This is a genomic window from Hymenobacter sp. HSC-4F20 (assembly GCF_019599275.1).
GTDB lineage: Bacteria > Bacteroidota > Bacteroidia > Cytophagales > Hymenobacteraceae > Hymenobacter.
Genome location: NZ_JAHZTD010000002.1, coordinates 230,210 through 1,152,955 on the forward strand (window position 1 = coordinate 230,210; position 922,746 = coordinate 1,152,955).

A 922,746-nucleotide genomic window follows, 5' to 3' on the forward strand; every position below is an offset into this window, starting at 1 on the left:
GGTTCCCCCTGGCAACTGGCAAACCGGCGGCTGGCAACTGCTTATCCAAACAGCGAATCTTTGAACTCCAGCGCGGGCGTAATGCCGGCTTTGCGCTGGGCAAAGTAGGCGGCTACCTCCTCCGCCGATTTAGCATTAAACGTCATATCCTTGGTCAGCCCCCCTTTGCGTCCCATCAGTACGCCGTAGCGCATATCGGCGTAGCCGTTGGTGTGGTGGGCGTCGGGGTTAATGCTGAGTTGCACGCCCCGGTCCAGAGCATAGCGTACCCAGCGCCAGTCCAGGTCGAGGCGCCAGGGGTTAGCGTTGATTTCGATGATGACGTTGTACTGGGCGCAGGCATCGATTACCGCCTTGTGGTCGAGGGGGTAGCCTTCACGGCGCAGCAGCAGGCGGCCGGTGGGGTGCCCCAGCATGGTGGTATAGGGGTTTTCGATAGCGCGCAGCACCCGGCTGGTAGCCTTGCGCTCATCCATTTTCAGGTTGGAGTGCACCGAGGCCACCACGAAATCAAAGGTTTCCAGCACCGGCGCGGGGTAGTCGAGCGAGCCGTCGGAGAGAATATCCGACTCAATACCCTTGAAGATGCGGAACGGGGCCAGTTCCTGATTCAGCTCGTCGATTTCGCGCTGCTGCTGGCGCACGCGCTCCGGCGAGAGGCCATTGGCGTAGTGCGCGGCCTGGGAATGGTCGCAGATGCCGAGGTACTGGTAGCCCTGGTCGCGCAGGAAGGTAGCCATTTCGCGCAGGCTGTGGCTACCATCGGAATAGGTACTGTGGTTGTGCAGGGAGCCACGCAAGTCCTGGTCTTCCAGCAGGTGAGGCAGCCGGTTTTCCCGGGCCTGAGTTAGCTCACCGAGGCCTTCGCGCAACTCGGGCTCCACGTATTGCAGGCCGGCGCGCTGGTACAGATCCTGCTCGGAGGAAAACCGCTCCCGCTTCAGCCAGTGGCGCAGGGTAGCAGGCTGGCCAGGGCGAGGGGCCTCGGTCAGGGTTTCGCTGAGGTGGGCCTCGGCGGCCGAGTGCAGCAGCAACTGGTTGATGTAGTCAGCCGGAGAAGTCAGCACAAGCTCCACCTTCACGCCCGAGGTAGTGGCCGTGCCGCGCCAGGCAAAGGGGCCGCTACGGCGCACATCAGGAGTAATGCCTTCCAGCTGATCGAGCTGCTCGTGCACCCGCGCCGGCTGGCGGGTAGCCACCACCAGCAGCACCGTTTCCACGGTTTCGAGGCGGCGGCGCACTTCGCCGGCCACGGCGGCCTGCTCCACGCCGGGCACTTCCCGCACGCGACGGGCCAGATCTTCGGCCAGTTCCTCGGCCTGGGGGTAGAGCAGCTTGCCCCGGCTTTGGCTGGTAAACTCCAGGGCAGCCAGAATCGACTCCTGGGTTTTCTTGCCGAAGCCTTTCAGCTTGCTGACTTCGTCGTTTTCGGCGGCCTGCCGCAGCTGCTCGGGGCTTTCAATTCCCAACTCCTTCCACAGCGTCCGGATTTTCTTGGGGCCAATGCCTTTCACGTTGAGCAGTTCCACCACTCCGGGCGGGGTGATGCTCAGCAGGCGCGTCAGCTCCTCAAACGAGCCGGTATCCAGCATTTCCGCCACCTTGGCCGCGGCCGTCTTGCTCAGACCGGTGCGGTCGGGCAGGCCGTGGCGCTCAATATCGGCCACGGGCACACTCAGCTGCTCCAGGGCATTGACGGTGCCCTCGTAGGCCCGGATTTTGAAAGGATTTTCCTCGTGCAGCTCCAGGAGCTGGGCGGCGAGGCGGAAGGCTCGGATAAGGGCGCGGTTGTCCATGAGGGGCAAAGGTAACGGGTGGGCGAGGCATTCAGCTAGCCGGAGTGAAATCATCAATCCCCGCCCCGATTCACTACATTCGGAGCGGGAAGCGGGCGGGCTGGGGTCTGTTCTGGTACGCAAGCCAGGCGGAAACGGCTGCCGGCTTCATGTTCCGATTTCTCTTCCTCAAACTGTTTGTTATGCGCCTGCTTGCTCTCCTGTGCTCATTAAGTGTGCTGCTACTGGCCGCTACCTGCAAAAATGACCCTAAAACCAGCAGCCAGCTCCGGCAGCTGGAACGTACCTGGCTGCACGCCCACGAGGAAGACCAGGGCGACGTGCGCGTGTACCGCCCCAACACGTACGCTTTCCCCCCCTCCCGCGGGCGCACGGGCTTTGCCTTCGACCACAATGGCCTCTTCATCCAGTACGACATTGCCCCTACCGACGGCATTGAGGGCCGCAAAGGCCGCTGGACCTCCCCCACTGACCACAGCGTACGCATTACCCTTGATGATCGGAAAGACCCGGACTATACCCTTGAAATTGTGTCGCTGGAAAACGACGTGCTGAAAGTGCGCCGGGTGGAAGAGGTGAAATAGCGGGAAACTGAACCGGCACGTTTCTGTTCCGGCGGCTTCTACCCCCTTGTGCGCTTATCATTAGCTGAAGCTAAACCACAGCTGCCTCGTACTGGAAAGCCCGCATGGGACGATACCCATTCCTCAACGAGTGGGCTCGTCCCATGCGGGCTTTCCACTTTTATGTTTTTGTTTTGCCACCAACTTTCCCGGCGTTACCGGAGCGGGAAAACTCATCATCTCACTACTTCACCAGTTCACCCCTTGAACTACTGGCTTGTTAAATCGGAACCCGCGGCCTACTCCTGGGCCGACTTCACCCGCGACAATGGCACCGACTGGACTGGTGTGCGCAATTTCCAGGCCCGCAACTTTTTGCAGCAGATGCAGCCCGGCGACCTGGTGCTCTATTACCACAGCGTTACGGACAAGCAGGTAGTGGGTATTGCTACCGTGGCCGCCCCTGCCGCCCCCGATGCCACAGCCGAAGCCGGCAGCGGGTGGGTGGCCGTGCACCTGCGGCCCCAGCAGCCTCTGGCCCGCCCTGTATCCCTGGCTCAGATCAAGCAGGACGCCCGCCTGACCCAAATTGGGCTGCTGCGCCAGTCTCGTCTCTCAGTGATGCCGCTGCAAGCCGAGGAGTTTGATGTACTGCTGGAACTAGGAAGCTAGCGTTTTGCCTTACAGCCCTGGTACTGCCCTCGTTGCCCCGCAGCGGGGGCAGCGTTGTTTGCAGTCCCCCGCGAAATAAAGCCGTAGCAACCTCTGGCTCAGCTAGGTGTTACGGCTCTTTCGCTGTATCTTACTTACCCCGTGCTCCCACCCTTTTAGGCCGTTGTTATGCGACACCTGTACCTGCTTGTTGGCCTGCTACTCCACCTGTCCGGAGCGGTGGCTCAATCCTCAAAGCTGCCCCCTAAGCCCCCCATTCAACCCAGCCAGCCCTACCGCCTGGAGCTACCCCTGGAAAGCTACTCCAGCGACGTGCTGGTGCAGCCCTTGCAGGAAGACAGCAGCGTGGTGCTGCTGATCGAGAAAGACCCCGTTCTTTCGAGCAAAACCGAATATACTTTTCAGAAGCTCAACTACAAGCTGCAACCCGGCCAGACGGTGCCCGTGCCCGTACCGCGAGGCTATACCTTCCGCGAAATCTGCGCCGAGGGCACTGATGTGTACGCCTTGTTTCAGGGAAATGCGCCCGGGGTTCTGTGGGTCGCGGCCTTTGATAGCCGTACGGGCGAACTGGGCACGGGTGAGTTCAAAACCAAGCGCACCCAAGAAGTGCACGACATGAAGGCCCTGGACGGCAACCTGTTCGTGACGGTGGAGGCCGATATGCACCTGACCATTCTGCTGCTCGATTTGAAGAAGGCTACATTTCGCTTTCTGCCCTCCGTGTATGAGCCGCTGCCCGCTACCTTCACCTTCCTGGCCGATTCGGTTACCAAGCGGGCGGAGCTGATTTTAAGCGAAACGAATGGGTTTAAGTCGCGGCTACAGCTCAAGCAGCTCTCCGACAGCGGCCAACTGCTCCACTCCGAGTTCGTGCAGGCCGGCAGCGAGCGGGGCCTGCTGGAAGCACAGCTTAGCCCCGGCGACAGCGCCGCCCGCCTGCTGGCTGGCACCTACACCCTGCGCGACTCGCGCTACTCCCAGGGCTTGTTTGCCGCTGACCTGAACGCCGGGGTGACGGCCACCGGGCAGCGCCGCTCCCTGCGCTACTACGATTTTCTGAACCTGAAGCACTTCTTTGACTTCATGAAGCCCGCCCGCCTGGCCCGCATGCGCCAGCGCAGCGAGCGGCTGCGGGCCACCGACCGCCAGTACCGCCACCGCTACCGCTTGCTCATGCACGACATGCTGCCCATCCGCGAGGGGTACGTGTTAGTAGCCGAAGTGTACTACCCCCGCTTCAACAACTCCACTTCCAACAACTTGGGCGGGCTTTACAACTATGGGTACGGTACCTTGTCGCCGCTGGCCCGCTACTACAACAGCAACCACTTGCGCCGCTCGGAGGGATACCGCACCACGCACGCCCTCATCTGCGGCTTTGATCGGCGGGGCAATCTGCTCTGGGATAACTCCTTCCTGATGAAGGAGGTAGAGCAAACGCTCTTGCAGGAATCCGTGCGGGTCCGGCCCCTCCCTGATGGGCGGCGGCTGGCCATGGCCTACCTTAAGGAAGATGACTTATTCTACAAAATAATAGATGAGGCTACCCCCACTCCCAACGACTGGCAGGTAAAGATTCAGACCACCAACAACAGCACCACCGAGAAAACGACCAGCACGCAACAGGAGGAACTTATTCCCTGGTACGGCAGCCGCTTCCTGGCCGCGGGCTACCAGCACATAAGCCCGGTCAAGGGCAGCAACCGGGACGTGTACTTTCTCAACGTTGTGGAGTTCAACTAGCCTTCGGCCAGCTGCCAGTCTATACCAACTACCTCAAGCAACAAAAAGGCTACTTCACGTGGGTGAAGTAGCCTTTTTGTTGCTTGAGGTAGCAGAAATTACCGGGTGGCCTCCCCTACTACGTTAGGAAGAACTTTAGCCAGCTGGCTTACCTGCTCCCGGGTGAAGTTGCCCGCCACGGAAACCAGTACAAAGGAATCGGCGGACTCCTGCTTGCCTACGGCTACAAATTCCGATACCCGGCCGCCCTGCTCGCGCACGGAGTAACGCAGCTGGTTGGGGTTGTCGGCGGAGGCGCTAATGGGTAGGGGAGTGTAGCGTTCATTGGCCAGCAGCCCTTCTACTTCCCGGTCCAGCCCCTCGGCTACCAAGTCGCGCGCGCTACCGGTAGTAGGCGCGAAGGTGATGATTTTGGCGCTCCGAATGGCCGTCAGGGCCTGACTGACGTCGTTATCACCCCCAATCTTGGCAATGCGCCCCAACAGAAAGCGGGTAGTCAGGCCAGCATTCCAGTCGGTGGCTTTAAAGCCCGGGCGGTTTTCATATTTATTAAAAAACTCGGCAACGGTGCGGGCAGGTTTGCCTGGGCCGCTGGCGCGGCAGCCAGCCAGCACTGCGAGTACTACGGCCAGCAGGAAAGAGAGGTGACGAAGTTTCATATAGGTGAAATAAGGAGGAATGGTAGGTTCTACGGCGCTTGGGGTCAGCCGTTCCAACGGCCGGGGTCGGCGTCGGGTGCGCGGGGTAGCACACGGCGTAAAAAAAGGCGACGCCCCAAGTGGTGCGCCGCCTTTTCTTAGCTACTCCGCGGCCTTACGGCTGGGGAGCATTCGGGATGAAGAACTCAAACTTGAACTCTACCCGACGGTTCTGCGACATATTCTTAGACGAGGTGTTAGGAGCAGCTGGCTCCGACTCACCACGGCCTTCCGTCACGATGCGGGCCGGGTCAACGCGCTTGCCGGTGAAGTAGCGCTTCACCGAGCCAGCCCGGCGCTCTGAGAGCCCCTGGTTGTACTCGTCGGTACCGCGCGAGTCAGCGTGGCCGATTACGCGCAGGCTGTATTCGGGGTGGTCATTGAGAGCTTTCACCATCTTGTCCAGCGTACCGTACGAAGTGCGTTTAATGACGGTGCTGTTGGTTTCGAAGCGTACGGGTTGCTCCAGCTTCCGCACACCCGGATCAATTTCCATGGGGCAGCCGTTGGCATCTACGCGGGCACCGCGGGGAGTGTCGGGGCACTTATCGGCGCTATCCGGTACACCGTCACCGTCGGCATCCACCACCAGCGGGCAGCCGTTGGCGTCTACTTGGGTACCAGCGGGCGTGCCGGGGCACTTGTCGTTCTGGTCAGCCACGCCGTCACCATCGGCATCGGGGCAGCCACGCAGAGCGGGCAGGCCGGCCTGGTCAGGGCACTGGTCGTCTTTATCGGCTACGCCGTCGTTGTCCCGGTCGGGGCAGCCCTGCATAGCCGCCGTGCCAGCCTCCGTTGGGCACTGATCCTGGTAATCCGGTACTCCGTCCTTGTCGCCGTCGAGGGGGCAGCCGTTTTCATCCACGGCCACGCCAGCGGGGGTATCCGGGCACTTGTCTTTGCGGTCAGAGACGCCGTCGTTGTCGGTGTCCTTGGCTTTGCCCAGGGCAATGTTCAGGCCCACGGTGTGCTGCAGGAACTTATCGTCCCACTTGTTGTCGTCGCGGGTAGGATCCCCGTCAATATTGGCGTTCAGGGGAATGTGCTGGCCGGTTTGCACAAACAGGTGTACTGCCTCGCCCAGGCGGAAGTCCAGCCCAGCAGCCCCGAACAGATCGAAGTAGCTTTTGTCCTGGTCCGTGTTGATGGTTTGGTTGTTGCGGAAGATGGTGCCTTCGCGGCTGGTGTAAGTCCAGCCCGGGGCGGCTAGCAGGTAGGGGCGGAAAAACGCATCTTCCTTGAGGAGCTTGAATTTCAGGCCCAGGTTCACGTTCACCACGTTGGTGGCGAAGTTGCTGCCGAAGTAGGGCGCTCCAGCCGGGGCATTTTTCTTGAACTCCACGTAATTGCCGCTCAGCTGCAGATCCAGACCAGAAGTAAGGTAGCGGCTGATGGTGATGCCAGGAGCGTACTTGTTTTCGCTCCACTTCCAGTAGTCGGAGCCGAAGTTGCCCTTGTACTGCATGGCACTTACGTTGATGCCGATGGCCGTCTTGCGGTCGGCCGTCTGGGCGTGGGCCCGCGGGGCCGCCGCCAAAAGCGACAGACCCAAGGCCGTAGAAGTTGCTAAAAGGTGTCTCATGGAGGCAAAATTAGGTGGAAGAATTGCACAGGCGGGCGCCGCCACCAGCCGGCGGGAGCCCATTCAGACTATCCGCCTATACCCCCATCCTGGGAATTATGTTGCCTCTGAGTTAGCAAAAACCCATTTTATATGGCATTTAATCAAGCTCAACCACTACATATTCAACCAATTATATTCTAGCCAACCGATATACAAGTGTATTGCACTCATATCCCAGCAAGGAAATTTTTTCTCCGATAAGATCAATTAAATAAATTTAAAAAAAAGAAGACACCCCTAGGTAGAGGCGCCTTCTATCGGCCACTGAATAGGATCTGGCAGCGGAATCTTAGGCTGCTTTAGCTTCGCATCAACCGTTCGATGTCCTCGGCCTCCAGCGGAATATTTTTCATCAGGTCCTCGTTGCCAGACTTGGTAATGAGGATGTCATTTTCGAGGCGGATACCCAGGCCTTCTTCCCGAATGTAGATACCCGGCTCGCAGGTGTATACCATGCCCGGCTCAAATACGCGGTACTTGGCACCCACATCGTGCACGTCGAGGCCGAGGTAGTGGCTGGTGCCGTGCATGAAGTACTTCTTATAGAGGGGGGCAGCCGGGTCCTGGTGTTTAACGTCGGACTCGTTAAGCAAATCCAGCTGAATGAGTTCCTGCTCCATAGTGCGGCCCACAGCGGCGTGGTACTCCTCAATGTTGTTCCCGGCGACTAACTGGGAGGTAGCAAATTTCATCACGCGTAGCACAGCCTCGTACACGGCGCGCTGGCGCTTGGTGAAGGTACCATTCACGGGGATGGAGCGCGAAAGGTCGGCGGCGTAGTTGGCGTACTCGGCCCCGAAATCCAGCAGCAGCACGTCGCCGTCCTGGCAGGGCCGGTCGTTCGAGACGTAGTGCAGGATGCAGGCGTTGGCGCCGCTGGCAATGATGGAGCCGTAGGCGGGGCCGCGGGAGGCATTGCGCAAAAACTCGTGGAAGATTTCGGCCTCAATCTCGTACTCCATCACGCCCGGCTTCACAAAGCCCAGCAGGCGGCGGAACGCTTTTTCGGTGATGTCACAGGCGCGGCGCATGAGCCGGATTTCCTCCTCGCTCTTGATGGCGCGCAGGTGGTGCAGGATAGGGGCGGCGCGGCGGTAGGTATGCAGCGGGTAGGCTTCCTTGATCCACTTAATGAAGCGGGCGTCGCGGGTTTCGACTTCCACCACCGAGCGAATGTGCTCGTTGGCGTTAAGAAACACATTTTCGGCCTCGTTCATTAGGGCCGGCAGCACCGTCTTGAAGGAATCGAGCCACAGGATGGTCCGCACGCCAGTTTGCTCGCGGGCCTGCTCCTTGGTCAGCTTATACCCCTCCCAGACCAGAATGTGCTCTGAGGTTTCCTTCAGGAACAGGATTTCACGGTGCTGGGGCAGCACGGCATCGGGGAAGAGCACCAGGATGCTTTCCTCCTGATCCACGCCGGAGAGGTAGAACAGGTCGTTGTTCTGGCGGAAAGGCATCGTGCCGTCGGCGTTGGTCGGCATGATGTCGTTGGAGTGGAAGATGGCCAAGGACGCGGGCGGCAGCTGCTGGGTGAAGCGGCGGCGGTTCTCAACGAACAGATCGGGCGAAATAGAGCCGTAGCGCATAAGCGAAAAACGGGTAAGGTGGCACAAACGGAAACCAAGGGAAGCCGCCAAAGCGGCCGGGGCAAGTTAGGCAGAAGCAGGCGGCTTTGGCTCCAGACCAGGACTGGCCCGGGTCCGGGACGCCCACACTCTTCTTTTCACCCGTCGGCACTGCGACACTGGCCGTTAGGAAGGTGCGTAGGCTTCCTCACCGAGTAATAAGACAAAAGGATGGTGAACCTGCGGCTTAGCGGTATCTTTGTGGCCTGCTATTGCACTATGCCCGAGCCTACCTCCCGTTCTGCCGTCCTGCTCATCCAAACCGCTTTCATTGGCGACGTGATTCTGGCCACGGCGCTATTGGAGCATTTGCACCGCACGGAGCCCGGCACCCCTATTGATTTTCTGGTGCGCAAGGGCAACGAAGGGCTGCTCAAAAGCCACCCCCACGTGCGGCAGGTACTGATCTGGGACAAGAAAAAGGACAAGTACCGCGGGCTATGGCGCCTGCTCCAGCAGATTCGGCGGGCTGATTACGGCCGGGTGCTGACGCTGCAGCGCTTTGCTTCTACGGGTTTCCTGACGGCGTTTTCGGGCGCCCGGGAGCGGATAGGCTTCGACAAGAACCCGTTCGCCTTCCGGTTCACGAAGGCCTTTCCGCACATTATTGGCCCGGGTGTGCACGAGGTGTCGCGCAACCTGCACCTGCTGGACCCGGCCTACGCGGGCCCGGTAGTGCCGCCCCGCCTCTACCCCACCCCCGCCGATGAGGCCGCCGCAGCGGAAGCCGCGGCCCTGGCCGGCGGAAAGCCCTACCTCTGCATTGCGCCTACCTCCGTGTGGTTTACCAAGCAGTTCCCCGAGGAGCAGTGGCTAAAGCTGCTGGCCGCGCTACCGCCCCAGTACACCGTGTTCTTGCTCGGGGGTCCGCCCGACGTGGAAGGCTGCGAGCAACTCCGGGCGGCCACTACCCGGCTGGGGGTAATTAACCTGGCCGGCAAACTTTCCCTGCTGGCCTCGGCGGCTCTCATGCGCGGGGCTACCCTCAACTACGTCAACGACTCGGCCCCCATGCATTTGTGTTCGGCGGTGGGCGCGCCGGTGTGCGCCGTGTACTGCTCCACGGTGCCTTACTTCGGGTTCGGGCCGCTCAGTCCGTTTTCTAGAATTGTGCAGATTGAGGAAAAGCTGGCCTGCCAGCCCTGCGGCCTGCACGGCTACCGCCAGTGCCCTCTCGGCCACTTCCGTTGCGCCCACGGCATCGAAACCCAGCAACTACTGGCTGCCCTGGCGGAGGCGGAGGCGTACAGGGTATGAGGGCAGAGGCTTAGGAGGTGAGGAAGTCAGTTTGATAAAAGCTGTTCTGCTTGATTACGCTCCTCCTACCAACTCCTAAGCCCCCTACCCTCGCGCCCTCATACCCTCTCTTGCTGTACCTTTGCAACCAGCTGCGCGCTTGCGTGGTTATACAGGGCCAGGCTGGGGCTTGACTGTTACCTACAACCCCAAGATCCTACGACCCCAAGATCCTACCTAAATGTCTGATTACGACCTGTACGAGTTGCCTAATGGCATCCGGGTTCTGCATAAACAAGTATTGCACACCAAAATTGCGCACTGCGGCTTCCTGCTCGACATTGGCTCCCGCGACGAGAAGCCCCACCAGTTGGGCCTGGCGCACTTCTGGGAGCACATGGCTTTCAAAGGCACGGAGAAGCGCAAGAGCTTCCACATCCTTAACCGCCTCGAAACCGTAGGCGGCGAGCTGAATGCCTATACCACCAAGGAAAAAATCTGCTTCTACGCCTCCCTGCTGAGCACTCACTTCGAGCGGGCCTTCGAGCTGCTCACCGACCTGACGTTTCACTCGGTGTTTCCGGAGAAGGAAATTGAAAAGGAGCGCGGCGTGATTCTGGAGGAAATGGCCATGTACCACGATGCCCCCGAGGACGCCATCATCGACGACTTCGACGACGTGGTGTTTGCCCGCCACACGCTGGGCCACAACATCCTGGGCACCCGCGAGAGTGTTTCGGGGTTTCAACAGGCCGACTTCCGGCAGTTTCTGCAGGATAACGTGCGCACCGACCGGCTGGTGTTCAGCTCCGTGAGCAACCTCCCCTTCAAGGAAGTAAAGCGCCTGGCCGACAAGTTTCTGGGGCCTATTCCGGCCCAGCTGGGCGAGCGGCCGCGGGTGCCGTTTACCGACTACCGCCGCCTGGAGCGCGTGGAGCGCAAGCCTATTACGCAGGCTCATTGCCTCATCGGTGGCCCCGCTTACGCCCTGCACGACGAGCGGCGGATTCCATTTTTCCTGTTGAGCAACCTGTTGGGTGGCCCCGGCATGAACTCGCGCCTCAACCTGGCCGTGCGCGAGAAGTACGGCCTCGTGTATACCATCGACGCGACGTACTCGCCCTACACCGATACGGGCCTGTTTGGCATCTACTTCGGCACGGAGAAAAAGCAGGTCAACCGCACGATTTCCCTGGTGCAGAAGGAGCTCAAGCGCCTGCGCGAGCAAGCCCTGGGCACTTCCCAACTGCACACGTCCAAGGAGCAGCTCATGGGCCAGCTGGCCATGGCCGAGGAAAGCAACGGCGGCCTCATGCAGCTGCTGGGCAAAAGCACCCTCGACCTGGGCCGCGTTGAAAGCATCAACGAAATCTTCGACCAGGTGCGGCGCATCACTTCTTCCCAGCTGCTGGAACTCGCCAACGACATTCTGCACGAGGACAATCTGAGCGTTTTGCAGTACGTGCCGGAATAGTTTGGTAAGGGTATGAAGGTAGAAGACTAAGAAGGCGTGAGGTACTCTGCCCTGTGCAGCCTCTCCCTTGCCCTCCCACCCATACCCTCCTACCCTCACGCCCTACCTCATGCCCATCTTCGGCCACATTAGCTACTACCGCCCCGGCGACGTGCTGGCTAATCGGTTGGAGCTGAGCCGCGCGGGGCTGCACCGGCCTACCCGGGCGGGCGTGAGTGGTAGTGAACTGGAGGGCGCCGACTCTGTTATCCTGGCCGACCAGTACGAAGACGATGATTTCCGCGAGGAAGACATCATCTACTCCGGTAGCGGGGGGCGCGACCCGCGCACGGGCAAGCAGGTAACCAACCAGGAAATGAGTGGCCGCAACCTGATGCTGCGCCGCAGCCTGGAAAGCGGCCAGCCCGTGCGCGTATTTCGTAAAGTGCCCACCGAAACCGGCAGCGGCTACCGTTACGAAGGCCTCTACCAGGTTACGCACGCCACTTACGAGCCCGGGAAATCTGGTTTCCTGGTTTGGAAATTCCGACTTGTGCCTTTCCGATGATTTGTCATCTCGAACGACGTGAGGAGTCTGCGGTACCCTCTCCCGGTAAGCCCCAATTCCTCATGTTGTCCGGAATCACAAGTCGGTACTGAGTCAGGCTGTTGCGCAACTGGCGCCCTGCTTCTCGGCGCTGCCGGGAAAGACCGTTTTACCTTTACTCCATGTACTCCGCCGACGAAGCCCAACTCTACGCCGACCGCCACACCACTGCTGAGAGCCCGTTGCTGGCACGACTCAACCGTGAAACCCACGTGCAGTTGCTACACGCGCGCATGCTCTCGGGCCACGCGCAAGGACGGCTGCTGAGCATGATCAGCCACATGGTGCGGCCCCGGCGCATCCTGGAGTTGGGTGCATTCACGGGCTACTCGGCCTTATGCCTGGCCGAGGGGCTGGCGCCCGACGGGGTGCTGCATACAGTGGAGCAGAACCCGGAGCTGGAGGCCCGTATCCGGCGTTACGTGCGCGAAGCCGGCCGGGAAGCGCAGATTCAGCTGCACATCGGCGATGCTCGCCAGCTGCTGCCTACCCTTGCCGAAACCTGGGACCTGGTGTTCATCGACGCCGACAAAATCAACAACGACACTTACTACGAGCTGGTGCTGCCCCAGGTGCGGCCCGGCGGGTTCCTACTCATTGACAACGTATTGTGGGGCGGCAAGGTAGTGGACTCCTACCCCGTAAAACTTGCTGACAAGGACACTCACGCCGTGCGTGCCTTCAACGATAAAGTGCAGGCTGATGAGCGGGTGGAAAATGTGTTTCTGCCCTTGCGCGACGGGCTGCTGCTGGTGCGCAAGAAGGAAGCCGCAGGGGTGAACAGCCAGGATGTATAAGCAGAGGCCGTCATGCGGGGCGGGGCCGAACCGAAGGTCGACGCAGGGTAAGAAGCCCGCGTGCTAAGGGTGCAGTGTTTCCCGAACGATTCGGGAAGAAACACTGCGCCCGCTCTGCAGCACCGTCTTTCAGCCAATTTACTACCTCCTCACGCTCCCACGAAGTAGAGTCTTGCGAGCTGCCGTAGAGCGCTACTCCTCATCCAGCAGTAGTCGGCCGCAAGCAGGCCCGCCTCAGGCGTCAACCTGCACTGCTGACAGGAGTGCGGAAGGTAGTTGTGGAAATGGTTTTACCAGGCGTACAATACCTTCGGGCTTGAGCAACGAGGTTGAGCTTTAAAATAAATTGACTCGGTATTAAACATCGGGGGAAAAGCTACGTCTATCCCGGCTAGTGACTAACTCCTCTGCCCGATGCCAAGACGTTTCCTACTCCTGCTGCTTCTCTTCGTACTGGCTCTTAGCCAAGCCGCGCAGGCGCAAACTACTACCGTCAGCGGCCGGGTAGTGGATGGCAAAGACCAGTCGCCGCTGATTGGGGCCAACGTGCTGCTCACCCAAATTCCGGACTCTACCCGGCGCGGGGCCGCCGTGGAAGCCGATGGCTCCTTCGCGGTGCCGGGCGTAGCCCCGGGCCGCTACGTCCTGACGGTTTCCTTTCTGGGCTACCAGAACCTGCGCCGCACGGTGGAGGTAGGCGGTCAGCCCCTGGCCCTGGGTACGCTGGCCCTACAGGCTGGCGGGGGCATTGCCCTGAAAGGGGTGGAGGTGGTTGGCCGGGCCGCCGCCGCCGTGCAAAAGGGCGACACGGCCCAGTTCAACGCTGGCTCCTACAAAACCAACCCCGACGCCAACGCCCAGGACCTGATTACCAAAATGCCGGGCGTAACCGTAGACCCCAGTTCAGGCCGGGTGCAGGCCCAGGGCGAGCAGGTGCAGCGGGTGCTGGTAGATGGCAAGGAGTTTTTCGGAAATGACCCCGACGCCGTGCTCAAAAACATTCCGGCCGAGGTCATCGACAAGATTCAGGTGTATGACCGGTCCTCGGACCAGGCCCAGTTTACGGGCTTCGACGACGGCAACCAGCAGAAAACCATCAACATCGTCACTAAGCCCAGCTTCCGCAACGGTACGTTTGGGCGGGTGCTGGCCGGCTACGGCCCCCAGGACGACCGGTACCGGGTAAGCGGCAACCTCAACCAGTTCAAGGGCAAGCAGCGCCTCTCCGTGGTGGCCCAGAGCAACAACGTGAACGAGCAAAACTTCGGCACCGAGGATTTGCTGGGGGTAGTAGGCTCCTCGCGGCAGGGCGGTGGGGGCGGCCAGGGCCAACGGGGCCAGGGCGGTGGGCGCGTGGGCGGCGGCCAGGGCGGGCAAGGCGGCGGCAATAACGCCGGCGACTTCCTGGTCAGCCAGCAGGGCGGCATCTCAAAAACCCACGCCCTGGGCCTGAACTACTCCGATACCTGGGGCACCAAAACCGATGTGCAGGGCAGCTACTTCTTCAACCTCAGCGACAATACCAGCCGCACCAACCTGCTGCGCCGCTACGTGGCCCCCACCGGCCAGAGCCAGGATTTGCGCTACAACGAAAACTCCCTGGCCAGCAGCCGCAACATCAACAACCGCTTCAACCTGCGCCTCGACCACAAGTTCGACTCGCTGAACTCCCTGCTGTGGCGGCCCAGCCTTTCGGTGCAGCGCAACACGGGTACCAGCCTGCTGGATGGCCGCACCTACGAGGTAACCAGCAACGAGGCCGGCCTCGACCAGGGCACCAACAACAGCAACTACCGCTCGGCCCTGACCGGGCTGACGGCTACAAACCAGCTGCTGTACCGGCACCGCTTCCAGCGCCGCGGCCGCACTTTTTCGCTGGGCCTGAACACGAGCTACAACAACAAGGACGGCGACAACAATCTGCTTTCGAACACCTCCTTTCTGCGCCAGGACACCTTGCGCACCACTACCCTTAATCAGTTCTCGGTACTGGAGCAAACCGGCTGGGCCTGGACGGGCAACGTCAACTACACCGAGCCGCTGGGCCAGAACAGCATTCTGCAACTGAGCTACAACGTGTCGTACACGCCCAACGACTCGGACAAGAAAACCTACAATTTCTCACCCGGTGAGCAGCAATACACCATTCTGAACGATACGCTCAGCAACGTGTTCCGCAGCCGCTACCTCACTAACACCGGCGAGGTTACCTACCGCTTCCAAACCAAGGATTTCCAGTGGGCCGTGGGCGCCGCGCTGCAAAGCGCCCAGCTGCGCAGCGAGCAGGAGTTTCCGCGCCCTGGCACTACCCGCCGGACTTTCTTGAACGTGCTGCCTAACGCCCAGTTGCGCTACAACTTCTCGAAGCAACAAAACCTGCGGATAAACTACCGCATGAATACCAACCCGCCCAGCATCAGCCAGTTACAGGAGGTAGTCAACAACTCTAACCCCTTGCAGCTGACCACTGGCAACCCCAATCTGCGCCAGGAAAACCGCCACAACCTGTTCGTGCGCTATTCCTCCGCTGTGCCCGAAAAGTCTACCTCCTTCTTTGCCCTGATTGGTGGCTCCTACGTGGATAACTACATCACCAACAACACGATTTACGCCGGCGCGGCGCCCGTAGTAGAAGGGGGGGTAGTAATTCCGGCCGGGGGGCAGCTCACGCGGCCCGTCAACCTGAATCAGCAGTACTCGCTGCGCTCCTTCGTGAACTACAGCCTGCCGCTGGCCTTCATCAAATCAAACCTGAACCTGAACGCCAACGCCACCTACGCCCAGACGCCGGGTCTGGTGTTCGGGGAGCTAAACTACAGCCGCACGCCCAACGTGGGGCTGGGCGCCGTGCTCAGCAGCAACATTAGCCCCGAGCTAGACTTCACGCTTTCCTCGAACTCGAGCCAGAGCTACGTGCGCAACACCTTGCGCCAGCAGCTCAACAGCCGGTATTTCCGCCAGAACACCAGCCTACGCTTTAACTGGATTGTAGTGAAGGGCGTCACGGTGCAGTCTGATGTCAACCACCAGCTGTACACGGGCCTCTCAGCCGGCTACAACCAGAATTTCGTGCTCTGGAATGCGTCGGTGGGCAAGAAGCTGGGCCAAAAGCAGCAGGCAGAAGTCAAGCTGTTTGCCTTCGACCTGCTGGGTCAGAACAATAGCATTCAGCGCAACATCACAGCGGCGTACACTGAAGACATTCAAACCAACATTCTGCAGCGCTACTTTATGTTGATGTTCACTTATAATATCCGCAGCTTCGGGGGCGCGGGCCGCAGCGACGCCCTGCCCGGCGAGGGGCAGCGGCCCGGAGGCCAGCGGCCGGGCGGCTTCGGGCCTGGGCCGGGCGGGTTTGGTCCGCCTCCCGGCGGAGGTATGTAAGCCGAATTCTAACGCCTTGCTACCCTACGGGGGCAAGGCGTTGTTGTGCAGGGTGTACTGGGGCAGCAGCCTTCTCTCCGGCGTATCTGCTCGCCCGCAAGGCCCAGGACCAAAAGTAGTATTCTGCCATTCTGTTGGATTTGCGGCAGAGAGGCCAGTCGGCACCCGAATTTTCCTCTACTTTGTAGACTGACGGGGCCAACAACGCAAGCTGGCTGGCTCCGGGTGTTGCCTGCTAGTGTATGAAACGAGTTGTACTCCTCCTGTTTTTACTGCTTCCCTTCCTGGTAGCAGCCCAATCTGTTCCGGTACCGGCGGAGCTTAGCCTGGCGGGCCTGCGTCTGCGCCTGACGCCGGGCGGCCGCACAGCCATCCAGCAAAAAGTAGACGCGTTGCGCCGGCATCCGGCTTCTTTTCAGGCCCGCGTAGTGCTGGCTGATGCTTACTTCCCCCTCATCGACCGGGTGTTTCAGCAGGAAGGCCTACCCCTGGATTTCCACTTCCTGGCCCTCCAGGAGAGCGGGCTGCAGGGCGATGCCCAGAGCATTCACGATGCCGTGGGTTACTGGCAGTTCAAGCGCGAGTCGGCGGCGGATTATGGGCTGGTAATGAACGACGCCGTGGATGAGCGCAAGCACATTATAGCCTCCTCGAAGGCGGCCGCCCAATACCTGCTGCGCAACAACAAAGTGCTGCGGAACTGGGCCAATACCCTGCTCAGCTACAACCTGGGCCTCACCGGTACCAAGCCCTACACCCTGCCCACCGACGCCGACGCCACGGAGGTGGAAGTCTCGGAGCAAACCCACCCCTACATTCTCACCTTCCTGGCCCATAAAGTGGCTTTTGAGTCGGCCATTGGGCTGAATACGCGGCCACCGCTGCTGTTTCAGGAGTTTCCGGCCCCGGCGGGCAAGCCCCTGGCCATCATGGCCCAGGCCCTGCAGCAGAGCCCCGACGAGCTGGCCCGACATAACCGCTGGCTGCTGGCTCCTACCGTACCCACCGACCGGGTGTACACCATGCTGGTGCCCATCACCGACCCCTTGCAGCTCACGGCCCTGGCCGCGCAGCAGAAGAACGCCACCGCCGGCCAGCTCCTCAACCAGCCTGCCGCCGACCCGGAAAACGCCGATTTCGTGCGCGTAAACGGCCTGCGGGCGCTGGTGGCCCTACCCGGCGACACTAAGGAAAGCTTAGCCAAGCGGGCCGGCCTAAAGATGAAGAAGTTCATGCAGTACAACGACCTGTTTGCCTTCGACAATATTGTACCCGGCCAGCCCTACTTCGTGCAGAAAAAGCGGGATAAGGCCGCTGTGGAGTATCACGTGGCCCGCCCCGGGGAAAGCGTAGCCACCGTGTCGCAGAAGTACGGGGTGCGGGCCAAGGCCATCTGGAGCAAAAACCGCATGCCCCGCAACGAGGAGCTGCGGCCCGGCCGGGTGCTGTGGCTGCAGCACACCCGCCCCAAAAACGTACCCGTTGAGTATGCCGACAGCAACAACGCTACGGCCCTGGCTGCTTTCGAAAAGCCAGTAACGGCGCCCGTAGTGGCCGCACCAGCCTCCGCTTCCCCAGCTCCCAGCTCCCAGCCCGCGCAACCCGAGAAAAAGCGCAAGCTGGATGAAGCCGAACCCTATATGGGCCGCACGGCTACCTCTTCCCGGGTGCTGGAAGATGCCGAGGAGGAAAGCAGCACCGTAGTGCAGCCCGACAGTGCCACCGACGAGCACACCGAAAATCTGAACGAGCTGCCGCCGGCTCCTGCCGCTCCTACCCCGGCTCCGGTTTCGGCTGTGCCTACTCCTAACAAGCCCCTGCCGGCCACCTCACCTGTAGCCGATGAACCCGCCGTGGAAGCTCCGGCCGAGGAAGCCGCCGCCCCGCCGGCCCCGAAACCCGTAGCCAAGCCGGCTGCTTCGGCTCCTGCCCCGGCTCCCCGGCCGGCCTCTCTACCCCCGGCGCCGCCAACGCTGCCCACGCCCGTGAGCACCCCTGTGGAACCAGTTCCGGCCAACGGTCAGCACGTGGTGCAGCCCAAGGAAAACCTATATTCCGTGGCCCGCCGCTACGGCCTGCGTCCGGCCGACATCGTGACCTGGAATAATCTGCCCCAGAACCCTTCCTTGCGGATTGGGCAAGTGCTGCGGGTGGCGGCCCCCGGCCCCTCGCCGGAAGCTCCCGGGGCTACCCCCGCGCCGGCCGCCAAGCCTGCCCCAACCACACCCAAGCCAGCCGCTACCACCCCAGCCCCTGCGCCGGCCCCCTCTGGAGTCACCAGCGTGCGGCATACTGTGCAGCCGGGCGAGACGATGTACAGCATCTCGCGCAAATACAAGGTCACCATCAAGCAGATTATGGAGTGGAACAGCAAGCCGGACTTCTCGGTGAAGCCGGGCGATGTGCTCGTCCTTAAACCCACTGAATAGCCAGCCTTTATTCTCCTATATTCTTTTTCCGAGTTCGTTTTACGTACCCATGCGTTTGTTTTCCCGCACTCTGGTGCTCATGGCCGGCTTGTCTTGTAGCTTCTTCGCCGCTCATGCCCAGCAGGCAGAGCCTGCTCCTACTCTCTCCGAGGATTCCGTCCGCGTAATGTCAGGCCTGGTGCAATCCAGCGTTCGAAAGCTACGGGCCATCTACTTTGAACCGAACGACCTACGCGCCGTTGCTCTTATTGATGCTGCCCTGGTTGAAATTCCGGTGCTCAACCAGCGCCTGAGCCACTACACCGCCAGCCTACCCCGTGAGCAGCAACAGCAATTGGCCCAGCGCCTGCGGCAGCAGCCCTGGCAGGTAGAGTTAAACACTTTGCTGCGCAGCCCTCAGTTTAAAGGGTTTGATGCCCGCGCCGCCAAAAATCCAGCTCTCAAAACTGCCGCTGACCGTCTGCACGCCTCCGGGTTTGTTGGCACCAAGGCCCCCACTACACCAGCGGTACCAGCGGTGACCCAGCCCAACCCGGCAGTAAAACCGTCGGCAACCGTGGCATCAGCAACGCCTGGCCTTACCCCGGCAGCCAAGCAGCCTACCGCCAACGCGCCGAAAGCGACGACCCGCCACACGGTCCAGAAAGGAGAAACCCTCTTCAGTATTTCCAAGCAGTATCACGTTACGCCCGCCCAATTGCAGGAGTGGAACAGCAAACCCGATGGCAGCGTAAAAATTGGGGAAGTGCTGGTAGTGGAGTCTTCTCGCTAGTCCCTACTAAGCCTACTTCCATTAAGATTAAAGTAAAAAAGCAGCTGGGTTCAGGCTGCTTTTTTACTTTCAGTAAATCTCCTGAAAAAACGTCCTGCTCGGCGTTGCCCTACCTCCTGGCAAGCGGCATTTAACTCTCAAACGCATTATATTTCAATAAGTTATCTTAGTATTTAGCAACCGGGCCGTCTTGCTGGCGGAATGCGGGCTGTGGGCTGGTGCGCTACCCAACCCTGGCAGAGGACAAGGAGCGGATGCTGTAGTGGTGGGGCGGTATTAGCGGGGGCATACTGAGTTACTACCTCACCCACGTGGGGTCTCTGGGTAATGGTGTTGGAGCTGCGCTACGTGGGTACCGACTCGGCCAGCATGGCCATGCTGTAGCATAAGCTGGATGAAAACCTGACTAACCTGCGCAGAAAACCTGACTAACTCGCGCCAACAAAGCCTACCCGGCGAATCTGTACGGGGGCGCGGCGTGGTTTACTTCTATCAGCAGGAGCCGCCCTCAGCCTGCATACGTGGTACTCAGCCGGCCCGGTGAGGCTGATGCATTGCCAACGCGCGACGCCTAGATTTAGGAAATGACCCGCCGTACCGCCACACCCACCGCGCCCCCAACAACCGGATTGCAGGGTAAGTAGCCGCGCCGAGGTCATCCAGCAGCCTACCTTCCCGAACGCTCTGCTTGAAACCAAAGCCGGCGCGCTGAAGAAGTAGCTGCAGGAATTGTTCGACCGCCCAGCGCACCCGCACCTTTGCGTGGGCCGGCGTTTACGACGAAGCCGGTGCGAGTCTCCCCTACATCGGCTAGCACCTGGATTTTCCCGGTCCCAATTTACCCTGGGATACGGTGGCACCGACACCTTCTACTGCCTGATCATCCGCGACGCTGCAATGGGTAAGCAGCACTGCTACATGGCCACGCCTGGGTTTAATCGGACAAGCAAATAACTGCCCGTCAGGCTTTGCCTTAAGCCATGCAGCTATTAAAAAGAAGGGCACCCGAAGTTGTCCTTTTCTGTTCGTATGCTAAAATCCCTTGCCGCGCAACCTTTCCCGGCGGCTGTTTCATGGGTAACTTTACCTACTGCTTCCCGCCCCTAACGGCGCGGAGCCTGCTTGCCCTATGCCCGTATTCTCGCACCTCCACTGCCACACGCAATATTCCCTGCTCGATGGTCAGGCCAGCATTTCGGCCCTGATGAAAAAGGCCCAGGCCGACGGCATGCCCGCCGTAGCCCTCACCGACCACGGCAATATGTTCGGAGCCTTCAACTTTGTGGCCGAAGCCAACAAGTACAACGTGAAGCCTATTGTGGGCTGCGAGTTTTACCTGGTAGAGGACCGGCACAAGAAGAGCTTCAGCCGCGAAAAGGGTGAGCGAGACGTGCGACACCACCAGTTGCTGCTAGCCAAGGACCAGGCCGGTTACCAGAACCTGGCCAAGCTCTGCTCCATGAGCTTCATTGAGGGGGTGTACTCCAAGTACCCGCGTATTGATAAAGAGCTGCTGCTGCAATACCACGAGGGACTGATTGCCACCTCCTGCTGCATCGGAGCTGAAATTCCCCAGGCTCTGCTCTGGAAGACGGAGGAAGAAGCAGAGAAGCAGCTGAAGTGGTGGCTCGATGTGTTCGGGGAGGATTACTACATCGAAATCCAACGCCACGGCATCGAGAACATCGACAATACGGGCAAGAGTCAGGAAGACCTGAACCAAATCTTGCTGAAGTGGGCGAAGAAGTATAACGTCAAGGTGATCTGCACCAACGATTCGCACTACGTGAATCAGGAGGACTTTGCGCCTCACGATTTGCTGTTGTGCGTGAATACGGGCGAGGAGCACAGCATTCCGGTGGGTGACTTCCAGACCAAGTACTTCCGCCTGATGTCGTCGGATAACAAGGTGCTCTACGACCACCTCGACAATCTGCGCCCCCTGGCTTCTTCTGACGACCAGATCCGCCGCCAGCTCATGCGCATCGATGAGGAAGCGCAGATGCCCCGGCCCCGCTCCCGCTTCGGCTTCCCCAACGACCAGTTCTACTTCAAGAGCCAGGAGGAGATGAGCCAGCTGTTTCGGGACGTGCCCGAAAGCCTGGACAACACCAACGAAATTATCGACAAAATCACGCCGCCCAAGCTGGCGCGTGATATCCTGCTGCCCAACTTCCCCATTCCCGCGCCCTTTGCCAACGCCGACGAATTCCTGCGGGAGTTGACCTACGTGGGGGCCTTCGGGCCATCGGCCGGTAAAGGTACCCTGACGATGACCAAGCCGCCCCGCTACTCGGAGCGCACCCCGGAAATAGAGGAACGGCTGGATTATGAGCTGCGCATCATCGAAACGATGGGCTTTGCGGGCTACTTCCTCATTGTGCAGGACTTCATCAACCGCGGCCGGGACATGGGCGTGGCCGTAGGACCAGGCCGGGGCTCAGCGGCTGGTTCGGCCGTGGCCTATTGCGTGGGTATCACCAACATCGACCCGATTAAGTACAGCCTGCTGTTCGAGCGTTTCCTCAACCCGGAGCGCGTATCGATGCCCGATATTGATATCGACTTCGACGACGTGAACCGCCAGCGGGTGATTGACTACGTGGTGGACAAATACGGCAAGACGCAGGTAGCCCAGATTATCACTTTCGGTACCATGGCCGCCAAGTCCAGCATCAAGGACGTGGCCCGGGCCATGGAGCTACCCCTGCCCCTGACCAACGAGCTGGCCAAGATGGTGCCCGAAAAGCCCGGCACTACCCTGGCCGGGGCCTTCGCCGAAAACCAGGAGCTGGATATGATCCGCCGCGACGATGCGCCCGACAACCTGCGCGGCCAGATTCTGCGCCTGGCGGAAAAGCTGGAAGGCTCGGTGCGCAACACTGGTATTCACGCCGCCGGCGTCATCATCGCCCCCGACGACATCACGAAGTACATTCCGGTTTCCACCTCCAAGGACTCGGACCTACTCGTGACGCAGTTCGACGGCAAGGTGATTGAGAGTGCGGGGATGCTGAAGATGGACTTCCTGGGGCTGAAGACGCTGACCATCATCGTCGATGCGCTGGAACTCATCAAGAAAAACCACGGCGTCGATATCAACATCGACGACATCCCGCTCGACGACCCCAAAACCTACGAGCTGTATCAGCGCGGCGACACCATTGGGACGTTCCAGTTTGAATCCGAGGGCATGCGCATGTACCTCAAGGACCTCAAGCCCACCAACATCGAGGACCTGATTGCCATGAACGCCCTGTACCGGCCCGGCCCCATGCAGTTCATCCCGAACTTCATTAACCGCAAGCACGGCCGCGAGGAAATTGAGTACCCGCACGAGCTGCTGGAGCCCATCCTGAACTACTCCCAGGGCATTATGGTGTACCAGGAGCAGATCATGCAGGCCGCCCAGATTCTGGCCGGTTACTCCCTGGGCGGCGCCGACTTGCTGCGCCGGGCCATGGGTAAGAAGGACATGAAAAAGATGGCCCAGGAGCGGGAGAAATTCTGCGCGGGCGCCGAGAAGCTCCACGGCATCAAGCCCAAGAAGGCCAATGAGGTGTTCGACGTGATGGAGAAGTTTGCAGCCTACGGCTTCAACCGCTCCCACTCCGCCGCCTACTCGGTGGTGGCCTACCAGACGGGCTACCTCAAGGCAAACTACCCCGCTGAGTACATGGCCGCCGTGCTGACCAACAACATGTCGGACATTAAGAAGGTGACCTTCTTTATTGAGGAGGCCCGCCGCCAGGGCGTGCAGGTACTCGGCCCCGACGTGAACGAATCCATCCTCAAGTTCAACGTAAACGAAAAAGGCCAGATCCGTTTTGGCATGGCCGCCGTGAAAGGCGCGGGCGAAGCTGCCATTGAAAGCATTGTAGCGGAGCGCGAGAAGAAAGGGCCCTACTCCGATATTTTCGACTTCTCGAAGCGCGTAAACCTGCGGGCTGTAAACAAGAAGACGTTTGAAAGCCTGGCCCTTTCGGGCGCCTTCGACTCGTTTGAGCGTTACCACCGCCGTCAGTTCGTGGAGGCTCCGGCTAATGACCAGAACCTTATCGACAAGGCGGTAAAGATGGGCCAGCAGTACCAGGCTGACCAGGATTCGGCTCAGCAGAGCCTGTTTGGCGGCGGGGCCTTTGGGGCGGTAGCCATGCCCCTGCCCAAGGTGCAGGATATGGAGCCCTGGCCAGCCACCGAGCAGTTGCGCCGTGAGAAGGAGGTAGTAGGCTTCTACCTCTCGGGCCACCCCCTGGACGACTTTAAGCTGGAAATCGACTCCTACTGCACTTGCTCCCTCGACAAGGTAGAGAACTACAAAAACCGCGAGGTAACGGTAGCCGGGCTGATTTCCAACGTCCTGTTCAAAACCACCAAGACGGGCCAGCCCTTCGTGTCGTTCAGTGTGGAAGATTACGAGTCAAGCTTGAACCTGGCCCTGTTCCGCGACGATTACAGCCGATTTTCGGCCCTGATTAACCCGCGCAACTACGACAAGGAACAGGTGCCGCCCATGTATATCCGGGGCAAGTACGCCCAACGTTTCCGCGACTCCGACCAGTTCGAGTTCAAGATCCTGACCATGGAACCCCTGTTCAACGTAGCCGAAAAGCTGGCTAACGGCGTGCGCGTGCAGCTCGACCTGCGCACCATCACGGAACCCTTCATGGACCGCTTCATGGAAGCCGTGGAAGGCTGCGCCGGCTCCAAGAAGCTCGAAATCAAGTTTGCCGAGCCCCACGAGCACCTGACCGTGGACACCTACTCGCGCCGCTACCGCATCGAGCCCAAGGAGTTCATCCGCAAGATGCGCGAAATGGAAATCGACGCCTGTCAGCTGATTTAGAGTTGTAGTCAACTGCTGTACTAAACGGGACGGATACTGTTTACTTTAGCAGCATCCGTCCCGTTTTCAATTATGCGCTTCCAGATGCATTTCTACGCTTCGTGGGCTGCAGTATGTCTACTGTTTGTAAGTGGTTGCGCTGAACCACCTACTGTCAACGAAGCTACAGTGCTTGGGGCTTGGCATAGTGTTTCAGGACTTTCTTTATCAGGCGAGCCTAACGAGGATATTTGCTTTGTAAAAACCGGGGAGCACCTACGCATGCTAACGACGCGCTCCTCAGGGGTTTATACCGTCCATTTTAGTCCGCACAACGACTCCGTTACAATCACCCAAGGCTGCATAGGCTATACGTTTTCGGTAGCGTTTAATAGCCTGCAGGATACTCTGGCTTTTGCCGCTGCCATGAAGTACGTGCGCACGGATTCTGCTCGTTTCAACCGCGAAAAACGAGCATTTTGGGAAGAGCGCCGGGCTGCCCTATTACTGATGAAATAAGCCGCATTGATTACCCTCAAAAATATTCTTTCAATTTTTATTGAAAGTTTAGAATACTCCTCTACATTTACACCATGCAACTCGACGAAGCCAAGCGCAAGTTCATTGAAGGCTGGGGCACTCTGGGCTCAGCCTGGGGCGTGAGCCGGACGATGGCGCAGGTGCACGCTTTGCTGCTGGTGTCGCCCGGAGCGCTGAGCACCGAGGACCTGATGGAGCAGCTGCAAATTTCGCGGGGCAATGCCAACATGAACGTACGGGCCCTCATGGATTGGGGCATCGTGCGCAAGGAGCTGCGCCCGGGCGAGCGGCGCGAGTTTTTCTCGGCCGAAAAGGATATTCACCGGGTTGCTACCCTGATTTTGAAAGAGCGCCGCAAGCGGGAGCTAGAGCCCATTATGCGCGTACTCAGCGAAATTAAGCAGGTAGAGCCTACCTCAACCGCCAGCCCTGAAGAGATGGAAGCCTTCACCAAAATGATTGGCAACATCCACAGCTTCGCGGAATTCGCCGATGGGGCTGCTTCCACCCTCATCAAAGCCGATGAAAACTGGTTTCTCAGCACCTTCATGAAGTTGATGCGACCTGGCTCGTAAGCTGACTTATTTTTTTGCCTTAGTATTTCAAATATTATTGAAAGTTTAATACATACAGAACTAGCAACTCAGCTTTCCTTTCTATCCACCCATACCACATTGCACGAACATGAACCAGCCCTTGATAGTCCTGGCCGGCGGCACCGGTTTTTTGGGTCGGCAGGTAGCCTGCTATTTCCGGCAGCTGGGCTATGAAGTTCTTACACTCACGCGGCGGGTCCGGCGCTTCGGGGAGGTAGCCTGGGACGGCCGGACGCTTGGGGCCTGGGCGGCCAAGTTGGAAGGGGCCGCGGTGGTGCTGAATCTGGCGGGCAAATCCGTGGACTGCCGCTATAATGCGGTAAATAAGTACGCCATTATCCGCAGCCGAACCGAGAGTACGCGGGTGTTGGGTGAGGCCATTGCCCGCTGCCAGCGGCCGCCTACCGTGTGGCTGAACGCCTCTACTGCTACTATCTACCAACACACCGAGGGCGCGGAGCCTGCCAATACCGAGGAGGCTGGCTGCCTTGGCCGCGGCTTTTCGGAAATGGTAGCCCAGCGGTGGGAAGCCGAGTTCTGGCTGGCGCAGGTACCCCGCACGCGGCAAGTGGCCTTGCGCACGGCCATTGTGCTAGGTTCCGATGGTGGAGCCCTACCTGTGCTGACCCGGCTGGCGAAACGGGGCCTTTGCACACCCCAGGGCGACGGGCAACAGTGGGTGAGCTGGCTACACGTAGAGGATTTCTGCCGAGCCGTGGAGTTTCTGGTGAGGAACCCTACCCTGGCAGGAACCTTCAACCTGTGCGCTCCACAGCCGCTGCACAACTACGCCTTTAACGGCCTGCTGGCCCAGCATTACCAGCCTCGTTGGCAGCTCCCGCAACCGCGCTGGTTACTGGAAATCGGCGCTTTTCTGCTGCGCACCGAAACTGAACTGATCTTGAAAAGCCGCAAAGTAGTGCCGCAGCGGCTTTTGGAAGCAGGGTTCCGGTTCCGCTATCCATCCTGCGAGCTGGCCTTGGCCGATTTACTACCCCAACTGGGGTAGCGCGTCCCTCTGACTTCTTTATGCGCTTGTGTTTCTTCTTTTCCACTTCTAATCTTCCAACGCCATGAACTATCATCTGCTGGTGTACTTAGTATATCTGCCCGTTACGGTCCTGCTTACGGTATGGGTAGCACGCACGCTCTTCAAGAATGGCCGCCTGTTTCTCATCGACATTTTCCATGGTAATGAGCAGCTAGCCGATTCAGTAAACAAGCTTTTGCTTACGGGCTTCTACCTCATCAATATCGGGTACGCTACCCTCACCTTGCGCAGCGCCGAGGCCATCACTAGCTACCAGCAAAGCGTGGAAACGCTCAGCATCAAGGTCGGCACCATTATTCTGATCCTGGGGGCTATGCACTTCTTTAATCTCTACGTGTTCTATAAGCTTCGGCACCGGGCCCAGGAATATGCCCGCGCCTACCATTCGTAGCCCGTTGATTTTTACGTGAAGTATCCGGCCCCGGTGGCCCCGCCTAAGCGCAGCGGGAGCTACCGGGGCCCTGGCGCCGTTGGGCGGTCATACTGCCACTCTGGCCGAATGAACTTTCCGGCCCGCTGCTTGTTGAAACGCAATCTGCTACCTTGCGGCCCGGTTGACCGTAAACAGCACACACATTCCATCAAACCCCTCACTGTTATGGGACATAAAGCCATCGAAATTACCGATGCTAACTTCGACCAGATCATCAACTCCGATAAGCCCGTGCTCGTGGACTTCTGGGCCGAGTGGTGCGGTCCGTGCCGCATGGTAGGCCCGGTAGTTGAAGAGCTGGCCGGTGAATATGAAGGCAAAGCCGTAATTGGCAAAGTTGACGTAGACTCGAACCCTCAGACCTCGGCCAAATTCGGCATTCGCAGCATCCCGACGCTGCTCGTGTTCAAGAACGGCCAGGTAGTTGACAAGCAGGTAGGTGCCGTTCCGAAGCACGTACTGGCTCAAAAACTTGATGCTCAGGTAACGGCTTAATTCCCGCCTTGCGCATAGCAAAAAGCCCCGCTTCCATTAACCTGGAAGCGGGGCTTTTTGCTGTGCCCTACGCTCGGATTACTCAGCTGGGGCCGACGCGCGGGCTTCCGAAGGTGGAACCTGTGGCGGCCGGATACCGGAAAGCAGCGAAAAGTTGGGGGCGAAGTAAATGGGGATAGTGAACGTCATAGCGGTGGGCAGATTGTACTCCCGGCCCGGCTCGAAGGGCGGCAGGCTGGCCACCACCCGACGGGCTTCCTGGTCAGCTTCAGGGGCTAGACCTTGCACCACGCGCACCTGCCCTACGTGGCCATCTTCGCCCACGGTGTAGCTCACGTACACATTTCCGGTGATGCCTTTCCGGCGGATGTTACGGGGGTAGGTAGTACTGCGGGTCACATAGTTGAGCAGCGCTGCCTCCCCGCCCGGAAACTGGGGTAGTTCCCGGGTACGCACTTTGCCCATGTAGGGCGAGCCATCTTTGTTGAAGAAAGCAAGCGCCAGCGGCTTGCCCTGTCGGTCGGGCATTTCAATGGCACTTAGCTCACCGGTATCGTAGAAGTAGTGCCATTCGCCCACAGCCCGGCCGGCGTTGTAGCGCCCTTCGGAGCGCTTCTGCCCGTTGCGATGCACGGAAATCCAACGGCCTACCCGTTGCCCTTCTGCGTACTCGCCGCGCTGACTCACGCGGCCGTCCTCATACCACCCCACATACAGACCGTCGGCTTCGTCGTCGTGGTAGTGCACCTGCCCGGCCTTGCTGCCACTGGGGTGATACCACGTCAGCAGGCCGTTGCGCACGGGCGGGTCAATGGTAGAAAGGGTGCCGCGCAGCAGCAGAGTGCCGGAAAGCGAGTATTCCCGCATGGCGTACGTTCCCAGCAGCTCGTTTTTCCGGTCGACGATACGGTAGTGGGTAGCGCTGTCAGGCACGGTGGCCTCATCCCGGTCATTCAGGTATACCGCGGGCAAGCTTTGGGCCAGGCCCAAATGGACGCACCACAAACAAGGTAAGAGCAAAGCGTACCGTATTTTCATGAGCAACCAGCTAAAAGCGCGAAGTGATAGTACGAAATATAACTCGCAGCGGATCAGCGCCCAAGACCACATCCAATTTTACTCAAAAAGTACTATTCAAGCTATTTCCGATTCAATACCAGTACTTTAGCGCCACTGTTAGGAAAGTGGTAAAATGCAGCCGCCGCTACTCCGGGGGCGGGTAGCGGCGGCTGGCAACAGGCAGTAGGTAAGGTAGGCGAAGACGCTTAGTTGGCGCGCTCTTCCACCTCCTGCAACTGAATGGGACGGTTAAAGGCCTCCTCCAGCGAAATCAGGGTTTCGGTGCGTTCAATGCCCTCAATCAGCTGAATTTGCTCATGCAGTACTTCCCGCAAGTGGTTGGTGTCGCGGCAGATAAGGCGGGCGAAAATGCCGTAGGCCCCGGTAGTAAAATCGATGCTTACAACCTCCGGAATCTGGCGTAGCGCAGTAACGACGCTTTCATACACGGAGCTTTTTTGCAAGTAAATACCCAAAAAAGCCCGCACGCCGTAGCCAAGCTTCTGGTAGTCAATTTTAAGGGTAGCGCCCTGCACAATTCCCAACTCTTCTAGCCGGGCCATGCGTACATGCACGGTTCCCCCTGAAACATGCACCTTCCGGGCTATTTCAGTGTAGGGCATCTTGGCATCCTCTATCAAGAGAGCCAGAATTTTCCGGTCGGTGTCGTCAAGTTCGTAATTGCGGGCCATTTTTTTACTGGTTGATTGTATATATTACAATGTAAGCAGGTGCTTTTTAAAAAGAGTGTAAATTTTTATTCAAATGTCTGAAATTATTTTACTACAACAACAAACCTAGTACATTTGTCATAATCCAACGCGAACGGCAACGGATTGTTTTACACTGTAGAATGATGAAACTGGCAGACATGCCCTCCTCTCTCGGGGGTGGAGATTCGGGAAAAACTGGTCCGGCGGCCGGCTAACTACTCCGTGAAGGTTCGACTCCTTCTTCTACAGCACAACTAGTATTGGGTGGACTTTCTGTGAGGAGGGAAAACGGGACGTATCTGGGTGGGTACGTTCTGAATCGAGAGGCGGCATCTGGGTGGGTGCCGCCTTTTCTTTTTGCTTTCAGCCCCATCCGGCACTTCTACATCAATAGAATGACCGGTAGTTGCCGAAATAGGCCGCAAAGTTCGCAGATTATCCCCGGATAAGCATCGGGTATGATAAAAAAAGGCAGCATACAGATAGCTGGCCTCTACTAGTGATGATGGCCAACAACAATAAAAGCCTTCCCTCAGCTGTGTAAACTGACGGAAGGCTTTTATGCGTAGCCGAAGCCGACAAAAACCCTAGCGCCCGGCTACGGCCGCCCGCTGGCGAAACTGAGCCAAGCCGGCGTCGAGGAACTGCACAAAAGCAGCGACATCGGGCTCATAAGCAATGGGCGGCGTGAGAGCATGGGCCAGATCGGGGGCAGCATTGGGGTCGAGCAGCACGTAGTAGGGCTGAGCATTCACGTTAAAACCGGTAAGCTGAATGTCGGCGTTTTTCTTGCCGAGCGTAGCCTTTTCTTTTCCATCGTGCCCAGATACGTACCGCTCGTTCTGAGGCAGATCGGCTTTATCGTCCACGTAGAGGGCCACCACCACAAAGTCTTCGCGCAGGCGTTTGAGCACTTGCGGATCCTTCCAGACGGTGGCCTCCATTTTCCGGCAGTTCACGCAGGCATGCCCCGTGAAGTCGATGAAAATAGGCTTGTTCTGGGCGCGGGCGCAACGGCGGGCCTGCTCCAGGTCGAAGTAGCCGGACAAGCCGTGGGGCAGCTCTAGGAACTCAGCGTAGCGGGGGGCTTCGCAAAGGGTGTTGGCAGTCGTAGCGGCCGGGGTGGCCAGGGCGGCACTTTCACTGCTGGCCAGCGTGAAGTCGTGGCGGCTCTGGGGCGGCAGGTAGCCGGCCAGCAGCGGCAGCGGAGCCCCAAATAGGCCGGGGACTAAATAAGTCATGAAGCTAAAGGTCAGCACAGCCATCAGCAGGCGCCCAACGCTCAGGTGGGTCAGGTCGGAATCATGGGAAAGCTTGAAGCGGCCCAGTAAGTAGAAGCCCAGCAGCCCGGACAAGGCAATCCAGAGCACCAGGTAAATGTCGCGCGGGAGCAGGTTCCAGTGGTAGGCCAGATCGGCCATGCTCAGAAACTTCAGGGCCAGCATCAACTCCACGAAGCCTAGCACTACCTTCACCGTATTCAGCCAGCCGCCCGAGCGCGGTAGCCCTTTCAACCAAGCCGGAAAAATAGCAAATAAGGTGAACGGCAGGGCAAATGCCAGCGAGAAGCCCAGCATCCCGATTACTGGCTGCAGCCGCTCTCCTTGAGCAGCCAAGCTGAGAATGGTAGCCACGATGGGCCCGGTGCAGGAAAACGACACCACTACCAACGTGAGGGCCATGAAGAAGACACCGCCCCAGCCACCTTTGTCGGCCTGCGCATCAATCTTGTTGACCATGCCGTGGGGCAACGTGATTTCAAACAGCCCCAGAAAGGACAGTCCGAACACCACGAATACCACGAAGAAAATCAGATTGGGTAGCCAGTGGGTGCTGATCAGGTTCAGGCCATCGGCCCCGAGCAGGACGGTGACGAGCAGGCCCACTACCACGTACACGAAAATGATGGACAGGCCGTAGACCACCGCCTTGAGGATGCCCTGCTGCCGGCTTCCCGAGCCGCTGGTGAAGAAGGACACCGTCATTGGGATGAGGGGAAACACGCAGGGAGTAACCAAGGCCAGCAGCCCCGAGACAAAGGCTGCCAGGGCAAAGCTCCAGAGCCCGCCCCCGGTTGCGTCGGCGGTGGAAGCAGCGCTGCTGCCCGCCACTACCGCGGCTGGCGGGGCAGAGGGTACGGCAGCCGCGGTAGTGATAGCCGTGGTAGCGGCCGCAGCCGCAGCAGGGGTAGTGGCCGGCGTGGAAGCGGAGGCAGCAGTATCGGTTGAGGCAACCGCGCTGGAAGTTACCGTGGGGGCACCGGGCACGGTAGTGGGGGGGGCCACGCTGGCTCCCGAAGAACCTGAAGGTGTGGCGGCCGGAGCTACCGCCGTGCCAGTTACCTCAATGGGGCCGAAGCTCAGGCTTTGCTCGCCCGGGATACAGCGGCCGTCAATGTCGGTGCAGGTTTGGAACTCGGTTTCAGTTTTGATAATAAGAGCCCCGGGCTGCAGCACCCGGATGCGCTGCTTAATCTGGCCGGTACGCTCAAAGTACGTCACATCGCCTTTGAATACGTCGTCAAACTTTTTCTTGGTTCCAATGGACTGAGGCTTGCCCACCAGCTCGTAGGCCGGGCTTTTGGCGAAGGTGAAGGTAAACACCGTCGGCCCCAGATCAGGGTCGAAGTTCGTGGCGTAGAGGTGCCAGTTTTCGTCGATGCGGGCATTGACGATAAGCTCTACCTCCTCCCCGACCTTCGCGGCCGGCTTGCTGACAGCGGTGGAAAGCTTGGTGGGCGTGAGCACCTGGGCAGTAGCTCCCCACGGGGTCAGGAGCAACACTACCAGCAAAAGCAGAAGAAATTTACTGCGAGGCATGAATTCAGGGAAGAAGCGACAAGAACAAGTCGATAAGAAGAAATACAAAGGTCGGCAGAAACGGCAACAGCCACGCTAGGCCAGGAGTTTTATGAGTGGCCCGGTTTACGTGTGAGGCCCGCAGTACCCTTCTTTGGGGCGCGTGCGTCATTCATTCCGAACCGCTTGCGCCGAATGTCGTACTTTTGCCTTACAAAGGAAGGCAGGCCGGTCGAGTCTCGCTTCCGAACCTATGGGCTTAAATATCCTTTTTACTATTTTGCTCGTCGTAGCAAACGGCTTTTTCGTGGCGGCTGAGTTTGCGCTCGTTAAAGTCCGCCTTTCGCAAATGGAAATACGGGCCCAGGATGGCAACCGGTTTGCCAAACTCACCCTACGCCTGCTGCATAAGCTCGACGCTTATCTCTCGGCTACTCAGCTCGGTATTACCATTGCCTCCCTGCTGCTGGGTTGGGTTGGCGAGAAGGTGGTAGTGGAAATTGTGCTGGCCATTATTCACGCCTTGGGTTACCAGATCAGCGACGCCGGCGCCCACAGCATTGCCATTCCTATTTCCTTCGGCCTGATTACGCTGCTGCACATTGTGTTCGGCGAACTGGTACCCAAGTCGCTGGCTATTCAGCGGGCCGAGGCTACCAGCATGGTAGTGGCAGGCCCCCTGCAGTTCTTCTACTACCTGACGTTCCCCATCATTTGGGTGATGAACTCGATTTCCAACGCTATCCTGCGGCTAATTGGTATCGCGCCGGCTTCGGAGCACGAAGTGCATACCACCGAAGAGTTGCGCCTGCTGCTGGACCAGAGTAAGCAGGGCGGGGAGCTGCAGGACTCGGAGCACGAGCTGATTGAGAACGTGTTTCAGTTCAACGACCGGATGGTAAAGCAGATTATGGTGCCGCGCACTAAGCTGTCTGCCATCGATGTAAACACGCCCCAGGAGGCCATTCTGGAAACCGTCTACAACGAGGGCTACTCGCGCATTCCCGTCTACGAGGGCAACATCGATAACATCGTGGGCATTCTGTACGTGAAAGACTTGCTGCAGATCATCCGGCGGCAAGAGCTGATCGAGCTAGCCAAGATTATGCGCCCGGCCTACTTCGTACCTGAAACCAAGAAGATTAACCGGCTGCTGCGCCAGTTTCAGCGCAAGCACACCCACATGGCCATCGTTTCCGACGAGTTCGGGGGCGTGTCCGGCATCGTCACTATTGAGGACATCATGGAGGAGCTGGTGGGCGAAATTCAGGACGAGTATGACAATGAGGTTCCCGTGGTGGAGAAGGTATCGGAGCAGGAATACCGGGTAAATACCGCTACCCCCATCCCCGACGCCAACGAGTACCTGCCCTACCCCCTGCCCGAGGGCGATGACTACGAAACTGTGGGTGGCCTGCTCAACGTCATCTACGGCAACATTCCGGAAGTTGGCGACGTGGCCGTGCTCGACAACTACGAGTTCCGGGTGCTGAAACGCTCCCGGCGCGCCGTGGAGCTGGTGCAGCTGCGGGTTACTACCGAGGAGGAAACCGAGGCTACTCCCGAAACCCTGGACTTGTAAGGCCTAGTGTTCTACCGGATAGCAAGTACAAGGGCCCAATGCTTCTGCATCGGGCCCTTGTACTTGCTATCCGGTCTGGTTATCAGCTCCTGAACCAACTGGCGTAAAGCACATAGTTGTCGGCGGTACGGAGCATGTTGGCCCGCTGCTCCTGCGTAACGGGCTTAATCTTGCGGGCGGGGATGCCGGCGTAGAGGTGGCCTGGCTCGCACCGGGTATTTTCCAGCACCACTGCGCCGGCCGCAATTATGCAGCCTGCCCCTACCACGGCCCCATCCATCACAATAGCGCCCATGCCTACCAGCACATCATCCTCCACCGTACAGCCGTGAACAATGGCTTTGTGCCCCAGGCTAACCCGACTGCCGATGGTAGTGGCAGCCTTCTGGTAGGTGCAATGAATCACGACACCGTCTTGGATGTTGGTTTTCTCGCCGATGCGGATGCTGTTCACGTCGCCGCGCACTACGGCATTAAACCAGACGGTACAATCAGCGCCCAACTCGACGTCGCCGACGATGGTGGCATTGTCGGCGACGTAGCAGTTGGGCCCGAGTTGGGGGTGTTTATCTAGAACCGGCAGAATCAGGGGCATAGAGTAATTGAGTAAATGAGTTTGTGATTCCGTGAAAGCACGAGTAGTGCCTACTACACCAAGAGCCGGTTATTCTGAGCAGAATCAAGGGCCTGCTCACGCGTGAATGCTTTCTGTTGTGACGACTTACGCTGAGAAGGCTCCCTGCCAGCTCAGGATGAGACGATATTCTACCCCGCTACCTCACCCCCAAGCACTTACTACTACCCTCGTTGCTCAGCGCGCCAGCATCCGCTTCCAAGTGCCTTTTTCCCAGTTATACTTGAGGGTGCTGGGGAGGGCCTGCCAGAAGTATTTACTGGTTTCTACCGCGAAGCTGGGTTGCATGTAGCAGTTGATGGTACAGCCCTCGCACTGAGGCAGGCGCCCCTCCAGGGCCGCCAAGTGCCGAACCGGCCCAGATTGGTACAGGTCGAAGAGCTGGCCGTTGATGGGGAATTTCTGCTCACCCAGGTGGTAGCAGGGCAGCACCAGTTCGTTGTTGGGCGAAATAACCAGAGTAGTGCTGGCCGCCCGGCATACAGGCGCGGCCACGTGGTTGCCTCCGTCGCGGCGCAGTTCCACAAAAGCTTCGTTGAGGTAGACGCCGGGGCGCTTGCCAAAGGCCGAGAGGTAGTCCAGCTCGGCGGGCGTGAGTTGCTCGCCGGTATCCACGCCATTGTACTCGAAGGCGGGGTTGAGCAGCAGCACCAGTTTGTTCGGCCGGGTAATTTCCTGGTACACCTTCTCCATATCGGCCAAGTTCTCGCGGAACACGGTGAACAGCACGTCGGGCCGCTCTCCCAGCTCCCGCGCTACCCGGATGCTTTCCAGCACAAAGTCGAAGCAGGCCACGCCGCGGCCTTTATCGTGTACGTCTTTCTCCGAGGCATCCAGGGAAAAATGCAGCATATCCACCTTACCGCGCAGCTTCTCGGCGTACTTGGGGTAGAGCAGGCAGTTAGTCGTCAGAGTCGTGATAAAGCCCATATCGTGAGCCAAGCCCACAAACTCATGGATCTGCCGGTGCAGCAGCGGTTCGCCCCCCGTAAAGTCCACCACCGACACGCCCAGCCGTTTCAGGTCTCGCAAGTTGCGCTCCACGTCGGCCAGCTGAATGTAGGGCGAAGGCTTTTCCCAGATGTCGCAGAAGGAGCAGCGCGCATTGCACCGATAGGTGACGTAGTAATTGCACAGAACCGGATGACGAACAAGGCGCATAGGAGGGTAAAGGTACGGGGCAGGACCACAACCTGCCGGCTGATAAACCCAAAAACTGCGGAAAGGATACGGAGCTGCAACCTTTTACCGGGCAATGGCCTCTTCCAGGCACCTAGTGCCCTCTCGCCACTGTTTGGTCTCCGTTATGCCCGCGCTCCGCTCCCTTTTTAGCTTTTTGGTAGCTACTACCCTGCTCACGGCCTGTAGCCAAGACGACGACCCCGCGCCTAAGCCGGATACCGTGGTGTTTGGCCACTTCTACGGCTACTGCCTGGGAGAGCAGTGCATAGAAATATTCCGGCTGGATGCCCGGGCGCACACGTTGGCCGAGGACACCACCGACACATACCCGAGTACTAGCAGCGCTTACGAGGGGAAATACGCACCCCGCTCCGCAGATGCCTACGCCCAGGTCAGCGACTTGCCGGCTCTGATTCCGGCCCAGCTTCTGAGCGAAACTCAACGCGTTATCGGGCAGCCTGATGCCGGCGACTGGGGTGGCTACTACCTGGAAATAAACGAGCAGGGTACCCGTCGCTTCTGGCTGATTGACACGCAGAAGCGAAATATTCCTGCCTACCTGCACCCACTGCTAGATGCGCTGCAGGAACGGATTCAGCGCCTGCACTAGCGACGGAACTTAGTGCGGCAACGCGCCCCAGGCCGTATTCCAGGTGGCGGGAGTAGCCGCCAGGGCCTCCGGGGTGGCCGGGCCGTAGTGCTCCAGGTAGTAGTTGCAGAAAGCCTTTAGCGGGCAGCGGGCGCAATCGGGCTTAGTGAAAAAGCAGATTTTCTGTCCGTGCCAGTAGTTGTGCTTATGGAAGTTCAGGAGCAGCAAGGAGTCTTTGGGCAGTTGCTCCAGCAGCACCTGGTGGGCCTTCTCTACCGATGCCTTGGGCCCGATCATGCCCACGCGCTGGGCTACCCGGTGCACGTGCGTATCTACGGGCAGCACAGGCTTACGGAAGTTGAAGAGCAAAACCAGCGAGGCCGTTTTCAGCCCGATGCCGGGCATATCATTCAGCCACTGCATACCCTGCTCCGTGGGCCACTCCTCCAGAAAGTCCAAGGCGAACTCACCCCGCTCGGCTTTAATGCGGCGCAGAATCTCCTGAATTCGCGGGGCCTGGGTATCGGGCCAGCGGGTAGTCCGGATAGCATGGGCCAGCTCCGCCGTTGGGGCCCGCAGCACCCCTTCCCAGTCGCCGAAAGCCTCCAGCATCCGGTCGTAGGCCAGTTCCTCATCGGCGTGGGTAGTGCGGTGCGACAGGACGGTAGAAATCAGCTCCCGCATGGGCGAGCGGCGGGGCGCGTCCTGCGTCAGGGGTGGGTAGAAGCGCTGCAGCACCTGGTAATTTTCAGTGGTTTTTTCCGGGGCGGGCGAGGTGTAGGTAGCGGGCATACGAGGGGAGTGAGGAATGAATAAGGAGAATGAAGAGTACGGATACGCAGCGTGGCCGATTGTCAAGTCCGTTTATTTCTCCTTCCTGCTTGCTGGCCAACCGCCACGTAGCTTATGCCTACTGCAACAAAAACGGCCCCGCGACCAAGTAGGTAGCGGGGCCGCCTTACCGGAACGAGCATCCTTCCTGGCTCATTCCTTATGCAGGAGTTACTTAGATGGTGCCTTTCTCGGCAGCCTTCTTCAGCTTCTCGTTGGCGAAGATGGCTACTTCTACGCGGCGGTTAGCCTGGCGGCCAGCCTCAGTCGAGTTATCGGCAATGGGCTGCTTTGAGCCGTAGCCCGATACAGTGAAGCGCGAAGCATCTACGCCTTGCTGCTGGGCGTAATTAGCCACAGCCTGAGCCCGGCGCTGCGACAAGGGGTCGTTGATGGCATCGGAGCCAGTATTATCCGTGTGGCCTTCCACAATTACGTTGGTGTCGCCGTACTTCACGAGGGTTTTAGCCAAGTCTTTGATGTTTTCCTGAGCGGCTGAGGTTAGAGCCGACGAGTTTTTAGCGAAGAGCAGGCCTGAGTCGAAGGTAATTTTAATTCCTTCGCCTACGCGCTCCACTTTAGCCCCAGCCATTTCTTTCTGCAGCTCAGCGGCCTGCTTGTCCATCCGACGGCCAATCAGAGCACCGGCACCGCCGCCCACGGCAGCCCCAATGATGGCGCCTTTGGCAGTGCCCGACTTACCACCAATGATGCGGCCTAGTACGGCACCACCCGCCGCTCCGCCCAGGCCGCCGATGACGCCGCCTTTGGCAGTTTTGCTCCAGGGTTTTTTCGTGGTAGTGGTTTGCGCCTCGGCGGCGCTGGTGCCTAGCAGCAACACGGCCAGCAGCAGAGCATACAGGGAACGAAGATTTTTCATGATGTTCGGGAGTTAGAGTGAGTTGGTGTGATGTAAGCGGAAACTGTGCAGCAAAGGTATTCGGTACAACTTTTATTCGACTACCTCCTCTAGGAATACTTGAATTGCAACCACCTTGCCAAAAACGAATTCTCACACCAAAAATTATGTAAAAGCAGCTTCTGTATCTGTCCGGCCGGTTTTCAGCTACTGCTTATAACGCTCGAAGTGCTTCAAAGTCAGCTTATTTTTGCAGGTATTCTAATTCCTCTACCCTGTTAAAATCCTTTTTAAGACTAACTGGGCTTTCCTACCGGGTAGCTTCCACCCAGCTTAGAAAACACAAAAAAGCCGCTCCTTCCGGGCGGCTTTTTTGCAAAAGAAAACGAGGGAGAATTACAGGGTACCGTTTTCGGCGGCCTTCTTCATCTTCTCGTTGGCGTAGATGGCAATTTCTACCCGACGGTTGGCTTGGCGGCCCTCGGCGGTGGTGTTATCAGCAATGGGCTGCGACGAACCGTAGCCTTTGGTAGTAATACGGGCCGCGTCTACCCCTTGCGAAGTGGTATAGTTAGCTACGGCTTGAGCCCGGCGCTCCGACAAGGGCTGGTTGATAGCATCGGAACCTGTGTTGTCGGTATGGCCTTCTACCAGTACGTTGGTATCGGGGTATTTTTTCAGCACCTCGGCCATTTTTTGGATTTCCGACATAGAAGCCGGGCGCAGGTCGCTCTTGTTGGTATCGAAGAGGATGCCGGCGTCGAAGGTGATTTTGATGCCTTCGCCTACACGTTCTACCCGGGCGTTTTGCATGTCGCGCTGCAGCTCTTCGGCTTGTTTGTCCATGCGGCGGCCAATCAGAGCGCCCCCGGTACCACCCACGGCGGCTCCAATAATAGCCCCGGCGGCCGTACCTGATTTACCCCCGATTACGCGACCCAGCACAGCCCCGGCTACGGCGCCAGCGCCAGCGCCGATGGCGCCACCTTTTACCGTGCGGCTTGTGCCGGTTTTGCGCGGGCCAGTGCCGTTGGTATCAGCTTCCGGAATGTTGGGGTTACGCGTGTTGGTGCTGGCGCAGGAGCTCATGAACAGCACAAGGGCCATGAGTAAAGTGAGCAGAGAATTGCGAGAAGTCATATTCGTGGAAATAGGGTGAAAGGGAAAGAGCTAGGTGGACCAGTTGGGATTCTTACTGCGGTTATCTGAAAAATGTTCGGCTGACATAGTGCAGCTTCCCTGGTGCACCGGCCCGGCCGCAGCCAGCAAAAAAGCCCGCTGACTACCCTGACCAGGTAGACAACGGGCTTTTTCCAAAAAGCTTGCCGAAAAATCAGGCTCCAGGCCGCCTTGCTCCTAACGGACTAGGGCAGCCGGCTCAGCGGCAGGCACTTCCGCTGCTTTGAGCATGGTCAGCAAATCGGCAAGTTTTTGCTTGAGCTCCTTCCGGTCCACAATGAAATCCAGGAAGCCGTGCTCCAGCACAAACTCGGCGCTCTGAAAGCCTTTGGGCAAATCCTTGCCGATGGTTTCCTTGATAACGCGGGGACCGGCAAACCCGATCAGGGCCCCCGGCTCCGCAATGTTGAAGTCGCCGAGCATGGCAAACGAGGCCGTAACGCCACCCGTAGTAGGGTCAGTCAGCAGGGAGATATACGGGATGCCCGCTTCTGAGAGCAGGGCCAGCTTGGCCGAGGTTTTGGCCATTTGCATAAGCGAGTAGCCGGCCTCCATCATGCGGGCTCCACCGGAGCGCGAAATCATCAGGAAGGGCAAACGGTTCTGGCGGGCATAGTCGATGGCACGGGCAATCTTCTCGCCAACCACCGAGCCCATAGAGCCGCCAATAAACTTGAAATCCATGGCCGCTACTACCAGGCCCAGGCCGTTGAGCTGGCCGTGAGCCGCGCGTACGGCATCCTTGAGGCCGGTATTCTTTTCGGTAGCGGCCACGCGCTGGGGGTAGGCTTTCGTGTCCACGAAATTCAGCGGGTCGGCCGAGCGCAGGTCGGCATCCAGCTCCGTGTAGGCGTGGTTATCGAACAGAAAGTCGAAGTACTCTGCGGCGTCAATCCGGTCGTGGTGGCCACAGTTACCGCAGGTAGAGAGCAGGCGCTTGTGCTCGGCCATAGTAGCCACGGTTTTGCACTCCGGGCACTTGTACCACAGGCCATCGGGCGTTTCCTTCTTCTGTTCCGTGGGCGTAACGATGCCTTTTTCTTTGCGCTTAAACCAGGAAGACATAGGGGTGAGGTGCTTAGATCGGTGAGAGAGGGAAGGCCGGTAAGGGCGGCTACCGGCAGGTAGAGGGGGCTTCCACGGTGCAAGTTAAGCCAGATGGTGAAATTGTGATGGGGTCACGGAGGGATTCAGCAAGTTGGGCAAGGCAAGCATGAAAGCCTCGGTCATCCTGAGGCGGTAGCCGAAGAGCCTTGTTACGGCGGCATGCCAAGTGTAACGGCCTGCTCAACCGTAGCAACGTCCCGCGGTCATCCGCCCGGGCTAACACCGGTGACGTCTGTAGCGCGTCGGCCCCCACTTATTCGGCGAGGCCCCGGGCGTAGAAGTTCCGGGTCCGGACGCTACCTTGCTACAGGAAAAGTGGGCGTGGGCTCCCTTCCATAGAACCTGTATTACTCTGTGCTCTTTTTTGTGAAAAACTTCTCTGCCCTCGCAGTTGTCGCGCTGCTTGCTTCCTCTACCCTGCCTGGCTGCGTGGCCTCCAAGAAATACGACGACCTCAAGGCCCGCCAGACGGCCACCGAACAAGCCAAAGCCGACCTGGAGCGCCAACAGCGCCAAGCCGTAACGGAACTGAAAAAGGCTTCTGATGAACTGGCCCAACTGCGCCTGGACACCCGCCGCCTCGTCGACGACTCTACCGAAACCGGCCGCAGCCTGCGCCGCCTGCAGCAGCTTAACGCCCAACTCACCGACTCCTACGACAAGCTGCTCAAAAACTCTGACCGCGCCATGGCCGATAAGTCGGCTGATTACAACAAGGTAGCCCGGGACCTGGCCCGCCGCGAGGCCGAGCTGGGCGAGCTGGAAACCACCCTTAAGAAAAGCCGCACCGACATCGACAAGCTCAATGCCGACCTGAAAGTGCGGGAGGCCAAGCTGGCCGAGTTGCAGCAGGCCCTGGCCGAAAAGGACCGGGCCGTGGACAACCTGAAAGCCAGCGTGAGCAACGCCCTGCGGGGCTTCCAGGGCACCGATCTGCAGGTGAAGATGAAGGACGGCAAAGTATACGTGTCTCTTTCCGAGCAGCTCCTGTTCAAGTCGGGCTCCACCAAAGTAGACCCCAAGGGCCAGGAGGCCCTGAAGCAGCTGGCCGCCGTGCTTCAGCAGCAGCCCGATGTAAACGTGGTGGTGGAAGGCCACACCGACAACGTGCCCTTCAGCCGGCCCGCCGGGGCCATGCAGGACAACTGGGACCTGAGCGTGCTGCGCGCCACGGAAATTGCGCGGCTGCTGACGGTGGGCGGGGTAGCCCCGGCCCGCGTCACGGCCTCGGGCCGCTCCCAGTACGTGCCCGTCGCTGCCAACGACTCGCCCCAGAACAAGGCCCTCAACCGCCGCACCGAAATCATCCTGACGCCTAAGCTCAACGAGTTGCTCAAGATTCTGGACAGCAATTCATCAGCAAGCGGCAAATAGCAGGAAAAGACTGTATCGATTCTTTAATCATCTGATCTGTTCACTATATGCAGAAACCTTTATTATACCAACTCCTGTTTCTCGTTGCTTTCCTGCTTTCTATTCTCCCAGCACGCGCATCCCACATTATTGGCGGCGAGATAAGCTACAGGCCGTTTCCTAATGATCCTAGGCGCTATTATGTCACGGCGAAGCTTTATCGGGATAGAAGCTACAACACGTCCCCGGATTTCGCCAATGAGATTACCCTTTACTGTCGGAAGAGCAACTGTGCTACGGCTGATCCGGATAATTTCACAGCTAACCTTGGCCGAACCAGCAGCACTACGATAGGGCCGACTACGGACCTTCGGGTGTTCAGCGGTGAAGTAACGCTGCCTTCGCTCGGCAACTGGACTCTCAGCCTGGCGGAGGAAAACCGCTCGTATGGCATTTTCAACTTATCTGAGTCGCATAACTACGGGATGTACGTGGATGCGGAGTTACGCCTAGACCCTAGTATCGGTGCGGCCAATACCTCCCCCGTTTTTACGTCTGATATAGTACCCTACATCTCCGGCAACCAATTTCACCGCTTTAGCTTCTCTACGTTCGATGCCGATGGCGACTCTTTGGTATACCAAATGATTAGCCCGCAAGGTGCCAGCCGAGTGGCCCCTTGCCCGCGAGCAATTCCGGTGACGCCTAGCCCCCACTTCACCATCAACCCAGCCACCGGGGAGCTGTCCACGGGGTCGTTTACCCTGGTGCTAGGCTATTATGTCATGGCTGCGCGGGTAGAGGAATACCGCCGGGTTAGTGGTCAATGGATCAAGATCGGGAGTGTCATGCGGGATATGATGTATCGCACCTGGGCTGGTGCAAATCAAAATCCGGCATTTACTGCCCTGGCTGTAGGAAACACCTCACATCCTCTGGATCAGACCATCCGGGTTAATCCCGGCCGCAAGCTCGAGTTGAAACTCGACGCTGCTGACCCGAATTCCGGCTCCGTGTTGCGCTTCAGCAGTGAGGCTACGGCCATTCTACCTGGCTTGTCTCTCCAATCCCTCCCCAACAACCAAGTCCGCCTGACGTGGAATGTGCCCGCGACCCTGCCACTGGGCCGTTACCGGATTCCAGTTACTGTTTCCGACAATACTTCCCCTACCAACGGCACTGAGGTCCGGACCCTTACCATTCTCGTTACCAGCCAAATACTGGCCACCACTTCTTTCCGGCTGCCAACCCAGGTAGCAGCCTACCCTACCCCCTTCCGGGAGCAGGTACAGTTTCAGCTCAGCCAGCCGGGTAGCCGCTCCCTGCTGGTAGTAGATGGCCTGGGCCGCGCAGTAGCCCAGCTCACCAGCCGCCCCGATGGTAGCGTGACGTGGCGGCCCACCCCCACCCTGGCGCCCGGCCTGTACCTGGCCCGCACCGCCGACGGGCAAGAGCAAGCCCGTTTGCTGCGCGAGTAACGCGGCTCCATTACGCACAACAACGGCCGGCTCCTCAGGTGGGGAGCCGGCCGTTGCCATTGGTGCGGTACGCTGGCCTGCTATGGATTAGAACGACAGGTTCACGCGGCCGAAGTAGAAGGCCCCGCTGTAGCCGAACTGGTTGGAGCTGTAAGGGAAGCGGCCCCGGTTGGTAGCATCCAGGGTAGTGTAGTTCAGGCTCTGCTCGTTGTTGTTGGGGTCCTGGTAGAGGCGGTCCGGGTACACGTTGAACAGGTTGTTGGCCCCGATGCTCAGGCCTACGTTCTTAATCACCTGGGCGCTAAGTACCAGGTCAGTTACCCATTTAGCCGAGAAGGTCTGGTCGATGTAGGAACGGTCGGGGTTGGCGTCCTTGGTCTGGATTTCCCCGAAGCGCACGGTGCGCAGGTTGACACTGAAAATCTTGTAGCCGTAGTCGGCGCTCAGGTTGATTTTGCTGCGGGGCTGGCCGTTTTCGAGGCGGGCGCGCTGGGCGCGGTCGAAGAGGGTGTTTTGCAGGCTGGGGTTAGCATCAATAAACGCCGAGCTGTTGAAGCTTCGCACGGTGGTTTCGTTGAAGTTAGCCGCAGCCGTCAAAGTCAGGCGGCTTTCCGTGCCAAGTTGCAGACGCTCGTTAGCTACAATATCTACGCCGCGGGTGCGGGTGTTCACGGCGTTGGCGAAGAACTGAATGCCCTGCACCGGCAGCGTGCCCAGGATGGTATTCACAGCCGCATTGCCGCGGTTGAACTGGCTGCTAAGCACAATCCGGTCCTTGATGTCAATCTGGTAGGCGTCCACCGTCAGGGTAATCGTGCGGAGCACCCGCGCCGTGAGGCCCAGACTGTAGTTCTTCGATTTTTCCTGCTTTAAAGAGCCGATGCCGAAAGCCCGGGTCAGGGGGTTGTCGTTGTTGGTGGTGAGCACCTCGCGCAGCTCCCCGCTGGTGAACTGGGTGCTGGAGTTGGTGAAGTAGCGCTGCTGCAGGGAGGGCGCCCGGAAGCCGTTACCCAGGTTACCGCGCACTGCCAAGTCGGGCAGGATGCTGTAGCGGGCGGCCAGCTTGCCGCTCACGTTATTGCCGAAATCAGAGTAGCGCTCGGCCCGGCCGGCCACGCTCACCAGCAGTTTTTCGGTGATGTCGCTTTCCAGGTCCAGGTAGCCGGCCACGTTGGTGCGGGTGCGGTTGGTGGCGTCGCGGGGGGTGTAGCCAGGGAAGCCCTGGGAGCCGAAGGCGGCGCGGGCGCTGGCCCCGTTCACGGTCACGGTGCGGGTGCCGGCCAGGTAGGAGCCTTCCTCCCCGGCTTCAATTTCAAACATATCGGTGCGAAACTCGCCCCCGAAGGCCACGTTCAGGGTGCTCAGGGCGGGCACGCTGGTAAACTTGCGCGAGAAGCCCAGGTTCACGGTGTTCTGCTGAAAGGTGAGCGTGCCGGCGTAGAACTCGGTAGGGCTGGTGCGCTCGGGCAAGGAGGCGTTCAGCGTGTTCGTAACGTCGTAGCGCAGGCTGTTGCGGCCGTAGGTGTTGCTTAAATCGGCCGCAAAGCCCAGCACCGTACCGCGGATGCCCGTAATCAGGGAGGCATCATCCACGGTGCTGTTGATGAAGGGCAGGTAGCCGTTCGGGTAAATCGTCAGGTCGCTCTGGGTGGCCTGGTTGGGCAGGCGGTAGAGGGCCCCGGCCCGGCCGGTGCGGCGGGTGAGGCCGCCGGCCGCGTACACTTCCATATCGAGAGTCGGCGCCACCGTGTAGGCGGCATTCACGAAGCCCCCGTAAGTGCGCACGTCGGAGCTGCCTACCCGAATGTTGCGGCGGTTGAAGCCACGCTCGGCCACCAGGGCGTCGTCCTGAGCTTTCAGGTCGCGCTTCTGCTGGTCAGAGAGGCCGCTAGGGTAGGTACCGCCGCTACCCAGGTAAATCAATGGGGCCGTGTCGGGGCGGCTGCGGTCCACGAAAGAGCGGTTGCTGAATTGCCCGCTCACGTTCACAAAGCCCCGGCGCCCCAGCCCGAAGCCGGCGTTGGCATCGGCCTGCACCAGTTCCCCGTCGCCTTCCACCGTCTGGCCTATGGTGCTGCTGGCAAATACGCCGGTGGTGTCGTCCTTGAGCTGAATGTTGATAACACCAGCAATGGCATCGGAGCCGTACTGGGCCGCCGCGCCCTCGCGCAGCACCTCTATGCGCTTGATGGCCGCCGGGGGAATCACGTTCATGTCGGTACCCACCGAGCCGCGGCCGGGCGTGCCGTTGATGTTCACCAGGGCCGAGGTGTGGCGGCGCTTGCCGTTCACCAGCACCAGCACTTGGTCGGGGCCCAGGCCGCGTAGGGTAGCCGGGTCCACGAAGTCAGTACCATCGGTTACGGTTTGGCGGCTGCTTTGGAAGGACGGGGCAATGTAGGTCAGAATCTGGGTGACGTCAGTCTGGGCATAGGCCTTGATTTCGCGGGCCGAAATAACATCGACGGGAGAAGTGGTCAGGATGTTGGAACGGCCCTCCGTAGCCCGGGAGCCGGTTACTACCACTTCGTTTAGGGCCGTTTCGTTGTCCTGCAAGCGCACATCCAAGCTGGTGCGGCCGCTGAGGGGTAGCTGCTGGGTAGTGGCCCCAATGGCCGAAAACACCAGGGTAGCAGTGGGCGCCACCTCCAGGCGGTAGCGGCCGTCGGCGTCGGTGCTGGTGCCGTTGGTGGTGCCGCGCTCTAGCACCGTTACGCCGGGCTGGCCCTGGCCGGCCGCGTTGGTCACGCGCCCCGACACGCTAATATTCTGGGCCACGGCGGCGAAGCTCGTCAGCGACAATGCCGTTACCAGCCCCAGACGATTGGAGAATAGATGGTTCATACAAAAAAGAAAAAAGAGACAACCACAGGCTCGCCCCGGCGCTGGCTACGCGGGCCGCCGGACGAAATCAATTCAACAGCAACAACTACAGCGCTTACGCCTCCTCTGCCCGCCGCTACTGGCAGCAAAAAGAAACAAGCCTAACTAGAAACTTCAGGGGGGCTTTTCTGCCCAATACGCAACTCCCGGCCGGGTAGCCGGTAGCGTTCAGCTACAAGAATGTACCTTGAAAGGGTAGCAAAAAATGCTGGCTACCACGGCAGTACCCCCGCACGTACTCAGCAACAGCAACAACACCCTACCCCGGCGGCCACCGACAGGGCCACGGACAAGGCTGGGGAAAGGGAAAAGCGGGCAGTCAACCGGCTTTCCACTAGAGCGGCTGAGGAGTAATGTTTCACGCGGCAAAAGTAAAGCAGAGTTCCGTATCCGCCGGGCGGAGGTCGGAACCCTGCTACAACTTCGCCCCGCGCCGTTTGTTTCAGCGGGATGCCAGAATGTTTGGGAGAGGCTTACGGGCGGCCGCTCAGGTAGGCGTGCCACCACCGCTCCGGCAAGGGCCCGGCAGCTACCTCCACCCGCTGGCCGGGCGCGGGCAACAGCAGCGGTACGTCTGGCCCGGCCGCGGCCACCAGCCGGTCGGCGGGCTCGTGCCAGCTGTGGAAGGCCAGGTTGAACGTAGCCCAGTGCAGGGGCAGCAGCGCCCCGCCGCCCAGAGCCCGGTGCGCGGCCAAGGCGTGGTCGGGCCCCATGTGGATTTCGGCCCACTGCTCGTCGTAGGCCCCAATTTCCAGCATCACTAGGTCGAAGGGACCGTAGGCCGCGCCAATTTCGCGGAATCCACTTTCAAACGGCCCCGAGTCGCCACCGAAAAAGGCGCGGTGCCGGGGACCCAGCAGGCACCAGGAGGCCCACAGGGTGTTGTCGCGCAACAGGCCGCGGCCGGTGAAGTGACGGGCCGGCGTGGCCGCCAGCGTGTGCGTCTCCCCTACCCGAATTTCCTGCCACCAGTCCAGCTCATGAATCTGGGAGGCGGGCACGCCCCAGCGGCGCAGGTGGCCGCCTACCCCCAAGGGGCAATAGAACGGCACGCCCGTGGGCGCCAGCGACCGGATAGCGTCTTTGTCGAGGTGGTCGTAATGGTCGTGCGACAGGATAACACCGTCTAGCTTCGGCAGCTCCGCCAGGGGTAGCGGCGCGGCGAAAAAGCGCTTAGGCCCCAGGGCTACCGGCGAGGCCCGCAGCCGCCATACTGGGTCGGTCAGGAACCGTTTGCCATCAATTTCTACTAGAGTAGTAGAATGGCCAAACCACGTTACGCGCAGCGCCTCAGCTGGTACGGGCGCGGCCAGCGCGGCGGCATCGGCGCGGAAAGGCCCGAGCGGGCGGCGGGGCTGCCGCTCTTCCTTACCCGTGAGCCAGCGGCGGAGCATAGGTCCGTAGTTGGCGCCTACGCTGGTAGGAAGGGTATTCAGGTATTTTTTGCCGGTAAAGCGGGAAGGAGTTTTCATCAGATCAGGAAATAACTACCGAAGAGCAGTTGCTTCCGATGACGCACAGCTGCCCGGTTTACTTTCCCGCGGGCTTATTTTGCCAGCAGCTGCCGCACCACGGGCAGCGTACGGGTGGCCCACTGCTGCATCTGCCGGCCCGAATAATGCAGCCCGTCGGAAGCAAACTGGGTGGCGTCGCCGCTGGCCGCGCGGGTCAGGTCGGTTATTTCCACGAAGGCAATGCCAGCCCGCAGGCACTCGTCGCGGGCTACGCCGTTGAACTGGTCGATTTCCCGGGCAATCTGGGCCGGGTTGGAGCTGCGCCCCGTCGGCGACTGGCCCCAGTCTGGAATCGACAGCACTACTACCCGCCCGGCCCGGCCGCCGGCCAGCCGCACGGCTGTTTGCAGCAACTCCCGAAATTCGGTGCGGTAGCCAGGCAGCGGTAGGCCCTGGTACTGATTGTTGACGCCAATGAGCAGAGAAACCAGCCCGTAGGTGGCGGGCGGGTTGGCCGCCCGGATGGCGCGCAGCAGGTCGGCGGTGGTCCAGCCGGTTTGGGCAATAACAGCAGGGGTAGTCAGTACCTCAGCTCGGCCCAACTGGGCTAGCTGCACGCACCAGCGGTCCGCCTCGGGCACGCTCTGCCCGATGGTGTAGGAGTCGCCCAGGGCTAGGTAGCGCACCGAGCCGGGCGGGGCCGCGGGGGTAGGCGCGGGGGGCGCGGCCGCACGGGGCGCCGGCTCGGAAGCAGGCTGGGTGCAGCCGAAGTACAGGAAAAAACTCAGCAGTAGTAAGAGGCGCATAGCATCGGCGGTTGGCTTGCATGTACGCCGCCCGGAGCCCGCCAGATTGTTGCTTCCCCCGCCGGCCAAGTAAAAGCCAGCTCCCGGGGCAGGGAGCTGGCTTTCAGCGGTAGTTAACGGCCCAGAATTTTCGCTCGTGCCGCCAGGAGTTAGGGCATTTTTGCTACCCAATGGCCTGCTGCAAGTCCTCCAGCAGGTCGTCGGCGTCTTCAATGCCCACGCTGAGGCGAATCAGCGAGTCGGAGAGGCCGGCTTTGCGACGCTCCTCGGCGGGAATGCTGGCGTGTGTCATGGTGGCGGGGTGGCCCGAGAGGCTTTCTACGCCGCCCAGGCTTTCGGCCAGGGAAAACAGCTGGAATTTCTCCAGGGTAGCCACGGCATCCTCCTGCCGGTCGCCCTTGAGCACAAAGGAAATCATGCCCCCGAAGTCGCGCATTTGCTTAGCCGCCACGGCGTGGTTGGGATGGTCCTCGAAGCCGGGCCAGTACACTTTCTCCACCTTGGGGTGGGCCTTAAGGAACTCGGCTACTTTGCGGCCATTCTCGCAGTGACGCTGCATGCGCACGTGCAGAGTTTTGAGGCCGCGCAGCACCAGAAAGCAGTCCTGGGGGCCGGGCGTGCCGCCGCAGGCGTTCTGGTAGAAGCTCAGGCGCTGGTGCAGCTCGTCATCATTCACAATCACGGCGCCCATCACCGTATCGGAGTGGCCGGCCATGTACTTGGTCAGGGAGTACATCACCATGTCGGCGCCCAGCTCCAGCGGGGTTTGCAGGTAGGGCGTGGAGAAGGTGTTATCGACCACCAGCAGGGCGCCGGCTTTCTTGGCTACGGCCGAAGCGGCGGCAATGTCGATGACGTTGAGCAGGGGGTTGGTGGGCGTTTCTACCCAAATCAGCTTGGTGCGCTCGGTCACGGCGGCTTCCACGGCCGTCATGTCGTGCATGGGCACGAAGTGAAACTTGATGCCGTAGTTCTGATACACCTTCGTGAACAGGCGGTAGGAGCCGCCGTACAGGTCGTTGGTGCTGATGACCTCGTCGCCGGGTTGCAGCAGCTTCACAATGCAGTCGATGGCCGCCATACCGGTAGCGAAGGCCAGGCCGTGCTTGCCGTTATCGAGGGCCGCCAGCGCGTCCTGGAGCTGGGAGCGGGTAGGGTTGTGGGTGCGCGAGTACTCGAAGCCTTTGTGGTCGCCGGGCGAGCGTTGCACGTAGGTCGAGGTCTGGTAAATCGGCGTCATGATGGCCCCGGTGGTGGGGTCGGGGTGCACGCCGGCGTGAATGGCTTTGGTTCCGAATTTCATGCGGTGGGGACTGGTGAACTACTAGTCAAAGGAAGTGTGGGCAAAGGTAACCAGCTACCGGCAGCTTTATCTGGTTCAGCGCCGGGCCCAGAGAAAGGGCCAGTGGGCATAAAAATTCGCTTTCTTCCAATTTGTTTCGTGCGCAGCCCGGCAGTAGCGGCGTATCTTGTCCGCAAAATCTTATTCACACCTATTCAGTATACCGCTTGAAAAAACTTCTACTCCTGGCCGCCCTGGCCCTAACGCCGCTGGCCAGTTCGGCCGCCCCTACCCCTACCGATTCCGTGGACCGCTACCAGCAGTACGCCGATTCGGTGCACGCTACCCTGCACTACCAGACGGGCCGGGTGGTACTGCCCGAGGGCAAAGGCATCCTGCACGTGCCGGCTGGCTTCCGCTACCTTGATATGGTGCAGAGCCGCTACGTACTGACCACGCTCTGGGACAACCCCGATGGCGAGTCGCTGGGCATGCTGTTTCCGGCCGCCAAAGGCCCGCTCGACGAGGATGGCTGGGCCTTTTCCCTGGAGTACGAGCCCCTGGGCTACGTGCAGGATGGTGATGCCGCCGACATCGACTACGACGCCCTGCTCAAGGAAATGCAGGAAGACACGGAGGCCGCCAACGACGAGCGGGAGCAGGCCGGCTTCGGGCGGGTACTACTCATCGGGTGGGCCGCCAAACCCTTCTACGACCCCAAGCTGAACGTACTGCACTGGGCCAAGGAACTGCGCTTCAGCGGCACTTCCGCCCCTACCCTCAACTACAACGTGCGCTTGCTCGGCCGCAAGGGCGTGTTAAACCTGAACGCCATCGGGGGCCTGGAGCAACTACCGGAAGTGCGCGCCTCCATTCCGGCCGTCATCAAGAGCGTAGAATTCCCGAAAGGCCTGCAGTACGCCGACTTTGACCCGAAGCTGGATGAGGTAGCCGCTTACGGCATTGGGGGACTGGTAGCCGGCAAGGTGCTGGCCAAGGCCGGGGCTTTCGCACTGGTAGCCAAGTTCTGGAAGGTACTGGTGGCGCTGCTGGCCGCGGCCGGAACAGCCATCCGGCGCTTCTTCGGGGGCAAAGCTACTTCCGACGAGTAACCCGGTTACCCCACGGACGTATGGCTACGGTTCAGCACGTAGCCTTCGGGGCCGTTCTTACGTTCTTACCTTCGGGCCGGCCGCACAAGTGCCGGCCCGTTTGTTTTTGCAGCCTATGGCCTTCCTCAAAGAGCTTCTTCACCAGAATACCTCCACGCTGGTTTCCCTATTTCTGCTGGCGGTGCTACCCCTCGTCGGCGACAGTATCCTGGCCTGGGGTCTGCACGAAAACGCGGAGTGGCTGCGGCACCCCTCGGCCCTGCAGATGCTGCTGTACTTTGTGGTGGTGGCGTTTACCATGACGTTTGCCCTCACCCACACCACGGTGGTTGTGCTGGTTACGGCGTTCTACTTTGGCTGGCCTGGCTTTGTGGGCATGCTCCTGACGTACATCTTGGCCGCCCTATTTGGGCATATGCTGGCTACCTCCCTGGACCAGGGTAAGCTTACCCGGCTGCTGGAGAAATTCCCGAAGGCTCACGCCATTATGCACGAGTTACGGGCCGACAGCTGGCGGCTGGTGCTGCTCACGCGCCTCTCGCCGGTGCTGCCTTTTGCCCTCATCACGTTTATTCTGGCCGTGATGGGCGTGCCGCGGCGGGAGTTTCTCACGGCTTCGGTAGTAGGCATGTTGCCCCGTACCCTGTTTTTCTACTGGCTCGGCACCAAAGCCCAAGACGTGCTCCTGCTCATCCAAGACCCTGACACGGGCACAGCTGGTAAGGTGCTGGTAGCGGTGCTGGTGGCGGTGTCGTTGTTCGGGCTATACTTTCTGTTTACCCGCGCTTTGAAGCGCTCCTTGGAACGCGGCGCAAAAAAAGAGCAAAAAAATTTCAGCTGAATTTCAGCATCTTGCAGTCTTTCCCCGGGTTTTTCAGCACGAATTTCACTTGCTAGCTTGCAGGTCCGGAAATTTACCCCCTATCTTTGCACAACCAAAACGGAGGAACGCTCCCGAAACGGTAACAAAATGGTTGCGTAGCTCAATTGGATAGAGCATCTGACTACGAATCAGAAGGTTTGGGGTTCGACTCCCTACGTGACCACAACAACCAGCAAAAACCCCGATTCTGCTACAGAATCGGGGTTTTGTTTTTTCAGTGTGTGACGTGGTGTGTGATACGACGTCAACAACCTCCTTCCTACCCTATTGTCATGACTGAAAAACTCCGCTACATCGGGCCGAACTCGGTAGAGTATCGAACGGGTGAGGTGTACCAGCTGCTCATCTCGCTTCACCAGTGCCAATACTGGATCCGTCAAGAAGGTAAGATCGGAACACCCTATCAAACGCTGGCCCAGCTGTTGCGGGAATGGGAGCCAGTAGAGAAGTAAAAAGCCCTGGCTCACGTCAGGGCTTTTCTCTCACTAATAGGTCAGCAGCCAGAGCACGGCGCGGTAGAGGCCGTAGCCGAGGCCGGCCAGGGTTGCCAGGACCAGGCCGGCGCGGATGTGGTCGGAGTGGCGGGGCATGGCTACAGAAGTAGATGGTGAGAGGTAGGGCAGTTATAGCCCACGGCGCCGCACACACGTTGCAGGTTTTCCAGCTTCAAAACCGTAGCGGACGTGCGGGGGGCTTTGGTGGCATCTGCCGGCGGGGTAAGCAAGGCCCGGGTCGCTTCTTTGCTCAACCCGCAGCGCGCTCCAATGCCGGCCAGGTTGAGCATATCCCGGTTGGCCGCTACCCAAGTTCGTAGGTGTGTCCATTCGGCGGCCACATCCCGGCCTTCTACCGTGGCGGGGGCTGGCTTGGGCCCCCGCTTTTTGGGTGTAGTGTCCGTACGCATTAGGCGTTGGTGGCTTCGGCTTCCGTGGCCCAGGCTTCCAGCACCTCGTTCACTGGCTCATCACTGCGTTCAACACGGGAGAAGGCTTCACGCTTCCAAGTGATGAATGCCGTCGTGTTGTCGTAGCAGTAGCTTAGGCGCTCTGGATTGTTCGCTACCCATTCGTTCACTGCATCGGTGATTTCGTCGTTGGTCATGGTGTTGGAAGTCTTCATGGTAGTAGGATTGTTTGTGGTGGTTGGTGAAGCAAAGATACGAACTCTTTTCTTATTTGCAACTCATTTGAGTAACAAAACAGAGAAAAATATTACGCCAGGATGAAGCGAACCGACTGGCCGGCTTTGGCGGCGGTGATGGCGCGGCTGGCATCGGCCGAGGAAACGCGCTTGCAGAACTGCGTGCTGTTGAGGCCGGCCAGGGAAGTCACGTTGTCGAACGAATACAGATAGTCGAATTGCTTGTAAGAAGCGGCAAACGCAACGGCCGAGTAGCCTACTTCAATCACCACCTCTACGGCCGCAGCTTTGGCAGCCGCCCAGGCGCGCTTGAGCTGGCAGGCAAACTTCTCTTTGTAGCTCATCCACTTGGCGTTCATCGTGCGGGCGGCGGCGTGGGCGGCGGTCATGATAGCGGAAGTGTTCATCGTCGTAGTTGGTTAGTGGCGTTGGAGTGATTCAAAGGTACGAATCGTTTTATTAATTGCAACACATTTGAGTAAATAATTATTTAGCACACACAAGAAACCCCGCTCCTGAGTCAGAAACGGGGTTTATGAAAACCAGATGTGAGAGGTAGAGAACTGCCAGTTATTCCGTAGTTCGTGCGGCGTAGTACCGTATAGCTGCTTCAACATGCGCTGTGGCTCCTTCGGGGGCGGCGCGCACCAGGGCGGCTACGTCAGGTGCTACCCTGTTGACACCTAGCGGCTTTTTGCCATCCAGCTTTTTAGGTCGCCCCCCTTTTTGGCCTACCAACCCCCGGTAGAGGTCATGTTTCGTTTCCTCCCTGTCCCACTCCGCCAATGCATTGCCCATAACGTGCGCGGGGATAGGCGCGCGGCTGTTGCGCGTAGCTCCTACGATGCGTTGCCCCATGCGGGTGGCGTGCTCTAGGTCGTTGTCTACCAGGGCCTGCACGTACCCCTCTACAATGCGGCGTTGACTTTCAGTCACAACAGAGTAGTAGTTGCGCAGTGCCTCCCCTAGCGCCCGGCCGGGGGAAGCGGTTTGCTTGGTTTCCTCCATTAGATTAAGCGGTTTGTAACTCGTCCAATAGCTCGCTGAGTTCGTCCATAGTGTCGGTGTTATGTTGCACAACCACGTGCGCCCAGCTCGGGGCGGAAAGAGGGCCAAGCGCAAACCGGGTCGCCGTTTCTACTACCTCGGCCAGCAGTCGAGTGGCTTTGCGCTCGGAGGCTGAGGTCGTCAGGCCCTCTACATAGTACCCCTCGTTAATTTCAGCATCCCGTACCGCCGCCCGGCACCGCTCATAGTCGGTTATCAGCGCGCCCACGACGTTCTGCCCTGCGGCGTAAGCAGTTAGGGTGGCAAGGCAGTCGCTTATGCGAGCGTCAGAGGCCAGGGGCAAGCCGGCGAGAAGTGGCAGCACCTGAGCGGCGCGGGCAGCGGACGAGTGAACATACAGGGAAGTCGTCATGATGTTGTTGTGGTTAAGGGATATGACAAATATACGGTATGTATTTAGTTATCGATAACTGTAAACTAAATTAATTACGATGAGCAATAAGAAACCCCGTTTGCGCTCTGCAAACGGGGTTTATGAAAATAAAATACGTAGAAATACCTAGCCTGTCTCAGGCTCCCGCCGGCGGCCACGTCGCAGCAGCAACCAGAGCCAACCGGCCCCGGGTACTGGAAGGAAGGGCAGCAGCGAGTAGAGCAGCACCGTCCCGCCGATGTAGGGCAGCACAGCCCGCAGCCAGCTTTCTTTCGTGGTGGTAGCCGTAGCCTGAGCACCGGGCGCCGTAGCTGCGGCCCCGCCCTTCTGGCCTGCCTTGGTGTTGTCGGTGGCCTGGTGAGCCTGGCCTACCTGCACTGGTGCCTCGGCTTTCTTAACCGCCGCCTGGGTAGCTGTGTTGCCTTCGCCTACCTGGTAGATGATGGTGCTGTTCTTGACCTTCTGCTTTTTGGGTTGCGCAGGAGGAAGCAGGCCGAACAGCCGGCGCGGCGGGGTTGCTAGGTTTTTTCTAGTAAGCTCGCCTCCTTTCCCTAGCAAGCTCTCCTCATGTTGAGGATAGCTTGACATGGACTTGACAATCGGTGTCCGATTCATGTCCGACTGAGGGACATGGATGTCCGTTAGTAGACCAATGCTATCCACTGGCTCAGGCTTGGAGCCGGCGCAGCTGCTCAGCAGCAGGGCGGCCCCCGCAAACAACACCGCTACCCGTAGTCCCGCACTCAGGCGCTCCGGATGGTGCGGGCTCAGGCGACGTAGCAACTTATCCCACAAAGCTGTTTGTCCTACCTCGAACGCCGGCCGGCGGGCTGCCAAGTTCAGCACCACATCAAACAGTAGCAGCCGGCTTAGGATAGCAGCTATCAGGTGCGGCCAAGTTGGTACCAAAAACAGCGGTAAGCCGTAGAGAAACGTACCAACCCGGTGCAGCGCAAAATCTTGTTCAGCGGCTTCCTTGCCGGGCGGGGTGCGGCGAATGGCAGGCAGCAGCCGGCCCTGCATGAAGGCCAGCAGCGCCACAAAAACAGGCCAAAACAGTAGTTCTACCATGCGCGTCCGGCTGGAATGGTGTGCGTGTAGCCTGCTGCATCCTCGTAGCTCTGGGTTGCCCAGCGCACGGTGTCGCCTGCCTGGGTTGTGTGCAGCTCGACGGCCGCCGGGGCGGGGGTGCGCTGGCAGCTGAGCAGGCCCGAGCCAGCCAGCAGCAAAATCAGGACAGCGGGTAGCAGGTCGCGTTTACGGGCCTTGGCTTCGTTGCGGAAGGCGCGCCATACAGTCAGCACTACGAATGCGGCAGCCGACCAGAAAGCGGCATGGCTCCACCAGGTGGCTTTACCGTGCACGTTGTAGTCCAGTACCAGGATAGCACCCACGGCTACCACAGCAGCAATGAGCAGAAGGAATGAGAGGTTTTTCATAGGTGAACTAGTGAGATAGTGAAGTGGTGCGTTAGGAAAGCGAGGCGTAGGCGGCAGCCAGGCGCGTGTCGTACTTGAATTGCTTGTAGGCTACCCCGTTATAATGGTAGGCCACGACGCCCCACTCCTTCTTTTTCAGAGCCGAGGCCAGCAGGGGTTTGGAGCGAATCCAGCGCAGCATAGCGGCTAGCTGATTGGCTTCGGACTGACGAAACGACTCTACCATTTCGGCTACTGTGTTGAAGCCGCAGGCAGCATGGTTGAAACCCATCATTTGCGGCAGGCCCCAAGAGGTAGCGAGTTGCGCGGTTTTCTGATCAATGCGGGTAGCGGCATCGAAGGCAATCCGCTCCCGCACCTGTCCTTCCACTTGATTGGCCTGGGTCAATTCCCAGTTGGCCAGCAGCGCAGCCTGCTCATCTGTGAGGTTGGCGGGCGCGGTGCGCTTGACGGCCGCGGCCTGGTTCAGAGCAGCAGCCAGGGGCTTCGGCAACAGGCGCCGGAACCAGCTCGGCTCAAACTGAATGAGCAGGTAGCCGGTCTTGGCATCGTAGCCCGAGCCGCCGGTTTCTACTTGCAGCAGAGCCTGCACGGCGCGGGATTCAAAGCCGGCGGCAACGGCGGCCTGGCGGATTTGATCGGGGGTGAGGCGTTGGCTCATGCAGGCATGGTTACATCAGTGGTAGGATCAGGCCCGGCAGCAGGCGGCGGGGCGGCAGAGAGTTTTTCCAGTCCTTCGCCCACGGCGGCCAGCACCAGACCCAGCCATGGCAGCCAAGCGTACTTCTCGTTGGCGGCCAGTACGGAGGCAGCAATCAGCGCCCCCACGCCCTTCAGGGCAGCGGCCCAGCGCTGCACGGTGGCCGGGGCGGGCTTGTAGAAATTGGAGAAGGAAAACATCAGGCAGACATCAGGTAAGAGAATTCGGAGGCGTATTCTTTCAGCAGCTGCTCCAGGGCCGCATCCAGCGGCCGGGTGGGCACCTGCGGGTCGGGCGTTTGGTCGGGCCGCACCAGTTCGGTTTCGCGCCAGTTGAGCACGTAGAGGCCAATCACCCCACCGGGCCGGCGCACGAACACGGCGATGGCGCTCTGGTAGTCGCGCTCAGCCATGATCTTATTGGACTTCCAGTCATCACAGCGGTTATGCCAGAGCAGGGCGTAAGCCTGTTGCTCCAGCACCAGAATCAGGCGGGGTACGTCCTGAGCAAATAGAATGCGCTCGGTATCCATGTAGCGCGCATCCCCCGGCCGGGCCGCCTCGGCCTGCATCACGAACTTCTCCACACTATCCCCCGTGCGCAGGTACTCCCCATTCTGCACCGCATACAGGCTCACATGGTCACAGCCGCTTTCCAGGCGCAGCCGCTCGGCGGTCTGCTCCAGAATAATGGCCTTGCGAGAATTCGGCACCAGATGCACCGAGGGTTGTTTGCGGGCCTCTTGCTGGCGCTTGAGGATGCTATCCAGATAAGACTGCAGGAAGTTTTTTACAGGCTCTTTTGCTACCAGATACACCCCGTAGGCACCCAATAAAATAGCCCCCATGAACCATGGGAGCGTTTTTAAATAATCAAGAAGAGCAGAGGCTTGAAGAAAAAACACGGGTAGAGGCAGAGGACAGATAGCAGCAAGCGAAATAGAGGTCTGGGGCAGAGCGAAATCAAAGCTACCCAGGTCAGTAGCTGGCTGGAAGCAAGCATCTGTACCTTTGTTGCACCGCCGATTTTGGGCATAAAAAAGCCCCGCTGGGAAGGGCGGGGCAGGGTCGGAAAGTATAGGCCTTCTGTCAGTTTAGGACAGAAGGCCGACCAGCAGCAAACCCAGCAATAGCGCAGCAAGCAGAACCGCCCATCCGACCCAATTCTGCAGTTGTGCATTTAGTAGATGAGCTATTAATTTTAAGCATATTTTGCGGCTCATTCTTCACGCACCGGTATAGACCTAACTTTTACATCGGGCTGGCCAGTGTGGTGACCTATTGGATTGAAAAACCCGCAATGCGTTGGCTAAAGACTCGTCTTACCCCAATAAACCGGATTGCTGTTGCCTAAGATTGCTGATCGTGGAATTCATCCCGCGCCATTGACAATTGCCGGTAGAGGCTATCTATCTGCTCACCAAAGGGGCTACTCATTGTTGGGATTGAAGTGCCGTTATCCACGGCGTACACCTCTCGAACTTTTGCAATGCTGTGTAGAGCTTTATCCAATTCTTTCGCTACTTCTGCTTGTGACATGACTTTTTGTATTTAACGGCATTAAAAGTACTTAAAACAAAAAAGCCCTGGCCTAACAGCCGGGCTTTTTTGTTGTGCTTAACTAGGCTGAGAAATCCACCATGTCAGCGGCGGCAATCCAGATATCCTCAATCCGGCATCCGCGCCAGAACCACGCCAGCGACTGGTAAATCGTAGCCTGATCCGCCCGGTACCGTTCGGTGCTCAGGATAATGTCCTGTGCCCGAGTAGCTCCCTCCAGCACCAGGATCGTACGGGTCTGCTCGAAAATGAGCCGCAGGTACTTACCGGTCTGGGCGCGGATATCAAAATCCGGATTATTGTTCGGGCTGTACAGATTCGCGCCGAACTGGTTTACCCCATTGTTGCCAGTGGAAACTTTCACGTAGCTGCCAAAGTGAACTTCGTAGTCGCTGCCTGCTTGCAATTCGTTATCGTAGCGAGGCACCCCGGCCCGGCCGCCGAAGATGTAGTTGTTGATACCGCCGTTGGCCTTCGGCCCGTTGAGCGAAGCTTCCGTGACCTCGGCCACATCGACCAGCTTCCAGCGGAAGTAGCCAATGATGGGCTGAGTTGTGTTGTTACCAATCGCATAACGAGCCTTAGCAAACCGCGCTACATCGTCAATGCCTCCGGTCGCTGTGAGCGTGTTAGTGTTGCTGACTGTAATACCCTGCGTCTGCGTAAACTCCTGCTTTTTGAGCGTCAGATACGGATAATCCGGATCGGCATTGCTCACCGGCGTAGTAGTGCCGCCCCCGCCGCCGGTACTAGTCGGGGTGCACACCAGCGCGGCCGTGGCGTCGGTATTGGCCTGGGCTTTTGACACGGTAGAAGCGCGCTGCTGCGGTGTGCCCGTGGTACCAGCCCCACAGTTTTGCACCGCCCCGACGAACCACTTAGTCGGCTGTACACCCCTTAAGGCTTTCACCTTTTCTTCGCTGTGCTTGAGGTGTGATAAGGCATCCCAATGGTGTTCGTCCTGAAGGTTGTAGCCAATAGCATCCACAGCCAAGCACTTGGCGCGGCTATCCGCAAACGACTGGATGTTGGCCCGGGCCTGCGTGTTGTCGTGAGCATCGGTCTGCGAAGCAGTGAGCGTCACAGACTCCCGACCGTCAGTGGGCAGGCCGCAATCCGCAGCCAGGTCGGCCCAAATCTGCGCCAAGTCGGTTTTCCAGTTCGGTAGGTCGGCCCACGTTTCGCCCTGATTGCAGTCCCAGACAACTTCAGCGGCTGTGAGCGGCAGGCCCTGCGCCAGCCACCACGCCTTCAGTACCAGAATCTGGCGTTTGATTTCCTGATAGGCGCTGTTGTCATACCCCCCGTCCCACAAGGGTATCCCCTGTTTGGTGAACTTCTCGATTTGCGAGCCATCCAAGGAGTAGCGCGCCGTGGCCAGTATGCCCGTGCCAGCGTTTTCCCACGCTTGCGAGTAGGTCACAACGTCGCCGAACCAATCTGGATGCCCAACAGCAGTTGCCCCGGCATTGTAGTCGTTCACGCCCATTTTCAACTTTTGCACAGCCGAGCCATTCACTACCCAACTGCGCTGAAACTCGCGGGTAATGGCGGGGGTGATGCCCGCCAAGTGCCCGCCTGTCAGGAAGGGAGCCTTTAGGCCTTGGCTGTGCTCGTTGCTCTGGCCCGGGTAGGCAATGCGGAACTGATTGACCCCGCCCCCAGCCGCAGGCGCCGCATTCACGGTTACCACGACGAAATCTTCCGGTGAAGAGGCTCCCTTATCATCCTTGGTAATCAGGCCAAACTGATAGGTGCCGGCTACCAGTCCGCCAGCTACCGGGTTCTGCACTGTCGAAGGCAGGCCGCTAGCCGTGTTCGGGCCGGTTATTTGACGCCACGCATAGGAAGTAATGCTGCCATCTGAATCAGTGCCTGCGCCCTGCAGCACTACTTGGTTGGTGGGCAGCTGAATGCTCGTATCAGAGCCCGCGTTGGCAACGGGCACCACATTGGCGGCCGGCACTGACACGGTAAAGTCAGCCGCGCTCTGACCAGTACCGGCCGAGGTGGCTACCTGCACTTTGCCTGAACTGGCTCCCGTTGGTACTGTGGCGCTGATAGTTGTCGCATTGAGCACCGAAAAGGACGCTGGGGTGCCATTGAAAGTTACCGCCGTAGCGCCGGTGAATCCCGTGCCGCTGAGCGTCACCGAGGCCCCCACCAAGGCCGAATAGGGCGTAAAGCCGGTAACGGTAGGGGCCTGCGCCGCCGGCGTGGTGGGCGTAGTAGGGTTGTTGTTGTTGGCTGTAATTAACTTGCCCAGCCGGTCCACGATGGTGTTATACTCGCCCGCGCTCATCTTGTCGCCGGCCGCTTTGGGGCTCAGCCCCGTAGGTTCAATGTTCATCTGAGGATTGGCAGCAATGAGCCCGTCAAGGCGGTTGATAATCTGGTTGTATTCATCCTGGTGAAAAGGCCCGTTCACGGCCTTATTCGGATACAGCGTAAGCGATGCGACGAGAGCCATTAGTTTTCCAGCGTAATAGGGAATGAGGGATAGGGGAAAGCATTGGCTACCACCACTGGGCCGGTAAACGCCGTAGTGTTGCTCACAAAGCCGCCGGCCGGCCGGGCACCACTGGCCTTGACCCGGCCCCGCACCGAGCCTATACTGTGCGGCCCCGTAATGCCGGGGTAGTAAATGCGCCCGCCTTGCGAATAGATGCCGGCCGGGGTGGCGAAGCCCGCCGCCTCATCCGCTTTCTCCAGTTCGTAGTCCGAGGCGGAAGCGTAGCCGGGCACGGCCAGGTGGGAGAAGATGTTGCTCACGTCATCTACCTGGGCACCGGTGGGCGCATCGGGCACAGTGACAGCTACGCCATTAGCGACCTGCGAGAGCAGGTAGGCATTGTAGTCCGTCTGGCTGATAAACTCAGGATGCGTGCCGTACTGGTTTTCGGTGATGGGCGTAAAGCTCCCGGCCGGCCGTATCTCGGTTTTCAGCGCGTAGTTGTCGGTAAAGGCATCCAGCACCTGAATCAGGCCAGCGCCCCGTGTGGTATTCGCCGGCCCGCCGGCCACTACCTTGATGACCTGCCGGATAAGTTGTTTGAGTTGCGCGCGCGTCATGGCAGCGGATTAGATAGCATGAAAGGTTGGCCCGCCTTTACCAGGTTGGCGCTTGGGTTTGGGCGCGCAGCTGGCGCTAGGCACGGAGCCCCGATACACGCGCAAAGCAGTTGCTAAGCGGTTGCGGTACAACTCCCGCTCGGCTTCTACATCGGCCTTCAGCTCAGCCCGGCGGGCAGGGCTGATGGGCTGGTTGCCCCCATCGCTGAAGGTTTCCAGCCCGTTCTCGGTGATGTGGGTGCCGTGCCAGCGCATGAACCGGCGAAAGCTTTCGGTTACCAACAGGGGCCGCACAAAGCCCGCCCACAGGGCGGCTAGCGTAGGATTGTCCCAGCCCGTTGCAGGGGGCGAGGTCAGGAACTCCGCTTCATTGACCTCAATGCCAGGAAACTCTCCGGCATCGGCGCCGAGGTTGCGGGTAAAGCCTTCCCACTCGGCCGTGGTGAACAATGGGCGCACATCAAAGGTCTGCGCCTTGCCGACGTAGGGATTGACCAGATGGTCGCCAATGTTCGTGCTCAAGGGCCAGAACTCGGGAAAGTCGAATTTGGTAATGAGAAGCAGCTGGCTCATGCTTTTGGGCGGGGTTTGGCGGGGGCTTTCGGAGCCAGACCAATCAAGGCGCGGCGCTCATCCTCGGTCATGTCTTCCAGCACTTTGTTGGCGACCAGCGCATCCAGCCCGGCCAGGGCCTGTAGCGTGCGCTCTGCTTCCGTTGACTGTGGTTTTTCCAGGGCAGGCAGGCCGCCAAAGGCCCGGATTTCATCATCCGTCATTTTCTTAGCCACCTCGGGGTCGAGGTAGTCTACAGGATTGAGGGGCTTTACCGTCCAGTCGGTGATTTCCGGATAGAGCCTCGCTAGCGGGGCAATGATTTCGGCCCGCTTGGGCTCTACTGTCAGGTTAAAAAGCTTGATGGAGTTGACAATCTGCTGGTTGTTGCCCAGCATGCCGGGCTCGGCTACCCCAATGAGCACCGGCGGTACGCCCATGTGGCGGCACACGGCCCCTACGATGCGGTTGCGCATGTCGGTCAGGCCCTTGGAGTTGGGCCCCTTGTCGATGAACTCAATTTTGGGTACCTCTTCGGCCTGATCTACTTGCACTACTAACACGGACGATTCCGACTCGGAGCCCTTCAGCTGCTTCACCGTACCCTTAAAGGCTTTCATATCGGGCGACTCTACCCATGGGGCATCGTCCATGGTCTGGTCTGCCCCCGGCACGAAATCCGGATCAGGACCTGAGGCGAAGCGTGCCCCAATCACGGTAGCCACGGCATCGGGAAAGAAGCCGTTGGACGCCTGCTTGCGGTCAAAGCGGGCCAGGGCCGCATCCGTTTCCAAGTCCTCTTTGCCCGCGTAATAGCTGGGAACGGGGCACTGGGTGCGACCAGGGCGGGCCTCAAAGCTCCAGATCAGGTGCCCCCAGTAGCCAGCCTCCGACTGCACAGCTGCCAATACCTCCTCGGCTATTTCCTCCTCCGAGGCCAGCGGGTTGTACGGCAGATACACCCGGTTATCCGCAGCAGCACGTTTGCCTTCAGCCAGCCCATAGTTCACGACGTAGCGGCCGGCTCCATCTTTTTCAGGGCGGGTGCAATCGGAAGGCTCAATAAAGACATCCCCTCGCTGCCCACCGTAGGTGAAGCGACATACCACTACTACCCCGAACCCCATGCCTGCGTAATGCTTGGCTTCGGCTAGCAGGTCGTTCAGCGTCTGCTCATCGTTGGCCCGCATATTCGCCGTGGCCTCCGAAGCAAAGCCTTTGCCCCCGATGAACTGGGCCAAGCGCTGCGCACACGCATCGGCCGCGCCCGAGTCGTAGACAATGCGAATACAGTCCTGAGGAATGTTGTCTTTGGCACCCCAGCTGACTGTCTTGATCTTCTCTCCCTTCCCCCCAGCGGGCGTACTTGGCGCGTTCAGCACCGAAGAAGGTGCACCAACACGTAGCAGAGCAACAGGAGAAGTACGGGCGTGGCGCTTAGCCATGGGAAACAGTCAGAAGCAGTGGTAAGAGGAATGAAAAAAGGGCTGCCACTACTAGCAGCAGCCCTTTTTCAGGTAGGCAAAGGGCAGGCAGGTTAGTCTACCTGGTCCAGCTCCTTTTTCTTGGTGTCAATGGCCTCCCGGAGTTGGGTTTCCGTCAGCTTTTCGTCCGGATCAGTCTGGAATAGCTCTTTGTAGTCGGCTACGGCCTGCTGCTTGGGGGTCAGCTTCTTGGGTTCGGCGGGGGCTTCGTCCTCGATGGGTTTGCCGTTCTTGAGGAAGGCGTGCTTAAAGCCGTTTTTGATGAAAAACTCGGCGCCCTTATCGGTGAGGTTGTCGGCTTTGAGGGCCTCCGAGTAGGATTCGTGCACGAAGGTTTCGTTTTCGTACCCCGGGGCGAGGCTGTAGGCGGATTTTGCCATGAGTTCAGGATGTTGGAGGCGTTGGAAATGGGCCACGTAGGCGGTGAGCAGGTCCACGTACCCTTGAAAATTGCAGCTGGTGCAGCCGGCGGCGGAGTTGCCCGTAATGAGCCCGTACAGGGCGTGCAGCTCGGCGATGTATTCGTTGGTGCGGCGCTTGGAGTACGAGGCGGCTAGCCAGGCCTGGGCCCGGCTGGCTACTTCCTCGGTGTAGAGCACGGCCACGGCTTAGGCAACTACTTCGGCACCGGTTACCAGTGCGTCCAAGTAGGCGCGGCTGGCGGCCAACTGGGTGAGGCCAGTGGTGATAGGAGCCTCGAAGAACATCGGGAATTCGGGCTCTTTACCAGTGAGCGTCGTTTTCATGATGTTGTTGTCGTCGGTCAGGACCGTACCCGTACCGTCTTCGCCGGTGCTGGTTTCGTTGCCGTAGGACTTGAAGTACACGCGGATGTCGCCGCTGGCCAGTTCCTGAAACACCACTTTGCCGCCGGCCCGCAGGAACTCGGTGATGGCGTCGAGGTCGTTTTGAACTTTGTAGGCGTACTCCTGAATCAGGGTCTGCTCTACCTCCATGCTACCGTTTTCGTTGGTAGTGGATTTGTGCTGGCCGCTGCCCTTTTTCGGACGCCCAATGGCTTTGATGCCCTTTTCCCCTTCCTTCAGGGTGAAGCCGGAAAGAGCCCCGGTCGTGCTGTTGCGGGTTTCGGCCCCGGTGAACTGGTCGAACTGGAATACCCAGCTGTTGCGGTTGATGCCGCCGGGCTTAGGACACGCTTTGCTTGTTACGGCCTTGGTGATGCGGTTGCAGATATCGTCTGGCATGAGTTCTTGTCTCCTTTCGAAAATGGCCCTAGGTGTTGCAGCACCTAGGGCAGATTTCACGAGTGATGGTCAGATAGATTAGACTGCGAAGGCGACCAGGATATCGTAGGCAAAGCCCGAACCCAGGCGGAAGAGTACACGCCACCAGTTGATGCGCTCCTTGCTCTCGTATTTGAACTCGGCCGTGGTCATGTCCGACTCCAGGTCGGTGGCCCAAATGAGGTTACGGGGCAACGTGTACAGGGCCAGGTGGGGCGAAGCCGCGGGGAAGTCGGCTTTCATGAACTGCTCCCACACCTTGAGCTGCTTGATGAGCAGGCCGTCGTAGGTCAGCGTCTTGGTAGCCGCATCGTACACCAGCTTGGTTTCCTCCTTAGGGTCTTCCAGCGTGGGTTTGGTCTGGGCACGCTTCTTCGCCAGCGCATACAGGCTTTTGGTCAGGAAGATGGCCTTCTGGTCCTCGTCAATATCCTGCAACTCGTCGCTGCAGTTCTGGGTGAGGTCCTCCAGCAGGTCTTCGATTTCGGCCGGGTTGGCCTTCAGCGCAGCGAAGTCGATGTTGGCGGCCCGGTACATGCCGTTACCCGCAGTAGAGTCGGCGGTAGGGTTTTTGGCCAGCAGCTTTTTGCGGATACCGTCCGTCTGGTTGTAATCCTTGCTGGCATTGGTGCGGTCCCCGAGCATCCACACGCGGATGGCGTCGCGGTACACGGTGGGCGTTACCATGTCGTTGAGGGCCAGATCAAGCAAATCACCGATGATGCCCTGATCCTCTACCGAGAGGGCGGCTACGCCACCTTCTAGGTAGGTGCGAACCAGTTCCTCAATCTGGGTGCCGGTCAGGTCGGAATCGGTGGCATGGCCGGCGGCCAGCATGCCCTGCAGGATGGTGCCCTCGAAGGTTTCGGCGCAGTCCTGATCCTGAGCCATGAGCTTATCAACGCTGATTTCGTTGGTCACCCATTTGGCCAGCGTGCCGGTGGGCACAAAGGCGCCGCAGCCCGTATCCCGTACGGTTACTTTGTCCTTAGCCAGCAGGCCCTGAATGAGCACGCTGGTTTTGATGTTTTCAATGACGCGGATGCCCAGCTCGGCCAGCGTGGGCACCTTACGGGCCGGCATCGTTACGATGGCAACGGGCGGGCGGTAGGCGGGGGTATTCTCGAAGAAGGGCATAGCCGGTTAGAGAAAGTGAAAAATTGAGGGGAGTGCGAAAAAGTCAGGGAAGCCGACGACCTACATCGTGCCGTGGTGGGCCGCTTTCGGCTTAGGCTTGCCCGAGTTCTTGGGGTCTACCTGGGGAGCAGGCCGGCGACCCGTAGCCGAGGGAGTAGGCGGCACGGTACCTTTGAACTTCTTCAGTTCTGTTTGCAGGCTGGCAATCGTCTCCTCGTCCTGCTTGCGACCATCTTCTAGCTGCTTCAGGCGGTTCATTACCTCGCTCAGGTTTGTGCTGTCCTCGGTAGTGTTCTCCGCTTCGTCCTCCGACTCGGCATCAGTGATGGTCTCCACGACGCCGCCCGCTACCGTAATAGAGCGGCCATCGGCCAACCCGTAGGTGCCATCTTCGGCGGCTTCAGTCAAGGCTTCATCATAGAACACAGCGACGCCCTGAGCCAGTGGGCCATCATGGTAGAGCAGCGCCCCATCCTGATCCGTCTCGGTGCTTTGCACTTCCGCTACGGGCTCTTCTTCAGCACCTTCAATGGTGGCTTTCACCCCGAGCTGCTTCGCTAGATTGGCTACTAGCAGAGCATTAGCTTTTTGCTGAGCCGTGGGCGCAGCTTTCTTGGCCCCGGCTTTGGGGGCCGTCTTCTTGGCTTTTTCTGCCATGGGACGTTGGGAGTTAGTAGGCTTGGGAAAGGCCGCTTTCGGAGCCGGCTTGAAGCGGGCTTGGGTTGCCCGACGGTTCACGCGGGCTACGGCTAGTTTGAATTGGGACAGGCGGGCCTGGGCTTCCGCCCCCGAGGGGGCCTTGCTTTTCAGCGGGATGACCTTGGTGGCAAAGCCGAAGTCCTTGGCTTCCTGAGCCGTCATGAAGCGGTCCGTGCTCATCAGGGCCACGACATCCGCCTCGGGCTTGCCGGTGCGGGCCATGTAGATATCCCGAATGGCCTGCTCTTCGCGGTCCAGCCGGTCAGCATCAGCCCGCAGGCCTTCGCTGCGCTGCGAGTAGGTGCCCTCCGGAAATAGGGGCCGGTGGGTCATCCACTGGGCGGTATGCTCCATTTCCACTGCATCGGCAGCCAAGGCCACGATGGTACCCGAGCTGGCGCACAGGCTCATGATGTGGGCGCGAATGGGCAGCTTCAGGCTCTGGAGGTAGTTGTATACATCCATGGCATGCCGCACCGAGCCGCCGTAGCAGATGCCGAACTGCAGCAGAATGCTATCGACTTCCTGACCCTGATAGTTGGCCCACTCGATCTGCATCTTGATGTTATCGACGGTGAAGCCAGGTACATAGTCGTACTCGTCCCAGTCAATGAAGCCGGGGCCGATGTTTTCACCTACTGGAATAACGAGTTCTGGCATGTCGCAAATCCGCCCATTGGGGGCGGTGCAACAAAGGTTCAGGGGTAAGTAGCCAGCCTTCAACTTCTTGTATGAAATTGCTCTGGTATTACTCTAAGAAGACCTATGCCACAGATTCATTTGAATCCTACCGAGAAGACGGCAGCCGAAATTCGGCGTCAGGCTGCCAAAGCGGGGGTGTCTGTCAATGCGTACCTGGCCCCCTATCTCAATGCCATCGCTGATAAAACCTTACAGATGGTGCCCCACTTCCCAGCCCCTAAACCCGCCGCACACTAATGGCAGAAGAAACCGTCCTGCTTCGCGTCCAACTGGACGAAGGCAAAACCACCGACCGGCTCAAGCAGCTGGTACTCGACATTGAGGCCACGCGCCGGGCTCAGTCGGACCTGAACATCATGCGCCGCAACGGTATCGTCAACGATACCGAGTACGCCGCCAAAACTGTAGCCCTGCAGGACCAGCTCAACAAGCAGCGGCAAGAGCAGACCGCGCTTACCAAAAACCTCGACCTCTACAACAGGGCCGTGTCGGGGGTTGGTGATTCCTACAAAGCCACCCAGGCCCAGCTGAGCCTGGCCCAGCGCCAATATCAGGAGCTAGCCGGCTCCGCTAACAACAGCACGGAGGAAACCCAGGCGCTGAGCAAAATCATTGATGAGCTGCGGGGTACATTGCGCACTACAGATGAGGGCATGGGCCTGTTTGTCAGAAATGTAGGCCGGTATTCGGGTGCAGTAGAGCCTCTGATTGCTGAGCTAAAGCGCCTCGAAATCCAGCAGTCCCAGCTCAGCAAGGACAACCCCGCGTATGAGCAGCAGCAGATGCGCATTGTGGGCTTTCAGCAGGCCATCAACCGGGCCGGCGCCGAAGCGGGCCTGACCTATGAGCAGACCCAGGCCAAGCTTACCAGCTACGGCAATGCCGTTACGCCGGTGGTAGAGAACTTGGTACGTCTCGAAAATGAGCAGGCCAAAGTAGCCGAGGGGTCAGAAGAGTACACCAAGATTGGCTTTCGGATTGCGGCGGCGAAAAAGGAGGTGCAGCAGCTGGCTGAGGCTACGGCAGAGGTGCCCGAGGAAAACAAGAAGGTAGCCGACTCGCTGGAAGAGCTGGACGAAGTAACCGGCGCGTTTGGCGGTAACGTGGGCCGATTGAAAGGAGCCTGGGAGCAGGCCAAGCAGGGGGCCGATGCCGCCAAGCTGGGGCTTACTGGGGTGCGCGGTGCTATTGCCGCTACCGGCATCGGGGCCTTCATTATTGCGCTCGGGCTACTCTATGAATATTTCACCAAAACGGATGAAGGTGCCGAGGATTTGGCTGCTGGCCTGGCCTTTTTGAAGGGCGGGTTCTCCGTGCTGGAAGGCATCGTAATTGGAGCGGGCAAAGCCCTGGTGCTGGTGTTCACTGACCCCAAGCAGGCTGCCAAAGACCTGTTACAGTTCCTCGAAAGCCAAGTCATGAACCGTGTCAAGGCCTTCGGCGTCATCTGGGACGGTATCCGGAACGGCGACGCCAAGGGCCTGACCAATGGCATCTTGCAGTACGCGACGGGGGTAGAAGACAGCATCGGCAAAACCGAGCGGCTGACGGCCGAGATTGGCCGGGCCGCGGCGGCAGCTCGGGACTTGAGCAGAGCAGAAGACGAGTTGGACCAACAGCGTAGCGACTCGCAGATTACGCTGGAAAAGAATAAGAACCTGATTGATAAGTTGGTGTTATCGGCGCGGGATCGTAACCTCTCGGAAAAAGAACGGTTGGCCAACCTGGACCGAGCCAGTAAACTCGAAACCGACAATCTGAACACCACCATAAAGCTGGCTACTGAAGCCGCTAGAATTGCTCGGGTTCGGAATGAGGAAGCTGTTAGGGCAGGTAAAACCTCTGATGAGTTGCGGGATGCGCAGGTAGCTGCGCAGGTAGAGCTTATTAAGCTGGAGGGACAATCAGCTAGCTTGCAGCAAAGCATTCAGAACCGCCGGAGTGCGCTACTCCAGCAGCAGGCAGCCGAGGACAAGGCCACCGCCGACAAAGCGCGGGCCCAGCGCGAGAAGGATGCCGCGGCCGTCCTGGCTGCTCAGCAGAATGAACTGAAGGTACAGCTTGGCTACCTGGACCTGGAGCTGCAAGGCGTGCAGAAAAACAGCGCAGAGGAACTCAACATTTTGCAGCGCAAGCTAGCCACGCAGCGGCGCCTGGAGCTAACGGCTAAAGACCTGACCGTACGACAGAAGGCTCTGATTGATGCCAAGTATGAAGCCGACTCGCAGAAGCTAACTGAGGATAGTGCACAACGCCAACTGGTGCAGGAGCTGGCCAACGCCCGCACCCTGGTTGCGGCGCAGCTGGCCGTGGCTGCGGATGGCAGTGAGCAGCAGTTGCAGGCCCAGCGGGAGCTAATTGAAAACCAGTTGCAGCAGGAACTAGCTGCCTTGGACAAGAAGCAGGATAACACGGCCAAGGAGAAAGAACTACGGGCTAAAGCTGCCAAGGACTTGGCGGAACTGGAATTCAACCAGTCGCTGACTGCTCTCGAAAACGAGTTGCAGGCCCGCCGCAACCTGATAAACCAGGAATACGCCAGCGGACTTACAACCAAAGAGCAGCAGGAAGCCGGACTGCTGGCCATTGAGCGCGCGGGCTTAGCTGCCCGGCTGGTAGCCCAGCAGGACTACGGCCGGAGCACGCTGGAAACCCAGGCCCAGATAGCCGAGGCCGAAGCCGCGGCACGGGATAAGAAGGCGGCCGATGATGCCGCCGCGCTGGAAAAGGAGAAGGGCGTTCAGCAGGCCCGCAAGGAAGCGGCCGGCGCCGTCACCGATACTGTTATCGAACTCTTCGGAGAAGAGACGGCAGCAGGGCAGGCAGCGCTGGCTCTGAAGAAAACTTTTGCATTGGCTGAAATCGCCATCAACCTGCAACGTGAATTATCGGCCATCGGCACGGCCGCCGCTGCTAACCCGCTCAACATCCCCACGGCGGGTATTGCTGGCCTGACGCAGAACGCTATTCTGACTGGTATTGCCATTGCCAAAGCGGCCGTGCTGACTGCGAGGGTGCTGGTATTTCGTCGGGGCGGCATGGCGTATGAGCCTGATGGCAGCATTGCCCAGGGTCCCAGCCATGAGCAGGGCGGTATTCCGCTCTACAGCCGGCGCACCGGTCGGAGCGTAGGTATTGAGATTGAGGGCGGCGAACCCGTGCTAACTGCCAATGTGAGCCGCACCCCGCACCTACTGGCCGCAGCCTCAGCTATCAACGTCGCTGCTGGCGGGCGCCCGCTGGTAGCACGTACTATCAGCCCGTTGCGGCATATGGCACTGGGTGGGGTAACGTCGTCTGCTCTGGTGCGCGAGTCGTTGGCTGGCGCGCAGCAAGGCATCGACTACGAACGATTAGGTCAGGCAACAGCAAAAGCCCTACGGCAAAGCCCGCCCATTACGCGCATTGTCGACGTAAAGGACGGGCTCGAACGGGATGCATCTACTCAGACGCTGGCTAACGATTAGCGTTTCTGATTGAGGTGCTCGGGCTTTTCAGCAGACGGGGCAGGCAGGTCATGTAACTTGCCTGCCTCTGCTTTTGCTAGGGTAGCGGATGGTATGTCTAGGTACTTGCGTTCAATGTACGCGGAGGCTTGCCCGTTTTTAAAACGAGTGCGCTTGCTGTCAAGTGCTACAATGCACAGCGTTTCACCGTCTGCGTTGGTTGGCATAATATCTTGCAGCTCCAAGGTATCCCCTTGATCCGCCAATACTACCACCTTTGAGGGCATATCCTTGTCGTGCACCTGCTGCCCATTATACAGTGGCACGCTGTTTCCCTTGATGGTAACCGGGTTTTTAAACTTAGGGCCAGTATCACAGGCTGATAACAATACGGCGGCTAGCGAGAAGTAGAGTAGTTGTTTCATAGCCACAACGATACGAAAAAGCCCCGACCTGTGTAGGCCGGGGCTTTTGGCTTATATGCTGCTGGAGAAGTGCGTGTGCTTTTTATTCAGCCACTTCCTGTCTTCTTCTTTAATCAGCTCATACTCCACCTCAATTTTAATTTCAGAAATGGAGCCGTACTCACCTTCAGGCCACTTGGGTTTGCCAATAAACATGATGGCCTCGCCTGAGTGCTTGAGGTAAACTAATGAGTAGTCCTCGTCACATTGCTCCTCCATGAGCATGGGCCGACAGAACTCAATTCCTCTGGCAGCTAAAGCCGGATTGAATGCCTCTAAGCCAATAAGCAGCACCTTGTCAATGGCTTCACGCCCCGATTTCTCTATAAACTCATAGACATACTGCTCAACCATATTGGTTTGTTGAGCAGTATATAACTCCTGAATGCTAAGGTTGGGGCGTTTCATTTCCATACTGGCAATATACGATGCCTAAAAGAACTCCGGCCTAGTCGGCTGAGTATGAAATTCCGCCGGCGCAAACTCTCCGCGCGCGCCCGGCTCCGGAGCGACCAGAAATGAAGGATGCAGGCGCAGCATCTCCACCTCCACACTGCGCGTCGACGTGTACTCATTGATTTTGGAGATGGAAAAGTACCCCTGTAAGCCCGCGTCCCAGACCGGAACGTTCGGCTCTGCCAGGAACTCGGCAATGTCGCGGGGGCTGAGCCGGTACCGTTCTTTATGGTAGCGGCACTCGGTGAGCATGGCCCCCAGTCCGGCCCAGGCCACCGGCAGAATATAGGCATCAGCATCCAGCGACACATCTTCCCCGTCCTCCACGAAGTAGGAAACCGGCCCTTCCACCGGCCGCCGGACGGCACCCTCTACCAGGCTGAGCTGCTGGGTCCGGGTGGAGCGCAAGGTAAGCCGGGGCTTAGGCGTGCTGCTGTCGTACTCCGTCTCAACGAACGGGTCTTCGTTTTCCCGCAGGGTATAGTTGCGAATCAGCAGCAGGCCGGGCTGGGCCGTGCTCCGCTCCGAGGCCGCGAAGGGGAGCGTTGTCAGGGTGTAAGAAGCTGGCAAGGTTTCATCGGCAATTACTAGGGTGCCGTTGCCGTAGCCCTTGCGTACGCTCTCCTCCTCCGCCCACTGAAACAGGTTGCGCTGGCCGAAGCCCCCGAAGCGGTAGGCCACGCTGCGGGGCTGCCCAGTAGGTAAATCTGGCGCGTCTCGCTTATTAGTCCAGTCGCGGGCGTAGGCCGCGTTGTCGAGCACGGCCCGCGAGGGGCGCAGGGTCAGCCTATCCTCGTAGGCATCGGTCTGCACGGAAAAGCCGCACACCTGCACCAGGGACTTAAAGAAGTCCAGCTGCTTCATATCCTGGGGCAGCCACTCGGCTAGGTTTACTTCCGCTCCGGGCGGCTGCTCTGGCAGTACATTGACCTCGAATTTATGGCCGGGAATGGTCTGCCCCCCGCTGTTGAAGTTGGCGTACTCGAAGATGCGAAAGCCCCACTTATCAATCGGTGCGCTGCCCACGCCGGCAATGCGCAGCACGGCCGTCAGCTGCTCGCCGGCATTGAGTAGCAGCCGTTCAGCCGTAGCCGACACGGAAAACGGGTTGGTTTCCCCTTCCTCGAAGTCGCTCATTTCCACCGAAGACACCCAGGGGCCTTCTGACACCTTGCGGCCGTTTACGTGCAGCTCTACGCGGGCCTGGGCCTTACCCAGCCGGACGGTGGAGTAGATGAGCCGCAGCACGGTGCGGGCCTGCACCTGCACGTACATGGCCTTGTCAGCGGTGAAGCTGTAGGCTGCCGCATTGTACACCCCGGGCACCGTGGGCACGATGGGCGGGGTAGTGCCCAGAGGGCGTATATAGCCATCGAAAGGAATCGTTTTCACTACGTCCGAACGGTTGCTGTCAGGCGCGCCATCGTCCTCATGATCGGGGCCCACGTCGACGCGCAGGCGGCGGGCCTTCACGAAGTCCTCCGCGTACTGGGCCGGGGCCACGGCCGGCACCTGCAGGCGGGGCAGCAGCCCATCCGCCGGGTAGTCGACAGCGAAGCCCGCTTCGGTGGCCAGTTGCTCCAGCACCAGCGGCGCGGAGAGGGTTGGCCAGAGGTCGTAGGGGCTCAGGTTGGCTACGTCCAGCGGCCGGCCCCGGTCGTAGAGTTCATAGCTCCAGCCGTTGGCCGCCGCGTAGGCAGCTGTAGCCCGCTGAGCAATATTGCCGATGGTGCGCAGGTGAGCGAACCGGGAGAAATCCAGCTCACTCAGCTTCTTTTCCCCCAGGGCTTCGACAAAGCGCTTGTTGCCGGCCACCAGTTGCAGTTGATATGCGCCGCCTTCGTAGCCCTTGAGCAGCAGCCGGGCCCGGGGCATGATTTCCACGCCTTCACTGAGCAGGGTAACGTTTGGCAGTGACTGGTAGGGCACGCGGGCCGTGCTGCTGTCCCAGGCGGCATGACCAAGTAGTCGGTGGTTGTGGCTGGTGCCGGGTACGCTGAACTCCGGAGAGAAGTCCGACTGAATGCTTTCCGGCTTGAGCAGATCGGATACTTGGAAAGAAGGCAGGATAACCGTGTCGGGCGAAAGGTCCACAGCTACCCCGCCGATGAGGAGTTGATTGCTCATGCGCTACAGGTAAGCAATAGCCAGAAAATTGATGAGCAGGTGCATGGTATTATCAATAATGACCATGAGCCAAAAAGCGATAAAGGGTGGCTTATCAGCTGGGTACCCAAAGGGGCCTGCCTCCAGCACGGACACCTGGTTGTAAAATCGCACCCAGTACTTAGCTAGTCGGTAGCGGTCAATCAGGAAGTGTGTGCCAAAAATCACGAGCCATGCCCACACAGAAGGCACTATCCAGGCAAATCCGATGGCATAAAGTAGCGCATGGATAAAGGCCCATTTATGGCTGCTGGTTTTATTGACAGCCATCTTATCTGACTGCAATACATAGTCTCCTAGTAGATGTAAAATCAACTGAATCATTGTCCCTGTACAAGCTGAGGCCGGGCCTCGGTGAACGAAATAGTGGCCTCATAGCGGCGGCGCCCTTCGCGGTAAGCCGGAAAGGTGCCACCCTTGAGCACCATGGGCACCCACTCGGAGCCGGGGCCCTCGGGCTGATACCAGGCCTGCACACTACGCCGCAGGCTGCGCAGCCCCTCCACGAAGGCCCGCTCAGCAAACACCCCTGAATACGCCTCCACCGTAGCCCGGGACGCCGCCCGACTACTGTAGCGTAATTCCTGGGTGGCTGCCTCCGTGTACGCCTGGCCTTCCCCGATGTCATCCCCGTAAGCCGGGGTGCCGCTGAACACCCAGTACCCGAAGCCGCCCTCCGGAGAGAGCCACCGGACGGGCAGCCCGTAGCGCGGGCAAGGCATCTGCACAAAACGCACCTGCCCATCTTCTTCCGGCACAGCCTGCAGGGTGTTCTCCGCCGTGCGGCGCGTGATCTGGTAGGGGTAGCCTGGCCAGATGGGCAGCACTCCCCCGAACGGAGTCAGCGGCCGGCCGGCGGCGTATGCCTCCAACTGCTCGGCACTGAGCACCGAATTCAGCGCAAAGCCCTGGGCAATCATCTGCCCGCCCATGCTCAGCGAGTAGCCTACGTACAGATCTTCGGTGAGGGCAGTAGGACTATTCAGGTCCAGGCGGCGGCTGCCACTGCTGAGCAGCGCCCCGACCTCAGAGCGCAGAAACGGGGCTAGGTTGAGCGTTGCCACTCCGGAGGCCCCCACGGTCGCCCGCACGGCGGCAACGAACGTGAGGGGCCGGGAATCAGCCAACGGGTGGCCTTCGGGAAAGCCCGCGTAGAGATCAGCCGCTACGAAAGCCGGACCATCGGGGTCAGGCTCCACTTCTACCGGGATACCCTCGGGCGCCCAAAGCCCCGACCAGACCGGCTCAGGCTCGGGCGTGGGCTCCTCGGGGTCTGGGTCCGGATCAGGATCAGGGTCCGGGTCTGGGTCGGGAACGACATACCCGCAGGCTATGCTGTTGGCCGTACGCTGCACCGTCAGAAACGGGTTCCCCAGGCTGGACAGAAAGGCCACCTGGGTAGTGCCTTCACAGAGTGGAGCAGCTACTTCCTCGCCGGTGGCGTACCCGCGTTCGGCTTCCGTCACACTGGCTATCTGGCCCGCGTTGGCAGGCGTCAGGTAGTCGTTGACCTGGCTCCCTACGGCCGCGGCCGCATCGTAGTACAGTTCATGCAGTACCCCGCGCGAGTCGGTGAACTGATCTTTCTTCACCCCTACACGCCCGGGCGGGGTAGGCGGAACTACGCCCGCAATGAAGAACTGCGCAGTCACTACCGCGCCGCTCTCGTCGCGCACGTACGCCGTGCGGTTGCCCGGCTCAATGTCGGTGTAGGACGTTTTGCCTGCGGTGTACTGGCTGTTGGCCACATCATCCAGCTTGGTTTCAAACACCCCTTGGGCCCCGGTTACCAGCAGCGTAGCGGTGCGGGCGGAAGCATCAGCTTCTACCTCCAGCGCGAGGGTAGCAGGCTGGTAGTAGTCCTCTTCGACTTGCAGGGAGGCGTAGGGGCTGCTATCTATGGCCGTGAGGGTTACCCGGTCGTTGCCCTCGCGCTGCTGGAGCAGTACGGCCCCCACCGCGTAGTCCCGCTGCGGCTGGCCGGCGGGCACCAGCGTAGGCGGCGGCACGGGGTCTACCTGCACAACGCTCAGGCCGCGAGCGGCGGGGTCGTTGCTGTAGTGGGTTTCGAGGGTGCAGTTATCGAAATTAAGAACGTCCAGTCGGATGGTGGCCATTGCTTAGGCGGTGAGGGCGTGGCGGAGTTCAGTGGCAATGGCCACCATTTCGCCCGCGGCAATGCGGGCCTTGAGCGTATTCAGGCGCTCGGGGGTGAGGATGTCAGAGAAGAGGCGCGAGGGCTGGCGCAACTGGTAGAGCAGCGTACCCTTCTTGTGGATGTTGTAGGCGGCGGCGTAGCCGAACTGCTTATAGGTGCTACCGGGCCGAAGGATAAAGCCAGGCTTATCCTGCGCCCATTGCTCCAGAATGGTATGCAGCGGGTCGCCGCCGCTACTGGCCCCAGTACCCGTAGGCCCGCGGCCAGTGATGAGGGCCTGCACATGAGCGGGGCCCAGCAGCGTCAGGCTGTCATCGGTGGCCTCAAAGCGGGTGGCCTGCGCCGTGCGCCCACTGGCATAGGCGGGCTTGCCGTAGGGCTGCTGCGGATAGGTTTTGTAGGCTTCGATGCAGGCGGCTACCATCTCTGGACCTTCGGCAGCGAAAGCGGCTTTGGCTGAAGCTAGCATGAGGCGTAGTGGCCAAACTTCGTCGTAAGCTCTATGATCTGCTCACTGTCCTCCATCTTGCTGCGGTGCAGTTCTTTGCCGTATCCATCAAGAAAAACAGTGGTACCATCCTTTAGAACTCGGACTACATTCAGCTTTCCATCCCCATAGGCTTCAAATTCCCGAGGGCTATCTGTTGGCTGTGTCATTTCGCCTAGGCCACAATAGCCAAGGTCTTCACTGACTTCTGATTGTGTTAGCATTGTACCAAGCTGTTAAGTGAAAAATTGACCAAGTAGCCGGTACCAATGCCCGCGCCCTTGCGCAGCACAGGCACCCGGTCCATGAAGCCATCGACTAGCTCCGCTTCGTCGCCTTCCGCCAGCAGCAGATGAAAGCGCTGGGTCATCTTATCCATTTCATTCTGGATATGGATGCTGTCATCCGAGCCGTTTTCGTGCTCATCCTTGCCGTAGAAGCACATGGCTACCTGCGTGGTAATGCTGCTGCCCTTGAGCCGGGAAGGCATCAGGAAGAGGTGCGCCTGGGGAAAGGGAGCGTTGTAGTTGATGTTGGCCTGGGCCTGCTTGCCGTGCCAGAAGGAAGCGGCTCCGGCGGCAGTAGCCTGGGCTTCGAGGTAGGCGACGATTTCGGCGTGGGTCATAGGTCGTAGGAGACAGAGAAGGCGGCTATATCAATATTCATTTCCTTGACTAAACGCCTGATTTGGCGCAGGCTAACACGGATGGTTTCGCCGTGTTCCCCGAGGTAATCATCATCATCCAGTGCCCGATAGGCCCTGTGCAGTTCTGCCCTCCATTCGAGTAGCTCAGCGTAGGTCATGCGTCGTAGAGGCCAGAGGTGAGAGGTAGATAAGCCCCCACGGCACGGTTGAATTGACGTACCTCTGCACTTACCTTGAGGCTTTTGTTATAGGCGTCCCACTTGCGGTTGACCTTCCAGGCGAAGTATTTGCCTGCTAGCCGCTGCAAGAAGTTATTGCTGATCAGCGGAGCCCACCAACTAGCGTGAACCTCGTATTTCAGAATGTCGCGTTTAGTCATACCTACTTGATTTTCTCTCGGTGAATAGCTTGTAATCGTTTCTGGTAAGCAGCTCTGGCCTGCTCTAAGCGAAGCTTTCGGTACACGGTATCGGCATCGAGGGCGTAGACTTGCGCCCAGCTGATACCTAGGCTGCTGCTGAGGGCGTCGGTGGTGAGGGTCTGCCCAAACCGGTCAGAAAGCTCCTCCAGCCCGGCTTCGTATTCGTCGTCATCGGGCTCGATGTAGTCTTCGGGGTCGGCGGCGTGGCGCTCATGGAAAGCAGCCACGCCGCGTACATAAAAAGCACATCGGTCAGGACCTTGCCCACAGGTTCCTGTAGAATAGCTTCCCGCATGGCCTCCTCTTTCCCTTGGTCGTTGCGTCCGTACACCTCCCGGCATCGGTAGAGGGCATAGAGGTAGGGCGCGTACCACACATCAGGCTTATCAGGGTGTTCCTCGAAATGCTGGTTGGCCAGCACCAGCTGCCCATAGGTGGCACTGCCTGGGTCTTTCAGTCCTTCCGAAAGCGGGGGCTCGGGGATGGTGGCCGCGAAGCTGAGCAGGTTCATCAGGTAGCCCGCATCGGCCCAGGCCAGGCGGTCCAGCTGCTCGGGGGTGATGCCAGCCAGCACACATACGGCGGGCTCCGTGCTGCATTGCCAGTCGATGTACTGTTGCAGGCTCACATCATCCCAGGTGGTGGGCACCTGTAGGGTGATGGTCTCAGCGCCATCGGCGGAAGTGAGGGTGAGTTCGTGGCGCATTAGCGAACGATAGAGGGTTGAGCCGAGCGGCGGCGGGGCAGTGAGAGGGCGGGCAGCGTGGCTAGGGCAGCATAGCGCAGGGCATCCATGCCGTGGTTGAACTTGTCGATAGGCTCATTGGTGGGCTCCCCCGTGGCCTTGTCCAGTTTCCATTTGTAGGTGTCGAACTCCTTGATCAGGTTGATGCTGCGGCGGGTGATGTTGAGCTGATAGCGTTGGATGCTGCTGATGCCCGCCCGAACCGAATCAGGGCCTTTGGCAGCAGCCTCTACTGGCAGCCCCAGCCCCTGCAGTTGCTTGATGCTTTTCGGTTCCGCGGAGTCAGCTATGATGCGCTTGCGGCGGCTCAGGGGGTCGGCGGCCAGCAGCTCCCGGTAGATATCCGAATTCTCCAGCCCGGGCCCCCAGAGCACTTCATCCACCCACAGTTCCCCATCTTGGCTATAGAGGTCCACGGCGGCCGTGGGGTCGTTGGTAAAGCCGAAATCCAGTCCGCGGGCCAGAAACTTGGCATCGGCCGGAATGGCGTCCACGATGTGAGTCTTCCGGTAAATGAGGCCGGATATTTTACCCGTCTTGCCCCTGGCATACACCCGAAACAGTTCCTTGTCCTCCAGCTTGATATCCTCAATCTCCTGATGGTCCTGCTCACTCAGCCAGAGGTTGTGCCGGTGGTCGGAGATAATCAGCCGCACATTGGGCTTGCCAATCACCTTCTCATGTGCCCAGAACTTGGCCGTGGGGTTGTAGTCGAGCAGGATGCGAAACCGGGTACGGCGGGCCAGCTGCCAGTAAATCTGGTAGGTGATGCCGTTCGCCTCGTTTACGAACAGGATATCCCGCTTGCCGTTCTTGGCGCCCTGCTCGGTTTCGTAGGAGGTAAATTCAATCAGGCTGCCACTGAAGAAGCGAATGATGCGCTCAGTCTGGTTCCAGCTACTGATGTAGGGATGCAGCTCCGGGGTCCGGGCATAGATGGTCTCTGCATCCCGATACGCCCCTTTTTTCAAGTTCGGAATACTCTCGCCTACGACGGTGATCACCTGGTTCGGGCGCTTGATGGCCCACCAGTACAGCAGCTGCATGATGGTGTAGGTCTTGCCGCTGCTGGTGCCGCCCTGATTCACGAGGACTTTCTCGGGGGCGTTAAGGTTTTCGAGGTAAAGCGGGCCGGCATCAAACATCGTCGTCCACGTCTTTTTCCGAATTGGCCAGTGGCGGGGCACCGGTGTACACGCGGATTTCCGGCACGGGCAACGGCTTGCCATCGCCATCGGTCAGGGCCAGCTTCTCCCCATACTTCTTGGGCAGCACCTTCGAGGCGTACCACTTGCGCGCATCAATGCGCAGGGCACTGCGCTGCATCCATTCCTTGTTCGGGAAGTCGCCTTTCTCCGTACTGATGGTGTCGCTTTCGGCGGCCACATCTTCGACGGTGCGGTTGTCAGCAATGTCGATTATCTCATCAACGAGGGTTTCGGCCTGCACTCTTCGCGCGCGGGCGTACTGGTCTTGAAATGTGGCGTAAGGACCGCCTTCGGCATCGTCCTTCGCCAGCCAGACCATAACGGTGCCCTTGGCCGGCATGCCCTCCATCTGGCAGATGCGGCGCAGGCTCACGCCTTCCATGAGCAGCAGGCAGATGCGCTGGGCAAGGTCAGGGGTCAGCTTGGTTTCGGGACCGGGCGTGTTGGGCATAGCCCAAAGCTACCCCCGGCGTAGTGCAGCATTCTGGCTATAGTCCACCCCTTTGTTGCGTGAACCCCCTACACTTCTTGCAGGTGATACAGTCCAGGTTTATCGGCTACTTCTACGCCGAGCAGCAGCTTCACCCGCTTGCGTACCTGCTGTCCATCAAACAATACATCCCGGTTAATGAGGTAGGGAGTAAAGAAGCAGGGGCGGGTGTTGGGGGTATGGGTTAGGGGCTTGCCCACGCGGGGCCGGATGTCGAGGTACCAGGCACCCCCGCGGCGGGGCGGCGGTATCAGGTCTACCTGGTGGCCGGCCTTGATACCGAGCTGGGTGCAGAGTTCTTTCGATAACAGGACGCGACGGTTTCCAGAAACGGATAGCGTGGGTAGGTAAACGGCGTTGGGATTGCGAGGCATGGGATAACGGGAGAGCTAGGGAGAGAGTGGGTTAGCGACCTGGGCGGATGCCACAGGCTTCGGCGGCCTGGTCGAGGTAGTCTTTCTGGGCCTGGGTCAGGTCGTGGGCACACCAGCGGTAGCGGGGCTCTTCTTCGGATAAGTCCCAGACGGTGGAGCTAAACAGCGGCCGGGCTTTGCCACTGCGGCGGTGTTCTTTAATTTCTTCAGAGGTGCGGCGGGTGGCAGCAGGCGGCTGCGTATCGTTTTTCTGGCTGCTGGAAGCACTTCGGCCCGCATCCGGCGCGGTAGTGCCAGATGCGGGCTTGCGTTGCTGTGAGGCCCGGTATTCGGCCACAGACATTTTCTCAGTCATCGTCATCAACTAGGATGTGGCCGCACTCGGAGCAGATGACAGCCCCCGCCTCGTCACTGCCACACTCGGGGCAGGCATCGGGGTTGAAGTCATCGGCGTCGGTGTCGTCGTCCTCCCGGCAATCGGCACACAGCCACGCATCCTTTCCAATGCGAGTGCCGCACACCTGGCAGGTATTGGCGAAGTGCTGTTGACTCATTTCCCCTCACCTCCCTTCTCGCAGCCTGCGCAATCCGAGTTCAGGCAGTTGGCCCTACCACCATTGGAGAGAATGCTGGCGGCAATAATGGGCGTAGGGCACAGCAGCCAATGCCCAGTGCCGAGGTATTTTTCAAACTCGCTTCTGTTGCAGCATGCTTCGCTACCACTTGGATTGTCCCAATCAACCATGTGGCTGGTGATTGCGGTGATAGTACAGATTGCACTGGGGTTTGAGGCTGAATAGAATTTGTCGCCTACTTGGTACCCCAGCCCTTCCGGCTGCATCCAGGGCAGATCAATCGGGTACTTCCGGGCCAGCTGCTCCAGCGCCTCGGCATCATGGTCCGGCGTGGGCACCGGGCGCAGCTTCTGGGCGGCCATGTCGATAGCCTGATACAAAGTCCAGTCACTTAGGTCGGGTGTTTGGGCTACGTTGTCCAGCACCAACAAGGCTTCGTCAACGGATTCGGGGGTATACAGGGGTTTGGGGGTCGTATTCATCGGGTAGCGGATTGGGGGTTGGTAGTTCGTTTGGTGAGAGCCTTGCGGATGGCCCGTAGCTCGGTGGTGCGCGGGGCGCAAGGCCGGGTGCTGCTCCGTTCCGCTTGCTCCAGTAGCACCAGCCGGGCTTCTAGTTGGGCCACGGAGTAGGCGGCGGTGTTGATGTGGGGATGGTAGGTCATGCGTACAGGGCTATCCAGTCAGCAATAGCTAGGAAGAGCTGGTAGGCCACCTGGGGTACTATGGCGTTGCCGTAGCCTTTAAGCGAGTCCGTTCGGCCCGTGTCTTTCCTTTTGCTTTTGACTTTGCCCGAACCTGTGCCAGCTGCTCTGGGCTCAGTTCGCACCAGTCCGGCGGGTAGCCCATCATCTGGGCCACAAAGCGGGGGTTCAGTGAGCCGGAAGGCTGGTTGGTGTCCAGCGCCGCCTGGGCTGCCAGCCCAGGCGAGTTGCGCTCCATCTGTGAGGGAAACGCCTGCGAGTTCTTGCCATCCTGAGCGGTTGGGGTAGGCAATAACTTCTTTACCGCTGTGCTCAGCCCGTCCCCCGAATTGGCACTCATACCCTTGGCATTGTGGTTGCCGTGTACCGTGGGCGTAGGCAGGAAGGGCGCCACATCCGTGAACTGCGGGGCAAAGGGCCGGCCGTTGGCTGTGATGGTTTTCCGCTGCACTTCCCCCTTGTCGTTCACAAAGGATTCCGCTTTTCCCCGGGTCGCATCGGCAGCCATCGGTGTGGGCAGTAGCCCCATGTGTACCTGCTGCACAAGCCCCACTTGGGCCAGCCGCCCTGTGTGCTTGTCGTAGGCCCGCTGTCCTAGCTGGGCGGGCATTCCATCCTTCGTCACTAGCCTGTTCGCTGATATACCCGGCTCCTGAGCTGAGGGCGTGCGCCACAAACCAGAACCTGTCTCGCTTGTGGGGAGCACCGACACCTGCAGCTGGAAGTAGCACCGGTTGAACCTCGTAGCCTTCAGCTTCCAGGCCAGCGCACACTGATTCGAATGCCAGCCCTTTTGCCTGACTAAGCAGGCCACGAACGTTTTCGCCCAGAACCCAGCGCGCGGCAAGCTCTCGAATGACTCTAAGCATTTGCGGGAAGAGTGCCCGAGGGTCGTCATTGCCGAGCTTTTTACCGGCATCGGAGTAGGGCTGGCAGGGGAAGCCCCCGCAAACAAGGTCAATTGCTCCCCGCCATTGGGTCGCATCGAAGTGGCAGATATTACCATAGAGAACGGAGGTAGGCTGTGGCTGGCCTGGCTTCCATGCTTTCCACGCATCAATGATGGCAGTCAGCTCAGCGGGGCTCAGGTCCTCAGCGGGTACACACTTGAAATTTTTCATCAGCACCTGGCGGGGGAATTCTTCCCATTCCACCAGAATGACCGTTGCCCAGCCCATCCAGTGCGCTGCAAGGTCGAAGCCGCCGATACCGGCGAAAAGGCTACAGAGTCTCATGGGGTTGAAGGATAGGGAGTGAGGGAATAGCCAGGCCGCGTTTCTGGCATTCAGCGGCGACCAGGGCAAGGCTCATGCGGCAGCGGCTTGATTGCGGCGGAACTCAGCAATGGCATCAAGGGCCTCCTTGTTGCGGGTTTCCCAGGCATTATCTTCCATCTGCTTGAGCTGGGCTTCCGACATGCGGGGTATCTCCTCGCGGATGCGACGGGTGTAGCCAGCCTCATTCATCTGGCCTAGGTGCGGGGTAGCCGAATCAATGGCCTTGGCCCGCTCCACCTTGAAGGTCCGGCCCTGCTGGGCCAGCTGCTCACCAGCCGCCTTTACCTCCGCCGGCATCGGCGCCAGCGCGGCCCGTTCCGCTTCGCGCTGCTGCTGCTCCGCCTGGGCCTGCTGCTTGGTGAAGTCATTGAGGGGTACATACCCGAGGGCAACCAGATCAGCCACGTTCAGCGGGTTGCTGACGGCCTTGCCCGATTTCAACTGCTCATGCTCGTGCGTAGCCTGGGCCAGTACCAACGGGGTGCGGACCTCCTCATCGTAGGCAGCCAGCCAGTCGGTGACAATCTGCAGGTCCACCCGGTTGTAGTTCTTGCCCCACCGGCCGCGTGCCGCTTCCCGGAAGCAGAGCACCACCTCATCGAATTTGAGGTAGTAGAACTGCCGAAGCAGCTGAGGAATGGCCAGCGCAATCTGCACGGCGCTCATCCCGTTCTGCACGTTGAGCTGCTTGAGAGTAAAGGCCAGGGCCAGCGACAAGGCATTTACCGTCTCCTGCCCGCCTTCCCGGTTCAGCTTAGCCAGGGAGGTGGATTGTAAAGCCTTCTGCGGCGTCAGGGCCAGCGCCTGGTTGGCGTAGGTCGCCGTGTCCTGCTGCAGAAGCGAGGTAAGCGTTGGCGGCGAGTATATCGCCAAGGTCGAGGTCTTTGCTGTGGCTGCCAGCACTTGACCGGTGGAAGCGGTTTGAGGTACCATCGGGAGAAGGTTGTAGCGTGGGGTCAGAAGTGACCAATTCGTTTCGTTTGGCGTCCCGCGTCAGCCAGGACTGGATGTAGTTCTGCCAGCCCTTCTCATCGCGGGGCTCCAGATCGGCGGTTTTCACCAAGGCAGCGGCGATGTAGTGGGGAGCGAAGACAGCACCGAAGCGCAGGGCCCTGGCCAGGTCGGTAAAGCCCTGAAGCGTGGAAAACTTGCTCTCGGCAAAGGGCTTCAGGCTGGGATGCTTGGGCAGCGGCGCGCCCCCCTCGGTGTGCGAAGCCGGGCGTTGGGCCTTCAGCGAGTGGCGTAACTGGTCCCGCTGGTAGGTGACCTCTTCCAGGTCGGCCCCTAACTGCTCATTTTCATTTTGCAGCTGTGTAATTTTTTTTTCGGCGGCGGCGAGGGCGGAGCGCAGCGCCTCCACCTCCTCCGTCTGTTCTTTTACTTGGTCGTTCTTGGTCGTTTCCTTATAAGGCGACCCTGAATGTCTAGAGACATGACCACCGTTGTCTATAGACACATACCCTGTTTGTCTATAGACAGCACCACCATTGTCTATAGACATGCCGTTTTTGTCTATAGACAAATTGGATTCTTCCGCGTTTTCGAGCGCCACGTTCAGCGCCTCGACAGCGGCGAACTGCTCGGCCGCTGTGCCTTCGTAGCACCCCCGCAGGCGGGTCGTGGTGGTGATGCGGCGCAGCTTGGTGGCACCCGTCGAGTGCAGCAGGCCCAGGTCCTTGAGCAGCGACAGGGCGCGGCTGATGGTGCGCGGCGTGCCACCGATGCGGTCAATCAGGTAGGCGTTATCGGCCGTGAAGGCGCGCTGCTTACCGTTCTCTGCCATTTCGGCCACCTCAATCAGTACTGCCCGCTGGGTGCGGTTCAGGGCAGTAAGGCGGTTGAGATTCTGACGAATGGGAAGCATGAGGCGGGTGGGTAAGGAGCCGGGGCCATCGGCGTGTAGGAAGCGGTTGGGGGCGGTGCTCATCAGGCAGCGGCGAAGAGAGAGGGTTGGGCAGCGGACTTCTTGGCCTTGGCCGCACTGGTAGCGCCTACCAGGGTAGCCGGAATGGGCTGCTCCTGGTGCATGCGCTGGAGCAGCTGGTAGGTCATCAGCACGTCGTTCAGGGCGCGGTGGGCACCGACCACGGCAATGCCGAAGCGGGCGCACAACTCGCCTAGCTTGTGGGGCGCGGGGTAGCGGCTCTTGGCCACCACCACGGAGCAGAGGAAGGGATTCGCCAGCGGCTGGGTGGCGCCCTGCCGGGTGCGGGCTGCTTCCAGGTGGCGCAAATCGAAGGGGGCGTTGTGCGCTACCAGCAGCGAGTCACCGGCCAGCTTCTTGAACTGCTGGAGCACGGCCTTTTCAGAGGGCGCATTCCATAGGTCCGCCGACGTGATACCCGTTAGGCTTTTGGTATAGGAGTTTAGCGTACCCCGGAACTGAATGAAGGACTGCATTTGCTCTACTATCTGCCAGTTCTGCACCCGCACGGCCGCTAGCTCAATGGCGTAGCTGTCGGAGGTCTCGAAGTCCAGCACCGTGAAGTCGTCGAGGAAGTGAGCCTGTACCGGCTCGGGCTCGGGAGCCGAGTAGAGCTTACCCGTCTTGAGCAGGGCGGCTAGCTCTTTGGCCCTGGCCAGTTGCTCTTCCTTCTTCTGCAAGGCCACCTGTAGCCGCTCATGTGCAGCATCATACTCAGAGGCCGCACAGGGCAGCGCATCAACCGGCACATTGAAGGTGCGGCCTTTGTCCTTTTGCTCCTGCGAAAGCACTGGGCTTAAGTAGATAATGCCCGATTCATACTCGCAGATAGAGCACACGCCCGTAGCATCCTGGCAGTAGTACTCCATCTTCCAAGAGCAGGCGGGCTTTGCCTCGGTGCGCTCCTGGCACATGGTAGATCGGAGCTTGAAGTAGCTAGCCATGTGCTACGACAAGAAGGTTTGAGCCACATACCCGTACTCCTGCACCAATTCGCGCCAGTAGGGACGCGCTTTGATGGGCAGTGTGTCGGGCTGAAAGTCGAAGGGGACATTGATGCGCCGCACCCGTGTATCGAGGCCCAGGTTTACCGCTGGCAGATACAGGCGGAGCCGACGGCGTAAGTACTTCAGCCGATTGCGCTCCTTCTCCTCGGGAGAAATACCCCCCCCCGTTGAGTATAGTAGAATTGCTATTAACTTCCATGAATACAATGCGTTGAGTATGGCACCAAAAAGCCCCACCACCGCAGGCAGTGGGGCGAATGATTAGGCGGGTTGCAGTTGGAATTGGGCTAACAAGGCGCGGGCCTCCGCCCGCAGCTCAGCAGGCTTGGCGGTAATGGCCCCCGCCCGGAGGATGATAGCCTGGTAGGCACTATCGGGCATGTCTTTCTGATGCCGGGCAGCCGCGGTGCGCAGCTGCTTCTGGGCCGCTTCCAGCGCCTTCTTCGGGTCTTTGCGCTCCTGCACTACGCTGGGCAACTTGGCCAGCGTATTCTCTACCCAGGTAGCGGGGCGCTGATCTACCGGCACTGCCAGCAGCACGGCCCGCTCTTCTTCGTCGAGTTCAGGGGAGGCAATGAGTTGCACCAGCTTTTGCAGCTTGGCTTCCTCGGCTTTCAAGACTACTGGGGTAGCCTCGGCTACGGGTTCGGCAAGTTGAGCCGGCACCTGCTGCACTACTTCCGCGCTGGTTTCCTGCTCTGTGGGCAGGGGCGGCATGGGTACCGTCTCGGCATCCTTGATGGTGTCCAGTTCGGATTCATCCATCATGCCCAGGCCGCAGATCGAGAGTGTAGCGCGGCGCTTGGCCTTCGTCTCACACTTCATGTAGGCATTGGCCAGGGCCTCACCCTTCATGTTTTCGATGACCACGGCCCCGGTAGACGCATCGGTGCGGCCGGTCTTATCCTTCACCGAACAGGTGACAACCATCAGCCCGTTTTCGGTGCGGTGCTCCAGCTTGGTAACCGATACTTTATTCTGTTTGCGAAGCTGCTCAGTGCAGGACTTGGTTGCATAGAGCACTTCCTTTCCAGAGAGGCGCAGAATCTGGAAAGGCTGGGTGTAGGGGTTCAGCTTCAGCGACTCGCAGAGCTGGATGTAATAAGTAACGCGGGCCTTCGCGTCCATCTTCGAGAGGTCACCCCCGAGCACTAGGCGCTGAATGGTATCGACGGAAGCGGAGGCGGCGGGCTTGTCGGCAACGGCCGGAGTATTCTGATTTTCCATTACTTTGCAGTCGTAATCGGGTTTCGTGAAGGATTCCTGGTTGAGGTTTTGGCGGCGGCACCTTCGCGGGATGCCGCCGCTTCGCGTTTAGTGCACCTCCGCCCAGCCGGTGTAGGTATGGCCGGGGCCGATGGGGTAGGCGCGTTCAGCCTTCTGGTCGCCAGTGGGGCCAGCGACTACCTCTTGGCAGCTACTGAAGGCAAAGGCCGAGAGCAGCAGCACGAGCAGTAGGGCCAACAGCTCCAGACGGTTGGCACGCTGGGCCCGGGCCTGGGCCACTAAGCGGGGGTGGGAGAGCTTGGAGGGCATGAGCGAAGGGTTTTGAGGTGAGCGACTAGCTGAGCCAAGGTGCTGATGCAGGCGGTGCGGGGGACTTTCATCAGCCCACTACTTGCCGCACCTGCAGGCCAGGCACCTGCGTGAGACCATAGGCCGGGCGCGGCTTCTCGCTGCGCAGGATGCGGTCGGCGGCGTCGCGTACCTCCTGGCTGAGCTGCACCGTCAGGCGGGCGCCGCGGCCCGCGCGAGTCTCCGCGCACACGAAGCGGCCGTTATCGGTAGCCGTAACCGTGGTTTCGTTCATCACCTTGCAGAAGGTGGTAGTGAGGGTAATGGACATGATGTGAAGGATTGAGGGTGAGGGGTTAGGCAATGGCGCGGCAGAGGAAGCTTTTCTCTTTGAAGCCGCGGATTTCATAATTGGCCGTGTAGATGCGATAGCACAGGCGGCCGTGAACGTCAATGAAGAGGGCAGTTTGTAGGGGCATAAGAGGTATAGCTCAAGCAGCTTCTTTATCGTATTCGGTGTATTCTCGTAGCTTAATTGCGGCTTCTAACCGGGTGTATTCCCAGTCGATTTCAGCGCCCCGCAGGCGCAGCAGGTGCGGTTTCAAGGCTACCCGTTCCTCACTGCTCACCAGCTCATGCCGCACCAGATTCAGCAGCAGGTTGTAGCCGGTGGCGTCGTAGGGCTCCAGGGCGCGTAGCCCCTTCACGGCATCCTGCAGGCGAAGCGCCAGCTTGTGTTTGTCGAGCTTATCCAGCAGGGGCAACCGCTGCTGGGTGGCAGCCACGCGGCCGGCTGGCAGCAACGGATTGCTCAGCCAGTAAGCCAGGTAGGCGTCGATGTCGAGCCACAGCTGCGGCACGGCAACCTGAGTAGCGGGGTCGAGGTGGGCAGTGGTGCGGGACATGGTAGGCTAGGCTTGCAGTTGAATGACTTTGCAGGTATCAGAGAGGCGGGCTTCCTGGGCCTGTTCCAGGGCCTCGTAGATTTCCTCTTTCAGGTCGGGGTACTTCTCGCTGAGCTGGACCTGAATAGCATTGAAGTTTTCCAGCGGGTGCAGGTCGAGTAAGGCACTCATCAGCACGGCATTCGCAATCGGGCGCTCGGCTGGGTTGACGGGGGTAGCGGGTTTGAGGGAAGGGCTTAACATTGTATCTTGCAGTCGTAAAGAGTTCGAGTAGGGCCGGGTACCGTTCGCAGCGGTAGCCGGCTTTTTGTTTTAGGCGGCTTTGCGGTGGCTTACCTGCATGCCGAAGGACTCTTGCCACTCCTGCACTGCCTTTTCCGTCACGATGTATTTGTTGCCGATTCGGACGTGACGAAGCCCCCACTCCTTTCCTTCCTCGTAAGCCTTTAGCAATTCGTAGGCTTTTGTCTTCCCGCAGTCGAGGCGCAAGTGCAGCCGGTTGTCGTAGTTCTTCTCCGGGTTAGGCGTAGGGCTCTGTACATAGGTGCGCAGCATGATTTCTGCTTCCTTTTCTGCCTTAGCCACAGCAGCAGCTATGACTGCTTTTGCCTGGATGTCAGCTTCGAAATAGGTAGACCAGTCAGCGGTCTGAGTGCCCCCAGCTTGAGCACTGAGGTGTTGGTTGGTTGAAGGGAGAGGCATTGTTGAAAGTTGATGGTGGTTCGATACGTGGATTTAAGTGCTAACTCGTGCAAAAACGTGCAGAACAGGGCAAAAAAATATCAGGCCGCTACTTGAGCTTCCTGCCATTCTTTTAGCGCCACGGCAACGACTTCATCCATATTAGGCCGCGTGCCTTTTTCTATCTGAATGAGCCCCTGCTTTCGCCGCAAGGCGGCTTCTACATTGGGGTCAACTTGAGCCCGGATGTTGTAAGGGTCGCTAGGTTTTCTCTTAGCCATGGCGGTAAAGTGTGAATGAATATGACAAACATACATGCTTTAACGTGCAAAGTCAAGCATTGTTGTGCATTTGTTACACTTTTATTCACAAAGTCCGTTGATTTGTGGAAATCCTGCACGAAAAACCATGATTTCTATAACCACAGACCGGGCTCAGCGACTACGCCAGCTACGTGAGGATAGCGGGCTCACTCTTGAGTTTGTTGGGTCTAAAATTGGCAAGAGCCACGAATCTGTGCGACGGTACGAGAACAATCCGCACGCGAAGATCAAGCCTGAAGCTCTTCAAATTCTTGCTCGTCTTTATAAGACCTCGGTTGAATACATAAAGACGGGTAAACATCCTCTTTCTAATCCTGTAACTGGTCAGGTTTCCGCTTTCCCAAATGATGTATATGCGGAAGGATTCCTGATAGATATGTACCCCGTGGATATTCCTCACTTAGACCCTAATGCTCGTGCTAGTTTTATTGAATTAGGTTTAGCAGGCAGCAACTTTGACTTATCTCACTTAGATACAGTACGCTTATATGTAAGCGGCCCCGAGGAAGCAGCACGTTATAAAAATGCCCTGGTGTTCACCGTCGCAGGTGACAGCATGGAGCCGCTTATGTACACTGGTGACCGTGTAATTGGCTGGCAAATTCCTGAGTCCAAGTGGGAGCAGGTGCACAATAAGGTATGTGTCATTGCCTACGATGAGACGGTGACCATTAAGGCCATTCGGGAAAACGAACTATTCACAAAAGGCCTGCTCACCTTACGCGCCCAAAACCAAGAAGCTGGCTTCTTACCTGTTCGCCGTGAACAAATCAGTTCCTTATGGCAGATAGAGGAGTTTTTCGACCGGCCTAAGGTAAGGCTGTAGATTTGATATGATCAATTTCAAAATAAATCCCCTTCACTTACTTTATATACCCATGTTCACACGATTACTCTCTTTGTCGCTTCTGTTTGTTTCCTCAGCATCTTACGCACAGGAATACACTAAAATCACACGAGACTTACGCTTAGTGAAAAGCGATAAGGTTTTATTGTATAAATCCCTTGCTGATACTTCTAGCGCTCCAGCATTTGAGAATAACGGCAAAACACCTGGATATTATTATGTGGTAGGCACTACGGCATCCCCTAATTGGGTTGCCGTTGAATTCAAGAACAAGGTTTATTTTACTAAAAGAACAAATGTGCCTTCGCTCGAAGAAGGATTGGCAAAAGTACTAGCCGACTCAAAGAAGAAGGATGAGAAGCTAACGGCCCTTGATGCCAAAAACGGGTTTCGCACCTATCATTTTGGCGATGATGTATCTACAATACCCAATCTGAAAGAGATTGAGAAAGATGGAGATACAAAGTTTTACAACAAGACAGACGAGAACCTAAAGATTGGAGATGCCAACCTTAAGGATATTGTTTATGGCTTTTATAAAGGCAAGCTTTATATCGTCATGATTAATACGAAGGGCTTGGTGGATAGCAGGAAGGTGTACGATGCTCTGGCCTCGCAATATGGGGGCGGTTATCAAAGCAATAAATACTTGGAGAAATATTATTGGTTTGGAGATAAAGTAACGGGTTCGTATGATGAAAATACCCTTACGCATGATGCACTTATTTCTTTTTCTAGCACAGAGATAAGCAAACAAAAAGCGGCAGATAAAAAACAGGCTGCTCAAAAGGCTGGTGCTGATTTGTAATAAATGACTATCCGGTTCTACCTACACAACAACGCCACGGAGGGCCGGCATCCAATCTACATCGAGGTGCGCTGGGCCAAACACCCGGCTGCGGAATTCGGCACGGCCCCCGTTGTGCGCATGGGCGTGCGCGAATCCGTGCTCAAAAAATACTGGACCAGTAAGCAGCGGGTCAGCACCCAGGACCAGCGGGCTACTCGCATCAACCGCAAGTTGGGCAAGCTCTATAAAGTAGCCGAGGACCTGCTCGACGATGCGGAACGGGATAAGCTGAAGGTATCGCCGGAGCAGATGCGCACGGCCCTGCTTGCGGAACTGAACCTAGTAGAAGCCCCTACCCCTACCTCAGCTGCAGAGGAGCCCGAGGCCCCGGCCATGCCGACTATTTGCAGCGTAGCGACCGACTGGAAGACCTTCTACAAGGCCAAGCACACGCCCAACTACCTGCGCAAGATTGACCCGGTAGTGACCCACTGGGAAGCCTTCCGCCCCGGCACCACGCTGGAGGAGCTGCTACCCGACCCGAAAACCAAACGTTCGGACTTAGTGGAGCAGTGGTGCAACTACCTCATTGATGAGGCTCCCACCCGCACGGGCGGCATCGGCCTGGAGTCGAACACGGTAGGCCGCTACCTGAAAGGCCTGCGGGCCCTGCTCAAGTTCGCCGGCCATCCGTTTGCCTGGCTGACGGATGAGTATTCCTACGAGGTAGAGATTGAGCCGCTGCGCTTCGAGGAAGTCATGCAGCTCTACCAGACGCCCATGCCCACGGAGCACCTGACCAAGGTGCGCGACGTGTTCGTGTTCAACTGCTTTACCGGCCCTCGCTTCGGCAACCTGCGGGCGCTGGAGCCCTCCGACGTGGTGCAGGACCGGGGCGACTACATCCTGGAGTACGTGCAGTTCAAGGGCCAGCGCAAAAAGCTAAAGGTGCGCGTGGCCCTTGATGACATTGCGCTGGAAATATGGCAGCGCTACCACGGCCGGCTGCCCGTGCCCGTCAGCCAGGAAATGAACGAGAGCATCAAGGAAGCCGCCCAGGCGGCGGGCCTTACCCGTCCCATCAAGCAGGTGCGCCAGCGGGGCCCCCACCGGGTAGAGCGGCGCGGCCCGCTCTGGGAGTTCATTACGGCCCACGTGGCCCGGCATACCTTCGCCACGATGCTGCTGGACGGGGACGCCGATCTGGGCCAGGTGCAGGACTCGCTCGGTCACTCGGCTATTCAGACCACGCGCCGCTACGCCAAGAGCCGGGAGCAGAAGCGGCACCAGGCTACCAAGTCCGCGTTTCAGAACTTGCGCGCGTCACACACTGAGTCTCCCAGTGTGTGAACTTCCCCGGCAAACAATGGAAAAGCGCGGTAAACTATGGCAAGTTGCCTACTGCCTAAAACGGCTCTACTTGCCATAGTTTACCGCTTCTTACCGCAGGCTGCCATAGTCTACCGAACGCATCAACTTCCTACGTGACCACATCCAATTCGTACAACACCCTGTAAACTAAGTGTTTGCAGGGTGTTTTCGTTTACAGGTAAAACATAGGTAAAACAACAGAACGTTTTACCTGAATTGGTGATCTCAACAGCCGTGTTGATTGTCGTGGGCCTGACCTTGACTCTTGAGGAAGTGGGCGGCCCTATAGTCAGGTTGCACAGGGAGCATTCAGCTGTTCAACTGCCGCAGTGGTTCCCAACGACTAGTGTACGTTGCTTAACTACTTGGTGTGTGCACGAGCAAAAGTACGTACTCGCACTCCCCCTAATGCAGGCCAATAAGTGCCCACTCTGAAGATGAGCACCGATGATCTATTAATAGCTAACTCCGTTGTCCCTAGCCCGACGTCAGACAATGTCTGAGATACACGGCAGCAAAACTCGTTACACATCCATCGATGTCCTGCACCCACACCTGATGTCGGTCATGCAAATTCATCGAGTTCTTCCAAGATGTCGAAATGAGCACTTGGTAGTGTTGGCACAGCGTGAACAGCGTTGTGAGAGTCACGTTGGCCTTGCTCGATTCTTTGCAAAATACGCACACCAGATCATCCAACACCCGTCGGTGTTAAGAAGTGAGAGTTTCACCCCCAACTGGAATGGCGTTCGACTGTAGCGGGCGCAAAGTCACTGTCACTTTTTTGGCATAATGACGAAGAACTCTTGGACAAGAGCAGCAGGGTCAGTCCAAGCTCACATTCTACTGCCGCCCGGTAAAATAACGCATTAACTCAGGAGAGCAATATCATGTGTGCGCACGACATGGAGGTACCTTTATTACCCTCCCCCCGTCGTCGTACGAAACCGACCTACCCCCCACCATTCGAAAGTGCTTCGGCCAATTGCTGAATTTTATGTAAAGAAAGTTGGCGGCAGAATGAGCGTCGGCAGGGATAATGATGTACGTGGCCCTTGTCGAGTCAGGCAATCATCCGACAGCGTCTGGCTCTGGGACAACGTCAGTTCCAGGACGCCGCGCTGCTATTTATATCTCACCACCGAGTACAGTTCACGACCGACATTACCCCTTCACTTGACCATGCGTCGTCGTTAGCCATATAGTGCCAACGTTCTGAGACAGTCCGTGGTCGAGCAGACACGCAGAGCACTATCATCAAGACCACCTATGCGGTCTTCCCATCGCAGCTGAAGCCGTTGCCGGCGGTGCTACTGTAGCAGTCCTGGTCGATTACCACAACGCGTTCGGACAGAACTACTGCATCGAAGGCTGAAATGTGACGCACGATGCTGGCGACTCTCAAGTTGGGTATGTGAGTGAAGTCACAGCCGTAGAGGTAGCCACCTCTGCTCACGAAATGATGTTGCGGCACGGCACGCACACCGTAATTGACTGCCCATACAGCCGGGCTTCGGGCTGTCTCTACCTAAAGGGACGTACCGGTTTGAATCTCATACCCATTGGTTTGATTTTCATTATGCACCCCATGCCGACCTCCAGACCTTTGTAGAAGCAAGTACCATGTGCCGCTCACAGCGATACACCTGCCATTCACGCATGACAACGGGGCAGCTGTTGAACCGGGTTTTGACGGCACTAATTCGCTCATAAGCAGGCACCTGCCTCGTACGTGAATAGACTGCTTGTGGTACACTACCAACGTTGGTTACGGTCGGGATGCACATGAAAGGTTTTAAGGCTTACCTGATAGACACGACTTCCGGTTCGCTGCCGGCTTCCAGACGCCGCGACTACTCTAACATCACTCTACTTTCAGGTAAAGGTTTGTCGGACGGCACCGGCCGGGAAACTGAGCGGGAGGGCACGTATCTGCTGCTGGGGCATCCGCCTCCACAAGCTTCTGTAAACTGGTTGCCACTCCGCCAAACGGGCTATGGTTGTCTCTTTACCGAGGCGTTTGTCAACGAGTGCAGCCTGACTGGTGGAAGACAGCCGTGGTCGCTGCTCACCAGCATGGGACGGAGCATCTTTTGGCTTCCCAACGAGCAGGCCGCCTACCTGACGGGCCTGTTTCAGCAGATGCTGACTGAGCAACAATCAACCTACCCGTTCAAACACGAGTTGTTGCGTAGCTACCTGCACTTGGTCCTCCACGAGGTCATGCGTCTGCCCCCTCCTCCTTCCATGTTCCGTTGCTACATCCACCTTCCTGGCTCAGCCGGCGGGATGCGCTCTAGCTGGAGAAGTCGCCAACGCTGCTGGTTCTAACCTCTTATGCAGTAGAGTAAGCCTACCACCGGCTGCCCGGTTGCCCTGGGTACTTACTTCCACTTAACCTCAACCACCCGCACGATGACACTAACTGCTATGGGGCTGTGCGCCCTGCTCAGCTGGGTTGCGCTGCCCGGCTTGGCGCAATCTCACAACCCCGCTGCTCCGGGCACATTGCAGGGCCCGATCTTTCCCCAAGGGGAGCGGGCTCCCGCGCAGCATTTCACGGGCACCGTGTGGGTTAAGCCCTTGGTAGACGACGACAGTACCTATCGGTGCGTGGTGGGCAACGTCGTGTTTGAGCCCGGAGCCCGCACCCACTGGCACCGCCACCCTGCCGGACAGATCCTACTGGTCACCGATGGGGTGGGCTTCTACCAGGAAAAGGGTCAGCCCAAACGACTCCTGCGCAGGGGTGACGTCATTCAGGCTCGGCCCGGTATTGAGCACTGGCACGGTGCATCGTCCACGCAAGCAATGACCCACGTCGCCATCGTGCCCAACACGGAGAAAGGCGCGGCCACTTGGCTGCAGCCCGTCACCGACGAGCAGTACCAGCGCACGAAATAACCGAGGGCACTATGTTGCACCATCGGCAAGGACTCCAGACGCCGAGCTGTTTGAATTTTATACTCATTGGTTTGATTCTCTTTTTCGGACCGGTGCGAACCGCCGGACCTTTGCAGGGCAACTTTCCAGCGGCTACGTCCGTGCTGCTATCCAGTGTCTGGTGAGCCGTACAGCCTGGCGTGGCAGCGGTACGCAGTCTTTTCCTCCCCTTTTTAGGTAGAAACCATGCAAACAGTAACGTTAAACAACGGGGTAAAAATGCCCGTGCTGGGCTTCGGCGTGTTCCAGGTGCCCGACTCTGCCGAGTGCGAAACCAGCGTCCTGGAAGCCATCAAGGCCGGCTACCGGCTGATTGACACGGCTGCTTCTTACATGAACGAGGAAGCTGTTGGCAACGCCATCCGCAAGAGTGGCGTGCCGCGCGAGGAGCTGTTCATCACCACCAAGCTTTGGGTACAAGACGCCAGCTACGAAGGCGCCAAACAGGCGTTTGAAACGTCTCTGCAGAAGCTCGGGCTCGATTACCTCGACCTCTACCTCATCCACCAGCCTTACGGCGACGTGCACGGAGCTTGGCGCGCCATGGAAGAGCTGTACAAAGCCGGCCGCATCAAAGCCATCGGCATCAGCAACTTTGCCCCGGACCGGGTGATGGACTTCCTGGTGCACCACGAGGTGAAACCGGCCGTGAACCAAGTGGAGACCCACCCCTTCCACCAGCAGATCGACACCCAACAGTTCCTGCATGAAAACGGGGTGCAGATCGAATCGTGGGGGCCGTTTGCCGAGGGCAAGAACGACATCTTCCGCAACGAGGTGCTCAGCGCCATTGCTGGCAAGTACCAGAAAACGGTGGCCCAAGTCATCCTGCGCTGGCTCACGCAACGCGGGGTGGTGGCCATTCCCAAGTCGGTGAAGCCCGAGCGCATGGCCGAGAACTTCAACATCTTCGACTTCGAGCTGAGCCCCGAGGACCTGGACGCCATCAAAGCATTCGACACCAAAGCCAGTCTCTTCTTCGACCACCGCGACCCGAACATGGTCAAGTGGATCAGTGAGCGAAAGATCCACGACTAAGCAACGCGCCCAGTACACATCCGCTGGTCGGCAACGCGTGCATTAAGCCCAACCCGAGAGCCCTGTGCTGGGGCTCTTGGTATTTGTCCCTTGGGCGCCCCAATCAGTGCCGTTTTCTTATCTTCCCTACCTGGCCCCTCTGCGGGCGCTGATGCCGTTAGTGTATGAACGCTACCCACCCCGAAGTCGCCCCTACGGCTGGACCGATCAGCGGCCACCACGAGTTGAACCCCCAAGAGCTCAAGCTGAAGGGGTTCAAAGCCTACGCGGTGGACACGGCGGCCGGCCCGAGCCACGACTACCGCCGGCGGGACTTTTACAAAGTGGCGCTGGTGACCAGTCCCTGCACCGTGCACTACGCGGACCGCAGCATCCCAATCAGCGAGCCCAGCCTGATGTTTGCCAACCCGCATATTCCGTACGCTATCGAGCTACACGACCCGCGGCTAACGGGTTACTCTTGCCTCTTTACCGAGGCGTTCATGAAGGAGAACGACCGTTCGGAAAGCCTGCAGCAATCGCCTTTGTTCAAGGTCGGGGGCACGCCCGTGTTTCACCTCGACGATGCGCAGGCGGCCTACGCAAAGGGCATCTTCGAGAAGATATTGGCCGAGCAAGGCACCGAGTACCTCTACAAGGGCGACCTGATCCGCACCTACCTGCAGCTGCTTATTCACGAGGCCCTGCGCATGCAGCCTACCGAAAGCTTCGTGCAGCACAAAAACGCTTCCTCCCGGATTACGGCGCTGTTTCTGGAGCTGCTGGAGCGGCTGTTTCCGGTGGAGAGCCCGGGTCAAGCCATGCCGCTGAAAACCGCCCAGGACTTCGCTCAGCAACTCGGCGTGCATGTGAATCACCTGAACCGGTCGGTGAAGGACGTGACCGGCAAGCCGACGACCGCTCACATTGCCGAGCGGGTCATTACCGAAGCCAAAGCGCTGCTGCACCATACCTCATGGAGCACAGCCGAAATTGCTTACAGCCTGGGGTTTGAGTACCCCACCTACTTCAACAACTTCTTCAAGAAGCACACCGGCACCACTCCCCTCGCCTTTCGGCGGGATGCCGAGCGGGTGGCGGAGGGGTAGTCCGCCGCCTTGACGCGCGCCGAGCGATTACACTTATCAAACGATTCAGTAAGGGTTTCAAACAATACCGGCGCGGCGGGCAACTTCGTCGTTTTCAGCGGGTATATTCCGGAAAGGCGCCACGGAATGTGAGTTCGCCCAAGCTCCTCCGGTCCCCAGTGCTGGCGGTACAGGCCGTCCGCTTGGAGTCCAACGCCGCTGGCCAAGAACGTGAAAACCAGCAGTTGCTTACTTCCCGTGGCCCACATTCGGGGCGGACGTTCTTCATCTTCACTTCCTTTTTGCCATGCTCTCTGACTTGTTCCCCCCCGCTGGCACACCGCAGCCGGAAGACGGTTCGCGCCGCTCGTTCATGAAGCAGGCCGGCGGCATCCTCGGCTTGGCGCTGGCACCGCCGCTCGTGAGCCAGGCCGAGCGCCTGACGGCCTACTCCAAGGTCATCCAGGGCGCCACCGATATTACACTGCGTGTCAACGGGCAAGCGCATACGGTGCGCATCGAGCCCCGCGTAACGCTGCTCGACGCCCTACGCGAACGACTAGACCTGACTGGCACCAAGAAAGGTTGTGACCACGGCCAGTGCGGGGCTTGCACCGTGCACGTCAACGGCCGCCGTACGCTCGCGTGCCTGACGCTGGCGGTGATGGCGCAGGGCAAGGAAATTACCACTATCGAGGGGTTGGCCAAAGGAGACCAGCTGCACCCCATGCAGGCAGCTTTCCTCAAGCACGACGGTTTGCAGTGCGGCTATTGCACGCCAGGTCAGATCATGTCGGGCGTGGCGTGCGTGCAAGAAGGTCACGCCACCACCGACGCGCAGGCACGGGAATGGATGAGCGGCAACCTGTGCCGCTGCGGTGCTTACCCCAACATCCTGGCCGCCGTGCGCGAGGTCGCCACCCAACAAAGCAAAGGCTAACGGCGATGAACGACTTCAGCTACACCCAGGCGGCTACGGCCAAAGAGGCCACGACTCTGCGCAAGGACACGCCCACAGCCGCTTACATCGCCGGCGGCACCACGCTGCTGGATTTGATGAAGGCCCACCTGCAGGAGCACCCACAACTCATCGACATCAACGCGCTGCCGTTCAGGGGCATTGAGCAAACCAAAGATGGCCTGCGCATCGGGGCGCTGGAAACCATGAGCGACGTGGGCGAACATCCGCTGGTGCTGCAGCAGTTTCCGGCCGTGTCGCAGTCCTTACTGCTGGCCGCTTCGCCGCAGCTGCGCAACATGGCTACTGTCGGGGGCAACCTGTTACAGCGCACACGCTGCGGCTACTTTCGCGACCCGGCCTTCCCCTGCAACAAGCGCGTGCCCGGCTCGGGCTGCCCCGCCCAAGACGGCGACAACCACAACTTGGCCATCCTGGGGGTAAGTGAGAGCTGCATTGCCAACTCCTACCCCGGCGACTTTTCGGTAGCGCTGGCCGCCTTTGATGCGGTGCTGACCCTGGAAAAAGGCAAGGGCAAGCAGCGGCACGTGCCTCTCACGGACTTCTACCGGCTGCCCGACAGCACGCCCCACATCGAGACGGTGCTGGAGCCTGGGGAACTGATTGTCGCCATCACGCTTCCCACAGCCGTCCCCGCACAGCGCTCGACGTACCTGAAGGTGCGGGAGCGTAGCAGCTACGCCTACGCCCTGACCTCAGCTGCCGTGGGGCTGGACGTGCAAGCGGGCACCATTCGCGCGGCCCGCGTGGCACTGGGCGGTGTGGGCGCGCAGCCTTGGCGCAGCCGCGAAGCGGAACGGACGCTGGTCGGCCAGCCGGCAACCGATGCCACCTTCCGGGCGGCTGCGGCAGCCGCTCTGCAGGGAGCTCAACCTCGGGAGCACAACCGCTACAAGGTAGAGCTGGCACAAAACACGCTCGTGCGTGCCCTACAGCAAGTAGCAGCGGGGTAATTACCAACCGACTGTCACCCGCTATTGTCGTTTTCCCAGCCAAACGCTCCCCAATGGATACGGAACCCCAATTCTTCGACACCAACGCAACGCCGGGCGTCGTGGGTCAACCGCTGAACCGCGTCGACGGCTGGGCGAAAGTAACCGGCCAAGCCAAGTACTCGGCCGAGTACAATAGCCTGCCGGGCTTGGTGCACGCGGTGCTCAAAACCAGCGACGTAGCCAAGGGTCGCGTCACTGGCTTCGATACCACCGCCGCAATGAAGCAGCCGGGCGTGGTGGCCATTCTCACCCACCAGAATTTGCCCAAGCCGGTCAAAGTACCGGACTCGCAGGTCAACAAAGGCACGTTAAACTCACCCATGGGCTTCTTCCCGATGCTCTCGGACGAGGTGCACTACGCCGGGCAGCCCGTGGCTATCGTGGTTGCCGATACGCTAGAGCACGCGCAGTACGCGGCGGCCCTGCTCAAGGTGAATATTGCCCCAGAGACACCCGTTTCCTCTTACCAGGACCCCAAGGCAGAGCGCTACGTGCCGAAAAACGTCAAGGGTACGGCGGGCGTCACCAAGCGCGGAGATGCTCAAGCCGCCTTTCAGAGTGCCCCAGTGCAGTTGACAGCCACCTACACCCACGCTACCAACCACCACAACCCAATGGAGCCGGGCGCCACCACGGCCCACTGGGAAGCGCCGGACCGCCTCACCGTGTACGACACCACCCAAGGCGTGTCGGAAACGCAGAAAACACTGGCCCTGATGCTGGGTCTGGCTACTGAGCAGGTGCGCGTGGTGACCAAGTATCTCGGCGGCGGCTTCGGCTGCAAAGCCTGGGTGTGGCCCCACGTAGTGCTGGCCCCACTTGCGGCCAAAGCCGTGAGCCGTCCGGTGAAGCTGGTGCTCACACGCCAGCAACAGTACACCGGCATGGGCCACCGCGAAGAGCAAGAGCAGACGCTGCGCCTGGGCGCGACCAAGGACGGCAAGCTGCTGGGCATCGTGCACGAGAAAACCTCGACCACCTCGCCCTGGGATGACTATGCCGAAACCAACAGCCGCATCATCAATATGCTCTACGCGCTGCCGGCTTTCGAATCGACCTACCACCTGGCCAAGGCCAGCGTGATGACCTCGACATCGACGCGTGCCCCCGGGGACATGCCTGGCTCGTTCGCGCTGGAATGCTCTATGGACGATTTGGCTTATCAGCTCGGTATTGACCCTATTCAGCTTCGGCTGCTCAACTACGCCGAGAAAGACCCCACCAACGGGCACCCGTGGTCGAGTAAGAGCCTCAAGCAGTGCTACCAGCGCGGCGCCGAGCTGTTTGGTTGGAACAAGCGCAATCCCAAAAACGGGCAGACCCGCGACGGCAAAACCCTGGTCGGCTGGGGCATGGCTACGGCCTCGTACCCCGTGCACAACTCCCAGGGTAATGCCCGGGTGCGTCTCTACGCCGACGGCCGCGCTGTCGTACAGGCCGGTGCCACCGACCTGGGCACGGGGACCTACACCATCATTACCCAGGTAGCGGCCGACGCGCTGGGTTTGCCGCCTGAGAACATCCGCTTCGAGCTGGGTGACACCATCTTGCCTAGCACGCAGTGGTCGGGCGGTTCCACAGCCGCCGGGCGGGTATCTTCGTCGGTGTACCTGGCCGCGCAGGACGTGTGGCAGAAACTCATCAAGTTGGCCGTCGCGGACAAGAACTCGCCGCTGTATGGTGCTAAATCCGCCGACGTGGAGATGGGCAACGGCCGCCTGCAGCTCAAAGCGAAGCCTGCCACCGGGGAGGCGTTTACCGAAGTCATGAAGCGCGCCAGCCTGGGCGACGTGGAAGGCAACGCCCAAGGTCGCTACGGCAGCGTGTACCGGGAGCCAAGCGCTGCGGCCGATGCCGACATGAACAAGGAAGAAAAGGAAGCAGCCGCTGGGTATTCTATGCACGCGTTCGGCGCGCACTTCTGCGAGGTGCACGTGGACCCCGAACTGGGTACTGTACGCGTCGCGCGCTGGGTAAGCGTGATGAGCGCGGGCCGCATCCTCAACCCGAAGACGGCCCGCTCGCAGGTGATTGGTGGGACCATTTTCGGCATCGGCTCGGCCCTGATGGAGCAAACGGTACGCGACCCGCACTGGGCGCGCTACACCAATGCCGATCTGGCCAACTACCACATTCCGGTCAATGCTGATATCCCGGACATGACTGTTGACTTCATCGACGAGCACGACCCCCACGTCAACGCCATGGGCGTGAAGGGTATCGGCGAAATTGCCATCGTGGGCGTGACGGCCGCCGTTGCCAATGCCTTCTTCCACGCCACCGGCCGGCGTCTGCGCTCCTTGCCGATGACCCCGGACAAGGTGCTCGACGCCTTGCGCCAACCCGCTTAACATGACGCAATCCGCCTTCTGTGTACTGGTTCTAGCTGGCTGGTTCCTGCTGTTGGGGCAGTCCGCCCAAGCGCAAGGCAGAGCTCAGGTCCACGACGCGCTAACGTCCCGGCAACAAGTCCTCGTAACCATTTCGGCCCTCACGGCTAAAGGGGATTTGCCCCGGCTGCACCAGGCGTTGGAAAAGGGGTTGGATGCGGGCCTGACCGTAAACGAGGAGAAGGAAGCACTCGTGCAGCTCTACGCTTATTGCGGCTTCCCGCGCAGCCTCAACGGTCTCAACACCCTGATCAAGGTGTTGGAAGAGCGCAAAGCGAAAGGCATAACCGACGTGGTTGGCAAAGCAGCGTCGCCTGTTACCAGCACATCCTCCAAGTACGAGCGGGGCAAAAAGAACCTGGAAACGCTCACCGGCAAACCCGAAACCGGTCCCAAAACAGGATACAGCGCCTTCAGCCCCGAAATCGAGGTGTTTCTCAAAGAGCATCTGTTTGCCGACATTTTTGAGCGGGACGTGCTGACGTTTCCGGAGCGGGAGTTGGTCACCATCGCTGCGCTGACAAGCCTGGGCGGCGTGGAGCCAATGCTCCAGTCTCACCTGGGCATCGGGCTACACCTCGGTGTAACTCCAGGGCAACTCCGGCAGCTGCTGCAGGTAGCAGAAGCGAGTATTGGCAAACAGGAAGCCGATGCTGCCCGGGTCGTGCTGACCAAGGTATTAGCGTCGGGCACACCACCCAGCGCAGAAAAGCAGAAATAAAACGCACTTGACAAGCGACAAGGGCGACCTTTTTAACTCACACACAATGGAAAAGCGTAAAATCGGCTCTAGCGGGCTGGAAGTATCGGCGTTGGGCTTGGGGTGCATGGGACTGAGCTTCGGTCTGGGTCCCGGCGTGCCCCCTGCGGAAGCCATCAACCTCATTCAGGCCGCCGTGGACCGTGGCGTGAGCTTCTTTGACACGGCCGAAGCCTACGGTGAACTCAACGAAACAATCGTGGGTCAAGCGCTGGCACCGGTGCGCAAGCAGGTGGTCATCGCCACCAAGTTCGGCTTCAAAAACGGCGCTCCTGCGGAAGGCATGGACAGCCGGCCCGAGCGCATTCGGTTCGTGGTGGAGCAGTCGCTTCAGCGCATGAAAACCGATTACATTGACCTACTGTACCAGCACCGGGTGGACCCCAACGTGCCGATGGCAGACGTGGCCGGCGCTGTGAAAGACCTGATTCAGGAGGGCAAGGTGAAGTACTTCGGTCTTTCGGAAGCGGGCGTAGCTGCGATTCGCAGTGCGCACGCCGTGCAGCCGGTGTCCGCCTTGCAAAGCGAATACTCCCTGTGGTGGCGTGAGCCGGAGCAGAGCGTGTTGCCGACGCTCGAAGAGCTGGGCATCGGCTTTGTCCCCTTCAGCCCGCTGGGCAAGGGCTTCCTGACGGGTAAGATTGACGAAAACACCCAATTCGACAAGACGGACTTCCGCAACACCGTGCCCCGTTTCGCGCCGGAAGCTCGCCAGGCCAACCAGGCTCTCGTGGAGCTGCTGGGCACCATCGCCGCCGACAAGCAGGTTACCCCGGCTCAAATCGCGCTGGCCTGGTTGCTGGCGCAGAAGCCCTGGATTGCTCCGATTCCCGGCACGACCAAGCTGCATCGGCTCGAAGAGAACCTGGGCGCGGCTCAGGTGCAGCTGACAGCAGCTGACCTGCAACGCATTGAGCAGGCTCTCACACAGGTGGAAATTCAGGGCGCGCGGTATTCGGCACAAGCGCAACAAGCCATCAACCGGTAAGCAGGCGGCTTACGTCCCTTATTGTTTACTTACACGTCCGCCCTGGCTGCAGCACGAGACTGCGACCAGGGCGGACGCGTTGGTGAGTAGTACCATCGGCAACAGCGTGCCCAGCTACCGCTGTAGACACGGCGTTCCTACTTCTTGCTTAACAACTCGATTCGTTGCAAACAGTCCCTTACCTCTTGCTGCACCTGCTTTCCTTTTGCGCCTTCCATCACGAACAGCACGCCGTCCCGCTCGATGCCGCCTCGGGTTGAAAACCCGTCCAGAACGGTGCTCCTGGGAGTCAGAGCTTTGACCGTTTCCAGGCTGCTGCCCACCCCATACCCAGCATTGGTGTTGAACGGAACAATGGTTTTACCGCTCAGGTCGTATTGCTTCAGGAAGCTTTTCACCGGCGGCGGCAACTGCATCCCCCAGGTGGGGAAGCCCACGAAGACGACGTCGTACTGCTGCATGTTGGCAATCCGCGTGCGCAAAGGGGGCAGAAAGCCGGTTTCATTCTCCCGCACCACCTGCTGCACCGTGGTCTGGTAATGCGCGGGATAAGGCGTTTCCAATTCCAACGCCACCAAGGTTCCGCCTACTTCCTGGTGAATGAGGCCTGCCACCGCCTTGGTGTTGTTGGTGCGCGACAAGTACACGATCAACACTTTGCTGGGGTCTACAGTAGATTTCAGGGGAGCTTGGTCATCGTCCGTTTGAGAAAAGGAACACGCGGAAATCAACAGGAAGCAGACTACCAGCCAGCACGTCATGTAGCGGGTGAGCGGCTTCGTATCCGGCAGTCGACTGGTATCCTGGTTGCTCATCTGTTGGTGAAGTTGAAAGGTTGCGGCTACCAAGCCCCTATTGTGCAAGGCGGACAACCGCTGAATTGCGGCGCGTAGGCTGCTAGGGCGTAAGCAGACGGGTAAATGAAAGGGAGCCCAACTTCCACTTCCCGCGTTGCTGCACGTACACTTCCGTCACCACAAAGGGGTTAGTAACCTCGTTGCCGCCCACCACGGCCACTAGCTTGATCTTGCTGAGCAGAATAGCCGTGCGGTCGATAATCTGCACCGACGTCTCTTGAATATCCGCCTGCTTGTAGTGAATGCTCCCGTTGCGGATGACCGTGAGTTCCTGCTCCTTGCCCCAACTTCCACCCATGTGCACGAACACGGCCTTGTCATCAAAGAGGTCATCGAGCTTATCGACGTTCTTCTCAGCCATCCATTGCCACTTCGCCTTGGAGAGATTGGTGATTTCTCGTGCTGCCTGGGAGCCATCTTTGGTTGATGTGCTTCCGCCGTTTTGCTGAGCGTAGGAGCATTGCACGCTCAGTACGAAGAGCCAAAGTGCGAGAAAGGACGCTTTCATATCAGATGGTGTAGGAGGTGGACGTTGCTGCGTAGCCGTATGGATGAAAATCAGTTACGGCCGGTCGATTCGATATAATCGGCCCTGGTCGGTGATGGCATACAAGGCGCCGTCCGCCCCCTGCGTGATGTCGCGGAAGCGTTGCCCTTCACCAGCCAGTAGCCGCTCCTCCCCCACCACCCGGTTGTTGTCGATGACCAGGCGAACAATGTGCTGACCGCTGAGGGCACCGATGAACAGGTTGTTTTGCCACTCGGCGATGCGGTTACCCACGTAGAAGCTCATACCGCTGGGGGACACGACCGGGTCCCAGTAGTAAACGGGTTGCTCCAGACCCCGACTTTGCTGAATGCCGCCCAGCACGGGTTGACCACTGTACTCAAGGCCGTACGTGATGGTCGGCCAGCCATAGTTAGCGCCTGCCTGAAGCCGGTTGATTTCGTCACCACCCCGCGGGCCGTGCTCACTTTGCCATACCTCCCCAGTTACCGGATGAATAGCCAGTCCTTGCGGGTTCCGATGACCCATGGAGTACAATTCGGGGCGGGCACCTGCTTGCGCAAACACCGGGTTGCCGGGCACGGGCTGCCCCTCCTTCGTGATGCGAATCACCTTGCCCAGAGCCGACGTAACCGATTGCGCCTGGGCACGAGTGGCGTTATCGGCCCGTTCGCCGGTACTTACTACCAGGTTGCCCGTGCGGTCAAACACCACGCGGCCGCCGTAATGATTGACGCCAGCATACGCGGGCTCGGCACGGTAGATGACGGTGGCACCTTCAATGGTCCGTTCATCCGCCGCTAAACGCCCCTTGCCGATGGCGGTCAGGTTACCGCCTGGACGAGGTTCTGAAAACGACCAGTACACTATCCTGTTAGTGGCAAAATCCGGGTCGGCGCACACGCCCAGCAGCCCGCCCTGCCCAGCAGAATTGACTGCTGGCAGACCCGTGATGGGCGTGCTTACCGTGCCTGACGGGTTCACGATGCGCAGTTGTCCGGCTTTTTGGGTGATGAGTAGGCGGCCATCGGGCAACCCGGTGATGCCCCACGGGCTCGTCAACGCGGATGTAACGATAGTCGCCCGGTAGCTGCCAGCAGCGGTCGTGACCCCGTTAATCCGGGTTTGACCCGCAAAGGCTGGACGATACGTGGCGTTGGGTGCATTGGTCTCAACCGGTGACGTGGGCGAAACCGGCGGGGTAGGCGTCGCCGTTTCCTCTCCACCGCGGGAACACGACACCAAGGCAAGCGAATAACCAAAGATGAAAATCAGGTGCTGTTTCATGTTATTGCTCGAACGAGGTTGAATTGTCTGGTCCCCAACACCATTTTTACGGCGCAGGCGGTGTCGGTAAAATCAACGTCAGTTTTTGGGTGCGGCTTCCACCCCAGAAAATTGAAGCACCATCTGCGGCAGACGTTCCCCTTTGACCTGAATTTGGGCCAGCTCCGAGTTGAATTGCGTCAACTCATCGGCTGTAAACCGCACGGCATCGGCTCCGTTGTTTTCCAGCATGTGCGCCATCTGCGTAGTCCCGGGGATGGGCACAACCCACGGTTTCTGCGCCAGCAGCCAGGCCAGCGAGACTTGAGCAGGCGTAGCTTCCTTCCGAACTCCCCAGCGCTTCACCAGCTCCACCAGAGCCAGGTTATTGGGTAAGTTCTCCGGCGCGAACCGGGACTCGACCCCGCGGATGTCACCAGGCGCGAACCTGGTACCGGCATCAATAGCCCCGGTGAGAAACCCAACGCCCAGCGGGCTCCACGGCACGAAGCCTATACCGAGTTCCTGGCAGAGCGGAAGCACTTCTGCTTCCGGCCCCCGCCACAGCAGCGAGTATTCGTTCTGGATGGCCGTCACCGGGTGCACGGCGTGTGCACGTCGCACGGTTTGCAGGCCGGGCTCAGAGAGGCCGTAATGCAACACCTTGCCTTGACCGATGAGGTCTTTGATCGTGCCGACTACGTCCTCAATGGGTACCGCCGGATCGACGCGATGTTGGTACAGCAGGTCAATGCGGTCAGTACGCAAGCGTTGAAGCATGCCGTCGACTACGACCTTGATGTGGTCGGGTCGGCTGTTAAGGCCCGGCAGCCGCTGCCCAGTTTTCTGGTCGATGTTCCAGCCGAACTTGGTCTCAATGACGATTTTGTCGCGGAAGGGAGCCACGGCTTCGCCCAGGATGCGCTCTACCTCGAACGGGCCGTACGCCTCAGCAGCATCGAATAAGGTGACGCCGTTCTCGTACGCGGTCCGGATGATGCGGTGCATTTCAGCCCGGTTGGGAACCGTCGTCTGATACGTACGGCTCATGTTCTGCACGCCCAGGCCGATACTGGATACTTCCAGCTTTCCCAGCTTACGCCGCGTGCTCACTCGGTGTTTGTCGGAAGCAGAACGAGCCGAAGACGCCGGGGCCGACACCGTGCACGCAGTTGGCAGCATAGCGCCACCCGCCAGCAACAAACCCGCTTTCAGCATGTCGCGGCGATTTAGACCCGAAGTCGATTTTTCAAAGGATGCGTCCATGTTTTGTAAACAAGGGTTGGTGTGACGGCCATATGGGCGTCACATAGCTGAATGGCTCCAGCTTGCAGCTGACTTAACCGAGAATTAAGGAGCATGGAGAGCTCTACCACTCGTGACAAAGGTCCGGTGGAGGTACTACGCGTGAAAAAGGGATTCAAACCAATCAGTATGAAATTCAAACACTTCCCTGCCCGCGTCGTGTAAATTCGTCTGCGTTAACCAGCCGCCTCGTAGCCCCGCTTCCCCCTTCGTGCTATGTGTTTTTGGGCGGTGGTGGCGAAACAACATTTCGCGTCAAGCATTGTCGGGTCCGATTTCCTCTTGCACCCGGCTGCGAGAGCCGTAATGGTAGTTGAGCGATGCTGTAGTAAATGGCATGTGGTAACGTTGCTCGTGATGGTGCATGCTATACTTACACCATATGATCTTCCCTCTGCTCATGATCTGCTGCGAGCCTGCATGCAAGCCCGCGTGCCGCTGACCGACGGCGATTTTGTCATATTGCAGAGCTACCTGCGCCCGCTGAGCTTGATCAAACGACAGCACCTGCTTATGTCTGGTGCCCCTTCTACGCACTGAGCTTTCGTCACCTACGGTTGTCTGCGTAGCTATTTCATCAACCTGGACAGCTCCACAGCTTCGATGTACACCGCGCTCGGCTTCTGTGCATAGAAATTGGCCTGTTCGACAATTCACTGGCTCTCCGGCGCGAACTGCAGGTTGTGCCCTTTGCCGTTTGGGTCAACGACGTAGAGCTTAGAAGCAGCGGCGCACGACGAAGTTGGTTTGCTGACGCACTTCTCTTTACTGCAACAAAAAGACCTGCCTCTTGACTACCCGCTCCGTGAATTGCCCCGCTAACGCGCCTTCCTTCTTGTGTGCCAGGGGAAAGAAGTAGTTTTTGGAGTAGGCGATAAGTGCTTCGAGAGAATCAACAGTGGGCTTCACGGGAAAGACAAAATGGACGACGAACTGCTGATACTACTCTCCTTCCTCAGAGCTAGGCTGTTGCGCAGTGTCTGACAGGCGTTCGTACAGGTAAACGAACTGCTGCACTCGTTGATGCGGCGTAGGCTCATTGGGGTCGTAGCTGGGGTTAGTCACGACTTCATCGGGTCCAATTAAGCGTTTCGCTACCTCGTACAGCGTTGAACCGAAGTGCTGTTTTAAGTACTGAACCGTCTCTGTTGTCAGGTTGGCGAAAAAGTCTCTTCCTCCCATGCTCAGACGCGACGAGCATACGGCCAGAAAGTCATACAGGTCTTGGGGCAACTGCTCTAGAAAACGGGTAACGTATTGCACCGAACTAAGCGGCTGTTCGCTCTGGGGCCATACTGTAAACAGAAGCCATTGCGCTTCCACGGGATGCGTTTGGTACAACGGTGCTGTATCCGCTTCTCTCAAGGCCCGAGTCAGCAGCCACAAGGGCATTTCGGCCCCCAGCTGCTGCCATTCCGCAGCGGTAAACAACTCTATCGACGCTTCTTCTGGCTCCTCTACCTCGTCCCGGGTTCTTTGCTCGTCTCTCGCCCGAAGACGTAACCGGTCGACAAGTTCCACAGCCAGCGCAAACGTCCCCCCGCTTTGCACCAAGTCTTGCACCAGCTGCCGGCGCATAATGGCGTCGCTTACTCGTGCCAATAGGTTCAGCATCAGCTTGGCGGCAACATCGGTTTGGCTGGAGCCCTGCCCGATAGCGGAACCCCTGATAGTACTAAGGTCTGGGCTGATAGCGGATACAACGTTCCACAATCGACGAGCTTGGGCTTCGTCAATGGACGAAAGTTGGTAGCTGATCTTTTGTAGAAAGCGGCCGACGCCCAACTGAGATACCATAGCCTGAGCTACACGCAGTTGCTCGGCGGGCTCTTCCTGAGCGAGAAAAGCCGCGAGTTCCGTGTCAGAAACGTCGCCACGTATGACCGTATACGAAAAATACCGACGAAAATGGGTATCTGCAGCAATGGATTGCTGACGAGTCAATTCTTCCTCCGTGAGTGAATGTCGGTTGTTGCGACCACGCAGACTGAAGGGAGAGGAACGGTTATAGAGCCGGCTGACGCGGGGAAACAACGCGCTAAGTAGTTGCGTGGCACCGCGTCGCTCGTCACCTTGGTACCGACCCAGCGCCCCATCCAGAATCGCTTGATGTCGTTCGTCGCCAGCATTGTTGTTAGAGCCACTACCCGTACTCAAATAAATAGTACCTCCGCGGGCCGATCCGACTACAGCGTGCTCATTGTTAGCGATAAACTGATAGAGGTCGGGGTAGAACGTGCGCATTGCTTCGAGCAGCAGTAAGTCTACTGCGTTGACTTCACCCTGCAACAACGGCAAGCTGAACTGCACGGCGTTGGCTAACCGAACGGCAAGACGGGGCGTCGATAAGCGCGGCAAAATGGCCGCCCGCAGCACCTCACCTAGGCGTTCATTCTCATTTTCTGACAGGTGCGTATTCGTGTCCTGCATAGCGTCCGATAGGCGATTCCAGCAAAACTGCAGTAACGCATCCGGTTGAGCGCGTGGCAGGCGCAATGGAACTTGAATAATTTTCTCCAAGAAATGACGCCCAGCGTCGGCCACGTCTGCGTCCTTGGCAGCAAGGGGAGTGAACAGTTCTCCGATAGCTCCGGCAACCCGTTCGTCGTCGAATGCCAATAGGTACGCTGTTTGACGGAAGTCAGCCGTGAGCTTGACCAGTCGAAACACGGCTTGCAGCTGCGGTTTTTCCAGCCGGTCCAGGTCATCAATAATGACGATGACTCGCTTGCCGGACGCCACAATCATTTCCTCCACTCGCGCCCGTAGCTCTTCGGTATTGGGCAGCAATGCGTCCGCAATGGACTGCATTCCCTTGCCTAAGTCGCTTTCTCCCACGCCGTAAGTCATGGTCGGCAGCAAGGGAGCCAAGTACTTTTTGACTGCATCAGCCGCACGCTCACCACGAGTATGCAGTTGACCGTCAATGGCGTGAGCCAGCTGGCTGAAAAATTGAACCAACAACTGTGACTCGTCGGGAAAGCGCCACGGGTTGAAAGTCACTACGGCCGCCTGCGTCGGTTGCTTGGCCAACGTCTGCTGCAAGAAGTTCAGGACAGTACTTTTTCCCTCTCCCCACTTTCCGTAAAGCCCAACCACGATACTCTCCTGGCTCCGGCGCCCTATAAGTGTCTGCGCAATGCGTTGCGCGAATGCATAACGTTGGAAGTCATCGTGCAACGGGTCCGTGAGCGGACGGTCTGCTGCTCGCTCGTCAGGGGTCACAGTAGAAGCCATATGAAAGAGGGAAGTACTTTCGAAGTAGGCGTTTCTCGCTAGAAGTGAGTCAGGCACCTGCTCAAAGGTATCGACGGAAGCATGCGTTTCGATGTAAAATCCACAACGGTGTGCTCTCCGATGGTGTAGTCCGTTACGTGCAGTAGTACCAAGCCGAATGTTACAAGCTCGGCTTGGTGGGTGATGTGGTCAATTGCGTCCCATCGTAGCCTTCGTTCATGTCGGTCTTGCTATGGGCGGACTTTGGCTCCAAGCCCTCATCGAAAACGCAGACGTAGATGTTCAACCTTGACCGACCGAGCGCCCTTGCTCCTTCTCACCTTGCTCTGAGCCTTCCTCCGCCTGAGCGAGTGACAGGACCTAAAAAATACCCCTTATCGCGAGAGCCAATGCTCCCCAGGTAATGCAGTAGTTGACTTCATTACGGCTGCACTCGAGTAAATGACTTTGATTTAAACTACGCGCGTTTAAACTCGACAGCATACGCACACCACCCGTCTAACTAATTGGCTGCCAAAACCATGGCACCGACACCTAAAATCAAGCGCCTGTGATCATCCAGAACTCGCAATGACAACCTCTACTCGGCGGGAATGCAGTAGAAGGACAGACGATAATTACCTCTGGCAAGAAGTGGGGTGCTCTTGCTGCCGCTCTTGTTGTCGAAGGGCCAGAGCACTTTTAACGCGTTACCCTCTTGAACTTCAGATTCCCAGCCAACGATAACAGCACCAGGATTACGCACCAAGTCCTCAGGCGGGGTGATAGCGCCTTTGTAAGAAGCCGCGTACAGTTCCGTAGTAACCCCGTCAATGAAGGTGCTCTTGGCGTACTCAAGCGCACTCAGCCGGTACACGGGTGGACCAACTGCGCGGAACTGAAGAGCTTTAGCACCGGCTTTGTGGTCAGTTTTGTACAGCTGCACGCCGGCCTCGTTGGTAACCATAATCATCGACACGTCCCACGAGTTGAGTTGGCGCTCAACTGGATTTTCGGGTGTACGACGCGTAAGCACGATTTTGTAGACGAAGTACTTCGCCGGCAACATCAACTCCTGAGTCCGACCGGCCAAGGCTGGTAGTAGAAGGGTAAATACCAATAGTAATCTGCGCATATACCACGATTGCCGGCCAAAGTCGACGTTGCTCAGCAGAGTCACTGCTGCGCGTCCGATAGCGCTGCCCGGCCGTTACTTGTTAGATTGAGTTGTGGGTAGTCGGCTCTGTTGGCCCCGAGCCGACTGTTAACGTGCCCGCTCGTCAGGCTTCTGACATGCGTGGTAGACCCGTTCAGCCACCACGTTGCCAACTGACAGCCGCTGGAACAACGCCCTCATCACTCCGATTGACTCCGGCTTCGTCAACTCCGGGTCAGCGGCGACCAAGTCACTGGCCTCCTGTGCGTACGAGACCAAATTTCGAGCGAGGTAGTACGCTTCATGTCCGTAGAGGGATACGTCGTTCTCGGTATCCTGATGGAGATGAACCCAATTAGCGAAAGGCAGCAGTGCATCGTCTGCTAAGGTTACGGCGCCCGTTTGGTGCTCCACGCTCAGTGCCGGGGCATACGTGTTGAACATGCTCTCCCATTGCGCATCGCTGAAGTTCGGGAGCTGTGGTTCTAACCGTTTTCGTGCGTGGGCTAACGCCTGTGCACGTTGCTTTGAAGTAGCCAGCGTGAAGGAAAGGTGGTCCGCAGAAGGACGGGGCGACGATGAAAGCATGAGGGTAGCAGGTTTTGTCTCCGAGTTCAATGGTTTCTCGCAGGCGCGTCAACAGCCACTCAGATAACGCGACGCATTAACCGCCGACTTGAGAAAGTAGATGTTCAGCTGACTGTTGCTCTCACGCCTGAGAAACACCTGCGCAAGGTAATGAAAACGCGCCGTTTTAAGGGCGTATACGCCCTTAATCCATAAAGTCATCCGCGGCAGCTTGCCGTGTGAAAAACCCCGCAGGTCTAAAGGCTTTCTCTGAACGACTGCGCTTCCTGCGCAAAGAGCGCGGCTACTCACAACAGAAGCTGGCGGACATTGCCAACGTGGAGCAGTCCACCATCAAGCGCATCGAGCTTGTACAGCTCGCCCCCACCCTCGACCTGCTCATCACTTTGAGCCGAGCGCTTAACCTAGAGGTGCGCGACTTAGTCGACGACCCGGCAATTACCAATTCGGACAAAGAGGTTTAGCCATTTCGCGCGTGGGTATGAGCAGCGGCTACATGTGCTACAAAGCCGGTGCACGTAAATGCCACGCTTTTTAGCACAACACTGGGGCTGGTGTCGTGACGACGTCCCATGATTGGCAAGAAGTTAACTCCTTCTGCTCTCAAGGCCGTCTCATGTAACCGCGCGACAACGAAGTCGTAACAAGCGCACGCTAATTATAGTAGCTTTATACACGAGTGTGGAAGTACGCCCGTCGTTGCTGGCTCTGACAGACTTCACGCACCTCGTGTTAGCCACTCCACCGTACGCATGGAAGCAAAGCTCAAACACTTAGAGTTCATTCAGACGTCGATTAACCGCTTCAACAGTAACGGCTTCCTGATAAAGGGGTGGGCTGTCTCTTTGGTCGCAGCTCTCTTCGCGCTGGCAGCCAAGGACGCCAACGCACGGTACGTTCTTATTACTTACATCTCGACCGTCCTCTTCTGGGTGCTCGACGCCTACTATTTGAGTCAGGAGCGTCAATACCGTGCGCTTTACCAAGACGTCGCTCAGCGTGAGCTTTCTCAGATAGATTTCACAATGGACGCCAGCGGTTATCGACATGGTCGGGCATCGTGGTGGTCAGCGGCAATAGCCCCTACCCTCCTAATGTTTTATGGGTCGCTGGTAGTGCTGCCGGCATTGTTGCTGCTTGTTCTTACCCATCTTGCCTGACGTCATGTCCACTACGCATTCGGAACGCCGAACGGTGTTCATCAGCCACGCCCTGCCCGAAGACAACGAATTTGCCCTGTGGCTCTCCATCAAGCTGCGCAACGAGGGTTACGACGTATGGTGCGAGCTAGAGCAAGTACACGGTGGCGAACATTTTTGGAAGGAAATTCAGCTGTTGCTCCAAAGCAGCGTGGCGAAATTCGTCTTCGTCGCGTCTCATGCTTCAGTGCGTAAAGAGGGGGTGCGTGATGAGTGGGATTATGCACGCAGTATAGCCAAGGAGCACCAGCTTAAAGACTTCATCATCCCGCTGAACCTCGATGGCGTCAGCCACAACGCCATCATTGGGCTGCCGAACTTGGCGATGATTCAGTTTCAGAACTCGTGGGCACAAGGTCTTCGGGCGCTTTTGGCGAAGCTGAGAAAGGACGACGTTCCTCGCAACGAACACACTCCTCTGTCGGCAGCTCACTGGTACCAGAACAAGTTCGCCACCTCCAACAACGTTCTGGAGAAACAAGAAATCCTGTATTCCAACTGGGTCGGTCTCCCCACGCTTCCATCGACGCTGTACTTACACGAGTACGCAAATGATGCGCAAGCCAAGCAGGTGATGAGTGTCATCACAGCGGCCAACTCATTTCCGGCTGACCGCCACGACCGATACATAATCGCGTTCGAGCCTCGCCTGCCTGACCTGCACCAACGTGAAACGGCAGCCGAGCTGTTCGCCCCAACAATCGTCAAGGCGACCAACGTAATTCAGCTGTCTGTCGCACAGATATGCGGTCGACGGTACAAATCGGAGGTGTTTCCGACAAAGCAGGACGCGTCTAACTTCTTGGTGCGCGTCCTGCATCAGGCCGTTCACAACTTTCTGGTGCAACGCGGCCTTCACACCTACGAAATGGCCAACAAGCGGCTGTGCTATTTCCGCACGCGCCACGAAAGCACTGACCCCAAGTTCAAGTACTACTACGGAAGCAAACTCCGCTCGAAGCAACTGACGGGGGTCTACCTTCACGACAATGTGTGGCATTACGGCGTCAGCTTCAACGTACGCCTGCACCCACACCCGTCTCTTAGTTTGAAAGCCCACATCGTCTTCTCCAAAGACGGCGCCACACCTTGGGACGACAAAAAGGCAATGCAGACGGCTCGCCGCAAGAAGGGCAAGCGCATGTTCAATGCCGAATGGCGCGACCTTCAGTTAGCCTTCCTCGGTTCGCTCACCGACGATGCCACCACTTTCGGCATTCCTATTACACAGACCGATTACCTGTGGCTGTCAACAACGCCCATCTGCTTTGTCAGCGACAAAGGATACAACGACCCGGAAGATCAAGGGCGTCTAATACCCTTGGACGACTACGACGACGCGCAAGAACAAGAAGCCGACGTTCATCTTGAGTTTGACGACGCGGCTGCTTTATCGGAGTTACTAGCCGACGACAATTCTTCTCTCCCTTCTAAAGCGCATCACCGTGAAGAATAAGCCGTTTAAATTGAGCATACTGCCAGAGCCTCGATTGAAGTTCGCCCACGATCAGAAGCTCATTGACCCACGCGACGGGCTGATGCTCTACGGCCCCTTCGACAAGGGCCGAGGTAACAACTTCTCTGTCGGAATCATTGGGACACCGGATGGGCAGAGGCGCTTCAAACGCTGGATGTCGAGCATCCAGAAGCCGGTCTTCTACCCAAAGCCCGACATGGCGAAACCCTTCTTCCCTGGGTTCGAGGAGGTGTACGGCATCCGCTTCAACGACCAGCAATACACTCAGCTGACAATCGACCCTGAGGCACTAGAACGGTTCTTCCGCTACACAGACGACCACGTTCGTATCGCCAGCATCGTGGACCTGTACGCGGATAGGCTCATCAGCTACAAGGAGGAAGCCGACGTGCCCGTGAGCCTGTGGTTCGTCATCATACCCGACATGGTGTACCAACTATGCCGCCCGATGTCCAAAGTTCCCAAGTCCAAGGACACCTTGAGCGTGGGCATACGCGATGTGTATAGCCGCCAAAACCCAGGTTTATTTGAGGACGAAAACACGCGCCGTTATCGTGATGCGTACCACTACGAGAAGCACTTTCACAACCAGCTCAAACTTAAGTTACTGCGCCACGGTATCCTGACGCAGGTCATTAAGGAGAGTACCATTGCGTACCAGGACTTTCTCGACAAAAACGGCAACCCGAAGAAGGACTTGTCGGCTTTCGAGACAGACATTGCGTGGAGCCTGACCACATCTATCTACTACAAGGTCACTGGGCTTCCTCCGTGGAAGCTTGCCGACATACGCAAGGGCGTGTGTTACATCGGGCTGGTCTTCAAAAACGACGACCGGAACGAAGACCGACGCATCGCGTGCTGTGCAGCCCAAATGTTCCTCGATTCGGGCGACGGACAGGTATTCAAAGGAGCGGTTGGTCCTTGGTACAACCCTGATACGAAAGAGTATCACCTCACGAAGGACGGAGCCAAAGACCTGCTCACGAAAGCGCTTGCTGCCTACAAGCAGGAAAACGGTGTACCACGCGAGGTCTTCATTCACGGCCGTACTTACTTCGATGACAACGAGTGGCAGGGCTTCTTGGAAGCGGCAGCAGGCGCCCATGCGGTTGTGGGAATCAAGATCAGCCACGAGACGACATTCAAGCTCTTCCGGGCCAGCGACTTTCCCGTCATGCGAGGCACCGTTTACGTCAAAGACGCCCGTTTCGCGTACCTCTGGACGAAGGGGTTCATTCCTCGGTTGCAGACTGTAGTGGGGCTGGAGACACCCAATCCGCTCCAAGTACAAATCACTCGTGGAGACGCCAACATTCTCACCGTCTGCAAAGACGTCTTGGCGTTGACGAAGCTCAACTACAACACCTGCCGGTTCGCTGACGGTGAACCCGTCACACTGAAATTCGCTGACACCATAGGTGAAATTCTGACTGCTGGTCCCAACGACAACGTCAAGGTACTGCCATTCAAGTACTACATCTGAAGGTGTCATACCTCGCATCACAGCGTCACACTCATCTACCCCGACAAGGGTGACGCGTGTAACTACGTCGTTAAAGAGTCGACGCTCGACCAGGCTTACTGTCCCATGAGGTCGAGGTGGCACGTTTCAGCAGCTCACAGATATACGCGTAGTACTCAAGCTGCCGCGAGTACCCTTTCGATGTCGTCGACAACCTGTTCTACTTCCCTGTTCTCTCGACTACCACTCACCCCAATTTCCAACTGATTACATGTGTGGAGAATGGTACCAATTTTGGGACTCACCTTCATTAGCGGCACCTCGTCTGGACACAGCTCCCGCATATGTTCGGCCAGCAAGATGTCGTAGGGGTGAGGACCTTCGACCTGTTTAGTCCGCTCCTGAAGCTGACGGTACTGTGCCTGATAACGCTTGAAAGTAGACTTTGGAGTGTGAGGCCGCACGCTCTCCCACCAACTCAAGTCAGCACCAGCGTACAGCAGGGCCGCATGCGCTATGGGTAGGCCTGAATAATCAGGAGGAGTCCGGCGAACCGTTTGCTTCCATTGTTCAAGCACGTGCGTGGCGACCATTCTGAGTACATCGGGTGCTGATAGGTCCTGAAGAGTAACGTTGGTGCGGCCGGTAAGCTTGTTCAGGTTACGGGCGCGGGTGAATACCACCTCGAATCTCAATAGGTGGCTGCAATCCATTGGCAACGGAACACCTTGACGGCGGGCGTACTCACCCTTGTCGTAGTACTTGAGCCGGTAATTCAAGTGCACCGCTTGGTACTCCAACGGACGAAGACGCCCGGCAGGGGGAGAGATTGGAAGGATGGGGCTTTTCTTGTGGTGACTTAAGGTTTCCAGGAACGAACGCGGCGAAGAAGGCACAACGAGATTCACGCCGGCTTCGAGTTTGCGCACTATAAACATCTCAGGAGGTAGCCCGAGAGAAGCAGCCAAACCCTTGGCGGCTTGGGCTGCTTCAGCCGCGCTAAACATGCCGACGTTTGAGCCTTGTGTGAAAGTGTGAAGAGAGCCTCGAACCCGTCCCTTGCACTCGCCGGGCACGTACTCAATGCGCATTCCACGGTATTGAACCCGAACGCGGCCCCGACTATCGGTCTGACCGTCGAAACCAGCAAAAGCTGGCGACTGAGCCAAAGCAGCTACAAATTCGTCTGCAGGTTCGGGGAGGTGAAAGGTCAGATGCAGGTTATCGTACACCTCTTTACGCAGCTGCCCGAAACGGCTTGTTGTGGTGCCTGAGGAGCATGCGGTCGATTTCCTCACGGTTGTAGTAGATCTTGCTACCCATTTGGCTGAACCCGATCAGCCCTTCGTCGCGCCAATTTTGCAAGGTCCGCTTGGTGACCTTGAGTAATTCGGCAGCTTCGTTATTGTCCAACCATTCGATGAAGGGCTTCTTGCGTTCTTCCTCCATGAGTTTCCTCATGTAGGCGAACGTGTTCTGTTGAAGCTGGTCGTAAGCTTCGGTCTGTATTGCGATGAGTTGCATGTAGGGTGCGGGTGGTATTTTGGTTTGGTACTGCGAAGTAACAGTGCAGATCACCTCTACAAAACGCCGAGTGCGCCCACCTGAAATGCACCTTAAATGGACTTGAAATACCGCGCCAAAAAAGAAGCCCGCACAATCACCTGTGCGGGCTTTTCGTGTCTTTTACTTCCTCAACACTTGCAGCAAATTCTACTTCCTCTTTAAGTCGCGTACCAAGCCAGCAGCGCAACCACCGGAACACTTTACATGTCGGTTACTTGAGTAGGGTCGCGACTTCTTGAATTTCGCGCCCCATATGTACACCTGTCGCCTTGACTCCTGGATATTGGAGCTGTTGAGGTGCGATGTCTTCGCCATCACTCTTTGTGAAGCACGCAGCTGCCTTAACCCACTTCCCGGTCAGCTTTTTGTGACCTGGTGGGGTCAATTTAGGTTCAATAGAATTGACGAAGTGCCAGAGTTGGTTGATGCTACCCATCCACACGACGCGCTTTTTGACTGGCTTTCCGGAAAATATTGCTCTGAAGTCCGCCAACGGGGTCGTCGGCTCGATGAGCTCAAGCGTGTCTCGCAGTCCGTAGAACAAGTTGCCCAGGTGGCTGCGCGTAAGTGACTTGTCCTCTTGCAAACTACCTTCCTTGAAACACCTGTAGTGGAACCCGGTTGCTTGCGTCTCAGCAGGTATGGGTTTGTCATCAGAGCCCTTCTCGGTCTGCTGCGGAGCGCAGCGAAGAACCAAGTCCTTAATTTCCAGCAGAGCGGCGGCAATGCACGAATACCGAGCAAACACTTCCTCTTCGGCTAATACGCTGGTCAGCCTCTCGATGTCCGTCATTACATGACTGTAGAACACATCTCGCTTAAGTTGCTCACTTGAACTCAGCTGTTCGAGCACTAGGGCTTTCACAGCCAGCAACTCATCCGCTACTTCATCGCAGATTTCTCGACCGAATTCCGACTCGTATCGGCCTTCGGGACTGCCGAAGCCCTTGTGCTCATACACTGCTATCTCACGTTCGGCGTCGTATTTATGTACGACGAGTCTGTGTTCCTGACTGAAAGGGTTCTTTGGCGGGATGTTGGGTTTACTATACGTTCGGTGAAACGCTTCCCGTCTGTTTACAAGCTCGTGGTGCTCAATCAGCCGAATGAAGTACTCCAGAGCCAATGTCCGTTTGTTCATGATGTTCAATTGAACAGCTCCATTGCCTGGTCGAGCTTCTCGTTAACGATTTTGGCGTAGATCTGCGTCGTGTTGATGGATGCATGACCCATGAGCTTCGACACCAGCTCAATTGGTATGCCTTTCGTCAGCGCTCGGGTAGCGAAGGTATGTCGTGAACTGTGGAAGCTGATCGATTTCTCTAGCCCGGCCCGCGTTGCAATCATCTTCAGATTTTTGTTGGCGTAGGCTGTAGCCGACGAAATGGACCGGTACAACCTCTGCGGGTCAGAGTAGTCAACATCGGCGCGGAAAAACGGAAAGATATACGCGGAGGACTTGTTACTAGCTCCGCGATAATGCGCCAAGAGTTCGAGTGCCCGATTCGGCAGCATTACCGATACTGCATCACCCGTCTTGTGCATCGTCAGACGGATGTGCGTGCCTGAAAAGTGTTCCCACTTGAGTTGCAGCAGGTCGGAAATGCGTAGCCCGCCCGCGTAGGTGGCGAAAACGAATAGGTTGCGGTGGTGCCACAACTTGGTACCTTCTTTCAACGGCACAGCCTCCAGCAACATCAGTTCATCTTCAGTAAGGTAGGATTTGGTGGTCTTCTCCAACTTGAGTTTGAACTTCCGAAACGGGTCACGCTCAGGCGACACCAAGTCTTCCGACATGGCGTTATTGAAGAGCTTGCGGAAGATCTTGAGGTTGGAGTGAATGGTGTTGACCGAGTTACCCAATTTGTCCCGCAAATACGTTTCGTACTGCTTCAAGAAACTGACCGTAACCTCGTCGAAAAGCAGGTCGCTTGCGCCGAGAAAGATCTTAAGCTTGGAGTACACAGCCGTGGCTTTGCTCAGCGTACTGATCTTACCGTGCTTCTCTAAGGTGTGCAAGTACTGTGCGAAGTACTTTAGAAAGCTCTCCGACGACTGCCCCATGATGGCTTTCTTGATCTGCACAGGGGAGACAAATTTCGACTCTCGTTGCAAATCCAGTGCTACCCCCTCCGCTTCGGCGACCTTCGTGGCAATAAAGGCGTTGACCCGGCTCTTGTTCGGATGCTTTCTGACGCGGCCTGCGTCGGCGTCCCAGTCCTGCGGTTTCACGCGCACACCAATGGAGATGTACTTGGGCTTTCGGTCCTTGATGATGCGCAGGTACACGGGCGCTTCGCCGGCCTTATTGATCTTCTCCTCTTTAAGGAGAACCTTCACACTTGCCATGTAGTTGGGGTCACGACTTCCTCATCAAAGTTACGACGCCGAACGGTCAGGTAAAACAAAGAGGTAAAACATCGATATCATTTTCGTTCAACATCGTGCATCGAAAACTAAACAGCGAAACGCCAAAAGAGCACCATAAGCAGCAAAACGACGCATTTAGAAGAATACGAGTGCAATTACCGCAGTCCCTACGTGACCACAGAAACGGCCTCTAGCACTCTGCTAGAGGCCGTTTTCTTTTTCGGCCTGTCCTCCGGACAGGAAGGCGGTTTCGGGCATGGTGAGCAGTACCGGCAGCACCAGCAGCGCAACCAGGGCAATCATAGCGCCGGGCACGAGCGGCCAGCCGGTGCGGGTGATGAGCAGCTCGGCTGCAAACGGCGTGAGCCCCCCGAACACAGCGGTGGCAGCCGTAGCCCCCAGAGCCAGCCCGCTCAACCGACCCTCACCGGGGAATTGCTCGGCCGTGGCGGCCGCCCCAACGGCACTAACGCCCCCAGCCACTGCGGCCAGCACCACCGCACCGACAACGGCCTGCTGGATACTGCCTCCGCGCATGAGTGCGAACAGCGTGATAGGCAGCAGAGCGCTGGCCCCAGCCAGCCCGACCAGTACGGGCTTACGGCCCAGCCAGTCGGAGAGCACTCCAACAACGGGCGTGACCAAGATGACGACTACAGCAGCAATTGTCGAGAGCCCTAGGGCCTCGCTTTCCCCGCGCTGGCCGGTAGTGGCCAAGAAGGTCGGCACGTAGGTAATGCCAACGTAATACGTAATGGAGCCCAAGGCTGAGATGCAGAACGTGCGCAGAATAGCAGCCCGGTGGTGGCGTAGGGTATAGCGCAGCGGGGAGACAGGAACCGTGCCCGCCTCCTGCTGCCGCTCAAAGTCGGGAGACTCCTGCATGGTGGAGCGGGCCAACCACACACCGCCGGCCAGAGCCGCGCCCAGTAGAAAGGGCAGGCGCCACCCCCAGGCGTCGACGCTGGCGGCCGGCAACCCGTACAGGAGCAGAGCGCATACGCCCACGGCCAGCAGGGCCCCTACCTCACTGGCGGCAGCGGCCAGGGAAGTAACCAGGCCGCGGCGGTCCGGGCGGGCCCCTTCCAGCAGGTAGGCTACCACGCCGGTGTACTCGCCTCCTACCGAAAAGGCCATCAGGCAGCGCAGCAACAGCAACAGCCCGCCAGCCCAGGCGCCAAGCTGGGCGTGGGTGGGCAGCAGCGCCGTAGCCAGCATGGCTCCCGTCATCAGGGCCATAGACAACAGCATCATCTGCCGCCGGCCGTACCGGTCGCCAATATGTCCGAAGAACAGGGCCCCCAGGGGCCGCATCAGGTAGGACACGGCAAACCCGCCCAGGGCCGTGAGCAGCGAGGCGGCGCCCGGACCAAAAAATACCCGCGAGAGGACGGTAGCAAAGTAAAGACAGAGCGTGAAGTCGTACCACTCAATGATGGTGGAGCAGGCAGCTACTGCCAGGGAAGCGCGGGAAAGCGCTACCCGAGAGGTAGAATAATCAGGCGAGGAAGGGGGCACGGGTTTGCTTGGCGGTTTGGTAAGACGTAATAAGACGGAAACAAATAACAGTCTATGGCAGGTAGGGCCGCTCACTTCTTACCATACGCAGCAGTCAAACAAAGGCGACACCCCACTTCACGCCCATGTAACCCAAACCGCCGAGACCAACCACCGCCAGTCCATGCCCTTGGCCCACACCCCAGTATTTCAGGGGCAAATAGATAGTGATGCCGACGCAGAGTAGCGGTGCTACAGCCGCCAGGTTGAGCTTCTCGGACACGCGCACTACACATTCTTCACGCACCACTATGGTGGTAGAGTAGCCCGGTTACCACCCCCTTTTCGGTGTAGACGCGGAGGGCAATGTGCCTCATGCCTTGCCCGGGCGAAGCCCCGTGCCAGTGCTCCACGCGCCGGGGTGGGCCTTGCCCACCTCACCCTTGCGCCGCAGCCGGGTGGGCTGGCCTTTTTCCTGGTAGTAGCCTACCCCGGCCGTTACCATCAAAATCTGCCCGGCCGGGTGCGAGTGCCACTTGTTGCGAGCCCCTGGCTCGAAGGTTACGTCGCCGACGGTACAGTTGGTAGAGGTGTCGCTCACAACCATGGTTACCCAGGCGGTGCCAGTGAACTAGTCAGCCGGGCTACGCTTGGTGTCGGCCGGGGTTTGCAGTGCGTTGGTTAAGGAGCCTGTAGGAAGCAGACACAAACAACACTTCTGACCTACAAGCACGTACCCGCCGGGTGCATATACAAGTATCTCTACCTCGTCCGGAAGCTACGTTCTGAGCGTGGCAGAAGCTTAGTCTAACCCGGGGTCTGCTACAAAGGTCCTCTACCTCTTCAGGTTCAGGCAACGACAAGCAAAGAGACTGGTAAGACTTTCAACTAATCAGCCTCAGCCGCCCCAGAGTCGCCCGAAGCGCCCTGCGTCTTGCTGGCTGGCACAAGGCGGCCGTAACCAGCCGATAACTCCATGTGCATATACCATAGTGGGGCGCTTACAGCAGAGAGTGGCCTGGCTTTTCCCAGGTAGAGAAAAGTAGATGAGTTATTGTCTCACCAAGGGATTTTTTTACGGGAATACGCGTTTACAGGCCACGCTCTTGTTTTCTACTATTCACACCTGTATGCAACTCGTCGCCTATCGGCCTGAATACCGAATTTATCTGGATACATTACAAAACCACGTTGTGTACGAGCGCCGGGAAGAGCAAACGCTGGCTCAGGACATGCCCTATTTCCTGGCTGACTGGCACCGGGTTTTGGCGCGTCTGCAACCTGGCTTCACCATGCTCTGCGACGTATCGCACACGCTGGGTCCCAACGTGCGGCTGGTGCCGCTGTACGTGCAACTGCGCGAGCTGCTGAACGCTGCCGGTCTGGCGCTGCTGGCCGAAGTGCATCCTCCTTCCCTGACCATGCAGGCCCTGAGCCGGTTGCTCAGCGAGCGGTCGGCGCTGCCAGTGCACCGGTTTACCAACCGGGCAGAGGCCGAGTACTTTCTGCTAGGCCACAGCCTGGCGCAGCCAGCGTAGTCCACCGAGAGCAGGTGCAGGCTGGGCTTGCTAGCGTGCTGTGCCTATCTTTGCGCCCGCACGAGAAGGTGCTGCCACCGTTTTGGCAGGCCCGCTGGGTATACACCAGTGCTGCGCGCGCCCTGTTTTGTCTTCTCATTTTTTGCTAATGAGCTCCATTTCCACTGATATCTGCATAATTGGCGCCGGCCCGGTGGGGCTGTTTGCCGTATTCGAAGCCGGCCTGCTGAAGCTGCGCTGCCACGTAGTGGACGCCCTACCCCAGGTGGGCGGACAGCTCTCGGAGATTTATCCCAAGAAGCCCATTTACGACATCCCGGGGTTTCCGGAAGTGCTGGCCGGCGACCTGGTGCAGAACCTGATGCGGCAGATTGAGCCCTTCCACCCCACCTTTACGCTGGGCGAACGGGTAGAAGGCTACCAGAAGCTGGAAGATGGCTCGTTTCGGGTCACGACGGCCGATGGCACCGAAATTCTGTGCAAAGCCATTGCCATTGCCGGGGGACTAGGCTCGTTTGAGCCGCGCAAACCCGCTATTGACAGCTTAACTGACTTTGAAGGCGGCAAGGGCGTATACTACATGGTGCGCGACCCGGAAACCTTCCGCAACCAGCGCCTGGTTATTGCCGGCGGCGGCGACTCGGCCCTGGACTGGACTATTTTCCTGGCCGATGTGGCCAAAGAAGTAACCTTGGTGCACCGCGGCACTACCTTCCGTGGAGCCGCCGATTCAGCCGAGAAAGTGAAAAACCTGCACGAGGCTGGTAAAGTGAAGCTGGTGCTGAGTAGTAACGTCACCCACGTACACGGCAACGGACGCCTGAACGCCGTAACCATCACGGCCAACGATGGCGTCGCTGAGCAGGTGGAGGCGGACTCCTTTATTCCTCTCTTCGGCCTTACGCCCAAGCTCGGCCCCATCGGCGAGTGGGGGCTGGCGCTGGAAGATGATGCCGTGAAAGTAAACACGGTAGACTACTCCACTTCTGAGCCTGGCATCTACGCCATCGGCGACATCAACACCTACCCTGGCAAGCTCAAGCTAATTTTGTGCGGCTTCCACGAGGCAGCTCTCATGTGCCAGGGGGCCTTCAAATACATCAACCCCGACAAAAAATACGTGCTCAAGTACACTACCGTCAACGGGGTACCCACTTTGTAAGTGAACGGGTGAACGGGTGAGTTTTATGAGTGGGCATAACCCGGGCAGCGCAAGCCGGGCCGCCACACATCCAACTCACTCGTTCACTACCTCTCACTATCTCACCAGTAATATTTATGACCGACGAAGTACGCGTATACGTGGAGGAAACCCCAGGCCAGCGCCGGGAGGTAGTAGCCCCCACCGATATGGGCCTGAGCCTGATGGAGATTCTGAAAGCTGATGGCTACGACATTCAGGCCACCTGCGGCGGCATGGCCCTGTGCGGCACCTGCCACGTAGAGGTGCTGGCAGGCCCGGAACTGCCCGAGCCCGGTGACGACGAGCTGGCCATGTTGGAAAGCCTGCCCGTGATGACCCAGGGCAGCCGCCTTTCCTGCCAGATCCGGATTACGCCCCGCATTGATGGGCTGGTAGTGCGCCTGATGCCCCAGGACGCCTAACCCACCCGGGGCTGCAAACGGCCGCTTACCGCCGACCTGCCAGCAAAACGCCAAGAGCCGCTCCAATGATACTTGGAGCGGCTCTTGGCGTTTTGTACCTGCGCAGAATGCTTAGCGCCGACGGCGGCTGGTAACTTTCTTTTTGGTGGCTGATTTCTTCGCCGTTGTTTTCCGGCGCGCTGAGGAGCCGGTGCGGTGGCTGCTGGCGCGGCGGTGGGAACTGGAGGAGTGCCGGGCGCTGCTGGTATGGTGCACGGCGGCGGGAGCCGCTTTGGCTTCTGTGGCTTCGGCGGGCTTATCTTCCTCCGTGGCTTCGAGGTTGCGGGCTGTCACTTCCACCGCCGGCTGATTGACCGCAGTTTCTTCGGCTGCCGCACGCAGGGTAGCTGCCTGCTTCCGGCGTATGGGCATTAGAAAATCGCGCTCGGCGCGCTCCTGTGCCGATAGTTTTTCCTCCCCTGGCAGATGCGTGGGGGTTGTGGTGGCTGCTTTCGTTTTTTTGTCTCCCTGAGCCCAGGCCGAGGTGCTGCTTAGCAGCAGCACGGCGGCAATTAAACCTAGTTTACGCATCAACTTCATCCTTCCTGAAAAACAAACGAGCCGCAAAGGTACAACCACAGGCAGGGAGTCGCAACGCAGGGCGGCGCGTAGCCTAGCACTATGCGTTAATAGTGCATATTCCCCGCCGAAAAACACCAATTTGCTCCATTACTGCGGCGGAAGTATGCGCAGTCGGCTGCCCGTGGAGTGCGCAGCAAACTCTGGCGCGTAGAGACACTGGAGCTGCGAGAGGCCGCCCGAGAAATTGCCGCTTTGCGCCGCACGCAGCCGGTATTCGAACGTATGGGTGCCTTTGGGCAGAGACCCGATAAAGAAGTTGGTGGCCGCATCGCGGGAGCTCTCGTAGTAGCCCAGCCCGCCCTGGTAGCGGTAGCCTGATGTCTGGCCAATGGGTTCCAGCCCCGCCGCCCGCTGGTCCTTGAGGTGCACGTATTCCAGGTCCTGGTCGGCGCGCAGTACCAAGCGCACCACCAGCACGTCGCCTACCCGCAGGGGTGCGGCCGTGGTGAGCGGCTGCAACACAGGGCCAGTGGCGGTGCGTTCTTCGCGGTAGAACTGGCGCGCCAGCTGCAGGCCCGCCGCGGCTGCCTGCAGCTTCTCCGGTTGCTCGAAATATTGCCAGTACAGCGCCCCCCAGGCTACCCCGGCGTCGGGCTTCTGAACGGTTACCTTACCTTGGGCAGAACTTATTTCGGCGGCTGGAAACGTGGTGGAGAAGTAACCCGTACCGGCCTGTTGGCCCGAGGGGAACACCAGGTTTCCGCCAACGCGCACCTGCAAGGGGTGGGCTGGCACCAGCCAGTTGGTACCGCGCAGCAGTAGGGCGTAGCAGGCGTCGGCGGTAGCGCGGGTGCTTTCCCAGTTCTGGACGTGCTTCTGCTGAAGCAGCCAGAGCTTCATTTCGTCCACAGCACGTTGGTCGTGCTGCACTTCGTCGAAGGCTTCGATGAGGGTGGCCTGGGTTTCGGTGGGGGCCTGCCGCCAGTAGTAGCCTCCGCGCACTTCCTTCCAGTACATGCCCAACTCGGGGCTGTGCAGGGCGTTTTCGCGGAGGGCGGTGAAGATGGCCTGCACGGTGGCCGGCTGGGTTTGCTGTCGGTGCAGCGCCAGTGCCAGCTGGGCCTGCAGGTAACGGGTCTGCTCCGGCCAGTACGCGGCCGCCTGCTGCTGGTAGAAGGCCAGGGCAGGCTGCGCGGTCTTGGCTATGGGCTCTGCGGGCCAGAAGCTGCGGGCGTACAAAGCCTGCACCTGTACATCGGACGGCCGCTGCTGCTTTAGGTTGAGACCGGGCTGCTGGCGCAGGCGGGCGTAGTCGGCGGCCAGGCGGGCATCGAGGTAGGCCAGGGCGCGGCGCAAAACTTCCTGCGCCTGGGGGGAGGTAGCCGCCCCAAGGGCTCCGAGCCTCTGCAGCTTGCCAAAGCCGGCAACTATCAACTGGGTAATGTACCGGTCATCGGGCATCTGCTCAAACCAGGGGAAAGCGCCGTTAGGGTGCTGCAGCCGGGCCAGTTGCGCCAGGGCACGGGTGGTCTCGGCCTGCAGGCGGGGCTCATCAAACAGCTCCGCGAGGCGGCGCATACGCTCCGTTTCCGACTGCGCCTCGCGCACCCAGGGGGTTTCCTGGAGCAGCAGGGCCTTTAGTGCCGGTTGCTGCTCCAGCTTGCTGGTCAGGGCGGCGTGGTCGCCGGCAGCAGCGGCGCGCTTCCATTCCGCCAGCGTAGCTTTCAGCGGCGGGGTGCTTTGCAGGATTTTGGCGGCCAGCAGATTGGCGTACAGGCGACTGAACACTTGCTCAGCCGACTCATGCGGGTACTCCATAAGGTAGGGCAGGGCCTGCACGGCGTACCACGCGGGGTTCGGGCTCATTTCCAGCGTAAGTGAGTAATTGCGGCGCGTGGGCGAGGTAGTGCTGGTCAGGCTTTTCAGCTCGAACTCCCGGGTAGCCGGCCCTACCAGGGACAGGGGCAGGCTTTCGGTCATCAGCACCTGGTTGGGTAGCACCGGCAGCGTGTTTTCCTCCCCGTCCTGCACAGTGACCATGGGCGAGCTGCCGGTTGCCGGTTTATGCTGACGGCGCTGTTGCCGCTGGGCTCTCTTTTTCTCTCCTGACAACCGCGAACCGGCAACTGCCAACTCGGCCGAGGCTACTACCCGGTAGGTCAGGGCTTCTAGCGGCACCTGTCCAACGGCGGTTTCCGGAATAGTCAACTCCCAGCTTAGGGCGCGGCTCTGGCTGGCTGGCAGCTCGAAGGACAATTGGGCAGGGCTGCGAACCAGTTGACTGGCTAACGGCTGCTGGGTACGGGCATCGAGCAGGAAAAGCTGGGCGGTACCTTGCAGGGGCTCGGCGGTGAGGTTGCTCAGCTGGGCACTCAGGCGCAGCTGGTCGCCTTCCCGGAAAAAGCGCGGAGCATTCAGCGTAACCTGCAGCTGCTTCTGCGTGACCAGCTCCCGGCGGAGCAAGCCGGAGTGAAGTTGCTGATCGTGAGCGAGGGCCAGCAGCTGCCAGCGCGTCACGGCCTCGGGCAACAGGAACTCCAGCACGGTTTCACCCTCGGCGTTAGTGCGCAACGCGGGCATCCAAAAAGCTGTTTCGCGGAAATCCTGACGGGTAGGCACGGCCGTGAGGTTAGGGCCGGCACTCCCGCTTTCCTCGGCAGGCGGAGCCGCGGCGGCATCACTCATCATGGCTCCGGTACCCATTTCGGCTAGCGGCGCGGCATTGGAGCGCATGCCACGAAGCCGTACCTGCACGCCGGCTACCTTACCGGGTAAGGCTCTTGCCGGAGCAACTTCTGCATCCTGCTTAACGACGGGCGGCGGGAATCGGGTGGAAATCTTGTTAGGCAGCAGCAGGTAGTCGTTGCTACTTTCTTCGTCGCCCAAGGAGAAGCCCCACCAAGCCAGATGGGGATACAGTATCGGATTTTCTTCCGGGTACGCGGCCGGGCCGAACAACTCCGTGGACTCGGCCGTATCGAAGCGGCCTTGCCAGGCCAGGCCGGCGGGGTAGTGCGCGGGCCAGAACTGCAAGCCCTCCAGATTGTGCGCCTGAAAGGCATCCAGCGACTTGTCGTAGAGGGTGGCCAGCAGCTCGGCCGCGGCGGGTTTGCCATCGGCTTGCCGGATGGTGAGGCGCCAGGTTTCCCGCTGGCCGGGCTGCAGCTTGTCGCGGAAAGTGGCAATGCTTAGGGTAAGGGGGGCTGGCGGGGTAGCCACTTGCACGGTAGCGGAGTGCGAGTAGAGGCGGTTGTCGCGTACCTGCGTGAGGTGCACGTGCAACTGACTACCCTCCAGAGCTGCCGCCACGGGTACTTCTACGAGGCGCTGCTCATTGGGCGCCAGTGTAAGCCACTCCTGGCGCAGGGTCTTGCCCTTGGCCTCGGCTTGCAGCAGTACCCGGGCCCCAGGCTGAGCGCTACCCACCAAGAAGCGGGCCACCTGCCCGGGTGCTGCGCTGTCCTGCAGGCTTACAAACCAGTCGGGGGTTGGGATGGGCAGCGTGGTGGCCGTGGCAGAGTACAGGGTGAAGGCTTGTGCGGTGCGGGCGGGCGGGCCGCCGGCTGGGGTAGGGGCCGTGGCCTCCAGCACGTACCGACCAGGCGGCTGCTGGGGCAGCTGCGCCGCCACGCCACTCAGCACGGGGCTTTTTTCGGTGTCGAACTCCTGGGTAAGCACCAGGGTGCGGGCCCACGTGCTATCCTGGTCTTCGGCCCCGTAGGCATCCAGCGGGAAGCGCCGCTTGAACTCCTCCCGGCTCAGGGCTTCGCGCTCCGGCTGCTCCCAAAGGCGGGGCCGCAGCACAGGGCCGGGCGGCGTCAGGCGGTAGAGGCGCACCTGGCCGCGAGCCGGTCGGGCTTCATTGGTAGAGCTGGTGCTCAGCAGCCGAAGCGCCGGCAGCTGCTCCCGGTTCAGCAGATCCGGCAGCTCAAGACGCAGGGTAAGGGCAACGGGGCCCAGGCTCAGGCGCTGCTCACCAGTGCGGGTTTCGCCAGCGGCATTGGTTACATCGGCAGTTACGGCAAACACGTAGCCCGGAGCCCAGGGCCCGCGCGGCTGAGAACCTTTGTCTTCCCCCTGGGCCATAAAGGTTAGGGCGAAGCCGCCAGCCGAATCGGTTTGCGCGGTGCCGCTGAGAACTTCCACTTCCGCGCGGCCCCCGGGCGGGTACCCCGCGGGGCCGCGCCCAAACAGGAGGGGCCAAAACGTGCGGCGCACCACCCGGTACTGCACGGTGGCGCCATCAACGGGCTGACCGGCGTAGGCGGTGGCTGTGCCGTGCACTACTACCTGCTGCCCCAGCACGGGCGTACCGGCCACCGGTGCCAATGTTACCTGAAACGTGGGCCGCTTATAGTCCTCCACCCCGAAGCTGATACTGCCATTATCCGTTTGCAGGCTCATCTGCCCGTTGAGCAGCCCCGTAGGCAGCACTACCGACCCGTGAAAAGAGCCAAACTCAGAAGAAGTAAACGGGAGCGTCTGCAAGGTCTGGCCGTTAACGTCCAGCACGCGCACCGACACCGGCTGCCGGGTCAGGAGCTGGGATTTGCCGGCGCTGGTTTCCGTTAGAATGCCCTTAAAATACAGTGTTTGGCCAGGGCGATAAATAGCCCGGTCGGTGTAAAGAAACGTTCGGCGCTGCGGCTGCTCTACCTCCGGCTGCCGGCGGGGCGAGTAATAAGTGGCGCTGGTTGTCAGCAGAGAATCGGAGCCCCGGGTGAGCAGCACGGCGGTCAGCCGGGTGTTTTCGCCGGTAGTCAGCCCCAGCGGCACCTGCACCTGGCCGGCGGCGGTAGTGGTTTGGGTAGCGCCGCGCCGCGTTAGCTGCTCGTTACGGCCCTGATTAAAGTACTGCACCAGCGGCAGCACCTGCACACCAGGTAGCGGGGCTCCGCTTTGCCGGTGGAGCACCAGCAACTCGGCTCCTCCCCCATCCGCGCTGCTGCGCTGCAGGTAGCTTAGCTCACTCACGCTCAGCTCGGCGTAAGCGGTAGTCGCACCCGGGCGCGGCTGGGCGGCTTTCCCTGCCATAGTGCTCAGCACAATAAGGTAGCGGCCCACGGGCAGAGCAGGGCCGGCGTGCTGCACAGTACGCAAGGTATAGTCGGCGGGCCCGGGCACGGGCAGCGCCCAGGTGGCCGCTGGTTGGGCAGCCAGAACCCGCGCGTAGCGTTTCGCAACCGGCGCTTCCTGCATTGCCGGGCGCTGCTGCTCCCGCAACTGCTGCACCGTGCTAATGCGGTAGGCTGCCGCGTGCAGCACCGGGGCGTTACGCACGTGCAGCTTCAGCAACCAGGGCTGGGCAGGCAGCACTACGTCCTCGGTAGTAAAGTGCAGCTCTGGGGCTTCCAGCTGCTGGCGCAGGGTGCGGGCCTGCCGGGCGCCTCGCGAGCGGGGGTAGCGCTTTTCCGCGGCCAGGGCTACCTCCCGGGCCCGGGCCGGCTGCGCGGCCGCCAGGCTCTGCGCCTGGGCCGCCAGAAACTCGGCCGCTACGGGCAGGTTCTGGAAGGCAACGGCCGCCCGCGCCAAGGCGGCCTGGTAGCGGGCATCGGCGTTAGGCAGGGTGGTGTACTGGCGCACGAATTCTAGCCGTAGCAGCTCCACATCGGCCAGGGCTGTGGGGTTGCCGGCCTGCTGCAGCCGAAAAGCTGTCAGCTGCTGCAATACCTGCAAGGCATGAAGCTGCCCGCTCAGCGAGTCAGCAGCAGGAGCTGCCAGACGCAGGCGCGCAAACCCGGCCGCCGGGCCAAACAGGGCCGAATCTCGCAGGGCAAACTGTTGGGCGGGCTGGGTGAGGTAGTACTCTTCGTTGCGTAGGCCCGCCACGGCCCGGTGCGCCAGCAAATCGAAAAGGGTGGGGCGGCGGGCCAGGCCCTCGGCATCCCTGCGCCACACGGCGTACCCGAGGGCCGAGAGCTGAAGCTGCTGCTGGCGGCCGGGCTCCTCGGCCAGGGAGGCGCGGTACTGGCTGACTATGGCGCTGCCGAGGCGGGTAGCATCCCAGGTGCTTAGGTCGGCGGTGGGCGCGGAGGCGTCGCCTGCAGGAGCGGTAGTGGTTCGGTCGTAGAGCTGGTAGCGGTGCTCGGCGTAGTACTGGGTGTAGAGCTGGGCCAGCAGGCTGTGCAGAACGGGTCGGGCCGGGAAACGCGCCGTTTTCAGGTCGGCTTCCACTAACGCAATGGCTTTTTCGCTGGCCTCTTCCTCTCTCTCCCCCAGCAGACGCAGCTTGTAGAGTAAGGCCCGCAAGTACTCCGGCGTAGTTTGCTGCTGGCGGGCCCGCTGATACAGGGGCTCGAGCAGGCGGGCCGCGGTGGCCGTCTGGTCGCGGGCCAGCAGCTGGTCAATTTTCTTCCAGGTAGCGGCCGGGCTACTGCCCTTGCCGGGCGAGGTAGTTTGGGAAGAGCCAGCGGAAAACATCAGCAGCAACAGTAGACTTAGCAGGAAAGGGCGCATATGGGCAAAACGAATCAGGCAGGCAAGTTGATAAAAAACAGATGCCTGGCCTGCCCCGATTCCACACGCCGGGCCAAGGAATAAGCAGCAGTTGCTTTCGCCACCCTGTCCTAGGCCGCGGTGCCCGACCAGTTGCTTGCCCGGGCACCGCGGCCTAGGACAGGGCACTGGTCGGGCAACAGAGTTTGTGCGCCAGCACATCCTTCCTGCGGGTCCGGTTATGCTCAGTATACACAACTATCCCTATACATAAAGCAATGAAGGTTTGGGGAAGTACTCTACCTTCGCGCCGTGGCCCAGTAAGCTACAGCGTATAGCTACCTTATTTTATCATGCGTAAAAAAGCACATTTCTCTATTGTCGTGGCCGGTTTGCTGATGGGCGGAGCCGGTGCAGCGCAGGCGCAGGTAACCCTGGGCCCGCGCCTTGGGGCCAATGCCAGCACCCTCAGTTTCGACATCGATGGTGAATCGCCCGACGCGAAGTACATCGTGGGGCCGCAGGCAGGCGTCACGCTGAACGCGCAGTTCGGCAACCTGTCGGTGCAGCCTTCTATTCTGTTTTCTTCGAAGGGCGCCAAGTTTGATGAATCCTCCGACGAAACCTACACCCTGGGCGGGGACACGTACCGGCAGCAGGTTAAGCAGGAGGCCACCATCCGGCTAAACTACATTGAAGTGCCAGTAAACCTGGTGTTCAACACCAGCGGTGAGGAAGGCGGGTTCCAGGTGTTTGCAGGCCCTTACATCGGCATTGGCCTCAAGGGCAGCTACAAGACGGAAGGTAGCTACTCCGTCAGCGTCAACGGGCAGGTAGAAGAATCTTTCTCAGGCTCCGAGGAAGAAGACATCAAGTTCGTGGGCAAAGGCACGGATGGGGATGAGCCCGAGTTCCGCCGGATTGATGTAGGCCTTAATGCCGGGGTAGGCTACAAGGCAGGCCCCTTCCAGGCACAGCTAGGCTACGGACTGGGCCTGGGCAACCTCGTCCCGAAGTACGAGGATGACGACTCCGACGACAAGCTGCACAACCGCGGCGTGCAGCTGTCGGTGTCGTACTTTTTTGGCGTGAAGTAAACTGGCAGCCGGTTTCAACCAGGAAATGGGCGGTATTCACCAAGTGGTCATGCTGCGCTTGTCGAAGCATGGCGTTCAAACGAATTCTACACCTCCTTTTTTGGCTACTGTCCACAAACCCTAGAAGAAAGGCTCCCGCAACCTCAGGTTGCGGGAGCCTTTCTTCTACCTGGCAGCCACCGGGTCTATTTTCCGTCCAGCACCCGCTCGGCCTGCTGAATGTGGCGCTTCATGTGCTCCACCAGTAGCTCCAGCGCGTCGGTGAGGCGGGGTAGGAGTAGCGGCACGATGGGGTTAGGGATGCGCACGGCATTGGCATTCACCGTCCGCGACTGGCTGATGAGGTTATCCAGCTCGTCGAGCTGGCGGGTGAACACTTCTACTACGGTACGGGGCAGCCGCGAGCCGCTGGGCGCGTACTGCTGGGGCGCTTTCATGGGTTTTTCGCTGGCGGGCAGGCGCATGGCATCGGTCATTTTCTTCCCGAAGAAGCCGTGCACTACCATTTCGGCCGGCTTAGAGCCTCGCTCCTTGGCCGCCTTGATTTTGCGACTCATCACCGGCAGATACAGCCCACCCACGATGTTAAGGTGCTCCAGGCACTGGCCCACGCTCCACTTGCCCGGCCCGGGGCCGCGGTTGAGCTGGTCGTCGGTCAGAGGGCGGAAGCGGCGGTTGGTAATTTCCCGCACCCGCTGCAAATCGGCAGCCAGGGAGTCCAGAAAATCGGTGGTACGGCGGGTGGTGGCGCTCATAGTAGTACGGGCAGTAAAGCAGAATCGCCTGTAATGATACTGCCCCTAAACGGTTTCGGCAACGGCCTTCGTGTTCCCTCCATCCGATTCGGGTAAAATTCAGCTGCTGGTGTACCTTCGGGGCATGGTGCAGTTTCACTTTGTCCTGCTGAGCTTCCTGGGGCTGATAGGCCTGCTACGGCCTACTGAGGCTGTGGCCCAGGCCGTGCCCAACCCCGGCGAGAACGTGGCGTTTCTGGTGACGTTTGGGGCGCAGGCCGATAAAAGCTGGGGCGACGATGATTTCACCCAGACGTTTTTTTTCCTGGTACCCAAGGCTAACCGGCAGCCAGTTTATATCCGCGTCTTCGACCCCGACTGCGGGGGCCAGCACGACGAGGCCAAGTTCGGTTGGAATACGACCACAGAATTCAGCCTGTACGGGGGAGCCGGGGCCCACTCCGGCCCCGCTGCCCGCGGCACGGAACCTAAAGGAAATTTCCGTTCGGGCACCCTGCTTAAAACCAAAACCTTCGGGGCCGATAAAATCTACGACGGGCAGTGGTATACTTTCGGGCCCCTGAATCCGCTGGAAGGCGAGTTCGTGCCAGAGTTCGACGGGTATGTGTTTAAGCTAATTGCCCAAGGCAAGAAAGGCGACGACGGCAATCTGTACCGCTACTTTCTGAGCACCTCGCCTACCCAGAACGTAGCCGTGGAAGGTGGCAACGCCTTCACTTACGAGTATTCCTTTCGTCTCTCCCCCCAACGGAAAGCCACAACCCACCTCTACCCCTTCGTCAACGACCGGGTGGTGAGCATCAAGCAAAGCAACTTTGATGTGGACGGCGACGTGGCTCTGAAAATTTTCAGCGTGGCGAAAAATGGCCACCCCGCCGCCATCAGCGGCGACAAAGCGTGGGCCAGCAGCGTCCACCCCATCACGGCCAAGGAACACGGCCTGTCTCTGGATTTGCAGCTGACCTCCCTGGCCAAGGCCACCAACGACCTGGTGTTTTACGTCACGGACCAGTACGACGTAGCTTTACCCTTCTTTGCCGTGCCTCTGGGCGGCCCCCCGCGCTACCACTATGAGGTCGACGTGAAGATTCGCAGGTAGGGAAGGTGGCTTTATTGCCGATTTCCTTCTATACTTAGGCTAGCAATAGTTTATCCAAACTTTATCTATTCTATGTATGCCCGTTTCGCAGCGTCCGCCCGCCGGACCAGCCTCTAAGCCACCCCGCCGCCGGGGTGTTTTCTTGCTGGGGCAGCGGACATTGCGGCGCTACTTTGGCTTCTCGCGCCGCGAAACCTCGGGCTTTGTCGTGCTGGTGGGGCTGCTGCTGCTGTGGCTGGTGCTGCCCTCCTTGCTACGCCCCGCCCTGCCCTCCTACGACCCGGCCCCCGATCAGCGGCGCCTCAACGCTTGGGCCACTGAGTTGGCGGCCCGGCGCACAGCCCGGCCCGCGTTTACCAGCCGTTACCCCCACCGGGGGGCTCCCGTAGCCCAGGTACCCCTGGCTCCGTTCAATCCCAACCAGCTGTCGGAAATGGAGTGGGAGGCACGGGGGCTGCCGCGCTACGTGGCCCGGCGTATTGTACGCTACCGCGAGGTTATCGGCGGGTTCCGGGCCAAGGAGCAGATCCGGCGGACTTACGGGCTCGATGACTCAGTGTACACGCGCCTAGCCCCTTACATCCAGCTGCCCGACCAGCTGCCCCCACACGAGCCCCGGCAGTATGCCGCCAATCGGCGTAAGGAGTATTTTGAACACCAGCCGTTTAGCGCCGGCGCAAGCCGCTTCGCTCGCAAGCCTGCCCGGTTGGCACCGTTCGACCTGAACGCGGCGGATACTACCCAACTGATGCAGATTCGGGGGATTGGCCGCGGATACGCCCGGCGCATTGTGGAGTACCGGCAGCGCCTGGGTGGCTTCCGCACCCAGGCACAAACGGCCGAAATCTACAGCCTCCGCGACGCGCCCGACTTGGTGGACAGCCTGCGCAAGTACACGTTTGTAGCCCCCAGCTTCGCCCCTACCCCGCTCGACGTGAACAATGCTCCCTTTGAAGTGCTCCAGGCCCACCCCTACGTAGGCAAGCGCCTGGCCCGGGTGCTGGTGGCGTTCCGGCAGCAGCACGGCCCTTTCCGCCAACCCACCGACCTGCGGCAGATCCGCATTCTGGACCAGGCCACTTACGAAAAGCTGGCGCCTTACCTAGTACTTAGGTAAGCAACCAACGCGCCCTGATACCCCACTACCCATAAGCCGCTTGGCATGTAAGCCGGCAACAGCAAGAGCCGGTGACTGAGCCGCGAGACGGTTTCGGCCAACCAAACGCCTACCCCAGCCCCAGCCAGCACGTAGGTTACCCAGTGGCCGCTGCCCACCAATATCCACGAATATCCCCTTACCGGAACTGTTCGTGCAGCAGCGTGGCCGTCAGGAAGGCCTCCATTCTATGGGCCGAGGGAAAGCAGCTACAGTCAGGCAAATTATCGGGCCAGCAGGTGTGGTCGGCGTGCCGGAGCCGCGTGACAGCGCCCGTGCTCAGGGCGCGGGCCAGGCTGTAGCACACCGTACACTGCACTACCTGCCGTTCGCCGGGTGGGCCGGCCGCAAAGGCAACCACGGCAGGCGCGGGCCGGGGTAGTCGTCGAACCGGGTGTGGAAGCAGAGAAAATACTCCCGGGTTTTCTCGTGTGCTTGGTTCTTTATTTCGGCGAGGAAGTTTTCGTTGCGGCCCAGGTAACCCGGTCCTGCCAGCGTCAGCGGAAGCGCCGTGCGCCAGCTAAGGGGCTGCCGCTGCCCGGCCGGGCGGAAGGCGGGAGCAGTCTGCGAGGCTAGGAACGCCGGCCAGACCAGCAAGTTGGGGGCAGTCCTGATGGGTGGCCCAGCGCCGCCAGGCCCCCAAAGTGAGCAGGCCTAGGGCAATAACTTGTTGATGCATATCAACCAAGGCTACCTGCAACAAGAAGATCTGCAGCGAGATACCCGCATGACCTGCCCCAACCCAGCGCCTTCCGGCGGGAAGTGGTATTTTTCGGCCGCGGAATCCGGTTGCCCCGCATGCCTGCTTTTTTCCTCGGCCAGCAGATGGTGGGGAGCCTGTTTTTGTATCCTGCTTATGCTTCCTTCGCCGCGCCACGCGCTACTACTCGGCTGCCTCCTTTTGTCCCTGAGCTTGGAAAGCTGCCTGCAGGACCACGGCCGCGGCGATTTTGCTTCGGTCAGTAAGCAGTATGAGGTAGAAGAAATTGGGCGTCTCGACCGGCAACGGGTGGCCGAAAGTTCAGGCCTGGAAATTGCCAGCCCCGAGGGGGACCTGTGGACGCACGCCGATGGGGGCAACACGGCCCGCCTCTACAAAGTAACCCGCCAGGGCGACCTGCTCCAGACTCTGGACTTAGCTCCCCTGCAGAACATCGACTGGGAGGACCTGGCGCAGGATGAAGAGCGTCGCCTCTACCTCGGCGACTTCGGCAACAATCAGAACAAGCGGCGCAACTTGTGCATCTATCGGCTTAGCGGCCCTACCCTGCAACAGGTTGACACGCTGCACTTTCACTACGCCGATCAGCACGCTTTCCCGCCCCGCAAGCCCCGGCGTAACTTCGACTGCGAGGCCTTCTACTATTACCAGGACAGTCTTTACCTGTTCACTAAAAATCGGGGTGAAGGCCACTGGCTCAAGCAGTACGTGCTGCCGGCCCGCCCCGGCCACCACACCGCCCGCCTCGTGGATAGCCTACAGCTGCCTACCTGGGTTACCAGCGCCGACATCAGCCCGGACGGCAAGCGCGTGGCGCTGCTGGGCTATGAGCAAGTGTACCTGTTCGAGCGCCTACCCGGCCGCCGCCTGTTCGACGGGCTCAAAAGTCGCCTCGACATTCCGGATTCGGGTCAAATGGAAGCGCTGGTGTTCGTGACCAACCAAGACCTTATTTTCAGCAACGAAAAGGGTAAGCTGTTTTTGGCTACGTATACCCCCTGAAAACAGCCTGCCCACCGAAGTGCTTCCGGTGGGCAGGCTGTTTTCAGGGGTGTCTGTGCGCTAGTCCGGGGAGCCGGTGCGACCGGGCATGGGCCCGTAATCGGGGTTGCGGGCCGAGTTGGTACGCTCATCAGAAGCGCCGCCGTAGTTGCGGGCTTCCTCCTGGCTGTTGTAGTCGCCGCGGGCCGGGGAACTGTCGGTCTGGTCGCCGGATTCAGCCGCGTCGTACTCATCGTTGTAGGAGCCGCCCTTGGAGCCGAAGCCACTCTGCTGGCTGCCTTGGGCGTCGGGCGAGCCGGCAGCCTGGTAGCCGCTGCGCGAACCGGCTGTGGGCGTGGCATCGGCCTCGTTGGTGCCCTGGCTGGAGTTAGACGGGGCCACTCCGGTTTGCTGCCCCTGGGGCCCGCTCTCAGGATGGTTCGGACGGTAATCTTCTCGCTGATTACGCTGCGAGGTATCCGGCAGGCCGCTGCCGGCGTGGGCTCCCCCTAGCGAGGAAGTACCATAATTGTCGGCGTAACCCGAATCGGAGCCTTTGGGAGCGGCATTATCGTTGGCGAATTCAGCCCCCACAGCCGAGGTGCTGGGAGGGGTAGCCCCCACCGGCTGGGTGCCATAGCTGCCGTTGCTACTGTCGGGAAAGCCGGCCGGGCGCTGTTCCCGCTCCCCTATGTAGCCGGTGGTAGGAGCTGGCGTATCGAGCGAGCCGGCATAGGTAGCCGCGCCGCGGCTTGCCTCGTTGCCGTAGCCGCCCTGCGTAACCCCCTGATTTGACTGCCGACCAAACTCGCCGCGGCTGGCCCCGGCTACCTCGTTCTGGTCGTGATTAGGGTCGTGGGCGAAGGGCTGCTGGCCGGTGGTGTTGGCGGGGGCTTGCAGCTCGCGGGGCTCGGCGCCGGGCTCCGCGGGGGGGGGTAAGGGAGAAGAAGTATCGGGGCCGGAGGCGGAAGAATCAGTCATGACAAAAAAATATAGATGAGCTGGAATCCACTTTCATACGCAGCCATCCGGTCTGCGTTCCGCCCTTGGGGGTTTTGCCAAGTTGGAAAACCATGTAGATTTACCGCCATTCTTTCACCCCACAACCGCTTACACCCTGCTATGAAAACCGGCAAAGTGAAGTTTTTCAATGAATCAAAAGGCTATGGATTCATTGTACAAGACGAAAATGGACAAGAGATTTTCGTGCATCAGACGGGCCTCGTGCACGAAATACGCGAAAATGACCGGGTATCATTCGACGTTATCGACGGCAAGAAAGGTCAGAACGCCGTGAAAGTAGAGCGCATCTAATTCCTTCACGCACAAACCCCCACACAAAACCCCGGCGGAGTACTCTGCCGGGGTTTTGTGTGGGGGTGTATCAGGCCTTGTGTACCAGGCCGGCTACTTTGCAGCTGGGTGCCGAGCTACCCGCACTCCCACGGCCATAATGCCGCGGAGCTGATTCTGGCGCATGTACTGCTCCAGCGTAAGCGTGTAGCGGCCCACCTGGTGAAACTGCTGGTTCGGTAGGGCCAGAATCTGGTGGTCATAGATGTCGCCGGTGCCGTTGCCTCGGGGCTCGCCGGTTTGCGGATCCAACAGCAGCATTTGGTGCAGCCGCCGCGACACCAGCTTGCCATCGGGTCCGGTCAGGGTCTGCTTCACGTAGAGATTGTAGTACTCGTAGTCGGCGGCGTTCCGAATGTTGAAGTACACGTCGTAGCGCTGCGTGGTATCAGCAATATCAAACTCGAAGGTAGGCTTGTCCTGCACGGCCCACACGTAGGGGTCCCCGTCCGGCGACTTGAGGTCGATATTTTTTTCAAATACCTGATTCTGGTCGCAGGCAGTCAGTAACCCTATCCCGAGCACGGGAAGCAAACGAAAAAGAAAACGCATAGGCAGGAGCATCAAGAAGCCGAAGAAGGAGCCGCCGGCTCGCCACCTCCGCCCCCAGGGCGGCCGGAGCGCCCGCCGCGCCGGTTCGAGCGGCTGCGCCGGGCCTCGCTGGCTTCCGGAGTTTCGCCGGGGGCAGTGCTGCGCGGAGGACGGCCCTCGCGGGGCGGTCGGCTGGGTTCGCCGCCAGGAGTTGCGGAAGCTGAGTCCTGGGGACGGCTTGCGTCGGAACGCCTGCCTTCGCCGCGGCCGCGGCCTCGCCGGTTCAGGGGGCGCGCCGCTGCGCCACGGGGGCGGCTGCGCTCCTCACCGGCCGCGGGCCCTTCCCCTTCGGCAGGTGGGGCGGGCGTTGCTTCGCGCGGGTCAGAAGGAACAGTGGGGCGCGGCGGGTGGTTGCGTGCGGGGCGTGCCGTTGCTACGGGAGTTGGAACGACCTCCTCGGAGCCTTTCTCTTTTTTCTTTTTGCCCCGCTTGCTGCGCTTGGACGCCTTTATCTTGTCGTCGAGGCGCTCCAGCGAACCTTCCACAATGGCCGTTACTTCGGGGGCTTTCTCCTCTTCGCGCACGGGAGCGAGCAGGCTCTCAGGCTTTTCGCCACGCTTATTCAACTCCAGCACCTCACGCACACGCTCCGTAGGCACCACCACCCAGTTGTTGTCGCCGCGTACGGCAAACCACATCTTCTTCTTAAAGATGTCGGTTTTCTGCAGGGTATAGTCGCCCTTTTCCGTTTGCAAGGGGCGCTGTACCTGCGGAATGTCCTTAAGAGCGTCGAGGTACGTGTCCAGTTCGTAGTTGAGGCAGCACTTCAGGCGTCCGCACTGGCCCGAGAGCTTAGCCGGGTTCAGGCTCAGGTTCTGGTAGCGGGCGGCAGTAGTGCTTACGCTCTTAAAGTCGGTGAGCCAGGTAGAGCAGCACAGTTCCCGCCCGCAGGAGCCAATGCCGCCGAGGCGACCGGCTTCGTGGCGCAGCGAAATCTGGCGCATTTCTACCCGCACCCGAAACTCATCGGCCAGGCGCTTAATCAGGTCGCGGAAGTCGACCCGATCATCGGCAGAGTAGAAGAAGGTAGCACGGGTACGGTCGGCCTGATACTCCACATCGGAGAGCTTCATTTTCAGCCGCAGTTCATCTACTACGGCGCGGGCCTTGAACATAGTGCCGGTTTCCAGGTCGCGCACGGCCTGCCAGCGCTCCACGTCCTGCTCCGTGGCTACCCGCAGAATCGTGCGGATATCCTTAGAGTCGAGGGGCACTTTCTTCTTCTTCATTTGCAGGCGTACTAGCTCGCCCTTCAGGGAAACGTGCCCCAAGTGCCAGCCGCTGCCCGCCGACTCTACCACTACGGCGTCGCCTGTAATAAGCGGAATACGGGTTTTATTGCGGAAAAAGTCTTTGCGTCCGCCCTTAAAGCGGACTTCTACAAGGTCAAACTCTTTAAAGTCGCTGGGCATCTCCAAGTCCTGGAGCCAGTCGAATACGTTGAGGCGGGTACAGCCGCTACTGCAACTGCCTTTGGAGCCGCAGCCCTTGGCAGATGTAGTGGAGCAGCCCCCGCCGGAGGAGGAGCAGGATGAGCAAGCCACGGCCTGAAAGATCTATATGTACAGCGGAACTAGGCAGTCCGCATAAAATCGGTTCTAGACAAAGATACAGATTTAGAGGTGGCAGCCGGTACAGCGCGCTACGCCGCGAAATAAGTTGCCACTCTACTGCCGACTACTTGAAAGAATAGTAGTCCTATTTGCCCAAGGCCATTTCAGGGATAAAAGTTTACCCAGCACTGCTAAAAAGCAATTTTCATAGAATATTCATACACAGTAAAAATCCTATTTAAAGCCCAATATTTTCTTTCTATACCGCTATAAGCAGCGGTTCCCCAGGTATATAATTTTGACAATCATTTACCTGTTGTTTTGAAATATCAATAATGAAACCCTATGTTTACACCGTTCTTTTACTCATCCACAACCAAAACACATGAAAACACTAAAAGTACTCGCCCCTCTCGCGCTGCTCGCAGCAACGAGCCTGTCTCTTTCCTCTTGTTCGGAAAAAGCCAATGTTGAAGTAAAGAATGAAGTATCGGAGACGGCCGTCAACCAAATCAAAGCACTGGGCTTTACAGCCGCTGGCGCTCAGAAAGTAGAAGGTGGCTACCTCGTGGAAGGCGACATTATGCTGACCAACGAAATGCTGGCCAGCGCCCCTGATTACAAGATGCTGCGCGTAGGCCAAGACGAGCAGTATCGTACCACTAACCTGGTAACGGGCCTGCCCCGCACCATCACGATTCGCGTAGCTAGCACACTGCCCTCGGCCTACGTAACGGCTACCGATGAAATGATTCGTCGGTACAACGCGGAGAACCTGCAGCTGCGCTTCTCACGCGTAACCTCGGGTGGTAGCATTGTACTGACTAAGGCTCCCTCGGGATCTTCGTACCTGGCGTCGGCTGGTTTCCCTTCCGGTGGCAACCCCTACAGCCAAGTATTGGTTAACTCAGACGCCCTGGGCACGAGCTACGCTACTACTACCATTGCTTCGGTGTTGGCTCACGAAGTTGGCCACTGCATCGGCTTCCGTCACACCGACTACATGAGCCGTCAGTACAGCTGCGGTGGCTCGGCCGTGAACGAAGGTGCTAGCACCGTTGGCGCCATCCTCATCCCTGGCACTCCCTCGGGTCCTGATCCGAACTCGTGGATGCTGGCTTGCATCGGCACGGGCCAGAACCGTCCGTTCAATACCAACGACCGCACGGCGCTGAACTACCTCTACTAGGCCTCAGCCTAGTGGAAATAAAAGCCCCGGCTCCTCAAAGAGCCGGGGCTTTTTGTTGCGCCTGCCCCACCCGGGCGCCACGGAAGGGGGCTGCTACTGGAGTAGAACTTGTAGCCGTTGCGCCTCGTGCACTGTTGCATAGCAGTGCGATAGAGGCGCAGCCGCCAGCGACCATACACCAAGCTAAAGCGTTGCGCAGCAACTCTCTGACCTTGCTGATTTCCCCTAGCAAAAGGGCTGCAGACTGACCCTGGCAGATTAGGTGCAGCCTTTGGCTGCTACCGGCAAGCGCGCCGCAGGATCTGGCCAAGTGGCTACTTGTATTGCTACCTATCGGCAAGTGTTCGAGGAAGTCAGCCACCACCCGGCAGCAGACAACCAGCAGGCACGCTAAGATGGGGGTGGCGCCCCCTTACAGTATCACAAGGCGGCGAGTTACTTCCGCGCCGCCTACCGGGCTGATGCGCAACAGGAATGTGCCTTTGCCCAGCGTGTGCGTGTCCTGGGATTGAATAACGCCATTGTCAGTGGTGCGCTCTAGGCGGAGGCGGCCCGTCAGATCGAATACGCGCAGGTGCAAAGGCTGGTCGCGGGGGCCGACGATGGTGAGCGGTTCGCCGGCGGGCACGGGCACGGGGTACACCAACACCTCAGCGACGGAGGGCACCAAAAATACTTCCTCTACAGAACTGTACAGCTCCCGGCCGGTGGTCAGCACTAAGCGGACCCGGTATTCGGCCCGCCCTGGCACGGCGCTGGCATCCAGAAGAGTCAGGCTGGTGGTGCGCACGGGACTGATGGTTTGTACGGATTGAAAACTACCATCCGGAGCTTTGCGCTCTAGTACCAAGCGTTGTACTTGATAGGTAGTGCCCAAGATCAGGTCCAGACGCACGGTATCAGTGACCAACTGCCGGGGCAAGAAAGAGCGGACATAGCACCCATAGGCGGCCTGCGTTACATCAGTCGTGCTGCCCCGCTCCCCTACCCGACCAGCTATGATGGGGGCCACGGCAAAGTAGCGGGTAGCCGCCTCTGCCGCGCTCAGCACCAGGGCGGTATCGGAAAGCTGACGGAAAGGCTGCAAGTGAGTGGCACCTAATTGGTATACCTGATAGCCCGTGGCACCGGGCACCCGCGCCCAGGTCAGCAGTGTTTCCTCCGGGCAGCTGTAGCCTACCTGCAGGGCCAAGGGCCGCGCTACAAAAAACGCGTCGGACTCCACGGGGCCAGTGCTGGTTTGCAGGCGCAGCTGCGCAACTTCGGTTACGTCGGGGGGGGTCCAGCGAAAACCTTGCTGCGCCAGGTTTACCGAAGCAGCCAGGGCAGTCCAGGCCGATTGGCCCAGAGCACGGTACTCCAGCCGGGCCGCCGTGGCGGGCCCCGCCCACTGCCACCGCAGCAACGCCGACTCTGCGGCGCGCAGGTTGCGCGCTGCCGTAGGGTGCACCCAGCTAAGGCCTGCTTCAAACTCGTAGACCAGGCTGAATGCCTGGGGCCCTTGGCTCACGTTGTATCCGCGTACCCGCAGTTCGTAGGTCCCGGCTGCGGGTAGGTCGAGGGTAATCTGCTCGGCATTGTCGCGGTGGTTGGCCCGGCGACGAGCGGGTAGCGCGAGGGAATCGAGGTGAGGAAACGCGCTGAGCGTCCAGGGAAGCCACTGCTGCCCGTCGGCCGGCCGGGTCAATGTCAGGTCGAGGTCATTGATTAGGGTAGTAGCAGCATTGGCGGCGGCCTCGGGGTCAGTCCAGGCCAGGGTAGCTTTCAGCCGGTGCGTGCCTGCCGGTACGGTAATCCTGAATACTTGCTCCTGTCCCTGAGTGGCGGTACTTTCTATAAACCGGTGTTCCAGGATGGTTTGCACCGCCCCCAAGGCGTCCGCCTGCCCGTAGCCAGCTACAAAGTCTACGTTAGGCTGGCCGGTATCATCGGCCGCATTAAACAAAGCCGCCTTAACCAGCGCCACTGGGGGTAGCCTACCCTGCTCGTCGCGGTAAGCCTGTTGCACAAGCAGGCTACTCCCTGACACCAGCGCGGCAGCGTCGGAGGTACCGCCGTCACCATAGGCTACCAGCTCCGGTTTAATGCGCCCATCGGCAGCAGGGCCGCGGGAGCTAAGTAAGGCTGTCTGCCCTAGCGCGTCGGTGGCTCCCACGCTCAGCGTATTCTTGGAGTTTTTAAACTGCCCGGTCAGGTTGGCTACCCCGGCCAAGCCGCTGTAGGGGCCGGCCGGCGCAGGCTGATTGCCCGAATTGCCGGCTGAGAATACGTGGAGAAGCACGGGGGTTTGCCGCACCTGCTGGTCGTAGGCGCGGGCTTCCAGGCCGTAAAAGTTTTCTACCGCTACCCCATACGAGTGATTCTGTACGGAAACACCCTGGCCGGCCAGGGTGGCTGCCTCATCGGGCAGCAGGTTGTCGTAGCTGGCTTGCGCGATGCGCGCCTGCCAAGCCGCTCCCTTGCCCGTGGGGGCCGAGTTGCCGCCGCCCGCAATGAGCGTGGCCATGATAGTGGAGTGAGAGTTCAGCAGCTGGGCCTGGGGGTCGGGGTTCACTAGCCGGCCCTTGAAGTCGATGTCGTTGATGTCCAGCGGGCTTTCCTTTACCGATACCGTCAGGCCCTGGCCCGTGAGCTGGGGGTAGCGCGCGTGCACCGTCGTCACCTTGTTGGCCGTGAGGTCGGCGCCGCTGAGCTGGCGCTCGGGCCGGGCCATGCGGTCGGCTACTTCTACGAAGCTGACCCAGGAGCACTGCACCAGCTCAGCCGCCGTCAGCCCGCGCACCTGCCAAAGGCCAGCCCGGCGCGGCTCCCGGGCTGCCACGGCCCGGGGGTGCTGCTGGATGAGCCAGCGCTGAAAAGCCGCCTCATCGGTTACGCTAACCCGCAGCACCTGCCCCGCTCGGTTTGCTTCCAGACCCGGCGCCACTCGGGCTGCGGTTCGGGCCGGAGTTGTTTGCGCTACGCCCTGCGTGGTGCCGGCTACAGTTGCCGCAAGTAGCAGTACAGGAAGAGAGACGCGGCAGAAAGCGGCAGCAGACATAGCAAGTAGTTGGTTGTGGGAAGAACAGCGGGAGCGGGAGCAACGAGCACAGTCGTCTCTTTCAAATGTAGGCAGAAATTGACCTGCAAAACATTCTTCGTTTTCGGGCTGAAACTGCGTAAAAAGGATCAACTTACCCCTGAAACGCCACAAAAAAGGGCCGGCAAATAGCCGGCCCTTTGCTCTGTGTAGCTGCTACCACCTTAGGGCTTAAGCACTACTTTTACGCAGTTGTCTTTCTTGTTGCGGAAAATATCGTAGCCGTGGGCTGCCTCCGACAGGGGTAGGCGGTGGGTGATAATGTCGTCGAGCACCACTTTGCCCTCGATGACGTACTGCAGCAGCTTGTCGATGTGCTTATGGGCGGGCGCCTGGCCCCCACGAATTGTAATGCCTTTGTCGAAGAACTGGTGCAGGGGGAAGTTATCGAAGGGGGAGCTGTACACGCCCAGCACCGTGACCACGCCGCCGCGACGCACGGCGCTCATGCAGGCTTCCAGCACTTTAGGCGAACCTTTTTCCAGGTTTACTACTGCCTTGGCCCGGTCCAGCAGGTCCCGGTCGGGCTCGAAGCCCACGCATTCCACGCACACATCGGCCCCGCGGCCTTCGCTCATCTCCCGAATCTGCTCAATTACATCTTTGCGATTTTCCCACAAAATGGTTTCGCAGTTGGTAACGCGCTTGGCTTTGTCGAGGCGGTACTGCTGGGTATCGATAACAACCACCCGGGCCGCGCCGCGCAGCCACGCCGATTTGGCGGCCATAATGCCTACCGGCCCTGATCCGAAAATGGCAACAAACTCGCCACCTTTCACGTCGGCCCAATCGATGCCGGAATAGCCCGTAGGGAAAATATCGGTCAGGAACAGGGCCTGCTCGTCGGTAAGGCTGTCGGGAATAACGCGGGGGCCGAAGTCGGCGTAAGGCACGCGCACGTACTCCGCCTGGCCGCCGTTGTAGCCGCCGTAAATATCAGTGTAACCAAACAAGGCGCCCCCTTTCTCAGTCATAAGGCCACCCTCGGGCCCGTAGTGCTCGGGGTTGGAGTTTTCGCAGTGGCCGGGTAGCTGATGGTTACAGAAGTAGCAGGTGCCGCAGGCCACGGGAAAGGGTACCACTACCCGGTCGCCAACTTTCAATTTGCCTTTGGCGCCTTTGCCTACCTCTTCCACGATGCCCATAAACTCGTGGCCAAGCACCATGGGCCGGGGCTGCGGAATGCTGCCGTTATAAATATGCAGGTCGGAGCCGCAAATGGCAGTGCTCGTTACGCGAATAATTGCGTCGCGCGCGTCTTCAATCTTCGGATCGTCTACGGTATCGACGCGCACGTCCTTCATCCCGTGATACACGAGTGCTTTCATAACTGGGGGTTGTGGAGTAGAAAGAACCAGGGCCAGCCGCGGCTAGCTCTCTTTCTCATAACGCCCAGCCTGTTGTCGAGGTTATAGCCGCTCTTTCTAGCTCGCTTCCTACTTTACTCGGTTTCGAATCACTGGGGCCCAACAAACGGGCATTCCGATTACGCTTCCTTATTCGGGTAGCTACAAATGACTATATTTTATACACTTGCACGCCCGCTGCCGTCAACACGTAGGCGTACTGCTCGCCGACTAATACCTGTTGTCCTCTTGTGACCGGTAGGGGTAGCAGGCGATCCGCGAGCGTGTATAAGTGCAGAAAATGTACTCCATCGGGTGCTAAGTAGTAGAGTTCGTCGCCGCGGAAACCTACGTAGCTCAGGCCCGGCAGCGGCAGCTTCTTACGGTAGTTGCCCAGGTTGTCGAACACGTAAATGCCACTGCTGCGGTCGACGAGGTAGAGGTTGTTCTGGTACTCGCGCAGAAACCGGAAGTCGGGGCGGCTGCGGCCGATGAGCAAGTCCAGGGGGGTAGTAATGGTGAAGCGCTTTTGGCCCTGGTCAAACTGCCGCAGGGTCAGGTCCGATTCGTTGAGCAGCCAATACCGGTCGTCGGGCGCCAGCGTCAGCACCCGCACCTGGCCGTCCAGGTAGTCCGGCCAGCGCAGCTCGGCCAAGGGGGCCAGAAACCGGTCCAGCACTACGGCCTGCTGACGGTCGTCGTAAAACACCAGGACTTTGGCGGTATTCCAGGCTTCTATCTGCGCCGTATGCCCGGGCAGCGGCGGCGAAAATGTGTTGAGCGGCTGCCCGTCGGGGCCGTATTGATGCAGGTTGTTTTGGGCGTCGGTTACGTACAAGTTGCCGCGGCGGTCGAGGGAGGCGGGGCCCGGCTGAGCCAAGGCAATGGTGCGTACCAGCACCCACGCGCCGGCCGGAGCCTCCGGATCGGTGGGCACAGTCACTACGGGCGCGGCCTGGGAAGCCGGAGCTATAGAACCGGCGGCGGGAGCCGTAGTTTGGGCGCGGGCTGCCCCCGGAAGTGAGAAAAAAGAGCTGAGGAGCAAGAAACCAGTTACTACCTGATTCTTGGTTTTCGGCTCTATTATCTCACTTCTATTTCCCCTGCTCAAAATGCTGTAAGGCCAGCTCATTTCCATCATACACGCCGTAGGAGCAATAATTGACCCACTCGCCCAGGTTTACGTAGCGGCTGCCGGCAGTTACCTCCACATTCAGCGGCAGGTGGCGGTGCCCGAATACGTAGTACTCGTGGGGAAACTCGCGCTGCACCTGGCGACAGTAGGTTAGCAGCCACTCGTCCTCACCAAAATACTGCTCGTCGGCGGCCCCGTTTTGCAGGCGACTGTGGCGGCTCCAGCGGTTGGCAATACCAATACCTAGGTTGGGGTGCAGCCGCGCGAACAGCCACTGCGCCACGGGCGAGGCAAACACCCGCTTCAATACTTTGTAGGTGTGGTCGCCGGGGCCCAGGCCGTCGCCATGGCCGATGTGGAACCGGTGTTTTCCAATTTGCTGACTTACCGCCTGGCGTAGTACCGGAATATTCAGCTCCTGGGTGAAGTAGTCGAACATCCACATATCGTGGTTGCCCGTGAAAAACGTTACGGGCAGGCCCGCGTCGGTTAGCTCCGCCAGCTTGCCTTGCAGCCGAATGAAGCCGCGCGGAATAGCGTGCCGGTACTCAAACCAAAAGTCGAATATGTCGCCTAGCAGGTAGATAGCCGCTGCATCCTGGGCCGCCATATCCAGCCAGCGTACAATGCGCCGTTCCCGCTCCAGGGAACGGGCGGCATCGGGGGCACCCAGGTGAAAATCAGAAGCGAAGTAGACGCGGCGGCCCGGGGGCAGCGCGAGGTCAGGCAGTTGCGGCGGGCGCGTCATCCAGTAAAAACAACACGATGCTGCGCGGGCCGTGAGCACCGAGCACCAGCGTTTTTTCAATATCCGCCGTGCGACTGGGCCCGGTGGTCAGGGACATCATGGAGGGTAGCTTGTCGGAGCCGTATTTCTGCTGCAGCAGCTTTAGCGCGTCGCCAATATCAGCCACTACCTGCGAGGTGCGGGCCACCACTAAGTGCTGATCGGGGTAGATGCTGAGGCGGCGGCCGCTGGCCGTGGCCGCGGACACCAGCACGCTGCCGGTGCGGGCCACCAACGCTTCACAACTGGTCAGGCCAGCATCAGCCTGAGCCCGGAAGCCGGTTTCATCACCCTGGAACACAAGGTTACCTTCGTGCAACAGCTTCTTCAGCTCCGGCTCCCACACGTAGAGGTACTCCAACTCCTTTTCCTTTTTATAGGTAAAGAGTTGATCGTAGAAGTGCTCTACCGACTCGCAGTAATAAAATACTCCCCCCACGCGCACGAAGCTTTGCGCAAATGCCACAGCTAGGTCGTCGCCGGAGGCAGGACCTGGGTGCAGAGGGGCCGTAAAATCGGGGCGAGTTGGCTGGGTCGCCGGCTGCCGTAACGACTCCCGAATGCGGCGCAGGATAAGGTCACGCGAAGTATCCGCCATAAGAGTAAAGGTATAAGGATTACGCAAAAGTTTGCCGGCTTAGCCCCAGCCGCCCAGCCCAGGTTTACCAACCCAGCGGTACTGTACTAATTGTAGTACGATAGAAAACTATGTCATAGGGGATTGTCTATATAAGGCCCCTTGTGCTAATAATGCGCCTCAGCACTGCAAACTTCCTACCCTAGCTCACTGCTAAATAGCACTACAGGAAGGTGGCTAATACCTGGCATCCTTTTCGTATTTCTCGAGGTAAAAACGGTATTTATGAGCACCTTAACTTCGGGAGCAGGTTTATTGACGGACGCGCAGCTTCAGCACTCCCGGCAAGCCACGGAAGCTGATTTTGAGCAGTGGCTCATGGAACTGCTTCCGAGGGTGCGAGCCGCTATTGCGCAACACGGTTTTGAAAAGGGGCAACACCTACCAGCTTTCCAGCACTTCTTGCAACAGCGCTTCCCTGTTTCAGCTTAAGCCATCGGACGCAGGGCCCTCTATTTCTGACCACTACCTAAAAAACGCCGCCCGGCCTCTCACGTTAGAGAAACCGGGCGGTGCTGGTGCTAAGGCGTGCTGTGTTATACAGGGGTAACGGCGGAGCCAGTAGGCTCCGTGGTGGAACCGGCCGTATCAGTGCCTTTGTCCACGCCGGGCAGGTTCAGGTCGGGCAAGTCGTTGCCGAGCGGTACGCCCGGGTGCTCCTGCTTCCGCTCACTGAGCGTTTCGCTCCGGTCCGTACCCGACATATGGGCTTGGTACGTGGTCTGGCTGTCGAAGGGGCGTTTACCAACGAGGCGCTCCAAGTCATCCTGCAGCAGGATTTCCTTTTCCAACAACTCCTTGGCTACCACCTCTAGCTCATGCCGGCGCTCCGTCAGTAGCTCTTTGGTCCGGATGTACGCCTGCTCGATGATGGCGCGCACTTCCTCATCAATCATCTGTGAGGTAGCTTCGGAGTAAGGCTTCGTGAAACCGTACTCGTTCTGGCCTTTCGAATCGTAGAACGAGACATTGCCGAGTTTGGCGTTCATGCCGTACATCGTTACGATGCTATAGGCTACCTTGGTAATCCGCTCCAAGTCTGAGAGGGCACCGGTCGAAATCTTACCGAACACCAGCTCCTCCGCCGCGCGGCCACCCAGCGTCATGCACATTTCGTCCATGAGCTGCTCGGTGTTGTAAAGGAATTGCTCGCGGGGCAGATACTGCGCGTAGCCGAGCGCCGCTACCCCGCGGGGCACGATGCTCACCTTTACCAACGGATCGGCGTGCTCCAGGAACCAACCGGCAATAGCATGGCCTGCTTCGTGGTAGGCCACAATCTTTTTCTCGCCGGGGCTGATGATCTTGTTCTTCTTCTCCAAGCCCCCGATTACCCGGTCTACAGCATCAGTGAAGTCCTGCATGGTCACCATCTTCTTGTCGCGGCGGGCGGCAATCAGGGCGGCTTCGTTGCAGACGTTGGCAATTTCGGCACCGGCAAAGCCAGGCGTCTGAGCGGCCAGCTTCTTGGCCTCTACATCGGGGCCCAACGTCAGCGGCTTCAAGTGCACGTTGAAGATCTGGGTTCGGCCGTTAATGTCCGGCTTGTCGATGCTGATCTGACGGTCGAAACGACCCGGACGCAGCAGGGCCGAGTCTAGCGTATCGGGGCGGTTGGTAGCGGCCAGGATGATAACTCCCGAATCGGTACCGAAGCCGTCCATTTCTACCAGCAGGGAGTTCAAGGTGTTTTCCCGCTCGTCGTTACCGCCGGGCACGTTACCACGGGAGCGGCTACGGCCAATAGCATCAATTTCGTCGATGAAGATGATACACGGGGCCTTGGCTTTGGCTTGCTTAAACAAGTCACGCACACGAGCTGCGCCTACCCCCACGAACATCTCCACAAAGTCGGAACCCGACAGGGAGAAGAACGGCACATCAGCCTCGCCAGCTACGGCTTTCGCCAGCAGGGTCTTACCCGTACCGGGAGGACCTACCAGCAGCGCACCTTTCGGAATTTTACCACCGAGGATCGTGAACTTCGAAGGGTTCTTCAGAAACTCCACGATTTCCTGCACTTCTTCCTTAGCTTCTTCTAGGCCGGCTACATCCTTAAAGGTGATTTTCACCTTGTCGCCACCTTCAAACAAGGCCGCCCGAGACTTCCCAATGTTGAAGATTTGACCGCCAGGCCCGCCCGCTCCGCTCATGCGACGCATCAGGAACCAGAAGCCTACGAACAATAAAATCATGAAGCCCCAGGTCGTGACGTACTCACTGTAGCCAGTGCGGTCCACAATCTTGAGGCCTACTTGGCGGTCGGCGGGCAGAGTAGCCTGCACCCGGTCCAAGTCGGCTTTAAAAGTTTTGCCATCTACTACCCGGAAGCCATACTGAGCACCTTGGTCTACTGAAAGTGGGCCACGGCGCTTCAGCTCCGCGTCGTAAGGTGCTTTCTTCGTCGCATCGGGCGTCAAGGATACTTCCACCAGCTTGTCGTTCACAAGAGTAATATCGCGCACGTCGCCGGCGGTGAGCATCTGCTCAAAGCGCTTCTGGGTTATATCAATCAGCGGGTTGCTGCGCGAGAGGTACACCATCCCGAGGATGAGCACCACCAGGCCCGTCAGCACCCACAGCTGCATCCCGGGCCGGGGCGCGGGAGTAGGCAGCATAGGTTTTTTCTTTTTGGGCGTCGTATCAGACATGAATTGAGGTTGCTAAAACAAGAAACAAAGGCGCAACACGCCACTCGAGAGTTTGTTGGCGCATCCGCCAGTATTTTGTAAGACGCCGATGGCCCGGTTTTACCTTACCGTTGCGGGAGTTTCTTCTTCCTCCACGTAGGTAATGTCGGCGTCGCCCCACAGCTCTTCCAGGCCGTAGAACTGGCGCCGGTCGCGCAGGAAGATGTGTACTACCACGTCTACGTAGTCGAGTAGCACCCACTCCCGGTTCATGCGCCCTTCGGTTTGCCAAGGGTTCTGGCCAGTAAGCTTTTCTACCTCCTCTTCTACCGAGCGGGCAATAGCGTCAATTTGTGTATCTGAAGAAGCCGAGCAGATTATAAAATAATCGGCCACGGCATTTTTAAGGTCTTTAAGATTGAGTACCACGATATCGGCTGCCTTCTTTTCTTGCATGCCGCGCACTACTACATCTGCCAACTTGTCCGAATCCTGCCGAACCAGGGTACTTTTCATGGGGTATTGTTAGGTTTGAACGTCACAAAGTACGAAAAACAGGTGGAGGCTATATACCCCCAAACGCTCTTCACGGGCCAACAGCTTGTCTGGCTGCCCGAATGCCCCTCGACGAACACCGAGGCACAGCAACTGGCTGTCCAAAACCGGGCCACGGATGGTTGCTGCGTAATTACCGACAAACAGACCGCCGGCCGGGGCCAACGGGGCAACCAGTGGGAAGCCGCGCCCGGCGAAAACCTGACGCTGTCAGTGGTCTGGCGCCCAACTTTTCTGGCGGCTACCGACCAGTTTCTGCTCAGCCAAGCCGTAGCCTTGGCCGTACATGACTGGCTGACAACCTTGCTTGGCCCCGACCCGGCGCTACGGGTTAAGTGGCCAAACGATATTTTCTTCGGTAGTCAGAAGCTAGGAGGCATTCTGATTGAGAACACACTTAGCGGCGCGAAGATTCAGCATAGCATCGTAGGAATTGGATTAAATATTAATCAGCAACAGTTTGGGGTGCCTACGGCTACTTCTCTGAGCCGCCTAACAAATCGGGTCTACATGCTCCCAACCCTGGCCGCTCGGCTGCTGGAGAGCCTGGAGCGGCGCTACCTGCAGCTGCGGGCGGGTAAAATCAGCCAGCTGCGCACAGAGTATCTACGGGTGCTGTACCGCTTTCAGGAAGAACACGAGTATGAATCTGCCGGCCAGCGTTTTCGGGGACAAATAGTGGGGGTAGATGAGGCCGGGCGCTTAGCAGTTGCCAGCCGGGGCCACCTGCATTATTTTGACTTAAAGCAGATTCGCTACCTATAAGTACCTCTGGCAGCAGATACCGAGCTGCGAGAGCAGTAACGCCGCCAAGCGTAAATAGCCCACGCCCTCTACCCTGGTTGCGTGAAGGTCAAGCAGTAATTCTATACAATTTTAGTATCTTCACCTTCAACTATTTACTGACAGGTAGCGTAAGTTTACTTAAACTGCGTGCAACCTTCTATTCCACCAGAGCATCTGGCTGACAAGCTTGCTCTGGAAACAAGGCATGGTAGTTGTTTTTCTGGCTGGTGGCCGCAGCTGCTGCCGCTTTGTCTAGTTTAAGACAATCGTATTACCTGACACTCCCGCCTGGCTTGTCTGGGCGCCCCAACCATCGTCTGAATGTCATGAAATTTACTACGCGCTTTTTCCCTGTACTGCTGCTGCTACTGTGGCAACTGCCGCTGCTAGCCGCCACAGTCCGGCTAAAAACTACTGCCAGCACCGCTCGCCTAACCACCGTGAAGCCATGGCAACAGGTAAATCCGGGCGCACCTACTCCAACGACGTCGTTATCGTCGTCGGTAGCAGCCAAAATGCTGGCTCCTGCCCTGTCGGTTTACCCAAACCCGTCGCGGGGGCTGATTACGGTTTCGGTAGGTCAGAAACTGTCTTGGGGCGACTACAAGCTGCGCCTGAGCAACATCATCGGGCGGGAAGTGCGGAGTGTGCTGCTGCGCCCCGAAGCCGCCGATGGCGGCATGAGCCTAAACTTATCGGACCTGCCGCCTGGTATGTATTTCTACAGCTTAGTGCAGAACGACAAGGTTGTTTCTACCAAACGGTTGGTATTGCAGAACTAAGTTTTCTTTATCGTCAGTACGCAAAGCAGCCTGCCCCCAGGCTGCTTTTTTTGTATCCCTGAGCGGAGCCGGCCAAAAACTGGCGAACCAGGCGCAACCTCGCTGCCGCCTCTCGCTACTTATTCTCTACTTTTGATCTTTCACTGATTTCTTTCCGGACCTAAAACCCCGTCGTTCAGCAGCGGGCTGGCCGTGGTCAGCCTCACTTTATTTCCTATGCGGAGTTACAAAAGCCTGAATAACCTAGTTGGGTGGCTGGTATTTGCCCTTGCCACCCTCACCTACCTACTCACCCTGGAGCCCACGGCCTCGTTCTGGGACTGCGGCGAGTTCATTGCCTGCTCCTACAAGCTGCTGGTGCCCCACCCACCCGGCGCCCCTACCTTCCTGCTGCTGGGCCGGCTGTTTTCCTTGCTTTCCTTTGGCGATTTAACCAAAGTATCGGTGCTGGTAAACGCATTGTCGGCGCTCAGCTCCTCGTTTACGGTGCTCTTCCTGTTCTGGATTATCACCATGCTGGCCAAAAAGCTGGTGCTGCACCGGCCCGGTATGCACGACGACCGGAACCTGGAGCCTACCCCCGGCCAGACCCTGCTGATTCTGGGAGCCGGCGCGGTAGGCGCCCTAGCCTACGCCTTTTCCGATTCGTTCTGGTTTAATGCCGTGGAGGCGGAGGTGTACGCCATGTCGTCGTTGTGCACGGCGGCGGTGGTGTGGCTCATGCTGAAGTGGGAAAACCGCGCTGATGAGGCCGATTCGGACCGGTGGCTGGTGCTCATTGCCTACGTCATCGGCCTCAGCATTGGAGTACACTTGCTGAACCTGCTGGCTATTCCGGCCCTGGGCTTCATTTACTACTACCGCCGCACCCAGAACCCCACTACCACGGGCGGCATCATCACGCTGGTGGTGAGCAGCGTAATTGTGGGCCTGATTCTGGCGGGCATCATTCCCGGCTTGCCTACCCTGGCCGGCGCTTTCGAGGTGTTCTTCATCAACACGTTCGGTCTGCCCTTTAACACCGGGCTGGTAATTTTCCTGCTAGTGTTCGTGGGCCTGCTGTGGTTTGGCTTCCGGCAGTCGTTTCAGCGCCGCAGCCGCTTGCTCAACACCGTGATGCTGAGCTTCGTGTTCATCCTGATTGGCTACTCCAGCTACCTGATTGTGCCGATCCGCAGCTCCTACCACCCCACCATCAACGAAAACGCCCCCGAAGATGTGTTGTCCTTCGTGAGCTACCTGAAGCGGGAGCAGTACGGCGACCGGCCCCTGCTCTACGGGCCGCAGTTTAATGCCCAGCCCATCGGCCAGGAAGACGGCGCCCCGCGCTACGTGCGCCAGGGCGACCGGTACGTGGTGGCCGAGTACCGCCCCGAGATTCAGTATGCCCCGGAGGATAAGATGCTGCTGCCCCGCCTCTACAGCAACGACCCGCTCCACCTCTACAACTACAAGAAGTGGGTGGATATCCAGGACGGCCAGAAGCCCACTATGGGCCAGAACCTGTCCTTCCTGTTCAAGTACCAGATGGGCCACATGTTCTGGCGCTACTTCATGTGGAACTACGTGGGCCGCGAAGGCGACATTCAGCAGTCGGGCATTCTGTGGGGTAGCCGCGCCGGCGCGGGCCTACCCGAGCGCATCGCCGACAGCCCCGCTCGCAACGCCTTCTTTGCCCTGCCCCTGATTCTGGGTTTGCTGGGCCTGTTTTTCCACGTGCGCCGCGACGGCCGCAATGCCTTCATTGTAGGCTTGCTGTTCCTGTTCACCGGCTTGGCCATTGTGCTCTACCTGAACCAGCCGCCCATTGAGCCCCGCGAGCGGGACTACACCTTTGCCGGCGCCACGTTTGCCTTTGCCATCTGGATTGGCCTGGGCGTGCTGGCCCTGGCTGATTTGCTGGAGAAGGTAGTGAAGTCGGAAACGGCGCGGGCCGGGGTAGTAACGCTGCTGGGCCTGGTAGTACCCGGTATCATGGTGGCGCAGGGCTGGGACGACCACGACCGCTCGGACCGCTACAACTCCGTCGATTCGGCCAAGAACTTGCTGAACTCCCTGGCCCCCAACGCCATTCTGTTCACCAACGGCGACAACGACACCTTCCCGCTCTGGTACGCTCAGGAAGTGGAAGGTGTGCGGACTGACGTACGCGTGGCCGTGCTCAGCTACCTGAACACCGACTGGTACATCGACCAGATGAAGCGCCGCTCCTACCAGTCGCAGCCGCTGCCTATTTCGATGGAGAATGCCAACTACAAGCAAGGCACCAACGACTACCTTCCCTACGCCGAGAACCCCTCGGTCAAGGAAATTGACGTGCGCCAGTTCATGCAGTTGGTGGAGCAGAACAGCCCCCTACTGCAAGTGAGCTACGGCGACGGCTCGAAGTCCCTGCTGTCATTCCCGGCCCGTAAATTCTACCTGCCCATCGACACGGCCGCCGTGGAGAAAATGGGCATCATCCCGGCTGACCGCCGCGCCCAGCTAGTGCCGCGCATGGAGTGGGAAGTGGGCAAGAGCGCCATTGAAAAGAAAAGCTTGGTGATTCTCGACATTCTGGCCACCAACAACTGGCAGCGCCCGGTGTACTTCTCGAGCACCGTGGACTCGCGCGACTTCATGGGGTTGCAGCCCTATTTCCAGCTCGATGGTATGGCCTACCGCATCCTGCCCGCCAAAGACCCGACCTACGACCCCAAAGGCGGCAGTGAGGAAGGGTACGTGGCCACGGAGCTGATGTACAATAACCTGATGAAGAAATTCGCGTTCCGGGGCCTCAACAACCCGAACATCTTCTACGACGAGAACAACCTGCGCTTCCCGGCTAACTACCGCGACAAGTTCTCGCGCCTGGCTAACGCCCTGCTTGCCCAAGGTGACAAAGCACGCGCCAAGCAAGTGCTCGACAAAGCCTTCGAAGTAATGCCCGACAAAGCCATTCCGTACGATTACTACGTGCCGCAGTTTATTCCGGCCCTGGTAGCCGTGGGCGAACAGCAGCGCGCCAACGAAATCATGGACACGATGACCGGCCGCGCCGAGCGGGCCCTGGCCTATTACAGCACCCACAACAGCGCCCTCTTCGACCAGGAATTCCAGACTTACCTGATGTCGCTGAATAGCATTGGCCGCGCCGCCGAGCAGATTGGTGACCAGCAGCGGGCTACCAAGGCCATCAGCCTGCTTCAGCAGTACTACCAGCGCTAAGCCGCACGGTTTTTGCCGCTAGGAAGCCGACTCCGGAAACGGGGCCGGCTTCTTTCGTTAGAACGCCTACCTTGAAGCCCTCCTACCTCTCTATCCTTTCCCTACTGTGAAGCCTTTTTACCTGCTGCTAGTTGTATTGTTGGGCTTGGGCAGTTCCCTCTGCCTCCAGGCTGCACCGCGCCGGGACTTTGCCACCCAGTACCGTCCGGAACGGCGCATCATTGTGGATACCCGGCGGGAAGGTGACAGCGTGCGGCTGTACCTGCGGTTTCCGAGCCGTGCACTCATCCGACGCGGCTTTCCCCTGCACGTGGCCTTGTGGGCCGATTACGATGCCAAGCGCACCATCTGGCAGGATACCGTTTGGCAGTTTACCCGTCGGTTGCGACAGGACGGCGAAGGTATCCGCTTAGACTTTTGCCTGCCAGCGCAGCGCCTGCGGGCCGGGCAGGTGCTCAGCCTGGCGGCTGGCCCGGCCGACGAGGCCGCTTCGGGCGAGGCGGCGTGGCTGCGCCTGACCCCGGAGCATCTTTCCCGCTCCTTTATCCTGACGGATTCCGTAGGCCAGCCACTGCTACGCCACTACGTGCGGGCCGGGGAGCCCTTCATGCTTGACTGCTATGGCGCCGACCTGAACGTGCACGCTTACCGCTATCCGCTCAGTTCATTGGCCGCCGCCCCGCCCATGACCAGCCCCGGGGCTATGCCTACTCAACCCCGCAAGCTGAGCGTCCAGGACTCCGTGCTGTACCGGGCGGGCAGCTTACTGCGTTTTCAGCCGGGCCTGTACTTACTACGGGTACGTGAGGGAGAGCCCCGTAGCGGCTTGCTGGTAGAGGAAAATACCTTTCCGGCCCTCACCTCTGCCGACGAGCTGATTGCCCCGCTGATTTACCTGACTACCTCCGTGGAGCGCAAAAAGCTGTTCGACGCGCCCGAGCCCAAGAAAGCTGTGGATCAATTCTGGCTGACGGTGGCCGGTAACAACCAGACTATTGCCCGCCAGTTGATTCGCACCTACTACGGCCGGGTGCAGGAAGCCAACCAGTTTTTTTCGGCGCACAAAGCCGGCTGGTTATCTGACCGGGGGCTGTTGTACCTGGTACTAGGGCCGCCGGAAAGCGTATACCGGGAGAGCGGCGAGGAGCGGTGGGTATACCGGGCCGACCAGGGTAGGGGCGGAACCTTCGTGTTCCGCGCTAAACCCAGTACCTTTGCTCCTGATAACTATGAACTGGTGCGCCGCCCCGAGTACGAACAACTCTGGTATGCCGCCGTGGAGCAATGGAGAAAAGGACGAACCGCCCGCCCCGGCCGCTAACTGAGCGCCGCCAATTTTTTGATTCCGAAAACCGCCCGGTGCCCACCCGGCGGCCGGCTCCGCGCGCCGAAGAAGGCCGCGGCGAAGGCAGCCGCTTTGAGGGCGACCGGCCAGACAAGCCGCGCTACCCTCACCGCCCGGCCCAAGACCGCAGCATCGACATGATTTTTGGGTTGCGACCCATTCTGGAAGCGCTGAACGCGGGTCGTACCCTGGACAAGATTTTCTTGCTGCGCGGCACCAAGAACTCCATGACCCAGGATATTACGGCCCTGGCTAAAACGGCCAATATCCCGGTGTCGATGGTGCCCATTGAAAAGCTCGACGGCATCACCCGCAAAAATCACCAGGGCGCAGTGGCCTACGTTTCGCCGATTGACTACATGCCCCTGGACAGCATTCTGGCCGGCTTGTACGAAGAAGGCAAAACCCCGCTGCTGCTGGTACTGGACCGTATTACCGACGTGCGCAACTTCGGTTCCATTGCCCGCAATGCCGAGTGCATGGGCGTGCATGCCATTGTGGTGCCCAGCCGGGGAGCAGCCCAGGTCAATGGCGATGCTCTAAAAACGTCAGCCGGCGCCCTCAACCTGATTCCGGTGTGCCGGGAGCCCAACCTAAAGGAAACCCTGACTTTCCTGCGCGAGTCGGGGGTGCAGATAGTGGCTTGCACGGAGAAATCGGATGCCAGTCTGGAAGCCGAAACCGTAGACCTGACCGGCCCGCTGGCCGTGCTGATGGGTAGCGAAGAGGACGGCATCAGCCCTGAGTACCTACGCCTCGCCGACCACAAGCTGCGCATTCCTATGGCCGGCCAGATCAGTTCCCTAAACGTGTCCGTTGCTAGCGGCATTATGCTCTACGAAGTGCTACGGCAGCGGTTGGTGAAGAAGTAGATAGCGGAAGAAATACTAAACCGGCCGTCGTCCTTCGCTCTGCTTAGGACGACGGCCGGTTTTTGTTCCTAGCCTTTATTCTAATCCTAATTATATCCTACCCCCTTCTTGGACTTGACGTCGGCGACAAATTCTTTTACCCGCTGCTCTTCGGTGCGCTTGCAGATAAGCAGCACGTTGTCGTACTCGGCCACGATATAGCCTTCCAGACCCTGCACTACCACCAAGCGCTCCGTGGGGGTTTTAATTACGCACTCCTTGGTGTCGTAGAGCAGGGCATTGCCATCGACTACATTCTCATCGGCGTCGTGTTGGCCCATGCGGTGCAAGGAGTCCCAGGTGCCCAGGTCGCTCCAGCCGAAGTCGGCGGGTAGCACGTACACATTATCAGCTTTTTCCATCACGCCGTAGTCGATGCTGATATTGCGGCAGCGCGTGTAAGCCCGGGAAATAAAGTCTTCCTCCTGCGCGGTGCCCAGTTCGGCCCAGCCTTCGTCGAACACCTCGGCAATATCGCTCAGATACTGGTGGAACGCATGAATAATGGCATCAGCCCGCCACACAAACAGACCCGAGTTCCACAGAAACTCGCCGCTAGCCACGAACATCTTGGCCAGCTCCAGATTTGGCTTTTCGGTGAAGGTTTTCACCTTGCGTAGGCTGCGCGGAAATACGCCATCCTCGTGGCCAGGAGTTGTCTGGACGTGCTCGGGCTGCACAGGCTCATCGATGAACTGAATGTAGCCGTAGCCTGTGTCAGGGCGGGAAGGCTGAATACCGAGCGTGATAAGCACGTTATGAGTGCAGGCACCCGCCACCGCCGTGCGAATGGCCGCCCGGAAGTTTTCCTCGTGCATCACGGCATGGTCAGCCGGCGTTACGATGATAATGGCCTCTGGGTCGCGTTGGGCAATGCGGTAGCTGGCGTAAGCAATGCAGGGGGCCGTATTGCGGCCAATGGGCTCCCCCAGAATCTGGTCGGCGGGCAGTTCCGGCAGGTGCTGGTGCACCAACTCGGTATAGTCGCGGTTGGTCACCACAAATACGTTATTGGCCGGGCAAATTCCGCGGAACCTGTCTACCGTTAGCTGGAGCATGGAGCGCCCCAGGCCCAATACATCATGAAACTGCTTGGGATGATGGGTGCGGCTAAAGGGCCAGAAACGGCTGCCAATGCCGCCGGCCATCACCACGAGGTAAGTATGCTGTTCCATCGAAGCCGAAGGTAAAGTTCACAGATAAGAGAAAGGAACGTGCTGGGTAAAAAGCCAAAGTAGGGAAATCTAACCTCTTAAAAAGAAGTCAAGCTTCTTACGGCAGGCTAATTATGTGCTAGGCCATCTTCGGGCAATGATAGCGGAATATTCTTTATATATAATAATTCTCTTAAATTATTTGATTTTACTCATCAAAACATAACATTTGCTTCCTCCATACCTCTACCTAACCCCTTGTCTGCCAGCCGTGTTGGCTTAAGCTTCTCTCTGCAAGACAGCTTACCGCGCGAAATACCAGTAATGGCTGCTGTAGCAGAGGTTGCCCGTGCGGCCACGGCACGCAAACGTTCTTGCAGATCTACTATACCAGCCCCTCGCGCAGCAAATCGTGTAAGTGAATGAAGCCCGCGAAGCGGCCGTCCTGCGTCACAATAAGCTGGGTGATGTTGCGGTCCTGCATCCGGGTTAAGGCTTCCGCGGCGAAGTCCTCTACGTCGATGGTAACCGGCGCAGGCGTCAGGATGTCGCGGGCGCGCACAAGTTGCAACCGGCCTTCAAAGGTAGTCAGCATGCGGCGCAGGTCGCCATCGGTAATAATGCCGATGAGTTCTTCCGCGTGGTTGAGCACGGCGGTAGCACCGAGGCGCTTGCCCGAAATTTCCAGGATAATATCCTTGAGTGGCGCTTCCTCGGACACCCGCGGCTGCTGATTCTGCCGGCTCAGGTCCCCTACTTTCAGGTAGAGTTGCTTACCGAGGGTGCCACCAGGGTGTAAGCGGGCGAAATCCTGGCGCGTAAACTCCCGGCTTTCCAGCAGGCACACGGCCAGAGCATCGCCCAGGGCCAGGGCGGCCGTAGTGGAGGTAGTAGGCGCCAGGTTATGGGGGCAGGCTTCGCGCTCTACGGGGGCATGCAGCACGTAGTCGGCCTGCACGGCCAGGTAGGACTCGGCGTTGCTGACCAGAGCAGCCAGCGGCACCCCCTTACGTTTGAGCAAGGGCACGAGCACTTTTATTTCGGGCGTGTCGCCGCTCTTGCTGATGGCAATAACGAAGTCCCCGGCCTGAATCATGCCCAGGTCACCGTGAATGGCATCGGCAGCGTGCATGAACAGGGCGGGCGTACCGGTGGAGTTGAAGGTAGCCACCATCTTACCGGCAATGTGGGCGCTCTTTCCAATCCCGGTTACCACTACCCTGCCCCGCAAAGAGAGAATAGCTTCTACGCATAGTGCAAAATCGGGGGTTTGGGCAATAGCCACCGCAACTCCCTGAATGGCTTCCGCTTCTTGCTGAAGCACTTTTTTTGCAAGTAAGTTGAGTTCGTTCTGCGGTTTCAATCTAAATTTGGTATTGCGTATCGGAAGCTCAGCAGTGGCGCGTTTTCGGGAATAGCCCCGAATTCTTTACTCTAACTGCTTAGTACCAAATACCATAAAATCCCTAGATTGAGTAATCAACACCATCGTGTCGTTTATCCAATCTGCCACCCCAATTGAGTAAGTGAGGATGTCCATGCCAGCCGTGAAACAACAAGTGCAGCGAGAGGCTGATTTGAAAGGCAAGTTAAAGGAAGTTTTTGGGTACGGTCAGTTTCGGGGCGTACAGGAAGACATCATTCAGAACGTTATTGCCGGCAATAACACGTTCGTCATCATGCCTACTGGCGCGGGTAAGAGCCTGTGCTATCAGCTTCCCGCGCTTGTACTGCCGGGCACGGCCATTGTGATTTCGCCCCTCATTGCCCTGATGAAAAATCAGGTCGACCAGCTCAACGCTTTTGGAGTGAATGCCCAGTTTCTGAACTCGACCCTGTCGAAGTCAGAAATGAATAAGGTGAAGAAGGATGTGATTAGCGGTGAGGTGAAGCTGCTGTACGTGGCGCCCGAAAGCCTGACCAAGGACGAAACCATCGAATTTCTCAATAAGGCCACCATCAGCTTCGTGGCTATTGACGAGGCACACTGTATTTCGGAGTGGGGCCACGATTTCCGCCCCGAGTACCGCAAAATCCGCAGCATTATTGACGGGCTGGGCGTGCAGGTGCCCATCATTGCCCTCACGGCCACCGCTACCCCCAAGGTGCAGCAGGACATCCAGAAAAACCTGCAGATGGACGATGCGTCGGTATTCAAGACCTCGTTCAACCGTACCAACCTCTACTACGAGGTGCGGCCCAAGCACAACACCAAAAAGCAACTGATCCAGTACGTAAAGCTGCGCAAGGGCCAGGCGGGTATTGTGTATTGCCTAAGCCGCAAGAAGGTAGAAGAAATTGCCGAGTTGCTGAAAGTCAACGACGTGCGGGCCCTACCCTACCACGCCGGCCTCGACCCGCACGTACGCATGGCCAACCAGGACGCTTTCCTGAACGAGGAGTGCGACGTGATTGTGGCGACCATTGCCTTCGGCATGGGCATCGACAAGCCCGACGTGCGCTTCGTGATTCACTACGACACGCCGAAGAGCATTGAAGGCTACTACCAGGAAACCGGCCGCGGCGGCCGCGACGGCCTGGAGGGCGACTGCCTGATGTTCTACAGCTACGACGACATCGTGAAGCTGGAGAAATTTAACAAGGATAAGCCCGTAACGGAGCGCGACAACTCCAAGCTGCTACTGCAGGAAATGGCCAACTACGCCGACTCGGCGGTATGCCGGCGCAAGCAGCTGCTGCACTACTTCGGGGAGCATTTCGAGAAAGACTGCGGTTTCTGCGACAACTGTAAGCACCCCAAAGAGCGGTTTGAGGCCAAGCATGAGGTAGTACTGGCTCTGAAAGCCGTGGTCCAGACCGACGAGCGGTTCGGCCTCGACCACATTGGCACCGTGCTCATGGGCATGAACAACCCGCACGTGGAAAGCTACGGCCACGATAAGCTACCCATCTACGGCGAAGGCAAAGACCACGACGCCCAATTCTGGCACTCACTCTTGCGCCAGACCCTGCTGAGTGGTTACTTGGAAAAGGACATCGAAAACTTTGGCGTGGTAAAGATTACGGCCAAAGGCATCGACTTCATTGAAAATCCGCATTCAATCAAGCTCACCAAGGACCATAACTACGAGGAAGAGGTGAAAGAAGAACAGGAACAAGAAGAAGTTCAGCAGGCCGCCGGTCACGACGAGGCCCTGTTTGACATGCTGAAGGCCCTGCGCAAGAAGGTGGCCCAGCAGAAAAACCTGCCCCCCTACGTGTTGTTTCAGGACCCGAGCCTGAAGGAAATGGCGACGACTTTCCCGACCAAAATGGATGACTTGGCCCACGTGTCGGGGGTAGGGCAAGGCAAGGCGCAGAAATTTGGCGCGCCCTTCCTGGCCCTGATTCAGAAGTACGTGGACGAGAATGACATTGTAACGGCCGCCGATGTGGTGGTGAAATCGGCCGTTAACAAGTCAAAAATCAAGATTTACATCATCCAGCAAATCGACAAGAAAATGGACCTGGAGGAAATTGCCTCCTCCAAGGGCATTGATATGCGGGAGCTGATGGAGGAAATCGAGCACATCTGCTACTCCGGCACCAAGCTCAACCTCGACTACTACATCAACGGGGTATTGGACGAGGAGCGGCAGGATGAGATTTACGACTACTTTATGACGGCTCAGACCGACAACATTGCGGTGGCCCTCAAAGAACTGGGCACCGACGACTACACCGAAGAGGATATTCGTCTCATGCGCATCAAGTTCCTGAGCGAAGTAGCGAATTAGAGCTACACTATAGAACTCAGAGACAAAGAGCCGAGAGCTTAGACTGATGTTATAACGTCAATCTAAGCTCTCGGCTCTTTGTCTCTAAGTTCTACTTTTTCACAGCCAGAGATGGTAGACGTGCTCTTCGTGTTCCTGCACAAAGCCTTCCCGCACGTAAAATCGGCAGGCGCCGTCGTTGTCGAGCTGGGTAGTAACCTGAATTCGGGGTACCAGCCAGGCCCGGGCATAGTGCAGGGCAGCTTCCACTAGTTGGGTGCCGATGCCCTGGCCGCGGTGCCCCTGGTGTACGGCCAGCAGACCAATGGTAGCGTGCGTTGGCTGGTAGCCGAGAGTAAGCAAGCCAGTAGCTTCGGGTTCGATAGTGGGCTGATAAATAAGCACCTGCCGGGCTAACTGTCCACTGATGCTGCTGCGAATCCAGTGCTCATATAGGCGCTCGTACATACCGGCCCGAAAGCCAGGGTCGAGGCGGAATCGGGAGTAATGGGCGCTCTGAATAGCTAGGTCGATAAGCCGGGGGGTTAGCTCCGAGGTAGGCCAGACATGGGGTGACCTGGGCGGGGCCACCTCCGGCACGGGGCGCGCAAACCGGGCCTTGCGGTCCGTCAGTTGGGCCCGCATAGCCCGCGCACTAGCGGCTGATTGCTCATCAGCGGGGTCAACGAGCCAGTACAGCAGCCGCCAGCCATCTTCGCGGGCCTGTTGCAAGATCTGTCGCAACTCGGGCTCCGCTACGGAATGGGCCCGCAGCCGACCCACCGGAAAGCCGAAGAACTGGCTGTCCCAGGGCAAAGGCAAAATAGAAGAGGCTGTCAGGTCTACCATAGCACGTCAAAAAGAGAGTTTACCCGCTGGTACCATAAAGCAAAACCGTTCGTGGCCTACTGCCACGAACGGTTTAACGTAGTCACTTCCAAAAGGATAGCCCTTTAGCAGTATTCTTCGAACGCGCCCTGCAGGTTATTTACAATGCGCATCAGGTCATTGCCTTCGATGTGGTAGCGCTCAATCATGTGCACCAGCTCGCCATCTTTAAACAGAGCAATGCAGGGGCTGCTCGGCGGGTAAGGCAACATATGCTCGCGGGCCTTGGCTACGGCTTCGGTTTCCATACCGGCAAATACCGTTACCAGTTTGGCGGGCTTCTTCTCGGAGCTGGAAACGGCCATCTTCAGGGCCGGACGGGCTTTGGCGGCGGCACAGCCGCACACCGAGTTTACGGCGACCAGCACCGTTCCGCTCTGCTCATTGAGCACGGTGTCAACTTCTTCGGGGGTCATCAGCTGCTCGAAGCCGGCCTCAACGAGGTCCTGACGAATCGGCGCTACCATGTATTCGGGATACGTGGCCATAGGTGAAAGCTAGGCTTTAAGGTGAACTATTTCCAACGAGCACAGCCCGACGGCAGCTCAAAATTACACAACTGCCACCGCACTGCCGCGGTTGGCGTATAGAACCGCAAATCTAGCTCGGAAGTTTATTTTCTTCCGGCTTGGTCCGGCAATTGCAGGTAGCTTTTCTCTTTCAGGTAAACTGCTATGACCTACGCCACTTTCCTTGCTTCCCAAACGCGGCCTGAACCACCCGCGGGCCTCTCGCCCTTGTTACTTGCCCTTTGGCACGCTGGCCGCGACGAATGGCACCAGGCCCACGATATTGCCCAGGACAATGAGCATGACCCGTTACAGAACTGGCTCCACGCGTTTCTGCATCGCCAGGAAGGCGACCAGGGCAACGCCGCCTACTGGTACCGGCGGGCGGGCCGGCCCGTTTTCAGCGGGACGTTGCGCCGCGAATGGGAAGAGCTGGTTCGTACTCAGCTATCTGCTTAAGCGGCTCCTCCACGAATAGCCCAGAGGAAATACTGGGTATATTCCGTCTTGAAAAGATCATATAATAGGATATTCATTAACTTGATCTACTGCTCTTTGCGCAATTAAAATTATATTTATCCCGCGCCGTTGAAACTGGCGGGATGCTATGCTAAAGACACCTCTCTTCTCCGCTGCCCTGCTACTGACCGCTTTTACGGTCCAAGCGCAGGTTGATACCGTTCGCGCAACTACGCTGCCGCCGGCCCAGCTAGCGGAGAAGCTCTACAACAGCGGAGTCGCTAAGTTTAATCAGAAAAGCTACCGGGCGGCCCTCCAGGATTTTGACCGAGCCCTGGCGGCGAAGCCCGACTTTGCCAAGGCGTACTACAACCGGGCGGCCGTGCGCTACGAGTTGCAGGAGTACCAGCCCGCCATCCAGGACTACGACCAGGCCATCAAGCTCGACCCAAACACGTTCGGCTCTTATTTTGGTCGGGCCCAGGCCCGGGAGGCCCTGCAGCAGCCCGCCGAAGCCGAGCAGGACTACGGCCGGGCCACTGAGCTGAAAGCCGACTACGCGCCCGCCTGGTACTACCGCGGGGCCCTACGCTTCGAAAAAGCCGATTATCAGGTAGCCAAGGCTGATTTTGACGCCGCTATCAAGGCTGATCCAACGTACACCTATGCCTGGCACGACCGGGGTAGTACGCAGCGCCAGCTGGGCAACCTACCCGCCGCCATTCAGGACTATACCCAAGCCCTGAAGCTGCAGCCTGATTTGTTGCCCGCCTTGCTGAACCGGGCCGCTACCCGCCGCCGCGCCGGCGACCTGAAAGGCGCCCTGCAGGATTACAACGACTACCTCGCCAAAAAGCACGACAATGCTTTGGCATACACCAACCGCGGCAGTACTCGCTACGAGCAGGGAGATTACAAAGGTGCCGTAGAAGATTTTACCCGGGCCGTGGAGCTGGACGCGCGCTACGCCTTTGCCTGGAACAACCGCGCCGCTACCTACCTCAAATTAGAAGACTACCAGCGCGCCGAGGCCGACGCTACCAAGGCCATTGGTTTGAACGGGCAATACGCCGAAGCCTACCTCAACCGGGGCCACGCCCGCGAAATGCTCCGCCAACCCGATGCCGCTTGCCAGGACTGGCGCAAAGCGGCCGAGTTGGGTCTGGAAATCGGCAACACGCATGCGGCCAACTCGGGTTGCGGAGCCGAATAACTCACTAGGTTGTCATGCGGAAGCGGGGCCAAAGCATTTACCAGAAGGTACCCAATTTACTATTAGAGTTTCAGCCCACAAGATACTTCTGCTCCGCCTCTGCATGACGAGCCGGTAACGCCCTCCTTCACTATGCACAAATACCTACTTGCCTTCTTGCTGCTCTCTGCCCCTATGACGGTGCTGGCCCAGAATGTGGAGTTCAGCAAGGATCAGTTCGGCAATGACAAGGAAGGGCTGAAAACAGCCCTCAAGGAAATCAAAGCCGGTGATGAGTTCTATGACCTAGACCCGCCCCGCTACGAACAGGCCCTGCCCCACTACCTAACGGCCCAGAAGTTCAACCCCAACAACGCCCAGCTCAACCTTAAAATTGGGGACAGTTACTTGCATTCGGGCTTCAAGCCCCGGGCGCTGGCGTACCTGCAGAAGGCTTACCAGCTCAACCCCGACGTAGACCCGCGCATCCATTACCTGCTGGGCCGGGGGCTGCACCTCAATGCGAAGTGGGACGAGGCTATTGCCGAGTACAAGCGCGCTACCCCTGCGGCAGGCACCAAGAATACGGCAGCCTTCACCCAGAATATTCAAAAGAAGATCCGGGAGTGCGAGAACGGCCGAAAGCTGGCCGCCAAGCCCAGCCGCGTGTTCATCGACAATGCCGGCCCCGGCGTAAACTCGCCTTACGCCGATTACGGCCCGGTTATTACGGCCGACGAGTCGGTGATTCTCTTCACTTCGCGCCGCGACAACTCTACCGGCGGCCAAAAGGACCCCGAAACCGGCGGCTTCTTTGAAGATGTGTATCAGAGTACCCGCACTGGCAAGGGTGAGTGGAGCCCGGCGCGCAATCTGGGCGAGCCGGTAAACACCGAGGGCCACGATGCCACCGTAGGCCTCTCCCCCGACGGGCAGCGGCTGCTGGTGTACCTGGAGGAAAACGGCGGCGACCTGAACGAGGCCAATTTGCGGGGCGCGGAGTGGCGCAAGCCCCGGCAGCTGGGCTCCCGCATCAACTCCCGGGCCCACGAGTCGTCGGCGGCGTACACGCCGGATGGGCGCAGTCTTTACTTTGTAACCGACAAGGAAGGCGGCCTGGGCGGGCGCGACATTTACAAAGTGGAGATTGAGGGTAGGGGCCCAGCCGTCAACCTGGGCTCCGTCATCAACACCCAGTACGGGGAGGAAGGCGTATTCCTGCACCCTGATGGCAAAACGATGTACTTCTCCTCCGAAGGCCATAACTCCATGGGCGGCTACGACATCTTTAAGTCGGTGTACCAGAACGGTAAGTGGAGCCCGCCGGAAAACCTGGGCTGGCCTATCAACACCCCCGACGACGACGTATTCTTCGTGATTTCCGCCTCGGGCCGCCACGGCTACTACTCCTCCTTCCGCGACGATGGGCTAGGCTCCAAAGACATCTACCAGATTACGTTCCTGGGCCCCGAAAAGCCGCCCCTGCTCAGCCAGGAAGACCAGCTGCTCGCTTCGCGGGTGCAGCCGGTAAAGGAAACCCTGCTGGCCCCGCCGGTAGCCATTGCCTCGGCTCAGGTAACCATTCTGAAAGGGGTAGTAACCGACGAAGCCAGCAAGCAACCCACGGAGGCTACCATTGATGTTATCGACAACTCCCTGAACCAGATTATTGCCTCGTTCCAATCGAATGCGCAGTCGGGGCGCTACCTGGTGTCGTTGCCCTCGGGTGTGAACTACGGCATTGTAGTACGCAAGGACGGCTACTTGTTTCACTCCGAAAACTTCGATTTGCCGGCTGGCGCGGCGTATTCGGAGGTAGTGAAGGACATTGCCCTCAAGAAGCTGGATGTGGGCGTAAAGGTGGTGCTCAACAACATCTTCTTTGATTTCGACAAGGCCACGCTGCGCAAGGAAAGCACCGGCGAGCTGGAGCGCCTGCAAAAGCTGCTGACCGAAACACCCGCTCTGCGCCTGGAAATTTCCGGCCACACCGACAACGTAGGCAAGGCCGAATACAACAAAGACTTGAGCCAGCGCCGCGCTAAAGCTGTGGTGGACTACCTAGTAGGGAAAGGCATCGACAAGGGCCGGCTGACGTTTGCCGGCTACGGCGACGCCCAGCCGGTGGCGCCCAACACCACTAAAGCCGGCCGCCAACTCAACCGCCGCACCGAGTTTAAAGTAACGGGCAAGTAGATTTTTAGACCGCAGAGGGCACAGCGCGGTTCTTACAGTGAGCGGCTCTGCGCCCTCCACGGACTAAAACGCATCTGAACGTCAGAAAAACCAATTTACCGAGTAAAAGAGCAGCTTAGGCGCTAATACAAAAAACGCCCCGCCGCCCGCAGTATCTTGCCTGATGTGATGCGCCGCCTACTGCTCTTTTTACTCTTTTTCACTCACATTGCCAGGGCCCAGCAGCTACCCCCTCAGCGGTTTCTGAAGCAATTCGGTGCCGCTGAAGGCCTGCCCCAGCCATTCATCTACGCCCTGGCCCAGGACCGCGCCGGCTACCTCTGGATTGGTACGGCCGAGGGACTGGTGCGCTTCGACGGGACGGAGTTCGTCACGTTTACCACTACCGATGGACTGGCCGAGAACTTCGTGACCCGGCTGGCTCTTGAGCCTGGTACCGGCCGCTTGTGGGTAGGACATTATCAGGGGGGCCTATCCGTAAGCCAGGGCCGCCGTTTCCGCCGCGCTACGGCCGCCGATGGCAAGGAGCTTCGTGCAGGCAAAGGGTTGCCCGCCCCCGATTCGGCCGTAATTGGCCGCTTCTGGCGCCGTTACCAGCCAGCTTTGCCCACCGGCGCCATTATTAGCAGTTTACTCCGTGATGCGGAAGGTAACCTCTGGCTGGGCACTGCCGGTCAGGGACTATGGCGGCTAACGGATGCGCACGTAGCACTCTACCCCACGCCCTCCGGGTTCACGGCCCTGGCCGGGCGGGGGGGCCTTGTGGCCGCAGGCACCGCCAAGGGGCAAGTAGTACGGCTACAAGTCACGCCCACTGGGTTGCAGCAGCGCTTCTGTTCTGAACCGACTAGTGGCACCATTACCGCCTTACTGCCTAGTAACGACTGGAGCCTGGTAGGTACCGAAGGACAGGGCGTACGACCTTGCGCACTAGTAGCTACGGATGCAAATGCTCCTGATCTGACGGGCCTGCCTACTGACTTGCATGTAACCTCTTTGATCCGGGATGGGTCAACAGATGATTTTTTGCAAGGTATCAGAAGCTTATGGGTCGGCACCGTAGGGGATGGGGCTTTTCAGGTAACCAACCAGCAGGTGCGCCACTACACCACGGCCAACGGCCTGCTCCACAACGATGTGTATGCTATTCTGCCCGACCGTCAGGGCCGGGTGTGGTTTGCCACCCACGGTACCGGACTGGCCGTGCTGAAAAACGGCCGTTTCACCGTGTACCGTCTCGTGCCGGGCGGCGTAGATGCCACCGCCCTGGCTCAGGACAGGGCCGGCCGCGTCTGGATTGGCACCGAGGGCGACGGGCTGTTCTGCTACGCTAACGGCCGGTTTCGGCAATTCACTACCCAGAATAGCGGCCTGCTGAGTGACTACTGCTACGGCCTGCTACCCACCTCCGCCGGCCTGCTGATTCAGCACCGGAACGGCTTCACCCTTGGCCGCGGGTCAACCTTCGCGCCTCTTTCCACGCCGGGCAACCCAATCATCCGCGACTTGCTGCCCAATGCAGCCGCCCTGCTGCCCGCCCCCGATTCGGCGGTGGTACTGGCGGCACGCGGCGGCTTGGTACGGGTGCAGCTACCCGCGCGGCTGCCGGCTCCTACGGCGCTGGTTTCGCTTACGGGAGTGGAAGTGGACGGGGCCCGGCAGCGAACAACCACCTTGCCGGAGCTAGCTGCCCGCCCCCACCGCCTCACGTGGTTTTTCCGGGTAGCCAGCCTGGCTCCGGCCGGCACCTGGCAGTACCAACACCGCTTGCGGGGCTTCCACGACCACTGGAGCCGCCCAACTACCGTTGGAGAGGCCGATTTTCCGCGCCTCGAGGCGGGCCGCTACGTGCTGGAGGTGCGGGCCCGCCGTGGCAGTGAGGGCCAGTGGACTACGCCCATTACCACGGTAGTACACATTGCTACCCCCTTTTGGCGCACGTGGTGGTTTGCGGCGCTGGCACTGGTGGCAACCGGCGGACTGGCGTACGCCTTCACCCGGGCCCGCACGGCCACGCTGCGCCGCCAGAAACTACAGCTGGAAACCACCGTGCGCGAGCGAACCGCCGAGCTGCGCCAGCAGAAAGCGGCCATTGAGCAAGCCAACGCCGACCTAGTGGTAGCCCGCGACGCCGCCGAAGCCTCGCGCCGGGCTAAGGCCCAGTTTCTGGCCAACATGAGCCACGAAATTCGCACGCCCATGAACGCCGTAATTGGCCTCACGCACTTGTTGCGCAACACGCCCGTGGATGCCGAGCAGGGCGAGTACCTGGAAGCCATTCAGTCGTCGTCGCAGAACCTGCTAGTCATCATCAACGACATTCTGGATTCCTCCAAGATGGAGGCCGGTAAGCTCACCCTGGAGCAGGCTCCTTTCCGGCTGCCCGAGATGGTGGAGCGGGTGGCGCGCATGTTTCAGTTTGCTACCGAAGCAAAGGGGTTGTACTTCCGCACGCAGGTAGCGCCTGAAGTGCCCGCCGCCATTCTCGGCGACTCCGTACGCCTGACTCAGGTACTGGTTAATCTGGTAGGTAACGCCGTGAAATTTACCACCCGCGGGGGCGTTAGCGTGCGCGTCAGCGTAACGACCGAGGCGGAAGCTCCCCGGCTGCGCTTTGCCGTGCAGGATACGGGTATTGGCATTGCTGCGGATAAGCTGGATGCCATTTTCGAGGACTTCTCTCAGGCCAATGCCAGCACTACCCGGCAGTTTGGCGGCACGGGCCTGGGTCTGAGCATTGCCCGCAACCTGGTGCACCTACACGGCGGCCGGGTATGGGTAGAAAGTGAGGAGGGCCAGGGCTCCACGTTCTGGTTTGAAATCCCCTGCCTCCCCGCCGATGAAGCCAGCGTCCGGCCCGAAGCGGCCGCTTCCCTGGCTCCCTTCGAGCCGGCGCTACGGGTGCTGGTTGCCGAGGACAACGACCTGAACCAACTGGTAGCCCGCAAAACCCTGGAAGCCTGGAATGTGCAGGTAACCATTGCCGCCAACGGCCGCCTAGCCGTGGAAGCCGCTACGCAATACCCCTTCGACGCAGTGCTGCTTGACGTGCAGATGCCGGAAATGGACGGCTACGAAGCAGCCCGCCAGCTGCGTATGCTCTTCCCCGACGCCGTGCGCCTACCCCTCATCGGCCTCACTGCCTCGGCCCTCCCCGAAGACCGGGCGCTGGCCCTGGAAGCCGGCATGAATGACACCTTGGCCAAGCCCTTCGACCCGGCCGTGCTCTACGCCCGCCTGGCGTATTTTACCGGCCGCACGGCTACCCCCACAGCTTCCGTTCCCCCGCCCCCCAACCAGCCGGCAGCCGTAGCCATTCCTACCCCTACCGAGTTACCCGACTGGAGCCTGCTGGAGGAGTTGGCGGGCGGAAACGAGGCTTTCGTGCAGCAGATAATCCGGACTTTCCTGGCCCAGGCCCCAACGCTGGCGGCGCAACTCCCTTTAGCCGCCTCGGGGGCAGAGTTGGCTTCGGTTGCGCACAAGCTGAAAGGACAGGTTGCCTATTTCGGGGTGGCCACCTTAGCGCAACACCTGGAACTCCTGGAGCAGGAAGGCCGACGTGGTGCTGAGCCACGCCAGCTAACACCTTCAATAGACCGTATTAATCGACAGCTCACGGCCTTATGCCCCCTCCTTGCGCAACGTCTGCCGCAAACTATCGTCTAGGCGCATAGGCTTTTTCTGGTTGAATTGTACCTTTGACGTTATGGCCGAACCCGCTACTACCCTGCGCTGCCTGGTTGTTGACGACGACCCGCTCGCCCTGCAGATTGTTGAAAACTGCGTAGCCAGCACGCCTTTTCTGGTGCACGCCGGTAGCTGCGACAGCGCCATTGCCGCCGCCGAGGTCCTGCGTACCCAGCCCGTTGACCTGCTATTTCTGGACGTGGAAATGCCGCTGATGTCGGGCCTGGACTTGCTGCGTACTTTACAGCATCCGCCGTTGGTTATCCTCATTACCAGCAGCAAAAGCTACGCCGTGGAAGCCTTTGAGTATGAAGTGCTCGACTATGTGGTGAAACCCATCAGCTACGCCCGCTTCCTGCAGGCGGCTCAGAAGGCCCTCTCCACGTACGAAACCCGCTTGAACCCTGCCCTTGATACCATCGAGGCCCCAACTAATACCCAGTTTACCTTTGTGAAGGTGGACAGTAAGCTAGTGAAGGTGCTTTTCGACGAAGTGCGCTACGTGGAGGCCCTGGGCGACTACGTGCACATCGTGACGGGGAAAACCAAGCTGATTGTGTACAGCACCATGCGGGCCGTGGAGGAGAAGTTTCCGTCGTCTTTGTTTGCGCGGGTGCACCGCTCCTTTATTGTTAATCTTAAACGGGTGCAGACCATCGAAGACAACACCGTCCTCATCGATGAGAAGCACATTCCCATTGGCCAGACCTACCAGCGCGAAGTATTTCAGCGCCTGAACAAGTTCTGATGGGGGTAGTAATTCCGGTAACCAATCCTTTCCTTTTCACATTTCTCGCTGCTTGCGTTTTCTGCCGTTTTGCCTGCTGGTGCTGAGTTGGTGGCTGCTTGCTGCCCCGGCCGGCTATGCCCAACAGGCCGGCGACACGCTCAGCGTCGACTGTCCGCTGCCGCGCGTTGCGGAGTTGTGCGTGGAGCTGGACGCCAGCCGGGCCGTTGACCCCGGGGCTGGGCCGCTTACCTTCCGCTGGAACATGGGTGACGGCACCCAGCTCACGGGTCCAACGGTTTCTCACTGCTATCAACAGCGCAAGCTCTATACCGTTCAGCTTGACGTAGTGGAGGAAGCCACCGGCGAAGTGCGCCGTGCCGAAAAACTAATTCCCGTCGATTTTACCCGGGAAATTGTCCTCAATTTCCGCGCTGCTCCCACTGATACCGTTCGGGTAGGCCAGCCCGTTACCTTTGACGCCCTGGATTCGCAGCTACCATTGTGTCAGAACGTAGTGGTGCTCTGGGATTTTCGGGACGGATACGTGACCAATGGCCGACTCGTGCAGCACGCCTTCCGCCGCCCTGGCCAGTACGCCATCCGGATGAGTTTGCGCGGCAACGGCCCCGATGCCTGCCCGACCAGTCATTGCGTGAGCCGCACTGTGGTAGTAGTACCCTGAACACCAGTACCACGGTTCGGCTCACGCAATGACTAGTCGAGCGCCCTAGTGGCCCTTTTGGCCATAAGCGCCGCTCTGTCTGCCAACCGTTCCTCCCCTGGTTTTGCGGTAGAAACGCGCGGCCCAGTAGCTGCCGGCTTACCTTACCCGGAACTCAAGCCCCATTAGTTCAGGCAGGTGTACGCCAACGCTCCGGCCATGCTGCCGAATACCCTGCGCACTACTGGCCGGGGCTGCATTATCCCACTGAAGAGCATATTGATTACTGCGCAGTAGCAGCGCTACCCGTGCTGCCAGCGGCCGTACGCATGCCAGTTTCTCTCTAAAAGCCAACGGCTCCCGTTGCTCCAGCCGTAGGTCGGGCAAGGTTGCCCCTCCACCAGCCGCGGTCAAGCGAGTAGTGCTGCTTCACGCTGCCACAGCTAGCTCAGCAAGGACGGCCACCCGGCGTTAGCGGCAACACCATTCCCCCTCTCCGTCCTTTTCACTTTCTGATGGCACCGAAAAGAACGCTCTATGATTTACCCAACGCGGGCACGAGCGGCCTGCTCGGCAGAAGCTTGCGCTGCGGCCAGTTGGCGTAGAATGTTCAGCGTTAGTGTCCAAAGGTCTTCGTAAGGGATAATCTCAATTTCGCCATAGGCTTCCCCGGGCTGCGGGGCAGCTTGGAGCCGCTCTAGCAACGGCGCGGCTTTCTTTTCGCACGCCTCGGGCACGAAGTTTTCCTTTACCGTCATCAGTAGCATACGGAAAAAGAGTTGGCTGCGTAGCGTCGCCGGGTCGCGCAGGTGGCGCTGCTCGTACTTACGCAGCCCCTCCAAGCGCGCCAGCAGGCCCTCAATGTCGCGCCGTCGCAGGAAATACAGAAACTGCAGAATCAGAATGGCCACGTTATAGCCTTGCTTATCCCGGCTGTAATCGGGTACGGTTTGAACGAACTGCGCAAAGTGGCGCATTTTAAGCGGCGAGGGCTCAGGGCGCACGAACTGGATGTAGGCCTCGTATAGCTCCCAGCGCTGCTGCGCAGCGGAGCGCTGTTTGCGGTGGTAGGGGTTTTTTCGGGCCTGCTGCAAGAGGTCGTGGGCTTGCCCGTACTGGCCGGCGTGCATGGCCAGCAGCAGGTAGGTTTCAAGGTAGTAAAACCAGTTACCCGAGGAGTAATGGAAATCCTTAAAGTACTCCTCAGCCAATATCAAGCCTTTCTTGGCCTGTCGGGTCCGCAAGTGAGCGTACACGCTCATGTAGTTGTTAAACCGCTTATCAAAGCGTCTCTCGTTGATTTTGCCCTGCTTGCGCGCCTTCTCAGTGGCGGCTGTCAGCCGGATGATTTCCTCGTAATTACCGCTCAGCTCTTCCTTTGACATTTTTGTGACATACAGGAAGTGAAAGGTATTATAGCTCTTGGCCTTTTTATGGATAGCCTCCAGGCGTTCTAGTTGGGCCGGCAACTGCTTTAATAAACCCTGCCGCCAGCGCACTTTGTGCTGCAGCACCACTTTCATCTCGTAGTACAGTTCCTCGGCCTCATCCTCCAGGGCTAAAAGCTTTTGCAGTTCCGCTAGCTTTTTACTCATTGCTTTAAAGCGTGCCTGGTTGCGCGTTTCAGCGTATAGTATGCGCAGCATGCGGGCGCACACTACCGCGTACTGGGTAAGCTCCGCTTCGCAGGCCACTGTCAGGGCCTTGCGGTAGAGTCGTTCAGCCAGCTTGTACTCTGATTCCCCGCTCAAAATCTTGGCTTGGTGCAGCAGGCCCAGGCAGTGCTGCTCGTGCCGCCGGGACACAATATGCCGAATATCCGTATGGTCCAGGAAATACAGGTGATTAAGCAGTTTTTGCTGCACTCGTGACTTCAGCTTGCGGAAAGCAGTCTGGTTTCTTTCATCGACACCGCCGTATAATGATTTCACCAGCTTATTTTGAGTCACATTCGGGTCGTCTTCCAGTAGGCGCACCAACTGTAAGTCTTTGCTGACCCCGTTGCGGGCCGAGAAGTCAAGAAAAGGCAACACCGCTAGCCGCCGGTCGGTCACAATTTTTACTAAAGTAACTAGTTCATCCATGCTGATAGTGCGATTATTAAGCTATTAGCGCTAATTAACGCAATGTTTTCAACTCAAAACACGCGTCACAAAAATTAAATACTTAGCCTTTACTACTATTCATTGCCGGGTAAATCTTTGTAGTTGGAATGGTATATTTTTTTGTGCTGAAACAAGTCACAGAGAGCTTACTTATGTCCACGAAAAATTTTAATTAATCTAGCTCAAACCCTACTTAAGGCCTCTTTCGAGTCTTTTGCCACGGGGGCAAACTGCTCATTTTTAGCGTCACATTTACGCCGCATCTTTCCTTTACGCGGGCTGGTTTGGAGTTCACCTTTGTGTCATTCAATTACTTGAACCACAAACAATTCCAAGTCATGATAAAGTCCCTCGCCCTCGTTCTCCTGCAGATTGCCAGCTTCTCTTTCGTTGCTTCTGCGCCTACCCACCATTCAGTAACCACTACTGCTCCCTCCCTTGCTCAGGAACATGGCACGGGCGGCTGGGGTGATGGCTACCTCGCGGCCGAACATGGTACCGGCGGCTGGGGCGACGGCTACCTGGCCGCTGCCGAGCATGGCACGGGCGGCTGGGGCGATGGCTATTTAGCTGCAGCTGAACATGGCACCGGTGGCTGGGGCGATGGGTACTTGGCTGCAGCTGAGCACGGTACCGGTGGCTGGGGCGATGGCTACTTGGCAGTAGGTGAGCACGGTACCGGTGGTTGGGGCGACGGCTATCTGGCCGCTGAACACGGCACGGGCGGTTGGGGCGATGGGTACAAGCATGCTGTTACTGCGGTCTGCTAATTTCTCCTCCTAAAAACGTGGTAACTTGCCAGACCGAATTCTCCGTGCGGTTACCCGTTCATGAAGCAACTTCTTTCCGGTCTGATTTTGCTCGTATGGGCAGGATTATCTTCCTGCTCTACCCCTCCTGCCAATACGTCTCCCTCCACGGTGCGCATTCGCTGGGCCCGCGACCCGGATAATCTGGATCCGCTTATTGTAAGCAACCTTAGCGCTTACGAAACCATAAACCTACTGCACTGCAGCCTGCTGCAAGGCAACGACTCTACCTTAAGCTATGTGCCGTGGCTGGCAGAATCCCTGCCTACCACTCGGGTCGTGAATGACTCGCTGCTGCACATCACCTACCGAATTCGTCCGGAAGCTACTTGGGATAACGGCTCCCCAATTCTCGCGCGCGATGTTGCCTTCACCTTGAAGGTCATGAACTGCCCCGGCCTACCCATTGAGCTAGCACAGGCTCAGTTTGGGTTTATCCGGGATATTATCCTAGACCCGCAGGACTCCCGCCGGTTTACTTTACTATGCACGCAGCAAGAGGTAGGCTCCTCCGGAGACTACTCCATCTTGCCCGAATACGCGCTAGATCCACGGGGCACACTGCGCCCTATTTCGCTAGAGCACTTACGGACGCAGAAGCCCCCGAGCGTGGTGGCCGAATTTGCCCGCCGCTACGAGGCATTGGAACTGGCGCGCCATCCGGAACGGCTGCCAGGCTGCGGCCCCTATCGGTTAGTGAAGTGGCAGAGTGGCCGCGCCCTTACCCTGGAGCGCAAGCCCAACTGGTGGGCCGATAAGCTTCCGGCTCCTCCCCCACCCCTCCAGGCATTTCCTGCCCGCCTGAGCTTTCAAATCATCCCGGACGCCGCCACGGCTACGCTAGCCCTCCGCCGGGGCGAACTAGACCTGTATTCTCTGATGCCGGCGGGCGAGTTCACTCGCCTGCAGCATTCGCCCACTGATTCAGCTCGCTTACGGTTTTACACGACTGATTCCTACCAGTTCCTGACGGCCAGCTTTAACGTGCGTCACCCTGCCTTGCATGACCGGCTAACCCGCCAGGCACTGACGCATCTTTTCAATATTCCAGCCCTCATTCAGGCTTCCCAACAGGGAGCCGCCTACCCTAGCGTTGGGCTTATCAGCCCACGCCTGAGGCAGTACTACAACGATAGTCTTCCTTTACCGGATTTTAGCCCTGCTACCGCCTTGAAACTTTTGCAGCAGGCGGGCTGGCAACGTCAGACGAATGGTTCTTGGCAACGGCGCGACGCCACTGGGCGCCTGACCCCATTAGCTGTGCAAGTTGCTTACCGGGCGGGTGAACCAAGCTTCGAGACGGCTGCGCTACAGTTCCGGGGGGCTGCTGCCGCTTTGGGCGTTGCCGTGGAGCTGCAGCCAACGGAGTCCTCCTTGCTGAACCGGCAGCAGGAAGCAGGTAACATTGATATGCTCATCAGCAACCTGTCGGGTAATCCGTTTCTGTATAACTTTACTTCTCTTTTGCACTCAAGCAGTGTGGGCGTGAGCAACTTCACCGGGTTTGCTACCCCCGAGTCCGACCGGCTGATTGAAGAAATTGCTCTCACGCGCAATTCCTCCCGGAAAGCTGTTTTGTTGCGCAAATTTCAGCGGCTGCTCGCTACGGAGCGGCCCTTTTCGGTTCTTTACTTTCTAAAGTACCGCGTAGCCGCCGCGCGCGCGCTAGGGCCTATTCCGGTTACTGGCATCAAGCCCGGGTATGAGGCAGCCCGCATCCGCCCCCTACCTCTTCATTGACCCGTATGCCTGGAAGGTCGTTGCTGCGCTATGTGGCCCGCACGGCAATAGCCGGCTGGCTGACCGTTTCTTCCTTGTTTCTTATCAGCCGCGCTTATACTGACTCCGCTGCTTTCCTGCGTAGCTCCCTGGAGAATAGCAGCCGGCCGCTGCCCGCTGCTCGCCGGGCCCGCCTTACGCAGCAGCTGTTGCAGCGCTACGGGCTGGATGTGCCGCTGTTTTATATAACACCTGATTCCGCTACCACGTGGCGGCCTTCGTGGCGCTGGAACGGGGTACGCAACCAGTACCACCGCTGGCTGACTCGGGCAGTTCAGGGCGATTTGGGTACCTCCTACCGGGATGGAAGCCCGGTAACGGAGCTGCTTGCCCGCTCACTGCTCTACACCCTGCCCTTAACTGTACTGGCGGCCGTCTGCAGTATAGGTCTCACTTGGGGCATAGTGGTCTGGATGAACGTACGTCCCAGTTGGCGCAGCATGGGCCTACTTAGCCTCCACGGCTTACAAGCTGCCCCCTTGTTTCTGACGGCCACTACCCTGCTGCTGCTGCTAGCAAACCCCGACGTGTTGGCGTGGTTTCCCGCTTTCGGTCTTGGCCTGGAGGATTTGGAGGCCTCCTGGTGGCAGCAGCCAGGCCGACTACTGTACTTTCTGGTACTGCCAACGCTGAGCTTAGTGCTGGTAACGCTGCCAGGATTGGCGGTACAGCTGGATGGTGCCCTGCAACAAGAGCTACACCGACCTTACATTGCTACTGCCCGGGCCAAAGGCAGCAGCGTCAGCCGCGTGGTCTGGCATCATGGCCTGCGCAACGCCCTGCTGCCTACCCTGGCCCTGCTTACTGAGTTGCTACCCAATCTAGTGGCGGGCTCCACTGTGGTAGAGCTGTTATTTGCTCTCCCGGGCATGGGACGTTTGCTGGCTGAATCTGCCGCCACGCAGGATTATCCCGTACTAATTGGAGCCATTGGCCTAGTAGCACTGGTCCGGCTGCTAGCCCAGGTGGTAGCCGATATTCTGTACTGGGTAGTTGATCCCCGAATTCGGGTTCAGGTATGAGTCGCTCCCGAGTATCACCTGGATTGGCAGGTATAGCCGGGGGCTGGCTGCTGCTGATAATCCTGGCGGCTTGGGCGACGCCCACTACCGTACCCATTCCGGACCTGGCCCGGGCCGGTTACCCGCCATTCCAGGCTCCGCACTGGCTGGGCACCGATCCACAAGGCCTGGATGTGGGGTGGTCCTTGCTGCAGGGTAGCCGTACTGTAGTTCTTATTAGCGTACCCGCTGCCTTGCTAACACTGCTGCTTGGAACTGGGCTCGGTAGCGCGGCCGGCTTTTGGGGCAACAGACTAGCTCTCACCCGAGCGCGGGCAGTAGCAGGAGCTGGGCTGCTGACGAGCGGCCTCCTATTTTGGGCACAGTTAGCTGCTTTTCCTATCCTAGGCGCGCTTTTTCTGCTGCTGGCAGGTTCGCTAGAGGCCTTGCTGCGGCGCACCCGGTGGGGCCGGCAGCCTCACTTCCTGCCGCTTGATGCTGCTCTCTCCGCATGCAGTGCCCTACTGGACTCTATTCCGCTTCTGCTCTTAGTAGTTGCTGTCGCCTCTGTGCAGCGGCCCTCCGTTAGCGGCATCGTAAGCCTGTTGGCTTTAACTTGCTGGACTACTCCGGCCCGGCTTATGCGAGCTGCTACCTTGCAAGTAGCAGTACAGCCCTACCTCGAAGCCGCCCGGATGACCGGACTTACAGATCTACAGCTCTTACGGCGTCACATCTGGCCCAATACCTGGCAAGTAGCAGCAGTACGTTTCCCGATGACAGTAGCCGCCCTAATTAGCCTGGAAACAACGCTGGCGTTCCTGGGCATCGGGCTGGCACCGGAAACACCAAGTTGGGGACGTATCTTATCGGCTGTCCGTCAGGCACCTACGGCGTGGTGGCTGGTTGTTTGGCCAGGCTTGGCCTTAATCGTTACCCTGCTAAGTTTGCACGTTTTATCCCGCTGGTTGCAAGACCGCATGGATGTCACAAATACAAGCAATAATCTTCTCACCTAAATACAACCTCATCTATTTTCATCATTTCAAAACGGTATTTTTCAGCCGCCTACGCTTTATTTTACAACTGCAGCTTACGCACCGCTACCACTTACCTCAAGTTTATATCTACAAAATACAAGTCACAATTTTCAGTATAGTGTCCTTTACAGCCCCCTATGGTATCTACTAATATTGTCATGTGGAACAGGTAGCACGATAGGTACTGCCTGCTCTGCTGAGCTAGTTCAGAAGGTCCCCGCTGTATTCAGGAACCTTCTCCGCTCAGTTCCTTAGACTACGGGTTCGGGGGCTTTCCCAAACGAGGCAATCAAGTGTCCGACAGGATGCGCTCAGCAAATCAGGCTATACATGGTAGTCTTCCGTTTGCTGCCGGGTAGAAAGGATTTAATAAAATGGAACGTATAGTAGAGGGTACGTGCATCTGCTCGTATGCTACCCTACTACTCTCAGGTTGTTGCAATAGGTGTGTGAAAACCCCGCAGGCATTGTCTGCGGGTTTTTTGCGTAACGGCTTTGAGCAGCTACTTTTCCCTGCTGACACCCTGCGATACTTAACCCACGCATGCTTCTACTCCCGGCTGGTCACTAAGGACCAGGTTCTGTCTGGCTGGCAAGCAAGGCTATTCCTTCCCGGAAAGTGCGGGGCCGAAATCCTAGCTCTTGCTCGGCTTTAGTAATGATAAACCCTGTGCGAAGCGGGCGGGTGGCTGGCTGGGAGAAGGTGCTGGCATCTACCTTCTCCAGTAAGTTGGCATCCAGATCAAAAAAGGCTGCTACCTGCTGCGCCAGCTGATACGGGGTAAACAACTCATGGCTGCTAATATTAAAAATTCCGGTGGCGTTGCGCTCCGCCGCCAGCCAACACCCCTGCGCCAGGTCTTCGGCCAGCGTGGGGGTCCGGTACTGGTCGTTAACTACTTTGATAGCGCGGCCTGCCTGCAGCGAGTCGCGCACCCACAGCACAATATTGGTGCGGCCGTAGTCGTGTGCCACCCCGTATACCAGCGCCGTGCGTAAAATCGCCCAGGGCGTAGAACAGGCCTGCACTAGTTTTTCTGCCGCCAGTTTACTTTCCCCGTAAAAATTGATGGGTGCTGGCTGGGCTTCCTCAGTTAATGGCCCTTCGCTGCCGCTGAAAACAAAGTCGGTGCTGATGTGCACGAGGTGAATGTGGTGGCGTTGGCAGGCTGCTACTAGATACGATACGGCCGTTACATTAAGCGCCCAACACGCCTCCTGATTCAACTGACACTCGTCCACGTTGGTCATGGCAGCGGTATGAATCAGGTGGGTAGGCTTTTCGTGCGCCAGCACCGTGGCTACCTGCGTGGCATCGGTCACATCCAGGCTCAGAAACCGGACGTCAGGATACAGCGCCGCTAGCTTGTTGCTACCGCGCGAGGTAGCAATTACCTCTACCTGGGGCTGCTGCCGGAGCAGAGCAATCAACTTCTGCCCTAGCAAGCCATTAGAACCAGTAACCAGAATTTTCATGAAGGTAGCGCTATGGGCGATTAAAGCAGCCCCGTGTGAGGCCGGAGAGCAAGCTTAATACTGATAGCCGTAGAGTTCTGTAATCTTTTTCTTTCTCAGCTTCTCCACCTTCATGGTCATCTTGACGTCCGTGACGGGGCGGTTCCGCTCGGCGGTGGGTTGCTGAGCAATTTTGTCAACTATTTCCTGCCCACTGATAACTTGCCCAAACACAGTGTACTGACCATTCAGGTGCGGCGTGCCCTGGGGGTTCTGCACAATATAAAACTGCGAGGCGCTGCTCTGCCGCTGCGGATTCACAAAATCGGGGGTGCGCGCTGCGGCTACGGCTCCGCGCTTGTGGGTAAACTCGGGCTGAATTTCGGCCGGAATCATTTGGGCATTTGGCACCCCTTCGCCGTCATTTAGCGGGTCCATATCTTTGGAATTAGGGTCGCCGCCCTGAATCATGAAGTTGGGAATCACGCGGTGAAAAGTAGTGCCGTTGTAGAAGCCGCTCTGGGCCAGCTTCAAAAAATTGGCTTTGTGCAGCGGGGTTTTATCAAATAAAATCAGGCGGATATCTCCCTGAGGGGTAGTAATGGTGACTACCTCGTCTTTTTTGCTTTTGCGCGGTCCTTTGGCAGCTTTTACTACGGGTGCACTCAGCCCCACTAGCAGGCCCACCAGTAGCGTGTAACGAAAGAATGATTTCATAGGGAGCAGGGTCAGAAAGTTTGCGGACGAAATTACGGGGTTTCCCTTGGCGCAGCTACATATTTTGCTTACTCCGCAGGACATATGGATCCTACAAACCTACAGCTGTAGCCTAGAACGGCAGGGGGCAGCCACTGGGGAACCAGCGTAACACCAAGCATCTACGGCGGCTTTTGCCGCAAGGGGCGAGGCAGGCCGTCGGTTACGCCCCAGCGCCCACAACACAGTCGGCTAAGTGGTAAAGCTCCAAGCAGGGGCAACAAGCTTCAGCTATATTCCGGAGGAAATACAGCTACTTTTCCAATTTAGCCTACGCGCTGATGCGCATGCTCATCTTCATGCGCACTATGGGCGGGCACTACCCCTTCAAGAAAGTACCATTCGCCCGGTTCAACGACTTGTTTGGCTTTAAGCGCAACATGTACGATAGGGTACCGCATTTCTCTGTAGGCTTCTACGCCTACGCCCTGCTGGAGTACACCAATCAGCATCAGCTTATCCGCAGCCATCCTAGTAGCTACCTGTTCCCGCTCTGCGTTATCGGTACCGTGGCCATGAGCCACGAGCTGATCGAATGGGTGTACGCTGAGCTGGCCGGGGGCGACGCCGACGCGGCGTTCCTGAGTAGCCAGGCAGACATCTGGGATGCCCAAAAGGGGATGTTCGCTGATACCAGCGGCGCTATTCCGGCCTTGGTGGTCTATGCTTTCTGCGCTCCGGAGCAGCCGCCGCTCACGCCAAAAGAAAACGCATGCCAAAGAAAAAGGCTGCCTCAGCAAGAGCAGCCTTTTTCTTTGGCATGCGTTTTCTCCTTACCCTTCATTCCGCTCCCGGCGGATGCTATCCAGGATGTGCTGGCCGCCGCGGGCTAGCACTGTTTCGGCAACCTGAACTCCCAGCGCTTCGCCTGCAGCTACTAAGGCCGTTTGAGTTTCCTCAATAAACTCCTGCCCATCAAGGCTGATGAGGCCACCATGCAGCCGAATAGTTTGACCATCGGGGGAAAGGGTAGCCAGGGCAAAGGACGGAATGCTGCACCCGCCTTCCATGGTGCGCAGAAAGGCACGCTCGGCGGTCAGGCAGGCGTGGGTGGCTGGGTGGTCAAGGATTCGGTGCAGTTCCGCCTTCAGTGCTGGCTCCAGGCTGCGGGCGCACTCAATAGCCACGCTTCCCTGACCGGTAGCCGGTACGTACTGGGTTTCGGGCAGTACGTAGCGAATCAGGCCGTCATATTCCATTCGGTGGACGCCGGCGTAGGCCAGCACAAGGGCGTGGTACTGTCCTTCCTCCAGCTTGCGCAGCCGGGTTTGTAGATTGCCGCGGGCTTCGGCGGTAGTAGCATGGGGCAGGAAGCGGCGCAACATGGCCTTACGGCGGGTGCTGCTGGTGCCCAGCACCAGATCGGGCCGCTGCAGGTCCAGGCTAGCATCGAAGCTCACTACCACGTCGTTTACCCGCTCACGCTCCATGAAGGCAAGCAGCTCCAGATCGGCGGGAATACTGCTTTGCACGTCTTTGGCGCTGTGCACGGCAATATCAATGTACCCCGTGCGCAGGCCTTCTTCCAGCTCCTCAGTAAACACTCCTTTAGCCCCGATTTTATCCAGGGAGCGGTCTAGCACCACGTCGCCTTTGGTTGTGATGATGACAATTTCTGGGGTGAGGCCGGCGGCGGTAAGCTGGCCGGCTACGTGGTTGGCTTGCCACAGCGCCAGCTTACTGCCGCGGGTACCAATGCGAATGGACGTTTTCAAAATCAGAATGCAGATAGTGCGGGTGTAGGGCGCAATGCCTTCCTTTGCCAGCCTCTTCAGCGCCAGGCCCATTGGCCGGAGCTACCCTCGCGGCGGCTGAGAGCCAGGCAATTTCTTTTTCGTGGACATGCGGCCTACAAAGATAGGGCAACCAGTGCCGACACGGCTGGCTATAGCTGGTTTAGCACCCGCTATAGTATTTTAGCAAGCTATACTTTCTGTGTTTGCAGCCTCTAAAGCCATTTTTTTGCTCCGAGCAAGCCCTGAGTTACGCGGTCCGTAGCAGCTCTGCTACGCGCAAGGAAACGTCAACAAACACCATCCGGGGGTTAGCGTTGCGCTCCACGTGGTAGTGGGCCTCGTTAAGCTCCTGAGTAATTGGCGCGGCGTTGCGCGGCGTTACGAAGCGACTGAAGCCCTGAATGAATTGCTGCTCTTGGGCGGGTAAGTGCGGTACTAGCTGGGGGTCGAGGCCGAACAAGAGCACCTTGCGCAGCAGCGTGAGGGCATATTGTAAAAACTCCTTTTGGTTTTCGCGCCCTAACTTCTGAAACTCATCGGCCTTTTCCAGCATTTCCGCCACCTTGTTGGCAAAGCAGGTACGCATCCATTTGGCGAACAAATCGAAATAGTCCGTATCGGCGGTAGTGGCCGATTGCGCTGTCAGGGCGGCCCCAATATTGCCATCGGTAAGCTGCGCCAGCTGCCGGGCTTTTACCTCAGGCACTTGCCGCTCGTCGCGCAGCCAGGCCGTAAGTTCTTCTTCCGACAATGCGCGCACTACCACGGGCTGCACCCGGCTGATGATGGTAGGCAGCAGTTGCTCCGGAGCATAGCTCACCAGCAGAAACACGGTAGCTGGTGGGGGTTCCTCCAGCAGCTTCAGCACCGCATTGGCCGCCGAGGGGTGCATGAGCTCGGGCAGCCAGATGATGACGAGCTTGAACCGGGCCTCAAACGCCTTCAGCGACACCAGCTTCAGCAGCTGCAGGCTTTCCTCCTTGGAAATGCTGCCCTGCTTGTTTTCAGCCCCAATATGCTGCATCCAGTCATTGAGGCCCTGGTAGGGGTTCTCCAGCACGAAAGCCCGCCACTCCGCCCCAAACTTGCTGCTGATGGCGTCCTTGGTTACGGTTTTGGTAGTCGTAACGGGCAAGATGAAGTTGAGGTCGGGGTGGATGAGCTTGTCGATTTTCTGGCAGCTCGGGCAGTGGCCGCAGGAGTCATCGGCCTCGGGCGTGCGGTTTTCGCAGTTCAGGTAGGTAGCATAGGCCAGCGCCAGGGCCAGGGCCGCCGAACCCTCAGCCCCCCGAAACAGTTGGGCGTGGGCCACGTGGTTACGGCGCACGCTGCTGATAAGCACCTGCTTTACCTGCTGCTGGCCGGGAATCTCGGAAAAACGCATGAGGTCTAGTTGTCGCTAAATTTTACTAAAGCCTGCTTGCTCTTGTGCTGCCAAAGCAGCTTCAAAGACTGAGAATAGTCGTCATCGAATACTATCAGCCGGATTTGGCGTAACTCGAAGGGAGCCTCATCCGCTTCGCGAACAGCTACGGTGCCCTCTGGTTCCAATGTATCAATCCAGAAATGAACTGAGTCAGCCTCGTTTAGCCAGCCTAGGAACACACCTTGTTCCTCTTCCATAAAGTGTATCAAGCCGTACTGTTGCTCTGTCCAGCGCAGTAAGTCAGCCGTGTCGGTAAACTCAAAGCTCAAAGGCACTTCGGCTTTCACTCCTTTCAGTTTCAGAACTTGCGCTGTTTGCGTCCGTCCCTTCTTCGGTATACGCGATGCTATGTGCTGCTTAGCTATCAGCACATAGCCATCTGTCACATAATCAACCGGAATGTAGCGCAGCAATAGCCAATCATCATTCTCGGCAAGCCATAAGCCGGCAATTTCAGCCTCCCAGCCTTTTAGTTGTACATCTTCGATCCGATAACTCCTCATTCCTAGTTGGCCCGCTCCCACACCCGGTCCTGGGCCGTGGCCTCGTACACGTGCTGCATGATGGCCTGCTCGGTTGCATCGTACTCCAGCTGACGGCGGGCCATGACGCGCTCGGCTACCTCAGCGGCTTTCGGCAGCTTAAAGGTTTCGAAGCCAGCGGCCCCACCCCAGCTAAAGCTCGGGATAAACGTGCGCGGGAAGCCGGCCCCGAAGATGTTGGCCCCTACCCCTACCACCGTGCCGGTATTGAACATGGTGTTGATGCCGCACTTGCTATGGTCGCCCATCATCAGCCCGCAAAACTGCTGTCCGGTATTCACGAAACGGCCGGCCGCGTGGCTCCAGATTTTAACTGCGGCGTAGTTGTTTTTTAGGTTCGAGGTGTTCGTGTCGGCTCCTAGGTTGCACCACTCGCCTATCACAGAGTTGCCGAGGTAGCCGTCGTGGCCCTTATTGCTGTAGCCTAGGAGAATGCTGTTGCCCACTTCGCCGCCTACCTTAGAGTAAGGCCCCACGGTATTGTCGCCACGCATTTTAGCCCCGACGTTGATGTGGCTGCCCTCGCACAAGGCCAGCGGCCCGTTGATGATGGCGCCTTCGTGCACCTGGGAGTTTTTGCCAAGGTAGATGGGTCCGTTTTCAGCATTGAGAATGGCGGCCCGAATCTTCACACCCGGCTCAATAAAGATGTTCTCGGGGGCGTACACGATGGTATGTGCATCGCCTACCGGTGCCGACTCGCGCCCTTTCGTAATTAGGTCAAAGTCGCGGCGAATTTCGGCCCCGTTTTTTAAGAATAAGTGCCATAGTTCTTTCACCGCCACTACCGGCTCGGCTACCTCCCGGGTCTTCTGGAAACCGTCCTGAATCAGCTCGGCTACCTGAGCAGCATCGGCTAAGTGGGCAGCTACCAGCATTTCCTCATCGAACAGCGCTTCGCCAGGAGCCAGGGCCTGCACCTGTTGCATCAGCAGGTCGTCGGGACAGATGGCTCCGTTGATGACCAAGGCCGGTCCCTGGGTGTTGCCGGCTGGAAATTTGGCTTGTAGGTATGCCTCCGTGAGGTAGCCCACTTGCTCCACACCAAGCCGGCGCTGCCACTTTTCGGCCAGCGTGAGGATGCCGCAGCGCAGGGCTGCTACGGGCCGGGTGAAGGTAAACGGCAGCAGATGAGGCCGAATGGCGGGGTCGTCGAAAAGCAGAACGTGCATGATATTCGGAATGAAACTGTCAGCTAGTAGCTAAGCAGGGCGGTCAGCTGAATCGAAAAATTGAAAGCTGACGTCAAAATTGGCAAATAAAAAACTCCCTCCGTGTGCGGAAGGGAGTTTCTATCTGGGCTACTAGCGCCAAGCTGCTAGCTAACAGAGAGGAAGAACTTACTTCTTCTTGTTGTAGCGGTTCATGAACTTCTCTACGCGGCCAGCCGTGTCGAGCAGTACGTTTTTGCCGGTGTAGAAGGGGTGCGACTCCGAGCTAACTTCCACCTTGATAACGGGGTAAGTCTTGCCGTCTTCCATCGTGATGGTCTCGCTGGAGTTCATCGTCGAGCGGGTCAGGAATTTGAAGCCGCTAGAGGTATCCTGGAATACCACTTCGCGGTACTCGGGGTGGATGTCTTTTTTCATGGTCGTAGTGCCGTTTGTACCTGGGTGCCTGCCGATTTTGCGGAAGGGACTGCAAAAGTACATGTTACGTCCGGATTTCAAAAGCGCTTTTGATCTTTTCCTTCGTAGCATAACCATAACCTGCTTGGCTTCTGGTTTCCGGTACAGCTTGCGTATACTTACCCCGCTTTCTTTACCTTCTACCCATATGCTATGTTCCGCCTTGCTACGCTAATAGTGCTACTTCTACTAGGTACAGCGTTGGTTTATGGCGCTTCCAATAGGCTCCTACAGGCCCATTCCGCCCGTCTGCTGCCAACAACCGCCAGCTCCGCACCGGGTGCTGAGGTGCTGAGCCGTTCCTGGGGAACCATTAAATCGATGTTCCGGTAGAATACCGCGGAGCCCCTGCCCAGGTATGCCCCGCGTTTCTACTTCCCGCTCTTTCCCTACCCTTTCCTATGCGTCTTTGCTTTGCATCGAACAACGCCCATAAACTAGACGAAATACGTCCGCTGCTCCCTCCCTCCGTAGAACTGCTTAGCCTGGCCGACATTGGTTGCCAGCAGGAGCTGCCCGAAACCCAGGACACCTTGGAAGGCAATGCCCGCCAGAAAGCTCAGTACGTGTGGGACCATTATGGCGTGGCCTGCTTTGCCGATGATACCGGCCTGGAAGTAGCCGCCCTGAACGGGGAGCCGGGCGTGTACTCGGCCCGGTATGCTGGCCCCCAGCGCCTGGCCGCCGACAATGTGGCCAAGCTGCTGCGCGAACTCCAAGGACTGCCTAACCGCACGGCCCAATTCCGGACGGTAGTGGCCCTCGTGCTGCCCGGGGGCGAAGTGCACGAGTTTGCCGGCGCCGTAGAAGGCCTGATTACCGAGGAAGTGCGTGGGGCCGATGGCTTCGGCTACGACCCCGTTTTTCAGCCTACCGAAGGCGACGGCCGCACCTTCGCGGAAATGAGTATAGAGGAGAAAAATACCATCAGTCACCGGGCCCGCGCCGTTGCCGGGCTGGTTCAGTTTTTAAACAGTGATTCGGTGAGCTGATTGAATAAGTTGTTCTGACGAGGATGCAGAACGACGCCATCCGCCTCGACCAACGTGCTACCCCTCTAGAATAGGAGAAGCCCTTGACGTTTATGCTAGCGTTAAGGGCTTTTCAGCTTTATTGGGCACGGGGCAAAAAAGGGGAAGGATGGCGTCGACACGGGCTTGCTGTGCCACATGCTCGCCCGAATACTACCTCACTCAATCCCTCATTCACTACCTCACCGAATCACCATTTCACTATTTCACCGCCGGCCCTCGGCTAGATTTCTTACTTTTGCAGGGTTGGCCCCGCCGGTACGGGCCTATTCCCACCTCCATGCAACACCCTTTCATCGTCGGAATTACGGGCGGCAGCGCCTCTGGCAAAACTACGTTTCTGCGCCGGCTGCTGGCCTCGTTTCCCGAAGAAGAAATCTGCCTGATTTCGCAGGACAACTACTACCACCCCCGGGAAGCCCAGCAAGTGGACTCCCAAGGCGTCACCAACTTCGACCTGCCCAGCAGCATCGACTCTCAGGCCTACGCCGCCGATGTGCTCCGCATCAGCCAGGGGCTGGAAGTGCGCCGCCAGGAGTACACCTTTAACAACCCGAATGTGGTGCCCGCCGAGCTGGTGTTCCGGCCCGCGCCCATTGTAGTAGTAGAAGGCATCTTCGTGTTTTACTTTGAAGAAGTAGCCAAGCTGCTTGATCTGAAGGTGTACATCGATGCCCGGGAACACGTGAAGCTGCAGCGCCGCATTGTGCGCGACCGGGACGAGCGGGGCTACGACCTGGAGGATGTGCTCTACCGCTATACCAACCACGTAGCGCCTACCTACGAGAAGTACATCAAGCCCTTCAAGCACGACGCCGACATTATCATCCCGAATAATCGCCACTTCGATAAGGGGCTGAATGTGCTGGTATCGTTTCTGCGCAGCCAGGTAGAAGCCAGCCGTACGGCTCAATAATTCACTACCCCCTCATGTACAGCAAAGCCGAAGCCGCCCAGTTGCGCCAGGCCTTCTGGACCACCTTTGGCCAGTATATGGCCCCGGTGCCTTCTGCCGAAGGTGAGACCATCAACTGGATTAACTACCGCACCGGTCTTAAGCACGTGCAGCTGCGCATGCGCACCGAAGACCGCCGCGCCTCCGTCGGGCTGGAGCTTACCCACCCCGACACCGATATCCGGGCCCTGCACTATGAGCAGCTACTGGCATTGCAGAACATGCTACCCCCGGTGCCGGGCCAAACTTGGGACTGGCAGCCGGAAGCCGAAGAAAACGGCCAGCTCCTGAGCCGGGTGCAGCAAGAGTTACGCGGCGTGAGCCCGTTGAACCGCGAAGACTGGCCCGCTCTGATTTCGTTTTTCAAGCCCCGCCTGCTGGCCCTCGACGAGTTCTGGAGCCAAGCCCGCTACCCTCTGGAGGAGTTGATGTAACCGTCAGAACGCGTTATTCTGAGGCGGGAGCAATCTGGGTTTACTGTTTTAAACGGTAAACTTCCGATTCCTTTCGCCTCGGAAAAACCCGTTTTAGCGTAGCCCTGGCCTACCGCCCAAACACGGTTGCCCCACCCACGGCAAAAAGCTATATTTGTAGCTCTTACCCCGAACACGTTGCTTTCCTTCCCCACCATTTTATCCCGCTTGCGTTTTGCCCTCATCACAGCCACCGTGCTGATGGTGTTGGGGCTGAACCACCAGGCTGTGGCTACGCTACGGGTGCTGCCTGCGGGCGGCGCTACCCGCGTAGCTGCGGGGCCACGGGCGGCGGTAGTAAAGCAACGGGTAAGCCTAGAGGCCACCTCTCCGCTGGGGTTCTTCGTGGCTCCAGCGGCCGATGCATGGTTGCCCCAGCCACTAGAACTACCTAGTGCGCAATGGCTTACTGCTCGCCCCAAGGGGCCGCGCCCTCTGCCCAGCGCCGTACCGGATTGGTTCCGGGCGCGGCTGCTGGTAGCCGCCCTTTCGCCCCAGGCTCCCTAGCGGCCGGGGCCGTTTCGTGCTGTTGTAGTTGAATGCTGGTAGCCCTCTGATGCAGGTATCAGCCATGTAAGTCCGCTTAGCGGCCGTTCGCTCACTACGTTGCTTTGGGGCCCCATTCCGCGCATCAGCCCCTTCCCTACCGGACATTAATTCACTATTTCATGCGTAATAAAGGACTAATCATTACGCTGACGCTTCTGGTGTCGGCGTTGTGCATCTACTTCCTCTCGCTGACCCTCGTGTCGCGCGGAGTGCAGAAGGATGCGGCGCGCTACGCCTCGCGGAGCGGCCAGATCAACGAAAAGCTGCGGCAGCACTACCTCGACTCGGTGTGGCGTGCCCCAGTATTTGGACCTCTCACGTACAAAGATGTGCGCCAATCGGAGCTGGGCCTGGGTCTGGATTTGAACGGCGGTATGCACGTAACGCTGGAGGTTTCGCCGGTGGAAATCGTGCGCGCTATGAGCGGCAACTCCAAGGACCCGGTGTTCAACAAGGCCATCGACCAGGCACAGGAGCTGCGTAAAACCAATCCTTCAACGCCGTTTACTACCCTGTTCGCGCAGTCGTTCCGCAGCGTAGCGCCCAACGACAAGCTGGCTCGCGTATTTGCTAACACCACTAACAAGAGCCGCGGCATCGATATCAACTCGACCAATGAGAAGGTAATCGGTGAAATCAACAAGGAAGTAGAAGAAGCCATTGACCGCTCTTTCAACATCCTGCGTACCCGTATCGACAAATTCGGCACCAGCCAGCCCAACATTCAGCGGGTGAAAGGCACGGGCCGCATCCAGATTGAGCTGCCCGGCGTGGACAACCCCGACCGCGTGCGTAAGCTGGTACAGGGCCAGGCTAAGCTGGAGTTCTGGGAAGTATGGCGTCAGGATGAATTCGCGCCCTACCTCAACCAGCTCAACCAAGTGCTGAGCGCCAAGGAAACTGCCGCTGCCACAACGGCTGCTGCTACCCCTGCCACCGCCACCAACGATACTACGGCTACTGCCGCCGCTGCTACCCCTGGCGATACTACTTCGCTGGCCAGCCAGCTTGCCAAGAAAAACACCACAGCTACGGCCAAGGCTGACTCGGCTGCTCCGCAGAAAAACGTACTGGGCAGCCTGTTTACAATGCCCGGCACCTTGGGCGCCAACATCCGCGACACGGCCCGCGTGAACGCCGTGCTGCGCAGCCCCGACACCCGCGCTGTGCTGCCCTCCAACCTCACCTTCATGTGGGGCGTGAAACCCGACGTAATTGAGGGCCAGGAATACCTGCAGCTCTATGCCATTCGCAAAAGCCGCGAAGCCGAAGCTCCAATTGGCGGTGAGGTAATCAGCGACGCCCGTGGCGACTTTGACCAGCTCAGCGGCCGTGCCGAGGTTTCGATGCAGATGAACCCTAGCGGTGCTCGTAAGTGGCAGCGCCTCACGGCGGCTAACATTGGCCGTCAGGTAGCCATTGTGCTCGACGACAACGTGTACTCGGCTCCGGTGGTACAGGCTGAAATTGCCGGCGGTAACTCCAGCATTTCGGGCAACTTCACTATCGAAGAAGCGCAGGATCTGGCTAACATCCTGAAGGCCGGTAAGCTGCCTGCTCCTACCCGCATTGTAGAGGAAGCTATTGTAGGCCCCTCGCTGGGTCGGGAAGCTACCAACCAGGGGCTGTACTCAGTAATTGGCGGTCTGGCCATCATCATGCTGTTCATGGCCGTGTACTATGGCCGTGCTGGTCTGGTAGCTGATGCTGTGCTGCTCTTCAACCTGTTCCTGATTATGGGTGTGCTGGCTCAGCTGTCCTTCGCCCTGACTTTGCCAGGTATTGCGGGCTTGCTGCTGGTAATTGCGGCCTCGGTGGATGCCAACGTACTGATTTTCGAACGGATTCGGGAAGAACTGGACCACGGCCTCTCGCCTACTGATGCCATCAACAAAGGCTATTCGCGCGCTACTACCGCCATCTTCGACTCCAACGTAACCCAGCTGATTATTGCCCTGATTCTGGGCTTCTTCGGCACGGGTCCGGTACAAAACTTCGCCATTACCTTGGGTATCGGCGTGTTTACCTCCTTCCTGGCGGCCGTGTACGTATCGCGCCTTATCATTGAGCGCATGGTGAAGAACGGCAACACCAAGCTGAGCTTCAGCACCTCGATTTCGCGCAACCTGTTCAAGAACATCAACCTCGACATCGTGGGCAAGCGTAAGATTGCCTATGCCTTCTCGACGATATTCATCCTTATCGGTTTCGGCCTGATGGCCATGCAAGGCGGCCCCAACCTGGGCGTAGACTTCCGTGGTGGCCGCGAGTTTATCGTGGACTTCAACAAGCCGGTAGTAGCCTCTGATGTGCGCGACCTGCTCACCAACCAGTATTTCGGCGGTGCGGGCACAGAAGCCAAAACCTTTGGCTCCGACAGCCGCCTGCGCATTACGACTGGCTACCTGGCCTCGGACGAAAGCGTAGAAGCTGATAACAAGGTGCAGTCCGCGCTGCTAACGGGCCTGAAGGCCAAGTATGGCGCCGAAAACCCGACCATCAAGAGCTCTTCGAAAGTAGGCGCTACCATTGCCGATGACATCAAGCGGACCTCGGTGCTGAGCCTGGGCCTGACTTTGTTGGCCATCTTCGTGTACGTGCTGCTGCGCTTCGAAAAGTGGCAGTACTCAATGGCAGCAGTTGTGGCTCTGTTCCACGATGCTCTCATCGTAATTGCTTCTTTCCCGATTGCCCGGGCCCTCGGTCTGAACTACGAGATGGACCAGGTATTCGTGGCGGCCGTGCTGACGACCATCGGTTTCTCCATGAACGATACGATCGTTATCTACGACCGAATCCGGGAATACCTGCGTGAGAACAAGCACCTCACCTTCGCGCAGGTAGTAAACCCGGCCCTGAACAGCACGTTCTCCCGCACTATGATTACGTTTACCACGGTATTCTTGGTGATGGTGGTACTCTACATTTTTGGTGGCGAAACCCTACGTTCGTTCTCCTTCGCCATGATTATCGGTATCATCTTCGGTACCTACTCGTCGCTGTTCATTGCCGCGCCGCTGATCCTGGATACCTACGGCCGTAAGGAAAAGGAGCGCCTGAACACTTCTACCGACGCCGATGCTCCCAAGTTGAGCACCGCACAAGTGTAACTTACCGATTCACGCTTAGACGCGCGCTGACTATCGGAAGCAAAAAGCCCGGCCATCTGGTCGGGCTTTTTTGTGGGCAATTCATACTACTCCGAAAATACGGTCGGCTACCTGGTTGCTCCCCTAGCCCGACGTTGAAACCTACCCGCTGTTACATACAAAAGCCCAACCTGACGGTTGGGCTTTTGTATACCGGACTACCTAGCTAATGCTACGCAATCCTTCCGATTAGAAAGTTTAGAAGCTGGCGGTTACGCCTTCAGCTACTACCTCTTTTACTTCGGGCACCATGCGCTTAAGCAGGTTTTCGATGCCTGACTTCAGGGTCACGGTAGCCGAAGGGCAGCCCGAGCAGGAACCTTGCAGGTTCACGGTCACGATGCCTTCGTGGTAGCTTTTGAAGGTGATGTTGCCACCATCCTGCTCCACGGCGGGGCGCACGTAGTTATCGAGCAGGTCGATGATTTTCTGGCTGGTTTGCTGATCAGCTTCCGAAGCGTCGCCGGTGGCGGCAGCCTGTTGGGCGGCGCGCTGCTCGGCGGCGGGGTCTACGGTGAAGATGGGGCCACCCGCCTCCACGTACGACTTCAGGAAAGTGCGCAGCTCAGGAATGAGCTGGGCCCACTGGTGCTCGGTGGTTTTGGTGATGGTCACGAAGTTCTGGGCGATGAACACGCGGCCCACGTAATCGAAGTTGAATAGCTCCTGGGCCAGCGGCGAATTGGCGGCGGCTTCCAGGTTCGGGTAGTCCACGCTCACGCCCTCCGTCAGGAGCTGGGTGTTGAGCACGAACTTCATGGATTCGGGGTTGGGGCTGGCTTCGGCGTAGATAGAAACCGGCGCAGCGGGGGCAGTGAGTTGTTCAGCCATGTTTGAAAGACTTGGAGACAAGCGGGAGAAAGTCGACCGAACCAGTATCGGCCGGACCAGATAAACCGCGCAGGGCGGCAATGGTTACAAAGGTAACCGAATGTAGGAACAAGAGTTGCTGCTCAGAAGTGCAATGGGCTACTAATACAACCCGGGCAACTTTGCTTCCTAATCTGCTCTACGCTTCGGCGGGCTTTCCAAGGGTAGGTTCTGGCCGCTAGGTTTCTCCTTGAAGCGGCATAGGCCCTGTACCTTTGCTCTCGCCTATGACGCTCTACCCCTTCCTGCTGGCCGTTGGCACCTCCCCGCCAACCTGGCCCTTGCTCCTACCCTTTTTCGGGCTGCTAGGCTTGATTGCCGCCGGGCCCTTGTTATTTCCACACTTCTGGGAGCGGTGGTACGCGCGCATTGCTGTCGGCCTGGGTCTGCTGATGCTGGGCTACTACGGGTTGGTCCGCCACAACTGGCACACGGCCGTGGAAACGCTAGCCGAGTACATTTCTTTTGTAGTGCTACTCACGGCACTGTTTGTAGTAGGCGGCACTTTATACCTGAACATTAACGTGGCCGGCACGCCGGGGCGCAATGTGCTGCTGCTGGCAGCGGGGGCGGTGCTGGCGTCGGTGGTGGGGACTACGGGTGCCTCGCTGATGCTGATTCGGCCGTTTATCCGCCTCAATGACCAGCGCATCCGTCCCTACCATATTGTATTCTTCATCTTTGTTGTGAGCAACGCCGGGGGCTTGCTTACGCCCCTCGGCGACCCGCCTTTGTTTATCGGCTATTTGCGCGGCGTGCCATTTTTCTGGACTACCCAGCACTTGCTTACTCCCTGGCTACTGGCCAATGGGCTGCTACTGGTGCTGTTTTGGTTGCTGGATCGGCGCACGGCCTACCCTGCCCCACTTTCCCGAAGCGAACAACGCCGGGCTCACTCCAAAAAAGGGCTACCCCTCTACGATTTCAATGGCCGCTACAACCTACTCTGGCTACTACTGGTGCTAGGGGCCGTTTTCCTGAACCCGAGTCAGCTCCCGTGGCTGCCAACATTGCCCGTGGCTGGGCTGAAAATTTCTTTTGTGCGCGAAGCCATTCAGCTGCTGGCGGCCTGGGGCTGCTACCGCATGGCTCATCCCAAAGCCCTGGCGGCTAACCACTTCACCTTTGGCCCCATTCGGGAGGTAGCATTTCTGTTTTTCGGCATTTTTCTGACCATGATGCCCGCCCTGCAAACGGCTGCCCACGTAGCCGCCGATCCGGCAGTGGCCTCTCGCCTGACGCCTGCCGCCCTGTACTGGCTAACGGGCATGCTCTCGGCTTTTCTGGATAATGCGCCTACCTACACTTCGTTTCTGGGCCTGAGCCTGGCCGGGCACCAGCTTGACTTCGCGCAGCCCAGCGCCGTGCAGCAGTTTGCCACCAACGCAGCTACTCTGCCACTACTGCGGGCTATTTCCAGCGGCGCCGTGCTGTTCGGGGCCCTCACGTACATTGGCAACGGCCCCAATTTTCTGGTGCGGGCCATTGCGGAGAAAGAAGGCGTGCCTATGCCCAGCTTTTTCGGCTACATCGGGCGCTATGCACTGCTGTATCTGGTGCCGGTGCTGGGTATTGTAAGCGGATGGCTGCTGTGGGGGTAGCACACTCTGGTAATCCAGCGGGGCCGGCCGTGCGTAGGTCAGGTGGTATGCTTGCTCGCCTGAGGTCTGCCCTTTTTCGCCCCGTTGATATGGCCTGGCTGGTGTATTTCCGGCTGGGCGCTGGCTTTCTAATGGCCCTGGAGCACGCCGGCGGTTTGGTAATTGGCCGGGTGCGCAACTACACCGAGCCGCAATTTCATTTTCGGTATGTGGGCTGGGAATGGCTGCCGGCCCTACCCCCCGCCGGAATTTATGCCGTGTACGGGCTGGTAATAGTTGCCGGCTTGGCAGTAGCGGCGGGGTGGCACTACCGCCTCATGGCCGGACTGCTAAGCCTGGGCTACATCGCCTTACTACTGCTGGAAGAAACCGAATACATCAACCATTTCTACCTCTACGCGCTGCTGGCGGCCGTGCTGGCCTGCCTCCCGGCGCACCGGGCCGCTTCCGCCGATGTGCGGGCCGGACGAGTACAACCTGCGGCCACTACCCCCGCCTGGACGCGCGGGATTGTGCTGTTTCAAATCGGGCTGGTGTACCTGTTTGCGGCGGTAGCCAAGCTCAACCCCGACTGGCTGGCGGCCCGGCCCCTGGGCATTTGGCTGGGCGCCAAAGCCAACTACCCGATGCTGGGGCCGCTGTTAGCGGCACCTGATACGGCCTGGTTTATGAGCTACGCGGGGGTAGGGTTTGATGCGCTGGTCGTGCCGCTGCTGCTTTTCCGGCGTACCCGTCCCTGGGCTTTTGGGGCGGCGGCCGCTTTTCACCTCACCAACGTGGTAGTGTTTGGGCTGGGCACGTTTCCGTGGTTTTCACTGCTGCTGACCAGTCTGTTTTTTGCCCCCGATTTTCCGCGCCACCTGCCTGGGTTTGTGGGCCGCTGGTTCCGGCAACGTATTCCGCTACCCAGCGCGGCGGAAGAGGTAGCAAGTCAGTCTTCACCGGCCCTGGTACGTTCCCAACGCTGGGTGCTAGCGGGCCTAACTGCTTATATTCTTCTGCAACTAGCTCTGCCTCTGCGCTACCTCCTCTACCCCGGCCATGTGCACTGGACGGAAGAAGGTCACCGCTTTAGCTGGCACCTGATGCTACGCACAAAATCGGGGTCAGCCGTTTTCCGGGTACTTCTACCCGGTGGCCGCGAAGAAACCGTCTGGCCTAGCAAGTATCTGACCCGCAACCAAACCAACAAGCTTACTTACAGCCCCGACCTAGTACTGCAATTTTCCCATCTGCTAGCCCAGGACTACCAGCGGCGCGGCCTTCAACCGGTGGCCATTTACTGCGACTCGTGGGTGAGCCTAAATGGGCACCCGCCTCAGCCGCTGGTAAGTCCGAAGCTTAATTTATTAGTGCTAAAGCGCAGCTTATTTCCGTATTCCTGGATTGAACCGGGCCCTCCTCACGGATTGTAGCCTGCTCCATGCTTCGCCCGTTATCGTGCACAGTTGAGGTAGTGAGCAGAATGTAGAGCTACTATCTGCCCATGGTTTTTCTATCACTGGTTGTCCGAAGCATCTTCCCGCTGAATCTGAAAATCCTGTTGGCTAACAGGTAAGGCGAGGCAAAAAAGAGGCAGGCCAATACACATAGTATCGGCCTGCCTCTTTTTCGCTCTTGATTACGCTATACCCGGTTCGCGCGGGCTCGTAGCAGCATATCGGCCAGTACAAGGCTAGTCATGGCATCTACAATAGGCACGGCGCGGGGCAGTACGCAGGGGTCGTGGCGGCCGCGGCCAGCCAGGCTAATGGCTTCGCCCTGGTCGTTGATGGTGGCCTGAGGTTGCAGGATGGTAGCTACCGGCTTGAAGGCCACCCGGAAGTAAATGTCTTGCCCATTGCTGATGCCGCCCTGAATACCGCCGCTGTGGTTGGTGCGGGTACGCACCTGCCCGGCCTCATCGGCGTAAAACTCATCGTTGTGCTCCGAGCCGAAAAGCAGCACACCCGCAAAGCCCGAGCCGTACTCGAAGCCTTTCACAGCGTTGATGCTGAGCATGGCCCGGCCTAGCTCGCTGTGCAGCTTATCAAACACTGGCTCGCCGAGGCCCGCCGGCACGCCGCGTACTACGCCGGTTACCAGTCCCCCCACGGTATCGTGCCGGTCGCGGGTCTGGCGAATAAGCTCGGCCATGCGCTCGGCTGTTTCGGGGTGGGGGCAGCGCACAGGGTTGCTTTCAATCAGCCCTAAATCCAGCTGCTCGTAACCCACGGGCACGGCTACGGCCCCTACCTGCGACACGTAGCTACTTACCTGAATCCCGTGCTGCTCCAGCAGTTTGTGCGCCACAGCCCCAGCGGCTACGCGCGCCGCCGTTTCGCGGGCCGAGCTGCGGCCCCCACCGCGGTAGTCGCGCCGGCCGTACTTCTGGTCGTAGGTATAGTCGGCGTGAGAGGGGCGGTAGGCGTGCTCAATGTGCGAGTAATCGTGGCTGTGCTGGTCCTGGTTGCGAATAAACAGGCTGATGGGGGTGCCCGTGGTATAGCCCTGAAATACGCCCGATTGAATTTCTACCTGGTCGGCTTCTTTGCGTGGGGTAGTCAGGTCACTTTGCCCGGGGCGGCGCCGGTCCAGGGCCGCCTGAATGTCGGCTTCGGATACGGGCAGTCCGGCCGGGCATCCATCGAGCACTACCCCAATTCCCGGCCCGTGTGATTCCCCGAAAGTAGTAATGCGAAACAGGGTGCCGAACGTGTTCATCAGGTAAGGTAGTGAGATGGTGAGATGGTGCGCCTGCCCTTCAAGAAGCACCAAGAGTACAAATAGAGCGTAAAACTCACCATTTCACAACTTCACCTTTTCGCTCGCCACCAGCCTGCGCCGGCCAGCCCTAGCAGGGCCAGCAGGAGTAGATTGGCGTACCAGCGCACGTTGCGGTAAGCGTTGCGGGGTCGCACGGTAGTGTCGGCGCTAGCCAGGGCCTCTTGGTAAAAGGGGTCGTCTAGCCGGGCCCGAAACGTGGAGGCTTCCCGTACAGGGCCGCGTACGAGAGGCCGCAGGTCGGGGCGGAGGGTATCGTAGCGGGCCGTAGCTGGGTTGAACACTACCAGGTGCAACAAGCTATCCAGGGCCACGGGGCCGGGGCGCCGGGCAACCAGCCGAAACCGGAAGCTCTTGCGCCCTCCTACCCGGCCTCCCTGCCGGGTAAGCTCTTGCTGCACCTCGGGGCCGTACACCTCCACTCCGGGGCGGACTGGTGGAGTATCGAGGTTGACTGCCGCCAAGTTGCCCTCGCCCTCCACCGTAAAGGTGTAGGCAAATGCCTGCCCCGTGCGGAACGTAGTGCGGTCAATAGCTTCCCTTACCTGGTAGCTGCCAACGGGCACCTGGTCGCGGAGCGGGTGCGGCGGGAGGGCTACTACTGGTATGGTGCGGGGCGCCGAATAATATACTTTATAGTCCTCAAGGCGGTTATCCAGGCCAGCAACCGGTTTTTTTGCTACCCGGTACTTGAGCATTTGCAGACCTACGGAGGGAAACGTAAGCGGCTGGGTATTCAACGGATATAGCTCGGCCTCCCAAAGCCGGTAGCGCAAAAATGGTTTACCGCCTACGGTCACGTTTTCGGGCAGCACCTCCTGTTCATCGAAGCTTTCCTCCCATACCGTGCGCTGACGCAACTGCCGGATAATGCCGGGCAGTTGACCGGCAAAATTGTAGAAGTTCAGTACCGCCTGGTCCTGCGGGGCCAGATAGAAATAGAGCCCAACGTGCACACCTTCGCCCATAAACACCCGGGCTTTATCGGGCACCACGGCCAGAAAGGCCTGATCCTGGGCCTCCACGTACTCCTGGGGCTTGGGTTTGCCAAACAGCTGGTCCAGCAGGCCGATGCCCTGCAACGGGCCGCTGCTGGGCGGGGCGGGCGCAGCCGTAGTTGCCTGGGGCTCTACCCGTAGAGTAGCTCCTTCTGACCGAAGAGTCAGGCCATTTACCGTCATCGTGAAGGGCTTAACCACAAAGGAACCTTCGGTAAAAGCGGCGTACCGCTGGGTAATGGTAAGCTCGGTAGAACTCTGCCCATTGACGGTGCGGGTAGTGGTGGTACTGGACTTTCCGCTTTTCTTAAAGCCTTCCACTTCTGGAAAAGCGGAGTAGCGCTCCAGGGGCGCGCCGCGCAGCTTGAAGCTGATGGTGTAGTACTCGTTAATGGGGAAGACAGATTTGCCTAGTACAATTTCGGCCGCGGGTGTACTCCCTTGCGCTACCAGCGTAACACTGCCAAACAAAAGCCCGCCTAAGAAGAGAAGAAGAAAGCGCATGAACCAGAAACAACGAGCCCGCCGGTCAAAGCTAGGCAAAACACTTGTTTCTACTGCTTAGCAGAACCTCAAACCCAATCTTATCCATACTAATCAAGTAGTTACATAAACATACTTACAAGATTTTGGCCTTGTTAAATCCACTGCTGAGTTAGGCGCGTAACTTCTGGCAACTCCACCCTCTAGCTTCCGGCTCCCGCAATTTCCGGGGTTTTTACTTGACCGCTTTGTAGTGGGGGGCTTCGTATTGCCTTCACTTTTTTCACCCAACTCATCCTTGCTATGTCCAACATCACGCAAAAAGGTAGCGACGAAGCGGAATTCGCCAAGCCGCTCTACACGCCCATTAAGCGTCGTTCTTTCTTCATGTACGCTGGCGCCACGGCCGGAGCCACGGCTTTGCTGCTCTCCGGCTGTGATGACGACGATGACAGCGTAACCACGCCCTCAGGCACTGTTAACCTGGGCATGGGCGACGTAGGGGTACTGAACTACGCCTACGCTCTTGAGCAACTCGAAGCCGCCTTCTACGCTCAAGTAGTTTCTAACAGCAGCTTCAGCACCACGTTTAGCAACGCCGACGAAAGAACGGCTCTGATGGCCATTGCCAAGCACGAGGCTATTCACCGCGACTTCTTTAAGGCGGCCATTACCCAAGCTGCTTCCTCGCAGATTATCCCGGGCCTGAACCCGGATTTCAGCAAAGTCAACTTCTCCGACCGCAACTCGGTACTGACGACGGCTAAAACCTTTGAAGACTTGGGGGTAGCGGCTTATAACGGTGCTGGCGCTTTGATTCAGAACGTTACCTACCTCGGCATTGCCGGTAAGATTGTGTCGGTTGAGGCGCGCCACGCCGCCTACATCCGCGACCTGCTCAGCAATGGCACCTTCGCCGACAACACCACCGTGGATACCAACGGCCTTGATAAAGCCATGACGGTAGCGCAGGTGCTGACTGCTGCTCAGCCCTTCATCAAGGAAACAATCAACGGCGACAACGTCGGCAAATAACCTTCTCCTCCCACATCTGACTACTGAATCATATGAACCTGTTTCAAATAATTGCCGAGCTTGAGAAGGTTGATCCGGAAATTGCGGACCGCCTCAGTCACCGTCGTAGCGCCCTGACAGCGCTGGGCAACTTCGGTAAGAAAATGGCCCTGGCTGCCGCTCCCATTGCTATTGGCTCGGCCTTCAACAAAGCAGTTGGCCAGAACACGTTAACGGCTGTTAATGATGTGCTGAACTACGCCCTGCTGCTGGAGCGCCTGGAGTACAGCTTCTACAACCAAGCCCTGTCGGCTCCTACGCTGGCGGCTAACCTGACCAGCGGCTCAGCCGCCCGCGGCGCCATCGAAACCATCCGGACTCACGAGCTGGCGCACGTGAACCTGCTAAAGGCCGCTTTGGGTAGTGCCGCCGCGGCCGAGCCTACCTTCGATTTTGGCACGGCATTCAGTACGTATCCGACGTTCCTGACCTTTGCGCAGGCCTTCGAGGATACGGGCGTACGGGCTTATAAAGGCCAGGCTGGCAACATCCCGCGTACCCTGAATCCTACTGTAGGCGGCACGCAGGTGAACCTGCTGACCGTAGCCCTGCAGATTCACTCGGTAGAAGCCCGTCACGCAGCTCACGTCCGTTACATGCGTCGTGGCGCCGCTGCTGGGGCACAAACCAGCATCATGCCCTGGATTGTGAATGCGGAAGCCAACGGCGCACCATCCGCCGTGTACGGTGCTGGCAACCCACAGGCCAACTTCCCGGCTGAAAACAACCTGGCGCAGGGCGGCATCAGCAGCCTGCTCACCGGCCTGGGCACTACCTACACCGATGCAGACGTAAGCGCTGCCTTCGATGAGCCGCTCGACAACACGACGGTAACGGCCATTGCCCGTTCGGCAGCGAAGTTCTAGGCACCACGCACGCTTTCGTAAAAAAGGGCGGCCCAGCAGGGCCGCCCTTTTTTCGTCGGGAGCCACAGGCAACCTTTCTAACCCGGCGCTACTCTTCCTGCTGGTGCATCCCGGTAATCGGAGTACCTTTGTTAATCGGGTAGTTGCGGCCTGCGTTGGGCTGCTCCCCACCGAGTTATTTCCGCATGTCTGACTCTGCATCCTCCTTTTCGGGACGGCCGTTGCGCCGCCGCTCATTTCTCCGGGTAGCGGGCGCTACTGCTGCCTCCTCGGCCCTGCTGCTGGCCGGCTGCGGCGATGATGACAGCTCCACCGTAGCTCCCACCACCAACACACTCACTTTCGCCAATAGCAACACCGGGCTACTCAACTACGCCTACCTGCTGGAGCAGTTGGAAGCAGCCTTCTACCAGAAAGTAGTCGACGCCTTTCCGCCTGATTTCACAGCGGAAGACCGCGCCGCGTTTCTGGACCTGCGCGACCATGAGGTTATTCACCGCGAGACGCTCAAGTTTGCCTTGGGCTCCAGTGCCTACGATACCAGCCTGGGAGAAACTCCCCTGGCGTTCGACTTTTCCTCATTCACCCTCACTAGCCGCGCCGGTGTGTATGCCGCTGCCCGCACGCTCGAAGATGTAGGCGTAGCCGCTTATAACGGGGTGGGCAAGCTGCTCCTGGCAACCAACGACAATAGCCACGTAATGTACCTGCGGCTGCTGGCCAAAATTGCGTCGGTGGAAGCCCGGCACGCTGCCTTTGTACGCGACCAGCAGCAGGCTAACTCGTTTGCTGGTGCCGATGTAGTGGCTACCTCCGGCAGCTTCGCCGGGCTTGACACCGTCAAAACGCCCGTGGAAGTAGTAGCCCTTATTGCCAAATACGTGCCGATACCCCTGGACGCCTCGCTCCTGCCCACTACTTAAGTCGCGCCTACCTGTTCTTATGGAATTCCTAACTCTTCTGGCTCGACTCGCCGACCTCTCTTCCGAAACTGCCCCCGGGCCGTCTGGTGCGCCGCGCCGCGAAGCCCTCGCCCGGCTGGGCCAGGCGGGAGCCGCTCTGCTTCCGGCCGTACTCACCGCCCTACCCAGTGCCACCACCGCCGCCCCTCAGGATAATAGCACGCCCCTGGATGTGCTGCGGCTGGCCCTGACGCTGGAGTACCTGGAAAGTGATTTTTACGCTCGCGCCCTGGCCCTGCCGAATGCTACCGCCTTTTTCGGTTCCGCCGACAACTTAGTGGCCATCCAAACCATTTCTGCGCACGAGGCCCAGCACGTAGCCCTGTTGCAGCGCCTGCTCACAGACGCTGGTGCCACGGTGCCGGCAAAACCAAACTTTGATTTTACGGGTAGCAAAAACGGTACACAGGCGGCTCTCTACCCCGACGTGTTCACGAATCTGGATACCTTCCTGAAGGTAGCGCAACTGTTGGAAGATGCCGGCGTGCGCGCCTACAAGGGGCAGGCCGAGTTTGTACTGGCCGATAACAATCTGCTGGAAGCTCTACTCCGCACTCACTCCACCGAGGCCCGCCACGCTTCCCACATCCGCACCATGCGGCGGCAGCGCGGAGCTGTCGTGAAGAGCTGGGTTAGCCCTGCTGACGCCCCCATAACCACGGCCGGCACCGTACCCAATCAGGCATATGCTGGAGAGTCGGTAGTTGCGCAGTATGTTCCCGGGCCTAGACTGGTACCGTTCGAAACTACCCTACCCATCAACGTTGGTACTCCCCAACTAAGCCGGGAGGCTATTCTGGCGAAGGTAATGGAAGCATTCGATGAGCCCATTGATGCGCCTACGGCTACGCAGCTGGCCCAACTATTTATCCATTAGTAACCGCGCAGAAATAGTCAAGAAACGCTATTCTTCTACTTTTGTAAAAAAGGAATGAGTTACATTCCTTTTTTTTATGCCTTATCAGGAACGGTTTTTTGATAACGGGCGTCTAACGCTTGCACTCAGGTCTTATTTTTTTGTATCTTTCAACAAAAAGCAGCGAAACCTACTCCTACGTCAAAGCCTTTTTCAACTGCTTTCGTACAACGGCCCGTCCCACCTAGATAACCGCTCTTTTTCCTAATTCAGTGCAATCCATTTCACCCATGCTTGAGTACGCTAAAACCATTCTGCTCAAAGTGAGCTTCGACAAGATTCTCTTCGAGAAGGAGCTACGCAAAGCCCTCCGCACCTTGGTGCCGGCAGAGCTGACGGAGTTGAAAGCTTGGTGCTACCAGCAGTTCTCCAACCTCTACCGCCTCATTCTGAACCGCGTGTTCACCCAACCGACGGTCGCCTAACTATTCCATTTCTTTCCACCCAGCGGAGCCGTAAGCCGTTTACCGAAAGGTAAGCCTGCTTACGGCTCCGCTGCGTTACGGGGGTAGCGCCACGTTACATTCGGGGCTCGTTGGTATCGGTGGGTGGGGTAATGACTGGGGCGGGCTCTTCGCCCAGCACAAACCGGATGTTGCGCTGTAGCCCCGCGTAACCCGTGCGCTTCACCGCCGACTGCCGGAACAGCTCCGAGAACAGCTCGTGGGTAATTTCCTGCCAGTCGCCGGGAGTAAGGTCTTTTAGGCCAGGGTGGGCATTGAACTGGGGCTCCTGGTGGGGCTTCGAGAAGCGGTTCCAGGGGCACACATCCTGGCAAATGTCGCAGCCGAAAACCCAGTTGCCGAACTTACCTTCTACTTCCCGTGGTATCTGGTCTTTCAGCTCAATGGTGAAGTAGCTGATGCACTTGCTGCCATCTACCACGTAGGGCTCCGTAATGGCCTGGGTGGGGCAGGCGTCCACACATTTGGTGCAGGTGCCACAGTAGTCTTTAATAGGGCCGTCGTACTCCAGCTCTAGGTCCACAATCAGCTCGGCAATAAAGAAGAAGGAGCCGGTGCCAGGCCGGATGAGGTTGGTATTCTTGCCTACCCACCCCAAACCGCTCTTCTTGGCCCAGGCCTTGTCCATTACGGGAGCGGAATCCACAAAGCAACGGCCCCCTACCTCCCCTATTTCCTCCTGCATGTCCTGCAGCAGGGTTTTGAGCTTGTCCTTGATGACAAAGTGGTAGTCGCGGCCGTAGGCGTACTTGCTGACTTTGAGCGTGTCGTCGGGCTGTTGCGCTTCCTCCGGGGGGTAGTAATTCAGCAGCAGGGAAATAACGGATTTGGCCCCATCTACCAGCAGACGCGGGTCGAGTCGCTTATCAAAGTGGTTGGCCATGTAGGCCATTTTGCCGTTCATCTGGCGGCTGAGCCAGTTCTCCAGCCGTGGCGCTTCTTCTTCCAGAAACTCAGCCTTGCTGATGCCGCAGTACATAAAGCCCAGCTCCGCCGCCCGGCGTTTAATGAAAGCAGTGTAGTGGGCGGTAGGTAGCATAAAGCAAACTTATTCGGTACTAGGCTGATGAGGTAAAAGAAAAGCGTATCTGAAAGTTCAGATACGCCTAGCAAAGATCTTTATTATTCTACTTCGTAACAGCCTCTAGCGCTATTCCATTTTAGCTTACTCTGATTCCTGTTCCAAAAATCATTCCACCACTTTGCATCTTTATTTTTATCAAACTTCTCATCTCCCACTAATGTAGTTAAATATGCAAAAGTATATGTATCAGGATTACAATACATAGCAGACGAATTTTCTACAGGCATGGTATCTAAATTATACATAGTCTTCAAGCATCCTTTTGTCAATTCACTCTTCTTAGAATTATCATTCAGTGACACAACTAAAGCATGAAATGCTTGCATGCTACTTACTTCTGGAATTTTAGCGTTTACTTGGGCAGGAGACTTTACTTCCTCAATCTGTTTATCAGACAAATAATCAAGCCACCTCCCTTTTATCTCAGCGAGTTCTGAGGCCGCCGATTTAGGAGTAACGTATCCAAATTTTTTCCCCGTTAGATTCTGCAGAATCTCGTTCGCCCTTCCCGCTACTTGAAAAAGGTCATTATCTATGACCAAACCTTTTCCTTCGAAAAGAATATCATTTGATATAATTCTATCCCATATAATCAGACGGCTAGTACCCGTTAATTTCGTTTCACTCCTATTCGTAATTTGATTAGCTAATCTTCTAAGGTATATTTTATCCTTACTATAATTGTTAACAGATGCATTGAGTGTCAAAAAAACATCAGCCCAACTGGCATCCTTTACATTTTTATCCGTTAGCTGTTCGGATGAGAGCTTTTGTACTTCATCATACTCTTCCTTAGTTAAGCCTTCAATATTTCGCTGGCTCCAGGAAACCAATATCCTCTGACTAAAAGCATTATTAACACCTAAAAGCAATAGGATTAAAATCACTTTCTTCATAACTGAATTTTACAAATTACACTCCACTATAACAGCGAAGCATCGAAAAATAGCTAAATATACTATTTCTCGATGCTTCGCATATATGAAAGATGAGCCTTAACTAAACAGCTCCCCGGTAGTCGTATTCCCGCGCAGATGTTGGGGCATTTGGCGGCCCAGGTGTTGGTAGGCTAGTTCCGTGGCTTCGCGGCCGCGGGAGGTGCGCTTGATGAAACCTTCCTGGATCAAGAAGGGCTCGTACACTTCCTCAATGGTTTCGGCTTCGTCGCCGCAGGCGGTGGCAATGGTGCCGAGGCCCACGGGGCCACCCTTGAACTTATCGATAATGGTGCTCAGGATGCGGATGTCCATTTCGTCGAGGCCGTTCTGGTCCACGTCGAGGGCGTTGAGGGCAAACTGGGCAATTTCGCGGGTGATGGTGCCGGTGCCTTTAATCTGGGCAAAGTCGCGGGTGCGGCGCAGCAGGTTGTTGGCAATACGCGGGGTACCGCGCGAGCGGCGGGCAATTTCGAAGGCCGCATCCTCATAGATGGGTGTACCCAGGATTTCGGCCGAGCGCTGCACGATGCTGGTGAGCAGGGCCGAATCGTAGTACTCCAGGCGGGAGCTGATGCCGAAGCGGGCGCGCAGCGGCGAGGTCAGCATGCCCGAGCGGGTAGTAGCCCCGATGAGGGTAAACGGCGACAGTGAAATCTGCACCGAACGCGCATTCGGACCCGAATCGAGCATAATGTCGATGCGGTAATCCTCCATGGCCGAGTACAGGTACTCTTCCACTACCGGATTCAGGCGGTGAATCTCGTCGATGAAGAGCACGTCATTTGGCTCCAGATTGGTGAGCAGGCCGGCCAAGTCGGAGGGCTTATCGAGCACCGGGCCGCTGGTCATCTTGATGCCTGCTTCCAGTTCGTTGGCAATGATGTGCGAAAGGGTGGTTTTGCCCAGGCCGGGAGGCCCGTGCAGCAGGACGTGGTCGAGAGCTTCGCCGCGGTGCTTGGCAGCCGCTACGAACACTTTCAAGTTTTCGACTACCTTGCCCTGGCCGGTGAAGTCATCGAAGGAAAGGGGCCGCAGGGCCTTGTCGATGTCCTTTTCGGTGGGGTCCATGTGGTCTTTACCACCAGTCATATACGGTTCGCGCATAAGCGTAGAGAGTAGTTCAGCGTGTCGAAAGGTAACATGCAGATAGTAGCGTTGGTGCCTTTTTTAGCAAAAAATATTACTCAATGTCTATTTAACTAATACAGTTAGCAACGCCTCCTTTTCTTCTACCTCAACCACAAGCTTGGTTACACTTCTCCGCTAACTTGCACCCTCACCCGCCCTGCTGCTCATGTCTGCTGCTTCCTGGCTTGATGCCCTTCCTACCGACTTTTACGATCAGCTGGCCCACTGCCTCAGCCTGCATGGCATGGCGGCGGCAGAGCTGCTGAGCCAGCCCGAATCCTACCAGCTGGCGGCGCTTACTGCCCTGGATGGCTACAAGGTGCAGGAGCTGAACGGCATCCACACCCACGAGCAATTGCTCTCTAGCCTGCGTGCTAAGCCCCTGGAGCTTTATCACTTGCTGTTACTGGGTCGTCTGACGCTGGAAACCTCCTTGGCTATACCCGTGCTGGCTTACGTGCAAGAGCAGATGCAGATAGATCAGCAACAGCTTGATTATCTGAAAACGTATTGCTTGGAGCTAAGCGGGGCCTTTCTGAATACCTTGGAAGAGCACTTACCAGCCCCGCAGGGGGTAGCGTCGCTGGGCCTGCATCGGCTGCACATTGAGGAGGCCTTTACCAAGCTGCTCGCACTGCATCCTGCTTCGGTGCCGCCGGCGGCGAACCTGCGCCTGGCTGAGCCACAGTTGCAGATGCTACGGCTGGCGCTCCTGCTGGTCCATAGCCTGCCCGCCACCGCAGACCATCCTTTCCTGCTGGCGGTAAGCAAGCTCTCGAATTTGCAGCCCGCAGCGCTGGAGCCGCTCATCGAGCATTTAGGGCGCGTTCGGGCGCAGGAGCAGCTCACGCTTACCATGCCGGAGCTGGTGCAGCTATATCAAGGCATGCAGGTATGCGGAATGATTTTCGTGTCGGATGTAATGAACCGGCTTGGGCTCGAAGAAGCCTTTCCTACCCTATCGGAGGCCGAAGCATCGGCTACGGAAGCCGCCCCCGTCAGCAACCGGCAAGCCGTGGGCGAAATGGTAAGCGGCTTCACGCGCTGGGTGCAGCAAACTTTCCCGGAAGCGGAGGAGATACAGAAGGCCCGCCAAGAAATTTTAGCCCTGGCCGACACGCTGTAGGTGATGGAATGAATGGTAGCAGGTAGCCCACGGGGTCTTCTTTTGCGCTCCATCATTTCTTACCCTTCACCTTACCACCCGCCTACTGCCTTTCTAATAGCACCTCAATTTCCAGATGCAGCCAGTCATCTTCCCAGGCTTTATGGGTTAGGCGGGCGTGGAGGGGGTAGCCCGCATCGAGCAGGCGCGCTACTGTTTCGTTGCGTCCCTCGGGCAGATAGCCCAGCCAAAAACCATCGGGGCCAGTGGTATACACGCGCACGGCCCAATCGTCGTAGGAGCTGTCGGCTTCGCGCTGAAGAGCCAATTGCTGATTTGACTGCAGGCGCGGCTCGTATTCGCGCAAACCTTCGCGGTGAGTAGTGCCGGCTACCAGGCACTCAAGCAATACCAAGGGTTCGGAGTCGGTGGCGATTCTCATCATGGGGACAAATTACGGCAGGAGTGGTGAGTTTTACTTATCCCACCGACGGCGGTACTTCTCGGGTAGAACGCTGAACACAACTACCCATGCGACAACGCAGCCGACTAGCCAAACCAAGCCACCTGCAATGTACCCTAATATGCAAAGCCCCCCGTCACAACCACCATCACCGCGCCAGTTTACGCTCTTTACAAACAGAGTTACAAGTCCACAGCCAATTAACCAAAACATGGTGCCCCGCCAACCCAATAGGTAGCATAACAACCCGATAACTCCGGTGACGAAAGCAAGAGCAATAAGCCACTCCATAATCTGCGACCCGTTCGGTTTATACTAAATAAACCGTCCGCTTCAGATGAAGCGGACGGCAGTGTAAAAAGCTAGCGACACCCTATTTAAACGCCTGAATACCGGTGATGTCGGCGCCGGTGATGAGCAGGTGAATGTCGTGGGTACCTTCGTAGGTGACTACCGATTCCAGGTTCATCATGTGGCGCATGATGGGGTACTCGCCGGTGATGCCCATGCCGCCGTGAATCTGGCGGGCTTCGCGGGCAATGTCGAGGGCAATTTCCACGGAGTTGCGCTTGGCCATTGAAATCTGGGCGCTGGTAGCTTTGCCTTCGTTTTTGAGCATGCCCAAGCGCCATACCATCAGCTGAGCCTTGGTAATTTCGGTAATCATTTCGGCCAGTTTGCGCTGCTGGAGCTGATAAGAAGCAATGGGCTTACCGAACTGTTCCCGCTGCAAGGAATACTTCAGCGCCGACTCGTAGCAGTCGATGGCCGCGCCCAGGGCGCCCCAGGCAATGCCATAGCGGGCCGAGTCAAGGCAGCTGAGGGGGCCTTTGAGGCCGTCGATGTTGGGCAGGACGTTTTCCTTGGGCACCTTCACATTGTCGAACACCAGCTCGCCGGTAGTGCTGGCGCGCAGGCTCCACTTGTTATGGATTTCGGGGGTAGTGAAGCCTTCCATGCCGCGCTCCACGATAACCCCGCGAATACGGCCGTTATCATCCTTGGCCCACACCACGGCTACCTGGCACTCGGGTGAGTTGGAAATCCAGAGTTTGGCGCCGTTGAGCAGGTAGTAGTCGCCCTTGTCCTCAATTTTCGTGACCATGCCGCCGGGGTTGGAGCCGTGGTCGGGCTCGGTGAGGCCGAAGCAGCCCAGCCACTCGCCGGAGGCCAGCTTGGGCAGGTACTTGCGGCGCTGCTCCTCGGAGCCGTACTGGTAAATCGGGAACATGACCAGGGAGCCCTGCACCGACGCCGTGGAGCGCATGCCCGAGTCGCCGCGCTCAATTTCCTGCATAATCAGGCCATAGCTGATGTAATCCAGGCCACCGCCGCCGTACTCCGTCGGGATGGTGGGGCCGAAAGCGCCTACCTCGCCAAACTTGCGCACAATTTCGGAAGGAAAGTGCGCCTGCTGGGCCCACCGTTCGATGTTGGGCGAAATTTCCTTTTTCACGAAGTCGCGGATACTCTGCCGGATAAGCTTGTGCTCCTCGGTCAGCAGGTCGTCGATGTCGTAGTAATCGGTGAAGCCGGCAGCATTCAGGGAGCCTTTGTTGCGCTGCACCTGGGCTTTGGTCGAGAGAACGTCAGCTTGGGAAGACATAGGAGGAAAATGGGTGGGTTAGCTCACCAAAGATAGGCATTTCGCTACGCACGGCTGGCCCACCTCCTACCCCGTGTTAAACCAAAAACCCTGACCAGAAGGGGACTGGTCAGGGCTTCGGGGCACCGTCAGGCTGGGTTGGGAATGCCGAAGACCCACCAGCAGCTTCAGTACCTACAACAACCGGGAGGCAGATTCCCGGTTGGGCAATATCGGTGGTAAGCTTCTCACAAAGCCTATGCCGAAACGTCAAAATTCGGCCTAAACACAGTGCTTTTTTTGTGGTTTCGACAGTCCTCTGCCATATCCTTCTTTTCTCCTGCGCGAAGGACCTTACTGCCGCTCCGCTACTGCCCTGCTGGCAGCTGGTAGGCCTCGGCTGTACTCGTTTCAGAGGGCAGTTTGTACTACCCGGCTGTTCGCTAAAAATTCACGCCTACCGAAGCCAGGAAGTTGCGGGTAGCCTGAGGGAAATACCAGTTAAACGTATCGATGCCGCCGCTGGCACCCGGGTAGCTGTAGGTGTAGCCATTGGCCTCATAGCGGCGGTTTAACACGTTATTTACTAAGAAGCCCAGCTCCATTTCTTTCACAAACTTAGGATGGATGCTGTAACGGGCGCGGAAGTCCAGCACCTGGTAGGGTTTGATGCGGCGGTCTTCGCTGGTCGAGTTGTCGAGATACTGGCGGCTGACGGTTTTGTAGAGCAAAGCCAGACGCAGACTCGGCAACGGCTGCCCCTCCAACGTGTGCGCCGATACGACGGAAGGCGAATAGGAAATGGTTGTCGTCCGGCCTTCGGCAGCGGTTATCGGGTTGTAATCGGCATCGTAGGTAACCTCGCGGAAATCCAGAATACGGTTGTGGCTGAGCGTGAGGGTGCTGCTCAGGCTGAGCTTGTCGTTGGCCGAGGCGGAGCCCGTTAGCTCCACGCCGGTGCGGTAGCTGCGCGGGGCGTTAGTACGCAGGGCAGTGCCCACATCGTTGAGCTGGCCGGTAGCTACCAGTTGGTTGCGGTACTTCATGTAGAAATAGTTCGCCTCGAAACGAACCGCCGTAACCAGACCAAGGGCTGAGGTGGCGGGCAGCGTCAGGCGGTAGCCGCCCTCGAAATCCTGAAGACGCTCGGCCTTGGCGCTCTGGTCGCCGGCGGGGCGGTCGGTGAAGTCCGAGCGGACGGGTTCGCGCTGGCCCACGGCGTAGCTGGCATAGAGCTGCTGCCCTTCGGCTAAGCTGAAGGTAGCGCCGGCCTTGGGGTTGAAGAAGGTGTAGCGGGCGCGGGTGGTTACGTCGTTCTGGTCGTCCTCAATGCCATCAATGGTGTACTTGATGTGGCGTATCTGCGCGTCGGCGTACACGCCCAGCTTGGGCAGCACTTGCCAGGTAGCGCGGGCGTAGGCGTTGTAGTCGGTTTTGAGGGCGTCGTTGAAGTAGTAGCGCTGCCGGATGTTGCTGTTGGAAGCGTACTGCGCCCAGATAACCTCGCCGTAGTGGTCGTTGGTGAACTGATTCCAGGCCCCGCCCAGGGTAGCCTGTAGCTTGCCTTCGCGGGGCTGGTAGTTGAGGGCGAAGGTGCCGCCGTAGAAGTAGTTATCCAGCCACTTACGGTCAATCAGGTTGCTGCGCGTGATGGTGGTGTCACCGAGCACTACATTTTCGAGCCCGTAATCTGCCAGCTTGCGGCCGGTGCGGTAGTTTTCGTAGTACCCAAAGCCGCGGGTGAGGTGCAAGGCCGCGCCTATGTTCCAGGCTTCGCCCAGGGCTTGGGAGAGGTGGAGCTGGTAGTGGTTTTGCTGGTAGTTGTCGGTTTGGTTGTCGTAGGTATAGTAGCTGTAGCGGCGGCCTTCGCGCAGGGCGCGTTCGGCATCTTCCGGGCTCAGTTCGCCGTTATCAATGTACTGCTGCAGCAAGGCCCGGTCGCCGGTAATGGCGGGCTCGGGCACGCCATTCCACGATTGGTAGGTTTTCTCGCGGCCCGAAAAAGTGATGAACTTCACCAGCGTGTTTTTGCCCTGGTAGCCCGCCGCGAGGTAGTACGACTTCAGGTCAGAAGCGCCGCGCTTCACGTACCCATCCGAGGAAATGCGCGAAAGACGACCATCTACCGTAAAATGCCCGCCCAGCAGGCCGGTACCGAACTGCACGTTGTTGCGCCAGGTGGTAAAGGAGCCGAAGGTATTCTGCGTTTCGGCGTAGGCCTCGGGGCGCACATCGAGGGTAGAGATGTTGAGGCTGGCCCCGAATGCTGCCCCGCCATTTTGGCTGGTACCTACCCCCCGCTGCACCTGAATACTGCTGATGGAAGAAGCCAAATCGGGCAGGTTCACCAGGAACGACCCGTGCGACTCAGCATCATTCAGCGGCACCCCGTTAATGGTCATGTTAATGCCCGTGTTGCTGGTGCCCCGAATCCGGATATCGGTGTAGCCTACCCCCGCCCCAGCGTCGGAGTTGACGACTACCGATGGGGTTTGATCGAGCAGGTAGGGTAGGTCTTGGCCGAAGTTGCGCTTCCGCAGGTCCTGACGGCTGAGGTTGGTGTAGGCGGTGGCGGTGCGGTCGTTGGCGCGGGAAGCCGTTACCAGAGCCTCCCCGGTAAGTACACCGCCTGATTGCAACGCAGGTGTGAGGCGCTGTTCTGTGGGCTGGCCTTCCAGGCGCTGCACCAGCGGTTGGTAGCCCAGAAAGGTGATGCGCAGCTCGTGGGAGCCGGCCGGTACGGCGGGCAGCGTAAAGGCGCCAGTGGCGTTAGTTGCGGCGCTGGGCGTACCATCGAGCAAGATGGTGGCGCCGGGCAGCGGCGTGCCCGTGCGGGCATCGGTAACGGTACCGGACACGGGGCCTTGCGCCCATGCCGTAACAGGCAGCGCCAGCAGCACCGCCCCGGAAACCAGGTAATTTTTCAACAACTGAAACTGAAAAGATTGAACGGACCCGGCGCCAGGGGTCGGCACCTCAGGTTTTTCGTTCGCGGATCGTTTGTTCCCTTCGCCGGCATTACCCGGGCAGGTTCAATGGGTATGATCTCAGCCCCGCGCAAGCGGCGGGGCACCCCTAAACTATGGGCGCTAAGGTACGCCAGATCTTTCAGGTTTTGTGCTGAAGTGATGTTCAGCAGGAATAAATCGGGGCGTGAATTCTCTTTTATTTCTTGACAATCAAGTAAATTAGAGACTAGCCCGTTACGCATTCAGAAAAAACTGCCCGGAGAAAACAACCCACCCCACACCTCCGTTTCTGTCTTGAAGCCCAGCGCGTAACTAGGGCCTGCCGTTGAACTTTCGTCCTCTCCGCCGCCATGACCATCACCAGCCTACTCTATCTGCTCGTGGTACTTATGTTCACCGGGCTTTTGCTAGTTCTCCCCCGTCGCCGGTCCCGGCAGCCCCCTACCCCTGATAGCGACGACGACGGCGGCGAACCCCTCGACGACGGACTCCCGGATTTTGACTTACCCCCCGGTATATCCCGCCCCATCAATGACTGGGAACCAGACTATAACCGGCCCAGAGTACCGATGGAAGTTTGAGAGTAAGCAGACAAGCTCCATGTGGTATTGTGCGCGGTAGCTTCTAAAACCGAAAGCGGGCAAAGCCGACCTTACTAAAGTCCGCTTTGCCCGCTTTCGGTTTTTACTTTTTCCCTTTACAGGTCTTTGGCCATGCGCACGTAGGGAATGGTGCCGCGGTAGAAGCGGTTGCCTTCCGGCTCCAGGCCAAACGCCCGGTAGAAGTTTTCATTCACCGCGCGGGCGTCGCACCAGATGCGCTGGGCACCCTGGGCCCGCGCTTCATCGAGCACGCGGCGCAGCAGTTGGGAGCCGATGCCCTGGCCCTGGCAGTCGGGGCGGGTAGCAAACTTGCGGAACCGGGCCACGGTGCCGTCAATGAACAGAGAAATAACCGAAACGAGCTTTCCGTTGCGGAAGGCCCCAAAGTGGTGACCTTGCTCATCTTGGTTAAGTTTTACGTAGTCGATGGATTCCTGAGGCCATAGCACTTCGTGGCGAAGCGGGTAGGTATCGGCCGCCTTGATGGGGCGGATGGTAATCTCGGAGGTCATGAAGGAGTTACTCAACGGTGATGCTATAGGAGGTGGCGAACTGCTGGCCGGGCTGGAGGCTCAGAATACCTTCTTTATCGGCCAGTTCGGGAGAGCCGGTGGTAGAACTGGCAATGCCCTGCCAGGGTTCGATGCAAACAAAGGGGGCTCCAGGACCTTTGGTCCAGAGGCCGAGGTAGGGAAAGCCCTCGAAACGCACCCGAACGCCGCGGCCCGAGCGGCGGCTGCGCAGGGTAACATGGGTGAAGTGAAAGTGTTTGAGCACCAGAGCGTCTTGCGCAAATAGCTGATAGCTAAGTGGCAACACCTCCTGATTGGTAAGCAGCGGCGCGGTCTGGCCAGTAAGCAAACCACCGTCCAGCAAATGACGTTCCGCCGTAACGGGCTGGTCGAAGGCAAACTCGTAGTCTTCGAAGGTTTCGCCTTCCGTTAAGGGGCAGCGGAAAGCTGGGTGCGCTCCAATGCTAAACAGCAGCTCGCCCGTGCCTGGGTTTTCTACCTCCCAGCCAATGGTGAGTTCGGGGCCAGCCAGACGGTAGGTGATGCGTAACAGGAAGTCAAACGGGTAGTTGCTGCGGCTTTGCTCCGAAGCGCGCAACTCGAAAGCAACGGCCGTACCCGAGTGGCTGTGCAGCTCGAACTCTTGGTCGCGGGCAAAGCCATGCTGGGGTAGCTGATAGGGTTGACCCTGGTGCGTGTACTGGTCGTGGGGCAAACGGCCCACAATGGGGAACAGCACCGGCGCATGGCGGTTCCAGAACGCGGCATCAGCAGACCAGATATACTCTAGATTATTCAGGTCTTTGCGGACAAAGCTGCTGAGCTCAGCACCGCGGGCCTTGATGCCCACCCGACACTTTTCGTTTTCGAGGTAGTAAGTCATTCAACTAGCAATTGCGGAATCCCAAACGGAAGTTGAGGTAGCCAAACGGAATTCGCGGCGAAAAGGTCGTTTATTCGGCTGATTGGTTGCCACGGTGAGCCCGGCTTTCCAGTAGTTCGGTGCTTTTTCCCAGTAGCGCATCAACGTGGAAGCAAGCAGCCTCCAGACGCTGGCAGGCCGTACCGCTGATTTCTGCAAAGTTCGCAAACTGGTCGCGGAGTTCCCGCTGATACAGCTCAAAGAAGTACTGGCGGTGGTTGGGGTGCTCTCGCAAAGGATCAGGCTCCCAGGGCAAATCTACATTCAGCAGCAACACCAAATCATAGTGCTGGCGCTCCATCTGGGTTTTAATCCAATCGGGGCACTGCCCGAAGGCGTGCTCAGCCCATATCTTGATTACGAGCAGATCGGTGTCGCAGAAGACCACAGGCCTTCCCAGGCGGGTGGCCGTTGCCACGGCCGAGGCTTCGGCATCAAGCTGGCCGCGGGCAATTTCTTCCAGGTCGGCTAGAGTGTAGCGCGGCCCTTGCTTTTCTAAGTACTGACGGGCGTACTCCGGGGCCCACGCCGTGCGGTAGTGCTCAGCCAGCAGGCGACTGAGGGTAGTTTTGCCCGTCGATTCGGGGCCAGTTAGTGCAACACGCAGCATGGGGTACTAAGCTAAGAGGAAGTAGCGGTGCGCTGTGAGAAGGCACGAGGGAGGTTAAACGGTGGAAGCGGGGTGAGCCTTGCCCACGGCTACGTGGCTGGCGCGGCGCCACTCCAGGTAGCCATACACTGCCAAGCCCAGATACAGGGCATACAGGGCACTGGTGGGGTAGAGTTGCTTATACCACAGAATGGGCACGTACAGGATGTCGACGAAAATCCAGAGCCACCAGTTTTCAAGCCGCTTGCGCATGAGCAGGTACTGCGCCGCCAAGCTCACGGCCGTCGTGAAGCTGTCCCAGTGGGGCAAAGTAGCCGTGGTATGATGCTGCAGGTAATAGCCGGCGCCCAGGGTGTACGCCAGCACAAACGCGGCACAGGCCACCCACTCGAACGGGCGCGCGCGCGTGACGTGTAGCTCCGAATGGCTGCGGCCGCCGTAAAGCCACTGGTACCACCCATACACACTCAGGCCAATAAACAGGATTTGCAGAAACCCATCGGAATACAACCCCGCCCGGTAGTACACCAAAATGTAAAGGGCGCAGCTGAAAATGGCCACCGGAAAATTCCAGAGCGACTCGCGCGCCGCCAGCCATACACAGACAAAGCCCGTCAGTACGGCTACCCATTCCAAGGCGCTACCGCCGGCAGCGGCGGTCCAGAATTCGTACAATGACTGCACCACAGCAAGACAACTGAAAGACGACACCAGCACCCCACGCCAGGCAGCGTAGTTTTCGGCATGGTCAAAGCTAACGAGCATTAGGGTAATTTTGCGGATGTCCGGCATTTTCTCTCCCCAGCCTCACCCTCTATGCTCCCCGAACTCACCCCCGAAGACCTGCACGCCCGCCTCCAACGCGGCGAAGACCTGCAGCTGATTGACGTACGCCAGCCCGAAGAGTACGCCTACTGCCGCATTGAGGGTAGCCACCTGATTCCGTTGGGAGAACTGGCCAGTCGGGCTGAGGAAATTGACCCCGACCGCCCCACGGTGCTTATCTGCCACCACGGGGTTCGCTCTATGCAAGCTCTAGCCTACCTCCAGCATCGCCACGAACTCACCAACCTGCTGAACCTGCGCGGGGGTATTCATGCCTGGAGCCTGCGCGTAGACCCCTCGGTAGCCGTGTATTAATTCGGCAGTAGGCCGCGGCAGATCTTCCACTCGGTGTCCTTACCTAGGCTACACCTGCTTCACTACCAATGCTCCTCCCCGACCTTCCCATAAAAGATGCGCTGCCCGAGCTGCTGGCTACCCTCGAAAACCACAGCGTAGCCGTATTGCAGGCCCCGCCCGGTGCTGGCAAAACCACCGTGGTGCCATTGGCCCTGCTGGAAGCGGCGTGGCGGGAAGACGGCCGGATTCTGGTGCTGGAACCGCGCCGCCTGGCCGCCCGCGCTGCCGCTACCCGCATGGCCCAGCTGCTCGGCGAGCCAGTGGGGCAAACGGTGGGCTACCGGATGCGCCTGGAAAGCAAAGTATCGGCCAAGACGCGGATTGAGGTAGTAACGGAGGTGATTCTGACCCGCCAGCTTCAGGACGACCCAGCCCTGGAAGGCGTGGCGGCGGTAGTGTTCGATGAATTTCACGAGCGAAGCCTGCAAGCCGACCTGGGGCTGGCCCTGGCCCTGGATGCCCAGAGCGTGTTGCGGCCCGACCTACGAATTCTGGTGATGTCGGCCACGCTGGATGCCGACCGGTTGGGGGCCTGGCTCGGAGCGCCGGTGGTGCGCAGCCTGGGCCGCATGTTCCCGGTAGAAACCCATTACCTCACGCCCCAGCGGGCCGCCACGGTTTCGCGGCGCCCCCACGAAAAGCTCCAGGACCTCACGCCTGTTATCCTCCGCGAAGCGCTGCAGCAGCACGCTACCGGCGACGTGCTGGTGTTTCTGCCCGGCTTGGCCGACCAACGCCGGGTAGCCGAAAAGCTGGCTTCCCTGCCCAGTTCTATTGACATTCACGTCTTGCACGGCGAATTGCCCGCCGAGCAGCAGGATGCAGCCCTGCGCCCTGCCCCTCCCGGCCGCCGCAAGGTAGTGCTGGCTACCAGCATTGCCGAAACCAGCTTAACCATTGAGGGCGTCACGATTGTGGTGGATGGCGGCTACGCCCGCGTGCCGCGCTTCGAGCCACGCACCGGCCTGACGACCCTGGGTACTGAGCCCGTCAGCCAGGCGGCCGCTGATCAGCGCCGGGGGCGCGCTGGCCGCCTGGGCCCTGGCACCTGTTACCGCCTCTGGACCGAAGCCGAATACCAGGAGCTACCCCATCACCTGGCCCCCGAAATTCTCACTGCCGACCTCAGCCCCCTGGCTTTAGAGCTGGCCCTTTGGGGCACCCATGATGCTACGGCTCTGCGCTGGCTGGATGCGCCTCCCGCGCCCGCCCTGGCCCAGGCCCGCGACTTGCTCGTGCGCTTGCAAGCCATAACGCCCAGTGGCCAGCCTACGGCTCACGGCCGGGCGCTGGCGGGCCTGGGGTTGGTTCCGCGTTTGGCGCACCTGGTGGTGCGCGGGCAGGAAGTAGGACACGGCGCTACGGCCTGCGCCCTGGCGGCTTTGCTCACGGAGCGCGACATATTGCGTTCTGCCGACGGCTCGTTTGGCCCCCCTGACTTGCGCCTGCGCCTGGAGGCCTTGGCATCCGGTCGGGCGCCGCTGCCGGGGCTCACACCGGATGCCGCCGCGGTGCGGCGCGTGCGCGAAGCAGCAGCTGTGCTGCGCAATCGGGCGGGAGCCAAGGGTGAAATCGAGCCGGACGTGGCCGGGTTGCTGGCCGCCTTCGCCTACCCCGACCGACTGGCCCAACGCGAAACAGCTGAGCGAGTACGGCTGGTAAGCGGGCATCGGGCCACTTTGCCAGGCGAGTTTTTCGGGCAACAAGATGTATTTTTTGCCGTGGCTGCTCTGGATGGGGTAGCGGCCCAACCCCGCGCCAGCCTGGCCGCCCCCCTGAGTAAAGCCGAGCTGGAGCAGTACTTCGCGGAGCAAATTGATACTCGCGACGAAGTGCGCTGGGACGAAGCCGCCGGCCGCGTTACGGCCCGCCGCCTGCGCCGCCTCGGTGCCCTGCTGCTCACCGACACCAACCTACCCAACCCCGACCCCGAACTGCTCACGGCAGCCTTGCTCGGGGCCATCCGGGAGGGCGGGGTAGCGCGCCTACCCTGGAGTGAAGCAGCGGCCCAGCTGCGCGAACGGCTGGCTTTCCTGCACCACGTCTTTCCTGACCACTGGCCCGACGTATCGGACACAGCGCTACTGGATAATCTGGCAGAGTGGCTGGGGCCTTACCTGGGCGGGGTGAAATCGTGGGCAGAACTAGGACGCATTGACTTTGTGGAGGCGTTGCTGGGGCTGTTACCGGGGGGCTGGAGCCAGCGCCAAGAGCTGGACCGCCTGGCTCCCTCCCACCTCGAAGTGCCCACCGGCTCCCGCATCCGTTTGGATTACTCTGACCCTGCAACACCAGTGCTGGCCGTACGCCTGCAGGAAGTGTTTGGCTTACTCGATACTCCGACGGTAGCGGGGGGCCGGGTGCCGCTGACCTTGCACCTGCTCTCCCCCGGCTACCGGCCGGCCCAGGTCACGCGCGATTTGCGCAGCTTCTGGACCAGCAGCTACTTCGAGGTACGCAAGGAGCTGCGCGGCCGCTACCCCAAGCACTACTGGCCCGAAAACCCGCTCGAAGCGCAGGCCATCCGGGGCACTAAGAAGCAAAACGGCTTGTAGGGGCACTTGTTTACGCTGCACGGGCTCTTGGCTTATGGCGCAAGTAGACTGACGACTACCATGCAGCGGACCCAGCGGGTAGTACTTCACGAAGCAGCATAGTCATTACCCATTTATAGAGGGGCGGGGTTAAGGGAATGTAGGCGGTAGGATTGTCTTGAGGGCATTACTCCTCCTTACGGGCTTTCGCCTGGCTTTACCCCCTTTATTTAGATGCATAAAAAACTTACCCTAGCCCTACTGAGCGCCCTAGCCAATTTGTCGGCTCACGTGGGCAAGGCCCAAGATGCCGCCGCGTGGCGAGTGTACTTCGAGGCTGGTCCCAAGATTAGCCAGTTTCGTGCGATGTCGTACGGCGGAACCTACCGCCCGCAGTCGGCCTCTCCCTCTTACTCGGAAGCCGACCGATCAGTGAAAATACGGAACACGTTTTCGGGCTTTATGCAGGTCAAGGCCTTTAAGCCGTTGTCGGAACACGTGGTGCTCTCGGGTACGCTGGGGCTTGATATGCAGCATCTGAACTACAAAACCGGTTACACTGAAACAGTAGTCAACAGCACCATTACAGCCTACGAAAATCAGCACATCAGCCGTCTGCTAAGCCGCGCCCGCGCCGACTGGGGTATTCACTACCAATTCAACATCGGCACCTCCGGCCGCCTCATGCCTGGAGTATCGGTGGGGCAGATGGTTAATCTGAGCAAAGACGGCTACAGCTATACTTTCATCCAGCCTGGCCTTTACTTCACCACGGATCGGCTGCTGCTCTCCGCCACCGTTTCCGATACTCCATACAACGTGCTTATACCGGGTGCCTCACACTTTGAAGGTGTGCTGAATGGCCCCTACACCTACGATGCGGAGTACCGTATCCGGGAGTTCCAGCTGGGTATCGGAGCCAAGTTTTAACAAGTCGAGCCTCGTTCTTGAAAAGGAAAAAGCCCCACAGTGCACAACTGCGGGGCTTTTTATTGAAACTGATTCACTTACTCGCCGGCCGGGAAGTCGGCGGAGTCACCGAGGTCGGCTACCTGCTCCAGCTCTTGTACCAGGGTCGTGAATTTGTCGCGGGCACCTTTTACGGCCGCTTTGCCCAGCGGCAGGTGCAGGGGTGGGTTTTCCTGGCGTACCACGTCGAACATGATTTTGGCAGCGCGCTGCGGATCACCGGGCTGGCGGCCGCTGTAGCCCTGAATGCCTTTCAGGTTTTCTCCTACGGTAGCGCGGTAGTCTTCAATTTGGGTGTCTACGTACGTGGCAGAGCCGCCGGCCCACTCGGTACGGAAGCCGCTGGGCTCAATGTTAGTTACCTTGATGCCGAGCGGTGCCACCTGCTGGGCCAGGCTCTCACCAATGGCTTCCAGCGCAAACTTGCTGGCGTTGTACACGCCTACCCCGGGGAAGGTCTTCAAGCCCCCGATGCTGGTGATGTTGAGCACGTGGCCGCTGCGCTGCTTCCGCAGGTGGGGCAGCACGGCCCGCAACACCCGCAGCGGCCCGAACACGTTCACATCGAACTGGCGCTGCACCTCGGCATCGTCAATTTCCTCGATGCTACCCAAGGAGCCGTAGCCAGCGTTGTTTACAATTACGTCTAGCTGGCCGAAGTGCTGCATAGCACCTTCCACGGCCTGCTTTACTTGTTGCTCATTTACCACGTCGCAGACGAAGCCGCGGCCGTTGGTGCCGGCCTTTTGCGTAAACTCATCGGCTTGCTCCTGCTTGCGGAACGTGGCGGCTACCTTGTCGCCCTGGCTCAGGCAGTACTCAGCCAACTCTTTACCGAACCCGGTGCTGACACCGGTAATAAACCAGGTTTTGGTTGCCATGGAATGTTGAGGGGAATTGTGAAAATCGTGACGACCCGGCCGTGGGCCGCTGGCAGGTTTAACCGGAAAGTAGGGGTAGGAGTTTTCGCGTCGTTGCTCTCTACGCTTTATCGTTTGGCTGAAACCAGCCCAGTACTACCCGGCTTTTTGCGGCCTAAACTCCAGTAAATAGCCTTTCCAGCCGCAGCAGGGGTAGCAAAAGGCAAGTGTTCTGGCGCGCACATCTTCCTGAGGAAAAATGCTTCGTTCATGTTCTGTTCATGTACGGGGGTGAAAGTTTGTGACCACCATCAGCGCGCTGCCGCTTGCAGTGCCTGCTGTACCAGCTCCACCATAACCCGTTCCCCCTTTTTTACTACCTACTCCCCTCAGCTAGAAAAGCCTTGGCACGTTTGCCAGGGCTTTTTTGCGGGGCCGGGGGCAAACAGCGGGTTCTGGTAAGCAGACGTAACGAAAGAATAAATGGAAATCAGGGGGTAAAAACCGGAAACCCAATTATTCGCCGTAATTTTACCCGGCAATAAGCGGAACCTAACCTTCTTGTTGCCATGGCCGACCACGCTGCCAAAATTGCCTTCGAGGCACTTACCTACGACGACGTCCTGCTACTGCCCGGTTATTCGGAAGTACTGCCCCGCGACGCCGACCCCAGCTCCCAGCTCACCCGCAACATCCGGCTCAAGCTTCCCTTCGTTTCGGCGGCCATGGATACCGTGACCGAGGCCGAAATGGCTATTGCCATGGCTCAGGAAGGCGGCATTGGCATCATCCACAAAAACATGAGCATCCGGGCCCAGGCCGAGCTGGTTCGCCGCGTGAAGCGCTCCGAAAGTGGGATGATCCTCGACCCCTTCACGCTGCAGGAGCACGCTACCCTGGCCGATGCCAAGAAGCTCATGCGCAACAACAACATCGGGGGCATTCCGATTGTGGACGAGCAGCGCCGCCTCAAAGGCATCCTGACCAACCGCGACCTGCGCTTCGAGAAAGACATGACGCGCTCCGTGTCCGACGTAATGACGCCCTCGCCGCTGGTGACGGCCAAAGCAGGCACTGAGCTAACCGCCGCCGAAGACATTCTACAGGATTCGAAGGTAGAAAAGCTACCCGTTGTAGATACCGAAGGCCGCTTGGTAGGTCTTATCACTTATAAAGACATCCGGAAGCGCCGCCGCACACCTCATGCCTGCAAAGACGAGTTCGGACGCCTGCGCGTTGGGGCCGCCGTGGGCGTCACGGCCGACTTGCTGGACCGCATTGCAGCTCTGGTAGAGGCCGGCGTAGACGTAGTAAGCGTGGATACGGCCCACGGCCACAGCAAAGGCGTGCTAGACGCCGTGCGCAGCATTAAGCAGCAGTTCCCCAATCTGGAGGTTATTGCCGGCAACGTAGCTACCGCCGAAGGGGCCCGTGCTCTGGCCGATGCTGGCGCTGATGCGGTGAAGGTTGGGGTAGGCCCCGGTTCTATCTGCACTACCCGCATTATTGCCGGCATTGGGGTACCGCAGCTTTCGGCCGTGCTGGAAGCTGCCCGCGGCCTGGAAGGAACTGGCGTTCCACTGATTGCCGATGGCGGTATCAAGTACTCTGGCGACGTAGTAAAAGCGCTGGCGGCCGGCGCTGGCACCATCATGATTGGCTCCCTGCTGGCGGGCACCGAAGAAGCGCCCGGCGAAGTGACGCTTTTCGAAGGTCGTAAGTATAAGAGCTACCGTGGCATGGGCTCGGTGGAAGCAATGGAAGAGGGCTCGAAAGACCGATACTTCCAGGATGCCGAGGACGACGTGAAGAAACTAGTACCCGAAGGCATTGTAGGTCGGGTGCCCTATAAAGGACTGGCGGCCGAAGTGCTCTACCAACTGGCGGGTGGCCTGCGAGCGGGCATGGGCTACTGCGGCGCTGCCACCATTGAGGCGCTGCAAACGGCTCGTTTCGTGCGTATTACCGGCGCCGGCCTACGCGAGTCGCACCCCCACGACGTACAGATTACCCGGGAGGCGCCTAACTACAGCAGCCGGTAGCCACTGCGGGAGAAAGCGCCTATGTTTCCAAAAGCCGATGCCCACCGGGGTGTCGGCTTTTGGACTTCTGGGGTTGGGCCCTGGCCTCGAAATTGAGGGGCGAGGAATACCTTTTCGAGCGTAGCGCGTATCTTGCCTATTCGTTTGCCCTACTCCCAGCCCCTGAAGTCCTAGTACCCCGCACGTACATGTCGTTTGTTCGGAAGCTGAATTCCTTTCTGCTACCTTTTCCTATTCTGAGTTGGCTGGGGCTGTTAGCTGGTACCCTCCTCTACGCTCACCCTGGTCTGGTTGGCTCGTCCGTTACGCTGCCCACCTGGGTACCCCTGTTCCTGCAGGCAGTGTTCACCCTCTGCGTTTTTGTGCAGGAGCGCACTACTACCGACCGGCTACGGGGGCTGGATTTCACGGGTCTGCTGCGCCGGCTGGTACTCGGTCCGGGGCTGCTGGCAACTGTCTGCGTAGGGCTGCACTTAGCCCAGCGGTTTCTTCAGCATGAGCTTCCTACCACGTCTTCCCTTGCTTTTACGGTGGTGTACACCATCAATGTGGGGCTATTCGTGTTGCTGCTCGCCCGCACAACGTACGCATGGCGCTCCTTGGTCCTATTCCGTGCCTCCACGCGCCTGCGCCACCTCTGGAACTGGTTTGAAGCACTACTGGCGACTACTCTGTTGCTGCGCCTGCTGGTAGCAGCCCCCCCTTATGGCCTGTCTATGGCGCTGCTGGGGGTGTTGGCATCCTTCGGGGCGTATGTCAGCAGCCACCAGAAATGGGTGGCCTACCTCAGCCGCCGACAGAAAGTAGACGCAGTGCTCTTGCAAGTAGCGGTGCTGCTGAGCATGGGTATCTTTGTGGTGTACTTCCTGCGGGTGCAGCGCGAGGCGCACTCGGTTGCGCCGGCCACTCAGTTGTCCTTTTTGCTGCTGAACGCGGGCTTCGCGGGCTTCTACGCCATCATGGGCTTGCTGGTCACGTTCTTCAACTTGCCTACCGCCGGCGTATTTGAGCAGAAGCGCGAAGAAATTCTAAGCCTGCAGCGCCTTACCCAGCTGATCCAGCGTGGCCAAACCCCCGAGGAGGTGTACCGCATGTTCTTCGATTCCGCCATTCAGACCGTAGAGGCCGACGCGGCCTGGTTGGAGGTGGAAGCTACCACCGAGGAAGAATACACCGGCCAGTACTACCGCGTACCGCCCGAGCAGGCTCTGGCCATCCGGGCGCTGCTGACGGACTATAATCTGGGGCATATCGAATACCTCAACAATGATCTGCCCAACAGCAGCGGCTTCCGGAGCCTGGATTTACCCTACAGCTCCCTGATTGTTATGCCGCTGCGCTCCAGCAAGCGGCAGTACGGAGCGCTGTACATGCTCAAGGAACAGGCTCAGGGCTTTGACCGGGAAAACCTGAGCATTCTGCAAACCTTCGCTAGCCAGACCGTTCTCAGCATCGAGAACCTGCAACTGGTGCAGGCCTCGCTGGACACTCAGCGGGTGCAGGATGAGCTGAAAATCGCCTCGGCGGTGCAGGACAGCCTAATCCCGAAAAACCTGCCCATTGACAACTGGTTTGAAATCAGCTCTCATGCGCTGGCAGCCACCGAAGTAGGCGGCGATTTTTACGACTTCCTGCACTTGCCCGGCCGGCGGCTAGCTGTCCTTATCGGTGACGTGTCGGGCAAGGGTGTGACGGCCGCTTTCCACGTGGCTCAAATGAAGGGGATTTTTCACGCTCTGATGCAGGAAAACCCGCTGGCCCGCAATGAGCGGGAGAAGTTTCCGGTACCCAGCAAGTTTATGGCCCAAGCCAACAACGCCCTGGCTCGCTGCCTGGAAAAAGCGGCTTTCATCACAGCATCCCTTTACATCATCGATTATGAGCACGGGGGCTTTGTGTTTGCCCGCGCCGGCCACTGCCACACGCTCTACTACCACTCCATCAAGGAAGAAGTATCCTACTTCCGCACGGCGGGCCTGGGCCTGGGCATTATTCGCCACGACGGGTACGAGAAGCACATCAAAAACCAGTTCTACGACTACAACCCCGGCGACGTGATGGTTATTTACACCGATGGGATTGTGGAAGCGCGTGATGCCAACCAGGAGGAATACGGCGAGGAGCGCCTCAAGCAAATGCTTGAACATACCTACTACCTTGACGCCGACGAGATTAAAGAGAAAATTTTAACCGATTTGAATGAGTTCAGTCGCGGCCAACCCATGCACGACGACCAAACGCTGCTGGTCATAAAATTCAAAGCTGCTCAACCTGAACCTGCCCTTTAACGTAGCATGGAGGTATGAAAATAACGCAACAAGCCACCGATAACACGCTCACCCTAAGTCTGGATGGGGAATTAGACGCCAGCTCCTCGGTAGTCCTTGATACTGAACTAAGTAAGGCTGAAATACTCAACAACCAGAAAGTTCTCATTGATTGCCGGCAGTTGAATTACATTTCTTCTGCCGGACTAGGGGTGTTCATCTCCCACCTGCAGCGCTTTCAGGATGCGGGGGTTAAGCTGGTATTTTTCAACATGCAGGAGAAGGTGCACAACGTCTTCGAAATTCTGGGCCTCGACTCCTTGATGACCATCGTTCCGTCAGAGGCCGAAGCCACTGCTATCTAGTCGCTCCACTGAGTATCGCGGGGAATGGAACACGCAATCCGAATCAGCTGCACACGCCGCAACCTCAAGGTGGTGCGCGACTTCGTGAGCGACTTTTTACTACGCTACCATCTCACCGATTTACTGGTTAACCAGATAGTACTGGCCGTGGACGAGGTAGTAGCCAACCTCATTATTCACGGCAACAGCGAAGATGAGTCCCAGTTCCTGGATGTGCGCGTCGACGTGGTCAACCAGGAGTTCGGCATTGAGATTGAAGATACTAACCTGACTTCCTATTCGCCCACCAGCTACCACGAGCCTGATTTGCAGGAGTATGTGCGTATCGGCAAAAAAGGTGGGGTAGGCATGATGCTGGTCAACCGGATTATGGACCGGGTAGAGTTTACCACCCACGGGAGCCATAATCTGTGCCGCTTATACAAGAAACTACGCTAGCAACCCGTTAGCCTTTGGTAATCAGAAAAGCACTCCCCGCCCGGAGTGCTTTTTTGTGGCCGGCACGTTGCGCGTACAGCCCAGTCGGAGCGGCATCTGTGGCGCCGAAAAAATCCGTAAAATTGCAACAGTAGCCATCCGCGCCCTGGTCATTTGCCGGCCGGATTCTTCGCTTTCGCCGATTCTTTATTCTCTGTATGCATAAACGCATTCTGCTTGCCGGCACCGCCGCCGCTTTTCTGGCCGGGTGCCACGCCTCTAAACCTACTACCTCCGCTACGTCGCCTACCCTAGAAACGCTGGGTAGCACTGCAGTTCCGGCCTCGGAATTTGCCTACGTGTATCGCAAGAACAACAGCTCGGCTCCGGAATACGGCACTACAGCCAGCGTACAGGAATATCTTGACCTCTACACCAACTTCAAGCTGAAGGTGTTGGAAGCCGAGCAGCGCGGCCTCGATACCACCCAGGCTTTCCGCCGCGAGCTGGACGGCTACAAGCAGCAACTGGCCCAGCCCTACCTTACGGAGAAAAGCGTAACGGATAAGCTGGTGCGCGAGGCCTACGACCGCCTGAGCAAGGAGGTAAACGCCTCGCACATTCTCGTGCGCGTGCAGCCCGACGCAGCCCCCAAGGACACGCTGGCAGCCTACCAGAAAATTGCGGCCCTGCGCCAGCGCGCCACCAGCGGCGAAGATTTCAGCAAGCTTGCCCGCGAAACCTCCGAGGACCCCTCGGCTCGCGAAAACGGGGGGCGGTTGGGTTACTTCACGGCCATGCAGATGGTGTACCCGTTTGAGTCGGTGGCTTACGCTACACCGGCGGGACAGGTGTCGCAGCCCGTGCGCACGCGCTTTGGCTACCACATCATCAAGGTGAATGATGTGCGCCCGGCCCAGGGCGAAATCAAGGTGGCCCACCTCATGATCCGGGCCACGCCCGGTATGCCCGCGGCCGATTCGGCTACGGCCCGCAAGAAAGTGGACGAGCTGTACAACCGCCTGGCCCGCCGCGGCGAGAACTGGGAAAAGCTGGTTACGCAGTTTTCGGAAGATGCCGGCTCGGCCGCCAACGGCGGCGAGTTACCGCCCTTCGGCACTGGCCGCATGATTCCGAGCTTCGAAGAAGTAGCATTCAAGCTGCAGAAGCCCGGCGACATCTCGCAGCCTGTGCAAACGCCCTACGGCTGGCACATCATCAAACTCATTGAAAAGCAGCCCGTACCGTCCTTCGAGGCGATGGAGCCCACGCTTAAGAGCAAGGTAGCCAAGGATTCCCGCTCGGAGCTGAACCGCACGGCCTTCCTTAAGAGGGTCCGCACCGAAAACAACTTCACCGAAAACCAAGCTGGTAAGGAGTACGCCTTTGCCAAGGCGGACACGGCCTTGGTAATGGGCCGCTTTCAATATACGACGCCAGCCCCCGCTACCCCCGCTAAGGGCAAGAAGGTTACCGGCGACGCGCAAACCCTGTTCACCATTGGGGGCAAACCCTACCTCGTGTCGGAGTTTCTGGCTTACGCCCAGCAGAACCAGAAGCCCCGCCCGGGCGCCGATGCCCGCTTCGCCATGCAGCAGCTCTACGACCAGTACGTGGACCAGAGCCTGACGGACTACGAAAAAGCCAACCTGGAAACCAAATACGAAGACTACCGCATGCTGGTGAAAGAGTACCGCGACGGTATTCTGCTGTTCCAGCTCATGGACGAAAAGGTGTGGAGCAAGGCCATTGAGGACACGGTAGGGCTCCAGAAGTTCTTCGCCGATAACCAAGCCAAGTACCAGTGGGAACCGCGGGTGCAAGCTACCGTTATCAGCGCCGCCTCCCCGGAGCTGCTTACTACAGCCCAGCAACTGCAGAAAACCGGGCGCTACCCCCTCCGCAACGGCCTGCCGGCGCCGGTTGGCTTCCGGGCTGCCTCTGCCGAGTTGCCCGCCAGCGTGCCCGCCCTCGACGACTTGGCCGCCCGCCTCGCGGCCGACCAATCGGTGAGCCTGACGGCCGTAGGCCGGGTGAAACGGGGCGAAGCCTCCCCCCTGGCCCGCCGCCGCGCCGACCGGGTTGTGGCCTATCTGAAAGGTAAGGGCATAGCGGCCGACCGCCTACGCGCCACCGCCGACACCAAGCCCGCCAGCTCCCAGGTGACGTTTGAGTTGACTACTACCAACCCGGCTGCTTTGGAGCAGATGCTTAACACGCAGAATCCGCTGGCCGTGCAAGTGCAGCAGCGCAGCTTCCAAAAAGGGGAGAACAAAGCGGTAGATCAGTTTCTGACCAGCGCACCCGGCACCTACACCACCCAGCAAGATGGCCGCTACTACGCCATCGTGGTAGAAAAGCAGCTGCCCGCCGGCCCGAAAACCCTGGCCGAAGCCCGCGGCCAGGCCACCTCCGACTATCAGAACTTCTTGGAGAAGGAGTGGCTAAATCAGCTTCGTGCCAAGTACCCGGTGAAAGTCAACCAGGCAGAAGTCGACAAGCTGGTTACTAAATAAGGCTGTATTCTGCGGCCCCTGTTCACCTCCCGGGCCGGCAACGCTCCCTGTTCCCTCCACCCGATGCCGGGCAGCCCGGTTCGTGTTGTGGTGAGGGCAGGGGACATTGCCGGTCCGGGATGCTGCTTTTTAGGGCTTTGCTACCATCATCTCGGCCAGTATGCAACCCCCTGGCTAAAATGCAGCTCTCCGGAAGTACACGGGCACCAACCGGGCCTCACGCGCTGTTTTTGCCGGAGAAAGGATTTATGATGAAATTTACGGGCGGCTTTTGGCGTTTTGCCTGCTGTCTGGTCCGGGGTAGCGTTGGATGACGCACCGGGCATTACGGAACTACTCCATGATTCAATTTTTGTACGTACCGGCCCGGAAGGCACTGCTTAGTGCGGCGCTTTTGGCCGTTTCCGCCACGGCTAGCTATGCCCAGCTGGGCGTTGGCCGGCCCGTAGGACAGCGCATTGTAGACGGCATCATTGCCAAAGTCGATAACCAGATTGTGCTGCGCTCCGACCTCGATGCCATTTATGCCCAGGAGGAGGCCCGCGCCGAAGGCAAACCGTTGCCGCCCGACACAAAGTGCCGGATTCTGCAGAGCCTAGCCCTCAACAAGCTGCTGCTCGCCAAAGCCGAAACCGACTCTGTAGTGGTGGAAGACTCGCAGGTGAAGGGCGAGCTGGACCGGCGCATGGCCTATTTCGTTCAGCAGATTGGCTCCGAGAAAAAGCTGGAAGAATATTACAACAAGCCCGTCAAGCAGCTGAAGGAAGAGCTGCGGGTGCAGGTAAAAGAGCAACTGATTCAGCAGAAAATGCAGGACCAGATTGCCGGCAAGGTATCGGTTACGCCCCGCGAGGTACGCCAGTTTTTCAGCCGCATGCCTAAGGACAGCCTGCCCTACTACTCCACGGAGGTAGAGGTAGGACAGATTGTGATGCTGGCCAAAACCAACAGCAAAGCCAAACAGGAGGCCCAGGCCAAGCTCAACGAGCTGCGGGCGCGCATTGTGGCCGGCGAAGACTTTGCTACCCTGGCCAAGCAGTTCTCCCAGGATCCCGGCTCGGCCGCGGAAGGCGGCTACCTGGGCTTCTTCAAGCGGCGGGAGCTGGTGCCCGAGTACGAGGCTGCGGCCCTGCGCCTGGAGCCCGGCGGGTTGTCGCCGATTGTGGAGTCGCAGTTCGGCTTCCATCTCATTCAGCTCATTGAGCGCAAGGGCGACTCGTTCAGCACCCGTCACATTCTGCTTAAGCCGGAAACTGGCTCGGCCGATACCAACGAGGCCGCCCGGGAGCTGACGAAGCTGCGCCGGCAGATTCTGAGCGACTCGCTCACGTTTGCCAAAGCAGCCAAGGACAAATCCGACGACAAGGTGAGCGGCGGTAATGGTGGTTTGCTGCAAAACCGCCGCGACGGCAGCACCTACCTGCCCCTTGACCAGGTAGACCCGGCCATTTTCTTTACCATCGACACGATGAAGGTGGGCAGCATCACGCCGCCCCTGCCTTACCGGACCGATGACGGCAAGGACGCCGTACGGATTTTGTGGCTGAAGTCGAACACGCCCCCGCACCAGGCCAACCTCACCGACGATTACCAGAAAATTGCGGCGGCGGCCCTCAACGAGAAGAAAAACAAAGCCCTGGATGCCTGGTTTGCCCAGAACCGCGGCACTGTTTTCCTGGAAGTTGACCCCGAGTATTCCGGCTGCCAGCTGCTTAATTCCACTTTGTAGAACCTAGGCCCTAAAAGCTTAGAACTCAGACAATGTTCTGACGCCAGCGCCGCTAGAACATTGTTTGAGTTCTGAGCTTTTAGGGTCTACCCTCTCATATCTTTTCTTTATGACCTTCGCCTCCGATAAAGAAGCCGCCGATGCGCTGGCCCGTTCCTACCAGAAGCTGCGCCAGGAAATCGGCAAGGTGATTATCGGGCAGGATGAGGTGGTGGAACTGGTACTAACCGCCGTCTTTTCGCAGGGCCACTGCCTGCTGGTAGGCGTACCGGGCCTGGCCAAAACCCTGCTTATCCAAACTATTGCCGACTCGCTGGATCTGTCCTTCAACCGCGTGCAGTTCACGCCGGACCTGATGCCTTCCGACATTGTGGGCTCGGAAACCCTGAATCAGCAGCGCGACTTTCAGTTCGTGCCGGGGCCTATTTTCGCCAACATTGTTCTGGCCGACGAAATCAATCGGACTCCGCCCAAAACGCAGGCGGCCTTGCTGGAAAGCATGCAAGAGTACGCCGTAACAGTAGCTGGCAAGCGCTACCCCCTGCAACGGCCCTTCTTCGTGCTGGCTACCCAAAATCCCATTGAGCAGGAAGGCACCTACCCCCTGCCCGAAGCACAGCTCGACCGGTTTATGTTCAACATTGAACTGGGCTACCCCAGCTACGAGGCCGAGCTGCAAATTGTAAAGAATACTACTTCCGATACGAAGCCCACAGTGGGCAAAGTACTGCACGCCGCTGAAATCCAGGCCTACCAGCAGCTGGTACGCCGCGTGCCAGTGGCTGACAATGTGGTAGAGTATGCCGTAGGGTTGGTGCACAAAACCCGCCCTAACACTGGGCGGGCCGCCGCCCGGGCCTCGCAGTTGCTGGAATGGGGCGCCGGGCCGCGGGCTTCCCAGCATCTTATTGTGGGTGCCAAGTGCCACGCCCTGCTGCACGGCAAGTACTCGCCCGATATTGAGGATGTAAAAGCGGTAGCCTTGCCTATTTTGCGCCACCGGCTGGTGCGCAACTTTAAGGCCGAAGCCGAAGGCATCACCGTAGAGCAAATCGTCAAAGAACTTCTTTGATTTTAGTTAAAAATCAAAAATGAAGGAGTAACTAATCCGCTATCGGCGGCGCAAGCCCAGTAGCGTATTAGCACCATTTTTAATTCCAACCACATGGAGGCAGCCGGTTATTACCAGCAATTTGAACGCAACCTTGAAATTATCCTGAGCGGCTTGGAAGCAGGCCTCGATATTCGCTCGACGGCGCTGGGTACGTCCTTGCCCCTGGAAGTGTATGTGCTGAGCGAGGTACTAAACCAAGGCGGCGGACAGTTCCAACTGACTACGGAGGGCGCTTTTGATCGGCTGCGGGAATTTTACGCGCAGTTTCGCCAGAATGAGGCTGGCACCGAGGCTCTTATGCAGCGCATCTTGGCCGATAAAAAAGATATCATGCGCACACCGGAAGGTCGCGTCCTGACCAAGGAAATGCTGATCCGTCGTCTGGAATATTTCAACGAGGCTGCCCGCCAGGTAAACGTGATGCGTAACCAGCACGCGCTGGGCAGCCCGCCACAGTCCCGTTCCGGCGTGGGCGCCGCCCTCCAGAAATAGGGCCGCGGATGTGGACGGGCGTAGAAAGAAGTAAAGCCGCTCCGTTCAACTGTGCTTCGCTGGTTTTACGCCACACAACAAGGCCTTCTGCCATTAACCAATGGTAGAAGGCCTTGTTGTGTGAAGCATTGCCAGATAGAAAGAGAAACATATCCGTTTCTGCATTCACTCGCATCCGCGGTCTGGCCTACGACATGGAAGCGGATGCTTCTTTACGCACTTTGGTGTGGCCGTCTTTCGAGTGCTTGAGCTGCAGCTCGCCTGCCGGCTCCTGCTTGAGGTGACCGGGCACCTCATCCCCATGCGGGCCTTTGGAGATGGTTACGCCACCGTCAACGAAATACGTAGCGCCTGTCACGTAGCTGGCTTCATCGGAGGCCAGGAACAAGTAAACGTTGGCAACTTCTTCCGGCGTTCCGCGGCGCCCCAAGGGAACACCCTGAGTGGTCATTTTCTCCATTTTTGCATCCATCGGGCCGGTTTCCTTGTGCGTCCAAGCCGTATCGATGGGACCGGGCCCCACAATGTTGGAGCGCACCCCAAACTTGGCCTGCTCCACAGCTACGCCGCGCTGGAAGGCATGTACAAAACCTTTAGTGCCCCCGTAAGGTGTATTTTGTGGCTCGCCCATGTGGCCCGCCTCGGAGCCCGCCGACACAATGTTGCCGCGGGTTTTCTGCAGGTAGGGAATGGCCGCCCGCGTCATCATAAAGTTGGAGTACACGTTGTTTTTAATCATGTACTCAAACGCTTCGGTCGGATACTTGTCGATGGTAGCCACGGCCGGAAACGCACCGGCATTGTTAATGAGAATGTCCAGCTTGCCAAACTCCTTCACCGCCGCCTTCACGCAGGCTTCAGCCGTTTGTTCGTAGGAAATGTCGCCGAGGTAACCGATGGCCCGGCCGCCCTCGGCCAGGATTTCGTCCACTACTGCGCGCACTGGGTCACTATCGAGGCCTACCACCACCACGGCGGCTCCCTCGCGGGCGAATTTCTTGCTGATGGCCTCGCCGATGCCGGCACCGCCGCCGGTTACAATGGCTACTTTATTGATGAGTCTGCCTGACATGAGTAGGGTACAAAGGGTGAACAGATAACAGCAGGTGGCAGCGCTACCCGCCCAACCTGCAAGCCGGCGGGCAATTGCGCAGTGCTTATGAACGAGCGGCACCCCATCGGGTTTCTACCGCTTTCTGGGCTGGCCCTACTATCCCCGTTACCAGGTGGTTTAGCGTACTGTATCCGGCCGTTTTCCCAAAATCATGCACGCTTCCCCACCCCTGCCCGCCTTGCCCGGTAGTCCTCTACATACCCCTCGCCTGACTTTGCGACCCTACCTGCCCTCTGATGCCGCCGATTTTTTTCGGCTGATTGACGAGAACCGCCCGCGCTTACGACCCTCTTTTCCGGCACGGGAGGCTACTGTGCAAACTGCCACCGATGCCCTCCAGGTTCTGGCTCAGTTCCGGCACGACTGGAGCCTGGGCCGCCTATATGTGCTTGGGATATGGCTCGCTGCTACCGGCCGCTACCTCGGCGACATCAGCCTGAAGCCTAACTGGAGCCCCCCCGTTACCCTGGAAATTGGTTACTACCTCGCTGCTACCGCCGAAGGCCAAGGCTTTGCCCGGGAGGCCTTGGCCGCGGTGGTGGAGTTTGGGTTTGCTACCCTGGGCGCGGAACGGCTGCTGATCCGGTGCCGCGCCAATAATCCTCGAAGCTGCGCCGTAGCCGAGTCAGTTGGCTTCCAGCAGCTTACCCCGCGGCCACGCTTGTGGCCGCTACGGTCATTCGTCAGTTCCGAGCAGCCTATTCTTTACTACATCCGCAAGCGAGAGTAGCATCGGGGGGATACTTGCAACCCATTCTTTGGGCGGGCACCGATATTTCTACTCTGCTGCGCGCTGTAGCTTAGTTAGCAGAAAGCTTTGGTTGAAATTTAGGTAGAGAGCAAACGAGAAATCGAAGAGGCCATTATTTACATCGTACACTGGCTCAAATCGGGTGGTCAGAATGATTTTGCCCGGTAATTGGTAGTCGCGCAGCACCCGCATAATCAGCAGTTGCCGTGTCTTTTCCGTGTACAAGGGGTCGGCCACCGATACGGAAACCGACTGGTAGAGGCGTCCGCCCAGCGGCGAGATGTATCCGCTCCCCTGCCAGTAAGCGAACTGCACGTTCGAGAGCCGCGTGTCTAGTCCGGCATTTAGGTAGAGCCCAGTTCCGCGCCGGAAGGGCAGCAGCCGGGTAAAGGAATAGTCGTGGAAGTAGGTACCGTAGCCGTCGAAGTGCACCGCTTGCACCCAACTGTCAGATAGTACGCGTCGCAGCCGGGCCCCGGCCGCTACGTTAAACAGCGTCTGCAGCGGCCTGTCGATGGTATCCAGTTGGCCCCCGCGGTGGGTAGCCGTGAATTGGAACGGCAGTTTCAGCAGCCACCGGGCAGAGTCGGTAAGCACGGCGTGCTCCAGGCTAAGGCCGCCGGCTACCTCCTCCTGAAAGTTACTAAACCGATACTGCTGACGCTGCCAATTCACCCAGGCATCCAAGGCGGTGCGCGGCGTTTGCAGCTGGTACTGCACGCCTTCCTCCAGCCGATTGGTAATAACCCGCTCGAAGTCGAACATCGGTTCAATGTAGCCGTGGTGCAGATGGCCTTCGATATTACCAAATAGCAGCCGGTGGGGCCCGTTCTGATACTTGACGGTGAACAAGGGGCGCACCTGCCGGAGCCGAGCCGTACCGTAGTCTTTCCAGAGAAAAACCCCGGCTTCCAGCCGGATATTGGCCGAGGGAAAGTACACCACCCGCGGGGCCAGCTGGGCACCGAAGTAGGTCAGGCCTGGGTCAATCTTGTTGAAGTACTCGTTGTCCTTGTTGAACAGGAAGCCCTGCACATCCAGCCGCAGTTCGTGCTCGTACTCCGGGCCTACCGGCAAGCGGTGGAGAAAGGCCTGGTTATTCAGTTGCGCCCGGGCTGCCCCCGCGGCGCCTAACCAAGCTAGCAGGGTCAGAATCAGAGCGGTACAAAGTGACCTGTTTCCCAAAAATTTTAGCACAGGAAAAGCCTCCTAAAATCAACGAAATTTTTTAGCATTGTGGGCACAAAATATAGCTCAGGTGCGTTACTACTAGCCGACCCGAAAAGGGGCCGGCAGTGTAGTTCCGGCAGGCTTCGGGCACCGTTGTGCCACCAAGCAAAAAGGCCTACATTCACCAAACCTAAGCATTTCCCAACAACCCCTCCTATATAATGGCTGCAACCACTGACAAGGCCGTCAACGCCAACGCCGAGAAAATGAAAGCCCTCCAGCTGACGCTGGACAAGCTGGACAAGAGCTACGGCAAAGGCACCGTGATGAAGCTCAGCGACAACAAGGTGATGGACGTCGAAGTCATCAGCACCGGCTCGCTGGGCCTGGATATTGCCCTGGGCGTGGGTGGCCTACCCAAAGGCCGTATCGTCGAAATCTACGGGCCGGAATCGTCGGGTAAAACCACGCTGACCATGCACGCTATTGCCGAAGCCCAGAAGAAGGGCGGCATTGCGGCCTTCATCGACGCCGAACACGCCTTTGATCCGGCCTACGCCCAGAAGCTGGGCATTGACACGGAAAACCTGCTGATTGCGCAGCCCGACAACGGGGAGCAAGCCCTGGAAATTGCCGACCAGTTGATTTCCTCCGGCGCCATCGACATTTGTGTAATTGACTCCGTGGCCGCCCTAGTGCCGAAAGGTGAACTGGAAGGCGACATGGGTGATTCCAAGGTTGGTTTGCACGCCCGTTTGATGTCGCAGGCCCTGCGTAAGCTCACGGGTACTATCAACAAGACCAACTGCCTGTGCATCTTCATCAACCAGCTGCGCGAGAAGATTGGCGTAATGTTCGGCTCGCCCGAAACTACGACTGGTGGTAATGCCCTGAAGTTCTATGCTTCTGTACGCCTCGACATCCGTCGTATTGGCCAGATCAAAGAAGACAAGGACAATGTTACGGGTAACCGCACCAAAGTGAAGGTGGTGAAAAACAAAGTGGCACCTCCCTTCAAGGTGATTGAGTTCGATATCATCTACAACGAGGGCATCTCGAAAGTGGGTGAAATCCTCGATCTGGGCGTCGACATGGGCATCATTGCCAAGTCGGGCTCCTGGTTCTCGTATGATGGCAACCGCCTGGGCCAGGGCCGCGAAGGGGTGAAGACGGTGCTACAGGACAACCCTGAGCTGGCCGACAAAATTGAAAGCCAGATCCGGGCCATGGTCAAAGGTGAGCCGGAGGCTGCCCTGGCCGCCATTCCCGAAGACCGCACCCTGGACGATGACGACACCTCTGAGCTGTAAGTCGCCCGATCTTCCTTCTCTTCTAATAAAAAAAGCTCGACCGAAGTCGGGCTTTTTTTATTGCCCTTAGCTAAGCTCGGCCCGCAATCCACGCCTTTACGCGCCAAGACAACAACTCAACCTTATCGTCGCGCCAACTCTTTTCGTAGAGCCTATTTTTTGGCCTGTTATATCCGGTTATCTTTGCTGGCACCGCATTTGAGAAGGTACCGGCTACACCTTTATCTGCCGCTCTTACATGATTCGCCGCTGGCTTCTGTTTCCTGTATTGGCGCTGCCCCTGGCAGCGGTACTCACGGCCTTTGGCCCTGTTTCTGACGCGACCCGCAGCATCCCCAACACCAGCTTCGAGCGGGGCGAGGTGCTGCAATATAAGGTGCACTATGGCCTGATTAACGCGGCCGAAGCGACGATTGAAGTCGATGGTGCCGTGCATCGAGTGAATGAGCGCCCTTGCTATCGAGCTACCGTAACGGGCCGCACTACGGGCTCCTTCGACTACTTCCTCCGCATCCGGGATACGTGGCGCTCCTACATCGACACGACCAGTATTTTGCCCCAGCGCTTTTTCCGCAACATCGAGGAAAAAAGTTACCGCAAGCGCGAGACGGTAGACTTCGACCATGTGCGGGACATAGCCAACGTGGAAAGCCACAAAAAAGACAAGAACGACGTCAAGAGGGGCAGTTTCAAAACCCCGAATAACGTGCAGGACCTAGTCAGCGGCTTCTACTTCCTACGGACGCTCAACTACGACCAGCGCCGACCTGGCGAGGTCATTAAAGTTCAGGGCTTTTTCGATGATGACGTCTTTAACATGGACGTGATATACAAAGGCCGAGAAACGGTAGAAACCAAGGCCGGTGTCATCCGCGCCATCCGCCTGGTCCCGAAAATGCCCAGCAATAAGCTTTTTAAAGGAGAAAACGCTATTTCGGTGTACCTCTCCGACGACCGGAATAAAATACCGGTGCTGATTCAGGCGGAAATGTTTGTGGGCTCCGTGAAAGTGGACATGTACAAATACAAAGGCCTCCGAAACCGACTGAACTTGGTGGCTACAAACTGATGCTTGCTCGAAGCGGCTCCCGTTGGGGGCCGCTTTTCTTTTTTCCTCTACCTTTCCCCTCGCCCGAGTTATTACTTGATGCAGACCACCTTAGCTTCTCGCCGCCGCTCTGTGCTCCCGGCTCCGCGCTCCGCGGCGCCGGTCAGTGCCAGCCCCCGGCAGGCTTCCTCATTGGTTGATTACGTCTGGCCAATTCCGCTGCCGGTACCGCCCTCGGCCCGGGCGGCTAGTAACGAAAACGTAACACGCCGCGCCCGGCGGCCAGCCATACTTTTGTCTTCGCGCATTCTGTTTTACCCCAAACCACCTCGCCCCGTGCAGCCAACCATCACCCCCAACGCGTACAAGATTCTGGTAGTTGACGACGACCCGGATATTGTGGAACTGCTGGAGTACAACCTGCGCAAGGAAGGCTACGAGGTAGCCAGCGCCCCCGATGGCCGCAAAGCCCTGGAAATAGCCCCGCAGTTCGGCCCCGACATAATACTGCTGGACGTGATGATGCCCCACCTCGATGGCATTGCCGCCTGCCGCCAGCTCCGGGAGCTACCCCGCTTCAAGGACACGTACATTATCTTCCTGACAGCCCGGGCCGAGGAGTTTTCGGAGGTAGCCGCTTTCGAAGCCGGCGCCGACGATTTCATTGCCAAACCCATCAAGCCCCGGGCCCTGCTCAGCCGCCTGGCCGCTTTCGTGCGCCGCGACAAAGATCCGCAGGTGCAAACCGACAGCATTGAAATCAACGGCCTCAAGATTGACCGGACCGGCTTTGCCGTGTATCAGGAAGGCCGCAAAATCACGCTGCCCAAAAAAGAGTTCGAGTTGCTGGCCTTTCTGGCCGCCTCTCCCCACAAAGTATTCGGCCGCGACGAGCTGCTGCAAAATATCTGGGGTAACGACGTATTTGTGCTGGCCCGTACCGTGGACGTGCACGTGCGCAAAGTCCGCGAGAAAGTAGGCGACCACCACATCCAGACGATTAAAGGGGTAGGCTACAAGTTCAATACCGACAATTAGTTTTCCTTGGGAAGACCAGAGGAAGGAAGAATTACTTGGCAGCTAACCAGCTGATGCTATAATTTTTCCTTCCTCTTTTTCTTCTTACGTACTCCTCCCATGCGGTTTTCCGTTTCCTCGCGCACACTGGCCATTCTGTTGTCTTTGCTGGTGGCCTCCGTGCTGACGGCCCTGGCCTGGGTAGCTCCTACCCTCTCGCTGCGGGAAGGAGTTTTGGCGGCGGGCATTACTGTGGCGGCGTGTTTTCTGCTGCTCTACCTGATGTTTGAGGCCCTGATTTTCCGGGAAATTAACACCATTTACGAAGGCCTGGAGCACATTAAGCGCAAGGAATTCCGGCGCCTGTCGAACAAGTTTCTCTTCCGGCCGGAGCCGCTCAAGCGCATGCGCAACGAGATTCTGGGCATGGCCCAGCGCAAGCAACAGGAAATTGATGAGTTGAAGCGCCTACAGGTGCTGCGGCGCGAGTTTTTGGCCGATGTATCGCACGAGCTGAAAACACCCATTTTTGCCGCCCAGGGGTTTGTACACACCATCCTGGACGACGATGATACCGATGAGTTCACCCGCAAGAAGTTTCTGCAGAAAGCTGCCGCCAGCCTCGACGCTCTCGACTTGTTGGTACAGGACCTGGTCAGCATTTCTCAGCTTGAAAAAGGCGTTATCCGCATGCGCCGCCAGCCGTTCGATATTACCCAACTGGTGCGTGACATCTTTGAGCAGTTGGAGTTGAAGGCTACCCGCCGCAACGTCACGCTGGCCCTGGCCCCCGACGACTTTCAGGCCGCCGGGGGCGGCGTATGGGTGCTAGCCGACCGTAACCGCATCCGGCAGGTACTGATCAACCTGATTGACAACGCCATTAAGTACGGGCGAGAGAACGGGCACGTCACGGTGGCTCTGACGGAAAGCGGCAAAACCGTGCGCGTTAGTGTACACGATGATGGTGAAGGAATTCCAAAGCAACATCAAAGCCGCATTTTCGAACGGTTCTACCGCATTGATAAAAGTCGCACCCGTGAATCCAGGGATGCCGGTGGCTCCGGCCTGGGCTTAGCCATTAGCAAGCACATTGTAGAGGCCCACAAGTCTACTATTCGGGTGCACAGCGAGGTAGGGCAAGGCACCACTCTTGAGTTCAAGCTGCCCCGGCCCCGCAGTACCGATGCGCGGGCACCACTTGCCTCGTAAGAAGTGAGTACCTTTGCAGCTCTCTATGAAGCTGCCCAATTTCAACGACCTGATTCTGTTTGAGGACGAGGATTTCGTCATCATCAACAAGCCCCCTTTCCTAGCTACCCTCGACGAGCGGTTTGGCGGGGCGGCCAATATCTTGCGCCTGGCGCGGGAACACTACGACGATATTCAGGCCTGCCACCGCCTCGATAAGGAAACCAGTGGCGCCCTGGCCCTGGCCAAAAACCCGGCAGCTTACCGGCACTTGGCCATGCAATTTGAAAACCGGGAGGTGAAGAAGGTGTATCACGCTGCCGCCTGGGGCGTGCACGACTACGACGGCCTGCGCGTAGACCGCAGCATCGAAACCACTACCAAGGGCAAGGCCCGGTTGGCCTACAAAGGCAAACCGGCCGTTACGCTTGTTCGCACCCTGGAGGCCTACGCCCGCCATACGTTGCTGGAATGCCAGCCCATTACGGGCCGCATGCACCAGATCCGGCTGCACTTGGCTTACCTGCAGGCGCCCATCATCGGGGATACCATGTACGGGGGCGAAGACTTCTACCTCTCTTCCCTTAAGCGTAAGTTTAATGTAAAGCAGGGCGAAGAAGAGCAGCCCTTTATCAAGCGGTTTGCCCTGCACGCGGCTCAGCTCACGTTCGCCAAAATGAGCGGTGAGCAAGTAACCATTGAGGCTCCTTACCCCAAAGATTTCCGGGTGCTGGTCGAAACGCTGCGGCAGTATCAATAGCCTACTTGCTCACCGCACGAAAGCTATTGCTTGTTATAGCTTCTCGAAAATAGCGATACGCGCTGAATCGGCGGTGGGCTTGCGGCGGTTGCGAGGCATGGCCCGCCGCCAGCGTAGCCGGTAGTGCGGATTGTTGCGCAACGTTTCCAAAGGCACCTGCCCCTCCATCACGGCGTACCAGTCGTCCCAGAACACGAGCGTACCGACTGGTAGCGGCCAGCTTTGCTCGCGCACGGCGGGCATCGGGCTATGCTGAGCCCCAAATGGATCTACCTGCAAAGGCAAAGCCAGATAGGGATGGTGAAACACGACATGGGGCAGGGCGCCCTGACTCCGGGCCCAACGCGCGGCCTCATCGGCCAACAGCTGCTCCGAAGGCCGGCCAAAATCCCGCTCCCAACGGAAAGCCGCCCGGGCCCCGCAGAACAGGAAGCCTACCACGGCCACGGCCAGCCCGATCCGCACCCGGTTTCGCGCCTGTTCGCTCTGAACCAAGGCGGTGAGAGCCTCTACTCCGCGTAGGGCAATCAGGCTCACAAGCGGTACCACGCAGCACAGCACGCGAGTCAGCCCGAAGGAGCCAAAAATACCAAGGGCCCAGAAGATAGTATGCGCCCCAATAAAGACCACCACACTGCCGTAGACCAGCAGTAACTCAGCTGTAAACTTCCCGGGGTACAGTCGGGTAGCCGGCTTTGCCCACTTCCAGAGCATACGCAGCCCCCCTAACCAAAACAGCCCGTAGAGCACCCAACCTACCGTATTGGGCAAACTGATGAGGAAATGCCCCCACTTTCCCTGCCCGTAGCTTTCATTCCGGACAGGATAGGCGTTGTGGGTGAAAACCCAGAGAAAGTCCTGGTACACGAATAATCCGGCTACTCCATAGAGCACGAAGCCCAGTCCCAGCCACGGTAAGGCCCGCCAGTTGCGACTCACCAGCAGATAGAAGCCGTACACACCTAACAAAATAAACCCTTCGGAACGGGCAAATGGCAGAAAAGAAATAACGGCGGCTCCTACCCCTGCCCGCCCCTGTAGCGCCAGGGCTACCCCTGCTATCAATACCAAGCTAAAGGTAGGCTCCGTCAGGCCGGAAAATTGGATCCGGAAGTAATCTGGGGAGGCGTAGCAGAACAGAATAGCCAGCCAGGGCCACGGCAGACGCAGACTACGGGCTGCGCTGTAGGCAAACCAGGCCGAACCCGCTACCAGCACGCACTGCAGCAGCATAACGGCCCGCAGCCCTAGTTGCGCCGGCCCGGCCATCAGCTCCACTACCAAGGGCTTCGACCACGATTCCAGGAAGTTGATGGGGTGCTCGAAGGCGTAGCGGGCATAGAGGTAGTGGTTGATACTGTCGCCGGAGTCATAAGTGCCCTGCGTGAGGAAGGCCACTACCATGGAAAGTAGAAACAGGCCCAGCAACAAGCCATAAGCGCGGCGGTCGGCGGGTAGGGTAAAACCAGAGTCGGCGGTAGAACGAGGAACTAGCATAGGTGCCGTAAAAGTACGCAGCCGCGGCGGGGAGCCCACTCTGCAACTGTTTCAGAGACAATAATTAGCCGCTAGCTTGCATTTTGGCGGAAAGGCGGTAACTTTGTGTCCGTTTTTCCCGAACCGTGTTCGGTTTCTTCTTCATTTTCAAACGCTTATCCTCCTCCCCAATGGATCATCTGAGCTTCAAGACGGTATCCGTCAACAAAGCCAACGCCAACAAGGGCTGGGTTGTGGTTGATGCCGCCGACGCTACCCTGGGTCGTCTGGCCAGCCAAATTGCCAACATGCTGCGTGGCAAGCACAAGCCCTCCTTCACGCCCAACTCGGATTGTGGCGACAACGTCATCGTCATCAACGCCGACAACCTGCGCGTGACCGGCAAAAAGATGACCGACAAAATCTACATCACCCACTCGGGCTACCCCGGCGGTCAGAAGCGCATCAACCTGCGCGACAAGAAAGCCAAAGACTCGACCCGGGTGATTGAGCACGCCGTACGTGGTATGCTGCAGGGCAACAAGCTGGGCGCGGAGCAATTCCGTAACCTGTACGTGTATGCCGGCACCGAGCATCCCCACGAAGCCCAACAGCCGAAAGCTGTTTCTTTCACGAATCTCTAAGCCGGTTTCGGCCTCTCTTTTAACTTCTTCACTTAATGGAAATCTCCAATACCTCTGGTAGAAGAAAAACCTCGGTGGCCCGCATCTACATGCAGGCCGGGCAAGGGAATATCACTATCAACGGCCGGGACATCAAGGCGTACTTCGCTAATGAACTCCTGGAAAACATCGTGAACCAGCCTTTGGCTACTGTCGAGCAAGTCGGTCAGTACGACATTAAGGTGAACGTGCGCGGTGGTGGCATCTCGGCTCAGGCCGAAGCTATCCGTCTGGCCATCTCGAAAGCCCTCGTAGGCGACAACGCTGAGATTCGTCCGGCGCTGAAGAAAGAAGGCTTCCTGACTCGTGACCCGCGCATGGTGGAACGCAAGAAATTCGGCAAGCGCAAGGCTCGTCGTTCGTTCCAGTTCTCGAAACGCTAATCTTCCAGAGGAACCCTTATCATGGCTCAGACCACCACTTATAAAGAACTGCTTGATGCTGGTGCCCACTTTGGTCACCTTACGCGCAAGTGGGACCCGAAAATGGCGCCGTACATCTTCATGGAGAAGAACGGCATCCACATTATCGACCTGAACAAAACGCTTGTTTCGCTGGACCAGGCTGCCTCGGCCATCCGCAACATTGCTAAGAGCGGCCGCAAGGTAATGTTCGTAGCTACCAAGAAGCAGGCGCAGGAAATTGTAACGGAAGAAGCGAAGCGCCTGAAAATGCCTTTCGTAACGGACCGTTGGTTGGGCGGTATGCTCACCAACTTCACCACCGTTCGCAAGTCGCTGAAGAAGATGAGCACCATCGACAAGATGGTGAAGGAAAATACGGCTTACGCTGCACTAGCTAAGCGCGAGCGTCTCATGCTCTCGCGTGAGCGTGAAAAGCTGGAGCGTGTTCTGGGCGGCATCGCCGACCTGAGCCGCCTGCCCGCCGCTCTGTTCGTAGTGGACGTGAAGCGCGAGCACATTGCCGTGAAAGAAGCTCAGAAATTGGGCATTCCGGTATTCGCTATCTGCGATACCAACTCGAACCCCGAGCTGGTGCAGTTCCCCATCCCGGCTAACGACGACGCTTCGAAGTCCATCCAGCTCATCGTGAGCGTAATGGGTAAGGCTATCGAAGAAGGCCTGTCGGAGCGGAAAGTCGACAAAGAAGACGCCGACAAGAAGCAAGCCGAAGAAGAAGGCATCCAGGAGAAGCAGAACGCCGACGAATAGGCTAGCTGCCCTCCATAGAAAAGGGAACATGCGAAGCACTCGGCTCCGGTGTTCCCTTTTTCTTTAGCTGCAGGTAGCCTAGCTTACCTTAGCTGTGTCTCAGCTGTTACCCCCGAAAACCCTCTCAACCTCATATAACTCACAACAATGGCAGCAATTACCGCCGCAGACGTGAACAAGCTGCGCACCATGACCGGTGCGGGCATGATGGATTGCAAAAAAGCTCTGACCGAAGCTAACGGCGACTTTGAAGCCGCGCGCGACATCCTGCGCAAGCAAGGCCAGAAAATTGCCGACAAGCGTTCGGAAAATACCACCTCGGAAGGCCTCGTGCTGGCTGCTGTTAGCGAAGACGGTACCAATGGCAAACTGATTGCTCTGGCTTGCGAAACCGAGCCCGTTGCAAAAGTTGAAGACTTCAAGAACCTGGCCCAGCAAATTCTGGCCGCTGCCGTGAAAACCAATGCTTCTTCGAAAGAAGAGCTGCTGGCTGCTCCCCAGGAAGATGGCCGTTCCCTACAGGAGCACATCACCGACCTGATGGGTAAGATCGGCGAGAAGCTGGACGTAGTTGCTTACGAGAACGTAACGGCTGAGCGCGTAGCTTCTTACATCCACTCGGACAACAAGAAAGGCGTACTGGTAGCCCTCAAGAATGTAGGTGGTGCCGATGTAACTTCAGTAGGCCGCGACGTAGCTATGCAAATTGTAGCCATGAAGCCCGTTGCTCTCGACAAAGACGGCGTGGATGCTGCTACCATCGAGCGCGAAATCGAAATCGGTAAAGACCAGGCGCGTGCTGAAGGCAAGCCGGAAGCTATGCTGGAGAAAATTGCTCAGGGCAAGCTGAACAAGTTCTACAAGGAGAACACCCTGCTCAACCAAGAGTTCGTGAAGGACAACTCGGTAACGATTTCCCAGCTGCTCGACAAGACGCAGAAGGGCCTGACCATCTCGGACTTCAAGCGCGTAGCCATTGTAGGCTAAGTTCTTACAGCTCTATAAAAGCCCCGTTAGCTTCACTAACGGGGCTTTTTTGCGTTCATACTGTAAACAAAATACTTAGCCTCCTAACGATATAGGTCAACAGTATAACGATAGTTATAATAACTATGGCAGCTCAACCATAACATAAAATATATTATCAACCGGATACAGATAATTACTATATATGACTTATCATTGTACTTATACGTAGCACTATATCTACATAATATATAATTTCCCATAATAGGAAGAATGAGTTCATCCCGAGAAAAGTATTACTGAACACGTAAAATGCAACACTCAACGAAATAGAACGTATGTAGCGACACCAAAACAGGCAAAAGTCCGATTTGCTCGCGAATTTTGTGTCGTGATCCTGTCTCTTACACTATTGCAAACGCCTAACTTTTCTCAAAATGAAACTCAGCGCTCTACCCTTTCACCCGACTACCGGCGACTTACTACCAGCGTACAGGGATGCTTACCTGCGCGGCGACCTATCCAGCGAAAATACCGAACTGGTAGACGCCTATCTGAAAGCGAATAAGAATACGGCTGACGAAACGTTGAATCGTTTCTATGAAATGAAAGGCAAAGGTCATGCAGTGCGGCCTGTGGGCTGGGTTCAACGCCAGTTCGATTTGATCCGTACCGAACCGAAGCGCTTCCGCCAGCGGGCTGCTACCCTGGTACTTGGGGGAGCCTTAGCAAGCGGCGCTGTATTTGCCAGCACTAACTTGCCAGATGCCAATACTCCGATGGACAACGTGCCGGTTATGACGGACGTAGCAGACATGTCCACTGACGCTACTGCTGCCAGTGCTTTCCGCATGATTTCGGTCCGCGGCCGCATCCTGAACGAGAATGGTCAGCCACTGGTAGGCGCGACTGTATGGCAGAAAGGAACGCAACGCGGCGTGAGCACTGATGCTCAGGGTAACTATACCTTGCGTGTACCTGCAAACCAAGCCACCACTTTGCAGTACGGCTATGCCGGATACGCTGAAGAAGAGCTACAAGTAAAAAATAGCCGCACTGAAAATGTGACGCTGCTACCTAGCACTAAAAAAGCGAAACCTGCTAAAAAACGTTGGTTGTTCTTTTAACCAACAGAAGCACAGGTATTTTACTCGCTGGTATCTACCAGTAATCAGCTAGGCATACCTTTAGTTTCCTCCTGAAAAAATTTTGTAAAACCGGAGTGCCCCTTCGTTACGTAGATCGGTCATTCTAGTTTTTGCCGCCCCAGTAGTAGCTTTATGAGACTTCCTTTTCTGCACAAACTCTATGTGAAGAAAATTACGGGAGACGCCTCAGGGGCGGAGCGAGAGCAAGCAGAAACTATTCTTTCTGCTATTCTGCGGGAGCTTCCAGAGTTGATAGGAGTATCGGTGGTAGATATCCGGTCAGGCAAAACGCTGGCCGCTTACACTGCAGTAGCCTCCTTTGACCCTTACAAGGTCAGTAGCCGTAATGTCGAGCTGATCCGGCAGACATTACGCATGCTGACGGCTCCCTGGTTAGCTGGCCAGCACCTCACGGACTTTAATGTCCTCTTGGATGACCAACTACACTGTATGCGCCTAACAGCTAACCACCAGTGGCTGTGCTACGTGGCCGTCCGGATTGGCGATGCCAATATGGCTCTCGTGCGGGAGGTAATGCGGCGGTGTACTACCTGATTTCTATACATCTTTTTCTACCATACTTTTTCTCAACATTTTCATGGCTACTCTTTCGCCAAACCAAGCCGTTCAAAACATTCTTAAGGAGCTTCCTTCGCTGGTAGCAGTTGCCGTAGTTGAAACGGAAACCGGCATGCCGCTAGCTCACCACTCTAACCTGGCTTCGTTTGATGCGGAGACGGCGGCTGCTTACAACACGGAAGTTGTTAAGCAGAAGCTGAAAGCTATCCAGGCCCTAAAGCTGGACCAAACCATTCAGGACATTCTGCTGACCCTGACCGACCAGCTGCACCTGCTGAAGCTTTCTGCCACGGGTGACAAGTTCATCTACCTGGCCGTTAACTCGCGCGATACGAACCTGGCTATGGCGCGTCAGATTCTGAAAGGCCAAGCAGCTGCGCTGAACTAAGCGACAGTTTTGCGACTAAAAAGCCCCGCCGGTGAATACCGGCGGGGCTTTTTAACATTCTACCTCACGGATGACAAACGAAAAAAGGCCTACCGCTATCTTCTATGCCAGTTTCTTATTGAAATTAGAACAACGCCAACTCCGGATTACCCTCGACAAGATTCTACCCAGCACATAGTTTACCACAGCTAGTATGCAGGAGCAGTTGCCTACCTCCTGATCTTGCTTTAGCAGCGGCTCTGATTTTACAGGGTGCAATGAGGAGCGTTTTTGGAGTGCATTACAGCACTTTTCAGCTAACAGCCCGACTACCGACGTCAGCCACTCCAGAGAAATATTCGAGGCCCATTTGCGGGAATTGGAAAGCTGATTACCCTCCGTGCATAAGCATGCGGTAGGCACGCACGCGCGCCTCAGCATTCTGACGGATATTATAGTAAAACAAAGCGTAGTCGGCGATGTGGAAGGAGTGGCGTAGCTCAGGGCGGCCGGGCAGCAGGAAGCGCGGGTAGCCGGGGTGGGACGAAGGGTGAATCCAGACGAGGCCGTTGTGTACTTTGGCATCTACCACGCGCTTGTCTACCCCATCGAAGCTGTAGGGTACGCCACCCAGGTTAAGGCGAGCTGGAGCGGTAGCAGTGTCGCGGGTCCAGGTAAGAGGGTTTACGGCAATGCCGCCCTGAAAAGGCGGGTACTCCTGGCCCCACTCTACGGTATTCCAGCCAACGTAGCAGCCAGTTTGGGTAGAGTCGTCGCAGGGACGCAGTACTTGGTAGTCTTCCGGCATCACCTTGAAGCCGATAAGGTAGGCGGCCACTAGCTGTTTGCGCAGCTTGGGAGTTTGGTCGAAGAACTCGCGAAGCAGGCGGGTGGCGTGGTAAGTACCCTGGCTATGACCGGCAATGATGATGGGGCGGCCTTGGTTGTAATGGTCGAGGTAGTACTGAAAGGCTGTTTTTACGTCGCTGTACGCTAGGTCCAGGGCTTCTTTGCCATTGGGACTTTTCTCATCGAAAAAGGAAAATAGCGTGGCCTGCCGGTAACGCGGCGCGTAGATGCGGCCGGTGTTGTTGAACACCGAGGCCTGCTTGCGGATGGTGCTGGCATCGGTGAAATGGTTTACGCGGGCATCCGTCAGGCTGGCATTCCACTGGCTGCGTCCGTAGTAAGTGGTAGGATGCACAAAGAACACATCCACGGGAGCATCGCGCTGCTGGTTTCGCAACAAGGTATTGCGCGGCACGGCGTCGGCAGAGTCGCGACGGTCGGGCAAGGCGGCCCAGTTATCCTCCATGCGGTAGTCGGGGGCCTCGGGGGCAATGGCCTGCGTGAAGTCTTTACCAGGCTTAATTACACTAATGCACGAGCTTAACGCTAGCAAAGCCCCTAGCACGGGTAAACGAAATAGGTGGGTACGCATTCGATAGAAACGGAATCGGCGGTAAGAAACACCAACGCGCGCCCCTGGTTGCAGGTAGCGCGCGCTGGTGGTAAAAATACGAAGTAAACCGCTACCCTATTAAAGAGCCAAAAGCTCCGGCAACTGATGCGCTACTAACTTATTCGCTGAATGTGTTTTCCAGGAGGCGTTCCTGGCGCAAATACACAATTTTAAAGTTTTTATCGAAGCGTACGCGCACCTGCGCAGTTGTTTGCTGACGCTTCTGCAGCGACTGGCGCAGGGCCGTGCTTTTCTCAATGAAAGTTACTACCCGCGAACCATCACTGACCGGTGGGCTTACTTTCAGGCTGCCCGGCTCAATGGTCGTTTGTCCTTCCAGGAACTCCGGGAAGTGCGATTTTTCCAGCTCGGCGGTAATGGCCGTGGGTGTGGTATTCTGCTGTAAGTAGAACCGTTCCACCCGTGGGGCGAAATAAGAAGAGGCAGAAAACGGAGCCGCTTGCAGATCGGCGTAGTAGTTCTTCAGTACACCTTCAATGCGGGTCTGGGCAGCGCTTTCGTCTACTACCGGTTCCGGGGCGGGCGGAGTAGCTTCTTCGGTGGGCGCAGCGGCTGGAGTAGCCGGGTTTACCGAGTCGGAGGGGGTAGTGGGGAGGGGCACTGCGGGAGCTACCCGCACCGTTTCCGGGGCTGCTGCCGGCGGCAAATCAATCTGCTCCGACTGCGGGCCCACTTCCGGGGCGGTCGTTACAGAGTCGGCAGCCGTGAGCGTTGTGCTAGTCAGGCGTTCCGAGTCCTGGTTACCCCACATCAGATAAGCTACTAGGGCGAGCAGGGCAATAATTCCTCCCACAATGAGGATGGTACCGAGCGGACTTTTGGGAGGGGCCGCGTACGGCTCGTCTTCCACTACCTCGCCCAAGGGCTCCGGCCCTACCCCTACGGGTTGGCTGGAAGGAACGAAGGCGTCGTCGCGGGTAGGCGAAGACCCGGGGCGGCCGGCTTCCAGGGGATGCGAAATGCCAGGGCCGGAGGTAGGCGGCACCGGCGGGTCGGCTACGTAGGGGGTGTGCAGGGGCCGCGAGGTAACGGGGGGTAGCAATGGGTCCTCCACGGGGCTGCTGGCGGTAGGTACCGGCGCTGGCGGCGGAACAGGAGTCGTGGCTACCGGGGGCACCATAGGTATGGGCGCAGCCGGGTCCGGGGTGCGGGGTGCCGGAGCAGGCGGCGCAACGGGTGGCACTATAGGTCCGGGCGCGGGCGTTGCGTCGCTGAACAGCAGCTTTTTCTTTAAGGTATCGAACTCCTGAGGCGTGATGAGGCCCTTTTCCAGCCATTCGTTTAGCTGGCGCAGGGTATCGAGGGGAGACGGGTCTTTTTCCATGGTTGGCAGACGCCCGAAGGCGGTAGAAGGGCTACTTCCGGTCGAGGTTGGTGAGGCGGGCGCGGCGGCGCTCTACCTGCGCTTTACGCAATTCAGTGAGCCGAGCGTTATCGAGGAGCTTCACAGAATCTTCCGCCGACTTGAGCTTGTTGTCGGCATTCTGCTTTTTCAGCTGCTCAATCTTCTCCAAGTTAGCTTTGGTGCTGTTGGCCAGGCTGATGCGCTCCTTTTCCAGTTTCTCTTTGTCTTTTTCTGCGGCCGTTAGCTGCTTTTCAGCTTCGGTAATCTGCTCGCGGTAGGCTTTGAGGCGGGCGGCGGCGGCGAAGCTCTGGGTGAGGTTGCGCAGGGAGCTAAACTCGGAAGGCGTACCCGAAGCCGACAGAAACGAATCGGGGCCCATGGCCGCCCACACCGATAGCTCGGATGTGGTATCGGAAGGCGACGTGACGGTGGAATACAGGTCGAGCAACTTACCCGTAATGCTGGACATGGGCACCTGCTTGGCTTCCAGCACATCCTTCTTGCCCACCCCGAACACGCCGGAGCCTTTTAGCTTGATGTTGTAGGTATCCTTCAGCCAGGATTGCCAGAAGTCGCGCGTCCACTGCGCGGTGCCTTCTACCTGCACCTTCACGGCATCCCGCTCGCGCTTATCAACGCTGACGCTGCTGGTTCGGGCATCGTATAACTGGGCTCGCACCGCCACGGGGGCGCAGAGCATGACCACAAGCAGCCACAAGCCGGAAATTCGTTTCATAAGGAAATGTGATGTAAGAAAGTACAAGGAAGGCCCGCGGGCTAGCTTCGGCAATCATCAGATACCGTGCCGGTCGAAGGCGGCCTGCAGATCCTGCTGCATGCCCGTAAACCGTTGTACGGCGGCTTGGATGAACTCCTCATCGAGGAGCAGATGAATGTCGTCTTCGCTGGTCAGGTCCAGCTCGCTTACCTTGTAGGTTTGCTCCAACGGACCTTTTTCCAGCTTAATCAAATACTTGCCGTTCCAGCTGAAGAGCGTGATTTTAACAGTGGGGTGCGGGATGATGGCGAGCTGGCGCATGGCAGACGGGTAGTACGTAAATACGGGGCGAAGATAGGCAGGCGCTGCCAACCAGGGCCGCAAGCTCAGCATAACCCGGACTAGGCACCCGCGTACACCGGAGCCTAGTACCTGTTCTTATTTTCTCACCCTCAAGAAACTCCCCATCATGCCACAAGGAGATAAATCAGCCTACACCGATAAGCAAAAGCGGCAGGCTGAGCACATCGAAGAAAGCTACGAAGAGCGCGGATTGTCGGAGGAAGAAGCCGAGCGCCGCGCCTGGGCTACCGTTAATAAGCAAGACGGCGGCGGTAAGAAAAGCGGCTCGGGACGTAAGAAATCCGGCGAATAACGCTTGCACCATACGCTAGCAAGGCCCGCGTTTCTGCTTAGAAACGCGGGCCTTGCTATATATCCCGGATACAGGTGACGGAACTACAGGCTATGCATAATCACGTAGAGGGAAGTGGCCGAAATGAGCAGCCATAGCCCGGTACCCAATACAAACGGCTTCGGCCCCACGGCTTTCACCGCCTGCATGGAAAGACCGGCCCCAATAAAAAACAGCGTTACCGTGAGCCCCAGCTTAGAAAGCCGCACCAGCCACGGGGCTACTACGTGCGACGCCGGCACATACGTATTCAGAAGCATAGCCGCAACGAAACCCAGGATAAAGTAGGGAATCTTGATCCGAACGTCTTTCTGCTTGAACAGGAAGGCGGTGCCCAAGGCCACCGGAATAATCCAGAGGGCCCGGGCCAACTTTACGGTGGTAGCTACTTGCAGGGCCTGGGTGCCGTAGGACGCGGCCGCTCCTACCACCGAGCTGGTATCGTGAATGGCAATGGCGCACCAGAGGCCAAACTGGTTTTGGGTGAGGGCCAGCGCATGCCCAATAACCGGAAAAGCAAACAGCGCCGCCGCATTGAGCACAAACACAGTAGCTAAGGCCACCGACATTTCCTCTTCCTTGGCCCGCAGCACGGGCCCCACGGCCGCAATGGCCGAGCCCCCACAAATGGCAGTACCGCAGGAGATAAGGTGCGTAATGTGGCGGCTTAGCCCCAGCCAGCGCCCTCCTACGTAGCCCAGCACCAGCGTACCAATAATGGAGACTACCGTGAATAACAGGCCTTGCTGACCCGCCTGCACAGCGGCGTGCGCGTTCATACCGAAGCCCAGCCCGATAACCGAGTATTGCAACAGTTTAGCCGTGAGCTTGCGGGTCTGTGGCAGAAAGGGGTTGCCTACGGTTTGCGCCAGCCCTAACCCCAGCGCCAAGGCCAGCGGCGGCGAGGCCCAGGGCGTCAGGCAAAACCCCAGAAACAGAATGAACAGCAACGGAGCTACCCACGCCGGACGAGCAGCGACAGTTGAAGCTGCCACCGGAGGTAGGGAAGTATAAACTGGGGCATTCCTGACGACCCGAAGCGGTAGCTTCGGAGCATCGGGTAGGGCGGGGGGTGGAGTGAGGGTGGTGGAGGATTTCATGGGTGGGTAGCGAGCTACTGCCCAAAAGTACGGCTGCCCCTCCCCTATTGATAATCCAAAATGGTTATGGCTAATTACTTCAGGTTATACTGTCGCTGTGCATACCGCAGGAACCGCTCAGCAGCCCGGGAAAGAGGTTGCCCCTGAATCCAGAGAGCCTCAAACTGCCGGGGCAACTCCAAGCTCTCAATGGGCACAATTTCCAGGAGCCCGGCTTCCAGCTCGCGCGCCAGGGCCAGCCGCGACACAAAGCCCAACGCTTCGGGCGCGGCTTCGAGGTAGGACTTAATGGCCTCCGTGTTATCAAAGTAGAAGGCCACATGCAGGTCGGTCAGCTTTATTTTCTGCTCGCGCAAGGCAAACTCCAACACTTCCAGGGTTCCCGACCCCCGCTCACGCAGCACCAGGGGGTGGCTCATTGCCTCAGCCAGGGGTAGCAAGGGCGGCGGTCCTGCGGAAGTAGCCCGACGAACGGCCACCAGCTCATCGGCCAGCAGGGGCTCGTAGTGCAAGTCGCGGCTTTTGGAACGGCCCTCCACGAAACCCAGGTCGAGCTGGCCGCTGAGCATGGCTTCGGCAATCTGCTCTGAGTTGCCGTTGAGCAACGTCAGCTCTACTTGGGGGTAGCGTTTCTGGAAACCCGGCAAAATGCCCGGCAACACGTATTGCGTAAGCGTGGTGCTGGCCCCCAGGCGCAGGCGGCCAGCAGCCTCGCCGTGCAGGTTATGCAGCTGCTCAGTAAGCTGCTGGTGCAGCTGCTCTACCTCATCGGCATGGGCCAGCAGCAAGGTGCCGGCTTCAGTCAGGCTTACCCGGTTGCCGCGGCGCTCAAACAGGCGCTGCCCGTAGCTACGTTCCAGCTCCCGGATGTGCTTGGTAATGGCGGGCTGGGTGATGTACAGCTCTTGGGCCGCCTTGGTAAAACTCAGGTGCCGGGCCACCGACTGAAAGACGCGCAAACGAAAATCGGGCATACGCGCAAGGTACGCGGCCGCCGGGTGCCGCGGAAGCAGATGCGGCCCGGCAATTGCCCGTGCCGCGGAGCAGTTGCTTCCGCTGTGCTTCCCGAAACATGGCGTGCTTCGCTACCCGATTACCCAACCCAAGGGTTCCTGCTGGGCTTCAACGCAACACTGGGGGTAGGCAGTAGCCCCTGTCTGCACGGCTCTTTCCACTTGCTATTCCGAGTACCAGGTAGGGGTTTGGGAAGTATCTCTGGGTAGTGCTCTAGTCTTCGCGGCCCCTTGAGGTAACACTTTACTTTTGACGGGTTTTCAGACTGCACCTAGGGAAAGCTGACGAGGCATCGGTATACCTGCCCTACCCCTTCATGTGGTGCAAGCCTTGTTCTGCTTACCTTGCTTCTTTCCTGATTCCAGTTTTCTTCACCCAATGAAAAGACATTTTCTGACTGCGCTGGCCCTGGTGCCGCTAGCCGCAGCAGCCCAACAACGCGCTGTGTACACGCCTGAACTGCTCTGGAAACTGGGCCGCCTGGGCGAAATGCACGTGTCGCCGGACCGCAAAACGGTGGCCTACACCGTGACGCGCTACAACCTCGGCGAGAATAAAGGCAACACCGACATTTGGGTGGTGCCCGTGGCGGGCGGCGCGGCCCGGCAACTCACCAACACGCCTACCTCCGAAAGCACCCTGAACTGGCGCCCCGATGGCAAGCTGACGTTTCTTTCGGGCGAGGGCGGCACCGAGCAGCTCTACGTGATGAACACCGATGGCTCGGGCAAGCAGAAGCTCAGCGAGTTTCCCGACGAAGGCTTGGCCAACCTGAAATACGCCTCAAAAGGCAATTTTATCCTCTACACCCAGGATGTGAAAACCGGCAAATCGGTGCAGGACTGGTACCCCGATTTGCCCAAGGCCGACGCCCGCATCATCGACGACCTGAACTACCGGCACTGGAACGTGTGGGACGATTATAAATCGACGCACGTTTTCTTCCAGCCTGTCGGCGACGATGGCAAGCCCACCGGCTACGGCAAGGACGTGATGCCGGGCGAGAGGTTTGACGCCCCGCTGGCGCCGCTGGGCGGCTCCGAGCAGCTGGCTTTTTCACCCGACGGCTACCGCCTGGCCTACACCTCGCGTAAGCTCTACGGTAAGGCCGAGGCTGAAAGCACCAACTCCGACATCTACCTCTACGACATCCGGGAAGGCAACACCCAAAACCTGAGCGAGGGCCTGGGCGGCTACGATGTGGAGCCCGTTTTCTCGCCCGACGGCTCGAAGGTGGCGTGGCTGAGCATGGCTACCCCCGGCTTCGAGTCGGACCGTAACGGCATTGTGGTGTATGACTTCAAGACCAGGAAGCGCGAGGACATCACCAAGGGCTCGGAGCAGTCGGCGGCCAACGTCCGGTGGAGCCCCGATGGCAAGACGCTTTATTTCGTGAGCGTGCTGGAAGGCACCGAGCAGCTGTTTTCTATTCCGAGCAAGGGCGGCAAAATCCGGCAGCTGACCAAAGGCCCCCAGAACTACAACTCCTTCGAGCTGGCCGGCAACGACGTGGCCATTGCCAACAAAACCACCCAGGCCCAACCCGCCGACCTCGTGCGCCTCGACCTGAAAACCGGCCGCGAAACGCCCCTGACTAACATCAATGAGCAGGAGCTGGCAGGCGTGAAAACCGGCAAAACCGAAGCCCGCTGGGTGAAAACCACCGACGGCAAGCAGATGCAGGTGTACGTCATCTACCCGCCCGACTTCGACCCGAGCAAGAAATACCCTACCCTGCTCTATTGCCAGGGCGGCCCCCAAAGTCCCATTACCCAGAGCTTTTCGTACCGCTGGAATTTCCAGCTGCTGGCGGCCAACGGCTACATTGTGGTGGCCCCGAACCGACGGGGCCTGCCGGGCTTCGGCACGGAGTGGAACAACAGCATTTCAGGCGACTGGGGCGGGCAGCCCATCCGCGACTACCTCTCGGCCATTGACGCGGTGAGCCAGGAGCCCTATGTTGATAAAGACCGGCGCGGCTGCGTGGGCGCCTCCTACGGTGGCTATTCAGTGTACTACCTCGCGGGTAATCACGAAGGCCGCTTCAAGACCTTTATTGCCCACGCCGGCCTCTACAACCTCACCAGCTGGTACCCCAGCACCGAGGAAATGTTTTTCGCCAAGCACGACATGGGTGGCGCGCCCTGGGATGTGCTGATGCACAGGCCGCCCCACAAAGCTTACACCCACTTCAACCCGCAGCTTTTCGCGAGAAACTGGGATACGCCTATGCTGGTCATTCACGGCGGCAAAGACTTCCGGGTGCCCGAGGGCCAGGGCATGGAAGCCTTTGGTACGGCCCAGCTGCGCGGCATCCCCAGCCGCTTTCTGTACTTCCCCAACGAAGGCCACTGGATTTCGAAACCGCAAAACTCGGTGCTCTGGAACCGCGTGTTCTTCGACTGGCTGGCCCGCACCCTGAAGCCCGAAGGCCAGACAGCGAAGTAACAGCTCCCTAACCGGCTGCTGTTAAAGCCCGCTCAGCTTTGCTGGGCGGGCTTTTTCTATGAACAAACCGGTCTTTCTCGCCTACCCCGGCGCGCATAGCAGCTCAGGGCAGTGCTCGAAAGCCGTGGTCATTTCGTGCGCCACAACAAGCTGGCGGCAACCCATGCTTCCGCCTGACGCCGCAGTACAAGTACTTGAATAGGGCGTTCAGATATACCTCCTGTTTTAATATTTTTATACCTATATACAGTTGTATTTCTTCTGGTTGCCTCATTTTTCCCCTGCCCCACCACTATGTGGCTGCGTCTGACACTTGCACTTTTCCTGAGCTGCTGGCTCCTCTCCTGCCCCAACGGGCAGGCGGCAGCTACTTCGGGCCGCCTGTCCGACACGCTGCTGCTGAAAGACCCCAAAGGGCCGCATATTTCGGAAGCATTCCGTTATTATACGGAGCCCTTCACTACTCCTGCTACTCCCGAGCAGGTAGAAACCCAGTGGCGGGCAGGCAACTTCAGGCCCGGGCCCTGGCACCAAACGCTGAACTTAGGGCTGCTGCACGAGCGAGTGTGGCTGCGCCTGGTAGTGCGCAACACCGATACGCTGCGCCTGCGCTTTTTATGGAGCATTTTCAATTTTACTGACAGCGCCGCCCTCTATTGCCGCCGCCAGGGCGAAACCCGGTTCCGGCTGCTGAGTGCGGCTAGTTCCTGGGTACCGGCCACGGAGCGAGCGTACCCCGCCCGGTCCCTGAGTTTTCCGTTTGTGCTGGAAGCCGGCGAAACGGCCGAGTTGTACCTGCGCATCGACTTGCACTCCGGCGCCCTCTACCTGCCTACCTACATCGAAACGGCCGAGCATTTTCTGGCCTGGGAAATGACGTTCCCGTTTGAGCGCCACTGGGTGTGGTTGCTGGGGTTTTATCTGGGCAGCGCCTTGTTCAACCTAGTGCTGTTTACGTTTCTGCGCGACAGAATTCACATCTGGTACGTGGCCTACGTGGCGTGCGTCACCGTGTTTTTGATGATGGAAGATGGCCTGGATGCATTGGTGCTGCCTACCGCCGCCTACCAGCTGCTCTGGACGATAGGGCAGTTTAACCTGCTGATACTGGCCGCGGCGGCTGGCGTCCGGATTATGCAGCTGTTTGTGCGCCTGCGCAGCGGCTGGCCCCGCCTACACCGGGCCGGTAGTTGGCTGGCCGCAGGCGCCGTAGGGTTTGTCGTGCTATACGCGGCCGTATTTCCCTGGGCGGTGCGCCATAGCCTACCCTTGCTGCAGGTGCTCAACAACGGCCGGGAGGTAGTGCTGCTGGGGTTGTTTTGCTACGGCTGGCTGGCCCTGCTGCTGCTGGCCCGGGCCCGGTCGCAGCGCCGGCTGGCGGCCTACTATGCTCTTACCTACCTGTTCTTCTTCACAGGGTTTGCCGTTTTTTGGAGCAACCACGTAGGCCTGAGCAGCTTTAATCCGATTTACCCTAACCCATTGGCCTGGGGCCTCTTCTTTGAATTACTGATTTTAAGCGCCTTACTTACTGGCCGCTTCCGCCACACCCTGCGCCAGAACGCCCGCCTGCGCATTCGGCAGCTGCGGCAGCGCAATGCCCAGGGGGCCCGTCTGATTGCCGCCCAGGAGGAGGAGCGGCGGCAACTAGCCCGGGAGCTGCACGATGCCATTGGCCCCAACCTGGCCGCCCTACACTTTGCCTGGCAGGGGCCGGCCCTACGGCAGGCCATCAGTTCCTCGCCGGAAGCAGCGGCGGCGGGCCACCAAACGGAGCTGCTACTGCGCCACCTCACCGACGAAGTACGCACGTTCAGTCATACGCTGTTACCAGCTGAGCCTGGCCAGGGTGGTTTGCGCGAGTCTATGACTACCCTCACCCAACTGCTCAACCTCTACGGGGGCCCTCGGGTGCACCTGCACGCCGGTGAGAATCTGGTGGGCCTCTCACCCGCCTTGCAGCAGGGAGCCTACCGCATTGCGGCCGAGCTGCTCAACAATGCCGTGCGCCATGCCGGTGCCACGCAGGTAACCGTGGAGCTGCACCACGAGGCGGGTAGCCTGACCATACGGGTGAGGGACGATGGCCGGGGCTTCGACCAAAGCAAAGCGAGCAGTGGTATTGGCCTGCGTGGCGTGCGGGCCCGGGTAGAGTATCTGCGCGGGCAAATGAGACTGAACAGCTCAGCCGAGGGTACCCATATTGAGGTAGTGCTTCCGGGTTAGGAGGCGCTTACCCGGGGCTGCACGGGTACCGGGAAGGCCTGCCGTTGCCGCCGCAGGAGCCCCAGCAAGCCCAGCACTACCAGACCACAGCCCAGGCCCAGCACCGGTGCCGACACTACCTGCAAGGCCCAGCCGGTGATGTAGGAGCCACTCACGCCGCACAGGTTTACCAAGGCCATGTAAGTCGTGAACTGGGAGCCCTCAATTCGGGGACGGCACAGGGCCATCAGCAGCGGCAGGGCAGCTACGCTCAGGCTGGGGTCGGCCATGTTCCAGAGAAGCAGGCCTAGGGTGGCCACTGCCTCGTGGCGCCACAGGAAGCTCAGGCTACAGAATAGGAGCAGGAAGCTCCCGAGCACCAGCATTACCCGGCGCTGCAGCCGCGCCGCCCCAAGGCGGTCGGCCAGCACGCCGCCGGCCACTATCAGACACAAGGTGGCGGCACTGCCCCAGCTGCCCTGCAGCATGGATACGCGGCTGTCGGACCAGTGTAACTCCTTGATGAGGTGGTAGGAATAGGCCCAGCCGAATACCCCGAAGCAGAGGTAAGTAAGGGCAATGACACTGAACTGGCGCAGAGTCCGCGGCTCGGTAATGGCCCGGTACAGTTCCCGGAACAGCCAGCGTATGGGCGGATTATCGGCGTTGCGGCGGGCCGCCGCCGGTACGGCACCGAAGCGCGGCAGCAACCGGTCGGTGCGCTCCAGACGGATGAAAAACGTGAGTACCGTGAAGGCCAGCAAGGCCACCGATTGGGCCAGCGCCGCCTGAAAAAAGCCGTAGTGGTGCAACATCCACGACAAACCCGCGGCCCCCAGTGAGGAGCCCAGCAGAAAGCCCCCGCGCATAAACGCATTTACCCTACCCCGCTCTTGCTCCGGCACTACCGCTATGGCAATGGCATCCACGCTGGCGTCCTGAATAGAAGCAAATACACTGTGCACCACAAAGGCCAGCAGCATAAGCCGAAGCTGACTTACGGGGTCGTGCACCAGCAGGAGCGCCAGGGAAGCCAGCGCCGCTACCAGCTGCGTAAGCACTACCCACTGCTTGCGCTGCCCAAGTATCGATTCCTGGTACTTGTCAATAAGCGGCCCCCACACGAACTGCAGGGTCCAGGGCAGGCCCACCGCCGCCGAGAAAGAGGCCACCGTAGTGGCACTAAGCCCGCGCCCGGTCAGGTAGTTAACCACCGCCGTCAGACCGAAGCCTGCCGGAATACCCTGCATCACATAGAGGTAGAAGAAAGTGAAGTACCGCAGGCCGGTACTTTCGCGCAAGACTAGGTGGGTCACGGGGCTAAGCTTAAGCTATCAACTACTACCTCTGAGGTCGAGCTGAAGATACAGCTTGTTCGCTGCCCAGCATCAGCAACTAGCATCTAACTCCATGAATAATAGCCACCTAGTTGCTGCCCCCCTACTTCCTGCTACCCTGGCTTTGGGGGTAGCACCCTCCACTTTGATAGGCAGCTTGGATTTCCTCGCCGAAAGCAACTCCTTCTAGAGAAGCCATTTTTCCCTTTCCCAATAGCTAGGCTCAGCGGAGAAGCGGCCGGGGGAAGTACCAGCGTTGTAAAAACCCATTTCACCTGCCTTCGGGGCTGCTTACCCAGCAAAGCTGAACTTGCTCTAGCAAGCCGGGTACCGCACGAAAAACAACCAGCCACTCCGGACTAGCTTTTTCGAGGGCCGGAGGCTCGAAGTACGCTGCTACCGTAGGGTAAGAACCGCTACTTCAGCACTGCCTCCGTTACCTTGCTGATGTCGCTGCTAACTTTTTGGATAAACTCCAGCTGCTCACTGAGCTGGGCATCGGGCGCGGCGGGGGCAGTAGTGGCTGGTGCCGCCGGCTCCGAGGCCACAGTTTCCGGTTCCTGCGGATCGAGGCGGCGGAGGCTGCGGTGCAGGGCCTGCTGGGCCTGGCGCAGGGCCTTGAGGCTGGCCGCGGGTAGTCCAGGGCGCATTTCTCCGGCCAGAATAGCGGAGGTGATAGAGGCCACATTGGAGGAAAGAATGTGGTTGAGCACCACAAACTCGTGCACCTCGGTGGGGCGGTGCTGCTTGCCGCGGGGCTCCGACATCATGCGCTGAAAGGCCGCGCCCAGGTTGGCCGAGCTGACGTACACATCCTTACGGGCCAGCTTGTAGTCGACCAGAGCCACGGGCGAGCCGACTAGTGTTTCCTGCAGAGTGCGCAGGTAGTGCAGGTTGGCCCGCAGCACCGCCTTCAGGTAGTCGTGCAGCTGGCCCGACTCCCAGTTGGGAAACAGCAGGTACCCGGTAGAGAAGGCAATCAGGCAGCCCAGTATGGTATCGAACACCCGCTCCTCTACCACCTGCACGTAGCCCAGCCCCAGAAAGCTGAACAGAATCAGGATGAAAGGCGTCATGAACGTGACGGTGACCAGGTAGTTGATACGCACGAAGCTGTAGGACACCAGCATAAACAGCACCATAAGCACCAGCAGCACCGTGCGGTCGGGAATCAGCCAGAGCACCAGGGCGCCCAGCACCCCACCGGCCAGCGTGCCCAGCACGCGCTGCACGTTGCGCTCCTTGGTGAGGCTGAAGGCTGGCTTAAGCATGTACGTGATGGTCATGATTACCCAGTAGCTGTGGTGGCCCGGCAGCACTTTGGTAACCAGATAGCCCACCAGGCAGGCCACGAACATGCGCGCCGAGTGGCGGAAAATGCCGGATTGCAGGGTCAGGTGGTCGCGGAGCTGCTTGAAATCGAAGCTCTGGTGGGCCACAAAGCGGCCGAACTCCAGCTCGCGGCCGGAGGGCGCGGGAGCGTTGGCATCGAAGTAAGCCAAAATATCCTGGAGGCGCTGGCTGAGGTTGCGCAGGTTCACCAGAATCTTCTTGAGCATGAGGGTGTGGCCGGGGCGGGCGGGGTCATCCAGGGCGTCGATGCGGGCTTTCAGCTTTTCCAAGCCCGCCAGTAGGTTCTGCTGGGCCGTGTAGCCGTGGTTGGCTTGAATGGCAAACCCGATATTTTCCAGCTCGGCGGCGTGCTGCTCAATCTCACGGGCAATGTCGTCGAGCACGCCGGTGGCCTCGAAGCGCTGGTGCAAGGCGGCGTAGTCGTGGTAGGTGATGGTGATTTGCTCGTAGAGGTCGATGGCGTCTACGAACGTGAGCACGAGGCGGCGGCCGGTGCCGGTGGTTTCCTTGACCAGCTGGCGGGTTTTAAACAATAGCTCCCGCACGGCATCCTGTTTTTCGCTCACCGTCACCTGCTGGCTGACCAGGCGGCGGTAGTCGGCCTCCAGGTTGGTGCCAGTGCGGTAGAACTCCGCCTTGAGGCGCAGAAAATCGGCAATGGCCCGGATACAGTCGCCGAGGGCCTGCTGGGCCGGACGATAGGGCCGCAGGGTGTAGAGCAGCATGGTAACGCTCAGATACCACAGGCCGCCGGCCACTACCATGCCGGCGTAGGGCACTACTTCGGCCGGCTTCAGGGGCCTATCCAGCATCAGAATAATAATCAGCAGCCCGGCTGTGCCCACGCCCCCGGCCCGGTTGCCGTACACCAGCAGCATGGTAAAAACGAAACTGCACACCACCACCTCTACCCCCAGCAGAGCCGGGTACGAGTGCAGGAAGCCGGTGACCAGGGCCATCACCCCGATCAGGGCCGTAGCGGCCAGCATGCCATTGCGCTTGTGCACCATGGGGCCCGGCGTATCGGTGAGGCTGACGCACACGGCCCCAAGCGAAACGGTCAGCCCGTCAACCAAGTCGCCGAACATGCCCAGCAGCAAGCCGGGCAGCAGTATAGAAAGCGTGGTCCGCAGACCATCCGAGAATTCCTGACTAGTAAAAAAGTATTGAAAGGAACGAACCCGTTCATCCATGGTGGCTACACCGAAAGTTAGACCCGGCTTATACGCACCAGCTTCGGCTTAGGGGTGCAAGGTACAACGCGGCCTTTACTCCACCGGCGCCAGGTCAGAGTTGGCCGGGCCGGTCATGAGTTTGCCGTAGGCATCAAAGCGGGAACCGTGGCAGGGGCAGTCCCAGCTGCTTTCCAGTTTGTTCCAGTGCACGATGCAGTGCAGGTGGGGGCACACAGCGGAACACTCGTGCACCTGGCCCTGGGGGTCTTTGTACACGGCCACTTTCAGGGGGCCGCGGCCAAGTACGGCGCCAGTGCCGGGCGCTACCTCCTCGGCTGTTTTCACCTCGCCGCCCGTCAGCAGGTCGGTGTACTCGGCCGCGACGTTGATATTTTCCTTTACGTACTCCTTTACCGATTCAAACTTCACCGTCACGCGGCCGGGGTCGTAGAGCTTGGCCCAGGGATTTTCGCGGCCCAGAATCAGGTCGGTAATAATCATGGGGCCGAGGGTGCCGTGGGTCATGCCGTGGCCCGAGTCGCCGGTGATGATGTACACGTTGTCATCGTCGAGCGGATTGCGGCCGGCGTAGGCCAATCCGTCCACGGGCTCCATTACCTGCCCCGACCAGCGGTAATCCACCTGGCCCGCCGTGGGGAAGTTGGCTTTCACCCAAAACTCCAGGCAGCGCAGGTGCTCCTCGGGGTCGGGCTCCTGGCCGGTTTTGTGGTCCTCGCCGCCCACGATGAGCAGGTCGTAGTCCTCGTTTTCGACTTCCTGCAGGCGGATGTAGTGGTAGGGGTCGGCGGTATCCCAGTACAGGGCCTTCGTGACGGAGCCCTTGGGTACCCGGACCCCGATGACGTAGGTGCGGTAGGGATGTTGCTTGGTGTGCATCACCACCCGGTCGTTGAAGGGTGTGTTGGTAGCAATTACCACTGCCTGGGCTTGCACTTCCTGGCCGCCGGTAGTCACCACCCGGGCCCCGGAGCCGCCGTGTACTTCCGCCACGTGGGTGCGGGTAAAGATGCGCCCGCCCTGGCGCTGGATGGCCTCGGCCACGCCGCGCAGGTACTTCAGAATGTGAAACTGCCCCTGGTTCGGGAACACCAGGCACTCTCCGGTCTGGAAGCCCTGGGCTCCGGCATCGGGGAGGCGCTCCACGTCGACGAGGCCGGCGCGGTGAGCTGCTTTCAACTCCTCGTCCAGCTCTTTAGGCGTCCCGCTCTGGGGTAGAAACAAGTAGCCCGGCAAACGGCTGAAGTCACAGGCAATGCTTTCTTTCCGGACGATTTGCTCGATGCGGTCCACGGCGGCGCGGTGGCTGTCGGCGGCCAGCCGGGCTCCGTCCTGGCCAAACAGTTCTTCCAGGGTGGTGTACCGGTCGTCGAGGGCAAAGCTGAGGTGGGCAGTAGTCCGGCCAGTTTCACCGCTGGCCAGTTCCCCGTCTTCCAGCAGCACTACTTTCTTGCCTTCGAGGCCGAGCAAATAGGCCTGGGTGAGCCCGGCAATGCCGCCACCTACCACCACCACATCGGCCGACAGGTTTTCCCGTAGGGGCTCAAATGAGGGCAGTGGTGCGGCCGTGCTAAACCACGAAGAAGTAGTAACACCGGAGGTCAGGGTAGGATTAGGCGTAGGCATAGCGGCGAAGTCTGGTTCAGGATGAAAGTCCTCATCAGGTACGCCGGGGCCTGGGCTGGGGTTAAGGTGGAGCTTGAAAAGAAGAAAGGTTCCCGTTGTTCTGTATTAAAGGCTAGCACTCGTTTCCCTCCTCAGATGAGGGAGGGAAACGAGTGCTAGCCTTTAGCTTTCGGTTCTAATACAAGATATCCTCTACGGGCTCCAGCTTGGAGGGCACTTCGGTTTCGCCGAGCATCTGGCGCAGGTCGATTTCGATGGAGCGGCAGATGGCCGTCATCGGCACGTCGTTCATGTTGTTCTCGAACGGGTTTTCGCTGTTGTGCCCTACCTTCTCGATGGTGGCGAATACCCAGGAAACCATGACGGAAAACGGCACCGTCAGCCAGATGTGGTTGGGGCCCATCTTGGCAAACTCCGTCACCAGGCCCAGGGGCATAATGGCCGTGAACAGGTACACAAACAGCATACTGAAGAAGGCGTACTGGCGCGGGAAAGGCGTATTCTTGATTCGCTCACAGCCGCCCTGCAGGTTGTAAAGCGTCTCCAGCGTGTTCATCATGGTCACGTGCTGGAAGTCGTTGAGCAGGCCCCGCTCCTCGCGCAGGCGCCGCAGCTCGGCGGCCTGCTGGCGCACAATCTGGGCGGGGGGGTTGGCCATGGTGCGCAGCATCTCCGATTCTTCTTCTTCCAGGAAGGGAGCCACTGCATCGTCCCACTGCTCGGGCTGGCGGCGCAGATGAATACGCAGCGCGTTGCACCAGGCAATCTGCCGGTACACCATGCGGCGGTGACGACCGGTGAGCTCATCGGCCGAAGCGGGCGGCATATCCAGGCCGGGCGCATCTACCACGGAGGTAATAAACTCCAGAATCTGGACGGCGGTGGTGCGGCTGCTGTTTACGATGCCGCCCCAGAGTTGGCGTCCCTCCCAGAATCGGTCGTAGGAGCCGTTGTTCTTGAAGCCGATGTAGAAGGCCACGGCCGTGCCCAGGGTAGCTACCGGCTGCCACGGAATGGCTACGGAGTGGAATTTCAATGGCCCGTAGACCAGGCAGACCAGCACGCTGTAGATGGTAAAAATCGTGACCGACTTCCAGCCGAGCTTCCAGATAATATGTGGGCGGAGGTTTTCGCGAATGTACACGCAGAAAGGATTAGGGAACTAGCGCAAATGCAACCGAAGGTAGAGCCGCCACATTAACCTCAGGTTAAACGCGCGCCCCTTGCCTTATTCTACGAAATCATTCGGCCCGGCAGCTATCCACCACTCGGCTATTTCCCCTAGCTAGTCCAGCACAATGCCCATCAGGCGCATGAGTTGGCTGGCGTTAAACGAGCGGCATACCCCGGGCGTAAGGCGGTAGTCGAAGCGCAGGGTACCGTCGGGGTTCAGGAAGGAGTTGAAGCTCACGTTGCGCACGTGCCTGGGCAGTTCCTCTTCCAAGGCGGCCAGCTCCAGGTCGTGGGTGCTGATAAGGCCGCTGGCGGCGCGCTGCCGCAGCTGGTGCACCAGAGCGCGGGCCCCGCGGTGGCGGTCCTGGGAGTTAGTGCCCTTGAGAACCTCATCGAGCAGGTAAAAGACCGGCAGCGAGGTAGCCGCTGCTTCGGGGGTAGTCAGGTCTAGTAGCAGGCGCAGGCGCTTCAGCTCAGCGTAGAAGGAAGAGGTGCTTTCGGCCAGGTTGTCGTTGGTGCGCATGGCAGTGTACACCTGAGCGGGCCCACAGGTGAAAGCCCGCGCCGGCACCACGCCCCCGGCCTGGGCCAGCACCAGATTCAGGCCCACCGTGCGCAAAAACGTGCTTTTGCCCGCCATGTTGGAGCCGGTTACCACTACCGTTTGGCCCGCGCCCTCGATGCGAAAATCGTTGCGCACCCCGGTTTCGGCGAACAACAGCGGGTGGCCCATATCCTCGGCCACTACCGTTAGAGGGGTAGCCGATACCTCGGGCTGGGCAAAGGCCGGGTTGGCGGCCCGGAAGGCGGCCAGGCTCACCAGGGCGTCCAGCTCGGCGGCGGCTTCCAGCAAAGGTTCCAGGCCGTTGGGCAGCTGCCGCTTCCAGCGCTCCAGCTGCCATATACCCCACACATCCCAGAGCAGCACCGTGTTCAGCAGGCCCGCCACCGCCGGGTTCTGCCGGGCCGAAAACCAGCCCGCCACCCCCGACAGCCGCTCCAGCAGCCGGGCCGCTGCTACCCCGCCGGTGTCGTGCAGGGTCTGGTGCAGGCGGCGCAAAGCCGCGCTCTGCCACTGCCCGGCCTCAAACAAAGACAGTTGGTCGTGGGCAGCGCGCAGGGCGTCGCGCATGGTAGTTACGTGCTGGTAACTTTCGGCCCGTACGCCGGCAAATCGGGCGTTCAGGGCGCTGGTCAGCAGCAGTACCAGCAGGGGCCAGGTACCGTAGCCATTCAGGGCGGCGACTAGGGCGGCCACGGCGGCTGCCGGCAGCAGCACTAGTAGGGGTAGCAGCCAGCTTTTACCCACGAAGAAATCCGGCTCCCGCAGCCAGGCCGCAAACTGCCGCGGGTCCGCCTCCTGGCGGGGGTAGTGCTGGGCGCGGGCCTGCCACTCCTGCTGCCAGGCCACATCGGGGGCCAGCTCGGCCGTGGCCTGCTGCCGCTCCGCTACCACCGCGGCCGGACTGGGGGCCAGCAGCCAGCCGGCCAGCCAGTCCTGGCCCAGGCGGGAGGTGCTGCGGTTCAGGAGCTGAAACAAGGAGTGGGAGCCAAATACGTCCAGGTCGGCGGCGTAGGCGTGCTGGGCATCGAGGTAGCGCAGGCCAGGGTCGAAGCCCGAGAGGTTGCCGGTCAGCCGGGTTAGCTCGCCCTGGTTGAGCTGGGCCAGCAGGCGGTGGTGTTCCCGCCGGTAGCCCACGGCATTGTGCCAGCGCACCAGCCCCAGAAACACCAGATACGTCACGCCCATTACTGCAAAGCCAGCCGCTACCTCGCCCCGGCTAAACAGCACCCACACGCCCGCGGCGGCCCCGGTGAACACCAGCAGCCGCACCAAGGCTACCAGCCGGTGCCGGCCGGCAAAGTAGTTTTCGCGCTCGGTGTAGTGGGTCAGGTTTTCCTGGAATAGCTCGGCGGGCGGAACAGAGAGTGGGCGGAAAGCAGAGGAAACAGGCACGGCAGCAGCATCGGGTGAGGGTGCGAAGGTACGCAGCCCCGGCAGGAGGTAGGGCTAGGGCTTGCGTAACCGATGCAAGGGGCTGTCAGGCTTCAAAAAAGGCGCAAGCTCGGCGTGCGTAAAGGCCAACCGGAATTCATATTCCATGTCTCTTCGCACAAAGTGGGTCATGCCCTCGTAGTCTACCTCATGATGAAAGGTTACGCTGTCTGGAGTTATGTGTAGGTCAGTTGGCTCATGTTCAGCATCTATGTGCTGACTGCGTAAGCCGGCGGTATCAGCGGAATCCTGCGGGCTTTCGTGCAGATACTGGTTGATTTGTCGCTGTAGCTTCTGCTCACAGACGGCCAGAAAAGCAGGGCGTTGGGCGGGGTCAATTTCGTCGGTCAGCTGCTCACCTGTTCGCAGGTCCATCACCACCGACCACATTCGGGCAAACAGCTGCCCGCCGCCCGTTATCTGCTCACTTCGTAGCCACACGCTCAGCAGGCCCCGGTCGTTGTAGGCTACTTCGGCGCCGGTGCCCTGGTAGCCGATAAAGCGTGTTCCCTCCTCCTTACGCGCTTGCAGTTCCTGCTCTAGCTCCTCCTCGGTCATGCCAGCTAGCTTCTCTATATCGAAAGCCTCCCACAGCTTCTCGGACACTCGAAAATTGGGCACCGTGAATACTGGACCCGAGAACTCCTTGAAATACGTTTGCTCTCCCACGTGCGCTTTCTCAGCATAACCGCTGCTACGGTAGCTTGTCAAGTGCGCGGGCAGTTGCCGCTCCGATTTGGCCGCGCGCCAGGTACCCGCCAAAGCGCCCGCGCCTGTGCGGCGCAAGTGGAAATAGGCAAAGGGCTGGCGCGGCTGGCGGCTCCCATCCCAACGCTCCGTCAGTTCGGGGCGGTCCAGGTTTACCTCGCCCAGCCACAGGTCGCCAGCGGGCGTCACATATCCATCCAGCCAGATAGGTTTTTGCTGACTTAGGTAGTAATACCAGCCGGCTACCTGCTGGCGGCCCTTCTGGTTAGTAATAGACAGTCGAAACGGGTATTTGCCCCCTAGGGTCCCTTCATAATCACCTGCCACTGCCGCGGCGGCAGCCCAAGCCGCAGGTTTCAAGGCAGCTTGGCCCCTGGAACTGGGCTGCGCACTACCTACCTCGACCGACAGTATAAGAGCCAGAAAACTTGTAATAAAGTAGTTGTTCACGTTGCTGTATCCATATCAGGTTCCTACCCCGCCACCACGGCAATGCACTTGAGCTCAATAGCAATGGGGGTAGGCAGGCAGTTCACTTCCACGGTAGTGCGGCACGGTTGGTTGCTCTGGAAATACTCCGCGTAGAGTCGGTTGTAAGTAGGGAAGTCGGCCTGCATGTTGGTCAGGAACACGGTGACGTCCACGAGGTCTTCCCAGCGGGCCCCGGCTTCTTCCAGGATGTAGCGCACGTTCTGGAACACGGCGTGGCACTGGCGCTCAAAGTCATAGCTCCGGACGGTGCCGTCCTCGTGCAGCTCCACTCCCGGCACCTGCGCCTGGCCGCGCTGGCGCGGGCCTACCCCGGACAGGAACAGCAGGTTGCCCGCGCGCCGGGCGTGAGGGTAGAGGCCTACCGGCTCGGGGGCGCGCCGGGAGTTATGGGGGGCGGAAGTTGCGTCAGGTGCCATCAGGCCAAAGCTACCGAAAAGCGGCGCTTTTCGTAGATAGCGGAAACTCCGCCTTAGGCTGGTGCGGTTGTTGTGCCAGACGGGGTCCTTTTCCCTTGCCTCCTTCTATGAAACACGCTTTCCACATCTTCCTGCTGGCTGGGTTGCTGGCCGCCGCGGCTCCCACCCTGGCCCAGCAGAAACTGAAGTACCCTAAGCAGCCCGCCGCCAACGAAATCTACGATGCCGTGGAAAAGCCGGCTGTGCCCCTGGGCGGCCTGGAAGCCTACGCCCAGTACCTGGCCGACAAGCAGCAGTACCCCACCGCGGCCCTGCAAGCCGGCGTGCAAGGCACCGTTACCGTGACGTTCGTGGTAGAGAAAACCGGCTCGATTTCCAACGTGGCCGTGGCCCAACCCCTCAACCCGGCCTTGGATGCGGAGGCGCTCCGGCTGATTAAGGGCGGCCCGCGCTGGACCCCGGCCCAGCACCGCGGTGGGGTAGTGCGTCAGCGCGTGTCGGTGCCCATCAGCTTCCAGATTCCGGGCGACGCTGGCGGCTCCACGGCCGGCGGAACTGCCACCCCGGCTGGTTCCGGCAGCACTACCCAGGTAGTAGCCCCCGATTCGCCGGCCCGGCCCGTGGGCGGCACCGATGCGTTTTTTGAGTGGGTGCAGCAGAACCAGAAATACCCCGCCCTGGCCCGGCAGCGCAAAGTGCAGGGGCGGGTGATGATGGAGTTTATCGTGGAAAAAGACGGGTCCCTGACGGAAATCAAGCCGATTAAGCGCCTGGGCTCGGGCCTGGATGAGGAAGCCATTCGCCTGCTCAAGGCCGCTCCCAAGTGGCAGCCTGCCACTTACAAAGGCCAGCCCCTGAAGCAGAAAATGGTGCTGCCCATCGTGTTCAGCCTGTAGCACGGCCACAACTGTTAAGCCAGAGGCTGGAGGAAACTGCCTGACATCGGTGGGCTTCCACCGCGGACCCGTCCGCGCTAGACCGTGGGCGGCAGCAGTAACATCTGCCCTGGGTAATGGTTCTATTGTACTACTTGAGGTGCTGCGGTTGCGGCCTCCGCTTTCCACGGGGCTGTGCCCCAGCGCAGTTGGGCCACAGCATATCTGACCACTTGCCTGGCCACGGGCAACGCCGGGGCCGTTTTTAGCCTCTTTGTCTAAAGTACTTTTTGTTTTCGTGCGTTAGCCCCGGTATCGGGGCTGCCATAGTGTAGGTCTGGCCCTGGTTCAGCTCCGACTAGTCTTTCTGTTATGCTTTCTCCCCTGCCGCTCCTTTCCGCCCCACCCGTTGCCTTCGGTACGCCCCTGCCCCTACCCGCCAGCTTCTCCATCTGGCCTTACCAGACCCGGTTTCGGCAGGCTGCCCAGGCCGTAGCGCAGGGTATATTTGATGCATTGGACGAAGACCTGGCCCCTTACGTGCTGCTGCTGGCCCTGCCTGTTGAAGTTGAGGAAGCCACCGAAGCCGTGCCCGTGTGCCTGGAGCCCATTGACTGCGGCCTGAACTCGGAGGCCTTTACCGAAGCCCAGGCCCGCGGCCGGTACTACCGCTACCTGCAGCCCTGGAACTCGCCCGACAGGGAGCTGATGAGTGAGGAAATGATTCAGCGCAAACAAACCGCCCTGGGCTTGCGGCAAGCCGTGCAGGAGGTGCTGGATGAAGTAGCCAACGGTACCCGCCACCTGTACTTTGCCGGGGCGCCCGTGCCCATCAATCAGCATTCGGTAGTGCCCGTGCTGCGCCTCAACCGCAAGGCGCTCCAAGCCTACCCTACCCTCCAGAAAAACCGCTACTACACCGATGGCCGCCTACTCTCGCATTCCTTGCTGATGGCCGCCGTGCTGCGCTTTCACGAGGAATGCCTGAAGTCCTTGACCGAGCCCGAGCCCGGCTCTGGGCTGCTGGTGCGCCCCCGCGACACCGACGAGATTATCCGCTCGGCCGGCAAGCTGTTTATGGATACGCCAGCCCAGGATTTGGGCACGAACCCGGCCGCGGCCAAACTGTTCACCACCTGCAATACCATTTCCTCGTTGCGCTATGAGGGCGCCGAAGGGGTAGGCAAGGTGCTGCTGGCCCGGCGCGGCCATCCCAACCTGGTGGAGGTGTTTGCCCTGACCTGCCCAACGCCTCTCACCGACTACCGGGCCGTGCGCAAGCTGCTCGAAATGACCACCCCCGACGTGAGCTTGCTGGCGGATGGGGAGAACGTGTACGCGCTGGGCCGGCAGATCGGCCAGTACGACGCCAGCCGGGAGGATTTGTTCGTCATCAACTTCGTGAACCACTACGCCTGGGAGTTTCAGCACGGCGGGCAGGTGCTCATGCGCGCCCACTACGGCATGCCCAGCCTACCCCGCACCCGCCTGCACCGGGCCCGCTTCCGCCGCGACCTGAAGCACACCTTCCAGCTCACTGACCCGGCTAAAGTAGAGCGCCTCTGGGACGTGGTAGTGGAAGCTAGCCGCCAGAAGCACGGCACCCTGCTCGTCATTACCACCGAAGCCCTGGCCGAAGCCGACCGCCTGAAGCTGCAATGCACCCTCATTGAACCCGTACCCCTGACGCCCCTTATCACACGCCTGGTCACGGCCATCGACGGGGCCGTGCTCCTCGACCCGGAGGGCTACTGCTACTCCATCGGCGTTATCCTCGATGGCAAGGCTTCCGGGCACGGTACCAGCACCCGCGGAGCCCGCTACAACTCGGCCATCCGCTACGTCGACAGTTCCCCCTACCCCTGCCTGGCCATTGTGGTAAGCGAGGACGGCTTAGTCGACGTCATCACCAAGGAAAGCCTGCGGGAAGAGTAGGGAAAAGCTGGTAATTGAGTGCATGCGTACGCTAGAGCATTATCCTGGGGGAAGGTCTGCGCCGCTATCCGTCCTGACCAATGTGTTTCTCCTACCACCTGAAGAAGCTCTTGCCATTCACACGGCAAGAGCTTCTTAGCTCACTAGGTTTCTCATAAGCAAGGATAGTACTCCTCTGTTCGCTATGACACGCAGCCAATAGCCAGGCTTTGCCTTACTCCCTCCGTTTCTCGGCTTGCTTCTTTGCCCGGAACGACCAGGTAATACGGAACGTGGCCACTACGTCGTTGGCCTCGTCCAGGCCAGTGCTGGTGCATACCACCGTGCGGCCCTCCCCACTGGCCCGGCTTTCGGCTATGGCCTGACCGATGGTAGCCCCATCCTCGCTGGTGAAGCGGATCAGGCCCACGGCTTTCTTGTGGAATTCAGCTTCCAGCCCTACCACTAGCATGGAAACTGGCGAGCCGCTCTGCACGTGCATCATGGCCAGCAAGCCGCTGGCCATTTCGGCGGCCATGCTCAAACAGGCGAAGTAGATGCTGCGGAACGGATTCTGGGTGAGGTAGTGGTAGCGTACCGTTACGGTAGCCTGCCCGGAAGTAAGCGCCGCTACCCGCAGCCCGGCCAGGTAAGCCATAGGCAGCCGCCGCAGCATAAATAAGCGTAGCTTCAACGGGGTACGGATGTCGCGGCGGAATTTTTCCTGCCGGGCAGCAGCGGAAGAAGAGGACATAGCCTGGGCAAGGGGATGAAACCGGAAGTTAGCGGCTTTTTTTGGGGGCAGCTGGCCGGCGCGGAGCTTTCGGCGCCGGGTATACCGTTAGCTCCTGGTAGCCGTAGGTAGCGTCCGGCTCGCGCCGAAAGTCCAGCTCGGGCAACTCGCCCAGCACAAGCTCGGCAGTCGTGTACACGATACTGCCCTCCAGTAGGTGCCCGCCCACTGTGCGCCCCGTTGAATCGGCCACGGACAAGTGCAGGTGGCTGCCGTTCACCGACAGGGTGCCGACCAGCGACACAATCTCAAAGTGACCGTGGTACTGGGTACCGCCCTCCTGATTAGCCAAGCGCAGGCTGGTCGTCGTTAGGCTCCCAACGCAGGTGAGCACCGCCGCAGCCCGCAGGTGGTGCGCCTGTGCAAAGGCTTCCAGCTCCCGGCGCAGGTCCTGGCCCGGTTTCAGGCGGAGCGCGTAGGCGCGAAGGGTAGAGGAGACAGCCGGGCTCGGGACAGAGGAAGCAGGCATGGGGGTAGCAGAAGGCAGAGACTGCGCCGCAGCCTCCGGGAATGAGGGTCCCGCCAGCAGCGCCGCGCACAGAAAGATTCGCATACTTGGCAAAGAAACGAGAAAAGCCCGTGGGCAGGCGTACCACATAGGGGTACACTCCGCCCACGGGCTTTTCTGGCACAATACAGCCGCTACTAGGCTACCGCTTGAAGCTCACGTTACCGTAGCGCACCTTGATGTTGACATTACCCGCGTTGCGCGTCTGCACTGCCCCAAAGCTCCCGCGCAGGTCGCTGGAGGAAGGGCTGCTGTCTTCGGAATTCACTTTTACCAGGCGCTTGTCCACCAGCAGCTTGCCGTGCTCCGTGTTGACGTCGAAGTTGAAACCGGCCCCGTCGGGAAAGTTGAGCAGGATAGTGCTGTAGCCGCCGTCCACGTTTATCTGCCGGAAGTTTTTGCCCGTGCTACGCACCTCAAAGGTGGGGCAGTACTGCAACTTCATATCCAGCTGGTTGCTGAGCTTATCAATGCTGAACTTGGAGTAGCCCGAAGAGCCGCGCAAGTTGCGCACCGTACCCAGAACTACGTCGCCGTACTTGCTGTGCACCGTCAGGTCCTGCACCGAGCCAATGTCAATATCCGAGTAGTTATTACGCAGCTCCACGGTGCCGCCCTCCGTGAGGCGCAGCTTGGAGTAGGAGGCATCTATACTGGCGCGCCGTGCGTACGGCACGGCAGCCTGCGCATTGCATACCCGCACAGAGTTGCGGGGGCCATCGAGGCGAGCCGTACGCAGGCTGCCATACTCAATGGCCAGCTCGGTGGCCCCTGTCAGGTCGCTGGTCAGGCTGATTTCCCCAAAGGCGTTGTGCAGAGCTAGGGGTGTATTTTTGGGTACCCATACGGTGTAGTTTACCTCGTAGAGCTTGGTACGGCTCCAGCACTCCCGTGGCATGGCGCCAAAGTGGGAACGGGCACTGATGCCGCCGGTAGCAGGGTCTTGGTCCTGCACCACTACCTGAATCATTTCCTGCAGTTGCTGGGCCTTTTCCTCAGTTTCCGCGCGGGTGATAATGTCCACATCGGTGCGCACCTCCGGGCGGTTCCACACGTTTACCTGCACCCGGCCGTAGCGGGTATCCAGGGTGTAGAGCTTAGTAGCACTGGCCGGGTAGGTGCGGCTGATTTTGCGGACTTTCTCCACCGCGGGCGTTGGCTGCGCCTCTTCCTGCGGCCCTTGCCCACTACCCTGCCGCACATCCACGGGGGTACCTTGCTCCTGCTGGGCCAGGGGAGCCACCGCGGGCTGGCAGTAGTGCAGCGCCTGGTCGGGGGTAGGGCCCGCAGATTGGGCCGCCGCCCAGCTTACCAGTCCGCTTAGCAGACCAGTAGCCACCAGCCGGCGCCCCACTTCTACTCCGGGAAACAACGAACGGCGCATGGCTTAGGGAGTGCGGCGACCTTCGGCGGCCATGAAGGGCTGGGAATGATAGTCCCGAATCTGCTCGCGGGTGCGCAGTTGCTGGTTCAGCAAATCCAGCCGAATCTGCAGGTTGCGGTCCATGGCATCGAGCACCACTTCGGGCTCCGGGTTGCGGTAGAGCTCAGTCCGAAGCTGCTGGTAAGTAGAGTCCAGAGCCTGCAGCTCCTGCTGCCAGTCGGCGCGCGGGGCCGTGGCGGGAGTTTCCTGATCCAGCGTCCGCAGTTCCTGCTGACGTTCGGCAATTTGGGTGGCGTAGTAGGCTTCCATGCGCTGCACGGTGCTGGCCAGGCGCTGTTCGGGGCCCGCCGTGGCGGGCGTAGCTGGCAGCCCGGCCGCCGGAGCAGCCGCAGTGCTAGCCGCCTTAGCTGCGGCCGCTACCTGCTCCGAGCGGGTCCAGACGGCGGGCTCCGCCGACTGCTGCCACAGCCACGTACCCGCCAGCAGCAGCGTGGCAACGGCCGCGGCAATGCTATACGGCCGGGCTGAGCGCACGGCGGGGTCCAGGGCCGGCAGGGGCGCGGCGGCTGCTTCCGCCGGAACAGGAGTAGCCGTGTACAGGGGCACAATGCGCAGGGGAGATTCTTCCGCCTGCCCCTGCTGCGGGGCAGAGGTAGCTGCTGGGGTGGTCAGCTCGGTTTCAATGTCGTCCCACAGATTCGGGCGGGGCTCGAACACATCGAAGTCGGCGCGGTGGCGCTCAACAAAGGCTTCCAATCCGGTTTTCTTCTCGTTCATGTCAGGTGGTAATGGGCGGGCAGCCTGGGTGGTGCGGTGGTCAAAAACAAGGGGTGGGCCAGCGCAGCCATGCAGGGCAGCATCGGATCAGGGATACGTCAGGTCGCGCGTTTTACAACCCGTGTTGCCGGGCTAGTTCCAGCAGCTTTTTACGGGCCCGGCTGTACTGCGACTTCGAAGTAGATTCAGTAATGTTGAGAATACCGGCAATTTCAGCGTGGTCGTAGCCCTCCAGCAGGTAGAGGGAAAGCACCACCCGGTAGCCATCGGGCAGCTCCTGCACGCAGCGGCGCACCACGTCGGCGCGCCAGCCCAGCTCCTCCAGGTCGGGGCCGTGGTCCTGGGCATCGGGGGCGGCACCGTCGTGCTGGTCGGCCAGGGGTACCAGCTGCAGGCGCCGGTTGCGCAGGCAGTTAATGCTTTTGTTGATGACGATGCGCTTAAGCCAGGAGCCGAAGGAAGAGTCGCCCTTGTAGCTGTGCAGCTCGCGGAAAGCACTCAGAAACGACTCCTGCAGTACGTCCTCGGCCTCGGCGTAGTCGCCGGTGATGCGCAGCGAGGCGTTGAACATGGCCTTGGAGTAGCGCTTGTAAATTTCGGCCTGGGCACGCCGGTCGCCCAGGCGGCACCGCTCGACCAGCGGGGCGTTGATGTCAGTATACGCAAATGCCTCCATAGGGTGCGACTGAGTTGGCGGGGGTTCGGAAAGGGGTGAATCGTAAATATCCAACTTTTCCGGGCAAAAACGGCGGATACTCGGGGTAAGCGCTGGAAAGACAGCGGGCTACCTCACAAGGTTGCACGCGCTGGTAGAATGGGGGCTCCCATCTTTAAAATCTCCGCCGTTACTTTTGGTTTCCAGGGTCGGGGCACCCTCCTACCCTCCCGCAGCCGGGCCACCTGGCTGCGGCTGGGCGCTACCACCGGGGCCGCGGGCCCTCTGATGCAGTCGTTGGGGCTAACCAGCGCGGGGCTACATCCAAAATACCGCGTAACCGGTACACCTAGCAATACGTGTACTTTCGAAGCTTCTTATCTGTTTCTGCATGACATTTTTTTCCAGCCTGCCTCTCCGGCGCCAAGTAGCTAGTACGGTCCGGGGTGGTGCACTGGCGCTTAGTTGCCTGCTGCTGCCTTTGCTGCCAGCCTGGGGGCAGCGCGCCGGCAGCGGCGTGAATCTGAAACACTACCAGGTGGTGTTCGAGGATGATTTTCGCTACCCCTCAGTTGACTCCATGCTCAGCCCCCGCACGGGCAAGTGGAGCCCCGAGCAAATCTGGGGAAATGCGCACTGGGAAGCCGAAGCCCAGTGCCAGAACTACGGCCCCGAAAGCTACGCCTACCGCCCCGAGGACATCCGGCTGCTTCCTACCCCCGGCAACCCCGCCGACGGCATGGTCGCCCTCGACTTTACCTACCACGATACCCCGCTGCGCCAGATTACCTCGGCCAATGGTACCGTTACGGAGGGCGAGTTTTACAAAACCAGCGGCCTGCTCCGCGCCCTCTACACCGGCGACAGCAGCTGCGTGGAGCCGGGCTTCCGCTACGGCATCTTCGAAATCAGGGCCCGCCTGCCGGCCACCGACGGCCTGCAAGCAGCATTCTGGCTGTGGGGCGGCTACGGCATCAGCAACTGTGAGGGCAGCATCAACCCCAGCTGGAAAGCCGGCGATACTTGGGAAATTGATATGTTCGAGTCGTTTATGGGGCCGCCTACTCCGGAGGGCAAGCCTGGTAAGCGCACCTTCTTTAGCTCCTTGCAGCGCAACCCCTTCACCCAGCACGAAAGCAAAGTCACGCACTTAAGCTGGCTGCAAGACAATCCGGCAACTTCCTTCCACGTGTACACCCTGGTCTGGACGCCCACGGAGATGACCTGGCTGATTGACGGGCAGCTGATTCAGCAGGTGCGAGGCGAGCAGGCTGCCCTACCCCGGGAACTGAACTTGATGATCAGCAGCCATTACCAGTGGGACTGCCAGAAAAACCAGCACTGCCCCACGGCTCCCGACGGCGTTACGCCCCGCAACCAACACTGCCCCTCCCCCAACGACCCGTTTCTCATCGACTACATCCGCGTGTACCGGCCCAAGCCCGGCACCCTGACCGCCACCGGGGGCTGGCCGCCCTATCTGCTCAAACAGAAAAAACGCCCGCTGTTTTCCTTCCCGTAGGCGGCTGGTAAAAACGCCACCGCTCGAGCGGCAGGTGCTGCCCGAGCGGTGGCGTTCTTGCTACTCATACCCGGTGGCTCGTCTGGCTTACACGACACCGACGGGTATAGCCATAGCCTAGGGCCGTACCTACGCTACCGCTTACACATCGAACCTGATGCCCTGGGCCAGGGGTAGCTGGGTGCTGTAGTTGATAGTATTGGTCTGCCGGCGCATGTAGATGCGCCAGGCATCGGAGCCCGACTCGCGGCCCCCGCCGGTTTCCTTCTCCCCCCCGAAGGCGCCCCCAATTTCGGCCCCGCTGGTTCCGATGTTCACGTTGGCAATGCCGCAGTCGGAGCCGGCGTGGCTGAGGTAGGTTTCCGTCTCGCGCATGTTGAGGGAGAAGATGCTGGAAGACAGCCCCTGGCGGACGCCGTTTTGCAGGGCAATGGCTTCTTCTACCCCACCGCTGTACTTTATCAGATACAGAATGGGCGCGAAGGTTTCCTCCTGCACCGTATGGTATTCGTTTTCGGCCTCCACTAAGGCAGGCTTCACATAGGTCCCGGTTTCGTAGCCCGGCCCGGCCAGCACCTCGCCGCCGGTGAGCAGGTGGCCACCTTCGGCTTGCACTGCTTCCAGGGCTTTGGTGAAAGACTCCACCGCGGCGGCATCAATCAGGGGGCCTACCAGCGTCCCTTCTTGCAGGGGGTGCCCGATAGGCAGGTTAGGATAAATCCGGAGCAGGCGCGCTTTCACGTCCTCGAAAATGCTTTCGTGAATGATAAGGCGCCGGGTGGTGGTGCAGCGCTGCCCGGCCGTACCCACGGCCCCGAACACCACAGCGCGCATGGCCATATCCAGGTCGGCGTGCTCGGTGAGGATGATGGCGTTGTTGCCCCCCAGTTCCAGCAGCGCCCGGCCGAGGCGGCCGCCTACCACTTCGCCCACTTTCTTGCCCATGCGGGTGCTACCCGTGGCCGATACCAGCGGAATGCGCGCATCGGCGGCCAGGGCCGCGCCAATTTCGGCGTCGCCGATAACCAGGTTAAAAATGCCTTCGGGCAGTTGGTTTTCCTGCAGCACTTCCTTGAGAATGTGCTGCACGGCCACGGCTACCAGCGGGGTTTTCTCCGAAGGCTTCCAGATGGTCACGTCGCCGCAGATGGCGGCCAGCATAGCGTTCCAGCTCCACACGGCCACGGGAAAGTTGAACGCCGAAATGATGCCGACTACGCCCAGCGGGTGGTACTGCTCGTACATGCGGTGGGCGGGCCGCTCGGAGTGCATGGTATAGCCCGTAAGCTGGCGGGACAAGCCCACGGCAAAGTCGCAGATGTCAATCATTTCCTGCACTTCTCCCAGGCCTTCCTGCAAGATCTTGCCCATTTCGTAGCTTACCAGCTTACCCAACGGCTCCTTGTAGTGGCGGAGCTTGTTGCCGATTTGCCGCACAATCTCGCCGCGTTTGGGAGCCGGCACCAGGCGCCAGGTCTGGAAGGCCTCGGCCGCCTTGCGCACTACCTGCTCGTAGTCCTGCGGGGTAGCAAAGGACACGGACCCGATAACCTGGCCATCGGCGGGGGAATGAATGGTGCGCTTGTTTTCGTTGGTGCCGCCGCCCCAGTGCAGGCCGGTGCTCCAGGCCGCATTGTGGGCTTCAACGCCCAGTTCCCGCAGTACCTGCTGCACGCCGTGGGGGTCGTGCTCCTGAACGTCGGTACCCGTGGCCGTGGCTTCTTCGAGGGCTTGTTTCATGGAAAATAGGGGTTGGGTGGACTATAGCCGGCAGACTGCGCCGGGCAACTCAGAGGAAACCCGACTGCTGGGCAGCTGGCGCTGCAAGCTATAAAAACTAACCCGCACCGCAGCCCGTGGGTTTTGTTGCCTTCCGGCGTGAGCGACACACCACTTACCTTTGCCCCAGTTTTTCTCGCCGCTGCATCCATGACTGCCCCGTACTCGGAGTATCTCCACCTTACCTACCGCCCCGACTTACGCATGCTGGTGCTGCGCTGGCTGCGCGATGCTTCTATGGAGGAGCTGCAAGCCGGTTGCCAGGCGGCTCTCCACTTGGCCCAGCAGCACCAGACAGCGCACTGGTTTGTGGATGTGCGCCGCCGCCTCGCCACGCGGGCTGAACATTCTGCCTGGATGGCTGACACGTTTCTGCCCGCCGCGGCGGCCCAACTGCTGCCAACGCCATTGCGAGTTGGTTACCTGATTTCACCCGCTCGCCTGGAGGCTATTCAGAGTCAGCCAGCCGTCTACAATGCCGCCATCGTGCGTACGCAATCCGCGGCGCAACCCTACCGGATGCGCATCTTCCTCAATGAGGCGGAAGCTATCCACTGGCTGCTGGCAGCAGAGTAGGCCCCTGGCCGTTCCAGTTGAGTTGCCTATCTTACCTGACTATGTCCGACGCTGAGTGCAACATAACCGCCCGGCCCGATTTGGGTATTCTGGTAGCCCGCTGGACAGCTGATGCCCCGGCCACTGAGCTACGGGCACAGTACGCCACCATTCTGGCCAGCGCCCAGCAGCATCAGCTAAGCCGCTGGTTGCTGGATGTCCGCCGCCGCGACCAGCTCGATCCAGAAATCGGCCAGTGGACCACCCACGTATTTTACCCCGAAGTAGCCCGTGTGCTGGCCCCGCTGCCGGTACGCCTGGGCGTACTCTGCTCCCCGGCCCGGCTGGCCATCTACAACCAAGCCGCCGACCAGCACCAGTTTCTGTCGTACGGCCTGGCCGCCGAGCGGCCGTATCAATTGCAGCTCTTTATTGAGGAGGGTACGGCGCTGGCCTGGCTTCTGCAGTAGCGGCCGTGCGCCAGAACCCCTATAGAAACCGAAAGCCCCTTCGCTACAGCAGCGAAGGGGCTTTGCTTTAGGGACTACCTCCTACTTACTGGGCTTGCCCAATGGGGTAGTAGGCTTTGCGGCCGTCGGGGTACACTCCTTCTACCAGGGCGCCATCGGTTTCCTTGGCGGCTTCAAGGTAGCGCTGCACATCCTGAGGCTTCGATACCTTGTTCTTGTCGATACGGGTGATGATGAAGCCGTCGGCAATGCCGGTTTCGCGGAAGTTGGAGCCTTTGATGCCGTTGATCTTGGCGCCGCCTTCAATGCCGAGCTTGCTTTGCTCCTGGCGGGTAACCGGAGCCAGGGTCGCACCTTCGTACTTCACCACCGAGGCTACTTCTTCCCGCACGATGTCGGTAGTGCCCGTGGAGTTACGCAGGGTAGCCGTGGCCACGCGCGTATCATTGCCGCGCAGGTAGCTCACCTTGATCTTGTCGCCGGGACGGAAGCGGGCTACTTGCTCCTGCAATTGCGAGGAGGTGTTTACTTTCACCCCATTGATTTCCGTGATGATGTCGCCTTCCTGGATACCAGCTTCAGCGGCCGAGCTGTTTTTCCCCAGGCCCATTACGTACACGCCGTTCAGGGACGTCAGCTTTTTCTCCGAAGCCAGTTGGGCATCTACTTCCCGGATCTGCACGCCCAGCAGTGCGCGCTGCACCGTCTTGTACTTGAGCAGGTCGTCTACCACTTTGCTCACAATGGAGCTGGGCACGGCAAACGAGTAGCCTTCAAACGAGCCGGTGTGCGAGGCAATGGCCGAGTTGATGCCGACCAGGTCGCCGTTGAGGTTTACCAGAGCACCACCCGAGTTACCCGGGTTTACCACGGCATCAGTCTGCAAGAACGACTCGATGCCCATGTTGTCCTCCCGGCGCAGGATGTTGATGTTGCGGCCCTTGGCCGAGATAATGCCGGCCGTAACGGTAGAGTTCAGGTTAAAGGGGTTACCCACGGCCAGCACCCACTCCCCTACCTTCACGTTATCGGAATTACCGTAGCGAATGAAGGGCAGGTTGTCGGCCTTTACTTTGAGCAGAGCAAGATCGGTAGTCGGGTCGGCACCCACTAGCTCCGCCTGGAACTTGCGCTTGTCGTCCATTACCACCTCAATCTTATCGGCCTTCTCAATCACGTGGTTGTTCGTGACGATGTAGCCGTTGGCGGCAATAATTACACCCGAGCCGGAGCCCTGTTGCGGACCTTGCTGGCGGCCGCGGCCCTGATATTGATCAAACTCATCCCCGAAGAACTGGCGCAGGAACGGGTCCATACGGGACATGTCGCTCTGACTAGCCTTAGGAGCGTACTCCGTCATGACGTGCACTACGGCCGGGGTTACGGAAGCAGCGGCGGCGGTGAAGTTCAGGCCTTCGGGCACGGCATACGTGCTGTTGCGCAACTCACTGGTGTACCGAACATTGGGGTCGGCCGCTACGGCCTGGGGCGCATTGGCGCGCTCGGGCTCCAGCAGCTTGTACCCACCCACGGCCACGCCGCCGCCCAAAATGGCAGAACCGAGCAGACCGAGCATCATTTGTTTTGCTTGCATGGGTAAGAAAGAGGTGAGATGAAGGATGTCGAATTGAAAATACAACAGAATTGTGAGCGAACCATGAGCTGCCTCATCTTCTGGAGGGCGCGGGGCTCATCTGCCGACTACCTAACGCTAGATACCTGGCAGATGGTGTCTGGTTGCATGCCTGTTGGGGGAGAAAAAAGGTCGGTTGGTAGATTATTTGCCATACCGCAATGCGTACGTGTGCCTCCGGCTACTAGTATACTAACACGCGAATCAAGAAAAAAGGCACCACATGCGGGTGCCTTTTTTCTTGAATTGTCGCGCTTAGCGCACTTCAATCTGATGCTTGGTCACCTTCTTGCTGTCGAAGGGTAGCGCCAGGCGGAGCACCCCATCCTGGAGCTGCGCATCAATGGCAGTTACATCCACCGTGTCGGGTAGGCGGAAGGTACGCGTGAAGGAACCATAGCCCGACTCAACGCGCCGGAACTTAGGACCGTTCTCGACAGCTTCGGGAGCTTTCCGCTCGCCGGTTACGGTTAGCTTGCCCTCATGAAAGTCAATTTTCACGTTTTCTTTAGCTACGCCAGGTAACATCAGGTGCAGCTCAAAGCCTTGCTCCAGCTCCACAATGTCGGCCTGGGGAATGAAGCTGTGGGAAGGGGCCGTTTGCGTGGGCAGGGTGTCACGCAGCATTTCATTAAGAACCGAGCTAAAAGCACGGGAAGGACGCAAGGCGGGTAGGTTATTATACAGCAGAGTTGCCATGGTTGAAATAGAAGTTAACGGTTAAGGGTAATGGGTTGCTGTGCCCTGTCAGGCACACCCTACTTCTATAAATTCTGTACCAATCCTACTAACCCCGCTGAATATGACTAAATGTCATATATGCTAAATAATAGCACTGACAGATATTCCAGGCACTAACATAAGAACGGGCTTACATCAGCTTTAAAAGCCGATATAAGCCCGTTCTTATGTATGCCACAATGGCATTATCTGATATTAATACTGCGTCGGTAGCTGACGGCGCTCGGCAGTTGCAGGTCTTCCTACGGTCACACGGATGTCGAGGCCCACCGTAGGCTGCACGTAGCGCCTGGGGCCACCGGCTATTTTCACGTTTCCGTTCGCATCATACTGTGGCAACCCAATGCTGTAGCTGTTTTGCCAGGCAAACCAAGGAGTGAAATCGAAACGGGGGGAAAGACGGACGCCTACTTCGCCCCGCAGCTCGGAGAAGTCCAGAAAAGGCTCTTTGGCCTCGTATTCGTCGCGCTGAAACCGCAGGTAAGCAATGGGCTCAAAGGCTACGCGCGGACGCAAGGCCAGACTGCCATTGCCTAGAGGAACTATGCGGTCTACATCAAGGCGCAGGGTAGCGTAGAACCGGTCAGCGTCCGCCTGATCCAAAGGCAAAAGGTACCCTACCCCCAGACGCTGCCGAAAGTTGACGCTGCCAAACGTATTCCAGTGCCGGCCAAATACTTCCGGGGCCAGAAAATGTTCATAGGCATTATCAAACAAGCTATACTGCTGCCGCTGTCCATCTAAAATGGCGCCCCAGCTCCAGGCAGAGGAAAAGAAATGCTCGTAGCCCAGCCGAATGCCCAGCCCAGTAAACAACGGGTTGCTTTCCAACGGGATAGAAGAGTGCTGCAAGTTGAACGCGCCGAATACATAGTCGTCGCCGGTTAGCGAAATTTCAACTTGGGCCTGGGGTTGCAGCACCGTATACCCCTTGGTACGACGCTGGGCCTGAGTAGGGAGGGCTGCTGCCAGCCCGGCAGCTACTAAAACAGTGCTAAGAATAAGCCGCATCGAACAGAAAAAGGTAGTAAGTAACTGACAGCTTTTAGTGCGTAGCCAGCTCCTGCAACGCCAGCCACGCCATCAGGCCAGGGCCCGTTTCCAGCGCCTTGGGGTCAATATCGAAGGTAGGCGTGTGCACGGAGGAAGTGTAATGGCTGCTACCGTCGGCCGCCGCAGTGCCGAGGCGGTAGAAGCAGGCGCTGGTGGCCTGACTAAAGTAGGCGAAATCCTCGGCCGCCATCCACTGGTCTAATTCCACCACGTTTTCGCGACCCAAATACTCTACGGCCGCCTGTTCGGTGCGGGCTGTCAGGGCAGGCTCATTTTCGAGGTAGGGGTAGCCCCGACGGATTTCCAACTCACAGGTAGCCCCCATGCTTTCGGCCAGACCCTCGCAGAGGCGGCGCAAGTGCTGGTGCGCTTCGTTGCGCCATTCCTCGTTGAGCGTGCGGAAAGTGCCTTCCAGGTACACCTCGTTAGGAATCACGTTGGTAGCGCCCTGGGCAATAACTTTTCCGAAGGATAGCACGGAAGGCAGCTTCGGGTTCGCACGCCGACTAACGATTTGCTGAGCGGCCACAATGATATGAGCTGCTACCACCACCGGGTCGATGTTTTGCTCGGGCATAGCCCCGTGGCCGCCTTGGCCGCGCACAGTAAGGTAGAGTTCATCGGTGCTGGCCATGTAGCGGCCGGCGCGCAACCCAATTTTGCCGGCCGGAAGCCGCGGAAACACGTGCTGGCCCAGCACACTGGCGGGGCGGGGGTTTTCCAGCACTCCTTCTTTAATCATCAGGGAAGCCCCACCGGGTAGCAATTCCTCGCCGGGCTGAAACATCAGCTTCACCGTGCCTTCAAACTCGTGGCGGAGCTGCGCCAGAATGCGGGCCGCGCCCAGTAGGGAAGCCGTATGCACATCGTGGCCGCAGGCGTGCATTACGCCGGGGTTTGTTGATTTATATGGTACCTCGTTTTGCTCCGTGATGGGCAGGGCATCCATATCGGCGCGCAAGGCAACGGTCCGGGTGCCGGGGTTGCGGCCTTCAATCAGGGCTACTACCCCCGTGCCGGCAATGGGCTGGGTAGGCAGCCCGAGCTTCTGCAGCTGCTCCGTTACGAAGGCTACCGTGTTGTGCTCCTTAAACGAAAGCTCCGGGTGAGCGTGCAGGTACTCGCGCAGGGCTACCGTTTCGGCCGCGGTTTCAGCTGCGAGGGTTTTGATGCGGGGTAGTAAGTGGTCCATAAAGTACAGCCGCGGGGCGAAAGCACGGCCAGGACGAAGCTCCGAACATAAGCTCCTCACCCCGGCCTTGCTTAGCCCGGGTAGCCTAGAAAGTGGTTTTGTTGATAATGACCTGCGCCGATTCCAGCTCTGCCTTGGGTGCCAGCGGACGAATGCGAACCAGGGCTTGTTCTGCTTCGAGGCGGGTAAGATAGTCGCCAATCCAGAGGCGGAAGATGGGCTGCTTATAGGCGAGGTAATCGGTTTCCTCGGGGTAGCGGCTGATAACGGCCCGGCGCACGGCCATGGCCTGCTCCTTCTGTAACCCTACATAGGCCAAGATGCGGTAGCCCTGCGCGTATTTCACATTTTGGTTTGTGAAGGCCTGGTCGCGGAGCCGCTGCTCAACCTGGGCATTGACGTGGTTGGTAGGCGTTACCAAGCGGCTGGGAGCGGCGGGCGCAACAGCCGGCGCTTTGGGCGCAGCAAATACGGGTCGGTAGCGGCTCAGGTCTTCGGCAGGGGTAGTAGCCGCCGAAGTTGCCGTGGTACGTCGCGTTGTATCAGCAGCGGTAGAAGCGGCAGGCGCTGCCGGCCCCGACGAGGCGCAGGCACCCAAGGAAAACAAGGTTGAAAGCAGCAACACGTTACGTAGCAGATGTTTCATGGGAAGATTCTTCCAGCAAAGCCAGACTGTTGGAGGAGCCAATTCGGTCGGCGCCGGCTGCCAGCAGGGCCAGCGCCGCGGTGCGCGTCCGGATGCCACCGGAGGCCTTGATACGCACCCCACCCGGCAACGATTGACGCATAAGCATGATATCAGCCACGGAAGCTCCTCGGTTGGCAAAGCCAGTGGATGTTTTTACGAAGTCGGCGCCGGCTTCTACGCACAGGCGGCACGCCGTTACAATTTCTTCCTCCGTCAGGAGGGCCGTTTCGATGATTACTTTCAGGATGGCGCCGCGCAAATGGCATAGCTCAGCCAGCTGCCCAATTTCCTCCTCTACCTCTTCCAGGCGGCCCGCCTTCAGCGCCCCCACATTGATAACCATGTCCAGCTCCGTAGCGCCATCGGCCAAAGCCTGGTGGGCCTCGAAGAACTTCACCTTCGCCAGCGAGTACCCCAGCGGAAACCCAATCACTGTGCACACCGGCACACCCGTACCCTGCAGCTGCTCAGCGGCAAAGCGTACGTAGCACGGCGGCACGCACACACTGGCAAAATGGTGGGTAGCGGCCTCCTGGCACAGCTGGGCTATCTGCTCCGGGGTTGCGTCCGGTTTCAGCAGGGTATGGTCGATGGCGGCGGCGAGCTTCTGCGACATAAGTAGACAAAGGTAACGGACGGGAAGGGCACAAGCGAAGTATCCCGCATGCTACAACAAACGGGCCGCGCTTCCAACTGGAAACGCGGCCCGTACGCTATTTACTTTCTGAAATTTAGTCGATCAGCACGGCCCGGTCGTTCAGCAGGTCGTCTTCTACCTGCTTAAACTTCACGTCCCGCACGATGCGGCCATCCATGTACTGCACGCTTACTTTCTCGTTACGGTTAGCCACTTTCTGCGACTTAGCCGGCTGCTGCTTTTCCAGTACCTGAGCACCGTCCTGCTCCAGGTCCTCGGGGCCAGCGCCGAGCGACACCGACGATACTTCCTTCTCGGCTTTCAGCTTGGGCTGGGGCGGCGCTACGGGCAGTTCGTCTTCAGTGAAGTACTCGGGCTCGTCGTAGCCATCCTGGCCGGGCTGCATGGGCACGTCGGCGCGAAACAGGAACTGAATGGTGTCCTCGTTTACCTTGCTGATCATCTGCTTGAACAGCTCAAACGACTCGAACTTGTACACCAGCAGCGGGTCTTTCTGCTCGTATACGGCGTTCTGTACTACCTGCTTCAGGTCGTCCATGGCGCGCAAGTGCTTGGTCCAGGCCTCATCGATAACCGACAGCACCACTACTTTCTCCATGCCCCGAATTACATCGTGGCCACCGGTAGCCTGGGCGCGGCGCAGGTTGGCTACAGCCTGAATCTGCTTGCGGCCATCGGTGAACGGAATGGCAATGTTCTCGTAGGGCGAGTTCTGGCTCAGCAAATCATTGATCAGCGGCAGGGAGTTGCCGGCAATGAAGTCGTTTTTGCTGTGGTAGTAGCCGAGGGCCTCGTCGTAAAGCTTCTGCGTCAGGGGGCCGGGTTGCATGCCCGCCAAGTCCTGGGCCGTCAGGTGGGTATCGTAGCCAAATACGCGAATGATGGCCAGCTTGAAGTCCTCGAAGTCGTTGTTGCCTTTGTGGCCGATTACAATATCCTCGCAGACGTCATAGATCATGTTCCAGATGTCCAGTTCCAGACGCTCGCCGTGCAAAGCGTTGCGGCGGCGCTTGTACACTACCTCGCGCTGGGCGTTCATCACGTCGTCGTACTCCAGCAGGCGCTTGCGGATGCCGAAGTTATTTTCTTCTACTTTCTTCTGCGCGCGCTCAATCGAGGAAGTAATCATCGAGTGCTGAATTACCTCGCCTTCTTCCAAACCCATACGGTCCATAAGCTTGGCAATGCGGTCCGAACCGAACAAGCGCATCAGGTTGTCTTCCAGGCTCACAAAGAACTGCGAAGAGCCTGGGTCGCCCTGGCGGCCGGCACGACCCCGTAGCTGGCGGTCGACGCGGCGGCTTTCGTGGCGCTCCGTACCGATGATGGCCAGGCCACCCGATTCTTTCGCCGTGCCCCGCAGCTTAATGTCAGTTCCCCGACCAGCCATGTTAGTGGCAATGGTTACGGTACCAGGGTAGCCGGCAGCAGCTACAATTTCTGCTTCGCGCTGGTTTTGCTTGGCATTGAGCACTTGGTGCGGAATGCCGCGCAGCTTCAGCATGCGGCTTACCAGCTCCGAAATTTCCACGGAGGTAGTACCCACTAGCACCGGGCGGCCGGCTTGTACCAACGTCTGGATTTCCTCGGCCACCGCGTTGTACTTCTCCCGAACCGTCTTGTACACTTTGTCGTGCTCGTCTTTGCGGGCAATGCCGCGGTTGGTAGGAATTACTACCACGTCGAGCTTATAGATTTCCCAGAACTCGCCGGCTTCGGTTTCAGCCGTACCCGTCATGCCGCCCAGCTTGTGGTACATGCGAAAGTAGTTCTGCAGGGTTACCGTAGCGTAGGTTTGGGTGGCGTCTTCCACGCGCACATTTTCCTTGGCCTCAATAGCCTGGTGCAACCCGTCGGAGTAGCGACGACCTTCCATTACGCGGCCGGTCTGCTCGTCCACAATCTTCACCTTGCCGTCGTCGGTGAGGATGTACTGGTCATCCTTTTCGAAGAGGGTGTAGGCTTTCAGTAGCTGGTTGATGGTGTGGATGCGCTCCGACTTCACTTGGAAGTCGTCCATAAGCTTCTCCTTGATGTGCAGCTTTTCCTCCCCGCTCAGGCTAGCATCTTTCTCGATGTTGGCCAGCTCGGTGCCGATGTCGGGCATGATGAAGAAGCTATGGTCTTCGCCCTGGCCAGTAATCAGGTCGATGCCTTTTTCCGTCAGCTCGATTTGGTTGTTCTTCTCATCAATGGTGAAGAACAACGGCTCATCGGCCTTGGGCATCTGGCGCTGATTGTCCTGCAGGTAGTAGTTCTCCGTCTTTTGCAGCACGGCGCGCATGCCGGTTTCCGAGAGAAACTTGATGAGCGGCTTGCTCTTGGGCAGGCCACGGTAAGCACGGAACAGGGCCAGTCCACCCTCTCCTTCTTTCGCGCCATCATTGCCTTCCTTGATCAGACGCCGCGCATCGACGAGGTACTGCTGCACCTGCTTTTTCTGCGCGTCCACCAGCATCTGAATCCGGGGCTTGAGCTGGTAGAACTCGTGCACATCACCGCGCGGCACCGGGCCGGAGATGATGAGCGGAGTCCGGGCATCGTCAATCAATACAGAGTCCACTTCGTCGACCATGGCGTAGTGGTGGCGGCGCTGCACCAGCTCCTGGGGGTCGCGGGCCATGTTGTCGCGCAGGTAGTCGAAGCCGAACTCGTTGTTGGTGCCGTAGGTAATGTCGGCCAAGTAAGCCTGGCGGCGGGCATCCGTGTTCGGCTGGTGCTTGTCAATGCAGTCGACAGTAATCTTGTGGAACTCGAACAGGGGCGCGTTCCACTCCGAGTCACGCTTGGCCAGGTAGTCGTTCACGGTTACGACGTGCACCCCGCGGCGAGCCAGCGCGTTCAGGAAAGCCGGCAGGGTAGATACCAGCGTTTTACCCTCACCCGTGGCCATTTCGGCAATTTTTCCCTGGTGCAGTACTACCCCCCCAATGAGCTGCACATCGTAGTGCACCATTTCCCAGGTTACCTCAGCGCCGGCGGCAATCCACTTGTTGCTCCAAATGGCTTTGTCGCCCTCGATGCGCACGTTGGGCTTGCGGCGGGCGTACTCCCGGTCGTAATCGGTGGCGGTAACGACCAGCTGCTTGTTTTCGGTGTAGCGGCGGGCGGTTTCCTTGGCAATGGCAAATGCCAGGGGCAGCACCTGCATGAGCACTACCTCCAGCTCCTTGTTGCGCTGCTTTTCCAGGGTATCGATCTGATCGAACAGCTGCTCCTTCTGAATAGCGTCGAGCGAGGCATCCTCGTTTACGCGCTGGTGCAGGGCGGCAATCTGGTCGTCAATGGCTTTCAGGTGAGCGTCGATCCGGGCCCGAACCTCGTCGGTACGGGCACGCAGCTCATCGTCGCTGAGTTGTGCCAAGTTGGCATATTCGGCGTTGATAAGCGCCACGTACGGAACAATCTCCTTCAAATCCCGGTCCGACTTGGTCCCGAAAATCTTGGCGACGGTTTTCCCTAGAAAATCAAACATGCTGGTTTACCTTAATTGAAACGCCGGGGCGCATCCCAAATTTACAGGATTTCTAACCAAAATCGCCCCATATCATAATGAACAGACAATCTGGCTGGTTCCCTTGCACTTGTAGCAAGCTGCCCCAGCCTTAGCCTCTGTGGTTTGGTGGCTACTACCCTTTCGAAGGGCTTACCCCCGTCCGGGGCGGGCCACGTAGTGCGAGCTGCGCTTCAACCAGCGCTTTTCTACTGCGTGCCACAGCAGAAATGCTACCGTGAGCACCGTGAGCAACAAGCCCACCAAGCCTACCCAGGGCTGGTGCTCGAAAATGCCCCAGTAGATGAACAACTGAATAAGCGGAAAGTGCACCAAATAAGTACCGTACGATACATCACCCCACTGGCCTACGGGCAGTTGCACCGGCAGGCGGGTAGCCAGATACAGCACCGCCGCCGCGTAGTATAGGGGCTCTACTACCTCGCGCAAGGCGTGGTGGCGCACTACCAGAAAGGCCACTCCCGAGGCAAGTGCAACCCAACCCAGCCAAGGACCTAGCTGGCGCTCTTTGAATGTAAACAACGCTCCCAGGGCAAAGAAATGCAGCATGCCCGGAAACTGCCGGGCCAGCTCCGTTACCATCTGAGGGCTTAAGCCTGGCACCTGGGGTAGCAACCAACTCCAGAGCAGGGCGCCGCCGTATGCCAACGCAACGGCTGGGTAAGCACCCACGCGCCGAAATAGCCACACCAGTATGGGCACGCAGCAGTACAAGCACAGCTCAACCTTAATGGTCCAGAGGGAACCGTTCAGCACGGAAACCGGGTGCTGCTCGAACGTGCCTGGCAAGGTAGGCTGCAAGAAATTGAGAAAACCCGCATTGGCGGCCAGATAGCGGTAGCTGGCCGGGTGACGCAGGTAGTCGGCTGGTGAGAGCCTGGTAGCCACTAGCCCCACTGCCCAAGCCAGGCCAATGGTTACGAGGTAGGCCGGATAGATACGCCGGGCCCGTTTCTCGGCATACTCCCAACCGGTAGCACTGGTCAGGTAGCTGCGGGTTACCAAGCAGCCACTTATTACGAAGAAGCCTTTCACCGCAAAATCAGCCGATAAAACCGTCAGGAAAGGCTGGAATGCTGGTAGCGCCGACAGCACCGCCAGGTGGCACAACACAACCGTGAGGGCCAGCCCAAGGCGTACAGCGTCGAAATTATTCTGCATTGCGAAAGAGTATTCCAGCGCAAAATACACGCGGCGCGACTTTCAGCAGCGTTTCTTGGTCAGGGTCCAGCTAATAGCTCACCCTCAGGGGTCAGGGAGCTATTAGCTGGACCCTATCTGTTGCCTGCATCTTTTTCTAGCTAGCTTACCTTGCGGAGTGCTTGAGAGCTAGTGGGTAGGGCTATCTACTCCCAAATGCTGTTCGCCTCCGTCAGAATGAGAGGCTTATCGTCCGTGATGACAATGGTGTGTTCGTGCTGGGCTACGAAGCTGCCATCTTTGGTGGCTAGCGTCCAGCCGTCGTTGAGCTGATGGGCCAGCGTGGCACGAGTGGAAATAAACGTTTCTACCGCTACCACCGAGTTCTTCTTGAAGCGCTTCAGGTTGTACCGGTCGTAGTAGCAGGGTATTTCGCTGGGCTCCTCGTGCAGGCTGCGGCCAATACCGTGACCTACCAGGTTCTTGATAACCCGAAAACCTGCTTTTCGCGCTTCCGTTTCGATTAGCCCGCCGATGTCGGCTATGCGTACGCCGCCGCGAATGCGGCTGAGGGCGGTGCGCAGGATCTGCCGGGAAGCGTCAACCAGCGGCTGATGATTATGAATATCAGCCCCCAGCACGAAGGAGCCGCCATTATCCGCCCAGTAGCCGTCCAGCTCCGCCGATACGTCGATGTTCACCAGGTCGCCCTGCTGCAGCACCTTGCGGGCCGAGGGAATGCCGTGCGCCACTTCATTATTCACGCTGATGCACGTCCAGCCCGGAAACCCATAGGTAAGCCGCGGGGCCGAGTTAGCACCTAGCGCAGCCAGTATCCGTCCGCCATAGTCGTCTATCTCTTTAGTCGTCATACCCGGTTGGGCATACTCGCGCATTTGTTTCAGAGTGGTGCCTACGGCGGCGCTAATGCGCTGAAGGCCGGCTAAGTCGGCTTGAGAGGTGATGGACATGGGACGAAGGTTTATGGCTCTTTCAGGTTGCAGAGCTTTAGCTGGCTAACACGGAGAAGGCCGCGGCTGTTTAGTTCAGCAACTGATTTTAAGCTGTAATTCGCCCAACGTGACAATAGTCAGCGCCCGTACCTGCCCGGGCCAGTCTTTTTGATCCGGCATTTCCGCCAAGGCCCCGAAGCCACTATCAGCCCGATAACCGGGTGCTTTTCCAGGGTCTCTATGCCACTGCTGTGCAGGAGTTAGCCTAGGAGTGTTGTCGTTCATTTTCTCCTACCCCTCGCCGAACTGCACGTAGAGGCAGCTAATACGTCAGGACTACCTCGGTTGTGTCGAGAGGCTGCACGGAAAAGGCCTTCTCATGACGCACCACCTTTCCTCCGAAGTTCGCATCCCAGTGTACTACCAGACCACTTTCCGGGATGGTTGAATCCATGACGTGGTAAGTGACGGCGCCGTAATCCTTCGGGCGTAGGTCCAGGCTGGAGATATAGCCTTGGTCGCGCCAGGGGCCCCAGGCGTAGATAGCATCGGGTACACGCCCAGCCTTCTGTTCCACCCGGATCTTGAGCCAGGCCGGAGCCGCTACCCCCAACCGCAGATTTTGGTTCTTGCGGCCTTTTTTCAGGTAGGGCTCCTCCCCCCAATGCGAACCGTGCCCGGCATCGGAATAAGCTTTTAATACATACGAGGTGCCAGCCTCCGCCTCGAACTGAAAATGGAAACGGCCGGTAGCATCGGCTTGCCGCGGCGCTGTACTGGCCGAGTACCCGGAGTGCAGCCCACTGCCCGACTGAGCATAAACTTCTACCCAAGCATAGGGCACCGGCCGCTCGGTGCGCATTTCGATAACCTGGCCATCGACCAGCGTCGGGCCTTCATCTTTTTGACAGGAGCTGAGCAGCGCCCCTATGGCTGCTGCAAGACAGAAACGGGAGAAGGCGGGTATCATCATCAGGAGTTGAATAGGGAAGCAACCTACCTTTCTCCTACCCTATCGCCTAACCGAAAAGGGCTACTGCTAGACTTTACAAATTACCCACAACCTCCTATAAACATTTGATATACAACTTACTATGACACTATTTTCTTACTTATCAAACGCCTTCACCCTTTGCTATATAGCCAGCACAAGTGCGCGTGGAGGTAGCAAAGCGGTAAGCCATGCTGCTTTACCCCCAGTAAACGGCGAAACCCCACTGTCCTGGTCAGGAAGGTGGGGTTTCAACGAAAGGAATAGGTAGGAACGGGAGGGTGAAATTAGGGTAGCGCTAAGGGCATACTGGCTACGATGCTACGGCCATATGCTCTTCGGAAGAAGCCGTAATGGCTGGCATCATTTGCGAGACGCATGTGTGTAGGCGCTCCTCGGCGGAGGGTAGCAGGTTGCCTTGCTTACTTCCTAGCACGCTGTAGAGGGGCCGGGCAGCCGCTAAGCCAAACGCCTGCATAGACCGGGGCACTACAAACGAGGTATCGAGGCTGGCCATATCGGCAACTAGGCGGGCTAGGTCGGCCCAGGTATAGGCGCCTTGGTTGGCAAGGTGCCACACGCCGCGCTCTTCATCAATAAGCAAATCGAGGGCGACGTTTACCAGGTCGGGCACGTAGGTCGGCGAGATAAGTACATCGTCGGCTGCTTCAAATTGCTGTTTGCCGTGGGCTGCGCGCAGGGCGGAATACACGAAGTTGTATTCGTCCCAGGGGCTGAAAAATGCGCTGGTACGCACTACCAGGGCCTGAGGCATGTGCAGCAGCACGTCGCGCTCAGCGAGGCGCTTGCTGTTACCATACACGTTCAGGGGGCAAGGCGTGTCGCTTTCTACATAGGCTACCGATTTGTTGCCGTCGAAAACTAAATCGGAAGAAAACGTGAGAAAGTGGATGTCGCGGTAGGCACAGGCGGCGGCCAGAACGGTGGGCCCGGTCGTGTTTTCGCGGTAGCAGCGCTTGAAATCCTGTTCGGCTTCATCTACCCGCACGTAGCCCGCCGTGTTTACTACGGCCCAGGGGTTGTGCTGCGACAAGGCTTTTTCAACGGAAAGCGGATCGGCAATATTCAGCTCATCACGGCTCAGAGCCACGAAATCGATGCCGCGAACAGCGCAGAGGCGCTGAAAAGCCCGGCCGAGCGTACCGTTGGCTCCCGTAATCAAGAGAGGCTGCACCGGGGGGAGAGCCAGCCCCGCAGTCGGGTCATGGAGGTCAAGAATTTGCATAGTCTAGGAAGTCTTGGAAGTAGGACAATGGTGATGGTAGAGAAAACGGTCGTCTCGCTCCCACCACCCTTTATTCTGAAGCAACGGATGATGGTAGTGACCTTCTGTAGCAAGGCTTTTGACCATTTTGAAGAGAGCCGTAGGGCGGGGCTTCCCTCCACGCATATCAAATACCCCGCTCTCGTAAAATGCTCCTTCCTGCGTCAGTAGCGTGTTCCAATCATAAGCGCCCAGCAACGACCAGATGGTAATGGCGCGCAAGTCAATGCCCTCTTCTTTCAGCTGATTGGCCGTATCCCAGGCGTACTTTACCCAACGCATCTGCTCCTCCCGGGTACAGTCGAGGTGTACTTCTGTAATGGCAATTGGAATTTGGTACCGCTCCCAGGCTTCCAGGAGCAGGTCGTGCAGGCCAGTCATTTTTACCAGGCGTACTCGCACGGCCTCCACATCGGCGTACTCCACCCGGGCCTCGCTGTGGGCCAGATGATGGGCGGGAAAGTACTGGTGGTTCTCATCCAGAAACCGCTCACTGGTGATGTAGTGGTTGATACCAAGGATGTCGGGGGGTAGCGGATCGTGTACCAGTTCCAGAAGCTCGGCCTTGGAAGCGCCGTTTTTGCGCAAGTAGTCCCACAACGGATGGGCGGCATCAATACGACCACAGAGTAGGTCGAAGGTGAGCCAGCGGCGGTTGTTTTCGTACTCGGCCTGGTCTTGCAGCTTCGGTGTGCAGTGCGTTTTGCCTAAGTCCTCGGTTTGTACCAGCTGAGCGTCGGGGGTTACCTGCCGGATGGCCTTCATGGCTTCCTTCACTCCCTTGATATGATTCAGCTGGATGCGCACAAACGTTTTATCGTCGAGGGCGTGCGGATACCAGATACCGTACAAGCCGCTGAAACGCGCCGTGGTCAGGGGCTCATTAACGGGCGTGTAGTGCTTAATCCAAGGGTAGCGTTCGGCGACCATGCCGGCGAAGCGGGCCAGCCCCGGGACGAAGTTTTTTTTGTGCAGGGCTGTGTAATGAGGGCCGCTGCCGTGGTGCAGCAGCGTGACGATAGGGTCGATGCCCAGCTCCTGCAGGCGGGCCATCCGCTCATCGGTCCAGGACCAGTCGGGGTTGTCCAGGCTTTCGGGGGCTACTTGCTCCCACAGAATGGGGTAGCGCAGCTTCCGGATGCCTAGCTCGGCAATCTGGTCCAGATCCTCAATTCGGGTACGGTGCCCACTGCTCACGAGCTGATCTGAATACCCGTTGCCAACTCGCCGAATGGTACACTCTATCCCACCCCACACTTCTACTTTTTCCATTCTCTAGTGCATTTACGGCTACCCGGACGGTGCTACCAATGTTGAGTTACCCCAATCCAAAAACAGTTCTGTCACCCTGATCTGGTAGCAGAAGGCTCTGCAGGTATCAGCCAAGTGGCATCTATACCCTGAAACTTCCTGCTACCAGTTCAGAGTGACAGACTCTAAACAGCCAGTGTTACAGCAAACTATTCTTTAGCCGGGTCGCGGGGAACCAGTTTTTCCATGATGGAAGTCGAGCCGATGATGGTAGGCTTGCTGGACTTCTGTGCTTCTTCGGTTTTCTCCGTGAGCTTCTTGTACAGCGTCAGGGCCTGCGCTACTACCTGGTCCATGTTGTAGTACTTGTAAGTAGCCAGGCGGCCTACGAAGTGTACGTTAGGCGTTTCGTCGGCCAGCTTCTTGTACTGGTTGTACAGCTCGGCGTTTTCGAGGCGCGGCACGGGGTAGTAGGGGTCCCCTTCGGCCTTCGGATACTCGTACACGATGCTGGTTTTCGGGTGCTTCTGGCCGGTAAGGGCTTTAAACTCCGTGATGCGCGTGTACAGGTTGTCGTTGGGGTAGTTTACTACCGGAGCCGCCAGGTAGTTTTCCTGGTTCAGGGTTTCGTGCTTGAACTCCAGGGAACGGTAGGGCAGCTTGCCATACTTGAAGTCGAAGTACTCATCCACCGGACCCGTGAAAATCATTTCCTTGAAGGGAATGAAGTCCACAATGTCGTGGTAGTCGGTGTTGAGCATCACCTTAATGTTCGGGTGGTCCAGCATGCGCTCAAACATGCGGGTGTAGCCGTGCAGCGGCATGGCCTGGTAGGTATCGGTGAAATACCGGTCGTCGCGGTTGGTGCGGGTAGGTACGCGGCTCGTTACCGACTTGTCCAGCTCCGAGGGGTCCATGCCCCACTGCTTGCGGGTGTAGTTGCGGAAAAACTTCTCGTACAGCTCGCGGCCTACTTTGCTTACTACTACGTCTTCCGAGGTTTTGATAACCGGTACTTGCTCGGCCACCGACTCAAAGAATTGCTCTACCTCAAAGCTGTTAAGCGAGAGGCCATAGAGCTTGTTGATTGTATCGAGGTTGATGGGCATGGGCACCAGTTGGCCATCTACGGAAGCCAACACGCGGTGCTCATAGGGGCGCCAATCGGTGAAGTTAGATAGGTACTCGAAAACGTCCTTCGAGTTAGTATGGAAGATGTGCGGACCGTATTTGTGGACCAGAATGCCTTCCTCGTTGTAGTGGTCGTAGGCGTTGCCCGCAATGTGGCTGCGCTTATCTACGATGAGAACTTTCTTATTGGAGCGCGTAGCGAGCCGCTCGGCCAATACACTGCCGGCAAATCCGGCTCCGACGATGAGATAATCGAACATAGCTAAGCGGAGTTTTTTAGGAGAAGAATGAGGGGGAAGAACGGGCAGTATTGGATGGGGGGAGCGAGGAAAATACGCAAGGCAGGGCGGGGCGTTACGCCAGGGCTGAACTGGAAGCCTGAGTAGATTGCGAAGAAGCAGTCAGCTTCTTTTGCATGAGAGCCACCATTTGCTCCCACGTCTGGTCCCAGCTGATGGTAGCCAAGTACTCATCGGTGCGCCGACGCCAATCGGCATCCTGGTGTTGCAGCAATGCTTTTTCGATGCCCCTACCGAATTCTTCGGCGGTGGCGGCAATGTGCACTAGGTTCAGGTCGCCGTAGGGGCGCACCACGTCGCGGATGGGCGTGCTTACTACGGGTCGGCCGGCAGCCAAGTACTCCGGGGTTTTGGTGGGCGAAATGAACTTGGTGCTTTCGTTGTCGGCGAACAGCAGGGTAGCCACATCCCAGCCGCGCAGGTAGGCTGGCAGCTCCTGGTAGTCTTTGCTGCCGAGGTAGTGGATATTTTGCTGGCGGGGCAGCAGGGCCGGATCAATCTTCACTACCGGACCAATTATCACGAACTGCCACTCGGGGTGCGCATCAGCGAGCTGACGGAGGAGTTCAATATCCAGGCGCTCATCTACTACCCCAAAGAATCCAACGCGCGGATGCGGAATCCCGGCCTGGTCGGCGGGGTCTGGAGCTTGCTGGCGGGCTTGTCCGAAGTGCGCTTTGTCGATGCTGCTCGGGAAGGGGTGCGCATCGGAATGCTGCTGGCTCTTGGCTTCGTACAGGGTGTGGCCGCCAGTAAATACGTAATCGGCTTTCCGGAACAGCTCCTGCTCCCGTTCGCGCAGAGTAGGAGGCGCAAACTTGAAAGCAGCCAACTCATCCATGCAGTCATAAATGGTAAGTGCAGGCGCAAAATCACGCGACTTACCGATGGCCATGGGGGTGTAGTACCAGAAAATGTACTTTTCAATTTTCTGCTCGGCGAAATACTGCCGCAGTACGTCGGCCTGGGCTTGTTCAGAGGCCGCCTCGTCGTGGCGCAGGCGGTTGGGCAAGTGCACCACCAGAACTTTCAGGCCGTGCTGCCGCTCTTTCACTTCCATGTGCGGCTCAATCAAATCATCGGCGTGGTAGAAAGCTTCTTCCACGTAGAACACCCGACCGTGCTGCGCAAAGCGCGACATGAGGTGTTGAGGGCGCTGCCACACGAAGTCCCAATGCAAATGGGCAAAACAAACGAGGTCGGGCAGGGCGTAGGGTAGTGTTACGGCAGGGGCAGCTGTTTGAGAGGAGAGTGATGATTCGGAGGCGCGCACTGGCGGCTCCGCTGGTGGAGACAGCGACATAGAAGCAGGAGAATACGTTAGAACAGTAGGTCAGAAGCCCGTCTGACTACCAAGATGGCTACCTACTGTTTCCTCCTCATACGCCTAGGAAAAAAAAAGGGTATGGATGAGGTTAGCGGGGGCTTAGCGAGCCCATTATACTATACAGATGGAGGATTGTAAGCTGCAGCGAGAATTTTCTGCATTTCTACGGCATCTTGCCAGCCTTCTGCGGTGCGAAGCCATTCTTTGCGCACCCCTACCCTACTGAAGCCGGCGCCCGCAAACAATTCCAGGCTGGCATAATTTGCGAGTGAAATAGTACAATAAATCTGATGCAAGCGTAACACCTCACGAGCATAAGGCACTACTAGTTGTAAAGCAGCGTGGGCGTAACCTAGTCGCCGGAATTCGCGCAAAATGGTAATGCCTACCCCCGCGCGTTGGTGCAAGGGTTCAAACCCAAAAATATCCAAAGCGCCTACAGCCTGGCCGGTACTAGCTGCACAAATAACTAGCCGCAGCTGCCGGACCTCAAAAAAATCGGCTGCCGCAGCATCCAGATAGTGCCGCAACACGTGCCGCGACACTGGCGCCAACGTGTCGGAGACGCCCCACACCTCCGGGTCGTTTTCTAACGCATACAGAAACTCAAGATCTTCGGCTTCCAGAGGGCGTAGGAAAATCAGGTCGGTGCGGAGCATGGGTTGAGCGGGCAATGAGGGGTCGTAAACCTACGAGCCGGGATGATAAAAGAAGGAAGCCTGCCAAATTTTGCTTCAACATTCAGCTGCATTGTCAGTTGAGGCAGGTAACATCCAATTTATTCTTGCCGACATGAAATACAACCTGCTGGGAAATACCGGACTGAAAGTATCGGAGCTGTGCTTAGGCACCATGACATTTGGGGGCCGGGGCTGGGCCGCCGCCATTGGCTCCCTGGATCAGCAAGCCGTTGATGAGCTGGTGAAGCGCTCTATTGATGCGGGCATCAACTTCATTGACACCGCCAATGTGTACTCCGAAGGGCTTTCCGAGGAGCTGACGGGCCAATCGTTGCACAATCTGGGCATTTCGCGGCACGATGTGGTGCTGGCTACCAAAGTGCGCGGCAAGATGGGCGAAGGGCCTAATGATGTCGGGCTCACGCGCAAGCACATCTTTCAGCAGGTAGACGACAGCCTGCGCCGCCTGAAAACCGATTACATCGACCTGTACCAAACCCACAGCTACGACCCGCTGACGCCCTTGGAGGAAACCCTGCGCGCCCTCGACGATTTGGTACGTAGCGGCAAAGTGCGCTACATCGGGGCCAGCAACGTGGCGGCCTGGCAGCTGATGAAGGCCCTGAGCTACTCCACCTACAACCACGTAGAAAAATATGTGTCGTTGCAGGCGTACTACACCATTGCCGGCCGCGACCTGGAACGGGAGTTGGTGCCCTTACTGCAGGATCAGAAGGTAGGCCTGATGGTCTGGAGCCCGCTGGCTGGCGGTTTCCTGAGTGGTAAGTTCACCCGCGAAAACCAGAACGAGGAAGGCGCCCGCCGCGTCAACTTCGACTTCCCGCCCGTCGACAAGGAAAAAGCCTTCGACATTATTGATGTGCTACGCCCGATGGCCGAGGCCAAAGGCGCCACGGTAGCTCAGCTGGCCCTGGCCTGGCTGTTGCACCAGCCGGTAGTAAGCAGCGTCATCATCGGGGCCAAGAAGATGGACCAACTGGAAGACAACCTGAAAGCTGTAGATGTACAGTTCACCCCCGAGGAATTACAGCAATTGGATGAAGTCAGCAAGCTGGCGCCGGAGTACCCCGGCTGGATGCTGGACTTCACCGGCGGCGACCGGCAGCGTTAACCACTATACCACAACACGGCCGCAGTCTATACGCATCTGTCTAAGCCGCGGCCGTATTGTGGTATAGTAGGTAAGCTGGATGGAAGCCATTATTCCTCCGCAGTCGGCTCAGACTCGGAGGCAGAATTTATTTCGTGCTATCCGCTACCTGTATTTTTCCGTCGAAGACGCGCGTGGCGGGGCCGCTGAGGAATACGTTGGTGAAAGAGCCATCGGGCTTGGCCTCGAAGGCCACGCGCAGGTCGCCACCGGGCGTGCGTAGGTGCACGGGGCTGCTAGCACCGCGCCGGGAAGCTGCCAGGGCTACGGCTGTCACGCCGGTGCCGCAGCTCAGGGTTTCATCTTCTACCCCCCGCTCATACGTCCGCACTTGCCAGGGCTGGCCAGGGGTAGCAGGCGCCTCTACGAAGTTGACGTTGGTGCCCTTTTCCCGGAACCGCTCGTTGTAGCGGTAGGTGCGGCCCTCGGTAAACACGTTCAGCTCGGCGAGGGTGCTGGCGGGCAGAAAGCGCACGAGGTGAGGGGAGCCCGTATCGAGAAACACGCCGTACTCTTCTACCTCCTGCTGGCCGATTACATCCTGCATGCGCAGGTGCACCGTGCCGTCCGCATCTACGCGGGCCTCGTGGGGGCCATCGGCGGCCAGGAAATGGGTTTCGTTCTGGATAACTCCGAGCTGCTTGGCAAAGGCGACGGTACACCGGCCACCGTTGCCGCACATGGAGCCTACATAGCCATCGGCGTTGAAGTACACCATCTCGAAATCGTACTGTGGATGCTGGCGCAACAGTATCAGGCCATCGGCCCCGATGCCGCGGCGACGGTCGCAGAGGAAGCGCACCAGCTGGTGGTTATGCTCGTCGAATTGATGGGCGCGGTCGTCCACCATCACGAAGTCGTTGCCAGTGCCTTGGTATTTGTAAAAAGGAAGCGAAGTCATAACAAGAAGTAAGAAGACAAAGATGGCCATTGGCAGCCGCAGAACCGCACGCCAGTGCAGAGCAGCAACACAATTATCAGCTAAATGCTTTCCGCAGCAAGGCTATTTGCCCGGCATGGTATAAGTTGTGCTGCACCAGCCCGTGTAGCAGCACATAGTAAGTACCCGGCGTACCGGCCGCATATTCGGGCTGGGCCTCCAGATAACGGTCAAGGTCAGTATCCTGGAGGCGCGCTACCGCGCCCAGCAACTGCTCATGCGCCGCGTGCAGATGGGCTTGCGCTTGCTGCCAAGAGGTTTCGTCGGGGGTTGGGGGTAGCGGCGGCCAATTCTGTTCGTCGGTGGGGCCGATGAGTTGGTTGGTTTCCAGGCGCTGCCGCACAATTTGTAGCCAGGTATCCAGGTGCAGCACAATTTCCCAGATACTATGTGCACCGACCACCGGATGGGCGGCGGCCTGGGCGGCGGAAGTGCCAGATACGGTAGCCTGCAGGGAAGGGCCAGCCCAGGCGTCGCCGTCGAAAGCGCGCCGGAGCTGATCTAGTAGTAGTTCGGTTTGCTTCATCGTCTTGTTCTTGTGCGCTACGGTCCTTTCCCTTTCTACGATACCGCCCAAAACTGCGCCATGCCGTACCTTTGCCCACCTGCCCTACCCGGCAGCGTAAAGGTAGTTCTATGTACACGTTTCTCACCACCAGCCCCTGGGCCGACTACGAGCTGATCGACGCCGGCAACTTCGAAAAGCTGGAGCGCTTCGGCAACCATATTTTGTCTCGCCCCGAGCCCCAGGCCATCTGGGACCCGCACCTGCCCGCCTCGGAGTGGCAGCGGGCCAACGCCATTTTTACCCGGGAGAAGGGCAGTCAGGAACGCGGGCAGTGGAAAATTAAGGGCGGCACGCCGGAGCAATGGGTGATTGGCTACGAGCGGCCGGGCGGGCTGAAGCTGCGGTTCCGTCTGGGCATGTCGTCGTTCAAGCACGTGGGCCTGTTTCCGGAGCAGGACCCCAACTGGCAGTTCATTTATGAGCAGACGCGCCAGCGCCGCGCTACCCAGCCGCGGGTGCTGAACCTCTTTGCCTACACCGGAGCGGCTACGCTGGCCGCCCGCGCCGCCGGCGCCGACGTGACTCACCTCGACTCGGTAAAGCAAGTCAACTTCTGGGCCCGCGACAATATGGAAGCCTCCAACCTGGATGGGGTGCGCTGGCTGGTGGAAGATGCCATGAAGTACGTGCGGCGTGAAGTGAAGCGTGGCAGCAAGTACCAGGGCCTCATCCTCGACCCGCCCGCTTACGGCCGCGGCCCCAACGGCGAAAAGTGGCAGCTGGAAGACGAGCTGAACGAGATGCTCAAGCTCTGCAAGGAGCTGCTGGACCCGCAGGACCATTTCTTCCTCATCAACCTGTATTCCCTGGGCTTCTCGGCCCTGATTCTGGAAAACCTCGTGCACGAAATCTTTCCCCAGGCCCGCCAAACCCGGGAAATCGGGGAGATTTACTTGCACGACCAAGCAGCCCGCAAGCTGCCACTAGGCACCTTCTGCCGTTTTGCTGTCTAACGTGACGTAGTAACGAGGCGAGGAGAAACGAGGTAAAGGGAAATACTTATTCGCTGCCTGCCGCCCGCTTTCTTGTCGCCTCAGCACCCGTCACAGGTTTCCTAATCCGTTTATCACCTCTTTCCCCTTTCCGTGTCACTGCACTCGCCCCGCCACCGCCGCCTGGCCCTGATTGATATGGGCACGAATACCTTTCACCTGCTCATAGTAGAGCTACCCGAGCCAAGCCACCAGCAGCCCGTAACGCTGCTGCGCACCAAAGTGGGCGTGCGGCTGGGGGAAGGTGGTATCAGTAAGGGCGAAATTGCTCCGGCGGCTTTTGAGCGGGCCTTGCACACGCTGGTAGGCTTCAAAGAGGAAATTGAGCTGCACCAAGTAACCGAAGTGCGCGCCACGGCCACCAGCGCCATGCGCGTAACGCGCAACGGCCCGGCCCTGGCGCAGGCCATCTTCGAGCAGACCGGCATCCGGGTGGAGGTGATTCCGGGCGAGCGGGAAGCCGAGCTGATTGCCAAAGGTGTGCGGTGGGCCGTGCCGCTGGGCAACCAGCCTCACCTGATTATGGATATTGGCGGCGGCTCGGTGGAGTTCATCCTTGCCGATGCTACTACCATCTTCTGGAAGCAAAGCTTCGAGATTGGAGCCCAACGCATGTTGGATAAGTTCTTCCCCGACCCCAGCGGCGTATTTCCGGCAGAAGCCGTAGCCGCCGAACAGGAATACCTTACAACCATGTTGGCCCCACTGGCGGCGGCCGTGCAGCAGTACCAGCCGGTAGGCCTGGTTGGTGCCTCGGGCAGCTTCGACAGCTTGGCCGATATGCAGCTGGGCCGGCTACGCACCGAAGCGGAGCTACCCCCTCGCACGGAGCTGACCCTGGAAAGCTTCCGGCGTAGCTACCAGCAACTACTCAGCCTCAACCACGAGCAGCGGGTAGCCCTGCCCGGCATCTTGCCCATGCGCGCCGATATGTTGGTGGTAGCCAGCGTGCTCATTGATTTTGTGCTGAACATGACGGGCATCACCCACATTCAGACCTCCGCCTACGCCCTGAAGGAAGGGCTACTGGCCGAAATGATGGAGCAATAGCCTCGGTTACGCAGCTGACTTCAGCGCATCAGCTTTGGCCTGTCGGCACACCCGGTGGATGAAAGCCAGCTTATGCACTACCTCCGGCCCAATGATGAACGGATACGAATCGGGCTGACCCATGCTGCGGTTGAGGCTGTTCATGGCAAACGAGAGGGGTAGCCACATTTCCATAATGCGGTTGAAATCCTCCACGTGGTAAGGGTCGGTGGTAATGGCCGCGTCCAGGTTCTGGTCGTCGGTAGCGCGCAGGGGGTTTACGCTGAGCCCAAAAGCGTAGGCCGTTTGCAGCGTATCCATGATGTGGAGGTAGTGGGCCCAGGTTTCGGCCCAGTCTTCCCAGGAGTGGGTAGTGGCGTAGGCGCTGATGTAGTGCTCGGCCCAATCGGCGGGCGGGCCCTGGTCGTAGTGCTTTTTCAGCGCCTCCCCGTAATCTTCCTGCTCATCACCAAACAGCTGGCGGTACTCGTCAATCCAGGGGGTATTTTCAATAAGCCGCTCCCAGTAGTAGTGGCCTACCTCGTGGCGGAAGTGGCCCAGCACCGTGCGGTACACCTCATCCATCGACTTGCGCGCCATTTCGCGTTCCACGGAATCGGCCTCGGCAATGTTGATGGTGATGAGGCCATTGTCGTGGCCCGTCATTACTTTTTCTCCTTCGGGCTTTTGCTCGTTGGCCAGAAAGTCGAAGGCTAAGCCCGTTTCCTCGTTTTCGGTTTTGCTGATGACAGGCAGGCCCAGCTGGAGTAAGCTGAACACCAACCGATGCTTGGCTTGCTCCAGGTTATGCCAGCGGGCTATGTGGCCGGGCTCACTCAGCTTCGGGATGGTGCGGTTAAGCTGGCAGGCCAAGCAAAACTCGCTGCCGCTGTTGGCAGGCACCAGCCAGTTGCATACGTTATGGGTATGGTTGGCGCAGTAGGTATAGGTAGTATTTGTACCCTGGCCGTACTGGGTAAAGCGCTGCCCTTCGGCTTGCTGCTCCAGGGCCACCAACTGCTGCGAGGGCACGTCGAAGCCCAGTGGATACTGGCACTGCTCGCACTGCGTATTTTCAAAATAGACTACCTGCCCGCAGTGCGTGCACTTAAAGAGTTTCATAGCCGCTCGTCTGGTTTTTCACTACCCCACTGCACCTCACAAGGCCTGTGGCAACAAGCCCACTCAAACGCATGGGTAGCAGATTGGTTCTGGTTTAGCTTGCAGATTACGGGCATCTGGAACCCTGTATTAAGCTTTCCCTATATCTAAGTAAATTTATAATCACCTCCAACCAAGGCAATAGTTGCCTTACCCCAAGTATAGGTAAGCAGAACGGTAGCACGCGAAACGAAGCTCAACTGAAAACCTTCTACTACTGCTCAGTTTACGTATTTTTTGGCTGCAAACGATGCTCAGCTCGTGGGCTTCCTACCTTATATTCTGGCGAAGCCTTTAGCATTGAATGTGAGATAATAAGCAATACGAAACCCGTGGTTTATTATTAAAATACAACTTCATAATTTCTTCATCGTAGGTGCGAGGAGTGCCTCTTACTACCTCCTAGCTCCCTGCTCTAGCCTACCCCACCATGACGGAGAATTCCTTACTACACACTTACCAGGAGCAGCCCAACATTTGGGACGAAATGTTCCATGCCGAGCAGGTACGCCCCGAGTACCGCAGCTTTGTGGCGGCCATCGAAAACCTGCCCCGCACCGAAATGACCCGCAAGGATGAACTGGCCAAGAAGCTGTTCATGAGCCAGGGCATTACGTTCACGGTGTATAATAGCGGCGAGGGTATTGAGAAGATATTTCCTTTCGACATCATTCCGCGCATTATTCAGCACCAGGAGTGGAAGCACATTGAAGCCGGTATTAAGCAGCGGTTGCTGGCCCTGAACATCTTCCTGAAGGACATCTACCACCAGCAGTTTATCGTGAAGGATGGCGTAATTCCGGCCACGCTGATTTACTCCTGCCCGCAGTTTTTGCGGGAAATGATCAATGTGGAGGTGCCCTACGACATCTACACCCACATTGCCGGCGTCGATTTGATTCGGGATGCGGATGGGCAGTTCTACGTGCTGGAGGACAATCTGCGTACACCTTCGGGTGTGTCGTATATGCTGGAAAACCGCAGCATTACCTCCCGCATCTTCCCCGATCTGCTGCCCAAAAGCAACGTGCAGCCGGTAAAAGACTACCCCGATCTGCTGTTCCGAAACCTGCTGGCCCTGGGCAACCGCCACGTCAGCGACCCGACGGTGGTGCTACTCTCGCCGGGCATCTACAACTCGGCTTATTTCGAGCATACTACCCTGGCCCGCCTGATGGGCATTGAGCTGGTGGAAGGCCGCGACTTGATTGTGCACAACCACCACGTGTTCATGAAGACGACGAAGGGCCTGAAGCAGGTAGATGTTATTTACCGCCGCGTCGACGATGAGTTTCTGGACCCGTTGGTGTTCCGGCCCGACAGTGCCCTGGGCGTGCCCGGCATTTATGCGGCCTACCGCAAAGGCAACGTGGCCATTGTGAATGCCATGGGCAACGGCGTGGCCGACGACAAAGCGGTGTACTCCTACGTGCCCGAAATGATTCGGTACTACCTCAATGAGGAGCCCATTTTGAATACGGTGCCCACCTACCAGATGAGCGACCCGGACCAACGAAAGATGGTATTCGAACGCATGGATAAGATGGTGATTAAGCGCACCAACGAGTCGGGTGGGTACGGCATGCTCATTGGCAGCAGCGCCACCGAGGAGCAGATGCAAACGTTCCGGGAAGCCATTACGGAAGATCCGCGCAGCTTTATTGCCCAGCCCATCATCAGCCTGTCGTCTACTCCTTGCTACATCAATGGCGTGCTCCAACCCCGCCGCGTCGATCTGCGCCCCTTTGCCCTGTACGGCCCCGGCGGTATTGATATCGTGCCGGGTGGCCTGACCCGGGTAGCCTTGCAGGAAGGCTCGCTGGTAGTAAACTCCTCCCAGGGCGGCGGCAGCAAAGACACCTGGGTACTGGGGGAATAAATAAGCAGTGAAGAATGAGGATAAAAGAATAAAGAATTGGTAGTAGTGCCAGTTGCCTTGTTCCTAGCTCCTCGTTTTCCGGCATCTCACACTTCATGGCAGAATGAAGAATCGGCTTTGCACGCACGCGGCCTCTTTCTTCATTCCTCATTCTTTATTCTTCACTGACACTATGCTCAGTCGCGTTGCAGATACTATTTACTGGCTGGCCCGCTACATGGAACGCACCCAAGCCATGTTGCAGGTTATCCGGATTTATTACCAGGCTTCCCAGGATAGCCCCCACGATTTCAGTTGGCGGCCCGTGTTGTACAGCTACGGTCACCTGACGCCCGAGGAGCTAACCGCTACCGAGGGCGATACGCCGCGGGTGTTGGAACACCTTATTCTGGATAAGAACAACGATGCTTCGGCCTTCAACAACGTGCTGCAGGCCCGCGAAAACGCCCGCGCCGCCCAAGACCATATTACCCGGGATGTATGGCAATGCCTGAATGATTACTACCACGCCATTCGGGGCGGCGACATAGCTCAGCAAATTCGGTACGGCGACCCCATGTCGGGAATTGATGCGCTGATGCGGCACGGGCTGGTATTTACGGGAGCCGTGCAGAACACCATGCCCCGCGACGAAGGCTACGGCTACCTCACCATGGGCAGGCTCTTGGAGCGAGCTTTACAAACCGCCGATATCCTGCGCATTCGGTGGGTAAACAGCTCCGAGAACCTACAAAATGGCCGCGAGGTACCGGAGTTGCGCTACTTGTTGCACTCCGTATTCGGCCATGAGCTGTACCTGAAAACCTACCGCGGCAACTTCAACCCCGATAGTGTGCTGCAATTCATCCTGCACAACAGTCACTTTGCCCACTCCCTTTCTTCCTGCCTGAACCGCCTGAGCTGGTACTTCGAGCGACTCCGGGCCGACAGCCTTCCCGAAAGCTACGAGCGACTGGAATTTATGGTAGGCCGCCTAACCAACCTAGTGAAATACAGCATGGTGTCGGCCAGCGAGCCGGAACAGCTGAATGAGTTTTTGCTGGAAACCCGCCAGGAGCTGCTGGCTATAGCGGTGGCTTTCGGGAAATACTATTTCGGACGTAGCTAACTACCCCCATGCCTTCCTACAACATCAAACATACCACGCGTTACACCTACGCATCGGAAGTAATTGACTGCGTCAACCAGATTATGCTCTATCCCATTGAGGATGACCGGCTGGAGGTTGTGCATCATGATATAGCCATTTCGCACGACTCAAGTGTAACCCCCGATACGCCCATCAACATCTACACTGACTACTTCGGAAATAAAGTAGGCGTGTTCTCGGTGTTGCAGCCGCATACGGTCCTCGTTATTGAGTCGAGCAAAGATGTGGTTACGCACCCGATTCAATTCCCTATGGATGAGCAATCGGCGGAGGAGCAATGGCAGCACCTGCAGAGCTTGCACCATGATCCGGAATTTATCGACTTTTTGTGCGAGGAGTGCTCTTCTTCACAGGATATGAGGGCTACCCTTGAACAGTTGGTAAACCGCTCCGAAAAGCCACTCAAGAATGCCTTGGTGCTTTCGGAATACGTGTATGACAACTTCCATTATCAGCAGGGCGTGACCAATATCGAAACGCCTGCCGAGGAAATCTGGCAGATGAAAGCCGGCGTGTGTCAGGATTTTGCCCACATCTTGCTGGCCATGATTCGGATGGTTGGCATCCCGGCCCGCTACGTGAGCGGCTATGTGTGTCCGCAGAAGGAAGGTGTGCGCGGCTCGGGTGCTACCCATGCCTGGGTGGAAGCCTACATTCCGTTCTACGGCTGGTTGGGCCTCGACCCCACCAACAACTGCATTGTAAACGACGGCCACGTACGCATGGCCATTGGCCGCAATTTCCCGGACTGCACGCCCGTAAAAGGCACTTACAAGGGCACCGGCTCTCACCGCCTCGATGTGTCGGTACACATTGAAAGCGGGGAACCTGAAATCCAGGCCGAGCTACCCCAGGAGCCCAACTATACCTACGAGGTAAAAGACCCTACCCCACCCATCAACTCGTACCGGCGCTACCAGGAGATGCAAATGCAGATGCAGCAGCAATAAGGGCGGTATAGCGTAAGTTTGGGCTTCCCGAAAGCTCCACCTTACCCAAGCAGACGGCGCTTCGAAGTTGAATCCTTTCTTGTACTTCGAAGCGCCGTCTGCTTTGCCCCTACCCTCACGCATGACCTCCATCCTTCCTTATACCCAGCTTTTCTCCTTTACCGAATCCGTTTTCCAAGGCATCGGCTGCTCCGACGAAGACGCGACGCTGGCTACTGAAACCCTGCTTTCCGCTGATTTACGCGGTATTGATTCGCACGGCGTAGCCCGCCTGATTGGTTACGTGCGCTTGTGGGAAGCTGGCCGTATCAACGCTACCCCGCGCGTGGGCGTAACCTATGAAACGCCCAGCACCGCCGTAGTAGACGGCGACGGAGGTCTGGGCCTAGTGGTGGGACCTAAAGCCATGCAGGTGGCTTTGGAGAAAGCGCGGCAGGTAGGTACCGGCTGGGTATCGGTGAAGAACTCCAACCACTTCGGTATTGCGGGCTACCACGCCATGAAAGCCCTCCCCCACGATATGATTGGGGTGGCCATGACGAATGCCTCGCCACTAGTAGCGCCTACTTACTCTTTGGAGCGCCTGCTGGGTACCAATCCCATTGCCGTAGCCATACCCGCTGCCGACGAGCCCGATTTCGTGCTGGATATGGCGACTACCACCGCCGCCAACGGGAAGCTCGAAATTGCCCAGCGCAAGAACTTACCCATTCCCGAAGGCTGGGCGCAGGATGCCGCCGGCGTGGGCTCTACGGATGCCAACGCCGTGAAAAACGGTGGTGCCCTGCTACCCCTCGGCGGAGCCACAGGTTCGCATAAAGGATATGGGCTAGGTGCAGTAGTCGATATTTTCTCGGCGATACTAAGCGGAGCGAACTATGGGCCTTGGGTGCCGCCTTTCGTAGCCTTTCTGCAGCCCTCCGAAAACCCGGTGGGCCAAGGGTTGGGGCACTTCTTCGGGGCTATGCGCGTCGATGCCTTCCGCCCCGCCGCCGAGTTCAAGGCCCACATGGACAACTGGATTACTACTTTCCGCAACGCCCGCGCTACGGAGGGTCAGCGCGTTCTTATCCCCGGCGACCCGGAGCGCGAAACCGCTGCTACCCGCCTGCTCGACGGTATTCCGCTGCTGGAGCCGGTCATCAAGGACCTAGAAAGCGTGGGCGCAAAATTTGGCGTGAAGCTGTAATTCCCCTACCCCATCGGCAATAAAAAAGCCCGTCTGAATGATTCAAACGGGCTTTTCTAATAAGACAAGTGCAGAATTAAATCATCTGCGTTTCGCTGAGCAGCTTGCTGACTGCTACGTCCTGATTCAGATACTTGGAAGAATATCGCTCATCGGGGCCGTTGAGGAACAAGCAGGTCTGGCCTTCTACGGCTTCAATGATGGCATCCTTCTCGGCCATAGGCAAAGCCGGACAACCAAGGCTGCGGCCTAAGCGGCCATACTGCCGGATAAAATCTTCACTTACGTAGTCGGCGCCATGCATGACCACGGAGCGCGAGAGAGCATTGGTATTGTAGCCTTCATCCAAGCCCTTGAGCTTGAGAGAACGGCCGTGCTTGCCCTGGTACTCCCCTTGGGTTACATAGAAGCCGAGGCTGCTCATGTTCGACTCATTCTCATTAGAGAAGGTAGTCGCCATGTTTTCGCCCGAGTTGTGACCGTGGGCAACCAGCGTATGAAACTTGACTTGCTTAGTAGCCAGGTCCAGCACCCACAGGCGCTTCTGCGTGGAAGGCAAGCCGAAGTCTACAATCGTCAGTAATTGCTTGTCACTGAGCTTGCCTTCGCTTTCCAGGTTGAGGTAGCCGGTCATAGCCTTCTGAAATACCTCGAAGCGCAGGCCTTGCTGCTCCAGCGCCAACTCACGGTACAAGTCCTGCAGGCGCTGATCGAAGAGGGCTGCCGGAGTAACCGCCGCGACGGGCAGGCGCAGCTCGGAGCCCGTGGTAGCGGCCTTCGATTTCGTTACGGGCGATGCCAATGGGGTAGCCAGGAATAGGGAGGCCACAAACGGCAGCACACGGCGAACCATCCGGCGGGTCCGCAGCTTCAGGCGCTGGCGACGAACTACACTCTGAGTTTCCATCGACACAGATTGATTTCTAGTTTCAGTAATGCGCTTGTTTCAGCACGAAACAGGCACCACAGGTTTTACGAGGCTTAGCTCATTCCAGATGCGCAATCAGCCTCTAAAATCTGTACCCTACTCTATAATGCTTATGCAGGCTGATAGATTCCCATCCGGCCAAAAACGGCAAAAAAACATCGAAATTCAGCAATACACCACCGGCATTGTACTACCCTATTTTCCACATTAGAGGCCCCAAATCCGCTCTTATCGGCGCACCCCGCGCCGTGTCTTTTTCCCACCAATCAATTCCCACTTTCTCACATGCACACGTGTACCTCCTGGATGCGTACGCTCACCCTGGCCGCAGCCGCCCTGCTGGCCCTGGGCGGACAACCTGCCAAAGCCCAAAAAGTAGTTCTGCAAGGCTACTGGTGGGACTATTGGAACACCAATTACCCCAACGGCTGGGCCAACTACATTGCCTTGCTGGCGCCCCGCCTGAAAGCTATGGGCATTGATGCCGTGTGGCTGCCACCCAGCATCAAGAACGGCAACCAAGGCAACGGCTATTCGCCCTTCGACAACTACGACCTCGGCGACAAGTACCAGAAAGGCTTTCTGGCTACCCGCCTGGGTACCAAAGATGAGCTGCTGCGGGCTGTGGCCGTGCTGCACGCCAACGGCATTGAGGTGGTACAGGACATCGTGCTGAACCACAACGACGGGGCTGGCTCCCAGACCGGGGCCGGCGGCCAGGACCCCGCCGCCTGGGAAGACTACTCCACCAGCAAGTACAAGAACTTCCGGTACGTGAGCTACAGCAAGCCCGCTACCACCGAGGACGCCGCCAACTACCTGGCCCGCAATGGCCGTTTCCCTAAAAACTGGCAGAACTTCAATCCCAACCCCGGCAACAACTCTACTTCCGGCGACTGGAACGCCGTGTACTTCGGGCCCGATGTAAGCTACTACAGCGGTTCTTACGGCCAAAGCTCCAACGCTACCTTCAACCCCACACAAAGCGCCGACTACATGCGTACTGGCGTGCGCAACTGGCTGGTGTGGTACAAAAAGCAGGAAGGTTTTGATGGCGTGCGCATGGACGCCGTGAAGCACTTCGCCGATGCTGCCTCCGAAGATTTCCTGTATAACCTGCAGAGCAATGCGGGCTGGGCCTCGGGCGGAGCTACTATGTTTGCCGTGGGCGAATGGGTAGGCTCTTCGGGCCAGATGGACGGCTGGGTGGCCAACGTGCAAAACCGCGCCGGCACCTTCGACTTCTCCTTGCGCAGTGGCCTCTATAACATTATTAGTGGAGGCGGCAACTTCGATTTGGGTTCGTTGCCGAGTTATCAGCAGGGCGCGCGGGTAGTGAACATCAACGGCCAGTACGTGCACCGTACCGTGCCTTTCGTGAACAACCACGATACGTTCCGCCCCCAAACCGATGCTGCGGGCAACTACACCGGCTGGAACACTGGCTCAGAGCTGGCGCCGCACATTGACCCGTTCGACCCGCGCCTTTCGGCGGCGTATGCGGCAGCGCTGGCCGTCGATGGCTCGCCCCAGATCTTCTTCGAAGACTTGTTTAACCTGGGCAACACCGGCAAGCGTTTCTCGCACCAGCCCACCAGCACCACCGATCTGCCGCTGCGCTCCGATATTGAAAACCTGATCTGGTGTCACCAGAACCTGCGTTTCAAGGACGGAGCCTACAAAGTCCGCTACCAGGCCGCCGACCACCTTGTGATTGAGCGTAGCACCAAGGCCATCATCGGCATCAACGACAACTACTCGGCCTGGCAGAACAATACGGTGTCGTGCGATTTTGCTCCCGGCACGGTGCTGAAGGACTACTCCGGAGCCAACGGTACAGCTACTGTAACGGTGAGCAGTTCCCAGACGGTAACCATCAACACCCCGCCCTGCAACGGCACCGCCAGCGGCGGCCGTCGCGGCTACTCGGTGTGGGCGCCTACGGGCATCAACACCAATTATTCCCGCGCGGCCATGCCTACTACTCAGGAGTGGGAACTGGCCGATGACCTAGGCGATTCGCACGCTTCCTCGCTGAAGCAAGGCGGGCAGCTACCGGCTTCCTCCACGGCCTACCGCACAGCTGGCCGCATTTACGTGGCATCGGGCCAAGGCATAACCTACACCCTCTTCCCCACCGATGCTACCCGTAGCCTGGCGGTAGAACTGGTAAACGGTAGCGGCACGGTGCTGAGCAGCAAAACCGGCACTGGCACCCTCACGGGCACTTACACCCCCACCGCTACCGGCTGGATAACGCTGCGCGCGAAAAATGCAGTAGCTACCAATCCGGGCCAGCGAGCCTTCGTTAAGGCGACTTACACTGCCCCGGCCGTACTGACCACCACCGCCCTGCGCGAAAGCACCATTACGGCTGCCACGCAAGCCGAAGTAACCAGCGCCGACCTGGCCGTGTACCCCAACCCCACCAGCGCCGACCGCATCGACGTGGTGCTACAGTCGCCGAAGGACGTGGCGGCTACCCTGCGCCTCGTGGATATGGTAGGCCGCGTAGTGCACGAGCAGTCGGTGCGGCTGTATCCTGGCTCTACGGAGCAGCGCCTCACGGTACGCCGCAGCTTGCCGACCGGCGTGTATCAGCTGCATGTACCAGAGCTCGGCCTGAGCCGGAAGGTAGTACTCAAGTAAGCCGGAACAGCTTCCGAAAGGTCAACAAAAAGCCCCGCCGAAAATCGGCGGGGTTTTTTATGCAGGTTAAGAAGGAAAACTAGGTTAGTGGCCTACGGTGGCCGCTTTCATTTCGTCGAGGATAGTGGCCAGCTCCGCCTTTTCTTTGGCCCCCAGGTTGTTGGCGGCCATGGAGGCGTCGGCGGCTTGGCGCCACACGGCCCATTCCGTTTCCGTAATCATCATGCCTTTGTGGGCGGCCAGCATGGTCATGCCCGTGTACTTCAGCGGGCCGCCCGTGGCTTCGCCCATCTGGTTGATGAAGTTGTTGCGCAGGCGGGCCAACCGGGCCGGCTTGTCGGGGTCGGTGAGCAGGGGGGTGTGCGTGCGCAGCATCTGGGAGTTCTTCACTTCCGTTTCAGCTGCTACGTTCGCCATCAGCACGTCCACGAATCCTTCCACGCCCTTCAGGCCACCCATGCGCTCATACAGGGTAGGCGCGGGGTCCGCTTCCTTGGAGCCGCAGGCCGTGGTGAAACATAAGGTGCCCGCCAGCAGCAGAACCGTCGGAAACTGGAGTCGAGGTAGAAACATACAAAAAGTAAAAAGGTGGATGAAATACAAAAGGCAATAGCCGGCAAGCAGTGGGCTTCCGGCTATTAGGGGAGTAGTAGCTTATACCGAAATGAACAGGCGCCGCAGATTCAGAGCAAACCGAATTCGGTCTAGGGTTTCGAGGTAGCTGGCCGGCACCGGGCACTGCCGGCCCGTGGACGCGGCGGGCGCTAGCTGCGGCCGGGTTATGCGGAAAGTACCGCCCACAGACAGCACCCGCTCAATGTCGGCTTCCGCAATGTCCTCCTCGTGGAATAGCACCGTAGCTACCTGCGTGCGGCTGTTAATAACGCAGGCGGCCACGCCTGGCACAGCGGCCAGTTGCCGCTGCACTGTGGCTGCTTCGGCCGGCACTGCCAGGCCTTCTACCTGCACCTGCAGGAAGCGCACAGGCCGCGCGTAATTGTGTAAGCTGGGGTCTTCCCAACTCGCCCATCCCAACACCACTACCACCAAAAAGCCAAAGTATAGCCAGCGTCTACGGGTCACGTTGTGAGCTACTTGCGTGAAGTACTTATTAGTAATGAGCCAGCCGGCTATTTAACCGACACTTTCCCCCGAATTTCGCCGCCCGGGTAGGCCGTCGTGTGCAGGTTCACGTAGGTCTGGCCGCCCAGCAGCAGCGCCGCATCAGCCTCCGAAAGTGTGGAGCTGCCGGTAATAGGGGAAGCCACGTTGGGAAACGCCACAAACGGGTCGCCGTTGGTGCCAGCGGCGCCCCGGTGAATATGCCCCATGGTAGGCGTAATACCCTGGTACGTAACCGTGTAGCTTAACACCCGGGTAGCCTTGTTATAGCTGCCGGTCATCGTGCCCGAAGCTGTGGAGCTGTTGGGCCCTACCTCCTGCTTGCCATCCAGGCTGGCCGCAAGCTGCACCACATCCGTGGCCGGGGCAGTGGTCGTGTCGTCGTCTTTCTTACAGGCTATGGTAGCGCAGGAGCCGGCCAGGAGCAGGAAGAGGGCAGTAGTTTTTAGGTTCATAACCGAAAAGAGGTGGGGAAACGGTAAGTGAAGAGGAGGCGGGCTACTTGCGGAAGCCTTCTTTCGGTCGGATGGTGAAATTCCGGTTCACGTTGAAGCCGAAGTAGATGTCGCCGTTGAAGAAGTTGCCGCGGGTGTTGGCCACAAAGTGGTTCTCAATCATGCCCTGGGAATTGGTCACGTGCAGCTGGAAAATGTGCCCGCCCGTTTCAATATCGAAGCCCAGTGCCAGCGAATTGCGCACCCCAGTGGGCATGGTGCGTGGTACCAGATAGTAGTACTCCGCGTTAATGGACGTGCGCTTGGTCAGCTTCTGCCGGCCCCCTATCCCCAGGGCGTACACGTCGTTGGCCTGCGTATTGTCGGTGACCAGGTTGCGGTGCACCAGCGTGGGCATCAGCTGTAGCGAAAGGTTGGGCGAAAACTTGCGCGCAATTAGAGCCTGGTAGGAGTAGGTCAGGCGGCGTGGCACCGTATACCAGCTCCGGTCGTCGCGGAGCATGTTCATGGCCGCGCTGCCGAACAAGGTCACGCTCACCGGCATTACCCGGCTGCCCGTTGTCTGGCGGATAGCGCGGTACTTCACAAAGCCGTCCAGGGTTTTCTCAATGGAACTGCGCCCGATGCCTACCTCCAGCTTATCGGTGAGGGCGTATTCCAGGCCCAGGCGGATTTCGGCCTGATCGAGGCCAAAGAAGTTATAGGCCCCGCTATTGAGCGTGCCGAAGCGGTGCGAAATTAGAAAGACCAGGGTGCCCTGGCCCGGGGTTTCCACCGTGTGCCCGTTGATGAGACGCGTGCTCTTGAAGGTAGCCGCCACAGGCTCGGGCGTGGCGGTAGCAGGCTTCTGGCTTTCCAGTTGCCCCAACAGGTCGTCCTGGGCCCAGGCCGGTCCGGCCCAGGTAGTGAGCAGTAGCAGCAGGAAAGAGGCCCAACGGCCCCGGTTATGCGTAAAGGTTGATTTCATAGAAAAAAGCAAAATCGGTACTAGCAGCTCACGGGAGCCTCACCCATTAACTGCGCCTAACAAGAACTTATTTAGCGGTAAGCTGAGAAACAGCATCACAGGAGAGTACTACTTTGACCCCCACAATCTTGGCAATGTTTTCACGCACGAGGAGCGGAATTTCAATGCCGTAATCGGCTGGCGCCACGCTGAAATAGGCATTCACCATCAGCACGCCCTTTTGCTGCTCCAGGGCTCCGGTCACAGTCATATGCTTGGTTACGCCGTGAATGGTCAGGTCGCCCTCCACGGACACCCGCTGGGACTGGCCCTTGGCCAGCGCATCGGCATCCAAATCCAGCACCTTCCCTTTGAAGGTAGACTTCGGGAAGCGGTCCGACTCCATGTAGTTTTCGTTGAAGTGCTCCTGCATGAGGGTGCGCTTGAACTGAAACGACTTGATAGGAATGCTGAATGCTATCTGCTGGGTTTGCAAATCAACCAGGGCGGCGGCCTGCTCCGTGTGCGCCTCAATATCTTCGAGGATGCTGCTGGAGAAAAAGCTCACGGTTCCTTTCTGGGTCATGTACTTGCCCTGGGCCTGCCCCGTGCTAATGCTGCCGCCGAAGAAAAGCAACAGGCTGCACACAGGCAGGCGGAGCGTATGAAGTAGACGTCGCATCCGGCTTAGTTGTTAGGAGCGCCCGCATCTACCCATTTCTGCAACAGCTCAATATCACAATCCGACAGCTTGTTGCCGCCCTGCGGCATCGGGTTGAAGCCCGGCAAATGCTTGACGTTTCCCATTAACTCCCCTGACCGGATGTACTTCTGAATCACGGAGAAATCCTGCAGATTGACGCTACCCGTGACTAGAACGGCGTTATGGCAGCTGCGGCAGTTGCGGTCCAGCAGAGGCGAAATGGAAAGCGTATAGGACACTACCTCCGGGGTAGTGCAGGGCACTTTGGGGCCTGCAATTTCATCCGCCTTATCGTAGGCGCAGCTGCCCAGCAGGAAAGCCAGTAGCGCGCATAAAAGAGTAGAGAGTTTGCTCATTGAAAAGTGGTAACAGAACTAGCTTGAAGTAGCAGCAGGCTATTCTAGCTTGTAGTTCCTGGGTAAGGTGTGTTCCGTGGGTAGAAGCCCTACCGGGTGGTGGGGAAGCAAATAGTATAGGGTAGAGCGAAAACGCCCGTATGTCTTCCCTGGTGGCCGTCAGTGCATGACGGTAGTCCTAAAAAGCACCGGGTTGCCCATTGCGTTGTTTCATACTGGGAAGAAAGCTGCTGTATCTTCCTTTTCGTGCATCACATAGCATCCGCGTATTCCGCCTATCGTATTAGTCTTTATATCAGATTATTATTACCCATTACTCGAATAATAATGGCTAATTCCAAGCAGACGTGCTGTGCATGTTTTGCCTAAATTGGGAATAGGTTCCCGTTTTGGCTTTCAAATCTACGCATACATCCGCCCGTCGGCTTTACTACATATCATACTTTTAGGTGAACTATAGAAATCACCCGTTGAAGTAGAAGTATACCCCGGCTAAACACGATAATTTTATTTATTTAATTATTATAATAATTAATATAACCATTGCATAAGCACGATTATAACTTCCTATTTATAAGATATTTACGTATATTCATACCCGGTTTTTGCACTAGTGCAAGCTGCTTCTGGCAGCTATGCGAATAAGAAATACCCTATTCTTCACTTAAATGCTCCAACCACCTTACCAGTAGGGGTATACCCTTGTTGCGGGGCGTAGTACTGGTGCGCTTGGCTAGTTCCAGCCATGAGAGGTCAGCTGCTGCGCCGCCGCCCTGGCATTGCACCATGCTGACTCTACAGTAGGGCCGCTGAGGTAGAGGCAGCTTCCTTCGCTTAGGGTGCGAATGATAGCGCGATACTGCTCAGGCGGCAGGGCCGGGCAGCCCCGGCTGTAGCCAGCCTGCCCGTGGCGCGCTACGTACTGCGAACTAACATAGTCAGCGGCATGGAGCACTACGTAGCGGCGGAGCGCATTATCGTTCAGGCCTGCATCGAGGCCCCGGAGCCGGCGCGAGAGGCCGTGCTTGCCCTGGTACGTATCCTGGGTCCGGTAAAATCCCCCGGCAGTGCAGGCCGATTTCAGCACGTTGGAAAAGCGCTGCGCCCGTAGGTGCCCCGATCCGCGCCCGTGCGCTACCCGGCTGTGGTGTAACACCTGCCCGGCGCGTAAGTCCAGCACCCACAGGCGCGGCGTGGAGGAAGGTAAGTCCATATCGGCCACGGCCAGAATGCCGGGCTGGCTGACGCGGCCCGCTTGGCGCAGGGCCAGGTACCCCACGCACGCCCGCTCCAGCACTTCCAGGCGCAAATCAGCCGCCGCTGGCCCTAACTGCCGGTGCAGGTCCCGCACCCGCTGGCGCACGCCATCCGATACCCCCGCCACGGCTGCTACCGGCGTCGGGCGCAAGGAGTCCAGCACGTCGGCTTGCTTGTTTACGGTCAGCTCTGTAGAGGACAAGTCCGTTGCCACGGGGTAGCGCACTGTCGCTACCTCCCCTACGGATGACTGGCAGCCTGCTAGCCCTGCGCTAAGCGCAGTAAGTAGCATGCCGGATAACCAGCCCCGGCGTGGCAGACGGGCGGCAGAGGAGAACAGCTTCATAGAGTAGCACCTGAATAGCTGCCGAAAAATCCGCATTTCTGCCGCCAGATCCAAGCTGCTCTTGAACTAGCCCTGGCTGCAAAGTGGCAGGCAGGTAGTTATCATGCCGATGGGGAGTAAAAACTATAGGGGAGCCATCCGAAGCCTGCTCTAGTTTCCTCACTCCCCTCGGAATGACAATTCAGCCAGCTCAAAATGCCGCTGCCAGCCACCGCCCAGGCCATGCAGTCTCCTGGGGCAGCTACTGGCAGCCGCTATGTTCGGCGGTAACTGGGTCCGGCTCCGGGCGCTACCGGCCGGCTCCTGCTTTCCGCATTTTTGTTCCGTACTTTTGTGCCTTTCCGGGCGCGAGCCGGTTACATAGGTCGCACCCCACGTTTTCGAACTTCTCGGCGCGCTGCGGCGCGCCTTCTCGCGTATGGCCAAAGTTGCAATCAACCTTTCCACTGGAAGTATTCAGCAGGAAGAAATTATCGTCGGTATTGACCTGGGCACCACCAACTCGCTGGTAGCTTACATCCACCCCGACGGCCGCCGGCCCGTCGCCATCAACGACCAGGGACGCGGCACCATTGTGCCCTCCGTAGTGCACTTTCCCGGCGGGGGCGAGGCCCCTATTGTTGGGACGGATGCCAAGGACTACCTGCTCACTGACCCGCAGAACACTATTTACTCGGTGAAGCGCCTGCTGGGCAAGTCGTACCAGGATTTGGGCCAGCACGCCCAGGACCTGGGCTACAAAGTAATTGACGACAACTCCGAAGGTCTGGTGAAAATCCGGGTGGGCGAGAAGTTCTACTCGCCCATTGAGCTATCGGCCGAGATTCTGAAGGAATTGCGTATACGCGCCGAGCACGCCCTGAAAACGCCCGTGAACAAGGCCGTTATTACGGTACCGGCCTACTTCAACGACTCCCAGCGCCAGGCCACCCGCGACGCCGGCCGTCTGGCCGGCCTGGAGGTGCTGCGCATTGTAAACGAGCCCACTGCTGCGGCCCTGGCCTATGGAATTGGCCTCTCGCCCGACGAGGAAAAGACGGTGGCCGTGTACGATTTGGGTGGCGGCACCTTCGACGTGAGCATTCTGCGGATTCAGCAGGGTATTTTTGAGGTACTCAGCACCAACGGCGACACCTACCTGGGTGGCGACGACCTGGACCGGACCATTTATGAGTACTGGACGGGGCAATATCAGCTGGCGACCGTACTGTTTCAAAACCCGGCCGCCCAGCAGCAGCTGCGCCTGCTGGCCGAGGAAGCCAAGCGCCACCTCAGCACCCACGAGTCCTTTGCCGCCGACTTCGCCGGTACCACCCTACCCCTAACCAAAGCTACCTTCAACGAGCTGATTCAGCCCCTGGTGGAGCGGACCATTGCTTCCTGCCGCCAGGCCCTGGCCGATGCCAAGCTGACGCCCGCCGACCTAAATGCGGTGTTGCTGGTGGGCGGCTCTACCCGGGTGCCACTGGTGTACGAATCGGTGTCAGCTTTCTTTCAGCAGCCAGCCAACAATTCACTTAACCCCGATGAGGTAGTAGCCCTGGGTGCCGCCATCCAGGCCGATATTTTGGGGGGCAACCGCCGCGACGTACTTCTGCTGGACGTAACGCCCCTGACGCTGGGCATTGAAACCCTGGGCGGGCTTATGGACCCCATCATTCCGCGTAACTCCAAAATCCCGACCAAGGCCGGGCGCCAGTACACTACCTCCGTGGATGGGCAGGTAAACCTGAAGATTTCCGTGTATCAGGGCGAGCGGGACTTGGTGCAGGAAAACCGCAAGCTAGCCGAATTTGACCTGCGCGGCATTCCCGCCATGCCCGCCGGTCTGCCTAAAGTCGATGTCAACTTTATTCTGAACGCCGACGGGATTCTGAAAGTGGAAGCCATTGAGTTGCGCTCTAACACCCGGCAGGCCGTTGAAATTAAGCCCCAGTACGGCCTGACCGACGCGCAGGTGGAGCAAATGCTTCTGGACTCGCTTACCCACGCCCGCGAAGACGTAGCAGCCCGCATGGTGATTGAAGCCCGTACCGTAGCCGAGCAAATGCTGTATCAGGTGGAGCGGTTCGTGGCGAAAAACGGCCAGCATCTTACCGAGGCCGAAATCAGCCAGACCACCACCGGCGTAGGCGAGTTGAAAGCAGCCCTGACCACCCAGGACAAAGACACCATTCTGAAAGCCGTAGATGAGCTGGAAGAGCTGACCCGACCTTTTGCTGAGCGGGTGATGAACATTTCCATCAATCAGGCCATGGCCGGTAAGAAAATAGAGTAGCCCTAAGAATACCCTACCTACCCTTGCAAGGCCCAACTTTCCCAGCGGTTCCTGTTACCACATCCCCTACTGCTAAGCAGTGGGGGATTTTTGCATATTTACAGCCCTGAAATGCACTTCGCTACCCTGCCGGAAAGTATTAAAGAGCACAAAAAATGTTTCACCTTTCTCTGCTCCTCAGCAACAAGTAGTAAACGGCACAAAATAACGCTGTGAATCCGCATCTTGCTCGCCTGTATTCTCTTGCTCAACAACCCAGTCGCCGCATTATTGGCCTGATGTCAGGTACTTCGCTGGACGGGTTGGATGTGGCCTTGTGCCGGCTGCATGGCCACGGGGCTGGCACGCACCTAGAGTTGGAGCAGTTCACTACCGTACCCTACTCGGAGCAGGTACGCCAGCGCATCCGGCAAGTATTTGCCCAGGAGCAGGTAAGCCTGGAGTACCTGACGCTGCTGCACGCTTGGCTGGCCGAAGAACACGCTGCTATGGTACTGGCCTGCCTGCAACAGTGGCAACTTTCCCCGACTGCCATTGATTTACTCGCCAGTCACGGCCAAACGGTGTTTCATGCCCCCTGGCATCAGCACCAGCACCCAGAGTTTGCCCTGAACGCTACGCTGCAACTCGGCGACGGGGACCACCTAGCCGTGCGCACCGGCATTATCACCCTCAGCGACTTTCGGCAGAAGCACGTGGCGGCGGGCGGCGAAGGAGCCCCGCTAGCCGCTTACGGCGACTATCTGCTGCTGAGCAGTCCGATGGAAGAGCGGTTGCTGCTCAACGTGGGCGGCATTGCCAACTTCACTTACCTCCCCCGCGCCGGGGAAGCCGCCAGTGCAGCTTTCAGCACTGACACCGGACCCGGCAATACCCTGCTGGACGCTACCATTCGGGCCTGGCGGCCAGACCTAGCCTACGACGAAGATGGCCGTTTAGCCGCGGCGGGGCGCGTGCAGGAAAATCTGTTGCAGGAGCTACTCGCCCACCCGTTCTTCGCAGCTCCCTTGCCTAAAACTACTGGCCCCGAGCTTTTTAGCCCAGCTTACGTGCGACAGGCCCAGGAGCGCAGCGCCACGCTTGAAATCGGCCTGGAGAATCTGCTGGCTACCCTGACTGAGTTCAGCGCCGCTGGAGTAGCCCGGTCGGTTACGCAGGCATTTGGTCCGCGGCCTACGCTGGCCGTGTACACCAGCGGTGGCGGCGCGCACAACCCAGTGCTACAGGCGGCCTTGCAGCGGCAGTTGCCGGGCTGCCACTTCGCCACCACGGCTGCCCTGGGCATGCTTCCCGACGCCAAAGAAGCCATTTTGTTTGCCGTGCTAGCCAACGAGGCCGTAGCCGGCCAGCCCGTAAGCATTGGGGCCGGCCGGCAGCGGGTCCCGGCCGTGAGCATGGGCAAAATCTCGTTGCCCGGTTAAATAGGGGCTACCGCTAGGACCCTGCTCTTCCTGTGGTAGGCGCTCAGGCTACTTATCGGCTACTTATCATCGGCTACTTGACGGGACCAGACAAGGGAATGAGCCCGAAGCCCTGCACTTGCCGGGCCGTAGAGTCGCGGAAGGTAACATCAAGCTGGAAGCGCGGACGGGGCCCCAGCGTGTCGGCCCGGAAGGAAAAGCCCACGAACGGCTCGGGTGTTTCGGAGCCGCGTAGCCGGTAGCCCAGCTTGTACAAGCTGATAGCCTTGCCGTAGCGCCCAGCCTGGGCCTGAAAGGGCTGCAAAGCAACCTGAAACTGCTGTTTGGATAGGTGCTGGCGCACCTCGGGCGCCAACCACCCATAAGCTGTTTCCCACTCGCCGCCCACTACGGCTAGCAGGAACCGCCGCGCGACCTGCACCTGGGAGGGAGCTGCCTGGGCTGTAGCGGCCCGGCCCGAAAAACATAGTACCCCGGCCAGCAGCCCCCAAGCTCCCAGCAGCCACCCTACTCGACTTTTCTTCATGGTTGCTCGCAGGCAAGTACCGGGCCACAGGCCTTCCTATTCTTCCTCTTTCGCCTGGGGTACTAACACGAATACATCTTCGCCGGGGCGCTTCATGATGTACTTCTCGCGGGCAAATTTTTCCAGCAACTCCGGGCTGCTGAGCAGCTCGGCGCGGTCTTTTTTCACTTTGTCTATTTCCCGCAGGTAGTACTCCTTGTCGTTCTGTAGCTCCTGCCACTTAGCGTACATATCGTACTGTTTCATGAAGTCGTTGGCATCGAAGAGGAACATCCACACCAAAAAGCTCAAGCCCGCCAGAAAATAAAAGCTGCGGAGAAAGCGCGGCACCCGGTCGAGAATATCAGAAAAGCGCATACCTCAAATATACTGAACAAACTCCTACCCTTACGCTCTACCGGAAGGTCCCTAAGCAAAACGCCCACCCGATGATAACGGGTGGGCGTTCTTAGCTAACGGTCTAGGTCAGCCCAGGGCTGCCGTATTACTCAATCACCACGCGGCGGGTAGCGTGCAGGCCGGCCCCGCTAATGCGTAGCAAGTACACGCCCCGGCTCAGCGAGCGGGTATCGAAAGTTACTGGTGCCAGGGAGCCGGACAGAGTCACGTCGCGCCGGGCTACTTCCTGGCCGACGGAATTTACCAACGTGGCCTGAGCGGTTTTGCCATTCGGCGCACCCGTGAGCTTCACCCGCAACTGTGCCTCGGCGCCAACCGGGTTAGGATACACCTGCAAGGTGAAGCCCTGCAGTTGCTCGTCGCGGTTGCCTTGCACTACGGTTACACTCAGCGCCACGGAGGCAACATTGTTGGTTTCCACAGCCTCGGTAACAGCGGCGGCGTGGTCGGCCACGAAGAGCACCTGATAGTTGCCCGCCGGTACAGTGCCCGGAATCAGCACCAGCGCCAACGACGGCGTAGCGCTACCGGCCGCCATAGTGCCTGCGGCCGCCGTACCCAGCAACAGGTCGTTGCTGCTCAGAACATTATCGGAAGAGAGGTAGTAGCCGGTGGTGCTGGCAGCGGCCGCAGCCGAGCCCTGATTGGCCAACAGACAGCTGACACCCAGATTGTTACCCGCCACAATGCTACTGGCTTGCAGAGCCGGCTGCAGAATTGTTAAGTCGGGCCGCGGAGACCCTATGCTCAGCACAGAGCTGGTTACGTTGTTGGTTTCGTTGGTTTCCGCTACCGCGTTTTGCGGGTCTACTACGTGCAGGACGTAGTACTGCCCAACCGCGGTGTTAGCGGGTATAGTAGCCGACAGGCCGCGGGTGGCACTCTGGCCCCCACTGATAGCTACCCCGCCCGTAGACCCCAGCGACACGTCATTGGAGCTGAACGCGTTGTCCGTAGACAGGTAGTATCCCACTGCGCTGCTGCCCGCGGTGCCGGTACCCGTGTTACTTACTAGAGTGCTCAGCACCACCGTACCACCCGCGGTAGCAGCAGTTGGCGTTGCGCTCGGCTGCGAGGGTACCAAGTCAACCGGCCCGGTAGTGCCGCCCACGCACGAAATGGCGGCCTCGAAGCCATCCGTAGTATAGCTACCGTCGCTGTAGAAAGACAGGGTCAGAGCGCCGGTAGGGTTGATAGCAGTGTTAGAGGCGATAACCGTACCGGGGTAGCTATTGTAGTAGCCCAGAACCGGGGAACTGGTGTTCGGTCCATCGTAGATAATAAGCCGGTCGCAGCAGGTTTCTACGTTGAGGTAGCTAAATGCCAGCTGCACGCGCCCGCCTACGGTCCCAGGGTTGATGGTCAGCGTCCCGTTGGAGTAGTCGGCGTAGTTGCCAGTGCCGCCGTTGTCGTACACGGTACCGCTGCAGGTAGTAACGGTATTGCTTCCTGATTGTGGGACCAGAATGCCGTTGAAAGGTGCCGTTACCGTCAGGGTAGTGGCCGCTACGTTGTTGGTTTCGTTGGTTTCCGCCACTGCGTTTTGGTGGTCAGCCACGAACAGCACGTAGTAGGTACCAGCGGTGGTAGCCGACGGAACAGTAATCAGGGCAGAGCGGTTGCCGTAGTCATTGGCCGACAGATATCCTCCAATGGAGGAGCCCAGCAGCACATCATTCGTGCTCAGGGTGGCATCCGTCGAGAGGTAAAAGCCTACGCTGCTGCTAGCCGCGGCCGTTGTACCCTGGTTGGTAATATTGGAGTAGGCGGAGAGAGAGGAGTTAGGCGCCGCGACGAGGCGCGACAAGGAGTTTTGGCTTACTACCAAATCGACGCCGGCCTGCACTACCCGCAACTGAACCGAGGCCACATTATTGGTTTCATTGGTTTCCGACACCTGATCCAGGTAGTCGGCCGCGAACAGCACGTAGTAAGTTCCCACGGCCGTACCATTGGGCACCGTCAGGGAAGCATAGCGGCTGCCGGAAGTAGTACCGCTCAAGTTGCCGCCGGGCGAATTGCCCAGCAGTACGTCACTGGCATCCAGTACGGTGTTGGTAGATAGGTAGTAGCCCACCGTAGACGAGGCTGCCGGTGCATTTCCGGTGTTGGAGATATAGCTGCTAGCCGTAAAGGTGTTACCCGTGGCGGCGCTGCTCACGTTCAGGTAAGGCTGCTGAATACTTAGGTCGATGGTAGGCAACACCACCTGCAAGGCAACGGCGCGCACGTTGTTGGCCTCGTTGGTTTCCGACACTGTATTCTGGTAATCGGCCACAAACAGCACGTAGTAGGTGCCCGAGGTTAGCGGACTAGGCAGGGTAAAAGAGCCGTAGGTGTAGTAGCTCTGAGCTTCGTTCAGGCTGGGAATCTGGTTGGTTGTGAGCTGCACATCGTTGGCGCTGAACGTTGCATCCGTCGACAGATATACGCCCTGACCCGAAACCGGCGCAGCCGTATTGCCCTGGTTATATACGTACGAGCTATAGTTGATAAAAGAGCCGGCCAGGGCAGTGGTCTGGCTTAGCTGAGCTTGCGAAACGGTCAGGTCCAGGCTCGGAGGTACCACCGACAGGGCCACGGCCGTCACGTTGTTAGTTTCGTTGCTTTCCGCGACAATACTCTGGTAATCGGCAACAAACAAGATGTAGTAGTTGCCCGGGTTCGTATTGGCAGGCAGATTAGTGGATATACTACGGTAGTCGGAGTACCCAGCGGTCAGCTGCCCCCCGAAGGCCGAAGTCAGCAGCTGGTCAGAGGCATCCAGGGTGCTATTGCTGGACAGATAGAACCCAACGCTGCTGTTAAGGGCCGTAGAGTTTCCCTGGTTGCGGATAGAGCAGGAAAGCCGCAACACGCTGCTGGGCGTAGTGGTGGTAGTGCCCACGGAAGGCTGCTGAATTAGCAGGTCAATTGAGGGCGGCAGGATGTTCAGCGACACGGCGGCCAGGTTGTTGGCCTCGTTGGTTTCCGACACTGTATTCTGGTAATCGGCCACGAACAGCACGTAGTAGGTGCCGGGAGCGGTAGTGCTGGGCAAGGTCGCCGACGCTGCCCGGTACCCACTCTGGCTGGCTCCCAGTTGTCCGCCCGGAGAGCTGGTCAGCAGCAAGTCGGCGGCGTCCAGCGTAGCGTTGGTGGAAAGATAATAGCCTACCGTGCTGCTGGAAGCCACTGCTGCGGCTAGGTTATACACCGCGCAGCTGAGCTGCAAATTCCCTCCCGCTACCGCCGCCAAAGGCTGCACCGACGCCGATTGAACTGCCAAGTCAGCCTGCGGAACGCTGGTCACGCAGGATACGTCGGCGGCAAATCCGCTGTACTGCCCGGAACCGTCGCTGGTGAAGCGCACGGTTAGGGAGCCGTTGCTGGAAGTAGCATACACGGTGCCAGGGTTGTAATCATAGGTCCCGATAACGGGCGAGGCCGTGGTAGGCCCGTCGTAAATCGTGAGCCGGTCGTAGCTGGTTTCCAGCGAGAGGTAGGAAAAGCTCAGCTGGATTTTGTTTCCCGCTATGCCCGGTGTCAGGGTCACGGTACCATTGGCATAGGCCGAGTATGCGCCGTTGGCTCCCCCGTCGTCGTACAGCGTGCCGCTACACGTAGTAAACGTAGCGGCGCCGTTAGCTGGCATTATGTAGGTCTGAGCTGCTGCTGCCTGGGTCCACCACAGCAGTATCAGGGTAAGCAGAGCACCGGGCCGGCAACGCAGGCGTTGTCGGAAAAAAGAATAGAGTTGTTGCATAGAGTGAGGAAATGAAAAAACAAAAGCCTGCTCGGGCTCATCCTAAGGAATGAAACCGGCAGGCAAGGATGATTAAGTAACTGGCAGGTGCGGGGCCTTCCCCAGGATTTGTAACTGAAGCCTCATATGTTCACGCCGCGCGGGCGTGCCGGAAACACTACAGATTAGGATAAAAACAAGGTAACAGATGCATAAGGTAGCGTTGCCACGGACGCAGACCCGGCAAAAGCTGGCCGCACCCCAGATTTACTCGCTTGTGCTTCCAACCAGGAAAACCGCAATTGGCAACCAGCAGCTGATATAGCCAGCCCAAATATAGAAGAAAGCCGCCGAATGCAAAGGCATCCGGCGGCTTTCTAAAATACTATCTGTCAGGCAGCAATTACATTTTCTTGCCGGGGAAGTATGCCGTTTCGCCCAATTCCTCCTCAATGCGGAGCAACTGGTTGTACTTGGCCATCCGGTCGGAGCGCGAAGCCGAGCCCGTCTTGATCTGACCGGTGTTCAGGGCCACGGCCAGGTCGGAAATAGTGTTATCCTCCGTCTCGCCCGAGCGGTGCGACATAATGCTCTTGTACCCATGGCGGCGGCCTAGGTTAATGGCATCAATCGTTTCGGTCAGAGTACCAATCTGGTTTACTTTGATGAGGATGGCGTTGGCAATTTGCTCATCAATACCGCGCTGCAGACGGTTTACGTTGGTCACGAACAGGTCGTCGCCCACCAGCTGCGTAGTCGAGCCGATGCTGTTGGTCAGGTTTTTCCAGCCCGCCCAGTCGTCCTCGTCCATGCCATCTTCAATGCTGATGATGGGGTACTTCTTGGTCCAGTCGGTCCAGTAGGCTACCATCTCCGCGGAGGTCAGCTTGTCGCCGGTGCTCTTCTTGAAATGGTAGTGTCCATCCTCGTAGAACTCCGAGGCGGCCGCGTCCATGGCAATCATCACGTCGTCGCCGGGTTTGTAACCCGCCGTTTCAATGGCTTGCAACACCACCTTAATGGCATCTTCGTTCGACTTGATATTGGGCGCGAATCCGCCTTCATCGCCTACGTTAGTGCTCAAACCTTGCTTTTTGAGCACGTTTTTGAGGTGATGAAAAATCTCCGTACCCCAGCGTAGCGCCTCTGAGAAGGAAGGGGCGCCAACCGGCATAATCATAAACTCCTGGAAGTCGATGCTGTTGTCGGCGTGCGAGCCGCCGTTCAGGATGTTCATCATTGGTACGGGCAGCGTGGTGGCGTTTACGCCCCCTACGTAGCGATACAGCGGCATGCCTGCTTCAGCAGCAGCGGCGCGGGCAATGGCCAGCGAAGCACCCAGGATAGCATTAGCTCCCAAGTTGGCTTTGTTGGGAGTGCCGTCCAGCTCCAGCATAATCTTGTCGAGCAGGCCCTGCTCGAACACCGAAAAGCCGATCAGCTCTTCGGCAATCTTACTGTTCACGTTTTCCACTGCTTTCAGCACGCCCTTACCCATGTACTTCGACTTGTCGTCGTCGCGCAGCTCTACGGCTTCGTGTTTGCCAGTTGAGGCGCCAGAGGGTACAGCAGCACGGCCTACGGTGCCATTCTCGGTGGTCACATCCACCTCAACTGTTGGGTTGCCGCGGGAATCAAAGATCTGACGAGCGTGGATTTCGGTGATAATGCTCATAAGGAATGAGGAAATGGGGTGAAAAATCGAAGGTCGAAGCCAGACGAGCGCCCGGCAGGCCATTGCGCCGCAAGGTAAAAATTAGCCCCGACCTTTCAGCCCCAGAATTTCGCTATTCCGCCTAGCTGCCCTCGCCCCTCCCTACCCCTCCAGCCAGCGCCGAAACTCGGGCGTCTGGGCAGCACTGGTCGTTAGGGTCACCTCACTGCCGCGCAGCTTCACCACCAGTCGGTTGTTAAAGTAGGGCTCCACCTTTTCTACAAACGCAATATTTACCAGTTCCGAGCGGTTCAGCCGCCCGAACCGCGTCGGGTCCAGTTGCCGCTCCAGCTCGGTCAGCGTGCCTGTCAGGGGAAAGCGGTTGCCGGCCACATCCACGGCAAAGGTTACGCCTTCATCGGCTTGCACGTAGGCCACATCCTCTACCTGCAGCACATAGAGGCCGTTGCGCATGCGCACGGAAAAGCGCTGCTTGTACTGGGGCTGCGTGGTTTGGCGCAGGGCTAGGCTTAGCTCCCGCACCACTTCGGGACTCAACCCGGGGGTAGCAGGCACCGCTGGCACGAAATTTTCGCGCAACAAATGGTACTTGTGTAGCGCTTCCCGGAACTGCTCATACGTATAGGGCTTCAGCAGATACGCAATACCATTGCCCCGAAACGCAGGTAGCAAGAACTGGTCGTAGGCAGTGGTAAAGATAATGGGGCAGGTTACACGGAACTGCTCATAGAGCGAGAAAACATTGCCATCGAGCAGTTCAATATCCGACAGGATTAGCTCCGGCATTGGATTACTCTGCAGCCACACCAAGGCTTTCTTCACGCTCCGCAGCACCGGGGGGGCGCTGCTTACCAGCCCGGCCTGCTCCAGGAACTGCAGAGTTTGCCGGGCCGCCACTTCCTCATCTTCCAGAATCAAAATGTTCATTACCTAGTTACCAGAGTAGTCTGCCAGAAGAAAAGCAAGCGAGTCACGACGCCGGTTGGTCAGGTGCTCTTACAACGACGCGGACCACGTTTGCTTTGGGGATATGACGGGCACGGATACCAGAAAAACCGCTGCGGTATCCACAATAAGAATATCTCGGCCGAATAAGAGCCGGTACCGCTCCCGCAAGTTGGAGAGGCCTGTCCCAGTCGAATCAACAGGCGTGAGCTTGGGCCGCCGCTTGTGGCGCACGGTCAGGGTAGTGGCGGTGGCTTCGATGATAACCTGCAAGGGGTTTTCCTCGTCGCCGGCGTTATGCTTCACGGCGTTTTCCACCAGTAGCTGTAGCGTACCTGGCACTACCAGCAGCCGATTTAGATTAAGCTGCTCGCCTACTTCCCGCCGAAACTCATAGGCGCTACCAAAGCGCTGCCGGAGCAGATAGATATATTCATCCGCAAAGCGCAGTTCCTCCCCTACGCTAACGAAGTCCTCATCCTTGTGTCGGATCAGCATCCGATACAGGCCCGCGAAGTGCGTGAGGTACTCATTGGCAGCCACGGGATCTTGCTGAATCAGGCCGCGCAGTACGTTCAGATTATTAAACAGGAAGTGTGGGTCGATTTGGGCTTTGAGGTGGCGTAGCTCGTTTTCCGCCTGCACTTTTTGCACCAGCATCAGCCGCTGCTGCATCTCAAAATACCGTTTGCCCGTTAGCAACGACGCCAGTAAGCCGTAGCTGACGGTGTGCCGCAGCAGGCCCGTCAGCAAGCCCAGCGGCGTCCAGGAGGCCTTCTCCCCGATTAGCAACAGGTAGCCCCCATTGTAGAGCACGGCACTAGCCAGCAGGAATAGTGGCAGAAAGGTCAGCGCCCGTCGCCAATGCTGCGCCGCTATTATGTTAGGTAGCAACCCGAAAACTACGCAATAGGCCGCCGCCGTATCCAGCACAATATTGTAGGCCATGGCGGCCACTCCCCACATCCAGCCAAACTCATACACGTATCCCGACACTAGGAAAGGCGTAGCTACCAGCCAATAGGCAGCGACCGTCAGAACATCGGAACGGGAAGGATGTTGAAAGAGCATAGCACTGGAAACTGACAGCGAAAATAACACATGCTGCCGGTAGGTTGCCACGCGGCGCCTAAGCTCGAAAAGCTTCTTCTTGGGCGCAAAAACCGAAGCCGTATTCATAGCTGCACCCTACTAGGGTATAATAAATGATGGCCGACCAGTACTGGTCGGCCATAAGAAATGCTACATAAGAATAAACTACTCAATTAACGTCCGGAACAATGGTGCTAGAAATAAGGCTAGTAACGGTACAAAGCACGCTACGGCAGGGCTAACGGCCAGCTTACACCAAGTGAACTGCGGAGAAAAGCCGATGAATTGCGGTAATTTTCCATTTAGTTACCCGTTCGCCTGGGCTACTACAATTTTCAATTCGGACAGATCAATAAAAAAGGGATGCTCTATCTGGAGCATCCCTTTTAAAATCATAAAAATTACTGCTTACGAAGCGGCTTCCTCGTCGGCTTTCGCCTCGTCACGAGTTTCGCCTTCCTGCACCGTCTTGGTAGCAGTGTCCTCGGGAGCAGCAGTTTCTACCACGGCAGCGGGAGCAACCGCTTCACCAGCCGGAGCGTCAGCCTTCTTCTTGCTACGCGAACGGCGGGTAGTGGAAGCCGCAGTCTTAGCTTCACCAGCATTCTTGGCTTCCAGCAGAGTTTCGTTGAAGTCAACCAGCTCAATGATGCACATCTCCGCGTTGTCACCCAGACGAGCATCGCTCAGTTTGATAATACGGGTATAGCCACCGGGACGGCCAGCTACTTTGCTCGACACCGTGCCGAACAGCTCTTTCAGAGCTTCCTTGTTGCCCAGTTCAGCGAATACCAAACGACGCGAGTGCGTGGTGTCGTTCTTCGACTTAGTCAGCAGGGGCTCCACAAACTTGCGCAAGGACTTAGCCTTAGCTACAGTGGTAGTGATACGCTTGTGCAGGATCAGCGACGAAGCCATGTTCGAAAGCATGGCGTTGCGGTGCGAGGCTGTCCGGCCGAGGTGGTTGATGGTTTTACCGTGACGCATAAATTGAAAAAAGCAGTGAGCTTGCGAGCAACGACCACGGCGGAGAGCAGGCTACTAGAGGCTACCATCACATTAGAACCGTTGCCCCTCAGGGCCCACTAGATTAGAAAAGTGTGAAATTGGAGTGCAAAGGTACGAAATACCTAGACATGAAAAATGGGCTGAAGTGAATAAGTGCTTGTGCACCGGCTTCACTTTCAGCCCATTCTCGCGGGTATTGCTATTCCTCGTCGAGCTTGTAACGGCTCAGGTCCATCCCGAAGGTCAGACCTTTTTCTTCTACGAGGTTTTCCAGTTCCGTCAAAGACTTCTTACCGAAGTTGCGGAACTTCATCATATCAGCCATGTCAAGCTGCACCAAGTCGCCGAGGGTTTTGATGTCGGCAGCCTTAAGGCAGTTGTACGCGCGCACACTCAGGTCCATATCCGCCAGCGGCGTCTTCAGCACCTTGCGCATGTGCAGCGTTTCCTCATCCACGGTTTCTTCTTCTTCAGCCTTGGCTGTTTCGAAAGTCATGGTGCTGTCCGAGAACAGCATGAAATGCTGGATCAGGATGTTGGCAGCACCTTTCAGCGCGTCCTCCGGGTGAATAGAACCGTCCGTATGAATCTCGATGAGGAGCTTCTCGTAGTCGGTCTTTTGCTCTACACGGGTATTTTCAATGCTATACTTCACGTTCTTGATGGGCGTGAAGATGGCATCAATGGCAATCTGACCGAACACTTGGTCAGCGGGCTTGTTTTCCTCAGCGGGAACGTAGCCGCGGCCTTTCTGAATCGTAAACTCGAACTCCAGTTCGGTAGCCGGGTCCACGTTGCAAATTACCAACTCCGGGTTCAGCACCTGAAAGCCAGTGGTAAACTTGTTGATGTCGCCGGCCGAGAAGGTATCCTGCCCTTTTACACGCACCGTGATTTTATCCTCGATGGCGTCGCTCACTTTCTTGAAGCGAACCTGCTTTAGGTTCAGGATGATTTCGGACATGTCCTCAATCACCCCTTCAATGGTCATGAACTCGTGCAGAACGCTGTTGGTGCGCACCGACGTGATGGCATAGCCCTCCAGCGACGACAGCAGGATGCGGCGCAGAGCGTTGCCGATCGTGACGCCGTAGCCTTTCTCCAGCGGTTTGAATTCAAACGTTCCGTAGAAGTCGTCGGATTTCTCCATTACCACCTTCTCCGGCATTTGAAAAGCTAAGATTGACATAAGTGGGGCGGTTGAAGTAGTGAATAGCAGACAGTAAGAACGCGGCCAATGTAGCCTAATTTCTTACCGCCTGCTACCCAGTTCCAGTTATAACAAGGAAAAAAGTCGAAGCAGAGAAACGGCCCGGACTGCCGGGCCGTTCCAAAAATTACTTCGAGTACAACTCGACGATGAGCTGTTCCGTGATTTTCTCCGGAATCAGGTCACGCGAGGGGGCGCTGATGAACTTGCCCACCAGCTCCTTGCCGTCCCACTCCAGCCACGAGAAGGCGCGGGCGTTACGGGCGCTCAGGCTCGTCGTAATGGCCTCCAGCGTTTTTGATTTTTCGCGTACGGCCACTACGTCGCCAGCGCGCAGACGGTACGAGGCGATGTTTACTACCTCTCCGTTAACGGTAATGTGCTTGTGCAGAACCAGCTGGCGAGCAGCGCGGCGAGTCGGAGCAATGCCCAGACGGTACACCGTGTTATCAAGGCGCGATTCCAGCAAAGCCAGCAGGTTGTCACCGGTGATGCCGGGCAGGGTAGCAGCCTTGTGGAACAGGTTCTCGAACTGCTTCTCCAGTACGCCGTACATGTACTTTACTTTCTGCTTCTCCATCAGCTGGACAGCGTACTCGCTCTGCTTCTTACGACGACCACGGCCGTGTTGGCCCGGAGGATATGCTTTTTTGCTGAGTGCCTTGCTCGGGCCGAAAATCGGCTCATTGAAGCGACGGGCAATCTTGGTTTTAGGACCAGTATAACGTGCCATTTCGGGATTGTTGAGTGTTGAGGGGGTTGAACCGTTCGAGCCAAGCGGCGACTTGCTTCGCAGGGGTGAGAAGCTGCCGAAACCGGCTCAGGGTAGTCCACCAGGCGGACTGGTTCAATAAATCAAACGCGACGACGTTTGGGCGGACGGCAGCCATTGTGGGGCAGCGGCGTCACGTCCTTAATGGTCGTTACCTCAATACCCACGTTACCCAGCGTACGGATAGCCGATTCACGGCCAGCGCCCGGACCCTTCACAAACACTTCGGCTTTGCGCAGACCAAGGTCGTGAGCAACTTTACCGCAGTCCGTAGCAGCCATCTGAGCTGCGTAGGGGGTGTTCTTCTTCGAACCCCGGAAGCCCATCTTACCAGCCGAAGCCCAGGAAATTACCTGGCCGTTGTTGTTGGTGATGGAGATGATGATGTTGTTGAACGAGGCCTTGATGTGTACCTGACCTACGGGTTCTACAACGACAACGCGCTTTTTGGCTTTGTCTTTTCTTTTTTGTGCCATTTGGTTATCGCAAAAACTGCGGAAGGTGTTGAAGCCTGTCTCTAATACGAAAAGACAGGCCCCGATTCCCGCTACGGATTATTTAGTAGCCTTTTTCTTGCCAGCAACGGTCTTGCGCTTGCCCTTGCGGGTACGCGAATTGTTCTTGGTACGCTGACCACGAACCGGCAGACCTTTGCGGTGACGCAGACCCCGGTAGCAACCGATGTCCATCAGGCGCTTGATGTTCAGCTGCACTTCTGAGCGCAGCACACCTTCGGTCTTATACTCGGCGGCAATCACGCCGCGGATTTCGCCAGCTTCAGCTTCAGTCCAGTCTTTCACCTTTTTGTTCAGGTCAACGCCTGCTTTGGTGAGAATCTGCTGAGCAGAAGGACGGCCAATGCCGAAGATGTAGGTCAGCGCGATTTCGCCGCGCTTGTTGTCTGGGATGTCTACCCCTGCAATACGAGCCATGTGCTTTCTTGAAAAGTCTGGTGCTACTAGCCCTGACGCTGCTTATAGCGCGGGTTCTTTTTGTTAATCACGTAGAGCTTGCCCTTGCGGCGGATGATCTTGCAATCAACGCTACGCTTCTTTACTGACGCTTTGACTTTCATGTCGTCGGGTTATTTGTAACGGTACACAATTCGTCCCTTCGACAAATCGTAGGGCGACATTTCGAGTTTTACCTTATCTCCCGGCAGGATCTTGATGTAGTGCATCCGCATCTTACCCGAGATATGGGCAATCAGCTGGTGACCATTTTCCAGCTCCACGCGGAACATGGCGTTGGATAAGGCTTCCAGGATAACACCGTCCTGCTCAATGGAAGTTTGTTTGGCCATAAGGCTACTGTAAGGCTTTTTCTATGTATTCGAAGGAGGTAAGTATTTCCGCCTTGTCTTTGCGAACAACTACAGTGTGCTCAAAGTGCGCTGAAGGTTTCAGATCTTTGGTTCGGATAGTCCAGCCATCCTTTTCCTGAATCACATCCTTTTTGCCGAGGTTCACCATAGGTTCAATGGCAAGCACTAGTCCAGTCTGCAGCTTTAGGCCCGCACCACGTTTGCCGTAGTTTGGTACCTCAGGCCGCTCGTGCAGCTTTTTACCAATGCCATGACCGACTAGCTCTCTGACTACCCCGTAACCTTGCTTCTCAACATGGTTTTGAATAGCGTAGCTCACGTCACCCATTCGGTTACCAGCCACTGCTTGCTCAATACCGAGATACAGCGACTTTTTGGTTTCCTCCAGCAGCTTAGTCACTTCCGGTGCCACCTCCCCTACTGGGTGAGTGTAGGCACTGTCCGCGTGGTAGCCGTTAAGCAAAACTCCGCAGTCAATCGAAACAACATCACCACTTTTCAGCGTGTAGCCGCCTGGAAAACCATGCACTACTACCGAGTTAGGAGAGATGCAGAGGCTATACTCAAATCCGTTGTATCCCTTGAACGAAGGCTGGCCGCCATGGTCCCGGATGAATTCCTCAGCTCGCTGATCCAGCGCACGTGTGGTAATTCCTTCCTGAATCATGCTGGCTACTTCGCCGTGAGCTTGGGCTAGCACTTTTGCGCTAGCCCGCATGAGTTCTATTTCTTCCTCAGTCTTGTAAAAAATCATCTTACGAAGCGAGGGCAATATTTTGTGAGCGGCCCCGCACCTTACCAGTTTTCATCATGCCATCATAGTGACGCATGAGGAGGTAGCTCTTCACTTGGTTCATGGTATCTAGCACTACCCCCACCATGATGATAAGCGAAGTACCACCATAAAACTGGGCGAATGGTCGAGTTATACCAGCCACTGTAGCCAAGGAGGGTAGAATGGCAATAACAGCCAGCGCAACTGCACCAGGCAGTGTGATACGGGTCAGCACTTCATCAATGTACTCCGAAGTATCACGTCCAGGCTTTACACCTGGGATGAATCCACCACTACGCTTCAGGTCATCCGCAATCTGATTAGGATTGACGCTAATAGCTGTGTAGAAATACGTGAAGATGATGATAAGCAAACCGAACACGACGTTATACACCCAGTGGTTTGGTTGGAACCAAGTACCAATGAGTGTCGCTGCGTCGCTGTTTTTGTTCCAAGCGGAGGCAGCAATAGCCGGCACGAACATCAGCGACTGAGCGAATATAATCGGCATAACACCAGCCGCATTCACTTTCATCGGAATGTATTGCCGCTGTGAACTGAGGCTGGCGGCGCCACCAATTTGCTTAGCGTATTGTACCGGGATTTGACGAACAGCCTGCGTAAGGATGATAACCGCCATAACCACCAGAAATAATACTACCAGCTCAACTAAGAAAATTAACGAGCCGCGCATAGTTCGGGCTGTAGCTTCCCCAATCAATGCACCAGGCAGGCGCGATACAATCCCGATCATGATAATCATGGAGATACCGTTGCCAATGCCTTTGTCAGTAATCTTTTCTCCTAGCCACATGCAAAACAGCGTCCCCGCCGTTACAATCATGGCTGTAGAGACTGTAAAGAAGACACCGGGATTCACGATGGCTTCTGCATTGATGGTAGCGATAAAGCCGACAGACTGTAGCGCTACAATCGGGATTGTGAGAATACGCGTGTACTGGTTGATCTTCTTACGTCCCGATTCTCCTTCCTTCTGCAATTTTTGAAAGTAAGGAACGGCAATCGTCAGCAGCTGCAATACGATTGACGCCGAGATATAAGGCATGATGCCCAGCGCGAAGATTGACGCATGGCTGAAGGCCCCACCGAGCAGTGTATCCAGGATACCCAAGACTCCGGTAGCGCCTCCTTGTGTGAGCCGGGTCGGATCGACGCCGGGGAGCACCACGTAAGAACCCAGCCGGTAAATGGCAATGAAAAAAAGCGTATTGAAGATCCGCATACGCAGATCTTCAATCGCAAAAATGTTCTTAATCGTGGTGATGAACTTGTTCATTGCCAGTCAGGCTTACAGCGTCACAGCTTTGCCACCTGCTTTTTCGATAGCTTCAACAGCTGATTTCGAGAAAGCATGAGCGTGTACTTCTAGTGCTTTGGTGATTTCACCGCGGCCCAGAACTTTGATCTTGGCGTTTTTCGAAGCCAAGCCAGCCGTTACAAAGAATGTAGCGTCCAGTGTAGTGGTGCCATTCTCAGTGAGAGCAGCCAGCACGTCAAGGTTGACGGCTTTATACTCCACGCGGTTGATGTTCTTGAAACCAAATTTCGGTACCCGGCGCTGCAGAGGCATCTGACCGCCTTCGAAACCCGACTTCTTGGAGTAACCCGAACGGGACTTGGCACCTTTATGACCGCGCGTAGACGTGCCGCCACGGCCGGAACCCGTACCACGGCCAATACGCTTTTCATTGCGTGTGGAGCCAGCGGCGGGTTGGAGATTGCTGAGATTCATTTTCGGGAGATTCCTAGAGTTCGGTTACTTCCAACAGGTGCTTCACGGCATCAATCATACCAGCTACCTGGGGGGTGTTTTCCACCGCTTTGGTGCTGCCGATCTTGCCAAGGCCGAGAGCCTTTACAGTGCGCTTCTGCCGCTCAGGGCGGTCAATAACGCTCTTAACGAGTTTAATTTGGATCTGCGCCATCTGCTCTTAGCCGTTAAACACTTGGGAGAGAGTGATGCCGCGAGCCTGTGCAATCTGCATGGGGTCACGCATCTTCAACAGAGCATCGAAGGTAGCCTTTACCACGTTGTGGGGGTTCGACGAGCCTTTCGACTTAGCGAGTACATCTTTAATACCGGCGCTTTCGAATACGGCACGCATAGCACCGCCTGCAATTACACCCGTACCAGCGGCGGCCGGCTGAACCAGCACGAAACCACCCGAGTACTTTCCTTCCATTACGTGAGGAACCGTGTGCTTGTACAGAGGTACTTTCACCAGGTTCTTCTTCGCGTCGTCAATGCCTTTGGCAATGGCGTCGGTTACTTCGTTGGCTTTACCCAGGCCGTAGCCTACGGTGCCATTGCCGTCACCTACTACCACGATAGCCGAGAAGCTGAAGCGACGACCACCTTTTACCACTTTAGCTACGCGGTTGATAGCAACCACTTTTTCTTTTAGATCGGAATCACCGGTACGCGACTGCTCAGCGTTCCGGTCGTTACCGCCGCGACGGTCGTTGCCACCACCCCGACGGTCGTTACCGCCACGGTCATTGCCACCACCACGGTTGCCGTTGTTAAATTCTGCCATGATGAGTTAGAAATTGAGGCCGCCTTCGCGGGCTCCTTCTGCCAATGATTTTACGCGGCCGTGGTAGAGGTAACCGGAACGGTCAAATACCACTTTCGAAATTCCTTTTGCCTGAGCACGGGCGGCAATTTCTTTGCCGACTGCGGCGGCGAGGGCTACTCCGTTGCCCCCTTCCACCGAAACGTGCTTCGAGGAAGCAGACGCCAGCGTGTGACCCTTCGTGTCGTCAATAATCTGGGCGTAGATGCCCGTGTTGCTACGAAAGACCGACAGACGCGGACGCTCGGACGTGCCAGCGACCTTAGTGCGGATGATGCGCTGGATCCGTTTTCTTCTAGTTGCTTTATCGAAAGCCATGGTGTGATGTTATTTCGAAGCCGTTTTACCAGCCTTACGACGAATCTGCTCACCCACGAAGCGCACGCCTTTGCCTTTGTAGGGCTCAACTTTGCGCAGCGAGCGAATCTTGGCGGCTACCTGGCCTAGCAGTTGCTTGTCAATGCTAGTCAGCGTAACGATAGGGTTCTTACCTTTTTCCGTTACAGCCGTTGCCGTTACTTCCTTGGGCAGAGCTAGGAAGATGTTGTGCGAGTAACCCAACGAAAGCTCTAGGGTAGTACCCGACATCGAAGCCTTATAACCTACACCTACCAACTCCAGCTTCTCTTCTAAACCATTGCTAACCCCGTTAACAGCGTTGTTCAACAACGAACGGTAGAGGCCGTGCATGGCTTTGTGGCGCTTCTGCTCAGTAGGGCGAGTCACTACCAGCTGACCATCTTCGGTAGCTACAGTAATGTCGCGGTCAACCGGAACGGTCAGGGTGCCTTTCGGACCCTTCACGGTTACCGTGTTTTCGTTGCTCACTTCAACCTGCACGTTAGTGGGCAGGCTGATGGGCAGTTTACCAATGCGTGACATAGTCTCGTTTTCCTTTCAGATTAGTAGACGTAGCACAGCACTTCGCCGCCCACGTTCTCGGCTTTCGCCTCTTTCTCAGTCATTACGCCTTTCGACGTCGACAGAATCGCAATGCCCAAGCCACTTAATACGCGCGGCAGGTTCTCCACGTGAGCGTACTGGCGCAGACCCGGGGTGCTGATACGCTCCAGCTTCGTGATGGCAGGTTTTTTAGTGGCCGGGTTATACTTCAGCGCGATTTTGATCGTGCCCTGTACTGCGGCGTCATCAAACCGGTAGCTCTGAATGTAGCCCTTCTTATAGAGCACCTTCGTAATCTCCTTTTTGATGTTGCTGGCCGGAATTTCTACTACCCGGTGGTTGGCCTTAATGGCATTGCGCACCCGGGTGAGGTAGTCGGCAATTGGATCTGTGTTCATTTGATTATGAAAATGAAGCGCCCATTTTTAGGGAGCCGCAAAGATATGAAAATTTCGCCGCCACGGAAAGAGGCGACGAAATTTTCGGTTAAGACTACTCAACTCGGCCTTTAAAGGCTCGGCTGATGGTTTCTTTCGGCAACCTGCCAAATAACAATGCCTTACAGAAAACTCTGGTTTGGCAAGGACAGCGGTACTACCAGCTGGATTTGGTTACACCGGGGATTTTGCCGGCGAGAGCCATTTCGCGGAAACGCACGCGGCTGATGCCGAACTTACGCATATAACCACGGGGGCGGCCGTCAATCTTGTCGCGGTTGTGCAGGCGCACGGGCGAAGCATTGCGGGGCAGCTTATCCAGAGCTTCGTAGTCGCCAGCCTCTTTCAGAGCCTTGCGCTTCTCAGCGTAACGGGCTACGGTAGCAATACGCTTCCGCTCCCGTGCTTTCATTGATTCCTTAGCCATTGTTCTGTTTCTTGGCGTTAGCGAACGGCATTCCGAAGGCGCGCAGCAACTCGTAGCTCTGCTCGTCGTTTTCAGCCGTCGTTACGAAGGTAATATCCATACCGGCAATTGACTTGATTTTGTCAATCGAAATTTCCGGGAAGATAATCTGCTCCTTGATACCCAGGGTATAGTTACCACGGCCATCGAAGCCCTTATCGTTGATGCCTTTGAAGTCACGAACGCGGGGCAGAGCAACCGTCAGCAGACGGTCGAGGAATTCGTACATCTGGTTGCCACGCAGGGTAACACGGGCCCCGATGGGCATGCCTTCGCGCAGCTTGAAGTTCGACACCGAACGCTTCGCAATGGTCGGAACAGCTTTCTGACCGGTGATTACCGTCAGTTCGTCCACGCCATTATCCACTAGCTTCTTGTCGGCTACTGCCGCCCCGATGCCGCGGTTGATGCAGATCTTGGTAATACGCGGTACCTGCATAATGCTCTTGAACTGGAATTTCTCCTGGAGCGCAGGTACTACTTCGTTTTGATATTTATCTTTCAGTCGAGCCATGGTCGTAGAGCGGGTTAGGCGTTGGTCGATTCAACGCGCTTCACGTTGCTCACGTGAATCGGTGCCTCGATCTTGGTGATGCCGCCCTGGGGGTTCTTCGCACTGGGTTTGTTGTGCTTAGTTGCCAGGTTCAGGCCTTCCACGATAACACGCTGCGTCGAACGGTTCACCGATTTGATTACACCGGTTTTGCCTTTCTCGTCGCCGGAAATCACCAGAACGGTGTCACCAGTTTTTACGTGCAGTTTCGCGGGCGTTGCTTTCGTTTTCGTTGCCATTGCTTAGAGAACTTCAGGAGCCAGCGAAACAATCTTCATGAACTGCTTTTCACGCAGTTCGCGGGCCACGGGGCCGAAGATGCGGGTACCGCGGGGCTCGTCGTTATTATTGAGCAGTACAGCAGCGTTGTCGTCGAAGCGGATGTACGAACCGTCTTTGCGGCGTACTTCTTTCTTCGTGCGAACTACTACTGCCTTCGATACAGCGCCTTTCTTGGCGTTACCGGAGGGAATAGCCGACTTGATTGCTACTACAATCTTGTCGCCTACACTGGCGTATTTCTTGCCCGTGCCACCGAGGACACGAATGCAGAGAACTTCTTTGGCGCCGCTGTTATCAGCGACGGTCAGACGGGATTCTTGCTGTATCATCTTACTTGGCGCGTTCTACGATTTCTACCAGTCTCCAGCGTTTGTTCTTGCTCAGCGGACGGGTCGACATGATGCGAACCGTATCCCCTTCGCCGCATTCGTTATTCTCGTCGTGGGCCATGAACTTGGTCGACTTGGTAACGAACTTACCGTAGATCGGGTGTTTGATTTTGCTTTCTACCACTACCGTGATGGATTTGTCCATCTTGGAGGAAGAAACGCGCCCGATGATTTCTTTACGCAGGTTCCGCTCGGTAGCGGTCGTTGCCTGCTGTTCTTCGTTGCTTGCCATCGTTAGTTAGCAGAGTTAGTAGCCTGCTCGTTCTCGCGACGCTTCAACTCGGTCAGCAGACGGGCGACATTTTTGCGGGCTTGCTTCAGACGAATCGGATTTTCCAAGGGCGAGATGGCGTGCGCGAAGCGCAGGTTCTGGCCGTTGGTCTGCTCCGTCTTGATTTGGTTTTTGAGGTCCTCCAGGGAGAGGGCGCGGATTTCGGTGTTCTTCATCTTGCTTAAGCTTCTTGATAGTCGCGACGAACAACAAACGAGGTACGCACCGGCAGCTTCTGAGCGGCCAGACGCAGCGACTCCTGCGCCACTTCCAGCGAAACGCCGTCCGATTCGAAGAGAATGGTGCCGGGCTTCACTACAGCTACCCAGTACTCGGGTGAACCTTTACCCTTACCCATCCGAACCTCAGCGGGCTTCTTGGTGATTGGCTTATCCGGGAAAATGCGGATCCATACTTGACCTTCGCGTTTCATGGCGCGGGTCATGGCAATACGGGCAGCCTCAATCTGGCGAGCCGTAATCCATGCTTGTTCCAGCGACTTGATAGCGAACGAACCGAAGTCAATGGAGCTGCCGCGGTGGGCTAAGCCATGCACGCGACCCTTTTGCATCTTGCGATACTTGGTCCTTTTCGGTTGTAACATGAGTTATCTTGAATTGAAATTCGAGAGAAATGAAAAAGGCTAGCGACGGGGAGCACCACCGCCTTGGCCGCCACGGTTCTGGCCACCGCCGCCACCGCGACGCTGTCCACCACCTTGACCGCCCCGGTTATCACCGCCACGGCCTTCGCCACCACGGTCGTTCCGGTCACGACGCGGACCACGGTCACCGCCCCGGTCGCCACGCTCACCGCGCGGGCCACGGTCGTTGCCACGGCTTTCGCCACCCTGGCCACCGGCAGGCTGCTGGTTCGGGGAGAGGTCAGGCTTGCCGAATACTTCACCACGCATAACCCACACCTTGATGCCGATTTTGCCATACACCGTCTGAGCTTCCGACAGAGCATAGTCAATGTCAGCACGCAGGGTGTGCAGCGGGGTGCGGCCTTCTTTGTACTGCTCGGAACGAGCAATTTCAGCGCCACCCAGACGGCCACCGCACTGAATCTTGATGCCCTCGGCACCAACGCGCAGCGCAGCCTGAATCGCCATTTTCATAGCGCGACGGAACGAGATACGAGCCTGGAGCTGCTGAGCAATGCTCTCTCCTACCAGCTTAGCGTCGAGTTCCGGACGCTTGATCTCGAAGATGTTGATCTGAACGTCTTTGCCGGTAATCTGCTTCAGCTCGTCCTTGATCTTATCAACCTCAGCACCACCCTTACCGATTACTACACCCGGACGGGCCGTGTTGATGGTAATGGTTACGCGCTTCAGCGTGCGCTCGATTACGATGCGGCTGATGCCACCTTTCGGGATACGAGCGTTGATGTATTTGCGGATTTTTTCGTCCTCAACCAGCTTGTCGGCAAAGTCCTTGCCGCCGTACCAGTTCGAGTCCCATCCTTTGATGACACCCAGACGGAAGCCAACCGGATTTACTTTCTGTCCCATAGTGCTTATGCGGTGGCTTCTGCCGTGTTTTCGTTGGATTTCTTAGCCGAGCTGCGACGAGTTTTCTTGGGAGCCTCGTCAACAACGGTAGCAGCTGGTTTAGTTTCAGCAGCCTGCCTAGCAGCAGCTTTGCTACCCAGCGGTTCTACTTTGCTATCGATTACCAGCGTCACGTGGTTGCTGCGCTTGCGGATGCGGTGGCCACGACCCTGGGGGGCGGGGCGCAGACGCTTCAGCTGACGGCCTTCGTCCACGAAAATCTCTTTGATGTAGAGGTTGGCATCTTCGATGCGCTCATCCTCGTTCTTCTGCTGCCAGTTAGCCAAAGCCGACAGGAGCAGCTTCTCAACGCGAGCAGCACCAGAGTTAGCCTCGAATTTCAGCAGGCCGAGGGCACGGGTTACTTTCTGACCGCGCACCAGGTTGGCCACCAAGCGCATCTTGCGCGGCGAGGTGGGCACATTACGGAGTTTAGCTACTGCTTCCATCTTAGCGCTTGCCTTTATCTTTCTTGGCAATGTGGCCGCGGAAGTTACGGGTCGGGGCAAACTCGCCGAGTTTGTGTCCTACCATGTTCTCCGTCACATATACCGGGATGAACTTATTGCCGTTGTGCACGGCGAAGGTGTGGCCAACGAAATCCGGAGAAATCATCGAGCGGCGCGACCAAGTCTTCACCACCGACTTTTTGCCGGACTCATCCATTGCCGTTACTTTCTTCTCGAGCCGGAAGTCAATGTACGGCCCTTTTTTTAGTGAACGTGCCATTGCTTACTTCTTGCCTTTGCGGTTAACGATGAGCTGCTCGGAGTACTTGTTCTTGTTCCGGGTCTTCTGGCCTTTCGAGAAGATACCGTTACGGCTGCGCGGGTGACCACCCGACGACTTACCTTCACCACCACCCATGGGGTGATCGACAGGGTTCATAGCGACACCACGAACGCGCGGACGACGGCCCAACCAACGGTTACGACCAGCTTTGCCGAGACGTACATTCATGTGGTCACCGTTCGAAACGGTACCAACCGTAGCCATGCAGGTAACCAGTACCATGCGCATCTCACCGGAAGGCAGTTTCAGGGTAGCATACTTGTCTTCGCGAGCTACCAACTGAGCGTACGTGCCAGCGGAACGGGCCATAGCAGCACCGCCACCGGGCATCAACTCGATGTTGTGCACGATAGTACCCAGCGGAATTTCACGCAGGGGCAGGGCATTGCCTACCTCCGGAGCTACGCCCGAACCCGATACTACCGTTGCCCCTACGGCTAGGCCGGCGGGAGCAATGATATAGCGCTTCTCGCCGTCAGCGTACTGCAGCAAAGCAATACGGGCGGTGCGGTTGGGGTCGTACTCAATCGTCTTCACCGTAGCGGGCACCGTGGCCTTGTCACGCTTGAAGTCGATGATACGGTACTTGGCTTTATGACCACCGCCGATGTAGCGGTTGGACATTTTGCCCGAGTTGTTACGGCCACCGGAGTTTTTGAGGGGTGCCAACAGCGACTTCTCCGGCGTCGACGCAGTAATCTCGTCGAAGGCCGGGGCGATGCGGAAGCGCTGACCCGGTGATGTTGGTCTTAGTTTTTTGAGTGCCATTACTCTTGCTTAAAGGAAATGTCTTGGCGGGAAGCAAGCCTTACAGGCTGCTGTAGAAGTCGATAACGTCGCCTTCTTTCACGGTTACGATGGCTTTTTTGCCATGCGCGCGGCGACCGGAAACGGCGCCACCTTTCGTGAACTTCGATTTCACTTTGCCGATCGTGCGGATGGTGCTTACGCCCGTTACCGTCACGCCGTACAGTTGCTCAATCTCTTTCTTAATCTGAACCTTGTTCGCGTCGCGCGTTACTTCAAAGGCGTACTGGCCTTTCTCGTTCAGAGCCGTGGCCTTCTCGGTCACGATGGGCTTTTTCAGGATGCTCATTACTCAGCAGTGGTATAGAGTTGTTCCAATGCCGTCAGGCCATCCTCCGACAGCAGCAGCGTGTCGGTGTTCAGCAGGTCGTGGGTGTTCAGGGCCACGGGGGTAGCCACGCTCACGCGCTGGATGTTGCGGGCCGACAGCACCACGTTTTTATCAACCGAGCCGGTTACCAGCAGCGTCTTCTTGCCGTTGTTCAGCTTGAAGCTGTTGAGAATGCTCTGGAACTCCTTGGTTTTGGGAGCCGACAAAGTGATATTCTCAACCAAGGCTACTTTACCATCTTTAGCCAAGCTCGAAAGAGCGGACAGACGAGCCAGACGCTTGGTTTTCTTGTTCAGCTTGAAGCCGTAGTCGCGGGGCTGAGGACCGAAAATACGGCCGCCACCAACGAATACACCCGACTTCATGGAGCCGGCACGGGCACCGCCGGTGCCTTTTTGCTTCTTCAGCTTCTTGGTAGTGCCGTGCACTTCGTTGCGCTGCTTCGACTTGTGCGTACCCTGGCGCTGGTTGGCCAGGTACTGCTTCACGTCGAGGTACATCACGTGCTCGTTCGGCTCCAGACCGAAGATGGCGTCAGACAGGGTAACCTTGCGGCCGGTGTCTTCGCCTTTGATGTTATATACTGACAGTTCCATTTGCTAGGTTATTTTTCCAGGACCACGAAAGAGTTCTTGGCACCGGGAACCGAGCCGCTCACTACGATGAGGTTCTTGTCGGCTACAATGCGCATCACCTTCAGGTTCTGCACTTTCACCCGGTCATTGCCCATGCGGCCACCCATGCGCATTCCTTTGAATACGCGCGAAGGCCAGGAGCAAGCACCGATAGAACCGGGGTGACGACCACGGTTGTGCTGGCCGTGGGTTTGGCCACCCACACCGGCGAAGTTGTAGCGCTTTACAACGCCCTGGAAACCTTTACCTTTTGAGGTACCTACTACGTCTACGAATTCGCCTTCCTCAAAGAGGGTAGCGTCGATGGTAGAGCCGGCAGTAAAGTTGCCAGCCTCGTCGGTGCGGAACTCAACGAGTTTTTTCTTGGGGGTGGTTCCGGCTTTTGCGAAGTGACCAGCCAGAGCTTTGGTGGTATTCTTCGCCTTTTTCTCGCCGTAGCCGAGTTGGATGGCAGTGTAGCCGTCCGTTTCGATGGTCTTAACCTGCGTCACTACGCACGGACCCGCTTCAATGAGCGTAACAGGGATGTTTTTCCCGTCCGGAGTGAAGAGGCTTGTCATACCGATTTTTTTACCGATGATGCCAGGCATTCTGTTGGTTTTTAAAAAAGACACACTTGAAAACGCCCAAGTGGCGTTTTCGGAAATGGAGTGCAAAGCTAGGAAATTGTTATCTGATAATCTAGCCCCATTCCGAAATATTTTCAGTACCACATAGTTAGCCCCTTCCCTAGCAGGTACTGCTGACACTCAAGGGGTTTCTTCCCGAGTAAGGCCTCAACGAACCAGACGTATTTCTCTTGGACTATTCCAGCTAGCCTTCACCTCCTTGGCAGTAGGCGCGGTATAATTCAATTATTCGAGAAAGCTCTTCTTTTGCTGCTTCCTATACTTGGTCGATTGTTATGCAGGTCGCCACTCAAGCTCCGTTGTTGAAGCAGGCTTGCTACCCTCTAAGCTTAATAGCAGAAAGAAGAGGGCGAAAGCCAGACCGATCTGAGTTTCAAGAGTGTACTCTACCAGAAAGGATAACGTCACAATGCTATATTGTACGAATAATAAAGGGGCGTACCGTGGCCAAATGTTCAGGCCAGCATAATAAAAACCGATTACAAAGAGCAGCAGCCCGAGCATTCCGAACGCCACCGTAGAGTATAAATACTGGTTGTGAGGTTGGATGTACGCTTCTGGCTGGATAGTGGGGTAGTCTTGGCGGTAGTACTTAGCCATCTCCGCGTCTATATCCGCTTTACCTACCCCTACCCAAGGGTTATCCTGAATTACTTTCAGAGCTACCTTATAGGAGTACACCCGTCCTACTAAAGAGTAGTTGTTCGCTGAAGCAGTATGTTCTACCTGCCCTACATCTTCTCGGGTATTAGCCGACTTATTGCGAAAAGTGGGAAAGCAGGCGTAGCTCAGCGCAGGTAACACCACTAAGCTTGCAGCTACTGCTATAGCTTGACGGTACTGCCGTTGCTTCACTACCAGCCACAAACAGGCCATGCCGCCCAGAAAATAGAAAGTTACGAGGCCACTTCTTACGGCTAGTATATGCTGGTAGAGGGCTAGGAACGCTAATCCTATAATAAGCCATTTTTGCCTCGCTCCTATCACACTTCGGTGTACTACTAACAGTGTTCCAGCAGCGATGGACAAGGTTATAAGTAAGCTAAATCGGATATGGTCAGGCTCTGTGGGCATGACCTTTGAGTGCAGATACATTTCATTGATCTGCTCAAAATGCAGCAAGTAATTACCGGTGCTCAACAGTGCTGCTACAATGGTAGCGCCAATCAATACAAGCCACAGGTTACGTAGGTAGGAAGCCGGCAGAGGTGGAAGCATCCAGAACCCAACTGGCAGAATTACGAAGGGCAGTTGCAATACGACATCCCGTTTGTAAGCCTCCCAATTTGCTGCTGAAGTCAATAAGCCAGAGCTCAAGTGGATTCCATATACTAGCAAGAATGCGCTATAAGCAACACCATGTGCCCGGGTATATTCTTGTTTATGCAGAAAATAACTCAGGGCACCGCTTATTAAAATACCCACCATGCCGATACTGGGCAGCACTCGAAAAAAAGAACTAGTAAATAACCCGATGATAACGCAGCCACAAAAAAAAGTAGCCGCTGCTACCAGCCTGGGAAGTGTTAGGATAGAACCTACTGAGGAAGTCATGCAGTGAAGTAAGAACACCAGTCGCTAAGGCGGGGCTATACAACCTAAGCTCAGCTATAGAGCAGAGCCTTTACCTTAGGCACAAGTTGCAACGAATAAAAAGAAAACGCCCCACCGGCTCCGAAGAACCAGTGGGGCGTTTCTCTATTCAGTTGAAGCAGTAAGTCTTCAGACTTTGATTTCAACGTCTACGCCGCTGGGCAGTTCCAGCTTCATTAGAGCGTCTACCGTCTTCGATGAAGTCGAGTAGATGTCCACGAGGCGCTTGTAGGTGCAGAGCTGGAATTGCTCGCGCGACTTCTTGTTCACGTGGGGCGAACGAAGTACGGTGAACTTCTCCTTATCGGTCGGCAGCGGAATGGGGCCGCTTACGATAGCGCCCGTAGCCTTTACCGCCTTCACAATCTTCTCCGACGATTTGTCCACTAGGTTGTGGTCGTAGGATTTCAGTTTGATGCGAATTTTCTGGTTCATGTCTGTAATGAGGAAGCGGTATTAGCGGATGGCGTTACCCTTTTGCTTAGCGATGATGCCTTCAGCCAAGTTCGTGGGAACCTGGTCGTAGTGCGAGAAGGTCAGCGAGGCCGAAGCACGACCCGATGTAATGGTACGCAGCGAGGTTACGTAGCCGAACAGTTCCGACAGCGGAACGTCAGCCTTCACCACGTTAGCACCGCCTTTGGTGTCCATGCCTTTCATGATACCCCGACGACGGTTCAAGTCACCGGTTACCGAACCCGTGTACTCATCCGGCGTTACTACCTCTACAGCCATGATGGGCTCGAGGAGCTTCGGACCAGCTTGCTTAGCAGCTTCGCGGAAACCACCACGGGCAGCGAGTTCGAATGACAGAGCATCCGAGTCAACGTCGTGGTAGGAACCGAAGAACAGACGCACGCGCATGTTGTCAACCGGGAAGCCAGCCAGCGGGCCGTTCTTCATAGCTTCTTCGAAACCTTTCTGAACCGGAGCGATGAATTCGCGGGGGATAACACCACCCGTGATGTCGTTCACGAATTCCAGGCCGGGCTTCTCAGGGTCGGTTTCTTTCGGGCCCAGTTCGAACACGATGTCACCGAACTTACCACGACCACCGGTCTGCTTCTTGTATGTCTCGCGGTGCTCAACCTTCTTAGTGAGAACCTCTTTGTACGCTACCTGAGGAGCACCCTGGTTGATTTCCACCTTGAATTCACGACGCATACGGTCGATGATGATTTCGAGGTGAAGCTCACCCATACCACGCAGTACCGTCTGGCCAGTTTCCTGGTCGGTTTGTACCACGAGGGTGGGGTCTTCTTCTACGAGTTTGGCAATAGCCATACCCATCTTATCCACGTCAGCCTGAGTTTTCGGCTCAATAGCGTAACCGATAACAGGCTCGGGGAACGACATCGACTCCAGTACTACGCGCGACTTCTCGTCGGTCAGCGTGTCACCGGTTTTGATGTCTTTGAAACCCACGCCAGCAGCAATGTCACCAGCCTGGATTTTGTCGATAGGGTTCTGCTTGTTAGAGTGCATCTGCATCAGGCGCGAGATACGCTCCTTCTTGCCAGTGCGGTTGTTGAACACATACGAGCCAGCATCGAGCTGACCGCTGTAGCAACGGAAAAAGCACAGACGACCTACGAAGGGGTCGGTAGCAATTTTGAACGCCAGAGCGGTGAAAGGCTCGTCGTTGTCGGGGTGACGCTCTACTTCCTCGCCGGTGTCAGGGTTGGTACCCATGATGGCAGGCATGTCGAGCGGCGAAGGCAGGTAAGCCATTACCGCGTCCAGCATCGACTGTACACCCTTGTTTTTGAAGGCTGAACCGCACATTACCGGCGAGAACTTCATGTCGATAACCGCCTTGCGGATTACCGTCATCATCTCTTCGCGGGTGATGGAGTCCGGATCGTCGAAGAATTTCTCCATCAACGTATCGTCGTACTCGGCTACGCTTTCTACGAGCTTCTCACGCCACTCGGCAACCGTATCCACGAGGTCCTCGGGAACCGGAATTTCCTTGTAGGTTTTGCCCTGGGTTTCGTCATCCCACACGATGGCTTTGCCAGTCAGCAGGTCAACTACGCCTTTGAAGGTGTCTTCAGCGCCAATCGGAATCTGCAGAGGCACGGGGTTAGCGCCCAGTTTCTCTTTGATTTCCGTTACAGCCTTGAAGAAGTCAGCACCAGCGCGGTCCATCTTGTTCACGAAGCAGATGCGCGGCACTTTGTATTTGTCAGCCTGACGCCAAACGGTTTCCGACTGCGGCTCCACGCCCGAAACGGCGCAGAACAGAGCCACGGCACCGTCCAGAACACGCAGCGAACGTTCCACCTCTACGGTGAAGTCCACGTGACCGGGAGTGTCGATCAGGTTGATTTTGTATTGCTTGGTCTCCGGAGTCGGGTCGCCCTGTACGGTCGGATAGTTCCAGAAGGTAGTAGTAGCGGCCGACGTGATGGTGATACCACGCTCCTGCTCCTGCTCCATCCAGTCCATCGTGGCGGCACCTTCGTGCACTTCCCCGATTTTGTGGGTTTTACCGGTGTAGTAGAGAATGCGCTCCGACGTGGTGGTCTTACCAGCGTCGATGTGCGCCATAATCCCGATGTTCCGGAGGTATTGCAGATCTTTATTAACAGCCATTGCTTTTTTTGTGACGGAGGGACTTTAGTAGTTGAGCTCGTAGAACGCGAAAATCTCTTTTCTCATTCCCGAAGCCGGCAACTTCTAAAGCCCCTGCGAGGTCTGATTAGAAGCGGAAGTGCGAGAAGGCCTTGTTGGCTTCTGCCATCCGGTGCGTGTCGTCCTTTTTCTTCACGGCAGCACCTTCACCTTTGGCTGCGGCAATGATTTCGCCAGCCAGCTTGTCCTTCATGGTTTTCTCACCACGACGACGAGCGTATTGGATCAGCCACTTCGAGCCAACGGCAATACGACGGTCCGGACGAACCTCGGTGGGCACCTGGAAGGTAGCGCCACCTACGCGGCGGCTTTTCACCTCCACGGTCGGCATTACGTTGTTCAGGGCTTTGCGCCACATTTCCAGGCCGCTTTCCTTGGTGCGCTGCTCAACAAGCTCGCAGGCATCGTAGAAAATGGTGTAGGCCAGGTTTTTCTTCCCGTCGTACATCATGTAGTTGACGAAACGGGTTACCAGCGTCTCCTTGAACTTGGGGTCGGGCAGGAGGATGCGCTTTTTCGGTTTTGACTTTCTCATGGGAGTAGAAATGAGCGACGGACAGCAGGCAACGGACTAAGAACCATTTGCTAGCCGGCGCCGGGCGCTGCCGCCCTCGTTTTCAATTACTTTTTCTTGCCGGGTGCGGGTTTGCCACCTTTGCCAGCTGCGGGAGCCTGGCCGGGCTTCGGACGCTTCGCGCCATACTTGGAACGACGCTGCAGACGGCCGTTTACGCCGGCGGTGTCAAGAGCGCCACGGATGATGTGGTAACGTACGCCGGGAAGGTCTTTCACACGGCCACCACGGATCAGCACGATGCTGTGCTCCTGCAGGTTGTGGCCTTCACCAGGGATGTAGGCGTTAACTTCTTTGCCGTTGGTCAGGCGCACGCGGGCAACTTTACGCATAGCCGAGTTCGGCTTCTTAGGCGTGGTGGTGTACACACGGGTGCAAACGCCACGGCGCTGCGGGCACGAATCAAGGGCCGGCGACTTCGACTTGGTCGTCAGCTTCTCGCGGCCTTTTCGTACTAACTGGTTGATAGTAGGCATCTACGGTATGTTTTGTCAAGGAGGGTTCTCTCCCAAAAATTAGGCTTGCAAAGGTAGAGAAGTCAGGGTGAAATAGCAAACGGGTTGAAAGAGTTAATTTTATGGCAACCGGCAGCGTCTTTTCCAATGGCAACAACTTGGCTTGTTTCCTTTCTATCAGCTACTTCTCCCTCTACCCTCTTGCAAGCTTTAGACGTCTAAATGGGGTAGGCGCCAGCGCTGCCCCGTGAGCTTACGAAGCGTCCGGCGCCAACCTGGCAGGTTGCGGTAGGCTAGTTCTTCTTGATGAAGTCTCGGTAACTCTAGCTGATGCAAGCGCGCTAGTAGCTCGGTAGGGCTTTGACTGCCATATTTGGCGAAGACCTGGACAAGAGCCGGGCGAGCCTCTTTCAGATTCCAATAGTGCCATAGGTATTGGGGCACGTCGGCAATAGGCCCTTCGGCAGCAAAGCGTAAGCTGAAAGCTAGCTGCTCCATCATATGCTTGTTGTAAGTGGCATATAACTGCTCAGCTAAGCTCATAACTTCCTGCAGTAGGTAGGCTTTGTCGCTACGCAGGGCTATAACGCCGGAGTTAAATAACTCCGTTTCGGCCGTCACCCGGAAGACATGGCCTGCTACCTCCCATTGGTGAGCTTTCAGGTGCCGGTATACTTTGCGGCTAAGTGTGTTCCCGCTGATGAGCCTGCCTTCGTTCTGATGCATGTAGAAGTGGCCGGCCGCTATAGAAGCAAACAATGATGCCGGGTCGCGCCGCCAGATGGTATCCGTATCCAGGAATAGCAGATTGCCGGGGTAATGAGTTGCAGCATGCTCCAATACGCCAATCTTGAGCAGATACACCTTGTTGGCGGCGCCCCGCCACGCTTGCCACTGTTCCGGGCTTACGGGGGGGTAGTAAATAGCAGCCCGATTTCCCAGCATCTGCTGAAAAGCAGATGTTTGATCGGTGTATACCAGTATCTGGGTGTCAGATGCCGGAATGCCTACCTGCTCATAGTATGAAAGGATACTGTAGCAAGCCTCGCAACGAATGGCTTCCGAGCCGTAGGCCAGATAAATCAGGTAGTTCATTGGGTAAAGATAACAGACTTAAGCGCAGCCTTTGGAAAGCTCACAAATAAGACATAAAGAAGTAAGGGCTTTTATCTTCCCGATAAAAGCCCTTATTCGCGTATGATTTTTCCTAGTTTAAGCCTCGCCTACCTTACCCCCGAACCCCATAGGGTACAGTGGGCCGTCGTTGGGTTGCTGCTTGATGGTGCCGTTGGCTTGCTCGAACCGCTCAATGTTCTCATTCAAGGCCGCTACCAAACGCTTGGCGTGCTCCGGAGTAAGAATGATGCGCGACTTCACCTTGGCCTTGGGCAGGCCGGGCATCAGGCGGATGAAGTCAATGACAAACTCGCTGTTGCTGTGCGCAATCATGGCGAGGTTGGCGTACTCGCCCTCGGCAATTTCCTCCGACAGCTCGATGCTGATGGCGTTGGGGTCCTGGGGTTGGGTAGCGTCAGCTTCGGGTTGGGTTGGTTGGTTCATGTTGTCTTACTATTTGTTTTAGGGCAGGGTTATGACCGCTTTTGGACAAGTTCTTTGAGGGTTTTGTAGCTAATCAGATAGGCAGCGAGAATAAGCCCCATCAAGATCAAAATACCTATTGGTCCTACATAGAAGAATACTACAGGAAGAATTATCACACCTGATACATTATCCAATAAACTATTCTGGCTAAAACTGACATCATACCCGAAACCTATTAGAATAAAATATAAGACGAACAATGTAGCCCATATTCCAGGAATCAAGAGTAAAAATAGCCATGCTCGGCTCACAGCACTTTCAGCTTTTCTACATGCATTGGAAAGCTTTACACTTTCGATTAGGAAGATAGCCTTACTTATCATCCATAGAGTGAAGTGTATTAATCTCCAGATACTGTTCTTTCTCATAAGAATAGATTTACAGTAGGTGTCACGTTCAAGTGAAGTTATAAAAGAAAAAGCCGACCAGATTTCTCCGGTCGGCTTCTCCTATTTAATCAACATCAGATTACTCCGATACCGACTCGCGGCGCGAGGCGCGGGCGGGACGCTTGGTAGGAGCCGCCGCTTCCTCGGTCTTGGCAGCCTGTTGGGCTTCCAACTCTTCCTTCGAGCCGACGATCTGACGCGTGTACTCGCGCAGACCGGTACCGGCCGGGATGAGGTGACCTACGATTACGTTCTCCTTCAGGCCCAGCAGTTCGTCGGCCTTGCCACGGATGGCAGCTTCCGACAGCACCTTAGTCGTTTCCTGGAAGGAAGCGGCCGAGATGAACGACTGAGTACCCAGCGAAGCCTGCGTGATACCCTGCAGCGTGGGCCGCGATACGGCCGGCTGGGCATCCCGTACCTGCACCAGCGCAAGGTCACGACGCTTGAGCGACGAGTTCTCGTCGCGCAGACGGCGGGCCGTTACAATCTGGCCGGGCTTCAGGTTGCTAGAGTCACCAGCATCGGTAACCACCTTCATGTCGATGATGGTATCGTTTTCCTCCATGAAGGAAATCTTGTCCACCACCTGGTGCTCCAGGAAGGTCGTGTCGCCGGCATCGAGGATAACCACCTTCTGCATCATCTGGCGAACTACCACCTCGATGTGCTTGTCGTTGATTTTCACACCCTGCAAGCGGTATACTTCCTGAATCTCGTTCACGAGGTACTCTTGCACCGCGCCCGGACCCTGAATGTTCAGGATGTCGGTCGGGGTGATGGCACCGTCGGAGAGAGGAGCACCAGCCCGGATGAAGTCGTTGTCCTGCACCAGAATGTGCTTGGACAGCGGCACCATGTATTTCTTCTTCACGCCGTCTTTCGACTCCACGAAGATTTCACGGTTACCACGCTTCACCGTACCGTAGGTTACTACCCCATCAATTTCAGCCACAACGGCCGGGTTCGAGGGGTTACGTGCTTCGAACAGCTCGGTAACGCGGGGCAGACCACCGGTGATGTCGCGGGTTTTGCCCACAGCACGCGGAATCTTGGCCAGAATCTGACCAGCCTTGATTTTCTCGCCGTTCTCTACGTTCAAGTGCGAACCTACCGGGATAGAATAGCCCTTTGAGCCTTCCATGTCGCCCTTCTTGCCGGGGCGAACAATGATGGCCGGGTTCTGATCCTTCGCCTTCGATTCGATAATCACTTTCTCGCGGTGACCGGTCTGTTCGTCCGATTCCTCGCGGTAGGTGATGCCTTCGGTGATGGCGTCGTACTGAACGGTACCATCGAACTCGGCCAGAATAACGGCGTTGTAAGGGTCCCAGTTGTTCAGCTCTTGGCCTTTCTCTACCTCTTGACCTTCGTCAACCAGCAGGAATGAGCCGTAAGGAACGTGGTGGGTGATATACACCTTACCCGTGCCTTTCTCCACGATGCGAATCTCGCCCGAACGACCCATTACTACTTTCACCGGCTCGCCATCAGCGTTAGCGGTTTCTACAGTCCGGATGTCTTCAAACTCGATTACACCGTTGAACTTGGCGCGCAGGCTGGCTTCTACGGCAATGTTAGAAGCCGTACCACCTACGTGGAAGGTACGCAGGGTCAGCTGGGTTCCGGGTTCACCGATAGACTGAGCAGCAATTACGCCTACAGCCTCACCTTTCTGTACCATGCGGCCCGACGACAAGTTGCGGCCGTAGCACTTGGCGCAGATACCACGCTTCGATTCGCAGGTCAGCACCGAACGGATTTCTACCGATTCAATGCTGGTAGCATCAATACGGCGGGTAATGTCTTCGGTGATTTCCGTACCAGCCGGCAGAATTACTTCGTCGGTCAGCGGATCGATGATATCGTGCACGGCTACGCGGCCTAGGATACGCTCAGCCAGCGGCTCTACGATGTCCTCGTTGTCCTTCAGCGCGAAGGTTTCGATACCACGCAGCGTACCGCAGTCGTTTTCATTTACGATAACATCCTGCGACACGTCTACCAGACGACGAGTCAGGTAGCCGGCGTCAGCCGTTTTCAGAGCGGTATCGGCCAGACCCTTACGGGCACCGTGGGTCGAAATGAAGTACTCGATTACGTCCAGACCTTCTTTGAAGTTCGACAGAATCGGGTTTTCGATAATCTCACCAACCGAACCCTGTAGCGACTTCTGCGGCTTGGCCATCAGACCCCGCATACCACCGAGCTGACGGATCTGCTCGCGCGAACCACGGGCACCGGAGTGCATCATCATGTAAATCGAGTTGAAGCCCTGGTTCTCCTTTTCGAGGCGACCCATGAGGGTTTCAGTGATTTGGTTGTTGATGCGGGTCCAGATGTCGATAACCTGGTTGTAACGCTCGTTGTCCGTAATCAGACCCATCTGATAGTTCTGCGTTACGGCAGCTACGTCGGCCTGAGCTTGGGCAATGAGGGCGTCTTTCTCGGCCGGGATGTTGATATCGCCCAGACCCATCGACAGACCACCTTTGTAAGCCGACTGGAAACCCAGCGTCTTGATGTCGTCGAGGAACTGCGCGGTACGAGCCATACCCGTGCGCTTGAACACCAGCGAAATGATTTGCTGGAGCTTCTTCTTAGTCAGTAGCTCATCTACGAAACCTACTTCTTCGGGTACCAGCTGGTTAAACAGCACGCGACCAGCTACCGTCTCGATGATCTTCGTTACGAGGTTATCTTCCTCGTCGCGAACTTTCGTGCGCACCTTAATATAGGCGTGCTTCGAAAGCTGACCTTCGTTGATGGCAATTACTACCTCTTCATCGGAGTAGAACATACGGCCTTCGCCTTGGATGCTCTCCTCTTCCGTGCTACGCTTGCCTTTGGTCACGTAGTACAGACCCAGAACCATGTCCTGCGACGGTACCGCAATGGGCGCGCCGTTGGCGGGGTTCAAGATGTTGTGCGAGGCCAGCATCAGCATAGAGGCTTCCAGAATAGCAGCCGGTCCGAGCGGAACGTGCACGGCCATCTGGTCACCGTCAAAGTCAGCGTTGAAGGCCGTACACACCAATGGGTGCAGCTGAATAGCTTTACCCTCGATGAGGCGAGGCTGGAACGCCTGGATACCCAAACGGTGCAGGGTAGGAGCACGGTTCAGGAGCACTGGGTGGCCTTTCAGCACGTTTTCCAGGATGTCCCATACCACTGCGTCCTTCCGGTCTACAATTTTCTTCGCCGATTTCACCGTCTTCACGATACCGCGCTCAATGAGCTTGCGGATGATGAACGGCTTGAATAGCTCAGCAGCCATGTTCTTGGGCAAACCGCACTCGTGCAGCTTCAGCTCGGGGCCTACCACAATAACTGAACGGCCAGAGTAGTCGACACGCTTACCGAGCAGGTTCTGACGGAAGCGGCCCTGCTTACCTTTCAGCATATCGGACAGCGACTTCAGGGCACGGTTACCTTCGGCGCGCACGGCATTCACCTTACGCGAGTTGTCGAAGAGCGAGTCCACAGCTTCCTGCAGCATGCGCTTCTCGTTCCGCAGAATTACCTCCGGAGCCTTAATTTCAATCAGGCGCTTGAGGCGGTTGTTGCGGATGATTACGCGACGGTACAAATCGTTCAAGTCGGAGGTAGCGAAACGGCCACCATCCAACGGCACGAGGGGGCGCAATTCCGGCGGAATCACCGGTACCATGCGGATTACCATCCACTCGGGCTTGTTTTCCACGCGGGTGGCAGCATCACGGAACGCTTCTACTACGCGCAGACGCTTCAAGGCCTCAGCTTTACGCTGCTGCGAAGTTTCGTGGGCGGCAGAGTCACGCAGCGAGTACGACAGCTCATCAAGGTTGATGCGCTCCAACAGGAGTTGCAGGGCATCAGCACCCATACGAGCGATGAACTTGTTCGGGTCCTCATTCGGCAACATCTGATTCTCGCGGGGGAGCTTGTCGATGATGTCGAGGTACTCGTCTTCGGTGAGGAAGTCAAGCTGCTGTACGCCTTCTTCGGCCAGCACACCCGGCTGCACTACTACGTAGCGCTCGTAATAGATAATCTGATCAAGCTTCTTGGTGGGCAGGCCCAGCAGGTAGCCGATTTTATTAGGCAGGGACTTGAAGTACCAGATGTGCGCAACGGGCACCACCAGTTCGATGTGGCCCATCCGCTCCCGGCGTACTTTCTTCTCGGTCACTTCCACGCCGCAACGGTCGCAGATGATGCCTTTGTAGCGAATCCGCTTGTATTTGCCGCAGTGGCATTCCCAGTCCTTTACGGGACCGAAAATCCGCTCGCAAAACAGGCCGCCCATCTCGGGCTTGTACGTCCGGTAGTTGATCGTCTCGGGCTTTACTACTTCACCGTTCGACCGCTCCAGAATGGATTCGGGCGAGGCCAGCGAAATGGTAACTTTCGAGAAGTCCTGTACCAGTTTCTTGTTTTTTGCAAACGCCATGTAGGGTAGCTGTTGTTAGCTGGTGGCTTTTATCTGTTCGTTGGTTCCGCTATTCTTAAGAGTAGTCGGAAAGAACATAACAGTTCGACTCTGCGAAAAGTGCTCTGTGGGTCGGATAGGTACGCCGCGCAGTAGGTTTCCGCCAGGTCTGGTACTCGGGTGATCCAGCTAGCTGAATCAAGTTGCGGCCACTTGCTTCCGGGGTTGATGCCGTTCTGACCATATCTCGGAACGACGCCGGCAGCGGGTGTTATCGGTTTCCCGAACCGCAGGTTTATAGACTTTGAAGGGGTAGGAGCCAACATTGAAACGTCAGCCCCTACCCTTCAAAATTTAGTCAAGCGTGATTTCCAGGGCCAGACCACGTAGCTCGTGGATGAGTACGTTGAAGGACTCAGGGATATTCGGCTTGGGCAGTACGTCACCTTTTACAATGGCTTCATACGCTTTAGCGCGGCCTACCACGTCGTCCGACTTCACCGTCAGGATTTCCTGCAGCACGTTAGAAGCACCGAAGGCCTCCAGTGCCCACACTTCCATCTCACCGAAACGCTGACCACCGAACTGCGCCTTACCACCCAGCGGCTGCTGCGTGATGAGCGAGTACGGTCCGATAGAACGGGCGTGCATCTTGTCATCAACCAAGTGACCGAGCTTGAGCATGTAAATCACGCCTACGGTTACCGGTTGGTCGAAGCGCTGGCCCGTGAGGCCATCGTGCAGGTAAGCACGGCCGAAGTGCGGCAGTCCGGCTTCCGCCAACTCCTTCGATACTTCCTCTTCGGTAGCACCGTCGAAAATGGGGGTAGCATAAGTCCGGCCCAGCTTCAGGCCAGCCCAGCCCAGTACAGTCTCGTAAATCTGGCCGATGTTCATACGGCTCGGTACACCCAGCGGGTTGAGCACGATGTCCATCGGGGTGCCGTCGGGCAGGAAGGGCATGTCCTCATCGCGCACGATGCGGGCTACTACCCCTTTGTTACCGTGACGACCAGCCATCTTGTCACCCACCTTCAGCTTGCGCTTCTTGGCAATGTACACTTTGGCTAGCTGCACGATGCCAGCGGGCAGTTCGTCGCCTACTTCCAGCGTGAACCGGTCGCGCTTGAAACGAGCCGTGATGGTGTTGCGCTTCTTGGTGTAGTTTTTCACCAGTTCAGCCAGCATCCCGTTCACTTTCTCGTCGGCGGTCCAGTTCTCCAGAATGAGGTCTTTGAACATGTTCACCTCTTCCGGCACGGCGTAGTTGCTTTCGTCCTTGTAAGGGTTCTTCTCGGGGAAGAGAGCATCAGAAATGTTCTTCTTACCGAATTTGGCGCCCTTGGTCAGGATTTCGTCACCAAACTTGTGCTTCACGCCCTGGGAGGTTTTGCCTTCCAGCAATTGCACCAGCTTGTCGATCATCACGGCTTTGATGCCACGCAATTCACGAGCGTATGACTCCTTCAGCTCTTCTACTTCCTTCTTCGACTTAGCCCGTAGGTTTTTGTCTTTCTTCGGACGCGAGAACAGCTTAGTGCCGATTACTACCCCGTTCAGGGACGGTGGCGCCTTGAGGGAGGCATCCTTCACGTCGCCGGCTTTGTCACCAAAGATGGCGCGGAGCAGTTTTTCTTCCGGGGTCGGGTCGGTTTCGCCCTTGGGCGTAATCTTACCGATGAGGATGTCGCCTTCGCGAACCTCAGCACCCAGACGAATGATGCCGTTGTCGTCGAGGTTACGCACAGCTTCTTCGCTCACGTTCGGAATTTCCGAGGTCAGCTCTTCTTCGCCACGCTTGGTCTCGCGCACTTCCAGCTCAAACTCCTCAATGTGAATCGAGGTGAAGATGTCGTCACGGACAACACGCTCCGAAATAACGATGGCGTCTTCGAAGTTGTAGCCCTGCCACGGCATGAACGCTACCTGCATGTTGCGGCCCAAAGCCAGTTCACCTTGGTTGGTGCCGTAGCCTTCGCACAAGGGCTGACCTTTGGTTACCCGCTCGCCCTTCTTCACGATGGGCGTCAGGTTGATGCACGTGTCCTGGTTGGTACGACGGAACTTGATGAGGTCGTACGAAATCTTCTCAGCATCGAAGCTTACGAGGATATCGTCTTCCGTCAGGTCGTACTTCACTACAATCTTGTTGGCGTCAACGTAGTCGATGACACCATCACCCTCGGCTACTACCAGGGTGCGGGAGTCAATGGCCACGCGGCCTTCCAGACCAGTACCTACGATGGGAGCTTCAGCACGCAGCAGCGGCACTGCCTGGCGCTGCATGTTCGAACCCATCAGGGCGCGGTTGGCGTCGTCGTGCTCCAGGAACGGAATCAGCGAAGCAGCCACCGATACAATCTGGTTCGGGGCTACGTCCATGTAGGAGTACTCCGTCGGGCCTACTACCGGGAAGTCACCTTCGAAACGGCCTTTTACCAGCTCGTTCACGAAGTTGCCCGACTCATCGATGCGGGCGTTGGCCTGCGCGATGTGGTGGGTGTCTTCCTCTTCGGCGGTCAGGTACTTCACGTTCTCCGTAATGTCCACCTTACCGTTCTCTACCGTGCGGTAGGGAGTTTCGATAAAGCCCATCGAGTTAACCCGAGCGTGCACGCACAGCGACGAAATCAGACCAATGTTCGGTCCTTCCGGCGTTTCGATGGTGCAGAGGCGGCCGTAGTGGGTGTAGTGAACGTCACGTACTTCGAAACCAGCCCGCTCCCGTGACAGACCTCCCGGCCCAAGTGCCGATACGCGACGCTTGTGCGTCACCTCGGCCAGCGGGTTGGTCTGGTCCATGAACTGGGAAAGCTGGTTTGTACCGAAGAACGAGTTGATAACGCTCGACAGCGTACGGGCGTTGATCAGGTCAACCGGCTTGAAGTCCTCATTGTCGCGCACGTTCATGCGCTCCTTGATGGTACGCGCCATACGGGCCAGACCTACGCCAAACTGAGCGTAGAGCTGCTCCCCTACCGTGCGCACGCGGCGGTTCGACAAGTGGTCAATGTCATCGACAATGGCCTTCGAGTTGATCAAGCCAATCAGGTACTTCACGATGAGAACAATGTCCTCATTAGTCAGCACGCGGGCTTCCCAGTTCGTGTCGATACCCAGCTTCTTATTGATACGGTAGCGGCCTACGTCGCCGAGGTCGTAGCGCTTATCCGAGAAGAATAGCTTTTGGATGATGTCGCGGGCAGTTTCCTCGTCAGGAGCCTCCGTGTTACGGAGCTGACGATAGATTTGCTCCACGGCTTCTTTCTCCGAGTTGGAGTTGTCCTTCTGCAGCGTGTTGTAAATAATTGCGTAGTCCGCAATGTTTACATTCTCGCGGTGCAGAATTACTGACTTAGCCCCAGCGTTGAGGATTACGTCGATGTCCTCCTCCTCAATAGTCGAGTCACGCTCCAGCAGCACCTCGTTCCGGTCGATAGATACCACTTCACCGGTATCCTCGTCCACGAAGTCTTCCGTCCAAGTGCGCAGCACGCGGGCGGCCAGCTTGCGGCCTACGGCCTTCTTGAGGTTCTTCTTATCGGCCTTCACTTCCTCCGACAGCCCGAACAAATCGAGGATGTCTTTGTCGGTGCCGTAACCGATAGCGCGTAGCAGCGTAGTAACCGGAAACTTCTTCTTCCGGTCGATGTAGGCGTACATCACGTTGTTCACGTCCGTGGCAAATTCAATCCACGAGCCTTTGAACGGGATGATACGGGCCGAGTACAGCTTGGTGCCGTTCGTGTGCTTGCTCTGAGCAAAGAACACGCCCGGCGAGCGGTGCAGCTGCGACACGATAACACGCTCAGCTCCGTTGATTACGAACGAACCCTTTTCGGTCATGTAGGGAATATTCCCGAGGAATACTTCCTGCTCAATCGTCTCGAAATCCTCGTTGTCCGTATCGTTACAGATCAGGCGCAACTTGGCTTTCAGCGGCACCGAGTACGTCAGGCCCCGGTCGATGCACTCGTCCACGGAGTACTTCGGCGGATCGACGTGATAGTCGATGAACTCCAGCACAAAGTTTTCGCGCGAGTCCGAAATCGGAAAGTTCTCGGCGAATACTTTGAAGAGGCCTTCATCGGTACGGTTCTCGGCAGCCGTTTCCAACTGGAAGAAATCCATGAACGAGCGAACCTGCACGTCCAAGAAATCCGGGTACTCAATAACCTTTTTAATCTTGGCGAAGTTGATCCGCTCGTCAGCCGCCTGCAGTTTTTGCAGGCCTGTCTGTGCTTTCGGTGTAGCCAATGTATGTGGGGTTAGGAAATGGATACTGAGAGAATCCACATCAGGATAGCAGCCCTGCTACTATCTTGAAAGATCGGAAAGCCTTGGGCGCACGAAAGCGCAAGGCCTCAACCTTGCGCTTCTGGCGTCCGTAGGCACGAAAAGCCGCAAAGCGGCGTGCAAACGAACTTCCGACTAGTTTGTTGCCTACAAACAGGAAAAGACCTGGCTTAGTTGCCAGGCCTCTCCTTATTTGCTGGTTTTACGAGCAGGCAGCAGAAATTACTTAACTTCTACTTCAGCGCCAGCTTCTTCCAGTTGCTTCTTCAGCGACTCAGCTTCGTCTTTGGCAACACCTTCTTTCAGGGCCTTGGGAGCACCGTCAACCAGTTCTTTGGCTTCTTTCAGGCCCAGACCGGTCAGGTCTTTCACCAGCTTAACAACAGCCAGTTTGCCAGCACCAGCCGACTTCAGGATTACGTCGAACGAAGTCTTCTCCTCAGGAGCCTCGGCAGCAGCGCCAGGGCCAGCAGGGCCAGCAACTACTGCAGCAGCAGCAGGCTCAATGCCATACTCGTCTTTCAGGATAGTAGCCAGTTCGTTTACTTCTTTTACCGTCAGGCTAACGAGCTGCTCGGCGAATGCTTTCAAATCTGCCATTTCTGTAGATTGTTAAAAAGGGGGGTTGTTGAACTTTGGAAATTGAAAGTGAAAAAGATGAGCAGCGGTTAGCCTGCAACCTCTTCTTTTTCGGAAAGCGTTTTGATGAGGCCAGCGAGAATGTTGCCACCGCTCGACAGAGCAGAGATAACATTTTTGGCGGGCGACTGGAGCAGACCGATAACATCACCGATAAGCTCGTTTTTGCCTTTCAGCGTGCTGAGGCTGGTCAGCTGATTAGCACCGATGTAGATGCTGGCATCTACGTAAGCGCCTTTCAGAGCGGGCTTAGGCTCAACACCTTTGCCGTAGTTCTGGGCTTTGTAGAAGTCCTGCAACAGTTTGGCAGGAGCATTACCCGACTCTTTGGAGAACAGGATGCCCGACTGGCCTTTCAACGCGGTGTCCATCTCCGAGGTATCGCCACCGAGGGTGTCGAGCGCCTTGCGGATGAACGTGTTCTTGTACACTTTGAACTCCATGCCGCGGTTGAAGCACAGGCGACGGAATTCGTTGATTTTCGCCACCGACATCCCCGAAGCATCGGCGATGTAGAACGCGTTGTGCGATTGGAACTTCTCGCTCAACTCGTCGACGAGGGCTTGTTTTTCTTCCCGGATCATATCGTCGTGTTGATTAAAACTTAGGCGGAAGTTACTTGCGTGTCAACCGGAACGGCGGGCGACATCGTGCTCGACAGCGTAATGCTCTTGATGTAAGTGCCTTTCGCCGACGAAGGCTTCAGACGCTGGAGCGTCTGAATAACTTCGATGGCGTTTTCAGCGAGCTTCTGCTCATCGAAAGAAACTTTACCAACCGAGCAGTGGATGATACCGGTTTTATCAACTTTGAAGTCGATTTTACCAGCTTTCACCTCTTGCACAGCCTTGGCTACGTCCGTGGTTACGGTGCCCGACTTGGGGTTCGGCATAAGGCCACGAGGACCCAGTACGCGACCCAGACGGCCAACCTTAGCCATTACCGACGGCATCGTGATGATTACGTCGATGTCGGTCCAACCTTTCTCGATTTTCGAGATGTAGTCATCCAGACCAACGTAGTCAGCACCAGCGGCAGTAGCTTCGGCTTCTTTGTCGGCGGTAACCAGGGCCAGAACGCGAACGGTTTTGCCGGTGCCGTGGGGCAACGTGGCTACGCCGCGTACCATCTGGTCAGCTTTGCGAGGGTCCACACCCAGACGAACGTCGATGTCTACCGAAGCGTCAAACTTGGTATAGGTGATGTCCTTTACCACTTTGGCGGCTTCAACCAGATTCCGGATTTCGGTCAGGTCGTGCTTGGCAAGGGCTTCCTTGCGCTTTTTGCTAATTTTTGCCATGTGTCTTCTCCGTCGTTAATTATTCAGCAAAGGGAGAAGTACCCGAGATGGTGATGCCCATGCTGCGAGCCGTACCAGCCACCTGACGCATAGCCGACTCTACCTTGAAGGCATTGAGGTCAGGCATTTTCGTTTCGGCGATGGTGCGCACTTGGTCCCATGATACCGACCCTACTTTGTTACGGTTTGGCTCTTTCGAGCCACCCTGGAGCTTGGCAGCATCCATAAGCAGAACCGGAACCGGCGGGGTCTTCACCACGAAGTCAAACGACTTGTCGGTGTACATGGTAATGAGTACAGGACAAACTTGGCCAGCCTTATCTTGGGTCCGCGCATTGAACTGCTTACAGAACTCCATGATGTTAAGGCCTTTGCTACCAAGTGCAGGTCCAACCGGCGGCGCGGGGTTCGCGGCGCCTCCCTTTATCTGAAGCTTCAGATAACCTCTAATTTCCTTGGCCATTTGGTTTGAAAGGCTTCGGGCCAGTGCGGTAACACGCAGCAGCCCTCAGATGAAAATTGCTCCAAAGTGGAAGCACCACCGGTCCGGAGCGGATAACCGGTGACGTTTTATGGGGTTACGCTTCCTTTTCGACCTGCGTGTAGCTCAACTCCATGGGCGTGCTACGACCGAAAATTTTCACGATAACATTCAGTTTCTTGCGTTCCTCAAATACTTCGGAAACGGTACCCGACATCCCGGCAAAGCCACCATCTACAATCTTCACTAGCTCACCTACTACGAAAGGAGTCTCCAGGGTAGCAGTTTGCTCTTCAGCTTCATCCACAATCCCAAGGATGCGATTTACTTCCGAAATATGCAGGGGAACAGGCTTGGTATTCTGACTGGCTGCCTTCCCTTCTTTGTCGCTGAGGAACCCAATTACGCCAGGAGTGCTGGTGATAATATGGTCTACTTCCCCGTGAGTCAGGTCGGCGTGGATAATAATGTAACCAGGATAAAGGTTCCGCTCACGCACGCGCTTTTTGCCGTTGCGCATTTCAAAAACCTTTTCTACCGGAATCAATACCTGGGGCACCAGATCAGAGAGGCCATGGCGGCCAATCTCTGTTTCCAAGTAGTTTTTAGCTTTTTTCTCTTGTCCGCTGACCGAGCGGACTACGTACCATTTTAACTCGCCCATTGCTGTCGTCTATTTCTGCCGATTAACGGAACGAGGTATAAAATGCTTCCAGACTCTTGCTGAAAACAACGTCCATCACACCAACTACCGCCGCGAACAATAATGAACCGATCAGCACTAGACCAGCACTTTTCTGCAATTCCTCTAGTGAAGGCCACGTCACTTTGTAGCGCATCTCTTCGGAGGTTTCCCGGAAGTAGTTCGTTAGCTTGCTCATGATGGTGGCACCAGTTTGGTGTGTTAAAACTACGGCTGCCGAAGCAGCCGTAGTTTTTGGTGGCACGGGCGGAGAGATTCGAACTCCCATCAAAGGTTTTGGAGACCTCTATTCTACCCTTGAACTACGCCCGTGTATGCGCCCTCGCCAGTCAAGGTGCTGGATTGGGACTGCAAATGTATGGAACTCTTTAAATAAAACAAATCCGCCCCCGAAAATTTCGGAGGCGGATTTGTTTTATTTCACCAGAAAGCGGGAAACTACTCGGTGATTTCAGTAACCTGACCAGCACCTACGGTACGGCCACCTTCGCGGATAGCGAAACGCAGGCCTTTTTCCATAGCTACAGCGTTGATCAGCTCAACCGAGATGGTTACGTTGTCGCCGGGCATTACCATTTCTACACCCTCGGCCAGCGTGATGATGCCGGTTACGTCGGTGGTGCGGAAATAGAACTGAGGACGGTAGTTGTTGAAGAACGGAGTGTGACGACCACCTTCTTCTTTCGACAGTACGTACACCTCAGCCTTGAACTTGGTGTGAGGCTTCACGGAACCTGGCTTGCAGATTACCATGCCACGACGGATATCGTCTTTTTCGATACCGCGGAGCAGCAGACCTACGTTGTCACCAGCTTCGCCACGGTCCAGGATCTTGCGGAACATTTCCACACCCGTAACCGTCGACTTCAGGCCTTGCTTGGCACCCATACCCAGGATGTCAACTTGCTCACCCGAGTTGATGATACCACGCTCGATACGGCCGGTAGCAACCGTACCACGACCCGTGATAGAGAATACGTCCTCTACCGGCATCAGGAAGGGCAGGTCGGTCAGACGAGCAGGAATTGGAATGTAGCTGTCAACAGCGGCCATCAACTCCTCGATCTTGGGAACCCAGTTAGCGTCGCCATTCAGGCCGCCCAGAGCCGAACCCTGAATCACCGGAATGTTGTCGCCGTCGAAGTCGTAGAACGAGAGCAGTTCGCGGATTTCCATCTCTACCAGCTCGAGCAGTTCGGGGTCATCCACCATGTCCACTTTGTTCATGAACACTACCAGCTGAGGTACACCTACCTGACGAGCGAGCAGGATGTGCTCACGAGTCTGGGGCATTGGGCCGTCGGTAGCAGCTACCACGAGGATAGCGCCGTCCATCTGAGCAGCACCCGTTACCATGTTCTTCACATAGTCAGCGTGACCAGGGCAGTCAACGTGAGCGTAGTGACGATTTTCGGTGGCGTATTCTACGTGAGCGGTGTTGATGGTGATACCACGCTCTTTTTCTTCGGGAGCATTGTCAATCGAAGAGAAGTCGCGCTTGGCAGCCAGACCCTTGTTAGCCAGAACCGTGGTGATGGCAGCAGTAAGGGTGGTTTTGCCGTGGTCCACGTGACCAATCGTGCCGATGTTTACGTGCGGCTTGGACCGGTCAAAATTTTCTTTAGCCATTGTAAAGAGATTAAGAGGAATTTTGAGGTAAAGAGGGGGAAAACGCGACTAGCCTATACAGTAAGAAAGCGAAACACAGCTCCGTTTAGTCGGGACTGCACGTCGCTTCACTTGCTGACAGATCCAAACGGTGCAGTCGCGCTGCCCCGTTGGTACTCGTAAATTCTGAGCCATTTATGGGATTTGAACCCATGACCTCTTCCTTACCAAGGAAGTGCTCTACCACTGAGCTAAAACGGCTTATTTTGGTTTAGCAAAGATACAACAGCGAAAGAACTTTTACCAGCAGAGCTGTACTTGTTACTTCTCGCTGCCATTCAAGGCACCGAGCGGGAGACGAGGTTCGAACCCGCGACCTGCAGCTTGGAAGGCTGCCGCTCTACCAACTGAGCTACTCCCGCGTAAAGTGAGGCAGTGGATAGTGAGATGGTGCTTCTACTGTCACCATCTCACTAAAACACTGTTCCACTATGTGGGGGGAGAAGGATTCGAACCTTCGAAGTCGTAAGACAACGGAGTTACAGTCCGTCCCATTTGGCCGCTCTGGAATCCCCCCAGTTTTTCCTTCGTCGCTTACGAAGAAGATTCCCATTCAACCAGTGGCCGAAGCCATCAGTGTGTCGATTGGAGTTGCAAAATTAGAGGCTTTCTGATGCAAGTCAAGCCTACGACAGAAAAAGGTTTTAACTTTTTTCTTGCTCCGCTTCCTGTTTCCGCCAGCTTTTGCTTCTAACCAATTGACTACCTAATAAAAACGACCAGCCGGGGAAAGCTGGTCGTAGACGAAAAAAATTAAGATTTTATTGAATAAGACTGTACATCGACTTCAGATTATCGTCTTTCTCCTTGCTGCGAATGTCTTGCAAGATGGGTTTCAGGGTAGGCATGCTGGCTACTAACTGGTGCAACCCTTTGTAAGCTCCTAGCCGAACGTACATCTGCGGGTGGGTCCGGGCAAGGGTTTCGAGGCGCTGAATGCCTTTTTCTCGCTCTACTGGGGGCATGCGCTGCATGAGAGTACCGAAATTCTCCAATAAGCTGTACAATACCTCTGGGGAAGCATCCTGACTACGGCGCAAAAACCACTGATAATCGTCAAGAGTACCGTTAAGACCGTAGTAGTTGGATAAAGCAGTAAGCAAGGCCGAATTTTTGGTTTCCTGCAGAGTAGCCATTTGAGCCCGGGTAGTAGGAGTAGGAGCTTTTGACAGAGCCTCTACAGCAGCCCCTACAACTAAGTAAGAGCTGTCCTTCAAGGCAGTAGCATATACCTCGCTGAAATCTTCATTGGGAAACGACGACAATACACTAATAGCCGTAGCCCTCACTACCCCCTTTTTTTCATTAAGCGCTACCCGCTGCAAATCCTTGCGAACGGCACTGCCCTCCGCACCACGGTAACGGCGTAAGCCGTCTAGAGCAGCAACTCTGGTAGCCCAAAACGGATCATTGAGCGCATTACGGAAGGCAGCACTGACCAGTAAATCGGCGGTTTTACTGCGCAGGCCCTGAATGGCCTCATACTTCTGCAGGTAGCCGCGCGCGTGACTGAGTTGGTAAAGAAGTTCCTCTTGGCTTTGTGTTTCATCTAGCTGTGCCAGCAGTACACCATCGTGGTCAAACTTGACCAAGCTAGGCCGCTGACTGGCCGGGAGGCGGAACGTTTGGTCGGCCTTGGTAACGAGTATGCGGTGCTCGGTGGGCTGGTTATTGCTCCAAGTAGCTACCGTGACGGGCAGGCGGTATACTGGCTGATACAGCGTATCCTGAACCTGTTGCACCCGAAGAACCACTTGGTTGTTGTCATAGGAATGGGTAACGCGCAGCTCTGGGTGTCCACGCTGCAGAAACCACTGGTCGAAAAACCACATCAAATCCTCACCAGTGGTTTCCTCGAAGGCAATTCGCAGCTTGGCAATCTCTGTGCTGGAAAGCTTATTTTGGGCCAGGTAGCGGTTTAACGCGGTGAAGAAGGCGTCATCGCCGACGTACTTGCGGAGCATGTGCAGCACCCGCCCTCCTTTGTCGTAGGAGTGCCGGTCAAACATATCTTCCCGGTCGGCGTAGCGGTAGCGAATTAGAGGTTCGCGCTTGGTCTGGGCCTCCTCCAAGTAGTTGCGCAGCTTGGTTTGCTGCACCAAAGCGGCAGCATCGGCCCCGTACTTGTACTCGGCCCACAGCAGCTCCGAATAATCAGCAAACGACTCGTTCAAAGGCAGGTTGGACCACGATTCCGTGGTTACATAGTCGCCAAACCACTGGTGAAACAACTCGTGGGCAATAACTGACTCGGGCTCATAGGACATATCCGGCAACTCCCGTGAGCTGAACTGAACCAGTTGCTGCTGAAACGTGGAGGCCGAAGTATTTTCCATGGCTCCAGATACAAAATCGTGCACCGCTACCTGTGAATACTTCTCCCACGGATAGTCTACCCCCAGCTTTTTCGAAAAGAACTCCAGCATTTCCGGCGTGTTGCCGAATACTTGCTTGGCCGTGTACTGGAAGGGCGGATCAACGTAATATTCCACTGGCTTGCCGCGCCACGTATCCGTTACTACCGCAAAGTCGCCGGCGGCCAGCATGGCAAGGTAGGGCGCATGAGACAGGTTCTGCTTCCAAACATCGGTGCGGGTGCCATCGGGGTTACGGCGCGAGGATACCAGCAGCCCGTTGGAAAGCGTCTTGAACCCATTTTCCACCGTCAGGCTGATTTCCTGGGTCATCCGCTGGTTAGGCTTGTCGATGGTAGGAAACCAGCACGAGCTGCCTTCCGTCTCCCCCTGAGTCCATACCTGGCGGGGCTTACTTTTATCTGTACCCAACGGGTTGATGAAATATAGGCCCTTATCCTCGGTAATTGCCTCGCTCCCTCCCTTCGGCAGTTCGTTGGGCTTGGCTACGTACTGAATCCGTACCTGATACTGCTCGGTGCGCGGATATTGCCGGTCGAGGCTGATAGTTAGCTTCTTTTTATCGTAGCTGTACTTCAAGTCCCTACCCTTCTTGCCACCGGTCAGCAGTTCCACGCTTTTCACATCGAAGCCCTTGGCATCCAGCACCAGTTGGTTCTGCGGGTAGAAGTGGGGGCGCAGGGTTAGCGTAGCCGTGCCCAACAGCCACTGCTTGGCCCAGTCGAAACGCACGTCGAGCTTAGTATCCACTAGGTCGTGGAGCATGGTAGCGGCGGGCTGCACCGGGTTTGTGGAGGGCAGCCAGTTCGGCACGGGTTGCTGAACCGGTGCCGGGGTCGGAGTATCGGAAGCAGGAGTTTTCTTGCGCGCCGGATGGCTGACACTGGAAGCCGGGCGACTGGATTTAACTACCTGAGCGGAAGCCGGAACCTGACCCAGCAGAGTCAGAACAAAGGCACCGAGGACCGGGTATTTCATGCGGAAAGGCACTAGCGTATTGAAGGGTCAAGTTCCGAATTTATTTCAGAATTGGCCTATCTTTAAGCCCTTTTCCGCCCCACCCCTGCCTTCTTCGCATGCTACAGGTACGCACCAGCACTACCCCCGCCCACACCTGGGAGGTTGATTATCGGCCCAACGGCACTACCACGGTCGACGGGCAGCCTTTCGCCTGGGATCTGACGCCGCTGGGTGATGGCCGCTACCACATCCTCTACAACAGCCAGTCCTACACTGCCGAGCTGGTAGCCATTGACTATACGGCCAAGACCCTCGCCTTGAAGCTGAACGGCCAGCGCCTGGAGCTGCAGGCCAAGGACCGATTTGACTTGCTGCTGGATAAGCTGGGCATGAGCAACGCGGCCGCCAGCAAGGTAAACGAGCTGAAAGCTCCTATGCCAGGCCTTATAGTTGATATTCGGGTAGCGCCGGGACAGGCGGTGCAGAAAGGCGACCCTCTACTGGTGTTGGAGGCCATGAAAATGGAGAATATCCTGAAGGCCCCGGGCGATGGCACGGTGGCCGCCATTAAAGTCAGCTTACGCGACAATGTGACCAAAGGGCAGGTGCTGGTTCAGTTCAGCTGACCTACCTCTCGTTTCTTTCGCTTCGGCCGTAAGCAGATACCCCGCGGCCTCTGCCGCCGGTACCTGCTTACGGCCTCCCCATGTATCTGCGCATTTCACGCTTAACCTCTCTCGCTTTGAAGTACAACCGAATCCTGCTGAAACTAAGCGGCGAGGCCCTGATGGGCCAGCAACAGTATGGCATTGATGCCGACCGGCTCATGCAGTACGCCGAAGAAATTAAGGCTGTAGCCGCCACCGGTACGCAGGTAGCCGTCGTGATTGGGGGCGGCAACATCTTCCGCGGCGTACAGGCCGAGGCCTTTGGGCTGGACCGCGTGCAGGGCGACTACATGGGGATGCTGGCCACAGTCATCAACTCTATGGCGCTGCAGAGCGCCCTGGAAAAGTTAGGCATCCCTACCCGTTTGCTTTCTGGCGTTACTATTCAGCGCGTGTGTGAGCCTTACATTCGGCGCCGGGCCCTGCGCCATTTGGAAAAAGGCCGCGTGGTTATTTTTGGGGCTGGCATTGGCTCACCTTACTTCACCACCGACTCCGCCGCTTCCCTACGCGCCATCGAAATAGAGGCGGATGTAGTATTGAAAGGAACCCGCGTGGATGGCATCTACACGGCTGACCCGGAGAAAGACCCCGCGGCCGTGCGCTACCCCGAAATTACCTTTGATGAGGTGATGGAGAAGAATCTTAACGTGATGGACATGACGGCTTTCACGCTCTGCAAGGAGAATAACCTGCCCATCATTGTGTTTGATATGAATAAGGAGGGCAACCTGCAACGTCTGCTAGACGGAGAAAGCGTAGGCACGCTTGTGAGCATGCATGGCTCCCAGGCTCCGGCCCCGCTTGACCCGAAGCACAGCAGCTTGCAGCCCGCCACCAAAGAAACACCCGGCAACCACGCCTAAGCACGCTCGTTAGTTGAGCCTTGGCTTACTAGCGCTTTACTGTAACTCTCACCTTTCAACACTTAACCTTTCAGAAGTGGACGAAGAAATAAAGTTTTATCTGGACGAGGCCGAGGAATCAATGGGCAAGGCCCTGCAGCACACGCAGTTGGAATTTGCCCGCATCCGGGCTGGCAAGGCGACGCCGGCCATGCTCGATTCGCTGCGGGTTGATTACTACGGCACCCCGACGCCGATAGGCCAGGTAGCCAACGTTGCGGCTCCCGATGCTCGTACGCTGTTCATCAAGCCCTGGGAGAAGAACATGATCAGCGAAATTGCCAAGGCTATCAAAAACAGTGACTTAGGCCTTAATCCGCAGTCGGATGCCGAAGGTGTGCGCTTGAATATTCCACCCATGACGGAAGAGCGCCGCCGCGACTTGGTGAAGCAAGCCAAGAATGAGTCGGAAAGCGGTAAGGTTCGCATCCGGGGCATCCGCAAAGACGTGAATGACTCGCTGCGCAAGCTGCTGAAGGATGGCGCGGCCGAAGACGCCATCAAGGACGCCGAAGCCAAAGTGCAAAAGTTCACTGACAGCTACATCAGCAAGGTAGATGAACTGCTCAGCAAAAAGGAAACCGAGATTATGACCATCTGAGTGGTCGTATTACGCTCTGGTACACAAACGCCCCACCTGACGCAATCAGGTGGGGCGTTTGTTTGTATTGTTACAGAAGAGACTTTACTCACGCCAGTACCCGGCGGCGACAATCTGCTTTTCTACCGGCTCTGGTACGAGGTAGCGAATAGACTTACCAGCGCGCACGCAACTGCGCACAAATGTGGCTGAAATATCTAACAGCGGAGCCGCTACTATCCGTACTTCCAAGTGGGTTTCCGAAGGAGCAGAAGCAGCGCCGGGTCTTGGGTACACGTACACCTCGTGCTCCGCTACAATCCGGTCGGCATCTTTCCAACGAGGTAGCCCCGGCAGGTTATCCCCGCCTATCAGTAGCACGAACTGATGGGCAGGATGCCGCCGGCGTAGCTCACTGAGGGTGTTGATGGTGTAGCTAGGCGTAGGCATGGTAAACTCCACGTCCAAGGCACGCAGCCGCGGATTACCGGCAATTGCTAGTTCTACTAACTGCAGCCGGTCCTGCTCGGGCAGCAGTTCCTGCCCTACTTTAAACGGGCTCTGTGGTGAGACAACGAGCCACACCTCCGCTAAGTCGGTGTGGGTGGCCATGAAGTTGGCCAGAATCAGGTGGCCCGTATGAATAGGGTTAAACGAACCAAAAAGCAGCCCTACTTTCTGGCCGTTCAGGGCAGAAGCAGGGCTGCTCACAAGATGGCGGGCTCGGCGGTAATGAAATTGCGTACCAGCTTTTCCGCCTCACTTATAGCCCGCTCTAAGTCATCATTCACGATGGTGACGTCGAAACGATCCTCAAAAGTGAGTTCGAAATTGGCTTTGTAGAGACGGGCCGAAATGCTGGCGTCGGAGTCGGTGGCGCGGTTACGAAGGCGGTGCTCCAGCACTTCCAAGGACGGAGGCTTCACAAATACAGCGAGGGCGCGGTCTTTGTAAAACTCCTTGATGCTGAGGCCACCTTTCACGTCTACGTCTAGCACAGCGTGCTGTCCGTTGCTCCAGATGCGCTCAATTTCTGATTTCAGCGTGCCGTAGAAGGCCCCTTCATACACCTCTTCCCATTCCACAAAGTCGTCGTGGCGGATTTTCTCCTGAAACTCCTGTACGGAGATAAAGTAGTAATCCTTACCGTTGGCTTCGGTGCGGCCGCGTTTATCGCGCGTACACGCTGAAATAGAGAAGCTTAGCTCCGGAATCTGTTCCAGCAGCCGATGGACGATAGTTGTCTTACCGGCGCCGGAAGGAGCCGAAAAGGCGATGATTTTACCCTGCATCGGGCAAAATTAGGCCATTTCCGCTTTAACTCGCGCAAGAATTGAGTTCGACAACGAAGAAGGGGCTCCTTTCCGGCCTACATGCTGGGCCAGAAAGTCGATGAAGATGTGTTGCTTGTCGATGCTATCAAAGCATGGAGAGCAATCTTCGGCGTGATTGACGAAGTAGTCCTCGTCCTCAGCCGTGGGCTCTTGCCCGACGATAATTTGGTCAAGAATTGTATTCACGCGTTCACAGTCGGTGCCAGTAGTAGGCTCCGCGCTCTGGTTGGTTTGCTTAGTAGAAGTGGTTTCCATAATGAGGACCTAGCATGAAAGGTTTATTCGTTGTCGTCGATAAGTTCTTCGTCGTCCGCTGCATCTTCAGAGCCATAACCCATTGATTTAGCGTAACGTTCGAGTTTGTCCTTGAGAAAATTACGTGCCCGGTGCAAACGGGAGCGCACCGTTCCGATGGGGATGTCCAGCACCTTAGCCATTTCCTCGTACGTGAACCCTTCCAGGTCACAGAGGATAATGACGGTACGGAAATCCACGGGCAGTGAGTTGAGTGCGCTGGCCACTTCGTCGCCGATGAGGTCGCGCACGGCTTGCTGCCGCATGTCGGTTGAGGTGCTGCCGGCGTCGCCTTCGGCCTCCACATCTTCCGTGTTGTAGTACCCTTCGATTTCGCTGTAGTCAACCTTAGCGGGCTGCTTACTTTTTTTGCGAAAATCATTGATGAACGAATTTTTCAGGATGCGAAACAGCCACGCTTTGGCGTTCGTTCCCGGCTCGAAGTACTCAAAGAAGCGATAAGCTTTCAGATAAGTTTCCTGTACGAGGTCATTTGCATCATCTTCATCGAGAGTGAGGCGGAAGGCGAAGTTGTACAGAGAATCGAGCACAGGCATCAGTTCGGCCTGAAAACGCCGGTCTTTTTCCTCTTTGCTCAGTTTTGGTACTCGTTCGGGGGAGTCGCTCATGGACACAAAAAAAGTTCGGCTGAATATTGAAAAAATACCGCCGTTAGACAAATATAGAACTACTACCAGTGGCCGTCGGTAAGGTTTTGGTGGTGATTCGGCGCTCAGTAGCCACTAGCAGAAAGCCGTACAAGAATACGAACAGGTTGAAGCTAGTTTGTAACTCCAGCAGAGAATCGACGGACATAGCCAGCGCCTGTAGTAACACGAACCGATACACGTACGGGTTACGCCGCAGCCTGGGTTGCGTTAGCGGCCCGAATAACACAAGTAACCACAGCGCCAGCCCCACGATTCCGCCACCCACCAGCTGGTGCAGATACTGATTATGGATCATCACGCGGTTTTCAGGACGCAAGCCGTAGTTCTGCCAGTCGTATTGCTCCATCATGGCGTGGTAGGCGTCGGCGGGCCCTACTCCCAGCACCAGCTGCTGGCGCGCAACCACCAGTGCAGTCTGCCACGCAGCTAGGCGTCGCGAGAGGGAGTACTCGTTGATGTCGTTGTTGCGCTGAAACTGCTCGATGTCGTAGCTGGTGGCTTCCACGCGCTGCCGTACTGACTCCAGGCTCTGGTAGGCTACGTAGGGCGCTACAGCTAGGGCTAGCAGCAGCAACCCACCAAGCCACACCCGCCGCCGGATAAAGAGCAGCAGCAGCGCTTCTAGGAGCAGCGCGCCATAGAACACCATAAGGCCAGTACGGTACGCCAGCACGTGCAACGTCAGGACGCAGGTAGCGGCGGCGGCGGTTATGACGGCCCGCAACACGGCTCCGGCCCAGGGCTCGCGCCGCAGGGCTACCCCAAAAAATGCGGCTAATGCCAGCATTAGCCCGAAATGAATGTGAAAGACGCGGGTTACAGAAGGCATGCTCTGACCGGAGCCGAAGGCCGCATTAGCCGTCACAGGGTCGAGAAAATACTGTCCCATAGTGGCGGCCCCAATAAGAGCGGCGCCGCCTACATACAGCAACCCGACCCCAAAGCGCTGCCGGGGGCTTAAGGGCACGGCCAAGCCAAACGCCAGCGGCACCCCCAACCACGGCAGTTGTCGGAACAGTTCGTGGCGCCAGGCCGCCCAGTCCTGGGTGTAGAGTCCGCTTAGCAGCAGCAGGGCGTACAGGGCGGCAGGGCCCCACACCGTACGTAACCGCCACCAGCGTGGTAACCGAGTTTTTAGTCGCGGGTTAGCCAGCGCCGCCAGCACCCCTACTACCGGGCTTAGGGCAATCAGGGCCCGGGAGGCCAGAAGCCCCGCCACGCCCGCCGCGCAGGCCAGCAGCAGCAGATGCTGTGAGAGGCGGCCGGTGCGCCACCACGCCTGCCACAGGGGCTCACGAGTTATAGTTACGGTAGGAAGCGGGCTCATCGGGCAGCAAGTAGGTCAGAAAGCCGCAGACTGAAAAGGACGCCACTGCTGAATTTGGGCTGCTACCTGGGCGGGTGCTAAGGCTTTGATGCAGCTGCAGGCCGCCGGCAGGGCCCGGCAGTCCTGGCAGTTGGGCCGGTCGAATACCAAGTAGTTGGCCAGTTCCCCCAGCGGGGCCCAGCGCCCGGGGTGCATGGGCCGGATGGGTGGGTAGAGCCCTAAGGCATGGCGTCCTAGCGCGGCGGCAATGTGCAAGGGCCCCGTGCTACCGGCCACCAGCCCATCAGCAGCGCCTAGAAACGCAATCAGCTCGGGTAAGCTTAACTGGCCGGTCAGGTCGGCGGCGAGGAAGGCGTGCTGCTCTGTAAGCCAGCTGCGCAGCTCCTCCCCTTCCGCCGCCGTGCCTGTCACGAACACCCGGTGGCCGGCCCTGTGCAGCAGGCGGGCCAGGGTTGCGAAGTGCGGCAGCCCCCATTCCCGGGCGCTACCGCGGCTGCGCGGGTGCAGCACTACGTTCAACTGGCCGGGTTGGCGCGCCGCCAGGAGTTGCTGTAGAGCAGGCGTTAGTGGAACGATGGGCCGAAGCCGCACCAGCCGGGCTACCTCGGCCAGGGACAATGGCTCATAAGACTCTACTGGCTTAAGTAGCAGCAAATTCAATTGGGCTTCGTGCAGAGGGGAGTTCTTGCGGCTGAGGGCCACAAGCCGGTTGCAGGTCAGCCAGTGAAACCACCGGTTACGGGTTCCGATGCGCAGGGGAATGCCCGCCTTGCGCGCTAGCTGAGCCAGTGCTTTATTCGGAAATACATGCACCATAGCATCGGCCTTTACTGTGCGCAGAGCGGCTACCTGCCCGGCAGCAGGCAGCTGTTGCAGTTCGTCGTAGTTCAGGAAGCCGTCGAGCCAGGGACAGGCGGCGGCTATGGCCTGGGTATAGGTGCGGCCCAGCAGCAGCACCCGGCACCCGGGATACAGCTGCTTTAGCCGGCCGGCCAGGGGCAGGGTCAGTACCACGTCGCCGATGGCATCCGTGCGGCTGAGGAGAAAGGTTTTCATGCGGCGGCTTTGGTTTTCAGCTTGGCAAACTTCAGAAATACGCCCCAGGCTGAAATAGCGGCAATGCTGAGGCCGGCAAACCCATCCAGAAAGCCCAGCCGCAGGAAGTAGCCGTGGGTGAACTTCCACCAGGGCTTTAGCAGCAGATGAAACACGGACACGCGGCGCTTGCCGCGCAGCCACAGCTCCTCAGCCGCAATGCTAGTAAAGCGGTTGAGCTGACTTACGTGCTGGGCCACCGAATCGTAGGAGTAGTGGAGCGCGTCGCCGGTCAGGGGTAGGGGGCGCGGCTGGCCGGGAGTCAGTTCGTACCGCTCGTGCAGGAGCAAGCCCGTCCACTGGCCCAGGCGCCGGTCGTAGAGGCGCAGCTTCCGGTCGGGGTACCAGCCGCCGTGGCGCACCCAGCTGCCGCAGTAGTTGGTGAGCCGGGCCAGGGTGTAGCCTGCCCCCTGCCAGTTCTGCTTAGCCTGGAGAATACTCTGGCGCAATTCCTCGGTCAGTACTTCATCGGCATCCAACTGCAGTACATGGTCGTGCCGGGCCTGGGCAGTAGCAAAGTTTTTTTGCTGCACGTACCCTTCAAAAGCGTGCTGCACGACCTGGGCACCGTACTGTCCGCAGATGGCCACAGTGTTGTCGGTAGAGAAGCTGTCAACTACCACCACCTCGTCGGCTACTGCCCGTACGGCTTCGAGGCAGCGGCCAATGTTGCGCTCTTCATTATAAGTGATGATGACGACGGACAGGGGAACAGTAGGCATAGCGGGCGTAAATATCCGCAATTTGTGAAGGCTGGGCGGCAGTTGCCTATCCGCGGGCAAATGCCTGCCCAAGCTGGGGGGCAGCAAGCCGAAATGTGCGGGGCCTACCTCCTGCCGCCAAGCCGTTGCGTATAGCCAGCAGACTGTATCCTATACGCATGGCTATTCCCACTCAACCCCTTGCTTTAGTTACGGGCGCTACGTCTGGTATTGGAGAAGTAACCGCCCGCGAGCTGGCGCGCCAGGGCTACCACGTGGTGCTATTGGCCCGCAGCGCCGAAAAGGCCGCCCGCGCCCGCCAACAGATGCAGGCCTTGGTAGGGCTGGGCCGCCGGGTAGATGTGCTGCTCTGCGACCTAGCCGACCTAAGCCAGGTGCGCCGCGCCGCCGCCGAGTTTACCCAACGATACCAGCGGCTGGACGTGCTAGTGAACAATGCAGGCCGGCTGTTTGGGCAACCGCGTCAGGTTTCCACGGCAGGCATTGAGCTGACGCTGGCAACCAACTACCTCGGCCCGTTTCTGCTGACGGCTTTGCTACTGCAGGCGCTGCGCCAGAGTCCGGCTGCCCGCATCATCAACGTGGCTTCTATGGCCTACAAGATGGCCAAGCCCCGGCTCGATGACCTTCACCAGGAGCAGGACTACAGCCCGTTGCAGCAATACAGCAATACCAAGCTCTTCAACATCATGTTCACGCAGGAGCTGGCCCGGCAGCTGCGCCAGCGAGGCATTGGCAACGTCGTCAGCAACAGCCTGCACCCGGGAGCTATTGCCAGCAACTTTGGCGCACACGCCGCCGGGTGGCTGGCCACGGGAACCCAGCTGCTCCGGCCCTTTATGATTTCGCCAGATCAGGGAGCCGAAACTACTTTGTATCTGGCCACGGCTCCGGAAATGGGAGCTATCAGCGGCGGCTTCTTCGCTAAAAAGAAGGCGGAGCCCGTGAAGCACGATTTCAACACGGCGGAGCATGCCTGGCAGCTGTGGCAGGAAACACAACGGCTGGTACACCAGAACTTCTTTTCGTAGTAAGCTACCTTACTGCCATCTTTTACTCTTATGCCGTTTTCTCATGCCGGCGCTGCTGTGGTCTATCTTTAACATCCTTATTCTACTACTTATTCTCTACGCCTGGATACGGGTGTTGCTGCTACTCCGCCGCCACATAGGGCTGGGGCTAACGCTGGTGGTTGCACTTAGCTGGTTGCTCATGGGTGGTAGCAGGTCCGACAGCCCAGGCCCCGCCAGCAAAGCCAGGAATTTGCTGGCGCCCGAGCCAGGACACGGGCAACTGGTTAACTGGAGTACGCACCACTCCGCTACCCTTACTCCCCTGCACCAGCTTACCATACGTGTGGAAGGGCAGCGCACGGCAGCCGAAGTACAGCCGACGGGGCTGTACACCACTGTTTCGGGGTGGATGCTGGGCCACAGCTGGCAACCGCTTCTGGGCATGGTAAACAAAACGGCCAACGGGCTTTCGTACAACATCTTTCTGCTACACGAGTGGAAGCTGCTGAATGCCCGCCTCTACGTGAGCAGTGAGGAGTACACTGGCACGCTGCCTGCCGCGCCGGCCCGGCAAGCCGGAAGTGGCGAGCAGTAGGGGCTACGCCCACTAGTACCCCCTAAAACATTCGCCAGGGTTTGGCGCTTGCTCCTTTTCACTCTCGAACTACTCTTCTCACGCATATGGAACTTGGAATTAGCTCTTTCGGCGAAATAGCCCCCACCCACGTTGCCGGCGGCGACCAAGCGGCTGCCCGCCGCCTGCAGGAACTGGTAGCCTTGGGGCGCCGCGCCGACGAGTCCGGCCTCGACGTAGTATCCATTGGGGAGCACCACCGCGCCGACTATGTAGTATCGGCCCCGGAAGTAGTGCTGGCAGCGGTTGCGGCCGTCACGCAGCGGGTGCGGCTCACAAGTGCCGTGACGGTGCTCAGCTCCACTGACCCGGTGCGCACCTTCCAGAACTTTGCTACCCTCGACCTGATTTCCAATGGTCGGGCTGAAATCATTGCCGGCCGCGGTTCTTTCATTGAGTCGTTTCCGTTGTTTGGGCAGGATCTGAACGACTACGACACCCTGTTTGCGGAGAAACTGGGGTTGCTGCTGCAACTCAACGAGCAGGAAGTGGTAACCTGGCAGGGCCGGCACCGCCCGGCCATTGCGGGCAAAGGAGTATATCCGCGTCCCCTACAGCCCAGGCTCCCCATCTGGATTGGCGTGGGCGGCACCCCAGCCTCGGCGGCGCGGGCGGGCTCCCTGGGCCTGGGGCTTACCATTGCCATTCTGGGCGGGGCACCGGCCCAATATGTGCCCTTTGCCGACCTTTACCGTCGCTCGGCGGAGCAGGCCGGCCACAACTCTGCCGAGCTGCCTCTCTGCCTGAACTGTCACTTCCACCTGGCCGACACCTTTCAGCAGGCTGCCGACGAGTTTTTTCCGGCCTATTCCCTGGTCATGAACCGCATTGGCCGGGAACGGGGCTGGCGCCCCATGACCCGCCAGCAGTTCGACTCCCTCTGCGGCCCCGACGGTCCGCTGTTCGTAGGCACGCCCCAGCAGGTAACCGGCAAGCTGGTGCGTCTGCACGGCTTGTTTCAGAATACCCGCTTCATCGGCCAGCTCATGCTGGAAGGCATGCCCCACGAAGCCGTGCTGCGCTCTACCGAGCTGTTCGGGCAGGTGGTGTCCCCGGCGGTGCAACGGGCCCTGGCTTCGCAAGCAGTATAAATCCTCCGGATTTCCGGAATACAAAACGCCACCCCTAATTTTCAGCGGTGGCGTTTTGCGTTGGAGAAGTCAGGGAGCCGCCGAGAATCTTTTTACCGGCAAGCGTTTCCGGGGCCCACAACCTGGTGTAGGGCTGCTATTTTTGAGGAAACTCACCCCTACCCTATTCGTGACTACTACCGAAATTCAGCAGGTGCACCGCTCCTACGGCACGGCCCGCGGCTGGCGCATTTTTATCTACCTGTTCTCGCCCTTGCTTATTGCCTTGTTCTGGTCAGCGCCCTTTTGGATGCCGTCCGGAGACTGGGGCGCCTTGCGGATAGGGTTTACCGTGGGCATGGGTGTGTTCGGGCTATTTTTTGTGTATTGCCTGTACGAAGTCATCAAAGCACGCCATATCATCACGGACACCGCCCTAATTTACGCGGGCACGCTCTACCGCAAGGAGCTGCCGCTGGAGGCTATTGAGGGGTTTCGCACTGATCAGCAGTACACTCACATTCTGCCTAAGTCGAAGGCCTACCCCAAAATCCGGATTGGCTATACAAGCGAGGGATACGAGGAAATTCAGCAGTGGCTGGCTGAGCACTACCCCAACCTGGACGAGCAGGAGCAGCGCCAGGAAGAAGCCGCCCTTCTGCTGGATGATACTTTCGGGCGCACGGCCGAGGAGCGGGAGACCAACCTCACCCAGGCCCGCCGGGTAGCACGCACGCTGAACACCTTGGGCTGGCTGACCGGCGCCTGGCTCCTATTCCTACCGCGGTTTTACGAATGGGCCTTCACGGCTGGGCTAACCCTGCCCGCAGTGGCCGCGCTGGCCTTGCTTTGGCACCGGGGCACCATCCGGCCCGACGAGCAGAAAAACAGCGCCTACCCCAACGTGTCGGTTGCTATGCTAATACCTCCGCTGGGTCTATTGCTGCGAGAATTACTGGATTTTGAGTTACTGCAGTATGACGCCCTTTGGCCCCTGGCGGGCGGGGTAGCCGCACTATTCGGTCTGCTGCTGCTCCTGGGTAGCCGCTCGTTTCTGCAGCAGCCCAAGCTCCGCGTCAGCGTGCTGGGGCAGGTGGCGGTCTATGCGCTGCTCTACGGCTACGCGGCTACCGTAGCGGTTAACTGCGTCTTCGACGAAGGCCCGGCCAAACACCACACGGCTACGGTGCTAAGCAAGCATTACTCTTCCGGTAAGACGACTACCTACTACCTGAACGTGACGCCCTGGGGCCCGCGCAAGGAAGCCGAAGACGTAACCGTATCCGAAGACTACTATCAGCAGGTGCAGCCCGGCGCCCGGGTCCGGATTTACGAGATGCCCGGCCGGCTGGGCGCGCCGTGGTTTACCGTGGCCGAATAACTGCGGACTACCCACAAAAAAAGGTCCGCCCGGCGCAGTGCCGGGCGGACCTTTTTTTGTAGGCGGGTTTGCCGCCGCCAGTACCCTAGTAGCGGTACAGGTCCGATTTGAAGGGACCTTCTACAGGTACGTTGATGTACTCGGCCTGCTTGGGCTTCAGCTCGTCCAGCTCCACGCCAATTTTGGCCAGGTGCAGGCGGGCTACCTTCTCATCGAGGTGCTTGGGCAGGGTGTATACTTTGTTTTCGTACTGGTCGGCGTGCTGCCACAGCTCCAGCTGCGCCAGGGTCTGGTTCGTGAACGAGTTCGACATTACGAACGAAGGGTGACCGGTAGCGCAGCCCAGATTCACGAGGCGACCTTCGGCCAGGATGATTACTTCTTTGCCTTCGATGTTGTAGAGGTCAACCTGGGGCTTCACCGTGTCCTTGGTGTGGCCGTAGTTCTTGTTGAGCCACGCCATGTCAATTTCATCGTCGAAGTGACCGATGTTGCAGACAATGGCTTTGTCCTTGAGGGCGCGGAAGTGCTGCTCCGTGATAATGTCGCAGTTGCCGGTAGCCGTTACTACGATGTCAGCTTCCTTGATGGCGTTTTCCATCTTCTTCACCGCGTAGCCGTCCATGGCGGCCTGCAGGGCGCAGATGGGGTCGATTTCGGTCACGATAACGCGGGCACCGGCTCCCCGCAGCGAAGCAGCGGTACCTTTTCCTACGTCGCCGTACCCGGCTACTACGGCAATTTTGCCGGCCATCATCACGTCGGTAGCCCGGCGGATAGCATCTACGGCCGACTCTTTGCAGCCGTACTTGTTGTCGAACTTCGACTTGGTAACCGAATCGTTGATGTTGAAGGCGGGAATAGGCAAGGTGCCATTCTTCACGCGCTCAATCAGGCGCAGCACGCCGGTAGTCGTTTCCTCGGAAATGCCTTTGATGCCAGCGGCCAGCTCGGGGTACTGGTTCAGCACCATGTTGGTCAGGTCGCCACCATCATCGAGGATCATGTTCAGGGGCTGGCGCTCCTCGCCAAACCACAGGGTTTGTTCGATGCACCAGTTGAACTCTTCCTCATTCATGCCCTTCCAGGCGTACACCGGGATGCCAGCGGCGGCAATGGCGGCGGCGGCGTGGTCCTGGGTCGAGAAGATGTTGCAGGAAGACCAGGTTACCTCGGCACCCAGCGCAATCAGGGTTTCAATCAGCACGGCCGTCTGAATGGTCATGTGCAGGCAGCCAGCAATGCGGGCGCCTTTCAGCGGCTGGCTGGCGCCGTATTCTTCGCGCAGGGCCATCAGGCCGGGCATTTCGGCTTCGGCCAAGCGAATCTCTTTCCGGCCCCACTCGGCCAGAGACATGTCTTTTACTTTGTACGGAACGTAAGCCGTGGTCTTGGTATCAACCATGATGGTAATAGCTGGATGCGTTGTCGCGTTTCAACCGCAAAGATACTCAATTTGTTAGCCTTTTAATCCACCCCTGATTTCCAGCCGGTTACTACCAACACTGCCCGCCCAGGTAACCTGGGCGGGCAGTGAAGAGCTGATACCCAGACTGCTAGGTTAGTTATGCTGGATTACCACGGCTTTGGTTTGCAGGGCCGGGTCAATGCTGGAGGCAATACCGCGCACGACTACCGTGTAAATTTTACCGGCTTCGTAGTTTTTGGTGGCCGTGGCCGAGCCCGTACCCGTGCCGTCGCCGACGGCTACTACCATAGTCGACGGGGTGCCGGTAGTAACCAGCAGGTTGTAGGAGCTGGCGGGAATGGACACGAAGGCGGAGGCCGCCCCAAACGCCGCGCTAACGCCCGGCACATCGGTAGCGCCGGCTACGGTTTGCTGGGAGAGCTTCACGGTAGCCGGGGCGCCCAGGGCCAGGTGTACTACCCGGACTTTGGCTTGTCCGGCAGCCGGGGCCGTTAAATCATCGGAAATGGGCAGCAACCCTACCGTGGTGGGGGTAGGCGCGTATGCAAACACGGAGTAATTCTGGTCCTTGGCAATGGTAACCGACTGCGAGGCGGCCGTCTGGCCCGCGCTGTTGTTAATTTTCAGCGTCGGCGTGCCTGCATTTACCTTCACGTAGCCGCTGCTCTGGCCGTAATTCAACTGGCCTACCTGCTTGTCATCGGCCAGGGCAGTTACCTGCACGTTGGCGGAAGCGGCGGCGTGGGAAATCAGCACGTTGCTCTGGTCGGGGGCTGCCGTGTTATTATCGTCATCATCGGAGCAGGCCGTGAAAGCCAGGGCCGCGGGTAAGGTGGCCAGGAGCAAAGCAGGGCGCAGGAAGGAAGTCAGGGTTTTCATAGACGAAGGATTGGTGATATGCCCGTCAGAACGGCGCGCCTTGGGCTTTTGTTGAGTAGGCCACAAATTTTTCCTCGATGAATTGCACTTTTTGCTCGCCAAAGTGCTTAGGACGCTGAATGGCTGTGCTATAAATTTGTACTCATGCTTCAACTGGTTTCATCCCGCTTTTCTGGCGCTGTCCGCCGCTCTGTTCTGGTTGCCTCGTGCGCGCTTGGCCTGACGTTGTCGGCGCATGCCCAGCAGTCCGCTACCGTTATTCGCCTTAGCCCCGAAGATCAGCAGCGCGGCCTGAATGGGGTGCAGAAAAACTTTTTCTTCACCACCGGAGACGGCTCCACGGAAAAAGAGTACCAGAGTGCCGGTTTTTTCGGCCAGCGCCTGCGTCCCTACCTGGCCGGCAACGAGGAAGCGTTGGATAACCTGAACCGCTACCGCCGGCAAAAGTGGATGTACCTGGCCGAGCGCCTGACCTTTGTGGGGGCCGTGGGCCTGTACAGCCAGCAGGTGCTCTCCCTGGATGAAAAGCAACAGTACTTCAATGGCACGCAGAAGGTAGCCGCGGGCATTGCTCTGGGCAGCTTACTAAGCAACATTTTTATCTCGCGCAACACGAACTCCCACTTCCAGCGGGCCGTGGAGGCGCACAACGCCGGCCTGCCCGCCGCCCGCACCGGCGCCGTGCTGCGCCCCAGCGCCGTTGGGCTAACTGCCAGCGCCACGGGCCGGCCGCTGCTGGCCCTTACCTGGAACCTACGCTAGCATTCCGCACGTTACAGATCATGGCAAGCAAGGCCGGTTTCCTCGCGCAGGAGCCGGCCTTGTTCGTACCGTGTATTTTCAGCCTAGTGCTGCCTCAGTCGTACCCAGCTAATTCCAGCATTGCCGGATTCCTGCTTACGTTTGAGTATTCGTTGTCCCGGTGCCAGTCGGATTTGCGTCCGGCGGCACCGCTTTTTCGTAGGAATCCTACATGGAATACCCGCTGCCGGCAGCGGCTCGGCAATACGTTGCCGAGCACCTGCACGACGACCCCGCCCAGCTCGCCCTTCAGGCCCGCCGCTACCCCGGGCTTCCCGTCCCCGACTTGGTCCGCCAGATTCAGGCGCGCCAGAAAGCCCGCACCAAGCTCCCGACCTGGGCCGAGAATCCCGACCTGGTTTTTCCGCCTACTCTCTCCGTGGAGCAGGCCTCTTCCGCCCGCACGGCCGCCTTTAAAGCCACTCTGGTCCAAGGCCAGCGTTTGGCTGATCTGACGGGCGGCTTTGGAGTTGATGCGGCCCATTTTGCCGCCACTGTGGCCGAGGTGCATTACGTGGAGCGCAATACGGCTCTTGCGGAAGTAGTACGCTTCAACTTAGCTCAGTTAGGAATCCAGAACGTGCAGTGCCACAACGAGGACGCCGTGCAGTTTCTGCGCAACACGCCCGACACGTTCGACTGGCTCTATCTTGACCCTGCCCGCCGGGATACGGCCGCCAAAAAAATCTTCCGGCTCCAGGATTGCGAGCCGGACGTACTACGCCTGCTGCCCCTGCTGCTGCATAAGGGCCACAGCGTGCTGCTGAAAACCTCGCCCATGCTCGATATTGAGCAGGCCATTCAGGAATTGCGGCACGTGCGCCGGTTATGGGTGGTGGCCGTAGACAACGAGTGCAAGGAGGTGCTCTATGAGCTTGGCCCCGAGCCGGCCGTGGACCCCGAGCGCTACACCGTGAACCTGCTGCGCACCGGTCAGCAGCAGGTGTTCCGCCTGAATCGTGCCCGGGAAGCTCGTGCCGTGGCCCGCTACGCCGAGCCCCAGCAGTATCTCTACGAGCCGAACGTGGCCGTGCTGAAAGCCGGGGCGTTTCGGAGCGTTGGCACGGCCTTCGAACTGCTGAAGCTGCATCAGCACAGCCACCTCTATACCTCCGATACGCTACGTCCGGAGTTTCCTGGCCGCATATTCCGGATTCACGCCGTGGAGAAGTACGATGGCCAGGCCCTACGCGCCCACCTGGGCCCGGAAGCTCGCGCCCACGTTACCACCCGTAACTTCCCCGATACCGTCGCCGAGTTCCGACACCGCACCGGTATCCGCGAAGGGGGCGACCTGTACCTGTTCGCCACCACAAATCTGGAAGGCAAGCTGATGGTATTGGTCTGCGAGAAGCTGTGAGGTAGTAGGATGATGAGGCAGATGGCAAGCCGGTCACTTGTCATCCGTTCACCTAACTGCTCATCACCGCTTCACTTTGCCGGGCTGGTCCATTTGCTGCCTCTGAGGCGGAAGCGCCAGGGCAAGGCCGCGTCGGCGCCGGCATAGTCGATACCGACGCGGGGAGAGGCCAGGATGCTGGCTTCGGGTACCACCTCGCCCCGGTCTTCGAGCCAGATACTTTCTCCGGCCACGCTAAGTCCGTAGTGCGCCGTGCTGATGCCCAGGGCCTGCGTTAGCAAGCCAGGGCCGCCGGTGAGGTTGCGTTGCACCTCTGTCAACCCCCGCCGCAACAGCATTTCCGGGATGCCTTCGGTAGGCTCCAGCCCCCGGATCAGCACGGCATCGGCCTTGCCGGCTTCGTTGGTAATGATGTTGAACAACACATAGCGGCCGTAGATGAGGTAAGTATAGGCCACGCCGCCGGGCTCGTACATCACGCGGGTGCGGGCCGTGTAGCGGCCCAAGTGAGAGTGGCACGCCTGGTCGTTGAGGTGGGCGTAGGCTTCGGTTTCGACGATGCGGCCGCCGGTCAGCACTCCATCAAGGTAGGTAAACAAGTATTTCCCGAGCAGCTCACGGGCAATAGCTACAGGGTCGGGGCGGCGGTAAAACTCCAGAGGCAGCTTCATAAACAAGGAAGAGAGCAGAAGCTACTGGTACCGGATAGTAGCGAGAAGGTTACGAAACCGTAGCAGGTTCCAGGCTTTGCACTACCTTTGCGCCCGTAGAGGTGGCCGGACCCCGATTGGGGGGCGAGGCTGAAAAGGGAATCCGGTTGAATTCCGGAGCTGTCCCCGCAACTGTACGCTTCACGAGTCGGCGCGTCATCACCGGCCACTGTTTCAGCAGGCTGCTTTTAACCAGAAGCGGCGGAAATGGGAAGGCAACGCGCCCGGAGCAAGCCAGGAGACCTGCCTCTGCATTTCCCATGTTCAGCGCCTGCGGAGGAAGGGCGGAGAATGATTGCAGTAGGCAGCCTTCGGGCCGCTTGATTTCCTGTATTCGGCCTCGGCTTCGGTAGGGCCTTCCGTTTCGGAAGGCAGTGCCAGGAGTTTTGAACTGACGTTTCCTACCCCGGAAATTTTGGTTCGATTGCTTACCTATTATGTCTTACCCCAGAGTCTGACTGGCTACATCCGGCTAGGGCGAAGCATTGCGCTCCTGTTGGGTATCACTGGGCTGGTGACAAGCACGGCGGCTGCCCAAAACACACCCGCATCTGCCCCTGATACGGTGCAGGCCCTGCCCTCCGTTCGGGTGCAGGGGATACGCCCCAGCCGGTTCGCAGTAGGCAGCCGCGTTACATCGGTGCTGGACTCGGGGGTAGTGCTGCCTACGGGGGCTACCCTGGCGGAAGCTCTGGCTTCGCGTACGGCCTTGTATCTGAAAGAATACGGTCCTGGGCAGTTAGCGTCTATCTCCATCCGTGGCACCTCAGCCCAACACACTGCTGTGCTCTGGAACGGTTTCAATGTGATGCTGCCCACGCTGGGCCAGTCGGATTTTGCGTTGCTGCCCCTAAGCGGTACCACCCGCGCCGAGGTGCAGCACGGACCCGCCGGCGCCTTGTACGGCACGGGGGCGGTGGGTGGCTCGGTGCTGCTCTCGTCGGCGGTAGTGTGGGGGGCGGGGCTGCAAGGCACCGCACAAACCGACGTCGGCAGCTACGGCCTACGGGCCGGCAGCGTGGAGGGAAGCTTTAGCAACCAGCGTGTTTCGGTGCGCACCGCCGCCTCTTACCGCGCTGCCGACAACAACTTCCCCTACTCTATCCGTGAGACTAGTGGCCTAGTGCGCCGACGCCAGGAAAATGCCGCCCTGCAGCAATGGAGCGTGGCCCAGGATGTAACCCTGCGCGTGGGCCAGAAGGGCGAAGTGCAAGCCTCGGCGTGGCTTACCGATGCCGACCGCCAGATCCAGCCTGCCATTGGCTCGGCCAACACCCACGCCCGGGAATGGGACCAAAGCCGCCGCCTGCTGGCGGGCTACCGGCACGTTGCGAGTAGGCAGGAGGCAAGCGTGCGAGTAGCCTGGTTCGAGGACGTGCTCAACTACCGCAACGATGCCACTGTCAGTAACTCCACGGTGCGCACTACCCAGGCTCAGGCCGATTATACCATCAATTTTGGCGGTCGGGCCAGCCTACGGAGTGGTTTAGAGGCGCAGCGTTTTGTCGTCGCGCCCGAGCTGTACCGCCGTTCGGTAACCGAAAACCGCTTTGCGGGCTTCGTGCTAATGCGCTACGATCCACTACCAACCTTGCACCTCTCCGCCAATGTGCGGCAGGCGGTGCTGCCGGGTCGTGCTGCGCCACTTACACCCTCATTGGGGGCCGAGTGGCAGGTGTGGCAAACAAAACGGCAGCAACTTTCGCTTAAGGCCAGTGCTTCCCGCAGCTACCGGGCCCCGACCCTCAACGAGCGGTTTTGGCCCCAGGGTGGCGACCCTAACTTGCGCCCGGAACGTGGTTACGGCTACGAGGGGGGCTTGCAGCACACGTTCCGGCCTGCTGCCTTGCTCACACTGGTCTCGGAGCTAACGGCCTACCGTCAGCTCGTGGACGATTGGGTGGAGTGGACCTCCGACCCGCGCACTACTTATACTACGCCGCGCAACTTACGCCAGGTACGGGCTCAGGGTCTGGAAGTCAGCTCCCAGGCCATGTGGCAGTCTGGGACGTATCGCCTCAGTGCACGCGCGAGTTACGCCCTCACCCAGTCGGAGAAAACCAAGGGCAATGCTACCGACCAGTTAGCACCGGGCCAGCAACTCGCCTACGTACCCCTGCACAGCGCGGCTCTCACCACCGAACAGGGCTGGCACGGCTGGCAGCTTACCACGGCCCTGCGCTATACCGGCTACCGCTATATCTACTCCGGCAACGGCCGGTATCTGCCTTCCTACGTGCTGCTTAACGCGACTCTGGGCTATAAGCTCAAGCTTACCCCGGCGCTGGGTTTGCTAGTGGCGGCACAGGGCTTCAACCTTACTAATCAAGCCTATCAGGTGTACGAGGCCCGGGCCATGCCCCCGCGCTGGGGCAGCCTGAGCCTGCGCCTAAGCTGGCGCTGATACTGTCATACCTCCTTTTTTCACCTTTTCCCCTTATGCTACACGCACATCGCCTTAACCCGTTTCTCACCCGTCTTTTCCTGGCGGGTGCCGGAGTCCTTGCTCTCGCCAGCTGCGACCCTGACCAAGAGGAAACCAAACCGATTTATAACCTCAGCAAAGACGGTAGTAACGTGTTTGTTTTGAATGAGGGTCAGTACGGCACGCCCAACGGCGAAATCAGCCTGTTCAGCAAAACCTCCCGGGAAGTGCGCGACAATAACGCTTTCCGAACCGTGAATCAGCGTGACCTCGGCGACGTAGTGCAGTCGATGCTGGTGGTGGGCGAGCAGGGCTACGTGGTGCTCAACAACAGCAAAAAGGTGCAAGTCCTTAATCTAAAAACCCTGCAGGCGCAGGGCGATGCTATTGAAGGGTTCGAACAGCCACGCTACGCTATTTCGGCAGCAACCGATAAAGTGTACGTTACGGAGTGGGTAGTAACAGGTCAGCCCGGCCGGGTAGCGGTGCTTGATACCCGCACCAACAAAATCACGAAGACGATACCGGTAGGTCGCCAGCCCGAGCGGTTGCTGCTGGCCAACGGCAAAGTATACGTGGCCAACTCCAATGAAAACACCATCAGCGTCATCAACCCCACCACCGATGCCGTAGAAGCCACAATTACGGTACAGGATGGGCCCAACAGTCTAGAGCAGGACCAGGCGGGTGCCATCTGGGTACTGTGCGGCGGCATCACCCGCTACGGCTCAACGGCGCCGTACCCGGTACTTTCCTCTACGCCGGCTAGCCTGGTGAAGCTAAACTCTACCGCAACGGCGGCTTCCCTGACCCTGCCCTTCGCCCGCGGCGGGGCAAGTGGCCTCCGCATCAATACCGCGAAGAATCAGCTGTACTACCGCTTTGGCGGGGCCGTGTACCGCATGAACACCTCCGACGTCGTGCTGCCAGCTACCCCTCTGATTCGCCGTGCCTTCTACGGCTTGGACATTGACCCCACCGACAACACGATTTACGGTTCCGTAGCTCCTTATACGACCACCGGTAAGTTTATTCGGTATCAGCCTACGGGCGTAGCTATTGACTCGTTTAACGTAGGCTTGCTGCCCAACGGCTTCGTGTTTTATTAATAAGCTACTTCTGCCGGGTATCTACTGCGCACGCAGACGTACACGGCCGACTCCTACGGGGAGTCGGCCGTGTGCATTTGTCAGCAGCAGCCACTACCACTATCTAGCCACCTAGTTAGGCTGCCCGTCGCTTCACCACCGCCAACAAAGTTATTGGCTACCGGAGTCACGGCGTGGCTCTCTACTGCTTTACGGTGGGCATCAGTCTGAACAAGTCTGGGGGCTATTACCCTGACAATAGCGCTGACGACCCTAACGGCAACAGCCGGCTCCCACGCGGGGGCCGGCTGTTGCCGTTAGGGTCGTCAGCGCTGAGTTCATGGGCCTAATCGGCCAGGCCATCGTTGTTTTTGTCTTTGCGGTCGGCACCTTCCTCGTACACCTGGCGGCCGGTGGGAGCCTTCATGGTGTCGCGGTTCATACCGGAGGTAGCCGAGTCGCCGGCTACGCTTTCATTTTCCCGGTTGGGGGACATGCCCAGGTCTTTGGCGTCGCCGCTCTCTACGTTGGTGTCCCCAGGCTTGTCGCCGGTGTTGCAGGCAGTAAGAGGGGCCGTAAGCAGGGCGGCGGCCGTTAGCATTCGGAGGAAAGCAGCAGTCTTCATGGGGTCTGGTTAGGAAGCGGAAAGAAACGTATACTATTTTGGCCTGTACGGCTGACCGCGTCGCTGGTTTTTGCGTATGAGGATTTACCGCTTCTGTTCCCATCTTTCCACTACCAAAACTCCCTGAATCCTATGCGTTGTTGCTACTCCTAACCGCCCCCTGCCCGGACCGGCGGTGGCGGCTGAATAGAACAGACTTCTATCTTTGTCTACTTTCGCCGTCACCATGAATCATCCCGCCCTCCGATTTCTCAGCTCTCACGCCCTGCTGCGCCGCGCCCTTATTCTGGCCGGAATCAGCTTTGTCCTGGCCCTGGTGCTGGTAGCGTATCTGTTCGGAGTGCAGGACCACTTCTTTGGTCGACTCTCCGGTGCTTTTTTCGTATTTTTCTGGCTACTGGCCGTAACATTTCTGGGGGTAGTACCCTTTGTAAATTGGGCGGCAGCCAATTGGTTTGGTAAAGAATGGGCCGAAGCACCGATACAACCGGTCCGGCGCCCGCGCTCTAATCCAAACTCCGCCACAACCCGTAAACCCACGCGAACCGCAACGCGGCTGAACTCAACCCAACATCCGTGAAAACGACGCTCCTCCACATCAAAAATATGGTTTGCCCACGCTGCATTGAAGCCGTGCGCAGCCTCCTCGAACAAGCTGGCTACCACCCCACCGACGTTACGCTGGGCCAAGCGCAGCTCGACCAAAGCACTCCCGCTGACCCAGCCTCGGTAGCGCCCATTCTGCGCGAGGCTGGCTTCGACGTGCTCATGGGCCGCGCCGACCAACTGACCGAGCAAATCAAGAGCGCCCTGGTGGAATACCTCGAGCACCTGCGCACGGCCCGCATGCCCCTGACTACCTCGGCGTTCCTCACCGACCGGTTTGCGGCTACCTACTCCCACCTGAGCAAAGTATTCTCTCGCACGGCCAACCTGACCATCGAGAAATACCTGATCCGCCTGAAAATTGAGCGAGTGAAGGAGATGCTGAGCTACAATGAAATGACGCTGAGCGAAATTGCTGAGCAAATGCGCTACAGCTCCGGTCAGCATCTGAGCAACCAGTTCCGCCAAGTGACGGGCCGCTCCGTGAGCGAATTCCGCCGCGACCTGCTCCCCAAGCGCTTGTCGCTGGATCAGCTGGCCTAAGAGCATTGCCCTCCTCAGCCCCAAAGAACCCTGAAGCTGCTGACGCGCTTCAGGGTTCTTTTTTGCGTATTGCTCCAGCCCGCCGGGGGTAGCAGTCAGGGAACGGAGCAGCAGGCCCCCGGGTTAAACGGACGTATCTTTGTCGTTCGTCTCTGACTTCGAGCTGCCGTGTCCTCTTCGCTTCGCATTCTGCTTATCACCCCGCCACTCACCCAGCTAAACACTCCTTACCCGGCTACGGCCTACCTGAAGGGTTTTTTGGGAGGGCGCGGCTACCAAGTTACCCAAGCTGATCTGGGCCTGGAACTGGTGCTGAAGCTGTTTTCGCGGGAAGGCCTGGCGCGGGTATTCAACGCCATTGAAACCGGCGACTATGCCCTCAGCGACAATGCCCGGCGCATGATGCGTCTGCGCCAGAGCTACCTGAGTACCATTGAGCCGGTTATCCGGTTTTTGCAGAATAAAGACACTACCCTGGCCCCGCGCATCTGCCACAGCCGGTTTCTGCCCGAGGCCAGCCGCTTCGACAATGTGGCGGACCTGGAAACGGCTTTCGGCACTATGGGCCTCACCGACCAGGCCCGGCACCTAGCTACGCTCTACCTCGAAGACCTGGGCGACCTGATCAAGGAAACGGTGGGGCCGCAGTTTGGTTTCTCCCGCTACGCTGAGAAGCTGGCTATGTCGGCCACTACCTTTGATGCTCTGCACGAAACTTTGCAAGCACCACCCAACCTGCTGGATCAGTTGCTGCTGGAGCTGCTGGATGACTTGGTGGCCCGGGTGCAGCCGGACGTGGCTGGATTTACGGTGCCCTTTCCCGGCAACCTGTACGGAGCCCTGCGGCTGGCCCGCCGCATCAAGGAAACCACCCCCGCAACCAGAACGCTGATGGGCGGCGGCTACCCCAACACGGAGCTGCGGACTATTCAGGAGCCGCGCTTTTTCGACTATATTGACTACCTGACCCTGGACGATGGTGAAGGACCCTGGTTGCGGCTGCTGGAATGGCTGGCGGCTGGTAAGGTGAAGCAACCAGCTGCTGCGGCCTACCAGCCGGCTGGCCGCTACTTTCTGGCCGCGGCGGGCTCTCTACCGCTGAGTGCCTCCAGTGAGCCGGAGGCCACCCTGGGTAGCGCCAACACCCGCATAGCACCCACTACGCCGCTGGCACATGTGCAGCAGGCTCCGCTGCAACGCACTTTTCTGCGCAATGCCCAGGGTGTAGTGGAGTACATCAACCAGCCTTTCCCCGATGTGCCGCACCCTGAGGTAGGCACGCCGGATTATTCTGACTTGCCGCTGACCGAGTACTTATCGGTAATTGAGGTGCTGAACCCCATGCACCGGCTCTGGAGCGACGGGCGCTGGAACAAGCTCACGGTGGCCCACGGCTGCTACTGGAAGCGCTGCTCCTTCTGCGACGTCACGCTGGACTATATTGCCCGCTACGAAACCGCCCCCGCTACCCTGCTAGTAGACCGGATTGAGCAGATTATTGCCCAAACTGGTCAGACGGGTTTCCACTTCGTGGATGAGGCCGCCCCGCCCCTTGCCCTGCGCGACTTGGCTATTGAATTGCTGAAGCGGCAGGTAAATATTACGTGGTGGGGCAATATTCGCTTCGAAAAAACCTTTACGCCCGACCTGTGCCGCCTGCTGGCAGCCTCCGGCTGTATTGCCGTGAGCGGCGGGCTAGAAGTAGCCTCCGACCGCCTGCTGGCCTTGATGGAAAAAGGCGTGACCATTGCGCAGGTAGCGCGCGTAACGGACGGCTTCACCCAGGCCGGCATCATGGTACATGCCTATCTTATGTACGGCTTCCCGACTCAAACTGCCCAGGAGACAATAGACTCTCTGGAAGTGGTACGGCAGCTGTTTCAGGCCGGCATTGTGCAAAGCGGGTACTGGCACCGTTTTTCCATGACGGCCCATTCGCCTGTGGGCAAGAACCCCGCGAAGTACCAGGTAGCCGCCATTGGCCCCGAGCCCGGCCCCTTCGCCTGGAACGACCTCTGGCACGAAGACCCCACCGGCACCGACCACGAAGCTTTCGGGCCGGGGCTTACCAAAGCGTTGTACAACTACCTGCACGGGGTAGCACTGCAGGAGCCGCTGAGCTTCTGGTTTGATTTCCGCACGCCCAAGCCCACGGTGCCTCGCCACTTGGTTCAGCAGGCGTTGCAGGAGCCAGGCAGGCCTGATGCTACCCGCCCCAACAACCGCCTGTTCTGGCTGGGCAATGCGCCGGAGCTGCGCTACGAGCCAGGCAAGAAAGGCCAGCGGGCCGTCCTCACATTTTACGAACAAGCCGAAGACTTCGAAGTGAACGTGCCCGCGGCAGTTGGTCGCTGGCTGCACCACCTGCTGCTCAGCTTGTCTTCCGACTACGATTCAAAAACACTCCTGAAAGATGTCGCGCAGTCTTACCCTGACGCCGTGGGTCAGCCCTGGGAGCAGTTTCTGGCGTCGCCGGCCTGGCAGCTGCTCCGGGAGAAAGGCTTACTGATTCTGTAGCCGACGAACAAGCGAATACTTCTTCTCTGGATGCTCAGCCCAGTATTTGCTTTTTCGTAGGCCGTGGCAAAGCTGTTGTCGGCGCAGAGCCTATTCTACCGGCTTACCCGGCGCAGCCACTCCGTAAGTTCGTCCCAATAGCCTACGGCGGGCTTTGGCCACTGCCACTGCCCTTCCGGTGTGGGTTGCCCCGGTTGGATAAACTCGGCCGTAGCCTGCGGATACACGCGCACTTGGCTCCCCGCCTGGTGGCCCAACGTCCGGCGTAGGTGGCGGGCACTTTCACCGGCTTGCACACTGGTATCCTGGCCAGCATAGAGGGCCAGGGTGGGTACGCTTCCACGGCTGAGCGGCTGATAGGCGGCCGCCTGGTCGCGGGTGGCGGCCGGAGCCGCTTCCAGGACGACAAAAGCCGCTATCGGTGGCCGGCTTGCCGCGGCGCTTACCAGCGGCGCCAGCGTTCCTCGCACCCAGCACCCTACCCGCGCCGAGTCAACGAGAGTTTGCCGGCGTAGCGCAGTCAAGGCCGCCCGGGTAATAGCATAGGCAACTGAATCGGTCGGCCCTGTAGGGACCGGGGCGGCGGCTACCAGCGTTACAAAGCCGTGGCGGGCTAGGTAAGCCGCCCGGGTTTCTGCCGCAGCGCGGGTAGCCGGTGCGGCCAACAGCACTAAGGCAGCGTGTTGGGGTAGGGTATCTTCGGGCAACCGCAGGCGCCCAACCTGCGCCTGCCTACCATAGCGCAACGGTATAGTTACCTCCCGGAACCCGCGGGAACGGGCTGGGCCGCGACGAACCCACACAAAATCAGCCCGCACACTATCAAAGCTCAGCACCCCGCGCAGAAAGTCGCCCTCCCGGACGGCCTGAATGCTGATGCCGCCGGGTGGGCTAAGCTGTTGTTCCAGGCGCAGCTGGGGCTCCTGGTAGCTCACGCGTGCGGGTTCAAACTCAAGCCCCGGCACCTGCGGAAAGCTAATGTCCGCCTGCAACTGCCCCGATGCCGTTTCCTCCAGTTCCAGGCTCACCCGCAATTCCGCTCCCTGGTAGCTGACTGGGCCCTCGTAGTGGCCGGTAGGTAGCGGCACGTGCGCTTTCTCCTCTTCCGCGGCCTCGCGGGAGCACGAAGCCAGGGGCACCCATGCGGCCCCCCATACCACTAGGAGAGCAACAGCAGAAATGGACCGAACAGGTTTCAAGCGCACGAACGTAGATGAAAGATAAGCTACAGGACACGGACCGAAGCTAGCTAAACGGCAGCCACCGCCAAGTGCTTAGTGCAGCCCTTTACGCAGAATTAAATCCGTCTGCTCATCGGCGCCTACCATAAATAACTGGACACCAACCTGCTTGAAGCCAAAGCGCCGATAAAATTCCAGGGCCCGCGTATTCTTTTCCCATACTCCCAATACCACGGCCCTGCTGCCCTGCTGCCGCGCTTCCTCGATAGCGCGGCGCATCAGGGCGGCACCCAAACCTGTGCCAATCCAGTCTTCGCTTACATAGAGACGCTCAATTTCCAACCGGTCTTCGGGAGTTTTAGCCGCATCCAGCCCGAGGGAAGAGTGCAGCTTCAGCTTGGCGTAGCCCACTACCTCCTGCACTAGTTGGGCCAGTAGAAATACCGTATTCGGGTCTTGCAACTCAGCAAGCTGCTTTTCGGGGCCGAAGGTGGCTTCTTCGTAGGCTGCCATATCGTCGGCCGAGTTATGTGCCACGTAGGTTTCGTGGAACAAGCGGCGGCCTAATTCAGCAAGTTGGGTAGCAGTAGCCAGGTTGCGCTTGGCTACTAGAATACGGAGCGGTGAGGTCATGGCGACAGAAACCAGATCAATGGAAAGCCGCAAAGGTAGGAGGCTAATCCACGGTATCGTTGCCGCGGCGGGCGCGCCACCCGTAGCGCAACATCATCAGGGCTGCTACCAGCATCAGTAGGCTCAGAAGCAGCCGCCCTGACTGCAGACCGTTGCTTCCCACTTGCTGATATTCGTAATAGACTACTCCCAGCCGAAGCATTACGCCTAGTACCAGTAAAAATCCAGCAAGAAGAAACAACCACCCAACTAAGCGTTGGGTTGAGGGTCGAAGGGGCCAAGACATAGGCAGCAAGTGCTTCCGGCGCATGTGCACCGCTGGTGAAGAATAGCTAAGCGAGTTGAAGAATACGTAAGGGAGTTGGAATTTGATTTTAGCCCCGTATTTTTGCCATACCACGCGGGAGTAGCTCAGTTGGTAGAGCATCAGCTTCCCAAGCTGAGGGTCGCGAGTTCGAGCCTCGTTTCCCGCTCATTTAGAATCAGCCACTTAGACACACGTCTGGGTGGCTGATTTGTTTTTGGCGGGTACGCCTGCAGAACCACTATAGCAGCTACCTGGGAACAATGGCCGAACAGGAATCAGCCGGGCGTGCAACGGACTTTCACACATCCTCGGTAACTTCTATTTAAGCCTAAGCAAGGACGATTTACCGGCAGGGCTTCTCTTCAACTGCGGCAATAGGTGTAGTATCGAATTGTTACGTAAACGAGCTTCTGATTAAATATCAGGCCCAACTGCTCCTAATTCGCTTGTTCTCCCTCGTCAATGAACATTTTTCTCCAGCGGGCTGCCCTTACACTCACGCTAAGTGCTGCTTCTGTAGCGCCTGGCATAGCCCAGGTTGTGCTGCCCGCATCAGCTGACACTGCTACCGCGCACAAGTTTGAAAACCCGGCCGGTGTGCCGGCAGCCGCGAAGCTCCCCTGGTACAAGAGCAAGTTGGTAAAGGCGACCATTATACCGGCCGTGCTGATCGGCTACGGAGCGTACACGTTCAATGGGGGCGGCTTGTACACCAACCAAGAAGCCAACCGCGACATTCACCAGCTGTTTCCTACCTTCCGGACCCGGGCCGACGATATTCTCATTTTTGTCCCTTACGCCGAGCTAGGGTTGGTGGCGCTGGCGGGGGTAGAGTCGAGAAACGACCGGATTAATACCGGACTGGTGGTGCTAAAAAGTGAGATTATTATGCTCACCACTGTATTTGCGCTGAAAAACCTGACCCGTGAAACCCGCCCCGATGGTTCCGATAACCTGTCGTTTCCCTCAGGGCACACGGCCCAGGCGTTTCTGGCGGCCAGCATCGTGCACAACGAGTTCCGCGACAAAAGCCCGTGGTACGGCATTGGGGCCTACACTATTGCCACCAGCGTAGCCGCCTTGCGCATGATCAATAACAAGCACTGGCAGAGTGATGTGGTGGCCGGGGCGGGCTTCGGAATTTTGTCGGCTCACCTTGGCTACCTTACCCACCGTAACCGCTGGGGCCGCAAGCCGCGCCTACCCCAAGGCATGAGCTTCACCCCTACCTGGCAGAGCGGCTACATGCTGAACCAGCCCGGCCTCCTGAACGGCGGGCCGGGCCTGCGCTTCACCTGGCAGCCCAAATAATTCCGCTGCCGGGGGCTGCGGGCCGTAGTGAGAGCGGAACGCAGTGCCTTGGCCCTACACTTTCTCTCAGTGGTTTTTATGTGGTGGATATACGCCTTGCTATCGGCCCTTTTTGCAGCCCTGACGGCCATCTTGGCCAAAATTGGCATTAAAGGCGTTGACTCCAACCTGGCTACGGCCCTCCGCACCGTGGTAATTCTGGTATTGGCCTGGGGCATCGTGTACTTCCGTGGTGGCCTGGCGGAAGTGCACACGCTCACCCGAACCAACCTGCTCTTTCTGGGCTTGTCGGGGCTGGCGACGGGGCTGTCGTGGATTTTCTACTTCAAGGCCCTGCAGGTGGGTAGAGTGTCGCGGGTGGCTCCGGTGGATAAGCTGAGCGTGGCGCTGACCATAGTGCTATCGGTCGTGTTTCTGGGCGAAAAGCTAACCTGGCAGACCGGCGTAGGCGCGGGCCTGATTGTTATCGGCACGCTGGTACTGATTCTGTAGCCATCAGGGGCCTGCTTTCCTGGTGGCAGCGCGCTCCGGCAAGCAGTTGCCGGACGGTATGTTACCGCATGATTACCTGCCTCGTGGAATACGTAATGATTAGTTAACTGCTTCTTCATGAAGTACGGGTGAGCTATAGCGTTGGTTTACAATGTCTAACCAATACACCACCCGTATGAAAAATGACATCAAAAGCTGGCTCCTGTTAGGCCTGCTTGTTCTGCTTCACCACCTTGTATCTGCCCAGGTTACGTCCTCGGCTCTGAACGGGAAAGTGGCGTCAGATACGGGCGAGGACCTGATTGGCGTGACCGTGGTAGCCACTCACTTGCCTACCGGTACGAAGCGTGGCACAGCCACCGAAGCCGACGGCCGCTTCACCATCCCGAACCTGCAGGCGGGCGGCCCCTACACCGTGCAGGTCAGCTACATCGGCTTTACTACCCAAACCCAGGGTAACATCTTCTTAACCTTGGGCAACACTACCCGCCTGAATTTCACGTTGGCCCCCGAGGCTACGGCCTTGCAAGAGGTAGTAGTAACCGGCTCGAATGAGGCCACCAAAACCGGCGCCGGCACCAGCGTGGGCCGGGAGCAGCTGCGCACGCTGCCTACCATTTCGCGCAGCATCCAGGATTTTACCCGCCTCGACCCGCGCAACTCCAACAACTCGTTTGCCGGCTCGAATTTTCGCTACAACAACGTGACCCTGGACGGGGCTATCAACAACGACGCTATCGGGTTTAGTCCTTCCTCAGGCGGGGTGCCCGGTACTTCGGGCGTACCCGGCGGCTCGGCCCGCGCCAATCCTATTTCCTTGGATGCCATTCAGGAGATTCAGGCCCAGGTAGCGCCCTTTGATGTGAAGCTGGGCAACTTCACCGGGGGCTCGGTAAATGCCGTGACTCGCTCGGGCACCAACGAGGTTACCGGCTCGCTCTACGCCTTCGGGCGCAATCAAGCCATTACGGGCCGCAGCATCGACGAGAGTCGCACCCGTCTCGGCAGCAGTTACCACGACTACCAGACCGGGTTCCGGGTAGGCCTGCCGATCCTCAAAAACAAACTGTTTTTCTTCACCAACGCGGAAATTGCCCGCCGCCAGGAGCCAGTGTTCTACGGAGCCGGGCAGCAGGGCTCGGTGGTAAGCCAGGAACTGGCCCAGGCCATTACGGCCAACCTCCAGCAGAAATACGGCTACGACGTGGGCGCTTTCGGCAACTATACCATCCACGCCAACAGCGACAAAATTTTCGGGCGTCTCGATTGGAACCTGAACGATAAAACCTCCGTGGTGCTGCGCCACAACTACATCAAGGCCAACGCCACCAACCTGGAACGCTCCCTGAACCAGTTCAAATTTGGCAGTCAGGACTTCGACCAAAATAACCTGCAGAACTCGACGGTGATGGAGGTGAAGAGCAACTTCTCCAGTGCCTTGTCGAACTCCCTGGTGCTGGGCTACACCAACATCCACGACTACCGCTCTTTGCTGAACGGGGCCCAGGTGTTCCCGGCCATCCAGATCAACAACGTGGGCACGGGCGCCAATTTCACGGGGAGCGGCATTGCCCTGCTCGGCGCCGACCGGGAGGCCAGCATTTACAACATGCGGCAGAAAACCTTTGAAATCACCGACAACGTGACCTTCTACCAGGGTGCTCACGCCATTACGCTAGGCACCCACAACGAGCTGTATAAGATTGACTACGGCTTTATCAACTCCTGGAACGGCCGCATAGAGTACCGCAACGTAAGCGACTTTCTGGCCGACCGGCCCCAGCGCATCCGCGGCACCTACAACGTGCAGGACAACTCCTATCAGTACAACTACAACAATCCCTCGGCCTCGTTCCGCATCAATCTGTACAGCGCCTACCTGCAGGACGAATTCACGGTAAACGACCGGCTGAAGATTACGCCCGGCCTGCGCCTGGACCTGGCTGATGTACCTACCAAACCCACACTGAGCCCCAAAGTGACAAGCACGCCGGAGTATGTTTCCAGTACCGGCGCTACTTATGAACACACCAAGTTCTCGGACTTCAACAACCAGTTCCTGGGGCAGGTGCAGGTGTCGCCACGCCTGGGGTTCAACTTCGATGCGAAGGGAGACGGCTCAGTGGTGCTGCGCGGGGGCTCGGGCGTGTTTACGGGCCGGGTGCCGTTTGCCTGGTTTGGCTACGCCTTCTACAACAACGGGGTGAACTACAACTCCGTGGATTACAACAACATCCAGACCACGGCCAGCATTACCAACAAGACGTACACGCTGAACTCTGACCCTACGAAAATCTACCAGCAGCTGCCCGCTTCGGCCCAGAACACTACTGAAATCAACCTGATTGACAAAGACTTCAAGATGCCTCAGGTGTGGCGCAGCTCCCTGGCCCTGGACTACCTGCTGCCCGGTGGCGTGAAGGCGACGGTGGAGGCCCTCTACACCAAGACGCTCTACGACGTGAAGTTCCAGAACATTAACCTCAAGGACTCCACGCGCTACCTCGGCGGCGGGCCTACGGAGTCGCCGTACTACCTTTCCGGCGGGCGCACGGGCGGCAAGGTGAACCCGCAGTTCTCGAACCTGTTTCTGCTCACCAACACCCGTCAGGGGTACCGCTACCAGCTCACAGGCCAGCTGAGCAAGAGCTTTAAGCAGGGCCTCGATGTGTCAGGCGCTTACACCTACGGGCAGTCCAAGGACATCAGCAACGGTATCCGCAACTCCTTCCAGAGTAACTGGGAGCTGAACCCGGCCCTGAATGTAAACGACCCCGGCCTGGCTTACTCCAACTTCGATTTGCGCCACCGGGTAGTAAGCACCGTGGGCTACCACCGGTCGTGGGCGCAGCGGTTCACCTCCTACGTGTCGCTGGTGCTCACCTACCAGTCGGGCTCCCCTTACACGTACGTCTACAACAACAACTTCCTGGGCAACGGTCAGCAGAACGTGCAGCTGCTCTACGTGCCCGGCAGCGCCACCGATGTCGTGTTCGTAGACCCGGCTTCGGTAGCCGGCTCGGGCGCCCTGCGTCCCGATGCCTCGGGTCAGCAGTACGCCGCTTTGCAATCCTACATCAGCCAAGATGACTACCTGCGCACCCGCCGCGGGCAGTATGCCGAGCGCAACGCTGCCCGCACGCCCTGGAACAACAACGCTGACCTGCGCCTGATGCAGGAAATCCGCCTGGGCGGCCTGACGGATGCTGCCTCCGGGGCTGTAACCAGTCACCCCCACACCATCCAGATTTCCCTGGACGTTATCAACGTAGGTAACCTGCTCAGCCGCGACTGGGGCCGCAAGTACTTTGTGCCGGACACGTTCAACTCCACTTCGGGCATCGGCCTGACCCAGACCGGCTGGGCCGACGCCAGTGGGAACCTGTCGCGCTCCAACTCCGTCGTGTTCAACCGCCCGGCCTTCACCTATACTACCCCCACCACCAAGCCCTACTCCATCGACCAGCTGGCTTCCCGCTGGCAGGGGCAGCTGGGCGTACGGTACTCCTTCTAATCATTCGGTTAACCGCAAGAAGCCGCTTCCTTCCGGGAGCGGCTTTTATGTTTCTGCCACTGCTGCTTTCGGCTCTGGCTTGGGGCCAGCATTCCGCAGAAGGATAGCTAGAAGGGCAGGGCAGCATCCAATTCCCGCTGAAAGGCCGCCAGAAACAGTCCGACGTGGTAGCCATCGGCCAGGCCGTGGTGCACATTCACGGATACGGGTAGCAGCAGGGCCTCACCCTGCCGCCGGGCCTTTCCCACTGAAATCTTCGGGATGCTGTCGGGGTGGCGAAAAGCGCGCGCGTGGGTCAGGCCCGTGAAGGCAACCCACGGAATAGCCGAAAAGTGAATGACATCGGGGCGGGCGGTGGCCGGGCTCAGCCGCAGGCCGCTGCTCTGGCGCACGGCTTCCATTTCTGCCGCCAGTCCTACCCCAAACTCCGCCAGCGAAGCCGCATAGGGCACAAAGGAAAAGCTGAACGTAGTGTCGGGGCGGGTGAGGGTAGCGGAAGCGTGAATCTGGTCGTAGCAGTACACCTGCCCGTCTTCGATGCGGTAGCGCAGGGCCTCTACCCCGTTCACGGCCGTGAGGGCGCAATGCAGATAGAGCTGAAAGAACGATACGCCCAGTACTTTAGCCCGCGTGTAGGCCCGGCTGGCATCTACCTCCGCTACTAAGCCGAAAAACGGCTCCTCAAATGCGGAGAAGAAGGTAAAATGCTCCCGCCGGTTCCAGGTGCTCAGGTCTACTAGCTGCTTCATAGGCCGGCAAGTTCGGTAACTTTGGCCGATCAACTTTTGCCCCCTACTGTGCCTGCCATGCCCGCTCCGCGCCTTATTGCCTTCGATGCCGATGACACGCTGTGGCCCAACCAGCCCCATTTCGACTACGCCGAAGCCCAGCTCTACGAGTTGCTCACGCACCACGGCGAGCCGAACGTTATTGGGAGCCGCTTCTACGAGGTGCAGCGCCAGAACATGCACCTGTTCGGCTACGGGGCCAAGTCGTTTATGCTCTCGATGATTGAAACCGTCATTCAACTCACCGACGGCGCCGTCACCGGCCGCGAGATTCAGCACATCCTCGACCACGGCAAGCGTCTGCTCAGCTTCCCCATTGAGCTGTTGCCCGACGTGCCCGAAGTACTGGCTACCCTTAAGCAGCAAGGCTTTCCGCTGATGCTGCTCACCAAAGGCGACCTGTTCGACCAGGAAAGCAAGCTGGCCCGCTCCGGCCTCGGCGACTTATTCGACTACGTGGAAATTGTGAGCGAGAAAAACGAAAACACCTACCAGCGCCTGCTTACCCGCTACCAGGTGCGGCCGCAGGAGTTCCTGATGGTTGGCAACTCGCTGAAGTCAGATGTGCTGCCGGTGGCCCGCCTGGGCGCCCACGCGGTATACGTGCCGTACCACACTACCTGGGTTATGGAAGAAGTACCCGCCGAGCAGCTCGTGGGCGTTCCATTTACGCAGGTAGCTTCGTTGGCCGAAGTGCCGGCTTTGCTAGGAACTCTGTAGGCAGCACATCAAGTTACTTTCCTCTTTCTTCCAAAGGACGCCGGAACAGGTAGCTCGTTTCCCGGTACGCCCCGGCCACTACCGAGCTGACGTAGGTTGGCCGCTCCGGATTACTGCTGTTCTCCTTGGTTTCAACGGTTTGGGTAATGCCGGTGGGCTGCACCAGATTATGCACTTCTACCAGTTCCCATCCGTCTTCAATCAACTCGTTCAGGGTTTGCATAACCAGCGCTTCTACCTCCCATTCCTTGTCGTTACCCAAAAAATCCCGTTTGCGTTTGTCGGGCTTCAGCCGTACGATGCCCCGCCAGGCGGGGGCCAGAAAGGCCTCGGTACTGCCTCGTAGCGTAAGCCGTTGGTAGCGAAATCGAGTGCTGGTTGCAGCCGGGGCCGCCTGCGTAACGGTAACAATAGGCTGCAGGCTGGCGGTAGGCAAGGGCGGCAGCGGGGGTAGACGCTGGCCGGCAGGGCCCGAGGATTTAGACTGAGCGGCCGCAGCCGACGACACAAGCAGCCCCGGCAACAGAAAGAGTAGCAGATACTTCATATGCATAAAAGCAGAAAGGTGGGGGCTGTACCCGTATGGATGTAGCCCCCACCTCTCCGAATATTGTGCCAGCTTAATACAAGCTGCCTGCAAGCAGTACTCTGTACTCTACCCCAGCACAGCAGTACACTCAGCTAAGCGGCTAGTCGCGCTTGGACTTGAGGACTTGCCGCAGGGCCGCCAGCTCGTCGCGGAGCTTGGCGGCGGTCAGGAAGTCAAGGTCCTTGGCGGCGGCTTCCATTTGCTTTTCGGTTTGCTTGATGAGCTTCTCCAGCTCCGGCTTGTTCATCATGGACACTACCGGCTCGGCGGCAATGGCCAGGGCTACTTCCTCGGTAGGTCCGCCGTAGGTTGGGGCTTCCGCAATGCGGTAGTCCGAAAGCGAGGTTTGCTCCATAATGGCCTCGCGCGACTTGCGCACGGTGCGGGGCGTAATGCCGTGTTCCTCGTTATAGGCCACCTGCACGGCGCGGCGGCGGTTGGTTTCGTCGATGGCGCGCTGCATAGAACCCGTAATCCGGTCGGCGTACATAATCACCTTGCCCCGGTCGTTACGCGCGGCGCGGCCCATGGTCTGGATCAGGCTGCGCTGGTCGCGCAGAAAGCCTTCCTTATCAGCGTCGAGAATAGCTACCAGGCTTACTTCCGGCAAGTCGAGGCCCTCGCGGAGCAAGTTTACCCCGATGAGCACGTCGATTTCGCCCAGGCGCAACTGGCGCAGAATTTCTACCCGGTCGAGGGTTTTCACATCGGAGTGCACGTAGCTGGATTTAATGCCCAGGCGCTCCATGTATTTCTGCAGTTCCTCGGCCATGCGCTTGGTGAGCGTAGTCACCAGCACCCGGTCGCCCATTTTCACGCGGTTGTCTACTTCGTCCAGCAGGTCATCAATCTGATTGACGCTGGGGCGCAGGTCAATTTCAGGGTCCAGCAGGCCCGTCGGGCGAATTACCTGCTCTACTACTACCCCGTTGGCCTGGGTCAACTCATAGTCGGCAGGCGTAGCCGATACGAACACGGCCTGGCGCACCATGCCTTCGAACTCGTTGAAGGTCAGCGGGCGGTTGTCCATGGCGGAGGGCAGGCGGAAACCGTACTCCACCAGCGCCGTTTTGCGGCTCCGGTCGCCGCCCCACATGGCCCGGATTTGGGGCATGGTTACGTGGCTTTCATCGACCACCAACAGGAAATCGTCAGGGAAGTAGTCGAGCAGGCAGAAGGGCCGGGAGCCGGGCTGGCGGCCGTCGAAGTAGCGCGAGTAGTTCTCGATGCCCGAGCAGTAGCCCAGTTCCCGGATCATTTCCAGGTCGAACTCCGTGCGCTCCATGATGCGCTTGGCCTCGGCATCGCGCCCCTCCTTTTCGAAGTAGGCGTGCTGCTGCACCATGTCGAACTGAATTTCCTTGATGGCCTGGTTGAGCGTGTCCTTGCCGGTTACGAACAGGTTGGCCGGGTAGAGCGTCACCGATTTTTCGTCGCCGAGCTTCTTGCCGCTGGCGGGGTCAATCTTATGAATGGCCTCGATTTCATCCCCGAAAAAGAAGATGCGGAAGGCGTGGTCGGCGTAGGCCGGAAAGATGTCCACGGTGTCACCTTTCACCCGGAACGTGCCGCGGGTAAACTCCTGCTCGGTGCGCGAGTACAAAATCTGCACGAAAGAGTAGAGCAGGTTATTGCGCGAGTAGCGCAGGCCTGGCGCCAGGTAAATCACGTTCTTGCCGAACTCCTCGGGGTTGCCGATACCATAAATGCACGACACCGATGCAATTACCACCACGTCGCGGCGGCCTGAAAGCAGCGTAGACGTGCAGTGCAGCCGCAGCTTTTCAATTTCCTGGTTGATGGCCAGGTCCTTCTCGATGAAAACGTCGGTGGAGGCAATGTAGGCCTCGGGCTGGTAGTAGTCGTAGTAGCTGATATAGTACTCGACGGCGTTGTTGGGGAAGAACTGCTTGAACTCGCCGTAGAGCTGAGCGGCCAGGGTTTTGTTGTGGCACAGCACCAGCGTGGGCTTGCCGGTTTGGGCAATAACGTTGGCCATGGTAAACGTTTTGCCCGTGCCCGTGGCCCCGAGCAGCACCTGCGCCGGCTCGCCATTGTTGATGCCCTCCACCAGTTGGCGGATGGCCTGAGGCTGGTCGCCGGTCGGCTTGAATTCAGAGGTCAGTTGGTAGTGCATGCAGAAGAAAGGTAGGCTCAAAAAAGCTAGCCTATGATAACTCCAAAACCTAACGTATGGTTCTGGGGGAGATGAGATGGTGCCTGAATGCCCGAGTGAAGCGCATCTTGGCGAGAAGGCATAGCCTACACACCCTGAACAGGGGGGGCTCCCTTGAAACGCAACCAGCCCTCACCATCGTGCGGATGATGAGGGCTGGTCACGTTAGTAGGCTGGGCATGCCAAAGCGGATAACGGGGCGCCTCTTCGCCAAGGTACACCCCACTCAATCACTCACACGAACTCCCCGCTACCGTGGGTCACGCCAGAGCACAATGGGATCCGTGGCAGCAGTGGCAAAGTCGGTACAACGCCCGTCGCCGGCGTTAGTGGGGCTGATGGTAGCCGCACACAGCACGTTGCCACAGGTATCGAACAGGTAGCTGAAACTGGTTCCGCCAGTTACCAGGTACACCGTGCGCCCCCGGTAGGTGTACTGAATAACTTCGGCGGCCGGCGTTTGCTTGGGCTTCTGCTTAAGTTGCTCAATAAGCGTGGCGGAGAAATTACCGGGGCAACTGGCCACCGCCGAAACTTCATCCAGGGAATCAGAGCAAGAGGTAGTTCCTCCTACTAAGAGGAGGCACGACGTTAAGTAGATAAACAGGCGGCTCATGCACGAAACGAGGACACAGCACTTACATTACTGAGCAAGGGGCTGGGGCTTGGCCGTACCGAACTCCACGCTAGCTTCCAGACCAATGCTGTACGGGCGGCTTTGACGTGAGCCTCGCTGGCTGGGATGCGCGTTCAGCGTATTCAGGCCGGCTTCGGCGGTGGGGCCTACCACCAGGCTCCAGGCCGCGGCCGTGGGCTGATACCGCACCCCCGTGCCCCCACGCACTGAAGTTAGCACCTGCCGGTACGGCGACTCAGTCGACTTGAGCGAATAGTTGCGGGTAGCCTCCGGGGTGCCTTCTACCTCCGAGCGGCTGCTGAGCAGCACGCTTACGGCGGCTCCTACCTTGGCGTAGAGTGAGAGGCCCTGCTTGGTGGACCCGTAGCGCACACCCACCGGTACCGAAGCCGAGCGGTAGCGGTACGACGTTACGCGCGGCTGCGCAGGGGCCGGGCTATATGCCGCGGGCCGGTTAAATAAATCGGCGGCGGCGGGTCCTACTTGCTTGCCGTCTACGAAGCCGTAGGTAGTGGCCGAGCTGGCCTGCTGCTCGGCTACCTCCGCCCCGGACGTCAGGGTCCAGTGGTTGGTTAGGGCATAAGAAACCAAGAGGGCAGCCCGTTGGCTTACACCGGCCCGCAGGTTGCGGCGGTATTCATCCTCCGCTTCATCCTGGTAATAGCTACGCAGGGCATTGGTAACCGGGTCGGCTTTCAGGCGGCCATCGGTTTGGGAAAAGTTGACGTTGGGGTTGTAGGAACCTACGGCGTAGCCCCCGCCCAGCCGCAGCCGGCGCCACAGCTTCGGGGTTTCCTTGCGCTCAGGCTCTTCCACTGCGGCCAACTCCGGAGCCGAGGTTGCGGGCAGTTGGGGAGCAGCCAGCAGGGACGGCTTCAGCGTATCGGGGCGCAGCAGGCCCAGGTAGTTCCGCAGTTGGGCTGCGCGGGGCTGCATGCCGCTGAAGCTGGCGAAAAACGAACCGGCACCAGAGCCAATGCCGGGGCTGGTGGCCGCTGTTGTGCGGTAGCCATATCCTGGCTGGCTGTTTTCACCTTCGTTGTCTATGCGTACGGGGGCCTGCACACCGGCCGCCAGCAGACTACGCTCACGGGTTTGGTAGCGGCCAGCGGCCTCTGCCCCAAACAGGAGGGCAGCCACCTCTGCGTCTGAGCCAGCAATAGTACCAGCGGCAGGCTGAGCAGCAAGAAGCTGATCCGCGCCAGTGCCCGGGAGGCCAGTAGCAGCGTTCTGGCTAGCTACAGGGGTAGCGGCCTCAGCCCCCGCCGCCCTGGCGAAAGAGCCACCTTGGTGTAGGGCAGACTCAGAGGGCAGCTGCATAGCTAGCTCGGGGCCTGCCACGGAGCCATCCTGCCAGAGGAAAGCCCAGCTGCCGAAGCCCAGGGCCAGCAGTAAGCAGGCGGCAGCCACCCAACGATGCACTACCAGGCGGCGGCGGTAGGTCACGTTTTCCTGCACCACCTGCTCATTCTGCTGCACTATCAGCTCGTGGTCGAGCTGGTCCCAGAAGCTGGCGCGCGGAGTTACCTCGGCCTCGGCAAATTTCTGCCGAAACAGGTGCTCCAGGTCGCCGGTCGGGCGCGGATCGGGAGTATTAGAAGAATTAGGAGCGGATGCTGCCATGTGTGCGGTGGGCGTCGAGACGCTCGATTTTACTTTTCAAAATGGCCCGGGCCCGGGAATACTGCGACTTGCTAGTGCCTTCGGAAATGCCGAGCATGTCGCCGATTTCTTTGTGCCCGTATCCTTCAATGGCGAACAAATTGAACACCATCCGGTAGCGTGGGGCGAGGTCCTGAATCATGCTCAGGAGTTCCTCGAAATTGTAATTGGAAAGGGTAAATTCTTCGCCGACCAGATCCTCAGGGTACTCGCCCCCGTCGCTGACGGCTACCAGCGGAGCATTGCGGCGGTGCTGGCGCAGGGCAGCGTTGACCATGATACGGCGAATCCAGAATTCCAGCGGACACTCGCGGCGAAAGCTGGCCAGGTTCTTAAACACTGTTAGAAAACCTTCCTGCAACACGTCTTCGGCCTCGAAAGTAGTTTGGGCGTAGCGCAGGCACACGGCCATCATGCGGCCGGCAAACCGCTCATAGAGGTACTTCTGCATCAGGCGGCTACCGGCGAGGCAGCCATCAATCAGCTCCAGGTCGGAGAGCTGGGAAGGCGGGGTCAGGGTACGCACGGGAGCGGATAACGACGGGGATAGGGACTCCGGGCGGGCCTCGGCGGCGCTACCCGGTAACAGGCTGCGCAGCCCGCCCCCTCCCAGTGAGGCCGACAGGGCGCTCATCGGGTGCTCCGGCCCCGGCGGGGTCCGGCGTTAAGACGCTCACCAGCGGCCAGCCCCCAGCACAAGGGCCCAGTTCCGCACAAGTAAGAATGCTGCATACGCTGCGAAGTCGGATAATACTAAAAAATGGCCTCCGTCGTGGAAAGGAAGGCTGTGCTGGGAAGAGGCCGCTCCGGGGTCCGAAGGTTGCATTGGGGCATCCTTCTTTTTTCATCACCACTGGGTAAGCCGTTGTGGCCGCTGCTGCTTACAAAGCTCAGCCCCGGTCTGCGTTCCTGCCCTACCACCCCCTCAAGATACGCAAAGCAGTAACCTATTTCGGCATTATCATGTACCTACACATCTTACCGACACAGTTTGCGTTGGCTAGGTTGGCCCAGGCCCCTACCCCCGCTGCTGCTTACCTGTTTTTCACATCTTCACTTACCCTTTTCTTGCCTATGAAAACGCTGGTGCTGTTTTATTCCACTTATGGTCACGTGTACAAACTGGCGGAAGCCATAGCCGAAGGAGCCCGGCAGGTGGCTGGCAACGAGGTGGTCATTAAGCGAGTGCCGGAAACGCTGCCCGCCGCCTTGCTGGAGCAAATTGGTGCTACCCAGGCTCAGAAGGCTTTTGAGCATATTCCGGTGGCTACCCCCGCTGAGTTGGAGCAGTATGACGCCATCCTCTTCGGAACACCGACCCGCTACGGCAACGTGTGCGGGCAAATGCAGGCCTTTCTGGATGCCACCGGCGGCTTGTGGGCGCAGGGCAAGCTCATTGGCAAAGTGGGCGGGGCGTTCGTGAGCACGGCTACTCAGCACGGCGGACAGGAAACTACCATTCGCTCTTTGCACACCGAGCTGCTGCACCACGGGATGGTAATTGTGGGTCTGCCCTACGCCTGGCAGGGCCAAATGGGCCACGAGGAAGTAACCGGCGGCACTCCTTACGGAGCCAGCACCGTGGCCGGTGGCCAGGGCGAGCGGCAGCCCAGCGCCAACGAACTGGAAGGAGCCCGGCACCAGGGGCAGCACACTGCCCAGATTGCCAGCAAGCTGGCCCAGTAATGCCACTTTGCCTCGGGGAGGCCAGCTATAATTGGTACGCCCGGCGAGTCAGAGCCCTGACTCGCCGGGCTTTTTATGGTGTAGTTCTACCGCCCTGCTCACCGCTATTCTGTATCCTAACGGGCGGGCTGATGCGCCGGTTCACGGACGAAAATACACGCGAGGCGCAGAGCCCTGATTTATCTTGCTTTGCACTTCTAGTCGGCCGCCGGCATTTTCAGGGCTGCGCTTCGCCACATACAGGCCAATGCCGGAACCATCTACGCGGCTATGGAAGCGGTGGAACATCGTGCACAGCTCTGCTTGCTGGGATGGGGCGTGCGCCGCAACCCGATACCGCGCGGCAAGGCTGGCTGATTGCCAGCCTTGCCGCCGCCGGACCGTCAGCCGCCCCGGAACCAGTTGCCCCTCCCAATCATACTGCGTATCGGTCTGGTCGGTAGCCAGCGGGTATTGGCTACCGGTCAGCACACCCGCGCCTTCGCCGGCAGGAAAGCAGGTACTCACCACTACCCCAACCGGTGGCTGAAAAGTTGAGCACCGGCCAGAAGCATAGCCGACGGTAGGGCAGCAGTTTAGCTTGGGGTCCGGGTCGCTCAACCGCCAGGATGCATACGCATACGTGGCAGCGGCTGAATACCTATACCAGCCCCGGGGTGCCTGATCAAGCTAGCACTGGCCCAGGCTCACTTGCACGTTGTCTTGGCCGATGCGCGGGTTATCCGTTAGGCCGGCCGCTGCGTACATACAGAACTGCTCCCCACATTCTAAGCTTAGGAGTAGCTGTTTTGGCTTCCTGTTTGCTCTGGCTTTCCCTTGTTTACATGGCTGTTTTGGCTTCCTACCCTTCCCTTGTGCTCCACCTGCACCACGGTCAGCAGTATGCCCTGGAAACTGAATGGCTGGGGTTCACCAGCAGCAGTAACTTCCGCCGGTATATTACGCAGGCGCTGCAGCTGGCCCAGCAGCACAGGGTAACGGCCTGGATTGCCAACGACGTGCGCCTGGGGGCGGTCCGGCCGGTGGACTTAGAGTGGGTAGCCAACGACGTGCTGCCCGCTATGACGCGGCTGGGCATCAAGCGGTTTGCCCGGCTCGAGTCGCAGGAAACGCTTAACCGTATGCTCATTGGTGGCATGTACCAGGAGGCTACCCCGGCTCTGCCCTTTGAAACCCGGGCCTTCGCCGACATTCAAGAAGCCCGCAGCTGGGCCTGCCAGTAGGCTCCGGCGCAGCAGCCTACCCGCTCCCTACCCCCACCTCCCTTAACCCGAACTCTCCCTCGGCTTTTGCTCGGTAATGGAACAACTCACGTCTTCGCTCGGTCAGGTTTACCTCACGGTAGACACAGATTATGAAAACAAATGGATAATGGTCACTTGGCAGGGCTACCTCACGGCTGCTAACATCCAGGCCGGGGCCCGAGCCTACACGGCAGCACTAGCCCGCTCGGGCTTTTCCTGCGTGCTGAACGACACGCGGGCCGTGCGCGGCCCCTGGGACCACTCTATGGAATGGGTTATTAATGAGTGGGCCCCCAGCGCGGCCCAGGCCGGGCTCCGGCAGTTTGCCATGATTACCCTGCCCGAAACCCTGGCTCAAAGCTCCGCCGATACGTTCTCGACCCTGCTCACGGCTTTTGAGGCGCGGGTTTTCGATAATCTGGAAGAAGCCCAGCAGTGGCTCCGCTCCGTCTGTTAGAGCAGATTATACGCCTTGATAAGGTTGGCGAACGATTCGCGGTAGGTATCCCCGATGGGCAGCAGGCGGCCGGCTACCTGCACCTTACCCCGCTCCACGTGCTCAATGCGGCTCAGGGCTACCAGATAGGATTTGTGAATGCGCGCAAACCGCTCGGGCGGCAGCACTTCCTCCACCCGCCGGAACGATTGGAGCGTGAGCACCTTGCCCGTGGCAGTATAAATCATCAGGTACTCCTTCATGCCTTCGATGTAGAGAATATCGTCGAAGGCCACGCGCTGGAGCCGGTGCTCGTTTTTCACGAACATGGCATCCGGCGCGGTGGGGTGAGCCTCGGGAGCCAGCGCCGCGGGAGCAGTGGCCGCAGCCGGGGCGGGAGCAGCCGCGGCCAGCTGCTGCCGGGCCTTCTGCACGGCCTGCATGAACCGCTCAAAGGCAATGGGCTTGAGCAGATAGTCGACGGCGTTCAGTTCATAGCTGCGCACGGCGTACTGGTCGTAGGCCGTGGTGAAGATGATGCGGGGGCCCGGCTGGGGTAGCAACTGTGCCAGCTGCACCCCCGTGAGGCGGGGCATGTGAATATCCAGGAATACCACGTCCACGGGGTTGTCCTGCAGGAAAGCCAAGCCCGCCAGCGCGTCGTCAAACTGCCCTTTCAGCTCTAGGCCGGGCACCTGGGCGCAGTAGTCGGCCAATAAATCCAGGGCTAGCGGTTCGTCGTCGAGAATGGCGCAGGTCATGGGCAGCACGTGAGGTAGCAAGGGAGAAGGAAAGATACGCAGGAGTTGGGGGTACACGCCGCTAGCGCAGCAGCACCAGCGTGACCAGGTGCTGGCCCGGAGGCGTCTGCACGTCGAGGACGTAGCGGCCGGGGTAGAGCAGCTCCAGGCGGCGACGCAGGTTCACGAGGCCTACCCCGCCGGGTTGCCGGGGTAGCTCCCGCTCAGCGTCGGCGGGGGCCACATGGTTGAGTACTGAGAACCGAAGCAGCCCATCAGAGGCCAGGGAGAGGCTGATGTGTACGGCCAGAGGCCGGGCCGTCAGGTCGCCGTGCTTGAAGGCGTTTTCTACCAAAGGCAGCAGCAGCAGCGGGGCAATGGGGTGGGCGCAGTCGAGCGAGGTGCCACTCACTTCAAACTGAATGGCCTCCTGGGCCGAGGCCGACAGGCGCAGGCGCTGCAAATCCAGGAAGCTGCGCAAGTGGTCTAGCTCCCGGCTCAGCGGCACGGTATCGGTGCTGCTTTCGTAGAGCAGATAGCGCATAATTTCAGCCAGGCGCAGCACGGCCTCCGGGGCCTTGTCGGACTTGCGGCTGGTAAGGGAGTAGATGTTATTGAGGGTATTGAACAGGAAGTGCGGGTTGATTTGGGTTTTGAGCATGGCCAGCTCCGTGAGCAGCTGTTGGCGCTCCATTTCGCGGCGGTTGCGCTGCCCCCGGATGTAGTCGCCGGTAATACGCAAGGCCGAACTACTCCCTACAATAAACGCCCCGATAATGCCCGAGCTGATTATGCGCATCCAGAACTCCGGCATCGGGGGCTTTTCCTTGTGTTCTTTTATAGCATCAGCTACGGCCTTCTGCCTGTTCCCGGTTGCCGGCACCCGGTACGCCGAAATCTGCGCGCCCTTGCGCGACGTCTGGGTAGTCACCCACCCTAGCAGCGCGGCATAAGGCAGCACCAGCAGGGCGGCTAGCGCGAGGTACTGCACTATTCGGGCCCGACCCAGGGTACGCGGAATCAGCCAGCGCCAGGTTAGGTAGAATAGCAGGGCCCCGCACATATCTTCCAGCAGCAGGCGTCCCAACAGGGGTAGCGCGGGCTGCCACTCGGCGGCCGTGGCCGGAAAGCGGGGCAGCGCAGCAAGGGCAGTGCCTAGCTTGAGGGCATCGAGGGCAAAAAGCCAGAGCCAGAGCAGCACATGAACCGAGCGCGGAATGGGGCTGTGCTCGGAAGTAGCCGACCAGTTGGCCGGCCGGAGCATGGGCCGCAGCCAGGCCCGCCAGCCCACCCGAGTAGGGACTGATTCTTCCACCAGCGAAGCAGCAACGGATGCGGAGGGTACTTCCATGCCTAAACATACGCTTTTCAGGCCCCGGCAGGCTTCTGTTTTCAATCAACCCCGCCCCGCGGCCCACCAACACCCCCTACAAAGTCATTAACCGGAAAAGGAGCGAAGACGGGGAATAAAAGCGCAGTTGGGCCAGCAAAAGCAGCCGTTTCGGGGGCGGCCTTACAGGTTGGTTGAATAGTGCCGGGGCGATATAGCGGGTGCTTTACGTTTGCTACCGTCTTCCACGTCAATCAGCGCCATGAACCCCGATACTAACGCCCTGCTCGCTACCCACGGCATACACTTCAACTTCGGCAAACGGCCTATCCTGCACGATGTGAACCTGCACGTGGAGGCCGGCAGCATCTACGGCTTTCTGGGGCCGAACGGGGCCGGCAAAAGCACCACGATGCGCCTGCTGCTGGGCCTGCTGCGGCCGGCCAGTGGCTCGGTGCATCTGTTCGGCCATAATCTGGCCCGGCACCGGGTGGCCTTGCTGAACCGGGTAGGAGCACTCATCGAAAACCCCTCGCTCTACGACCACCTCACGGGCCGCGAAAACGTGGAAGCTACCCGCAAGCTGCGCGGGGTAGCGGCCCACCGCACCGCCGAGGTACTGGCGCTGGTGGGCCTCACCGATAACGCCCACCGCCCGGCCCGGGAATACTCACTCGGGATGCGGCAGCGCCTGGGCCTAGCCATTGCCCTGCTCTCTGACCCCGACCTGCTGCTGCTCGACGAGCCTACCAACGGCCTCGACCCCAACGGTATTATTGAGATGCGGGAGCTGCTGCGCCGCCTGCGCCAAGAGCACGGCAAAACCATTGTGGTCAGCAGCCACCTCATCAACGAAATCGAGAAAGTGGCTACTCACGTGGGCGTCATTCAGCAGGGGCGGCTGGTGTTTCAGGGCAGCCTGCCTGATTTGCAGCGCCTGCAAACCGGCCGGGCCCGCCTGGTACTGGAAACCGAACACGCCGACAGCTGCCGCAATCTGCTGCCGCGGCTGCTGGGCGGGGCCACGGTACTTGCGCCAGGTACGCTGTGGCTGCCCTGGGTGTCGCGGGAGCACACGGCCGAGCTGGCCGCCGCCCTTACGGCCGCAGGGCAGCCGCTCTACGGCCTGCGGCTGGAGCAGCCCAGCCTGGAAGACACCTTCCTGCACCTAACCGAGGCCCACGCTGAACTCGCGCAGTAGGCCCTGGCGGCCTTTTCTCCTACCTCCTTTTCTTTTCTTGCCGGCCCAGCTATGGAAGCTACCGTACTCCCCACCCAGCCTACTTTCATGGCCCAGCCGCTTGCGCCGGCGCCGCTAACGCAGCTGCGCCGCACCCTGGCCGCCGATGCCCTGAAGCTGCGCCGCACGGCTGCGCTGCGCCTGACCTTGTTTAGCGGGGCGCTGCCTGTGCTGCTAACATTTATGATTTTCTTTTTTAAAGGCTACATCATTCTGAAAGCCGGCGGCACCCCGTGGCCACGCTTTATCAGCACGGCCTGGCAGACGGCTGGCACGCTCTTGCTGCCTCTGTTTGTGGTCCTGCTCACGAGCCTGGTGGTCAACATTGAAACCAAGGCCACGGCCTGGAAGCATCTGTACGCTCAGCCCGTCGGGCGCGGGGCCGTGTTCTGCTCCAAGCTGCTACTGCTTCTGACCCTCAACGCGGCCGCGCTGCTGCTGTTCGTGGGCTTGCTGCTGGGCGCGGGCGGGCTGCTAGGCTTGCTGAAACCGACGCTGGGCTTCCAGACGTACGCCGTGCCTTTCGAGGCCGTGGGCTGGATGCTGCTGCGCACCTACGTGGCCACGCTGGGGCTGCTGGCCGTGCAGTACATCGTGAGCTTGTATTGGCGCTCTTTTGTGGTGCCGGTGGGCGTGGGTATGGGCGCCGTGGTAGCTACCATTGCCCTGCTTTCCTGGGAGCATGTAGACAAGATTCCGTACGCGGCGCCCCTGGGCACGGCCATGTCGATGCGCGCGGCTAAAGGAGGCGTGCTGGAGGTAGCCCACGAACTGGCCTCCCACGAGTGGTATTCGCTGGCCTGGTGTGGGGGCGTGCTGGTGGTGGGCTACCTGCTGCTCTACCGCCGCAACGCCCCCAACTAACGGCTCAGCTTGCTTTGGCTGCCGGGGTGTTGCCGGAAAAAATTGCAGGGTTGGTTGAATAAACCTTCCGCCGCCGCAACAACGCCGGAGCTTTGTAGTCCTTGGAACTGCCCCGCTTGAGTTGCCGCTTTCCGCGCTTCAGCCGCGTATTCTCCCGCTTCAGTCAGTCTGATTTCCCGCCCCACCCGGCATCCTTTCTCTTTGCCTCTATCATTTACCCTATCTGCATGAAAAACGCTACCCTGCCCCTGCTGCTGACGAGTTTGCTCGCGGCCCCCGTCCTTGCCCAAACCACTCCGCCGGCCGGTACCCCCGTGGGTGGTCAGCGGCCGGCTGGGGCGCCAGCCGGAGCAGCGCCGGCTAGGCCCATCCTGCCTGCGGCGGCCAAAGGTGCGGGCCGGCTGGAAGGCACCGTGCTCGATGCTACCACTAAAAAGCCGGTGGAGTTTGCCACCGTCACGCTGCTGCCCCTGAGCGGCAACACGCCCGTGGATGGCGGCGTGTGCGACGAGCGGGGCCGCTTTGCGCTGAAGGGCCTGACCGCGGGCGAGTTTCGCCTGCAAATTAGCTTCGTAGGCTACGCCACCCAAACCCGCACCGTAACCGTTACCTCGGGCCTGACCGCGGTAGGCACCGTGCAGCTGGCTTCCTCAGCCCAGAACCTAGGGGAGGTGAAAGTAACCGGCGAGCGGGACGTCATTGAAACCAAACCCGACCGTATTGTTTACAACGCGGAGAAGGACCTAACCAACTCGGGCGGCACGGCGGCCGATGTGCTGCGCAAAGTGCCCCTGGTGAACGTGGACCCCGACGGCAACGTGGAGCTGCGCGGCACCAGCAACGTGCGGGTGCTCATCAACAACAAGCCCTCGGGCATTGTGGCCTCCTCGGTGGCCGATGCCATGAAGCAGATTCCGGCCGACCAGATCAAGAGCGTGGAGGTAATTACGACCCCTTCGGCCAAATACGATGCTGAGGGCACGGGCGGCATTATCAACATCATCCTCAAAAAGAACAACCTGGAAGGCATCAACGGCTCGGTGGGACTGGCCGCGGGCACGCGCAGCTCCAACGGCAACGCCTCCCTGAACTACCGCAAAGGCAAAGTAGGCCTGAATAGCTCCGTCAGCGGCTTTGGCTTTTACAGCCCCAACCGCAACGACTTGGTGCGCTACCTGAAAACCCCGGGCGGCGAAGAAGAATCGTTGCGGCAGGAAGGCGACGGCAACACCATTGGCGGCGGCGGCTTCGGCCGCTTCGGGCTTGACTACGACCCGGCCCAGTACCACAACCTTACGCTGGGGTTGCAGGGTAGCCTGTTCCGCAACAGCGGCAACTACGACCAGTTTAACAACGTGCTGCTACCCGCTACGGCGGCTACCTCTTTCACCCGCGACACCGACCGGCGCTTCCGCACCCAGAGCTACGATTTGAGCGGGGCCTACACCCGCACCTTCGAGCAGAAGCGCCGCGAGTGGAGCGTGCTGGCCCAGCACACCCGCAACCGCAACGTGCAGGCCTACTACCTCGATCAGTTTGCGGGCCGCTCGGAGGAAAACCAAGCCAAGACCTACCGGGAGGAAAGCGACAACCTGGCCCGCAACCTGGAAACCACCCTGCAAACCGACTACGCCCACCCGTTCTCGGAAACCGCCCTGCTGGAGGTTGGCGCCAAGGCCATTCTGCGCCGCGTGAGCAGCGACTACGACGTATTTACTACCCCCTTCCAGGCTTCCAACCTCGACCCGGTGTATGATGCCAGCCGCTCCAACCTGTTCGACTACAACCAGGATGTGCTTTCCGGCTATGCCACCTACGGCTTTTCGGCCAGCAAAAAAGTAAACTTTAAGCTGGGGGCGCGGGTAGAAAATACGCGCATCAATGGCAGCTTTCAGCAGCAAGAGCAGGACAACTCCAGCGTGAAGCAGGACTATGCCAACCTGCTACCCAACCTGAGCATGAGCTTCCAGCCCAACAACCCCAAAAAGCCCGGCCAAACGCTACGCCTGGCGTACTCCCAACGCATTCAGCGCCCCCAGATCTTCTACCTGAACCCCTTCCGCAATACCTCCGACAGCCTGAACGTGAGCTACGGGGAGCCGGGGCTGAAACCGGAGCTGACGGATAGCTACGAGCTGAACTATACCACGTTTATTAAAAGCTCCGTGCTGAATATGTCGGTGTATATGCGGCGCACGAATAAGGCCATTGAAAGCGTGCGGTTTATTGATTCGCTGGGCGTTAACAACCAGACGTTCCGCAATATTGGCCGCAACGCCACCTTCGGGGCCAGCCTGTTCACCTCGGTGAAGCCCGTGCCGAAGTGGGACGTGAGCGGCAACGTGAACGTGTACTACGTGTCGTTGAAAAGCCCGGCCCTGACGTTTGAGGAAGGCAGCATTACTACCTCGGCCTACTCCAACAGCGGGGTGATGTACAACCTGAACCTGAACTCTAGCTACAAGTTCGAGAAGGGCCTGAGCGTGCAGTTCTTCGGGGGCCTGAACTCGCCGCGCATTCAGTTGCAGGGCAGCCAGCGCGCCTGGACGTTCTACTCCCTGGGCTTGCGCAAAAACCTGCTCAAGGAAAAGGCCGACCTGACTCTGAACGCCGATAACTTCCTGCAAGCTACCCGCAACCTCAGCTCCACGCTTGATACCGACCAGTTCCGGCAGGTAAGCAACAACTACATCTACCTGCGCGGGGTGCGCCTGGCCTTCAACTACCGCTTCGGCAAAACCACCGCCCAGCCCCAGAAGCGCCGCCGCAGCATCCAGAACGACGATGTGAAGCAGGGTGAAAGCGGCCAGGGCCAGCAATAACGGGAAGAGGTAAGGTGGTGAAATAGGAAGTTGCTGTTCTGTTTGCGTAAAGCCGCACCACCGGAACGTCAACTTTCTATTTCACCATTTTACTGTCCGGCCGTGGAAGCGCAGCTGTTCCAGAAAGGTTTCGCGGTAGGTTTCGCCGATGGGCAATAGCGCGCCGTGCACCTGCACCCGGTTGCGCTCCACAAATTCCAGGTGGCGTAGGTTGATAAAGTACGACTTATGAATGCGCGCAAAGCGGCCGGGCGGCAGCAGTTCCTCTAGCCCCCGAAACGACTGCAACGTGAGCATGCGCCCGGCAGCAGTGTACAGCATCAGGTACTCCTTTTGTCCCTCGGCGTAATACAAGTCGGCCACGGGTACGCGGTGCAGGCGGCTGTCCTGGCGAATAAACAGCACTTCATCGGCCTGTTCTGCAGGCTCGGAGGGGGTAGGCGAGGTAGGCGGGCGCAAAGCGGCGTGGGCCCGGTGCGCCGCCTGCACAAACCGCTCGAAGCGCACGGGTTTCAGCAAGTAGTCGAGGGCAGGCAGCTCGTAGCTTTCGGCGGCATACTGGGCATGAGCGGTGGTGAAGATGATGCGCGGTGCCGGCTGGGGTAGCAGTTGCGCCAGCTGCAGCCCATTCAGGCGCGGCATATGAATATCCAGAAATACCACGTCGACGGGGGCATCCTGCAGAAACGCTACGGCCGCCAGGGCTTCCTGAAAGCGCCCTTTCAGCTCCAAAAAGGGCACGTGGGCACAGTACTCCGCCAGCACATTCAGGGCCAGCGGCTCATCATCCACAATAACACAGGTAAGCGGGCGACGCCCCAAAGCAGATTCCATAGCGGGCAACATAAGCAGCAATAATATACCTCGGCAGTGCCTATAGCTGCACCTCCAGCCTGGCACAGAACGCCTCGGGTGTAGCGGCAGTGGTCAGGGAATGCTGCCCCGGGTACAGCAGCTCCAGGCGGCGGTGCAGATTAGCCAGCCCTACCCCTCCGGCGGCCTCCAACCCCGGCCCGCCGCCCACGGCTACCTGGTTTTGCACCTGGAATAGCAGCCGTCCTTCCGGCTCTACCTGAAGGTGCAGGCGAGCTACGTGGGGCCGGGCCGCCAGGTCGCCGTGCTTGAAGGCGTTTTCTACCAAAGGCAGCAGCAGCATGGGCGGCAGGCGGCGGGCATACTCGGCACCAGGCGGCAACAGGATGGTAAAGGGGAGCACGTCGTCGGCTTCATCGGGCGGCAGCCGCAGCAGCTGCAGCGCCAGAAAGCCGCGCAGGTGGCTGATCTCGCGCGCCAGCGGCACCAGGTCCTCGGGGCTGTCGTAGAGCTGGTAGCGCATCAGCTCGGCCAGCCGCAGCACGGCTTCGGGAGCCTGGGGCGAGGCCTGCAGGGTAAGCGAGTAGATATTGTTGAGCGTATTGAACAGGAAATGAGGGTGCAACTGGGTTTTCAGTAAGGACAGCTCGGTGCGCAGGTGCTGCTGCTCCAACTCCCGGCGACTTTCCCGCTCGCGCAAGTAGTCATCGGCCAGGCGCAGCCCGTTGCTGAGCAGCAGAATCAGTCCGCCTAGAGGCAAGTGATACGCCAGCAGCAGCTGCACGTGCGCCTCCAGGTTCAGGCTCATGGGTCCTTGCTGCACTCCTTCCTGCCACAGCACGCTGGCACCTACCCGGGCTACGGCAAACACCAGCAAGGCCGCCACCGTTGCCCCCAGGAAGGCCAGCCACCGCCGGGCGCGGAAGAGTTTGGGCTGCAAGACGAGGTAGTTCAGATAAAACAAGGCGCAGTCCACCCCATCGGCCAGCAGGGCATTCCGCCAGAACTCGGCAGCATTCTCGGGCGCCTGGTAGTAGAGCCCGGCCCGCGTAAACCAAAGCTGCGCATCGGTGTACACCAGCAGCCCTAGCCACACCAGATGCGGCCACGGTACCTGCAACACCCCCGTAGGTAGCAGCAAGCGGCGGGCAGAAGAACGAGGCATACGCAGAAGTCCGAAGACGATGGAAAGTAGGTTGGCCAAATTAGCGATGTGGCCCGCAACCGCGCTGGTTTTTCAACCACTAGCGTGCACAAATCAACTACTCCGCTCTTCTAGCCTACCACTAGCTCAGGCTCACACCTTGCCCCAAACCGAACGTGCTACTACCAGCGCATGGCGTTGTACTCGGCTGGACTTTCTGAGCGGGGCGTTAGTTGAGAGAAAATGGAGGGTTGGTTGATTTCTGTAGGGTAGGCAGAAAATAGAGAGTAGGTTCGCAGCGTTCTGCCACCATTATCATTGGGCAAGGCTCTATTGACCATCAACGCCTTGCACTCCGGTTACCTGCTGCTTTATCTACCTCCTTTCTATATCTGCATGAAGCATACTCCTACCCTGCTGTTGCTGGCCGTTTTGGCCGCGCCCATGGCTCAGGCGCAAACTACTTCTCCTACCCCTGCCACCAGTACAACGAAAGGCCCGGGCCGCCTGACCGGCCGGGTAGTAGATGCCGCCACCCAAAAGCCGGTAGAATACGCCACTGTGGCCCTGCTGCCGGCCAGCGGGGCTACCCCGCTTACCGGGGCTACCTGTGACGCGCAAGGCCGGTTTGAGCTGCAGGACCTGCCCACAGGCCCCTTTCGGCTGCAAATCAGCTTTGTAGGCTACACCACGCAGCTGAAACCCGTGACCGTAACCGAGCAGCCCGCCGACCTGGGGGCGCTACCGCTCCCCGCCGCAACTCAGAATCTGGGTGAAGTGAAGGTAACCGGCGAGCGGCCCGTCATTGAAACCAAGCCCGACCGCCTCGTCTACAACGCCGACCAGGACGCTACCAACGCCGGCGGCACGGCGGCCGACATTCTGCGCAAAACCCCCATGGTGAACCTCGATGCCGAGGGCAACCCGCAACTGCGCGGCACTGGCAACGTGCGCATCCTCATCAACAACAAGCCTTCCTCCATGCTCGCGGGCAATCTGGCGGAAGCACTAAAGCAGATTCCGGCCGACCAGATCAAGGCCATTGAGGTAGTAACGGCCCCTTCGGCGCGCTATGATGCCGAGGGCTCAGGTGGGGTTATCAACATCGTGCTGAAGAAGAACAGCCTGCAGGGCGTGAACGGGAGCGTGGGAGCCAACACCGGCAACCGCAACCAGGGCCTGAACGGGAGCCTGAACGCGCGGCGCGGCAAAGTGGGCGTGAATACCAAGCTCAGCGGCTTTCACAACGTGTACCCGTATAAGAGCAGCAATGAGCGCACCGATTTCCTGCCGGGCGGCGCTACGGGCCAGCTCACGGAGCGCACTACCTCCCGCAACGTGGGCAGCGGCGGCTACGGCCAGGTAGAGCTTACCTACGACCCCTCGGCCCTGCACAGCTTCACGTTCAGCGGCAATGGCAACCTCTACAGCAGCCGCTCGCCCCAGGATTTTTTCAACCAGTACCGCGGTCAGCCCCAGCTCGACACCCTCTACACCCGCGACATTACCCGGCGCGGGGAAAACCGCAACTACGACCTGAACGCCGGCTACACCCGCACCTTCGGGGAAAGCCAACCCCGGCGGGAGTGGGCCGTACTGGCGCAGCACACGCGCAACCGCTCCGACGAAAGCTACCGCCTCGACCAGTACCGGGCCGCCGAGCTACGGGGTGGCCCTCTGGAATACCGGGAGCAAAGCCTCAACCTGGCCCGCAACCTCGAAACCACCGTCCAGACCGACTATACGCACCCGTTCGGGGAGAAGAACACGCTGGAAACGGGGGCCAAGATGATTCGGCGCCACGTAACCAGCGACTATTCCCTGGACACCCTGCTGACGGACCGGCACGATGGGTTTGTGCGAAACCCGCGCCGCTCCAACGCCTTCGACTACCAGCAGAATGTGCTGGCGGCTTATGGCACCTACAATTTTGCCTGGGGCAAGAAGCACACGTTCAGCCTGGGCACACGCCTGGAGCGCACGGATATTGCCGGCGAGTTTCAGGGCGAAAACGGCCGTTTCTCGAACGACTACCTCAATGTGCTGCCCAACCTGAGCGCCACCCGCACGCTTAAAAAAGAAGGCCAGACGTTGCGCTTCAGCTACTCGCGGCGCATCCAGCGCCCGCACATTTACTACCTCAACCCCTACGTAAACCAAGTAACGCCCAACAGCATTCAGTTTGGCAACCCTAACCTGCGCCCCGAGGTAACGGACAGCTACGAATTAAGCTACGGCACGTACGGCGAGAAAAGCTCCCTGAACCTCTCGGCCTACGCCCGGCGCACGGGCAATTCCATTGAGCAGTTCTACCGCTACAACGAGGAGCTGGCCCGCTCCGAAACCACCTTCGGCAACCTGGCCACCAACACTACCTACGGCCTAAACTTCTACGGTTCCCTGAAGCCTACCAAAGACTGGAACGTGAGCAGCAACATCAGCACCGACTACACGCAGCTGCGTAGCACGGCCCTGAACCGCACCAGCCGCCGGGCCTCGATGTTCATGAATCTGAACTCCTCGTTGAAGTTCAAAACCCATTACACCCTGCAGGGCTACGGCGGTTTCTGGACGGGCGGCGTGCAGCTCCAGACGCGCTACTCCGGGGGCCTATATTATGGCCTGGGTCTGAAACGCATGCTCCTACAGGAAAAGGCCGACCTGACGCTGAGCGCCAACAACTTTCTCTCACCCGGCCGTGAGTTTCGCAGCACCACAGTTACGGACCAGTTTCGCAGCGTTGGGAGCTTCTATCAGTACCAACGCTCCGTGCGCTTGTCCTTCAACTACCGCTTCGGCAAGGTAGACAGCAGCGGCCAGCGCCAGCGCCGCACCATTCGCAACGACGACTCCAAGCAAGGCAGCAGCAACACAGGAGGGTAGTAGCGAGGTGGTGAGGGAGTGCATTACTCTATCACCACCTCACCCTTCCAGATTTTCCAGGCGGCCTCGGCCTGGAGGCAGAGCATTTCGAAACCGTTTTTGGTTTGAGCCCCGGCGGCGGCCCCGCGCTTCATAAACTCGGTTTCGGTGGGATTATAGATAAGATCGTAGAGGTAATGGTGAGGGCGTAGGTAGAGGTAGGGAATGGGCGGGCACTCATCTACGTTGGGCGTGGTGCCTAGCGGCGTAGTATTGATAATGAGGGCGTGCTCCTGCAGCAACTGAGGCGTAAGCTCTTGATAGGTGAGGCCACTGCCCAGAGGGTTGCGCGACACCACCCAGTAGCCAATGTTCAGCTCCCGCAGGGCCACCTCTACGGCTTTGGAAGCGCCGCCGCTGCCCAGCACTAGGGCCCGCAGTCCAGGCAGGCCGCCTTTGGGCAGAAACGTACGCAGCGAGTCCCGGAACCCCACGTAATCGGTGTTGTGCCCTACCAGCCGGCCATCCTCCCGAAACTCGATGACGTTGACGGCCCCGACGCGCGCGGCGGACGGGGCTACCTCGTTCAGAAAGGGCCACACTTGCTCCTTATAAGGAATGGTCACGTTCAGCCCGTGCAGGTCGGGGTGGCGGGCCAGCAGCCCGGGCAGCTCGTCCATCGAGGCCAGCTCGAACAGCTCGTAATGATGGTCGGGCAAGTCCAGATTGTGAAATTTCTGGGAAAAATAGGTCTGAGAAAAGGAATGGCGCAGGGAGTGGCCCAGAAGTCCGAATTCAGGCATAGCACACGATGATTTGAGTTGTAAGCAACAAAAAAACCGCCTGACCTCCAGCTGGGCCAAGCGGTTTTTTTATGATTTATTTAATGTATTCGCTTACGCTACGGGGCGGCTGTCCGGCCGACGCGCTTTCACAAACTCAAACACGGCCGGCAGCACCGACACCACAATAATGCCGATGGTAAACAGGCCAAAGTTGTGCTGAATCCACGGGATACTTCCCAGGAAGTAGCCGGCCCCTGTGAGCAGGATCACCCACAGCACCGCCCCTACCAGGTTATAGGAGAGAAACTTAGTGTAGCTCATGGTGCCCACTCCCGCTACAAAAGGCGCAAACGTCCGAATAATGGGAATAAAGCGGGCTATGATAATGGTCTTAGCCCCGTGCTTTTGATAGAAGGCCTGCGTTTTTTCCAGGTGCTCCCGCTTCAGAAACCGCGAGTTTTCGCGGAATACCCGCGGCCCCAGGTAGTCGCCGATATGGTAGTTGAGCGTGTCGCCGAGCACAGCGGCCAGGATTAACAGCCCGATCATGGCCCATATGTTGAGTGGGGAGCCAGGCAAAGCCGCCAGGGTACCCGCGGCAAACAGCAGGGAGTCGCCGGGCAGGAAGGGCAGTACCACTACCCCGGTTTCCACGAAGATGATCAGAAACAGAATGGCGTAGGTCCAGGCGCCGTAGTCCTGAATAATATCAGCCAAGTGCTTATCGAGGTGCAGGATGAAGTCAAGCAGATGCTTCAGGAGTTCCATAGAGCGGGAGTTGAGCCACAAAGAAAGCACTTGCCCGGCAAACCCTCCCTTTCCCGGAGTCAGAAACCTATTCTGCTTTGGCAGGTTTGCGCAGGATAAGGAGCCGGTTGTACTCTTCTACTTCCATTTCCTTTACCAAAAACCCTACCTCTGCCAGGTAGGAGCTAACCTCCTGATTTTCCACCCACACCTCCGTGCTGATCAAAATATTTACCAGTACGTAGCCATCGGGCCGCAGCAGGCGCCAGAGGTGCTGCCAGAAGCCAGGCGTGTACAGGCCCGCCGGTAAATCCAGGTCCACGAACAGATCCACCACGATAAGGCCAAACGCCTGGGCCGGGGCGGTGGCTACCCACGTAAACGCATCGGCGCACACTATGCGTAGCTGCGCATCCGGCCGAATCCCGAACTCTTCTCCGGCAACCTGAATAACTACAGGATCCAACTCCACGGCCGTAATGGCACCTGTCACCTGGTATTCCTGGCGTAGCATCTGCACCACCGAGCCGCCGCCCAGTCCCAACACCAGCACGTTGCCGGCCGCGGCGGGCTCCGTAAACAGCAGCCCGTAGCGCATCACTTGGTGCAGCGGGCCATACGAGTAGTTAGCGTTAGCCGAGTTAAGCACTTTCCGGCCTTCGTACCAGGTTACTTCCAACGTACCACTGTACGCCGACTCTACCCGGCGCGGCCGAGCCAGGGCGCAGCCTAGCCAATGACGCAAGAGGGTCAGGAACCTATTCATCCCTGGCAAACATACTAGCTGCCAGCAGTCTTACCCACTTGGCGCGTGAAAAAGACTGGTAGCTCACGGCTGCTACCGCCACACGGGCCGCACCTGATAGCCCTGCTGTCGTAGCAGCTGCACCAAGCCATTGGGCCCGCCCAAATGCGCGGCGCCTACGGCAAAGAACGTGGGGTGGGCGGTGGCCTGCCGGCCAATGGCTCCCACCCAGCGCTGATTCCGGTCGTCGAGCAGGAGCTTGTCGTAACCGGGAAAGGCAAAGGTGCTGGTGGCCGTTACTGCCCGCAGTTCTTCCACTTTTTGGGCTTTATAGAGAGTTACCAACTGCTGAAACTCCTGCCGCGCCTCGGCTTCTTTGCTCACCAAGTTGGTGAGCAGCTTGCTTTGCACGGCGTAGGGAATTTTATCGAAGATGCCCATCTGCTCCTGTACCGTCTCTAGCCCGGTTATCTCCTTATGCTGCTCCTGAGCGAGTTTTACCAGCACGCTCTCGTAGCTAATAGGCGTGCAACCCAACAGGTTGGAGTACAGCAGGGAGCTGACCAAGAAAGGCTTAAGCATACCCACCTGGGCAATGGGAATGCCCACTTTATCTTTAAGATAATGGCTTATCCGGGTATACTCGCGGGGGCGCAGCAGCTTGTGCAGGGTCTGGCCGTTACGCATCTTCATGGCGGCTTGCATATCCTGCCGCAGGGTAGGGCTATCCATATCCAGCTCCAGGGTTATGCGCCGCGAAGCATTAACGGCGCGCTTCACTGGCTCCGAGAGGCGCACATCCTGGGCGCAAATCAGATGAATGGTACCGTAGAGGTAGGAGGGTTGGGGGAGGCCCTTGCCCGAAATCTTCCACAGCAGGGCATTGCTGGCCGCTTCGGGACGCGGAGTGCTTTTTGACTTCTGCCCCCGCCCGCTCCCGGCGGCCAGTAGCATACTCAGCAGCAAGATGTTTCGGAACAGGTGCATAGTCAGGAGGAAACGTACGGCCTGTTATTCGGGAAATTCCCCCGTGGCGTTGCCCTGGCCGGCCTATTTTTCCAGTCCGGGGGCTTTCCGGCCCGCAGGAAACAAAACCCCCACGCCCTATGAATAAGGCGTGGGGGATTCCAGCCCACTAGGCCGCAGCGGCTACTGGGCCGCTACCCGCCAGAGAGTGTTGGCGGCGTCGTCGGCCACAAGCAGGGAGCCATCAGGCAGGTACGTAATGCCCACGGGGCGGCCGTACACCTCCTTTTCAGCAGCATTAGCAATGAAGCCCGTCAGGAAATCCTGCATGGGGCCGCTGGGTTTACCGTCCTTGAAGGGTACGAACACCACTTTGTACCCCGAAAACTCGGAGCGGTTCCAGGAGCCGTGCTGCCCAATGAAAGCGCCGCTCCGGTACTGCGCGGGAAAGGCGTTGCCCTTGTAGAAGGCCAGTCCCAAGGAGGCGGTGTGCGGCCCTAACGGCACTTCGGGCACCACGGTTTTCTGCACCAGATCGGGCCGCTCGCCTTTCCGGCGCGGGTCTTCGTGCTGCCCGAAGTAGGCGTAGGGCCAGCCGTAGAAGGCGCCTTCTTTCACGCTGGCAAGATAGTCAGGCACCAGCTCGTCACCCAGCTCATCCCGCTCGTTCACGGCCGTCCACAGGGTTTGAGTGCCCGGCGCCCAATCAACGCCTACCGGGTTGCGCAGGCCAGCGGCGTATACTTTCTCGCCCGAGCCATCGGGGTTTATTTCCAGGATATTGGCCCGGCGCACTTCGTTTTCTGCTCCGTGTTCCTGCACGTTGGAGCCGGAGCCCACTGTCACGTAGATTTTACTACCCTTGGCGTCGGCCAGCAGGTTGCGCGTCCAGTGGTTGTTGTAGCCGCCCTTAGGCAGGGGCAGAATTTTCTGGCCAGTGCCCGTAATCTTAGTTTGCCCGACCTGGTAGGGGTAGCGCCACACGCCGTCGGTATTGGCCACGTAGAAGTAGTTGTCCAGCACCAGCATACCGAAGGGCTGACTCAGGCCGCTCAAAAAGACCGCACGGGTTTCGGGCGTACCGTCCTTGTCAGCATCGCGCAGCAGAGTAATACGGTTGGCGCTGGTGGCCCGCAGCGACTTGGAGGGGTCCAGGTCCAGGGCGGCCGTTACCTTTTTCTTGGGAGTCGTCGGAATGGTATTGGCCTCGGCCACCAGAATGTCGCCGTTAGGCAGCACGTAGGTATTGCGCGGGCTCTCGAAGCCATCGGCGTACTTAGTCACCACAAAGCCGGCCGGGGCGGTGGGCATCTTTCCCGCGGGCCAGCCAATTACCTTGCTGCGCTTGGTTGTTGATTTGGTAGCGTAGGGCTGGGGCAGGTCCACGGCTGTGGTGGCAGTTGCTACCGTGTCGGCGGGGGTAGTAGCTGCCGCTTCTGCCTTTTCTTTTTTCGATGGACCGCCGCAGGCAGCCAGCAGCGTCAGGGCCGCCAGGGCGGAGCCGGGAAGAGTTCGATTCATGAGAGTATACAAATCAGAAGAAAGCAAAAGCCCGGCCTCACTATGCCGGGCTTTTCTCTTACTGAATTGTCGTGGCTGAGGTTGGCTTCCGCCGCGCCGCCCTCGCAAGGCCTACTGCCGGGTGGCGGAAGAATCAGAGAGCAGCACGGGCTCTACCTGGTAGCCCTGCTGGCGCAGCCGCTGCAGCACCCCCACCCTACCGCCCAAATGCGCGGCTCCCACGGCAAAGAACGTAGGCCGGACCCGCATCAGCGCCTGCATTTGCGGAATCCAGTTCTGGTTACGCACTGCCAAATCAGCTACCTCGCTTTGGTCGGGGTTGTAGCGGGGGTCCACGGCGAAGCGGTACAGGGCGTCTACGTTCCGTGCCCGGTACACTTGCACCATCTGCTGCATCAGAGGGGCGTAGGTGTCGTACGCCTGAATGGCTTTCACCAGCGCCTCCATTTGCCGGGGGTAAGGAATGCTGTCCAGCGAGGCCAGTTGCTGCTGTATGGTTTCCAGCCCCAACAACTCCTTGTGCTGGGCTTGGGCCAGCTCCATCAGCTTTTCCTCGTAGCCCACGGGCGTGCAGGGCAGCAGCGTGCTGTACACGTATGCCTCTACAAAAGCGGGCTTCATGAGCACAAACGGCAGAATAGGCTGATGCAGCCGGAACTTGAAAAACTTGCGCACCACCCGGTAGTCGCGCTGCCGCCGGACACGGCGCAGGCTGTTGGGCCAGGGCAATTGCACGGCCCGGCGCATCTGCTTGGCAAAGCCCGGGGCATCCAGCTCCAGCTCCAGCACGAGTTGCTGGCTTTGGGCGAAGGCAGTAGTTAGCTCCGGGGGCAGCACGGCATCCTCGGGGCACAGCGTATGCATGGTCCCGAACACGTAGGAGGCACTGGGTAACCCCGCCCCGGATACCCGCCACAGCAGCGTATTACCCTGGTTGTACACAGTAGTATCCAGGGTAGAGGGCTGCGTCTGGGCGAAGGCCAACCCAGGCAGCACTAGCATTACCCATAAGAAGGCACCGCGGTAGGCGCGTGGGAAGCGGTAAAGCATAGCCGGTGTCAACAAGAAAAGGCTGCGCAAGCATCTGGCGCAGCCTTTTCAAGGTTAAGGCAAAAGAGCGGGTTAGCCAAGAGGCTAGCCCCGGGGCATGGAAGTGCCGGGCTTGCCCGAGGCTTTGGGCTCGGGCTTAAACATTTCGTCCACGTTGTCCATATCCAGGAAGTCGGTGAACGTGTCGCCGCGCAAACCCAGCCGGATAGTTTCGAGGCTGATGATTTCGTTGGGGGCAATGTTGCCCAGGTTTACGTTGGCCCCCAGCAGCTTGATAAACCACACCTGCTGGGCTTTCTGGGGGGCTTCCCAGATAATTTTCTCGAACGGAATCTGGGTCAGGATTTCTTCTACCAGCCCCGAGCGCACCTCACCGGTGCTGCGGAACAGGCCTACGTTGCCTGCCTCCCGGGCTTCGCCGATTACCTTCACGGCGCCGGCTTCCAGCTCGGTTTTCATCTGCGAAATCCACTTGTAGGGTGGGATGATCTTCTCGGCATCCTTGGAGCCCACCTCCGACAGCACTTTCACATCCTGGGCCAAGGTGCGAATGAAATCCAGCTTTTTGTCGTGGTTCAGGTCAATGGAGCCGTCCGATACTTCGGCGTACTCCATCCCGAACTCCTGGAGCAGGCGGCGGTAATCGTCGAACTGGTTGCGGATGATGAAGGCCTCAAACAACGTACCGCCGAAGTACACCGGGATGCCAGCTTCCTTGTACACTGCCAGCTTACGCTTTAGGTTAGGGTTCACGTAGGACGTGGCCCAGCCCAGCTTCACAATGTCGGTGTAGGCGGCCCCTACCTCCAGAAAGTCTTCTACTTCGCGCACGCTCAAGCCTTTGTCCATTACCATGGTAAAGCCGTCTTCGCGCGGTTTCTGAGTGCGTTCGGGGAGTTGGTTGAGGTTGTAATTCATTCTGTAGGGTCTTGGGGTCTTGAGAACTTGGGGTCCTGGCCTTTCGCCACGCCACATCGTCCCGAAAAAAGAACGGGCGTAAAAGTACGCCCGAATTCTGTAAGTGGCGGAAAGGGGCTTGCGACTTACATGACCGTTAACACAAAACGGCGGGCAGCCTGAGCTAGCGAAGGACCCCTACCTCTGGCTAACTACAAAAGAGTTACCTCCGGTAGAGGTCCTTCGCTTGGGCTCCGCATGACAAGACAATGGCAACCTAGCCCCAAGGATCTACCCCCTATTTCCGGTACTGGTCAATCAGGCGGGCCAGGGCCTTCTGCGACTCCAGCTCCGGAAAATACTCGAACAGCAGCCGGTGCTTGTCGAAATCCAGGGCCAGGGCGTTTTCCAGGCACTGGTAGGCTTCGCGGTAGCGGCCGCCAGCCAGCAGGTAGGCACACAGGCGGTAGTGCAGCTCGGCCTCCAGGGGCTGAATCTCGACGGCGTTGCGCATCAGGTCAATGGCCCCCTCGAAGTTGCCCTGCTCGTAGAGAATAATGCTCCAGTTCAGCCAGGCATCTTTGTTGTCGGGAGCTACTTCCACGGCCTTCTCGTAGGCTTCAATGGCCGACACCACGTTGCCGATCTGGTACTCGGCCGCCGCCAGGGCCAGCCAATACTCCACGCTTTCCGCGTAGAGGCTCACAGCCTTGCGGAAGAAGTGAATTGCCTCGAAGTACTTTTCCTGAACATTCATCACGATACCGATGCCAAACCAGGCTTCATCCAGTTGGGGGTCCAAGTCGATGGCCCGCTGGTAGAAGCGCCGGGCTAGGTCCCACTCGGCCAGCTTCTCGTGACACTCGCCAATATTGCACAGAGCCTCCGGACTGGGCTCCCCCTCTGGGTAGCTCAACTCAAACTCCTTAATAGCGGCCCGGTACCGCTCCTGGCTGACGTAGACACTGGCCAGAAAGCCATGGGCCTCGTGAAACGTAGCATCAATCAGAATGGCGTACTCAAAGGCGCTAATGGCGTCATCGAGCTTGCCGGCCCGGTAGTAAGCCTGCCCCAGGTTGTACCAGGCCACCGCCGAGTAGGGGTCGTCGTCGGTGAAGCGGCGGAAGAACTCCAGATTTTTCTCCAGCCGCTCGCTTACCTCCAGGCAATAGAGCAACTCCTGCACGGCCACGTCGTTGTCAGGGTTCAGGCGCAAGCTTTGCTTGTAGTACTTGGCGGCGCTCTTAAACTTCTGCCAGCTCTGGTAAGCCAGCCCGAGGTTAAAAAAGATGTCGTCGCGGTCCTGGGCCCGCTCGGCGGCCTGCAGAAAGAAGGCCACTGCCTCGGCAAACTCCCCTTTCTGGGTGGCAATAATGCCACGCGTCACGGCCACGTCGGGATTATCGGGGTCGAGTTGGGCTACGTCCTCAATTTGCGTGCTGGCGGCGGCGTACTCGCCCTGCATGGCCAGCACCTGAGAACGGTCGATGAGCAGCTCGGTACTGAACGGGTACTGAGCAATGGCCGCCTCGCAAGCCTGCAAAGCTTTTTCGTACTGGGTATTGGTGGTATAGTGGTCGATGATGTTTTCAAAATCGGCCAGATCAAAAAACACGGGTTCGTTGTGGGCTACCATGTGCTCAAAACGACGCACCGTAGCCAACACCTCTTCCCGGTCCTCAAAATTCTCGTTCATTCTCATACTGCTACAATCGGCACACAGCCGCCAAAACGACAGGCTGTGCGGGGTAAACAGGGTTTATATCGAGGAAAAAACCCTTTGCCCTGAATATACAACAACCGCACCGGAGCCTTGCAGGTTCAGCGCAGATTTCAGGATTCCGGTTAGGGTAAAGCCTTCCTGGTTACTGAGCTACCGATAGCACAGGTGGCCCCGTGGCCTCGGCCGGGCGGAGGCCGGCGCAGCACCAGGCAATGGTTTCGGCCAGGGCCCGAAACTGCAGCCCCAGCGCCCGCCGAACTTTATCGGTGCGGTATTCCGTGGGCTGGCGGCCAGCCCGGGCGGTGTCTTTGGTGATTAGCGGCCGGGCCCCCGTCAGCAAGGACCGGACGTGCTCCAGGCGCCAGATGGTTTCGGCAGCCCATTCCGGCACGGCCACGCTGGGAGGCCGCTTGCCAAAGCACGCCGCTGCCTGCGCCAGAAAGTCACGCAGGGGTAGGCTACCGCCATTTAGTACGTACCGCTCCCCGCTCAGCGTCGTATCCAAGGTCAGGCGCAGCAAGGCATCCACTACATCGCGCACGTCCACCAGGTTAATGCGGCCGGGCGTGTAAAAGTAATGCTCATTGTAGGCGTAACGAAACAGGCGGGTACTGCTCCGGTCCCAGTCGGCCGGCCCCAGGATAACGGACGGGTTGACAATTATGGCCTGCAGCCCTTCGGAAACGCCCCGCCATACTTCCAGCTCGCCCAGGTATTTGGAGGTAGCGTAGGCATTATGCTCGGCGCCCAGATCCCACTTACTGGCTTCATCTAGCTGCATCGGACTGCCGGCGGGTTGGTCTGCCACTGTCCCGTTGCCCAAGGCTGCCACCGACGACACAAAGCCCAGCCGGATGCCCGGCCGCTCCAGACAAGCATCTACCAAGTTAGCGGCGCCTTCTACGTTGATCTGCTGCAGCAGCTCTTCGTCCTGGGGGGCATACGACACCAGGCCGGCGCAGTGAAACACGTGCGTGACGCCGGCCAGGGCCGCCCGCAGCCCAAGGCCGTCCCGAATGTCACCTTCCACCCAGTCTATGTTGCCGGCTGCCAGGCGCGTGGGGGGCTGCTGCCGATAGAGCGCCCGCACCGGTAGCCCCCGCGCCAGCAGCGCCGAGATAAGAAAGCTTCCGACTAAGCCGCTGCCACCGGTGACGAAGATCATGCAAAAAGCGTGTGTAGTGCGGGCGCCGCCCAGGATGCGGCACTTGCTTACAAGGTAGAGTTTAGGAGAGGTAAGGCCAGCAGCTTCGGCAGGTACTCGCTTCGCAATACTTTGGCCCGAATATTTTCCAGGTGCTTTACGTGGTGCGCATCGGTGCCTACCAGGTCCACTAGGCCAGCATCAATAAGCTTTTCCGCTACCCGCTTAGCCCCGGCTGAATAGTAGCCCGCCAGCGAGTTGAGATTTACCTGCAGCAGCACGCCGTTTTCCCGAATCTTGACTAGCTCCTCAAATCGGCCGTAAAGGTAGGTGTACCGCTCGGGGTGGGCCAGCACCGGGTGGTAGCCCGCCGCTTGCATCATAAATACCGTTTCTTGGAAGTTGAACGGCTCGTTGATGTACGACGTCTCGAAGAGCACGTAGCGCCGCTCTCCGCCAAAGGTTAGTAGCTCTTCCTTCTGTTCCAGCCGCCGGTTAAACCACTCATCCAGGTAGTATTCGGCGGCGCAGCTCAGCGTCAGGCCCGTAATGCCGGCTTGGGTGGCGGCGGTACGGACCCCCTCGAGGGCCGCGCGGATGCCTTCCGGGGTGTTGCGGTAAAAGTCGCCCATCACGTGGGGAGTCAGCACCAATGAATGGTAGCCCAGGGCCTGCAGCTGCCGCAGCAACTCCACCGACTGCTCTAGGCTTTCGGCCCCATCATCGAGACCAGGCAGCACGTGGGAGTGCATATCGGCCCCCAGCCCAGCCAGGGTCGCAGCCAGTGCCGGCTCGGCGGTGGGCCGCCCAAATAGCTTTTGCAGAAAGGACATGGCTGACTACGGAGTTATGAAACTCGCTTCCGCAGCCGGCCCAGGAGCCCCGGTTTGGCGGTAGGCTCCTCATAATATCCCTGGCCATAGCCGTAGCCATAGCCGTAGCCGTAGCCATAGCCGTAGCCGCCCCCACCCTGCGCATCGTTCAGAATGGTGCTCAGCTTGGTGAAGCCATTCACCCGCATCAGTTTGTTGATGTTTTTGAGGAAGGCTTTCTTTGAGTAGTTGGCCCGCACGATGTAAATCGGCACATCGGCTTTGCGCATAATCAGAATGCCATCGGTTACCAATCCTACCGGCGGAGTGTCAATCATTACCACATCGTACACCTCGTGCAGGTGCTGAATCAGCTCATCGAAGCGGTTACTTAAAATCAGCTCCGACGGGTTGGGCGGGGTAGGACCGGCCGAAATAAAGTCCAGGGTTGGGATGCTCGTGTGCTGCACGCACTCTTGCCAGCTGTGCTTGTCAATCAGAATAGTGCTTACGCCCCGCACATTTTCTGCGTCGAAGGCCAGGTTCACCTTGGGCTTGCGCATGTCCAAATCCAGAATAATCACCTTCTGATCGGACGCCGCAATAATACCCGCCAGGTTAACAGTCACAAAAGTTTTCCCCTCGCCGCTGATAGTCGAAGTAATTGAAATCAGGCGCTTTTTCTTAGAAGACGCCATGAACTCTAGATTGGTCCGGATGGAGCGGATAGCCTCCGAAATAGCCGACTTGGGGTTTTTATCCACCACCAGCTTCGAGACGGCCATCTTCTCCTTGTCGTAGGTAGGGATGATGCCCAGCACCGAGGCCGAGGTGCTGCGCTCCAGCTCCCGGATATTGGTTACCGTGTTGTGCATCAGGTAGCGCACGGCAATCAGGCCCAATCCCAGCACAATGCCAGCAGCTAAGCCAATGGCGTACACCATCAGCTTAACCGGTGAAATAGGCGTGGCGGGCAGCGTAGCTGGCGAGAGAATCTGAAAATCGGCTGTGGTACCCGCCATGGAGATGCCAAACTCGATTTTCTTATCCATCATGTTCAAATTATACTTTTCGTATAATTCCAGGGGGCGCTGCAACCGGGCCTGTTCGGTTTGCTTTTCGGGTAAGGCGCGCAGGCGGCTTTCCAGCTCGGCGCGCTTTGCATCCAGCTTGGTTAGCTGCCGCCGGACTACCTGTTGGTTGCGCAGCAGTAAATCCCGGATGATCCGTTTGGTATTGTTTATTTCCAGCTCTTTGCTTTGCAGAGCCGTGGTGGCACCAGGCTGATAGGATAGCTCGGCGCGCTTCAAATCCAGCTGCAAGTCGCTCAGCTCTACAATGCGCTGCGAGAGCTGCTCATCCTCAATCTTGCTCAGGGCCGGAATAGTCTGGAATACGTCGCCGTCTTCCCGCTCGGTGAGGCGCTTCTGGTTGAGCAGTACCCTCAGCTCGTCCAGCATATCAATCTGTTCCTGCAACTCTTCCCGCTCTTTTTCCAGCTCTTCGAGGCCAGCGGTGATGAGTCCTACGTCGGCTTTAATATCGTAGGTTCCGTTGCGCTTGACGAAGGCCTGCATATTTTCCTCGGCTGCCTGCAAGTCTTTACGGTTCTCGCCTAGTTGCTCATTGATGTAGCGGGTCGCGCGGGCCGCCTGCTCCTGCTTGCGAGCAAGTTTCTCGACTAAGTATACGGAGTCAATCTTGTTAACAATATCCCGCGCTTTCACGGGATTGTGGTCCGTGAAGGAAATACCGATAATGTTGGCGTCGGCATTACCAATTTCTACAAGCAGGTTCTTGCTCAAATACGCATTCAAGCTACCCTCGTCGTTTATAACAAAATGATAATCAGCGTCCAGCGACGCAGGCGAGTACAAGTCAGTAGGATAAATCCGGAAGGTGAATCCCAAGGCTCGGATAGGTTCCCCGAAAGCATATTCCCGACTTTCTTCCTGATTGTTAAACTCATACTGCAGGCGCAGCCGGTTGTTAGGCAACAAGTGTAGGCCCACCTTGACGTTGTAGACAGCATCGGAAGAAGCCGTGTATTCTACCCGGAATGGCGAGCTGCGGTACAGCTCATTTTCCAGCACGGTGCCCTGGACGTAGTAGTTCACGGCCAGGTCCAGCGAGTCCTTCAATCGACGGTAGATGATGTCCGACTTTATCAGTTCTACCTCGCCGGAGAGCTTGTTAATGCTTTGCTGCTTTTCTACGGCACCACCAATGCCTTCTAACCCAAGCACACCCGCTTCCGTCTTTTCGTCAATTTTGATAGAAGACGTAGACTGGTACAGCGGTGGGGTATAGCGCAGAAACAGCCAGGAGGCCGTTAGGCCGAGCAGAATGAGCAACAGCATCCACGGTAGGCTTTTGCGCACCACCATCAGCAGCGTGGTCAGGTCCAGCCCGCCGCCTTCATCTTCTTCCTCCGCTTCGCCGCCCGTATTACGAATTAGTTCTTCTAGTTCAGCCTCTTCTTTCGCCGCCATGTAGTAATGAGTAGTGAGAACAGCCCTTCAGTAGTGCTGAAGGGGAACGCTGCGTGCTGGTACTTATTTTGAAATGGCAATGATGAGGGTAGCTAACCCGGAAAGCCCGCCCAGAAAGGCAAAAAGCGGGCTGGCATCGGCCAGTGCCTCGTAGAAAGGCCGGCGGATTGGCTCCACGTAGATAATGTCGTTGGGCTCTACCTGCAAGTTAGCGCGCCGCATCCCGTCAATGGTGGTCAGGTTGATTACCTGTACCTGCGGATTCTTCAGGCTACCACGAATCAGGCGGATGTTATCGGCGCGCCCGGCTTGTCCGTTGCCGGCAGTTGGCCCTACAAACCCCCCGGATATGCCTCCTGCCTGGGCCAGTACCTCCAGCAGGTTCATGTTGTCGTTAAACATCTGGATTACCTGGGCGCCACCGGCAGCGGCCCCTAGCACGATAATGCGGTTGTTAGTCACGCGGGTGGTTACAAATACATCCTTGTAATATACGGTGTATTTGATCTGCAACAGGCTGTCCGCCTCTAGCAGCGTCAAGCCGGCCAGCCTCACGTAGTCGACCATGGGCAGCTTCACCATGCCGTCGTGCTGCACCATAAACTCTGTGTAGCCCTGCTGCTGCTGCGTGTTGCCGCCGCGCTGCTGCTGGTTGCTTTGCCGTTGCCCGCCCGAAGTACCTTGCCGAGAAAATCCGCCGCCGCCAGCGTTATTTCCGCCGGGAGAACCGAAAAACAACTCGCCGTTAGGATCCAGAATTCGCTCGCCCTTGTTGGTATACACCCGTACGTCGAGGTAGTCGTTGGGCTGAATGATGTAGTTTCGCTCGGCGCGGTTCACTACGTCCCGCAGACGGGCAGTATCCAGGCGGCCGGCCCCATCAGTGCGAAATAGGATGTTTTGCTGTCGCACCCGGGAGGTAGTGCACGAAAAAGTGAGCAACACAAGCGGTATGCACAGCATCCAGAGACGCATCAGGTGGGAAGGAGCAAGTCGGTTCATGCAAGCCGGGACAACCGGAGTCAGTGTTAAAACGCACAAGGCCGCTTTCGGGCGGACAGTATTTTCCTAAAAAACCATCAAAGAAACCGAATTAGTGTCCCCTTTCAAAATTCACCCTGCCTCTGCAGCCTTCCCACTGGCTTGTCCGCCAGTAAAATCCTACTTTCGCGAACCCAAAATCAGGCCAGCTTAGTTGTAGCAGCTTCCGCGGCCCTGTTTACATTTCCCACCCCACCCTACTACCATGGAACTGGTCACTACTGAAAACCAGACAATGATTGCCCAGATGGTGCGCGACTTTGGCGCCCAGTATATCAAGCCACACATGATGCGCTGGGACGAAACGCAGGAATTTCCGAAGGAGGTATTCCATAAGCTCGGCGAATTGGGCCTGATGGGCGTGCTGGTACCGCAGGAATATGGCGGGGCCGGTTTTGGCTACGTGGAATATGTAACGGCCATTGCTGAGCTATCTAAAATTGATGGCAGCATCGGCCTGAGCATGGCCGCCCACAACTCGCTCTGTACAGGCCACATTCTGCAGCATGCCTCGGAGGAGCAGAAGCGCACCTACCTGCCCAAGCTGGCTTCCGGTGAGTGGATTGGGGCCTGGGGCCTCACGGAGCCTAACACGGGCTCCGATGCAGGCAACATGCGCACTACCGCCGTACTCGACGGTGACGACTACGTGCTGAACGGGGCCAAAAACTTTATAACCCACGGCAAGAGCGGCAACGTTGCGGTGGTTATTGCCCGCACCGGCGAGGTAGGCGACTCGCGCGGTATGACGGCGTTTATCATTGAGCGCGGAACTCCTGGCTTTGAGGCCGGCCGTAAGGAAGACAAGCTAGGCATGCGTGCTTCCGAAACCACGGAATTGATTTTTACGGACTGCCGGGTGCCTAAGGAAAACGTAATTGGCCAAGTGGGCGACGGGTTCGTGCAGGCGCTGAAGGTGCTGGATGGCGGCCGCATCAGCATTGCGGCCCTAAGCCTGGGCATTGCCCAAGGGGCCTACGAAGCGGCCCTGCAGTACTCCAAGGAGCGCCACCAGTTCAACCAGCCCATCAGCAACTTCCAGGGCATAGGATTTAAGCTGGCCGACATGGCCACCGAAATTGAGGCGGCTTCCCTGCTTACCTACCGCGCCGCCGATATGAAGGACCGCGGCCTGAACGTGAACCGTGAGTCGGCCATGGCCAAGCTCTACGCTTCGGAGGTATCGGTGCGGGTAGCCAATGAGGGCGTGCAGATTTTCGGGGGCTACGGCTATACCAAAGACTACCCGGCCGAGAAGTACTACCGCGACGCCAAGCTCTGCACCATCGGCGAGGGCACGTCTGAAATCCAAAAGCTGGTTATTGCTCGCTCTCTGCTGAAGTAGGCCTATAAAATGAGCCAGCTCGAAAACCGGCTTGCGCGGTTAGCCTGCTGGTAGGCCGTAGCACGCTGCTTCGGGCGGGCTGCTGGCGAGGCGCAGTGGGTCTGCCCAAAAATCTGCCTAATCTGTTTTTAAATTTGCTCAATCTGTAGTTATCTTTGCGGCCCCTTCAATCCGGGTTCCTAAGTCACTGAACATATGATCATCGTCCAAATCAAAGAAAACGAGTCGGTTGACCGTGCGCTGAAGCGCTTCAAGAAGAAATTTGAGCGCACGGGTGTGCTGAAGGAGCTGCGTCGTCGCACGTTCTTCCAGAAGCCCTCCATCACCAACCGCAAGCAGAAGCAGAAGGCTATCTACAAGCTGGCTACCTACGGCCCCGACGCTACCAACGCGTAAGCTGCTTCCCTGCTAGTACCAGGACGAAAAAACCGGCTGATTTGCTCTTTGGCGCAAATCAGCCGGTTTTTTCGCGTCTGGCCATTTCGTTTTTTTCTTTCGGCGAATTCCCTACATTGGATGTCCGGCCCCAGGCGACCGGGTACCCCACGTATGGAATTATTTTTTGACTACCTCCGGTTTGAGCGGCGCTACAGCCCTCACACGGTGCTTTCGTACCAGACGGATTTGCGGCAGTTTTCCGAGTTTCTGCTGACTTCCTACGAGCTGCCGGACACTACCCAGGCCGATCATACCCTGATTCGCTCCTGGGTGGTCGACCTGATGCAGCAGCACCGCGACCCACGCACGGTGAACCGGAAAATTGCCTGTCTGCGCTCTTATTACAAGTACCTGCTGCGCACCGGAGTAATCCAAAAGAATCCCATGCTACGCATTACCTCGCCCAAGGCAGCCAAGAAGCTGCCCGACTTCGTGCCGGAGGAAGCATTGAATGGCCTACTGAACTCGTTTGCCTTTCCCGAGGGCTTTGCCGGTATCCGCGACCAAGCCATGTTGGAACTGCTTTACGGCACGGGCATTCGGCTGTCGGAGCTGATTGGTATTGGTGCGGAGGACGTGAACCTACCGGGCCGCACGGTGCGCGTAACGGGCAAAGGCAACAAGCAGCGGGTAGTACCCTTAAACCCGACGCTGCTAATAATACTGGAACTCTATATAGAAGTTAGACAACGCGAATTTGGGCCTGATAGCAACGCCCGGCGCAGCCTCCTCGTTACGGATAAGGGAGAGCCGCTCTATGAAAAGTTTGTGTACCGCACTGTGAAGCACTATCTGAGCCAGATAACCACAGCTTCCGGACAGCAGCATCCGCACGTGCTTCGTCATTCCTTTGCTACCCATTTACTGGGCAAAGGGGCTGACCTGAATGCCATTAAGGAACTGCTCGGGCACGCTAGTCTGGCGGCTACCCAGGTGTACACCCACCTGAGTATTGACAAGTTAAAGTCTGTGTTTGAAAAGGCCCATCCTAAGGCCTGATTTTGTTTCTTCTCTTACCTCTTAACCCCCACGACCGATGAAAGTACAGATGCAATCGGTGCATTTCGATGCCGACCAAAAACTGCTTGATTTCATCCAGAAGCGCCTCGATAAGCTCGAAACCTTCTATGACCGTGTGACTGAAGGCGAAGTAATTATGCGCCTCAATAACAAAGACGGGATTAACAATAAAACGGTAGAAATAAAGCTACATGTACCCGGTACTACCCTCTTCTCCCAGGAAGATGCCGGCACGTTTGAAGCTGCCGCCGATGCCGCCGCCGAAAACCTAAAGCGCCAGATTACCAAATACAAGGAAAAGCTCGTTAGCCACTGAGGCTAGCGTGCGACTAGATATAGATAAAAAGGCCCTTGACTACGACAGTCAAGGGCCTTTTTGTTGGGAATGGCAGCTAATTACAGGCTGAACTCCGCTTTGATCTTGTCCACGTAGTCCAGCTTCTCCCACGTGAAGGTTTCTACGGTTTTGGTGGTGCCGTCGGCTTGAGTTACCTGCTTGGTGCCAGGCTGCCGGCCCATGTGGCCGTAGGCGGCCGACTCGGCGAAGATGGGGTTCTGCAAGCCCAGACGCTGCACAATAGCGTAGGGACGCAGGTCGAAAATGCGCTGCACCTTCTCGGCAATTTCGCCGTCGGTGAGCTGGTGGCCGAAGGAGCCGGTAGCTTTGGTGGTGCCGTAGGTTGTCACGAACACACCTACCGGTTCGGCTACCCCAATAGCGTAGGCTACCTGCACCAGCACCTGGTCGGCGACACCTGCGGCTACCAGGTTTTTGGCGATGTGGCGGGCGGCGTAAGCGGCCGAGCGGTCCACCTTGGAAGAGTCTTTGCCGGAGAAGGCCCCGCCGCCGTGGGCTCCTTTGCCGCCGTAAGTATCCACAATGATTTTACGACCCGTCAGGCCGGAGTCGCCGTGGGGTCCGCCGATGACGAACTTACCCGTAGGATTGATGTGATACTTGATGTCGGCGGTGAAAAGGGCCTGTACTTCCTCACCTAGCTGTGCTTTCACGCGGGGCACCAGAATATTCTTGATGTCCTGCTCAATCTGATGCAGCATTACCTGCTCATCCTGGTCAAATTCGTCGTGCTGGGTGCTGACCACGATGGTTTCGATGGACTCGGGCGTGTTGTCGTCGTTGTAGCGGATGGTTACCTGGCTTTTGGCATCGGGGCGCAGGTAGGTCATCTCCTGACCAGCCTTCCGGATGGCCGACAGCTCGCGCAGCAGGCGGTGCGAGAGGTCGAGGGCCAGGGGCATGTAGTTCTCGGTTTCGCGGGTGGCGTACCCAAACATCATGCCTTGGTCGCCGGCGCCCTGCTCCTCCGGCTTGGCGCGCTCCACGCCCTGGTTAATGTCCGCTGACTGCTCGTGCAGGCGGTTCATCACTTCGCAGGTGTCGGCGTTGAACAGGTACTCGGGCTTGTTGTAGCCGATGCGGCGAATCACCTCCCGGATAATGGGCTCGGCCTCTACGTGGGCCGTCGATTTTATTTCACCGGCCACCAGGGCAAAATCGGTGGTAACCAGGGTTTCGCAGGCCACCTTGGCCGTAGGGTCCTGACGGAGGTACTCGTCGAGGATGGCGTCAGAAATCTGGTCGGCTACTTTATCGGGGTGGCCTTCCGAAACAGATTCGGAGGTGAACAGGTAGGGCATCAGCTTGTAAGGTAGAAGTACGCGAGGGGCCGGCAGCCCCTGCCCCAGCCAGCCGGGGCTGTCGGATAGGGGCTGCAAAGCTACAAGTTTTATATATGAATAAGAGGCTAAACGCGCACAACAAGCGGGTAGCTCATGAAAGTATATTTATTGATTAGCATTAAGTGTTTATTTATAATTAATATATTTTTATTGTTTATCAATAACAAACTGTTTCCTTTGCATCCTATCGAACCAGCATCTTTTATCTACATGGCCATTCTTAAACTCAGTGCCCTGTTACGCCTGGGCCGCCCGCTGTACTTCTTATTTGTGGTGCTAGCCGTCTTCAGCGTAGGTACCAGCATCCTGAAAACTATTGAGGCAGTTAACGACTCTGAAGTGCGACTAAGCCTTTATAGTGAGTCGCCGAATATGTTTACCTCCCTGTATGAGATGAAGCGTGGCTTTGAAGATGGGAGAGCAGGTAAGCAGACTCCATTACGAGGCATTCAGACGCCGTTCAAGAGTAGCAGATCAGGGTTTGAACTAACTCAGGACTCTACCCATCCGGTGCTGCGCTACCAAGAGCCCTCGGCGGTCAAGCGGGTAGCGCTGCTTTACCTGGGTGGCATGAGCGACTACTTTTCGCTGGCCTGGCTGACGCTTTTCGGCGTGGGCAGTTGGCTACTATGGAAGCTACTGCTGGACGTAACGCCAGCTATGCCCTTCACGCTGGCTAACGCGGCTCGTTTGCAGTGGCTGGGGCTGCTCGTGCTGGGTCTTACACTGCTGCAGGAGCTGGCGTATCTGGTAGTGCGGGCACTGGTACCCCCTTTTCAGTCTGCCGGACTTCCTGAACCCCTGGGCCATTATGTAGAGCTAAACACCGAGTTCACGCTGCCCGGCTGGGAGGTAGGGTTGGTGTTGCTGATTATTGGGGCCGTGTACCAGCGGGGCGTAGAACTCCAGCAAGAAGCCGAACTGACTGTCTGATGCCCATACTGGTGAACTTGGACGTGATGCTGGCCCGGCGCAAAATGACGCTCAGCGCCCTGGCCGAGACGGTGGGCATTACGCTGGCTAATCTGTCTATTCTGAAGAGCGGCAAAGCCAAAGCTGTACGCTTCAGCACATTGGCAGCTATTTGCCAGGCGCTGGAGTGCCAGCCCGCCGACCTGCTGGAGCACCGCCCTGACCCTACCGATCTGAAGCCCGGAAGTGAGCCAGACTAACCCCCAGGCCTCTCATCTTAACCTTACATCTCAGGAAAACGGACCGTAAGATGCTGCCTGCCATAAGTGCCACCCCAGGGCCACGCCCGCCAGCACTCTGGGGGCCCACCGAGGTAGCCGGGGCGGCAGCAAAGCCACCAGCAGACACAGCAGCAGCGGCACCAGGATAAACGTGAGCCGCTCCTGGTAGTAGCCCAGCCCCGCGAAGAACCCCGCAAACAGCAGCAATAGCCCCACCAGCACCTCCACTGGCTGCCGCTCAACCGGCCACCGGGCGTAACGCCACCAGCCGAACAGCCCGAGCACCAACCCTACAAACAACCCCACGGCGGGCAGCGTGGCCAGGAAGCGGCTGGCGTTTTGCTGCACCACTACCGCAAACCCGGCCCCGGGCAGGCGAAATATATCCAGCAGCCAGACCAGCTGGTGGTAGGCTTCGGCTTCGTGATTATAATACGTGACGCCCTGCAGGCGGAGCAGGCCAATCCAGGCAAGGGTTGGGAGCAGGAACAGCAGCCCGACTCCTACCCCCAGGATCAGGAAGTAGGGCAGGCGGCGGAGCTTGTTTTGCTGCCAAACACTGTAGAGCAGGCACGGCAGCACCAGCACGAAGCTGCCGTATACTAGGGCCAGCAGCCCTGTCAGCAGGGCCCAGGCGGCTATCCGGCCGGGGCGGCGCAGATCGGGCCGGGTTGATTCCAGCAGCAGGTACACGCAGCACAGCGGCACCAGCAACGTGAACATCTGCTGGTGCACCGTCCAGAAAAAAGCCTTTGTTACCTGATTCGAGGCGAAGAATACCAGTAAGGCAACCAGCACCGGCCGGCTGCCCCGCCCCTGCGTCAGGTGATGATACAGCCGGGTGAACAGCAGCATACTCCCCAACAGTACCACATAGTTGAGCAGCACGTAACCTATGTAGAAGCCCAGCAAAGGCTGATACCTAGCGGGCAGGTGCGCTAACAGTTGAGGGGGTAGCAGCCCGGCGGCCGTTAGGCCTTGCACTGCCCACGCACAGGGGTAGCCTACTGCCGAGCCCAGCAGGATAAACAACGGGCGCGACTGCCGGACCTCCTTCGGCTCCAGCAGGCGGGCCGGGTGCCGGGCGTCTTCCATGTACACAAACCCGTCGCAGTTGGCCGTGAAACCGGCAAAGGAAGTCAGGTGCAGGTAGGTGCCGCAGTACTCGGCCTCGGTTTTGGGCGGCGGCGAAAACAGGAAGGAAACCGTAGCCAGCAAAATCAGCAGCGTACATCCCACCGCCTGCGGCAGCAACCCGAAAAATTTACCTGCCATACGCTACTGTCCGCCCGTGGTGCCGGCAGCGGGAGCAGCGGGGTTCAAGTTGGTTTCAAACAGCTTCAGAATGCGCTTGTACTCGTCGGTCCAGGAACTGGGCTCCACGAAGCCGTGGTCCTCGACGGGATACACGGCCAGCTCCCAGTTGTCCTTTTTCAACTCGATGAGGCGCTGACTCAGGCGCACGATGTCCTGGAAGTGCACGTTCGTATCGACCATGCCGTGGCACATGAGCAGGTGCCCTTTCAGGCCGGCGGCGTAGTTGATGGGCGAGGACCGGGCGTAGGCAATGGAGTCATTGTAGGGCTCGTTGAGGATATTATCGGTGTAGCCGTGGTTGTAGTGGGCCCAGTCGGTAACGGAGCGCAGGGCAGCTCCGGCCTGGAACACGTCGGGCTGGGTGAACATGGCCATCAGGGTAATAAAGCCGCCGTAGGAGCCGCCATAAATCCCAATGCGCTGGGGGCTGACGCCGTACTTTTCGGTCAGCAGCTTGGCCCCGTCTACCTGGTCGGTGAGGTCTTTGCCGCCCATGTAGCGGTAAATGCCCGTGCGCACGTCGCGGCCGTAGCCGGCCGAGCCCCGGTAGTCGATATCGAGCACCGTGTAGCCCTTGTCGGCCAGCAAGTTGTGGAACATGTACTCCCGGAAGTAGGTGCTCCACCACTTATGCGCGTTCTGGAGGTAGCCGGCTCCGTGCACGAAAATCACGGCCGGGCCCTGGGCCACGGCATTAGCCGGGCGGTAGAGGCGGGCATACACATCGGCGCCGTCGCGGGCCTTGTAGCTGATGACTTCGGGGGCGCGCCAGGGGTAGCTCTCAAACTCGGAGGTAGTGCTGTGGGTAAGCTGGCGCATTTTGGCCCCGGGTTTATTGTCCATCACGAACAGCTCCCAGGGCTTGTTGGAAGCACTATAACGCACGGCCAGCGTCTTCTCGTCGGGGGAAAGCGTGACTTCACTGGCCCCGGACAAGGTAGTAATCTGGGTCATCGAGCCGCCTTCCAGGGGCATGCGGTAGAAGTGCTGCTCTCCGGGGTGGGTTTTGTTGGCCGTCAGGTACCAGATTTTCCGGTCGCGGCTGAGCTGGGCCTTCTGCACTTCCCAGCGGCCATTGGTCAGGGCTTTTTTCTGGCCGGAGGTGATGTCGGCGGTGTAGAGGTGGCTGAAGCCGGTTTCCTCGCTCTGAAACCAGATGCGGCGGTTATCGGGCAGCCAGCCCACGTTGCCTTCGTCGTAGCCAATGCCCGGGCCGTTAATCCAGGCGTCGTCGTGCTGGCGGTCCAGGAGGCGGATTTTTTGGGTAGCCGGGTCCAAGGCCACAATCCACCGGTCCTTGTTATCGGTGCTGCGGATGACCAGGAAAGCATGCTGGCCGTTATCGGACCAGAACGGTCCGAAGGGAATCACGCGGCGCACTTCGGTGGCAGGCTTGTCCTTTTTGGCACCGGCGGCCTTGGCCGTGTCGGCGGGGGTAGGCGCTTTGGCCTGCAGCTGGTATTCCTTGCGGTAGGCGGGTTGCTCATCAAGCCCCTTCAACTCCTTATAACCCAGCACAAACGTGGTATCCCGGCCCACATCATAGAGCCCCAGCTGATACGCGGTTTGGGCCGCCCCTACCTTGGTGCGGGTGCTGATATCCTCGGTGAAGCCGGAAGCTGTAACGAAGTTGGGCACCAGGGCCACTTTTTCATTAGCCGGCTCCTGCACCAGCGTATAGGTCACGTAGCGGCCATCGGGCGAGAGGCGCAGGTTCTGCACCGTCTGCTGGCCCAGCCAAATGGCTTTGGGGCGCAGCTTGGCCAGGGCTTTCTGCTGGCGCTGCCGGGCCTTGGCATCCTGCTCCTTCCCGCGCAATACTTCAAACAGGGCCAACTGCTGGGCCTTCAGAAACTTCTCCGACTTATCCGTGGGTTCGCCCGAGGCGGGCTTGCTGCCCCGGCGGAAGTCGGTGCGCTGCACGGTTTCGCCGGTGGCGGGGTCCCAGGTGAAGAGGTTGCCGGCGCGGGTGTAGCTGATAACGCGGCCCTGCAGGGCAAACTGGGCATCGGTTTCCCGCTCGGCCGTGCTGGTTACGCGCCGCACGCGCTGGGTTTTCAGGTCGAGCAGATAGATGTCGCCGTCCTTCTCATACACTTTGCGGGAGTAGCGCTGGTCATATTCGCCGGCCGTGGTGGGCAGGCTCTGCTGTTCCCGCAGGCTCACTTTACGCGGGGTACCACCGGTAGGCGAAAGGCGGTAAAGAGAGTCGCGGCGGGCTTTTTCGGGGTTCCAGGTAAAGTAGATGGTTTTGCCATCTTCTGCCCAGGAGACGTTGCTCGGTGAGCTGCCCAGCCACTGGGCCGGGTCGCGCATGATTTTCTCAACGGTCAGGGGGGCGAGCTGCTGGGCGTGAGTTGCGTAGGGTAGCAACGCCAGGGCCGCACCCAGCGGCAGTATGGAAAGCTTCAACATGAAAGCGGGGGTAGGAAAGATGTCTGGCCGCAACTTACGCAGCGGCAGCTAATGGACATAGCCGGGCGGCCGGCGTTGCATTCCCCGGGGTATGCAACCAACTTGCTGCCTCATCACCTGGCCCGTCCGACCAGGTACAGGAAGCTTATGTTACTACCGAGCTTCGCGGAGCAGGGCATGTAGAGCGTATTCCTGGCCTGAATTGCCTGCTGTCGCTTCTCATCTTTTCCTGCGCACTGCTCTCCTACTACTCCAGGGCGTAAAAGTGCGCAGCTCGCATAGTGGTTTTAGCAATCAAATAGGAAGTGTGTTCATCGCCATCCTTGATTACACACTTGCTCATCGATTTTGAAGCCTGCCGGTCTCCTTATATCGCCTACAACTGGCGCGGGTTCAGCAGGCGCCCATTGCAGCCAGTAGCTCGCCTGCTACCCTTTTGGGCAACAGTATCGGTTGATATCCGGAGTGCAGTACGTAACGGTTCAGCATGAAGCAAGGGCAGGAAATGGAAGGCCGCAACGTACGCAGCAGTTCCGAATGAGCTTTCCTGTTTCCGCCTTTCGCCGCTCGCTAAGGCGAAAGTAATGTGAGTATACTGCAAAGGCATCAGAGCCAGGGAGTAGCTGCTATGTAGCCCTGTAAATTAATCTTTGGTATTGCCGGGCAACTTGCTTAAACATTGCAGAACATTCACCACCCTTCCTCCGCATGCGACTACCGCAACTGAAAACATTCTTTGCCTTCCTGCTGGCACTGCTGCTCCGCAGCTTTGTGCTGTCTGCACAATCGATTGAGTTGATCAATCCCATTCTGACGGGCTTCCACCCCGACCCCAGCGTTATCAGGGTCGGCACTGATTATTACCTGGTTAATTCTACCTTCTCCTACTTTCCCGGTATTCCGGTCTTTCACAGCAAAGACCTCAAAAACTGGAAGCAAATCGGCAACGTTATCAGCCGGCCTTCCCAAATGAACTTCCTGGGCGACCGGATGACCCGCGGCTTGTTTGCCCCGGCCATAGAGCACCACAACGGCACGTTTTACGTCACCTGCACCCTAATCGACCACAAGGGCAACTTTGTAGTGACGGCCAAAAATCCGGCTGGCCCCTGGAGCGACCCCATTTTCCTGCCGGAGGTAAAGGGCATCGACCCTTCCCTGTACTTTGAGGGCGACAAGGCCTACGTCATCTACAACAGCGACCCGCCCGACAATAAGCCCCTCTACGACGGCCACCGCTCCATTAAGATAATCGAGCTGGACCCCGTAAAGCTGCAGACGGTAGGCGAGGCCAACATAGTGGTCAACGGCGGGGTGGATTTGAGCAAGAAGCCCGTCTGGATTGAAGGACCACACCTGATGAAGCGCGGCAACTGGTACTACCTCTACGCGGCCGAAGGTGGCACCTCGGTCAACCACACCGAGGTAGTGTTCCGCAGCAAAGCGCCCCTAGGTCCGTTTGTGCCCTACGAGAAAAACCCCATCCTCTCGCAGCGTGAGTTGCCCAAAGACCGCAAAGACCCTATTACCTCGGCCGGGCACGCGCAGTTTGTAGACGGGCCCGATGGCAAGACCTACGCCATTTTTCTGGCTGTGCGTCCCTACGAGGACAACTTCTACAATACTGGCCGCGAAACGTTTATTGTGCCCGTAGAGTGGAAAGACGAGTGGCCGGTTACGGTACCTGGCCCGAACGGCGTGCAATATTCCTACCCCGCCAAGTTCCCGGAAGTCAAGCAAAAGGATGCCCGGCCCCAGAGCGGCAACTTCAGCTACACGCTCACTTTCGAGAAGCAGCTCGACCCCGCGCTCTTGTTTATGCGCACCGTAGACAGCACCAGCTTTTCGCTGAGCAAGGCCAAAGGACTAACCCTAAAATTGAAGCCCGAGACAGTGGCCGAAACTGGCAACCCGGCCTTCGTGGGCAAGCGGCAGCAGCACATGTACGGCAGCGCCGAAACTGAGCTGACGTTTGCCGCCAAGACCGAAAACGAAACGGCCGGCCTGGTCATTTTTCAGGATGAAAAGCATTTCTACTACCTCTGCAAGTCGGTAGAGAACGGCAAGCCAGTCGTGCAGCTGCTCAAGAGCACAGCCGACGCGAAGAAGACCGAGCTGCTGGCCAAAGCGCCCCTGAAAGCAGCAGCCGGCAAGGTGCAGTTGCGCATCAATGCCGATGGCGACACCTACAGCTTCCGCTTCTCGGAGGACGGAAAGAACTACACGCTGCTGAAAGACAAGGTGGATGCGCGCTTCCTGAGCACGCAGGTAGCGGGCGGCTTCATTGGCTGCCTATACGGCATGTACGGCACCTCGGCCGGGCAGCCCACTACCAATACGGCCTCCTTCAAGTGGCTGAAGTACGAAGGGCACGACCCCATGTACAAGAAATAATCCGCGGTTTGCCAGCTCCTACCTTCTTTTTCTATGCGCTTTCTCCCACTGCTTTGCTTGCTGGTACTACCCCTCGCCGCAGCCCAAGCCGCTAAGCCCATCCGTATCAAAAGTCCCAATGGGGACGTGCAGGTGACAGTAGATGTAACCGCTCAGGGACAGCCTACCTACGCCGTGCGCTACCGCCGGACTGAGTTGCTACGACCCTCCCACCTGGGGCTCCGCCTCGCTGGCGCCGACCTCACCCAGGGCCTCGAACTCACGAAAGCCGACAAGCAAACCACCGTAACCGACGACTACCAGCTAACTACCGACAAGCGCGCGAACTGCCACTACCGGGCCAACCGACGGGTGCTGCACTTCGCCGGGGCCGCCGGAGCGCCGCAGCTTAGCGTGGTGTTTCAGGTATCGAACGATGGAGTAGCGTTTCAGTACGTGCTGGAAGGCCCGAGCCAGGAGGTGCAGCGCATCACGGCCGAAAGCACCACGTTTCACCTGCCGGCCGGAGCCAAGGGCTGGCTACATCCGCACGCCAAAGCCCAGACCGGGTTTGCCAACACCCAGCCCTCGTACGAGGAAAATTACCAGCGTGGTATAGCGGCCGGCACGCCCTCTACTATCGGGCAGGGCTGGTCATTCCCGGCCTTGTTTCAAACCAACGGGCACTGGGTGCTGCTGACCGAGGCTGGCATGGGCCGCACCTATGCCGGCACCCACCTAGCCCACGAGTCGCCCGACGCGGAGTACGGCATTGCCTTCCCGCAGCCGCCCGAAAAAACCACGCCCGATGCAGCTTTGCTGCCCGAAAGCCGCCTGCCGTGGAGCACGCCTTGGCGTGTGGTAGTAGTAGGCAATTCCCTGGCGCCCATCGTCGAATCGACCTTGACAACGGACCTGAGCGCGCCGGCTACCACGCCGGTGCTCACGGAGGGGCCCGGCAAATCGTCGTGGTCGTGGGTGCTGATGGGTGACCAAAATACCACCTACGACGTGCAGCGCCGCTTCATCGACTACGCCGCCAACATGGGCTGGCGCTACTGCCTGGTCGATGCCCTCTGGGACAAGCAGATCGGCTACGACAAAACCCAGGAGCTGGCCCAATACGCGCGCTCCAAAAACGTAGGCCTGCTGGTGTGGTACAACTCCAACGGTCGCTGGAACGAGGCCCCGCAAACGCCCACCAACGTGCTGTTTGAGCCCGAAAGCCGGCGCAAGGAGTTTGCCCGCATCAAGCAGATGGGGGTAGCCGGGGTGAAAATTGACTTCTTCGGAGGCGATGGGCAGTCGTTCATGAACTACTACCAGGACTTGCTCGTCGATGCCGCGCAAGCCGGTCTGCTGGTGAATTTTCACGGCACTACCATTCCGCGGGGCTGGAACCGCACCTACCCCAACCTGATGACCATGGAAGCCGTGAAGGGCTTCGAGTTCCTGACCTTCGACCAGCGTAACACCGACCAGGAGGCCACCCACTGCGCCACGCTGCCCTTCACCCGCAACGCCGTGGGCCCGATGGACTTCACGCCCATGGCGTTTTCGGAGATACGGGGCAAAGAGCGCCGCACGTCCAATGCGTTTGAGCTAGCCTTGTCGGTGCTGTTCCAGTCGGGTATTCAGCACTACGCCGAGGTACCTGAAGGCATGGCCGCGCAGCCGGCCTACGTGCAGGATTTCGTGAAGAAGCTGCCGCCGCGTTGGGCCGATGTGAAGCTGCTTGACGGTTTCCCTGGCGAGTACGTGGTGCTGGCCCGGCAGGCACCCGGCGGTGCCTGGTACGTGGCCGGCATCAACTCAACCGACGCGCCCAAAACCATTCAGGTTGACCTCAGCAAGCTAGGCCTGCAACGCGGCACGCTCATCACCGACGGAAACACCAACCGCAGCTTTAGTACGCGGGCCGTGGTGGGCAATACCATCAGCGTGACGCTGCCCGCTCAGGGTGGCTTCGTGGTGCATCCTTAAGCCGCCGGCCAGCATTTTCCTCCTACCCCTCACCCAGCGGGCAACCTGTGCGAAGCGCCGCACGGAGGCCCGGGTACCCCGACTCTATGAAAACACGCTTCTCTTTCCCTCACCTTAGCCGAGTTAGCCTGTTGCTGCTGGGCCTGCTGTACGCGGGCCTGGGCAGCGCGGCCGCCCAGCGCACGCGCAAGCCAGCTCCTGCCAGCCCGAAAGGGGCGTTTTACACCGGCAAGTACCCCAACTTATTTCGGGAAGCGGGTTACAAGCAGGCCGACATCGACCAGAAGATAACTCAAACGTATCAGGCGCTTTTCAAGGGCCCCAACAAGGTGTACTTCGAGGTAGGCGATTCGATGGCCTACGTATCGGACCTGAAAAACCACGACGCCCGCACCGAAGGCCTCTCGTACGGCATGATGATAGCCGTGCAGCTGAACAAGAAAGGCGAGTTCGACCGGCTGTGGCGCTGGTCGAAAAAGTATCTGCAGCACCAAAGCGGCCCCTTGGAAGGGTATTTTGCCTGGAGCATCAACCCCACTACACTGAAGCGTAACTCGGAAGGGCCGGCTTCTGATGGGGAGCTGTACTTTATCACCAGCCTGCTCTTCGCCTCTAACCGCTGGGGTAACACCACTGGTATCAACTACTACCAGGAGGCCCGCCGCATTCTGAATGCCATGTGGAAGAAGGACGGCACCGGCGACGTGTACAACCTGATTAACACCCAGCACAAACAGATAACGTTTGTGCCCGTTGGGGACATGTACAACTGGACCGATCCGTCCTACCACGTTCCGGCCTTTATGGAGGTGTGGGCCGAGTACGCCAAGGATGGGCACGAGGCGTTCTATCGGGCCTGCGCCGATACGTCGCGGGCGTTTCTGCACCGCGCCTGCCGTGCCCCTACGGGCCTCAACTACGACTACACCGAGTTTAGCGGGCAGCCCCGAGAAACCAAGTGGGCGCCGCCTGCCTTCCGCTACGACTCTTGGCGGGTGCCCATGAACATTGCCATGGACTACGTGTGGTTTGGCAAGGACAAGGCCTGGCAGGAGCAGTACGCCCAGCGCTTTCAGGGCTTCCTGCGCGGCAAGGGGCTGACTACCTTCGAGGATCAGTTCAACGTGGATGGCTCCCGGCCCGACTTTATCCTACCCGCCGGCAACGTCAAGAAGTTGCGGCACTCCCTGGGGCTGGTAGCTACCAGCGCCTCGGCCTCCCTGATCCGGGGCAACACCAACGACCTGGATTTTGTGCACGCCCTCTGGAACGCCAAGCTGGAGCCCTATGCCGACGGCTACTTCGACCCGTACTACGACGGCATTCTGTACCTGTTCAGCCTGCTGCACCTGAGCGGAAAATACCAGGCCATCCATCCTCAGCAGCGCTAATACTCTGCACCGGTACTTCTTGCTATGCCCCACTACCTTAAGCGAAGTGCTTTCCTGTTCGGACTACTCCTGGCGTCGGCGGCCGTGTTGCCGCTGGCTGCGCAGGTAAAGCAAGCCCAAAACCCCATCATCTTCGCCGACGTGCCGGACCTGTCGATGATTCGGGTGGGCAAGACCTACTACATGAGCAGCACGACCATGCACATGAGTCCGGGCGTGCCCATTATGAAGTCTACGGACCTGGTGAACTGGCACCTGGTAAGCTACGCCTATGACACCCTCGCCAGCCAGGATGAACTGACGCTTACCAATGGCAAGAGCACCTACGGTCGGGGCTCGTGGGCCAGCAGTCTGCGGTTTCACAACGGCACGTACTACGTTACAACGTTCGCCCAAACCACCGGCAGAACCTACGTGTATTCCACCAGGAACATCGAGAAAGGTCCCTGGAAGGTCGCGTCGTTTAAGCCCAGCTACCACGACCATTCCTTGTTTTTCGATGACGATGGCCGTGTGTATCTGGTGTATGGGGCCGGTAAGCTGCGGCTACAGGAACTCACGGCCGATGCCTCCGCCGTGAAGCCCGGCGCTAAGGAGCAGGTACTGATTGAAAACGCCAGTGCCCCAGCCGGCCCGAATATTAATCTGCAGGCGGAAGGCTCGCAGCTTTTCAAAATCAAAGGCAAGTATTACCTCTTCAACATTGTGTGGCCCAAGGACGGCATGCGCACGGTGGTAGTGCACCGGGCCGATAAGCTGACGGGGCCTTACGAAGGCCGGGTGGCGCTGCAAGATCTGGGCGTAGCGCAAGGTGGCCTCATTGACACGCCCGACGGGCGCTGGTTTTCCTACCTGTTCCGCGACTACGGAGCCGTGGGCCGCATCCCCTACCTGGTGCCCGTAACCTGGGCCGAGGGCTGGCCCGTGCTGGGCACAGCCGGTAAGGTGCCCCAAACACTGGCCCTACCCCCCAGCAAGGGCTTAATCCCAGGCCTGGTGGCATCGGATGAGTTTACCCGGCGCAAGGGCGAACCCGCCCTACCCTTTGTATGGCAGTGGAACCATAACCCCGCAAATTCGCTCTGGTCACTCACGGACCGCCCCGGCTACCTGCGCCTGAAAACCGACCGCACCGATACCACCTTCCTACTCGCTCGCAACACCCTAACCCAGCGTACCATCGGGCCAACCTGCACCGGCACCACCGCCCTGAACGTAGCCCACCTGCAGGAGGGCGATTTTGCTGGCCTCGCCTTGCTGCAAAAAAGGTACGGCCTGGTGGGGGTTGAGCTTCGCAACGGCGTGAAATCCATTGTGATGATCAGCGCAGAATCGGAAAAGCCCGTGGAACTGCAGCGCCTACCCCTCACGCAGTCAGTAATCCACTTCAAAGCGGAGTGCGATTTTAGGGAACGTAAGGACGTAGCCACTTTTTACTACAGCCTCGATGGCAAAGCGTGGCAACCGATTGGGCAACCGCTTAAAATGGCCTACACCCTGCCGCACTTCATGGGCTACCGGTTCGGGCTCTTCAACTATGCTACCAAGAACCCCGGCGGCTATGCTGATTTCGACTACTTCTGGATTACGAATACGATAACAGGCGAGAAACTCTCTCAAGTGGCAAATTAGAGCTAGAGTCTAGCTCCCCTCCTCAGATGAGGAGGGGTTGGGGGTGGTTGACCAGCGCGTTGAACAGTAAACTAGTTCTAGCGTCGTTCCTACCCCATCAACCACCCCCAACCCCTCCTCATCTGAGGAGGGGAGCTAAACTCTAAGCTTATTGTATTACTGCTTTGAGAGGCTCAGCACACTACGATGGGTAGGGCCTCTTCTTTACAGGCTTTATAAGTCCTACCTGATTACCTCCACTACCGAAAATAACCTCATGATACTTCGTAGACTACCTTATTTTCTGAGTGTGCTTGCTTGCCTGGTTGGGAGCACTGCCTGGGCGCAAAACCCGTTTATCACCAACCAGTTTACGGCCGACCCTACGGCGCGCGTATTCGGGGATAAGGTGTACGTGTATCCGTCGCACGATATTCGAGCTACGCCAGGGCACGGGCGCGCTGGCTGGTTTGTCATGGAGGACTACCATGTGTTTTCTTCCGCCAACCTCACCGACTGGACCGACCACGGCGTTATCGTCACGCAAAACAAGGTACCCTGGGTAAAGCCCGACAGCTACAGCATGTGGGCGCCGGACTGCATGTACCGCAACGGCAAGTACTATTTCTACTTTCCTACTACCCCCAAAGACACTACCCAGGTAAAGGGGTTCACCATTGGCGTAGCCGTATCCGACAGCCCTACCGGCCCCTTCGTGCCACAGCCGCTGCCCATAAAAGGGGTGCGAGGCATCGACCCCAACGTGCTGATTGACAAGGATGGGCAGGCCTACCTGTACTGGTCGGAGGGGCATATTTACGGGGCCAAGCTCAAGGAAAATATGCTGGAACTGGCTTCCGAGCCACAGGTGCTGGGCGAGCTACCCACGCAAGGCCTGAAGGAGGGACCCTACGTGTTTGAGCGCAAAGGCACGTATTACCTGACCTACCCGCACGTAGCCAACAAAACCGAGCGCCTCGAATACGCCACCAGCCCTACCCCCCTCGGACCGTTCAAAGTCCAGGGCGTTATCATGGACGAGTCGCCGACGGGCTGCTGGACTAATCACCACTCTATTCTTCCGTTCAAAAATCAGTGGTACCTGTTCTACCACCACAATGATCTGTCGCCCGCTTTCGATAAAAACCGTTCCGTGCGGCTCGACAGCCTGTTCTTCGAGCCGAATGGCGCCATCCGAAAAGTAGTGCCGACCCTGCGCGGTGTAGGCCTAACGGACGCCCGACAGAAAATTCAGCTGGACCGTTACAGCCAGCTCAGCCCCGGCGGTGCTTCCATTGCCTTCCTGGATACGGCCAACAAGTTTCAGGGTTGGAAGACGGTATTCAATGGCAGCCAGGGTTGGGTGCGATACAATGGGGTAGCCTTTGGCACGAAGCCCCTCCGGACGGTGACCATGCGCGTAACAGCCGCAGCCGGAGCCACGGTGCAGATCAGGGTTGATGGAGCTACCGGCCCCGTGCTAGCCCAGGTTGCTGTACCGAAGGGAAGCCGCTGGCAAGAGGTGAAAGCCCCCCTATCTGCCTTTAAACCCGGCACGCACACGCTGGTGGTATCAGCCAAAACCACCACGCCCGTTGAAATTGACTGGGTGAAATTCAACTAAATGAGCAAGAGCAGGTAGGGTAGTACACCATCACTTACCTGCTGCTGCCTGCACCTGTTACAGGCCTGTGCCACTTTCCCAGGCCTTCAGTTCGGCCTGCAGGTTGCGGCGGGCCTGCGCATCAAGCCGTTCCCGGAAGGCAAGGGTTTGATAAAGGACTGGAACGGTAAGCAGCTTTTCCAGCACCTTGCGGCGGCCACGGCGGTACATGAAATCAGGAACGAGGCGGTACTCCTGGCGCACCTGGCGGGCGTACTGCCAGTAATCGGCTTCCGGGGAGCCCAGAATTTGCAAGTCGGCGTCGAGGAAGAAGTGCAGATCAGGGTCGGCGGGCTGGGGCTGGGTGTGGTCTTTGGTACGCTCAATGAGGTAGGCTACGCGCTGGCGACGCTCCGGCGAGAAATTTGTGTGCTGCAGAAACTCCAGGGCCAGAGCAGCACTCCGGGCTTCGTTATCGTCGCGCAGGGTGCTGTATATGGCATCATGAAACCAGATGGCCAGCTCTACTACTTCCCGGTCTTGCACTAGCGCAAGGTTCCGGCTAACGGCATCGAGTAGAGCGCGGATGTGGGGCAGGGCGTGGTAATGACGGTCGGAAGCACTGTAAGCCGTTTCCAGTTGCTGGTACGTAGCCCGGCGGATACCTTCGTCGGGTACTAATGAGGTAGTAAGGCGCTGCCAGCGAGCAGCCAGGGTGGTATTCATAACCGGGAATCGAAGCGAATAGAAAGGATACACTAAGTGCTTGGCAGCAAAAAAGATAAAGTCAGGCTTGGCTACTCGCTCACGCAGTTTCAGTAACTGCCTAAGATCCGTAGCCCGCACCTAGTTGGCTGTGGGCACACCATACGGGTTACTCCGCTTTACCTCCATATACCGCTCAGGGTTGGTCAGGGGTATAAAGCCGAACTGCTGGTAGAGGCCGTGGGCATCGAGGGTAGCCAACATCTGCCGGCGCACATCCCGGATGTCGGGGTGGCTCCAGACTTCCTGCATAAGCTGCTTGCTGATGCCCTGTCCCTGAAACTCGGGTAGCACAAACACGTCGCAGAGCCAGGCAAAGGTAGCCCGGTCGGTAATGACGCGCGCAAAGGCCACTTGGCTACCATCGGGCCCATATACGCCAAAGCAGAGGGAGTTAGCCAGGGCCCGCTCCACAGTTTCCAGCGGAATGTTGGTAGCCCAGTAAGAGCCCTCGGCCAAGTACCGATGAATCAGGGGAATATCGAGGCGGCTGGGGTCAGTACTGACAGTGTACATAGGAGGCAAACTAAAGGAGACGGCGGGCAAAGCCGGCGCAGCAGGAAGCCGGATTCATGCGAAGAACGAAGGTTGCGACAAAACTACCAGTCTTATCCATCCGAAAGCACTGCGCTTACGTTAATGCTTCTACTCTATCACCCTCTAAGCAGCTGGCTATGAAGCACCTTAACGCAGTTTTTATCGGCAGCATTTTTCTGGCAACCAGCGCCGCGGCGCAAACTGCCCCGGCCCTGACCACGTTTTCGGTAGGCGCTACCACCGTAACCGTATCGGAGCTAACCACGGGCCTGCAGGTGCCGTGGGAGCTGGTGTGGGGGCCCGACAACTTTATCTGGATGACAGAGCGCGGCGGCCGCATCAGCCGCGTGGACCCAACCTCGGGCCAGGTAACGGTACTCACTACCCTGCCCGACGTGGTGACTTCCTCCGAAGGCGGTCTGCTGGGCATGGCCCTACACCCAGATTTTGCTACCTCGCCCTACGTGTATGTGGTGTACAACTACAACGACAACGGCTATAAAGAGAAGCTGGTACGCCTGACCTATGCCAACGGCACGCTGGGCAGTCCGCAGGTGCTGCTGGGCAATATTCCGGCCGTGAGCACCCACAGCGGCTCGCGCCTGCTTATTCTGCCCGACCGTACTCTGCTCATGACCACCGGCGACGCCCAGAACCGCCCAACTGCCCAGGACCTGAGCTCGGTTAATGGCAAAGTGCTGCGCCTGAACCTGGATGGTACAATTCCGGCCGATAATCCGGTAGCCGGCAACCCTACCTACTCTTTCGGGCACCGCAATCCCCAAGGCTTAGTTCGCGCCGCCAATGGCCGCATCTACAGTTCTGAGCACGGCGAGAATGCCGAAGATGAAGTCAACATCCTTGAGCCCAACCGCAACTACGGCTGGCCTACCGTGGAAGGACTGTGTAACCTGGCCGATGAGCAAACATTCTGCACAACCAATAATGTGCGGCAGCCCATTTTTACCTGGGCTCCTACCGTGGGGGTAGCGGGCCTTACTTACTACGACCACCCGGCTATTCCGGGCTGGCGCAACAGCTTGCTGGCGGCCACACTACGCGGCAATAAGCTTACCCAGATTCCGCTGGATGCTGCGGGCACCACGGCCGGAACGGGCGTTTTTACCCTCACCAGCTTCGGGCGACTCCGCGCCCTCTGCGTTTCGCCGCAGGGGCGGGTGTACGTGAGCACCAGCAACCGCGACGGCCGCGCTACCCCCGGCGCCTCCGACGACCGAATCCTGGTGCTGGAAAATCGGGCTTTCATTCCTACGGCTACCACTGCCAGCCACCGCGGCCAGCTAAACCTGTGGCCTAACCCCGCCCGGCATACCGTAACTCTGCAACGCCCCACTCCTACTACCTCTGCTGTGACTGTGAACATCCATGATGCCCTGGGCCGGCAGGTGCGCAGCACGCAGTTCGGGGCCGGGCAAGCCAGCATTTCCCTACCCCTGCAAGGCCTGCAACCCGGCTTCTATTCGGTAAAGTCGGACCTGGGTACGCAGCGACTGGTAGTGGAGTAAGAAAGCCGGCTGGCCGAGGTGATGGCGTGTTAGGGGAGAACCTATTTCATGTCCTCTTTACTCCATCACCTCGGCCAGCTGGTGCCGCTCATTCTTCACTACGTTGGCTAGAGTCCAGGGAATTTCCTGGCTGAACGGGTGCTGGCGCACCGGGCAGTCGGGCATGTGGCAGTGGGAGCAGGCCGCGAAGGTACAGGGGTCGGCGTGGACGAACATTTCTACCTGCACTTCAAACTCCTGGTCTACCAGCACCTCAATGTTGTGCACCTCGGCGTGGGTTTGCTCCAGGCTGAAGTAGTAAGGCATGGTCACGTGGCAGTCGATGTGCAGGTTGGCACCGTAGCGCACCACGCGCAGGTTGTGCACGTCAATCCAGGCTGGTTCGCGGTGTTCCTGCAGCTCGGCCACTACGTGCTGCACGGTGGATACATCTACCTCATCCATCAGCCCCGATACCGAGCGCCGCACCATTCGGTAGCCATTCACCACAATGAACACGCCCAGAATCAGGGCGGCAGCTGAGTCGTAGACGACGTTGCCCGTAAGCACTACCAGCAGCAGCGCCGCGCACGACACCAGCGTACTTACCGCATCGAGGTATAAATGCTGCCCGTCGCCGACGAGGGTAGGCGAGTGGTGCTGCGTGCCGGCGCGCACCAACAGAAAACCAACTGCCAGGTTCACCAAGGAAGTAATGGCCAGCAGAATCATGCCCCAATCTGGGCGGGCTATGGGGTGCGGGTGCAGCAAAGTGCCCAGAGCAGTATAAAAAATATACGCGCCCGCCATCAGAATCAGCCCGCCCTCGAACCCTACCGAGAGGTACTCGATTTTGCCGTGGCCGTAGGGGTGGTTTTCGTCCTTGGGCAGGCTGGCCAGGTAGATGCTGTAGAGGGCAAATCCGCTGGCAACTACGTTAATAATCGACTCCAGCGCATCCGTCAGAACGGCCTGAGAGCGGGTCAGCAGCCAGGCGTAGAACTTCACCGCTACCAGCACCACGCTCACCACCAGGGAAAGCAAAGCAAAGCGCGTTTTCAGCGGCAGCGAAAAGATGGAGCGGGCAAGCAGTCGGGAAGCCATTCGGAGGGGATAAGGACCTAGCGTATACCGCAGGCGGCTTCGGCTGGTTTTCGGGGGTAGGCAAGCAAAGACACGAAAAAGGGGCGCAAAATTCCGGGAAATTCCTGGTATCTGGCAGGGGCGGCAACTTTTTAAAACAAAAGCAGTAGATAGACTGTCTTAAAAATAAATTTAGGCAGCTCTAAATTCTGCTTTCTTTGTGAGTTACAGCGCCTCTGGCTTTTCGCCGGATCATCTGCCCGCCCCTATGCCTTCAGTGTTACCTTCTACGCCCGATACAGAAATTACTGCTCAAACGCCACCCGAGTCGGGCTGGCGCCACGCCCGCACGGCTCCGTCGTTGCAGGAGGTGTTTGCCACCATTCGGGTGCCCGCTCACGATGCCTCGTTCTGGCGCAAGCTGCTAGCCTTTTGGGGGCCAGGCCTGATGGTGGCCGTGGGCTACATGGACCCCGGCAACTGGGCCACCGACATTGCCGGCGGCTCCCGCTTCGGCTATACGTTGCTTTCCGTCATTCTGATTTCCAATTTGTTTGCCATGCTGCTCCAGCACTTGGCCGCCAAGCTGGGCATCGTGACGGGGCGCGACCTGGCCCAGGCCTGCCGCGACCATTTCTCGAAGCCGGTGTCCATGGTACTGTGGTTTCTGTGCGAAGTAGCCATTGCCGCCTGCGACCTGGCCGAGGTTATCGGCTCGGCCATTGCCCTGAACCTGCTGTTTGGGTTGCCGCTGCCCTGGGGGGTAGTCCTGACTATTCTGGACGTGCTGGTGGTGCTGCTGTTTCAGCACAAGGGCTTCCGGGTGCTGGAAAGCATCGTGGCCGGCCTAATTGTGCTGATTTTCGGCTGCTTCCTGTATGAAATCATCGTCTCGAACCCCGACTGGTTTGGCATTCTGGGCGGATTAGTCCCTCGGCCCGAGGTAGTTACTACGCCGGGCATGCTTTACGTGGCCATCGGTATTCTGGGCGCTACCGTGATGCCCCACAACCTGTACCTGCACTCCAGCATTGTGCAAACGCGCGCCATTGAGCAGACGGAGCAGGGCAAGCGCATGGCCATCAAGTTTGCTACCATCGACAGCACGGTGGCCTTGTTTCTGGCCTTCTTCGTGAATGCCGCCATTCTGGTGACGGCCGCGGCGGCCTTCCACAAAAACGGCCACCACGAAGTCGCCGACATCAACCAAGCCTACGAGCTGCTGGCGCCGGTGCTGGGGGCCAGCATGGCCTCCATTGTGTTTGCCGTGGCGCTGCTGGCCTCGGGCCAGAACTCTACCCTCACGGGCACCCTGGCCGGGCAGATTGTCATGGAAGGTTTCCTGAACCTGCGCCTCAAGCCCTGGCTCCGCCGCCTGATTACCCGCGGCATTGCCGTGGTGCCGGCCCTCATCGTGACCATTCTGTACGGCGAGAAAGGTACCGGCGAGCTGCTCGTGCTAAGCCAGGTTATCCTGTCGTTCCAGCTCAGCTTTGCGGTGGTGCCGCTGGTGATGTTTACGGGCAGCAAGGCCAAAATGGGGGTGTTCGTGAACAAGCCCTGGGTGCAGGTGCTGGCCTGGTTTGTCTCCGGCATCATCATTTTGCTGAACGTGTACCTGCTCTGGGAAACGTTTTTCGGGTAGGCAACTCCCTACAGATAAAATCTCAGGTAGGAATCTAGCTCCTCTCCTCAGATGAGGAGGGGAGCTAGGCTCTAGCTTCACCAGATGAACACTAGCGCGCACTGCCGCGCTTTTTTAAGCTCGACAGATTTAGACTCATCTAAATATTATCACCATAGCCCGCTAAAATGAAACAACTCTTACTTTGGTTGGTCTTGATGATGAGCGGCGTAGCCGTTGTTGCCCAACCTACGGGCACGGTGCGGGGGGTAGTACGCTCTGAGGGGAAAGAGGTGCCGTTTGCCAGCATCGGGCTGAAGGGAACTACCCTGGGTACTACTGCCGATGAGCACGGCGGCTACGTGGTGCCCAATGTGCCCGCGGGCAGCTACCGGCTGGTGGGTAGCGCCGTGGGGCTGCTACCTACCGAGCGGAACATAACCGTCACGGCGGGCCAAACCACTACCCTCCACCTCAGCCTGAACCCCGGCCCCAATGCCCTCGGCGACGTGGTAGTAAGCGGCACTTTGAATGAAGTAGTACGGAGTGAGTCGCCGGTGGCGGTGGAGCTGTACTCGCCCAAGCTGTTTCGGAAAAACCCGGCGGTGTGCCTGTTCGAGAACCTAACGATGATTAACGGGGTGCGGCCTCAGCTGAACTGCAACGTGTGCGGCACCGGCGACATCCACATTAACGGGCTGGAAGGGCCGTACACGATGGTGCTGATTGACGGTATGCCGCTGGTGAGCTCCCTGAGCACGGTGTACGGGCTGAGCGGCATCCCGAGCAGCCTCATTGAGCGGGTAGAGGTAGTAAAAGGCCCGGCTTCCACCCTCTACGGCTCCGAGGCCGTGGGCGGGCTTATCAACGTCATCACCAAAAACCCGGCGAAGGCTCCGCGCTTTTCGGCCGATGTGTTTGCTACCTCTCACCGCGACGTGAACCTCGATCTGGGCGTGGCGCGCAAGTTTGGCACAGCCTCCACCCTACTCAGCACTAACCTCTACCACTACAACCAGCGCCGCGACGTGAACAACGACGGCTTTACCGACGTGCCGACGCAGCAGCGCGTGTCGGTATTCAATAAGTGGACCTGGGCGCGGCCCGAGCAGCAAATAGCTAGTCTGGCCGGCCGCTATTACTACGAAGACCGGTTCGGGGGGCAGCTGAACTGGAACCCCGAGCACCGCGGCCTGGACAGCATTTACGGGGAAAGCGTGTACACGAGCCGTTACGAGCTGTTGGGCCAGTACCAATTGCCGGTGCGGGGCCAGAAGCTTTTGCTCAGTGGCACCTTCAACCAGCACAACCAGAACTCGGCTTACGGCACTACCCTTTACAAAGCGGTGCAGCGCGTGGGCTTTGGGCAGCTGACCTGGGCCAAGGAGCTGAGCATCCGGCACAACCTGCTCACGGGCGCCACCTACCGCCTCACCTGGTACGATGACAACACGCCCGCTACCGCGGCGGCGGGCCCCAACGATACGCGCCGTAACGCCCCCGACCTTGTGCAATTGCCCGGCCTGTTCGTGCAGGACGAGTGGCGCCTCACGCCCGACGCGACCCTGCTCATGGGGCTGCGCTACGACTACAACTCCCGCCACGGCAACATCCTGAGTCCGCGCCTGAACTACAAGTGGGGCCAGCCCGATGGTAGCCAGGTGTGGCGCGTGGGGTTGGGCAACGGGTATAGGGTAGTGAATTTGTTCACCGAGGACCACGCGGCCCTTACCGGCGCTCGGCAGGTAGTGGTACCCGAAGCTCTGGAGCCTGAGCGGAGCTGGAACGTGAACGTGAACTACAACCGCTTTCTGCAGCTACCCAGCGGCGCTACCCTCACCCTCGATGGCAGCGTGTTCTACACCTACTTCACCAACAAAATCAGCCCCGACTACGACACTAACCCCAACCAAATCATCTACCGCAACCTCGATGGGTACGCCATCAGCCGGGGCCTAACTCTGAACACCGACCTGGCTCTGTCTCGCCCCCTGAAGGTGATGCTGGGCGTGACTTTGCTGGACGTATTCCGGCGGGAGCAGCCGCTGGAAGGCGGTCCGCGGCGCCTGGTAGCGCAGTTCCATTCGCCGCCTTTCTCGGGTACCTGGGCCGTGAGCTACACTTGGGAAAAGCTGGGCCTCGCGCTGGATTACACCGGCCAGGTGAGCAGCCCCATGGCGTTGCCCGTCTTCCCGAACGACTTCCGGCCCGGCCGCTCGCCCTGGTATGCCCTGCAGAACATTCAGGCCACGCGCAAGCTGCGCGAAGGGCTGGAGCTGTACGGCGGCCTGAAGAACCTGTTCAACTTTCTGCCCCGCCACGCCCTGCTACGGCCCTTCGACCCCTTCGATAAAAACGTGGGGGTAGACAACCCGCAGGGCTACACCTTTGACACCAGCTACAACTATGCGCCTATTCAGGGGAGAAGGCTGTTTCTGGGGGTGCGCTACGCCCTGTAACTATCCAGAAATCTATATTTCAGCCGGTTACCAGCTTCATACTCAGCAATAGTACCTCTCCGTAGCGTACTTGCGTATCAGGGGCACCGTACTCTCTTTCTCCCCTCAATATCATGAAATCCGTCTTTTGCCTCGCCTTGCTGGGCCTGTTGGGGCTGGCTACCGTAGCTGTAGCCCAAGAAAAAGCCCCTAAGCCGAGCCCCTACGATTCGGCTCATTTCAGTCTGTTCAAGCCCGTGCCGCGCAACCGGCTGCGCCCCCTGCGCCCCGACCGCCCCGGCGTGACGGAAAGCCCGTTTACGGTAGATGCGGGCCATTTTCAAACGGAAACCGATGCGCTTCGCGTCATCAACGAGCGTGAAGGAGATGCGCGCAGTCGGGAGTTGAAGGTGGCCTACACTACCCTGAAGCTGGGCCTGAGCCGGCGCACTGATGTGCAACTGGAAGTACCGCTCTATAAAGTGTCCAAGGAGCGCGAAGCCGGTGAAGCCAACTGGCAGCGCCAAGCAAGCTTCGGCGACGTGGCCCTGCGGGTAAAGCACAACTTTCTCGGCGACGACCAGGAAGGGCCTATTGCCATGGGCGTAGTAGCCTACACCCGCCTGCCCACCGGCGGACAGGCCGGTAGTGGCGGCGTAGAAGGCGGCCTGATTCTGCCCGTCAATATTGAGCTGCCCGACCAGTTTAACCTCGATTTACAGATTGAATCGGATCTGAATTATGACCGGGAAGAAGGCAAACACTACGCTCGGGTAATGCCTTCCATTGCCCTCGACCACGAGTTCAATGAGGTGTTCAGCTTCTTGGTAGAAGGCGTAACGCAATGGGACGCGCAGCATAGCGGCTGGCGCTCCTCCCTCAATCTGGCCCCCATCTTTACTCTTAACCCCAACCTGCAAGTGGATTTCGGCGCTCATCTGGCCCTGAGTAAAGAAACCGACCGGGAGTTTTTCGTTGGGTTTACGTTTCGGCGCTAGGTAGCGCGGCAGCAAGAAAACGGCCCGGTAGCTTGTTCTGCTACCGGGCCGTTTTCCTGTTAACAACGCAAGCTCTATTAGCTGCGGTCTGTCATCATGCTGCGGGTCTGGCCTTTCCAATCCGTAATAAACCAGGTTACTACCGATACTAGCCCTAGCAGCCAAAAGAGGTTTCGCTCGGCTCCCCCATCACGAAAGTGAAACAGGAAGGGAGCTGCCAGCAGGGCAATGCCCGTCAGTAAATCAAGCCAACCGTGAATCGGGAAGGGGATTACACGAAACAGGCCCAGCTTAAAATCGGTGAGTAGGGTAATGAGCAGGTAGCCCCCAGCCAGCACGAAGCAAGCCGTATCAATGGCTGGCTCTAAATCAAACATAATAGGAGCCATGGCCAGCACGGTAATAAAGGCCACATCGACGAAGCCGTGGGCAGTAGACGACAGAATTTTCATGAAGCAAAATCTTGAGGTGGGCAGATACAAGCAAATACGTTTTCGGGGCAGCAAGGATGCAGGCTCTCACCAGCTAACATTCTCACCCTCAGCCATAAAAAAGCCCGACAACTAGCAGTGTCGGGCCTTTACAAAGCTTTGATGGGGCCAGCTTAGTGCTGGGGCGCTATGTTTTTCATATTGTTGGCCGCGTGGGTATCGGCGCGCCAGTCGGTCAGCATCCACGAACCCAGGAAGACTACCCCCATAACCATGAAGAAGTTACGGGCCAGGGTGTTGTCATCGTGGAAACCGAAAATGAAAGGAGCTGCCAGCAGGGCCAGGCCACTCACCAACTCTAGCCCGCCGTGCATCGGGAACGGAATCATGCGCATTACACCCAATGGGAAATCGGTCATCAGCGTAATAAGCAGGTAGCCGGCGGCCAGCACGTAGCAAGCCGTAGCATACGGGCCATCGAAATTGAACAGCGTGGGGGCCAGAGCAAAGAGGGCGATGGTGCCGTAGTCGAGCATGCCGTGCATGCGAGGTGATATAACTTTCATGGGGTAAGACGTTTATGAGGTAGATGACTGCCTATTCTTACGCCCAGTTTTTTGAAAGGATATTGTCGAGTATAGATTTTTTTGTGATTTTTATTTAGATTCCCGTGTACCGTGGAGCTTACTGTTCTCCTACTTCCCTCCGATAATGCTACGGGTGCGGGCTAAAACCGCGCGCCTACTACCACCGTCCGGCGATACTGCTGTTTCTGTCCTCCGGCGGGTTTAAATAGCTCAATCAGCACCACGTAGTAGCCGCCGGCGGCTTTCTGGCCCCGGTCGGTGAGGCCGTCCCACTGCCAGAAGCCTTTTGTGCTCAGGGTTTCATTGCGCACCAGCTGCCGCGTAAGCCGCCCATGCGCATCATAAATAGCCACTGAGCCAACGTAGCCCGGATTATCGAGCTGATAGTCTAGGGTAGCGAAATCCTGCTGGCCGTCGTCGTCGGGGGTGAAAAGCTCCGGGGCTACGCTGAACATTCCGGCTCCCGTGAGGTCAGGCTGCTGCTGAGAATTAGGGCGGCCGGGGGTAGCGTAGCCGGCACTGGCTGCCGCCGAGTGGAAGTTTGCCGCTTCACTTGGTCCCTCGGCCCGAATCCGCTCCAGGGATACGCCGTTTACATCATCGAGCAGCTTGAGGTGTTGTTTTTCGGAGTAAGCAAGGCGGTCGAGGGGCCGGGCCTGGGCATCCAGCAGCACCACTACCCCAGCATCGTCGGGGAAGGCAGGCAGGGCCGGTACCTGCACTATGTTGGCTGGCGTACTACTGGTGGGGTAGTGGCTTTGCAGCCCCGATGAACTGGTAGTAAACGCCAGCAACCCACCCGGCGGCAGGAGCACGGGGCTGCTGCTTACAACTTCCACTTCGAGGCTGCCACCTGCTTTCTCGCTTCCCAGCTGCCAGCCCTGCACGTCCAGATACTTGCCGGAGCGGTTGAGCACCTCCACGAAATCAACCCCGCCGGAGCGCGGATTAAACAGGATTTCGTTGATAACGACGTCGCCGGGTGCTACGGGTGCGGGCAAAGCAAAGGTAGCGGAGGTAGCCGGGCCGCTGGCATTGCCTACGCAGTCTACTGCGCGCTGCACGGTCACGGTCAGGGGCTGGTTGGCACTTAGCGGCGCGGCCACCGTCAGGTCTACCATCCGAAAATCGGGGCTAATGGGCGCGACGCGGGTAATAGTGGGGGCGGGCGTAAGCGTATACAGCGCGGAGGATGCGGCGGCTGTGCTGTCGAGCTTTTCGCCAAAGTACAGCCGTATGGTAGTGGGGTTTAGGGCCAGGGCGCGTTGCAAGGCTGGGGCCGTACGGTCGGGGGCAGCGGCGCGCACGGCGTTAGCCCGGCCCGGCGTTCCGCCGCTGGCATCGGTGCTGGTCTGCCAGTTTTCGGCGCCGCCGCAAGGGTTGGCGGGGTCTATCATTTCCAGGGTCCAGCCACCGTCTTTCTTGCGGGTGTCGCGGTACCAGGAGTCGGTGTAGGCTACTTCAAACAAAGTGCGGCCGTCCTTGCCGCGTAGCACCAGTTGGTCGCTGCTGTTCGTCAGGCTGGGGAAATTGGTTAGCCCGAACACCTTGCCGTAGCTTGCAAACTGTGCGGCGCGGGTACTGCCGCACACTACCGCGTACTCGCCCGGCAGCAACGTAGCCCCGGCCGGAAATATAGCCGGGTTACCAGTGCTACCCGGCTTCAGCAGCCGAACCCCAGCCAAATCGAGGACGGCCGTAGCCGAGGGGTTATGCACTTCCACGAACTCGGAGGCCGGCAAGCCCACCACGGGCGTTTCATCGGCAAAGATTTCCGTAATGAGCAGCTGATTCAGGGTAGGCAGTACCGGAAAGCCGATGTTCTGGAACGTGGCCGTAAGCGGGCCCGCCGCCACATTACCGAAGGCATCAGCCACAGTGCGGGCTTCTACCGTTAGGGTGCCCAGGGGCAAATCGGCAGCCAGCGTAAGGTGCACTACGGTTGGGTCGAGGGCATCGCGCTGAGCGGCCGTTACGGCCGGGCCACTGCCCGCAAGCCGGTAGCTGCCGAGTTGCGGGGTAGCAGCTACCGCCTCATTAAACGTCAGGTCGAGCTGACGGGCAGTGGATACCGCCGCCCCCACAAGCAGGGGCGCAGTGGCATCCGTCACCCGGAAATCATCGAAGTAGAAGTTCCGGCTGTTGGCCTGTGAATAGGTAGCGTACACCCCAACGTAGGCGCTGCGCTGATGGGTAGCATCGGTGGCCGTGCCCTCGGGCACGAATGTAGTGCCGCCGGTCAGGTCGCGCTCCAGGGTCCAGACGTGCTGGGTGGTGCGGGTTACGCGCACCCGCACCAGGTTGTTGGTGGTAGAGCCGAGGGTAGCATCTTGCCCATTGATGACATACACAGGGCTGCCGGTGGCATCCTTCCGAAATAACGACACTTCGTCCGGCGTGCCGCCCAGGCGCACAAAGTAGCCTTTTGTGCCAGCGGCTTTCAGGTCGGGCTGGTCGGCCATCAGCCACACATCGGCGTAGTTGCCGCCGCTGGTAGCCAGCTTCAGGTTGGCCCAGAATTCCCAGGTAGTGCCGGTACTGGCGGCGCAGGGCGTTACCAACTGCACTTGGGTGCCAGTAACGGCGGGGCCGTTGGTTTGGAGCTGCTGGGCCGCATTTACTTGAAAGGCCGCCGCGTCGCCGGTCCAGGTGGGGTTCTGGCTGAAATTGCCATCGGCGAAGGAATCGGTAAGCTGGGCCGTAGCAGTAGTGGTGCCGAGGCACAGGCCCAGCAATAGCAACAGTTTCACGCGAAATGAAGGATAGTAAGTAGCACTTATAGGCTAGCAGCGGATAGCGGAATACGTAGTAGTAGCTATTACATCCTGCTCCTGACCCTGGGTGAAATATAACCACAATTCGTAATGTACCTTTACTCCCGATAAACACCGAAACCCATGAAAGTAGCCGTAGTAGGCGCCACCGGCCTGGTCGGGGGCGAAATGCTGAAAGTACTGGCCGAGCGCAACTTCCCGGTCACTGAACTCCTGCCCGTGGCCTCCGAGAAATCGGTAGGTCAGGAAATTGAATTCCGGGGCCAGAAATACAAGGTGGTGAGCATGGACGACGCCATTGCGGCGCGCCCCGCGGTGGCCATCTTCTCGGCGGGCGGCTCTATTTCCAAGGAAGAGGCCCCGCGTTTTGCAGAGGTAGGCACCGTGGTAATCGACAACTCCTCGGCCTGGCGCATGGACCCCACCAAAAAGCTGGTGGTGCCCGAAATCAACGCCAAGGAGCTGACTCCGGAAGATAAAATCATTGCCAACCCCAACTGCTCCACCATTCAGATGGTAGTGGCCCTCAATAAATTGCACGAAGCCTACACGGTGCAGCGTATTGTGGTGAGCACCTACCAGAGCGTAACCGGCACCGGCAAGAAAGCCGTGGACCAGCTGATGCAGGAGCGCTCCGGCTCGGAGGTAACCTCCCAGGCCTACCCCCACCCCATCGACCTAAACGTGCTGCCCCACATCGACGTGTTCGAGGACAACGGCTACACCAAGGAGGAAATGAAGATGGTGAAGGAAACCAAGAAAATCATGGGCGACGAGAACATCCGCGTAACCGCCACCACCGTGCGCATTCCGGTAGTGGGGGGCCACTCGGAAGCCGTGAACGTGGAGTTCGAAAAGGAATTTGAGCTGGAAGACGTGTACCGCATCCTGCGCGAAACCGAAGGCGTGGAAGTCGTCGACGACGTGAAGAACAACGTGTACCCCATGCCCAAGGACGCCCACGGCAAAGATGCCGTCCTCGTCGGCCGCCTTCGCCGCGATGAAACCCAGCCCCGCACCCTCAATATGTGGGTAGTAGCCGACAACCTGCGCAAAGGGGCCGCCACCAACGCCGTGCAGATTGCCGAAAAAATGCTACAGATGGGCTTGCTACAAGAATAAGTTTGATTGTTTGAATACCGCCTACCTACAGGGCCCGGAGACTACTATCTTCGGGCCCTGTATTGTGCTATAGCACTTATACATACGCAGTTAGATTTCTCTTTTTCCTTTTACTATATGAAATTACCTCTACCCCTGGCCCTGGCGGCTACCCTCGCGCTAAGCAGCTGCGCCTCTATCGTAAGCAAAAGCCGCTACTCCGTTGCTATCAGCAGTGTGCCGGTTGGTGCCAACGTTACTGTCACCGACAAACATGGTAAAGAAGTATTCAGCGGTGTGGCCCCTACCGCAGTAACCCTGAAGTCGGGTGCGGGCTACTTCTCAAAAGCTACCTACCAGGTTAAGTTCTCGAAGCCCGGCTTCGATGATAAGACCATGACCCTGGAAGCTGACCTCAACGGCTGGTACTTCGGCAACATCCTTTTCGGCGGCCTTATCGGGCTCCTGATTGTGGATCCGGCAACTGGCGCTATGTTCCGCATTTCCGACCGGGATATGCAAGGTGTGTTGGCTCCTAGCGCCCAAGGCTTCAACCCCGCCGACAAAACCAACCTGCGCATTATGTCTCTGGAGGAAGTTCCCACCAGCCTGCGCGACAAAATGGTGCCCGTCCAGTAAACAGCAGATTTTTTTAACAGAAAAGTCCCCTCGGCGGTGTCGAGGGGACTTTTCTGTTCCTGGCGAAGTACTAGGCTTGGTTGCGCTGTGCTGTGGGCTGATCTTTCCCGAATATCAGCTCGGCAAATCCTTCAATGGCTTTGCGGGTATCGGTGGGGCGCTCCAGAAAACCTACGTGCCCTACGTTGGCCAGCCATAAAACCGTGCTGTGGTCGGGAAGCAGACTTTCTTCGTGGGTCTTTTCCAGGGGCACGGCTTTATCGTCTTTGCCGGCAATAAAGAGAACTGGGTAGGTAGCCTTTTCTAATACCGGGCGCCGGTCGGGCCGGTGGGCCATGGCCTCCATGCTGCCCAGGGCCGTTTCCAGGGGCACGGCGGCGCCAATGCGTTGCAGCATCTCTACGTGGTGCTCCATAGATTCGCGGTGGGCTGCTGAGAACTGGGGCTTCAGGAATTCCTCGGTGAAAGCCGCTACCCCGTGCTGCTCCATAAACTCGCGGTTGCGCTGCCGCCGCTCCCGGTCTTCCTCTGAATCGGGCAGAGACGAGGAATGAAACAGGCACAGCCCTGCCACCTGAGCCGGAAACTTCTCGGCAAAAGCCAACGCCACGTAGCCGCCCATGCTGTGGCCAACCAACAGCACCTGGTGCACACCTTCGGCTTTTAGCTGGGCTTGCACGTAGTCGGCGGCGGCGTCAAAGGAATAATCGAGGCCGGTTTGGGGCTCCGGGCCGTAACCAGGCAGGTTGAGCTGCAGAGTACGGTACTGGGTAGGGAAGCCGCGCAGAAATTCATCCCAGATTTCACTGCTTTCCAAGAAACCGTGCAGAAAAACGAGGGTAGGCCGGGGGTTACTCATAGACAAAAGGAAAAAGAACAGGGCCTCCCGATGTGGGTGGCCCTGTTCTTCTTACGGCTTACGCCAGCTAGTCGTTAAGGCTGAGCTACTTTGCTTCGGGCGCAAACACTGCTCCGGCAAAATCCACTACAGCCCGGCGCGTTAGGTCGGGCTCCTCGAAGTAGCCCAGGTGGCCTACGTCGCTGAGCAGCAGGGCGTGGCTCTGGGCCGGCAAGGCTAGTTGGGGTAGCAGGCTTTCAGTAGGCACGGCCACGTCGTCTTTGCCGGCAATGAACAGCACCGGGAAGCGGGCTTCCGCAAGCACTTTGGTTCGGTCGGGGCGGTTTTTCATGGCTTCCAGCGCGCCGAGCACGGTTGCCTCGGGCGTAGAGCGGCCAATGTCTTCCAGAAATTCGCGCTGCTCCAGCATGCACTCCCGGTTGGCGGGCGCAAACAACGGCCGGATAAACGACTCCATAAACTTCTCTACCCCGTGGCGGCGCACAAAGTCCTTGTTCTTGTCCCGATTGGCCTTTTTCTCATCAGAATCGGGTAGGGCCGTGGAGTGGAACAGCACCAGTCCGGCCACCATCTCGGGGTAGCGTTCCGCAAAAGCCAGGGCTACGTAGCCGCCCATGCTGTGGCACACCAGCAGCGCCCGCTCCACGTTTTTCTGGCGCAGCTGCTCGGCTACGTAGCGCGCCTGCGCTTCCATAGAGTAGTCGCGGATGTCGTGCACGTTGGTGCCGTGCCCGAGCAGGTTCAGAGTCAGCAGACGGTAGCGCTCCGGAAACTCGCGGGTAAACTCCGTCCAGACCTCGCGGCTTTCAGCAAAGCCGTGGAGGAAAAGAATAGTGGGTTGGGAGGATGACATGATAGGCTGAATTAAGAGCCCAAGTATACGCTACTGCCAGTCGGAACCGCAAAAAAAGCACGTCCTCCTTTGCTGCGCTTAGGCTGACGTGCTTTCAAAGTTTTTATTCTAGAGAGCCCCACTCCGGTGGCTCAAAGCAGCTTAGGCAGCTACTTCCTCTTTCTGCTTCACCAGCTGCACGCTGGCCGAGAGCTTCACGTCGTCGCCGAGGACGATGGAGCCGGCTTCGGTTACGGCGTGGAACGTCAGGCCAAACTCCTTGCGGTTGATTTTGCCGCTGATTTCAAAACCGGCTTTTTCGTTGCCGTAGAAGTCGGTAGCCACGCCGCCAAACTCCACGTCGAGGGTTACGGGCTTGGTCACGTTCTTAATGGTCATGTTACCCGTCAGCTTGTACTCGGCGTCGCCTTTTGCGGTCAGCGAAGTCGAGGTAAAGGTGATTTGGGGGTAGGTAGCGGCGTCGAAGAAGTCGTTGTTGCGCAGGTGCTCATCGCGCTGCTCCTGGTTGGTGTCGATGCTGTTCACGTCCAAGGCAAACGTGATGCGGGCATTCTCGAAGCTGTCGTTTTCGGTTACGGCCTGGCCTTCAAACTTCTTAAATGAGCCCGTAACGGTGGAAATAACGAGGTGCTTGATTTTGAACTGTACTTCGGAGTGGGTAGGGTCAATTACCCAAGTGGTAGTAGCCATAGTGGTAGGCGTTGCGGTTTGTAACACTGAAAGACTCGGGAGCACCTGCCCCGCTGAATCCGGAACAAATGTAGAGACATTTATTTAATTGATGTACCTACACGAATAAATATTTTTCAGTTCCCATATTCGGCCTGTATAGTAAAGCAGAAACGCCATTATTGCTTCTGCTTTGTTGCGCTTAAAAAGGTAGCCTACAAGGCAGTTGTCCCTACCCGACTCGGAATGAAGGTTCTCGATAAGCAGAAGTAAAACGGGCGGCTAAGCGCTGCTCACTAGAACTTGCCAGCCTTAAAAAGGGAAAGCCCCGCCAGATGAATCCAGCGGGGCTTTTCTATTCTATTAATATCAGCTTATAGCAGCACCGGTTCTGCCGGAGCTTGGGCGGCTACTTTGCCGGCCATTTCGCGCATGGCGGCAGCAATACCGTCGGCGTCGAAGCCGCACTCCTTGTAGAGTTCGTCCTGGGTGCCGTGCTCCACGATACGGTCGGGGATGCCGAGGCGGCGCACGGGTAAGGCGTAGCCGTGGTCGGCGAGGAACTCCAGCACGGCCGCGCCGAAGCCGCCCTGCAGGCAGCCATCTTCTACGGTGACAATGGCTTGGTATTGGCGGGCAATGCGGTGCAGCATTTCCTCATCCAGGGGCTTGCAGAAGCGCATGTCGTAGTGGCCGGGGTTGAGGCCTTCGGCGAGCAGCTTGTCGGTGGCTTTCACAGCGTAGTTGCCGATGTGGCCGATGCTGAGCACTGCCACGCCTTCGCCCTCGCGCACCACGCGGCCCGTGCCGATGGTGAGCTTCTTCAGGGGCTTGCGCCACTCGGGCATTACGCCTTCACCGCGGGGGTAGCGGATGCTGAAGGGGCCCGCGTTTTCGGGCAGCGTAGCCGTGTACATCAGGTTGCGCAGCTCCTCCTCGTTCATGGGCGCGGAAACCACCATGTTGGGGATGCAGCGCATATACGCCAGGTCGTAGCAGCCGTGGTGGGTGGGGCCGTCGGCGCCGGCGAAACCGGCGCGGTCGAGGCAGAACACAACGTGCAGGTTCTGCAGGGCTACGTCGTGCACTACCTGGTCGTAGGCGCGCTGCATGAACGAGGAGTAGATGTTGCAGAACGGCACTAGCCCTTGCGTGGCCAGGCCCGCCGAGAAGGTCACGGCGTGCTGCTCGGCAATGCCCACGTCGAAGGCGCGGTCGGGCATCTGCTTCATCATAATGTTGAGCGAGCAGCCCGAAGGCATGGCCGGCGTCACACCCATGATTTTGTCGTTCTGCTCGGCCAACTCCACAATGGTTTCCCCAAACACGTCCTGGTACTTGGGCGGCTGGGGCTTCTCGTAGGTTTTTTTGTGGATTTCACCCGTTACCTTATCGAACAGGCCGGGCGCGTGCCACAGGGTCTGGTCTTTTTCGGCCAGAGCGTAGCCTTTGCCCTTCACCGTTACACAGTGCAGGATCTTCGGGCCGGGAATGCTCTTCAGGTCGTTAAGGATGGTAGCCAGGTGCTGCACGTCGTGGCCGTCCACGGGGCCGAAGTAGCGGAAGTTCAGGGCCTCGAATAGGTTGCTCTGCTTGAGCAGGGTAGCCTTCATGGCCGACTCCACCTTGCGGGCAATCTGCTGGGGGTTGGGGCCGAACTTGCTGAGCTTGCCCAGCACGTTCCACAGCTCGTCGCGCACTTTGTTGTAGGTGCGGGAGGTGGTAATGTCGGTGAGGTATTCTTTGAGCGCGCCCACGTTGGGGTCGATGCTCATGCAGTTGTCGTTGAGGATAACCAGCAGGTTAGACTTCTCGACGCCGGCGTGATTCAGGGCCTCGAAGGCCATACCGGCCGTCATGGCCCCGTCGCCGATAACGGCAATGTGCTGCCGGTCTTTCTCGCCTTTGTATTCCGATGCCACGGCCATGCCCAGGGCGGCCCCAATGCTGGTGGAGCTGTGCCCTACCCCGAAGGCGTCGTACTCACTTTCGCTGCGCTTCGGAAAGCCCGACATGCCGTGGTAGCGGCGGTTGGTCGGGAACCGGTCGCGGCGGCCGGTGAGGATTTTGTGGCCGTAGGCCTGGTGCCCCACGTCCCATACCAGCTGATCGTAAGGCGTGTTGAAGACGTAGTGCAGGGCTACCGTCAACTCTACTACCCCCAGCGAAGCCCCGAAGTGCCCACCGTAAATCGACACCGAATCGATGATGAACTGCCGTAGCTCCTGGCTGACCTGCACCAACTGGTCCGGGCTGAGCTTCTTAAGGTCGTCAGGGGAATTAATTTCCGCCAGCAGGGCACCAGGTTCAACAATCATGTGGCAGTAGGAAGTAGAAGAAGAGGGATAAGTAGCAAGGCAACAACTAGCTGGACTAAAAGGTTAGCCTATTCCCAGCTACTGTTGTACACAGCTGACAAAGTTACGGGTTTTCCAGACGGTCGGTTGAACTGCTGAGTTACGAAATTCGGTGAATCAGAAGATGAGGCGACAGGTAACAGATTATCCGTGACCGGACAAGGCTGGCAAAGAAATAGCAGGGCCTCCTGCGCAGGCGTACTCGAAGCTGCCGGCTCTAGGTATTTCGAGGCGTTAGGGCACGTAGCAGGCCAGCTTGCTCACGCCGCTCGGAACGCTATTCCGCTTATGGCCTAGTGCTTGTCCTGGGCTTCGTCATCCTACCTATTAACTGCTCTTTAACATCCTCCCCTGCCCTAATCCGTACCTTTACTACTCTCACCCCACCCAGCCGCATGCCTCAGCTTACCGAAACCCAAACCGAAGACCAACAACTCCTGGATAAGCTCCGCCCCTCGCGGATTTTGCTTCCGGTGCTGATTGGGCTAGGGGTAGTGGGCTTTATGTTCTGGCGCAGCTACAAGCCCGGCGACCTGGCCCCGCTGGCCAATGCCAAACCCCTGTGGCTGCTCGTGATGCTGGTGGTACTGATAGCCCGCGACGCCGGCTACGTGTACCGCATCCGCTACCTCACCCAAAAAGTGCTGAGCTGGCGGGCCGCCCTAGACGTGATTATGCTCTGGGAGTTTTCGTCGTGTGTGCTCCCCTCGGCGGTGGGCGGAACGGCCGTTGCGCCGGTGCTGCTGCATAAGGAAGGCATTCCGCTGGGTAAATCGGTGGCCTACATCATGGCCACGGCCATGCTCGATAACCTGTACTATGTGCTGGCCGTGCCCCTGGTGGTTCTTATCGGTGGCGACGCGCTGTATCCGCACGAGGCCCTGCAAGGAGGGTTGGTGGCCACGCTGCGGGTAGGGTTTATTCTGAGCTACGTGTTCGTAACGGTGTATGCCTTGCTGATGATGTACGCCATTTTCATTAACCCGCGGGCCGTGAAGCGGCTGCTGGTGCGCCTGTTTTCGGTGCGGGGGCTGCGGCGCTTCCGCAACAAAGCTTACAAAATGGGCAACGAAATGGTACTGGCCTCGGCCGAGTTGCGCGGCAATGGCTTGGCGTACTGGCTCCGCGCTTCGCTTAGCACGGCTTTCGTCTGGACGGCCCGCTACCTGGTTATCGGGTGCCTGATTTCAGCCTTTATTGATGTTACCTGGCCCGAGTTCTGGCTGATTTTCGGCCGCAACCTCACCTATAAGGTTATCCTGCTGATTGCCATTACGCCGGGCGGCGCGGGCATTGCCGAAGGGGCCTTCCCTACGTTTTTCGGCAAGTTCATCGGCACGCCTACCATGACCAACTTTATGGTGCTGCTCTACCGCATCGTGACGTACTACCTCTACCTGGTGCTGGGCGCCATCTTCCTACCCCGCTGGATTACGCGCATCTTCGGCAAGCCCGTAGCCAAGAAGGTGATGCACTCCTAAGCTTCCGGATGAGTGCTAAAACAACGAATCCTTCCCGGGTGCCCAGGAAGGATTCGTTGTTTTTGAGGATTAGGGCTTAATGGCTTTCAATTCGGGGGCTGATTGGATGGGCACCGGACGCTGGTAGGTTTGCCAGAACTCGGGGTGGGTAGCACCGGCGCCACTGCCGTGCAGCTCCGGGTGGGCTCTGATATTGTCCACTTCAGCTGCCGGCACCACTACTGGCGGTGTATAATATACGTCGCAGGTTTTCTGATTATAGAACGGCTTACGGCCCAGTACATGGCCTACCTCTACGGCTTGGGCTATACTAGCCGCCGCGTAGTAACGGCCGTTGCTGGCTTGCTGGTACGTTACTACGTGGGTGGCCCGGTGGTCTTGGAACACGGCCGGAAAGTGGTGGCGGATGTTGCTCTTGGTGCCGTAGTATTTGTGGGCAATGGCATTCACTTCAGTGGTATCGTGCTGCCAGAGGCTCTCGTACCGCACTACCGCATAATCCTGCTGCCGCACGTAAATTCTGCCGGAATAGCCTTTTTCAAAGCCCAGCCCTGTGGCCCGATGACTGGCACGCTTCGCGGCAAAGCCGATAACATAATACGACTCCGTACCGCGCTGCTCTATGCTATCAAGCTGCAGCCGAAACTTACCCACGGTAGATGTCTTGAACAGCGGGGAAATCCGAACCGGGTCGAAGCCGCCGGAAAAACCATAGCCCGGCTCACTGTAGGCGCGGTCATTGGCGGCCCCGGTTACTACGCGCTTTTCCTGTACCCGTACTACCGGCCGGTCTTCCAGCATCAGGAAGCCGCCCGCCCAGTGCCGATAACCGGCGGGGGTCCACTGCTGACCAGTGTATTCCACCTCGTTGCGCAAGGTATCAAACCCCATGATGCGGCGGTGCGTGTACAGCTGCTGGGTGTAGTCCTGCTGCTCGTAGTTGGTTTCCATGGCCTTAATAACCCGCTTCATGATCCGCCGCGGGTCCTGCGACTGAGCACTGACGCGCACGTTGCCAAGGGCGAAGGCTGCCGGCGCTAAGCGCACCTCCTGATGTGTATTTGACACCACTGACAAGCTAGTGGGCTCATAGCCGATGCTGCTTACCTGTACTACTTCCCCCTGGCGCGCTTCGAGGCGAAAGCGGCCTTGCGCGTCGGCTATGGTTCCGGCGCTGCGGGCCGGCACTGCCACCGAAGCAAAGGGTATTGGCTTTCCGGTTTTGCGGTCCAGTACGCTTCCTGTCAGCACCAGGGCTGCCCCTGCCTTACTAGTGGGGCTCCTTCCCGCCGGGTTTAGCCGGCGCGTTGGGGTAGGCTCAGAGGCGGGTGCCGGCTCGTTAGTGGCAGCTGGCTCGCTAGCCTCGGGCGCGGCTGCGTGGGGCGGATTCACGGATTTCAGAAACAGAAATCCATCTACTACCTCACTCCAGAGGCCGGTGTATGGCTTGTACTCAAAGGCGTAGGTAGTAAGGGCGCGGCCGGGGGCGTCGTGCTTGAGACTCACGAAGCTGTACTCATGGCCCAGCTCCAAGAGGCTGGCTTCCAGCGTGCCGGCGGCAGGCACGGGCACCGCTTCGTACTTACCCATTCCGAGAAAACCATGTGTGCCCCCGCCCGCCAACGTGCCCAGCACGTACACTGCATCGGAACCTAGAGCGGCTTTCACGGCCCGGCCCATGGGCTTGTATGTTTTGATTTCGGCATCTTCCAGCACTTCTGCCTTGTTGGACAGATGCGGCAAGGCGCCCCAGCATATTACCTTTTCCTGGGGATGCTGGCGCAAGTACCACAGCAGGTTGTCGGCCATTTGGGCGTCGCGGGGGTTGCTGTCGGTGGCTTTGAACTCCGCCTCACTCTTAGCGCCGGAGTCGTTGGTGGCGTAGTCGTGGGCCAGGGCTTGCAGGCTGCGCAGGGTTTGCAGCCAGAAAGCGGCCCGCGCCCGGCGCTGCGAATTAGTGCCGGCGGCTACTTTTTCCAGTATCCGACGCGCTTTTCCTACCTGTGTGTTGAACAGCAGAATCTGATGGGTAGGCGGAAAGATGAAGGTTTCGCCCATGGTGCTCAGGCACTCTTCCAGGTAGTCATAGGCAATACCATCGGCGCCTTTTTCGGGCTTCAGAAAGGCTTCTAATTCTTCTACCAGTTCCTCCTGATAGGCGCCGCTAAGCTGCGAATCGAAGCCTGCCACGCGCAGGCGGCCTTTCCCCAGCAGCGGCAGCACCGCCTGAAACTCCCGCGTGCTGGTCCAGACGGGAAACACGCTGTTGTCAATGGCTTCCCGCACGGGCGTGCCAGCTTCTATCTGGCGCTGGGCCTTGTCGAGTTCATAAAAGCCGCTTTCGAAAGCTACCGTGGTAAAGCCCATGCGCTGCTGCAGAAACCGCATCAGCCGGGCTTTTGCCTCGAACACATTGCCTTCGCCGTGGCTGGGCTCACCGAGCATCACGACCCGCGCCGCCCCAATTTCCTGCCGCAAAAATTCCAGGTCCTGAAAGCTGGTATCAGTCGGGGAAATGGTGTGGATGGGATGAACGGGCCATTGGGAAGTTTTTGACTGCGCAAACAGGCTAGGAGCCGCCACTATGGATAACAGCAGGCTAGCCACTGCACGACGAAATAGACCCGACATACCGAAGAAATAGAGCAACAGTAAATACCTGCGGTAAGCTACACAGAACTAGGCAGCCTTCAGTAGCCAGCAAGTAGCCCGCGCTCCTACCCCCGTTACTGCTTGTAAAACGGAACTCGTGCCGTTTTCTTGCTTCCTTCTAGTTCCAGGTAGTAGAGACCTGGCCGAAGCGGCTGCACATGCAAGCGGGTGCTTCCTGCCGGGCCTGTCTGCCCACTGAGCACTACCTGTCCTAACAGGTCCAGAACGCGGTAAGGCACCCCAATGGCTGCTTCAATGACCAGCTGCTCCCGTACCGGGTTGGGGTAAAGGGCCACGGCTTTGCTACTCCGCGCTACTACCACCGAAGAAAAGTGGCTGGTGCCATCCGTATCGAGCTGGCGAAGGCGGTAGTATAGCAGGCCAGGAGGCGGTGAGGCATCAAGCCAAGAGTACTGATGGGCGGTTGTGCTGGTGCCGCGGCCCTGCAGAGTTGCCAGCGTGGTGAACTGGTGGCCATCGAGGCTGCGCTGCACCTCAAACCGGTCGTTGTTCAGCTCGGCGGCGGTAGTCCAGGTTACATGCACGCCCGTAGGCTGGGGCTCGGCCTGAAAGCGCAGCAGCGTTACGGGCAAAGGATTAGGGGTAGCCGAAGCGCTGGTGCTGGCCAGTGTGAAGTGGCTGAAGGACGCAAAGCTGCCAGAGGTTAGCGTGCCCGCTACGTAGGCGCCGTTACTGGCCGTGCCCGTATGGCCGCTTCGGCCGATGTTTACCCAGCCATTTCCATCGTTTTTGGCTATTACCAAGCTGCTGGCTGCCGGGTCTGCAACCAAGTCATCGGGGCCGAAGCTGAGGGTGATGGTGCCGCTGAAATTGTCGGCTGCAGTTAGCGTTGGCTCGGGGTTTACCGTGAAATAGCGGGTAGCGTTGAGGCGGCGCAAGTCGCCCTGCAGGTCTTTGGTAGCGAAACCACCTTCCGTTTGGGTAGCAATAAAGGTAGTGGCCCGGTTCAGGCTGGTAATGTTAAGCGTTAGGGGGCGGTAGGAGCCACCCTGAGCATCTATTCGCCCTAGCGGAAACGTGAGGGTAGCGGCTCCGTTGGCAGGCCGGGCCACGGGCCCGTTCACAAAGCTCGTATTGGAGCCACCGCTGGGTTGGTTGAGTAGCGTCAGCACATTCGTAGCAGTGCTGTTTAGTCGCCCGGCCGTGAGTTGGAGCACGTTGTTGACCGTAACGGGGGTAGCCAGCGTGACGCCCTCGGCACTGGTATTATTGATTTGCAGCGGCACATCAGCCGCTAAATAAGTACCCGTGGCCGTAGCTGGCACCGTTCCCCAGGCCATTCCACTGATGCGCTGAGGCCGGCCGCCATTCAGCACCAGCCGCACGGTAGTGGTGCCCGAGGTTTGGGGCTGGAATCGGAAGGCGCCCTGCACGGTAATGTCGCCAGCCACCCGGATTTCGCTGGTAGTGGAGGCCGTAAATACAGCCCCGGGGCCCACAATCAAATTTCCACGAATCGTTAGCGGGTTAGCACCGCTCCCGGTGTAATTCGTAACTGGCTGTCCTAATCGGTTTCTAAAAACGAGGTTCGGGTAGGTACGTCCGGCAATGGATGGTGTATTGCTGGATTGGGTTTTGGCCCGAAATTCCCACGTGCCGGCTTCAGTGCCAGCCACGGCGGCCAGGTTTTCCAGCAGGGCTACGTGGGGGCGGTCTGTGTAGTGGCGGTAGGTGCCCCCGTTGTAGAGATAAAAGGTAGGGGCCGAGCCTGCCGCGTCAATACTTCCCACGTCACTGCTGTTGGTTAGTACCCCTTTGCTATACAGGGCCAAGGCAGTTTCAGTAGCGCCCGTGCGGGTTAACCGCAGTGGTACGGCAGCCGTGTTAAGGGCCGAAACTTCCACCAGAATAGAGTCGCCCGCGGCAGGGTTCAGAGTGAGGGAGCGGACCTCCACGCTCGGGGTTGTGGCGGGTGTCACGGCTCCGCCAGCGTCCAGTACAACGGTGTAGCGCCCTACCACACTGGAATGGTCCAGCAGCACATCGTCCGTGCTGGTCGGGACGGCGTCCGTATCCCAGTTCAAGGCATCAAACCAGCTATTCGTGCCCGCGCCCCCATCCCAGCGCTTCACTGGGGCTACTACAAAGCCAAGGCTACCCGAGGTACCGCCGCCCGGGGCCGGAGTAACCACAGTTACCGGAAACGTACCGGCCGTAGCCACGTCGGAGGCAGGAATAGCGGCCGTAAGCTGGGTAGCACTACTAAAGGTTGTTGGTCGGTCTGCCCCGTTAAATCTTACTACGCTGGCCGGGGTAAATCCACTGCCCGTCACCGTAAGCGTAAACCCATTGCTACCTGCTGGCAGGCTGGCCGGGCTGAGCGCCGTCAGGCCAGGTACCGGATTCAGAAAGGAAGAGGCCTGCACCTGAAAGTTGTCCAGCCGAAACGTACCACTGCCCGAGGTGGCCCCGCTCACCAACAGACGTAGCACCACGGCAGCTTTGTTGTCCAGATCGGTCAGACCTGACAAATCAAGAATTCGCTCCGCAAAGCTGCCCTCAGCAACTGATACTGTGGTCGGGACAGTAGCAAAGGAGTTTCCCCCGTCAGTGCTGTAAGCCACCGTGATGGTGGTAGCGCCGGTAGCTGAACGGTAGGGCTGAAAGTAGAGCTTATAGCCAAAATAGTTGCGCAAATTGCTACCTGCCAGGGCAAACTGGAAGTAGCGTGTATTGGTCCCGCTGGAGTTGCTCATGGCCAGAGCCTGCCCCGCCGTGGCTACGCTTGTAAAGGAATTACTGCCCGTACCTGAGCCCGGACCGGTGGCAAAGGGCTCTGTTGACGCTGCTGTTGCGGTTACGCCCGGCGCCGTATTAGGAGCCAGCGTCTCGTAGCTGGTACCACTGTTAAAATCAAAACTGCTGATGACCGTGGCAGACTGCCCCGCGCTTACCGCCGGCAGCAACACTGCACCAACCACCGCGGCCAGGAGCCATACTTTTGGGAGTAGTGTTTCCCACGTCATACGCAATTACAGTTTATCTTTAATATTTTCTTTATTTTATAAAAGTTTAACCAAATATAAGAAGCCAGTACTGCTTGTACCATTCAATAGAAATTTTTTGCGAAATACTTTCCTTCGTTTACCAGCCTCCTCCCACCGGGTTACCGGGTGTATAAAAAAGAACAAGCCCTTCTGCCATAGCAGAAGGGCTTGTTGCATAAGCTGTGCTGTTAAGCAACGATACTATTCTTTCTCCAGACGCAGCTCTGCACCCTGAGGGCTTTTGAGCGTCAGCTTGTCATCGGTAAGAGTTACTACATCGAAGGTGTTGCTCTGGGAAGCACCATCGGGAGTCATCGTGATTTTCTTACCAGCTTGATCAAACTCATATTTGCCATTTACCGCACCGGCCGGGGAGGTCATGCTGTATTGCTTGTTGGCAAAGAAGGTGATCCGCTCATCTTCCTGCGCGTCAGTTTGCTTTACCTTGTCGCCGGTAGAATCCAGTTCTTTATCGGTTTTCCATACTTTACTTTCGGTGCCGTAGAGCATGTTAACGCCTTCGACTTTGCCTTCTTTGTTGCCACAGGAGGCCGTGAATAAAGCCAGTAGCACCAATAGGCTGGCCAGGTAGCGCAGGGGAGCAGAATAAGTTTTCATGGGAGTAGGGAGATGGGGTAAATGAGAAACAAACGTAGCCAGGCAGGCTGCCTGACACTGCGCTTCTTACGGGGCAGCGGAAAAAGATGTTCACCCCAACAGCAGCGTACTTTCCCGCTACAACTTATTGCCGCCCTTGGCGTAAGAATCCGGACAGTGTCCGTTGCTTCCACCGCATGGTTGCTGCTTCCTTCCACTTTTACTTGACTTACGACGATGGGACTATTTGATTTTCTCTCCAACGACGGCGAAAAAAAGCCTGTTCAACCTGCTGCTAAACCTGCTGCCGGCGGGGCTACTGACTTCTTCGGCAATACCAACCAGGCCGCGGCTACGCCGGCCGCTCCGGCCGCCGCCCAGGGCGAAACCTATACCGTAGTAAGCGGCGACTCGCTTTCCAAAATTGCCAAGCACCACTACGGCGATGCCGCCAAGTGGCACCAGATTTACGAAGCTAACAAAGGCACTATTGGCTCGAACCCCGACCACATTGAGGTAGGCCAGGTCCTGACCCTGCCCAAGCTGTAGGCGAAGCCATAACTTAGTATTATACAAAAAAGCCACTCCCGTTAGAGTGGCTTTTTTCGTATTCAGGAAGTTGGTATTTAGCCAGCAGCCGCAACCAATTTTATGCTATACTCGGGTAAGCTTCTAGTTCGGACGGAACGCTACCCCTTGCTATCCGCCACAGCCCCGGCTACGTCTATCACACGTATGCAATTAACAATCAACACGCTAGTAGCACTAGCAGAGGTTGTTTGAGTTGCGGGGCAGTCCTTCTGCCAAGCAAAATTTATTTCAGACAGGTATTGCATATATCAAAAACGCCACTATACCTTTGCAATACCAACTCGGTACTCTCCCGCTCGCGGCGGGGCAGTTTTCATAAGATTTATACAGAAGCGGCGAGAGAACAGGCTCCCTGACCCGCTGGCAACCTTCGACCGCGCGAAAGGTGCCAATTCCTGCCCGACCAAGCTTTTGCTGGCGGGGCATATAACTCAAGAGTGCCATGGAAAACCCTTTCGCCTTCGCCCCCTCCTACCCCGCTGCCTCGGTTGCTTTGTTGCGCACCGATTTGCCGCTGGGTTTCTGCGTTCCGGTAGCTACTCCGGTTACCCGGCGAATGCGAATGCGCTGCTGCAGCGCGTGTTGTTGCTGTTGCTAGCCCCTGCGGCTACCTAGCGCCCCTCCCCCTTTTTCAGGCTTGAGCCTGCGGTAGCCAATGCGGCACCCGGCTTCTGCGCATCCCAATCGGCCTTCGGAGTACTTCCTGAGCTGGTTCTGGTGCGGCCTCCCCTACGCCATGTCGTGGCTTTTCCCAGCGTTTTCGCTCCCTTTCCATACCCAAACGGTCTTTAACTCAGCCCTGCCATGTCCACGCAGAACCTCCACTTCGAAACCCTCCAACTCCACGCTGGCCAGCAGCCCGACCCCGTAACCGGCGCCCGCGCTGTGCCGCTTTACCAGACGACCAGCTACGTGTTCAAGAATGCCGAGCACGGCGCTAACCTGTTTGCCCTAAAGGAGTTCGGCAATATCTATACCCGTCTGATGAACCCCACCACCGATGTGTTCGAGCAGCGCGTGGCAGCCCTGGAGGGCGGTGTGGCAGCCCTGGCAGTAGCCTCCGGGCAGGCCGCCCAGTTCATTGCCTTGAACAACATCCTGCAGGCCGGCGACAATTTCATTTCCACATCTTTCCTCTACGGCGGTACCTACAACCAATTCAAGGTAGCGTTCAAGCGCCTGGGCATTGAAGTGCGCTTTGCCGATGGCGACAAGCCAGAAAGCTTCGAGGCGCTGATTGATGACAATACCAAGGCGCTGTACCTGGAAACCATCGGCAACCCGAGCTTCAACGTGCCCGACTTCGAGCGCATTGCTGCCATTGCCAACAAGTACGACCTACCCCTGATTGTGGACAATACCTTCGGGGCGGGCGGCTACCTGTTCCGGCCGCTGGAGCACGGGGCCCACATTGTGGTAGAATCGGCCACGAAGTGGATTGGCGGCCACGGAACTTCCATTGGGGGAGTGATTGTGGATGGTGGTACGTATGACTTTGGCAACGGTAAGTTTCCGCAGTTCACGGAGCCCTCGGAAGGCTACCACGGGCTGGTATTCAATGATGTGTTCGGCAAAAGCGGGCCATTCGGCAATATTGCTTTCATTATCCGGGCCCGGGTAGAAGGCCTGCGCGACTTTGGCCCTTCGCAAAGCCCCTTTAATGCCTGGCAGCTGATTCAGGGCCTCGAAACCCTGAGCCTGCGCGTTGACCGCACCGTGGAAAACGCGCTGCGGATAGCTACCTGGCTGGAGCAGCACCCCCAGGTAGAGGCTGTGAACTACCCCGGCCTCAAGAGCAGCCCTTACCACGCCCTGGCCCAGAAATACCTGAAGCGCGGCTACGGCGGGGTACTCACCTTCGCCATCAAAGGCACCAAGGAAACAGCTACTCAGTTCATCGACAGCCTGAAGCTGGTTAGCCACCTGGCCAACGTAGGCGACGCCAAAACGCTCATCATCCAGCCCTCGGCTACTACCCACCAGCAGCTCTCGGAAGCCGAGCAGCAGGCTGCCGGCGTTTCACCTACCCTGCTGCGCCTATCCGTCGGGATTGAGCACTTCGAGGACATCCGGGCCGATTTAGCGCAGGCCTTCGACGCGGTACGCAACGCTGCAGCCGCGCCCACCGAAACCACCAGCAGCACGCTGCTGCCCGAGCCCGAACCAGAACACGCCGCCACGCTGGAAGTCTAGCACTTGAGAGGGGTATTGCCCAGTGGCAGGTGAGAGAGCCACTGGGCAACAGCTTCCAGCACAGCGGTAAGCGGGCCGGAGCCGAAGTTTTTTGTGAGAGAGGAATCTTCGGAACAACCGCCGCCCGCACCTAGCCGGGGCGGAGCCGGGCAGAATCGGCTCCGCCTGCGGGCTAGTAATCCTTAGGCCCGAAGCTCCGCTTCGGGCATCGTTGAACGATTGGTCAGGCCGGTTCCCCACCGCCACTCCACACGCTGTCATCAGCAGCGCACCGCTCCTTTCCTCATGTCTGATTCTGAACCGCACCTGTTTCAGCTACCCCGGCCCCTGCGGCTGGAAAGCGGACATACCCTGCCGCGGGTAGAAGTTACCTATCATACGTACGGCCGCCTTAATCCTGGCCGCGACAACGTGGTGTGGGTGTGCCACGCCCTCACGGCCAATGCCGACGTGCTGAGCTGGTGGCCGGGCCTGTTCGGGGCTGGCTGTTACTTCGATCCGGCCGACTGGTTTATTGTGTGCGCCAACGTGCTGGGCTCCTGCTACGGCACCACCGGCCCGCTCACCCCCGACCCACTGACGGAGCAGGCCCCCTACCAGCACTTCCCGCTCCTGACTATCCGGGATATGGTAGCGGCCCACGAGGCTCTGCGGGAGCACTTGGCCCTGCCCTCTATTCACACCCTCATGGGGGGCTCGTTGGGTGGGCAGCAGGCCGTGGAGTGGGCCGTGCAGCGCCCCAAACTCTGCGAAAACCTGGTGCTGCTGGCTACCAATGCCCGGCATTCGGCCTGGGGCATCGCCTTCAACGAGGCGCAGCGCCTGGCCATCTTCGCCGACCCCACCTACGAACTGGCAACGCCTGCCGGCGGAGCCGCTGGCCTACGGGCAGCCCGGGCGGTGGCCCTGCTCAGCTACCGCAGCTACGACGCCTACGGTCGCACCCAAACCGACTCTCACGACACCAAGCTAACGGATTACCTGGCCAGCTCCTACCAGCGCTACCAAGGCGACAAGCTTGTGCGCCGCTTCAATGCCTACAGCTATGTGACGTTGTCGCGGGCTATGGACAGCCACCACGTGGGGCGGGGCCGGGGCAGCGTGCCAGCCGCCCTCGGGCGCATCCGGGCCCGGACGCTGGTAATAGGCATTTCCTCTGATGTGCTCTTTCCCACCGCCGAGCAGCAGCAATTGGCCCGCTACATTCCCGGAGCTACCTACGCCGAAATGGACTCCCACTACGGCCACGACGGCTTCCTGATTGAAACTGTTCAGATTACCCATCTCCTCGAACGATTCTACCTCCCGAGCTATGTCCACTAACGCCGCCTTGCCCCTTGCCTCTGCTTCCTCCACGCCTGCTGGCCAGCCCTGGCGCATTGGCCTCATCGGGTTTGGCTGCGTGGGCCAGGGCCTCTACACCATTCTGGAGCAGCAGCCGGCCTCCGGCTTTACGGTAGCGCGCATTGCGGTGAAAACAGCCGGCAAAGTCCGCCCCCTGCCGGCCGGCCGGTTTGAGCTCGACGCCGGCGCATTACTGGCAGATGACAGCCTTGATGTGCTGGTAGAAGTTATCGACGACCCAGAAGCAGCTTTCCAACTGGTAGCGGAAGCCCTGCGCCGTGGTCGCCGGGTGGTAACCGCCAACAAAGCCATGCTTGCCTGCCACTTGCCCGAGCTGGTGCGGCTACAGCGCGAAGGCCGGGGCACCTTGCTTTACGAGGCAGCCGTGTGCGGCAGCATCCCAGTCATCCGGACCTTAGATGCCTATTTCGGCGGGGAACCGCTGCGCCAGCTGACGGGAATCCTTAATGGCTCTTCCAACTACGTGCTGACCCGCATGGGGGAAGCCGGTTCCGAGTACTCGCCGGCCCTGACCGAAGCTCAGTCCCAGGGCTTTGCCGAAACCGACCCGGCGCTGGACATGGCCGCCTTTGACCCGCGCTCCAAGGCCGTGCTGCTGGCTGCCCACGCCTACGGTACCTTTCTGCGGCCCGAACAGGTGCTCAACCTGGGTATTGAAGGAATTACAGCCGTGGATATTGCCTTTGCCGCCAGCCAGGGGCAGAAGATAAAGGTAGTGGCCGGTTTGCAGCGCCTCCCCGACGGCCGCGTGACTGCCCTGGTTACCCCCCAGCTCGTGGGGCCCGAGTCGCCGCTCTACACGGTTGACCATGAGTTTAATGGGGTAGTTATTGAAGCCGACTTCGCCGGGGAGCAGTTCCTGCGCGGCCGCGGAGCGGGCGGGCACCCCACTGGCTCGGCCGTGCTGGCCGACTTAGCCGCTTTGCGCCAGGGTTTCGCCTACCAGTATCCCAAAACCGCTGAGGCGCCCGCCTACGCCTCCGACCTGGAGGTTGAAATCTACCTGCGCACCGATGAGGACCGCCTGATTGACTTGCTCGACTTCAGCGAAATTTCCGAAGAAGCCGATGAGGATGAGTATGTAGTTGGCTACGTGGCTCTGGAAAACTTGATTCGGCACCGCGACACGTTGCGTACATACGGCGCCTTTGTGGTGCGTACCGGGCGCCTGCGCCCCATCAGTGTGGCAACGCTGCTAGAGGAAGTTTCTGCTTAAAGTAGTGTAGGCGCCCCACACGCCCCATAGGCCCCGCTGACCTGTAACCGCGGAGCTTGCCCATAGTATGCTCCTGAAGCCTATCATTCCGTGCTTGGCCCGGAACGGCAGGCTTCGAACCTGGGCTTAGCGCTCAGGCGCCGGGGTGCTACCCCGCGGGGACGTGGGAACAGCTGGAGCCATAGGAGCATCGGGCGGAAGTGTGGGTGGCTCGGCGGAGCGCTGGGTGGAGTCCGGCACAGCTTTCACCAAATCGGGCCTCCAAAGTATTGCGGGGGCCGGTAGTAGCCCTTGTAGCCCAACACGGCGGGGTAGCAGCAGGGCCGTCACTTGAGCGGCGCGGCGCGGATTCAGGGCCGCCGCCAGCAAGGGGCCAGGCGGGCCAGCACCGAGCAGGGGCCGCAGAAAGTCGCGCATGGCGAAAAAGGCCGAGTCGATGTAGGTGGGCTCGAAGGAGTACGGCACGTGCCCGGCCCCGCGTAGGCGGCGCAGCACGTTGGGCACGCCCACGGCATTGGCCCGCACGCGCAAGGCACCGCTGCCGTACACCAGCTGAGCCGGCAGTTGCGCCCCAATGGTACCACGGCCGTAGGGCACCAGTCCGTCGCGGGTGCCATGCACGCTGCACAAGGGCACGTCGCCGGCTTCAAGCCAGGTAGCGCGGGCCAGGGCACCACACAGGTTGATGACGCCCCGCGGCCGACTGCTGTACCCGGGGTGCCCGCCCGTACCTTCCAGTCCGCCCAACGCTTTCAGATCGAGGTAGGCGGGTACTTCCGCGGCCTTGTTGAGGTAGCCAGCTTGCAGGGCCATGAAGCCGCCAGCCGAAGAGCCGCCCACGAACACGAAGCCGGGATGAATGCGAAACCGCCGGGCCGTGGCCGCATCATGGCGAAAAAAGCGCACTGCCGCCCGCATATCCTGAGTAGCCCGAATGGCCGCCCGACCGATGCCTACGGTATCAAAGGGAAAAAAGTACAGGCGGTAATCAATGGTGGCAGCCACGTAGCCTAGGTGAGCCAGCCGGTTACAGAGCGCCGTCATCACGGCGTCGTCGCGGGTGCCGGTTAAGAAGCCGCCCTCGTGGGCCAGCACCACCAGGGGCCGCCGCCGCACAGTGTCGCCGGCCGGCTCGTAAACGTCCATATAGAGCGTCTGCGACATGCCCAGCAGGGTTGTAACCTGGCCAAACTCTACGTTGCGGCGCACATTCACCTGCCGAAACACCGGCCGGTGGTAGCGCCCCCGAGTGGTATCGGGAGCCACCTGGGCACGCAGGCTGCTCGGCCACCAGCCCAGGCTCAGCAGAAGTAGAAACAAGTAAAATCTCATACGTGAAGGTTCCGAACTACACAGCCCCCGCAAAGATACCTTTCACCCCACGGGGCTCCTCGCGTTGAGCCAGCATTTTTAGGCACGCAGAACCAGGCGGTAATGAAAGCCCCCACTCGCTTCCAGCCCACCGAAAACCAGGTACAGCTGCGCCCCTTACCCACAGCACCGCTACCGGCCGCACACAGCTTTGTGCTACACCAGTCCCGACACCAGCCGCCGGCGCTTCGTGCTCCCGCGCGGTTTGCTTAGGTTTGCGCCTTCTGACTTCCTGAGCCTATGCCCGCTACTGCCCCCCCCTTCCTGCGTCCCGGCGACCAAGTAGCCGTTGTTTGCCCCGCCCGTAAAGCGTCGCACGAGGAGCTGGCAACAGCCGTTGCCACGCTGGAAAGCTGGGGCTTGCGCGTGGTGCTGGGCGCCAGCACCAACGTAGAGTACCACCAGTTTGGCGGGACCGATGAGGTGCGCCGCCAGGATTTGCAGCAGCAGCTCGACAACCCAGCCATTCGGGCCATTCTATGCGCCCGGGGCGGCTACGGCACCACCCGCATCATCGACGGCATCGACTTTTCCGGTTTTGTCCGGGCCCCCAAGTGGGTAGCCGGCTTCTCGGATATCACCACCCTCAACTGCCACCTGCTGGCCCGAGGCTACCAGAGTATTCACGGGGTAATGCCGCTGCTGTTTCACCAGGAGGGGGGCGAGGCGTCGTTGGAAAGCCTACGGCGGGCCTTGTTCGGGGAAGCCACCCGCTACGAGGTACCCGCCCACCCGCTTAACCAGCTGGGCACAGCTACCGGGGAACTGATAGGGGGCAACCTCAGCCTCCTGCAGACCCTCACCGGCACGGCCTCCGACTGCTCCACGGCGGGCCGCATCCTGTTTCTGGAAGACATTGACGAGTACCTGTACGCCATCGACCGGATGCTGGTACACCTGGACCGCACGGGCAAGTTGCGCAACCTAGCGGGCCTGCTGGTTGGACATTTTACCACCCCCCAGGACAATGCCGTGCCCTACGGCCAGACGCCCAACGAAATTATCCAGCACTACGCCGGCAAATACGGATTTCCTATTGCCTACGGCTTCCCGGTGGGCCACGAGCCCCAGAACATGGCCCTGATTTGTGGCCGCCCGTCCCGTCTGACGGTGGAGGCTACCGGCGCCCGGCTCGACTACCTATAAACTTCTGTAACGTATGGCAAGTACTATTCGCGTCGTGTCGGCATGGGAGTTTCCGGGCTACCTCACCAGCCTGATTGAACTGCTCCAGGATGCTGTAGATTCCGGCGCTTCCGTGGGTTTTCTGCCGCCCTTAGCCGCTGCCGAGGCCCGGGAATATTGGCAGGAAATTGGGGCGGCACTACCCTCAGGTAGTGTCCTACTACTGGTGGCCGAAGAAGATGGACGGCTGCTAGGCACCGTACAGCTGCATCTGGTCAGGAAAACTAATGCCCCTCACCGCGCGGAGGTAGCCAAGCTGCTGGTGCATAGCACGGCTCAGCGCCGGGGCATTGGGCGGCAGCTAATGCAGGAGGTGGAACGCGTAGCACGGCAGCATCAGCGCACTACCCTGGTATTGGACACGTTGCGGGGGGCCGGGTCGGAGGTGCTGTATCAAAGCATCGGGTATGTGCCGGCTGGTGCCATTCCCAACTACATGTGCAATGAGAAGGGGGAACTGTGCGCTACGGTCTACTACTATAAGCTGCTGAATCAGGAAGCGGGCCTATAGCAACCAGAGCAAAAAGCCCCGGTAACGCAAGTCACCGGGGCTTTTCTGTAGGTAGCAGGCTGACTACTCGGCGTAAATAGTTGTCAGCAGGGTTTGGCCCACGGCTTTGAGTGTCCGTTTGTCGATGATGCTCATGTTGTCCTGGGTGGTGTGGTGGTAGGGCTGAAACTCTCCACTGGGCAGGAAGTCGATAACGTCGATGGTGCGCACGCCGGCTTGGTTCGTAAACACGTGGTCATCGGTAATGCCCGGACTGTCGCTGAATAAGAAGTAGTCGGAGTAGCCCAGCGTAGCGGCTGTATTCCACACCTTGTCTACCACATCGCGGGCCTGCTGGCGGCTGAGGTCTTCGCGGCTGAAGCGGCCGTTTTTAGCGCCTACCATGTCCAGCAGAATGCCATAGTTGGGCTTGTAGTTGGCCGGCACCATGTTTTTCGCCCAGTATTGGGAGCCCAGGCACCAGCTTTCCTGCCCCATGGGCAACAGGTTTTTCTTCTCGCCCTGGGTGCTGCCGTCGTAGCCGTAGTCTTCGGAGTCAAACAAAATGAAGTCGACCCCCACGCCAGGCGCGGAAGCATCCTTCTGCTGGGAGAGTACCCGGGCCATTTCCAGGGCAATGCCGACGCCGCTGGCTCCGTCGGAGGCCCCATCAAGCGGCTCGTTCTTGTGCTCCTTATCCTTGTCAGCGAAGGGGCGGGTATCCCAGTGGGTGAAGATGGCAATGCGGCGCGGAGCCTGCGGCATGTACTGGGCAATAATATTGCGCGACTTGAGCATCTTGCCATCGAAGGCCATGGCCTCGAAAGGCTGCTCCTTTACCGTGAGGCCCGCTTCCTTGAACTTGCGGATTATCCAGTCACCGGTTTGCACGTGGGCCTTGGTGTTAGGCACGCGCGGGCCGAAAGCTACCTGTTTGGCCGTGTAAGCATAGGCCGAATCGGGGTTGAAGGCTGGGGCTTTGGGTAGCGTAGGCTGGCTGGCGGCGGTAGTTTCAGTTTCGGCCGCGTCCTTTTTGGCCGGACAGGCAGTGAGGAGCAGCAGGGCCACCAGCGAGGCGGGGGCAAGACGGGAAAGAAGGCTCATGGGGCGTTACCGGTAGCCCAAAGCTCCAGCTTCAGGCTGCGTTAAACAGGTGGGGTACTACTGCCCGCGGCCCGAGGCTGGAGCTTCGGGCCGCGGTATCTTATTCTTCACTATAGGCCCAATCTACGCCAGTCTTGGTATCCTTTACTACTATGCCCTGCTCTTTTAGGGCCACGCGGATGCGGTCAATTTCGCTGTAGTATTTATTTGCCTCTTCCGCATTGCCTTCTTCCCGGGCTTTGGCTGCGCTCTGCTTGGCCGTTTTGTAGAAATCCAGGGTCAGGCCCAGCAGGTCTTCCGCACTAGCCCGCGGCTCATCGCGCAGCCCCAGCACATCCTGTACCAGTGTGCGGTAGGCAGCAGTAACGGCGCGCCGAACAGATTTGTCTAATGCTTCGAACAGCTCCGGCTTGGCGGCATACCCATTCAGCTGCCGCAGCAAATCGAACAAGGCAGCAATGGCTTTTGCCGTGTTCAAATCATTGTCTAGGGCGGCATAAGCAGCTTCCACCGGATTTGTCAGGTTTTTGGACGCAGCTGAGTCAGAGCCTACCGCAATTTCCCCTTCTATAGCGTCTAGCTTTTCCAGCAGGCGCAGGCCGTTCATAAGCTTGCGGTATCCTTTGCGGGCCGCCTGCAAGCCTTCATCCGTAATGTCGACGGTGCTGCGGTAGTGGGCCTGTAGCAGGAAAAAGCGCACCGTCATGGGCGAGTAGGCCTGGGTGAGCGTATCGTTGGTGCCGTTGAAAAGCTGGCTAATGGTGATGAAGTTGCCCAGCGACTTGCTCATTTTCTGGCCGTTCACCGTAATCATGTTGTTGTGCATCCACACCTGAGCTTCGTTGGTGGGGTGGTTGCAGGCCTGGCTCTGGGCAATTTCGCACTCGTGGTGCGGGAACATCAAATCCAGCCCGCCCCCGTGAATGTCGAACTCAGCGCCGAGGTATTTTCGGCTCATAGCTGAGCACTCCAGGTGCCAGCCCGGGAAACCTTCGCTCCAGGGTGAAGGCCAGTGCATCAGGTGGCGCTCATCGGCTCGTTTCCAGAGGGCAAAATCCAAGGGGCTGCGCTTCTCGTCTTGGCCCGTCAGGTTGTCGCGGGAGCCGGCCAGCAATTCTTCCACCACCCGGTTCGAGAGCTTGCCGTAACCACGGCCAGCGGCATTGTAGGCCGGCACATCAAAGTACACGGAGCCATTCACCTCGTAGCCAAAGCCATTATCGATGATCTGCCGGATCATCTCAATCTGCTCAGTGATGTGGCCGCTGGCGCGGGGAGTAATATCGGGGGGCAGGCAGCCCAGGGCCTCCATGTGGTCCTGGTAGAGGTTGGTATACTGCTCAGCTACCTGCATGGGCTCCAGCTGCTGGGCCCGGGCGCGCTTGCTGATTTTGTCCTCTCCCTCGTCGGCGTCGCCCTCCAGGTGGCCTACGTCGGTGATATTGCGCACGTAGCGCACGGTATAGCCCAGGTAGCGCAGGTAGCGCGTCAGCACATCAAACACCACCGGCCCGCGGGCGTTGCCCACGTGCGCCTCGCTGTAAACGGTAGGTCCGCAGAGGTATACGCCCACAAAGGGCGCGTGCAGGGGTTGAAAAAGGGCTTTGCGGCGGGTAAGCGTGTTGTAGAGCGAGAGGGTAGGCTGCATGGATACAAAAGTAACCGCAGTTTTTGCAGAGTCAGTGGAATGCACAGATTTTGTAACTGCGCATCTCCACGGCTTCTTGCAGCGCGGCTTGTACTAACAGCACAGCGCCACAAAAAGCTGCTTGCCACGCGAAATTTCCTGTAATTAAGTATAAACAGTCCTTCAAACGGTACATAACTCCAGCCAGACAGTCTATAAAGTTCCCTCGGCAGTTTATCCGAAGCGGAATCTGGTATATAGGGCTCTACTGCGCCTACTCTGTCGTCAACCGGTAGGTAGCTGTGCTAGGAAAATGGTCAGAGTAAGGAATTTCGTAGTGCACCCAGTAATCATCCACTGCCCATTCCGGACTGGCAAACTGGTTATCAATGCGCACAAACGGCAGGCGGCCGTTGTAAGTGCTACCTACTCCGTTGCCTACGCTGGCCCAGGCGTTCTGGAAATGGTCGGCTAGCTGATCGTAGCTGTAGCTGTAGGGCACGTCGTTGAGGTCGGCGCAGAGTAGCATGGGGTAGCGGCACCGCTCGAACCGACGCACCAGCGTGTCTACCTGCCAGTGCCGGGCCATGGCCCCGCGCTTAAAGCGCCGCAGCAGTCCCAAGCCCTTCTGCCGCAGGCCAGCCTTGCTGGAGTAGCTATCCACGATGTCCTTCTCCTCCATACTCATACTCTGCAGATGGAAGCTGTACACCCGGATGGTGTCTTGGGAAGGCAGCCGCATGTCGGCCCACATGGCGTGGTTCTGAGTAAGCTTACCGAAGCTGATTGTGCCCTTCGCTATAATGGGGAAGCGGGTGAAAATAGCCATGCCGAACTCGGCACCCGCGCTGTTGGTAAGCGTTTTGGACAGGAACACCTGCCGGCCCGCCTGCCGCCCGATTTTATCTACGCTCCGAAATACGTCTCCGTCGCGGGAGCGAGTCCCCACGGGCTCGTTGTAAAATTCTTGAAGGCAGACAATGTCGGCGGGATTTTCGGCTACCCAGCGCATCATCCGGCGAGAAGAAGCCAGATCAGCATCGCGCAGTTGCGGATACACATTGAAAATACGCACATTGGCGGAGAGTACCTTCACCACTTGCCCGGCATGCTGCCCGGCGGCCGGCGCTACCCGTAGTGGATGCACCGCTAATCCGCGCTGAAAGTGCGGCCAGGTAAGCGCAGCCAGCCCCAGCGGCAGCAATGCCACTGGCCAGCGGCGTAGCAGCCAGTACATACCCGCCAGTAGGTTCAGGCCCAGGGCCACCGGCAGGGTCAGGGCCCCGAAGATGGCAGGCCAAAAGTTGTAAGCCGGAATCTGGGCGCAGGCAATAGCGGCCAGCACCCACAGCATCAGCAACACAGTACACTTGAAGGCAAACGAACGACGCACGGACAACCTTTTTCCAGGCAACAGGATCAGAGGCAAAGGTAGAAGTTCCCTGCTAGCCGCCGGCTACCCCCTGAAGCTTGCCGAATACACCTGTCTTCTACACTCCTGTATCCACTGTCGGTCAGCACCTTACAACACGGCACCTCTCTGTCCGCATCTCTTATCGTGCAGGCAAGTGGCACTGAGAGCTGGCTTCTGTAACCCTCCAGGGATAGTGTACACTGGCTCCCTGGCCTCTTTCATTAACTGCTACCTCCTGCAAGCAGTCATACACCAGCTACCCGACCAGCTACAAGGCCGTGTGGAATATCCGAAGTCAACACGTTCCCGACACCCAACCAACGCACGGGTTGTTCTTGGCGGGCCAGTGACCAACGCCTTGTCGGCAGTAGCCGCCGCCCAACGTAGCAAGCCTGACTTGTTTTCGCCGCAGAATTGTAGTATCTTTGCGTCTGCAAACTACGACACGAGAAGAGGGGACGAAGAGTCCCCTCTTTCTTTTACTACCCGGTGCCTCCCTTATGAAACTTGACCGCGCCCGCCTTTCGGAACTGCTACAGGACAGCCTGCCCACCGATGGCAGCCTGTTCGTGGTAGACCTGACCGTCTCCGATGCCGTACGCCCCAAAGTAACCGTTACGCTTGATGGCGAGCAGGGCGTGGGCATTGATGAGTGCGCTCAGGTAAGCCGCCGCCTGGCCCGCCGCGTAGACGAAGAGTACGGCGAAGACGCCAGCTATACCCTGGAAGTAACCTCGCCCGGTGCCGATCAGCCCCTGCGCGACCCGCGTCAGTACACCCGCCACGTAGGCCGCAGTCTGGCTCTGAAGCTCACCGATGGCACCGAAAAAACCGGCGCCCTGGAAGCCGTAGAGGCCGAAGGCATTCAGCTGGCCGAGGTGGTAAAAGAGAAAAGTAAAAAGAAAACTCTACCGGCCGCCCTGGTGCCGTTTGCCAGCATCCAGGAAGCCAAAGTGGTTATCTCCTTTAAGTAACCTTTACAAGCTGTTAGCTGACAGCAGCTGGCTGTTAGCGTAGTTCTGAATATTTCACTTTTGGCTGTTATCGTCTGCTCCTGTGCAAACGCTGACCGCTAACAGCTAGTAGCTAAACGCTTCTAAAAAATGAACAGCAACGTCCTGATTGAATCGTTTGCCGAATTCGCCCGGTCGAAGAACATCGACCGCCCCACGATGATGAGCATCCTGGAGGAAGTGTTCCGCACGATGATTCGCAAAAAGTATGATGATGACTCAAACTTCGACGTCATCCTGAACGTGGACAAAGGCGACCTGGAAATTTATCGGAACCGCGAAATCGTGGACGACAACTCCGAGGATATCTGGGACCTGGACAAAATTCCGCTGGCCGAAGCCCAGAAGATTGAGCCTGACTACGAGGTAGGCGAATCGGTGGCTGAAGAAATTAAGCTGGAAGACTTTGGCCGTCGTGCCGTGCTCATGGCCCGCCAGACGCTGATTCAGCGCGTAAAAGACCTGGAGCGCGACAACCTCTACCAGACCTATAAAGACCAGGTAGGTGAAATTGTAGTAGGCGAAGTGTACCAGGTGTGGGGCCGCGAGGCGCTCATTCTCGACAAAGACGAAAACGAGCTGGTGCTGCCCAAGGGTGAGCAAATCCCGAAGGACCGCTACCGCAAGGGCGACACCATCCGGGCCGTGGTGCACCGCGTGGATGTACTGAACGGCACCCCGAAAATCATCCTGTCGCGCGCGGCGCCGGCATTTCTGGAGCGCCTGATGGAGCAGGAAGTGCCCGAAATCTTCGATGGCCTCATCACCATCAAGAACATCGTGCGCGAGCCGGGCGAGCGGGCCAAAGTGGCCGTCGAAAGCTACGATGACCGTATTGACCCGGTAGGTGCCTGCGTGGGCATGAAGGGCTCCCGTATTCACGCCGTAGTGCGCGAACTGGAGAACGAGAACATCGATATTATCAACTACACCGACAACCTGGAGCTCTACATTGCCCGGGCTTTGTCGCCGGCCAAGCTCACGTCGATGAAAATCAACGAACAAACTGGGCGGGTTTCGGTGTTCTTAAAACCAGACCAAGTATCACTGGCCATTGGCCGCGGTGGCGCTAACATCAAATTGGCTTCCCGCTTGGTGGGCATGGAAATCGACGTATTCCGGGATGCCGGTGACTTCGAAGAAGACATTGCTCTGGACGAGTTCCAGGACGAAATTGAAGGCTGGATCCTGGACGAGTTGAAGAAAATCGGCCTCGACACCGGCCGCGCCGTATTGGCTGTCAGCAAGGAAGACATTGTGCGTCGGACAGAGCTGGAAGAGGAAACCGTAGAGGAGCTCTTCCGTGTAATCCGCCACGAGTTCGAGGACAACGAAAGCGACGACCAAGACGAGGAAGCACAAAATTCCGGCGGCGCGCAATGAGTGCGCGGCGGCCGGTACGGCAAGGGGGTTAACAATCGGGCCGGGTGGCTTGATTTTGACCCCGCCCGGCAAGATTTAATATAGTACCTTTGCAACTAGATAAGAGTATCGTTCGCGAGCATAGAATGGCGGAAGCAGCAACCAAACGGCTGAATCAGGCGGCCAAAGACCTGAACGTTGGACTTTCCACAATCGTGGACTTTCTGGCGGGAAAAGGGCACAACATCGAAAACAAGCCGACGACTAAGCTGACGTCGGAGCAGGTCTCCCTGCTCGAAAAAGCGTTTGCATCGTCGGCACAGGACAAGATGGAAGCCGCTAAGCTCAGCCAGGCCAAGCGCCAGAGCGAGCTGGAGGCTGCGGCAACGCAGGCTGCCCAGGCCCGGGCGGCCGAGGCAGCTGCGCCGAAGCCAGCCGCTCCGGCTGCTACCCCGGCTCCGGCTCCCAAGCCGGCTGCTCCGCAAGCTCCTGCCCCCGCACCCGCTGCTGAAGCACCGAAAGCTGCTCCCGTTGAGGAGCCCTCGCGTGTGCCTGGCCTGAAAGTGCTAGGCAAAATTGAGCTAGACGCGAAAGGCCGTCCTGTGCCTCCTCGTCCGGCTGCACCGGCCCCACAGCCTACCCCTGCTCCGGTAGCTGAAGCCCCAAAACCAGCCGCCCCGGCTCCGGTAGCGGAGGCTCCCAAGCCGCAGCCGGCTCCAGCCCCAGCCCCTGAGGCCCCTAAGCCAGCTGCACCAGCTCCGGCCCCGGCCCCACAGCCTACCCCTGCTCCGGCGGCTGAAGCTCCTAAGCCCGCTGCCCCAGCACCTCAGCCGGCTGCTCCGCAAGCTCCGGCTCCTACCCCCGCTCCGGCTGCTGAAGCACCGAAGCCGGCTCCAGCTCCGGTGGCGGCCGCTCCTGCCGCGCCTGCGCCAGCGGCCCCAGCTCCACCGGCTACTCCCGAGGCACCTGCCACGGAAGAAGGCACTATCGTAGCTAAAGCTGATCAGCTGAAAGGTCTCACGGTACTAGGCAAGATTGAGCTTCCCCTCGATTCCTCCCGCCGTGGTGGTGGTGGCCGCGGGGCTCGTCCCGTAGCCTCTTCTGATGTGCGCAAGAGCGGCATCGGACCCGACAAGAAGAAGCGCCAGCGTATTCCCATGAATGGTCCCGGTCAGCCGGGCCAGCAGGGTAACCAAGGCGGCCAGGGTGCTCCCGGCCAGCAAGGTGGCAACCGCCCACAAGGCGGCCCCGGTCAGCAAGGTGGCAACCGGCCTGGCGGCCAGCAGGGCGGCAACAACCGGCCCGGCGGGCAGCAGGGTGGCGGTAACCGTCAGGGCCAAAATCAGGGTGGTGGCAACCGTCAGCCAGCTCCGGCTCTTACTCCTGAGCAAAACGATAAGCAGATTCAGGAGCAGATCAAGGCCACGCTGGCTAAGCTCAGCGGCGGCCGTGGTGGTCAGCAACAGAATCGCGCTAAGTACCGCCGCGACAAGCGGAACATGGCTGCCGAGGACCGCGAGGCGCTGCGCGCTCAGAACGAACTGGATGCCAAGACCCTCAAAGTAACCGAGTTCATTTCGGCCAACGACTTGGCGTCGTTCATGGATGTATCGGTGAACGAGGTAATCAAGGTGTGCCTCAACATGGGCATGTTCGTATCCATCAACCAGCGCCTCGACGCCGAAGCCATTACCGTTATTGCGGATGAATTTGGCTACGACGTAGAATTCCTGAGCGCCGAGGAAGAAGAGACGACCATCGAAATTGAGGATGCCGCAGAGGATCTGCAGCCGCGGGCCCCTATCGTAACCATCATGGGTCACGTCGACCACGGTAAGACCTCGCTGCTTGACTACATCCGCAATGCGAGTGTAGCCAAAGGCGAAGCCGGCGGTATCACCCAGCACATCGGGGCGTACGACGTAATGACCAAATCGGGCAAGCGAGTTACTTTCCTCGATACCCCGGGTCACGAAGCGTTTACCGCCATGCGTGCCCGTGGTGCCAAAGTCACGGACATTGCCATCATTGTGGTAGCAGCCGATGACTCGGTGATGCCGCAAACGAAGGAAGCTATCAACCACGCGCAAGCAGCTGGTGTTCCGATTGTAATTGCCCTGAACAAGATTGATAAGCCTGGCGCCAACCCCGACAAAGTCCGGGAAGAGCTTTCAGCTATCAACATTCTGGTGGAAGAATGGGGTGGTAAGTACCAATCCCAGGAAGTGTCAGCCAAGACGGGTCTGGGCATTGATGATCTGCTGGAGAAAGTACTGCTGGAAGCCGAGATTCTGGAGCTAACGGCCAACCCCGACCGGAAGGCAATTGGTACGGTTATCGAAGCTTCGCTGGACAAAGGCCGTGGCTATGTAACTACTGTACTAGTGCAAACCGGTACTATGGAAGTTGGCGACATCGTGCTGGCTGGTCCGCACTTCGGCCGCGTGAAGGCCATGACGGACCACCGCGGTAAGAAGATGAAGAAAGCCGGCCCGGCTACCCCCGTGCAGGTGCTGGGTCTCACCGGCGCCCCGCAGGCCGGCGACAAAATTCAGGTGATGGAATCGGAGCGCGAAGCCCGCGAACTGGCCACCCAGCGCCAGCAGCTGGCCCGCGAGCAGAGCTTGCGCACCAAGAAGCACATTACCCTCGACGAAATCGGACGTCGCCTGGCAATCGGCTCGTTCAAGGAGCTCAACGTAATTGTAAAAGGCGACGTGGACGGTTCGGTGGAAGCACTGGCCGACTCGCTGCTGAAGCTGAGCACGCCGGAGGTGGCCGTAAATATCCTCTCGAAAGGGGTGGGTGCTATTTCCGAATCCGATGTACTGCTGGCTTCGGCTTCCGACGCAATCATTATTGGCTTCCAGGTACGGCCCTCGCAAAGTGCCCGCCGCCTGGCCGAGCAGGAGCAGATCGACATCCGCCTCTACTCCATCATTTACAACGCCATTAACGAGGTGAAGGATGCCATGGAAGGCATGCTTGCCCCAACAGTGAAGGAAGTAGTGGTGGCCAACGCCGAGGTACGGCAGGTATTCAACATTACCAAAGTAGGCACCATTGGGGGCTGCATGGTAACGGACGGTACCTTCACCCGCAAAACCAAAGTACGCCTCGTACGCGACGGAATTGTGGTGCACTCCGGCGAAATTCAGGACCTCAAGCGCTACAAAGACGACGTGTCGGAAGTACGCCAGGGTTACGAATGCGGTATTTCGATCAAGGGCTTCAATGACCTGCGCGAAGGCGACAACATTGAAGGATTCGAGGAGCAGGAAGTAAAACGGACGCTGTAAGCTTCCATCTGCAGCCTATAGCAAAGGCCTCAACCTAACCAGGTTGGGGCCTTTTTTGCGAATTAGCCAAGCGTGTGCGCCGGCGCTCCTATAGCTCTGTTTGTTAGAGACGAATTATAATAACTACCTTACAAGTGCTTACACGGCGCAGCAGCCTGGAAGCGGATACAGAAAGTGCTACCTAGGTAGTTTCTGTTGTGTGGCGCTGAATTGCGCGGTGGGGAGAAAGAGCCGTTGGGAGAGGAAAACAGAAGAGTATTGAGGCGGTTGAGTATGCAAGAGAAACATCCCCGAGAGGGTACGGCGCACCATGCCCTCTCCACCAGTATACGCGTGCCACGGGTAACGCTGGCTCATACGTTATTTCCGAATAAAACTAGTTTCTGCGTTTTATAGGCAGGGCTTCTTCTAACGCCAACTTGGTTTCTATGAAGCGTCTTCTACTGCTTATTGCTCTGGCAGAACTGGTATCGTGCACGCACCTGCTACAACGCTCCGCTGCTTCAGCTAAACCTGAAGCGGGTAGAGAGGCCCCCGTTCCCAAGCTTCTTGCAGGTACGGCCCCCAGTCCGCAGCAACACCGGGCAGCCAGTGCGGCTTCCCCACGGGCAAGCGCTACCCTACCGGTGTCACCCGTACTAACGTGGTGGCCATGCTCAACCCGGCCCCGACACTAAAAGCACATTTATGCGATTGGACAAACAAAAAGCGCCAAGGCTCCGGCCCTGGCGCTTTTTGTTTAAGTAGGATGACCTCTAGAAGAAGAGGAAGTGCTTTTTCTTTTTATGGGTCAGCGGCTTGCCTTTCGGATCCACGAAACCTGCTGCCCGGGTTTGCCCCCGTTTCTGCCGAGCCGTCCCGACCCGACTATCCTTGAATTTACGCACGGTAAAGCCGCCGGCACCTTTTTCAAATTGCCGAGCTGGGCCGGATGAGCGGCCAAAGCTGGTATTGGCCGTGCTCATCCCCGAGCGAGCCTCCAGGATTTCCATCTGTTGGTCGCGCTTGGCCTCATCAGGGTTCATGCTCATGCGCTGTTGCATCCGGGCAATATCAGTGGCCGAGGCCTTGCGCTTTTTGCGCGGCTCCTGGTCAGTGGGGCGTTGGCCGGTTCCAAGATAGGTAGTCGTGCTGGCCGTAGTCTGCGCCGAGGCTGCGGGGGCTGCAAGGCAGCCGGCGGCAACTAGAATGACAGCAGAAAGCAGCTTTTTCATGGAAAGACGCATTGAAGAGAATGGGAGTCTGAAACGCCTTTGTTCGGCGGAAATTGCAGGAAGCTTGTTGCGCCCAACGGGTGCCCGGTAAAGTTAGTTCAAATTGACCCAACACGCACTCTGCCAGGGCCCAAGTAGCGTACTTAAAGGGTGCTATAGTAGCTGCTTACAAGTAGGCAAGCTCGTTCAAGGAGCCCGTAGCTATGCCCGGCAAACCTACTCAGTTTAGCATGGTCCAGGGGCCGATTTCGATGCCCGGCTGCTAGACAACGGCCAACGGTACTTTCTCCCGGCTAACTGCTCAAAAGGAAGGCGTTCCTCCTCCTCGTATGCGACGGCGGGGTGGCAGGCTGTTACTGAAGAAATACTACCCTAGCTGCGGTTGCGTAAGGCATCCCGAATCTCCGTCAGTAGCAACTGCTCTTTCGTAGGTCCGGGGTCGGCAACCGGCACTACCTGCCGGGGCCGCTTGAAGTTATTGGCAATTTTTACCAGCCAGAAGATGGCAAACGCCATAAGCAGGAACGTAATAACAGCGTTTAGAAACAAACCATAGTTAATGGTAGCTGCTCCGGCTTTCTTGGCTTCCTCCAATGTTTTGTAGCCCGAGCCGTCGAGCGCCAGAAACCAGTCTTTAAAGTCCAGTCCGCCGGTCATCAGTGTCAGCACGGGCATGAGCACGTCGTCCGTGAGCGACTTTGTAATATTGCCAAAGGCCCCGCCAATAATTACCCCAACGGCTAGGTCGAGCACATTGCCTTTAGAAATGAATTCTTTGAACTCGGAAACAAAGCCCATAGCCTGGAAATCATTAGTAGTGAGGAAGAACGTATAGCTGAGCAAATATATAAATTTACTTATACTGTCCTAAGGCCTTCCCCCTGGCTAGAAGTGCCCGATTCAGGAGCGGAGCAATTCGTTCTATCTTTACCGCCATTCTTCCCGCCGGTTTTTCTTCGACCCACTATGACGTTTACCAACCTGCTCTATCAACTGGAAGCCGAAACAGGCATCCTGACCATCACGGTCAACCGGCCCGATAAACTCAACGCGCTGAATGCAGCTACCATTGAGGAACTCCGACATGCTGCCCAACAAGCCCGGCAAGACGACGCTGTGCGGGGCATTATCCTGACGGGTAGCGGAGAAAAGTCGTTTGTAGCTGGAGCCGATATTGCGGAGCTTACTAAGTTGGATGCGGCTACGGGGCAGCGGGCGGCGGAGCAAGGGCAGGAAGCATTTCGCCTGCTAGAAGAAAGCTCCAAGCCAGTTATTGCAGCCGTGAATGGCTTTGCTCTGGGTGGGGGCTGCGAGCTGGCTATGGCCTGCCATATGCGTATCGCCTCTGACAATGCCCGCTTTGGCCAGCCCGAAGTAAACTTGGGCTTGATTCCAGGCTACGGTGGTACCCAGCGGCTTACCCAGCTCATCGGCAAAGGGAAGGCGTTGGAACTGCTGCTCACGGCCGACATGATTAAGGCCGATGAGGCTTTACGGCTCGGCCTAGTAAACCACGTAGTTCCCCAAGCGGAACTGCTGAACTTCACCAAGCAGTTGCTGAGCCGCATTCTGACGAAGGCCCCGCTGGCCGTAGGCTTGTGCATTGATGCCGTAAGTGCCTATTACGATAAGGAGCGCCAGGGCTATCAAACCGAGGCGGAGTCCTTCGGCCAGTGCTTTACCTCGGCCGACTTTCGGGAAGGCACCACAGCGTTCCTGGAAAAGCGGCCCGCTACCTTTACCGGCAAATAGGACCGGCTACTCGGCTTCGCGTGCGCCATGCTGCCGCGGGTACGCAGCATGGCACTTTGCTGTTCGAGGAAAGCATTTTTATCATTTTTTGAGGAGTTGACTACATGAGTATTGCCAAGCGCCTGGCTTCCCAAACGGCTGTGTACGGTATCAGCAGCATTTTGGGCCGCGTGCTCACGTTCCTGCTGGTGCGCGTGTATACCGGGCGGTTCGCAGCGGCGGAATACGGTATTGTGACGGGTTTGTACGCTTACGTATCGTTTCTGAACGTGCTGTTCACTTACGGCATGGAAACAACATACTTCCGTTTCGCCAATCGCCCTGGCACCGACCGTCGGGAACTGTATGACCGGGTGATGACCCTGCTGCTCATTTCCAGTGTGCTGCTCACCGCTGGGCTGGCCCTGTTAGCCCGGCCGCTGATGAGCCTGCTGAGCCTGCCACCCGGCCACGAGCAGTACGCCGTCTGGATAGCCATTATTCTGGGACTGGATGCGCTGGCAGCTATTCCATTTGCCCGGCTTCGGCTGGAAAACAAAGCCCGCAAGTTTGCCGGTATTCGGCTGGCCAACATCTTGCTGAATGTGGGGCTGAACTTGTTTTTTATTGTTCTCTGCCCCGATGTGCTGGCTGGCAAATACCTCGCCGAACTGCGCCCTTTGGCCGAAAGCGTATACAACCCTACCGTGGGGGTAGGCTACGTCTTTCTCTCGAACCTGGCAGCCAGCGCCTTCACCCTGGTGTTACTAGGACGAGAGCTGCTGGATTTTCGCTTCCGTCTGAAGCTGGAACCGCTGCGGCCGCTGCTGCAGTATGCCTACCCCATTATGCTCATGGGCCTGGCTGGCATGGTCAACGAAATGCTGGACCGCATCCTGCTACCGATGTGGCTACCCAAAAACTTCTACCCCGGCCAGAGCAACCTGGCGGCCGTGGGTATTTATGGAGCCTGTTACAAGCTCAGCATCCTGATGAGCCTCGTGATTCAAGCCTTTAAGTACGCGGCTGAGCCGTTCTTCTTTGCCCAGAGTACCGAGCAGAATTCGCCCCGCACCTTTGCCCTGGTACTGAAGTGGTTTACCCTGTGCTGCGCCATGCTGTTTGTGGGCGTGAGCGTGAACGTGGACCTAGTGGCAAAGGTGTTTCTGCAGCGGCCTGAGTACTTGCAGGGACTGAGCGTGGTACCGGTGCTACTGCTGGCCAACCTGTTTTTGGGCGTGTACTGGAACCTCTCCGTGTGGTTTAAACTCACCGACAAAACGTACTACGGTACCTACTTAGGTGCTGCCGGCGCCGTGCTTACCATTGTTCTCAACTTGGTGCTGATTCCGCTGCTTGGCTATATGGGCTCGGCCATTGCCACGCTGGCCTGCTACTTCACGATGGCGGCCCTGTGCTGGTGGCTGGGCGAGCGACACTTCCCGGTGCCCTACCCCATAGCGCGACTGCTGACTTGGCTGGCGGTGGCGGTGGGGGTAGTTGCCCTGAGTTGGTGGCTGCCAGTGGCAGACGGCTGGTCCCGCTACGGCTTTCATGCCCTGCTCACGCTGGGCTTCATAGGGCTGGTAGCCGCCGTGGAAGGACGCCGCTTGCGGGCCATCTGATGTGCCTCCCCTTGCCGGCAAAATACTGCTGGCTTCGGACGGGTTAGATAAGTTTTTTCAAAACGGAATTTTCCAGTAATTCCCCGTAATCTGCCAACTTACACCGGCAGCCTGCTTTCGTCTTTCTACCTTTGCGGTGGGCAACTGCCTGTCGCCCTTTTCTTCATGCTGATTTCCATTATCAATACGTCCCACCACCCGCTGCCCGAGTACCAAACGGCCCACGCGGCCGGAATGGACGTGCGCGCCAACCTCACGGAACCGGTTACGTTGAAGCCCCTGCAACGCGCCCTCATCCCAACCGGCTTGCAACTCGAACTTCCGGTAGGCTACGAAATGCAGGTACGCCCCCGCAGTGGCTTGGCTTATAAGCACGGCATCAGCATTGTGAACAGCCCCGGCACCATCGACGCGGACTACCGCGGCGAGCTAAAAGTGCTGCTCGTGAATCTGTCGGACCAAGACTTCGTAGTGCAGGATGGGGAGCGTATTGCGCAGCTAGTGGTGGCCCGCCACGAAACCGTGGAGTGGCAGCCCGTAACGGTGCTGAGCGAAACCTCCCGCGGCACGGGCGGCTACGGCAGCACAGGCGTACATTGAAAACACCCCGGCCTACCGGTTTCTTTAACTTTCTTACTTCTTATGAGCCGCTCCTGCGCCGCTCCTACCCCCTAACTTCAACCTCTACCTTTCACTAGTTCTTTTGTATGAAAATCATCGTTCCGATGGCTGGCATGGGTAAGCGCATGCGCCCCCACACTCTTACCGTTCCTAAGCCCCTGATTCCGATTGCCGGCAAACCTATCGTACAGCGGCTGGTGGAAGACATTGCCAAAGTATGCGGGGAGCAGGTTGAAGAAGTAGCCTTCATTATCGGCCGCTTTGGGGCAGAGGTGGAAAAGAGCTTGGTGCGGATTGCCGAATCGGTAGGCGCTAAGGGCACTATTCACTACCAGGACGAGCCGCTGGGCACGGCCCACGCTATTCTGTGCGCGCAGTCGGCCCTGGATGGTCCGGTGGTAGTAGCCTTCGCCGATACGCTCTTCAAGGCCGATTTCATTCTGGACTCTTCTGCCGAAGGCACCATCTGGGTGCAGCGCGTGGATGACCCCAAACCGTTTGGCGTGGTGAAGCTTAACGAAGAAGGCCAGATTACCGACTTCGTGGAAAAACCCGAAACCTTCGTGTCAGATTTGGCCATCATCGGCATCTACTACTTTAAGGATGGCGAGTACCTGCGCAGCGAGCTGCAGTATTTGCTCGACAACGATATCAAGGACAAGGGCGAGTTCCAACTTACCAATGCCCTGGAGAACATGAAAAACAAAGGCACGAAGTTCGTGCCCGGCCGCGTAACCGAGTGGCTCGACTGCGGCAACAAGGATGCCACCGTGTACACCAACCAGCGCTACCTGGAATACTTGCAGGAGCGCGGCGAAAACCTAGTAGCTGAATCGGCCCAGGTGACGAACTCGGTGCTGATTCCACCGGTATATATCGGGGAAGGCGTTATTATTACCGATTCGGTGGTAGGTCCGCACGTCTCCTTAGGCAACCATACTAACGTGCGCGCGTCCATCGTTTCTAACTCCATCGTGCAGCAATCGGCCACGGTGCTGCATACCAACCTGACCAACTCCATGGTGGGCAGCCACGCAACCGTAGCCAGCGCACCGCATGATCTGAGCCTGGGTGACTACAACACGCTGCGCGTGTGATATTTTTGCGTCTCCTGACGTTTCAGTGGCGCGGACCTTTGCCGGGGCCGTCGTGTTGAGGTTAGGTTTCCTCATTTCCAAACCGCGGCGGCAAAGGTCCGCGCTACTGTTTTCATGAGTCGATTTAGGTTTATTTCCGTATTGCTGTTGGGCCTGCTGGCCGGGCCGATTTATGCCCAGCAGCAGGCCCCACCAGCTACTGGGGCGGCCGCGGAGAAAAAGCCCCGCAAGCTCACGCGCAAGGAGCGCAAAGAGTTGGCCCGCCGGGCGGCCTTAGATGCCGCCGCCCAGCAAAAGCGCCCGCTCTCGGAAAAGGACCGCGAGATAAGCGAAGCGTATTTCGTGGATGGAGTCCGGTTTGTGCTGCTGGAAGACTACAACAAAGCGTTGGAGCGCTTGCTGAAGGCCTACGCCCTCAACCCCACCAATGCGGCCGTTAACTACAAGATTGCCGAAACCAACCTGCTTAGCGGCAACTTGCAGGACGCCACCAATTTTGCGCAGGCGGCGGTGAAGCTGGACCCGCAAAACGCCTATTATTACTTGCTATTGGCTCAGATTTACGCTTCTCAGAAGCAATACGACCAAGCCATTGCCACCTACAATACCCTGATTAAGCAGGTGCCCAACTCGGGCTACTACCTCTTCAATCTGGCCGACCTCTACATTGCCCAAGGCAAGCTCAACGAGGCCCTGGCGGCTTTCGACCAGGCCGAAAAACAGTTTGGCCCCCTGGATGAGGTATCGTTTAAGAAGCAGCAGATCTACCTCAAGCAAAACAACCTCGATAAAGCCCTTCAGGAAGGTGAAGTGCTCATTGCTGCTAACCCCGACGAGGTGCGGTATGTGCTGGCGCAGGCGCAGATGTACGCGGCCAACAACCGCTTTCCGGACGCTATCCGGGTGGCGCAGCAGGCCCTGAAGCAGGACCCCGATAATCCGAGGGCCCGCATGATTCTGGCCGACGTGTACCGTCAGCAGAACAACCCGCAGGAGTCGGAAAGGCAGATTAAGCTGGCCTTTGAAAGCCCGGCCCTGGACGTGGACGATAAAGTGCGCATTCTGGTCGACTACATCAAGCAGCTTCCCAACCCGGCACTGAATCAGACGGCTCAAGACTTGGCAGCTATTACTACCCGCGTCCATCCCCGCGAGGCCAAAGCTTTTTCTATTGCCGGCGACATTCAGACTGTAACGGGCAACCGGCCTGCCGCCCGCACCAACTACCTCAAGGCTATTCAGTTAGACAACTCCCGCTACCAGATCTGGCAGCAGGTAGTCCTTATTGATGCCGAGTTGAACCAGGTTGACTCGCTGCTGACCCACACGGAGCAGGCCCTGGAGCTGTTTCCTAACCAGGCCCCGCTGTGGTTCTACAATGGGGTAGGCCACCAGCTGAAAAAGCAGCCCACCAAAGCTATCAAGTCCTTAGAGTACGGCCGTAAGCTGGCTACCGATAACCCGGAGCTACTGGCCCAGTTTGATACCCAGCTCGGCGACGTGTACCACGAGCTGAAGGAGTACGCCAAGTCGGATGCGGCCTACGAGGCGGCTCTGACCTTTGATGCCAACAACGCGCAGGCTCTCAACAACTACAGCTACTACCTTTCCCTGCGGGGTGAGAAGCTGGACAAAGCCAAGGAAATGTCGGGCAAACTGGTAAAGCAGAACCCTGACAACGACACCTACCTGGATACTTATGGGTGGGTGCTGTACCGCCTGAAAGATTATACCGGAGCCCGGCAGCAGCTGGAAAAGGCTCTGAAAACCACCTCCGACGCCACCGTAGTAGAGCACTATGGTGACGTACTTTACCAACTGGGCGAGGCTGACAAGGCCTTGGCCGAGTGGCAGAAAGCCAAGAAAATAGGCGGTGCTTCCCCGCTCATCGACCGGAAGATTAAAGACAAAAAACTCTATGAGTAACCGCCTCCTGCTGGCGCTGCTGGGCGCCACGCTGATGTTGGGTAGCTGCAACCGCAAATTGCTCTCCATTAGCTCCAAAGCCCCCAAAGCGGCGGCTCCTGTGCCGGAATCGGTGCGGGCGACCAACGTTGACTTTCGCTTTCTGGCGGCCAAGGGCAAGGCGCAGTTTGATCAGCAGAGTGGCAACATCAATGTGCGCATCCGTAAGGACAGCGTTATCTGGATTTCAGCTTCCTTAATTGGGGTAGAAGGCGGGCGCATTTACATTACCCGCGACTCGGTGCAAGTGCTGGACAAGCTGCACCGCGAGTATTACGCCGGCGACTTTGCCTACCTGAGCCAGCGCCTGAACGTGCCCGTTACCTTCGACATGGTGCAGGCCCTGCTACTGGGTAACTACCTTGCGCCCGTCGACGCCGCTACCCAGCCCAGCGTGACCACGGAAGGACCCATGCAGCGCGTGAACTATGAGCAGGCGGGCTTGCTGGTGCAGCAACTCGTGAACCTAGAGCGCGGACGCATTCAGCAGCTGCAGGTACAGGCCCCGGCCAACCAGAATAAGCTAACGGTTGATTACACCGATTTCCGCACGCTGGAGCGCAATCCAACGCCGTTCGCCCACAGCAGCCTGGTGCAGATTCAGCAGGGTACGGCGCCACCGGCTACGCTTACTATTACCTACCGCTCCGTAGACATTGATAAGGAGCGGCTGCAATTCCCCTTCTCGGTACCTAAGGGTTATGCGCGGAAAAAGTAACGGCTGGCTGCTGGCCTTCTGCTGGCTCTTCGTGCTGGGTATTACCGAAGGTACGTGGGCTCAGGGCAGCAGCTCCGGCAAGCGCAAAACCAAAGTACAGCTGGAGCGGGAGCGGCGCCTTACGCTCCAGCGCATCAAAGAAGCTAGCCGCATTCTGGAACAAACCCAGCAGCAGAAGCAGGCTTCCGTGGGCCAGCTCAACGCGCTGAAAGAAAAGCTGACGGTACAACAGGGTGTTATCAAGAACATCAGCAATGAGCTGCGCTACCTGGAAACCGACGTTCGGCAGACCGAAAACCAGGTGCAGCAAACCCGCCAGAGCCTGGAGCAGCTTAAGGCAGAGTATGCCCGCCTGATTTACACTGGCTCCAAAACTGCCAACGGCTATAACCGGGTGATGTTTCTGTTCGCCTCGGAGTCGTTCAACCAGTTCATGCTGCGCCTGCGCTACATCCGGCAGTACACGGAGGTGCGCAAGGCCCAAGCCGCGCAAATCAGCCACACGCAGCAGCGCCTGAGCACCCAGCTAACTGGCCTGAAAGAAAAGCAGGAGCAAAAAGGCACCTTGCTCAGCAGCCAGCTTTCGGAGAAGAAAAACCTGCTGACCCTGAAAACCCAACAGGACCAGGTGGTCACCAAGCTTACTCAGCAGGAGGAAAACCTCCGGCAGGAGCTAGCCGCCCGTCAACAGGCTGTCAGCCGCCTTGATAACCTTATTGCGCAACGCGTGCGGGAAGAAATTGCCCGGGCTGCCCGGCTGGCGGCCCGCCGAGCGGCGGCCAAGGCGGCGGCGGAGAGGGCCAGCGCCGCCGCGGCTACCTCCCCTTCCCGCAGTCCGGGCGCTACCTCACGCACCAGCAGCACAGCCGCTACGGAAGCAGCAGCTGAAGCCGCCGCCGAGCGGGTAGACCGCGTAACAATGACTCCGGAAGGTGCTGAGCTGGCCGCTTCCTTTCACGATAACCGGGGCCGGCTACCCTGGCCCGTGGGGCGAGGCTTCATCAGCCAACATTTCGGCCGGCATAACCACCCTGTTTTGAAAAACGTAGTTGTGGAAAACCGCGGCGTCGATATTCAAACCAACGCCGGCGAACCAGTACGAGCTGTGTTTAGCGGCAAGGTACTCACCGTAGCCAGTGTACCGGGCATGAACACCATTGTGATGGTACAACACGGCGACTACTTCACGGTGTATGCTAAGCTGCGCAGCGTTAGCGTCAGCGAAGGCCAAACGGTTAGCGCCCGCCAAACCATTGGCACCGTTTCCACCGACGCCGAAGGCACCTCGGAAGTGCAGTTTCAGGTGTGGCACAACAGCTCTAACCTCAACCCCGAAAACTGGCTGGGCCGCAAGTAAAAGCAGCGCTCCACAGTTGGGCAACAAGCGGGAGTAGGGGCGTAAACGCTAATACGGGCCATTGCCCAGCGGAGAGGGGCAAAAAAAACACCGCACAGCATGCGGTGTCTTTCTGAGCTATGAAAACAAACTTAGCTATCAGAATCCCTCCCCCGAATACCATCTGGTAGCGAGCTACCAGCGCCAGCCGGGGTAATTCCCGATAACATGGCGAAAGATACTGTGGCCGGTATATCAGCCCCCTGCAAATTCGCCGAATGGGTTTTTTCTCTCGGTGAAGAGAAGCTTTCCGAAGGCTCGCGCACTGGTCGAGCTTAGATTAGGTTCAGCCGACTCAACAGGGCAGCTTTATAGGAATTGCCGATGGGAACCGGCAGTACGCTGGCTGCCTGCTCCAGACTACGGCCGGCTTCTACAATTACCGCGTCGTTTTCAATGGCGATGATCCGGTCGAGCCGCACAATATATTTCCGGTGTACCCGCGCGAAGTCACGCAGGGGCAGCTTGGCTTCCAACTCCTTCATGGTGCTGTACACCGTGTACCGCTCCCGGCCCGAGTAGATATTGACGTAGTCGCCGAGGGCTTCCACATACCGGATATCCGACGTGTTTACGCGCAGCAATCGGTGGTCCTGCTTGATAAAGATTTCATTCTGGCCGCCGTTGAGGTAAAGCGATTCAGCCGTATCGTTGGCCATGCGAAGTAGTCCTTCCAACTTATGTTTTTCTTCTTGTAGCTGCAGGCGCGCACGCCGCAATTCTAGGTGCGACACCACTTCCCGCGCCAGAATGCGCAGGGCATCGCGTTGTTCCTCGGTAAGGCGCCGTGGTACCGTGTCAATGGTACAGATTGTTCCCAGAGCCTGGCCTTCCGGGGTAATTAGTGGGGCTCCGGCATAAAAGCGAATATTGGGCTCCCCCGTCACTAAGGCATTCTGCTGAAACAGCGGGTTGAGGGTAGCGTCCTCTACTTCGTACACATTATTTGATAGAATAGCGTGCTGACAGAAGGCTAAGTCGCGGGAGGTGCTTTGAATCTCCAGGCCCAGCTTCGCTTTAAACCATTGCCGCTCGGCATCCAGTAGCGAGACCAGAGAGATAGGTGTACCACAGATGTAGGCAGCCAGCCGGACCAAATCATCAAAGGCCGTTTCCGGTGGAGTGTCTAAGATGTGGTAGTTGCGCAGAGCTTCCAGACGAGCGGCTTCGTCCGAGCGACGAGTCGAGGATTTTGCTGTTCGCTCTGGGGTAGATAGGATGGAAGACATGGGCGGAGGAGCAGGTAAGAAAGCAGCAGCAGGGGATATTCAAACGTAAACTACCTTCCAAGTAGGGCATATCCTCGCGCATTCCTGGCACCGAAACGCCGAGTAGCAGTATTTACCGGCTTAAGAAGTCTATCCACTGGCTAAATATTTCATAAACATTCCGGCTGCAAAGCCAAACTAGCCGCTTATCCTTCAGCTAACGCGCCGCCAAGGAACTGATTTTGAAATTATGCGGTACCTTTACCAATCCCGATGCGTACAAGGCTGCGTATACGTAGCTTTGCCACACCATAATTCGGCCTAACGGCTTTTTCCTATGCATTTTGCCACCCTCCTGCTCGGAATCGGTAATTTCGGCGGCACTGAACTGCTCCTCATCGGCTTAGCTATCATCTTATTGTTCGGCGCCAAGCGCATTCCGGAGCTGTTCCGGGGCATGGGCCAGGGCATCCGGGAGTTCAAGGACGCCTCCAAAGAAGAGAAGCCCGAGTTCCGGGACCAGTCGGTTAACCCCAATGACCCCACGGCGCCCCGCCGCTAATCTCGCGTAGCCATGACTAGTCCTCTCTTTCTGTTCCTGGGTGACCTCGGCGGTGGTGAGCTTATGCTCATCATGGTGGTTATCCTGATTTTCTTCGGGGCCAACAAAATTCCGGAGTTGGCTCGGGGCCTGGGTAAAGGTATCCGGGAGTTCAAAGACGCCTCGCGGGAAATCCGGAGCGAAATTGAAAACGCCGATCGGCCCCAGCAGCCCTACCAGCAGCAGTTCAATCAGCAGCCGTACCAGCAGCCAGTTGAGCAGCAACCTTACCACTCAAGCCACCCGGTAACCGATGCCCCGGCCGTTACGCCGGTAGCTCCGCCCATGGATGGCGGCATTACTCCTCCGGTTGCTCCTACCCCTACTGAGGAGCGGCCGCGCCTTGACCAGACGCACTAAGTAGTAAGCACTAGGTAGTAGGATCCGAGAAGCTGGTAACCGCAGTCTTACTACCTGCTGCTGTGTCCGAAGTACTTACTCCAAACTTTTCCTCGTCTTGAGACGCTTTAACTCCCTCACGGAAGTTCGCCACGAGCTGACGGCAGGCACTACGTCCTGCCGTCAGCTCGTGGAGTATTATCTGGATAACATCCGCCGCAAAGAAAATCTGAACGCCTTCCTGGAAGTGTGGCCTGAAGAAGCGCTGGCCCAAGCCGATGCCGTAGATGCCAAATTGGCCGCAGGTACGGCCGGTAAGCTGGCCGGCATGGTTATCGGACTGAAGGATGTACTGGCGTACGAGGGCCACGCGCTGCAAAGCAGCAGCCACATTCTCGACGGCTTTAAGTCGCTGTTTACCGGTACGGCCGTGCAGCGCCTGCTCGACGAGGATGCCATTCTGATCGGGCGGCAGAACTGCGACGAGTTTGCTATGGGCGCCTCCAACGAAACGTCGTACTTCGGGCCGGCCCGGAATGAAATTGACCCGGAGCGCGTGCCGGGCGGCTCCTCCGGGGGCTCTGCCGTGGCCGTGCAGGCCGATTTGTGCCTGGCCTCCATTGGCTCCGACACGGGCGGCTCGGTGCGGCAGCCTGCGGCGTTCTGCGGCATTGTGGGCTTTAAGCCCACGTACTCGCGAATCTCGCGCTACGGTCTGGTTGCCTACGCTTCTTCCTTCGACCAGATTGGTACCCTTACCCGTTCGGTAGAGGACGCTGCCCTGCTGCTGGAAGTAATGGCCGGCCCCGATAACTTCGATAGCACAGCCAGCCAGCGCGAGGTACCTGCCTACAGTCAGCATCTGGCCCCGGCGCCACACTACCGGATTGGCTACATTCAGGATTGCCTGGAGCGGCCCGGTCTGAACCCCGAAATTAAGGCGGCTACCGAGCGGGCTCTGGACCAGCTGCGCGGGCAGGGCCATGTGGTAGAAGCCGTGGAGTTCCCCTACCTCGACTTCATTGTACCAACGTATTATATTCTGACTACGGCTGAGGCCAGCTCCAACCTGAGCCGCTACGATGGGGTGAAGTTTGGCTACCGTGCCCCGGACGCCACCGACCTGGAGTCGCTCTACAAGAAAACCCGGGCCCAGGGGTTTGGCCCCGAGGTGCAGCGCCGGATTCTGCTGGGCACCTTCGTGCTGAGTGCCAGCTACTACGATGCCTACTACACGAAAGCACAGCGGGTACGGCGCCTGATTAAGGAGAAAACCGACGAGCTACTACGCGAGTACGACTTCCTGGTGCTGCCGACCACGCCAACTACGGCCTTCCGCATTGGCGACGTAAATAAAGATACTTTGGCCATGTACTTGGCCGACATCTTCACGGTGCAGGCTTCCCTGGCGGGCGTACCGGCCATTTCAGTGCCGGCCGGCACCGATTCGCAGGGCCTGCCCATTGGCCTGCAGATTCTGAGCGGCGCATTCCGCGAAGAACACCTGCTGGCCTTTGCCAATTCCCTCACCGAAACCCTGACGCCGGCTCTGGCTTAAGCTAACAGCCCCGCGTACACCCCCGGAGCAGCCCTCCGGTCTTGGCTGATAACTGCCGCGCATGTGGGCAGTTCCGCACCCGGACCGGTCGGTAGCTCCGGGGTTCTTATTCAGGCTGGGGCTGGTATTTTTACCAATCCGTGTTATTTTTGAAGATGTGCCATGCTGAGGCACACCGTTTTGAGGTGCGAGGCTTACAGGCCAGTTTACCAGTGCGTATGAAGAAAAAGTTGCTGCGGGCTGCCGTTCCCTTGTTGGTTGCTGTTTCGGTGACGCGCCCCGTTCTGGCACAGACTCGGCCCGAGCTGCCACCCGCTCCTGCTGACGACACGCTGCGCGTGAACCTGCAGCTGCTACCCGATTCGCTGGTAGCGGCCCCCGCCCCGATCGACTCGGCCAAGCTGGCTTGGCGGCGCACTCCGCCGGAGCTGCGCGACTTGGTGGGGGACCGGATCGGCTGCTTTGAGACGGATGTTCCGCATGCCTTCAACTCGTCGGTAATGGCCTTTGTGCGCCTGTTTACGGAGCGGCAGCGCGGCTATACTCAGCGGGTGCTGGAGCGCGAGAACCTGTATTTTCCGCTTTTCGAGAAGTACCTGGCCAAGTACAATCTGCCTACCGATTTGAAATACCTAGCTGTGGTGGAGTCAGCGCTGATTCCGACAGCTAAGTCGCGGGTGGGTGCTACCGGCCTCTGGCAGTTTATGGGGCCTACGGCCAACGACCTGCGCCTACGCCGCGACGAGTGGGTAGATGAGCGCATGAACCCCGAAAAGGCCACGGAGGCGGCTTGTAAGCACCTGCGCTACCTATACGGCGTATTTCACGACTGGGAAATGGTGCTGGCCGCCTACAACTGGGGGGCCGGCAACATGCAGAAAGTAGTACGGCGCACGGGTAAAAAGACCTACTGGGAGGTGCACCCCAACCTGCCAGCCGAAACGCGTAACTACGTGCCTACTTTCACGGCCATTATGTACGCTATGAAGTATGCCCAGCAGCACCAGTTGCACTCCCCTACCCTGCGCTACCAGTACGCCGAGCCCCTGGATACCCTGCAGCTGGGTGGCCGGGCTTTCGACCTGACACGCCTGGCCCAGGCCTGTGGCTACTCCGATTCTCTGGCGCTGGTGCGGCTGAACCCGGAGCTGCGCAAGCCGTGGCTCCCGCAGGGCTACCGCCCCTACGCCGTGCAACTGCCCGTGGCAGCGCGCCCGGCCCTGGCGCTGGTAGACCGGGAAACCCTGTTTACCTACTGCCGCCCCCTGGCAGAACTGCCGCAGCCACTGGTGCCCCGGCCGGTGCCGCTGGCGGGCGTGGAACCCTTTCCCACGCGCAGCTTGGCAACTGAAGCTGCGCAGCGAGACCGTGGTGCGGCCACAGCGCCCCACTACCGTCGCGTACGCCACACGGTGAAGCGCGGCGAAACAGTGGCATCCGTGGCCGAGCAGTATGCCGTAAGCGCAGCCCAAGTGCGACGCTGGAATAACCTTGCCAAGAAAGCCAGCCTGACGCCGCGCCGCCAACTGGTGCTGTTCCTGCCCGTAGCACCCAGCCAAGCGGCCGCGCCTGCCAGCACTACCCTTGTGGCAGCGACACGGCCAGCATCAGGAGTAGATTCCCGCGCAGTTCCGGCACTAAAGCCCCAACCAGTGGCTACCTCCTCTTCGGAAGATAGTACCCCTACCCCCGTTCGCACGTCCGCTGCTCGCGGCGCAGTGGCTTCCGGTCGGGGCGTGCGTGCCACCGCCGCGCCGCAACTAACCGAACCGGATGATTCCGTGCCTACAACCTATGTAGTACGGCGAGGCGACTTTCTGGAGAAGGTAGCTCGCACCCACGGTCTTACGGTGGCGCAGCTGATGGCCCGCAATAATCTGACTTCGGAAGCTTTGACGCCGGGCCAGAAGCTCAGCTTGGAGGTCACCTCGGGCACTGACCTCGCCGCTGCCACACGCGCGGCCGCAGAGGCTGCGCAGGAGCCCATCCGGCGAACTGCCCGGACTACCGCAAAGCCCGCCTTGCCCAGCCCGCAGGTGCATTTGGTGCAGCCCGGCGATACGCTCTACAATATCTCCCGACGCTACCAGGGCCTGACCGTCGAGAAGCTGCGGGAGCTTAACCACCTCCAATCCGACGAAGTAAAGCCCGGGCAAAAGCTCATTGTGAAGAGCTAAACCCAGAGCCGTAGGTAGCAACCAAGAAGCGCAGAAGAATTTCTGCGCTTTTTTTATTTCTGTCTTTCAGATGAATACCTATTTTTTTCTACCCGTCCCAAATACCGGGAACTATTTTAAGAAAAGCTGGCACGGCGCTTGGCATAACTATACTACGCTCCTTTCATTCGCTCTATTCCTTCCCAATCATGCTAAAACCCGTACGTATCCTGCCTACCTTCTTTATCCTAGCTCTAACTGCCAGCTGCCAGAAAGACAAGGAAATGCCAGAGCCTACCGTGGCCCCGCCGGTGCAAGAAGCCAACGTCAGCTTTACCTACACGTATCCGGGCGAAAACAAAGGCCAGACCTTTCTGGCTTACGCGCCCACTGGCAAACTTTCCTCCGACAAGCTCACGCTGGTATTTGAAAAAGAAGCCCGCCCCAACGGGCTCGGTACTGAAGAGCGGGTTGACTTTCTCCTGCCTAAAAGCAAGCATAAGAATGGGCTAGTCGGCATGTATACCCTCTCTTCGCAGCCCGACCCAGGGCAGGGTGATATGCTGGTGACTTATGAGCGGCCGCCGTATGCGCCGGGCGTATTCCTCAACAAGTACTCCGGCAATACGCACGTAGTTGAGGGCAGCTTCATCATTACGGAGTATAACGTCGGCCGTCAGCTCATCAGCGGCTCTTACATCTTCACTATCCGAAACACCAAAGATCCTTATGTGTATCTGGCTACTGGTTCGGGGGCGGACGTTCGGCGTGACTGTACTATTAAAGGCTACGGCACGTTCAAGGAAATTCCGCTTCTATAAGTATCCCCCGGTCCGCTACCTATTTATATCCTTGCACAGAAATGCGTTTTACATCCCGCCTTGTTTTGTTGGCAATTCCGGCCACTCCCCCGGCTTCCTGCGGTTGTGACTAGGAAACGAAGGACCCACAGCCGATAGTTTCCGCCAGCCCGGCTGAACTACCCGTGCTCCATGAAGTGCTCTACACTCTACCCCACCGCGTGTACCCGCAACAGTAGTCTGTGCTACAACTAAGAAACCTTGCCGGGTGCCGCCGTGCTTGAAGAGCACAGGCTTTACCCGAACTTTGTTCTACCCCAGGACGTGGACCGAATGAATTTTGCGGTACCTCGGGCTTCGCTTACTTCAGGCATACTGGCGTGTAGCCGGCTGTTTGGACAGTCTACTTTCAGTGGGGTTGCCGCTGCCATGTGCTCTACTGCATCAACCTGGCCACGTCGCTGAGCGGCAGCTTCTACTACAGCCACCAGAACCAAAGGCAGGGCCAGCTTACGAGTACGACCTACGATGCTCCGCGCAGGCTCATCAGCGGCACCTACGAAATGCAGCTCAGCAACAGGCCCACTGAGGCTACCCTGCATTGCAATGGGAACGTAATCGAAACATTCAACCAGCCGAGCCGACACCGGCCTACCCGGTTGGGCGCCTCAAACCTTATCGTCGGGTTTGAGGCGTTTTTTCTATCCGGGCGGGGGCTCGTACCTTTGTCGCGGGTTGATTTTGCCCCATCCCGCTTTCTTGCCGTTTAAAGGAAGCTCCACCCTAGCATTGTAGCATGCTGAAAATAAACAAACAGGACGCGCTCAACTACCACGCTCAGAACCCAGCCGGTAAAATTGAGGTAGTACCCACGAAGCCCGTCAGCACCCAGCTGGATTTGGCCTTGGCCTACTCTCCGGGGGTAGCTGAGCCTTGCAAAGCCATTGCCGCCAACAAAGACGATGTCTACAAGTACACCGCCAAAGGCAACCTGGTAGGCGTTATCAGCAATGGCACCGCCGTGCTGGGGCTGGGCAACATTGGTCCCGATGCCTCCAAGCCGGTAATGGAAGGTAAAGGCGTGCTTTTCAAGAAGTTTGCGGGCATCGACTGCTTCGATATTGAAATTGATGCCACCGACCCCGAGGAGTTTATCCGCATCGTGAAGTCGCTGGAGCCCACGTTTGGCGGCATCAACCTAGAAGACATTAAAGCCCCCGAGTGCTTCCCGATTGAGACGGCCCTGCGCGAGCAGATGAACATTCCGCTCATGCACGACGACCAGCACGGCACGGCCATTATCTCGTCGGCCGCTTTGCTGAACGCCCTGGAGGTAGTTGGCAAGAAGATCGACGAAATTCGGGTGGTCGTTAGTGGCGCGGGGGCCGCGGCCATCAGCTGCCTGCGGCTGTACCTGGAGCTGGGGTTGAAGCGCGAAAACGTGGTGGTGTTCGACAAAGACGGCATCATTCATCCCCAGCGCACCGACCTGGCGGCCCTGCAGATGCAGTTTGCCACCGAGCGCCCCATTACTACCCTGGCCCAGGCCATGGAAGGAGCCGATTTTTTCTTGGGGCTTTCGGCAGCCAATGTGCTGGCGCCGGAACTCCTGCTGAAGATGGCGGCCAACCCGATTGTGTTTGCCCTAGCCAACCCCGATCCGGAAATTCCTTACGAAGTGGCCATGGCTACCCGCGAGGACATCATCATGGCAACGGGCCGCTCCGACCATCCGAACCAAGTAAACAACGTACTGGGCTTCCCTTACATCTTCCGGGGGGCGCTGGACGTGCGCGCCACGGAAATCAACGAGGCCATGAAGCTGGCCGCTGTGCACGCCCTGGCCGAGCTGGCCAAGGAGCCCGTGCCGGACATGGTAAACAAAGCCTACGGCGACAACACCCTGTCGTTCGGCCGCACCTACCTTATCCCGAAACCGCTTGACCCGCGCCTGATTACGACCGTAAGCCCGGCCGTAGCAAAAGCGGCCATGGAAAGCGGCGTAGCTCGCACCGAAATCGACGACTGGATGGCGTATGAGGACGAGCTGCGCGCCCGCCTCGGCGTGAACCAGAAGCTAATGAACCGCATTACCCAGGCGGCCCGCAGCAACCCCAAGCGCGTGGTATTTGCTGAGGGCGACACCTACAAAATCCTCAAGGCCGCGCAGATCCTGCACGACGAAGGCATTGCCCAGCCCATCCTGCTCGGCAACCGCGAAAAGATTGCGCGCATTGCCGCCGAAAACTCGCTGGACCTGGAAGGCTGCCAGATCATCGATATTCTGCAAGACGAAGCCAAGCGCGAGGAGTACGCCCAGAAGCTGTACGAAAAGCGCCAGCGCCGCGGTATTACGCTGTACGAAGGCCGCCGCCTGCTGCGCGAGCGGAACTACTTTGGCAGCATGATGCTGGAAACCGGCGAGGCCGATGCCTTTATTACCGGTCTGAGCAAAGACTACGGCAAGAGCATCGTGCCTTCCTTGCAGGTGATTGGGGTAGCCGAAGACGTAAAGCGCGTGGCCTCTATGTACATCATTCAGCACAAGAAAGGCCCCTTCTTCTTCGCCGATACTACCGTGAACATCGACCCTTCGGCCGAGGAAATGGTGGAAATCATTGGCCTGACTTCGCGCGCCGTAGAGTTCTTTGATGTGGAGCCGCGGGTAGGCGTTATCAGCTACTCCAACTTCGGCTCGAACCCCGGCGAGCTACCCGACAAAGCCCGCCGCGCCACTGAGCTGGCCAAGCAGCGCTACCCCGACTTGATTCTGGATGGTGAAATGCAGGCTAACACGGCCCTGAACCCGGAGCTGCTGCGCGAGCAGTACCCTTTCTCGCCCCTAGCCGACAAAGGCGGCGCCAACACGCTTATTTTCCCGAACGTGATTAGCGGCAACATTGCCTACAAAGTACTGCAGGAAATAGGGGGCGCCGAGGTTATCGGGCCGGTGCTCATGGGCATGCGCAAGCCAGTACACATTCTGCAGCTCGGCGCTTCCGTGCGCGAAATCGTGAACATGGCTGCCATTGCCGTGGTCGATGCGCAGCACCCGGAAGGTAAGGGGCTGTAGCCTTCTAAGTTCCTGATGTGCATAAGCCCCCACGCCTTCTGGCGCGGGGGCTTATGGTTTTATGACCTTTGCCACCCAAACTTTGATTCCGGGCAAATTCGCGCCAACTTGCCTGACACCTCGTCGATTCTTCCAGAATCGGCTAATCTGGTTAGAACGCCTAAGCTTATTGGCACAAAACTCCGGTTGGGGTTGTTCTGCCCGTTCTGACAACCTCTACTTCAACCACCCCGCATGATTGCCTACGTTGACGGTAAACTCGCTTATAAAGACCCCACTCAGGCCATTCTTGATGTAAATGGCATTGGCTACGAAATCAGAATTTCGTTGGCTACCTACTCCAAGCTGCCCGCCGACGGAGAAAAGGCCAAGCTCTACACCTACCAGCATATCAAGGAGGACGGGCAGGCCCTGTACGGCTTCCTGGACCCCAACGAAAAAGCGCTGTTCCTGCAACTGATTTCGGTGTCGGGCATTGGGCCAGGCACGGGCATTGTAATGGTATCGTCCATGTCGGTGGGCGAGATTCGGCAGGCTATTGTTAGCGAAGACGTGCGGGCTATCCAGGCCATCAAGGGGGTAGGCCCCAAAACGGCCCAGCGCGTGGTGCTGGAGCTGAAAGACAAGCTGCGCAAGGACGAGCTGCTGGCCAAAGCGGGTATTGATACGGTGCCGCTCGCCAAAGCGCACAATACCAGCCGCACAGAAGCGTTAGCCGCTCTGGTAACGCTGGGCTTTGCGCGGGCAGCGGCCGAGAAAACCCTCGACCAAATTCAGCACAAGCACGGTAACGACCTGAGCGTGGAGGAATTGATTAAATTCGCTCTTAAGTCTCATTAGAAGTGTAGGCTTGCTGCGGTTACTTCAGCCTGTTGGGCCCGGTGCATATACTGGGTCCTATGGGCGAAGCTCCGCAGTGGCTCCTACCCGAGTAGTATCCTCCGCCTTTCCCGACGATTATTGACGCTTGAATACCGGTAAGAAGTCCCTGGCTGCCTCCCTGGCGGCCGTAGTATCGTTGGTGGCCTGGTGGTCGCAGGCCAAGCCGGTGGGGGGCCTGGATACCCCATTTGCCATGCAGCAACTCTGGTCGGACTGGCTGCCCGCCACCGGCCCGAAATTCCGGCTCCCCGTTGCTGCTGATACGCCCCGTACGGATACCACCCGCTACCGGCCCAGCCAGCGGCCCCGCGTGGCCCCACAGGATCGGGTGGGTACGCCCTTTTCGCCCCAACGCCGCCGCTCGCCGCTGGTGCTACCTCTCCCCTCTAACGTACAACTCGATGTGCAGGCCGACGACAGCCTGAAAAATTTCGATGTGCGCGAAAAGCTTGGCTCCGACCTCGACTTCCGGGACCCGAGCCGCATGACGTTTGAGGAGTACTCGCGCTGGCAGCAGCAGCAGGCCGTGCGCAGCTACTTCCGCCAGCGTGCGGCCGGGGGCGTGGCCGGCGACGCCAACACGCCGCCTACCCAGCGCCTGATTCCGAAGATTTACCTGGGCCCCATGGCCGACCGGATTTTCGGGGGTAGCTACGTGGACATCCGGCCCCAGGGTGCTGTGACCCTGCGCATGGGCGCGCGCTTCAACCGCAACGAAAACCCGACCCTCACCCTGCGCCAGCAGCGCGTCGGCGACTTCCAGTACGACCAGAATCTCAACCTGAACCTGACCGGGCAGATTGGGGAAAAGCTGCGGCTGACATTTAACTACGACACCCGCGCGGCCTTCGATTTCGAGAACAACATGAAGCTCGATTACACGGGCTACGAAACCGATATCATCCGCAAGGTGGAGCTGGGCAACGTGAGCCTGCCCCTGAACAACTCCCTGATTACGGGCGGCCAGAACCTGTTCGGGGTGAAGGCGCAGTTTCAGTTCGGGCGCTTGGGCGTGACCACCATTGCCAGCACCCTGCGCGGGCAGGCCGACGAAATCCGGATTCAGAATGGGGGCCAGAGCCGGCAGTTTGAGCTGAAAGCCAGCCAGTACGAGCGGGACCGGCACTACTTTATCTCCCAGGCTTTCCGCGACCGGTACGATGCCGCCCTGCGTAATCTGCCCACGGTGCAGAGCGGGGTGGAAATCACCAACCTCGAAGTATACGTCACGAACGACAACCGCCAGAGTGACAACCTGCGCAACGTGGTGACGCTCATGGACCTGGGCGAGCCCAAGCGCCTCTACCGCCAGCGCTTCCAGAAGCCCGCCGGCCCGAACGCCCAGGCTGATAACAACGCCAATACTCTGTTCAGCCAGGTGCAGGCCGGGGGTACGGCCGCCCGCAGTGAGCTGGGCGTGGACGACTACCTGTCCGGGACGCTGGACCTGCAGCGCAACGTCGACTACGAGCACATCCGGGCCCGCAAGCTCGACCCGCGCGAGTACACCTACAACGCTCAGCTGGGCTACATCTCGCTAAACACCCAGCTATTGCCCGAGCAGGTGCTGGGCGTGTCCTACCAGTACATCACCAACGGCAAGCAGACCCCGAACCAGGTGGGGGAGCTGGTGAAGGATTACGGCTCCCGCAATCAGGATGAGGTGATCTTCCTGAAGATGCTGAAGGCTACCAACCCCGGCGTGGGCCTGGCCGACCCCAGCCAGAACCCCAGCAACGAAAACCTGCTGACGCGCAACCTGCCGACCTGGGATTTGATGATGAAAAACATCTATCCCCTGAACGCCTCCCAGCTAAACCGCGACAATTTCCAGCTTCAGATCATCTACAAGGATGACGTGACGGGGGTGGATTTGATTTCGCTTAAGGAAGGCCAGCGCATTGCCAACCGCCCCCTGATTGAGGTGCTCAACCTCGACAATGTAAACCCCAACAACGACCGGAACCCCGACGGTAACTTCGACTTCTTCCCCGGCATCACCATTGACACGGAGCTGGGCAAAATCATTTTCCCGGAGGTGCAGCCCTTCGGCAACTACCTCGCGGCCCAGTTCGACACGGCTACCTCCACCACGGAGCGGGAGTTGGCCCGCAGGTACGTGTACCGCGAGCTGTACACCCAGGTGCAGAGCGACGCCCAGCAGCGCCAGGAAAAGGACAAGTTCTTCCTGCGCGGCCGCTTCCAGGCTACCTCCACCGACGAGATTAACCTGCCCGGCATTGGCATTGCCGAGGGCTCGGTGCGGGTGCGGGCCGGTAGCACCCTGCTGCAGGAGGGCGTCGACTACCAGGTATTCTACGACCAGGCCAAGGTGAAAATCCTGAACCCGAGCTACCTCAACTCGGCCAACGAGCTGCGGGTAGAGTTCGAGAAAAACGCCCTGGTGCAGGTGCAGCCGCGCAAGCTGCTGGGCGCCCGCTTCGACTATCGGGTGTCGCCGGACCTGAACTTTGGGGCCACGGTGCTGCACTTGCGCGAAAACCAGGCCCCGGGCATCAACCGCGTGAACATCGGCGACGAGCCGGGCAACAACACCATCTACGGCTTCGACGTGAACATGCGCCGGGAGTCGCGGGCCCTGACCAAGTACCTGGACATGCTACCCCTGATTTCGACCAAGGAAATTTCCTCGGTGGCTTTCAGCGGGGAGTTTGCCCAGTTGCTGCCGGGCCAGTCGAAGCTCGGCAACGACGAAAGCGGGGGCGAGAACGGGGTGTCCTACCTCGACGACTTTGAAAACGCCCGCACGCCCTACACCCTGGGCGGCATCAACTCAGCCACTACCTGGCGACTGGCGGCCACGCCCGCGCCCCTGGGCGGCACGGTGCAGGGCCTGGAGGCGGGCTACCGCCGCGCCAAGCTGGCCTGGTACACCGTGGACCAAACCTACTACACCAACGGCCAAAGCAAGCCCCAGAACATTGGGGTAGGCGACCTGAAAAACCACTACGTGCGCGGCATCAAGCGCACGGAAATCTTCCCAAACCGGGACGTGGGCACCACGGGCAACTCCTTCGAGACGACGTTTGACCTGGCCTACTTCCCCGAGGAGCGCGGCCAGTACAACTACACGCCCAACGTGGACCCCTCGGACCCGCGCCGCTTCTCAGCGGCGGCCAACTCGGCGGCGGCCCGCCGGGCCCGCTACGGCGGTATTTCCCGCGAAATCACCTTCGACACGGACTTCGACAACGCCAACGTGGAGTACCTGGAGTTCTGGATGATGGACCCCTTCATCCAGAGCACGAAGGACAACAACGTGATTGACGACGGCCGGACCCAGACCCGGGCCTCGGACAACACCACCGGCGGCGACCTGTACATCAACCTGGGCTCGGTTTCCGAGGACGTGCTCAAGGACAACAACCGCTACGAGTTCGAGAACGGCCTACCCGTGGACGAGGCCAACCTCACCCAGGACACCAACCCTACCCCCTACGGCCGGGTGTCGCGCCAGCCTTTCCTGACCGACGCCTTCAATGCTACCCCCGGCGCCCGGGCCCGCCAAGACGTGGGCCTCGACGGGGTGAACGACGCCGAGGAACGGACGCTGACCGGTGCCCCGGCCGTGTACGGCTCGGTGCCAGACCCGGCGGCCGACAACTTCCGCCACCACCTCGACCCCAGCTACGACCAGGCCGACGCCAAGATTCTGGCCCGCTACAAGGACTTCAATGGTCTGGAAGGCAACTCGCCCGAGGGCAGCCAGCTCAGCTCTACCCCCTTCCCCGACAAGGAAGACCTGAACCGGGACAACGTGCTCACGGACACGGAGCGCTACTACGAGTACCGCATGCAGCTGCGCCCCGACCAGATGCAGGTAGGCCAGAACTTTATCGTGGACAAAATCACGAACAAGATTTCGGACTCCGACGGGGATGAGGTCAGCTGGTACCAGTTCCGGATTCCGGTGCGCCAGCCCACGGGCGTTGTGGGGGCCATTCAGGGGCAGGACTTCGGCTTCAAGTCGATTCGCTTCCTGCGCATGTACCTCACGCAGTGGGACCGGCCGGTGGTGCTGCGCCTGGTGCAGCCCCAGTTTGTGGCCAACCAGTGGCGCCGCTACCTCACCAAAATTGCCGACCCCACCCAGGTTATCATCGGCCCCGACACCGACGCCGATGCCTTCAACATCTCCACCGTGAGCATTGAGGAAAACGGCCCGGCTACTACGGTAGGCACCGATGCCATTCCATACGTGCTGCCGCCCAACATCCGCCGCGACCGGGAGTACGGCTCCAGCACCGTGAACCGCCAGCAGAACGAGCAGAGCCTGCGCCTGGTGGTGGAAGGCCTGCGCGACGGCTTCGCCAAGGCGGCCTACAAAAACGTAAGCCTGAGCCTGCTGCGCTACAAAAAGCTCAAGCTGTTTCTGCACGCCGAAGACCCTAGCGGCACCACCCGCGACGAGCAGCTACGCGGCTTCGTGCGCATCGGTACCGACTACACCCAGAACTACTATGAGTACTCCCGCCCGCTGATTCTGACCAAGCCTGGCCAGAGCAAAGTAGAAGAGGTATGGCCCGAGGCCAACCGCATCGACCTGAGGCTCCAGGACTTTATCGACGCCAAAGCCCGGCGCAACCAGCAGGCCCTCAACAGCGCCGACTACACCAAGCCCTTCGTGGTGACGCTGCCCGACAAGTCTACGATTACCATCGTGGGCAACCCCGACCTGTCGGCGGTGCAGGGCGCCATGATTGGCATTCTGAACCCCCGCGACGACAACGCCAGCAAGAACCTCACGCTGTGGGCCGATGAGCTGCGCGTATCGGAGTTTGACACCGAAAACGGCTGGGCCGCTACCGCCCGCTTCAACGCCAAGCTGGCCGACATTGCCAACATCACGGCCACGGGCAGCTACGTAACTACCGGCTTCGGGAGCCTCCAGGACCGGGCGCAGCAACGCTCCCTCGACAACATTGCCCGCGGCGACGTGAATGCCACCGTGGCGGCCGAGAAGTTCTTCCCCGAGAAGCTGGGCCTGCGGGTACCGGTGCTGCTGCAGGCCGGCATGGAAAGCCGCGCCCCCAAGTACGACCCCCTGGACCCGGACACCAAGCTGACCCAGTCGCTGGAGAAGTTTGACTCCAACGAGGAAAAGGCTGCCTACCGCCGGGAGGTAGTGGACCAGACCAGCCAGCGCAGCATTTCCCTGCTCAACGTGCGCAAGGAGCGCACCAACCCCGAGAAGAAAGTCCGGCCCTACGACATCGAAAACTTCGCCCTGAGCTACTCGCTCACGGAGCGCCTGCACACCGACGTGCGCACCGACCGGGACTACACCCGCACCTACACCGGGGCCCTGGCCTACGTGTACCAGACGACTCCGCGCAACTACACGCCCCTGGCCAAGGTAAAGGCCTTCGACTCGCCCTACCTGAAAATGCTGCAGGAAGTGAACTTCACGCCCCTGCCTTCGCGCTTCTCCTTCCGCGCCGACCTGGACCGCCGCTACAACGAGCGGTTCCTGCAGCGCACCCTGGAGCCCGGCCAAGTCCCCGTGACGGATGGTATTCCGGGCGTGTTCCAGAAGTCGTTCTTCTTTAACCGCATCTATGATCTGCGCTGGGACCTGACCAAGGCCCTGGCTCTGGACTACACGGCCACCAACCGGGCCGTAGTGGATGAGGGAGCTGGCCGCAGCATCGGCGACGACGCCGTGGCCCAGCAGAACCGCGAACTGCTGCGCCGCAACCTGCTGCGCGGCGGCCGCACCACCAACTTCAACCAGACGGTAGCCGTGACCTACCGCCTACCCCTGGACAAGTTCCCGCTCACCGACTGGCTGTCGGCCGATGCGCGCTACGCGGCCAACTACACCTGGCAGGCGGCGTCCACGGCCCTGCGCGCCCCCCTGCACCCGGGCAACCCTGCCGACACTACCACGGGCCGGCTGAACCTGGGCAACACCATCCAGAACAACGGGGAGCTAAGCGCCAACGGCCGCATTGACTTGGTGAAGCTTTACAACAAGGTGCGCTTCCTTAACATCATCAATAATGCCCCGCCGCCCCAGCCCCGCGCCCAGGCCGGCGCGGACAACCCCCGCGACGCCCGCGCCGGCCTGGCCCGCCGCGTGCAGAACGGCACGCCCGGCGCCCCCGATGCCACCGCCGCGGCCGACTCCAGCCAGGGCCCACAGCTGCGCGCCTTGAAAGCCGTGCTTCGTTCCCTGATGACGGCCCGCTCCCTGAACTTCACCTACACCCGCTCCAACGGCACCCTGCTCCCAGGCTATCTGCCCGGCACCCGCTTCTTCGGCCTCAACAGCAGCTTCGATGCGCCCGGCGTGCCCTTCGTGCTGGGCCGGCAGTACGACCTCGACGGCCTGTACGAGCGGGCCTACCGCCGGGGCTGGTACACCGACAGCAGCCAGTACCTGAATACGCCGCTCAGCTCCCTGCTCACCGAGGCCCTGACTCTGCGTACTACCTTAGAGCCCTTCCGCGACTTCACGATTCAGCTGGATGCCCGCCGTAACCTGGTCCGGAACCGGGAGGTGTTCTACCGCCTGCAGGTGGACACGGTGACGCTGACGCCCATCCCCGGGCTGGCCCCGCAGTCGAGCAACGCCCTGGGCTCGGGCACGTTCAGCACCTCGTTTATTTCCATCCAGACCCTGTTCGGGGACTTAAGCAACCGGGGCGAAACCTCGCGGGCCTTCCAGCGCTTTATTGATAACCGCGTGTTTGTGCAGGAGCGGCTGGCGGCCGACAACCAGAACGTGGACCAGACCAACGGCCGCCGCGGCACCTACAGCTACAACTCCCAGGATGTGCTGCTGCCGGCTTTCCTGGATGCCTACCGCGGTAAGTCTTCGGGCGGCTACAAGTCCAAGAAGTTCAACCCGTTTGCCGTCTTGCCCATTCCCAACTGGAACATTGCCTACAACGGCCTGGCCGAGCTGCCTTTCATGCAGCGCTACTTCCGCTCCATCACGCTCAGCCACGTCTACAACTCCAGCTACAATATCAACGGCTACACCACCAACGCCTCCTACAACCGGGAGCCCGGCGGCCTGCCCGACCGGGTGAACCTCTCGAACAACCAGTACGTGCCCTACTACATCATCGGGCAGGTAACCATTGCCGAGCGGCTGGCCCCCCTCATTGGCCTGCGCTTCCAGACCACCGGCCGCCTCACTGGCAACCTGGAGTACCGCATTGACCGCAACATTGGGCTGAACACTACCAACGCCCAGGTAACGGAGTTGCACTCCACGGAAATGATTATCGGGGCGGGCTTTGCCACCAACCGCCTGAAGTTGCCCTTCCGCTTCGGGGGTGAGCAGCGCGTACTGCGCAACGAGCTGAACGCCCGCCTCGACCTGAGCATCCGCGACAACTTCACCATTCAGCGCACCATTCTCGACGTAGTAGACCCCGGTGGAACTGCGCCTACCTCGCGGGGCCGGGCCTCCAGCCAGGTTACCAACGGCACCCGCCAGGTGCAGCTGCGCCCCACCGTCGACTACGTACTGAACCAGCGCCTGAACCTGCAGTTCTTCTTTACTCAAAACATTACGGCTCCGCGGGTGCAGAACGCCTTCCGCAACACGGCCACCGAAGGGGGCGTGCAGCTGCGTTACAGCCTCTCGCAATAGCGGTGAACTAGTGAGATAGTGAAAGGGTGAGTTTGCTGTTCGGTTGGCGCTAGTTGCGCAGCCAGAGCAGAAAACTCACCCTTTCACTATCTCACTATTTCACCATTAACCTGTACTTTTGGCCCTGCGCGCCGCGGCGTGCTCCTATCTATCTTCTCCAAAACCGCACCCCATGAATTTGCCCGCCAGCCTGAAGTACACGAAAGAGCACGAATGGATTCGCGTGGAAGGCGATGTTGCCATCATCGGCATCACCGACCACGCGCAGAAAGAACTCGGCGACATCGTGTACGTGGACATTGATACCCTCGACAAAGAAGTAGCTCAGAACGAAGTATTTGGCACGGTGGAGGCCGTAAAAACGGTTTCTGACCTGTTCAGCCCCATCAGCGGCACCGTGCTGGAGGTGAACAGCGCCCTGGACGGCAGCCCCGAGCTGGTAAACTCTGACCCCTACGGCGAAGGCTGGATGGTGAAAATCTCCATTGCCAATGCGGGCGAGCTGGAAGGCCTGCTCACCGCTGACACCTACGGCGAGTTGGTAGGCGCCTAGCCTACAGCTCCTGCATCTGCTGGCCGTGTTATCTACCGCGCCGCCCCCGTCCCGCCGCCGGGCCCTAGTGGTCCTGCCGCTGGCGTGGGCGGCGCTGGTATTTTTCCTGACCCTGACCCCGGCTCAGGAAATGCCCAATACCCCGCACTGGGAGCTACTGGCATTCGACACGGCGGCGCATGCTTTCGTGTTTTTAGTGCAAGCTGTGCTGACGGTTTTTTCAGCAAGACGGCAAGCCTGGTTTCCGCAGCTGCGGACCCAGGCTTTTAGCGCTACCTTGCTGCTTACCGTGGGCATGGGGGCCGGTATTGAGGTGCTGCAAATGCTGATGGACCTGGGCCGCCAGGGCGAGTGGTCGGATTTACTCAGCGACTCCCTAGGAGTAATAGCGGGCTTGCTGCTGATGTGGACTACGCGGCGCTTCTGGCAATGAAAGCGCTTGGCTCCAGTTGCGGCTTCCGGCCCTACCCCGCTGCGCTGGCCATTACCTTAGCGGGCCTGCTGCTGGCTCCGGCTGCCCACGCACAGAACATGCCCCGCGTGCGGCGCACTATTGCCACGCTGGCTTCACCTGCCTTTCACGGCCGCGGCTACGTCCGTGAGGGTGAGCATAAGGCGGCCCGGTACCTGCAGCAGCGTTTTCGCCAGCTGGGTTTGCAGCCCCTAGCTCCTGAGTATGCCCAGCCGTTTACGCTGGATATAAATACGTTTCCGGGTAAGCTAGACCTGAGCCTGAGCCTGGGGATGCTCCGCTTCCCGGGGTTAGGTAGTACTCGTCGGCTGCGGGTAGGTCAAGAGTTTATTGCCGCCCCTTCTTCGGGTAGCGGCAAAGTGGGCGGTCCGTTTTCGGCGGTACCCATTCTGCGCTTCGATACCCTGGCCTTCACCAGCACTGCCGCCCAGCAGCAGTTGTTGCGGCACGCTTGGCACGGAGGAGGCTGGGTGCTTCGGGCGGTCGATGAGCCTCGCCTGGCCACACTCCCGATGCCCGTACGCCACCACCTTGATTCGGCGGCGATTCGGCTGATCCTGGTACCGAAGCTTACTGCTTCCCTGGCCGCTGAGCAGGCCTCCCAACTGCAGCTGCAGGTGCTCGATTCCGTGTGGAATCGTATTCCCTCCACTGCCAGCGGCCCCACCGTGGCGCTGGTAACCGCGCAGGTAGAGGCCGTAATGCGGCGGCAGTACCACACCCAGAACGTCATCGGCTACCTGCCCGGGCGCCTCCAGCCTGATTCTTTCCTGGTCGTGACGGCACATTATGACCACCTTGGGCGGATGGGGAAACGCACCTACTTCCCAGGTGCCAACGACAACGCTAGTGGTATGGCTATGCTACTGGAGTTGGCTGCCCACTACGCTCGCCCCGAGAATCGTCCGGCTTGCTCCCTGCTCTTCATTGCCTTCGGGGCCGAAGAAGCTGGGCTGCTTGGCTCGAGGTACTTTGTGGAGCATCCGCTCGTACCCCTGGACCGCATCCGGTTTCTAGTAAACCTGGATTTGCTGGGCACGGGGGAGCAGGGCGCTACCGTCGTAAATGGCCGGGTGTTCGAGCCCCAGTACCAGCAGCTCGTGCAGCTGAACGCGGCGGGCCACTACCTGCCTGCCCTGGCTGCCCGGGGCCGCGCCGCCAACTCCGACCACTATTACTTCTCGGAGCGCGGGGTACCGTCGTTTTTCTTCTACACTCGCGGGGGCAGCAGCGCCTACCACGATGTTGCCGACCGTCCGGAGCATCTCTCGCTGCACGGCTTTATTGGCTTATTCAACCTCCTGCGCGACTTCCTGAATCAGCAGGGTGCCCGCTAGTCTCTCGCTTTCCCTGGCAAGCGAAAGCCCGGAACACTACCCATTATGGCGTGTTCCGGGCTGTTACCTGATCGTCTGATCAGAGGATTGGCGCTAGCTTAGCTGTTGGCTTTGAACGAAGACATAATCTGTTTCGCTACGTTTTCCCACTCCGGCTTCTGACGATCGGCGCAGGTGAAGGTGCACATCAGCAATTTACCTTCCACGTCGGTGAAGAAGATGAGGTTGTATACCTCGTGGCCAAGTTCGGGCTTCATCAGCTCCATGTAACCCACCTTGCGGCCGTTCACTTCCTTCACACCGTGGTTAAACCACTTGGCTTCCTTGAACTGCTTGGCGTAGGTCTTGTAGAAGTTGTCCGAGTACATGTCGATCATGTCCTGATCGGCCGTGTTGTCGGTGTACGAGAAGGCAATGCTGGCCTCCTTGTTGTTGGTGTAGATAACGCTGGGGCGGCTCTGCGCTTTGGCGTAGTTGAAGTCCATTTGCTGCTCGCTCATCACCTCAAAGCCTTTGGGGATGAGGATCTCCACCCGCTCGCTCAGCACGCGCTTTTTGATCAGCTCCACTTCGGCGAAGGGACGGGCAGCCATCAGCAGCAGCATCAGGCAGAAAACTTGGGTAGCGAGTAATACTTTTTTCATAAGTCTGGACTGAAAAAAGGTGGAGTTCAAAAGCAGTTTAGTAATCCGAAGAGTGAAGAGTCGCTCTGTTTGGATAACACAATTTACGCACAATATCTTAAGCTGCAAGTATTTTACAAAAAAATAATTTATAGCTCTGAGGCAAAACTGCGCTAAACCCAATGAAAATGCGGCTTTAATGCGTAAAAAAGCATTTTAAGAACAAGGAATAGAGAAGAACCGGTGCTGAGCCATCCCTGAAAAATCCCAATAATGTATTGGGAATAGCCTATACGAAATACTAGCGGCAAAGTTCAATTCCCGGGGCAGCCCCGACCTCTTTTCTCGCCTCTAGTACTTAAAGAATGTTGTTGATTTGTTCCTTGATCTTCTCTAACTCTTCCTTCATGCTTACGACCAAATGCTGGATGGTAGAGTCGTTAGCTTTGGAGCCGATGGTGTTAATTTCCCGACCAATTTCCTGCGAAATAAAGGCTAATTTCTTTCCGGTGGGCTCAGGCAGGCCGGCCGTTTCGGCGAAGTAGTGCAAATGGTTGATCAACCGCACTTTTTCCTCGGCAATATCAAGCTTCTCAATGTAGTAGAGAATTTCCTGCTCGAAGCGCACGGGGTTGAAATGCTCACTGCTGGTTACCTCGGCCAGGTGGTTTTGCAGCCGCTGCCGCACTTGCTCAATGCGAGTGGGGTCGTGGCGCTCCACGTCGGCCAGCAGGATGCGGATGCGGTCCACGTAGCCTAGGATTTCCGTAGTCAGGGCCTGGCCTTCGTCGCGGCGGAACTGGTTGACGCGGTCCAGGGCCTGCTGAAGCAGCGGGAGCAGCTCTTCCCAGGGTGTTTCTTCTTCTTCCTCCGTGGCGGCTGTGGCATCAGTAGGGATGCGCAGGGCCCCAGGCAGGGCGTGGGCCACGGCCGTAAGCTGTTCCAGGGACAGGCCCACTACCTTACTTAAGCCCTGCAGCTCACGGCAGGCCACCATTAGAGCCTCGGTATTCACTATAGAACCCTGCGCGCCCGTTGCGCGCGGGCGCGTGAAGTCCAAGTTGAGGTTAACCTTGCCCCGGATCAGGCTCTTGGTGACCAGGTTACGGATTTCCAACTCCCGGTCGAGCAGAAACCGGGGAAGGCGCAGGCTCAAGTCCAAGGTCTTGGAATTAAGCGACTTAATCTCGACGGTGGCGGAATAGCGGTCGGTTTCGCGGTGCGCAATACCGTAGCCAGTCATGGAAAGCAACATGGGCAGATGGGGGCAAAGTGAGGCAAAAGTAGCAGTTTCCCGCCGCGGGTGAAGGGCTTACCGGGGCGGTAACATAAGCATAACCTACCCACAATATTAGCATAACAGGGTCAGTCTAGCTTTGTGAAACCTTTCTAAACCCTGGCAATGCGGCGGTCTTTACTTCTGTTTTTCTTCCTGACACTAAGCCACTTACTTCTAGCCCAGCAAGGTACGCTGAGTGGGAAAGTAACCGATAAAAAAACGGGGGAGGGCGCCATCGGGGCCACGGTGCTAGTGACCGGTACTACCCAAGCCGCCCCGGTGGAGCTGGACGGCTCTTACCGACTGAAACTATCCCCTGGCACCTATGCCATTACTATTCAGTCCATTGGCTACAGGCCTCTTACCTTCACCGGCATTCAGATTCAGGCCGACCAGACGACTACCCTTAACGGTGCCCTGGAAGAAAATGCCCAGGCCCTGAAGGAGGTAGTGGTAACCGGACAGAAGCAGACCGGCACCGAAGTAGCCATGATCCAGGACCTGAAAAAGGCCGAGGTAGTGGTGAGCGGCATGAGTAACGACCAGATTGTGAAGACCATGGACCGCGACGCGGCCGAGGTAGTGAAGCGGATTCCGGGCGTAACAATTCAAGCCAACAACTTTGTGGTAGTACGCGGCCTGGCCGAGCGCTATAATACGGTGCTGCTTAACGACGCGCTGACGCCCTCGGCTGAAACCGACACCCGCGCCTTTTCTTTTGACATTCTGCCCTCTTCGGTAATTGACCGGGTGTTGATTTTCAAGTCGGGCTCCCCGGATTTGCCCGGCGAGTTTGGGGGCGGGGTAGTGAAGGTGTACACAAAGAACTCAGTACTGGAAAACGGGACTACTTTCTCTATTTCCTCCTCGTACCGCGCCAACACTACCTTCCAGAACTTCAGCCACACGCAGGGCAGCAGCACCGATGTGCTGGGCTTCGACAACGGCCGGCGCTCTTTGCCCAACAACGCTCCTGCCAGCGTGGTAGTAGGTCAGGGCGTGAGCAGCTCGGAGTCGGCGCGGTTCGGTCAGAGCCTGCGCAACGATTGGGTAGCCCGCACCGGCCAAGCCCTACCCGACCTGCGCCTGTCGCTGGGGCTGCTGCGTAAGTTTGAAATCGGGCAGGCGTACCTGAGCAACGTTACCTCGCTGTCTTACAGCAACACCCGCGAGCAGTACAACGTGACGCGCAACGACTATGAGCAGCAGCGCGAAGCCGATGGCCGCTACAAGCCCAAGTATGAGTTCATTGACAAGCAGTCGAACACGAACGTGCGCCTGGGCCTGATTCATAACTGGCAGCTGCGCCTCAACGACCGTAACCGCCTGGAGTTGCGCAACTTCCTGAACCAGATGGGCCAGGACCAGGTAGTAGCCCGCAGCGGCGCCTACCTGGAGCGCGACCAGGACCGCCGCGACTTTGCCCTGCGCTACATGAGCCGCACCATTTACTCGGGGCAGCTGCAGGGTACCCACGACCTGACGCCCCGCACCACCCTGACCTGGCTGGGCGGCTACAACTACGTGAACCGCAACGAGCCTGACTACCGCCGCTACCGCTCTCTGCGCTACCTCAGCGACCCAGACACCGAGCCCTTCCGCATCCAGATTCCGGCCCAGGGCAACCTATTTGAAGCCAGCCGCTTCTTCTCTACCCTCAGCGAAAATACGGTGGCCGGCAGCGGCCAGCTGGAGCAGCGCTGGACGGGCCGCGACACAACCAAGGCCAACGAGTACAAACTGCGGGTGGGCTTCTACGCCGAAAACAAAGACCGCACCTTCGATGCTCGCTTCTTCTCCAACGTGCGCGGCAACGAGGAAACCTTCCGCCGCTCCATTGAGCGCGAAGGCATCGAAACGATTTTCCGCCCCGAGAACTTCGACCCCGTAACCGGCCTGGTGGTAAGCGAGGGCACCCGCCCCACCGATAACTACCGCGGCACCAACCGCCTGCTGGCATCTTACGTGAGCTTGGTAGCCCCCATTTCCGACAAGTTTAACATCTCGGGTGGGGTGCGCCTGGAAAACAACCGCCGCCGCATTGAGGTGGCCGCTGCTCCCGAGTACAACGACGGCTACACCCGCACCGTGGTGCTCCCCTCGCTGAATGCGGCTTACAATTTCACCCAACGCTCCTTGCTGCGCCTGGCGGCCAGCACCACCGTCAACCGCCCCGAGTTCCGGGAAATGGCCAGCTTCCAGTACTTCGACTTCGCCAATAACTGGCTGGTGGAAGGCAACCAGAAGCTGCGCGAGGCCACCATCTACAACGCCGACCTGCGCTACGAGTTCTACCCTTCGCGCGCCGAAATGGTATCGGTGGCTGCCTTTTACAAGCACTTCGACCGGCCAGTAGAAAGCATTATCAAGGAAGCCACCGGCGACCTGCTGACCCTGACCTACACCAACGCCCGCCAAGCCTACGATTACGGCCTGGAAGTAGAAGCCCGCAAATCGTTCACGGAGTCGGCCTCGCCCTTCCTGCAGCGGCTGGGGGTCGTGCTGAACGCCTCCTGGATTAAGAGCCGCGTAACGCTGGGCGGCGACGCCGACAGCAGCCAGATTCAGAGCCGGGCCCTGCAAGGCCAGTCGCCCTACGTGATTAACACGGGCCTGTTTTACCAAGACGACGAGCGGGGCTGGCAGATTTCGGCCCAGTACAACGTTATCGGGCCGCGCATTGCCTTCGTGGGCGACCGGGACAACGGCAGCCTCTACGAGGTGCCCCGCAACGTGCTCGACCTGACGGCCACCAAAACCATTGCCCGCCGCCTCGACATTCGTGCTGGTATTCAGGACGTGCTCAACCAGCCCACCCGCCTTGTGCGCGACAGTGACTTCAACCAGAAGGCTACTTCCGCCGACCCGGTTTTCTCCAGCTTCCGCCGCGGCTCGTACTACACGCTGGGCCTGATCTTCCGCTTGTAAACAAAACGGTAACACCCGCCTAACACAAACATAACGCCCGCCGTAACCCGGCGGGCGTTTGTGTTCCTGACCTTTGCCTCGTCATTCAGCCACCACTCTTTCATCCTATGAAAAAGCTTTTACTCCCTGTTCTACTGGCCGCTACTTTGCTCGGGGCTGGCTCACTGGCCCAGGCGCAAACGGCCGCACCGGTAGTAGAAATCACCACGAATATTAGCACCAACACCACCTGGTCGAATAAGAATATCTACTTGCTGAAAAGCAACTTTATTTACGTAACGCCGGGCACAACCCTGACCATTGAGCCGGGCACCATTATTAAAGGAGACAAAACCAGCAAGGCGACCCTGGTAGTACAGCGCGGGGGTAAGCTGATAGCGGCCGGCACGGCCCAGCAGCCCATCGTCTTCACCTCGAACGAGGCCCCCGGCAACCGTCGCCGTGGCGACTGGGGTGGTATTGTAATTGCCGGCTCCGCGCCAGTGAACCTGACCAACCCCACTGTGGAGGCTACCCCCGACTCTAACTTCGGTGGCACAGACCCCAACGATAACTCGGGCATTCTGCGCTACGTGCGCATTGAGTTTCCCGGCATTGCTTTCGCCCCCGATACGGAAATCAACGGTCTGACCCTGGGTGGCGTAGGCGCCGGCACGGAAATCAACTACGTGCAGATTTCTTACTCCGGCGACGACGCCTTCGAGTGGTTTGGCGGCACCGTGAATGCCAAGCACCTGATTGCTTTCCGTACCCTCGACGACAACTGGGATACTGATAACGGTTTCCGCGGCAAGGTGCAGTACGCCTACTCCCTGCGCGACCCCAACGTGGGCGACGTATCGGGCTCCAACGGCTTCGAGAGTGACAACAACAAGGACGGCACCACGGCCACGCCCCAAACGGCCCCGGTGTTCTCGAACGTAACCGACATCGTGGAGCGCACCGCCGACCTGAATACCAATGTGCGCAGCGCCATGCACCTGCGTCGTAACTCGGCTATTTCTATCCTGAACTCGGTGTTTACGGGCTACCGCACCGGCCTGCTCCTCGACGGCTCGGCCTCCCAGGCCAACGCCACCAGCGGCGAGTTGCAGCTGCGCAACGACGTACTGGCCGGCATGCCCACCAACTACGCGCAGCAAAGCGGTGGCACCTACAACGTGCAGGGCTTCTTCGAGGAAGCCAGCCGGGCTAATACGGTGTACGCCGCCGAAAGCACCCTGCAGTTCCAGCAAGGAACCTATACCCTGACTAACCCCCTGGTGCTGCCCGGTGCTACCTCGCCCCTGCTCAGCGGTGCCGACTTCACGAATGCCAAGGTAACGGATGCCTTTTTTGATAAAGTGAACTTCCGTGGGGCCTTTGGCACCCAGGACTGGACCCAGGGCTGGACCAACTTCGACCCGCAGACTACCCCCTACACCTCGGGCATTGTGCTGGGCAGCCGGCCCAAGTCCGACCAGCTCCAGCAGCTAACCGTAACCCCCAACCCTACGGCCGGCGCAACAACCCTGCACTTTGATCTGAAGCGGGGCGGCACGGCCACGGTGCGCATCCTCGACCTGACCGGCCGCCAGGTAGCCACCGTCCTGACGGACCGCCAACTGGCCGCCGGACAGCAGCAAGTGTCTCTGCCTGAAACGCTGCACGCTGGCGTGTACGTGGCCACAGTTAGCACCAACGAAACCACCCAGTCGGTTCGGTTCGTGGTAGCCAACTAATTCTCTATTCATTATTCCTACTATCCGGTTATGAGCCGGCTACCTTCGGGTGGCCGGCTCTTTTGGTTTAAGGATAGGGGCTCCGGCGGCCTACTTCTGCCGGCCACCTTCTAACTTGCACGCATGTCTCTGACCCGCGTCCTGCACCTGCCCAAGTGGTATCCCCACGGCTACGACGACCAGGACGGCGACTTTGTAGCCCGACACGTGGCGGCCATTGCGCAGGCGGCTCCCCCCTCTTGGCACCCAGCCGTGCTACTGGCCACCGTAGCCCGGAGTCCCATACCCGGCCTTGTGGTGTGCGAAGAAAGCCTGACCGACCCCGTACCTACCCTACGATACTACTACCGCGCCCGCCTGACGGGCGTGCCCCCCCTGGATAAGCTCCTGAAGCTGGGGCTCTACTACTGGTGCCTAGCCCGGGGCTACCGCCGCCTGCAGCGCCACTGGGGGGCCCGCCCCGACCTAGTTCATGTGCACGTATTGCTGCGCACCGGCCTGTGGGCGTGGTGGCAGCGCTGGCGTCACGGCATTCCCTACCTCATTACCGAGCACTGGACGTTATACCTACCCGAACGTGCCGGGCACATTAGCTGGCTGCGCGCCCGCCTCACCCGCTTGGTCGTGCGCCGCGCTGCGACGCTGCACACCGTGTCGGAAAGCCTGCGGGACGCTATGGCCGGGCTGGGCTTTACTAACCCACGCAGCGTAGTGCTGGCTAATGTAGTAGACACCGACTTGTTCTGCCCCGCGCCTGCCCCGAGGGAGTTCGGGCGGCTGCTGGTTGTTTCAGCGTTTCATGAGCCGGTAAAGAATATCAGTGGCATTCTGCGGGTAGTAGCCCGGCTGCGGCCCCAGTGGCCGGCGCTGCGCCTGCGCCTGGCCGGCTACGGCCCCGACGAGCCGCACCTGCGCCGGCTGGCCGCCGAGCTAGGCTTGCTGGCGGATGGTACGGTTGCCTTCCTGGGAAAGCTGCCGCACCCGGCCGTGGCGTCGGAAATGCAGCGCGCCGCCGCCCTGGTTTCCTTTAGCCGGGCTGAAACCTTTGGCTGCGTGCTGCTGGAAGCCCGGGCCACCGGCTGCCCGGTAATTGGTCCGGCCACTGGCGGCGTACCCGAGCTGTTTCAGCCTGCCGGTACCTTTGGCGTGCTGGTTCCCCCCGATGACGAAGCCGCCCTCACGCGGGCGCTTACCGATCTGTTACAGGGGCGGCTGGTAGTGGATGCGAATCTGCTCCGAACCGACGCCGAGCGGCGCTGCGGCTACGCGCAGGTGGGCCGGCAATTTATTACCCTCTATACCAGCCTGCTACCTGAGGCTCAGCGTCTGGCGGCGAAAACGGACGCATCTTAGCCGCCCATTCGCTTTCTCTACCTATGCTGCGCCGCATTGCTCACAATTTTGCTACCCGCCTGGGCACGGCACTACTCAGCTTCGGCGTAGTCTGGCTGACGGCCCGCTACCTGGGTGCCGCGGGGCGCGGGGCCGTTAGCCTGTTCGTGACGGATTGCGCGGCGCTGCTGCTGTTCATTGGGCTGCTAGGTGGCTCCTCCCTTATTTATCTGGCCCCACGCCGCAACTTATGGCACCTGTTGCTACCCGCTTACGGGTGGGCGGTGGTCGTCTGCGCGCTAGGAACGGGGGCAGTAGCGGGCCTGCGTCAGCCCGGTACGGAATACCTGGGGCACCTGGCTGGCCTAAGTATTCTGCAGGCTTTTTTCTCCATCAACACGTCCTTGGTGCTGGGCCGGCGGCGCGAAACCACCTACAACCTGCTCCAACTCGGACAGGTAGCGTTGCTGGCCGGGGGCTTGCTCGTGGCGTTTCAGGCGGGCGAACCGTGGCTTTCCGTGCGCACCTATTATATAGTGTCCTATCTGGCCTACGGGCTGCCGCTGCTGCTAAGCTTCGGCCCGCTGCTGAGGCAGCCCGACCGGCGCCGGCGCCTGGGCCGCCGGCTGCGGGCCACTACCCGGGAGCTGGCCCGCCACAGCCGGGGGGCTCACTTCTCCAACATTCTGGCCTTCGCCAACTACCGCCTCGGCTACTATTTTGTGGCCCATTACGCCGATGTCCGGGCCGTGGGGGTGCTGTCGGTGGGGGTGGCGCTGGTGGAAGCAATCTGGCTGATTCCGCGCAGCGCCGCCCTGGTGCAGTACGTCGATTTGGTGCACTCCGCAGCAGCCGGCCCCCTACCCAATTCGGCGCTCCGAGTGGCCCGCCTCACGGTGCTTGGCACGGCCGCGGCGGTAGTGGCTCTTATTGCATTACCGGTGGCCGTTCTCACCGGCATCTTCGGGCCAGAGTTTGGGGCCTCCCGCCCGGTGATGGTGCTGCTGGCGCCCGGCACGGTCCTGATGGCCGTGCAGATGCTGGTAAGCAGCTACTTTGCCGGACTGGCCCGCTACCGTATCAATAACCTGGCCTCGGTGGTGGGGCTGGGCGTTACGTTGCTGGCCTGTGTAGTTTTAATTCCGCGCTTCGGCATTCGGGGAGCGGCGCTGGCCGCCACGCTTTCCTACACCGCTTCCACTGGTTACCTGCTGCTAGAGTTTCGCCGGGCTACCGGCGTCTCCCTCACGGCATTTCTGCCCCGCCCGGCCGATGTGGTCTACTACTGGCAGCTGATCAGGGCCGGCCGCGCCTAGCCAACCGGCTTCACGGTTACCTCAAACCAGGGGGCTGGGTCGGCCCACGGGTCTGGGGTTCGGACCGGCAGCGGGTGGGGCGTGTACAAAGCGCAGAGAGTATTGCCAACTTGTACGAGCTGCCCTGGAGCATCAGCGGGCAGCCCATCCAGAATGCCCGCCACTACCTCCCAGCGCGGCTGGCCTGGCTGCCGGCTGGCGTCGTGCCACACCACCACCGTCTCGGGCCCAACCAGGTGCTGGAATACACGCCGCGTATCAGTGCGCACGGCTTCGTAACGGTGGTCGCCGTCGATGAACACGAGGTCGAAGGTACCCAGCGGGCTTAGGTCGTAGGTAGCCGAGTTGCCGTGCAGATGGTGCACCGCGGGCAGAGGCCGCGAGAAAAAGCCGTGCAACTCCACGTAGCGCTCATCGGCCCCGCGGGCCCGCAGTTCCGCCCCCGACAGATTGAGGGTATATACTTCCGCGGCTACCTCCGCTACATTGGCGGCACTCTCCCCGCGCCAAGTTCCAATCTCGAAGTAGCGTCCGTTTTCCACCTTCCGCAACAGGGCCCGCAGCAGAGCCAGATCCGTAGGCAGGGAGCCCCCATCCCGGAACGCAAAGGGCCGGACGGTTTCGCCGGCGGCGGGCAGCAGCTCGGGCAACGACACTAAGGGTAGGCCCGCGGCGGTTAATGACCAGCGCGCGCCGTGGCGCAGCGCTTGAGTCCGCCAGGCACTTTCGTCGGCGGCCAATACATGGTTTAGCAGCCACGGGTTGCGCAGCAGGCTACCCAGGCCGCGCAGGGTTTTGGTAAGTCGTGACAAGTGCTGAAATAGTAACTGAGTGATTAAGTCTTTGTATGAATAGATGCTACTCCGCTTGCGTCTGTAACGCAGCTAATGCATGAAGCCCATCATTTCACGAACTCACCATTTCACTTACGCACCGCTTAGCTAATAGGAACTTTGCGCAGAATCGCCTCAATCATATCCTGGGTGCGGATGCCGTCGGCTTCGGCCTCGTAGTTGAGCAGAATACGGTGGTTGAGCACGTCGGTGGCCACCTCCTTGATGTCCTCGGGTAGCACGTAGTCGCGCTCATCCAGGAAGGCTACCGCTTTGGCTGCCCGGTGCAGGGCAATACTGGCCCGGGGGCTAACGCCAAACTGCACGTACTGCTGAAACTCAGTAAGGTCGTACTCGGCGGGCTTGCGGGTGGCAAACACCAGCTCAATGATGTACTTTTCCAGCGTTTCCGAAATCTGCACCTGATTGATCTGCTGGCGGATACCAAAAATATCCTCTTTGGTCAGCACGGGGCTTACCTCGCCCACGTAGCTCATGTTGGCCATGCGGCGCATTACCTCCAGCTCGTCGGTTTTCTTGAGGTAATCGACGTACACCTTCATCATGAAGCGGTCGACCTGGGCCTCGGGCAGCGGGTAGGTTCCCTCCTGCTCCACCGGGTTTTGGGTGGCCAGCACCAGAAACGGCAAATCCAACGGGTAGGTGGTTTCGCCAATGGTCACCTGTTTTTCCTGCATAGCCTCCAGTAGGGCGCTCTGCACCTTGGCTGGGGAACGGTTCACCTCGTCGGCCAGCACTAGATTGGCAAAGATGGGGCCCTTCTTTACTTCAAACTCCGACTGGTTCTGGTTGTAGATCATGGTGCCTACCAGGTCGGAGGGCAGCAGGTCGGGGGTGAACTGCACGCGCTGAAAATGCAGGTGCAGCACCTTTGACAGGGTGCTAATTGTAAGTGTTTTAGCCAGCCCCGGCACGCCTTCCAGCAAGATGTGCCCGCCCGTAAACAGGCCAATAAGCAAGCGGTTCAGCATGTAGTGCTGTCCCACTACTACTTTGCCTACCTCAGCAAACACTTGCTTGATTTTCTGCTGGTAATCGGGAGCCGAAGCGGAAGGCGTGGGCGTCATACGGAAGCAAACAGGTCTAGGAAGCTTAAAGGTAGAGAAACCCGCTCACTACGCCGCAAAAGCCAGTGCCAGGAAGCTGCACGGCTAGCTGACGGAAGGCCGCCGCTTTTATAAAAAAACACGTGCGCCCTAGCATATAACAACGTAACATTCTCTATATTTAATGTAGTGAAGCTGTTGATCTTGTGTGTTGTCAGCCTTGTTCGGCTACCCTGCTCCTACCGCGCTAACCTTTTGAGGTATAAGTCTTTGCCAAGCTCTCTGCGCTAGGCTGCGCGCTGCGCCCTTCCCTATTGCTCCGCCCTGCTTTCCTTCCCACCCCTGGTTTATTTCCGCATGAAAACACGTATCCTCTTTTTGCTGCTGGTACTCGGCAGCTATTGCGCAACCGCACAGCCTGCTTGGCACTGGGTTAACCAGCTCACTAGCTCCGGGGCCGTTGTCTCGGCCCGAGGAATTATCACCGACGCAGCAGGCAATAGCTATGTTACGGGCTCTTTTAAAGGCACGGCCGCCTTTGGCCGGCTGACGCTCACCAGCCGGGGCGCTACCGACTTATTTCTCGTGAAATATAACCCGGCGGGCAATGCCCTGTGGGCCACCCAACTTGGGCACAGCCCCACTACTCCGTCGTACTACCCGACGACCGAGGCGCAAGGAACCGATGTTGCGCTGGACGCGGCCGGCAACGCCTATGTGATTGGCAACTTCAACGGTACCGTAAGCTACGGCACTTCTAAAACCATCAGCAGCTTCGACCCCAACTTTACTTCAGCCCTGGTAGCTAAGTTTAACAGCCGAGGGCAAGTGCAGTGGGTAGAGCGCTTTGGAATTCCGCAGTTTGGCTGCTACGGCTATGCTATTGCCACCGATGCCGCGGGTAATAGCTACGTCACGGGCCAATCAGACTACGGTGGCATCCGGTTCGGGAACCAGACCGTGGGCAACAGCCGGCGGGTAATGTATGTGGCCTGCTACACAGCTACCGGGGCGGTGGCGTGGGCGAAAGTATCGGGCAACTATTCTACCTACGGCGCCAGCGGCTCGGATGTAGCCCTTGATGGCCGGGGCAACTGCCTGGTAGGCGGCTTCTTCAATAATGATATTACCCTGGACGGTGCAGCCCTCACCACTACCGGGGCCGATGCCTACCTGGCTAGCTTTAACGCCGCATCGGGCAGCCTGCAATGGATCCGGCAGGGGGGCGCTTCGGGCAACAAGTACATTTACATTAGTGCCCTGGCTACTGATGCCCAAGGCAACGTGTACGCCGCCGGCAACTATTACGACGCCACTGCGCTCGGGGGGCACCCGCTGGTCAGCACCGGGGAGTCCGACCAGTTTGTGGCCCGCTACACCCGCACCGGGGCACTGCAGTGGGTGCAGTCAGTAGGGAGCAGCGCCGCAGAGTACAGCACCTGCCTCACAGCTACTCCTAAGGGGTATTGTACCGTGGTTGGCCGCCGGCTAAACGCCGCCTACGAAGCCCAGACGGTGCTCTACGGCGTTCAGCCCAGTGGCGCTATCACCTACTCCGAAACGCTGGGTAGCAGCGGCAGCTGCACGGCGGCCAGTATCGCCCAGGACCAGACCGGCAAGCTTTACCTGACGGGCACCCTGGCCGGGGCCGCCACGTTCGGCAAAATCACCCTCCAGACGGGTAGCCGCACCGATGGGTTCGTAGCCCGCCTGCACGAACAGACTTCCCAGCCATCGGGCAACAGCGAGAGCAAGCCGGCCCTTGAAGTGTACCCGAACCCGACGCGGGGCCGTCTTACAGTTGGCCTGCAATGGACTGCCCCAGGCTTGCTGCTGGCTGGTAAAGCGCTGCTGCACAACGTCCAGGGGCATCTTGTGGCTACGCAACCTCTCCTACCCACTACGGGCAGTCGGGCACAGGCTGTCTTTGACTGCGCTACCCTGCCTGTGGGCCTGTACGTGCTAAAGCTTTATACCCCTGACGGTACCAGCTACAGTCGGAGCGTAGAAGTGAAGTAGCCTCCTGCACATAGTAGAGGTCCAAAGAAAAAGCCCCTGGGCATAGTACCCAGGGGCTTTTCGTACCAGAGACGGGACTCGAACCCGTACGTCCGTGAAGACAAGGGATTTTAAGTCCCTCGTGGCTACCATTACACCACTCTGGCAGGTTTATATAACACCATTAACGATGCAGCGCAGCAAAGTAACTCTAAAAACGTTAAATACTGAAGCACTCGGGGCCTTTTAAGTTGCGAAGGTTCCCTTCATGGGCTGGCTTGTCCAGGAGCCGATATAAAGCAAAAGACCCTGCCGTTTAGCAGGGTCTTTTTGGAGCGGGAGACGAGGTTCGAACTCGCGACCTCGACCTTGGCAAGGTCGCGCTCTACCAACTGAGCTACTCTCGCTTTTGATCTTGGCGCCGTAGTGGCGTTTTGATGTGACAAAGGTAGCACAGGAAATCCTGAAGTCAAGAGGCACCCCAAAAAAAATCGTCATTCTTTCTTGGCTCAGCGCCTTTTTTACTGATTTTCAGGCAGAAAAATTTTAGATAAAAAGTCTGATTTCGGACTAACCATGGTACTGTCCTCCTATCAGGTCGCCAAAATTCGGCCCGCCGTTCCAGTAGCGAAGCAAAAGTTCTTCGTCACTGGAACGGCGGGCCAGGTGTGGTAAGTATTGGGCAAAACCAACAGCTCATCAGGTGGGCTTGCCGCTCACGGTCAACTTTAGCTCATTGAGCTTTAGCAGGGCCTCAATTGGGGTTAGAGTGTTTACATCGAGCTGCTCCAGCAGCTCCCGTACTCGCTCCAGGGCCGGATCGGCGGGCTCAAACATGCTGAGCTGCAGGCTCGGACGCGGAGCGTTGTGCACCGCCGCCGCTGGTTGAGCCTTAGGGCCGCGCACTGCCACTTCCGTAGCTGGCGAGTGCCCGTTGAGGGGCGCTACTTTGCCCGTGGCAGGAGCATCTGTCAGCCCAGCCAGCACTTCGTCGAACTCCGTGGGTACATTGGTATCCAAGCCGGCCGAGGCGCGCTCTTGCTCCAGATGATGCATGATTTCATTGGCGCGTAACACCACGGAGGTCGGCATACCGGCCATGCGGGCTACGTGAATACCAAAAGAGTGCTCCGACCCGCCTTCGCGCAGCTTGCGCAGGAACAGAATGCGGCCGTCGGCCTCCTTTACGGCCACGTTGTAGTTACGCACCCGCGGACAGTCGTCGGCTAGCTGGTTAAGCTCGTGGTAGTGGGTAGCAAACAGGGTTTTAGCGCGGGCCTTGGGCGAGTTGTGCAGGTGCTCCACAATGGCCCAGGCAATGCTGATGCCATCATAAGTGCTGGTACCCCGCCCGATTTCGTCCATGAGCACTAGGCTGCGGTCGGAGAGGTTGTTGAGGATAGAGGCCGTTTCGGTCATCTCCACCATGAAGGTGCTTTCGCCCTTGCTCAGGTTGTCGGAAGCGCCTACACGAGTGAAGATTTTGTCGATGACGCCGACATGAGCCGCATCGGCGGGCACGAAGGAGCCAATTTGGGCCAGGAGCACAATCAGGGCCGTCTGGCGCAGCAGGGCCGATTTACCGGCCATGTTCGGGCCCGTAATCACCACAATCTGCTGATCTTCCTGGTCCAGGCGAATGTCGTTGGGGATGTACTGCTCGCCGGGAGGGAGCTGGCGCTCAATAACGGGGTGGCGGCCAGCGGTGATGTCGAGGGTAGTCGAGTCATCAACCACGGGCTTCACGTAGCGGTGCTGGCGGGCCGTGGCAGCGAAGGAAGCCAGGCAGTCGGCGACACCAATGGCGCGGGCGTTCTGCTGAATCTGGGCCACGTACTCGGCGGCGAACAGCACCAGCTCGTTGTAGATGTTCTGCTCAATGACGAACAGGCGCTCCTCGGCATGCAGAATCTTCTCCTCGTAGGTTTTCAGCTCCTCCGTGATGTAGCGCTCGGCATTCACCAGGGTTTGCTTCCGAATCCAGGTGGCGGGCACTTTGTCCTTATGGGCATTCGTCACCTCAAGGTAGTAGCCGAACACCTTGTTATAAGCTACTTTCAGGGAGCCGATGCCGGTTTCCTGAACGGCACGCTGCTGAAGCTGGAAGAGGTAGTCTTTACCTGAAAAGGCCATTTGACGCAGCTCATCCAGTTCCTTGTCAACCCCATCGTTCAGCACCCCGCCTTGGTTAGTGAGAATGGGCGCGTCTTCCTTGATTTTCACCCGGATTTCCTCGCGCAGGGCGGCGCAGGGATTGAGTTGGTCAGCCAGCTTTTGCAGGGCCCGCACCCCCGAGGCTGCCAGCTGCTCCCGGATGGGCCCAATAGCTTCCAGGGCGCGGGCCAGCTGCAGCAGCTCCCGGGGATTTACCCGGCGCACGGCCACCTTGGAAATCAGGCGCTCCAAGTCGTTGATCTGGCGTAGGTGCTGCACCAGGGTTTCCAGCAGCTCAGGCGTTTGCAGCAAAGCATCTACTGTGTCGAGGCGGCGCTGAATCTGGGCGGGCTCCTTTAGGGGCAGCACTACCCACTTGCGCAGCAGACGGGCACCCATGGGCGTCACGGTCTGGTCCAGAATATCAATGAGGGGCACGCCGCCGGGGTGCTGAGGCTGCACCAGCTCCAGGTTGCGGACAGTGAACCGGTCGAGCCACACATACTTGTCTTCTTCCAGCCGCCCGATGCTGCCGATGTGGCCTACGTCGGTGTGCTTGGTTTCGGCCAGGTAGTGCAGAATGCAGCCCGCGGCCGTAATACCTTCACGCAGCCCGTCAATGCCAAAGCCTTTGAGGGAGGTGGTATTGAAGTGGCGCGTGAGCGTGTCGTGGCCGTAGTCGAAGCCGAACACCCACTCATCGAGGGCATAGTGGCAGAAATCGGGGCCGAAGTGCCCCTCAAACTCATGGCGACTTTTTTTGCAGAACAGGACTTCGGCAGGCTGGAAGTTTTGGAGCAGCTTGCCCAGGTACTCTACTGTGCCCTGAGCCACTAGAAACTCCCCAGTGCTGATGTCGAGGAAGCTGATACCGGCTTCCTGCTTGCCGAAGTGCACGGCGCAGAGGTAGTTGTTGCTCTTGCGCTCCAGCACGTTGTCGTGCAGACTCACGCCGGGCGTTACCAGTTCGGTAATACCGCGCTTAACCAGCCCTTTGGCTTGCTTGGGGTCTTCGAGCTGGTCGCAGATAGCCACGCGCTGCCCAGCCCGCACCAGTTTGGGCAGGTAGTTGTCGAGGGCGTGGTGAGGGAAGCCGGCCAACGGAGTTTCCGACGAGGTGCCGGCTCCGCGCTTGGTCAGGGTAATATCCAGGATGCGGGAGGCCGTGACGGCATCCTCCCCGAAGGTTTCGTAGAAGTCGCCTACCCGAAACAGCAGCACGGCGCCGGGATGCGCTTGCTTGAGCTGATAGTACTGCTTCATCAGCGGCGTATCAACTACGGGCGCGGGCCCAAGGGAGCCGTGCGTGCGGATAGGTTTTTTATCGGGCTTGGAAGTAGCAGTTTTCACTAGCGGAAGCGGAATGTGGCGCGAAGCTCCAGCTTCGCGAATCGTGGGAGGCAACAAGGGCCGTGCTGGGGCACCAGGCGTTGGACAACGGCGCGCGCAGCTGGAGCTTCGCGCCGCGGGCCGGCAGCAGGCTCAACAGCCGCTGCGTGGCCGGGCGTTCCTACCTTTGCTCCTATGCGCAAACTCTCCATGGAAGAGCTGAACCGGCTGACGGTAGCAGACTTCAAAAATACGCGAAAATTCCCCCTGACCCTAGTGCTCGACAATGTGCGCAGCCTGCATAACGTGGGGGCCGCCTTCCGCACCGCCGATGCGTTTGCCGTCGAGAAAATATGGCTGTGTGGCATCACCGGACGTCCGCCGCAGCGCGAAATCACCAAAACGGCCCTGGGCTCCACCGAATCCGTCGCTTGGGAGTACGCGCCCAGCACCGTGGCCGCCATTGAACAGTTGAAAGCTGCGGGCTACGTGGTAGTAGCCGTGGAGCAGACTACCGGCAGCCACCTGCTGCCCGTCTTTCAGCCTGACCCAGCCCGGCCCTACGCCCTGGTAATGGGCAATGAGGTGTTTGGGGTGGAGGACGAGGTGCTGGCTCTCTGCGACGCGGCCGTGGAAATCCCGCAGTTTGGCACCAAGCACAGCCTCAACGTGAGCGTGGCCGCCGGCGTGGTCCTCTGGGACTTCATTAGCAAGCTAGGCTGGGCCACCAGGACAACATAAGGCAACCCGAGTGCAAGCCTGTTAATAAAGCAAGGCATTTACTTAAAAGTAAGGGGGTGAAATAAGCATTTTGTTGTGTAGATTTGAACGAGTTGCCTCTTCGGGCAGCTCGCTTCCATTGCTCACACCTCTACTTACCTCTTTACCCCCTCTTGATGAAGTCAACTTTTACTCCTACGGCGCGGGCATTAACGGCAGCAGTCTTTCTGGCCGTACCAGGCCTGGCAGCGGCCCAATCCACGGCGCTTCTTGACCAGGCGCGCGCGGCGCTGCAAGCCCGCACTACCGCGCTGGGCCTGAAGAAAGCGGATGTAGCGGACCCCACCATAACTACCTCCTTCACCGACGCGCACAACGGTATTACGCACGTGTACTTGCGCCAGCGCTACCAGGGAGTAGAAATTTACAATGCCGTAGCCGATGTGCACTTAAACGCCAACGGCGGCGTGGCCAGCCTGCACAGCAGCTTTGTGGCCAACACGGCGGCGCAGGCGCGGCCTGCTACCCCTGGCCTTACGGCCGAGCAGGCCGTAGCCGCCGCCGCGCGGGCCCTGAACCTACCTACCCCGCAGGGACTGAAAGTAGAAAAAGCCGGAACTCCGGCAGCTGGCATCGAGTTTTCTCGGGCCGGTATTTCGCTGGAAACCATTCCGGTGAAGCTTATGTACCTGCCCCTGCCTAGTGGCGAACTGCGGCTGGTGTGGGACGTGCTGATTTACCCCACCCACGCCCAAAACTGCTGGAGCGTACGCGTAGATGCTGCTACTGGCGCCCTACTCGATCAGCAAGACCTGGTAATCAGTGAGCAGTTCAGCATGGCACCCCTGACGGCGCCCTTAGCCGCTGTAACTACCCCTACCCCGGCGGCCCCCACCGCAGCCCGCCCCACGGCCGGCAACAGCTACAACGTGTGGCCCATTACGGTGGAAAGCCCCAACCACGGCAGCCGCCAGGTAGTCACGGACCCCGCCGATCCGGCAGTTTCGCCCTACGGCTGGCACGACGTGGACGGTAAGCCCGGCGCCGACTCCCTGCGCACGGCCGGCAACAACGTGTACGCTTACGAGGACCGTAACAACCGCAACAACAATACTACCGAGCTGTGGCGCGGCGGCTACGCCCCCAAGGGTGGAACCAACCAAATCTTCGACGCCCCCTTTACCAGCGCCCTACCCACCGCCGCCACGTCTAACCTCGACGCGGCCATCATCAACCTGTTCTACTGGAACAACCTGATGCACGACGTGATGGCCCGCAAGGGCTTCAACGAGGCCAGCGGTAACTTCCAGGCTACCAACTACACCGGCGCGGGCAAGGGTGGCGACGCCGTATTTGCCGAAGCCCAGGACGCCAGCGCTGCTACTTCGGTGAGCCTCAACAACGCCAACTTCTCGACCTTGGCCGAGGGCCGTAATCCGCGGATGCAGATGTACCTCTGGGACCAGACTATCAACTCGGCCAGCATCACGGCGCCGGCTAACCTGGCCGGCTCAATTACCATTGCGGAAGGCGTTTTCACGCGGCGGCTCTCAAAAACCGGCCCTATCAATGGCAACCTGGTACTCGTAAACGATGGTACGGCTACGCCCACTTACGGCTGCGCGGCCTACTCCAATGCAACGGCCGTAAAGGACAATATTGCGCTGGTTGACCGAGGCGACTGCACCTTCGTAATAAAAGTGCAGCAGGCTCAGGCCGCGGGCGCCAAGATGGTAGTTATCATCAATAACAACGCGACGCAGGGTGCTGTTTCCTTCGGCGGTACCGCTGATACGGTTGGCATCCGGATTCCGGGCGTCATGATTTCCAAGGCCGATGGTGACCGGATTAAGGCCGTTCTGCAGGCGGGTACGCCCGTGAGCTTCTCGGCCAGCGGGGTTACCTACTACCGCGACGGCGACTTCGATAACGGCATTATTGCTCACGAATACGGCCACGGTATTTCAAGCCGCCTGACGGGGGGCGCAGCAGCTCCCAACTGCCTGCGCAGCGCCGAGCAGATGGGGGAAGGCTGGAGCGACTTCTTCGGGCTGTGGATGACAACTAAGCCGGGCGATGTAGGCGCCACCGGCCGCGGCATTGGTACGTACGCCAAGTTCCAGGCAACTACGGGGCCCGGCATTCGTCCAAACCCATACAGCACCAACCTGACTGTGAACCCGGCTACCTACGACTATATCGGTAAGACCGTAAGTGGTGTCAGCTACGCCGTTACCGACGGTACCGTCCCCGTTCACAACGTAGGGTATGTATGGGCCTCAGCACTTTGGGATTTGAACTGGGCCTTGATCGATAAGTATGGCTATAATACGGATCTGCGCGGCACTACCGGCGGCAACAACATTGCGCTGCAACTGGTTATCGATGGCTTGAAGCTGCAGGCCTGTAACCCTGGCTTTATTGATGGACGCAATGCCATCCTCAAAGCGGACTCCCTCAACAACAACGCCGCTAACTCGGCTATTATCTGGCGGGTGTTTGCTCGCCGGGGCCTGGGCTTCAGCGCCCGGCAGGGCAGCGCCAACAGCCTCACCGACCAAACTGCGGCCTTCGACATGCCCGCGGTGCTGAGCAGCCGCCCGCAGCTAAGCGAGAAACTACTGGAGGTGTACCCCAACCCGGCCCGCACGCAGGTGCTGGTTCGCACGCAGCTGAGCAGTGCTGCTCCCGTGCAGGTAGAAGTAGTTTCTTTGCTGGGGCAGCGCGTACGGACGCAGCAGGTGTCTGCTGGCCGCCTACAGCAGGAAGGGGTTGCTATTGATGTAGCTGACCTTGCCGGCGGAGTATATGTGGTACGCCTGACCACGTCGGAAGGTACCATCACCAAGAAAGTGGTGGTGCAGCACTAAGCCACCTACTACCTCTAAATCAGAAAATCAGAACGGCCCAGTGACTTCACTGGGCCGTTCTGATTTGTTACATATCCATTCCTTCCTGAATATTAAATGAGACGGTGGTATATCTACCTCTGTTTTGTCCATCGAGTGCTTCTATAACTACCGTATAGCTTCCGGCACCGAAACCTGACGTGTCAAGTAGGTAGTTGCCGGTGTTATCAATCTGATAGCGGGAAAGCACCCCAGTGGCTGTTTCGTTAGGGTCGGACGACGCTGCTGGCGCTAAGCTGAACACACTGAAGCTTGGTTGGGTAATATGGCCGCCCATCATCAGAATGCGCACCTTATTCGAGCCTATACCGCTGCTACCTGTGTACCAACGCAAATTAATTTTGCTTGTACCATAGGGATACGTAGCCTGTCTGATGCCTTGAGTAGGGCTATAGATAATGAGGCTCCCATTCTCCTGATCAACTGTTCCTCTGTTCCCCCCTGCTACCGTGATTCCGGGTATCTGACTATACTTGGCCGGATCATATGCATCATGCACTTTCAAGGTGTAAGTGCCATCCAGTACATAGGTAGGAATTAGGCAAGAGGCCAATCCATTGCTGCCAGGCCCTCCGTAGAAGGGAGGATTCAACAGATATTTCGTCCCGCTGCTTTCGTTGATCAACTCAATTACATCATACTCTATGGCAGTGGGGCTGTTCCACCAGGATACTCGCACTACACTGCCTTGGGTAATGGCTCCTTGCACCGGGGCCGTAGCAGATGTGGAGTACGCTAGGTCAGAGTAATTGATACACATGGAGCAGGCTTTGCTGATGCTCTGGACACCAGGCTGAGACACTGGCTGCACGCCATTCATGTGATCCTCGCAAGACGACAGCAGGATTGCAAAGGCAACGATAGGAGAAAGTAATAGCGTTTTTTTCATGGGTTATAGGGTAAATTGAAGGTGCGGCTAATGTAGTAGTATTCATATGAATACTTAGTTAATACTTTATTAATTATTTAAGCGCCTTTCCGAGAGCTTTATCTTTCTCATGTTGCTTTACTGGCTACTACCGTACTCACCGGATATAGGGACTGAGCAGCAGTTCCCGCTGTTTCGCCATCAAGTGTTAAGGGTATACTAGCATGATGTTTCCACCTGATTCTTCGACTGATGCCGCCCTGGTAGCTTTGCGCCCGGCAGTGGTTCCCGAGCAAGGCATGAATCCGGCTACTACTGTCGGCGACTTCCTGCACCATACTCTCCGGCCTGTATTGAAGCTTCAAAATCTGCGGCTGCTGACCGCAGTGGCCGATTTTCTGCTGGACCACCACGTACCTTTCCGTACGGCGAACCTGACCGAGCGCCAGCGCCTCGTGGCGGAACTGCTAACTCGCAACACCAAGCTCCGTTACACGGTAGTAGGCTTACTGACAGGCCTGTTTACAACGGCAGAAACCCGGTTCTACCGCGCCCATCGTCCTGAGCTGAACCGTCGGCTGCTGGAACTAGCTGTGCGCCGCGTGCAGGACCAAACCGAGGCGGTAGCCGAACTGCTGGAGCCGGCGGCATGAGCACGTTTTACGAAACGCTGGAAGTCAGTGAGCAAGCTACCCCTGAGCAAATCCGACGGGCCTACCGCCGACTGGTTTTGCTTACCCACCCCGACCGTACCCCCGACCCGGCCGCCCACGAACGATACCTGGCCATCAATGCTGCCTACGACGTGCTGAGCCAGCCCGCGCGCCGCCAGCTCTACGACGCTGCCCTGGCCATCCGGCGGCGTCCGGTGGCCCCGCTAGCTCCGGCGGCGGCAGTGGGCAGCGCCAGCTCCCGCGACCGGGCCCGAGCCCGCCGCCGGTATCCGGCCGCCCCGCCGCCAGGCCCTCGCCCCGATCCGTACGCGCACATATATGCCCGCTACGCACCCTGGGGCCAACGCTTCTGCCAGCTTATGCTGGTATTTTGCAGCCTGCTGCTGTTGGATTGCTGCCTGACTCGGGAGTACCGCGGCGAACAGGTCCAGACCGTGGAACGCCACTCCATGTCCTCGCGCCGGAGCGGCTCGGTTACGTACTACACGTTCCGGACCCCGCACGCCCGCTTCCGCAGCTACGACTACGACTGGGCCCGGGGCACGCTGCTTACCATTCGCCGGAGCGCTTTGTTCGGCCAGATCCGGGAGGTAGGCGTGCAGGGTCAAGTTCTACAGCCCGCCGACCGGGTGAGCATCTACGGCAACTTCTTTTTCGCCCCCTTGCTGCTGGCCGTGCTGGCGGCGGTGGGCGCCTGGCCGCGCGCTTCCCACGCCCTGGTACTCAATTGCAGCGTGGGTGCCGGCCTGCTGCTACTGGTAGTCTTCTACTTTCTGTATAGTTCCTGAATTTACTTGGCTTCCTAAATGCCAACAGCGCCCGGAAAGCAGGTTCCAGGCGCTGTTGGCGTTCTTAGCAGGCTGGGCTACTCTCCAGGCTAGTCGTACTGCGAGTCGCGCAGGTGCACGGGGGCAGCCTTTTTGCGCAGGCGCATGTTGAGCACCTCTACTATCAGGGAGAAGAACATGGCGAAGTATATGTAGCCTTTCTCAATCTCCTTGTGGAAGGATTCCATCACCAGCATCACCCCAATCATAATCAGGAAGGAGAGGGCCAGCATCTTGATAGTGGGGTTCCGGTTCACGAAGTCAGCCACGATGCCGCTGAAGGCCAGCATCACGCCCATCGACAGGACAACGGCCAGAATCATGATCAGCACGTTATCTACCAGGCCCACAGCCGTTAAGATGGAATCGAAGCTGAAGACGATGTCGATGAGGATAATTTGCAGGATGACGGCTCCCATCGTGGCGCTGCCTTTCGTGTTGTGCTCGTCCTCTTCCTCACCCTGGAGCTTGGTGTGAATTTCGGTGGTGCTCTTCCCAATCAGGAACAGACCGCCCCCCAGCAGAATAAGGTCGCGGCCGGTTACGCTCCAGCCCTCGGCCATCCACGGCACAGGTAGGGTAAACAGCGGCGCCTTCAGGCCCACAATCCAGGAAATACTCAGCAGCAACCCAATGCGGAATACCAGCGCCAGCAGCAAGCCAATGGTACGCCCCCGCTGCTGCTGCTCGCGCGGCAACCGGTTGACGATGATGGAAATGAAGATGATGTTGTCAATCCCCAGCACAATTTCCATGAACGTAAGCGTAAGCAAGCTTACCCAGGTCTGGGGGTTAGAAAAAACGGAGAAGTCGAAATTCATGAAGGCGGCGATGTGGTGAGAGGAAGTACGGGGATAAGGGGAGAAAGTACAGGGTCACGCCGTGCCGTGCCTTTCTCACTAGTCACGTAGCTTATGATTTCATGTTGACGAATTGCAGGGGCTGCCCGATGTCGGCGCGGCGCACCAGGGCAATAGCGGCCTGCAACTCGTCGATTTTCTTAGCCGTGACGCGCACTTGGTCGTCCTGCATCTGGGCTTCCACTTTCGCCTTGCCGTCTTTGATGGCCTTGATGATTTTACGGCCCGCTTCCTTATCGACCCCGGCGCGCACCTTGATGACTTTTTTCACCAGCGCCCCGCTGGCCTGCTCCTCGGCCGTGAAATCCAGCGCGGTGCCGTCGATGCCCTGCTTCACTACCCGCGCCAGCAGAATGTCTTCCAGGGCTTTCACCCGCATAGAGTTTTCGGAGCTGAGCGTGATGGTATTGGCTTTCTTATCCAGCTCGATGCCGCCTTTGGTGTCGCGCAGGTCGTAGCGGGTCTGAAGTTCCTTTTTGGCTGTATTCACCGCATTCTCGAGGGTTTGCGGATCTACTTTGCTGACGATATCGAAGGAGGCCATAGGTAAAAATGGGGTGAGAGGAAATTCTGCGCTACGGTGCAGCGCGCCGCAGGTTAGGCTCAAAGATAGCGAGGCGGCGAAATGCAGAAACGGACGAGCCCGCAAGTTCCAGGCGGGCGCTAGTATCTTACGGCCTCAGCCATAGCTTATCGCCCTATGCCCGCCATTACTTTCCCCCGTACCCCGGCCGAGTGGGCCGCCTACTTCCGTCTGCGCTACGAAGTGCTCCGCCAGCCCTGGCAGCAGCCCGAGGGCTCAGAGCAGGCCGACGACGATATGGCTCCTGCCACTACCCATGCCCTGCTGCTGGCGCCGGAGGGCTACGCCGCCGGGGTAGGCCGGCTACATCCTACCGGGCCTAAGCAAGGGCAAGTGCGCTTTATGGCCGTGCATCCGGCCTGGCAGGGCCGGGGGGTAGGCCGGCAGGTGCTAGAGTACTTAGAAGCGGCGGCCCGCGCCCAGGGCCTTACGGAGGTGGTGCTCCACGCCCGCGAGCCAGCCGTACCGTTTTACCAGCGGCTGGGCTACACGGTAGTGGCCCCCTCGCACGTGTTGTTTGGCGCCATCCCGCACTTTCTGATGCGCCGGGTGCTGTAGCAGTGAGTAGTACGCTTAAAACTTTTCCTTGCCGCGCAACAAATCCCAATAGAGCTGAAAGTCGCCGCGCAGGGAAAGCCAGGGGTGCTGAAAGGTAGCCGGGCGGTTATGCTCCACAAAAAAGTGACCTACCCAGGCAAAGCCATAAGCAGCCACAACGCCGGCCAGTAGCAGCAGGGGCCGGGCCCACACTACGGCCAGCACTACCGCCGTCAGGAACAAAGTAGTCCCGATAAAATGCAGCACCCGGGTACCGCGCTGCTGGTGCTCACGCAGGTAGTAGGGATAGAACTCGGCAAACGAGGGGAAGGAAGCAGACATGCGTGGTGGGGTTTCCCGAAAGTACTCTACCTTTTCCAGGTATTCCAACTTTCGTTTTCCTGCTTTTTCGCGCCATGCAGCCTACGCCCGATTTGCCTACCCTGCTTGCTATCTACAACCAAATCAACCACTATGGCCGCACCAATGGCATGGAACTGACCGTGACGCACCCGGGCAAGGTGCACTACACCATGGCTGTGCAGGAAACGCATCTCTCCTCCCCCGGCACTTGCCACGGCGGCGTGCTCGCCGGCCTCATGGACTCGGCTCTGGGGGCGGCAGCTCTTTCGCTGGCCTTTACGACGGGCGAACTGGTATCAACGGTTGAGTTCAAGATCAACTACCTCCATCCCGTGTACCTGCACGATGCCTTGGTGGCCCAGGGGATGGTAGAACACAGCGGCAAAACCCTGGTTGTGAGTAGTGCTCAGATTATTTGTCCGGGCCGCGACAACCTGGTAGTAGCACGCGGCATGGGCACCTTCAACCGCTACCCAGCCAGCAAGCGCGGCTTTCACGAACTACTGTTCCCTGCTGAGGAGCAGGGGTAAAGTGGTGAGCTGGCGAAATGGTAAGCTTTCAGTTCAGCTGGCCCCATCTGCGCAGTTAAAACATCAGAGCCATCCGCTAAAAAAGAAGCCGCCAGACAACCTGACTCACAAGCAGGCTGTCCGGCGACTTTAGAGCGACCGAACCTGGATATTATAAGTAATTACAGACGTTCGGGCGAGCCGGCCGACTCGTGTTCGTGCTCATCATATTCGTCCCCGTCCAGTTCGGGGGCTTCTACTTTGCGTACGTTGCGGGCGCAGTCCTCGTCGCGGTGATTGCGGCCTACGGTGAACTCCACCCAGTCCCCTTCGCGCAGGTCATTGAAATCCCCTTCGGCCATATCGGCGTAGCTGAAGAACAGGTTATTGGGGGGCATTACCACGAAGCCAAAGCCGTTCTTCAGATTTTTGATGGTGCTGATGCCTACCGTACCTACCGGACCCGCCGCCGTGGGGCCGGTGGGGCGCACGGGCTTGGGGGCTGCCGGGAAAGCCACCGGCTCGGGCGTGTTTACAAACATGGCCTCAATCAGCTCATCTCCGGAGTTGATACCCTGATCGATGATGTCGTGCATCTGCACGGGGTAGGTAGCCTGCTCCAGCAGCTGCTGCGAGGCGCGGGTTACGCGGTTCTCTCCTTTAAAGTCCGTGTATTTGAAGTCCCAGTTCAGCAGCATCACGCGGGTACCTACCGTGTTGAGCTTCTTAATCAGGGGCGCATAGTCCGAGTCGCCGGCAATTAGCACCACTACGTCGAAGCTCTTGTGGATAGCCAGTTCCAGGGCCTCCAGGGACAGCCACACATCAATGCCTTTTTCCTGCAAACGGCCATCGCGCGTTTTCAGGGGCATGTAGTGGGTGGTAATACCCATATTCATCAGGATATCGTCGAGCAGACGGTCATGGAACAGCCGGTCTTTGTCGCGGGCCTCCGTAGCCGAGAGACGGCCGCGGAAAAAGTGCGAGTCAATAATTTGGCTTAGACGCACGTCTACGTCTTCTTCCTCTGCTACCTGATGTCGAATAAATTCATGAAGACCTTCCAGGCTAATACGGGCCTTGCGGTCATGCTGGAAGTAGTAGTAATCACTGATTTTCAGGAAATAATTGCCGTCATAAAAGACGCCTATCCTAATCAGGGGGCTATTTATCTGGTTCATACAGGAAACGGGTTGAGCGCAAAAAGGTGTGTGTGAGTAAGAGCGGGCAGGTTGGTTCGGTAGGGCAAGTGCCGGGCACGGGCCCGGTCAAAGATACAAGTTGTCGAACTTACACTGGTGCACTAAAGCGGTGGAGGAAAGGTTTTAGCGAATGATGATGTGTGGGTTAGCACTTCGGGCGCTGGCTCTTACACAGCAGATTAAGCGGAATACAACGGGCAGGAAACAGGCACAATTATGCACTGCGCGGGTAGCAGGATACTAGAGGCGGCTGCACGGCCGTTGCTTGCTATATCTCTTACAATATTAAATCATATATATGTCTTAAGCGAATCCAATAAATGCAAATTACACCGCCCCCGACGAAACCCAAGGCCTTGAGCATGGGCCAGGAACTGGTTCGGGCGCCGGCGCGCTTCATTCATAAATCCTACGGCCGACTAGCCTGCCGTAGCTCAGATAGCCTAGTAAAACTACGCTTTCAGTCGTCGTCACTGCCACAAATTCGCCTGACGGGTGTATTTCGTAGCTTAAGCTGGCGGAACAACAGACCAACACCCTTAGGTTCCGGCCGCGGCGCGGGCGTCAGGGCTACCGTTCCGCTACGCTTGGGTAGGTGTTGCATCGGCTAAAAACCGAGCTTACCAACCACCAGCCCTAGCACCAGCAGCCCGTAGCCCGTGCAAATAGCTACCTCCAGCAGGTTGCCACTCCTGGAGCCAGTCCGGATCAGCGGAATTTTCAGGCAAAAGTCGGTGAGGGGCATCAGCCACTTTACGCCGGCTTTGGTAAGCGTATCGGCGAGCAAATGCGAAAGGTACCCGCCGCCCGCAAACCAAGCCACCCCGTGCCAGCCCAGGCCTTGGTTAGCCAGGTGCCCAATATAAGTCCAGAGACCGGCGGCCCAGAGCGTGTGCGTCCAGGAGCGGTGAGAGGTGAAGGGTGCTACGGCCACAAACAAACCCAGCATGCTCAGCCACACGTAGCCAGTATAGAGGCCCGCTACTACCGTGCACAGGGCCGTGAACAGGAGGGCCAGCTTACGGGTGGAGTCGCCTTGCAAGGCCGCGCCGATCAGGCCGAAGGCCAGCGCCGCGGTAAAGCCCAGGCGCCTATCGGGCCCCGCTGGCAGCACGAAGTGAGTGTAGAGGGCCAGCCCGGCGGCTACCGCCACAAAGGCCCAGCGCACGTAGTTTTGCGCAAACCCCAGGCGCTTGCTAAGCCGGGAGCCGGGGTGGTCAAGGTCAGGAGCCAGGGAGGAAAAACCTGCCAGGGCAATGCCCGCCGGCGAAAATGGAATGCCCGGCACGAGACCCGCCACAGCCACGCCGGTAATCAGGCCAATGGCCAAGTGAGAAGAACCGCGCACTAGAAAAGTATAGAAACGAATAAGCGGCGAATATACCACCATGGCCAGCATCCATACGCTACCCTGACACGGCTTTTTTGCGGTTCTCCTAACAGAGAATTGCAATAAGCACGGGGATAGAGGTAGCCGAAGAAACTGGAGCTGAAGAGTAGAGCTGGCGTATTGTTCAGCTCGTAGTCAACTGCCGCCAACATCACCTTGTATGAGAAGGAGTGCCTGGCCTTCTGGCTCCGCTCTTGCTTGCGCGGCAGTTTACCACTGACCGGAACTGCCGCGCATACCGCCTGCCATGTCGCGAACCTGGCTTTCCAGCAGGGCCAGGCCGCGGTGAAAAGCGTTGGTAATTTCCTCTTTTTCGTGCTCGGGCAAAGGACCCTGCTCGCGCACTTGCTCTCTGATCTGGCGCAGGTGGTTCAGGAGGTTGTCCCACTCCTCCGAGCCGTTCTGCTGTTGCTTGTCCATCATAGCCTTACACCCCCCGGGGCTACTTGTACTGCGTGAACTGGGAAGATACGGTAGTGGCGGAGAAAAGTGTTGGAAACTTTCAAGGCGTAGCGGCGGTATTGGGTAGGGCATAGCAGCGGCAGCTTCTTCCGCCTTGTCATTCCTGCCTTTGGTTGGGATGACAGTTGCCTTTCGCCCGACCGGATTTTCATTCGGTCGGGCTTCTACCTTTGCCTCCTCCCCTAGCCGAATATCGTTTTGAAAGTCTCCGATTTCCTTCGCCTGTACCGCCTCGATACCGACGTGCAGATACTATCGGCCCGCCTGCACGGGGCGGCGAAGCCAGCCGCTACCCCCGACCAACCCCGGAGCGCCGACCTGCGCCTGCAGCTGCGCGGGCTGGTGGGCAGCCAGGATGCGGTGGTGGCGGCCGCCGTAACGCACGGCCCGCTTTCCCACCTGTTTATTCTGCACGACAAGGAAGAAGCTGCCTACTTCATGGCCGACCTGCAAAGCCTGCTGCCCGACGGCCCCGAGGTGTTGCTGTTTCCGAGCTCCTACAAGCACCCCTACAAGTTTGATGAGACGGAAAACGCCAACGTGCTGATGCGGGCCGAAGTGCTCAACCGCCTGAACACGGCCCGCCGGGAAGCTGCCACCGCGGCCGAAGCGCCGGCTTCGCCCCTGGCGGTACTGGGCTCGGGCGAGGTGACGGAAACGCCGGAGGCTACCCCACGCCAAGTGCCGGGTACTAGCGGGGCGCTTATCGTGACCTACCCCGAGGCGCTGTTTGAGAAGGTTATCAACAAGAAAAGCCTGGTGGCCAACACCTTCGTGGTGAAAGTGGGCGACAAGCTGGACGTGAACTTCATCAGCGACATGCTGGCGGAGTACGACTTTGACCGGACGGACTTTGTGTATGAGGCGGGGCAGTTTGCGGTGCGCGGCGGCATTGTGGATATTTTCTCCTACGCCAACGAGTTGCCCTACCGCATCGAGCTGTTCGGGGATGAGGTAGAAACCATCCGGACGTTTGACCCGGAAAGTCAGCTGTCGGTAGAGAAGCGCCAGCAGGTGAGCATCATCCCGAACGTGCAAACGAAATTGCTGCAGGAAACGCGGGAGGCTTTCCTCGACTTCATCCCGAAGAACACTTGCATCTGGGCCAAGGACGTGCGCCAGACCCTGGACGTAGTAGACGAGTCGTTTGACAAGGCCGAAGCGGGTTTCAAGGAACTGCTGGAGGTAGCGGGCGGCACGCAGGTAGTGAGCAAGCCCGCCGATTTGTTTGAGTCGGGCAAGACGTTCAAGAAGCTGCTAGAGGGCTTTCCGGTGGTGGAGTTCGGCAAGCGCTTCTACTTCAAAGGGGCCGAGGAATTCCAGTTCACCACTAAGCCCCAGCCCAGCTTCAACAAGGACTTCAACCGCATCGTCAAGAACCTGCACGACAACCAGGCGAAGGGCTACACCAATATTATTGCCGCCGAGCAGGTACGCCAAGCCGACCGCCTGCGCACTATTTTCGATGAGCTGGACAACAACGTGCAGTTTCAGCACATGCTGCTGGGCTTGCGTGAGGGCTTCGTGGATGAAAACCTGAAGCTGGTGGTGTACACCGACCACCAGCTGTTCGAGCGGTTTTACCGCGCCCAGGAGGGTAGGAAGTTCTCGAAGAAAAAGGCTCTGACCCTGAAGGAGCTGCGCACTCTGGTGCCCGGCGACTACGTGGTGCACCAGGACTACGGCATTGCGCGCTTTGCGGGCCTTACGCAGGTAGAAATCAACGACCGGGTGCAGGAGGCCATCCGGCTGGTGTACCGCGACGACGACGTGCTGACGGTGAGCATCCACGCCCTGCACAAAATTGCCAAGTACAGCGGGGCCGAGGGCACGCCGCCCACCATGAGCAAGCTGGGCTCGCCGGAGTGGGAAAACAAGAAGAAGTCGGTTAAGAAGAAGGTGAAGGACATTGCGGCCGAGCTGATCCGGCTGTACGCCAAGCGCAAAACCGCGCCCGGCCACGCCTTCGCCCACGACTCCTTTATGCAGGCCGAGCTGGAATCGAGCTTCATCTACGAGGACACCCCCGACCAGGCCAAGGCTACCGAAGACGTAAAGCGCGACATGGAGGTGCCCCACCCCATGGACCGCCTTGTGTGCGGCGACGTGGGCTTCGGCAAGACGGAAGTAGCCATTCGGGCCGCCTTCAAGGCTGTGGCCGATGGCAAGCAGGTAGCCGTGCTGGTGCCCACCACCATTCTGGCCATGCAGCACTACAAAACGTTCCGGGAGCGGCTCAGCAACTTGCCCGTGACGGTAGAGTACGTGAACCGCTTCAAGACCACCAAACAGATCAAGGAAACCCTGGCCCGCGTGGCGGAGGGCAAAACCGACATTCTCATTGGTACGCACCGCCTCACGAATAAGGACGTGAAGTTCAAGGACCTGGGCCTGCTGGTGATTGACGAAGAGCAGAAGTTCGGGGTGAAAACCAAGGACAAGCTCAAGGAGCTGAAGGTGAACGTGGACACGCTGACCCTTTCGGCTACGCCCATTCCGCGCACCCTGCACTTCTCTCTCATGGGCGCCCGCGACCTGTCGGTCATTGCTACCCCCCCACCCAACCGCCAACCCGTGCAAACCGAGCTGCACGTCTTCGATGAGGCCCTGGTGCGCGACGCCATTGCCCGCGAGCTAAAGCGGGGTGGGCAGGTGTTTTATGTGCACAACCGCGTAAAGGACATTGAGGAGCAGGCCAACCTGATTCTGCGCCTGGTGCCCGATGCCCGCGTGACCTACGTGCACGGCCAAATGGATGGCGACCTGCTGGAAAAACGCATGATGAAGTTCGTGGACGGCGACTACGACGTGCTGGTGAGCACCACCCTCATTGAGAGTGGCCTGGATATTCCGAACGCCAACACCATCATCATCAACCGGGCCCACATGCACGGCCTCTCTGACCTGCACCAGATGCGGGGCCGGGTGGGCCGCTCCAACAAAAAGGCGTATTGCTACCTGCTCACGCCCCCAGTGGCCGGCCTGCCGAGCGACGCCCGCAAGCGCCTGAGCACCCTGGAGGAATTTTCGGACCTGGGCGCGGGCTTCAACGTGGCCATGCGCGACCTGGACATCCGGGGGGCGGGCAACTTGCTGGGCGGGGAGCAGTCGGGCTTTATCAACGACCTGGGCTTCGAGACCTACCACCAGATTCTGGACGAGGCCGTGCAGGAGCTGAAGGAAACGGAGTTCCGCGACCTGTTCCTCGGCGACCCGACCCAGCGCCTGCAGGAAGCGGCCGGCACCAGCGGCCCCAAGGAGTGCAACATCGAGACGGACCTGCAAATCCTCATCCCCGATTCCTACGTGAGCAGCGTATCGGAGCGCCTGCAGCTCTACAGCAAACTCGACCGGGCCAAAAGCCCCGAGGACCTGCGCAAAGTGCTCAACGGCATGGTGGACCGTTTCGGGCCCCTACCCCAGGAAGTGGAGCAGCTGGCCGACATAGTGCGCCTGCGCTGGCAGGCCTGCCAAGTGGGCTTCGAAAAGTTGACGCTAAAGAAGGGTCTGCTCAAAGGCTTCATCCCGGCCACCAACAACGAGCCCTACTTCCAGAGCGATACCTTCGGCAACATCCTCAGCTACGTGCAAACCCACCCCCGCTCCGCCTCCATGAAGGAGCGCAAGGAGCAACTCATCCTATCCGTAGAGGAAGTGAAAAACGTCCAGGCCGCCAAGCGCATTCTGAGCGAGTTGGGCAGTGAGGAGAAGGTAGGTGTGTAATCCTCATCACACGTAAAAAGCCGCGCTTTCTGATCAGAAAGCGCGGCTTTTTGCTTTGATAACAATGCCAGGTTTCAGGGATTAGCAACGTAAGTCAGGCAGCTTTATCTGTTTCTATTTATCAATGTCTTATGTACTTATCGAAACAACCAACCCGGCAACAAACAGAATAGCTCCGAGAATAATACCACCAACGCCCACGCTGCTGGATGCCAAACCTGCGATAATTAGACCTGCTCCTAGCAATAGAGCTACCACTGCAAGCAGCTGCATAATTGCCTCAAACGCCTTCGCACCACCTTCCTTCGGAGCTAAGTGCCGCTTACTGGCGTGGCGCATTGTATTCGGGCGAGACAATGAATTTCGGGCGGCTGCCAACGGAGCAGCAGCTACCTGGGCAATGGCGGTCAATCGTTTAGGAGTGCGGTTAGCTACCTGCTTCTGCGGGTAGGCGGGCAATGCCTGCGGCGCAGGAGGAGTAGGCGCAAGCAGTGATGCTTGAGTAGTCGGTATCGGGCCAACGGGTACTGGTATGGCTACGGATACTGGTCGGGAGGAGAAGTAGAATGTGGCCTTCTCACTTTGACAGCTTGTAAGCCATACAATACTCACAACTAGCAACTGATAAATAGTAGATTTTTTCATAATAGATGATAGTGTACTGAATGTGCCGAAAATTATGTTATAGTTCTTCACAACAGCAATGATAGGCAATACATTTAAATGCTACCGTAACTCCCTATACAGCGTCAGGCAGTGCGTATCAGTACCGGAATCTACTTCCGCTTCTATCGTAGTCTGATGCCGCCATAGCGACGTAGTCAGGGCAAGGCGTTAACGCACGTTAGACGAGCTACAAGCTCGCGCTAGGCAGGGGGTTTCTATATTACAACAAACCCAATCCCTGCCGCAAGTACTGAAAGCTAGCTGAGGTATTCCGCTCTGGCTCCAGGTAGGGGGTGATAGTTTCAGCCCATTCTACTTTGGCTTTGCCAGTGGGGTAGTACTTGCCTTGCTGCAGCACGCGCCAGAGGGTTTCCCAGGTGTCGGCAATGGTGTCAGGGTCGTGCGGGAGGCCGCTGAAGTGTTGAGAGCGTACGCGGGGGTAGGCGGCTTGGATAGCGGCTCGGTCGCCGAGAAACCATGCTTCCAGCTCCTGCACGGCTAGCCGAGTGATGATGCGGAAGGGCTGCCCGGCAGCGGTGGTTTTGGTCAGTAAGCCGGCTTCCGCTACTACCTGTTCCAGCTCAGTTTTCCGGCGGCGGCAGTCGGTATCGGCGTCCATCAGAATGACTACCCGCAGGTCGGGCTGGTGCGGAAACTGGCGAGTGTAGGTTTTCAGCCGGCCCGGCAGGCGTTGGAACAGGTCGGTTTTGCCGCGGTGCGGGTGGCAGCTCCAGGTTACGGACGGGGGTAGCAGCTTGGGCAGCAGCAGATTCAGCGCGGCCTCCGCCGAGGGTTCTTCCAGCAGAAACTCGATGTGCATACTACCGGTCGGCTGAGGTGCGCGGCGCGAGTGGGTCGCCGAGGCGGAAGAAGTTGCTGGTCCAGAGGTAACCCAGCGGAGAGCCATCTTCTACTAGCTCCTTCACCTGCGGAATATCAGCCGTCCGCGTAGCCTGGGTGTAGCCATCGGCACCACGGTCAAGAATCCAGACCTGCTCCGGCTCCAAGGCATCCAGCAGGAAAGGTGAGTGAGTAGCCACCAGCAGCTGCCGCGTTTCGGTGGCTTTGCTCAGTTCCTCCGCCAGGCGCGGCAGCAGGCGCGGATGCAGTTCGTTTTCCGGCTCCTCTAGGCCTAGTAACCCGGTTGCATTAGGTTCATAAAGTAACGTGAGCAGGGCCGCCAGCCTCATGGTACCATCCGACATGTACTGCGCTGGCAGAGGCTTCTCAAACGGGGCATCCTTGAAACGCAGTAGCAGCCGCTCATCCGAGGTAATTTCTGTTACTACTTCCGCCAGCCCCGGTACCCAGCGCCGTAGCTTCTCGCTGATGCGGGCCAGCGCCTCTGGGTGCTTGGTGTGCAGGTAGTACAGCACGTTGGGCAGGTTGTCCCCATTAGCTGACAGCCTCTCCCGCGGCCCAGCATCGGAGTAACCTTTCAGGTGGTCGTCGGTGAGATGGATGTAGCGGTAGGACTCTAGCAACTTTGCAAAAGGAATCTCTACAGCAAATACAGCTTGTGGAGGAAGGCTCCTAGATAAAACAAAAAAAGACTGAGTAGCTGCATTACGCCTTGACTGTCCAAAGGCAATTTCACTTCTAAAGACGTTTTTTATCTCAGCAACATCTTCATTTAGTTCGTCGAAGTTTCTATCGCCCTTTACTAGATATAATAGCTTCTTTAAAGGCTCAGAAGAAGATCTTAACTCTTCATATATCACAACAGCAATTCCTGCCTTCTCTGATACAGATAGTTTATACGCTATTTCTTCATGCTTCCAAAGCGCAGCCTTTATCTCAAACTCAATAGGCCCGTCCTGTCCGCGCGTACGCATTCCAGCAAACCGATTTCGCTTTTCCCAGGCCTGTTGCAGGTTGCCGCTCACTGCTTCGGCCAGAAACGCCAGCGCGTCGAGGATGGTGGATTTGCCGCTGCCGTTGGGGCCAATGAGCACCGTCAGCGGCGTTAGGTCGCGTAGCTCCACGTCGCGCAGGGCGCGGTAATTTTTGATGCGCAGGTAGGTGAGGCGGGGGTAGCCGGGGGCCGCGGCGGTGTCAGGCATGGAGCGGGGAACTAGGAGCTGGGTTGCTGCAAAGTACGGGGATAATGTATGTAGAGTCCATACATTAACATTTGCTGAATCCGGTCGGCCCGGCAGGTGATTGACCTGGTCGCCCCTTCCCAGCAGCCGGTAATGGAGCAGTGTGGCGGCAACGCTTTTCCTGGCCCTCAGTGCCAGAGCGAGTATTGAATTTGTTAGGCCGCTACTGACTGCGTGGTAGGAGCGCGCCTTTAATTTTCTGGCTTCTGGTCGGTGGTGAGCACCTCGGCTACTTCTTGCAGGCGCTTGGCAATAAGCTCAATCAGCTCGGCCGGAACGGGCGTCTGGCCTTCGCTGCGGGCTTTGAGGTAGCGAACTACTGCCATTTGGTTGTGCAGAGCTTCCTCCGCATCCTGGCGCAGCTGATCCCAGTCGGTTGGGCGGTGAGAGGCTAGTAGGTGGCGGCGAGCTTCCAAGGCCAGCATTACCAAGTGGGCCAGCTGGATGAGGAGGCGCTGCTCAGAGTCGGTCAGTTGGCGCGGCTCGTAGCCGGCCAGGCACACCGTCCCGATGTTGAAGCCCTGAAGCGTGCGCACGGGTGCCCCGGCATAGAACCGTACCTGCCGCTCCTGAGCAGTGGCGGTGCCCTGGTCCGGCTCGGCGGCCAAATCGGAATATACCAGCACAGGCACCTGGGCGGCAATGGCGCGGGAGCACAGGGTTTGGGTGGGGGCCAGCACCTCCTGGGCGGGCATCCCTACGCTGGTTTTGTGCCATACCTCGCGCTGGTGCACGAAGGCGATACGTGCAATCGGTACGCTGAAAATATAAGCGGCCAGCTCTACCAGATCGTCGAATAGCTTTTCCTGCGCCGAGTACAGAATATCATAAGAATCAAGCGCCGCCAGCCGGTTCCGTTCGATAGTCAACATAGTAAGGATGGGAAATAATGAATCGGACGAACCTGCCCTATCCCATAAATATACAAAATAGACTTCTTCCGTACCAGGGCTTTGTTAGCGGGTAGCTTTTTGCTGCTTGCGCTGGCGGTTTTCGGCTTTGATGCGCTTTTTCACGCCATCATCTACCCCCTGGCCGGTGGGTACGGGCTGGTATAAAGAGCTGGGGGTAGCCGGCATAGGCGGCGCAGTTTTCATCTGGTAGCGGTGGACTATGTTAGCCGAAATCCGGTCCGTGAAGTGGGGCAGAATTTGGTGGGAGAAGGAAGCACCGCGAGCCTTCCAGCCTACCGGCAACTCCTGCCGGGGCCGCACCGAGGAGCGCACCATGGCATTTACTACCTTGCTGGGCGGGTCCATGGCGGCCATGCGGGGCGTACCGCCGCTGTAGTTGGCCGCGTGGCCCCAGAACGGGGTATCCACAGCCCAGGGCTCAATGGTTACCACCTTAATGTTCTTGTAGCCCTGCAAGCGCAGCTCGTGGGTTAGGGCCCGGTCGAGGTTGCGGATGGCGCCTTTGGTAGCGGCGTACACGGCGTGGTAGGCCAGGGGCACTTTGCTTTCCACCGAGCCCAGGTTCATGAGCGTGCCGCTGCCCTGCTTCTGGAATATCTTGATGGCAATCTGGCTGCCGTACACCACGCCTTTCAGGTTCACGTCTATCAGGCGGGAGTAGTCGGCGAGGGGAATGTCCCAGAAGCGCCCGATGCCGCCTACCCCCGCGTCGTTCACCCACACATTTACGCGGCCAAACTGCTGCAGGGCGGCATCGGCGAGGCGCTGCACCTGCTCGGGCTGGCTGATGTCGGTAGTTACCACCAAGGCCTGCCCGCCGGCAGCCCGGACTTTGCCGGCTACTTCTTCCAGTACTTCGGTGCGGCGGGCGGCCAACACCACGTTGGCCTTCATGGCACCCAGCTGCTCGGCCATGCCGCGGCCAAAGCCGCTGGAAGCCCCAATAATCACGTAGGTTTTGCCCTGCACCTGCTTCTGCACGCTGGCCCCTGGCTTAGAGGTAGTGCAACTACCCAGCAGCACGAGCAGCACCAGCCCCACGCAACGCAGGGCCGCTGCCAGGCGGTTGCCAGCAGTAGAAGGGGTAGCAATAATGTAGGGGCAGGAGAACAGACGAGGCATAAGGCGCGCAAACCAGAAGGTGAAAAGGTTTTTGCTGCTACGGCTACACTGCATGGCAGGATATGGCCCAGCTTGGCCCGAAGTGGCATTTTCACTCCTCACAGCAAAGGCCAGCGCCTACCTTAGGAGAAGGGGCAAAGCGTCACCGCCCCCGCCCGGCCAGCCCTGCTGGGCGGCTACCGGACGGGGGCGGTGTAAGCGAAGTAAGAACTGGTGGCCCCAGCCTTATACGTGAGGGCGGCGCTCCAGCCACTCGGTGGCCTCGCGGCCTACCAGGGCCTGAAAGGCTTCCATATCGGCGGGCTGCAGTTTCTCGCCCGACGACTTCTCGTAGATGTCGCGGATTTTGGTGGCCAGGTGCTTGGTTTTCTTGGGCAGGTCTTCGAGCTGAATGTTTTCTTCGTCTAGCACACGGAACAGCTCTTCCTTGGGGATGGGAGAAAGGCCGCCCGGAGAAGACCAGCCGGAATCAGGGGTTGAATTTTGGGATGAAGCCATGAGGAAAGAAAGTTAGAACGATAAGGGAATGTGCCTGCTTCCTACGCAGGAACAAAAGGCTGCGTTGGCAGGTGGGCCCCACGCCGCAGGCTACGCCGGAGCTTACCAGCACCCCAAGGGGTAGTATATTTAGAAGAGCAGCGCAGGCCGCAGGCCCCGAAGCCAAACCAGTGTCGGCCCTGTATCTGCTCCCGCCAATCCACCACCTGCCCGCCCTGCCATGTTCCGAGCCCTTTACTCCGACTCCATCACGCTGCACCTCATCAACGAGGAGAACTTACCGGACATCTTCGCGCTGTTTCAGGGCCACCCCGACTCGCGGGAGATGCTGGAGGAGCTGTTTCGCAACTACCTGCCGCGCTACGAAAACGGCCGCCGCACCAACTTCGGTTTCTACTCTCTGCTGGGGGAGGAACTGGCCGGCATGACGCTGCTGACGGTAGACAGCTGGGAGGAGCGCACCGGCTCTACCGGCGCCGATGTGTTCCGGCACATGCGGGGCCGGGGCGTTACGCCGCGCAGCAAGCCTCATTTGTTTTACCTGGCGTTTGAGTTGCTGGGCCTGAACCGGGTAGCCACCGGCTGCCGCGTCTCCAACCTTTCTTCCAAACGCTCCATCGAGAAAACGCAGGGCTTTCAGCTGGAGGCGTGATGCGCGAGTCGGGGGTGAACGAGGCGGGCGAGTTTGAGGATGAGCTACTCTACGCCATTCTGCGCCGCGACTGGCAGCAGCTCTACGACCCTACCCGCGTGCAGGTGCTACCCTAGCCAGGGCGGGGCTTAGGTTGCTCGGCTGCTGAGGGGTAGCGTGCTAGGTAAAGTGCTGCCCGGGCGGCTACGAAATGGCAGCTGAAGGGAAATGCTGGGCGAGAATGGAGTTGACCTTCTCAGCCGTTAGCGGCTTGCTCACAAAGCCCGATACAGGCAGCTGCTCGGCCCGGCTCACGTCGCGGGAGTGCAGGGAGGTGGTCAGCATAACAATAACGGTAGCCTGCTGCTTCATCCAGGGCAGGTGGCTGTAGGCATCCAGAAACTCAAAGCCGTTCATGACCGGCATGTTGATGTCCAGAAAAATCAGCACCGGGCAGGTGGGCACCGTGTTTTCGCAGTGCTCCTGCAGTACATCAAGCGCCTCCTTGCCATTCATGGCCACGAGCAGCTTTTCGGCTACATCCAGCTTGCGGAGCATGAGCTCATTCAAGAAATTAGTGGTCTTATCATCATCGACCAGAAGGATACTAGAAAGCTTGTTCATAGAGGGAAGAAGTGACAAGCCACTGGGGCGCGCCGCAACAGTGGCTTCAGAACGAGGAGGCTACTACCTCAAGGAAACCAGAGGATAATAGCCTGTATAGGGGTAGTACTGCCCTGGCATTAGGCTGGTTGCCCTACGGTCCAGCCGGCGCGGGGCACGGCCGGGCGGGGCGGCCCCGCCACCAGCCGGTCGGCTACCAGGCCCGCCACAAAGGCATAGATGCTTTTGTGCACTAAATCAATGACTTGCTCGTCGCGGGGCCAGGTCCAGGGCAGGGCGCCTACCCCCGTAGCATTTTCCAAGGTTTGGTCGTTGAGCAGGCGCAAATTCAGGAACATAAACGAGCCTACCGGGCCGCGCACCCCACGGGCCGCCATCAGGCCGCGCACGGCCCCGAGCACTATGCCCTGGCCCCAGTGCATGGTCCAGTTCAGGCCCAGGCGCTGCTCATCGGGCTTGTGGGGCAGGCCCAGCAGGCGCTCCAGGGTGTGGGCGGGCACATAGGAGTTGGGCCGGTGAGTGAAGCGCTGCTCCACTTTCTCGGCCAAAGTCATGGCGGCTACTCCGGCGGCCCCGGCTACTATTCCCCACAAAGCGGCGTGGCTTGTTTTCATCAGCACAGAAAAATTCGGGTGGCCAGCGGCCACAGGTGAGCAGAAATGCCGGGCACCGTGGCCCGCTTTCCTACCTACGGGTAGCCCTCAAACCTGTTATGCCCGAGCTTACGCTGGCCTGGGGCTCCAGAAACTCGATTTGGGAGAGAAGGCTGAACCATACCGGGAGTTGGTTATATCTTTCCGCGGCATTTGAAGTTGGCTCGCACCCACCCAAATCTGTGAGCATTGTTTGTAGCGTATAGAAGACGTCTCTGCCTGATATGAACCACATTGTATATATGAGCCGCGCCGTGCGGCCCTTGTCTGATCAGGATTTAAAGGAACTGCTGGACCAGTGCCGCCGCGACAATGCCTTGCATGAGGTAACGGGTATTCTGTTTTACAGCCACGGCCATATTGCTCAGCTAATCGAGGGGGAACCTTCGATAATCGACCCGCTTTACGAGAAAATTGCGGCCGATGGGCGCCACTCCCACGTCATGCAGCTGGCGAACAAGCCCATTTCCGCCCGCAGCTTCTCCGACTGGTCCATGGCGTTTCACCCCTTGGAAGCAGAGGGCTTCAAAACGCTGGAAGGATTTTTCCTACCCCACCAGGTGCCCCAAACCCCCGAAACCCTGACTATTGCTGATGCCCTGATTGTGGACTTGGTACGGCAGGCCGTATTTGGGCCTCAGCAAGATACCCTCGTGTAGCCCCGCCCTACCTTCGTCTTACCCGCCTTCCCCGCTCCCGCCCCTCTTCCCTCCATGCGTGAACAGCAGCTTCAAACTATTCTTCAGCACATGCCAGCCGGTATTGTCACCCTGCTGGGCCCTGAGCTGCGCTATGGGTTTGTGAATGAAGCCATGCAGGCGCTGCTGGGTGGGCACACGCCCGAAGGCGAGCCCCTGGCGGCGCATCCGGGCCCGCTTACGGCAGATATCCGGGAGGTTATGGGGCAGGTGTACGAGTCGGGAGTCTCTTACGTAGCCAAGGCCTTCCCCCTACCCCTCACCGAGCCCGAAACCGGACAGGTGGTGCCGCGCTATTTCGATCTGGCGCTCGAACCTCTGCACGACGACCACGACCAGAGCTTGGGCCTGCTGGTATTTGCCGTGGATGTCACGGCCCAGGAAGAAGCCCGGCAGCGCGCCCACACCCTTAGCCTGGAAACCCGCCGCCTCGATGCCCGCCTGCGCGTGCTAACCGAAACGGCACCGCAGATAACCTTCACCATGGATGCCGCCGGCCGCTACGAGTACGTGAGTCCGCAGTGGTATTACTTTACGGGGCAGCCGCCTACGGCCGATCTGAACGCCATCTGGCCCCTGCTTATTCATCCCGACGACCGGCTGCGCGTGCTGTACCAATCGGAGGTGGCGCGCACTAATGGCGTGGGCTGGACCTACGAGTACCGCCTGCGCCGCCACGACGGGCAGTACCGCTGGGTACTGAGCCGCGCCCTGCCCGAGCTGCACGCCCCCGACAAGCCCGTGTTCTGGCACGGCGCCGTAACGGAAGTGCACGACCAGCGCGAGCTGGCCGAAGCCCTGCGCCGCGGCGAGGAAGAGCTGCGCTTTCTGGCCGACAGCATTCCGCAGCTAATCTGGACGGCCTCGGCCGCAGGCTTCATTGATTATTACAACCAGCACACGGCCGAATATTCAGGCCTATCACCCAAAGAGTTAGGGCCCACCGGCTGGGTAAGTCTGCTGGAACCAGCGGAGCAGGCCCTGGCTGCCCGCCGCTGGGTGCAGAGCGTAGCTACCGGCCAGGAATATGAGGGCCTGTGCCAGATGCGCCGCCACGATGGGCAGTACCGCTGGCACATCATTCGGGCGCGGCAGCTGGCCGATGCCCGCGGCCTGCGCTGGTTTGGTGCCTGCACCGATGTAGACGACCAGTACCGCCTGCGCCAGGTACTGCAAACCCAATACGACGAGCTGGCCCGCACCAACCGCGACCTGGACACCTTTGTGTACACGGCCTCCCACGACCTGAAGCAGCCCTTGTTCAATCTGCGCGGCCTTTTCGATGAGCTGCGCCGCACGGCTACCTTCACTGACCCCGAGCAGGGCGACTTGCTTCAGATGGTAGACCAAGCCCTGGGCCAGCTGGATGGCACCTTGCACGAACTGGCCGCCACCGTACAGCAACAGCGCGAGCTGGCCGCTCCTACCGAGCAGCTGGACTTGCGCAGCGTGGCGGAAGAAGTACTACTGGGGCTGCGCGCTCAGGTAGAAGAAGTGCAGGCTACCATTGAGCTAGATATGGGCGCGGCCCCCACCCTGCTGTACGGCCGGGCTAACCTGCGCTCCGTGCTGCATAACCTGATCAGCAACGCCCTGAAGTTCGCCCACCCCGAGCGCGCCCCGCTTATTGTGTTGCGCAGCAGCTTATCAGATAGTGGGCAGCCCCTGCTTACGGTGCAGGACAACGGTTTGGGCATGAGCCTCGATACCGAAATAGCGGCTGAGGCTGTGCCAGCCTTACACACGTTTGAGCGCCAGCACCCTCATGTAGCCGGCGCTGGGGTAGGGCTTTACTTGGTGCAGCGCATCATCGACAGCCGAGGCGGGCATTTGGTGGTGAATAGCACCGTTGGTGAGGGCACCACCTTCAGCGTGCAGTGGTTTGAGTAAGCTGCCGGGGCACCTTGGCTTGCTTACAAGTACCACTCCTCACCCGCCGCCAAGGCAAGCTGTACAGGCTGACCAACGCTATAGCCGCGGGCGGTTGTCCGGAGGGTAAGGCGCGCATTCAGTACCTGCACATCCAGCTCATAGTAGCTCCCGAAAAACCGCACTTGGGTTACGGCACCCGGCACTCCCCGCCCTGCATCCGCTAGCAACAGGCTTTCGGGCCGCACCAACAGGCGTTTACCACCAGCGCGCCGCCGGCTACCACCCGATGCTGCCAGAGCCTTGGCAGCCGCTCCATCAAGCAGGTTATAGCTCCCGAAAAGCCCTGCTGCGTATTCTGAAACCGGTTGTCGATAGATGTCGGTGGGTGGGCCTTGCTGAATAATACGCCCGGCCTGCATCACCAAAATTTCATCGGCCCAGGAGAGGGTATCGAGCGGATCGTGGGAGATAAGCGTACAGGTGATGCCCAGCTGCTCACCAATGTCCTGAATTACGGCCTTCAGTACGCGCTTGTGGCCCAGGTCGAGGTTGGAAAATGGCTCGTCGAGCAGCAGGAGCTTGGGCGAGGAAAGTAGCAAGCGGGCCAGGGCAATGCGCTGCCGCTCGCCCCCGGAAAGTTGGTTGGTGCTACGCCCGGCCAAATGCTGAATCCGGCATACATCGTACAGGCGGTCTGCCGCGCCAGCAGGCAGCTTGTTGGCGTAGCGCAACACCTACTCTACCCGCAAAAATTAGGTAGTTCGAACTGCTGCGAGAGGTAGGCCACGCCCGGATGCCCCGGCATCAGCTTTTCGGCTGGGCCCTTTACCCGCGCATCTTCCAGCCACACCTCGCCGGCGGTGGGCTGCACCAACCCGGCTATAATTTGCAGCAAAGTGCTTTTGCCGGCTCCGGTTTCGGCGGCAATGGCAATTTTCTGGAAAGGCTGCTGGCTGAAGCTGACTTCCTGCACGGCGTACCGCTCCTTTTCCCACAAGCTAACCCCCGAAACGCGTAATAAACTCATAAGAGCAGAAGCAAAACCAACTGGCGCGGGCGGCACCAGCCTCCTAAAAAACAAGCCGTTTCCTACCCCTACCCAGAGCAAGAAGCCTTAGCCCAGCCGCCGCCTCATAAAAGCAGCTAGCCGTGCTGGCCGCCCGAAGATACAGCCAGCAGCCGGGGTAGGCAGCCCCAGACCGCAACTACAAAAAAAGGCACCCGGAAAACCGGGCGCCTTTTTCAGTAACAGGATATAACCTGGGGCTTAGCTGTTGCGCTGCGTGTAGTTCGGATCAATATCCGTATCGGTGCGGCCGCCGTCGAGGCGCTCCACATCTACCTCCGTTTTGCGCACGGTGTCCCGGATGGTTTCTTCCCGCTCGGTCACCTCCTTGCCCAAAGACACTTCTTCTACCACGCGAGCTTCTTTAGCTACTACAGCTCGTTCGGCGCTTTCCGTAATTTCGATTTCTCCTTCCTTAAAGGCGGCAAAGTCGGCCTCCGTAGCAGGACGGTCAACGGGGCGGCGCTCTACGTTTACGTGCTCCTCACGCAGGCGTACGTTGGCTTCGACGGGGCGCTCTACAATGCGGCTGCGCAGGCGGGCACCACCGGTTTGCTCCACGCGCTTGCCTACTTGCAGGTTTTCTTCGATTACCTGAGCCGTAGCGCCGGTAGCATCTGTGGTAGTAGCACCGGTAGCCGTAGCACCGTAGCTGTTGCCGTACTGGTAGCCCGTCTGGCTAGCCCGCTCGTCTACGTCAACGGCCCCGGCATCATCAAGAATTTCGGCGGCGCGGCGGGCGTTTTCATCCGAGTGAGCGTGTACCGTTACTACCGAGCCGCTGTTGCGAGCTACGTGCGAGTAGCGGCGAGCATCATCGGAGTCGTCGCCACCGAAAAGGTTGCTAAAAAAGTTGCTGATGCCGTCACCGGCCTTCTCGGCCGTACGGCCGGCAGCATCGGCAGCGCCTTCTACGGCAGTGCCGCTGGTGTTCTGGTAATTGCTGCTGGAGCCCTGGGTGCCAGCGTAGCTGCTGCTGGATGAAACGTCGACGTTCTCAGTGGTAAAGCCGGCGGCGGCGAGACGTTGGGCGGCTTGTTGGGCTTGGGCGGCAGTTTCAAATATGCCTACTACAGTCTGGTTCATAGCGGTTGAATGAAAGTTGGGAAAGGTTGGGTAAACAAGGAAAATCTAGGAATCCGCTCCCGGAGAAGGAGGTGCTCCGGCCTCCGGCGCGGCAGAGTCGCGGGTAACCTGCACCGTTTCCTGGCGCAGTACTACCCGGTGGCTTTCCTGGGTAGGAATTTGGTGTTTGGTAACGTGCAGCTCTTCTACTACCAAAAGGCGTTTCACTACTACCTCACGCACCACGGGAATAATCATGGTGTCACCCTCGTAGCGCACTCCTGGCAGCGTAGCCCCATCGACCACAAACTGGTTCACGGGTACCCGCTCCACCTGCACCTCGTCGTGGAGCAGAGTGAAGTTCAGCGCCTCCTCATGCTCCTCAACAGTTTTAGACAGGCGCACCCGACCGGTTTCTACCACCTCCCGCCGGATTACCGCGTGCTCCTCAATGACGGGGAGCACCAGGGGAGTTTCAGAAACCGCTTCTGGCAGGCGGGAAGCAGGGCCGGGAGCAGGTGTAGGGGTCGTATTCATAGCGGTCTGTCTACGCCACGCTAGCCACCTCGTTGCTACTGTTGAGCTGGATTTCAGGGATATAAAATTTGGGCTTTTATAATTATCCTGGCCTGGCGTAACCTTTTATCATTTAGAATATTGCCCTTCTAACACGGCTACCAATAGGCTCCTCGGCAAGCGGGTAACGAACCACTCAATAGTACTAAACCAACAAACAGTAGCACGCAAAAAATTAATGGGATTTTCATTCTGCCCCTTGCGGCTTTCAACAAAAGGCAGGGGTAGCACGGGGCCGTTCCCTTACTACGTACTATGCAGAACGCCCCGTCGGGCAGACGGGGCGTTGGCGAAAATCAGAAGTGAAAGAGAGGATACTACTACTTCTTCTCTTCAACGGGAAACTTCTCCAGAATGTCTTTGGCAGACTTGGCAAACTCTTCCCCGATGCGGGCAGGATTCCCTACTGGGTCGGCCATGGAGCCGCGCCACACCAGATTGTGGGTACGAGCATCAATGAAGTCCAGAATCATGGTGCCTTCATTGTAGGTTTCGGTACGGTAGCCTGTGTTGTAAAACGGCGACCTATACCAGTAGCCGTAGTTAATGGGCAGGTAGCCGCCGCGGTAAGACACCGCATAGGGAAAGGCGTAGCCCGCCGCCGGCGGGTTGGCCACCGTGCGTTCGGCTTCCTCGATATAGAGGTGGTAGGTCAGGTAGAAATCAGGCTTGGCAGTGCCGGCGGCGGGCCGGATACCGCGCTTGGCCAACTCGGTGTTGATGGTGTTCTGGATGATTTCGTCGTTGAGGCTGCTCTTGTAGATGGGGTTCTGGGAGTTGGCCGATTTCACTTCGGTTTTGGCCCAGTCGTAGGTGCGGTAGCGGCTGAAATCAACGCCGGGTTTTTGCTGCACGGCAACGGGTGAGGAGCAACTGCTCACGACTCCGAAGAGGAGTAGCAGCGCTGCAGTTAGGGTGGCTTTCATCAGGTTTTAGGTAGAATTGAACAAGTACTATCTACCGGCTATACCCTTTAGCCGGAGGCGGGGTTACGTGCAGCTTGCCGGCGAATCCTGGCCAACGTAGCTTTAGCTCAACCATTTACCTGCCCAGCGGCTTCCATCTTCACGGCGGCCGTGGCCTGCTGATGGCGGCGGTAGCCACGCAGGAAGAAGTGATACTGCTTGCGCGTTGTGACCTTATCCAGCACCTACCCGTGCCTTGCCGAGCCCACACGCCGCCCGCAGCTCAGGCTAGGAACTGAGCCGTAAGTGCTGCGGCTTGCCCCATCTTAGGGCCACGTGGTGCGGGGGCTTACGGCTTTGCCGGAGTGTTCGGGTAGCGAATCTGGCGAGGGCCGTGCCTGCGCTCCAGCCGGTTATTTAATCTCCCTCACTTGCAGGGTACCTACCGCACGGGCCGGCTGACCGGTGCGGGATACGCCTTCTACGGCCACCTGAAACAGACCGGCTTTATCACCGCAGTAGAAAGAAACCGTGGCCTGTCCGCTGGCATCCGTCTGAATGGTTGGGTTCCAGTACAGGGTAGTGCCTCGGGGGTCGCTGGCCGAAGTTGTGGCGTTGGAGTAAACGGGCTCGTAGAACGTACGCGCCTGATAAAACCGAGGCTGCCGGTAAAGGGGTGGCGTTACCACTGCCTGGTTTTCCAAGGACGGGTTATAGTTGGGATTAGCCTGCTTGGTGAAAAAGGCAATGGCCCCGGCGGCAGCCCGCTCCCCGAAAATGGCCGCCGAGTTGGTCCGGATTACCTCGATGCTTTCAAAATCATTCACCGGAATAGAGTTGATCATGTTGATATCGGTAGCCACACCATCAAGTAGAAAGAGCGGAGTACTGCTGATAGGGGTAGCCTCGGCAGCCGGGGTGCGGTAGCGCGTGTTGGGGCGGGCAGTTGGGGCTGGTGCCAGCCGGAGTTGCTGGGTACTGCTGGTGGTGTTACCGCGCATGGTTACTTGCACAAAGCCCTGATTCGCTACCACCGAGAGGCCCGCTACCCGCCCTTGCAGCACCTGTACCACGTCGCGGTAGGTAGATAGTCCGGTAATATTGCGCGTTTGAATCACGGCATCGGCCCGGCTGTAGATGCGACGGGTATCTGGTTTCATCGGCCCCTGAGCGCCCTGAATGGTTACATTGCTGAGCAGAATTCCACGGGGCGTTACAACCGGGGCGGCGTCCTTCAGCGCCTTGGCCTGCCGCAGGCGTTCGGCAGGCACTGCCCCTGGTTCAGGGAAGGGGTGCAGTAGGCTGGCGGCAGTGCCGGGTAGGTCCGGCTGTGCAATATCCAATAGAATCTGGGGCCGCCGGACTTGCTTGGTAGTCAGGGCTTCCAGCTTTACCACCGTGGAATCATAGCCGGTGAAACCCATAAAGGCAAAACGGCCTTCGGTATCGGTTGTCAGCTGGCGGCTGCTCCCCTGTTGGGGCGTGAGCACCACGGGAACCGCCGCGGCGGGTTGCTGCCGGTTGTTTACTACCCGCCCGCGCAGGCTAAGCTCTTTCTCGAGAACGTACGGAAAGCTACCCAGCTGATCGGCCAGCAAGGGCTGCCAGGTAAAGCGCCGCCAGCCCTGGGTTAGCAGCAAGTTGTCTAGGGCCTGGGCCGTGGCAGTCGTGCCTGATGCGAAATAGTAGCCAGGGTTTTCTACCTCTCCGTGCAGGTCTGAGGTCAGCAACAAGTAGCTCCGAATATCGGGGGCTCCGGCCGAGGGCGGCGCCAGCTCCGCATTCGTCACGGCCAGCGAGAAGCTGCCCGCCTGAAGCTGCCCGGCCGCGTTTTGGGCGGTTACGCGCAACTCCACTCGCTCACGCGGCCGATACACTTGCTTGCTGGCTTGCACAGTTAGGCGCAGGCCCCCCGGTGTGGCATCGGCAAAAGCCAGCCGCTCACACCGCGCCACCCGTTGCCCGTCAAACACCGTGAAATGCACTACCCCTGTTGCAAACCGGCTTTTCGGAATTGTAGCCGTGAACGGCGTTTCCGTAGTTACGGTGCCTTGTTCCAGGTAGGCAACCTGCCCGCGCACGTGGGCAGCAACTGTCAGTTGTTCGGCCGCCGCTCCGGCTCCGGCCATTCGGCGCACGACCAAGCGGTACGCGTTGCCGGTGCTTTCAACGTGCAGCGCCAGCCCCTGCGGTTCTGCGACGGGCAAAGGGTAGGTGAGCGGCGGGCCGCTTGGGAGCTGCACCTGCGCCGTGTAGCGCTGGCCCGCCACGGGCTGCAACTCAAAATGCCCCATGCCCGCGTGCTGGGTGCTAAACCGGGCCACTACTTTCCCTTGGGTATCCAGAACAGTACCGCTCACTTCTTGCCCGCGCCCATCAGAGCCCACGGCTTTGACCCCTATTGTGGCGGGCAACCCGGCCACCAGCGTCCCCCCTTCCGGGAAAAACTGTACATCGGGACGGGCCGCCGCGGACAAGGTCTTACTTGCGGGAGCCGGCGCTTCTGACCACACGGGCAGGGCCCGGCGGAACACGAAGTCCGGTGTGTTGCGCATCCAGTTGGTGTAGGCCCGCACTGTGTACATGCCCTGGGGCAACGCCGTCGGCAGTACAAAATCGCCGGGCGCGGTGCCATTCTGCAGGCGTAGCACTTGGTGGCTTAGTACCTGCTGACCAGCGTCCAGCAGGTCTACGTACAGCACGCCGCTCAGACTATCAGGCCGATGCCGGGCGGCATCTACGGCATAGGCCTTGAACCATATCGTTTCGCCCGCTACGTACGTGTCTTTGTCAAAATGCAGATACACTTTTTCGGGAGCAGCCACCTGATAGAAACGAGCTAATTGCTGGGCCAGTTGGCGCTGAAAAGTATCGGGAGCCCCCTTAAAGGCTACTAAACATCCGGCGGCAGCCGGCAGCAGCAGGAGTTGGATGCGCTTCATGGGATATAAGGAATAGATACAGGGTGCGAAATAGCATACCAGTAAGTATACTGTAATTTCACTCAACCAGCATTTCCTTTCCCTCTACCCTCTTTTCCCTGCCGGCTGGCTTCCAACTCTTTTCCGTTAGCTCCACCGCAACATTTCCCCCGGCAAGTGGGTAGTTAGTAGCCACCCAGCCCCTGGCAACGCCGCTAGCCGGGCTGGGCAGAGACTTACTGCTTTCTTATGGAATACATTGAACTAGGAACCTCCGGCGTGCGGGTTTCGCGCATTACGTTTGGCAGCTGGGCTGCCGGCGGCTGGATGTGGGGCGGCACCGAGCAGAACGATGCGGTGGGCGCCATTCGCGCTTCCTTTGACCTGGGCGTGACCAGCATCGATACGGCTCCCATTTACGGGCAGGGCCTGAGCGAAGAAATTGTGGGCGAAGCCATCAAAACCCTACCCCGCGACCAAGTGCAAATCCTGACCAAGTTTGGCATGCGCTGGGACGACAACAAGGGCGACTTTGGCTTCAAAAGCAAGAACAACCAGGGCCAGGACATCGACGTGTACAAGTACGCGGCTCCGGAAAGCATCATCAAGGAGTGCGAGGACAGCCTGCGTCGCCTCGGCACCGACTACATTGACCTCTACCAGATTCACTGGCCTGATGTAACCACGCCTATTGCCGATACGATGGAGGCTGTGCAGCGCCTGATTGAGCAAGGCAAGGTGCGCGCGGCCGGCGTGAGCAACTACTCGGTGGAGCAGATGCAGGAGGCTGAGAAGGTCGTTAACCTGGCCTCGAACCAGGTACCCTACAGCATGGTGCGCCGCGACATTGAGAAGGACGTTGTGCCTTACTGCCTGGAGCACAACAAAGCCATTTTGGCCTACAGCCCCATGCAGTTGGGCCTGCTAACCGGCAAGATTAAGCCCGGCCAGCACTTTGATGCCAGTGACCTGCGCGCTACCCACCCGCTCTTTAAGCCGGAGTTTGTCACGCGCGTAAATGCGTTTCTCGACAAAATCCGGCCCATGGCGGAAAGCAAAAACGCTACCCTGGGCCAGCTCGTGCTGCGCTGGACGCTGGCACAACCCGGCATTTCGGTGGCCCTGGTGGGTGCCCGCAACGCCGAGCAGGCCGTGCAGAACGCCCACGCCATTGACGTGCAGCTTTCGCCCCAGGAGGTAGAGTTCATCAGCCAGCAGCTTGAGCAGCTGCAGCAGCCCGCTTAGGCTAGCTGGTGTACCATCTTGAAAAGCGCTGCCCGAAATGGCAGCGCTTTTTATTTTATTCCGTCAACCCTGGTCAGCAAAGCGTCACCTTGCGAACAGATCTGTATTCTTATGTCATGAAACGCTAATGAGCTTGTTCACTGCAACCAAGGCCCCAAGATGGCACCTTGCTCAGGCAGGTTCTTAATGAGAGGATGGCCTACAGTAATGCGCATGAAAAGAGTTGTGGGCCGACTTCAAAAAGGAAATGCTGGCACCAGCTCTGAAAATTGAATTGCGACTGGCAGCCAAAAAGCCCTCCGCCCTAAGCTCTATTATGTATGTAGGCTACCGGATGGAGCGGGCTTACTACACCCAAGCACCCGACAAAACGCAAGACCTAATCAACCTCCTAACCTGCGTGACCCCAAGGCTTTTTTAGCGCAGAGTGACTCTGGGAGTAGCCTTGCCAGCCGGTAAGCCAGGTAAGCAGGGCAATGGGGGAAGTAGTGCAACCATTTACCACTGAAAGGTCTCCCTGCTATGGACACTCACCTTCTTATGATAATTCCTTATGCGCTACCCATTTACTCTTCTTTGTGGGGTTACGATCCTGCTTTCTGCTTCTGGCTGCGAAGACAAGAATTCTGAGTCCGAGCTTTTGAATACTCACTGGAAGCTGGTGCAAGTGGAAGAATTTCCAATATTCCTTTCCAGCTACGGTGATACCCAACGGTCTTCAATTGAGTTTACCAGCTCAAACCGTACTACTGGACTAGGGCCTTGCAATTCCTTCAGCGGCTCCTTTTCACTAGGCCCCGAGCCTGGCATGCTGAACATCAGTCAACAGGCCTCTACCAAGGCTTCCTGCGGAGCATTGCCCATTGAAACAAAATACCTGGAAGCGCTGCCGCGAACGGTGAGTTATGAAATTAAGGGCAGAGAGCTGCGGCTGTATGATGCCTCTAATGCCATAAAGCCCCTGCTCATTTTTGAGGATCGTGCAGCAGCGGAATAAGTATTACCTCTCCCCAAAACCCCACGCGGCCACCTCTGTTCTAGAGACGGCCGCGTGGGGTTTTGGGGAGAGAGCACCTTAGCAGTTACTGCCATCAAGGCCGCAGGCGGCGCCCTCGGTGCCAGCTAGTTGCACGGGCTGGGGCCGGGCTTCTTCCCACACTTTCTCCAGCACTTCCAGAAACAACTCGGTGGGCTGAGCACCGGATACAGCGTACTTGTCATCGAAGACGAAGTAAGGCACCCCGCGCACCCCAATCTGGCGGGCCTGGTACTCATCGTGGCGCACATCTTGGGCAAACTCATCGGAGTTGAGCACTTGCCCTACTTCGGCGGCGGGCAATTCTAGCTCGGCAGCCAAGCGGGCCAGGGTAGCTACATCATTGATGTCTTTGCCTTCTTCGAGGTACGCTTTAAACAACCGCTCTTTGGCGGCATCCTGCTTGCCATATCTGTCGGCCAAATGCACCAGGCGGTGGGCCCGGAAGGTGTTAGCTGGCACGGCGCGGTCAAAGTCGAAGGCTAACCCTTCGGCGGCAGCCATCTGGGTCATGTTGGCGCTCATTTGACGGGCCCAGGCTTCGGTGTTGCCGTATTTGGCGGCCAGGCGCTGGTACTGGCTTACGCCGGGCTCAGGGTTGGCTTCGGGGTCCAGCTCGAAGCTGCGCCACTGAATTTCTACCGCTTCGGCGTGCGGAAATTGAGCCAGGGCGTTTTCCAGGCGCCGCTTGCCGATGTAGCAGAACGGGCACACAATATCAGACCAGATTTCTATCTTCATAGGAACAACAGATTACACGCGTGTAGGCGCCTATAAGCGCTGAAACCAACAAAAAGTTTTGGGCTGCGGTCCGGTACCGGATGCAGTAGCCCGCAGACGCCAAGGCGTATTTTTCCGCCCGACTTCTTACTTTGCGGGCGCCCGGTCACCGGCCCACCACGCCCTTGCTCTAGCCCCATGCTGCACTTCTTTGATGCCACCCTGGAAGCTGGTGGCCCCAGTTTCATGCCTACGCAAGTAGTGGTGGTGCCACCGCTGGTGGTAGCGGCTTTGGGCGGCAAGAGTGCCCGGCGGGTGCGGGGAACACTCAACGGCTACCCTATCCGGCTGGGTCTGCTGCCGCTGACCGGCGGAGGGCGCTACCTCATGATTAACAAGGAAATATGCCGGGCGGCGGGAGTGCAGCTCGGCCAACACGTACGGTTGCAGCTGGAGCCCGACCCCGAGCCGGATCAAGTAGATCTGCCCGCGGAACTGGCCGAAGCCTTCGAGGCCTGGCCCGAAGCAGGAGTAGAGTTCGAGCGGTTATCGGGAAGTATGCGGCGGGCCGTGGCCCAACACGTGCGCGCGGCCCGGCAGGCTGAAACCCGTGCCCGCCGGGCCGTGGAGCTGACAGAGCGCCTGGCCCGGCGGGCCCACCCGTTTCGGAAGGAGTAAGCTATTTGGTCAGCGTAATGCTGACTATTTTGCCCGACCCGCTCACAGTGAACTTACAGTCGTCGAAGTCGGGCGGGGCCAGGCGGGGGCGTACGTTATTGGAAAAGGCGAAGGGCTCCGTAGGGATGCCCATCAGGTTCTTATCCAGCTTATCATTATTGTTGGTATCCTGAGTAATGGCCACGGCCCACTCTCCGGCCGGCAGGTCAACGGGCAGCGCTACCTGGCGCTGCCCGCCAGGCTTCACCTCTCGCATAAAGGCGTAGCCCCCCTTGGTTAGGAATTTCTCGCGCACATTGTAGAAATAGAGCTTCACGACCGAAGAAGTAGAGGCCAGCGCCGATACTACAACGGTGACGGAAGAGGGGCCGCCCGCCGCCGAGGAGGCCTTCGGGACGACTACTCCCATGGCGCAAATGGTAGTTAGGCAGAGGTGCTTCAATACTTGCATGGCAGAAGATAGGCAATGGAACAACGCCAAGCCAACACCACGTACCGAAAAATAATTACCCAACCCGTCATTACGTAGCCCGCTGCTAAGAAAACCGCGGCCACCTGCTGAATTGGACTTTGCGCCCAGCGGTTAGCAGCCCCGGCTAAGCTGACGGCAGGCCTGGGCCAAGGAAGAGTACTGGCTGACCTTGAAGTGGTAGTCGCCCCCGGCGGCATTATGAGAGTACTGCTGAATGGCAATCTGCCCGAAGATGTTTTCGGGCCCAATAAAGGCTAGCTGGTGGATGCCAGCCGCGTAGGCCCGGCGGTTCCAGCTAGTGGCGGCCCACTCCTGGTCCGCCGGGAGCATGGCCCCGAACAGGCGGGTATCTGAGAGCCAGCTCAGGGTAGGATACTGCCGACGGTATTGCTGATAAAATTCCAACCCTTTGTCGAGCAGGAAACGCAGGTTGCGGCTATTGGCAAAGCCATGCCACCGAATAAGCAGGCAAGGTATTCTGGTCAGCAGGAGCAGTTCACCGTAGGGTTCAGTATGGAGCCGGAGGTCGGACATGGAGGAAAGGCGCAAAACAGTACTCGGCCCAGGTGAAGTGGTGCTCCGTCTGGATTCCGGATAAGTTTACGTGCCTGGGCGAGGGCGGGGGCCGGCACTTCGGCGAACTGCCAGCCGGAGCCGACCAATCCTGAAGCTGGCTGGCTTAAGCAGCTTCGCGAGCCGGCATCCGAGCTAGTATTGCCGAAGCCACTCAGCAGCTATATTGTATTCTTCAAAGGTCAGCAAAAGCGGCCAGCCGCTTTGCGTAACGGAATAGTCGGCGTGGCTACGACCGCGCGGGTCCGGGGAGTACACCCAGGCCATGTACTGCAAGCCCGTATTGAACAAGCGCGGAAGCAGGCGCATACTCCGCCACTCCTCCTCCGTCACGTGCATCAGGGTCAGGCGGGTGTTGTCGTTGAGCAGCTTGGTGTACCTATTGGTGGCTACTTCGGCCAGAATTACTTCGGCTCCCTCCCGCACCGTAGCGGCAGTTTGCGGGCCGCGCCAGTCAGCATACAGCCAGTTGTCGCTTGTGTCGTGGTAGAGTCGCAAGTGGGGCAGCTCGCGCAGGAGCCGACGCTGGGCGGTGGTAGCCGCTTGTCTTCGCACAAGCTCTGCTCCTGATAAAGCAAATGTCACAGGGCTGATGAAATTTAGTAAGTAAGAGGAAGCTTGCCTTGGAGCCACTACTAAGAAGAAGTGTTTACTTCCTTCTAACACCAGCTACATGTTTCGTTTGCGCGTCAAACCAACACTAAATAAGAATATTTTTACTACAAATACTACTATAACATCATTTTATACATCTGCTAATTAACATATTTACAAGCAGATACACAAGAGAGCCCATGTTACTTTTTTAAGTAGCACGATGTAACTGAGCAACTCGCTTGGCGTCAGGCTGAGCAAGCCACGAGCTAGTGCTGGCGCAACCCTGTCTACCAAATGCCAGGCATAGTTTCGCGTAGAAACGCGGTGGTTAGCTGGGCCACGTATTCCGGACGCTGGCGGTGGGGAGTATGCCCTAGGCCAGGGAGAAGGGCAGGGCGCGCCAGGCCGGCTACCTGACCCACAATAGCCGTTACCTGCGCTGGCGTACCATACTCATCGGCAGCGCCTTGCACCGCCAGCACCGGACACGTAATGCGAGGCAGATAGGTCTCGATGTTCCACGCCCGGAAGGCCGGACTCAGCCATGTGTCCGTCCAGGCCCGGAACAAGACGTCGGTTTTGTCGCCGTGGTAGCGGGCCAGGCGTTGACGCAGGTCGGTGGTGGCGAGCTGCTGACGGGCTTGCTGGATGCCGCTGAGCGTTTCCTGCTCCACAAACACGTGGGCCCCAATAGTAACGGCGGCCGCCACCAAGCCAGGGTGGGTAGCTGCTACCAGCAGGGCCAGGGTGCCGCCATCGGAGTGCCCAACCAGCACGGCGCGCCTGACGCCACAGGCGGCCAGCACAGCCGGCACGGTTGGCGCCTCTTCCTCCAGGTAAGCCGGAGTGCGCCCCCCCGGCCCAAACGGCGCCGACTCGCCATAGCCGCGGCGGTCGTATATCAGGGCATGGCACTCCAGGTCTTCAGCCAGTTGCCGGGGCCACTCGCGCCACAGGCGGATGCTACCCAATGAATCGTGGAGAAACACCAGCCAGGGCCGCTGCTCGGCAGCGGGGCTGGCATGGCGTAAGGTGCGCACGCGCAGGGAGTGGTCGGTGAAGGGCAGATCGAACTCTGCTACAGCAAGGAAATCAGGAGGGAGCATGGTGCAAGTATGCAACCATTTAACGCTGATCCTGCTCCTTCTCTTGTTCCACCGACTTTTGCCTGCCATGATCCGGCGCTTCCTTCCGCTTCTTTGCCTTGCCGCCCCGCCTCTGCTGACGAGTTGCGACAAAAACACCGAGCCGGTGCCTGCTCCGGTTTATCTGCTGGACCAGCGCTGGGTGCTGACGGAAATAGAAGGCCAGGTGCCTTCCACAACTAGGGGGGCCACCACCGACCTGGTGCTGAACTCGGTAGGCAGCACCAATGCAGGCCGGGCCTTCTGCAACAACTACGGGGGTAAATACCTACTGACGGCCGGCTCGGCGCAGTTGACCTTTTCAGCCCAGTACTCCACCTATGCTACCTGCGCCGAGCAGGACCAGGAAACGCATTACTTCCAGCTGCTGCCCCAGGTGACGCGCTATACCATCAGTAACCGGCGGCTGGCCCTTTATGACGGCGAGCATACCACGCCTCTGTTAGCATTTACAGCAGCTGAGTAACGCACCCATCAGCTATTCCTCAAGCTAGTACATCAAGAAGCCCGCCCCTGGCACCAGGGGCGGGCTTTTGCGCTGGCAGAGTAGTGGCTAGAACCCTATATTGAGCACCAACGGCTGCACCTGCCAGCGCTGGTAGTACGAGTCGTACACGGTGCGGAGTCCTACTTCCAGGGGCGTGCGCAGCCGCAGCGGGTTAAACACGGCCGACACATCGAAGCCCGTAGCGTAGTAGTTGCCCACCAAACCTCCCGACTTACCCCAGACGCCATCCGTAAACACGGCACCCTTCAGGCGCTGCACGTACAGCACGCGGCCCCATTCCCAGTGCACGTCGGCCAGGGGTAGGCGGTACTCGGCGCTCAGGGAGGTTAGCTGCTGGTAGCTCAGGTAGGGCAGGGCCCGTGGGTAAAAAATAGCTGCGCCAAACCGGTACTCCTGCTGCTGCTGCCACTGGTAGCCAGCCCGCAGGCGCACGGCGTGGTGCCGCCCCAGCCCCGGCAGAAACACACTTGCCTGGGCCGCCCGCTGCTCTGCCGACAGGCCCGTACCGAAGGGGGTACCCCGCCACACCAGACTCAGGCTCTGCCCCCAGCGTGGGGCCACGTCGCGGTAGCTCTGCCGCAGGGTTCGGCTGAAGGCCACGCTGCCCACCAGCGCGTGCAGCGGCTGCCTGCCTACGTCGGTGCTGCCGGGCAGGGCGGTAAAATTGTAGCCGTGGGTTTGCTCCAACTGGTAGTAGGCCCCCAGGGTCAGGGCCGTGAGCAGGCGGGAGGTAGTTAGGGTGAGGGGCAGGCGACTACCCACACTCAGGCGGCTGTACTGCCACCGGTCATAGGCGCGCCCCCCGGCGGCTACTGGCCCAATTGCGCGGCGCCCCCCGTGCTCCAGGCTCAGATCCAGCACCGGCCAGAGGCCCTGATAGCTAACGTCGGCGAAAACACGCCCGGTGCGCTCTACCCCATCGTAGCCCGCACCTACCACGAGCTGGGTGGTGCTCAGCACATCCTGCGCCCGTAGTCCCAGGTTCAGGCCTGAGCCCGAGGGGCTTTGCACCAGCCCCCAGCCGTAGGCGTTCAGGGCGTGGGGCAAGCGGCGGTACCGGCGGGCAACCAAGGGGGCTCCAGCCACAGAATCCTCGGGCAGCACGGAGCCGACGGTGCGGGTACCCGGCTCCCGGGCCGCCAGTTCCTCGGCGTAGCGGTTCGGGGGAGTACCGGGGGTAGCAGCCGGCACGGGCCGCCACTGCTCAGGACGCAGGGGCATTTCCAGCACGCGGCTTCCCTGGGCGCGCACTTCGTAGAAGGCCAGTCGTTTTCCGTCCGGCGACACGGCTGCGTGGTACGCTCCTACCGGGCGGGCTGTTACCTGGCGTACCTCTCCCGTGCGTAGGTGCACGGCGTACACCTCATCCTGGCCCGAGCGGGGGGAGTTGAACAGCACGTACTCCTGCCAGGGCTGGGGGTGGGAAAGGTTGTCGTTGGCCGCGGGCAGCAGGGTGCGCAGCGCACCAGTGGCTACCTCCAACAGGTCCAGGCGTTTGCCTGCTGGCTCCAGGCGCACCACTGCCGCCGTACGCCCATCAGGGGCAAAGCGCGGGTGCAGGTACGGCAAGTTCTGCGGGTTGTCGTAGGTGCGGACCACGGCGCCCGTGGCGGCATCGAGCAGGTGCAGGCGGTGCTGGTAAGCTGAGTCGGTGCTGACGGCCAGCAGCTGCCGGCCATCGGGCGAAAGCACGGCCGCCGTGTAGCGGGTGCGGCGGCCAGGGCGGCTAACCAAACCTGTTTTTAAGTTCAGCAGGCGCAGCTCGGAGTACACCTGCTGCCGCCAGCGCGGGTCGTAGCGAAACTCCAGCCACGCGGCTTTGCCCCCGCCCACGGAAAGCTGCTCGGGGTTGTGGTGCAGACCCAGCACCAGGCGCTGCCGCTCCACGCCGCCGCGGCGTAGCTCCACCAGCCGGGGCGTGTGGCCCAGGCCGCTTTTGAGCGCCAGCACAGTATTATCGTCGAGGTACTGCGGGTACTGGTACTCGGTGAAGACTTTTTCGGTGGCGGCCACCGGCAGGTCGGTGGCGGGCGTCAGCTCCCGGCCAGTCTGTGCGGTGCGCCAGATGCTGTCCAGCTCCTGCATGGTGCGGGCGTACAGGTCATCGGAGCGCAGGCCGGTAGTGCGGCGCAGCTTATCAGAAAACGACAGAGGGTAGACCGGAAAATCGTAGTAGCGGCTCAGGACCTGGTCCCACACGCCGGGCCCGGCCGTGCGCTTCAGGTACGTGGTCAGGAAGTAGCCTAATACGTAGTGGTTGGGCACATTGTCGCGGAAGGAGCCGCCCACGGCCTTGGCGTAGGAGTAGTGCCGCCCGGCCAGCAGGTTGGCGCGCAGGTAGGCATCGAAGTTGGGAATCCGGCCCCGGCCGCTGCGAGTCAGGGCCGTTTCGGTGCCTACGGCGTCGCCCTCGGCAAACCAGTCGGGTACGCCCAGGGTTGTCAGGCCCAGCCCTCCGTAACCACCCAGCAGGTACCCCACCTGCCCCACGCCCCGGTGGGCCTTGTCGTACTGCACCACGTGGCGGTACTCATGCACGGTCAGCTCATCCAGCCAGTCGAGGGTGCCGGCCAGAAACGGGTCTTGGGGAAAGGTAGTGTAGAACTCTGAGCGGCGCGGCAGCAGCGTCACGAAGCCGTTGCCCACGGTGGTGCGAGTTTGCAGCACCACCGTTACGGGCCGGGCTGCCAGCCCCAGTGAGGCCCCGCCAGGCTCGTGTACCTGCTCCAGGCGGTGGGCCGTGCGACGGGCGCGCTCGGCAAACCCTTCGGGGTAGAGCACCCGGAAGTGGGGGGTGCGCACCTCGTACCAGCGTACGGAGGCCGGCACTTGGTCAAGCACGGGCAGAAGTTGGGCCAGGGTAGCCCCGCAGGGCCAGGCCGCCAGCAAGGCCGCCGGTAACAGAATACGCAGGGAGAAAATCACGCGGGAACGAGAGGTTGGGATTCCCGAAGAAACTACCCTTCCTGCCCGAAAGCAAACCCGTGCGCCCGCCCCGGCGTTTGCTACCTCCCCACCCCACCCGGGCCGCCCGGGGTCAGGGGCAGGTACCCTATGCCGGTGGTAGCAGGCCGCATCTGGCCAGTGCAGCAGTAGGCCTGCCCAGTGCGGCCCAACTGGCTACCAGGCTCGGGCCCACCCCCTGACCGCAAGGCAGTTGCCAAGGCGTGGGCCCGATAGCAGGAATTTCCGGGGCGCACCCCAAAGCTCCTCTTTTTTATGGTAGGTAGCCGCAGCCAGACGTATACCTTTGTGAAGTTCCTGCTCTTCCCACCATGGCACCCGAGTCGCCCGATTTTCAGCTTCTGTTTGAGGCCCTGCCTACTCCGCATCTTGTCCTCACGCCCGGGCTTGTTATTGCTGCCGTTAATGACGCCATGTGCTGGCTACTGGCCCAGTCCCGCGAGGCATTGGTTGGGCGGGCCGCGCTGGAAGTGCTTCCCGTCCACTCCACGGCTCCGAATACAGAACTTTGGCAAGAGGCCCTGCAGGAAGTAGTAGTCCACCGGACCACCCGCCACCTCGACGCCCTGCGCTACGACCCGCCGACGACCACTACCACCGACCGCCCCCTCCGCTTCTGGCAGGCCCTACTACAGCCCGTACTCACCCCTGATGGCCAGGAACTGCGCTACATCTTGGTTCGCGTGCTTGATGTGACGCAGCAGGTGCAGGCCGAGCAGCAGGTGCAGTTCAGCCACCAGCACCTTTCCACGCTGGCGCACACCACCCACGATATTCTCTGGGATGTAGACCTGCGCACGGGCCAGCTCTGGCGCAATGAAATGTTTACGGCCGCCTTTGGCTACCCCCTCACGGCTGAAACCCAAACCTTTGAGTTCTGGTATGAGCGCCTGCACCCCGACGACCGCGCCCCCGTCGACGCCATTATGGCCGCCGTGCGGGCCGGCCAGCCGGTAGCCTCCCAACTGACGTACCGTATGCGGCGCGCCGATGATACCTGGGCGGAAGTAGTGGACCGCTACCGGGTTATCTGCGACGAGGCCGGGCACCCCATCCGCCTGCTCGGGGCAGCCCAGGATGTTACCCAGATGCGTGCCACTGAGCGGGCCCTGCACCACAGTCTGGAGCAGTTTCAGGTGCTGGCCGATTTCATTCCCCAACTTGTGTGGGTGCTGGACACGCACGGTAGCGTGCTCTACTGTAACCAGCGCTGGCAAGAGTATACCGGGCTGCACCAAACCAACCCCGAGAGCTGGGCCAGCGTGGTACACCCCGCCGACTGGGCGCAGGCTGTTGCTCGCTGGGAACAGGCCCAGCGCACCAGCACGTACTTCCAGTGCGAATACCGCCTGCGCGGCCGTAACGGACAGTACCGCTGGTTTTTGTCGCAGGCCCGACCGGTGCTGGCCACCGATGGCAAGGTGGATAAATGGTTTGGCACCTGCACCGATATCGAGGACCAGAAGCAGGCGCAGCAGCAGTTGGAAGCCAAAGACCAGCAGCTTCAGCTTATCCTGGGAACCGTACCGGCCTTTATTGCTACCCTACTCGGTCCGGAACACCGCCTTACCTTCCTCAATCAGCCTTTCCGCGCCCTGATTGGCGACGAGGTCCACCTGGGTCAGCCAGCCTACTCCGCCCTGCCGGGTCTGGCCGACCAGGGCTTGGGCGAAGTACTCAACACGGTATACCGCACCGGCCAAGTGCTAACAGGCTCCGAGCGGGCCGTGACCATAGCGGCTGCCCCGGCCCCCCGCTACTTTGATTTCACGGCCCAACCGCTGCTTGACGCGGCCGGACAGTCTCAGGGGGTACTGGTGTTTGCAGTGGAGGTGACAGAGCGGGTGCATGCCCGCCAGCGCCTGGAAGACCTGAACCAGGAGCTGCGCCGCCAGGATGCGCTGCTGCGGGTCATGACGGAATCATTACCGCAGATTACGAGCATCACCCGGCCCGATGGCTCAGTGGAATACCTGAGCCCCCAGTGGTTTGCCTACACCGGCCAGACCATCGACGATTTGCCCCAGTGCTGGCGCCTGGCCCTGCACCCCGACGACGTGGAGCCGGCCCGGCAGGCTTTTCAGCAAGCCATAGCCCAGGCCAGCCCCCTAAGCCTAGAAGTGCGGCTGCGGCGCCACGACGGGCAGTACCGCTGGCACCTGAACCGCTCGGTTCCCTCCCTCACCGATGATGGACAACTCCAGCACCTGTACGGAGCCTGCGTAGATGTGCAGGACCAGCGTCTGCTGGCCGAGGAGTTGCGCCGCAGTGAGCAGCAGTTTCGTTTTCTGGCCGAAAGCGTTCCGGCCATCGTCTGGACGGCTGGCCCGGGAGGGGTAGTGGACTACCTGAACTCTCGCTGGAGCTACTACACTGGCGTGCCCGTGGAGCAGAGCCTGCGCGAAGGCTGGACTGACCTGTTGTGGGCCGAAGAGCGCGACGCAGTAGTCAGTGAATTTAGCCGCAGCATGCAGGAAGGCACCGACCTGGATATGGAAAGCCGCCTGCTGGATGTACGCACGGGCCAGTACCGCTGGTACCTGCACCGGGCCCGCCCTCTACGCGACGAGCACGGCCAGATTCAGCGCTGGTTTGGCACTACTGCCGACATCGACGACTACAAGCGGGTGCAGCAGCGCCTGGAGGAAAAAAATGCCGAGCTGACCCGCACCAACCAAGACCTGGACAGCTTCGTCTACGCCGTGTCGCACGACCTGAAGCAGCCCATTCACAACATGGCGGGCATCTTCCAGGAACTGATTCGCACGGCCTTCTTCCGCGACCCGGATGCTATGAAGCTCATTGCCATGTTCGAGAAGTCGCTGCACCAGATTGACGGCACCATTCACAACCTCTCCGAGCTGGTGCGCATTCAGAAGCTGCGCCACGAGCAGCCCGCTGAGCTACTTAACTTGTCCCACCTGACGGAGGAAGTACTACTCAGCATTGAGGAACAGGTAGCCAGCTCCCGCGCCCTGGTTCACCTCGACTTTGCCGCCGTGCCAACCCTTTATTTTGTGCGGCCCCACTTACAGAGCATACTTTACAATCTGCTCAGCAACGCTCTGAAATACGCCGCCCCGCGCCGGCGCCCCCGCATTCAGCTCCGAACCTTGCTAGTGGAGGGCCGGCCAGTGCTGGAGGTGCAGGATAACGGTTTGGGCCTGGATTTGCAGCGCTTCGGTGGGGAGCTGTTTCAGCTGTTCCGCCGCTTCCACGACCACGTGGAGGGAGCTGGGCTGGGCCTCTACCTCGTGAACCGGGTAGTGCAGAATGCCGGCGGCCACCTCACCGTCGACAGCACCGTGGGCGAGGGCACCACGTTCCGGGTGTTTCTGCCGGCCAGCGCCCGACCTGCTTAAGCAAGAGCGAGGTATGGCGCCGGGGTTGTACTTTGGCAGCTGCCTTCTACTCCCTACTGCGCATGCCCCCCGTTTCCCTCGCTTCAAAGCTGCCCGATGTGGGCACCAGCATTTTTTCGGTGATGACCCAGCTGGCCCTCGACAGCGGAGCCATTAACTTGGCCCAGGGCTTTCCCGACTACGACCCGCCCCTGCTCCTGCGCGAGGCCCTGGCCCGCCACGTCCTCACGCCCGGCCACCAGCAGTACGCACCCATGCCGGGTGTACTGCGGCTGCGCGAAGCCATTGCCCGGAAAACGGCCCGCCTCTACGGCTACTCGCCCGATGCGGCCACCGAAATTACTGTTACCAGCGGGGCCACCGAGGCCCTGTACGCCGTGCTGGCTGCCGTGGTCAGTCCCGGCGACGAAGTGCTGATTCTGGAGCCCGCCTACGATTTGTACGCGCCAGCCGTGCGCCTGCAGGGCGGCGTACCCGTGTACGTGCCCTTGCAGCTGCCCGACTTCCGGCCCGACTGGGACCAAGTGGCTGCGGCCCTCACGCCCCGCACCCGTTTGGTAATGCTTAACTCGCCCCACAACCCCACCGGGGCTACCCTCACGGCCGCCGATTTGGACACCCTGGCCGGGCTACTGCGCGACACGCCTGCCCTGCTGCTCAGCGACGAAGTATACGAGCACATGGTTTTCGACGGGCAGCCTCACCATAGCGTGGTGGCCCACCCCGAGTTGCGGGAGCGGGCCTTTGTGCTGTCTTCGTTCGGGAAAACCTACCATGCCACCGGCTGGAAGGTGGGCTACTGCGTGGCCCCGCCGGCCCTGACCACGGAGCTGCGCCGGGTGCATCAGTTTGTGACCTTCAGCGTAAGCACCCCTACCCAGCACGCCCTGGCCGACGTGCTGCCCACCGAAGACCTTTACACCGCGCTGCCCGCTTTCTACCAGCAGAAGCGCGACTTGTTCCGGGAGTTGCTGGCTCCCACGGCCTTCCGGCTGCTGCCGGTGCAGGGCGGCTACTTCCAAGTGGCTGACTACCGGGCCCTGGCCCCCGACCTCGACGACGAAACCTTTGCCCGCCGCCTGACCCAGGAAACGGGGGTAGCCGTAGTGCCCATTTCGGCTTTTTACCACAACCGCCAGAACCACGGACTGGTCCGGTTTTGCTTCGCCAAGCAGGAGGCTACCCTGCGCGCGGCTGCCGAGCGGCTGCTACAAGGCTAAGCAGTATTTTCTTCTGGCCATGCGCTGAGGTTTCTTCTCGGTGGAGGCCAGCACTGCGTATACCTTCCGGCTCCTGCCGAATGCCAAACGGTTACCCGCAGGCAGACCTGGGGTAGCGGCCGCCGCGCGTGGTAAAGCAGTTGCTGCTGTGCTCAGCCAATGGAGCAGGAAGTAGGGGCCAAGGCCGGTTGGGACACCGGACTAGCGTTGAGCTAGGCTTGCCCGGAGCAGAAGCCGGTGGCCCCGGCTTTGCTGGCATTTTTATCTCCAGTATCTCAGGGTTTTTCGGTATACTTCCTTACTCTAACTTGCTTTAACACCTGCTGCCGTGTCTGATCTGACTGTCTCTTTCGTCCAGACTTCCCTGCAATGGCATGACCCGCACGCCAACCGCCAGGAGCTAGGCCGTCATATTGATGAAATATCCATTCCGACGGACCTGATTGTGCTGCCGGAAATGTTTACTACCGGCTTCAGCATGAACGCTGCTGCCCTGGCCGAGCCCGTTGATGGCCCAACCACGCACTGGATGCGCCAACTGGCCGCCGCCCGCGACGCGGTGGTGGTAGGCAGCCTCATCATCAAGGACCAGGAGGCCTACTACAACCGCCTGCTGTGGGTGCGCCCCGATGGCTCCATCAGCCACTACAACAAGCGCCACCTCTTTACCATGGCCGGGGAGCACAAGGTATATACGCCCGGCACGGAGCGCCTGATTGAGGAGTGGCGCGGCTGGCGCATCTGCCCGCTAGTCTGCTACGACTTACGCTTTCCGGTGTGGAGCCGCAACCCGCTCGACAACCCCTACGACCTGCTGCTGTACGTGGCCAACTGGCCCGCTACCCGCCGCACCGCCTGGATAACGCTGCTACGGGCCCGGGCCATCGAGAACCTGGCGTACACGATGGGAGTGAATTGCGTGGGCCTCGATGGCAACAGCCAAACCTATACCGGCGACTCGGCCCTGCTGGACATGCGGGGCGAGTACTTGGTGGAGGTTGGCAACCAGGAAACCAGCATTACCCGGGCCCTGCGCCGCTCCGAGCTGGAAGCCTTCCGGGAGCGGTTCCCCGCCCTGCACGACGGCGACCATTTCGAGTTGCAGAATCTGGTGTTGCGCTAAGCCCTTTGGTTTAGAACACACCACCGGGGCTACCTAATGCGGCCAGCCCCGGTGGTGTGGCGTGCCGGCTCCTGCTACCTGCCTTTGATTACCTCCAGCCGACGCACGGCCGTTTCGCCGCTCGGAGCCTGGCAGCGCACTATATAGATACCGGCGGCTAGCCCCGCTATATCAAGCTGGTGGCGGCGGGCGGCGGGCGTAGCGGGGCGTACTATCCGGCCAGTCAGGTCGAGCACGGTAGCCCGCACGGGCTGAGGCGCTTCCACCGTTACGGTAGCCACGGCCGGGTTTGGGTACAGCTGCAGGGGTAGGGTTTCGCGGGTAGGCTGCGCGGCCGTGACGAGGCGGTTGCGGGTGCCGAAGCTCATGATGCCCCCGCCTTCCAGCCCCAGGAACAGCTCCGGGGCCCCGTCGCCGGTTACATCGGCGGCCGCGGGAGCGTAGTGGAAGCGCGCGGCCGTCCCGAAGCGCCCAGCCTGGAACTGCCCGACCAGGGGGTTGTAAAACAAATCGGTGCGGGCGGTGAAGGCTCCTGTTAGGGCCCGGTAGTTGGAGAAGAACCGAATCTGCCCCGACGCTTCGGCCGTGAGCAGGTCGGGGCGGCCGTCCCCGTCGAAATCGGCCACGGTAGGGTGCAGGTTGCTGGGCCGGCTGCCGGTGCTGGTTCGCAGCTGCCCAAAGTCAGCTTCTTGCAACACAAAGGTTTGGCTGAGCGCCGCCGCTCCTACGTTGCGGTAGTAGCGCAGGGCCCCGAAGGGAACATCGGCGTAGTTGGTGCCCAGCAGCATGTCTACTCGCCCGTCGGCGTCCACGTCCGTGAAGCAGGGCGCGTCGCCGAGGCTGGTGGGCATGTTGGCCAACGTGCCGGCCGCCACCGGGTTGAACGCGGCCGGCTGGCCGGGCCGGGCCGTGTTGAGCACGTAGTACAGCGCATTTACAGCTCCTTGCGAGGCCGTGGCCCCGGGTCGGGCCGCGGAGTACACCAGGTCCAGGGCTCCGTCCTGGTTCAGGTCAACCAGCGCGGGCTTAAGGAAGATGAACTTGCGGCTAACCAGGCCCAGGTAGTCGTTGCTGACGAGTTGAAAAATGGGCTGGGCGGCCGTGCCGGTGTTGCGGTAGTAGTTCAGACTGGCCCGGTAGGCAGCCGTGGCGTTGTTGCGGCTCACGCCCCCAACCAGCATATCCACCAGCCCGTCGCCGTCTATATCCCCGAAGGCAGGAGCAGCCGTTTCGCTTACGTCCAGCATGTCGCGCTGCAGGAAATCAGTCTGCTCCCGCACCAGGGTAGGTGCCGTGCCCGAGCCCGCGTTGCGGTACAGCCACACCGACTGCCGGGTTTCCACGCTGTCGACGTTGTCGTAGAGGTTGGGAGCCACCAGCACATCGGGACGGCCATCGAAGGTAACGTCGGCGAGGTAAGCGGCCGGAAAGTTCGGGACGCGGGCCGCGGCCGTACCGGCCGGAAAGCCAGTGCTCAGGCCCGCGCTGGTCATCAGGGCCGTTTGGGCGGTGCCGTCGTTGCGCAGGCTCAGCAGCTCGGGGCAGTTGTCGCGGCCGGTCAATACGTCCTGGTCCCCGTCCCCATCAAGGTCCAGCAGGGTAATATTGAAGCCGCCGGTGTGCTGGGGCCGGGGCAGAGGGCGGCACTGGTCGGCGGCAAACACAAAGCTGGTGCAGGCGCTCAGGCAGGCCGCGAAGCCGCCCCAGTAGTAAGAGCCCTGCACAAACTGCAGGCCCCCGCAGGCCCCGGTGCTGCTGTTGCGAAAGTAGTTTACGGCCGGCGCCGACGAGGCAAAGTCGTAGGTCACAATGTCCAGCCGCCCGTCGCCATCCACGTCCCGGATATCGGGCATGTTGTAGCCCCCGGCCGTAATGTTGATGTCGCCGCCCAGCGGGCCGGGCTCGAAGTAGGTAAGCTGGTTGGTAACGAGCTGAAAGCCGGGCCGCCCCTGGGCATCAGGCACGTGGCGGTACACCCGGATGTCGCCGCCGTTGGCGTAGGTAAACAAATCGGGCCGGCCGTCGCAGTCGTAGTCGCGCAGCAGAACCCAGCCTTGCAAGCCGCCCGGAAACAGCATTTCGTACTCGGGGGCGTACTGCCAGGCCCGGCCGCTAGCCTCCGCCACGCTCAGGAACGTAAACACCCGGCCCGCCGCCCGGTCAAACACAAACAGGTCGGGCTGCTGGTCGGCATTGAGGTCGATGTTGGAAAACTGGGGCGAATTCAGCCCACCTGCCCACGGGTTGCGCAGCGTATAGGTGCCGTGCACTACTTTTGCCACGTCCCGGTACTCAAAGCCGAAGGACGCACTGCTCTGGGCCGAAGCCGGCAAGGTGACACCGCTGAGCAGAGCGGCTAGAAGGCGAAGGGTATAGTACTGGCGCATGCATCCGGGCGTTATGGTCCGAGTTTCGAACACACTTCTTCCGCTCTAAGTTACATGCAAAACCGCCTGCCCGACCTCGCGGCGCTTTACCGCCACTACCGCGCCGCCGCGGCCGTCAGCACCGACTCGCGCCAGCCCCAGGACAATACCCTGTTTTTTGCCCTGAATGGCCCCTCTTTCCACGGCCGCGACTTCGCCCCCCAGGCCCTGGCCAAAGGCGCCAGCCACGCCGTAGTGGATGATGAAGCCCTGGCCGCGCGGGACCCCGAGCGCTACACCTTCGCTCCGGACCCGCTGCTGGCCCTGCAGGAACTGGCGCGCTACCACCGTCACCAGCTGATTATGCCCGTGCTGGCCATTACCGGCTCAAACGGCAAGACCACCACTAAAGAGCTGGTGCACGCCGTGCTTAGCCAGCGCTACAAAGTGCAGTACACCCGCGGCAACCTTAACAACCACATTGGCGTGCCCCTGACCTTGCTCAGCATCCGGCCCGGCGAGCATGAGTTGGCTATTGTGGAGATGGGCGCTAACCACCAGGGCGAGATTGACTTGCTCTGCCGCCTGGCCGAGCCTACCCATGGGCTGATTACCAACATCGGCAAGGCTCACCTCGAAGGCTTTGGTGGGGTTGAGGGCATTGTGCGGGGCAAGGGCGAGCTGTTCCGCTTCCTGACCCAGGTGGGCGGGGTTGCTTTCGTGAACACCCTGGATGCCCGCCTGCCAGAGCTGGGCGCAGCCGTGCCGGAGCAGGTGACCTACCCCGGCCCCCTGGATACGTACCCCGCCGAGCTGCTCCGCGCCGATCCGCAGGTAGTACTGCGCCTATTTGAAGGCACCACCGTGGAGGCGCAGATTACGGGCGGCTATAACTTCCCCAATTTGGCGGCCGCCGCCGCCGTGGGCGCCTACTTTCAGGTGGAACCCGCCGCCATTGCGGCCGCGCTGGCAGGCTACGCACCCACCAACAACCGCTCCCAGTTGGTGCGCACGGCCCACAATGAGCTGGTATTGGATGCCTACAATGCCAACCCCAGCAGCATGACGGCCGCCCTGAACAGCTTTGCAGCCCGCCCCGGCAACCCCGCCGACAAGGTGGTAATCCTGGGCGATATGTTCGAGCTGGGCGCGGAAAGCGAGGTAGAGCACCGCGCCATTGGTCAGCTGTTGCGGAGTCTGCCTTTTGGCACCGTCATCCTGGTAGGCCACGACATGCGCCACGCCGCCACCGCTGACGCGGCCTTTTTACACTTTGCTACCAAGCCGGAAGCTGCTGCCTGGCTGCAGGCCCACCCGCTGCGCAACCGCCAGCTGCTCATTAAAGGCTCCCGCGGCATGGGTCTGGAAACCCTGCTGGAGTTGGTGTAAGTGAGATGGTGAAATGATGAGCTAAAAAGCGGCTGTCATCCTGCGCCTAGGCTCAGGATGACAGAACAGAAAATTCACTATCTCACCATTTCATCATCCCACAACTTCACACCCTAAAAAGGACTGTTCAGCTCGGCCAGGGTAGGCAGCACTTGGTCCTTAGCCGATACGGTAGCGTTTTCTACCCCCCATTGAATGCCCAGGGCGGGGTCGTTCCAGAGCAGGCCGCCCTCGGCCTGAGGGGCGTAGTAGTTGGTGCACTTGTACAGAAAGAGGGTGTTGTCTTCCAGGGCCGTGAAGCCGTGGGCAAACCCCGGGGGCACGTAGAGCATGTTGTAGCGCTCCGAGTCCAGCTCTACCATCACGTGCTGGCCGTAGGTAGGCGAGTCCTTGCGAATATCCACAACTACATCAAGGGCGCGGCCTTGGGCCACGCGCACCAGCTTGGCCTGGGTGAAGGGCGGTTTCTGAAAGTGCAGCCCCCGCACCACGCCCCGGTCGGAGCGGGACTGGTTGTCCTGCACCCACTCCCCCACAATGCCCGCCTCGGTCATCTTCTGGGCGCTGAAGGATTCGAAGAAGGCGCCCCGGGCATCGCCAAACACCCGCGGCAGAATTTCCACTACTCCTTGAATAGCAAAGTACTTGAACTCCATATAAGTAGCAACTTGGTGATTGCGCAGCGCAGGGCTGCAAATTAGCCAGAATTATGCGCGGGCAGCGCGAGAACGGGTTACTTCCTGCACTACCCCCAGGTATTTGTCCAGCACGATGCGCTCATCGAACTTTTGCTCAGCCAGGCGGCGGCCGGCCCGGCCCATCTGTTCCAGCTCGGGGGCCGGCAGCTCCAGCACTTGCCGCATCTTGGCGGCCAGGTCCGTAGCATTGCGCACCTCACAGAGCAGGCCGTTCTGGCCGTCCACTACGGTTTCGCGGCAGCCAGGCACGTCGGTGGTTACAATGGGCTTGCCCATAGCCGCCGCTTCGAGCAGGGTTTTGGGCGTGCCTTCACGGTACGATGGCAGCACTACGCAGTCGGCCTGACGAATGTGAGCAGCCACGTCATCGGAGGTACCCAGGTATTCTACATGGCCGGCTTGCAGCCACTGCTCAAACACGGCTCGCTTCACTCCTACCCCTCCTGATTCGTCGATGCCGCCCAGCAGTTGCACGCGGGTACCGGGCCGGGCTTCGCGCACCAACCGGGCCGCCTCAAAATATTCTTCTACTCCTTTTTCGTAGAGCACCCGCGCAATCATCAGGAAGGTGAACGGCTCGTGGCGCACGAACTGCGGGGCGGGCCGAAACCGATGGGTGTCAATGCCCGAGCCGGGCAGTACATCCGTAATTCGTGCTTCCACCAATCCGTGCTGCAGAAACAGCTGCCGGTCATCGTCGTTTTGGAAAAACACCCGCTTCGGAAACTTGAACGCAAAGCGGTACAGGCCCAGGGCCACCCGGCTCACAAAGTTTTTGACGATAAATACCGTACCTAAGCCCGATACGTTGTTGACGCTGGGAATACCCGCCAGCTTGGCGGCAAGGGTGCCGTAGATGTTCGGCTTAATGGTGTAATGCAGCACCACGTCGGGCCGCTCACGGCGGTAGAGACGGTAGAAGCGCCGGGTTAATTGGGCGTCCTTGACCGGGTTAGTGCCTTTGTTCTCCATCAGGATGGGCACGTAGCGGCAGCCTAACTCGGTTTCCAGGCGGGCAGAATAGTCATCGGGCGGGGCAATAGCCAGCACCTCGTGCCCGGCAGCCTGCAAGGCCCGCACCAGGCTGCGCCGAAAGTTCCAGATGTTCCAACTGGTGTTAATTACAATGGCAACGCGCATTCTTGGGGTATCAGGGGCTAGGAAGAGAGTGCAAAGGTACGAGGGTGAGGCCGCTAGGTTCTACTCCCGGAAAATAAGCTTCTGCCCGCGGCCTGCTCCATGCTGCCCGGTCTGCTATTCCCGCCCGGGCCCTTTTATCTTTGCTTTTCTATGACTGCTTTTTCGTTTGTGCTACGCTTGCACGGGCTGGTGCTACTGGCCTTTTTATTGTTTTACGCCTGTAAAGCGGGGCTGCTGCTCACTGGCCGCCTCGATACGCTCCGGGCAGTGCGGGCCCGCACCCGTATCGTCGACTCCGGGCTGGGCCTACTGATTCTGGTTTCCGGTGGGGTACTGCTGGCCTGGTATCCGGGCACCGTGCCGGGGTGGCTGTGGCTGAAGCTGGCCCTGGTGCTGGTGCTGCTCCCGCTGGCCATTGCCGCCATGCGCCGGCAGTTCAAGCCGGGCGTGGTCCTGACGTTCCTGGGCTTCCTCTACGTGTATGGCTTGTCGGAAACCGGCTCCCCCACGCTGCAGCGAGCCTCGGCGCGGGCCACCGGGTACGCCGTTCCCCCTGGGGTGGCCGAGGCCGTAGCCACCCCGGAGGCAGTAGCTCCCGTTGATACTACCGTAGCCGCCCGGAAGCTGTCGGCAACCGATTCGGCTACGCTGGCCGCGGCGGCCGTACCCGCCGCCGATGCGCAGGCTCCCGCGCCGCTGCTGGCAGGCCAGGCGCTGTTCAGCCAGCGCTGCGCCGCCTGCCACGGCCCCGACGGCAAGCTGGGCCGCAACGGGGCCCACGACCTAACCAAAAGCAACCTGAATACCGCCGGCCGCGTGTACATGGTAACCAACGGCCTCGGCAAGATGCCAGGCTTCAAGGATCAACTCACCGAAGAGCAAATCCGGCAAGTGGCGGAATACTCCCTTACCCTCCGGTAAGACGGGCCGTACACGCGCCGCTACCTCCCGCCCTTTACCTTTCCCACTATGGCCAAAGAATCTAAACGCCGCCAGAACAGCACCCGCCACCCCGGCGCCTTCGATACCGTGAAAGGCCGGGCCGGCCGTATCTTGGCCCAGGGCAAGAAAGACGCTACCTACGAAACCACGGCCGAGGCTGAAACCGCCGTGCTGGTAGCCGTACCCGACAAACGGCAGGCCGATGCCCGCACCCAGGAGTACCTCGATGAGCTGGCATTTCTGGCCGAAACAGCCGGCGCTACCGTGACCAAGCGCTTTGTGCAGCGCCTGGAAAAACCCGACATCCGCACGTTTGTGGGCGAGGGCAAACTGGAGGAAATTAAGGCCTACGTGCAGCACACGAATGCCAGCATGGTCATTTTCGACGATGACCTCTCCCCTTCCCAACTGCGCAACCTGGAGGCGGAGCTCAAGGTCAAAATCGTGGACCGCTCCCTGCTCATCATTGACATTTTCGCCCAGCGGGCCAAAACGGCTACCGCCCGCGCCCAGGTAGAGCTGGCCCAGTACCAGTACCTGCTGCCCCGCCTCACGGGCCTCTGGACTCACTTGGACAAGCAGCGCGGGGGCGGCGTGGCCCAGCGCGGACCGGGGGAAACGGAAATTGAGACGGACCGCCGCGTAGTGCGCGACCGAATAGCCTTTCTCAAGGACCGCCTCAAGGAGCTGGACAAGCAGAGCCATACCCAACGCAAGGCCCGTACTGGCATTGTGCGCGTAGCCCTAGTGGGCTACACCAACGTGGGCAAGAGTACTATTATGAACCTGCTGAGCCGGGCCGATGTATTCGCCGAGAACAAGCTTTTCGCTACCGTCGACTCTACGGTGCGCAAGGTGGTGCTGGACACGCTGCCCTTCCTGCTCTCTGACACCGTTGGGTTTATCCGCAAGCTGCCCACTCGCCTGATTGAAAGCTTCAAAAGCACCCTGGATGAAATCAGGGAAGCCGATTTGCTGGTGCACGTGGTGGACATCTCCCACCCCACCTTCGAGGAGCAGATTGAGGTAGTCAACGAAACGCTCAAGGACATTGAAGCCGCCGACAAGCCCATGCTGTTGGTCTTCAATAAGATAGATCAGTACACCTCTGAGCCGGTTGTAGACCACCACGGGGGCTTCGAGGAAATGAACACTGATGAAGAAGACGCTCTACCTAAGCGGCCCACGCTGGAGCAACTCAAGGCCACCTACATGGCCCGCCTGCACGACCCGGTGATTTTCATTTCGGCGCAGGAACGCGAAAACATTGATGAGCTGCGGGCCCTGCTCACGCGCCACGTGTCGGCTCTCTACCAGGAGCGCTACCCGGCCGTGCAGCCCATATCTGAGGAACCAGAAGCGTAGGTACGTCCGTCATAGAGCAATGAATTGCCACAGAAGGCCCGGCGTATACGCCGGGCCTTCTGTGTTAAAAATACTCTACATCGGCCTATTATCTTAAATAATTTTCATGAAACGCAACATTATATTAACAATAAAGTAATAGTTGCCTACATTTAGTAATAGTTTCGTTTCCCTTCCACAACCACTTCTGTGTACATGAAAAAAACGTTTTACTCGCTCACATTGGGTCTGGCTTGCATGGCAACGGTCGCTTCGGCCCAGCAAGGCCAACTGGGAAATATCGCCGACCGTCTGGCGGCAGCACCTCAATCGCGCCAGTGCGCTACCATGGATGTGCTGAATGCTCAGCTAGCCGCCGATCCGGGCCTGGCCAAGCGCATGGAAAACATCGAGGCCCAGACCCGGCAGTTTGTCAGCAACCCGGCGGCTAAGCGCACCACGGCCGCTATTACTATTCCGGTAGTGGTACACGTGCTGTATAATACGGCCGCCCAAAATGTCTCCGACGCGCAGGTGCAAGCCCAGATTGACGTGCTGAATCAGGACTACGCCAAGCTCAACCCCGATGCCAGCCTGATACCGGCGGCCTTTGCCGGGCTGGCTGCCAACACCAACATTCAGTTTACCCTGGCCAAGCGCACGCCTACCGGGGCCGCTACCACCGGCATTATCCACAAATCGACGAAGGTTAGCTCCTGGAGCAGCAACGACGCGGTAAAAAACTCCAAGCGCGGCGGCGACGATGCCTGGGACGCCAGTAAGTACCTCAACATCTGGGTGTGCAACCTGGGCCAGGGCCTGCTGGGCTACGCCCAGTTCCCGGGCGGGGCGGCCAGCACCGACGGCGTAGTAGTACTGTACTCCTCTCTGCCCGGCGGCACGGCCAAGCCCTATGACAAAGGCCGGACGGCGACGCACGAGGTAGGGCACTGGCTGAACCTGCGCCACATCTGGGGCGACGCCAGCTGCGGCAACGACCTGGTCTCGGACACGCCTACCCAGCAGACCAGCAACTACGGCTGCCCCTCCTTCCCCCACGTGACCTGCTCCAACGGCAGCAACGGCGACATGTTCATGAACTACATGGACTACACCGACGATGCCTGCATGTACATGTTCTCCAACGGCCAGTCGGCCCGCATGAACGCTCTGTTTGCTGCCGGCGGCGCCCGCGCCTCCCTGGCTACCTCCACCGGCGGTACGGCCCCACTGCTGGCCGCCACCTCGCCCGAGTCGCTGACGGTGTACCCGAACCCGGCCACCGACCAGCTCACCATCCGGACGGGCCTGAACACGCCGGCGAGCAACTGGCAGGCCAAGGTGTACGACCTGCGCGGCTTTGAGATGAAACAGGCCCGCCCAACCACCGACGGCAGCGTGGATGTTTCCAGCCTGCCCAACGGCCTCTATCATCTCGTTTTGAGCAACGGCCAGTCGACCCAGCACCAGAGCTTCCGCAAGGAATAGGCTACTTGGCATCAGCTACTTGCTACAAAGTCCGACTGGCTCCGGCTGGCCGGACTTTGTATTTATTGGAGAGCTGGTTTCATACCGGGAATCAGCGCTTTGGTCAGTATTTACATATTTTATCAATAAACAGCTTATATATTTACATATTATCAATAATTTAGCTTTCTGACCTCCTTTTCTCACAACCACCACACCTGTTTACCCACGCCTCTTTTTACCTACCCTTCCACAACCAAAACCCCTTTCTATGAAAAAAACAATGTACGCCTTAGCCCTGGCCGGCCTCGGACTGGGCCTTCCTCTTACGGCCGAAGCCCAAACGGTACGCCAGTGCGCCACCATGGAAAACCTGGCTGCCCAGGTTGCCGCTGACCCGGCCCTGGCCCAACGCCTGGCCGCCATCGAAGGTCAAACCCAGCAGTTTGTCGGCAACCCGGCAGCCAAGCGCAGCACGGCGGTAATTACCATTCCGGTGGTGGTGCACGTGCTGTATAACACCACGGCGCAAAACATTTCCGACGCGCAGATTCAGTCGCAGATTGCCGTGCTGAACGAGGATTTCAGCAAAACCAACGCCGACGCGAGCAAAACGCCGGCGGCCTTTGCCGGCCTGGCGGCCAACGCCAACCTTCAGTTTGTGCTGGCCAAGCAAACACCTACGGGAGCAGCTACCACGGGCATTGAGCGGAAATCGACCACGAAAACCAGCTGGGCTACCGACGACGCTATGAAGAGCACCGCTACGGGTGGCCTCAATGCCTGGGATGCCAGCAAGTACCTGAACCTGTGGGTGTGCAACCTCTCGGGCGGAATACTGGGCTACGCCCAGTTCCCGGGCGGGGCGGCCAGCACCGACGGCGTAGTTATCCTGACCTCGGCCTTCGGCCGCGGCGGGTCTTCGTCGGCACCGTTTAACCTGGGCCGGACGGCAACGCACGAGGTAGGGCACTGGCTGAACCTGCGCCACATCTGGGGCGACGCCAGCTGCGGCAACGACCTGGTCTCGGACACGCCTACCCAGCAGACCAGCAACTACGGCTGCCCCTCCTTCCCCCACGTGACCTGCTCCAACGGCAGCAACGGCGACATGTTCATGAACTACATGGACTACACCGACGATGCCTGCATGTACATGTTCTCCAACGGCCAGTCGGCCCGCATGAACGCTCTGTTTGCTGCCGGCGGCGCCCGCGCCTCCCTGGCTACCTCCACCGGCGGTACGGCACCCGGGGGCACTACCCCTACCCCCACCACACCTACCTACTGCGCCTCCAAAGGGGGTAACACTTCGTATGAATGGATTGACCTGGTGCAGTTGGGTGCTATCAGCCGCACCTCGGGCGCTAACGCCGGCTACTACGATGGTACGGCGCTGGGCACTACCGTAGCAGCAGGCTCCACGCAAACCATCAGCTACTCGGCCGGCTACGCCTCCACGGCCTACACCGAGTACTGGAAAGTGTACATCGACTACAACCAGGACGGCGACTTTACCGACTCGGGCGAACTGGTAGCCAGCCGCAGCAGCGCTTCGGCCAGCACCTTAACCAGCACGTTTACGGTACCCGCTACGGCCAAAACCGGTAAAACCCGCCTGCGCATTGTAATGAGCGACGCCTCGGCCACTACCAGCTGCGGCAGCTACAGCTACGGCGAAACGGAGGATTACAGCATTACCGTTTCGGGTGGCACGGCCCGTCAGTCGGGCGAAGCCGTGGCTACCGGCTACCGTATTTTCCCTAACCCGGCTACCGACGTGCTGAACCTGGAAATTCCGGCTTCTATTAGCACCAGTGCCCTGTCCGTGCGGGTGTTCGACGTACGCGGGGCCGAGATGAAGCAGGTAGGCTTCGATGGCAACCTGCTTAGCATTGGGCAGCTGGCTAAGGGCGTGTACACCCTGCGCATTGCCGATGGCCAACAGGTAACGCATCAGCGCTTTATCAAAGAGTAAATCTGACTTTTCCGCGGCAGTCTGGCCCGTCCTTGAGCCGGGCCGGACTGCCGCGTAGGAGCCGCTAAAGCTTTTCAGAAGAGCAGAGAGGTTCAAGTAACGGCTACATCCGGCAGTCGAACCGGCCCTGCGTCACTTTCAGCGAATCGCAGCCGGGTGTATATAGTGTGTAGTGAAAGGTGCCCGACACGATACCTGCCGCTTCATCCAGGCGCGTGAGCGTGAGGCTGCCGTTGCGATAGGTAGTGGCGCTATCCTGGCTGCTGAAATAACAATTCGTTTTAAAGTCATGCAGGTAAGCCCGGCTGTGCTGATTACGTTTAAATGAGTAGGTACCCGGGCCGTGGAGTTGTCGGACAAAGAGAATCATGTACTGCTGCGTGTTCGGCTTCTTTACATCGGTGTACCGATAGGTACGGATATCGAGCACGCCTCCCGCTGTGGTCTTATCATAGCTGACGACCAGGTTGCCTACCTGATTGCCGTCGCCTCCGTTCGGCGTCCAGACCTTTCCATTCACCAAGCAGCCAAAGGTGTTGGCGCCTGTTTGCGTGACGGGAGGGAGTTGGCTTTCGGGAGATGCATCCTTTTTAGCACAGGCAACCAGCACAGAAAGGCTACTCAGTAGAAGATAGAGGGGTCGCATGTTGGAATATATTAAGCGGTATGGCCAGCAGATACCAGACGTCCTTCTGTATTTCTATTCATACCTCTGTCTGGAAGACGCAGTTCTATACCCGTAAAGCTCACCTGCTACGGGCTGCATTGATGGTGAAGCACACTAGGTAGCAGGGCAAGAGCAGATAAACATGGGAATAAAATTGTCCTCATCCTGACTGTGGCTGAACACAGCGGTATGGCAAAATGGAAAATAGCTGGTAGTAGCTAAGATAATCCGGATGCACTGTTTACCCGTGAGCAACTGCGGCAATGCTCTGGCCCTTACTATGCTCCGCCGCACAACCGGGTGTTACCGCAGCACTAGAAGAAAGGGCCGCGGAACAGGCCACTGATTGTAAACGCACTAGCGCCCCGGAGCGTGTAGAAGCTAAGTTGTAACAAGCGCCGGAGAAACGCTTCACACAGGGCCTGTTGCTACGGCCGACAACAGCGTCTGGCCGGCGCCGCTGCCACGCGAATACTCCCCTGAGAAAGGATGCTGCATTTTCCTGACCTGAACCGGCCGGGCTGACCAACTACCCCTACTAAGTGGTTTGGATAAGGCCGGAAGAGCCGTGGGAGAACTGGAACGGCTGAGGCTTTTGGCGTTGCCCTGGTAGCAGGTAGCTGCTGGTGTGCTACGCCACAGCTATATGAGCCGTTCCCGTAACTGGCACCAGCTTGAACTGCCTCCCGCATACAACCAAGATCCGTCCGAGCTGGGCGGGTCTTTTTTATTCCCGGCCCGATTTTGGGTTGCCGCGCTGCCCGGACAAAACTTTTTCCGGACGCCACAGTAAAGAGGCCTGCTACCCGTTTCCCCTCCCTACCATGAAGACGCTGTACCTGATGCGCCACGCTAAATCCAGCTGGAGCTTCGATGACTTAACCGATAAGGAGCGCCCGCTCAACGACCGGGGCCGCGACGATGCGCCCATGATGGGGCAGGCGCTGGCCAAGCGCAACATTCAGCTGGATTTGCTGCTCTCCTCGCCGGCCGTCCGGGCCCTGAGCACGGCCGCCCTGGTGGCGCACGAGCTGGACTACCCGGCCGACAGAGTGGCAGTGGAAGAACGCATTTACGAGGCTACCGTGCCGGACTTGCTGACCGTGGTGCGCCACTGCCCCGACGAGGCCGACTCGGTGCTGCTGGTGGGCCATAACCCTACCATCACCGACTTCGCCAATGTGCTCTCACCCAGCACTATTCCTGATATGCCCACCGCGGCTATTGTGTGCCTGAAGTTTGCGTGCGCCCGCTGGGCTGATATTGACCGCGCCAACGCCGAGTACTACTTCTACGACCACCCCAAAAATAACTAGGATCTTGTGGTCTTAGCGTCTTGGGGGCTTGAGTGATGTTCCAGCAAACAAGTAAAAGAACGTCAACTACGCCCCCAGAACCCCAAGCCCCCAAGCCCCCAAACTGCCATGTCCGAAACCACACAGGCGCAGCCCCAGCTGCTGAACCGGGAACTGAGCTGGCTGGCATTCAACCGCCGGGTACTGCAGGAAGCACAGAACCCCGAGGTGCCTCTGCTGGAGCGCATTAAGTTTTTGGCCATCTTCAGCAGCAACCTCGATGAGTACTTTAAAGTGCGCGTAGCTACCCTGCGGCGCTTGGTAAAGCTCAAGAAAAAAACCCGGGCCAAGCTGGGTGAAGACCCTGCCGAGCAGCTACAGGACCTGCTGGCGGAAGTGAGCCGCCAACAGCAGGAGTTCGGCGACACGTTCCGCAACAGCATCCTGCCCGAGCTGCGCGCCCAGCACATTCACCTGGTGTCGGAGCACGACCTGACGGTAGAGCAGCGCGCTTGGGTGCAGAACTACTTCCGCCAGCATGTGCAGGACTTGCTGTCCCCCATCATCCTCGACGATAACCTGCACCACCTGTTCCTGCGCGACCAGAGCGTGTACCTGACGTTTTTGCTAAGCCAGCCCGAGAACCGCAAAAAGCAAGACGAAGAGCGGGTAGTGGTCATGGAGCTGCCCACCAAGCGCCACGGCAGCCGGTTTGTGCAGTTGCCGGCCCAGGGCGACGACAAGTTTGTGATGTTTCTGGACGACGTGATACGCTGCTGCGCCCAGGAGTTGTTTCCGCGCTACCAGAAAGTGCAGGTGCACGCCATTAAGCTTTCCCGCGACGCCGAGCTGGACATTCAAGAAGAAGTGTCGGGCAACATGCTGGCCAAGATTAAGAGCAGCCTGCAAAAGCGCGAAACCGGCTACCCTGCCCGCTTGCTTTACGACCCGGCCATGCCCCGGGAAGTATTGCGGGCCGTGATGCAGAAGACCGGCATCAGCAAGGAAGAGCTGGTAGAGGGCAGCCGCTACCACAACTTCCGCGACTTTTTCGGTTTCCCCGATTTTGGCTTGGCCCAGCTCCAGTACGAGCCCATGCCGCCCCTGCCCCACCCTACCCTACCCCGCACCGGCAAGCTGCTACCCGCTATTGCTGAGCGCGACCATCTGCTGCATCCGCCCTACCAGTCGTTCGACTACGTCACGCGCCTGATTACCGAAGCGGCGCAGGATCCGCTGGTTAGCGGTATTAGCATCACGCTGTACCGGGTGGCAGGCAAGAGTGAGGTAGCCAAAGCCCTCCTGAAAGCCGCCAAGAATGGCAAGCAGGTTACGGTAGTGGTGGAGCTGAAAGCCCGCTTTGACGAGGAAAGCAATATGTTCTGGGCTGAGAAGCTTCAGAAGGCCGGGGCCAACGTTATCTATGGCATTCCGGAGCTGAAGGTACACAGCAAGCTGCTGCTGATTACCCGCGCCGAGCAGGACCAGAACCGGCTGTACGCCTACCTGAGCACGGGCAACTTCAACGAGAAAACCAGCGAGCTATACGCCGACCACGGCCTGTTTACGAGCAACCCGGAAATCACGCGCGAGGTAGTAGAGGTATTCCGCTATTTCCACGACCGCCAAGACAAGGCCGGCCACTTCCAGCACCTGCTGGTGGCCCCTTTCGAGCTGCGCGAGAAACTGAATGCCCTCATCGACCACGAAATAGACTTAGCCAGCCAGGGCCAGGACGCTTATATTATCCTTAAGCTGAATGCCTTGCAGGATGAGCGCATGATTCTCAAACTCTACGAGGCCAGCCGGGCCGGCGTCCGGATTGAACTGCTGATCCGGGGAATTTCCTGCCTGATTCCGGAGTTGGCCGGGCAAAGCGAGAACATCCGGCAGCGCGGCATGGTCGACCGGTTTCTGGAACACGCCCGGGTGTATGTATTCGGCAACGGAGGCCAGGAAAAGGTGTACGTAGCTTCTTCTGACTGGATGGCCCGCAACCTTGACCGGCGCGTGGAGGTGGCTTTTCCCATCTTGCAAGACGATTTACGGGCTGAAGTGCGCCATCTGCTGGATTTGCAGCGCCAGGATAACGTGAAGGCCCGCGACTTCCACAACCGCTTTATCGGCCCCGAGGACACGGCTGCCGCCCGCATCCGCTCGCAGTTTGATACCTATGAGTACCTGAAGAGCCTGGGTAAAAAGAAGCGTAAGTAGTTACCGCCCGCCGGTTAGCCACTTTGGCTACTGCATGCCACATAGTATTTGTACACTACCAGCTCCTGCCAATACGGGCAGGAGCTTTTTTTGTCTGCTAGCTGACTGGGTTGCTTAAGCAAGCAGAAACATAACCCCAAGTCAGCAACTCCTCCGGCAGAAAGCCCGTAGCTTTGAACAGCACGCCTGTATTGCCTGTTTATAGATTTGCTTGTAGCTGATCTGGGCAATACGGCATGGTTTTTTCAGCCGTACACCTTTCACTCTGATTCTATTCACATGAACTATATCCCTTCTAACACCTTAGCCCCCAACCGGGGTATGGCAGCCACGCAACACGAACTAAAAGTATGGCCCGCGTGCTTTGCGGCGGTGCTAACTGGGAGCAAGACCTTCGACGTTCGGTTCAACGACCGAAACTTTCAGATAGGCGACGCTCTGCTTCTGCGCGAATACGAGCCGGAAAGCGAGCAATACAGTGGCCGCACTACCGCGCGGTGGGTAAGCTACCTGTTGCAAGGCGGCTCTTTTGGCATCGAGACGGGCTGGTGTGTGCTGGGCCTCTCAGAACATCCTCCGCTGCCCTCCGGCATTAGTGATACGCGCCTGTGGTAGCGCCTGCTGCTCTGCCCTAACGGCCCCCGCTACACGGGGGCCGTTTTTGTGTAGGGACATGCCCTTTTCCGGCTACCCTACCGGCCGCCTTGCAGCCGTTGCCTGGGCGGCCTGCCCCCACCCACCTTATTCCGCTAAAAGCAGCCTTGACAAGGCAAGCCGCATTGGGTATAGCTTGTGGGCTAGCTGTGAGCCTGCATGTGCTGCAACCATTCTTCGGCAGAAGCCACGTCGTCGAAAAGCTGAAGGTGCAGCGTGTCGCCGAAGGAAGTGCCCGATAAACTGGCGGCTTGATCCAGCAGGTCTTGGGGCTGGGCCACATGGGCAATATAGCGCAGGCCCAGGCGCTCGGCCTGGGGTGCCCACACGCTGCGCAGCCACTCCACCGAATCGAACCAGGGACCAGAAAGACGGCTGTTGTCGTTTAGCAGGTAGGGGCAGCGCAACCCTTGCATGGCCTGCAGGTAGCGGGCGGCACCGTTGTAAGCTTCTGTCGGGTCGACGTAGCCGAGCCAGATAGCACGCAACCAGCCGTTGGCTTCATCAAAATCTAGTTCGCAACTGCTGCCGTCGCGCAAGTCCGTATGCTTCGTGATTTGCATGGGAAAGAAGGAAGGGAGAGAAAGCTGCTACGTAAGTAGCCCGGGGGCAGGTTGCTATGGTTCAGGTTGCCCTATAGAATAACAGCAGCGGCCCGCTATATTGTAGCAGGCCGCTGCTGTTATTCTAATCTAAAACTACCGGGGCAACAAAGTAGCGGAAGTACGCCAAGAAAGCCAGCCTCGGCCAACATCACGGCCTCGCCCACACTGCCTTGGGCTGCGCTCGGCCGGGCTCTAGCACTGCGCGTCCTGCCACGCAAAAGTACCCGGCAAGCACGGGCTTGTTAAGGCCGTTCCTGGTCCAGGCCGGCAGGCTTATTTGTCCACGGTTTTCTTCAGGAACTTGCGTGGGGGCACAATAAACAGTTCCAGAGAGGCGTAAGGTGCCCCTGCCAGCTTGCTGTCGATGATTTTGACGCGGTTATCGTTGGTACGGTCGAAGGCATCGAAGGCGTAATTGTAGCGGTAGCCGCCTTCCAGCCCGAACCAGAGGAAATCGTAGATTTCCCGCTCCCAGCGGCCCCGGAACTTCACTTCGGTTTCGCGTAGCTCCAGAGTACGCAGGTCAATGGCATTTTCGCGGCGCAGGGGCTCCCGCAGCTTAATAATGTAGTTGAGGCCATCAACGGAATAGCCTGCAAAGAACAAGGAGCGGGGCGAGGCATTGTAGCGGGCGGTTACGCGGGCCGGGAACAGGGCCTCCACTCCCCAGTGGTTGCTGAAGGTACGGTTATACAGCACGGCCGGGTAGATGCTTTGCCGCCCGAAGGTATACCCCAGCTGTACGCCTACCCCCCACGAGAAGGTAGGGCTGCGTTTCCACCCGTACAGAAACTCCGACGACACGCGCAGGTAGTCGCGCACACTCAGTTCCGATGAGGTATAGTCGCCGCTCAGCTCGCCCTTCACCCGAAAGATGTACCAGTTCTCCTCATTCACTGGCCGAATCACGGCTAGCTGGGTACCCAGGGTTTTGAGGCCTTTGTCCTCGATGTTGTCGTACAGCTCGTAGCCGGTCGGAAACTGCCGGAACTTGAATTCTTCCCGCTCATAGTTTACCCCCAGAATTAACTTCAGGTGCGGGTGGTTAAGCATCGGGATATAGCCTTTGATAACAAGCCGGGCGTTTTTAGTGGCCTGGGAGTTATAATCCTGCAAGCCCACTACTTTCCCATCAGAGGCTACATTAAACCGTGGCACCCGCTCGTAGTGGAAAATCAGCCCCTTGCTGGGCCCCATGCCCACCACCGAAGGAGTTGCAAACTCCTGGGCATTAGCCGCAGCCGTGGTGTCGCCGACGGGGGGAGCAGGCGGGGGGTAGACAGGTGGCGAAGTGGGCGTAATCTGGGCTTGGGCAGCACCGGCGCACAGCACCGCTACTGAGGCCGCCAAGGGCCGCAGCAACCGCAACGTCGAAGCGGAGAATACTATCATACGGGTGGAAGGCAAGAAATAAAACCGGCGAAAAGACGTCCGGCTAGCCTTAACGTCTTTTCGCGAAAAAAGATGAGGTACTACCCTGAACTAGCGTGCTGCCGAAACGATGCGTTTTCTTGCCGTCGTACTAAAGCACGAAGCCACCCTTTCGCCCTACCACCTAGCCTGCTAACGCAAGAATCCCTACCTCCGTGCGGAAGTAGGGATTCTTGCGTTCAAAGAGAAGCCCAGTGCGCAAGGCAGCGGACGGTAGTAGGCCTGCTGGCCAAACCACCTTCTTCGCTACCTCGCCGGCTTAGCAGTTAAAACAGGAAGTCGAAGCCCACGAAGACCAGGTTTTCTTCGCCTACTGAGTAGGTAGCGTTGATAACCGCCTGCTTGAGTACGTCAACCCACACCCCGCCGCCTACCCCAGTATGGAAGGCTTTAAGGCCAGTATCTGTGTCGCGGGAGGTGTATACACGGGCGGCATCGGCCAAGCCCATGATGCCAAATTTACCGGGCACCAGGTAGGCGTTGAAGGTGAAGAGCTGAATGCGTACCTCGGCGTTGCCGTACACCGAGGAGCGGCCGGCATAGCGGGTACGGCGGTAGCCGCGCAGGTTGGTAGTGCCACCCAGGGTATTGGCCTGGTAGAAGCGGTAGTCGCCGAGGTTGCGGCTAGCCCCGATGCGGCCGGCCCAGGTTAGCTGGAACGGGAAGTTAGGCGAGAGGTAGGCCCGGAACTCGGTAGCCAAGCGGCCGTAGGTCAGCTTCTCGCCGTTGAGCTGGTGGTTGTACTCCGCCGAGTTGTACCAGCGCAGGCCAATGCGCGGGTTTTTGGGCGAAGACGCCGCATCCAGGTTCAGGTAGGCGCGCCCGCCCAGGTAACGGTTCAGCCCGAAGTCGGAGGCGCGGATGCCCGCCGCCGCCGTGCCCTCCTTCCCGTTGCCGTTTTCATCTAGGTTGTTCCCGATTTCCCCACCTATTTGATTCCGGTCGACACGGAACTGGTCGTACTGGGGGCCAACGCCGAATTTGAGGAAGCTGAACAAGTCTTTTTCCAGCATGGGCGCCACGTACAGGCGCGAGAAGCGGATACGGTAGAAATCGTTGATGTCGCGGGCGCGGGTACTCCGGTCGTCGGCCAGAATGTTGCGCGTGTCGTTGCCGAGGCCAAAGAAGTTGTACAGCAACTGGGGCCCGTAGAGCTGGGCCGTGAGGCGCAGATCCGTCTTGCCGAATACGTCCACGAAGTGCCCCAGGTAGCGCACGTTATAGGCGCTCTGGGAAGGCGAGTAGTTAGCGGCCAAGCTCTGCTCCGTGGCGTAGGGAGCTTTGCGGAAGCCGTAGGTGCGGTACACCAGCCCTCCGCCGAAGAACAGCCGGTCGTCTACGTTATACCCAAAGTATAGGGTTGGGCCGAAGTAGTTCAGGGTGTAATCCTTACGGTCGGTGCGGGTATGCACGTCGTAGCGGCTTACATCAATACCCGGTTCCAGGCGCAGGCGGGCATCCTTGCCGGCCACGATGACGTTGCCGCTATCCGCATCGTATACGTGCAGCTTGTGGCGGAAGCCGGCCACGTTGGAGCGGTCCACGATAGAGTCCCGATCGGTGCCCCCAATAATGCGCACCAACGGGCCGTCTTTCACGTCGCCTTTTACTTCGTACTGGTCCTCACCCTGGAAGCCATAGAGGCGGACCTCCTTGGTTACCTTGTTATCGAAGGTGCGGTCGAAGAGGCTTTTGCTCAGCTCGCCCTCCTTGTTGATTTTCTGCACCGTGACGCGCGTCTTGTTATCAGGCAGGCGCTCCACCACAAACCGCTCGCGCTTCTTGGAGCCTTTTACCTCCGTTACCTTGCTGAGCAGCTCGTAGTAGTCGGCGGCCACCTCGGGGAGCAGCTCGCGGCGGCTCTTAAGCTTGGCCATAATCTCGGGGGCGTGCAAATCGTAGATCTGCTTGGGCCACCGCTCCCGGAACGCATTCTCAATGACCTCATCAGTAAGGCCGGCCTTCAACTCTTCGGCCTGCTTTACCCACTCCTCCTTCGTTACCGACGCCAGGTACACCCGGTCGTTGCTGAGGGCCGTCAGGTTCAGGCCCTTCCAGTCGGCGTAATCGGCCCCAAAGTTCTGGAAGTTACGGATAGCCCACTTGCGCGAGGCCAGGTAGGGGAAGATACCGTCGCCCTTGAAGAAGGCAATGTCCCGGTCTTCGGGCACGGCCGTAAACTTCCGGTCGCCGTCCTTATCCTTTTTCTCGGCCCAGCGCCACTGGTCTTCGTGCCGGTCCCAGTCGCCAATCCACATATCGAAGAGGCGGGAGCGGGCAAAAGCTTTTTCGTTGACGCGGTTGTCGTTGTCGTCGGTAATGCGCTCAAATACCTTGTCGGTGCCCACCAGGTTTTTGGCGTTACCCAGGCTCTCCACGTTGCTTTGGTCGTCCTTGGCATCTTCCTCAATGGCGCCGGGCGTGTTGCTGAAGCGCTCCAGGTATTGGCCCAGCAGGGGGTCCTGCGGAATGTAGCGCAGCTCGGGGTTGGTGTGCAAAATGCCAGCGGCCGTGGCCAGGGGCGGAATCACAATGGAGCTGTAGGGGTGCTGGGCCGAAATCTGGTCCTGCAGAATGTCGGCGGCGGCGCCTTCGCGCAGGGCTTCCGGCAACACGGCCGAGGGGTCCTTGTTGAGGCTGCGAATGGTGAAGTTGCGCCCTTCCTCGTTGCGCACTTTCAGCGAAGCCGTTTGCTTGCCTCCCCCAATCTTGTAGGGCGTGAGGCCGCCCTTTTCGGTGGCCAGGTCCAGTACCGGGAACTTCACGGGCGTAGCCCACTCTTGGCGGTAATGCTTGCCGAAAAACAGCTTGTGCACGCCGCTACGGTTCACGTAGTTGGGGTTCACAGCTACCGTTACGGTGCTATCGGCAAAGGCAGGCCGCGGCGCCCCAGTAGGCCGGGCCACCGAGTCGGTGGCGGCCATGGCCTGCTGGGCGTACAGGGGGGAGCGGAACACCAGGCGGCCGGTTTCACCCGCGCCATTTGGCACGTAGAACTCCGTCCAGACCTCCCCATTATCGTAGTAGTTCACGCGGGCAAAGCCTTTTTCCTTGTCCGAGAACAGGGCGTCGCCGCCATTACCGGGCTTTACGTGCTGAGTTTTGCAGCCCGAGCCGCTGACGATGTGGTTAAGGTTGCCCTCCTTCTGAAATTGCAGGTTGTGCTCGTGGCCGGCGGCGTACACCACGTTCGGGTACTTCTGGAAAATCTCCAGCAGTCCTTTTTTATAGGCCTGGTACAGGGGGTGCGGAATATCCTGGCTTACCCCGCCGTACTTGCGGGCAAAAGGGTAGATGGAGCCAATGATGGGCAGCGGCACGAAGGCATACTTAAACACAATGGACAGGGGGAAGAAATGGTCCCCGAGCGTGAAGTAGCCCCCGTGAATACCGTCGGAAAACAGCGGGTGGTGAGCTACCACCATGATGTTCTTGCCCGCATTGCGCTGGATGATGTCCTCTACCTGGGTAAAGAAGTCGGTTTCGTTGGCAACGCCGCAGCCGCTGTTGGCCCCGTAAGGCCGCTCGCCGGACGTCTGCAGAAACCACTGCGAGTTGATGGCAATCAGCACCAGGTCGTCCTGCAGGCGTACCTCTACCGGCCCGGGGCAGGCGTCGCGGGGCAGGAAAAAGTCGCCGGTGTAGGGAAACGCAGCCGAGTCGCTCTTCAAGTAGTTTTCTACGAAGAACTGCTCCCGGTTTACCTGCTCCACGGCTCCGCGGTTTCCCTGCTTCCAGTCGTGGTTGCCAGGAATCATGTACTTCTCACCCTGGTAGTCGCGCAGGATTTTCATCTGGTCGATGATGCGCCGCTCCGACTCCTTCCGGTCCGAAGCTTTGGCCTCCGGCATGCCGTACTCGTAGATATTATCCCCGAGGTACACGGTAGTGCTTTTGGCACCGGCGGCCAGAATCTGCTGGCGCAGGTAGTTGAGGGAAGGCTCACCGCCTTCCGCCTCAGGAATAGGCTTGCCCACATCCCCAATCAGAAATACGGTGTAGCGGATGCGGGAGCTGTCGGGCGGCGTTTTAGCCTCCCAGTTGAGGCCGCCTTTGCGATAATTGGGCCGCTCGGGGTGAGGCGTCTGGGTTTTCTGCTGGGCCAGTGCCGCCGGGGCGGTAGCACCGGCCAACGCCAACAGCAGGCAGCAGGACAGGAAATGTCGGCTCATACAAAAGAGAAGGTAGCAAGAAAGCCAAGGCACCGATAAGGGCACCAAGGATACCGAACGGATGTTCAGGAAATACGGTAAACTTACCTGTAACGGCTAAAGTAGTCGTTGCGCATAGGCGTGGTGCGCTGCCCTACGCAATTCGCTTCGCCACGGTTGGGGTCGAAGGCCTGAAAACCCGGCGGCGCGAATCGCGTTGTAAGCCCAGCAGCCTCCCGCGCTGTTGTTGTTTGTTGTCTGCTCCCCTGATGGAAACCATTCTTATTCAGAAACCGGCCAAGGCCGAAATTGTCAAGAACGCCAAGGCCTACGTGCTGGAGCTGCTGGAAAAAAAGCTGCCCGCTCAGCTTGTGTACCACTCGCCCAAGCATACGGCTACGGTAGTAAAAGAAGCCCGGGCCTTGGGTGAAGCCGCCGGCCTGAGCGAGGCCGACCAGGAGGCGCTGCTGCTGGCGGCTTGGTTTCACGATGTGGGCTACACCGAGGTGTACGATGGCCATGAGTACCGTAGCGCCGACATGGCCGCCGAGTGGCTGCAGCAACAGGGCTACCCCCCGGAGCGGATTGAGGTAGTGCAGCGCCTGATCCGGGCCACCCACCGCGACGCCCCCCGCGACACGGAGCTGGAGCAGCTGCTGGTAGATGCCGACATGAGCAACATGGGCCGCGAGAGTTTCTTTGCCGAGGCTGAGCTGCTGCGCGCCGAGTGGGAAGCTACCATCGGTAAAACCTACTCCAACACGGAGTGGGCCGACACGCAGCTGGCGTTTCTGCTGGCCGGCAAGTACTACACCAAGGCCGCCAAGGAACGGTATCAGGACCAGTTTAAGGAGAATATCAAGGAGCAGCGGAAGCTCCTGAAGAAAATCGAGAAAAAGCAGAAGAAGAAGGAGCAGGAAGCCGAAGGTACCTTTGCCGAGCCCAAGCGCGGCATCGAAACCATGTTCCGGACCATGTACAGCAACCACATGAAGCTCTCGGACATGGCCGATAAGAAAGCGAACATGATGATTTCGCTAAATGCGGTACTCATGTCGCTTATCATTACCTACTTCGGGGCCAAGCTGGGTAGCAAAACGGCGGCGCTGAGCAACGTGGGCCTGATTCGGAACCCCATTATTGCCGTACCCATGGGTATTTTGCTGGCTACGGCGCTGGCTTCGGTTATTACCGCCATTCTCTGCGCCCAGCCCGACGTAACCAGCTTCAAGTGGCTCAAGCGCAGCCCCCAGATTGCCACTAACCGCCGCGTAAACCTGCTTTTCTTCGGCAACTTCAACAAGCTTAGCCTCGACGATTTTCAGCGGGGCATGACGGAAATTATGGGCCAGAAGGAGGCGCTGTACACCAACATGGTGACGGACATCTACTACCTCGGCGATGTGCTGACCAAGAAGTACCGCCTGCTGCGTCTGAGCTACACCATCTTTATGGTAGGCCTGATTTTAACCGCCCTTTCGTTCGGCATTGCCCTGCTGTATAAGGTGTAACGGTGAACGAGGGAGTGGCAGGCTACAGAGGCGCGAAGGCACGACGCCACCCGCCCTTTCTTCTAGGATAAGCTCCGCAACCAGACAAGCCCTTACCGCCCAGGCCGCCGGTAAGGGCTTGTCGAATATTTGGGGGTAGCACACAGGGCAAAACAGAGAGTGCTGCCCTGGTTTTGACCCAGATACTCCCCCGATTAGCTCTTCTCGGCCAGCGCGGCCAACCCGTGCAGGGAGCGGCCCAGGAAGCGGTGTAAACGCCGTAGCTGGCCGAAACGCACGAGGCGGCTGGAGCTAGCAATGTGGCCGTAGCGCAACTCCAGGGTAACCAAACACGCGCCCGAGGTTACGGCCTCAACACCATAGAAAAGCAGCGCGTTGGGAAACAGACGGAAGTGGGAAATCTTCTCTACGTACTCCAGGCGGCCGTCCTCGTCCTCGAACAACTGCACAGCCTGGAAGTCAATCTGCCCGCTGAACACGTCCACCTTATAGCTGGTACCCAGGCGCCCGGCCTTGGTCACGTCGTAATGCACGGCGGTGGCGCCCTCCATCCAACGGGGCCGCAGGCGGAAGTTGGTAATCATACGCACCATGTAGGAAGCAGGCATGTGCACGGCCCGCCGCACCTTTAGGGTGCAGCCCCGGCCCAGTGGCACATCTTCGTCAATTTCCGGACGGCTGAGCAGTAGCCGCAGGGGCGAGAGACTGGCGTAATGATAGGGGGTTTCGCCCAGGTACTCATAGTAGGTAGCTCCGGGGAGCAGGCGTGTCCAGGCAAAGGCCTGGGTTAGTGCAGCCGGCGTTTGGGTCGCTAAGTACCCTTCCGACAGCAGCACGTATTCCGAGCCGGTTACATTGTTTTTGAGCAGGCGGTGCACCACAATTACGTCGCGGCCCATGAGCTTGGTGTACTCCCGGATGCGGGCTACACTGACCCGGCCGTAGTGCACGATAATTTTAAGCGTGAGGGCCAACTCGTGCAGGGCCGTAGCCAGCTCCGAGCCCGTGTCGCGGGCTACCAGGCGCAGGTAGTTTTGAAAGTCGAGGTAAATGCGCCGGCACTGGCGAACTAAGTCGGCTACCGGAGGCGGGGGGCCGAGCCGGTAGAACAGCACAGCATCGCCCTGAATTTCGTTTACCTGCAGCCCAAGGGTATTTGCCTCGATAAGAATTTCGAGTAGGTCGGCCACGAAGAAGGGCGCTTGCGGGCTACCCGACTCCTCGATAAAGCGCGTGAATCCACTGATATCCGGAATCAGCAGCAACGCGGGCACTTGCCCATCGGCTCCGGGGTGCAGGGCCGTCCCGGCTATTCGACGGTCAGCACGCAAGTCGTCCAGTAAACCCATGGATGGAGCCTGAAAAAAGATAACTAGGAGGAAAACCCGAAGATACGCTGCCTCGCGCGCCTATACGCGGGTAGCGCAGTTCTGGGTTTGGGTGGGGGCGGGTTTCAACGTAACTTTGTACGAGGTAATGCTACTGGCTGCGTAGTTCAACGGATAGAATAGGCGTTTCCTAAACGCTTGATATGGGTTCGATTCCCGTCGCGGCTACACTGTTGTTAGCAAGCAGCACCCCCGTTCATCTGACCAGATGGGCGGGGGCTTTGTTTTGGCCGGTTTTGCTACACACAGCCGCGTTTCTGACATATAGAAACGCGGCTGTTTTGTTTTACCTGCTAACAGATCAACGGGCAGGCCTTTTGCGGTCTTCTTTCAGCGGCCTTCGCACTGCGTTGGTTGCGCCATGAGACGGGCTGGCGTTGCCGCGCTTACCACTGCCAGAGCCGGCTACCACGGCACAGGCAGCGCCACCGGACGGGAACCTAACTTGGCGCTGGCGGCATACTGCTCGGTTGTTGCCCTTCTCCCCCCGCAAATAACTACTCAAGCCCGCTGTCAGTGCTGTACGGGCAGTTGCCTGCGTATAGCTGTGTGCCAGTGGTATTGGTGGACCAGCTTCTTACCAGATACGCTGACTGCTTCATGTCCTGGCAAAGCCACCGGAGGGGGAAGGCAGCCTCAGGGCGGCCGGACGTACTACTCAATCAGTCCGTGCAGCATGGCGTACCGAATCAGGGCTGCTGTATTCTTAGCCTGCGTTTTTTCGATGATGTTTTGCCGGTGGGTTTCAATGGTGCGCTTGCTGGCAAAGAGCTGGTCCGCAATTTCGGCGTTGGTCAGCCCCTCAGCAATCAGCTTAAGCACTTCCATCTCCCGCACTGAAAGCTCCACTGGGCCGCTACGATACAGCGGAATAGTATAGGCAGGCTCGGCCGTTTCGTTTGCGCCCACTTGCCGCTGCGTAGCGCGCCGCAGTAAACTCAGCCCGATTTCGGTACACAAGAAAGGGCGGCCAGCCGCTACCGTACGGATGGCATAGGTTATTTCCGTTATATCGGCGTTTTTAAGCACATACCCCAGCGCCCCGGCCTGCATCATGCGGTACACGCAGCTTTCCTGGTCGAGCATGGACAACACCAGCACGTGTACACCAGGAAACTGGGCCCGCAGAGCACTGGTAGTAGCGAAACCATCAAGTACAGGCATGGAAACATCCAAGAGCACAAGGTCGGCCGGCTGGGTGGCGAGCAGTTCCAGCAGCGCCTGTCCATTTCCAGCCTCTCCTACTACCTGTATGTCGGGTTCGTGAGAAAGAATTGCCCGGATACCATCCCGCAATATGGCGTGGTCGTCGGCAAGTATTACACGAATCATAAAGGGTCAATTCAAGCGCGAGAATACATAACCACATTGGTGTGGCTCGGCTATAGTACGCAAGAAACAAGGCAAAGGCTGCTGCACATTACTCGCTAAAGGCAAGGGTAGGCCCCTGCTGAGGGCAGTAACTGCCTTTTCCCAGAGTCTTGCCACGGCACTGGTTACGTCAGCGCGTATTACTCAACCGCTGGCACAACGAGGAAGGGCTAATATTCCCGGCGGCTGCCGCAGGCTTCTTCTGTCAGGCTAGTTCGTTTGGCCAGGGTAGCAAGCTACGTAAAAGTACTGAGTTATAAATCAGTGTTTTACCTGTATATTCCATCTCTTATATGCCGTATGTTTGAGTACGTTTCAGTTGGTTTATCCAAGCGGGGCCTACTGCCTGCACCACTCGTTCATACGGCTTTTCTAGCCCTTTCTCTGTTGCCTGCGCCATGGAAGTATACCGTGAAATACTACCCGAGAGCTACCTGCTGATTCTGGCCGATGATGGAGACGCTGCAGGGGGCCCTCAGCTCTCCTGCGCCCTGCGCCGAGCCCTGCGGAGTGGCAAACCCAGCATCTGGATTGACTGCAGCCACTTGCACAACCTTTCTTTCCCGACGTTGCGCGTACTGCTCCGCTACTACCGCCGCCTGCAGGAGCGCCACATTCCGCTGGTCCTGTGCCACCTCGATGGGCCGGTTGGTCATTTGCTGGCCAAGCTGCCCACGGCCCTACGTCCGCCCGTGGTACCGTCCTTGCTTGATGCAGAACGCTACTGCCGCATCCAACTTCCGGCTGCTACGCCTGCTCCAATGGCGGCCCTGCACCAAGCCACCTGAGCTAGCCCACACCCCGCCTACGGGAGCAACAATACTGCTCCGTACAAGAAGAAAGGAACACTACGGGCAGCACCATCCAGCAAATAAACAGCAGATTAACAGAACATTACAGGAAATACCTGCACAGCTACCCTGCGGAAGCAGGTAGCCGTTAATCGCGCCGAATACACACTGGCTTCGATAGAATCAAATATTCTGCGTAAGCTGCGGTGTCTCAACCGTTGCTTCGCATGAATTCTGCCCCGCTTTCCGGCCTGTACACTCCCTCGCTTAGCTTGCTTACCGACCTCTACCAGGTTACCATGGCCTATGGCTACTGGCAGCAGGGTTTGCAAGACCGTGAGGCCGTGTTTCACCTCTACTTCCGCCGACCGCCCTTCAACGGAGGGTACGCCATAGCAGCTGGTCTAGCCTACGCCGTCGACTTTCTGGAAAATCTGCGGTTCTCCGACGACGACTTGGCCTACCTCGGGAGCCTGCAAAGCGCCAAAGGCGGGGTGATGTTTCCTCCGGAATTCCTGGCCTATTTACGAGACTTGACCTTTACCTGCGACGTAGACGCCGTGGCCGAAGGCACCGTGGTGTTTGGCCACGAGCCCCTGATTCGGGTGCAAGGACCACTGTTGCAGGCCCAACTGGTGGAAACGGCGCTGCTTACCCTCGTCAATTTCCAGACCCTGATTGCCACCAAAGCTTCGCGCGTTCGGGAAGCTGCTGGCACTGATACCGTACTGGAATTTGGGTTACGCCGCGCCCAGGGCGTAGACGGAGGCCTCTCGGCCAGCCGCGCCGCCTACCTGGGCGGGGCCGATGCCACCTCCAACGTGCTGGCCGGGCAGCGCTTCGGGATTCCGGTGAAAGGCACCCACGCCCACAGCTGGGTTATGGCGTTTGAGGAGGAGGAGGCAGCCTTCAGAGCCTACGCAAAGGCCTTCCCCGACGACTCTGTTTTTCTGGTGGACACCTACGACACGCTGGAAGGGGTGCGTCATGCCATCAAGGTAGCCCGCGAACTGCGCGCCGCCGGCCACGAACTGGGCGGCATCCGCCTAGACTCCGGCGACCTGGCCTACCTCAGCCGCGAGGCCCGGGCCCTGCTCAACGAGGCCGGCTTCGAGAATGTGCGCATTGTGGCCAGCAACGACCTGGAGGAAAACCTCATTACCAGCCTCAAGCTCCAGGGCGCCAAAATCGATACCTGGGGCATTGGTACTCAGCTCGTGACGGCCTACGACCAGCCGGCCCTGGGAGGTGTGTACAAGCTAGCTGCTCTGCGCAAACCCGACGACTCGGGCTGGGACTTCACCATCAAGCTCTCGGAGCAGCTGGCCAAAACCAGCATCCCCGGCATCTTGCAGGTGCGCCGCTACGAAAGTGAGAAGGGCCAGCTCCGCGCCGACATGCTCTACAACGTAGCCGAGCCTCTGCCCGAGCACCTCACCATCATCGACCCCGTGGATGCTACCCGTCGCCGCCCCGTGCGCCCCGACGCTACCTACCGGGAGCTGCTGGAACCTATTTTTCGCCGCGGCCAGCTAGTGCACCAGCTGCCTACCCTGCAGGAAAGCCGCCAGCGCGCCCACCGCGAAGTCCTCAGCCTCGACCCCAGCATCCGCCGCTTCCTGAACCCCCACACCTACCCCGTCGGCCTGGAAGAAACCTTAAACACCTTCCGCACCAACCTGATTCTGGAGAAACGGCCGCTGCGGCCGGCGTAGGCTATTTCAGTACGAAGAAAGCCTGACTGCTCACGCGGTCAGGCTTTCTTGGTTTAGATCGGGCCAAATTTCTTCCAAAGCTTTGGCAGCATCTTGGGCAGCTGGTTCTCCGTCCAATCTTCGCCTTTGGTTTCGGACCCGAAATCGTAGTTGAGTCCGCGCTCAGAGGCTAGTGCCCTGGGGAAGGAATCATCTTCCTCCGTTCTACCTGTACGCTTTCCAAAGGCTTCAGTAGCTACGTACAGCAAGGCCTCAAAGTCCTGATAAGGGTCCTCAATAACGCTGGCCAGGGAATCAGGAGTGTGCAGCGCGTTAGTGAATACGGTTTCGCCTTGCCCGATCAGCCAGCACCGGAAATACAAGTACGGGTCGTCGGATACGTAACCGTCGATGATTTTCTGAGCCGCTATAATGTTGTAATGGTCAGCTTCAATTAGATATTCACGCAGGATGCACTCAAACTCAACTATTTGTTCTAGATCTAGCTTTTCCAAGCTGCTAATCAAGGCCTGCTCCTGAACTTGCTGGTCACCCTGGGCTTCTGCCTTCGCTGACTCTATTATCTGCCAAAATGCTGTCTTGTTCATCTCCACTGAGTTAATAATCAAGCTCCGAAATACAGCAAAACTCTGCACACCGCCAGCCAAAGCCTGTACCGGCCAAGCTTGTTCGGCAGCTAATTTTGCTTCGTATTCGTTGTTACAGCAACTCACCCACCGCTGGCAGTTTTCCTACCTCCTGCTACAGCTCTAACCGTTACTCAGCATGTCAACCCTGAAATTCAAAACCAGCATCAACTGCGCCAACTGCGTGCGCGCCGTCACGCCCTTCCTCGACGCCGAAGCCAGTGTGGAGAAGTGGAACGTAGACACCAACAGCCCCGAGAAGATCCTCACCGTGGAAGGCGAAAACCCCATTCCTGAGCTGATTATGAAGTCCGTTTCGCAGGCCGGGTTTGATATTGAGCCGGTAGCCGCCTGAGCAACGGCTACCGCCTAATCCCTAACCCTAAAAAGCACGTCATGCTTCGGCTGCGCCTCTGCATGACGTGCTTTTTTATGCTGATAGGGGAAGACTTACGCCTCGTAGCGCAGCTCACCCGCACCTACCCGCAGCACTACATCGGTTTCCGAAGTGATACGGCCGGCTACCTGGGCCTGGTAACCGTGGCGGCGCAGGGTTTCGGCTACGGCTTCGGCCTGGGCTTCGTCCGTGACAAGGAGCATACCGTTGCCCATGTTCCAGTAGAGGTAGGCTTCCGTGGGCGTGATGCCGGCCAGCTCGGCCAGCTGCTGCATGGCCGGCAGCGGCTCGAACAGGTTGGTCAGCTCGGCCCCTACTCCGTTTTTGAGTACGCGCTTGAAATTGTCGGCAATGCCGCCGCCAGTGATGTGGGCGGCCGCGTGCAGGGGTAGGCCGGCATCCAGCACCGCCGCCACGCCCGGCGAGAAGATAAGCGAAGGTGCCAGCATTACCTCGCCCCAGGTCGGGCCCATTTCGTCGGCATCGGGGCCGGTGTAGGGTGCCGTATGCCAGGCTTCGCCGAAGGCTTTGGTTAGGGCACGGCGGGCCAGGGAATAGCCGTTGGAGCGGAATGAGGGCGACCGAAGCGCTACCACCGCCTGCCCGGCGCGCACGTTGGCTCCGCTCAGGGGGCGCTCCAGGCTAGGGTGCAGCACACCCACGGCCGTCGAGCACCAGTTAAAGTTCATGCGGGCGCCGGGGTAGCCCCCGATGCGGTTGCCCAGCTCGGCTATTTCGCCGCCTGTCACGGCAATCTGGCTGAATTGGGCCGCGTCGTGGAGGCCGCGCATCAGTTCATCTACCACCTCGTAGTTGAGCGTGTTCACGTCGATGATGTTCGACAGGTTGGTAGGCACAAAACCGGCCACCACCAGGTCGTCGGCCACCATAGCAATCAGGTCATAACCCAGCGTATCGTAACGGTCCGTGCGCTCGGCTACCTCAATCTTAGTGCCGATACCATCGGAGCCGATACCCAGCCGCTCACTGCCAAACCGAATTTCATTGGAGAAGCCTCCGGCTAAGTCCTGCGCCGGCTCGCCAGGCTTGCCCGCGCGGGTCGAGAAGGTTTTCTGGGCCCAGTGGTAGGCGTTCTTGGAAGCGGCGTTACCTTCTTCAATGGAGTAGCCGGCGGTGGCTTTGAGGTCAGAGGACATATGGGGAGCTATGTAAAGCTAGAAACTAGTTTCCCTGCTCAGCTGAGGAGGAGCTAGGAGTGTTTGATTGACCTGGAACAGTTTTAGAATAGCTTCTAGCAGATGCTCAACGAATGGTCAACCACCCCTAGGCCCTCCTCAGCTGAGGAGGGGAACTAGTTTCTAGCCTAGCTCTAAGCTGTTCTGCATACTGCGTTCTAATGCTCAGTGGGCGCGGGGGCCTTGGCGCTGACGGAAGGCACAGCGCTGGCGTCGCCTTTTTTGTCGGCGCGGTGGCTTTGGCGCTCCTCCTGGATGTGGCGTAGGTACTTGGTTACGTCACCGGTGGGGTAGTGGCCGGTAAAGCAGGCAAAGCAGTTGCCGCCATGGCCTTTTTCCTCCGAGAACAGTTCCTGCAAGTCTTCAATCGACTGGTAGATAACCTTGTCGGCTTCGATGTAGCGGCAGATTTCCTCCTCCGTGTAGTTAGCGGCAATCAGCTCGGTGCTCATGGCCATGTCGATGCCGTAGATGCAGGGCGAGACGATAGGCGGGGCACTGCTGATGAAGTACACCTCCGTGGCCCCGGCCTCGCGCAGGATGCGCACGATGCGCCGCGAGGTAGTGCCGCGGACGATACTGTCATCAACCACGGCAATTTTCTTGCCCTCCACAAACTCCCGGATGGGGTTGAGCTTCTTCTTGACGATGTCCTCGCGGCCGGCCTGGCTGCTCACAATAAAGGAGCGGCCCATGTGGTTGTTTTTCACCAGGGCCCGGCGGTAGGGCACACCAATGGCTTCGGCCAGACCGGAAGCCGCAAAGTACCCCGACGAGGGCACGTCAATGACCATGTCGGGCTGAATACCCGACTCGATGACTTTCTTGGCCAGCATCTTGCCCAGGCGCACCCGTTCCCGGGCCACCAGGCGGCCATGAATGGCGGAGTCTTCGCGGGCGAAATAGATGTGCTCAAACACGCAGAACGCCTTGGGCTGCGCGTAGGGGTTCTTGTAGTGAACCTTGAAGTCCTTATCGATAAACACCGCCTGGCCCGGCCCTACGTTCTTGATGAACTCAAAGCCCAGGTAGTCGAAGCAGGTGCTTTCGGAGGCAAAGGCATAGATCGGGCCTTTCTCCGTCTGGCGGCAACCCAGTACTAGGGGCCGGATGCCCAGCGGGTCGTTGAAGGCCAGCAAACCGTGTCCGGCAATTACGGTAATGGTGGCGTAGGCGCCCTTCACTAGCTCCTGGGTGGTTTCTACGGCATCGAAGATGTCGATAACCGAGAGGTTATCGAGGTTCTTCAGGCGCAGCTCCGAGGCGAAGGTGTACATGATCAGCTCCAGGTCGTTGCTGGTTTTAGGCAGCACGTGGTATTTCTCATGCAGGCGCTTGGCAGCCTGCCGGAAGTTGATAACGTTGCCATTGTGCACCATAGCCAGCCCGAAGGGGTAGCTGGTGGTAAACGGCTGCGCCAGCTCGGCGTCATTGGAGCCCTGGGTGGTGTAGCGCGCGTGGCCAATACCGATGTTGCCCTTCAGCTTCTTGAGCTGCTTGGGTTTGAACACATCCGAAATCAGCCCGTTGCCTTTGCAGAGGTGAAAATTATCGTCGAAGGTGGCTATGCCGGCCGCGTCCTGGCCGCGGTGCTGGAGCGCCGTCAAACCAAATACGATGTCGTGGGCGACGTCATCAGGGCCGTAAAAACCTACAATTCCGCACATGGGAAGTATCGGGAAGGTGGTAGTGGGCGATAAAACCTGCTACCGGGGTGGTGAGTGTACCACCAGCACCGCCTAGCGGCAGTGGTGGGGTGAAGCGGAGAATAGACCTAGCTCCTAGCTGCCTCTTCTTGCGAAGACAATGCAGCGGAGAAAGGCACCGGAGGCTCGAGGGTGGGGGGAGATACAGCCGTTGTAGCAGCTGTTGCGGGGGAAAGGGCAGGTAGCTCGCCCCGAAAGAGGCGGGCTAGGGTATCGGCGTAAAGGAAATGCTCCACGGTCAGGCCGCGGCGCTCTACCTCCGCCAAGGTAGCAGCACCTTGTAAGTCAACAGGATGCTGCGCGAGGATGGGACCAGTATCTAGGCCCTCATCAACCAAATGCACCGTTATTTTGGTTTCCGGCAGTTGATTTTCAAAAGCCCACTCGTAGGCGTGCAGGCCCTGGTGTTGGTGGGTGTCGGCGGGGTGAATGTTGAGAATGCGCCCCGCAAACGCCCGAATGAACGTCGGCGACAGAATGCGCATGTAGCCGGCCAACACCACGTAGTCGGGCTGGTAACCGCGCAGCACTTCTGCTACTTCGGCATCGAACTCCTCCCGCTTGCGGCCCTGACTGCTCAGGCTGGCCGTGGGGCAACCCAGGGCCGCGGCTGTTTCCAGGCCGGGGGCATCGGGCTTGTTGCTGAACACCACGGCTACCTCAGCCAGATTCTGTAGTACGCCGTGCTGCATAGCCTCTACCAAGGCTACCATGTTGGAGCCCCGACCCGACAGTAAAATGGCCAGGCGTTGTTTGCGGATGCTATGGTTACCAGTTGCCTGCAAGGGTAGGTTCCGGCCGCTGGCCGATATCGGTTCGGATGTACATATCCTCAAATTTAACTCTTTCCGCTTCTCGATAGACGTGATTCACAGCATCTTCCAGCTCCTCTCCGTGCCCTACCAGTACCATCACCCGGCCACCACTAGTTATCAGCTCGCCCTGCTCGGTACGCTTGGTGGCACCGTGAAAGGCTAGCATGCTGGGGTGGAGCTGGTCGAGGCCCGTAATGGGAAAGCCGGTAGGAAACTGAGCCGCCGGATAGCCCCCCGAGGCTAGCACCACACCTACGTAGTAGCCGCGGCGCTGCCGTACCACAGTTTGTTGCAGCTTGCCGTCCAGAGTAGCTTCGATCAGCTCCAGTAGGCTGCTTTCCAGAGCCGGCAGCAGCACCTCCGCCTCCGGGTCGCCGAGGCGCACGTTGTATTCCAGCAGCTTAGGCCCTTGAGGTGTCAGCATGACGCCGAAGTACAGGAAGCCTTTGAAGTCGAATTGCTCGTTCTGCAGCCCTCGAATGGTAGGATCTACAATGCTGGTGCGGATGGCGGCCAGCACGTTGTCGTCGCAGAACGGGACCGGGCAGTAGGCCCCCATGCCACCGGTGTTGGGCCCTTGGTCGCCGGCCAGCAGCTGCTTGTGGTCTTGGGACGGGGCCAGCAGCCGCACCCGGTTGCCATCCGTTACGCCAATAACGCTGATTTCGGGGCCGGTCAGCTTTTCTTCCAACAAAAAGCTAAACCAGCCGGTGTGCTGCTGCTGCAAGTCGTCGAGGGCCGCGTGGGCTTCTTCTACTGAAGAGCACACGTACACGCCTTTGCCGGCAGCCAAGCCGTCGTATTTTACCACTACCTGCCCTTCCAGCTCGGTGGCTTTAGCGCGAGCCTCCTCCAGCTTGTCGCTGCGGAATTGCCAGGCCTGGGCCGTGGCTACCCCGTGCCGCCGCATGAAGTCCTTCGACCACACCTTGGAGCTTTCCAATGTGGCCCCAGCCCGGCTCGGTCCGAACACCCGGATGTCCGTTTCAGCGAAATAGTCAGTGACGCCGGCGGCCAGCGGGGCCTCTGGCCCCACTACAATCAGCTTCACGCCATTGGCTTCGCAGAAGCTCTGGATTGCAGGAAAGTCGGTGGCGCTGATTTCGGAGTGGCTGTTTGGAATGCCGCCGTTGCCGGGCAGTACGTGCACGGTGGCCCCGTCGCGGGTCAGCTTCCACGCCATAGCGTGTTCACGGGCCCCGCCGCCAAGGAGTACTATGGGTTTATTACTGGTGCTCAAAGGAATAGGGAGTTAGGCGTACGATGCGTCTAGCTGATGTCGTCAATGGAAACAATCAGACCGTTAGCAAACTGAAAAACGGACTTGCCCTGCAGCTGTAGCGTGTCGCCGGCTTTCAGGCCATTAGGAAAGTCGATAGCGGCAGCGGCGGAGTAGTCCAGAAGCACTTCCGCACGGTTGTCGGCTAGTTGCCACTCCGTGACGCGCTGCTCACGCTGGGAGAAGTAGTGCAAGGCTTGCTGCGCCTGCTGGCAGAAAGCTTCTTTGCCGCTTAGAGTCAGGGTTACCTCGCCATTGGAAACGTTACGGAACACGACTTCCTCGTGCAGAGGGCGCAGCATACCGTCTACATCGAAGCGGTTGTACGCTTCGATGTAGTCTTGCACTAGTTGTTTCCGTTTCGCAACGTCCATTGACTTTATTCTGCTGGATTTCGTGGCTGGGCTGTTCGTGTAGGTAGGCCTTGAGCAGCGTTATTGGGGAGTATCACTGCAAGGCTGGGGTAGCTGAAGGCACAATCACCGACGAGTTCAGGCATCTTTCATGATACCAGCGCGCACCAGATTGCCCACCAGGCGGGCCTGTACGTCGCCGCCGGCAGTGGTTTCGTTGCCGGTGGACAGCGGGGCACCCGTGATACGCTCGTAGATATCAAGGTAGCGGCGGGTGGCTTCGGCGGAAACTTCGGGGGTGAGGGCGCGGGGATACTGGCCGTCCTGCTTGTTGGCAATCAGCCACTGGCGCACGTACTCCTTGTCGATCTGCTCCACGGCCTCGGGGTTCTTGGCGTAGTCCTCGGCGCTCCAGAACCGCGACGAATCGGGCGTGTGGATTTCGTCAATCAGGATCAGCTCTCCATCCAGCAGGCCAAACTCATACTTGGTGTCCACCAGAATGATGCCGCGCTCCGCCATCCACGCCGAGGCAAAGTTGAACAGCTCCAGGGCCTTCACCCGCATCTGCTCGTATAGCTCCGCCGTCACCCAGCCTTCTGCCACCAGGTTTTCCGGCGTAATCTCGCGGTCCGATTCCTCTTTGGTGGTCGGCGTTACGATGGGCTCAGGAAACTTCTGATGCTTGGTCAGGCCGTCCGCCACGGTCACGCCCGAGAAGGTGCGCTGGCCCTGCTGGTAACCGCGCCACATGGAGCCTGTGAGGTAGTTGCGCACTACCATCTCCACCCGAATCGGCGCGGCCTCCTTCGCCAGCGTCACGTTCGGGTCGAGCAGCGAAATCACGTGGTTCGGGATGATGTGCTGGGTTTTATCGAACCAGAAAGCCGCCAGCCCGTTCAGCACCGCCCCTTTGTGGGCCACCGGCGTTTCCAGCACCGAGTCGAAGGCCGACAGGCGGTCGGTTACCACGATGAGACGCTCACCGGAAGGCGCGCGGTACGAGTCGCGGACTTTGCCGCGGTGCAGGAGTTCGAGCTGGGGGGTATCGAAGTGGTTGAGGGTGTTCATACGACGAGGTAGCAGCCGGCCGCTAGGTCAGCGCAATACTGAGTGTCTAGGATGAAAACTGGCTGGCTTCCTGGGGAAGGGCGGCGGTTTGGCTCTGCACGTGCTCCACAATGTTGCGGAACAGGCGTAGACCATCCCCTTCCTCGCTCAAGCCGGGGTTCTGGCGCTTGCGCCGGGCCCAGTCGGGGTGGTTGTAGAGCGAGAGGAAGGCCTCGGGGTGGGGCATCAGCCCAAATACCTGGCCGGTGGTGTCGGTCAGGCCGGCGCAGTTCAGGTCGGCACCGTTGGGGTTGTGCGGGTACACGTCCGTCGGCGAACCGTCGAAATCGGTGTAGGCCAGGCAATTCAGCGCCCGGTCTTCGATTTCAGCCAGGGTTTCTTCGCCTTTGATGATCAGGCGACCTTCGCCGTGGCGTACGGGCACTTCCATGCTCTCGATGCCTTTCAGGAAAGGCGAGTTCGAGTTCGGGTTGACTTTCAGGCGTACCCAACGGTCTTCGTAACGGCCCGAGGCGTTGTGCGTCAGGGTTACTTCGGGTGTTACGTTGCCGCTCAGGTTGGGGAGCAAGCCCAGCTTCACGAGCACCTGGAAGCCGTTGCAGATGCCCATCACGAACTTGCCATTGGCAATGAACTGCTTGATGTCGTCGAGCAGGGTGCGGCCCTCGGCGTTTTTCCGGTAGCGCAGCTTGTTGGCCAGCACCACGCCGGAGCCTAGATCGTCGCCGAAGCTGAAACCGCCGGGGAAGTTCAGGATGTCGTAGTCGTGAATGCTGACGTGGCCGTGCAGCACCTGGTTCAGGTGCACAATGGTCGGCTCGGCGCCAGCCAACTGGTAGGCAGCGGCAAACTCCTCCTCGCAGTTGATGCCAAAGCCCGTCAGGATGAGAGCCTTAACCTGGGGCTTGAATGGGGTGGCCGCCTGCGAGTGCCCTAGGGGCTGAGTGGTTTCGTGGCCGGCGTCCACGCTCTTGAAACCGAGCACCTGCAGGTTGCCGTTCGCGTCCGTGACGGGGCCGCCGTGGTCTAGTTGGGGCCGCGGAGGCGTGTTCAGGTCCGGCAGTTTGGGTTGTTCGTTCATGATACCTGAGTCGCTTCGTGCTGGCCGAAGCCAATAAGTCGATTAACCGGGCCGTTGGTCCACTCGTGGCGCAGGGCCGCCGTGCTGGCTGAAATGACCGTTTGGCCCCCGTGGCGCACTGTGAGCTGGCTGTCTGGCTTTACTACCCCAAGGCGGGTAGCGCGCGGGCCGAAGTGCTGCTCGAAGGCCACTACATCTTCCGGGGCCACCGTAGCTACAAAGCGGGAGTGCGACTCCGAGAATAGCTGTATGTGCACTGGCAAGCCTGCAGACAGCTCCACATCAGCACCGAAACCATGCCCAAACGTAGCTTCCGCCAAGGCAACTGCTAGGCCGCCATCTGACAGGTCATGGCAGGACTGGATGAGGCCGTTGTCGTTGGCCTGGCCCATCAGCGTGTAAAGGGCTTTGGCTTCCTCGAACCGAACCTTGGGCACGTTGGCACCCAGCTCGCCGAAGAGCTGGTAGAACTCCGAGCCGCCTAGCTCGTCGTAGGTTTCGCCCAGCAGGTACACCACGTCGTCGGCTTGCTTGAAGTCGGAGGTGATGGTGCGGCGGACGTCCTCGATTTTGGCAGTCATGGAGTACAGGACCGTAGGCGGAACCGAAATCTTCACGCCATCAGCCTTGAAGTCGTTCTTCATCGAGTCCTTGCCCGAGGTGAGCGGAATGCAGTAGGCCGCCGTGGCATCGCGCAGGGCCTGGCACATGCGCACCAGCTTGGCCAGCTTGTGCTTGCCATCGGGGTTGGTGGCGGGGTCGTACACTGAGTCGGGCACGCAGAAGTTGTCGTTCACAGACCAGAAGTTGCCGTCGCCGTAGCTTAGGTTGGGCAACTTCCCTCCTACCGCTACAATCTGGCGCACGGCCTCGTCAAAGGCGCCGGCCGACATATCGTAGGCGTCTATATCACCGAAGCGGGGCAGGATACCGTTGCTCACGGCTACCCCTTCCCAACTCTCGAAGTTGAAACGCACCACGGCGGCATCCTGCGGCGCTTGGCCGGTAGCACCCATGAGCGGCTTGATGATGGTGCGGCCCTTCACCTCATGGTCGTACTGCCGAATTACCGATTCGCGGGAGCAGATGTTGAGGTTGCCTAGCAGGCGGCCTAGCACGTCGGTATAGTCGAGGTTAGCGGGTAGGGCGGGCTCCTGGGCGGTAGGTCTGGTCCACTCGGCTTCCAGCACTTTGCGCGGCACGCCGTTGTGTAGGAACTCCATATCGATGCGCGCTACCGACTCACCGTCGAAGCGTACATCGAGGCTGCCATCCGAAGTGAAGTAGCCGATGTCGGTCAGTTCCACTTCCATTTCCTGGCCCAGGGCCAGCAGCTCGGCCATCTTCGCGGGCTCCACGGCCAGCGAGAAACGCTCCTGCGACTCCGACACGAAGATTTCCCACGGGCGCAGGCCAGGGTACTTCAAGGGCACTTTCTCCAGCTCCACTACGGCGCCGCCGCTGATGGTAGCCAGCTCACCGATGGAGGAAGACAAGCCGCCCGCACCATTGTCAGTGCTGCACTTGATGAGGCCGCGGCGGGTAGCCAGGATCAGGAAATCCATGGCCAGCTTCTGGGTAATCGGCGAGCCAATCTGCACGGCCGTAGCGGGCGAGGTTTCGTCTAGCTCAATGCTAGAGAAGGTAGCGCCGTGGATACCGTCTTTGCCCACCCGGCCACCAGCCATGATGATGCGGTCCTGCGCGTCAATCTTCTTCTCCCACGAGTCAAGGCCGGCGAGTTGCATGGGCATTACGGCGCCGGTGCCGCAGTACACCAGCGGCTTGCCAGCATACCGGTCATCGAATACAATGGCCCCGTTCACCGTCGGCACCCCCGACTTGTTGCCACCGTCTTCAATGCCCTTGCGCACACCTTCAAAAATGCGGCGCGGGTGCAGCTGGTTGCTCAACAGGGTGCCCGAAAACTCAGGGTTACCGAAGCACAGCACGTTGGTGTTGAACAGCAGCTTCGCCCCCCCGATGCCGGTAGCCAGCGGGTCGCGGTTGTTGCCCAGGATGCCGGTAATAGCTCCGCCGTAGGGGTCAATGGCCGAGGGTGAGTTGTGGGTTTCTACCTTCCACACGAACAACGACTCGGGGTTGATGCGTACGGCCCCGGCGTTGTCGCTGAACACCTTAATCAGCCAGTCGTTGCCATTGGCGCGGAGCTGGCGGTCTACCTCCGAGGTAGCGTTTTTGATGTAGGTCTTGAACAAGGAATCCACTTCGAACTCCTCGCCGGTGTCCGCGTCCCGGTACTTGATAACGGCGCTGAACTCCTTGTGCTTGCAGTGCTCCGACCACGTCTGAGCTATGATTTCCAGCTCACAGTCGGTGGGGTCCTGGGGTAGGCCCGCGGCCTGGCGCTCCTCGGCAATGCTCGTGTAATGGTCGCGCACGGCGCGCATTTCCTCCAGGTTCAGGGCGTAGAGGTTGTCTTTCGACAGCTTCACTAGCTCCTCATCGGAAAGGCCAACCAGCGGCACCGTGTTCGTAATAGATTCGGCCCCACCGCCCGGCCGCGGCGTGTAGTCGCGAATCTGGGCTATGGGGCCGACCTCGAAGCGGTTGATCATTTTGTTGCCGAGCAGGTCTTCGGCCAGGCGGCGCAGACTACTCTCCGGCAGCTCGTGCTCCAGGAAGTAGAGCCGTTTGCTGAAGATGTGCTGGGTATGCGTGTCCAGCGGCTGGTTCAGGAAGTCGCCAAGGGCGTTCTGGGCCGATATGCCTTCGTCGTCGGTCACGCCGGGCAGCTTGGCCACCAGGATGTAGCTTTTGTATTGGGCGCCGTGGCGGAACTCGTCGAGGGCCACATCGTGCAGCACCGGGTCCTGGAGGCAGTGGGTGGCGAAGTCGCGCAGTTGCTCGCCCGAGAGGGGGTAGCGTACCGTGTAGAGGGCGGTGCTTTGCACCCGGCCGGTAGAGAGGCCGAGGTGGCGTTGGGCAGCTTCGGCTACACGGTGGCCCTCGCCATCGTGTTGGCCGGGCTTGAGCAGAAGCTGTATGGTTCTTTGGGTAGCGTCCAAAAGGAGGATGGTTATCTATTTTTCGGGTTTCCCACGCCTGGGCGAAGGTGCCCGCGTGAGGAAGCATACCCGCGCAGGGTACGCCGAAAATGCCTTGCTCAGTAGCCGTTTGCTGGCTGAGTAGGTTTAAGAAAACGCTTTTTCCGGCCGACTGCCGGGTTTCACCACCGGAATACCTGCCCGGCAAAGCGGGCAATCATCGGGTGCGTAGGTGGCCGCCGTTACCGGCAACAGGGCAAAGTTCGGAAAACTTAGCTCAGCTTGGGCACCCGTACGGTCAATTAAACTTGCTACAGCCAAAACTTTTGCGCCTAGTGCCTCCAATACCCGAGCTACCTCCTTGGTGCTCTTGCCGGTAGTCACCACATCTTCGGCAATGACTATTTTTTGGCCTGGCTCAATGGTAAAGCCTCGCCGCAAGGTCATTTGCCCCGTATCATCCCGCTCCGTAAAGATGCCTGGTACGCCTAACTGGCGAGCTAGCTCGTAGCCAATCACCACACCGCCCATAGCCGGCCCTACCACTACATCGGGCTGCAACCCCGCCTGCTGAATCTGCCGGGCCAGCTCTGCTGCCGCCGGTGCCGCCAAGTCCGGCCGGCGCAGAAACCGGGCGCACTGCACGTAGGTGTCGGAATGCAGGCCGGAGGAAAGGCGGAAGTGCCCGCGCAGCAGGGCGTCTTCCTGCAACAGTTGCTGCTCCAGGGTTTCGGAGGCGAAGGTGGTTTGGGGGGAAGTCAAGAGTAGGACTCTATTATATTGAGGTATATGAAACGCTGAACGATGTAGAGACGCAACACTTTGCGTCTCGTCGTTGCTGATGTTGTTTATTCGGCGCGGTCCAGGCTGTTCGACGAGACGCAAAGTATTGCGTCTCTACACTATACCGCTACCGGACGGAACTGGTTGATCTGTTCTACCAACGCCCGGGCTGCTGCACCGGCATCCTGCGCTTGCCATAGGGCCCGCGACGTATTGATAAGGAGTCCCGAACCATCAGGCCGCAGGCCAGCTTTCAACGTGGCCTGCAGGTCGCCGCCCTGGGCGCCGACACCTGGTACCAGGAACCACTGCTCCGGCGTGAGGCTGCGCATCCGGGCTACAGCTTCGGCGTTGGTGGCTCCTACTACCAGGCCGATACCACCGTGCTCTTCATCCAGCTGACGCGCTACGCGAGCTGCGCAGTCGGATAGGGTGCCGCCGCGGGTAAGGGCTACGTCTTGCAGGGAATGAGTTGGCTTGTTGGAGGTTTTGGCTAGCACGAACACCAGCTTGCTGGGGCGGACGAAGGGCACAATCGCATCGTCGCCCATGTAGGGGTTCACCGTTACTCCATCGGCTCCGACGACATCGTAGGCGAAGCGGGCGTAGTGGTCGGCGGTGTTGGCAATGTCGCCGAACTTACCGTCCAGAATCACCGGAATGCTTTCGGGGATGCGCTGCACCGTTTCGCGAAGGAGCTTCACCCCGTCTTCCCGACTCAGAAAAAAGGCCAGATTAGGCTTGAAGGCCGCGGCATAGTGGCTGGTCTGGTCAATAACCTCAGCCAGGCGGCGCGCTACCTGCGCATCCTCCCCCACCGGATCAAGACCGACACAAAGCAGAGAATTAGCGTGCTGAACTCGTTGGGTTAGTTTTTCCATTCTGACGAAACAGTTTCGGGTTGAAGGTGGGCGCACTCTACTGCCAGGCGTGCCGAAATACCAGGTTCCAGCCACTCGCCGCTGGCAATTTGCACAGCGCTGGCGCCGCAGCGCAGGTAGTCTGTGACATGGCTGGCCGTGAACACGCCACCTGTTCCAAAGATAGGTAGGCTAATGCTTTCATCGTGAGCTAGCTCCCATACGCAGCGCAGGGCTACCGGCCGCAATGCCTCGCCAGAGAGGCCGCCTGTTACCGGGGCTGCCGTAGCATCGTCCGGCAGGTGTAAGCCTTTGAGCAGGTTCGTGGCAGCCAGGGCGGTAGCGCCGCCCTGCTGGGCCCCTAACGCCAAGCCCCGTATGTGCTCCGGCCATGGGGGTAGCTTCACAATTACTGCGGCTTCGGGGCCTAACTCGTTGCGCACGGCCTGCGTGGCTTCGCGCACAAAGTGGGCGCTGAGCTCTTCGCCTTTCCCAGTGTCGGGCTGGGCCATGTATACTTCCACGCCAGCTATCAGGTCGTGCGCCTCACGGGCCAGGAAGCGGGCAATCTTGCGAAAGCCAGGGATACCCGGGGCCGTGATGCTTACGAATACGGGCACACCGTAGCGCCGCAGGTTAGGCAGATGTTCCTGCACCAGAATCTCGGCGCTTTCGGTGCGCATGTGGGTGGCGTTGAGCAATGTCTGGTCGGCGACCTGCCAAATGCCTTCCTCATAGAGTCCGGGCTTTGGCTCCATCGTGACGGTGCGGGTAAAAATACCCCCCAGCCGTTCGTAGCCCGTGCCATCTAGCTGCCAGGGCGCGGCCGCAAGGCACACAGGGTTTTGCAGCGTGAGGTTACCGAGTTGCATAGGTTGAAAACGTTACGATTTTGCTGGTTGCGCCCGGCCAAAGCCCTGGGCAACCAGCAAAATCAGATGAGTGTGCTACCCCTAGCCGCAGCCCGAAGCAGCATTCGTATTTGTAAAGCCCTAAAACACGGGGTGGCCAATTCGCGGACCGACATACGTCAGAATCCCCCCTGATTTACTATCACCCCGCTGCCTTGCACCACCCCGCCCCGTTGCCGCCGTTGGGTGGGAACGGGTTGTTTTGAGCTAATTGAGTAACTGTCCTGAAAACAGTAGCTACGCTTCTTCCTTAAAGCAAAGCGCCCAGCCATGAACCGGGCGCTTGCCGGAAAAGAAGAGTACGTTGTCGTGGTTGATCAGGAAGGGTACGCTGTCCGGGATATCTTTCTGATCGAGGATGAACCGGGCCACGCGAGCCATGCCTACGCCAGCAGCCGAGTGCAGCTTCACATCGTGCTCCTTGTGAAAATCGAGGCACCAGTTGAAGTCTTTCAGCTTCGAGAACTTCAGCAGTGCGGAACATGGCGTCCCATACTTTGGTGCTGGCCATGCGCTTGGGGTCCGTGCTCAGGTTCACGTTGCGGGTGGCGGCAGGAGCGGCGGCTACCATCTGCTGACCGAGGCCGGCGTTGTTGTTCATGGGTTGACCGAGTATGGGAGTTGGAGGTTTAGAAACTGCGTGAGTGGGCACAGGTATTAGCTAAGCCAGCCGAGCGGACTAGGCACAAAAAAACCGCTTCGAAAACCGAAGCGGCGAGCATGCTAAAAACCAAGAAAACGAAAATCCCAACAGCCGAAATAACCTTCCGGTCATCTCGCAGGACGCTTTCGTGAAAGGCCCCGCGCTTCTTCAATGGATGTTGATTGAGGTGAAGCACGTCGCAAAAGTACTACTCCTTCCTACCCTGACAAGAGAACCTAAGTTAACTTTATGTTACTAAAACATTACGTGTCTACTTTATTTTTCCCACTTGCCTTTCACTTACGCATAAAGCATACTTAGTTGCTATTCAATACATTGCACGCTATATGGTCAGCATCTTTCTATTTCAAGAACAACTTTAGCCGCTGTATTTTTTACTTTAAGTGCCTATGCTTCATAATGAAGTAACAAGCTCTATTGTTAGAAATATCCTATCCAGGAACTTACCTCTCTCCTTAACTGTATAGGAACCGATAAACCGATAGAGAATTTACCATTCTATCTGTACTTCCTCCTCACCAGTATGTAGGCCTGCATCTTAACATAATTATAATAGGCTCATATTCACCTCTACCCAATAGGACCTATTATCTTTGTTCCACAGGCCTTTTTCCCTGATTTTCTCATTTTCTTCTCAGTTTCATATGAAAAAAGTGCTACTAGGTTTGTTGGTAAGCGGGATGCTGGCACTAGCGCCGGGGGTATGGGCCCAAGCCGATGCCCCGGCTCCTATTGAGTACAGTGAGCGAGTTCCATCCGAGGGAGCCGGCAAGACCGCCCTTTACCGCCGCGCCCTCGATTGGACCCAGAATAAATTTACTTACGGTCCTAAATCTGGCTTAAAAGCAGAGGAAGGTGCCGGCGCGGTACGCGTAACCGGAACCGGTAAGGTCAAGAAGGTGGACGGCAAAGGAAAAGAGCAGGACGTAACCGTGCTGTTTGACTTTGTATTTCGGGCAAATGACAACGGATATGAGTATAGCGTAGGCTCCTTCCGTGTAGTTCCAGACCCTAAGCAACCTGCCCAGGTTATCTCCTTTGACGAATACCGTAGCGAGCTGCGCGCCGACAAAGCCAATGACCGCACCCATAACGACCGGCGGGTTACGGCCCAGGCCAACTCTCTGGCCAGCGAAGCAGCCATGTCTTTCCGCTCGTACATGAATAGCACACCCGCGGAAGGCCAGGTTGGTGTCGCCGGTGGCGAAAACTAATCCCGACTGAGGAATATTCCCTGCACAGCGCGGCTTCAGTGTGTAACAGCACAAGAAGCCGCGCTTTCTAGTTTTCTCTGCACAGCCGGTAGTACTAGTTGTTTCCGCAGCAGGCTCCTGTGTACCAGAAGGCAAAATAAAAAGCCGCGTTGCAGCGCGGCTTTTTTATTCATACTTGCTCTGCATTCCACCTCACTTCACTCTCGTCAAAACTATAAACTGACGTGCTGGCAACCGCACTGTTTTAGATCAATAACAAAAATTTAAAGACGAATAGCGCAGTACACCGGTTAAGCTCCTCTTCAGTTGGCATCCAGGTCAACAAGCTTACTATCAAACACAAAAAGCCCGACTGCTTCCAGCCGGGCTTTTCCTAAGCCTTTGCAAGGATAAGGCTTAGCTGGTAGGACCGTTGTCGACGCGGGCCTCGATAACGCTTTGCACGGAGGCTGATACGGCCGACAGCAGGTCGTAGCCGGTAGCCGACTCGATGGCATCCACAGTGGTGCGGTACGAGCCCCAGGTCGTGAGCAAGGAGTTGTTGTTGGGGGTATTGATGGCAATAACGCGGGTTCCGGTGGTTACCCGAGCTGCGTCGCCGGTACCGTTCGGAAGCACCACAATCACTTTCCACACCTGAGCGGGCACCGTCACGCGGCCGGCGTCCAGGGTAGTGGCGTAGCCGTTAGAACCGGTGCCACCCTTGCCGTAGCTGCCGCAGATGATGTACAGCTCGTTGCCGGCATCAACTAGGGTGCGGCAGTAGTTTTCCAGACCGGCCCAAGTACGCTGGTTGTTGTTGGGCGCCTGCGGAATCATATTGCTCATCAGGAAGGTAGCCGAGTTGTCGGCCACGGAGCCCGTGCGGTCGGCGGAAGGGCACTGATGGCCCCGGTCGAAGCCTGAGCCGGTATAGCTGGTGCTGCTGACGCGGTACCAGCCTGCGGGCAGGGTATTATCGGGAGCAAAATTATCCTGGCGCGGTGTGCTACCCAGCCACGCACTGCTCAAATGCCAGCTTACCCAGTTGGGCGTGCCCCGGTCGCGGTGATACGACATGGCATACTGCGACTTCGACACCAAGTAGTTCCAGTAGTTGGCCGAGTTGGCTGTAGCACCGCTGGGGTTGCCCAGGGTCAGGTGGCTGTCGCGGGTGGCGGTGGCATCGGCGGTTCGGGGGGCAGCCGTGGGGACAACCGTGGGAGCTACTTCATTCTTGGAGCAGGACACTACGCAACTGGTGAGCAGGGCCAAGCCTAGTACGCGGGAAAGGGTGCGGTACATGCAAACGGGTTTTGGTTGGGGAAGGAAAGTAGAGGTCGGGAATGCACTCTGACAGAGCAAAGTTGGCAGGTCGAACCCACCCAAATGTTACGGCAATGTTATTATTTTCTTGTTTTAATACAATTACGATACAATAGATATATTCTTGATTAGGTGTTAGTTGCATTCATTCACACTGGCAAGAACGAACGAAGCCCCGCTGACCTGCAACAGCGGGGCTCCTAGTCCGATAATGATAAAGCGAAGAAGGATAGAGTAGGGATAAATAAAGGTAGTGTTAGCGCCCGCTCACCACCAGCTGTTGGGTAGCAATGCGCTGGCCCTGAGCATCGGCCAGCACTACTTGGTAAAGCCCTGCCCGCAGCTGCCGGGTAGCCAGCGTGGTGGTGGAACTAGTAATTTTTTGCTGACTGACCAAGCTGCCCTGCGTGTTGTATACTGACAGCTGATACTGCCCCTCGGGCAGGGCCGGCAACTCGGCCTGAATGGTTTCCGCCGCGGAGGCAGGGTTGGGGTAAATGGCGAACGTCAGGTTGGCGGTCTTCAGGCTGACTACGACCACCGATGAGTACATTTCCTGCCCATCGGTATCTACCTGCCGCAGGCGGTAGTAGAGCAGAGGTACAGCCTGCGCAGCGGCGTCAGCGTCGCGGAGGGAGTACTGGCGCGTGGTGCTCGATGTGCCCGCGGCAGTTACCCGCCCAATTGCCTGGAAACCAGCAGCAGCTTGCGTGGAGCGCTCTACCACAAAGTAACTGCTATTCAGCTCGGCGGCCGTTTGCCACACTACGTTTACTGCCGCGCCACTGACGCGGGCCGCAAAGCCCGTCAACTGCACGGGTAGCGGAGCTGGCATCGTAATAGAAGAGGGGAAGCCCGTGGGCCGATCCTCGGCAAAGCCATAGTAAACCTGCGTATTATCTAGCAGGCTCACCCCATTGGTTAGCTCTACCTCTACCCAGTCGAAGTTGCGGGTGGTGCGGAAGGATACTTCCTGCCGGCCATCTGCCAGCAGCTCCACATTCAGCAGGGAGCTACCTACAGCGCTTTCTACCAACTCGGTGCCGGTAGTGCTCCCACTGGCCCCATCCGGTGAGCCCGAGTACGTGTTAATCCGAATGCTGGAGAGCAGCTTGGCATCCAGCAAGGTAGAGCCTAACCCCAGAATAGCCCCCGCTACGTTACCGGCACTGCCGGGTCCGTTCAGACGCATCTTCAGGCGCGTGGTGCCCCCTACGCTCAAGGTGGTGCGCACGGTAGCGTAGTTGCCGGTAACATCTTTGTCGGCGGCGTGCTGCGGATTAGTTACGGAGCAGTTTACGCACACCAGGCTACCGTTCACCTGATAGTTACCGGCCGGGTCAACGAATTCCGAAATGCGGGGAGTCAGGTCGCGGAAGACGCGGGGCTCCAGGCCGAACCCGTAGTACACCCGCAAATCGTCTAGCACGCTGAGCAGCTTGGTCTGCCGGATTTCTACCCGATCGTAAGGCTTGGTGGTAGGGAAGCTTACATTGTACTGGTTGTTGCCCAGCAATTCCAGGTTGAGCAGCTTACCACCAGCGGCTGTTTCCTGAGCCGCACCTCCCAGATACGTCGTGATTTGCAGGCCTTCTAGGGCAGCTACGTCAAGCACGCTACCGCTACCCAGGACGAAGCCCGCCTGGTAGCCGGCCGGCGCGGTACCTTCCAGCTGCGTTTGCAGAGTGGGCGGGCAACTCACGTCAACCAACGAGTGCATTGTAGCATAATTCGTCAGGCTTTTATCAACGGCGGCCAGCGGGTTGCTCACGCTAGAATTGACGCATACCGAAACGCCGTTCGTTAGCACATTCGTGCTGTACGTGCTGGCCCCGGGGTTCTCAAAACGGGAAACATACCCTTTCGCACTTGTAATTACATTGGCGTCGATGGCGTAGGCATAGTAGACTTTCAGGGCGTAGCCGAGGCTCACCACCGAAGCGGCTTCTATTTCTACTTGGTTGAAGGGCTTGCTAGCTACAAACTCCAGCCGGATTTTGCCCGTGTTGCTACCGAGCAAATGGGCAACTATGGTACCATCAACGGGCCTTTCTTCCTGCAGCGTCGAGGTAGTTCCGGTCTTTAGATAAGTCCGGAGAACCACCAGATTAGCCGTATTTACCGATAACAGGTTCAGAACGTTACCGGCGCGTTCCACTAGTATACCCGCCCGGTAGTTGGCGGGAGCAGTAGCGCCCAAGTCCATGCGCAGGCCGATGGAGCTAGCTATGCCCGTTACGGGCACATTTAGGGTAGCGGCGGAGTTAAAGTCGCCATCGGTGGCCAGCTCGGGGTTGGTTACGGAGCCGAAGCACGTAGTAACGGCCAGGGGAGGCACTCCTATTGTCGTACATGTTTGCCTAACCTGAGACCCTTTGTCGCCTGTGTTAGAATAGATGGGCGCGCTTGCGGCCCGGGCCTGCTGGGACCCTACGCCATAGCAGAACAGTACGACAAGGAGCAGCCAGCGGGATAGAGGTGTGTAAAGAGGCTTCATGGCAGGGGCAATGGATTGATAATCACTGGAATCTAACTACCAGAACTACCTTACCAATTCTCCCGCCATATTGGCCCAAAACAACTAAAAAACTGATTATCAATATTTTACTATCAGAAGGAAAATGCTATATTGTTCCATTCCGGGATTACAATTCCCCAAATGAGAAAGTTTGGTATCCCCGCATTTCCCTCTTATACTCGCGCCATTGCGTATTTCTGCCCTTTTCTGAGCTACTGAAACCCTTTCCACAGGAATTGAACATTCCCGATGCATCTACTTTCCCAAGTAGAGAGTATACGCACTGTTGGTTCCTACGCTTTCCCTATCCTAAATTCCCATGAGCGTACCTTTGTCTGTTTCCATCTTTATTGTCGAGGACAATGCGTGGTATGGTGAGCTGCTGGAGTACAAGCTAGCCCAAAACCCGGATTACGTTATCCGCCGCTTTACCACCGCACAGGCCTGCCTGGATAATCTAGCAGACAAGCCCGATATCATCACGCTGGACTACTCCCTGCCCGACGGCAAGGGCGACCAGGTACTTCGCCAGATTAAGGAGCGGCTACCCGAGGTAGCTGTCATTGCTATTTCCGGGCAGGAAGATGTGCGCACAGCCATTGGCTTGCTCCGGCAGGGAGCCTTCGACTACTTAGTGAAGGACGAGGAAACAGCCGACCGGCTCTGGAATACGGTGGGCAACATCCGCAAGCAACTGGAGCTACGCCAGGAAAACACCCGACTCAAGGAGCAGATTGGCCAGAAGTACGATCCACAGCGGGCCATTTTGGGAGAGAGCCCACAAATCAAACAGCTGTACGCCCTAATTGATAAAGCAGCTCGCACTAATATTACCGTATCTATCAGCGGGGAAACTGGCACGGGCAAGGAGCTGGTAGCGAAAGCCATTCATTTCCGCTCTGACCGCAGCGACGGCGCCTTTGTAGCCGTGAATGTGGCCGCTATTCCGCGCGACCTGCTGGAGAGTGAGCTGTTCGGTCACGAGAAAGGCGCCTTTACCGGAGCCCTCGGCCGGCGCATCGGCCGCTTTGAGGAGGCGCACAAAGGCACCCTGTTCCTGGATGAAATTTCGGAGCTGGACTTAGGCTTGCAGGCCAAACTGCTGCGCGTGCTACAGGAGCGGGAAGTTACCCGCGTGGGAGGCAACAGCCGCATCCCGTTCGACGCCCGGCTGATGGTGGCTACTCACCGCGACCTGGGCCAGGAAGTGAAAGAAGGCCGCTTCCGGGAAGATTTGTACTACCGCCTGCTGGGCTTGCCTATTGTGCTGCCGCCCCTGCGGGAGAGAGGCGAGGACATTCTGCTGCTGGCTGATGCCTTCCTGAAAGACTTCTGCTCCCAGAATAATATGGCTACCTGCTCGCTTTCTTCGCAGGCCCAGCAGAAACTGCTGCATTACAACTTTCCCGGCAACGTGCGGGAACTGAAAGCTGTGGTGGAACTGGCCGCCGTGCTGGCCGAAGACGACCAGATTCAGCCCCAGGACTTACCCCTCCGCCACAGCTCCTCCGACGCAGCCGCGCCGGGCGCCATGCCTAATGAATCATTGCGCACCCAAATGGCCGCCATTGTGCAGCGGTACCTAGACGTGCACAACGGAAATATTCTGCAAGTAGCCGCCAAGCTGCAAATCGGAAAGTCTACCATTTATCGTATGGTTCAGAACAACGAGGTCCGTATCCGCTGACCCCTGGGGCTAACCACCATACTATGAGTTCAACCAGTACTCGTCACCTGGCGCGCCTTCTGCGCCGTACACAACGGTCGTGGCAAACGGCACAGACTGAATGCGAAGAGGCCAGGCGCCAAGTTGCCGAGCTGAAAGCCCGGTCATTGGCGGCGGCCGAGCAAGCTACGGCTCTGCTCGAAACGATGAGTACCGCTATTCTGGCCGAGGACCAGGATGGAATGATTACCCTGCTGAACCAGCGCCTCTGTGACCTGTTTAAGCTGCGTCATTCTCCCCGCCACTACCTTGGCAAAGGCGTCACGGACTTGATGCAGGAAAGCCAGGCTCAGTTGCAGCACGAACCTACTGTTCGCCAACGCAACCAGGAGCTGCGGGCCGGACAGGTGCGGGTAAGCGGCGAAATTTTTCAGCTGCAAAATGGCATCATCGTGCAGCAGGACTATTTGCCCGTGGTGCAGAACGGCGTAACGATGCTTCACATCTGGAGCTACGAGGACGTGACGGTGCACCAGCAGGCGCAACAACGGGTCCAGGAGCTTTCCCGCCTCGCCGAGCAAAGCCCGCAGCCCATCATCCGATTCAACCGGGAGGCGCAAGCCCAGTATGCCAACCCGGCTGCCACTGCGGCCCTGGAAGCGCTGTACCAGCCGGACGCAATGGAGAACGTCCGGCTGCTCCGCCAAGAAATTGCTCAGGCCCTAAGTACGGGTCAGCCCCGCTCCGTGGAAAAGCGGCTGGGCAACGAGTTTTACCTCTGGACCATTGCGCCCCTACCCGAGGAGCAGGCGGCCAACGTCTACCTCACGACCATCACGGAGCGCCGCCGCGCGGAAGCCGAGCTAGTACGCAGCCAGCTGTTTACGGCGCGCATCAATGACACCGTGCCCAACATCGTGTTTCTGTACGACATGGACACACGGTCCCTGCTGTACTGCAACCGCCAATCTGAGCAGATGCTGGGGTACACGGAGGCTGAAATTCGGGATATGGGTTCTCAGCTCACTACCCTTCTGATGCACCCGGACGACCTAAACGCTACGCGGCAGAAACACCTGCTGCTCCAGCATTTGAAAGAAGGACAAGTATCTACCTCAGAATACCGGTTTCAGCACCGGAACGGCCAGTGGCGGTGGCTTAGCCTGAAGAGCACCTGCTTTACCCGTCATCCCGATGGCACAGTCTGGCAGATAGTGGGGTCGGCAACTGACGTGACGGAGCGGCGCATTACGGAAGAAGAGCTGCGCCAGAGTCGCCTGTTCGTGGAGCGCATTACCAACACCACGCCCAACTTAATTTACATCTACGACGTGCCGACGGGCATCAACGTCTACTGCAACCGCTTTGTGGAATCCATGCTGGGGTATTCGCAGCAGGAGTTGCAGGCCATGGGCGGCAGCATGTTCGCTAACCTGATGCCGTCGGCCGAGGGCCGCCGCCTGCGGCAGCATTTTGAGGAAGTAGCCCAGGTTGACGATGGCGAAATCCTGCACCTGGAATTTTTTCTTTACCACCGGAACGGCTCCATCCGCTGGCTACGCATCAGCAACACGCCCTTTGAGCGCGATGAGCAAGGACAGGTGCTGCGCGTGGTAGGCTCGGCGGAGGACATTACGCGCTGGAAGATTGCCGACGAGCAGCGGCGTTCCGCCAACCGGCGCCTAGCCGAGCAAAACCGTCTGTTTCGCCAGGTTATTGACACGGTACCCAACCTTATTTATCTGAAAGACGGCAGCGGAAACTATATCCTGGCCAACCAATCTACAGCCCGCCTCTATGGCCTGAGCAACGATGTGCTGCTGCAAACGCCCGCCGCCGAGCTGCAAAGCACCTTTCCGGATTTGGCCCGCCACCGCGTCCAGGATGACCTAGTTATCCAGACCCGCCAGGAGGTAGCCCACGAGGATACGTTTACCGATGCCCGCGGCCAGATGCACTGGTTTCACACCATTAAGCGGCCCTTCATTCTGGCCGATGGCACGGTGCAGGTGCTAGGCGTCGACAACGACATCACGGAACTCAAGCACACGGGCCAGGCCCTGCACCAAGCCAAGGAGATAGCCGAGCAAAATGCCCAGGCCCGGCAAACCTTCCTCACCAACATGAGCCACGAAATCCGCACGCCCATGAACGGCATCATGGGCCTGGCGGAACTGCTGGCCAAAACTCCCTTGTCGGCCGAGCAAAGCCAGTACCTGCACCATATCCGTCACTCGGCGGAGCACCTGCTGGTGGTTATCAACGACATCCTGGACATGGCGCAGCTCGGGGCTGGGCGGGTGCGGCTGGAGTCGATGCCGTTTGAACTGCAAGAAGTCCTGAAAGCCAGCTGCCAGGCCCTGATGCCCAAGGCTGCTGAAAAAGGCATCAGTCTGCGCCTGCAGCTCCCCCCGGAGACCGGCTCGGAGTGGGTGCAGGGCGACCCGTACCGCCTGCGCCAGGTGCTGCTCAACCTGCTAAGCAATGCCATCAAGTTCACCGACAAGGGCCACGTGCTGCTGACCTGCCGCCGGCTCAGCCCCCCGGGCGCGGAGCCAGAGTACCAGTTCGCGGTAATGGATACCGGCATTGGCATCTCCGAAGACCAGCTGCAGCAGCTTTTCGAGCCCTTCACCCAGGCCGAGGCCAGCACGGCTCGCGAGTACGGCGGCTCGGGGCTGGGTCTGAGCATTTCGCGGGGCCTGGTGGAATTGTTGGGCGGCGAGCTGACGGCCGAAAGCCGTTTGCACCAAGGCAGTACCTTCCGTTTCACCCTGCGCTTCGGGGCCGCGTCAGCGCCCACGGCCACCCTGGCCACACCCGCCCCCGACTACCAGCGCCTGCGCGGGCGCCGGGTGCTGCTTACCGAAGACAACCGCGTAAACCAATTGCTGGTGCAGGTGATGTTGCGGGGCTGGGGGATGGAAGTAGATACGGCGTCCTCCGGCTCTGAAGCCCTTACCCTATTTCGCCAGCACCGCTACGATGTGGTGCTGATGGACATTCAGATGCCCGGCATGGATGGGGTAGCGGCCACGCGCCTGCTGCGCGAACATCCCGATGCCGAGCGGGCCGCTACGCCGGTTGTAGCCCTGACGGCCCACGCTATGCAGGGCGAAGCGGAACGATACCGGGCGGCCGGCCTCGATGCCTACTTATCGAAGCCGTTCAAAGAGGACGACTTGTTCCGCACAATTGTGGATCTGCTGCACCTTGAGTACGCAGTGCCGGAGCCACCCGCCCCCGCCGTGGTGCAGGAACCGGAGCTGACCCTTCCGGCCGGCAAGCTGTACGATTTAAGCGGCCTGCGTCAGTTCTCCAACAACGATGAAAGCTTTATCCGCCGGCTAGCTCAGTTATTCATCAGCACTACTCCTCCCGTGGTAGCAGAGATGGAAGACCAGTTGCTCAAGCGCAACCTTGAGCAGCTTGGAGCCGCCGCCCACCACCTGAAAAGCTCCGTTGATGGCCTGCAGATTCAGGCGTTGCGCACCATCCTGCGCGATATAGAAGCTGCTGCCTACGCGCCTGAAACTGCTGAATGGCCCATACTGGAACGCGGAGTGCAGCAAGTGCGCCAGTTCATAGACGAAGCAATCCGCCAGCTTCAGGAGGAGTTTCCGGCCTAGTCGGCAGCCCTGGCTTCGCTGCGGCCGGTACGCGGGGGTAGCCCCTTCTGCTTCCTTCCGGGTAGGCGGACGCCAGCCCCCGGAAAAAGACATAATTATGCTGCAACTACCTATGCTGCTTTAGGGTTATACTAGCATCAACATTGCTACGAGAGATGCTGGTACGCTGGCTTTACCCCGGGCACTGTTTTCTTTTCTCCTAATTCTCTTTGGTATGACTCTCTTAATTTTCTTCGGGATTGCGCTGGCAACTGCTTTGCTCGCCCTCGATACGGTGAACAAAGTAAAAGCTATGCTGAAGCCTGAGCCCGTACGGGTCCGGAATGACCGCTAGGCAGCTTGCCCGCTGCTTTTAGGATACTAGGCGCCTTCGCTTCCCGCGAAGGCGCCTTTCTTTTCGCACTCCTCTAACGGGCATACGCAGCACGAGCCACCCAAAGGGCGGCTCGTGCTGCGTATGCCTAGATTGTATAGCTAGCGAATTACGAGTGTATAGCTAGCGAATTACGAGCTTGCGCATTTCGCTGGCATTATCGGCTTCCAGCTTTACGTAGTACAACCCATTGGCGAACTTGCTTAAATCCAGGGTGCGAGTGTCGCGGCCGTTCAGCTCACTTAGGGTTTCGCGGTACATTAGCGTGCCGATAACGTTGAGCACACGCAGCTCTACTTTGCGACCTTCAAACCCGTTGATAGAAATATGCACGATGCCTGTACTGGGGTTAGGGTACACAAGCAACGCCTTCTCATCAGCGGCGGGCCGTGCCGCCGGGGCCGGACGCGGCGCTACCGGCTGAGCGGCCGTTGGCAAGCTCCAGCGGAAGCCGCCGAGCAGTAAAACGAATAAAAGTAAATAGCGTAAGGGTTGCATCATACGAAGTGGTGGGAGAAATGAAAAGCGCGGAGGCGGAATGCGTATAAACGATGGCCGCTTATTTAGGTTAGCAAAAGTAACAGGCCTTTTAAGTTATACGGGCAGAATATAACGCATCTTCGATAAAAGAACTCTGTTTATCTTCGTTCCCACCCTTTTACCCGATGAATTAAGTTGGACGTTGTCATTATTGGTGGGGGCCTGGGAGGCTTGTGCGCGGCCCTGGATCTACGCCGGCGCGGCCACGCCGTGACGCTGCTGGAACGGCGGCAGTATCCGTTTCACCGGGTGTGCGGCGAGTACATTTCCAATGAAGTGCTTCCCTACCTGCGCCGTCTCGGCGTCGACCCCACCCCGCTCCAGCCGGCCCACATTACCCGCTTCCAGGTTAGCTCTCCGGCAGGAAGGCTACTCACTGCCCCTCTCGATTTGGGCGGGTTTGGAATAAGCCGCTACCGCCTCGATGCATTCCTGTATCAGGCAGCCGTAGCGGCGGGCGTAACGGTGCGCCAGCAAACTACGGCCACTGCCGTAGAGTTTGATGCAGGTGCCAACCTGCATACCGTGCAACTGGCCGGGGGCGAGCAACTACCGGCGCGGGTGGTGCTAGGGGCCTATGGTAAGCGCAGCAGCCTGGACCGCCACCTGCAACGAGCTTTCTTCAGCCAACGCTCACCGTATCTGGGAGTGAAGTACCACGTGCGCTACCCCGCCATGCCCCGCGACCTGATTGCCCTGCACAACTTCGCCGATGGGTACGCGGGCATCTCGGCAGTCGAAGACGATATCTACTGCTTCTGCTACCTCACCACGCGCCGCAACCTCAAGGCTCACGGTACCATCCCGCAGTTGGAAGCCCAGGTGCTGGCCCAAAATCCTCATCTGCGCCAACTACTGGCCTCCGCCGAGGTGCTTTATCCGCAGCCGGAGGTTATCAACGAAATTTCGTTTGCCCCCAAAAGCTGCGTGGAAAACCATGTGCTGCTCTGTGGCGACGCGGCCGGGCTCATCACACCTCTCTGCGGCAATGGCATGGCGATGGCCGTGCATGGGGCTCAACTGGCCGCCGTCCGCGTTGATGCTTTTCTGCGGGGCCAACTCTCGCGCGCGGCTCTGGAAGCCGCCTACCACTACGACTGGCACCAGGAGTTTGCCCCGCGGCTGCGCGTGGGCCGGGCCGTGCAGCGCCTGTTTGGCCAGCCGCTGCTTAGTGAGGTGGCCGTAGGCACCCTCCGCCTATGGCCCGCGGCTCTTCGTACTCTGATGCGCGGCACACACGGGCAAGCATTTTAAGTGAACAGGCAAGGGGCTGCATCGGTTGGGATATCTTCCTACGTGCCCGCTTTCCTAGCAACCCCAAAAAAACGAACAGCGCGTGGGGGGTATTTTGCGTAAACTGCACTGATGAGTAGCTACCTGTGTGCCATTGGCACGGCCAATCCGCCCCACCGCATTCCCCAACTCCAGATTGCCGACTTCATGGCCAGCGCCTTGCAGCTGGATCCGGCCGGTACACGCAAGCTCCGGGCGTTGTACCGCGTGTCGGGCATTGGCCAGCGCTACACTGTCCTCCCCGACTACGGCCGGGCCACTGGCAGCTTTGAGTTTTTCCCCAATACCGTAGGGCTGGAGCCTTTTCCTTCGGTGGGCCAGCGCATGGCCGAGTACCGCCGCCACGCCCTCCCTCTCTCGGTGCAGGCGGTGCAGGGCTGCCTGCAGCAGCTGCCGGAAGTGTCCGTGACCAGCATTACCCACCTGATTACCGTTAGCTGCACGGGCATGTACGCACCGGGCCTGGACATTGAGCTGGTGGCGGCCTTGGGCCTACCCAGCCACGTGCAGCGTACCTGCGTGAACTTTATGGGATGCTACGCCGCCGTCAATGCCCTGAAGCTGGCTGATGCCTTTTGCCGCGCCACCCCCGAAGCCCGGGTGCTGGTAGTATGCACCGAGTTGTGTACCCTGCATTTCCAGAAAAGTACGGAAGAAGATCATTTGGTGTCCAATGCCTTGTTTGGGGATGGCTCGGCGGCGGTATTGGTGCAGGGCCGCCCCCGCGAGCAGGGCCCGAGCCTGGCTCTCACGGCCTTTCACTGCGGCCTGGAGCCTGACGGCCACGCCGATATGGCCTGGCACATCAGCAATTTCGGCTTTGAAATGACCTTGTCGTCCTACGTGCCCCGCATGATTCAACAGGGTATTGGGCGGCTTACGGCCACCCTGCTGGCCGAACTACCAGTGGAGCTGGCCGATATCCGGGCGTTTGCCATCCATCCGGGCGGGCGGAAAATCCTGGAATCCATTGAACAGGCTCTGGGGCTGACCACCCACGACAACCGTTTTGCCTACCAGGTCCTGCGCGACTACGGCAATATGTCCTCGGCTACGGTGCTGTTCGTCCTGCAGGAGCTGTTGCACACCCTTACCGCCGCCGATGCGGGTGCCCCGGTGCTCAGCTTTGCCTTTGGGCCGGGCCTCACGCTGGAAGCCATGCTGCTAACCGTTGCCTGGGGTGAGGAAACACCTGCCCGACACCTGCACCACGTAGCCCAGCCAGTCCCCGCCACGGTTGTTGTGTCAGCCTAACCCTACCCCTCTTTCCCGGTTCCGTACCCCCTCTACCCTAGCTGCCGCCTCCCTGCCATGCCCGATTTTCGTTTCCGAGCCACGGAGCAGGAGCTGATGGATGACCTGACGCTGGCCTCCGATGAGTTGCGACAGAACCTGGAGGAGCTGGAGAGCATTAATACGTGGCTCGGTGGCTACACACCCGTACTGCACGCCCTGGAGGAGCTGCGCCCCCGCTTCCCCTCGAACCGCCCCCTGCGCCTAGCCGACCTGGGCAGCGGCGGTGGCGACACCTTACGGCAGATTGCCCGCTGGGCCCGGCGCCAAGGCGTAGCCGTGGAGCTGACTGGCGTCGATGCCAACGCCTTTATGCTGGACTACGCCGCCAGCCGCAGCACCGGTTACCCCGAGATCCGCTACCAGCAGGCCGATATTTTCACCGCCGAGTTTCAGCAGCAGCCCTTTGATATACTGACTGCCAGCCTGTTCTGCCACCACTTCCCCGACGTGCAGTTGGCCACCTTACTGCGGCGCTGGCACCAGCAGGCCCGGGTGGCCGTCATCATCAACGATTTACACCGTCACTTCCTGGCCTATTACAGCATCCGGTGGCTTACGCGCCTGCTGGGCGGCTCCCGCCTCGTGCGCCACGATGCTCCCCTTTCCGTGGCCCGGGCCTTCACCCGCCGCGACTGGCAGCAGTTACTCGCCAGCGCCGGCATTCGCCACTACCGCCTGCGCTGGCGCTGGGCCTTCCGCTGGCAGGTGATAATAGAGAGCCAATAAGCCGGTGAGCGAGTGAGCTATTATGGCGCTGACCCAGGATGCCATCTATTCTTCACGCAGCACTACCCCGCAGGAACAGCACCACACTCTGATTATCAGCACGAACGGAATGAACTCGTCAGGTGAGGAAGTGTATCACGCTGGATGGCGCCGCGCCGCTCGCCGTAATACAACGCACTACGTCACAAACTCGTCATTTCATCCTTACCCCCACAGCGCCGCCGCAGCGCGGAAGGTATTACTGTGGGCATCCACAATGTCGGCTATACGGGGGGAGTAGCCGCCGCCCATGCACACGACTACCGGCAGGTTGTGCTGGTGACAGAGGCCCAGCACGTACTCGTCGCGGCGGCGGCAGCCGTCGCGGCTAAGGGCCAGGTGACCCAGCTTATCGGTGGCCAGCACATCTACGCCGCTAAGGTAAAACACGAAATCGGGCTGATGCTGGCTGAGCAAGCGGGGCAAGGTTTCGCGCAGCAGACGCAGGTAGGCCACGTCGTCGGTGCCGTCGGGCAGGGCCAGGTCCAAGTCGGAGTGCTCCTTGCGGTGGGGGTAGTTGCGGGCTCCGTGCATGGAGAAGGTAAACACGCGCGGCTCGGTCTGGAAGATGCTGGCGGTACCGTTACCCTGGTGCACATCCAAGTCTATAATGAGCACCCGCTGCACGCCTAGCTCCGGGTGGGCTAGCAGGTAGGCGGCTGCGGCAGCCTGGTCGTTGAGCAGGCAGAACCCCTCGCCCCGGGCACGGAAAGCGTGGTGGGTGCCGCCGGCAATGTTTAGGGCTACCCCATACTGGTGGGCCCGGCGGGCACACTCCAGCGTACCGCCCAAAATGGTGGTTTCCCGCGCTATTAGTTCGGGGCTCCACGGAAAGCCGGTGGCGCGCTCCTCGGCGCGGGTAAGCTGCCCGGCACTCAGGCGCTGGTAGTAGTCGGACTCGTGCACCCGCAGCATATCTACAACGGGGGGCGGCTGCGGGGTGAAAAAGGCGCTTTCCGGTACTATACCTTCCCGGAGCAGCTGCTCCGGCAACAGCTCGTACTTGAGCATGGGAAAGCGGTGGGTGGCTGGCAGCGGGTGAGCATAAAGCGGAGCCCAAGCAATAGAAATCATAGCTCCGAACCTACGCAGGTGCCGCTGAAAAGTAACTGCCCGCACATGCCGCACACAAAAATAACCGCCTTCGCAAGCGGTTATCTTCGGATTCGGGGGTTTTGACGTGGGGCGTACTGGGCTCGAACCAGTGACCCCTACCTTGTCGAGGTAGTGCTCTAAACCAACTGAGCTAACGCCCCGGCAAAACCACGTGGCGGCGGCCGTAAAGAGCCAAAGGTAATTTTTTACCGAAGATTATCCTTCCGGACTACGTACAAAATTTCTGCCTTTACTACCCAGGCGCTGTAACCTTCTGAGCCGCCGCAAGTATAGCGGCTTACCAACGCTACTTTATCCTTAGCAGGTAGCGCTTTTCTGCACTATTTCTCTCCCCTGCCCCATGAAACACATTGCACTCCTAGCAGCCGGCTGCGCCCTGAGCGCCACCGCCCTGGCTCAAGCTCCTACCGAAACTCCTCGCGTCAGCGGCCTGCGTTCCTCCAACGACTACGCACCCGCTACCGGTAGCGACTCGCGCAACAATGGCTTCGGCATTAAAGGTGGCTTCACGGCCTCGAACTTCCGCGGCGACGACAAAAAGAACTTTGGCGACGAGGGTATCTATAATACCTTCCACGCTGGGGTGTACGCTCAGTTTGGCTTCAACGATAAGTTTTCCATCCAGCCGGAGGTACTCTACAGCCGCCAGGGCTTCAAGGGCGACAACCCTTCCACTACCTCGCAGGCGGGCACCTATACCACCCGCCTCGATTACGTGCAGGTACCCGTGCTGCTGGTGTACAACTTCCTCGACAACGTGAGTGTGCACGTAGGCCCCCAGGTTTCCCTGCTCACGAAAGTGAAAGAAGGCGACGTGGAACGCAAGATTTCGGATGAGAACAACACCTTTGGCTACAGCTACAACAGCCTCGACTACGGGGTAGCTGCTGGTGTAGAAGCTCGCGTAGGTCCGGCCCGCGTAGGAGGCCGCTACACGGCTGGCTTCGCCGATATTATTCAGGACCAGAACCTGGCCAAAACCGGCGCCAAAACCATCACCGACATCAAGAACGGTATGTTCCAGGTGTACGTGGGCATCGGTATTGCTAACTAGTGCCCCTACTTGCTACCTCAAAAAGGAAGTCTCCCGAGGCTTCCTTTTTTTATGCGTGTCAGTTGAGCCGGCTACTGTGTTGCTTATGAACTTTTTGTCCGTTCCGGCGGCATTACCCGCCATCAACCACGCCCGCGAACTGCTGGCCGAGCGCGGCATGGGCGTGCTCGGCGCCTGGGCTCTGCTGAATCTGGTGGTGAGCGGCTACTACGTGGCTCGCACCGACATCCGCACGGAAACGCACCATTTCCACCTCATGAATGTGGGCTGGAACGTGGTAAACGCCCTGCTGGCCGTATGGGGAATTTTGCGGGCTCACCCTCAGCAGGTGGCCGGCCTTACCCTACCCGCCAGCCTCGATGCTCAGTTTGCCTTCGAAAAATTGCTGCTCTTCAATGCGGGGCTCGATGTGGCCTACCTCTGCCTTGGTAGCTGGCTCCGGGCCCGGGCGGCCCATTCCGCCGCCGCCCGCCCGGAACGCTTAGCGGGCTTTGGGCGCTCCTTGTGGGTGCAGGGTGGGTTTCTGCTCCTTTTCGATGTGGGGCTGTACCTTCTCTACCACCGCTACGCGGCCGAGCTACTGGCTCTGGTGCCGTGAGCAACACAAAAAAGCTTCGCTAAACGGTTCAGCGGGCTTTTTATGCAGGAAAAGCTGCTGACTTGTTAGCTCCAGGACTATGAAGGCAACTTACTACGCCGCTATCTGGTCTCTTTCTGCCTGCTCCCAGGCTCCAACTCTTACCCCCGAACAGCAGACGATTGCAGATTACTTAAACAGCACTGGTAAGGACGGGGAGCGATATGGGAATATATATTGGGACAAACCTCAACCATTTACTCGTAGAGACTCTGCTCGGTTGGCCTTTTTAGCTACGGGTGAATTTCACCGGCGGCATGAGGCTAGAGACACGATACGTATTGGGACTACACTAGGAATTTCTTATTAGAAAAAGACAGCTTGCGAGCCTATCATTTTGATAGAACGGTGTTTATTCTGTACTGAAATGGGGCAGTAGAAACTATACCTTAGCACTGCTTATAAAGTAAAACGCCCTTCCGGCCCTATGGCTGGAAAGGCGTTTTAGCGTAGTTCGGCGGAAATCTTCCAGAGTAAGCCGGCAAGCTTACTTCTGGCCCACCAAAGCTTCCTTGATTTTCTCGTTGAAGTTAGGAATGTCCTGGGGGTTGCGGCTGGTAATGATGTTGCCATCTACTACCACCGTTTCGTCGATCCAATGACCGCCGGCGTTTTTTACGTCGGTTTTCAGGCTGGGCCAGCTGGTGAGCTGCTTGCCACGCACGGCGTCGGCCTCAATCAGGGTCCAGGGACCGTGGCAAATGGCTGCTACAGGCTTACCGGAGCGCACAAATTCGCCTATAAAACTTACTACCTCGGGCTTGGTGCGCAGCACGTCGGGGTTGATTTGCCCGCCGGGCAGCACCAGGGCGTCGTAGTCGGCTACCTTCACCTCCCCAATAACCTTGTCCACGTCCACACTGTCGCCCCAGTCTTTTTCGTCCCAGCCCTTGATGGAGCCGCTTTTCAGGGAAATGACGTGGGTTTCGGCGCCCTCGCCCTCCAGAAACTTCTTGGGCTTTTCCAGCTCCGACTGCTCAAAGCCGTCGGTGGCGACAATAGCTATTTTTTTACCCTTCAGGTCGTTGCTACCAAAAATACTCATGCTAAAATGCAGGTTTAGGGAAAACAAAGCCCCGGCCACGGGAGGTAGCCGGGGTTTTGTTTAACGCGCGCCTCGCGCCAGAGTTGGCCTATCATTTTGGCATTACGGCTCAGTCCTGCTCGTTTCGCTCGCGCTTAAGCTGCTTACGCAGGCGGCGCACCCGCTCGTCGAAGCCGTCAGGGTCGTAGCTGACCTCCTCCACGTCCAGCTTTTCGAGCATGTCCATCAGGTCGTCGGAGTGCTCGGTGCGGGTGCCGGCGGGCACCTTCACAAATGCCATTTCTGACCACAGCACTGCCTTGAGCCGCTGTCCGTCTTCGCTGAGCATCTGCATTTCCACCACCAGGTTGGAGTTATCGAAGTGGATGAGCTGGGTACGAATGCGCACTACCTCAGCGTGGCCGGCAGGCCGCAGATAGGCCAGCTGGTGCTTGGTAATCACCCAGCTAGCGCTTAACTCGCGGCTGACCTGGCCCAGGTTGAGGGCATAGTGCTGCATGGTGTGGTCCTCGCGGGCATTGAGGAAGTAGTCAAGGTAGCGGGCGTTGTTGAGGTGGCCCAGCATATCACAATCCTGAAACCGGATGCGGTGGGTGGTTTCGGGAGTTTTAATCAGAGGAGAAGCCATGAAAAAGCACGGACTGGTTACGGGGTGCAAGGTAGGTAGCGGGCGCAGAAGAGCAGACCCGGCAACTCACCCCTTCTGACTTGAGACTTTTACCCCATCGGCCAGTACCTGGTGGGCGGCGGGTTTGCGCGCGTCCGTGGGACTGTCGAAGACGATAAGCACGTGCTCATCATCGAGCAGGGCCATGCCCTCGGCTTTGTCCTGGCCGGCGGTAGGCCCGAAGCCGTGGGGCACGTCGAAGAGGCGCTCTAGCTTATTGGGCCCGACGAGGCTGTCCTCGGTGCAGCGTAGGGCATCAGACCAGCAGTACACGGCAATAGTACCGTCCAGGTCCATGGTGGGACCGGCCAGCAGCAGCAAATCGGTGCCGCGCTGGCGCAGCTCGCGCACGCCCATGCCACCCAAAGCCAGGAAGTGCTTTTTGTAGTAGGTTTCGGTGGCGCCGGGCAGCTCGCTCAGCCGCAGCCGGCCGTGTTTGTCCTCGCGGGGTAGCAATTCCAGCACCAGGGCCCAGCCGCGCAGCACGGGCCCGCGCAAGCCCACGAACAGGCGGCCGTCGGGGGCGCAGGCCAGCCCTTCAATGTCAAACCCGTTGTCTTTGCCCGGAATAGAGAGAAAGGGCTTGAGGTGGGCATCTGCGGCCAGCAGGTCGCGCAGGTCGTTGGAGTCGGCGGAGCCGCGGAGCTGGGCCGCCCGTAGGGTCTGGGCCGGGTCGGTAGGGTGCGGGGCTTCGCGGTGCAGCTCATAGTCGCCAGTGACGGGGTTACGCAGCAGCGGCACCCGGGCCAGCAGGTAGCGGTTGGCCTCCGATTTCACCTGGGCCAGGCGGGCAATTTCCTTGGCCGCGTCGGGGCCATCGGGGTCAGGCTTCTTGCGGGCCAGGCTGTGCGAGCCCACAATCCAGAGGTAATGCTCACTTTCGGCCAGGCCTTCAATGTCAATTTCCTCGCTCTTATCCGAAGGCAGGTCCAGCAGCTCAGTTAGCTCATAGGAGGTGTGCTGGCTGAACTCGCGCGGGCCCGTCAGGCGCAGCCGCTCGATGGACGTGCGCTCGTCGCAGCTCAGCCAGAGGTTGTCGCCGGTGCGCAACACCGACGACAGCCCGTCGCGCACGTGCTTGCCCGCGGCATTCAGACTGTGTTTCGAGTTAAAATGGAGGGTATAAGTCTGGCGACGCGGCATACTGCAAAGGCGGGAAAGGATAGAGGAGTTTGTGGCAAACGTACCCGGCCGCCGAAGGTTGAGCCCGGCCTTACTCGCCGCAGCGCCGCCGTACCTGCTCTAGTTGCCGCAGTATGTCGCGGGCCACCGCCTCATTGGAGGTGTACAGGGGTAGCTCCAGGGTAGTACTGCTGGTGCCAGAGCCATTGGGGGCGGCGCGCTCCCGCTTTATTTTCACCTCGAAGTAGCGCCGGTTGGTTTTCTCGTCGAGGGCCGGGGCATAGGTCAGGGAGGTTACTTGGCTCCATTCTACTCCCAGCTTCAGCTCAAACTCTACTTTATCATCCGACTTCACGGCCCAGTCGGCTCCGTTTTTCTGGTGGCTTACCTGAAAAACCGCCGACTCGTTTTGCTTGCCTGCGGTGCGGTATTTCCGGATTATCTGCGTGAAATGGCAATTGTCCAGCAAGGCTTGCACTTCCGTTTCCGGGGCTGCCGGGTCGCGCATCAATTGGTTTAGCCGCTTGGTAAGAGCCGCATCCGACGATGCCGTTTGGGCGGAGGCCGCCGAGGCGGCCAGCAGGGCCGCAGCTAGGAATAGCGTTTTCATCAGGTTCCGGAAGGTAATAGTACACGCTGCCCACCGTACTTCGGCAGGCTCTTACCCGGCCAGATGGTATTCAGTATAAAAGGGTTGCCCAGCAGCGAGTGAGTATTTGAGCAAGTAAGTGAAGTAGTTTCCTGGCCCAAACGCCGAACGGGAGCTACCCCGGCCGCTTCTCTACTCCCTACTAACGCGACAAGCCCCTACCGCCGGACGGGAAGCAAGGGCTTGTGCGGGTTACAAGGGGTAGGGCGGCCGTAAAGGAATAGCGTTACAGGGCTTTTTCTTTCTGACACCATTCAGTTACTCCTTCATCGTCTCACCACTACTGCGCTTTGCGGGCCTGCATCTGGGCCTGCACCTGGCGCTGCTTGGCCTTGAGCTGCTTGTACTGCGTGACGGTGAGAATGGTCTGCAGCTCCTGGTCGGAGGCGGTATTGATGCGCTTTAGCTCGGTGAGCAGGGCCGGGCGGTTGTTGCCCAGGCGCTGCTTAGCGGCATTGGCCTGCTCAGCCGTGTTCGTGAAAACGGCCCGCACCTTCCGGCGCTGGTCGCCGGTAAGGTTAAGCTCTTCGGTGAGCACATCGGTTAGGTCGCGGGCGGCGGTGGAGGCCACCACGGGCGCCGGGGCCGCTACCGGCTCCGACTTGGCGGTGGGAATAGTGGCATTGTGGCGGCGGGCACAGCCGGCCAGCAGGCTAGCCGCCAACGCGAGGGCGAGGGTAAAACGGGAAGCAAACATAAGCGCAAGGAAAGGCGTGTGCTTCCCCTACGCGAAAAATGTGCCGATGGCTATATTCTCACGGCTCAGCTGACGACCACTGGCCGGAGCGAGGCCGGCTCTGCTAGCAAGCTCGCCTTCAGATGCTGAGCCGTATGGTGGGCTAAAGCCATGATGGTGAGCATAGGATTGACGCCGCTGCACGCCGGAAATGCCGAGGCATCAGCTACAAACAGGTTTCTGACTTCGTACAACTCGCCCGTAGGGCTGGTGGGATGGGTAGCCGCCTGGCCGCCCATGCGGCAGGTGCTCATCTGGTGGGCGCTGTAAAGGCCAAACTGGTTGGGCTTCCAGCTTAGGTAAGGTAGCCCGGCCAGCACCTCCGGGTTGCGGAGCCGGCCGTTTTCGGCGTGCAGGGTGGGCAGGGTACCGTGGGGCAGCAGCACGGTATGAGCACCAGCGGCTACGTGCACTTCCGCCGCGGCCCGCACCCCGTGTAGCAAATGGCCCCGGTCATAGTCGCTGAGCACGTAGTTGAGCAGGGGCATGCCGTGCCGGTCGATGGTTACCCGGCCTGCGTCCCGGTCGCGGGTCAGCACAATAAAAGAGCCCAAGTGAGCCGCCTGTTGCATCAGTTCTTTGTGCTGTTGGCCTGAGCGCCAGGGCAGCACCATGGCCATGAGGCCCGGATGAGCGGGCGGCGTTTCCAGCTTCACCCCAAAGTTGCTGCCTTCCAACCGGGTAAAGGCGTCATTCACTACCGACATCATCGGGCCGTGCCAAGGCTCGATGCGCTGGGGGTACAGGGCCGAAACGGCCACTGTGGGGTGCAGATGCAGGTGCTGACCCAGGTGGGGATGGTGCAGCCCGCTCCGCAGCAGCAGGGCCGGCGTCTGGATGGCCCCCGCGGCCACTACCACCCGCTGGGCACGCACCCGCACCCGGATAGGGCGTCCGTCGGGGGTGGTGTAGGTAGCTTCGGCGCCGGTAGCCCGGCCCCGGGCGGTGGTTACGCGCGTAACGCAGGCCTGGCAGAGGAGGCGGGCACCGTGGTCAAAGGCCGTTTGCAGGTAGGTATTGAGGGTACCCTGCTTCACGCCGTGCCGGTCGCCCAGGCCACTGTAGCCCAGGCCCTGGTAGTGCTGCTCCGAGTCGGTCAGGCCCTTTTCGTTGCGGGCAATCAGCTTTACATCCTGGCCCAGGGCCCGGGAGCCGTCCCAGAGCGCCTGGTTTTGGCCATTGTGGCGGGGGTAGTCCGTATTCACGCTCAGGGCCTCGCTTACGGCATCGAGGCTGCGGGTAAAGTCGGAGCTAGTGAAGTGCGGAACCGCGTGCTCCTGGGCCCACTCCTCGCGCACGTAGCTGGGGGTGCGGAAGGCCCCGGCCCAGTTTACGGTGGTACCACCGCCCAGGCAGGAGCCGGCCAGCAGGGCAATGCCCCCGTCCTGGGTGCTTATCCCCCCCCGACCATCATAGAGTGCCCCGAGCATGTCCACTTCGCGCTGGGTGAAGTCGGGGCCGTGGAAGTAGGGGCCCTTCTCCAGCACCAGCACGTCGTGGCCCGCGGCGGCCAGCTCGCCCGCTACCACTCCTCCGCCGGCTCCGCTGCCAATCACCAACACCTCACAGGTATACTCCACATCCTGGGTAGGCTGCAGCGGCCGGATGGGCTTTTCGGCGGCCACGACCGGGTCCGGTACCTGCGGCCCGGGGTAGCCGATATGCTCCCACACACCCTTTCCCTGCTCGGTGGTAGAGCCGCCATAAAACAGAAACACGAACAGCTTACGCAGGGCGTGAAATCCTTTGCGCAACTGGGGCACATTGCTGGCCGCCCAGCTTTGCAGCAACTTCTCGCGCTGCTCTGGCGCCAGGAGCCGGAAGGGGCGCAACGGACCAAACCAAGTCAGGCCCAGAGCCGGCGTATCCAGCAGCTGCAGCAGCTGCAAAAACTCCTGCCGGACACTGGCTGGCTGGGCGGCCACCAGTTCCGCCGCCTTATCTAGCGCCACGCCCGCCGAGCCACACCGCCCCCAGTAGGCCGGGTCCGGAGCAGCACCAGGTGGCGGCGGCAGGCAAGGAATAAAGGTATCGGCGAGGGCGCGCAGGGTAGCACACTGCGTTTCGGTGAACTGCATAGCAAGGGGTGAAACAGCCGGAACAACTCCGCCTGACCGAGCAGACGGGGCCGTAAAAGTTCGGCATTATTTCGCAGAATTACTCGGCTTGCATAACGAGTGAGGGGGCGGGGGCGTGAAGTTCGTCATTGCGAGTGGAGCGAAGCAATCTGTCCTAGCCAACATGCTACTCCCTGAGAGCGTGGCAAGCCCTTACTGCCTGCACAGAAATAAGAGCTTGTCAGATTAGGAGGCGTGTCACAGGCAGAGGAAGGATTGCTTCGCTCCGCTCGCAATGACGAACTTCACGCCCTCACGCCCTCCCTCACCACTTCAGAGCCACTTTAGCAGCCAGTTTACCAGTTTCTTTACCTGGGGGGTGTAGGGGGGGTAGATGGGTTTGAGCCCCGTGCGCCCCACCCGCTGTTTGAGTACCGATTTCTCGTTGCTAAACGCCTGGAAGCCCGCCAGGCCGTGAGCCCGCCCCAAGCCGCTGTTGCCCAGCCCGCCGAAGGGTAGCTCAGGGTGGCCCAGGTGCAGAATGGTTTCATTAACGCAGGCCCCACCGGCCGGAATGTTCTGAAGCAGGTAACGCTGGTGTTCGGCGCTTTGGGTAAAAATGTACAGGGCTAGTGGGTGGGGCCGGGAATTCACCTCCGCCACGGCCTCCGGCAGGGCGTGGAAGGTGCGGATGGGCAGCAGTGGGCCGAAGATTTCTTCCTGCATCAGGCGGCTCTCGGCGGGCACCTCTATTAGTACGGTAGGCTCAATAAAGCGCTGAGCCGCGTCGGTGTGGCCGCCCAGAGCCACGGTAGCACCTTGGGCCCGGGCCTCCGTGAGCAGACCGGCGACCCGGGCGTAGTGATGGTCGTTGACGATGCGGGCGTAGGAGGCCGACGCGGCAATGCCCTCACCGGCGGGATTGTAGAAACGCTGCACCACGGCCCTAATTTCCTCTACCAACTGGTCGCGCACAGCTTCGTGCACGAGCAGGTAGTCGGGGGCCACGCAGGTTTGACCGGCGTTGAGACCCTTGCCCCACACTAGCTTCTCGGCTGCGTCGCGCAGGTTGGCCGTTTCATCAACGATGGCGGGGCTTTTGCCGCCCAGCTCCAGCGTAACGCTGCTCAGGTGCTCGGCCGCGGCGCGCATCACCAGCTTACCTACCTGAGGGCTGCCAGTAAAGAAAATGTGGTGAAAAGGCAATTGCAGCAGGGCCGTGGCTACCTCCTTGTCGCCCTCTACTACGGCTACCTCGGCGGGGTCGAACAGCTCCTGGCACATGCGGCTGAGCAGGGCGGCTACCGTGGGGGTCATCTCCGAGGGCTTGATGATGCAGCAGTTGCCGGCTGCCAGCGCCGATATCAGCGGGTCGAGGGCCAGGTAGAAGGGGTAGTTCCAGGGGGCCATAATCAGGCAGACGCCTTTGGGCTCATACTGCACCCACCCGCGCGTGCCCACCAGCGAGAGGGGCGTTCCTACCTTGCGGGGCCGGGCCCACTGCCGCAGGTGGCGCAGCGTGTGCCTTAGCTCGGTTTGCGTCGACCAGATTTCGGTTACATCGGTTTCGGCGGTGGGCTTGCGAAAATCAGAGTACAGAGCCTGCTGAATGGCAGCCCGGTTATTGGTAATCCAGGTGCCGAGCTTGCGCAGCCGGACGGCGCGGGCGTTTACCGCCTCGGAGCGCAGCGCTTCGGCGCGGGTGCGCTGGCGGGCGAACAGTTCGGCCAGCGCAGCGGAGGCGGAGGAGGGTATGGTAGGCATGAAAGCAGAAAATGCGGCCAGGTAGCTATTACTCGTCAAAAGGTATTCATAGTCCTGGTTGTTCCATTTCCGCTCAGCATCTTGGCTCCACAAAGCCCTAAGCTGCTCCGTTTTGGCTTAGCAGGAGGCAGCGGGTGAGCGTTGACCGGAATCTGGCAGGCACCCGCTTAACTCCGCAGCCAGCCACTACCACCGTTTCGCGCTGGTACTCACTACTTTTCTGGCCCCTGCGTAGTGCGGCCGGGCACCCGGGGCGGCGGCTGGTACCGGCCGCTGCCCCGGGTGCCCCAAGCTGCGGTCCGGCCGCTGCCGTGCGGGCGTGCGCCGTAGCTCCCGCTATAGTTGCTGCTTGCCCACACGGCGGAGTTACTGCAGGAGGCAACCAGCCGCAAGCCCCTATGGCCCTGCACAAACCGCAACCGGCCAAACGAAGGTCGGGAACTATGTAATCAGAGAGAAGTAGCCTGGCCGACCGAGGGCAGGCACTTGTTTAGGCGTGCAGGCAGCCGGCTGCGCAGCTGCGCCGGCGCACCCGCAATACCAGCGGCTGCTGCTTGCGTCGGGGCCAGTCGCTTTCGGACGTAGCTATTTCCGCATCGGTCAGCCAGTCCAGGGCGGCGGGCAATTCCGTGAAGTATTGCACTTCATAGGGCAGGTGCTCGTGGGCCGAAACCCAGAGCATACTTTCCACCAGCATCTTGTTATATGTATCGGTGGGTAGCAGCAGGGCCAGGCGCCGCAAGCCGCAGCCCCGCAGCCGGGGCAGCCAGGTGGTTTGCAGCCACTGCTGCACGCTAAGGTCCAGGGCCGGTAGCTTGCGCAAATCCAGCAGCAGCTGCTGGGCCCGGCGGCGGCGAACGGTGCGCAGGAGCCGGTTCAGCACCTGGGGCACCAGCGTCGACGTGTTTATTTCCTGCCACCAGAACTGCAGCAAGCTCCAGCGGAAATTGTAGCGAAAAACTAATCGAGGGGAGTACTCATTTTCCATAATACGGCAACGGCCTGATGCAAAAAGCTCATCAGCATGCCGACTATACGAAGCTGCCCCAGGTTCCCGATTTAGCCCAGCAGCCCATTTGGCCGTTTTTCCGACGAAACGGGCCGTAATTACCATCAGCCGGACCGTTTCCTCGATTAATGCGACAGATAGAGCGTACCGAAGAATGTCTCTCAGCGGGTTACTTACGCTTCTTTTTAAGATAGTTCCGCGCCTCGTTGTAGGCTTCCGACTTGCGCTCCGCCTTCTGCTGCACTTCTTTGTAGTAGCGCGTGGCAGCCGGTACATCCTTCTGCTTATCGGCAATGCGGCCCAGGTTTAGTAACGAGTAAAGGTAGAAGCCCTGCTTGGTGTCGTTGGTGCTTTCGGCAAACACAATACAGCGCTGATAGTACTCCTTGGCCTTGACCAGGTCCTTATACTGGTTCTGCATGAGGCTGCCCAGAAAGAACGTGGCGTAGCGCCCGCTGATACCCTCGTAGCCAGGCAGGCCGCGGTTTATCTTGTCCAGAATGTCGCGGCTGACCCGCTCGCACTCGTTCAGGTCGCCTACCTGATAGCTCATCAGGGCGTAAAAGCGCTGGAAGTAGCCGTTATCGGGGTAAGTAGTGGCCATAATGCGGGCCAGGGCCAGGGCTTCGTCGGGCTTGTTTTCCTGGTTTTGCAGGATTTTCATCAGGAACACCCGCGCCTCAGTGCCCGTGTAAAACCCATTGGCGGCCACACTGCGCAGCTGCGAGAGGCCTAGCTTCTTGTTGCCCTTCGGGAAGAACAGCAGCACCGGCCGCAGCAGCGGATACGTATCCGAAATCCAGGGGGCGTAGTAGTTGATCAGGGCTTGGCCAAACAGGAACTCCGGGCTGAGGCCATTGGCTTCCTGGCTCTTATCGAGGTAGTCGAGGGCGTTTTTGCTGGCAAAGGTGGCCTTACGCCAGTTGTGCCGCTCGGCGTGCAGGCGGGCCGCAAAGCCGTAGGCCGCAGAAAGAAAAAAGCACGCCTCGTAGTTTTTGCGGTCCTGGCGGTAGAGCGTTTCGCCCTTGGTAATGGCCGTATCCATGTAGGCCAGGAACACCTTATCGTACTGCTCGGAGGTGATGTTGGAGGGCATGATTTTCCACCACGTCGTCAGGCCCAGCAGGAAGTAGGGCATGGGGTGCTGGGGGTAGCGGCGGCGCAGGCTACGGAATTGCCGCTCGGCCCGGTCATGCTTGAAGTTGTATATGTTCTGCACGGCCCCTTCCAGCTCCGTCTGGATGTCTTTATCCAGCAGCAGCCACCCGGAAATATCTACGGCGCTGGGGGCTACATCTACGTTGGAAAGGTCAATCTGGCGGGCCGGGCGGGTGGTATCGGGCCGCTGCGCCCACGCTCCCAAGGAGAGCAGCAACAGGCAGCCGAGCAAGTATAGGCGCATAAAGGACAACTTGGAATCCTAAGTATAGGAAAAAGACGGGAGCCCGACCGCCGGGCACCCGCTTCCGGCACCTCATACGTGCGCAAACAAAAAAAAGAGGCTGAAGCTCCCACAGCCTCAACCTCTTTTTGCGTTTACCGGGTGCCAAAGGTACCTGGGAAACGGCCAGCGGCTAAAATTCCCACCCAAAGCCGCTGGATGTCTGTGCCGCGCAAAGCCTAGCGGCTTTCCTCGGGCTGGTGCTCACGCAGCCAGCTATAGGCCGTATACTGGCCGGGCGTGAGAATCCGCGCCAGGGCCAGGGTATATTCTTTCTCTGCTTCCGCGGCCGTCTGGCCGGTCAGGAGGCGCTCCGGCGTGGAGGCTGCCACCAGCCCGGGCTTTACGGCCACTAACTCAAGTTGTTGCAAATACTTACGGGTACTCTGCGCTACCTGCTTCTGCTGGGGCTGGCTTAGGTGCAGGGTACGGGCCAAGTAGTTGGTCAGGTGGCTGGTACGCTGCGCAACCGAGCCCTGGGCGGGCGGAAGCACGGGCCGGGCTGCCTGAGCAAAGCGCGAGCCTACTCCCAGAATCAGCAGCATAGCCAATGCAAGTACGTAGGTAGGCAAAGTTTTCATGCAAAAGGGCCTGAATTGAGACTGCAAGTTCGGCATAACCCAGGCGGGAATACCACTGCTAGGTTCGCCTTTTTTGGTGCTATATTGACTGCACGTATTAATTTTACGTTCCCACTCAGCCATTAGGGCACCACCGCGCCGTGAAGTTACAATTTGAACCCATTCATCCTACTGTAGATAGCTCGTTTACCCTGCTTCACTACACGGAAGTAGGCAAAGCCGAGCTGCTCTGGCACTACCACCCCGAGTACGAGCTGGTATACATTCCGCAGGGCCACGGCCGGCGGCATATCGGCCAGCACATTTCCCGCTTCGAAGATGGGGAACTGGTCTTGATTGGCCCCGATCTGCCCCACCTCACGTTTAGCTACGGTCACCCGGCCGGCACGCCGTTCGAGGAGATTGTGGTGCAGCTTCGTGGCGACTTTCTGGGTGCCGACTTCTGGGAAAAGCCCGAAATGGCTGCTATCCGGCAGCTACTGGCCCGCTCACACGAGGGCTTATCGTTTCGGGGGGGCACGCGCACGGCAGTAGGGCCGGCCCTGCGGCAGCTGCTCAGCGCGCCGCCGTTCATGCGCCTGCTGCTGCTCCTGCAGGTACTGCAGGAGCTGGCCCAGGCTCCGGCCAACGACTGCCTGCCCCTGCACGCGGGCACTGGCGGGCAGGGCCTGAGCGGGAAGGAGCAGCAGCGCCTGAGCCGGGTGTATCAGTTTGTAGAGCAGAACTATCAACGGGCCAGCCTCTCGGTACAGGAAGTGGCCGACGTGGCCCATCTTTCGGTGCCTGCGTTCTGCCGCTACTTCAAGAAAATGACCCGTCACACCCTCACTGACTTCCTGCAGGAATACCGGGTAGGGCAAGCCTGTCGCCTATTGCTCGACGATGACCTGGCCGTGACGGAGGTGTGCTACTCCTGCGGGTTCAACAACCTGTCGCACTTCAACAAAACTTTCCGCAAATACACCGGCCAGAGTCCCACTGAGTACCGCCGCCAGCGCATGGGCAAGTAAGAGAGTGAGTGAAGTAGTGGTTCGGCGACCCATTAAAACCAGCCCAACAGCCCCCTTCACTCATTCACTATCCGGGAACGAGAGACGGGCGGCGGGTGTCTGACAGAAGAGATGGCTGTCATGAAAAAAATGCTGTTTGTTCGTTGGGCGGGGCGGAGCTGGGCAGGGGCGCTGGCTGGCCTGCTGGCGCTGCTGACTACTGCCGGAGCACCTGCTACCGATAAGCCGCTAGCCTTGCTGCCGGCCACCCCTTCGTTTACCCCTACCCTCTTCACCATCAAGCAAGTGCGCGACGAGCGGCCGGGCCGACCCGCGGTAGCCTGGCTCCTGCCCGCCGTGCCTTCGGCTGCTACTCCCCTGGTGCCCCGGCCGCTGGAGCTGCAGGGTGGCACCGAGGCGGCGTTGCGGCAGTTTGTGGCCCGCACCCTACCCGCCCACCCGGCCCGTTACGGAGTAACTATGCGGGTGCGCGAGTGTCGGGTACAGGAAAGCGCCGGGGCGGCCGGACAGGCGGCCGGGCAGGTGAGCATACACCTGGCCTTCGACTGGGTAAATCCGGAGGGCCGCGCAATTACGCTGACTGAATACCGCGGCGGGGCCCGCTACCTGCGTCCCCTGGCCAGCCGGGCAGTGGTAGAGCCCACCCTGCGACAGGCTTTGCTCGGGGGGCTGGCCTACTTCAATACGTGGCTTACCCGCGCCGCCACTCATGATGTGCGCCTGGCTACGGCCGTGCATCCTACCTTCCGCTACCACACCGCCCAAACAGAAGCCGATACCGTGTTCTACGACCCGGCCCGCCCCCTGGCATGGTCTGACTTTACGGGCCAGCCCCGACCGAAAGGCCGCTACGCGGCATCGGTGTTTCCGAGCTTTGCCTACCAGGGCCGGCCGCGCGTAGTGAATGGGGTAGTGGAGCTGGAGATGATTCTGAAAGTGTTTGTGGTGCGCAGCTCCTCCTGGGTTGACCCCGGTCAGCAAACCGCCGAGCACTTAAACCACGAGCAGCGCCACTTTGATATTGTGCGGCTGGTGGCCGAGAGGTTCCGCCGCAAGGCTACCCCCGACAGCCTTACGGTGGAAGACTACAACAGCATTCTGCAACTCCAGTATTTGAAGTCGTTCACCGAAATGAATCACATTCAGGAGCAATACGACGCGGAAACCCACGGCAATCCTGTTGCCCAGGAACGCTGGAACCGCCGCATCGACGAAGAATTACGTCAGTACGGCATCAAGAAGTAAGTCTTAGCATCTGCCACAAAAAAGCCCGCTTCCGGTTCAGGGAGCGGGCTTTACTGCCTTTAAAGGGGTAGGCGCTTAGCGCTTTACTTTTACTTCCCCATCATCGGCGTCGCGCTTTACTTTGGTGCCGTTGGGGTACTCAACTTTGGTGTCGCCGTCTTTGTCGCGCTTCACGACTTTGCCGTTGGCGTACACGATTTTCAGTTCGCCGTTTTTCTTCTTCTCATACTTCACCACAGCCGGGCCACGGCGGGCCGGGCGAGGCGCTGCTTCACGCGTTACCACTACTGTATAGGGCGTGCCCTCGTAGTACGTGCCGCGGTTGGCCGAGTAGGTGTTGTATTGTGGCTCCGTCACGATGGTTTTCACGGAACGGTCCGTCTCGTCATTCACGGAACGGAGGGCAGCATAACGGCCCGTGGTATCGGTGGTGTAGCGGCTGTTTACCTGATTGAGACGGCGGCCCCGGCTGTAGTACGTCTGGCCGATGCGGCTCACGGTGGTGGTGTCGGTTAGCTCCAGGTCGTTGGTGATGCGGTTCACCACTTCATCGGCATCAGAGCGGTAGGCCAGTGTGTCGGAGGTAGCATCGGCGTTGGCCATGCTGGCGTCGTTCACAACTACAGCCGTATCGGCTGAGGGCGTGGTGGCGGCTTCGGTAGCAGCCTTCTGATCCTGATTGCAGGCAGCAACGGCCAAGGTGGAGGCCGCCGAGAGTAAGAGCAAGGACTTATTCATGATGGAGAGAGTTCGGTCAGAGAAATACCCCAGTGGTATCCGGGGGATGGTGGCGCTTACGCAGGCCAGCGCCCCGATGTTTCCGGCCTGTTACGGGCAAGTTGGTGCACCAGAAGGGGGTAGCAGATCAGTACATTTCTGATATTGAGTGAAAAGCAGAAGCCTGGGCAACGGTTTGGGCTGGCTCTGCATCTGACCTGCTGCCTACCCTCTTTCTTCACCTTAACCCCATAGGCCATGAAAACGACTACTTTCTTCCGGACCCTAGCTACGGCCGCTGTCCTGGGGGCCAGCGCCCTAACCGCCGCCGCTCAGCAAACCCGCACGGTTAGCTCTTTTCAGGCTATAAAAGCCAGCGGGGCTATCAATCTGTTCCTGAAGCAGGGCGCCACGACCGAAGTGAAGGTAGATGCCCCGGCCGACGTGCTGGCGCGCATCAAAACCGAAGTGCAAGGCAACACCCTGGCCATCTACCGCGAGAAGGGCTCCATGCTGTCCTGGGGCAATGAGAAAGTGAACGTGTACATCACCTGCCCTACCCTCACGGGCCTGGAAGTAAGCGGCGCTTCGGACGTGAAAAGCGACACGCCCTTCACGGCTGATGCCTTCACCATCCGGGCCAGCGGCGCCTCGGATGTAACAATGGCCCTGAACGCCAAAAGCCTGACCGCCCATGCCTCCGGAGCCAGCGACGTGCGCCTGACCGGCCGTGTAGAGCGCCAGCAGGTACACATCAGCGGCAGCAGCGACTACCAGGCCTACAACCTGCAGAGCCGCACCGCCGCTGTGGAAGCCAGCGGCTCGTCTGATGCCTACGTGGCTGTCAGCGAGGAGCTGTCGTCGCGCACCAGCGGCTCCAGCGACATTCACTACAAAGGCAAGCCGCGGGTAACCAAGTAGTAGCATTAGCTACCGAACGAAAACAAGCGGCGGCCGCTCTCAGGAGCGGCCGCCGCTTTTATTATTCACGAAGGATAAAGCACCTCGATAGGACACCTACATAAGACGTTGGGTTAGCGCAGGGGGGTAGCGGCCGTGCCCTGGCGCACGAAGAGCATGGCATCGTAGGTGACGCCGAGCTGAGTGTCGGCGTAGTAGTCCTCGCCTCCAACTGTTTGGCCTACTAGGCGGTGTGGGCGCTTCAGGTCCTGGGCTCCCAACTGGTGAGTATTAAAGAAGTAGAGCGGGCTGCTCACCTGGCTCATAGCTGCTTCCCAGGAGCCGGCCTTGGGCGCCGAAAGGGGGTAGGACGCCATGATGCTGGCCGGAGAAATGAACACATCCTTGGTAGCCGCGAAGGTGCCCGCGCCGGTAGCCGTAGCCAGCACGAAATACTGGCCGGGGAACATGCGCTCAATGTAGTCGCCGGTGCCGCCACCGTTGCTGCGGTCGTCGGCAGCGGCTATCGTGCGGCCCACGTGGGCGTCGTGGGCCCAGATAATTACCTTGTGGTTGCCGCTGGCAATGAACTTGGTCATTTCGGCAAAGGCGCTGTCGCGGGAAGAGTTGCGCTTGAATTTCTCGTACTGATAGAACACATCGAAGCCCAGGTGCGCGTTTTTGGCGGCGCCGGCCAGCACTTCCCGCTGCTTGCGGGGCAGCTTGGTGGTGGGCAGGAGCTGCACCAGCTTTTCGGCGGCCAGGTAGCCCGCGTAGCCGCTGCTGAGCCACTCGGCGCGGTTGCGCTTGAACGTCTTGTCGCTCATTTTATAGTAGTAGTTATCGTTGTACTGGGCGCTTTTCAGGAGTTGCGCTACCGCGGTCTGTACCTCGGGGCTTTTCGCCTTGGCCAAGCCTTGTTGCAGCAGCTGCGCATCGGCGGTGGCGAACATGATGTCGATGCCCGTAAGCTCCACTTGGCGGCGCTGGGTGCGGTTGCGGACTTGCATCCAGGTGAGCACCTCCTCCATCTCGCGGTTTTGCCACATACCGATCAGGTGCTTCTGCATCAGGGGCTTGAGGTCGGTAGCAGTGGTGCGCTGTTGCAGGGCCTGGTTGAGCAGGTAGGTGTCGCCGTAGGTGTTTTCCAGGCCCAGGCGGTCGAAGCCGTACTCCTCCATCAGGATGCGCGTCAGCCAGAAGCGCAGCTTGTAGAACTCCGCGGTGCCGTGGGTGCCTTCGCCCATGGCCACCACCTTTTTACCAGTCATTTGCTTTACCAGGGGCTGCACGGCGGTGCGGAAAGCCTCGAAGCTCTGCATGCTCACGGGGTTGATCAGGCGAGGGTCGAGGGTGAAGCGGGCAGTGTCGGCGGGAGCAACGGCGGCCGCAGCGGGGGCACTGGGTTGGGCCTGGGCCGCGAGGGTAGCAGTGGTCAGCAGGGCCGAGGCGAGCAGGGAGCGGAAGAAGGTTTTCATGGGGAAGAGGGGGTAGGGAGTGTCAGAGGAAAGCCGGCCGTTCAGCGACTGGCAACGACACAAAGGAATGGCCCTCAGAGGCTGAAATGAAGCTTTATTAGACCAAGCCCGCCCCGCATCCGACCAAACCGGAGGCCCCATTTTTTGGTCGAAAAAACACCCCGCTTAGTCGAAATAGCCGCTGGCCGGAGTACCAGCCCGTCGGGAAATCTGCCAACTTGCCCCCATGCAACACAACGCCCCCGACCGGCCCAGCCGCTTCCCCCTCATCTTCGAAATCCTGGTTTGGGGCCTCTACGTGGGCATGTACAAGTACGCTGTGTACATGGAAAGCGTGGCCGTGCGCCCAGCGGGCCGAGCCAATTTTCCCTACCCCCAACTTATCCTGTTTGCGCTGGCAGCTACCCTCTACATCATCCCGTACTACCGTTGGCTGGTGCCCACGCTGCTACGCCGTAGGCGCTACGCACTGCTGGGAGTAGCCTCGGTGTTGTTCTTGTGGTGGGGCATCAAGGTGAACGTGGCCGCCGCGCACTGGGCGTTTCAGGGGGTAGCGAGTCCGCCGTTGCTGCGCGGGTTTTACCAGCAGGGGTTTGCCGAGGCGGCGGCCCAGGCACTGGCCCTGCGCAATACCTACATCAGTTTGCTGTTCACCGATTTGCTGGCCTTTAGCTGCGTGGCCTTTGTGCGCTATGCCTTTGAGAATGAGTACCGGCGGCGCCACCTGGAGAAGGACCACTTAGCCCTGCAGCTGGAGCAGCTCAAAAGCCAGCTGCAGCCCCACTTCCTGTTTAACACGCTCAACAGCATTTACGGCCTGAGCCTGGCGGGCTCGCCGGAAACGCCGCGCTTTATTCTGCTGCTCTCGGAGCTGATGCGCTACGTGCTCTACGACAGCGGCAAGGAATACATTGGCCTGCCCGAGGAGGTAGCGTTTCTGGAAAACTACTTTGAGATGGAGCAGCGCAAGTACCCCGGCGCCCAGATTCAGCTCACTACCCAGGGCCCGACGGCCGGGGTGCAGGTGCCCCCACTACTGCTGCTGCCTTTGGTAGAAAACAGCTTCAAGCACGGCCGCCACCACTTCTCGGACCAAGCCAGCGTGCAGGCTACCCTTAGCAGCCAGCCCGGCCGCCTGCACTTCCGCATCGAAAACGATATGCTGCCCGAAGCGCCGACTACGGCCACCAAACGCAGCGGCGGCATCGGGCTGGTCAACATCCGGCAGCGCCTGCAGCTCTACTACCCCGGCGCCCACGAGCTGCACCTCACGGAGCACAATGGCCGCTACCGCGCCGAGCTGACGCTTACCCTGTAATACTGCCCGCTACCTATCTTCCTACCCCTATTCCTTTCGCTGATGACGACTACCCCTGCTCCGGTCCGGTGCCTGATTGTGGACGATGAGCCGCTGGCCCACCAGGTACTTACCCAGTTTATCGGCCAGACGCCCGGCCTCACCCTCACGGGCAAGTGCCGCAACGCCATGGAAGCCTACGAGCATTTGGCCCAGCAGCCGGTGGATTTGCTGTTTCTGGATATTGAAATGCCCCTGATGACGGGCCTCGACTTCTTGCGTAACCTGCGCCAGCCGCCCAAAACCGTCCTGACTACGGCCTACCGCGAGTACGCCTACGAAGGCTACGAGCTGGACGTGCTCGACTACCTGCTCAAGCCGTTTTCCTACGAGCGGTTCATGAAGGCCATCAGCCGCTTGCCGGCCCTACAGCCCGCCCCGCCTGCCGAGGAAACCGCGGAAAAATACTTGCTGGTGAAGGAGCGCCAAGGCCTGCTGAAAGTCCCGCACCGCGACATTATTTACGTGGAAGGCTGCAAGGACTATGTGAAGCTGATGACGGCCACCAAAACCTACCTACTCCACCAAACTATGAAGGAAATGGTGGAAATACTGGGTCCCAGCTACCTACGCGTGCACCGCTCTTTCATCGTGGCCGCCGCCCACATCAAGCTCCTGCAGCCCGACACGGTGCACCTCCTCGATGCTACCCTCATTCCCATCGGCAACTCCTACAAGGCCGAGTTGCTGGCTTTCTTTAAGAAGTAGCCACGTCTGGCATAGCCATTCCCCGACACAGCCCGATGACTATTTAACTAGCCGTATTATAGCACAACCTTCTACTTCGAGTTCACCCCTACCCCGTCAGCTCAACATAACCCTATCCCACCACGCGGCCGTAGCTTGCCGGAGTTGCAGCCGCTTTTGGCGCCTGAAGGTTCAGGGCCGGTTGTAGCTTTGGCCCGAACCAGGAGCAGCAGCGCATGACACAGGTACTTGAGGAGAAGATTACGCCCCGGCAGGCGCGGTGGGCCATTACGTTGTTTTTCTTTGTCTCGGGCTTCGGTTACGCCACGTGGGCCTCCCGCATTCCCGTTATTCAGCAGCAGCTGCACCTGAGCGAGGCCGAGCTGGGTGGGGTGCTGTTTGCGTTGCCGGCCGGCCTGATGCTGACCCTGCCCGTGACGGGCCGGCTACTCCAGCGCTTCAGCAGCCGGCAGGTAATGCTGGTGGGGGCCATCCTCTACAACCTGGCGCTGGCCCTGCTGGGCTTCGTGGGCCACACGTGGCAGCTGGTGGCGGTGCTGTTCTGCTTCGGCTCGTCGCGCAACCTGCTCAACATCTCCATGAACGCCCAGTCGGTGGGGGTACAGGCCCGCTACGACACCTCCATTATTGCCACCTTCCACGGCGTGTGGAGCGTGGCCGGCTTTGCGGCGGCGGCCGTGGGTACCTTACTTATTGGACAGCGCGTGCCCACGGGCATCCACTTCGTTACGGTTGCGGCGGTGCTTACCGGCGTGGCCTTGTACAACTACCGCCACAGCCTGGTGCTGCCGCCTGCTCCGGAAGCCAAGCGCAGCGGTTTCAGCTGGCCCGATAAAGCCCTGCTCAAGTTTGGCCTCATTGCCTTTGCCTCCATGGCCTGCGAGGGCACCATGTACGATTGGAGCGCCATCTATTTCCAGAAAGCTGTGCTGGTACCCAAGGAAACGGCCACCCTGGGCTTCACCATTTACATGGTGGCCATGACGGCCGGGCGCTTCAGCGGCGACCCACTGGCTAACCGCTTCGGGGTGAAGCCCCTGCTCCACTACAGCGGCCTGCTTATGCTCACGGGGCTACTGCTGGCGGCCCTGCTGCCGGTACCGCTGGCGGCTGGCCTGGGCTTTGCCCTGGTGGGCCTGGGCGTTTCCTGCGTCATTCCGATGGTATTCGGCATGGCGGGCCGCTCGGCCGCGCTTAGCTCCGGCTCAGCCATTGCGGCTGTTTCTACGGTAGGCTACGTAGGATTTCTGCTGGTACCTCCGGTGGTAGGGTTTATTGCCGAGTCGGCGGGGCTGCGGTGGTCGTTCGGACTAATGGCCGTGCTGGGAGCCCTGGTGGTGTGGCTGGTGCGGCGCCTACCGGAGCACTAGGCTCCCTCTTGTGGCAACACCGGAGAATTCCTGGTTTCCACTCAAGGCACTACCCCTGATTCTTCCGGCGTTGGAGTGATATGCAGGCGCCCCTTATGCGGCTCAGTTTCACCGGTATTCTGCGTACCTTAGAGGTTTGGCAACCGTGCCCAGGTGGGAGTTACGGGCAGCTGATACGTGTTTGATGAAGTATATTCTTGTGCTGCTTCTCTGGGGCCTTTCCCTGCAGGGGTGGGCCGGCCCACCCCTGGAGCCCCTCCAAATTGCCGAGCAGTTTGTGGCCCCCGGCGGCTGGGCCGATATGAAAGGCTACCTGAGTGGAGAGGCCGCCGGGCAAGCCCGCCGCCAGAGCCTGGGCCAGCAGATTCCGGCTACCCTGCAGCGCCATTGCCAGCTCCTGCAGCAAGGCCCAGCTACTGCCGTAGTAACCGTGGAGCTGCGCGACTCAGTAAGCCGCAACGATATTTACCTGCACTTCCGCCGCGACTCCACTACCTCCGCTACCCCCTGGAAGCTAGCGGCCGTGCGCAGCCTGGCTATGACGCAGCTCGGCCCACCCATGCTTCAGCTGCTCACCGATATGGCCCCCGCCGAAGTAGCACAGTACAACCAGAAGCACCCCGAGGCCAGCCACGAGTTTATGCTCGGCAACATCCGCCTCTGGATTGGCTCCGATGCCGACATCAGCCAGCACTTCCGCCGCAACCAGGCTGCGTTTCAGCGCGCCGCCCGCCTGATTCAGGCCCGCCGCTTCTTCGCCGCCCCTGCTGATTCGGCTGCTACCGGCGAGCAGCTCGCCAACACCGACGCCGAGGTACAGGCCCTGCTGCGCCCACTCTACATCAGCCGGGTAACCCAGCGTACCCTGGGTGGCGCCGGCGGCCTGGAGTTCATCATTGGGGGCGTTACCAACAATACCGTGGGCCTGCTCTACCAGCCCACGGCGGCCCTGGTTCCGGCCATGAGCCCCGAGCGGGTGATTGTGGTCAAACCCCTGGGCAACGGCTGGTATTTATATAAAACCACCTGATAGTTTCTGGCGCCGTAGCTTTGTCTCCTCGCCGCGCCCTCCCGGGCCGCCGTTTGGCCCGCTTCCCGCCCGCATGCTTCCACCTGCTCACCAGCACTTTTTGCTCTACAAACCCTACGGCTACCTCAGCCAGTTCACCAGCGACTTTGCCCGTGAGCTGCGCAAAAAACGCTTTTTGGGCGAGCTATACCCTTTCCCGGCGGGCACCATGGCCGTTGGCCGCCTTGATGAGCACAGCGAAGGGCTGCTGCTGCTGACCACCGACGGGCGCGTGAGTGAGCAGCTGCGCCGCAAAGACGTGGAAAAGGAATACTACGCCCAGCTTGACGGCCTGATTACCGACGAGGCCCTGGCGCAGCTGCAGAGCGGGGTAGAAATTGGCTTGCGCGAGGGCCGCTACCAGACGCTGCCGGCCCAGGTGCGGCACCTGCCCACCCCCCCTACCCTGCCGCCGCGGGGCCGCAGTATCCGCTCCGACCGCCACGGCCCCACCAGCTGGGTGGCCATTATTGTCACGGAGGGCAAGTTCCGGCAGGTGCGCAAGATGACGGCCGCCGCCGGCTTTCCTACCCTGCGCCTGGTGCGCGTACGCATCGGCAACATCACGCTGGGAGCGTTGCAGCCCGGCGAAGCCCGACCAGTATCGGCGCAGGAGCTGCCGCTGGCTCCCACGGACCCCGGGTAGCCACCCGGCCTTGCCTGCGCCGCCCCAACGGGTATATTCCCTTATCTTTCTGGCAGTTCGCTACCTCAGCAGTCGAGGCCAGGTTATTTGGGGCCGGAATGAAATTTATTATCCCCGCTGCTAGTTAATACCTACTAGCCCGCGCGTATCCGCCGGCTGTACCGGCGGGCCTTTTCCGGACTCTCCGGGCGCTTACCCTCTCTTACATCTCCTACACTTTTTCACCAACGATACTGGCCATGGGCAAACCGCAAACCTCTTTTGGAAAGAAGGAAAACGAAAAAAAGCGCATTAAGAAGCGCAACGACAAGGCTGAGCGCAAGGAAGAGCGCCAGGCCAACTCCCGGAACGGCGGCAACCTGGACGAGATGCTCGCCTACGTCGACGAGGATGGCAACATCACCTCTACCCCGCCCGATCCGAACAAGAAAAAGGAAGTAAACCTGGAGGACATCGTGCTGGGTGCCCGCAAGCAGGAAGCCGAGGATCCCGCCGACGCCATTCACCAGGGCACGGTCTCCTTCTTCAATGGCTCCAAGGGCTACGGCTTTATTAAAGACCAGAAAACCCAGGAAAGCATTTTCGTGCACGCCAACGGGCTCATCAACCAAATCAAGGAAAACGATAAGGTGACCTTTGAGGTGGAAATGGGCCAGAAAGGACCGAACGCCGTGCGCGTCCGCCTGGCCGTATAACCGCCCCGGCATGCTGATACGACTACGTGCCTAGGCAGCTTGCCTACTTCCTATCCAACGCCCCAGACCCCGCCCGTTGCGCGGCCGTCCGGGGCGTTTGTGGTACCAGGGGTAGCCGGCTTCAAAGCAGCAGCACATCAATCCGGTGGGCGTGCACCATCTGCAGGGTTTCCGACCAGGCGAACAACGTAAAAAAGCCATCTTGGGAGGCCACCAAAGCTACGGCATCGTGCTGGTCGTGCACGAACTGAGCAGCGGCCAGGTGGCGGGTGCCGCCGTTCTGGGCCGGGTGCAGGTAGCGGGCCACGCTATCCACCACGGGCTCAGTGAGCACCATCTGGTCTACGGGCGCGCCGGACTCGGCCCGGGCCACTTTGGCTCCGAACGCCAGCAGGTGGTAGTCGCGGGTGATGACGGTGGCCCCGTCTACGGCCGTGAAGCCCCCTACAATTCCGATGCTGCGCTGAATTTCCTCCAGCCACTTGCGTTTGGAGTGCTCCTGCTGGCCCTGGGCAATGCCCGTGTAGGGCGGCTGGACGGGGTAGGTCATGGGCTGCACAATGGACTCCTGCCAGCGCGTAGAGCCGGGTGGCACCACCAGCACCAGTCCGCCCCGGCCGTGGGCCCGCATGGCGGCGGCCAGCTCCACCAGCACGTTGTCGATTTCGCCGGTACCGGCGGGCAGGCCGGGGGTAGGCAGAAACAGGTGCAGGGCCGGGCACCCCTCCACGGCCGCGTTTTCCGCGTCCACGAGCTGCAGCTGGTCGCCGCGCAGGATGGCCACGTTCACGAACTTCCCGAACCCATCGGCACGGCGGTGCTTTATTACCAGCAGCCCCGGCTCCACTACCTCCAGCACAAAGCAGAGGGGCGGAATCTCAGTGGCCGTGCCCCACACATACAGGCCTTCGTCATCAAACCACACGCCCAGGTGAATTCCGGGCTGCTCCACGGCGGGGGCCAGCTTCAGCAGGTTGTAGGGCGTGAGGCGGCGCGGCCCGAACACTACCGGCTGGCCGGCCTGCTCGGGCTGCAGCAGCGCCAGCGAAATGCGGGGCGGGTGGCCTTCTTCCCGGCGCAGGCTGGCCCAGAATGCGGCGTCAATGATGGCCTCCACCCACGGGGCGGGCGGCGGGGCCGCGGCGCGGGCTACGTCGGCGGCCAGGGCGGCGGCGCGGTGCCGGGCAAAGTGCGCTTCAACCATGGGGGCCACCATGCGAGCGGCCAGGTACGTAGGTTCAGAAAGCATGAGCAGTTGGTAGTACAAGACGGAAACTCGGGGCAACGTAGGCCCGGCGCCCACCGGCATACCTACCAGTGATAAGCTGGGCTGACATAACCACCGGAGGGGCCAGGGGGTTTGGGGCCGCGGCAGAGAGTACCACGGTGCGGTGCCAAAGCTACCTGCCGCTCCCGCAAAGTAGTCGGCTTTCGACTACAGGGCGCGGCCTGCACGGCAGTTTCAAGGAGCCAGCCCGGCCGCAGCCTCGCTTTCCTGTACTGGCTCCGTATTTCCTACCAGATTGATTCCGTATAAATGCGGAATCAGGCGTGGAAAGCAAGCAGTGCGTTGGCCCTGAGCGGGTGAGGCTGCGTAAAGGAGGGCGGGCGCAGCGGGCGCCGCAACTTCTCTCCTATCTGACTTTCGTGATGAAACAGCTACTTATGATGGGCCTGGCGGCGCTGCTGCTAAGCGGGTGCAACAACGACGACGATGACAATGCGGCCCCCTCCCTGACTGCCCTCAACCTGGCCCTGACCCCGGTGGCTACCTCTACCGTGCAGTGGACGGGGGTGGCCGTAACTCAGCAGAGCCGCGTGTTTGCCAACTTTCCGCGCATGGAAACCGATACCATTCCGTACTCGGTGGCGGAAGTAAGCGGTGCCCAGGCCACCCCCTTCCCCGATGCCGAGTGGAATACCTGGAACCGCACGCTGCCACCCCAGAACCGCTTTGTGTGCGTGCAAAGCGTGTACGTAGATGCCAACAACTTCCTGTGGGTGCTGGATGCGGCCTCGCCCCAGATGCGGGGGGTAGTGCCCGGCGGAGCCAAGCTGCTCAAGTTCGACCCCACCACGCGCCAGCTGGTCCAGCGCATCGACTTCAGTGAGCCGGTTATCTTCCCCACCAGCTACCTCAACGATGTGCGGGTAGACACCCAGAACAACTTCGCCTACATCACCGATTCAGGGGCCGGGGCCCTTATTGTGGTGAACCTGGCTACTAAAAGCAGCCGCCGCCTGCTGGGCAACCACCCCTCTACCAAGTCGGAAAACCTGATTCTGACCGTGGAAGGGCGTGTGTGGCGCAACCGCAGCGGAGAGCTGCCCTCCATCGACTCCGATGGCCTAGCCCTCTCGCCCGCCCGCGACTACCTCTACTACCACGCCCTCACGGGCCGGGCTCTGTACCGCATTGCTACCCAGTACCTGCGCGACGAAGCCCTATCCCCTACGCAGCTGCCGCAGCGGGTAGAGTACCTGGGCAACACCAATCCGCCCGACGGCATGATCTTCGACCCGGCCGGCAACCTCTACCTCACCGATGTGGAAAATAATGCCGTAACGCGCGTAACGCCCAGCGGCCAGCTGCAACTGGTGGTGCAGGATACCCAGCTCAAGTGGCCCGACAGCTTTTCTACTGGCCCCGACAACTCCCTTTACGTGACGACCTCCCAGCTCCACATTCCGCGGGCCCAGCGCACCGAGCCATTCCGCATCTTTAAGATGACGCTGCCCCAGCAGTAGGCCAGGAGCAGCTCCCAGTTAGTTCAGCGGCCGAAGCTCCTGCGGGGGCTTCGGCCGTTGCCGTAGCATGCGCCCAGGCACCCAGTGCAGCGTGCGGCCTACCCGGGGCGGCGGTACCGTTTCTGCCAGAGCCGCCCGGCCAGCACCAGCACCACCACGGCAAACACCACTACCCCGCCCAGGGCCCATTGCAGGCCCGGGCTCAGGGGCGCGGGCGTCGGAATGGGGGCGGCACTTTGCCGTAAGCCCGCGGCCAGCCGCAGCGTCCGAAACGACAGGTACTGCATGCGGGCCAGCACGAGCAGGCAGAATCCGAACGTAGCAATGACCAGGGCTTTCCGGCGCAGGTAATAGGCCGCCAGCCCCATAAACAGCGCGTACAAAACGGCTCCGGCCACTATGCCACCCACGCCGCCCACGAGCAGGACCGTGTACTTTTCCTCTCGTTCCCCGGCCTGAGCCACCAGGGGCCCGAGTAGCGCCCCCCCACGCAGAAGGCTACGCACCAATTTCTTCATCGGCTCAAGATAAAACGGCCCCGGGCGCCATCCAAGCGGCGTCGCGGCCCCAGGAACCGCTATTTCGCGTTGCGTAGCTGTTTCACGGCTGCTTCCAGGAGCGTGTCCACGGTGCCTGGTGCCTCATCGGTTATGCGCTGGGCCGGCACAAAGTTTTCGCGGGGCATTTTGTTGACGTGGTACAGGCGCTCAGTGGGAATGTTAAAACCAACACCCGTATTGGGCAGCCAGAAGGAGGTGATGCCGCCGTTCAGGCGGGCCATTTCGGTACCCATGATGGTAGCCCGGCCCAGAGCATCAAAGCCAATCGTAAGGCCCTCGCCCATGCTGCTGGTCCAGCGGCCTACCAGCACCACCACCGGCCCGGAGTAGGGCCGCCCCCGCGGCGAGACCAGCTCCAGAGTGCTGCGCTTGATGCCAAACGCCCGCTCCTCGGCCGCAAACTCGTGGCGCTGGTAGGGTTGCTCCCGCGTGATGAAACGTCCCATAATAGCCCGGGCCACGGTGGTGTTGCCCCCGCTGGGTGTCTCGCGCAAGTCCAGCACGAGGCCGGCGGTAGCACGCAGCGCGTTCAGGGTGCTGTCGAAGGCCGCTATCAGGGCGTTGTTGCCCAGGCTATTGTTGATTTTGATGTAGCCGATGCTTCCCAGTTGCCGACTTTCCAGCAGAGCGGGGTACTGCATGTTCTCTAGCTGCGCCACGGGCCGATCCGGATACAGCTCCAGCGTGCGGCCCTGAGCGCGCACGGTCAGCTTACGCGGGGTGTTATGCGTGCCGGCCAACGCCTGGTTGAGGGCCACCTCGCGGGCTGCTTCGTCCACGGTTTTCAGAGCTTGCCCTAGCAGCGGAGGGAGGGCCTGGGCGAGGGGCACGTCGTTGACCGCCACGATTTCCATGCCCGGCCGCACGCCTACCCGCTCGGCCCCGAAGCCCGCGCGCACGGCCACTACCACGGCCCTACCCTGCCGGAACTGCGCCCACACGTCCGTTCCCGTGGGTAGCAGGCGGCGCGAGTCGGGCAGGTTAGTGGAAAGCGAGGCGTGGGTATCGTAGAGCTCGTTCAGGGCATTTTCCAGCAGCCGGATAAACGCCGCTTTGGTAGTAATGCCCGGCAGCTGCGCGGCGTAGAGCGTACGCACCTTGCCCCAATCCGTCTGCTTCTTGTCGAAGTAAGCGTAGTTCTCGTTGAGGGTGGTCCAGAAATACTCGAAGTCCTGCTGGTACTGCTCCGGCGTGAGCTTGGTCTGGGCATGAAGGGGAGCGGGGAGGAATACCAGCAGGCAAACCAAGCCACGGAGGAAGGATAGTAGCACGGGGTAGAATTGCTTATCAACAGACTGGCTATAACCTAGCTACAGAAAGCAGCTGGCATTACATCGTTACCCCGGCCTGGGCAGGAAAAGCTGGTAGCACCTGCTCAAATCCTGGCGTTTGTGCGGAATATTCTACGATATACTAAATTCCGCACAAACCTTTTCCGGCCTTTGTGCTGAAAAATACGAATATCAGGAAATACCGCACAACCTCTCGTTTTGAAATGCAGTAAGGGATATGAACCCGCCAATATACTTGTCTTCTGCCTCCTGCCCATGGCCCGCCGTGCTGCTGCTTCCACAAATGTTCTGGCCCGCATCCGGGCCTGGTTTGGACTGAGCCAGGACGAGCTGGGCCTGTACCTGGGCGTAAGCCCGGCCCTGATCCGGGGTATTGAGTCTAGCCGCCGCACGCTTAGCCAGCAGGTTACGGCCGGCACGCTGGCCCTGGCCCGCTACCTGCCTACCCCCGTTACCCTGGTGGAGGCCCCCCTGCCCACCGCCCTGCCGGCCGGCACCCCACCCCCCGATGCAGCGGCCCTTGATGGTCGGCGGCGCGTGTGCTTGCAGCGGGCCGCCCGGCTGCGCGAGGAGGCCGAGCAACTTACCCGCCAGGCCCACTACGCCCACCGCTGGGCCCAGGCCCTGCCCGGCTTGCTCCCCCCCGCCGACACCCCGCCTACCGACCGCACCACCTGGCTTACCGACTGGCTGCAGCGCCGGGCCCGGCCCCTGTCGGCGGAGGAGGCCACGCGCTGGCACCTGCTGCACGCCCAGGCCCGCGCCCTCGAAGCCGAAGCTACTACGCTGGCTTCCCTGCTCTGAGCCGGTAGGGTAGCGCAGCCACGTTTCTTCCGGCCCTGCGTTTACTCCTCATCCTCCTGCATCACTTTTTTCGCCCAGTCGAAAACTGGTGCCTGGGGCATATACCCTCTGCCTGAATTCTAGTACCTTAGCCCTGTTAGTTATTTTTTACCCTCTTATTCAGTTATCCTATGTCAGTAGCGTATTCCACCCTGACCGACCGCGCCCAGTGCGACGCGGCCACCGCCCAAATCGATTTTGAGCTGCGCACCTTTGCCGTGCGCGACGCCAACCTCGACCTCTCTGACGAGCGCGCCACGCGCACTCAAACCAGCACGGCCGCCCAACTAGCCAAAGTAACGGCCCAGATTGCCTCGGCCGACGCCATCCTGGCGGCCCCCGGCATCGACGAGGACACCCGCGCCGATGCCGCCGACAACCGGGCCGCCCTGCTGGTGCAGCAAACGCGCCTGCAAAAACGGGCCCGGCAAACCGGCGGCCTCACGGAGTTTCTGGCCGATGTGGACGCCGCCCAAACCGCTCAGCAGATTACCCTGCTTACGGCTATTAAAGACGGTATTGCCCGGCACCGCGCTACCCTGCCGGCCTAGCCGGGCCTAAGCCGGGCCAGCCCGCGCACAAAAAAGGCGCCCGCCGCTTCTAGCAGTGGGCGCCTTTTTTGTGCGCGGGCTGGACAAACCGGTGGCAGTAGCAAGAGCAGTCTGACCGTAATACCACTCATGGCAGGTGTTTTCCAGCCACCCGGCCTTACTTCGGCAAGAGTGCGGACACCTTCGCCTAGCAGGCAGCCTGGCCGCTACCACCGCTTTGCAGCGTAACGGCATAGTCTTACATTTCGTGACGTATCCCTACTACGGCTTACCTTCCTCATCCTTCCCATACCATGACCGAGCAAGAGCACGATTCAGAACAGGAAATGTCGCCTTCCGGGGCGCCGGTGTACCGCTACGAGGGCGTAGAGCCCGCCGAGTTCAGCCTGGCCTCCGGCGACGACGAGGCTATTGAGGCCATATCCAACCACATTGAGCGCCACATTGGCCCGGTGAGCGGCGTCTTCCACGAAATCCTCTCGGATAAGGTGCACATTGATGTGCATTTCGTGGAGCCCAGCGCCGATTTTCCCTTCAAGGTGCTGGTCACCTCCGGCATGAGCGACCTACCCATGACGGTGCCCGAAGGCGCCGAGGACTGGCGCTACGCCGAGCTGTGCATCTTGCTGCCCAGCACCTGGGAGTTCCCGCCGCTGGGCCCCGACGCCAACCACGAGGACGAGGACATTGAAGATAAGTACTGGCCCATCCGGTGGCTGAAATACCTGGCCCGCTTCCCCCACGAGTACCGCACCTGGCTGGGCTCCGGCCACACCATCCCGAACGGAGAAGCCGCCGAGCCCTTTGCCTCCAACACCAAGCTGGGCTGCATGCTGCTGCTGCCTTCTTTCAGCTTGCCCGAAGAATTTACGACGCTGAAAATCAGCGAGGAGAAAACGATTTACTTCTACTCCCTCTACGCCATTTACAAGGAAGAAATGGACCTGAAGATGCGCAAAGGCGTGGAGGCCCTCATCGACAAGTTCGAAGAGCACGGCATCACCGACGTAGTAGACCTGGACCGCCCCAACGTAGCCGCCAAAAAAGGCTTCCTGGGCTTGTGGTAGCCCAAACAGCAAGGTGCTACCCCGCAAAAGCGGCTGAAGCTCTGGTAGCTTCAGCCGCTTTTGCGTTGCTGAATTCCGCATCAAGGAGTAAGCCGAACGCCTACAGGCAGCCATACGCTCCTGCCCTACCTTACGTGTGTTATGCTGATATAAATCTGATATAAATAGAAGGGCTGTCATGTCGAGCGCAGTCGAGACATCTTGCGTGCTGACGTTGCCAAAGTACTTCAACGATTCGGGCAAAATGCCTCGGCAAGCTCGGCATGACGGTTTGTACAGCACCTATTTTCCTACCCCTGCTACTTAAGCAAGGCCACTTCCGGGCAAACCCGTATTTTGCACTCTCTTGTGTTTGCTATCCTATTGCATGTCCTGCGTATCCTTTCGGGCTTTTCTCTGTGGCATTATTCTGTTGCTGACCACCAGCGCTGCACATGCCCAATCTCCTACCCCTGAGGCGGAGCTGAACACCTTCTACGACCAGCTGAACGCCTACCGCACCACCCGCTACCAGCCCCTACCCGACCTGGAAGCGCTGCAGTTGCCTTCCACCTTCTCGGGTGCCGATTTACAGGCCCTGCACCTGCAGGACCGCCACATCGTGCGGGTTGATTTGGTATACACCGCTTTCCGCCTGAACCCAGCTTTTAATCAGCGCCAGCTCAACCTCAACCGCATCCGCAACCTGGCGGCGGGCGTGCCGGGCCTGCTCCAGGATGAGTCCGTGACCTGGACGCTGGTAGAGCAAACCGGCTGCAACAGCCCCGCCGAGTGCCAGCCGTTTTTCCACGGGTTTGTGGTATACGTGGCCCGGCACGCCACCACTGCTACCTCCCGCGCCGACCTCGACAGCCTCACGCGCAAGCTGCGCATCCTGGAAAAGAAGCGCCCCAAAGCCGCCAAAAAAGCTCCCGGCAAAAAGGTGGCCTGCAACCTGCCCTCCAGCCGCTTCAGCAACCGCCAGATGGCCCGCAGCCTGCGCCGACTTTACCACTGCCCCCAGCGCGACGCCCAACTGGTGAAGTTTGAGCTAACCGTAGATGCTCGCGGCACTATCCAAACCGTGAAGGTGCTACCCCCTGCCAGGCCCCTGTGCACGACGGAACTGGAAGAGGCCATCCGGAAAAGCGTGGTCTTCAACTCCGGTTTCCCCATCAACCGGAAGATGTTTCCCTTCATTGCAAAGGGAGTTATCCGGCTCCCCATTGGGCCCTTCCAGCTGCTAGGGGAAGCCGACATGGGCTTCACCAACTTTGCCCTCCCCGACTCGGCCGCCCGGCTCTACCGCGTCTTCCTGAAAAAGAAGAACAAGCAGCACAAAAACGACTACTGCGAGGCGCGCATCACGAAGAAAGGCGAGCTGCTGGCCGCCTCAGATACCGCCACCGAAACCCTACTCCTCCCGCCCGATGCAAACGTGGTTACCCGCGTGATGCAGCGCCACCCCGAGTGGAACAAGGAGGTGGTGGTGACGGACGCCACCGGCAGCATGTTCCCCTACACCTACGACCTGCTGGCCTGGCTGCAGCTCAGCGCCCTCGAAGACCCGAAAACCTTTGTGTTCTTCAACGATGGCAACGACCAGCCCGACAAAGACAAGCGCGTGGGCGAAACCGGCGGCTTCCACCACGTAAAAACCGACAGCTACGAGGCCGTCAAAAACAAACTGATTGAAACCATGAAGGCCGGCGGGGGCGGCGACGCGCCCGAAAATGATGCCGAAGCCCTGCTCTACGCCCAGCAGCTCGCCGGCCCCGACGCCTCCCCCGACCTCATCCTGATTGCCGACAACTACACCTTCCCCCGCGACGCCAAGCTCCTCAAAAACACCACGGCCCAGGTCCGCATCATCCTCTGCGGCGTCCACGACTACATTAACCCCAAGTACCTCGCCCTGGCTCGCAAGCACGGCTTCACCCTGCACACCATCGAAGGAGACATTGAGAATCTAAGCAAGCTGCTGGAAGGCGAAACCATCACTATCCAGGGCCAGCAGTACCAAGTGACGAAGGACGGGTTTAAGCTGATTCAGAAGACATAGATTGCTTTTACAGGAAGTAAATTTATACGCTAACATCAGTTTTCTTTCTTTAAATTCACCCTCCAAAATATTCAATAAAACACATTTTAAATCAATCAGTCAATGTTTCACATAGAACGCGTAGAAATAGATGGATTTTGGAGAAAATACTCAGCCATTACAAAATTACATCCTGATGTAAATATTTTTATTGGGTATAATGGAACAGGAAAAACAACATTTATGAATTTATTATTAGCTGCCCTTAGAGCAGATATAAGTACACTAGCAGCTAATGATTTTAACTCTATAGAAATACTTTTAAAAGAAAATAAAAGGACTAGAAAAATAAGCTTAACCAAACAGACTTTCGAATCATCCCCTTACGATTTTGTCAAATACAAAGTAGGTAGTTATACATGGGAGCTTCCACTAATTCCAATAGATTCACCCTACCCTAGACACAGCAGCAGATATATGGGTTTACAAAAGTCCATAGAATTAAAAAATCTCAAAGAGGAATTAAACAGTTTAATGAGCATAAGTAGTTTATCAGTACATAGAACTACGGAGGAAAATTCATATGAAGAAGATATAAATCCAAGACAGAGAAAATCCATATCACCTATTGACCTTCGACTTGATAAACTTGTTCAGCAATTAACAGTATATCAACTGTCTTTGGCAGAACAATCAAGCAAAGTTTCATCAACTTTTCAAAAGGATGTTTTGTTGTCAATGTTATATGAAGAAAAATTCGACAACTTTACGTTCCAAGAAGGAAAAAATACCGAGTTAATTAAAGAAAAAGAAGGTTTAACAAAAGCCTATAAAGAACTAGGAGCTTTGGATGACAATTCTAAAGCTAAAATTGAAATTCACATATCTGCATTGAGAAAGAGCTTAACAGCTTTAAGAAAATCAAATGAAGATGGAATTGGCATATCAATAAATGATATAATGCCCTTTTCTCTACTAAAGAGAACACAACATGTTATAAATTTATCACTTAAAGCAAGAAGCAAGAAATATTTTCACCAATACGAAAATTTATTAAAATTTTAAGTAATTTTTTACAAGACAAGAAAATTTACACTAACCAAAGTGGTGAATTAACTGTCGAGAAAGACGGAAGTATCATTCCTATTCCGCAACTTTCTTCAGGTGAAAAACAACTTATAATTTTACTAACTGAAACGCTACTGCAAAGAAATCAGCCTTTTATTTTCCTAGCAGATGAACCTGAATTGTCACTACATATTGAATGGCAAGCACAAGTAATTTCCTCAATTAAACAACTGAATCCCAAATCACAAATAATAGTTGCTACACATTCTCCGGAAATCACCTCTGGATGGATAAATAATGTACTTCAAATGGAATCAGTTGTTACCAATGGAAAGTCTTAGTTACTCTGAAAAAGCATTATCTGCTCTGCCATTATTTCATAGAAAAAAATATGTTATTTATGTTGAAGGACCAGATGATATATTATTTTGGGACAATGTTTTACAACAACTTGGATTAACCAATTACATTATAAAACCAGCCGGCGGAGTAGAAGAAATTAAAAAATACAGCTTTAGTATAATAGAAGCATCTGCCAATATTGTAGTAGCAAGAGACAGAGATTACGAGGATTTTGATGGAACTATACATAACCATCCAAGGATTATATACACGTATGGACATTCAATTGAAAATTCTTTGCAATGCAGTAGAATAATAAGCAAACTCATAGCTAACTATTTACGAAGCACTTCTTCCTTTGAACAAGAAGTTGCGAACTGGCATAGAGATTTCGAAGGTTTAGCACAAGATTTGCTTTTGCTAGAAATAGCAAATACTATTAATAGTAAAAAATACGAAATAACAGGGAAAAGTTGTGTAAAATTCTTACCAACTAATAAGGCCTATCTACTTTGTTCTAAAAAGACAAAAAAACACTATGAAAACTTAATACTTAACTTTTCAGATATACATTTAGAAACTGCAGCATCATTACTATCTCAAGTGAAAAAAAATATTATCTGGCTAGTAAGAGGGCATTTTCTAACTGCCGCTTCATTAAATTTCATTAAACACATTGTAAAACGAGAAAGAGGGTCTGACTTCAGCATGGACCATGATTCATTTTACACAATGTTAATTAGTATACTCAATATCAGTTTATTAGATGATGAAGACAGGAATTATCTAAATGCACAGATTACTACTCTTCTTGCAGCATAAATCGAAAGAGGCTGCAGCTCCTAGGAGCTGCAGCCTCTTTTGCGTTTAAACCGCAAGCGCGGGAAATTACATATGAATTGCCCGGCTCTCCGTAGCAGCTAAGCAGGCTTCCTTCATGGCTTCGGCGTAGGTGGGGTGGGCGTGGCTCATGCGGGCCACGTCCTCGGCAGAAGCGCGGAACTCCATGGCCGTTACGGCCCCGATACTCAGGCCCATGCGCACCCCAGAATTTTGTCGGTTTTAAGTGGCATCCTCTATATTGAGAGGCTTTTACATGTTATCCTGATTCTTAGTCAACTTCTATGGCAGCTACGCCTGAGCTGGTTTCCTGGATCTTTAATGGGCGCACGTATAAAGTGCTACAAGGACACTACGGCTTCCACCAAGGCATTGACTACGTGGGGCGACCCAGCACCACGGTTCGGCCGCAGGTGGTTACGCTTACCCTCGACGCCTCCGACGAGGACGCCCGACTGAGCAGCTACGTGCTTGACCCCCTATCAGCGAGCCAGCAGCCACCTGGAGCAGTATCGCCCCGATGGGTCCCGGCTGCATCGCCTGCACATTCAGGCGGCACACTGGGTAGGACTGCGTAGCTACTTTGCGCCCGAAGACCCAGCCGGCTGGCCCAGTGAAACCATTACGCTTCGCCTGACGGCCGCTGCCCTGACCCTGGATGGCATGACCATCGAATCGCACAGCGTGCTGCCCTGGGATGCACCGGAAGAAGTGCGCCGCCGCGCCCGCATCCTTGGCAACGAAACCAACCTGGCGGCCGACCGCGCCGTGGCTAAACCTACCGGCCAACCGGCCAAAGTGCAGGCTCCAACGCTAAGCAACGTACCCAGGCTGACTGACAATTCGGAAAAGGGCGTGTATGGGGAGCACATTTCCGATACCTACATGCGGGCGCAGGGCCACACCAAACTCAACGATGGTGGCCTGGTAACGCCCCCTCCTCCCGGCGGCACGGCCCGCGGCAACGGCATCGACGGGGTGTGGAAGCACGGTAACCCGCCACCCGACTATATCATCACGGAAGCCAAGTTTGGCAAGAGCCGCCTGGGCAAGACCCAGGATGGCCGCCAGATGAGCGATACGTGGATAGTAGGGAGCAAGCGTCTAACAAAAGCGGTTGGAGAAGATGAAGCTTTTGAAATAGAACGTGCTATACGGTTGAGGCGTGTAGAAAAGCGTCTACACCACGTAGATGCCACTGGGCAGCTCACCGAAACCATTTTGTTGTAACCTGATCTTATGAACAAACGCGAGCTACTGCTAACGGAGGATCACTTCGATAAATCTATTCAACGCCGTACCCGGTTTATTGCTGTCTCTGAAGAGGATGCACAACTGCCAGCCGACGAAGTCCGCCACGACCTAGTGTATTTAGGTATTTTCAACCGCCGCGTGGAATTGGCGGAATTGAAGTACTCTCGCGGTTACCCCGTCGAAGAAGTGAAACAAGAGTTGTTGGCCGCTATTGAGGCCTTAGAGCAATACAAGCAGCAGACGCAGGCGGATGAGTTCTTCTTCAACGGGGAGCAAGATGAGTACATGCAGGCCGTGGAGCTCCTATCATTGGCCTTGCTGCTGCATGTTGACCTGGATGTGTTCCGTCGCTTGGCAGACGCCATCGGAGCTACCGGGCAAGACTACGTGCTGGAATGGCTCATTAGCCGCCGCCTGCCTGAGCGCCAGCCGACCACCACCAAGCTACTCTTTCCCAAAACCTACGCCCGCCTGCGCGATGCTATCCAAGCCCCGCCGGACCTGCAGCCGCAGCTTTTGCGCAGCTTCCTGGCTGGCTGGTACGAGAGCCTCAACACAACCTGGTACAACATCCACGCCCACCGCCTGGATGCTGCCGGCTTCACGGGCTACTGGTGCTGGGAAGCCGCGGCCGCGGCCTATAGCTTGGGCCTAGATGACTCAGTGCTGCAAACCATGCGCTACTACCCCAAAGACCTGGCCGACTACGCCTTCGGCCGTAAGCCAACCCTAGCCTAACGTAAAGCACACGCGCCCCCTCTGTTCGCAGAGGGGGCGCGTGTATTTTCCCGCACATGCGGAAGTAGAACTACATGTGAATTGCGCGGTTCTCGGTGGCGGCTAGGCAGGCTTCCTTCATGGCTTCGGCGTAGGTGGGGTGGGCGTGGCTCATGCGGGCGACGTCCTCGGCGGAGGCGCGGAACTCCATGGCCGTTACGGCTTCGGCAATGAGGTCGGCGATGCGGGGACCGATCATGTGCACCCCCAGGATTTCGTCGGTTTCCTTGTCGGCCAGTACTTTCACGAAGCCGTCGAGGTCCATGGAGGCGCGGGCGCGGCCCGAGGCCCGGAAGGGGAAGTTGCCGATTTTGTAGGCCTTGCCCTGCTCCTTCAGCTGCTCTTCGGTGTAGCCTACGCCGGCCACTTCCGGCCAGGTGTACACTACCCCGGGGATGAGCAGATAGTTTACGTGCGGCTTCTGGCCGGCAATGGTTTCGGCCACGAACACGCCTTCTTCCTCGGCCTTGTGGGCCAGCATAGCGCCCCGAATCACGTCGCCGATGGCGTAGATGCCGGGCACGTTGGTTTGCAGGTGCTCATCAACCTTAATGCGGCCGCGCTCTTCCATTTCAATGCCAGCCGCTTCCAGGTTCAGGCCCGCCGTGTAGGGCACGCGGCCCACGGCTACCAGGCAGTAGTCGCCTTCAAATTTCACTTCCTCGCCTTTCGGGTTGGTAGCGGTTACGGTCACGGCGTCGCCCTCGCGGGTAGCGCCGGTTACTTTGTGGCTCAGGAAAAACTCGATGCCGATTTTGCCCAGAATGCGCTTCAGCTCTTTGCCCAGGGCGCGGTCCATGGTCGGGATGAGGGAGTCCATGAACTCCACCACCGATACTTTCGCGCCGAGGCGGGCGTACACCGACGCCATTTCCAGCCCGATTACGCCGCCGCCAATCACAATCATGTGCTTGGGCACCTCCCGGATGTTCAGGGCCTCGGTGCTGGTGATGATGCGCTGCTTATCCTGCTGAATGAAGGGTAGTACGGTGGGCTTAGAGCCGGTAGCAATGATGACGTTTTTCGTCTCGATCTGCTGCTCCTCGCCGCCCGCGGTGGGGGTAATCTTGATGTGATTCTTATCCACGAACGAACCCACGCCCTTCAGCACGTCGATTTTGTTCTTCTTCATCAGGAACTGGATGCCGTCGGTGTTGGCCTTCACTACCCCGTTCTTCCGGTCGATGAGCTGGTTCATGTTGATCTGCAGGTCGCTCAGCTCAATGCCGTGCTCCTTGAAGGTGTGGCCGGCATTGTGGAAGTGCTCCGTCGAGTCGAGGAGGGCTTTGCTGGGGATGCAGCCTACGTTGAGGCAGGTGCCGCCCAGGGTGTCGTACTTCTCAATCAGGGCAGTTTTGAGGCCTAGCTGGGAGCAGCGGATGGCCGCCACATAACCGCCCGGCCCGGAGCCGATGACGGTAACGTCGTATTGGTTCATATTCAACGAGTGAATTCGGTGGAAATCAACAGGGCAAAGGTAGGCAAGCCGAAGTTGTGAGGTAGGGAAATTGTGAAATGCTGACCAAGCATATGTTCTACCAGAGCCAAGGCTGTCTCCCTTCTTGTGTAACGAGCGGTAGAGGGTGGTTGACTAGCCTGAAACGGTGACAGTAAAACGACCGGAACCGTACGACTACCCCAGACTGTCATGTCGAGCTTGTCGAGACATCTCGCTGGAATCGTTGAGGTAGCAATGCAACATCAGCACGCGAGATGTCTCGACAAGCTCGACATGACGTGTGGAAATAGACTGTTTACTGATTATCAACCTCCCCTACCCCCTCGTTACACAAGAAGGGAAACAGCCTTTAACTCCGCGCTTGTGGCTACTAGAAGTTGTAGTGCTAGGGCTGTTGCTTAACCGATGCTGTGCAGTGCGCAGGAGTAACAGGTAGAGCGGCAGCCTCACAGCTGCTGGTCCATTCGCTGAGGCTTTTGAGGATGGGTAGCAGCCGCAATCCGTTTTCAGTGAGGGAATAGTCCACGCGGGGAGGCACCTCATTGAAGGCTTCGCGCCGGATCAGGCCGGATTCTTCCAGCTCCTTCAGCTGCTCGGCCAGAACTTTGCGTGATATCAACGGTATATGCGCCGCCAGTTGCCCGAACCGGATGCGGCGCTGGCCTATGCCCCAAATAATGAGGGGTTTCCATTTCCCGCCGAGGATGCCCATGGTGCGCGTCATGGAGCAGGAAGAGCTTAGCATCTGGTCGTTTTTCATGATAGTTACCTTGAGGTTACTAGTAACGTGCTTGTAACTAGTTTCTTCACAAACTTACTACCTATTAGTAACTAATACACACTATTAGCAGTTCCTTTGCGTAACAAATGCCCTCAAGCTGCTAGCAACCTCTGCTTTGTTTGCCGCAGAAAGCCGACCTGATCAGCGGCTGACTGCGGATGGAGTGGCCAAACCACTCTGGTTTAGTAACCGCCGCAAAACAAGTGCGCGGGCTTATACACCCATAGATCAGCTCCTCTTTATTGAGGATACCCACATGAAAAAATTAGAAGGAAAAGTCGCTGTTATCACGGGCGGAAACAGCGGAATCGGCCTGGCTACGGCCAAACGGTTTGTAGAAGAAGGTGCCTACGTGTTCATTACCGGCCGCCGCCAGCAGGAGCTGGACGCCGCCGTGCAGCAAATCGGCCGCAACGTAACCGCCGTGCAAGGCGACGTAGCCAACCTCACCGACCTCGACCGGCTGTTTGCCACCGTACAGGCCGAGAAAGGCACCTTGGATATTGTGTTTGCCAATGCCGGGGGCGGCGAGTTTGTACCCCTAGGCGCCATCACGGAAGAGCATTACGACAAGACCTTCAACAGCAACGTAAAAGGGCTGGTGTTTACGGTGCAGAAAGCGTTACCCCTGCTCAAGGATGGCAGCTCTATTATTCTGAACGCCTCCATCACCTCCATTAAAGGCAGTGAGGCCTTCAGCGTGTACAGTGCCACGAAGGCAGCCGTCCGCTCCTTTGCCCGCACCTGGACCACGGACCTGAAGCAGCGCAAGATCCGGGTGAATGCCCTCAGCCCCGGCCCAATTGCTACGCCCGCCCTAGATGGCCTCGTCAGCCCGGAGGAGACCGAGCAGCTCAAAGCCAACCTGGTGAGCAGTGTGCCCCTGGGCCGCCTCGGCGACCCCGACGAAATAGCCAAAGCCGCTTCCTTCCTCGCCTCCGACGAGAGCAGCTTCATCACGGGCATTGAGTTGTTCGTGGATGGGGGCGCGGCTCAAATTTAAGGCCTGAGCCGGCTACAGCCAATGGCCTTACACCGGCCCCAGAACCCTTGTACGAAAGGCCGCAAATCAGGCGGGTTCCTGCTTACGCAACAAAGCTCCTCTTCTGGATATAGAAGAGGAGCTTTTGTAGTATGGGCCGCCCTTGCGGCCAGAGCTAGGTGGCGGGCTCCAACCGCTCTACCTGAGCGCGCAGCACAGCTCGGGCAATGCCCAGGTTAGTGGTGCTGGAATCAACTACCAGGTAGATAAAACGCCCACCGTTGCCTGTGAGTCGCAGCAGATGCAGCTGGCTGGTAAGCGTAATGAGGATATCCTCAATGGTTTCGCTGGCCAATTGCAGGGCTGTAAGGGCCTTGAGCTTGTGCTTTACCACTTCGGCATTGTAGGCGGCAGCGGTAGCGGGATCAAACTCGGGCGTGGTGGTGTGCGCCGCCAGGCTAGCGCCTGAGCTTACATCTACCACGGCCACGGCCAGCAAATCGGGCAGCTCGGCTAGTACCTGCTGCACTACTTGGGTAGCGCGGGGGTCGGGAGGAGCGGGTGCCTTTAGCGTTCGGCCTGAAGCCTTTTTACGATATGATTTAGGTTTCACGCCTTGAACATACTAGAATACTCCGGCTTAGCCGGTGGCGAGGCCTAGAAAAACAGCCACCGCTTCTTTTTCTGCTCGCGGGGCAGCAGGGTCACATCGGCCGTACGGGAGCCTTTCACAGCCACTTCCTCGTCGTGGTAGCCGCCGTAACCGTATTTAAGGGAGGTAGTGCCGGCTGGTACGGTCAGCACGTACTCGCCCTGGGCGTTGGTTGATACGCCGCGCAGGCTGCCGGGCTGCATTACGGTAGCCCCTACCAGGGGTTGGCCGTTTTCACCCTTGATCTGCCCGCGTACGGTAATCATGCGCATGGAGGCGGCTGAGGACAGCATTTCTGCCGAAGTAGCCGCGCCGGCATCCAGGGCTTCCGTGGTAGCCACGTCGGTAGGCAGGCTGTTCGTGGGCGTGCGCTCCGTGGGCAGGCTGGTACCAGCAAACACCATGGTGCCTACCAGCACGGCCGAGGCGGCCAGGGTAGTAGCCCGGCGGCGGAAGCGCACGGGCTCAGCCCGGATGTACTGAATCTGCTTCTGCACCCAGGTAGGCGCCGCACCGGCCTCTTCGGCGGCTTGCAGCTCTTGCCAACGCGTGAGCGTGCCGTGGGCCTCGTCGGCGTCGCGGCGCAGGTACTCTTCTACGGCTCGGGCCGAGGCTTTGCTCAAGTCGCCACGCAGGTAGGCGTCCTGATACACCGGCAACAGCTCACCGGTCTGCGGATCAAAAGGAGAAGCGGTAAGTTTCATGACATGCAGTGGGGGTGAAGGGTGAGTAATAGAAAAAACAGCCGCTGCTATGGCCTACGCCCCGGCTTACTCGCCGTCCTCGCAGCTGCGCATCACGGCCCGGGCAATGCCCAGGTTAGTATCACGGCAGTCGACGACCACGTATAGAAACCGGCGGCCGTCGGGGAGCAGCCGCAATAAGTGTAATTGCGTGTGGAGCGTAATAAGCACCTCTTCCAGCTGCTCCTCGGCTGGTAGGCGTAGGGCAGCCAGCGCCAAGCGCTGCTGCCGGATAACTTCGGCGTTGTGGCCGACTACTTTGCCCACGTTGAATTCGCGGGCGGTGGTATAGGAGGCCAGCGCCTGCCCCGAGTCGAGGTGCACCACGGCCATGGCCAGCAGTTCGGGCAGGCCGGCCAGCACGTTCTGCAAGATTCGCTCAGCAGCGGCCCGCTCGGCACCCGTCGCCGATGATACAATTTTGTTGACCACAGGCCCGGTCAGGTCCTGTAGCCGGTTCAAAAAAGGTAGTTGCATGCAAGCCTTCGAAAAAGCGTCACCTCGCAGCACAACTCCGGGGGCGGCCTGGGTGGCGCAGCCCTCCGGAAGCGCTGTGCTCAGTGGAAAACGGCAGGCTAGGGCCTGCCGTTTTCTAAATTACTGTAGAGATAGAAGCATTCAGTGAAGCTTAGTTGAGGCTGCTGGCGTGAGTGCGCAGTACTTCGCGGGCAATGGCCAGATTAGTGTCGCGGGAGTTTACCACCAAGTAAATAAACTTGTTGTTTTCCGTCAGCTTCAGCAAATGAATCTGATTGGTGAGGGTAATGAGAATGTCCTCAATAGTTTCGCCGGCCAGCTTCAGGGCCGACATAGCCTTCTGCTTCTGCTTTACTACTTCCGTGTTATAGGCAGCCGCCGTGTCGGGGTTAATAGAGGGCGAGTTGGAGTGCGAAGCCAGGCTCATGCCGGAGTTAGTATCTACTACGGCTACGGCCACTAGGCTGGGCAGGTCGTTCAGGATGCCTTCTACTACTTTACCGGCGGGGTTATTAACTGAGTAAGCCATGCTACTGGGTTGAAGAAAATATGGAGATGAGGAAGTGAAAAATCAATCTGCACAAGCCGCCTGTTCCTCTTCTGCCACCATGCCCAAGCCCACGCGTTGGCCTGCTTCCGGCGACGTAAAAGAAGTTGTAAAAAAACTTGTGGGTAAATCAGTGAGGCTGTTGTGTCTAGCCCCAGATCATGACCGATCTACTCCACAAATATCCCCCAGCACTTCCCTTGAAAAAATGATAATGATCAATCTTAAAAATGATTATCATCACTTATTTCCCGCAGTTTTAATTTGGTCTCCCACAATGGGATTAGCAAAATTATATTTCCGCTAATTTACAAAACATTTGCGCGGCGCCCAGCCTCCCAGCACAGTATTTCTTTCAAGCACAGATACGAAACAGGATATTTTCTGGTTTCAACACGGCTTATCTTTCAATAAAAATAGTGTCCATCCACTCCTGCTGGCTCCCCTGTACCCCACGTCTACCTAAGGAAGTGGTGCGGATTTGCCGTAGGGGAGCTAGCACCGACTGTCAACGCCCTATACTTCCCGACTAAAGGCTTTGCAGGGCGTTGACAGTCGGTGCTGGCTTTGTGCAGGGGGAGCCACCCAACCAAGAGCAGAGCCACCGGCACACGCGTGTTTTCAGGCGGCAGTAGCCGTTTCTGGCCCTGCCTACCGAAACCCAAAGCGCAACCCCGCTCTGGGAATCTAGCTGTACAAGGACGCCAAGTGGGTAAGTTTGGCCAGGTTCAGCACCGTAATACGACTCCCTTGGGTGGCTACAATGCCTTCCTCCCGCAATTCGGACAGCAGACGGCTGGCAGTTTCCTTGGCCGTGCCCGTTAGGGCGGCCAGGTCGTCGCGGGAAATGGGGATGCTGAAGTGCGTATCGGTATCGGGCCTGAACAGGTTGTAGAGCAGCAACAGGGCTTCGGCCAACCGCTCACGCACGGGCTTGTAAGCCGTATGCAGCAAACGCTCCTCAGTTTCGCCTAAGGCTTGGGCTAGCAGGCGCAGTAAGGACTGGGAAAACTGCGGATTCTGGTTAATGATGCTAAAGAAATCGGTGCGCGGCACCAAGCACACTACGCAGTCGGTGAGGGCCGTAGCCGCAGTAGAATACGTGCCACCCATCATCAGGGAGCGGTAGCCCAGCACGTCGCCTTCTTTGGCCAAGCGCACAATCTGCTCCTTGCCATCGGGGCTGATCTTGGAGACTTTTACCTTCCCCTGGTAAATACAATAGAGCCCGCCCGGCCGACCACCCTGCTGAAAGATAACTTGGCCCTTGTGGTAGGACTGATGGACTTTTCCTCCCGAAATGAGCGCCAACTCACTGTGCTGGCAGGAACCCAGCAACGACTGCCCCAGATGCGGACAGCCTTGGCAGTTCGCCGGAATTGACGGTACAACCATAACCTAAGCTTAAGCGAGTAGAATTATTGCACAACTATGACTTTCCATTCACTACGCACTGAGCCGATAGCCAGGGGGCAGGACTGCGCTTGCGCAGCCTCTGCAAAGTTCAAAATTTCACGGAGTAAAGTCTTGTCCACAAGCAAAATTCTAGCCTCACTGCTGATAGGCGCCTAACCACAACGAAAGCCTTTTCGTGCCAGTACAGGCAATTTATCGATTAATTATTTTTTAACAGAGGAGAGTCAGCCAAAAAATTCGCGTCTCAAATTGAAAAGCAACGCTCCCATAATTGGAATTACAATCCCGGAATAAGATAAATTATTGGCTGCACATCCGGCAATTGCTCCTGTACGCTGCACCCGCGCTGTCGTAGCGGGGGCGCGGGGGTAGGCCTGCTCATTCAACTAGCACCCCAATGTAGTAATTCTGGGTATCCACCTCCAGGTTGTCTTTGGTAAGGCCTGACAAGTTCAGGGGCTGGAAGGAGGTGGTAGTGGGCACCAGCTGATACTCGCCACCCTTGATCCGGACCCGCACGGGCAAATTGAACTCGGGCACAGCGGCAATCCAGCGGGCCTGGGCACCCCGGGAGGTAAAGCGCACCTCCAGCGTGGGCAAGCTGGCATGGCGCAGGTACTGGTCGAATACCGGCGTGAGATTCTGGCCAATCTGCTGATTAAAGTAGTTTACTACCTGCCCGGTCGTAACGGTTTGGTGGTAGAAGGTGCGGGAAAGGCCGCGCAGCAGTTCGCGCCACCGGGCATCGTCGGGCACGTAGGCCGTCCGGATAAGGTTCAGCAGGTTGCTGCCCTTGTCGTACATATCGGAGGAGCCTTCCTTGTTTACCTCGTAGGGGCCGATGATGGGGCCATCGTTCTGGATATTGCGGCGCTGACCGTGGATGTACTGCCGGGCCGCATCCTTCCCGAACTGGCTTTCCACGAACAGGGCTTCGGAGTAAGTAGTGAAGCTCTCATGGATCCACATATCGGCAATGTCCTTGCTGGTGATGTTGTTGCCAAACCACTCGTGCCCGCTTTCGTGGATGATAATAAAGTCCCACTTCAGGCCCCAGCCGGTTTCGGAGCGGTCGGCGCCCAAGTAGCCGTTCTGGTACTTGTTGCCATAAGCCACGGCGCTCTGGTGCTCCATACCCAAGTGCGGCGTTTCTACCAGCTTGAACCCGTCTTCATAGAAAGGATAGGGCCCGAACCAGTTTTCCATGGACTTGAGCATGGGCTTCACGTTGGCCGCGAACTGGGTTTTGGCCTTCGCCAGGTTTTCGGGCAGCACCCAGTAGTCGAGGGGTAGCTTGCCCTTTTCGCCGGCGTATTCATCACTGAAATGAGTGTAGTCGGCCACATTGAGGGCCACATCGTAGTTGTTGATGGGGTTGTTCACAAACCAATCGAACCGGGTGGCGCCGCTTTTCAGGGGAGTGGTTTTGCGCAGGCGGCCGTTCGATACATCCTTGAGGCCCTTGGGCACCGTCACGCTGATGAGCATGCTGTCTACCTCGTCGGCCTGGTGGTCTTTGGTGGGCCACCAAATGCTGGCTCCTACCCCCTGGCAGGCCGTAGCAACCCAGGGTTTGCCCTTGCTATCCTGCGTGAACACGAAGCCTCCGTCCCAGGGCGCGTGCTTGGCTTCGGTGGGCTGGCCGGCGTAGTACACCGTAAACTCGGCCCGGCTCCCCTTTCGAATAGCTTCCGGAAAGGTGACGAACACGGCATTGGCTTCACGGGTAAATGGCACCGGCTTGCCCTGGTATTCTACCTTCTCCACCTTCAGATTAGCAAACAGATCGAACTGCAGCTTGGTGAAGTCTTGGGTGGCCGTGAAGCGGAACAGGTTGGAGCCCCGAATGGCTTTCTTGGCTACGTCCAGCTGCACATCGAGGTGGTAGTAGTTGATGTCGTAGCAGGTGCGCAGGGGTGAGAGGTGCCCCCGCAACGAATCAGCCCGGGTGAAAGACGATTTGGGCTGCATCAGCTGAGCCGAGGATACGTGGGCCAGCCCGAGCATGCTGGCAGCGAGAAGAGCAGAGAAAAAGCGCACAGACAAATAGCGTGGGTAGGCAGTAAAGAACGGCATTCCGGGGGAAGCGCTGCATAGTGCACCTGCAGCTGGCGTGCGGGCCCGCTGAGTACTCAGCCTAAAAGAGCAGCCAAGCTACAGGTTGCCGGGCCGAGATATTGCTACCCCCTTTCTTCCTGCGAAACTACCGTAGGTTTGCGGCCGGTTCTACTTCCGTATCTATGTCCACGAACACCGCTACCCATTCGCGCGCTTCCCTGCTGCTGGCTTTTGCTGCCGTCTATATCATCTGGGGCTCTACCTACCTGGGCATCCGGTTTGCCATTGAGTCGATGCCGCCGCTGCTGATGGCTGGCAGCCGCTATGCGCTGGCGGGGGCGGTGCTGTACGGGTTTATGCGGCTGCGCGGCGAGCCGGCCCCTACTTGGCGCGGGTGGGGTGTGGCCCTGATTATCGGGATTTGCCTGCTGGCTTTTGGCAATGGCGGCGTGACGCTGGGCGAGCAGTACATTCCATCGGGACTGGCGGCGCTGCTGGCCGCTACGGTGCCTATGTTTCTGGCGGTGCTGGGCTGGTGGAGCGGGGTAGCCCAGCGCCCTACCCCGGCCGTGGCCCTGGGTTTGTTTTGCGGACTAGGTGGGGTGTACCTGCTGGCTCGTACGCCGGGGGCCAGCCATGTGGCCCTGCCGGGGCACGAAACCTTGGGCATGGGGCTGGTGCTTACGGCCGCGCTGGTGTGGGCTATTGGCTCGTTGTACTCCAAGCGCCACCAACCCAGCCCTTCGCCTTTCCTTTCGGGCGGCATGCAGATGCTGTGCGGCGGACTGGTGATGCTGGTAGTGGGGCTGCTGCGCGGCGAGGCCCACGGGTTCGAGCTGGCTCAGGTGACGGCTAAATCCTGGACGGCTTATGTGTATCTGGTTACGTTCGGGTCGATTGTGGCCTTTACCGCATACATCTGGCTGCTGCGGGCTGTGGAGCCGGCGCTGGCCGGCACCTATGCCTTCGTGAACCCGGTGGTAGCTGTGCTGCTGGGGTGGGCATTTGCCGGCGAGGCCCTGAATGTGGGGATGCTGGGCGGAGCCGGCCTTATTGTGCTGGCGGTGGCGCTGGTAGTGCTGGGCGGCCGAAAGCCAGTAAAGTCTGGTAGCTAGCTGCTGGGGCTACGCCGGCCTCTCTTCTTTGCCTTCGCGTATGCGGAGGGCTCACCTGTTTGCTGGTTTCTTGCTTATCCTAGGCCTATTCGGTTCCTGCCAGATGCAAAATACTTCCCCTGCTGCTACCCCTTTTATCGGCTCAAACCCTATTTGGCACGCCGACGCTTACACGGTCTACCCCGACTCGGTGGTGCAGGGCTCCTGCATAGCCCAGGCCGTGTCGAGCACGGAGCTAACCTCTACCTACTGTAGTCCGCCCAACGCTTTTCTGAGCCCGCGCATTAGCTTCAAGTTCAGTATTAACGGGCAGGACAATGAAATGCCTATTGGTCAGGACCATGTGCTTGTGGCCCTACCCCTGCCCGGGGGTCAAACCCTCGAAACGCCGGTTATCGTCTTCGGGCAGCAATTCTTGGACGAAACGCCTATTCCGGCCGATACCTATCTGGAGCCCAACACCCGCCTGAAAATCAGGCTGGACCTGCGGCCCCTGCTGGCCTCATTTCGGGAGCAGGGCTACTACCAGCTCTACACCGGACAGAAACTTTATCAGCACGATTTTCAGCGTGTATTCGTGGCCGGCAGCACGGCACCGTTGAGCTGGGACTTCGCTAGCCTTAGCCAGACACCCGAGCTGGAACTGAAGGACCCCGATGGCAACGGCATCTACGAAACAACGCTCACACTTCATGCACCTACCGCTACCCCCGCGGCTACCCGCACCTGGAAGCACAGCCTCGATGTGAGCCACTTCCCCCAGTATTCTTCCGACTACCCCCTGCTCGATGCCTTATATAACCTGTCTTTGGAAGAAGCTAAGCGGGCCGTGGAGCCCGACGGCACCTTCCGGACCGGGCAGGAGTGGGCTGGCGTCTGGACCCGCGACATTAGCTACAGCATCCTTCTGGCCCAAGCCGCCTTGCAGCCCGAGGTAGCCAAAACCAGCTTGCTGCGCAAAGTCACGCCGGAGGGCCGCATCGTGCAGGATACCGGTACGGGCGGGGCCTACCCCTGCTCCACCGACCGGATGATCTGGGCCGTGGCCGCCTGGGAAGTGTACCAAGCTACCGGCGACGAGGCGTGGCTGCGCCAGGTGTATCCTATTGGTAAGAAGTCGATAGAAGATGACGTGCAGAACGCCTATGACCCGGCCACTGGGCTGGTGCGCGGCGAGTCGTCGTTTCTGGACTGGCGGGAGCAAACCTACCCCGCCTGGATGCAGCCCGCCGATATTTACCAGAGCCAGGCTCTGGGCACGAATGCAGTACATTATCAGGCCAATGCCATCGTAGCCGAAATGGCTGCGCTATTGGGCGACACTGCTACCGCTGAGCAGTATCGGCAGCAGGCTCAGGCTATCCGCACGGCTATAAATGAGCACCTGTGGCTACCAGAGCAGGGTGCGTACGGGCAGTTTCGCTACGGCCGGATCTACCCGGTACTTTCGCCGCGGAGCGAAGCCTTGGGGGATGCCTTAAGCGTGCTGTTTGGGGTAGCGCCTTCCAGTCGGGCAACTAGCATCATCGCCCGTTCGCCCCTCATGGAGTATGGCGTGCCATGCATTTACCCACAGATTTCGGGGATTCCGCCCTACCACAATAATGCAGTGTGGCCCTTTGTCCAGAGCTTTTGGGGGCTAGCGGCCGCACAAGTAGGCAACGAAACAGCCTTTCTGGCCAGCATAGCGGCGGTGGCTCGTCCGGCAGCATTGTTTCTAACCAATAAGGAAAACTTCGTGGCCTCCAACGGCGACTTCAGTGGCACCCAGATCAACAGCAGCAACATGCTCTGGAGCTTGTCGGGCACTGTGGGGCTAGTGTATAAAGGCTTGTTTGGGATGCGCTTTGAACCGACGCGCTTGGTGTTCGCGCCCTTTGTTCCGCAGGCCCTGCGGGGTACGCACCGCCTTACCAATTTCTCTTACCGCGGTGCTGTTCTTGACATTGAGCTAACCGGCTTCGGCAACCAGATTGACAGCATTACGCTCGATGGGCAGCCCCTGCCGGAAGCGTATATACCCGCCACTCTCGCTGGCCAGCATCAGCTATATATTACGTTGGTTAATCATTCGCCTGAGCCAGCATATCACGTTAACCAGGTGGCCCACCACGTTTCGCCACCTACCCCGGCTCCACAGTATACAGCGGGCTACCTCAGCTGGCCGGCCGTACCTTGGGCCGCTACCTACCACATCCTGCGCAACGGCCAGGTTACAGCTCGCACTACCGACACCAGCTTTCCAATCCTTACCCCCACGGCCTATACCGAATTTCAGATAATAGCTGTGGACTCCGCCGGTTTTGAGTCGTTTGCTAGTGAGCCGCTCGCCGTAGAGCCTGCCCCATTCCAAATGAGTATAGAGTTGGCAGCAACCCTGCCTGATTTAGCATCCTGCTACCCCGGCTCGGATGGCAAAGCCTCGGTAGAAATCAGCACGACAATTAACCGCACCTTAACTATCCCGGTAACTGTGCCCCACGATGGAGTATATGCCCTTGACTTCTATTATGCCAATGGCAACGGCCCCATCAGCACCAGCAACAAATGCGCTTTCCGGACGCTCCGGCTGGGCCAGCAGCAACTGGGCACCGTGGTACTACCCCAGCGCGGCGAACAAGCCTGGGCAGATTGGGGGTACTCTAACCCAGTTGTAGCGCGCCTGCCCAGCGGCCACCTCCTGCTAACTCTGAGCCTGGAGGAAGCCAACCAGAATATGCACGGCGAAGTCAACCACGCCTTACTTCACCACCTGCGCCTAACGCACCTAGAGTAGCATCCGTTTACTACTCTCCTACCTCTTCGCTCTGGCCGAACCCGAACCTGGCCGAAGATATGCAACGTGTAAAGCCATGTCCGAAACCCTATCCGATATTCAATCCGAAGAAGACATTCGCCGGTTGGTAGATGCCTTTTATAGCCGCGTGCAAACCGATGACCTGATTGGGCCAATTTTCGAGGCGGTGGTACACGGCAATTGGCCCCGGCATTTGGCCACCATGTACGACTTCTGGAGCAGCTTGCTACTGAGTACCAGCCGCTACCGGGGCCGGCCCTTCCCCAAACACCTGGCCCTCCCCGTCGACAGCCGGCATTTCCAGCGCTGGCTCTCGTTGTTTGTAGAAACGGTAGAAGCGCATTTCAGTGGTCCGAAGGCCGATGAAGCAATATATAAAGCAGGCAACCTTGCCACCATTTTTCAGTATCGTATCGAGCAGGCGCGGAACCCGCTTAACCTGCTATGAAACTTTTTATAGATAAAGTACCTTTACGGTCTGCTAATCAGCGCGAAAGGATATAATTTCGAGGAATCGGGAAAATATTTTTCGCGAATTGGCGAATATCCAGCAACCTGCGTAAATTCGCTACGTATCCACCAGTCCTACCCCGTACGTATGGCTACAACTCCTACACTTCCCGATCTGCGCACCGAAGGCGACATCAAGACTTTGGTGGATACCGCATTCAGCAAGGCCAATGAAGATGAGCTTCTGGCTCCGCTGTGCAATGCCGTAGCGCGAGTACATTGGCCCCGCCACCTCACTTCCCTGTACGACTACTGGAGCACGGCACTGCTGGGCACCACCCGTTATCAGGAAGGCGAAATGGTACCGCTCCACTCGGCGCTGCCGGCCCAAGGGCCCCTGTTTCAGCGTTGGGTTTCTTTACTCAAGCGTACCGTCGACGAAAAATTCGCCGGTTCGAAAGCGGAAGAAGCCAAAAGCAAAGTCGCTACCCTAGCCTCTAACTCGCGCGCTGCTTAGCGCCTGTCCACCCGCTCTTTTTCACCCACCCCCGCTCCTTTCCTCACTCCCATCCACCCCCACCACCCACCCGCTGAAAAGCCCCCTGGTTTATTCCAGAGGGCTTTTTTGCGTTATAGCAAAAGGCTAACGCTGGCCCGTAAAGTTTTTGTGAGCGTAGTGTAGCTGCAGGTATGTCACCAGTTGCTCAAAGCTGGCATACTCCTTATCCAGAATATAAATTCTGCCGCTACCCTTGAAGTCGAAGTGCAGATACTTACTTGAAGCACCTCCGCGACTCGAAGCAACCCACCACCCTACCAGGGTATTCAGGGGTTGCCGGTTTATTACCACGCCTGGAATTTCTTCCAAGATAAACTCTTGCTTGGAAAGCGTAATCCGGTGACGCCTTAGGGTTGTCAGATACCAACGGGGTAGGCCCACCCCTAGTAACAGCACAAGCAAAATGCCGGTCCACTGCTCATTATGGTTCTGGTTGGGCAGCATACTGCATATAATCAGAAAGCAGAGAAACCCACTACCGCTCATAAGCAGGTAGCACCCCATTTTGGTAATTGTGTTATTCGATTCTATTTGTATCACGGTTCGCAGTTCCGTCTACTATTTGACAAGAAAAAGCCGTGTTCCTGAGTGGAAACACGGCTTTTTCCTAGCTGGATGTCACCTTACACGCCTAACAGCAGGCGGGTTGGGTCTTCGAGCAACTCTTTCACGCGCACCAGGAACGATACCGACTCGCGGCCGTCGATAATGCGGTGGTCGTAGCTCAGGGCCAGGTACATCATCGGGCGGATTACCACTTGGCCATTTTCGGCTACGGGGCGCTGCACAATGTTGTGCATACCCAGGATGGCCGACTGCGGCGCATTGATAATCGGGGTGCTCATCATGGAGCCGAACACGCCGCCGTTGGTGATGGTGAACGTGCCGCCGGTCATCTGCTCGATGGTGAGCTTGTTGTCGCGAGCCAGGGTAGCCAGGCGCACGATTTCCTTCTCAATACCATCAAACGACAGCTCCTCGGCGTTGCGGATTACTGGCACTACCAGCCCTTTTGGAGCCGATACGGCAATGCTGATGTCGCAGAAGTCGTTGTAGACGATGTCAGTGCCATCAATCTGGGCATTCACGGCGGGCCATTCTTTCAGGGCCACGCACACGGCCTTGGTGAAGAACGACATAAAGCCGAGGCCTACCGAGTGCTTTTCCTTGAACTTGTCCTTGAACTTGTTGCGCAGGTCCATGATGGGCTGCATGTTCACCTCGTTGAAGGTGGTGAGCATAGCCGTTTCGTTCTTCACGGATACCAAGCGGCGAGCCACCGTCTTGCGCAGGTTGCTCATCCGCTCGCGGCGCTGCACGCGGTTGCCACTGGCTGCCGGAGCCGCCTGGGCAGGGGCTACAGGAGCTTTGGCCGGCGCGGCAGGGGTAGCAGCCGGAGCTGGGGCAGCTGGCTTGGCCTGGGCATTCTGGGCGTCTTCCTTCGTGATGCGGCCATCCCGACCAGAGCCTTGTACGTCGACGGGGTTAATGCCTTTCTCACCCAGGATTTTGCCAGCCGCCGGCGAAGGCGTGCCGGTAGCATAGCTGGTAGTGCTAGATGTAGCCGGAGCCGACGAAGCAGCCTGGCTAGTGGCAGCAGGTGCAGCGGCCGGGGCCGAAGCAGCCGGAGCAGCCCCGCTACCTCCTTCAATGCGGGCAATGGTAGCCCCAATACCAATCGTTTCGCCTTCCTTGGCGGCGTGACGCAGGGTACCGCTACCCTCGGCAGGCAGCTCGAAGGTAGCCTTATCCGATTCCAGCTCAGCAATAATTTCGTCGCGCTGTACTTGGGCGCCGTCTTCCTTCAGCCATTTGGCAACCGTCACTTCCGTGATAGACTCGCCCACGGCCGGAATCTTCATCTCCACCGTAGCACCACCCGAAGTTGCGCCACCAGCGGCCGGAGCAGCGGCCGTAGCCGTATCAGCCGAGCCGGCCTGCGAGCCGCCGTAGCCGCTCTGGTTGCTGGCCTGGGGGTTTTGCTCGCCTTGGGTTACGGGGTCAGCGGCAGGGGTAGCAGCCGGAGCGCTGGTTGTGGGGGCCGAAGCCGCTGGGGCTCCAGCCCCATCGATTTCCGCAATAGCCGTTCCGATGCCGATGGTTTCGCCTTCGGCCACCCGGATTTTCAGTACGCCATCCGTTTCGGCGGGCAGCTCAAACGTGGCTTTGTCCGATTCCAGCTCGGCAATTACTTCGTCGCGCTTTACGGTGTCGCCGTCGGCTTTCAGCCATTTGGCAATGGTAACCTCGGTGATGGATTCGCCGACGGCGGGGATTTTAATTTCCAGACCCATAGGTGGGGATTTTGAGGAGTTTCGGTGGGGATGTCGTTGATGTTGTCATTCCGAAAGAAATGAGGAATCTGAGGTATTGACCCTATAGCAGACCCAGATTCCTCGCTCCCGCCCGGAATGACAGACACACTAGTCGGTTTTCTGGGCTTTGGCGGCGGTTTCCTTGATAACGGTATCGGCTACCTCCTCGCGGGGCTTGTCGAAGGCGCGGGCCACGAGGTCCTTCTGCTCCTTTACGTGCACCTTGTTGTAGCCGGTAGCCGGCGAGGCCGAGGGCTTGCGAGAAATAACGTCTTCCAGCTCGCGGCGCATGAAGCGTAGCAGGTAGTTCCAGTAGCCCATGTTCTCGGGCTCCTCCTGTACCCAGTACACCTTGGCTTTGGGATACTTCGCCAGTTCGGCCTGTAGCTGCTTCTGCGGGAAGGGGTGCAGCTGCTCCAGGCGCACAATGGCCACATCCTTACGCTGGGAGGTTTGCTGCTCTTCCAGCAGATCAAAGTACACCTTGCCCGAGCACAGCAGCACGCGCTTCACCTGCTTGTCTTCGGCGTATACATCGCCGAGTACTTCGCGGAACGTGCCGGAGGTAAACTCCTCTACTGGCGATACGCACAGCGGGTGGCGCAGCATGGACTTAGGCGACATCACCACCAGCGGCTTGCGGAACTCCCAGGTCAGCTGGCGGCGCAGAGCGTGGAAGAAGTTGGCCGGCGTGGTCATGTTGGCCACGATGATGTTGTTTTCGGCAGCTAGCTGTAGGAAACGCTCGGGGCGGGCGTTGGAGTGCTCCGGGCCCTGGCCTTCGTAGCCGTGGGGCAGAAGCATCACCAGGCCGTTCATGCGCTGCCACTTGCTTTCCGACGATACCACGAACTGGTCAATCATGGTCTGGGCACCGTTGGCAAAGTCGCCGAACTGGGCTTCCCAGATTACCAGAGCCGTGGGGTTGGCCATGGCGTAGCCAAACTCAAAGCCCAACACGCCATACTCACTCAGCAGCGAGTTGTAGATGTTCAGCTTCTCCTGGCCTTCCTCGATGTAGTTGAGCGAGTTGTAGGGCGCGGAGGTTTCGGCGTCGTGCAGGACGGCGTGGCGGTGCGAGAACGTACCACGCTGCACATCCTGGCCGCTCAGGCGCACGATGTGTTTTTCAGCCAGCAACGAGCCATAGGCCAGCAGCTCGCCGGCTGCCCAGTTGAGGACGCGCGTTTCGAAGAACATCTTCTTACGCTCCTTCATCAGGTTGTCAATCTGCTTCAGGGGTTTGAAGCCCTCGGGCAGGGTAGTCAGGGCCGTGCCTACCTTCTGCACCAGCTCCTCACTGATACCCGTAACCGGCGACTGGTCGAAGTCCTCGGGCTTGGAGCGGCGCAGGCTGCGCCATTCGTTTTCGAGGGCCTGGTAGTTGTAGGGCAGCGGCTTCTGCTTTACCATGTCCAGGCGGGCCTGGAGCAGGTCGCGGAACTCGCGGTCCATCTGGTTGGCTAGTTCTTTGTCTACGTCGCCGCGCTCTACCAGCATAGCATTGTACACCTCGCGGGGGTTCTGGTGCTTGCTGATGAGGTTGTAGAGGGTAGGCTGCGTGAACTTGGGCTCGTCCGACTCGTTGTGGCCGTGGCGACGGTAGCACACCATATCAATAAAGATATCGGCGTGGAACTGCTGGCGGTACTCAGTGGCGAGCTGCACGGCAAACACCACAGCTTCGGGGTCGTCGCCGTTTACGTGCAGCACGGGGGCGTCGATAATCTTCGCCAGGTCGGTGCTGTAGATAGACGAACGGGCGTCTTCGAAGTCGGTGGTAAAGCCTACCTGGTTATTAATCACGAAGTGCACGGTGCCACCGGTCTTGTAGCCTTCCAGCTGCGACATCTGCGTTACCTCGTAGCCGATGCCCTGGCCCGCCACGGCAGCGTCGCCGTGAATCAGGATGGGCAACACCTTATTATAGTCGTTCTGGTAGCCGTGGTCGAGCTTGGCGCGCACGAAGCCTTCTACTACCGGATTCACCGCCTCCAAGTGCGAGGGGTTGGGGGCCAGTTTCAGGTTCACGCTGCGGCCACCGGCATCTACCTGGCTGCTGTAGCCCATGTGGTACTTCACGTCGCCGTCGCCCATGGTCAGGTCCGGTACGGCAGTGCCCTCGAACTCCGAGAAAATCTGCTCGTAGGTTTTGCCCATGATGTTGGCCAGCACGTTCAGGCGGCCGCGGTGGGCCATGCCAATCATCACTTCCTCCACGCCCAGCTCAGCACCCTTCCGGATGATGGCATCGAGGGCCGGAATGGTGGTTTCGCCACCTTCCAGCGAGAAGCGCTTCTGGCCGAGGAATTTGGTATGCAGGAAGTTTTCGAATACCACGGCCTCGTTGAGCTTGCTCAAGATGCGCTTCTTGTACTCTACACCGGGGTTAAAGCTCAGCGAGTCCTTCTCCACTTTCTCGCGGAACCAGTCGAGCACCTGCGGGTCGCGGATGTACATGTACTCGAACCCGATGGTGCGCGTGTAAATCTTCTGCAGCGCCGATACAATGTCGCGCAGGGTGGCTTCCGTGCCCAGGCCCAGCACTTCGCCGTTCTTAAACTTGGTGTCCAGGTCAGCGTCGCTCAGGCCGAAGTCCTGCAGGTTCAGGCGGGCCTTGCGGTCTTTGCGCTCACGCACCGGGTTGGTGCGGGCTACTAGGTGGCCGCGGCTGCGGTAGGCATGAATCAGGTTGCGGACTTGCGTTTCCTTGTCGGCGGCTACCGTATCCACGGCCCGGATGGCTCCGGCCTGGTTGGTGCTGGCTGTAGTGCCAAGCACGCCCTCGCCATCGGCCTGCCCTACCCCATTTTCGGAGTATTGCTGGGCAAAATCGAAGCCTTCAAAGAATTTCTGCCAGCTTACGTCAACCGATTGCGGATCGGCTTTATAGGACTGGTAAAGCTGGTCAATGTATTCGCCGTGTGCATTGGCGATGTAAGAGTAAGCGTCCATGCGGTGGGAACTGGTGGTTCAGAAGCAAATGTAAATAGGTTGATTAGAAAGCTAAAACTGATATTCGCATGTTCAAATAATCCTCTCTATCAACCACATGAATGGAAGCATAGTTTTCGACTGAGTTGAAGCGTCCAATCTAGGAATAAAAAGAAAAGCCGCCCCTATTTATCCGGAACGGCTTTTCATAAGATTTAGGGGTAGCGCTATTTGGCAAGAGCCATCTTAAAGATGTGGTAGGGTTGGTCCTGCTTCCCAATGCCTTTGTTCCAGGTAGGCGTTTTGTGAATAGCTGAGTTAGTGATGTAGAGCGTCTTGCCATCGGCAGAGAAGGCAAACGTGTCGGGCCACTCCAGGCGGGGGTCCTGCACTACCATTTCCACCTTGCCATCTGGGGTGCGGCGCTTAATGGAATGATCCTCAAAGGCTGTCAGATACACATTGTTGGCGGCGTCAATTTCCATTCCGTCGCAGGCAGGCACTTTCCCTAAGTCCTCAATCTGCTGGGCCAGTTGGGCATCCGACAGGGCCGGGTTGCGCAGAGCTTCGGTTTTGATGCGGTAGAGCTTGTAGCTGGTCAGGGGTTTCCAGTAGAGATACTGCAGGTCCTGGCTCAGGGCAATACCATCGGCGTTGAAGCGGGCCTTGTTGCCGCTGGGGTCAATCAGTTCCTTGCCGTCAGCCTTGATGTTGAGGGTAGTATCGGCCATCATGGAGGCGTGCTGGGCCAGCAGCTTGCGCGACTTGCCTGACTTCAGATCCACTACTACCAAGCTCCCTACCCCCGATTCGGTGATGTAAGCGTACTGGTTCTGCGTATCCACGCGCACATCGTTAAGGTAGGATTTGCGCGAGGCTACACTTTCGGGGATGCTAATGTTCTGCACCACCTTATCGGTCTTGGGGTCAATCTTGACCAGCTTGGGGCCGCCGGGCACGGTGCCTTTGATGCCAGGGGAGGCCGGATCAAGCACCCACAGCATACCGGTTTTGTCGACGTGCACGCTTTGCGGGCAGATCCAATGCTTCTGCGGCTCGTTACGCACGGTCTCGTTCCACAAATTCCAGTTCGCATCGGGGTAGCCTTTTACGGAGCCATCGGGCATGATTTCGGCCACCGGGTTCACCGGATTATTGTCCCAGCGCGGAAAGTCGCCGAATACCCGGCCATCGGGGGTAACGGCTACGCCTACAATCTGAGGCTCACGGAACTGCGCCACCACTTGCAGAGGCGAGTTAGCGGGAGCCACTGGGGCCGATGCAGCGGTAGAATCAGCAGAATTTGTGGTGGTAGCAGCGTGGTTGGTGGGCGACGAGGAAGGAGAAGAGCAGGCGCTTAACCATACGCCGGCCAGCAGGCTTGCGTAGCGAAGAGGGGTAGTGAAACCTAGCATGGACTGTTGAAGCATGTGCAGGAATAATAGGGTAGAAAAGAAACGAAGCAGCGGCCGTGCTTGCCTTCCTCATCCATACGGCCTCACTACAAGCAGGTTCTCAGCCCAACTATAACCCTCGGCACCTAACTCCCGTAAGGGGCGAAGCTATTACGAAAGCCCCTCTTAATTCTACTAATATAGTTAGCATTGGCTTCAAAAGCCAGTTTAGAAAAACTTCGTATATTTGTGCCCTTCAAAATGTCATCATTTTGTAAATACAACTAATTATAATAATTATCTATATTTATCACCTGTCCGCTTAGTTCTTTTGCCTGTTTTCGGCTAATAATGCCGTTTATCATACCACTAAAGGCGCTTTTTCTATGCTAACGTAGATGGCGCGCTTCCCTCAGCCGAGTCGGGCCGGCTGTCCATCCTCTCCGGACCAAAGTGAGAGTTCACGAACCCAACTGTCATGTCCATTGCGTTATTCCTACTGACCTTCCTATTCCCTCCCCGTACCATTTCTGTTCCCGCTCTAGCCCTACCTTCGACGGTAGCGACGCTAAGCCCCCGTCCGGTAGCTGTTGCTCTACCGGTAATGCCCGTAAAAAAGGCTCCTACTACCCTCACGTACCGGGTTACCGCTACCACCTACTGGCCCGAAGTGGACCAGACGGACGATAACCCCATGGAAACCGCCGACGGCTCCATTATCCCCAACCGGCACTCCAGCAAAACCCGCTGGCTGGCCGTATCCCGCGACCTGCTTGACAAGTGGGGCGGCCCCTTCCGCTACGGCGAAAAAGTACGCGTACGCGGTATTTCCGACGCTTTGGATGGCGTCTACATCATCCACGATACCATGAACCGCCGCCACCGCCACTGCGTGGACGTGCTCATCAACGAGCGAGAGTCAGACCGCGGCCTAGAGGGCCGTTGGGCTAATATCAAGCTTACGAAGTACACCGAAGAACCAGGCTGGCAGCCGGGTTAAACGTGCCTTTTACTACCCTGCCTTTTCAGGAAAATGCTCCAGTAACCGGGGTTTTCCGTCCGCATCATACAGGAAGGTGAGCGGCTCGGCGGGGTTGCGCAGAATTTCCTCTAACGAAATCTGCCACCGTTTCCACATTTCCAGCAACGACTGTCCGTACGCGCTATTTTCCCACGGGTTGAAAATAGAGGTGGTTACGTCGTCAATCAGCGTATCCATTATTACCTCGGTATCACCGGGCCGCACGGCGCGGGGGTAGTAGTCGGGGATGACGTTGAGGATATACGCCGCATAGTACACCCGTGCTTTAAATTCCGCAATCTGTATGGGGTGCAGGGGGCGGTAGGCGTCTTGGTACACCCGTCGCATGGCCTGCTGAATAATGCCGTTATCTACTAGGCAAGCAACCAATACCACGTTATCAAGCTTGATGCTGAAGGCAATGGTGCTCAGGTCGTCATCATACTCGAAAGGAATGGTGTCTTCGCGCGGGTCGGCTTCCAGAATAAAAATAGAAGCGGGCGTAAAATCGTCATATTCCATGGGAACCCGCAGGGCCTGCAAAGGCTGAAAAAACGCCTGAAACCGCCGGAGCAACATGGCATTTTCGGCTAGTGGGTACTGCGGCCGGGCCAGCGGATCGAGCTCGGTGAGCAGTTCCGTAACCAGAATGCCGTAGAACATCTTGCCCAGCCACAAAAACAGGGTTTGCTCGTCTACCTGCCGAAAACCCGCTACCCCCGCGGAAGCAGCTACCTCTATCCGGGCCTCGAGCGGCTCCACATGCTGGGTACGGCACTTTGGGCAGCAGGCAATGCGCAGATCCTGATACTGCACAATACTCATATCCAGCAGCTTAATTTGCCGTTCCTGCAGAGCGTACCGTGTCATTAGCCAGTCGGCGAAGACGGGGATGGTATCCTGCGGGGGCATAGTAGGCATACCGCATAAAAAGCAGCGGTGCATACTAAAGTGCATTCCCCCGAAGGGGTCGTAAAGCGTAAGGTCGGCGAGCGGCTGAAATTCAGACATAGGGCTGGAATGAGGCGGCAAAAATACGGCGCTTCGGTTGCCCAAACAGCACTCTGTGGCAAGTGCTGCCTGAGCGGATACGCCGGCATACGAGGACTGAATACTACCCAGCCCCTCGATTGTTATGCCTCAATAGCAAAGGCCCTGACTACCAGTAGTCAGGGCCTTTGCTTGCTCCGGTACAAGGTAGCGGCTAGCGCGACAACGTGGAGCCTAGCTTGATGAGCAGCTTGCCGAGTTGAGCCAGCGGAGCACTGTAGCCATCCGACGTTTCGTCAGCCACTTTGGAAGTTTCGGCTCCCAGGGTAGCCAGGGTTTCGGCAATGTCGTGGGCCTCAGCATCGGAGGAGCTAAGTTGTTCGCGTAGGGTATTCAGCTCCTGAATGATCTTGGCGAGGCCCGGGCGCTCCGAGGCGCGCAGCACTTCGGCCCAGCGGTCTATTTCGGTTAGGCCTTTTTCACTGGCCTGGTCGGGGGCGCCGGCATTGAGCAAATTAAGCGTGTCTTCGAGCAGAGCTGAGTTTTGCTGGTCGGTGACATCAAGCGGTACGGTAGGCGTAGCCGGTGTTTGGGGGGTGGAGGCGGTAGAGTCCATATGCAAGAAGAAATCAGCAAATGAGGGAGAGGTACCAACCTATACTTACCCAGGCCCGGAAAAGTTGGCATACCTCAATTGGAAAAGCGCCGTACAATCCGGCACGGCCTATTCTGGCCGAAAAGTTGTGGACGCTCTTCCCTCCTATGCTGCACACCTACCAACCGGCTCCTTTTTCCTCTCCTACCCGACAGCATCAGTTTGAGGCCGTAGTAGGTGCTTTGCGGGCCGAGGCTGGAGCACCTTACACCGTAGTGCTAGGCAACGTGGCGCCAGACCCTACCCGCCCTGATTACCGGTTGGATGCGGTGGTCATTCGCCCGCGCAGCATCACGTTATTGCAGTTGTTGCCGGCGGGGGGCCTGCTTCACATCCCGGACTTGCGCACCGGCACCTGGCTGCTGGATGGCGCTCCTTTGGAAATGCCCGACGAGGCTGAAAATCCCTACGCGCGCTTTGAACAGCAACGCGCTGCCCTAGCTGCCTGGCTCACCCCGCACTTGCCCCCCGATGCCGCCAATCTGCAGTTCACGACCGGGCTTGTGCTGTTTAGTGCTCCGGTGCGGTTTGGGCCGGAGGTAGAGGCGCGCATGGGTGCGGTGCCGGCGGCCTCCACCTTCCATCTTCTACCCGACCCTGCCCGCTTCACCCGGCGCTTAGCGCAGTTGGCCACACCCGAAATCGACCTTACGCCTTCGGATCTGGAGCAACTAACCCAAAGCCTCGGCTTCGGGCCTGCCGATGAGGTAGCCAACTCACCGACGCCTCCTACCCAGACGCAGCCAGTGGAGCCCGCCAGTGCCGGCAACCTACTGCGCCAGAAGGCCGGGCAGCTCTGGCGCTGGCTAGGGGCAGAGGATGTAGATGAGTTGGACCGCCGCTCTACGGGTTACGAAGTTGACTTGGAAGCTCGAAACCAGGAAAAGGAGGAGCTGGAGCAGCTGCGCACTACCCTTCAAGCCGACCTAAGCCAGCAGCTCCGGGCCATGGAATCTCGCGAGACGGAACGGGAGCAGCGCATTGCCCAGTTGCAGCAGCAGCTGGCCGCCGCCCCCATAGCCCCCGAAGCCCCTGACCTGCAAGCCCAGCTAGCCGCCGAAAAACGGGAAAAAGCTGCTCTCGAAGCCTCCATCCAGAACTACCGCACTGAGCTGGAAAGCCGCAACCAGGAGCTAGGCAGCAAAATTCAGCAGCTCGAAAACTTAATTCAGCGTCTTTCGGCTGCTCCGGTTGTCCCGCCTCTCGGCAGCACTGCTATACCGCCGGTGCTACCCCCAAAACCGGCTGCTACCGAAGCGGCTCCTCCTCCGCCTGCGCCTTCTGCAACCCGCATGGAGCCACCTTCCCCGCGCCGTGAGCAATTTGGGCGGCCTGCGGAAGCCCGGCAGCAGCTGCTCGCCGGACTAGAGCGGTGGCGGCCCGCCGTACGCCGACTAACGAGCCGGCTGGGACCCTGGGCTCGGCAGGTGCGCCAACATCCGCGGTGGGCGGCATATGCCGCAGGGGGCGGTGCCGCCTTGCTGCTTGCTCTTGGTATTGCCCGCTGCAACAGCACTAGCGCGCCCGTACCGTTTCAGCACCAAGGCCGCTATGGGCTGCTGGACTCAGATGGGGATACGCTACTGCCCGCTCGTTACGCGCATATCGGGGAGTTCCGCGAGCATCGGGCGGTAGTGGAGCAAGATGGGGTGTTTGGCGTTGTGCAGGACGACGGCCAGGAGGTAGTGAAGCCGGCGTACGACGCACTTTATCCTTACGCCGGCGCATACGCCCGGGTCAAAGTGGGCCAATACTACACCTTTATTGATGCGGCCGGCGAAGAGTTTGGGGCGTATTATTACGCGGCCCGCGACTTTTCCGAAGGCTACGCGGCCGTGCTTGACCACCGGGGCTGGCACTACATCACCGGCCCCGATGAGCCAGCCACTACCCCCGTTATTTTTCAGGAAGCCTACTCCTTTGATAAAGAGCTGGCCCGAATCAAAACCAAGGGGTATTTCACTTTTATCCAGTCCGACTACCTAGCCGATACTACAAGCGGCACGGCTCCTTTCGGGCGCTACTCCAATGCTACCGATTTCGATGCGCAGGGCCGGGCGCGCGTAACCCAGCAGGGCCGCACGTTTTTCATTGACCGCGACGGCGACGAAGTAAAAGAGTAATGCCGAGCCGGGGGTTCTAGTCATCGTGCTTGCGCTTACGCTTGTGTTTGCCTTTCCCGTGCCCTTTGCCCTCGCCCCCCAGCCACCGCAGGACGGCCTCTCGGTAGCTACCGTAGGTGCTGGCCGGAGCCGATGACGGAGCCCGGTTAGCTGCTTTGCTAGCTAGCACCAAACGACCATTTGGCTGCGTATTGATGGCTACCGCCTCCCCCAACAAGGTACAGCCCTGACCATCTTTTACCTCCGTGCGCTTGCCGTCGCGGGCTACTACAAAGCCGTCGCGGGTAATCAGGCGGCCGTTGGGCAGGCGCACGTCGCGCGTCATGGGGCGAGCTTCTCCGTTCCGAATCAGGTACATGCTCCCATCGCGCCGCTGAAACCCATCGTTGGTTTGAGCCACGCCTAGAGAGGTAGTAAAGAGCAGGCAGACAAGTAAGCTTAATCGAAAAAGCATAAAAAAAACAGGGTTCCGAAGGCGGCAAGGGGTAGGCAGCAGTACGCGCCGGTAGCCAGGAAGTTAGCAGGCAAAACAACGGCTAAAAGTTTTGCTAGTGTTCGGGTTACCTTCCGAACGGTAAGCTATTAAGCTCTACACAACGCTAACAGTTGTACTTACAACTCTTTACCTCTACTACACACTACCATGAAAGCCATCTTCAAGTCCTTGTTCGTTGCTGCTGCCGTTACCTTTGCTGCCACCTCCTGCACCCAGGAAGGCAAAGAAAATGCTGAAGCGGCTGGTGAGCACACCGAAGCCGCTGCTGAAAACGCTGGCGATGCTGCCGCTGCTGAAGCTTCTAACGCCGCTAACGCAACTGAGGCAGCTGCCGAAAACGCCGGCGACGCCATCGAAAACGCCGCCGACAAAGCGGCCGACAAAACAGAGGCTGCCGCCGACAAAGCTGCGGCTGAAACCAAAGAAGCCGCTAACAAAACCGAGGCCGCCGCTGATAGAGCTTCGGCTGATGCCAAGGCTGAAATCAATGCCGCTACCAAAAACGACTAGTCGTACGGCATTCTATACAGAAGGCCCCTGCCAGCAACGGCAGGGGCCTTCTGTGTTTTCTGCTTCCTAGCTGTGCACCAGAGGCTCGCTCACGACTGCAGCCCCTGAGGCACCGGCCAGTTCCAGCAGGACTTCATAGTAAGGCCGGCCCTGGATGCGCGACTGCAGCCAGCTATAGAAGCTTAGGGCCTGCAAATCTTCCTGCTCCAACGGCACAAATGCCGGAATGCGCGCGGCCCGCTCGGCAAACTGCGGCCTGCGCGCCAAGTCAGGCGCGTCGATGAGGTCACGCACTAGCTGCAGGTAGCACAGCACTGCCGCGTACCCGCCGCCGTCGGGCCCGAAACGCTCTTTCACCAGGCGTTCAATGGCGCGCAGACGGTTCAGGGCCAGGTCGGGGTTGCCCAGCTCCAGCTGAGTCAGCATCTCGCCCATATTGCGGTTGAGCACCCACTCTACTCCCATTTCCTGCTCGCACCAGTGGTCAGTGCGCCCAATGCCCAGCAGAACTTGGTTGGTTTTTTGGAATTGCCCCTCCGCAAAATAATGAAAGCCCAGCCCCAGCCGGGCCGTTAGCTGGTCGCGGGGCGAGAGAGAAGTGCGCAGAATATCTTCCAGCAACCGGATGCTGTCGGCGTTACGGCGCAGGAAGGCATAGTTGGCAGCCAGGAGAAACGTGTACCGGGCCAGCAGCCCCGTAGCCTGCAGCTTCGGGCCGCTATCCAGCACCGCCCGCAGCCGCTCCAGGTACTCCACCGATTCGCGGAAACGGCGGGTACGGTACAAGGAATGCGCAATCATATACAGGAGCCCCAGCTGAGCTTCGCGGTGGGCCGGCTGAAAGCCGTGGCGCTTTTCCATCAGATGGTAGCAGCGCATCACGAAGGGCGCGAACGAGAGGTAGTCGCGGCGCACGAGCATGGCAGCGCGGGCAATGGACATGAGGCGGTAGAGCAGAGCCGGACGTCGGGCAAAGGCTTCCTGCAGATCATACTCGCGCAGCACATCCTGCAAAATAGTATCAAACGACTCCCCGGCCCGGCCTTTTACCCGCGCTTCTCGCAACCGCTGCCGAATCAGGCTGTCGGCAATGTTGGCGCGCTCCTCCTCGTCGGCTGCTTTCTTATTCTGGTTGCGACGCTGAATAATATCGGTTAGGTCGTCGGCATATTTGCTACCCGCCTGGGTAATCTGCAGGTTATAGACGGTATTCAGTAGCTCATACTGCTCGTTCTGGCAGGCCAGCTTCTCGGCTTTGCGCAGGGTACTCCAGGCCAGCCGGGGCACTCCTACCTCAAATAAGTATTGGGCCAGTGTTAAGAGTCCGCGCACCGAGGAAGCCGCCGTGGGGTCTTGCTGGCGCTGGCGGAGCAGCAGGTAGTCAGTAAGGTGCCGCATTAGCCGCTTGCGCAGGGCGTAATACGCTACGGCGTTCGGCTCCTCGGGGTAAAGCCGGGTCAGCAACTCCTCGGTGGCATATTCCTGCTGGTGCAGTAGCAAGTCGCAGAGGCGCACGTCCATGCGTCCTTTCTGCTTGCGCCGCTGCCGCTGAATGAACTGCCGAAAGTCCTTCCGGTCGTCAGCTGAAAAAGTAAGCAGCGTGGTGCGCAAATCATCCATGCCCGGAAGATAAAGCTCGGTTTGATATCCCCCAATACGCTGGTCGATAAGTCAGAAAGTATTTACATAAACAATTGAATACAAATTTTTTACATGTTATTATACAAGCAGTAAATAGTCTGAATAAACTAAAAGATGGTTGGGGTTATCCGTTCTGAGTCCGCACCTTCGATTTATAGCTTCCATCCTTCACTTTCTGTTTTAGTGTATGACCCGCATAGTGTTTACTTTCTTGTTTATGTTGGCTGGGGTAGTAGCCCACGCGCAGGATTTGCTCACCAAGTCCAGCGGGGAGGAGCTGCAGGTAAAGGTGCTGGAAATTACCCCCACGGAAGTTCGCTACAAGCGCACCGACAACCCCGATGGCCCCCTTATCACGGTGCGCCGCGCCGACGTGTTCATGATTCGCTACGCTAATGGCACGAAGGAGCTACTGGGGGGAGCCAGTGCGCTACCCAGCACCCCACCCGCGGGTAGCAGCAGCACCACCGCTCCTAAAACCGGAACCGTTCCCGGCGACGAGGAATCGATGTACGAGGATGTGCAACTGAACGGCCCGCGCCTGGGCTTTACCCTGCTGAGTGGAGGCATTGCCACCAAGGCTGACCGGGAGTACGGTGTCAATCCGTTTCTGACCCAGTTTGGCTGGCAGTTCGAAACCCGGATTTTTCGCTTGCAGAACGGCACCTCGGGCCTGCTAGAGTTGGTGCCCCTGATCGGTGGCTTGGAGCAAGGTAAGTTTCTGCCTAGCCTGAACGCGCTGATTGGGATTCGCGGGCCCAAAGGCTTTGAGTTTGGCCTGGGGCCCAACGTGTCGCCGGCTGGGGCCAGCATTGCCTTGGCGGTGGGCACTTCGTTTCGCAGCCAGGGAATCAATTTCCCGGTAAATTTTGCGGTAGTCCCCGGCAACGGTGGGGCCCGCTTCAGCTTGTTATTTGGCTTCAACTCCCGCCATCGGTAATCTATTTTTCGCTTTCTTATTCCCATCAGCATGCGCTTTATTCTACTCCTTTTCAGCGGCTTACTTCTGACGTTGCGCACCACTGCCCAGGACGTTATCCTGCAAACCGATGGCGCCGAAATTCCGGGTAAGGTTCTGGCCATCACGCCGGAGCGCATAACCTACGTAAGCGCCGCCGCCGATACCGTGCAGCTGCCTGCTGGGCAGGTATTCCTGATTCGCTACGCCAACGGCACGAAGGAGGTGCTACGCAACCTGGCGGCGCCAGCCCCTGCCCCTACCCTTACCCTCAACCCTACGGAGGCCTATGCCCAGGGCCGACGCGATGCCCGGGCACATTTTAGGGCCCCGGGCGCATTCTGGGGTACGTTTGGGGTTACGGCAGTTACCATACCCGTTCTAGGAGGCCTGGGGGGCCTGGCAACCGGCACTGCCATTGCCGTAACGCCACCGAAAGAGCACAACCTACACGTGCCCGACCCCGTGCGCCTGACCGATGCAAACTATATGCGAGGCTACGAAAAGCAGGCTCAGCGCAAAAAGGTAGGCAAGGCCGCGGCGGGTTTTGGCACCGGCCTGGTGGCGGGGTCGGCCCTGTGGCTGCTCATCGTATTTTCTACCATCAATCACATATAGCTGGTAGCTGAGGCCGGCGGTTGGTGCAGCGGTGTGGCGTGCTGTCTGCGTGTTGCTGGGTAGGCGCCGGGTAGCCGGGAGCTGCCCGGCGGGCCGTGGCATAACTTCATGGTAAGCCCCAGCGTACGCAGGTTATCTTTCCGCCTTACCATTTTCCCTTCCCTGGACGCGAACAACATATGGCATCGACGACGCTACTGAGCTGCGCGCTCGGGGCAACTGGAACGAAAGTAAAGGACAGGCTAAGCAGAAGTGGAGCTACCTCACCGATGACGACCTGAAGTACCAGGAGGGCCAACCAGACGAGTAGTTCGGCCGCCTGCCAGCCAAAACCGGTGAGCCCACTGACGATAGCAAGCATTGGTTTCAGCGGACCTTCTACATGAGCCGCTTTACTCTGGTTTTCCTGAGCCCGGTACTACCGCAGTACTGGGCTCTGCTGTTCCGATGAGTATGCTCCCCGCAACGAATTGTAACTCAACTATATAAATAATCCGATATAATTTATAAATTCAATCACGCTAATAGGATGAGCATGGTGGCTGATGAACTTCGGATGGTAGGAAACACTGCGCTGCTTCGGCTGCCCAAAACAGCTTTTCTGTGTTCCCGCGACTACCCCGCTAGTATTGAGCGCACTACGTATCTGTGGGCTATGGAGCAGCGGCAACTGGGGTATTGCGTCTTGTCGGGCTTTAATTCCCGCCTGGAGCAGTCGGTATTCCGGTTTTTGCGCCGAGACGTACAGCAGCCTATTGTGTACGTTCTAGGACGGGGCATTCAATCCACAGTACAGTTTGAGTACGAGCGGGACATTCACCTGGGGCGCCTGCTGTTTGTTTCGCCCTTCGAGCCAAAAGTCAGCATTGTAACCCCAGAAACCTCCAACGCCCGTGACTTGCTGCTGGTGGACTTGGCCGACCGGTTTTTCATTCCCTATGTGGCGCCGGGTGGCAACCTGGAGCGACTCCTGGCCAGCGAAGCTGCCCGCAGCAAGCCCATCGTCACGCTCAATCTTCCTGAAAACGAAGTCCTGCTCCGGCAGGGGGCCCAGGTGTATCGGCCACCGGGGCTGCTGGCTCATTCCGCCGAGCCGCAGCCCAACCTTAAATAAGTCATCTACCGTAGTGGGGGAGGTACTCACTCCTAACCTGCTACCTTATGTCTGCTGCCAATACAATTCTTTCCGCCGTTCCGGCGTCCCCCTCCTCCGGCATTCGGGCGCTGGCCCGCTTCGGCTTTGCGGCCAAGGGGGTAGTGTACCTGCTCATGGGGCTGCTCGCACTGCTAGCCGCTACCGGCCAGCACGGTGGGCAAACTGCTGATAAAAAGCAGGCGGTGCAGACCTTACAGGGTGTGCCCGGTGGTCCGGTTCTGCTGGGCCTGGTAGCACTGGGGCTGGTAGGCTACATTATCTGGCGCTTCACCCAGGCCCTGATTGATACGGAAGGGAAAGGCCATGACGCCAAAGGCCTCGGGCGGCGACTGGGCTACGCGGGCAGCGGCTTGCTCTACGCGAGCGTGGCGTGGTTCGCTGCGCAGCTGGCTTTTAAAGGCTCGGCTAGCAGCGGAGGCAACGGCCAACAAACCCTCACGGCCAAAGTGCTCGGCTGGCCGGGTGGCGAATGGATTATCATGGCCGTAGGGCTGGCTATCATCGGCGGTGGGGTGTACCAGATTTACCGGGCCTATTCCGGCTCGTTCCATAAGCACGTGAATGCCAGCAGCCTACCGCCTAACCAACAGAATATTGTGTACCGCACTGGCCAGATAGGCTACACGGCCCGCGGCATTGTTATGGGCATTATCGGCTACTTTTTCGTGCAGGCGGGCCGCAACTCGCGCGCCGAGGCCGTGGGCACTACTGATGAGGCGTTTGATTTGCTCGCTTCCATGGGCCCCGCAGTGCTAGGTATTGTAGCTCTGGGCCTGATGGCGTACGGCTTCTATATGCTGGTGCAGGCCCGCTACCCCGTGCTGCGCATCTGAGGGTAGCCGTAAGTACTTAGCAGTGGCAGACAGCTCGTAGTGGCTGTCTGCTTTGTTTTCAGGGGTAGGCGGGCAGCATTTCTCCTACATAATCGGCCAGATACTGATAGGGCAGCGTAAGGCGTCCGTGGCGGGCAATGGTGGCGCGCTCCACCACTGCATCGGCGCTACCGGCGTGTAGTAGGTGGGGCAGCACATTGTCGATGAGTTGGCGGCCAAAGTCGCGGCTTGCGTTGCGGGGTAACTCGCAGGGCAGGTTATCAACGGCCATAATGGTGATGTTGCCGGGCCGGGAGTAGGCGGGCTCCAGTTCACGGGTCTGGCAGTTGTAGTCGAAGGCGGGCTCCTGAATGCTGCTGCTGCGCTTGGTGGTCGGGATGGAGCCGTTCACGTCGCAGGTCACGTCGGCAATGGTATCGATGCGGAAGCCAGGCTGGCAGATGTCGTCCTCGGTAAAAAGCTTCGGAGCTGCCGGATGCCAGTAGGCGCAGGCAATCAGCAGGTTCGTGACGGGCAGAAAGTTGTGAAAAGTTGACTCGTACTCGTGGGGGTTGCGGTGAAAGTCGGGCGTATCCCACACCCGCCCGTCGCGGCGACGGTTGTAGTCGGCGCTGCGCAGCTGGGTGTACACCGGCTCGTTGAACTCGTGGTAGAGGTAGTCGTAGACGCTCACGCGCCGGATGCGCATCATGTTGAGCACCTCTACGGCGCCCTGAGCTACCCGGCCCGAGCCGGTCACGGCTATTTTGATGGGCGGTAGGCGCTTTACTTTAAAAAACTCTTCCTGCATGTCCTCCATATCCACGCACTGGTAGGCGGGCTTAAGCTGAAAGAGCTGGTGCTTGCGGCCATAGGTGAGCAGCCCGTTGTAAGCTCCCACAATGCCGGCCCAGCGTCCAAAGGCCACAATCCGCTCTCCTTGCTCGTTGGTAAGCATCTCGTAGTCAATCAGGGTGATGTTTTTGGCCAGCACCTGGCGGAGCAACTCGCGGTTCGCGGGCTGTTTCTTCACGGTATGAGAGAAGAACAGATACGTTTTGTTGGGCAGCAGCTGGGCCACAGGCACTTCCTTCACCCCCAGCAGAATGTCGCAGTCGGCTACCTCGGGCCGCACTTCAATTCCCAAGTCGCGGTACTCTTGATCAGAGAAGCAGCGGATGGGGCTTTCCTGCACCACGATTTTCAGCCCCGGGAAGCGGGCCTCCGCCTCGGCGCACTTCTTGGGGGTGAGGGGCACGCGCTTATCGGGCGGAACTTTGCCTTCGCGAATCAGGCCAAGGGTGATAGGATGCATAGGGGTAGAGAAGACGGGGTGGGAACCGGCCCTAAATCTGCGGAAAATAGTTGAACCCATGCGCAGTACTCCGCCCTGCCCGCTGCGGACTATTCTCCCCGGTCCGGCGCCGGAGGCGTCCGGCCGGGTGGCTTCAGGAGGCCAGCTGCGGCTAGTATTCTACTCTTGGCGGCTGTTGTTCCGGCGGCGCGGTCAGCAACCGGTTGGGCACCTCTGGCGCCGGACCAGAGCGTGCAGGTGGGGTGCTGGCCGGCGCGCTATACTCCGCGTGGTGGCGAGCCGGAACAAGCCGGAACTTTTGCTGGTTTTAGGACGGAAGCGTGACGCCTTTTCGCGCTACCTTTGTAAGGACCTCGCTACAGGTCTGCTCTGTTGCCACCCTCACCCCTGTTTTTATGTTGCTTCAACCTAAGCCCGCCGATGTGTTCGTGGACCGCCATACTGGTCCTGACGAAGCTGCGGTAGCTGACATGCTGCGCACCATTGGCGTGGAGTCGCTTGACCAGCTCATCGACGAAACCGTGCCGGCCGCCATCCGCCTGAAGAAGCCGCTGAACCTGCCCGCTGCCCTTACGGAGCGGGCTTTTTTGGCGAAGTTCAAACGGATTGCTGGTCAGAACCGGCTGTTCAAAAACTACATCGGCCTGGGCTACCACGATACCCAGCTGCCGCCCGTTATTCAGCGCAATATCCTGGAGAACCCCGGCTGGTACACGGCTTACACGCCCTACCAGGCTGAAATTGCCCAGGGTCGCCTGGAAGCCCTGATCAATTATCAAACGATGATAATTGACCTCACGGGCCTGGAAATTGCCAACGCCAGCCTGCTCGACGAAGGCACCGCCGCCGCCGAAACGCTGCACATGTTCCACTCCCTGACCAAGAAGAAGCAGGCTACCCGCTACTTTATTTCGGACCAGGTACTCCCCCAAACCATTGACGTAGTGCGCACCCGGGCCCTGCCGCTGGGCATTGAGGTAGTAGTGGGCGACCACCGCACCGTGGACCTCACCGATGAAGCGCTGTTTGGCGCCCTGCTGCAGTACCCTGCCGCCGACGGCGCCGTATACGACTATACCGACTTTATTGCCAAGGCCCACAACCACAACCTGTTCGTGACCGTGGCCGCCGACCTGCTGGCCCTGACCTTGCTCACCCCTCCCGGTGAAATGGGCGCCGACGCCGTAGTGGGCAACTCCCAGCGCTTCGGGGTGCCCATGGGCTACGGCGGACCGCACGCCGGCTTTCTGGCTACCAAAGACCAGTTCAAGCGCGTTATTCCGGGCCGTATTATTGGGCAGAGCATTGATGCGGCCGGCAACAAGGCCTACCGCATGGCCCTGCAGACCCGTGAGCAACACATCCGCCGCGAAAAGGCTACGTCCAACATCTGCACCGCCCAGGTGCTGCTCTCGGTGCTGGCTGGCATGTACGCAGTCTACCACGGTCCGCAACGCATTCGGCAGTTTGCCGCCAATGTGCATGTGCTCACTCAAACGCTGGCCCAAGCTCTGACCGCACTAGGTCTGGAGCAAGCCAACGAGTTCTATTTCGATACGCTGGCTATCCGGCTGGAAAGCGCCGAGCTACAGCAGGCTATCCGGCAGGAAGCCGAAGCGGCTGGCATCAACTTCCGCTACTACGGCGAAAACCTGGTGGGCATTTCCCTCCACCAGAACACCGAGCTGGAGGATGTGCAAGACATCGTGGCCGTGTTTGCCAAGGTTCTGGGCCAGGAAGCTGCTCCGGCAGCCCTACCCACCGAGGCCGCGGTGAACTGGCCCCAGGAGCTGATTCGGAAAAGCGAGTACCTAACCCACCCGGTCTTCAACACCCACCACTCCGAGACGGAAATTCTGCGCTACATGAAGCAGCTGGAAAACAAGGACCTGAGCCTGGCTCACTCCATGATTCCGCTGGGTTCGTGCACCATGAAGCTGAACGCCACCGCCGAGATGATTCCGGTAACGTGGCCGGAAATCGGCAGCTTGCACCCGTTCGCTCCGCGCGAGCAGGCCCAAGGCTATGCTGAAATCTTCCGCGACCTGGAAGCCTGGCTTTGCGAGGTAACGGGGTTTGCCGCCGTGAGCCTGCAGCCTAACTCGGGCGCTCAGGGCGAGTACGCCGGTTTGCTGGCCATCAAAGGCTACCACGACGCCCGCGGCGACCAGCACCGCAACGTGGCCCTGATTCCGGCTTCGGCCCACGGCACCAACCCCGCTTCGGCCGTTATGGCGGGCATGCAGGTGGTAGTGGTGAAAAGCACCGAGGAAGGCAACATCGACGTGGAGGACCTCAAGGCCAAAGCCGCCCAGTACGCCGACAAGCTGAGCTGCCTGATGGTGACCTACCCCAGCACGCACGGCGTGTACGAGGAAACCATCATCGACATCTGCCAGACCATTCACCAGCACGGTGGCCGGGTATACATGGACGGGGCCAACATGAACGCGCAGGTAGGCCTGACTTCGCCCGCTACCATCGGGGCCGACGTATGCCACCTGAACCTGCACAAGACCTTCTGCATCCCGCACGGCGGCGGCGGCCCCGGCGTGGGCCCCATTGGGGTAGTAGCCGACCTGGCCCCCTACCTGCCCGGTCACGTGCTGGTAGACGCCGACGGCCGCACAGCGGGGGCGGTTACCTCGGCGCCCTGGGGCTCGGCCAGCATTCTGCCCATCAGCTACGCCTACATCAATATGATGGGCGGCGAAGGTTTGCAGCGGGCTACCCAAACGGCTATACTGAACGCTAACTACATCAAGGCCCGCCTCGAAGAGCACTACCCCGTGCTGTACACCGGCGCCAACGGCCGCTGCGCCCACGAGATGATTCTCGACTGTCGCCAGTTCAAAAAGGCAGGTATTGAAGTGGAGGACATTGCCAAACGCCTGATGGACTATGGCTTCCACGCTCCTACCGTGTCGTTCCCGGTGGCGGGCACGCTAATGGTGGAGCCCACCGAGTCGGAGAGCAAGGAGGAGCTAGACCGCTTCATTGAGGCCATGATCAGCATCCGCAAGGAAATTGCCGCGGTAGAAGAAGGCCGTGCCGATGCCAAGGATAACGTGCTCAAGCATGCCCCGCACACCGCAGCTACGGTACTGGTAGGCGAATGGACACGCCCCTACACCCGGGAGCAAGCCGTGTACCCCACCGAGTACGTGCGCGCCGCCAAGTTCTGGCCCGCCGTCTCCCGCATCGACTCAGCCTACGGCGACCGGAACCTGATCTGCTCCTGCACGCCCCTGGAGCAGTACGTGGACGCTGAAGAGCAGCTGGTTTCCACCGACAAAGGCCCTTCGTACTAACCTTGCCCGTCTAGAACGGCATACATTCGCCTACCTAAAAAGCCCCGGCTACACTGTAGCCGGGGCTTTTTTGCACTTTTTTGTCGCACATCAGCGGCCGCGGTGGTACTTGGCGCGCTTGCTTCTCACTTCGAGAAGCAGGTGCGGTACATATAGCCGCTCTCGGTTTTGCCCGCTGCAGTAAGGCGCACCTTCACAAAATAGGCGTCCACGGTGTCCATTACCTGCACTTCACTGCCCGAGCCTACGGTGGTAAGCTGCCGGGATTCTTTTGTCATGCCATCGTAAAGGATGCATTCTACCACCGTATTATGAGCGACGGGCCCGGCCGACGCCTTGTTAGAACGGGATTCCGTGCTGGCAGCACTGCAGGAAGCGAGCAGCGCAACGCTGCTGAAATAGAGTAAAGCTTTTTTCATTAGGCAACATATAGGAAAATGGCGTTGCAAAAGATAGGCACATTTTAAGGGGAATAAGAATTTTCCTAGTAGCATTCTGCGCGTAATTATTCTGCTTGCATCCTACTTCTGCGGGAACGAGCAGTACCGCCGCGCTGTTTATTCAGCAGAGCTGCTTCAGGTACTGGCTTCGCGGCCGGTACAAGCGGCTTTCATCTCTACCGATACTTTCCATATGAACCGCATTCCCAAATTCTTGACCCGTCCCCTGACGCTGTCGGTGCTGGGGTTGACCCTCCTTCTGGGGGCTAGTGGCTGTGCTACCACGGCCCGCGTAGGTGTTACCTCCGACTTCGACCACTCTGTTAATTTCCGCTCTTACAAAACCTGGGCCTGGTACCCGCAGCAGCCAACCGATACGGAAGGTGGCCCCGCCAAAGGCTACGAGTCGTTCCTGGATAAGCGCATCCGGTCGGCAGTAGAGCAGCAGCTGGCGCAGAAAGGCCTCGCGCAGGTAGAGAAGAACCCCGACGTGTACGTGGCTTACAGCGCCCGGGTGGAGGACAAGCAGCGTAGCACGGCGGGCTATTACGGCCCTTACGGCTACCCGTACTGGTACGGCTATGGTGGTTTCTACAACCGGGGCTTCAACCAAGGCAGCATCGAGTATAAAGCGGGCACCGTAATCCTGGACTTCGTGGATGCCCGCCGCAAAGAGTTGGCGTGGCGCGGTCAGGGGCAAGCGCAAGTAGATAACCAGACTATTTCCGAGCCCGAAGTACAGCGCATTGTAACCAGCATCCTGGGCACCTACCCTCCCGGCCCGGAGCAAGCCAGCCGCTAATCCCGTATCAGCGTATACTCACTTTCAAAAGCCTGTTTTGCCTTCGTGTAAGACAGGCTTTTTTTCTGGATATACAGCACGCAAAAAGCCCGGAGCCTCCATGGGAAGCTCCGGGCTTTTTGCGTACCAGGCAAACGCCTGATCTGCTAAATCGGTACGTTCACGTGGCGCTCGGCATGGTAGCTGGAACGCACCAGCGGACCGCTTTCTACGTATTTCAGCCCGCGCTGCAAGCCTTCTTCTTTGTAATGGGCAAAGAGGTCAGGATGAATAAACTCGGCTACTTCGATGTGGCGCTTGGTAGGTTGCAGGTACTGGCCCAAGGTCAGAATGTCGAGGCCATTGGCCACCAGGTCGTCCATGGCGCGGTACATTTCGTCCTTGGTTTCACCCAGGCCCAGCATAATGCCCGACTTGGTGCGCTTACCCGCTTCCTTGGTGCGCCGGATTTGCTCCAGGCTTCGGTCGTACTTGGCCTGCGGGCGTACGAGGCGGTAGAGGCTGCCTACCGTCTCCATGTTGTGCGATACTACCTCTTGGCCGCCGGCAATCATGGTATCCAGGGCAGCCCAGTTGGCTTTCACGTCCGGAATCAGGGTCTCGATGGTGGTGGTAGGCGAAAGCTGCTTGGTTTGCACCACGGTTTCGTACCAGACGCTGGCCCCGCGGTCCTTCAGTTCGTCGCGGTTGACGGAGGTAATTACGGCGTGCTTCACCCCCATGAGCTGAATGGCTTCGGCCACCCGGCGGGGTTCGTCGAGGTCATACTCGTTGGGGCGGCCGGTGGCCACGGCGCAGAAAGAGCAGGAGCGTGTGCACACGTTGCCCAATATCATAAACGTAGCCGTGCCTGCGCCCCAGCACTCGCCCATATTGGGACAGTTGCCGCTTTCGCAGATAGTGTGCAGCTTATGTTCATCCACTAGGCGGCGGACATTGGCGTAGGCCGGGCCCACGGGCAGCTTCACGCGCAGCCAGTCGGGCTTACGCGGTTTGGCGGGGGCCGCGGGGGCCGCCACCACGGGCTGAATGATGGGCAGGGTCAGCAACAGTTCATCCATGTTGCAAAGGTAAGGGGGAATAGGTTGCGGGTATTCAGCCAGTAAGACAATTCCACCCTGCTGCTGGTTTCGTGCTGTCTTCAGGAAAAGAGAATGGCCCCCGCAGCGGTGCTACGGGGGCCATTATCAGGCAAAATTAATTTCGGCTGCCCAGGTAAAGGGTTAAGTACACGGAGGGCAGAAACTGGTCGTTCAGGTCTTTGTCGGGCACATCGGCTACCCGAATGATGGGCGGGTCCTTGGCATAGGCCTCCAGAAGAAATCCTACTTCCACGCCCGCCACGGCGTCGCGGTACCGGCCATACTCAAAGCTTAGCGCACCGCGCAGGTGTGCTCCCAGGATAGGCTTGGTTTGCCCAACTCCCGAAAAAAGCGGCGCGCGGTCTACCAGCCGCTCATATGGCTGCGTATGAACGGTGGGATCATACTGCTCATTGCGGATATCCGCCGCGCTAACACTGGTTTGGGTAGGGCCATAGTTGTAGCTGATATAGTAAGGCATAAGCAGCCCAATAGTTGGGCCCGCGCTAGCCAGAGCATTCACCTGCACACCAGACTCCGGCGCCTTACGAAAAATCACGCGTTGCGCCCCCACCGACGGCCGGACGGCAAACAGGTAGTTGCTCTTACCATACACGAAGGAGCCGCCGTACCCGGTGCCCTGCTTCTGCTCCTTGGGGTGTTTTATCTCTACGGCCTCCAGGCTCCAGAAGCGGGACCAGTTCTGGTTCAGCAGGCGTGTAGAGCGCACCGATGCGCCCCCAATCAGGCCGCCCCGGGTGTTGAAGTTGATGCCGTAGGTAAACTCTTTCCGGTACGAAGGGTCGTCGTTGCTGGAAGAAGTAACTTGGCTTCGCTGGGCCTGCGCCGCTGGAGCAGCTGCTAACGCGGCCAGCAGCAGGCCACTACCAATAACAAACGAAGTACGCACGGGTTGCAAAAGCGAGGGGCAGTGAAGGAAGTACAGGCACGCCGGTTTCTGACCGGCAAGCCTACCGAAAGTACGTAAATTTACCCGCATACAATTGCCTACATTTCAATTTTCTATGAGCACTGCCACCGCCCGCTACGCCGGCCATTTGCGCACCGAAGCCGTTCATGTTGCTTCCGGAAATACCATTCTTACGGATGCTCCCGTCGATAATCACGGCCGGGGCGAAGCTTTTTCCCCCACCGACTTAGTTAGCGCAGCGCTAGGCTCGTGCATGATGACCATTATGGGCATCGTAGCCGAGCGCCATGGCCTTGATCTGACCGGCGTACGATGGGAGGTAACCAAGCATATGCTAGCGGAGCCGCGGCGCATCGGGCAGATTGACGTTACGTTTCACCTACCCGCTACCCTAACAGAGAAGGAGCAGACGATTTTGGAGAATGCCGCCCGCACCTGTCCGGTAGCGCTTAGCTTAAACCCGGAAATTCGTCAGGAGGTTCGGTTCCTGTATGCGTAATGAGCTAGTGCACGGGGGAGGCTACCGTTCCGCTGGCGCTGGTTGCGCAGACAGAAGGCTAACCTCCCCCGTGCACTAGTTCATTATTTCACCATGTCCTTCACCTCGCTGAGGCGAATACCCATGTGCGAGGCATCGTAGCTACACTCCCCATTCTGGATGAGCAGCAGCTGGGGCGACTCGTGGCGGACGCCAAATTTCTCAGCTATTTCATTGGAAATAGGACGAAACCGCAGCAAATCCAGGTAGTAGAGCTTCGTATTTTCCAGGCCGGCATCGTCCCACTGGCGCTCTACCTTGCCTTTGGCGGCGGCGCTGATGGAGCAGGAGGTGCTGTGCTTGAAGATAAGGACCGGTTGTTCGTATGATTCCCGAACGATGTCGGAGAGTTGCTCGGCTTGGGTGAGAGGTTGCCAGGGAGTCATGGGCGTAGTAAGAGGTTACTGAGAACTGGATTCTTTCTTTTTCCGCAGACGAAAACCAGGGCGCGATGGTTCGTTTACGCGGGGCGCGCCCGTGCGGTCGAATTGGTAACTAGCCCGCTCATCGGTAGGTTTAAACGCCGCTTGCCGGCCGCTCGCTCCGTGCCTGAGTTCGGCTTTCGTCACTTTCAGGTGCGATTCTTTGTACTCGCCCTTGAACTGCTCCGCCTCGCGCAGGGCCCGGCGGTTAGCGGCCCGCTGCCGCGCTGGCGTAGTAGACTCCAATTGGGCCTGAGCCCGGGTGCCCACTAGGCTGGCCAGGGCGAACGTAGTGAGAAAGAGGTAGCGCATAGAGCGAGAAGAATACCGTGAGAGATAGGAAAACAAGCTGCCGGCCTGGCCCCTGGATATGCGCCAAGATAACTCCTGGTACGACATAGCCCGCCGAAAGGCCTGCTTTACTGCAGGAAATCCGGGAGCATGATACCCAGAATTTTGCGCTGGCCCACTTTGCGCTTTACGCGGCGCCGCTCATACTTGGGCTTTTTGAGCAACCCGTTTTTATCGTAGCTGTTTTTCTGGGTCTTCACAGCTTCCTTCTCCACGTCCAGGGCCCGTCCGTCGGCCGATTGATTGTCGGGGTTGCTGGCCTTTTTGACTTTGGGCTGGGGTGGGCCGGTGGGGCTGGGAATACGGTAGCGGTGACAGGCCGAGGCTAAGAGCAGCACTAGCGTTACCAGCACCAGTAACCGTGCGCGCCATCCGGAAGCAGTAGAAAACTTCATTCTGAGTACAAATCAACGTCTTGCCCGGCAAGGCCGGGCGCGCAAAATACGGATTTTGCCTGCCCAGCCTCGGCAGCTGTAGCTGCAAGCTGGCTCACGGCCCCAGCAGCCAAGCTGCGCCCTAGTATGAGCGCAGCTTGACCACCGTTTCGCGCAGGCGTTGCTGGGGCAGGAACACTTTTTCGAGTGGGGGCGCAAAGGGCACGGCTGTATCCAAGGAAGCCACGCGGTGCACGGGCGCGTCGAGGTGGCGGAAGCAATGCTCGGCAATCCAGGCGGCTATTTCGCCGCCCAGGCCGCCGAGGAGTGTGTCCTCGTGCAGAATAATCACGCGGCCGGTCTTTTCCACGGTTTGGCGCACGGCTTCCGTGTCCCAGGGTAGGAGAGTGCGCAGGTCGAGGATGTCAGCGGAAAGGCCTACCTCGTCGGCCAGGGCAGTGGCCCAGTGCACCCCGGCCCCGTAGGTGATAATGCTCATCTCGTCGCCCTCCCGCACCAGCGCGGCCTTACCGATGGGCGTGGTGTAGTAGGCATCGGGTACGGGCGCCGTAATGCTGCGGTACAGCAGCTTGTGCTCAAAGAACATCACGGGGTTAGGGTCTTCAAAGGAAGCGCAGAGCAGTCCCTTGGCATCTACAGGGTTGCTGGGGAACACCACTTTCAGGCCGGGCGTGTGCGTAAACCAAGCCTCGTTGCTCTGGGAGTGGAAGGGGCCGGCGGCCGTACCCGCACCGGTAGGCATGCGTACCACCACATCGGCGTTCTGGCCCCAGCGGTAGTGGCTTTTGGCCAGGTTATTTACAATCTGGTTGAAGCCGCAGGTCACGAAATCGGCAAACTGCATTTCTACCATGGCTTTCTTGCCCTTGATGCTCAGGCCCAGGCCCGCGCCCACAATGGCCGACTCGCACAGCGGCGTATTGCGCACCCGGCCCTTGCCAAACTGCTGCACGAAGCCTTCCGTAACTTTGAACACGCCCCCGTACTCAGCAATATCCTGGCCCATGAGCACCAGCTCGGGGTAGCGCTCCATGCTCTGGCGGAGTCCGTCGGAAATGGCATCAACGTAGCGCTTTTCAGTTGCCGGTTGTGAGTTGCCGGTTGCCAGATGAAGAGAAGCATCAGGCTCGAAGGGTTGGTACATATCGGCCAGCTCCTGCCGGGCATCAGCCGTGGGCATGGGGGTAGCATCGGCCACGCGAAGGCCTTCCTCAATTTCGCGCTTAATGGTTTCGCGGTAGCGCATGCGGGCTTCTTCGTCCAGAATGCCCTCGTGCAACAGCCACTTTTCGTAATTCTCTACGGGGTCTTTCTGGGCCCACTGCTCAAACAGCTCCTGGGGCACGTATTTGGTGCCGCTGGCTTCCTCGTGGCCGCGCATCCGAAACGTGAGAGCCTCCAGCAACACCGGCCGCGGGTTTTGGCGCAGGTCTTCGGCCAGGCGGCGCACGGTGTCATACACTTCCAGCACGTTGTTGCCGTCTACCTGCACGGCTTCCATACCGTAGGCCGGCCCTTTGTCCACGAAGTAGCGGAAGCGGAACTGCTCGTTGGAGGGCGTGCTCAGGCCGTAGCCATTGTTTTCAATGACGAAGATGACGGGCAGCTCCCACACGGCCGCCACGTTCAAGGCCTCGTGGAAGTCGCCTTCGGAAGCGCCACCGTCGCCGCTGTAGGTTACCGTCACTTTCGGCTTGTCGTCGAGCTTATCGGCCAGGGCAATGCCGCCGGCAACCGCTAGCTGCGGCCCCAGGTGCGAAATCATGCCCACGATGTGGTGCTCATTGGTACCGAAGTGAAAGGACCGGTCGCGGCCCTTGGTGAAGCCAGTGGTTTTGCCCTGCCACTGCGCAAACAGCCGATCCAGCGGCACATTGCGGCCCGTGAACACGCCCAGGTTGCGGTGCAGAGGCAGGATGTACTCGTCCTCGTCCAGGGCCAGGGTGCTGCCCACCGAAATAGCTTCCTGCCCAATACCCGAAAACCACTTGCTTACTTTGCCCTGGCGCAGCAGAATGAGCATTTTCTCCTCAATCAGGCGGGGTTTGAGCAGGCCCTGGTAGAGGTGCAGCAGCGTATCGTTGGAGTAGTCTTTCCGGTCGAAGTTCATCGGGACGTAGCAGGAAGTGATGGGTAGGGCCAAAAGTACGGGTTTGGCGGGGAAGGGGAATTATCGGCTGGGCTTTATGGAATTGGCCGCGGCCGGGCATCTATCTTCGGGACCGACTTCCTCCCTACCCATTGCCTATGGCCCGACTATTACCACTCAGTTTATTATTTCCGCTTTCTGTTGCTGCCCAAGCCCAGCAGCCGGATACGCTGGCCCCGCGCCGGGTGGGCGTAGCCGTGCTACTTGATAGTGTGGCGGCGCTACCCGAGTTTACTACCGAACCAAATGGGTTTATTGACAAGGTTCCTGGCGTTCAAATTACCTCCTCGGCTAACCTACTTGCCTACCTCCCGCTGCAAGAGCAACTGCGGAAGGTAGCGGGCGTGCAGGCCACGCCCTACTCCGGCGCACCGGGGGCCCAGGTGGCGGTGCGCATCCGGGGGGCGGCCAGCCTCGCCAGCAATGCCCAGCCGCTCTACGTGGTAGATGGCATGCCCGTGTTCCAGAATACGTTTCGGCCGGGCATGAGCACCTCACTCGGGGGCGTGGTCCCGACGGAGATGCAGGAGCTGGACAATAATCCGCTGCTGAGCATCCCGAATGAGGATATTGAGCAGGTGGAGATTTTGAAGGGCGCTTACGAAACGGCCCTCTACGGCTCCCAGGGCCTGAATGGCGTTATCCGCATTACAACCCGCCGGGGGCAATTGGGCAAGCCGCGCCTGAGCTACTCGGGCTACGGCGGCGTGCAGCAGGCCCGCACCCGCTACGATTTGCTGGATGCCCGGGAGTACGCCGTCCTGCGCAATGAGGTGTCCCAACGGATTGGGCGGCCCCTCGAGTACAGCCCCGCCCAACTGGCCGCGCTGGGTGCTGGCACCGATTGGCAGGATGAGCTGCTGCGCACGGCTGCCGTGCAGGAGCACCACCTGGGCCTGTCGGGCGGCACGGCAGCCACCCGCTACTACGTTGCCGCCGACTACCTGAGCCAAGAGGGGGTAGTGCTGAACTCGCGCCTGCGCCGCTACGCGGCCCGCACCGCCCTCAATCAGCAAATTGGCCGGCGCCTGCGCCTGGATGCCACCGGCAGCTTCAGCCAGACCGCCGAGCGGATTCCGAGCTACTACACACTGCAGAATGCGCTGCTCACGCCGCCTACCCAGTCGCTCGCGGACAACCCCAACCCCGGCTACTACGTGAACCCGGTGGACCAGGCCCGGCAAAGCTTTCGGGCGCCCAAGCAGCAGCGGCTGCTGGCCCAGTTGGGCGCGCGCTACGAGGTAGCCACTGGCCTCACGCTGGATGTGCGCGCCAACCTGGAGCGGGCTACCCTCCGCAGCCGCTCCTACCAGTCGGCGTTCAGCAGCTTTCCGGCCGGCGAAAACGGTAGCCTCACCTTTACGTACCGCCAATGGATAGTCAACCCCGCCCTGCGCTATGCCCGCAGTTTTGGTGGGGAGCGGCACGCCGTAACGGCCAGCCTGGAGGCCATGCGCCAGGACCGCAACTTCACGACGGAGCAGTACAGCTACATTCCCGGCTCAACTAATGGAAATCAGGGTAGCAGCGGCAGCACCGCCCAGGCTAGCATGAATTTCTACCAGCTTACGGGCGGCTACACCTTTGCTGAGCGGTACCAGATACGAGGTACGCTGCGCCGCGACGGGTCCAGCACGTTTGCGCCGGCTGACCGCTGGGACTGGCTGCCGGGAGCGGAGGTGCGCTGGCACGCGGCCAAGGAAAAGTTTTGGTCGGCGGCGCCCGGCCGGCTGGATGTATGGGCTGGCTGGGGGCGCACTTCGGGCGCGGGCAACCTCGGACGAAACTCCATTGAGATTATCGTACCGGGCCAGGGCGGCACGGGCCAGGGCCTACCCCTCTTTCTGCCCGAGCAGGGCCAGCAGGTGGAGGTAGGCGCGGAAGCCGGCCTGCTGAACAATCATCTGACCATAACGGCCCAGGCCTACTCGCGGCGCACCGCCAGCACAGGCCGGGCGCCGGGCCTTCTAACCGGGAATGATCCTGCGCCACGTGACTACCTGCGCAACGCGGGTCTGGAGCTGACGGTACAGGGAACGTGGCAGGCCGGTAAGCTGCAAGGCGTGAGCCGGCTGGTGGCAGCTACCAACCGCAACCGCTACGAGCAGGGTGCTTCCGTTTACTTTTTCACCTACCAGCATACCCTCGATGGGCAGCCCCTGAGCACATTCTACGGCTACCGCCCCCAAGAGGGCCTGGATGCCACCGGCAACCTTCGCTACGAGGATGTAAACAGCAACGGGCAGCCCGATTTACAGGACCGCCAGCCACTCGGCAGTGGCCTTCCCAAGCAACTGCTCAGCTTCAGCCAGGTGCTTACGCTGGGCCGCTTCGAGGCGCAGGTACAGGCAGATGGCCTGTTTGGCTACCAGATTCACAACACCGCCTTGCTGTACCTGGATGACCCCAACGGCCACAACAACGCTTCCGGCCGGGTCCGGGCCCGCTGGACGCCCACCAACACGGCCACTGCGGTGCCGGCGGCTGGCTCCTTGCAGCCAGCCTTCAGCTCCTACACCCTGCAATCGGGCAACCATGTGCGGCTGTCGGCCCTTACCGTTGGCTATAAGGTATGGGAGAAAGAAGCACGCAACGTGCGCGTATGGCTCGGCGGCCAAAATCTGCTGGTGCTCACCAAGTACCGTGGTTACGACCCCAACGTTAGTTCCGCCGGCTCCGACAACCAACAGGCCGGCCTGGATGCCGGCGCCTACCCCACGCCCCGCACCTTGCTACTGGGCCTGCGGGCAACGCTGTAACTCCTGGCTTGGCGGCTAGCCTGATCTTCCGACTTTGCCTGTTTAACCGCCTGAAACTTCTGTTTTGGGCGGCTGGTTGTTTATCTTACTGCCCGCCGGGCGCTTCTACCCCGCTGATTTCCTATGATTCATTTCGAAGAATTCACCCTCGACAATGGCCTTCGCTGCATTGTGCACGAGGACCACGCTACCCCCATGGCCGTGCTCAACGTGCTCTACAACGTAGGCTCCCGCGACGAAGACCCGGCCCACACCGGCTTTGCGCACCTGTTTGAGCACCTGATGTTTTCGGGTTCTGTGAACATCCCCAGCTACGACGAGCCCCTGCAGCTGGTAGGCGGCGAAAACAATGCCTTCACCTCCCCCGATATCACCAACTATTACCTCACCCTCCCCGCCGCCAACCTGGAAACCGGCTTCTGGCTGGAGTCGGATCGGATGCTGAACCTGGCTTTCTCGGAAAACGGCCTGGAAGTGCAGCGTAAGGTGGTAGTGGAAGAGTTCAAGCAGAACTACCTGAACCAGCCCTACGGCGACGTGTGGCTTAAGCTGCGTCCCCTGGCCTACCAGCACCACCCTTACCAGTGGGCTACCATTGGCAAGGAAGTAAGCCACATTGAGGAGGCCACCATGCAGCAAGTTCGCGCCTTCTTTGCCAAGCACTACTCGCCCGCCAACGCCGTTCTGGTAGTAGCCGGCGACGTGACCGTAGCCGAAGCCAGCCGCCTGGCCGAAAAATGGTTTGGCCCCATCCCCAGTGGCACCCGCTACGAGCGGCAGCTTCCCCACGAGCCGCGTCAGACGGAAGCTCGCTTCCTGGAAATAACGGCCGAGGTGCCACTCTCGGCCCTGTACAAGGTATACCATATGCCCGGCCGCGGCCAAGAGGGCTACTACGCTACCGACCTGCTGGGTGACGTACTCGGGCGGGGCAAGTCCAGCCGCCTGTACCAGCAGTTAGTAAAGGAGCAGCCGCTGTTCAATTCTATTTCGGCCTCCACTATGGGGTCTTTCGAGCCGGGCCTGCTGGTTATTAGCGGCAAGCTGAACACAGGCGTTACGTTAGAAGAAGCCGATGCCGCCGTGGAAGCCGTGGTAGCCGAATTTCGGACCACTGAGTTGGCTACTGAAGAGTTAGAGAAAGTAAAAAACCAGGCCGAAGCCAGCATCGTTTTCAGTGAAATTGAGTTGCTAAACCGGGCCATGAGCTTAGCTTTCAGCAAGCTGCTTGGCGACGCTGATCTGGTAAACCAGGAAAGCGCCAAGGTGCAGGCAGTAACCACCGCCCAGGTATTAGCAGCGGCTCAGGAAGTACTACGCCCCGATAATTGCAGTACGCTCTACTACCGCGCTCAGCCTACCGAGCCAGCTTCGACATCGGTGGAGCCACTACTGGCGGAAGCAACCGAATAAGCAACTTCCTTCTTTCTCATCATACGCACAAGAGCCCGCCCGGTACAGTACCGGGCGGGCTCTTGCATAAACATGGTACGAGGTGTAGCGAAGCTTACCAGCCGCTGCCACCACTACCCCAGCCGTCATCGGCTTTCTTCTTGGGAGCTGCTTTCTTAACAGGGGCGGCCGCTTTTTTGGTAGTAGCGCTGGCCCCGCCGCTTTTCGTGGCGGCTGAAGCTCCAGCAGCACTAGCTTTCGGTGCGGCCGGCGCCGGCGTGGCTGCTACCGGAGCAGGTTCAGGCTCGGGAGCCGGAATGATGGGCGCGGGAGCAGGAGCAGTCGGCACGGGGTCGGCGGAACGTACGGTCCGGCGTACATAGGGCGCCAGCGGACGGCCCCGGTAGTCGGTAGTTACCCGGCGCGAAGGGGCCGCGGTAAAACCCGGAGCCAGGCTAGCTCCAATGGGCTGCTGCTCGGCAGCAGGTGCTGCAGCAGCGCTACCACCGGCTGCCCCACCCCATTCTCCACCAGCCGAAGCAGGCGCTGCCGTAGCCGCGGGCGCCGCGGCTGGTTCGGGGGTAGGCGCTACCGCCGCCTTGGGAGCTGCTTTCTTGGCTGGCGCGGCCGCCTTTTTAGCCGGCGCACCCCAGCCATCGGAAGATGAATCCCAACCGCTTGATGATTTTTTCTGGGCAATGGCCGGCGCCGCCAGCAGCACGCCGCCAATCAACAACAGAGGGAAGAATTGACGAGTCATAAAAGAGAAGTAAAGCAGATTCTTACCGCAAAGGTACGGCACCCCGCGCGGGCCCGAAACCCTCGCCTTATTTTTTGCCCTAACGTGACCTTGCCGGGGAAGTTCCCGGCCCCGAGGTAATTCCAAAAATTATGCCGCGCGGGCTCTACGCCAACCTCAACCGTAACAGTAGGCTGGCTGGCCGCGCCGGCTGCTTATGGCCGGCTGACTGCCTTTTTGCTGCCATCCGCCGAAATTGTGGTGGGGCCGGCTGGCTGCTTGGCAGGCTTTTTCTTCAGCGGTCGTCCCATGTAGTCGGTCGTAGGCGGACTAGGCATATTCAGCCGCAGGCCGGGAGCCAGCTTCAGGTTTTCCTCATCACGCCGGCCCGAGCGGTTGTAGCGGGCATAAGCGCCGGCCCGGGCCTTGGAGCGGGTGGTAGCGGTACGGTGATAGGCCGCCTTGGTGCGGGGAGCCGACTTGGTTTGGGCCTGGGTTGGTAGGTAGGCCAATCCCCACGCTATACCAAGCAACACAACGGGTAGCAGTCTGATTTTCATGGCAAGGAAGTAGTAAAAGGTCAAGCAGTTACCATACGCCTTACCACATACGGCAACAGCCCGGTAACGGGTGTACCGTCCGGGCTGTTTGCGGGCACAAGAACGTAAAACGCGGAAGGCTACCAGCCAGCGGCCATCGGCTCTTCCGAAACATCAGCCTGCGCCGCGGCCGTGGTGGCAGCCACCGGCTTGCGCAGCGGCCGGCCATTGTAATCGGTGCTGGTGCCGCGGTAGGGTGCCGTGTTCATGCCGGGGGCCAGCATCACCCCCGACGACTGCATCATGGGGTCATCCTGGGCTACTTCTACGGAGCGCGGGCGCTTGGATTTGGGCTTGGCTACGGGGCGGCCGTTGTAGTCAGTGCTGGTGCCGCGGTAGGGGGAGGAACTCATGCCCGGCGCAATCAACACGCCCGATGAATGCATCATGGGGTCTGCGTCGGGGGTGGCAGCGGTTTCCCAGCCGCTACTAGGGCTGGCGGGGGCCACCTGCTCGCCCCAGGTTTCCTGGGCGGGCCACTCGGGCTCCGTGGCGGGGGCCACGCTGGTGTTGGCCAGTTTGCCGGCCTTTACTTTGGTTTGAGCCTGGGCGTCGGACGTGCTGAAGAAGGCCGCGGCCACGGCGGCGGCGAGAAGTAAACGTTTCATCGGAAAGGCAAATCAAGAGGTGAGTACCGTGCCCGGCCCGGCCGGGCTTGCAGCCGGTTGGCTAACGGGTGGCGCCCCACGTTTAGCCTCAGCTGTCGCTTGTACTCAAGCTAATTGCAGCAACCATACCAGTTTTCGAAGTAGCGCAGTGCGATGGAGCATCATCCTAGAAAATTCTCGTTTATCAAATTATATACACTTGATAATCAGCACTAAATTTTGATCTTATGGCGGTTCGTAAGCATCTAGTGGCAATCAACTTACCTTTGCGTTATGATGCAGGACAACATCGCGCGGCTGCAGGCCGAAATTGCGGCCTACGACCTTACCACCGCGGAACAGCTCGACCAGTTTCGCATTGCCTTTACCGGCCGCAAAGGCCAGCTGGCTGACTTATTTGATCAGTTAAAAACGGTGCCGCAGGAAGACCGCCGGGCCGTGGGCCAGCAGCTCAACCAGTTGAAGCAGCAGGCCCTGGCCCGCTTCGAGCAGCGCCAGCAGGAGTTGGAGGCGGCCGCCGCCAACGCGCCTGCCGACCCCACCTTCGACTATACCCTGCCCGCCATTCCGAATGCGCTGGGCACCCGCCACCCCTTAAGCTTGGTGCGCGAGGAAATCGTGCGCATCCTGGCCCGCATTGGCTTCAACGTAGAAGAAGGCCCCGAAATAGAAGACGACTGGCACAACTTCACTGCCCTCAACTTCCCCGAAAACCACCCGGCCCGCGACATGCAGGACACGTTTTTCGTGCGCCGCACGCCCGGCGAGCAGGAGTGGGTGTTGCGCACGCACACCAGCCCCGTGCAGGTGCGGGTGATGCAGACCCAGAAACCGCCTATTCGCAGCATTATGCCGGGCCGTGTGTACCGCAACGAGGCTATTTCGGCCCGGGCCCACATGATGTTTCATCAGGTGGAGGCCCTGTTCGTGGACGAGAACGTGAGCTTTGCCGACCTGAAGCAAACGGTGTATTATTTCGTGCAGGAGCTATTCGGGGCCGATATGCAGGTGCGGTTCCGCCCCTCCTTCTTTCCTTTCACCGAGCCCAGCGCCGAAATTGATATTACCTGCCTGATTTGCAAGGGAAGCGGCTGCAACATCTGCAAGCACACGGGCTGGGTGGAAATCGGGGGCTGCGGTATGGTGGACCCCGCCGTGCTGGAACAGGCGGGCATTGACTCGGAGCAGTACTCCGGCTACGCCTGGGGTATGGGCATTGAGCGCATTACCATGCTCAAGTACCAGATCAAGGATCTGCGCCTGTTCACTGAAAACGACACGCGCTTTCTGCGGCAATTTGAAAGCGCCCAGTAATCCGTAGTGGCCCTTCCGCTGTTCGCTCCCATCTGCCTCCAGTAGATGGGAGTTTTACTTATAGGCGTTGTGAACGCACCTACAGGCAATATTCTGCGTTATAAATCCCTGCCGAACGGCCAATGTGCCTCAGGCTCCCAGGTTCTGTTTCTTCCTGCCGACTTCCTTTCATCATGCATACGGTTTCTACACGGCACGCTAGCCTAACTAGCCTTCTTCTGCTGACCGGCGGGTTGCTGGCAAGTTGCAACTCTTCTGCTGGCGATGCGCAGCCGCAGATTCCGCTGGCGGCCGTGAATGAGGTGCTGTTTCTCTCGGACCAGCAGAATAGCAACCTGCGCTTCGATAATGGGGCCGTGTACCACAAGGGCGGGGTTCGGGGCCTGATCATCGTGCGGCAAAACGTTAGCAGCTACTTGGCCTTCGACCGCAACTGCCCTTACCACCCCCTGGACACTTGCGCCCGAGTAAAAATTGACCCTTTCCTGCGCCTCTATGACCCCTGCTGTAATTCGCAGTTCAGCTTCCAGGGGCAGGTGCAGGGCGGCCCGGCTACCCGGCCGCTGCGCCAATATAACACGGCGCTTTCCGGCAATACCCTGACAATCACGAACTAAGTGTTTTCTGAAAAAAAATTCAAAATACATGTTTGCAGGTTCCGAAAGTTTGCTCTAATATTGCACCAGCAACGGCAAAAAAGACGCCGCCATAACCGCTTCCTTAGCTCAGCCGGTTAGAGCATCTGACTGTTAATCAGAGGGTCCCTGGTTCGAGCCCAGGAGGGAGCGCCACGATTGAAGAAGCCCGCCCATACCCGGCGGGCTTCTTTGTTTTCAGGCCCAATGAGTTCACCTGCTACCCGTTTCGGGCCATACAAGAAGCATCGTAGTCCGGGTAACAAGCAGAACGTCGCCGGGGTAAACAATAGCTGTGTTGCCGGCAGGCGCCCTTCCAATGTGCTTAGGGCCTACTCACGCAGGAAATACGTCGTGAGGTAGATACTGCCGGGCTTCTTACTTTACCAACGCTTGATAAAGCCTACCGCCCACCCACACAAGCTTGCTGGGCTCCTGTAGATGGGCGGATTAGCTGATTGTTATGGTACGATGGGTTAGGCTGACTACTTCTGCACGGGCTTGAGGCTGATGGCTGCACCACCGCCCGGGGCCAATTGCAGCTTAAACGTAGAGCGACTGGTTACCTGCTGCTTGCGGATTTGATAAGCCATAGGATTCTTGTTCCAAGAAGCCCCAGGGCCGTCGGCGTAGATCGTGGCCTCGTAGCGCTGGCCTGGCGTTAGGAAATCGAGCTTAAGAGTTTGGGTACGGGCATTTTCGTCGGTGATGCTGCCCACGTACCATTCCTCCTTACCCTTCGCTTTGCGCGCCGTGGTGATATACTCGCCAGGCTCCGCTAGCAGCACACGCGTATCATCCCAGTCCACGGCCACGTCCTTGATGAACTGGAAGGCGTCGAGGTGCTGCTCGTAAGCTTCGGGTAGGTCGGCCGCCATTTGCAGGGGCGAGTACAGGGTCACGTACAGGGCCAGCTGCTTGGCCAGGGTAGTGTGCACCTGTTTGCCTTTGTTTTGGGCAGGATTCCAGCTTTCCAGCTGAATTTGGAAGATGCCGGGCGTATAGTCCATGGGGCCGCCCATCAGGCGGGTGAAGGGCAGAATCGTTTCGTGCTCCGGCGGGTTGCCGGTGCTCCAGGCATTAAACTCATTGCCGCGGGCCGCCTCGGAGGCCAGCCAGTTGGGGTAGGTGCGGTGCAGCCCCGTCGGGCGTACTGACTCGTGCATATCAACCATTATCTGGTTGGCGGCGGTTTTCTGGGCCGTATGCACGTAGTGGTTGACCATCCACTGGCCGTCGTGGTGCTCCCCGCGCGGAATGATGCGGCCCACGTAGCCGGTTTTTACCGCGTCATAGTTGTGTTCCCGCATGAAGCGGTAGGCCGCGTCCTGGCGCCGCTCGTAGTTGGTCACCGACGAACTGGTTTCGTGGTGCATCATCAGCTTGACGCCTTTGCTATGGGCGTACTGCTGCAGCTCGGCCACATTGAAGTCGGGGTAGGGCGTCACGAAGTCAAACACCTCTTCCTTCCAGTTCCCAGCCCAGTCTTCCCAGCCTACATTCCAGCCCTCGACCAACACACTAGCCAGGCCATGCGTGGCGGCAAAGTCGATGTAGCGCTTCACGTTGGCCGTATTGGCGCCGTGGCGGCCGTTGGGCTTGAGCCGGTTCCAGTTAGTACCGCCGAGCTTGATATTGCTGGTGTCGGCGTAGTTCCAGCTGGCTTTGTTGACGTGCATTTCCCACCACACGCCCACAAACTTCTGGGGCCTGATCCACTCGGTGGAGGTCAGGGCGCTGGGCTCGTTCAGGTTCAGAATCAGCTTGCTGGCCAGTACCCCGGGGGCTTTGTCGCTGACTACAATAGTGCGCCAGGGGGTATGCTCCGGAGCCTGCAGGTAGGCCTTGGCCCCCGTGCCGGTGGCGTCGGGGACAAGCTGGCTGCGCAGGCCGAACGTCTGGGTATTCACGTTCAGGAACATGGCCGGGTAGTTCACAAGCGCCGCCTCGTGGATGTTCACGTACAGCCCGTCATCGGACTTGAGCATGAGCGGGGTCTGAATGCGGTGCGGGTCCGACTTCTGCTGAATTGGCTCGATGGGCGTAGTATCGACCTCACTCAAGCGGGTAGTGCTGTACGTGTACTCGTTGGAGTCGTAGTCGCCGGGAATCCAGAAGGCCTTGTGGTTGCCGGGCAAATTGAACTCCGTCAGCTCGTCCTGCACCGTAAAATAGGTCAGCCCCGGCTGCTGGGGTACTTCGTAGCGGAAGCCCACGCCATCGGCAAACACGCGGAATACCACATCGAGCCGACGACCGGGAGCGGCGGCCTGGCGCAGGTGCACGGTCAGCTGGCGGTAGTGGTTGCGGATGCTCTTTACCTCGCCCCACACGGGCTGCCAGGTATCGTCCACCTCCTTCGTGTCGCTGCCGGTCAGCACCAAGGGCCCCTCAAAGCCCTGCCCGCTCGCGAAGGCCAGACCCAGACGGGAAGGCGTAATCACTGTTTTGCTGCCGTAGTGCACGGCATAGGTGGGTTGCCCGTTGGCGGCCAGGGCAACGGTTAGGCTAACTTTATCCAGCCGCGCCGTAAGAGAAGCGGCATGCTGGGCAGAAGCACGCTGGCCGAGGGGTAGCAGCAGCGCGAGGTACAGAAATTTCTTCATGGAATGGATTGGCAAAGCACGAAAAAGCGAGGCGCAAAGGTACGAGTCCGCGGGGGGCGGAACCGGTCCCATAGTATACTATCCCGCAGATTCAGGACAGAAACGAGGACATTGCTACCTACTAGCTGGCCGTATGGTGCAGCTGGAGGAGTACCCGGCGCTAACGGTAGCTGAGACTTCGTGCGTCAGGCGCCTTGTGGCTACCTAGCCTGGGAAACACGCTGCCGTTTTTTACTGTGTTCAAGATTAACCTTTTGCCAGTAAGCGGAGTACATGCAACAGGAGCTACATAGCGGCGCTTCCATTCCACCTTCTCTCCTGCACTTTATGTCTACCTTCCGTTTTCCCCTCACTATAGCTTTCCTCCTGCTGTTTACTTTCACGCTGAGCAGCTGCGATGCCATCGGCACTATCTTTAAGGCTGGTGCCTGGACAGGGCTGATTGGCGTATTTTTGATTGTGCTGCTGCTCTGGCTGGTTGTCAACCGCTTCCGCCGGCGCTAAGGACCCAATATTCCGTCGCGGGCAGATAACCCATAAAAAACGCCTCCCCTTACTACAAGAGGAGGCGTTTTTTATGGGTTACGCTGCGGGCTATTCTTTAACTACGCGAATGCTCTGCGTACCCTGGTCGGTGCGGATGCGCAGCAGGTACACGCCCGCCGGGTGCCGGGTCAACTCGAAGGTACGGTCGGGGGCCAGCGTGGCCACGCGCGCACCCAGCAGGCTGAATACTTCGCCTTCCAGCACCGCTGTGGTGGCTGGCAGCAGCACCTGAAAACGGGTAGTGCCGGGGTTGGGCAGTACTTGGCCGCTAGCTACGGCAGTAGTCACTACCGCCACTGCCGACTCGCTACTGGTTCCATCGGTATCAACCTGGCGCAAACGGTAGTAGCTAACGCCGGCCAGCGGCGCTGTATCGAGAAAGCGGTAGCGCTGGCTGGTAGTTGTAGTGCCGTGGCCGGCTACGGTACCAATAGGGCTGAAGTGCTGACCAGTGGCGCTACGCTCCACCACAAACCGGTCGTTGTGTAACTCCGTGGCCGTTTGCCAGTTGCACTCTACCCCAGTGGCGCTACGGGTTGCAGTAAATGCAGTCAGCTGCACCGGTAGCACGCCGCGGCTTTGGGAAGTGACGCCAAAGGGGGAGAACTTTTTGATACTCCCTTTTTTGCTACCCTTCATACTGCCTTTAATCATCAGGGCTTGGGTCTCACGTACCCCATCCCAAGTGGCGCCCGTCGTGTAGTGGTCGATGAAGGCGTTGCTGGCCTGAAAGCCGGTGGCTTCATCTTTGGCAGTCCAGAAAGCTTGCAGGGTTATATCAGAGTTGCCCGGTACTTCCTCGCTTACAAACCACGTCTTCTTGACCACTCCTGCCGTAATAGGGTCAGTTCCGTTCTCGTTGGCGTCATAGGAGCGAAACACATTGTTGGCCACCCGCACCTTGTAAGTATCCTCCGAATTAGCGGCCGTTTGCGAAAGCACTACCGGCGTATAATCGGTGAGGCTGGGCGTTACGGCTACCGGGAAGGTAACCTCGGTGCCGGCGCTGGTAACGGTTTGCCGCAGTCCTCCTTTCCCGTCCGTAACAAAAAGCCCCGAGCCAGCTTGCATGTCAATCGTGGCCTCCTTCAGAACGGTCACATCGAAGTCTTTAAGAGTCAGGGCGGAGAGCCCCGCACTAGCAAAGCTTACCTTGTTGCTAATCAGAACATTGCCACCAAGATGCTTCGGCCCGGTACCGGTAAGCTTCAGATTGCCATAGCTGCCGCCTGCTACTACTTGACTGCCTGTGGTGGCCGAATTGCTGTATTCTACGGTGCTGGTAGTTGCTAATGCACCCAGAACGATACCGCTGGCTAGTTTATCAATTTGTAGGGTTGAGCCCGCCGTAACATCCACGGTTGCGGCCAGGTTGTCATTGCTGCCCAGGTAAAGGGTAGCAGGTTCTCCGGGGCGGCCTACAACCAGCTTGGTATTCGTGCCTTTTATATTGAGAGGCGCCCCGCTACTTAACCGACTGACGCCCGGCGTGTTGCCCCTTACATAAAAGGTAGTGTTATCTAGGTTGAAATTGTTAGGAGAGGTGCCAGAGCCATCTGTATTTACGCCCCAGGTGCCTTTATCACTTAAGCTCCCGGTAGCAGCTGAGTAGAAGATATTGGTTTCCGGCGTAATGGTTACATCATCCAGGCTTAGCCCGTTGCCGTTGGAAGTGGAGTTAAACACATACGACCACCGGATCATAATCTCTTCGCCATCAGCTAGGCCAGCTCCAAAAGGAGAAGAACCATCGCCCAGCAGCTTGGCCCGCGCTACCCGCCGATTGGTAGCAGAGTTTCCATCGCTGCTGGCAATAACGGCCGCCGTAGAGGGAGCAGGCACAAACAGATCAGGGATTTCCGTCCAAGTGCCGCTGACCAGGGCTTCTTTGCTTGCGGTGGTGGCGGAAGCCGGCAGTTTCCGGTACCACACCCGCACTTTAGCGTCATCTACCTTACCGGAGTTGTACCACTGCTCCATGGCATAAGCTACTTCCAGATTTTTGATCAGGGTGCCGGAAGCGTTCTGCAACCGAATTCCAATGTAGCCAACGCCAGTATCGGTGCTGGTAGCCGCAATGCCGCCCAGCGCCCGGTCGGACGTGTTGGTAGTGGTAGAGCCGAAATGGTACCAGCCTGCCCCAGCGGCGGTGCCATCGGGGTTTACTGTGTTGCCTTGCGAGCCATTATCGGGGGGAATAGTTCGGTCGTAATAGGTCAGGCCGGCCGCGTTAGTCCGAATGCTGGTCGGAAACTCTTGCGGTCCGAATTTATTCAGCGTAAAACCGGCGTACACGCCCGGCAGCGTCACGTTGTTAGAGAACACCTTATTGGTGCCGCTCAGCCCATCGAAGTTTTGCACATACGGCGCCAGGCCATTGGAGGTAGCAGTAGGCTTGTCGCGGAATACGTACTGGGCTTGGGCCGAGCCTGCAACGCAACTAAGCAGAGCTAGCAGCGGAAGCATACGAGTAAACGGTGCTTGCATAGGTAGGAAGATAGAAGTAGTCAGAGAATCCCATTGTGATAAATTCTTACAAAAAAATCCCACAATGATCCATCAAAACTATATAATCATTCCTATTTATATTTATATGACTGCATTAATAAGTCTATTTATAAGTAATATCATATAAAGTTACTACCTGAAGCACTATAATTCTTTGGTTAATTCAATTTAAAATAGAACATAATCCAGGCTTAGGGCTAAGCATCATAGCTAGTAGAAAAAGAAAGAGCCTAGCACTACTGCTAGGCTCTTCCACAATGAAGAAGAAATACTTCTTTACGAGCTCTTTTTCGGCATAGTACCTACGATATGATCCCAGAGGGTGGTGCTTACCCCAAAAGCAATTTCGTCTTGGCGGTAGTGGTGCTGGGCGTGGTGGTGCCACCAGAACTTGAGAAAGTTCTTTGGGGGAGCGTACACGTGAATGGCATAATGCACAAACAGGTACAACGCATAGCCAAATACGAATCCGGCCAGAATACCTAAGCCAGCATAGCCAAAGGTGAAGCGGAAAATGAAGAACAGCAGCGAGGTAACGAATACCGTCAGGATGGGCGGCATGGCCAGGCGGGTTTCATCTTTCGGAAACTCGTGGTGCACGCCGTGCATGGTGTACTGAAACTTGGCTTTGCGAGGCGTGTCCGTATTCATGTGATACACAAAGCGGTGCATCAGATACTCGGCCAGGGTAAACAGCAACCAGCCCGCCAGAAACAGGCCAAAGGCCGACAGGCCCGTGAGCAGCCCACGGCTTAGCCCGTAATACAGGCTCACGCCCGCTACCGAGAAAAAGATGGTAAGCGGGGCTGCAATATGCGTGTGCGTAAGCCGCTCCAGCATGGGGTTTTCAAACAACCGCGCCGAACCCTTGTGCTTAGGCTTGATGGCGTCGGGGGTTTTGGCTGCCGTTACTTTGGCAGCAGTTTCCGGAACTTCGGAGGTAGTGTTCATACCAATACAGGAATGATGAAGGCGCAAAAATACGTACGACCGCGCAAATGCCAGATCAACAACACGCCACAACTTACGCTGTAGCGTTGTAGCGCGCCAGCAGTTGTTGCACCGCCTCTAACGAACAGGTAGGAGCGGCACAGCATAACGGAGCGCGGTCGTAAAACTGTTGGCGGGTAGCTAAAGTTTCGTGCAGGCGCGCCGTGAGAGCAGCAGCGTCGGTGCTGGCGGCTAGCAGGGGCCGGCTGGCGGCTGCTCGTAGCAGGCGCCGCACCAACTCCGGCACGGGCACGGCCAGGTACAACGTCAGGCCCGTTTCAAGCAGCACCTCCAGATTATGATGAAAGCAGGGCGTGCCGCCGCCCGTGGCTAAAACGAGCGTAGGGGTAGTGGCAATTACATCGCGCAGCACATCGGCTTCTACCTGCCGAAAATATTCCTCGCCATCCTGCGCAAAAATCTCGGATACGCTCCGCTGTTCGCGCCGAATGATTTCCTCATCCAGATCCAGAAAGGGCACACGATAAGCAGTGGCCAGGGCGCGGCCCAAGGTAGTTTTGCCTGCTCCGGGCATCCCAATGAGGTAAATGCGCATGAGGAAAAGGGTGAGAAACGTGAAAGAAACAGGACCGAATACGCAGAAGCCCCGAACAACAGATGGGCAGGATAGCAGCCTCTTATGCGTCAGCTTCTACTACCTTTCTCACAACAGGTTTAGCCCAGCTTCACCCGCGGGTCGAGCACGGCGTAGAGCACGTCCACGGCAATATTTACCAGCACAAACAGGGCCGCAATAAAGATGGTAGCCCCCATGACCACCGGAAAATCCAGGTTCTCAACGGCACGCAACGTAACGGTGCCCAGACCTTTCCAATTGAAAATATACTCAATAAAAAACGCCCCCGCCATCAGGGAAGCCAGCCAGCCCGACACGGCCGTGATAACCGGATTCAGTGCATTTTTCAGCGCGTGCCCTACTACCGTGCGGTAGCCCGAAAGGCCCTTGGCCCGAGCCGTGCGGATATAATCCTGGCTCATCACCTCCAGCATGGACGAACGAGTAAGCTGCACGATAACGGCCAGGGGCCGGATTCCGAGAGCAAAGGCAGGTAGCAGCAGGTTTTTCAGCACCAGGTGGCGGCCCGAGAAGGGGTCGGTTTCGTAGAGTTGGCCCGTGAGGTTGAGGCCGGTCCAGTGGCTCCAGTAGAAACCAAACGTCATGGCAATCAGGATGGCGGCCACAAAGGAAGGCACCGAAATACCCAGCACGGAGGTAGATACCAGCGTCCGATCCAGCCAGGAGTGTGGTTTGAGGGCCGCTACTACCCCCAGCCCAATGCCCAACACCGCTGCCAGCACCATAGCGGCCACGGCCAGCCAGAGCGTGCCCGTGAAGTGGTCAAGCAGGATACTGAGCACCTCTTTATTGCTTTGGAAAGAGCGGCGCAGGTAAGGCGTTTTCAGCACTAGGCCTTTGTTGCTGCCGAGGGGTAGCAATTGCATCCCGCCGTATTTTGCTACCCCCGCCGAGTCGCGCGGGTGCACGCCCAGCGGCGATACATCATTGAGGTAACCTAAGAGTTGGCCGGGCAACGGCTGGTCGAGGCCGAGGTCGGCGGCAATGGCGGCGCGGGTGGCGGCGTCGGAGCGCTGCCCGGCCAGCAGGGCCACCGGGTCGCCGGGCAGCACCTGAAACAGGAAGAACACCGTGAGGGCCACGCCCGCCAGCACCAGCACGCCCTGCCACAATCGACTCAGAATGAAAGGTAGCATCTTTTTCAGTTGCCCGCTGTCAGGGGCAAGATGCCGGGCAGCAACAGGAATATCCTGGCAACCGGCACCCCGCCACTTATTTACAGCAGTGTTTCCAGCTTGCTGGCGTCGGGAATGTCGTGGTAGTGGAATTTGCCTTTCACTACCCCATTCTGGAGCAGAATAAAGCCGGGGTTGGAGCGAATCATCGACTTAAGCACGGTAGCATCAGCGAAGTAGTAGGTGCCAGCCAGGTTCACGTCGTGGCGGAAGGCATCGAACTCCTGGGGGCTGCTGCTGGTGATAATCAGGGGCCGAATCTGCTTGCGCGATTTGGCAGCTCCATCCATCAGCTTGTTGATATCCTTGAACCGGTCCCGGTCGGCGGTGGTGGCGCTCTGCACGATGAGCAGCAGCTTGTTCCCGGTTAGCACCTCCTGGGTGTGGTCCTGGCCCTCAGCATCGAAAATGGAGAAGTCGGTGATGACAGGCTTGGAAGTCAAGGGGTTCAGCACCTCCATGCTCTTGTACTTCCAGGTTGAGTCGGTGGGGTATTCGCTGAAGGTTTTGGTTTCGCCGTTGCGCTCCATCACGTACTGATACTTGGCCGGCTCCTGGGGCTTCATCAGCTTGGCAATGTCGTTACCTACTTTATAGGGCAGGAAATCGAAGTAAGGCAAGTGGCCCAGGGCGCGCACCCCAATGCCAATGGCCACGGCCGAAGCCAGCGTAATGTACATCACGCCCAGCGTGCCCTTGGCAAACACCCGGCGCAAGTAGCGCTGATTGAAAAACACCACAGCCCAGAGCACCAGCAGGAACAGGTCTTTGGCAAACGAGGTCCAGGGCGTGAGCTTGATGAAGTCGCCGAAGCAGCCGCAGTCGGTTACCTTATTGAACGCCGCCGAGTAGAACGTCAGGAATCCGAAGAATACCAGCAAAGCCAGCAGCACCCACAGGGTTTGGCGCAGCATCCAGCGGAGCAGCACGGCTACCCCCAGCACTACCTCCAAGGAGCTCAGGAAGATGCTCAGGGTGCGGGAATACGGGATGAAGATTTCAAAGAAAGAGCCGAAGTCTTTCGAGAAAACCTCGAAATATTCTTCCAGCTTCAGGGCCGTCCCGACGGGGTCGTTCAGCTTCACCAGGCCCGAGAAGATAAACACGACGCCCAGCAGCAGCCAGCAAATACGGGTAAGTTGTTTCATGAACTACGTGGAGTAGCAGAGTAAGTGAGTAGCGGAATAACTGCTCTGACGCTAATGCAGTTGCATCTGTGCTCCGTGCTTTTGGCAGGAGGCGCCCAGGCTGATACGCAAATGTAGGTTCAGGAGCCGTTTACTCCATTACTCTGCTACCCCATCAGTTGCCGCAAACCCCATCTTAATCAGCACGAACACGGCGTAGTTCAGCATGTCGCGGTAGTTGGCCTCCACTCCTTCCGATACGCGCGTCAGGCCGCCCAGGTCCTCAATCTGCTTGGTGCGGTGCAGCTTCATCAGGATGATATCGGTGATGCTCTCAATGCGCATCTGCCGCCAGGCCTCGCCGTAATCGTGGTTTTTAGCGAATAGCAGGCGGCGGTTTTCGGCTACCTGCTCATCGTAGGCCAAGGCCACAGCCGCCGGCTCCAGCTCTAAGGGCGCCTCGGCGGGCAGGCCTAGCTGCATGAGGGCAATAATGCAGTAGTTGATGATGGCTACAAATTCCTCCTCTACCCCATCGGCCACCAGCTGCGTGCCTTTCTCCTGAATGCTGCGGATGCGCTGGGCTTTGATATAGATTTGGTCGGTGACGGAGGGTAGGCGCATAATGCGCCAGGCCGTGCCATAGTCGTGAGTTTTAGCCAGAAACAGCTGGCGGCACCGCGCAATGACCCGGTCGTACTCGTGCTGGGTTTGATTCTCCAAGTTTTTCAGCCTATTTTGTTGCAATCCGCCCATTGTCATGCTGACAAGGGAACATCTGGCCAGAAGGCGTTTCACGCCTTCCTGCGGCCAGTCCGCGTGCTGCTACAGCTGCGCGGGCACCACATCAGGCATGACGCTCCTTTCCGCTCCCACCATGCTCCAGGCTCCGCAAGATACATGCTTTTCCCCGAGGCAAACCCTGCGCTGCCCCGGTGGGCGGTTGCTCGATTTAAGCCAGCCGCGAGTCATGGGCATCCTCAACCTCACTCCCGATTCTTTCTTTGCCGGCAACCGCATCAGCAGCCAAGATGAGTTGCTGCGCCGGGCCGAGCAGATGCTGCGGGCTGGTGCCGCCGTGCTTGATTTAGGCGGTTACTCTACCCGCCCCGGTGCCGAGCATATTTCCACCAACGAGGAAAAGCAACGCCTGCTACCCGCCGTGGAAGCCGTACGCCGGGAGTTTCCGGAGGTCTTTCTTTCAGTAGACACCTTCCGGGCCGACGTAGCAGCTGAAGCCATTGCCGCCGGTGCCGACATTCTCAACGACGTCAGCGGCGGCACCCTGGATGAGGCCATGCTACCAACGGCTGGCCGGCTGGGTGTGCCCTACATCCTGATGCACATGCGCGGCACACCCCAAACCATGACCCAGCACACCCACTACGAGGGCGACCTGGTGCTGGAACTGGTGCGTTACTTCCGCGACAAGCTGGCCGAGCTGCGCCGCCACGGCGTAGTAGATGTGGTGCTGGACCCTGGCTTTGGGTTTGCCAAAACGCCCACCCAGGGGCATGAGCTGCTGCGGCGGCTGCGGGAGCTGCATGTGCTGGGCTTACCTATTCTGGCCGGCCTCTCGCGCAAGAGCATGGTATATAAGCCGCTGGGCCTCACACCCGACGCTGCGCTGGCGGGTACCATCACCGTTAATACCCTCGCCGTGCTCAACGGGGTCCGGCTGCTGCGCGTACATGACGTGGCCGAAGCCGTGCAAACCATTCAGCTCGTTTCGAACACCTTTCCCCTACCCTACTTGTCGTGATTGGCGCTTTCACTATCGGCTTCCTGCGCATTGGCTGGATAGACGTCGTGGACGTGCTATTGGTCACGGCTTTGTTTTATCAGCTGTATAAGCTGCTGACAGGTAGCGTAGCCCTGAAGGTATTTCTGGGTTTCATGTCGCTCTACCTCTTTTATCTGGTAGTAAAGGCAATGGGCATGGAGCTGCTGACCAGCATTCTGGGGCAGTTTATGAGCGTGGGCGTGCTGGCCGGCATTATTCTGTTTCAACAGGAAATTCGGCGGTTTCTGCTCAACGTGGGCAAGGCTACCTCCTTCGGCAGCCGCATGCGCATGTTTCCGTGGCGGCGCGAGCCGGCGCAGGAGCGCATGAACATCACCCCGTTTATTGAAGCCGCCAAAAGCCTCTCGGGCAAAAACACAGGGGCGCTGATTGCCTTCAGCATGGCCTCCGACCTCAAGTTCTTCGCTGATTCCGGCGACCTGATTGATGCTGCCGTGAGCAAGCGCCTGCTCATGAGCATCTTCAACAAAACTTCTCCCCTGCACGACGGGGCCGTGATTATCACGAATGGCCGCATCCGAGCAGCTCGCTGCATTCTGCCCGTGAGTGAAAACCCCGATGTGCCCGCCTCCATGGGCTTGCGCCACCGCGCCGCCATCGGCCTTACCGAAATAACGGATGCTATTGTACTGGTAGTAAGCGAAGAAACCGGCCAGATTTCCCTGGTTCGCGGTGGGGAAGTGTTCCGCAACCTCGCCCCCGCCGACCTCCGCGCCCGGTTAAATGAATTCCTGTTCGATGTAGCGCCTAAGCCTACCTCCTCTACTGGCTCGAAAGCCGAGGTAGCAGCGTAGGTGAATTTCATAGGTATTACGATTCCTCGCAACGTGCCTGCACAATGTCCCCTGTGCTATTCCAATTTGGAGGTGCGGTTATGTGCCCCGTGTGACGAATGCGGCGGTGATGTTCCAATGGAATTGGAACACCTGCAAGCGGGCTTGCACACACGACAAGTTTTGCCCAAGCTGCAACCGTAGGCTAAAGTTTCTCTGCTTCGTGCACGCTATTCGAGCACTCAACCAACAGCAATAAGGCCCGCACTCATCAGCACGGGCCTTATTCTTACTACTGTCTTACAGGTACTTACGGCGTGTTCTGCACCACTTGGCCGGCTTCCGGCTGCTGGGCGGAGGGCTCCTTGATGGTGCCTAGCTCACGGCCTACCTCAATGAAAGCGTTGATAGCCTTATCCAGGTGGGCGCGGGTGTGGGCGGCGCTGAGTTGCACCCGGATGCGGGCCTGACCTTGGGGAACTACGGGGTAGTAGAAGCCGACCACGTAGATACCTTTCTCTAGCATTTTGGCGGCAAACTCTTGGCTCAGCTTGGCGTCGTAGAGCATGACGGGCACGATGGGGTGCTCGCCGGGCTTGATGTCGAAGCCGGCTTCCGTCATGCGCTGGCGGAAGTACTTCGTGTTTTCTTCGAGTCGGTCACGCAGCTCGGTGGTTTCCGTGAGCAGCTCCAGTACCCGCAGGCTGGCACCCACAATGGCCGGGGCCAGGGTGTTGCTGAACAGGTAGGGGCGGCTGCGCTGGCGTAGCATGTCAATGATTTCCTTGCGGCCCGAGGTGAACCCACCCATGGCGCCGCCCAGGGCCTTGCCCAGGGTGCCGGTAATAATGTCGACGCGGCCCATGACGTTGCGGTACTCGTGGGTACCGCGGCCAGTTTTGCCCAGGAAGCCCATGGAGTGGCACTCGTCAATCATCACCAGGGCCTCGTACTTATCAGCCAGGTCGCAGATTTTGTCGAGCTGGGCGATGGTGCCGTCCATGCTGAACGAGCCGTCCGTGACGATGATGCGGTGGCGGGTGCCCTTGGCAACGGCATCCTGGAGCTGCTTTTCCAGGTCCTGCATGTCGTTGTGGACGTAGCGGAAGCGCTGGGCTTTGCACAAACGCACCCCATCAATGATGGAGGCGTGGTTCAGGGCATCGGAAATAATGGCGTCCTGCTCGTTGAACAGGGGCTCAAACACGCCGCCGTTGGCATCGAAAGCCGCCGCGTACAGAATGGTATCCTCGGTGCCCAGAAACTCGGCCAGCTTCTGCTCCAGCTGCTTATGAATGTCCTGAGTCCCGCATATAAAGCGCACCGACGACATGCCGTAGCCGTGCGTGTCAATGGCTTCTTTGGCGGCCTTCACTACCTCCGGGTGCGACGACAACCCCAGGTAGTTATTGGCGCAGAAGTTCAGCACTTCCCCGGCCTCGGTGGTTTCAATTTCGGCGCCCTGGGGCGAGGTTATCACGCGCTCCTTTTTGTAGAGGCCCGCGTCCTTAATTTCCTGAAGCTGCTTTTCGAGGTCAGGTTGAAGAGTAGTGTACATAAGGAAATGGTGAGTGGGAAGTTAGAGGCGATGGGGGAGGTAGCAAAGGTAAGCGTTTGACGGGCAGAGGTACCCTGGCTCCCTTTGCAATTCGTGGTGGTTGCTCTTCATTACTCCACCCAAACCTGTTATTCTGAGTGAGAACGAAAGACCTCTATCAAGGATGATTAGTTACTATCCCACCAAAGCGGCAAAGGCCCTTTGGTGCCACTTGATACGCAGAACGCTCAGGACGACAGACACATTTACTTACCTCGTTTTCGCCTCCTTTGAGCCAAAAAACGCCTGCACTCCGCGGCGGCCGCTACTCATTAGCCGCTGCTTATCCGACTCCGACATCCGTTTGATTTTGGGGCTGAAGCCTTCGGTGTTGATGCTGATGGTGCGGCGCCAATCTTGGGGGTGGGTGCGGTTGAGGGTTTCCTCGGTGAGGTTATACAGGGCCGCCACGTAGCTGGAAAAGCCATTGATGTCGTAGGGAGCCAACTGCTGGCGGCCGGTGGGCAGCGTGTCGCAGGCAATCTGCTCGGCCCGGTCGAGGCGCAGGCCCAGGGTTTCGGGGTTGAACACGCGGCCCTCGGTATCGGACGTGGCGGAGGCTTGGAGGCGCGGGGGCAGGTAGCGCGGATAATCGAACAGCTCTACGGGGTAATTGGCTAGCAGGCCGCCATCTACCAGTACCTGCACCGGCTGGCCTTTGGCGGGCTTCCCATGAATTACGTTGTTCTGCGCATCGAGCAGCACTGCCCGGAAATACAGCGGAATGCTCATGCTGATGCGCACGGCATCGGCTACGCGCATGGTGGGGTTGGTTTCGTAGCTGAATACCTGGATGCGCTGTTGGGTAAGGTTGGTACCGGTGGTATACAGGTCGCGGAAGCGGCCGGGCTGCTGCTGGGCCAGCTCGTGCAACTCCAGCAGCGTGAGTTCGGGGCGGTTGGTTTTGCGGGCCACTAGCTGCATGAGGTGGTCGGTGAGGGCATCGCCGCGGTACCAGCCGTACTGCTTCATCAGCCGGTGGCTACCGCCCAGAAACATAAACCGGCCATCGTTGAAACGCTGAATGGGGGTAGTGTTTACCACCTTTACAATTTCCTGGGGCGAATACCCGACGGCCAGTAAGGCTGCCTGAATGGCCCCGGCCGAGGTGCCGCCTACCCTCTTGACGCTGTCGAGCACGCCCTGCCGCGCCAATTCCTCCAGTGCTCCGCCGTAAGCCACGCCCCGGATGCCCCCGCCTTCCATCACCAAGTTGCGGTACACCGGAGGGGTAGTAGATTGGGCATGGGCGGCCAAGCACTGCCCGAATATCACAACAGCAGCAAGTAGAGATACACGAAACATACAGAATACAGGGCGTAAGCGGGGCACTGATGGAAATAGTACTGGGCTGCCAAGTAAATCAACCGAAAGCCAACAACCTACCACTGCCGCTACCAACCACTAGATACCGCTAGTCGCGCCGCGGTTGTATGCGCTACCGTCATTTGCAAGCGAGCAGCAAAGAACCGTTCGGCTCAGTTATCTTTGTTGCCCCCATCCACCCCTACCCTTCAACCACCCCCGAATGAACACCTCCAGCACTTCTGCCGCTACCCCCGGCGACACCATCCTTGTTATTGGCGCCGGCGGACAACTGGGCCTGGAACTCACCCATGAGCTGCGGCAGATTTACGGCGCTTCCAATGTGGTAGCCGCCGATGTGCGCGCCCCCAAGGATGCTGAAACAACCCAGGCCGGACCGTTTGAGCTGTTGGATGTGCTGGATAAACATCGGTTGGAAGAAGTTATTCGCCAGTACAAGCCCAAGCAGGTGTATCACCTGGCCGCGCTGCTGTCGGCTACGGCCGAGAAGAACCCCAAGTTTGGGTGGCAGCTGAATATGGATGGCCTGTTTCATGTGCTGGATGCCGCCATAGACCTGGGCGTGCAGCAGGTATACTGGCCCAGCAGCATTGCCGTGTTCGGGCCGGATACGCCCCGCCACAACACGCCCCAGCTTACCGTCATGAACCCTAACACGGTGTACGGCATCAGCAAGCTGGCCGGGGAGCAGTGGTGCGAGTGGTACTTCCGCAAGCACGGGCTGGATGTGCGCAGCCTGCGCTACCCCGGCCTCATCGGCTACAAGAGCCTACCCGGCGGTGGCACCACCGACTACGCCGTGGACATCTACCACAAAGCCGTGGCGGGCCAGAGCTATGAGTGCTTCCTTTCTGAGGAAACCTACCTGCCCATGATGTACATGCCCGACGCTCTGAAGGCAACCCTGGACCTAATGCATGCGCCCTCGGACAGCATTAAGGTGCGCAGCTCCTATAACCTGGGCGCCATGAGCTTCAGCCCCCGGGAAATAACGGCCAGCATTCAGCGCCACTACTCCGAGTTTGAGGTAAACTATAAGCCCGATGCCCGCCAGCAGATTGCCGATTCCTGGCCCGCTAGCATCGACGACTCCAAGGCCCGCCAGGACTGGGGCTGGCAGCCGCAGTTCGACCTGCATAAGATGACCGACGATATGCTGCTGCACCTGCGCCAGCCTGTGGCAGTAAGCCTGTAGTGCAACAAAGCCAGGCAAGTAGTCTGTTAACAGAAACTAGCCCGAAGCAGTGCTTCGGGCTAGTTTTTTCAAAAGCTGACAGCCAAGGTAATTTCTTCGCAACGTAGTGTGTTCAACCTATTGGCAGCATGGAAAAATCGGGGTGGGCAGACTGGCTTTTCAAAGCGCTTGTTGCGGGGCTACAACTGTTTTTTCTGTATGGCATGGGGCGGTTTCTGTACCTGATGGGCGGCCTGCATCTGACGAACCCCTTTCAGAAAGGGTGGAAGCATTTATACCAGATCTATGGTAGCATGACGGCTGTACGGCCAATGCACCTGGCTTCAGCCTGCATTGGAGCTGTTACCTACAACGACACGGTAGAAATTGGCTGGGACCAAGCGGAACTGGTAATGCGCAAAACCTTTTTTTCTGATGACCTGGTACGCATTCCTTACGCACATTTCACCCTTATTGCGGCTCCCCAACAGCACACCATCTGGCGGATTCCTATTCGTACCGACGGCCTATTTGCAGTTAGCGGCGTCAGCATAGCTTTCAAAAGCGCCGTAGCCGCTCAGCTTATCGAGCGAATTCCGCGCAAATAAAGTGGGTTTCGGGGCTGCCAGCCGCTCATGACCAAACCTCCGTGCGGCCCCTGCGTTCCTCTGCGGAAACCCACGACTGAGCGTCATGATTGTCAATTACGTGCCCACGGGCTGGCAGATTATTTACCAGCAAGCCCACGCCCTGCTAGCGGCGCAGCTGCTACACCAGTGGCCCTCCTTCCTACCCTGCGACCAATGGGTAGGCCTGCTCGCCGCGGCGGCCCAGCACGATGATGAACAGGAGAACTGGGACGGGCACTACGGCCTAACGCCGGCTGGGGCGCCAGCGAACTTCACCATGAAGGAATTTTCGTTGGCGCAAGCTACGGGCGTCATGAAAGCTGCTCGCTTCCAGGGCCGTTGGCGCAGCTTACTGACCAGCCTGCACCTAAGTACCTTGTACGAAGGCCTGCGCGGACAGCAGTCCGAGCTTGATACTTTTCTGGATGAGCAGCTGGCCAACCAGAAACGGTGGTTGCGGGAACTGAAAATCAAGAAAGCCGACGCCCAGCAGGCCTATACTCTGCTGCACTGGTGCGACCGGCTCAGCCTGATTTTGTGCCGCCACGAGTTGCCCGAAATGGGCCGGACCCTGGAAATCTACCAGGGCCCTGATGGTCAGAGCTACCACGTGCTACAGCCCCAGGCCAATGGCCCAGTGCGCGTACAGCCGTGGCCCTTTCGGGAAAAGCAGTTCATGGTAAGCGTAGAAGCCAGCGCTTTGCACCAGCTCCAGTTTCAGAACGATGCAGAGCTGGCGCAGGCCCTGCGCGACGCGCCCATTGAAACCCTGCGCTGGGAACTGGCCTCGTCGGCAGAATAAGGTGCTTTCCCAGGGCAGTGGCCCCAATATTCCTACGGGTGCTTGGTCTGGCCGTATGGTGGAGCTTCCCGCGCCAATTCGTCAAATTTGGGTAGGCCCTCCGAACGTCCTTCCCGCGCGGCCCGTACTACCCGCAGCCTTTCCTCTCAGAAACCTGCCCTATGGCTACGCACTACCGCCTTTCCGACATTGTTAACATCCTGAAAACCACCGCCAGCGAGTTCATGGTCAACAACTCGTTCCGACACGCGGCGGCGCTTTCCTACTACACCATTTTCTCGCTCCCTCCCCTGCTGCTCATCGTCATTACGGTGGCCAGCTCCGTTTACGGAGCCGAGGCCGTAACGGGCCAGATTTACGGACAGATGCGCGGGTTTCTGGGCGCCGATTCAGCCAAGTTTTTGCAGGACTCCATCGCCGAGTTTACCAAGCAGCAGAAAAGCGGGGTAGCCTCCATCATTGGCATTGGCACGCTGGTATTCGCGGCCACTACTTTCTTCGTGACCCTGCAGGAGAGCATCAACGACATCTGGAACCTCAAGGTGAAGCCCCGCAACGGCATCTGGCAGTTCATCCGTGACCGGCTGCTATCCTTCGGCCTGATTTTGAGCGTTGCGCTGCTGCTGCTGATTTCCTTTGTCATCAGCGCCATGCTTAGTGTTTTTACCGACCAGCTGCAGCGCTGGTTTCCCGAGGTAGCCGTCATCTTTATCCACCTGATTGACTTTGCACTTTCCCTCTTTATTACCTCCCTACTCTTTGGCCTTATCTACCGCTTTCTGCCGGACGCCATCATCCGGTGGCGCGACGTGGGCATTGGGGCGGTCATTACGGCATTACTGTTTTTGGTAGGTAAATATTTGATTGCCTTCTACATTGCGCAATCTGACCCCGGTTCGGCATTTGGGGCAGCGGGCTCGGCCATTGTGCTGCTGCTGTGGGTAAACTACTCCTCGCTCATCATTTTCTTCGGGGCCGAGTTCACCCAGGAGTTTGCCGACGCCTTCGGGCAAAAGGTGCAGCCCAAGGCCCACGCCGTGCGCATTGAAACCCGCGAAGTACCCGAGGGTGAAACCAAGGAAGAAATCAGCACCGGGCGGCCGCGTGCCGAAGGCCGCTGGAAAAGCTAGGCTGGTTGGCACACCCAACCCGAAATTCCCAGAAAAGACAGCTGCGCAATATGCGGCTGTCTTTTTTGCTTTAGCTTGCCCTGCTGAACAGTTCCCCAACGCCCCGTTGCCTGCCGGGAGTCGGGGTAAGAGCTCTGGCACCTGCCCTCGTTTAAGCAGCTAATGCTCCACCATAGCCGAAGAATGCTTCGCAATTTTCGGCCTATAGGAAACGTACTATTCTTTTACTAATGAGCAGGCTGGGGCTGGGTACCGCTGCTCAGGCTGCCGCGCCGCTGGCCCGCAATACCCGGCGCGAACAGCGCCAATTTATTCAGCATGTATCGGCTGCCATGTCCATGTGCGAGCGGCTACAGGCCAAAAGTCAGAAACAGCCTCTCACTTTCCTGTTAGCCGTGGATACCCAGAGCGTACTGCCGACCCTGCAAGGCGGCATGCTCAAGAACACGCCCCCCTGGCCAACCGCTGCGGCCTTGACAAAATGAAGGACAGCAAGCTTATGAAAAGCGTGGGGTAGAAGATTGCCCTGCGTATTATCCAGCAGTGACCCACCTGTATGCTCCAACTCGGCATTGATGAGTACATGAAGCGCAAGTAAGCCCCTCTTTTTTTCTTAAAAACAGAAGCGCCACAACGAATAGGTTGCGGCGCTTCTGTTTTTGAGAAAGTCGGAAATCTACGCTACCTCGGCCTTTTCCTTCACGGCCAGCTGACCGCAGGCGGCGTCGATGTCTTTTCCGCGGGAGCGGCGCACGTTGGTTTGCACGCCCCGGTCGGCTAGGTACTTGTGGAAGGCCATCAGCTTATCGTCGGCGGTGTTGACGTAGTCGGCGTTTTCGATGGGGTTGTACTCGATGAGGTTCACCTTGCAAGGAATCCACTTCGAAATCTGGTACAGCTCCTCGGCGTCCTGCAACGTGTCATTAAAGCTCTCGAACACGATGTACTCGTAGGTAACCTTGCGGCCGGTAACCTGGTGGTAGTGCTTGAGGGCGTCCTTCAACGAAGCAAGAGAATTGGCTTCGTTAATGGGCATGATTTCGTTGCGCTTCGTGTCGTTGGGCGCGTGCAGCGAGAGGGCCAGGTTGGCCTTCACATCGTCGTCGGCCAGCTTCTTAATCATCTTGGCAATGCCAGCGGTGCTGACGGTGATGCGGCGCGGAGCCATGTTCAGGCCGTCGGGGGCGGTGATGCGCTCAATGCTCTTTACTACGTTAGCGTAGTTCAGCAGCGGCTCGCCCATGCCCATGTACACGATGTTGGTGAGCGGGGTACCGTACTGCTTTTCGCACTGCTCCCGAATGCGCACTACCTGGTCATAAATCTCAGCCGCATCGAGGTTACGCTTGCGCTCCATGTAGCCGGTAGCGCAGAACTTGCAGGTCAGGGAGCAGCCTACCTGCGAGCTGATGCAGGCCGTCATGCGCGTGTCGTGCGGGATAAGCACGCCCTCCACAATGTTGCCGTCGTGCAGGCGGAAGGCCGATTTGATGGTGCCGTCGTTGGAGAGCTGGGAGTTTTGCACCTGCACGCCATTGATGACGAAGTGCTGGGCCAGCAGCTCGCGCGTAGCCAAAGAGATGTTGTTCATCTCCTCAAACGACGAAGCCGTGTTTTTCCATAGCCACTCCAGCACCTGCTTGGCGCGGAAAGGCTTCTCGCCGTGCTCCACCATAAAGGCCTTGAGCTCGTCGGGGGTAAGTTTGCGGATATCGCGCTTCGAAACTACGGGCAGGTCAATCATCATAACTGCAAAGATACAAGGCGGAAAGCCGAACCCCTAGGTCTTCTTTTCCAGAACATCCCTCAACCCGCTGAACCTGAAAAAAGTGCCGGCCGGTGGAGTGGTGAAATGATGAAGTGGTGAGTTTGTCATTGCGAGCAGAGCGAAGCAATCCGTCCTGGCAATGTGCTACCCCTAAAAACGTGATAAGCCCTTACCGCCAGCACAGACAACGACGGCTTGTCAGGTTAGAAGGCGTGTCACAGGGAAAGGACGGATTGCTTCGTCGTGCCTCCTCGCAATGACATTTCACCATTTCACCACTCCACAAACTCACAACTTCGCAATTTCCCTTACCTTGGCAGCGTAAACTTTAGGGGTGTTCTGCCATGCAGGACTGAGAAATACCCTTTGAACCTGATCCGGGTAATGCTGGCGAAGGGAAAAGTGACTGAACCGGGCCAACCTGTGCCCGTGGCGTGCGCCCCTACAAGTTTATTGTTTTGACACTCAACCAGCTAACCGCTTGTTGCATGACCCTTTTTGTCAACGATAAACCGCACGAAGCCCCCGACGCCCCTACCCTCTTCACCACCCTCGAAGCCCTGGCTCTCACGCCACTGCGGGGCATTGCCGTGGCCGTGAACGACGAGGTAGTAGCCCGCCCCGACTGGCCCGACTTCCAGCTCCGCCCCCAGGACCGCATCACCGTCATTCGGGCTACCCAAGGGGGGTAGGCCGGCCCTACCCCAACCAGCGGCTACCCCCTCCCTACCCTGCGAGCAGCCGCTGTTCACTTCAGCTTCCTTTCCTTCTTCTGATGAAAAAAGACCACGCCCCCCAGCAGACGCTGGTGGAACGCGCGCCCCTGACCGGCTCGCGCAAGATTTACGTGCCGGGCCAGCTCTACCCCAATCTGCGGGTAGCCATGCGCGAAATCAGTCTCAGCGACACCCAGCGCAAGTTCGATTTCACTAACCCCACGGAGCAAAACCCGCCCGTAACGGTGTACGACACCAGCGGACCCTACACCGACCCGGCCGTAGAAATCGACCTGAAGAAGGGATTGCCGCGCCTGCGCGAGGAGTGGGTTCTGGAGCGCGGCGACGTGGAGCAACTGCCCGGCACTTCGTCGGAATACGGGCAGCAGCGCGCCGCCGACCCGAAGCTGGACCACCTGCGCTTCGAGCACATCCGGCGTCCCTACCGCGCCAAGGTGGGCCACACCGTGACGCAGCTCCACTACGCCAAGCAAGGCATCATCACCCCGGAAATGGAATACATTGCCATCCGGGAAAACCAGCGCATTGACATGCTGGCTGCCGATGACGCTTTGAAAGCCCAGCACCAGGGTCACAGTTTCGGGGCCAATACGCCTCAGGGTCGTATTACACCGGAGTTTGTGCGCGAGGAGGTGGCGGCGGGCCGGGCGGTTATACCCTCGAACATCAACCACCCGGAGGCCGAGCCCATGATTATCGGGCGCAACTTCCTGGTGAAAATCAACACCAACATCGGAAACTCGGCCGTCACATCGAGCATTGAGGAAGAGGTAGATAAGGCCGTGTGGAGCTGCCGCTGGGGCGGCGATACGCTGATGGACCTGAGCACGGGCAAGAACATCCACGAAACGCGGGAGTGGATTATTCGCAACTGCCCGGTGCCGGTGGGTACGGTGCCCATTTATCAGGCCCTGGAAAAAGTAAACGGCAAGGCCGAGGACCTAACTTGGGAGCTGTTCCGCGACACCCTGATTGAGCAAGCCGAGCAGGGCGTGGACTACTTCACGATTCACGCCGGGGTGCGCCTGCCCTACATTCCGCTCACGGCCAAGCGCGTGACGGGCATTGTGTCGCGTGGGGGCTCCATTATGGCAAAATGGTGCCTGGCTCACCATCAGGAAAACTTCCTGTACACCCACTTCGAGGAAATCTGCCAGATCATGAAGGCCTACGACGTGGCCTTTTCCCTGGGCGACGGCCTGCGCCCCGGCTCCATTGCCGACGCCAACGACGAGGCCCAGTTCGCGGAGCTAGAAACCCTGGGCGAGCTGACGAAAATTGCCTGGGCCCACGATGTACAGGTGATGATTGAGGGTCCTGGTCACGTGCCTATGCACCTGATTAAGCAGAACATGGAGAAGCAGTTGAAGGAGTGTCACGAGGCCCCCTTCTACACCCTCGGCCCTCTAACCACCGACATTGCGCCCGGCTATGACCACATCACCTCGGCCATCGGGGCGGCTATGATTGGCTGGTTTGGCACGGCCATGCTCTGCTACGTGACTCCGAAAGAGCACCTCGGTTTGCCCAATAAGCAGGATGTGAAAGACGGCGTCATTGCCTACAAAATCGCCGCCCACGCCGCTGACCTAGCCAAGGGCCACCCCGGCGCTCAGTACCGCGACAACGCCCTGAGCAAAGCTCGTTTCGAGTTCCGCTGGGAAGACCAGTTCAACCTCTCGCTGGACCCCGACACCGCCCGCGAGTACCATGACGAAACCCTTCCCGCCGAAGGTGCCAAGGTGGCCCACTTCTGCTCCATGTGCGGCCCGCACTTCTGCTCCATGAAAATCACCCAGGAAGTGCGCGACTTCGCTGCTAAGCAGGAAGTGCAGCCCGACGAGGCCCTGGCCCACGGCCTAGCCGAAAAAGCCCGGGAATTCGTGGAGAAAGGCAGTGAAATCTATCTGTGATTGAGTTGTCAGTTATCAGTTGCCAGTTGTCAGTCGGCGCTGACGCCTGCTCCTGACAACCGGCAACTGGCAACTGATAACTCTATGCGTCCTTACGCTCTGAGTATGGCCGGCTTCGACCCTAGTGGTGGGGCCGGCCTGCTGGCCGACTGCAAAACCATGGAGGCCCTGGGCGTCTACGGGCTAGGCGTGTGCACGGCCCTCACGGTGCAGAACGACGTGGAGTTTGAGCGGATCATAGGGGTAGCAACTGCCGACGTGCGGGACCAGGTGCAAGTGCTGCTGCGGCGCTTCCCGGTGGAATGGGCCAAGCTGGGGTTGGTGGACAACCTACCGGAACTACCCGGCCTGCTGGCCTGGCTGCGGGAGTTGCGCCCTACCCTAAGTTTGGTCTGGGACCCGGTGCTGAAGGCCAGTGCCGGCTACGACTTCCATACCACACCGACCCCGCAGCTGGTGGCCCAGCTGTGCCGACAGTTGGCCTTGCTTACGCCCAACCAACCCGAGATGCTACGCCTGTGGCCCGCTGCTACTCCTGAGTTGGCGGCGGCGGCAGTCAGCATGTTTTGCCCGGTACTGCTGAAAGGCGGTCACACCACCGGCCCCGAAGCTACCGACCTACTGTTCAGCGACGGGCAGGAAGTAGCCCGGTTCACTACCCCTCGCCTGCCCCACGGCGAGAAGCACGGCAGCGGCTGCGTACTGTCGGCGGCCATTACGGCGGAGCTGGCGAAAGGGCAGACGCTGCTGGAAGCCTGCCGCCGCGGGAAAGACTACACCACCCGGGTACTCGCCAGTAACGACACGCTGCTGGGCTACCATTTTCAAGACCACTAACCTATGCGCATCAGCAACCTTCAATTTATTACGGACTCCCCCGCCCAAGCCGAGCAGGCCTGTGCCGGCGGAGTGCGCTGGGTACAGTTGCGGGTGAAAAACACGCCCCACACTGCCTGGAAGCAGCTGGCCCTGAACACCCAACAGATTTGCCGCCGCTACGGCGCTACCCTCCTCATCAACGACAACCCTCAGATTGCTCAGGAAATTAGGGCAGACGGGGTGCACCTGGGCCAGCAGGATATGCCGCCGGATGATGCCCGCGCCATTCTGGGTCCAGATTTCATCATCGGCGGCACGGCCAACACGTTTGCGGATATCGAGCGACTGGCCGCCGCGGGCGTGGATTACATCGGGTTGGGGCCGTTTCGGTTTACGGTCACGAAAGAACGCCTCAGCCCGATTCTGGGGCTGGAAGGCTACGCGACCATCATGGCCCAGTGCCGCGCGGCGGGCATCACGGTGCCGGTGGTGGGCATTGGCGGCATCACGCCGGCCGATGTACCCAGCTTGCTGGCTACGGGCCTGCACGGGGTAGCCGTGTCCGGGGCCATTTCGGCGGCCCCGGAGCCGCAGCTGGCGGCCGCCACTTTCCTCACGCTTCTTCCCACCTCACTCCCTACCCCCCAATGATGGCCCAACCCCTTGTAGTAGCGGGTCGCACCTTTACCTCGCGCCTGTTTACCGGCACTGGCAAGTTCAGCTCGGCGGCGCTGATGGAGGAAACCCTGCTGGCTTCGGGCTCGGAGCTGGTGACGGTGGCCCTCAAGCGGGTGGACGTTGGCAACGACCAGGATGATATTCTGCGCCACCTGCAGCACCCGCAGTTCAGCCTACTGCCCAACACCTCCGGGGTGCGCACGGCCCGCGAGGCGGTATTTGCGGCCCAGCTCGCCCGCGAAGCCCTGGAAACCAACTGGCTCAAGCTCGAAATTCACCCCGACCCCAAGTACCTGCTGCCCGACCCCATTGAAACCCTGAAAGCGGCCGAGGAGCTGGTGAAGCTGGGCTTCGTGGTGCTGCCCTACATCCACGCCGACCCGGTGCTGTGCAAGCGCCTGGAGGAAGTAGGCGTGGCGGCCGTTATGCCCCTCGGCGCGCCTATTGGCAGCAACCAGGGCCTGCGCACCCGCGACTTCCTCGAAATCATCATCGGGCAGAGCAAGGTGCCGGTGGTGGTAGATGCTGGTCTGGGCGCGCCCTCGCACGCCGCCGAGGCCATGGAGTTGGGGGCCGATGCCGTGCTTGTTAATACGGCCCTGGCCGTGGCTGGCAATCCGGTGCAAATGGCCCACGCCTTCCGGCTGGCCGTGGAAGCTGGCCGCCTTGCCTACGAAGCCAAGCTGGCCGCCCCCGTGCGCAACGCCGCCGTAGCCAGCAGTCCGCTTACTTCTTTCTTGGGGGAGAACTGAAACCAGCAGTTGCTGCCCCTGGCCTATGGTCATGCCGAGGCGCAGCCGCCCCGAAGGTCGCAGTAGGCAAGCATCTGGCGTGCTTTCTAAGACCGTCATGCTGAACCCCGCGAAGCATCTCTACCGCTTCGTTGATTCTTCTCTAGGCCAGTTGATTAGCCAGAGGTAGAGATGCTTCGACAAGCTTAGCATGACCGTCTGACGTCAACCAACAGGCTAGCGGCTTTCCTACCCCTACTACCACCCCAAAACCTTACCCCGCACATGTCCTTCCGTTCTGTTTTCGAGGCCTACCCTTGGGATGAGGTGAAAGCCGACATCTACGCCAAAACGGCCGCCGATGTGGAGCGGGCCCTGGCCGCGCCGCGCCGCACCCTCGACGACTTTCAGGCCCTGATTTCGCCGGCTGCCGCGCCCTACCTCGAGCAGATGGCCCAACTCAGCCAGCACCTGACGCGGCAGCGTTTCGGGCGTACTATGCAGTTGTTCGCGCCGCTTTACCTGAGCAACGAGTGCCAGAACATCTGCACTTACTGCGGCTTCAGTATGGACAACAAGCTGCGCCGCCGTACCCTGAGCAGCGTAGAGATTTTGCAGGAAGCGGCCGTGCTCAAGGACTGGGGCTACGAGCACGTGCTGCTGGTAACCGGCGAGGCCAACCAAACCGTGGGGGTCGAGTACCTGCGCAACGCCCTGCGCACCCTGCGCCCGCACTTCGCCCACCTGGCCATGGAAGTGCAGCCCCTGGACCAGACCGATTACGAGCAGCTGACTCCGGAGGGCCTGAACACGGTGCTGGTGTACCAGGAAACCTACCACCAGCACGACTACCGTAAGCACCACCCGAAAGGCCGCAAGTCGAACTTCTACTACCGCCTCGATACGCCCGACCGCCTGGGCCGCGCCGGCATTCATAAGATGGGGCTGGGCGTGCTGTTTGGCTTGGAAGACTGGCGCACCGATTCCTTTTTCACGGCCCTACACCTCGACTACCTGGAGCGTACCTACTGGCAGACCAAGTACAGCCTGTCGTTCCCGCGCCTGCGCCCCGCCGAAGGGCTGCTGCAACCCAAAGTAGAAATGACGGACCGGGAGCTTGTGCAGCTGATTTGCGCCTACCGCCTCCTGAATCATGAAGTGGAGCTTTCCCTCTCCACCCGCGAAACGTCCCGGTTCCGGGACCATGTGAGTCAGTTGGGCATCACGACCATGAGCGCAGGTTCCAAAACCAACCCCGGTGGCTACGCCGTGGAGCCGGAATCCTTGGAGCAGTTCGAAATCAGCGACGAGCGCAGCCCCCGGGAAATAGCCGCCATGCTCCGCCGCCAGGGGTATGAGCCCGTTTGGAAAGATTGGGACTTAGCGCTCCAGAGCTGAGGTTGGCGGCTGGCTAGGGGATAGGCGTCTGCTCCCGGCTGAGGTAGTAGCCGCCCACCGCGGCGCCTACCCCGGCGCACACCATCAGCAACTGATTGGTGCCATCCTGGCCCCGGCTAGCCTGCATAGAGCTGAGCAGGAACATAGAGCCCCACCAGCCCAGAAAGGCGCAGACTAGAGTCATCGTCCTACTAGCCGTATATTCTCCCCGGTCGCTCATCTGCAGGAAGGCATACACACCCAGCCCAATACCCGCCGGTATGCCCAGCAACAGAAACAGCACACCCCACAGAAACTGTCCCAGGTTCTGCCCCTTAAAGGCCTCACCCATTACTGGCGCGCTTATCAGCAGTAGCACGGGTAAGAGCGCCGAATTCTTCCTTCTTGATGCCATATAATAGTCAGTAGCTTACTTCACTATTGAGTAAATAGAACGTCATGTTAGTAAAAAGAACGTCATGTCGAGCTTGCCGAGACATCTTGCCTGAATCGTTGAGTTAGCGTGGCAACATCAGCACGCGAGATGTCTCGACAAGTTCGACATGACAACGTGCTGGGGCGGAATGACGGGCTGAGACAAAGTGATGTACTGAAACAGATGGATGTGCTGGGAAAACGCCCGAAATGTTTCGGTGCACTCTGCCTGTCAGGTTCTTGTTTGGCTTACAACTGCTTTCCATACGCCAGATCGGCCAACTCCCGGAAAGCCGCTACCGGGTCCGGCGCTTCCCAGACGGCGCCCAGCACGGCGGCACCCGCAAAGCCGGTCTGCCGGGCTAGCGGGAGCGTGCCGGCCTGGATGCCGCCCAGGGCCAGCACCCGGGCTTCGGGCACGGCTTGCAGGGTAGCAGCTACCTCCGACAGCGCGAAAGCACTGGGGTAGCCTACCTTACTGATGCTGTTAAAGATGGGGCTAAGGAACACGTAGTCGAATGCCGCGCCCAGGGCCTGTACCTCGGCCAGGGAATGCAGGGCGGTAGAAACGGTGCCGCTGGCGGGCCGAACCTGGTGCTGACCCGCCGCGCGGGCGCTGGCCGTGAAATGCACGCCGCCTACCCCGAACTTCGCCGCCAACTCGTGGTGGTTATGCAGCACGAGGTGGGGCAGCCATTGGGCCGGCGCGGCGCGCAGCCAGGCGGCGGTTTTGGCTGGGGTCCAGGCGGGGCGGCGCAGGTGCAGGCGCGGGGGCGTGGGGCTCTCCATAATAGCGGCCAGCACCTTCATTTCGGCGGGATGCGGCTCCGGGGCCGTTAGCAGAATCAGCTGAAAGCCGGGGCCTGAGCTCATGCGGTTTCGCCGCGCAGGCGGGCGGTGTACTCGTCCGTAAGGGGTAGGAGCTGGCGAGTGGTGTAGTTGAAGCCGAGCATGCCGGTTTTGGCGCGGGCAATTTCGCGGCCGTCCTGGTTTTTCACCCAGTACACCAAATCGAAACCGTACTTGCTCAGGTCGGTGGCGGCCATCTGAATGTGCAGCACGTCGCCGTAAAATCCTTCGCCCTTGTACTCAATGGCCACATCGGCCATAATGTGGCCCAGGCCGGTGGCGGGGTCGAACTCGGCGTGGCCCAGGTGGCGCAGAAACTGCACCCGCGCCTCGTGCAGAATGCTCAGTAGGGCATCGTTGCCGAGGTGGGCGCCGTAGTTGAGGTCAGTGATGCGCACCGGAATTTCCGTGGTGAGCAGGTAGGTTTCGGGCAGCTGGACTTTAACGCGGGGCATGGGGTAGGCCGATGGAGGGCCGATAAAGTACGGCGGTTTTTTGGTGCCCGCACAACCCGAGGGCGCCAACCCCGGCGTTCTGAACAGTACCTGCTGCCGCGGCCGCTCTACCCCTTGCTACCGCCGAAACCTCAAACGCAGTATATTAGCCAAGTTCTGCCCCCTGCCCGCGCGGCTCCGGTGCCCGATTTTTCTTTTTCCGCCCCCTTTCCATGTCTACACCTCACGTTGAAGTTCGCGCCACTGCCGACGGCTCCAGCACCCTGTACGTGCCGGCGCTCAACGAGCATTACCACAGCACCCACGGCGCCCTGCAGGAGGCCCGACACGTGTACCTGGCTGCCGGCCTGGAGCCAGCCCTGACCGGGGAAAACCCCGTGGTGTGGGTGCTGGAAGTAGGCTTTGGTACCGGCCTGAATGCCCTGCTGACCCTGGAGCGCAGCCTCACCGCCGGGCAAAAGATTTTCTACGATACCATCGAGAAGTTTCCCCTGCCATGGGAAGTAGTCAGCCAGATGCACCCCGAAGGCCACCTAGCCAGCCCTGAGCTGCTAGACTACCAGCACCAGCTGCACGCCGCCGCCTGGAACCGCCCCGTACCCCTGACCCCCACCTTCGAGCTGCTGAAGCGCGCCGGCGAGTTGCAAACCACCGCCCTACCCCACAATACCTACCAGGTTATCTACTTCGACGCCTTCGCCCCGGAAAAGCAGCCCGATATGTGGACCGACGAGGTGTTCGCGCAACTCTACCATGCCGCCGCGCCCGGTGGGGTGCTGGTCAGCTACTGCGCCAAGGGCTCGTTCAAGCGCAGCCTGAAGGCCGCCGGCTGGCTGGTGGAAAAGATTCCCGGACCGCCCGGCAAGCGCGAAATGACCCGGGCGCGGAAGCAGGAGTAACTACATATATCCGCTATGAAGCTTAATCGTCGGCTGAATCAACTCACGGAAGCTGATTATCACCACCTGCTCGTTCACTACCGGCGCTATACCGATTTTAACTCGCTGGGGCTGTTCCGCAGTTTACTGGAAAACGAGAAGCTGAATCTGGAGCAGCAGCTGCGCCTGCGGAATGCGGCGGCCGCGGAGTTTCCTAAATTCTACGAGTTTCTACAGCTGAAGGACCCGGACACGTACTTCCGTCTCAGCACCCTGGGGCAGGAGCTAACCGTAGCCGATGAGCGGGCGGCGTGGACTGAAATCCGCCAGACGCAGCAGCGCATCCTAACCGAGAAGCGCATCCGGCACCGCGGGTTTGGCACGTATTCCAAGCATAACTGCGGGTATGATAACTGCCCACTTAACGGCCTAATGATCCGGCAAGGAACATACTTTGCGGAGGAGGTTATGGGATTTAAGACTGACAGACGAATCTGCCATGTGCCCTACGGCCCCCGTGTTGACCACCGCGCTGAGCAGCGTCGCCGGGAGCGGAAAGCCTGGCCCAGCCGACGGAATTATCTGGAAGAATAACTAAGCCTCTGCCCACTTCCCGCATCCTGCGTAAGTTGCCGGTATTATGAGTCGTAAGCTATTAGAAACCGACGGGCGCGAGTGGGTACAGAAGGGGATTATCTCGGAGGCGCAGCGCGAGCAGCTGCTGGACCTTTATCCTACTGATGCCACCGCCATTGGCCTACTGCCATTGCTGGGTTCCTTGCTGGTAGGGCTGAGTGCCCTGAGCGTGGTAGCGGCCAATTGGCAGGGCTTGCCCGAGGTGGTGCGCCTGGCCTTGCTGCTGGGATCTTTGTGCGGGGCCTACGCCGGCGGCGAGTATTTCCGGCGTCGCGGCAACCTCAACCTGGGCATGGGCCTGATTGCCCTGGGCCTGATCTTGTTCGGGGCCAGCATTGTGCTGACCAGCCAGCTCTACCAGCTCATCGGCTACGACCTCACGGGGCTGCTGGCCTGGGCCGTGGCCGGCATGGCCCTGACGTGGTTGTACCGCAGCCGCTTGCTGTTCCTGATGACGGCCGTTATCAGCGGCATCGTGCAGGGCTACAATACTGGGCAACTGGGCGCGTTCAGCTACCTCACGGCCATCGGCACGGCTTTGGGGTTGGGCTACTATTGGTGGCGCCGCCCCAATGCCTTGCTGGGCGGAGTGCTGGCTACCGGTCTGCTCTGGCAGGCAGCTTTGCTGATCAACCACCTGCACGTTAAAATCACCTGGTTTTTTATTCCAGCCATGCTGGTGTATGCCTTCGGCGACTGGCAACCCGACCGGCCAGCGGGCCGGGCTTTGCAGGGCCCGCCGCTGGTAGCAGCCTTCCTGTTTACGCTGGGTCTGGCTTTGTTTGGCGAATCGGATTTGTACGCGGGGCAACTGCGGGCGCCCCTGCTGCCCTACTTGGCTTCGCTGGCTGGGGTGCTGGCACTGTCAGTATTTGGCAAGCGGCAGCGCGGCCGCCTTGGCAGCCTCACCGACTGGCTGCTATTGCTTCCCGGATTCTATTTCACGGGCGGCCTGCCCCTGGCCATCGCCACGCTGGTAGTGTTGTATGCCTACTCCGGGGCCGTATTGCTGCGGGCGCATCAGGAGCAAAACCAAGACCGCGTAACGCTGGGCACGGTATTGTTTATCATCACCACAGCCGTAGCGTACTTTAAGCTCACCTGGGGCTTTCTGGACAAGTCGTTGTTTTTCCTGCTGGGGGGCCTGCTGCTGCTGGGGCTGAGCTGGTGGCTGCGGCGCCGTGCGGCACACACCTTTTCCTCTTCCACTCCTTCGAAGCCATGAGCCCACCACTTGCTGATACCCCGACTCCTGTTCCGGGCCGGGCCGGAGGTAGCACGACAGCACCTCTGGCAGAAGTACCCGAGCCTCGGCGCCGCCGGTGGGTGCAATGGCTGGTAGGAGCCCAGGTGCTGTTTGTGTTGGGCGTAGCAGCGGCGGGGTACGCCACGGCTGCGCTGGGCCGCACCATTACGCTACGCACCCGCCCCGTTGATCCGCGCGACTTGCTGTACGGCGACTACGTGACGCTGCGTTACCAAGTCAGTGAGCTGCCGGGGCATCTGTGGCGTGGCTCCGTTCTGCCTCGCCGCCACCAGCCCGCCTACGTGCTCCTGGAGCCCCAACCCGATGGTACGTATACTGCGGTGGCCGCTTTCCCCGAGAAGCCATCTACCACGGGTAGCCAGGCAGTGCTGCGCGGCTCGGTGCAGGATGTATGGCGGCGGGGTATCCGGCTGCGGTACGGTCTGGAACGTTATTATGTGCCGGAAGGCCAGGGCCGCGCTCTGGAGCGGCGCCAAAGCCTACGGGTAGAAGTTAGCGTAGCGCCCTGGGGCCAGGCCCGCATTACGAAGGTAGAGCCAGCCACTGAGTAGTGCTCTGCAGTACTGGAATATTACTACACTTGTTTTATATTGCTTCCTCGATATTGTTCTGCCCCTGCTTCTTACCCTACCTATTGCATGTTGTCTTATCCATTTCTACCTCTACCCAATGAAAGTCCATTTAGCCAACCTGTCGGCGGTGCTGGCAGCCCAGCGTCAAGCGGCTCACGCCAACCCACCCCGTAAGCAATCTGCTACCCCGGCAGTTAAGACCACTCTCCAGTCCACGGGTTCTGCTCCGGCCAAAAAATAATGCGCAGCGCCCGCTCCAGTCAGGTAGGAGCGGGTGCTGCGCATTCCCGAGTGGGTAGCACCCGCTACCAGCGGCGGCTCTTCAGCAACTCTTCGTCCGAACGGTTCATTTCTACCAGAGCGTATTTTTTCTGGTCGGTGATGTTCATTTCGTCCAGGGCATCTACCAGGTGCTGGTATTTAGCACCGGCCTCCGTTTTGATGAGCACTATCGGCGCCGGGCTCTGCCGCTGACGACTGAGCAGCACCTGCCGCAAGCCGTTGGGGCTCAAGTCGGTTGTATAGAGCGTGGGCTTTGGCGCAGCGGGGTTCACAGCCGCTTCGTTTAAGCCAAAGAAGTAACGCACTTTCCCATTTTCGCCCAGGATAAGCGTAAGGGCCCGCTTTGCCGATACCGAAGCATCCGGCTCCTGGGGCTCCGGTTTCGTGGGCATGGCCACCTCCATCACCGTAGGTTTGGAGAAGGTAGTGGTGAGCATGAAGAAGGTCAGAAGCAGAAAGGCCAGATCCACCATGGGGGTCATGTCGAGGCGGAAGGCTTTCTTGGTGGCGCGGGGTTTACCCGAGCGAGGAGCGGAAGCAGCTTGAATTTCGGCCATAAAGTGGGTAAGGTTAGGTGAATACGGTTGTATTCGGGCAACGCTATACTGCTGTGCTATATTGCCTACTTAACAGAAGGCCGGCCTTTTCCTGCGCTGATACATGGCACTTCTTACTTCACCCCTCTACTGCATAGCCGCGCTTTATATGCAACGTTTTTGGTACTCTCTCGCCGCGGCATTGGTCGTCTGGCTTGTGTTATGGCTGTTGCTTGGTGGCGCCCCCTTTCTCTGGCAGTCTACCCTCGATATACAGATGCATAGCACTTACTTCGTCGTCGGCAGCTATATAGGGCAGCTTTCTACGTTTCTGTTCGTTCTGATTTTCGTTCTGCTGCTTGATGCTGTGCGTCGGCAGGCCGCCAAGAACTCAACGGTGGCGCTAGCTTGTGGGATGGGCAGCGCCCTGCTTCTCTTCTGGAGTCTAAAGCTGAGCACCGCTTATTCTGCTTCCTGGGCCACGCAAGATCTTCTTACGCCTCTTGCCTACCCGAACAGCTTAGCTAAGGGTATTTGGGCGGCGCAAGTGCTTCTGCTTACGGTAGTGAGTTGGGCCGGCGTCACGTTTTGGCGACTTCACTCAACCCGTTCCCACTAACTACTTCGCTTCCGGAAACCACCACACCTGCTCGGGCGTGATGCAAGCATGAAGGGGCACGTCGCCGGGCCACGCATCCTCAATGCGCAGCACCGGTGGTTCCAGGCTCAGGCCGATGCGCAGGGCTTCGGGCCGGCACTGCGCCAAAAACTGGTCGTAGAATCCTTTGCCGTAACCTACGCGGTGGCCCGCTTCGTCGAAGGCCAGCAGCGGAATCAGGAGGGCGTCGAGTTGAGGGGGTAGGACTTCGGCGGCTCCTACGGGCTCCGGAATGCCCCAGCGGTTATCGGCTAGGCGGGTTGCAGGCGTGAGGTGAAAGTGCCGCAGCGTGTGCCCATCGGGCTGCACCACGGGCACGGCCAGCTGCAAGGAGGGTAGGGCGTTCCAAAGCTGCCGAATCAGTGGCCACGTATCGGGCTCTTTCTGCCGCGCAATAGGCAGGAACAGATGCAGCCACCGCCACTCCCGCAACGGAAACGACTGGTGCAGCCACGGCCACAGCGCTTCGCTCCGGCGGGCCACTTCCTCTTCCGACAACGCCCGGCGGCGGGCCAGAGCTTCCCGCCGCAGTTCGGTTTTAATCATGGCCGGGGGTGGGCAGCTGACTGTCGAAACTGCCTCATCTCGGTGTCACTCCCTGACTCAATTCCAAAATAAGCCCAAGGGTAAGGCGGAAATCTATCCACTAGCTTATCCAGAACTGCATCACGTTCTTCCTTCTGCCCTACTACATGATAGAGGTAGGCCAGATTGTTATTGGCATAAATGGAAACCAGCGAATCATTAACTGGCAGCTTTGGCTGAGCCAGTATTTTTTGGATTACAGGTTCATGCTCATTGTACCAGCGTTTTGGCGCAGCCTTCTCTTCCTCGATGTCGCTGTACATTTCTATTAAGAACATCAGCCACAACGTGTACTGGATGTCTTGTTTTTCCACCGACCGGATATAAGCAACAAGTTCATCCTTATCACCTAACCATTTAGGTGATACTAGTTTAAACACATGATGGTAAGCCCAGAACTTAGTATCATCTAAGGCTATGCTCTGCTGAAAGGCTGCCAGGGCTTTATCAGGCTTGCTGAGGCCCATTTCCGCGCGCACCAATCGGGCACGGGCCTCGCAGCGGTAAGCCTCCTGCTGAAAGCTGCCACCAAGCTTCAGACGGGCAAGCTGCAGATAATGCAAGAAGCCCTCAACTTCTGATTTTGATAAGTCTTCCGCCCACTTTCCGGTCCGGGCCTGCCATGCTTGGTACAAATACCAGGCACCGGCTAGTAAGTGAGAGAACTCCGTATTGGCGGAACGTATGAACAATTGAATACTCTTGTTGTATCGGTCCGTTAAGCATATGCCATCTATCAAGCGAGACACCTCGTCGCTGGTCAAATGACGTGCAATGGCGTCTATCTGCTCCCATTGTTGCTTCTGAAGCAAGGACGCAATAGAAAGCCGCGCATTCAGCCCGAAGGATAAGTCACGTTCGTTGCTCTTGTTAGAAGAGAACAGCGAAGACAAGAAAGAAAGCATAAACTGATAATAAGCTGTAAGTGGCTTCAGAAGACCAGGTTATCTACTCCTCTTCCAGCACCGTGAACTCCAGGGCCAGCGGATCGAAGGCTTCCACCAGCTGCTGAATGAACTGAGGGTTGTTGATGAGGATGCTGAGCACGTTATCGGTGCGCTCCTGCAGGTGGCCGCCGGGCATGAGCTTGTCTTTGAGGGCTGTGAGCTGGCTATAGGCAGTTTCGTGCTTGGCTTCGGCCGCTTTGCTCAGGCGTTTTTCCAGGCCCTGCACAATGCCGGTTACCTTCTGCTGCTCAGCGGCAACGGTCTTCACCAGGGTAGGGTCGAGGCGCTGGGCCAGGTCGGAAACGGCCTGGAAGGCGGCGGCCAACTGCTGCTGCTGCTGCTGCAGGCTTACTTCTTCCTGGCCCAGGGTAGCGCCTACCTGCTTTTTCAGCTCCGGCAGCGGCCGGAAGATGTCCAGGGAAGTCAGGCCTAGCTTGCGCAGCTTGCCAGCGTTGGCCTTGCCCACGTACTGGGCCGAGTTGCGGGGTAGCAAAATCGGGAAGGGCACGCCGTTCTCCGCAAACACACCTTTCAGCTGAAACCAGTACGCCACTTCGGCCCCGCCGCCGATGTAGCAGAGGTTGGGCAGCAGAATTTCCTGGTACAGGGGCCGCAGCACCACGTTGGGGCTGAACTGCTCGGGGTGCTCCTGGGTCAGCTCCAGCAGCTCCTGCTGCGAGTGGCAGCGGCCCGTGTTGCGCACCGTAATCTGGGCGCAGTCCTGGGCGGCATCGTACTCCAGCCGCTCCCGCTTGCCGGCATCGGTGAGGAAGAACAGGTTGAGGGGGCGCGAATACACCTGGGGCTTGTAGCCGGCGGCTTCCAGCTGGGCGTTGGCCTCTTGCACCGCCCGGTTCGAGGCTTGCTCCCTGATTTCTTTTTCCAGCACCGGCACCAGCGCCTGCTTGAGGGTAGGCGCGTCGGCATCCAGGCTCACCAAACCCAGCTCCCCGAACAGGTCGTGGGTGAGGCGGCGGGTAGCGGCGGCCAGCGAGTCGGCCTGCTCGTAGGCCTCGCGGAACAGGGCGGGCACGTCGGCGGGCAGCTGGTCGAGCAGGGCTTCCTTCATCCCGTCGAGCTTCAGGCGGCCCACTGGCCCCCCGGTTTCGGCGGCGTTCCACTCGTACTTCTTCCCGAACAGGTTGAAGTGGTTGATTTCGGCGAAGTCGTGGTCTTCGGTGGCCATCCAGTATAGGGGCACGAAATCGTACTGCGGGTACTTTTCCTTGAGCTGCCGACTCAGCTTCACCGCCGATACAATCTTGTAGATGAAGTACAGCGGCCCGGTGAGCAGGTTCAACTGGTGGCCGGTGGTGATGGTGAAGGTCGTTTCCTTTTCCAGCAGGGCCAGGTTGGCCTGTACGGCGGGGTGCACCGTGGGCAGGGTAGCGTACTGCTCACGCAGGGCGGCTACCAGCCGCTGCCGGGCTTCGGGAGTATAGGCGGCGCGCTTTTCTTCTATCTGTTCGGCGAATGCCTCCAGGGTAGGAAAGCGGTGATAAAAGGAAGTCAGGGCTTCGTGCCGGGCCAGATAATCGGTCAGCAGAGAGGAAAACGCGCCGGTATCGGCGTAGCGTAGAGTCGTGACGGACATACGGTGAGAGAAATATTCGGCTATAACCGGCCAGCGCCCACAAAGTAACTGGCAATTTCCCGGACGAGTTGTTGCCAGCGTTTTCGCCTACCCCCTCAACGCTGTTTAAACTGCCCAAAAGCGTATTTCCAGCGAGATTCGGGTAGCATCGGAATTTAAATTCAAGGCTCCGCCGTGCAACAAGTAGGGCGAAAACAACAGCACCTGCTCCGGACCAGGGTTAGGTCGTACTAGCTCCAAAGGTTCGGCACTGTCCTTCAGGGCCGGCACGCTGTAGCTGGTACCGTTGTAGGTAGCTCCGCCCGCCGTGCGCTCGGTGCGGTCTTCGGGCCACCAGTGGCTGCCCGGCACCAAGGTCAGCGACGAATCCGAGGTGCTGCCCGCTACGGGAAAGTAGATATTGAGGCCGTCGCGCAGGCGGTCCAGCCACACGTCGCGGTGCAGGGGGTTGTTGTCGGTGCGGCCGGGGCGGGCCAGGCGCAGGTGAAACGCCCGCTGCCCATTGTGGGGGTTGTGCACACGCACGGCGCGGCCACACAGCTCGCTCACACGTTGCTCCAGCCGGGCCACCGGCACCGGCAGTTGTTCCAGCGGGTACTCCTTGGTTTGGTTGACGATGGCCAGATGCAGCGCCTGGTCGTCGCCGACGACTTGGTGGTACTGTTCTACGGGCCAGGTAGCGGCTACCTCCGCGCCGGCCGCGCGCAGGGCTACCCTTACTTTCTCCGCTAACCCTTCGCGCAGCCTAGCGTTTTCCGCCGCACTCAGAAAGCTGGCTACCGTGTAGCCCGCGGCGCTCCAGGGCTGCCCGGCCGTCAGGTCCTGGTCGGAAGCCAGCAGTACCCGCGCTTCCGCCGGCTGGCTCTCGCCTTCAATGTGGTACTCGACCGGCTGGTGCTGAATGCGGGCTTTCATGGACAGGGAATTACGTGCTGCAAAATACGATAGATCAGCCAGCGGGGTGGAAAAGACTGTTTTCGGGTAGTAGATCAATAAGCCACACAGTGTTTCCAATACAATAGTGTAGCTCCCTGTCATCCTGAGCGCAGCGAAGGACCTCTCGCGCTTCGTTAGAATAGTAATACAACGAAGCGCGAGAGGTCCTTCGCTGCGCTCAGGATGACACGTTTTTATTGATCATAAAAAACCCTACCCCGGCATACCAGGGTAGGGTTTCGAAAACGCACTTGTTCTGAAGCGTTAAATCAGCTTGCCGTAGAGGTCGAAGTCGGAGGCCTCGGTTACTTGCACCTGGGCGAAATCGCCGAGGCGCACGTAGGTGTCTTTGGTGGCGGGCACCAGCACTTCGTTGTCCACCTCGGGCGAGTCGTACTGGGTGCGCCCCACGAAGTAGCCGCTTTCCTTGCGGTCGAAGAGCACTGTGTAGGTCTGGCCCACGCGCTCCTCGTTCAGCTCCATCGAAATACCCTGCTGCAGCTCCATGATCTGGTCGGCGCGGTCCTGCTTTACTTCGGCGGGCACGTTGTCTTCCAGGGTGTAGGAATGGGTGTTGTCCTCGTGCGAATAGGTGAAGATACCCAGGCGGTCGAAGCGAGTGTCCTCCACGAAGCGGTACAGCTCCTCGAAGTCCTGCTGGGTTTCGCCGGGGTGGCCAGCAATCAGCGTCGTGCGCAGGGCAATATTGGGTACCCGCTGGCGGATGGTATCTACCAGCTCCACCGTGCGACGCTTACTAATGCCACGGCGCATGGTTTTCAGCATGTTATCCGAAATATGCTGCAGGGGCATATCCAGGTACTTGCAGATGTTTTCCCGCTCGTTCATGACGTCCAGGGCATCCATGGGGAACTGCGAGGGGTAGGCGTACTGCAAACGAATCCAGTCGATGCCGTTCACGTCGGAGAGGTGGCGCATCAGGTCAGCCAGCTTCCGCTCGCCGTAGTGCTGTAGGCCGTAGTAGGTCAGGTCCTGGGCAATCAGAATCAGCTCCTTGGTGCCCATGGAGGCCAGGCGCTTAGCTTCCTTCACGAGGTCTTCGATGGGGCGGTCCTGGTGTTTGCCGCGCATAAGCGGAATGGCGCAGAATGAGCAGGGGCGGTTGCAGCCCTCGGCAATTTTGAAGTAGGCGTAGTGGGCGGGGGTAGTCAGCAGCCGCTCGCCCACCAACTCGTGCTTGTAGTCGGCCTCCAGTTTTTTCATCAGCTGGGGCAGCTCTAGGGTGCCAAAGTAGGCATCCACCTGCGGAATTTCCTGCTCCAGGTCGTCCTTGTAGCGCTGGGAAAGGCAGCCCGTCACGTACAGCTTTTCCAGGCGGCCGGCTTCCTTCTCGTCGGCATAGCGCAGGATGGTGTCGATGCTTTCCTGCTTGGCGTTGTCAATAAAGCCGCAGGTGTTGATGATGACGATGTTGGCGTCGCTCGTGTCGGCTTCGTGGGTTACCTGGAAGTCGTTGGCGCGGAGCTGGCCCATCATCACCTCCGAATCGACGAGGTTTTTGGAGCAGCCCAGGGTAATGACGTTGACTTTATTGGCCTGTTGGCTTCTGACTTTCATGCTGGGGTAGTAAGCGGGCGGCCGGGCAATTTCTTAGCAGTGAGAAAGTTGTCCGCTTGCGGCCCGCGGCGAATTGAGGACCGCAAAGGTACGAACTCGGCAACGCCTTTTCCTACTCCGAATGTTCCATTTCCCGGATGTCTCCGCTTCCTACCTCACCTGCCTGGCTTAACCCGCTACAAGCCCCTACCCCCCGTCAGCAACTCATACACCGGCGGCGCAACCCGGCGCAGCAAAGCCCCTACCCCCACCGAAAAGGCAAACGTCGCTAAGGGCAAGAGTACGAATACCAACAGATGCTGCCCCGGCCAGAAGTACAGCGCCGCTTCCGTGGCGTAACTCAGCAGGGGCACGTGCAGCACATAAATGATGAAGGAAAAGCTGGCAATCCAGGTAAACCACCGTTGTCGCATAGCCACCCGCACCAGCCCATCGGCCCCGTACCACATCACCAGCATCCCCAGCAGCTCGGAGGCCCGGTGCAGCAACGACATCACGCTGAACGAAGGCCGCTCAAGGTGAAAGGCCAGCCAGGTTTTTACGGTCACAATCACCAGCCAGACCACTGCAAAAAGCCACCAGTTAAACCACCGGGGGGGCACCTGCACTTCTATATCGCGCCGGCGCAGCCACACTCCCAGCCCGAAAAAGCACAGGCCGGTTCCTTCTATCATGGGCAGCCCTAGGCCTAGCACCCACATGGCCCCGGTTACAGCAAAGTACACCAGCGGGGCCCGATCTACAGCCGCCCGCAGCCAGGGGTAGCCCAGGTTGTAAAAGAACAGGCTGCGGATAAACCACAATTGGAACGGTAGCGGAATCAGGAGCCACGCGGTCAGCAGCTGCCCCGGCGTATACTGGCTCACCAGCGAAACATCAGTGCCAAACGGGCTGAGTGCCGCACCTAAGACCAATTGCCGAGTGGCTGGAAACTGCTCCAGAGCCCAGGTAAATGCCAGTCCTAGTGCGCTCCACACAATGTACGGCACCAGCAAGGAACGCACCCGGCGCTTTACCCGCACGCCGTGGGGCTCCCTACCCTCGTGGTGGGCGAACAGGTAGCCGGATATGGCAAACAGGATGGGAATCCGGAACCGTAGCAACCCATTCGCCAGGAAATACTGCAGCCAGGTACCGCCAGCCAGCGGCTCATCTACTGGCGTCCAGGGTTGGAGGTAACGCGGGTGCAGGTTATAGGCGTGCACATACACCAGCAGCAACATGGCTATCAGCGACCAAAACCGGAGCTTCTGGCTCAGGAAAGCATCCAAACGCGCGGCTGGTGCTGGTTGGGCTGAGGTATCGGCCGCGGAGGCAGGTAGTGAAGCTAGCATGGGCAGCACAGATAAGAAAAAAGATGCTGAATACTGCCGATGCCCTCATGCTCTGTAAAGTCGCAAAAAGCCCGGCCCGCCGAAACTACACTATTTCGACAAGCCGGGCTTGCAATATTATTAGAACTACTTGTTATTTCTTAAACAAAGAGTTCACAAATGTATGTCGATCGAAGAGCTGTAGGTCGGTCATTTTCTCGCCTACTCCAATGTACCGAACCGGCACCTGGAGCTGGTCGCTGATACCGATAACTACGCCCCCCTTCGCGGTGCCGTCGAGCTTGGTAATGGCCAGGGCTGATACTTCCGTGGCCTTCGTGAACTCTTTGGCCTGCAAGAATGCATTCTGGCCAGTGCTACCATCCAGTACGAGCAGAACCTCGTGGGGGGCATCCGGAATAACCTTCTGCATCACGCGCTTGATTTTGCTAAGCTCGTTCATCAGGTTCACCTTGTTGTGCAGGCGGCCCGCCGTGTCAATAATCACCACATCCGCCTGCATTTCCACCCCTTTCTTTACTGCGTCGTAGGCCACGGAGGCGGGGTCGGTGTTCATGCCGTGCGAAATCACCGGCACGCCTACCCGCTCCCCCCAGATGATGAGTTGGTCTACGGCCGCCGCCCGGAAGGTATCGGCCGCGCCCAGCACTACCTTCTTGCCGGCCGAGTGAAAGCGGTGGGCCAGCTTACCAATAGTTGTGGTTTTGCCTACCCCGTTCACCCCTACTACCATAATCACAAAGGGCTGACCGGTATTGTCGGGGCGGTCGAGGATGGCGCGGGAGCCGGTAGCGCCACTGTTGCGGTCCAGCAGGTCAGCAATTTCTTCCCGAAGAATACGGTCCAGCTCCGAGGTGCTCACGTATTTGTCACGGGCCACCCGCTTCTCGATGCGGTCAATCACCTTGACGGTGGTGTCAATCCCTACATCAGCGTGCACCAGCAGCGTTTCTAAGTCGTCGAGCACGGCCTCGTCCACGGTGCTTTTACCCACCACGGCCTTGCTGAGCTGGTCAAAGAAGCTGGTTTTAGTTTTTTGCAGGCCTTGGTCAAGTGCCTGCTGCTGCTCCTTGCTTTCCTTATCCTTCTTGAAAAAATCGAAAAGTCCCATGGGGTCAGGATGTAGCGCGAAGCTCCAGCTTCGCGCATCGTTGCTGAGGTTGAGCTACTTGGCTGATGCAAAGTTGCTCAACAGGGCACGAAGCTGGAGCTGCGTGCTATAACGCAAAAAAGTCCCACGGTGGCGGGACTTCTTCACTTGTATTCAGGATGCCACAAAGGCCAGGAATTACTTAACGCCGGTGGCGATATAGTCCTGCACTTTGTCAACGGGCACCATTTCCTCCTTGAAGGTGTAAGCGCCGGTTTTTTCCGATTTCACCGCGCGAATGACTTTAGCCCAGTCCTTGCCGGTGGCGGTTTTCAGGGTTGCTACTACTTTCTTAGCCATTGCTCAGGTTACTTGATTTCCTTGTGAACGGTCATCTTCTTGAGCACGGGGTTGAACTTCTTCAGCTCGATGCGCTCAGGAGTGTTCTTACGGTTCTTGGTGGTGATGTAGCGCGAGGTGCCCGGCTGCCCCGAGTTCTTATGCTCAGTGCATTCAAGGATTACCTGCACCCGGTTGCCTTTTTTAGCCATCTCGACGGGGTTTTGGGATTAAGGACTGCAAAGGTACGAGGGTTTTCGATAATGTCAAATAGAATATGGCTAATTAGTTCGCTGATAGTTGGTTGTTGGGTACTGATTGCGGATGATTGGTTATGAGGGCTGGTAGTGGTGAATGGCCACCCACGGAAGCCGCTTCACCGGTTACCAACTATCCCGCTTCCTTACTTCAGCTCTGGCAGTCTGAAATCGTCGAGGGCGCTGGGGCGGGCCATCAGGCTTTCTACCTCCGCCACGGTGCGCGGGGCTTCCCGCGACAGGTTTTCGTAGCCCTGCTGGGTAACCAGGATGTCATCCTCAATGCGCACCCCAATGTTCCACCACTTTTTGTCGCAGGGGCTGCCTTCCGGAATATAAATGCCGGGCTCCACGGTAATTACGGTACCGGGCCGGAGCGGGCCGTAGGTGCCGGGGTCGTGCACATCCAGGCCCAGGTAGTGGCTGGTGCCGTGAGGGAAGTAGGTACGTACTTCCTCGGGCTTTTGAATGATACCCAACTTTAGCAGCCCATCCGTAATCACCTTTTGCGCGGCTTTGTGCGGGGCCTGAAACTCGTTGCCAGGTTTGCAGGCCGCGAAGCCCGCTTCCTGTGCCGCCAGCACCAGCTCGTATATCTGACGCTGGGCCGGGCTAAACTTGCCGGAAGGTGGAATGGTACGGGTCACGTCGGCAGAGTAGCCGTGGTACTCCGCCCCGCAGTCCATCAGCAGCAGGTCATTCCTGACTTGGAGCTTGTCGTTTTCGGTGTAGTGCAGAATGCAGGCGTTGTTGCCCGCTCCTACAATACTGGGGTAGCCCTCGAACTCGGCCCCGTATTTCTTATATACATACTCGTGCAGGCCCTGCAGTTCCATTTCGCCCATCTCCGGCCGAGTAGCCTTCATAACCTCCTGCTGGCCCACGGCACTGATGCGCACGGCCCGTCGCAACAAGGCTATTTCCTCAGGTGTCTTTACTTCGCGCAGCTGGGCCAGCGCTGTTTCCAAGGCCTGCGTATTGTAACGACTGACGGGTTTGTTGGCTACAGCTTTTTGCCGGTCGGCCTCCGTTTTGGCGGCCAGGTACGCCTGCACGTAAGCATCCTGCGCAATAGCGGGCTGGGTTTGACTGATTCGCTGGAGATAAGGCTGCAGGCGCTCGGCACCGGAAACACCGCGCTGTTGAATAAGCTGGTGTACTTCAATAACGGCGGGATTGAAATCGGTCGGGATGCCGGCCTGCTGCCGGAAGGTGGCCACTAGGTTGTATAAGTCGGCGGCGTCCTCGGGGTTGTCGCGCACGTCAGTGAGGAGGGCCGTGAAGGTTATCTGCCCGAAATCCGCCCACTTGATGCCGGCTGCTGCAAACTCTTTATTATCGGCAACAAACTGCACTTTAAGCTGCTGCTTCGCGCCTTCGGCCCCGAGGCGACGGCCGGTCCACTGCTCAGCCTGGGCATTACGAGGCTGCACAAACAGGGCCTCGGTAACGCCGCTCTGCCCTTTGATGGTTTGGGGCTCTTTAAACAGTACCAGCACTGCCTCCGGCTCAGTGTAGCCCGTGAGATAGTAAAAATCGGGGTTCTGGTGATACACGAAATCTACATCGTTGGCCCGGTTACGGACGGGGGCGGCGAAAAGCACGGCTACTGAGCCGGCCGGTAGCGCCTGACGCAGCAGATCCCGCCGCTGCTTATGGAATTCCGTCGGCAGCAAGTCGGTGGGGCGGCCAGGGCCGGCGGCGCGCTGGGCCTGAGCGGCCGGAGCGGTGAGCAGCAAACTAGCCAGGAGCATCAGCGCACAGGCCTTCGGAAGCAGGGGTAGGGAATACGGCATGGTGCAAAGAAAGACTACCCCAGCCACTTAACGTTGCAGTACCGGTTGTGTAACAGCTCTAGCGTCCGAAAAAAGCGGGCGCCCGGCAAGACTGCCTTAATAGCAGCGCACACCTGCAAACAACAACGCGAAGCTTCCGTTATGCCCGCACTCAACACTTCCGGAAGGAATAGTTGATTTGCGGGCGTAACGGAAGCTTCGCGCTACGCGGAGTATGGCGTCCGACTAGTGGGGTAGACTAGTACACGATGTAGCCTTGCTCCTTGGCCTTCTTCAGGACCGACATGATGCCGTTCTTGTTGATGGTGCGAATGGTGCTGGCGGCAACTTTGAGCGTAACCCAGGCGTCTTGCTCAGGGATGTAGAAACGCTTCTTCTGCAGGTTCGGGTAGAACTTGCGCTTGGTCTTGTTGTTGGCGTGCGAAACGTTGTTGCCTACGCGGGTACGCTTGCCGGTCAGATCACAAACTCGGGCCATAATATCAGGAGCTTAGAGGTTTCAATGCTGGAAAAAGGGACGCAAATATCGGCATTTCTTTGAGGAAAGCAAACCCACTAACTGAAAAATAGCAGGTTAGCCCGCGGGCGGGGTCTGCGGAGGCTTCTTTTTAGCTTTCCCGAATTGCCAGGGACAATGCCGACAGCCATTTCCGCAGCAGGTGCCGCGGCGCAAATGGTACTGTTCCGTGAATACCATATACCCTTCCGGGGTCAGGTAGTAGTCGCCGGGCTGGAGGGGTTGGGGCGCGGAACGGGGCACGGCAGAGAGCAGCAGATGAGGCCGCAAGATACAAAAGCCAGCGCGCTGACAACTCCTAAAACCTGCCGCCCCCCTTGGTGGTATTAGGTGTACGCGGCGCTACGTGTTCGGCGCTCCTGTTTAGCTTTGCCCCATGCGTGCCGTTCTACCCTTTCTTCTGGCAGTGGTACTGACTAGCCCCCTGCGGGCACAGGAACCCGCAGCCCCTACCATTCCGCTGCTGGTGCAGCAGCTGGCGCACGCTCCCGAACCGCTACCGGCTATGCCCTTGAAAGAGGCCCGGCGGACGCTTCCGCAGGCGCGCCAACGCTACCAGCGCGGCTTACCCGCGGGCACCAACTTTTTCCTGACAGCGCGTGTACTCAACGAGGCCGCAACCCCTGAGCCGGTAGTAGTGCTGATTGATACCTGGCAGGCAGGCCACATTACTGGCCGGATTATGCGCTTCGGGGCCGATGGCCGCGCTACCCCCGCCGGCGCCACCGACTTCGAAGAAGAGGCCATACTCGACTGGATTCTGCTGCGCCCGAATGGGGCGGAAGAGGGCAACTACCTGGGCAAATTTCTGGATCTGGAAGAACGCCTGGCAGCTTTGCAAGACTAACCTGTCGGGGGTGCTACTCGCCTTTTTTCGGAATGTCCTTGAGGTCCTGAAGGGTGCCGCTGCTGTTGAAGCGCATGGTCATGTCTTTGGGGTTGTGCTCACCCGCCGCTACCACTGCCGAGCCATCGAGCTTGTAGTCGGTTTTCTTGGCTTTAAACAGCGTTTTGAACGCTACCTTGGGTAGTCCTTTTGGCTCGAACTTGACGTGAATGGGCATCAGCTCGGTGCCTTTTTTTCGGAACGACACATCCTTTTCCTCTACGCCCTGCACCTGCATATCGTCGCTGATGCGAAAGTTGTACGTCACGCGCCGCACCGTTACGGGAAAGGGGTTGTAGTTCGTGACCCTGAGGTTGACCACTGCCTCACCATTTTTCAGGCCCAGGTCCTTGATATCCACGTCGGCTACTTCAATTTTAGGCAGTTTCGGCAGGTATACGCGCTTGGTTATTTCCACCGGAATCTTCTGGGGGCCCGCCACGGGTAAGCGCGTATACAGGTTCATGGTCATCTGCACATCTACGCAGTCCTGCTGGCTGTTTTTCAGCGTATTCTTGACGGTGCTCAAATCCACGGACATGGGGAGTTGCAGGTGGCTCACGTTGTTGCCACGCAGCACCAGTGGCTTGTCCTTGCGGCCTTCCGCCAGCAGCTTGCCATCTACCCGGGTTTGGTAGCTCAGGCTATCTACCTGCAACGTCACGGGCATGTGGTTGCGCAGGTCGGCTTTCATTTGCGCCTGCAAGCGCGAGGCCGTAATGTTATTCACGGCCAGGGAAGTATTTTCAAGAGTTGGTAACAGCTCCTTGCCTTTGTTGGTAGAAAAATAAGCCCACCCTCCTCCCACCAGCAGGAGTAGCAGGGCCACAAGCACGAAGGTCCAGCCGGGGTGACGGCGCACGAAAGAGGCTGCCATAGCATCAGGGGCCACTTTGGATAGACTATCAGGATGCCGCCACGTACTACACATGGTTGAGCTTCAATAGCTTGCAAAGCAGCGTTTCTTCTTTACTCCCCAAAGGGTCCGTAGGGTTATAGAGGAGCTTCTGGGTAGGCGCTCCGCCGGCTGCAGGCTTTTTCCGTAGTTTTGGAATAGGTGAAGTCACTTCAACCCTTAACCACCCTTCGCTATGCAGTCTGCCCCCACCCAGCCTACGTCCGATACCCTACCTCACTCCACCCGCAGCCAGGAGCTGATGGCGCTGGAAGACCAGTATGGTGCCCACAATTATCACCCCCTACCCGTGGTATTGAGCCGGGGCGAAGGCGTGCACCTCTGGGATGTGGAAGGCAAGCACTACTACGACTTTCTCTCGGCCTACTCGGCCGTGAACCAGGGCCACTGCCACCCCCGCATTATTGGGGCCCTCACGGCGCAGGCCCAGCAGCTGACGCTTACCTCCCGCGCTTTCTTCAACGACCAGCTGGGCCTGGCCGAAAAGCAGCTCTGCGAGTTGTTCAACTACGACAAAGCCCTGCTGATGAACTCGGGCGCCGAAGCCGTAGAAACAGCCTTGAAGCTGGCCCGCAAGTGGGGCTACCAAGAGAAAGGTATTGCCCCAAATCAGGCGCGCATTATTGTGGCGGAGCACAACTTTCACGGCCGCACTACGGGCATCATCTCCTTCAGCACCGACCCCGACTCCACCGGCGGCTTCGGACCCTACAATCCTGGCTACCAGGTAGTGCCCTACGACGATTTGGAAGCTCTGGAAGAAGCCGTAAAAGACCCGCACGTGTGTGGCTTCCTGGTGGAGCCAATTCAGGGCGAGGCCGGGGTGATGGTGCCATCGGAGGGCTACCTTGCCCGGGCCGCAGCTATTTGCAAAGCCCACAAGGTGCTGTTCATTGCCGATGAAATTCAAACGGGCCTGGGCCGTACCGGCGAACTGCTGGCCGTGTGTTACGAGGGAGTGCACGCCGACATTCTGATTTTAGGCAAAGCCCTGAGCGGTGGCGTGTTACCCGTGTCGGCGGTGCTGGCCCGCAACGAAATCATGCTCACGATTCAGCCGGGGCAGCACGGCTCCACGTTCGGAGGCAACCCGCTGGCCTCCGTGGTACTGCGCGCCGCTCTGGACGTATTGGTAGACGAAAAGCTGACCGCTAACGCCCGCGTGCTGGGGGAGGTGTTCCGGGAGCGAATGCGCCGGGTGCAGCAGCAGCGCCCCGAGGTGGTAGAGCTAGTACGTGGCAAAGGCTTGCTCAATGCCGTAGTTATTAAGCCCCACCCCGATGGTCGCACGGCCTGGGACGTGTGCGTAACCCTGATGGAACGCGGTGTGCTGGCCAAGCCTACTCACGGCGACATTATTCGGTTTGCTCCCCCGCTAGTCATCACCGAGGAACAGATCCACGAGGTTTGCGACGTCATTGAGCAGGTAATCCGGGAGTTTTAGCCGCGCTCCTACCCCTTAGCCGCAGTACACGTCTCGCTTCGAGCAGCCCGTACGCACCACAAAGCCCCCGACCAGCGGATTGCTTACCCGAGCAGTCCGCTGGTCTTGTTTTGGGGACCGTTCACCGACGCTACCCAGCTCCCACCGACGAAACGGCTCCACTGGCAGGGCCGCGCCGAAGGTTAGCCGAAGAAGCCAGCACTGGGCTGCTGCACGCTGTAATTTTGACCTATTACTACTTCAAAATCTACTCGTTATGCGTGCTCTTCGTTTGCTTCTGATGTGTGGTGTAGTATCCATGATGGCTAGCTGCCAGACTACCCGTTCTGCCTTCCAGGCTCGTCCTTTTGGTCCGGTAATGTCTTTTTCGGCTGATACGGCCACGACGGTGCTCCTCCTCCACGACTCTCAGGGGCCGCAGGCTACCCGCGTACAGATGACCGTTGCCGAAGCCGCCGCGTTCCGTCAGCGTTAATCAGCAAACAACTTTCCCTGGCGCACGCCGCCCTTTCGCCGATTTTCACACACCACGCCGCCGCAGCTTGCCTCTTCTGAAGAGTGCAGGCCGCGGCGGTGGCGTGTAAAGCCGCTACCCCACTGAACCCAGAAAAGCCTCGCCGACGCGAGGTTTCTTTATTTTGGGGCATGCAAGTACATAGATGGTACCGCTACTGGGCGGTGATAGGACTGTTGGCCACCGGTTGTCGCAGCGAAAAGGTAGCATTTCAGTTTCGGCCAACTGCGCAGCCCGGCACTCAGGTTTCTGTAGTGGAAGCTGGGCCGGAGGTGGTGGCTGCCTCTCCCGAGGACACGGCACCCTTAGCGGTTGGTAAGCCTGCTGCTTCCTCCGTTTTAGGGGCGCCCTCCCCCGTTTCTATCGTAGCAAAATCGGCTCAGGCCGCTGCCCGGTTGCCGCGCAAGGCCTCGCTGCTGGTCCGGCAGGTAGCCGCGCGAAAGCACCAGCGGCAGGAGGTAGCCGCCCGAACTCGGCCGCGGCAATTGGCCCGACACGACACCTTCCATCTGATTTTGGGTGGGTTGCTGATTGCGGCGGGGGTAGTCTCGGGGATTCTCCTGGGGGGCTGGCTGGGCCTGGGCGTCGGGGCTGTTATCGTGATTCTGGGTTACTACTTCGTGGTGCTGGGCATTGGAGGGCAGCACGCGTGGCTGGAAATCTTTCAGGAGTTTTTCAATATGTAACCTGTAACCTGAGCTACTGACGTGCTTGCAGGCCCTTGTCACTGGCAAAGCAGCTCCGAGCGACTCGCCGGTATCCACCTGCTGCCACCTGCAACCTTACCTTTGCTCTGGTTGTTCTACCCCGTCTTACCATCTGAAAGCAGCTCATGTCTATTCTGCCCACGCACCGTCCGCGCCGCAACCGCAAGTCTCAGGTTATCCGCGACATGGTGCAGGAAACCCGTCTGACGACCCACGATTTTATCTACCCCATCTTCCTGATAGAAGGCCAGAACCAGCAGTTGGAAATCCATTCCATGCCGGGTATTCACCGCTTCAGCGCCGATAGAATTATCGATGAAATTGGGCGTTGCGTGGAGTTGGGAATCAAGAGCTTCGCGCCGTTTCCGGCCATTAACGACGCCCTGAAGGACCGGCTGGCGCGCGAGTCGGCCAACCCGGAAGGGCTCTACCTCAAAACCGTAGCCGAGATTAAGCGCCAGTTTCCGGAGGTAGTGCTGATGACCGACGTAGCCATGGACCCTTACTCGTCCGACGGCCACGACGGGGTAGTAGATCCGGAGTCGGGCGAGATTCTGAACGATGCCTCCCTGGAAGTGCTCGGTCAGATGGCCCTGGCCCAGGCCCGCGCCGGCGCCGACATTATTGGCCCCAGCGACATGATGGACGGCCGCGTGGCCTGGATTCGGCAGGTGCTGGACAGCAATGCGTTTGCCCACGTGAGCATTATGAGCTACACGGCCAAGTACGCCTCCGCCTTCTACGGCCCCTTCCGCGACGCCCTGGACTCAGCCCCCAAGCGCGGCGACAAGAAAACGTACCAGATGAACTATGCCAACCGCCGCGAGGCCCTGCGCGAGCTGGCTCTCGATGAGCAGGAAGGCGCTGACATGGTAATGATTAAGCCCGCCCTGAGCTACCTCGATGTAATTCGGGAAGTGCGCGACAACACCACCCTGCCCGTAACGGCTTACAACGTGTCGGGAGAGTACGCTATGGTGAAGGCTGCGGCCCAGCAGGGCTGGCTCGACGGCGAAAAAACCATGATGGAAGTGCTGACCAGCATCAAGCGGGCCGGCGCCGACGCCATCCTGACCTACTTTGCCAAAGAAGCCGCCGAGGTGCTGCGGCGCGGCTAAGCGGGTAGCAGTTTCCTGGTTTCAGAAAGGCGGTATTCTGGCGTAAGGCGAGAGTACCGCCTTTCTAGCTTTCAGGGGGTAGCAAGTGCTGGGCTACGGCTGTACTGCCCTAAGCTTGTAGCCTATCTTTGCGCTTGCTACTTCTTTCTTCACCTCCAACGCTACCCCACCACTTATGGCCGCTGCTTTGCGTCTCGCTACCCTTGCCGACATTCCGGCTATTCTGCATATCGTGCGCCGCGTGGTACCCTTGATGCAGGCTAGTGGCAACCAGCAGTGGAGCGCCGACTATCCGAATGAGGCTGTATTTCAGGAGGATATTGCCCGGGGCCACCTGTGGGTAGCCGAATTGGAAGGACAGGTAGCGGCCGCGGCAGCCCTCACCCACAACGACCAGGACGCGGAATACGCGCAAGCCGACTGGGATTTTGCGGAGCCTGCCCTCGTTACGCACCGACTAGTCGTGGACCCGGCGGCCCAGGGCCACGGGCTGGCCGTCGCCTTACTAGCGCAAGCCGAGCACTTGGCGCGGCAACAGGGCTTACGGGTGCTGCGCGTGGATACCAACTCCGAAAACCAGGCTACCCAACGGCTGTTCCCGAAGCTAGGCTACCGCTATGCTGGCGAAATCACGCTGGCGTTCCGGCCGGGGCTGCGGTTTTTCTGCTACGAGAAGTGGGTAGTAGAGTAGAATGGCTAGATTATCCGTAAGTACAACGAACAACAGCCTTCTTGTTTTCAGCTAGTTGTAGCACTACCTTCTATTTCACGTTCTACTATGCCTACCTACTCGCTTCCTCTGCTAGTACTGGCTGGCGTAAGTGTTTCCTCGGTCAGCAGCTACGGGCAAGGTGCTGCTTCTGACAAGCAGACCGTGAGCAAAATTGCTGAGCCTCTGTATATCATAAACTCGCATATCATTGGCAATGGGCTTGTCGCGCAGCTTAATCCGGCAGATATTACCAAAGTTGTTGTGTATAAGCCAGGTAGCACCCCTGGTTCAGTAGGCACTCTGGCATCAACGGGCATTCTGGCGTTAAGCTATACTGGATGGGTTGCCAGCAGGTCGTTTGCTAAAATCGGCCGAATGCATGGCGTACGGAGGCCATTTCGCGTGGTACTTAATGGCACTCCACTTAACGATGAGCAGATAGCAACTCTGCGTATTGCTCCTCAAGCCATTGGCCGCCTACAAGTTACTCCAGCTACCTCCGAAACCGCAGAAACAACTATTAGTATTCAGCTTGCTGAAGCCCCGACCAGTTCTCAGAGCCGACCGCCGGGCTCCATTATGATTCGCTAAGCGGCACAAACGAATTCTGCATGGCGCTGGCGAGCCCAGAACAGCTAGCAGTGACTAGGCAAAACCCGGAGACCTTATTTCTCAAACGGCCAGCGCTTTAGCCGCCGGCTCCAGAGCAGGAACACCACTACCCCCAGGCCCATCATAAGTAAGGCGGACAGCTGAAACGGCAAGAAAACCGCAGTGGCATCGGTAAGCTGGAGCCTTACTCCATCCTGAATGCTGAAAAACACCCAGAGCCAGACGGCTACGGCTACTAGCACGGGTAGCGGGTAGAGCGGCATCCGGAAGGGCAGCCCCTCCGTGCCGCGCCGACGCCGCAAGAGCACCAGCCCCACGGCTTGGCCTACAAACTGCACCAGAATGCGCATGGCCAGAATGGCACTGATGACCTCGCCCAGCTTAAAGAGCAGGCTGAACACAAACCCTACCCCGCCCAGCAGCAGCAACGATACGTGCGGAAAGTGCTTGGTAGGATGGGTACGGGCAAACACAGGCAGAAACTCCCCATCGGCGGCGGCGGCATACGGAATGCGCGAGTAGCCCAGCAGCACGGCAAACAGCGAAGCAAACGCTACCCACAGCACCAGCGCCGTAGCCGCTTTGGCCGCCGTAGCTCCGTAAATGCGCTCCACAAAGGTGCTGACGATGAACTCCGAACGGCTGGCCTCAGCCCAGGGTATCACCGAGCCCACGCTCCAGTTGAGCAGCAGGTAGAGGGCCATAATGCCCAGAATGCTCAGGAAAATGCTGCGCGGGATACTCTTGTGGGGCTCCTGCACTTCGCCGCCCAAGTGGCAGACGTTGTAGTAGCCCAGGTAGCTGTAGATGGTTTTGACGGTAGCCTGCCCCATAGCTGCCGAGAGCAGCACCCCAGGCAGCGCGCCTAGGCCCCCCGCCGGCAGCCAGGCTACCGGATGCGTGGCGTGGGTAACGCCCCCCAGAATCAGCCAGCCCATCAGGCCCAGCACGCCCAGCCACAGCAGCACGCCCAGCCGCCCGATGTCCTCAATTTTCCGATACAACAAGGCCAGCAGCAGCAATACCACCGTGCCCGATACCAGTTTTGGGTGCCACCACTCGGTAAGCGGTACGAGGTAGCCGAAATACTGCGCAAACCCGATGGCCCCGGAAGCTACTACCAGCGGCGCTTGCACCAACGTTTGCCACACGTACAGAAACGACATCAGGCGGCCCCACTTCTGCTCCCCGTAAGCCAGCTTCAGAAATCGGTAGGAACCGCCCGCTTCGGGGTAGGCAGCGCCCAGCTCGCTCCAGATCAAGCCATCAACCAAGCTTAGGGCTGCCCCTACCACCCACGCCAGCAAGAAGTTCGGCCCCATAAACCCCATCACCAACGGCAGCGTCACGAAAGGCCCAATGCCTACCATGTCAATCATGTTGAGGGCTGTGGCTTGTAGTAAGCCCAGCCGCCGATGCAGGGTAGGCGCAGAACCAGAAGCTGAGGGGGTAGGGTGAGCCATAGAAAGCGGTTTGAAGCTGTACAAGCCGCAACAGCCCGGAATGTTCAGGAGGGGGAGGGGCCGGCAGTACGCTACCAGCACTTCCGAAGCCAGCCAACCTCCGTTTGGCTGGCTTCGTACCACCAACTCGTTCATGCTCCTACCAAGCTACCACGGCTAGCCTCTTACGCACCTGTTACTGCGGCAGCCAAGCACCGGCCGCTAAGCTCCACAGAAGCAGCCGGGCAGCACTGTCAGTCACTTGCCTTTGCCTGCTTCCGGGCTTGTTGTTGGCTGGGTTTGCCGGCCGGCCGGGGGTAGCAGACATCGGAAATAAACGCATCTTCGCAGCTACCGGGGCGGTACTAAGGGGCCTAAAACAGGTCTGATACCGGCTTGGTGCGGCTTACACCCCTCACCGCTTCTACTTCCTACCGACCGCCTCATATCCTTCGTATGGCATCACACTCCTCTTCCAAAATAGCTATTTACGGTGCCATCGGAGCCAACGTCGCCATTGCCATCAGCAAGTTTGTAGCGGCTTTTTTCACGGGTAGCTCGGCCATGCTCTCGGAGGGCATCCACTCCCTCGTGGATAGCGGCAACGGGCTGCTGATTTTGTTTGGGGTGCACCAGGCGGAAAAGCCTGCTGACGCCCGCTACCCCTTCGGCCGCAGCAAGGAGCTGTATTTCTGGTCCCTGATTGTGGCCATTCTGGTTTTCTCGGTGGGCGGCGGCATGTCGTTTTATGAAGGAGTAGAGCACCTGAAGCACCCCGCTCCCATCACCGACCCTACCTGGAACTACGTGGTGCTAGGCCTCTCGCTGGTATTTGAGGGCATTTCCTTCTTTCTGGCTTTTCGTGAGTTCAACAAAAGCCGCGGCGACGCGGGTTTCTGGGCAACACTAGGGCGCAGCAAAGACCCCTCGGTTTTCGCTATTCTGATGGAAGACCTGGCTGCCTTGCTGGGCCTGGTTATTGCCCTAGGCGGGGTGTATTTCGGCCACATGCTCGACAACCCGTATTTCGACGGCGGGGCCTCCATCTGCATTGGCCTTCTGCTCGTATCGGTGGCCATCTTTCTGATTTACAAGACCAAGGGCTTGCTAGTGGGCCAAGGAGTAGAGGAAGAAACCCTGGATGCCCTGGAAGCCCTGGCCCGCCAGCAGCGCGGGGTAGAGCAGGTACGCCGCCCCCTGACCATGTACCTGGGCCCCCAGGACGTAGTACTGGCCCTGGATGTGGAGTTTCACGACCATCTTTCCGCCATTGAAGTCGAAAAAACCGTAGACGAGCTTCAAGATACCATCCGGGCCAACCACCCGGAATTCAAACGCATCTTCATTGAGGCGAAGGGCCTGTCTGGTAAGCAACGAAACCCGCTCGCCCCGGACCCTACTTCGCCCCAGATCTAAGCCTGTTCTCAGCCTGGCTCCGGCCAGGCTGCTCTTGTCCATTTATTCCTGCGCTATGACAAAAAACTTCTTCGCTACCTCTCCCTTTCAATCATTCTGGATGGCGGGCTTTGAATGCACCGACCAACAGAATGCCTTTGGCAACCGCGTTGATTTCCTGACTCTTACGGGGCACCTGCAGCTCCTTGAAGACGATTACCAAGCCGTACAGTCTTTCAACATGAGCACCGTGCGCGAAGGTATCCGCTGGAGCCAGGTGGAGCGCACACCCTACCACTACGACTGGAGCACGGTGCAGGTGCTGCTCGATGCTGGTCGGCGCCAGGGCATCCAGCAGATCTGGGACCTGTGCCACTTCGGGTACCCCGATGACCTGACGCCGCTGCACCCCATGTTTGCGCGGCGCTTTGCCCACCTGTGCCGGGCCTTCGTGGAGTTCTACCGCAGCCAGCGCCCCGACGACGTACTGATTGTAACGCCCATCAATGAGGTAAGCTTCATGAGTTGGCTGGGCGGTGATGTGCGCGGCACCTCGCCCTACTGCGTAGGCCAGGGCTGGGAAGTGAAGCGCGGCCTGATGCGAGCCTACATTGAGGGAGTGGCCGCCCTGCGCGAGGCCGACCCCGGCATTCGGATTCTGACCACTGAGCCCCTAATTAACATTGTACCGCGCCACGGAGCCGGACCGGCCGAAACGCGCCGGGCCAAGGAGTTTCATAACAACCAGTTCCAGAGCGTGGATATGCTGGCCGGGCGCCTGTGTCCCGACCTGGGCGGGCGGCCTGAGTACCTGGATTTGCTGGGCTTCAACTTTTACTACGACAACCAGTGGCAGCTGGATCCGCACCACATTCTGCCCTGGGCCAACGACGACCACGACCCCCGTTTCCGGCCCCTGAGCCACTTGCTGAAGCAGGCCTACCGCCGCTACGGCCGGCCGGTGGTGCTTACCGAAACCAGCCACCCTGGCCAGGACCGCCCCCTCTGGCTGAAAATGATAGCCCATGAGGCCGTGCGCGCCATCAAAGCCGGTGTTCCGCTGCTGGGCGTGTGCCTCTACCCCATCGTCGACCGCCCCGACTGGGACCACCTCACGCCCTGGCACCGCGCTGGCCTCTGGGATGCCGACCTTACCCAGCCCGCCCCCGGCCTCACGCGCGTACTGCATGAGGAGTCAGCGGAGGCGCTGGCCCGCGCGCAGTACGCCGTGGCCCAGGTGCTGCCGCAGCCGGCCGAGCTGTTTTCCCTTTCCTAACCCGATCCGCAATGCCCGGCCGCCCTATCGCCGCCACTGACCTGCTCGAACAATTTCGTCAGGCTTTTGCGGATGTTACCCTCTCCCCCACCGAAGCCCGCCGGCTCCGCGACCGGCTGGCGGCGTTCACCCAGCACGGTGGCGACGTAGGGCGGCTGCGGCAGGCGGTATTCAACCTGGCTAAGGAACGGTTCAACACCTTCAAGGACAAGGCAGTAGTGGAGTGGCTGGAAGCGGCCAGCGTGCTGCTACCTACCCCCTCGGCGGCGCTACCGGTGGCCGAGCAGACGCAGGTATACTTCAGCCCGGGCGAGGAATGTGTAACGGCTATTCAGCAGTTTATTGCGGCAGCCCACCGCACCCTGGATGTGTGCGTGTTCACCGTGGCCGATGACCGCCTGACGTCTGCCCTACTGGCCGCTCACCACCGTGGCGTGCGCGTGCGCCTACTCACCGATAACGACAAGCTATTCGACCGGGGCTCCGATGTGCGCCAGCTCCACGGCGCGGGCATGGCCGTTCGCACCGACTGCACCGAGAACCATATGCACCACAAGTTTGCCGTAGCCGACCACCGCCTCGTGCTTACCGGCAGTTACAACTGGACCCGCTCAGCTGCGCGCTACAACCTGGAGAACCTGCTTATTACCCCGGAACTAGCTGTAGTTACCCGTTTCGCCGCGGAATTTGCGCGCCTGTGGGACACGCTGGCGGAGTTCAAGGGGTAGCCGTTCCACTGCTAAGCAGCCGCCAGAAAAAAACCGACCCGCAGTCTAGCTGTACACGCTGGACTACGGGTCGGTTTTTCTTGGCGGCAGGACGCTGCGCTACCGGGAAGCACCTTGCGGAGCAGTAGCCTCCGCGGAAGGCCGCCGGAGTATCAGGGGCTGCTTGGTAGTAACTGTGCCTACGGTCAGGTTGAGGTTATAGTCGCCGGCGGGCAGGTCTGTGAAGTCCAGGGACTGGTGGTGCGGGCCCGAGGCCTGCTTGCGGTAGTCTGACACGCGCACGGCCACGCCCCGCTCGTTGTAGAGCACCCAGCCCAGCGGCTTTTCCTCGCTCAGCTGGTAAGACATCTGTACTACCCCGTTCGAGGGGTTGGGGTACACGCTCATATGGTTGGCTCCTACGCCGGGCAGGCTCAGGGCGGCTGCTACGGGCGGAGCTTCGGCCGGGGCCACGGGCGTCAGCTTCCACTGCTGGTTTTCCTTGCCCGAGTAGCGCCACTGCTGCACCCCACCCTCAATAGAGTCTTTAGCCGAGAGGGCCTTGCGGCTGTGCTTGGCAATTACCTTGTAGTACCCGTCGCCAACCTCCTCAATGCGCCAGATCTGGTTGTTGCCGCTGTAAAACGACCAGAGGCTGAGCGGGGCGCCATTGGAGGTGGAGCTGCCCAACACCTCCAGCACCTTATTGCTGCCTTGCACCAGCAAGCGGTAAAATCCGTCGCCGGCCGTTTCAATTTTCCACTGGGTTGATTTCGCCTTGGCATCGGGCTGCAATATTCGGCTGGCGTAGCGTCCCTCGTCGGGTATTTCCAGGGCGGCGCCCGTGGTGCGGGCCGTGAGCACGTATACGCCGGGCACCAAAGGGGTAGGCGGGGTAGCCGCCGCGGCTGCCGCTTTGGCCTTCGCCGCTGCTTTGGCTGCTTTTTCATCGGCTTTGGCCTTGGCCGCCGCTACGGCCTCCGGGCTCGGAGCGGCTTTAGCTTTAGCCGTGGCGGCTGGCGCGGGAGCGGCCTTGGCTGGGGCCGGCTTGCCGGGAGTTGCTTTAGGAGCCGCAGCAGCGGCTTTGGGTGCAGCCGCGGTTTTGGCTACGGTGGCGGCTTTAGGTGCCACGGCCGCTTTGGCTACCGGCGCGGGCCGGGGGCCGGCGGGGTCAGGAGTAGTAGGCGAGCCCAGGGGGTAGAGGTTGCCCATGGGAATAAGCTGAGCGGCCTGGCCGGGAGGAGCCCACTGTAGCTGCAAGCCCGCTTCTCCCCCGCCATCGGCGTACTCCAGACGGATAGCCGTTTTTTCGCCCGCGGCCAGGCTGACCGTTGGGTCGAGTAGATTGGCTTTCTTGCCGTCCCAGGTATCCAGCACTTTCTTCCCGTCTACCCACAGCCGTACCTCATCGGTGGTCTGCACCACAAACCGGTAGCGGCCAGTGGTAGGTGCGGCCAGCAGCCCTTCCCAGCGCACCGAGAAATTGTCGGTTGGCACACCAGGAGCGGGGGCAGCCACACCCCAGCGGAAATCAATGGCCGCATCGAGCCGCTGCAGGGCGGGGGCGCCGGCCAGCGTGCCGTTGGTGAAGTAGAAGCCCGTCAGGCCCGTTCCAAACCCTTGTACCGGCTTGGTGACCAACGCGGGATGGGTAAGGGCAGAAGCCCGGGGTGTGGAAGCAGGCGCCGGGGCCGCACTGACCAGCAGGCCGCTACCTAACCCCAGCCAAGCTACCGAACAAACTAGTAGATATCGCACTATATGGAGGCTTTGAATGAACAAATTGAAGGAAGCAAACCAGCACAGCGAGGGCACGGACGATGCCACGTTTTTATACGTTTCCGGTTTTGTGCTATTCCACTAAGATAGACCTTTTCCGGCGGTATCTCCCCATCTCACTGCAGATCTGGTATTTTCGCTTCTGCACAGCGGTACAAATATCGAACTTTACCCCGTAGGTACCGCCCGACCCGACTGTATTTTTGTGTTTTCCTCATTTGCCTGCTAATGGAAGCTGTTGCTTACCTCCCCTCCCCTCTTGGCACTTTAGCGCTACGCGGTACGGAAGCCGGCTTACAGGCCGCGCAGTTTGTGGCAGCCCCTGCGGCCTTGGGCACTTCGCTGGAAACAGTGCCTTCGTGTCTGCGGGAAGCATACCGGCAGCTGCGGGCCTATTTCGGGCGGGAGCTGCGGGAGTTCGACCTGCCCCTGGCCGTAAGCGCGGGCACGGAGTTTCAGCGTCGGGTGTGGGCTGCGCTGCCCTCGGTGGGCTACGGCCGCACGGCTTCCTACCTGGACCTAGCCCGCCAACTAGGCAACCCAGCGGCCGTGCGGGCCGTGGGCGCGGCCAACGGCCAGAACCCACTGACTATTATCTGGCCCTGTCACCGCATCATTGGGGCCGGCGGGCAGCTGACGGGCTACGCCGGGGGCCTGGACCGGAAACGGTGGCTGCTGGAGTTCGAGCGGCCGGTGGTGCAGGCGTCGTTGTTCGGCTAACCTCGGGCTAGGCCCCCACAAACGTCAGCAGCTCCCGGTAGATGACGTTGTGCTGCCAGTAGAGCTGTAGGACCATCGGAATATGCTGTTTGCCCGGCAACACGTGGTACTGCGGGGGGCGACCCAGCTGCGTGAGCTTCTGCCGGAACCGGGCGCTACTGCTGCTGATGGACGGATAAGTGTCGCCGCCTACAAACACCAGGTAGGGCGGGGTGCGGGCCGTAACGTGGTAGAGCGCCGACACCTCGCGCCACACCTGGGGCTGCCGCCCGAACGGAACCAGGTACTGCTCGTCGCCGGGGTACTGCAGCTTCTGGAGATACTCCAGCATATCCAGCCCGGCCGGATCATCGAGGATGGCTCCCTTGATGGGATTTTCGGTCAGCCCCCGCCGCGTAAACAACCGGTCGTCGGCCGTGAGCAGGGCGGCCAAGCCGGCTCCGGCCGAGTGCCCCATCACGAACAGCCGCTGCGGGTCGCCGCCGTACTGCCGGATGTGGGCTGCGGTCCAGTGTACGGCCCGGGCGCAGTCATCGGCCATCTGCGGCACACGCACCTGCGGGGCCAGGCGGTAGTTAATCACTACGGCTACTACGCCCTGCTTAGCCAGCCGCCGACCAATAAAGGAGTAGAAATTCTTATTGCCGCTGTTCCAGCTGCCACCATGAATAAATACCACCACGGGCCGTAGGCCAGGCCCCGCCGCTTTGGGCGCGTACACATCAAGGCGGTGGCGCTCGGGGCTATAGGCCGAGTCGGTGGCGGGCACGTAGGCTAAGCCGGCGGTGCGGCGGCTGGGGCGGGCGACGGCGTATTCGGAAGCCAGAGCCAGCAGCAGGCCGGCCAAGGTAGCGGGCAGAATCCGCAGGAAGAATGTGTGCATAGAGGCAGTGAAGGCCGGGAACAGGTACGCATCCCGGCCAGCGGCCGGATTGCGGGGGGGCCGACCAGGCCAACGGCCGGATGCCAAGGAGGTTGCCATTCGTGTTCCGCGGCGTTTTATCTTTGACTGTTCCCAGCGGCTCACTTTTCGCTGTTTCTGTTCGTTAGCCTTCTATGAAACCTACCCTTCTGCTGGCCGCCGCCCTACTTCTTTGGAGCGCGGCGCCGGTCCAAGCCCAGCGCAAAAGCAAAGCTCCGGCTTCCGCTGCCACCGACATACCTCTGACTACCCGCCGGCTCCAGCCCCTATTCGGGGGCCTTAGCCCCGCCCAGGCCGAGCAGTTAGTGGGAGCTCCCTTTCTGACTAACGTGGCCGGTAGCTTTGCCTCCCGGGCCGAAGCCAGCCGGTTTTTCAGCACCAAAGGCTACGAGTACCTGGCCGAAAGCCAGGCAGATACGGCTACGTACCGCTTTAACCTGGCCTGGGTGCTGGACCCCGCCAACCCTGACGCCTACCGGGGCCTGGGTATTGTGGCCAGCCGGGGCACTTCGCCTGAGCAGGCTATTGACTTGCTGACCCGCGGCTTGGCGCTAGCTCCTGACAACACCTTGCTACTCAGCGACCTGGGCACCAGCTACCTGATCCGGTACGGGCAAAGCAAAAAGAAAAAGGATCTGACCACCGGCATCGAGCTGCTGGAAAAAGCTACCACCCAGGATGCCACGAATGCCGTGGCTTGGCAGCAGCTGGGCCGCGGGTACTACTACCAGGAGAAGTACGACCAGGCCTGGGCCGCCGTGCATAAGGGGCAGAGCGCCAGCCTTACCTCCATTGACTTTGATTTGATTTCCGATCTGTTAACTCACCAGCCCGATCCGCAGGGCAAGTTCAAATAAAGCAGCGCCACGGCACGTTAGACAACGACATTCCTCCGGAGCGCGTATGCCGGGGGCTCACCTACTGTCTACGCCCGTGCCTATTCGTCCGCTTTTGCCTGCCCTATTGCTGCTGACGGCCACTACCGTGCAGCACGTCACTGCCCAGGATGGCCCCGAACGCCGCCGCCGCCACTACGATGGTAACGCCCGCCCCTACTACCGCGGGCCGGTTCGGTTAACGCTAGGGGCAGGCGCCGGCTTGTACAGCGGCGACCTAACCAGTGGCCTGGGCGAGCAGTTTGTGGGGCCCAGCCTCAGCGCCGGGGTGCTCTACAAAGTGCGGCCCCACTGGCTGGTAGGAGGCGAGGCTTCTTACATTCAGTTGGGCGCAAAAGACCAGCTACCCGAGCGCAACCTGGCGTTCCGGGGCCGCAACGGCGCGGCCGTGGCGTTCCTGCGCTTCGAGCCCCTGCGCGATGAGGGCGCCTACGCCGACCCGCGTCGGCCGGCGGCCCTGGTGAAGCCCTACCTGAAAGCCGGGGCGGGCTTCCTGATCTACAGCCCCAAAGCCTACAACGGGACTATGCGTCCCGACGACAACACCGCCTTCTTGGGCTCGGAGCGTAACGACTACCCGGCCACGGCCTTGGTGGCGCCCATCGGGGCGGGCATTACCCTGCGGCTTACCTCCCAGCTCAACGCCTCCATTGAGGGTACCTACTCCTTTACTACCACTGATCAGCTCGACGACATCAGCCCCGCCAGTGGCCGCTCCACTTCTTCCCGCAACGATGGCTACGGGCAGCTGGAGCTAAAGCTGGAATACGCTCCCTGGCGCCGGTAACAACTCTATACTAACAAAAAGCCCCGCCTATAACAGGCGGGGCTTTTTGCTGGGCTGCTGCCAGAGTAACCAAACAGGGCCCACCAGTTGGTGGGCCCTGCACGCAATGCTGCTATGCGCCTTCGGTTACTCTTTCACGAAACGCTCGTGGAAGCTCTTCTGCCCGTCGCTGACGGTAAGCAGGTAACTACCTTTGGCCAAGCCGCTTACGTTGAGGACGCCATTTTGGAAGCGGGCATTAGCTACGCGGGCTCCGCGCAGGTCTGTTACAACGGCCGACACTACCTCTGCTTTACTGGCCAGAGCAATGTGGAGCACATCGGCGGCCGGGTTGGGGTACACGACTACGGCTTTTTCAAGGGCGGTGCTCAGGGCCGAGGTGTTGGCCGTGAGCGAGGCAACCTCCGGAGCGGCCAGCGTACCGCCGCTGATGCTTACCGTGTAGTCCTCCGTTTCGCCGTAGCTGTAGCTGTTGCAGCTGGTGGTAGCCGAGGCGTCGCTCATAATCACGCGCAGACGAGTATTGCCCGATTTCGCCGTAGCAGGCACCGTGAAGGTTCCCGAAAGCGTGCCGGTACTGGCAGAGGAACCTGATACCACCAGTTCGCCGGCATCGGTGAACACGCCGTTCTGGTTGTAGTCGATGTATACTTTCCAGTACTCGGTGTAAGCCGTGGAAGCAAAGCCGGCCGAGAAGCTGATAGTTTGGGAAGAGCCTGCTGCAATAGAGGTAGAGGTGGCAGTACCGTTGTAGTAGCCACCATCGGCGGCGGAGGTGCGGGCAAGGGTGCCCAGCTTCACGTAGTCAATCCACTCATAGGCCACGCTGGTGCCTTTGGAAGCGCAGTAGGAAACCGTGGTGGGCGGTGGCGTGGTAGTGCCCCCACCGGCTGCGGCACCTACCCCCACGGCGTACCACGCATTTGTAACGGCAGTTACCTGGGGTGAGCTAGCGCCGTACAGGTCGGTGGCGGCCTGAACGGTGGCCGTGCGGGCGCTGGCATAAGTAGCCGAAGCCGTCAGGTACACGCTTTCGGCGCGGTAGGCAATTTTGGCGGCGTCATCAATGCCAATGCCCGTTACGGAGTAGGCGCTACCAATGTCGTTGGTGCCGCTCTTGCCCACCGACAGAATGTAGAACCAGTGGTTGAGTACGCCCGAGTTGGTGTGCACTCCGCCGTAGTCGTTAGAGGAAGTAGGTGAGGTAGTGGTGGCGCGCCAGTAGGTGCCTTTGTAGGTATCGGGCTGGCCTTGGGAGTTCGGGTCGCTCATGGAGCGCAGGCCGGGCTGCTGCTTGTCGATGTCTTCGCCAATGAGCCAGGTAGATTTGGTCAGGCCTAGCTTGGCGGCCGTGTACTGCTCAATAGCAGCGCCCCAGATGTCGGAGAAGCCCTCGTTCAGCGCCCCCGACTCGTTCTGATAGGTTAGGTTGGCGGTTTTTTCGCACACGGCATGGCCGATTTCGTGGCCGCACACGTCCAGGGCCGTCAGGGGGCGGAAGCGGGTCGCCCCGTCGCCGTAGGTCATCACCGAGCCGTTCCAGTAGGCATTCTCGAACCCCACGCCGTCGCCGGGGGTGTCATCGAAGTGCACGTAGCTCTTGATTTTGGCGCCGGCGTTATCGTAGGAGTTGCGGCCGTGCACCAGCTTCCAGTAGTCGTAGGTGGCCTGGGCCCCGAAGTGGGCGTCGCCGGCTACGTTGTCGAAGTTGGCGTTGTTGTACTCGGTCCAAGTGTTGTCGGCATCGGTGAAATCAACGGCGGCGGTGTAGCTGCTGCCTTTTTTGGCGTTGTAGGTTTCAATGCCCAGGCCGCGGGTGTACTCGCGTAGGCGGTACTGTCCGGCCACTACGGTTTCGTTGGCCAGGGTGCGGGTGCCGCTGTAGGCGGTGGCAAACGTGGCCGTGGCCGCCGCGTGCTTAATAATGGCATCTTGCAGTACTATCTCACCCGAGGCCGCATCTACGTAAATGTAGGCGCGGCTCAGAGGCTGCTGGGCATACACATTGAACTTCCAGGCCAGCGTGGGCTTGCCGGCTTTCAGCGGGTTGCCGGAGCGCAGATTGCGCACAATCACCAGCTCCCCCTGGGGCTTATAAGTAGCGGTGGGGCTGTTGAGTTCGGCTTTCAGGCCGGCTTCCTCACGAGCATCCGCCCACATGTACTTCTTAGCTCCCACGAAGGCCAGAGCCCGCTCCAGGGCGGCTTTGGCATCCAAGGCGGGGGTAGTATTTAGAGCGGCAAGGCGCTCTAACTGCCCGCTGATGCTGGTTACGTCGCCCTGCTTGGCGTGCACCGTATACTCGGCGTGCTCTACCCGGATGCCTTTGTAAAACTGCTGGTACTTTTCGTGCACGTAACCGAGGTCGTCGGTGGCCGTTTTCGATGGCACCAGCTGGTCGTCGGAAGTAAGCTGCAGCTGCTCGCGGAGGGCTTTGCCGGCTTCGCTGAGCTTGTAGGCCATACCCGCGCGGAACTGCACGAGGTAGGGGGTACCATTGTCGTGGAGGGCCTTGCTCTGCACCCGCGAGAGGTCCTGAGCCAGGGTAGTGGACTACAAGCCGCTGAGCAGCAACAGCGTTGCCGCAGAGTATTTGTTGATCATACTGTGTGAGTTGGTTGTGGAGGGAATAGAACTATAGCTTCTATGCCAACACTAGGAAGGATGGCAAGGAAGAGGGAAGCAAATTAAATATTTTTTAATATTAGCCTCACGTATTTGATAACTTTCTTAGATAAAACCGGATCCATAGTGAAATCATCAAGAACTATACGCTTTACAAACTATTTACTTCATGCCTTATGGTGCATTGATCTGGGGTCTTCTACTGTCACCTTTGCGCGCAGCTAGCCTGTTGTGCAGCACAAAATTTTAAACATTCCAAGAACGCCTTCATGCAAACTTCATCTTCCATAGCTAACCGCTGGACCTTAACTGGACAAACTGCCCTGGTAACCGGAGCCTCGAAAGGCATTGGGGCCGCCGTAGCGGCCGAGTTGTTAGCCCTGGGCGCGACGGTGGTAGCCGTAGCGCGCACCGCCTCCGACCTGGAGCAACAGGTGGCCAGCTGGCAACAGCAGGGCCTGAACGCCCACGCCCTCCCGGCCGACCTGAGCACTGCTGCCGGTCGGGCGCAGCTGCTGGCCCAAGTAGCGGAGCGGTGGCCCCAGCTGCATATTCTGGTGAATAACGTGGGCACCAACATCCGCAAGCCTACCCTGGAGTATTCCGAGGAAGAATACCGTCACATTCTGGCCACCAACCTCGACTCGGCCTGGGAGCTGAGCCGCGGGGTGCAGCCGCTGCTTGCGGCGGCCGGTGGGGGTAGCATGGTCAATATCTCGTCGGTGGCGGGACTGGCGCACGTGCGCACGGGGGCCGTGTACGGCATGACGAAGGCGGCGCTGGTGCAGCTTACGCGCAACCTGGCGGTGGAGTGGGCTAGCCTGAACATCCGGGTTAACTGCGTGGCGCCGTGGTACATTCATACGCCGCTGGCCGCCGGGGTCCTCGGGAACGAAGCGTACCTGAACGAGGTGCTGAGCCGCACGCCCATGCGCCGCATTGGGGAGCCGGAAGAGGTGGCTGCTGCCGTAGCCTTTCTGTGTTTGCCGGCCGCTGCCTACATCACCGGCCAGACCCTGAGTGTGGATGGAGGCTTCTCCGTGAATGCTTTCTAGCGTAGTTACCTGCTAGATGGGCCTTTCTCATTATGGCAGAGGCTTGGTAAACTGACAAGCCCTTACCCCCAGGCTGAGGGTAAGGGCTTGGTAGATCTGGAGGGGGTAATACGCCGCCCAGAAACCCGTGTCGGCTTACTGTGCGCTTAGCTGTTGCAGTGCGCTTTCGTAGCGTTGCAGCGAGCCTTCTGAGGAAGCCAGGTACAGGAAGGGCTCAATCAGCTCCAGCTCCATAAGCAGAAACTCGCCATCCTGGTCCAGCCCATCCACGCGGGCGTACAGGCAGCCGGTGGCAAACGCACGCACAATGGCATCGGCAGCTTGGCGCAGGTGAGCGGGCGCCGGGCGGGGTTCGATGCCGCCGCCGAGGTAGTGCTGCACCCGGAAGTCGCCGGATTTCGGTGTTTTCAGCACGCAGTGGCTGAACTCTCCTCCAAAATAAATCAGGGACCATTCGCCTTCCTTCTGAATCTGAGGCTGGAAGGGCTGCACCAGGAAGTCCTCGTCGCGGAGCAGCTGCTCGAGTTGGGGCTGGCGGATAGCCGACTCCTGCCGGGTCAGGACGAAGGTGTTTTTAGCTCCGCCACTCACCGCAGGCTTCACTACCAGCGTGTCGTGTCCCAAGGTTTCAAACAAGGAATCTGTTTCGACGGCCTGGCCGCGGCTAAGCCAATGGGTAGGCACAATACGGACGCCGGCCGCCTGCATGTCGAGCAGGTACTTTTTATCGGCGTTCCAACGCACGGTAGCCGCCGGGTTCAGCAGCTTCACCCCGAGACCTTCCATCCGGTCGAGCCACTGGTAGAACTCCCCTACCCGGTCGAAATAATCCCAGGGCGACTTCACTACCACCACATCGTAGCGCAGCCAGTCCACGGCCGGGTTGGTCCAGACGCGGGGCTCTACGGTGTGGCCTTGCTCGCGCAGGTAGCGGGTAAGCAGGCTATCCTCATCATCGACATTCGGGGCGGCGTACTGAGCAAGACTTTCGCAGGTAACCAGGGCAATATTCATGGTAATCGGTACAGGTGAGCTGGGTTTCGCGGACAGAAGATAGCGCGACGGAACAATGGGCTACTAGACGGTAAAGGGCCGTGCAGGTTGCGCCCTACCCCCGCAAGAACTTCTAACCTGCCCTTCCGAGCAGGATGAGGACGCTAGGCTGCCTAGCCGCCGCTTCCTTGCTTGCCTCGAATTAGCTCGCCTTTTCCAGCAGTGTTTGTTAGGGGCGTAGGCGCTTGCTATTTCTTGCCGGCGGCGAGGTAGTCGGTGGCTAGGGTAGCCAGCGTTTTCACGCCCAGGGTCAGCCCGCTCTCATCCACGAAAAAGCCGGCGGTGTGGTGCGGAGCCGTTTCGGCGGGGTTCTTTCCTTTCGGCATGCCGCCCACAAACACGAACATGCCCGGTATCTTCTCCTGGTAGTAAGCAAAGTCTTCGGCTCCGGTTACGGCTTTCTGCACGCTTACATTGGCTGGGCCGGCGGCACTGTTCAGGCTGGGCACCATTTGGGCCGTAAGGCGTGGGTCGTTGTAGGTAACCGGGGCGTAGTTCACAATGTCGACCTCGGCAGTGGCGCCGGCACTTTCGGCAATGTTGGTGGCGGTGCGGCGTACGGCGGCCCAAATTTGCTGCTGCATTTCCTTGCTGAGGCTGCGGATGGTGCCCGTCAGCTCTACCTGCTCCGGAATGATGTTGTTGCGCACTCCGCCGTGCACCATGCCTACCGTCAGCACGGCCGCGTCCTCGGTGAGCTGGAGCTGGCGGCTGATGATGGTTTGCAGGCCCATGATAATCTGGGCGGAGGTTACCACGGGGTCAACGGCCAGCCAGGGGTAGGCACCGTGGGCCGATTTACCTTTCACCTTAATGGTAAACACATCCGAGGAGGCCATTTCGCCACCCGGCCGGTAAGAGAGCTTGCCTACCTCCGTCTGGGCCTGAATGTGCACTCCGAAGATGGCATCGACTTTAGGGTTGGTGAGCACGCCTTCCTGCACCATCAGCTTGGCCCCGCCCACTACGCCCGGCAACGAGCCTTCTTCGGCGGGCTGAAACACGAATTTTACGGTTCCGCTCAGGTCTTTCTTCATCTGGCTCAGCACCTCGGCGGCACCTAGCAGCATGGCTACGTGGGTGTCGTGGCCGCAGGCGTGCATTACACCTACTTCCTGGCCATTGTACATGGTGCGGGCTTTGGAGGCGAAGGGGAGGCTGTTGCTTTCCGTTACGGGCAGGCCATCCATATCGGCGCGCAGGGCCACTACCGGGCCGGGCTTGCCGCCCTTCAGAATACCTACCACGCCGGTGCGGGCTACCCCGGTTTGCACTTCAATCCCCATCTTTTTCAGCTGCTCGGCAATGAGGGCGGCGGTGCGGGTTTCCTGGTTGCCCAGCTCAGGGTGCTCGTGAATGTCGCGGCGCCAGGCAATTACCTTACTTTCCTGCTGAGCAGCGAGTTTAGCAATCCGGTCGTGGAGGGCGCTGGTTTGCGCCAGCGCGGGTGCGGCCGTCAACAAGGAGGCAGCCAGGCTAGCCGTGTAGAAAAGCTTCATGAGCAGGCAGGTCAGGAGGGTTGCGGAAAAGTAGTTGGCTGAAAAGGTACGCCGCAAAGCGCTTCCGACGGAAACCCGGCTGGAAAAACCTGGCGCGCCGGGCGCTTATCTTTGCCCTCCGGCCCTGGCGCGAGGCTCCGGCTTCGCCTGCGGGTAAGCAACTCGCGGCCGGGCTGCTTCATCTCAGCAATGCCACGCAAAGCAGAAGCTTCGGGCTACTACTCCTTTCTTATTGCATGTCAACGCATTTTACCACCTGGCCTGAGGCCTGGCGACAACCGGCTTTCCGGCAACGGTTAGGGCTCGTGCTGGCCCTGCTCCTGGCTTTGGCGGCGCTGTTGCCGCGCTTCTTCGCCTGGATACAGGCCCGCCCCGGCGCTATCCTGCCCGACCCCCTGCTGTCCGTGCTGCCGGCCCGCGACGTATCGGAGCTTACGTTTGCCGTTATCTACCTGGGTATTGGCTTGGGGGTAGTCACGCTGCTGCCCCGGCCCTATCTGCTGCTGCGGGCCCTAACGGCCTACCTGCTGTTACACCTGCTGCGCTGCCTGACCCTGGCCTTATTGCCGCTGGAGCCCCCCATCGGTCTGATTCTGCTCCGCGACCCGCTGGTGGAACAGCTATTTTACGCGGCCCCCGCCCCCATCACCAAAGACCTGTTTTTTTCGGGCCACACGGCTACGTTGCTGCTGCTAGCCCTGGCCGTGCCGGCCGGGGGGCGGCGCCACATTCTGCTCGGGGCCACCCTGGCTATTGGGTTGCTGGTGATGGTGCAGCGCGCCCACTACAGCTACGATGTGCTGGCGGCTCCCGTGTTTGCGGGCCTGAGCTTCTGGCTGGCCGGCAGGTTTATGCCTACCCCTTCTTTTCCGCAGAAGGGGTAGGAGAAGTGGCTTATTTCAGGTGCTTTTCGTAGATACCGGCCGCAATGCGCTCCGTAATACCCTTGGGAACCAGAGAAGTAAGTGCCGCCGACACTTTATTAAGCGCGCCCGGAATTACTTCGGCCTCGCCGGCCAGCATGGCCGCAATACCAAACTCTGCTACCTGTGCCGGGGTCATGGATACTTTGTTGGCTACGGCCTGCAACTCGGAGTTCATGCCGGCGCGGTCGGCAAAATCAGTAGTGGTAGCGCCGGGGCTAAGGCAAGTGACGGACACGCTGGTGTCGCGCAGCTCGTAGCGCAGGCCCCGGGAGAAGCTGATGAGGAACGCCTTACTGGCCGCGTAGAGCGTGAGCGTCGGTACGGCCTGGTAGGCAGCCGTGCTGGCCACATTCAGGATGTAAGCCTTGGGCTGCCGGCGCAGGGTAGGGAGCAAGCCGTGGGTCAGCTCTACGGGCAGATGCATGTTGAGCTGGAGCATGTTCTGCTGCTCGGCCAGGGGTAGCTCCTCAAACCGTCCCCACAGCCCGTAGCCCGCATTATTCACCAGCACGGCCAGCTCCGTTGTAAGGGTGCCGGCCCAGGCTACTACCTGCCCCGCTGCCCCGGGAGCCGCCAAATCCAGCGCCAGATAGTGCGCCTGCCGCCCCAGTTGCCGGATTTCAGCAGCTACCCGCTCCAGCTGGTCGGAGGAGCGGGCCACCAGTAGCGCATCGTAGCCGCGGCGGGCCAGATCTAGGGCCATGGCCCGGCCAATGCCACGGGAAGCTCCGGTAATCAGGGCAGTTTTTTTCAAGGGAGAAGCAGTAAAAGGTAAGCTGGTAGAATAGGGAGCTGGTGAGTTTGCCGATATACCTGCGCCGGTAGCAGATCAACTTATCAGTTCACCACCTCCCTATTTCACCAGATGGAGAAACCGTAGGTAGAACGGGGTAGGGCTGTTTTCGTGCTTGGGCTCGTACTTGCCGGCAATAATGGGCACGTACATCACCCGGCGGCGCGAAACCTCTCCTACCAGCGGCGACTGCGCCACGCGGTGCCACATGCGGCCATCGTGCACGGTCAGGTCGCCGGCTTCGGTTTCCACGGCCACTTCGTTGGGGTCGGGGCCCACGTCTTTGTAGTACTTCTTGCGGAACAGGATGTCGCGCAGGCCCTGGCGGTGGGTACCCGGAATAACGCGCAGGCCACCATTCGTAGCCGGCGTACCATCCAGGTGCAGGCCCACGTTCAGCATGGGTCCGATTTTTTTGCCGTAGAACACGTCGCGCAGGGAATCCGTGTGCCAGCCCATTTGCGAGAACTCCGAGCCCTCCACGTTCACGTAGTGGTTGATGACAAGGCCATCCTTCTCGTTTTCGCCCACCCGGCCACCGGGCGCTTCCAGCAGCGGAAACAGGGCCTTAAATCGGGGGTCCTGCAAGAACTCGTGCAGCACGGGGCTGTGGTGCGAGGCAAAGGCAAAGCGCTGGACAATGGGCGAGCCATCCACGTCTTTGCCGTATTTAATGGGCACTCCGTTTACTTTTTTCACGTCTTCGGCCAGCCACCGGCGCTGCACCTCCTGGGAGGCGTGCAACAGGCTCTGTACGGCTTCAGGCGAGATAAACGCGCGGAAGTGGAGGAAACCATACTCCTGAAAGAAAGCCAGCTGTTCAGCAGTCAGGCTCTCTCCTAAAGTAAAGCGCGGATAGGTTAGTTGTGATGACATAAGCAAAGGCAGTCAGCGAACAGCCTAGTGAGGGGAGGCAAAGATACGATACCCATGTTTTTAGCGCAGAAAAAGTGCTTACTGTCACCGGAATCATGCCACACGACCACAGCAACTTCTGACCAAACGGGTGAAGAACGAGTGAATCAACCGGTCAGGCCGCATTTGGTTTAGGGCGTCTGCGTACCTTAGCTGCAATAGCCGGTGCTCTCCCGACCCCGACCTCGCATGAAACGCCCTTTTTTCTTTCTGCTTGTACTAGTGCTGGTTTTCGCCGGGCCCTTGTGGGCTCAAACGGCTATTTCCCGCCTGGTGCCGTTTCGGCAGGGCAACAAGTGGGGCTACGCCGACCAGTCGCGCCGCCTGGTGCTACCCCTGCGCTACGACGAAGCGGGCCCCTTTGTCGATGAAATTGCGTGGGTGCGCCAGGGTGCGCTCTACGGGTATATTGATGGGGGCGGCAACCCCGTGACGCCCATCCAGTTCACGCGGGCCAGCACCTTTCAGCGCGGCGGTGCAACGGTAGAGCTTAACGGCGAAACCTTCCGCATCGGCCCAACCGGCCAGCGCCTAACCGATGCGCCCCCACCTGAGCCCGAAGAAGAACCGCTGGAACACGGCGACCTGGTACGGAAAGAAGGGAAAGTGGGCTTCCGCTTTACGGTGGGCTCGGCTTCCGTTCCGGCCATCTACGACGAAATACGAGAAAACTACAACGGGCTCCTGTTCGTGCGCCAAGGCCCGAAGTGGGGGGTAGTAAACAGCAGCGGCAAACTGGTGCAGCCCGTGCGCTACGATGCCATTCGGCTTACGGGCAACCTGCAATTTCCGGTGGTGCAGCAGGGCCAGCTCTTTGGCTACCTCGACGAGGAAGGCAATACCCTTACCGAAATTCGCTACCCCCAGGCCGAGCCCTTCCTCGGCGACGTGGCTCGCGTACTGGCCCCCGACGGGCAACCTGGCTACCTCAACGCCAACGGGCAGGAGTTCTGGGACTAGCGGTGAGGTGGTGACATGGTGAGTTGATGGGGAGGAAGCGTATCTTCCGGCTGCTACCCAACTCGTTAGCCGCCTACCTATGCTGCCGCTGCCCACCCTCAACGTCCGCCTGAATGCCTGCCACGAGGACTGGCAGCAGATGATACCCGTAGCTCAAGGCCACCACTGCGCCCAGTGCAACCGCACGGTCATTGATTTCACCGCTGCTTCCCAAGCCGATGTGGACGCCGCTTTCCGGGCTTCCCCGGATGGGCGCGTCTGCGGGCGGTTCCGGGCCGGGCAGTTGGCTCCTACCCCTCAGCTGCGCCCCAAGCTCCGGCGGTTTCTGGTGGCCTTGGTGCTGGTGTGCGGGGTAGGGCTGTCAGCGAGAGAGGCGGTGGCGCAGGTGGTGTATAATACTGCTCGTCATAGTCATAAAACACGCCCCGAAATGATGCCTTACGGTGGGGTAGAGCAAATGCCGGTTTTTAAGGGCGGTCAGGAAGCACTGCTTGGGTTTATCGGGGAAAATATCCACTGGCCCGAGTCTGCCCCAAAGACGATTACCGGCCGGGTGTACATACACTTCACGATTGATGAGCAAGGCACCGTACGCAACGTTGTAGTGCGCAAAGGCCTGCACCCGGCCTTAGATACAGAAGCCGTTCGGGTAGTGCGACTTCTTGACGGCAAGTTCACGCCCGGCAGCCAAAATAACCGCCCGGTAGCGGTAGCCTATACCATTCCGATTGCGTTCGAGGGAACAGCAGTTCAAGCTCCGCCGCGCAAACGCAGGTAAGATGAACAAGTCGCTCGCTTTTCCGGCAACCCTTTTAGCATCTGCCCTCAGTCTGCCCGCCGCTGCCCAGGTAGCGCCGCCTGTACCGGACGCTCTAGTTGACACTACTGGCTTACGGAGCCAACCAATTTTTCACCAAGCGGCATCTTTCTCATTCACTTCTGATCCAGTTATTTGCTATTCATTGTTCGATGCCCCTCCCCGCTTCAAGGGCGGAGAAGCTGAATTGAAACGTTTCTTAAGCCATAATCTACGCTTCCCTCCTGCCCTGCTTCGCGCCCATGTTGAGGGCTTGACAGGAGTGCGCTTTACCGTAGATGTGAATGGCCACATTCGTAATCCTATAGTGTATAAAAGCCTTTGCGAGCCATGGGACAATGAAGTATTGCGGGTAGTAAAGCTCCTAGACTATAGATTTGAATCCGCTACTTACAACGGCAAAAGGGTCAACGCGCCTTATATTTTAGTTGTACCATTCTCGCTAAAATGAAGAACCCCCACAACTGATTTCTCTTCCCCCGTAAACACCGTCCCTACCCCCTTTCCGCTCACCAACCTTTCCTGCCCATGCTTTTCACGCCTAGCTCCATGATGCTCAAGCTGCTCTACACCCGTGGCAGCCTGCGCAATACGCCCGAAGGGGTAGCCTTCAGCATCAAGAACCGGCTGGATACCGTGCGCATTACCAGGGTAGAGTACGTGGAGCTGGACGACGTGCGCATCGGCACAGACCAGATTGCTCTGGACCTGGGCGAAGGCGACGTACGACCGGCTACCGTGCTCAACGCTGACCGTTCGGGCCTGACGCTACCCGTGGGCCAGCCAGCAACCTTTCACCTTGCTACTAAGCCTTTGGCGGAAGGCCTGCACACTATCCGGGTACACTTCGCGGCGGAGCCGTTCGGGGAGCTGACGGTGGAGGTAGAAGACGCCATTGCCCAACACCCCGAGAACCGCACCCGTATTCCGCGTTCCGAATCCGACGACTACAGCGAAGCCGCCATTCAGGCCCGCCAGCAGTTTGCCGAGGAGTTTACGGGCGAACAGTTCGAGCACCTGAAGCACTACTCCTTTGATGCGCACACGCTCCAGGGTAACTGTGAGCATTTTACGGGAGTAGCGCAGGTGCCGGTGGGGCTGGCCGGTCCGCTGCACGTAAACGGCGAGCATGCCCAGGGCGACTTCCTGATTCCGCTGGCTACTACCGAGGGCACCTTGGTAGCTAGTTACAACCGCGGTATTCAGCTCCTGAACCTCTGCGGGGGCGTGAAGTGCACCGTCATCGGCGACGCTATGCAGCGGGCCCCGGTGTTCGTGTTCGATGACGCCCGCGGGGCCCGCGACTTTGGCCGCTGGGTGGAAGCGGAAATTGAACGGATTCGGCCCGAAGCGGAAAGCACGTCGCGCGTTGCCAAGCTGCAATACATCGATACGTATCTGGCCAACAAATTCGCCTACCTGCGCTTCAACTTCAGCACCGGCGACGCGGCGGGCCAGAACATGGTGGGCCGCGCTACCTTCGCTGCTTGCTCCTGGATTCTGGAGAATTATAAGGGCGCGCCCATCCGCCACTTCTACCTCGAGTCCAACTTCGCCACCGACAAAAAGGCCTCGCAGATAAACGTAATGCGCACCCGCGGCAAGCGGGTAGTAGCCGAAGCCGTTATCAAGCGCGACATTCTGCAGCAGCGAATGCGCGTGAAGCCCGAGCAGCTGGCTTACCACGGCCAAGTAAGCAATGTGGGCGCTTTCCTTTCCGGAGCCAACAACAACGGGGCGCACTCGGCCAATGGCATTACGGCCTTATTTATTGCTACCGGCCAGGATGTGGCCAACGTGTCGGAGTCGTCGGCGGGGGTGCTGTACTCCGAAGTTACTGCGGAGGGCGACCTGTACATCAGCATTACCATTCCCTCGCTTATTGTAGCAACCCACGGCGGCGGCACCGGCCTGGCTACTCAGAACGAGTACCTGCGGATGCTGGGCTGCACCGGCCGCGGCACCGTAAACAAGCTGGCCGAAATAGTGGCCGGCGTGGTGCTGGCCGGCGAACTAAGCCTGGGCTCCGCCATTAGCTCCTCCGATTGGGTCAGCAGCCACGAGCAGTACGGCCGCAACCGGTGAATGAGTAAATGAGTGAAGTGGGATCCTGGAGAGGAGACACGCCGCCATCCTTCCTGACCAGTGTTCCTACCCCTTAAGACGAGACAAGCCCTTGGCGCCAACACGGACGTCAAGGGCTTGTTATACTATTCGGCTGGTCACGGAAGTGAGGGCGGCTGTGTTGCTCCGCTCACCACTTCACTCAATCACTCATTCACCGTTTCACTATTTACAGCGGGTCGGCGGTTACCTTGAAGCGGGAATCGGTGCGGATGGTAATGTCCTTGCTGATGGGCTTGCGGATTTTGGCTTCCGTGGAAAGCGTGTAGCTGCCGGCTTTCACGTACTTGTCCAGCTTCTGGGAGGTAGGCGTCAGCTGCAGCGTGCTTACGCCGGTAGGAACGTTGTCGGCGGAGGCCAGCAGGATTCTATCGTTCTGGTCGGTGCTGATGTAAATGTTGATGCTCTGCAGAAAGTCGAAGTTCTCAGAGCTGGGGTCGGTGATGGTGAGCGTAAGCCGGTCGAGCTTTACGTCCTTCACCAGGTTGGCGCTCGTGTTTTCGTTCTTGAACTTTTCGTCCGACCGGGTCGTGACGGCAATCGGGGTCAGCGGAACGAACTGCCCAATCGGGAAAGCACTGGCAATCTTTACTGATTGCGAATCCTCGATGTAGAAGGTTAGAAGCTTATCCAACTTGTCGCAGCTTGAAAGCACTGCCAGCAGCAGCAAAACGGGAGCTAGAAACAGGATTTTTTTCATGAGTTTGCAATTTTCCCGAAGCTACGAAATCCAATCTACATAAGGATTTGAGCTGTAAAGGATGAAGCAAGAAAACCGGTCATCCTACAGCAAAGCGCCGGGCCTTACCCCGCTAGCGCAAGTCGCTGTTACGGCTCGTGCCAGTGGGATAAGGCCCGGCGCTTCATCATTTCACTCGTTCACTACGCCACCGCTAGTCCATCATATCGGCGGCGCGGGGCGGCTCGTGCTGAAAATCGGGCTGCCAGCTCATGGGGTAGCGCGGGTCGACGTAGGGCAGGGCGGCCTCGGTGAGGTAGAGCGGGCGGAAGGTATCGACCATTACGGCTAGCTCCTTGGTTTCCTTTTTGCCGATGCTGGCCTCCACCGTACCGGGGTGCGGGCCGTGCGGAATGCCGCTGGGGTGCCAGGTGAACGAGGCCAGGTCTACCCCGCGCCGCGACATGAAGTTGCCCGCCACGTAGTACAGCACCTCATCGGAATCGACGTTGGAGTGGTTGTAGGGCGCCGGAATAGCCAGGGGGTGATAGTCGAAGAGGCGCGGCACAAAGGAGCAAATCACGAAGTTGTGGCCCTCGAACTGCTGGTGCACGGGTGGCGGCTGGTGGATGCGGCCGGTTATGGGCTCGAAGTCGTGGATGCTGGTAGCGTAGGGGTAGAAGTACCCGTCCCAGCCCACCACATCGAAGGGCGAGTGGCCGTACACCAGCGTGTGCAGCAGCCCGTCTTTCTTCACGCGCACCACGTACTCCCCCGACTCGCGCACGTCGTTTTCCACCAGCTCCGAAGGGCCGCGGAAGTCCCGCTCGCAGTAGGGCGCGTGCTCCAGCAGCTGCCCGAAGTGGTTGCGGTAGCGCCGGCAGGTTTCCACCGGGCTAAACGACTCAATGATGAGCAGGCGCACCGGCCCAGGCTCGAAGTGCATCTGGTGGATGATGGTGCGCGGAATCACGACGTAGTCGCCGGGCTCAAAGGCCACTTTGCCCAGCTGGCTCCACAGCTCCCCGCGGCCTTCGTGCACGAAAATCACCTCATCGGCCAGCGCGTTTTTGTAGTAATACTGCATGCGCTGCTCCGTGGGGTTGCAGATGCTCAGGGTCACGTCGGCGTTGCCGAGCATGGTTTGGCGGGCCTGCAGGTAGTCGCCGCCGGTGCTGGTTTGGGCCAGGGTGCGCAGGTGAGCGGGTTCCAGCGGCCGGTCCTTCAGCAGCTTGGGGGCGTAGGGCTCAGGCGTGCCTACCTGCCTGATTTCGGTGGGGGCATGCCGATGATAGAGCAACGACGAGACGCCGTGGAAGCCCAGGGTACCGACCAGCTGCTCGTGGTAGAGCGAGCCATCGGGTTGCCGAAACTGAGTGTGCCGCTTGCGCGGAATCTGGCCTAAGCGTTGATAAAAAGGCATACGGGTGGGAAATTGGGGTGAGAAGTGCGGGGTGAATGCCGTAGCGTGAAGGTACAAAGTTTGGCCGGAGCCCCTGGTCCCTCCCAACCGAAGGTAAGAACCTGCGTTCCTGATACCTTCTTCGTGCCTTTGCTGGGGAAGTACTCCCTGGTAATGAACCAGAACAATCTTTCGTGTCGTTTCTTTGTACTTTGATTGTCAGCCTGAACTCGGCTGTCGTTTCCGCTATGCTCTCGTTTCTACTTCCCTCCTTGCTGGCTCTGCTGACGGTAGCGCAACCACCGGCTCCCGGTCCCCGCACCCGCACCTTCACCTTCGATTACGCGGCTACTATTCCGGCCCAGCCGGCTGGTACCAAGGCAGTAGATGTGTGGCTACCTGTACCCCACGACGATAAGTCGCAGGAAATCCGCGACCTGCAGGTAAGCTCTCCGGTGCCCTACGAAATTAAGACCGGGGTGTATGGCAACCGTATTTTGCACCTACGGGCCACGGGTGAGGCATTGCAAGGCTTCACGGTAGATATGCGCCTGCGTGCTACCCGCCGCGAACATCTGGCTCCGGCCCTGAACGGCCAGCGCCCACCCCGCGAAGCCCCCGACCCTAACCTGAAGCGCTGGCTGGCGGCCGACAGCCTCGTGCCCCTCGACCCGCAGATTCGGTTATGGGCCCTGGAGGTGGCTACCAAAGCCAACGCTAAGACCAACCTGGAAAAGGCCCGGGCCGTGTACGAACACGTGGTCAGCACGGTGAAATACGACAAGACAGGCCAGGGCTGGGGCCGCGGCGACATTTACTATGCCTGCGACGCCCGCCGCGGCAACTGCACCGATTTCCATGCCGTGTTCATTGGCTACTGCCGCGCCCTGGGCATCCCGGCTCGCTTCAGCATTGGTTTTCCCCTTCCACCCGAACGAGGTACGGCCGAAATCAAAGGCTACCACTGCTGGGCCGAGTTTTACACCCCTGAAACCGGCTGGGTGCCCGTTGACGCGTCGGAAGCCGCCAAAAACCCCGACCGCCGCAACTATTTCTTTGGTGCCCACGACGAGAACCGCCTGGAGTTCACCCGCGGCCGCGACCTGGTGCTGGTGCCCCGTCAGAACAACCCCGCGCTTAACTACTTTATCTACCCCTACGCTGAAGTCGATGGCAAGCCCCTTGCTGGCATTAAGCAGGAGTTTCGGGTACAGGACATCATGAAAAAGTAGCCAGGCTTTTACTCTACCCCTCCTGGGCTTCCTAGGTGTGTGGGCATCAGGCTAATGAGGAACAACTACCCCCTTATCTGATTAATTGCCCTTGGCAAAGTCCTTTTCTCGGAATGACGGCTAATAAAAAACGGCCCGCTGCTCTCATGAACAGCGGGCCGTTTTACTTCGCGTCTGGGTTACTACTTGCCCAGCAACCCCAGCATGGCGGTAGTTCCGGGCTCCTGAATGGCCCGCAGTGCCTGCTGCATTTCCAGATCTTCCTGGTTCAGTACCTGGTAGTACGCCGACTTACCGTAGGCGCTGCGAGCAATCAGCGCTTTCAGCTGGTTGCGCAGCAAGGCTGCGCTGCGGCGCATATCGGCGGCGTTTTGCGGCACCCCGTCGTGGGCGGCTTTGGCGGCCAGCTGCTGCAACTGCACATCGTTGATGCGGAAGGTTTGGTTAAACTGCTCGAAGCGCAGACCATCCAGTTCCGCTTTGTGCTCCTGGTAGTACGTTAGGGCATATTCGCGCACCAGATTCAGGCTTTGCAGACGGGTGTAATACGCCGAATGAGCCGTCGTGTCGCGCGGAACGAATACATCAGGCATGATGCCTCCGCCCCCGTACACGGTGCGGCCGTGGGCCGTGCGGTAGCGCAGCGAGTCGGCGAAGTGGATGCTGTCGGCGTGGAAAAACTCGCCGTGGCGCTGCCGGTTCTGCAGGTCCTGCTCGTACTGGGCCAAGCCGCCGCGGTACGACTTCTGAATGCTGCGGCCCGAGGGAGTGTAGTAGCGGGCAATGGTAAGGCGCAGCTCCGAGCCGTCGTTGAGGGCAATGGGCTGCTGCACAAGGCCTTTTCCAAACGTACGGCGGCCTACCAGCAGGGCCCGGTCGTGGTCCTGCAGGGCGCCGGCCAGCACCTCGGCGGCCGAGGCGCTACCCTCGTCTACCAGCACCACCAAGGCACCCTCCTCAAACTCGCCTACTACCCGCGAAAAGGTTTGGGTGTCGTACTGGTCGCCTTTGCCATCGGTGTATACAATCTTCTTAGTGCCCCCGATAAACTCATCGGCCATCTTAGTGGCCCGGTCGAGGTAGCCGCCGGGGTTGCCGCGCAAATCCAGCACGAGGCGCGCGAGGCCCTGCCGACGCAAGTCGCCCAGCGCCGATTTAAACTCGTCGTAGGTGCCGCTGGCGAAACGGCTGACTTTGATGTAGCCCGTCTGGTTGTCCACCATGTAGGCCACATCCACCGAGGAGTTGGAAATGCGGTTGCGGGTTACCTGCACGTTGAGAGGCCGGGCCTGGCCGCGGCGCAACACCTGGAGCAGCACGGCGCTGCCGCGGGGGCCGCGCAGCTTCCCGAACATCTGCTCGGTGGTGGTGTGCACCCCCGATACCCGCTGCCCGTTCACGGCCAGAATACGGTCGCCGGGCTGCAGGCCGGCGTGTTCGGCCGGGCCGTCGCTGAGCGGGGCTACTACCGTTACCGTATCGCGGAAGAGGTTGAACTCTACCCCAATCCCATCATAGTCACTCTGTAAAAAGGAGGAAGCCTGTTGCTGCTGCTTGGCCGGAATAAATACCGAGTGCGGATCCAGACGCTCCAGCATGCGGCTGATGGCATAATCCGATAATTCTTCAGCATTTACCGAGTCCACGTAGTCGCGGTCAACGTAGCTGAGGATTTCTTTGAACTTTAAATAGCCGCGGGCCGTGAGGTCGGGGTTCTGATCCGAAGGGCGAAAGGGGTTGGCTCCTAGCAGCACTCCGCACGCCAACGCCAGCGCCAGTAAGAACGGCTGCCGCATCTTGCTCCGTGAATTTTTGGGAGCGGGCTCCAACGCAGGACGTGGCGAGTCAGGTGGCTCGATGTTCATAAAGCGCTGAGAGAGTAGAGATTTGGGCGATATTCGGCAGTAATCGGTACGGACAGGTCTTCAAAACTATTGAAACTATTCCAAGAAACCCATCCCCTACATAGATGGATATGCATTTTCGAATAACAATCCAATTTTTTATGAATTAAACGCTAGTTCATCTGATTTTTCAGCGGCCTACGGAGCGACGGAATTACCTGACGATGAACTTACTGCAAAGGTTATTTTATGATTTTACAAAGACCAGTCACTCTCGCTCAAGCCCGTTGTTTACCCGACCAACGTACGCCCTGGCCGCGTCGTCGGATTGCACGGTTGAGCTCACGGGGCATCACCTTTCCCGGCGGGTCTCGTATCTTTGGGGCGCAGCGGTAGCTAAGAAGCTGAACCGTTGCTGCTTGGCTTTCTACTTTCTAGTTTTTTACGATGGGCCGGATTCTTGCCATCGACTACGGGCACAAGCGCGTGGGGCTGGCCGTTACGGACCCGCTTCAGCTGATTGCTACCCCACTTGATACAGTGCATAGCCAGGATTTGCTGGCCTACCTGAAAGCCTATCACCAGCGCGAGCCCCTGGCAGCTCTGGTGATTGGTATGCCTAAAAACCTCAACAACGAGGCTACCGACTCAACCTCGGCCGTAGTGGGGGTAGTGCGGCGACTGCGCAAGGAGTTTCCGGAGGTGCCGGTACACGAGGTGGATGAGCGATTTACCTCCCGTATGGCCCACGCCGCTATGCTGGCCGGAGGTCTGAGCAAAAAAGACCGCCGCGACAAAGCCACCGTCGATAGAGTATCGGCCACCATCATTCTGCAATCTTTCCTCGAATCCCGATGATTTACCCCATTGTTGCCTTTGGTGACCCGGTGCTGAAAACCCCGGCCAAAGACCTGCCCGCCGATTTTCCCGAAGCGGAGCTGAAACAGATTATTGCCGACATGTACGACACCATGTACCACGCCCACGGGGTGGGACTGGCCGCGCCGCAGGTAGGCAAGAGCATCCGCCTGTTTGTCATTGACTCGGAGCCCATGCTGGAGGAGGATGAAGACGGCAACCCCATCATAGAGGAGCCCACCGCAGCCCCCGTAAAGCGAGCCTTCATCAACCCCCGCATGGTAAGTGAAACCGGGGAGGAATGGGGCTTTGAGGAGGGTTGCCTGAGCATCCCGGGCATCCGGGAAACGGTGGTGCGCCACTCGACCATTGTGCTGCGCTACGAAGACGAGAACCGCCAGCCGCACGAGGAAACCTTTTCGGGCATGACGGCCCGCGTGATTCAGCACGAGTACGACCACCTGGAAGGCATTCTGTTCACCGACTACGTTTCGGGCCTGAAAAAGCAGCTGCTTAAGGGCAAGCTCAGCCGCATCAGCAAAGGCGACGTGAAAGCCGACTACCGCATGAAGTTTGCCGGCCAGGGCCGGCGCTAGGCGCAGGTTGATTTCCTGGCGGAAAGGGACGCGCAGAAACTCCGTAGCTGGAGTTTCTGCGCGTCCCTTTTTCTATTAAGGAAGCGGCCTACCGAATTCCCGGCAGATTTTGCAGTTTTACCAACATATATCCTGCGCCAGGGCTGCTCCCCCTGGTGCTCCAAGTGCTACCCCGTTTACCAAACCTGAATTGCCCTGATTCTTCCGTTAGCTTATTTCTATCCAGCCATGATCCGACGAGTTGCCGTTGTGCTTCTTATTACCGCCCTGCCTTGTAGCGCCCAGGCTTGGGGCTTTTTCAGCCACCGGCTGATCAACCGGCTGGCCGTGTTTACGCTGCCCCCCGAAATGATTGGCTTCTACAAGGCCAACATCGACTACCTTACCGACAATGCCACCCGCCCCGACTCGCGCCGCACCGTAGTGCCGGGCGAAGCACCCCGCCACTTCCTGGACGTGGATGTGTACGGCGACTCGGCCGTGTACAGGCTGCCCCGCTCCTACCCCGACGCCGTGGCCCAATTCGGCGAAGACTCCTTGCTCAAACACGGCATTGTGCCCTGGCAGGTGGCTCGCATGAAAGGCCAGCTCACGGCTGCCTTCCAGGCCCACGACACCGACCGGATTCTGCATCTTTCCGCCGATATGGGCCACTACATTGCCGATGCCTGCGTGCCCCTGCACACTACCCACAACTACAACGGGCAGCTTACCGGGCAGCGGGGCATTCATGCCCTCTGGGAAAGCCGTCTGCCCGAGCTGCTCAGCAACGGGTACGACTTCTTCACCGGCCCGGCTCCCTACCTCGACCGTCCGACCCAAACCATCTGGGCAACAGTAGGCCGCTCCCACGCAGCCGTCGATTCGGTGCTGCGCCTGGAGCGGGAGTTAAGTCAGAAGATGCCCGATGACCGGAAATACGGTTTCGAGCAGCGCGGTAACCTGACGGTGCGCACCTACTCCCGCGACTTCGCCCGCGAGTACCACCGGCGCCTGAGTGGGCAGGTAGAGCGGCAGATGCGGCTGGCCGTGCGGCTGGTGGGCGCTTTCTGGTACACGGCCTGGGTTGATGCCGGCCAACCCGACCTGCATTCCCTACCGCGTACGCCCTCCGAAAAGGAGCAGCAGCGCCTGGCCCTCGAAGCCAAACAGGCCGAACAGGCTCCAACCGCGCCCGTAGCCGGGCACGAGGACTAGCCCCACCACCCTGCATCAGTAAGTGGCAGCGGTGCTGGCAAAACGATTCGCCCTGGTTGGCAGTACACTGACCTGCGCCAGCAATTGCGTAGGCGCTCCTTTTGCCCTCCCTACCGACCTGCCCGCACCATGAAAGGATTTGCCACTGTTGCCCTGCTGCTGATTTCCAACCTGTTCATGACGTTTGCCTGGTACGGGCACCTGCAGTTCAAGAAAATCAGCTGGCTGCACGGGCTGGGGCTGGTAGGCGTTATTCTGATTAGCTGGGGGCTGGCCTTTTTCGAGTATGTGTTTCAGGTGCCGGCCAACCGCCTGGGCTTTGAGGAAAACGGCGGGCCCTTCAGCTTGTTTCAGCTGAAAGTAATTCAGGAGGTAGTCTCCCTGACGGTGTTTACGCTGTGCGCCGTCTTCATCTTCAAAACCGACAAGCTGGCCTGGAACCACGTGGTAGGCTTTGCCTTGCTGGTGGCGGCGGTGTACGTCATTTTTAAGAAGTGGTAGGCAGACAAAGCCCCGCCTTTTGCGGGTGCCGCCAGCCTGTGCTCAGCTATTTTGTAGCGTTGAGCTTGCCCTGAAAAACCGTATTCGGATGCATTGGCCGGGCAGGGGTAGTATTTCGGCTAGAACCCGGCAACTCCGGCCAACCGTATGCGTAGGAAACGCGCTCCGCTACCGGGGCTTTTCACGTTTTCTACTACCTGGTTATATGCCGAAACAATACCGTGTATTCATGCTGCTTGTGCTGTGGCTAGTGGGTTCTGCTACCGCACAGGCGCAGAAAGTAGGGCTGGTGCTCAGCGGGGGCGGGGCTAAAGGCCTGGCCCACGTGGGCGTACTTAAAGTACTGGAGAAGAACCGCATCCCCATCGACTACATTGTGGGCACCAGCATGGGCGCCATTGTGGGCGGCATGTACGCTGCCGGCTACTCGCCCCGCGAAATTGAGGAGATTGTGCTCAAGCCGGAGTTTCAGGATTGGGTAGCCAACCGCCCCCTCGAAGGCAAGGTGTTCAACTTCTACGACGCGGATCCTTCGCCCGCGGCCTTGCACCTGGGGCTATCCATCGACTCGGCCTTTCGCACCCGCGTGACGCCGCGCATCATCAACGACGCGACGCTCAACTACGTGCTGGCCACCATGCTGGCCCCGGCCGGCGCTATTGCCGATTACAACTTCGATAATCTGTTTGTGCCCTACCGGGCTGTGGCCTCCGAGGTATTTACGCGCCAGAAGGTAGTGCAGCGCAGCGGCTCCCTCTCCGACGCCGTACGCAACTCTATGGCCTTTCCGCTGGCCTTCCGCCCCATTCGGCAGGAAGACGGCCGCTACCTCTTCGATGGGGCCGTGGTCGACAACTTCCCGACCGGCGTTATCCGGCAGGAGTTTAAACCCGATGTGATTATTGGGGTAAACGTAGGCGACGTAGCTTACCGCAAATACCCCAAGGAGAAAGATGACCAGCTGCTGACCAGCACCCTGGTTTTCCTGGGCTCCAACGCCGCCGACACCCTCTCGGTAGGGCCCAACGGCGTCTTTATCCAGCCCGATCTGACGGACTACACCGCCGCCGACTTCGGGCGGGTAAAGCGCCTGATTGCCTTGGGCGAGCATGCCGCCGAGGAAAAGCTGGCGCTTACCCTGCAGCGCATCCAGCGGCGCGAAGACACCCTGGCCCTGCAGCAGCGGCGGCGGGCTTTCCAGGAACGTGCTCCCAAGCCCGATTTCACCCGCATTACGGTGCAGGGCCTGCCCCGGCAGCAGCAGGAGTTCGTGCGCCGCTTCTTCCAGCGCAGCGGCTCCAGCTACACCCCCAGCGACATTGAAGAAGGCTACTTCCGCCTTGTCAGCAATGATTTCTTCACCAACGTGTACCCGCGCATCCGGTACTCAGGGGAGCAGAAAGGCTATGGGCTCAGTATTGATGCCCGCCAGGCCAACAACCTCACCGCTGACCTGGGCGTGCTGCTGTCGTCACGCTCCATGAGCAATTTTTACCTGGGCGGCGCCTACCGCTACCTCAACCGCTACCTCTATACAGTGCGCGCCAACGCCACGGTAGGGCGCTTCTATAACGCCGTGCAGGGCTCGTTCCGGGTCAGTGTGCCGGGGCAGATACCTCTGTATTTCGAGCCTATTGTTACTTTCAACAACCTCAACTACCAGGATACTGGCGGCCTTTTGGGTCAGAACGCCGAAACCAGCCAACTGGTGCAGCGCGACCTGAAGACGGCCCTGAACATTGGCATCAGCCCCAACTACCGCAGCCGCTACGTGCTCGACATTGGGGCCTTTACCAACCGCGACCGGTTTGCTAACACCAGCGAGGTAAGCAGCGCCGATGAGCTGGACCTGAACCGTTTCCAGGGCATTACGGCTGGGCTTCGCTTCGAGCGTAACTCCCTGAATGCCCGCCAGTACGCCACCAAGGGCCGCCGGGCTGAGTTTGCCTTGCGCGGCATCACGGGCCAGGAAAAATACGACCCCGGTACTACCGCCATTGGGGTAGAGGGCCGGACCCATAACCAGCGCTGGGTGAAGGGCTCCTTGTTTATAGAGCAGTATTTCTCCCTAACCAAAAACGACTCGGTGGGAGCGAAAACCAACTCCTGGGGCTACCTCCTGGATGCCGTAGCCAGCACTCAGGGCGAGTTTGCTACCTACCGCTCCTCCCTGACTACCTCGGCCGTTTTCCTACCCCTGCCCGACTCCCGCACTTTATTCCTGGATAATTACCGGGGCTCGGCCTACGCCGGTGCGGGTCTGCGCTATGTGAAGGGCGTTTTCCGGGGTGTAGAATGGCGCTCCGAGGCGTTTGCCCACGTGCTGGTACGGCCCTGGAAACAGGCTTACGACAACCCCGTGCTGGTGCGCCGCTCCAACAGCGTGAGCCGCCCCTACCTCACCTTCATGACCGGCCTGGTCTACCAAACGCCTGTCGGCCCCCTCTCCGTGCAAGCTATCCACTACGACGACAGCAACCACCGCTTCGGCGTTTTCGCCCACATCGGCTACGTCCTCTTCCGCGACCGGTCCCTGGAGTAAGTCCCTATCCTCTCAAGGCAATTTACCAAGAGCCCCCACCCCTTGGCATCCGACCTGAGGATGTCAAGGGGTGGGGGCTTTATAAGGGGTAGCGAAGTCCAGGGCGTGTCATGCCTGCTCACCTTTTATCCTTTACCCGATCAGCATCTCATTGCTAAGGCTGAGCCAGGATGAGCGCCGATGAGGCGGGCACTTCTACCGTCAGGGTTTCGCCTACCCCCTCTACCTGCCGGATACCTTGCGGGTTGATCTGGTCGCCGGCCAGCACCACCGAGTAGCGGCCAGCGGGCACGGACATACGAGCCGGCTGGCGGTTGCCGTTCAGCAGCACCACAATGTTATTCCAGGAGTCGCCGCCGGCGTGGTCTTTCAGGCGGTAGCCGATGGTAGTGGTGGGCAGGTTCGGGAGAAACTCCAGGTGCTGCTGAATTAGCTCCTGAGAGGGCAGGCGAAAAGCCGGATGGGCCCGGCGCAGAGCAACCAGCTGGCGGTAGAACTGATTGATGCGCAGGTACCGCGCCTTGCGGGCCCAATCGAGCTGGTTGACGCTGTCGGGCTGATTGTAGGAGTTGTGGGAGCCGCCTTTCGTGCGCAGAAAATCGTCGCCGATAGTCAGGAACGGCACACCCTGGGATGTAAATACAATCGTGTTGCTGAGCAAGTCCATTCGGATCAGCTCGTCTTCCGAGGCGCCGGGGTTGGCTACCCTGAGCTTGTCCCAGAGCACTCTATCGTCGTGGCAGGCCACGTAGTTAATGGCTTGCAAGGGGGTAGCGGCCCAGGGCCCCTTCGAGTAGTTCACCTTGGTATAGTCGAGCTGCGGGTGCTGGGTAGCCGCCACGATGCCAAACTTCACGCTTTCCTCCAGGCCCGGCTGCGCACTGGCAAACCCCGGCTCGGTCTGGCGGGCAAAATGCCCCTTCACCCCATCGCGCAGCTCGTCGCCGAAGGCCGCAATGCGGTCCAGCTTCCCGATGTTGGCTTTTACGGCTCGCTCTGCTTCGGGCAGGGGGCTGGCTCCGGCGGCCCAGCCTTCGCCATACACAAAAATGGAATGGTCAATCTGGTCGAGGGCGACGCGCACGGCGCGCATCGTGCGCAGATCCAGAATGCCCATCAGGTCGAAGCGGAATCCATCGACGTGGTATTCGCGGGCCCAATACGCCACCGATTCCACGATGAGCTTGCGCACCATGGGCCGCTCGGAGGCTACCTCATTGCCGCAGGCCGAGGCATTAGACAGCGAGCCGTCGGGGTTGTGGCGGTAGTAGTAGCCGGGCACCAGCTGCTCGAAGGAACTGCGGCCCGCATCGGCCGTGTGGTTGTACACTACGTCGAGCACCAGGCGCAGGCCGTTCTGGTGCAGGCCCTGCACCATCTGCTTCATTTCCCGAATGCGGGTAGCAGGGTCGGCGGGGTCAGTAGCGTAGGAACCTTCCGGCACAGAGTAATGCAGCGGATCGTAGCCCCAGTTGTAGCGGTTTTGCCGAAGCTGGCTTTCATCGACGGAAGCAAAATCGTTGGTAGGGAGCAAATGAACATGCGTGATACCCAGCTCCGTAAGGTGGCCGAGGCCGGTCTTGACGCCACTGGGGCCGTGGGTGCCGCTTTCGGCCACGCCCAGAAACTTGCCCTTGTGCTGCACCCCCGACTGCGGATGCATCGTCAGGTCGCGCACGTGCATTTCGCCAATCACGATGTCGGTAGGCTGCTTTAGCCGGGGCTGCAGGTCGTCGGCCCAGTCGGTGGGGTTCACGGCAGCCGGGTCGAGCAGGGCGCCGCGCTGGCCGTTCAGCCCCACGGCGTGCACGTAGGGGTCCGGCACCTCGGTCATTTGGCGGCCCTTAATGGTAGCCTGGACCACGTAAAACCGACCAGCCGGCTGGCTGGGCAGGGTGTACACCCACGTACCACCCGTCGACTTTTGCATGGGGTACTCAGCCACAGGCGCGCCGCCGGTGCCCTCGGCGTAGAGCTTCAGCTGTAGTTTTTCGGCAGTAGGGGCCCATACCCGCAGGCGGGCTTGGCCCTTGGTGAAGGTCAGCCCGAGGTCAGGACCTTCGTAGGTGGGGAGGGTATCGTAGGTGTCCGCGAGGCGGGCAGTCCGGCAGGTAGTCAGGGTACCCACAGCAAGTAAAAAGGCAAAAAGAAACCGGAACGTCATAGGTGGAAAAGTAGACCCCTAAGTTCGGCTTTTTACCCTGGAGCACGAGCCCGCCTACCCAAGAATTACGCCTTAACGCAGGCTACAGCCCTTGCGCAAAGCTGCGCAGCAGCTGGGCTACCTCTTCCGGTGCTTCGTAAGGTAGCAGATGGCCCGCGCCGCCAATAATTTCCAGGGGCGTTCCAACGGGTAGCAGGGGTAGCGTTTCCAGCCCGTGCACCGACGGCGACATCACGTCATCCTGGTCGCCGGCCACAATGGTGCAAGGCACGCACACGCTGCACATTTGGGCGCTTAGGTCTTCGCGGCTACCGTGCAGCAGCCAGGCGTCCCAGGCCAGGCGGGTGCTGCGCAGATTGTCTTCCAGGATTTGCTGCCGGAGGGCTTCGGGCAGCGGGCGAGCGGTAATTTTCTGCAAGGTCTTTTCGGCTTCGCTGGGCTTGCCGTACGCCCGCATGCTCGCCATCCGGTCTTCGTCGGTTAGGGGCTCAGGACCGGGGGGCGAAGGGCTAAGCAAGGCCACGCCGGCCAGGCCAGCCGGTTGTCGGGCGGCCAGGGCCAGGGCAATTTTGCCGCCCATGCTGTGGCCCACCAGCACGTAGCGCCCTACCTGCTTTTCAGCCAGAACGTGCTCTACCTCTTTAACGTAGCTGGCCACCGAGTAGCTGCTAACCACCTCGTGGGCAGCACCGAAGCCCGGCAGATCAGGAGCCAGAAAGAGGTAGTCGGGAGCCAGCAAATCGGCCACTTGTTGAAACTCGCGGCCGGAGCCAGCCCAGTAGTGCAGGCCAATGAAGGTAAGCGCAGGTACAGCAGCCATAAGGGAAACAGCAAATCATCCGTGGGCCCAGACCCGGGCGCAACCAGACGGTGCCGGCCCGGCTGAGCTACCGGCTGTACGTGTGCGCGCGGACTTAGAGCCGAGCTGAACCGGCAAGTTTCTCTAGGGCCGCCTTGAATTCGGGCGTGTCGTAGTCGGCCATGCCTTCGTGCCGGGCGGCTATTTGCCCATTGGGACCCACAATCAGGGTAGTCGGAATAGACTCTGAGTCGAAAGCCGGAGGTAGCGGAGCGGCCGGAAAGTACACCGGAAACGTGTAGCCTTTGCGAGCTACCACGCGGCGGGCCTTGTCGGGGTTCTGATCCAGCGAAATCATGACGAAAGCTACTTTTCGCTTATCTACCTGGTGGTAGAGCTTCTGTAAGCCAGGCATTTCGGCCATGCAGGGCGGGCACCAGCTAGCCCACAGGTTTACCAGCACCACCTTGCCTTGTAGGTCGCGCAGATTTGCCGGCTTACCATCCAGGGTAAGCAGGGACAGGTTGTGAGGGTAGGAGGTGCGGGTGGCCTGAACCGGGGTTTGGGCCGGCGCCGGGGGTAGGGTTGGCCGCCACAGCCCCGTAGCCAGCAACCCCTGTTGCACACTGCCCAATACGGGCGTGCGCAAATCCGTGAGTAAGACAATCAGAAGTGCCACTATCCCGCCCCACTGAGCAATAGTGCCCCACTTTGGCTTTGAAAACTGCATGGTTGATACCTAAGCTAACATGGTTGGGCCTTCGGGTTTACCCGAGGCGAGCTGTGGGGTTCCAGGCGTAACGCGTCAGCGCCACCGAATCTTTTGTTTTGCCTGGCCGGCCTGCAGCCGCTCGGGCACTTTGCTGAGAATAAGGTCGCGCAAGGTAGTCAGCAGCGGGAGACGCACGAAGCCGTGGTGTACTACCAGGCTGATTTCGCGCACCGGTTCGGGCGCTTCAAAACGCTTCACCATCGGGCTGCTCAGCTCCGTGAGCACCGACAGCTCCGGTACCAGTGTGTAGCCGTGGTTATGACGCACCAGCTCCTTCAGGGTTTCAATGGAGCCACTTTCATACGTAAAAGGCCGGCTGGTGGCGGCTGGCGCAGGCGCACAGATGTTCAGGACCTGATGGCGGAAGCAGTGGCCCTGCTGCAGCAGCCACAGCCCCGGCGCGCCCATGTCCTGGGGGCTGATGGTTGCCTGCGGGTACAGCTCATGCTTCTCCGAGATATAGCCCAGAAAGGGCTCTTCCAGCACGGGCACTTCCCGCAGCTGCCGGTCGTCGAGGGGCGTAACCAACAGGCCCACATCCAGCTGATTATCTTTTAGCCGCTGAATAATCTGGGCCGACTGCAGCTCCTCCACTTGCACGCGCAGCTGGGGGTAGCGCTCCACTAGCTCCACCAGAAACAGGGGCACCAGATAGGGCGCCAGCGTAGGGATGATGCCCAGGCGCAGTTCGCCCACCAACTCCCCCTTTTCTACCTGTACTACCTCGCGCAGTTGCTTCACTTCGCGCAGCACTTGTCGGGCCTGCTGCACTACTTTTTCGCCCACAGCGGTTGGCTGCACCCCCTTGGTAGTACGGTCGAAGAGCAGCACGCCCAACTCGTCTTCCAGCTTCTGGAGCTGCATACTCAGGGTAGGCTGCGTGACGTGGCACTTCTCCGCCGCCAGCACAAACTGCCGGTAGGTATCAAGGGAAATAAGGTATTCCAGCTGCTGCAGATTCATCGCGCAAATATAGACATAAGCTATACTAGTATAAAAACAATCGATTTTCCTTATACCGATGTAAGCTCAACCTTTGTGCACCCCGAACGGCGCCCTGCCTCGGACTTCTCCGCTGACATCTCTTATCTACTTTCTCCCATGGAAGAATCAACCCAACCCCGGAAGCTCACTACCGCCGCCGGCCGCCCGATTTTCGACAATCAGAACTCGCTTTCGGCGGGTCCGCGTGGGCCGCTGCTGCTCCAGGATTACTTCTTGCACGAAAAGCTGGCCCACTTCAACCGGGAGCGGATTCCGGAGCGCGTGGTGCACGCCAAGGGCTCGGGCGCCTACGGTACTTTCACGGTTACCCACGACATTACCCACCTCACGCGCGCCCAGATTTTCAGCCAGGTAGGCAACCAGTGCCGCATCTTTCTGCGCTTCAGCACGGTAGGCGGCGAAAAGGGCTCGGCCGACACGGAGCGCGACCCCCGCGGCTTCGCCCTGAAGTTCTACACCCCGGGCGGCAACTGGGACGTGGTGGGCAACAATACGCCGGTGTTCTTTGTGAAAGACCCGGTGAAATTCCCCGACTTTATTCATACCCAGAAGCGCGAGGCCCGCTCCAACCTGAAGTCGGCTACCATGATGTGGGACTTCTGGAGCCTGAACCCCGAGAGCCTACACCAGGTCACCATCCTCATGTCGGACCGCGGCACGCCCTACGGCTACCGCCACATGCACGGCTTCGGCTCGCACACCTTCTCCCTGATCAACGCGGAGAATGAGCGAGTATGGGTGAAATTCCACTTCCGTACGGAGCAGGGCATCAAGAACTTCACGAGCGAAGAAGCTGCCCACATGAAGGCCCAGGACGCCGACTTCGCCCAGCACGACCTGGTGGACGCCATCGACAGCGGCAATTTCCCGCGCTGGAAGATGTTCATCCAGACGATGACCCCGGAGCAGGCCAAAACCTTCCGCTGGAACCCCTTCGACCTGACCAAAGTGTGGCCCCAGGGCGAGTTTCCGCTGCAGGAAGTAGGCGTGCTGGAGCTGAACGAGGTGCCGGTGAACTACCACGCCCACGTGGAGCAGGCCGCCTTCGCCCCGGCCCACGTAGTAGACGGCATCGGCTACTCGCCCGATAAAATGCTGCAGGGCCGCATCCTGAGCTACCCCGATGCCCAGCGCTACCGCCTGGGGGCCAACTATGAGCACCTGCCCGTAAATGCCTGCCCCTACGGCTTCAGCAACTACCAGCGCGACGGTCAGATGGCCCTCGGCGACAACGGCGGCCCCGGCCCCAACTACTTCCCCAACTCCTTTGATGGCCCCGTGGAAGACCAGACCGTAGGGGAGCCCGACCAGGAGCTGGACGGCCTGTTCGCCGACCGTTTCGACCGGAACATAGGCCCCGGCGACGACGACCATTACACCCAGCCCGGCAACCTGTTCCGCCTCCTCGACGCGCAGGCCCAGCGCAACCTCATCGACAATATTGTAGGCTCCATGAGCGGCATTGAGGGCCCCAAAAAAGACCTCATCATCCAGCGCCAGCTTTGCCACTGGTTCCGCGCCGACATCCGCCTGGGCATGGCCATTGCCAAGGGCCTTGGGGTAGATGTGGAGATGCCTACCCAGCACCCACAGCCTGTTGCCGCAGCTGTATAAACCCGATCTGTACTACCGTGGGAATTGAAAAGCCGCTCCGGATTCCGGAGCGGCTTTTTTGTGTACGGTTTACGTAACACCAGTTGTTCTGCTTCAACTCTGCTCCGCAGAACGGTAAATAAACTTTCCCGTCTAGAGCGCCTTCTTCCGGCTATCCTTAAACTTCTTGATTTGCGGGTCGATGATCTTTTTGTCGCCGACTACCACAATGGTCATGGCCTCGGGGCGCACGTACTTGCGGGCAGTTTCCGAGACCTGCTGGGGCGTGACGGCATTGATGTTCTTAACCTGCTCCGTGAGGTAGGAGTCGGGGAGGCCGTGTAGTTCCAGGGTGTTAAGCTGGCTGATGATGCCGCCAGGGGTAGAGTTGCGCAGCACAAATAAACCCGACTCGTAGTTCTGGATGCCTTTTAGCTCCTCCGTGGTGGGCGGGGTTTTCTGGAGGCGCTCAATCTCGTACACGATTTCCTTGAGCGAGTTGCCGGTTTCCTGGGTGGTCACGTCGGCGTTCTGGGTCCAGTTGCCGGCCCGGTAGTGCGTTTCGATGTTGCTGTAGGGCGAGTAGGTGTAACCCTTGTCCTCGCGGATGTTGCGCGTGATGCGGGAGCCGAAGGAGCCGCCCAGCAGGGAGTTCATTACGCGCAGCTTTGTGTAATCAGGGTGCGAGGGGTCCACTACCGGCATGCCAATCATCAGGGTTGATTGGGGGGCGCTGGGGCGGTCCAGGGTCAGCACGTCGGGCCGAATCTGGGCTTTGGCAATTTCGATGTGGGGCACCGGGCCCTTATCCCACTGGCTCCAGCTCTTGGTAATGGCCTGGCGCAGGGCATCTTTATCGAACTTGCCGGCCACGTACACGCTGGTACGCTGGGCGCCGTACTGGTTCTGATAGAAGGCTTTTACCTGCTCCAGGGTCAGGGCGTCAATGGCCGCGTCGGTGGGTAGGGGCCGGCCGTAGGGGTGGCTGCCGTAGAGCGAAGCCACGAACTTCTGCCGGGCCTGCATGCTGGGCTGGGCGCGGGCCAGGTTCATTTGCCGCTTGAAATCGGCCTTGATGCGGGGCAGCTCACTGGCAGGCAGGGCCGGGTGCTGCACCACATCAGCCAGCAGGGTAGCCAGCTCCGGCGCGTACTCCGAGAGACAGGAAGCCCACAGCATCGTCTGGTCCTGGCCCACCGAAATGTTCAGGGAGCCGCCCATGCGGGCTACTTTGTCGGCTAGCTGGGTGGCATTGAGGGCAGTAGTGCCTTCGCTCATGAGCTTGCCCAGCAAGTCGGCAATGCCTACCTGGTCGGCGGCTTCGTGCACGTTACCGGCCTGGATGGCCACCATCATCGTTACTTTGGGCACCTGGCCGTAGGGCACCAGCTTGGCCGAAAGGCCATTGGGTAGCTCAAACTCCTCCTTGGCCGGTAAGGTAAAGTCGCGGGGCGTACCGCCGGGGGGCGGAGTTTCCTTGGGGGTAGCAGGGGCGGCCGTGGCAGCGGTAGGTGTAGCCCCCGTAGTGGCTTTGCTGGCCGGTTTGGCGGCGGGCTTGGTTTGGGCCAGTGCTGCCGGGGCAGTGGTTAGCAGTAGGGCCGCGCTGAGCAACCCGAGGTAGGAAGTTTTCATACGGTATCGGGTTAGCTTTTGGCCAGCGGATTAACAACCACAATGGTGCGGTTGGTCGGCCGCAAGTATTCCTGAATGGTGCGCTGCATCACGTCGGGCGTGATTTTGCGGAATTCGCCTTCCAGCTTATTAATGCGCGAGGGGTCATTATCAAACAAGGCAAAGGAAGCCAGCATGTCGGCGCGGCCAAAGTTATCGGAGCCGGAAAGCTGGTCGTAGAGGGTGGAGCGCAGCTTCACCACGGCCAAATCCAGCGTGGCCTGCTCGATGCCGCCTTTGGCTAAGCGGTTGATTTCCTGGTCGAGCACGCTCACGACGGAGTCCGATTTCACGGTTTGGTCGTACACCAGGTTGCCCATCCAGAGCATGGGGCCGGCGTAGTTGAAGGCGTTGCCGAGGTAGTTGATGCCCCCACTCACGTCATCGGTCAGGCCGCGCTTCTGCACCATGGCCTGGTAGAGGCGCGAATCTTTGCCCTGCAGCAGAATCTGGTCGAGCAGGATTAGGGCGTAGTACTCGGGGGTGTTGCGCTCGGGCATGTGGTAGGCGAAAGCCAGGGCCGGCTTGGTAGCCAGCTTATCGTCCTTGGTGAAGCGCTGCTCCTTTTCCTGGCGCGGCTCCGTAAGGTCGGGCTTGGGCGGCTGGGTAGCGGCCGGAATGCCCGCGAAGTATTTCTCGACCCACGCTTTAGCCTGGGCCGGCTCAAAATCACCGACTACAGCCAAGGCGGCATTGTTGGGGGCGTAGTAGGTTTTAAAAAACTGCTGGGCATCTTCCAGGGTGGCGGCGTCCAGGTCTTTCAGGTCGCCGTAGAAGTTGTGGGCGTTGTTCCAGTTTTTGTTGGCGTATTGGGGCATGTCCAGCCACGGAAAGCCGCCGTAGGGCTGGTTGAGCACGTTCACGCGCACCTCGTTTTTTACTACCCCCTGCTGGTTGGTAAGGTTGGCCTGGTTGATGGCCAGGCCGCGCATCCGGTCGGCTTCGGCCCAGAGCATGGTTTCCAGCTTGTGGGCGGGCACTACCTCAAAGTAGTTGGTGAAGTCGAAGCGGGTAGAGCCGTTCAGGATGCCGCCGTTCTTCTGAATCAGCTGGATGAACTCCATCTTGCCCAGGTTCTGGGAGCCCTGAAACATCAGGTGCTCAAACAAGTGGGCAAACCCCGTGCGGTTGCGGGGCTCGTTGCGGAACCCGATGTTATAGTACGCCGCCACGGTAGCCGTCGGGGCCGTGTGGTCGGGCGAGAGGACTACTTTCAGGCCATTGGGTAGCGTGTAATATTCCACCGGAATCTGAAACAAAGCCACCGCCGGCTGGGCCGGGGCCGCTTCGGCCGTAGGCGGGGGGGTAGTGCTGGCGGTAGTTACGGAGGTAGCCTTGGGGCTGCAGGCACCCAGGGTCAGCAGAAAGGCCGTGCCCCAACCCAGCGCGTGGCCTACAGGAGTAATTAGCTTCATAATGAGCAGGTAAGAATGGTGAAGTATCCCGAATCGACCTCAACCTACACAATCTATTGCAAAGAATTAATCCTGTTCTATATAAGAAAAGTAGATAATCAACCAACTATGCCTGCCGAAGTACGGACGGCTGGTTTTTGTCAATGAACGAAAGGGGTAACAAACAGCAGGCAGTGCTTTTTTGCCGCCCACTCTAAAGAAAAACCCGCTCCGGTTAGTACCAGAGCGGGCTTCTGTTGGGAGGCTAAAACCTAATTAGTTGTTCTGATAGTCAACGGGTTGCTTGCTATCCGCCTCTTTATCCTCCAGGGAAGGGTAGTCGATGTAGCCTTTGTCGCCGGGCACGTAGAAGGTGCTGGGGTCGGGGGTGTTGAGGGCGGCACCGATGCGGAAACGCTCCACCAGATCGGGGTTGGCGATGAACGGTACGCCGAAGGCAATGACGTCGGCTTCGTTGCCTGCCAGGGCTTTATCGGCGGTTTCCTGGGTGTAGCCCCCGTTCAGGATAAAGGTACCGTTGAAGATTTTGCGCAGGTGCGCCGCTACGGCCGGGGCGCTGGGCTGGGCCATGGGGTGGCCGGGCAGGGCCTCAATTACGTGCAAGTAGGCCAGGTTAAACTGGTTGAGCTGCTCGGTCACGTAGCTGAAGGTTTTCACCGGATCCGAGTCTTTGATGCTGTGGCTGCCCTGGGGCGAGAGGCGGATGCCCACGCGGTCGGCGCCCAGCTCATCCACTACGGCCTGCACCACTTCCAGCACAAAGCGGGCGCGGTTTTCCAGGCTGCCGCCGTACTCATCGGTGCGCTGGTTCGAGCCATCCTGAATGAACTGGTCGAGCAGATAGCCGTTGGCCCCGTGAATTTCAGCGCCATCGAAGCCGGCCAGCTTGGCGTTGCGGGCCGCCTGGCGGAACTGGTCTACTACCCCCGGAATTTCGCTCAACTCCAGGGCGCGCGGCGTGGGCACTTCTTCAAAGCCCTGACCCGTGAAAGCTTTGGCGCCTTCGGGCTTGATGGCCGAGGGGCCTACGGGCAGCTCGCCGTTGTGGAAGAAGGGGTGCGACACGCGGCCTACGTGCCAAAGCTGAATGAAAATGCGGCCCCCGGCGGCGTGCACAGCATCCGTCACTTTTTTCCAGCCCGCTACCTGCTCCTCGGAGTAGATGCCGGGCGTGTTGATGTAGCCCACGCCCTGGGGCGACACCTGCGAGCCTTCCGAAATAATCAGGCCGGCGGTGGCGCGCTGCACATAGTATTTCACTACGGATTCGGTGGGCACGTTGCCCTCGTTGGTGGCCCGGCTGCGCGTCATGGGTGCCATGGCGAAGCGGTTGGGTAGGGAAAGCGCGCCCACCTGAACGGGCGTAAACAAATTGGGAGTCTGGCTCATAGTACAGTCGATAGTTGAGAAACAGTAACGTACCGTTTCAGCACCCATCAACTAATGTCTATACACCAATGTTTTGGCTACCTTCTGAAAAAAGTCTCGCCTGCCCTCCCGAGCAGCAGTGAGGCATCTAGGGTAGCCACTACCACTGGTTCCAGATTCCTCGCCTCTGCTCAGGAGGACAGTTCTCTTAGTGTTCCGCTTACAATACAACTACCGCACTACTACCTCTACCCGGCGGTTGCGGGGGCGCTGCTGCGGGTCGCGGTTGTCGGCTACGGGCCTTGTGCTACCGTAGCCGCGGGCCGTAAGCCGCACCGAATCAATGCCTTGCTGCACCAGATACTGCCGCACCACGCGGGCGCGCTGCTCAGAGAGGCGCAGGTTGAGGGCGGGCTCGCCCACATTATCGGTGTGGCCGGCTATTTCCAGCTGCATGGCGGGTTGCTCGCGCAGGGTGCGGGCCAGGGCGTTCAGGGTGGGCCGGGAGGTAGGCAGCAACACGGCGGTGCTCTGGGTGAAATAAAGGTTGGGCAGCGTCAGGGCTGCGCCTTTGCTCAGGGCTGCCAGGTCGGGTAGCCCAGCTGCCGAAGTATCGGGCGCGTCGACAATCACTGGTTTCCCAGGCGCTGGCTTGGCTGCCGCTGGGCGGGGCGTAGCTGGCCGAACACCAACGGGAGCGGCATTTCTTGGTTTCGGTACCGGCTTGGGAGGGCGCGGTTTGAGCGACGATGGCGTGGGGGTGGCCCCCGTTTTCGCGGGCACCGGCAGCAGGGCCGCCGTGGCTTTCGGCTTAGGCGGAGTGGCATCTGCCAGCGGTACCGCTGTAGCGGGCAGGCGCTGGTACAGGTTTGCAGTAGGAATTGGCCGGGGCTCGTCAAACGAATCGGGCAGCTTCCAGGCCAGCAAGGCTCTTGAGTCCCGCTCTACTTGGTAATACTCCACCCGCACCGGATAGTAGCGGCCCGCCGTCAGGTTCATGTGGGTGGTGGAGGTAGTGACGGGCTGGTCGCGCCAGGAATCCAGCACCTTACGGCCGCCTATCCAGACGCGCATACCGTCGTCGACGGCAATCTGGAAAGTGTACACTCCCGTTACCGGCACGTATAGGTGCCCCACCCAGCGCACTGAAAACCACTCGGCGGGCACGCCGGGCCCCGGCGACACAAAATGGCTACCATCGGGGCCGATAGTCCAGTTGAAGTTGATGCCCGGATCGGTGCGCGCCAGCACTAGCTTCTCGAAGTTCTTGCCTTCGTAATACTGTCCGCGCAGGCCGGTGCCGGGAACATGCTGGGCCAGCGCCAGGCTGCTGAACAGACAGAAGCAGCCCACAAGGGTTTGACGCAGGAAAGGGGGTAGGCGCATAATCATCAGGCAGATAGGTAGCCGTAAGATGGATAAGTTGCCCGGCAATGGAAGCTGTATTCAACAAATTGCCTGCTTTACTTCAACGAAACATTGCCTTCAAACTATATAATCTGTTGCACTACCTACGTGCTGCTGATAGAACAGCTTATGGAGACGCGACACATGGCCACGCCGCCCCTGTGGTTCGCGTCTTGGCGTTGAATGATTGGAATCAGGACGCTATAAACAGCAGCAGGAATGAGGAGACGCATACTGTTGCTTCTCTACAGAGCGAGCAATGAAACGGAGAGGGCTCTTTTCCTACCCCCTGTTCACGGCCAAACCTTCCCGAATTGAATTTCGAAGATTCCTGCTGTATCTTCGCCCTGTTACTTATCCAGAAAGACCGAGGGACTGGGCCCGACGACGTCTTGGCAACCTGAAATAAAACAAGGTGCCAACTCCCATTTCGCCAGCTAAGCGGCTGCGCGGAAGAAGATAAGTACCGGACTCGCCCTGCGGCGGCTCTTTCTGGATAGGCACTTTTTCGCTGCCGATTTTCTTGATGAGCTGATATGCCGACGACCCTCCACTCCCCGCTGCACGATATTCTTGCCCAGCGCGTCCTGATTCTGGACGGTGCCATGGGCACCATGATTCAGCGTCACACGCTGACGGAGGATGATTTCCGGGGCTCGCGCTTCGCGGATCATCCCAAGCCGCTGCGCGGCAACAACGACCTGCTCAGCCTTACCCGCCCCGACATCATCCGGGGCATCCACGCCGATTACTTCGCGGCCGGGGCCGACATGGTGGAAACCAACACCTTCAGCGGCACTACCATTGCCCAGGCCGACTACGCCCTGGAGCACATTGTGTATGAGCTGAACTATGAGTCGGCGCGCATTGCCAAGGAAGTAGCCGACGAGTTTACCCGCCAGAACCCCGACAAGCCCCGCTTCGTGGCCGGGGCCATCGGGCCCACCAACCGCACTGCCAGCCTCTCGCCCGACGTAAACCGCCCCGGCTTCCGGGCCGTGACGTTTGATGAGCTAGCCACGGCCTACCACGAGCAGGTGCGTGGCCTGATAGATGGCGGCTCCGACGCCCTGCTCATTGAAACCATCTTCGACACGCTGAACGCCAAGGCCGCTCTGTACGCGGTGCAGAAGTTCTTCGACGAAGGCGGCCGGGTAGTGCCCGTCATGATTTCCGGCACCATTACCGACGCCTCCGGCCGCACCCTTTCGGGGCAGACGGTGGAGGCCTTCTGGAACTCGATTCGGCACCTGCCCCTGCTGAGTGTGGGCCTGAACTGTGCCCTCGGCGCCGATCAGCTCAAGGTGTATATCAAGGAGCTAAGTCGTATTGCCGATGTACACATTTCAGCCTACCCCAATGCCGGCTTGCCCAACGCGTTCGGCGGCTACGATGAGTCGGCGCAGGAGTTTGCGGGCGTGGTGGAAGGCTACCTGGCTGATGGCCTTGTAACGGTGGTAGGCGGCTGCTGCGGTACTACCCCCCAGCACATTGCCGAACTTGCCCGCCTCGCCGAAAAGTACGAGCCCCGCCCCTTGCCCGCGGTACCGGCTGCTACCCGACTGAGCGGCCTGGAGCCCTTCGGCATCACGGAGCAGAGCCTGTTTGTAAACGTGGGGGAGCGGTGCAACGTAACCGGCTCCCGCGCCTTTGCCCGCCTCATTCGGACGGGTGCTTATGAGCAGGCCCTGCAGGTAGCCCGCGACCAGGTGGAGGGCGGTGCCCAGGTAATTGACGTGAACATGGACGAGGGCATGCTCGACTCGGAGCAGGCCATGACCACCTTCCTGAACCTGATTGCCTCCGAGCCCGACATTGCCCGCGTGCCGGTGATGATTGACTCCTCGAAGTGGAGCGTGCTGGAAGCCGGCCTCAAGTGCGTGCAGGGCAAGAGCATCGTCAACTCCATTTCCCTGAAGGAAGGCGAGGAGGTGTTCAAGGAGCGCGCCCACACCGTGCGCCAGTACGGGGCCGCCGTGGTGGTTATGGCCTTCGACGAGCAGGGCCAAGCCGACAACTACCAGCGCCGCATCGACATCTGCCGGCGCAGCTACGACATCCTGGTGAATGAAGTCGGCTTCCCGGCCGAGGACATCATCTTCGACCCCAACATCCTCACCGTGGGCACCGGTATGGAGGAGCACCGCCGCTACGCCCTGGAGTTTATTGAGGCCGTGCGCTGGATCAAGCAGAACCTGCCCGGCGCCCTTACCAGCGGGGGTGTGTCGAACATCAGCTTTGCTTTCCGCGGCAACGATGTGGTGCGCGAGGCCATGCACTCGGCCTTCCTCTACCACGCCATTCAGGCCGGCCTCGACATGGGCATTGTGAATCCCAGCCAGCTCGCTGTGTACGACGACGTGCCCCAGGACCTGCTGGAACTGGTGGAAGATGTGCTGCTGGACCGCCGCCCCGACGCCACGGAACGCCTCGTCGACTTCGCCGAAACGGTGAAGCAGAAAGACAAAGTAGAGGTAGTAGCCGACGCCTGGCGCAGCCTGCCCGTAGCCGAGCGCCTGCAACACGCGCTGGTAAAAGGCATTACGGAGTTCATCGACCAGGACACCGAGGAAGTGCGCCAGCAAGTAGGCCGCCCGCTCGATGTGATTGAGGGCCCGCTGATGGCCGGCATGAACGTGGTGGGCGACCTGTTCGGGGCGGGCAAGATGTTCCTGCCCCAGGTGGTAAAATCGGCCCGGGTAATGAAAAAGGCGGTGGCCTACCTGGAGCCTTACCTACAAGCCGAGAAGCAAGGCTCGGCGCGGCAGTCGGCCGGCAAAATCCTGCTGGCTACCGTGAAAGGCGACGTGCACGACATCGGCAAGAACATCGTGGGCGTGGTGCTGGCCTGCAACAACTTCGATATCGTGGACCTGGGCGTGATGGTGCCTTTGGAAAAGATTCTGGACGAAGCCCAGGCCCAGGGCGCCGACGTCATCGGCCTCAGCGGCCTGATTACGCCCAGCTTGGATGAAATGGTGTACGTGGCGCAGGAAATGGAGAAGCGCGGGCTGAACACGCCCCTGCTCATTGGCGGGGCCACTACCTCCCGCCTGCACGCAGCCGTGAAAATTGCTCCTAACTACTCCGGCCCCGTGGTACACGTCAACGACGCCTCGCGCTCGGTAGGCGTGGCGGCGGGCCTGCTCGGCTCGGGCAAGGAAACCTATGCCCGCACCGTGCACGAGGAATACCGCCAGCTGCGCGAAGACTACGCCGGCCGCCAGCGCGAGAAAAGCTACCTCACCATTGAGGCAGCCCGCGAAAACGGTTTCAAAGCCGACTGGGACACTACCCCCATCACCACGCCCAGTTTCCTCGGTACCAAGGTACTGGAAGATTACCCCCTGGCTGAGCTGGCCAAATACATCGACTGGACGCCCTTCTTCCACACCTGGGAGCTGAAAGGCCGCTACCCCCGCATCCTTACCGATGAAACCCTGGGCGAAGCCGCTACCAAGCTGTTTGAGGACGCTCAGAAAATGCTGCGCCAGATTATCGACGAGAAGCTGCTCACGGCCCGCGCCGTGGTAGGGTTCTGGCCCGCCAACACGGTAGGCTATGATACCATCCAGGTGTTCGAGGACGACACGCGCCAGCAGGTCCAAACCGAGTTTTTCACCCTGCGCCAGCAAAGCGAAAAAGCGCCCGGCGTGCCCAACCTGGCCTTCTCCGACTTCGTGGCCCCGCGGGAAACCGGCCGCCAGGACTACATCGGGGGGTTTGCCGTAACGGCGGGCATCGGCATTGAAAAGCTGCTGGACCAGTACGAAAAAGACCACGACGACTACTCCAGCATTATGGTGAAAGCCCTGGCCGACCGCCTCGCTGAAGCCTTTGCCGAGCGCCTGCACCAGCGGGTACGCAAAGAGTTCTGGGGCTACGCTTCCGGTGAAAACCTTTCCAACGAGGACCTCATCAAGGAAGAATACCGCGGCGTGCGCCCGGCGCCCGGCTACCCTGGCTGCCCCGACCACACCGAGAAAATCACCCTGTTTGAGCTGCTCGACGCGGAAAACAAAACTGGCATCCGCCTCACCGAGAACCTGGCTATGTATCCCGCCTCCTCGGTCAGCGGCCTCTACTACGCCCACCCCGATTCGCGCTACTTCGGCCTCGGCCGCATTGGCAAGGACCAGGTAGCGGACATTGCCGAGCGCAAGAACATGCCGCTAGCCGAGCTGGAGCGCTGGCTGGCCCCCAACCTGAACTACGACCCAGCCAGCGTGCCCGTAACGGCGCTGTAGCCCCACGAATCATCTCCTTCTTCTTGAGTTGAAGAAGCATGCACAACCCGACTTGGTTAACGACTCACTGGCTCTCTGCTAGTGCTCTATATGAAAGTAACCGAACACCTAGCCCGCGCCAACGGCAAAACGCTGTTTTCCTTCGAGGTGCTACCCCCCAAAAAGGGCGAGAACATCCAGAATCTGTTCTCGAACATTGAGCCCCTGATGGAGTTCAACCCGCCGTTTATCGACGTAACCTACCACCGCGAGGAGTACGTGTACCGCCAGCACCCCAACGGGTTTCTGGAGAAGAAAACCGTGCGCAAGCGGCCCGGCACGGTGGGCATCTGTGCGGCCATCAAAAACCGCTTCGATGTGGACACGGTGCCCCACCTGATCTGTGGAGGCTTCTCGAAAGAGGAAACCGAAAACGCCCTCATCGACCTGCACTTCCTGGGCATCGATAACGTGCTGGCCCTGCGCGGCGACCCCATCAAATCGGAAGGACATTTCAAGCCCGACCCCGATGGCCACGCCTACGCCGCCGACCTGATTGGGCAGGTAGCCAACCTCAACAAAGGCGAGTACCTGGACGAGGAGCAGGACGAAACCTGGGCCACCAACTTCTGCATCGGCACGGCGGGCTACCCCGAGAAGCACTTTGAGTCGCCGAACTACGGGGCCGACTTGCGCTACCTCAAGCACAAAGTAGACCGCGGCGCCGACTACATCGTGACCCAGATGTTTTTCGATAACGAGCAGTTTTTCAACTTCGAGAAACGCTGCCGGGAGGCGGGCATTACGGTGCCCATCATCCCCGGCCTCAAGCCCCTGACTACCAAAAGCCAGCTCACCATGCTACCCCGCGCCTTCTACCTCAACATTCCGGAGGAGCTGGCCGACGCCGTACACCACGCCCCCGATAACGCCGCGGCCCGCGAAATCGGCATTGAGTGGTGCATCAACCAAAGCAAGGAGCTGATGGCCCACGGCGTGCCGGTGCTGCACTACTACAGCATGGGCAAATCAGAAAGCATCCGGCGGGTAGCGGCGGCTTTGTTTTAAAGTGAGTGATTAAGTGAATGAGTGATTGAGTGAGTTTAACGTTCTGGCAGTCTGCGCCGTTAGAACGGGAACTCACTCACTCATTCGCTCATCCACTTGGACACCCTCGACGACTTGTTTGCGCGCCTTCAGGAGGCCACTGCTCCAACTGAAATCGAAGCGTTGCAAGATGGCATCTGGCAGATCTGGCTGACGGCCGGCCACCCCGTGCTCGACAAGCACCTGGAAACGGGGATGCGCGCCCTGGCCGCCGGCGACTACACGCTGGCTATTCAGCAGTTTACCTTACTCACGGAAGTCAGTCCCGACTACGCCGAGGGGTGGAACAAACGGGCCACGGCCTACTACCTACGCGGCGAGTACAACGCCTCCCTGCGCGACGTGCGCGAAACGTTGCGCCTCGAACCAAGGCATTTTGGAGCCCTATCCGGCTGGGCTACCATGCTTCGCATGCTCGGCGACGACCGGGGCGCCTTCCGGGTATTAAGCCGGCTGGAGAAAATCTGTCCGGCGTGGCCAGGCCTGCAAAATCAGCTCCGTGACCTGCGCGACCGGCTGGATGACCAGAACAGTTAAGCTACGGCAGCTGAAATGCCTTCCTACCCGATGACTTGGTGGGCTGAAAAGGAATTAGTAAATTTCCCGGACCAGGCTACGCGCACAGCAATTCCCCCCTGCTACGCTACGCCCTTTATTGTTTACCTAACAATACGCTGAAGGTCCCACCCGGTTGCCAACTGCCTGCAAGCAGCCACCAGCCATACTGGTATTTAACCAAGATTCATTTCTCTCAAACGCTTCCCGCCGGCCGGCTCCAGGCCAGGTGCGGCTGGCGTTTTTCCGCTCGCACACTTCCCACATTTCCCACCCTTATGTATTTCTATGAAACAACTGGTACTCTCCCTGCTGCTGCTCACCTGCGGAGTAGCACACGCCCAGAAACTGCGCAAATCAGAGCTGGAAAGCGGCCTGCTGGAAAAAGGCGAGAAAGTAGGCGTCTGGGAGTACTACGCGTACACCCGCGACGGTAGTCAGGTAGTCACCCAGAAGTACGACCACACGGCCAAGAAACTGGTGTTCAACCGGCCTTTTGATGACGTGCCCTACCCGGTACAGACCGCCGCCGGCGACTGGACACGGCAGCGCGTAACACACCCTATCTTCTTTATTGGGGGCGAGGCGGCCCTGGCTCAATACCTGACCAAGCTGAACTACCCCGCCGCGGCGCAGAGCAAGAACGTGCAAGGCCGGGTGGTCGTCTCCTTCGTGGTCGACACCCTGGGGCAGGCTTCCGGCCACCAAGTGCTGCTGGGCATTGGCTCCGGCTGCGACGAAGAAGCCCTGCGAGTAGCCCGCAGCATTCCGGCCCAGTGGATTCCGGCCCGCATTGGTAGCCGCGCCGTGGTTTCCAAGTACGAGATGCCCTTCACGTTCCGGATGCGCCCGCAGTAGCAAGGGAGTATACTTTTCAACTAAGTAGTGATAAAAGCGCCGCTTACCTCGTACAGGGGTAAGCGGCGCTGCTTCTGGGTCCTCTGGCTGGCGCAACTCGCAACAATCAATACCTTGCCGTTATGAAACCTCTTCGCTTACTTCTGCTGCCCGCCGTTGGGCTGCTGCTGACTGCCTGCGACACTACCCCGCGCGAGCGGCAGGAAATGGTAAAACAGGAAGCGCGCCGGCTGGATACCGTGGCCGACCGTGCCGCTGCCAAGCTGCGCGTGGCCGGGCGCCGCGCGGCCCGCTTCGACTCCACTTCCCGCGCCCGTAGCCGGGAGCCCCTGGACCAAGCCGCCGCGGCTACGTTTGCCAGCCAGCTGCTGGGCACCTACTCCGATATCGAAACCCTGACGCCCCAAACCATTGAGCCGGCCTTCGTGCAGTTTATGCAGCAGGTGCGCAGCCGCCGCCGCGAGTGGACCCAGCGCGACTGGGACTACGCCACGGCCATCAGCCGCCGCCTCAACGAGCGGTTCCGCGCCATTCGCCTCGATATCAAGGGCCGCGACGAGCTGCACATCCGGGCGCTGCAAACGGAGTTCACGGCTCTGGAAACCGGCCGCGATGTGAAAGACCTGGGCCAGGCTGTGAAACAGCCCTAGGCTGGCTACCCTCCTTCTAACTCCGGCCCCGCCCTTGTGGCGGGGCTTTTTGCTGTTCGCGGCGCCGACCGCCGGGCTCAGGACGGTGGCAACAAGAGCTGGCGGTTCTTCGTCTGTATCTCTCTACCTCTCCCTATGCTACCTTCTTCTGTTCTCCGCGCCTGCTGGGCTACCCTGGCAGTAGTGCTGCTGTCAGGTAGTGTTGCCCGGGCGCAGCGGGCCCGTCCTCCGCGCCCGCGGGCGGCAGTTGCTGCCCCGGTTATCACCACGGCGGAAACTGTGCCCGCCGCCGACCAGTGGTTGCAGCCGGGCGACCGGCTGCAGGTGCGCCTGACCGGCACGCCCGGACTACAGGGCTCTTTTCTGAAGGGCCAGCCCCTCACGGAACTGCTCCCGGCCCAGGCCCAGGGCCGGCGCGGGGTGTACCAGGGTACCTACGTGGTGCAACCCGGCGACACCCTGCACAACCGGCGCCTGGCCTTTCAGCTCCTGACGCCCGACAGCCTCGTGGCCACGGCCTTCAGCAAGAACACTGTGCGGTTTCTTTCTCCCAACGTACCCCAACTGGCCGTAACCCGTGGGGAACTGGCCTACCTGAACTACGGGCTGGGCGAAGACCGGCTGGGCGGAGCCAAGCTCGGCTACCTCGACTCGGCGGTAGTACTGCACCTAACGGGGCGGGTAGGCAACCAGTACCGGGTGCAGCTCGCGGCGGCCCATACAGCATGGGCGCCCCAGGAGGTAGTGCGCCTGCTGCCGCCGGGCGGTTTTGTTCCCACCTCCCTGACCGGCTCCTGGAGCGTGCAGGGCGATTCGCTCTACGACTACGTACGGGTGCCGCTTACCCAGCGCCTGCCTTACCGCTCCCAGCTGCACCTGCATCCTACCCGGCTGGTGGTCGACATCTTTGGGGCTACCTCGAACACTAACTGGATAACCCAGCGCGAGGGCCTGCGCGAGCTGGGCGACGTGAGCTACGAGCAGATTGAGCCCGACGTATTCCGGCTGGTGCTGCCATTACGCCACCGTCAGAGTTGGGGTTATCATATCGGCTACCGCGGCAACACGCTCGAAATCCGGGTGAAGCGGCCGCCCCGCACGCTTCGTCTACAGGGCCTGACCGTGGCTGTTGATGCGGGTCATGGTGGCACTAACGTGGGAGCCACCGGGGCCAGCGGGGCCCGGGAAAAGGACCTGACCCTGGCCATTGCCCAGCGCCTGCGCCGGGAACTGGAGCAGGCCGGTGCCCGCGTGGTGATGACGCGCGAAACTGATGCGACAGTGGACAATGGGGAGCGGGTGCTGCTGCTTCGTCGCCGCAACCCCGATCTGCTGGTTAGCATTCATGTCAACTCCGCCGCCAGCCCGGCCGCCCGGGGCACCAGCACCTACTACCGCTATGCGGCGTTCCGGCCGCTCTCGGTAGCCCTGTACGAACAGATGCGCGGTACGGGTCTGGCGGGGTTCGGCAACGTAGGCAGCTTCAACTTTGCCCTGAATGGCCCCACGGAGTACCCCAATGCCTTGGTGGAAACCGCTTTCATTTCCAACCCCGAGGAGGAGCACCGCCTCACCGAACCGGCGTTTCAGCAGCGCATGGCAGAAGCCATGCGTCGCGGACTAGAACGCTTCCTGAAGAACACAAAAGCCCGCGGGCCCCGGGGCTGGCTGCTGGGCCGAGCCGCCACTCAGTAAGTAAATCTGTCGGAGCCGACTTGCTGGCGTGTACCAACATCTGTTCTTCACGTATGACGGGTATTCTTGACGCGGTATTGACGGCGGGCTGAGCAGCAGACCTTTTTTCTGCTATAGCTTTTTAGCAAAAAATACTTGCTTCTCCCCTTAAAAAGCCTACGCAGCTCTTCTACCTTATTGGCTGCCAACTCGTACAGCTCAGCTGTACGCCGCGCAGCTGGTTGGTTGCCTGTTCTTTCACTCCCCCAAACACCCATTCACTCTATGGCAAACGCTTCGTTACTGGACCGTAGTCGCACTATTGCCGGGCCGGGCTACAACCGGTGGCTGGTTCCACCAGCCGCGCTGGCTATTCACCTCGCCATTGGGCAGGCCTACGCCTTCAGCGTGTTCAACAAACCGCTGGGCGCCCTTATCAGCGGCGACGTGAACAACCCCGCTCCCGCGGACTGGACCCCTACGCAAATCGGCATCACTTTCTCCATTGCCATTGTGTTGCTGGGCCTGTCGGCGGCGGTATTTGGCAAGTGGCTGGAACGAGTAGGGCCGCGCAAAGCTATGCTGGCCTCGGCCCTGTGCTTTGGGGGCGGGTTTCTGATTGCTTCCCTCGGGGTGCACCTGCACAGCATCTGGCTGGTGTACTTCGGTTATGGCTTCGTGGGTGGCATTGGGTTGGGCATCGGCTACATTTCGCCGGTGAGCACCCTGATTAAGTGGTTCCCCGACCGCAAAGGGGTAGCCACGGGTATGGCCATTATGGGCTTCGGCGGCGGGGCCATGATTGGCTCCCCGCTGGCGAATAACCTAATGGCCCATTTCAAGGACTCGGCTCCCCAGGGCGTAGCGCCTACCTTCATTGTAATGGGTCTGATTTACCTGGTGTTCATGCAGTTCGGCGTCTGGACCATTCGGGTGCCCGCCGACGACTGGAAGCCGGCCGGCTATGTGCCCAGCACGGAGCACAACGAGCTGATTACCACCGGCAACGTCTCGGCCGACAACGCCATTAAAACTCCGCAGTTCTGGCTGCTATGGGTGGTGCTGCTCACCAATGTAACTGCCGGCATCGGCGTGTTGGAAACGGCCTCGCCGCTGGTACAGGAAACCTTTTCGGAGGGGGCAATGGGCGCAGGCCGGGGCGTAACGGCCGCCGCCGCCGCCGGCTTTGTGGGCCTCATCAGCCTGTTCAACCTGCTGGGCCGCTTTTTCTGGTCGTCGGCGTCGGATAAGCTGGGCCGCAAAGTGACGTATGCCATCTACTTCGGCTTGGGCATTCTGCTTTACTCTCTTATCCCTACTCTGGGCCACAACCTGCAGCTTACTTTGTTTGTAATGGTAACCTGTCTGATTATCAGCATGTACGGTGGGGGCTTTGCCACCATCCCGGCCTACCTCTCTGATTTGTTTGGTAAGTACCAGGTGGGGGCCATTCACGGGCGTCTGCTCACGGCCTGGAGCACGGCGGGCGTGCTGGGCCCGCTGATTGTACACCTGTTGCATGAGCGCGCCAAAGAGCAGGGCCTGCAAGGCGCGGCGGCTTATCAGAACGTATTCTATACCATGGCCGGCGTACTGGTGCTGGGCCTGCTGGCTAACCTGGCCGTGCGCCCCGTGAAGGAAGAATACTACGAAAAAGGCCCGGTTACCATTGAAGCCGGCGGACACTAGGCGGCGGCTTTTCCATCTAAACTGTACCCTCCCTATGAGCACTCCCGTTAATTCATCTTCTTCCGCGGCTACCTCCGAGCCGGCTGCTACCGGAGGCTCGGCCGTTCTGGCCTGGCTCTACGTGGGCATTCCTCTGCTGTGGGGTGTTTCCCAAACCTTTATTAAGGCGCTGGCCCTGTTTAAGTAGGTATTGCGCTGTTGTTTTTTCATTTTCAGAAGCACCCAACCGGGTGCTTCTGTTGTTTCAGGTTCTGGGGTTTCATCTGCCCCCGCCTCTTGAGTATGCCCTCCGACTCCGCTTCCATCGTTCTACTTGATTCCTACCGGGATACCATTACCGCACACCTAGCCAAAAATCAGCTCGATGCGGCGGGCATCCCTTGCTTTCTGGGCAACGAGAACCGCCCCTACGGCCCAGTGCTGGGGGCAGTCCGGCTCTTTGTGCGCGCCGCTGATGTGGCGGCGGCGCGCGAGGTTCTGCAGGCCCAGCCCGCGCCCATGCACGCCATGCCCCCCGACGAGGAACCCGCCACCGGCCCGCGCTGTCCGCGCTGCCACCATACTGATGTGGTGTGCCGCCACCAGCCCCACCCCTCCGATAACCTGTTCGTGAAGCTGCGCCTCTGGCTACTGGCACCCGAAAAGCCGCAGTGCCACTGCTTTACCTGCGGGCTGGAGTTTGAGGGCGAGTAAGGTCAATCGGATGCAACCTTTGCACCCCTGAGCGGCTCTTCCTCAGGAAGAAAGCTCGTACTCCACCTCATCCTACCCCTATGAAACTCTCGAAAGCTCTCCTTAGCGCCGTGGTAGTTGGCCTGACCGTGCAGGCTACCGGGTGCACCACCAACGACCCTACCCCCAAAGGCGAGGACGGGAAGAAAACAGAGTCGGAGAGCAGCAAGACCCCGGCTAACTGCCCCGGCTGCGGGATGGGGTAGGCCATGAGCTCTGGCCTTCCTACCACCCCAGCCGAACCTGCTATTCTGGCTACGCTGGCCTGTAACCTCGACGTGGATATTCTATCGGCGGCCCTGCCCCTGCTGGCGGAGGGACGGGTAGAAGCCCTGGAATGGTCGTTCGACACGCTTTTTTGGGCCGAGCAGCTACCTGACTGGTTTTCGGAGTTACTCGGCACGTACAGCGCCGAAAACCGCCTGCTCGGGCACGGAGTGTATTTCTCCCTGCTTTCGGGCCGCTGGACGCCGGAGCAACAGCAGTGGCTGGAGCAGGTACGCCAGGTGGTAGCCCGCTACCCGCTGGTGCACCTCACCGAGCACTTCGGCTTTTTCACGGGTCAGAACTTCCACGCCGGCGCCCCGCTGCCCGTGCCCTACACGCCTGCTACCCTGCGCCTGGGCCGAGACCGGCTAAGCCGCCTTTACGAGGCCTGCCGTTGTCCGGTAGGCCTGGAAAACCTGGCCTTCGCCTACTCTCTGGAAGAAGTAAAGCGCCACGGCGAGTTTCTGGGCCGGCTGCTGGAACCTGTAAGCGGCTTCCTGATTCTGGATCTGCACAACCTCTACTGTCAGCTCCATAACTTTTCCGTGCCCTATGAGGAGCTTATCGGGCTGTACCCGCTGGAACAGGTGCGGGAAATTCATATTTCGGGTGGCAGCTGGGAAGACTCTGCGCTAACTCCGGGCCGCAAAATCCGGCGCGATACCCACGACGAGGCCGTGCCGGAGGACGTGTTTCAGCTGCTGGAACTGACTATCCCGCGGTGCCCACACCTGAAGTACGTGGTGTTGGAGCAGCTAGGCCCCAGCCTCCGGACGGAGGTAAGCCGGGCCCAGTTTCGCCACGATTTTGGCCGAATGGAGGCCATAGTGCAGCGCCTCCGCACCGGCCGCGCCGGTTACGCGGATCAGTTATTCCTCCCCCTGCACCCACCGCCGACCGGGCCGGCTTTTGAAGACGGGCAGCTCTACGCCCACCAGCAACATCTCTCCCACATCTTGGAAACGGCTCCGACGCTGGCGGAAGCCCAGCGCCTGCTGCACGCTTCCGCCCTGGCGTCTTCTGCCTGGAAGCTGGAGCAATGGGCGCCCCACATGCTGGAAACGGCCGTCAGTATTGCCCAGAAGTGGAAGCGCTAACCCCTGGAGCAAAGCGAAAAAGAGTACCCGCCCCAACGAGGTAGCTGCTGCAACGCAACTTGGCCAGCGTTTTACTTTCTAGCTTTAGTGCTACGCTCTACCTCCTATTCTTATCTGCGTTGTCCAGACCTTATCTTACCGGCTGGTTAGCCTGTATTTTGCTGGCAAGCACCGCGCCGCCCCTGCACGCACAGGCGCCCATCTCCCGCCCGCTTGCGGAACTACTTAATACCCACGAACCTGCCTGGGAGTTTGTAAGTCAATGGATTCGCGACGCGAAGAACACGGTGCAGGTGCTGCCCAAAACGCCCGCCCGGGCCGACAGCACCTTGCTGGCTGCCCAGGTAACTACCCGCTCGCCCTTGGGGGCTATTGTGTATGAAACCGGGGGGCTGCTGATTGACGAAGGCTGGCTGCGAGTGCTGGGCTCCGGCAGCCCGGCCCTGAACCGTACCCTGATGGGCTGGAACAAAGACAAGCCCGCTGGCCTGCTGCTGATTGCCGACGATGTGCTGGGTGGGTTCTATGCACTGAATGGGGGCGCCTTTGGGCCGGAAACTCTGGGCAAGGTTTTCTATTTCGCACCAGACAACCTGCGCTGGGAGCCTACCCACAAAACGTACTCGGAGTTTCTCCTCTTCTGCTTGTCAGGCGACTTGCCGGCGTATTATCGTAACCTTTACTGGAAGGGTTGGCAGCAGGAAGTCAGAGCATTATCCGGTAACCAGGGCATTATGTGCTACCCCTTCCTCTTCACCAAAGAGGGCAAAAACACAGGAAAGAATAAGCGCAGTGCCGTTCCGGTACAGGAGCTGTGGAGCTTCGGGCAAAGCATGCAGCAGCAGGTCAATGGCTCACGCTAAACACGTCGCCAGAGGGCGTTGGCAACGCTGCCTGATCTGTCTGCCTTGATTGCCGCTCCGTAGTCGGGCCGCCTAAGCCCAGCACTTCCTGTATGCGGGTTTCCTTGAACAGCCTGCGTCCGGGCTCAGAGCTGAGTAGCAGTAGCGCACTAACGAAATATTACTATTTATTCTCAAAGCATTCATCTGATAATAAGTATATAACACATCATGGATTAGCTACATTTGCTACTTTGTCACTGCGTGTATTTGTGCCCCATGACTGCTACTGCGTCGCTCAGTTTTTCTGATGATTCAGCTACTCCACCCACCGACGAGCAAGCGTGGCGTAGCTGGGCCGAAAACCGCATAGCCAGCTTGGAACAGGCGCTGGCTGCTGCTCAGGCTCAGTTAGCAAGCCGCCCGGCCGCCGAAACCAGCCCGAGCGCACAACAGGATTTTTACGAAACCATTCTACAGCAGCTGCCCGTGGAAGTGGCCGTGTTCGACGCCGAGCACCGCTACCGCTTCGTTAATGCGAATGGTATCCTGGACGCCGCCACCCGCAGTTGGGTTATCGGCCACGACGACTTCGCGTATTGCACACACTTTCAGCGCCCGCAGGAGCTGGCTGTGCAACGCCGCCAGTGCTTCGAGCAGGCTGTGCAACGCCGCACCTCCGTTATGTGGGAGGAGGTGCAGCAAACCGACGCCGGACCGCAGCACATGCGGCGTCATTTCCTACCTGTATTCGCCCCCGATGGCTCCCTGCACATGATGGTGGGCATGGGTGTCAACATCACGGAGCGCCGAGAGGTGGAAAAGCAGCTGGCCGACCAGCGGGCCTTCTACGAGTTTGTGCTGGACCAGCTGCCCTGCGACGTAGGCGTTTTCGACGATAAATTCCGCTACCTATTCGTGAATGCCAGTGGCATCAAGGACCCGGAAATGCGCCGCTGGATTATCGGCAAGGACAACTTCGACTATTTCTCCCGCACCAACTACCCGGCGTCCATGGCCCAGGAGCGGCACGCCCAGCTGGAGCAGGTAGCCCGGGAGCGGCGCCTGGTAACCTACGAGGAAACGTTTCTGCGGCCTGACGGCGACCGGCACCAGTACCGCTGTCTGCAACCTGTTTTTCACCCCGATGGATCCCTGCACATGATTCTGGGCTACGGCCTGGATGTGACAGAGCGCGTAGCCACGGAACGGGCGTTGCGCCACGCCAAGCTGGCCGCCGAGTCGGCGGTGCGGGCCCGGGAGCTATTTCTGGCCAACATGAGCCACGAAATCCGCACGCCCATGAACGCCATTCTGGGCATGAGCCAGCTGCTGGCCAAAACGGAGCTTACGCCTACCCAAACCAGCTACCAACAGGCCATTACCACCTCCGCCGACAACCTGCTGGTCATCATCAACGACATTCTGGACCTCTCCAAGCTAGAGGCAGGCAAGATGACCCTGGAGCAGGTCGGCTTCGAGCCGGCCCAGCTGCTGACCCAGGTAAAGCAAACCCTGCACTACAAAGCGGAGGAAAAAGGGTTGTGTCTGCGTATTGAGGCGGCGCCAGACCTCCCCGCCGTGCTCCTCGGCGACCCGTACCGCATTACCCAGGTGCTGCTCAACCTGGCCGGCAACGCCATCAAGTTCACCGAGAAAGGGCAGGTAATCATTTCCTGCGAAGTAGTGCCGGCCCCGGATGCGCCTGCTGGCGCAGTAGATGTTCTCTTTCGGGTGTCGGATACGGGCGTGGGCATTGAGCCGGAGTTTTTGGCCCACATCTTCCAGGAGTTCAGCCAGGAGGATGCCTCTGTGACGCGCAAGTTTGGGGGTACGGGCCTGGGTCTGCCCATCTGCCGCAACCTGGTCAAGCTCATGGGCGGCGACATGCAGCTGGAAAGCGAAAAGCACCGGGGCACGGTTACGCAGTTTACCCTGCGCCTACCCACCGGCACCGAGCAGGACCTGCTGCCCCAGGTGCTGCTCACCGAGGATAGCCCCCTGCGCCAGCACCTGCGCCACAAGCACGTGCTGCTAGTAGAAGACAACCGCTTCAACCGTCAGATTGCCAAGACGTTTCTGCAGCAGGCGCAGGTGCAGGTAACGGAAGCCGAGCACGGTGAACAGGCCGTAGCCCTGGCCCAGGAACAGGCTTTTGACCTGATTCTGATGGATATTCAGATGCCCGTTCTCGATGGCTACGGAGCTACGGCAGCACTGCGCCAGCAGCTGCGGCTGACTACGCCCATCGTGGCCCTTACGGCTAATGCCATCAAAGGAGAGCGGGAAAAGTGCTTGGCGGCAGGCATGAACGGGTACCTGGCCAAGCCTTTTCAGGAGGCCGAGCTGCTCCAGGTAGTAAGTGAATGGGTAGTACCCCAGGCCAGAGCCGCCGTACCAGCGGCCCCCATGCCGGCCGCAGCCTCTGCCCTGTATGAAGTAGATGAGCTGCTGGCCGTAGGCCAGGGCGACCAAAGCTTCGTGACGTTTATGCTGGAAACCTTTGTGGAAAGCAGCGAGGAGTTGCTGCAAGAGCTAACCCAGGGACTACAGGCACAGAGTGTAGCCCGGCTGAAAAATGCGGCGCATACCCTCAGGCCCAGCCTGGCCCACCTACGGGTGCGGCACCTGCTGCCCATAGTCACGGAGCTTGACCAGTGGCAGGGGGAGTTTCAGCCGGAAGCCTTGGCGGCGCTGGTAGCTACCATTACGGAGCAGCTGGCAGAGGTTATGCAGCAAATCAAGAACGACTTAGCCGCCGCTACTCCCATGCCTGCCACCTGAGGGCCGCCCAGCTGTGCGGCAGTATTCTACACGGAAGGTCGTGCCCAGCTATTATCTACCGCTACCCCGCCGAAGCTTCTAGCATTTACCCGGGGGCCTTCCGCGCCCAGCAGCAGCACCCGCGGTAGCAGCCTGCTACCGAAACCGCCACGCAGGCAGCACCGAGCCAGCCGGGAACTGCTCCGGTTCCGGGGGGAGTTCCAGAAAGCCCGCCGACGTGAGCAGGCTGGCCATGTCGCCGGAGCCCCCGGCCCGCTCGGGGGTAGCCAGCAGGCGGCCATCAGGTCCTGGTTCCAGGCTTATAAGCAGGAAGTGGGTGAGGCGGGGGCGGAACTGCACGTCTTCGGTGAGTACCGCTGAAACGGGGTTGCCATGCGAGGCAGAAGCTCCGGCCAGGGCCGTTTCGCCAAGTTCGGGTTGCTGCACGGCTAGCAGCCAGGGCCGGGCATAGCGGTAGAAGTTCACGAACGTTGAAACGGGGTTACCGGGTAGAGCAAACACTACCGCGCCGCCCGGCTGCTGCCCGAACCAGAACGGCTTGCCGGGCCGCTGCTGCACCTCATGAAAAATCTGCTCTACGCCTACTTCCCGCAGAATTTCGGGCAGGAAATCGGCTTTGCCTTTGGATACTCCCCCACTCAGAATAACGGCATCGTAGCCTTCCAACAGGGTAGGCAGACCTTGGCGCAGGGCGGCAGGGTCATCGTTGAAGTGGAAGGCCTCGGCCTCAGCGCCAGCCTGCCAGGCAGCGGCTTGCAGCATCAGGGCATTGGAACGGCGAATCTGGTGGGCGGCGGGCTGCTGGGTGATGGGCACCAGCTCGTCGCCGGTACTCACTACCGCTACCCGTGGGCGGCGCGTAACGGCCACGGTAGCGGCCCCAACGGTAGCGGCCACGGCCACCTCGGCGGGCTCCAGACGGGTGCCGGCGGGCACCAGCAAGTCGTCCTGGCGGCGGTCGGCGGCGCGGGCGTGCACGTTGTGACCGCGGCGCGGGGGTAGGGCCTGCACCGTAGCGTAGCGACGGCCGGCTTCCTCGGTGCGAAAGGCTAGGTCCTCGTAGCGAATAACCGTATCAACACCTTCGGGTAGGGCCGCGCCGGTCATGATTTCCACGGCGGCTTCGGGGTTTTGCAGGGGGGTAGGCAGCTGCCCCGCAAACTGAGTGCTTTCGATAAGAAACTCCGTCTGACCACTTTCCAGCGCCTCGAACCGCAACGCAATGCCATCCATGGCTACCCGGTTAAAGGGCGGAAAGTCCCGGTCGGCGCGCAAGTCTTCACGCAGGATTCGGCCCGCCGCCAGGGGTAGCGACAGGTACTCCACGGACAGCGGACGGATGGTGGTGGCAACGAGGCGGGTGGCTTCTTCGACGGATATCATAGAAGGAAATAGAACGGAAGTAGAGACGCATCTTTGCGTCTTGGCGTTAGGGCAACAGGCAGGCGGAAGCAGAGCCAAGTACCAGCTAGATTCTTCCTGCGCCGGCAAAACCATAGCCGCAGCAGAAAAGCAAAGTACCGGGCTTGCCGGTTTGTTTACCACTCGCAACGACTAAGCGCAAAGATGCGTCTCTACAGCTACTATGTCTGACTCTCCCAAACTCACCCACCTCAACGCCGCCGGTCAGCCGGCCATGGTTGATGTGGGCCAGAAAACGCCTACCCGCCGCGTGGCCCGGGCCCGCAGCCGTGTCATCCTTGGTCCCGACATTATGGCCCTGGTGAAAGAAGGCGACCTGCCTACCCGCAAAGGCCCTGTGTTCCAAACCGCTATTCTAGCGGGTATTATGGGCGCCAAGCGTACTTCCGAGCTGATTCCACTCTGCCACCCGCTCGGCCTCGACGACTGCCAGGTACGCATTGAGGTGGATGGCGAAGACGCCGTGCTGATAGAGTGCACGGCCACGGTAACCGGCAAAACCGGCGTGGAAATGGAGGCTCTCACGGGTGCTTCGGTGGCCGCCCTCACCATATACGACATGTGTAAGGCCCTGTCACACAACATTATCATTCAGGAAACCCGCCTGCTAGAGAAAACCGGCGGCAAACAGGATTTTCATCATGTCGGATAACCACGCTGCCCCTACCCCCGCACCCCGCGCCAAGCATGCCCAGCTGGCCCGCCCCGACCTGGGCGAGTTCGGCCGCCACGAGCTGGCCATTCTGGGCGCGCCCTGCGGCAAAATAAAGGAGCTGACGGGCCGGCTGCTTCCGCTGCTTTCTGCTGCGTTGCGGGTGGCCTACGTGGATGCCGACCACGCCGCCGGCGACGACGCGGCACAAGGGGGCAGCGGGGGCCAGGATGCCATTCTGCAAGCTGGCGCCACCGCGGAGCTGACCGACAAAATCACGTTTACGCGGCTGGATGTAAAGCGTGGCCTGGATAAGTTTAGTCAGCAGGAATTGCTGCAGCACCAAAGCCTGATGCTGGTGAACGGCAACCACTTCCGGGCCCGCCAGCAGCTTGTGATTCTGGACCCGGCCAAGCCCGTGGAGAAAAAGCTGGACCGCCTCACCGACGTACGCGCTTTGCTGCTACCCGAGGGGGTAACCGAAGTACCTGCCTACCTGCGTGCCCACCTCGGGGAAGCCAACGTACCCATCCTACCCCTCCACGACACCGAAACGATAGCCGAGCTACTGCTGCGGGAGTGGCATGCTGCCGCGCCACCGTTGCGGGGCCTGGTGCTGGCCGGGGGCCGCAGCCAGCGCATGGGCCAGGATAAGGGCAAGTTAACTTACCACAACGGCCAGGAGCAGCGCGCCCGGGCCGCCGAGCTGCTGGCTGGCTTTTGCCAAGACGTGCACGTTTCCTGCCGCCCCGACCAGGTAGTGGAGCTGGAATACGCCGGCCTACGCCCCCTGCCCGATACGTTTGCCGACCTGGGCCCACTGAGTGGTTTGCTTTCCGCTTTCCGCCTCGACCCAAATGCGGCCTGGCTGGTAGTAGCCTGCGACCTGCCTTTTCTCTCGGAGACTACCCTGCGCCACTTGGTGGAGAACCGGCAGCCCGGCAAAATGGCTACCGCCTTCCAAAGCCCGGAAAACGAGTGGCCCGAGCCGCTTATTACCGTCTGGGAGCCCAACAGCTACGCTACCCTTTTGCGCTTCCTGAGCCTCGGCTACAGTTGCCCGCGTAAGTCCCTCATCAACTCCGACATTGAGCTGCTACCCCCACCCGCGCCCGAAGAACTGCGCAACGTAAATACCCCACAGGAAGCGGAACAGGCTCGACAGGAGTTAAGCTGAGCACTTAGCGTACCTATCAGTTCCTGTCATCCTGAGCGGAAGCGAAGAGCTTCTACTAGCTTCGTTAGGTAGTAAAGCAACGAAGCGGTAGAGGCCCTTCGCTTCCGCTCAGAATGTCAAAAGAGAAAGGCACACTATAGCTGGCAACTACGGGTGAGCGGCTACCCACACGTCACCATCTTCGTAAAACTCCTTTTTCCAGATAGTTACTACCTGCTTGAGAGTGTCGATGATGTACTGGCAGGCAGCAAAGCTTTCGGCCCGGTGTGGGGTAGACACGGCCACTACCACGGCTACGTCGCCGATGTAGAGGGTGCCTTTGCGGTGAATGACGGTAACTTTCTTCAGCATGGGCCATTGCTCCACGGCCTGCTCGGCCACTTTGCGGAGCTGGTGCAGGGCCATGCTGTCGTAGGCTTCGTACTCCAGGCGCACCACGGGGCGCCCGGTGCTTTTGTTGCGCACCGCGCCAATGAATGTGTTGATAGCGCCGGCCCCATCATCTTCCACCGTGCGCAGGGTAGCAGCTACGTCAATGGGCTGGTCGATCAGGTCAATATGAATCAAAGGAATAGAGCAATGAGGTGAAGGGGTACGGGTAGCACGATGATTCTTCTCGCTACTACCCCCCACTTACGGGTGGAATCAGGGCAATTTCGTCGCGCTCCGAGAGGGTAGTGTCGTCCTCAGCGTACTCGTTATTCACGGCTACGGCCAGGCTGGAAAGGCGGCTCAGGGCCGGATACTGCTCCCGCAGGCCCGCCAGTAGCGTCTGCACCGACTGGCCTTCGGGTGCCGAAACCTCCAGCGAGGGCTGGCCCACGATTTCGCGGGCAATGCCAAACAAAGCAATTTTCAAGTTCATTGGTTATCTAGATGTCGTACACGGGTGAGGGTCTGAAACCAAGTCGGCTTCGTACACCAGGCCTTCACCCGAACGGAAAAGTCTGATTTACGTTGTTTGTTTCACGGCTTCACCTGAAGTCCTGTGTTTTCTTCTCTCTGAGTATGTCCGCTGCTGTACCGTCTGTTTTGTTTGATAACCACGGCCGCCCGCTGGAATACCTGCGGCTGGCCGTTACGGACCGCTGCAATTTGCGCTGCTTTTACTGCATGCCCGAAGAAGGCATCCAGTACTTGCCTAAGCAACAGCTGCTGACCTACGAGGAGATGGAGCGGCTGGTAGCCATTATGGCCGGGCTGGGGGTTCGCAAAGTACGCCTGACGGGCGGGGAGCCTTTCGTGCGCCGCGACCTGGTGCCTTTCATGAGCCGCCTCAGCGAAATTCCGGGCATCGAGGAGCTGACCATGACCACCAACGGCGTGCTCACGGCGCCCCACGTGCCAGAGCTGGCCCGCATGGGCGTGAAGGCTGTGAACCTCAGCCTCGATACCATGGACCGGGCCCGTTTCGCCAGCATTACCCGCCGCGACGAGCTGCCCCGCGTCATGGACACGTTTTATGCGTTGCTAGCGGCTGGCATTCGGGTGAAAATCAACGCGGTGGTAATGGATGGCCAGAATACCCAGGATATTTTGCCCCTGGCCGAGCTGACCCGCGACCTGCCCGTGGATGTGCGCTTTATTGAGGAAATGCCCTTCAACGGGGGCAGTCACGCCGCTACCCTCCCCTGGAACCATACCCGCATCCGGGAGCATCTGGAGCTGAACCTGGGCACCCTAACGCCGGCAGCCACCCGCCCCGGCGACACAGCCTCGCACTACACCGTAGCGGGTCACCAAGGTAGGCTGGGTATTATTGCGGCGTACTCGCGCACCTTCTGCGGCACCTGCAACCGCATCCGCCTCACGGCCGAGGGCGGCCTCAAAACCTGCCTCTACGACCAGGGCGTGCTCGACATCCGGGCCTTGCTGCGCGGCGGCGCTTCCGACGCCGACATCGTGGCGGCCCTTACCTCCGCTTTCCGCAACCGCGCCGCCAACGGCTTCGAGGCCGAGCGCCAGCGTCCTCTGCACCAGCTCAGCTTCGAGTCTATGAGCACGATTGGGGGGTAGGATGTTATCTAGGGTTTAATAGCTTGCCGGTAGCGTTTAATTGTCTGAAACTGCTGTGCTCTATGCCTCGATTACTCATAGTGGGTGGGGTACTTATCTTTTGTCTGACAGCTCGTGCCCAGGAGGTGCCGATACCGGCCCCTTATACCCAGTATGCAGAGTTGATTACTGCATTCAGACAGCAACCGTGGCTCGGCAACTTTACCACGAAGCTGCCAGTGCTATTTGCCCCCAGGCAATACTCAGACCGATTAGATACGTACCGCGAACCTGTGCTCAAGCTTAGCGCAATTCCCAGCCGCCTAAGCAAACAACAAGTGCTCTTGCAGCGCCCGCCCGGGAGCACAGGCTACCCCGTTGGCCCATCAGTAATACTAGGGGAGCATTTAATTGCTTTGTTTTCCTCCGGCCGGTTTGGCTGTTATCGACTGACTGATTTCAGCCGTAACCCCCGGTTGGAAGAGCAGTTAAACATACGCTCCTGGCAATATCAATGGCTGCTCGAAGGCAAGCTGGTAGCCAAAGCAGGAAGTCAACTCTGGCAATTTCAGCCCGATGGTCAGTGGCAGCCCTACACCTCTACGCTACCTATGGGCATGCGCCCAGTTTTGTATGCTGATAACCAATACTTAGTATATGGCAGCTGCATGGGCGAGTTTGGAGGGCAGGTATCATTTTATGACCAAACCACAAGGGTTACTAGCGTAGTAGAAGCTACCTGCCCTAATGCCGTATGGCGCACTGCAACCGGACAATTTGCTATTTCCACGTCGCTAGCTCATATGGCAGGCTCAAGTGGTTTGCAGTATCTAACCAACCCTAAAACGCTGCCTTCATTCAGATTAAATGGAAAACAAACGGAACATATAGCGGCTGAAGCGCCGGCGTTGGATACCACTGGGCAAGTGCCGGGCTTTCAGTATGCAGGGATACTACTCCAGAAGGCCGGCACATGGCAGGGCCAGTCCCAGTTCCTATATCACTCGCTTGGAGGAACCGTATTAGCTGTACCGCAACAGGATACACTCCTGATTGTGGACCCACTATTCAACACCAACCTTCGGCGAAACTACGTTGCAGTAACGCACTCATACGGACCAGTAGAACTGGTTAGCTTCACAGATCCATTCACGGCCCGCGCGCCTGAAATAGCCGCTTTGCTGATTGGTGATAATAAGCTTACGTTGCTAGAGTGGAAAGTGAAGAAGCCCAAAACAATTAACAGAGGTCATTAGAAGCCTTTTCAACTCCATATGAAGGCATTACTCTGGATATTGGGCCTGGGAGCCGCTTTGTATATCGGTGTTTGCCTGCTGCTGTATTTTCAGCAGGAGCGGCTGTTGTTCTTCCCCAATAAGCTTGCTCCCAATTACCGCTTTCGGTTTTCCGGCCGGTTTGAGGAGCGGTGGATTCGCGCATCTGATGGTACCCGCCTGCACGGCTTGCTTTTCCCGACCGATTCTGCCCGCAAAGGCTTGATCTTCTACCTCCACGGCAATGGCGGAGCTTTGGATAGCTGGGGCGAGGTAGCACCTACCTACAGCCGCCTTGGCTACGATGTATTTCTGCTAGACTACCGCGGCTACGGCAAAAGTGAGGACCGCATTAGGAATGAGGCGCAGTTTCTGGCCGACGTGGAAGCGGCCTACCAGCAGATTCTAGCTCAGTACCCCGAAAACCAAACTGTTATTCTAGGCTACTCACTGGGTACGGGTGCGGCGGCGTGGCTGGCCTCGCGCCATAATCCGCGCCTGCTGATTCTGCAGGCCCCCTACCCCAGTATGCGCGCCATGGCTCGGCAGCATTATCCCTGGGTGCCCGGCTTCATCGTGCGCTACCCCTTGCACACCGATAAAGTGCTAGCCCATGTTTCGGCTCCCATTGTCATCTTCCACGGCGACCAGGACGAGATAATCAGTTACCAGGGCACCCTGAAACTGAAGCAGCTACTCAAGCCACAGGATCAGTTTATTACCCTGCGGGGCGCGGGCCACAATGGCATGACGGATAACCCGGACTACCTGGCTGCTATTCAGCAGGTTTTAGCAATGCCGTAGCCGCCGTATAGATTAATTTCTGGGAGCAGGGTGATAGTTGACGGGAAAGCGGATTAACTATCAGAACGACATTTCAACCCTACCTCGGCCCCCTACTCTTATGGAAACTACGGCAGCTTTGCGGCAGGCGCTTCTGGCGGACCGGGAACAAACCCTCACTGGCATCTACCAACGCACCTTCCCGATGGTGCGGCGCTACGTGCAGCAGCACGGCGGCAGCGCCCAGGATGCCAAGGACGTGTTTCATGATGCGCTGGTAATTTTCTACGAGAAGGTAGTAGGTGAAACCTTGGTGCTGTCGGCTTCGGCCAGTACCTACCTAGTGGGAGTATGCCGCAACCTGTGGCGGCAGGAGCTGAGCCGCCGCACCCGGCAGCCCGCCATTTCCCTTACCGATGAACACACGGAGGTAGCAGAGGAAGCTGAGCTGGCGGAGCAAGCCACGCTGTCGGTGCTGGAGCAGGTGGAGCGGCTGGGCGAGCGGTGCAAGGATATTTTACTGGCTTTTTATTACTTCCAGCAGCCGCTGGAGCAGATTGCAGCCACGCACCAGTACCGCACCGTACGCTCGGCTACGGTGCAGAAGTTTAAGTGCCTGGAGCGCCTGCGCAACTCGGTTCGGGCGCTGGTATCCGCTGCTACTGCCTAAGCCGTTATGCGCCCCACCCTCGAATACCTGCGCCAGCTAGAGCGCCACCTGCTGGGCCAGCACACAGCCGCTGAAGCCGAAGCGTGGCGCGTGCGCCAGCTGCTGGATTCTGAACTAGCCGCCGACGCCGACACCCAACAACTGCTCTACCAAGGGCTACAAGTAGCGGGCCGCCAGCAGCTACGCCGGGAGCTGGAATTGATTCATGCTCGGCTGGAGCGCCCGTCCCGGCGCCAAACGTGGTGGCAGGCCGCCACTAGTCCTTTGCGCAGCCTACTCGTTCGCCGGAGCAGGGGCCACTAGCCCTACCCCCCATCCTTACGGGAATTGCTTTTCAGCACCTCTTCCTCCCCCCAGGAAGATGGTCAACCTCTTACACCCTTTTCCTTTCACATTCCGCTATGCTTACCCAGCAAGAGTTCCGCAAGTTTGCCGTGCAAGGCCAAGGCCTGTCCGGCACTACCATCGACCAGTATGTGCGCTACGCCGAGGCTCAGTTCCGGCCCAACGTAACCGCCATGACGCGCTCCGTAATTGAAGAGCGGCCTACGCGCTTCGCGGAAATCGACGTGTTTTCGCGCCTTATTATGGACCGCATTATCTTCCTGGGGCAGGCGGTAGATGACCAGATAGCGAATATCATCAATGCCCAACTGCTCTTTCTGGAATCAGTGGATACCCGCAAGGATATCCTGCTCTACATCAACTCGCCCGGCGGCTCGGTGTACGCGGGTTTGGGAATGTACGATACCATGCAGTACGTAGCCCCCGACGTAGCCACCATTTGTACCGGGCTAGCCGCCAGCATGGGTGCTTTCCTGTTGTGCGGCGGGGCATTGGGCAAACGCTCGGCCCTGCCCCATGCGCGCGTCATGATTCACCAGCCCAGTGGCGGTGTGCAGGGTCCGTCGGCTGATATTGAAATTACAGCCCGCGAGGTGGTGAAGCTGCGCCAGGAGCTCTACGGCATTTACGCCGAGCGTACTGGCAAAACCCCGCAGCAAATTCACGACGACTCCGACCGTGACTACTGGCTGCGGGCCGACGAAGCCAAAGAGTACGGGCTTATTGACGAGGTTCTGGAACGAAAGGAGGGGTAGCTACGGCGGGTTTGAGGCGCTTGCATTGTGGCTTTTCGCCCCGGAAGAAATAAGCGGTCCACGAATTTGCAGTAGCTTGACGGCTATGTTCCGTTCTTCTTCCTTCCCACGCCGGTTAGCAGTACTAGTACTAGCCCTGTCTGTTAGCTTGACTACCCAGGCTCAGCAGCGCAAGGTCAATGTACAGCAGGAGTTTGCCCGCGCCGGGCAGCAACTCACGCGCCTGCTCCAGACCCACCCCGACCTCACGAAGTTTCCGTACTCCAGCCGCCCCGACGGCTCGCTGAAAGACACGCCCTCGGAGTGGTGGACCAGTGGGTTTTTCGGCGGCACGCTGTGGTACATGTACGAGTACACAAAGCAGCCCCAGTGGCAGCAGGCCGCCGACCGCTGGACCATAGCCATGGCCAAGGAACAGTACAACACCACTACCCACGATTTGGGCTTCATGCTGTACTGCCCCTTCGGCAACGGGCTGCGCCTGACCAAGAACCCGGCTTACCAGCCCATTCTGCTCACTGGGGCCAAGTCGCTGGCTACGCGCTTCAACCCGGAGGTAGGCCTGATTAAGTCCTGGAACGAGTTTGCCGGCTACCAATACCCCGTCATCATTGATAACATGATGAACCTGGAGCTGCTGTGCTGGGCCGCGCGCACCTCCGGCGACACTACCCTGCGTCGCCTCAGCATCACGCACGCCGACAATACACTCAAGCACCACTTCCGGCCCGATGGCAGTACCTACCATGTGGTGTGCTATGATGAGCACGGGCAGCCGCTGGCCAAGAAAACCGCCCAGGGCGCGGCCGATAACTCGGCGTGGGCACGGGGACAAGCTTGGGCTATTTATGGCTACACTACCCTCTACCGCGACACCAAGCTCAGCCGCTACCGGGAGCAGGCCCGCAAAACCGCCGACTTCTTCCTCAACCACCCCAACCTGCCCGCCGACAAAATTCCGTACTGGGATTTCAACGCCCCTGGCATTCCGAAGGAAGAGCGCGACGCTTCCGCGGCGGCTATTGTGGCCTCGGCTCTGCTGGAGCTGCAGCAGTACTGCCCGGCTGCCGATGCCAAGCGCTACCGCCAGGCCGCCGAGCAGATTTTGGTGAGCCTGAGCAGCCCAACCTACCGCGCCGCTTTGGGCGAAAACAACAACTTCCTGATTAAGCACTGCGTGGCGCACAAACCAGCCAAAACGGAGGTAGATGCCCCGCTGGCCTACGCCGATTATTACTACCTGGAAGCGCTGCTCCGCTACAACCAACTGAAGTAAGGTAGGCCCAAGATGACAGGATGCTGTAAGCAGGCTCTGCTCCGGCCTGCCTACTTTCGCAGTTCATTGTGCGCTACCCTATGTCAGCACCCCAACCTCACCTTCTTTTCCTGCTTACGGCCGCCCTGTGTGCCGCCAGCAGCTATCAGGCTCAGGCCCAAACGAATGCCGTGCCCGACCGGCAGTGGGGTACCTGGCACATTGCCACGGCCGTGTTGCCCGGTGGGCCCAAGCATTGGGGCGGCTACGTAGAGCTGCAAGCCCGCTCCAACGGGTTGTTTCGGCAGTATTTTTATACAGAAATGAAGGCCGGCGTCAGCTACGATGTGGCCAAGAACTTCACCTTCATGGTAGCCGGCGGCCGCTACTCTACCTCCGACTACCGGGACTTGGGCGAAGGGCCACTAAACATAGAGAAGCGCCTCTGGGAGCAGGTAACGTTTACGCACTACAACGCCCGCCTGAAGGTAGAGCACCGCTACCGCGTGGAGCAGCGCTGGTTTTCCTTTCCCGACGGAGTAGTACCCGCGGGCTCCACACGCTACCGCAACCGAATTCGGTACCGCCTCAATGGTTTTATCCCGCTCAATCACCCAACAGTTACGGCTAAAACAGCCTTCCTTTCGATTTACGACGAGGTATTCTTCAACCCTAAAGGACCGATTTTCGAGCGAAATCGGGTATATGGTGGGGTAGGCTACCAGTTCGATCCGCACTGGACGGTGCAGGCTGGCATAGTCCGTCAGTCGAACTTTACGCCGGCCAGCTACCAGCAAAACGTGTTCACGCCCCAAACTACCGCCAGCAAAAACAACCTGGTGCTCTCAGTTATCTACCGCATCAGCCGCCGCAACACCGAAGGCACAAGCCCCGAATACGTGCCCTCGCAGCCCGATTAAGCCACCGATGCAGCTACCATTTCGGGCACCAGGTAAAGCGTGAGCGTGTGCCGGGGCTCACCTGTGTACAGCATGTGCAGCTCCAGGATGAGGTAGTCGGGAGTAACCGTGTGAATCAGGAGATAGAGCGTGGCTTCGTTGCCGGGATGCTGGATTTTGTCGGCGGTGCGGGTCCAGTTGGGCAGTTGGGTGCTTTCCAGGGGTTGCGACGGATTATCCAGAAACCGGAAATCAAAGAGCATACTTTCCCCGATGCTATAGTAGCCTTGAAAGGGCTGCGGCCCCGCTTCTACCCGCACCGTTTTCCAGACCTGACGGAGTATAGTTTCTTCCATATCGTATTATTTACCAAGCCCCACCCAGCCGCGCTGCATGGCGTAATATAAGCTCGTGCCTACTACCAACCCAATGAGGTAGCCATAGGGCAAGCCGCTGCACAGCAACCCCACCAGCAGGGCCAGCAGCAACTCGGAGCGGGCAGAGCTGATGTCGCGCAGCAAGGTAGCCAAGGTTAGCGCTTCGAAGAGAAGGAGCACCCCCAGGATGGGTAGGGGAAAGATCTGGACAATCTGCTGAAAGCCTTGGCTAAACACCAGGCCCAAGGTCAGAAACAGCAGGCCGTAGAGTACTACCGAGCCGCCCGTGCGTCCGCCAAACGTGTAGTGCCCCACCATGCCACCCGAGCCGTGGCACACCGGAAAGCCGCCGAAGAACGGGTTTAGCAGGTTCATAAGGCCATACGTAAAGCTGATTTGGCGCACCGAGAGGCGGCGCTCAGGAAAGTAGTCTTCCACTACCTGCTTGGTAGCCAGCACGGAGTTACCCAAGGAAAGCGGAATCTGAGGTAGGGCCAGCAGGATAGCGCCGTACTTGATATTGTCCCAGGTAGGCACCTGCCAGCCGGGCAAGTGTAGCCCGATGGCCCGATGCGCCGTGGCTACATCCAGCTTAAACAGCAGCCCGTACCCTACCCCCAGCGCCAAGACCACCAATGCTGCGGGCCAGCGCCGGTTGCCGAGCAACACGGCCGTAACCAGAAAAGCCGCAGCGGCCAGCGCGTAGCCGGGCAGCCCGTCGGCGGGCACGTATTCCTTTAAAGCTAGGGTAGCCAGCTGCAAGGCCAGCCCGAACTGAATGCCCCGAATAACCGGCTTGGGCACCAGCCGGGCCAGCGCATCAATCAGTCCCGACACCGACAACACCAGCATGCTCACCCCAATGGCTAACCCGCCCCCGAAGATGACGCGGCCGGGAATTTTCTGGGCAATAACCAGCGCGGCAAACGCTTTCAGAGGCTGCACCGGCATGGGCATACCGTACCAGAGGCCCGAGAATACCTGCATCAGCCCGAACATAATGAGCACCCCGGCGCTATCTACCCCCGAGGCGGCAATGATGCCGATGAGCAAGGGAAGATCGGTGCCCAAGTCCCCAAAAGCCCCAGCCAACTCGTTCCGATCAAAGCGCAGGCGAGGTCGTGAGGGAGGCGAAGCAGTAAGCGGCATTGCACGGTAAGCTGATGAAACAGAGCACTGGTATCTTTTCTGACCAGCAGAGGTGAGCAGACAAGCTGACGGAAGGTAGCAGGTAGCTATACCTGGGGCTGGGCTTCGTTGGCCACGTTTTCCATGCTCTCCTCCCAGGCCAAGATGCCGCCCTCCAGGTTCAGCAGGTTGGTCAGGCCGAACTCCGTTTGAAGCCGCTCAACGGCCTGGGTACTCCGGCGGCCCGAGCGGCAATATACCACCACCGGATGTTGCTTGGGTAGCGTGGCTATTCCCCTTTCCAGGCTACTCAGGGGTAGCAGGGTAGCGCCGGGCAGGTGGCCAGCGGCGTACTCGTGAGGCTCGCGCACGTCCAGCAGGAAAGGCGGATGGCCTGACTCTAGCTGCTCGTGCAGCTCGGCCACCGAAATACTACGAACCCCTACCGCGCATAAATCGGCGTAGTCGCGGGTATCGGCCGTGTCGAGGTTGATGGCGGCCTGCTCAGGCCGGCGCGCAAACTTGAGGGTGCGCGTCTGGAACGTAAGAGCATCGAACAGCCACAACCGCCCCGACAGCACCTCCCCAATGCCGAGAATCACTTTCAGCGCCTCCGTGGCCTGGGCCGTGCCTACTAGGCCGGGTAGCACGCCCAGCACCCCGGTAGCGTCGCAGTTGGGCGCTTCGGCGGCCGAAGGAGGCTGCGGAAACAGGCAGCGATAAGTAGGACCGCCCTGGTAGTTGAACACCGACACCTGCCCTTCGAACTTATAAATAGCCCCCGATACCAGCGGCCGGTTAAAGCTCACGCAGGCATCGTTAAGCAGGTAGCGGGTCGGGAAGTTGTCGGAGCCATCGACCACTACATCGTATTTGCTGACCAGCTCGCGTACATTGCCCAGGGTAGCGCGGCAGCCGAACACTTCGGTATGCACCAACGGATTGATGCGCTTCACGGCACGACCCGCGGCCTCCGCTTTGGACTGGCCCAGGTCGGCGGGGCCGTACAGAATCTGGCGTTGCAGGTTGCTGCGGTCTACCTTATCAGCGTCCACAATACCCAGGGTGCCTACCCCGGCGGCCGCCAGATACTGTAGAATCGGGCAGCCCAGCCCCCCGGCGCCTACTACCAGCACCCGAGCGTTTTTCAGGCGCAGCTGGCCGGCTTCTCCAATTTCGGGGAGCTGCAGGTGGCGGCGGTATATCTGGCGTTCTTCGGAGGTAAGCATGGGGTAGGGCAAGTGATAAGGTGACGGGGCAAGGAGGAAGCAGAAGGATGCGGTACTAGGAAGGTACTACATGACGGGCTGAATCAAGGCATGGGCAGCAGCTTTTGCTCAGGCTTACTGCCAGCCGGCCCACTCCATCACCTTCGCAGTTCACCTTTTACTCACTCCAAACTTACTTCTACCCCATAAGGTTAACCAAATAACCCCGCGCCACGTCCTGTCGGGTGCCTCCCTTTCCTACTTCGCCTCCCCTTCCTGTGTCAGCCCCTGTTTTCCTCCCCCCTACCAGCTACGACTACGTAACCGTGCACAAGGTGCAGGGCACCGACGTCACGACCGCCTCCGATGTGCTGGCCGCCGAAGAGCCCCTGGAAATCAGGGTGGGCTACGGACCAGCGGGGCAGCGGGAGCACCGCACCCTGTCCATTACCATGCGCACACCGGGCCACGATTTTGAGCTGGCCGCCGGTTTCCTGCTAACGGAGGGTATCATTCGGGGACGTGAGGAGTTGCACGGCGTTATCTATTGCCCCGACGTGGAAAAGGAGGACGAGCGTGAAAACGTGGTGCGCGCCGAGTTAGCCCCCACCGCTACCCCCGATTTGCCTCGGCTGGAGCGCCATTTCTACACCAGCAGCAGTTGCGGGGTCTGTGGCAAAACCAGCATTGAGGCTGTGCAGGCAGCAACCTGCCCAGTGCTACCCTCGGCTGGCCCCTACATTGACCCGGCCGTAATACATCAGTTGCCGGAGCGGCAGCGGGCGGCGCAGGCCCTGTTTGAGCAAACCGGCGGCCTGCACGCGGCGGCTCTGTTTTCGCCGGAAGGTGAGCTGCTTTTGCTGCGCGAAGACGTGGGCCGCCACAACGCCCTCGATAAGGTGATTGGCGCGGCCTTGTTTCAGGAGTTGCTACCCCTGCACAACACGGTATTGCTGGTGAGCGGGCGCGCTTCGTTTGAGTTGGTGCAGAAAGCGGCCGTGGCAGGCATTCCGGTGCTGGCCGCCGTAGGAGCCCCCAGTTCCCTGGCTGTTTCCGCCGCCCGCGACTTTGGCATGACTGTCTGCGGATTTGTGCGCCAGGGCCGCTACAACGTGTACTCCCACGAGTGGCGCCTGCAGCAGGCCGCCCAATAGCGCACATTAGGTTAGTGAGCTTACCAACAGCTTACTAACTGCCAGTATTTCTGACTCTTAAGCTCAACCAGCGCTAAGCGCCACCGCAACATCTGTGGGCGCTCCTGCGTCTGACTTGTAAATCCCTATTTCACATGAAGCTTCGCATTGAAGACAACTCACTTCGTCTCCGGCTTTCGGAAGAGGAAGTGCACCAGTTTGCGGAAGGCGGCCGGGTAGCGGCCGTTGTTCCGCTGGGTCCCACAGAAACCGACAACCTAACCTACGCCCTGGAACGAGCCGAATCGGAAGAGTTTCGGGTGACGTATGGCGCCGGCGCCATTACTGTAAAGGTACCAGCTGCCCTAGCCACGCACTGGACCTCTACCGACCAGAACGGCTTAGCCGCTACCCTCATGGTAGCAGAAGATAAATCCCTGAAAATCTTAATCGAAAAGGATTTGGACTGCCGCCACTAATGCGCCAGGCTACCCTTCACCGCTTTCCTCCCCTCTACGTCATGGACAAATCGCCCGCTTACGACCCCAACCAGGCCGGCAAAACCGAGCAGCAAACTGCTAGCAACAACGTTCCGAAGAGCGGTGAACGGCCCGACCAAGGCACGGCCCCTACCAGCGACAACTGGAGCACCTCGCCCGAGCGCGAAACCCTTGATGACCGGCCCATGAAAGCGCCGGACACGCTCGGGGCCAAGCACAAGTACCCCATTCTGGCTCAACCGCCCGAAGAATTTACGGGCCTGAAGCTGACCAAGCCCGCCACGGTAGCGGCCGGCATCACGGCTGTACTCAAGTCAGGGGCTTTTGCTTTTGATTACGAGGGCCCGGTGCGGGGCACGCACGCCCTGCTAAAGATGAACCAGAAGGACGGTTTCGACTGCTCTTCCTGCGCCTGGCCCGACCCCGACGACCACCGCTCCGTGGCCGAGTTCTGCGAGAACGGAGCCAAAGCCACTACCTCGGATGCGCAGTCGGACCCGGTAGGGCCGGAGTTTTTCGCCAAGCACAGCCTGGTGGACCTTTCGCGCATGACGGACCGCGACCTGAACAATGCCGGCCGCCTGACCCATCCTATGGTGCTACGGCCTGGGGCTACCCATTACACGCCCATTTCCTGGCCCGAAGCGTTTGCCCTGGCCGGGCAGGAGCTGAACGCGCTGAAGTCGCCGGACGAGGCCATCTTCTACACTTCAGGCAAAGTACCCAACGAGCCGGCCTACCTCTACCAGCTGTTCGTACGGCAGTTTGGCACCAACAACCTGCCCGACTGCTCCAATATGTGCCACGAAAGCAGCGGCGCGGCCCTGAGCAACACCACCGGCTTGGGCAAAGGCTCCGTAACGCTCAATGACTTCTACGAGGCCGAAGTCATTCTCATCATCGGGCAGAACCCGGGCACCAATCATCCGCGCATGCTCACGGCGTTGCAGAAAGCCAAGAAGAACGGAGCCAACATCATCAGTATTAACCCTTTGCACGAGGCGGGCCTGCTGCACTTCAAGAATCCGCAGGACTTCATGAACCCGCTCAAGGCCCTGGGCACCTTGCTCGGCGACGGTACACCCATCACGGACATCTACTTGCAGGTGCGCATTAACAGTGACCAACTGGTGATGCGCGGTATTATGAAGTGCCTGCTGGAAGCCGAAGCCCTGAATCCCGGCATGGTACTCGACCAGGAGTTTATTCGGGACTACACCACGGGCTACCCCGAACTGGTGGAAACCCTGAACCAGACCACTTGGGCCGACATTGAGGAAGCCAGCGGCGTCTCGCGGGAGCAAATCCACGAGGCCGCCAGCCTAATTGCACGCCACAAGAAGATTATTACCTGCTGGGCCATGGGCCTGACGCAGCAGAAAAACGGCGTGTACACGATTCAGGAAATCGTGAACATGCACTTCATGAAGGGCGCCGTGGGCATCCCCGGCGCGGGCCTGTGCCCGGTGCGCGGCCACTCCAACGTGCAAGGCGACCGGACCATGGGCATCTGGGAACGGCCCACCGATACCTTCCTGGATTCTTTGGAAAAGGAGTTCAACTTTAAAGCTCCTCGCGAATACGGCTTCGACGTAGTAGAGGCCGTGAAAGCCCTGCACGACGGCAAGGTGAAAGTGTTCATGGCTATGGGCGGCAACATGCTCTCAGCCTGCTCCGACACGGAATTCGTGGCCGAAGGCATGCGCAAGCTGCGGCTTTCCATTCACGTTACGCCCAAGCTCAACCGCAGCCACCTTGTGAACGGCGAAATGGCCCTGCTGCTACCCTGCAAAACGCGCATCGACATTGACATGCAGAAGTCGGGGCAGCAGTTCATGACGTGCGAGAACTCTATGGGGGTAGTAAGCATGAGCAAAGGCGTGCTCGAACCCATTTCCGACCAAATGCTGAGCGAAGTAGCCATTGTGTGCGGTATTGCCCTGGCCACGCTGGGCGAGCGGAGCACCGTGGACTGGGTAGGCTGCACCGAAAACTACGACCTCATCCGGGAGTACGTGGCGCGCACCATTCCGGGCTTCGAAGACTTTAATACTAAAGTGCGCCACCCCGGCGGCTTCTACTTGCCCAACGGCCCCCGGGAGCGGAACTTCACCACCGAAAATGCCAAGGCTAACTTCACCAGCACACCGCTGGAAAAGCACACCTTCGAGCCGGGCCAGTTGGTGATGATGACCATTCGCTCCCACGACCAGTTCAACACCACCGTATACGACTACAACGACCGGTACCGGGGCGTGCACAATGAACGGCGCGTTATCTTCATGAACCCCGAGGATATGGCTGAGCGAGGTATCAAGGAGAAAGGCTTGGTGAACATCACCAGCCACTTCCAGGGCCAGCAGCGCCACGCCGAGAAGTTTATTGCCATTCCTTACGACATCCCCAAGGGTGACTGTGCTACCTACTTCCCGGAGGGCAACGTGCTGGTGCCCATTGGGTCCGTAGCCTACAAGAGCAATACGCCTACCTCCAAGTTTGTCATTGTGACGGTGGCACCGGTAGAGCTACCCATCGGCACGCAGATTCCAATCTCTGAGCGGGTATCCGTACCGGCTTAGGGCCTTCTACCCTCTTGCAAGAGCCCGGCCGTTTCGCGGTCGGGCTTTTTTGTTCCCGATGGCCAAGGCACCCCGCACCTTGCAGATACAAGCTACTTCACTGTATCTTCTCTCCCCCTGCATTCTTTAGTAACCTCAACCGGCACTTCTTCGTCTGAGTTATGTGGTAGTGTTCAGCCAGAAGACTAACATCCGTCGGTCTGAGTGGTTGGCAGATAGCGGAGGGGGAGGTAGCTCATCAACTCTTCATTCCGTTTTTTAACCTTCCGGTCGGGAATTCGCGCCCGGCTTACCTGCTTTCTGAAATTTTCATTGAAAAAAGAGCTGAGCTACCCCAGCCACGTTGTGGAGGGCCCGGATCTTTTTCCTTACCACCTGTTCTGCTTGTCATGGAAGATTCCCCCATCAACGACCCCAACAAAGCTGGTAAAACGCACGAGCAAACCGCCGAGAGCAACGTGCCCAAAAGCGGCGAGCGGCCCGACCAGGGCGTAGCCCCCACCAACGACCACTACCGCCCCGACCCCCAGCACGAGCGGGACCAGACCGTTATTCCGGCTCCGGATGTAGCCAATGCCAAATACCACCACCCCATTCTGGCCCAGCCCCCGGAAGCGCCTACCGGCCTCAAGCTGGAAAACCGCGCAACCGTAGCTGCCGGCGTTACGGCCGTACTGAAGTCGATGGAGTTTAACTGGGGCGAAGCGGGCCTGAACCGGGGCACCCGGGGCCTGCTGAAGATGAACCAGAAGGACGGCTTCGACTGCTCCTCCTGCGCCTGGCCCGACCCCGACGACCACCGCTCCATAGCCGAGTTTTGCGAGAACGGGGCTAAGGCCACCGCTTCGGATGCCGACGACAAAGCGGCCGGCCCGGAGTTTTTCGCCCGGCACAGTTTGGCGCAGCTTTCCCAGATGACGGACCGGGACCAGAACAACGCTGGCCGCCTGACCCACCCCATGGTAAAGCGCCCCGGCGACAACCACTACTCCCCCATTAAGTGGCAGGACGCTTTCCAGCTAATTGCCGATAACCTGAATGCGCTGGACTCGCCCAACGAAGCGGTGTTCTACACCTCGGGCAAAGTACCCAATGAGCCGGCCTTCCTGTTCCAGCTTTTCGCCAAGATGCTGGGCACCAACAACCTGCCCGACTGCTCCAACATGTGCCACGAGAGCAGTGGCGCGGGGCTAAGCCCAACCCTGGGCCTGGGCAAAGGCTCCGTCACGCTCAACGACATCTACGAGGCCGAGGTCATTCTCATCATCGGCCAGAACCCGGGCACCAACCACCCACGCATGCTCACGGCTTTGCAGAAAGCCAAGAAGAACGGGGCCAAGATTATTTCGGTGAACCCGCTGCTGGAAGCCGGGCTGATGAACTTCAAAAACCCCCAGGACTTCATGAACCCCTTCAAGGCGCTGGGCGCTTTGCTGGGCGATGGCACGCAGATTACCGACCTGTTCCTGCAAGTGCGGGTAAACGGCGACATGGCCCTGCTGCGCGGCATTATGAAGCACCTCTTCGAAGCCGAGGACCTGAACCCCGGCCACGTAGTAGACCGCGCCTTTATTGCCGAGTACACCACGGGCTTTGACTCGTTTGAGCAGAATATCCGCAACACCTCCTGGGAAGATATTGAGGAGCTGAGCGGTATTTCGCGGGCTCAGCTGCTGGAAGCAGCCAACCTCATTGCCCGGAAGCAGAAGATTATTACCTGCTGGGCCATGGGCGTAACGCAGCAGCGCCAGGGTGTGCAAACGGTACAGGAAATCGTGAATCTGCACCTGATGAAAGGGGCCATTGGCAAGCCCGGCGCGGGCACCTGCCCGGTGCGCGGCCACTCCAATGTGCAGGGCGACCGGACCATGGGCATCTGGGAGCAACCTACCAGGGAGTTCCAGGACGCCTTGGCTAAGGAGTTCAACTTCACGCCTCCCTACGAGCACGGCTACGACACCGTAGAAGCCATTAAGGCCATGTACAAGGGCAAAACCAAGGTGTTCTTCAGCCTGGGCGGCAACTTGCTGGCCGCCGGCCCCGATACCGAGGTTATTGCCGAAGGCATGCGCAAGCAGAAGCTGACCGTATTTGTGGGCACCAAGCTCAACCGCGGACACTTAGTAACCGGCGAAACGAGCCTGCTCCTGCCCTGCTTCACCCACCTCGACATCGACATGCAGAAGTCGGGGCACCAGATGACCTCTTGCGAAAACTCTATGGGGGTAGTAAGCCAGAACAAGGGCGTGTTGGTGCCCCTGGAAGGCCAGATGATGAGCGAAGTAGCTATTCTGGCCGGGGTAGCCATTGCTACCCTGGGCGAACGGACCAACATTGCCGACTGGGTAGCCATGACGGAAAACTACGACGTCATTCGGGACCATATTTCGCGGGTAATTCCGGGCTTTGAGAAGTTCAATGAGCAGCTGCGGCAGCCCGGCGGCTTCTACCTGCCCAACGGCCCCCGGGAGCGGAAGTTCACGACCAAAAATGGCAAGGCTAACTTCACTACTACGGAGCTGGAGAAGTACCACGTAGAGCCCGACCAGCTGATTCTGATGACCGTGCGCAGCCACGACCAGTTCAACACCACCGTGTATGACTACAACGACCGCTACCGCGGCGTGCACGGCGAGCGGCGCGTGTTGTTCATGAACCCCCAGGACATGGCTGATCGAGGCGTCAAGGAAAAAGACCTCATCGACATCACCAGCCACTACAAAGGCGAGAAGCGAACGGTGGAGAAGTTTATTGCCATTCCTTACGAGATTCCGAAGGGCAACGTGGCGGCCTACTTCCCCGAGGCGAACCCACTCGTACCAGTGGGTAGCGTCGCCAAGGTCAGCAACACGCCTACCTCTAAGTACGTGGTAGTAACGGTAGTGCCCGCCCGCAAAACCGTGGGCGCTCCGCTGGAACAGCGGATAGCCGTAGAAGCGTAACCCTGATAACGCCCACAAAAAAGCCCGGCTGTGAAAACGGCCGGGCTTTTTTGTGGGTTGGGTGGCTTAGAAGGGGTAGCCGATGGCTATGTTGAAGCGGCCGGTATCGGGGGTTTTCTTGTACAGCACCTCGTTCGTGTTCAAGGGGTTCCGAATTTCCGTATTGCTATAGGGTAGGCGCAGGGGGTAGGCGTAATCGAAGCGTAGCACGAAGAACTGCACATCGATTCGTAAGCCGGCGCCGGCGCCTACGGCTAGCTCTTTCAGGAAGGTATTGAAAGCAAACTGCCCATTCTTGCCGTCGGGGTCACCGTTCTCATCTACGGTCTGGCGGCTGGGGTCGTCGTTGATCAGCCAGATATTGCCCGCATCAATGAACAGTGCGCCCTTCACGTACGGAAACAGGTCCTGGCGGTACTCGGCGTTGGCTTCAATGCGCATATCGCCCACTTGGTCGTAGAAGGCGCTGTTCTCCCGGTCGGCGGGCGTGCGGTAGGTGCCGGGCCCCAGGCCCCGGGCTGCAAAGGCGCGCACGCTGTTCGGGCCACCGATGCCATACTGCTTGAGGTAGGGCATCACGCTGGCGTTCTGGTAAGGCATGCCCAGGCCAACCAACAGGCGGGTGGCAAACTTGTTGCCGCTGCTGGGGTTAGCGCTGGTGCGGAAGTAGTTGCGCAATTCTAGGTCGACCTTGGTGTACTGCGAGAAAGGCTGATTCAGAATAGCGTACGACTGGCTGCCATCCGGATTGGTTATCTTCTTCTGGCCGGTCAGGGAGCTGACCAGGTAGGCTAGGTTGCCCGCTAGCTCCAGGCCGCCGCTAAAGTAAATCTGGTTGCGGCGCTGCTCCTGCGTTTGCTGGTTGTAGGTGTAGCGGTAGGAGCTGGCCAGCACAAACTGCTGGCGGAAAGAGTTGTTCAGGAAAGGCCGCTCCACCAGCAGGGTATCAAATTCCTTGGTGGTATTGCTCAGCCGCAGGTACTGAATATCAATAGGGCGCAGCTCTTGCTCGTTGGTGAGCTTGGTTTTCCAGGTGTAGCCGTAGTTGAGGTTGAAACCCTGCTGGGTGAAGGCATCTACCCGGGTTACCGACCTGATACCCGCCCCGAAGGTGGTGCGGGGCTGGAAGTCGGAGTTCACCAGCCGGATATTGAACGGCGGCGTAATAAGACGCGGCACCAGCAGCTGGGCATCGGCGCCTATTTCGTAGCTGGTCAGGCCAATGGTGTTCTGGTTGCTACGGCGCTGGTTTTCAAAGGAGCCCGTCAGGTTTACCAGCAGCTGCTCAGCCCCGCGCAAAGCCGAGCGGTTGCGGAACTGCACCCGGAAGCCTGGCCCCACAAACCCGTTCGACTTGCTGACGAGCAGCACCTCGGCCCGCAGGCTTTTCTTGGGTAGCTGGGTCATGCGCACGTAGGAGTTCAGGAAGCCGTAGCCGGCCGAATCGGGCTTCTGGCGGGCGGGCCGGAAGCCCACGTCTACGTACTTGAAAGTGCCCAGGCTCATCAGGCGGCTCAGGGTCTGGTCCTGGCGGCGCCGCCGATACAGGCTGTCGGGGTAAATGAAGGTAGCGTTGACAATGGCCTTGGCTTTGAACACCTTCTCATCGGGGTAGTAGATGTAGCCTTGGTAGCGGATCGGCTGCTCGCTAAGGGTAGTGTCGTTGAGCGAGTAGCTGGTGTTCAGCCGGATGCGGTTGAGCAGGTAGGGTTTGGTGGCCTGCTCCGGCGTTTTCTCCTTGATCTTGAGATAGACTGCCACCTGGTTGTCCAGGGTGCTGTCTACCTGAAACAGAATGTAGTCGGGGTTGAAGTAATAGAAGCCCTGGTTTTTCAGCTCCCCATCAATGCGCACCCGTTCGTTGGTAAAGGTTTGCAGGTTATACGGGTCGCCTACTTTCAGCAGGGAGCCGGGCTGGGTTGCCCGCACAGCGCGGGGTAGCAGCGAGTCGCCCTCAGGAAAATGAATTTCCTTGATGGTGTAAGGCTTATTTACCGTGGCAGTATAATCGACGGAAGCGGCCTGCCCTTTCACAACAATGCGGCTGTGCACCACCGGCCCAAAGTAGCCGTTGTTGTACAGGCGGTTTACCATCAGGCCCTTCACGCGCTGGGTATCTACCTGGCTCAGGAGCACGGGCTTCTCGCCGTACTTGTTGGCCAGCCAGTGGCCGAGCCCTTTGGTTTTGCCCTCGCCCAAATGCCAGAAGTACAGCTTCGGGCGGATTCCCAGAAAGGAGGCGTTTGGCTTGGGCGTAATCACCGATTCCAGCTCCGTGGTAAGTTCTGCTTCCCGCGGAATAGGATTCTCCGATTTCACTTTCACCGTGCTGCCGGTGTACAGCTTGCTTCCCTCCGGAATGTACTTGGTGCCCGAGCAGGCCGCCAGCAAGGCTAGCAGCGGCAACCCTACCCCCCGGCCCCATCCCCACCCGGGAGGGGAAGCCTGACGATTGGTATCGGCAGTGTCCTTGGTTTTTGGATAAAAGGGCAGATGATGCAACATGAACAACTATTTCAGGAAAGAACAGACAGAAGGTTTCTCCTCACCCAAGGGGTAGGAAACGGATGGGCAACTAGCGTCGGGTAGAATCGGGCCGCGCCGCCGTCCGGGCGCTGGTGCGCCGCGCCGAATCGGGGCGGGCTGCTACCGGGCGCAACTTAGTAGAATCCCGACGGGGCGCGTTGGGTGCGGCGTTGGTAGAGTCGCGGCCGGCGCGGCGCTCCTGGCGGCGGCGGCGGCTCTCCAGCTTCACTTCCTCTTTCACGTTCTCGTCAATGCCCCGGAACAAGTCGGCCAGGTCGCGGTAGTCACGTTGGAAGATAAGCGAAGCACCCGTGCGCACGAATTGGCCGTCGATGTCGCCGTAGGCATTGTTCCGGAACGCCTGCAGGCGAATACGGCCATTGGCCAGCACGTTGTACTCCACGCTCACATCGCCGGCAAAGGCGCTAACGCCCGCCTGGTTTTGCCCGGTGCTACCCTGGTTGCCGCCGCCCAAAGGCACATCGGTGCCGAGGCGCACCGTGAGGCGGTTATTGAGTAGCTGCCGGCGCACGGCCACGTTCAGGTCGGTACGGGTTTTCTCGGCTCCGCTGCTGAAGTCGGCGTAGGAATTCACTCCCAGCTCTACCCCCAGGTTGGAGAGGTAGGAGCCCGTGAGGTTGTTGAGCTGCTGGGTGAGAACCTGGCTAGCTGAGCCGCGCAGCTGCTCGGCTACCAGGTTGCCGCTGCTGCTACGGAAGGGGTCGTCGGCCAAGAAGCGGTTCAGTACCAGCAGGGAGAACACCTGCTTGTTCAGCTCGCTTTCCTGTGAGGGCTGGCGCAGCTGAGTCAGACGGGCTTCAATGGGACCGCGCAAGTCGGAGCGGGCTTCCTCGGGCAGGCGGATATCGAAGCTGATAACGGGCTTCAGCAGCTGGCCGGCTACCTTCAGATCCACCTCGAACGGCAGCTGATTGCGGGCCAGAGCATTCTGGGTTTCATCGGTGCCCCCCTGCGAGGAAATCAGCTCAGCGGGAGCAGCGCGCACTTTGTAAATGGCCGTCACGTTGGCTTGCCCGTTGTAGGGGTCGCCGCTCCAGGTAATAGACGAACCGCGGGCAATATCGAATTCCCGAGCCGCCAGATCATACAGCGACATCTGGTACTTGCCCTTGGTTACATCGAGGCGGCCGGTGAGGGTGATATTGCCGGTGGGGTCAATGGCCGTGTTCAGAGTGCCATTGGCCTGCACGCGCAGGTTATCTCCGGAGGCCTCATCTACCACAATGGTGAAGGGGGTGTTATCCGTCACGGTCACAATGGCCTGAATATCGTAGCCGGCTGCGGTTTCCGCCGAGTCGACGGCGACCTGGCGGGCCAGCATGGTATCAATGGGCGCACTTTTGTCAATGAACTCCACGATGCCTTCGCGCTCCACTTCTACGGGGTCCTCGTTCGGGAGGCCCACAAAGAAGTTAGAGCCATCGGCTATCCGAGCCCGGGTACGCACCACCGGCAGCGCGAGCGTGCCCGTAATCCGCGAGTCGGAGTCAACCAGCAGCTTGCCCCAGAACAGGTTGTTTTCGCGCTGCGAGCTTTGGATGGCCAGGAAGTTGTTGGTAGTAGCCTGCAAATCGAAGCGGAAATCCGACACATAATCAGTTGTGCGCACCGCCCCGTTGATTACGGCCTCGTTTCCTACAGAGTCCTTCACTACAAAGTTGCGGAAGCCAATGCCTTCGTTGCTGAAAGCAATATCCTGGGAAGCCAGGAAGTACGGCGCCCCCAGTTGAGTTAGCGTGAAGGTAGCATCGGGGGTAGTCGTAAGCGTGCCGTTGATGTTCGGCTGACTTACCGTGCCGCCCACCGTCAGCTGCCCACTGACGCCACCGCCCATCTGTTGCAGCTGCCCTGCCGAGAAGGGTTCAATGATCCGAAGATCAAGCCGGTTCACGTTCAGATTAAATTGTATAGGTGAGGGCGGGGTAGCCAGGTAGTAGCCCACAGCGCGCACGTCCATGCCCTGCTGGTTGGTCAGGCGGGCATCCACGTTGAAGCGGTCGGGGGTGGGGTTGGTGGCTTGCAGGGCCAGGTCGCCGATAAGCGCCTTGTTAAAAGCAAAGCCGGCTAGGTTGGCGTTGGCGGTGAAGGCCTGCCGGGCCTGCCCCAGGCTGTAGGCTACGGCCTGCCCGTTCAGGGTACCCGCAATCAGCGAATCCTGGAAGCCGGCGCCCCGGCCTAGCCCGTTGATATCCAGGTTCACCATGTTGATCTGCAACGGATACTGAGGGCCGGCCAGGGTTTGCAGGCTCAGGCTGCGCTGGTTGCGGCTGAATACCAAGTTCTGGGCGAAAATGGCTCCGGTAGCAGTGGTATAGCGCAGCTCATTGTTGGCCGGAATATCCCACTGCTTCTCATCCAGCATCAGGCGTTGGTCGAAGCGGAAGGCATAGGTAGCGCCGCCGTTCAGCACGCGCAGGGCCCCGGCTAGGTTCAGCTTCTCGGCGCTATCCGACTCAGCAATGCGCAGGCGCGTCCCAATTTCGTTGTTCTGAATGCTGCCCGCCAGACTGGGGTTCGGAATCTTGAGGGTAGTATCCTGGCTGATCTGCCGCAGGCCCAGGGCGTAGTCCAGCTTCTGCGGGTCCGACTTCACGGCCAGCTTCAAGGAGTCCAGGGCGTAGCCCATGTACACAATGCGGCCGATGCGAGTGTTCAGGCGCAGGTCGGCGGCGCGGCTGTCGTAGGAGCCCGTGAGTTTGAAGGGCGTCAGGCGCTTGAGGTCCGGCACGAGCTGCTGTACCAGGCGCGGCTGCTTTAAGTTGGCCTCAAAGGTAAACTGCCGATACTCCGAGCTGGGCTGGTATTGCACGCCCGGCAGGTCAAAATACCGGTCGATGTGGCGTTGCAGCTCCAGGGCTAGGTCGCCCAGGCGCGTGTTTCCGCGCAGGGTTAAGTCGGCCACGCTGCTGGCAAAGTCTACCTCGGTGCGGCCGGTGCGCTGCACAATGCGCCCACTCACCGAATCGAGAGCAAAGGGCCGGTTGTTGTTTACAATGACGATGCGGTTACCTGAGAAGGTGCCGTTTATGGTGTTCAGATCCGAGCCGCTGAGGTTGGCCGTCAGGTCGCCCTGTACGCGCAGGTCGCCCCCAGTGTAAAAGCCCAGGGCCGTCAGATTGGCCCCGCGCAGGTTCAGCCGATCAACGGTATACGTGGGGTTGGAGGCGTTGCGCAGATCAATAGTGGCGAGCAGGTCCAGGTTGAGGTTGGGGTCGTCCTTGCTGCTGGCATTCACGACGTAGCGGTTCCGGTCGATGTCTACATTAGCCGTAATGCCGCGGTACGTATAGCCGTTGTAGGTAGCCTGTTGCACGTTGGCCTTCAGGGTACCGCGCAGTTGGTTGGGGTCGAGGCCGCCGCGCCCGTTGAGGGTGCCGTTGGCCGTAATCTTCCCAATGGTTGGGTCGCCCATAAACTTGCCTACATCGAGGCCCTGGGTGCTGAACGTAGCCGCTACCGGCTCCTGGCCTACGGGCCCTTCGCCTACATTTACTTTGGCGGCCAGGTTACCATAGGAGGTTTTCGCCCGCAGATCGGTATCAAATACCAGGGCAGTAGGGCGGCCCCGGAACGTGCCGCTTACCGTCAGGCGCGGAGGCAGGGTGTAGCCGGCCGGCAGCGTACCAGGGGGTAGCAACCCGTTGATGTCGGCAGCAGTGGAGGTGAACTCCTGGATGTTGAAGTCGGCGTACAGACGACGGTCGGTGTTGGGCAGGCCCTGTAGGCGGCCGCTGGTGCGGATGCGGGTACCGTTGAGCCCCTGGAAGTTGATGTTTTGCAGGGCCAGGTTGCTGATACGGCCGCGCACTTGCCCGCTCATGGTCATCGGCGCGTTCGGGTTGATGCCTAGCTCTGGCAAGGTACCTGCCGGCAGCAGGCTCCGCATATCCGCCTCCGTAGTACGCACGTAGCCCAGGTTCAAATCCAGAATCAGACGGTCATCGGTATTAGGCAGGCCCTGAATGCGGCCACCGCCGCGCACCACTGTATTGCGGAAGCCCACGAAATCCAGGTTCTGCACCCGTACGTCGCCTAGCCGGCCGCTTACCAGCCCGCTAATCAGGAATGACTGGTTGGGGCCGCTGCTGAAGGGAGGGGTATCAACAAGCGTGGGGGTAATGTAGAGCACGTCGCGAAAGCCCAACCGCGCCTGGCGCAAGTCGCCGTTCAGCCTCAGGTTAGGGAGGTCGTCGGCAATGCCAGCCAAGTCTTTATAGCCGATGCCAATACGGCGGCGCAAGTGGCTGTGCGGCGTCACCAGGTCCAGGTCGTTTAGCTGAATGCGGTGGTCATCGTAATGCACCTGGGCCGTGGCGCGGGTAATGGCAAAGCCACTCTGCTCCTGGCCCGCCAGCTGCGTGATGCGGCCAGTGGTGCTGTCGGCAGAGTAGCGCAAGTTCTCGGTGTTCAGAACAAGGTTCGTGAACTTCAGGTGGTTGTAGTCCATGCCTCGCACCTTGGTGCGCTGCCGGGGCTCGTTGAAGTTATCAAAGGCCACATCTACGCCATTGATGTCCGACTGCTTCAGCGTTACTACCCAGCTGGCTTCCTGCCCCGTAGCGTTTTCAACGGAGGCGTTTAAGTCGCGCACGGCTTCGGCAGGGTTTACTACCCGCTGTTCTACTGGTACGTTCTCGTTTTGCGCGTAGGCGAAGCTGGTGTTGTGCAGCTTCAGCGTGTTTAAAGCCACGCGGTTATTCACCAAGTCAATGTTGTCGGTGGTTACATCGGCATCCCCGATGCGGGTGCTGATGAACTGGGCCGAGGGGTCGTTTTTATAAGTCAGGCTGACGTTCTGCAGCTGGGCGCGGTTTAAGCCAAACTCCAGCTTTAGCGCCGAGGTATCCTGCGGGCTGTCTGGCGGGACTTTCGTCTGCACAATGTTGATGCCCGTGTTGCGGAGTGCGGCCTGGTCGACGCGGTACGTGGAGCCGTCTACGTCTACCTCGTCCATGTTCACGGCCAACTCGCCTACCCGGGTGCGCACGTTCATGCCATCCACCTGGTCGTTGTAAGTGAGCAGGATATTGGTCAGGCGCAGGTCGCCGATATCGTACTTAAACCCCGCGCCGGTGGTATCAGCGGGGGTAGTGGCCACGGTGGTCGTATCGCCGGTGTCAAATGCCTTCACGATGAAGTCGTAGTTCGACACGCTGTCCGGCTCGGTGCGGGTAATAGCGAGGCGCCCGTCGTTCAGCTCCAGGCTCTTGAGGTTAATCTGCGACTTGGTCAGGGCCCAGATGTCAATGTCTACGCCAAGGTGCCCTACGGAGAGAAGCGTATCGCCCTTCTGGTCTTCGATGTACACACCGTCGAGGCTGATAGCGTGTTTAAAGTCCGTACGAAATTTGGCGATTCGCACGTCGGTTTGCAGTTTATCCCGTAAGTATCCCTCAGCCTTCCGGGCGGCGAAATCTTGCCCCGAAGAGGTTTGTAGGAACACGAAAATCCCGGCCACTAACAGCAGCACCAACCCAATGAGCCCGAGTAGGGCGTACAGAATACGACGCAGGTAGAGAGGCAAGCGACAGACAAGTAGAAATGAAACTCAGTCAGCCAAACGGGAAAGTGCCCGTGCAGGTTGGCCGTACTGTGCTTTTACCGTCCGACCCGCAACTTCTATCGACCACGCTCCCGCTCTGATCGATAGAACGAGCTTTTGTGCGCAACTTGTATTTTATTGACGCTTAATCTTTTCACGTTGCTGCGCCAGGCTTTGTCTACTGTACCCTCCTTACTGCATTCGCGCATTTTTGCAGCTTTGCTAGCTGGTTTCCTGGCGGCAAGTGCCGCACTGCCAGTTGCTGCACAAGTCAGCCGCGGTACTGCGGCGTCTCCGGCTACCGTGGCCTTTACGGGTGCGGTGTTCAGCGACGCCGGCCAGCCGCTACCAGGCGCTACTGTATCGGTAAGCGGCAAGGCCGGCACTACCGTTACCACCAATTCCGAAGGCTTCTTTTTGGTATCGGTTCCGGTAGGAGTGCCTGTCCGTTTCTTGGTTGCCTTTCCTGGCCATGCGCCCCAGGAGGTGGAGCTTCGCTCTCCGGAAGCGGAGAAGAACTTGGTGGTTACGCTTGCGCGGCAGCCCGCGAAAACAAAAAAGTCGGGCCGCAGCTACCCCAAAAACAAGCGCAACTAGCTTCTGGCTATTCGTCGGGGGCAGGCTCTTTTCCTCAGAAGCGAGGACTGGCTCTGTTGGTATATCAACTAAGCACCAATCAGCGGTCAACCGGCCATTGGCGTGCTGGAATCGGCCAAAAAATAGTTTCCGAGCGTTTAGGTAAGCCTCGTCGGGTACCCGTAGGTCCGCGGTTTAAGAGTTATCTTTCGGGCCCTTTCTAAGTAAATCAGTCCTCGATGATTCTTCGCTTTACGCTACCCTTCCGCACGGCCTGGGGCCAGCGCCTGGTAGTTTGCGGCTCCCTACCCAGCCTGGGTCAGTGGAACCTCGACCAAGCACTGGACCTACACTATACTTCTGACCACGGCGTTTGGAGCCAAGAAATCAGCTTACCCGATGAGCAGCCCGGCATTGTAGAATATAAATACGTGCTGCTGGACGAAGGTGACGGGGGCAAACATTGGGAGTGGGGCCCCAACCGCACGGTTGCCTACGACGCCAGCCGTTTCACGCGTATTGTATTAGAGGACTTCTGGCGGGCCCCGGCTCTGCCTGAAAACGAGCTGCACACCGCCGCCTTCACCAAGGCTCTTATGCGCCGGGCTGCTCCCGCCCCTGCTCCTACCCCGGCTACGGCCGCAAGCTCTGTCGTCCGCTTCCAGCTCTCCGCCCCGCGGGTCGATTCAGACCATCAGGTGTGTGTGCTCGGCTCCGACCCGGCCCTGGGCGCGTGGGATGCGCAGAAAGCCCTCATTCTATCCGATGCAGACTACCCCACCTGGTGCGCCGAAGTAGCCCTGGAGCATCCTGAGCAAACGGCCCAGTACAAGTACGGCATCTGGGACCCGCGCCAGCAGCAGATTGTGCAGCTAGAAGCGGGCGAAGACCGCCTGATGTATGCTTCCCAGGATCAGCGCACGTTGCGGGTGAAGGCCGACGACCATTTCCGCTATGCCACCGGGAACTGGCGGGGTGCGGGCGTGGCCCTACCCGTTTTTGCCCTGCGCAGCCGCCGCGGCCTGGGGGTAGGCGAATTCCCCGATCTGAAACTGCTCGTTGATTGGGCGGTGGCCACTGGCCTTAAGCTCGTGCAGGTACTGCCCATCAACGATACGGTAGCAACTCACACCTGGGTCGACAGCTACCCCTATGCCGCCATATCGGTGTTTGCCTTGCACCCACAGTACCTGAACCTCGATGCCGTAGCGGAGCTGCAAGATGCAGCGGCACGGCAGGAGTTGGAGCACGTACGCGAGGAGCTGAACGCCAAGGATTTCGTGGACTATGAGCCGGTGATGAACGCCAAATGGAAGTTCATCCGGATGCTTTATCAGCAGGAGAAAGCGGGTTTCTTGGCAGACCCCGACTTCCAGCAGTTCCGCCAGGAGCAGCAGGCGTGGCTGCTACCCTACGCTGCCTTCTCAGGCCTGCGCGACCGGTTCGGCACGGCCGATTTCAACCAGTGGCCCGAAGAGTACCGCACGCCAGCCCTGGTAGCAGACCTATTGCAGGAGAACAGCGCCGACTTCGACGAGTTTGGCCTCTACCTTTTCTTGCAGTACCACCTTGATAAGCAACTGCTGGAAGCCATTGACTATGCCCGTCAGCGGGGGGTAGTAGTAAAAGGCGACTTGCCCATCGGTATCTACCGCCACTCCGTAGATGCCTGGACCCAGCCCGAGCTCTATCACATGCACCAGCAGGCCGGCGCACCCCCCGACGACTTCTCCGTGACGGGCCAGAACTGGCGCTTCCCTACCTATAACTGGGAGCGGATGGCCGAGGACGGCTACCAGTGGTGGCAACAGCGCATGGGACACCTGGCCCGGTACTTCGACGCGCTACGCATCGACCATATCCTGGGCTTCTTCCGCATCTGGGAGATTCCGGGCCACTCCGTAGAAGGGTTGCTTGGCCACTTCTCCCCCGCCCTACCCCTGTCTCAGTCCGAAATCGAGCAGCGCATTGGCTGGTTTGACTACAACCGCCTCTGCGAGCCTTACATCCGCTGGCACATTGTGCAGGAAGTTTTCCACGGCCAGGCCCAGGAAGTATTCGATGAGTTCATGGAGGCCAACGAGCACGGCGTCATTCGCCTCCAAGAACCCGTGCGCACCCAGCGTCAGGTAGAAGCGGTTATCAACGAAAAAATCAAGCAGGATCCCGCCAACACCAACCACTACACCTGGCTACGGACGGGCCTCTATAAGCTCATCAACGAAGTTCTGTTCGTCCCCGACGACCAGCAGGCGGGCTTCTATCATCCGCGCATTACCCTGCATCTGAGCCGCTCGTTCCGGGAGCTAGACGAGCAGAGCCGCACACGCCTGCACGAGGTATACATCGACTTCTTCTACCGCCGTCACGAGGACTTCTGGCGCCGGCAGGGGCTCGTAAAGCTGCCCGCCGTGCGCTGGGCCACCGATATGCTGATCTGCGGTGAAGACCTGGGCATGGTACCCGAATCAGTACCGGGGGTCATGAAAGCCTTGGGTATTCTGGGGTTGAATATCCAGCGCATGCCCTCCGATCCTAGCGTAGAATTCGGTAATCCGGCTGTTGCTCCCTACCTCTCGGTGGTCAGCCCCGGCTCGCACGATATGAGCACGGTACGCGGCTGGTGGGAAGAAGACCGGGAGAAAACCCAGCGCTTCTTTGAGCACTTGCTCGGTCATTGGGGCCAACAGGCGCCGCAGCACTGCGAGCCGTGGGTAGCCCGCGAAATCACGGAGCAACACCTGCACTCCCCGGCCATGTGGGCCATCTTCCCCCTGCAGGATTTGGTGGCTATGGATAGCCATCTGCGCCGGGAAAACCCGCTGGATGAGCAAATCAACGTGCCGGCCAACCCTACGCACTTCTGGAAGTACCGCTTCCATATCCCGCTGGAAGACCTCAGCAGCCACGCTGCTTTCAATACGGGAATGCAACAGCTAGTAAACCAGAGCGGCCGCAATCAAACCTACTAAGCCTAGCTACACCGTTATTGCTTCTGAAGCCTCGCCTTTTGGCGGGGCTTTTTTTATACCACAGAAAACTCAACCCACCAGGCCATCACCTGGCGGATAGATCTTATCCACAGCCAATTTGGCTGCCGGTACCCCTGGGTACTCTGGATGTGAGTAGACTGCCGCTGAACGCTTGTCCCGTACGGTGTTTGCAGTTGCTTGTGCTTGACTTGCCAGACTCAGGTTCCGGGTGCCCTAGAGCTGAAGTAAGCTGTTTTGGCGGGGCCAATAGGCGGCTACATCCTCAGGCCTGGTTTGCGACCCAGAAACACAGACAAGTAAGCCTGACGAGGCAGTACGTACTCTCCTTCCGCTTATGCTAGTAAAAGCCTCCGGAAAGCCAGGAGCTTTTTGTTTTCTGGTATTAAAAGTGAAACAGTCCGCTGGCCTTGGGGCTAAGTACTATCAGGGTACTACCGGAATAAATGGGATGCCTTACTACCTCTCCGAAAGTGCTTTTACAGGCTTTTTTTAGGACACCGGGACAATACGGGCAGAAACATGATACAGAGTAAGTAGGATTAAACTATGTATTTACACTAATAGATGATCTAGTTACAAATACCTTTTAATAGACAAAGTAAATATAAATATAATACAAGTTGTAAAGGTGTTAGCAGTATAGTTTACCAATTAGACAGCTATCCGATTTTGAGAATAACGCCCATAATTTTCCCTTTTTGAGAACATATATGGTTCATCTTTAGACAGTTACATCCAATATCACTAGCCCCCCGTAGATTCGTCCAGTCAAAACCGACATTGGCCGAAAAGGGCACTGTACGCCTATAGGTCACGGTAATTTTAAATCGTCCAAATGGGTTTTACCGGCACTTCTGCTCCATTTTCTCTGCATTAGTCGATTAACCCCTTTCTACTTTTTGAATTTTTCTAACCTCTCTACATAACCACATGAAAACAGCGTTACGCCTCTGGGCCGCTATGCTGCTGATTGGTGGTGCTGCTCCTCCCGCAGCACAAGCTCAGCAGCTAGCCGCTCCCGCCGTCGCGGAGCCCGTACTTTTGTATGGTAAAGTCAGCGACCTGCTGCCACCTGCTTTGGTGCCGAGCTACTCAGCTACGTTGCGTGTAGTGCAGGCTGGCCCCCTTACCGGGGTAGTTCCTGGCACGGCTTCCCGGCCTACCGCCGCTCCTACGGTTACTACTCCCTATACCGTAAACGGAGCTACAACCAGCAGTGGTATTCTGGTCCTGCCACGGCTCCCTGCCACGGCAGCTGCCGGCTCAACCATTCAAACCTTCACTATTCTGAGCTTCAACGATGCTACGCTTAATGAAGGCTTTTACGTGGGGAACAACAGCACGGGGCTGCTCACACGGGTTACGACGCTACCGTACACCTACGACGCGACTACCAACCCCGACGTGTTCTTTGACCCGGCCAACAAGACGGGTACCTTCACGTTTCAGTGGCGGGCGACCAACAACCTGAACGAAACCTCCAACACGGCCACCTACAACCTGCCCATCAGTAATGCCGGTCCGCTGGCCAACAACCTGATTTCGCAGATTGTCCCGGCTGGCTCGCCCGCTACCCTGCTCACGGAGCCGCTGGCCGCCACTCCGGCCGCGGGCGGCACCACAGCCCGCACCGTCAGCACCTTCCGTATCACCGCCCTGCCAGCCGCCACCTCCGGTATCCTCCTCTACAACGGCACGGCTGTAACGGCAAACCAAAACATTCCGGCCTCCGGGGCTTCCCAACTGTACTTCGACCCCGCCGCCGGCTTTTTCGGCACGGCTGTATTTACCTACGCCGCCACTGACAATGAAGGCGTTACAGGCGCGAGCGTAAGCTACGGCATCCCCGTAGCCAAGGCTACCTGCGGGCAAGCCAGCACCCTCAACTTCGCCAACCTGCCCACGGGCCAGAACTGGGAAACCACCCAGTCGGTGCAGATTGAGGGCGTTACCATTACAGCCAGCAACTATACTACCCCTAACGGCGAGGCTAACCTGCAGATTGAGAACAACTCGGGCCTGCCGGGCAAAACCCTGGCCTGGAGCGCCGACTATTCCTCGTCGGCTAACAATGCCTCGTCCGTTGACTTCACCTTTAGCCGGGCCCTGGATAACTTCTCCATTGCCCTCTCGGACATTGACCAAGTGAATAGCGCATGGCGCGACCAGATTCAGCTGGATGGCTACACCGCGAACGGCACGCTTGTTTCGCTGTCGGCCAGCGACGCAGCCCTGGCACCCAATGGATCCAACGTATTTTCCTCGCCTAACCAGATTACGGGGCAGGGCAACGCTAACAACTTCGGGCCGAACAGCAACGTGGTGGTTACGTTTCCGCAGCCCATCGTGCGCCTGCGCCTGACTTACCGCAACGCGGAACCCATTGCCAACCCCGGCGGGCAGGTAATGGGCATCAACTCTATGTCGTGGTGCTCGGTTACCGACGTGTACACCCGCTTCACGGCCGGCCCGGTAGCCGCTAACGTAACCGATAACGTGAGCTACACCGTGGAATTCGGCAACAACGGCCCCGACGCCGCTACCCAGGTAGCGCGCACGGTAACCCTGCCGGCCGGGGCCACCAACGTAACTGTTCCTACGGGTGCTACCTACACCGCTGCTACCCGCACCATCAACTTCGGTACGGCAGCTACCGTGGCCAGCGGCGCTAGCGCCTCGTTCACGTTCAGCTTCACGGTGCCCACTACCACGGGTACCTACGAGGTAGCCTCCACGGTCAGCACGCCCGCTAATGAAAACGGACAAACGAGCAACAACACGGCCACCCGCAACCTGGTAGTAGGCGACTGTAACCAAGTCGGTAGCCTCAGTTATGCCGCGGCCACCACGGGTATCCGGCGGGGTGCTGTGAACGGCGGCACCACCTCCAGCGGCCCGACTACCGACGCGGTTAGCGGCACCACTACATCCATTTCTTACCAGAACTATACCTCCAGCAACAACAGCCTCAACACGTTCGAGGTAAAAACCGATGCCGGTGTGCTGTCGGGTCAGACGCTAGAGTGGCAGATTGATACGGACAACACGCTAGGTACTGCCGGTAGCGCTTCCGTTACCCTGGTCTTCAGCCGGGCCGTGAATAACCTGACGCTAGACCTGCAGGACATTGACCGTAACACGAACACAGCCAACTTCATTGATCAGGTTGAGTTTGATGGCTATGCCACCCTGACCGGGGGCACGCCGGCCACTCTCACGGCGGCCAACTTCACCACGGGCACGGCCAACCAGTTCTCAGGGGGCAACAACCGGGTAATAGGCACGGCTAACTCCAACGCCGGCGACGCGGCGGGCAACCTTACCGTGCGGTTCACAACCCCGGTGCGCCGTCTAGTGCTTATTTACACCAACGGCAACAGCCCCGTGCTAGGCGGCGGCGCCGACCGCACCCAGACGCTAGGAATCAACAGCATTTCGTTCTGCGCCCAGGCCGATATGGCCACTACCGTGACCCCGGTGACTACTCCGGTGAATGCCGGCCAGACGGGTTCCTTCAACGTAAACTTCGTTAATAACGGCCCCGACCCGGCCACGAACGTAATCCGTCAGGTGCAGCTGCCGGTGGGCTTGTCTAATGTGACGGCCAGCAACGGCGGCACCTACAATGCTACCACTGGCATCGTGTCGTACACGAGCGTAGCCACGCTGGCCAGCGGTGCTTCAGCTAACTCCGTTATTTCCTTTACTGCTCCGGCTGCCGGAGGGAGTGTAACGGCTTCTTCTACCACCAGTTCCTCGGCCAGCGAAGGCGGCAACACCGCCAATAACTCGGCCAGCGGCACCATCGTCGTGACGCCGGTAGCCGACGTTACGACCGTGGTCAGCGGCCCAACTACGATTCTGGCCGGACGCGCCTCGAGTACGTACACGGCTACCTTTACCAACAACGGCCCCAGCGACGCGACTACCCTGCCCCAGACCGTGACCCTGCCGGCTGGCGTTACCAGCGTGGTTATTCCAAATGGAGCTACCTACGACGCCACGACGCGGGTTATCAACTTCGGTACGGCGGCGGCACTGGCGGCGGGCTCTTCCAACTCGTTCCAGTTCAGCTTCACGGCTCCCACAACTACGGGCAACGTCGCTCTGGTCAGCAACACGGGCACGGCTACCAACCAGGGCGCCAATACAGCCCCCGACCAGGCAACCTTAACCGTAGCGGTACTGGGTGTGGCCGATGTGGCGACAACCATTGCGGCGCAGACCAGCCCAGTAGTGGCCGGCCAGACGGGCCAGTTCAACGTGACCTTCACGAACAACGGCCCCAACACGGCCAATACTGTTACCCGCCAGGTACAGCTACCGGCCGGCCTAACGGGCGTAGCGGCCACCAACGGCGGCACCTACGACGCGGCCACCGGCATTGTAAGCTATCCGGCTACGGCTACGCTTGCCAGCGGTACTAGCCTGACTTCGGTAATTACCTTCACGACGCCCGCCACCGGAGGCAGCGTTACCGCTACCTCGTCTATCAGAACGACTGACAACGAGCAGGGCATGCTCAACAACAATTCGCAGTCGGCGGTTATTGCTGTTACCCCAGCTTTCGACGTGGCCACCAGCATTACGGGTCCTACCTCGACGGTAGCAGGCACGATGACTACGTTTACCGTACTAACCCGCAATAACGGTCCTTCGGTGGCCACCAGCGTGGCGCAGACGGTGCAGCTGCCCGCAAACTTAAGCGGCGTATATGTCTCGAATGGCGGCACGTACAACAGCACTACGGGGGTAGTAACGTTCCCCACCCTGCCTACCCTGAGCAGCGGCCAGAGCTTTAATAACACGATCAGCTTCCTGGCGCCGACCACCGGCTTCACGGCCACGGCGGCCGTAACCCCCACCACCGGCGACACGGCTCCGGCGAACAACTCAGCCTCGGCAGCGGCCACAACCATCACGCCGGCGCCAACCGCCAGTGCTAACCTGTTCACTACCATAGCAGCCTCGGCTTCTGTGGTGGCTCCTGGCACAAGTGTAACCTTCACTGTGACGCAGGGCAATGATGGTCCTAACCCCGCCACTAACGTAGTGCAAACAGTGTCGTTGCCGGCCGGCCTGACCGGAGTTGTGGTTTCGGGCGGTGGCACGTACAACAGCACCACCGGCGTAGTAACCTTCCCGGCTATTGCTTCCCAGCTCAGCGGCACCAACACGCAGTACACCATCACGGCTCCGGCTCCGGCTTCGGGCGTGATGATGGCCGGAGCCAGCGTGGCTGCTGGTACCACGGACCCCATGCCCGCCAACAACGTGGCGACCAGCAGCGTGAGCATCTCTCCGCTAACGAACGTGGCCACCACGCTCAGCGGCCCCAGCACGGCTACAGCCGGTCAAACCTTGGCATACACCGTGACGACAGCCAATATCAGCCAGGTGCCCGCCGCCAACGTGGTGCAGACTGTGTTGCTTTCGGCTGGCCTGACGGGTGTGACGGTATCGGGCGGCGGCACCTATAACAGCACCACCGGGGTAGTCACCTTCCCCGCCATTACCTCCCAACTGCCGGGGGCTTCCGTATCGAACACGATTACCTACACCGCTCCCAGCGAAGGCCCGCTCAACAACGTGGCGCTGGTTACAACGGCTACAGCCGAAACCAGCACCGCAAACAACTCGGCCGCCATCACAACCAGCCTTGATGCGCTGTCGGACGTGACGGTAAGCATCTCGGGCCCTTCCCTGATAGCAGTAGGCAACCCGGTAGCCTATTCGGTTACCACTACCAACAACGGGCCTTCTGCCGCTACTTCCTCTGCCACCACGGTGCAGCTGCCAAGCGGCCTGACGGGTGTGACGGTATCGGGCGGTGGCACGTATAACAGCAGCACTGGGGTAGTCACCTTCCCCGTACTGGCTAGCCAATTGGCCGGCACCACGGGAGCCGTAACGAATACGATTTCGTTTATTGCTCCGACCACCAACCAATTGCTGGCTACGGCTAACGTAACGGCTACGAACGAAGAAGTAACCAGCAACAACTCGGCTTCTGCTTCCACAACGGTACTACCCGCTACCGCCCAAACGGTTGATCTGGCCACGACTATCACGGCCAGTAACGCCAGTCGCACCCCGGGCCAGAGCGTTACCTTCACCGTAACGACCAGCAACAGCGCCACCAATACCAGCACAGCAACGGCCGTTAGCCAGCAGGTACTGCTACCGGCCGGCCTGACCGGAGTTGTGGTTTCGGGCGGTGGCACGTACAACAGTACGACCGGGGTAGTAACCTTCCCGGCTATTGCCTCCCAAGCTGCCGGGGCTTCGGTAACCAACACTATTACCGTAACTGCTCCTGCCACTGGTCCGCTGACGGCTACTGCCATTATCAGCTCTGAGGAGACGGACAACCGCACAACCAACAACGTAGCCAGTGTGTCGGTGGCCGTGACGGCCCAGGCCGACGTGACTACTACGGTTACCGGCCCGGCTAGCATCAGCCCCGGGGCCTCGGTTACCTACAACGTATTGACACTGAACAACGGACCTTCGCCCGCGGCGTCGGTGGCTCAGACGGTGCAACTGCCGGCCGGCCTGGCTGGGGTAGTAGTTTCGGGTGGGGGTAGCTACAATAGCACTTCTGGCCTGGTAACTTTCCCCACCCTCAGCTCGCTGCCTGCCGGGTCGAGCAATGGAGTGACCCACACGGTTAGCTTCACGGCGCCTGTTGCGGCTTTCACGGTGGTCGGCTCGGTGACTACCTCCACGGCTGAAACTACTACGGCCAACAACACATCGACCCAGAACACGGCCATGACCAACCAGCCGCCTATGGCCAATGCCGTAGTGAATCTGCTGACGACGCCAGCCGGTAACACGGCCGGCCCCCAGCTGATTTCGGCCTTGAATGGCAGCGACGCGGATGGCACCATCAGCTCGTACACCATCACTGCGCTGCCTACGGCTGCCCAGGGAGTTCTTTCCTACAACGGCTCGCCCGTGACGATAGGCCAGAGCATTCCCGCCACCGATGCCAACAAGCTGTTCTTCGATCCGGCCGCTGGTTTTGTGGGCAACGCCTTCTTCACCTACACCGCTACCGATAATGGTGGAGCTACCTCAGCCGCCGCTTCGTACACGCTGCCAGTAGGTCAGGACCTAAACTCGGTGTACACGAATGCTCCGGTTAAGGGCGGCACGTCCGCCACGGCGTACCAGAACAATGACCCCATCTCGGCGGTGTTCGATGTAAACGGGGGCCGCTACAGCAGCACCGGCGCTATCCTCAGCAATGGCCTGCCCACCACTGGCACCAACGCGACGACCACCACTGCGGGTGCTACACAGCTAGCTACCCTGGGGCTGGCCCTGAACCCCAGCACCGGCCTGATTTACGTAGCCGACCGCACGAAGCTGCTGGCTGGCACCTACACAGTGCCCGTTACGACGGTGGATATGTATGGCGGCACCAACACGCAGAACGTGAGCTTCACCATCGGCAACCGGCCGCTGCCCGTCACGCTGGTGGCCTTCACGGCCCAGGCCGTGGGGCAAGATGCCAAGCTGGTGTGGCGCACCAGCCAAGAGCTTAACAACCGCCACTTCGTGGTGGAGCGCAGCCTCAATGGCGGGGCCAGCTTCCAGGCCCTGGGCCAGGTGAAAGGACAGGGCACCACCAGTCAGGCGCACGACTACGCCTACACCGATGCCCGGGTGGGTGCCACGGCATCAGCCACGGTCTACTACCGCCTCCGCCAGGTTGACACCGATGGCAGCTCCACCCTCAGCGACGTAGCGGTAGTGCAGTTTGCCGCTCCGGTTAGCGTAGGTGTGTACCCCAGCCCCGCCACCACCCAGGCCACCCTAGACTTGCGGAGCTTAGCAGAAGGCACATATCAGATTCAGGTGTTGGATGCCACGGGCCGGGTAATTTACACCACGGCTGCCCGCGGCGCCCAGCAGCTGGAACTGCCGGTGCAAGGCTGGCCCACTGGCGCGTACGTAGTGCGTGTGCAGTCCGGCCAGGGCGCCACTACTACCCTGCGCTTCAGCAAGGAGTAAGTTTGCTACCCTATCAAAACAAAGGCCCTGTCGGATTACCGACAGGGCCTTTGTTTTGATAGGGTAGTTGATATCTGTATTCTTTTGAAATCCTTTTGAAAAGTAGAGCGACTTCTATTGCATCAAATAGTCTTTCACTTCACCGAGCTTACTGGCCCGAGGCTTTGTTTACTCCTTTACAATCTTTACTACTTGTGCGAAGTTACTGCCCGTGATACGCACTAGGTAAACACCCTGCGGTAAAATAGCATTGACAAAAGAAGTTGCTTCTCCACCCTGCATCCGTAGGGTTTGCAGTTTGCGTCCTTCCATCCCCAGTACTTCGACAGTATAGCTACCAGCTGGCAATGCCGTCAAATCTACCATCGTTTGGCTAGTAACAGGGTTAGGAGCAATTACTGCTGTACCGGCTAATGAGTTACCGCGGAACGTTACTGTATTCACTCCACTATATACTACTTTGCCGTCCAGGTCCTGCTGGCGCAGGCGGTAATACCACGTACCAGCGCGGTTACCAATGCCTCTATCAGAGAATTTGTAATCAGTGCGCTTAGTTGTAGTGCCTTGACCGGTGACGGAACCTACAATTACAAAGACTTTGGCGTCAGCTGAGCGCTCCACGTCGAAACCGGAGTTGTTTAGCTCTTGCGACGTAGTCCAGCGCAGTATTGCATCTGCATTGAGTGCCTCTGCGGTGAAGAGCGTAAGTACTACAGGCAAAGGCGTTTGAGCGGTATTCGTCCGGAATATAGCTTCCGTTGCGCTGGCCGAAGCCTTAGGGGCCGTGGAGGATGCCCCACCATAGGCGGGGTCATATATATCTACTAGGCCGTTAAAATTGTCGTCGTGGTAGTAGGTGCTGGTCCGATCCAGGAAATTGGGGATTCCGTTGCTGTTGGCATCCTGCAAGAAAGCGGACATTGTGGTTCCCCCAAAACCAGTGCTATTGGTGGTAACCACATAATAGCTGGCTTTGCTTGGATTGTTTATCGCGAACAAACGGGCTTTTGCCAGAATTTCATCTCCTGCTTGGCCGCTACCGCTGGTGTCGAAACCCTCCGTCCAGTCAGCAGTCTGCTGGTAGATGGGTAAGGTAGCCTTGGTCGTATTGTCGCCGTCTGAGTCCAAATCAAACATATCCGCTAAAAGGTCGCCGTCCATGTTCACAACTGTGCCAATGGTAGTACCTCCATTATCGCCGTCGTAGGCATCACGCAAACCATCCTCATCTGTATCAGCGGTAAAGTTTGCCTGTCCTTTACGAGCAGTATAGGTTGCGGTAGACAGGGCCTCTATTTCATCCGAAATACCATCGTTATCAGAATCAACATCCAGGAAGTTGTAATTGGAAGCCGTGATAGAGTTTGCCGTAAACGTGTCGTTGTCGTTGTCCGTCAGCACGTACTTGCTCGTGGGGGTAGTGCTTTCCGTGGTTAGAGTGGGAGTAGTTCGGTTACCACCATAAGCAACCAAAGTTCCTTCAATAGCGTCGGGCAATCCGTTCTTTCCGACCCCAACCCCGATACCCGCCGTAGCGAATGCCGCTGAGATATCAGTGTTGTCAGATCGTCTCCGGGCAGTTCCAACGTAACAAGCCTTGGCTGCATCGTAGGAGCTGGTAACTGTGTAGCCATTAGCAGTTGTTCCGACAGTTTGCGTGAAGGTCTGGGTGGGCACCACGTTTCCGTTGGCTTCTACCGCGTCAGCAATGCCATCGTTATCTGCATCCAGGTCGAAGTGGTTTGGCACGCCGTCTAGGTCAGTATCAAACCAGTCATTGATACCATCAGTGTTTAGGTCGCGGAAGCGACCAAAGATGGGGTGGATATATGCTGCGTCGAGGTATACCAGGGTACCTCCACTAACGGTTTGTGGATTTACGCTGTAGGTTTCGTGGGTATCCAGAATACCGTCGTTGTCATCGTCTAGGTCAGAGGCGTCAGTAATACCGTCTCCGTCATTATCGCAGACATACTGATAGACGTAAACTTGGTCGATGGGCGTGATAAAGCCGTAGCTCCACGTATTGATAGTTAGACCATCGCCAATTGCGTTGGTTGTATTACCCCAAGTATGTACGCCCAATGTTGAAACTTGGCCGTTGAGGCTTGAGCGTACAGGGAAGTTCGTGGCGTTTAGGTTCGTATCATCCCAATACAGACGGTCGAAATACTGCCCAGCTCCCGAAGTAGGACGCACGTTCTGGATACGCAAGCCATCTGGGTTACCCTCGGCATCATACAGTGGATAGTTGACAGGCGCACCAAAGCTGGTAAAGGACAGCGTAATGGTAGTACCAATAGCAACGGTAGCACCTGATTTATCTTTACCATCCCAAACGATGGTAGCAGGCGTATTGGCTAATACGTTCTGTGTGAGCAGAACGTCATTGGTATCCTGAATGCCATTGCCGTTGAGGTCAATCAGCACGTTAACAGAGCCTTGCTCTCCGCTCGTGGTAGTAAAGGCCACGCCTCCTTGTCCCGTGGTAGGGTTACAGAACGCTTTGGCAGTTCTTGTAAACACTGGTGCGGCGGCGGAAGGCCAGAGGGTCGGGTCCGGATTATTTACGAAGTTGTTATACTCTGATGAAGCTGAAGCTCCACTCACACTCTTACGGCTCTCCTCGAAAGCACCTGCTGTATTTGTGCCTTTGGAGTTAGCGACAAAGAAGAAGTCAACCGGACGCATACCGGCTAGTTCTACTTCTTTCACAAAGAAGCGGGTTGCATCTTGCACGCTGGGTACCAGCGTAAACAAACTAAAGTCTGCTGATAGCCGGTTTTCGTAGCCCGTACCTCCCGAAGCGCCAGAAGTAAACGCCCAGAATTTGCTAAACAAGCGCCCGGTTTGCTCCTGCCCCGTAGCGCTAAGCACCGTAAAATCCCAAAAATTATAGTAGGAGCGTTTTACTGCCGCTGCTAGTCCGCTTTCTCCAACCTGCGTAAGCTCCACCCAGTAGTCACGTGTCCCGGTTGCCGTAGCTGGATATGCTACCGTAAGAGCATCATATCCTGTAGGGTTTGCGGCCGTTTTGGGCCCTGCTTGATTTTGAGCAGCAGTACTAATTACGCCAGGTTGCGCTTGTAACGTAGCTTGGCTAGTGCTGCTAGTGTTCCGAAGAAGCGTAGTAGTAGCCGCAATCTGCTCTACCCCAGACGCATCCTTATATTTTATAGTGACAATTAGGTCGCTTTGGTTACCTCCTCCTACACTAGTGCGCTGTAAGCCATAGTACAAGGTTTCCCCTGGCTTCATTCGGATGAATAACCGCTCGGCATCCGGAGCACCCGGCTTCAAAAACTTCCGTGAAACATCGAAAGGTGCTGAGCTATCGTGTATCAGATATCCTGCAATGGTATTAGCAGGGTCTGTTAAGGCAGTAGGTGTACCGCTACGGTTAGGAGTAAGCTGTTTTGACCCCTCAGCCTGAACTGCTTGGTTTCCTCCAATTCCCAGAAGTAGACTTCCCAGCGTTGCCGCCCAAATTGGTAAGCGTTGTTTCATAATACTGATATTTGAAGAACATGACTTCACGCCATTTGTACCTGCATGGCACATTCCCAGCTTGACAAAAGTACATTCTCAAATTGACAGAGCCGCTAACCCTCAACATTTTAGCTTGAAAAGCTGTAAAAATTTATATATTTCTACAACATAGTAAAATGTTTCCCAACCAGGGAATAGGATAACTATATAATTTATTGATTTTGTACTATATCAATTTCTCCTGCTTATCTGTACTATCATAAGGATACTCCCTAGTTGTCTTAATATTTCTATCCTCGTATACGGCAAGCAACCTCCGTGACCTTCCGGTTGATTTTGCCACCTACCATAATTATTTTCAAGTCGTATATGTCGCGCCACCGGCCTCCGTCCCAACCACTTACTGATGTTGACGTTGCCATTGTGGGGGCTGGCAGCGCCGGCCTGAGTGCCGCCCTGGTGCTGGGCCGCTGCCTGCGCAAAGTAGTGGTGCTGGATGGAGGTTCCCCCCGCAATGCCCCCTCCCCGGCAGTACAAGGCTTCTTCACGCGCGACGGAACCCAGCCGGCCGATTTGCTACACCTGGGCCGCGAGCAGCTGGCCCCGTACGCTACCGTCGAGATTCGGGTGGCGCGGGTGTTGAGCGTGGTGGTGCAGGGCCACTTGTTTGTCCTGACGCTGGAGGGCCCTACCGGGCGCAGCTCCACCCTGACGGCGCGCAAGGTACTACTGGCTACTGGAGTAGAAGACGAGTTACCTCCTTTGGATGGCATGCGGGAGCTATGGGGCCGCGGGGTGCTCCACTGCCCCTACTGCCACGGCTGGGAAGTGCGCGACCAGCCCCTGGCCGTGTACGGGCGGGCCAAGATGGTAACTGGCCTGGCCCTGCTGGTCAGCCGCTGGAGCAAGGATGTAGTAGCCTGCATCGATGGGCCCGGCTTCCTGACCGAAAACGCCCGGCGGCGGCTGCGGCAGCAGAAAATTCAGGTGCGCGAGGAGCCCGTGCTGCGGCTGGAAGGCACCCCCACCGGCGAGTTGCGCCACATTGTGTTTGCCTCGGGGGAGAAGCTGGCGCGCACGGCCGTATTCGTGCACGCCCACCAGCACCAGCGCAGTCCACTGGCCGAGCAGGCCGGTTGCCGCCTCACCAGCAAGGGCGCCATCTGGGTCGATAAAAAGCAACAAACCACCGTCCGGGGCCTGTACGCGGCCGGCGACACAACCCCGGGCACCCAGCAGGCTATTCTGGCCGCTGCCGAGGGTAGCGCCGCCGCCATCAGCATCAACGAAACCCTCACCCGCGAGGAATGCCCGAAGTAGAGGCTGCTCCCCTCGTGCGCCCACGGCATTCGGCTTCCTTTCGCGAAACCAGCCACACGTAACCCGGCCAGCATATCCACGTGGGTACGCCGGCTGGGTTTCTGGCGTCAAAAGCAATAAAGCCGACAACTTTCTGACGGGGCCTGCTTTGTGGTGCAGTGCTAACCAGTATCTTGTTACCGATCTTCCGCCCAACTGGCCGTATACCTGGTGCATTATGAAAGGTGTGTTTTTGCTGCTTTGCTTGCTTCTGCTGCTAGGCGCGCCCGTAGCCTGGGCCCAGCGGGTGGTGTTCAGCGGCCAGGTCACGGAGGCGGCTACTGGGCAGCCGGTGCCGTTTGCCTCGGTGTTTGTGCGCGGCACCAGCCAGGGCACCACCGCCGACGATAATGGCCGCTACCAGCTCACCGCCAGCGGGCCCGTGGATACGCTGGTGGCCTCGGCTATTGGGTTTGCTGCCCAAAAGAAGAAAGTAACGGCGGCTGAGCGCCAGACTATCAACTTTACGCTGGGCAGCGGGAGCGTGTCGCTGGGTGAAGTGGTCGTGCGGCCCAGCGAGAATCCGGCCTACGCCATACTGCGGCGAGTACAGCAGCACAAAGCCCGTAACGACAAGCGCCACCTCCGGGCCTTTGAGTTCCAGAGCTACAACCGTACGGAAGTGTCGCTCAACAACCTGCCTGATCAACTGAGCCGCCGCAAAGTACTGCGCCAGATGGCTCAGGTAGCCGACAGCCTGGGGGTGGCCCGCGACGCGCAGGGCAAGCCCGTGGTACCCATCTTTGCCTCCGAAGTACTTTCGCGCTTTTACCAGAACAACGACCCGCTGCGCCGACGGGAGGAAATTCAGCAGACGCAGATGCGCGGGGCGGCTCCCCGGGAAGGCTCGGTGGTGTCGCAGATTATGGGTTCCTCGTTCCAGGACTGGGACTTTTACCGCAACTGGCAGCAGCTGCTGGGCAAAGACTTCATTTCGCCCATTGCCGACGGCTGGAAGTTCACCTACGAGTACGAGTTGCAGGACTCGGTGATGCTGGGCCAAGACTTCTGCTACCAGATTGGAGTAGTGCCCCGCCGCCCCCACGATCTGGCTTTTTCCGGTACCATCTGGATAACGGCCGACACCTACGCCCTGCGCCGCCTAGACCTGAGTGTTAGTCCCGAGGCCAACCTCAACTTTGTGGAGCAGATTCGGGTGTACCAGGAAATGGCGCCCACGGCAGCCGGGGCGGAGTTGCCCCGCCGCACCCGCGTAATTATCGGCATCAAGCCCACCAAAGGCAGCACCGGCGTGCTGGCCCGCTTCACCACCGTCAATTCGGGCTTCGTAGTGAACCAGCCTAAGCCCCTGCCCTTCTACGACCGGCCCCTGGAAACGGCAGCCACGGCCTTTGACGGACCCAAGGACTTTTTCGACAAAAACCGGCCTGACTCGCTCAGCCGCCAGGAGCAGGCCACCCTGATGGTGCTGGACTCAGTGCGCCAGCTGCCGGCCGTGCGCTCCTTGCTGGAGCTGGCCGATGTAGCCGTGAACGGCTACTACCGCCTGGGCAAGCTGGACCTAGGCCCCATCCTGACGGCGTATAGCTTCAACAGTATTGAGGGCCACCGGTTCCGGGTGGGATTCCGTACTACCCCCGAGCTGAGCCGCGACTGGCTGCTGCGCTCCTACCTGGCCTACGGCACCCGCGACGGTCGCTTCAAGTACGGCCTGCGGGTGCAGCGCGTGCTGGACCGGCGCCGCTGGACGGTAGCCAACTTCGAGCATCGCCACGACCTGGACCAAGTAGCCCTACTGGACAACGACTACGCCCTGGAAAACCCGCTGTTCGAGGCCTCGGCCCGCCTGGGCGACATCAGCAGCAGCCGCCCGCTACGCCGCGACCTGACCACGGTGGCCCTGCAGTCGGATCTGTTCCGGGGGTTTACCCAGCGCGTGATGGTGCGCCACCAGCAGTTTCGGCCGCTGTATCCGTTTGCCTACTATACCCAGGAGCCCCACCCCGGCTCGCCCACCACCGACCACTTCGACCTCGCGGAGATTGTGCTGGAGTCGCGTTATGCCCGCGACGAAGTGCTGGTGGAAAACAACCAGAACCGCCGCACGGCCATTGGGGTGAAGCGCTGGCCGGTGTTTACGGTGCGCTACACTCTGGGCGTCGACGACGTGCTGGGCTCTGATTTCCGCTACCACAAGCTCAACCTGCTCATCGACCAAAGCCTGCGCCTGGGCCAGCTGGGCCGCACCGACTACCGCCTCGATGCCGGCTATATCCCAAGCACAGTGCCTTACCCGGTACTCAAAACTCACCTGGGCAACCAGTCGCCGTTTTACAACGCCGGGGCCTTCAACCTGATGCGCTACTTTGAGTTTGTCAGCGACCAGTACGTGGCGTTTCGGGTGGAAAATCAGTTCGATGGATTTCTCCTCAACTCCTTGCCAGCCATCAAGCAGCTTAACTGGCGGCTGGTGGCTACTGGCAACCTGCTCTGGGGTAGCGTACGAGAGTCCAACCGGCGTATCATCCCCCAGGAAGATCCCATCAATGGCGGTCCGCTGCCCTCCTTCCGCCCTCTGGGCCGCACGCCCTACGCCGAGGTAGGCTACGGGGTAGAGAATATTTTCAAGGTAGCCCGGGTTGATTTCCTGCACCGCCTCACCTACCGGCAAAATCCTGGTGCCCGCACGTTTGGAGTGAAGGTAAGCTTCCAGTTCAAGCTGTAGCGCCCGCACCAGTTGACGGACGGGCCAGCGGCGAAATCCCTAGCGGATATAGCGGGTAGAAACTACTTCCTGAACCGGCAAGGGTAGCAGCCACGGTTGCGTTTCCTTCCGCAGCAGCGAAATTGGTTGGTTTCTCGTACCAGTCTCTACGCCGGGTTGCCGGGGCTGCTTTGCAGGGCGGCATCGGCTATTCTGCCTCCTCCTAACCGTCTTCTGTTTCTATGCTGCTAGCCCAAGCCATTGCCACTGCCTTCCGTCAACGTTTTCAGCACGAGCCTCTGCTGGTGCGCGCCCCCGGCCGCGTGAACCTCATTGGGGAACACACCGACTACAATGGTGGCTTCGTGCTGCCCGCCGCCGTGGACAAGGAAATCTACTTCGCCGTAGGGTTAAACCAGACCGACACCATCCAGCTGGTGGCCCACGATCTGGACAAGACCTTTTCAGTGGCCACCAACGGGGTGCAGCGCAGCAAAACCTTATGGGCCAACTACCTGCTAGGGGTAGTAGCCCAGTTTCAGAAGCGAGGCATTCAGGTGCCGGGCTTCGACTGCGTCTTCGGGGGCACCATTCCGATGGGGGCGGGCATGTCCTCGTCGGCGGCGGTGGAGTGTGGGCTGGCCTTTGCCCTGGACCAGCTGCTGGAAACCCAGCTGGACCGGATGACGCTGGCTCACATGGCCCAGAAAGCCGAGCACGAGTTTGCCGGCGTACAATCAGGCCTCATGGACCAGTTCGCCAGTCTGTTCGGGCAGGCGGGGCAGGTGGTACGCCTGGACTGCCGCTCCCTGGCATACGAGTACTTTCCCTTTGATACCTCGGCCTGCCACATTGTGCTCTGCAACTCCGGGGTGAAGCACTCTTTGGCCAGCTCGGAGTACAACACCCGCCGCCAGGAGTGCGAGCGGGGCGTTACCATTTTGCAGCAGCATTACCCCGCCGTGCAAAGTCTGCGCGACGCTACCCGGGAGCAGGTGCAGGCCCTGCGCGAGGAGCTGGGCGAGGTAGTGTACCGCCGCTGCCTGTACGTGGTCGAAGAAAACCTGCGGGTAGAAGCGGCCTGCCACCACCTGCTGGCCGGCAACCTACAGGCCTTCGGGCAGGAAATGTACGCCTCCCACGCCGGCCTGCGCGACCAGTACGAGGTGAGCTGCCGGGAGCTGGATGTGCTGGTGGCGGCGGCCCAGACTGCGCCCGGTGTGTTCGGGGCCCGCATGATGGGCGGCGGCTTTGGTGGCTGCACTATTAACCTGATTTCCCCCGAGCAGGTAGACTCATTTATCGCCCACCAGAAGGCCGCCTACCAGCAGCAATTAGGGCTCCCCCTGGAAACCTACTCGGCTACCATTGTGGCCGGTGTGGGACTCTGGGCGGGGCCAGCGGAGGTGTAACGCCCGCCGGTGACCTGGCTTAGGCAGTAGTACTGGTGCAGGCCGCTTCCGGCTTTTCAGCGGGCAACACCGAGCTAGCAGCGGGCGGCAGCCAGCTATGCGTAAGTAGCTGGCTAGCAACTTATACCCACTAGGTCGGCACGGGTACGGAACCGGTAGCGGTAAGAGATGACTCTGGTGCAGAAAGGGCTATTGCTTTCATCGAAGACCAGGTTGGATGATAGAAAGGTTCTTCGTTTGATAACAGATTTTGCTGTCCTTCGGCCGAACAATCCGGAGGCCACGGGCGTTGGACCACTAGCCCCGCCTTTGGTAGTGAGACTTGCACGGAGCCCGTACCTTTGGCATATTGAGCGCGCAAAGCTCAACGCTACTTACCAACTGGCTCAGGCAGTTACCCGGCATCCGGTGGGGTAGCGCCTGGCCCTTTCCTCTGACTGACACCTTATGCCTAAGTACGAAGTTGCCAACCTAACGCTGGCGGAAGCCACCCGTCACGCGCCTTTCATTGACTATGCCCGCTGCATCGATGCCAGCCAGCGCCCTTACAACCACGTAGGCGACTGGCCCGAGGAAGGCCGTCTCTACCCCGTGCGCGTGGTAGACTCGCGCACCGAGGGCATTCCGCTAGTGCATGTGCTGGGCTTCGAAGGCGAAGCGCCTTACTATAACGCCTACGGCCCCCACCGCTTTGAAATGCTGCTCACCGTGTGGCTGAACTAGATTTCACCTTTCACTTAGTAAACAGCAAACGGCCCCTGCTACCTGGCGGGGGCCGTTTGCTGTTTACAGAGGTGCGTAACTTCCAGTCGGAACTCACGGCCTCCGCCTGATTGGCATGTGTGCTCCTCGGCGTCTCACCTCAACGCCACGTTGTAGCTTGCCCGAGTAAGCCGTTGTCCGGTTGCCCCATCAGAGGCGGCCGAACCACACGTGTCTTCAGGCCTCTTGCTGGGGCTGGGTGGCGGGGGTGCGCAGGGCGTAGAGCACGGGCTTGCTCGGGCTGGCGTCCAGCTCCAGGCTTGTAACTTGCAGGCTGAGCAGGTAGAGGCCATCTACCACGGCATCGGGCACGAAAATCAGCTCCGTGATGGTAGCCCCCGTGCGCGTAGCGTGGGGGTAGCGCCAGAAGGCATGATGGGCGAGCAGTTGGCCGGCGTCCTCTTCCCGGTCCACGCTGGGCAGATCGAGCAACAGATGGTCTACACCTTGCTCTGCCAGGTAGTGGGCCAGGGCTGGCTCCAGATAAGCAGGATTGGTGCCGGAGTAGTGCTGGGTGCGCTTGGCCGGCAGGTTGGGCAGGGTCCGCAAGATCAGGGCCTCGGGCCGCAGACCGGCATGCGCGCCCCGGTCTAGCTCCCGCCGCACATCCTCCAGAAGTACTACCTCGTCGCCGTTGGCCTGGGTTCGTGCGGGCACCGAAATCAGCCGGGCCACGAACAAGAAGCGGCGTAAGCAGCGGTTAAGGGTAGCTTCCGGATGGGGGGAAATGTGCCCGTAACATTCCGTATGCGTGCCATTGCCGTGGGGCGTCAGGTGCACGCGCTGGTAGTTGGTGCTGCCGCCTGCCGCTACGCTCCCGACAAAGCTGCCCACCTGAATTACCTCAAACTGCACCGGCTCGGCCCAGAAGCAGTTCACCTGCTGCTCTCCCGGCGCTAGGGGTAGAGAAATATCGAGCGGAGCCGCGGGGTCGAAGGCAAACGAGAGTTGGTGATAGGGGTAGGTAGCCAGCATGAAGTGAGAGAAAATGAAGAGGGAAAGCTGCCGCGCTTACTCAGGAAGTATCTCCTGAGCTAACTGGTTTAGAATCCGGCTGATTTCTCCGGCATGACTAAGCACCATGAAATGCCCGCCGCCGCGGATAAGGTATTCCACGGGGGTAGGCCCGGGCGGAAACACCCGGTCGTGGGTGCCCAGAATCTGGATGCTGCGGCCTACCTGGGTACTATCCCAGTGCAAAAGCCGGTCGATGGCCCAGCGGGTGTAGACCGGCTCCATGTCCTGCAGAATCTGCTTGAACAGGCGGTACTCCTCCCCGTTTTTCACCCCGAAGTACCACTGCCCCGGCCGCGGAAACAGCTTCAGCAAGTGCGGCGGCACCAACCGGTACACGCCCGTAGCCCGAATCAGGCGCAGCAGCGGGGGTAGGCAGCTGGCATCGGGGATGCTGCTGATCAGCACGGTGCGCAACCGGGGCCGCAGCCGGTTGATTTCCAGCCCCACTACTCCCCCGAACGACACCCCCACCAGCAGCCCTTCCGCCTCTGGCGGAATGTTCTTGGCCATGCGGGCAGCGTAGTGCGGCAGGGTTTCGTCGGGCTCCGGCGTCAGCCAGGTCAGCACCCGCACAGGGCCGTGCAGCAGCGGCAGCAGGTTCTGAAACACCCGCTCGTCGGCCCCTAAACCAGGCAAAAGGTAAAACATGCAGCAAATTGATAAGACGGCGAACCAACGTACGGCTGAGGTTGGAGCTCCACCGGCGCACTACGGTATAATTCCGCATCAGCCAGATACAAGGCTCAGCATTCCACTAGCCCTCCTTTAGGGCTCAATGCGCAGGAACACGCCTTCCAGGTAAAAGATGTTGTGCGGCTGGCTGCCCTCATACTCGGCGGCTTCCTCGCTGTCGGCGTCCATCCTGATGTCGAAGGTTTCGTCTTCGTCACCTTCCTCGTAGGGCTCATCGGCGGGGTAGGTACAGGAAAGCTTAAGGGCCACGTTGGGCAGAGGCACGGGCGGGTCGGCTTCGGTATTATACTCCAGCAGACAGGGCCACTCGTGCACCGTTGCCAGGGCATCGGCAATGTCTTCCTGGAGCGCCTCGGCGCGGGAGCCGGCCAGGCGCAGTAACAGATCGAGCTGCTGGAAGGGCAGGCCCAGGTGAAAGAAGTGGGATTCCTGGTCGAAATAGGTAGTAGCCCAGATGGTAACGTCGTCGGAGTTATCGAACACAATGGCTGTTATCTGCACCTGCTCGATAAAGAAATCCGTGTCGTCGGCCAGGGCGTCAATTAGTCTTCTCATACTCACGGATTTAAACAAGAAGCAGTAGGGCTACCCATTGGCGGGCAACACCCCGGCGGCACCCACTCAAGAGGGCTGCCGCGGCTACTGCGGGCGGGAAGGACGGGAAATTAGCAGTTTTCCCGGCGGGGTGTATCCGGCGCGGCTACACTTCCTGCTTTTCTAGCGTTGTGCTACCTCGCTCTTAGCCCTGAAATAACTCCAGCGTAATGTGGTCGGCCAGCAGCTTGCCTGGGGTGGTGAGGCGCAGCACCTGGTCCGTCAGCGTGGCCAGGCCGGTGGCTTGTAGTTCCGTGAGGTAGGCCGCCCGCTGGGCCAGCAGGTCCACGCCCAGGACCTGGTGCAGGTGGCGCAGGTCGCAGCCGTGGGCGGTGCGCAGGCTGGTCATCAGGTACTCATTGGCCTGGTCCTGGGGGCTGAGGTGCTCCACGGTGGCCGGCACCTGCCCCTGCTCCAGCACGGCAGCCACGTACTGTGGGTTGTTGGCCACGGTGTACTGGCGGCTGTGGCCATTGAAGGAGTGGGCGCTCGGCCCCAGCCCCAGGTAGGGCACCCCGCGCCAGTAGGCCGAGTTGTGGCGCGACTCGCGGCCGGGCTGGCAGAAATTACTGATTTCGTACTGCTCGTAGCCGTGGCGGGTCATTTCCGCGAGCAGCAGCTCAAACTGCCGGGCCACGAACTCATCGGGCGGGGCCGTAAACTTGCCCTTCTTCAGTTGGCGCCCGAACACCGTATCGGGCTCAATGGTGAGGGCATAGCAGGACAGGTGGGGCACCCCCAGCGCAAACACGGCGGCCATATCCTCTTCCCAAAGCTGATGGCTGGGGGCGGGCACGCCGTAAATTAAATCTACCGAAATGTTCTCGAACCCGGCTGCCTGGGCCCGTAGTACGCCCGCCCGCGACTCCAGGGCCGAGTGGGCCCGGTTCATGAGGCGCAAATGAGGCTCGTGAAAGCTTTGCAGCCCGATGCTCAGTCGGTTGACGGGGGAGGCGGCCAGCTCCCGCACTTTGGCACTGGTCAGGTCGTCGGGGTTGGCCTCCAGAGTAACTTCCGCATCCGGAGCCACCGGGAAATGGCGGTAGATGGCCTCGAAAATGGCATCCAGCTCCGCCGCCGTCAGCAGGGAGGGCGTGCCCCCGCCGAAGTAAATGGTAGTGAGCGTGGCGTCCGGCCCCAGGTAGTCGCGGCGCAGGGCCAGCTCCCGGGTCAGGGCTTCTACCAGCCGGCTCTTCAGCCCCATGGACGTGCTGAAGTGAAAGTCGCAGTAGTGGCAGGCCTGCTTGCAGAAGGGAATATGAAGGTACAGACCAGGCATCAGAGGAAAAACAAAAAGGTGGCCTGCATAGCGCTTAGCCAGTGGCAGGCAGGGAGCAGCCCACGCCGCAACAACCCGTAACAGCAACTACACCCTCGGAAGTTGCCCACTGTTCAAGAAGGCGGATGTGAAAAAGGCCGACTGCTGGACCTCCTGTTTGTCGCCCGTGCGGCACCCTCTGCGGGGGTAGCAGGTGGCAGGGCCCGGCACAAAAGTACAGCCGAAAACCCGGCCCAGCAGCTTCTGCCACCACAAAGTAGGGGGGAGCGGTTATAGGCGGCGCAGCCTATTGTATTTTCGGGAAAGAAAACGCGGCGTTTTGCGTTTCTGCTGCTACATGCCCGTCCGCATCTTCTTTCTTTGGTTGCTTCTGCTCCCGCTGCCTTCCGGGCTGATGGCCCAGAATCAGCAGGTGGCCCCCCTGAACCCGGCTGCGCCGCCCTTACCAGCTATGCCACCGGCCCTGCCGCCCGACTCAGCGCGGCGCGTGGCGGCGCTCCGGCCAGCGCCGCCTACGCGGCCTGTGCGGCCCGTAGTGTTGCAGGTAGTGGCAGAGGCCGCCGACCGGCCGATTCTGCGCCCGTACCGCTACCGCACCACGTTGCCCGACTCCCTGGCCGCGTTGCGCGAGGTGCGGACCCTGGTGCTAGCTCTGCAGAACGACGCCTACCTCACGGCCTCGGCCGATGAACTGCGCTGGCGCCACGACACGCTGCGCGTGCAGGTCTATGTAGGTGAGAAGTTTCGCTGGGCCCGCCTGCGCAACGGCAACCTCGGCGACGGGTTGCTGACCCGGGCCGGCTACCGCGAAAAACTGTTTCGCCAGCAGCCCTTCCAGCCCCAGGAATGGGCCCGCCTTCAGGAGAACATCCTTCACGAAGCCGAAAATCAGGGCTACCCTTTCGCCACCATTGGGTTGGACTCGGTGGTGTTACGCGGGGCCGATGTAGAGGGCCGGGTAGTCTTGCACCGCGGCCCGGCAGTAACTTTCGATTCGTTGCAGGTGGTAGGTAAAACCAAAACGCGGGCCCGCTTCCTGACCAAGTACCTCCAAATTGAGCCCAACCAGCCCTTTAGTCAGCAGCGCATCCGGGAGGCTGCGCGCCGCCTGCGGCAGTTGCCTTACCTTCACCTCAAGGCCGAGCCCGAAGTACGCTTTGCCCGGGGACGGGCCCGGGTATATTTTCTACTCGAAGACCGCACGGCCAACCAGTTCGATGCCATTGTGGGGGTGCTGCCTACTCCTAACCCGGGCCTGGGGCAGAAGCGCATTCAGATTACCGGCGACGTGACCATCAACCTGCGCAACCTCAGCGGCGGGGGCAAAGGTCTAGGGGTGCAGTGGCGTAAGCTTGATGCCAGCTCCCAGTTGCTGGACGCGCAGTACGTGCACCCGGCTTTTTTCGGGACGCCGCTGGAGCTGGACGGCAGCTTCAATCTGCTCAAGCAAAACGACCAGTTTCTGACGGCCCGCCCCCGCCTGCAGTTGGCCTACCCCTTACCCTCCGCCGGCCGGCTGGCGTTTTTCGTGGAGTGGCGCAACTCCCGCCTAATCGACTCTACTCTAAAACGGGCCACAGTGCTGCCCGAGAACATCGACTCTCGCTTTACCGCTTACGGCCTCGACTACGCTTGGAACACGCTCGACGACCCGTACTTCCCGCGGCGGGGCATGCTGGCCAGTGGGCAGGCCTCCGTCGGCACCAAGCGCATCAGCAAAAACCCTGATCTGAATGAGGCGCTCTACGAAGGCTTAACCCTGCGCTCCACCCAAGTGAGCCTGGGAGTGCGCGTAGAGCGCTACTATCGGGTGGGGCGTAGCGGGGTGCTGCTTACCCGCCTGCGCGGCGAGGCCTTGGTAAACCAGCGCCTGTTTTTGAACGACTTGTTCCGGCTGGGCGGCCTGGCTACCCTGCGCGGCTTCAATGAGCTGAACTTCTACGCCAGTCAGTACGCCGTCGGTACGGCGGAGTTCCGGCAGTTCACTGGGTCCGATGCCTACCTGTTTCTCTTCGTCGACCAGGCCTACCTGCGCCGCAACCTGCCTGCTGACCCGCTGCCCCACGATACTCCTACGGGGTTAGGAGCTGGCCTGAGCTTCCGCACTGGCGCAGGGCAATTTCAGTTTGTGTACGCCCTGGGCCGGACTCAGCAGCAAAAGTTTGCGCTCAACTCCGGTAAAATCCACTTCGGCATTACCAGCCGGTTCTGAGTTATCAGCAACAAGTGCCGCCCTACCCCTAGCCTAAGGATGTGCAACCAACCCAATAAACGAAAAAGCTTCCCCTGCTGGCAGAGGAAGCTTTTTCGTTGAGTTGAGCAGTTATTGAAGCGCCTTTTTCAGCTCGGCCGCGGCCAGGTCTTGGGCCTGGGCGGCCTGGGGCACCACGGCAGCCATGCCGAAGAACTCGTGAGTCACCCCGTTGTAGTTCTGATATTTGGTGGGTACCCCGGCGGCCTTAAGCTTGTCGGCCAGCATGCTACCGTCGCTCATCAGGGGATCAAGCTCCGCCGTAATGACCGTGGCGGGGGGCATGCCCTTCAGGTTGGCGTTCACCAGCGAAATCATCGGGCTCTTGCCATCAGCAGTGCCACGCAAGTACTTATCGAAGAACCACGCCATCATGGGCTTGTTCAGGGGCTTGGCCTGGGCATTCTTCTGGTAGGAAGGCGTGTTCAGGTCGTAGCTGGCAATGGGATACACCAGTAGCTCATGCTTGGGCAGCATTACCTTCTTGTCGCGGGCCATCATGCTCACGGCGGCGGCTAGGTTTCCGCCGGCGCTTTCACCAGCTACCGCTACTTTCTGGGGGTTACCGTTAAAGGAGGCGGCGTTTTTCAGCACCCACTGGTAGGCGGCAAAGGAATCGTTGTGCGCCGTAGGATACTTATGCTCCGGCCCCTGGCGGTAGGCCACTGACACGAAAATAGCGCCGGTTTTCTCCACTAGGCCACGCACGGAGGCGTCGTAGGTATCGAGGTTGGCAATAACCCAGCCCCCACCATGGTAATATACTACTACGGGCAGCGGGCCACTAGCATTCCGCGGTGTATAGATGCGCACCTTCACGCCTGGCATCACCTGGCGGCTGGTAGTATCGGCGCTGGAGGGCGGCATCGGAATGCTGTTGTCCCGCATTACCTTCTCTACAGCTTCCTTGGCGCCGGGCTGTTGCCGGGCCTCCTGCGCCGATAACGTTTCGATGGGCTTGGGGTTGAGGCTGGCAAGGGCTTCGATTACCGTTTGCATCTCGGGCGCGATGGTAGGGCCCCAGGCGGGCTTCGGGCCAGCTGGCGTTACGGGCTTAGGCCCCGCCGCCGGGGCAGAAACTGCCGGTGCGGTGCTCATGGTATCAGTCGCCGTTGCCGTAGCGCTGGTTGACTCAGATGTTTGGGACGTGTTGCAAGCCGTAAGTGCTAAACCGGCAAGCACCGGAGCAGCCCACCGCAGGGAGGGGAATGAATGCAGAACAGACATCAGGGTGTAGAAAAGAAAAAGAGTAGAATAAAACAGCTTGCTCTACGGGGGCGCTCTGTTCAGCAGACAAGCTCGCCCATAATCATGTACATACTTACAATACAGTCGCTGCTCGCACTAATTTTTTGTCCTTGATAGTCAGCCAGAAGGAAGGCTGCCGACATTATTTACAACCCTTTCGTGCGGATATCCGAAAAAGCCTACTACATTTGTATTACCAAACAGTGCGGGGTGGAGCAGTTGGTAGCTCGTTGGGCTCATAACCCAAAGGTCACTGGTTCGAGTCCAGTCCCCGCTACCTTATAAGAGGCCAAGTAGTTCGTAATGAGTTACTTGGCCTCTTTATTTTGCGTCCTTAGGACGCTAATAGAACGTTAAGATTGGATTTTTGGCGTTCGTATTCGTTGTGCCTAGAAGAGGAAGGCACAAGCAAAGTGGGTTACGATACCAATTAGCTACCTACTGCTCCACCCCGCATCCCAAACATATTAGCGGGATAGTCATAGGTCTCAAACTATCTCCTAAAACATAGTAAGATGTGAAGGAGGATTCCGTTGGGTAGTCACCACTGCTTGCCAGAGAAGTTCATGAGGAGGTGTACCACCTATCACAAGTAGGAGTGGTGAGCCTGACCCATACAAACGCCGTAAAGCGAAGTATCGCATTTGCTTAATATCAGTGCTGCTTGGTTGAGCAGCAGAATTAGGATGTGTATGCCACTCACCTACATAATAAAGGGGTGGGTTTTGATTTTTTGCTGAAGTTAATAGTTGTTTAATACCCTTTGTCCCACGAATGAAGCGGTAACGACCGTGTTCGGAATCCGATGGCGGCGGTGTAGCTACAACTATCGTTGCGACGCGGTAGTCGGAGTCATAATACCCTAGCAGAATACCACCTGTTTCTAAAGGGTGGTGCAATAGAGCCTGCTCACGGATAGTGTCAATTGCGTTCGTAAGCAAGTGCATACATTGCCGACCGTCACTAGTGCAGAAAAGCAGACTCATTAACAGTTTCTAAAATTGAGGTTTGGTCTGATACCAATAGTGGCCAAGCATGACGAATTCTAAGAGGGCATACCGACTTATCTGCATAGGTCTTATCAATCAACTCTACTGCTACACCTGCTAAACCTGCTATCCTGTTCAAAGGAGCGGGAGTTAGAGGGTGCCAGCATCCTATTCCCCTTGGAAATTCTAGCTGTTGAGCCAATTGATTTTGCTCTTCCCTAAAAGGTTGATGCCATTGATTAAAATCAATCCAGTTGAATGTCTCAGCTAGGTCAGCATAGAAAAACAAGTGTTCTGCATTCAGGCTAAGAGAACAACTTATGATAGGAGTGTCCCTGGGAATGCCTGGCAATGGCATCAATTGCAGTACCGCATCTTCCGCCGTGGCATCAATAATGAGCGTAGCCTCTTTGACTGCATTCAAGAAGCCAATATCCTGGTTTGGAAGGGTTAAATGCATCCCAACAACTCTCGTTGAAGGGTTAACTTGATTTAGCCCTGCTGCTAATGCCAATGCCTTTGACTGTCCTAATTGAGGCAAGGCTAAGCTATGTCGCACTAAGTTGCCTGCTTCTAGTACATCCTTATCCACAATTGTCAGGTGGTTCACGCCCATCCGGACTAGTTGCTCAGCGATAGCGCTACCTAATGCCCCAGCTCCTAGAAGCAAAACTTTTGCATTGCTAAGCTTAACTGATAGACGCCCACGGTTCTGTAAAACTTCAGGGTGCCAATTTTCAGCTCGCGGCATCCACTTGAGCTCGTGAGGAGTATTAAGATGGGTTTTAAGTAACTGCACCCGGCTCTTTTGAGGTAAACGAGTTGCGGGTTTAGCGAGCTGGAGTGCCTGCCAATGGTAATGATGTGGCTTCTCACCTACCCTTATAGGGATGGGTACTCCCAACAACAGAAACACTTCTTTTGACTCACTGAAGTGTTTCCACATTGGTTCGAGTAATTCGTTTAGGTCTTTACCTTGTGCGGTCAATGCTTCCCGCAATTGGTCAATTGTAGAAGGCGCTTGCCAGTAGTTTACTACTGGCATGGCATCAAGCCTAATCCATAGAGCATAGTTTTCAGCAGGTTCACTGCTGATGGATTTTCCCCATGTAGGAGCAAAAACTACACTGCGTCCTCGAAAGTCATAAAATCTTTTAATGACATGAGTTAATGGGTTTCCCCTTAGTCGCAGCAGGGAAGCAATGCCGCTATCAACGCCCTGTGACTGCCAATGTTTGTAACTCTGCTCGTCCTCGTAATAGGCCAAAGACCCAGGTATGTTATGTTGGCCTGTATTAAAGTCTGGTAACTCGTAATAGTCGCCAAGTTGAGTGAGGGAACTGGTTGCAGCCAAGGCTAACCATTCTAAGGCACGAGATACATGCCAGCTCAGCCTATCTATAGTGGTAGTAGGCTCGACGGGCATAGCGTTTCGCGTTGCCGCAAGATTATTTTGCCAAGTTAGAGTGCATATGTGCCCGTTTCGGCAAGGCCAAGTACTATGATTGCCCCCATTAAACTGCTGATGAGGAAACGTCTTGTTGATGCCGTACTCATTGTTAACAGGGTGTAATTGTACCTTTCCCCACATGTCCTGCCTGAAGTCAAGCACAACTTCCCAGTCGGTGTATAAAGGTACATCAGATGATGGCTCCGCCCCGAGCAATTCGAGGCGGAGCTGAAGCATCCATACTGTTGAGCTTTGCGTCGGGCGCCATTCACTTTGAACTTGTACCCCCCGCATGGAGGAAAGTATCTTGTGGCTCTGAGCAAGTGCTATTTGGTCTAGTTCATTCATGGCGTATCCGAGCAACTCAACTATGCAAAACGGCCTGGACCTTCCGAACCTTTGGTTGTTGGAGGTACATAACCGCCAGAGCCACCATTTCCACCGTTTGAACCAGACCCTCGCAACTCACGGAGAAGGTCTTTTACATTAGTTATAGACCGCTTCACATTTTGCTCGCTCTCGTATCCCTCAGCGCTATCAGCTAGAATCTTATTGTTTCTAGCTTGAAAACGCCATCGCCATTCAGCTTTCCTATCTGAGTAGTACTCCCATTCAGGTCCTTGCCCGCTGGTATCAGGCTCAACAACTTTTCGCTCAGGTGCCTCTGGTCCTAATGCCTTGAATAATTCAGCGCCTTTCTGGCAGTCTGTTTTGTCCCGGTAGCCTTCGCCTGAATCTGCTACGATTTCGTGGTTACCGTCCTTCAAGTTCCAGCGCCATTCATTCTTGGCGTCTTGGTAATAGTTAAACCCTTTCATTAGGTCGCTCCGTTTGTTGTTAAAAGATACCTCTGTCTGTTCTCGGCCGAGAGTTAAAGACAAGCATCATACAACAATACCTGCGCCATTGTTTCATTCATGACACAATTGCATGTGTTAGACAAGGCCGGATATAACAAGTAAGACAAACCAGCTTATATTTGTAATGCACGGAACTCAAACCGTCATTGTGGCTGAGTTTATCGTATATTCCTTAGCCTTAACTATATATGTCGCACGAAATAAACATCAAGGCATTAGCAGAAGCCATCCAAAGGCATCGCGAAGAGAAAAAGCTCACTGTCAGAGCGGCATCTCTTGAAATGGAGAGCGTTAGCTCATCTACACTATCTAGAGTAGAAAGAGGGAGCCTACCTGACTTAGACACGTATATGCGAATATGTAGGTGGCTATCGGTAGACCCTGCCTATTTTGCCAATGAGCCTGCTTTAAAGAAGGAACTAGGAAGAGAGCCTGTCCTACAAACGGAGGATATTATAGTACATTTAAGAGCTGACAAGCTATTAACTCAGCAAACTCGTGAAGCATTAATTACTATGATAGAAGTGGCCTATGCCGCATCTCGTCGCAATTTGTTACCGAATGAGGCAAAATCTCCTTCCTCCCAAGTTCAAGACCCTTGCTGAAGCAAAATCTCTAGATATTCGAAAGCAACTTGGCCTACGTTCTACTCAGGCTTGCCCAGCCCGATTAGTAGCTGAGCTATATAATGTCAGCGTAACTGCATCCTCCTCATTACTAGAAGTTTTGCAAGCTGACTTGCGAGAGCTATTCCCAGACCAAGCCTTATATTCTGAGCGCCTTACATGGGTTTCAAACCCAGAGTGTAAGTTCTCAGCGCTTGCAGCAATTGTAGGAGAACACAGGATGATTCTCTATAACGATAGCAACTCATTGGCTCGACAGGAGAGTGATATAATGCATGAGTTGGCACACATTATATGCGAACATCCAGGTGATTGCTTACAGTTAAATGCCGATATAGCGCTTAGACAGCATAATGATAGCCATGAGGAGGAAGCTAAATGGTTAGGGGCAACCTTGCAAGTGCCTGACCAAGGGCTATATCAGCTGGTTCGCGCAGGGCATACAACTGAGCGAATTGCTGAAATATATGGTTGCAGTATAGAGATGGCCATATACAGGCGACGAATAACAGCGGTTGACCGCCGCCTGTCTTATATCAAACCAAAGCCTCAATTCTAACGATGTGTAGGAAGGGTAATATCTATATTGCTGCCTACTGTCCCAAAGATTCAAGTATACATTATGCCTTTACTCGCAAACTTCCCTTCACCTAGTAATATAGGACACCAATATTATGTTTACGCTAAAGAACATCCTGCAGATAAATTAGATTTGATAGAGCAATTCAAACAAACTTATCCTGAAAACCCTACTTTGGGTGTTCATAAAATAGTCACCCAAGTTGTAATTAATGGTTTGCCCTGTATAGAGATAGGTTTAAACATGTCAGGGCCCCCTTTAATCACAGTAGAGTTTCGTAGTCAATCAATAGGCTACGGTAACGCGTTGACACTAGCTAATCTGCCTTAATTATAAGTCGAAGCTATTACGACTGACTATAATGCCGCTGATGCCTAGTTTTTTTCTTAAGTGTAGAAAATTAGATTATTACGCATTATCAACAATTATAAGAAACGCTGTTTTACTCAGTGTTCAACTTGCTGATTGTATCTGATATGTGGCAGAATGCTGATATTAGCTCTCACAAGCCATTTTCATAATATTGTATATATTATATACATGGCTAGTGTAGATGCCTAAGCAGCCAAATTTAAATTTCCAAAATAGTAAAATCGCCATGTCACTAGTAGACCATAATTCACCTGATGGTTTTGGTCGATATATAAGGGAGTGGTATACGGAACAAGGATTGCCTAAGCTTAAGGTCTTGAGCTTATTTAGTGGCGGTGGTGGGCTAGACATAGCTTTCCACGACGCTGGCTTTGAGGTCGTGGAAATGGTAGAGAAAGACCTCTCTTGTGTCCAAACGTTGAATCACAATGCACAGCAGGGGAAGCTACTAGAAGGTTCCCGGGGTATATGCGTTGATGTGACGACCTATGAACCTAATCCAGATACGGATGTGGACTTCATCATAGGTGGGCCGCCTTGTCAGTCATTTTCCGCAGCAGGCAGACGTATGGCTGGAGCAATGGGAACCGCTTCACCAGGAGGCCAACTCTTTCAGCATTATGTTAGGTTGCTCAAGATGCTGCAACCCCGTGGGTTTCTTTTTGAGAACGTCCTAGGATTGCTAAGTGCGCAACAGGGTAGTGCCTGGAGGGCAATGCGTGAAGCATTCAACGAAGCGGG

General features: G+C 58.9%; 801 protein-coding genes, 12 tRNA genes, 2 pseudogenes and 5 riboswitches (1 of these 820 running past the window's edge). Of the genes and pseudogenes, 363 read left to right on the top strand and 452 right to left on the bottom strand.

Annotation, left to right across the window (positions count from 1 at the left end; translation table 11 throughout):
* Window positions 1-41: 41 nt before the first annotated feature.
* A complete protein-coding gene (gene polX, locus K3G63_RS10645) occupies window positions 42-1,796 on the bottom strand; it encodes a DNA polymerase/3'-5' exonuclease PolX (protein ID WP_220614112.1) in 1,755 nt (584 codons plus the stop codon).
* Window positions 1,797-1,978: 182 nt separating this feature from the next.
* Between polX and K3G63_RS10650 the strand changes: the two genes are divergently transcribed.
* From K3G63_RS10650 to K3G63_RS10660, 3 genes are all read left to right on the top strand, one after another.
* Window positions 1,979-2,380, top strand: a complete 402-nt coding sequence (locus K3G63_RS10650; RefSeq protein WP_220614113.1) for a hypothetical protein — start codon at window positions 1,979-1,981, stop codon at window positions 2,378-2,380.
* A gap of 243 nt (window positions 2,381-2,623) precedes the next feature.
* Window positions 2,624-3,031, top strand: coding sequence for an EVE domain-containing protein (locus K3G63_RS10655; protein ID WP_220614114.1), 408 nt, complete (start codon window positions 2,624-2,626; stop codon window positions 3,029-3,031).
* Window positions 3,032-3,199: 168 nt separating this feature from the next.
* Window positions 3,200-4,777 carry a hypothetical protein gene (locus tag K3G63_RS10660; protein ID WP_220614115.1) on the top strand — a complete coding sequence of 526 codons (1,578 nt, stop codon included), beginning with the start codon at window positions 3,200-3,202 and terminating at the stop codon, window positions 4,775-4,777.
* A 98-nt stretch (window positions 4,778-4,875) separates the two neighbouring features.
* Here the strand turns inward: K3G63_RS10660 and K3G63_RS10665 are convergent, their stop codons facing one another.
* From K3G63_RS10665 to K3G63_RS10675, 3 genes are all read right to left on the bottom strand, one after another.
* A complete protein-coding gene (locus K3G63_RS10665) occupies window positions 4,876-5,436 on the bottom strand; it encodes a DUF4252 domain-containing protein (protein WP_220614116.1) in 561 nt (186 codons plus the stop codon).
* Window positions 5,437-5,590: 154 nt separating this feature from the next.
* Window positions 5,591-7,057, bottom strand: a complete 1,467-nt coding sequence (locus K3G63_RS23050; RefSeq protein ID WP_220614117.1) for an OmpA family protein — start codon at window positions 7,055-7,057, stop codon at window positions 5,591-5,593.
* A gap of 341 nt (window positions 7,058-7,398) precedes the next feature.
* Window positions 7,399-8,688, bottom strand: coding sequence for an aminopeptidase P N-terminal domain-containing protein (locus K3G63_RS10675; RefSeq protein WP_220614118.1), 1,290 nt, complete (start codon window positions 8,686-8,688; stop codon window positions 7,399-7,401).
* 258 nt (window positions 8,689-8,946) lie between these two features.
* Here K3G63_RS10675 and K3G63_RS10680 point away from each other — a divergent pair, with 258 nt between their 5' ends.
* The 13 genes from K3G63_RS10680 to trxA all read left to right on the top strand — a co-directional run bounded on the left by K3G63_RS10680 (window position 8,947) and on the right by trxA (window position 27,345).
* Complete coding sequence (locus tag K3G63_RS10680) at window positions 8,947-9,984, top strand: glycosyltransferase family 9 protein (protein WP_220614119.1); 1,038 nt, start codon at window positions 8,947-8,949, stop codon at window positions 9,982-9,984.
* Between the two features lie 220 nt (window positions 9,985-10,204).
* Complete coding sequence (locus K3G63_RS10685; RefSeq protein ID WP_220614120.1) at window positions 10,205-11,437, top strand: pitrilysin family protein; 1,233 nt, start codon at window positions 10,205-10,207, stop codon at window positions 11,435-11,437.
* A 67-nt stretch (window positions 11,438-11,504) separates the two neighbouring features.
* The gene (locus tag K3G63_RS10690) at window positions 11,505-11,984 is read left to right on the top strand and encodes a YDG/SRA domain-containing protein (protein WP_259404412.1); all 480 of its coding nucleotides are present in this window, start codon (window positions 11,505-11,507) and stop codon (window positions 11,982-11,984) included.
* 161 nt (window positions 11,985-12,145) lie between these two features.
* The gene (locus K3G63_RS10695) at window positions 12,146-12,820 is read left to right on the top strand and encodes an O-methyltransferase (protein ID WP_220614121.1); all 675 of its coding nucleotides are present in this window, start codon (window positions 12,146-12,148) and stop codon (window positions 12,818-12,820) included.
* 414 nt (window positions 12,821-13,234) lie between these two features.
* Window positions 13,235-16,204, top strand: coding sequence for a TonB-dependent receptor (locus K3G63_RS10700; protein WP_220614122.1), 2,970 nt, complete (start codon window positions 13,235-13,237; stop codon window positions 16,202-16,204).
* A gap of 242 nt (window positions 16,205-16,446) precedes the next feature.
* The gene (locus K3G63_RS10705; protein WP_220614123.1) at window positions 16,447-18,633 is read left to right on the top strand and encodes a lytic transglycosylase domain-containing protein; all 2,187 of its coding nucleotides are present in this window, start codon (window positions 16,447-16,449) and stop codon (window positions 18,631-18,633) included.
* Between the two features lie 49 nt (window positions 18,634-18,682).
* On the top strand, window positions 18,683-19,405 hold the full coding sequence (locus K3G63_RS10710) for a LysM domain-containing protein (RefSeq protein WP_220614124.1): 723 nt from the start codon (window positions 18,683-18,685) through the stop codon (window positions 19,403-19,405).
* Window positions 19,406-20,534: 1,129 nt separating this feature from the next.
* Complete coding sequence (dnaE, locus tag K3G63_RS10715; protein ID WP_220614125.1) at window positions 20,535-24,251, top strand: DNA polymerase III subunit alpha; 3,717 nt, start codon at window positions 20,535-20,537, stop codon at window positions 24,249-24,251.
* 72 nt (window positions 24,252-24,323) lie between these two features.
* Window positions 24,324-24,749 (top strand): hypothetical protein, encoded by a 426-nt coding sequence (locus K3G63_RS10720; protein WP_220614126.1) that lies wholly within the window; start codon window positions 24,324-24,326, stop codon window positions 24,747-24,749.
* A 74-nt stretch (window positions 24,750-24,823) separates the two neighbouring features.
* On the top strand, window positions 24,824-25,345 hold the full coding sequence (locus K3G63_RS10725) for a GbsR/MarR family transcriptional regulator (protein ID WP_220614127.1): 522 nt from the start codon (window positions 24,824-24,826) through the stop codon (window positions 25,343-25,345).
* Between the two features lie 109 nt (window positions 25,346-25,454).
* Window positions 25,455-26,375: a TIGR01777 family oxidoreductase gene (locus tag K3G63_RS10730; protein ID WP_220614128.1), complete on the top strand. Its 921-nt coding sequence runs from the start codon at window positions 25,455-25,457 to the stop codon at window positions 26,373-26,375.
* A gap of 64 nt (window positions 26,376-26,439) precedes the next feature.
* On the top strand, window positions 26,440-26,808 hold the full coding sequence (locus tag K3G63_RS10735) for a hypothetical protein (protein WP_220614129.1): 369 nt from the start codon (window positions 26,440-26,442) through the stop codon (window positions 26,806-26,808).
* A gap of 207 nt (window positions 26,809-27,015) precedes the next feature.
* Window positions 27,016-27,345 carry a thioredoxin gene (gene trxA, locus K3G63_RS10740; RefSeq protein WP_044003005.1) on the top strand — a complete coding sequence of 110 codons (330 nt, stop codon included), beginning with the start codon at window positions 27,016-27,018 and terminating at the stop codon, window positions 27,343-27,345.
* A 78-nt stretch (window positions 27,346-27,423) separates the two neighbouring features.
* Here the strand turns inward: trxA and K3G63_RS10745 are convergent, their stop codons facing one another.
* The 3 genes from K3G63_RS10745 to K3G63_RS10755 form a co-directional block, all read right to left on the bottom strand.
* Window positions 27,424-28,350, bottom strand: a complete 927-nt coding sequence (locus tag K3G63_RS10745) for an energy transducer TonB (protein WP_220614130.1) — start codon at window positions 28,348-28,350, stop codon at window positions 27,424-27,426.
* Between the two features lie 260 nt (window positions 28,351-28,610).
* Window positions 28,611-29,096 (bottom strand): AsnC family transcriptional regulator, encoded by a 486-nt coding sequence (locus K3G63_RS10750; RefSeq protein ID WP_220614131.1) that lies wholly within the window; start codon window positions 29,094-29,096, stop codon window positions 28,611-28,613.
* 608 nt (window positions 29,097-29,704) lie between these two features.
* Window positions 29,705-31,936, bottom strand: a complete 2,232-nt coding sequence (locus K3G63_RS10755; protein ID WP_220614132.1) for a cytochrome c biogenesis protein CcdA — start codon at window positions 31,934-31,936, stop codon at window positions 29,705-29,707.
* A 259-nt stretch (window positions 31,937-32,195) separates the two neighbouring features.
* Between K3G63_RS10755 and K3G63_RS10760 the strand changes: the two genes are divergently transcribed.
* Window positions 32,196-33,497, top strand: a complete 1,302-nt coding sequence (locus tag K3G63_RS10760) for a hemolysin family protein (RefSeq protein WP_259404414.1) — start codon at window positions 32,196-32,198, stop codon at window positions 33,495-33,497.
* An 82-nt stretch (window positions 33,498-33,579) separates the two neighbouring features.
* Here the strand turns inward: K3G63_RS10760 and K3G63_RS10765 are convergent, their stop codons facing one another.
* Together K3G63_RS10765 and K3G63_RS10770 are read right to left on the bottom strand one after the other, a co-directional pair.
* A complete protein-coding gene (locus K3G63_RS10765) occupies window positions 33,580-34,092 on the bottom strand; it encodes a gamma carbonic anhydrase family protein (protein ID WP_220614134.1) in 513 nt (170 codons plus the stop codon).
* Window positions 34,093-34,308: 216 nt separating this feature from the next.
* The gene (locus tag K3G63_RS10770) at window positions 34,309-35,292 is read right to left on the bottom strand and encodes a radical SAM protein (protein ID WP_220614135.1); all 984 of its coding nucleotides are present in this window, start codon (window positions 35,290-35,292) and stop codon (window positions 34,309-34,311) included.
* A gap of 145 nt (window positions 35,293-35,437) precedes the next feature.
* On the opposite strand from K3G63_RS10770, the gene K3G63_RS10775 reads away from it, so the two are divergent.
* Window positions 35,438-35,923 (top strand): hypothetical protein, encoded by a 486-nt coding sequence (locus tag K3G63_RS10775; RefSeq protein ID WP_220614136.1) that lies wholly within the window; start codon window positions 35,438-35,440, stop codon window positions 35,921-35,923.
* A gap of 9 nt (window positions 35,924-35,932) precedes the next feature.
* Here K3G63_RS10775 and nth read toward each other — a convergent pair whose 3' ends face one another.
* The 4 genes from nth to accD form a co-directional block, all read right to left on the bottom strand.
* The gene (gene nth / locus K3G63_RS10780; protein WP_220614137.1) at window positions 35,933-36,694 is read right to left on the bottom strand and encodes an endonuclease III; all 762 of its coding nucleotides are present in this window, start codon (window positions 36,692-36,694) and stop codon (window positions 35,933-35,935) included.
* Window positions 36,695-36,908: 214 nt separating this feature from the next.
* Window positions 36,909-37,613, bottom strand: a complete 705-nt coding sequence (locus K3G63_RS10785; RefSeq protein ID WP_220614138.1) for an OmpA family protein — start codon at window positions 37,611-37,613, stop codon at window positions 36,909-36,911.
* 375 nt (window positions 37,614-37,988) lie between these two features.
* Complete coding sequence (locus K3G63_RS10790) at window positions 37,989-38,732, bottom strand: OmpA family protein (protein WP_259404415.1); 744 nt, start codon at window positions 38,730-38,732, stop codon at window positions 37,989-37,991.
* A 216-nt stretch (window positions 38,733-38,948) separates the two neighbouring features.
* Window positions 38,949-39,836, bottom strand: coding sequence for an acetyl-CoA carboxylase, carboxyltransferase subunit beta (accD, locus tag K3G63_RS10795; protein WP_220614139.1), 888 nt, complete (start codon window positions 39,834-39,836; stop codon window positions 38,949-38,951).
* 408 nt (window positions 39,837-40,244) lie between these two features.
* On the opposite strand from accD, the gene K3G63_RS10800 reads away from it, so the two are divergent.
* Both K3G63_RS10800 and K3G63_RS10805 read left to right on the top strand, forming a co-directional pair.
* Window positions 40,245-41,252 (top strand): OmpA family protein, encoded by a 1,008-nt coding sequence (locus tag K3G63_RS10800; protein WP_310794578.1) that lies wholly within the window; start codon window positions 40,245-40,247, stop codon window positions 41,250-41,252.
* Between the two features lie 353 nt (window positions 41,253-41,605).
* Window positions 41,606-42,709 (top strand): hypothetical protein, encoded by a 1,104-nt coding sequence (locus K3G63_RS10805; RefSeq protein WP_220614140.1) that lies wholly within the window; start codon window positions 41,606-41,608, stop codon window positions 42,707-42,709.
* Window positions 42,710-42,796: 87 nt separating this feature from the next.
* Here K3G63_RS10805 and K3G63_RS10810 read toward each other — a convergent pair whose 3' ends face one another.
* The 4 genes from K3G63_RS10810 to K3G63_RS10825 all read right to left on the bottom strand — a co-directional run bounded on the left by K3G63_RS10810 (window position 42,797) and on the right by K3G63_RS10825 (window position 49,155).
* Window positions 42,797-45,553: a TonB-dependent receptor gene (locus tag K3G63_RS10810; protein ID WP_220614141.1), complete on the bottom strand. Its 2,757-nt coding sequence runs from the start codon at window positions 45,551-45,553 to the stop codon at window positions 42,797-42,799.
* Between the two features lie 512 nt (window positions 45,554-46,065).
* Window positions 46,066-47,064 (bottom strand): MBL fold metallo-hydrolase, encoded by a 999-nt coding sequence (locus tag K3G63_RS10815; protein WP_220614142.1) that lies wholly within the window; start codon window positions 47,062-47,064, stop codon window positions 46,066-46,068.
* A 74-nt stretch (window positions 47,065-47,138) separates the two neighbouring features.
* Window positions 47,139-47,852, bottom strand: a complete 714-nt coding sequence (locus K3G63_RS10820) for an SGNH/GDSL hydrolase family protein (protein WP_220614143.1) — start codon at window positions 47,850-47,852, stop codon at window positions 47,139-47,141.
* A 163-nt stretch (window positions 47,853-48,015) separates the two neighbouring features.
* A complete protein-coding gene (locus K3G63_RS10825) occupies window positions 48,016-49,155 on the bottom strand; it encodes a cystathionine gamma-synthase (protein WP_220614144.1) in 1,140 nt (379 codons plus the stop codon).
* Window positions 49,156-49,361: 206 nt separating this feature from the next.
* On the opposite strand from K3G63_RS10825, the gene K3G63_RS10830 reads away from it, so the two are divergent.
* From K3G63_RS10830 to K3G63_RS10845, 4 genes are all read left to right on the top strand, one after another.
* Window positions 49,362-50,246, top strand: coding sequence for a DUF2167 domain-containing protein (locus K3G63_RS10830; RefSeq protein ID WP_220614145.1), 885 nt, complete (start codon window positions 49,362-49,364; stop codon window positions 50,244-50,246).
* A 115-nt stretch (window positions 50,247-50,361) separates the two neighbouring features.
* Window positions 50,362-51,087, top strand: coding sequence for a TVP38/TMEM64 family protein (locus K3G63_RS10835; protein WP_220614146.1), 726 nt, complete (start codon window positions 50,362-50,364; stop codon window positions 51,085-51,087).
* A gap of 131 nt (window positions 51,088-51,218) precedes the next feature.
* Window positions 51,219-51,292: transfer RNA gene (locus K3G63_RS10840), tRNA-Arg, on the top strand.
* Window positions 51,293-51,401: 109 nt separating this feature from the next.
* On the top strand, window positions 51,402-51,581 hold the full coding sequence (locus K3G63_RS10845) for a hypothetical protein (RefSeq protein WP_220614147.1): 180 nt from the start codon (window positions 51,402-51,404) through the stop codon (window positions 51,579-51,581).
* A gap of 140 nt (window positions 51,582-51,721) precedes the next feature.
* Here K3G63_RS10845 and K3G63_RS10850 read toward each other — a convergent pair whose 3' ends face one another.
* From K3G63_RS10850 to K3G63_RS10940, 19 genes are all read right to left on the bottom strand, one after another.
* Window positions 51,722-52,033, bottom strand: a complete 312-nt coding sequence (locus K3G63_RS10850; RefSeq protein ID WP_220614148.1) for a hypothetical protein — start codon at window positions 52,031-52,033, stop codon at window positions 51,722-51,724.
* Window positions 52,033-52,248: a hypothetical protein gene (locus K3G63_RS10855; RefSeq protein WP_220614149.1), complete on the bottom strand. Its 216-nt coding sequence runs from the start codon at window positions 52,246-52,248 to the stop codon at window positions 52,033-52,035. The genes K3G63_RS10850 and K3G63_RS10855 overlap by 1 nt, the downstream gene beginning before the upstream one ends.
* Before the next feature lie 92 nt (window positions 52,249-52,340).
* A complete protein-coding gene (locus K3G63_RS10860; RefSeq protein ID WP_220614150.1) occupies window positions 52,341-52,676 on the bottom strand; it encodes a hypothetical protein in 336 nt (111 codons plus the stop codon).
* A gap of 163 nt (window positions 52,677-52,839) precedes the next feature.
* Window positions 52,840-53,277: a hypothetical protein gene (locus K3G63_RS10865; RefSeq protein WP_220614151.1), complete on the bottom strand. Its 438-nt coding sequence runs from the start codon at window positions 53,275-53,277 to the stop codon at window positions 52,840-52,842.
* 4 nt (window positions 53,278-53,281) lie between these two features.
* A complete protein-coding gene (locus K3G63_RS10870; RefSeq protein WP_220614152.1) occupies window positions 53,282-53,689 on the bottom strand; it encodes a hypothetical protein in 408 nt (135 codons plus the stop codon).
* A 147-nt stretch (window positions 53,690-53,836) separates the two neighbouring features.
* Window positions 53,837-54,781 carry a hypothetical protein gene (locus K3G63_RS10875; protein ID WP_220614153.1) on the bottom strand — a complete coding sequence of 315 codons (945 nt, stop codon included), beginning with the start codon at window positions 54,779-54,781 and terminating at the stop codon, window positions 53,837-53,839.
* The gene (locus K3G63_RS10880) at window positions 54,775-55,149 is read right to left on the bottom strand and encodes a hypothetical protein (protein WP_220614154.1); all 375 of its coding nucleotides are present in this window, start codon (window positions 55,147-55,149) and stop codon (window positions 54,775-54,777) included. Before K3G63_RS10880 ends, K3G63_RS10875 begins: the two co-directional genes overlap by 7 nt.
* Before the next feature lie 31 nt (window positions 55,150-55,180).
* The gene (locus K3G63_RS10885; protein WP_220614155.1) at window positions 55,181-55,810 is read right to left on the bottom strand and encodes an N-acetylmuramidase domain-containing protein; all 630 of its coding nucleotides are present in this window, start codon (window positions 55,808-55,810) and stop codon (window positions 55,181-55,183) included.
* Window positions 55,807-56,049, bottom strand: coding sequence for a hypothetical protein (locus tag K3G63_RS10890; protein WP_220614156.1), 243 nt, complete (start codon window positions 56,047-56,049; stop codon window positions 55,807-55,809). The genes K3G63_RS10885 and K3G63_RS10890 overlap by 4 nt, the downstream gene beginning before the upstream one ends.
* A complete protein-coding gene (locus tag K3G63_RS10895) occupies window positions 56,049-56,696 on the bottom strand; it encodes a hypothetical protein (RefSeq protein WP_220614157.1) in 648 nt (215 codons plus the stop codon). Before K3G63_RS10895 ends, K3G63_RS10890 begins: the two co-directional genes overlap by 1 nt.
* A gap of 502 nt (window positions 56,697-57,198) precedes the next feature.
* Window positions 57,199-57,387, bottom strand: coding sequence for a hypothetical protein (locus tag K3G63_RS10900; RefSeq protein WP_220614158.1), 189 nt, complete (start codon window positions 57,385-57,387; stop codon window positions 57,199-57,201).
* Window positions 57,388-57,469: 82 nt separating this feature from the next.
* The gene (locus K3G63_RS10905; RefSeq protein WP_220614159.1) at window positions 57,470-59,878 is read right to left on the bottom strand and encodes a PKD domain-containing protein; all 2,409 of its coding nucleotides are present in this window, start codon (window positions 59,876-59,878) and stop codon (window positions 57,470-57,472) included.
* Window positions 59,878-60,480 carry a hypothetical protein gene (locus K3G63_RS10910; protein ID WP_220614160.1) on the bottom strand — a complete coding sequence of 201 codons (603 nt, stop codon included), beginning with the start codon at window positions 60,478-60,480 and terminating at the stop codon, window positions 59,878-59,880. The genes K3G63_RS10905 and K3G63_RS10910 overlap by 1 nt, the downstream gene beginning before the upstream one ends.
* A 9-nt stretch (window positions 60,481-60,489) precedes the next feature.
* Entirely contained in the window at window positions 60,490-61,053 is a 564-nt protein-coding gene (locus K3G63_RS10915) for a hypothetical protein (RefSeq protein WP_220614161.1), read from the bottom strand.
* Window positions 61,050-62,477 carry a hypothetical protein gene (locus tag K3G63_RS10920; RefSeq protein ID WP_220614162.1) on the bottom strand — a complete coding sequence of 476 codons (1,428 nt, stop codon included), beginning with the start codon at window positions 62,475-62,477 and terminating at the stop codon, window positions 61,050-61,052. Before K3G63_RS10920 ends, K3G63_RS10915 begins: the two co-directional genes overlap by 4 nt.
* Window positions 62,478-62,569: 92 nt before the next feature.
* Window positions 62,570-63,121, bottom strand: a complete 552-nt coding sequence (locus tag K3G63_RS10925) for a hypothetical protein (protein ID WP_220614163.1) — start codon at window positions 63,119-63,121, stop codon at window positions 62,570-62,572.
* A gap of 3 nt (window positions 63,122-63,124) precedes the next feature.
* Entirely contained in the window at window positions 63,125-63,721 is a 597-nt protein-coding gene (locus K3G63_RS10930; RefSeq protein ID WP_220614164.1) for a hypothetical protein, read from the bottom strand.
* Window positions 63,722-63,799: 78 nt separating this feature from the next.
* Window positions 63,800-64,897: a hypothetical protein gene (locus K3G63_RS10935; RefSeq protein WP_220614165.1), complete on the bottom strand. Its 1,098-nt coding sequence runs from the start codon at window positions 64,895-64,897 to the stop codon at window positions 63,800-63,802.
* 60 nt (window positions 64,898-64,957) lie between these two features.
* A complete protein-coding gene (locus K3G63_RS10940) occupies window positions 64,958-66,256 on the bottom strand; it encodes an ATP-dependent Clp protease proteolytic subunit (protein WP_220614166.1) in 1,299 nt (432 codons plus the stop codon).
* A 278-nt stretch (window positions 66,257-66,534) separates the two neighbouring features.
* Here K3G63_RS10940 and K3G63_RS10945 point away from each other — a divergent pair, with 278 nt between their 5' ends.
* Entirely contained in the window at window positions 66,535-69,765 is a 3,231-nt protein-coding gene (locus K3G63_RS10945) for a hypothetical protein (protein WP_220614167.1), read from the top strand.
* On the opposite strand, the gene K3G63_RS10950 is transcribed toward K3G63_RS10945, so the two are convergent.
* The 31 genes and pseudogenes from K3G63_RS10950 to K3G63_RS11090 all read right to left on the bottom strand — a co-directional run bounded on the left by K3G63_RS10950 (window position 69,762) and on the right by K3G63_RS11090 (window position 88,227).
* Window positions 69,762-70,169 (bottom strand): hypothetical protein, encoded by a 408-nt coding sequence (locus K3G63_RS10950; RefSeq protein ID WP_220614168.1) that lies wholly within the window; start codon window positions 70,167-70,169, stop codon window positions 69,762-69,764. The two genes, K3G63_RS10945 and K3G63_RS10950, sit on opposite strands and share 4 nt — an antisense overlap.
* 51 nt (window positions 70,170-70,220) lie before the next feature.
* Entirely contained in the window at window positions 70,221-70,622 is a 402-nt protein-coding gene (locus tag K3G63_RS10955) for a hypothetical protein (RefSeq protein WP_220614169.1), read from the bottom strand.
* 18 nt (window positions 70,623-70,640) lie between these two features.
* On the bottom strand, window positions 70,641-72,791 hold the full coding sequence (locus K3G63_RS10960) for a hypothetical protein (protein WP_220614170.1): 2,151 nt from the start codon (window positions 72,789-72,791) through the stop codon (window positions 70,641-70,643).
* Window positions 72,792-72,794: 3 nt separating this feature from the next.
* Entirely contained in the window at window positions 72,795-73,154 is a 360-nt protein-coding gene (locus K3G63_RS10965; protein ID WP_220614171.1) for a DUF3307 domain-containing protein, read from the bottom strand.
* Entirely contained in the window at window positions 73,151-74,947 is a 1,797-nt protein-coding gene (locus K3G63_RS10970) for a hypothetical protein (RefSeq protein ID WP_220614172.1), read from the bottom strand. The genes K3G63_RS10965 and K3G63_RS10970 overlap by 4 nt, the downstream gene beginning before the upstream one ends.
* Before the next feature lie 3 nt (window positions 74,948-74,950).
* Complete coding sequence (locus tag K3G63_RS10975) at window positions 74,951-75,457, bottom strand: hypothetical protein (protein WP_220614173.1); 507 nt, start codon at window positions 75,455-75,457, stop codon at window positions 74,951-74,953.
* Between the two features lie 235 nt (window positions 75,458-75,692).
* A complete protein-coding gene (locus K3G63_RS10980) occupies window positions 75,693-76,100 on the bottom strand; it encodes a hypothetical protein (RefSeq protein WP_220614174.1) in 408 nt (135 codons plus the stop codon).
* Entirely contained in the window at window positions 76,097-76,279 is a 183-nt protein-coding gene (locus K3G63_RS10985; RefSeq protein ID WP_220614175.1) for a hypothetical protein, read from the bottom strand. Before K3G63_RS10985 ends, K3G63_RS10980 begins: the two co-directional genes overlap by 4 nt.
* On the bottom strand, window positions 76,276-76,500 hold the full coding sequence (locus K3G63_RS10990; RefSeq protein WP_220614176.1) for a hypothetical protein: 225 nt from the start codon (window positions 76,498-76,500) through the stop codon (window positions 76,276-76,278). The genes K3G63_RS10985 and K3G63_RS10990 overlap by 4 nt, the downstream gene beginning before the upstream one ends.
* A 127-nt stretch (window positions 76,501-76,627) precedes the next feature.
* Complete coding sequence (locus K3G63_RS10995; protein ID WP_220614177.1) at window positions 76,628-77,248, bottom strand: hypothetical protein; 621 nt, start codon at window positions 77,246-77,248, stop codon at window positions 76,628-76,630.
* Entirely contained in the window at window positions 77,248-78,474 is a 1,227-nt protein-coding gene (locus tag K3G63_RS11000; RefSeq protein ID WP_220614178.1) for a terminase large subunit, read from the bottom strand. Before K3G63_RS11000 ends, K3G63_RS10995 begins: the two co-directional genes overlap by 1 nt.
* The gene (locus tag K3G63_RS11005; RefSeq protein WP_220614179.1) at window positions 78,425-78,946 is read right to left on the bottom strand and encodes a hypothetical protein; all 522 of its coding nucleotides are present in this window, start codon (window positions 78,944-78,946) and stop codon (window positions 78,425-78,427) included. Before K3G63_RS11005 ends, K3G63_RS11000 begins: the two co-directional genes overlap by 50 nt.
* Before the next feature lie 68 nt (window positions 78,947-79,014).
* Entirely contained in the window at window positions 79,015-79,359 is a 345-nt protein-coding gene (locus K3G63_RS11010) for a hypothetical protein (protein ID WP_220614180.1), read from the bottom strand.
* Window positions 79,360-79,390: 31 nt separating this feature from the next.
* Window positions 79,391-79,714 carry a hypothetical protein gene (locus K3G63_RS11015; protein ID WP_220614181.1) on the bottom strand — a complete coding sequence of 108 codons (324 nt, stop codon included), beginning with the start codon at window positions 79,712-79,714 and terminating at the stop codon, window positions 79,391-79,393.
* Complete coding sequence (locus K3G63_RS11020) at window positions 79,707-79,913, bottom strand: hypothetical protein (RefSeq protein ID WP_220614182.1); 207 nt, start codon at window positions 79,911-79,913, stop codon at window positions 79,707-79,709. Before K3G63_RS11020 ends, K3G63_RS11015 begins: the two co-directional genes overlap by 8 nt.
* Entirely contained in the window at window positions 79,910-80,416 is a 507-nt protein-coding gene (locus tag K3G63_RS11025; RefSeq protein WP_220614183.1) for a hypothetical protein, read from the bottom strand. The genes K3G63_RS11020 and K3G63_RS11025 overlap by 4 nt, the downstream gene beginning before the upstream one ends.
* Window positions 80,413-80,598, bottom strand: coding sequence for a hypothetical protein (locus K3G63_RS11030; RefSeq protein WP_220614184.1), 186 nt, complete (start codon window positions 80,596-80,598; stop codon window positions 80,413-80,415). Before K3G63_RS11030 ends, K3G63_RS11025 begins: the two co-directional genes overlap by 4 nt.
* A 58-nt stretch (window positions 80,599-80,656) precedes the next feature.
* Complete coding sequence (locus K3G63_RS22810) at window positions 80,657-81,247, bottom strand: hypothetical protein (RefSeq protein ID WP_259404416.1); 591 nt, start codon at window positions 81,245-81,247, stop codon at window positions 80,657-80,659.
* Window positions 81,248-81,314: 67 nt separating this feature from the next.
* A pseudogene (locus K3G63_RS23160) lies at window positions 81,315-81,872 on the bottom strand (DNA cytosine methyltransferase); the annotation flags it as partial.
* Between the two features lie 72 nt (window positions 81,873-81,944).
* Complete coding sequence (locus K3G63_RS11040; RefSeq protein WP_220614186.1) at window positions 81,945-82,787, bottom strand: hypothetical protein; 843 nt, start codon at window positions 82,785-82,787, stop codon at window positions 81,945-81,947.
* Window positions 82,669-83,778, bottom strand: coding sequence for a hypothetical protein (locus K3G63_RS11045; protein WP_220614187.1), 1,110 nt, complete (start codon window positions 83,776-83,778; stop codon window positions 82,669-82,671). The genes K3G63_RS11040 and K3G63_RS11045 overlap by 119 nt, the downstream gene beginning before the upstream one ends.
* 62 nt (window positions 83,779-83,840) lie before the next feature.
* Window positions 83,841-84,782 carry a PolC-type DNA polymerase III gene (locus K3G63_RS11050; protein ID WP_220614188.1) on the bottom strand — a complete coding sequence of 314 codons (942 nt, stop codon included), beginning with the start codon at window positions 84,780-84,782 and terminating at the stop codon, window positions 83,841-83,843.
* A gap of 3 nt (window positions 84,783-84,785) precedes the next feature.
* Window positions 84,786-85,052, bottom strand: coding sequence for a hypothetical protein (locus K3G63_RS11055; RefSeq protein WP_220614189.1), 267 nt, complete (start codon window positions 85,050-85,052; stop codon window positions 84,786-84,788).
* A 54-nt stretch (window positions 85,053-85,106) separates the two neighbouring features.
* Entirely contained in the window at window positions 85,107-86,072 is a 966-nt protein-coding gene (locus K3G63_RS11060) for a hypothetical protein (protein ID WP_220614190.1), read from the bottom strand.
* A gap of 87 nt (window positions 86,073-86,159) precedes the next feature.
* Window positions 86,160-86,381: a hypothetical protein gene (locus K3G63_RS11065; protein ID WP_220614191.1), complete on the bottom strand. Its 222-nt coding sequence runs from the start codon at window positions 86,379-86,381 to the stop codon at window positions 86,160-86,162.
* Between the two features lie 70 nt (window positions 86,382-86,451).
* Window positions 86,452-86,691: a hypothetical protein gene (locus K3G63_RS11070; RefSeq protein WP_220614192.1), complete on the bottom strand. Its 240-nt coding sequence runs from the start codon at window positions 86,689-86,691 to the stop codon at window positions 86,452-86,454.
* A gap of 25 nt (window positions 86,692-86,716) precedes the next feature.
* A complete protein-coding gene (locus K3G63_RS22815) occupies window positions 86,717-86,839 on the bottom strand; it encodes a hypothetical protein (protein ID WP_259404417.1) in 123 nt (40 codons plus the stop codon).
* A gap of 12 nt (window positions 86,840-86,851) precedes the next feature.
* Window positions 86,852-87,265, bottom strand: coding sequence for a hypothetical protein (locus tag K3G63_RS11075; protein ID WP_220614193.1), 414 nt, complete (start codon window positions 87,263-87,265; stop codon window positions 86,852-86,854).
* A gap of 6 nt (window positions 87,266-87,271) precedes the next feature.
* Window positions 87,272-87,508, bottom strand: a complete 237-nt coding sequence (locus K3G63_RS11080) for a hypothetical protein (RefSeq protein WP_220614194.1) — start codon at window positions 87,506-87,508, stop codon at window positions 87,272-87,274.
* A gap of 69 nt (window positions 87,509-87,577) precedes the next feature.
* Entirely contained in the window at window positions 87,578-87,967 is a 390-nt protein-coding gene (locus tag K3G63_RS11085) for a hypothetical protein (protein WP_220614195.1), read from the bottom strand.
* Between the two features lie 80 nt (window positions 87,968-88,047).
* Window positions 88,048-88,227: a hypothetical protein gene (locus tag K3G63_RS11090; RefSeq protein ID WP_220614196.1), complete on the bottom strand. Its 180-nt coding sequence runs from the start codon at window positions 88,225-88,227 to the stop codon at window positions 88,048-88,050.
* A gap of 127 nt (window positions 88,228-88,354) precedes the next feature.
* On the opposite strand from K3G63_RS11090, the gene K3G63_RS11095 reads away from it, so the two are divergent.
* The 3 genes from K3G63_RS11095 to K3G63_RS11105 are packed head-to-tail and all read left to right on the top strand — an operon-like array spanning window position 88,355 to window position 91,256.
* Window positions 88,355-89,095: an XRE family transcriptional regulator gene (locus tag K3G63_RS11095; RefSeq protein WP_220614197.1), complete on the top strand. Its 741-nt coding sequence runs from the start codon at window positions 88,355-88,357 to the stop codon at window positions 89,093-89,095.
* A gap of 52 nt (window positions 89,096-89,147) precedes the next feature.
* Window positions 89,148-89,924, top strand: coding sequence for a hypothetical protein (locus tag K3G63_RS11100; protein ID WP_220614198.1), 777 nt, complete (start codon window positions 89,148-89,150; stop codon window positions 89,922-89,924).
* Window positions 89,925-89,927: 3 nt separating this feature from the next.
* Window positions 89,928-91,256: a site-specific integrase gene (locus K3G63_RS11105; RefSeq protein ID WP_220614199.1), complete on the top strand. Its 1,329-nt coding sequence runs from the start codon at window positions 89,928-89,930 to the stop codon at window positions 91,254-91,256.
* Between the two features lie 1,288 nt (window positions 91,257-92,544).
* Here K3G63_RS11105 and K3G63_RS23165 read toward each other — a convergent pair.
* Window positions 92,545-92,760, bottom strand: coding sequence for a DUF3641 domain-containing protein (locus tag K3G63_RS23165; RefSeq protein WP_409070866.1), 216 nt, complete (start codon window positions 92,758-92,760; stop codon window positions 92,545-92,547).
* Between the two features lie 302 nt (window positions 92,761-93,062).
* On the opposite strand from K3G63_RS23165, the gene K3G63_RS11115 reads away from it, so the two are divergent.
* The 9 genes from K3G63_RS11115 to K3G63_RS11155 all read left to right on the top strand — a co-directional run bounded on the left by K3G63_RS11115 (window position 93,063) and on the right by K3G63_RS11155 (window position 102,437).
* Window positions 93,063-93,608: a hypothetical protein gene (locus K3G63_RS11115; RefSeq protein ID WP_220614201.1), complete on the top strand. Its 546-nt coding sequence runs from the start codon at window positions 93,063-93,065 to the stop codon at window positions 93,606-93,608.
* An 84-nt stretch (window positions 93,609-93,692) separates the two neighbouring features.
* Complete coding sequence (locus tag K3G63_RS11120; RefSeq protein ID WP_259404418.1) at window positions 93,693-94,181, top strand: cupin domain-containing protein; 489 nt, start codon at window positions 93,693-93,695, stop codon at window positions 94,179-94,181.
* Window positions 94,182-94,406: 225 nt separating this feature from the next.
* Window positions 94,407-95,258: an aldo/keto reductase gene (locus K3G63_RS11125; RefSeq protein ID WP_220614202.1), complete on the top strand. Its 852-nt coding sequence runs from the start codon at window positions 94,407-94,409 to the stop codon at window positions 95,256-95,258.
* A 164-nt stretch (window positions 95,259-95,422) separates the two neighbouring features.
* A complete protein-coding gene (locus K3G63_RS11130) occupies window positions 95,423-96,346 on the top strand; it encodes an AraC family transcriptional regulator (protein ID WP_220614203.1) in 924 nt (307 codons plus the stop codon).
* A 286-nt stretch (window positions 96,347-96,632) separates the two neighbouring features.
* Window positions 96,633-97,265 (top strand): (2Fe-2S)-binding protein, encoded by a 633-nt coding sequence (locus K3G63_RS11135; RefSeq protein WP_220614204.1) that lies wholly within the window; start codon window positions 96,633-96,635, stop codon window positions 97,263-97,265.
* Between the two features lie 5 nt (window positions 97,266-97,270).
* The gene (locus K3G63_RS11140; RefSeq protein ID WP_220614205.1) at window positions 97,271-98,257 is read left to right on the top strand and encodes a xanthine dehydrogenase family protein subunit M; all 987 of its coding nucleotides are present in this window, start codon (window positions 97,271-97,273) and stop codon (window positions 98,255-98,257) included.
* A gap of 53 nt (window positions 98,258-98,310) precedes the next feature.
* Window positions 98,311-100,650 (top strand): xanthine dehydrogenase family protein molybdopterin-binding subunit, encoded by a 2,340-nt coding sequence (locus K3G63_RS11145; protein ID WP_220614206.1) that lies wholly within the window; start codon window positions 98,311-98,313, stop codon window positions 100,648-100,650.
* A 1-nt stretch (window position 100,651) separates the two neighbouring features.
* Window positions 100,652-101,410 (top strand): carboxymuconolactone decarboxylase family protein, encoded by a 759-nt coding sequence (locus K3G63_RS11150; protein ID WP_220614207.1) that lies wholly within the window; start codon window positions 100,652-100,654, stop codon window positions 101,408-101,410.
* Window positions 101,411-101,456: 46 nt separating this feature from the next.
* A complete protein-coding gene (locus K3G63_RS11155) occupies window positions 101,457-102,437 on the top strand; it encodes an aldo/keto reductase (RefSeq protein WP_220614208.1) in 981 nt (326 codons plus the stop codon).
* A gap of 137 nt (window positions 102,438-102,574) precedes the next feature.
* On the opposite strand, the gene K3G63_RS11160 is transcribed toward K3G63_RS11155, so the two are convergent.
* From K3G63_RS11160 to K3G63_RS11190, 7 genes are all read right to left on the bottom strand, one after another.
* A complete protein-coding gene (locus tag K3G63_RS11160; protein WP_259404419.1) occupies window positions 102,575-103,252 on the bottom strand; it encodes a flavodoxin in 678 nt (225 codons plus the stop codon).
* Window positions 103,253-103,334: 82 nt separating this feature from the next.
* Entirely contained in the window at window positions 103,335-103,802 is a 468-nt protein-coding gene (locus tag K3G63_RS11165) for a nuclear transport factor 2 family protein (RefSeq protein WP_220614209.1), read from the bottom strand.
* A 54-nt stretch (window positions 103,803-103,856) separates the two neighbouring features.
* Complete coding sequence (locus K3G63_RS11170) at window positions 103,857-105,089, bottom strand: PQQ-dependent sugar dehydrogenase (protein ID WP_220614210.1); 1,233 nt, start codon at window positions 105,087-105,089, stop codon at window positions 103,857-103,859.
* A 78-nt stretch (window positions 105,090-105,167) separates the two neighbouring features.
* A complete protein-coding gene (locus tag K3G63_RS11175) occupies window positions 105,168-106,250 on the bottom strand; it encodes an aldo/keto reductase (protein WP_259404420.1) in 1,083 nt (360 codons plus the stop codon).
* Window positions 106,251-107,315: 1,065 nt separating this feature from the next.
* Window positions 107,316-109,610 carry a P-loop NTPase fold protein gene (locus K3G63_RS11180; protein WP_220614212.1) on the bottom strand — a complete coding sequence of 765 codons (2,295 nt, stop codon included), beginning with the start codon at window positions 109,608-109,610 and terminating at the stop codon, window positions 107,316-107,318.
* A 580-nt stretch (window positions 109,611-110,190) separates the two neighbouring features.
* The gene (locus K3G63_RS11185) at window positions 110,191-110,682 is read right to left on the bottom strand and encodes a hypothetical protein (RefSeq protein ID WP_220614213.1); all 492 of its coding nucleotides are present in this window, start codon (window positions 110,680-110,682) and stop codon (window positions 110,191-110,193) included.
* Window positions 110,683-110,853: 171 nt separating this feature from the next.
* Window positions 110,854-111,333: a hypothetical protein gene (locus K3G63_RS11190; RefSeq protein WP_220614214.1), complete on the bottom strand. Its 480-nt coding sequence runs from the start codon at window positions 111,331-111,333 to the stop codon at window positions 110,854-110,856.
* Window positions 111,334-111,551: 218 nt separating this feature from the next.
* Here K3G63_RS11190 and K3G63_RS11195 point away from each other — a divergent pair, with 218 nt between their 5' ends.
* The 4 genes from K3G63_RS11195 (at window position 111,552) to K3G63_RS11210 (ending at window position 115,495) form a co-directional block, all read left to right on the top strand.
* Window positions 111,552-111,797: a helix-turn-helix domain-containing protein gene (locus K3G63_RS11195; protein WP_220614215.1), complete on the top strand. Its 246-nt coding sequence runs from the start codon at window positions 111,552-111,554 to the stop codon at window positions 111,795-111,797.
* A 288-nt stretch (window positions 111,798-112,085) separates the two neighbouring features.
* Complete coding sequence (locus K3G63_RS11200; protein ID WP_220614216.1) at window positions 112,086-112,493, top strand: hypothetical protein; 408 nt, start codon at window positions 112,086-112,088, stop codon at window positions 112,491-112,493.
* Between the two features lie 4 nt (window positions 112,494-112,497).
* Window positions 112,498-113,988 carry a toll/interleukin-1 receptor domain-containing protein gene (locus tag K3G63_RS11205; RefSeq protein WP_220614217.1) on the top strand — a complete coding sequence of 497 codons (1,491 nt, stop codon included), beginning with the start codon at window positions 112,498-112,500 and terminating at the stop codon, window positions 113,986-113,988.
* A 34-nt stretch (window positions 113,989-114,022) separates the two neighbouring features.
* A complete protein-coding gene (locus tag K3G63_RS11210; protein WP_220614218.1) occupies window positions 114,023-115,495 on the top strand; it encodes a hypothetical protein in 1,473 nt (490 codons plus the stop codon).
* A gap of 155 nt (window positions 115,496-115,650) precedes the next feature.
* Here K3G63_RS11210 and K3G63_RS11215 read toward each other — a convergent pair whose 3' ends face one another.
* The 6 genes from K3G63_RS11215 to K3G63_RS11240 form a co-directional block, all read right to left on the bottom strand.
* Window positions 115,651-116,706 carry a hypothetical protein gene (locus K3G63_RS11215; RefSeq protein WP_220614219.1) on the bottom strand — a complete coding sequence of 352 codons (1,056 nt, stop codon included), beginning with the start codon at window positions 116,704-116,706 and terminating at the stop codon, window positions 115,651-115,653.
* 4 nt (window positions 116,707-116,710) lie between these two features.
* Entirely contained in the window at window positions 116,711-116,998 is a 288-nt protein-coding gene (locus K3G63_RS11220; RefSeq protein ID WP_220614220.1) for a helix-turn-helix domain-containing protein, read from the bottom strand.
* A 253-nt stretch (window positions 116,999-117,251) separates the two neighbouring features.
* Complete coding sequence (locus tag K3G63_RS11225) at window positions 117,252-118,181, bottom strand: hypothetical protein (protein WP_220614221.1); 930 nt, start codon at window positions 118,179-118,181, stop codon at window positions 117,252-117,254.
* Between the two features lie 5 nt (window positions 118,182-118,186).
* Window positions 118,187-119,380 carry a site-specific integrase gene (locus K3G63_RS11230; protein WP_220614222.1) on the bottom strand — a complete coding sequence of 398 codons (1,194 nt, stop codon included), beginning with the start codon at window positions 119,378-119,380 and terminating at the stop codon, window positions 118,187-118,189.
* A gap of 231 nt (window positions 119,381-119,611) precedes the next feature.
* Entirely contained in the window at window positions 119,612-120,928 is a 1,317-nt protein-coding gene (locus K3G63_RS11235; RefSeq protein ID WP_220614223.1) for an MFS transporter, read from the bottom strand.
* Window positions 120,929-121,280: 352 nt separating this feature from the next.
* Complete coding sequence (locus K3G63_RS11240) at window positions 121,281-121,508, bottom strand: cupin domain-containing protein (protein WP_220614224.1); 228 nt, start codon at window positions 121,506-121,508, stop codon at window positions 121,281-121,283.
* A 529-nt stretch (window positions 121,509-122,037) separates the two neighbouring features.
* Here K3G63_RS11240 and K3G63_RS11245 point away from each other — a divergent pair.
* From K3G63_RS11245 to K3G63_RS11255, 3 genes are all read left to right on the top strand, one after another.
* The gene (locus K3G63_RS11245; protein ID WP_220614225.1) at window positions 122,038-122,445 is read left to right on the top strand and encodes a hypothetical protein; all 408 of its coding nucleotides are present in this window, start codon (window positions 122,038-122,040) and stop codon (window positions 122,443-122,445) included.
* Between the two features lie 148 nt (window positions 122,446-122,593).
* Window positions 122,594-123,607 (top strand): NAD(P)/FAD-dependent oxidoreductase, encoded by a 1,014-nt coding sequence (locus K3G63_RS11250; protein WP_220614226.1) that lies wholly within the window; start codon window positions 122,594-122,596, stop codon window positions 123,605-123,607.
* 116 nt (window positions 123,608-123,723) lie between these two features.
* Entirely contained in the window at window positions 123,724-124,050 is a 327-nt protein-coding gene (locus K3G63_RS11255; protein ID WP_220614227.1) for a 2Fe-2S iron-sulfur cluster-binding protein, read from the top strand.
* A 111-nt stretch (window positions 124,051-124,161) separates the two neighbouring features.
* On the opposite strand, the gene K3G63_RS11260 is transcribed toward K3G63_RS11255, so the two are convergent.
* The gene (locus K3G63_RS11260; protein ID WP_220614228.1) at window positions 124,162-124,620 is read right to left on the bottom strand and encodes a hypothetical protein; all 459 of its coding nucleotides are present in this window, start codon (window positions 124,618-124,620) and stop codon (window positions 124,162-124,164) included.
* Between the two features lie 138 nt (window positions 124,621-124,758).
* A complete protein-coding gene (locus tag K3G63_RS11265; protein WP_220614229.1) occupies window positions 124,759-131,067 on the bottom strand; it encodes an MG2 domain-containing protein in 6,309 nt (2,102 codons plus the stop codon).
* Between the two features lie 332 nt (window positions 131,068-131,399).
* On the opposite strand from K3G63_RS11265, the gene K3G63_RS11270 reads away from it, so the two are divergent.
* Window positions 131,400-132,143 carry a porin family protein gene (locus tag K3G63_RS11270; protein WP_220614230.1) on the top strand — a complete coding sequence of 248 codons (744 nt, stop codon included), beginning with the start codon at window positions 131,400-131,402 and terminating at the stop codon, window positions 132,141-132,143.
* Between the two features lie 185 nt (window positions 132,144-132,328).
* Here the strand turns inward: K3G63_RS11270 and K3G63_RS11275 are convergent, their stop codons facing one another.
* Window positions 132,329-132,898 carry a DinB family protein gene (locus K3G63_RS11275; RefSeq protein ID WP_220614231.1) on the bottom strand — a complete coding sequence of 190 codons (570 nt, stop codon included), beginning with the start codon at window positions 132,896-132,898 and terminating at the stop codon, window positions 132,329-132,331.
* Window positions 132,899-132,968: 70 nt separating this feature from the next.
* Here K3G63_RS11275 and K3G63_RS11280 point away from each other — a divergent pair, with 70 nt between their 5' ends.
* Together K3G63_RS11280 and K3G63_RS11285 are read left to right on the top strand one after the other, a co-directional pair.
* On the top strand, window positions 132,969-133,997 hold the full coding sequence (locus K3G63_RS11280; RefSeq protein ID WP_220614232.1) for a hypothetical protein: 1,029 nt from the start codon (window positions 132,969-132,971) through the stop codon (window positions 133,995-133,997).
* A gap of 76 nt (window positions 133,998-134,073) precedes the next feature.
* A complete protein-coding gene (locus K3G63_RS11285; protein ID WP_220614233.1) occupies window positions 134,074-135,114 on the top strand; it encodes a helix-hairpin-helix domain-containing protein in 1,041 nt (346 codons plus the stop codon).
* A gap of 178 nt (window positions 135,115-135,292) precedes the next feature.
* On the opposite strand, the gene K3G63_RS11290 is transcribed toward K3G63_RS11285, so the two are convergent.
* Window positions 135,293-135,514, bottom strand: coding sequence for a hypothetical protein (locus K3G63_RS11290; RefSeq protein WP_220614234.1), 222 nt, complete (start codon window positions 135,512-135,514; stop codon window positions 135,293-135,295).
* Between the two features lie 495 nt (window positions 135,515-136,009).
* Between K3G63_RS11290 and K3G63_RS11295 the strand changes: the two genes are divergently transcribed.
* Window positions 136,010-136,876 carry a hypothetical protein gene (locus tag K3G63_RS11295; protein ID WP_220614235.1) on the top strand — a complete coding sequence of 289 codons (867 nt, stop codon included), beginning with the start codon at window positions 136,010-136,012 and terminating at the stop codon, window positions 136,874-136,876.
* A 60-nt stretch (window positions 136,877-136,936) separates the two neighbouring features.
* Here K3G63_RS11295 and K3G63_RS11300 read toward each other — a convergent pair whose 3' ends face one another.
* Window positions 136,937-137,836: a hypothetical protein gene (locus K3G63_RS11300; RefSeq protein WP_220614236.1), complete on the bottom strand. Its 900-nt coding sequence runs from the start codon at window positions 137,834-137,836 to the stop codon at window positions 136,937-136,939.
* 141 nt (window positions 137,837-137,977) lie between these two features.
* On the opposite strand from K3G63_RS11300, the gene K3G63_RS11305 reads away from it, so the two are divergent.
* Entirely contained in the window at window positions 137,978-138,169 is a 192-nt protein-coding gene (locus tag K3G63_RS11305; protein WP_045688855.1) for a cold-shock protein, read from the top strand.
* Between the two features lie 93 nt (window positions 138,170-138,262).
* On the opposite strand, the gene K3G63_RS11310 is transcribed toward K3G63_RS11305, so the two are convergent.
* A complete protein-coding gene (locus tag K3G63_RS11310) occupies window positions 138,263-138,760 on the bottom strand; it encodes a gliding motility lipoprotein GldH (protein ID WP_220614237.1) in 498 nt (165 codons plus the stop codon).
* Between the two features lie 11 nt (window positions 138,761-138,771).
* The gene (gene ricT, locus K3G63_RS11315) at window positions 138,772-140,343 is read right to left on the bottom strand and encodes a regulatory iron-sulfur-containing complex subunit RicT (protein WP_310794579.1); all 1,572 of its coding nucleotides are present in this window, start codon (window positions 140,341-140,343) and stop codon (window positions 138,772-138,774) included.
* Window positions 140,344-140,737: 394 nt separating this feature from the next.
* Between ricT and K3G63_RS11320 the strand changes: the two genes are divergently transcribed.
* Entirely contained in the window at window positions 140,738-141,541 is an 804-nt protein-coding gene (locus tag K3G63_RS11320; RefSeq protein ID WP_220614238.1) for a M57 family metalloprotease, read from the top strand.
* Between the two features lie 412 nt (window positions 141,542-141,953).
* On the opposite strand, the gene K3G63_RS11325 is transcribed toward K3G63_RS11320, so the two are convergent.
* From K3G63_RS11325 to rsfS, 7 genes are all read right to left on the bottom strand, one after another.
* Window positions 141,954-144,581 carry a S8 family serine peptidase gene (locus K3G63_RS11325; protein ID WP_220614239.1) on the bottom strand — a complete coding sequence of 876 codons (2,628 nt, stop codon included), beginning with the start codon at window positions 144,579-144,581 and terminating at the stop codon, window positions 141,954-141,956.
* Between the two features lie 203 nt (window positions 144,582-144,784).
* Window positions 144,785-145,948: a zinc-dependent alcohol dehydrogenase gene (locus K3G63_RS11330; RefSeq protein WP_220614240.1), complete on the bottom strand. Its 1,164-nt coding sequence runs from the start codon at window positions 145,946-145,948 to the stop codon at window positions 144,785-144,787.
* A 190-nt stretch (window positions 145,949-146,138) separates the two neighbouring features.
* Window positions 146,139-147,011, bottom strand: coding sequence for a hypothetical protein (locus tag K3G63_RS11335; RefSeq protein ID WP_220614241.1), 873 nt, complete (start codon window positions 147,009-147,011; stop codon window positions 146,139-146,141).
* A 49-nt stretch (window positions 147,012-147,060) separates the two neighbouring features.
* The gene (locus tag K3G63_RS11340; RefSeq protein ID WP_220614242.1) at window positions 147,061-147,849 is read right to left on the bottom strand and encodes a UDP-2,3-diacylglucosamine diphosphatase; all 789 of its coding nucleotides are present in this window, start codon (window positions 147,847-147,849) and stop codon (window positions 147,061-147,063) included.
* Window positions 147,824-148,486: an LUD domain-containing protein gene (locus tag K3G63_RS11345; protein WP_220614243.1), complete on the bottom strand. Its 663-nt coding sequence runs from the start codon at window positions 148,484-148,486 to the stop codon at window positions 147,824-147,826. Before K3G63_RS11345 ends, K3G63_RS11340 begins: the two co-directional genes overlap by 26 nt.
* Window positions 148,487-149,061: 575 nt before the next feature.
* Entirely contained in the window at window positions 149,062-151,176 is a 2,115-nt protein-coding gene (gene ftsH / locus K3G63_RS11350; RefSeq protein WP_220614244.1) for an ATP-dependent zinc metalloprotease FtsH, read from the bottom strand.
* A 99-nt stretch (window positions 151,177-151,275) separates the two neighbouring features.
* The gene (rsfS, locus tag K3G63_RS11355) at window positions 151,276-151,671 is read right to left on the bottom strand and encodes a ribosome silencing factor (protein WP_220614245.1); all 396 of its coding nucleotides are present in this window, start codon (window positions 151,669-151,671) and stop codon (window positions 151,276-151,278) included.
* A 15-nt stretch (window positions 151,672-151,686) separates the two neighbouring features.
* Here rsfS and K3G63_RS11360 point away from each other — a divergent pair, with 15 nt between their 5' ends.
* From K3G63_RS11360 to rlmB, 5 genes are all read left to right on the top strand, one after another.
* Window positions 151,687-152,475 carry a biotin--[acetyl-CoA-carboxylase] ligase gene (locus tag K3G63_RS11360; protein WP_220614246.1) on the top strand — a complete coding sequence of 263 codons (789 nt, stop codon included), beginning with the start codon at window positions 151,687-151,689 and terminating at the stop codon, window positions 152,473-152,475.
* A gap of 347 nt (window positions 152,476-152,822) precedes the next feature.
* Entirely contained in the window at window positions 152,823-153,278 is a 456-nt protein-coding gene (locus K3G63_RS11365) for a T9SS type A sorting domain-containing protein (RefSeq protein WP_220614247.1), read from the top strand.
* A 216-nt stretch (window positions 153,279-153,494) separates the two neighbouring features.
* Entirely contained in the window at window positions 153,495-156,485 is a 2,991-nt protein-coding gene (locus K3G63_RS11370; RefSeq protein WP_220614248.1) for a protein O-mannosyl-transferase family, read from the top strand.
* 106 nt (window positions 156,486-156,591) lie between these two features.
* The gene (locus K3G63_RS23055; RefSeq protein WP_220614249.1) at window positions 156,592-157,806 is read left to right on the top strand and encodes a GWxTD domain-containing protein; all 1,215 of its coding nucleotides are present in this window, start codon (window positions 156,592-156,594) and stop codon (window positions 157,804-157,806) included.
* Window positions 157,770-158,702 carry a 23S rRNA (guanosine(2251)-2'-O)-methyltransferase RlmB gene (gene rlmB, locus K3G63_RS11380; protein ID WP_310794580.1) on the top strand — a complete coding sequence of 311 codons (933 nt, stop codon included), beginning with the start codon at window positions 157,770-157,772 and terminating at the stop codon, window positions 158,700-158,702. The genes K3G63_RS23055 and rlmB overlap by 37 nt, the downstream gene beginning before the upstream one ends.
* Window positions 158,703-158,788: 86 nt before the next feature.
* Here rlmB and K3G63_RS11385 read toward each other — a convergent pair whose 3' ends face one another.
* On the bottom strand, window positions 158,789-159,916 hold the full coding sequence (locus K3G63_RS11385; protein ID WP_220614250.1) for a mannose-1-phosphate guanylyltransferase: 1,128 nt from the start codon (window positions 159,914-159,916) through the stop codon (window positions 158,789-158,791).
* A gap of 364 nt (window positions 159,917-160,280) precedes the next feature.
* Window positions 160,281-161,258, bottom strand: coding sequence for a KpsF/GutQ family sugar-phosphate isomerase (locus K3G63_RS11390; RefSeq protein WP_259404422.1), 978 nt, complete (start codon window positions 161,256-161,258; stop codon window positions 160,281-160,283).
* A 175-nt stretch (window positions 161,259-161,433) separates the two neighbouring features.
* Here K3G63_RS11390 and recQ point away from each other — a divergent pair, with 175 nt between their 5' ends.
* Window positions 161,434-163,632, top strand: coding sequence for a DNA helicase RecQ (recQ, locus tag K3G63_RS11395; RefSeq protein WP_220614252.1), 2,199 nt, complete (start codon window positions 161,434-161,436; stop codon window positions 163,630-163,632).
* A gap of 99 nt (window positions 163,633-163,731) precedes the next feature.
* Here recQ and K3G63_RS11400 read toward each other — a convergent pair whose 3' ends face one another.
* Window positions 163,732-164,460, bottom strand: coding sequence for a GNAT family N-acetyltransferase (locus K3G63_RS11400; protein WP_220614253.1), 729 nt, complete (start codon window positions 164,458-164,460; stop codon window positions 163,732-163,734).
* A gap of 104 nt (window positions 164,461-164,564) precedes the next feature.
* Window positions 164,565-164,987 carry a BrxA/BrxB family bacilliredoxin gene (locus tag K3G63_RS11405; RefSeq protein ID WP_220614254.1) on the bottom strand — a complete coding sequence of 141 codons (423 nt, stop codon included), beginning with the start codon at window positions 164,985-164,987 and terminating at the stop codon, window positions 164,565-164,567.
* 186 nt (window positions 164,988-165,173) lie between these two features.
* Between K3G63_RS11405 and K3G63_RS11410 the strand changes: the two genes are divergently transcribed.
* The 6 genes from K3G63_RS11410 (at window position 165,174) to K3G63_RS11435 (ending at window position 173,957) form a co-directional block, all read left to right on the top strand.
* The gene (locus K3G63_RS11410) at window positions 165,174-165,467 is read left to right on the top strand and encodes a hypothetical protein (protein WP_220614255.1); all 294 of its coding nucleotides are present in this window, start codon (window positions 165,174-165,176) and stop codon (window positions 165,465-165,467) included.
* 148 nt (window positions 165,468-165,615) lie between these two features.
* Entirely contained in the window at window positions 165,616-166,680 is a 1,065-nt protein-coding gene (locus K3G63_RS11415) for a tetratricopeptide repeat protein (protein WP_220614256.1), read from the top strand.
* Between the two features lie 132 nt (window positions 166,681-166,812).
* Window positions 166,813-168,855, top strand: a complete 2,043-nt coding sequence (locus K3G63_RS11420; protein ID WP_220614257.1) for an OmpA family protein — start codon at window positions 166,813-166,815, stop codon at window positions 168,853-168,855.
* A gap of 168 nt (window positions 168,856-169,023) precedes the next feature.
* On the top strand, window positions 169,024-172,524 hold the full coding sequence (locus K3G63_RS11425; protein WP_220614258.1) for a hybrid sensor histidine kinase/response regulator: 3,501 nt from the start codon (window positions 169,024-169,026) through the stop codon (window positions 172,522-172,524).
* Between the two features lie 40 nt (window positions 172,525-172,564).
* Window positions 172,565-173,293 carry a LytTR family DNA-binding domain-containing protein gene (locus K3G63_RS11430; RefSeq protein ID WP_220614259.1) on the top strand — a complete coding sequence of 243 codons (729 nt, stop codon included), beginning with the start codon at window positions 172,565-172,567 and terminating at the stop codon, window positions 173,291-173,293.
* A gap of 52 nt (window positions 173,294-173,345) precedes the next feature.
* The gene (locus tag K3G63_RS11435) at window positions 173,346-173,957 is read left to right on the top strand and encodes a PKD domain-containing protein (RefSeq protein ID WP_220614260.1); all 612 of its coding nucleotides are present in this window, start codon (window positions 173,346-173,348) and stop codon (window positions 173,955-173,957) included.
* A 521-nt stretch (window positions 173,958-174,478) separates the two neighbouring features.
* Here K3G63_RS11435 and K3G63_RS11440 read toward each other — a convergent pair.
* Complete coding sequence (locus K3G63_RS11440) at window positions 174,479-176,020, bottom strand: hypothetical protein (protein WP_220614261.1); 1,542 nt, start codon at window positions 176,018-176,020, stop codon at window positions 174,479-174,481.
* A 359-nt stretch (window positions 176,021-176,379) separates the two neighbouring features.
* Between K3G63_RS11440 and K3G63_RS11445 the strand changes: the two genes are divergently transcribed.
* The 4 genes from K3G63_RS11445 to K3G63_RS11460 are packed head-to-tail and all read left to right on the top strand — an operon-like array spanning window position 176,380 to window position 180,649.
* Window positions 176,380-176,811, top strand: a complete 432-nt coding sequence (locus K3G63_RS11445) for a hypothetical protein (RefSeq protein WP_220614262.1) — start codon at window positions 176,380-176,382, stop codon at window positions 176,809-176,811.
* Between the two features lie 60 nt (window positions 176,812-176,871).
* Complete coding sequence (locus K3G63_RS11450) at window positions 176,872-178,590, top strand: ABC transporter substrate-binding protein (protein ID WP_220614263.1); 1,719 nt, start codon at window positions 176,872-176,874, stop codon at window positions 178,588-178,590.
* A gap of 5 nt (window positions 178,591-178,595) precedes the next feature.
* Window positions 178,596-179,651, top strand: coding sequence for an ABC transporter permease (locus K3G63_RS11455; RefSeq protein ID WP_220614264.1), 1,056 nt, complete (start codon window positions 178,596-178,598; stop codon window positions 179,649-179,651).
* Entirely contained in the window at window positions 179,648-180,649 is a 1,002-nt protein-coding gene (locus K3G63_RS11460; RefSeq protein ID WP_220614265.1) for an ABC transporter permease, read from the top strand. The genes K3G63_RS11455 and K3G63_RS11460 overlap by 4 nt, the downstream gene beginning before the upstream one ends.
* A 588-nt stretch (window positions 180,650-181,237) precedes the next feature.
* On the opposite strand, the gene K3G63_RS11465 is transcribed toward K3G63_RS11460, so the two are convergent.
* Window positions 181,238-182,146: an NAD(P)-dependent oxidoreductase gene (locus tag K3G63_RS11465; RefSeq protein WP_220614266.1), complete on the bottom strand. Its 909-nt coding sequence runs from the start codon at window positions 182,144-182,146 to the stop codon at window positions 181,238-181,240.
* 54 nt (window positions 182,147-182,200) lie between these two features.
* Entirely contained in the window at window positions 182,201-182,842 is a 642-nt protein-coding gene (locus tag K3G63_RS11470; RefSeq protein WP_220614267.1) for a peptidylprolyl isomerase, read from the bottom strand.
* A gap of 272 nt (window positions 182,843-183,114) precedes the next feature.
* Between K3G63_RS11470 and K3G63_RS11475 the strand changes: the two genes are divergently transcribed.
* Entirely contained in the window at window positions 183,115-183,714 is a 600-nt protein-coding gene (locus K3G63_RS11475) for a DUF2238 domain-containing protein (RefSeq protein WP_310794600.1), read from the top strand.
* On the opposite strand, the gene hemC is transcribed toward K3G63_RS11475, so the two are convergent.
* The 5 genes from hemC to K3G63_RS11500 all read right to left on the bottom strand — a co-directional run bounded on the left by hemC (window position 183,655) and on the right by K3G63_RS11500 (window position 188,174).
* Complete coding sequence (gene hemC / locus K3G63_RS11480; protein WP_259404423.1) at window positions 183,655-184,596, bottom strand: hydroxymethylbilane synthase; 942 nt, start codon at window positions 184,594-184,596, stop codon at window positions 183,655-183,657. The genes K3G63_RS11475 and hemC overlap by 60 nt on opposite strands.
* A gap of 268 nt (window positions 184,597-184,864) precedes the next feature.
* Entirely contained in the window at window positions 184,865-186,001 is a 1,137-nt protein-coding gene (locus tag K3G63_RS11485; protein WP_220614270.1) for an ATP-binding protein, read from the bottom strand.
* Window positions 186,002-186,006: 5 nt separating this feature from the next.
* Window positions 186,007-186,546: a hypothetical protein gene (locus K3G63_RS11490; protein WP_220614271.1), complete on the bottom strand. Its 540-nt coding sequence runs from the start codon at window positions 186,544-186,546 to the stop codon at window positions 186,007-186,009.
* Window positions 186,547-186,548: 2 nt separating this feature from the next.
* On the bottom strand, window positions 186,549-187,757 hold the full coding sequence (locus K3G63_RS11495; protein WP_220614272.1) for a GlmU family protein: 1,209 nt from the start codon (window positions 187,755-187,757) through the stop codon (window positions 186,549-186,551).
* 168 nt (window positions 187,758-187,925) lie between these two features.
* On the bottom strand, window positions 187,926-188,174 hold the full coding sequence (locus tag K3G63_RS11500) for a type B 50S ribosomal protein L31 (RefSeq protein WP_220614273.1): 249 nt from the start codon (window positions 188,172-188,174) through the stop codon (window positions 187,926-187,928).
* A gap of 440 nt (window positions 188,175-188,614) precedes the next feature.
* Here K3G63_RS11500 and rdgB point away from each other — a divergent pair, with 440 nt between their 5' ends.
* The 5 genes from rdgB (at window position 188,615) to secDF (ending at window position 194,331) form a co-directional block, all read left to right on the top strand.
* Window positions 188,615-189,205 (top strand): RdgB/HAM1 family non-canonical purine NTP pyrophosphatase, encoded by a 591-nt coding sequence (gene rdgB, locus K3G63_RS11505; protein ID WP_220614274.1) that lies wholly within the window; start codon window positions 188,615-188,617, stop codon window positions 189,203-189,205.
* Window positions 189,206-189,524: 319 nt separating this feature from the next.
* Complete coding sequence (locus K3G63_RS11510) at window positions 189,525-190,160, top strand: uridine kinase (RefSeq protein ID WP_220614275.1); 636 nt, start codon at window positions 189,525-189,527, stop codon at window positions 190,158-190,160.
* A 14-nt stretch (window positions 190,161-190,174) separates the two neighbouring features.
* Window positions 190,175-190,633: a DUF4268 domain-containing protein gene (locus tag K3G63_RS11515; protein WP_220614276.1), complete on the top strand. Its 459-nt coding sequence runs from the start codon at window positions 190,175-190,177 to the stop codon at window positions 190,631-190,633.
* A 207-nt stretch (window positions 190,634-190,840) separates the two neighbouring features.
* Complete coding sequence (locus K3G63_RS11520) at window positions 190,841-191,179, top strand: hypothetical protein (protein ID WP_220614277.1); 339 nt, start codon at window positions 190,841-190,843, stop codon at window positions 191,177-191,179.
* A gap of 161 nt (window positions 191,180-191,340) precedes the next feature.
* Window positions 191,341-194,331 (top strand): protein translocase subunit SecDF, encoded by a 2,991-nt coding sequence (gene secDF, locus K3G63_RS11525; protein ID WP_220614278.1) that lies wholly within the window; start codon window positions 191,341-191,343, stop codon window positions 194,329-194,331.
* A gap of 237 nt (window positions 194,332-194,568) precedes the next feature.
* Here secDF and K3G63_RS11530 read toward each other — a convergent pair whose 3' ends face one another.
* Complete coding sequence (locus tag K3G63_RS11530; protein ID WP_139925793.1) at window positions 194,569-195,201, bottom strand: NifU family protein; 633 nt, start codon at window positions 195,199-195,201, stop codon at window positions 194,569-194,571.
* Between the two features lie 266 nt (window positions 195,202-195,467).
* On the opposite strand from K3G63_RS11530, the gene K3G63_RS11535 reads away from it, so the two are divergent.
* A complete protein-coding gene (locus K3G63_RS11535; RefSeq protein ID WP_220614279.1) occupies window positions 195,468-196,841 on the top strand; it encodes a sodium:proton antiporter in 1,374 nt (457 codons plus the stop codon).
* 47 nt (window positions 196,842-196,888) lie between these two features.
* Window positions 196,889-198,256 carry an HTTM domain-containing protein gene (locus tag K3G63_RS11540; RefSeq protein ID WP_409070867.1) on the top strand — a complete coding sequence of 456 codons (1,368 nt, stop codon included), beginning with the start codon at window positions 196,889-196,891 and terminating at the stop codon, window positions 198,254-198,256.
* A 211-nt stretch (window positions 198,257-198,467) separates the two neighbouring features.
* Here K3G63_RS11540 and aroC read toward each other — a convergent pair whose 3' ends face one another.
* Window positions 198,468-199,547: a chorismate synthase gene (gene aroC, locus K3G63_RS11545; RefSeq protein ID WP_220615088.1), complete on the bottom strand. Its 1,080-nt coding sequence runs from the start codon at window positions 199,545-199,547 to the stop codon at window positions 198,468-198,470.
* Window positions 199,548-199,636: 89 nt separating this feature from the next.
* On the bottom strand, window positions 199,637-201,106 hold the full coding sequence (locus K3G63_RS11550; protein WP_220614281.1) for a BatD family protein: 1,470 nt from the start codon (window positions 201,104-201,106) through the stop codon (window positions 199,637-199,639).
* A 282-nt stretch (window positions 201,107-201,388) separates the two neighbouring features.
* Here K3G63_RS11550 and K3G63_RS11555 point away from each other — a divergent pair, with 282 nt between their 5' ends.
* The 5 genes from K3G63_RS11555 (at window position 201,389) to K3G63_RS11575 (ending at window position 205,328) form a co-directional block, all read left to right on the top strand.
* Window positions 201,389-202,120 (top strand): ferritin-like domain-containing protein, encoded by a 732-nt coding sequence (locus tag K3G63_RS11555; protein ID WP_220614282.1) that lies wholly within the window; start codon window positions 201,389-201,391, stop codon window positions 202,118-202,120.
* 32 nt (window positions 202,121-202,152) lie between these two features.
* Window positions 202,153-203,025, top strand: coding sequence for a ferritin-like domain-containing protein (locus K3G63_RS11560; protein ID WP_220614283.1), 873 nt, complete (start codon window positions 202,153-202,155; stop codon window positions 203,023-203,025).
* Between the two features lie 185 nt (window positions 203,026-203,210).
* Complete coding sequence (locus K3G63_RS11565) at window positions 203,211-203,948, top strand: ferritin-like domain-containing protein (protein ID WP_220614284.1); 738 nt, start codon at window positions 203,211-203,213, stop codon at window positions 203,946-203,948.
* 19 nt (window positions 203,949-203,967) lie between these two features.
* Window positions 203,968-204,864, top strand: a complete 897-nt coding sequence (locus tag K3G63_RS11570; protein ID WP_220614285.1) for a ferritin-like domain-containing protein — start codon at window positions 203,968-203,970, stop codon at window positions 204,862-204,864.
* Window positions 204,865-205,133: 269 nt separating this feature from the next.
* A complete protein-coding gene (locus K3G63_RS11575) occupies window positions 205,134-205,328 on the top strand; it encodes a hypothetical protein (RefSeq protein ID WP_220614286.1) in 195 nt (64 codons plus the stop codon).
* 94 nt (window positions 205,329-205,422) lie between these two features.
* On the opposite strand, the gene queG is transcribed toward K3G63_RS11575, so the two are convergent.
* From queG to ruvB, 3 genes are all read right to left on the bottom strand, one after another.
* A complete protein-coding gene (queG, locus tag K3G63_RS11580) occupies window positions 205,423-206,406 on the bottom strand; it encodes a tRNA epoxyqueuosine(34) reductase QueG (protein ID WP_220614287.1) in 984 nt (327 codons plus the stop codon).
* Window positions 206,407-206,489: 83 nt separating this feature from the next.
* Window positions 206,490-207,347, bottom strand: a complete 858-nt coding sequence (locus K3G63_RS11585) for a hypothetical protein (protein WP_220614288.1) — start codon at window positions 207,345-207,347, stop codon at window positions 206,490-206,492.
* Window positions 207,348-207,446: 99 nt separating this feature from the next.
* A complete protein-coding gene (ruvB, locus tag K3G63_RS11590; RefSeq protein WP_220614289.1) occupies window positions 207,447-208,493 on the bottom strand; it encodes a Holliday junction branch migration DNA helicase RuvB in 1,047 nt (348 codons plus the stop codon).
* A 190-nt stretch (window positions 208,494-208,683) separates the two neighbouring features.
* On the opposite strand from ruvB, the gene K3G63_RS11595 reads away from it, so the two are divergent.
* Complete coding sequence (locus K3G63_RS11595; RefSeq protein WP_220614290.1) at window positions 208,684-209,643, top strand: hypothetical protein; 960 nt, start codon at window positions 208,684-208,686, stop codon at window positions 209,641-209,643.
* Between the two features lie 82 nt (window positions 209,644-209,725).
* Here the strand turns inward: K3G63_RS11595 and K3G63_RS11600 are convergent, their stop codons facing one another.
* From K3G63_RS11600 to pnuC, 7 genes are all read right to left on the bottom strand, one after another.
* A complete protein-coding gene (locus K3G63_RS11600) occupies window positions 209,726-210,067 on the bottom strand; it encodes an HIRAN domain-containing protein (RefSeq protein ID WP_220614291.1) in 342 nt (113 codons plus the stop codon).
* A 391-nt stretch (window positions 210,068-210,458) separates the two neighbouring features.
* Window positions 210,459-211,691, bottom strand: a complete 1,233-nt coding sequence (locus K3G63_RS11605; RefSeq protein WP_259404424.1) for an acyl-CoA dehydrogenase family protein — start codon at window positions 211,689-211,691, stop codon at window positions 210,459-210,461.
* 422 nt (window positions 211,692-212,113) lie between these two features.
* Window positions 212,114-214,597 carry a TonB-dependent receptor gene (locus K3G63_RS11610; RefSeq protein ID WP_220614292.1) on the bottom strand — a complete coding sequence of 828 codons (2,484 nt, stop codon included), beginning with the start codon at window positions 214,595-214,597 and terminating at the stop codon, window positions 212,114-212,116.
* A 58-nt stretch (window positions 214,598-214,655) separates the two neighbouring features.
* A riboswitch (TPP riboswitch) is annotated at window positions 214,656-214,757 on the bottom strand.
* Window positions 214,758-215,336: 579 nt separating this feature from the next.
* Window positions 215,337-215,768, bottom strand: a complete 432-nt coding sequence (locus K3G63_RS11615; RefSeq protein ID WP_259404425.1) for a GNAT family N-acetyltransferase — start codon at window positions 215,766-215,768, stop codon at window positions 215,337-215,339.
* Window positions 215,761-216,636 carry an aldose 1-epimerase family protein gene (locus tag K3G63_RS11620; RefSeq protein ID WP_220614293.1) on the bottom strand — a complete coding sequence of 292 codons (876 nt, stop codon included), beginning with the start codon at window positions 216,634-216,636 and terminating at the stop codon, window positions 215,761-215,763. The genes K3G63_RS11615 and K3G63_RS11620 overlap by 8 nt, the downstream gene beginning before the upstream one ends.
* 70 nt (window positions 216,637-216,706) lie before the next feature.
* Window positions 216,707-217,285, bottom strand: coding sequence for an AAA family ATPase (locus tag K3G63_RS11625; protein ID WP_220614294.1), 579 nt, complete (start codon window positions 217,283-217,285; stop codon window positions 216,707-216,709).
* Between the two features lie 54 nt (window positions 217,286-217,339).
* Window positions 217,340-218,050 (bottom strand): nicotinamide riboside transporter PnuC, encoded by a 711-nt coding sequence (gene pnuC / locus K3G63_RS11630; protein WP_220614295.1) that lies wholly within the window; start codon window positions 218,048-218,050, stop codon window positions 217,340-217,342.
* 51 nt (window positions 218,051-218,101) lie between these two features.
* Here pnuC and K3G63_RS11635 point away from each other — a divergent pair, with 51 nt between their 5' ends.
* From K3G63_RS11635 to K3G63_RS11645, 3 genes are all read left to right on the top strand, one after another.
* Complete coding sequence (locus tag K3G63_RS11635) at window positions 218,102-218,425, top strand: rhodanese-like domain-containing protein (protein ID WP_220614296.1); 324 nt, start codon at window positions 218,102-218,104, stop codon at window positions 218,423-218,425.
* A 68-nt stretch (window positions 218,426-218,493) separates the two neighbouring features.
* Complete coding sequence (hrpB, locus tag K3G63_RS11640; protein ID WP_220614297.1) at window positions 218,494-221,022, top strand: ATP-dependent helicase HrpB; 2,529 nt, start codon at window positions 218,494-218,496, stop codon at window positions 221,020-221,022.
* Window positions 221,023-221,235: 213 nt separating this feature from the next.
* Window positions 221,236-221,931 (top strand): hypothetical protein, encoded by a 696-nt coding sequence (locus tag K3G63_RS11645; protein ID WP_220614298.1) that lies wholly within the window; start codon window positions 221,236-221,238, stop codon window positions 221,929-221,931.
* 77 nt (window positions 221,932-222,008) lie between these two features.
* Here K3G63_RS11645 and K3G63_RS11650 read toward each other — a convergent pair whose 3' ends face one another.
* Window positions 222,009-222,851 (bottom strand): oxidoreductase, encoded by an 843-nt coding sequence (locus K3G63_RS11650; protein WP_220614299.1) that lies wholly within the window; start codon window positions 222,849-222,851, stop codon window positions 222,009-222,011.
* Window positions 222,852-223,399: 548 nt separating this feature from the next.
* Between K3G63_RS11650 and guaB the strand changes: the two genes are divergently transcribed.
* The 8 genes from guaB (at window position 223,400) to K3G63_RS11690 (ending at window position 233,772) form a co-directional block, all read left to right on the top strand.
* Complete coding sequence (guaB, locus tag K3G63_RS11655; protein WP_220614300.1) at window positions 223,400-224,872, top strand: IMP dehydrogenase; 1,473 nt, start codon at window positions 223,400-223,402, stop codon at window positions 224,870-224,872.
* 188 nt (window positions 224,873-225,060) lie between these two features.
* Window positions 225,061-227,160, top strand: a complete 2,100-nt coding sequence (locus K3G63_RS11660; RefSeq protein WP_220614301.1) for a PP2C family protein-serine/threonine phosphatase — start codon at window positions 225,061-225,063, stop codon at window positions 227,158-227,160.
* A gap of 14 nt (window positions 227,161-227,174) precedes the next feature.
* The gene (locus tag K3G63_RS11665; RefSeq protein ID WP_220614302.1) at window positions 227,175-227,504 is read left to right on the top strand and encodes an STAS domain-containing protein; all 330 of its coding nucleotides are present in this window, start codon (window positions 227,175-227,177) and stop codon (window positions 227,502-227,504) included.
* A gap of 24 nt (window positions 227,505-227,528) precedes the next feature.
* Window positions 227,529-227,942 carry an ATP-binding protein gene (locus K3G63_RS11670; protein ID WP_220614303.1) on the top strand — a complete coding sequence of 138 codons (414 nt, stop codon included), beginning with the start codon at window positions 227,529-227,531 and terminating at the stop codon, window positions 227,940-227,942.
* Between the two features lie 197 nt (window positions 227,943-228,139).
* Entirely contained in the window at window positions 228,140-230,437 is a 2,298-nt protein-coding gene (locus tag K3G63_RS11675) for a peptidylprolyl isomerase (RefSeq protein WP_220614304.1), read from the top strand.
* A gap of 340 nt (window positions 230,438-230,777) precedes the next feature.
* Window positions 230,778-232,166 carry a peptidylprolyl isomerase gene (locus K3G63_RS11680; RefSeq protein WP_220614305.1) on the top strand — a complete coding sequence of 463 codons (1,389 nt, stop codon included), beginning with the start codon at window positions 230,778-230,780 and terminating at the stop codon, window positions 232,164-232,166.
* A gap of 109 nt (window positions 232,167-232,275) precedes the next feature.
* Complete coding sequence (locus K3G63_RS11685) at window positions 232,276-233,238, top strand: MoxR family ATPase (protein WP_220614306.1); 963 nt, start codon at window positions 232,276-232,278, stop codon at window positions 233,236-233,238.
* Between the two features lie 93 nt (window positions 233,239-233,331).
* Entirely contained in the window at window positions 233,332-233,772 is a 441-nt protein-coding gene (locus K3G63_RS11690) for a hypothetical protein (protein ID WP_220614307.1), read from the top strand.
* A 187-nt stretch (window positions 233,773-233,959) separates the two neighbouring features.
* Here the strand turns inward: K3G63_RS11690 and K3G63_RS11695 are convergent, their stop codons facing one another.
* A complete protein-coding gene (locus K3G63_RS11695; RefSeq protein ID WP_220614308.1) occupies window positions 233,960-234,844 on the bottom strand; it encodes an SDR family NAD(P)-dependent oxidoreductase in 885 nt (294 codons plus the stop codon).
* A gap of 193 nt (window positions 234,845-235,037) precedes the next feature.
* Here K3G63_RS11695 and K3G63_RS11700 point away from each other — a divergent pair, with 193 nt between their 5' ends.
* Window positions 235,038-235,616: a GNAT family N-acetyltransferase gene (locus K3G63_RS11700; RefSeq protein WP_220614309.1), complete on the top strand. Its 579-nt coding sequence runs from the start codon at window positions 235,038-235,040 to the stop codon at window positions 235,614-235,616.
* A 48-nt stretch (window positions 235,617-235,664) separates the two neighbouring features.
* Here the strand turns inward: K3G63_RS11700 and K3G63_RS11705 are convergent, their stop codons facing one another.
* Window positions 235,665-236,714, bottom strand: coding sequence for a hypothetical protein (locus K3G63_RS11705; protein WP_220614310.1), 1,050 nt, complete (start codon window positions 236,712-236,714; stop codon window positions 235,665-235,667).
* 314 nt (window positions 236,715-237,028) lie between these two features.
* Here K3G63_RS11705 and recA point away from each other — a divergent pair, with 314 nt between their 5' ends.
* The 5 genes from recA (at window position 237,029) to K3G63_RS11730 (ending at window position 242,133) form a co-directional block, all read left to right on the top strand.
* Window positions 237,029-238,117 (top strand): recombinase RecA, encoded by a 1,089-nt coding sequence (recA, locus tag K3G63_RS11710; RefSeq protein ID WP_220614311.1) that lies wholly within the window; start codon window positions 237,029-237,031, stop codon window positions 238,115-238,117.
* A 238-nt stretch (window positions 238,118-238,355) separates the two neighbouring features.
* Window positions 238,356-239,186 (top strand): DUF3108 domain-containing protein, encoded by an 831-nt coding sequence (locus K3G63_RS11715; protein ID WP_220614312.1) that lies wholly within the window; start codon window positions 238,356-238,358, stop codon window positions 239,184-239,186.
* A gap of 327 nt (window positions 239,187-239,513) precedes the next feature.
* The gene (locus K3G63_RS11720; protein ID WP_310794601.1) at window positions 239,514-240,203 is read left to right on the top strand and encodes a response regulator transcription factor; all 690 of its coding nucleotides are present in this window, start codon (window positions 239,514-239,516) and stop codon (window positions 240,201-240,203) included.
* 99 nt (window positions 240,204-240,302) lie between these two features.
* The gene (locus K3G63_RS11725) at window positions 240,303-241,394 is read left to right on the top strand and encodes a cell wall metabolism sensor histidine kinase WalK (RefSeq protein WP_220614314.1); all 1,092 of its coding nucleotides are present in this window, start codon (window positions 240,303-240,305) and stop codon (window positions 241,392-241,394) included.
* A 25-nt stretch (window positions 241,395-241,419) separates the two neighbouring features.
* Window positions 241,420-242,133 carry an RluA family pseudouridine synthase gene (locus K3G63_RS11730; RefSeq protein ID WP_220614315.1) on the top strand — a complete coding sequence of 238 codons (714 nt, stop codon included), beginning with the start codon at window positions 241,420-241,422 and terminating at the stop codon, window positions 242,131-242,133.
* Window positions 242,134-242,166: 33 nt separating this feature from the next.
* On the opposite strand, the gene K3G63_RS11735 is transcribed toward K3G63_RS11730, so the two are convergent.
* Entirely contained in the window at window positions 242,167-243,630 is a 1,464-nt protein-coding gene (locus K3G63_RS11735; RefSeq protein WP_220614316.1) for a hypothetical protein, read from the bottom strand.
* A gap of 170 nt (window positions 243,631-243,800) precedes the next feature.
* On the opposite strand from K3G63_RS11735, the gene rplM reads away from it, so the two are divergent.
* The 7 genes from rplM (at window position 243,801) to K3G63_RS11770 (ending at window position 248,545) form a co-directional block, all read left to right on the top strand.
* A complete protein-coding gene (gene rplM / locus K3G63_RS11740; protein WP_220614317.1) occupies window positions 243,801-244,253 on the top strand; it encodes a 50S ribosomal protein L13 in 453 nt (150 codons plus the stop codon).
* A gap of 35 nt (window positions 244,254-244,288) precedes the next feature.
* Window positions 244,289-244,675 carry a 30S ribosomal protein S9 gene (gene rpsI, locus K3G63_RS11745; protein ID WP_220614318.1) on the top strand — a complete coding sequence of 129 codons (387 nt, stop codon included), beginning with the start codon at window positions 244,289-244,291 and terminating at the stop codon, window positions 244,673-244,675.
* 21 nt (window positions 244,676-244,696) lie between these two features.
* Window positions 244,697-245,464, top strand: a complete 768-nt coding sequence (rpsB, locus tag K3G63_RS11750; RefSeq protein ID WP_220614319.1) for a 30S ribosomal protein S2 — start codon at window positions 244,697-244,699, stop codon at window positions 245,462-245,464.
* 147 nt (window positions 245,465-245,611) lie between these two features.
* Complete coding sequence (tsf, locus tag K3G63_RS11755) at window positions 245,612-246,451, top strand: translation elongation factor Ts (protein WP_220614320.1); 840 nt, start codon at window positions 245,612-245,614, stop codon at window positions 246,449-246,451.
* Between the two features lie 416 nt (window positions 246,452-246,867).
* Complete coding sequence (locus tag K3G63_RS11760; protein WP_220614321.1) at window positions 246,868-247,557, top strand: carboxypeptidase-like regulatory domain-containing protein; 690 nt, start codon at window positions 246,868-246,870, stop codon at window positions 247,555-247,557.
* A gap of 153 nt (window positions 247,558-247,710) precedes the next feature.
* Window positions 247,711-248,133 carry a hypothetical protein gene (locus tag K3G63_RS11765; RefSeq protein ID WP_220614322.1) on the top strand — a complete coding sequence of 141 codons (423 nt, stop codon included), beginning with the start codon at window positions 247,711-247,713 and terminating at the stop codon, window positions 248,131-248,133.
* Between the two features lie 43 nt (window positions 248,134-248,176).
* Window positions 248,177-248,545, top strand: coding sequence for a hypothetical protein (locus K3G63_RS11770; RefSeq protein WP_220614323.1), 369 nt, complete (start codon window positions 248,177-248,179; stop codon window positions 248,543-248,545).
* Between the two features lie 370 nt (window positions 248,546-248,915).
* Here the strand turns inward: K3G63_RS11770 and K3G63_RS11775 are convergent, their stop codons facing one another.
* The 4 genes from K3G63_RS11775 to K3G63_RS11790 all read right to left on the bottom strand — a co-directional run bounded on the left by K3G63_RS11775 (window position 248,916) and on the right by K3G63_RS11790 (window position 252,391).
* Window positions 248,916-249,965 carry a DUF3089 domain-containing protein gene (locus tag K3G63_RS11775; protein WP_220614324.1) on the bottom strand — a complete coding sequence of 350 codons (1,050 nt, stop codon included), beginning with the start codon at window positions 249,963-249,965 and terminating at the stop codon, window positions 248,916-248,918.
* A 139-nt stretch (window positions 249,966-250,104) separates the two neighbouring features.
* Window positions 250,105-251,331: an SHOCT domain-containing protein gene (locus K3G63_RS11780; protein WP_220614325.1), complete on the bottom strand. Its 1,227-nt coding sequence runs from the start codon at window positions 251,329-251,331 to the stop codon at window positions 250,105-250,107.
* A gap of 31 nt (window positions 251,332-251,362) precedes the next feature.
* Window positions 251,363-252,088, bottom strand: coding sequence for a hypothetical protein (locus tag K3G63_RS11785; protein WP_220614326.1), 726 nt, complete (start codon window positions 252,086-252,088; stop codon window positions 251,363-251,365).
* A gap of 57 nt (window positions 252,089-252,145) precedes the next feature.
* Complete coding sequence (locus K3G63_RS11790) at window positions 252,146-252,391, bottom strand: hypothetical protein (protein WP_220614327.1); 246 nt, start codon at window positions 252,389-252,391, stop codon at window positions 252,146-252,148.
* 148 nt (window positions 252,392-252,539) lie between these two features.
* On the opposite strand from K3G63_RS11790, the gene K3G63_RS11795 reads away from it, so the two are divergent.
* Window positions 252,540-252,725 carry a hypothetical protein gene (locus tag K3G63_RS11795; RefSeq protein ID WP_220614328.1) on the top strand — a complete coding sequence of 62 codons (186 nt, stop codon included), beginning with the start codon at window positions 252,540-252,542 and terminating at the stop codon, window positions 252,723-252,725.
* Window positions 252,726-252,808: 83 nt separating this feature from the next.
* Here the strand turns inward: K3G63_RS11795 and K3G63_RS11800 are convergent, their stop codons facing one another.
* Together K3G63_RS11800 and K3G63_RS11805 are read right to left on the bottom strand one after the other, a co-directional pair.
* Complete coding sequence (locus tag K3G63_RS11800; protein ID WP_220614329.1) at window positions 252,809-253,864, bottom strand: YeiH family protein; 1,056 nt, start codon at window positions 253,862-253,864, stop codon at window positions 252,809-252,811.
* Window positions 253,865-253,938: 74 nt separating this feature from the next.
* The gene (locus K3G63_RS11805; RefSeq protein ID WP_220614330.1) at window positions 253,939-254,838 is read right to left on the bottom strand and encodes a LysR substrate-binding domain-containing protein; all 900 of its coding nucleotides are present in this window, start codon (window positions 254,836-254,838) and stop codon (window positions 253,939-253,941) included.
* Window positions 254,839-255,256: 418 nt separating this feature from the next.
* Between K3G63_RS11805 and K3G63_RS11810 the strand changes: the two genes are divergently transcribed.
* Both K3G63_RS11810 and K3G63_RS11815 read left to right on the top strand, forming a co-directional pair.
* On the top strand, window positions 255,257-257,326 hold the full coding sequence (locus K3G63_RS11810) for a S9 family peptidase (protein ID WP_220614331.1): 2,070 nt from the start codon (window positions 255,257-255,259) through the stop codon (window positions 257,324-257,326).
* A gap of 294 nt (window positions 257,327-257,620) precedes the next feature.
* The gene (locus K3G63_RS11815; protein WP_220614332.1) at window positions 257,621-259,552 is read left to right on the top strand and encodes a 7TM diverse intracellular signaling domain-containing protein; all 1,932 of its coding nucleotides are present in this window, start codon (window positions 257,621-257,623) and stop codon (window positions 259,550-259,552) included.
* Here the strand turns inward: K3G63_RS11815 and K3G63_RS11820 are convergent.
* From K3G63_RS11820 to K3G63_RS11850, 7 genes are all read right to left on the bottom strand, one after another.
* Window positions 259,549-260,847 carry an MFS transporter gene (locus K3G63_RS11820; protein WP_220614333.1) on the bottom strand — a complete coding sequence of 433 codons (1,299 nt, stop codon included), beginning with the start codon at window positions 260,845-260,847 and terminating at the stop codon, window positions 259,549-259,551. The genes K3G63_RS11815 and K3G63_RS11820 overlap by 4 nt on opposite strands.
* A 437-nt stretch (window positions 260,848-261,284) precedes the next feature.
* Entirely contained in the window at window positions 261,285-263,414 is a 2,130-nt protein-coding gene (locus K3G63_RS11825) for an FUSC family membrane protein (protein ID WP_220614334.1), read from the bottom strand.
* A 75-nt stretch (window positions 263,415-263,489) separates the two neighbouring features.
* The gene (locus K3G63_RS11830; RefSeq protein ID WP_220614335.1) at window positions 263,490-265,040 is read right to left on the bottom strand and encodes an FAD-dependent oxidoreductase; all 1,551 of its coding nucleotides are present in this window, start codon (window positions 265,038-265,040) and stop codon (window positions 263,490-263,492) included.
* A 175-nt stretch (window positions 265,041-265,215) separates the two neighbouring features.
* Window positions 265,216-266,184: a bestrophin family ion channel gene (locus tag K3G63_RS11835; RefSeq protein WP_220614336.1), complete on the bottom strand. Its 969-nt coding sequence runs from the start codon at window positions 266,182-266,184 to the stop codon at window positions 265,216-265,218.
* 141 nt (window positions 266,185-266,325) lie between these two features.
* Complete coding sequence (locus tag K3G63_RS23060; RefSeq protein WP_220614337.1) at window positions 266,326-268,170, bottom strand: MutS-related protein; 1,845 nt, start codon at window positions 268,168-268,170, stop codon at window positions 266,326-266,328.
* A 54-nt stretch (window positions 268,171-268,224) separates the two neighbouring features.
* Complete coding sequence (locus tag K3G63_RS11845; RefSeq protein ID WP_220614338.1) at window positions 268,225-269,277, bottom strand: hypothetical protein; 1,053 nt, start codon at window positions 269,275-269,277, stop codon at window positions 268,225-268,227.
* Between the two features lie 113 nt (window positions 269,278-269,390).
* A complete protein-coding gene (locus K3G63_RS11850; protein ID WP_220614339.1) occupies window positions 269,391-269,825 on the bottom strand; it encodes a RidA family protein in 435 nt (144 codons plus the stop codon).
* Between the two features lie 107 nt (window positions 269,826-269,932).
* On the opposite strand from K3G63_RS11850, the gene K3G63_RS11855 reads away from it, so the two are divergent.
* Together K3G63_RS11855 and K3G63_RS11860 are read left to right on the top strand one after the other, a co-directional pair.
* Window positions 269,933-270,721, top strand: a complete 789-nt coding sequence (locus K3G63_RS11855) for an energy transducer TonB (RefSeq protein WP_220614340.1) — start codon at window positions 269,933-269,935, stop codon at window positions 270,719-270,721.
* Window positions 270,722-271,072: 351 nt separating this feature from the next.
* Entirely contained in the window at window positions 271,073-272,635 is a 1,563-nt protein-coding gene (locus tag K3G63_RS11860) for a DNA integrity scanning protein DisA nucleotide-binding domain protein (RefSeq protein WP_220614341.1), read from the top strand.
* A 214-nt stretch (window positions 272,636-272,849) separates the two neighbouring features.
* Here the strand turns inward: K3G63_RS11860 and K3G63_RS11865 are convergent, their stop codons facing one another.
* The 5 genes from K3G63_RS11865 to K3G63_RS11885 all read right to left on the bottom strand — a co-directional run bounded on the left by K3G63_RS11865 (window position 272,850) and on the right by K3G63_RS11885 (window position 276,752).
* Window positions 272,850-273,368 (bottom strand): PaaI family thioesterase, encoded by a 519-nt coding sequence (locus K3G63_RS11865; protein WP_259404426.1) that lies wholly within the window; start codon window positions 273,366-273,368, stop codon window positions 272,850-272,852.
* Between the two features lie 28 nt (window positions 273,369-273,396).
* Window positions 273,397-273,960, bottom strand: a complete 564-nt coding sequence (locus K3G63_RS11870) for a PPC domain-containing DNA-binding protein (RefSeq protein WP_259404427.1) — start codon at window positions 273,958-273,960, stop codon at window positions 273,397-273,399.
* A gap of 97 nt (window positions 273,961-274,057) precedes the next feature.
* Entirely contained in the window at window positions 274,058-275,299 is a 1,242-nt protein-coding gene (locus tag K3G63_RS11875; RefSeq protein WP_220614342.1) for a hypothetical protein, read from the bottom strand.
* 3 nt (window positions 275,300-275,302) lie between these two features.
* The gene (locus K3G63_RS11880; protein ID WP_220614343.1) at window positions 275,303-276,076 is read right to left on the bottom strand and encodes a hypothetical protein; all 774 of its coding nucleotides are present in this window, start codon (window positions 276,074-276,076) and stop codon (window positions 275,303-275,305) included.
* A 112-nt stretch (window positions 276,077-276,188) separates the two neighbouring features.
* A complete protein-coding gene (locus K3G63_RS11885) occupies window positions 276,189-276,752 on the bottom strand; it encodes an RNA polymerase sigma factor (RefSeq protein ID WP_220614344.1) in 564 nt (187 codons plus the stop codon).
* Window positions 276,753-277,122: 370 nt separating this feature from the next.
* Here K3G63_RS11885 and K3G63_RS11890 point away from each other — a divergent pair, with 370 nt between their 5' ends.
* A complete protein-coding gene (locus K3G63_RS11890; protein ID WP_220614345.1) occupies window positions 277,123-278,253 on the top strand; it encodes a family 16 glycosylhydrolase in 1,131 nt (376 codons plus the stop codon).
* Window positions 278,254-278,394: 141 nt separating this feature from the next.
* On the opposite strand, the gene K3G63_RS11895 is transcribed toward K3G63_RS11890, so the two are convergent.
* A complete protein-coding gene (locus tag K3G63_RS11895) occupies window positions 278,395-279,993 on the bottom strand; it encodes an aldehyde dehydrogenase family protein (RefSeq protein WP_220614346.1) in 1,599 nt (532 codons plus the stop codon).
* A gap of 189 nt (window positions 279,994-280,182) precedes the next feature.
* Between K3G63_RS11895 and K3G63_RS11900 the strand changes: the two genes are divergently transcribed.
* Together K3G63_RS11900 and K3G63_RS11905 are read left to right on the top strand one after the other, a co-directional pair.
* The gene (locus tag K3G63_RS11900) at window positions 280,183-280,608 is read left to right on the top strand and encodes a hypothetical protein (RefSeq protein ID WP_220614347.1); all 426 of its coding nucleotides are present in this window, start codon (window positions 280,183-280,185) and stop codon (window positions 280,606-280,608) included.
* A 41-nt stretch (window positions 280,609-280,649) separates the two neighbouring features.
* Window positions 280,650-281,057 carry a hypothetical protein gene (locus tag K3G63_RS11905; RefSeq protein ID WP_220614348.1) on the top strand — a complete coding sequence of 136 codons (408 nt, stop codon included), beginning with the start codon at window positions 280,650-280,652 and terminating at the stop codon, window positions 281,055-281,057.
* Between the two features lie 85 nt (window positions 281,058-281,142).
* On the opposite strand, the gene K3G63_RS11910 is transcribed toward K3G63_RS11905, so the two are convergent.
* The 15 genes from K3G63_RS11910 to K3G63_RS11975 form a co-directional block, all read right to left on the bottom strand.
* Window positions 281,143-282,651, bottom strand: coding sequence for a Do family serine endopeptidase (locus K3G63_RS11910; protein ID WP_259404428.1), 1,509 nt, complete (start codon window positions 282,649-282,651; stop codon window positions 281,143-281,145).
* Window positions 282,652-282,945: 294 nt separating this feature from the next.
* Window positions 282,946-283,389: an Hsp20/alpha crystallin family protein gene (locus K3G63_RS11915; RefSeq protein ID WP_220614349.1), complete on the bottom strand. Its 444-nt coding sequence runs from the start codon at window positions 283,387-283,389 to the stop codon at window positions 282,946-282,948.
* A gap of 237 nt (window positions 283,390-283,626) precedes the next feature.
* A complete protein-coding gene (locus tag K3G63_RS11920) occupies window positions 283,627-284,442 on the bottom strand; it encodes a hypothetical protein (protein WP_220614350.1) in 816 nt (271 codons plus the stop codon).
* A gap of 34 nt (window positions 284,443-284,476) precedes the next feature.
* The gene (locus K3G63_RS11925) at window positions 284,477-285,676 is read right to left on the bottom strand and encodes a M20 family metallopeptidase (protein ID WP_220614351.1); all 1,200 of its coding nucleotides are present in this window, start codon (window positions 285,674-285,676) and stop codon (window positions 284,477-284,479) included.
* Window positions 285,677-285,761: 85 nt separating this feature from the next.
* Complete coding sequence (locus K3G63_RS11930) at window positions 285,762-286,322, bottom strand: sporulation protein (RefSeq protein WP_220614352.1); 561 nt, start codon at window positions 286,320-286,322, stop codon at window positions 285,762-285,764.
* Complete coding sequence (gene deoC, locus K3G63_RS11935; RefSeq protein ID WP_220614353.1) at window positions 286,303-286,980, bottom strand: deoxyribose-phosphate aldolase; 678 nt, start codon at window positions 286,978-286,980, stop codon at window positions 286,303-286,305. Before deoC ends, K3G63_RS11930 begins: the two co-directional genes overlap by 20 nt.
* A gap of 115 nt (window positions 286,981-287,095) precedes the next feature.
* Window positions 287,096-290,497 carry a preprotein translocase subunit SecA gene (secA, locus tag K3G63_RS11940; RefSeq protein ID WP_220614354.1) on the bottom strand — a complete coding sequence of 1,134 codons (3,402 nt, stop codon included), beginning with the start codon at window positions 290,495-290,497 and terminating at the stop codon, window positions 287,096-287,098.
* A 171-nt stretch (window positions 290,498-290,668) separates the two neighbouring features.
* The gene (locus K3G63_RS11945; RefSeq protein WP_220614355.1) at window positions 290,669-291,697 is read right to left on the bottom strand and encodes an acyltransferase; all 1,029 of its coding nucleotides are present in this window, start codon (window positions 291,695-291,697) and stop codon (window positions 290,669-290,671) included.
* A gap of 185 nt (window positions 291,698-291,882) precedes the next feature.
* Window positions 291,883-292,647 carry a type I methionyl aminopeptidase gene (map, locus tag K3G63_RS11950; protein ID WP_220614356.1) on the bottom strand — a complete coding sequence of 255 codons (765 nt, stop codon included), beginning with the start codon at window positions 292,645-292,647 and terminating at the stop codon, window positions 291,883-291,885.
* Window positions 292,648-292,951: 304 nt separating this feature from the next.
* The gene (locus K3G63_RS11955; protein ID WP_220614357.1) at window positions 292,952-293,602 is read right to left on the bottom strand and encodes a hypothetical protein; all 651 of its coding nucleotides are present in this window, start codon (window positions 293,600-293,602) and stop codon (window positions 292,952-292,954) included.
* Window positions 293,603-293,933: 331 nt separating this feature from the next.
* Window positions 293,934-294,866, bottom strand: coding sequence for an SDR family oxidoreductase (locus tag K3G63_RS22835; protein ID WP_259404429.1), 933 nt, complete (start codon window positions 294,864-294,866; stop codon window positions 293,934-293,936).
* Between the two features lie 3 nt (window positions 294,867-294,869).
* Window positions 294,870-296,177 (bottom strand): family 1 glycosylhydrolase, encoded by a 1,308-nt coding sequence (locus K3G63_RS22840; protein ID WP_259404430.1) that lies wholly within the window; start codon window positions 296,175-296,177, stop codon window positions 294,870-294,872.
* Between the two features lie 188 nt (window positions 296,178-296,365).
* Window positions 296,366-297,547, bottom strand: coding sequence for a UDP-galactopyranose mutase (gene glf / locus K3G63_RS11965; RefSeq protein ID WP_220614358.1), 1,182 nt, complete (start codon window positions 297,545-297,547; stop codon window positions 296,366-296,368).
* Window positions 297,548-297,641: 94 nt separating this feature from the next.
* Entirely contained in the window at window positions 297,642-298,889 is a 1,248-nt protein-coding gene (locus K3G63_RS11970; protein ID WP_220614359.1) for a glycosyltransferase family 1 protein, read from the bottom strand.
* A gap of 140 nt (window positions 298,890-299,029) precedes the next feature.
* On the bottom strand, window positions 299,030-299,572 hold the full coding sequence (locus tag K3G63_RS11975) for a GNAT family N-acetyltransferase (protein WP_220614360.1): 543 nt from the start codon (window positions 299,570-299,572) through the stop codon (window positions 299,030-299,032).
* Window positions 299,573-299,705: 133 nt separating this feature from the next.
* On the opposite strand from K3G63_RS11975, the gene K3G63_RS11980 reads away from it, so the two are divergent.
* Window positions 299,706-300,725, top strand: a complete 1,020-nt coding sequence (locus tag K3G63_RS11980) for an aldo/keto reductase (RefSeq protein WP_220614361.1) — start codon at window positions 299,706-299,708, stop codon at window positions 300,723-300,725.
* A 127-nt stretch (window positions 300,726-300,852) separates the two neighbouring features.
* Here K3G63_RS11980 and dapF read toward each other — a convergent pair whose 3' ends face one another.
* Both dapF and K3G63_RS11990 read right to left on the bottom strand, forming a co-directional pair.
* Window positions 300,853-301,665: a diaminopimelate epimerase gene (dapF, locus tag K3G63_RS11985; protein ID WP_220614362.1), complete on the bottom strand. Its 813-nt coding sequence runs from the start codon at window positions 301,663-301,665 to the stop codon at window positions 300,853-300,855.
* A gap of 76 nt (window positions 301,666-301,741) precedes the next feature.
* The gene (locus K3G63_RS11990) at window positions 301,742-302,230 is read right to left on the bottom strand and encodes a DinB family protein (RefSeq protein ID WP_220614363.1); all 489 of its coding nucleotides are present in this window, start codon (window positions 302,228-302,230) and stop codon (window positions 301,742-301,744) included.
* 110 nt (window positions 302,231-302,340) lie between these two features.
* Between K3G63_RS11990 and K3G63_RS11995 the strand changes: the two genes are divergently transcribed.
* A complete protein-coding gene (locus K3G63_RS11995) occupies window positions 302,341-303,225 on the top strand; it encodes a class I SAM-dependent methyltransferase (RefSeq protein ID WP_220614364.1) in 885 nt (294 codons plus the stop codon).
* Window positions 303,226-303,357: 132 nt separating this feature from the next.
* A complete protein-coding gene (locus K3G63_RS12000; protein ID WP_310794582.1) occupies window positions 303,358-304,314 on the top strand; it encodes a phosphatase in 957 nt (318 codons plus the stop codon).
* 6 nt (window positions 304,315-304,320) lie between these two features.
* Here K3G63_RS12000 and K3G63_RS12005 read toward each other — a convergent pair whose 3' ends face one another.
* Window positions 304,321-305,415 (bottom strand): putative zinc-binding metallopeptidase, encoded by a 1,095-nt coding sequence (locus tag K3G63_RS12005; RefSeq protein ID WP_220614365.1) that lies wholly within the window; start codon window positions 305,413-305,415, stop codon window positions 304,321-304,323.
* Window positions 305,416-305,884: 469 nt separating this feature from the next.
* Between K3G63_RS12005 and K3G63_RS12010 the strand changes: the two genes are divergently transcribed.
* The 4 genes from K3G63_RS12010 to K3G63_RS12025 all read left to right on the top strand — a co-directional run bounded on the left by K3G63_RS12010 (window position 305,885) and on the right by K3G63_RS12025 (window position 310,622).
* Window positions 305,885-307,333 (top strand): circularly permuted type 2 ATP-grasp protein, encoded by a 1,449-nt coding sequence (locus tag K3G63_RS12010; RefSeq protein ID WP_220614366.1) that lies wholly within the window; start codon window positions 305,885-305,887, stop codon window positions 307,331-307,333.
* Between the two features lie 172 nt (window positions 307,334-307,505).
* Entirely contained in the window at window positions 307,506-308,441 is a 936-nt protein-coding gene (locus K3G63_RS12015; RefSeq protein ID WP_220614367.1) for an alpha-E domain-containing protein, read from the top strand.
* Window positions 308,442-308,449: 8 nt separating this feature from the next.
* A complete protein-coding gene (locus tag K3G63_RS12020; protein WP_220614368.1) occupies window positions 308,450-309,433 on the top strand; it encodes a transglutaminase family protein in 984 nt (327 codons plus the stop codon).
* Between the two features lie 121 nt (window positions 309,434-309,554).
* On the top strand, window positions 309,555-310,622 hold the full coding sequence (locus K3G63_RS12025) for an Ldh family oxidoreductase (RefSeq protein WP_220614369.1): 1,068 nt from the start codon (window positions 309,555-309,557) through the stop codon (window positions 310,620-310,622).
* A 76-nt stretch (window positions 310,623-310,698) separates the two neighbouring features.
* Here the strand turns inward: K3G63_RS12025 and K3G63_RS12030 are convergent, their stop codons facing one another.
* A complete protein-coding gene (locus K3G63_RS12030) occupies window positions 310,699-311,529 on the bottom strand; it encodes a murein L,D-transpeptidase catalytic domain family protein (protein WP_220614370.1) in 831 nt (276 codons plus the stop codon).
* 306 nt (window positions 311,530-311,835) lie between these two features.
* Here K3G63_RS12030 and K3G63_RS12035 point away from each other — a divergent pair, with 306 nt between their 5' ends.
* On the top strand, window positions 311,836-314,199 hold the full coding sequence (locus K3G63_RS12035; protein ID WP_220614371.1) for an alpha-amylase family glycosyl hydrolase: 2,364 nt from the start codon (window positions 311,836-311,838) through the stop codon (window positions 314,197-314,199).
* Between the two features lie 84 nt (window positions 314,200-314,283).
* On the opposite strand, the gene K3G63_RS12040 is transcribed toward K3G63_RS12035, so the two are convergent.
* The 7 genes from K3G63_RS12040 to K3G63_RS12070 all read right to left on the bottom strand — a co-directional run bounded on the left by K3G63_RS12040 (window position 314,284) and on the right by K3G63_RS12070 (window position 319,384).
* Window positions 314,284-314,772 carry a group 1 truncated hemoglobin gene (locus tag K3G63_RS12040; protein ID WP_220614372.1) on the bottom strand — a complete coding sequence of 163 codons (489 nt, stop codon included), beginning with the start codon at window positions 314,770-314,772 and terminating at the stop codon, window positions 314,284-314,286.
* 81 nt (window positions 314,773-314,853) lie between these two features.
* The gene (locus K3G63_RS12045) at window positions 314,854-315,282 is read right to left on the bottom strand and encodes a heavy-metal-associated domain-containing protein (protein WP_220614373.1); all 429 of its coding nucleotides are present in this window, start codon (window positions 315,280-315,282) and stop codon (window positions 314,854-314,856) included.
* A 47-nt stretch (window positions 315,283-315,329) separates the two neighbouring features.
* Window positions 315,330-315,776: a CHRD domain-containing protein gene (locus K3G63_RS12050; protein WP_220614374.1), complete on the bottom strand. Its 447-nt coding sequence runs from the start codon at window positions 315,774-315,776 to the stop codon at window positions 315,330-315,332.
* Window positions 315,777-315,819: 43 nt separating this feature from the next.
* Window positions 315,820-316,743 carry a DUF5777 family beta-barrel protein gene (locus K3G63_RS12055; protein ID WP_220614375.1) on the bottom strand — a complete coding sequence of 308 codons (924 nt, stop codon included), beginning with the start codon at window positions 316,741-316,743 and terminating at the stop codon, window positions 315,820-315,822.
* Window positions 316,744-316,810: 67 nt separating this feature from the next.
* Entirely contained in the window at window positions 316,811-317,404 is a 594-nt protein-coding gene (locus tag K3G63_RS12060; protein ID WP_220614376.1) for a YceI family protein, read from the bottom strand.
* A gap of 5 nt (window positions 317,405-317,409) precedes the next feature.
* The gene (locus tag K3G63_RS12065) at window positions 317,410-317,781 is read right to left on the bottom strand and encodes a hypothetical protein (protein ID WP_220614377.1); all 372 of its coding nucleotides are present in this window, start codon (window positions 317,779-317,781) and stop codon (window positions 317,410-317,412) included.
* A 733-nt stretch (window positions 317,782-318,514) separates the two neighbouring features.
* Complete coding sequence (locus tag K3G63_RS12070; protein WP_220614378.1) at window positions 318,515-319,384, bottom strand: murein L,D-transpeptidase catalytic domain family protein; 870 nt, start codon at window positions 319,382-319,384, stop codon at window positions 318,515-318,517.
* A gap of 418 nt (window positions 319,385-319,802) precedes the next feature.
* On the opposite strand from K3G63_RS12070, the gene hscA reads away from it, so the two are divergent.
* The gene (gene hscA, locus K3G63_RS12075) at window positions 319,803-321,662 is read left to right on the top strand and encodes a Fe-S protein assembly chaperone HscA (RefSeq protein WP_220614379.1); all 1,860 of its coding nucleotides are present in this window, start codon (window positions 319,803-319,805) and stop codon (window positions 321,660-321,662) included.
* Between the two features lie 212 nt (window positions 321,663-321,874).
* Window positions 321,875-323,083, top strand: coding sequence for an anhydro-N-acetylmuramic acid kinase (locus K3G63_RS12080; protein WP_310794583.1), 1,209 nt, complete (start codon window positions 321,875-321,877; stop codon window positions 323,081-323,083).
* 73 nt (window positions 323,084-323,156) lie between these two features.
* Here K3G63_RS12080 and K3G63_RS12085 read toward each other — a convergent pair whose 3' ends face one another.
* From K3G63_RS12085 to K3G63_RS12360, 56 genes are all read right to left on the bottom strand, one after another.
* The gene (locus K3G63_RS12085; protein WP_220614380.1) at window positions 323,157-323,609 is read right to left on the bottom strand and encodes a hypothetical protein; all 453 of its coding nucleotides are present in this window, start codon (window positions 323,607-323,609) and stop codon (window positions 323,157-323,159) included.
* A 36-nt stretch (window positions 323,610-323,645) separates the two neighbouring features.
* Window positions 323,646-323,966: a septum formation initiator family protein gene (locus K3G63_RS12090; protein WP_220614381.1), complete on the bottom strand. Its 321-nt coding sequence runs from the start codon at window positions 323,964-323,966 to the stop codon at window positions 323,646-323,648.
* 127 nt (window positions 323,967-324,093) lie between these two features.
* Window positions 324,094-327,753 (bottom strand): CARDB domain-containing protein, encoded by a 3,660-nt coding sequence (locus tag K3G63_RS12095; RefSeq protein WP_220614382.1) that lies wholly within the window; start codon window positions 327,751-327,753, stop codon window positions 324,094-324,096.
* A gap of 382 nt (window positions 327,754-328,135) precedes the next feature.
* Window positions 328,136-329,407 (bottom strand): phosphopyruvate hydratase, encoded by a 1,272-nt coding sequence (gene eno, locus K3G63_RS12100; protein WP_220614383.1) that lies wholly within the window; start codon window positions 329,405-329,407, stop codon window positions 328,136-328,138.
* Window positions 329,408-329,548: 141 nt separating this feature from the next.
* A complete protein-coding gene (locus K3G63_RS12105; RefSeq protein ID WP_220614384.1) occupies window positions 329,549-330,334 on the bottom strand; it encodes a LytTR family DNA-binding domain-containing protein in 786 nt (261 codons plus the stop codon).
* Window positions 330,335-330,403: 69 nt separating this feature from the next.
* Window positions 330,404-331,423 (bottom strand): sensor histidine kinase, encoded by a 1,020-nt coding sequence (locus K3G63_RS12110; protein ID WP_220614385.1) that lies wholly within the window; start codon window positions 331,421-331,423, stop codon window positions 330,404-330,406.
* 429 nt (window positions 331,424-331,852) lie between these two features.
* Window positions 331,853-332,431 (bottom strand): 50S ribosomal protein L17, encoded by a 579-nt coding sequence (gene rplQ / locus K3G63_RS12115; protein WP_220614386.1) that lies wholly within the window; start codon window positions 332,429-332,431, stop codon window positions 331,853-331,855.
* 220 nt (window positions 332,432-332,651) lie between these two features.
* Complete coding sequence (locus K3G63_RS12120) at window positions 332,652-333,641, bottom strand: DNA-directed RNA polymerase subunit alpha (protein WP_220614387.1); 990 nt, start codon at window positions 333,639-333,641, stop codon at window positions 332,652-332,654.
* A gap of 148 nt (window positions 333,642-333,789) precedes the next feature.
* The gene (rpsD, locus tag K3G63_RS12125; RefSeq protein WP_220614388.1) at window positions 333,790-334,395 is read right to left on the bottom strand and encodes a 30S ribosomal protein S4; all 606 of its coding nucleotides are present in this window, start codon (window positions 334,393-334,395) and stop codon (window positions 333,790-333,792) included.
* Between the two features lie 122 nt (window positions 334,396-334,517).
* A complete protein-coding gene (rpsK, locus tag K3G63_RS12130) occupies window positions 334,518-334,910 on the bottom strand; it encodes a 30S ribosomal protein S11 (RefSeq protein WP_110977283.1) in 393 nt (130 codons plus the stop codon).
* A 78-nt stretch (window positions 334,911-334,988) separates the two neighbouring features.
* Window positions 334,989-335,366, bottom strand: a complete 378-nt coding sequence (rpsM, locus tag K3G63_RS12135) for a 30S ribosomal protein S13 (protein ID WP_045688471.1) — start codon at window positions 335,364-335,366, stop codon at window positions 334,989-334,991.
* 26 nt (window positions 335,367-335,392) lie between these two features.
* Window positions 335,393-335,509 carry a 50S ribosomal protein L36 gene (gene rpmJ / locus K3G63_RS12140; protein ID WP_045688470.1) on the bottom strand — a complete coding sequence of 39 codons (117 nt, stop codon included), beginning with the start codon at window positions 335,507-335,509 and terminating at the stop codon, window positions 335,393-335,395.
* A gap of 9 nt (window positions 335,510-335,518) precedes the next feature.
* Window positions 335,519-335,737 (bottom strand): translation initiation factor IF-1, encoded by a 219-nt coding sequence (infA, locus tag K3G63_RS12145; protein WP_022822146.1) that lies wholly within the window; start codon window positions 335,735-335,737, stop codon window positions 335,519-335,521.
* Between the two features lie 4 nt (window positions 335,738-335,741).
* Entirely contained in the window at window positions 335,742-336,512 is a 771-nt protein-coding gene (map, locus tag K3G63_RS12150; RefSeq protein ID WP_220614389.1) for a type I methionyl aminopeptidase, read from the bottom strand.
* A 1-nt stretch (window position 336,513) separates the two neighbouring features.
* Window positions 336,514-337,830 (bottom strand): preprotein translocase subunit SecY, encoded by a 1,317-nt coding sequence (gene secY, locus K3G63_RS12155; protein WP_220614390.1) that lies wholly within the window; start codon window positions 337,828-337,830, stop codon window positions 336,514-336,516.
* 12 nt (window positions 337,831-337,842) lie between these two features.
* Entirely contained in the window at window positions 337,843-338,286 is a 444-nt protein-coding gene (rplO, locus tag K3G63_RS12160; RefSeq protein WP_139925678.1) for a 50S ribosomal protein L15, read from the bottom strand.
* Window positions 338,287-338,299: 13 nt separating this feature from the next.
* Entirely contained in the window at window positions 338,300-338,479 is a 180-nt protein-coding gene (rpmD, locus tag K3G63_RS12165; protein WP_110976724.1) for a 50S ribosomal protein L30, read from the bottom strand.
* Window positions 338,480-338,485: 6 nt separating this feature from the next.
* A complete protein-coding gene (gene rpsE, locus K3G63_RS12170) occupies window positions 338,486-339,091 on the bottom strand; it encodes a 30S ribosomal protein S5 (RefSeq protein WP_220614391.1) in 606 nt (201 codons plus the stop codon).
* Between the two features lie 6 nt (window positions 339,092-339,097).
* Window positions 339,098-339,448: a 50S ribosomal protein L18 gene (gene rplR / locus K3G63_RS12175; RefSeq protein WP_183402092.1), complete on the bottom strand. Its 351-nt coding sequence runs from the start codon at window positions 339,446-339,448 to the stop codon at window positions 339,098-339,100.
* Between the two features lie 9 nt (window positions 339,449-339,457).
* Window positions 339,458-340,012 (bottom strand): 50S ribosomal protein L6, encoded by a 555-nt coding sequence (rplF, locus tag K3G63_RS12180; protein WP_110976722.1) that lies wholly within the window; start codon window positions 340,010-340,012, stop codon window positions 339,458-339,460.
* A gap of 20 nt (window positions 340,013-340,032) precedes the next feature.
* On the bottom strand, window positions 340,033-340,431 hold the full coding sequence (gene rpsH, locus K3G63_RS12185) for a 30S ribosomal protein S8 (protein ID WP_045688463.1): 399 nt from the start codon (window positions 340,429-340,431) through the stop codon (window positions 340,033-340,035).
* Between the two features lie 196 nt (window positions 340,432-340,627).
* A complete protein-coding gene (gene rpsN / locus K3G63_RS12190; RefSeq protein WP_110976720.1) occupies window positions 340,628-340,897 on the bottom strand; it encodes a 30S ribosomal protein S14 in 270 nt (89 codons plus the stop codon).
* Window positions 340,890-341,450: a 50S ribosomal protein L5 gene (gene rplE, locus K3G63_RS12195; protein ID WP_220614392.1), complete on the bottom strand. Its 561-nt coding sequence runs from the start codon at window positions 341,448-341,450 to the stop codon at window positions 340,890-340,892. Before rplE ends, rpsN begins: the two co-directional genes overlap by 8 nt.
* A 14-nt stretch (window positions 341,451-341,464) precedes the next feature.
* Window positions 341,465-341,728 (bottom strand): 50S ribosomal protein L24, encoded by a 264-nt coding sequence (gene rplX, locus K3G63_RS12200; protein ID WP_139925674.1) that lies wholly within the window; start codon window positions 341,726-341,728, stop codon window positions 341,465-341,467.
* A gap of 3 nt (window positions 341,729-341,731) precedes the next feature.
* Window positions 341,732-342,100 carry a 50S ribosomal protein L14 gene (rplN, locus tag K3G63_RS12205; RefSeq protein WP_110976717.1) on the bottom strand — a complete coding sequence of 123 codons (369 nt, stop codon included), beginning with the start codon at window positions 342,098-342,100 and terminating at the stop codon, window positions 341,732-341,734.
* Between the two features lies 1 nt (window position 342,101).
* On the bottom strand, window positions 342,102-342,392 hold the full coding sequence (rpsQ, locus tag K3G63_RS12210; RefSeq protein WP_183402090.1) for a 30S ribosomal protein S17: 291 nt from the start codon (window positions 342,390-342,392) through the stop codon (window positions 342,102-342,104).
* Window positions 342,393-342,394: 2 nt separating this feature from the next.
* On the bottom strand, window positions 342,395-342,607 hold the full coding sequence (gene rpmC / locus K3G63_RS12215) for a 50S ribosomal protein L29 (protein ID WP_220614393.1): 213 nt from the start codon (window positions 342,605-342,607) through the stop codon (window positions 342,395-342,397).
* A gap of 5 nt (window positions 342,608-342,612) precedes the next feature.
* A complete protein-coding gene (gene rplP, locus K3G63_RS12220; RefSeq protein WP_045688456.1) occupies window positions 342,613-343,035 on the bottom strand; it encodes a 50S ribosomal protein L16 in 423 nt (140 codons plus the stop codon).
* Window positions 343,036-343,074: 39 nt separating this feature from the next.
* The gene (rpsC, locus tag K3G63_RS12225; protein WP_045688455.1) at window positions 343,075-343,947 is read right to left on the bottom strand and encodes a 30S ribosomal protein S3; all 873 of its coding nucleotides are present in this window, start codon (window positions 343,945-343,947) and stop codon (window positions 343,075-343,077) included.
* Window positions 343,948-343,952: 5 nt separating this feature from the next.
* On the bottom strand, window positions 343,953-344,435 hold the full coding sequence (rplV, locus tag K3G63_RS12230) for a 50S ribosomal protein L22 (protein ID WP_220614394.1): 483 nt from the start codon (window positions 344,433-344,435) through the stop codon (window positions 343,953-343,955).
* A 1-nt stretch (window position 344,436) separates the two neighbouring features.
* A complete protein-coding gene (rpsS, locus tag K3G63_RS12235) occupies window positions 344,437-344,715 on the bottom strand; it encodes a 30S ribosomal protein S19 (RefSeq protein ID WP_044003251.1) in 279 nt (92 codons plus the stop codon).
* A 3-nt stretch (window positions 344,716-344,718) separates the two neighbouring features.
* The gene (gene rplB, locus K3G63_RS12240) at window positions 344,719-345,546 is read right to left on the bottom strand and encodes a 50S ribosomal protein L2 (protein WP_220614395.1); all 828 of its coding nucleotides are present in this window, start codon (window positions 345,544-345,546) and stop codon (window positions 344,719-344,721) included.
* Window positions 345,547-345,586: 40 nt separating this feature from the next.
* On the bottom strand, window positions 345,587-345,874 hold the full coding sequence (gene rplW, locus K3G63_RS12245; RefSeq protein ID WP_220614396.1) for a 50S ribosomal protein L23: 288 nt from the start codon (window positions 345,872-345,874) through the stop codon (window positions 345,587-345,589).
* Window positions 345,874-346,512 carry a 50S ribosomal protein L4 gene (rplD, locus tag K3G63_RS12250; protein ID WP_220614397.1) on the bottom strand — a complete coding sequence of 213 codons (639 nt, stop codon included), beginning with the start codon at window positions 346,510-346,512 and terminating at the stop codon, window positions 345,874-345,876. The genes rplW and rplD overlap by 1 nt, the downstream gene beginning before the upstream one ends.
* 8 nt (window positions 346,513-346,520) lie before the next feature.
* The gene (gene rplC / locus K3G63_RS12255; RefSeq protein WP_220614398.1) at window positions 346,521-347,141 is read right to left on the bottom strand and encodes a 50S ribosomal protein L3; all 621 of its coding nucleotides are present in this window, start codon (window positions 347,139-347,141) and stop codon (window positions 346,521-346,523) included.
* Between the two features lie 312 nt (window positions 347,142-347,453).
* Window positions 347,454-348,734, bottom strand: a complete 1,281-nt coding sequence (locus tag K3G63_RS12260; RefSeq protein WP_220614399.1) for an O-antigen ligase — start codon at window positions 348,732-348,734, stop codon at window positions 347,454-347,456.
* A 168-nt stretch (window positions 348,735-348,902) separates the two neighbouring features.
* Window positions 348,903-349,208, bottom strand: coding sequence for a 30S ribosomal protein S10 (rpsJ, locus tag K3G63_RS12265; protein WP_022822123.1), 306 nt, complete (start codon window positions 349,206-349,208; stop codon window positions 348,903-348,905).
* Between the two features lie 21 nt (window positions 349,209-349,229).
* Entirely contained in the window at window positions 349,230-351,371 is a 2,142-nt protein-coding gene (gene fusA, locus K3G63_RS12270; protein WP_220614400.1) for an elongation factor G, read from the bottom strand.
* A 106-nt stretch (window positions 351,372-351,477) separates the two neighbouring features.
* Window positions 351,478-351,945, bottom strand: a complete 468-nt coding sequence (rpsG, locus tag K3G63_RS12275) for a 30S ribosomal protein S7 (protein ID WP_110976705.1) — start codon at window positions 351,943-351,945, stop codon at window positions 351,478-351,480.
* An 86-nt stretch (window positions 351,946-352,031) separates the two neighbouring features.
* Window positions 352,032-352,460: a 30S ribosomal protein S12 gene (rpsL, locus tag K3G63_RS12280; RefSeq protein ID WP_110976704.1), complete on the bottom strand. Its 429-nt coding sequence runs from the start codon at window positions 352,458-352,460 to the stop codon at window positions 352,032-352,034.
* Window positions 352,461-352,649: 189 nt separating this feature from the next.
* On the bottom strand, window positions 352,650-353,534 hold the full coding sequence (locus K3G63_RS12285; RefSeq protein ID WP_220614401.1) for a putative nucleotide-diphospho-sugar transferase: 885 nt from the start codon (window positions 353,532-353,534) through the stop codon (window positions 352,650-352,652).
* Between the two features lie 117 nt (window positions 353,535-353,651).
* A complete protein-coding gene (locus K3G63_RS12290) occupies window positions 353,652-353,999 on the bottom strand; it encodes a DUF3467 domain-containing protein (RefSeq protein ID WP_220614402.1) in 348 nt (115 codons plus the stop codon).
* Window positions 354,000-354,509: 510 nt separating this feature from the next.
* Window positions 354,510-358,862 carry a DNA-directed RNA polymerase subunit beta' gene (gene rpoC / locus K3G63_RS12295; RefSeq protein ID WP_220614403.1) on the bottom strand — a complete coding sequence of 1,451 codons (4,353 nt, stop codon included), beginning with the start codon at window positions 358,860-358,862 and terminating at the stop codon, window positions 354,510-354,512.
* Between the two features lie 333 nt (window positions 358,863-359,195).
* On the bottom strand, window positions 359,196-363,071 hold the full coding sequence (gene rpoB / locus K3G63_RS12300) for a DNA-directed RNA polymerase subunit beta (RefSeq protein ID WP_220615096.1): 3,876 nt from the start codon (window positions 363,069-363,071) through the stop codon (window positions 359,196-359,198).
* A 288-nt stretch (window positions 363,072-363,359) separates the two neighbouring features.
* Window positions 363,360-363,737, bottom strand: coding sequence for a 50S ribosomal protein L7/L12 (gene rplL / locus K3G63_RS12305; RefSeq protein WP_220614404.1), 378 nt, complete (start codon window positions 363,735-363,737; stop codon window positions 363,360-363,362).
* A gap of 68 nt (window positions 363,738-363,805) precedes the next feature.
* Entirely contained in the window at window positions 363,806-364,360 is a 555-nt protein-coding gene (rplJ, locus tag K3G63_RS12310) for a 50S ribosomal protein L10 (protein WP_220614405.1), read from the bottom strand.
* Between the two features lie 20 nt (window positions 364,361-364,380).
* Window positions 364,381-365,076, bottom strand: coding sequence for a 50S ribosomal protein L1 (rplA, locus tag K3G63_RS12315; RefSeq protein ID WP_220614406.1), 696 nt, complete (start codon window positions 365,074-365,076; stop codon window positions 364,381-364,383).
* 19 nt (window positions 365,077-365,095) lie between these two features.
* The gene (gene rplK, locus K3G63_RS12320; RefSeq protein WP_139925659.1) at window positions 365,096-365,539 is read right to left on the bottom strand and encodes a 50S ribosomal protein L11; all 444 of its coding nucleotides are present in this window, start codon (window positions 365,537-365,539) and stop codon (window positions 365,096-365,098) included.
* Between the two features lie 115 nt (window positions 365,540-365,654).
* Complete coding sequence (nusG, locus tag K3G63_RS12325; RefSeq protein ID WP_220614407.1) at window positions 365,655-366,221, bottom strand: transcription termination/antitermination protein NusG; 567 nt, start codon at window positions 366,219-366,221, stop codon at window positions 365,655-365,657.
* 22 nt (window positions 366,222-366,243) lie between these two features.
* Window positions 366,244-366,504 (bottom strand): preprotein translocase subunit SecE, encoded by a 261-nt coding sequence (gene secE / locus K3G63_RS12330; protein ID WP_310794584.1) that lies wholly within the window; start codon window positions 366,502-366,504, stop codon window positions 366,244-366,246.
* Window positions 366,499-366,572, bottom strand: a tRNA-Trp gene (locus K3G63_RS12335). Before K3G63_RS12335 ends, secE begins: the two co-directional genes overlap by 6 nt.
* 126 nt (window positions 366,573-366,698) lie before the next feature.
* Window positions 366,699-367,889, bottom strand: a complete 1,191-nt coding sequence (gene tuf, locus K3G63_RS12340) for an elongation factor Tu (protein ID WP_139925658.1) — start codon at window positions 367,887-367,889, stop codon at window positions 366,699-366,701.
* Between the two features lie 168 nt (window positions 367,890-368,057).
* Window positions 368,058-368,129 (bottom strand) — tRNA-Thr (locus K3G63_RS12345).
* Between the two features lie 88 nt (window positions 368,130-368,217).
* Window positions 368,218-368,290, bottom strand: a tRNA-Gly gene (locus K3G63_RS12350).
* 72 nt (window positions 368,291-368,362) lie between these two features.
* A tRNA-Tyr gene (locus tag K3G63_RS12355) sits at window positions 368,363-368,445 on the bottom strand.
* 244 nt (window positions 368,446-368,689) lie between these two features.
* Entirely contained in the window at window positions 368,690-371,281 is a 2,592-nt protein-coding gene (locus tag K3G63_RS12360; protein ID WP_220614408.1) for a M1 family aminopeptidase, read from the bottom strand.
* Between the two features lie 98 nt (window positions 371,282-371,379).
* On the opposite strand from K3G63_RS12360, the gene K3G63_RS12365 reads away from it, so the two are divergent.
* The 3 genes from K3G63_RS12365 to frr all read left to right on the top strand — a co-directional run bounded on the left by K3G63_RS12365 (window position 371,380) and on the right by frr (window position 373,437).
* On the top strand, window positions 371,380-371,889 hold the full coding sequence (locus K3G63_RS12365; RefSeq protein ID WP_220614409.1) for a biotin/lipoyl-containing protein: 510 nt from the start codon (window positions 371,380-371,382) through the stop codon (window positions 371,887-371,889).
* Between the two features lie 116 nt (window positions 371,890-372,005).
* Window positions 372,006-372,797, top strand: coding sequence for a UMP kinase (gene pyrH, locus K3G63_RS12370; RefSeq protein ID WP_220614410.1), 792 nt, complete (start codon window positions 372,006-372,008; stop codon window positions 372,795-372,797).
* A gap of 76 nt (window positions 372,798-372,873) precedes the next feature.
* Entirely contained in the window at window positions 372,874-373,437 is a 564-nt protein-coding gene (frr, locus tag K3G63_RS12375; protein ID WP_220614411.1) for a ribosome recycling factor, read from the top strand.
* 84 nt (window positions 373,438-373,521) lie between these two features.
* Here the strand turns inward: frr and nadD are convergent, their stop codons facing one another.
* The 7 genes from nadD to K3G63_RS12410 are packed head-to-tail and all read right to left on the bottom strand — an operon-like array spanning window position 373,522 to window position 378,859.
* Window positions 373,522-374,127, bottom strand: coding sequence for a nicotinate (nicotinamide) nucleotide adenylyltransferase (nadD, locus tag K3G63_RS12380; protein WP_220614412.1), 606 nt, complete (start codon window positions 374,125-374,127; stop codon window positions 373,522-373,524).
* Entirely contained in the window at window positions 374,124-374,708 is a 585-nt protein-coding gene (gene gmk / locus K3G63_RS12385) for a guanylate kinase (protein ID WP_220614413.1), read from the bottom strand. Before gmk ends, nadD begins: the two co-directional genes overlap by 4 nt.
* A gap of 9 nt (window positions 374,709-374,717) precedes the next feature.
* Window positions 374,718-375,005, bottom strand: coding sequence for a hypothetical protein (locus K3G63_RS12390; protein WP_220614414.1), 288 nt, complete (start codon window positions 375,003-375,005; stop codon window positions 374,718-374,720).
* A gap of 23 nt (window positions 375,006-375,028) precedes the next feature.
* The gene (locus K3G63_RS12395) at window positions 375,029-375,673 is read right to left on the bottom strand and encodes a sigma-70 family RNA polymerase sigma factor (RefSeq protein WP_220614415.1); all 645 of its coding nucleotides are present in this window, start codon (window positions 375,671-375,673) and stop codon (window positions 375,029-375,031) included.
* 43 nt (window positions 375,674-375,716) lie between these two features.
* Window positions 375,717-377,042 carry an O-antigen ligase gene (locus K3G63_RS12400; protein ID WP_220614416.1) on the bottom strand — a complete coding sequence of 442 codons (1,326 nt, stop codon included), beginning with the start codon at window positions 377,040-377,042 and terminating at the stop codon, window positions 375,717-375,719.
* A 15-nt stretch (window positions 377,043-377,057) separates the two neighbouring features.
* Complete coding sequence (locus K3G63_RS12405) at window positions 377,058-378,098, bottom strand: glycosyltransferase family 9 protein (RefSeq protein ID WP_220614417.1); 1,041 nt, start codon at window positions 378,096-378,098, stop codon at window positions 377,058-377,060.
* Window positions 378,095-378,859 (bottom strand): glycosyltransferase family 2 protein, encoded by a 765-nt coding sequence (locus tag K3G63_RS12410; RefSeq protein ID WP_220614418.1) that lies wholly within the window; start codon window positions 378,857-378,859, stop codon window positions 378,095-378,097. Before K3G63_RS12410 ends, K3G63_RS12405 begins: the two co-directional genes overlap by 4 nt.
* 158 nt (window positions 378,860-379,017) lie before the next feature.
* On the opposite strand from K3G63_RS12410, the gene K3G63_RS12415 reads away from it, so the two are divergent.
* The 4 genes from K3G63_RS12415 (at window position 379,018) to K3G63_RS12430 (ending at window position 382,957) form a co-directional block, all read left to right on the top strand.
* Complete coding sequence (locus K3G63_RS12415) at window positions 379,018-379,890, top strand: SDR family NAD(P)-dependent oxidoreductase (protein ID WP_220614419.1); 873 nt, start codon at window positions 379,018-379,020, stop codon at window positions 379,888-379,890.
* Window positions 379,891-379,933: 43 nt separating this feature from the next.
* A complete protein-coding gene (locus tag K3G63_RS12420; RefSeq protein ID WP_220614420.1) occupies window positions 379,934-380,467 on the top strand; it encodes a hypothetical protein in 534 nt (177 codons plus the stop codon).
* Window positions 380,468-380,553: 86 nt separating this feature from the next.
* A complete protein-coding gene (locus K3G63_RS12425) occupies window positions 380,554-381,597 on the top strand; it encodes an LLM class flavin-dependent oxidoreductase (RefSeq protein ID WP_220614421.1) in 1,044 nt (347 codons plus the stop codon).
* 169 nt (window positions 381,598-381,766) lie between these two features.
* Window positions 381,767-382,957, top strand: a complete 1,191-nt coding sequence (locus tag K3G63_RS12430; RefSeq protein WP_220614422.1) for a hypothetical protein — start codon at window positions 381,767-381,769, stop codon at window positions 382,955-382,957.
* Window positions 382,958-383,042: 85 nt separating this feature from the next.
* Here the strand turns inward: K3G63_RS12430 and ahcY are convergent, their stop codons facing one another.
* Both ahcY and K3G63_RS12440 read right to left on the bottom strand, forming a co-directional pair.
* The gene (gene ahcY / locus K3G63_RS12435; protein WP_220614423.1) at window positions 383,043-384,362 is read right to left on the bottom strand and encodes an adenosylhomocysteinase; all 1,320 of its coding nucleotides are present in this window, start codon (window positions 384,360-384,362) and stop codon (window positions 383,043-383,045) included.
* Window positions 384,363-384,518: 156 nt separating this feature from the next.
* The gene (locus K3G63_RS12440; RefSeq protein ID WP_220614424.1) at window positions 384,519-385,265 is read right to left on the bottom strand and encodes a DUF4397 domain-containing protein; all 747 of its coding nucleotides are present in this window, start codon (window positions 385,263-385,265) and stop codon (window positions 384,519-384,521) included.
* Window positions 385,266-385,409: 144 nt separating this feature from the next.
* Between K3G63_RS12440 and K3G63_RS12445 the strand changes: the two genes are divergently transcribed.
* Window positions 385,410-386,027, top strand: a complete 618-nt coding sequence (locus K3G63_RS12445) for a hypothetical protein (protein ID WP_220614425.1) — start codon at window positions 385,410-385,412, stop codon at window positions 386,025-386,027.
* 211 nt (window positions 386,028-386,238) lie between these two features.
* Complete coding sequence (locus K3G63_RS12450) at window positions 386,239-387,426, top strand: class I SAM-dependent methyltransferase (protein ID WP_220614426.1); 1,188 nt, start codon at window positions 386,239-386,241, stop codon at window positions 387,424-387,426.
* A gap of 71 nt (window positions 387,427-387,497) precedes the next feature.
* Here the strand turns inward: K3G63_RS12450 and K3G63_RS12455 are convergent, their stop codons facing one another.
* Entirely contained in the window at window positions 387,498-388,097 is a 600-nt protein-coding gene (locus K3G63_RS12455) for a DNA-3-methyladenine glycosylase (RefSeq protein ID WP_220614427.1), read from the bottom strand.
* Window positions 388,098-388,179: 82 nt separating this feature from the next.
* A riboswitch (cobalamin riboswitch) is annotated at window positions 388,180-388,402 on the top strand.
* A 149-nt stretch (window positions 388,403-388,551) separates the two neighbouring features.
* Between K3G63_RS12455 and K3G63_RS12460 the strand changes: the two genes are divergently transcribed.
* A complete protein-coding gene (locus K3G63_RS12460) occupies window positions 388,552-390,540 on the top strand; it encodes a TonB-dependent siderophore receptor (protein WP_220614428.1) in 1,989 nt (662 codons plus the stop codon).
* Window positions 390,541-390,575: 35 nt separating this feature from the next.
* The gene (locus tag K3G63_RS12465) at window positions 390,576-391,670 is read left to right on the top strand and encodes a YncE family protein (RefSeq protein ID WP_220614429.1); all 1,095 of its coding nucleotides are present in this window, start codon (window positions 390,576-390,578) and stop codon (window positions 391,668-391,670) included.
* A gap of 325 nt (window positions 391,671-391,995) precedes the next feature.
* Here K3G63_RS12465 and K3G63_RS12470 read toward each other — a convergent pair whose 3' ends face one another.
* Entirely contained in the window at window positions 391,996-392,274 is a 279-nt protein-coding gene (locus tag K3G63_RS12470) for a hypothetical protein (RefSeq protein WP_220614430.1), read from the bottom strand.
* Window positions 392,275-392,500: 226 nt separating this feature from the next.
* Here K3G63_RS12470 and K3G63_RS12475 point away from each other — a divergent pair, with 226 nt between their 5' ends.
* From K3G63_RS12475 to K3G63_RS12485, 3 genes are all read left to right on the top strand, one after another.
* Window positions 392,501-392,854, top strand: coding sequence for a hypothetical protein (locus K3G63_RS12475; RefSeq protein ID WP_220614431.1), 354 nt, complete (start codon window positions 392,501-392,503; stop codon window positions 392,852-392,854).
* The gene (locus K3G63_RS23065) at window positions 392,851-393,423 is read left to right on the top strand and encodes an AraC family transcriptional regulator (protein WP_220614432.1); all 573 of its coding nucleotides are present in this window, start codon (window positions 392,851-392,853) and stop codon (window positions 393,421-393,423) included. Before K3G63_RS12475 ends, K3G63_RS23065 begins: the two co-directional genes overlap by 4 nt.
* Window positions 393,424-393,591: 168 nt before the next feature.
* On the top strand, window positions 393,592-395,940 hold the full coding sequence (locus tag K3G63_RS12485; protein WP_220614433.1) for a radical SAM protein: 2,349 nt from the start codon (window positions 393,592-393,594) through the stop codon (window positions 395,938-395,940).
* A gap of 95 nt (window positions 395,941-396,035) precedes the next feature.
* Here the strand turns inward: K3G63_RS12485 and K3G63_RS12490 are convergent, their stop codons facing one another.
* The 3 genes from K3G63_RS12490 to K3G63_RS12500 all read right to left on the bottom strand — a co-directional run bounded on the left by K3G63_RS12490 (window position 396,036) and on the right by K3G63_RS12500 (window position 398,040).
* Window positions 396,036-397,139, bottom strand: a complete 1,104-nt coding sequence (locus K3G63_RS12490) for a dienelactone hydrolase family protein (protein WP_220614434.1) — start codon at window positions 397,137-397,139, stop codon at window positions 396,036-396,038.
* A 75-nt stretch (window positions 397,140-397,214) separates the two neighbouring features.
* Window positions 397,215-397,754, bottom strand: coding sequence for a GNAT family N-acetyltransferase (locus K3G63_RS12495; RefSeq protein ID WP_220614435.1), 540 nt, complete (start codon window positions 397,752-397,754; stop codon window positions 397,215-397,217).
* 43 nt (window positions 397,755-397,797) lie between these two features.
* Complete coding sequence (locus K3G63_RS12500) at window positions 397,798-398,040, bottom strand: hypothetical protein (RefSeq protein ID WP_220614436.1); 243 nt, start codon at window positions 398,038-398,040, stop codon at window positions 397,798-397,800.
* A gap of 114 nt (window positions 398,041-398,154) precedes the next feature.
* Between K3G63_RS12500 and K3G63_RS12505 the strand changes: the two genes are divergently transcribed.
* The 4 genes from K3G63_RS12505 to K3G63_RS12520 all read left to right on the top strand — a co-directional run bounded on the left by K3G63_RS12505 (window position 398,155) and on the right by K3G63_RS12520 (window position 403,378).
* Window positions 398,155-398,227: transfer RNA gene (locus K3G63_RS12505), tRNA-Gly, on the top strand.
* Between the two features lie 296 nt (window positions 398,228-398,523).
* The gene (locus tag K3G63_RS12510) at window positions 398,524-399,372 is read left to right on the top strand and encodes a phosphatase PAP2 family protein (RefSeq protein ID WP_220614437.1); all 849 of its coding nucleotides are present in this window, start codon (window positions 398,524-398,526) and stop codon (window positions 399,370-399,372) included.
* A gap of 78 nt (window positions 399,373-399,450) precedes the next feature.
* Window positions 399,451-399,864 carry an EamA family transporter gene (locus tag K3G63_RS12515; protein ID WP_220614438.1) on the top strand — a complete coding sequence of 138 codons (414 nt, stop codon included), beginning with the start codon at window positions 399,451-399,453 and terminating at the stop codon, window positions 399,862-399,864.
* 175 nt (window positions 399,865-400,039) lie between these two features.
* Entirely contained in the window at window positions 400,040-403,378 is a 3,339-nt protein-coding gene (locus K3G63_RS12520) for a TonB-dependent receptor (RefSeq protein WP_220614439.1), read from the top strand.
* Window positions 403,379-403,485: 107 nt separating this feature from the next.
* Here the strand turns inward: K3G63_RS12520 and K3G63_RS12525 are convergent, their stop codons facing one another.
* Complete coding sequence (locus tag K3G63_RS12525) at window positions 403,486-404,127, bottom strand: chloramphenicol acetyltransferase (RefSeq protein ID WP_220614440.1); 642 nt, start codon at window positions 404,125-404,127, stop codon at window positions 403,486-403,488.
* Between the two features lie 57 nt (window positions 404,128-404,184).
* On the opposite strand from K3G63_RS12525, the gene K3G63_RS12530 reads away from it, so the two are divergent.
* The gene (locus K3G63_RS12530; RefSeq protein ID WP_220614441.1) at window positions 404,185-404,886 is read left to right on the top strand and encodes an HAD family hydrolase; all 702 of its coding nucleotides are present in this window, start codon (window positions 404,185-404,187) and stop codon (window positions 404,884-404,886) included.
* 13 nt (window positions 404,887-404,899) lie between these two features.
* On the opposite strand, the gene K3G63_RS12535 is transcribed toward K3G63_RS12530, so the two are convergent.
* From K3G63_RS12535 to K3G63_RS12555, 5 genes are all read right to left on the bottom strand, one after another.
* Window positions 404,900-405,433, bottom strand: coding sequence for a hypothetical protein (locus tag K3G63_RS12535; protein WP_220614442.1), 534 nt, complete (start codon window positions 405,431-405,433; stop codon window positions 404,900-404,902).
* A gap of 142 nt (window positions 405,434-405,575) precedes the next feature.
* Window positions 405,576-407,612: an excinuclease ABC subunit UvrB gene (gene uvrB, locus K3G63_RS12540; protein ID WP_220614443.1), complete on the bottom strand. Its 2,037-nt coding sequence runs from the start codon at window positions 407,610-407,612 to the stop codon at window positions 405,576-405,578.
* Between the two features lie 289 nt (window positions 407,613-407,901).
* Window positions 407,902-408,267, bottom strand: coding sequence for a DUF6970 domain-containing protein (locus K3G63_RS12545; protein WP_220614444.1), 366 nt, complete (start codon window positions 408,265-408,267; stop codon window positions 407,902-407,904).
* A gap of 27 nt (window positions 408,268-408,294) precedes the next feature.
* Window positions 408,295-409,911, bottom strand: coding sequence for a hypothetical protein (locus tag K3G63_RS12550; protein WP_220614445.1), 1,617 nt, complete (start codon window positions 409,909-409,911; stop codon window positions 408,295-408,297).
* Entirely contained in the window at window positions 409,892-410,584 is a 693-nt protein-coding gene (locus K3G63_RS12555; RefSeq protein ID WP_220614446.1) for an RNA polymerase sigma factor, read from the bottom strand. Before K3G63_RS12555 ends, K3G63_RS12550 begins: the two co-directional genes overlap by 20 nt.
* A 440-nt stretch (window positions 410,585-411,024) precedes the next feature.
* Here K3G63_RS12555 and wrbA point away from each other — a divergent pair, with 440 nt between their 5' ends.
* Complete coding sequence (gene wrbA / locus K3G63_RS12560; protein ID WP_220614447.1) at window positions 411,025-411,636, top strand: NAD(P)H:quinone oxidoreductase; 612 nt, start codon at window positions 411,025-411,027, stop codon at window positions 411,634-411,636.
* Between the two features lie 141 nt (window positions 411,637-411,777).
* On the opposite strand, the gene K3G63_RS12565 is transcribed toward wrbA, so the two are convergent.
* A complete protein-coding gene (locus tag K3G63_RS12565; RefSeq protein ID WP_220614448.1) occupies window positions 411,778-412,143 on the bottom strand; it encodes a hypothetical protein in 366 nt (121 codons plus the stop codon).
* A 347-nt stretch (window positions 412,144-412,490) separates the two neighbouring features.
* Between K3G63_RS12565 and K3G63_RS12570 the strand changes: the two genes are divergently transcribed.
* The gene (locus K3G63_RS12570; protein ID WP_220614449.1) at window positions 412,491-412,859 is read left to right on the top strand and encodes a hypothetical protein; all 369 of its coding nucleotides are present in this window, start codon (window positions 412,491-412,493) and stop codon (window positions 412,857-412,859) included.
* Window positions 412,860-412,935: 76 nt separating this feature from the next.
* On the top strand, window positions 412,936-413,337 hold the full coding sequence (locus K3G63_RS12575; protein ID WP_220614450.1) for an STAS/SEC14 domain-containing protein: 402 nt from the start codon (window positions 412,936-412,938) through the stop codon (window positions 413,335-413,337).
* Here K3G63_RS12575 and K3G63_RS12580 read toward each other — a convergent pair.
* Together K3G63_RS12580 and K3G63_RS12585 are read right to left on the bottom strand one after the other, a co-directional pair.
* The gene (locus K3G63_RS12580; RefSeq protein WP_259404431.1) at window positions 413,334-414,098 is read right to left on the bottom strand and encodes a LytTR family DNA-binding domain-containing protein; all 765 of its coding nucleotides are present in this window, start codon (window positions 414,096-414,098) and stop codon (window positions 413,334-413,336) included. The genes K3G63_RS12575 and K3G63_RS12580 overlap by 4 nt on opposite strands.
* Before the next feature lie 40 nt (window positions 414,099-414,138).
* A complete protein-coding gene (locus tag K3G63_RS12585) occupies window positions 414,139-415,407 on the bottom strand; it encodes a sensor histidine kinase (protein WP_220614451.1) in 1,269 nt (422 codons plus the stop codon).
* A 241-nt stretch (window positions 415,408-415,648) separates the two neighbouring features.
* Between K3G63_RS12585 and K3G63_RS12590 the strand changes: the two genes are divergently transcribed.
* From K3G63_RS12590 to K3G63_RS12600, 3 genes are all read left to right on the top strand, one after another.
* Entirely contained in the window at window positions 415,649-416,587 is a 939-nt protein-coding gene (locus K3G63_RS12590; RefSeq protein ID WP_259404432.1) for an ABC transporter ATP-binding protein, read from the top strand.
* A 51-nt stretch (window positions 416,588-416,638) separates the two neighbouring features.
* Window positions 416,639-417,490, top strand: a complete 852-nt coding sequence (locus K3G63_RS12595) for an ABC transporter permease (RefSeq protein WP_220614452.1) — start codon at window positions 416,639-416,641, stop codon at window positions 417,488-417,490.
* 227 nt (window positions 417,491-417,717) lie between these two features.
* Window positions 417,718-420,312, top strand: coding sequence for an outer membrane beta-barrel family protein (locus tag K3G63_RS12600; RefSeq protein WP_220614453.1), 2,595 nt, complete (start codon window positions 417,718-417,720; stop codon window positions 420,310-420,312).
* 81 nt (window positions 420,313-420,393) lie between these two features.
* Here the strand turns inward: K3G63_RS12600 and K3G63_RS12605 are convergent, their stop codons facing one another.
* Window positions 420,394-421,146 carry a LytTR family DNA-binding domain-containing protein gene (locus K3G63_RS12605; RefSeq protein WP_220614454.1) on the bottom strand — a complete coding sequence of 251 codons (753 nt, stop codon included), beginning with the start codon at window positions 421,144-421,146 and terminating at the stop codon, window positions 420,394-420,396.
* A gap of 40 nt (window positions 421,147-421,186) precedes the next feature.
* Window positions 421,187-422,290, bottom strand: a complete 1,104-nt coding sequence (locus K3G63_RS12610) for a sensor histidine kinase (RefSeq protein WP_220614455.1) — start codon at window positions 422,288-422,290, stop codon at window positions 421,187-421,189.
* 375 nt (window positions 422,291-422,665) lie between these two features.
* Here K3G63_RS12610 and K3G63_RS12615 point away from each other — a divergent pair, with 375 nt between their 5' ends.
* On the top strand, window positions 422,666-425,152 hold the full coding sequence (locus tag K3G63_RS12615; RefSeq protein WP_220614456.1) for an outer membrane beta-barrel family protein: 2,487 nt from the start codon (window positions 422,666-422,668) through the stop codon (window positions 425,150-425,152).
* Window positions 425,153-425,175: 23 nt separating this feature from the next.
* Here K3G63_RS12615 and K3G63_RS12620 read toward each other — a convergent pair whose 3' ends face one another.
* From K3G63_RS12620 to K3G63_RS12675, 12 genes are all read right to left on the bottom strand, one after another.
* A complete protein-coding gene (locus K3G63_RS12620) occupies window positions 425,176-425,934 on the bottom strand; it encodes a shikimate dehydrogenase (protein WP_220614457.1) in 759 nt (252 codons plus the stop codon).
* 93 nt (window positions 425,935-426,027) lie between these two features.
* Window positions 426,028-426,684: a DedA family protein gene (locus tag K3G63_RS12625; protein WP_220614458.1), complete on the bottom strand. Its 657-nt coding sequence runs from the start codon at window positions 426,682-426,684 to the stop codon at window positions 426,028-426,030.
* Window positions 426,685-426,751: 67 nt separating this feature from the next.
* A complete protein-coding gene (locus K3G63_RS12630; RefSeq protein WP_220614459.1) occupies window positions 426,752-427,408 on the bottom strand; it encodes a spermidine synthase in 657 nt (218 codons plus the stop codon).
* 93 nt (window positions 427,409-427,501) lie between these two features.
* Entirely contained in the window at window positions 427,502-428,395 is an 894-nt protein-coding gene (locus K3G63_RS12635; protein ID WP_220614460.1) for a TraB/GumN family protein, read from the bottom strand.
* A 162-nt stretch (window positions 428,396-428,557) separates the two neighbouring features.
* Window positions 428,558-429,895, bottom strand: a complete 1,338-nt coding sequence (locus K3G63_RS12640; protein WP_220614461.1) for a sorbosone dehydrogenase family protein — start codon at window positions 429,893-429,895, stop codon at window positions 428,558-428,560.
* A gap of 111 nt (window positions 429,896-430,006) precedes the next feature.
* Entirely contained in the window at window positions 430,007-430,945 is a 939-nt protein-coding gene (locus K3G63_RS12645) for a TraB/GumN family protein (protein WP_220614462.1), read from the bottom strand.
* Window positions 430,946-431,029: 84 nt separating this feature from the next.
* The gene (locus tag K3G63_RS12650; RefSeq protein WP_220614463.1) at window positions 431,030-431,863 is read right to left on the bottom strand and encodes a phosphosulfolactate synthase; all 834 of its coding nucleotides are present in this window, start codon (window positions 431,861-431,863) and stop codon (window positions 431,030-431,032) included.
* 277 nt (window positions 431,864-432,140) lie between these two features.
* Window positions 432,141-433,538 carry a tetratricopeptide repeat protein gene (locus K3G63_RS12655; RefSeq protein ID WP_220614464.1) on the bottom strand — a complete coding sequence of 466 codons (1,398 nt, stop codon included), beginning with the start codon at window positions 433,536-433,538 and terminating at the stop codon, window positions 432,141-432,143.
* Between the two features lie 169 nt (window positions 433,539-433,707).
* Complete coding sequence (locus K3G63_RS12660; RefSeq protein ID WP_220614465.1) at window positions 433,708-434,730, bottom strand: NAD-dependent epimerase/dehydratase family protein; 1,023 nt, start codon at window positions 434,728-434,730, stop codon at window positions 433,708-433,710.
* A gap of 47 nt (window positions 434,731-434,777) precedes the next feature.
* Window positions 434,778-435,542, bottom strand: coding sequence for a tyrosine-protein phosphatase (locus K3G63_RS12665; protein WP_220614466.1), 765 nt, complete (start codon window positions 435,540-435,542; stop codon window positions 434,778-434,780).
* 14 nt (window positions 435,543-435,556) lie between these two features.
* Entirely contained in the window at window positions 435,557-438,013 is a 2,457-nt protein-coding gene (locus K3G63_RS12670; RefSeq protein ID WP_220614467.1) for a polysaccharide biosynthesis tyrosine autokinase, read from the bottom strand.
* A 63-nt stretch (window positions 438,014-438,076) separates the two neighbouring features.
* A complete protein-coding gene (locus K3G63_RS12675; RefSeq protein ID WP_220614468.1) occupies window positions 438,077-439,015 on the bottom strand; it encodes a polysaccharide biosynthesis/export family protein in 939 nt (312 codons plus the stop codon).
* Window positions 439,016-439,259: 244 nt separating this feature from the next.
* Here K3G63_RS12675 and K3G63_RS12680 point away from each other — a divergent pair, with 244 nt between their 5' ends.
* From K3G63_RS12680 to hpf, 4 genes are all read left to right on the top strand, one after another.
* Window positions 439,260-440,399 carry an acyl-CoA dehydrogenase gene (locus tag K3G63_RS12680; RefSeq protein ID WP_220614469.1) on the top strand — a complete coding sequence of 380 codons (1,140 nt, stop codon included), beginning with the start codon at window positions 439,260-439,262 and terminating at the stop codon, window positions 440,397-440,399.
* A 195-nt stretch (window positions 440,400-440,594) separates the two neighbouring features.
* On the top strand, window positions 440,595-440,795 hold the full coding sequence (gene rpsU / locus K3G63_RS12685; protein WP_125425461.1) for a 30S ribosomal protein S21: 201 nt from the start codon (window positions 440,595-440,597) through the stop codon (window positions 440,793-440,795).
* A gap of 153 nt (window positions 440,796-440,948) precedes the next feature.
* Window positions 440,949-441,836, top strand: a complete 888-nt coding sequence (locus tag K3G63_RS12690; protein WP_220614470.1) for a tyrosine-type recombinase/integrase — start codon at window positions 440,949-440,951, stop codon at window positions 441,834-441,836.
* Window positions 441,837-441,873: 37 nt separating this feature from the next.
* Window positions 441,874-442,173: a ribosome hibernation-promoting factor, HPF/YfiA family gene (hpf, locus tag K3G63_RS12695; RefSeq protein ID WP_220614471.1), complete on the top strand. Its 300-nt coding sequence runs from the start codon at window positions 441,874-441,876 to the stop codon at window positions 442,171-442,173.
* Between the two features lie 80 nt (window positions 442,174-442,253).
* Here the strand turns inward: hpf and metK are convergent, their stop codons facing one another.
* Window positions 442,254-443,516, bottom strand: a complete 1,263-nt coding sequence (metK, locus tag K3G63_RS12700) for a methionine adenosyltransferase (protein ID WP_220614472.1) — start codon at window positions 443,514-443,516, stop codon at window positions 442,254-442,256.
* A gap of 252 nt (window positions 443,517-443,768) precedes the next feature.
* Here metK and K3G63_RS12705 point away from each other — a divergent pair, with 252 nt between their 5' ends.
* Both K3G63_RS12705 and K3G63_RS12710 read left to right on the top strand, forming a co-directional pair.
* Window positions 443,769-444,491, top strand: a complete 723-nt coding sequence (locus K3G63_RS12705; protein WP_220614473.1) for a DUF2975 domain-containing protein — start codon at window positions 443,769-443,771, stop codon at window positions 444,489-444,491.
* Window positions 444,491-444,730, top strand: coding sequence for a helix-turn-helix transcriptional regulator (locus K3G63_RS12710; protein ID WP_220614474.1), 240 nt, complete (start codon window positions 444,491-444,493; stop codon window positions 444,728-444,730). The genes K3G63_RS12705 and K3G63_RS12710 overlap by 1 nt, the downstream gene beginning before the upstream one ends.
* A 30-nt stretch (window positions 444,731-444,760) precedes the next feature.
* Here the strand turns inward: K3G63_RS12710 and K3G63_RS12715 are convergent, their stop codons facing one another.
* Both K3G63_RS12715 and K3G63_RS12720 read right to left on the bottom strand, forming a co-directional pair.
* Window positions 444,761-446,026 (bottom strand): hypothetical protein, encoded by a 1,266-nt coding sequence (locus tag K3G63_RS12715; RefSeq protein WP_220614475.1) that lies wholly within the window; start codon window positions 446,024-446,026, stop codon window positions 444,761-444,763.
* 3 nt (window positions 446,027-446,029) lie between these two features.
* Window positions 446,030-448,483 (bottom strand): prolyl oligopeptidase family serine peptidase, encoded by a 2,454-nt coding sequence (locus K3G63_RS12720; protein WP_220614476.1) that lies wholly within the window; start codon window positions 448,481-448,483, stop codon window positions 446,030-446,032.
* A gap of 708 nt (window positions 448,484-449,191) precedes the next feature.
* On the opposite strand from K3G63_RS12720, the gene K3G63_RS12725 reads away from it, so the two are divergent.
* The 5 genes from K3G63_RS12725 to K3G63_RS12745 all read left to right on the top strand — a co-directional run bounded on the left by K3G63_RS12725 (window position 449,192) and on the right by K3G63_RS12745 (window position 457,465).
* Complete coding sequence (locus tag K3G63_RS12725; protein ID WP_220614477.1) at window positions 449,192-450,877, top strand: glycoside hydrolase family 43 protein; 1,686 nt, start codon at window positions 449,192-449,194, stop codon at window positions 450,875-450,877.
* Window positions 450,878-450,910: 33 nt separating this feature from the next.
* Window positions 450,911-452,839 (top strand): glycoside hydrolase family 97 protein, encoded by a 1,929-nt coding sequence (locus K3G63_RS12730; protein ID WP_220614478.1) that lies wholly within the window; start codon window positions 450,911-450,913, stop codon window positions 452,837-452,839.
* Between the two features lie 86 nt (window positions 452,840-452,925).
* Complete coding sequence (locus K3G63_RS12735) at window positions 452,926-454,230, top strand: glycosyl hydrolase family 8 (protein WP_220614479.1); 1,305 nt, start codon at window positions 452,926-452,928, stop codon at window positions 454,228-454,230.
* Window positions 454,231-454,254: 24 nt separating this feature from the next.
* Window positions 454,255-455,862, top strand: coding sequence for a glycoside hydrolase 43 family protein (locus K3G63_RS12740; RefSeq protein ID WP_220614480.1), 1,608 nt, complete (start codon window positions 454,255-454,257; stop codon window positions 455,860-455,862).
* A 289-nt stretch (window positions 455,863-456,151) separates the two neighbouring features.
* Window positions 456,152-457,465 carry a family 43 glycosylhydrolase gene (locus K3G63_RS12745; RefSeq protein ID WP_220614481.1) on the top strand — a complete coding sequence of 438 codons (1,314 nt, stop codon included), beginning with the start codon at window positions 456,152-456,154 and terminating at the stop codon, window positions 457,463-457,465.
* Window positions 457,466-457,522: 57 nt separating this feature from the next.
* Here the strand turns inward: K3G63_RS12745 and K3G63_RS12750 are convergent, their stop codons facing one another.
* On the bottom strand, window positions 457,523-458,170 hold the full coding sequence (locus K3G63_RS12750) for a hypothetical protein (RefSeq protein ID WP_220614482.1): 648 nt from the start codon (window positions 458,168-458,170) through the stop codon (window positions 457,523-457,525).
* Between the two features lie 120 nt (window positions 458,171-458,290).
* Window positions 458,291-458,725: a GNAT family N-acetyltransferase gene (locus tag K3G63_RS12755; RefSeq protein WP_220614483.1), complete on the bottom strand. Its 435-nt coding sequence runs from the start codon at window positions 458,723-458,725 to the stop codon at window positions 458,291-458,293.
* A gap of 158 nt (window positions 458,726-458,883) precedes the next feature.
* On the opposite strand from K3G63_RS12755, the gene K3G63_RS12760 reads away from it, so the two are divergent.
* Window positions 458,884-460,272, top strand: coding sequence for a PQQ-dependent sugar dehydrogenase (locus K3G63_RS12760; protein ID WP_220614484.1), 1,389 nt, complete (start codon window positions 458,884-458,886; stop codon window positions 460,270-460,272).
* Between the two features lie 57 nt (window positions 460,273-460,329).
* On the opposite strand, the gene K3G63_RS12765 is transcribed toward K3G63_RS12760, so the two are convergent.
* Window positions 460,330-461,355, bottom strand: a complete 1,026-nt coding sequence (locus tag K3G63_RS12765; protein ID WP_220614485.1) for a cation diffusion facilitator family transporter — start codon at window positions 461,353-461,355, stop codon at window positions 460,330-460,332.
* A 247-nt stretch (window positions 461,356-461,602) separates the two neighbouring features.
* Between K3G63_RS12765 and K3G63_RS12770 the strand changes: the two genes are divergently transcribed.
* From K3G63_RS12770 to K3G63_RS12780, 3 genes are all read left to right on the top strand, one after another.
* Window positions 461,603-462,979: an Nramp family divalent metal transporter gene (locus tag K3G63_RS12770; protein ID WP_220614486.1), complete on the top strand. Its 1,377-nt coding sequence runs from the start codon at window positions 461,603-461,605 to the stop codon at window positions 462,977-462,979.
* A 167-nt stretch (window positions 462,980-463,146) separates the two neighbouring features.
* Window positions 463,147-465,417 carry a TonB-dependent receptor gene (locus tag K3G63_RS12775; protein WP_220614487.1) on the top strand — a complete coding sequence of 757 codons (2,271 nt, stop codon included), beginning with the start codon at window positions 463,147-463,149 and terminating at the stop codon, window positions 465,415-465,417.
* A gap of 113 nt (window positions 465,418-465,530) precedes the next feature.
* Window positions 465,531-466,394, top strand: a complete 864-nt coding sequence (locus K3G63_RS12780) for a transporter (RefSeq protein ID WP_220614488.1) — start codon at window positions 465,531-465,533, stop codon at window positions 466,392-466,394.
* 77 nt (window positions 466,395-466,471) lie between these two features.
* Here K3G63_RS12780 and K3G63_RS12785 read toward each other — a convergent pair whose 3' ends face one another.
* From K3G63_RS12785 to K3G63_RS12795, 3 genes are all read right to left on the bottom strand, one after another.
* Window positions 466,472-466,846 (bottom strand): hypothetical protein, encoded by a 375-nt coding sequence (locus K3G63_RS12785; RefSeq protein WP_220614489.1) that lies wholly within the window; start codon window positions 466,844-466,846, stop codon window positions 466,472-466,474.
* Window positions 466,847-466,998: 152 nt separating this feature from the next.
* Complete coding sequence (locus K3G63_RS12790; protein ID WP_220614490.1) at window positions 466,999-467,391, bottom strand: hypothetical protein; 393 nt, start codon at window positions 467,389-467,391, stop codon at window positions 466,999-467,001.
* Window positions 467,392-467,552: 161 nt separating this feature from the next.
* Window positions 467,553-470,162 carry a lamin tail domain-containing protein gene (locus K3G63_RS12795; protein ID WP_220614491.1) on the bottom strand — a complete coding sequence of 870 codons (2,610 nt, stop codon included), beginning with the start codon at window positions 470,160-470,162 and terminating at the stop codon, window positions 467,553-467,555.
* Between the two features lie 147 nt (window positions 470,163-470,309).
* Here K3G63_RS12795 and K3G63_RS12800 point away from each other — a divergent pair, with 147 nt between their 5' ends.
* Window positions 470,310-471,308, top strand: a complete 999-nt coding sequence (locus K3G63_RS12800) for an aspartate-semialdehyde dehydrogenase (RefSeq protein WP_220614492.1) — start codon at window positions 470,310-470,312, stop codon at window positions 471,306-471,308.
* 117 nt (window positions 471,309-471,425) lie between these two features.
* Complete coding sequence (locus K3G63_RS12805; protein WP_220614493.1) at window positions 471,426-471,926, top strand: hypothetical protein; 501 nt, start codon at window positions 471,426-471,428, stop codon at window positions 471,924-471,926.
* 70 nt (window positions 471,927-471,996) lie between these two features.
* On the opposite strand, the gene K3G63_RS12810 is transcribed toward K3G63_RS12805, so the two are convergent.
* The 4 genes from K3G63_RS12810 to dxs all read right to left on the bottom strand — a co-directional run bounded on the left by K3G63_RS12810 (window position 471,997) and on the right by dxs (window position 476,625).
* Window positions 471,997-472,785, bottom strand: a complete 789-nt coding sequence (locus K3G63_RS12810; RefSeq protein ID WP_220614494.1) for an alpha/beta fold hydrolase — start codon at window positions 472,783-472,785, stop codon at window positions 471,997-471,999.
* Between the two features lie 85 nt (window positions 472,786-472,870).
* Window positions 472,871-473,638 carry an alpha/beta fold hydrolase gene (locus K3G63_RS12815; protein WP_220614495.1) on the bottom strand — a complete coding sequence of 256 codons (768 nt, stop codon included), beginning with the start codon at window positions 473,636-473,638 and terminating at the stop codon, window positions 472,871-472,873.
* A gap of 141 nt (window positions 473,639-473,779) precedes the next feature.
* Entirely contained in the window at window positions 473,780-474,328 is a 549-nt protein-coding gene (locus tag K3G63_RS12820) for a YceI family protein (protein WP_220614496.1), read from the bottom strand.
* A gap of 353 nt (window positions 474,329-474,681) precedes the next feature.
* Window positions 474,682-476,625, bottom strand: a complete 1,944-nt coding sequence (dxs, locus tag K3G63_RS12825) for a 1-deoxy-D-xylulose-5-phosphate synthase (protein ID WP_220614497.1) — start codon at window positions 476,623-476,625, stop codon at window positions 474,682-474,684.
* Between the two features lie 434 nt (window positions 476,626-477,059).
* Between dxs and K3G63_RS12830 the strand changes: the two genes are divergently transcribed.
* On the top strand, window positions 477,060-478,145 hold the full coding sequence (locus K3G63_RS12830) for a lysylphosphatidylglycerol synthase transmembrane domain-containing protein (RefSeq protein ID WP_220614498.1): 1,086 nt from the start codon (window positions 477,060-477,062) through the stop codon (window positions 478,143-478,145).
* A 69-nt stretch (window positions 478,146-478,214) separates the two neighbouring features.
* Here the strand turns inward: K3G63_RS12830 and K3G63_RS12835 are convergent, their stop codons facing one another.
* The 3 genes from K3G63_RS12835 to K3G63_RS12845 form a co-directional block, all read right to left on the bottom strand.
* Entirely contained in the window at window positions 478,215-480,776 is a 2,562-nt protein-coding gene (locus K3G63_RS12835) for an erythromycin esterase family protein (RefSeq protein ID WP_220614499.1), read from the bottom strand.
* Window positions 480,777-480,871: 95 nt separating this feature from the next.
* The gene (locus K3G63_RS12840; protein WP_220614500.1) at window positions 480,872-483,784 is read right to left on the bottom strand and encodes an IPT/TIG domain-containing protein; all 2,913 of its coding nucleotides are present in this window, start codon (window positions 483,782-483,784) and stop codon (window positions 480,872-480,874) included.
* Between the two features lie 222 nt (window positions 483,785-484,006).
* Window positions 484,007-484,423, bottom strand: a complete 417-nt coding sequence (locus K3G63_RS12845) for a lipocalin family protein (protein ID WP_220614501.1) — start codon at window positions 484,421-484,423, stop codon at window positions 484,007-484,009.
* Window positions 484,424-484,639: 216 nt separating this feature from the next.
* Here K3G63_RS12845 and K3G63_RS12850 point away from each other — a divergent pair, with 216 nt between their 5' ends.
* The 4 genes from K3G63_RS12850 (at window position 484,640) to K3G63_RS12865 (ending at window position 489,767) form a co-directional block, all read left to right on the top strand.
* The gene (locus tag K3G63_RS12850) at window positions 484,640-484,951 is read left to right on the top strand and encodes a LysM peptidoglycan-binding domain-containing protein (RefSeq protein ID WP_220614502.1); all 312 of its coding nucleotides are present in this window, start codon (window positions 484,640-484,642) and stop codon (window positions 484,949-484,951) included.
* 361 nt (window positions 484,952-485,312) lie between these two features.
* Window positions 485,313-485,426, top strand: a riboswitch (SAM riboswitch).
* Window positions 485,427-485,797: 371 nt separating this feature from the next.
* Entirely contained in the window at window positions 485,798-487,186 is a 1,389-nt protein-coding gene (locus tag K3G63_RS12855; RefSeq protein ID WP_220614503.1) for an O-acetylhomoserine aminocarboxypropyltransferase/cysteine synthase family protein, read from the top strand.
* Between the two features lie 285 nt (window positions 487,187-487,471).
* Window positions 487,472-488,509: a homoserine O-acetyltransferase gene (gene metX / locus K3G63_RS12860; RefSeq protein WP_220614504.1), complete on the top strand. Its 1,038-nt coding sequence runs from the start codon at window positions 487,472-487,474 to the stop codon at window positions 488,507-488,509.
* On the top strand, window positions 488,499-489,767 hold the full coding sequence (locus K3G63_RS12865; protein ID WP_220614505.1) for a homoserine dehydrogenase: 1,269 nt from the start codon (window positions 488,499-488,501) through the stop codon (window positions 489,765-489,767). The genes metX and K3G63_RS12865 overlap by 11 nt, the downstream gene beginning before the upstream one ends.
* Window positions 489,768-489,893: 126 nt before the next feature.
* Here K3G63_RS12865 and K3G63_RS12870 read toward each other — a convergent pair whose 3' ends face one another.
* Entirely contained in the window at window positions 489,894-491,099 is a 1,206-nt protein-coding gene (locus K3G63_RS12870) for an alpha/beta hydrolase (protein WP_220614506.1), read from the bottom strand.
* A gap of 279 nt (window positions 491,100-491,378) precedes the next feature.
* Here K3G63_RS12870 and K3G63_RS12875 point away from each other — a divergent pair, with 279 nt between their 5' ends.
* Together K3G63_RS12875 and K3G63_RS12880 are read left to right on the top strand one after the other, a co-directional pair.
* On the top strand, window positions 491,379-492,284 hold the full coding sequence (locus K3G63_RS12875; RefSeq protein ID WP_220614507.1) for an LD-carboxypeptidase: 906 nt from the start codon (window positions 491,379-491,381) through the stop codon (window positions 492,282-492,284).
* 13 nt (window positions 492,285-492,297) lie between these two features.
* Window positions 492,298-492,834 (top strand): GNAT family N-acetyltransferase, encoded by a 537-nt coding sequence (locus K3G63_RS12880; protein ID WP_220614508.1) that lies wholly within the window; start codon window positions 492,298-492,300, stop codon window positions 492,832-492,834.
* A 63-nt stretch (window positions 492,835-492,897) separates the two neighbouring features.
* Here the strand turns inward: K3G63_RS12880 and K3G63_RS12885 are convergent, their stop codons facing one another.
* The 3 genes from K3G63_RS12885 to K3G63_RS12895 form a co-directional block, all read right to left on the bottom strand.
* Window positions 492,898-493,917 carry a M28 family peptidase gene (locus K3G63_RS12885; protein ID WP_220614509.1) on the bottom strand — a complete coding sequence of 340 codons (1,020 nt, stop codon included), beginning with the start codon at window positions 493,915-493,917 and terminating at the stop codon, window positions 492,898-492,900.
* Between the two features lie 100 nt (window positions 493,918-494,017).
* A complete protein-coding gene (gene cysS, locus K3G63_RS12890) occupies window positions 494,018-495,565 on the bottom strand; it encodes a cysteine--tRNA ligase (RefSeq protein WP_220614510.1) in 1,548 nt (515 codons plus the stop codon).
* A gap of 253 nt (window positions 495,566-495,818) precedes the next feature.
* Window positions 495,819-496,937 (bottom strand): endonuclease/exonuclease/phosphatase family protein, encoded by a 1,119-nt coding sequence (locus tag K3G63_RS12895; RefSeq protein ID WP_220614511.1) that lies wholly within the window; start codon window positions 496,935-496,937, stop codon window positions 495,819-495,821.
* A 521-nt stretch (window positions 496,938-497,458) separates the two neighbouring features.
* Here K3G63_RS12895 and rimP point away from each other — a divergent pair.
* The 3 genes from rimP to infB all read left to right on the top strand — a co-directional run bounded on the left by rimP (window position 497,459) and on the right by infB (window position 502,632).
* Window positions 497,459-497,932, top strand: coding sequence for a ribosome maturation factor RimP (gene rimP, locus K3G63_RS12900; protein WP_220614512.1), 474 nt, complete (start codon window positions 497,459-497,461; stop codon window positions 497,930-497,932).
* A 129-nt stretch (window positions 497,933-498,061) separates the two neighbouring features.
* A complete protein-coding gene (nusA, locus tag K3G63_RS12905) occupies window positions 498,062-499,354 on the top strand; it encodes a transcription termination factor NusA (RefSeq protein ID WP_220614513.1) in 1,293 nt (430 codons plus the stop codon).
* Between the two features lie 125 nt (window positions 499,355-499,479).
* The gene (gene infB / locus K3G63_RS12910) at window positions 499,480-502,632 is read left to right on the top strand and encodes a translation initiation factor IF-2 (RefSeq protein WP_220614514.1); all 3,153 of its coding nucleotides are present in this window, start codon (window positions 499,480-499,482) and stop codon (window positions 502,630-502,632) included.
* Between the two features lie 755 nt (window positions 502,633-503,387).
* Here the strand turns inward: infB and K3G63_RS12915 are convergent.
* Complete coding sequence (locus K3G63_RS12915) at window positions 503,388-503,846, bottom strand: hypothetical protein (RefSeq protein WP_220614515.1); 459 nt, start codon at window positions 503,844-503,846, stop codon at window positions 503,388-503,390.
* A 372-nt stretch (window positions 503,847-504,218) separates the two neighbouring features.
* On the bottom strand, window positions 504,219-504,644 hold the full coding sequence (mscL, locus tag K3G63_RS12920; protein ID WP_220614516.1) for a large conductance mechanosensitive channel protein MscL: 426 nt from the start codon (window positions 504,642-504,644) through the stop codon (window positions 504,219-504,221).
* Window positions 504,645-504,812: 168 nt separating this feature from the next.
* On the opposite strand from mscL, the gene K3G63_RS12925 reads away from it, so the two are divergent.
* From K3G63_RS12925 to K3G63_RS12955, 7 genes are all read left to right on the top strand, one after another.
* Window positions 504,813-505,598 carry an enoyl-CoA hydratase/isomerase family protein gene (locus K3G63_RS12925; RefSeq protein ID WP_220614517.1) on the top strand — a complete coding sequence of 262 codons (786 nt, stop codon included), beginning with the start codon at window positions 504,813-504,815 and terminating at the stop codon, window positions 505,596-505,598.
* A 104-nt stretch (window positions 505,599-505,702) separates the two neighbouring features.
* Window positions 505,703-507,202 (top strand): oligosaccharide flippase family protein, encoded by a 1,500-nt coding sequence (locus K3G63_RS12930; protein WP_220614518.1) that lies wholly within the window; start codon window positions 505,703-505,705, stop codon window positions 507,200-507,202.
* 165 nt (window positions 507,203-507,367) lie between these two features.
* Window positions 507,368-507,802, top strand: coding sequence for a dUTP diphosphatase (gene dut / locus K3G63_RS12935; RefSeq protein WP_220614519.1), 435 nt, complete (start codon window positions 507,368-507,370; stop codon window positions 507,800-507,802).
* 107 nt (window positions 507,803-507,909) lie between these two features.
* On the top strand, window positions 507,910-508,920 hold the full coding sequence (locus tag K3G63_RS12940) for a sugar phosphate nucleotidyltransferase (RefSeq protein ID WP_220614520.1): 1,011 nt from the start codon (window positions 507,910-507,912) through the stop codon (window positions 508,918-508,920).
* A 114-nt stretch (window positions 508,921-509,034) separates the two neighbouring features.
* Entirely contained in the window at window positions 509,035-510,846 is a 1,812-nt protein-coding gene (locus K3G63_RS12945) for a tetratricopeptide repeat protein (protein WP_220614521.1), read from the top strand.
* Window positions 510,839-511,603 (top strand): DUF4292 domain-containing protein, encoded by a 765-nt coding sequence (locus tag K3G63_RS12950; RefSeq protein WP_220614522.1) that lies wholly within the window; start codon window positions 510,839-510,841, stop codon window positions 511,601-511,603. The genes K3G63_RS12945 and K3G63_RS12950 overlap by 8 nt, the downstream gene beginning before the upstream one ends.
* Window positions 511,587-512,960, top strand: a complete 1,374-nt coding sequence (locus K3G63_RS12955) for a murein hydrolase activator EnvC (protein WP_220614523.1) — start codon at window positions 511,587-511,589, stop codon at window positions 512,958-512,960. The genes K3G63_RS12950 and K3G63_RS12955 overlap by 17 nt, the downstream gene beginning before the upstream one ends.
* Window positions 512,961-513,274: 314 nt before the next feature.
* Here K3G63_RS12955 and K3G63_RS12960 read toward each other — a convergent pair whose 3' ends face one another.
* Window positions 513,275-514,228, bottom strand: coding sequence for a GAF domain-containing DNA-binding protein (locus tag K3G63_RS12960; RefSeq protein WP_220614524.1), 954 nt, complete (start codon window positions 514,226-514,228; stop codon window positions 513,275-513,277).
* Between the two features lie 316 nt (window positions 514,229-514,544).
* Here K3G63_RS12960 and K3G63_RS12965 point away from each other — a divergent pair, with 316 nt between their 5' ends.
* From K3G63_RS12965 to K3G63_RS13015, 11 genes are all read left to right on the top strand, one after another.
* Window positions 514,545-514,769 carry a twin-arginine translocase TatA/TatE family subunit gene (locus tag K3G63_RS12965; protein WP_220614525.1) on the top strand — a complete coding sequence of 75 codons (225 nt, stop codon included), beginning with the start codon at window positions 514,545-514,547 and terminating at the stop codon, window positions 514,767-514,769.
* A gap of 12 nt (window positions 514,770-514,781) precedes the next feature.
* Complete coding sequence (gene tatA / locus K3G63_RS23070; RefSeq protein WP_220614526.1) at window positions 514,782-515,168, top strand: twin-arginine translocase TatA/TatE family subunit; 387 nt, start codon at window positions 514,782-514,784, stop codon at window positions 515,166-515,168.
* A gap of 97 nt (window positions 515,169-515,265) precedes the next feature.
* Window positions 515,266-516,705, top strand: coding sequence for an Asp-tRNA(Asn)/Glu-tRNA(Gln) amidotransferase subunit GatA (gene gatA, locus K3G63_RS12975; RefSeq protein WP_220614527.1), 1,440 nt, complete (start codon window positions 515,266-515,268; stop codon window positions 516,703-516,705).
* A 218-nt stretch (window positions 516,706-516,923) separates the two neighbouring features.
* Window positions 516,924-518,882, top strand: a complete 1,959-nt coding sequence (locus K3G63_RS12980; RefSeq protein ID WP_220614528.1) for a LysM peptidoglycan-binding domain-containing protein — start codon at window positions 516,924-516,926, stop codon at window positions 518,880-518,882.
* A gap of 188 nt (window positions 518,883-519,070) precedes the next feature.
* Window positions 519,071-519,682, top strand: a complete 612-nt coding sequence (locus K3G63_RS12985) for a hypothetical protein (protein WP_220614529.1) — start codon at window positions 519,071-519,073, stop codon at window positions 519,680-519,682.
* Window positions 519,683-520,457: 775 nt separating this feature from the next.
* The gene (locus K3G63_RS12990; RefSeq protein WP_220614530.1) at window positions 520,458-522,734 is read left to right on the top strand and encodes an NADP-dependent malic enzyme; all 2,277 of its coding nucleotides are present in this window, start codon (window positions 520,458-520,460) and stop codon (window positions 522,732-522,734) included.
* A 234-nt stretch (window positions 522,735-522,968) separates the two neighbouring features.
* A complete protein-coding gene (ruvA, locus tag K3G63_RS12995; protein ID WP_220614531.1) occupies window positions 522,969-523,574 on the top strand; it encodes a Holliday junction branch migration protein RuvA in 606 nt (201 codons plus the stop codon).
* A 127-nt stretch (window positions 523,575-523,701) separates the two neighbouring features.
* Window positions 523,702-531,243, top strand: a complete 7,542-nt coding sequence (gene sprA, locus K3G63_RS13000; RefSeq protein ID WP_259404434.1) for a cell surface protein SprA — start codon at window positions 523,702-523,704, stop codon at window positions 531,241-531,243.
* 172 nt (window positions 531,244-531,415) lie between these two features.
* A complete protein-coding gene (gcvH, locus tag K3G63_RS13005) occupies window positions 531,416-531,796 on the top strand; it encodes a glycine cleavage system protein GcvH (RefSeq protein WP_220614532.1) in 381 nt (126 codons plus the stop codon).
* Window positions 531,797-531,821: 25 nt separating this feature from the next.
* Window positions 531,822-532,229 (top strand): VanZ family protein, encoded by a 408-nt coding sequence (locus K3G63_RS13010; protein ID WP_220614533.1) that lies wholly within the window; start codon window positions 531,822-531,824, stop codon window positions 532,227-532,229.
* On the top strand, window positions 532,226-533,605 hold the full coding sequence (locus K3G63_RS13015) for a M28 family metallopeptidase (RefSeq protein ID WP_220614534.1): 1,380 nt from the start codon (window positions 532,226-532,228) through the stop codon (window positions 533,603-533,605). The genes K3G63_RS13010 and K3G63_RS13015 overlap by 4 nt, the downstream gene beginning before the upstream one ends.
* Before the next feature lie 98 nt (window positions 533,606-533,703).
* On the opposite strand, the gene K3G63_RS13020 is transcribed toward K3G63_RS13015, so the two are convergent.
* Window positions 533,704-534,249, bottom strand: a complete 546-nt coding sequence (locus tag K3G63_RS13020) for a hypothetical protein (RefSeq protein ID WP_220614535.1) — start codon at window positions 534,247-534,249, stop codon at window positions 533,704-533,706.
* Window positions 534,250-534,586: 337 nt separating this feature from the next.
* Complete coding sequence (locus tag K3G63_RS13025) at window positions 534,587-535,483, bottom strand: YicC/YloC family endoribonuclease (protein WP_220614536.1); 897 nt, start codon at window positions 535,481-535,483, stop codon at window positions 534,587-534,589.
* A gap of 147 nt (window positions 535,484-535,630) precedes the next feature.
* Between K3G63_RS13025 and K3G63_RS13030 the strand changes: the two genes are divergently transcribed.
* The 4 genes from K3G63_RS13030 (at window position 535,631) to K3G63_RS13045 (ending at window position 542,804) form a co-directional block, all read left to right on the top strand.
* The gene (locus K3G63_RS13030) at window positions 535,631-538,435 is read left to right on the top strand and encodes a TonB-dependent receptor (protein ID WP_220614537.1); all 2,805 of its coding nucleotides are present in this window, start codon (window positions 535,631-535,633) and stop codon (window positions 538,433-538,435) included.
* Window positions 538,436-538,542: 107 nt separating this feature from the next.
* Window positions 538,543-540,156, top strand: coding sequence for a T9SS type A sorting domain-containing protein (locus tag K3G63_RS13035; RefSeq protein ID WP_220614538.1), 1,614 nt, complete (start codon window positions 538,543-538,545; stop codon window positions 540,154-540,156).
* Window positions 540,157-540,279: 123 nt separating this feature from the next.
* A complete protein-coding gene (locus K3G63_RS13040; RefSeq protein ID WP_220614539.1) occupies window positions 540,280-541,509 on the top strand; it encodes a glycosyltransferase in 1,230 nt (409 codons plus the stop codon).
* A gap of 23 nt (window positions 541,510-541,532) precedes the next feature.
* On the top strand, window positions 541,533-542,804 hold the full coding sequence (locus K3G63_RS13045) for a lipopolysaccharide biosynthesis protein (protein ID WP_220614540.1): 1,272 nt from the start codon (window positions 541,533-541,535) through the stop codon (window positions 542,802-542,804).
* Here K3G63_RS13045 and K3G63_RS13050 read toward each other — a convergent pair.
* Window positions 542,801-543,616, bottom strand: coding sequence for a class I SAM-dependent methyltransferase (locus K3G63_RS13050; RefSeq protein ID WP_220614541.1), 816 nt, complete (start codon window positions 543,614-543,616; stop codon window positions 542,801-542,803). The two genes, K3G63_RS13045 and K3G63_RS13050, sit on opposite strands and share 4 nt — an antisense overlap.
* A 125-nt stretch (window positions 543,617-543,741) precedes the next feature.
* Window positions 543,742-544,725: a MoxR family ATPase gene (locus tag K3G63_RS13055; RefSeq protein WP_220614542.1), complete on the bottom strand. Its 984-nt coding sequence runs from the start codon at window positions 544,723-544,725 to the stop codon at window positions 543,742-543,744.
* Window positions 544,726-545,061: 336 nt separating this feature from the next.
* Here K3G63_RS13055 and K3G63_RS13060 point away from each other — a divergent pair, with 336 nt between their 5' ends.
* Window positions 545,062-546,723, top strand: coding sequence for an SBBP repeat-containing protein (locus K3G63_RS13060; RefSeq protein ID WP_220614543.1), 1,662 nt, complete (start codon window positions 545,062-545,064; stop codon window positions 546,721-546,723).
* Window positions 546,724-546,786: 63 nt separating this feature from the next.
* Here the strand turns inward: K3G63_RS13060 and K3G63_RS13065 are convergent.
* The 3 genes from K3G63_RS13065 to mutS form a co-directional block, all read right to left on the bottom strand.
* Window positions 546,787-546,869 (bottom strand) — tRNA-Leu (locus K3G63_RS13065).
* A 164-nt stretch (window positions 546,870-547,033) separates the two neighbouring features.
* A tRNA-Gly gene (locus K3G63_RS13070) sits at window positions 547,034-547,109 on the bottom strand.
* 292 nt (window positions 547,110-547,401) lie between these two features.
* Window positions 547,402-550,119 (bottom strand): DNA mismatch repair protein MutS, encoded by a 2,718-nt coding sequence (gene mutS / locus K3G63_RS13075; protein ID WP_259404495.1) that lies wholly within the window; start codon window positions 550,117-550,119, stop codon window positions 547,402-547,404.
* A 261-nt stretch (window positions 550,120-550,380) separates the two neighbouring features.
* Here mutS and K3G63_RS13080 point away from each other — a divergent pair, with 261 nt between their 5' ends.
* Together K3G63_RS13080 and K3G63_RS13085 are read left to right on the top strand one after the other, a co-directional pair.
* A complete protein-coding gene (locus K3G63_RS13080; protein ID WP_220614545.1) occupies window positions 550,381-550,926 on the top strand; it encodes an RNA methyltransferase in 546 nt (181 codons plus the stop codon).
* A gap of 155 nt (window positions 550,927-551,081) precedes the next feature.
* Window positions 551,082-553,775 carry a T9SS-dependent M36 family metallopeptidase gene (locus tag K3G63_RS13085; RefSeq protein ID WP_220614546.1) on the top strand — a complete coding sequence of 898 codons (2,694 nt, stop codon included), beginning with the start codon at window positions 551,082-551,084 and terminating at the stop codon, window positions 553,773-553,775.
* Window positions 553,776-553,842: 67 nt separating this feature from the next.
* On the opposite strand, the gene K3G63_RS13090 is transcribed toward K3G63_RS13085, so the two are convergent.
* Window positions 553,843-554,703 (bottom strand): hypothetical protein, encoded by an 861-nt coding sequence (locus K3G63_RS13090; protein ID WP_220614547.1) that lies wholly within the window; start codon window positions 554,701-554,703, stop codon window positions 553,843-553,845.
* 203 nt (window positions 554,704-554,906) lie between these two features.
* Between K3G63_RS13090 and K3G63_RS13095 the strand changes: the two genes are divergently transcribed.
* On the top strand, window positions 554,907-555,335 hold the full coding sequence (locus K3G63_RS13095) for a hypothetical protein (protein WP_220614548.1): 429 nt from the start codon (window positions 554,907-554,909) through the stop codon (window positions 555,333-555,335).
* Window positions 555,332-556,144 carry a J domain-containing protein gene (locus K3G63_RS13100; protein ID WP_220614549.1) on the top strand — a complete coding sequence of 271 codons (813 nt, stop codon included), beginning with the start codon at window positions 555,332-555,334 and terminating at the stop codon, window positions 556,142-556,144. The genes K3G63_RS13095 and K3G63_RS13100 overlap by 4 nt, the downstream gene beginning before the upstream one ends.
* An 89-nt stretch (window positions 556,145-556,233) precedes the next feature.
* Here K3G63_RS13100 and K3G63_RS13105 read toward each other — a convergent pair whose 3' ends face one another.
* Together K3G63_RS13105 and K3G63_RS13110 are read right to left on the bottom strand one after the other, a co-directional pair.
* The gene (locus tag K3G63_RS13105) at window positions 556,234-557,004 is read right to left on the bottom strand and encodes a TerC family protein (RefSeq protein ID WP_220614550.1); all 771 of its coding nucleotides are present in this window, start codon (window positions 557,002-557,004) and stop codon (window positions 556,234-556,236) included.
* Between the two features lie 91 nt (window positions 557,005-557,095).
* Window positions 557,096-557,587 (bottom strand): YajQ family cyclic di-GMP-binding protein, encoded by a 492-nt coding sequence (locus K3G63_RS13110; RefSeq protein ID WP_220614551.1) that lies wholly within the window; start codon window positions 557,585-557,587, stop codon window positions 557,096-557,098.
* A gap of 156 nt (window positions 557,588-557,743) precedes the next feature.
* Between K3G63_RS13110 and K3G63_RS13115 the strand changes: the two genes are divergently transcribed.
* The gene (locus K3G63_RS13115; RefSeq protein WP_220614552.1) at window positions 557,744-558,184 is read left to right on the top strand and encodes a GNAT family N-acetyltransferase; all 441 of its coding nucleotides are present in this window, start codon (window positions 557,744-557,746) and stop codon (window positions 558,182-558,184) included.
* Window positions 558,185-558,199: 15 nt separating this feature from the next.
* Here the strand turns inward: K3G63_RS13115 and K3G63_RS13120 are convergent, their stop codons facing one another.
* The gene (locus K3G63_RS13120) at window positions 558,200-558,505 is read right to left on the bottom strand and encodes a DUF962 domain-containing protein (RefSeq protein ID WP_220614553.1); all 306 of its coding nucleotides are present in this window, start codon (window positions 558,503-558,505) and stop codon (window positions 558,200-558,202) included.
* Between the two features lie 74 nt (window positions 558,506-558,579).
* Between K3G63_RS13120 and K3G63_RS13125 the strand changes: the two genes are divergently transcribed.
* Window positions 558,580-559,056, top strand: a complete 477-nt coding sequence (locus K3G63_RS13125; protein WP_220614554.1) for a PaaI family thioesterase — start codon at window positions 558,580-558,582, stop codon at window positions 559,054-559,056.
* 161 nt (window positions 559,057-559,217) lie between these two features.
* On the opposite strand, the gene K3G63_RS13130 is transcribed toward K3G63_RS13125, so the two are convergent.
* From K3G63_RS13130 to K3G63_RS13140, 3 genes are all read right to left on the bottom strand, one after another.
* On the bottom strand, window positions 559,218-560,216 hold the full coding sequence (locus K3G63_RS13130) for an NYN domain-containing protein (RefSeq protein ID WP_220614555.1): 999 nt from the start codon (window positions 560,214-560,216) through the stop codon (window positions 559,218-559,220).
* Between the two features lie 628 nt (window positions 560,217-560,844).
* A complete protein-coding gene (locus tag K3G63_RS13135) occupies window positions 560,845-561,585 on the bottom strand; it encodes a metal-dependent hydrolase (RefSeq protein ID WP_220614556.1) in 741 nt (246 codons plus the stop codon).
* Between the two features lie 252 nt (window positions 561,586-561,837).
* Window positions 561,838-562,050, bottom strand: coding sequence for a hypothetical protein (locus K3G63_RS13140; protein WP_220614557.1), 213 nt, complete (start codon window positions 562,048-562,050; stop codon window positions 561,838-561,840).
* Window positions 562,051-562,287: 237 nt separating this feature from the next.
* Between K3G63_RS13140 and mfd the strand changes: the two genes are divergently transcribed.
* Entirely contained in the window at window positions 562,288-565,812 is a 3,525-nt protein-coding gene (gene mfd / locus K3G63_RS13145; protein ID WP_220614558.1) for a transcription-repair coupling factor, read from the top strand.
* A 129-nt stretch (window positions 565,813-565,941) separates the two neighbouring features.
* Here mfd and K3G63_RS13150 read toward each other — a convergent pair whose 3' ends face one another.
* The 6 genes from K3G63_RS13150 to K3G63_RS13175 all read right to left on the bottom strand — a co-directional run bounded on the left by K3G63_RS13150 (window position 565,942) and on the right by K3G63_RS13175 (window position 571,114).
* Window positions 565,942-566,457, bottom strand: a complete 516-nt coding sequence (locus K3G63_RS13150; RefSeq protein WP_220614559.1) for a hypothetical protein — start codon at window positions 566,455-566,457, stop codon at window positions 565,942-565,944.
* 241 nt (window positions 566,458-566,698) lie between these two features.
* Entirely contained in the window at window positions 566,699-567,298 is a 600-nt protein-coding gene (locus K3G63_RS13155; RefSeq protein ID WP_220614560.1) for a DUF4276 family protein, read from the bottom strand.
* Between the two features lies 1 nt (window position 567,299).
* Window positions 567,300-568,541 carry an AAA family ATPase gene (locus K3G63_RS13160; protein ID WP_220614561.1) on the bottom strand — a complete coding sequence of 414 codons (1,242 nt, stop codon included), beginning with the start codon at window positions 568,539-568,541 and terminating at the stop codon, window positions 567,300-567,302.
* Between the two features lie 230 nt (window positions 568,542-568,771).
* Window positions 568,772-569,452, bottom strand: a complete 681-nt coding sequence (locus tag K3G63_RS13165) for a GAF domain-containing protein (RefSeq protein ID WP_220614562.1) — start codon at window positions 569,450-569,452, stop codon at window positions 568,772-568,774.
* Between the two features lie 84 nt (window positions 569,453-569,536).
* Window positions 569,537-570,616 carry an SDR family oxidoreductase gene (locus K3G63_RS13170; RefSeq protein WP_220614563.1) on the bottom strand — a complete coding sequence of 360 codons (1,080 nt, stop codon included), beginning with the start codon at window positions 570,614-570,616 and terminating at the stop codon, window positions 569,537-569,539.
* 225 nt (window positions 570,617-570,841) lie between these two features.
* Window positions 570,842-571,114, bottom strand: coding sequence for a hypothetical protein (locus K3G63_RS13175; protein WP_220614564.1), 273 nt, complete (start codon window positions 571,112-571,114; stop codon window positions 570,842-570,844).
* A gap of 220 nt (window positions 571,115-571,334) precedes the next feature.
* Here K3G63_RS13175 and K3G63_RS13180 point away from each other — a divergent pair, with 220 nt between their 5' ends.
* Complete coding sequence (locus K3G63_RS13180; protein WP_259404436.1) at window positions 571,335-571,766, top strand: GNAT family N-acetyltransferase; 432 nt, start codon at window positions 571,335-571,337, stop codon at window positions 571,764-571,766.
* Between the two features lie 183 nt (window positions 571,767-571,949).
* Here the strand turns inward: K3G63_RS13180 and K3G63_RS13185 are convergent, their stop codons facing one another.
* Both K3G63_RS13185 and K3G63_RS13190 read right to left on the bottom strand, forming a co-directional pair.
* On the bottom strand, window positions 571,950-572,369 hold the full coding sequence (locus tag K3G63_RS13185; protein ID WP_220614565.1) for a response regulator: 420 nt from the start codon (window positions 572,367-572,369) through the stop codon (window positions 571,950-571,952).
* A 119-nt stretch (window positions 572,370-572,488) separates the two neighbouring features.
* Window positions 572,489-572,983, bottom strand: a complete 495-nt coding sequence (locus K3G63_RS13190) for a hypothetical protein (protein ID WP_220614566.1) — start codon at window positions 572,981-572,983, stop codon at window positions 572,489-572,491.
* 263 nt (window positions 572,984-573,246) lie between these two features.
* On the opposite strand from K3G63_RS13190, the gene K3G63_RS13195 reads away from it, so the two are divergent.
* Window positions 573,247-573,681 carry a BLUF domain-containing protein gene (locus K3G63_RS13195; RefSeq protein WP_220614567.1) on the top strand — a complete coding sequence of 145 codons (435 nt, stop codon included), beginning with the start codon at window positions 573,247-573,249 and terminating at the stop codon, window positions 573,679-573,681.
* A gap of 54 nt (window positions 573,682-573,735) precedes the next feature.
* Entirely contained in the window at window positions 573,736-575,610 is a 1,875-nt protein-coding gene (locus K3G63_RS13200) for a PAS domain-containing sensor histidine kinase (RefSeq protein ID WP_220614568.1), read from the top strand.
* 23 nt (window positions 575,611-575,633) lie between these two features.
* Here the strand turns inward: K3G63_RS13200 and K3G63_RS23075 are convergent, their stop codons facing one another.
* From K3G63_RS23075 to K3G63_RS13230, 6 genes are all read right to left on the bottom strand, one after another.
* Entirely contained in the window at window positions 575,634-576,323 is a 690-nt protein-coding gene (locus K3G63_RS23075) for an ATP-binding cassette domain-containing protein (RefSeq protein ID WP_310794585.1), read from the bottom strand.
* Window positions 576,324-576,331: 8 nt separating this feature from the next.
* Window positions 576,332-576,619 carry an ATP-binding cassette domain-containing protein gene (locus K3G63_RS13210; RefSeq protein ID WP_220614570.1) on the bottom strand — a complete coding sequence of 96 codons (288 nt, stop codon included), beginning with the start codon at window positions 576,617-576,619 and terminating at the stop codon, window positions 576,332-576,334.
* A gap of 240 nt (window positions 576,620-576,859) precedes the next feature.
* Window positions 576,860-577,744, bottom strand: coding sequence for a YsnF/AvaK domain-containing protein (locus K3G63_RS13215; RefSeq protein WP_220614571.1), 885 nt, complete (start codon window positions 577,742-577,744; stop codon window positions 576,860-576,862).
* 45 nt (window positions 577,745-577,789) lie between these two features.
* Window positions 577,790-578,260 carry a YsnF/AvaK domain-containing protein gene (locus tag K3G63_RS13220; RefSeq protein ID WP_220614572.1) on the bottom strand — a complete coding sequence of 157 codons (471 nt, stop codon included), beginning with the start codon at window positions 578,258-578,260 and terminating at the stop codon, window positions 577,790-577,792.
* Between the two features lie 359 nt (window positions 578,261-578,619).
* Entirely contained in the window at window positions 578,620-579,225 is a 606-nt protein-coding gene (locus K3G63_RS13225; RefSeq protein ID WP_220614573.1) for a DUF4136 domain-containing protein, read from the bottom strand.
* A gap of 392 nt (window positions 579,226-579,617) precedes the next feature.
* Entirely contained in the window at window positions 579,618-582,146 is a 2,529-nt protein-coding gene (locus K3G63_RS13230) for a TonB-dependent receptor plug domain-containing protein (RefSeq protein ID WP_220614574.1), read from the bottom strand.
* Window positions 582,147-582,374: 228 nt separating this feature from the next.
* Here K3G63_RS13230 and K3G63_RS13235 point away from each other — a divergent pair, with 228 nt between their 5' ends.
* Complete coding sequence (locus K3G63_RS13235; RefSeq protein ID WP_220614575.1) at window positions 582,375-583,370, top strand: aldo/keto reductase; 996 nt, start codon at window positions 582,375-582,377, stop codon at window positions 583,368-583,370.
* 553 nt (window positions 583,371-583,923) lie between these two features.
* Window positions 583,924-584,367 carry an META domain-containing protein gene (locus K3G63_RS13240; protein WP_220614576.1) on the top strand — a complete coding sequence of 148 codons (444 nt, stop codon included), beginning with the start codon at window positions 583,924-583,926 and terminating at the stop codon, window positions 584,365-584,367.
* A gap of 78 nt (window positions 584,368-584,445) precedes the next feature.
* Here the strand turns inward: K3G63_RS13240 and K3G63_RS13245 are convergent, their stop codons facing one another.
* A complete protein-coding gene (locus K3G63_RS13245; RefSeq protein ID WP_220614577.1) occupies window positions 584,446-585,147 on the bottom strand; it encodes a DsbA family oxidoreductase in 702 nt (233 codons plus the stop codon).
* Between the two features lie 177 nt (window positions 585,148-585,324).
* Here K3G63_RS13245 and K3G63_RS13250 point away from each other — a divergent pair, with 177 nt between their 5' ends.
* Window positions 585,325-585,804, top strand: coding sequence for a YdeI/OmpD-associated family protein (locus K3G63_RS13250; protein WP_220614578.1), 480 nt, complete (start codon window positions 585,325-585,327; stop codon window positions 585,802-585,804).
* A 1-nt stretch (window position 585,805) separates the two neighbouring features.
* On the opposite strand, the gene K3G63_RS13255 is transcribed toward K3G63_RS13250, so the two are convergent.
* The 4 genes from K3G63_RS13255 to K3G63_RS13270 all read right to left on the bottom strand — a co-directional run bounded on the left by K3G63_RS13255 (window position 585,806) and on the right by K3G63_RS13270 (window position 588,552).
* Window positions 585,806-586,255 carry a DUF2141 domain-containing protein gene (locus tag K3G63_RS13255; RefSeq protein ID WP_259404437.1) on the bottom strand — a complete coding sequence of 150 codons (450 nt, stop codon included), beginning with the start codon at window positions 586,253-586,255 and terminating at the stop codon, window positions 585,806-585,808.
* Window positions 586,256-586,387: 132 nt separating this feature from the next.
* The gene (locus K3G63_RS13260) at window positions 586,388-586,810 is read right to left on the bottom strand and encodes a hypothetical protein (protein ID WP_220614579.1); all 423 of its coding nucleotides are present in this window, start codon (window positions 586,808-586,810) and stop codon (window positions 586,388-586,390) included.
* 174 nt (window positions 586,811-586,984) lie between these two features.
* Complete coding sequence (locus K3G63_RS13265) at window positions 586,985-587,404, bottom strand: hypothetical protein (protein WP_220614580.1); 420 nt, start codon at window positions 587,402-587,404, stop codon at window positions 586,985-586,987.
* A 329-nt stretch (window positions 587,405-587,733) separates the two neighbouring features.
* On the bottom strand, window positions 587,734-588,552 hold the full coding sequence (locus K3G63_RS13270) for an alpha/beta fold hydrolase (RefSeq protein WP_220614581.1): 819 nt from the start codon (window positions 588,550-588,552) through the stop codon (window positions 587,734-587,736).
* A 67-nt stretch (window positions 588,553-588,619) separates the two neighbouring features.
* Here K3G63_RS13270 and K3G63_RS13275 point away from each other — a divergent pair, with 67 nt between their 5' ends.
* A complete protein-coding gene (locus tag K3G63_RS13275; RefSeq protein WP_220614582.1) occupies window positions 588,620-589,057 on the top strand; it encodes an META domain-containing protein in 438 nt (145 codons plus the stop codon).
* An 87-nt stretch (window positions 589,058-589,144) separates the two neighbouring features.
* On the opposite strand, the gene K3G63_RS13280 is transcribed toward K3G63_RS13275, so the two are convergent.
* Window positions 589,145-592,024, bottom strand: coding sequence for a hypothetical protein (locus K3G63_RS13280; RefSeq protein WP_310794586.1), 2,880 nt, complete (start codon window positions 592,022-592,024; stop codon window positions 589,145-589,147).
* Window positions 592,025-592,374: 350 nt separating this feature from the next.
* On the opposite strand from K3G63_RS13280, the gene K3G63_RS13285 reads away from it, so the two are divergent.
* From K3G63_RS13285 to K3G63_RS13295, 3 genes are all read left to right on the top strand, one after another.
* Window positions 592,375-595,425 carry a PAS domain-containing protein gene (locus tag K3G63_RS13285; protein WP_220614583.1) on the top strand — a complete coding sequence of 1,017 codons (3,051 nt, stop codon included), beginning with the start codon at window positions 592,375-592,377 and terminating at the stop codon, window positions 595,423-595,425.
* A gap of 62 nt (window positions 595,426-595,487) precedes the next feature.
* Entirely contained in the window at window positions 595,488-596,645 is a 1,158-nt protein-coding gene (locus tag K3G63_RS13290) for a methionine aminotransferase (RefSeq protein WP_220614584.1), read from the top strand.
* 328 nt (window positions 596,646-596,973) lie between these two features.
* On the top strand, window positions 596,974-597,768 hold the full coding sequence (locus K3G63_RS13295) for an amidohydrolase (RefSeq protein ID WP_310794587.1): 795 nt from the start codon (window positions 596,974-596,976) through the stop codon (window positions 597,766-597,768).
* Between the two features lie 74 nt (window positions 597,769-597,842).
* Here K3G63_RS13295 and K3G63_RS13300 read toward each other — a convergent pair whose 3' ends face one another.
* Window positions 597,843-600,155, bottom strand: coding sequence for a T9SS type A sorting domain-containing protein (locus K3G63_RS13300; protein WP_220614585.1), 2,313 nt, complete (start codon window positions 600,153-600,155; stop codon window positions 597,843-597,845).
* Window positions 600,156-600,209: 54 nt separating this feature from the next.
* On the opposite strand from K3G63_RS13300, the gene murF reads away from it, so the two are divergent.
* Entirely contained in the window at window positions 600,210-601,523 is a 1,314-nt protein-coding gene (murF, locus tag K3G63_RS13305; protein ID WP_220614586.1) for a UDP-N-acetylmuramoyl-tripeptide--D-alanyl-D-alanine ligase, read from the top strand.
* A 113-nt stretch (window positions 601,524-601,636) separates the two neighbouring features.
* Here the strand turns inward: murF and rfbC are convergent, their stop codons facing one another.
* Together rfbC and K3G63_RS13315 are read right to left on the bottom strand one after the other, a co-directional pair.
* Window positions 601,637-602,179 carry a dTDP-4-dehydrorhamnose 3,5-epimerase gene (gene rfbC, locus K3G63_RS13310; protein ID WP_220614587.1) on the bottom strand — a complete coding sequence of 181 codons (543 nt, stop codon included), beginning with the start codon at window positions 602,177-602,179 and terminating at the stop codon, window positions 601,637-601,639.
* A 51-nt stretch (window positions 602,180-602,230) separates the two neighbouring features.
* Complete coding sequence (locus K3G63_RS13315) at window positions 602,231-603,361, bottom strand: glycosyltransferase family 4 protein (protein WP_220614588.1); 1,131 nt, start codon at window positions 603,359-603,361, stop codon at window positions 602,231-602,233.
* A gap of 150 nt (window positions 603,362-603,511) precedes the next feature.
* On the opposite strand from K3G63_RS13315, the gene K3G63_RS13320 reads away from it, so the two are divergent.
* From K3G63_RS13320 to K3G63_RS23080, 4 genes are all read left to right on the top strand, one after another.
* A complete protein-coding gene (locus tag K3G63_RS13320; protein WP_220614589.1) occupies window positions 603,512-604,282 on the top strand; it encodes a cytochrome c in 771 nt (256 codons plus the stop codon).
* Between the two features lie 48 nt (window positions 604,283-604,330).
* On the top strand, window positions 604,331-605,668 hold the full coding sequence (gene hflX, locus K3G63_RS13325; protein ID WP_220614590.1) for a GTPase HflX: 1,338 nt from the start codon (window positions 604,331-604,333) through the stop codon (window positions 605,666-605,668).
* Window positions 605,669-605,863: 195 nt separating this feature from the next.
* On the top strand, window positions 605,864-607,135 hold the full coding sequence (locus K3G63_RS13330; RefSeq protein WP_220614591.1) for a M43 family zinc metalloprotease: 1,272 nt from the start codon (window positions 605,864-605,866) through the stop codon (window positions 607,133-607,135).
* Window positions 607,136-607,385: 250 nt separating this feature from the next.
* On the top strand, window positions 607,386-609,092 hold the full coding sequence (locus K3G63_RS23080; protein ID WP_220614592.1) for a GEVED domain-containing protein: 1,707 nt from the start codon (window positions 607,386-607,388) through the stop codon (window positions 609,090-609,092).
* 103 nt (window positions 609,093-609,195) lie between these two features.
* On the opposite strand, the gene K3G63_RS13340 is transcribed toward K3G63_RS23080, so the two are convergent.
* The gene (locus K3G63_RS13340; protein ID WP_220614593.1) at window positions 609,196-609,738 is read right to left on the bottom strand and encodes a DUF6252 family protein; all 543 of its coding nucleotides are present in this window, start codon (window positions 609,736-609,738) and stop codon (window positions 609,196-609,198) included.
* Between the two features lie 845 nt (window positions 609,739-610,583).
* Here K3G63_RS13340 and K3G63_RS13345 point away from each other — a divergent pair.
* From K3G63_RS13345 to K3G63_RS13355, 3 genes are all read left to right on the top strand, one after another.
* Window positions 610,584-611,075: a histidine phosphatase family protein gene (locus K3G63_RS13345; RefSeq protein WP_220614594.1), complete on the top strand. Its 492-nt coding sequence runs from the start codon at window positions 610,584-610,586 to the stop codon at window positions 611,073-611,075.
* Window positions 611,076-611,183: 108 nt separating this feature from the next.
* Window positions 611,184-613,268, top strand: a complete 2,085-nt coding sequence (ppk1, locus tag K3G63_RS13350; RefSeq protein ID WP_220614595.1) for a polyphosphate kinase 1 — start codon at window positions 611,184-611,186, stop codon at window positions 613,266-613,268.
* Between the two features lie 279 nt (window positions 613,269-613,547).
* On the top strand, window positions 613,548-613,883 hold the full coding sequence (locus K3G63_RS13355) for an ASCH/PUA domain-containing protein (protein WP_220614596.1): 336 nt from the start codon (window positions 613,548-613,550) through the stop codon (window positions 613,881-613,883).
* Window positions 613,884-614,065: 182 nt separating this feature from the next.
* On the opposite strand, the gene K3G63_RS13360 is transcribed toward K3G63_RS13355, so the two are convergent.
* The 3 genes from K3G63_RS13360 to K3G63_RS13370 form a co-directional block, all read right to left on the bottom strand.
* The gene (locus K3G63_RS13360; RefSeq protein ID WP_220614597.1) at window positions 614,066-614,485 is read right to left on the bottom strand and encodes a hypothetical protein; all 420 of its coding nucleotides are present in this window, start codon (window positions 614,483-614,485) and stop codon (window positions 614,066-614,068) included.
* A gap of 315 nt (window positions 614,486-614,800) precedes the next feature.
* Window positions 614,801-615,919 (bottom strand): DUF6268 family outer membrane beta-barrel protein, encoded by a 1,119-nt coding sequence (locus tag K3G63_RS13365; protein ID WP_220614598.1) that lies wholly within the window; start codon window positions 615,917-615,919, stop codon window positions 614,801-614,803.
* Between the two features lie 305 nt (window positions 615,920-616,224).
* Window positions 616,225-620,130, bottom strand: coding sequence for a BamA/TamA family outer membrane protein (locus K3G63_RS13370; protein WP_259404438.1), 3,906 nt, complete (start codon window positions 620,128-620,130; stop codon window positions 616,225-616,227).
* A gap of 248 nt (window positions 620,131-620,378) precedes the next feature.
* Between K3G63_RS13370 and K3G63_RS13375 the strand changes: the two genes are divergently transcribed.
* Entirely contained in the window at window positions 620,379-621,620 is a 1,242-nt protein-coding gene (locus K3G63_RS13375) for a Pycsar system effector family protein (RefSeq protein WP_220614599.1), read from the top strand.
* Window positions 621,621-621,814: 194 nt separating this feature from the next.
* Here the strand turns inward: K3G63_RS13375 and K3G63_RS13380 are convergent, their stop codons facing one another.
* A complete protein-coding gene (locus K3G63_RS13380) occupies window positions 621,815-622,969 on the bottom strand; it encodes a DUF2652 domain-containing protein (protein WP_220614600.1) in 1,155 nt (384 codons plus the stop codon).
* A 135-nt stretch (window positions 622,970-623,104) separates the two neighbouring features.
* Between K3G63_RS13380 and K3G63_RS13385 the strand changes: the two genes are divergently transcribed.
* Window positions 623,105-623,176 (top strand) — tRNA-Arg (locus K3G63_RS13385).
* A 486-nt stretch (window positions 623,177-623,662) separates the two neighbouring features.
* Here K3G63_RS13385 and K3G63_RS13390 read toward each other — a convergent pair.
* Window positions 623,663-624,340, bottom strand: a complete 678-nt coding sequence (locus K3G63_RS13390) for a response regulator transcription factor (protein WP_220614601.1) — start codon at window positions 624,338-624,340, stop codon at window positions 623,663-623,665.
* Window positions 624,341-624,777: 437 nt separating this feature from the next.
* On the opposite strand from K3G63_RS13390, the gene K3G63_RS13395 reads away from it, so the two are divergent.
* Entirely contained in the window at window positions 624,778-625,167 is a 390-nt protein-coding gene (locus tag K3G63_RS13395) for an STAS domain-containing protein (RefSeq protein WP_220614602.1), read from the top strand.
* 230 nt (window positions 625,168-625,397) lie between these two features.
* Entirely contained in the window at window positions 625,398-626,885 is a 1,488-nt protein-coding gene (locus K3G63_RS13400) for a nicotinate phosphoribosyltransferase (RefSeq protein ID WP_220614603.1), read from the top strand.
* A 53-nt stretch (window positions 626,886-626,938) separates the two neighbouring features.
* Here K3G63_RS13400 and K3G63_RS13405 read toward each other — a convergent pair whose 3' ends face one another.
* Entirely contained in the window at window positions 626,939-627,598 is a 660-nt protein-coding gene (locus tag K3G63_RS13405) for a DUF4240 domain-containing protein (RefSeq protein WP_220614604.1), read from the bottom strand.
* A 52-nt stretch (window positions 627,599-627,650) separates the two neighbouring features.
* Here K3G63_RS13405 and K3G63_RS13410 point away from each other — a divergent pair, with 52 nt between their 5' ends.
* Window positions 627,651-627,866 carry a heavy-metal-associated domain-containing protein gene (locus K3G63_RS13410; protein WP_220614605.1) on the top strand — a complete coding sequence of 72 codons (216 nt, stop codon included), beginning with the start codon at window positions 627,651-627,653 and terminating at the stop codon, window positions 627,864-627,866.
* Between the two features lie 95 nt (window positions 627,867-627,961).
* On the opposite strand, the gene K3G63_RS13415 is transcribed toward K3G63_RS13410, so the two are convergent.
* The 12 genes from K3G63_RS13415 to K3G63_RS13470 form a co-directional block, all read right to left on the bottom strand.
* The gene (locus K3G63_RS13415) at window positions 627,962-629,065 is read right to left on the bottom strand and encodes an AIR synthase-related protein (protein ID WP_220614606.1); all 1,104 of its coding nucleotides are present in this window, start codon (window positions 629,063-629,065) and stop codon (window positions 627,962-627,964) included.
* 197 nt (window positions 629,066-629,262) lie between these two features.
* A complete protein-coding gene (gene purF, locus K3G63_RS13420) occupies window positions 629,263-630,771 on the bottom strand; it encodes an amidophosphoribosyltransferase (protein WP_220614607.1) in 1,509 nt (502 codons plus the stop codon).
* Window positions 630,772-630,878: 107 nt separating this feature from the next.
* Entirely contained in the window at window positions 630,879-631,595 is a 717-nt protein-coding gene (purN, locus tag K3G63_RS13425) for a phosphoribosylglycinamide formyltransferase (protein WP_259404439.1), read from the bottom strand.
* Window positions 631,579-632,865 (bottom strand): phosphoribosylamine--glycine ligase, encoded by a 1,287-nt coding sequence (purD, locus tag K3G63_RS13430; RefSeq protein WP_259404440.1) that lies wholly within the window; start codon window positions 632,863-632,865, stop codon window positions 631,579-631,581. Before purD ends, purN begins: the two co-directional genes overlap by 17 nt.
* Window positions 632,866-632,894: 29 nt before the next feature.
* Window positions 632,895-633,278 carry a nuclear transport factor 2 family protein gene (locus K3G63_RS13435; RefSeq protein WP_220614609.1) on the bottom strand — a complete coding sequence of 128 codons (384 nt, stop codon included), beginning with the start codon at window positions 633,276-633,278 and terminating at the stop codon, window positions 632,895-632,897.
* A 117-nt stretch (window positions 633,279-633,395) separates the two neighbouring features.
* On the bottom strand, window positions 633,396-634,328 hold the full coding sequence (locus tag K3G63_RS13440) for a phosphoribosylaminoimidazolesuccinocarboxamide synthase (protein ID WP_220614610.1): 933 nt from the start codon (window positions 634,326-634,328) through the stop codon (window positions 633,396-633,398).
* A gap of 46 nt (window positions 634,329-634,374) precedes the next feature.
* On the bottom strand, window positions 634,375-635,409 hold the full coding sequence (locus tag K3G63_RS13445) for a phosphoribosylformylglycinamidine synthase subunit PurQ (protein WP_220614611.1): 1,035 nt from the start codon (window positions 635,407-635,409) through the stop codon (window positions 634,375-634,377).
* The gene (locus K3G63_RS13450) at window positions 635,406-638,438 is read right to left on the bottom strand and encodes an AIR synthase-related protein (protein ID WP_220614612.1); all 3,033 of its coding nucleotides are present in this window, start codon (window positions 638,436-638,438) and stop codon (window positions 635,406-635,408) included. The genes K3G63_RS13445 and K3G63_RS13450 overlap by 4 nt, the downstream gene beginning before the upstream one ends.
* A 126-nt stretch (window positions 638,439-638,564) precedes the next feature.
* Window positions 638,565-639,179: an orotate phosphoribosyltransferase gene (gene pyrE / locus K3G63_RS13455; protein WP_220614613.1), complete on the bottom strand. Its 615-nt coding sequence runs from the start codon at window positions 639,177-639,179 to the stop codon at window positions 638,565-638,567.
* 140 nt (window positions 639,180-639,319) lie between these two features.
* Window positions 639,320-640,081 (bottom strand): orotidine-5'-phosphate decarboxylase, encoded by a 762-nt coding sequence (pyrF, locus tag K3G63_RS13460; RefSeq protein ID WP_220614614.1) that lies wholly within the window; start codon window positions 640,079-640,081, stop codon window positions 639,320-639,322.
* Window positions 640,069-640,932, bottom strand: a complete 864-nt coding sequence (locus tag K3G63_RS13465; RefSeq protein ID WP_220614615.1) for a dihydroorotate dehydrogenase — start codon at window positions 640,930-640,932, stop codon at window positions 640,069-640,071. Before K3G63_RS13465 ends, pyrF begins: the two co-directional genes overlap by 13 nt.
* 276 nt (window positions 640,933-641,208) lie before the next feature.
* A complete protein-coding gene (locus K3G63_RS13470; protein WP_220614616.1) occupies window positions 641,209-641,382 on the bottom strand; it encodes a hypothetical protein in 174 nt (57 codons plus the stop codon).
* 897 nt (window positions 641,383-642,279) lie between these two features.
* Here K3G63_RS13470 and K3G63_RS13475 point away from each other — a divergent pair.
* On the top strand, window positions 642,280-642,849 hold the full coding sequence (locus K3G63_RS13475) for a DUF4468 domain-containing protein (protein WP_220614617.1): 570 nt from the start codon (window positions 642,280-642,282) through the stop codon (window positions 642,847-642,849).
* A 396-nt stretch (window positions 642,850-643,245) separates the two neighbouring features.
* On the opposite strand, the gene K3G63_RS13480 is transcribed toward K3G63_RS13475, so the two are convergent.
* Both K3G63_RS13480 and K3G63_RS13485 read right to left on the bottom strand, forming a co-directional pair.
* Window positions 643,246-644,133: a DNA/RNA non-specific endonuclease gene (locus tag K3G63_RS13480; RefSeq protein ID WP_220614618.1), complete on the bottom strand. Its 888-nt coding sequence runs from the start codon at window positions 644,131-644,133 to the stop codon at window positions 643,246-643,248.
* A gap of 277 nt (window positions 644,134-644,410) precedes the next feature.
* A complete protein-coding gene (locus tag K3G63_RS13485; RefSeq protein WP_220614619.1) occupies window positions 644,411-646,492 on the bottom strand; it encodes a T9SS type A sorting domain-containing protein in 2,082 nt (693 codons plus the stop codon).
* Window positions 646,493-646,991: 499 nt separating this feature from the next.
* Between K3G63_RS13485 and K3G63_RS13490 the strand changes: the two genes are divergently transcribed.
* Together K3G63_RS13490 and K3G63_RS13495 are read left to right on the top strand one after the other, a co-directional pair.
* Window positions 646,992-648,359 carry a sigma-54 dependent transcriptional regulator gene (locus tag K3G63_RS13490; RefSeq protein ID WP_220614620.1) on the top strand — a complete coding sequence of 456 codons (1,368 nt, stop codon included), beginning with the start codon at window positions 646,992-646,994 and terminating at the stop codon, window positions 648,357-648,359.
* A 23-nt stretch (window positions 648,360-648,382) separates the two neighbouring features.
* Window positions 648,383-651,967: a PAS domain S-box protein gene (locus K3G63_RS13495; RefSeq protein ID WP_220614621.1), complete on the top strand. Its 3,585-nt coding sequence runs from the start codon at window positions 648,383-648,385 to the stop codon at window positions 651,965-651,967.
* A 496-nt stretch (window positions 651,968-652,463) separates the two neighbouring features.
* Here K3G63_RS13495 and K3G63_RS13500 read toward each other — a convergent pair whose 3' ends face one another.
* Entirely contained in the window at window positions 652,464-652,841 is a 378-nt protein-coding gene (locus K3G63_RS13500; RefSeq protein ID WP_220614622.1) for a T9SS type A sorting domain-containing protein, read from the bottom strand.
* Between the two features lie 174 nt (window positions 652,842-653,015).
* On the opposite strand from K3G63_RS13500, the gene K3G63_RS13505 reads away from it, so the two are divergent.
* The 3 genes from K3G63_RS13505 (at window position 653,016) to K3G63_RS13515 (ending at window position 656,195) form a co-directional block, all read left to right on the top strand.
* Complete coding sequence (locus K3G63_RS13505; protein ID WP_220614623.1) at window positions 653,016-654,134, top strand: NAD(P)/FAD-dependent oxidoreductase; 1,119 nt, start codon at window positions 653,016-653,018, stop codon at window positions 654,132-654,134.
* Between the two features lie 111 nt (window positions 654,135-654,245).
* A complete protein-coding gene (locus K3G63_RS13510) occupies window positions 654,246-655,427 on the top strand; it encodes a type III polyketide synthase (RefSeq protein ID WP_220614624.1) in 1,182 nt (393 codons plus the stop codon).
* A gap of 57 nt (window positions 655,428-655,484) precedes the next feature.
* Entirely contained in the window at window positions 655,485-656,195 is a 711-nt protein-coding gene (locus tag K3G63_RS13515) for a methyltransferase domain-containing protein (RefSeq protein WP_220614625.1), read from the top strand.
* Window positions 656,196-656,399: 204 nt separating this feature from the next.
* Here K3G63_RS13515 and K3G63_RS13520 read toward each other — a convergent pair whose 3' ends face one another.
* Both K3G63_RS13520 and K3G63_RS13525 read right to left on the bottom strand, forming a co-directional pair.
* The gene (locus tag K3G63_RS13520; protein WP_220614626.1) at window positions 656,400-657,308 is read right to left on the bottom strand and encodes a histone deacetylase; all 909 of its coding nucleotides are present in this window, start codon (window positions 657,306-657,308) and stop codon (window positions 656,400-656,402) included.
* A 107-nt stretch (window positions 657,309-657,415) separates the two neighbouring features.
* A tRNA-Val gene (locus K3G63_RS13525) sits at window positions 657,416-657,490 on the bottom strand.
* Between the two features lie 200 nt (window positions 657,491-657,690).
* On the opposite strand from K3G63_RS13525, the gene K3G63_RS13530 reads away from it, so the two are divergent.
* Window positions 657,691-658,404, top strand: coding sequence for a porin family protein (locus K3G63_RS13530; protein ID WP_220614627.1), 714 nt, complete (start codon window positions 657,691-657,693; stop codon window positions 658,402-658,404).
* An 85-nt stretch (window positions 658,405-658,489) separates the two neighbouring features.
* Window positions 658,490-659,002: a DUF6992 family protein gene (locus K3G63_RS13535; protein WP_220614628.1), complete on the top strand. Its 513-nt coding sequence runs from the start codon at window positions 658,490-658,492 to the stop codon at window positions 659,000-659,002.
* Window positions 659,003-659,528: 526 nt separating this feature from the next.
* On the opposite strand, the gene K3G63_RS13540 is transcribed toward K3G63_RS13535, so the two are convergent.
* The 10 genes from K3G63_RS13540 to K3G63_RS13585 form a co-directional block, all read right to left on the bottom strand.
* Window positions 659,529-660,086 (bottom strand): type 1 glutamine amidotransferase domain-containing protein, encoded by a 558-nt coding sequence (locus K3G63_RS13540; protein WP_220614629.1) that lies wholly within the window; start codon window positions 660,084-660,086, stop codon window positions 659,529-659,531.
* Window positions 660,087-660,195: 109 nt separating this feature from the next.
* On the bottom strand, window positions 660,196-660,714 hold the full coding sequence (locus K3G63_RS13545) for a thioesterase family protein (protein WP_220614630.1): 519 nt from the start codon (window positions 660,712-660,714) through the stop codon (window positions 660,196-660,198).
* A 66-nt stretch (window positions 660,715-660,780) separates the two neighbouring features.
* Entirely contained in the window at window positions 660,781-661,896 is a 1,116-nt protein-coding gene (locus tag K3G63_RS13550) for a DUF3616 domain-containing protein (RefSeq protein WP_220614631.1), read from the bottom strand.
* Between the two features lie 70 nt (window positions 661,897-661,966).
* Complete coding sequence (locus K3G63_RS13555; RefSeq protein WP_220614632.1) at window positions 661,967-662,485, bottom strand: hypothetical protein; 519 nt, start codon at window positions 662,483-662,485, stop codon at window positions 661,967-661,969.
* A 319-nt stretch (window positions 662,486-662,804) separates the two neighbouring features.
* Window positions 662,805-663,221 (bottom strand): hypothetical protein, encoded by a 417-nt coding sequence (locus tag K3G63_RS13560; RefSeq protein WP_220614633.1) that lies wholly within the window; start codon window positions 663,219-663,221, stop codon window positions 662,805-662,807.
* Between the two features lie 65 nt (window positions 663,222-663,286).
* Window positions 663,287-665,338, bottom strand: a complete 2,052-nt coding sequence (locus tag K3G63_RS13565; RefSeq protein ID WP_220614634.1) for a GMC family oxidoreductase N-terminal domain-containing protein — start codon at window positions 665,336-665,338, stop codon at window positions 663,287-663,289.
* Between the two features lie 312 nt (window positions 665,339-665,650).
* Window positions 665,651-667,081, bottom strand: a complete 1,431-nt coding sequence (locus tag K3G63_RS13570) for an aldehyde dehydrogenase family protein (RefSeq protein WP_220614635.1) — start codon at window positions 667,079-667,081, stop codon at window positions 665,651-665,653.
* A 490-nt stretch (window positions 667,082-667,571) separates the two neighbouring features.
* Window positions 667,572-668,069, bottom strand: a complete 498-nt coding sequence (locus tag K3G63_RS13575) for a hypothetical protein (RefSeq protein ID WP_220614636.1) — start codon at window positions 668,067-668,069, stop codon at window positions 667,572-667,574.
* Between the two features lie 190 nt (window positions 668,070-668,259).
* On the bottom strand, window positions 668,260-669,492 hold the full coding sequence (locus K3G63_RS13580; protein ID WP_220614637.1) for a tol-pal system protein YbgF: 1,233 nt from the start codon (window positions 669,490-669,492) through the stop codon (window positions 668,260-668,262).
* A gap of 218 nt (window positions 669,493-669,710) precedes the next feature.
* Window positions 669,711-670,112: a hypothetical protein gene (locus tag K3G63_RS13585; RefSeq protein WP_220614638.1), complete on the bottom strand. Its 402-nt coding sequence runs from the start codon at window positions 670,110-670,112 to the stop codon at window positions 669,711-669,713.
* Between the two features lie 140 nt (window positions 670,113-670,252).
* Here K3G63_RS13585 and K3G63_RS13590 point away from each other — a divergent pair, with 140 nt between their 5' ends.
* Both K3G63_RS13590 and K3G63_RS13595 read left to right on the top strand, forming a co-directional pair.
* A complete protein-coding gene (locus tag K3G63_RS13590; RefSeq protein WP_220614639.1) occupies window positions 670,253-671,122 on the top strand; it encodes an AraC family transcriptional regulator in 870 nt (289 codons plus the stop codon).
* Window positions 671,123-671,233: 111 nt separating this feature from the next.
* A complete protein-coding gene (locus K3G63_RS13595; protein WP_220614640.1) occupies window positions 671,234-672,367 on the top strand; it encodes a lytic polysaccharide monooxygenase in 1,134 nt (377 codons plus the stop codon).
* A 75-nt stretch (window positions 672,368-672,442) separates the two neighbouring features.
* Here K3G63_RS13595 and K3G63_RS13600 read toward each other — a convergent pair whose 3' ends face one another.
* Complete coding sequence (locus tag K3G63_RS13600) at window positions 672,443-673,105, bottom strand: T-complex 10 C-terminal domain-containing protein (RefSeq protein ID WP_220614641.1); 663 nt, start codon at window positions 673,103-673,105, stop codon at window positions 672,443-672,445.
* Between the two features lie 237 nt (window positions 673,106-673,342).
* Here K3G63_RS13600 and K3G63_RS13605 point away from each other — a divergent pair, with 237 nt between their 5' ends.
* Window positions 673,343-674,005 (top strand): head GIN domain-containing protein, encoded by a 663-nt coding sequence (locus tag K3G63_RS13605; protein ID WP_220614642.1) that lies wholly within the window; start codon window positions 673,343-673,345, stop codon window positions 674,003-674,005.
* A 113-nt stretch (window positions 674,006-674,118) separates the two neighbouring features.
* Here the strand turns inward: K3G63_RS13605 and K3G63_RS13610 are convergent, their stop codons facing one another.
* Window positions 674,119-675,462, bottom strand: a complete 1,344-nt coding sequence (locus K3G63_RS13610; RefSeq protein WP_220614643.1) for an erythromycin esterase family protein — start codon at window positions 675,460-675,462, stop codon at window positions 674,119-674,121.
* Between the two features lie 226 nt (window positions 675,463-675,688).
* On the opposite strand from K3G63_RS13610, the gene K3G63_RS13615 reads away from it, so the two are divergent.
* The 6 genes from K3G63_RS13615 to K3G63_RS13640 all read left to right on the top strand — a co-directional run bounded on the left by K3G63_RS13615 (window position 675,689) and on the right by K3G63_RS13640 (window position 681,307).
* A complete protein-coding gene (locus K3G63_RS13615; protein WP_220614644.1) occupies window positions 675,689-676,780 on the top strand; it encodes a sensor histidine kinase in 1,092 nt (363 codons plus the stop codon).
* 42 nt (window positions 676,781-676,822) lie between these two features.
* Window positions 676,823-677,527, top strand: coding sequence for a LytTR family DNA-binding domain-containing protein (locus K3G63_RS13620; protein WP_220614645.1), 705 nt, complete (start codon window positions 676,823-676,825; stop codon window positions 677,525-677,527).
* Window positions 677,528-677,742: 215 nt separating this feature from the next.
* Window positions 677,743-678,897 (top strand): MFS transporter, encoded by a 1,155-nt coding sequence (locus K3G63_RS13625; RefSeq protein WP_220614646.1) that lies wholly within the window; start codon window positions 677,743-677,745, stop codon window positions 678,895-678,897.
* A 184-nt stretch (window positions 678,898-679,081) separates the two neighbouring features.
* A complete protein-coding gene (locus K3G63_RS13630) occupies window positions 679,082-679,927 on the top strand; it encodes a hypothetical protein (RefSeq protein WP_220614647.1) in 846 nt (281 codons plus the stop codon).
* 73 nt (window positions 679,928-680,000) lie between these two features.
* The gene (locus tag K3G63_RS13635) at window positions 680,001-680,612 is read left to right on the top strand and encodes a pseudouridine synthase (RefSeq protein ID WP_220614648.1); all 612 of its coding nucleotides are present in this window, start codon (window positions 680,001-680,003) and stop codon (window positions 680,610-680,612) included.
* A gap of 239 nt (window positions 680,613-680,851) precedes the next feature.
* Window positions 680,852-681,307 carry a cold-shock protein gene (locus K3G63_RS13640; protein WP_220614649.1) on the top strand — a complete coding sequence of 152 codons (456 nt, stop codon included), beginning with the start codon at window positions 680,852-680,854 and terminating at the stop codon, window positions 681,305-681,307.
* Window positions 681,308-681,428: 121 nt separating this feature from the next.
* Here K3G63_RS13640 and K3G63_RS13645 read toward each other — a convergent pair whose 3' ends face one another.
* Window positions 681,429-682,556, bottom strand: a complete 1,128-nt coding sequence (locus tag K3G63_RS13645; RefSeq protein WP_220614650.1) for a putative sensor domain DACNV-containing protein — start codon at window positions 682,554-682,556, stop codon at window positions 681,429-681,431.
* 401 nt (window positions 682,557-682,957) lie between these two features.
* Between K3G63_RS13645 and K3G63_RS13650 the strand changes: the two genes are divergently transcribed.
* On the top strand, window positions 682,958-684,055 hold the full coding sequence (locus tag K3G63_RS13650) for an L-dopachrome tautomerase-related protein (protein ID WP_220614651.1): 1,098 nt from the start codon (window positions 682,958-682,960) through the stop codon (window positions 684,053-684,055).
* Window positions 684,056-684,153: 98 nt separating this feature from the next.
* Here the strand turns inward: K3G63_RS13650 and K3G63_RS13655 are convergent, their stop codons facing one another.
* The gene (locus K3G63_RS13655; protein ID WP_220614652.1) at window positions 684,154-684,573 is read right to left on the bottom strand and encodes a hypothetical protein; all 420 of its coding nucleotides are present in this window, start codon (window positions 684,571-684,573) and stop codon (window positions 684,154-684,156) included.
* Window positions 684,574-684,632: 59 nt separating this feature from the next.
* Window positions 684,633-685,886 carry a S41 family peptidase gene (locus K3G63_RS13660; RefSeq protein ID WP_220614653.1) on the bottom strand — a complete coding sequence of 418 codons (1,254 nt, stop codon included), beginning with the start codon at window positions 685,884-685,886 and terminating at the stop codon, window positions 684,633-684,635.
* Window positions 685,887-686,162: 276 nt separating this feature from the next.
* Between K3G63_RS13660 and K3G63_RS13665 the strand changes: the two genes are divergently transcribed.
* The 7 genes from K3G63_RS13665 (at window position 686,163) to K3G63_RS13695 (ending at window position 692,620) form a co-directional block, all read left to right on the top strand.
* Window positions 686,163-686,711 carry a helix-turn-helix transcriptional regulator gene (locus tag K3G63_RS13665; protein ID WP_220614654.1) on the top strand — a complete coding sequence of 183 codons (549 nt, stop codon included), beginning with the start codon at window positions 686,163-686,165 and terminating at the stop codon, window positions 686,709-686,711.
* A 170-nt stretch (window positions 686,712-686,881) separates the two neighbouring features.
* Window positions 686,882-687,301 carry a hypothetical protein gene (locus K3G63_RS13670; RefSeq protein ID WP_220614655.1) on the top strand — a complete coding sequence of 140 codons (420 nt, stop codon included), beginning with the start codon at window positions 686,882-686,884 and terminating at the stop codon, window positions 687,299-687,301.
* A gap of 293 nt (window positions 687,302-687,594) precedes the next feature.
* On the top strand, window positions 687,595-688,368 hold the full coding sequence (locus tag K3G63_RS13675; RefSeq protein WP_220614656.1) for a suppressor of fused domain protein: 774 nt from the start codon (window positions 687,595-687,597) through the stop codon (window positions 688,366-688,368).
* A gap of 367 nt (window positions 688,369-688,735) precedes the next feature.
* Window positions 688,736-690,409 (top strand): vWA domain-containing protein, encoded by a 1,674-nt coding sequence (locus K3G63_RS13680; RefSeq protein ID WP_220614657.1) that lies wholly within the window; start codon window positions 688,736-688,738, stop codon window positions 690,407-690,409.
* Window positions 690,410-690,511: 102 nt separating this feature from the next.
* Complete coding sequence (locus tag K3G63_RS13685) at window positions 690,512-691,453, top strand: AAA family ATPase (RefSeq protein ID WP_220614658.1); 942 nt, start codon at window positions 690,512-690,514, stop codon at window positions 691,451-691,453.
* Window positions 691,454-691,476: 23 nt separating this feature from the next.
* A complete protein-coding gene (locus K3G63_RS23170; protein WP_409070870.1) occupies window positions 691,477-691,797 on the top strand; it encodes an AAA family ATPase in 321 nt (106 codons plus the stop codon).
* Window positions 691,784-692,620 (top strand): DUF4435 domain-containing protein, encoded by an 837-nt coding sequence (locus K3G63_RS13695; RefSeq protein ID WP_220614659.1) that lies wholly within the window; start codon window positions 691,784-691,786, stop codon window positions 692,618-692,620. Before K3G63_RS23170 ends, K3G63_RS13695 begins: the two co-directional genes overlap by 14 nt.
* A gap of 66 nt (window positions 692,621-692,686) precedes the next feature.
* Here K3G63_RS13695 and K3G63_RS13700 read toward each other — a convergent pair.
* Window positions 692,687-692,818: pseudogene (locus tag K3G63_RS13700) on the bottom strand (hypothetical protein); the annotation flags it as partial.
* 104 nt (window positions 692,819-692,922) lie between these two features.
* Between K3G63_RS13700 and tssD the strand changes: the two are divergent.
* From tssD to K3G63_RS13715, 3 genes are read left to right on the top strand one after another with little or no spacing between them, the layout of a single operon-like run.
* A complete protein-coding gene (gene tssD, locus K3G63_RS23175; protein WP_220614660.1) occupies window positions 692,923-693,216 on the top strand; it encodes a type VI secretion system tube protein TssD in 294 nt (97 codons plus the stop codon).
* Complete coding sequence (locus tag K3G63_RS13710) at window positions 693,110-693,868, top strand: hypothetical protein (RefSeq protein ID WP_220614661.1); 759 nt, start codon at window positions 693,110-693,112, stop codon at window positions 693,866-693,868. The genes tssD and K3G63_RS13710 overlap by 107 nt, the downstream gene beginning before the upstream one ends.
* 9 nt (window positions 693,869-693,877) lie before the next feature.
* Window positions 693,878-694,630, top strand: a complete 753-nt coding sequence (locus K3G63_RS13715) for a PoNe immunity protein domain-containing protein (protein WP_220614662.1) — start codon at window positions 693,878-693,880, stop codon at window positions 694,628-694,630.
* A 70-nt stretch (window positions 694,631-694,700) separates the two neighbouring features.
* On the opposite strand, the gene lpdA is transcribed toward K3G63_RS13715, so the two are convergent.
* Window positions 694,701-696,107 carry a dihydrolipoyl dehydrogenase gene (lpdA, locus tag K3G63_RS13720; protein WP_220614663.1) on the bottom strand — a complete coding sequence of 469 codons (1,407 nt, stop codon included), beginning with the start codon at window positions 696,105-696,107 and terminating at the stop codon, window positions 694,701-694,703.
* Window positions 696,108-696,513: 406 nt separating this feature from the next.
* Window positions 696,514-696,888, bottom strand: a complete 375-nt coding sequence (locus tag K3G63_RS13725) for a helix-turn-helix domain-containing protein (protein WP_220614664.1) — start codon at window positions 696,886-696,888, stop codon at window positions 696,514-696,516.
* A 277-nt stretch (window positions 696,889-697,165) separates the two neighbouring features.
* On the opposite strand from K3G63_RS13725, the gene K3G63_RS13730 reads away from it, so the two are divergent.
* Window positions 697,166-697,912 carry a glucose 1-dehydrogenase gene (locus K3G63_RS13730; protein ID WP_220614665.1) on the top strand — a complete coding sequence of 249 codons (747 nt, stop codon included), beginning with the start codon at window positions 697,166-697,168 and terminating at the stop codon, window positions 697,910-697,912.
* A 154-nt stretch (window positions 697,913-698,066) separates the two neighbouring features.
* Here K3G63_RS13730 and K3G63_RS13735 read toward each other — a convergent pair whose 3' ends face one another.
* The 4 genes from K3G63_RS13735 to K3G63_RS13750 all read right to left on the bottom strand — a co-directional run bounded on the left by K3G63_RS13735 (window position 698,067) and on the right by K3G63_RS13750 (window position 700,292).
* Window positions 698,067-698,504 carry a hypothetical protein gene (locus K3G63_RS13735; protein WP_310794588.1) on the bottom strand — a complete coding sequence of 146 codons (438 nt, stop codon included), beginning with the start codon at window positions 698,502-698,504 and terminating at the stop codon, window positions 698,067-698,069.
* A gap of 44 nt (window positions 698,505-698,548) precedes the next feature.
* The gene (locus K3G63_RS13740) at window positions 698,549-699,247 is read right to left on the bottom strand and encodes a carboxypeptidase-like regulatory domain-containing protein (RefSeq protein WP_220614666.1); all 699 of its coding nucleotides are present in this window, start codon (window positions 699,245-699,247) and stop codon (window positions 698,549-698,551) included.
* 66 nt (window positions 699,248-699,313) lie between these two features.
* A complete protein-coding gene (locus K3G63_RS13745; protein ID WP_220614667.1) occupies window positions 699,314-699,763 on the bottom strand; it encodes a hypothetical protein in 450 nt (149 codons plus the stop codon).
* A gap of 151 nt (window positions 699,764-699,914) precedes the next feature.
* Entirely contained in the window at window positions 699,915-700,292 is a 378-nt protein-coding gene (locus K3G63_RS13750; protein ID WP_220614668.1) for a hypothetical protein, read from the bottom strand.
* Window positions 700,293-700,371: 79 nt separating this feature from the next.
* On the opposite strand from K3G63_RS13750, the gene K3G63_RS13755 reads away from it, so the two are divergent.
* The gene (locus tag K3G63_RS13755) at window positions 700,372-700,617 is read left to right on the top strand and encodes a hypothetical protein (RefSeq protein WP_220614669.1); all 246 of its coding nucleotides are present in this window, start codon (window positions 700,372-700,374) and stop codon (window positions 700,615-700,617) included.
* A gap of 380 nt (window positions 700,618-700,997) precedes the next feature.
* Here K3G63_RS13755 and K3G63_RS13760 read toward each other — a convergent pair whose 3' ends face one another.
* On the bottom strand, window positions 700,998-701,705 hold the full coding sequence (locus K3G63_RS13760; protein WP_220614670.1) for a Crp/Fnr family transcriptional regulator: 708 nt from the start codon (window positions 701,703-701,705) through the stop codon (window positions 700,998-701,000).
* A 399-nt stretch (window positions 701,706-702,104) separates the two neighbouring features.
* Window positions 702,105-703,766 (bottom strand): M1 family metallopeptidase, encoded by a 1,662-nt coding sequence (locus tag K3G63_RS13765; RefSeq protein ID WP_310794589.1) that lies wholly within the window; start codon window positions 703,764-703,766, stop codon window positions 702,105-702,107.
* A gap of 200 nt (window positions 703,767-703,966) precedes the next feature.
* On the opposite strand from K3G63_RS13765, the gene K3G63_RS13770 reads away from it, so the two are divergent.
* From K3G63_RS13770 to K3G63_RS13785, 4 genes are all read left to right on the top strand, one after another.
* Complete coding sequence (locus K3G63_RS13770; protein ID WP_220614671.1) at window positions 703,967-704,899, top strand: EamA family transporter; 933 nt, start codon at window positions 703,967-703,969, stop codon at window positions 704,897-704,899.
* A gap of 103 nt (window positions 704,900-705,002) precedes the next feature.
* The gene (locus K3G63_RS13775; RefSeq protein ID WP_220614672.1) at window positions 705,003-707,675 is read left to right on the top strand and encodes an MGH1-like glycoside hydrolase domain-containing protein; all 2,673 of its coding nucleotides are present in this window, start codon (window positions 705,003-705,005) and stop codon (window positions 707,673-707,675) included.
* A gap of 76 nt (window positions 707,676-707,751) precedes the next feature.
* Entirely contained in the window at window positions 707,752-708,144 is a 393-nt protein-coding gene (locus K3G63_RS13780; protein WP_220614673.1) for a group III truncated hemoglobin, read from the top strand.
* 150 nt (window positions 708,145-708,294) lie between these two features.
* On the top strand, window positions 708,295-708,663 hold the full coding sequence (locus K3G63_RS13785; RefSeq protein ID WP_220614674.1) for a group III truncated hemoglobin: 369 nt from the start codon (window positions 708,295-708,297) through the stop codon (window positions 708,661-708,663).
* A 126-nt stretch (window positions 708,664-708,789) separates the two neighbouring features.
* Here K3G63_RS13785 and K3G63_RS13790 read toward each other — a convergent pair whose 3' ends face one another.
* The 4 genes from K3G63_RS13790 to K3G63_RS13805 all read right to left on the bottom strand — a co-directional run bounded on the left by K3G63_RS13790 (window position 708,790) and on the right by K3G63_RS13805 (window position 715,384).
* A complete protein-coding gene (locus K3G63_RS13790; protein ID WP_220614675.1) occupies window positions 708,790-709,149 on the bottom strand; it encodes a hypothetical protein in 360 nt (119 codons plus the stop codon).
* A 179-nt stretch (window positions 709,150-709,328) separates the two neighbouring features.
* The gene (gene odhB / locus K3G63_RS13795; RefSeq protein ID WP_220614676.1) at window positions 709,329-710,999 is read right to left on the bottom strand and encodes a 2-oxoglutarate dehydrogenase complex dihydrolipoyllysine-residue succinyltransferase; all 1,671 of its coding nucleotides are present in this window, start codon (window positions 710,997-710,999) and stop codon (window positions 709,329-709,331) included.
* A 129-nt stretch (window positions 711,000-711,128) separates the two neighbouring features.
* Entirely contained in the window at window positions 711,129-713,975 is a 2,847-nt protein-coding gene (locus tag K3G63_RS13800) for a 2-oxoglutarate dehydrogenase E1 component (RefSeq protein ID WP_220614677.1), read from the bottom strand.
* A 206-nt stretch (window positions 713,976-714,181) separates the two neighbouring features.
* Entirely contained in the window at window positions 714,182-715,384 is a 1,203-nt protein-coding gene (locus K3G63_RS13805) for an SMP-30/gluconolactonase/LRE family protein (protein ID WP_220614678.1), read from the bottom strand.
* A 568-nt stretch (window positions 715,385-715,952) separates the two neighbouring features.
* On the opposite strand from K3G63_RS13805, the gene K3G63_RS13810 reads away from it, so the two are divergent.
* Complete coding sequence (locus tag K3G63_RS13810) at window positions 715,953-716,348, top strand: hypothetical protein (protein ID WP_220614679.1); 396 nt, start codon at window positions 715,953-715,955, stop codon at window positions 716,346-716,348.
* Window positions 716,349-716,360: 12 nt separating this feature from the next.
* Here the strand turns inward: K3G63_RS13810 and K3G63_RS13815 are convergent, their stop codons facing one another.
* Together K3G63_RS13815 and K3G63_RS13820 are read right to left on the bottom strand one after the other, a co-directional pair.
* On the bottom strand, window positions 716,361-717,380 hold the full coding sequence (locus tag K3G63_RS13815) for a hypothetical protein (RefSeq protein ID WP_259404442.1): 1,020 nt from the start codon (window positions 717,378-717,380) through the stop codon (window positions 716,361-716,363).
* A gap of 193 nt (window positions 717,381-717,573) precedes the next feature.
* Window positions 717,574-717,975 carry a hypothetical protein gene (locus K3G63_RS13820; RefSeq protein WP_220614680.1) on the bottom strand — a complete coding sequence of 134 codons (402 nt, stop codon included), beginning with the start codon at window positions 717,973-717,975 and terminating at the stop codon, window positions 717,574-717,576.
* A gap of 146 nt (window positions 717,976-718,121) precedes the next feature.
* On the opposite strand from K3G63_RS13820, the gene K3G63_RS13825 reads away from it, so the two are divergent.
* On the top strand, window positions 718,122-720,137 hold the full coding sequence (locus K3G63_RS13825) for a WG repeat-containing protein (RefSeq protein ID WP_220614681.1): 2,016 nt from the start codon (window positions 718,122-718,124) through the stop codon (window positions 720,135-720,137).
* Window positions 720,138-720,153: 16 nt separating this feature from the next.
* On the opposite strand, the gene K3G63_RS13830 is transcribed toward K3G63_RS13825, so the two are convergent.
* Window positions 720,154-720,591, bottom strand: coding sequence for a DUF6799 domain-containing protein (locus K3G63_RS13830; RefSeq protein ID WP_220614682.1), 438 nt, complete (start codon window positions 720,589-720,591; stop codon window positions 720,154-720,156).
* A 189-nt stretch (window positions 720,592-720,780) separates the two neighbouring features.
* Here K3G63_RS13830 and K3G63_RS13835 point away from each other — a divergent pair, with 189 nt between their 5' ends.
* A complete protein-coding gene (locus tag K3G63_RS13835; RefSeq protein WP_220614683.1) occupies window positions 720,781-721,143 on the top strand; it encodes a hypothetical protein in 363 nt (120 codons plus the stop codon).
* A 66-nt stretch (window positions 721,144-721,209) separates the two neighbouring features.
* On the opposite strand, the gene K3G63_RS13840 is transcribed toward K3G63_RS13835, so the two are convergent.
* Window positions 721,210-722,763, bottom strand: a complete 1,554-nt coding sequence (locus K3G63_RS13840; protein ID WP_220614684.1) for a hypothetical protein — start codon at window positions 722,761-722,763, stop codon at window positions 721,210-721,212.
* A gap of 208 nt (window positions 722,764-722,971) precedes the next feature.
* On the opposite strand from K3G63_RS13840, the gene K3G63_RS13845 reads away from it, so the two are divergent.
* The 4 genes from K3G63_RS13845 (at window position 722,972) to K3G63_RS13860 (ending at window position 726,349) form a co-directional block, all read left to right on the top strand.
* On the top strand, window positions 722,972-723,724 hold the full coding sequence (locus K3G63_RS13845; RefSeq protein WP_220614685.1) for a hypothetical protein: 753 nt from the start codon (window positions 722,972-722,974) through the stop codon (window positions 723,722-723,724).
* 30 nt (window positions 723,725-723,754) lie between these two features.
* The gene (locus K3G63_RS13850; RefSeq protein WP_220614686.1) at window positions 723,755-724,360 is read left to right on the top strand and encodes a hypothetical protein; all 606 of its coding nucleotides are present in this window, start codon (window positions 723,755-723,757) and stop codon (window positions 724,358-724,360) included.
* A 529-nt stretch (window positions 724,361-724,889) separates the two neighbouring features.
* The gene (locus K3G63_RS13855; RefSeq protein WP_220614687.1) at window positions 724,890-725,474 is read left to right on the top strand and encodes a hypothetical protein; all 585 of its coding nucleotides are present in this window, start codon (window positions 724,890-724,892) and stop codon (window positions 725,472-725,474) included.
* Between the two features lie 47 nt (window positions 725,475-725,521).
* Window positions 725,522-726,349 (top strand): DUF1206 domain-containing protein, encoded by an 828-nt coding sequence (locus tag K3G63_RS13860; RefSeq protein ID WP_220614688.1) that lies wholly within the window; start codon window positions 725,522-725,524, stop codon window positions 726,347-726,349.
* Window positions 726,350-726,407: 58 nt separating this feature from the next.
* On the opposite strand, the gene K3G63_RS13865 is transcribed toward K3G63_RS13860, so the two are convergent.
* Window positions 726,408-727,643, bottom strand: coding sequence for an NAD(P)-dependent oxidoreductase (locus K3G63_RS13865; RefSeq protein ID WP_220614689.1), 1,236 nt, complete (start codon window positions 727,641-727,643; stop codon window positions 726,408-726,410).
* A 395-nt stretch (window positions 727,644-728,038) separates the two neighbouring features.
* Between K3G63_RS13865 and gcvP the strand changes: the two genes are divergently transcribed.
* Complete coding sequence (gcvP, locus tag K3G63_RS13870) at window positions 728,039-730,954, top strand: aminomethyl-transferring glycine dehydrogenase (RefSeq protein WP_220614690.1); 2,916 nt, start codon at window positions 728,039-728,041, stop codon at window positions 730,952-730,954.
* A 125-nt stretch (window positions 730,955-731,079) separates the two neighbouring features.
* Here gcvP and K3G63_RS13875 read toward each other — a convergent pair whose 3' ends face one another.
* Window positions 731,080-731,232, bottom strand: coding sequence for a hypothetical protein (locus K3G63_RS13875; RefSeq protein ID WP_220614691.1), 153 nt, complete (start codon window positions 731,230-731,232; stop codon window positions 731,080-731,082).
* A gap of 355 nt (window positions 731,233-731,587) precedes the next feature.
* Between K3G63_RS13875 and K3G63_RS13880 the strand changes: the two genes are divergently transcribed.
* Window positions 731,588-732,196 carry a DUF4136 domain-containing protein gene (locus tag K3G63_RS13880; protein ID WP_220614692.1) on the top strand — a complete coding sequence of 203 codons (609 nt, stop codon included), beginning with the start codon at window positions 731,588-731,590 and terminating at the stop codon, window positions 732,194-732,196.
* Between the two features lie 146 nt (window positions 732,197-732,342).
* Here K3G63_RS13880 and lipA read toward each other — a convergent pair whose 3' ends face one another.
* Together lipA and K3G63_RS13890 are read right to left on the bottom strand one after the other, a co-directional pair.
* The gene (lipA, locus tag K3G63_RS13885; protein ID WP_259404443.1) at window positions 732,343-733,257 is read right to left on the bottom strand and encodes a lipoyl synthase; all 915 of its coding nucleotides are present in this window, start codon (window positions 733,255-733,257) and stop codon (window positions 732,343-732,345) included.
* Window positions 733,258-733,393: 136 nt separating this feature from the next.
* Window positions 733,394-734,188: a hypothetical protein gene (locus K3G63_RS13890; protein ID WP_220614693.1), complete on the bottom strand. Its 795-nt coding sequence runs from the start codon at window positions 734,186-734,188 to the stop codon at window positions 733,394-733,396.
* Between the two features lie 115 nt (window positions 734,189-734,303).
* On the opposite strand from K3G63_RS13890, the gene K3G63_RS13895 reads away from it, so the two are divergent.
* Window positions 734,304-734,708 (top strand): OsmC family protein, encoded by a 405-nt coding sequence (locus K3G63_RS13895; RefSeq protein WP_220614694.1) that lies wholly within the window; start codon window positions 734,304-734,306, stop codon window positions 734,706-734,708.
* A gap of 83 nt (window positions 734,709-734,791) precedes the next feature.
* On the opposite strand, the gene ytxJ is transcribed toward K3G63_RS13895, so the two are convergent.
* The 4 genes from ytxJ to K3G63_RS13915 all read right to left on the bottom strand — a co-directional run bounded on the left by ytxJ (window position 734,792) and on the right by K3G63_RS13915 (window position 738,025).
* Entirely contained in the window at window positions 734,792-735,133 is a 342-nt protein-coding gene (ytxJ, locus tag K3G63_RS13900; RefSeq protein WP_220614695.1) for a bacillithiol system redox-active protein YtxJ, read from the bottom strand.
* Window positions 735,134-735,148: 15 nt separating this feature from the next.
* A complete protein-coding gene (locus K3G63_RS13905; RefSeq protein WP_220614696.1) occupies window positions 735,149-735,481 on the bottom strand; it encodes a hypothetical protein in 333 nt (110 codons plus the stop codon).
* A gap of 107 nt (window positions 735,482-735,588) precedes the next feature.
* Window positions 735,589-735,915 (bottom strand): hypothetical protein, encoded by a 327-nt coding sequence (locus K3G63_RS13910; RefSeq protein WP_220614697.1) that lies wholly within the window; start codon window positions 735,913-735,915, stop codon window positions 735,589-735,591.
* Window positions 735,916-736,036: 121 nt separating this feature from the next.
* Window positions 736,037-738,025, bottom strand: a complete 1,989-nt coding sequence (locus K3G63_RS13915; protein WP_220615111.1) for a thiamine pyrophosphate-dependent enzyme — start codon at window positions 738,023-738,025, stop codon at window positions 736,037-736,039.
* A gap of 137 nt (window positions 738,026-738,162) precedes the next feature.
* Between K3G63_RS13915 and K3G63_RS13920 the strand changes: the two genes are divergently transcribed.
* Window positions 738,163-740,823, top strand: coding sequence for a SusC/RagA family TonB-linked outer membrane protein (locus K3G63_RS13920; RefSeq protein WP_220614698.1), 2,661 nt, complete (start codon window positions 738,163-738,165; stop codon window positions 740,821-740,823).
* Between the two features lie 123 nt (window positions 740,824-740,946).
* Window positions 740,947-742,236 carry a pitrilysin family protein gene (locus tag K3G63_RS13925; RefSeq protein ID WP_220614699.1) on the top strand — a complete coding sequence of 430 codons (1,290 nt, stop codon included), beginning with the start codon at window positions 740,947-740,949 and terminating at the stop codon, window positions 742,234-742,236.
* Between the two features lie 94 nt (window positions 742,237-742,330).
* Here K3G63_RS13925 and K3G63_RS13930 read toward each other — a convergent pair whose 3' ends face one another.
* From K3G63_RS13930 to K3G63_RS13940, 3 genes are all read right to left on the bottom strand, one after another.
* Entirely contained in the window at window positions 742,331-742,975 is a 645-nt protein-coding gene (locus K3G63_RS13930; protein ID WP_220614700.1) for a hypothetical protein, read from the bottom strand.
* A 194-nt stretch (window positions 742,976-743,169) separates the two neighbouring features.
* Window positions 743,170-743,514 carry a hypothetical protein gene (locus K3G63_RS13935; protein ID WP_220614701.1) on the bottom strand — a complete coding sequence of 115 codons (345 nt, stop codon included), beginning with the start codon at window positions 743,512-743,514 and terminating at the stop codon, window positions 743,170-743,172.
* A gap of 119 nt (window positions 743,515-743,633) precedes the next feature.
* Complete coding sequence (locus K3G63_RS13940) at window positions 743,634-744,161, bottom strand: hypothetical protein (RefSeq protein WP_220614702.1); 528 nt, start codon at window positions 744,159-744,161, stop codon at window positions 743,634-743,636.
* 276 nt (window positions 744,162-744,437) lie between these two features.
* Between K3G63_RS13940 and pheS the strand changes: the two genes are divergently transcribed.
* From pheS to K3G63_RS13955, 3 genes are all read left to right on the top strand, one after another.
* Complete coding sequence (gene pheS, locus K3G63_RS13945; protein WP_220615112.1) at window positions 744,438-745,475, top strand: phenylalanine--tRNA ligase subunit alpha; 1,038 nt, start codon at window positions 744,438-744,440, stop codon at window positions 745,473-745,475.
* 173 nt (window positions 745,476-745,648) lie between these two features.
* Entirely contained in the window at window positions 745,649-746,092 is a 444-nt protein-coding gene (locus K3G63_RS13950; RefSeq protein ID WP_220614703.1) for a hypothetical protein, read from the top strand.
* 97 nt (window positions 746,093-746,189) lie between these two features.
* Window positions 746,190-746,266: transfer RNA gene (locus K3G63_RS13955), tRNA-Asn, on the top strand.
* Window positions 746,267-746,595: 329 nt separating this feature from the next.
* Here the strand turns inward: K3G63_RS13955 and K3G63_RS13960 are convergent.
* Window positions 746,596-748,716, bottom strand: coding sequence for a glycoside hydrolase family 97 protein (locus tag K3G63_RS13960; protein WP_220614704.1), 2,121 nt, complete (start codon window positions 748,714-748,716; stop codon window positions 746,596-746,598).
* A gap of 327 nt (window positions 748,717-749,043) precedes the next feature.
* Here K3G63_RS13960 and K3G63_RS13965 point away from each other — a divergent pair, with 327 nt between their 5' ends.
* Window positions 749,044-749,220, top strand: a complete 177-nt coding sequence (locus K3G63_RS13965) for a hypothetical protein (RefSeq protein ID WP_220614705.1) — start codon at window positions 749,044-749,046, stop codon at window positions 749,218-749,220.
* A 90-nt stretch (window positions 749,221-749,310) separates the two neighbouring features.
* On the opposite strand, the gene K3G63_RS13970 is transcribed toward K3G63_RS13965, so the two are convergent.
* The 6 genes from K3G63_RS13970 to K3G63_RS13995 form a co-directional block, all read right to left on the bottom strand.
* Window positions 749,311-751,749, bottom strand: coding sequence for a T9SS type A sorting domain-containing protein (locus tag K3G63_RS13970; RefSeq protein WP_220614706.1), 2,439 nt, complete (start codon window positions 751,747-751,749; stop codon window positions 749,311-749,313).
* A 297-nt stretch (window positions 751,750-752,046) separates the two neighbouring features.
* Window positions 752,047-752,721 carry a sterol desaturase family protein gene (locus tag K3G63_RS13975; protein ID WP_220614707.1) on the bottom strand — a complete coding sequence of 225 codons (675 nt, stop codon included), beginning with the start codon at window positions 752,719-752,721 and terminating at the stop codon, window positions 752,047-752,049.
* Window positions 752,722-752,794: 73 nt separating this feature from the next.
* Window positions 752,795-753,316 carry a shikimate kinase gene (locus K3G63_RS13980; protein ID WP_220614708.1) on the bottom strand — a complete coding sequence of 174 codons (522 nt, stop codon included), beginning with the start codon at window positions 753,314-753,316 and terminating at the stop codon, window positions 752,795-752,797.
* 119 nt (window positions 753,317-753,435) lie between these two features.
* Window positions 753,436-754,494 (bottom strand): ABC transporter permease, encoded by a 1,059-nt coding sequence (locus tag K3G63_RS13985; RefSeq protein ID WP_220614709.1) that lies wholly within the window; start codon window positions 754,492-754,494, stop codon window positions 753,436-753,438.
* An 80-nt stretch (window positions 754,495-754,574) separates the two neighbouring features.
* Window positions 754,575-755,681: a BT_3928 family protein gene (locus tag K3G63_RS13990; RefSeq protein WP_220614710.1), complete on the bottom strand. Its 1,107-nt coding sequence runs from the start codon at window positions 755,679-755,681 to the stop codon at window positions 754,575-754,577.
* 138 nt (window positions 755,682-755,819) lie between these two features.
* Window positions 755,820-756,383: a DUF1599 domain-containing protein gene (locus tag K3G63_RS13995; RefSeq protein WP_220614711.1), complete on the bottom strand. Its 564-nt coding sequence runs from the start codon at window positions 756,381-756,383 to the stop codon at window positions 755,820-755,822.
* A 247-nt stretch (window positions 756,384-756,630) separates the two neighbouring features.
* Here K3G63_RS13995 and folP point away from each other — a divergent pair, with 247 nt between their 5' ends.
* The gene (gene folP, locus K3G63_RS14000) at window positions 756,631-757,422 is read left to right on the top strand and encodes a dihydropteroate synthase (RefSeq protein ID WP_259404445.1); all 792 of its coding nucleotides are present in this window, start codon (window positions 756,631-756,633) and stop codon (window positions 757,420-757,422) included.
* Window positions 757,419-758,258 carry a diadenylate cyclase CdaA gene (cdaA, locus tag K3G63_RS14005; protein ID WP_220614712.1) on the top strand — a complete coding sequence of 280 codons (840 nt, stop codon included), beginning with the start codon at window positions 757,419-757,421 and terminating at the stop codon, window positions 758,256-758,258. The genes folP and cdaA overlap by 4 nt, the downstream gene beginning before the upstream one ends.
* A 289-nt stretch (window positions 758,259-758,547) precedes the next feature.
* Here cdaA and kbl read toward each other — a convergent pair whose 3' ends face one another.
* Together kbl and K3G63_RS14015 are read right to left on the bottom strand one after the other, a co-directional pair.
* Window positions 758,548-759,795, bottom strand: coding sequence for a glycine C-acetyltransferase (gene kbl, locus K3G63_RS14010; protein WP_220614713.1), 1,248 nt, complete (start codon window positions 759,793-759,795; stop codon window positions 758,548-758,550).
* Window positions 759,796-760,044: 249 nt separating this feature from the next.
* A complete protein-coding gene (locus tag K3G63_RS14015; RefSeq protein ID WP_220614714.1) occupies window positions 760,045-761,139 on the bottom strand; it encodes a patatin-like phospholipase family protein in 1,095 nt (364 codons plus the stop codon).
* A 223-nt stretch (window positions 761,140-761,362) separates the two neighbouring features.
* On the opposite strand from K3G63_RS14015, the gene K3G63_RS14020 reads away from it, so the two are divergent.
* The 5 genes from K3G63_RS14020 (at window position 761,363) to K3G63_RS14040 (ending at window position 765,380) form a co-directional block, all read left to right on the top strand.
* On the top strand, window positions 761,363-762,355 hold the full coding sequence (locus K3G63_RS14020; protein ID WP_220614715.1) for an NAD-dependent epimerase/dehydratase family protein: 993 nt from the start codon (window positions 761,363-761,365) through the stop codon (window positions 762,353-762,355).
* 203 nt (window positions 762,356-762,558) lie between these two features.
* A complete protein-coding gene (locus K3G63_RS14025) occupies window positions 762,559-762,942 on the top strand; it encodes a hypothetical protein (protein WP_220614716.1) in 384 nt (127 codons plus the stop codon).
* Between the two features lie 85 nt (window positions 762,943-763,027).
* On the top strand, window positions 763,028-763,765 hold the full coding sequence (locus K3G63_RS14030; RefSeq protein WP_220614717.1) for a DUF3891 family protein: 738 nt from the start codon (window positions 763,028-763,030) through the stop codon (window positions 763,763-763,765).
* A 161-nt stretch (window positions 763,766-763,926) separates the two neighbouring features.
* Window positions 763,927-764,895 (top strand): YihY/virulence factor BrkB family protein, encoded by a 969-nt coding sequence (locus tag K3G63_RS14035; RefSeq protein WP_220614718.1) that lies wholly within the window; start codon window positions 763,927-763,929, stop codon window positions 764,893-764,895.
* Window positions 764,896-765,125: 230 nt separating this feature from the next.
* Complete coding sequence (locus tag K3G63_RS14040) at window positions 765,126-765,380, top strand: hypothetical protein (RefSeq protein ID WP_220614719.1); 255 nt, start codon at window positions 765,126-765,128, stop codon at window positions 765,378-765,380.
* 191 nt (window positions 765,381-765,571) lie between these two features.
* On the opposite strand, the gene rlmN is transcribed toward K3G63_RS14040, so the two are convergent.
* Entirely contained in the window at window positions 765,572-766,639 is a 1,068-nt protein-coding gene (gene rlmN, locus K3G63_RS14045; protein ID WP_409070871.1) for a 23S rRNA (adenine(2503)-C(2))-methyltransferase RlmN, read from the bottom strand.
* A gap of 344 nt (window positions 766,640-766,983) precedes the next feature.
* Window positions 766,984-767,079, top strand: a riboswitch (TPP riboswitch).
* 72 nt (window positions 767,080-767,151) lie between these two features.
* Between rlmN and thiS the strand changes: the two genes are divergently transcribed.
* The 6 genes from thiS to thiH all read left to right on the top strand — a co-directional run bounded on the left by thiS (window position 767,152) and on the right by thiH (window position 772,939).
* Window positions 767,152-767,355, top strand: coding sequence for a sulfur carrier protein ThiS (gene thiS, locus K3G63_RS14050; RefSeq protein ID WP_110976359.1), 204 nt, complete (start codon window positions 767,152-767,154; stop codon window positions 767,353-767,355).
* An 83-nt stretch (window positions 767,356-767,438) separates the two neighbouring features.
* Window positions 767,439-769,313 carry a phosphomethylpyrimidine synthase ThiC gene (gene thiC, locus K3G63_RS14055; protein ID WP_220614721.1) on the top strand — a complete coding sequence of 625 codons (1,875 nt, stop codon included), beginning with the start codon at window positions 767,439-767,441 and terminating at the stop codon, window positions 769,311-769,313.
* Window positions 769,314-769,397: 84 nt separating this feature from the next.
* A complete protein-coding gene (locus K3G63_RS14060) occupies window positions 769,398-770,150 on the top strand; it encodes a hydroxymethylpyrimidine/phosphomethylpyrimidine kinase (RefSeq protein WP_220614722.1) in 753 nt (250 codons plus the stop codon).
* Window positions 770,151-770,153: 3 nt separating this feature from the next.
* Window positions 770,154-770,783 (top strand): thiamine phosphate synthase, encoded by a 630-nt coding sequence (locus K3G63_RS14065; RefSeq protein ID WP_220614723.1) that lies wholly within the window; start codon window positions 770,154-770,156, stop codon window positions 770,781-770,783.
* Complete coding sequence (locus K3G63_RS14070) at window positions 770,783-771,562, top strand: thiazole synthase (RefSeq protein WP_110976355.1); 780 nt, start codon at window positions 770,783-770,785, stop codon at window positions 771,560-771,562. Before K3G63_RS14065 ends, K3G63_RS14070 begins: the two co-directional genes overlap by 1 nt.
* Before the next feature lie 264 nt (window positions 771,563-771,826).
* The gene (gene thiH, locus K3G63_RS14075) at window positions 771,827-772,939 is read left to right on the top strand and encodes a 2-iminoacetate synthase ThiH (protein WP_220614724.1); all 1,113 of its coding nucleotides are present in this window, start codon (window positions 771,827-771,829) and stop codon (window positions 772,937-772,939) included.
* A gap of 13 nt (window positions 772,940-772,952) precedes the next feature.
* Here the strand turns inward: thiH and K3G63_RS14080 are convergent, their stop codons facing one another.
* The 3 genes from K3G63_RS14080 to K3G63_RS14090 all read right to left on the bottom strand — a co-directional run bounded on the left by K3G63_RS14080 (window position 772,953) and on the right by K3G63_RS14090 (window position 774,657).
* Window positions 772,953-773,297, bottom strand: a complete 345-nt coding sequence (locus tag K3G63_RS14080; RefSeq protein WP_220614725.1) for a hypothetical protein — start codon at window positions 773,295-773,297, stop codon at window positions 772,953-772,955.
* 305 nt (window positions 773,298-773,602) lie between these two features.
* Complete coding sequence (locus K3G63_RS14085; RefSeq protein WP_220614726.1) at window positions 773,603-774,226, bottom strand: thiamine phosphate synthase; 624 nt, start codon at window positions 774,224-774,226, stop codon at window positions 773,603-773,605.
* Complete coding sequence (locus K3G63_RS14090; RefSeq protein WP_220614727.1) at window positions 774,223-774,657, bottom strand: thioesterase family protein; 435 nt, start codon at window positions 774,655-774,657, stop codon at window positions 774,223-774,225. The genes K3G63_RS14085 and K3G63_RS14090 overlap by 4 nt, the downstream gene beginning before the upstream one ends.
* A 212-nt stretch (window positions 774,658-774,869) precedes the next feature.
* Between K3G63_RS14090 and mnmD the strand changes: the two genes are divergently transcribed.
* From mnmD to K3G63_RS14115, 5 genes are all read left to right on the top strand, one after another.
* The gene (mnmD, locus tag K3G63_RS14095; RefSeq protein WP_220614728.1) at window positions 774,870-775,556 is read left to right on the top strand and encodes a tRNA (5-methylaminomethyl-2-thiouridine)(34)-methyltransferase MnmD; all 687 of its coding nucleotides are present in this window, start codon (window positions 774,870-774,872) and stop codon (window positions 775,554-775,556) included.
* A gap of 15 nt (window positions 775,557-775,571) precedes the next feature.
* Window positions 775,572-776,129: a hypothetical protein gene (locus K3G63_RS14100; RefSeq protein ID WP_220614729.1), complete on the top strand. Its 558-nt coding sequence runs from the start codon at window positions 775,572-775,574 to the stop codon at window positions 776,127-776,129.
* Between the two features lie 46 nt (window positions 776,130-776,175).
* A complete protein-coding gene (locus K3G63_RS14105; protein WP_220614730.1) occupies window positions 776,176-777,396 on the top strand; it encodes a DUF2157 domain-containing protein in 1,221 nt (406 codons plus the stop codon).
* Complete coding sequence (locus K3G63_RS14110; RefSeq protein ID WP_220614731.1) at window positions 777,393-777,989, top strand: GDYXXLXY domain-containing protein; 597 nt, start codon at window positions 777,393-777,395, stop codon at window positions 777,987-777,989. The genes K3G63_RS14105 and K3G63_RS14110 overlap by 4 nt, the downstream gene beginning before the upstream one ends.
* 118 nt (window positions 777,990-778,107) lie before the next feature.
* The gene (locus K3G63_RS14115; RefSeq protein WP_220614732.1) at window positions 778,108-778,251 is read left to right on the top strand and encodes a hypothetical protein; all 144 of its coding nucleotides are present in this window, start codon (window positions 778,108-778,110) and stop codon (window positions 778,249-778,251) included.
* Between the two features lie 64 nt (window positions 778,252-778,315).
* On the opposite strand, the gene K3G63_RS14120 is transcribed toward K3G63_RS14115, so the two are convergent.
* Window positions 778,316-778,849 (bottom strand): biopolymer transporter ExbD, encoded by a 534-nt coding sequence (locus tag K3G63_RS14120; protein ID WP_220614733.1) that lies wholly within the window; start codon window positions 778,847-778,849, stop codon window positions 778,316-778,318.
* A gap of 103 nt (window positions 778,850-778,952) precedes the next feature.
* On the opposite strand from K3G63_RS14120, the gene K3G63_RS14125 reads away from it, so the two are divergent.
* Complete coding sequence (locus K3G63_RS14125) at window positions 778,953-779,447, top strand: hypothetical protein (RefSeq protein WP_220614734.1); 495 nt, start codon at window positions 778,953-778,955, stop codon at window positions 779,445-779,447.
* Here K3G63_RS14125 and K3G63_RS14130 read toward each other — a convergent pair whose 3' ends face one another.
* The 12 genes from K3G63_RS14130 to K3G63_RS14190 form a co-directional block, all read right to left on the bottom strand.
* The gene (locus tag K3G63_RS14130) at window positions 779,448-780,032 is read right to left on the bottom strand and encodes a 5-formyltetrahydrofolate cyclo-ligase (protein WP_220614735.1); all 585 of its coding nucleotides are present in this window, start codon (window positions 780,030-780,032) and stop codon (window positions 779,448-779,450) included.
* On the bottom strand, window positions 780,029-780,964 hold the full coding sequence (locus K3G63_RS14135) for a hypothetical protein (RefSeq protein WP_220614736.1): 936 nt from the start codon (window positions 780,962-780,964) through the stop codon (window positions 780,029-780,031). Before K3G63_RS14135 ends, K3G63_RS14130 begins: the two co-directional genes overlap by 4 nt.
* A gap of 55 nt (window positions 780,965-781,019) precedes the next feature.
* Entirely contained in the window at window positions 781,020-782,612 is a 1,593-nt protein-coding gene (gene bshC / locus K3G63_RS14140; RefSeq protein ID WP_220614737.1) for a bacillithiol biosynthesis cysteine-adding enzyme BshC, read from the bottom strand.
* Between the two features lie 105 nt (window positions 782,613-782,717).
* Window positions 782,718-783,527: a phytanoyl-CoA dioxygenase family protein gene (locus tag K3G63_RS14150; RefSeq protein ID WP_220614738.1), complete on the bottom strand. Its 810-nt coding sequence runs from the start codon at window positions 783,525-783,527 to the stop codon at window positions 782,718-782,720.
* A 285-nt stretch (window positions 783,528-783,812) separates the two neighbouring features.
* Window positions 783,813-785,126 (bottom strand): 30S ribosomal protein S12 methylthiotransferase RimO, encoded by a 1,314-nt coding sequence (rimO, locus tag K3G63_RS14155; protein ID WP_220614739.1) that lies wholly within the window; start codon window positions 785,124-785,126, stop codon window positions 783,813-783,815.
* 176 nt (window positions 785,127-785,302) lie between these two features.
* Window positions 785,303-786,460 carry an acyltransferase gene (locus K3G63_RS14160; protein ID WP_220614740.1) on the bottom strand — a complete coding sequence of 386 codons (1,158 nt, stop codon included), beginning with the start codon at window positions 786,458-786,460 and terminating at the stop codon, window positions 785,303-785,305.
* A gap of 133 nt (window positions 786,461-786,593) precedes the next feature.
* Window positions 786,594-787,571, bottom strand: a complete 978-nt coding sequence (gene ftsY, locus K3G63_RS14165; protein ID WP_220614741.1) for a signal recognition particle-docking protein FtsY — start codon at window positions 787,569-787,571, stop codon at window positions 786,594-786,596.
* A 177-nt stretch (window positions 787,572-787,748) separates the two neighbouring features.
* Window positions 787,749-787,910 carry a DUF4295 domain-containing protein gene (locus K3G63_RS14170; protein WP_110976337.1) on the bottom strand — a complete coding sequence of 54 codons (162 nt, stop codon included), beginning with the start codon at window positions 787,908-787,910 and terminating at the stop codon, window positions 787,749-787,751.
* Window positions 787,911-787,918: 8 nt separating this feature from the next.
* A complete protein-coding gene (gene rpmG, locus K3G63_RS14175) occupies window positions 787,919-788,101 on the bottom strand; it encodes a 50S ribosomal protein L33 (protein WP_045689232.1) in 183 nt (60 codons plus the stop codon).
* Between the two features lie 191 nt (window positions 788,102-788,292).
* Entirely contained in the window at window positions 788,293-789,942 is a 1,650-nt protein-coding gene (locus K3G63_RS14180) for an aminopeptidase P family protein (RefSeq protein WP_220614742.1), read from the bottom strand.
* 238 nt (window positions 789,943-790,180) lie between these two features.
* Complete coding sequence (gene rpmB / locus K3G63_RS14185) at window positions 790,181-790,420, bottom strand: 50S ribosomal protein L28 (RefSeq protein ID WP_220614743.1); 240 nt, start codon at window positions 790,418-790,420, stop codon at window positions 790,181-790,183.
* A 96-nt stretch (window positions 790,421-790,516) separates the two neighbouring features.
* Window positions 790,517-790,702, bottom strand: a complete 186-nt coding sequence (locus tag K3G63_RS14190) for a DUF5522 domain-containing protein (RefSeq protein WP_310794590.1) — start codon at window positions 790,700-790,702, stop codon at window positions 790,517-790,519.
* Window positions 790,703-790,835: 133 nt separating this feature from the next.
* Between K3G63_RS14190 and K3G63_RS14195 the strand changes: the two genes are divergently transcribed.
* Window positions 790,836-791,306, top strand: a complete 471-nt coding sequence (locus K3G63_RS14195) for a hypothetical protein (protein WP_220614744.1) — start codon at window positions 790,836-790,838, stop codon at window positions 791,304-791,306.
* A 13-nt stretch (window positions 791,307-791,319) separates the two neighbouring features.
* On the opposite strand, the gene K3G63_RS14200 is transcribed toward K3G63_RS14195, so the two are convergent.
* Window positions 791,320-792,222: an LEA type 2 family protein gene (locus K3G63_RS14200; protein WP_220614745.1), complete on the bottom strand. Its 903-nt coding sequence runs from the start codon at window positions 792,220-792,222 to the stop codon at window positions 791,320-791,322.
* 214 nt (window positions 792,223-792,436) lie between these two features.
* Between K3G63_RS14200 and rocD the strand changes: the two genes are divergently transcribed.
* The 6 genes from rocD to K3G63_RS14230 all read left to right on the top strand — a co-directional run bounded on the left by rocD (window position 792,437) and on the right by K3G63_RS14230 (window position 797,347).
* Window positions 792,437-793,705, top strand: coding sequence for an ornithine--oxo-acid transaminase (gene rocD, locus K3G63_RS14205; RefSeq protein ID WP_220614746.1), 1,269 nt, complete (start codon window positions 792,437-792,439; stop codon window positions 793,703-793,705).
* 256 nt (window positions 793,706-793,961) lie between these two features.
* Window positions 793,962-794,180, top strand: a complete 219-nt coding sequence (locus tag K3G63_RS14210) for a hypothetical protein (protein ID WP_220614747.1) — start codon at window positions 793,962-793,964, stop codon at window positions 794,178-794,180.
* Between the two features lie 170 nt (window positions 794,181-794,350).
* Window positions 794,351-794,905, top strand: coding sequence for a hypothetical protein (locus K3G63_RS14215; RefSeq protein ID WP_220614748.1), 555 nt, complete (start codon window positions 794,351-794,353; stop codon window positions 794,903-794,905).
* 146 nt (window positions 794,906-795,051) lie between these two features.
* Window positions 795,052-796,044 (top strand): porphobilinogen synthase, encoded by a 993-nt coding sequence (hemB, locus tag K3G63_RS14220; RefSeq protein ID WP_220614749.1) that lies wholly within the window; start codon window positions 795,052-795,054, stop codon window positions 796,042-796,044.
* A gap of 175 nt (window positions 796,045-796,219) precedes the next feature.
* Window positions 796,220-796,735, top strand: coding sequence for a GNAT family N-acetyltransferase (locus K3G63_RS14225; protein ID WP_220614750.1), 516 nt, complete (start codon window positions 796,220-796,222; stop codon window positions 796,733-796,735).
* An 87-nt stretch (window positions 796,736-796,822) separates the two neighbouring features.
* Window positions 796,823-797,347: a hypothetical protein gene (locus K3G63_RS14230; protein ID WP_220614751.1), complete on the top strand. Its 525-nt coding sequence runs from the start codon at window positions 796,823-796,825 to the stop codon at window positions 797,345-797,347.
* 74 nt (window positions 797,348-797,421) lie between these two features.
* Here the strand turns inward: K3G63_RS14230 and K3G63_RS14235 are convergent, their stop codons facing one another.
* Window positions 797,422-798,831, bottom strand: a complete 1,410-nt coding sequence (locus tag K3G63_RS14235; RefSeq protein ID WP_220614752.1) for an APC family permease — start codon at window positions 798,829-798,831, stop codon at window positions 797,422-797,424.
* Window positions 798,832-799,266: 435 nt separating this feature from the next.
* Between K3G63_RS14235 and K3G63_RS14240 the strand changes: the two genes are divergently transcribed.
* From K3G63_RS14240 to K3G63_RS14250, 3 genes are read left to right on the top strand one after another with little or no spacing between them, the layout of a single operon-like run.
* Window positions 799,267-800,226, top strand: coding sequence for a cation diffusion facilitator family transporter (locus K3G63_RS14240; RefSeq protein WP_259404446.1), 960 nt, complete (start codon window positions 799,267-799,269; stop codon window positions 800,224-800,226).
* A 55-nt stretch (window positions 800,227-800,281) separates the two neighbouring features.
* Complete coding sequence (locus K3G63_RS14245; protein WP_220614753.1) at window positions 800,282-801,481, top strand: amine oxidase; 1,200 nt, start codon at window positions 800,282-800,284, stop codon at window positions 801,479-801,481.
* 11 nt (window positions 801,482-801,492) lie between these two features.
* Window positions 801,493-802,209 carry a phospholipase D-like domain-containing protein gene (locus tag K3G63_RS14250; protein ID WP_220614754.1) on the top strand — a complete coding sequence of 239 codons (717 nt, stop codon included), beginning with the start codon at window positions 801,493-801,495 and terminating at the stop codon, window positions 802,207-802,209.
* A 99-nt stretch (window positions 802,210-802,308) separates the two neighbouring features.
* Here K3G63_RS14250 and K3G63_RS14255 read toward each other — a convergent pair whose 3' ends face one another.
* Window positions 802,309-803,946, bottom strand: coding sequence for a PA14 domain-containing protein (locus tag K3G63_RS14255; protein ID WP_220614755.1), 1,638 nt, complete (start codon window positions 803,944-803,946; stop codon window positions 802,309-802,311).
* 249 nt (window positions 803,947-804,195) lie between these two features.
* Here K3G63_RS14255 and K3G63_RS14260 point away from each other — a divergent pair, with 249 nt between their 5' ends.
* Window positions 804,196-804,687: a methylated-DNA--[protein]-cysteine S-methyltransferase gene (locus K3G63_RS14260; protein ID WP_220614756.1), complete on the top strand. Its 492-nt coding sequence runs from the start codon at window positions 804,196-804,198 to the stop codon at window positions 804,685-804,687.
* Between the two features lie 7 nt (window positions 804,688-804,694).
* Here K3G63_RS14260 and K3G63_RS14265 read toward each other — a convergent pair whose 3' ends face one another.
* Window positions 804,695-805,570, bottom strand: coding sequence for an alpha/beta hydrolase (locus tag K3G63_RS14265; protein ID WP_220614757.1), 876 nt, complete (start codon window positions 805,568-805,570; stop codon window positions 804,695-804,697).
* A gap of 173 nt (window positions 805,571-805,743) precedes the next feature.
* On the opposite strand from K3G63_RS14265, the gene K3G63_RS14270 reads away from it, so the two are divergent.
* Both K3G63_RS14270 and K3G63_RS14275 read left to right on the top strand, forming a co-directional pair.
* Window positions 805,744-806,466: a hypothetical protein gene (locus K3G63_RS14270; protein WP_220614758.1), complete on the top strand. Its 723-nt coding sequence runs from the start codon at window positions 805,744-805,746 to the stop codon at window positions 806,464-806,466.
* A 76-nt stretch (window positions 806,467-806,542) separates the two neighbouring features.
* Window positions 806,543-807,292, top strand: coding sequence for a hypothetical protein (locus K3G63_RS14275; RefSeq protein WP_220614759.1), 750 nt, complete (start codon window positions 806,543-806,545; stop codon window positions 807,290-807,292).
* Between the two features lie 126 nt (window positions 807,293-807,418).
* Here K3G63_RS14275 and K3G63_RS14280 read toward each other — a convergent pair whose 3' ends face one another.
* On the bottom strand, window positions 807,419-809,815 hold the full coding sequence (locus K3G63_RS14280) for a M4 family metallopeptidase (protein ID WP_220614760.1): 2,397 nt from the start codon (window positions 809,813-809,815) through the stop codon (window positions 807,419-807,421).
* Between the two features lie 371 nt (window positions 809,816-810,186).
* Between K3G63_RS14280 and K3G63_RS14285 the strand changes: the two genes are divergently transcribed.
* Window positions 810,187-810,972: an SDR family oxidoreductase gene (locus K3G63_RS14285; protein ID WP_220614761.1), complete on the top strand. Its 786-nt coding sequence runs from the start codon at window positions 810,187-810,189 to the stop codon at window positions 810,970-810,972.
* A 135-nt stretch (window positions 810,973-811,107) separates the two neighbouring features.
* On the opposite strand, the gene K3G63_RS14290 is transcribed toward K3G63_RS14285, so the two are convergent.
* Both K3G63_RS14290 and K3G63_RS14295 read right to left on the bottom strand, forming a co-directional pair.
* Complete coding sequence (locus tag K3G63_RS14290) at window positions 811,108-811,986, bottom strand: RimK family alpha-L-glutamate ligase (RefSeq protein WP_220614762.1); 879 nt, start codon at window positions 811,984-811,986, stop codon at window positions 811,108-811,110.
* Between the two features lie 227 nt (window positions 811,987-812,213).
* Window positions 812,214-813,524 (bottom strand): amidohydrolase, encoded by a 1,311-nt coding sequence (locus tag K3G63_RS14295; protein ID WP_220614763.1) that lies wholly within the window; start codon window positions 813,522-813,524, stop codon window positions 812,214-812,216.
* 236 nt (window positions 813,525-813,760) lie between these two features.
* On the opposite strand from K3G63_RS14295, the gene K3G63_RS14300 reads away from it, so the two are divergent.
* Complete coding sequence (locus K3G63_RS14300) at window positions 813,761-814,408, top strand: phosphatase PAP2-related protein (protein ID WP_220614764.1); 648 nt, start codon at window positions 813,761-813,763, stop codon at window positions 814,406-814,408.
* A 10-nt stretch (window positions 814,409-814,418) separates the two neighbouring features.
* Here the strand turns inward: K3G63_RS14300 and K3G63_RS14305 are convergent, their stop codons facing one another.
* Together K3G63_RS14305 and K3G63_RS14310 are read right to left on the bottom strand one after the other, a co-directional pair.
* Window positions 814,419-815,204 (bottom strand): SDR family oxidoreductase, encoded by a 786-nt coding sequence (locus tag K3G63_RS14305; RefSeq protein ID WP_259404447.1) that lies wholly within the window; start codon window positions 815,202-815,204, stop codon window positions 814,419-814,421.
* A gap of 99 nt (window positions 815,205-815,303) precedes the next feature.
* Window positions 815,304-816,119, bottom strand: a complete 816-nt coding sequence (locus tag K3G63_RS14310; protein ID WP_220614765.1) for a phytanoyl-CoA dioxygenase family protein — start codon at window positions 816,117-816,119, stop codon at window positions 815,304-815,306.
* Window positions 816,120-816,347: 228 nt separating this feature from the next.
* On the opposite strand from K3G63_RS14310, the gene K3G63_RS14315 reads away from it, so the two are divergent.
* From K3G63_RS14315 to K3G63_RS14330, 4 genes are all read left to right on the top strand, one after another.
* Complete coding sequence (locus K3G63_RS14315) at window positions 816,348-817,118, top strand: WG repeat-containing protein (RefSeq protein ID WP_220614766.1); 771 nt, start codon at window positions 816,348-816,350, stop codon at window positions 817,116-817,118.
* Window positions 817,119-817,197: 79 nt separating this feature from the next.
* On the top strand, window positions 817,198-817,896 hold the full coding sequence (locus K3G63_RS14320; protein WP_220614767.1) for an energy transducer TonB: 699 nt from the start codon (window positions 817,198-817,200) through the stop codon (window positions 817,894-817,896).
* Between the two features lies 1 nt (window position 817,897).
* The gene (locus K3G63_RS14325; protein ID WP_220614768.1) at window positions 817,898-818,386 is read left to right on the top strand and encodes an energy transducer TonB; all 489 of its coding nucleotides are present in this window, start codon (window positions 817,898-817,900) and stop codon (window positions 818,384-818,386) included.
* Window positions 818,387-818,463: 77 nt separating this feature from the next.
* Window positions 818,464-820,020, top strand: a complete 1,557-nt coding sequence (locus K3G63_RS14330) for a hydroxymethylglutaryl-CoA reductase (protein ID WP_220614769.1) — start codon at window positions 818,464-818,466, stop codon at window positions 820,018-820,020.
* Between the two features lie 208 nt (window positions 820,021-820,228).
* Here the strand turns inward: K3G63_RS14330 and K3G63_RS14335 are convergent, their stop codons facing one another.
* Complete coding sequence (locus K3G63_RS14335) at window positions 820,229-820,759, bottom strand: hypothetical protein (RefSeq protein WP_220614770.1); 531 nt, start codon at window positions 820,757-820,759, stop codon at window positions 820,229-820,231.
* 193 nt (window positions 820,760-820,952) lie between these two features.
* A complete protein-coding gene (locus K3G63_RS14340) occupies window positions 820,953-822,161 on the bottom strand; it encodes a homogentisate 1,2-dioxygenase (protein ID WP_220614771.1) in 1,209 nt (402 codons plus the stop codon).
* 227 nt (window positions 822,162-822,388) lie between these two features.
* Between K3G63_RS14340 and K3G63_RS14345 the strand changes: the two genes are divergently transcribed.
* Entirely contained in the window at window positions 822,389-823,372 is a 984-nt protein-coding gene (locus tag K3G63_RS14345) for a transglutaminase-like domain-containing protein (RefSeq protein WP_220614772.1), read from the top strand.
* Between the two features lie 182 nt (window positions 823,373-823,554).
* On the opposite strand, the gene K3G63_RS14350 is transcribed toward K3G63_RS14345, so the two are convergent.
* A complete protein-coding gene (locus K3G63_RS14350) occupies window positions 823,555-825,237 on the bottom strand; it encodes a S41 family peptidase (protein ID WP_220614773.1) in 1,683 nt (560 codons plus the stop codon).
* A 426-nt stretch (window positions 825,238-825,663) separates the two neighbouring features.
* On the opposite strand from K3G63_RS14350, the gene ruvX reads away from it, so the two are divergent.
* From ruvX to K3G63_RS14375, 5 genes are all read left to right on the top strand, one after another.
* Window positions 825,664-826,074 carry a Holliday junction resolvase RuvX gene (gene ruvX / locus K3G63_RS14355; protein WP_220614774.1) on the top strand — a complete coding sequence of 137 codons (411 nt, stop codon included), beginning with the start codon at window positions 825,664-825,666 and terminating at the stop codon, window positions 826,072-826,074.
* Window positions 826,071-826,670 (top strand): peptide deformylase, encoded by a 600-nt coding sequence (gene def, locus K3G63_RS14360; protein WP_220614775.1) that lies wholly within the window; start codon window positions 826,071-826,073, stop codon window positions 826,668-826,670. The genes ruvX and def overlap by 4 nt, the downstream gene beginning before the upstream one ends.
* A gap of 228 nt (window positions 826,671-826,898) precedes the next feature.
* A complete protein-coding gene (locus K3G63_RS14365) occupies window positions 826,899-827,867 on the top strand; it encodes a zinc dependent phospholipase C family protein (RefSeq protein ID WP_259404448.1) in 969 nt (322 codons plus the stop codon).
* 129 nt (window positions 827,868-827,996) lie between these two features.
* Window positions 827,997-828,368, top strand: coding sequence for a DMT family protein (locus K3G63_RS14370; protein ID WP_220614776.1), 372 nt, complete (start codon window positions 827,997-827,999; stop codon window positions 828,366-828,368).
* Between the two features lie 205 nt (window positions 828,369-828,573).
* Window positions 828,574-830,910 (top strand): patatin-like phospholipase family protein, encoded by a 2,337-nt coding sequence (locus tag K3G63_RS14375; RefSeq protein ID WP_220614777.1) that lies wholly within the window; start codon window positions 828,574-828,576, stop codon window positions 830,908-830,910.
* Between the two features lie 154 nt (window positions 830,911-831,064).
* Here the strand turns inward: K3G63_RS14375 and pulA are convergent, their stop codons facing one another.
* The 4 genes from pulA to K3G63_RS14395 form a co-directional block, all read right to left on the bottom strand.
* On the bottom strand, window positions 831,065-833,074 hold the full coding sequence (gene pulA, locus K3G63_RS14380; RefSeq protein WP_220614778.1) for a type I pullulanase: 2,010 nt from the start codon (window positions 833,072-833,074) through the stop codon (window positions 831,065-831,067).
* Window positions 833,075-833,156: 82 nt separating this feature from the next.
* Complete coding sequence (locus tag K3G63_RS14385; protein WP_220614779.1) at window positions 833,157-833,894, bottom strand: alpha/beta fold hydrolase; 738 nt, start codon at window positions 833,892-833,894, stop codon at window positions 833,157-833,159.
* 94 nt (window positions 833,895-833,988) lie between these two features.
* A complete protein-coding gene (locus K3G63_RS14390; RefSeq protein WP_220614780.1) occupies window positions 833,989-834,603 on the bottom strand; it encodes a TlpA disulfide reductase family protein in 615 nt (204 codons plus the stop codon).
* Window positions 834,604-834,678: 75 nt separating this feature from the next.
* Complete coding sequence (locus K3G63_RS14395) at window positions 834,679-835,608, bottom strand: LysR substrate-binding domain-containing protein (protein WP_220614781.1); 930 nt, start codon at window positions 835,606-835,608, stop codon at window positions 834,679-834,681.
* 138 nt (window positions 835,609-835,746) lie between these two features.
* Between K3G63_RS14395 and K3G63_RS14400 the strand changes: the two genes are divergently transcribed.
* Window positions 835,747-837,264 (top strand): catalase, encoded by a 1,518-nt coding sequence (locus tag K3G63_RS14400; protein ID WP_220614782.1) that lies wholly within the window; start codon window positions 835,747-835,749, stop codon window positions 837,262-837,264.
* A gap of 132 nt (window positions 837,265-837,396) precedes the next feature.
* On the opposite strand, the gene K3G63_RS14405 is transcribed toward K3G63_RS14400, so the two are convergent.
* The 4 genes from K3G63_RS14405 to K3G63_RS14420 all read right to left on the bottom strand — a co-directional run bounded on the left by K3G63_RS14405 (window position 837,397) and on the right by K3G63_RS14420 (window position 843,083).
* Window positions 837,397-838,875, bottom strand: a complete 1,479-nt coding sequence (locus K3G63_RS14405) for a pitrilysin family protein (protein WP_220614783.1) — start codon at window positions 838,873-838,875, stop codon at window positions 837,397-837,399.
* An 11-nt stretch (window positions 838,876-838,886) separates the two neighbouring features.
* On the bottom strand, window positions 838,887-840,329 hold the full coding sequence (locus K3G63_RS14410; protein WP_220614784.1) for a pitrilysin family protein: 1,443 nt from the start codon (window positions 840,327-840,329) through the stop codon (window positions 838,887-838,889).
* A gap of 255 nt (window positions 840,330-840,584) precedes the next feature.
* Window positions 840,585-841,718: an alkene reductase gene (locus K3G63_RS14415; protein ID WP_220614785.1), complete on the bottom strand. Its 1,134-nt coding sequence runs from the start codon at window positions 841,716-841,718 to the stop codon at window positions 840,585-840,587.
* 210 nt (window positions 841,719-841,928) lie between these two features.
* The gene (locus K3G63_RS14420) at window positions 841,929-843,083 is read right to left on the bottom strand and encodes a PA14 domain-containing protein (protein WP_220614786.1); all 1,155 of its coding nucleotides are present in this window, start codon (window positions 843,081-843,083) and stop codon (window positions 841,929-841,931) included.
* Window positions 843,084-843,455: 372 nt separating this feature from the next.
* A riboswitch (SAM riboswitch) is annotated at window positions 843,456-843,570 on the top strand.
* A 70-nt stretch (window positions 843,571-843,640) separates the two neighbouring features.
* Here K3G63_RS14420 and metH point away from each other — a divergent pair.
* The 13 genes from metH to K3G63_RS14485 all read left to right on the top strand — a co-directional run bounded on the left by metH (window position 843,641) and on the right by K3G63_RS14485 (window position 859,585).
* Window positions 843,641-847,351: a methionine synthase gene (gene metH, locus K3G63_RS14425; RefSeq protein WP_220614787.1), complete on the top strand. Its 3,711-nt coding sequence runs from the start codon at window positions 843,641-843,643 to the stop codon at window positions 847,349-847,351.
* A gap of 90 nt (window positions 847,352-847,441) precedes the next feature.
* Complete coding sequence (gene metF, locus K3G63_RS14430; RefSeq protein ID WP_220614788.1) at window positions 847,442-848,398, top strand: methylenetetrahydrofolate reductase [NAD(P)H]; 957 nt, start codon at window positions 847,442-847,444, stop codon at window positions 848,396-848,398.
* A 96-nt stretch (window positions 848,399-848,494) separates the two neighbouring features.
* The gene (locus K3G63_RS14435; protein ID WP_220614789.1) at window positions 848,495-848,974 is read left to right on the top strand and encodes a hypothetical protein; all 480 of its coding nucleotides are present in this window, start codon (window positions 848,495-848,497) and stop codon (window positions 848,972-848,974) included.
* A gap of 306 nt (window positions 848,975-849,280) precedes the next feature.
* Window positions 849,281-849,850, top strand: a complete 570-nt coding sequence (locus K3G63_RS14440) for an energy transducer TonB (protein WP_220614790.1) — start codon at window positions 849,281-849,283, stop codon at window positions 849,848-849,850.
* Window positions 849,851-849,972: 122 nt separating this feature from the next.
* Window positions 849,973-850,500, top strand: a complete 528-nt coding sequence (locus K3G63_RS14445; protein WP_220614791.1) for a hypothetical protein — start codon at window positions 849,973-849,975, stop codon at window positions 850,498-850,500.
* 135 nt (window positions 850,501-850,635) lie between these two features.
* Entirely contained in the window at window positions 850,636-852,195 is a 1,560-nt protein-coding gene (locus K3G63_RS14450) for an N-acetylmuramoyl-L-alanine amidase (protein ID WP_220614792.1), read from the top strand.
* A 264-nt stretch (window positions 852,196-852,459) separates the two neighbouring features.
* On the top strand, window positions 852,460-853,863 hold the full coding sequence (locus tag K3G63_RS14455; RefSeq protein WP_220614793.1) for an OFA family MFS transporter: 1,404 nt from the start codon (window positions 852,460-852,462) through the stop codon (window positions 853,861-853,863).
* A gap of 34 nt (window positions 853,864-853,897) precedes the next feature.
* Window positions 853,898-854,050: a hypothetical protein gene (locus K3G63_RS14460; RefSeq protein ID WP_220614794.1), complete on the top strand. Its 153-nt coding sequence runs from the start codon at window positions 853,898-853,900 to the stop codon at window positions 854,048-854,050.
* 95 nt (window positions 854,051-854,145) lie between these two features.
* Window positions 854,146-854,556: a putative signal transducing protein gene (locus K3G63_RS14465; protein WP_220614795.1), complete on the top strand. Its 411-nt coding sequence runs from the start codon at window positions 854,146-854,148 to the stop codon at window positions 854,554-854,556.
* An 80-nt stretch (window positions 854,557-854,636) separates the two neighbouring features.
* A complete protein-coding gene (locus K3G63_RS14470; protein ID WP_220614796.1) occupies window positions 854,637-854,801 on the top strand; it encodes a hypothetical protein in 165 nt (54 codons plus the stop codon).
* Window positions 854,802-854,804: 3 nt separating this feature from the next.
* Window positions 854,805-855,959, top strand: a complete 1,155-nt coding sequence (locus tag K3G63_RS14475) for a DUF692 family multinuclear iron-containing protein (protein WP_220614797.1) — start codon at window positions 854,805-854,807, stop codon at window positions 855,957-855,959.
* 119 nt (window positions 855,960-856,078) lie between these two features.
* Window positions 856,079-856,822 (top strand): DUF2625 family protein, encoded by a 744-nt coding sequence (locus K3G63_RS14480; RefSeq protein WP_220614798.1) that lies wholly within the window; start codon window positions 856,079-856,081, stop codon window positions 856,820-856,822.
* Window positions 856,823-857,080: 258 nt separating this feature from the next.
* Window positions 857,081-859,585, top strand: coding sequence for a response regulator (locus K3G63_RS14485; protein ID WP_220614799.1), 2,505 nt, complete (start codon window positions 857,081-857,083; stop codon window positions 859,583-859,585).
* 135 nt (window positions 859,586-859,720) lie between these two features.
* Here K3G63_RS14485 and K3G63_RS14490 read toward each other — a convergent pair whose 3' ends face one another.
* Window positions 859,721-860,968 (bottom strand): molybdopterin molybdotransferase MoeA, encoded by a 1,248-nt coding sequence (locus K3G63_RS14490; protein WP_220614800.1) that lies wholly within the window; start codon window positions 860,966-860,968, stop codon window positions 859,721-859,723.
* 202 nt (window positions 860,969-861,170) lie between these two features.
* Between K3G63_RS14490 and moaC the strand changes: the two genes are divergently transcribed.
* Complete coding sequence (gene moaC, locus K3G63_RS14495) at window positions 861,171-861,659, top strand: cyclic pyranopterin monophosphate synthase MoaC (protein ID WP_220614801.1); 489 nt, start codon at window positions 861,171-861,173, stop codon at window positions 861,657-861,659.
* Window positions 861,649-862,836: an NTP transferase domain-containing protein gene (locus K3G63_RS14500; RefSeq protein WP_220614802.1), complete on the top strand. Its 1,188-nt coding sequence runs from the start codon at window positions 861,649-861,651 to the stop codon at window positions 862,834-862,836. The genes moaC and K3G63_RS14500 overlap by 11 nt, the downstream gene beginning before the upstream one ends.
* 147 nt (window positions 862,837-862,983) lie before the next feature.
* Here the strand turns inward: K3G63_RS14500 and K3G63_RS14505 are convergent, their stop codons facing one another.
* Together K3G63_RS14505 and moaD are read right to left on the bottom strand one after the other, a co-directional pair.
* Window positions 862,984-863,403, bottom strand: coding sequence for a molybdenum cofactor biosynthesis protein MoaE (locus tag K3G63_RS14505; protein ID WP_220614803.1), 420 nt, complete (start codon window positions 863,401-863,403; stop codon window positions 862,984-862,986).
* Window positions 863,404-863,458: 55 nt separating this feature from the next.
* Complete coding sequence (gene moaD, locus K3G63_RS14510; RefSeq protein ID WP_220614804.1) at window positions 863,459-863,701, bottom strand: molybdopterin converting factor subunit 1; 243 nt, start codon at window positions 863,699-863,701, stop codon at window positions 863,459-863,461.
* A 143-nt stretch (window positions 863,702-863,844) separates the two neighbouring features.
* On the opposite strand from moaD, the gene moaA reads away from it, so the two are divergent.
* The 8 genes from moaA (at window position 863,845) to K3G63_RS14550 (ending at window position 870,833) form a co-directional block, all read left to right on the top strand.
* Window positions 863,845-864,852: a GTP 3',8-cyclase MoaA gene (gene moaA / locus K3G63_RS14515; RefSeq protein WP_220614805.1), complete on the top strand. Its 1,008-nt coding sequence runs from the start codon at window positions 863,845-863,847 to the stop codon at window positions 864,850-864,852.
* 62 nt (window positions 864,853-864,914) lie between these two features.
* Window positions 864,915-866,087, top strand: coding sequence for a hypothetical protein (locus K3G63_RS14520; RefSeq protein WP_220614806.1), 1,173 nt, complete (start codon window positions 864,915-864,917; stop codon window positions 866,085-866,087).
* A gap of 18 nt (window positions 866,088-866,105) precedes the next feature.
* The gene (locus K3G63_RS14525) at window positions 866,106-866,909 is read left to right on the top strand and encodes an alpha/beta hydrolase (protein WP_220614807.1); all 804 of its coding nucleotides are present in this window, start codon (window positions 866,106-866,108) and stop codon (window positions 866,907-866,909) included.
* 100 nt (window positions 866,910-867,009) lie between these two features.
* A complete protein-coding gene (locus tag K3G63_RS14530) occupies window positions 867,010-867,558 on the top strand; it encodes an RNA polymerase sigma factor (RefSeq protein WP_220614808.1) in 549 nt (182 codons plus the stop codon).
* A gap of 6 nt (window positions 867,559-867,564) precedes the next feature.
* Complete coding sequence (locus K3G63_RS14535; protein WP_220614809.1) at window positions 867,565-867,861, top strand: hypothetical protein; 297 nt, start codon at window positions 867,565-867,567, stop codon at window positions 867,859-867,861.
* A 98-nt stretch (window positions 867,862-867,959) separates the two neighbouring features.
* A complete protein-coding gene (locus tag K3G63_RS14540; RefSeq protein ID WP_220614810.1) occupies window positions 867,960-868,658 on the top strand; it encodes a ClpP family protease in 699 nt (232 codons plus the stop codon).
* A gap of 85 nt (window positions 868,659-868,743) precedes the next feature.
* Window positions 868,744-869,934, top strand: coding sequence for a glycoside hydrolase family 88 protein (locus tag K3G63_RS14545; protein WP_220614811.1), 1,191 nt, complete (start codon window positions 868,744-868,746; stop codon window positions 869,932-869,934).
* Window positions 869,935-870,014: 80 nt separating this feature from the next.
* The gene (locus K3G63_RS14550) at window positions 870,015-870,833 is read left to right on the top strand and encodes a DUF2490 domain-containing protein (protein WP_220614812.1); all 819 of its coding nucleotides are present in this window, start codon (window positions 870,015-870,017) and stop codon (window positions 870,831-870,833) included.
* On the opposite strand, the gene K3G63_RS14555 is transcribed toward K3G63_RS14550, so the two are convergent.
* From K3G63_RS14555 to moeB, 3 genes are all read right to left on the bottom strand, one after another.
* The gene (locus tag K3G63_RS14555; protein ID WP_220614813.1) at window positions 870,830-871,168 is read right to left on the bottom strand and encodes a hypothetical protein; all 339 of its coding nucleotides are present in this window, start codon (window positions 871,166-871,168) and stop codon (window positions 870,830-870,832) included. The two genes, K3G63_RS14550 and K3G63_RS14555, sit on opposite strands and share 4 nt — an antisense overlap.
* Window positions 871,169-871,174: 6 nt before the next feature.
* Complete coding sequence (locus K3G63_RS14560; RefSeq protein ID WP_220614814.1) at window positions 871,175-872,338, bottom strand: putative sulfate/molybdate transporter; 1,164 nt, start codon at window positions 872,336-872,338, stop codon at window positions 871,175-871,177.
* Between the two features lie 86 nt (window positions 872,339-872,424).
* Window positions 872,425-873,546, bottom strand: coding sequence for a molybdopterin-synthase adenylyltransferase MoeB (gene moeB, locus K3G63_RS14565; RefSeq protein ID WP_220614815.1), 1,122 nt, complete (start codon window positions 873,544-873,546; stop codon window positions 872,425-872,427).
* Between the two features lie 257 nt (window positions 873,547-873,803).
* Here moeB and fdhD point away from each other — a divergent pair, with 257 nt between their 5' ends.
* The 4 genes from fdhD (at window position 873,804) to K3G63_RS14585 (ending at window position 880,679) form a co-directional block, all read left to right on the top strand.
* Complete coding sequence (gene fdhD, locus K3G63_RS14570; RefSeq protein WP_220614816.1) at window positions 873,804-874,679, top strand: formate dehydrogenase accessory sulfurtransferase FdhD; 876 nt, start codon at window positions 873,804-873,806, stop codon at window positions 874,677-874,679.
* A 134-nt stretch (window positions 874,680-874,813) separates the two neighbouring features.
* Window positions 874,814-875,137, top strand: coding sequence for a DUF7009 family protein (locus tag K3G63_RS14575; RefSeq protein WP_220614817.1), 324 nt, complete (start codon window positions 874,814-874,816; stop codon window positions 875,135-875,137).
* Window positions 875,138-875,178: 41 nt separating this feature from the next.
* Window positions 875,179-877,737 carry an FdhF/YdeP family oxidoreductase gene (locus tag K3G63_RS14580; RefSeq protein WP_220614818.1) on the top strand — a complete coding sequence of 853 codons (2,559 nt, stop codon included), beginning with the start codon at window positions 875,179-875,181 and terminating at the stop codon, window positions 877,735-877,737.
* Between the two features lie 389 nt (window positions 877,738-878,126).
* Entirely contained in the window at window positions 878,127-880,679 is a 2,553-nt protein-coding gene (locus K3G63_RS14585; protein WP_220614819.1) for an FdhF/YdeP family oxidoreductase, read from the top strand.
* A 66-nt stretch (window positions 880,680-880,745) separates the two neighbouring features.
* Here the strand turns inward: K3G63_RS14585 and K3G63_RS14590 are convergent, their stop codons facing one another.
* Both K3G63_RS14590 and K3G63_RS14595 read right to left on the bottom strand, forming a co-directional pair.
* Window positions 880,746-883,184, bottom strand: a complete 2,439-nt coding sequence (locus K3G63_RS14590) for a BamA/TamA family outer membrane protein (RefSeq protein ID WP_220614820.1) — start codon at window positions 883,182-883,184, stop codon at window positions 880,746-880,748.
* A 70-nt stretch (window positions 883,185-883,254) separates the two neighbouring features.
* The gene (locus K3G63_RS14595; RefSeq protein ID WP_220614821.1) at window positions 883,255-888,750 is read right to left on the bottom strand and encodes a translocation/assembly module TamB domain-containing protein; all 5,496 of its coding nucleotides are present in this window, start codon (window positions 888,748-888,750) and stop codon (window positions 883,255-883,257) included.
* A gap of 192 nt (window positions 888,751-888,942) precedes the next feature.
* Between K3G63_RS14595 and K3G63_RS14600 the strand changes: the two genes are divergently transcribed.
* From K3G63_RS14600 to K3G63_RS14610, 3 genes are all read left to right on the top strand, one after another.
* Window positions 888,943-889,365 carry a carboxypeptidase-like regulatory domain-containing protein gene (locus K3G63_RS14600; RefSeq protein WP_220614822.1) on the top strand — a complete coding sequence of 141 codons (423 nt, stop codon included), beginning with the start codon at window positions 888,943-888,945 and terminating at the stop codon, window positions 889,363-889,365.
* A 218-nt stretch (window positions 889,366-889,583) separates the two neighbouring features.
* Window positions 889,584-892,316 carry a 4-alpha-glucanotransferase gene (locus K3G63_RS14605; protein ID WP_220614823.1) on the top strand — a complete coding sequence of 911 codons (2,733 nt, stop codon included), beginning with the start codon at window positions 889,584-889,586 and terminating at the stop codon, window positions 892,314-892,316.
* Between the two features lie 951 nt (window positions 892,317-893,267).
* Complete coding sequence (locus tag K3G63_RS14610) at window positions 893,268-900,359, top strand: T9SS type A sorting domain-containing protein (protein ID WP_220614824.1); 7,092 nt, start codon at window positions 893,268-893,270, stop codon at window positions 900,357-900,359.
* 168 nt (window positions 900,360-900,527) lie between these two features.
* Here the strand turns inward: K3G63_RS14610 and K3G63_RS14615 are convergent, their stop codons facing one another.
* A complete protein-coding gene (locus K3G63_RS14615) occupies window positions 900,528-903,866 on the bottom strand; it encodes a T9SS type A sorting domain-containing protein (protein ID WP_220614825.1) in 3,339 nt (1,112 codons plus the stop codon).
* A gap of 318 nt (window positions 903,867-904,184) precedes the next feature.
* Between K3G63_RS14615 and K3G63_RS14620 the strand changes: the two genes are divergently transcribed.
* From K3G63_RS14620 to K3G63_RS14635, 4 genes are all read left to right on the top strand, one after another.
* The gene (locus K3G63_RS14620) at window positions 904,185-905,168 is read left to right on the top strand and encodes an NAD(P)/FAD-dependent oxidoreductase (RefSeq protein ID WP_220614826.1); all 984 of its coding nucleotides are present in this window, start codon (window positions 904,185-904,187) and stop codon (window positions 905,166-905,168) included.
* Window positions 905,169-905,385: 217 nt separating this feature from the next.
* Complete coding sequence (locus K3G63_RS14625; RefSeq protein ID WP_220614827.1) at window positions 905,386-907,893, top strand: DUF5686 and carboxypeptidase-like regulatory domain-containing protein; 2,508 nt, start codon at window positions 905,386-905,388, stop codon at window positions 907,891-907,893.
* 221 nt (window positions 907,894-908,114) lie between these two features.
* The gene (gene galK / locus K3G63_RS14630; RefSeq protein WP_220614828.1) at window positions 908,115-909,284 is read left to right on the top strand and encodes a galactokinase; all 1,170 of its coding nucleotides are present in this window, start codon (window positions 908,115-908,117) and stop codon (window positions 909,282-909,284) included.
* A gap of 447 nt (window positions 909,285-909,731) precedes the next feature.
* On the top strand, window positions 909,732-910,007 hold the full coding sequence (locus K3G63_RS14635; protein WP_220614829.1) for a hypothetical protein: 276 nt from the start codon (window positions 909,732-909,734) through the stop codon (window positions 910,005-910,007).
* 216 nt (window positions 910,008-910,223) lie between these two features.
* Here the strand turns inward: K3G63_RS14635 and K3G63_RS14640 are convergent, their stop codons facing one another.
* The 4 genes from K3G63_RS14640 to hemW form a co-directional block, all read right to left on the bottom strand.
* Window positions 910,224-911,021 carry a cyclase family protein gene (locus tag K3G63_RS14640; protein WP_220614830.1) on the bottom strand — a complete coding sequence of 266 codons (798 nt, stop codon included), beginning with the start codon at window positions 911,019-911,021 and terminating at the stop codon, window positions 910,224-910,226.
* A 36-nt stretch (window positions 911,022-911,057) separates the two neighbouring features.
* On the bottom strand, window positions 911,058-911,711 hold the full coding sequence (locus K3G63_RS14645) for an alpha/beta fold hydrolase (RefSeq protein WP_220614831.1): 654 nt from the start codon (window positions 911,709-911,711) through the stop codon (window positions 911,058-911,060).
* A gap of 117 nt (window positions 911,712-911,828) precedes the next feature.
* Window positions 911,829-912,311 carry a hypothetical protein gene (locus K3G63_RS14650; RefSeq protein ID WP_220614832.1) on the bottom strand — a complete coding sequence of 161 codons (483 nt, stop codon included), beginning with the start codon at window positions 912,309-912,311 and terminating at the stop codon, window positions 911,829-911,831.
* Between the two features lie 184 nt (window positions 912,312-912,495).
* Window positions 912,496-913,629, bottom strand: a complete 1,134-nt coding sequence (gene hemW, locus K3G63_RS14655) for a radical SAM family heme chaperone HemW (protein WP_220614833.1) — start codon at window positions 913,627-913,629, stop codon at window positions 912,496-912,498.
* A gap of 337 nt (window positions 913,630-913,966) precedes the next feature.
* Here hemW and K3G63_RS14660 point away from each other — a divergent pair, with 337 nt between their 5' ends.
* Window positions 913,967-915,841 carry a BamA/TamA family outer membrane protein gene (locus tag K3G63_RS14660; protein WP_220614834.1) on the top strand — a complete coding sequence of 625 codons (1,875 nt, stop codon included), beginning with the start codon at window positions 913,967-913,969 and terminating at the stop codon, window positions 915,839-915,841.
* A gap of 111 nt (window positions 915,842-915,952) precedes the next feature.
* Here the strand turns inward: K3G63_RS14660 and K3G63_RS14665 are convergent, their stop codons facing one another.
* On the bottom strand, window positions 915,953-916,978 hold the full coding sequence (locus K3G63_RS14665; protein WP_259404449.1) for an alpha/beta hydrolase: 1,026 nt from the start codon (window positions 916,976-916,978) through the stop codon (window positions 915,953-915,955).
* A 354-nt stretch (window positions 916,979-917,332) separates the two neighbouring features.
* Here K3G63_RS14665 and K3G63_RS14670 point away from each other — a divergent pair.
* A tRNA-Met gene (locus K3G63_RS14670) sits at window positions 917,333-917,405 on the top strand.
* Between the two features lie 223 nt (window positions 917,406-917,628).
* Here the strand turns inward: K3G63_RS14670 and K3G63_RS23180 are convergent.
* The 3 genes from K3G63_RS23180 to K3G63_RS14685 are packed head-to-tail and all read right to left on the bottom strand — an operon-like array spanning window position 917,629 to window position 920,385.
* Window positions 917,629-918,114, bottom strand: a complete 486-nt coding sequence (locus K3G63_RS23180; protein ID WP_409070868.1) for a Mov34/MPN/PAD-1 family protein — start codon at window positions 918,112-918,114, stop codon at window positions 917,629-917,631.
* The gene (locus tag K3G63_RS14680) at window positions 918,092-919,915 is read right to left on the bottom strand and encodes a ThiF family adenylyltransferase (RefSeq protein WP_220614837.1); all 1,824 of its coding nucleotides are present in this window, start codon (window positions 919,913-919,915) and stop codon (window positions 918,092-918,094) included. The genes K3G63_RS23180 and K3G63_RS14680 overlap by 23 nt, the downstream gene beginning before the upstream one ends.
* 20 nt (window positions 919,916-919,935) lie before the next feature.
* Entirely contained in the window at window positions 919,936-920,385 is a 450-nt protein-coding gene (locus tag K3G63_RS14685; protein ID WP_220614838.1) for a DUF1508 domain-containing protein, read from the bottom strand.
* 230 nt (window positions 920,386-920,615) lie between these two features.
* On the opposite strand from K3G63_RS14685, the gene K3G63_RS14690 reads away from it, so the two are divergent.
* The 4 genes from K3G63_RS14690 to K3G63_RS14705 all read left to right on the top strand — a co-directional run.
* On the top strand, window positions 920,616-921,032 hold the full coding sequence (locus K3G63_RS14690) for a helix-turn-helix domain-containing protein (protein ID WP_220614839.1): 417 nt from the start codon (window positions 920,616-920,618) through the stop codon (window positions 921,030-921,032).
* Window positions 921,033-921,273: 241 nt separating this feature from the next.
* On the top strand, window positions 921,274-921,612 hold the full coding sequence (locus K3G63_RS23185; protein ID WP_409070872.1) for an ImmA/IrrE family metallo-endopeptidase: 339 nt from the start codon (window positions 921,274-921,276) through the stop codon (window positions 921,610-921,612).
* A gap of 63 nt (window positions 921,613-921,675) precedes the next feature.
* Entirely contained in the window at window positions 921,676-921,963 is a 288-nt protein-coding gene (locus K3G63_RS14700) for a hypothetical protein (protein ID WP_220614841.1), read from the top strand.
* 268 nt (window positions 921,964-922,231) lie between these two features.
* On the top strand, window positions 922,232-922,746 hold the start of the coding sequence (locus K3G63_RS14705; protein WP_220614842.1) for a DNA cytosine methyltransferase. It continues 1,381 nt past the right edge of the window; the window shows 515 of its 1,896 coding nt (coding positions 1-515); its start codon is at window positions 922,232-922,234; its stop codon lies beyond the right edge, outside the window.

Excerpts from the sequence above, each read along its gene's own strand:
- K3G63_RS14650 (WP_220614832.1), bottom strand. The coding sequence starts at position 912,311 with ATGAGAAGACTAATTGACGCCCTGGCCGACGACACGGATTTCTTTATC.
- K3G63_RS13840 (WP_220614684.1), bottom strand. The coding sequence starts at position 722,763 with ATGGATGATTTGCGCACCACGCTGCTTACTTTTTCAGCTGACGACCGG.
- rpsC (WP_045688455.1), bottom strand. The coding sequence starts at position 343,947 with ATGGGACAGAAAGTAAATCCGGTTGGCTTCCGTCTGGGTGTCATCAAA.
- K3G63_RS14320 (WP_220614767.1), top strand. The coding sequence starts at position 817,198 with ATGCTGCCGCTGCCCACCCTCAACGTCCGCCTGAATGCCTGCCACGAG.
- K3G63_RS11125 (WP_220614202.1), top strand. The coding sequence starts at position 94,407 with ATGCAAACAGTAACGTTAAACAACGGGGTAAAAATGCCCGTGCTGGGC.
- K3G63_RS14120 (WP_220614733.1), bottom strand. The coding sequence starts at position 778,849 with ATGGCCGAAATTCAAGCTGCTTCCGCTCCTCGCTCGGGTAAACCCCGC.
- K3G63_RS11825 (WP_220614334.1), bottom strand. The coding sequence starts at position 263,414 with ATGGATGAACGGGTTCGTTCCTTTCAATACTTTTTTACTAGTCAGGAA.
- K3G63_RS10915 (WP_220614161.1), bottom strand. The coding sequence starts at position 61,053 with ATGAGCCAGCTGCTTCTCATTACCAAATTCGACTTTCCCGAGTTCTGG.
- K3G63_RS10980 (WP_220614174.1), bottom strand. The coding sequence starts at position 76,100 with ATGACCCACGCCGAAATCGTCGCCTACCTCGAAGCCCAGGCTACTGCC.
- pnuC (WP_220614295.1), bottom strand. The coding sequence starts at position 218,050 with ATGCTCGTTAGCTTTGACCATGCCGAAAACTACGCTGCCTGGCGTGGG.
- K3G63_RS13800 (WP_220614677.1), bottom strand. The coding sequence starts at position 713,975 with ATGGACGCTTACTCTTACATCGCCAATGCACACGGCGAATACATTGAC.
- K3G63_RS13475 (WP_220614617.1), top strand. The coding sequence starts at position 642,280 with ATGAAAAAAGTGCTACTAGGTTTGTTGGTAAGCGGGATGCTGGCACTA.
- K3G63_RS23050 (WP_220614117.1), bottom strand. The coding sequence starts at position 7,057 with ATGAGACACCTTTTAGCAACTTCTACGGCCTTGGGTCTGTCGCTTTTG.
- K3G63_RS11675 (WP_220614304.1), top strand. The coding sequence starts at position 228,140 with ATGCATAAACGCATTCTGCTTGCCGGCACCGCCGCCGCTTTTCTGGCC.
- K3G63_RS13680 (WP_220614657.1), top strand. The coding sequence starts at position 688,736 with ATGTCCTGCGTATCCTTTCGGGCTTTTCTCTGTGGCATTATTCTGTTG.
- K3G63_RS10750 (WP_220614131.1), bottom strand. The coding sequence starts at position 29,096 with ATGGCCCGCAATTACGAACTTGACGACACCGACCGGAAAATTCTGGCT.
- K3G63_RS11385 (WP_220614250.1), bottom strand. The coding sequence starts at position 159,916 with ATGGAACAGCATACTTACCTCGTGGTGATGGCCGGCGGCATTGGCAGC.
- K3G63_RS14445 (WP_220614791.1), top strand. The coding sequence starts at position 849,973 with ATGAAACCTCTTCGCTTACTTCTGCTGCCCGCCGTTGGGCTGCTGCTG.
- K3G63_RS11060 (WP_220614190.1), bottom strand. The coding sequence starts at position 86,072 with ATGGAAAATCAGAATACTCCGGCCGTTGCCGACAAGCCCGCCGCCTCC.
- K3G63_RS12015 (WP_220614367.1), top strand. The coding sequence starts at position 307,506 with ATGCTCAGTCGCGTTGCAGATACTATTTACTGGCTGGCCCGCTACATG.
- K3G63_RS13090 (WP_220614547.1), bottom strand. The coding sequence starts at position 554,703 with ATGAAAAAAACGCTATTACTTTCTCCTATCGTTGCCTTTGCAATCCTG.
- K3G63_RS14455 (WP_220614793.1), top strand. The coding sequence starts at position 852,460 with ATGGCAAACGCTTCGTTACTGGACCGTAGTCGCACTATTGCCGGGCCG.
- K3G63_RS12365 (WP_220614409.1), top strand. The coding sequence starts at position 371,380 with ATGCTACAGGTACGCACCAGCACTACCCCCGCCCACACCTGGGAGGTT.
- K3G63_RS11910 (WP_259404428.1), bottom strand. The coding sequence starts at position 282,651 with ATGCAAGCAAAACAAATGATGCTCGGTCTGCTCGGTTCTGCCATTTTG.
- K3G63_RS10865 (WP_220614151.1), bottom strand. The coding sequence starts at position 53,277 with ATGGAGGAAACCAAGCAAACCGCTTCCCCCGGCCGGGCGCTAGGGGAG.
- K3G63_RS13160 (WP_220614561.1), bottom strand. The coding sequence starts at position 568,541 with ATGCCTGACACCGCCGCGGCCCCCGGCTACCCCCGCCTCACCTACCTG.
- K3G63_RS14415 (WP_220614785.1), bottom strand. The coding sequence starts at position 841,718 with ATGAGCCAGACTCCCAATTTGTTTACGCCCGTTCAGGTGGGCGCGCTT.
- K3G63_RS12550 (WP_220614445.1), bottom strand. The coding sequence starts at position 409,911 with ATGGCAGCATCCGCTCCTAATTCTTCTAATACTCCCGATCCGCGCCCG.
- K3G63_RS12500 (WP_220614436.1), bottom strand. The coding sequence starts at position 398,040 with ATGTCTTGGCCCCTTCGACCCTCAACCCAACGCTTAGTTGGGTGGTTG.
- K3G63_RS10680 (WP_220614119.1), top strand. The coding sequence starts at position 8,947 with ATGCCCGAGCCTACCTCCCGTTCTGCCGTCCTGCTCATCCAAACCGCT.
- K3G63_RS13830 (WP_220614682.1), bottom strand. The coding sequence starts at position 720,591 with ATGCTTTTTCGATTAAGCTTACTTGTCTGCCTGCTCTTTACTACCTCT.
- K3G63_RS13915 (WP_220615111.1), bottom strand. The coding sequence starts at position 738,025 with ATGAACTTCGACCGGAAAGACTACTCCAACGATACGCTGCTGCACCTC.
- K3G63_RS13985 (WP_220614709.1), bottom strand. The coding sequence starts at position 754,494 with ATGCTACCTTTCATTCTGAGTCGATTGTGGCAGGGCGTGCTGGTGCTG.
- K3G63_RS13970 (WP_220614706.1), bottom strand. The coding sequence starts at position 751,749 with ATGCAAGCACCGTTTACTCGTATGCTTCCGCTGCTAGCTCTGCTTAGT.
- K3G63_RS11155 (WP_220614208.1), top strand. The coding sequence starts at position 101,457 with ATGGAAAAGCGTAAAATCGGCTCTAGCGGGCTGGAAGTATCGGCGTTG.
- K3G63_RS10950 (WP_220614168.1), bottom strand. The coding sequence starts at position 70,169 with ATGAAACAACTACTCTACTTCTCGCTAGCCGCCGTATTGTTATCAGCC.
- K3G63_RS14160 (WP_220614740.1), bottom strand. The coding sequence starts at position 786,460 with ATGCTAGCTTCACTACCTGCCTCCGCGGCCGATACCTCAGCCCAACCA.
- rdgB (WP_220614274.1), top strand. The coding sequence starts at position 188,615 with ATGCGTCTTTGCTTTGCATCGAACAACGCCCATAAACTAGACGAAATA.
- K3G63_RS13040 (WP_220614539.1), top strand. The coding sequence starts at position 540,280 with ATGTCTCTGACCCGCGTCCTGCACCTGCCCAAGTGGTATCCCCACGGC.
- purF (WP_220614607.1), bottom strand. The coding sequence starts at position 630,771 with ATGTGCGGAATTGTAGGTTTTTACGGCCCTGATGACGTCGCCCACGAC.
- fusA (WP_220614400.1), bottom strand. The coding sequence starts at position 351,371 with ATGGCTGTTAATAAAGATCTGCAATACCTCCGGAACATCGGGATTATG.
- K3G63_RS11045 (WP_220614187.1), bottom strand. The coding sequence starts at position 83,778 with ATGCTTCCCATTCGTCAGAATCTCAACCGCCTTACTGCCCTGAACCGC.
- K3G63_RS12470 (WP_220614430.1), bottom strand. The coding sequence starts at position 392,274 with ATGAAGACTGCTGCTTTCCTCCGAATGCTAACGGCCGCCGCCCTGCTT.
- K3G63_RS14245 (WP_220614753.1), top strand. The coding sequence starts at position 800,282 with ATGACAAAAAACTTCTTCGCTACCTCTCCCTTTCAATCATTCTGGATG.
- K3G63_RS11130 (WP_220614203.1), top strand. The coding sequence starts at position 95,423 with ATGAACGCTACCCACCCCGAAGTCGCCCCTACGGCTGGACCGATCAGC.
- K3G63_RS12810 (WP_220614494.1), bottom strand. The coding sequence starts at position 472,785 with ATGAGTAACCCCCGGCCTACCCTCGTTTTTCTGCACGGTTTCTTGGAA.
- K3G63_RS12085 (WP_220614380.1), bottom strand. The coding sequence starts at position 323,609 with ATGAAGAAAAGTCGAGTAGGGTGGCTGCTGGGAGCTTGGGGGCTGCTG.
- K3G63_RS11870 (WP_259404427.1), bottom strand. The coding sequence starts at position 273,960 with ATGCGAATCTTTCTGTGCGCGGCGCTGCTGGCGGGACCCTCATTCCCG.
- K3G63_RS13560 (WP_220614633.1), bottom strand. The coding sequence starts at position 663,221 with ATGTTTGCTTCCCGTTTTACCCTCGCCCTCGCGTTGGCGGCTAGCCTG.
- metK (WP_220614472.1), bottom strand. The coding sequence starts at position 443,516 with ATGCCCTACCTGTTCACCTCCGAATCTGTTTCGGAAGGCCACCCCGAT.
- K3G63_RS13260 (WP_220614579.1), bottom strand. The coding sequence starts at position 586,810 with ATGTCCGACCTCCGGCTCCATACTGAACCCTACGGTGAACTGCTCCTG.
- K3G63_RS14395 (WP_220614781.1), bottom strand. The coding sequence starts at position 835,608 with ATGAATCTGCAGCAGCTGGAATACCTTATTTCCCTTGATACCTACCGG.
- K3G63_RS13195 (WP_220614567.1), top strand. The coding sequence starts at position 573,247 with ATGAACCACATTGTATATATGAGCCGCGCCGTGCGGCCCTTGTCTGAT.
- K3G63_RS11905 (WP_220614348.1), top strand. The coding sequence starts at position 280,650 with ATGTCCGACGCTGAGTGCAACATAACCGCCCGGCCCGATTTGGGTATT.
- K3G63_RS14240 (WP_259404446.1), top strand. The coding sequence starts at position 799,267 with ATGGCATCACACTCCTCTTCCAAAATAGCTATTTACGGTGCCATCGGA.
- K3G63_RS11650 (WP_220614299.1), bottom strand. The coding sequence starts at position 222,851 with ATGGCAACCAAAACCTGGTTTATTACCGGTGTCAGCACCGGGTTCGGT.
- nth (WP_220614137.1), bottom strand. The coding sequence starts at position 36,694 with ATGCCCGCTACCTACACCTCGCCCGCCCCGGAAAAAACCACTGAAAAT.
- K3G63_RS14200 (WP_220614745.1), bottom strand. The coding sequence starts at position 792,222 with ATGGCAGCCTCTTTCGTGCGCCGTCACCCCGGCTGGACCTTCGTGCTT.
- K3G63_RS13510 (WP_220614624.1), top strand. The coding sequence starts at position 654,246 with ATGAGTAGCTACCTGTGTGCCATTGGCACGGCCAATCCGCCCCACCGC.
- K3G63_RS14070 (WP_110976355.1), top strand. The coding sequence starts at position 770,783 with ATGGCCCAACCCCTTGTAGTAGCGGGTCGCACCTTTACCTCGCGCCTG.
- K3G63_RS10875 (WP_220614153.1), bottom strand. The coding sequence starts at position 54,781 with ATGGTAGAACTACTGTTTTGGCCTGTTTTTGTGGCGCTGCTGGCCTTC.
- K3G63_RS13980 (WP_220614708.1), bottom strand. The coding sequence starts at position 753,316 with ATGCGCATTTACCTCATTGGGATGCCCGGAGCAGGCAAAACTACCTTG.
- K3G63_RS10775 (WP_220614136.1), top strand. The coding sequence starts at position 35,438 with ATGCCCGCGCTCCGCTCCCTTTTTAGCTTTTTGGTAGCTACTACCCTG.
- map (WP_220614389.1), bottom strand. The coding sequence starts at position 336,512 with ATGATTTTTTACAAGACTGAGGAAGAAATAGAACTCATGCGGGCTAGC.
- K3G63_RS11980 (WP_220614361.1), top strand. The coding sequence starts at position 299,706 with ATGAAATACAACCTGCTGGGAAATACCGGACTGAAAGTATCGGAGCTG.
- K3G63_RS13020 (WP_220614535.1), bottom strand. The coding sequence starts at position 534,249 with ATGAAAAAAGTATTACTCGCTACCCAAGTTTTCTGCCTGATGCTGCTG.
- K3G63_RS13380 (WP_220614600.1), bottom strand. The coding sequence starts at position 622,969 with ATGGGTTTACTGGACGACTTGCGTGCTGACCGTCGAATAGCCGGGACG.
- K3G63_RS14030 (WP_220614717.1), top strand. The coding sequence starts at position 763,028 with ATGATTGTCAATTACGTGCCCACGGGCTGGCAGATTATTTACCAGCAA.
- K3G63_RS11270 (WP_220614230.1), top strand. The coding sequence starts at position 131,400 with ATGCGTAAAAAAGCACATTTCTCTATTGTCGTGGCCGGTTTGCTGATG.
- K3G63_RS22835 (WP_259404429.1), bottom strand. The coding sequence starts at position 294,866 with ATGCAAATTCTTGACCTCCATGACCCGACTGCGGGGCTGGCTCTCCCC.
- K3G63_RS13115 (WP_220614552.1), top strand. The coding sequence starts at position 557,744 with ATGCCCGCCATTACTTTCCCCCGTACCCCGGCCGAGTGGGCCGCCTAC.
- K3G63_RS12750 (WP_220614482.1), bottom strand. The coding sequence starts at position 458,170 with ATGAATACCACCCTGGCTGCTCGCTGGCAGCGCCTTACTACCTCATTA.
- K3G63_RS14585 (WP_220614819.1), top strand. The coding sequence starts at position 878,127 with ATGGAAGATTCCCCCATCAACGACCCCAACAAAGCTGGTAAAACGCAC.
- K3G63_RS14330 (WP_220614769.1), top strand. The coding sequence starts at position 818,464 with ATGCTTTTCACGCCTAGCTCCATGATGCTCAAGCTGCTCTACACCCGT.
- K3G63_RS12785 (WP_220614489.1), bottom strand. The coding sequence starts at position 466,846 with ATGAAAATTCTGTCGTCTACTGCCCACGGCTTCGTCGATGTGGCCTTT.
- K3G63_RS11425 (WP_220614258.1), top strand. The coding sequence starts at position 169,024 with ATGCGCCGCCTACTGCTCTTTTTACTCTTTTTCACTCACATTGCCAGG.
- rplK (WP_139925659.1), bottom strand. The coding sequence starts at position 365,539 with ATGGCCAAGGAAATTAGAGGTTATCTGAAGCTTCAGATAAAGGGAGGC.
- K3G63_RS12765 (WP_220614485.1), bottom strand. The coding sequence starts at position 461,355 with ATGGCTTCCCGACTGCTTGCCCGCTCCATCTTTTCGCTGCCGCTGAAA.
- K3G63_RS13950 (WP_220614703.1), top strand. The coding sequence starts at position 745,649 with ATGCATACGGTTTCTACACGGCACGCTAGCCTAACTAGCCTTCTTCTG.
- thiS (WP_110976359.1), top strand. The coding sequence starts at position 767,152 with ATGACCCTTTTTGTCAACGATAAACCGCACGAAGCCCCCGACGCCCCT.
- K3G63_RS10930 (WP_220614164.1), bottom strand. The coding sequence starts at position 63,721 with ATGCCAGACGATATCTGCAACCGCATCACCAAGGCCGTAACAAGCAAA.
- K3G63_RS11495 (WP_220614272.1), bottom strand. The coding sequence starts at position 187,757 with ATGCACGTTCTGCTTTTCGACGACCCCGCCATTCGGCCTCATCTGCTG.
- rpsG (WP_110976705.1), bottom strand. The coding sequence starts at position 351,945 with ATGAGAAAGTCAAAACCGAAAAAGCGCATCCTCCTGCCCGACCCCAAG.
- K3G63_RS13620 (WP_220614645.1), top strand. The coding sequence starts at position 676,823 with ATGACGACTACCCCTGCTCCGGTCCGGTGCCTGATTGTGGACGATGAG.
- K3G63_RS11140 (WP_220614205.1), top strand. The coding sequence starts at position 97,271 with ATGAACGACTTCAGCTACACCCAGGCGGCTACGGCCAAAGAGGCCACG.
- K3G63_RS13860 (WP_220614688.1), top strand. The coding sequence starts at position 725,522 with ATGTCTGCTGCCAATACAATTCTTTCCGCCGTTCCGGCGTCCCCCTCC.
- K3G63_RS12400 (WP_220614416.1), bottom strand. The coding sequence starts at position 377,042 with ATGAGCCCGCTTCCTACCGTAACTATAACTCGTGAGCCCCTGTGGCAG.
- K3G63_RS14400 (WP_220614782.1), top strand. The coding sequence starts at position 835,747 with ATGGAAGAATCAACCCAACCCCGGAAGCTCACTACCGCCGCCGGCCGC.
- K3G63_RS12060 (WP_220614376.1), bottom strand. The coding sequence starts at position 317,404 with ATGCGACGTCTACTTCATACGCTCCGCCTGCCTGTGTGCAGCCTGTTG.
- K3G63_RS14470 (WP_220614796.1), top strand. The coding sequence starts at position 854,637 with ATGAAACTCTCGAAAGCTCTCCTTAGCGCCGTGGTAGTTGGCCTGACC.
- K3G63_RS13975 (WP_220614707.1), bottom strand. The coding sequence starts at position 752,721 with ATGAACACTACCTCCGAAGTTCCGGAAACTGCTGCCAAAGTAACGGCA.
- K3G63_RS13825 (WP_220614681.1), top strand. The coding sequence starts at position 718,122 with ATGCTGCACACCTACCAACCGGCTCCTTTTTCCTCTCCTACCCGACAG.
- K3G63_RS14575 (WP_220614817.1), top strand. The coding sequence starts at position 874,814 with ATGAAGCTTCGCATTGAAGACAACTCACTTCGTCTCCGGCTTTCGGAA.
- K3G63_RS14210 (WP_220614747.1), top strand. The coding sequence starts at position 793,962 with ATGCGTGCTCTTCGTTTGCTTCTGATGTGTGGTGTAGTATCCATGATG.
- K3G63_RS12850 (WP_220614502.1), top strand. The coding sequence starts at position 484,640 with ATGGGACTATTTGATTTTCTCTCCAACGACGGCGAAAAAAAGCCTGTT.
- K3G63_RS13055 (WP_220614542.1), bottom strand. The coding sequence starts at position 544,725 with ATGACGCCCACGCCTTCCGCTTCGGCTCCCGATTACCAGCAGAAAATC.
- K3G63_RS11585 (WP_220614288.1), bottom strand. The coding sequence starts at position 207,347 with ATGAAGAAAGTGATTTTAATCCTATTGCTTTTAGGTGTTAATAATGCT.
- K3G63_RS14460 (WP_220614794.1), top strand. The coding sequence starts at position 853,898 with ATGAGCACTCCCGTTAATTCATCTTCTTCCGCGGCTACCTCCGAGCCG.
- K3G63_RS10995 (WP_220614177.1), bottom strand. The coding sequence starts at position 77,248 with ATGCGCCACGAACTCACCCTCACTTCCGCCGATGGCGCTGAGACCATC.
- galK (WP_220614828.1), top strand. The coding sequence starts at position 908,115 with ATGCTGCTAGCCCAAGCCATTGCCACTGCCTTCCGTCAACGTTTTCAG.
- deoC (WP_220614353.1), bottom strand. The coding sequence starts at position 286,980 with ATGTCGCAGAAGCTCGCCGCCGCCATCGACCATACCCTGCTGAAACCG.
- K3G63_RS13105 (WP_220614550.1), bottom strand. The coding sequence starts at position 557,004 with ATGAATTTCGACTTCTCCGTTTTTTCTAACCCCCAGACCTGGGTAAGC.
- queG (WP_220614287.1), bottom strand. The coding sequence starts at position 206,406 with ATGCTACCTACCGCCCACTACACTGCTTTCATTAAACGCCGGGCGGCG.
- K3G63_RS14375 (WP_220614777.1), top strand. The coding sequence starts at position 828,574 with ATGCCGAAACAATACCGTGTATTCATGCTGCTTGTGCTGTGGCTAGTG.
- K3G63_RS11255 (WP_220614227.1), top strand. The coding sequence starts at position 123,724 with ATGACCGACGAAGTACGCGTATACGTGGAGGAAACCCCAGGCCAGCGC.
- K3G63_RS13465 (WP_220614615.1), bottom strand. The coding sequence starts at position 640,932 with ATGCAACTCGGTAACCTCACGCTGCAAAACCCTGTGTGCCTTGCGGCC.
- K3G63_RS14170 (WP_110976337.1), bottom strand. The coding sequence starts at position 787,910 with ATGGCTAAGAAAGTAGTAGCAACCCTGAAAACCGCCACCGGCAAGGAC.
- K3G63_RS11515 (WP_220614276.1), top strand. The coding sequence starts at position 190,175 with ATGTACAGCAAAGCCGAAGCCGCCCAGTTGCGCCAGGCCTTCTGGACC.
- K3G63_RS12650 (WP_220614463.1), bottom strand. The coding sequence starts at position 431,863 with ATGAATTACAACCTCAACCAACTCCCCGAACGCACTCAGAAACCGCGC.
- K3G63_RS11170 (WP_220614210.1), bottom strand. The coding sequence starts at position 105,089 with ATGAAACAGCACCTGATTTTCATCTTTGGTTATTCGCTTGCCTTGGTG.
- rfbC (WP_220614587.1), bottom strand. The coding sequence starts at position 602,179 with ATGGAGTTCAAGTACTTTGCTATTCAAGGAGTAGTGGAAATTCTGCCG.
- K3G63_RS11995 (WP_220614364.1), top strand. The coding sequence starts at position 302,341 with ATGTACACGTTTCTCACCACCAGCCCCTGGGCCGACTACGAGCTGATC.
- K3G63_RS12990 (WP_220614530.1), top strand. The coding sequence starts at position 520,458 with ATGCTGAAAATAAACAAACAGGACGCGCTCAACTACCACGCTCAGAAC.
- K3G63_RS11445 (WP_220614262.1), top strand. The coding sequence starts at position 176,380 with ATGATAAAGTCCCTCGCCCTCGTTCTCCTGCAGATTGCCAGCTTCTCT.
- K3G63_RS14370 (WP_220614776.1), top strand. The coding sequence starts at position 827,997 with ATGAAAGGATTTGCCACTGTTGCCCTGCTGCTGATTTCCAACCTGTTC.
- K3G63_RS12285 (WP_220614401.1), bottom strand. The coding sequence starts at position 353,534 with ATGAACTACCTGATTTATCTGGCCTACGGCTCGGAAGCCATTCGTTGC.
- K3G63_RS14580 (WP_220614818.1), top strand. The coding sequence starts at position 875,179 with ATGGACAAATCGCCCGCTTACGACCCCAACCAGGCCGGCAAAACCGAG.
- K3G63_RS11895 (WP_220614346.1), bottom strand. The coding sequence starts at position 279,993 with ATGAAACAAGCCCTCGAAGAAGCCACGGCCACGGGTACCGACGTTCAG.
- K3G63_RS13695 (WP_220614659.1), top strand. The coding sequence starts at position 691,784 with ATGGAAAGTCTTAGTTACTCTGAAAAAGCATTATCTGCTCTGCCATTA.
- tuf (WP_139925658.1), bottom strand. The coding sequence starts at position 367,889 with ATGGCTAAAGAAAATTTTGACCGGTCCAAGCCGCACGTAAACATCGGC.
- K3G63_RS13760 (WP_220614670.1), bottom strand. The coding sequence starts at position 701,705 with ATGGTTGTACCGTCAATTCCGGCGAACTGCCAAGGCTGTCCGCATCTG.
- rimP (WP_220614512.1), top strand. The coding sequence starts at position 497,459 with ATGAAACTTGACCGCGCCCGCCTTTCGGAACTGCTACAGGACAGCCTG.
- K3G63_RS12870 (WP_220614506.1), bottom strand. The coding sequence starts at position 491,099 with ATGAGATTTTACTTGTTTCTACTTCTGCTGAGCCTGGGCTGGTGGCCG.
- K3G63_RS13235 (WP_220614575.1), top strand. The coding sequence starts at position 582,375 with ATGGAATACATTGAACTAGGAACCTCCGGCGTGCGGGTTTCGCGCATT.
- K3G63_RS12915 (WP_220614515.1), bottom strand. The coding sequence starts at position 503,846 with ATGAAAAAGCTGCTTTCTGCTGTCATTCTAGTTGCCGCCGGCTGCCTT.
- ahcY (WP_220614423.1), bottom strand. The coding sequence starts at position 384,362 with ATGGTTGATACCAAGACCACGGCTTACGTTCCGTACAAAGTAAAAGAC.
- mnmD (WP_220614728.1), top strand. The coding sequence starts at position 774,870 with ATGTCTACACCTCACGTTGAAGTTCGCGCCACTGCCGACGGCTCCAGC.
- K3G63_RS12425 (WP_220614421.1), top strand. The coding sequence starts at position 380,554 with ATGGAACTTGGAATTAGCTCTTTCGGCGAAATAGCCCCCACCCACGTT.
- K3G63_RS13395 (WP_220614602.1), top strand. The coding sequence starts at position 624,778 with ATGGAAGTATACCGTGAAATACTACCCGAGAGCTACCTGCTGATTCTG.
- rplV (WP_220614394.1), bottom strand. The coding sequence starts at position 344,435 with ATGGAAGCAGTAGCTAAACTCCGTAATGTGCCCACCTCGCCGCGCAAG.
- K3G63_RS14270 (WP_220614758.1), top strand. The coding sequence starts at position 805,744 with ATGAAACCTACCCTTCTGCTGGCCGCCGCCCTACTTCTTTGGAGCGCG.
- rplP (WP_045688456.1), bottom strand. The coding sequence starts at position 343,035 with ATGTTACAACCGAAAAGGACCAAGTATCGCAAGATGCAAAAGGGTCGC.
- rpsI (WP_220614318.1), top strand. The coding sequence starts at position 244,289 with ATGGAAATCTCCAATACCTCTGGTAGAAGAAAAACCTCGGTGGCCCGC.
- K3G63_RS13640 (WP_220614649.1), top strand. The coding sequence starts at position 680,852 with ATGGGCAAACCGCAAACCTCTTTTGGAAAGAAGGAAAACGAAAAAAAG.
- K3G63_RS11005 (WP_220614179.1), bottom strand. The coding sequence starts at position 78,946 with ATGCCCAACACGCCCGGTCCCGAAACCAAGCTGACCCCTGACCTTGCC.
- dxs (WP_220614497.1), bottom strand. The coding sequence starts at position 476,625 with ATGATTGTTGAACCTGGTGCCCTGCTGGCGGAAATTAATTCCCCTGAC.
- K3G63_RS13730 (WP_220614665.1), top strand. The coding sequence starts at position 697,166 with ATGAAAAAATTAGAAGGAAAAGTCGCTGTTATCACGGGCGGAAACAGC.
- hemB (WP_220614749.1), top strand. The coding sequence starts at position 795,052 with ATGTCTATTCTGCCCACGCACCGTCCGCGCCGCAACCGCAAGTCTCAG.
- K3G63_RS13905 (WP_220614696.1), bottom strand. The coding sequence starts at position 735,481 with ATGCGCTACCTCTTTCTCACTACGTTCGCCCTGGCCAGCCTAGTGGGC.
- K3G63_RS13960 (WP_220614704.1), bottom strand. The coding sequence starts at position 748,716 with ATGAAGAAATTTCTGTACCTCGCGCTGCTGCTACCCCTCGGCCAGCGT.
- K3G63_RS13880 (WP_220614692.1), top strand. The coding sequence starts at position 731,588 with ATGAACCGCATTCCCAAATTCTTGACCCGTCCCCTGACGCTGTCGGTG.
- K3G63_RS11550 (WP_220614281.1), bottom strand. The coding sequence starts at position 201,106 with ATGCGCTTTCTTCTTCTCTTCTTAGGCGGGCTTTTGTTTGGCAGTGTT.
- K3G63_RS13655 (WP_220614652.1), bottom strand. The coding sequence starts at position 684,573 with ATGAAGAAATTGGTGCGTAGCCTTCTGCGTGGGGGGGCGCTACTCGGG.
- ytxJ (WP_220614695.1), bottom strand. The coding sequence starts at position 735,133 with ATGACTCCCTGGCAACCTCTCACCCAAGCCGAGCAACTCTCCGACATC.
- K3G63_RS14605 (WP_220614823.1), top strand. The coding sequence starts at position 889,584 with ATGATTCTTCGCTTTACGCTACCCTTCCGCACGGCCTGGGGCCAGCGC.
- K3G63_RS12690 (WP_220614470.1), top strand. The coding sequence starts at position 440,949 with ATGGAATTATTTTTTGACTACCTCCGGTTTGAGCGGCGCTACAGCCCT.
- K3G63_RS11345 (WP_220614243.1), bottom strand. The coding sequence starts at position 148,486 with ATGGCGGATACTTCGCGTGACCTTATCCTGCGCCGCATTCGGGAGTCG.
- K3G63_RS14195 (WP_220614744.1), top strand. The coding sequence starts at position 790,836 with ATGCGTGCCGTTCTACCCTTTCTTCTGGCAGTGGTACTGACTAGCCCC.
- K3G63_RS11190 (WP_220614214.1), bottom strand. The coding sequence starts at position 111,333 with ATGCTTTCATCGTCGCCCCGTCCTTCTGCGGACCACCTTTCCTTCACG.
- K3G63_RS11265 (WP_220614229.1), bottom strand. The coding sequence starts at position 131,067 with ATGCGCCCTTTCCTGCTAAGTCTACTGTTGCTGCTGATGTTTTCCGCT.
- K3G63_RS11260 (WP_220614228.1), bottom strand. The coding sequence starts at position 124,620 with ATGCGTAAACTAGGTTTAATTGCCGCCGTGCTGCTGCTAAGCAGCACC.
- K3G63_RS10845 (WP_220614147.1), top strand. The coding sequence starts at position 51,402 with ATGACTGAAAAACTCCGCTACATCGGGCCGAACTCGGTAGAGTATCGA.
- K3G63_RS11460 (WP_220614265.1), top strand. The coding sequence starts at position 179,648 with ATGAGTCGCTCCCGAGTATCACCTGGATTGGCAGGTATAGCCGGGGGC.
- K3G63_RS12820 (WP_220614496.1), bottom strand. The coding sequence starts at position 474,328 with ATGGCTACTACCACTTGGGTAATTGACCCTACCCACTCCGAAGTACAG.
- metF (WP_220614788.1), top strand. The coding sequence starts at position 847,442 with ATGAAAGTAACCGAACACCTAGCCCGCGCCAACGGCAAAACGCTGTTT.
- K3G63_RS11085 (WP_220614195.1), bottom strand. The coding sequence starts at position 87,967 with ATGCCTCTCCCTTCAACCAACCAACACCTCAGTGCTCAAGCTGGGGGC.
- ruvB (WP_220614289.1), bottom strand. The coding sequence starts at position 208,493 with ATGCGCGAACCGTATATGACTGGTGGTAAAGACCACATGGACCCCACC.
- accD (WP_220614139.1), bottom strand. The coding sequence starts at position 39,836 with ATGTCTTCCTGGTTTAAGCGCAAAGAAAAAGGCATCGTTACGCCCACG.
- K3G63_RS10765 (WP_220614134.1), bottom strand. The coding sequence starts at position 34,092 with ATGCCCCTGATTCTGCCGGTTCTAGATAAACACCCCCAACTCGGGCCC.
- K3G63_RS12360 (WP_220614408.1), bottom strand. The coding sequence starts at position 371,281 with ATGAAATACCCGGTCCTCGGTGCCTTTGTTCTGACTCTGCTGGGTCAG.
- K3G63_RS10940 (WP_220614166.1), bottom strand. The coding sequence starts at position 66,256 with ATGCCAGAACTCGTTATTCCAGTAGGTGAAAACATCGGCCCCGGCTTC.
- K3G63_RS11555 (WP_220614282.1), top strand. The coding sequence starts at position 201,389 with ATGTCCAACATCACGCAAAAAGGTAGCGACGAAGCGGAATTCGCCAAG.
- rpsH (WP_045688463.1), bottom strand. The coding sequence starts at position 340,431 with ATGAACACAGATCCAATTGCCGACTACCTCACCCGGGTGCGCAATGCC.
- thiH (WP_220614724.1), top strand. The coding sequence starts at position 771,827 with ATGTCCTTCCGTTCTGTTTTCGAGGCCTACCCTTGGGATGAGGTGAAA.
- K3G63_RS13545 (WP_220614630.1), bottom strand. The coding sequence starts at position 660,714 with ATGGCTTCTCCTCTGATTAAAACTCCCGAAACCACCCACCGCATCCGG.
- K3G63_RS12555 (WP_220614446.1), bottom strand. The coding sequence starts at position 410,584 with ATGAGCGCCCTGTCGGCCTCACTGGGAGGGGGCGGGCTGCGCAGCCTG.
- K3G63_RS13060 (WP_220614543.1), top strand. The coding sequence starts at position 545,062 with ATGAAAACACGTATCCTCTTTTTGCTGCTGGTACTCGGCAGCTATTGC.
- K3G63_RS13790 (WP_220614675.1), bottom strand. The coding sequence starts at position 709,149 with ATGCTGCCCAACCAGAACCATAATGAGCAGTGGACCGGCATTTTGCTT.
- K3G63_RS12535 (WP_220614442.1), bottom strand. The coding sequence starts at position 405,433 with ATGAAGTATCTGCTACTCTTTCTGTTGCCGGGGCTGCTTGTGTCGTCG.
- K3G63_RS11160 (WP_259404419.1), bottom strand. The coding sequence starts at position 103,252 with ATGAGCAACCAGGATACCAGTCGACTGCCGGATACGAAGCCGCTCACC.
- K3G63_RS13630 (WP_220614647.1), top strand. The coding sequence starts at position 679,082 with ATGAAGTATATTCTTGTGCTGCTTCTCTGGGGCCTTTCCCTGCAGGGG.
- pyrF (WP_220614614.1), bottom strand. The coding sequence starts at position 640,081 with ATGGAAAAACTAACCCAACGAGTTCAGCACGCTAATTCTCTGCTTTGT.
- pheS (WP_220615112.1), top strand. The coding sequence starts at position 744,438 with ATGCAGGACAACATCGCGCGGCTGCAGGCCGAAATTGCGGCCTACGAC.
- K3G63_RS14450 (WP_220614792.1), top strand. The coding sequence starts at position 850,636 with ATGCTACCTTCTTCTGTTCTCCGCGCCTGCTGGGCTACCCTGGCAGTA.
- K3G63_RS11925 (WP_220614351.1), bottom strand. The coding sequence starts at position 285,676 with ATGGACCACTTACTACCCCGCATCAAAACCCTCGCAGCTGAAACCGCG.
- K3G63_RS13865 (WP_220614689.1), bottom strand. The coding sequence starts at position 727,643 with ATGCATCCTATCACCCTTGGCCTGATTCGCGAAGGCAAAGTTCCGCCC.
- K3G63_RS13215 (WP_220614571.1), bottom strand. The coding sequence starts at position 577,744 with ATGAACCAGACTGTAGTAGGCATATTTGAAACTGCCGCCCAAGCCCAA.
- K3G63_RS10935 (WP_220614165.1), bottom strand. The coding sequence starts at position 64,897 with ATGCCCTTCTTCGAGAATACCCCCGCCTACCGCCCGCCCGTTGCCATC.
- gcvP (WP_220614690.1), top strand. The coding sequence starts at position 728,039 with ATGTTGCTTCAACCTAAGCCCGCCGATGTGTTCGTGGACCGCCATACT.
- K3G63_RS11050 (WP_220614188.1), bottom strand. The coding sequence starts at position 84,782 with ATGGCTAGCTACTTCAAGCTCCGATCTACCATGTGCCAGGAGCGCACC.
- infB (WP_220614514.1), top strand. The coding sequence starts at position 499,480 with ATGGCGGAAGCAGCAACCAAACGGCTGAATCAGGCGGCCAAAGACCTG.
- K3G63_RS11200 (WP_220614216.1), top strand. The coding sequence starts at position 112,086 with ATGGAAGCAAAGCTCAAACACTTAGAGTTCATTCAGACGTCGATTAAC.
- K3G63_RS13675 (WP_220614656.1), top strand. The coding sequence starts at position 687,595 with ATGACCGAGCAAGAGCACGATTCAGAACAGGAAATGTCGCCTTCCGGG.
- K3G63_RS12675 (WP_220614468.1), bottom strand. The coding sequence starts at position 439,015 with ATGAACCGACTTGCTCCTTCCCACCTGATGCGTCTCTGGATGCTGTGC.
- K3G63_RS11815 (WP_220614332.1), top strand. The coding sequence starts at position 257,621 with ATGTGGCTGCGTCTGACACTTGCACTTTTCCTGAGCTGCTGGCTCCTC.
- K3G63_RS13855 (WP_220614687.1), top strand. The coding sequence starts at position 724,890 with ATGAGCATGGTGGCTGATGAACTTCGGATGGTAGGAAACACTGCGCTG.
- K3G63_RS14025 (WP_220614716.1), top strand. The coding sequence starts at position 762,559 with ATGGGGCGGTTTCTGTACCTGATGGGCGGCCTGCATCTGACGAACCCC.
- K3G63_RS11410 (WP_220614255.1), top strand. The coding sequence starts at position 165,174 with ATGACCTACGCCACTTTCCTTGCTTCCCAAACGCGGCCTGAACCACCC.
- secDF (WP_220614278.1), top strand. The coding sequence starts at position 191,341 with ATGCGTAATAAAGGACTAATCATTACGCTGACGCTTCTGGTGTCGGCG.
- K3G63_RS11135 (WP_220614204.1), top strand. The coding sequence starts at position 96,633 with ATGCTCTCTGACTTGTTCCCCCCCGCTGGCACACCGCAGCCGGAAGAC.
- K3G63_RS13565 (WP_220614634.1), bottom strand. The coding sequence starts at position 665,338 with ATGCAGTTCACCGAAACGCAGTGTGCTACCCTGCGCGCCCTCGCCGAT.
- K3G63_RS12625 (WP_220614458.1), bottom strand. The coding sequence starts at position 426,684 with ATGGAACTCCTGAAGCATCTGCTTGACTTCATCCTGCACCTCGATAAG.
- K3G63_RS13810 (WP_220614679.1), top strand. The coding sequence starts at position 715,953 with ATGCCCGTAAAAAAGGCTCCTACTACCCTCACGTACCGGGTTACCGCT.
- K3G63_RS10815 (WP_220614142.1), bottom strand. The coding sequence starts at position 47,064 with ATGAAAACTCCTTCCCGCTTTACCGGCAAAAAATACCTGAATACCCTT.
- K3G63_RS13725 (WP_220614664.1), bottom strand. The coding sequence starts at position 696,888 with ATGAAAAACGACCAGATGCTAAGCTCTTCCTGCTCCATGACGCGCACC.
- K3G63_RS12735 (WP_220614479.1), top strand. The coding sequence starts at position 452,926 with ATGAAAACACGCTTCTCTTTCCCTCACCTTAGCCGAGTTAGCCTGTTG.
- K3G63_RS11320 (WP_220614238.1), top strand. The coding sequence starts at position 140,738 with ATGAAAACACTAAAAGTACTCGCCCCTCTCGCGCTGCTCGCAGCAACG.
- K3G63_RS10665 (WP_220614116.1), bottom strand. The coding sequence starts at position 5,436 with ATGAAACTTCGTCACCTCTCTTTCCTGCTGGCCGTAGTACTCGCAGTG.
- K3G63_RS11530 (WP_139925793.1), bottom strand. The coding sequence starts at position 195,201 with ATGGCTGAACAACTCACTGCCCCCGCTGCGCCGGTTTCTATCTACGCC.
- K3G63_RS14545 (WP_220614811.1), top strand. The coding sequence starts at position 868,744 with ATGTTCCGTTCTTCTTCCTTCCCACGCCGGTTAGCAGTACTAGTACTA.
- K3G63_RS14525 (WP_220614807.1), top strand. The coding sequence starts at position 866,106 with ATGAAGGCATTACTCTGGATATTGGGCCTGGGAGCCGCTTTGTATATC.
- K3G63_RS11690 (WP_220614307.1), top strand. The coding sequence starts at position 233,332 with ATGGAGGCAGCCGGTTATTACCAGCAATTTGAACGCAACCTTGAAATT.
- K3G63_RS13910 (WP_220614697.1), bottom strand. The coding sequence starts at position 735,915 with ATGAAGTTTTCTACTGCTTCCGGATGGCGCGCACGGTTACTGGTGCTG.
- K3G63_RS11670 (WP_220614303.1), top strand. The coding sequence starts at position 227,529 with ATGGAACACGCAATCCGAATCAGCTGCACACGCCGCAACCTCAAGGTG.
- K3G63_RS11735 (WP_220614316.1), bottom strand. The coding sequence starts at position 243,630 with ATGCTAGTTCCTCGTTCTACCGCCGACTCTGGTTTTACCCTACCCGCC.
- K3G63_RS14015 (WP_220614714.1), bottom strand. The coding sequence starts at position 761,139 with ATGTTTCGTGTATCTCTACTTGCTGCTGTTGTGATATTCGGGCAGTGC.
- K3G63_RS11145 (WP_220614206.1), top strand. The coding sequence starts at position 98,311 with ATGGATACGGAACCCCAATTCTTCGACACCAACGCAACGCCGGGCGTC.
- K3G63_RS12530 (WP_220614441.1), top strand. The coding sequence starts at position 404,185 with ATGCCCGCTCCGCGCCTTATTGCCTTCGATGCCGATGACACGCTGTGG.
- K3G63_RS13850 (WP_220614686.1), top strand. The coding sequence starts at position 723,755 with ATGCGCTTTATTCTACTCCTTTTCAGCGGCTTACTTCTGACGTTGCGC.
- rplD (WP_220614397.1), bottom strand. The coding sequence starts at position 346,512 with ATGGAACTGTCAGTATATAACATCAAAGGCGAAGACACCGGCCGCAAG.
- K3G63_RS14310 (WP_220614765.1), bottom strand. The coding sequence starts at position 816,119 with ATGTCATCACAACTAACCTATCCGCGCTTTACTTTAGGAGAGAGCCTG.
- rplQ (WP_220614386.1), bottom strand. The coding sequence starts at position 332,431 with ATGCGTCACGGTAAAACCATCAACCACCTCGGCCGGACAGCCTCGCAC.
- K3G63_RS14405 (WP_220614783.1), bottom strand. The coding sequence starts at position 838,875 with ATGAAAACTTCCTACCTCGGGTTGCTCAGCGCGGCCCTACTGCTAACC.
- K3G63_RS12615 (WP_220614456.1), top strand. The coding sequence starts at position 422,666 with ATGAAGCATACTCCTACCCTGCTGTTGCTGGCCGTTTTGGCCGCGCCC.
- K3G63_RS11785 (WP_220614326.1), bottom strand. The coding sequence starts at position 252,088 with ATGAAACGAATTTCCGGCTTGTGGCTGCTTGTGGTCATGCTCTGCGCC.
- K3G63_RS12585 (WP_220614451.1), bottom strand. The coding sequence starts at position 415,407 with ATGGAAGTACCCTCCGCATCCGTTGCTGCTTCGCTGGTGGAAGAATCA.
- moaC (WP_220614801.1), top strand. The coding sequence starts at position 861,171 with ATGTCTGACTCTCCCAAACTCACCCACCTCAACGCCGCCGGTCAGCCG.
- K3G63_RS13615 (WP_220614644.1), top strand. The coding sequence starts at position 675,689 with ATGCAACACAACGCCCCCGACCGGCCCAGCCGCTTCCCCCTCATCTTC.
- K3G63_RS14100 (WP_220614729.1), top strand. The coding sequence starts at position 775,572 with ATGAAGCTTAATCGTCGGCTGAATCAACTCACGGAAGCTGATTATCAC.
- K3G63_RS13920 (WP_220614698.1), top strand. The coding sequence starts at position 738,163 with ATGGCCCGACTATTACCACTCAGTTTATTATTTCCGCTTTCTGTTGCT.
- K3G63_RS14065 (WP_220614723.1), top strand. The coding sequence starts at position 770,154 with ATGCGCATCAGCAACCTTCAATTTATTACGGACTCCCCCGCCCAAGCC.
- K3G63_RS11420 (WP_220614257.1), top strand. The coding sequence starts at position 166,813 with ATGCACAAATACCTACTTGCCTTCTTGCTGCTCTCTGCCCCTATGACG.
- K3G63_RS12865 (WP_220614505.1), top strand. The coding sequence starts at position 488,499 with ATGTCCACTAACGCCGCCTTGCCCCTTGCCTCTGCTTCCTCCACGCCT.
- K3G63_RS12985 (WP_220614529.1), top strand. The coding sequence starts at position 519,071 with ATGCTAAAACCCGTACGTATCCTGCCTACCTTCTTTATCCTAGCTCTA.
- rpsB (WP_220614319.1), top strand. The coding sequence starts at position 244,697 with ATGGCTCAGACCACCACTTATAAAGAACTGCTTGATGCTGGTGCCCAC.
- K3G63_RS13030 (WP_220614537.1), top strand. The coding sequence starts at position 535,631 with ATGCGGCGGTCTTTACTTCTGTTTTTCTTCCTGACACTAAGCCACTTA.
- K3G63_RS14020 (WP_220614715.1), top strand. The coding sequence starts at position 761,363 with ATGAACACCTCCAGCACTTCTGCCGCTACCCCCGGCGACACCATCCTT.
- K3G63_RS13515 (WP_220614625.1), top strand. The coding sequence starts at position 655,485 with ATGCCCGATTTTCGTTTCCGAGCCACGGAGCAGGAGCTGATGGATGAC.
- K3G63_RS12475 (WP_220614431.1), top strand. The coding sequence starts at position 392,501 with ATGAATCATCCCGCCCTCCGATTTCTCAGCTCTCACGCCCTGCTGCGC.
- K3G63_RS13165 (WP_220614562.1), bottom strand. The coding sequence starts at position 569,452 with ATGTTGACTATCGAACGGAACCGGCTGGCGGCGCTTGATTCTTATGAT.
- K3G63_RS12110 (WP_220614385.1), bottom strand. The coding sequence starts at position 331,423 with ATGCTCTTTCAACATCCTTCCCGTTCCGATGTTCTGACGGTCGCTGCC.
- K3G63_RS14300 (WP_220614764.1), top strand. The coding sequence starts at position 813,761 with ATGTCAACGCATTTTACCACCTGGCCTGAGGCCTGGCGACAACCGGCT.
- K3G63_RS11450 (WP_220614263.1), top strand. The coding sequence starts at position 176,872 with ATGAAGCAACTTCTTTCCGGTCTGATTTTGCTCGTATGGGCAGGATTA.
- K3G63_RS11465 (WP_220614266.1), bottom strand. The coding sequence starts at position 182,146 with ATGAAAATTCTGGTTACTGGTTCTAATGGCTTGCTAGGGCAGAAGTTG.
- K3G63_RS13255 (WP_259404437.1), bottom strand. The coding sequence starts at position 586,255 with ATGCAAGTATTGAAGCACCTCTGCCTAACTACCATTTGCGCCATGGGA.
- K3G63_RS11030 (WP_220614184.1), bottom strand. The coding sequence starts at position 80,598 with ATGACCTACCATCCCCACATCAACACCGCCGCCTACTCCGTGGCCCAA.
- K3G63_RS11890 (WP_220614345.1), top strand. The coding sequence starts at position 277,123 with ATGACATTTTTTTCCAGCCTGCCTCTCCGGCGCCAAGTAGCTAGTACG.
- K3G63_RS13930 (WP_220614700.1), bottom strand. The coding sequence starts at position 742,975 with ATGACTCGTCAATTCTTCCCTCTGTTGTTGATTGGCGGCGTGCTGCTG.
- K3G63_RS14640 (WP_220614830.1), bottom strand. The coding sequence starts at position 911,021 with ATGCTGGCTACCTACCCCTATCACCAACTCTCGTTTGCCTTCGACCCC.
- K3G63_RS12740 (WP_220614480.1), top strand. The coding sequence starts at position 454,255 with ATGCCCCACTACCTTAAGCGAAGTGCTTTCCTGTTCGGACTACTCCTG.
- rocD (WP_220614746.1), top strand. The coding sequence starts at position 792,437 with ATGCAGTCTGCCCCCACCCAGCCTACGTCCGATACCCTACCTCACTCC.
- K3G63_RS11500 (WP_220614273.1), bottom strand. The coding sequence starts at position 188,174 with ATGAAAAAAGACATCCACCCCGAGTACCGCGAAGTGGTATTCCAGGAT.
- K3G63_RS12620 (WP_220614457.1), bottom strand. The coding sequence starts at position 425,934 with ATGCCTGAATTCGGACTTCTGGGCCACTCCCTGCGCCATTCCTTTTCT.
- K3G63_RS13355 (WP_220614596.1), top strand. The coding sequence starts at position 613,548 with ATGAACTATATCCCTTCTAACACCTTAGCCCCCAACCGGGGTATGGCA.
- K3G63_RS14680 (WP_220614837.1), bottom strand. The coding sequence starts at position 919,915 with ATGAATGAACTAGACCAAATAGCACTTGCTCAGAGCCACAAGATACTT.
- K3G63_RS13180 (WP_259404436.1), top strand. The coding sequence starts at position 571,335 with ATGTTCCGAGCCCTTTACTCCGACTCCATCACGCTGCACCTCATCAAC.
- K3G63_RS11955 (WP_220614357.1), bottom strand. The coding sequence starts at position 293,602 with ATGATGATACCCGCCTTCTCCCGTTTCTGTCTTGCAGCAGCCATAGGG.
- K3G63_RS10955 (WP_220614169.1), bottom strand. The coding sequence starts at position 70,622 with ATGGAAATGAAACGCCCCAACCTTAGCATTCAGGAGTTATATACTGCT.
- K3G63_RS14690 (WP_220614839.1), top strand. The coding sequence starts at position 920,616 with ATGTCGCACGAAATAAACATCAAGGCATTAGCAGAAGCCATCCAAAGG.
- rpmJ (WP_045688470.1), bottom strand. The coding sequence starts at position 335,509 with ATGAAAGTCAAAGCGTCAGTAAAGAAGCGTAGCGTTGATTGCAAGATC.
- K3G63_RS10870 (WP_220614152.1), bottom strand. The coding sequence starts at position 53,689 with ATGACGACTTCCCTGTATGTTCACTCGTCCGCTGCCCGCGCCGCTCAG.
- rpmG (WP_045689232.1), bottom strand. The coding sequence starts at position 788,101 with ATGGCTAAAAAAGGCAACCGGGTGCAGGTAATCCTTGAATGCACTGAG.
- K3G63_RS10700 (WP_220614122.1), top strand. The coding sequence starts at position 13,235 with ATGCCAAGACGTTTCCTACTCCTGCTGCTTCTCTTCGTACTGGCTCTT.
- K3G63_RS10695 (WP_220614121.1), top strand. The coding sequence starts at position 12,146 with ATGTACTCCGCCGACGAAGCCCAACTCTACGCCGACCGCCACACCACT.
- K3G63_RS14215 (WP_220614748.1), top strand. The coding sequence starts at position 794,351 with ATGCAAGTACATAGATGGTACCGCTACTGGGCGGTGATAGGACTGTTG.
- K3G63_RS11430 (WP_220614259.1), top strand. The coding sequence starts at position 172,565 with ATGGCCGAACCCGCTACTACCCTGCGCTGCCTGGTTGTTGACGACGAC.
- K3G63_RS12855 (WP_220614503.1), top strand. The coding sequence starts at position 485,798 with ATGTCCACGCAGAACCTCCACTTCGAAACCCTCCAACTCCACGCTGGC.
- K3G63_RS12010 (WP_220614366.1), top strand. The coding sequence starts at position 305,885 with ATGACGGAGAATTCCTTACTACACACTTACCAGGAGCAGCCCAACATT.
- K3G63_RS13230 (WP_220614574.1), bottom strand. The coding sequence starts at position 582,146 with ATGAAGCGCATCCAACTCCTGCTGCTGCCGGCTGCCGCCGGATGTTTA.
- metH (WP_220614787.1), top strand. The coding sequence starts at position 843,641 with ATGCCGACGACCCTCCACTCCCCGCTGCACGATATTCTTGCCCAGCGC.
- K3G63_RS14265 (WP_220614757.1), bottom strand. The coding sequence starts at position 805,570 with ATGCACACATTCTTCCTGCGGATTCTGCCCGCTACCTTGGCCGGCCTG.
- K3G63_RS12840 (WP_220614500.1), bottom strand. The coding sequence starts at position 483,784 with ATGACGTGGGAAACACTACTCCCAAAAGTATGGCTCCTGGCCGCGGTG.
- K3G63_RS13290 (WP_220614584.1), top strand. The coding sequence starts at position 595,488 with ATGCCCCCCGTTTCCCTCGCTTCAAAGCTGCCCGATGTGGGCACCAGC.
- K3G63_RS12940 (WP_220614520.1), top strand. The coding sequence starts at position 507,910 with ATGAAAATCATCGTTCCGATGGCTGGCATGGGTAAGCGCATGCGCCCC.
- K3G63_RS11880 (WP_220614343.1), bottom strand. The coding sequence starts at position 276,076 with ATGAACGAGAAGAAAACCGGATTGGAAGCCTTTGTTGAGCGCCACCGC.
- K3G63_RS11915 (WP_220614349.1), bottom strand. The coding sequence starts at position 283,389 with ATGGCAACTCTGCTGTATAATAACCTACCCGCCTTGCGTCCTTCCCGT.
- K3G63_RS10710 (WP_220614124.1), top strand. The coding sequence starts at position 18,683 with ATGCGTTTGTTTTCCCGCACTCTGGTGCTCATGGCCGGCTTGTCTTGT.
- K3G63_RS13140 (WP_220614557.1), bottom strand. The coding sequence starts at position 562,050 with ATGATGGACAAGCAACAGCAGAACGGCTCGGAGGAGTGGGACAACCTC.
- rpmC (WP_220614393.1), bottom strand. The coding sequence starts at position 342,607 with ATGAAGAACACCGAAATCCGCGCCCTCTCCCTGGAGGACCTCAAAAAC.
- K3G63_RS11775 (WP_220614324.1), bottom strand. The coding sequence starts at position 249,965 with ATGCGTACCCACCTATTTCGTTTACCCGTGCTAGGGGCTTTGCTAGCG.
- K3G63_RS11860 (WP_220614341.1), top strand. The coding sequence starts at position 271,073 with ATGCTTTCTCCCCTGCCGCTCCTTTCCGCCCCACCCGTTGCCTTCGGT.
- tsf (WP_220614320.1), top strand. The coding sequence starts at position 245,612 with ATGGCAGCAATTACCGCCGCAGACGTGAACAAGCTGCGCACCATGACC.
- K3G63_RS12835 (WP_220614499.1), bottom strand. The coding sequence starts at position 480,776 with ATGTCGGGTCTATTTCGTCGTGCAGTGGCTAGCCTGCTGTTATCCATA.
- K3G63_RS11850 (WP_220614339.1), bottom strand. The coding sequence starts at position 269,825 with ATGGCACCTGACGCAACTTCCGCCCCCCATAACTCCCGGCGCGCCCCC.
- K3G63_RS13845 (WP_220614685.1), top strand. The coding sequence starts at position 722,972 with ATGACCCGCATAGTGTTTACTTTCTTGTTTATGTTGGCTGGGGTAGTA.
- K3G63_RS11680 (WP_220614305.1), top strand. The coding sequence starts at position 230,778 with ATGATTCAATTTTTGTACGTACCGGCCCGGAAGGCACTGCTTAGTGCG.
- K3G63_RS14090 (WP_220614727.1), bottom strand. The coding sequence starts at position 774,657 with ATGCCCCGCGTTAAAGTCCAGCTGCCCGAAACCTACCTGCTCACCACG.
- rpmB (WP_220614743.1), bottom strand. The coding sequence starts at position 790,420 with ATGGCCCGAGTTTGTGATCTGACCGGCAAGCGTACCCGCGTAGGCAAC.
- map (WP_220614356.1), bottom strand. The coding sequence starts at position 292,647 with ATGTCCATCACCTCTCAAGCCGACTTAGCCGGCCTTCAGCGCATTAGC.
- K3G63_RS13925 (WP_220614699.1), top strand. The coding sequence starts at position 740,947 with ATGATTCATTTCGAAGAATTCACCCTCGACAATGGCCTTCGCTGCATT.
- K3G63_RS12105 (WP_220614384.1), bottom strand. The coding sequence starts at position 330,334 with ATGAACATTTTGATTCTGGAAGATGAGGAAGTGGCGGCCCGGCAAACT.
- K3G63_RS12755 (WP_220614483.1), bottom strand. The coding sequence starts at position 458,725 with ATGTACACTGTCAGTACTGACCCCAGCCGCCTCGATATTCCCCTGATT.
- K3G63_RS12715 (WP_220614475.1), bottom strand. The coding sequence starts at position 446,026 with ATGGCAGGTAAATTTTTCGGGTTGCTGCCGCAGGCGGTGGGATGTACG.
- K3G63_RS11330 (WP_220614240.1), bottom strand. The coding sequence starts at position 145,948 with ATGAAAGCACTCGTGTATCACGGGATGAAGGACGTGCGCGTCGATACC.
- rimO (WP_220614739.1), bottom strand. The coding sequence starts at position 785,126 with ATGAAAGTCAGAAGCCAACAGGCCAATAAAGTCAACGTCATTACCCTG.
- K3G63_RS13390 (WP_220614601.1), bottom strand. The coding sequence starts at position 624,340 with ATGATTCGTGTAATACTTGCCGACGACCACGCCATATTGCGGGATGGT.
- rpsN (WP_110976720.1), bottom strand. The coding sequence starts at position 340,897 with ATGGCTAAGGAATCAATGAAAGCACGGGAGCGGAAGCGTATTGCTACC.
- K3G63_RS14345 (WP_220614772.1), top strand. The coding sequence starts at position 822,389 with ATGCTCTCGTTTCTACTTCCCTCCTTGCTGGCTCTGCTGACGGTAGCG.
- K3G63_RS12495 (WP_220614435.1), bottom strand. The coding sequence starts at position 397,754 with ATGACCTCACCGCTCCGTATTCTAGTAGCCAAGCGCAACCTGGCTACT.
- K3G63_RS11970 (WP_220614359.1), bottom strand. The coding sequence starts at position 298,889 with ATGTCGCTGTCTCCACCAGCGGAGCCGCCAGTGCGCGCCTCCGAATCA.
- K3G63_RS11665 (WP_220614302.1), top strand. The coding sequence starts at position 227,175 with ATGAAAATAACGCAACAAGCCACCGATAACACGCTCACCCTAAGTCTG.
- K3G63_RS12455 (WP_220614427.1), bottom strand. The coding sequence starts at position 388,097 with ATGAAGCTGCCTCTGGAGTTTTACCGCCGCCCCGACCCTGTAGCTATT.
- K3G63_RS12025 (WP_220614369.1), top strand. The coding sequence starts at position 309,555 with ATGACCTCCATCCTTCCTTATACCCAGCTTTTCTCCTTTACCGAATCC.
- rpsD (WP_220614388.1), bottom strand. The coding sequence starts at position 334,395 with ATGGCACGTTATACTGGTCCTAAAACCAAGATTGCCCGTCGCTTCAAT.
- K3G63_RS12655 (WP_220614464.1), bottom strand. The coding sequence starts at position 433,538 with ATGAACGAGAATTTTGAGGACCGGGAAGAGGTGTTGGCTACGGTGCGT.
- K3G63_RS12090 (WP_220614381.1), bottom strand. The coding sequence starts at position 323,966 with ATGCGCTTTTCTGATATTCTCGACCGGGTGCCGCGCTTTCTCCGCAGC.
- K3G63_RS11090 (WP_220614196.1), bottom strand. The coding sequence starts at position 88,227 with ATGGCTAAGAGAAAACCTAGCGACCCTTACAACATCCGGGCTCAAGTT.
- K3G63_RS11765 (WP_220614322.1), top strand. The coding sequence starts at position 247,711 with ATGAGACTTCCTTTTCTGCACAAACTCTATGTGAAGAAAATTACGGGA.
- K3G63_RS10825 (WP_220614144.1), bottom strand. The coding sequence starts at position 49,155 with ATGAAATTCGGAACCAAAGCCATTCACGCCGGCGTGCACCCCGACCCC.
- ftsH (WP_220614244.1), bottom strand. The coding sequence starts at position 151,176 with ATGTCTGATACGACGCCCAAAAAGAAAAAACCTATGCTGCCTACTCCC.
- K3G63_RS13320 (WP_220614589.1), top strand. The coding sequence starts at position 603,512 with ATGACTGCTTTTTCGTTTGTGCTACGCTTGCACGGGCTGGTGCTACTG.
- K3G63_RS10755 (WP_220614132.1), bottom strand. The coding sequence starts at position 31,936 with ATGCCTCGCAGTAAATTTCTTCTGCTTTTGCTGGTAGTGTTGCTCCTG.
- K3G63_RS11625 (WP_220614294.1), bottom strand. The coding sequence starts at position 217,285 with ATGCTGCGTGTTGCACTAACTGGCCCCGAATCGACGGGCAAAACTACC.
- K3G63_RS10730 (WP_220614128.1), top strand. The coding sequence starts at position 25,455 with ATGAACCAGCCCTTGATAGTCCTGGCCGGCGGCACCGGTTTTTTGGGT.
- K3G63_RS11930 (WP_220614352.1), bottom strand. The coding sequence starts at position 286,322 with ATGAAACATCTGCTACGTAACGTGTTGCTGCTTTCAACCTTGTTTTCC.
- K3G63_RS14500 (WP_220614802.1), top strand. The coding sequence starts at position 861,649 with ATGTCGGATAACCACGCTGCCCCTACCCCCGCACCCCGCGCCAAGCAT.
- rplN (WP_110976717.1), bottom strand. The coding sequence starts at position 342,100 with ATGATACAGCAAGAATCCCGTCTGACCGTCGCTGATAACAGCGGCGCC.
- K3G63_RS10960 (WP_220614170.1), bottom strand. The coding sequence starts at position 72,791 with ATGAGCAATCAACTCCTCATCGGCGGGGTAGCTGTGGACCTTTCGCCC.
- K3G63_RS14125 (WP_220614734.1), top strand. The coding sequence starts at position 778,953 with ATGGCACTTCTTACTTCACCCCTCTACTGCATAGCCGCGCTTTATATG.
- K3G63_RS11275 (WP_220614231.1), bottom strand. The coding sequence starts at position 132,898 with ATGAGCGCCACCACCCGCCGTACCACCGATTTTCTGGACTCCCTGGCT.
- moeB (WP_220614815.1), bottom strand. The coding sequence starts at position 873,546 with ATGCTTACCTCCGAAGAACGCCAGATATACCGCCGCCACCTGCAGCTC.
- K3G63_RS11975 (WP_220614360.1), bottom strand. The coding sequence starts at position 299,572 with ATGCTCCGCACCGACCTGATTTTCCTACGCCCTCTGGAAGCCGAAGAT.
- K3G63_RS12815 (WP_220614495.1), bottom strand. The coding sequence starts at position 473,638 with ATGTCATCCTCCCAACCCACTATTCTTTTCCTCCACGGCTTTGCTGAA.
- dnaE (WP_220614125.1), top strand. The coding sequence starts at position 20,535 with ATGCCCGTATTCTCGCACCTCCACTGCCACACGCAATATTCCCTGCTC.
- K3G63_RS13895 (WP_220614694.1), top strand. The coding sequence starts at position 734,304 with ATGAGCACTGCCACCGCCCGCTACGCCGGCCATTTGCGCACCGAAGCC.
- K3G63_RS13480 (WP_220614618.1), bottom strand. The coding sequence starts at position 644,133 with ATGTACCGCACCCTTTCCCGCGTACTAGGCTTGGCCCTGCTCACCAGT.
- K3G63_RS12945 (WP_220614521.1), top strand. The coding sequence starts at position 509,035 with ATGAGTCGATTTAGGTTTATTTCCGTATTGCTGTTGGGCCTGCTGGCC.
- K3G63_RS14230 (WP_220614751.1), top strand. The coding sequence starts at position 796,823 with ATGCCTACCTACTCGCTTCCTCTGCTAGTACTGGCTGGCGTAAGTGTT.
- rpoC (WP_220614403.1), bottom strand. The coding sequence starts at position 358,862 with ATGGCGTTTGCAAAAAACAAGAAACTGGTACAGGACTTCTCGAAAGTT.
- K3G63_RS12020 (WP_220614368.1), top strand. The coding sequence starts at position 308,450 with ATGCCTTCCTACAACATCAAACATACCACGCGTTACACCTACGCATCG.
- K3G63_RS12875 (WP_220614507.1), top strand. The coding sequence starts at position 491,379 with ATGCCCGCTACTGCCCCCCCCTTCCTGCGTCCCGGCGACCAAGTAGCC.
- rsfS (WP_220614245.1), bottom strand. The coding sequence starts at position 151,671 with ATGAAAAGTACCCTGGTTCGGCAGGATTCGGACAAGTTGGCAGATGTA.
- K3G63_RS11205 (WP_220614217.1), top strand. The coding sequence starts at position 112,498 with ATGTCCACTACGCATTCGGAACGCCGAACGGTGTTCATCAGCCACGCC.
- K3G63_RS13045 (WP_220614540.1), top strand. The coding sequence starts at position 541,533 with ATGCTGCGCCGCATTGCTCACAATTTTGCTACCCGCCTGGGCACGGCA.
- K3G63_RS11510 (WP_220614275.1), top strand. The coding sequence starts at position 189,525 with ATGCAACACCCTTTCATCGTCGGAATTACGGGCGGCAGCGCCTCTGGC.
- K3G63_RS12830 (WP_220614498.1), top strand. The coding sequence starts at position 477,060 with ATGCCTCAGCTTACCGAAACCCAAACCGAAGACCAACAACTCCTGGAT.
- K3G63_RS12605 (WP_220614454.1), bottom strand. The coding sequence starts at position 421,146 with ATGGAATCTGCTTTGGGGCGTCGCCCGCTTACCTGTGTTATTGTGGAT.
- K3G63_RS14385 (WP_220614779.1), bottom strand. The coding sequence starts at position 833,894 with ATGGCTGCTGTACCTGCGCTTACCTTCATTGGCCTGCACTACTGGGCT.
- K3G63_RS12040 (WP_220614372.1), bottom strand. The coding sequence starts at position 314,772 with ATGTTTCTACCTCGACTCCAGTTTCCGACGGTTCTGCTGCTGGCGGGC.
- K3G63_RS11725 (WP_220614314.1), top strand. The coding sequence starts at position 240,303 with ATGCGGTTTTCCGTTTCCTCGCGCACACTGGCCATTCTGTTGTCTTTG.
- hscA (WP_220614379.1), top strand. The coding sequence starts at position 319,803 with ATGGCCAAAGTTGCAATCAACCTTTCCACTGGAAGTATTCAGCAGGAA.
- K3G63_RS11470 (WP_220614267.1), bottom strand. The coding sequence starts at position 182,842 with ATGAAATCATTCTTTCGTTACACGCTACTGGTGGGCCTGCTAGTGGGG.
- mutS (WP_259404495.1), bottom strand. The coding sequence starts at position 550,119 with ATGAAGCAGTACTATCAGCTCAAGCAAGCGCATCCCGGCGCCGTGCTG.
- K3G63_RS11175 (WP_259404420.1), bottom strand. The coding sequence starts at position 106,250 with ATGCTGCCAACTGCGTGCACGGTGTCGGCCCCGGCGTCTTCGGCTCGT.
- K3G63_RS11285 (WP_220614233.1), top strand. The coding sequence starts at position 134,074 with ATGCCCGTTTCGCAGCGTCCGCCCGCCGGACCAGCCTCTAAGCCACCC.
- rplR (WP_183402092.1), bottom strand. The coding sequence starts at position 339,448 with ATGGCTTTCGATAAAGCAACTAGAAGAAAACGGATCCAGCGCATCATC.
- infA (WP_022822146.1), bottom strand. The coding sequence starts at position 335,737 with ATGGCCAAACAAACTTCCATTGAGCAGGACGGTGTTATCCTGGAAGCC.
- recA (WP_220614311.1), top strand. The coding sequence starts at position 237,029 with ATGGCTGCAACCACTGACAAGGCCGTCAACGCCAACGCCGAGAAAATG.
- K3G63_RS14635 (WP_220614829.1), top strand. The coding sequence starts at position 909,732 with ATGCCTAAGTACGAAGTTGCCAACCTAACGCTGGCGGAAGCCACCCGT.
- K3G63_RS13815 (WP_259404442.1), bottom strand. The coding sequence starts at position 717,380 with ATGTCTGAATTTCAGCCGCTCGCCGACCTTACGCTTTACGACCCCTTC.
- K3G63_RS13125 (WP_220614554.1), top strand. The coding sequence starts at position 558,580 with ATGCAGCCTACGCCCGATTTGCCTACCCTGCTTGCTATCTACAACCAA.
- K3G63_RS11070 (WP_220614192.1), bottom strand. The coding sequence starts at position 86,691 with ATGTCCATTACCCTCACTACCACCTTCTGCAAGGTGATGAACGAAACC.
- K3G63_RS13415 (WP_220614606.1), bottom strand. The coding sequence starts at position 629,065 with ATGTCCTCTGACCTCAAAGCCACCGCCGGCTACTCCATTGAAGAAGGT.
- K3G63_RS12575 (WP_220614450.1), top strand. The coding sequence starts at position 412,936 with ATGGAACAACTCACGTCTTCGCTCGGTCAGGTTTACCTCACGGTAGAC.
- K3G63_RS22815 (WP_259404417.1), bottom strand. The coding sequence starts at position 86,839 with ATGCCCCTACAAACTGCCCTCTTCATTGACGTTCACGGCCGCCTGTGC.
- K3G63_RS13755 (WP_220614669.1), top strand. The coding sequence starts at position 700,372 with ATGCCCAAGCCCACGCGTTGGCCTGCTTCCGGCGACGTAAAAGAAGTT.
- K3G63_RS12800 (WP_220614492.1), top strand. The coding sequence starts at position 470,310 with ATGAAAGTAGCCGTAGTAGGCGCCACCGGCCTGGTCGGGGGCGAAATG.
- K3G63_RS11165 (WP_220614209.1), bottom strand. The coding sequence starts at position 103,802 with ATGAAAGCGTCCTTTCTCGCACTTTGGCTCTTCGTACTGAGCGTGCAA.
- K3G63_RS14225 (WP_220614750.1), top strand. The coding sequence starts at position 796,220 with ATGGCCGCTGCTTTGCGTCTCGCTACCCTTGCCGACATTCCGGCTATT.
- K3G63_RS14665 (WP_259404449.1), bottom strand. The coding sequence starts at position 916,978 with ATGAGCACCGCACCGGCAGTTTCTGCCCCGGCGGCGGGGCCTAAGCCC.
- K3G63_RS14535 (WP_220614809.1), top strand. The coding sequence starts at position 867,565 with ATGCGCCCCACCCTCGAATACCTGCGCCAGCTAGAGCGCCACCTGCTG.
- K3G63_RS14115 (WP_220614732.1), top strand. The coding sequence starts at position 778,108 with ATGAAAGTCCATTTAGCCAACCTGTCGGCGGTGCTGGCAGCCCAGCGT.
- K3G63_RS10990 (WP_220614176.1), bottom strand. The coding sequence starts at position 76,500 with ATGACTAAACGCGACATTCTGAAATACGAGGTTCACGCTAGTTGGTGG.
- K3G63_RS11645 (WP_220614298.1), top strand. The coding sequence starts at position 221,236 with ATGCATAAAAAACTTACCCTAGCCCTACTGAGCGCCCTAGCCAATTTG.
- trxA (WP_044003005.1), top strand. The coding sequence starts at position 27,016 with ATGGGACATAAAGCCATCGAAATTACCGATGCTAACTTCGACCAGATC.
- K3G63_RS14040 (WP_220614719.1), top strand. The coding sequence starts at position 765,126 with ATGAGCAGGCTGGGGCTGGGTACCGCTGCTCAGGCTGCCGCGCCGCTG.
- K3G63_RS11485 (WP_220614270.1), bottom strand. The coding sequence starts at position 186,001 with ATGCGTTTTTCCGAGATTCCCGGCCAGCAGCAGGTAAAGCAGGTGCTT.
- lipA (WP_259404443.1), bottom strand. The coding sequence starts at position 733,257 with ATGGATGAACTGTTGCTGACCCTGCCCATCATTCAGCCCGTGGTGGCG.
- K3G63_RS11010 (WP_220614180.1), bottom strand. The coding sequence starts at position 79,359 with ATGCCTCGCAATCCCAACGCCGTTTACCTACCCACGCTATCCGTTTCT.
- K3G63_RS13440 (WP_220614610.1), bottom strand. The coding sequence starts at position 634,328 with ATGAACACCCTCAACCACTTCGATACCCCCCAGCTCGAACTCCTGCAC.
- K3G63_RS12645 (WP_220614462.1), bottom strand. The coding sequence starts at position 430,945 with ATGCTTTACCGCTTCCCACGCGCCTACCGCGGTGCCTTCTTATGGGTA.
- def (WP_220614775.1), top strand. The coding sequence starts at position 826,071 with ATGATTTACCCCATTGTTGCCTTTGGTGACCCGGTGCTGAAAACCCCG.
- K3G63_RS13270 (WP_220614581.1), bottom strand. The coding sequence starts at position 588,552 with ATGCTCCCTCCTGATTTCCTTGCTGTAGCAGAGTTCGATCTGCCCTTC.
- K3G63_RS13185 (WP_220614565.1), bottom strand. The coding sequence starts at position 572,369 with ATGAACAAGCTTTCTAGTATCCTTCTGGTCGATGATGATAAGACCACT.
- K3G63_RS13605 (WP_220614642.1), top strand. The coding sequence starts at position 673,343 with ATGAAAACGACTACTTTCTTCCGGACCCTAGCTACGGCCGCTGTCCTG.
- K3G63_RS14555 (WP_220614813.1), bottom strand. The coding sequence starts at position 871,168 with ATGGAAGAAACTATACTCCGTCAGGTCTGGAAAACGGTGCGGGTAGAA.
- K3G63_RS11415 (WP_220614256.1), top strand. The coding sequence starts at position 165,616 with ATGCTAAAGACACCTCTCTTCTCCGCTGCCCTGCTACTGACCGCTTTT.
- K3G63_RS14645 (WP_220614831.1), bottom strand. The coding sequence starts at position 911,711 with ATGTTTTACCTTTTGCCTGGTTTAGGGGCCGACGAGCGGGTGTTTCAG.
- K3G63_RS12390 (WP_220614414.1), bottom strand. The coding sequence starts at position 375,005 with ATGGAAACCACTTCTACTAAGCAAACCAACCAGAGCGCGGAGCCTACT.
- K3G63_RS12545 (WP_220614444.1), bottom strand. The coding sequence starts at position 408,267 with ATGAGCCGCCTGTTTATCTACTTAACGTCGTGCCTCCTCTTAGTAGGA.
- K3G63_RS13025 (WP_220614536.1), bottom strand. The coding sequence starts at position 535,483 with ATGTTGCTTTCCATGACTGGCTACGGTATTGCGCACCGCGAAACCGAC.
- K3G63_RS11770 (WP_220614323.1), top strand. The coding sequence starts at position 248,177 with ATGGCTACTCTTTCGCCAAACCAAGCCGTTCAAAACATTCTTAAGGAG.
- rpsE (WP_220614391.1), bottom strand. The coding sequence starts at position 339,091 with ATGGCAGAATTTAACAACGGCAACCGTGGTGGTGGCAATGACCGTGGC.
- dut (WP_220614519.1), top strand. The coding sequence starts at position 507,368 with ATGCTGATTTCCATTATCAATACGTCCCACCACCCGCTGCCCGAGTAC.
- K3G63_RS13345 (WP_220614594.1), top strand. The coding sequence starts at position 610,584 with ATGAAGACGCTGTACCTGATGCGCCACGCTAAATCCAGCTGGAGCTTC.
- rpsU (WP_125425461.1), top strand. The coding sequence starts at position 440,595 with ATGATCATCGTCCAAATCAAAGAAAACGAGTCGGTTGACCGTGCGCTG.
- K3G63_RS14350 (WP_220614773.1), bottom strand. The coding sequence starts at position 825,237 with ATGAACATCGAGCCACCTGACTCGCCACGTCCTGCGTTGGAGCCCGCT.
- rplC (WP_220614398.1), bottom strand. The coding sequence starts at position 347,141 with ATGCCTGGCATCATCGGTAAAAAAATCGGTATGACAAGCCTCTTCACT.
- K3G63_RS12005 (WP_220614365.1), bottom strand. The coding sequence starts at position 305,415 with ATGAAACTCTTTAAGTGCACGCACTGCGGGCAGGTAGTCTATTTTGAA.
- K3G63_RS11575 (WP_220614286.1), top strand. The coding sequence starts at position 205,134 with ATGCTTGAGTACGCTAAAACCATTCTGCTCAAAGTGAGCTTCGACAAG.
- K3G63_RS12120 (WP_220614387.1), bottom strand. The coding sequence starts at position 333,641 with ATGTCAATCTTAGCTTTTCAAATGCCGGAGAAGGTGGTAATGGAGAAA.
- K3G63_RS12885 (WP_220614509.1), bottom strand. The coding sequence starts at position 493,917 with ATGAGCCTTCTTTCCCGTCTTGCCCCCGCCTCGCTGGTGGCCCTGCTG.
- K3G63_RS12510 (WP_220614437.1), top strand. The coding sequence starts at position 398,524 with ATGAACATTTTTCTCCAGCGGGCTGCCCTTACACTCACGCTAAGTGCT.
- K3G63_RS11990 (WP_220614363.1), bottom strand. The coding sequence starts at position 302,230 with ATGAAGCAAACCGAACTACTACTAGATCAGCTCCGGCGCGCTTTCGAC.
- K3G63_RS13085 (WP_220614546.1), top strand. The coding sequence starts at position 551,082 with ATGAAGTCAACTTTTACTCCTACGGCGCGGGCATTAACGGCAGCAGTC.
- K3G63_RS12770 (WP_220614486.1), top strand. The coding sequence starts at position 461,603 with ATGCCTTCAGTGTTACCTTCTACGCCCGATACAGAAATTACTGCTCAA.
- K3G63_RS13805 (WP_220614678.1), bottom strand. The coding sequence starts at position 715,384 with ATGCTTCAACAGTCCATGCTAGGTTTCACTACCCCTCTTCGCTACGCA.
- K3G63_RS12065 (WP_220614377.1), bottom strand. The coding sequence starts at position 317,781 with ATGAGCAAACTCTCTACTCTTTTATGCGCGCTACTGGCTTTCCTGCTG.
- folP (WP_259404445.1), top strand. The coding sequence starts at position 756,631 with ATGGGCATCCTCAACCTCACTCCCGATTCTTTCTTTGCCGGCAACCGC.
- K3G63_RS11340 (WP_220614242.1), bottom strand. The coding sequence starts at position 147,849 with ATGACGCGCCCGCCGCAACTGCCTGACCTCGCGCTGCCCCCGGGCCGC.
- K3G63_RS12680 (WP_220614469.1), top strand. The coding sequence starts at position 439,260 with ATGGAACTGGTCACTACTGAAAACCAGACAATGATTGCCCAGATGGTG.
- K3G63_RS14610 (WP_220614824.1), top strand. The coding sequence starts at position 893,268 with ATGAAAACAGCGTTACGCCTCTGGGCCGCTATGCTGCTGATTGGTGGT.
- K3G63_RS11595 (WP_220614290.1), top strand. The coding sequence starts at position 208,684 with ATGTCTGCTGCTTCCTGGCTTGATGCCCTTCCTACCGACTTTTACGAT.
- K3G63_RS12450 (WP_220614426.1), top strand. The coding sequence starts at position 386,239 with ATGGAATACCCGCTGCCGGCAGCGGCTCGGCAATACGTTGCCGAGCAC.
- K3G63_RS11405 (WP_220614254.1), bottom strand. The coding sequence starts at position 164,987 with ATGGCCACGTATCCCGAATACATGGTAGCGCCGATTCGTCAGGACCTC.
- K3G63_RS12405 (WP_220614417.1), bottom strand. The coding sequence starts at position 378,098 with ATGAAAACCTTTCTCCTCAGCCGCACGGATGCCATCGGCGACGTGGTA.
- K3G63_RS11310 (WP_220614237.1), bottom strand. The coding sequence starts at position 138,760 with ATGCGTTTTCTTTTTCGTTTGCTTCCCGTGCTCGGGATAGGGTTACTG.
- K3G63_RS11365 (WP_220614247.1), top strand. The coding sequence starts at position 152,823 with ATGAAATTTACTACGCGCTTTTTCCCTGTACTGCTGCTGCTACTGTGG.
- K3G63_RS12525 (WP_220614440.1), bottom strand. The coding sequence starts at position 404,127 with ATGAAGCAGCTAGTAGACCTGAGCACCTGGAACCGGCGGGAGCATTTT.
- K3G63_RS13370 (WP_259404438.1), bottom strand. The coding sequence starts at position 620,130 with ATGAGCCGACATTTCCTGTCCTGCTGCCTGCTGTTGGCGTTGGCCGGT.
- K3G63_RS11695 (WP_220614308.1), bottom strand. The coding sequence starts at position 234,844 with ATGTCAGGCAGACTCATCAATAAAGTAGCCATTGTAACCGGCGGCGGT.
- K3G63_RS14700 (WP_220614841.1), top strand. The coding sequence starts at position 921,676 with ATGCCTTTACTCGCAAACTTCCCTTCACCTAGTAATATAGGACACCAA.
- K3G63_RS14335 (WP_220614770.1), bottom strand. The coding sequence starts at position 820,759 with ATGAAAAAAATCCTGTTTCTAGCTCCCGTTTTGCTGCTGCTGGCAGTG.
- K3G63_RS13785 (WP_220614674.1), top strand. The coding sequence starts at position 708,295 with ATGGCTACAACTCCTACACTTCCCGATCTGCGCACCGAAGGCGACATC.
- K3G63_RS10890 (WP_220614156.1), bottom strand. The coding sequence starts at position 56,049 with ATGTTTTCCTTCTCCAATTTCTACAAGCCCGCCCCGGCCACCGTGCAG.
- K3G63_RS13330 (WP_220614591.1), top strand. The coding sequence starts at position 605,864 with ATGAAAAAAACGTTTTACTCGCTCACATTGGGTCTGGCTTGCATGGCA.
- K3G63_RS12780 (WP_220614488.1), top strand. The coding sequence starts at position 465,531 with ATGAAATCCGTCTTTTGCCTCGCCTTGCTGGGCCTGTTGGGGCTGGCT.
- K3G63_RS11875 (WP_220614342.1), bottom strand. The coding sequence starts at position 275,299 with ATGCGCCGTTCGTTGTTTCCCGGAGTAGAAGTGGGGCGCCGGCTGGTG.
- K3G63_RS12775 (WP_220614487.1), top strand. The coding sequence starts at position 463,147 with ATGAAACAACTCTTACTTTGGTTGGTCTTGATGATGAGCGGCGTAGCC.
- K3G63_RS12660 (WP_220614465.1), bottom strand. The coding sequence starts at position 434,730 with ATGATCTTCGTCACCGGTGGCAGCGGCTTAGTCGGAAGCTTTCTTATC.
- K3G63_RS14490 (WP_220614800.1), bottom strand. The coding sequence starts at position 860,968 with ATGATATCCGTCGAAGAAGCCACCCGCCTCGTTGCCACCACCATCCGT.
- K3G63_RS12055 (WP_220614375.1), bottom strand. The coding sequence starts at position 316,743 with ATGAAATCAACCTTTACGCATAACCGGGGCCGTTGGGCCTCTTTCCTG.
- bshC (WP_220614737.1), bottom strand. The coding sequence starts at position 782,612 with ATGTCCGTCACGACTCTACGCTACGCCGATACCGGCGCGTTTTCCTCT.
- K3G63_RS10965 (WP_220614171.1), bottom strand. The coding sequence starts at position 73,154 with ATGATTCAGTTGATTTTACATCTACTAGGAGACTATGTATTGCAGTCA.
- K3G63_RS13500 (WP_220614622.1), bottom strand. The coding sequence starts at position 652,841 with ATGATGCAACCCTTACGCTATTTACTTTTATTCGTTTTACTGCTCGGC.
- K3G63_RS12410 (WP_220614418.1), bottom strand. The coding sequence starts at position 378,859 with ATGCCTACTGTTCCCCTGTCCGTCGTCATCATCACTTATAATGAAGAG.
- K3G63_RS11900 (WP_220614347.1), top strand. The coding sequence starts at position 280,183 with ATGACTGCCCCGTACTCGGAGTATCTCCACCTTACCTACCGCCCCGAC.
- K3G63_RS13625 (WP_220614646.1), top strand. The coding sequence starts at position 677,743 with ATGACACAGGTACTTGAGGAGAAGATTACGCCCCGGCAGGCGCGGTGG.
- K3G63_RS11620 (WP_220614293.1), bottom strand. The coding sequence starts at position 216,636 with ATGACTTACTACCTCGAAAACGAAAAGTGTCGGGTGGGCATCAAGGCC.
- K3G63_RS11180 (WP_220614212.1), bottom strand. The coding sequence starts at position 109,610 with ATGGCTTCTACTGTGACCCCTGACGAGCGAGCAGCAGACCGTCCGCTC.
- K3G63_RS14590 (WP_220614820.1), bottom strand. The coding sequence starts at position 883,184 with ATGTTGCATCATCTGCCCTTTTATCCAAAAACCAAGGACACTGCCGAT.
- K3G63_RS11945 (WP_220614355.1), bottom strand. The coding sequence starts at position 291,697 with ATGCAGAATAATTTCGACGCTGTACGCCTTGGGCTGGCCCTCACGGTT.
- K3G63_RS13540 (WP_220614629.1), bottom strand. The coding sequence starts at position 660,086 with ATGAGTATTTTTGGTAGCAACGACCTGAAGGGTAAAAAAATAGCTATT.
- K3G63_RS13745 (WP_220614667.1), bottom strand. The coding sequence starts at position 699,763 with ATGCAACTACCTTTTTTGAACCGGCTACAGGACCTGACCGGGCCTGTG.
- K3G63_RS10895 (WP_220614157.1), bottom strand. The coding sequence starts at position 56,696 with ATGGGGGCTATTTTATTGGGTGCCTACGGGGTGTATCTGGTAGCAAAA.
- K3G63_RS12440 (WP_220614424.1), bottom strand. The coding sequence starts at position 385,265 with ATGAAAACCCTGACTTCCTTCCTGCGCCCTGCTTTGCTCCTGGCCACC.
- K3G63_RS13400 (WP_220614603.1), top strand. The coding sequence starts at position 625,398 with ATGAATTCTGCCCCGCTTTCCGGCCTGTACACTCCCTCGCTTAGCTTG.
- K3G63_RS13715 (WP_220614662.1), top strand. The coding sequence starts at position 693,878 with ATGAACAAACGCGAGCTACTGCTAACGGAGGATCACTTCGATAAATCT.
- rplJ (WP_220614405.1), bottom strand. The coding sequence starts at position 364,360 with ATGATCCGGGAAGAAAAACAAGCCCTCGTCGACGAGTTGAGCGAGAAG.
- K3G63_RS14085 (WP_220614726.1), bottom strand. The coding sequence starts at position 774,226 with ATGAGCTCAGGCCCCGGCTTTCAGCTGATTCTGCTAACGGCCCCGGAG.
- K3G63_RS11800 (WP_220614329.1), bottom strand. The coding sequence starts at position 253,864 with ATGAAATCCTCCACCACCCTCACTCCACCCCCCGCCCTACCCGATGCT.
- K3G63_RS12515 (WP_220614438.1), top strand. The coding sequence starts at position 399,451 with ATGTGGTGGATATACGCCTTGCTATCGGCCCTTTTTGCAGCCCTGACG.
- K3G63_RS11245 (WP_220614225.1), top strand. The coding sequence starts at position 122,038 with ATGCAACTCGTCGCCTATCGGCCTGAATACCGAATTTATCTGGATACA.
- kbl (WP_220614713.1), bottom strand. The coding sequence starts at position 759,795 with ATGTACACTACTCTTCAACCTGACCTCGAAAAGCAGCTTCAGGAAATT.
- K3G63_RS12965 (WP_220614525.1), top strand. The coding sequence starts at position 514,545 with ATGCATTTTGCCACCCTCCTGCTCGGAATCGGTAATTTCGGCGGCACT.
- tssD (WP_220614660.1), top strand. The coding sequence starts at position 692,923 with ATGGCAGCTACGCCTGAGCTGGTTTCCTGGATCTTTAATGGGCGCACG.
- K3G63_RS14440 (WP_220614790.1), top strand. The coding sequence starts at position 849,281 with ATGAAACAACTGGTACTCTCCCTGCTGCTGCTCACCTGCGGAGTAGCA.
- K3G63_RS14105 (WP_220614730.1), top strand. The coding sequence starts at position 776,176 with ATGAGTCGTAAGCTATTAGAAACCGACGGGCGCGAGTGGGTACAGAAG.
- K3G63_RS13445 (WP_220614611.1), bottom strand. The coding sequence starts at position 635,409 with ATGAACGAACAACCCAAACTGCCGGACCTGAACACGCCTCCGCGGCCC.
- K3G63_RS11730 (WP_220614315.1), top strand. The coding sequence starts at position 241,420 with ATGAAGCTGCCCAATTTCAACGACCTGATTCTGTTTGAGGACGAGGAT.
- rpsM (WP_045688471.1), bottom strand. The coding sequence starts at position 335,366 with ATGGCTCGTATTGCAGGGGTAGACATCCCAGACAACAAGCGCGGCGAA.
- K3G63_RS11075 (WP_220614193.1), bottom strand. The coding sequence starts at position 87,265 with ATGTCCCGCACCACTGCCCACCTCGACCCCGCTACTCAGGTTGCCGTG.
- K3G63_RS12070 (WP_220614378.1), bottom strand. The coding sequence starts at position 319,384 with ATGAAGCTGTTCTCCTCTGCCGCCCGTCTGCCACGCCGGGGCTGGTTA.
- K3G63_RS14260 (WP_220614756.1), top strand. The coding sequence starts at position 804,196 with ATGGAAGCTGTTGCTTACCTCCCCTCCCCTCTTGGCACTTTAGCGCTA.
- K3G63_RS23185 (WP_409070872.1), top strand. The coding sequence starts at position 921,274 with ATGATTCTCTATAACGATAGCAACTCATTGGCTCGACAGGAGAGTGAT.
- K3G63_RS10810 (WP_220614141.1), bottom strand. The coding sequence starts at position 45,553 with ATGAACCATCTATTCTCCAATCGTCTGGGGCTGGTAACGGCATTGTCG.
- K3G63_RS11760 (WP_220614321.1), top strand. The coding sequence starts at position 246,868 with ATGAAACTCAGCGCTCTACCCTTTCACCCGACTACCGGCGACTTACTA.
- murF (WP_220614586.1), top strand. The coding sequence starts at position 600,210 with ATGCAAAACCGCCTGCCCGACCTCGCGGCGCTTTACCGCCACTACCGC.
- K3G63_RS12760 (WP_220614484.1), top strand. The coding sequence starts at position 458,884 with ATGAAGCACCTTAACGCAGTTTTTATCGGCAGCATTTTTCTGGCAACC.
- K3G63_RS10975 (WP_220614173.1), bottom strand. The coding sequence starts at position 75,457 with ATGCTAGCTTCAGCCAAAGCCGCTTTCGCTGCCGAAGGTCCAGAGATG.
- K3G63_RS10735 (WP_220614129.1), top strand. The coding sequence starts at position 26,440 with ATGAACTATCATCTGCTGGTGTACTTAGTATATCTGCCCGTTACGGTC.
- K3G63_RS13570 (WP_220614635.1), bottom strand. The coding sequence starts at position 667,081 with ATGCCTACCATACCCTCCTCCGCCTCCGCTGCGCTGGCCGAACTGTTC.
- K3G63_RS10920 (WP_220614162.1), bottom strand. The coding sequence starts at position 62,477 with ATGGCTAAGCGCCACGCCCGTACTTCTCCTGTTGCTCTGCTACGTGTT.
- K3G63_RS12790 (WP_220614490.1), bottom strand. The coding sequence starts at position 467,391 with ATGAAAGTTATATCACCTCGCATGCACGGCATGCTCGACTACGGCACC.
- K3G63_RS10900 (WP_220614158.1), bottom strand. The coding sequence starts at position 57,387 with ATGTCACAAGCAGAAGTAGCGAAAGAATTGGATAAAGCTCTACACAGC.
- K3G63_RS12720 (WP_220614476.1), bottom strand. The coding sequence starts at position 448,483 with ATGTTGAAGCTTTCCATACTGCCGCTGGGTGCGGCCCTGGCGTTGCTA.
- hrpB (WP_220614297.1), top strand. The coding sequence starts at position 218,494 with ATGCTCCTCCCCGACCTTCCCATAAAAGATGCGCTGCCCGAGCTGCTG.
- K3G63_RS11400 (WP_220614253.1), bottom strand. The coding sequence starts at position 164,460 with ATGGTAGACCTGACAGCCTCTTCTATTTTGCCTTTGCCCTGGGACAGC.
- wrbA (WP_220614447.1), top strand. The coding sequence starts at position 411,025 with ATGAAAACGCTGGTGCTGTTTTATTCCACTTATGGTCACGTGTACAAA.
- K3G63_RS11855 (WP_220614340.1), top strand. The coding sequence starts at position 269,933 with ATGAAACACGCTTTCCACATCTTCCTGCTGGCTGGGTTGCTGGCCGCC.
- K3G63_RS14540 (WP_220614810.1), top strand. The coding sequence starts at position 867,960 with ATGCTTACCCAGCAAGAGTTCCGCAAGTTTGCCGTGCAAGGCCAAGGC.
- K3G63_RS14560 (WP_220614814.1), bottom strand. The coding sequence starts at position 872,338 with ATGCCGCTTACTGCTTCGCCTCCCTCACGACCTCGCCTGCGCTTTGAT.
- glf (WP_220614358.1), bottom strand. The coding sequence starts at position 297,547 with ATGTTCGATTATCTCATCGTCGGAGCCGGATTTGCCGGCAGTGTATTG.
- K3G63_RS12520 (WP_220614439.1), top strand. The coding sequence starts at position 400,040 with ATGAAAAATGACATCAAAAGCTGGCTCCTGTTAGGCCTGCTTGTTCTG.
- K3G63_RS13610 (WP_220614643.1), bottom strand. The coding sequence starts at position 675,462 with ATGAAAACCTTCTTCCGCTCCCTGCTCGCCTCGGCCCTGCTGACCACT.
- K3G63_RS12415 (WP_220614419.1), top strand. The coding sequence starts at position 379,018 with ATGGCTATTCCCACTCAACCCCTTGCTTTAGTTACGGGCGCTACGTCT.
- K3G63_RS10650 (WP_220614113.1), top strand. The coding sequence starts at position 1,979 with ATGCGCCTGCTTGCTCTCCTGTGCTCATTAAGTGTGCTGCTACTGGCC.
- rlmN (WP_409070871.1), bottom strand. The coding sequence starts at position 766,639 with ATGATTGACCTGCCCGTAGTTTCGAAGCGCGATATCCGCAAACTTACC.
- K3G63_RS10770 (WP_220614135.1), bottom strand. The coding sequence starts at position 35,292 with ATGCGCCTTGTTCGTCATCCGGTTCTGTGCAATTACTACGTCACCTAT.
- K3G63_RS13410 (WP_220614605.1), top strand. The coding sequence starts at position 627,651 with ATGTCAACCCTGAAATTCAAAACCAGCATCAACTGCGCCAACTGCGTG.
- K3G63_RS10790 (WP_259404415.1), bottom strand. The coding sequence starts at position 38,732 with ATGACTTCTCGCAATTCTCTGCTCACTTTACTCATGGCCCTTGTGCTG.
- K3G63_RS13250 (WP_220614578.1), top strand. The coding sequence starts at position 585,325 with ATGCTGCACTTCTTTGATGCCACCCTGGAAGCTGGTGGCCCCAGTTTC.
- K3G63_RS13770 (WP_220614671.1), top strand. The coding sequence starts at position 703,967 with ATGTCCACGAACACCGCTACCCATTCGCGCGCTTCCCTGCTGCTGGCT.
- hemW (WP_220614833.1), bottom strand. The coding sequence starts at position 913,629 with ATGCCTGGTCTGTACCTTCATATTCCCTTCTGCAAGCAGGCCTGCCAC.
- K3G63_RS14290 (WP_220614762.1), bottom strand. The coding sequence starts at position 811,986 with ATGAATATTGCCCTGGTTACCTGCGAAAGTCTTGCTCAGTACGCCGCC.
- rpsJ (WP_022822123.1), bottom strand. The coding sequence starts at position 349,208 with ATGAACCAGAAAATTCGCATCAAACTGAAATCCTACGACCACAACCTA.
- rpsK (WP_110977283.1), bottom strand. The coding sequence starts at position 334,910 with ATGGCACAAAAAAGAAAAGACAAAGCCAAAAAGCGCGTTGTCGTTGTA.
- K3G63_RS14550 (WP_220614812.1), top strand. The coding sequence starts at position 870,015 with ATGTCAGCACCCCAACCTCACCTTCTTTTCCTGCTTACGGCCGCCCTG.
- guaB (WP_220614300.1), top strand. The coding sequence starts at position 223,400 with ATGGCCGACCACGCTGCCAAAATTGCCTTCGAGGCACTTACCTACGAC.
- K3G63_RS14180 (WP_220614742.1), bottom strand. The coding sequence starts at position 789,942 with ATGCCGTATTCCCTACCCCTGCTTCCGAAGGCCTGTGCGCTGATGCTC.
- K3G63_RS13520 (WP_220614626.1), bottom strand. The coding sequence starts at position 657,308 with ATGATTTCTATTGCTTGGGCTCCGCTTTATGCTCACCCGCTGCCAGCC.
- K3G63_RS12930 (WP_220614518.1), top strand. The coding sequence starts at position 505,703 with ATGAGTATTGCCAAGCGCCTGGCTTCCCAAACGGCTGTGTACGGTATC.
- K3G63_RS14625 (WP_220614827.1), top strand. The coding sequence starts at position 905,386 with ATGAAAGGTGTGTTTTTGCTGCTTTGCTTGCTTCTGCTGCTAGGCGCG.
- K3G63_RS13080 (WP_220614545.1), top strand. The coding sequence starts at position 550,381 with ATGCGCAAACTCTCCATGGAAGAGCTGAACCGGCTGACGGTAGCAGAC.
- K3G63_RS11865 (WP_259404426.1), bottom strand. The coding sequence starts at position 273,368 with ATGTCCTCTTCTTCCGCTGCTGCCCGGCAGGAAAAATTCCGCCGCGAC.
- K3G63_RS11685 (WP_220614306.1), top strand. The coding sequence starts at position 232,276 with ATGACCTTCGCCTCCGATAAAGAAGCCGCCGATGCGCTGGCCCGTTCC.
- K3G63_RS13530 (WP_220614627.1), top strand. The coding sequence starts at position 657,691 with ATGAAACACATTGCACTCCTAGCAGCCGGCTGCGCCCTGAGCGCCACC.
- K3G63_RS13670 (WP_220614655.1), top strand. The coding sequence starts at position 686,882 with ATGTCAGTAGCGTATTCCACCCTGACCGACCGCGCCCAGTGCGACGCG.
- K3G63_RS23180 (WP_409070868.1), bottom strand. The coding sequence starts at position 918,114 with ATGAGTCTGCTTTTCTGCACTAGTGACGGTCGGCAATGTATGCACTTG.
- K3G63_RS22840 (WP_259404430.1), bottom strand. The coding sequence starts at position 296,177 with ATGGAAAAAGTAGAAGTGTGGGGTGGGATAGAGTGTACCATTCGGCGA.
- mscL (WP_220614516.1), bottom strand. The coding sequence starts at position 504,644 with ATGGGCTTTGTTTCCGAGTTCAAAGAATTCATTTCTAAAGGCAATGTG.
- K3G63_RS11810 (WP_220614331.1), top strand. The coding sequence starts at position 255,257 with ATGAAAAGACATTTTCTGACTGCGCTGGCCCTGGTGCCGCTAGCCGCA.
- rpmD (WP_110976724.1), bottom strand. The coding sequence starts at position 338,479 with ATGGCGCAGATCCAAATTAAACTCGTTAAGAGCGTTATTGACCGCCCT.
- K3G63_RS13550 (WP_220614631.1), bottom strand. The coding sequence starts at position 661,896 with ATGCCGCGTCGCCAGACTTATACCCTCCATTTTAACTCGAAACACAGT.
- gmk (WP_220614413.1), bottom strand. The coding sequence starts at position 374,708 with ATGCAGGGTAAAATCATCGCCTTTTCGGCTCCTTCCGGCGCCGGTAAG.
- K3G63_RS14410 (WP_220614784.1), bottom strand. The coding sequence starts at position 840,329 with ATGAAGCTAATTACTCCTGTAGGCCACGCGCTGGGTTGGGGCACGGCC.
- ppk1 (WP_220614595.1), top strand. The coding sequence starts at position 611,184 with ATGTCCGAAACCACACAGGCGCAGCCCCAGCTGCTGAACCGGGAACTG.
- rplB (WP_220614395.1), bottom strand. The coding sequence starts at position 345,546 with ATGGCACTCAAAAAACTAAGACCAACATCACCGGGTCAGCGCTTCCGC.
- K3G63_RS11015 (WP_220614181.1), bottom strand. The coding sequence starts at position 79,714 with ATGACTGAGAAAATGTCTGTGGCCGAATACCGGGCCTCACAGCAACGC.
- nusG (WP_220614407.1), bottom strand. The coding sequence starts at position 366,221 with ATGGGCGAGTTAAAATGGTACGTAGTCCGCTCGGTCAGCGGACAAGAG.
- K3G63_RS12710 (WP_220614474.1), top strand. The coding sequence starts at position 444,491 with ATGCCCATACTGGTGAACTTGGACGTGATGCTGGCCCGGCGCAAAATG.
- K3G63_RS12950 (WP_220614522.1), top strand. The coding sequence starts at position 510,839 with ATGAGTAACCGCCTCCTGCTGGCGCTGCTGGGCGCCACGCTGATGTTG.
- K3G63_RS11635 (WP_220614296.1), top strand. The coding sequence starts at position 218,102 with ATGCTCCCCGAACTCACCCCCGAAGACCTGCACGCCCGCCTCCAACGC.
- K3G63_RS12880 (WP_220614508.1), top strand. The coding sequence starts at position 492,298 with ATGGCAAGTACTATTCGCGTCGTGTCGGCATGGGAGTTTCCGGGCTAC.
- K3G63_RS12595 (WP_220614452.1), top strand. The coding sequence starts at position 416,639 with ATGGAAGCTACCGTACTCCCCACCCAGCCTACTTTCATGGCCCAGCCG.
- K3G63_RS13240 (WP_220614576.1), top strand. The coding sequence starts at position 583,924 with ATGCGCTACCCATTTACTCTTCTTTGTGGGGTTACGATCCTGCTTTCT.
- K3G63_RS10945 (WP_220614167.1), top strand. The coding sequence starts at position 66,535 with ATGGCAGAAGAAACCGTCCTGCTTCGCGTCCAACTGGACGAAGGCAAA.
- K3G63_RS11605 (WP_259404424.1), bottom strand. The coding sequence starts at position 211,691 with ATGTCTTCCCAAGCTGACGTTCTCTCGACCAAAGCCCAGGTGCAGCGC.
- K3G63_RS10705 (WP_220614123.1), top strand. The coding sequence starts at position 16,447 with ATGAAACGAGTTGTACTCCTCCTGTTTTTACTGCTTCCCTTCCTGGTA.
- K3G63_RS13300 (WP_220614585.1), bottom strand. The coding sequence starts at position 600,155 with ATGCGCCAGTACTATACCCTTCGCCTTCTAGCCGCTCTGCTCAGCGGT.
- K3G63_RS12980 (WP_220614528.1), top strand. The coding sequence starts at position 516,924 with ATGAAGAAAAAGTTGCTGCGGGCTGCCGTTCCCTTGTTGGTTGCTGTT.
- secY (WP_220614390.1), bottom strand. The coding sequence starts at position 337,830 with ATGAACAAGTTCATCACCACGATTAAGAACATTTTTGCGATTGAAGAT.
- K3G63_RS11100 (WP_220614198.1), top strand. The coding sequence starts at position 89,148 with ATGTTCACACGATTACTCTCTTTGTCGCTTCTGTTTGTTTCCTCAGCA.
- K3G63_RS13175 (WP_220614564.1), bottom strand. The coding sequence starts at position 571,114 with ATGGCTTCATCCCAAAATTCAACCCCTGATTCCGGCTGGTCTTCTCCG.
- K3G63_RS10675 (WP_220614118.1), bottom strand. The coding sequence starts at position 8,688 with ATGCGCTACGGCTCTATTTCGCCCGATCTGTTCGTTGAGAACCGCCGC.
- K3G63_RS13435 (WP_220614609.1), bottom strand. The coding sequence starts at position 633,278 with ATGGACGTTGCGAAACGGAAACAACTAGTGCAAGACTACATCGAAGCG.
- K3G63_RS11120 (WP_259404418.1), top strand. The coding sequence starts at position 93,693 with ATGACACTAACTGCTATGGGGCTGTGCGCCCTGCTCAGCTGGGTTGCG.
- K3G63_RS12420 (WP_220614420.1), top strand. The coding sequence starts at position 379,934 with ATGCCGGCGCTGCTGTGGTCTATCTTTAACATCCTTATTCTACTACTT.
- K3G63_RS14285 (WP_220614761.1), top strand. The coding sequence starts at position 810,187 with ATGCAAACTTCATCTTCCATAGCTAACCGCTGGACCTTAACTGGACAA.
- K3G63_RS11065 (WP_220614191.1), bottom strand. The coding sequence starts at position 86,381 with ATGCCCTCCAAGCTCTCCCACCCCCGCTTAGTGGCCCAGGCCCGGGCC.
- rplW (WP_220614396.1), bottom strand. The coding sequence starts at position 345,874 with ATGAGCATCCTGAAAAAGCCCATCGTGACCGAGAAGGCCACGGCTCTG.
- K3G63_RS14485 (WP_220614799.1), top strand. The coding sequence starts at position 857,081 with ATGACTGCTACTGCGTCGCTCAGTTTTTCTGATGATTCAGCTACTCCA.
- K3G63_RS14365 (WP_259404448.1), top strand. The coding sequence starts at position 826,899 with ATGATCCGACGAGTTGCCGTTGTGCTTCTTATTACCGCCCTGCCTTGT.
- ruvX (WP_220614774.1), top strand. The coding sequence starts at position 825,664 with ATGGGCCGGATTCTTGCCATCGACTACGGGCACAAGCGCGTGGGGCTG.
- moaD (WP_220614804.1), bottom strand. The coding sequence starts at position 863,701 with ATGAACTTGAAAATTGCTTTGTTTGGCATTGCCCGCGAAATCGTGGGC.
- rplO (WP_139925678.1), bottom strand. The coding sequence starts at position 338,286 with ATGAATCTCAGCAATCTCCAACCCGCCGCTGGCTCCACACGCAATGAA.
- K3G63_RS10835 (WP_220614146.1), top strand. The coding sequence starts at position 50,362 with ATGGCCTTCCTCAAAGAGCTTCTTCACCAGAATACCTCCACGCTGGTT.
- K3G63_RS22810 (WP_259404416.1), bottom strand. The coding sequence starts at position 81,247 with ATGCCCGCCCAGCTAGGACAGCGGGCCTACGACAAGCACACAGGGCGG.
- K3G63_RS11540 (WP_409070867.1), top strand. The coding sequence starts at position 196,889 with ATGCTTGCTCGCCTGAGGTCTGCCCTTTTTCGCCCCGTTGATATGGCC.
- K3G63_RS12635 (WP_220614460.1), bottom strand. The coding sequence starts at position 428,395 with ATGCACCTGTTCCGAAACATCTTGCTGCTGAGTATGCTACTGGCCGCC.
- K3G63_RS10685 (WP_220614120.1), top strand. The coding sequence starts at position 10,205 with ATGTCTGATTACGACCTGTACGAGTTGCCTAATGGCATCCGGGTTCTG.
- K3G63_RS11600 (WP_220614291.1), bottom strand. The coding sequence starts at position 210,067 with ATGATGAGAATCGCCACCGACTCCGAACCCTTGGTATTGCTTGAGTGC.
- K3G63_RS13190 (WP_220614566.1), bottom strand. The coding sequence starts at position 572,983 with ATGAAAACAAGCCACGCCGCTTTGTGGGGAATAGTAGCCGGGGCCGCC.
- cysS (WP_220614510.1), bottom strand. The coding sequence starts at position 495,565 with ATGCAGCCTACCCTCTCGCTCTACAACACGCTTACCCGCCGCAAAGCC.
- rpsL (WP_110976704.1), bottom strand. The coding sequence starts at position 352,460 with ATGCCTACTATCAACCAGTTAGTACGAAAAGGCCGCGAGAAGCTGACG.
- K3G63_RS11115 (WP_220614201.1), top strand. The coding sequence starts at position 93,063 with ATGAAAGGTTTTAAGGCTTACCTGATAGACACGACTTCCGGTTCGCTG.
- lpdA (WP_220614663.1), bottom strand. The coding sequence starts at position 696,107 with ATGAACCAATACGACGTTACCGTCATCGGCTCCGGGCCGGGCGGTTAT.
- K3G63_RS13035 (WP_220614538.1), top strand. The coding sequence starts at position 538,543 with ATGAAAAAGCTTTTACTCCCTGTTCTACTGGCCGCTACTTTGCTCGGG.
- K3G63_RS14250 (WP_220614754.1), top strand. The coding sequence starts at position 801,493 with ATGCCCGGCCGCCCTATCGCCGCCACTGACCTGCTCGAACAATTTCGT.
- K3G63_RS13210 (WP_220614570.1), bottom strand. The coding sequence starts at position 576,619 with ATGAGTTTATTACGCGTTTCGGGGGTTAGCTTGTGGGAAAAGGAGCGG.
- K3G63_RS11920 (WP_220614350.1), bottom strand. The coding sequence starts at position 284,442 with ATGCGGCTTATTCTTAGCACTGTTTTAGTAGCTGCCGGGCTGGCAGCA.
- K3G63_RS14520 (WP_220614806.1), top strand. The coding sequence starts at position 864,915 with ATGCCTCGATTACTCATAGTGGGTGGGGTACTTATCTTTTGTCTGACA.
- hflX (WP_220614590.1), top strand. The coding sequence starts at position 604,331 with ATGGCCAAAGAATCTAAACGCCGCCAGAACAGCACCCGCCACCCCGGC.
- K3G63_RS13575 (WP_220614636.1), bottom strand. The coding sequence starts at position 668,069 with ATGGAAAATGAGTACTCCCCTCGATTAGTTTTTCGCTACAATTTCCGC.
- K3G63_RS12260 (WP_220614399.1), bottom strand. The coding sequence starts at position 348,734 with ATGACTTCCTCAGTAGGTTCTATCCTAACACTTCCCAGGCTGGTAGCA.
- K3G63_RS13110 (WP_220614551.1), bottom strand. The coding sequence starts at position 557,587 with ATGGCCTCCTTCGATATCGTCAGCAAAGTAGATCCGCAAACCCTCGAG.
- K3G63_RS11300 (WP_220614236.1), bottom strand. The coding sequence starts at position 137,836 with ATGACTGATTCTTCCGCCTCCGGCCCCGATACTTCTTCTCCCTTACCC.
- moaA (WP_220614805.1), top strand. The coding sequence starts at position 863,845 with ATGTCCGCTGCTGTACCGTCTGTTTTGTTTGATAACCACGGCCGCCCG.
- K3G63_RS13170 (WP_220614563.1), bottom strand. The coding sequence starts at position 570,616 with ATGCCTCGTCTGTTCTCCTGCCCCTACATTATTGCTACCCCTTCTACT.
- rplX (WP_139925674.1), bottom strand. The coding sequence starts at position 341,728 with ATGGCAACGAAAACGAAAGCAACGCCCGCGAAACTGCACGTAAAAACT.
- K3G63_RS13750 (WP_220614668.1), bottom strand. The coding sequence starts at position 700,292 with ATGGCTTACTCAGTTAATAACCCCGCCGGTAAAGTAGTAGAAGGCATC.
- K3G63_RS14615 (WP_220614825.1), bottom strand. The coding sequence starts at position 903,866 with ATGAAACAACGCTTACCAATTTGGGCGGCAACGCTGGGAAGTCTACTT.
- K3G63_RS10910 (WP_220614160.1), bottom strand. The coding sequence starts at position 60,480 with ATGACGCGCGCGCAACTCAAACAACTTATCCGGCAGGTCATCAAGGTA.
- K3G63_RS10985 (WP_220614175.1), bottom strand. The coding sequence starts at position 76,279 with ATGACCTACGCTGAGCTACTCGAATGGAGGGCAGAACTGCACAGGGCC.
- K3G63_RS13365 (WP_220614598.1), bottom strand. The coding sequence starts at position 615,919 with ATGATAGTATTCTCCGCTTCGACGTTGCGGTTGCTGCGGCCCTTGGCG.
- K3G63_RS11095 (WP_220614197.1), top strand. The coding sequence starts at position 88,355 with ATGATTTCTATAACCACAGACCGGGCTCAGCGACTACGCCAGCTACGT.
- K3G63_RS12730 (WP_220614478.1), top strand. The coding sequence starts at position 450,911 with ATGCGCTTTCTCCCACTGCTTTGCTTGCTGGTACTACCCCTCGCCGCA.
- K3G63_RS11790 (WP_220614327.1), bottom strand. The coding sequence starts at position 252,391 with ATGCGCCAGCTCGCCATCATCCCGCACCCCACTGTTAAAATCACGCTC.
- K3G63_RS12955 (WP_220614523.1), top strand. The coding sequence starts at position 511,587 with ATGCGCGGAAAAAGTAACGGCTGGCTGCTGGCCTTCTGCTGGCTCTTC.
- K3G63_RS14340 (WP_220614771.1), bottom strand. The coding sequence starts at position 822,161 with ATGCCTTTTTATCAACGCTTAGGCCAGATTCCGCGCAAGCGGCACACT.
- ftsY (WP_220614741.1), bottom strand. The coding sequence starts at position 787,571 with ATGGGACTTTTCGATTTTTTCAAGAAGGATAAGGAAAGCAAGGAGCAG.
- K3G63_RS13155 (WP_220614560.1), bottom strand. The coding sequence starts at position 567,298 with ATGCACATCGAGTTTCTGCTGGAAGAACCCTCGGCGGAGGCCGCGCTG.
- K3G63_RS10855 (WP_220614149.1), bottom strand. The coding sequence starts at position 52,248 with ATGAAGACTTCCAACACCATGACCAACGACGAAATCACCGATGCAGTG.
- polX (WP_220614112.1), bottom strand. The coding sequence starts at position 1,796 with ATGGACAACCGCGCCCTTATCCGAGCCTTCCGCCTCGCCGCCCAGCTC.
- K3G63_RS11715 (WP_220614312.1), top strand. The coding sequence starts at position 238,356 with ATGATTCGCCGCTGGCTTCTGTTTCCTGTATTGGCGCTGCCCCTGGCA.
- K3G63_RS10885 (WP_220614155.1), bottom strand. The coding sequence starts at position 55,810 with ATGAGCCAACGCCTCACCCCCGATCAAATCCGCCAGGCCGCCGTTGCC.
- K3G63_RS11565 (WP_220614284.1), top strand. The coding sequence starts at position 203,211 with ATGTCTGACTCTGCATCCTCCTTTTCGGGACGGCCGTTGCGCCGCCGC.
- K3G63_RS14130 (WP_220614735.1), bottom strand. The coding sequence starts at position 780,032 with ATGATTAAAACCGAACTGCGGCGGGAAGCTCTGGCCCGCCGCCGGGCG.
- thiC (WP_220614721.1), top strand. The coding sequence starts at position 767,439 with ATGAAAAAAGACCACGCCCCCCAGCAGACGCTGGTGGAACGCGCGCCC.
- K3G63_RS13130 (WP_220614555.1), bottom strand. The coding sequence starts at position 560,216 with ATGAACCAGATAAATAGCCCCCTGATTAGGATAGGCGTCTTTTATGAC.
- odhB (WP_220614676.1), bottom strand. The coding sequence starts at position 710,999 with ATGGGTCTGGAAATTAAAATCCCCGCCGTCGGCGAATCCATCACCGAG.
- K3G63_RS11560 (WP_220614283.1), top strand. The coding sequence starts at position 202,153 with ATGAACCTGTTTCAAATAATTGCCGAGCTTGAGAAGGTTGATCCGGAA.
- K3G63_RS13275 (WP_220614582.1), top strand. The coding sequence starts at position 588,620 with ATGATCCGGCGCTTCCTTCCGCTTCTTTGCCTTGCCGCCCCGCCTCTG.
- K3G63_RS13340 (WP_220614593.1), bottom strand. The coding sequence starts at position 609,738 with ATGCGACCCCTCTATCTTCTACTGAGTAGCCTTTCTGTGCTGGTTGCC.
- rplA (WP_220614406.1), bottom strand. The coding sequence starts at position 365,076 with ATGGCAAAAATTAGCAAAAAGCGCAAGGAAGCCCTTGCCAAGCACGAC.
- K3G63_RS13490 (WP_220614620.1), top strand. The coding sequence starts at position 646,992 with ATGAGCGTACCTTTGTCTGTTTCCATCTTTATTGTCGAGGACAATGCG.
- rpsQ (WP_183402090.1), bottom strand. The coding sequence starts at position 342,392 with ATGGCAAGCAACGAAGAACAGCAGGCAACGACCGCTACCGAGCGGAAC.
- K3G63_RS14660 (WP_220614834.1), top strand. The coding sequence starts at position 913,967 with ATGCCCGTCCGCATCTTCTTTCTTTGGTTGCTTCTGCTCCCGCTGCCT.
- eno (WP_220614383.1), bottom strand. The coding sequence starts at position 329,407 with ATGAGCATTATCACCGAAATCCACGCTCGTCAGATCTTTGATTCCCGC.
- K3G63_RS11305 (WP_045688855.1), top strand. The coding sequence starts at position 137,978 with ATGAAAACCGGCAAAGTGAAGTTTTTCAATGAATCAAAAGGCTATGGA.
- K3G63_RS13595 (WP_220614640.1), top strand. The coding sequence starts at position 671,234 with ATGGCTGTCATGAAAAAAATGCTGTTTGTTCGTTGGGCGGGGCGGAGC.
- K3G63_RS10785 (WP_220614138.1), bottom strand. The coding sequence starts at position 37,613 with ATGAAAAATCTTCGTTCCCTGTATGCTCTGCTGCTGGCCGTGTTGCTG.
- K3G63_RS11795 (WP_220614328.1), top strand. The coding sequence starts at position 252,540 with ATGCCACAAGGAGATAAATCAGCCTACACCGATAAGCAAAAGCGGCAG.
- K3G63_RS10970 (WP_220614172.1), bottom strand. The coding sequence starts at position 74,947 with ATGGCCACCATCCGACTGGACGTTCTTAATTTCGATAACTGCACCCTC.
- K3G63_RS13225 (WP_220614573.1), bottom strand. The coding sequence starts at position 579,225 with ATGAAAGCCACCCTAACTGCAGCGCTGCTACTCCTCTTCGGAGTCGTG.
- K3G63_RS12095 (WP_220614382.1), bottom strand. The coding sequence starts at position 327,753 with ATGCAACAACTCTATTCTTTTTTCCGACAACGCCTGCGTTGCCGGCCC.
- K3G63_RS11660 (WP_220614301.1), top strand. The coding sequence starts at position 225,061 with ATGTCGTTTGTTCGGAAGCTGAATTCCTTTCTGCTACCTTTTCCTATT.
- K3G63_RS13535 (WP_220614628.1), top strand. The coding sequence starts at position 658,490 with ATGAACTTTTTGTCCGTTCCGGCGGCATTACCCGCCATCAACCACGCC.
- K3G63_RS14315 (WP_220614766.1), top strand. The coding sequence starts at position 816,348 with ATGAAACGCCCTTTTTTCTTTCTGCTTGTACTAGTGCTGGTTTTCGCC.
- K3G63_RS13120 (WP_220614553.1), bottom strand. The coding sequence starts at position 558,505 with ATGTCTGCTTCCTTCCCCTCGTTTGCCGAGTTCTATCCCTACTACCTG.
- K3G63_RS10880 (WP_220614154.1), bottom strand. The coding sequence starts at position 55,149 with ATGAAAAACCTCTCATTCCTTCTGCTCATTGCTGCTGTGGTAGCCGTG.
- K3G63_RS14060 (WP_220614722.1), top strand. The coding sequence starts at position 769,398 with ATGCGTCCTTACGCTCTGAGTATGGCCGGCTTCGACCCTAGTGGTGGG.
- hpf (WP_220614471.1), top strand. The coding sequence starts at position 441,874 with ATGAAAGTACAGATGCAATCGGTGCATTTCGATGCCGACCAAAAACTG.
- rplM (WP_220614317.1), top strand. The coding sequence starts at position 243,801 with ATGGATCATCTGAGCTTCAAGACGGTATCCGTCAACAAAGCCAACGCC.
- K3G63_RS14420 (WP_220614786.1), bottom strand. The coding sequence starts at position 843,083 with ATGCGCCTACCCCCTTTCCTGCGTCAAACCCTTGTGGGCTGCTTCTGT.
- K3G63_RS11020 (WP_220614182.1), bottom strand. The coding sequence starts at position 79,913 with ATGAGTCAACAGCACTTCGCCAATACCTGCCAGGTGTGCGGCACTCGC.
- K3G63_RS11325 (WP_220614239.1), bottom strand. The coding sequence starts at position 144,581 with ATGTCTGCTGCCGCTTTCTGCCGCGTCTCTCTTCCTGTACTGCTACTT.
- K3G63_RS11885 (WP_220614344.1), bottom strand. The coding sequence starts at position 276,752 with ATGGAGGCATTTGCGTATACTGACATCAACGCCCCGCTGGTCGAGCGG.
- pulA (WP_220614778.1), bottom strand. The coding sequence starts at position 833,074 with ATGACGTTCCGGTTTCTTTTTGCCTTTTTACTTGCTGTGGGTACCCTG.
- K3G63_RS13990 (WP_220614710.1), bottom strand. The coding sequence starts at position 755,681 with ATGAAACAACTTACCCGTATTTGCTGGCTGCTGCTGGGCGTCGTGTTT.
- K3G63_RS13585 (WP_220614638.1), bottom strand. The coding sequence starts at position 670,112 with ATGAAAACTTTGCCTACCTACGTACTTGCATTGGCTATGCTGCTGATT.
- K3G63_RS12725 (WP_220614477.1), top strand. The coding sequence starts at position 449,192 with ATGCGACTACCGCAACTGAAAACATTCTTTGCCTTCCTGCTGGCACTG.
- K3G63_RS13820 (WP_220614680.1), bottom strand. The coding sequence starts at position 717,975 with ATGGACTCTACCGCCTCCACCCCCCAAACACCGGCTACGCCTACCGTA.
- K3G63_RS11570 (WP_220614285.1), top strand. The coding sequence starts at position 203,968 with ATGGAATTCCTAACTCTTCTGGCTCGACTCGCCGACCTCTCTTCCGAA.
- K3G63_RS12610 (WP_220614455.1), bottom strand. The coding sequence starts at position 422,290 with ATGCCTCGTTCTTCTGCCCGCCGCTTGCTGCTACCTACGGGGGTGTTG.
- K3G63_RS13285 (WP_220614583.1), top strand. The coding sequence starts at position 592,375 with ATGGCACCCGAGTCGCCCGATTTTCAGCTTCTGTTTGAGGCCCTGCCT.
- metX (WP_220614504.1), top strand. The coding sequence starts at position 487,472 with ATGTCTGATTCTGAACCGCACCTGTTTCAGCTACCCCGGCCCCTGCGG.
- secA (WP_220614354.1), bottom strand. The coding sequence starts at position 290,497 with ATGTTTGATTTTCTAGGGAAAACCGTCGCCAAGATTTTCGGGACCAAG.
- K3G63_RS12665 (WP_220614466.1), bottom strand. The coding sequence starts at position 435,542 with ATGTCCTTTCTGCAAAAGCTATTTGGGCGGCCCACCGCCGAGCCGGCA.
- K3G63_RS11830 (WP_220614335.1), bottom strand. The coding sequence starts at position 265,040 with ATGCCTACGCCTAATCCTACCCTGACCTCCGGTGTTACTACTTCTTCG.
- K3G63_RS13150 (WP_220614559.1), bottom strand. The coding sequence starts at position 566,457 with ATGAAAAAATCTACTATTTATCAGTTGCTAGTTGTGAGTATTGTATGG.
- K3G63_RS13580 (WP_220614637.1), bottom strand. The coding sequence starts at position 669,492 with ATGCGCCTATACTTGCTCGGCTGCCTGTTGCTGCTCTCCTTGGGAGCG.
- K3G63_RS11370 (WP_220614248.1), top strand. The coding sequence starts at position 153,495 with ATGCGGAGTTACAAAAGCCTGAATAACCTAGTTGGGTGGCTGGTATTT.
- K3G63_RS12600 (WP_220614453.1), top strand. The coding sequence starts at position 417,718 with ATGAAAAACGCTACCCTGCCCCTGCTGCTGACGAGTTTGCTCGCGGCC.
- K3G63_RS11150 (WP_220614207.1), top strand. The coding sequence starts at position 100,652 with ATGACGCAATCCGCCTTCTGTGTACTGGTTCTAGCTGGCTGGTTCCTG.
- K3G63_RS13600 (WP_220614641.1), bottom strand. The coding sequence starts at position 673,105 with ATGAATAAGTCCTTGCTCTTACTCTCGGCGGCCTCCACCTTGGCCGTT.
- K3G63_RS13665 (WP_220614654.1), top strand. The coding sequence starts at position 686,163 with ATGGCCCGCCGTGCTGCTGCTTCCACAAATGTTCTGGCCCGCATCCGG.
- ruvA (WP_220614531.1), top strand. The coding sequence starts at position 522,969 with ATGATTGCCTACGTTGACGGTAAACTCGCTTATAAAGACCCCACTCAG.
- K3G63_RS12805 (WP_220614493.1), top strand. The coding sequence starts at position 471,426 with ATGAAATTACCTCTACCCCTGGCCCTGGCGGCTACCCTCGCGCTAAGC.
- K3G63_RS12050 (WP_220614374.1), bottom strand. The coding sequence starts at position 315,776 with ATGAACCTAAAAACTACTGCCCTCTTCCTGCTCCTGGCCGGCTCCTGC.
- K3G63_RS12670 (WP_220614467.1), bottom strand. The coding sequence starts at position 438,013 with ATGGCGGCGAAAGAAGAGGCTGAACTAGAAGAACTAATTCGTAATACG.
- K3G63_RS12465 (WP_220614429.1), top strand. The coding sequence starts at position 390,576 with ATGCTACACGCACATCGCCTTAACCCGTTTCTCACCCGTCTTTTCCTG.
- K3G63_RS13360 (WP_220614597.1), bottom strand. The coding sequence starts at position 614,485 with ATGCAAATCACGAAGCATACGGACTTGCGCGACGGCAGCAGTTGCGAA.
- K3G63_RS10725 (WP_220614127.1), top strand. The coding sequence starts at position 24,824 with ATGCAACTCGACGAAGCCAAGCGCAAGTTCATTGAAGGCTGGGGCACT.
- K3G63_RS11780 (WP_220614325.1), bottom strand. The coding sequence starts at position 251,331 with ATGGAAAAAGACCCGTCTCCCCTCGATACCCTGCGCCAGCTAAACGAA.
- K3G63_RS11535 (WP_220614279.1), top strand. The coding sequence starts at position 195,468 with ATGACGCTCTACCCCTTCCTGCTGGCCGTTGGCACCTCCCCGCCAACC.
- uvrB (WP_220614443.1), bottom strand. The coding sequence starts at position 407,612 with ATGCACTACCAACTGACCTCTGAATTCAAGCCGACCGGCGACCAGCCT.
- K3G63_RS10720 (WP_220614126.1), top strand. The coding sequence starts at position 24,324 with ATGCGCTTCCAGATGCATTTCTACGCTTCGTGGGCTGCAGTATGTCTA.
- K3G63_RS10660 (WP_220614115.1), top strand. The coding sequence starts at position 3,200 with ATGCGACACCTGTACCTGCTTGTTGGCCTGCTACTCCACCTGTCCGGA.
- K3G63_RS12705 (WP_220614473.1), top strand. The coding sequence starts at position 443,769 with ATGGCCATTCTTAAACTCAGTGCCCTGTTACGCCTGGGCCGCCCGCTG.
- K3G63_RS13775 (WP_220614672.1), top strand. The coding sequence starts at position 705,003 with ATGCAAAATACTTCCCCTGCTGCTACCCCTTTTATCGGCTCAAACCCT.
- K3G63_RS14390 (WP_220614780.1), bottom strand. The coding sequence starts at position 834,603 with ATGCAGTTTTCAAAGCCAAAGTGGGGCACTATTGCTCAGTGGGGCGGG.
- K3G63_RS14465 (WP_220614795.1), top strand. The coding sequence starts at position 854,146 with ATGCCCTCCGACTCCGCTTCCATCGTTCTACTTGATTCCTACCGGGAT.
- K3G63_RS11700 (WP_220614309.1), top strand. The coding sequence starts at position 235,038 with ATGCACGCTTCCCCACCCCTGCCCGCCTTGCCCGGTAGTCCTCTACAT.
- K3G63_RS10820 (WP_220614143.1), bottom strand. The coding sequence starts at position 47,852 with ATGCGCCTCTTACTACTGCTGAGTTTTTTCCTGTACTTCGGCTGCACC.
- K3G63_RS13200 (WP_220614568.1), top strand. The coding sequence starts at position 573,736 with ATGCGTGAACAGCAGCTTCAAACTATTCTTCAGCACATGCCAGCCGGT.
- K3G63_RS13935 (WP_220614701.1), bottom strand. The coding sequence starts at position 743,514 with ATGAAAATCAGACTGCTACCCGTTGTGTTGCTTGGTATAGCGTGGGGA.
- dapF (WP_220614362.1), bottom strand. The coding sequence starts at position 301,665 with ATGACTTCGCTTCCTTTTTACAAATACCAAGGCACTGGCAACGACTTC.
- K3G63_RS13245 (WP_220614577.1), bottom strand. The coding sequence starts at position 585,147 with ATGAAGATAGAAATCTGGTCTGATATTGTGTGCCCGTTCTGCTACATC.
- K3G63_RS23080 (WP_220614592.1), top strand. The coding sequence starts at position 607,386 with ATGAAAAAAACAATGTACGCCTTAGCCCTGGCCGGCCTCGGACTGGGC.
- K3G63_RS10860 (WP_220614150.1), bottom strand. The coding sequence starts at position 52,676 with ATGAACACTTCCGCTATCATGACCGCCGCCCACGCCGCCGCCCGCACG.
- K3G63_RS12290 (WP_220614402.1), bottom strand. The coding sequence starts at position 353,999 with ATGAACCAACCAACCCAACCCGAAGCTGACGCTACCCAACCCCAGGAC.
- K3G63_RS13645 (WP_220614650.1), bottom strand. The coding sequence starts at position 682,556 with ATGCTTTCTGAACCTACGTACCTGGCCGCTCGCATGGTGGCCCCCATG.
- K3G63_RS11080 (WP_220614194.1), bottom strand. The coding sequence starts at position 87,508 with ATGTTAAGCCCTTCCCTCAAACCCGCTACCCCCGTCAACCCAGCCGAG.
- K3G63_RS11225 (WP_220614221.1), bottom strand. The coding sequence starts at position 118,181 with ATGAACAAACGGACATTGGCTCTGGAGTACTTCATTCGGCTGATTGAG.
- K3G63_RS13375 (WP_220614599.1), top strand. The coding sequence starts at position 620,379 with ATGGAAACCATTCTTATTCAGAAACCGGCCAAGGCCGAAATTGTCAAG.
- K3G63_RS10850 (WP_220614148.1), bottom strand. The coding sequence starts at position 52,033 with ATGCGTACGGACACTACACCCAAAAAGCGGGGGCCCAAGCCAGCCCCC.
- K3G63_RS12395 (WP_220614415.1), bottom strand. The coding sequence starts at position 375,673 with ATGAGCGACTCCCCCGAACGAGTACCAAAACTGAGCAAAGAGGAAAAA.
- K3G63_RS12845 (WP_220614501.1), bottom strand. The coding sequence starts at position 484,423 with ATGAAAACTTATTCTGCTCCCCTGCGCTACCTGGCCAGCCTATTGGTG.
- K3G63_RS12035 (WP_220614371.1), top strand. The coding sequence starts at position 311,836 with ATGCACACGTGTACCTCCTGGATGCGTACGCTCACCCTGGCCGCAGCC.
- K3G63_RS12960 (WP_220614524.1), bottom strand. The coding sequence starts at position 514,228 with ATGTCTTCCATCCTATCTACCCCAGAGCGAACAGCAAAATCCTCGACT.
- K3G63_RS13495 (WP_220614621.1), top strand. The coding sequence starts at position 648,383 with ATGAGTTCAACCAGTACTCGTCACCTGGCGCGCCTTCTGCGCCGTACA.
- K3G63_RS13940 (WP_220614702.1), bottom strand. The coding sequence starts at position 744,161 with ATGAAACGTTTACTTCTCGCCGCCGCCGTGGCCGCGGCCTTCTTCAGC.
- K3G63_RS13835 (WP_220614683.1), top strand. The coding sequence starts at position 720,781 with ATGAAAGCCATCTTCAAGTCCTTGTTCGTTGCTGCTGCCGTTACCTTT.
- K3G63_RS12445 (WP_220614425.1), top strand. The coding sequence starts at position 385,410 with ATGCTTCAACTGGTTTCATCCCGCTTTTCTGGCGCTGTCCGCCGCTCT.
- K3G63_RS13965 (WP_220614705.1), top strand. The coding sequence starts at position 749,044 with ATGTCTACCTTCCGTTTTCCCCTCACTATAGCTTTCCTCCTGCTGTTT.
- rpsS (WP_044003251.1), bottom strand. The coding sequence starts at position 344,715 with ATGGCACGTTCACTAAAAAAAGGGCCGTACATTGACTTCCGGCTCGAG.
- K3G63_RS14325 (WP_220614768.1), top strand. The coding sequence starts at position 817,898 with ATGAACAAGTCGCTCGCTTTTCCGGCAACCCTTTTAGCATCTGCCCTC.
- K3G63_RS14150 (WP_220614738.1), bottom strand. The coding sequence starts at position 783,527 with ATGAAAGCCCGCATTCAGCACCAGCCGGTCGAGTACCACATTGAAGGC.
- K3G63_RS11490 (WP_220614271.1), bottom strand. The coding sequence starts at position 186,546 with ATGAGGAGTTATCGGATCGAAGATGTACAACTAAAAGGCTGGGAGGCT.
- K3G63_RS13015 (WP_220614534.1), top strand. The coding sequence starts at position 532,226 with ATGAAAGCGCTTGGCTCCAGTTGCGGCTTCCGGCCCTACCCCGCTGCG.
- K3G63_RS14530 (WP_220614808.1), top strand. The coding sequence starts at position 867,010 with ATGGAAACTACGGCAGCTTTGCGGCAGGCGCTTCTGGCGGACCGGGAA.
- K3G63_RS14110 (WP_220614731.1), top strand. The coding sequence starts at position 777,393 with ATGAGCCCACCACTTGCTGATACCCCGACTCCTGTTCCGGGCCGGGCC.
- K3G63_RS13220 (WP_220614572.1), bottom strand. The coding sequence starts at position 578,260 with ATGAATACGACCCCTACACCTGCTCCCGGCCCTGCTTCCCGCCTGCCA.
- K3G63_RS10905 (WP_220614159.1), bottom strand. The coding sequence starts at position 59,878 with ATGGCTCTCGTCGCATCGCTTACGCTGTATCCGAATAAGGCCGTGAAC.
- K3G63_RS13555 (WP_220614632.1), bottom strand. The coding sequence starts at position 662,485 with ATGAAAACGCTATTCCTAGCTGCGGCCCTGCTGGCCGCCTCGGCGGCC.
- rlmB (WP_310794580.1), top strand. The coding sequence starts at position 157,770 with ATGGAGAAAAGGACGAACCGCCCGCCCCGGCCGCTAACTGAGCGCCGC.
- gcvH (WP_220614532.1), top strand. The coding sequence starts at position 531,416 with ATGAATTTGCCCGCCAGCCTGAAGTACACGAAAGAGCACGAATGGATT.
- K3G63_RS11805 (WP_220614330.1), bottom strand. The coding sequence starts at position 254,838 with ATGCCCGATTTTCGTTTGCGCGTCTTTCAGTCGGTGGCCCGGCACCTG.
- K3G63_RS13780 (WP_220614673.1), top strand. The coding sequence starts at position 707,752 with ATGTCCGAAACCCTATCCGATATTCAATCCGAAGAAGACATTCGCCGG.
- K3G63_RS11105 (WP_220614199.1), top strand. The coding sequence starts at position 89,928 with ATGACTATCCGGTTCTACCTACACAACAACGCCACGGAGGGCCGGCAT.
- K3G63_RS13100 (WP_220614549.1), top strand. The coding sequence starts at position 555,332 with ATGAGCACGTTTTACGAAACGCTGGAAGTCAGTGAGCAAGCTACCCCT.
- K3G63_RS14475 (WP_220614797.1), top strand. The coding sequence starts at position 854,805 with ATGAGCTCTGGCCTTCCTACCACCCCAGCCGAACCTGCTATTCTGGCT.
- tatA (WP_220614526.1), top strand. The coding sequence starts at position 514,782 with ATGACTAGTCCTCTCTTTCTGTTCCTGGGTGACCTCGGCGGTGGTGAG.
- K3G63_RS13315 (WP_220614588.1), bottom strand. The coding sequence starts at position 603,361 with ATGCGCGTTGCCATTGTAATTAACACCAGTTGGAACATCTGGAACTTT.
- K3G63_RS12925 (WP_220614517.1), top strand. The coding sequence starts at position 504,813 with ATGACGTTTACCAACCTGCTCTATCAACTGGAAGCCGAAACAGGCATC.
- K3G63_RS13650 (WP_220614651.1), top strand. The coding sequence starts at position 682,958 with ATGAAACAGCTACTTATGATGGGCCTGGCGGCGCTGCTGCTAAGCGGG.
- K3G63_RS11295 (WP_220614235.1), top strand. The coding sequence starts at position 136,010 with ATGCTTCCTTCGCCGCGCCACGCGCTACTACTCGGCTGCCTCCTTTTG.
- K3G63_RS12640 (WP_220614461.1), bottom strand. The coding sequence starts at position 429,895 with ATGAATCGAACTCTTCCCGGCTCCGCCCTGGCGGCCCTGACGCTGCTG.
- K3G63_RS11250 (WP_220614226.1), top strand. The coding sequence starts at position 122,594 with ATGAGCTCCATTTCCACTGATATCTGCATAATTGGCGCCGGCCCGGTG.
- K3G63_RS14685 (WP_220614838.1), bottom strand. The coding sequence starts at position 920,385 with ATGAAAGGGTTTAACTATTACCAAGACGCCAAGAATGAATGGCGCTGG.
- K3G63_RS12590 (WP_259404432.1), top strand. The coding sequence starts at position 415,649 with ATGAACCCCGATACTAACGCCCTGCTCGCTACCCACGGCATACACTTC.
- rplE (WP_220614392.1), bottom strand. The coding sequence starts at position 341,450 with ATGGCTCGACTGAAAGATAAATATCAAAACGAAGTAGTACCTGCGCTC.
- K3G63_RS13875 (WP_220614691.1), bottom strand. The coding sequence starts at position 731,232 with ATGACAAAAGAATCCCGGCAGCTTACCACCGTAGGCTCGGGCAGTGAA.
- K3G63_RS11220 (WP_220614220.1), bottom strand. The coding sequence starts at position 116,998 with ATGCAACTCATCGCAATACAGACCGAAGCTTACGACCAGCTTCAACAG.
- K3G63_RS12030 (WP_220614370.1), bottom strand. The coding sequence starts at position 311,529 with ATGGAAACTCAGAGTGTAGTTCGTCGCCAGCGCCTGAAGCTGCGGACC.
- K3G63_RS13685 (WP_220614658.1), top strand. The coding sequence starts at position 690,512 with ATGTTTCACATAGAACGCGTAGAAATAGATGGATTTTGGAGAAAATAC.
- K3G63_RS13095 (WP_220614548.1), top strand. The coding sequence starts at position 554,907 with ATGATGTTTCCACCTGATTCTTCGACTGATGCCGCCCTGGTAGCTTTG.
- rplF (WP_110976722.1), bottom strand. The coding sequence starts at position 340,012 with ATGTCACGCATTGGTAAACTGCCCATCAGCCTGCCCACTAACGTGCAG.
- K3G63_RS14035 (WP_220614718.1), top strand. The coding sequence starts at position 763,927 with ATGGCTACGCACTACCGCCTTTCCGACATTGTTAACATCCTGAAAACC.
- nusA (WP_220614513.1), top strand. The coding sequence starts at position 498,062 with ATGAACAGCAACGTCCTGATTGAATCGTTTGCCGAATTCGCCCGGTCG.
- K3G63_RS11025 (WP_220614183.1), bottom strand. The coding sequence starts at position 80,416 with ATGAATACGACCCCCAAACCCCTGTATACCCCCGAATCCGTTGACGAA.
- K3G63_RS13740 (WP_220614666.1), bottom strand. The coding sequence starts at position 699,247 with ATGAAACTTACCGCTTCTCCTTTTGATCCGCAGACCGGTGAGCTGTTG.
- recQ (WP_220614252.1), top strand. The coding sequence starts at position 161,434 with ATGCCAGCCGTGAAACAACAAGTGCAGCGAGAGGCTGATTTGAAAGGC.
- K3G63_RS14235 (WP_220614752.1), bottom strand. The coding sequence starts at position 798,831 with ATGGCTCACCCTACCCCCTCAGCTTCTGGTTCTGCGCCTACCCTGCAT.
- K3G63_RS13635 (WP_220614648.1), top strand. The coding sequence starts at position 680,001 with ATGCTTCCACCTGCTCACCAGCACTTTTTGCTCTACAAACCCTACGGC.
- rplL (WP_220614404.1), bottom strand. The coding sequence starts at position 363,737 with ATGGCAGATTTGAAAGCATTCGCCGAGCAGCTCGTTAGCCTGACGGTA.
- K3G63_RS11440 (WP_220614261.1), bottom strand. The coding sequence starts at position 176,020 with ATGGATGAACTAGTTACTTTAGTAAAAATTGTGACCGACCGGCGGCTA.
- K3G63_RS11455 (WP_220614264.1), top strand. The coding sequence starts at position 178,596 with ATGCCTGGAAGGTCGTTGCTGCGCTATGTGGCCCGCACGGCAATAGCC.
- K3G63_RS14295 (WP_220614763.1), bottom strand. The coding sequence starts at position 813,524 with ATGAAGCTTTTCTACACGGCTAGCCTGGCTGCCTCCTTGTTGACGGCC.